Source organism: Streptomyces sp. NPDC008086 (assembly GCF_042957325.1).
Classification (GTDB): Bacteria; Actinomycetota; Actinomycetes; order Streptomycetales; family Streptomycetaceae; genus Streptomyces.
This window is the reverse complement of record NZ_JBIBIA010000002.1, coordinates 112199-929916: the sequence shown is the minus strand read 5'-3', so window position 1 is coordinate 929916 and position 817718 is coordinate 112199. Positions and strand designations below refer to the sequence as shown.

Annotated in this window: 712 protein-coding genes, 22 tRNA genes, 1 other RNA gene, 15 pseudogenes and 2 riboswitches (1 of these 752 cut by a window edge); of the genes and pseudogenes, 417 read left to right on the top strand and 333 right to left on the bottom strand. The window is 70.8% G+C overall.

The features are described 5' to 3' along the window. Positions 1 to 394: 394 nt before the first annotated feature. On the bottom strand, positions 395 to 943 hold the full coding sequence (locus ACFZBP_RS10210; RefSeq protein WP_383459550.1) for a MarR family winged helix-turn-helix transcriptional regulator: 549 nt from the start codon (positions 941 to 943) through the stop codon (positions 395 to 397). Positions 944 to 1051: 108 nt separating this feature from the next. On the opposite strand from ACFZBP_RS10210, the gene ACFZBP_RS10205 reads away from it, so the two are divergent. Continuing rightward, entirely contained in the window at positions 1052 to 2344 is a 1293-nt protein-coding gene (locus tag ACFZBP_RS10205; RefSeq protein ID WP_391411566.1) for an MFS transporter, read from the top strand. A 72-nt stretch (positions 2345 to 2416) separates the two neighbouring features. Here the strand turns inward: ACFZBP_RS10205 and ACFZBP_RS10200 are convergent, their stop codons facing one another. Together ACFZBP_RS10200 and ACFZBP_RS10195 are read right to left on the bottom strand one after the other, a co-directional pair. Then, on the bottom strand, positions 2417 to 4096 hold the full coding sequence (locus ACFZBP_RS10200) for a SpoIIE family protein phosphatase (RefSeq protein WP_391411564.1): 1680 nt from the start codon (positions 4094 to 4096) through the stop codon (positions 2417 to 2419). Between the two features lie 229 nt (positions 4097 to 4325). After that, positions 4326 to 5705: an FAD-dependent oxidoreductase gene (locus tag ACFZBP_RS10195; RefSeq protein WP_391411562.1), complete on the bottom strand. Its 1380-nt coding sequence runs from the start codon at positions 5703 to 5705 to the stop codon at positions 4326 to 4328. 386 nt (positions 5706 to 6091) lie between these two features. Here ACFZBP_RS10195 and ACFZBP_RS10190 point away from each other — a divergent pair, with 386 nt between their 5' ends. After that, complete coding sequence (locus ACFZBP_RS10190; RefSeq protein ID WP_391411561.1) at positions 6092 to 6868, top strand: TetR family transcriptional regulator; 777 nt, start codon at positions 6092 to 6094, stop codon at positions 6866 to 6868. A 326-nt stretch (positions 6869 to 7194) separates the two neighbouring features. Then, complete coding sequence (locus ACFZBP_RS10185) at positions 7195 to 9165, top strand: sigma-70 family RNA polymerase sigma factor (RefSeq protein ID WP_391411559.1); 1971 nt, start codon at positions 7195 to 7197, stop codon at positions 9163 to 9165. A gap of 32 nt (positions 9166 to 9197) precedes the next feature. Here ACFZBP_RS10185 and ACFZBP_RS10180 read toward each other — a convergent pair whose 3' ends face one another. Then, positions 9198 to 12608, bottom strand: a complete 3411-nt coding sequence (locus tag ACFZBP_RS10180; protein ID WP_391411557.1) for a BTAD domain-containing putative transcriptional regulator — start codon at positions 12606 to 12608, stop codon at positions 9198 to 9200. Between the two features lie 398 nt (positions 12609 to 13006). After that, a complete protein-coding gene (locus ACFZBP_RS10175) occupies positions 13007 to 15115 on the bottom strand; it encodes an asparagine synthase-related protein (protein ID WP_391411555.1) in 2109 nt (702 codons plus the stop codon). A 701-nt stretch (positions 15116 to 15816) separates the two neighbouring features. Between ACFZBP_RS10175 and ACFZBP_RS10170 the strand changes: the two genes are divergently transcribed. Further along, complete coding sequence (locus ACFZBP_RS10170; protein WP_383459572.1) at positions 15817 to 17241, top strand: MFS transporter; 1425 nt, start codon at positions 15817 to 15819, stop codon at positions 17239 to 17241. A 48-nt stretch (positions 17242 to 17289) separates the two neighbouring features. Here the strand turns inward: ACFZBP_RS10170 and ACFZBP_RS10165 are convergent, their stop codons facing one another. Further along, a complete protein-coding gene (locus ACFZBP_RS10165) occupies positions 17290 to 18675 on the bottom strand; it encodes a histidine-type phosphatase (protein ID WP_391411553.1) in 1386 nt (461 codons plus the stop codon). Positions 18676 to 18941: 266 nt separating this feature from the next. Here ACFZBP_RS10165 and lhgO point away from each other — a divergent pair, with 266 nt between their 5' ends. The 3 genes from lhgO to ACFZBP_RS10150 all read left to right on the top strand — a co-directional run bounded on the left by lhgO (position 18942) and on the right by ACFZBP_RS10150 (position 22743). Beyond that, positions 18942 to 20150, top strand: a complete 1209-nt coding sequence (gene lhgO / locus ACFZBP_RS10160) for an L-2-hydroxyglutarate oxidase (protein ID WP_391411551.1) — start codon at positions 18942 to 18944, stop codon at positions 20148 to 20150. 335 nt (positions 20151 to 20485) lie between these two features. Further along, the gene (trmB, locus tag ACFZBP_RS10155) at positions 20486 to 21316 is read left to right on the top strand and encodes a tRNA (guanosine(46)-N7)-methyltransferase TrmB (protein WP_391411549.1); all 831 of its coding nucleotides are present in this window, start codon (positions 20486 to 20488) and stop codon (positions 21314 to 21316) included. A gap of 98 nt (positions 21317 to 21414) precedes the next feature. Next, positions 21415 to 22743 carry a PrsW family intramembrane metalloprotease gene (locus ACFZBP_RS10150; protein WP_383459581.1) on the top strand — a complete coding sequence of 443 codons (1329 nt, stop codon included), beginning with the start codon at positions 21415 to 21417 and terminating at the stop codon, positions 22741 to 22743. Positions 22744 to 23094: 351 nt separating this feature from the next. Here ACFZBP_RS10150 and ACFZBP_RS10145 read toward each other — a convergent pair whose 3' ends face one another. The 5 genes from ACFZBP_RS10145 to ACFZBP_RS10125 all read right to left on the bottom strand — a co-directional run bounded on the left by ACFZBP_RS10145 (position 23095) and on the right by ACFZBP_RS10125 (position 28594). Continuing rightward, positions 23095 to 24042 carry an aldo/keto reductase gene (locus ACFZBP_RS10145; RefSeq protein ID WP_391411546.1) on the bottom strand — a complete coding sequence of 316 codons (948 nt, stop codon included), beginning with the start codon at positions 24040 to 24042 and terminating at the stop codon, positions 23095 to 23097. 530 nt (positions 24043 to 24572) lie between these two features. Further along, positions 24573 to 25598 carry a peptidoglycan DD-metalloendopeptidase family protein gene (locus ACFZBP_RS10140; protein ID WP_391411544.1) on the bottom strand — a complete coding sequence of 342 codons (1026 nt, stop codon included), beginning with the start codon at positions 25596 to 25598 and terminating at the stop codon, positions 24573 to 24575. A gap of 11 nt (positions 25599 to 25609) precedes the next feature. Continuing rightward, positions 25610 to 25767: riboswitch (cyclic di-AMP (ydaO/yuaA leader) on the bottom strand. 287 nt (positions 25768 to 26054) lie between these two features. Next, positions 26055 to 27140, bottom strand: a complete 1086-nt coding sequence (locus ACFZBP_RS10135; protein ID WP_391411542.1) for a SpoIIE family protein phosphatase — start codon at positions 27138 to 27140, stop codon at positions 26055 to 26057. A 146-nt stretch (positions 27141 to 27286) separates the two neighbouring features. Continuing rightward, a tRNA-Met gene (locus ACFZBP_RS10130) sits at positions 27287 to 27360 on the bottom strand. Positions 27361 to 27460: 100 nt separating this feature from the next. After that, positions 27461 to 28594: a dihydrofolate reductase family protein gene (locus ACFZBP_RS10125; RefSeq protein ID WP_391411540.1), complete on the bottom strand. Its 1134-nt coding sequence runs from the start codon at positions 28592 to 28594 to the stop codon at positions 27461 to 27463. 96 nt (positions 28595 to 28690) lie between these two features. On the opposite strand from ACFZBP_RS10125, the gene ACFZBP_RS10120 reads away from it, so the two are divergent. Together ACFZBP_RS10120 and ribA are read left to right on the top strand one after the other, a co-directional pair. Next, positions 28691 to 29206, top strand: coding sequence for a MarR family transcriptional regulator (locus ACFZBP_RS10120; protein WP_391411538.1), 516 nt, complete (start codon positions 28691 to 28693; stop codon positions 29204 to 29206). A gap of 146 nt (positions 29207 to 29352) precedes the next feature. After that, positions 29353 to 29997 carry a GTP cyclohydrolase II gene (gene ribA, locus ACFZBP_RS10115; protein ID WP_383459596.1) on the top strand — a complete coding sequence of 215 codons (645 nt, stop codon included), beginning with the start codon at positions 29353 to 29355 and terminating at the stop codon, positions 29995 to 29997. A 119-nt stretch (positions 29998 to 30116) separates the two neighbouring features. Here the strand turns inward: ribA and ACFZBP_RS10110 are convergent, their stop codons facing one another. The 4 genes from ACFZBP_RS10110 to ACFZBP_RS10095 all read right to left on the bottom strand — a co-directional run bounded on the left by ACFZBP_RS10110 (position 30117) and on the right by ACFZBP_RS10095 (position 35257). Beyond that, on the bottom strand, positions 30117 to 33404 hold the full coding sequence (locus tag ACFZBP_RS10110) for a S8 family serine peptidase (RefSeq protein ID WP_391411535.1): 3288 nt from the start codon (positions 33402 to 33404) through the stop codon (positions 30117 to 30119). 263 nt (positions 33405 to 33667) lie between these two features. Further along, positions 33668 to 34096 (bottom strand): arsenate reductase ArsC, encoded by a 429-nt coding sequence (locus ACFZBP_RS10105; RefSeq protein ID WP_391411533.1) that lies wholly within the window; start codon positions 34094 to 34096, stop codon positions 33668 to 33670. A 28-nt stretch (positions 34097 to 34124) separates the two neighbouring features. Then, the gene (locus tag ACFZBP_RS10100; protein WP_391411531.1) at positions 34125 to 34859 is read right to left on the bottom strand and encodes an aquaporin; all 735 of its coding nucleotides are present in this window, start codon (positions 34857 to 34859) and stop codon (positions 34125 to 34127) included. After that, a complete protein-coding gene (locus ACFZBP_RS10095) occupies positions 34856 to 35257 on the bottom strand; it encodes a metalloregulator ArsR/SmtB family transcription factor (protein ID WP_391411529.1) in 402 nt (133 codons plus the stop codon). The genes ACFZBP_RS10100 and ACFZBP_RS10095 overlap by 4 nt, the downstream gene beginning before the upstream one ends. A gap of 108 nt (positions 35258 to 35365) precedes the next feature. Here ACFZBP_RS10095 and arsM point away from each other — a divergent pair, with 108 nt between their 5' ends. The 3 genes from arsM to ACFZBP_RS10080 all read left to right on the top strand — a co-directional run bounded on the left by arsM (position 35366) and on the right by ACFZBP_RS10080 (position 37667). After that, positions 35366 to 36259, top strand: coding sequence for an arsenite methyltransferase (gene arsM, locus ACFZBP_RS10090; RefSeq protein ID WP_391411527.1), 894 nt, complete (start codon positions 35366 to 35368; stop codon positions 36257 to 36259). 314 nt (positions 36260 to 36573) lie between these two features. Next, on the top strand, positions 36574 to 37248 hold the full coding sequence (locus tag ACFZBP_RS10085) for a hypothetical protein (RefSeq protein ID WP_391411525.1): 675 nt from the start codon (positions 36574 to 36576) through the stop codon (positions 37246 to 37248). Then, positions 37203 to 37667 carry a hypothetical protein gene (locus ACFZBP_RS10080; RefSeq protein WP_391411523.1) on the top strand — a complete coding sequence of 155 codons (465 nt, stop codon included), beginning with the start codon at positions 37203 to 37205 and terminating at the stop codon, positions 37665 to 37667. The genes ACFZBP_RS10085 and ACFZBP_RS10080 overlap by 46 nt, the downstream gene beginning before the upstream one ends. 80 nt (positions 37668 to 37747) lie before the next feature. Here the strand turns inward: ACFZBP_RS10080 and ACFZBP_RS10075 are convergent, their stop codons facing one another. Then, the gene (locus tag ACFZBP_RS10075) at positions 37748 to 38506 is read right to left on the bottom strand and encodes a GntR family transcriptional regulator (protein WP_391411521.1); all 759 of its coding nucleotides are present in this window, start codon (positions 38504 to 38506) and stop codon (positions 37748 to 37750) included. 144 nt (positions 38507 to 38650) lie between these two features. Between ACFZBP_RS10075 and ACFZBP_RS10070 the strand changes: the two genes are divergently transcribed. From ACFZBP_RS10070 to ACFZBP_RS10060, 3 genes are all read left to right on the top strand, one after another. After that, complete coding sequence (locus ACFZBP_RS10070; protein WP_391411519.1) at positions 38651 to 38989, top strand: hypothetical protein; 339 nt, start codon at positions 38651 to 38653, stop codon at positions 38987 to 38989. 313 nt (positions 38990 to 39302) lie between these two features. Then, positions 39303 to 39746 carry a glycine-rich domain-containing protein gene (locus ACFZBP_RS10065; RefSeq protein ID WP_391411517.1) on the top strand — a complete coding sequence of 148 codons (444 nt, stop codon included), beginning with the start codon at positions 39303 to 39305 and terminating at the stop codon, positions 39744 to 39746. 78 nt (positions 39747 to 39824) lie between these two features. Further along, a complete protein-coding gene (locus tag ACFZBP_RS10060; RefSeq protein ID WP_391411515.1) occupies positions 39825 to 40493 on the top strand; it encodes a methyltransferase domain-containing protein in 669 nt (222 codons plus the stop codon). A gap of 51 nt (positions 40494 to 40544) precedes the next feature. Here the strand turns inward: ACFZBP_RS10060 and ACFZBP_RS10055 are convergent, their stop codons facing one another. The 7 genes from ACFZBP_RS10055 to ACFZBP_RS10025 form a co-directional block, all read right to left on the bottom strand. Beyond that, positions 40545 to 40745, bottom strand: coding sequence for a hypothetical protein (locus ACFZBP_RS10055; protein ID WP_391411513.1), 201 nt, complete (start codon positions 40743 to 40745; stop codon positions 40545 to 40547). A gap of 193 nt (positions 40746 to 40938) precedes the next feature. Further along, positions 40939 to 41011 (bottom strand) — tRNA-Lys (locus tag ACFZBP_RS10050). Between the two features lie 130 nt (positions 41012 to 41141). After that, the gene (locus tag ACFZBP_RS10045) at positions 41142 to 42722 is read right to left on the bottom strand and encodes an amino acid permease (RefSeq protein ID WP_391411511.1); all 1581 of its coding nucleotides are present in this window, start codon (positions 42720 to 42722) and stop codon (positions 41142 to 41144) included. Positions 42723 to 42783: 61 nt separating this feature from the next. After that, positions 42784 to 45906, bottom strand: coding sequence for an FG-GAP-like repeat-containing protein (locus tag ACFZBP_RS10040; protein WP_391411509.1), 3123 nt, complete (start codon positions 45904 to 45906; stop codon positions 42784 to 42786). 215 nt (positions 45907 to 46121) lie between these two features. Continuing rightward, positions 46122 to 48275: a DEAD/DEAH box helicase gene (locus ACFZBP_RS10035; protein ID WP_391411507.1), complete on the bottom strand. Its 2154-nt coding sequence runs from the start codon at positions 48273 to 48275 to the stop codon at positions 46122 to 46124. A gap of 252 nt (positions 48276 to 48527) precedes the next feature. Next, a complete protein-coding gene (locus tag ACFZBP_RS10030; RefSeq protein ID WP_391411505.1) occupies positions 48528 to 49061 on the bottom strand; it encodes a hypothetical protein in 534 nt (177 codons plus the stop codon). A gap of 109 nt (positions 49062 to 49170) precedes the next feature. Next, positions 49171 to 49521: a metallopeptidase family protein gene (locus ACFZBP_RS10025; protein ID WP_062724740.1), complete on the bottom strand. Its 351-nt coding sequence runs from the start codon at positions 49519 to 49521 to the stop codon at positions 49171 to 49173. 84 nt (positions 49522 to 49605) lie between these two features. Here ACFZBP_RS10025 and ACFZBP_RS10020 point away from each other — a divergent pair, with 84 nt between their 5' ends. The 7 genes from ACFZBP_RS10020 (at position 49606) to ACFZBP_RS09990 (ending at position 56144) form a co-directional block, all read left to right on the top strand. Next, on the top strand, positions 49606 to 51180 hold the full coding sequence (locus ACFZBP_RS10020; protein WP_391411502.1) for a metallophosphoesterase: 1575 nt from the start codon (positions 49606 to 49608) through the stop codon (positions 51178 to 51180). Positions 51181 to 51260: 80 nt separating this feature from the next. After that, positions 51261 to 51333, top strand: a tRNA-Glu gene (locus ACFZBP_RS10015). 41 nt (positions 51334 to 51374) lie between these two features. Further along, positions 51375 to 51449 (top strand) — tRNA-Asp (locus tag ACFZBP_RS10010). Between the two features lie 22 nt (positions 51450 to 51471). Beyond that, a tRNA-Phe gene (locus ACFZBP_RS10005) sits at positions 51472 to 51545 on the top strand. A 111-nt stretch (positions 51546 to 51656) separates the two neighbouring features. Next, the gene (hrpA, locus tag ACFZBP_RS10000) at positions 51657 to 55601 is read left to right on the top strand and encodes an ATP-dependent RNA helicase HrpA (RefSeq protein WP_391411500.1); all 3945 of its coding nucleotides are present in this window, start codon (positions 51657 to 51659) and stop codon (positions 55599 to 55601) included. Between the two features lie 93 nt (positions 55602 to 55694). Then, positions 55695 to 55769: transfer RNA gene (locus ACFZBP_RS09995), tRNA-Asp, on the top strand. 162 nt (positions 55770 to 55931) lie between these two features. Beyond that, positions 55932 to 56144 carry a DUF6274 family protein gene (locus ACFZBP_RS09990; protein WP_391411498.1) on the top strand — a complete coding sequence of 71 codons (213 nt, stop codon included), beginning with the start codon at positions 55932 to 55934 and terminating at the stop codon, positions 56142 to 56144. Between the two features lie 510 nt (positions 56145 to 56654). Here ACFZBP_RS09990 and bldC read toward each other — a convergent pair. Both bldC and ACFZBP_RS09980 read right to left on the bottom strand, forming a co-directional pair. Beyond that, positions 56655 to 56861: a developmental transcriptional regulator BldC gene (bldC, locus tag ACFZBP_RS09985; RefSeq protein ID WP_003949541.1), complete on the bottom strand. Its 207-nt coding sequence runs from the start codon at positions 56859 to 56861 to the stop codon at positions 56655 to 56657. Between the two features lie 576 nt (positions 56862 to 57437). Beyond that, a complete protein-coding gene (locus ACFZBP_RS09980) occupies positions 57438 to 58280 on the bottom strand; it encodes a hypothetical protein (protein WP_391411496.1) in 843 nt (280 codons plus the stop codon). A 220-nt stretch (positions 58281 to 58500) separates the two neighbouring features. Between ACFZBP_RS09980 and ACFZBP_RS09975 the strand changes: the two genes are divergently transcribed. Beyond that, positions 58501 to 59589 carry a Glu/Leu/Phe/Val dehydrogenase dimerization domain-containing protein gene (locus tag ACFZBP_RS09975; RefSeq protein ID WP_391411494.1) on the top strand — a complete coding sequence of 363 codons (1089 nt, stop codon included), beginning with the start codon at positions 58501 to 58503 and terminating at the stop codon, positions 59587 to 59589. A gap of 319 nt (positions 59590 to 59908) precedes the next feature. Next, on the top strand, positions 59909 to 60169 hold the full coding sequence (locus ACFZBP_RS09970; protein ID WP_383459639.1) for a DUF3073 domain-containing protein: 261 nt from the start codon (positions 59909 to 59911) through the stop codon (positions 60167 to 60169). A 140-nt stretch (positions 60170 to 60309) separates the two neighbouring features. Here the strand turns inward: ACFZBP_RS09970 and purM are convergent, their stop codons facing one another. From purM to purS, 9 genes are all read right to left on the bottom strand, one after another. Further along, positions 60310 to 61374, bottom strand: a complete 1065-nt coding sequence (gene purM, locus ACFZBP_RS09965) for a phosphoribosylformylglycinamidine cyclo-ligase (protein ID WP_383459642.1) — start codon at positions 61372 to 61374, stop codon at positions 60310 to 60312. Between the two features lie 48 nt (positions 61375 to 61422). After that, on the bottom strand, positions 61423 to 62952 hold the full coding sequence (purF, locus tag ACFZBP_RS09960; RefSeq protein ID WP_383459644.1) for an amidophosphoribosyltransferase: 1530 nt from the start codon (positions 62950 to 62952) through the stop codon (positions 61423 to 61425). A gap of 61 nt (positions 62953 to 63013) precedes the next feature. Beyond that, the gene (locus ACFZBP_RS09955; RefSeq protein ID WP_383459646.1) at positions 63014 to 63808 is read right to left on the bottom strand and encodes an META domain-containing protein; all 795 of its coding nucleotides are present in this window, start codon (positions 63806 to 63808) and stop codon (positions 63014 to 63016) included. 74 nt (positions 63809 to 63882) lie between these two features. Next, positions 63883 to 64680: a sterol carrier family protein gene (locus ACFZBP_RS09950; RefSeq protein ID WP_391411490.1), complete on the bottom strand. Its 798-nt coding sequence runs from the start codon at positions 64678 to 64680 to the stop codon at positions 63883 to 63885. Between the two features lie 71 nt (positions 64681 to 64751). Continuing rightward, positions 64752 to 65585 carry a M23 family metallopeptidase gene (locus ACFZBP_RS09945; RefSeq protein WP_383459652.1) on the bottom strand — a complete coding sequence of 278 codons (834 nt, stop codon included), beginning with the start codon at positions 65583 to 65585 and terminating at the stop codon, positions 64752 to 64754. A gap of 44 nt (positions 65586 to 65629) precedes the next feature. Then, positions 65630 to 66130, bottom strand: coding sequence for an ArsR/SmtB family transcription factor (locus ACFZBP_RS09940; RefSeq protein WP_383459655.1), 501 nt, complete (start codon positions 66128 to 66130; stop codon positions 65630 to 65632). A gap of 129 nt (positions 66131 to 66259) precedes the next feature. Beyond that, positions 66260 to 68536, bottom strand: a complete 2277-nt coding sequence (gene purL, locus ACFZBP_RS09935; protein WP_391411487.1) for a phosphoribosylformylglycinamidine synthase subunit PurL — start codon at positions 68534 to 68536, stop codon at positions 66260 to 66262. Next, entirely contained in the window at positions 68533 to 69213 is a 681-nt protein-coding gene (gene purQ / locus ACFZBP_RS09930) for a phosphoribosylformylglycinamidine synthase subunit PurQ (protein WP_383459661.1), read from the bottom strand. Before purQ ends, purL begins: the two co-directional genes overlap by 4 nt. After that, entirely contained in the window at positions 69210 to 69473 is a 264-nt protein-coding gene (purS, locus tag ACFZBP_RS09925; RefSeq protein ID WP_369234799.1) for a phosphoribosylformylglycinamidine synthase subunit PurS, read from the bottom strand. Before purS ends, purQ begins: the two co-directional genes overlap by 4 nt. Before the next feature lie 311 nt (positions 69474 to 69784). Between purS and ACFZBP_RS09920 the strand changes: the two genes are divergently transcribed. The 8 genes from ACFZBP_RS09920 (at position 69785) to ACFZBP_RS09885 (ending at position 74379) form a co-directional block, all read left to right on the top strand. Continuing rightward, complete coding sequence (locus tag ACFZBP_RS09920) at positions 69785 to 70102, top strand: Lsr2 family protein (protein ID WP_030947653.1); 318 nt, start codon at positions 69785 to 69787, stop codon at positions 70100 to 70102. 158 nt (positions 70103 to 70260) lie between these two features. Further along, positions 70261 to 70332 (top strand) — tRNA-Gly (locus ACFZBP_RS09915). Positions 70333 to 70429: 97 nt separating this feature from the next. Then, positions 70430 to 70502, top strand: a tRNA-Gly gene (locus tag ACFZBP_RS09910). A gap of 142 nt (positions 70503 to 70644) precedes the next feature. After that, positions 70645 to 71604 carry an ATP-binding cassette domain-containing protein gene (locus ACFZBP_RS09905; protein ID WP_391411484.1) on the top strand — a complete coding sequence of 320 codons (960 nt, stop codon included), beginning with the start codon at positions 70645 to 70647 and terminating at the stop codon, positions 71602 to 71604. Next, positions 71601 to 72377, top strand: a complete 777-nt coding sequence (locus ACFZBP_RS09900; RefSeq protein WP_391411482.1) for an ABC transporter permease — start codon at positions 71601 to 71603, stop codon at positions 72375 to 72377. Before ACFZBP_RS09905 ends, ACFZBP_RS09900 begins: the two co-directional genes overlap by 4 nt. Before the next feature lie 18 nt (positions 72378 to 72395). Continuing rightward, positions 72396 to 73658, top strand: a complete 1263-nt coding sequence (locus ACFZBP_RS09895) for a histidine kinase (protein WP_391411480.1) — start codon at positions 72396 to 72398, stop codon at positions 73656 to 73658. Further along, positions 73655 to 74281: a response regulator gene (locus ACFZBP_RS09890; protein ID WP_383459672.1), complete on the top strand. Its 627-nt coding sequence runs from the start codon at positions 73655 to 73657 to the stop codon at positions 74279 to 74281. Before ACFZBP_RS09895 ends, ACFZBP_RS09890 begins: the two co-directional genes overlap by 4 nt. 22 nt (positions 74282 to 74303) lie before the next feature. After that, a tRNA-Gly gene (locus ACFZBP_RS09885) sits at positions 74304 to 74379 on the top strand. 42 nt (positions 74380 to 74421) lie between these two features. Here the strand turns inward: ACFZBP_RS09885 and ACFZBP_RS09880 are convergent. From ACFZBP_RS09880 to ffs, 6 genes are all read right to left on the bottom strand, one after another. Beyond that, positions 74422 to 75321, bottom strand: a complete 900-nt coding sequence (locus tag ACFZBP_RS09880; RefSeq protein ID WP_391411477.1) for a phosphoribosylaminoimidazolesuccinocarboxamide synthase — start codon at positions 75319 to 75321, stop codon at positions 74422 to 74424. Between the two features lie 145 nt (positions 75322 to 75466). Then, complete coding sequence (locus tag ACFZBP_RS09875) at positions 75467 to 76960, bottom strand: N,N-dimethylformamidase beta subunit family domain-containing protein (RefSeq protein WP_383459678.1); 1494 nt, start codon at positions 76958 to 76960, stop codon at positions 75467 to 75469. Positions 76961 to 77205: 245 nt separating this feature from the next. Beyond that, complete coding sequence (locus tag ACFZBP_RS09870; RefSeq protein ID WP_391411633.1) at positions 77206 to 79545, bottom strand: hypothetical protein; 2340 nt, start codon at positions 79543 to 79545, stop codon at positions 77206 to 77208. 388 nt (positions 79546 to 79933) lie between these two features. Beyond that, positions 79934 to 81187 (bottom strand): phosphoribosylamine--glycine ligase, encoded by a 1254-nt coding sequence (purD, locus tag ACFZBP_RS09865; RefSeq protein ID WP_391411475.1) that lies wholly within the window; start codon positions 81185 to 81187, stop codon positions 79934 to 79936. Between the two features lie 147 nt (positions 81188 to 81334). After that, positions 81335 to 83668, bottom strand: a complete 2334-nt coding sequence (locus ACFZBP_RS09860) for a DNA polymerase III subunit gamma and tau (RefSeq protein WP_391411473.1) — start codon at positions 83666 to 83668, stop codon at positions 81335 to 81337. A gap of 45 nt (positions 83669 to 83713) precedes the next feature. Then, positions 83714 to 83812, bottom strand: an RNA gene (gene ffs / locus ACFZBP_RS09855) — signal recognition particle sRNA small type. 72 nt (positions 83813 to 83884) lie between these two features. Between ffs and ACFZBP_RS09850 the strand changes: the two genes are divergently transcribed. Then, positions 83885 to 83972: transfer RNA gene (locus tag ACFZBP_RS09850), tRNA-Ser, on the top strand. Positions 83973 to 84050: 78 nt separating this feature from the next. Here the strand turns inward: ACFZBP_RS09850 and ACFZBP_RS09845 are convergent. Beyond that, positions 84051 to 84256, bottom strand: a pseudogene (locus ACFZBP_RS09845) (site-specific integrase); the annotation flags it as partial. Between the two features lie 24 nt (positions 84257 to 84280). Then, positions 84281 to 84382, bottom strand: a pseudogene (locus ACFZBP_RS09840) (IS5/IS1182 family transposase); the annotation flags it as partial. Between the two features lie 220 nt (positions 84383 to 84602). Between ACFZBP_RS09840 and ACFZBP_RS09835 the strand changes: the two are divergent. After that, positions 84603 to 84824, top strand: coding sequence for a hypothetical protein (locus ACFZBP_RS09835; RefSeq protein ID WP_383459687.1), 222 nt, complete (start codon positions 84603 to 84605; stop codon positions 84822 to 84824). A 582-nt stretch (positions 84825 to 85406) separates the two neighbouring features. Here the strand turns inward: ACFZBP_RS09835 and ACFZBP_RS09830 are convergent. From ACFZBP_RS09830 to ACFZBP_RS09795, 8 genes are all read right to left on the bottom strand, one after another. Then, a complete protein-coding gene (locus ACFZBP_RS09830; RefSeq protein WP_391411470.1) occupies positions 85407 to 87887 on the bottom strand; it encodes a SpoIIE family protein phosphatase in 2481 nt (826 codons plus the stop codon). A gap of 48 nt (positions 87888 to 87935) precedes the next feature. After that, positions 87936 to 88748, bottom strand: coding sequence for a DNA-formamidopyrimidine glycosylase family protein (locus tag ACFZBP_RS09825; protein ID WP_391411468.1), 813 nt, complete (start codon positions 88746 to 88748; stop codon positions 87936 to 87938). A 105-nt stretch (positions 88749 to 88853) separates the two neighbouring features. Next, on the bottom strand, positions 88854 to 90167 hold the full coding sequence (locus ACFZBP_RS09820) for a TerD family protein (RefSeq protein ID WP_391411466.1): 1314 nt from the start codon (positions 90165 to 90167) through the stop codon (positions 88854 to 88856). 22 nt (positions 90168 to 90189) lie between these two features. After that, a complete protein-coding gene (locus ACFZBP_RS09815) occupies positions 90190 to 92217 on the bottom strand; it encodes a beta-galactosidase (RefSeq protein ID WP_391411464.1) in 2028 nt (675 codons plus the stop codon). Then, positions 92214 to 93533 carry a glycoside hydrolase family 36 protein gene (locus ACFZBP_RS09810; RefSeq protein WP_383459702.1) on the bottom strand — a complete coding sequence of 440 codons (1320 nt, stop codon included), beginning with the start codon at positions 93531 to 93533 and terminating at the stop codon, positions 92214 to 92216. The genes ACFZBP_RS09815 and ACFZBP_RS09810 overlap by 4 nt, the downstream gene beginning before the upstream one ends. A gap of 27 nt (positions 93534 to 93560) precedes the next feature. Beyond that, positions 93561 to 94448 (bottom strand): carbohydrate ABC transporter permease, encoded by an 888-nt coding sequence (locus ACFZBP_RS09805; RefSeq protein WP_383459705.1) that lies wholly within the window; start codon positions 94446 to 94448, stop codon positions 93561 to 93563. Continuing rightward, positions 94445 to 95434, bottom strand: coding sequence for an ABC transporter permease subunit (locus ACFZBP_RS09800; protein ID WP_391411461.1), 990 nt, complete (start codon positions 95432 to 95434; stop codon positions 94445 to 94447). The genes ACFZBP_RS09805 and ACFZBP_RS09800 overlap by 4 nt, the downstream gene beginning before the upstream one ends. Positions 95435 to 95465: 31 nt before the next feature. After that, the gene (locus tag ACFZBP_RS09795) at positions 95466 to 96779 is read right to left on the bottom strand and encodes an ABC transporter substrate-binding protein (RefSeq protein WP_383459712.1); all 1314 of its coding nucleotides are present in this window, start codon (positions 96777 to 96779) and stop codon (positions 95466 to 95468) included. 190 nt (positions 96780 to 96969) lie between these two features. On the opposite strand from ACFZBP_RS09795, the gene ACFZBP_RS09790 reads away from it, so the two are divergent. Then, positions 96970 to 97155, top strand: coding sequence for a hypothetical protein (locus tag ACFZBP_RS09790; RefSeq protein ID WP_391411459.1), 186 nt, complete (start codon positions 96970 to 96972; stop codon positions 97153 to 97155). Continuing rightward, entirely contained in the window at positions 97152 to 97385 is a 234-nt protein-coding gene (locus tag ACFZBP_RS09785; protein WP_391411457.1) for a hypothetical protein, read from the top strand. Before ACFZBP_RS09790 ends, ACFZBP_RS09785 begins: the two co-directional genes overlap by 4 nt. Here ACFZBP_RS09785 and ACFZBP_RS09780 read toward each other — a convergent pair. Next, entirely contained in the window at positions 97382 to 99235 is a 1854-nt protein-coding gene (locus ACFZBP_RS09780) for a copper resistance protein CopC (protein WP_391411455.1), read from the bottom strand. The genes ACFZBP_RS09785 and ACFZBP_RS09780 overlap by 4 nt on opposite strands. A gap of 511 nt (positions 99236 to 99746) precedes the next feature. Between ACFZBP_RS09780 and ACFZBP_RS09775 the strand changes: the two genes are divergently transcribed. Further along, positions 99747 to 99983, top strand: coding sequence for a hypothetical protein (locus ACFZBP_RS09775; protein WP_391411453.1), 237 nt, complete (start codon positions 99747 to 99749; stop codon positions 99981 to 99983). Positions 99984 to 100109: 126 nt separating this feature from the next. Continuing rightward, complete coding sequence (locus tag ACFZBP_RS09770; protein ID WP_391411451.1) at positions 100110 to 100694, top strand: hypothetical protein; 585 nt, start codon at positions 100110 to 100112, stop codon at positions 100692 to 100694. A gap of 52 nt (positions 100695 to 100746) precedes the next feature. On the opposite strand, the gene ACFZBP_RS09765 is transcribed toward ACFZBP_RS09770, so the two are convergent. Genes ACFZBP_RS09765 through ACFZBP_RS09750 form a run of 4 tightly spaced genes read right to left on the bottom strand, consistent with a single transcriptional unit; the run spans position 100747 to position 104812 of the window. After that, positions 100747 to 101541: a glucose 1-dehydrogenase gene (locus ACFZBP_RS09765; RefSeq protein WP_391411449.1), complete on the bottom strand. Its 795-nt coding sequence runs from the start codon at positions 101539 to 101541 to the stop codon at positions 100747 to 100749. Continuing rightward, positions 101538 to 102017, bottom strand: coding sequence for a cupin domain-containing protein (locus tag ACFZBP_RS09760; RefSeq protein ID WP_391411447.1), 480 nt, complete (start codon positions 102015 to 102017; stop codon positions 101538 to 101540). Before ACFZBP_RS09760 ends, ACFZBP_RS09765 begins: the two co-directional genes overlap by 4 nt. A 10-nt stretch (positions 102018 to 102027) precedes the next feature. Next, the gene (locus ACFZBP_RS09755) at positions 102028 to 102627 is read right to left on the bottom strand and encodes a GNAT family N-acetyltransferase (RefSeq protein ID WP_391411445.1); all 600 of its coding nucleotides are present in this window, start codon (positions 102625 to 102627) and stop codon (positions 102028 to 102030) included. Then, positions 102611 to 104812 carry a penicillin acylase family protein gene (locus ACFZBP_RS09750; RefSeq protein ID WP_391411443.1) on the bottom strand — a complete coding sequence of 734 codons (2202 nt, stop codon included), beginning with the start codon at positions 104810 to 104812 and terminating at the stop codon, positions 102611 to 102613. Before ACFZBP_RS09750 ends, ACFZBP_RS09755 begins: the two co-directional genes overlap by 17 nt. Before the next feature lie 77 nt (positions 104813 to 104889). Here ACFZBP_RS09750 and ACFZBP_RS09745 point away from each other — a divergent pair, with 77 nt between their 5' ends. The 5 genes from ACFZBP_RS09745 (at position 104890) to ACFZBP_RS09725 (ending at position 107752) form a co-directional block, all read left to right on the top strand. Continuing rightward, complete coding sequence (locus ACFZBP_RS09745) at positions 104890 to 105612, top strand: SIP domain-containing protein (RefSeq protein WP_391411631.1); 723 nt, start codon at positions 104890 to 104892, stop codon at positions 105610 to 105612. A 123-nt stretch (positions 105613 to 105735) separates the two neighbouring features. After that, a complete protein-coding gene (locus ACFZBP_RS09740; protein ID WP_383449558.1) occupies positions 105736 to 106329 on the top strand; it encodes an HhH-GPD-type base excision DNA repair protein in 594 nt (197 codons plus the stop codon). A 95-nt stretch (positions 106330 to 106424) separates the two neighbouring features. Then, a complete protein-coding gene (locus ACFZBP_RS09735; RefSeq protein ID WP_383449559.1) occupies positions 106425 to 107105 on the top strand; it encodes an HdeD family acid-resistance protein in 681 nt (226 codons plus the stop codon). 86 nt (positions 107106 to 107191) lie between these two features. Then, the gene (locus ACFZBP_RS09730) at positions 107192 to 107566 is read left to right on the top strand and encodes a hypothetical protein (protein ID WP_391411441.1); all 375 of its coding nucleotides are present in this window, start codon (positions 107192 to 107194) and stop codon (positions 107564 to 107566) included. Between the two features lie 60 nt (positions 107567 to 107626). Further along, complete coding sequence (locus ACFZBP_RS09725) at positions 107627 to 107752, top strand: hypothetical protein (RefSeq protein ID WP_391411439.1); 126 nt, start codon at positions 107627 to 107629, stop codon at positions 107750 to 107752. A gap of 33 nt (positions 107753 to 107785) precedes the next feature. Here the strand turns inward: ACFZBP_RS09725 and ACFZBP_RS09720 are convergent, their stop codons facing one another. Next, on the bottom strand, positions 107786 to 109405 hold the full coding sequence (locus tag ACFZBP_RS09720; RefSeq protein WP_391411437.1) for a helicase HerA-like domain-containing protein: 1620 nt from the start codon (positions 109403 to 109405) through the stop codon (positions 107786 to 107788). A 332-nt stretch (positions 109406 to 109737) separates the two neighbouring features. On the opposite strand from ACFZBP_RS09720, the gene ACFZBP_RS09715 reads away from it, so the two are divergent. Beyond that, positions 109738 to 110034, top strand: a complete 297-nt coding sequence (locus ACFZBP_RS09715) for a type II toxin-antitoxin system VapB family antitoxin (RefSeq protein WP_003999914.1) — start codon at positions 109738 to 109740, stop codon at positions 110032 to 110034. A 148-nt stretch (positions 110035 to 110182) separates the two neighbouring features. After that, complete coding sequence (locus tag ACFZBP_RS09710; protein ID WP_383449853.1) at positions 110183 to 110806, top strand: LytR C-terminal domain-containing protein; 624 nt, start codon at positions 110183 to 110185, stop codon at positions 110804 to 110806. Between the two features lie 34 nt (positions 110807 to 110840). Here ACFZBP_RS09710 and upp read toward each other — a convergent pair whose 3' ends face one another. Beyond that, a complete protein-coding gene (upp, locus tag ACFZBP_RS09705; protein WP_383449563.1) occupies positions 110841 to 111476 on the bottom strand; it encodes a uracil phosphoribosyltransferase in 636 nt (211 codons plus the stop codon). A 159-nt stretch (positions 111477 to 111635) separates the two neighbouring features. Between upp and ACFZBP_RS09700 the strand changes: the two genes are divergently transcribed. The 4 genes from ACFZBP_RS09700 (at position 111636) to ACFZBP_RS09685 (ending at position 113332) form a co-directional block, all read left to right on the top strand. Further along, positions 111636 to 111821: a hypothetical protein gene (locus tag ACFZBP_RS09700; protein WP_383449564.1), complete on the top strand. Its 186-nt coding sequence runs from the start codon at positions 111636 to 111638 to the stop codon at positions 111819 to 111821. 314 nt (positions 111822 to 112135) lie between these two features. Then, entirely contained in the window at positions 112136 to 112666 is a 531-nt protein-coding gene (locus tag ACFZBP_RS09695; protein WP_383449854.1) for a hypothetical protein, read from the top strand. A 65-nt stretch (positions 112667 to 112731) separates the two neighbouring features. After that, positions 112732 to 113163, top strand: a complete 432-nt coding sequence (gene tadA / locus ACFZBP_RS09690) for a tRNA adenosine(34) deaminase TadA (RefSeq protein WP_254389644.1) — start codon at positions 112732 to 112734, stop codon at positions 113161 to 113163. A gap of 84 nt (positions 113164 to 113247) precedes the next feature. After that, a tRNA-Ser gene (locus tag ACFZBP_RS09685) sits at positions 113248 to 113332 on the top strand. Between the two features lie 65 nt (positions 113333 to 113397). On the opposite strand, the gene ACFZBP_RS09680 is transcribed toward ACFZBP_RS09685, so the two are convergent. From ACFZBP_RS09680 to ACFZBP_RS09620, 13 genes are all read right to left on the bottom strand, one after another. After that, positions 113398 to 114684, bottom strand: a complete 1287-nt coding sequence (locus tag ACFZBP_RS09680; protein ID WP_391411434.1) for a tyrosine-type recombinase/integrase — start codon at positions 114682 to 114684, stop codon at positions 113398 to 113400. Positions 114685 to 114693: 9 nt separating this feature from the next. Continuing rightward, on the bottom strand, positions 114694 to 114939 hold the full coding sequence (locus tag ACFZBP_RS09675; RefSeq protein ID WP_391411433.1) for an excisionase family DNA-binding protein: 246 nt from the start codon (positions 114937 to 114939) through the stop codon (positions 114694 to 114696). A 205-nt stretch (positions 114940 to 115144) separates the two neighbouring features. Continuing rightward, the gene (locus ACFZBP_RS09670) at positions 115145 to 116293 is read right to left on the bottom strand and encodes a DUF3631 domain-containing protein (protein WP_391411431.1); all 1149 of its coding nucleotides are present in this window, start codon (positions 116291 to 116293) and stop codon (positions 115145 to 115147) included. Beyond that, positions 116290 to 116640: a hypothetical protein gene (locus tag ACFZBP_RS09665; protein ID WP_391411429.1), complete on the bottom strand. Its 351-nt coding sequence runs from the start codon at positions 116638 to 116640 to the stop codon at positions 116290 to 116292. The genes ACFZBP_RS09670 and ACFZBP_RS09665 overlap by 4 nt, the downstream gene beginning before the upstream one ends. Next, on the bottom strand, positions 116637 to 117527 hold the full coding sequence (locus tag ACFZBP_RS09660) for a bifunctional DNA primase/polymerase (protein WP_391411427.1): 891 nt from the start codon (positions 117525 to 117527) through the stop codon (positions 116637 to 116639). The genes ACFZBP_RS09665 and ACFZBP_RS09660 overlap by 4 nt, the downstream gene beginning before the upstream one ends. Continuing rightward, positions 117524 to 118264 carry a DNA methylase gene (locus ACFZBP_RS09655; RefSeq protein WP_391411425.1) on the bottom strand — a complete coding sequence of 247 codons (741 nt, stop codon included), beginning with the start codon at positions 118262 to 118264 and terminating at the stop codon, positions 117524 to 117526. The genes ACFZBP_RS09660 and ACFZBP_RS09655 overlap by 4 nt, the downstream gene beginning before the upstream one ends. An 89-nt stretch (positions 118265 to 118353) precedes the next feature. Further along, positions 118354 to 118818, bottom strand: a complete 465-nt coding sequence (locus ACFZBP_RS09650) for a hypothetical protein (protein WP_391411423.1) — start codon at positions 118816 to 118818, stop codon at positions 118354 to 118356. A 204-nt stretch (positions 118819 to 119022) separates the two neighbouring features. Then, positions 119023 to 121149 carry an FtsK/SpoIIIE domain-containing protein gene (locus tag ACFZBP_RS09645; RefSeq protein ID WP_391411421.1) on the bottom strand — a complete coding sequence of 709 codons (2127 nt, stop codon included), beginning with the start codon at positions 121147 to 121149 and terminating at the stop codon, positions 119023 to 119025. Positions 121150 to 121254: 105 nt separating this feature from the next. Beyond that, entirely contained in the window at positions 121255 to 121572 is a 318-nt protein-coding gene (locus ACFZBP_RS09640; protein WP_391411419.1) for a hypothetical protein, read from the bottom strand. A 2-nt stretch (positions 121573 to 121574) separates the two neighbouring features. Beyond that, positions 121575 to 121961, bottom strand: a complete 387-nt coding sequence (locus ACFZBP_RS09635) for an RRQRL motif-containing zinc-binding protein (RefSeq protein WP_391411417.1) — start codon at positions 121959 to 121961, stop codon at positions 121575 to 121577. Next, entirely contained in the window at positions 121961 to 123076 is a 1116-nt protein-coding gene (locus ACFZBP_RS09630; RefSeq protein WP_391411415.1) for a conjugal transfer protein, read from the bottom strand. Before ACFZBP_RS09630 ends, ACFZBP_RS09635 begins: the two co-directional genes overlap by 1 nt. Continuing rightward, a complete protein-coding gene (locus tag ACFZBP_RS09625; RefSeq protein WP_391411413.1) occupies positions 123073 to 123342 on the bottom strand; it encodes a DUF6284 family protein in 270 nt (89 codons plus the stop codon). The genes ACFZBP_RS09630 and ACFZBP_RS09625 overlap by 4 nt, the downstream gene beginning before the upstream one ends. A gap of 101 nt (positions 123343 to 123443) precedes the next feature. Then, on the bottom strand, positions 123444 to 123863 hold the full coding sequence (locus ACFZBP_RS09620) for an NUDIX domain-containing protein (RefSeq protein WP_391411411.1): 420 nt from the start codon (positions 123861 to 123863) through the stop codon (positions 123444 to 123446). Positions 123864 to 124282: 419 nt separating this feature from the next. Between ACFZBP_RS09620 and ACFZBP_RS09615 the strand changes: the two genes are divergently transcribed. From ACFZBP_RS09615 to ACFZBP_RS09585, 7 genes are all read left to right on the top strand, one after another. Beyond that, positions 124283 to 125041, top strand: coding sequence for a UTRA domain-containing protein (locus ACFZBP_RS09615; protein ID WP_391411409.1), 759 nt, complete (start codon positions 124283 to 124285; stop codon positions 125039 to 125041). Continuing rightward, a complete protein-coding gene (locus ACFZBP_RS09610) occupies positions 124962 to 125639 on the top strand; it encodes a GNAT family N-acetyltransferase (RefSeq protein WP_391411407.1) in 678 nt (225 codons plus the stop codon). Before ACFZBP_RS09615 ends, ACFZBP_RS09610 begins: the two co-directional genes overlap by 80 nt. 288 nt (positions 125640 to 125927) lie before the next feature. Continuing rightward, a complete protein-coding gene (locus ACFZBP_RS09605) occupies positions 125928 to 126107 on the top strand; it encodes a hypothetical protein (protein ID WP_383449565.1) in 180 nt (59 codons plus the stop codon). Between the two features lie 11 nt (positions 126108 to 126118). Continuing rightward, on the top strand, positions 126119 to 126412 hold the full coding sequence (locus ACFZBP_RS09600; RefSeq protein WP_383449566.1) for a Dabb family protein: 294 nt from the start codon (positions 126119 to 126121) through the stop codon (positions 126410 to 126412). 164 nt (positions 126413 to 126576) lie between these two features. Continuing rightward, positions 126577 to 127440 carry an RNA polymerase sigma factor SigF gene (locus ACFZBP_RS09595; RefSeq protein WP_383449567.1) on the top strand — a complete coding sequence of 288 codons (864 nt, stop codon included), beginning with the start codon at positions 126577 to 126579 and terminating at the stop codon, positions 127438 to 127440. A gap of 268 nt (positions 127441 to 127708) precedes the next feature. Beyond that, positions 127709 to 128593: an RNA polymerase sigma factor SigF gene (locus tag ACFZBP_RS09590; protein WP_383449568.1), complete on the top strand. Its 885-nt coding sequence runs from the start codon at positions 127709 to 127711 to the stop codon at positions 128591 to 128593. Positions 128594 to 128642: 49 nt separating this feature from the next. Then, the gene (locus tag ACFZBP_RS09585; RefSeq protein ID WP_391411404.1) at positions 128643 to 129431 is read left to right on the top strand and encodes a hypothetical protein; all 789 of its coding nucleotides are present in this window, start codon (positions 128643 to 128645) and stop codon (positions 129429 to 129431) included. 12 nt (positions 129432 to 129443) lie between these two features. On the opposite strand, the gene ACFZBP_RS09580 is transcribed toward ACFZBP_RS09585, so the two are convergent. Continuing rightward, a complete protein-coding gene (locus tag ACFZBP_RS09580; protein ID WP_383449570.1) occupies positions 129444 to 129644 on the bottom strand; it encodes a hypothetical protein in 201 nt (66 codons plus the stop codon). A 206-nt stretch (positions 129645 to 129850) separates the two neighbouring features. Here ACFZBP_RS09580 and ACFZBP_RS09575 point away from each other — a divergent pair, with 206 nt between their 5' ends. From ACFZBP_RS09575 to ACFZBP_RS09560, 4 genes are all read left to right on the top strand, one after another. Beyond that, positions 129851 to 130315 (top strand): MarR family transcriptional regulator, encoded by a 465-nt coding sequence (locus ACFZBP_RS09575; RefSeq protein WP_391411403.1) that lies wholly within the window; start codon positions 129851 to 129853, stop codon positions 130313 to 130315. A gap of 13 nt (positions 130316 to 130328) precedes the next feature. After that, positions 130329 to 132845, top strand: a complete 2517-nt coding sequence (locus ACFZBP_RS09570; protein WP_391411402.1) for an MFS transporter — start codon at positions 130329 to 130331, stop codon at positions 132843 to 132845. Between the two features lie 107 nt (positions 132846 to 132952). After that, complete coding sequence (locus ACFZBP_RS09565; RefSeq protein ID WP_391411400.1) at positions 132953 to 133786, top strand: YceI family protein; 834 nt, start codon at positions 132953 to 132955, stop codon at positions 133784 to 133786. Positions 133787 to 133790: 4 nt separating this feature from the next. After that, positions 133791 to 134261 carry a PPOX class F420-dependent oxidoreductase gene (locus ACFZBP_RS09560; protein ID WP_383449574.1) on the top strand — a complete coding sequence of 157 codons (471 nt, stop codon included), beginning with the start codon at positions 133791 to 133793 and terminating at the stop codon, positions 134259 to 134261. An 83-nt stretch (positions 134262 to 134344) separates the two neighbouring features. Here ACFZBP_RS09560 and ACFZBP_RS09555 read toward each other — a convergent pair whose 3' ends face one another. The 6 genes from ACFZBP_RS09555 to ACFZBP_RS09530 all read right to left on the bottom strand — a co-directional run bounded on the left by ACFZBP_RS09555 (position 134345) and on the right by ACFZBP_RS09530 (position 142882). Continuing rightward, complete coding sequence (locus ACFZBP_RS09555) at positions 134345 to 135121, bottom strand: TetR/AcrR family transcriptional regulator (protein ID WP_383449575.1); 777 nt, start codon at positions 135119 to 135121, stop codon at positions 134345 to 134347. Positions 135122 to 135241: 120 nt separating this feature from the next. Beyond that, positions 135242 to 136735, bottom strand: a complete 1494-nt coding sequence (locus ACFZBP_RS09550) for an MFS transporter (RefSeq protein ID WP_391411397.1) — start codon at positions 136733 to 136735, stop codon at positions 135242 to 135244. 96 nt (positions 136736 to 136831) lie between these two features. Next, positions 136832 to 139084 carry a glycosyltransferase family 39 protein gene (locus ACFZBP_RS09545; protein ID WP_391411395.1) on the bottom strand — a complete coding sequence of 751 codons (2253 nt, stop codon included), beginning with the start codon at positions 139082 to 139084 and terminating at the stop codon, positions 136832 to 136834. Beyond that, complete coding sequence (locus ACFZBP_RS09540; protein ID WP_391411393.1) at positions 139081 to 140544, bottom strand: glycosyltransferase; 1464 nt, start codon at positions 140542 to 140544, stop codon at positions 139081 to 139083. Before ACFZBP_RS09540 ends, ACFZBP_RS09545 begins: the two co-directional genes overlap by 4 nt. Before the next feature lie 14 nt (positions 140545 to 140558). Then, positions 140559 to 142145: an ATP-binding protein gene (locus tag ACFZBP_RS09535; RefSeq protein ID WP_391411391.1), complete on the bottom strand. Its 1587-nt coding sequence runs from the start codon at positions 142143 to 142145 to the stop codon at positions 140559 to 140561. Continuing rightward, on the bottom strand, positions 142142 to 142882 hold the full coding sequence (locus tag ACFZBP_RS09530; RefSeq protein ID WP_185092910.1) for a response regulator transcription factor: 741 nt from the start codon (positions 142880 to 142882) through the stop codon (positions 142142 to 142144). Before ACFZBP_RS09530 ends, ACFZBP_RS09535 begins: the two co-directional genes overlap by 4 nt. A 357-nt stretch (positions 142883 to 143239) precedes the next feature. On the opposite strand from ACFZBP_RS09530, the gene ACFZBP_RS09525 reads away from it, so the two are divergent. Both ACFZBP_RS09525 and fxsT read left to right on the top strand, forming a co-directional pair. After that, complete coding sequence (locus tag ACFZBP_RS09525; RefSeq protein WP_383449580.1) at positions 143240 to 143659, top strand: hypothetical protein; 420 nt, start codon at positions 143240 to 143242, stop codon at positions 143657 to 143659. A gap of 110 nt (positions 143660 to 143769) precedes the next feature. After that, positions 143770 to 146757 (top strand): FxSxx-COOH system tetratricopeptide repeat protein, encoded by a 2988-nt coding sequence (fxsT, locus tag ACFZBP_RS09520; RefSeq protein ID WP_391411627.1) that lies wholly within the window; start codon positions 143770 to 143772, stop codon positions 146755 to 146757. 79 nt (positions 146758 to 146836) lie between these two features. Here the strand turns inward: fxsT and ACFZBP_RS09515 are convergent, their stop codons facing one another. After that, positions 146837 to 147724: a DUF2797 domain-containing protein gene (locus ACFZBP_RS09515; RefSeq protein WP_383449581.1), complete on the bottom strand. Its 888-nt coding sequence runs from the start codon at positions 147722 to 147724 to the stop codon at positions 146837 to 146839. 115 nt (positions 147725 to 147839) lie between these two features. After that, the gene (locus ACFZBP_RS09510; RefSeq protein WP_391411388.1) at positions 147840 to 148214 is read right to left on the bottom strand and encodes an HGxxPAAW family protein; all 375 of its coding nucleotides are present in this window, start codon (positions 148212 to 148214) and stop codon (positions 147840 to 147842) included. A gap of 91 nt (positions 148215 to 148305) precedes the next feature. On the opposite strand from ACFZBP_RS09510, the gene ACFZBP_RS09505 reads away from it, so the two are divergent. After that, entirely contained in the window at positions 148306 to 148791 is a 486-nt protein-coding gene (locus tag ACFZBP_RS09505) for a MarR family transcriptional regulator (RefSeq protein WP_391411386.1), read from the top strand. A gap of 294 nt (positions 148792 to 149085) precedes the next feature. Continuing rightward, positions 149086 to 149550, top strand: a pseudogene (locus tag ACFZBP_RS09500) (hypothetical protein); the annotation flags it as partial. On the opposite strand, the gene ACFZBP_RS09495 reads toward ACFZBP_RS09500, so the two are convergent. After that, positions 149550 to 150206, bottom strand: a complete 657-nt coding sequence (locus ACFZBP_RS09495) for an isochorismatase family protein (RefSeq protein WP_391411384.1) — start codon at positions 150204 to 150206, stop codon at positions 149550 to 149552. The pseudogene ACFZBP_RS09500 and the gene ACFZBP_RS09495 overlap by 1 nt on opposite strands. Beyond that, the gene (gene rutA / locus ACFZBP_RS09490) at positions 150203 to 151270 is read right to left on the bottom strand and encodes a pyrimidine utilization protein A (protein WP_383449583.1); all 1068 of its coding nucleotides are present in this window, start codon (positions 151268 to 151270) and stop codon (positions 150203 to 150205) included. Before rutA ends, ACFZBP_RS09495 begins: the two co-directional genes overlap by 4 nt. Before the next feature lie 163 nt (positions 151271 to 151433). On the opposite strand from rutA, the gene ACFZBP_RS09485 reads away from it, so the two are divergent. The 5 genes from ACFZBP_RS09485 (at position 151434) to ACFZBP_RS09465 (ending at position 157263) form a co-directional block, all read left to right on the top strand. Then, positions 151434 to 154565 (top strand): SpoIIE family protein phosphatase, encoded by a 3132-nt coding sequence (locus ACFZBP_RS09485; RefSeq protein WP_391411381.1) that lies wholly within the window; start codon positions 151434 to 151436, stop codon positions 154563 to 154565. Positions 154566 to 154691: 126 nt separating this feature from the next. Then, a complete protein-coding gene (locus ACFZBP_RS09480) occupies positions 154692 to 155543 on the top strand; it encodes a PP2C family protein-serine/threonine phosphatase (RefSeq protein WP_383449585.1) in 852 nt (283 codons plus the stop codon). Next, complete coding sequence (locus tag ACFZBP_RS09475) at positions 155540 to 156589, top strand: MASE1 domain-containing protein (protein ID WP_391411379.1); 1050 nt, start codon at positions 155540 to 155542, stop codon at positions 156587 to 156589. The genes ACFZBP_RS09480 and ACFZBP_RS09475 overlap by 4 nt, the downstream gene beginning before the upstream one ends. An 8-nt stretch (positions 156590 to 156597) precedes the next feature. After that, positions 156598 to 156822 (top strand): hypothetical protein, encoded by a 225-nt coding sequence (locus ACFZBP_RS09470; RefSeq protein WP_383449587.1) that lies wholly within the window; start codon positions 156598 to 156600, stop codon positions 156820 to 156822. A 33-nt stretch (positions 156823 to 156855) separates the two neighbouring features. Next, positions 156856 to 157263, top strand: a complete 408-nt coding sequence (locus ACFZBP_RS09465) for a DUF6233 domain-containing protein (protein WP_391411376.1) — start codon at positions 156856 to 156858, stop codon at positions 157261 to 157263. Between the two features lie 65 nt (positions 157264 to 157328). Here the strand turns inward: ACFZBP_RS09465 and ACFZBP_RS09460 are convergent, their stop codons facing one another. Further along, complete coding sequence (locus ACFZBP_RS09460) at positions 157329 to 157880, bottom strand: YcxB family protein (RefSeq protein WP_391411374.1); 552 nt, start codon at positions 157878 to 157880, stop codon at positions 157329 to 157331. A 280-nt stretch (positions 157881 to 158160) separates the two neighbouring features. Between ACFZBP_RS09460 and ACFZBP_RS09455 the strand changes: the two genes are divergently transcribed. Beyond that, positions 158161 to 158553 (top strand): nuclear transport factor 2 family protein, encoded by a 393-nt coding sequence (locus ACFZBP_RS09455; RefSeq protein WP_383449590.1) that lies wholly within the window; start codon positions 158161 to 158163, stop codon positions 158551 to 158553. Between the two features lie 155 nt (positions 158554 to 158708). Next, positions 158709 to 159023: a hypothetical protein gene (locus tag ACFZBP_RS09450; protein ID WP_391411372.1), complete on the top strand. Its 315-nt coding sequence runs from the start codon at positions 158709 to 158711 to the stop codon at positions 159021 to 159023. Between the two features lie 112 nt (positions 159024 to 159135). Here the strand turns inward: ACFZBP_RS09450 and ACFZBP_RS09445 are convergent. Together ACFZBP_RS09445 and ACFZBP_RS09440 are read right to left on the bottom strand one after the other, a co-directional pair. After that, positions 159136 to 159208: transfer RNA gene (locus tag ACFZBP_RS09445), tRNA-Arg, on the bottom strand. A gap of 176 nt (positions 159209 to 159384) precedes the next feature. Further along, positions 159385 to 159475: transfer RNA gene (locus tag ACFZBP_RS09440), tRNA-Ser, on the bottom strand. A 202-nt stretch (positions 159476 to 159677) separates the two neighbouring features. Here ACFZBP_RS09440 and ACFZBP_RS09435 point away from each other — a divergent pair. Together ACFZBP_RS09435 and ACFZBP_RS09430 are read left to right on the top strand one after the other, a co-directional pair. Beyond that, a complete protein-coding gene (locus tag ACFZBP_RS09435) occupies positions 159678 to 160184 on the top strand; it encodes an SSI family serine proteinase inhibitor (RefSeq protein WP_383449592.1) in 507 nt (168 codons plus the stop codon). A 337-nt stretch (positions 160185 to 160521) separates the two neighbouring features. Continuing rightward, a complete protein-coding gene (locus ACFZBP_RS09430; RefSeq protein ID WP_391411369.1) occupies positions 160522 to 164829 on the top strand; it encodes a PAS domain-containing protein in 4308 nt (1435 codons plus the stop codon). A gap of 135 nt (positions 164830 to 164964) precedes the next feature. Here ACFZBP_RS09430 and ACFZBP_RS09425 read toward each other — a convergent pair whose 3' ends face one another. From ACFZBP_RS09425 to ACFZBP_RS09400, 6 genes are all read right to left on the bottom strand, one after another. Beyond that, positions 164965 to 166641: a long-chain fatty acid--CoA ligase gene (locus ACFZBP_RS09425; protein WP_383449594.1), complete on the bottom strand. Its 1677-nt coding sequence runs from the start codon at positions 166639 to 166641 to the stop codon at positions 164965 to 164967. Positions 166642 to 166782: 141 nt separating this feature from the next. Next, positions 166783 to 167343: a SigE family RNA polymerase sigma factor gene (locus ACFZBP_RS09420; RefSeq protein WP_383449595.1), complete on the bottom strand. Its 561-nt coding sequence runs from the start codon at positions 167341 to 167343 to the stop codon at positions 166783 to 166785. A gap of 146 nt (positions 167344 to 167489) precedes the next feature. Next, positions 167490 to 168656 carry a lipid-transfer protein gene (locus ACFZBP_RS09415; RefSeq protein WP_391411367.1) on the bottom strand — a complete coding sequence of 389 codons (1167 nt, stop codon included), beginning with the start codon at positions 168654 to 168656 and terminating at the stop codon, positions 167490 to 167492. Next, positions 168653 to 169051, bottom strand: a complete 399-nt coding sequence (locus ACFZBP_RS09410) for a MaoC/PaaZ C-terminal domain-containing protein (RefSeq protein ID WP_391411626.1) — start codon at positions 169049 to 169051, stop codon at positions 168653 to 168655. The genes ACFZBP_RS09415 and ACFZBP_RS09410 overlap by 4 nt, the downstream gene beginning before the upstream one ends. A 29-nt stretch (positions 169052 to 169080) precedes the next feature. Further along, entirely contained in the window at positions 169081 to 170184 is a 1104-nt protein-coding gene (locus ACFZBP_RS09405; protein WP_391411365.1) for an OB-fold domain-containing protein, read from the bottom strand. A 257-nt stretch (positions 170185 to 170441) separates the two neighbouring features. Continuing rightward, complete coding sequence (locus ACFZBP_RS09400; protein ID WP_383449598.1) at positions 170442 to 170765, bottom strand: hypothetical protein; 324 nt, start codon at positions 170763 to 170765, stop codon at positions 170442 to 170444. 386 nt (positions 170766 to 171151) lie between these two features. On the opposite strand from ACFZBP_RS09400, the gene ACFZBP_RS09395 reads away from it, so the two are divergent. The 4 genes from ACFZBP_RS09395 to ACFZBP_RS09380 all read left to right on the top strand — a co-directional run bounded on the left by ACFZBP_RS09395 (position 171152) and on the right by ACFZBP_RS09380 (position 173757). After that, a complete protein-coding gene (locus ACFZBP_RS09395) occupies positions 171152 to 172018 on the top strand; it encodes a bifunctional DNA primase/polymerase (RefSeq protein WP_391411362.1) in 867 nt (288 codons plus the stop codon). A gap of 144 nt (positions 172019 to 172162) precedes the next feature. Continuing rightward, complete coding sequence (locus tag ACFZBP_RS09390; protein WP_391411360.1) at positions 172163 to 172612, top strand: hypothetical protein; 450 nt, start codon at positions 172163 to 172165, stop codon at positions 172610 to 172612. A 121-nt stretch (positions 172613 to 172733) separates the two neighbouring features. Beyond that, positions 172734 to 173267 (top strand): DinB family protein, encoded by a 534-nt coding sequence (locus tag ACFZBP_RS09385; RefSeq protein ID WP_391411358.1) that lies wholly within the window; start codon positions 172734 to 172736, stop codon positions 173265 to 173267. A gap of 88 nt (positions 173268 to 173355) precedes the next feature. Continuing rightward, complete coding sequence (locus ACFZBP_RS09380; protein ID WP_391411356.1) at positions 173356 to 173757, top strand: amphi-Trp domain-containing protein; 402 nt, start codon at positions 173356 to 173358, stop codon at positions 173755 to 173757. A gap of 84 nt (positions 173758 to 173841) precedes the next feature. Here ACFZBP_RS09380 and ACFZBP_RS09375 read toward each other — a convergent pair. Continuing rightward, positions 173842 to 173915 (bottom strand) — tRNA-Ser (locus ACFZBP_RS09375). A 492-nt stretch (positions 173916 to 174407) separates the two neighbouring features. Between ACFZBP_RS09375 and ACFZBP_RS09370 the strand changes: the two genes are divergently transcribed. Further along, positions 174408 to 175871 (top strand): hypothetical protein, encoded by a 1464-nt coding sequence (locus ACFZBP_RS09370; protein WP_391411354.1) that lies wholly within the window; start codon positions 174408 to 174410, stop codon positions 175869 to 175871. Positions 175872 to 176258: 387 nt separating this feature from the next. On the opposite strand, the gene ACFZBP_RS09365 is transcribed toward ACFZBP_RS09370, so the two are convergent. Continuing rightward, positions 176259 to 176933, bottom strand: coding sequence for an ElyC/SanA/YdcF family protein (locus ACFZBP_RS09365; RefSeq protein WP_391411352.1), 675 nt, complete (start codon positions 176931 to 176933; stop codon positions 176259 to 176261). Further along, positions 176930 to 177724, bottom strand: coding sequence for a UTRA domain-containing protein (locus ACFZBP_RS09360; protein WP_391411350.1), 795 nt, complete (start codon positions 177722 to 177724; stop codon positions 176930 to 176932). The genes ACFZBP_RS09365 and ACFZBP_RS09360 overlap by 4 nt, the downstream gene beginning before the upstream one ends. A 553-nt stretch (positions 177725 to 178277) precedes the next feature. Between ACFZBP_RS09360 and ACFZBP_RS09355 the strand changes: the two genes are divergently transcribed. From ACFZBP_RS09355 to ACFZBP_RS09290, 14 genes are all read left to right on the top strand, one after another. Next, positions 178278 to 178535, top strand: a complete 258-nt coding sequence (locus ACFZBP_RS09355) for a DUF6284 family protein (protein WP_391411347.1) — start codon at positions 178278 to 178280, stop codon at positions 178533 to 178535. Then, entirely contained in the window at positions 178532 to 179065 is a 534-nt protein-coding gene (locus ACFZBP_RS09350; protein ID WP_391411346.1) for a hypothetical protein, read from the top strand. Before ACFZBP_RS09355 ends, ACFZBP_RS09350 begins: the two co-directional genes overlap by 4 nt. After that, positions 179062 to 180039, top strand: a complete 978-nt coding sequence (locus ACFZBP_RS09345) for a DUF2637 domain-containing protein (RefSeq protein ID WP_391411344.1) — start codon at positions 179062 to 179064, stop codon at positions 180037 to 180039. The genes ACFZBP_RS09350 and ACFZBP_RS09345 overlap by 4 nt, the downstream gene beginning before the upstream one ends. Continuing rightward, positions 180039 to 180410, top strand: coding sequence for an RRQRL motif-containing zinc-binding protein (locus ACFZBP_RS09340; protein ID WP_391411341.1), 372 nt, complete (start codon positions 180039 to 180041; stop codon positions 180408 to 180410). Before ACFZBP_RS09345 ends, ACFZBP_RS09340 begins: the two co-directional genes overlap by 1 nt. A gap of 46 nt (positions 180411 to 180456) precedes the next feature. Beyond that, positions 180457 to 180957 (top strand): hypothetical protein, encoded by a 501-nt coding sequence (locus tag ACFZBP_RS09335; protein WP_391411339.1) that lies wholly within the window; start codon positions 180457 to 180459, stop codon positions 180955 to 180957. 6 nt (positions 180958 to 180963) lie between these two features. Continuing rightward, the gene (locus tag ACFZBP_RS09330; protein WP_391411337.1) at positions 180964 to 181239 is read left to right on the top strand and encodes a hypothetical protein; all 276 of its coding nucleotides are present in this window, start codon (positions 180964 to 180966) and stop codon (positions 181237 to 181239) included. Beyond that, positions 181236 to 181814, top strand: coding sequence for a hypothetical protein (locus tag ACFZBP_RS09325; protein ID WP_391411335.1), 579 nt, complete (start codon positions 181236 to 181238; stop codon positions 181812 to 181814). Before ACFZBP_RS09330 ends, ACFZBP_RS09325 begins: the two co-directional genes overlap by 4 nt. After that, positions 181814 to 183952 (top strand): hypothetical protein, encoded by a 2139-nt coding sequence (locus ACFZBP_RS09320; protein WP_391411333.1) that lies wholly within the window; start codon positions 181814 to 181816, stop codon positions 183950 to 183952. The genes ACFZBP_RS09325 and ACFZBP_RS09320 overlap by 1 nt, the downstream gene beginning before the upstream one ends. 175 nt (positions 183953 to 184127) lie before the next feature. Continuing rightward, positions 184128 to 184589: a hypothetical protein gene (locus ACFZBP_RS09315; protein WP_391411331.1), complete on the top strand. Its 462-nt coding sequence runs from the start codon at positions 184128 to 184130 to the stop codon at positions 184587 to 184589. A gap of 91 nt (positions 184590 to 184680) precedes the next feature. Beyond that, the gene (locus ACFZBP_RS09310) at positions 184681 to 185409 is read left to right on the top strand and encodes a DNA methylase (protein WP_391411329.1); all 729 of its coding nucleotides are present in this window, start codon (positions 184681 to 184683) and stop codon (positions 185407 to 185409) included. Next, the gene (locus ACFZBP_RS09305; protein WP_391411327.1) at positions 185406 to 186233 is read left to right on the top strand and encodes a bifunctional DNA primase/polymerase; all 828 of its coding nucleotides are present in this window, start codon (positions 185406 to 185408) and stop codon (positions 186231 to 186233) included. The genes ACFZBP_RS09310 and ACFZBP_RS09305 overlap by 4 nt, the downstream gene beginning before the upstream one ends. A 2-nt stretch (positions 186234 to 186235) precedes the next feature. Next, the gene (locus ACFZBP_RS09300; RefSeq protein ID WP_391411624.1) at positions 186236 to 187711 is read left to right on the top strand and encodes an ATP-binding protein; all 1476 of its coding nucleotides are present in this window, start codon (positions 186236 to 186238) and stop codon (positions 187709 to 187711) included. Positions 187712 to 188161: 450 nt separating this feature from the next. Beyond that, on the top strand, positions 188162 to 188350 hold the full coding sequence (locus ACFZBP_RS09295; RefSeq protein WP_306690076.1) for an AlpA family transcriptional regulator: 189 nt from the start codon (positions 188162 to 188164) through the stop codon (positions 188348 to 188350). 60 nt (positions 188351 to 188410) lie between these two features. Then, entirely contained in the window at positions 188411 to 189826 is a 1416-nt protein-coding gene (locus ACFZBP_RS09290) for a tyrosine-type recombinase/integrase (protein ID WP_391411325.1), read from the top strand. Between the two features lie 137 nt (positions 189827 to 189963). On the opposite strand, the gene ACFZBP_RS09285 is transcribed toward ACFZBP_RS09290, so the two are convergent. Both ACFZBP_RS09285 and ACFZBP_RS09280 read right to left on the bottom strand, forming a co-directional pair. Next, positions 189964 to 190048: transfer RNA gene (locus ACFZBP_RS09285), tRNA-Ser, on the bottom strand. Between the two features lie 114 nt (positions 190049 to 190162). Further along, positions 190163 to 191800 (bottom strand): trypsin-like peptidase domain-containing protein, encoded by a 1638-nt coding sequence (locus ACFZBP_RS09280; RefSeq protein WP_391411323.1) that lies wholly within the window; start codon positions 191798 to 191800, stop codon positions 190163 to 190165. Positions 191801 to 192066: 266 nt separating this feature from the next. Between ACFZBP_RS09280 and ACFZBP_RS09275 the strand changes: the two genes are divergently transcribed. The 3 genes from ACFZBP_RS09275 to ACFZBP_RS09265 all read left to right on the top strand — a co-directional run bounded on the left by ACFZBP_RS09275 (position 192067) and on the right by ACFZBP_RS09265 (position 194858). Continuing rightward, positions 192067 to 192894 (top strand): glycerophosphodiester phosphodiesterase family protein, encoded by an 828-nt coding sequence (locus tag ACFZBP_RS09275; RefSeq protein WP_391411321.1) that lies wholly within the window; start codon positions 192067 to 192069, stop codon positions 192892 to 192894. A gap of 231 nt (positions 192895 to 193125) precedes the next feature. Further along, a complete protein-coding gene (locus ACFZBP_RS09270; protein ID WP_391411319.1) occupies positions 193126 to 193764 on the top strand; it encodes an ATP-binding protein in 639 nt (212 codons plus the stop codon). A 128-nt stretch (positions 193765 to 193892) separates the two neighbouring features. Then, positions 193893 to 194858 (top strand): DUF5926 family protein, encoded by a 966-nt coding sequence (locus tag ACFZBP_RS09265; protein WP_391411317.1) that lies wholly within the window; start codon positions 193893 to 193895, stop codon positions 194856 to 194858. A 243-nt stretch (positions 194859 to 195101) separates the two neighbouring features. Here the strand turns inward: ACFZBP_RS09265 and ACFZBP_RS09260 are convergent, their stop codons facing one another. Then, positions 195102 to 195770, bottom strand: a complete 669-nt coding sequence (locus ACFZBP_RS09260; protein WP_391411314.1) for a hypothetical protein — start codon at positions 195768 to 195770, stop codon at positions 195102 to 195104. Positions 195771 to 195826: 56 nt separating this feature from the next. After that, positions 195827 to 196486 carry a bifunctional DNA primase/polymerase gene (locus tag ACFZBP_RS09255; RefSeq protein WP_234766279.1) on the bottom strand — a complete coding sequence of 220 codons (660 nt, stop codon included), beginning with the start codon at positions 196484 to 196486 and terminating at the stop codon, positions 195827 to 195829. Positions 196487 to 196982: 496 nt separating this feature from the next. On the opposite strand from ACFZBP_RS09255, the gene ACFZBP_RS09250 reads away from it, so the two are divergent. Then, positions 196983 to 198494: a PP2C family protein-serine/threonine phosphatase gene (locus ACFZBP_RS09250; RefSeq protein ID WP_383449608.1), complete on the top strand. Its 1512-nt coding sequence runs from the start codon at positions 196983 to 196985 to the stop codon at positions 198492 to 198494. Between the two features lie 138 nt (positions 198495 to 198632). Beyond that, positions 198633 to 200126: an aminopeptidase P N-terminal domain-containing protein gene (locus ACFZBP_RS09245; protein ID WP_391411311.1), complete on the top strand. Its 1494-nt coding sequence runs from the start codon at positions 198633 to 198635 to the stop codon at positions 200124 to 200126. Between the two features lie 91 nt (positions 200127 to 200217). Here ACFZBP_RS09245 and ACFZBP_RS09240 read toward each other — a convergent pair whose 3' ends face one another. From ACFZBP_RS09240 to ACFZBP_RS09230, 3 genes are all read right to left on the bottom strand, one after another. Then, positions 200218 to 201054, bottom strand: a complete 837-nt coding sequence (locus ACFZBP_RS09240) for a triphosphoribosyl-dephospho-CoA synthase (RefSeq protein WP_383449610.1) — start codon at positions 201052 to 201054, stop codon at positions 200218 to 200220. A gap of 10 nt (positions 201055 to 201064) precedes the next feature. Continuing rightward, complete coding sequence (locus tag ACFZBP_RS09235) at positions 201065 to 202012, bottom strand: intradiol ring-cleavage dioxygenase (protein ID WP_391411308.1); 948 nt, start codon at positions 202010 to 202012, stop codon at positions 201065 to 201067. Between the two features lie 89 nt (positions 202013 to 202101). Beyond that, positions 202102 to 202551 (bottom strand): ATP-binding protein, encoded by a 450-nt coding sequence (locus ACFZBP_RS09230; RefSeq protein ID WP_391411306.1) that lies wholly within the window; start codon positions 202549 to 202551, stop codon positions 202102 to 202104. A 258-nt stretch (positions 202552 to 202809) separates the two neighbouring features. On the opposite strand from ACFZBP_RS09230, the gene ACFZBP_RS09225 reads away from it, so the two are divergent. The 9 genes from ACFZBP_RS09225 to ACFZBP_RS09185 all read left to right on the top strand — a co-directional run bounded on the left by ACFZBP_RS09225 (position 202810) and on the right by ACFZBP_RS09185 (position 213049). Further along, on the top strand, positions 202810 to 203697 hold the full coding sequence (locus ACFZBP_RS09225) for a hypothetical protein (protein WP_383449613.1): 888 nt from the start codon (positions 202810 to 202812) through the stop codon (positions 203695 to 203697). 232 nt (positions 203698 to 203929) lie between these two features. Continuing rightward, entirely contained in the window at positions 203930 to 204667 is a 738-nt protein-coding gene (locus ACFZBP_RS09220) for a YcnI family protein (RefSeq protein ID WP_383449614.1), read from the top strand. A gap of 78 nt (positions 204668 to 204745) precedes the next feature. After that, positions 204746 to 205399 carry an SCO family protein gene (locus ACFZBP_RS09215; RefSeq protein ID WP_391411303.1) on the top strand — a complete coding sequence of 218 codons (654 nt, stop codon included), beginning with the start codon at positions 204746 to 204748 and terminating at the stop codon, positions 205397 to 205399. Next, positions 205396 to 205860: a copper chaperone PCu(A)C gene (locus tag ACFZBP_RS09210; RefSeq protein WP_391411301.1), complete on the top strand. Its 465-nt coding sequence runs from the start codon at positions 205396 to 205398 to the stop codon at positions 205858 to 205860. The genes ACFZBP_RS09215 and ACFZBP_RS09210 overlap by 4 nt, the downstream gene beginning before the upstream one ends. A gap of 13 nt (positions 205861 to 205873) precedes the next feature. Further along, entirely contained in the window at positions 205874 to 207952 is a 2079-nt protein-coding gene (locus ACFZBP_RS09205; protein WP_391411299.1) for a copper resistance protein CopC, read from the top strand. Positions 207953 to 207960: 8 nt separating this feature from the next. Further along, the gene (gene efeB / locus ACFZBP_RS09200) at positions 207961 to 209304 is read left to right on the top strand and encodes an iron uptake transporter deferrochelatase/peroxidase subunit (RefSeq protein WP_391411297.1); all 1344 of its coding nucleotides are present in this window, start codon (positions 207961 to 207963) and stop codon (positions 209302 to 209304) included. A 117-nt stretch (positions 209305 to 209421) separates the two neighbouring features. Next, complete coding sequence (gene pheA / locus ACFZBP_RS09195; protein WP_383449619.1) at positions 209422 to 210354, top strand: prephenate dehydratase; 933 nt, start codon at positions 209422 to 209424, stop codon at positions 210352 to 210354. Between the two features lie 599 nt (positions 210355 to 210953). Then, entirely contained in the window at positions 210954 to 212231 is a 1278-nt protein-coding gene (serS, locus tag ACFZBP_RS09190; protein WP_383449620.1) for a serine--tRNA ligase, read from the top strand. Beyond that, complete coding sequence (locus ACFZBP_RS09185; RefSeq protein WP_383449621.1) at positions 212228 to 213049, top strand: HAD family hydrolase; 822 nt, start codon at positions 212228 to 212230, stop codon at positions 213047 to 213049. Before serS ends, ACFZBP_RS09185 begins: the two co-directional genes overlap by 4 nt. A gap of 129 nt (positions 213050 to 213178) precedes the next feature. Here ACFZBP_RS09185 and ACFZBP_RS09180 read toward each other — a convergent pair. The 6 genes from ACFZBP_RS09180 to ACFZBP_RS09155 form a co-directional block, all read right to left on the bottom strand. Beyond that, a tRNA-Ser gene (locus ACFZBP_RS09180) sits at positions 213179 to 213265 on the bottom strand. Positions 213266 to 213617: 352 nt separating this feature from the next. Further along, a complete protein-coding gene (locus ACFZBP_RS09175) occupies positions 213618 to 213860 on the bottom strand; it encodes a hypothetical protein (RefSeq protein WP_383449622.1) in 243 nt (80 codons plus the stop codon). A gap of 80 nt (positions 213861 to 213940) precedes the next feature. Further along, a complete protein-coding gene (locus ACFZBP_RS09170; RefSeq protein ID WP_383449623.1) occupies positions 213941 to 214660 on the bottom strand; it encodes an ABC transporter permease subunit in 720 nt (239 codons plus the stop codon). Between the two features lie 10 nt (positions 214661 to 214670). Further along, positions 214671 to 215582, bottom strand: a complete 912-nt coding sequence (locus tag ACFZBP_RS09165) for an ABC transporter ATP-binding protein (protein ID WP_383449624.1) — start codon at positions 215580 to 215582, stop codon at positions 214671 to 214673. Then, complete coding sequence (locus ACFZBP_RS09160) at positions 215579 to 216487, bottom strand: ABC transporter permease (protein WP_383449625.1); 909 nt, start codon at positions 216485 to 216487, stop codon at positions 215579 to 215581. Before ACFZBP_RS09160 ends, ACFZBP_RS09165 begins: the two co-directional genes overlap by 4 nt. Next, positions 216477 to 217466, bottom strand: a complete 990-nt coding sequence (locus tag ACFZBP_RS09155) for an ABC transporter ATP-binding protein (RefSeq protein ID WP_062721122.1) — start codon at positions 217464 to 217466, stop codon at positions 216477 to 216479. The genes ACFZBP_RS09160 and ACFZBP_RS09155 overlap by 11 nt, the downstream gene beginning before the upstream one ends. A gap of 278 nt (positions 217467 to 217744) precedes the next feature. On the opposite strand from ACFZBP_RS09155, the gene ACFZBP_RS09150 reads away from it, so the two are divergent. The 6 genes from ACFZBP_RS09150 to ACFZBP_RS09125 all read left to right on the top strand — a co-directional run bounded on the left by ACFZBP_RS09150 (position 217745) and on the right by ACFZBP_RS09125 (position 224037). Next, a complete protein-coding gene (locus ACFZBP_RS09150) occupies positions 217745 to 218596 on the top strand; it encodes a M24 family metallopeptidase (protein ID WP_391411292.1) in 852 nt (283 codons plus the stop codon). Positions 218597 to 218604: 8 nt separating this feature from the next. Next, positions 218605 to 220362, top strand: a complete 1758-nt coding sequence (locus tag ACFZBP_RS09145) for an SDR family oxidoreductase (RefSeq protein ID WP_391411290.1) — start codon at positions 218605 to 218607, stop codon at positions 220360 to 220362. A 44-nt stretch (positions 220363 to 220406) separates the two neighbouring features. Beyond that, complete coding sequence (locus ACFZBP_RS09140) at positions 220407 to 221354, top strand: MerR family transcriptional regulator (RefSeq protein ID WP_383449857.1); 948 nt, start codon at positions 220407 to 220409, stop codon at positions 221352 to 221354. Positions 221355 to 221476: 122 nt separating this feature from the next. Beyond that, positions 221477 to 222025: an RNA 2'-phosphotransferase gene (locus ACFZBP_RS09135; RefSeq protein WP_391411288.1), complete on the top strand. Its 549-nt coding sequence runs from the start codon at positions 221477 to 221479 to the stop codon at positions 222023 to 222025. A gap of 119 nt (positions 222026 to 222144) precedes the next feature. Next, positions 222145 to 223047, top strand: coding sequence for an LLM class flavin-dependent oxidoreductase (locus ACFZBP_RS09130; protein WP_391411286.1), 903 nt, complete (start codon positions 222145 to 222147; stop codon positions 223045 to 223047). Positions 223048 to 223176: 129 nt separating this feature from the next. After that, positions 223177 to 224037 (top strand): Cof-type HAD-IIB family hydrolase, encoded by an 861-nt coding sequence (locus tag ACFZBP_RS09125; protein WP_391411284.1) that lies wholly within the window; start codon positions 223177 to 223179, stop codon positions 224035 to 224037. Positions 224038 to 224054: 17 nt separating this feature from the next. On the opposite strand, the gene ACFZBP_RS09120 is transcribed toward ACFZBP_RS09125, so the two are convergent. From ACFZBP_RS09120 to ACFZBP_RS09105, 4 genes are all read right to left on the bottom strand, one after another. Next, entirely contained in the window at positions 224055 to 225137 is a 1083-nt protein-coding gene (locus tag ACFZBP_RS09120) for a peptidoglycan DD-metalloendopeptidase family protein (protein ID WP_391411282.1), read from the bottom strand. A 142-nt stretch (positions 225138 to 225279) separates the two neighbouring features. Next, positions 225280 to 228804, bottom strand: a complete 3525-nt coding sequence (cydD, locus tag ACFZBP_RS09115) for a thiol reductant ABC exporter subunit CydD (RefSeq protein WP_391411280.1) — start codon at positions 228802 to 228804, stop codon at positions 225280 to 225282. Positions 228805 to 228816: 12 nt separating this feature from the next. Continuing rightward, positions 228817 to 229821 carry a cytochrome d ubiquinol oxidase subunit II gene (cydB, locus tag ACFZBP_RS09110; RefSeq protein WP_391411278.1) on the bottom strand — a complete coding sequence of 335 codons (1005 nt, stop codon included), beginning with the start codon at positions 229819 to 229821 and terminating at the stop codon, positions 228817 to 228819. Positions 229822 to 229841: 20 nt separating this feature from the next. Beyond that, a complete protein-coding gene (locus ACFZBP_RS09105) occupies positions 229842 to 231350 on the bottom strand; it encodes a cytochrome ubiquinol oxidase subunit I (protein WP_383449634.1) in 1509 nt (502 codons plus the stop codon). Positions 231351 to 231491: 141 nt separating this feature from the next. On the opposite strand from ACFZBP_RS09105, the gene ACFZBP_RS09100 reads away from it, so the two are divergent. Further along, positions 231492 to 231884, top strand: coding sequence for a cyclophilin-like fold protein (locus tag ACFZBP_RS09100; protein ID WP_391411276.1), 393 nt, complete (start codon positions 231492 to 231494; stop codon positions 231882 to 231884). Between the two features lie 104 nt (positions 231885 to 231988). Here ACFZBP_RS09100 and hisC read toward each other — a convergent pair whose 3' ends face one another. Further along, complete coding sequence (hisC, locus tag ACFZBP_RS09095; protein ID WP_391411274.1) at positions 231989 to 233068, bottom strand: histidinol-phosphate transaminase; 1080 nt, start codon at positions 233066 to 233068, stop codon at positions 231989 to 231991. Positions 233069 to 233548: 480 nt separating this feature from the next. Between hisC and ACFZBP_RS09090 the strand changes: the two genes are divergently transcribed. The 3 genes from ACFZBP_RS09090 to ACFZBP_RS09080 all read left to right on the top strand — a co-directional run bounded on the left by ACFZBP_RS09090 (position 233549) and on the right by ACFZBP_RS09080 (position 237067). Further along, complete coding sequence (locus ACFZBP_RS09090) at positions 233549 to 234661, top strand: LacI family DNA-binding transcriptional regulator (protein WP_383449636.1); 1113 nt, start codon at positions 233549 to 233551, stop codon at positions 234659 to 234661. 266 nt (positions 234662 to 234927) lie between these two features. Then, positions 234928 to 236004, top strand: a complete 1077-nt coding sequence (locus ACFZBP_RS09085) for a metallophosphoesterase (protein WP_383449637.1) — start codon at positions 234928 to 234930, stop codon at positions 236002 to 236004. A 193-nt stretch (positions 236005 to 236197) separates the two neighbouring features. Next, on the top strand, positions 236198 to 237067 hold the full coding sequence (locus ACFZBP_RS09080) for a hypothetical protein (RefSeq protein WP_391411271.1): 870 nt from the start codon (positions 236198 to 236200) through the stop codon (positions 237065 to 237067). A 356-nt stretch (positions 237068 to 237423) separates the two neighbouring features. Here the strand turns inward: ACFZBP_RS09080 and thiC are convergent, their stop codons facing one another. After that, positions 237424 to 239208 (bottom strand): phosphomethylpyrimidine synthase ThiC, encoded by a 1785-nt coding sequence (gene thiC / locus ACFZBP_RS09075; RefSeq protein ID WP_391411269.1) that lies wholly within the window; start codon positions 239206 to 239208, stop codon positions 237424 to 237426. Next, positions 239201 to 239390: riboswitch (TPP riboswitch) on the bottom strand. It overlaps the preceding gene by 8 nt. Before the next feature lie 353 nt (positions 239391 to 239743). On the opposite strand from thiC, the gene ACFZBP_RS09070 reads away from it, so the two are divergent. After that, on the top strand, positions 239744 to 241303 hold the full coding sequence (locus ACFZBP_RS09070) for a YibE/F family protein (protein WP_391411267.1): 1560 nt from the start codon (positions 239744 to 239746) through the stop codon (positions 241301 to 241303). 144 nt (positions 241304 to 241447) lie between these two features. Here ACFZBP_RS09070 and ACFZBP_RS09065 read toward each other — a convergent pair whose 3' ends face one another. The 4 genes from ACFZBP_RS09065 to ACFZBP_RS09050 form a co-directional block, all read right to left on the bottom strand. Continuing rightward, complete coding sequence (locus ACFZBP_RS09065; protein WP_030048438.1) at positions 241448 to 241885, bottom strand: SsgA family sporulation/cell division regulator; 438 nt, start codon at positions 241883 to 241885, stop codon at positions 241448 to 241450. Between the two features lie 97 nt (positions 241886 to 241982). After that, a complete protein-coding gene (locus ACFZBP_RS09060; protein ID WP_391411265.1) occupies positions 241983 to 242843 on the bottom strand; it encodes an IclR family transcriptional regulator C-terminal domain-containing protein in 861 nt (286 codons plus the stop codon). A gap of 204 nt (positions 242844 to 243047) precedes the next feature. Continuing rightward, positions 243048 to 243260: a DUF5326 family protein gene (locus ACFZBP_RS09055; RefSeq protein WP_383449642.1), complete on the bottom strand. Its 213-nt coding sequence runs from the start codon at positions 243258 to 243260 to the stop codon at positions 243048 to 243050. Positions 243261 to 243451: 191 nt separating this feature from the next. Then, positions 243452 to 243769, bottom strand: a complete 318-nt coding sequence (locus ACFZBP_RS09050) for a cupin domain-containing protein (protein ID WP_062721140.1) — start codon at positions 243767 to 243769, stop codon at positions 243452 to 243454. Positions 243770 to 243828: 59 nt separating this feature from the next. Between ACFZBP_RS09050 and ACFZBP_RS09045 the strand changes: the two genes are divergently transcribed. The 5 genes from ACFZBP_RS09045 to ACFZBP_RS09025 all read left to right on the top strand — a co-directional run bounded on the left by ACFZBP_RS09045 (position 243829) and on the right by ACFZBP_RS09025 (position 247700). Further along, complete coding sequence (locus ACFZBP_RS09045; protein WP_383449643.1) at positions 243829 to 244206, top strand: phage holin family protein; 378 nt, start codon at positions 243829 to 243831, stop codon at positions 244204 to 244206. 6 nt (positions 244207 to 244212) lie between these two features. Continuing rightward, entirely contained in the window at positions 244213 to 244704 is a 492-nt protein-coding gene (locus tag ACFZBP_RS09040) for a low molecular weight protein-tyrosine-phosphatase (protein WP_383449644.1), read from the top strand. Further along, the gene (locus tag ACFZBP_RS09035; RefSeq protein ID WP_391411261.1) at positions 244701 to 245855 is read left to right on the top strand and encodes a cystathionine gamma-lyase; all 1155 of its coding nucleotides are present in this window, start codon (positions 244701 to 244703) and stop codon (positions 245853 to 245855) included. The genes ACFZBP_RS09040 and ACFZBP_RS09035 overlap by 4 nt, the downstream gene beginning before the upstream one ends. A gap of 250 nt (positions 245856 to 246105) precedes the next feature. Further along, positions 246106 to 247011, top strand: a complete 906-nt coding sequence (locus ACFZBP_RS09030) for a LysR substrate-binding domain-containing protein (RefSeq protein WP_391411259.1) — start codon at positions 246106 to 246108, stop codon at positions 247009 to 247011. A gap of 206 nt (positions 247012 to 247217) precedes the next feature. Continuing rightward, entirely contained in the window at positions 247218 to 247700 is a 483-nt protein-coding gene (locus ACFZBP_RS09025) for an NUDIX domain-containing protein (RefSeq protein WP_217207668.1), read from the top strand. A 45-nt stretch (positions 247701 to 247745) separates the two neighbouring features. Here ACFZBP_RS09025 and ACFZBP_RS09020 read toward each other — a convergent pair whose 3' ends face one another. Next, positions 247746 to 249332 carry a globin domain-containing protein gene (locus ACFZBP_RS09020; protein WP_391411257.1) on the bottom strand — a complete coding sequence of 529 codons (1587 nt, stop codon included), beginning with the start codon at positions 249330 to 249332 and terminating at the stop codon, positions 247746 to 247748. A 651-nt stretch (positions 249333 to 249983) separates the two neighbouring features. On the opposite strand from ACFZBP_RS09020, the gene ACFZBP_RS09015 reads away from it, so the two are divergent. After that, on the top strand, positions 249984 to 250850 hold the full coding sequence (locus ACFZBP_RS09015) for a GNAT family N-acetyltransferase (protein WP_391411255.1): 867 nt from the start codon (positions 249984 to 249986) through the stop codon (positions 250848 to 250850). Positions 250851 to 250963: 113 nt separating this feature from the next. On the opposite strand, the gene ACFZBP_RS09010 is transcribed toward ACFZBP_RS09015, so the two are convergent. Together ACFZBP_RS09010 and ACFZBP_RS09005 are read right to left on the bottom strand one after the other, a co-directional pair. Then, positions 250964 to 251386 (bottom strand): heme-binding protein, encoded by a 423-nt coding sequence (locus tag ACFZBP_RS09010; protein ID WP_391411253.1) that lies wholly within the window; start codon positions 251384 to 251386, stop codon positions 250964 to 250966. Between the two features lie 90 nt (positions 251387 to 251476). Continuing rightward, positions 251477 to 252688 carry an MFS transporter gene (locus ACFZBP_RS09005; RefSeq protein ID WP_391411251.1) on the bottom strand — a complete coding sequence of 404 codons (1212 nt, stop codon included), beginning with the start codon at positions 252686 to 252688 and terminating at the stop codon, positions 251477 to 251479. Between the two features lie 142 nt (positions 252689 to 252830). Here ACFZBP_RS09005 and ACFZBP_RS09000 point away from each other — a divergent pair, with 142 nt between their 5' ends. Next, positions 252831 to 253289: a MarR family transcriptional regulator gene (locus ACFZBP_RS09000; protein WP_391411249.1), complete on the top strand. Its 459-nt coding sequence runs from the start codon at positions 252831 to 252833 to the stop codon at positions 253287 to 253289. Between the two features lie 9 nt (positions 253290 to 253298). Beyond that, positions 253299 to 253751 (top strand): GNAT family N-acetyltransferase, encoded by a 453-nt coding sequence (locus ACFZBP_RS08995; protein WP_391411247.1) that lies wholly within the window; start codon positions 253299 to 253301, stop codon positions 253749 to 253751. A 45-nt stretch (positions 253752 to 253796) separates the two neighbouring features. Here ACFZBP_RS08995 and ACFZBP_RS08990 read toward each other — a convergent pair whose 3' ends face one another. Further along, a complete protein-coding gene (locus ACFZBP_RS08990; RefSeq protein WP_391411245.1) occupies positions 253797 to 255188 on the bottom strand; it encodes a serine hydrolase in 1392 nt (463 codons plus the stop codon). A 73-nt stretch (positions 255189 to 255261) separates the two neighbouring features. Beyond that, positions 255262 to 256740 (bottom strand): replicative DNA helicase, encoded by a 1479-nt coding sequence (gene dnaB / locus ACFZBP_RS08985; protein WP_391411243.1) that lies wholly within the window; start codon positions 256738 to 256740, stop codon positions 255262 to 255264. A 459-nt stretch (positions 256741 to 257199) separates the two neighbouring features. On the opposite strand from dnaB, the gene ACFZBP_RS08980 reads away from it, so the two are divergent. Next, positions 257200 to 258537: an MATE family efflux transporter gene (locus ACFZBP_RS08980; RefSeq protein WP_391411241.1), complete on the top strand. Its 1338-nt coding sequence runs from the start codon at positions 257200 to 257202 to the stop codon at positions 258535 to 258537. Positions 258538 to 258719: 182 nt separating this feature from the next. Here ACFZBP_RS08980 and rplI read toward each other — a convergent pair whose 3' ends face one another. The 4 genes from rplI to rpsF form a co-directional block, all read right to left on the bottom strand. After that, positions 258720 to 259166, bottom strand: a complete 447-nt coding sequence (rplI, locus tag ACFZBP_RS08975) for a 50S ribosomal protein L9 (RefSeq protein WP_234761503.1) — start codon at positions 259164 to 259166, stop codon at positions 258720 to 258722. Between the two features lie 18 nt (positions 259167 to 259184). Next, entirely contained in the window at positions 259185 to 259421 is a 237-nt protein-coding gene (gene rpsR / locus ACFZBP_RS08970) for a 30S ribosomal protein S18 (protein ID WP_003949403.1), read from the bottom strand. Between the two features lie 79 nt (positions 259422 to 259500). Next, the gene (locus ACFZBP_RS08965) at positions 259501 to 260094 is read right to left on the bottom strand and encodes a single-stranded DNA-binding protein (RefSeq protein WP_383449656.1); all 594 of its coding nucleotides are present in this window, start codon (positions 260092 to 260094) and stop codon (positions 259501 to 259503) included. Between the two features lie 80 nt (positions 260095 to 260174). Then, positions 260175 to 260465: a 30S ribosomal protein S6 gene (gene rpsF, locus ACFZBP_RS08960; protein WP_005482942.1), complete on the bottom strand. Its 291-nt coding sequence runs from the start codon at positions 260463 to 260465 to the stop codon at positions 260175 to 260177. 264 nt (positions 260466 to 260729) lie between these two features. Between rpsF and ACFZBP_RS08955 the strand changes: the two genes are divergently transcribed. The 3 genes from ACFZBP_RS08955 (at position 260730) to ACFZBP_RS08945 (ending at position 263507) form a co-directional block, all read left to right on the top strand. Next, on the top strand, positions 260730 to 261041 hold the full coding sequence (locus ACFZBP_RS08955; RefSeq protein ID WP_383449657.1) for a hypothetical protein: 312 nt from the start codon (positions 260730 to 260732) through the stop codon (positions 261039 to 261041). A gap of 217 nt (positions 261042 to 261258) precedes the next feature. Then, positions 261259 to 262377 carry a peptidoglycan bridge formation glycyltransferase FemX gene (gene femX / locus ACFZBP_RS08950; protein WP_062721159.1) on the top strand — a complete coding sequence of 373 codons (1119 nt, stop codon included), beginning with the start codon at positions 261259 to 261261 and terminating at the stop codon, positions 262375 to 262377. Positions 262378 to 262475: 98 nt separating this feature from the next. Further along, entirely contained in the window at positions 262476 to 263507 is a 1032-nt protein-coding gene (locus ACFZBP_RS08945; protein WP_383449658.1) for an alanine racemase, read from the top strand. Between the two features lie 104 nt (positions 263508 to 263611). Here the strand turns inward: ACFZBP_RS08945 and ACFZBP_RS08940 are convergent, their stop codons facing one another. Continuing rightward, on the bottom strand, positions 263612 to 265111 hold the full coding sequence (locus ACFZBP_RS08940) for a glycosyltransferase 87 family protein (RefSeq protein ID WP_391411237.1): 1500 nt from the start codon (positions 265109 to 265111) through the stop codon (positions 263612 to 263614). 199 nt (positions 265112 to 265310) lie between these two features. Next, positions 265311 to 267941: a transglycosylase domain-containing protein gene (locus ACFZBP_RS08935; RefSeq protein ID WP_391411235.1), complete on the bottom strand. Its 2631-nt coding sequence runs from the start codon at positions 267939 to 267941 to the stop codon at positions 265311 to 265313. Between the two features lie 352 nt (positions 267942 to 268293). Here ACFZBP_RS08935 and ACFZBP_RS08930 point away from each other — a divergent pair, with 352 nt between their 5' ends. The 4 genes from ACFZBP_RS08930 to ACFZBP_RS08915 all read left to right on the top strand — a co-directional run bounded on the left by ACFZBP_RS08930 (position 268294) and on the right by ACFZBP_RS08915 (position 272113). Then, positions 268294 to 268977, top strand: coding sequence for a helix-turn-helix transcriptional regulator (locus tag ACFZBP_RS08930; RefSeq protein WP_391411233.1), 684 nt, complete (start codon positions 268294 to 268296; stop codon positions 268975 to 268977). Positions 268978 to 269021: 44 nt separating this feature from the next. Continuing rightward, positions 269022 to 270104 carry an inositol-3-phosphate synthase gene (locus ACFZBP_RS08925; protein WP_383449662.1) on the top strand — a complete coding sequence of 361 codons (1083 nt, stop codon included), beginning with the start codon at positions 269022 to 269024 and terminating at the stop codon, positions 270102 to 270104. 99 nt (positions 270105 to 270203) lie between these two features. After that, the gene (locus ACFZBP_RS08920; protein ID WP_391411231.1) at positions 270204 to 271481 is read left to right on the top strand and encodes an MFS transporter; all 1278 of its coding nucleotides are present in this window, start codon (positions 270204 to 270206) and stop codon (positions 271479 to 271481) included. Between the two features lie 110 nt (positions 271482 to 271591). Then, positions 271592 to 272113 (top strand): hypothetical protein, encoded by a 522-nt coding sequence (locus ACFZBP_RS08915; protein ID WP_391411229.1) that lies wholly within the window; start codon positions 271592 to 271594, stop codon positions 272111 to 272113. Between the two features lie 102 nt (positions 272114 to 272215). Here the strand turns inward: ACFZBP_RS08915 and ACFZBP_RS08910 are convergent, their stop codons facing one another. Continuing rightward, entirely contained in the window at positions 272216 to 273658 is a 1443-nt protein-coding gene (locus ACFZBP_RS08910) for a CCA tRNA nucleotidyltransferase (RefSeq protein WP_391411227.1), read from the bottom strand. A 271-nt stretch (positions 273659 to 273929) separates the two neighbouring features. Here ACFZBP_RS08910 and ACFZBP_RS08905 point away from each other — a divergent pair, with 271 nt between their 5' ends. The 7 genes from ACFZBP_RS08905 to trxA all read left to right on the top strand — a co-directional run bounded on the left by ACFZBP_RS08905 (position 273930) and on the right by trxA (position 283697). Continuing rightward, on the top strand, positions 273930 to 276338 hold the full coding sequence (locus ACFZBP_RS08905) for a DUF6049 family protein (protein WP_391411225.1): 2409 nt from the start codon (positions 273930 to 273932) through the stop codon (positions 276336 to 276338). 45 nt (positions 276339 to 276383) lie between these two features. Continuing rightward, positions 276384 to 278624, top strand: coding sequence for a murein biosynthesis integral membrane protein MurJ (gene murJ / locus ACFZBP_RS08900; RefSeq protein WP_391411223.1), 2241 nt, complete (start codon positions 276384 to 276386; stop codon positions 278622 to 278624). A gap of 136 nt (positions 278625 to 278760) precedes the next feature. Beyond that, positions 278761 to 280479 (top strand): protein kinase family protein, encoded by a 1719-nt coding sequence (locus ACFZBP_RS08895; RefSeq protein ID WP_391411221.1) that lies wholly within the window; start codon positions 278761 to 278763, stop codon positions 280477 to 280479. Positions 280480 to 280509: 30 nt separating this feature from the next. Next, entirely contained in the window at positions 280510 to 281250 is a 741-nt protein-coding gene (sigM, locus tag ACFZBP_RS08890; protein WP_391411219.1) for an RNA polymerase sigma factor SigM, read from the top strand. After that, positions 281247 to 282173 (top strand): anti-sigma factor family protein, encoded by a 927-nt coding sequence (locus tag ACFZBP_RS08885; protein WP_391411217.1) that lies wholly within the window; start codon positions 281247 to 281249, stop codon positions 282171 to 282173. Before sigM ends, ACFZBP_RS08885 begins: the two co-directional genes overlap by 4 nt. A 169-nt stretch (positions 282174 to 282342) precedes the next feature. Then, on the top strand, positions 282343 to 283311 hold the full coding sequence (trxB, locus tag ACFZBP_RS08880; protein WP_383449672.1) for a thioredoxin-disulfide reductase: 969 nt from the start codon (positions 282343 to 282345) through the stop codon (positions 283309 to 283311). A gap of 53 nt (positions 283312 to 283364) precedes the next feature. After that, positions 283365 to 283697 carry a thioredoxin gene (gene trxA / locus ACFZBP_RS08875; RefSeq protein WP_234761486.1) on the top strand — a complete coding sequence of 111 codons (333 nt, stop codon included), beginning with the start codon at positions 283365 to 283367 and terminating at the stop codon, positions 283695 to 283697. Positions 283698 to 283765: 68 nt separating this feature from the next. On the opposite strand, the gene ACFZBP_RS08870 is transcribed toward trxA, so the two are convergent. The 9 genes from ACFZBP_RS08870 to rpmH form a co-directional block, all read right to left on the bottom strand. Then, entirely contained in the window at positions 283766 to 284383 is a 618-nt protein-coding gene (locus tag ACFZBP_RS08870; RefSeq protein WP_383449673.1) for a GNAT family N-acetyltransferase, read from the bottom strand. A 317-nt stretch (positions 284384 to 284700) separates the two neighbouring features. Beyond that, the gene (locus ACFZBP_RS08865) at positions 284701 to 285798 is read right to left on the bottom strand and encodes a ParB/RepB/Spo0J family partition protein (RefSeq protein ID WP_383449674.1); all 1098 of its coding nucleotides are present in this window, start codon (positions 285796 to 285798) and stop codon (positions 284701 to 284703) included. Then, complete coding sequence (locus tag ACFZBP_RS08860; protein WP_383449858.1) at positions 285795 to 286868, bottom strand: ParA family protein; 1074 nt, start codon at positions 286866 to 286868, stop codon at positions 285795 to 285797. Before ACFZBP_RS08860 ends, ACFZBP_RS08865 begins: the two co-directional genes overlap by 4 nt. A gap of 298 nt (positions 286869 to 287166) precedes the next feature. Continuing rightward, complete coding sequence (gene rsmG / locus ACFZBP_RS08855) at positions 287167 to 287883, bottom strand: 16S rRNA (guanine(527)-N(7))-methyltransferase RsmG (protein WP_383449675.1); 717 nt, start codon at positions 287881 to 287883, stop codon at positions 287167 to 287169. Positions 287884 to 288005: 122 nt separating this feature from the next. After that, positions 288006 to 288518, bottom strand: a complete 513-nt coding sequence (locus ACFZBP_RS08850) for a protein jag (protein WP_383449676.1) — start codon at positions 288516 to 288518, stop codon at positions 288006 to 288008. Positions 288519 to 288533: 15 nt separating this feature from the next. After that, positions 288534 to 289817, bottom strand: coding sequence for a membrane protein insertase YidC (gene yidC, locus ACFZBP_RS08845; protein ID WP_383449677.1), 1284 nt, complete (start codon positions 289815 to 289817; stop codon positions 288534 to 288536). 3 nt (positions 289818 to 289820) lie between these two features. Next, positions 289821 to 290174 (bottom strand): membrane protein insertion efficiency factor YidD, encoded by a 354-nt coding sequence (yidD, locus tag ACFZBP_RS08840; protein ID WP_062721180.1) that lies wholly within the window; start codon positions 290172 to 290174, stop codon positions 289821 to 289823. Next, a complete protein-coding gene (gene rnpA, locus ACFZBP_RS08835; protein WP_383449678.1) occupies positions 290171 to 290542 on the bottom strand; it encodes a ribonuclease P protein component in 372 nt (123 codons plus the stop codon). The genes yidD and rnpA overlap by 4 nt, the downstream gene beginning before the upstream one ends. A gap of 21 nt (positions 290543 to 290563) precedes the next feature. After that, a complete protein-coding gene (rpmH, locus tag ACFZBP_RS08830; protein ID WP_015659252.1) occupies positions 290564 to 290701 on the bottom strand; it encodes a 50S ribosomal protein L34 in 138 nt (45 codons plus the stop codon). A 382-nt stretch (positions 290702 to 291083) separates the two neighbouring features. On the opposite strand from rpmH, the gene dnaA reads away from it, so the two are divergent. The 10 genes from dnaA (at position 291084) to ACFZBP_RS08780 (ending at position 305090) form a co-directional block, all read left to right on the top strand. Further along, a complete protein-coding gene (gene dnaA, locus ACFZBP_RS08825; protein WP_383449679.1) occupies positions 291084 to 293003 on the top strand; it encodes a chromosomal replication initiator protein DnaA in 1920 nt (639 codons plus the stop codon). Between the two features lie 894 nt (positions 293004 to 293897). Then, complete coding sequence (dnaN, locus tag ACFZBP_RS08820) at positions 293898 to 295028, top strand: DNA polymerase III subunit beta (RefSeq protein WP_217212324.1); 1131 nt, start codon at positions 293898 to 293900, stop codon at positions 295026 to 295028. Positions 295029 to 295205: 177 nt separating this feature from the next. Continuing rightward, a complete protein-coding gene (gene gnd / locus ACFZBP_RS08815) occupies positions 295206 to 296081 on the top strand; it encodes a phosphogluconate dehydrogenase (NAD(+)-dependent, decarboxylating) (protein ID WP_391411211.1) in 876 nt (291 codons plus the stop codon). Between the two features lie 162 nt (positions 296082 to 296243). Next, positions 296244 to 297365 (top strand): DNA replication/repair protein RecF, encoded by a 1122-nt coding sequence (recF, locus tag ACFZBP_RS08810; protein ID WP_383449681.1) that lies wholly within the window; start codon positions 296244 to 296246, stop codon positions 297363 to 297365. Further along, complete coding sequence (locus ACFZBP_RS08805) at positions 297362 to 297910, top strand: DciA family protein (RefSeq protein ID WP_391411210.1); 549 nt, start codon at positions 297362 to 297364, stop codon at positions 297908 to 297910. Before recF ends, ACFZBP_RS08805 begins: the two co-directional genes overlap by 4 nt. A gap of 473 nt (positions 297911 to 298383) precedes the next feature. Beyond that, entirely contained in the window at positions 298384 to 300456 is a 2073-nt protein-coding gene (gyrB, locus tag ACFZBP_RS08800) for a DNA topoisomerase (ATP-hydrolyzing) subunit B (protein WP_383449683.1), read from the top strand. Between the two features lie 42 nt (positions 300457 to 300498). Continuing rightward, on the top strand, positions 300499 to 303096 hold the full coding sequence (gyrA, locus tag ACFZBP_RS08795; protein ID WP_383449684.1) for a DNA gyrase subunit A: 2598 nt from the start codon (positions 300499 to 300501) through the stop codon (positions 303094 to 303096). Between the two features lie 18 nt (positions 303097 to 303114). Beyond that, positions 303115 to 303924 (top strand): DUF3566 domain-containing protein, encoded by an 810-nt coding sequence (locus ACFZBP_RS08790; protein ID WP_391411209.1) that lies wholly within the window; start codon positions 303115 to 303117, stop codon positions 303922 to 303924. Between the two features lie 109 nt (positions 303925 to 304033). Beyond that, positions 304034 to 304107 (top strand) — tRNA-Ile (locus ACFZBP_RS08785). Between the two features lie 239 nt (positions 304108 to 304346). Then, entirely contained in the window at positions 304347 to 305090 is a 744-nt protein-coding gene (locus ACFZBP_RS08780) for an ATP-binding cassette domain-containing protein (RefSeq protein ID WP_391411208.1), read from the top strand. A 114-nt stretch (positions 305091 to 305204) separates the two neighbouring features. Here ACFZBP_RS08780 and ACFZBP_RS08775 read toward each other — a convergent pair whose 3' ends face one another. Next, positions 305205 to 305582, bottom strand: coding sequence for a DUF6344 domain-containing protein (locus ACFZBP_RS08775; RefSeq protein ID WP_383449687.1), 378 nt, complete (start codon positions 305580 to 305582; stop codon positions 305205 to 305207). 337 nt (positions 305583 to 305919) lie between these two features. Here ACFZBP_RS08775 and ACFZBP_RS08770 point away from each other — a divergent pair, with 337 nt between their 5' ends. Continuing rightward, on the top strand, positions 305920 to 306048 hold the full coding sequence (locus ACFZBP_RS08770; RefSeq protein WP_003999697.1) for a DLW-39 family protein: 129 nt from the start codon (positions 305920 to 305922) through the stop codon (positions 306046 to 306048). Positions 306049 to 306303: 255 nt separating this feature from the next. Then, on the top strand, positions 306304 to 307644 hold the full coding sequence (locus ACFZBP_RS08765; RefSeq protein WP_391411620.1) for a hypothetical protein: 1341 nt from the start codon (positions 306304 to 306306) through the stop codon (positions 307642 to 307644). 98 nt (positions 307645 to 307742) lie between these two features. Here the strand turns inward: ACFZBP_RS08765 and ACFZBP_RS08760 are convergent, their stop codons facing one another. Together ACFZBP_RS08760 and ACFZBP_RS08755 are read right to left on the bottom strand one after the other, a co-directional pair. Next, positions 307743 to 309368 (bottom strand): protein kinase, encoded by a 1626-nt coding sequence (locus tag ACFZBP_RS08760; protein ID WP_391411206.1) that lies wholly within the window; start codon positions 309366 to 309368, stop codon positions 307743 to 307745. A 150-nt stretch (positions 309369 to 309518) separates the two neighbouring features. Next, complete coding sequence (locus tag ACFZBP_RS08755; protein WP_383449690.1) at positions 309519 to 310067, bottom strand: DNA-binding protein; 549 nt, start codon at positions 310065 to 310067, stop codon at positions 309519 to 309521. Positions 310068 to 310249: 182 nt separating this feature from the next. Between ACFZBP_RS08755 and ACFZBP_RS08750 the strand changes: the two genes are divergently transcribed. Beyond that, positions 310250 to 310322: transfer RNA gene (locus tag ACFZBP_RS08750), tRNA-Ala, on the top strand. 458 nt (positions 310323 to 310780) lie between these two features. Here the strand turns inward: ACFZBP_RS08750 and ACFZBP_RS08745 are convergent. Further along, positions 310781 to 311494, bottom strand: a complete 714-nt coding sequence (locus tag ACFZBP_RS08745; RefSeq protein ID WP_383449691.1) for a DUF5324 family protein — start codon at positions 311492 to 311494, stop codon at positions 310781 to 310783. Positions 311495 to 311820: 326 nt separating this feature from the next. On the opposite strand from ACFZBP_RS08745, the gene ACFZBP_RS08740 reads away from it, so the two are divergent. Next, the gene (locus ACFZBP_RS08740; protein WP_383449859.1) at positions 311821 to 312354 is read left to right on the top strand and encodes a peptidylprolyl isomerase; all 534 of its coding nucleotides are present in this window, start codon (positions 311821 to 311823) and stop codon (positions 312352 to 312354) included. A gap of 120 nt (positions 312355 to 312474) precedes the next feature. Continuing rightward, on the top strand, positions 312475 to 313362 hold the full coding sequence (locus tag ACFZBP_RS08735) for a rhomboid family intramembrane serine protease (RefSeq protein ID WP_383449692.1): 888 nt from the start codon (positions 312475 to 312477) through the stop codon (positions 313360 to 313362). Between the two features lie 281 nt (positions 313363 to 313643). On the opposite strand, the gene crgA is transcribed toward ACFZBP_RS08735, so the two are convergent. After that, complete coding sequence (gene crgA, locus ACFZBP_RS08730) at positions 313644 to 313898, bottom strand: cell division protein CrgA (protein ID WP_062721281.1); 255 nt, start codon at positions 313896 to 313898, stop codon at positions 313644 to 313646. Positions 313899 to 314039: 141 nt separating this feature from the next. Between crgA and ACFZBP_RS08725 the strand changes: the two genes are divergently transcribed. The 6 genes from ACFZBP_RS08725 to ACFZBP_RS08700 are packed head-to-tail and all read left to right on the top strand — an operon-like array spanning position 314040 to position 318524. Next, complete coding sequence (locus ACFZBP_RS08725) at positions 314040 to 314816, top strand: DUF881 domain-containing protein (protein ID WP_383449693.1); 777 nt, start codon at positions 314040 to 314042, stop codon at positions 314814 to 314816. A 29-nt stretch (positions 314817 to 314845) separates the two neighbouring features. Beyond that, on the top strand, positions 314846 to 315577 hold the full coding sequence (locus tag ACFZBP_RS08720; protein WP_391411202.1) for a class E sortase: 732 nt from the start codon (positions 314846 to 314848) through the stop codon (positions 315575 to 315577). Between the two features lie 17 nt (positions 315578 to 315594). Beyond that, positions 315595 to 315792, top strand: coding sequence for a hypothetical protein (locus tag ACFZBP_RS08715; RefSeq protein ID WP_383449873.1), 198 nt, complete (start codon positions 315595 to 315597; stop codon positions 315790 to 315792). Beyond that, the gene (locus tag ACFZBP_RS08710) at positions 315789 to 316427 is read left to right on the top strand and encodes an aminodeoxychorismate/anthranilate synthase component II (protein ID WP_391411200.1); all 639 of its coding nucleotides are present in this window, start codon (positions 315789 to 315791) and stop codon (positions 316425 to 316427) included. Before ACFZBP_RS08715 ends, ACFZBP_RS08710 begins: the two co-directional genes overlap by 4 nt. Next, positions 316424 to 317728, top strand: a complete 1305-nt coding sequence (locus ACFZBP_RS08705) for a class E sortase (RefSeq protein ID WP_391411197.1) — start codon at positions 316424 to 316426, stop codon at positions 317726 to 317728. The genes ACFZBP_RS08710 and ACFZBP_RS08705 overlap by 4 nt, the downstream gene beginning before the upstream one ends. 13 nt (positions 317729 to 317741) lie before the next feature. Continuing rightward, positions 317742 to 318524, top strand: a complete 783-nt coding sequence (locus ACFZBP_RS08700) for a class E sortase (protein WP_391411195.1) — start codon at positions 317742 to 317744, stop codon at positions 318522 to 318524. 92 nt (positions 318525 to 318616) lie between these two features. Here ACFZBP_RS08700 and ACFZBP_RS08695 read toward each other — a convergent pair whose 3' ends face one another. From ACFZBP_RS08695 to ACFZBP_RS08660, 8 genes are all read right to left on the bottom strand, one after another. Then, a complete protein-coding gene (locus tag ACFZBP_RS08695; protein ID WP_391411193.1) occupies positions 318617 to 319147 on the bottom strand; it encodes a restriction endonuclease in 531 nt (176 codons plus the stop codon). Beyond that, positions 319132 to 319656, bottom strand: a complete 525-nt coding sequence (locus ACFZBP_RS08690; protein WP_391411191.1) for a hypothetical protein — start codon at positions 319654 to 319656, stop codon at positions 319132 to 319134. Before ACFZBP_RS08690 ends, ACFZBP_RS08695 begins: the two co-directional genes overlap by 16 nt. Before the next feature lie 201 nt (positions 319657 to 319857). Next, positions 319858 to 321870, bottom strand: coding sequence for a Stk1 family PASTA domain-containing Ser/Thr kinase (gene pknB / locus ACFZBP_RS08685; RefSeq protein ID WP_391411189.1), 2013 nt, complete (start codon positions 321868 to 321870; stop codon positions 319858 to 319860). Between the two features lie 169 nt (positions 321871 to 322039). Further along, entirely contained in the window at positions 322040 to 323515 is a 1476-nt protein-coding gene (locus ACFZBP_RS08680; protein ID WP_391411187.1) for a penicillin-binding transpeptidase domain-containing protein, read from the bottom strand. Then, entirely contained in the window at positions 323512 to 324954 is a 1443-nt protein-coding gene (locus tag ACFZBP_RS08675) for an FtsW/RodA/SpoVE family cell cycle protein (RefSeq protein WP_391411186.1), read from the bottom strand. The genes ACFZBP_RS08680 and ACFZBP_RS08675 overlap by 4 nt, the downstream gene beginning before the upstream one ends. 27 nt (positions 324955 to 324981) lie before the next feature. After that, entirely contained in the window at positions 324982 to 326559 is a 1578-nt protein-coding gene (locus tag ACFZBP_RS08670) for a Stp1/IreP family PP2C-type Ser/Thr phosphatase (protein WP_391411618.1), read from the bottom strand. 90 nt (positions 326560 to 326649) lie between these two features. Then, positions 326650 to 327162 (bottom strand): FHA domain-containing protein, encoded by a 513-nt coding sequence (locus tag ACFZBP_RS08665; RefSeq protein ID WP_062721291.1) that lies wholly within the window; start codon positions 327160 to 327162, stop codon positions 326650 to 326652. A 10-nt stretch (positions 327163 to 327172) separates the two neighbouring features. Next, the gene (locus ACFZBP_RS08660) at positions 327173 to 328054 is read right to left on the bottom strand and encodes an FhaA domain-containing protein (protein WP_391411183.1); all 882 of its coding nucleotides are present in this window, start codon (positions 328052 to 328054) and stop codon (positions 327173 to 327175) included. A 557-nt stretch (positions 328055 to 328611) separates the two neighbouring features. Between ACFZBP_RS08660 and ACFZBP_RS08655 the strand changes: the two genes are divergently transcribed. Further along, positions 328612 to 328695 (top strand) — tRNA-Leu (locus ACFZBP_RS08655). Positions 328696 to 329051: 356 nt separating this feature from the next. On the opposite strand, the gene ACFZBP_RS08650 is transcribed toward ACFZBP_RS08655, so the two are convergent. The 4 genes from ACFZBP_RS08650 to ACFZBP_RS08635 all read right to left on the bottom strand — a co-directional run bounded on the left by ACFZBP_RS08650 (position 329052) and on the right by ACFZBP_RS08635 (position 335841). Next, positions 329052 to 329747 (bottom strand): ribosome-inactivating family protein, encoded by a 696-nt coding sequence (locus ACFZBP_RS08650; protein WP_391411181.1) that lies wholly within the window; start codon positions 329745 to 329747, stop codon positions 329052 to 329054. A gap of 377 nt (positions 329748 to 330124) precedes the next feature. Next, entirely contained in the window at positions 330125 to 333847 is a 3723-nt protein-coding gene (locus ACFZBP_RS08645) for a helix-turn-helix domain-containing protein (RefSeq protein WP_391411179.1), read from the bottom strand. Between the two features lie 325 nt (positions 333848 to 334172). Further along, on the bottom strand, positions 334173 to 334535 hold the full coding sequence (locus ACFZBP_RS08640) for a DUF1304 family protein (RefSeq protein ID WP_391411177.1): 363 nt from the start codon (positions 334533 to 334535) through the stop codon (positions 334173 to 334175). 655 nt (positions 334536 to 335190) lie between these two features. Then, a complete protein-coding gene (locus ACFZBP_RS08635) occupies positions 335191 to 335841 on the bottom strand; it encodes an FMN-dependent NADH-azoreductase (RefSeq protein ID WP_383449708.1) in 651 nt (216 codons plus the stop codon). Positions 335842 to 335997: 156 nt separating this feature from the next. Between ACFZBP_RS08635 and ACFZBP_RS08630 the strand changes: the two genes are divergently transcribed. The 4 genes from ACFZBP_RS08630 (at position 335998) to ACFZBP_RS08615 (ending at position 339602) form a co-directional block, all read left to right on the top strand. Continuing rightward, positions 335998 to 336354 carry a winged helix-turn-helix transcriptional regulator gene (locus ACFZBP_RS08630; RefSeq protein ID WP_383449861.1) on the top strand — a complete coding sequence of 119 codons (357 nt, stop codon included), beginning with the start codon at positions 335998 to 336000 and terminating at the stop codon, positions 336352 to 336354. A gap of 204 nt (positions 336355 to 336558) precedes the next feature. Further along, positions 336559 to 338028 (top strand): DUF2252 family protein, encoded by a 1470-nt coding sequence (locus tag ACFZBP_RS08625; RefSeq protein ID WP_391411175.1) that lies wholly within the window; start codon positions 336559 to 336561, stop codon positions 338026 to 338028. 185 nt (positions 338029 to 338213) lie between these two features. Next, complete coding sequence (locus tag ACFZBP_RS08620; protein ID WP_391411172.1) at positions 338214 to 339137, top strand: hypothetical protein; 924 nt, start codon at positions 338214 to 338216, stop codon at positions 339135 to 339137. Between the two features lie 135 nt (positions 339138 to 339272). Next, positions 339273 to 339602, top strand: a complete 330-nt coding sequence (locus ACFZBP_RS08615) for a rhodanese-like domain-containing protein (RefSeq protein ID WP_062721297.1) — start codon at positions 339273 to 339275, stop codon at positions 339600 to 339602. A gap of 87 nt (positions 339603 to 339689) precedes the next feature. Here ACFZBP_RS08615 and ACFZBP_RS08610 read toward each other — a convergent pair whose 3' ends face one another. Further along, entirely contained in the window at positions 339690 to 340823 is a 1134-nt protein-coding gene (locus ACFZBP_RS08610; RefSeq protein WP_391411170.1) for an acyl-CoA dehydrogenase family protein, read from the bottom strand. Positions 340824 to 341083: 260 nt separating this feature from the next. On the opposite strand from ACFZBP_RS08610, the gene ACFZBP_RS08605 reads away from it, so the two are divergent. The 3 genes from ACFZBP_RS08605 to ACFZBP_RS08595 are packed head-to-tail and all read left to right on the top strand — an operon-like array spanning position 341084 to position 343868. Next, complete coding sequence (locus ACFZBP_RS08605; protein ID WP_391411168.1) at positions 341084 to 341905, top strand: DUF5819 family protein; 822 nt, start codon at positions 341084 to 341086, stop codon at positions 341903 to 341905. After that, positions 341902 to 343128, top strand: coding sequence for an HTTM domain-containing protein (locus ACFZBP_RS08600; RefSeq protein ID WP_391411166.1), 1227 nt, complete (start codon positions 341902 to 341904; stop codon positions 343126 to 343128). Before ACFZBP_RS08605 ends, ACFZBP_RS08600 begins: the two co-directional genes overlap by 4 nt. Further along, on the top strand, positions 343125 to 343868 hold the full coding sequence (locus ACFZBP_RS08595; RefSeq protein ID WP_391411164.1) for a TrmH family RNA methyltransferase: 744 nt from the start codon (positions 343125 to 343127) through the stop codon (positions 343866 to 343868). Before ACFZBP_RS08600 ends, ACFZBP_RS08595 begins: the two co-directional genes overlap by 4 nt. 69 nt (positions 343869 to 343937) lie before the next feature. Here the strand turns inward: ACFZBP_RS08595 and paaN are convergent, their stop codons facing one another. Then, positions 343938 to 345629, bottom strand: coding sequence for a phenylacetic acid degradation protein PaaN (paaN, locus tag ACFZBP_RS08590; protein ID WP_391411162.1), 1692 nt, complete (start codon positions 345627 to 345629; stop codon positions 343938 to 343940). A gap of 160 nt (positions 345630 to 345789) precedes the next feature. Between paaN and ACFZBP_RS08585 the strand changes: the two genes are divergently transcribed. Genes ACFZBP_RS08585 through ACFZBP_RS08575 form a run of 3 tightly spaced genes read left to right on the top strand, consistent with a single transcriptional unit; the run spans position 345790 to position 348120 of the window. Next, positions 345790 to 347307, top strand: a complete 1518-nt coding sequence (locus tag ACFZBP_RS08585) for a 3-hydroxyacyl-CoA dehydrogenase (RefSeq protein ID WP_383449716.1) — start codon at positions 345790 to 345792, stop codon at positions 347305 to 347307. Then, positions 347304 to 347894, top strand: coding sequence for a TetR/AcrR family transcriptional regulator (locus tag ACFZBP_RS08580; protein WP_383449717.1), 591 nt, complete (start codon positions 347304 to 347306; stop codon positions 347892 to 347894). Before ACFZBP_RS08585 ends, ACFZBP_RS08580 begins: the two co-directional genes overlap by 4 nt. A gap of 43 nt (positions 347895 to 347937) precedes the next feature. Further along, positions 347938 to 348120, top strand: a complete 183-nt coding sequence (locus tag ACFZBP_RS08575) for a hypothetical protein (protein ID WP_391411159.1) — start codon at positions 347938 to 347940, stop codon at positions 348118 to 348120. A gap of 15 nt (positions 348121 to 348135) precedes the next feature. Here ACFZBP_RS08575 and ACFZBP_RS08570 read toward each other — a convergent pair whose 3' ends face one another. Then, the gene (locus ACFZBP_RS08570; protein ID WP_383449862.1) at positions 348136 to 348621 is read right to left on the bottom strand and encodes an Lrp/AsnC family transcriptional regulator; all 486 of its coding nucleotides are present in this window, start codon (positions 348619 to 348621) and stop codon (positions 348136 to 348138) included. A gap of 190 nt (positions 348622 to 348811) precedes the next feature. Between ACFZBP_RS08570 and pdhA (ACFZBP_RS08565) the strand changes: the two genes are divergently transcribed. The 6 genes from pdhA (ACFZBP_RS08565) (at position 348812) to ACFZBP_RS08540 (ending at position 356062) form a co-directional block, all read left to right on the top strand. Further along, positions 348812 to 349948 (top strand): pyruvate dehydrogenase (acetyl-transferring) E1 component subunit alpha, encoded by a 1137-nt coding sequence (pdhA, locus tag ACFZBP_RS08565; protein ID WP_391411157.1) that lies wholly within the window; start codon positions 348812 to 348814, stop codon positions 349946 to 349948. Next, a complete protein-coding gene (locus tag ACFZBP_RS08560; protein WP_383449719.1) occupies positions 349945 to 350949 on the top strand; it encodes an alpha-ketoacid dehydrogenase subunit beta in 1005 nt (334 codons plus the stop codon). Before pdhA (ACFZBP_RS08565) ends, ACFZBP_RS08560 begins: the two co-directional genes overlap by 4 nt. After that, positions 350949 to 352490: a 2-oxo acid dehydrogenase subunit E2 gene (locus tag ACFZBP_RS08555; RefSeq protein WP_391411154.1), complete on the top strand. Its 1542-nt coding sequence runs from the start codon at positions 350949 to 350951 to the stop codon at positions 352488 to 352490. Before ACFZBP_RS08560 ends, ACFZBP_RS08555 begins: the two co-directional genes overlap by 1 nt. A gap of 67 nt (positions 352491 to 352557) precedes the next feature. Beyond that, positions 352558 to 353502 (top strand): NTP transferase domain-containing protein, encoded by a 945-nt coding sequence (locus ACFZBP_RS08550; protein ID WP_391411152.1) that lies wholly within the window; start codon positions 352558 to 352560, stop codon positions 353500 to 353502. Beyond that, positions 353499 to 354941 carry a molybdopterin-binding protein gene (locus ACFZBP_RS08545; RefSeq protein ID WP_391411150.1) on the top strand — a complete coding sequence of 481 codons (1443 nt, stop codon included), beginning with the start codon at positions 353499 to 353501 and terminating at the stop codon, positions 354939 to 354941. Before ACFZBP_RS08550 ends, ACFZBP_RS08545 begins: the two co-directional genes overlap by 4 nt. Continuing rightward, positions 354938 to 356062 (top strand): NAD-binding protein, encoded by a 1125-nt coding sequence (locus tag ACFZBP_RS08540; protein WP_391411148.1) that lies wholly within the window; start codon positions 354938 to 354940, stop codon positions 356060 to 356062. Before ACFZBP_RS08545 ends, ACFZBP_RS08540 begins: the two co-directional genes overlap by 4 nt. 57 nt (positions 356063 to 356119) lie before the next feature. Here the strand turns inward: ACFZBP_RS08540 and ACFZBP_RS08535 are convergent, their stop codons facing one another. Together ACFZBP_RS08535 and ACFZBP_RS08530 are read right to left on the bottom strand one after the other, a co-directional pair. Beyond that, positions 356120 to 356968 (bottom strand): ABC transporter permease, encoded by an 849-nt coding sequence (locus ACFZBP_RS08535; RefSeq protein WP_391411146.1) that lies wholly within the window; start codon positions 356966 to 356968, stop codon positions 356120 to 356122. Next, positions 356965 to 358023: an ATP-binding cassette domain-containing protein gene (locus ACFZBP_RS08530; RefSeq protein WP_383449725.1), complete on the bottom strand. Its 1059-nt coding sequence runs from the start codon at positions 358021 to 358023 to the stop codon at positions 356965 to 356967. Before ACFZBP_RS08530 ends, ACFZBP_RS08535 begins: the two co-directional genes overlap by 4 nt. Positions 358024 to 358499: 476 nt before the next feature. Here ACFZBP_RS08530 and ACFZBP_RS08525 point away from each other — a divergent pair, with 476 nt between their 5' ends. Next, complete coding sequence (locus tag ACFZBP_RS08525; protein ID WP_383449726.1) at positions 358500 to 359480, top strand: NAD(P)H-quinone oxidoreductase; 981 nt, start codon at positions 358500 to 358502, stop codon at positions 359478 to 359480. Between the two features lie 105 nt (positions 359481 to 359585). Here the strand turns inward: ACFZBP_RS08525 and ACFZBP_RS08520 are convergent, their stop codons facing one another. Further along, the gene (locus tag ACFZBP_RS08520; protein WP_391411143.1) at positions 359586 to 360623 is read right to left on the bottom strand and encodes a hypothetical protein; all 1038 of its coding nucleotides are present in this window, start codon (positions 360621 to 360623) and stop codon (positions 359586 to 359588) included. A 182-nt stretch (positions 360624 to 360805) separates the two neighbouring features. Between ACFZBP_RS08520 and ACFZBP_RS08515 the strand changes: the two genes are divergently transcribed. Further along, complete coding sequence (locus ACFZBP_RS08515) at positions 360806 to 361339, top strand: bacterial proteasome activator family protein (RefSeq protein WP_030050626.1); 534 nt, start codon at positions 360806 to 360808, stop codon at positions 361337 to 361339. 101 nt (positions 361340 to 361440) lie between these two features. Here the strand turns inward: ACFZBP_RS08515 and ACFZBP_RS08510 are convergent, their stop codons facing one another. After that, positions 361441 to 363093, bottom strand: a complete 1653-nt coding sequence (locus tag ACFZBP_RS08510; RefSeq protein ID WP_391411140.1) for a protein kinase — start codon at positions 363091 to 363093, stop codon at positions 361441 to 361443. A 351-nt stretch (positions 363094 to 363444) separates the two neighbouring features. Here ACFZBP_RS08510 and ACFZBP_RS08505 point away from each other — a divergent pair, with 351 nt between their 5' ends. From ACFZBP_RS08505 to ACFZBP_RS08490, 4 genes are all read left to right on the top strand, one after another. After that, positions 363445 to 365013 (top strand): protein kinase, encoded by a 1569-nt coding sequence (locus ACFZBP_RS08505; protein ID WP_383449729.1) that lies wholly within the window; start codon positions 363445 to 363447, stop codon positions 365011 to 365013. 423 nt (positions 365014 to 365436) lie between these two features. Next, the gene (pdhA, locus tag ACFZBP_RS08500) at positions 365437 to 366612 is read left to right on the top strand and encodes a pyruvate dehydrogenase (acetyl-transferring) E1 component subunit alpha (RefSeq protein WP_383449730.1); all 1176 of its coding nucleotides are present in this window, start codon (positions 365437 to 365439) and stop codon (positions 366610 to 366612) included. A 1-nt stretch (position 366613) separates the two neighbouring features. Continuing rightward, positions 366614 to 367594: an alpha-ketoacid dehydrogenase subunit beta gene (locus ACFZBP_RS08495; RefSeq protein WP_383449731.1), complete on the top strand. Its 981-nt coding sequence runs from the start codon at positions 366614 to 366616 to the stop codon at positions 367592 to 367594. A 10-nt stretch (positions 367595 to 367604) separates the two neighbouring features. Beyond that, on the top strand, positions 367605 to 369023 hold the full coding sequence (locus ACFZBP_RS08490) for a 2-oxo acid dehydrogenase subunit E2 (RefSeq protein ID WP_391411136.1): 1419 nt from the start codon (positions 367605 to 367607) through the stop codon (positions 369021 to 369023). Positions 369024 to 369110: 87 nt separating this feature from the next. Here the strand turns inward: ACFZBP_RS08490 and ACFZBP_RS08485 are convergent, their stop codons facing one another. Continuing rightward, positions 369111 to 369986 carry a D-alanyl-D-alanine carboxypeptidase family protein gene (locus ACFZBP_RS08485; protein ID WP_383449733.1) on the bottom strand — a complete coding sequence of 292 codons (876 nt, stop codon included), beginning with the start codon at positions 369984 to 369986 and terminating at the stop codon, positions 369111 to 369113. Between the two features lie 250 nt (positions 369987 to 370236). Between ACFZBP_RS08485 and ACFZBP_RS08480 the strand changes: the two genes are divergently transcribed. Both ACFZBP_RS08480 and ACFZBP_RS08475 read left to right on the top strand, forming a co-directional pair. Next, positions 370237 to 370899 carry a GntR family transcriptional regulator gene (locus tag ACFZBP_RS08480; protein WP_383449734.1) on the top strand — a complete coding sequence of 221 codons (663 nt, stop codon included), beginning with the start codon at positions 370237 to 370239 and terminating at the stop codon, positions 370897 to 370899. Beyond that, positions 370896 to 372191 (top strand): MFS transporter, encoded by a 1296-nt coding sequence (locus ACFZBP_RS08475; protein ID WP_391411133.1) that lies wholly within the window; start codon positions 370896 to 370898, stop codon positions 372189 to 372191. Before ACFZBP_RS08480 ends, ACFZBP_RS08475 begins: the two co-directional genes overlap by 4 nt. A gap of 41 nt (positions 372192 to 372232) precedes the next feature. Here the strand turns inward: ACFZBP_RS08475 and ACFZBP_RS08470 are convergent, their stop codons facing one another. Continuing rightward, positions 372233 to 372991, bottom strand: coding sequence for an SAM-dependent methyltransferase (locus ACFZBP_RS08470; RefSeq protein ID WP_383449736.1), 759 nt, complete (start codon positions 372989 to 372991; stop codon positions 372233 to 372235). Between the two features lie 237 nt (positions 372992 to 373228). Then, on the bottom strand, positions 373229 to 374053 hold the full coding sequence (locus tag ACFZBP_RS08465) for a maleylpyruvate isomerase family mycothiol-dependent enzyme (protein ID WP_391411130.1): 825 nt from the start codon (positions 374051 to 374053) through the stop codon (positions 373229 to 373231). 202 nt (positions 374054 to 374255) lie between these two features. On the opposite strand from ACFZBP_RS08465, the gene ACFZBP_RS08460 reads away from it, so the two are divergent. After that, a complete protein-coding gene (locus ACFZBP_RS08460) occupies positions 374256 to 375050 on the top strand; it encodes a nitrilase-related carbon-nitrogen hydrolase (RefSeq protein ID WP_391411128.1) in 795 nt (264 codons plus the stop codon). 15 nt (positions 375051 to 375065) lie between these two features. On the opposite strand, the gene ACFZBP_RS08455 is transcribed toward ACFZBP_RS08460, so the two are convergent. Further along, on the bottom strand, positions 375066 to 375566 hold the full coding sequence (locus ACFZBP_RS08455; RefSeq protein WP_391411126.1) for an LURP-one-related family protein: 501 nt from the start codon (positions 375564 to 375566) through the stop codon (positions 375066 to 375068). A 92-nt stretch (positions 375567 to 375658) separates the two neighbouring features. Here ACFZBP_RS08455 and ACFZBP_RS08450 point away from each other — a divergent pair, with 92 nt between their 5' ends. Beyond that, positions 375659 to 377503, top strand: coding sequence for a thioredoxin-like domain-containing protein (locus ACFZBP_RS08450; RefSeq protein ID WP_391411124.1), 1845 nt, complete (start codon positions 375659 to 375661; stop codon positions 377501 to 377503). Between the two features lie 145 nt (positions 377504 to 377648). Here ACFZBP_RS08450 and ACFZBP_RS08445 read toward each other — a convergent pair whose 3' ends face one another. The 4 genes and pseudogenes from ACFZBP_RS08445 to ACFZBP_RS08430 all read right to left on the bottom strand — a co-directional run bounded on the left by ACFZBP_RS08445 (position 377649) and on the right by ACFZBP_RS08430 (position 382197). Continuing rightward, on the bottom strand, positions 377649 to 377900 hold the full coding sequence (locus tag ACFZBP_RS08445; RefSeq protein ID WP_048581378.1) for a DUF6458 family protein: 252 nt from the start codon (positions 377898 to 377900) through the stop codon (positions 377649 to 377651). A gap of 60 nt (positions 377901 to 377960) precedes the next feature. After that, positions 377961 to 379283: a M18 family aminopeptidase gene (locus tag ACFZBP_RS08440; protein ID WP_383449742.1), complete on the bottom strand. Its 1323-nt coding sequence runs from the start codon at positions 379281 to 379283 to the stop codon at positions 377961 to 377963. Positions 379284 to 379383: 100 nt separating this feature from the next. Continuing rightward, positions 379384 to 381210, bottom strand: coding sequence for an acyl-CoA dehydrogenase C-terminal domain-containing protein (locus ACFZBP_RS08435; RefSeq protein WP_391411120.1), 1827 nt, complete (start codon positions 381208 to 381210; stop codon positions 379384 to 379386). Positions 381211 to 381344: 134 nt separating this feature from the next. Then, positions 381345 to 382197, bottom strand: a pseudogene (locus tag ACFZBP_RS08430) (intradiol ring-cleavage dioxygenase). Positions 382198 to 382317: 120 nt separating this feature from the next. On the opposite strand from ACFZBP_RS08430, the gene ACFZBP_RS08425 reads away from it, so the two are divergent. The 3 genes from ACFZBP_RS08425 to ACFZBP_RS08415 all read left to right on the top strand — a co-directional run bounded on the left by ACFZBP_RS08425 (position 382318) and on the right by ACFZBP_RS08415 (position 385232). Beyond that, entirely contained in the window at positions 382318 to 382788 is a 471-nt protein-coding gene (locus tag ACFZBP_RS08425) for an SseB family protein (RefSeq protein ID WP_383449745.1), read from the top strand. Between the two features lie 210 nt (positions 382789 to 382998). Further along, positions 382999 to 383979 (top strand): pirin family protein, encoded by a 981-nt coding sequence (locus ACFZBP_RS08420; protein ID WP_383449746.1) that lies wholly within the window; start codon positions 382999 to 383001, stop codon positions 383977 to 383979. A gap of 122 nt (positions 383980 to 384101) precedes the next feature. Further along, positions 384102 to 385232, top strand: a complete 1131-nt coding sequence (locus ACFZBP_RS08415) for an AI-2E family transporter (protein WP_383449747.1) — start codon at positions 384102 to 384104, stop codon at positions 385230 to 385232. On the opposite strand, the gene ACFZBP_RS08410 is transcribed toward ACFZBP_RS08415, so the two are convergent. Next, positions 385130 to 387334: a SpoIIE family protein phosphatase gene (locus ACFZBP_RS08410; protein WP_383449748.1), complete on the bottom strand. Its 2205-nt coding sequence runs from the start codon at positions 387332 to 387334 to the stop codon at positions 385130 to 385132. The genes ACFZBP_RS08415 and ACFZBP_RS08410 overlap by 103 nt on opposite strands. A gap of 190 nt (positions 387335 to 387524) precedes the next feature. Between ACFZBP_RS08410 and aspS the strand changes: the two genes are divergently transcribed. The 3 genes from aspS (at position 387525) to ACFZBP_RS08395 (ending at position 391949) form a co-directional block, all read left to right on the top strand. Next, positions 387525 to 389288 carry an aspartate--tRNA ligase gene (gene aspS, locus ACFZBP_RS08405; RefSeq protein ID WP_383449749.1) on the top strand — a complete coding sequence of 588 codons (1764 nt, stop codon included), beginning with the start codon at positions 387525 to 387527 and terminating at the stop codon, positions 389286 to 389288. Positions 389289 to 389425: 137 nt separating this feature from the next. Continuing rightward, on the top strand, positions 389426 to 390367 hold the full coding sequence (locus ACFZBP_RS08400) for an intradiol ring-cleavage dioxygenase (RefSeq protein WP_391411116.1): 942 nt from the start codon (positions 389426 to 389428) through the stop codon (positions 390365 to 390367). Between the two features lie 205 nt (positions 390368 to 390572). Next, a complete protein-coding gene (locus ACFZBP_RS08395) occupies positions 390573 to 391949 on the top strand; it encodes an MFS transporter (RefSeq protein WP_391411114.1) in 1377 nt (458 codons plus the stop codon). Here the strand turns inward: ACFZBP_RS08395 and ACFZBP_RS08390 are convergent. The 3 genes from ACFZBP_RS08390 to ACFZBP_RS08380 form a co-directional block, all read right to left on the bottom strand. Next, entirely contained in the window at positions 391921 to 392601 is a 681-nt protein-coding gene (locus ACFZBP_RS08390) for a nucleotidyl transferase AbiEii/AbiGii toxin family protein (protein WP_391411112.1), read from the bottom strand. The genes ACFZBP_RS08395 and ACFZBP_RS08390 overlap by 29 nt on opposite strands. Before the next feature lie 164 nt (positions 392602 to 392765). Continuing rightward, positions 392766 to 393131, bottom strand: coding sequence for a PH domain-containing protein (locus ACFZBP_RS08385; protein ID WP_383449753.1), 366 nt, complete (start codon positions 393129 to 393131; stop codon positions 392766 to 392768). Between the two features lie 93 nt (positions 393132 to 393224). Beyond that, positions 393225 to 393701 (bottom strand): hypothetical protein, encoded by a 477-nt coding sequence (locus ACFZBP_RS08380; protein ID WP_383449754.1) that lies wholly within the window; start codon positions 393699 to 393701, stop codon positions 393225 to 393227. A gap of 260 nt (positions 393702 to 393961) precedes the next feature. Between ACFZBP_RS08380 and ACFZBP_RS08375 the strand changes: the two genes are divergently transcribed. Beyond that, a complete protein-coding gene (locus tag ACFZBP_RS08375) occupies positions 393962 to 395302 on the top strand; it encodes a polysaccharide lyase family 1 protein (RefSeq protein WP_391411614.1) in 1341 nt (446 codons plus the stop codon). A 39-nt stretch (positions 395303 to 395341) separates the two neighbouring features. Here the strand turns inward: ACFZBP_RS08375 and metG are convergent, their stop codons facing one another. Further along, on the bottom strand, positions 395342 to 397057 hold the full coding sequence (metG, locus tag ACFZBP_RS08370; RefSeq protein ID WP_383449756.1) for a methionine--tRNA ligase: 1716 nt from the start codon (positions 397055 to 397057) through the stop codon (positions 395342 to 395344). A gap of 155 nt (positions 397058 to 397212) precedes the next feature. Beyond that, positions 397213 to 398595 carry a VWA domain-containing protein gene (locus ACFZBP_RS08365; RefSeq protein WP_391411108.1) on the bottom strand — a complete coding sequence of 461 codons (1383 nt, stop codon included), beginning with the start codon at positions 398593 to 398595 and terminating at the stop codon, positions 397213 to 397215. Between the two features lie 277 nt (positions 398596 to 398872). On the opposite strand from ACFZBP_RS08365, the gene ACFZBP_RS08360 reads away from it, so the two are divergent. Continuing rightward, positions 398873 to 400945 carry an alkaline phosphatase PhoX gene (locus ACFZBP_RS08360; protein ID WP_391411106.1) on the top strand — a complete coding sequence of 691 codons (2073 nt, stop codon included), beginning with the start codon at positions 398873 to 398875 and terminating at the stop codon, positions 400943 to 400945. A 28-nt stretch (positions 400946 to 400973) separates the two neighbouring features. Here ACFZBP_RS08360 and ACFZBP_RS08355 read toward each other — a convergent pair whose 3' ends face one another. After that, the gene (locus ACFZBP_RS08355) at positions 400974 to 401933 is read right to left on the bottom strand and encodes a LysR substrate-binding domain-containing protein (protein WP_383449759.1); all 960 of its coding nucleotides are present in this window, start codon (positions 401931 to 401933) and stop codon (positions 400974 to 400976) included. Between the two features lie 173 nt (positions 401934 to 402106). Here ACFZBP_RS08355 and snpA point away from each other — a divergent pair, with 173 nt between their 5' ends. Further along, on the top strand, positions 402107 to 402757 hold the full coding sequence (gene snpA / locus ACFZBP_RS08350; protein ID WP_383449760.1) for a snapalysin: 651 nt from the start codon (positions 402107 to 402109) through the stop codon (positions 402755 to 402757). 179 nt (positions 402758 to 402936) lie between these two features. On the opposite strand, the gene ACFZBP_RS08345 is transcribed toward snpA, so the two are convergent. Next, positions 402937 to 404892 (bottom strand): FUSC family protein, encoded by a 1956-nt coding sequence (locus ACFZBP_RS08345; RefSeq protein WP_391411103.1) that lies wholly within the window; start codon positions 404890 to 404892, stop codon positions 402937 to 402939. Positions 404893 to 405048: 156 nt separating this feature from the next. Between ACFZBP_RS08345 and ACFZBP_RS08340 the strand changes: the two genes are divergently transcribed. Both ACFZBP_RS08340 and ACFZBP_RS08335 read left to right on the top strand, forming a co-directional pair. Next, complete coding sequence (locus ACFZBP_RS08340; RefSeq protein WP_383449762.1) at positions 405049 to 405540, top strand: DUF2975 domain-containing protein; 492 nt, start codon at positions 405049 to 405051, stop codon at positions 405538 to 405540. After that, positions 405540 to 405788 carry a helix-turn-helix domain-containing protein gene (locus ACFZBP_RS08335; protein ID WP_391411100.1) on the top strand — a complete coding sequence of 83 codons (249 nt, stop codon included), beginning with the start codon at positions 405540 to 405542 and terminating at the stop codon, positions 405786 to 405788. The genes ACFZBP_RS08340 and ACFZBP_RS08335 overlap by 1 nt, the downstream gene beginning before the upstream one ends. Here ACFZBP_RS08335 and ACFZBP_RS08330 read toward each other — a convergent pair. Further along, positions 405785 to 406582, bottom strand: coding sequence for an alpha/beta fold hydrolase (locus tag ACFZBP_RS08330; RefSeq protein ID WP_391411098.1), 798 nt, complete (start codon positions 406580 to 406582; stop codon positions 405785 to 405787). The genes ACFZBP_RS08335 and ACFZBP_RS08330 overlap by 4 nt on opposite strands. A gap of 115 nt (positions 406583 to 406697) precedes the next feature. On the opposite strand from ACFZBP_RS08330, the gene ACFZBP_RS08325 reads away from it, so the two are divergent. Continuing rightward, complete coding sequence (locus tag ACFZBP_RS08325; protein ID WP_391411612.1) at positions 406698 to 408020, top strand: aminotransferase class I/II-fold pyridoxal phosphate-dependent enzyme; 1323 nt, start codon at positions 406698 to 406700, stop codon at positions 408018 to 408020. Positions 408021 to 408086: 66 nt separating this feature from the next. Here ACFZBP_RS08325 and ACFZBP_RS08320 read toward each other — a convergent pair whose 3' ends face one another. Beyond that, a complete protein-coding gene (locus ACFZBP_RS08320) occupies positions 408087 to 409013 on the bottom strand; it encodes a hypothetical protein (RefSeq protein WP_383449864.1) in 927 nt (308 codons plus the stop codon). Positions 409014 to 409240: 227 nt separating this feature from the next. Beyond that, positions 409241 to 409705, bottom strand: coding sequence for a hypothetical protein (locus ACFZBP_RS08315; protein WP_391411096.1), 465 nt, complete (start codon positions 409703 to 409705; stop codon positions 409241 to 409243). A 109-nt stretch (positions 409706 to 409814) separates the two neighbouring features. Between ACFZBP_RS08315 and ACFZBP_RS08310 the strand changes: the two genes are divergently transcribed. After that, entirely contained in the window at positions 409815 to 411011 is a 1197-nt protein-coding gene (locus ACFZBP_RS08310; RefSeq protein WP_391411094.1) for a SpoIIE family protein phosphatase, read from the top strand. A 69-nt stretch (positions 411012 to 411080) separates the two neighbouring features. Then, on the top strand, positions 411081 to 412982 hold the full coding sequence (locus tag ACFZBP_RS08305; protein WP_391411092.1) for a hypothetical protein: 1902 nt from the start codon (positions 411081 to 411083) through the stop codon (positions 412980 to 412982). 22 nt (positions 412983 to 413004) lie between these two features. Here ACFZBP_RS08305 and ACFZBP_RS08300 read toward each other — a convergent pair whose 3' ends face one another. Together ACFZBP_RS08300 and ACFZBP_RS08295 are read right to left on the bottom strand one after the other, a co-directional pair. Continuing rightward, the gene (locus tag ACFZBP_RS08300) at positions 413005 to 414981 is read right to left on the bottom strand and encodes an Ig-like domain repeat protein (RefSeq protein ID WP_391411090.1); all 1977 of its coding nucleotides are present in this window, start codon (positions 414979 to 414981) and stop codon (positions 413005 to 413007) included. Between the two features lie 181 nt (positions 414982 to 415162). Further along, the gene (locus tag ACFZBP_RS08295) at positions 415163 to 415987 is read right to left on the bottom strand and encodes an NPP1 family protein (protein ID WP_391411088.1); all 825 of its coding nucleotides are present in this window, start codon (positions 415985 to 415987) and stop codon (positions 415163 to 415165) included. Between the two features lie 331 nt (positions 415988 to 416318). Here ACFZBP_RS08295 and ACFZBP_RS08290 point away from each other — a divergent pair, with 331 nt between their 5' ends. Both ACFZBP_RS08290 and ACFZBP_RS08285 read left to right on the top strand, forming a co-directional pair. Beyond that, a complete protein-coding gene (locus tag ACFZBP_RS08290; RefSeq protein ID WP_391411086.1) occupies positions 416319 to 420092 on the top strand; it encodes a hypothetical protein in 3774 nt (1257 codons plus the stop codon). A 197-nt stretch (positions 420093 to 420289) separates the two neighbouring features. Next, entirely contained in the window at positions 420290 to 420892 is a 603-nt protein-coding gene (locus ACFZBP_RS08285; protein WP_383449770.1) for a tellurite resistance TerB family protein, read from the top strand. A gap of 80 nt (positions 420893 to 420972) precedes the next feature. On the opposite strand, the gene ACFZBP_RS08280 is transcribed toward ACFZBP_RS08285, so the two are convergent. After that, positions 420973 to 421143 (bottom strand): hypothetical protein, encoded by a 171-nt coding sequence (locus ACFZBP_RS08280; protein ID WP_383449771.1) that lies wholly within the window; start codon positions 421141 to 421143, stop codon positions 420973 to 420975. A gap of 99 nt (positions 421144 to 421242) precedes the next feature. Between ACFZBP_RS08280 and ACFZBP_RS08275 the strand changes: the two genes are divergently transcribed. From ACFZBP_RS08275 to ACFZBP_RS08255, 5 genes are all read left to right on the top strand, one after another. Further along, positions 421243 to 422769 carry a helix-turn-helix domain-containing protein gene (locus ACFZBP_RS08275; protein WP_383449772.1) on the top strand — a complete coding sequence of 509 codons (1527 nt, stop codon included), beginning with the start codon at positions 421243 to 421245 and terminating at the stop codon, positions 422767 to 422769. Between the two features lie 136 nt (positions 422770 to 422905). After that, on the top strand, positions 422906 to 423910 hold the full coding sequence (locus ACFZBP_RS08270; protein ID WP_391411082.1) for a permease: 1005 nt from the start codon (positions 422906 to 422908) through the stop codon (positions 423908 to 423910). Continuing rightward, complete coding sequence (locus tag ACFZBP_RS08265; protein ID WP_391411610.1) at positions 423907 to 424719, top strand: TIGR03943 family putative permease subunit; 813 nt, start codon at positions 423907 to 423909, stop codon at positions 424717 to 424719. The genes ACFZBP_RS08270 and ACFZBP_RS08265 overlap by 4 nt, the downstream gene beginning before the upstream one ends. 162 nt (positions 424720 to 424881) lie before the next feature. Next, positions 424882 to 425625 (top strand): GAF domain-containing protein, encoded by a 744-nt coding sequence (locus ACFZBP_RS08260; protein WP_391411080.1) that lies wholly within the window; start codon positions 424882 to 424884, stop codon positions 425623 to 425625. Between the two features lie 31 nt (positions 425626 to 425656). Further along, complete coding sequence (locus ACFZBP_RS08255; protein WP_383449775.1) at positions 425657 to 425932, top strand: ribosomal protein L7/L12; 276 nt, start codon at positions 425657 to 425659, stop codon at positions 425930 to 425932. 37 nt (positions 425933 to 425969) lie between these two features. Here the strand turns inward: ACFZBP_RS08255 and ACFZBP_RS08250 are convergent, their stop codons facing one another. From ACFZBP_RS08250 to ACFZBP_RS08225, 6 genes are all read right to left on the bottom strand, one after another. Next, on the bottom strand, positions 425970 to 426755 hold the full coding sequence (locus ACFZBP_RS08250) for a hypothetical protein (protein WP_391411077.1): 786 nt from the start codon (positions 426753 to 426755) through the stop codon (positions 425970 to 425972). Between the two features lie 198 nt (positions 426756 to 426953). Then, complete coding sequence (locus ACFZBP_RS08245) at positions 426954 to 427568, bottom strand: Uma2 family endonuclease (protein WP_391411075.1); 615 nt, start codon at positions 427566 to 427568, stop codon at positions 426954 to 426956. Positions 427569 to 427789: 221 nt separating this feature from the next. Beyond that, positions 427790 to 428866 (bottom strand): hypothetical protein, encoded by a 1077-nt coding sequence (locus ACFZBP_RS08240; protein ID WP_391411073.1) that lies wholly within the window; start codon positions 428864 to 428866, stop codon positions 427790 to 427792. Positions 428867 to 429115: 249 nt separating this feature from the next. Beyond that, positions 429116 to 429307, bottom strand: a complete 192-nt coding sequence (locus ACFZBP_RS08235; protein WP_391411071.1) for a DUF397 domain-containing protein — start codon at positions 429305 to 429307, stop codon at positions 429116 to 429118. Beyond that, entirely contained in the window at positions 429304 to 429582 is a 279-nt protein-coding gene (locus ACFZBP_RS08230) for a DUF397 domain-containing protein (RefSeq protein ID WP_383449780.1), read from the bottom strand. The genes ACFZBP_RS08235 and ACFZBP_RS08230 overlap by 4 nt, the downstream gene beginning before the upstream one ends. Next, a complete protein-coding gene (locus ACFZBP_RS08225) occupies positions 429542 to 430390 on the bottom strand; it encodes a helix-turn-helix domain-containing protein (RefSeq protein WP_383449781.1) in 849 nt (282 codons plus the stop codon). The genes ACFZBP_RS08230 and ACFZBP_RS08225 overlap by 41 nt, the downstream gene beginning before the upstream one ends. A 266-nt stretch (positions 430391 to 430656) precedes the next feature. On the opposite strand from ACFZBP_RS08225, the gene thrS reads away from it, so the two are divergent. Together thrS and ACFZBP_RS08215 are read left to right on the top strand one after the other, a co-directional pair. After that, positions 430657 to 431895 (top strand): threonine--tRNA ligase, encoded by a 1239-nt coding sequence (gene thrS / locus ACFZBP_RS08220; protein WP_391411067.1) that lies wholly within the window; start codon positions 430657 to 430659, stop codon positions 431893 to 431895. Between the two features lie 114 nt (positions 431896 to 432009). Further along, positions 432010 to 432984, top strand: a complete 975-nt coding sequence (locus ACFZBP_RS08215) for a nucleoside hydrolase (protein WP_391411065.1) — start codon at positions 432010 to 432012, stop codon at positions 432982 to 432984. A gap of 108 nt (positions 432985 to 433092) precedes the next feature. Here the strand turns inward: ACFZBP_RS08215 and ACFZBP_RS08210 are convergent, their stop codons facing one another. Next, on the bottom strand, positions 433093 to 434028 hold the full coding sequence (locus tag ACFZBP_RS08210) for an LAETG motif-containing sortase-dependent surface protein (protein WP_391411063.1): 936 nt from the start codon (positions 434026 to 434028) through the stop codon (positions 433093 to 433095). A gap of 269 nt (positions 434029 to 434297) precedes the next feature. On the opposite strand from ACFZBP_RS08210, the gene ACFZBP_RS08205 reads away from it, so the two are divergent. The 3 genes from ACFZBP_RS08205 to ACFZBP_RS08195 all read left to right on the top strand — a co-directional run bounded on the left by ACFZBP_RS08205 (position 434298) and on the right by ACFZBP_RS08195 (position 437706). Beyond that, positions 434298 to 435947, top strand: a complete 1650-nt coding sequence (locus ACFZBP_RS08205; RefSeq protein WP_391411061.1) for an alpha-amylase family glycosyl hydrolase — start codon at positions 434298 to 434300, stop codon at positions 435945 to 435947. A gap of 288 nt (positions 435948 to 436235) precedes the next feature. Then, positions 436236 to 437030: a carboxypeptidase regulatory-like domain-containing protein gene (locus ACFZBP_RS08200; protein WP_391411059.1), complete on the top strand. Its 795-nt coding sequence runs from the start codon at positions 436236 to 436238 to the stop codon at positions 437028 to 437030. A 73-nt stretch (positions 437031 to 437103) separates the two neighbouring features. Continuing rightward, positions 437104 to 437706, top strand: coding sequence for a DinB family protein (locus tag ACFZBP_RS08195; RefSeq protein ID WP_383449787.1), 603 nt, complete (start codon positions 437104 to 437106; stop codon positions 437704 to 437706). A 28-nt stretch (positions 437707 to 437734) separates the two neighbouring features. On the opposite strand, the gene ACFZBP_RS08190 is transcribed toward ACFZBP_RS08195, so the two are convergent. From ACFZBP_RS08190 to ACFZBP_RS08180, 3 genes and pseudogenes are all read right to left on the bottom strand, one after another. Further along, entirely contained in the window at positions 437735 to 438196 is a 462-nt protein-coding gene (locus ACFZBP_RS08190; protein WP_383449788.1) for an FxLYD domain-containing protein, read from the bottom strand. A 264-nt stretch (positions 438197 to 438460) separates the two neighbouring features. Further along, positions 438461 to 438829 carry a DUF6479 family protein gene (locus tag ACFZBP_RS08185; protein WP_391411056.1) on the bottom strand — a complete coding sequence of 123 codons (369 nt, stop codon included), beginning with the start codon at positions 438827 to 438829 and terminating at the stop codon, positions 438461 to 438463. 144 nt (positions 438830 to 438973) lie between these two features. After that, positions 438974 to 439066, bottom strand: a pseudogene (locus tag ACFZBP_RS08180) (VOC family protein); the annotation flags it as partial. Between the two features lie 21 nt (positions 439067 to 439087). Between ACFZBP_RS08180 and ACFZBP_RS08175 the strand changes: the two are divergent. Continuing rightward, a pseudogene (locus ACFZBP_RS08175) lies at positions 439088 to 439375 on the top strand (winged helix-turn-helix domain-containing protein); the annotation flags it as partial. Between the two features lies 1 nt (position 439376). On the opposite strand, the gene ACFZBP_RS08170 reads toward ACFZBP_RS08175, so the two are convergent. The 3 genes from ACFZBP_RS08170 to ACFZBP_RS08160 form a co-directional block, all read right to left on the bottom strand. After that, entirely contained in the window at positions 439377 to 440180 is an 804-nt protein-coding gene (locus ACFZBP_RS08170; protein WP_391411054.1) for a methyltransferase domain-containing protein, read from the bottom strand. 275 nt (positions 440181 to 440455) lie between these two features. Continuing rightward, positions 440456 to 441052, bottom strand: a complete 597-nt coding sequence (locus ACFZBP_RS08165; RefSeq protein WP_391411052.1) for a DUF305 domain-containing protein — start codon at positions 441050 to 441052, stop codon at positions 440456 to 440458. Positions 441053 to 441139: 87 nt separating this feature from the next. Beyond that, positions 441140 to 441580 (bottom strand): DUF6153 family protein, encoded by a 441-nt coding sequence (locus tag ACFZBP_RS08160; RefSeq protein ID WP_391411050.1) that lies wholly within the window; start codon positions 441578 to 441580, stop codon positions 441140 to 441142. A gap of 169 nt (positions 441581 to 441749) precedes the next feature. On the opposite strand from ACFZBP_RS08160, the gene ACFZBP_RS08155 reads away from it, so the two are divergent. The 5 genes from ACFZBP_RS08155 (at position 441750) to ACFZBP_RS08135 (ending at position 444481) form a co-directional block, all read left to right on the top strand. After that, positions 441750 to 442163, top strand: a complete 414-nt coding sequence (locus ACFZBP_RS08155) for a sortase-dependent protein (protein WP_391411048.1) — start codon at positions 441750 to 441752, stop codon at positions 442161 to 442163. 56 nt (positions 442164 to 442219) lie between these two features. After that, entirely contained in the window at positions 442220 to 442822 is a 603-nt protein-coding gene (locus ACFZBP_RS08150; protein WP_391411608.1) for a class F sortase, read from the top strand. Between the two features lie 45 nt (positions 442823 to 442867). Beyond that, positions 442868 to 443359: an RNA polymerase sigma factor gene (locus ACFZBP_RS08145; protein ID WP_383449794.1), complete on the top strand. Its 492-nt coding sequence runs from the start codon at positions 442868 to 442870 to the stop codon at positions 443357 to 443359. Continuing rightward, positions 443343 to 443852 (top strand): hypothetical protein, encoded by a 510-nt coding sequence (locus ACFZBP_RS08140; RefSeq protein ID WP_391411045.1) that lies wholly within the window; start codon positions 443343 to 443345, stop codon positions 443850 to 443852. The genes ACFZBP_RS08145 and ACFZBP_RS08140 overlap by 17 nt, the downstream gene beginning before the upstream one ends. A gap of 86 nt (positions 443853 to 443938) precedes the next feature. Next, positions 443939 to 444481, top strand: a complete 543-nt coding sequence (locus ACFZBP_RS08135) for a GNAT family N-acetyltransferase (RefSeq protein ID WP_383449796.1) — start codon at positions 443939 to 443941, stop codon at positions 444479 to 444481. A gap of 22 nt (positions 444482 to 444503) precedes the next feature. On the opposite strand, the gene ACFZBP_RS08130 is transcribed toward ACFZBP_RS08135, so the two are convergent. Beyond that, a complete protein-coding gene (locus tag ACFZBP_RS08130; RefSeq protein ID WP_391411042.1) occupies positions 444504 to 445469 on the bottom strand; it encodes an expansin EXLX1 family cellulose-binding protein in 966 nt (321 codons plus the stop codon). Positions 445470 to 445705: 236 nt separating this feature from the next. Here ACFZBP_RS08130 and ACFZBP_RS08125 point away from each other — a divergent pair, with 236 nt between their 5' ends. From ACFZBP_RS08125 to ACFZBP_RS08100, 6 genes are all read left to right on the top strand, one after another. Beyond that, positions 445706 to 447151 carry a hypothetical protein gene (locus ACFZBP_RS08125; protein WP_391411040.1) on the top strand — a complete coding sequence of 482 codons (1446 nt, stop codon included), beginning with the start codon at positions 445706 to 445708 and terminating at the stop codon, positions 447149 to 447151. A 56-nt stretch (positions 447152 to 447207) separates the two neighbouring features. Next, entirely contained in the window at positions 447208 to 448467 is a 1260-nt protein-coding gene (locus ACFZBP_RS08120) for an AAA family ATPase (protein WP_391411038.1), read from the top strand. Beyond that, positions 448464 to 449762, top strand: a complete 1299-nt coding sequence (locus ACFZBP_RS08115) for a VWA-like domain-containing protein (RefSeq protein ID WP_391411036.1) — start codon at positions 448464 to 448466, stop codon at positions 449760 to 449762. Before ACFZBP_RS08120 ends, ACFZBP_RS08115 begins: the two co-directional genes overlap by 4 nt. A 112-nt stretch (positions 449763 to 449874) precedes the next feature. Next, positions 449875 to 450414, top strand: a complete 540-nt coding sequence (locus tag ACFZBP_RS08110) for a signal peptide protein (RefSeq protein ID WP_391411034.1) — start codon at positions 449875 to 449877, stop codon at positions 450412 to 450414. Between the two features lie 196 nt (positions 450415 to 450610). After that, positions 450611 to 452869, top strand: a complete 2259-nt coding sequence (locus ACFZBP_RS08105) for an MMPL family transporter (protein ID WP_391411032.1) — start codon at positions 450611 to 450613, stop codon at positions 452867 to 452869. A 526-nt stretch (positions 452870 to 453395) separates the two neighbouring features. Further along, positions 453396 to 454703 carry a histidine kinase gene (locus ACFZBP_RS08100; protein WP_391411030.1) on the top strand — a complete coding sequence of 436 codons (1308 nt, stop codon included), beginning with the start codon at positions 453396 to 453398 and terminating at the stop codon, positions 454701 to 454703. 68 nt (positions 454704 to 454771) lie between these two features. Here the strand turns inward: ACFZBP_RS08100 and ACFZBP_RS08095 are convergent, their stop codons facing one another. Next, positions 454772 to 457384: an AAA family ATPase gene (locus tag ACFZBP_RS08095; RefSeq protein ID WP_391411028.1), complete on the bottom strand. Its 2613-nt coding sequence runs from the start codon at positions 457382 to 457384 to the stop codon at positions 454772 to 454774. Between the two features lie 123 nt (positions 457385 to 457507). Between ACFZBP_RS08095 and ACFZBP_RS08090 the strand changes: the two genes are divergently transcribed. From ACFZBP_RS08090 to ACFZBP_RS08075, 4 genes are all read left to right on the top strand, one after another. After that, entirely contained in the window at positions 457508 to 458851 is a 1344-nt protein-coding gene (locus ACFZBP_RS08090) for an FAD-dependent monooxygenase (RefSeq protein WP_391411026.1), read from the top strand. Between the two features lie 35 nt (positions 458852 to 458886). Beyond that, positions 458887 to 459864 carry a nitronate monooxygenase gene (locus tag ACFZBP_RS08085; RefSeq protein WP_391411024.1) on the top strand — a complete coding sequence of 326 codons (978 nt, stop codon included), beginning with the start codon at positions 458887 to 458889 and terminating at the stop codon, positions 459862 to 459864. Between the two features lie 373 nt (positions 459865 to 460237). Then, positions 460238 to 461497, top strand: coding sequence for an SLC13 family permease (locus ACFZBP_RS08080; RefSeq protein WP_391411606.1), 1260 nt, complete (start codon positions 460238 to 460240; stop codon positions 461495 to 461497). Between the two features lie 5 nt (positions 461498 to 461502). Further along, complete coding sequence (locus ACFZBP_RS08075) at positions 461503 to 461997, top strand: universal stress protein (RefSeq protein WP_383449807.1); 495 nt, start codon at positions 461503 to 461505, stop codon at positions 461995 to 461997. A gap of 235 nt (positions 461998 to 462232) precedes the next feature. Here ACFZBP_RS08075 and ACFZBP_RS08070 read toward each other — a convergent pair whose 3' ends face one another. Further along, the gene (locus ACFZBP_RS08070) at positions 462233 to 463234 is read right to left on the bottom strand and encodes a substrate-binding domain-containing protein (RefSeq protein ID WP_391411021.1); all 1002 of its coding nucleotides are present in this window, start codon (positions 463232 to 463234) and stop codon (positions 462233 to 462235) included. Between the two features lie 296 nt (positions 463235 to 463530). On the opposite strand from ACFZBP_RS08070, the gene ACFZBP_RS08065 reads away from it, so the two are divergent. Beyond that, on the top strand, positions 463531 to 465591 hold the full coding sequence (locus ACFZBP_RS08065) for a glycoside hydrolase (protein ID WP_391411019.1): 2061 nt from the start codon (positions 463531 to 463533) through the stop codon (positions 465589 to 465591). A 58-nt stretch (positions 465592 to 465649) separates the two neighbouring features. Here the strand turns inward: ACFZBP_RS08065 and ACFZBP_RS08060 are convergent, their stop codons facing one another. The 6 genes from ACFZBP_RS08060 to ACFZBP_RS08035 form a co-directional block, all read right to left on the bottom strand. Then, complete coding sequence (locus tag ACFZBP_RS08060) at positions 465650 to 466030, bottom strand: hypothetical protein (RefSeq protein ID WP_383449810.1); 381 nt, start codon at positions 466028 to 466030, stop codon at positions 465650 to 465652. Between the two features lie 56 nt (positions 466031 to 466086). Beyond that, entirely contained in the window at positions 466087 to 466374 is a 288-nt protein-coding gene (locus ACFZBP_RS08055) for an SCO5918 family protein (RefSeq protein WP_391411016.1), read from the bottom strand. 26 nt (positions 466375 to 466400) lie between these two features. Beyond that, complete coding sequence (locus tag ACFZBP_RS08050) at positions 466401 to 467867, bottom strand: DEAD/DEAH box helicase (RefSeq protein ID WP_391411014.1); 1467 nt, start codon at positions 467865 to 467867, stop codon at positions 466401 to 466403. A gap of 256 nt (positions 467868 to 468123) precedes the next feature. Then, positions 468124 to 468327, bottom strand: a complete 204-nt coding sequence (locus ACFZBP_RS08045; RefSeq protein WP_007383480.1) for a cold-shock protein — start codon at positions 468325 to 468327, stop codon at positions 468124 to 468126. A 239-nt stretch (positions 468328 to 468566) separates the two neighbouring features. Next, complete coding sequence (locus ACFZBP_RS08040) at positions 468567 to 468899, bottom strand: MerR family transcriptional regulator (protein WP_391411012.1); 333 nt, start codon at positions 468897 to 468899, stop codon at positions 468567 to 468569. A 158-nt stretch (positions 468900 to 469057) separates the two neighbouring features. Further along, complete coding sequence (locus ACFZBP_RS08035) at positions 469058 to 469414, bottom strand: PRC-barrel domain-containing protein (RefSeq protein WP_391411010.1); 357 nt, start codon at positions 469412 to 469414, stop codon at positions 469058 to 469060. Positions 469415 to 469610: 196 nt separating this feature from the next. Between ACFZBP_RS08035 and ACFZBP_RS08030 the strand changes: the two genes are divergently transcribed. Beyond that, entirely contained in the window at positions 469611 to 470309 is a 699-nt protein-coding gene (locus tag ACFZBP_RS08030) for a Crp/Fnr family transcriptional regulator (protein WP_383449815.1), read from the top strand. Between the two features lie 10 nt (positions 470310 to 470319). On the opposite strand, the gene ACFZBP_RS08025 is transcribed toward ACFZBP_RS08030, so the two are convergent. Beyond that, positions 470320 to 470838, bottom strand: a complete 519-nt coding sequence (locus tag ACFZBP_RS08025; protein ID WP_391411007.1) for a Pycsar system effector family protein — start codon at positions 470836 to 470838, stop codon at positions 470320 to 470322. A 327-nt stretch (positions 470839 to 471165) separates the two neighbouring features. Here ACFZBP_RS08025 and ACFZBP_RS08020 point away from each other — a divergent pair, with 327 nt between their 5' ends. From ACFZBP_RS08020 to ACFZBP_RS08005, 4 genes are read left to right on the top strand one after another with little or no spacing between them, the layout of a single operon-like run. Continuing rightward, positions 471166 to 471930, top strand: coding sequence for a hypothetical protein (locus tag ACFZBP_RS08020; protein ID WP_391411005.1), 765 nt, complete (start codon positions 471166 to 471168; stop codon positions 471928 to 471930). Positions 471931 to 471955: 25 nt separating this feature from the next. Then, positions 471956 to 474304: a hypothetical protein gene (locus tag ACFZBP_RS08015; protein WP_391411003.1), complete on the top strand. Its 2349-nt coding sequence runs from the start codon at positions 471956 to 471958 to the stop codon at positions 474302 to 474304. A 5-nt stretch (positions 474305 to 474309) separates the two neighbouring features. Further along, positions 474310 to 475833 carry a hypothetical protein gene (locus ACFZBP_RS08010; protein ID WP_383449819.1) on the top strand — a complete coding sequence of 508 codons (1524 nt, stop codon included), beginning with the start codon at positions 474310 to 474312 and terminating at the stop codon, positions 475831 to 475833. Continuing rightward, the gene (locus tag ACFZBP_RS08005; protein ID WP_391411000.1) at positions 475823 to 477169 is read left to right on the top strand and encodes a DUF4407 domain-containing protein; all 1347 of its coding nucleotides are present in this window, start codon (positions 475823 to 475825) and stop codon (positions 477167 to 477169) included. Before ACFZBP_RS08010 ends, ACFZBP_RS08005 begins: the two co-directional genes overlap by 11 nt. Before the next feature lie 31 nt (positions 477170 to 477200). Here ACFZBP_RS08005 and ACFZBP_RS08000 read toward each other — a convergent pair whose 3' ends face one another. Next, a complete protein-coding gene (locus ACFZBP_RS08000; protein ID WP_391410998.1) occupies positions 477201 to 478256 on the bottom strand; it encodes a substrate-binding domain-containing protein in 1056 nt (351 codons plus the stop codon). 148 nt (positions 478257 to 478404) lie between these two features. Between ACFZBP_RS08000 and ACFZBP_RS07995 the strand changes: the two genes are divergently transcribed. Then, positions 478405 to 478941, top strand: coding sequence for an alpha/beta hydrolase (locus ACFZBP_RS07995; RefSeq protein ID WP_391410996.1), 537 nt, complete (start codon positions 478405 to 478407; stop codon positions 478939 to 478941). A gap of 18 nt (positions 478942 to 478959) precedes the next feature. On the opposite strand, the gene ACFZBP_RS07990 is transcribed toward ACFZBP_RS07995, so the two are convergent. The 16 genes from ACFZBP_RS07990 to ACFZBP_RS07915 form a co-directional block, all read right to left on the bottom strand. Beyond that, positions 478960 to 479715 (bottom strand): metallophosphoesterase, encoded by a 756-nt coding sequence (locus ACFZBP_RS07990; RefSeq protein WP_391410994.1) that lies wholly within the window; start codon positions 479713 to 479715, stop codon positions 478960 to 478962. After that, positions 479712 to 480689: an EamA/RhaT family transporter gene (locus ACFZBP_RS07985; protein WP_391410992.1), complete on the bottom strand. Its 978-nt coding sequence runs from the start codon at positions 480687 to 480689 to the stop codon at positions 479712 to 479714. The genes ACFZBP_RS07990 and ACFZBP_RS07985 overlap by 4 nt, the downstream gene beginning before the upstream one ends. Next, positions 480679 to 481938 carry an ATP-grasp domain-containing protein gene (locus ACFZBP_RS07980; RefSeq protein ID WP_391410990.1) on the bottom strand — a complete coding sequence of 420 codons (1260 nt, stop codon included), beginning with the start codon at positions 481936 to 481938 and terminating at the stop codon, positions 480679 to 480681. The genes ACFZBP_RS07985 and ACFZBP_RS07980 overlap by 11 nt, the downstream gene beginning before the upstream one ends. Before the next feature lie 12 nt (positions 481939 to 481950). After that, complete coding sequence (locus ACFZBP_RS07975) at positions 481951 to 483642, bottom strand: CTP synthase (protein WP_383449828.1); 1692 nt, start codon at positions 483640 to 483642, stop codon at positions 481951 to 481953. 70 nt (positions 483643 to 483712) lie between these two features. Beyond that, the gene (locus ACFZBP_RS07970) at positions 483713 to 485086 is read right to left on the bottom strand and encodes a cation:proton antiporter (protein WP_383449829.1); all 1374 of its coding nucleotides are present in this window, start codon (positions 485084 to 485086) and stop codon (positions 483713 to 483715) included. Then, entirely contained in the window at positions 485073 to 485600 is a 528-nt protein-coding gene (locus tag ACFZBP_RS07965; protein ID WP_383449830.1) for a deoxycytidine triphosphate deaminase, read from the bottom strand. The genes ACFZBP_RS07970 and ACFZBP_RS07965 overlap by 14 nt, the downstream gene beginning before the upstream one ends. Further along, positions 485597 to 486157, bottom strand: a complete 561-nt coding sequence (locus tag ACFZBP_RS07960) for an AAA family ATPase (RefSeq protein WP_383449831.1) — start codon at positions 486155 to 486157, stop codon at positions 485597 to 485599. Before ACFZBP_RS07960 ends, ACFZBP_RS07965 begins: the two co-directional genes overlap by 4 nt. Further along, positions 486154 to 487233 carry a hypothetical protein gene (locus tag ACFZBP_RS07955; RefSeq protein WP_391410986.1) on the bottom strand — a complete coding sequence of 360 codons (1080 nt, stop codon included), beginning with the start codon at positions 487231 to 487233 and terminating at the stop codon, positions 486154 to 486156. The genes ACFZBP_RS07960 and ACFZBP_RS07955 overlap by 4 nt, the downstream gene beginning before the upstream one ends. After that, the gene (locus tag ACFZBP_RS07950) at positions 487230 to 487685 is read right to left on the bottom strand and encodes an SRPBCC family protein (RefSeq protein ID WP_391410984.1); all 456 of its coding nucleotides are present in this window, start codon (positions 487683 to 487685) and stop codon (positions 487230 to 487232) included. Before ACFZBP_RS07950 ends, ACFZBP_RS07955 begins: the two co-directional genes overlap by 4 nt. Positions 487686 to 487713: 28 nt before the next feature. After that, entirely contained in the window at positions 487714 to 488328 is a 615-nt protein-coding gene (locus ACFZBP_RS07945) for a DUF6031 family protein (protein WP_391410982.1), read from the bottom strand. Continuing rightward, a complete protein-coding gene (locus ACFZBP_RS07940; protein ID WP_391410980.1) occupies positions 488325 to 489434 on the bottom strand; it encodes a DUF6001 family protein in 1110 nt (369 codons plus the stop codon). The genes ACFZBP_RS07945 and ACFZBP_RS07940 overlap by 4 nt, the downstream gene beginning before the upstream one ends. 5 nt (positions 489435 to 489439) lie before the next feature. Beyond that, a complete protein-coding gene (locus ACFZBP_RS07935; protein ID WP_391410978.1) occupies positions 489440 to 491158 on the bottom strand; it encodes an alkaline phosphatase family protein in 1719 nt (572 codons plus the stop codon). Continuing rightward, on the bottom strand, positions 491155 to 491937 hold the full coding sequence (locus tag ACFZBP_RS07930; RefSeq protein WP_391410976.1) for an HAD hydrolase-like protein: 783 nt from the start codon (positions 491935 to 491937) through the stop codon (positions 491155 to 491157). Before ACFZBP_RS07930 ends, ACFZBP_RS07935 begins: the two co-directional genes overlap by 4 nt. Continuing rightward, complete coding sequence (locus ACFZBP_RS07925; RefSeq protein WP_391410974.1) at positions 491937 to 493172, bottom strand: hypothetical protein; 1236 nt, start codon at positions 493170 to 493172, stop codon at positions 491937 to 491939. The genes ACFZBP_RS07930 and ACFZBP_RS07925 overlap by 1 nt, the downstream gene beginning before the upstream one ends. 2 nt (positions 493173 to 493174) lie before the next feature. Continuing rightward, the gene (locus tag ACFZBP_RS07920; RefSeq protein WP_391410972.1) at positions 493175 to 495682 is read right to left on the bottom strand and encodes a PEP/pyruvate-binding domain-containing protein; all 2508 of its coding nucleotides are present in this window, start codon (positions 495680 to 495682) and stop codon (positions 493175 to 493177) included. Positions 495683 to 495916: 234 nt separating this feature from the next. Continuing rightward, complete coding sequence (locus ACFZBP_RS07915) at positions 495917 to 496054, bottom strand: hypothetical protein (protein ID WP_383449840.1); 138 nt, start codon at positions 496052 to 496054, stop codon at positions 495917 to 495919. 231 nt (positions 496055 to 496285) lie between these two features. Here ACFZBP_RS07915 and ACFZBP_RS07910 point away from each other — a divergent pair, with 231 nt between their 5' ends. Then, complete coding sequence (locus tag ACFZBP_RS07910) at positions 496286 to 497236, top strand: LuxR C-terminal-related transcriptional regulator (protein WP_383449841.1); 951 nt, start codon at positions 496286 to 496288, stop codon at positions 497234 to 497236. A 180-nt stretch (positions 497237 to 497416) separates the two neighbouring features. Further along, a complete protein-coding gene (locus ACFZBP_RS07905) occupies positions 497417 to 498541 on the top strand; it encodes a serine hydrolase domain-containing protein (protein WP_383449869.1) in 1125 nt (374 codons plus the stop codon). A gap of 54 nt (positions 498542 to 498595) precedes the next feature. On the opposite strand, the gene ACFZBP_RS07900 is transcribed toward ACFZBP_RS07905, so the two are convergent. Both ACFZBP_RS07900 and ACFZBP_RS07895 read right to left on the bottom strand, forming a co-directional pair. Further along, on the bottom strand, positions 498596 to 499390 hold the full coding sequence (locus ACFZBP_RS07900) for a polysaccharide deacetylase family protein (RefSeq protein WP_391410969.1): 795 nt from the start codon (positions 499388 to 499390) through the stop codon (positions 498596 to 498598). Between the two features lie 482 nt (positions 499391 to 499872). Further along, the gene (locus ACFZBP_RS07895; protein ID WP_391411603.1) at positions 499873 to 501012 is read right to left on the bottom strand and encodes an Ig-like domain-containing protein; all 1140 of its coding nucleotides are present in this window, start codon (positions 501010 to 501012) and stop codon (positions 499873 to 499875) included. A gap of 263 nt (positions 501013 to 501275) precedes the next feature. Here ACFZBP_RS07895 and ACFZBP_RS07890 point away from each other — a divergent pair, with 263 nt between their 5' ends. The 5 genes from ACFZBP_RS07890 to ACFZBP_RS07870 are packed head-to-tail and all read left to right on the top strand — an operon-like array spanning position 501276 to position 507006. Further along, on the top strand, positions 501276 to 502472 hold the full coding sequence (locus ACFZBP_RS07890) for a peptidoglycan bridge formation glycyltransferase FemA/FemB family protein (protein WP_391410967.1): 1197 nt from the start codon (positions 501276 to 501278) through the stop codon (positions 502470 to 502472). Continuing rightward, complete coding sequence (murJ, locus tag ACFZBP_RS07885; RefSeq protein ID WP_391410964.1) at positions 502469 to 504178, top strand: murein biosynthesis integral membrane protein MurJ; 1710 nt, start codon at positions 502469 to 502471, stop codon at positions 504176 to 504178. Before ACFZBP_RS07890 ends, murJ (ACFZBP_RS07885) begins: the two co-directional genes overlap by 4 nt. Positions 504179 to 504201: 23 nt before the next feature. After that, the gene (locus ACFZBP_RS07880) at positions 504202 to 504885 is read left to right on the top strand and encodes a response regulator (protein ID WP_391410962.1); all 684 of its coding nucleotides are present in this window, start codon (positions 504202 to 504204) and stop codon (positions 504883 to 504885) included. Then, entirely contained in the window at positions 504882 to 506363 is a 1482-nt protein-coding gene (locus ACFZBP_RS07875; RefSeq protein WP_391410960.1) for an ATP-binding protein, read from the top strand. Before ACFZBP_RS07880 ends, ACFZBP_RS07875 begins: the two co-directional genes overlap by 4 nt. A gap of 37 nt (positions 506364 to 506400) precedes the next feature. Further along, positions 506401 to 507006 (top strand): hypothetical protein, encoded by a 606-nt coding sequence (locus tag ACFZBP_RS07870; RefSeq protein WP_391410958.1) that lies wholly within the window; start codon positions 506401 to 506403, stop codon positions 507004 to 507006. Positions 507007 to 507041: 35 nt separating this feature from the next. On the opposite strand, the gene ACFZBP_RS07865 is transcribed toward ACFZBP_RS07870, so the two are convergent. Continuing rightward, positions 507042 to 509261: a protein kinase gene (locus ACFZBP_RS07865; protein ID WP_391410956.1), complete on the bottom strand. Its 2220-nt coding sequence runs from the start codon at positions 509259 to 509261 to the stop codon at positions 507042 to 507044. Positions 509262 to 509468: 207 nt separating this feature from the next. Between ACFZBP_RS07865 and ACFZBP_RS07860 the strand changes: the two genes are divergently transcribed. Then, positions 509469 to 510179, top strand: coding sequence for a hypothetical protein (locus ACFZBP_RS07860; RefSeq protein ID WP_383449849.1), 711 nt, complete (start codon positions 509469 to 509471; stop codon positions 510177 to 510179). Positions 510180 to 510782: 603 nt separating this feature from the next. On the opposite strand, the gene ACFZBP_RS07855 is transcribed toward ACFZBP_RS07860, so the two are convergent. Further along, positions 510783 to 512222, bottom strand: coding sequence for a helix-turn-helix domain-containing protein (locus tag ACFZBP_RS07855; RefSeq protein ID WP_391410953.1), 1440 nt, complete (start codon positions 512220 to 512222; stop codon positions 510783 to 510785). Between the two features lie 188 nt (positions 512223 to 512410). Between ACFZBP_RS07855 and ACFZBP_RS07850 the strand changes: the two genes are divergently transcribed. The 3 genes from ACFZBP_RS07850 (at position 512411) to ACFZBP_RS07840 (ending at position 514838) form a co-directional block, all read left to right on the top strand. Further along, positions 512411 to 513199: a DUF4232 domain-containing protein gene (locus ACFZBP_RS07850; RefSeq protein ID WP_391410951.1), complete on the top strand. Its 789-nt coding sequence runs from the start codon at positions 512411 to 512413 to the stop codon at positions 513197 to 513199. Between the two features lie 364 nt (positions 513200 to 513563). Next, positions 513564 to 514121, top strand: a complete 558-nt coding sequence (locus ACFZBP_RS07845; RefSeq protein ID WP_383456019.1) for a DUF3291 domain-containing protein — start codon at positions 513564 to 513566, stop codon at positions 514119 to 514121. A 384-nt stretch (positions 514122 to 514505) separates the two neighbouring features. Next, complete coding sequence (locus ACFZBP_RS07840) at positions 514506 to 514838, top strand: hypothetical protein (protein WP_391410949.1); 333 nt, start codon at positions 514506 to 514508, stop codon at positions 514836 to 514838. Positions 514839 to 514933: 95 nt separating this feature from the next. Here ACFZBP_RS07840 and ACFZBP_RS07835 read toward each other — a convergent pair whose 3' ends face one another. Continuing rightward, positions 514934 to 516241: a peptidoglycan DD-metalloendopeptidase family protein gene (locus tag ACFZBP_RS07835; protein WP_391410947.1), complete on the bottom strand. Its 1308-nt coding sequence runs from the start codon at positions 516239 to 516241 to the stop codon at positions 514934 to 514936. A 217-nt stretch (positions 516242 to 516458) separates the two neighbouring features. Here ACFZBP_RS07835 and ACFZBP_RS07830 point away from each other — a divergent pair. Beyond that, a pseudogene (locus ACFZBP_RS07830) lies at positions 516459 to 517294 on the top strand (DUF2182 domain-containing protein). A 70-nt stretch (positions 517295 to 517364) separates the two neighbouring features. On the opposite strand, the gene ACFZBP_RS07825 reads toward ACFZBP_RS07830, so the two are convergent. Then, positions 517365 to 518033, bottom strand: a complete 669-nt coding sequence (locus tag ACFZBP_RS07825) for a DUF1326 domain-containing protein (protein ID WP_391410945.1) — start codon at positions 518031 to 518033, stop codon at positions 517365 to 517367. 250 nt (positions 518034 to 518283) lie between these two features. Between ACFZBP_RS07825 and ACFZBP_RS07820 the strand changes: the two genes are divergently transcribed. The 3 genes and pseudogenes from ACFZBP_RS07820 to ACFZBP_RS07810 all read left to right on the top strand — a co-directional run bounded on the left by ACFZBP_RS07820 (position 518284) and on the right by ACFZBP_RS07810 (position 521154). Next, the gene (locus ACFZBP_RS07820; protein ID WP_391410943.1) at positions 518284 to 519723 is read left to right on the top strand and encodes an MFS transporter; all 1440 of its coding nucleotides are present in this window, start codon (positions 518284 to 518286) and stop codon (positions 519721 to 519723) included. Between the two features lie 66 nt (positions 519724 to 519789). Continuing rightward, positions 519790 to 520650 carry a helix-turn-helix transcriptional regulator gene (locus ACFZBP_RS07815; RefSeq protein WP_383456039.1) on the top strand — a complete coding sequence of 287 codons (861 nt, stop codon included), beginning with the start codon at positions 519790 to 519792 and terminating at the stop codon, positions 520648 to 520650. A gap of 97 nt (positions 520651 to 520747) precedes the next feature. After that, a pseudogene (locus ACFZBP_RS07810) lies at positions 520748 to 521154 on the top strand (PIN domain-containing protein). Between the two features lie 506 nt (positions 521155 to 521660). Here ACFZBP_RS07810 and ACFZBP_RS07805 read toward each other — a convergent pair. The 4 genes from ACFZBP_RS07805 to ACFZBP_RS07790 all read right to left on the bottom strand — a co-directional run bounded on the left by ACFZBP_RS07805 (position 521661) and on the right by ACFZBP_RS07790 (position 525296). Continuing rightward, the gene (locus tag ACFZBP_RS07805) at positions 521661 to 522014 is read right to left on the bottom strand and encodes a MerR family transcriptional regulator (protein WP_391410941.1); all 354 of its coding nucleotides are present in this window, start codon (positions 522012 to 522014) and stop codon (positions 521661 to 521663) included. Positions 522015 to 522668: 654 nt separating this feature from the next. Continuing rightward, the gene (locus tag ACFZBP_RS07800) at positions 522669 to 522980 is read right to left on the bottom strand and encodes an SCO5918 family protein (protein ID WP_383456046.1); all 312 of its coding nucleotides are present in this window, start codon (positions 522978 to 522980) and stop codon (positions 522669 to 522671) included. A gap of 374 nt (positions 522981 to 523354) precedes the next feature. Then, on the bottom strand, positions 523355 to 524848 hold the full coding sequence (locus ACFZBP_RS07795) for a DEAD/DEAH box helicase (RefSeq protein ID WP_391410938.1): 1494 nt from the start codon (positions 524846 to 524848) through the stop codon (positions 523355 to 523357). A 244-nt stretch (positions 524849 to 525092) separates the two neighbouring features. After that, complete coding sequence (locus ACFZBP_RS07790; protein WP_028799214.1) at positions 525093 to 525296, bottom strand: cold-shock protein; 204 nt, start codon at positions 525294 to 525296, stop codon at positions 525093 to 525095. Between the two features lie 80 nt (positions 525297 to 525376). Here ACFZBP_RS07790 and ACFZBP_RS07785 point away from each other — a divergent pair, with 80 nt between their 5' ends. Continuing rightward, positions 525377 to 525664 carry a hypothetical protein gene (locus ACFZBP_RS07785; protein ID WP_391410936.1) on the top strand — a complete coding sequence of 96 codons (288 nt, stop codon included), beginning with the start codon at positions 525377 to 525379 and terminating at the stop codon, positions 525662 to 525664. Positions 525665 to 525716: 52 nt separating this feature from the next. On the opposite strand, the gene ACFZBP_RS07780 is transcribed toward ACFZBP_RS07785, so the two are convergent. Continuing rightward, positions 525717 to 526184 carry a DUF5990 family protein gene (locus tag ACFZBP_RS07780; RefSeq protein ID WP_391410934.1) on the bottom strand — a complete coding sequence of 156 codons (468 nt, stop codon included), beginning with the start codon at positions 526182 to 526184 and terminating at the stop codon, positions 525717 to 525719. A gap of 428 nt (positions 526185 to 526612) precedes the next feature. Between ACFZBP_RS07780 and ACFZBP_RS07775 the strand changes: the two genes are divergently transcribed. Further along, positions 526613 to 527050 carry an NfeD family protein gene (locus ACFZBP_RS07775; RefSeq protein WP_383456052.1) on the top strand — a complete coding sequence of 146 codons (438 nt, stop codon included), beginning with the start codon at positions 526613 to 526615 and terminating at the stop codon, positions 527048 to 527050. 30 nt (positions 527051 to 527080) lie between these two features. Next, entirely contained in the window at positions 527081 to 528190 is a 1110-nt protein-coding gene (locus tag ACFZBP_RS07770) for an SPFH domain-containing protein (protein WP_383456055.1), read from the top strand. Between the two features lie 81 nt (positions 528191 to 528271). On the opposite strand, the gene ACFZBP_RS07765 is transcribed toward ACFZBP_RS07770, so the two are convergent. Continuing rightward, a complete protein-coding gene (locus ACFZBP_RS07765) occupies positions 528272 to 529330 on the bottom strand; it encodes a helix-turn-helix domain-containing protein (protein ID WP_391410931.1) in 1059 nt (352 codons plus the stop codon). A 249-nt stretch (positions 529331 to 529579) separates the two neighbouring features. On the opposite strand from ACFZBP_RS07765, the gene ACFZBP_RS07760 reads away from it, so the two are divergent. The 3 genes from ACFZBP_RS07760 (at position 529580) to ACFZBP_RS07750 (ending at position 537150) form a co-directional block, all read left to right on the top strand. Then, the gene (locus ACFZBP_RS07760; RefSeq protein WP_391410929.1) at positions 529580 to 530032 is read left to right on the top strand and encodes a hypothetical protein; all 453 of its coding nucleotides are present in this window, start codon (positions 529580 to 529582) and stop codon (positions 530030 to 530032) included. Positions 530033 to 530124: 92 nt separating this feature from the next. After that, positions 530125 to 532161, top strand: a complete 2037-nt coding sequence (locus ACFZBP_RS07755) for a flotillin family protein (protein WP_391410927.1) — start codon at positions 530125 to 530127, stop codon at positions 532159 to 532161. 84 nt (positions 532162 to 532245) lie between these two features. Then, entirely contained in the window at positions 532246 to 537150 is a 4905-nt protein-coding gene (locus tag ACFZBP_RS07750) for a DNA repair ATPase (protein WP_391410925.1), read from the top strand. Between the two features lie 104 nt (positions 537151 to 537254). On the opposite strand, the gene ACFZBP_RS07745 is transcribed toward ACFZBP_RS07750, so the two are convergent. From ACFZBP_RS07745 to nhaA (ACFZBP_RS07735), 3 genes are all read right to left on the bottom strand, one after another. Next, positions 537255 to 539225, bottom strand: coding sequence for an NAD-binding protein (locus ACFZBP_RS07745; protein WP_391410923.1), 1971 nt, complete (start codon positions 539223 to 539225; stop codon positions 537255 to 537257). 466 nt (positions 539226 to 539691) lie between these two features. After that, entirely contained in the window at positions 539692 to 539952 is a 261-nt protein-coding gene (locus ACFZBP_RS07740; RefSeq protein ID WP_383456073.1) for a hypothetical protein, read from the bottom strand. A gap of 18 nt (positions 539953 to 539970) precedes the next feature. After that, positions 539971 to 541269: a Na+/H+ antiporter NhaA gene (gene nhaA, locus ACFZBP_RS07735; RefSeq protein WP_391410921.1), complete on the bottom strand. Its 1299-nt coding sequence runs from the start codon at positions 541267 to 541269 to the stop codon at positions 539971 to 539973. Positions 541270 to 541941: 672 nt separating this feature from the next. Here nhaA (ACFZBP_RS07735) and ACFZBP_RS07730 point away from each other — a divergent pair. The 4 genes from ACFZBP_RS07730 (at position 541942) to ACFZBP_RS07715 (ending at position 545913) form a co-directional block, all read left to right on the top strand. Then, a complete protein-coding gene (locus ACFZBP_RS07730) occupies positions 541942 to 543219 on the top strand; it encodes a DUF418 domain-containing protein (protein ID WP_391410919.1) in 1278 nt (425 codons plus the stop codon). 216 nt (positions 543220 to 543435) lie between these two features. Continuing rightward, positions 543436 to 543780 (top strand): NlpC/P60 family protein, encoded by a 345-nt coding sequence (locus ACFZBP_RS07725; RefSeq protein ID WP_391410917.1) that lies wholly within the window; start codon positions 543436 to 543438, stop codon positions 543778 to 543780. Positions 543781 to 543880: 100 nt separating this feature from the next. Further along, complete coding sequence (locus tag ACFZBP_RS07720) at positions 543881 to 544069, top strand: hypothetical protein (protein WP_391410915.1); 189 nt, start codon at positions 543881 to 543883, stop codon at positions 544067 to 544069. Between the two features lie 44 nt (positions 544070 to 544113). Next, positions 544114 to 545913, top strand: a complete 1800-nt coding sequence (locus ACFZBP_RS07715; protein WP_391410913.1) for an ABC transporter transmembrane domain-containing protein — start codon at positions 544114 to 544116, stop codon at positions 545911 to 545913. Between the two features lie 279 nt (positions 545914 to 546192). Here ACFZBP_RS07715 and ACFZBP_RS07710 read toward each other — a convergent pair whose 3' ends face one another. Both ACFZBP_RS07710 and ACFZBP_RS07705 read right to left on the bottom strand, forming a co-directional pair. Further along, positions 546193 to 547335, bottom strand: coding sequence for a DUF418 domain-containing protein (locus tag ACFZBP_RS07710; protein ID WP_391410911.1), 1143 nt, complete (start codon positions 547333 to 547335; stop codon positions 546193 to 546195). 245 nt (positions 547336 to 547580) lie between these two features. Continuing rightward, positions 547581 to 548108 carry a hypothetical protein gene (locus ACFZBP_RS07705; RefSeq protein WP_383456096.1) on the bottom strand — a complete coding sequence of 176 codons (528 nt, stop codon included), beginning with the start codon at positions 548106 to 548108 and terminating at the stop codon, positions 547581 to 547583. A gap of 294 nt (positions 548109 to 548402) precedes the next feature. On the opposite strand from ACFZBP_RS07705, the gene ACFZBP_RS07700 reads away from it, so the two are divergent. Continuing rightward, complete coding sequence (locus ACFZBP_RS07700) at positions 548403 to 549083, top strand: response regulator (RefSeq protein ID WP_383456099.1); 681 nt, start codon at positions 548403 to 548405, stop codon at positions 549081 to 549083. Further along, on the top strand, positions 549080 to 550222 hold the full coding sequence (locus tag ACFZBP_RS07695) for a histidine kinase (protein WP_391410908.1): 1143 nt from the start codon (positions 549080 to 549082) through the stop codon (positions 550220 to 550222). The genes ACFZBP_RS07700 and ACFZBP_RS07695 overlap by 4 nt, the downstream gene beginning before the upstream one ends. A gap of 46 nt (positions 550223 to 550268) precedes the next feature. Here the strand turns inward: ACFZBP_RS07695 and ACFZBP_RS07690 are convergent, their stop codons facing one another. Together ACFZBP_RS07690 and ACFZBP_RS07685 are read right to left on the bottom strand one after the other, a co-directional pair. After that, complete coding sequence (locus ACFZBP_RS07690) at positions 550269 to 551033, bottom strand: hypothetical protein (protein ID WP_391410906.1); 765 nt, start codon at positions 551031 to 551033, stop codon at positions 550269 to 550271. 38 nt (positions 551034 to 551071) lie between these two features. Next, the gene (locus tag ACFZBP_RS07685) at positions 551072 to 552502 is read right to left on the bottom strand and encodes an AbfB domain-containing protein (RefSeq protein ID WP_391410904.1); all 1431 of its coding nucleotides are present in this window, start codon (positions 552500 to 552502) and stop codon (positions 551072 to 551074) included. Between the two features lie 650 nt (positions 552503 to 553152). On the opposite strand from ACFZBP_RS07685, the gene ACFZBP_RS07680 reads away from it, so the two are divergent. Further along, positions 553153 to 556515 carry a discoidin domain-containing protein gene (locus ACFZBP_RS07680; RefSeq protein ID WP_391410902.1) on the top strand — a complete coding sequence of 1121 codons (3363 nt, stop codon included), beginning with the start codon at positions 553153 to 553155 and terminating at the stop codon, positions 556513 to 556515. Positions 556516 to 556607: 92 nt separating this feature from the next. On the opposite strand, the gene ACFZBP_RS07675 is transcribed toward ACFZBP_RS07680, so the two are convergent. Next, on the bottom strand, positions 556608 to 556799 hold the full coding sequence (locus ACFZBP_RS07675; protein ID WP_391411601.1) for a DUF5994 family protein: 192 nt from the start codon (positions 556797 to 556799) through the stop codon (positions 556608 to 556610). A 960-nt stretch (positions 556800 to 557759) separates the two neighbouring features. On the opposite strand from ACFZBP_RS07675, the gene ACFZBP_RS07670 reads away from it, so the two are divergent. Beyond that, on the top strand, positions 557760 to 558239 hold the full coding sequence (locus tag ACFZBP_RS07670) for a DUF5994 family protein (RefSeq protein WP_391410899.1): 480 nt from the start codon (positions 557760 to 557762) through the stop codon (positions 558237 to 558239). Positions 558240 to 558644: 405 nt separating this feature from the next. On the opposite strand, the gene ACFZBP_RS07665 is transcribed toward ACFZBP_RS07670, so the two are convergent. After that, positions 558645 to 559043 carry a DUF5994 family protein gene (locus ACFZBP_RS07665; protein WP_391410897.1) on the bottom strand — a complete coding sequence of 133 codons (399 nt, stop codon included), beginning with the start codon at positions 559041 to 559043 and terminating at the stop codon, positions 558645 to 558647. An 830-nt stretch (positions 559044 to 559873) separates the two neighbouring features. Between ACFZBP_RS07665 and ACFZBP_RS07660 the strand changes: the two genes are divergently transcribed. Continuing rightward, positions 559874 to 560557, top strand: a complete 684-nt coding sequence (locus tag ACFZBP_RS07660) for a hypothetical protein (RefSeq protein ID WP_391410895.1) — start codon at positions 559874 to 559876, stop codon at positions 560555 to 560557. 14 nt (positions 560558 to 560571) lie between these two features. On the opposite strand, the gene ACFZBP_RS07655 is transcribed toward ACFZBP_RS07660, so the two are convergent. Further along, positions 560572 to 561006, bottom strand: coding sequence for a SpoIIE family protein phosphatase (locus tag ACFZBP_RS07655; RefSeq protein ID WP_391410893.1), 435 nt, complete (start codon positions 561004 to 561006; stop codon positions 560572 to 560574). Positions 561007 to 561233: 227 nt separating this feature from the next. Between ACFZBP_RS07655 and ACFZBP_RS07650 the strand changes: the two genes are divergently transcribed. The 4 genes and pseudogenes from ACFZBP_RS07650 to ACFZBP_RS07635 all read left to right on the top strand — a co-directional run. Continuing rightward, positions 561234 to 561842 (top strand): DUF5994 family protein, encoded by a 609-nt coding sequence (locus ACFZBP_RS07650; RefSeq protein WP_391410891.1) that lies wholly within the window; start codon positions 561234 to 561236, stop codon positions 561840 to 561842. Positions 561843 to 561847: 5 nt separating this feature from the next. Next, the gene (locus tag ACFZBP_RS07645; RefSeq protein ID WP_391410889.1) at positions 561848 to 562114 is read left to right on the top strand and encodes a hypothetical protein; all 267 of its coding nucleotides are present in this window, start codon (positions 561848 to 561850) and stop codon (positions 562112 to 562114) included. Between the two features lie 270 nt (positions 562115 to 562384). Further along, positions 562385 to 562762 (top strand): STAS domain-containing protein, encoded by a 378-nt coding sequence (locus ACFZBP_RS07640; RefSeq protein WP_391410887.1) that lies wholly within the window; start codon positions 562385 to 562387, stop codon positions 562760 to 562762. 291 nt (positions 562763 to 563053) lie between these two features. After that, positions 563054 to 563827: pseudogene (locus ACFZBP_RS07635) on the top strand (helix-turn-helix transcriptional regulator); the annotation flags it as partial. Positions 563828 to 563917: 90 nt separating this feature from the next. On the opposite strand, the gene ACFZBP_RS07630 reads toward ACFZBP_RS07635, so the two are convergent. Genes ACFZBP_RS07630 through ACFZBP_RS07620 form a run of 3 tightly spaced genes read right to left on the bottom strand, consistent with a single transcriptional unit; the run spans position 563918 to position 567436 of the window. Next, a complete protein-coding gene (locus ACFZBP_RS07630) occupies positions 563918 to 565453 on the bottom strand; it encodes an FAD-binding protein (protein ID WP_391410885.1) in 1536 nt (511 codons plus the stop codon). Beyond that, the gene (locus ACFZBP_RS07625) at positions 565446 to 566714 is read right to left on the bottom strand and encodes an MFS transporter (RefSeq protein ID WP_391410883.1); all 1269 of its coding nucleotides are present in this window, start codon (positions 566712 to 566714) and stop codon (positions 565446 to 565448) included. Before ACFZBP_RS07625 ends, ACFZBP_RS07630 begins: the two co-directional genes overlap by 8 nt. Further along, a complete protein-coding gene (locus ACFZBP_RS07620; protein ID WP_383456145.1) occupies positions 566711 to 567436 on the bottom strand; it encodes an SDR family oxidoreductase in 726 nt (241 codons plus the stop codon). The genes ACFZBP_RS07625 and ACFZBP_RS07620 overlap by 4 nt, the downstream gene beginning before the upstream one ends. Positions 567437 to 567486: 50 nt before the next feature. Between ACFZBP_RS07620 and ACFZBP_RS07615 the strand changes: the two genes are divergently transcribed. The 3 genes from ACFZBP_RS07615 to ACFZBP_RS07605 are packed head-to-tail and all read left to right on the top strand — an operon-like array spanning position 567487 to position 569901. Continuing rightward, positions 567487 to 568707, top strand: coding sequence for a phosphotriesterase (locus tag ACFZBP_RS07615; protein WP_391411599.1), 1221 nt, complete (start codon positions 567487 to 567489; stop codon positions 568705 to 568707). Further along, complete coding sequence (locus tag ACFZBP_RS07610) at positions 568697 to 569038, top strand: cupin domain-containing protein (protein ID WP_391410880.1); 342 nt, start codon at positions 568697 to 568699, stop codon at positions 569036 to 569038. Before ACFZBP_RS07615 ends, ACFZBP_RS07610 begins: the two co-directional genes overlap by 11 nt. Continuing rightward, on the top strand, positions 569035 to 569901 hold the full coding sequence (locus ACFZBP_RS07605) for an SDR family NAD(P)-dependent oxidoreductase (RefSeq protein ID WP_391410878.1): 867 nt from the start codon (positions 569035 to 569037) through the stop codon (positions 569899 to 569901). Before ACFZBP_RS07610 ends, ACFZBP_RS07605 begins: the two co-directional genes overlap by 4 nt. Positions 569902 to 569964: 63 nt before the next feature. Here the strand turns inward: ACFZBP_RS07605 and ACFZBP_RS07600 are convergent, their stop codons facing one another. Both ACFZBP_RS07600 and ACFZBP_RS07595 read right to left on the bottom strand, forming a co-directional pair. Next, positions 569965 to 570963 carry an aldo/keto reductase gene (locus tag ACFZBP_RS07600; RefSeq protein WP_391410876.1) on the bottom strand — a complete coding sequence of 333 codons (999 nt, stop codon included), beginning with the start codon at positions 570961 to 570963 and terminating at the stop codon, positions 569965 to 569967. A gap of 16 nt (positions 570964 to 570979) precedes the next feature. Continuing rightward, the gene (locus tag ACFZBP_RS07595; RefSeq protein WP_391410874.1) at positions 570980 to 572470 is read right to left on the bottom strand and encodes an FAD-dependent monooxygenase; all 1491 of its coding nucleotides are present in this window, start codon (positions 572468 to 572470) and stop codon (positions 570980 to 570982) included. Positions 572471 to 572902: 432 nt separating this feature from the next. On the opposite strand from ACFZBP_RS07595, the gene ACFZBP_RS07590 reads away from it, so the two are divergent. The 12 genes and pseudogenes from ACFZBP_RS07590 to ACFZBP_RS07535 all read left to right on the top strand — a co-directional run bounded on the left by ACFZBP_RS07590 (position 572903) and on the right by ACFZBP_RS07535 (position 583196). Beyond that, positions 572903 to 573871: an AfsA-related hotdog domain-containing protein gene (locus ACFZBP_RS07590; RefSeq protein WP_391410872.1), complete on the top strand. Its 969-nt coding sequence runs from the start codon at positions 572903 to 572905 to the stop codon at positions 573869 to 573871. After that, positions 573871 to 574587, top strand: coding sequence for an HAD-IA family hydrolase (locus ACFZBP_RS07585; protein WP_383456165.1), 717 nt, complete (start codon positions 573871 to 573873; stop codon positions 574585 to 574587). Before ACFZBP_RS07590 ends, ACFZBP_RS07585 begins: the two co-directional genes overlap by 1 nt. Beyond that, positions 574584 to 575582, top strand: a complete 999-nt coding sequence (locus ACFZBP_RS07580; RefSeq protein WP_391410869.1) for a beta-ketoacyl-ACP synthase 3 — start codon at positions 574584 to 574586, stop codon at positions 575580 to 575582. The genes ACFZBP_RS07585 and ACFZBP_RS07580 overlap by 4 nt, the downstream gene beginning before the upstream one ends. A 115-nt stretch (positions 575583 to 575697) precedes the next feature. Beyond that, entirely contained in the window at positions 575698 to 575949 is a 252-nt protein-coding gene (locus tag ACFZBP_RS07575) for an acyl carrier protein (RefSeq protein WP_383456170.1), read from the top strand. Then, complete coding sequence (locus ACFZBP_RS07570; protein WP_391410866.1) at positions 575949 to 577193, top strand: beta-ketoacyl-ACP synthase II; 1245 nt, start codon at positions 575949 to 575951, stop codon at positions 577191 to 577193. Before ACFZBP_RS07575 ends, ACFZBP_RS07570 begins: the two co-directional genes overlap by 1 nt. Then, positions 577193 to 577903, top strand: coding sequence for an SDR family oxidoreductase (locus ACFZBP_RS07565; RefSeq protein WP_383456515.1), 711 nt, complete (start codon positions 577193 to 577195; stop codon positions 577901 to 577903). The genes ACFZBP_RS07570 and ACFZBP_RS07565 overlap by 1 nt, the downstream gene beginning before the upstream one ends. Further along, positions 577900 to 578730 (top strand): enoyl-ACP reductase FabI, encoded by an 831-nt coding sequence (gene fabI, locus ACFZBP_RS07560; protein ID WP_383456175.1) that lies wholly within the window; start codon positions 577900 to 577902, stop codon positions 578728 to 578730. The genes ACFZBP_RS07565 and fabI overlap by 4 nt, the downstream gene beginning before the upstream one ends. Before the next feature lie 161 nt (positions 578731 to 578891). Next, positions 578892 to 579071 (top strand): annotated as a pseudogene (locus ACFZBP_RS07555) (VapC toxin family PIN domain ribonuclease); the annotation flags it as partial. Between the two features lie 305 nt (positions 579072 to 579376). After that, positions 579377 to 579760 carry a hypothetical protein gene (locus ACFZBP_RS07550; RefSeq protein WP_391410864.1) on the top strand — a complete coding sequence of 128 codons (384 nt, stop codon included), beginning with the start codon at positions 579377 to 579379 and terminating at the stop codon, positions 579758 to 579760. 108 nt (positions 579761 to 579868) lie between these two features. Continuing rightward, the gene (locus tag ACFZBP_RS07545; RefSeq protein WP_391410862.1) at positions 579869 to 580462 is read left to right on the top strand and encodes a hypothetical protein; all 594 of its coding nucleotides are present in this window, start codon (positions 579869 to 579871) and stop codon (positions 580460 to 580462) included. Between the two features lie 302 nt (positions 580463 to 580764). Then, entirely contained in the window at positions 580765 to 582375 is a 1611-nt protein-coding gene (locus ACFZBP_RS07540) for a peptide-N4-asparagine amidase (protein WP_391410860.1), read from the top strand. 524 nt (positions 582376 to 582899) lie between these two features. Then, positions 582900 to 583196: a hypothetical protein gene (locus ACFZBP_RS07535; protein ID WP_391410858.1), complete on the top strand. Its 297-nt coding sequence runs from the start codon at positions 582900 to 582902 to the stop codon at positions 583194 to 583196. Here the strand turns inward: ACFZBP_RS07535 and ACFZBP_RS07530 are convergent. Together ACFZBP_RS07530 and ACFZBP_RS07525 are read right to left on the bottom strand one after the other, a co-directional pair. Next, on the bottom strand, positions 583165 to 584442 hold the full coding sequence (locus ACFZBP_RS07530; RefSeq protein WP_391410856.1) for an allantoate amidohydrolase: 1278 nt from the start codon (positions 584440 to 584442) through the stop codon (positions 583165 to 583167). The two genes, ACFZBP_RS07535 and ACFZBP_RS07530, sit on opposite strands and share 32 nt — an antisense overlap. A 108-nt stretch (positions 584443 to 584550) precedes the next feature. Continuing rightward, complete coding sequence (locus ACFZBP_RS07525) at positions 584551 to 586209, bottom strand: thiamine pyrophosphate-dependent enzyme (protein ID WP_391410854.1); 1659 nt, start codon at positions 586207 to 586209, stop codon at positions 584551 to 584553. A gap of 305 nt (positions 586210 to 586514) precedes the next feature. Between ACFZBP_RS07525 and ACFZBP_RS07520 the strand changes: the two genes are divergently transcribed. The 5 genes from ACFZBP_RS07520 (at position 586515) to ACFZBP_RS07500 (ending at position 591604) form a co-directional block, all read left to right on the top strand. Further along, entirely contained in the window at positions 586515 to 587876 is a 1362-nt protein-coding gene (locus ACFZBP_RS07520) for an MFS transporter (RefSeq protein ID WP_383456192.1), read from the top strand. Then, on the top strand, positions 587873 to 588262 hold the full coding sequence (locus ACFZBP_RS07515) for a Rid family hydrolase (RefSeq protein WP_391410852.1): 390 nt from the start codon (positions 587873 to 587875) through the stop codon (positions 588260 to 588262). The genes ACFZBP_RS07520 and ACFZBP_RS07515 overlap by 4 nt, the downstream gene beginning before the upstream one ends. Further along, positions 588259 to 588909, top strand: coding sequence for an RraA family protein (locus tag ACFZBP_RS07510; protein WP_391410850.1), 651 nt, complete (start codon positions 588259 to 588261; stop codon positions 588907 to 588909). The genes ACFZBP_RS07515 and ACFZBP_RS07510 overlap by 4 nt, the downstream gene beginning before the upstream one ends. Positions 588910 to 588972: 63 nt before the next feature. Further along, the gene (locus ACFZBP_RS07505) at positions 588973 to 590355 is read left to right on the top strand and encodes an aldehyde dehydrogenase family protein (RefSeq protein ID WP_391410848.1); all 1383 of its coding nucleotides are present in this window, start codon (positions 588973 to 588975) and stop codon (positions 590353 to 590355) included. A gap of 55 nt (positions 590356 to 590410) precedes the next feature. Further along, positions 590411 to 591604 (top strand): helix-turn-helix domain-containing protein, encoded by a 1194-nt coding sequence (locus ACFZBP_RS07500; protein WP_391410846.1) that lies wholly within the window; start codon positions 590411 to 590413, stop codon positions 591602 to 591604. A gap of 64 nt (positions 591605 to 591668) precedes the next feature. Here the strand turns inward: ACFZBP_RS07500 and pcp are convergent, their stop codons facing one another. The 5 genes from pcp to ACFZBP_RS07475 all read right to left on the bottom strand — a co-directional run bounded on the left by pcp (position 591669) and on the right by ACFZBP_RS07475 (position 596151). After that, positions 591669 to 592313, bottom strand: a complete 645-nt coding sequence (gene pcp / locus ACFZBP_RS07495) for a pyroglutamyl-peptidase I (protein ID WP_391410844.1) — start codon at positions 592311 to 592313, stop codon at positions 591669 to 591671. 79 nt (positions 592314 to 592392) lie between these two features. After that, positions 592393 to 593361, bottom strand: a complete 969-nt coding sequence (locus ACFZBP_RS07490; protein WP_391410842.1) for a 5-oxoproline transporter, DUF979 family subunit — start codon at positions 593359 to 593361, stop codon at positions 592393 to 592395. Next, a complete protein-coding gene (locus ACFZBP_RS07485; RefSeq protein WP_391410840.1) occupies positions 593358 to 594083 on the bottom strand; it encodes a 5-oxoproline transporter, DUF969 family subunit in 726 nt (241 codons plus the stop codon). Before ACFZBP_RS07485 ends, ACFZBP_RS07490 begins: the two co-directional genes overlap by 4 nt. Before the next feature lie 237 nt (positions 594084 to 594320). Continuing rightward, entirely contained in the window at positions 594321 to 594980 is a 660-nt protein-coding gene (locus ACFZBP_RS07480) for an iron-containing alcohol dehydrogenase (RefSeq protein ID WP_391410838.1), read from the bottom strand. 517 nt (positions 594981 to 595497) lie between these two features. Continuing rightward, a complete protein-coding gene (locus ACFZBP_RS07475) occupies positions 595498 to 596151 on the bottom strand; it encodes a MerR family transcriptional regulator (protein WP_391410836.1) in 654 nt (217 codons plus the stop codon). 222 nt (positions 596152 to 596373) lie between these two features. On the opposite strand from ACFZBP_RS07475, the gene ACFZBP_RS07470 reads away from it, so the two are divergent. The 4 genes and pseudogenes from ACFZBP_RS07470 (at position 596374) to ACFZBP_RS07455 (ending at position 598963) form a co-directional block, all read left to right on the top strand. Further along, on the top strand, positions 596374 to 597291 hold the full coding sequence (locus tag ACFZBP_RS07470) for a hypothetical protein (protein ID WP_391410834.1): 918 nt from the start codon (positions 596374 to 596376) through the stop codon (positions 597289 to 597291). Continuing rightward, on the top strand, positions 597288 to 597752 hold the full coding sequence (locus ACFZBP_RS07465; RefSeq protein ID WP_391410832.1) for an abscisic acid-deficient protein Aba4 family protein: 465 nt from the start codon (positions 597288 to 597290) through the stop codon (positions 597750 to 597752). Before ACFZBP_RS07470 ends, ACFZBP_RS07465 begins: the two co-directional genes overlap by 4 nt. A 305-nt stretch (positions 597753 to 598057) precedes the next feature. Next, positions 598058 to 598342 (top strand): annotated as a pseudogene (locus ACFZBP_RS07460) (MarR family winged helix-turn-helix transcriptional regulator); the annotation flags it as partial. Between the two features lie 111 nt (positions 598343 to 598453). After that, positions 598454 to 598963 carry a hypothetical protein gene (locus tag ACFZBP_RS07455; RefSeq protein ID WP_391411635.1) on the top strand — a complete coding sequence of 170 codons (510 nt, stop codon included), beginning with the start codon at positions 598454 to 598456 and terminating at the stop codon, positions 598961 to 598963. 21 nt (positions 598964 to 598984) lie between these two features. Here the strand turns inward: ACFZBP_RS07455 and ACFZBP_RS07450 are convergent, their stop codons facing one another. The 8 genes from ACFZBP_RS07450 to ACFZBP_RS07415 all read right to left on the bottom strand — a co-directional run bounded on the left by ACFZBP_RS07450 (position 598985) and on the right by ACFZBP_RS07415 (position 608709). Next, positions 598985 to 600982, bottom strand: a complete 1998-nt coding sequence (locus tag ACFZBP_RS07450) for an amino acid permease (protein ID WP_391411597.1) — start codon at positions 600980 to 600982, stop codon at positions 598985 to 598987. Positions 600983 to 601146: 164 nt separating this feature from the next. Then, positions 601147 to 601677, bottom strand: coding sequence for a hypothetical protein (locus tag ACFZBP_RS07445; RefSeq protein WP_391410830.1), 531 nt, complete (start codon positions 601675 to 601677; stop codon positions 601147 to 601149). Between the two features lie 80 nt (positions 601678 to 601757). Further along, positions 601758 to 602117, bottom strand: a complete 360-nt coding sequence (locus ACFZBP_RS07440; protein WP_391410828.1) for a hypothetical protein — start codon at positions 602115 to 602117, stop codon at positions 601758 to 601760. 29 nt (positions 602118 to 602146) lie between these two features. Next, positions 602147 to 602926: a GNAT family N-acetyltransferase gene (locus tag ACFZBP_RS07435; RefSeq protein ID WP_391410826.1), complete on the bottom strand. Its 780-nt coding sequence runs from the start codon at positions 602924 to 602926 to the stop codon at positions 602147 to 602149. Positions 602927 to 603036: 110 nt separating this feature from the next. Beyond that, on the bottom strand, positions 603037 to 603114 hold the full coding sequence (locus ACFZBP_RS07430; RefSeq protein WP_391411595.1) for a 50S ribosomal protein bL37: 78 nt from the start codon (positions 603112 to 603114) through the stop codon (positions 603037 to 603039). A 31-nt stretch (positions 603115 to 603145) separates the two neighbouring features. Beyond that, entirely contained in the window at positions 603146 to 603964 is an 819-nt protein-coding gene (locus tag ACFZBP_RS07425; RefSeq protein ID WP_391410824.1) for an SDR family NAD(P)-dependent oxidoreductase, read from the bottom strand. A 334-nt stretch (positions 603965 to 604298) separates the two neighbouring features. Continuing rightward, entirely contained in the window at positions 604299 to 606455 is a 2157-nt protein-coding gene (gene kdpB, locus ACFZBP_RS07420; RefSeq protein ID WP_391410822.1) for a potassium-transporting ATPase subunit KdpB, read from the bottom strand. A gap of 679 nt (positions 606456 to 607134) precedes the next feature. Then, positions 607135 to 608709: a Na+/H+ antiporter gene (locus ACFZBP_RS07415; RefSeq protein WP_391410820.1), complete on the bottom strand. Its 1575-nt coding sequence runs from the start codon at positions 608707 to 608709 to the stop codon at positions 607135 to 607137. 234 nt (positions 608710 to 608943) lie between these two features. Between ACFZBP_RS07415 and ACFZBP_RS07410 the strand changes: the two genes are divergently transcribed. Next, a complete protein-coding gene (locus tag ACFZBP_RS07410) occupies positions 608944 to 611457 on the top strand; it encodes an ATP-binding protein (protein WP_391410818.1) in 2514 nt (837 codons plus the stop codon). 105 nt (positions 611458 to 611562) lie between these two features. Continuing rightward, entirely contained in the window at positions 611563 to 612354 is a 792-nt protein-coding gene (locus ACFZBP_RS07405; RefSeq protein WP_391410815.1) for a DUF4118 domain-containing protein, read from the top strand. A gap of 36 nt (positions 612355 to 612390) precedes the next feature. On the opposite strand, the gene ACFZBP_RS07400 is transcribed toward ACFZBP_RS07405, so the two are convergent. After that, positions 612391 to 612921: a hypothetical protein gene (locus ACFZBP_RS07400; protein WP_391410813.1), complete on the bottom strand. Its 531-nt coding sequence runs from the start codon at positions 612919 to 612921 to the stop codon at positions 612391 to 612393. Between the two features lie 226 nt (positions 612922 to 613147). On the opposite strand from ACFZBP_RS07400, the gene ACFZBP_RS07395 reads away from it, so the two are divergent. The 7 genes from ACFZBP_RS07395 (at position 613148) to ACFZBP_RS07365 (ending at position 623152) form a co-directional block, all read left to right on the top strand. Further along, complete coding sequence (locus ACFZBP_RS07395) at positions 613148 to 614989, top strand: amino acid permease (protein ID WP_391410811.1); 1842 nt, start codon at positions 613148 to 613150, stop codon at positions 614987 to 614989. Between the two features lie 229 nt (positions 614990 to 615218). Continuing rightward, complete coding sequence (kdpF, locus tag ACFZBP_RS07390) at positions 615219 to 615308, top strand: K(+)-transporting ATPase subunit F (protein WP_016434100.1); 90 nt, start codon at positions 615219 to 615221, stop codon at positions 615306 to 615308. Between the two features lie 8 nt (positions 615309 to 615316). Then, on the top strand, positions 615317 to 616981 hold the full coding sequence (kdpA, locus tag ACFZBP_RS07385; protein WP_391410809.1) for a potassium-transporting ATPase subunit KdpA: 1665 nt from the start codon (positions 615317 to 615319) through the stop codon (positions 616979 to 616981). Then, complete coding sequence (gene kdpB / locus ACFZBP_RS07380) at positions 616978 to 619113, top strand: potassium-transporting ATPase subunit KdpB (protein WP_391410807.1); 2136 nt, start codon at positions 616978 to 616980, stop codon at positions 619111 to 619113. Before kdpA ends, kdpB (ACFZBP_RS07380) begins: the two co-directional genes overlap by 4 nt. 5 nt (positions 619114 to 619118) lie before the next feature. Next, a complete protein-coding gene (locus ACFZBP_RS07375; RefSeq protein ID WP_391410804.1) occupies positions 619119 to 619787 on the top strand; it encodes a potassium-transporting ATPase subunit C in 669 nt (222 codons plus the stop codon). A 132-nt stretch (positions 619788 to 619919) separates the two neighbouring features. Further along, the gene (locus tag ACFZBP_RS07370) at positions 619920 to 620603 is read left to right on the top strand and encodes a response regulator (RefSeq protein WP_391410802.1); all 684 of its coding nucleotides are present in this window, start codon (positions 619920 to 619922) and stop codon (positions 620601 to 620603) included. A 2-nt stretch (positions 620604 to 620605) separates the two neighbouring features. Further along, a complete protein-coding gene (locus ACFZBP_RS07365; RefSeq protein ID WP_391410800.1) occupies positions 620606 to 623152 on the top strand; it encodes an ATP-binding protein in 2547 nt (848 codons plus the stop codon). A 68-nt stretch (positions 623153 to 623220) separates the two neighbouring features. Here the strand turns inward: ACFZBP_RS07365 and ACFZBP_RS07360 are convergent, their stop codons facing one another. Beyond that, entirely contained in the window at positions 623221 to 623523 is a 303-nt protein-coding gene (locus ACFZBP_RS07360) for a hypothetical protein (protein WP_391410798.1), read from the bottom strand. Between the two features lie 152 nt (positions 623524 to 623675). On the opposite strand from ACFZBP_RS07360, the gene ACFZBP_RS07355 reads away from it, so the two are divergent. The 6 genes from ACFZBP_RS07355 (at position 623676) to ACFZBP_RS07330 (ending at position 629630) form a co-directional block, all read left to right on the top strand. Next, positions 623676 to 623867, top strand: coding sequence for a hypothetical protein (locus ACFZBP_RS07355; RefSeq protein WP_391410796.1), 192 nt, complete (start codon positions 623676 to 623678; stop codon positions 623865 to 623867). Positions 623868 to 623963: 96 nt separating this feature from the next. Continuing rightward, complete coding sequence (locus ACFZBP_RS07350; RefSeq protein WP_391410794.1) at positions 623964 to 624620, top strand: helix-turn-helix transcriptional regulator; 657 nt, start codon at positions 623964 to 623966, stop codon at positions 624618 to 624620. A 249-nt stretch (positions 624621 to 624869) separates the two neighbouring features. Then, positions 624870 to 625607: an ATP-binding cassette domain-containing protein gene (locus tag ACFZBP_RS07345; RefSeq protein WP_391410792.1), complete on the top strand. Its 738-nt coding sequence runs from the start codon at positions 624870 to 624872 to the stop codon at positions 625605 to 625607. Continuing rightward, positions 625604 to 628471, top strand: coding sequence for an ABC transporter permease (locus ACFZBP_RS07340; protein WP_391410790.1), 2868 nt, complete (start codon positions 625604 to 625606; stop codon positions 628469 to 628471). The genes ACFZBP_RS07345 and ACFZBP_RS07340 overlap by 4 nt, the downstream gene beginning before the upstream one ends. 452 nt (positions 628472 to 628923) lie before the next feature. Continuing rightward, positions 628924 to 629190 (top strand): ribbon-helix-helix protein, CopG family, encoded by a 267-nt coding sequence (locus tag ACFZBP_RS07335; protein ID WP_391410788.1) that lies wholly within the window; start codon positions 628924 to 628926, stop codon positions 629188 to 629190. Continuing rightward, entirely contained in the window at positions 629187 to 629630 is a 444-nt protein-coding gene (locus ACFZBP_RS07330; RefSeq protein WP_381302824.1) for a PIN domain-containing protein, read from the top strand. The genes ACFZBP_RS07335 and ACFZBP_RS07330 overlap by 4 nt, the downstream gene beginning before the upstream one ends. Positions 629631 to 629927: 297 nt before the next feature. On the opposite strand, the gene ACFZBP_RS07325 is transcribed toward ACFZBP_RS07330, so the two are convergent. Beyond that, positions 629928 to 629998, bottom strand: a tRNA-Gly gene (locus ACFZBP_RS07325). 620 nt (positions 629999 to 630618) lie between these two features. On the opposite strand from ACFZBP_RS07325, the gene dcd reads away from it, so the two are divergent. Both dcd and ACFZBP_RS07315 read left to right on the top strand, forming a co-directional pair. After that, entirely contained in the window at positions 630619 to 631194 is a 576-nt protein-coding gene (dcd, locus tag ACFZBP_RS07320) for a dCTP deaminase (protein WP_030054451.1), read from the top strand. After that, positions 631191 to 631700 carry a phosphoribosyltransferase family protein gene (locus ACFZBP_RS07315; RefSeq protein WP_391410784.1) on the top strand — a complete coding sequence of 170 codons (510 nt, stop codon included), beginning with the start codon at positions 631191 to 631193 and terminating at the stop codon, positions 631698 to 631700. Before dcd ends, ACFZBP_RS07315 begins: the two co-directional genes overlap by 4 nt. Before the next feature lie 120 nt (positions 631701 to 631820). On the opposite strand, the gene ACFZBP_RS07310 is transcribed toward ACFZBP_RS07315, so the two are convergent. The 4 genes from ACFZBP_RS07310 to ACFZBP_RS07295 form a co-directional block, all read right to left on the bottom strand. Then, positions 631821 to 632864 carry a cellulase family glycosylhydrolase gene (locus tag ACFZBP_RS07310; protein WP_391410782.1) on the bottom strand — a complete coding sequence of 348 codons (1044 nt, stop codon included), beginning with the start codon at positions 632862 to 632864 and terminating at the stop codon, positions 631821 to 631823. A gap of 255 nt (positions 632865 to 633119) precedes the next feature. Further along, positions 633120 to 634136, bottom strand: coding sequence for a YIP1 family protein (locus ACFZBP_RS07305; protein ID WP_391410780.1), 1017 nt, complete (start codon positions 634134 to 634136; stop codon positions 633120 to 633122). A gap of 75 nt (positions 634137 to 634211) precedes the next feature. Next, complete coding sequence (locus ACFZBP_RS07300; protein ID WP_391410778.1) at positions 634212 to 635666, bottom strand: FG-GAP-like repeat-containing protein; 1455 nt, start codon at positions 635664 to 635666, stop codon at positions 634212 to 634214. A gap of 166 nt (positions 635667 to 635832) precedes the next feature. Beyond that, positions 635833 to 636498, bottom strand: coding sequence for a DUF5701 family protein (locus ACFZBP_RS07295; RefSeq protein WP_383456264.1), 666 nt, complete (start codon positions 636496 to 636498; stop codon positions 635833 to 635835). A 217-nt stretch (positions 636499 to 636715) separates the two neighbouring features. Between ACFZBP_RS07295 and ACFZBP_RS07290 the strand changes: the two genes are divergently transcribed. Next, a complete protein-coding gene (locus tag ACFZBP_RS07290; protein ID WP_391410776.1) occupies positions 636716 to 637327 on the top strand; it encodes a hypothetical protein in 612 nt (203 codons plus the stop codon). Positions 637328 to 637345: 18 nt separating this feature from the next. Here the strand turns inward: ACFZBP_RS07290 and ACFZBP_RS07285 are convergent, their stop codons facing one another. Further along, complete coding sequence (locus ACFZBP_RS07285; RefSeq protein WP_391410774.1) at positions 637346 to 638656, bottom strand: FG-GAP-like repeat-containing protein; 1311 nt, start codon at positions 638654 to 638656, stop codon at positions 637346 to 637348. A 186-nt stretch (positions 638657 to 638842) separates the two neighbouring features. Between ACFZBP_RS07285 and ACFZBP_RS07280 the strand changes: the two genes are divergently transcribed. Next, a complete protein-coding gene (locus ACFZBP_RS07280) occupies positions 638843 to 639340 on the top strand; it encodes a MarR family transcriptional regulator (RefSeq protein WP_391410772.1) in 498 nt (165 codons plus the stop codon). A gap of 40 nt (positions 639341 to 639380) precedes the next feature. On the opposite strand, the gene ACFZBP_RS07275 is transcribed toward ACFZBP_RS07280, so the two are convergent. After that, positions 639381 to 640031 (bottom strand): FMN-dependent NADH-azoreductase, encoded by a 651-nt coding sequence (locus ACFZBP_RS07275; RefSeq protein ID WP_383456282.1) that lies wholly within the window; start codon positions 640029 to 640031, stop codon positions 639381 to 639383. A gap of 120 nt (positions 640032 to 640151) precedes the next feature. On the opposite strand from ACFZBP_RS07275, the gene ACFZBP_RS07270 reads away from it, so the two are divergent. After that, a complete protein-coding gene (locus tag ACFZBP_RS07270; protein ID WP_391410769.1) occupies positions 640152 to 640817 on the top strand; it encodes a nitroreductase family protein in 666 nt (221 codons plus the stop codon). A 21-nt stretch (positions 640818 to 640838) separates the two neighbouring features. Here the strand turns inward: ACFZBP_RS07270 and ACFZBP_RS07265 are convergent, their stop codons facing one another. Next, complete coding sequence (locus tag ACFZBP_RS07265; protein ID WP_391410767.1) at positions 640839 to 641285, bottom strand: GNAT family N-acetyltransferase; 447 nt, start codon at positions 641283 to 641285, stop codon at positions 640839 to 640841. A 126-nt stretch (positions 641286 to 641411) separates the two neighbouring features. Between ACFZBP_RS07265 and ACFZBP_RS07260 the strand changes: the two genes are divergently transcribed. Together ACFZBP_RS07260 and ACFZBP_RS07255 are read left to right on the top strand one after the other, a co-directional pair. Continuing rightward, complete coding sequence (locus tag ACFZBP_RS07260; protein ID WP_391410765.1) at positions 641412 to 642146, top strand: MFS transporter; 735 nt, start codon at positions 641412 to 641414, stop codon at positions 642144 to 642146. Between the two features lie 325 nt (positions 642147 to 642471). Further along, a complete protein-coding gene (locus tag ACFZBP_RS07255) occupies positions 642472 to 643161 on the top strand; it encodes a DUF2637 domain-containing protein (RefSeq protein ID WP_383456291.1) in 690 nt (229 codons plus the stop codon). 15 nt (positions 643162 to 643176) lie between these two features. Here ACFZBP_RS07255 and ACFZBP_RS07250 read toward each other — a convergent pair whose 3' ends face one another. Then, positions 643177 to 643470 (bottom strand): zinc-ribbon domain-containing protein, encoded by a 294-nt coding sequence (locus ACFZBP_RS07250; RefSeq protein WP_383456294.1) that lies wholly within the window; start codon positions 643468 to 643470, stop codon positions 643177 to 643179. Positions 643471 to 643588: 118 nt separating this feature from the next. After that, positions 643589 to 645895 (bottom strand): heterodisulfide reductase-related iron-sulfur binding cluster, encoded by a 2307-nt coding sequence (locus tag ACFZBP_RS07245; RefSeq protein WP_391410762.1) that lies wholly within the window; start codon positions 645893 to 645895, stop codon positions 643589 to 643591. Between the two features lie 184 nt (positions 645896 to 646079). Between ACFZBP_RS07245 and ACFZBP_RS07240 the strand changes: the two genes are divergently transcribed. From ACFZBP_RS07240 to ACFZBP_RS07215, 6 genes are all read left to right on the top strand, one after another. Further along, the gene (locus tag ACFZBP_RS07240) at positions 646080 to 647144 is read left to right on the top strand and encodes an MraY family glycosyltransferase (RefSeq protein ID WP_391410760.1); all 1065 of its coding nucleotides are present in this window, start codon (positions 646080 to 646082) and stop codon (positions 647142 to 647144) included. Positions 647145 to 647238: 94 nt separating this feature from the next. Continuing rightward, a complete protein-coding gene (gene dnaK, locus ACFZBP_RS07235; protein ID WP_383456304.1) occupies positions 647239 to 649086 on the top strand; it encodes a molecular chaperone DnaK in 1848 nt (615 codons plus the stop codon). Beyond that, on the top strand, positions 649086 to 649742 hold the full coding sequence (gene grpE / locus ACFZBP_RS07230) for a nucleotide exchange factor GrpE (protein WP_383456308.1): 657 nt from the start codon (positions 649086 to 649088) through the stop codon (positions 649740 to 649742). The genes dnaK and grpE overlap by 1 nt, the downstream gene beginning before the upstream one ends. Positions 649743 to 649778: 36 nt before the next feature. Continuing rightward, positions 649779 to 650963, top strand: coding sequence for a molecular chaperone DnaJ (gene dnaJ / locus ACFZBP_RS07225; RefSeq protein ID WP_383456311.1), 1185 nt, complete (start codon positions 649779 to 649781; stop codon positions 650961 to 650963). Positions 650964 to 650968: 5 nt separating this feature from the next. Then, on the top strand, positions 650969 to 651424 hold the full coding sequence (locus ACFZBP_RS07220) for a heat shock protein transcriptional repressor HspR (RefSeq protein WP_383456313.1): 456 nt from the start codon (positions 650969 to 650971) through the stop codon (positions 651422 to 651424). Between the two features lie 349 nt (positions 651425 to 651773). After that, a complete protein-coding gene (locus ACFZBP_RS07215) occupies positions 651774 to 652031 on the top strand; it encodes a hypothetical protein (RefSeq protein WP_383456319.1) in 258 nt (85 codons plus the stop codon). A gap of 156 nt (positions 652032 to 652187) precedes the next feature. Here the strand turns inward: ACFZBP_RS07215 and ACFZBP_RS07210 are convergent, their stop codons facing one another. Beyond that, positions 652188 to 653198 (bottom strand): LuxR C-terminal-related transcriptional regulator, encoded by a 1011-nt coding sequence (locus ACFZBP_RS07210; RefSeq protein WP_391410755.1) that lies wholly within the window; start codon positions 653196 to 653198, stop codon positions 652188 to 652190. 280 nt (positions 653199 to 653478) lie between these two features. On the opposite strand from ACFZBP_RS07210, the gene ACFZBP_RS07205 reads away from it, so the two are divergent. After that, a complete protein-coding gene (locus tag ACFZBP_RS07205) occupies positions 653479 to 653736 on the top strand; it encodes a helix-turn-helix transcriptional regulator (protein WP_383456325.1) in 258 nt (85 codons plus the stop codon). A gap of 67 nt (positions 653737 to 653803) precedes the next feature. Here ACFZBP_RS07205 and ACFZBP_RS07200 read toward each other — a convergent pair whose 3' ends face one another. Then, a complete protein-coding gene (locus ACFZBP_RS07200; RefSeq protein WP_383456329.1) occupies positions 653804 to 654433 on the bottom strand; it encodes a hypothetical protein in 630 nt (209 codons plus the stop codon). A gap of 36 nt (positions 654434 to 654469) precedes the next feature. Continuing rightward, positions 654470 to 656236 carry an ABC transporter ATP-binding protein gene (locus ACFZBP_RS07195; protein ID WP_383456332.1) on the bottom strand — a complete coding sequence of 589 codons (1767 nt, stop codon included), beginning with the start codon at positions 656234 to 656236 and terminating at the stop codon, positions 654470 to 654472. 279 nt (positions 656237 to 656515) lie between these two features. Here ACFZBP_RS07195 and lxmA point away from each other — a divergent pair, with 279 nt between their 5' ends. The 9 genes from lxmA to lxmJ all read left to right on the top strand — a co-directional run bounded on the left by lxmA (position 656516) and on the right by lxmJ (position 665214). Then, the gene (lxmA, locus tag ACFZBP_RS07190) at positions 656516 to 656734 is read left to right on the top strand and encodes a lexapeptide family class V lantibiotic (protein ID WP_234767991.1); all 219 of its coding nucleotides are present in this window, start codon (positions 656516 to 656518) and stop codon (positions 656732 to 656734) included. A gap of 108 nt (positions 656735 to 656842) precedes the next feature. Beyond that, positions 656843 to 657451, top strand: a complete 609-nt coding sequence (lxmD, locus tag ACFZBP_RS07185; RefSeq protein WP_391410751.1) for a peptide terminal cysteine decarboxylase LxmD — start codon at positions 656843 to 656845, stop codon at positions 657449 to 657451. Continuing rightward, the gene (locus tag ACFZBP_RS07180) at positions 657448 to 658389 is read left to right on the top strand and encodes a hypothetical protein (RefSeq protein ID WP_391410749.1); all 942 of its coding nucleotides are present in this window, start codon (positions 657448 to 657450) and stop codon (positions 658387 to 658389) included. Before lxmD ends, ACFZBP_RS07180 begins: the two co-directional genes overlap by 4 nt. Next, positions 658386 to 659807, top strand: a complete 1422-nt coding sequence (lxmK, locus tag ACFZBP_RS07175; RefSeq protein WP_391410747.1) for a class V lanthionine synthetase subunit LxmK — start codon at positions 658386 to 658388, stop codon at positions 659805 to 659807. Before ACFZBP_RS07180 ends, lxmK begins: the two co-directional genes overlap by 4 nt. After that, a complete protein-coding gene (locus ACFZBP_RS07170) occupies positions 659804 to 660865 on the top strand; it encodes a T3SS effector HopA1 family protein (RefSeq protein ID WP_391410745.1) in 1062 nt (353 codons plus the stop codon). The genes lxmK and ACFZBP_RS07170 overlap by 4 nt, the downstream gene beginning before the upstream one ends. Further along, complete coding sequence (locus ACFZBP_RS07165; protein ID WP_391410743.1) at positions 660862 to 661671, top strand: methyltransferase domain-containing protein; 810 nt, start codon at positions 660862 to 660864, stop codon at positions 661669 to 661671. The genes ACFZBP_RS07170 and ACFZBP_RS07165 overlap by 4 nt, the downstream gene beginning before the upstream one ends. Beyond that, positions 661668 to 662960 carry an insulinase family protein gene (locus ACFZBP_RS07160; protein ID WP_391410741.1) on the top strand — a complete coding sequence of 431 codons (1293 nt, stop codon included), beginning with the start codon at positions 661668 to 661670 and terminating at the stop codon, positions 662958 to 662960. Before ACFZBP_RS07165 ends, ACFZBP_RS07160 begins: the two co-directional genes overlap by 4 nt. Continuing rightward, positions 662957 to 664246, top strand: a complete 1290-nt coding sequence (locus tag ACFZBP_RS07155; protein WP_391410739.1) for an insulinase family protein — start codon at positions 662957 to 662959, stop codon at positions 664244 to 664246. Before ACFZBP_RS07160 ends, ACFZBP_RS07155 begins: the two co-directional genes overlap by 4 nt. After that, positions 664243 to 665214: a F420-dependent peptide dehydroalanine reductase LxmJ gene (gene lxmJ / locus ACFZBP_RS07150; RefSeq protein WP_391410737.1), complete on the top strand. Its 972-nt coding sequence runs from the start codon at positions 664243 to 664245 to the stop codon at positions 665212 to 665214. Before ACFZBP_RS07155 ends, lxmJ begins: the two co-directional genes overlap by 4 nt. A 27-nt stretch (positions 665215 to 665241) precedes the next feature. On the opposite strand, the gene ACFZBP_RS07145 is transcribed toward lxmJ, so the two are convergent. Both ACFZBP_RS07145 and ACFZBP_RS07140 read right to left on the bottom strand, forming a co-directional pair. Beyond that, the gene (locus ACFZBP_RS07145) at positions 665242 to 667323 is read right to left on the bottom strand and encodes a PA14 domain-containing protein (RefSeq protein ID WP_391410735.1); all 2082 of its coding nucleotides are present in this window, start codon (positions 667321 to 667323) and stop codon (positions 665242 to 665244) included. Positions 667324 to 667419: 96 nt separating this feature from the next. Further along, the gene (locus tag ACFZBP_RS07140; protein WP_391410733.1) at positions 667420 to 669138 is read right to left on the bottom strand and encodes a PA14 domain-containing protein; all 1719 of its coding nucleotides are present in this window, start codon (positions 669136 to 669138) and stop codon (positions 667420 to 667422) included. A gap of 294 nt (positions 669139 to 669432) precedes the next feature. Between ACFZBP_RS07140 and ACFZBP_RS07135 the strand changes: the two genes are divergently transcribed. Next, positions 669433 to 670566: a substrate-binding domain-containing protein gene (locus ACFZBP_RS07135; protein ID WP_391410731.1), complete on the top strand. Its 1134-nt coding sequence runs from the start codon at positions 669433 to 669435 to the stop codon at positions 670564 to 670566. A gap of 62 nt (positions 670567 to 670628) precedes the next feature. On the opposite strand, the gene ACFZBP_RS07130 is transcribed toward ACFZBP_RS07135, so the two are convergent. From ACFZBP_RS07130 to ACFZBP_RS07120, 3 genes are read right to left on the bottom strand one after another with little or no spacing between them, the layout of a single operon-like run. Next, on the bottom strand, positions 670629 to 671471 hold the full coding sequence (locus ACFZBP_RS07130) for a transglutaminase N-terminal domain-containing protein (RefSeq protein WP_383456518.1): 843 nt from the start codon (positions 671469 to 671471) through the stop codon (positions 670629 to 670631). Between the two features lie 13 nt (positions 671472 to 671484). Continuing rightward, a complete protein-coding gene (locus tag ACFZBP_RS07125; RefSeq protein WP_391410729.1) occupies positions 671485 to 672417 on the bottom strand; it encodes an alpha-E domain-containing protein in 933 nt (310 codons plus the stop codon). Continuing rightward, positions 672414 to 673958 carry a circularly permuted type 2 ATP-grasp protein gene (locus ACFZBP_RS07120; RefSeq protein ID WP_383456376.1) on the bottom strand — a complete coding sequence of 515 codons (1545 nt, stop codon included), beginning with the start codon at positions 673956 to 673958 and terminating at the stop codon, positions 672414 to 672416. The genes ACFZBP_RS07125 and ACFZBP_RS07120 overlap by 4 nt, the downstream gene beginning before the upstream one ends. 623 nt (positions 673959 to 674581) lie before the next feature. On the opposite strand from ACFZBP_RS07120, the gene ACFZBP_RS07115 reads away from it, so the two are divergent. Next, positions 674582 to 675628 (top strand): LuxR C-terminal-related transcriptional regulator, encoded by a 1047-nt coding sequence (locus ACFZBP_RS07115; RefSeq protein ID WP_391410727.1) that lies wholly within the window; start codon positions 674582 to 674584, stop codon positions 675626 to 675628. On the opposite strand, the gene ACFZBP_RS07110 is transcribed toward ACFZBP_RS07115, so the two are convergent. Further along, on the bottom strand, positions 675591 to 676586 hold the full coding sequence (locus ACFZBP_RS07110) for a LuxR C-terminal-related transcriptional regulator (protein WP_391410725.1): 996 nt from the start codon (positions 676584 to 676586) through the stop codon (positions 675591 to 675593). The two genes, ACFZBP_RS07115 and ACFZBP_RS07110, sit on opposite strands and share 38 nt — an antisense overlap. Next, entirely contained in the window at positions 676583 to 677569 is a 987-nt protein-coding gene (locus tag ACFZBP_RS07105; RefSeq protein WP_391410723.1) for a helix-turn-helix transcriptional regulator, read from the bottom strand. Before ACFZBP_RS07105 ends, ACFZBP_RS07110 begins: the two co-directional genes overlap by 4 nt. A gap of 325 nt (positions 677570 to 677894) precedes the next feature. Here ACFZBP_RS07105 and ACFZBP_RS07100 point away from each other — a divergent pair, with 325 nt between their 5' ends. Beyond that, positions 677895 to 678230 (top strand): hypothetical protein, encoded by a 336-nt coding sequence (locus ACFZBP_RS07100; protein ID WP_383456390.1) that lies wholly within the window; start codon positions 677895 to 677897, stop codon positions 678228 to 678230. Positions 678231 to 678445: 215 nt separating this feature from the next. Here ACFZBP_RS07100 and ACFZBP_RS07095 read toward each other — a convergent pair whose 3' ends face one another. Beyond that, positions 678446 to 678859, bottom strand: a complete 414-nt coding sequence (locus ACFZBP_RS07095; RefSeq protein ID WP_391410720.1) for a TIGR03618 family F420-dependent PPOX class oxidoreductase — start codon at positions 678857 to 678859, stop codon at positions 678446 to 678448. Between the two features lie 165 nt (positions 678860 to 679024). Here ACFZBP_RS07095 and clpB point away from each other — a divergent pair, with 165 nt between their 5' ends. Next, positions 679025 to 681622 (top strand): ATP-dependent chaperone ClpB, encoded by a 2598-nt coding sequence (gene clpB / locus ACFZBP_RS07090; protein ID WP_383456400.1) that lies wholly within the window; start codon positions 679025 to 679027, stop codon positions 681620 to 681622. A 33-nt stretch (positions 681623 to 681655) separates the two neighbouring features. Here the strand turns inward: clpB and ACFZBP_RS07085 are convergent, their stop codons facing one another. Next, positions 681656 to 681790, bottom strand: a complete 135-nt coding sequence (locus ACFZBP_RS07085; protein WP_383456403.1) for a hypothetical protein — start codon at positions 681788 to 681790, stop codon at positions 681656 to 681658. Between the two features lie 148 nt (positions 681791 to 681938). Here ACFZBP_RS07085 and ACFZBP_RS07080 point away from each other — a divergent pair, with 148 nt between their 5' ends. Next, positions 681939 to 682466 carry a YbjN domain-containing protein gene (locus tag ACFZBP_RS07080; RefSeq protein ID WP_234764989.1) on the top strand — a complete coding sequence of 176 codons (528 nt, stop codon included), beginning with the start codon at positions 681939 to 681941 and terminating at the stop codon, positions 682464 to 682466. Positions 682467 to 682546: 80 nt separating this feature from the next. Here the strand turns inward: ACFZBP_RS07080 and ACFZBP_RS07075 are convergent, their stop codons facing one another. Continuing rightward, positions 682547 to 683737: a pyridoxal phosphate-dependent aminotransferase gene (locus tag ACFZBP_RS07075; protein WP_391410716.1), complete on the bottom strand. Its 1191-nt coding sequence runs from the start codon at positions 683735 to 683737 to the stop codon at positions 682547 to 682549. A 140-nt stretch (positions 683738 to 683877) separates the two neighbouring features. Between ACFZBP_RS07075 and ACFZBP_RS07070 the strand changes: the two genes are divergently transcribed. The 11 genes from ACFZBP_RS07070 (at position 683878) to kynU (ending at position 695125) form a co-directional block, all read left to right on the top strand. Next, positions 683878 to 684144: a hypothetical protein gene (locus ACFZBP_RS07070; protein ID WP_391410714.1), complete on the top strand. Its 267-nt coding sequence runs from the start codon at positions 683878 to 683880 to the stop codon at positions 684142 to 684144. 347 nt (positions 684145 to 684491) lie between these two features. Next, positions 684492 to 685040 (top strand): DUF2617 family protein, encoded by a 549-nt coding sequence (locus ACFZBP_RS07065; protein WP_391410712.1) that lies wholly within the window; start codon positions 684492 to 684494, stop codon positions 685038 to 685040. Between the two features lie 75 nt (positions 685041 to 685115). Next, positions 685116 to 686786: a polyamine aminopropyltransferase gene (locus ACFZBP_RS07060; RefSeq protein WP_391410710.1), complete on the top strand. Its 1671-nt coding sequence runs from the start codon at positions 685116 to 685118 to the stop codon at positions 686784 to 686786. 82 nt (positions 686787 to 686868) lie between these two features. After that, positions 686869 to 687720 (top strand): SRPBCC domain-containing protein, encoded by an 852-nt coding sequence (locus ACFZBP_RS07055; RefSeq protein WP_391410708.1) that lies wholly within the window; start codon positions 686869 to 686871, stop codon positions 687718 to 687720. Positions 687721 to 687997: 277 nt separating this feature from the next. Then, on the top strand, positions 687998 to 688795 hold the full coding sequence (locus tag ACFZBP_RS07050) for an aldose 1-epimerase (protein WP_391410706.1): 798 nt from the start codon (positions 687998 to 688000) through the stop codon (positions 688793 to 688795). A gap of 10 nt (positions 688796 to 688805) precedes the next feature. Further along, the gene (gene pyrE, locus ACFZBP_RS07045) at positions 688806 to 689354 is read left to right on the top strand and encodes an orotate phosphoribosyltransferase (protein WP_383456419.1); all 549 of its coding nucleotides are present in this window, start codon (positions 688806 to 688808) and stop codon (positions 689352 to 689354) included. A 139-nt stretch (positions 689355 to 689493) separates the two neighbouring features. After that, complete coding sequence (gene fbaA / locus ACFZBP_RS07040; protein WP_383456421.1) at positions 689494 to 690516, top strand: class II fructose-bisphosphate aldolase; 1023 nt, start codon at positions 689494 to 689496, stop codon at positions 690514 to 690516. A gap of 76 nt (positions 690517 to 690592) precedes the next feature. Continuing rightward, a complete protein-coding gene (locus tag ACFZBP_RS07035) occupies positions 690593 to 692083 on the top strand; it encodes a DHA2 family efflux MFS transporter permease subunit (RefSeq protein WP_391410703.1) in 1491 nt (496 codons plus the stop codon). A 360-nt stretch (positions 692084 to 692443) separates the two neighbouring features. Continuing rightward, the gene (locus ACFZBP_RS07030) at positions 692444 to 692857 is read left to right on the top strand and encodes a DUF3151 family protein (protein WP_391410701.1); all 414 of its coding nucleotides are present in this window, start codon (positions 692444 to 692446) and stop codon (positions 692855 to 692857) included. Positions 692858 to 693021: 164 nt separating this feature from the next. Further along, positions 693022 to 693849 carry a tryptophan 2,3-dioxygenase family protein gene (locus ACFZBP_RS07025; RefSeq protein ID WP_391410699.1) on the top strand — a complete coding sequence of 276 codons (828 nt, stop codon included), beginning with the start codon at positions 693022 to 693024 and terminating at the stop codon, positions 693847 to 693849. Next, positions 693842 to 695125 (top strand): kynureninase, encoded by a 1284-nt coding sequence (kynU, locus tag ACFZBP_RS07020; protein ID WP_391410697.1) that lies wholly within the window; start codon positions 693842 to 693844, stop codon positions 695123 to 695125. Before ACFZBP_RS07025 ends, kynU begins: the two co-directional genes overlap by 8 nt. Positions 695126 to 695165: 40 nt before the next feature. Here the strand turns inward: kynU and ACFZBP_RS07015 are convergent, their stop codons facing one another. Next, positions 695166 to 695768, bottom strand: a complete 603-nt coding sequence (locus ACFZBP_RS07015) for a TetR/AcrR family transcriptional regulator C-terminal ligand-binding domain-containing protein (RefSeq protein ID WP_391410695.1) — start codon at positions 695766 to 695768, stop codon at positions 695166 to 695168. Positions 695769 to 695977: 209 nt separating this feature from the next. Here ACFZBP_RS07015 and ACFZBP_RS07010 point away from each other — a divergent pair, with 209 nt between their 5' ends. From ACFZBP_RS07010 to ACFZBP_RS06970, 9 genes are all read left to right on the top strand, one after another. After that, complete coding sequence (locus ACFZBP_RS07010; RefSeq protein ID WP_391410692.1) at positions 695978 to 696877, top strand: prolyl oligopeptidase family serine peptidase; 900 nt, start codon at positions 695978 to 695980, stop codon at positions 696875 to 696877. 184 nt (positions 696878 to 697061) lie between these two features. Beyond that, positions 697062 to 698075, top strand: coding sequence for an alpha/beta hydrolase (locus ACFZBP_RS07005; protein ID WP_391410690.1), 1014 nt, complete (start codon positions 697062 to 697064; stop codon positions 698073 to 698075). Next, a complete protein-coding gene (locus tag ACFZBP_RS07000) occupies positions 698068 to 699321 on the top strand; it encodes an acyltransferase family protein (RefSeq protein WP_391410688.1) in 1254 nt (417 codons plus the stop codon). Before ACFZBP_RS07005 ends, ACFZBP_RS07000 begins: the two co-directional genes overlap by 8 nt. Next, complete coding sequence (locus tag ACFZBP_RS06995) at positions 699314 to 700660, top strand: histidine kinase (RefSeq protein WP_391410686.1); 1347 nt, start codon at positions 699314 to 699316, stop codon at positions 700658 to 700660. The genes ACFZBP_RS07000 and ACFZBP_RS06995 overlap by 8 nt, the downstream gene beginning before the upstream one ends. Positions 700661 to 700676: 16 nt before the next feature. Next, positions 700677 to 701351 carry a response regulator gene (locus ACFZBP_RS06990; protein WP_383456455.1) on the top strand — a complete coding sequence of 225 codons (675 nt, stop codon included), beginning with the start codon at positions 700677 to 700679 and terminating at the stop codon, positions 701349 to 701351. A gap of 167 nt (positions 701352 to 701518) precedes the next feature. Continuing rightward, complete coding sequence (locus ACFZBP_RS06985) at positions 701519 to 702853, top strand: histidine kinase (protein ID WP_391410683.1); 1335 nt, start codon at positions 701519 to 701521, stop codon at positions 702851 to 702853. Beyond that, entirely contained in the window at positions 702850 to 703515 is a 666-nt protein-coding gene (locus tag ACFZBP_RS06980; RefSeq protein WP_383456462.1) for a response regulator, read from the top strand. The genes ACFZBP_RS06985 and ACFZBP_RS06980 overlap by 4 nt, the downstream gene beginning before the upstream one ends. Positions 703516 to 703578: 63 nt before the next feature. Further along, entirely contained in the window at positions 703579 to 704799 is a 1221-nt protein-coding gene (locus ACFZBP_RS06975; protein ID WP_391410681.1) for a cytochrome P450, read from the top strand. 88 nt (positions 704800 to 704887) lie between these two features. Then, positions 704888 to 705481 carry a Uma2 family endonuclease gene (locus tag ACFZBP_RS06970; protein WP_391410679.1) on the top strand — a complete coding sequence of 198 codons (594 nt, stop codon included), beginning with the start codon at positions 704888 to 704890 and terminating at the stop codon, positions 705479 to 705481. A 9-nt stretch (positions 705482 to 705490) separates the two neighbouring features. Here the strand turns inward: ACFZBP_RS06970 and ACFZBP_RS06965 are convergent, their stop codons facing one another. Continuing rightward, a complete protein-coding gene (locus ACFZBP_RS06965) occupies positions 705491 to 707095 on the bottom strand; it encodes an ABC transporter permease (protein ID WP_391410677.1) in 1605 nt (534 codons plus the stop codon). Further along, positions 707092 to 708000, bottom strand: a complete 909-nt coding sequence (locus ACFZBP_RS06960) for an ATP-binding cassette domain-containing protein (protein WP_391410675.1) — start codon at positions 707998 to 708000, stop codon at positions 707092 to 707094. The genes ACFZBP_RS06965 and ACFZBP_RS06960 overlap by 4 nt, the downstream gene beginning before the upstream one ends. Positions 708001 to 708097: 97 nt before the next feature. On the opposite strand from ACFZBP_RS06960, the gene ACFZBP_RS06955 reads away from it, so the two are divergent. Both ACFZBP_RS06955 and ACFZBP_RS06950 read left to right on the top strand, forming a co-directional pair. Next, positions 708098 to 708595: a GbsR/MarR family transcriptional regulator gene (locus ACFZBP_RS06955; protein WP_383456477.1), complete on the top strand. Its 498-nt coding sequence runs from the start codon at positions 708098 to 708100 to the stop codon at positions 708593 to 708595. 87 nt (positions 708596 to 708682) lie between these two features. Then, positions 708683 to 709303, top strand: a complete 621-nt coding sequence (locus tag ACFZBP_RS06950; RefSeq protein ID WP_391410672.1) for a Uma2 family endonuclease — start codon at positions 708683 to 708685, stop codon at positions 709301 to 709303. A gap of 4 nt (positions 709304 to 709307) precedes the next feature. On the opposite strand, the gene ACFZBP_RS06945 is transcribed toward ACFZBP_RS06950, so the two are convergent. Further along, complete coding sequence (locus tag ACFZBP_RS06945) at positions 709308 to 710165, bottom strand: diacylglycerol kinase family protein (protein ID WP_383456483.1); 858 nt, start codon at positions 710163 to 710165, stop codon at positions 709308 to 709310. 196 nt (positions 710166 to 710361) lie between these two features. Here ACFZBP_RS06945 and ACFZBP_RS06940 point away from each other — a divergent pair, with 196 nt between their 5' ends. After that, a complete protein-coding gene (locus tag ACFZBP_RS06940; protein WP_391410669.1) occupies positions 710362 to 711645 on the top strand; it encodes an adenylosuccinate synthase in 1284 nt (427 codons plus the stop codon). 62 nt (positions 711646 to 711707) lie between these two features. Here the strand turns inward: ACFZBP_RS06940 and ACFZBP_RS06935 are convergent, their stop codons facing one another. Next, positions 711708 to 712298: a CDP-alcohol phosphatidyltransferase family protein gene (locus ACFZBP_RS06935; protein WP_391410667.1), complete on the bottom strand. Its 591-nt coding sequence runs from the start codon at positions 712296 to 712298 to the stop codon at positions 711708 to 711710. Between the two features lie 568 nt (positions 712299 to 712866). On the opposite strand from ACFZBP_RS06935, the gene ACFZBP_RS06930 reads away from it, so the two are divergent. Continuing rightward, positions 712867 to 713904 (top strand): substrate-binding domain-containing protein, encoded by a 1038-nt coding sequence (locus ACFZBP_RS06930; protein WP_391410665.1) that lies wholly within the window; start codon positions 712867 to 712869, stop codon positions 713902 to 713904. Between the two features lie 34 nt (positions 713905 to 713938). Here the strand turns inward: ACFZBP_RS06930 and ACFZBP_RS06925 are convergent, their stop codons facing one another. Beyond that, positions 713939 to 714196, bottom strand: coding sequence for a DUF397 domain-containing protein (locus tag ACFZBP_RS06925; protein ID WP_391410663.1), 258 nt, complete (start codon positions 714194 to 714196; stop codon positions 713939 to 713941). Then, positions 714193 to 715038 (bottom strand): Scr1 family TA system antitoxin-like transcriptional regulator, encoded by an 846-nt coding sequence (locus ACFZBP_RS06920; RefSeq protein ID WP_391410661.1) that lies wholly within the window; start codon positions 715036 to 715038, stop codon positions 714193 to 714195. Before ACFZBP_RS06920 ends, ACFZBP_RS06925 begins: the two co-directional genes overlap by 4 nt. 116 nt (positions 715039 to 715154) lie before the next feature. Between ACFZBP_RS06920 and ACFZBP_RS06915 the strand changes: the two genes are divergently transcribed. The 5 genes from ACFZBP_RS06915 to ACFZBP_RS06895 all read left to right on the top strand — a co-directional run bounded on the left by ACFZBP_RS06915 (position 715155) and on the right by ACFZBP_RS06895 (position 717599). Next, a complete protein-coding gene (locus ACFZBP_RS06915; protein WP_391410659.1) occupies positions 715155 to 715550 on the top strand; it encodes a hypothetical protein in 396 nt (131 codons plus the stop codon). Between the two features lie 274 nt (positions 715551 to 715824). Then, positions 715825 to 716403 (top strand): hypothetical protein, encoded by a 579-nt coding sequence (locus tag ACFZBP_RS06910; protein WP_391410657.1) that lies wholly within the window; start codon positions 715825 to 715827, stop codon positions 716401 to 716403. A gap of 116 nt (positions 716404 to 716519) precedes the next feature. Next, the gene (locus ACFZBP_RS06905) at positions 716520 to 716786 is read left to right on the top strand and encodes a hypothetical protein (protein WP_391410655.1); all 267 of its coding nucleotides are present in this window, start codon (positions 716520 to 716522) and stop codon (positions 716784 to 716786) included. Further along, positions 716783 to 717226, top strand: a complete 444-nt coding sequence (locus ACFZBP_RS06900; RefSeq protein WP_391410653.1) for a hypothetical protein — start codon at positions 716783 to 716785, stop codon at positions 717224 to 717226. The genes ACFZBP_RS06905 and ACFZBP_RS06900 overlap by 4 nt, the downstream gene beginning before the upstream one ends. An 82-nt stretch (positions 717227 to 717308) precedes the next feature. Beyond that, a complete protein-coding gene (locus ACFZBP_RS06895) occupies positions 717309 to 717599 on the top strand; it encodes a hypothetical protein (protein ID WP_383456512.1) in 291 nt (96 codons plus the stop codon). A 25-nt stretch (positions 717600 to 717624) separates the two neighbouring features. On the opposite strand, the gene ACFZBP_RS06890 is transcribed toward ACFZBP_RS06895, so the two are convergent. From ACFZBP_RS06890 to ACFZBP_RS06875, 4 genes are all read right to left on the bottom strand, one after another. Next, positions 717625 to 718275 (bottom strand): hypothetical protein, encoded by a 651-nt coding sequence (locus ACFZBP_RS06890; protein WP_391410651.1) that lies wholly within the window; start codon positions 718273 to 718275, stop codon positions 717625 to 717627. A gap of 365 nt (positions 718276 to 718640) precedes the next feature. Then, the gene (locus ACFZBP_RS06885) at positions 718641 to 719342 is read right to left on the bottom strand and encodes a GntR family transcriptional regulator (protein WP_383456520.1); all 702 of its coding nucleotides are present in this window, start codon (positions 719340 to 719342) and stop codon (positions 718641 to 718643) included. 468 nt (positions 719343 to 719810) lie between these two features. After that, positions 719811 to 721166: an aspartate aminotransferase family protein gene (locus tag ACFZBP_RS06880; protein ID WP_383449369.1), complete on the bottom strand. Its 1356-nt coding sequence runs from the start codon at positions 721164 to 721166 to the stop codon at positions 719811 to 719813. Positions 721167 to 721267: 101 nt separating this feature from the next. Then, a complete protein-coding gene (locus tag ACFZBP_RS06875) occupies positions 721268 to 721492 on the bottom strand; it encodes a hypothetical protein (RefSeq protein ID WP_391410648.1) in 225 nt (74 codons plus the stop codon). Positions 721493 to 721666: 174 nt separating this feature from the next. On the opposite strand from ACFZBP_RS06875, the gene ACFZBP_RS06870 reads away from it, so the two are divergent. From ACFZBP_RS06870 to ACFZBP_RS06860, 3 genes are all read left to right on the top strand, one after another. Continuing rightward, the gene (locus tag ACFZBP_RS06870) at positions 721667 to 722275 is read left to right on the top strand and encodes a type 1 glutamine amidotransferase family protein (protein ID WP_383449371.1); all 609 of its coding nucleotides are present in this window, start codon (positions 721667 to 721669) and stop codon (positions 722273 to 722275) included. Further along, on the top strand, positions 722272 to 722730 hold the full coding sequence (locus ACFZBP_RS06865) for a MarR family transcriptional regulator (RefSeq protein WP_391410645.1): 459 nt from the start codon (positions 722272 to 722274) through the stop codon (positions 722728 to 722730). Before ACFZBP_RS06870 ends, ACFZBP_RS06865 begins: the two co-directional genes overlap by 4 nt. 89 nt (positions 722731 to 722819) lie before the next feature. Beyond that, on the top strand, positions 722820 to 724784 hold the full coding sequence (locus ACFZBP_RS06860) for a protein kinase (protein ID WP_391410643.1): 1965 nt from the start codon (positions 722820 to 722822) through the stop codon (positions 724782 to 724784). A gap of 324 nt (positions 724785 to 725108) precedes the next feature. Here the strand turns inward: ACFZBP_RS06860 and ACFZBP_RS06855 are convergent, their stop codons facing one another. After that, positions 725109 to 725861, bottom strand: a complete 753-nt coding sequence (locus ACFZBP_RS06855; protein WP_391410641.1) for an SLATT domain-containing protein — start codon at positions 725859 to 725861, stop codon at positions 725109 to 725111. 319 nt (positions 725862 to 726180) lie between these two features. Here ACFZBP_RS06855 and ACFZBP_RS06850 point away from each other — a divergent pair, with 319 nt between their 5' ends. From ACFZBP_RS06850 to ACFZBP_RS06840, 3 genes are all read left to right on the top strand, one after another. Then, the gene (locus ACFZBP_RS06850; protein WP_391410639.1) at positions 726181 to 726543 is read left to right on the top strand and encodes a YbaB/EbfC family nucleoid-associated protein; all 363 of its coding nucleotides are present in this window, start codon (positions 726181 to 726183) and stop codon (positions 726541 to 726543) included. A gap of 91 nt (positions 726544 to 726634) precedes the next feature. Further along, complete coding sequence (recR, locus tag ACFZBP_RS06845) at positions 726635 to 727234, top strand: recombination mediator RecR (RefSeq protein ID WP_030053254.1); 600 nt, start codon at positions 726635 to 726637, stop codon at positions 727232 to 727234. Then, positions 727227 to 727895: a DUF5063 domain-containing protein gene (locus tag ACFZBP_RS06840; protein WP_383449375.1), complete on the top strand. Its 669-nt coding sequence runs from the start codon at positions 727227 to 727229 to the stop codon at positions 727893 to 727895. Before recR ends, ACFZBP_RS06840 begins: the two co-directional genes overlap by 8 nt. A 43-nt stretch (positions 727896 to 727938) precedes the next feature. Here the strand turns inward: ACFZBP_RS06840 and ACFZBP_RS06835 are convergent, their stop codons facing one another. After that, positions 727939 to 728778 (bottom strand): PhzF family phenazine biosynthesis isomerase, encoded by an 840-nt coding sequence (locus ACFZBP_RS06835; protein ID WP_391410636.1) that lies wholly within the window; start codon positions 728776 to 728778, stop codon positions 727939 to 727941. A gap of 184 nt (positions 728779 to 728962) precedes the next feature. Between ACFZBP_RS06835 and ACFZBP_RS06830 the strand changes: the two genes are divergently transcribed. The 4 genes from ACFZBP_RS06830 (at position 728963) to ACFZBP_RS06815 (ending at position 732472) form a co-directional block, all read left to right on the top strand. Next, entirely contained in the window at positions 728963 to 729379 is a 417-nt protein-coding gene (locus ACFZBP_RS06830) for an SsgA family sporulation/cell division regulator (protein WP_383449377.1), read from the top strand. A 58-nt stretch (positions 729380 to 729437) separates the two neighbouring features. Further along, entirely contained in the window at positions 729438 to 729860 is a 423-nt protein-coding gene (locus ACFZBP_RS06825) for a hypothetical protein (protein WP_391410633.1), read from the top strand. After that, positions 729857 to 731803, top strand: a complete 1947-nt coding sequence (locus ACFZBP_RS06820) for an NB-ARC domain-containing protein (RefSeq protein WP_391410631.1) — start codon at positions 729857 to 729859, stop codon at positions 731801 to 731803. The genes ACFZBP_RS06825 and ACFZBP_RS06820 overlap by 4 nt, the downstream gene beginning before the upstream one ends. Before the next feature lie 165 nt (positions 731804 to 731968). Then, entirely contained in the window at positions 731969 to 732472 is a 504-nt protein-coding gene (locus tag ACFZBP_RS06815) for an SgcJ/EcaC family oxidoreductase (protein WP_391410629.1), read from the top strand. Here the strand turns inward: ACFZBP_RS06815 and ACFZBP_RS06810 are convergent. The 4 genes from ACFZBP_RS06810 to ACFZBP_RS06795 all read right to left on the bottom strand — a co-directional run bounded on the left by ACFZBP_RS06810 (position 732438) and on the right by ACFZBP_RS06795 (position 736573). Continuing rightward, positions 732438 to 733823: an ATP-binding protein gene (locus tag ACFZBP_RS06810; protein ID WP_391410627.1), complete on the bottom strand. Its 1386-nt coding sequence runs from the start codon at positions 733821 to 733823 to the stop codon at positions 732438 to 732440. The two genes, ACFZBP_RS06815 and ACFZBP_RS06810, sit on opposite strands and share 35 nt — an antisense overlap. Next, positions 733820 to 734536, bottom strand: coding sequence for a response regulator (locus ACFZBP_RS06805; RefSeq protein WP_391410625.1), 717 nt, complete (start codon positions 734534 to 734536; stop codon positions 733820 to 733822). The genes ACFZBP_RS06810 and ACFZBP_RS06805 overlap by 4 nt, the downstream gene beginning before the upstream one ends. Positions 734537 to 734634: 98 nt before the next feature. Continuing rightward, the gene (locus ACFZBP_RS06800; protein ID WP_391410623.1) at positions 734635 to 735828 is read right to left on the bottom strand and encodes a cytochrome P450; all 1194 of its coding nucleotides are present in this window, start codon (positions 735826 to 735828) and stop codon (positions 734635 to 734637) included. Then, positions 735818 to 736573: a tRNA-dependent cyclodipeptide synthase gene (locus ACFZBP_RS06795; protein WP_391411592.1), complete on the bottom strand. Its 756-nt coding sequence runs from the start codon at positions 736571 to 736573 to the stop codon at positions 735818 to 735820. The genes ACFZBP_RS06800 and ACFZBP_RS06795 overlap by 11 nt, the downstream gene beginning before the upstream one ends. A gap of 321 nt (positions 736574 to 736894) precedes the next feature. Here ACFZBP_RS06795 and ACFZBP_RS06790 point away from each other — a divergent pair, with 321 nt between their 5' ends. The 4 genes from ACFZBP_RS06790 (at position 736895) to ACFZBP_RS06775 (ending at position 741441) form a co-directional block, all read left to right on the top strand. Continuing rightward, on the top strand, positions 736895 to 738172 hold the full coding sequence (locus ACFZBP_RS06790) for an aspartate kinase (protein WP_383449384.1): 1278 nt from the start codon (positions 736895 to 736897) through the stop codon (positions 738170 to 738172). Further along, the gene (locus tag ACFZBP_RS06785) at positions 738169 to 739221 is read left to right on the top strand and encodes an aspartate-semialdehyde dehydrogenase (protein WP_391410620.1); all 1053 of its coding nucleotides are present in this window, start codon (positions 738169 to 738171) and stop codon (positions 739219 to 739221) included. Before ACFZBP_RS06790 ends, ACFZBP_RS06785 begins: the two co-directional genes overlap by 4 nt. Before the next feature lie 421 nt (positions 739222 to 739642). Then, complete coding sequence (locus tag ACFZBP_RS06780) at positions 739643 to 740323, top strand: SigE family RNA polymerase sigma factor (RefSeq protein ID WP_383449386.1); 681 nt, start codon at positions 739643 to 739645, stop codon at positions 740321 to 740323. A gap of 65 nt (positions 740324 to 740388) precedes the next feature. Further along, complete coding sequence (locus tag ACFZBP_RS06775; protein WP_383449539.1) at positions 740389 to 741441, top strand: hypothetical protein; 1053 nt, start codon at positions 740389 to 740391, stop codon at positions 741439 to 741441. 54 nt (positions 741442 to 741495) lie between these two features. Here the strand turns inward: ACFZBP_RS06775 and ACFZBP_RS06770 are convergent, their stop codons facing one another. Further along, the gene (locus ACFZBP_RS06770) at positions 741496 to 742302 is read right to left on the bottom strand and encodes an SURF1 family cytochrome oxidase biogenesis protein (protein ID WP_391410617.1); all 807 of its coding nucleotides are present in this window, start codon (positions 742300 to 742302) and stop codon (positions 741496 to 741498) included. Between the two features lie 439 nt (positions 742303 to 742741). Between ACFZBP_RS06770 and ACFZBP_RS06765 the strand changes: the two genes are divergently transcribed. Both ACFZBP_RS06765 and ACFZBP_RS06760 read left to right on the top strand, forming a co-directional pair. Further along, on the top strand, positions 742742 to 744595 hold the full coding sequence (locus tag ACFZBP_RS06765) for a prolyl oligopeptidase family serine peptidase (protein ID WP_391410615.1): 1854 nt from the start codon (positions 742742 to 742744) through the stop codon (positions 744593 to 744595). A gap of 75 nt (positions 744596 to 744670) precedes the next feature. Beyond that, on the top strand, positions 744671 to 745396 hold the full coding sequence (locus ACFZBP_RS06760; RefSeq protein WP_391410613.1) for a hypothetical protein: 726 nt from the start codon (positions 744671 to 744673) through the stop codon (positions 745394 to 745396). A gap of 44 nt (positions 745397 to 745440) precedes the next feature. Here the strand turns inward: ACFZBP_RS06760 and ACFZBP_RS06755 are convergent. Further along, a pseudogene (locus ACFZBP_RS06755) lies at positions 745441 to 747392 on the bottom strand (potassium channel family protein). A 206-nt stretch (positions 747393 to 747598) separates the two neighbouring features. Here ACFZBP_RS06755 and ACFZBP_RS06750 point away from each other — a divergent pair. The 3 genes from ACFZBP_RS06750 to ACFZBP_RS06740 all read left to right on the top strand — a co-directional run bounded on the left by ACFZBP_RS06750 (position 747599) and on the right by ACFZBP_RS06740 (position 750686). Continuing rightward, positions 747599 to 748621 (top strand): permease, encoded by a 1023-nt coding sequence (locus ACFZBP_RS06750; RefSeq protein WP_391410611.1) that lies wholly within the window; start codon positions 747599 to 747601, stop codon positions 748619 to 748621. After that, positions 748618 to 749388 (top strand): TIGR03943 family putative permease subunit, encoded by a 771-nt coding sequence (locus tag ACFZBP_RS06745; RefSeq protein ID WP_391411589.1) that lies wholly within the window; start codon positions 748618 to 748620, stop codon positions 749386 to 749388. Before ACFZBP_RS06750 ends, ACFZBP_RS06745 begins: the two co-directional genes overlap by 4 nt. A 77-nt stretch (positions 749389 to 749465) precedes the next feature. Then, positions 749466 to 750686, top strand: a complete 1221-nt coding sequence (locus ACFZBP_RS06740) for an amidohydrolase family protein (RefSeq protein WP_062724032.1) — start codon at positions 749466 to 749468, stop codon at positions 750684 to 750686. A gap of 19 nt (positions 750687 to 750705) precedes the next feature. On the opposite strand, the gene ACFZBP_RS06735 is transcribed toward ACFZBP_RS06740, so the two are convergent. From ACFZBP_RS06735 to ACFZBP_RS06725, 3 genes and pseudogenes are all read right to left on the bottom strand, one after another. After that, positions 750706 to 751479, bottom strand: a complete 774-nt coding sequence (locus tag ACFZBP_RS06735; RefSeq protein ID WP_383449392.1) for a glycosyltransferase family 2 protein — start codon at positions 751477 to 751479, stop codon at positions 750706 to 750708. Next, positions 751476 to 752105: pseudogene (locus ACFZBP_RS06730) on the bottom strand (UTRA domain-containing protein); the annotation flags it as partial. The gene ACFZBP_RS06735 and the pseudogene ACFZBP_RS06730, both read right to left, overlap by 4 nt. Positions 752106 to 752375: 270 nt before the next feature. Further along, positions 752376 to 756461: an AAA family ATPase gene (locus tag ACFZBP_RS06725; protein WP_391410608.1), complete on the bottom strand. Its 4086-nt coding sequence runs from the start codon at positions 756459 to 756461 to the stop codon at positions 752376 to 752378. Positions 756462 to 757177: 716 nt separating this feature from the next. Between ACFZBP_RS06725 and ACFZBP_RS06720 the strand changes: the two genes are divergently transcribed. Next, positions 757178 to 758137 carry a hypothetical protein gene (locus tag ACFZBP_RS06720; RefSeq protein WP_391410606.1) on the top strand — a complete coding sequence of 320 codons (960 nt, stop codon included), beginning with the start codon at positions 757178 to 757180 and terminating at the stop codon, positions 758135 to 758137. A gap of 194 nt (positions 758138 to 758331) precedes the next feature. Next, complete coding sequence (locus ACFZBP_RS06715; protein WP_383449395.1) at positions 758332 to 758658, top strand: plasmid stabilization protein; 327 nt, start codon at positions 758332 to 758334, stop codon at positions 758656 to 758658. Between the two features lie 90 nt (positions 758659 to 758748). On the opposite strand, the gene ACFZBP_RS06710 is transcribed toward ACFZBP_RS06715, so the two are convergent. The 3 genes from ACFZBP_RS06710 to ACFZBP_RS06700 all read right to left on the bottom strand — a co-directional run bounded on the left by ACFZBP_RS06710 (position 758749) and on the right by ACFZBP_RS06700 (position 760708). After that, positions 758749 to 758822, bottom strand: a tRNA-Pro gene (locus ACFZBP_RS06710). A gap of 33 nt (positions 758823 to 758855) precedes the next feature. Further along, a complete protein-coding gene (locus ACFZBP_RS06705; RefSeq protein WP_391410604.1) occupies positions 758856 to 759665 on the bottom strand; it encodes a Pr6Pr family membrane protein in 810 nt (269 codons plus the stop codon). A 116-nt stretch (positions 759666 to 759781) separates the two neighbouring features. Further along, on the bottom strand, positions 759782 to 760708 hold the full coding sequence (locus ACFZBP_RS06700) for a metallophosphoesterase (protein WP_383449421.1): 927 nt from the start codon (positions 760706 to 760708) through the stop codon (positions 759782 to 759784). 115 nt (positions 760709 to 760823) lie between these two features. Here ACFZBP_RS06700 and ACFZBP_RS06695 point away from each other — a divergent pair, with 115 nt between their 5' ends. Then, complete coding sequence (locus ACFZBP_RS06695; protein ID WP_383449422.1) at positions 760824 to 761288, top strand: GatB/YqeY domain-containing protein; 465 nt, start codon at positions 760824 to 760826, stop codon at positions 761286 to 761288. 206 nt (positions 761289 to 761494) lie between these two features. On the opposite strand, the gene ACFZBP_RS06690 is transcribed toward ACFZBP_RS06695, so the two are convergent. After that, on the bottom strand, positions 761495 to 763786 hold the full coding sequence (locus tag ACFZBP_RS06690; RefSeq protein WP_391410601.1) for a transglycosylase domain-containing protein: 2292 nt from the start codon (positions 763784 to 763786) through the stop codon (positions 761495 to 761497). Between the two features lie 466 nt (positions 763787 to 764252). On the opposite strand from ACFZBP_RS06690, the gene wblA reads away from it, so the two are divergent. After that, the gene (wblA, locus tag ACFZBP_RS06685; protein ID WP_062697668.1) at positions 764253 to 764591 is read left to right on the top strand and encodes a transcriptional regulator WblA; all 339 of its coding nucleotides are present in this window, start codon (positions 764253 to 764255) and stop codon (positions 764589 to 764591) included. 77 nt (positions 764592 to 764668) lie between these two features. On the opposite strand, the gene ACFZBP_RS06680 is transcribed toward wblA, so the two are convergent. Both ACFZBP_RS06680 and ACFZBP_RS06675 read right to left on the bottom strand, forming a co-directional pair. Beyond that, positions 764669 to 766066, bottom strand: a complete 1398-nt coding sequence (locus ACFZBP_RS06680) for an ArsA-related P-loop ATPase (RefSeq protein ID WP_391410598.1) — start codon at positions 766064 to 766066, stop codon at positions 764669 to 764671. A gap of 52 nt (positions 766067 to 766118) precedes the next feature. Beyond that, the gene (locus ACFZBP_RS06675; RefSeq protein WP_383449425.1) at positions 766119 to 767096 is read right to left on the bottom strand and encodes an ArsA family ATPase; all 978 of its coding nucleotides are present in this window, start codon (positions 767094 to 767096) and stop codon (positions 766119 to 766121) included. Positions 767097 to 767202: 106 nt separating this feature from the next. Between ACFZBP_RS06675 and ACFZBP_RS06670 the strand changes: the two genes are divergently transcribed. Then, the gene (locus ACFZBP_RS06670; RefSeq protein ID WP_003975360.1) at positions 767203 to 767364 is read left to right on the top strand and encodes a DUF4177 domain-containing protein; all 162 of its coding nucleotides are present in this window, start codon (positions 767203 to 767205) and stop codon (positions 767362 to 767364) included. Further along, entirely contained in the window at positions 767361 to 767828 is a 468-nt protein-coding gene (locus ACFZBP_RS06665; protein WP_383449426.1) for a RidA family protein, read from the top strand. Before ACFZBP_RS06670 ends, ACFZBP_RS06665 begins: the two co-directional genes overlap by 4 nt. Positions 767829 to 767897: 69 nt before the next feature. Here the strand turns inward: ACFZBP_RS06665 and ACFZBP_RS06660 are convergent, their stop codons facing one another. The 3 genes from ACFZBP_RS06660 to ACFZBP_RS06650 all read right to left on the bottom strand — a co-directional run bounded on the left by ACFZBP_RS06660 (position 767898) and on the right by ACFZBP_RS06650 (position 770629). Next, on the bottom strand, positions 767898 to 768728 hold the full coding sequence (locus ACFZBP_RS06660) for an MBL fold metallo-hydrolase (protein WP_383449427.1): 831 nt from the start codon (positions 768726 to 768728) through the stop codon (positions 767898 to 767900). Further along, positions 768725 to 769609: an NUDIX hydrolase gene (locus ACFZBP_RS06655; protein ID WP_391410595.1), complete on the bottom strand. Its 885-nt coding sequence runs from the start codon at positions 769607 to 769609 to the stop codon at positions 768725 to 768727. Before ACFZBP_RS06655 ends, ACFZBP_RS06660 begins: the two co-directional genes overlap by 4 nt. Positions 769610 to 769954: 345 nt before the next feature. Further along, positions 769955 to 770629 carry a Crp/Fnr family transcriptional regulator gene (locus ACFZBP_RS06650; protein ID WP_030046018.1) on the bottom strand — a complete coding sequence of 225 codons (675 nt, stop codon included), beginning with the start codon at positions 770627 to 770629 and terminating at the stop codon, positions 769955 to 769957. Between the two features lie 366 nt (positions 770630 to 770995). On the opposite strand from ACFZBP_RS06650, the gene nth reads away from it, so the two are divergent. From nth to ACFZBP_RS06635, 3 genes are all read left to right on the top strand, one after another. Continuing rightward, entirely contained in the window at positions 770996 to 771889 is an 894-nt protein-coding gene (gene nth, locus ACFZBP_RS06645; protein WP_391410593.1) for an endonuclease III, read from the top strand. 70 nt (positions 771890 to 771959) lie between these two features. Then, on the top strand, positions 771960 to 772655 hold the full coding sequence (locus ACFZBP_RS06640; RefSeq protein ID WP_383449430.1) for an NUDIX hydrolase: 696 nt from the start codon (positions 771960 to 771962) through the stop codon (positions 772653 to 772655). A 13-nt stretch (positions 772656 to 772668) separates the two neighbouring features. Continuing rightward, on the top strand, positions 772669 to 773868 hold the full coding sequence (locus ACFZBP_RS06635) for a MarP family serine protease (RefSeq protein WP_383449542.1): 1200 nt from the start codon (positions 772669 to 772671) through the stop codon (positions 773866 to 773868). 13 nt (positions 773869 to 773881) lie between these two features. Here ACFZBP_RS06635 and ACFZBP_RS06630 read toward each other — a convergent pair whose 3' ends face one another. From ACFZBP_RS06630 to ACFZBP_RS06605, 6 genes are all read right to left on the bottom strand, one after another. Beyond that, complete coding sequence (locus ACFZBP_RS06630) at positions 773882 to 774064, bottom strand: hypothetical protein (RefSeq protein ID WP_078662374.1); 183 nt, start codon at positions 774062 to 774064, stop codon at positions 773882 to 773884. 127 nt (positions 774065 to 774191) lie between these two features. After that, entirely contained in the window at positions 774192 to 775142 is a 951-nt protein-coding gene (locus ACFZBP_RS06625) for an alpha/beta fold hydrolase (RefSeq protein ID WP_391410589.1), read from the bottom strand. Next, positions 775139 to 775642 carry a phage holin family protein gene (locus ACFZBP_RS06620; protein ID WP_383449431.1) on the bottom strand — a complete coding sequence of 168 codons (504 nt, stop codon included), beginning with the start codon at positions 775640 to 775642 and terminating at the stop codon, positions 775139 to 775141. The genes ACFZBP_RS06625 and ACFZBP_RS06620 overlap by 4 nt, the downstream gene beginning before the upstream one ends. Before the next feature lie 76 nt (positions 775643 to 775718). After that, positions 775719 to 777158 carry a Na+/H+ antiporter NhaA gene (gene nhaA / locus ACFZBP_RS06615; protein ID WP_391410586.1) on the bottom strand — a complete coding sequence of 480 codons (1440 nt, stop codon included), beginning with the start codon at positions 777156 to 777158 and terminating at the stop codon, positions 775719 to 775721. A gap of 228 nt (positions 777159 to 777386) precedes the next feature. Then, positions 777387 to 779345, bottom strand: coding sequence for an acetate--CoA ligase (acs, locus tag ACFZBP_RS06610; protein ID WP_391410584.1), 1959 nt, complete (start codon positions 779343 to 779345; stop codon positions 777387 to 777389). Positions 779346 to 779740: 395 nt separating this feature from the next. Beyond that, the gene (locus ACFZBP_RS06605) at positions 779741 to 782428 is read right to left on the bottom strand and encodes a SulP family inorganic anion transporter (protein WP_391410582.1); all 2688 of its coding nucleotides are present in this window, start codon (positions 782426 to 782428) and stop codon (positions 779741 to 779743) included. A gap of 426 nt (positions 782429 to 782854) precedes the next feature. On the opposite strand from ACFZBP_RS06605, the gene ACFZBP_RS06600 reads away from it, so the two are divergent. Continuing rightward, positions 782855 to 784126 carry a hypothetical protein gene (locus ACFZBP_RS06600; RefSeq protein ID WP_391411587.1) on the top strand — a complete coding sequence of 424 codons (1272 nt, stop codon included), beginning with the start codon at positions 782855 to 782857 and terminating at the stop codon, positions 784124 to 784126. Here ACFZBP_RS06600 and ACFZBP_RS06595 read toward each other — a convergent pair. Then, complete coding sequence (locus ACFZBP_RS06595; RefSeq protein WP_391410580.1) at positions 784116 to 785126, bottom strand: ATP-binding protein; 1011 nt, start codon at positions 785124 to 785126, stop codon at positions 784116 to 784118. The two genes, ACFZBP_RS06600 and ACFZBP_RS06595, sit on opposite strands and share 11 nt — an antisense overlap. 101 nt (positions 785127 to 785227) lie before the next feature. Here ACFZBP_RS06595 and ACFZBP_RS06590 point away from each other — a divergent pair, with 101 nt between their 5' ends. Next, positions 785228 to 786052 carry an oxidoreductase gene (locus ACFZBP_RS06590; RefSeq protein WP_383449436.1) on the top strand — a complete coding sequence of 275 codons (825 nt, stop codon included), beginning with the start codon at positions 785228 to 785230 and terminating at the stop codon, positions 786050 to 786052. Between the two features lie 474 nt (positions 786053 to 786526). Here the strand turns inward: ACFZBP_RS06590 and ACFZBP_RS06585 are convergent, their stop codons facing one another. Next, on the bottom strand, positions 786527 to 787360 hold the full coding sequence (locus ACFZBP_RS06585; protein WP_391410577.1) for an HAD-IB family hydrolase: 834 nt from the start codon (positions 787358 to 787360) through the stop codon (positions 786527 to 786529). A 559-nt stretch (positions 787361 to 787919) separates the two neighbouring features. On the opposite strand from ACFZBP_RS06585, the gene ssd reads away from it, so the two are divergent. From ssd to ACFZBP_RS06550, 7 genes are all read left to right on the top strand, one after another. Beyond that, entirely contained in the window at positions 787920 to 789047 is a 1128-nt protein-coding gene (gene ssd, locus ACFZBP_RS06580) for a septum site-determining protein Ssd (RefSeq protein ID WP_383449438.1), read from the top strand. A gap of 533 nt (positions 789048 to 789580) precedes the next feature. Further along, positions 789581 to 790780: a TadA family conjugal transfer-associated ATPase gene (locus tag ACFZBP_RS06575; RefSeq protein WP_391411585.1), complete on the top strand. Its 1200-nt coding sequence runs from the start codon at positions 789581 to 789583 to the stop codon at positions 790778 to 790780. Further along, positions 790773 to 791630: a type II secretion system F family protein gene (locus ACFZBP_RS06570; protein ID WP_391410575.1), complete on the top strand. Its 858-nt coding sequence runs from the start codon at positions 790773 to 790775 to the stop codon at positions 791628 to 791630. The genes ACFZBP_RS06575 and ACFZBP_RS06570 overlap by 8 nt, the downstream gene beginning before the upstream one ends. Before the next feature lie 90 nt (positions 791631 to 791720). Then, positions 791721 to 792515 (top strand): type II secretion system F family protein, encoded by a 795-nt coding sequence (locus ACFZBP_RS06565; protein ID WP_391410573.1) that lies wholly within the window; start codon positions 791721 to 791723, stop codon positions 792513 to 792515. 148 nt (positions 792516 to 792663) lie between these two features. Further along, the gene (locus ACFZBP_RS06560) at positions 792664 to 792873 is read left to right on the top strand and encodes a DUF4244 domain-containing protein (RefSeq protein WP_234768541.1); all 210 of its coding nucleotides are present in this window, start codon (positions 792664 to 792666) and stop codon (positions 792871 to 792873) included. Then, on the top strand, positions 792860 to 793261 hold the full coding sequence (locus tag ACFZBP_RS06555) for a TadE family type IV pilus minor pilin (RefSeq protein ID WP_383449442.1): 402 nt from the start codon (positions 792860 to 792862) through the stop codon (positions 793259 to 793261). Before ACFZBP_RS06560 ends, ACFZBP_RS06555 begins: the two co-directional genes overlap by 14 nt. Then, positions 793258 to 793731: an Rv3654c family TadE-like protein gene (locus ACFZBP_RS06550; protein ID WP_391410570.1), complete on the top strand. Its 474-nt coding sequence runs from the start codon at positions 793258 to 793260 to the stop codon at positions 793729 to 793731. The genes ACFZBP_RS06555 and ACFZBP_RS06550 overlap by 4 nt, the downstream gene beginning before the upstream one ends. A 155-nt stretch (positions 793732 to 793886) precedes the next feature. Here ACFZBP_RS06550 and ACFZBP_RS06545 read toward each other — a convergent pair whose 3' ends face one another. Next, positions 793887 to 796403: a DEAD/DEAH box helicase gene (locus ACFZBP_RS06545; RefSeq protein ID WP_391410568.1), complete on the bottom strand. Its 2517-nt coding sequence runs from the start codon at positions 796401 to 796403 to the stop codon at positions 793887 to 793889. An 83-nt stretch (positions 796404 to 796486) separates the two neighbouring features. Here ACFZBP_RS06545 and bldG point away from each other — a divergent pair, with 83 nt between their 5' ends. The 11 genes from bldG (at position 796487) to ACFZBP_RS06490 (ending at position 813419) form a co-directional block, all read left to right on the top strand. Continuing rightward, positions 796487 to 796828, top strand: coding sequence for an anti-sigma factor antagonist BldG (bldG, locus tag ACFZBP_RS06540; protein ID WP_003975386.1), 342 nt, complete (start codon positions 796487 to 796489; stop codon positions 796826 to 796828). A gap of 121 nt (positions 796829 to 796949) precedes the next feature. Then, positions 796950 to 797387 (top strand): ATP-binding protein, encoded by a 438-nt coding sequence (locus tag ACFZBP_RS06535; protein ID WP_383449445.1) that lies wholly within the window; start codon positions 796950 to 796952, stop codon positions 797385 to 797387. 327 nt (positions 797388 to 797714) lie between these two features. Then, positions 797715 to 800120: a sodium-translocating pyrophosphatase gene (locus ACFZBP_RS06530; protein WP_383449446.1), complete on the top strand. Its 2406-nt coding sequence runs from the start codon at positions 797715 to 797717 to the stop codon at positions 800118 to 800120. Between the two features lie 214 nt (positions 800121 to 800334). Further along, complete coding sequence (locus tag ACFZBP_RS06525; protein WP_383449447.1) at positions 800335 to 800919, top strand: small secreted protein; 585 nt, start codon at positions 800335 to 800337, stop codon at positions 800917 to 800919. A 36-nt stretch (positions 800920 to 800955) separates the two neighbouring features. Next, positions 800956 to 802482 (top strand): methyltransferase, encoded by a 1527-nt coding sequence (locus tag ACFZBP_RS06520; protein ID WP_383449448.1) that lies wholly within the window; start codon positions 800956 to 800958, stop codon positions 802480 to 802482. Between the two features lie 351 nt (positions 802483 to 802833). Then, positions 802834 to 803031, top strand: a complete 198-nt coding sequence (locus tag ACFZBP_RS06515; RefSeq protein WP_391410564.1) for a hypothetical protein — start codon at positions 802834 to 802836, stop codon at positions 803029 to 803031. A gap of 431 nt (positions 803032 to 803462) precedes the next feature. Beyond that, complete coding sequence (gene topA / locus ACFZBP_RS06510) at positions 803463 to 806294, top strand: type I DNA topoisomerase (RefSeq protein ID WP_383449450.1); 2832 nt, start codon at positions 803463 to 803465, stop codon at positions 806292 to 806294. Between the two features lie 175 nt (positions 806295 to 806469). Beyond that, positions 806470 to 809760, top strand: coding sequence for a dTMP kinase (gene tmk / locus ACFZBP_RS06505; RefSeq protein ID WP_391410561.1), 3291 nt, complete (start codon positions 806470 to 806472; stop codon positions 809758 to 809760). 322 nt (positions 809761 to 810082) lie between these two features. Next, positions 810083 to 811288, top strand: coding sequence for a DNA polymerase III subunit delta' (locus ACFZBP_RS06500; RefSeq protein WP_391410559.1), 1206 nt, complete (start codon positions 810083 to 810085; stop codon positions 811286 to 811288). 162 nt (positions 811289 to 811450) lie between these two features. Further along, complete coding sequence (locus tag ACFZBP_RS06495) at positions 811451 to 813115, top strand: alpha/beta fold hydrolase (protein WP_391410557.1); 1665 nt, start codon at positions 811451 to 811453, stop codon at positions 813113 to 813115. Positions 813116 to 813345: 230 nt separating this feature from the next. Then, a tRNA-Thr gene (locus ACFZBP_RS06490) sits at positions 813346 to 813419 on the top strand. Between the two features lie 330 nt (positions 813420 to 813749). Here the strand turns inward: ACFZBP_RS06490 and ACFZBP_RS06485 are convergent. Beyond that, positions 813750 to 814508 (bottom strand): annotated as a pseudogene (locus ACFZBP_RS06485) (nuclear transport factor 2 family protein); the annotation flags it as partial. A gap of 33 nt (positions 814509 to 814541) precedes the next feature. Further along, positions 814542 to 815477, bottom strand: a pseudogene (locus ACFZBP_RS06480) (NADP-dependent oxidoreductase); the annotation flags it as partial. A gap of 87 nt (positions 815478 to 815564) precedes the next feature. On the opposite strand from ACFZBP_RS06480, the gene ACFZBP_RS06475 reads away from it, so the two are divergent. Both ACFZBP_RS06475 and ACFZBP_RS06470 read left to right on the top strand, forming a co-directional pair. After that, entirely contained in the window at positions 815565 to 816575 is a 1011-nt protein-coding gene (locus tag ACFZBP_RS06475; protein WP_391410555.1) for a helix-turn-helix domain-containing protein, read from the top strand. Positions 816576 to 816585: 10 nt separating this feature from the next. Then, positions 816586 to 817002 (top strand): SDR family NAD(P)-dependent oxidoreductase, encoded by a 417-nt coding sequence (locus ACFZBP_RS06470; RefSeq protein WP_391410552.1) that lies wholly within the window; start codon positions 816586 to 816588, stop codon positions 817000 to 817002. 369 nt (positions 817003 to 817371) lie between these two features. On the opposite strand, the gene ACFZBP_RS06465 is transcribed toward ACFZBP_RS06470, so the two are convergent. Beyond that, a protein-coding gene (locus ACFZBP_RS06465; RefSeq protein WP_391410550.1) for a cupin domain-containing protein crosses the window boundary here: on the bottom strand, positions 817372 to 817718 show its 3' portion. Its footprint extends 628 nt past the window's final position; 347 of the gene's 975 nt are visible here — the last part of the coding sequence; its start codon lies off the right edge, out of view — the gene reads right to left on this strand; its stop codon occupies positions 817372 to 817374.

Here is an 817718-nt window from a genome sequence, read left to right as displayed (position 1 = left end):
CTTTTCCGATCCGATTTCCTCGGTGCTTTCCAGGTTCCCGCTTCCGCGTTTCCCTTTCCGGCGATTCCGACTCTATCAGATCCTTTCGGGCCTGATCCCCAGTCAGCGGGGCTTGTCTTCGCGGCCGTTGGGCCGTTCCGACGTCTCAAACCTTAGCGGATCCTCTCGGCGATTCCCAATCGGGCCGGCGAGCCCCAATTCGAATTGAATTCGGGCATACCGAAATCAACCCCGTGGGGAGATCGTGCTGGTGGTTTGGTTTGCCGCTTTCGCGGCGGGAGGTGCTGTCGCAGAACCGTTACGGCTCGGCGGCAACCCGAAGAACTCTACGGACCTGGGAGGGGGCTGTCAAGAACCCCTTGTCAAGATCTTTTCCGGCGGTGCTGCGGCCTGGTCAGTCCAGGTCGCTGAGGCGTCCGCCGGCGTCCGGCTGGGCGTCCTCCACCCTACGGAGCAGGCGGGTGAGGACCTCGCCGAGGGTGGTGCGCTCCTCGGCTGAGAGGTCCTGGAGCAGGTCCTCCTCGAAGACCGACGCGAGCCGCATCGCCTCCAGCCACTTCTCCCGGCCCTCGCCGGTGAGCTCGACGATGACGCGGACGCGGTTGGACTCGTCGCGCTCCCGGGTGACCAGGCCCTCGGCGACCATGCGGTCGATCCGGTGGGTCATGGCGGCCGGGGTGAGGCCGAGGCGCTTGGCGAGGTCGCTGGGGCCCATCCGGTACGGGGCGCCGGAGAGGACCAGGGCCTTGAGGACCTCCCACTCGGCGTTGCTGATGCCGAGGGCCGCGGTCTGGCGGCCGTAGGCGACGTTCATCCGGCGGTTCAGGCGGGACAGTGCCGAGACGACCTTCTCCACCTGGGGGTCGAGGCCCTGGAACTCGCGCTGGTAGGCGGCGATCTGTTCTTCGAGTGTCGGTTCGCCGATGTCGCGGGTGTCGCCCATGGGCCGAGTATGGCATGGCCCTGCTTGGCCTTGAAGTCCTTGGATGTGTACTCTTTAGCTTCGAACTTTAGCTTTGAAGTCTTCAGATCTGCATCGAGAGAGGTGAACGTGACCAGGGCGATGGGCGCAGCGATGCGCCGGATTCACGTGGGCAACGCACTCAGCGCGTTCGGGCTCGGCTTCACCGTCCCCTACCTGTACGTCTATGTGGCGCAGGTCCGGGGGCTGGGGGCCATGACGGCGGGGCTCGTCCTCGCCGTCTTCGCCGTCGCGGCGCTGGTCGTACTGCCGTTCGCCGGACGGGCCATCGTCCGGCGGGGCCCGCTGCCGGTGCTGCTCGCCGCCCTGGTCACTGCCGCGCTCGGGGCGCTGAGCCTGGGGCTCGCGGGGAGTGCGGCGACCGTACTGCTGTCGGCGGCGGCGCTCGGGGCGGGGCAGGCCGTGATGCAGCCGGCGCTGGCGACGATGATCGTGGACTGCTCCACTGCGGAGACCCGGTCTCGGGCGTTCGCGATGCAGTTCTTTCTGCAGAACCTGGGGCTGGGGGTCGGCGGGCTGATCGGTGGGCATCTCGTCGACGCGACCAGCGTTTCGTCCTTCACCCTGTTGTTCGCCATCGAGGCCGCGGTGTTCCTGCTGCTCGTGGTCGTGATGGTGACGGTGCGGATGCCGAGTGCGCCGCGGATCGGTGGGGCGCCGGGGGTCGGGGCCGGGAAGGGGAGCTGGAAGCAGTTGCTCCGGAACCGGGCGATGGTGCAGCTGTCCGTGCTGGGGTTCGTGCTGTTCTTCGCTTGCTACGGGCAGTTCGAGTCGGGGTTGAGCGCTTACGGCGTGGAGGCTGCCGGGGTTTCCACGTCCGCGCTGGGGACCGCGTTGGCTGCCAACACCGCGATGATCGTGGTGGCGCAGTTCGCCGTGTTGAAGTTCGTCGAGCGGCGGAGGCGGTCGCGGGTGATCGCGGCTGTGGGGTTGATCTGGGCCGTGGCGTGGGTTGCCGCGGGGTATGCGGGGCTGGGGCACGGGAGCCAGGAGATGGCTACGGCGGCCTTTGTCTCCACGTATGCGTTGTTCGGGCTGGGTGAGGCGATGTTGTCGCCGACGGTCGCGCCGCTGGTGGCGGATCTTGCGCCTGAGGGGATGGCTGGGCAGTACAACTCCGCGTTTGCCCTGGTGAAGCAGCTTGCGTTGGCTTTGGGGCCGGCTGTGGGTGGGCCCATGGGGGCGGCGTTGCATGGGCCGTATGTGGTGACGTTTCTGTTGTTCTCGTTGGGGATCAGCTGGCTTGCGGTGCGGTTGGGGCGTGAGCTGACTGCTGTGCAGGATCAGCCGTGGTTGGGGAAGAGTCGGGTGGTGGCGCAGGGGGCTGTGGCCGCTTCGGGGCCGTCTCGGGCGCACGCCTGAGTTTCTCGCCCCGCCGCCCCTACCCGCCCCGTCGACCCCGCCAGGGGGCTCTGCCCCCTGGACCCCCGCTCCTCAAACGCCGGAGGGGCTGAAGCCAGCCGTGGCCGTCTTGGGTAGGGCGAACTCGCACCACACCGCCTTGCCGCCGCCTGGGGTTCTTCGGGAGCCCCAGGCTGAGGAGATGGAGGCGACGATGGCGATGCCTCGGCCGGATTCGTCGGCCGGGTCTGCTCGGCGGCGGCGGGGGAGGTGGTCGTCGCCGTCCGTGACCTCGATGATCAGGCGGCGGTCGGTGCGGCGGAGGCGGAGGCGCATCGGTGGGGTGCCGTGTTGCAGGGAGTTGGCGACCAGTTCGCTGGCGGCCAGGACGCCCAGGTCGTGGAGGTCGGTCGGGAAGCGCCAGCTGGTGAGGACGCCGGAGGCGAAGGCTCGCGCGCGGGGGGCTGCCTCGATGCCGCCGAGGAGTTCCAGGGCGGCGTTGCGGAAGAGGTCGCTGTCGGGGCCGGTGCGGGCGGGGTGCTGGAGGACCAGGACCGCCACGTCGTCGTCGTGGTCGGCTGTGACGCCGGCCGAGCGGACCAGGCGGTCGCAGATGACCTGGGGGGTGCCGGTCGCGCCGGCCAGGGCGCGTTCCAGGGAGGCGATTCCCTCGTCCAGGTCCTCGTCGCGGCGTTCCACCAGGCCGTCGGTGTAGAGGACCGCCGTGGAGCCGGGGCTCAGGGCAATCGAGCCGGAGGCGTGCATCCAGCCGCCGGTGCCGAGGGGCGGGCCGGTGGGTTCGTCGGCGCGTTGGACGTCGCCGTTCTCGTCGCGGACGAGGATGGGGAGGTGGCCGGCGGAGGCATAGACCAGGCGGCCCTCGTTCGGGTCGTGGATGGCGTAGACGCAGGTGGCGATCTGGTTGGCGTCGATCTCCGTGGCCAGGCCGTCCAGGAGCTGGAGGACCTCGTGCGGGGGGAGGTCCAGGCGGGCGTAGGCCCTGACCGCTGTGCGGAGCTGGCCCATCACCGCGGCTGCCCGTACTCCTCTGCCCATGACGTCGCCGATCACGAGCGCTGTGCGGCCGCCGCCCAGGGTGATCACGTCGTACCAGTCGCCGCCGACCGCGGCTTCCGTGCCGCCGGGGTGGTAGGTGGCGGCGATGCGCAGGTCGTCCGGTTCTTCGAGCTCCTGGGGGAGGAGGGAGCGCTGGAGGGTGACGGCCGTCTCGCGTTGGCGGCGTTCGCTGGCGCGGAGGCGTTCGGCGGCCTCGGCGTGGTCGGTGACGTCCGTGGCGAAGACGAGGACGCCGCCGTCGCCCTCCGCGACGGGGGTGCAGGTGAACGTGTAGGAGCGGCCGTCGGGGGCCTTGCGGGACTTCAGGGTGCGGGGCTTGCCGCTGCGCAGGACCTGGTCGAGGAGGGGGAGCAGGCCCAGTTCGGCCAGTTCGGGCAGGGCCTCGCGGGCCGGTTCGCCCGGGGGGCGTACGCCGAAGGCGGTCACGTACGCGTCGTTGACGTAGGCCAGCCGGTGGTCGGTGCCGTGGACCAGGGCGACCAGGGCCGGGACCCGGTCCAGGACCTCGCGGACCGGGAGTTCGTCCACGGCGGGGATCGGCCTGGTCTCGTCGGCGAGGTGTTGCGCGCGGGCCGCGGGGACGGCGCCCGGGCTCTCTCCTCTGCGGTCCTGGGTGACCGCCGCAGCGGGTTCGGTCCGCGCTGCGGCGCGGCGCTGCGTTCCGGGGAGCCGGGCGCTCCAGCGCGTGAAGTTCACGAATCCTTGCCTCGTGTCGTCGTCTTCGGCCAGCTCCGGACCCGGCCTCGGGCCTGAGGGGTGGCACCAGCACCCCCGGGTTGCAGCACTGTGGGGAGAGCCTTGTGGGTCGTGGGGCGGGCGGGTGCCCGTCCAGGGTCGGGATCGGTTCGGGATCAGTCTGGCAGGGCGGCCGAGCAGGCCGACACCCGTCAGACGCCTGCCCCGTCGGCGGAGTTCCTGGGTCCGGTCAGGACGACCCCTTCGGGTCGTCTTCCGGCTTGAGGTGATGCTTTCCACCGGCCGCGAGTTCGAACTCCGCTCGGGGATGTTCGAGTGAACCGAGGGAGACGACCTCCCGCTTGAAGAGCCCCGAAAGGGTCCATTCGGCCAGGACACGGGCCTTGCGGTTGAAGGTCGGCACCCTGCTGAGGTGGTAGACGCGGTGCATGAACCAGGCAGCGTAGCCCTTGAGCTTGCGTCCGTAGACCTGTGCGACACCCTTGTGGAAGCCGAGGGAGGCGACCGACCCGGCGTACTTGTGGGCGTATGTCTCCAGGGGTTCGCCGCGCAGGGCGTGGACGATGTTGTCGCCGAGGACCTTCGCCTGGCGCAGGGCGTGCTGGGCGTTGGGGGCGCACTCCTTGCCGGGTTCGTCCGCGGTGACGTCGGGGACGGCTGCGGCGTCTCCCGCGGCCCACGCGTGCGTGGTGCCCTCGATCGTCAGCTCGGGGGTGCACCTCAGCCTGCCGCGCTCATTGAGTGGCAGGTCGGTCGCGGCGAGGATCGGGTGCGGCTTGACGCCGGCAGTCCAGACGACCGTCCGGGTCGGGAAGCGGGCGCCGTCGCTGAGGACGGCGACGCGGTCGGCGCAGGACTCCAGGCGGGTGTGCAGACGTACGTCGATGTTGCGGCGGCGCAGTTCGGTGACGGTGTAGCGGCCCATGTCCTCGCCGACCTCGGGCAGGATGCGGTCCGAGGCCTCGACGAGGATCCACTTCATGTCCTCGGGGCGGACGTTGTGGTAGTAGCGCGTGGCGTAGCGGGCCATGTCCTCGAGTTCGCCGAGTGCCTCCACACCCGCGTAGCCGCCGCCGACGAAGACGAAGGTGAGGGCCGCGTCGCGGATCGCGGGGTCGCGGGTGGAGGAGGCGATGTCCATCTGCTCGATGACGTGGTTGCGCAGGCCGATGGCCTCCTCGACGGTCTTGAAGCCGATGCCGTGGTCGGCGAGGCCGGGGACGGGGAGGGTGCGCGCGATGGAGCCGGGGGCGAGGACGAGCTCGTCGTAGGAGAGCTGTTCGCTGCCCGTGCCCTCCTCCTCGGAGGCGAGGGTGGTCAGGGTCGCCGTGCGCTTGGCGTGGTCGATGGCGGTGGCCTCGCCGATGATGACCCGGCACCGGGGCAGGACGCGGCGCAGCGGTACGACGACATGGCGCGGGGAGATCGAGCCGGCGGCCGCTTCGGGGAGGAATGGCTGATAGGTCATGTACGGGTCGGGAGTGACCACCGTGATCTCGGCTTCGCCCCGGCCCAGTTCCTGTTTCAGTCTCCGCTGGAGACGCAGGGCCGTGTACATCCCGACGTAGCCGCCGCCGACAACGAGAATGCGCGCACGTTCCTTCACCATCCCATGACGCACCCGGCGCTTGCGTTTGTCCACAGGCTCGACAATTTGTGTGACCGGAGGCCGTCGACGGCGCGGTTTGGCCGAATTGCCGGAGTGTGCGGAAACTCCGCAGGTCAATGGGTGTGCGCCGGGGGATCGCAGGTGGCGCAATCAGGGCGTAAACGCCTCGTACTCCGATCGAGGGGCGCTCCGTGCGGAACCTCCCCCTTCTGAATTGACTCCCTCTCAACTATGTTCGTGTGTCGACGGGGTGTAGGGGGATGCGCTCATCGGGTCCGTGAGTCACACAGGGCGGGCCTGTTTGTCCGGGCTTGTTCCGTGACGCTCCGGCTTTGCAATGACGGGGAGAGTCTCCGGGGGGAGACGTCATTACCGGGGGATCGCTTATGCATGTTCAGGATTCACGTTGGTCTTCCGCCTCCGCCCTCGCCACGGGCGGCGGGGCGGTGGGCGGCCCGATCGGCGCGGCCGCGGGCAACGGACGCGGGGACGCCTCGCGTACGACGCCGCTGCGCGTGGACGCACAGCGCAATCTGGAGCACGTGCTGCGCGCGGCGCGCGAGGTCTTCGGCGAGCTGGGGTACGGCGCGCCCATGGAGGACGTGGCGCGGCGCGCGCGGGTCGGCGTCGGCACGGTGTACCGGCGCTTCCCGAGCAAGGACGTCCTGGTCCGGCGGATAGCCGAGGAGGAGACGTCCCGGCTGACCGACCAGGCACGTGCCGCGCTCGGCCAGGAGGACGAGCCGTGGTCGGCGCTCTCGCGTTTCCTGCGCACCTCGGTGGCCTCGGGCGCGGGCCGGCTGCTGCCGCCGCAGGTGCTGCGGGTCGGCGTCGAGGACGGCGTCGTACCCGACGAGGCCCGGGTGCCGCAGCAGCGGGTGCAGCCGGGCACCGGTGAGCTGCGGCTGGTGCCCGAGTCCTCGGCGGGCACGGTCGACGCGGTGGACGACGCGGGCGCGGCGGCGCTGCTCGACGTCGTGGGCCAGCTCGTGGAGCGGGCGCGCGCGGCGGGTGAGCTGCGGGCCGACGTCTCGGTGTCGGACGTCCTGCTGGTGATCGCCACGGCGGCGCCCTCGCTGCCCGACGCGGCGCAGCAGGCGGCGGCCTCGGCGCGGTTGCTCGACATCCTGCTGGAGGGGTTGCGGTCGCGCCCCCAGGCGTGACCCGGCCCAGGCGTGACCCGGCCCGGGTGAGGCCGTGCCGTCGACAGGCGAGTGATGCGATGGGGTGACGGCGAGGCGGGGTGCTGGACCGGCCCTCGCCTCGAACACCGTCACCGAACGTGCCGGGCAGGCCGCGCCGCGGTGCTCAACTCCCGCCCGGCGAGCGCTGCTTGAGTCTTCCCCGTACGGGCGGGGGCCAGTACTACGCTGTGGGGAGTCCGCACGGACGAGTGGATGTTTGTGCGGGTGGGTCCTGACGAAAAGCCAATATGGCACCCTGACCCGGTGTCCGGGACTGGTAGAGCTGGCAGCAGGGGCTTTCCGCGATGAGCGTAGACGGGTGGGACGAGTCGCGCGGTGACGACGACTCGGCGACTCCGCAGGTGCCGAGTCAGGGCGGACGGGCGGACCTGCCACCTGGCGCCGACCCCCTGGAGGGCCGCATCCCGGGCCGTGCGGAAGGCCGTCCGGACGGGCGCGCGGAGGGCAGCGTCCCGGCACAGCGCGACCGGCGCGAGGACAGCACACTGCCGCTGCCGCGCGACATGCCGGCGCCCCGTGAGGCGCCGCCGTCGGACGCCGACCTGATCGCGCGGATGCGCTCCGGTGACGACACCGCCTACGAGGAGCTGTACCGGCGCCACGCGGAGGCGGTACGCCGGTACGCGCGCACCTGCTGCCGTGACGCGCACACCGCGGACGACCTGACGGCCGAGGTCTTCGCCCGCATGCTCCAGGCGGTGCGCGGCGGCTCCGGACCCGAGCACGCCGTACGCGCGTATCTGCTCACCTCGATCCGGCGGGCCGCGGCGGACTGGACGAGGTCGGCGCGGCGCGAGCAGCTCGTCGATGACTTCGCGGTGTTCGCCGCGCAGTCCGCGCGGGTCTCCGAGGTGTCCGACGACACCCTCGACCTGGGCGCCGACGTACGGGCCATGCACGAGGCCGAGCAGTCCATGGCGATGCAGGCCTTCCGGTCGCTGCCGGAGCGCTGGCAGGCCGTGCTCTGGCACACCGAGGTCGAGGACGAGTCGCCCAGCGAGGTCGCGACTCTCTTCGGGCTCGACGCCAACGGCACGCGCGTGCTCGCCAGCCGCGCCCGCGAGGGACTCAAGCAGGCCTACCTCCAGGCCCACGTCAGCGCCAGCCTCGCCAGTGACGAGGAGTGCGCCCGGCACGCCGACCGGCTCGGTGCCTACGCCCGCGGCAGCCTGCGCACGCGCGCCGAGCGGGGCCTGCGCAAGCACCTGGAGGAGTGCGCCAAGTGCCGACTGGCCGCCGGCCAGATCCAGGAGGTCGCCGGAGGCATCCCCGCCGTCGTGCCGGTCGCTGTCATCGGCTGGTTCGGTGCCGCCGGGTACGCCAAGGCGGCCGGGCTCATCGCCGGAGGTGCCGGGGTCGGTGCGGCCGGTGCCGCCGGGGCGGCCTCGGCCGCGGGCGGCGGTTCCTCGGGCGGGGCGAGCTCCGGGGGCGGTGCGGCGGCCTCCGAGGGGCTGGGCGCGCCGGTGAAGGCCGGTATCGCGGCCGGTGTGGTCGCCGTGGGCGTGGTGGCGGCGATCGTGCTCGCGCTGGCCGGCAACGAGAAGCCGGCCGACGAGACCGACGCCAAGCAGCCCCCCGTCCCCTCCCCCATCGTCAAGGAGACGCCGACGCCCACGCCGCCGGAGCCGTCGCAACCGGAGCCCTCGCCGAAGGAGCCCGCTCCACGGCCGCCGGCGATCGAACCGGCCGCCGAGCCCGCCCCCTCCCCGACCCCGACGCCCACGCGCACCCCCAGTCCGACACCCACGCCCTCCCCGAAGCCGACCCCCACACCGACCCCGACGCCCACCCCCACGCCTCCTCCCCCGGCCCCGCCCGCCCCGGTCGTCTACCAGTGGAGCCAACTGTCGTACGACCTCACTGGCGACGGCACCGCGCCCGAGATGCGACTCCACGGCAGCAGCTGGGTGTGGCAGCGGTACGGCGTGTCGATCCGCGACAAGCGGTACGCGCACGGCGTCACCGTGCACGGCAGGTCCTCCGTCACCATCGACCTCAACCGGGAGTGCTCCGCCTACGACGCGATGGTCGGCGTGGACGACTCGACCCTGGGGCTCGGCGAGTTCGCCTTCTCGGTCTACGCCGACGGCGTCCGGCTGTGGCGGTCCGGAGCGCTCAAGGGCGGGGACCCGGCCGTACCCGTCCATGTGAGCCTCGCCGGGCGCGAGACCGTGCGGCTGGTGGTCGAGCCGCACAGCACCTTCGACACGCTGCTGCTGGCGGACTGGGCGGAGTCGAGGTTCAGCTGCGACTAGGCCGGGCAGCGGGGCTCTTCGCCTTCGCCTGCTTACGGCGTCCGCTCGACCCGATCGTGAAGTTCGCGTATCGCCTCGGCGAGGTCGTCCAGCACGTCGTCCTGGGTGAGGGCGGCGCCGCGCGTGTGCTCGGCCGCGAACCGCTCGGCGCCCAGAGTGGCGCGGGCGGCGGTCTCGGCCCGCTCGGCGTGCTCCCGCTCCGGCATGGGGCGCGGGTAGCCGCGACGCCAGTGCTCCGAGGCGGCCAGCAGACGGACCGCGCGCGGGTGGTCGCCGAGACGGGTGAGCAGGTCCGCCGCGGTGTCCGCGAGGGCCGCCGTGATCACGTCGGCACACCGGCTGTCGACCGCCGCACGCAGGATGTCGGCCAGGAGCGGCAGTCCGCGCTGCGGGCCCGACTCGGCCGTCACGACCATGGCCTCGATCGCGTGCAGCATCACGACGAACTGCGGCGGTGGCGTACCGCGGGTCGTCTCCACGCCGGCCGCTGCGCACATCTCACGCGCGCGTGCCGTGTCCCCGTCGTCCAGCGCGATCTGGGCCCGCATCAGCAGGACGAACGCCCGTGAGTCCGCCACGCCGTACCGGTCGGCGGCCGCGCTCGCCTCGTCCAGCGTCGCCAGTGCGGCCTCGCGGTCGCCCGTGCGGTAGGCGATCTCCGCGAGCCGGGTGATCAGGAACGGTGTCTCCGCGTGCGCGCCCACCTCGTGTGCGAGACGCAGTGCCTCCTCGTACTCGCCCCTGGCCTCCTCGAAGCGGCTGCGCGACATGGCGGTCTCACCGGCCGCGCTGCACACCTGGGCCCGCATCCAGCGGTCCCCGGCGCGGCGGCTGAGGATCCTCAGCTCCGCGAGGGCGTCGTCGACGTCGTCCGTGCCGCCGGGTGAGTCGACGACCATGTGCGTACGGAACATGAGCAGGACGCCGACCTCCCATTCGCCGCCGTGGACACGGCAGTTGGCGACGGCGACATCCATCGCGGCCCGGACGTCCTGCGGGCTGCTGAGGAAGAAGTCGATCAGCGGCCAGACGAGCCCCGGCAGCCGCGCGGCCAGTGGACCTCCCGGTTCGAAGAAGCTCCGTACGGCCATCAGGTAGCGCTGCATCCGCTCGTCCAGCCATGTGTCGATCGGCTCGGTCTCGGACTTGAGGAAGAGGTGCAGGAGACGCAGTTGCATCCGCGGTACGTGCAGGGGGTGGTGGGCCTCCTTCTCCGGGGCGGCGAGGAAGGCGTCGATCGGGTCGAGGGAGGCGTCGGGGGCGGAGGCGTCGCGGGCTGGGGAAGCCTTTGGGGTGCGGTCGGTGGTGTCCGGGGCGGCGCCCAGGCGCAGGATCCGGTCGATCCAGGCTGTGCCCTCGTGGCGGTAGGTGCGCAGCCACCAGAACCAGCCCATGGCGAGGGCGAGGGCCGCCGCCTCCGGTTCGTCGGCTGCCGCGAGGGTGCGGTCGAGGGCCGCCCTGATGTTGTCCAGCTCCGCCTCCAGGCGGGAGATCCAGCGGAGCTGGCCCGCGGAACGCAGCTGTGGATCCGCCTCCTCGACGAGCGCGCGCACCCACGCCTGGTGCCGGCGCTCGGCGGCGAGCCGCAGTGCGGGGGACTCGGCGGCGCGCTCCACCACGTACTCGTGGATGGTCTCCAGCATGCGGTACCGCATGCCGTCGGAGCCGTCCCGGCCCCATGGGGTGGCCACGATCAGGGACTTGTCGACGAGGGCCCCGAGGGTGTCCGCGACCGGACCGGTGCACACGGCCTCCGCCGCCGTGAGGTCCCAGCCGCCCGCGAAGACGGACATCTCGCGCAGCGCCGTGCGCTCGGGCTCGTCCAGCAGGTCCCAGGACCAGTCGACGACGGCGCGCAGGGTCTGCTGGCGGGGCAGGACCGTACGGCTTCCGGAGGTGAGGAGGCGGAAGCGGTCGTCGAGGCGGTCGGCGATCTGCCGTGGGGTGAGCAGCCGGAGGCGGGCGGCCGCCAGCTCGATGGCGAGCGGGAGTCCGTCGAGGCGGCGGCAGATCTCCGCGACGGCCTCTTGGTCGCGCCCGTCACCCGGCGCGGTGTCGGTGCCGGTGCCGGTGCCGGGGCGGACGGCGGCGGCGCGCTCCGCGAAGAGGCGGTGCGCCTGGTCGGGGAGCAGGGGCTCGACCGGGCGGACCAACTCGCCGGGGACGCCCAGGGGTTCACGGCTGGTGGCGAGGATCGTGAGGCCCGGGCAGTGGGTGAGGAGGGTTTCGGCGAGGATGGCGGCGGCGCCGATGACATGTTCGCAGTTGTCAAGGATCAGGAGTTGGCTGCGCTGGGCGCAGTACTCGATCAACAGGGCGACGGGGTCGTCCTGCTGCGCCGTGAGCTCGTTGGTCATGAGCACGGTCTCGCGCAGACCGAGCGCGTTGACCACCGCGCCTGCTACCGCCTCCGGCCGGTCGAGCGGGGCGAGCTCGACGAGCCATGCCTGGGGGGCGCCGGCTGCGGCCTCCTCGGCGAGGCGGGTCTTTCCAGAGCCGCCCGGTCCGGTGAGGGTGACCAGTCTGGCCCTGTGCAATTCGGAACGGATGGCGGCGAGTTCGAGTTCCCTGCCCACGAAAGAGGTAAGGCGGGGGCGGAGGTTGCCGGTTTGTTCAAGGGGTGGCTGGGGGGTTGTGGGTGGGGGTGGTTGCGGGGGCGCCGGTGGGAGGGGTCGCGGGGGCGCCGGTGGGGGTGGTTGGGCGGTTGTCGTGGGTTCTGGTTCGGGTGGGGTCAGCAGTTCTGTGTGCAGGGCACGGAGTTCCGGGCCGGGGTCGGTACCGAGGTCTTCGGCCAGGGCTCGGCGGGTGGACTCGTACGTGGCGAGGGCGTCGGCCGGGCGGCCCGTGTCGCGCAGGGCGCGGATGAGGAGGGCGTGGAGCGGTTCGTCGTACGGGTGGGCGGCGGTCAGTTCCTTCAGTTCGGGTACGGCTTGCCGGGCACGGCCCAGGCGCAGGTTCGCCTCGATGCGGGCTCGGGTCGCCTCCAGGCGCAGGGCCTCCGGGCGGGTGGCGGCGGTGTCGCGGTCGGGGAGGTCGGCCAGGGCGGGGCCACGCCACAGGGTCAGGGCGGTGGTGAGGGTTTGGGCGGCGGTGGCGGGGGCGTTGGCCGCGAGGGCGGTGGTGCCTTCGTGTACGAGGCGTTCGAAGACGAAGAGGTCTACGTCGTTCTTCGTCGCCGTGAGGCGGTAGCCGCCGGGGGCTGAGGTGACGGTGTCCTTGCCGAGGGTGCGGCGGAGGCGGGCGATCAGGGCCTGTAGGGCGGCTGGGGCGTCCTTGGGTGGGGCGGTGGGCCAGACCTCGTTGATCAGGGTTTGGGGGGTGGTGAGGTGGTTCGGGCGTAGGGCCAGGGCGGTGAGGAGGGCGCGGAGGCGGGGGCCGCCGACGGGGATGACGGTGCCCTGGTCGTCCACGGCCTGGGTGATGCCCAGGATTCTGTACCGCACCCGGTCATTGTCGCGGGGGTGCGGGTGGGCGGCACGGGGTTTGTGCTTGGAGGCGTTTTCGCCCCCGCCGCCCCTACCCGTCCCATCCCCAGGGGCTGCGCCCCTTCGACCCCACTGGGGCTGCCGCCCCAGACCCCACCATCGGCCCTGAAGGGGCCTCGTCCTCAAACGCCGGACGGGCTGGAGTGCCTGGGCCTGCGTAGCCCCCGCGGGTGGGTGGGGGGCAGGGACGGCAAAGACTCGTCCTCCAACCGGACCGGATGAAAAACGGCTGGGCCTGCGTAGCCCCCGCAGGTGGGTGGAGGTTCGGGGACGGCAAAGACTCGTCCTCACGTGCCGGACGGGTCGGTGCAGTGCCGGGACCGAGGTCGGAAGTGGGTGTCTCCGGCCGTGCTGGTTCAGACGCCGGACGGGCTGGAGTGGCTGACGCCTGTGCCGAGGGCGCCGCGTTGGGGGTTGATGCCTGCTGGTACTGCACGTTGGCGGGCGGGGGTGCCGGTCCAGCAGGTGCCTCGGCGGGCTAGGAGGCGGTGTAGCCAGAGTTCGAGGGAGACGAGGTCGGCGAGGCCGTCGAGGGGGAGGGGTTCGCCTTCGGCGGCGGCGCGGAGGGCCTTGCGGACCACGCGGGCCTCGACGAGGCCTGCCTGGGCGAGGAGGGGGGTGCCGAAGAGGGCCATCAGGGGGTCGGCCGACAGCCGGATGCCGGTGCGGGCCGCCGCTGCCGCGGGGGCGTGGGACGGGGCGCCCCAGCCGGGTGGGAGGTCGGCCACCCCGGCGCCCTCCAGGACGGTGCGGAGGATGGCGGCACGGGCGCCGGGCTGGACGCGCAGGGCCTCGGGGAGGGCGCGGCACGCGCGTACCACTTGGTTGTCGAGGAACGGCGTGTGCAGGCGCTGGGAGCGGATCTCGGCGGCTTGCTCCAGGACGCGGATGTCCGCGGCGTGGCGGGCGAGGGCGGCACGCGCGCGGTAGTCGCCGGGGCGTTGGCCGGGACCCACTCCGTTGCGGTTCGTCGCGGCTTGCAGGCGAACCGATACTTCAGCCAGGGCCTCGCCGGTCAGCCAGCGGGCCGCGGGGCCCGGTCTGGCCCAGGTGAGCGCGGCGAGCGACGCCCCCACGGCACCTCCGGGTTCGTCGAAGCGGCGGTCCATCAGGCGGGCGGCCAGGGACTCCAGGCCCGTGCGGTACGGGGTGCGGGCCAGCTTCCGTGCCGCGCCGTACACGCGCGCGGGGACCAGCACCGAGCCGTCCGCCTTCGCCAGCGCCGCGACGGGGCGGACCAGGTGGCGGCGTTTGCGGTCCATCAGGAGGTCGGCCAGGCGGGCCGGGTGGGCGTCCAGGACCTGGCGGGCGCCGTAGCCCGTGAAGTGGTCGGCGCTGCCGGCGGCGAGACGCGCGCGGTGTCGGGCCGCCGTGACGAGGCTGGGGCCCGGCTCGTCCGTCAGGGGGCCCTCCAGGTCGGCGTACGGCAGGGTCTCCTCGCCGCCCGTCACGACCACGTGGTGCAGGCGCGGGTTGGCCGCCAGGTTCCCGGCCCGCTCCAGCTCGGACTCGCGGCCGCCCACCGCGAGGTCGTTGAAGGTGACCGCCAGAAGGCGCTCCCCCGCGCCCGTGCCGTGGCCCAGGACCGTGCCCGGCATCCCGGGGAGGCCGGCCGCGAGCAGCGCCAGGGTGCCTGACGCGGGACCGCCGGACAGGTCCGCGCCGATGCCCGGAACCGGCATCCCGCGCGCGGCACGCCGTTCGGCGGGGCCCATGCCCGGGACCGGCCCCGGGTCTATGTCGGTGCCGGGAACATGGCGGGGCGCGGACAGACGGGCGCGTACCGCCTCCACCAGGGCGTCCCGGACGGCGTCGACGGCGCTGTCCGGGTCGGCGGTGGGCGCCGCGACCGCCAGCGAGGCGACCGGCTCGTACCCGGCGATCTCGCGCGCCCCGGTGCGCAGGATCAGCGCATGCCCCGGCGGAATGCGCCGTACGCCGTCGTACGGGGTGGAGTCGTGCAGGGCGGCCGGTACGTCGGGGGCGGCCAGCAGGGCGGCGAGGTGGCCGAAGTCGAGGTTGGCCTCGATGAGGTCGGCGAGGGGGAGCGCGGCGGTGGCGTAGGCCGTACCGCCGGCCCAGGGGGTGTAGAACACCGGCCGTGCGCCTGCCAGATCGCCGCACACCGTGACCCGGCGGCCGACCTGGACGACGGCCGTGTAGGAGCCGGACCAGGCCGTCAGATGCCGAAGTGCGCCCCCGCGCGCGGCGAAGAGGCCGAGGCGCAGCTGTTCGTCACTCGCGCCGCAGGTGCCGAGGACCGCGATCCTGTTCTGCGCGTCGGCCTTGATCACGCGCACCTCGTCCGGGCGCCAGTCGCCGACGGCCCACAGAGGATCGGGGTCGCCCCACAGGAGTTGGGAGCCGACCGGGTGCACGGTCTCGCCGTCGCTTCCGGTGGCCCCCGCGGAGCCGATACCGGCGGCCACCGCGGTGGTGCTGCTCCATCCCACCAACCACCGCATCGCCGCCTCCACAGGCTGTGGACAACCAGTGCACCGTACGAACCGGTCACCATGCTGCCATGAAGGACGCGTGCCGGAGCGGCGGCGGAGCCGCTCGAGATCCCGGATTTGTCAGCGCGTGAAGACGGTCGCGCGATCCGAACGCCCGGACGAGGCAGGAGGATCGGCCAGCGGCTGCGACGCGAATGCGCCCCCGATGCGCTCCCCGAAAACGCCCTTCGCGCCCTCAACTCCCATGGTCGGAGCGGTAATTACCCGGGAGGGGCGGGGTCGTTTTTCAGCCAAATCGGCGACGCGAGGACAGGCTCACGCACACTCCGCGCAACCCCCGCGCGCTACTCGGTGTGCTCGCGGTGCGCGCAGTCCGGGGAACGGTGTACGCCCCCCGGACCGTTCCGCCGCCCGCGGGGATGTAGGCGGCGGAATCCCCCAGCCCACTGGATCCAGTACAGCGGGCCGACCCACGCATGAGCCATGGAACCGCTCCCCCGGTGGCTGGAGAAGAGCGCACGGACGGGCGCACGGCCACACAGCGGGAGCACGTCACAACTGTGCGTAGGGGGTGCGCACTTGAGTACGGACCACAATCCCGCCATCCGGAAGAATGCCCCTTAACGCTTGGGATGCGGCGAACTACGCTGGGTTTACGAATGCCGCGTGGTTATGCCAGCGCGGCAGCCGTCTGTGTCGAGGGGTGGCGCATGTCCAGGGAGCAACGCGGGCCGAACGAAAAGCTCGGCGCCGTTCTCGCCCTCGCGGGAATCAGCAACGCAGGACTCGCCCGACGCGTCAACGACCTTGGCGCTCAGCGGGGCCTGACTCTTCGCTACGACAAGACGTCGGTGGCGCGCTGGGTGTCGAAAGGCATGGTGCCGCAAGGTGCCGCGCCGCACCTCATCGCCGCCGCGATCGGCCAGAAGCTGGGCCGCCCGGTGCCGCTCCACGAGATCGGCCTGGCGGACGCGGACCCCGCACCCGAAGTGGGCCTCGCCTTCCCCCGGGACGTCGGACAGGCGGTGAAGTCGGCGACGGAGCTCTACCGTCTCGACCTCGCCGGACGGCGCGCCGGCTCCGGCGGCATCTGGCAGTCGTTGGCCGGTTCGTTCGCAGTGAGCGCATACGCAACGCCCGCCTCCCGGTGGCTGATAACCCCGGCCGACAGTTCGGTGGCCCGCGAGGTGAGCCCGTCCGAGGGGGCCGGCGCACCGCTCAAAGTCGGCCACAGCGATGTGCAGAAGCTGCGGGAGGCCGCCGAGGACGCCAGGCGCTGGGACTCCAAGTACGGAGGTGGCGACTGGCGTTCGTCCATGGTGCCGGAGTGCTTACGGGTGGAGGCGGCACCGCTGCTGCTCGGCTCGTACTCCGACGAGGTCGGACGGGCGCTGTTCGGCGCGAGTGCCGAACTCACGCGTCTGGCCGGGTGGATGGCCTTCGACACCGGTCAACAGGAGGCCGCCCAGCGGTACTACATCCAGGCGCTGCGGCTCGCCCGCGCGGCGGCCGACGTACCCCTCGGCGGGTACGTGCTGGCGTCGATGTCGCTCCAGTCGACCTACCGGGGCTTCGGCGACGAGGGCGTCGACCTCGCGCAGGCCGCGCTGGAACGCAACCGGGGGCTGGCCACGGCCCGCACCATGAGCTTCTTCCGTCTCGTCGAGGCACGCGCACACGCGCGCGCGGGTGACGCGCAGGCCGCCGGCGCGGCACTGAAGGCGGCGGAAGGCTGGCTGGAGCGGTCCAGGGAGGGCGACAACGACCCGTCCTGGCTCGGCTTCTACTCCTACGACCGCTTCGCCGCGGACGCCGCCGAGTGCTACCGCGACCTGAAGGCACCACGTCAGGTACGGCGGTTCACGGAACAGGCGCTGTCGAAGCCGACGGAGGAGTTCGTGCGCTCGCACGGGCTACGGCTGGTCGTCTCCGCGGTGGCCGAGCTGGAGTCGGGCAACCTCGACGCGGCCTGCGAGCAGGGCGTGCGGGCGGTGGAGGTCGCGGGGCGGATATCGTCCGCGCGCACCACGGAGTACGTGAAGGACCTGCTGCACCGCCTGGAGCCGTACGGCGACGAACCGCGCGTGGTCGAGCTTCGGGAACGTGCACGGCCGCTGCTGATGGCTCCGGCGTAGGCGGCACCTCCATGAGACCGGCGGCTCAGCAGGTTGGGCCGCCGGTCGTCACGGCGCGCCGTCCGTACGTCCGAAGCAGCGCTCCAGCTCGTCGAGGTCGTAGAAGGCGCTGTTCTTCGCGATCGGGTGGCAGCCGGCCTTGAAAGCGGTCTCCTTCTCGTTGTAGAGCATCCGCACCAGGTAGGTGTCGGCCTTGCCGCCCTTGCCGGCCTTGCGGAAGACGTCCCACTGGACGTTCGAGCCGAGCGGTGCCACGGACGCGCCCCGCCAGGGGTTGTCGGCGTAGGTGTACGGCTGCTCGGCCGTGGCGCCCTTCGTGCTGCCGGGCAGGCCCATCAGCGCGGCCAGCGGGATGATCTCCTCGGCGTGGGTGAAGCGCAGTTCGGCGCCCAGGTCGCTGGTGCCGGCCCGCTTGGCCTCGACCTGCTTGAAGAAGTCGTCGAGCACGACGTCCGCCATCTTGTACGTGATGTCGCTGCCGGCGAAGCCCGGGCCCTTCTCGTAGAAGTCCTCGACATCGCTCAGGTACCCGAACCAGGCCGCGTCCCGCTTGGAGAGGAACCGCTCCATGCCCCAGCCCTTGCCGCCGGGGCTCTCGTCGCTCATGGCGGGCGCGATGGCGTACAGGTTGTAGACGGCCGTGGCGGCGGCCACGCGGTCGGTGTCGGAGAGCTGGTCGACGAAGTCGCCCTTGAAGAGCTTCTTCAGTACGTCACGGGCGGCGCGGTGGGTGGCGGGCTGGTCGGTGATCGACTTCAGGGTGCTCGCGAGGCGCTCGTCGTTCGCGACGTAGTCCCGGTAGGCCGCGCCGCCGGCCGCCTTGTGGAAGTACAGCAGGTCCACGTCCGTGCGGGTCGGGCCGATCAGCGGCTTCAGGGCCGGGTCGGCCTCGGCGAGCCCTGCGGCGTACAGGTTCGCGCTGTCGACCGCGCGGCCCTGCCCCGAGCTGACGACGTCGATCTTCTCCTTCTCCCCGGCGATCTTCTTGAACAGCCCTGGCAGCCGCCGCTCCGTGCGCACGGCCGTGTCGTGGAGCTCGCGCTTGCCGCGCCCGCTGAGATCGCCGTAGCCGACGGCGCTCATGGCCTGCTGCAGCGCCTGTGCCCTCGGGCCGAACTCCCGGCCCTTCGCGGTGAGCCGACCGGCCGCCTCGGCCTTCTTCCACAGCGCCAGGACCAGGTCGGCGTCCTCGCCGTCGGTGGCGGCGCGGGAGCCGTGGCGGGAGACGTTCTCCGTGAAGACGGGGGTGAATCCGGCCGGGGGATGCCGGTAGGTGCGGGCGTCCTGGCCGGGGGCGTAGGTCGCCTTGGTGCCGTAGCTGTCACGGATGGCCGTGTTCGAGGCGGCGCCGGCGGGGGCGGCCGGGGCGGTGGCCAGGAGGGCGGCGAGGCCGAGGGCCAGGGGTGAAGCCAGGGCCGGGGTCAGGCGTCTCATGGAGGTGCCGTTTCGTTCAGTGCCGCTGTCGCACCGAGGCGGCAGTCCGAGGGGCTCTGCCGCATCGTCGAAGCGGTGGATGAACTCCTCGTGGCGGAATCACGGCGGCCGAATGGCCGGATTTCCCGCCCTTGCCCAAGGTTCTCCCTGGGAATCGTCACGCCGAGGCGTATGGGCCGGGCATCCCCGTCCCAGCGCGGTGGTCCCTTGGGTTTGAGTGCGTTGTCAGTGGCGCAAGGCATTATCGAAACCGGGAGGTGGGGCAGGTGCGGACGCTCGCTTACGACTGTGACGTGCTCGTCATCGGCGGTGGGATCGTCGGGCTGTCCACGGCGTATGCGATCACGCGTGCCGCGCCGGGGACACGGGTGACCGTCCTGGAGAAGGAGCCGGGTCCGGCCCGGCACCAGACGGGGCGCAACAGCGGGGTCATCCACAGCGGGATCTACTACCGGCCGGGGTCGCTGAAGGCGCGGTACGCGGTGCGGGGCGCCGCCGAGATGGTCAAGTTCTGCGCCGAGTACGGCATCGCGCACGCGGTCACCGGCAAGCTGATCGTCGCGACCGAGCGAGCCGAGCTGCCACGGCTGCACGCGCTGGTGCAGCGCGGCCGGGAGAACGGCATTCCGGTGCGGGAGCTGGGCGCCGCGCAGATCGCGGAGTACGAGCCGGAGGTGCGCGGGCTCGCCGCCATACACGTCGGGACGACGGGCGTGTGCGACTTCGTCGGGGTCGCTCGGCAGCTGGCCGAGGCGTCCGGGGCGGAGATCCGGTACGGCGCGCGGGTCGAGCGGGTGGACCGACGGGCGGAGCTCGGGGTCGCGGTGCGGACCACGCGCGGGGACGTCGTGCGGGGGCGGGTGCTGGTGAACTGTGCCGGGCTGTACTGCGACGAGGTGGCCCGGCTGACGGGGGACGAGCCGGAGGTGCGGATCGTGCCGTTCCGGGGGGAGTACTACTCGCTGGCGCGGCCCGAGCTGGTGCGGGGGCTGGTGTACCCGGTGCCGGATCCGGCGTTTCCGTTCCTCGGGGTGCATCTCACGCGCGGGATCGACGGGGGTGTGCACATCGGGCCCAACGCGGTGCCGGCGCTGGCCCGGGAGGGATACGGGTGGGGGGTCGTGCGGCCTCGGGAGATCGGGGGGACGGTGGCGTGGCCGGGGGTGTGGCGGATGGCTCGGCGGCACTGGCGGTACGGGGCGGGGGAATTGCGGCGGTCGGTGTCTCGGGGGGCGTTCACGGAGGCGGTGCGGAGGTTGTTGCCTGCGGTGACCTCGGATGATCTGGTGCCGGCCGCGGCGGGGGTGCGGGCGCAGGCCGTGTTGCGGGACGGGAGGCTGGTGGATGACTTCTTGATACGGGAGGGGGTGCGGGCTGTGCATGTGTTGAATGCGCCGAGCCCTGCGGCTACCGCTGCGCTGCCGATCGGGAGGGAGGTGGGGCGGCGGGTTCTGGGGGTGTTGGGGGCCGTGTGAGTGCGGCTCGGTTTTCTCGCCCCCGCCGCCCCTACCCGTCCCATCCCCAGGGGCTCCGCCCCTTCGACCCCACTGGGGCCGCCGCCCCAGACCCCGCTGTCGGCCCTGAAGGGCCTCGTCCTCAAACGCCGGACGGGCTGAAAATGCCCCTGCGGGTGGGTGGGGGCTCGGGACGGCACATACTCGTCCTCCAACGCCGGACGGGCTGGAGGGGTGCCCGGGTGGGTGGGGGCCAGGGAGGGCGAGGCCTCGGTTTCAAAGGCCGGGCGGGCTGGACGTGCCCCTGCGGGTGGCTGGCTGACAGGAGTCGGGCGGCCCGTAAAATCGGATTCACTGTGTCTGATTTTTTCAACGCCTCCGATGCCCCCCAGCCCGAGCACTCCGGGGAGGCCGGTCATCATCCCGGTGTTTCCGTTCGGCACACTCGGGCCAAGGGGGAGCCGCGGTTTCCCGATGGGCCCAAGGCTGATCCGGCCGGGTCGCACTTCGAGCGGCGGATTCGGAGTTTTCAGCCGCGGCGGAGTCGGGTGACCGCGGGGCAGGCGGACGCGTTGCAGCGGCTGTGGCCGAAGTGGGGGCTGGACATCGACGGGCAGCGGGTCGTCGACCTCCCCGAGCTGTTCGGGAACGACAACCCCGTGGTGCTGGAGATCGGCTTCGGGATGGGGGAAGCGACCGCTCAGATGGCCGCCGGGGACCCTGGAACCAACATCCTCGGCGTCGACGTGCATACCCCGGGCCAGGGCAATCTGCTCAATCTCGCCGACCAGAACGGGCTGTCCAACGTCCGGGTCGCCAACGGCGACGCCATCATCCTGCTCCGCGAGATGCTCGCGCCGGACTCGCTCGACGGGCTGCGCGTCTACTTCCCGGACCCCTGGCCCAAGAAGCGGCACCACAAGCGGCGGCTCATCCAGCCCGAGTTCCTCAGTCTCGCCGCGGCCCGGCTGAAGCCCGGCGCCGTGGTGCACTGCGCCACCGACTGGGAGCCGTACGCCGAACAGATGCTCGAAGTCCTGACCGCGCACCCCGACTTCGAGAACACGCAGGAGGACGGCGGTTTCGCGCCCCGTCCGCAGTTCCGGCCGCTGACCCGTTTCGAGGGGCAGGGACTGGACAAGGGTCATGTGGTGAACGACCTGCTCTTCCGCCGCGTACAGCGGTAGCAACAGCTACTGCGGTAGCAACAGCAAGCAATCCCCACCGGCGCCCGAGCCCCTCGCGCTGCTGCGGGCGGCGCCCCTGCCTCGTTAGGGTCGATGCCGTGGCCACCTGTCCCCCGTACCCGACGCACCCCACCGGACCCACCGGACCCACTGGCGGCGCACCGCGGCACGCGCACTGGTGGCACCGGCGGTGGGTGCGTTACGGCGCGCTCAGCACGCTGCTCGCGCTCTCCGGGCTGGTCATTCTCGCCCTGGTACGGGAGCAGACCGGCACCGAGGGGTTCCTGGTCGGGCTCGGGCTCGCCGTGCTGCCCGTGCCGCTGCTCGTCGCCTCGTTCCGGTGGCTGGACCGGGTCGAGCCGGGGCCCTGGCGCAATCTGCTGTTCTCCTTCGCCTGGGGTGCCTGCGCGGCGGCGCTGATAGCGATCGTCGCCAACAGTTTCGCGACGAGATGGATAGCGACCGCGACCGCCGATCCCTCGCATGCGGACACCCTGGGCGCGACCGTCATAGCGCCCGTCGTGGAGGAGATCGCGAAGGCCGCGGCCGTGCTGCTCGTGTTCCTGTTCCGGCGGCGGGACTTCACCGGGATCGTCGACGGTGTGGTGATAGCCGGGGTCACCGCCACCGGGTTCGCCTTCACCGAGAACATCCTCTACCTCGGTACCGCCTTCGGTACCGACCAGCTCTCCGGCGACAGCGGCATCGCCTCCGTGACCGCGGCGACCTTCTTCGTCCGCGTCATCATGTCGCCGTTCGCGCACCCGCTCTTCACCGTGCTGACCGGTATCGGATTCGGGATCGCCGCGCTGTCGGGCGAGCGGCAGCAGGTGCGGCGCGTTCTCCTTCCTCTCACCGGGCTGTTGCTGGCCATGGGCATGCACGCCCTGTGGAACGGCTCGTCGAGCTTCGGTGAGTTCGGGTTCTTCGCGGTGTACGCGGCCTTCATGGTGCCTGCGTTCGGGTTGCTGACGTGGCTGGTGATCTGGACTCGGCAGCGGGAGTTGCGGACCGTGCGGGAGGAGTTGCCCGCGTATGTCGTGGCCGGGTGGCTGGCGCCGGGGGAGCCGTTCGCGCTGGGGTCGATGCGGGCTCGGCGGGTGGCTCGGAAGTATGCGCGGCGGAGTGGGGGGCGGGGGGCTGCGCGGGCGGTGGCGGAGTACGAGGGGTATGCGACGTCGTTGGCGTTTCTGCGGCGGAGGGGGCGGCGGGGGCGGGGTGGGGGTGACTTCGTGGTGCGGGAGCGGGAGTTGTTGCAGGAGTTGTGGATGCGGCGGGGGGTTGCTCGGGGGGTGTTGGAGCGGGCTGCGTTGGAAGGGGTGGCTGTGCGGGTGTGGGGGGCGTACGGGTACGGGCAGGCGGGGGTGGGGTACTGGCAGGGGTATGGGGCGGTGCCGTATCCGGCGTACAACCCGTATCGGACGTGACCCTGGGGGTTGGCGCGGTTTTCTCGCCCCCGCCGCCCCTACCCGTCCCATCCCTTGAAGGGGCTCCGCCCCTTCGACCCCGCTGGGGGCTGCGCCCCCCAGACCCCGCCATCGGCCCTCCGGGCCTCGTCCTCAAGCGCCGGACGGGCTGAGAATGCGGCTCGCCCGCAAGCGCCGGACGGCCTGAGAATGCGGCTCGCCCCCGAACGCAGGACGGGCTGAACGCGGCTCGTCCTCAAACGCCGGACGGCCTGAGAATGCAGCTCGTCCCCCGAACGCCGGATGGGCTGGGGGTGCCTGGGCCGGCGTAGTCCCTGCGGGTGGGTGCTCCCTGTGGAACGCCCCTCCCCCTCAGGCCGACGCCTCCGTCAGCCTTCCCACCTCCTCCTCCGTCAGCCTCAGGCCGTCCACTCCGATCAGGGCCGGCAGCTGGTCCACCGTGCGGGCCGAGGCGATCGGGGCGGTGACCGTCGGCTGGGCTGCCAGCCAGGACAGGGCGATCGTGGCGACGGGGGCGTCGTGGGCGGCGGCGATTTCGTCGAGGGCGGCGAGGACCTTCTGGCCGCGCTCGGATGCGGCGTGCTTGGCGGCGCCCTCGGCGCGCGGGCTCTGTACGGTCGTGCCGGGGCGGTACTTGCCCGTGAGGAAGCCGGAGGCCAGGGCGAAGTACGGGACGGCGGCCAGGCCTTCGCGTTCGGCGAGGTTCTGGAGTTCGCCCTCGTAGGTGTCGCGGGACACCAGGTTGTAGTGGGGCTGGAGGGCGACGTACCGGGCGAGGCCCTCGCGGTCGGAGAAGGCCAGGGAGGCCTCCAGCCGCTGCGCTGAGATGTTGGACGCGGCGATGTGCCGTACCTTGCCGGCCTTCACCAGGTCGTCGAGCGCGCCGATGATCTCCTCGACCGGCACTTCCGGCTTGTCGAAGTGGGTGTAGTAGAGGTCGATGTGGTCGGTGCCGAGGCGGCGGAGCGAGGCGTCGGCGGCCGCCTTGATGTTGGCCGCGGTCAGGCCCTGGAAGTCGGGGTGCTGGCTGACCTTGGTGGCGATGACGACGTCGTCCCGGTTGCCGCGCGCCTTCAGCCAGTTGCCGATGATGGTCTCGGACTCGCCGCCCGCGTTGCCCTCGACCCAGGCCGAGTACGAGTCTGCCGTGTCGATGAAGTTGCCGCCCGCGGCCGTGTAGGCGTCCAGTACGGCGAAGGACTGGGTCTCGTCGGCCGTCCAACCGAAGACGTTGCCGCCGAGGGAGAGCGGGAAGACCTCCAGGTCGGAGGAGCCGAGCTTGCGTAGGGATGCAGTCATGCTCGGCATCAACGTCCTGACCGGAGACCTCTCTTCCGAAACAGTCGCAAACTTCCCGTAAACAAGCGGAGCCTGGCCCTCCGGGGACCGGCAACCCTGACGTCGGGGGGTTGTCGTCAGGACCGCCAGAGATCAGGACGGCCGCAGGTCAGGACGCCCGGCGAGCAGGACGGGTGCAGATCAGGACGGCCGGCAAGCAGGACGAGCGCAGGTCAGACTGGCGCAGATCAGGAACGTCGCACATCGGCCCCGGAAGGACAGGACCACGGACGAGGGAGCAGGAGCCACCAGGAACAGGAACCACCCGGAACAGGAACCGCCGGGTCCAGGAGGGCGTGCCTAGCCCCCGAACTCTCCCGGATGCCCCTCCCAGAGGCCTCGCCCCGATACCTGGCCCAACGCCTCGCGGATGCCCCCGAAGACATCCCCCCGCGAGGCCGCTCCCGCGCCCCTAAGACCCACAGACCCGCAGACCCACAAACCCGCAGACGCACAGGCCCCAGACTCCAGGACCTCAAGACCTCAAGACCTCAGGGAGTAAGCCCCTTACCCCGCAACCACGCCATCGGGTCGATCCCGCTCGCGCTGCCGTCAGGGTGGACCTCGAGGTGCAGGTGGGCGCCGGTCACGTTGCCCGTGGCGCCTACGCGGCCGATGACGTCGCCCGTGTTGACCTTCTGGCCGACGCTCACGCTGATCGAGGACTGGTGGGCGAACCAGATCTCGGTGCCGTCGTCGAGGGTGAGCTCGGTCTTGTAGCCGTACGAACCGTCCCAGCCGGCGAACGTGATCGTGCCGCTGTGCACGGCCTTGATCAGCGTGCCCGTGGGGGCGGCGAAGTCGAGGCCCGTGTGGTAGCCGGAGGACCAGTAGGCGCCGGCCTGACCGAAGGTCGAGGTGATGGTGTACGAGGAGGTCGGCAGCGTGTACTGCTTGGCCAGCTCGGCGAGACGCTCGGCCTCGGCCTTCTTGCGGGCCTCCTCCTCGGCCTTGGCCTTGGCGGCGGCGGCCTTGGCCTCGGCCTCCTTCTCCGCCTTGGCGGCCGCGGCGGAGGCCTCCTTCTCGGCGGCGGCGACGGCGGCCGCGGCGGCCTTGCTCTCGATCTGGTCCTGCTGCTGCTCGGCCTGCGCCATGATCCGGCTGCGCAGCGCCTCACCGGCGTCGGGGGCGTCCTGCGTGGTCTCGTCGGTCGCCGCGCCCATGGTGCTGAGGGCCGTACCGGCGTCCTCGGCGGGAGCCGCGTCGTCGTCGGAGATCAGGGGCAGGTCCGGGATGGTGATGGCCACCGGCGGCTTGCCGCTGTTGGCGCTGGCCATGCCGCCCGCGCCGACGGCGGCTATGACACCGACGCCGAGAACCGTGGAGCTGCGGGCGAGTCCCCCGCCGCGCTGCTTGGAGACGCGATGCCTGCCGCGTACCGGACGAATGGACTCCGCGGTGGGGTTCCACTCCTCGAACGGGCCCTCGTCGCTGCGGTTACGGTCGTAGCCGAAGGTGTCGGTACCGCGTTGGCCGGGCACGAACGGGGCTTGCGGGGCAGGCCGGTTGGACGCCACGTGGGCGTACTCCTTTCCTTCCTTCTCGCCTACCGGGTTAGCTGACGGGTTCGGAGCAGGAAGGTCTCCTACGCGCGTATACCGGCCGTGAGTTCCCGGCGGTATCCGTGCGATTCACCCCAAGGTGGTGGTTCCCCGGTTCCCTTGCGGGATTCGGCGCGTGCGCACGGAGCCGCCTCTTGTGACGGCTGGGACGACCGCGCTGCGTTATCGAACGTTAATAGACGCGGGGTACGGATTCCAAGCTGTTCCGCTTGATCATTAACGATTTTCGCCTGGACTTACGGGTCATGAGCGGCCTAATTCGGGCGAGTTGGCCAGCACTCAGGAGTCACACAGGTATTGACGGTATGTCAGTTGTTATGCGGAGGGGGGTCGCCCGATCACGGTTGGTGACAACGATCATGGAGTGGCTCCACAGGATCTCCATCAGGGGCCCGCAGAGGCGTGGCTGCCTCAGGGGCGGCGTACGGCGAGGAGGGCCATGTCGTCCGCCATCCCGCCCCCGGAGTGGCGGCGCACCTCCGCCGCGAGCGCGCCGAGCAGCGCGGCCGGCTCACGCCGGGCGTTGGTCCGCCCCGCCAGTCCCGTCTCGGGGTCGTAGAACCGGTCTCGCTCGTCCCGGGCCTCGGACAGGCCGTCGGTGTACACGAGCAGCGTCGCTCCGGTGGGGAAGCCGGCCTCCTGGGCCCGGTCCGGCCAGGCCGCGAGCTCCTGCATGCCGAGCGGCAGGGCGGGCTCGGAGGCGGGCAGTGCGCACACGGTGCCGTCGGCGTACAGGAGCAGGGGCGGGGGATGCCCTCGGTTGACCAGGCGTACGATCCCGTCGCCGTGCGGGAGTTCGGCGAGGACGACGGTGGTGAACCCCTCGGCGGACTCCACCTCCTCGCGCCGTGCGCGCTCCCGCGCGAGCGCCCGTTCCAGGCGCTGTGCCACCGCCTCCAGCGTGGTCTCCTGCTCGGCGGCCTCCCGGAACGCCCCGATGACGACGGCGACGACCCCGACCGCCCCCATCCCCTTGCCGCGCACGTCTCCGACGACGAGCCGCACGCCGTGCGGGCTGTCCTGCACCGCGTACAGGTCCCCGCCGATGAAGACGCCCTCCTGCGCCGCCTCGTAGCGTGCCGCGATCTGGAAGGCGCCGATCCGCTCGGCGGGTTCGGGCAGTACGGCGCGCTGGGCGGCCTCGGCGATGGCGCGGGCGGAGGCGAGGCGGGCGTCGCTGCGGCGGACGAGGAGGTTGATGAGGACGGCGAGGACGGAGACGGTGACCACGGTGACCAGCTCGGTGATCACCTCGACCCGGGGGAGGCCGCCCAGACTGGCGTGGAGCACGACCAGCGCGCCGACCGCCACGGCGCCGGTGAGCACCGTGCCGCGCTGCGAGTAGAGCGGGGCGGCGACCAGGGGCGCGGCGGTGAAGAAGGGGGCGCCGGTGAAATCCGTGGGCGTGACGTAGTCGTACCCGCATCCGGCGGCGATGAGCAGGGCGGGCAGCAGCCGGACGAACCGGCGTGCGTACGAGATCCGCCGTTCCTCCACGTCACCAGGGTTGCCGAAGCGGGGGCGGGCGGCGAGCGGTGGGGACCGACCGGAGCAGCGGGGCGGCCGGCGGGACAGCCGCCGGCGGAGACACCGGGGAAAACACTCGGGGCCGGAACTTTTCAGTTCCGGCCCTGAGTCTTCAGTAGCGGGGACAGGATTTGAACCTGCGACCTCTGGGTTATGAGCCCAGCGAGCTACCGAGCTGCTCCACCCCGCGGCGATGACTCAATAGTACGCCATCCGCGGGACGGAAAGCACACGCGTTTCCCGGGGCCGCCGCGAGCGGCGTTTTTCGGGGCGGGTTCAGGGCGCCGGTGTCATGGCAGGAGGTGGCTGTTCGGGGCCTTGGCCCGGGCCTCGTACTCGGGCAGGACGACCACGTCCACCCCTTCCCCGGCCAGCAGCCCGCTGCCGTCGGCGCCCGCCACGAACGTGTCCGGCTCCCGCCAGGCCGTCACCACCCGGCGCACCCCGGCGTCGAGGATCAAGCGGGCGCACGGCACCGGACGGGACGCGCGGCGCGTGCAGGGTTCCAGGCTCGTGTAGACCGTGGCGGACGTCACACGGGGGTCTCCGGGCGCGACCTTCGCCAGCGCCGCCTCCTCCGCGTGCACCACGGGGTCGCCGCCCTCGCGGGAGTGGCCCCGCGCCAGCTCGGTCCCGTCGGCCGCCACCACGACCGCCCCGACGCTGAAGGCCGTTCCCGACGGCGGGCACTCGGCCGCCAGCTCGCACGCCAGCGCCAGCCATCTCCGGTCGGCGGCGGAGGGCAGCACACCGGCGCCGGGCGCGGTGGGCTCGTAGCGCATCAGGACGACGTCCTCGATCCGCCGCGTCTCCAGCAGGCGCAGCCGTCCGCCCTGGTACTCCCCCGGGCCGAACAGCCGCGGCGCCTTGGGGTCCCCCACGAACAGCGGCGCCAGCACCAGCTGCACCTCGTCGGCCAGGCCCTGCTGGAGCAGCTGGGTGTGGACCGTGCCGCCGCCCTCCACCATCAGCCGCTCGACCCCGCGCGCCTCGCGCAGGTGGCGCAGCAGGCCCCGCCAGTCCAGGTCGGCGCCCAGCGCGACCACGTCCGCGGCGACCGGCTCGCGGCGCAGCCGCTCCGCGCCCTTCTCCGTCGTATAGACGATCTTCTCGCCGCCGGTGTGCCAGAAGTTCGCCGTCGGATCCAGCTCGCCGGAGGCGCTGACCGTGACCTTCAGCGGGTACTCCGGCTTGCCTGCGGCCTTCCGCGCGGCCCGCCGCTCGGCCGAGTTCACCAGCAGCCGGGGGTTGTCGGCCCGGATCGTGCCGGCGCCGATCAGGATGGCGTCGACGGACGCCCGTACCTCGTCGACGCGGTCGAAGTCGGCGGGGCTGGACAGGAGCAGGCGGTCGGGCCCGGTGTCGTCGAGGTAGCCGTCCAGGGAGACCGCGGCGGACAGCAGGACGTAGGGGTACGACGGCATCGACGCGCTCCCTTTCGGGGCCGGAGTGGGACGGGGATCGGATGGGGATGAGGACAAGGGCTTGGTTCAAGTTTGAAACAAACCTACACTGGTCGCATGACGACTCGCTGGCTCTCCCCCGAGGAGCAGCGCGCCTGGCGCGCGTACATCGCCTCCGTCGCCCTCGTGGAGGACGCGCTGGACCGGCAGCTCCAGCAGGAAGCCGGCATGCCCCATCTGTATTACTCCATCCTCGCCACCCTGTCCGAGGCTCCGGAGCGCAGGCTGCGCATGACCGACCTCGCGGAAGGGCTGAAGATCACCCGCAGCCGGCTGACGTACGCCGTGACGCGGCTGGAGAAGGACGGGCTGGTGGGGCGCGAGGACTGCCGCTGGGACAAGCGCGGCAGCATCGCGACGATCACCGAGGAAGGGATGCGCGTCCTGGAGCGCACGGCGCCTGGTCATGTGGAGACCGTACGGGCGCTGCTCTTCGACCGGCTGACCCCGGAGCAGGTCGGGCAGCTGGAGGAGATCTTCACGGCGGTCGCCGAGGGGTTCCAGGGGGAGGACGCGCACCCCACCGCGGAGGACGTGCCCTGGCGGCGGCGCTCGGGCAAGTCCTGTTCGTGAAACGGGAGTCATGAGGCACGGGTGCGGTCTGTGACCCGTACGACAAACTTGTTGCTTCAAATTTAAAGCATGAGGTAGGGTCCTGGACCGAGGAGCTGCTTCAAATCTGAAGCAGCAAGCCCACGTACGGAACCCGGAGAACCCGCATGCCCGACTTCACCGCCGCCGCCACCCAGCGCGCCCGCGTCCGGGTCCCGCTGCGCTTCCAGGACGGCTACCGCGTCGACGCCGAACTCGTCACCTTCCACGGCCTGACCGACGGCCTGGAGCATGTCGCCGTCGTCCTCGGCGACCCGGCCCCCGGCAGCACGCCGCTGGTCCGGCTGCACTCCGAATGCCTCACCGGTGATGTCTTCGGCTCGGCCCGCTGCGACTGCGGCCCCCAGCTGCGCGAGGCCGTCGAGCGCATCGCGGAGCGCGGCGGCGTACTGCTGTACCTGCGCCAGGAGGGCCGGGGCATCGGGCTCTACAACAAGCTGGACGCGTACGCCCTCCAGGACCAGGGCCTCGACACCTACGCCGCGAACGCCGCCCTCGGCCTGCCGGAGGACGCCCGCGACTACACGGCGGCCGCCCAGATGCTCGCCGCCCTCGGCATCGGCGAACTCGACCTGCTCTCCAACAACCCCGACAAGGCCGACCAGTTGCGGTCCCTCGGCATCGAGGTCCAGGACCGCGTCCCCACCGGCGTCTTCGCCACCCCGGACAACGTCCGCTACCTGCGCGCGAAGGTCCTCCAGACCCAGCACACGCTGCCGCTCGGCGAGCTGGCCGGACTCAACGTCGGCTGACAGCACGGCGGTTGACGGCACGGCGGTCGACGGCAGGACCGTCGACGGCAAGGCAAAGGGGCGGGCGTCCGGATCGGACACCCGCCCCTCAGGCGTACGTCATACGGCTACAGCCATGACTACGGCGTGACCTTCTCGATCGTCACCCCGCCCACACCCGCGATCGTCCCGCGCGTGTTCACCAGCCGCACCTCGCCGAAGAGCTGCCGGCCCTCGGGCACCGCCCGCGCGACCGTGACGTCGGCCGCCGCCTTCGCGGATTCGCCGGTGCCGAGCTTCACCGGCGCCGACTCGTCGACCTTGATCGAGCCGAGCGCGGAGGAGAAGAACGCGTCCCGGTAGTCGTACGCGGTCGAGCCGGACGGCACCTCGAAACCGACCACCTCGACGGTGTAGGTACCGGCGGCCGGGTTCGCGATGGAGACGGACTCGTCGGAGTCGCCGTCGGCGGACTGGCCGACGAGCTTGCCCTCGGCGTCGTACACGTTCAGGTCGAGGTCGGAGCCCAGGTCGGAGACACCGCCGATGGCGACGTCCAGCGACGTGGTGCCCTCGGGGACCTCGACCGTGCTGGTCTGCGTCGCGCCGTCGGCGATGGTCGGCCGCGTGGTCTTCGACGAGCCCAGCGCACCGCCCTTGAGGTTACCCTCGACGGCCGCCAGCTTGTTGGTGACCGTCCAGGAGGCGGCGACCGGCGTGCCGACCTTGGCCTCCGGCACGGTCACGGACTCGGGGGCGAAGGACGCGCCGTACACCGTGGCGTCCAGCTTGTACGGGTTGTCCAGCAGCGTCGACGTACGGCGCGCGTCGACCTCGATCTCCCAGACGCCGGGCAACGGGTCCTCGTAGGAGGCGATGTCCGTCGTGTTCGCGTCGCTGTCGGCGACCTGGGTGCCGTACGGGCTGATGGCGGCGAACCGCGTCACGCTGCCCTCCTTGAGGCCGCCGAGCGTGACCTGCAGCGACTTGGCGCCCTCGGGGACGGTGAGGAAGTACGACCTGAAGTTGTTGCGCTCCACCGAGCCCGACGCGGTGAAGGTGTGCTTCACGGGCGTGGAGACCACGACGGTGTTGAGGATCTGCTTGTCGACGCCCACGGTCCGCGGGTCGTCGGCGACCAGGATCGCGCTCTTGATGCCCGCGTGCTTCGGCGCGGCCTGGACCTTGACGGTGACCGCCTTGTTCAACGGCAGGTCGACCACCTTCGGGCCGAGGATCGAGAAGGTGCGGGCCTTGTTGTTCGCCAGGCGCAGGATGTGCGGGAGCGAGCCGGCCGGGCCGGACGTACGGGTGATGGTGACGTCGTACGACTTCTTCTGCCCGGCCTTCAGGCCGCCCTCGCGGTCGTAGACGCCGGTGCCGAAGCCCGGCGTCTTCAGTGCCTGGTCGAGCACGGTGTCGACGGGGGCCTTGACGGCGTAGTCGTGGGCGGTGGCGCCCGCCTTGACGGCCTTCCAGGCGTCGAGGATGTCGATGAGGCCGGCACCCTCTTCGTACGCCTGAAGTCCCTCGATGTGCTTGGCGGTAGAGGTGAGCGCGGTGCGCAGCTTCTGCGGCGTGAGGGCGATGCCCTTCTGCTTGGCGGCGCTCAGCAGCAGGGCGCTCGCGCCCGCGGCCTGTGGGGACGCCATCGAGGTGCCGTTGTACATGGCGTAGCCGGCCGGCAGCTTCCAGCCCGCCTCGGCGATCGGCGCGCCGGGCATCCAGGCCGGGATCGTGCTGACCGCGGAGCCGGGCGCGACGAGGGTCGGGGTGAAGCCGCCGTCCTCCCGCGGGCCACGCGAGGAGAAGTTGAACAGCTGGTAGTCGTTCTCGATGCCGCTGCCGTAGTTGGCGGCGTACGTCTCCTTGGAGACGCCCGCACCGACCGAGATCACCTTGTCGGCGAGGCCGGGGTCGCCGATGGTGTTGGCGCCGGGGCCGGAGTTGCCGCCGGATATGACGAGCTGGACGCCGTAGGTGTCGATGAGCCGCGTGTAGAGCTGGGCGCCTGCGCTGTTGCCGTCGTTCAGCGGGGGCAGGCCACCGATGGACATGTTGACGATGTCGACGCCCCGGTTGACGACCAGGTCGATCATGCCCTCGGTCATCGCGACGTTGGTGCAGCCCGGGCCGAAGATGCAGGCCCGCGCGGAGACGATCTTCGCGCCGGGGGCGGCGCCGTTCATGTTCTTGCCGCCGAACATGCCGTTGGCGGCGGTGATGCCGGCCACGTGGGTGCCGTGCGCGCCCGCGGTCAGGCCGATGTTGACGAAGTCGGCCTTCTTGCCGACCCAGTCGCCGCCCAGCGGGTCCATCGGGACGTCCTTGCGGATCTCCACGACGAAGTCCTGGCTCTCGGGGATCTCCGTGGCCGGGTTGTCGGTGCCGAAGTGGCCGACCTGGTGGCCGTCCTTGTACGGCTTCATCGGGGTGTCGTCGGTGAAGTCGCCGTCGTCGTCGACGTCGACGGTCACGGTGCCGGCGGCCGGGTCGTACAGCACGCCCCAGTCGTCGGTCGTGTCGCCGTCCCGGTTGACGTCGCCGTCGGCGTCGCCGTCCGTGACCTTGCCCTGGCTGGTGACGGCCTCACGGAAGGTGCTGATCAGATACGACCCGGCGGCGGCCTTCCAGCTCTTGCCGCCGTAGGTGAAGGCAGGCCCGGAGACGGAGGTGGTCATCGCCCGCCAGGTGCCGTCGCCGTCGACGATCGGGTCGGTGGCCGTGACCCAGTCGACGATCTTGCGCTCGCCGGTCGTGGTCTTCTGGAGCGCCGGGCTGGCGAGGTCGACACCGGTGTCGAGGACACCGATGGTCACTCCGCGCCCGTCGGCCTTCGGGTTCTTCCTCACGAAGTCGACGGCGCCCGTCTCGAAGGACGGGTTGTACGGGTTCTTGGCGGCGGTGTCCTTGCCGGGACCGGGGTAGGTGGCCACGGAGGCGGCCGGCCCCGCGCCGGCGTCGAGGCCCGGCTCCTCCAGGGATATCTCGTCCCGCAGGTCGATGGCCTGCACGGAGGAGAGCTTCGCGGCCGCCGCGATGGTCGAGTCGGCCTTGCCGGTGGGCACGGTGGCCCGTACGTACCCGAGCTTGTCGTACGTACGGCCGACCGAGCCGCCCTTGATCGCGTCCAGCTCCGCGGCGACCTTCTCGGTCTGTCCCGGGGCCGTGGCGATCATCATCGTGACGGTCTTGGCGCGCTGCGCCTTGGCCTCCGCGAGGAGGTCGGCGTCGCCCGAACCGAGCTTGTCGTGAGCGGACTTCACGCCGGGGTCGGCCGCGGCGGGGGAACCGTCCGCGGCGAGGGCGAGGGCGAGGGGGACGGGGCCGGCCGCGGCCAGCGCGGCGACGAGCCCGGCGGCCACGGCGATCCGCGCGACGCGTCGCGCGCCGCCCGGTATCGGGGCCGGGTGGGGGGTGGGGGGCATGCTGATCCCTGGTGCTGAAGGAATGAAGGTCGGCGGCCGGGTCGAGCACCTTCGACCGCCGCGGTCCGGAATGTGATCCCGGATGATCGCCCAGCTTTCCTCAAGGGACCGATTTCTGTTGATAGTTCAAGGCGACGAGATCGCGTGGTGACGCAAACTCGCCATGCGTCAGGGGGGATTTATCGGGGTGGTCTGTGACATTCCTGTGAGGCGGAAGGCACGGCTGCACGGTCCGGTCAACACGCCCCTCGGGGCAGCGCCCGTCACGGGCCGTCCGACGCGCCAATCCCCAACTCGGCCAGCAGATCCCGCACTCGCCGCTCGATCTCGTCCCGGATCGGCCGCACGGCAGCGACACCCTGGCCCGCCGGGTCGTCGAGCCGCCAGTCCAGGTACCGCTTGCCCGGGAAGACGGGGCAGGTGTCCCCGCAGCCCATCGTGATCACCACGTCGGAGGACTGTACGGCCTCGGTGGTGAGGATCTTCGGCGTCCGGGCGGAGATGTCGATGCCGACCTCCTTCATGGCCTCCACCACCGCCGGGTTGACCGCGTCGGCGGGCGCGGAGCCGGCCGAGCGCACCTCTACGGCGTCCCCGGCGAGGTGGGTGAGGAAGGCGGCGCCCATCTGGGAGCGGCCGGCGTTGTGGACGCAGACGAACAGCACGGAGGGGCGCGGGGCGGCAGGGCTCATGGCGGGTGTCCTTGCGGGCGGAGGAAGGTCAGGAGGAGGCGAGTTCGGGCTCGCCGTGCGGGACGACGACGTCGTCTGCCGTACGAGCAGGACGTCCGTACACCAGCGCCACGGCGCCCAACCCGAGCGCGGCGCCGACCAACTGGGCCGCGACGAACGGGACGAGCGACGCGGGAGCGATCCCCGCGAAGGTGTCGGTGAAGGCGCGACCGACGGTCACCGCCGGGTTGGCGAAGGAAGTGGAGGAGGTGAACCAGTAGGCGGCCCCGATGTAGGAGGCCACGGCGAGCGGGGCCACGGCAGCCCGGCCGATGCGGTCCAGGCCGAAGATGAGCAGGATCAGCCCGGCCGTGGCGACGACCTCACCGAGCAACAGATGGCCGGCTGACCGATCGTGGGTCGAGAACCTGACCAGGGGCCTTGCGAACATCGCGTCGGCCAGCACCGCGCCGCCGATCGCCCCGGCCACCTGCGCGGGAACGTACGCGGCCACCTCGCGCAGGGCCGGACCAGCACCGGCGCGGCGGCCCGTGAACCAGGCCGCCAGAGTGACGGCGGGGTTGAAGTGCGCTCCCGAGACCGGCCCGAGCAGCGTGACCAGTACGCCCAGGCCGAAGACGGTGGCTAGGGAATTGGCCAGCAGTTGCACGCCCACATCGTGCGACAACTCGGTCGCCTGGATGCCGGAGCCCACGACCACGGCCACCAGCAACGCCGTACCGACCGCCTCAGCGGCGACACGGCGGCCGAGGGAGGCGGTCATGCGCTCGCCCCTGCGGTCTGGGGCGTGGCCAGGAGGGCGGCGGTCTGCGGCGTGGCCAGGAAGGCGGCGAGCCGGTCCAGAGCGCCCGGCAGCACCCAGTAGTACACCCAGGTGCCACGGCGCTCGCAGTCGATCAGCCCGGCCTGGCGCAGCAGCTTGAGATGGTGGGAGATCGTCGGCTGGGACAGGTCGAAGGCCGGGGTCAAGTCGCAGACGCAGGTCTCACCGCCTTCCCCCCGTGAAGCGATCATCGACAGCAGGCGAAGCCGGACCGGGTCGCCCAGCGCCTTGAAGACCTTGGCCAGCTCCGCCGCCCGCTCCTCATCGAGCGGCGCCGCGGAGACTCCCGAGCAGCAGTCGGCGTCCTGACCGAGCACCTCGAGCTCTTGTTTCGACATGCCTCTATGTTGACGTTTTTCGATCCAAGGCGCAAGGTTGCATCAATGAACGTCAATACAAGCCGTTCCGGGGCACCGCCAAACCCCATCTCACCCAGGAGTGACGCCATGAGCGAGCAGTCCACCGACCTGCGCGAAACCGTCCGTCAGCGCTACGCCGCCGCAGCCGTGAAGGTCACCGAGGGCGGCTCCGCCTGTTGCGGACCCGAGCCGGTCGAGGTCGACGAGAACTTCGGCTCCACCCTCTACGCCGCCGACGAGCGTGACACCCTGCCCGCCGAGGCCGTCGCCGCCTCACTCGGCTGCGGCAACCCCACGGCCGTGGCCGAACTCCGGGAGGGCGAACGCGTCCTCGACCTCGGCTCCGGCGGCGGCATCGACGTCCTGCTCTCCGCCCGTCGCGTCGGACCGGCCGGCAAGGCGTACGGGCTGGACATGACCGACGAGATGCTCGCATTGGCCCTGGCCAACGCCGAGAAGGCCGGCGCCAGGAACGTCGAGTTCCTGAAGGGCACCATCGAGGCCATCCCGCTCCCGGCGAGCACCATCGACGTCGTCATCTCCAACTGTGTGATCAACCTGTCCGTCGACAAGCCCGCGGTCTTCGCGGAGACCTTCCGGGTCCTCCGGCCCGGCGGCCGTATCGGCGTCTCGGACGTCGTCGCCGACGACGCGCTCACCCCCGAACAGCGCGCCGAGCGCGGCGACTACGTCGGCTGCATCGCCGGCGCACTGTCCTTCTCCGAGTACCGGGCGGGCCTTGAAGCCGCCGGATTCAGGGACGTCGAGATCACCCCGACGCACTCCGTCGCCCACGGCATGCATTCCGCCATCGTCCGCGCCACGAAGCCCACCACGTCGGTCGCGGCCTCCAAGGCACGGCATTCGGACGACGCCTGCTGCGGCGTCAACGCCTGCTGTACCGCGTCCGAGACCTCGGCCGACCCCGCCATGACCGTCACCGAAGCCAAGGGCGCGTCGGGCTGCGGATGCCAGCGCTGATCACATCCGCTCACGCACGGGCCCGGAAACGAATCGGCGCCCGAGCCAGCCGAAGCCGACCCGAGCGCCGAGCTCTCGTGTCAGCGGTGTTCCAACGTCATCGTCCTGCGACGGCTACGCCCGCTCACCTTCCGGCTCGACCCGCAGGCCATCACGCCAGGTGTGGAAGCCAGCCAGGTGAGGCAGCGCCCACTCCCACTGGCGGGTAGCCCGTCCGTCACGGAACAGCCATCCCCCGCATAGACGCAACGGCGGCGGCCTGCTCTCCGCCGGCCTGGACCCGTACCGCCGCCAGTACCCGTAAGGAGACTCAGATGCCTCTGCCTGCCGGCGTGGAGACCGTGACCGTGTCCTCGGGTGAGCCACTGACACTGCCGGACGGGACACCGATGCAAGGCCGTCTCGTCTTCACCGGTCCGAGCATGGTCACCATCGGGGAGGACGATCTGATCCTCGGCGGCACCGCCGAGGTGACCCTGGTAGATGGCGAGTTCACCGTCAGCCTCGTCGCCACCGACGCCACCGGGATGAGCCCCACCGGATGGACATACAGAGTCCAGGCAGTCCTCACGAACGCACCCGGCTGGACCAGGTATATCAGCCTGCCCAAGGCCACGCCCACCGTGATCCTCTCCGACATTCTCGTGCCCGACCCCGTCGACGGCGCGTTCACCGTCCTCGCGGCACCGCGCGGAGGCAGCATCCTCGCCGCCGACGGCACGCCGGCGTCATCGCTGGGCATCGACGGCGACTGGGCCCTCGACACCGGCACCCGCCGCCTCTACGGGCCCAAGGCATCCGGGGCGTGGCCAGCGTTCAGCGCCATTTCCGCGCCGACCGACTTCGGGTGGACCCGCAACGGATTCGCCAGCCTCGACGGCACTGACCTGTACCTCACTCACGTTGCCGACGGGTCGGCGGCGGCTCATCCTGGTACGGCACCGTGGAGGCCACTGACGGCCTGGACGTCACGTTCGAGGCCGAGATGAGCGGCGGCACCGGCGCGGACGTCATCTGCTTTGCGCTCGCCGCCCCGGGCACCGCCTCTTCGTTCGTCGGCGGCGGAGGCGGCGACCTCGGCCTGACCGGCTGTGTGTCGGTGGCACTCGCCCTCGACACCGGGGCAGGATCCCGGGCCCGGATCGTCACAACCGACGCCGACAGCATGGACACCGTGGCCACCTATGGTGGCGCGCTGACGTTGTGGCCGGCCCCGGTGACGGTGCGGGTGCGCTACGAGGACGGCGCCATGTCGGCGTGGATCGACCGCGTGCAGATCTTCAACGCGGTCGCCGTCTCCGCGGCCTCGACCGCCCGGATCGGCTGGACGGGCGCGAATGGCGGCCTCACGGACGACCACATCATCCGTGGCGCCCAGTTCGTCGCCCGCGGCGGCATCCAGCTCTGACACAGGCAGCGGCCCTGCTCTCCTCCGGGAGGGCGGGGCCGCTTTCGTGCGTCCAGGGGTACCCACGATCTGGGTACCCCTCAGGCGTCGAGCTTGATGCGGAAGTCGACGATGGTGGTGTCGCCCCGGCGCACGATCGGATGCGCGACCTCGACGACCCGGCCGGTGTCGGCGATGTGCCGCCGCGTGTACCGCAGCACCGGCACGCCCGACCCGATCCGCAGCGTCGCCGCCTCCAACTCCGTCGGCATGCCCGCCTGGAACGACTCCGTGATCTCCGTGACGCGGATCCCCAGCGTCCCCAGCTGCGCCCGAGTGCCGCCCGGCCACGGCTCGTTGATGGGGTCGGCAACCGGCGTACCGCCCACATCCGACCACCGCACGTAACTCGTACTCATCTGGGTTGGCTGGTCGTTGTCGTAGAACACGAAGTGCCGCGCAAGGAGCCGCTCACCCACCTCGCATTCGAAGAGCCCGGCCATCTCGGCGTCCGCCTGGACGCGCTCGAACCGCTTGTCGAGCCGGTACTCGGACCAGGCGATCCCCTGATCCTTCGTGTACGGCGTGGACCGCACGCCGGGCGTCTGCCTGTACCGGTCGGCCGGCATCCGGTGTATCGCCGGCCGCTTCCGGACGATGGTGCCCGCACGAGCCCGAGACTCCAGGAGGCCCTCACCGACGAGCAGCCTGATCGCGTTCCGCACGGTGATCTCGGAGACCTCGTACTGAGCGCACAGTTCCGGCAGCGTCGGGATGCGGTCGCCAGGCTCGAACTCACCGCCTGGAGCGATGCGTCGTCGCAGGTCGGCGGCGATGCGCAGGTACTCAGGCTGTGCCACAGCGATGCTCCCGACTCCACTGATCGCGTCAATCTGTATACGCATACTCTCCCGTCCCTCTTGACCTACGCCAATCACGACGACAATCTGTATACACAAAGCAAGTATCCGTATTCAGATAGTGTCTGTCTCCGGGGGACAGCTATGCCCGAGTCGGGTCACACCTGGCAAAAACCCTTCAAGGGTGAGCCCATCGAGGCCGCCCACGTCCGCCGTTGGACCACCGGCCGCGTGATGCACCCCGACGCCCCCCTCATCGCCAATGAGCTGTACATCGCCGTACTCGGTTCGGGTGCACCGGTCGTCGACATGGAGATCTCGACCGCAGGCTCCCGCATCCGCATCACAGCGCGCGGAGCCGACCCGCTCCCGATCCTCTACAGCCACGGGCCCGGCTGGCAGATCGTCAACGGCCTCGCCTACCTGGCCGGACTCACCACCGACGAGTGCGGCCTATGGGCCCAGTTAGGGACAGGCCGATGACGTGGCAGCCCAATCCCCCGCCCGTCGACGAGCTCACCCGAGCCCAGTACGACGGATGGGCCTGCTGCTGGTGCAGCAAGAGCCTGCTGTACGTAACCGGCGCAGTGTCCGCCGGCATCGCTCGCGGCAGCAGCGGCGCCCACGTCCTCGACATCGAGGTCTACGCCTGCCCCGACTGCGCCGCAGCACCACCACAGACCCCCGTCCGCCCCGTACCCCGTGCGCAACTGGGGCGGACGGGTTCCAGTGCCCCCCACCGGAGGCACCCATCCACAACAGGAGGAATCACGTGACCATCGCGTTGGAACGTCCCGTGAGCACCACCGACCCGCTCACCTTGGTCGACCCCGAGGTGGCCCACCGACTCGTCCGACGGGTCACCACTGACCACCCGGAGATCGGCCAGACGGCCGCGTACCGCATCGTCGGCCAGGCCGCCGCGTTCATCGCCGCCGCCGGACAGCAGCCCGGGCAGTCCCTCTCCCCGAGCGAGCTCGTCGACTACGGCTGGCACGCGTTCATCCTGCACACCGTCGACTACGCCGACTTCTGCCAGCGCGTCGTCGGCCGCTTCGTTCACCACGTCCCCACCGACGAGGAGGACGAGCAGGCGCCGGGCGCCGCACTGGCCGCACGCGAGCGGACCATGGCGGCCATCCGGGCCGCTGGCTACACGGTCGACGCCGAACTGTGGCGCTCGACCGCCGACTGCAACCAGTGCCACGCCGGATGCCACGACAGCCCCAAGAGCGGCTGACAACGCGGCAGTACCTGTAAGACACTCCAGCCGTCCGGTGTCACAACCGGGCGGCTGGCCCTATGAGCGGAGCACCACGTGACAAGCACGACGATCGCCTGGGACACCTACTCACAGCAGCGGCCCGAGCGCCGCCCGGTGAACGGGCGCGGCGAAACGACCTGGTTCAACTGGACGCAGTATCCCGACCACGGCCCCGGCGCCGACATGCTCGGCGTTCGCGTCGGTGCCCGAGTCCTCGACCTCGGCTGTGGAAAGGGCGGCAACGCCGCACACCTGGCCGCCACCGGCATGGAGGCCGTCGGCATCGACATCTCACCCAAGCAGCTGCACTCAGCCCGCGAACGCTGGGCGCATACGCCCGGGTTGGAGCTGCACCAGGCCGACGCCGTCAGCTTCCTGCAGAACGACCCTGGCGCGTTCGACGCGGTCTACTCGGTGTATGGCGCGCTCTGGTTCACCGACCCGGCCCGGCTGCTGCCCGTCGTGCGTGAGCGGCTGCGGCCGGGCGGCCGACTGGTGTTCTCACAGAGGCCGGCCGTCGAGGGCTGCTACGGCTGCCAGGCCTCGTACATCCCGCGCGGCGACGACGAGGACCCGCTCGTCGTGAAGCGGTGGGACTATGAGCCGGAGGCGTGGGAGCACCTCCTGGCAGAGCACGGCTACATGGATGTGCATGCTTCCGTCCTGGCGGCGCCGCCAGGGAAACGGCGAGTGGGGACTCTCATCGTCACTGCCCGCGCCTGACCTCCGCCGCGGCCCCGGCCGGCGCTTCGTCCCGGCCGGGGCCGCTTCATGTCACCAGTCGCCGCCGTCACCGCCTCCGTCGCCGCCGTCACCGCTGTCGCCGTCCGTGCCAGCATCGGGCTGCGTCCAGTCAGGGGTGTCGTCATAACCCCCACCGCCATACACCGCGCGCTGGTGCTTATCCCTCGCCGCGGCCTCGTGCTCGTCCTTCACCGCATCCAGCCAGTCGCGTAGGAGAGGAAACCAGGCCATGACGTCTCCCTCAGCAGACAGCCTCACCACCATGGTCGGCACAGGTTGCCAGGGGCGCATCTGGGGGCGCTGCATGGCTTGCCGCGTGATCGCCTGCACTTCGGTTGAGCGTCGGCTGAGCTAGCGATCATGAGACCGCCCCAAATCGGACTCGCCCCCAGCTCGAAGTGCCTCTGAGCTGGGGGCGATTCGGTAGGCCCTGTGGGACTCGAACCCACAACCAATGGATTAAAAGTCCACTGCTCTGCCAATTGAGCTAAGGGCCCAGGCGATGTCGCCTCCCCGAGCATAGCCGCACGTGGCCGAGACTCCGATCGGGTATCGGGGTCACGGCCACGTCGCCGGGGGCGGAGGGCCGTGGAATGGGCCCGCCAGGGCCCCGTGGGCGCCGGAGTGCTACGGATCCGCCGGTTCGGGCGCCCCGGCGCGAGCCGCGTCGCGGGCGATCGTGCGCTCGTGGTCGGGGTTGAGGAACCAGTGCCGGGCCGAGGCCAGCCACCAGGTCGCGGCGAAGCCGAGGACGACGAGGACGGCGACGGGGGCGTAGTTGAAGGTCTCCCAGGTCACCGGGGACACCTGCGGCAGCATGAACAGCACCGTGATCACGCCGACCCACGTCACCGCCACCACCCCCACGGCCCCCGACCAGCGCCCGAGGTGCCACGGCCCCCGCTCGAACGCCTCGCCCTTGCGCAGCCGCAGCAGCGTCGGGACGACGTAGGCGATGTACAGGCCGATCACCGCGATCGAGGTCACGGCGGCGTACGCCGTGACGTTGATCAGGTACGGCAGCCCCAGGACCAGCGCCCCGCCCGCCGCCAGCCACACCGCCGCGACCGGTGTGCGGGTGCGGGGGCTCACCGTGTGCCAGACGTGCGAGTACGGCAGCGCGCCGTCGCGGGAAAAGGCGTAGATCATGCGGCTGTTGGCCGTCACGGACGCCATCCCGCAGAACAGCTGCGCGCCGATGACGACCAGCAGAAGCAGCTTGCCGGCCGTCGCACCCAGCGCGTCGAGCAGGATCTGCGCGGGCGGCGCACCCGTCGGGGAGGCCAGCGCGCCCTCGTAGGACTGGATGGCGAAGGTGAAGCCCAGCAGCAGGACGAACCCCGCGATCCACGACGTCCAGATCGACCGTACGATGCCCTTCGGGCCCGCCGTCGACGCGTCGTGCGTCTCCTCCGTCATGTGCGCCGAGGCGTCGTACCCGGTGAAGGTGTACTGGGCCATCAGCAGACCCAGCAGGACGACGTAGACCCCGCTCCCCCAGCCCGTGTTGTTCACGAACTCGCCGAACACGAACGAGGCCGGCCGGTGGTGGTCCGGTACGAAGGTCAGCGCGCCGACGATCACCGCCACGCCCAGCACGTGCCACCACACGCTCACGCTGTTCAGCAGGGCCACGATCCGCACGCCGAAGGTGTTCAGCAGGCCGTGCAGCACGAGGATGCCCGCGAAGAGCAGGATGGTGCGGCCCGGCGTCACCTCGAAGCCGAACTGGAGGTTCAGGTACGCGCCCAGGAAGGACGCGGCCCCGAAGTCGATGCCCGCGGTCACCGCCACCTGGCCCAGCACGTTGAACCAGCCCGTGAACCACGCCCAGGCGGCGGCCGTACGCGGCGGCGCCAGCCGGTGCGCCCAGAAGTACAGGCCGGCGGAGGTCGGGTAGGCCGAGCAGATCTCGGCCATGGACAGGCCGACGAAGAGGGTCATCAGGCCCACGGCGACCCAGCCCCAGGTGATCACCGCCGGGCCGCCGGTGTTCATGCCGAACAGATAGAGGGTCAGGCAGCCCGACAGGACCGAGATGATCGTGAAGGAGACCGCGTAGTTGGAGAACGCCGACATGCGGCGGGCGAGAACCTGCGTGTAGCCGAGCTGGGCCAGCCGTTCCTCGTCGGAGAGCGCCCCGTTCGGGAGCTTTCCGCCCGGGACACCTCCGTCCGACCGCCCACTCACTATGCCGTCATCTGTCATGTCCCCAGCGATTCCCCCGCCGGGGACGTGACATGCGTCACAGCTTGGCCAAAAAGTGCCGCTAGAAAACGCCCTTGTAGCCCTGCCAGCCGCTCGCGATCTTCGCCCGACCCCCGAACGCCCCCTTCCCGTCACCGCTGTTGCGCCACACGTTGCCGCTGCCGTCCCGGGAGACGAGGTCCGCCTTGCCGTCCCCCGTGATGTCCCCGGCGCCGACGATGACGTCGTAGCCCGTGCCCCAGCCCGAGAAGACCTTCACCCGGTCCTTCAACAGCCCGTTGCCCAGGCCGTTGTAGCGCCACAGCGTCCCTGCCTTGTCCCGGGCCAGCAGATCCCCGTGACCGTCGCCGTTCAGGTCCCCGGCACCCACGATCTTCGTGTAGCCGCCCCACGCCGAACGGATCTTCTTGCCCGCCGCGAGCGTCCCGTCGCTCTTCGCCGCGAACAGGTAGACGTCCCCGGTCGAGGCCTTCCGCGCCAGCAGATCGGCCCGCTTGTCACCGGTCAGGTCGCCCGGCGAGGTGAGCACGTTGTAGGCGTTCCAGCCGGTGCCGAGCTTCGTGTACGACGTCGAAGGCGTCAGCGCCTGCCCGCACTTGGCCTTGTAGCCGCGCAGCGAACCGTCGCTCATCCGCACCAGCACGTCGTTGCACCGGTCGCCGTTGAGGTCCCCGAACGGCACAGCCACCGTCTTCGTCGACCAGCCTCCCCCCGAGACCTTCCCGGAGAACGTGCCCTTGCCGGTGCCCTGCTGGAAGGTCAGGGCGCCCGAGGAGTTGAGGGTGAGCAGGTCGCCGACCCCGTCCGGCAGGCCCGCGGCGCCCACGTGGTCCCGGCGGACCGCATCGCCCCGCACCAGCCGGACGGTGCCGCGCACCTGGAGCGGGGCGCCGACGCCGTCGGCCGGGGTGACGGTCAGGGTCCAGTCGTAGGAGCCGTTCGGCACGAAGGCGTCCCCGGTCCTCGTGGGGTCGTCGCCGTGCCAGCCGACGGCCAGCTCACCGCGCGCCGCCGTTCCGTCCACACCGTCGGTGTAGACCTTGCCGGTCGCGCGGTTGCGGACGGTCAGGTCCCAGCCGGAGGAGGGCTTGGACAGCAGCACGGTGGTGAGGGTGTCCGGCACGGTGTCGCTCGTGCGGGCCGTGACGGTCGCCGTGTTCTGCGCGGGACCCAGCAGGCGGAGCGGCTGCTGCGCGACTCCGGACGGCACGAGGTGCACCCGCTCCTGGTCGTCCACGTAGGCCGCGTTCGCGCCGGCCTCGTCGACCGTCCAGCGCACGTCCCGCTGCGAGACCCCGGTGTCGGGCAGATCGCCGACGACCCGGCTCACGGCCGTCCCGTCGGCGACCGTGGTGAGCGTCAGCTTCCCGGCCTGCCGGTCGTGCGTGACGACGAACCCGTCCCCGAGCTTGGCCTCGCCCGTCGGCACGGCCACGGACCTCTTCGCCGTACGGTCGTAGACCCCGGCCTTGTCACCGCACGTCCAGTACAGGTACCGCCCGAGCGCCTGGAGTTCGGTCGGCGCGCAGCCCGAGGCGAGCGTCACCGTCTCGGTGGTCTTCTTCGACGTCAGGTTGTACGCGGTGACGGTGCCGGCGGCCGCGCCCGACGTCCACAGGGTGTCGCCGGACAGGGCGGCGGGGCCCCGGGTGACGTACGGCTCCGTGTGGTCACCGATCTTGTAGACGTACGTGTCGCCGGGCGTCCCGTACAGCACGTACCGCCCCGACACGTCGAGGATGCGCCCGTCGACGGGCACGCCCCGCTCCCACAGACCCCCCTCGGTCGGGCCGTGGACGCGCAGGACGTCGGTCTCCGAGCGGTGCTCCATCCAGGCGATCCGCCCATCGGCCGTACCGAAGACCTGCGAGCAGGCCACGTCGGTCACCGGGCAGGTGCCGATCAACCCGGCGGAGGTGGGCGTGAACGAGGAGCGCTCACCGAAGGTGGGGGCGCCCGTGGCGGCGACGGTCCGCAGGTAGTCGTTGCGCTGCGTGCTGCCGCCGACGTCGGTGACGACCAGGCGGCCCTGCTCCAGGGAGATGCCCTGGATATGGGCCGGCGGCTTGGGGAGGGCCTTGACCTGCGTGACGACCGGCTTGCCGGACGCGTCGGCCTGGATGCGCTGGATACCCCAGTCGTCGGCGGCGGTACGGCCGATGGAGAGGGCGGCGCCGTCCGACACGGCGGTGACCTCACTGCGCGACGAGGTGAGCAGGGTCACCTCGGGACCGCCCGCGATCGGCTTGGCCGTGATCTGGGCGCTGCCGGAGGGCTGGTGCACCAGCCAGTCACCTACGACGGCCAGGTCGTCGACGTAGTTGGCGCTGGGGCTCCCCGCGAGACCCACCTCCACCGGGGCGGCCGCCAGGTCGGCGCGGGGCATCACCAGCACCTTGGTGTTCAGCGCCCTGCTGTACACGGCGACATGGTCCGGCGAGAGCTTGACGTAGCCGTAGGCGAGGGAGGGCAGCGGCTGGGTCCAGTCCCGCACCCGTCCCGTGGCACGGTCGACGGCGACCAGGCGGGCGGTGCCGTCCAGCGTCGCGTTGAGGATCAGGCCCTCGGCGTCGGCGCCGCGCGGCTGCCCCAGCGTCATGCCGGCCGGCGCCCCGCCCACCTCCGTGTCGAGGACGGTCCCGTCCGCGCGTACGTCCAGCAGGTGGATGACCCGTGCGGTCGTGCCGTCGGCGTTCGTGACGTTGGCGGTGGTGACGACCGTGGTGCCGTAGATCGTCAGCACGGTGTGACCCGTGGGCAACTGGAAGGTGCGGGTGCTGCCGTCCGCCGCGTTCCAGAAGTCGATCCGGCCGTCCGAAGCACGGTAGGCGAGCACATCGGTGCCGGTGCCCGACATGCTCGCGTAGCCGGTCGGTATCGGCGCCTCGAAGGACCTGCCGTCGGCGTACCGCGTCCACAGCAGCCGGGAGCTGCCCTCCATCCGGTGGAAGACGCCCTCGGCGCCGGCCCCGTTCGCACCGGTCGTGGTGTCGGAGGAATAGAGCGTCGCCGTCAGATTGGTGGTCCGCGGAGTCGACGGTACGACCGTCTCCTGAGGCACCTCGGCCGCCGCCGACGCGACGGGCAGCAGCGGGCTCAGCCCACCCGCGAGCGCGGCGGACGCGGCCACGGCGACGGCCGCGCGTCTCGCTCTCGAACGACCTACGAAGACATGGCGGGCCAAGGCGATCCTCCCCTGAACACGGGAGAGGGAGCGGCGCATTGTTCTCAGATGCCCCCGGCCCCCCGGCCGTCGCATCCCCCTCATAAGTCGGCTGATCTTACAGCTCTTGCACAGCTGCCAGGAGAGCGTTTCCCGACCGGCCCCGCACACGGGAAAGCGCCTGGCCCCCACCCGAACGGATGGGGGCCAGGCGCTCAGTGCCTCACCGGCTGACGTCAGCCGTTGCGCTTCCAGCGCGGCTTGTCGTCGCGACGCCCGAAGGAGCCGGAGGTGCCGCCACGGTGGTCGTCACGACGGCCGTACGGACGCTCGTGCCCGCCGGAGCGGAAGCCGGGACGGTCGTCACGGCGGTCGCGGTTGAAGGGACGGTCGCTGCCACGGTGCCCGCCGCGCTCGTCCCGGCGCTCGAAGGAACGCCCGGCCGGACGGTCGTCCCGACGGAACCCGCCCCGGTCGTCACGGCGCTCGAAGGAGCGGCCGCCGCGGTCACGGTCGAAGGAACGGCCACCGCGGTCGTCACGGCGGTCGTCGCGACGGAAGCCGCCACGGTCGTTGTCCCGACGCTCGAACCCACGCTCACCACGGTCACGGTTGAACCCACCGCGGTCGTTGTCCCGACGCTCGAAGGAACGCCCACCACGGTCGTCACGGCGGTCATCACGACGGTCGTCGCGGCGGAAGCCGCCACGGTCGTTGTCCCGACGCTCGAACCCACGCTCACCACGGTCACGGTTGAACCCACCGCGGTCGTTGTCCCGACGCTCGAAGGAACGCCCACCACGGTCGTCACGGCGGTCATCACGACGGTCGTCGCGGCGGAAACCGCCACGGTCGTTGTCCCGACGCTCACGACGCTCGTACGCCGGAGCCTCGGCCCGGTCGACGTCCTGCGCCACCGGCTGCTCGGGCACGGCCACCGCGGCGGCCTCGACCGCCGCCGCGGCCTGCGCCTCGGCCACCGCGGCCTCCGGGTCCTCGCCGCGCTCACGCGCCGCGCGGGCCACCAGCCGGTCGGACTCCTCACGCAGCTCCACGGCACGCCGCTGCGCCCGCTCCAGCTGCTTGGTCAGCTGCGCGACCTCACGCTCGGCCTGCTGCGCGGCGTTGCCCGCGGACTCCGCCTGCACCTCGGTCATCGAACGGGCGCCGGTGATCTCGGCGACCTCCGGGTCGAAGGCGTTGCCGCCCTGGATGATGTGGCGCGAGGCGTCGACGCCCGCGTCCTCCATCAGCCGGAAGATCTGACGGCGCTGGTGCGGCAGGGACAGCGAGACGACCGTGCCGGTACGCCCCGCACGGGCCGTACGGCCCGCCCGGTGCAGGTAGTCCTTGTGGTCACCGGCCGGGTCCACGTTCAGCACCAGGTCGATGCCGTCGACGTGGATACCGCGCGCGGCGACGTCGGTCGCGACGAGCACGTTGACGTACCCGTCCTTGAAGTCGGCCAGCGTCCGCGTCCGCGCGCCCTGCGTCATGCCGCCGTGCAGCGCGTCCGCCTTCACCCCGGCGTCACGCAGCTGCTCGGCGACCCGGTCGGCGCCCAGCTGCGTCCGCACGAAGATGATCGTCCGGCCCTTGCGGGAGGCGATGGCGGCCGTGACCGGCGCCTTGTCCTTGGGCTTCACGATCAGGATGTGGTGCGACATGGTCGTCACCGCGCCCTGCGCCGCGTCCACCTCGTGGCTGACGGGCTCGTTCAGGTACCGGTCGACCAGCGTCTGGATCTCGTTCTCCATCGTCGCGGAGAACAGCATCCGCTGACCGCCCGCCGGGACCTGGTCCAGCAGCTCGGTCACCTCGGGCAGGAAGCCCAGGTCGGACATCTGGTCGGCCTCGTCGAGCACGGCGACCTCGACGTCCTCGAGGGAGCAGGCGCCGCGGTTGATGATGTCGCGCAGTCGGCCCGGGGTCGCCACCAGGACGTCGACACCCCGCTCCAGGGCGTAGATCTGGTTGCCCATCGACGTACCGCCGCAGACGACCTTCATCTTCAGGCCGAGCTGGTCGCCGTACGGCTGGAGCGCGTCCGCGACCTGCATCGCGAGCTCACGGGTCGGGGTCATGATGACCGCGCGGGGCTTGTGCTTCTCGGTACGGCCACCGGACAGCCGCGCCAGCGTCGGCAGACCGAACGACAGCGTCTTGCCGGAGCCGGTACGGCCACGGCCCAGGATGTCCTTGCCGGCCAGGGCGTCCGGGATGGTCGCGGCCTGGATCGGGAAGGGGACCGTCACGCCGTTCTGCGCGAGCTTGCGCACGACGCCCTCGGGGAGACCGAGGTCCGAGAAGGTCACCTCGGGGGTCTCCTCGACGGCCGCGTTCTCGTCGTTCTCGGGCACGACGACGTGGTCAGGACTGGAAATGGACATGCGTAAGCGAAACCTTCCGGAGTCTCGTCGGCACGCGCCCGTCAACTCCGTGATTCGCAATACGACCGCCTCAATGCGGTCAGCCACGGCAAGGGAGAGTACGCGCCACACGGCGCACTCTGCGGTGGCGCCGGGCAAATGGGATCAAACGATCTACCACCATACGCACCCCAGGCCCCCCAAGGCAAACCGAGCGTCAACCATGTAGGCAACGTCACGTCCACCAGCCCCCTCGCCCCCGCCGACCCCGCCTCAGGCGGGCGCCCCCGCGGCCGGCGCCGGCTCCCGCTGGGCCAGCTGCGGCCCCGTCTCCTCGTGCGCCGACGACGACGGCTCGGCCACCGTGGGCGTCGGCGAGGCCGTCGTCGGCTGCTCGGTCGGCGTCGGCTCCGGATCGGGCGTCCGCGTGGGCGTCGGCTCGGCCGTCCGGGTCGGCCCCGGCTTCACCGTCGCCCCAGGCTTCACCGGCCGACCCCCCGCGGGAGCGGAGGCGCTCACCGCCGCGGACGGCGAGGCGGACGGGGACGCCGACTCGGCACCCTTGCCCTTCCCCTTGCCCTTCTTGACCTTCTCCCGCTTGCCGTCGCCCGCCTGCGCCCCGTAACCGGCCCCACCACCCGACACCGCCGACCCGCCGTCCGGCTCCTCACCCCCGCGCTGCCCCGCCGAGTGCGACGGCTTCGCGTCCTTGCCACCCCCGTCGTCACCCACACTCATACAGCCGGCGGCAGCGGCGACGGCCATCACCGTGGCGGCCAGACGGACAGGTACGTACAAGGGGCGCACGGAAGCCACCTCCGGGGGCGGGCGAAGAAGTCAACCTGCCCAACTCCCGCCGCCCACAAGAGGACACGCACCCCGAACAAGCCGGACAGCACGCGTCACAGACGCACTCTCACCCGTACCCGAGCGCATGCAACCGGGCATCGTCGATCCCGAAGTGATGCGCGATCTCGTGCACCACCGTCACCTCGGTCTCCTCGACGACCTCCTCACGCGACTCGCACATCCGCAGCGTCGGCCCCCGGTAGATCGTGATCCGGTCCGGCAGCACCCCCGCGTACCACTCCCCGCGCTCCGTCAGCGGCGTCCCCTCGTACAACCCGAGCAGCTGGGGGTCGTCCGCCGGCGGCTCGTCCTCGACGAACACCGCGACGTTGTCCATCAGCCGCGTCAACTCCGGCGGAATCCGGTCCAGCGCCTCGGCGACCAGTTCCTCGAACTCCTCGCGCGTCATCTCCAGCACAGGCCCATTGTCAGGCACCACACCGCCATAAGGAGCCGCGAACGGCCCCGCATATCCACTTCCGCCCCTGGGCATACGGGACCAATGGCCCGCGTCCACGCCGCCGTCACGAAGGCCCTCGGTCACCTCCCCAGGGCCCCACGCGCCCTCGCCCGCCGCTACGCCACCCGCCGCCCGAGCCCCACACCGGAACTCGTCACCCAGCCCCACCCCTGGACACGCGCCGTGAGCCTGACGGCCGTCGTCCTCCTCGGCGCCTGGCTCGGCCTGCTCATCGTCGGCAACGTACGCGTCCCCGTCGGCCCCATGAACACGACGATGACCCTGCGCCCCTCCGTCACCGGCGGCACGAAGATCAACGTCTCCCCCCTCGGCGCCCTCCAACTGGACAGCCACATCGCCCCCGTCCGCCTCGACGTCAACGTCGACCAACTCGACCCCGTCCGCGCCCAGGCCCTCGTCGACCACCCCGAACGCCTCTCCGGCCTCCAGGACGAAGTCGCCCAGGACGTCACCGACGGCACCCGCGACCTCGCCGTACGCAGCTGCGTCGCCGTCGTCACCGGCGCCACCGCACTCGGCCTCGCGGTCTACCGCCGCCCCCGCCGCGCCCTCGCCGCCGGCGGCCTCGCCCTCACCCTCCTGGCGGCCTCCGGCGGAACGGCCTACGCCACCTGGAACCCCGAGTCGGTCCTCGAACCGAAGTTCTCAGGCCTCCTGTCCTCGGCCCCGTCCCTGGTCGGCAACGCACGCAGCATCGTCACCGAATTCGACGTCTACCAGAAGGAGTTGGCCCGCCTGGTCACCAACGTGACCAAGCTCTACGACGCCACCTCCACGCTCCCCGCCTACGCGCCCGACCCGTCGACGATCCGCGTCCTGCACGTCTCCGACATCCACCTCAACCCCGCGAGCTGGAAGATCATCGCCTCGCTCGTGGACCAGTACAAGGTCGACGTGATCGTCGACTCCGGCGACACCATGGACCACGGCACGGCCGCCGAGAACGGCTTCCTCGACCCCATCGAGGACCTCGGCGCCCCCTACGTCTGGGTCCGCGGCAACCACGACTCCCGCGTCACCCAGCGCTACCTCCAAGGCCTCAAGAACGTCCACGTCCTGGACGACGGCAAGGCCAAGTCGATCTCCGGCCTGCGCTTCGCCGGCATCGGCGACCCCCAGTTCACCCCCGACCGCTCCCAGATCGCCGGCGGCGACGCGGCCAACGAACTCGCCGGCGCCCGCCTCGCCACCTCCCTCCGTGACCAGAAGGCCGCCGGCCACCCGGTGGACGTGGCCATCGCCCACGAACCGGTGGCGGCCCGCCAGACCGACGGCGAGGTCCCCCTGGCCCTGGCCGGCCACATCCACCACCCGGAGACGGAACTCCTCCCCTACGGCACCCGGCTCCGCATCGAGGGCTCCACCGGCGGCAGCGGACTACGCGCGATCGAGGGCAAGCACCCCGACCCCATCCAGACCTCGATCCTCTACTTCGACCGCGACACCCGCCGCCTCCAGGCCTGGGACGAGATCGAACTCGGCGGCCTCGGCCTGACCACGGCGGAGGTCAGCCGCCACCTGGTCGAGGAGAACCAACCCGGCGCCACCGAGTCCCCCACCAATTCCCCGACCGGCTCCCCCACCCCCACCCCGTAAACCGTTTTGGCGATACCTCCCGCCATCCCATATGCTTCTCACGTCCCCGACGCGCTGCGAAGCGCCCAGGCGGGCCGATAGCCCTCATCGTCTAGCGGCCTAGGACGCCGCCCTTTCAAGGCGGTAGCACGGGTTCGAATCCCGTTGGGGGCACGCAAAACCGTGTGCGACACTGGTGGTCGCCCACACAGCTTGGTCCTGTGGAGCAGTTTGGAGTGCTCGCCACCCTGTCAAGGTGGAGGCCGCGGGTTCAAATCCCGTCAGGACCGCTGAGGCTTCTGAAAGCCTCATGGCTGGGTAGCTCAGTTGGTACGAGCGATCGCCTGAAAAGCGATAGGTCGCCGGTTCGACCCCGGCCCCAGCCACAGCAAAGGCCCCGATCTTCGGATCGGGGCCTTGTTGTATGTCGGCGGCCGCACGGCCGGAGGCAAAAGCGTTCGCCATCGATTTCGGTGGGATGAGATCCTGGATCGCGTATGTCTACGCACCCTGCCCCCGCCCTCGGCGCCCTCGCCCCCCGTCTGACCGAGTTGTCCCTGCGTGATGCGCAGCGGCTCGGGCGGCGGCTCGAAGGTGCGCGCAAGATCCGTAAGCCGGAGGCGCGGGCCGCCGTGCTGGCCGAGATCGAGGCGGAGATCGCCAAGGGTGAGGAGCGTATCGCCACGCGACGCGCCCTGGTGCCCGCGGTCACCTATCCCGAGCAGCTGCCGGTCAGCCAGAAGAAGAGCGACATCGCCGAGGCGATCCGCGACCACCAGGTCGTGATCGTCGCCGGTGAGACCGGGTCGGGCAAGACGACGCAGATCCCGAAGATCTGTCTCGAGCTCGGGCGTGGTGTGCGCGGCATGATCGGGCACACCCAGCCCCGCCGTATCGCGGCGCGCACGGTCGCGGAGCGGGTGGCGGAGGAGCTGGACACGCCGCTCGGGGAGTCCGTCGGCTGGAAGGTGCGGTTCACGGACCAGGTGAACCCGGACGCCACCTTCATCAAGCTGATGACGGACGGCATCCTGCTCGCCGAGATCCAGACCGACCGCGAGTTGCGCGCCTACGACACGATCATCATCGACGAGGCGCACGAGCGGTCCCTCAACATCGACTTCCTGCTCGGGTACCTGGCGCAGTTGCTGCCCAAGCGGCCGGATCTGAAGGTCGTCATCACCTCGGCGACCATCGATCCCGAGCGTTTCTCCCGGCATTTCGGTGACGCGCCGATCATCGAGGTCAGCGGGCGTACGTATCCGGTGGAGGTGCGGTATCGGCCGCTTCTCGAAGAGGACTCCGAGGACGCCGACCGCGATCAGATCACCGCGATCTGCGATGCCGTGGAGGAGCTCCAGGGCGAGGGGAAGGGCGACATCCTCGTCTTCCTCTCCGGGGAGCGGGAGATCCGGGACACGGCGGACGCCCTCACCAAGAAGCAGTACCGCTTCACCGAGGTGCTCCCGCTCTACGCCCGGCTCTCGCACGCCGAGCAGCATCGCGTCTTCCAGCCCCACACCGGCCGCAGGATCGTTCTGGCGACCAACGTCGCCGAGACGTCGCTGACGGTCCCGGGCATCAAGTACGTCATCGACCCCGGCTTCGCCCGCATCAGCCGCTACAGCCATCGCACCAAGGTCCAGCGGCTGCCCATCGAGCCGATCTCGCAGGCGAGCGCCAACCAGCGCAAGGGCCGCTGCGGACGGACCAGCGACGGTGTCTGCATCCGCCTCTACTCCGAGGACGACTTTCTCGCCCGTCCGGAGTTCACGGACGCGGAGATCCTCCGGACGAACCTCGCCTCCGTCATCCTCCAGATGACCGCGGCCGGTCTCGGCGACATCGAGAAGTTCCCGTTCATCGACCCGCCGGACCACCGCAACATCCGCGACGGCGTCCAGCTCCTCCAGGAGCTCGGCGCGATCGACCCGGCCGAGAAGGACGTACGCAAGCGGCTCACCGAGACCGGCCGCAAGCTCGCGCAGCTGCCCGTCGACCCGCGCCTGGCCCGTATGGTCCTGGAGGCGGACAAGAACGGCTGTGTCCGCGAGGTCATGGTCATAGCGGCCGCGCTGTCCATCCAGGACCCGCGTGAGCGCCCGGCCGACAAGCAGGCGCAGGCCGACCAGCAGCACGCCCGCTTCAAGGACGAGACGAGCGACTTCCTCGCGTATCTCAACCTGTGGCGTTACGTCCGCGAGCAGCAGCGCGAGCGGGGCTCGTCGTCGTTCCGCCGGATGTGCAAGCAGGAGTACCTGAACTTCCTGCGCATCCGTGAATGGCAGGACATCTACACCCAGCTCCGCACGGTCGCCAAGCAGATGGGCATCCATCTCAACGAGGAGGACGCTCCCGGCGACCGCATCCATCTCTCCCTCCTCGCCGGCCTCCTCTCGCACATCGGCATGAAGGACGTGAAGGACGGCGCGAAGAACGAGTACCTGGGCGCCCGTAGCGCCAAGTTCGCGATCTTCCCCGGCTCGGCCCTGTTCAAGAAGCCCCCGCGCTTCGTGATGTCCGCCGAGCTCGTCGAGACCTCCCGCCTCTGGGCCCGGGTGAACGCGAAGATCGAGCCCGAGTGGGTCGAGCCGCTCGCCGGGCACTTGCTGAAGCGGACGTACAGCGAACCGCACTGGGAGAAGGACCAGGCGGCGGTGATGGCGTACGAGAAGGTCACGCTGTACGGCGTCCCGATCATCGCCCAGCGCAAGGTGAACTACGGCCGTATCGACCCCGAGGTCAGCCGCGAGCTGTTCATCCGCAACGCCCTGGTCGAGGGCGACTGGCGCACGCACCACAAGTTCTTCGCCGACAACCGCAGACTCCTCAGCGAGGTCGAGGAGCTGGAGCACCGGGCGCGGCGCCGGGACATCGTGGTCGACGACGAGACGCTGTTCGACTTCTACGACCAGAAGGTCCCCGAGCACGTCGTCTCGGGGGCGCACTTCGACTCCTGGTGGAAGCGCAAGCGGCACGAGCAGCCGGAGTTCCTGGACTTCGAGCGCGAGATGCTGATCCGGGAGTCGGCGGAGGCGGTCACCAAGGCGGACTATCCGGACTCGTGGCGGCAGGGTGCGCTGAAGTTCCGGGTGACGTACCAGTTCGAGCCGGGCGCGGACGCCGACGGTGTGACCGTGCACGTCCCGCTCCAGGTCCTCAACCAGGTCACGGACGAGGGCTTCGACTGGCAGATCCCGGGTCTGCGCGAGGAGTTGGTGACGGAGCTGATCCGTTCCCTGCCGAAGCCGATCCGCCGCCACTACGTGCCGGCGCCGAACTTCGCCAAGCGCTTCCTGGACTCGGCGGTACCGCTCCAGGAGCCACTGACGGTGACCATGGCCCGCGAGCTGAAGCGCATGGTCGGGGTCCCCTTCACCGCCGACGACTTCGACTGGTCGAAGATCCCGGACCACCTGCGCATCACGTTCCGGATCGTGGACGAGCGGCGTCGCAAGCTGGCCGAGGACAAGGATCTGGAGGCGCTGCGGCTCCGTCTGAAGCCGAAGGCGCGCAAGGCCCTCTCCCAGGCCGCCGCGGCCACCGCGTCCCGCCAGGGCGGCGAGTCCCTGGAGCGGGCGGGCCTGACGGACTGGACCATCGGCGCCCTCACCCGCGTCTTCGAGACCCGCCGCGCCGGCCAGCCGGTCAAGGCCTACCCGGCGCTGGTGGACGACGGCGACACGGTCTCCGTACGCCTCTTCGACACGGAGGCGGAGCAGCAACAGGCGATGTGGAAGGGCACGCGTCGGCTGATCCTGCGCAACATCCCGGTCAACCCGGCGAAGTTCGCGTCCGAGAAGCTGACGAACGCCCAGAAGCTGGCCCTGTCCGCCAACCCGCACGGCTCGATCCAGGCTCTGTTCGACGACTGCGCGATGGCCGCCGCGGACAAGCTGATCGGTGACTTCGGCGGGCCGGCCTGGGACGAGGAGTCGTACCGGAAGCTGTACGACAAGGTGCGCGCCGAGATCGTCGACACGACGGTTCGTACGGTGGGCCAGGTGCAGCAGGTCCTCGCCGCCTGGCAGGCCGCCGAGCGCCGTCTGAAGGCCGTACGCAGCCCTGTCCTGCTCGCCAACCTCACGGATGTCCGCAAGCAGCTGGACGCCCTCGTGCGGCCCGGTTTCGTCACGACGGCGGGGCTGCGCCGGGTGCCCGACCTGATGCGCTACCTGATCGCGGTGGACCGCCGGCTCCAGCAGATGCCGACCAACGTCCAGCGGGACACGACCCGTATGGAGAAGGTCCACGAGATGCAGGACGAGTACGCCTGGCTCCTGGAGCAGATGCCGCAGGGCCGCCCGGTCCCGCAGCAGGTCCTCGACGTCCGCTGGATGCTGGAGGAGCTCCGCGTCAGCTACTTCGCCCACGCGCTCGGCACGGCGTACCCGATCTCCGACAAGCGGATCGTGAAGACGATCGACACGCTGGCACCGTGACGAGGCGTGCACACTGGGTGAGTTCGACCCGGAGCTCCCCCTCCTGTACAGTCTCTTCTCGCAGCGCAACGCACGAATAGCGCCGCGAAACCTGGTCCTGTGGAGCAGTTTGGAGTGCTCGCCACCCTGTCAAGGTGGAGGCCGCGGGTTCAAATCCCGTCAGGACCGCAGTGAAAGTAAGGCCCGCACCCGCTAGAGGGTGGCGGGCCTTCTTCATGTCCGGGTCCGCCTGCACGGGCTGCAGGCCACCACGCCACCTTGACGGCGTCACATTCGCTCGGTACCCAGAAACCAGGGCCCTTCCCGGTGTGGCCCCCTCGGAGGTGGCGTATGGCGGCATCGACTAGGCACGAGACGCGGGCGTTGCTCCGCGCGCACCTGGCAGCCGCCGCCTCCTACCGACATCTGACCCGTCACTGCCCGATCTGCCACCGCCTGCTGCGGCTGGCGATGGACTCCGCCCCGCGCAGCAGCGCTGCGGCCCCCCAGGCGCCCCCGGCGCGCGACGACGCCACCAAGGACGAAGCCGCGTCCACGGCGTGACCGTGGCCGCGACCGTGACCCGTACCGACGTCAACTCCCGGTCCCGCATGGGCTGCTGGATCATGCAGGCCCCTTAGCGCACAGAGCCCACAGGCAACAAGCACCGTACGATGTGACGGGTGTCACCGCATGAGTTTCCGGAAGCGCGGTACTTACACCCCGCCTACAACTGGTCAATTTAATATGTGCAATTGCACCAGCTTCTAGGCATCCTCCGGCACACGCTCAGTGACGCCCCGGGGCGGGTCCACAGGAGATTCGACCCCCCTCCCCAGACTCCGACAAGGCCGCCCACAGGTCGACCGGCCGGCACACATCCCGCGCACAAAAAGATCGCGCTGGACTCGGCGGAGTCCAGCGCGATCTACGACGCACCCTTGTTGCGTGCCTGAAGAGCTCTGACGGCTCGGGCGTGGGCTCTGTTGGGGCAGAACCCGCGTCGCTTGGAGCTAGGGTTCGGGCGCCGCGGCGAGTTGGGGGAACTGCCGTTTTGCCCGGTTATGGAGTTGTTCAGGCCTCGCTGCGCTGCTGCGGGATGCCCGCGAGCAGTGCGCGGACCTCGGCCTCGCGGTAGCGGCGGTGTCCGCCGAGCGTACGGATGGAAGTAAGCTTCCCGGCCTTCGCCCACCGCGTGACCGTCTTGGGGTCGACGCGGAACATGGTGGCGACCTCAGCCGGGGTCAGCAGCGGCTCGGCATCAGGGGTGCGAGCGGTCATGAGCGGCCTCCTCGGGAGAACCGAACCTTCTCGGTTCTTTCCTCTAAATTCTGCACCTTGACCCGCGTTGCCCGAAATGGCGGACGCGAGTCGAGTCGGTTATAGGACGAACGGCTTGTCCTCGGCACTACAACTACACCATCTGTCCAGCCGCGTCGGCCAAACCGATGGAATTGCCCCCCAGGTGTTCATCGGCGACGGAAGCCGATGGACCATGCCATAGCGGACAGTCACGCCACTGTGACGATCAGTCACAGTGGCGTGCAGGAGTCCCAAGACCCCCCAAAGCGTGCAATGTCGAGCTAGAGCCCTCCCCGGACTCCTTGTCCTATTTTGGCACGAGGAGGGGTTAGGGGCGCAAGAGCCGCGTACGTGCGGTCCGTCACGCTTACGCGCGTTGAAGCAGTCTTGACGCATACGCCCGTATCGGGTTCTACGTCCCTTGTTGACGAGACATCAGGAACCTCAGAGCGAGCACGAAACCCCAAAACGGGCGTCTCGTCAAACGCCAGTTCGTTACCTCACACAGTGCGTCAGATCACACGGCTCGCCGTGCCTTGGGTCACACCGGTCGGCTCAGTTCGCCGAACGCCGGTCCCGCACCGACCGCCACCGCTCCACCAGCCGCCCGTAGGTCTCCCCCGCGGCCTCCCCGTCGCCCCGCCTGAGCGCGTCGATGCCGTGGGTCACATCGGCGGCCGAGTGGTCGTCCTCCAGCTCGCCGGCGGGCAGGGTGTGCACCAGCCCGCCGTAGTCCAGCTCGACCAGGGACCGCGGGTGGAACTCCTCCAGCCAGCGCCCGACGTCCAGCAGGCCGTCGATGAGCGGCCCCTCGTCGATGGCGTCCTTCAGGGTCCGCAGGGCCCGCGCCACGCGCCGCCGCGCCTCCACCATGGGCGTGCGGTAGCGCAGCATCGGGGGGATCTCCCCCGAGCCCTTGTCGAACCGCCGCTCCTCGTCCGACACCAGCACGAACCAGTGCAGCGGCACCTGCCAGGTCGAGGTGCGGATCCACGGCCGGGCGTCCGGGTTGCGGGCCAGCCAGCGCTCGTAGTCCTGGGCCGCCTGACGCCGTACGACCTCCGGCAGCACCGCGTCCAGGACCGGCTTGGGCAGCTCGTCACCCAGCTCGCCGAGCGCCTGCCAGCCGCGCAGCCGGGTGCGCCACGGGCACACGCACAGCACCCCGTCGACCTCCAGCACGAAGGCGTCACCGCTCTCGTGGACCGGCACCGGGACGGGCGGGGTGGGCAGCAAATCGGCCAGGGAGCGGCGCAGTTCGTCCTGGTACGACGGGCGGTCGGGGCGGCGGGCGTAGCGGGCCCAGTGGTCGCGCTCCGGTTCCGGGAAGGCGGCCAGTGGCTCGTAGACGCGCAGATAGGTCGCGTACGGGACGATCACCGAGGACACCTTGGGCACGCCTGCTCTCTCCCCCGCCCTCTGCCAGGAAAACCCGCGGAACCCGCTCACAAACCTGCGGGAAAACTATGCAAATCGTCGCACGGCCGTACTCCGCGAGTAGGTGATCCTGAGCACTGCGGGATGGACGGGCGCCAACGGGTCTAATCTCATGCTCACAGCCCCCGCCACCCGTACGGGAGCTCGCTCCAATCGCCGCCAGTACTCAGGAGTCACCACAGTGACCGACGTAACACACGGCGTCCTGCACACCCTGTTCCACTCGGACCAGGGGGGTCATGAGCAAGTCGTGCTCTGTCAGGACCGCGCCAGCGGCCTCAAGGCCGTCATCGCCATCCACTCCACCGCCCTGGGCCCCGCCCTCGGCGGTACGCGCTTCTACCCGTACGCCACCGAGGACGAGGCCGTCGCCGACGCGCTGAACCTCGCGCGCGGGATGTCGTACAAGAACGCCATGGCCGGACTCGATCACGGCGGCGGCAAGGCCGTGATCATCGGGGACCCGGAGAAGATCAAGTCCGAGGAGCTGCTGCTGGCCTACGGCCGGTTCGTGGCCTCCCTGGGCGGCCGCTACGTCACCGCGTGCGACGTCGGTACGTACGTCGCCGACATGGACGTCGTGGCGCGCGAGTGCCGCTGGACGACCGGGCGCTCCCCGGAGAACGGCGGCGCGGGCGACTCCTCCGTGCTCACCGCGTACGGCGTCTACCAGGGCATGCGCGCCTCCGCCCAGCACCTGTGGGGCGACCCGTCGCTGCGCGACCGCGCCGTCGGTATCGCGGGCGTCGGCAAGGTCGGCCACCACCTGGTGGAGCACTTGCGGGCAGAAGGCGCCGAGGTGGTCATCACGGACGTGCGCGAGGAGGCCGTGGGCCGGATCCTCGCCGCGCACCCGGAGGGGGTGACGGCCGTCGCCGACACCGCGACGCTGATCCGTGTCGAGGGCCTGGACATCTACGCCCCCTGCGCGCTCGGCGGGGCCCTGAACGACGACACCGTGCCCGCGCTCACCGCGAAGATCGTCTGCGGTGCGGCCAACAACCAGCTCGCCCACCCCGGCGTCGAGAAGGACCTCGCGGACCGCGGCATCCTCTACGCGCCGGACTACGTGGTGAACGCCGGCGGTGTCATCCAGGTCGCCGACGAGCTGCACGGCTTCGACTTCGACCGGTGCAAGGCGAAGGCCGCGAAGATCTACGACACCACGCTGGCCATATTCGCACGTGCGAAGACGGACGGGATTCCGCCGGCCGCCGCGGCCGACCGGATCGCCGAGCAGCGTATGGCGGAGGCACGCGGGGCGCACTGATCCGGGCGCGCTGTCGACCGAAGATCACCCCAAACAGGGGTTTGGCAGGTACCCGCCGGTGGGCAGTTGGAGAGAACTCTCACTTCTACCGGCGGGTCGACCGCCGATAAGTGGTTAAAATCGCGGTTGACCAGCGAGGACGGGGCGCCTCGAAGGTCCTGTGCACACGCGCGTGCTGCGGGCGACGTACCGTATGGGCGCGGGCTCAGGTACCGTGGAAGCCCTACGGACCGGTCTCTCCGAGGAGAGCCCGTTCCAGATCATGAACGCGTGTCAAGACTCTGGGGCCGTCGAGCCCCGTCACCGAGGGGGTCGAGCCATGGGGCGCGGCCGGGCCAAGGCCAAGCAGACGAAGGTCGCCCGCCAGCTGAAGTACAACAGCGGCGGGACTGACCTGTCGCGTCTGGCCAACGAGCTGGGCGCTTCGACTTCGAGCCAGCCGCCGAACGGCGAGCCGTTCGAGGACGACGAAGAAGAAGACGACCCGTACGCCCAGTACGCGGATCTCTACAACGACGACGATGAGGACGACGAGGACGACGAGTCCGGTCCCACGTCGCAACATCGTCGCGGCGCGTAATGCCCGCGGCAGCCTAGCCGTGCTCCTCCCGGTCCGGTGCTGATGCGCCGGACCGGGTTTCGTGCTGCTGTCGCGGGCCTCCGCCCCGGCCCCGGCCCCTCAGACACCTGACGGGGCCGGTCCGGCCGGAGGGGTTGGTCTCAGGCGTAGTCGCCCACCAGCTCCGCGCCCGTCGTGTGATCACCACGGTCCGTGATCTCTCCGGCGACCCACGCCTCGACCCCGCGGTCGGCCAGGGTCGCGAGGGCCGCGTCCGTGGAGTCCTCCGGGACGATGGCGATCATGCCGACGCCCATGTTCAGGGTCTTCTCCAGCTCCAGGCGCTCGACCTGCCCCGTCCTGCCGACGAGGTCGAAGATCGGGGCCGGGGTCCAGGTGGCGCGGTCGACGATCGCGTGGAGGTCGTCCGGGATCACCCGGGCCAGGTTGGCGGCCAGTCCGCCACCCGTGACATGGCTGTAGGCGTGGACGTCGGTGGTGCGGGTGAGGGCCAGGCAGTCCAGCGAGTAGATCTTCGTCGGCTCCAGCAGCTCCTCGCCGAGGGTGCGGCCGAGTTCGTCGATCCGGGTGTCCAGGGCGAGGCCGCCCTGGTTCAGCAGGACGTGGCGGACCAGCGAGTACCCGTTGGAGTGAAGGCCGGACGCCGCCATGGCGATCACCGCGTCACCCTTACGGATGCGATCCGGGCCCAGCAGACGGTCGGCCTCCACGACGCCCGTACCGGCGCCGGCGACGTCGAAGTCGTCCTCGCCCAGCAGACCCGGGTGCTCGGCCGTCTCGCCGCCGACCAGGGCGCAGCCGGCGAGCACACAGCCCTCGGCGATGCCCTTGACGATGGCGGCGACGCGCTCGGGGTGGACCTTGCCGACGCAGATGTAGTCGGTCATGAACAGCGGCTCGGCGCCGCACACCACGATGTCGTCCATGACCATCGCGACCAGGTCGTGGCCGATCGTGTCGTACACGCCGAGCTGGCGGGCGATGTCGACCTTGGTGCCGACGCCGTCGGTGGCGGAGGCGAGCAGGGGACGCTCGTAGCGCTTGAGGGCGGAGGCGTCGAAGAGGCCGGCGAAACCGCCGAGGCCGCCGAGGACCTCGGGGCGCTGGGTCTTCTTCACCCACTCCTTCATCAGCTCGACCGCGCGGTCGCCCGCTTCGATGTCGACGCCCGCGGCTGCGTAGCTGGCACCAGTTGTCTCAGACATGGCAGTAGAGAACCTTCGTGTCGTACGGCAGGTGTGACGGGCCCGCTGCTACGGGCGGCGGATCGCGTCGGCGGCGGCCGTGGCGGCCGGGCCGGCGGCCAGCTCCGTCTCCAGGAGCTGCTTGCCGAGCAGCTCGGGGTCGGGGAGCTCCATCGGGTACTCGCCGTCGAAGCAGGCGCGGCAGAGGTTCGGCTTGGCGATGGTGGTCGCCTCGATCATGCCGTCGATGGAGATGTACGCCAGCGAGTCGGCGCCCAGCGAGGTACCGATCTCCTCGATCGACATGCCGTTGGCGATGAGCTCGGCGCGGGTGGCGAAGTCGATACCGAAGAAGCAGGGCCACTTCACGGGCGGCGAGGAGATCCGGATGTGGACCTCGGCGGCGCCCGCCTCGCGGAGCATGCGGACCAGGGCGCGCTGGGTGTTGCCGCGCACGATCGAGTCGTCGACGACGACCAGACGCTTGCCCTTGATGACTTCCTTGAGGGGATTCAGCTTGAGTCGGATGCCCAGCTGGCGAATGGTCTGTGACGGCTGGATGAAGGTCCGGCCGACGTACGCGTTCTTCACCAGACCGGCACCGAACGGGATGCCGCTGGCCTCGGCGTAGCCGATCGCCGCCGGGGTGCCGGATTCCGGGGTCGCTATGACCAGGTCGGCGTCGACCGGGGCTTCCTTGGCGAGCTTGCGGCCCATCTCCACGCGGGAGAGGTAGACGTTGCGGCCGGCGATGTCCGTGTCGGGGCGGGCCAGGTACACGTACTCGAAGACACAGCCCTTGGGCTTCGCTTCCGCGAATCGGGAGGTGCGCAGGCCGTTCTCGTCGATGGCGACGAACTCGCCCGGCTCGACCTCGCGGACGAAGCTGGCGCCGCAGATGTCGAGGGCGGCGGACTCGGAGGCCACGACCCAGCCACGCTCCAGGCGGCCGAGGACCAGCGGGCGGATGCCCTGCGGGTCACGGGCGGCGTAGAGGGTGTGCTCGTCCATGAAGACGAGGCTGAAGGCGCCCTTGACCTGCGGAAGGACCGTGTGGGCGGCCTCCTCGATGGTCAGCGGCTTGCCGTCCTCGTCGACCTGGGCCGCGAGGAGCGCGGTGAGCAGGTCGGTGTCGTTGGTGGCCGCGACGCGCGGGGTACGGCCGCCCTCCTGCTTGGGCAGGTCGGCGACCATCTCGGCGAGCTGGGCGGTGTTGACCAGGTTGCCGTTGTGGCCGAGCGCGATGGAGCCGTGCCCTGTGGCGCGGAACGTCGGCTGGGCGTTCTCCCACACGGAGGCGCCGGTGGTCGAGTAGCGGGCGTGTCCGACCGCGATGTGACCCTGGAGCGAACCGAGAGAGGTCTCGTCGAAGACCTGGGAGACGAGGCCCATGTCCTTGAAGACGAGGATCTGGGAGCCGTTGCTGACCGCGATTCCCGCGGATTCCTGGCCCCGATGCTGGAGGGCGTAGAGCCCGAAGTACGTGAGCTTTGCGACCTCTTCACCCGGAGCCCAGACACCGAAGACGCCGCAAGCGTCCTGGGGGCCTTTCTCGCCGGGAAGCAGATCGTGATTGAGTCGACCGTCACCACGTGGCACGGCTCCGAGTGTAGGCGAGATTGACCACTGGTCCGAATTGGGGATACGCGACCGTAAAGGATCACTCGGCGGCGGTCGCGTTCACTCGCTCGCCGTTTGTGCTGGTCAGGGTGAGGTTGCGGTGATCGATTCCGTACTTGACCGTGCCGTCGAAGAGGCCCAGGAGGGTGTTCTCCGTATTCATGAGTGAGGTGTCGCACATCATTCGCGTGGTGGACGCGGTGCCGAGCGTGATACTGCCGTCGCGGACCGTTGCCTCGGCCTTCACTTTGTTGCAGCCGAGGCTGCCGCTGACCTGTCCGGTCTTCTCGTCGAAGGTGAGGTACGCCTTGCCGTCGGCGTCCGGGCTGGTGATGTTCCACTTCGTGCCCTTGAGCGGGGCGGCCGCCTCCTTGGTGAGGGCGACGCGGTCGCCGTCGGCCGTGGTGAGGGTCAGCCTGTCGCCCTTGACCTCGGTGGTGAGGTCGCCGTCGGAGAGGGTGCGGGCGAGGGTCTGCTCGAAGCCCGCGGGGACGCCCTCGCAGGCCATCTCGGTGGCCCGCACCTTGTCGAAGGTGACGTGGCTGTCGGCGAAGGCTGCGTCGGCGCCGAAGTTGTTGCAGCCGAGGTTGCCGTTGACCTTGCCGTCGTCGGCGATCCGCAGGTAGGCGTCGGCCGGTGCGGCGCTCTTCTTTCCGTCGACGGTGACCTCGTCGACGGACCAGTAGGCGCCGGAGACGGAGGCCGAGGCCCCGGGGCCGACCGAGTCGCTGCCCGCGTCCTCGCTGCCGCAGGCGGCGGCGAGCGGGATGAGGGTCAGCGCGGCGAAGGCGGCCAGTCGCTGCTTGTCCTTGCCGAGGGTGCCGAGTGTGTTCATGCCGGTGGGACGGGAGGGGCGCGGGACTGGTTCCGCGGGTTCCGCTTGCCCGCGCCGAACGGGTGACGGCCAGGTCACCCCATGAGCGGCAACAGCCCGCCCAGGTCCGCCCGCTCCCCGCTCGCGCGCACCTCGGCGCCCTCCACCGCGTCCCGCCACGTCACCCGTCCGGTCGCCAGCCGGACCCAGGTCAGCGGGTCGGTCTCGACGACGTTGGGCGGCGTGCCCCGGGTGTGCCTCGGCCCCTCGACGCACTGCACCACGGCATACGGCGGGATCCGCACCTCGGTCGAACCGCCGGGTGCCTTCGTGGCGAGGGCGTCGGCGAGCAGGCGGGTGCAGGCGGCGAGGGCCTGGCGGTCGTACGGGATGTCGAGGCCGGGCACGGCGGCGTTGAGGTCGTCGGTGTGGACGACGAGCTCGACGGTACGGGTGACGAGGTAGTCGGCCAGGGTCATCGCGCCGGTGCGGGCGGCGAGGACACGGTCGCCGGACGCGTCCGCTAGCCGCCGTGTGAGGCGGTCCTCGGTGCGGGCGTAGAGGTCGTCCAGGTCAGGGTTGGCGGCGGCCAGGTCGCGGGTGCCGTCCGCGATGTCCCCGGCACGAGCGGCCGTGGCGAACGGCCAGTCCAGCAGGGCGAGCTCCGCCTTCGCCGGCTCCTCGCGGTCGAGGTTGCGACTGACGGTCTCCACGGCCATCGTCACGTGCGCGGCCAGCTCCCGCACGGTCCAGCCCTCCAGGCGGGTGGGCAGCGCGAGTTGCTCCGGGGTGAGGGTGCGGATGGCCTGCCGTACGTTTCCGAACTGCGCGAGGACCGCGGTGCGGATCTTGACGGGGTCGTAGGTGCGGGTGCGCTTCTTGGCCGGGGGCATGAGGGGAGCCTATGTGCCCGCCGTTATGAGGGTTCATGGTAAGTCGGCTGAGGGACGGGCGGAGGACGGGCCTATACGGGCTGCGATGTGGTCGTGGGTGCCTCGAACGCCTCGTGGTTGCGGGGTACGCCGATGCCGCGCCAGGTGAAGGGGATGCCTCGGGCGGTGTCCGGGTCCGGGGTGTCCATGAGCTGGAAGTGGAGGTGGGGCTCCGTGGAGTTGCCCGAGTTTCCGCAGCGGGCCAGCGGCTGTCCGGTGGTCACGCGGTCGCCCTCGCGGACGGTGAGCGAGCCGCGTCGCAGGTGGGCGTAGAGCGCGTAGGTGCCGTCGCCGAGGTCGAGGACGACGTGGTTGCCGACGATGCGCTTGGCGCCGAGCAGGTCGCGTACGGACGCCTCCACGAGCATCAGGTAGAGCAGGGCGAGCGGCGAGGTGCGGCTCAGGTGGTCGCGCTGGGTGTCGGTGGCCCGTACGACGGTGGCGTCGGCGACCGCGAGGAGCGGGGCGCCGAAGGCGGGGAAGGCGCTGTTGCGGCGGGCGAGCGGCCAGAGTCGGCTGAACGCGGGGCGGGCGCCCGGCTCGGGTTCGGCGACGACGTCGATGGCGAACGTCTGGCCGTACGCGTGCGTGCCGTGGCTCGGCGTGCGGTCGGCCGGGCTGTTGAGCGCGGTCCAGCGGCCGGTGACGGGCGGGGCGACCTCGACGGGTTCGCGGGCCGCGCGCGGGCTGTCCGGGGTGCCGCCCCAGCGGTTGACCACGACGACGAGGGCGTAGGCCAGGACGATCGGCAGGAAGTTCCACCACCACGGATAGCCGAGGTCGAGTGCGAAATGCGCGATGATCAGGCCCAGGAAGGCCAGTTGCAGGCCCCGGTAGGCGAGGGTGGCCAGTTTGCGTGCGGACATCGTTCCCCCTTGCTCAGGTCTTCTTCACTCGCGTCCTCTTCGCGTCACCGCTTGGCCGCCGACAGCGCCACCAGCAGCGGTACGACCCGCCCCGGCGGCACCTCGTAGCGGCCCCGGCCGGTCGTGTGCAGCCAGCCCGCGCCGGTCAGTTGCCGCAGGTGGTGGTAGATCTGGCCGGTCGTGCCGATCTCGTCCAGTTCGGCGAGTTCGGCCGCGGTGCGCCGGCCGCCGACGACCTCGCGCAGCAGCCGCAGCCGGACCGGATGGCCGAGCGCCGCGAACGACTCGGCGGACTCGGTCCAGTCGTCGTCCAGCAGGCCCTCGGTCAGTGCGCCGTGCTGCCACTCGTACCGCTCCCCGGTCGGCAGCCGTACGGCACCGGTGAACAGCACGCCTCCGTCGGCCGCTTTCAGCTCGGCCAGCTGGGCCTTGAACCCTTGCAGGGCCCAGAAGTCGCCCTCACCGAGGCGGGGGGCGGTGTGCTGCGCGTTCTCCAGCGCCGCCAGCCGACGCTCGAGGTCGGCAACGCGTTGTTCGAGGCTCACTCCTCAGAGATTACGGAACTACGTAATCCCATGCAAGCGTCAGGCGTCCGCCGCACGTGACCGGCGACCCCGTGACGAAGCCCCCGCCCGGCGAACCGGACGGGGGCTTCTCAGCCGTGGAACCGCTGGCTACTTCAGCAGCGCCGGGATCGTCTCCTCGTGCGCCACGCGCAGCTCCTCCAGGGAGAGCGCGAACTCGCCCTGGAGTTCCACCACTGCATTTCCATCAGACACGGTGCCGTCGACGACACCGATGCGGGTGACCGGCAGGCCCCGCGCACCGCACATGTCGTTGAAGCGGACCTCCTCGGAGCGCGGGACGGCCACGATCGCGCGGCCGGCCGACTCGGAGAAGAGGAGGGTGAAGGCGTCGAGCCCGTCCGGTACGACCAGTCGCGCGCCCTTGCCGCCGAGCAGCGCCGACTCGACGACCGCCTGGATCAGACCGCCGTCGGACAGGTCGTGCGCGGAGTCGATCATGCCGTCGCGGGAGGCGGAGATCAGGATCTCGGCGAGCAGGCGCTCGCGCTCCAGGTCCACCTGCGGGGGCAGCCCGCCGAGGTGGTCGTGGACGACCTGGGACCAGGCCGAGCCGCTGAACTCCTCACGCGTGTCACCGAGGAGGTACAGCAGCTGGCCCTCCTCCTGGAAGGCGACCGGCGTGCGCCGGGCCACGTCGTCGATGACGCCGAGGACCGCGACGACCGGCGTCGGGTGGATGGCCGCCTCGCCCGTCTGGTTGTAGAGCGAGACGTTGCCGCCGGTCACCGGGGTGCCGAGCTGCTGGCAGGCGTCGGCCAGACCGCGCACGGCCTCCGCGAACTGCCACATCACCGCCGGGTCCTCGGGCGAGCCGAAGTTCAGGCAGTCGGAGACGGCGAGCGGCTTGGCGCCGGTGGTGGCGACGTTGCGGTACGCCTCCGCCAGGGCCAGCTGGGCGCCGTGGTACGGGTCGAGCTTGGCGTACCGGCCATTGCCGTCCGTCGCGATGGCGACGCCGAGGCCGGTGGCCTCGTCGATGCGGATCATGCCGGAGTCCTCGGGCTGGGCGAGGACGGTGTTGCCCTGCACGAAGTGGTCGTATTGCGAGGTGATCCACTTCTTGGAGGCCTGGTTGGGCGAGCCGACCAGCTTCAGGACCTGGTCCTTCAGCTCGTCCGAGGTCGCGGGTCGGGGCAGCTTGTTCGCGTCGTCGGCCTGCAGCTCGTCCTGCCAGGACGGACGGGCGTACGGGCGCTCGTAGACCGGGCCCTCGTGTGCCACCGTGCGCGGGTCGACGTCGACGATCTTGCCGCCGTGCCAGTAGATCTCCAGCCGGTCGCCGTCGGTGACCTCACCGATGACGGTGGCGATGACGTCCCACTTCTCGCAGATCTCCAGGAAGCGGTCGACCTTCGCCGGCTCCACGACCGCGCACATGCGTTCCTGCGACTCGCTCATGAGGATTTCCTCGGGCGAGAGCGTGGAGTCACGCAGCGGTACGTCGTCCAGGGTGACGCGCATGCCGCCGGAGCCGTTGGACGCGAGCTCGGAGGTGGCGCAGGACAGGCCGGCCGCGCCGAGGTCCTGGATGCCGACGACCAGCTTCTCGGCGAACGCCTCAAGCGTGCACTCGATCAGCAGCTTCTCCTGGAAGGGGTCACCGACCTGGACGGCCGGACGCTTCGACGGCTTGGCGTCGTCGAAGGTCTCGGAGGCGAGGATCGACGCACCGCCGATGCCGTCACCGCCCGTGCGGGCCCCGTACAGGATGACCTTGTTGCCCGCGCCCGACGCCTTCGCCAGGTGGATGTCCTCGTGCCGCATCACACCGATGGCACCGGCGTTGACCAGCGGGTTGCCCTGATAGCAGGCGTCGAAGACGACCTCGCCGCCGATGTTGGGCAGGCCGAGGCAGTTGCCGTAGCCGCCGATGCCGGCCACGACGCCGGGGAGGACGCGCTTGGTGTCGGGGTGGTCCGCCGCACCGAACCGCAGCGGGTCCACGACCGCCACCGGCCGCGCGCCCATCGCGATGATGTCGCGCACGATGCCGCCGACGCCGGTCGCCGCGCCCTGGTAGGGCTCGACGTACGAGGGGTGGTTGTGCGACTCGACCTTGAAGGTCACGGCGTAACCCTGGCCCACGTCCACGACACCGGCGTTCTCACCGATGCCGACGAGCAGGGCGTCGCTCTGCGGGGCCTTCTCGCCGAACTGGCGGAGGTGGACCTTGGAGGACTTGTACGAGCAGTGCTCGGACCACATGACGGAGTACATGGCGAGCTCGGCACCGGTGGGCCGGCGGCCGAGGATCTCCACGACCCGCTCGTACTCGTCCTTCTTCAGACCGAGTTCGGCCCAGGGCAGCTCGACGTCGGGGGTCGCGGCCGCGTGCTCGACCGTGTCCAGAGGCGTCCGGCTCATGCGTTGACCAGCTTCTTGAGGATCGAGGTGAAGAAGGGGAGGCCGTCGGTGCGGCCGGTGCCGATGAGCGGCTCCACGGCGTGCTCCGGGTGCGGCATCAGGCCCACGACGTTGCCGGCCTCGTTGGTGATGCCGGCGATGTCGTTGAGCGAGCCGTTGGGGTTGAAGTCGAGGTAGCGGAACGCGACGCGCCCCTCGCCCTCCAGCTTGTCCAGCGTGTACTGGTCGGCCACGTAGCGGCCGTCCATGTTCTTCAGCGGGATGTGGATCTCCTGGCCGGCCGTGTAGTCGGTGGTCCAGGCGGTGTCCGCGTTCTCCACCCGCAGCTTCTGGTCGCGGCAGATGAAGTGCAGGTGGTCGTTGCCCAGCATCCCGCCGGGCAGGAGGTGGGCCTCGGTGAGGATCTGGAAGCCGTTGCAGATACCGAGGACCGGCAGGCCGGCCTTCGCCTGTTCGATGACGGTCTCCATCACCGGCGAGAAGCGCGCGATGGCTCCGGCGCGCAGATAGTCGCCGTAGGAGAAACCGCCGCACAGCACCACGGCGTCGACCTGCTTGAGGTCCTTGTCCTTGTGCCAGAGGGCGACCGGTTCGGCGCCCGCGAGGCGGATCGCGCGCTGGGTGTCCCGGTCGTCGAGACTCCCCGGGAAAGTGACGACGCCAATACGAGCGGTCACTTCGCGGCCTCCGCGACTTCTTCCACCTTGACGGTGAAGTCCTCGATCACGGTGTTGGCGAGGAAGGATTCCGCAAGATCGTGGATGCGGGCGAGCGCGGCGTCGTCGACCGGCCCGTCAACTTCCAGTTCGAAACGCTTTCCCTGACGTACGTCGGAGATGCCGTCGAAACCCAGCCGCGGCAGTGCGCGCTGCACCGCCTGGCCCTGGGGGTCGAGGATCTCCGGCTTGAGCATGACGTCGACTACGACGCGTGCCACTGGCACTCCCGGTGTGTGGTGCTGAGCAGGTTCCTTCAGACTACCCGTACAAAATTTCTACGCGAGTAGAGTTGTAGGAAGCTACGTGATGGCCATCACGATCCGGTATCGGACAGGGGTGTTCACGAAAAGTTACGGGAAAGATCCCCGATCAGCCGCGGATAGCTATTGCGCTCGGGACACGCGGACAGATTTAGTCGGGCTTCACATTGCATTGCCGGGCACTGTACAAATGAATTGGCAAATAGCCGAGACTCGGCACGTCGTCGCAGCTGAGCTGCATGAGGTGCCGGACGAAGGGACCGATATTCGTGGCGCAGAAGGTCGTGGTCACTCTCTTTGACGACATCGACGGCTCAGAAGCGGCGGAAACGATCGCCTTCGGACTCGACGGCAAGTCGTACGAGATCGACCTGAATGAAGCCAATGCCAAGAAACTGCGTAAGGCGCTCGCGCCCTACGTGGAAGCCGGCCGCAAGCGGTCGAAGTCAGGCAAGGCGTACAAGCAGACCGAGGTGGCCCCCGACCCGGCGGCGGTCCGGGCCTGGGCCCAGGCCAACAAGATGGAGGTGCCGGCCCGCGGCCGCATCCCCAAGAAGGTCTACGAGGCGTTCGCCTCGGCGCAGTGACATGAGTCGCGCGGCGTTGTCCTCAGGGCCCGTCAGCAGGCCTTGAGGACAGCCGACTTGGGCCGGTGCGACAACCGACTTGCGCTACCCCCCTGCTGATCAGCTAATGTCTGGAGCACGCCGCCGGGCGGGACAGAAAAGTCCAGCTCGCCGAGCATGCGGGTGTAGTTCAGTAGTAGAACATCCCCCTTCCAGGGGGAAGGCGCAGTGTGCAATTCCTGTCACCCGCTCCGCACCGTCGTACCGACCACCTGGGGGTCCCCCCTCTGGGAGAGGATCAGGTAGGCTGGTGCTCGCGCCGATCGGTGAGAGCCGGTCGGAGGCAATGCGGACGTAGCTCAGTTGGTAGAGCGCAACCTTGCCAAGGTTGAGGTCGCGAGTTCGAGCCTCGTCGTCCGCTCGGGAATGAGACCCCGGTCCTGATGGACCGGGGTCTTTTCGTGTATCCGCGACTCCGTACCCACGACGCCCCTGACATTTGTCATGCGGAGTGGTGACAGCGCGCACTGCTGTCGGCCCTGTTTCACCGGGACGCTGGAGCCATGAACGGAAACGAACACGAACACGTGATTGAGGTCACTGACCTGCGGCGTGTGTACGGGGGCGGGTTCGAAGCGGTGCGCGGAATCAGCTTCTCCGTGAACCGCGGGGAGATCTTCGCGCTGCTCGGCACCAACGGCGCGGGCAAGACGTCGACCGTCGAACTGCTGGAGGGGCTCGCCCGGCCCGCCGGGGGGCGGGTGCGGGTGCTCGGGCACGACCCCTACGCCGAGCGGGCCGCCGTACGGCCGCGGACCGGGGTGATGCTGCAGGAGGGTGGCTTCCCGTCCGAGCTGACCGTCGCCGAGACCGCGCGGATGTGGGCCGGGTGTGTGAGCGGGGCGCGGCCGCCGCTGGAGGTGCTGGAGCTCGTCGGGCTGGCCGGGAAGACCGGCGTACGGGTGAAGCAGCTGTCCGGCGGTGAGCGGCGGCGGCTGGACCTGGCGCTCGCGCTGCTCGGGGACCCCGAGGTGCTGTTCCTGGACGAGCCGACGACCGGGCTGGACGCCGAGGGGCGCCGGGACACGTGGGAGTTGGTGCGGCGGCTGCGGGACGCCGGCACGACCGTGCTGCTGACCACGCACTACCTGGAGGAGGCCGAGGGCCTCGCCGAGCGGCTGGCGATCCTGCACGAGGGGCGGATCGCGGCGGCAGGGACACCGGCCGAGGTGACCGCGGCCCAGCCGTCGAGGATCTCCTTCGAGCTGCCCCAGGGCTACTTCGTGGGCGATCTGCCGCCGCTCGACGGCATGGGCGTGTGCGGGCACGAGGTCGACGGGCGGCTCGTACGGCTGCGCACGCACGAGTTGCAGCGGACCGCGACCCGGCTGCTGGTGTGGGCCGAAGGGGCCGCCGTGGAGCTGGGGCGGCTGGATGTGCGGCCGGCGTCGCTGGAGGAGGCGTTCCTGGGGATCGCGCGGGAGGCGGCGGCCGGGACGAGGACGAAGGAGTACGCGGCATGAGCACGGCGACGACCGCCCCGGTGGGGCGCATGGCAGCGCTGGCACGGGCCGAGCTGACCTTGCTGGGGCGTAGCAGGGGCACGCTGTTCGCGGCGCTCTTCGTGCCGCTGATCCTGCCCTTCAGCGCGCGGGAGGCAGCGAAGCAGATGGACCTGGCCGAGGTGGGCCTGACCCTGGGCACGGTCCTCCTGCCCGCCTCCATCGGCTTCTCCCTGCTCTACGCGGTGTACGTGACGCTCGTCAGCGTCTTCACCGCCCGGCGCGAGGAACTCGTCCTCAAGCGGCTGCGCACCGGCGAGCTGCGGGACAGCGAGATCCTCGCCGGGGCCGCGTTCCCGGCCGTGGCCACGGGCCTCGCGCAGTGCGTGGCGCTGACGGCCGGCTGCGCCGTCCTGCTCGACGTGGGTGCGCCTCGGGCTCCCCATCTCGCCGTGCTGGGCCTGCTGCTGGGGTTCCCGCTGTGTGCCGCGCTCGCCGCGGTGACCGCCTCCTTCACCCGGAGCGTCGAGAGTGCGCAGGTCACGACGTTGCCCGTGGTGTTCCTCTCGATGATCTTCTCCGGGATGTTCGTGCCGCTGGAGATCCTGCCCGACCGGGTGGCGTCGCTGTGCGAACTGCTGCCGCTGACCCCGGTGATCACTCTCGTGCGGGGCGGCCTGACCGGGGAGCTGTCGGCGTACGAGACGCTGGGCGCCGTGGCCACCGCGCTGGCCTGGACGGTCCTGGGCGTGTTTGCTGTACGGCGGTGGTTCCGCTGGGAACCGCGGCGTTGAGGCAGGGGGAGCGGGCGCATGCGCGGGCCGGGTACATGGTGGCGGGGCAAGAGCACTCCGGCGAAGGTGGAGACGTACACCCGGGGGTCGTTCCACTTCTTCGCGGTGATGGAGGTCGCCGGGGCCGGGGTGCCGCTCGTCGGCCAGGTCGGGGGCGCGCCGGGGGCCTGGCTGCTGCTCCTGGTCTGCGCGCACGCGGCGATCTGCATGCTGACCGTGTCACGCGCCGTGGACTGGTTGCGCGGCCGGCGGGCCCAGCCGCTGCGGCTGATGTGCGCGCTCGGCGCGGCCACCGCCGTGGTCGCCGTCACTGCTCTCGCCCTCTCCGAGTACGGCTCGCGGAGCGACGGCGCCGATTCGGCGGCGGGCAGCGTCTTCGGGGTCACCATGATCTTCGGGGTCGGCATCATCACCCTCGGGGTGCGGCGGCGCAGGCACGTGTACGCCGTCGTCGCGGGCTTCGCGGCCGGCACGGCGGTCGTCGTGCTCGCGATCACCCGGTCGCCGCTCGGCGCGCTGGTCACCGCACTGATCGTGCTGGCCAGCAGCGGGTTCCTCGCCTTCACCGCGGTCTTCTCCGTCTGGCTGCTCAAGGCCGTCTACGAACTCGACGAGGCCCGCGAGACCAGGGCCCGGCTCGCCGTCGCCGAGGAGCGGCTGCGGTTCGGGCGGGATCTGCACGACGTGATGGGGCGGAATCTGGCGGTCATCGCGTTGAAGAGCGAGCTCGCCGTGCAGTTGGCGCGGCGCGGGCGGCCCGAGGCCGTGGAGCAGATGATCGAGGTGCAGCGGATCGCGCAGGAGTCGCAGCGCGAGGTGCGCGACGTCGTACGGGGATACCGGGAGGCCGACCTGGGGGTCGAACTCGCCGGTGCGCAGGGGGTGTTGACGGCGGCCGGGATCGAGTGCCGGGTGACCGGGGAGGCGGCCGGGCTGCCCGCCGAGGTGCAGTCGGCGCTGGCCTGGGTGGTACGGGAGGCGACCACCAACGTGCTGCGGCACGGGGATGCCGAGCGGTGCGCGGTGGGTGTACGGGTGAGGGAAGGGCGCGTGGTGTTGACGGTGGAGAACGACGGGGCTGCCGCGGCCTCCGACGAGGGCGAGGGCCCCGGCGGCGGCGCGGACCCCGGCAGGCGTGGCGGCTCCGGGCTCGCGGGGCTGCGGGAGCGGCTGGCCGCGGTGGACGGCACCCTGGAGGCCGGCCGGGCCCGGGAGGGAGTGTTCCGGCTGGTGGCGGAGGTGCCGCTGGCGGGAGCGGGCGTGCCGGAGGCCGCCGTATGAGCGACCGTACGACCGGGCCCGTGCGGCTGCTGCTCGCCGACGACGAGCATCTGATCCGGGGCGCGCTCGCCACCCTGCTGTCCCTGGAGGACGACCTCGTGATCGTCGCCGAGGCGGCCAGCGGGCCGGAGGCGCTGGCGATGGCGCGAGCCCACGAACCCGACGTCGCCGTACTGGATCTCCAGATGCCCGGCGCGGACGGTGTGAAGGTCGCCACATCCCTGCGGGCCGAACTGCCCGGCTGCCGGGTGATGATCGTGACCAGCCATGGGCGGCCCGGGCATCTGAAGCGGGCTCTTGAGGCGGGCGTGCGCGGGTTCGTCCCGAAGACCGTCAGCGCTCAGCGGCTCGCCGAGATCATCCGGACCGTGCACGCCGGAAACCGCTACGTCGACCCGGAGTTGGCCGCCGACGCCATCGCCGCCGGGGACTCCCCACTGACCGCTCGGGAGGCCGAGGTGCTGGAACTCGCCGCCGACGGGGCGCCCGTCGCGGAGATCGCGGAGCGGGCCGCGCTGTCGCAGGGGACCGTACGGAACTATCTGTCGTCCGCCGTCTCGAAGCTCGGCGCGGAGAACCGCCACGCGGCGGTGCGGCTCGCGCGGCAGCGAGGTTGGGTATAGTAGGTCTCGCGCTTCGGCGCATGCGAACGTAGCTCAGTTGGTAGAGCGCAACCTTGCCAAGGTTGAGGTCGCGAGTTCGAACCTCGTCGTTCGCTCCAGATCAAAGGCCCCGGTCATCGACCGGGGCCTTTGTCATGGGGTCAGCTCCAGCTCGTGCCCGTCAGACGCTCGTACGCCTCCACGTACTTCGCCCGGGTCGCGTCCACGACCTCCTGCGGCAGCGGCGGCGGGGGCTGCTCGCTCTTCCGGTCCCAGCCGGAGGCCGGCGAGGTCAGCCAGTCGCGCACGAACTGCTTGTCGTACGACGGCTGCGCGCGGCCCGGCTGCCACTGGTCGGCCGGCCAGAAGCGGGAGGAGTCGGGGGTGAGGACCTCGTCGGCGATGACCAGGGTCTCCCCGTCGAAGCCGAACTCGAACTTGGTGTCCGCGAGGATGATGCCGCGCTCGCGGGCGATGTCCCGGCCGCGGGCGTAGACGGCGAGGGTCGCCTGGCGCAGCCGGGCGGCGGTGTCGGGGCCGACCTGGCGGGCGACCTCCTCGTAGGAGACGTTCTCGTCGTGCTCGCCGACCGCGGCCTTGGTGGCCGGGGTGAAGATCGGGGCGGGCAGCTCGCTGCCGTCGACGAGGCCCTCGGGGAGGGCGAGGCCGCAGACGGTGCGGGAGTCGTTGTACTCGACCAGGCCGGAGCCGGTGAGGTAGCCGCGGGCCACGGCCTCCACCGGGACCATCTGGAGCGACTTGCAGACCAGGGTGCGGCCCGCCCAGTCGGCGGGGGCGCCGGCGGGCAGGTCGGTGCTCAGGACGTGGTTGGGGACCAGGTCGGCGAGCTGGTCGAACCACCACAGGGAGAGCTGGGTGAGGATGCGGCCCTTGTCGGGGATCTCGGTCGGCAGCACCCAGTCGTAGGCGGACATACGGTCACTGGCGACCATCACGAGGTCGCCCGCCTCGTTCTGGTACAGCTCGCGCACCTTGCCGGTGTGCAGGTGCACCAGGCCCGGAACCTGGATCGGCTCGGGCTTTTCTACGAATCCGGACACGGTTCCTCCCCGTGGTTGAACAAAAGGGGTGCCCGCAGGGCTCGAACAGGGCGGTGGTGGGAGACGGGCGGGCCAACAGCGTCGATTGTCCCGTACGGGGCGCTGACCTTGGACTGGGGGTGTGCTGGGGGTGTGCTGGGTGAGCTCAGTCACGTTTGCAGATGCGGTCCAGGAGGTTGGCCGTGGCGCGCTGGACGCGGGCGTCGACGTGGCCCGGGCGGTCCAGTGCCGGGGACCAGGCGAAGGTGCCGGACGCGAAGACCAGGGCGCCGGAGGGGGCGCGGTAGAGGGACGTCTCCTGGTGGCGCAGGGTGCCCTCCTTGTCCGGGTACGGGGAGTGCGCGAGCAGGATGCGTTCCTCGTGGTCGGGGAGCGGGGTGCGCGGGAAGTAGCGGTCGGCCTCGCCCGCGACCAGTCCCTCGATCTCGTCGCCCTCCTGGGCGCCGGTCGCCTCCCACAGCCAGTGGTCGGCGTTGCGGACGATCAGGGGGTGGGGCTCGGGGACCTGGCCCGCGTACTGGATGCCGATCACCTCCTGCTCGGGGCGGTCGATCTCGCGCCAGAGCACCGGGCGGCCCGGGCCCCGGCGCTTGCGGCAGGTCATCAGGCGGTCGGGGACACCGGACGGGGACGGGCCCAACTCGACCTGCCAGTACATGGAGTTGGCGGAGAGGAAGACCAGGGACGTGCCGTTCTCGCGGGCGAGCTCGACCGTACGGCGCATGTTCGACGACCAGTACTCGTCGTGGCCGGGGAAGACCAGGCCGCGGTAGCGGGTGGGGTCGACATGGCCGCCGTGCAGGTCGCGGGCGTCGGCGTAGGCGATGTCGTAGCCGTAGCGCTCGGCCCAGCGGATGAAGTCGTAGGCGTGGCCGACGTGCAGTGGGAGGCCGGCGCCCGCGTAGGGGCGGTCGAAGGAGACGGTGGTGGCGGCGTCGTTCTCGCCGAGGAGGCGGCCGTCGTCGTCCCAGGCGTGGTAGAGGCTGGCGCCGGTGCGGCCGTCCTCCGGGTAGAGGTTGTAGGCCTGCCAGGTGACGTCGGGGAGGAGCAGGAGCAGGTCGGCGGGGTGGTTGTCGCGGACCGTGAAGGGGATGTGGGAGCGGTAGCCGTCGGCGGTGGTGAGGACGGCCACGTACGCGCCGATGGTCCAGTACGAGGGGATCTGCAGGCGCCAGGACAGCCACCAGTGGTGGCAGGAGACCGTGCGGTCGGCGGTGAGCGGGGGTGGCTGGACGATGCCGGAGAGGCGGGGGCTGGTGGTGATCTTCGCGGCGCCGTCACCGCCGTAGTGGCCGATGCGGTAGACGTCGACGGCGAATTCCTGGGGCGGGTCGACGGTGATGTGGAAGTCGACGGCCTCGCCGGGGGCGACCGCGCCGGTGGAGGTGAAGCCCTTGATCTGGCGGTGGACGTCGTCGGCGGAGCGGGGGCCTCCGGCGGTGCGCGGGCCGGGGATCCTGGGGGTGCCGGCCGTCGGGGGGTGGGCCTGGCCGTCGACGTACCAGGGGACCACCTGGCCGGTGTCGTCGAAGTACGTCACGTTGCCGCGCAGCCAGGGGACGGGGCCCTGACCGAAGGGGTCCGTCACGGCGTGCGCGAGTGCCCCCGACTCCCAGCGGCGGATCTGCTCCGACCCCATGGCCCTACCCCTCCCTCGTTCCCCCGTGGCCGTGCGTCCGTGGTGGTGCGTCGTTTCTCGTGCGACATGGGTGTTTGTGTGCCTGTCGTATGTCGCAAGCCCTTGCCATGTGCGCTATCGATCCCAGCACATCACATTGCGCACGCATCCTGTCACTATTCGTTGCGAATTGGCCGAAAGTGGAACCAGGGGCTCCGGCCGCATCTGGCACGCGGGACGGGCTGTCACAGCCGGAAGGGCGGCCGTCAGACCAGGCGTACCGGCTTCTCCGGGCGTATCCCCGACTCCACCAGCCAGGCGCGCAGGGGCGCCGGGTCACCGTCCTCGATCAGGCTCAGGACTCTGGGGGTGAGGTCGGCGGCTCGTGCCCCGTTGATGAGAAGCGTGGGTCCGTCGAGCCAGTCCAGCCCCGGGGTGGCCCCGGCGGTGTCCATCGCGGCACAGCACACCATCGCCGTCACGTGATCGGTCAGCAGCTCGCGCGAGGTGCGGGGTGGCTGGAGCGGGAAGAGGGGGAGCGTGCCGATGTCCAGGAGGGTGGTGCCGGGGGCGAGGGACGCGTTCTGTTCCACAGGGGCCGCGGCTTCCTCGCGGGCCAGCTCGGCGGTGAGGCCGGCGGCGAGGGCGGAGCTTCGCTCGGTTTCCGGGTCGTCGTCGCCGGGGTGGTCCTCGGCCATGGAGGCGTAGGGGGGTTTGGGGGGCTTGGGGGACTCGGAGGGCTTGGGGGACTCGGAGGGTGTTGAGGTCGCCGGGGGCTGGACGGGTTCGGCGGGCTCTTGGGACTCGAGGGGGCTTGAGGGCTGGGCGTCGGCGGGGGGCGGGGCGCCGGTAGGGAGCGACGCGTCGGCTAGGGGCGCGGTAATCGCTTGCCCGGGGGTGGGGTGCCCGGCGGGGGCTTGGGGGAGGCTGGGGGGCGCCTCCGGGGGTTGGTCCGGGTGGGTTGGGGTGGTGTGCGGGGCGGGGCTCGGGTGGGCTTGTGTCTCGGAGGGCTCGTCGGGGCCCGTGTGGAGGGCGGAGCTCCCGTGGGCCTGCGGCTCGAAGGACCCGCCCGGGTCGGGGTGGGCGTCGGAGCTCCCGTGGGCCTGCGGCCCGGAGGACCCGGCCGGGGCGGAGTGGACCTCGGAGCGCCCGTGGGCCTGCGGCCCGGAGAGCCCGGCCGGGTCGGAGCGGGCCTCGGAACTCCCCTGGGCCTGCGGCCCGGAGGACCCGCCCGGGTCGGAGTGGGCCTCAGAGCTCCCGTAGGCCTGTGGCTCGGAGGGGTCGGCGGGGGACCAGGTGGGTGCGGTGGCCGGTGGGGTCGTCAGGTGGTCCAGGACGCGGGAGAGGGTGGGGCCGTCGGAGTGGGCGGGTGCGCCCTCGGTGGTGCGGCGGACGCCGAGGGTGTCGAGGACTCGGTGGAGGCGGGCCGCGTCGGTGCGCCATTTGCGGTCGACGACCTCTTCCGGGTACTCCTGCCAGCCCACCGGGGACCAGTCCGGGCCCGGGTCGGCCGGGCCGCCGTGGAAGAGACGGGCGGCGAGGAGCGAGGCGGCCTCGTCGATCGCGCCGGGCTCTTCGAGCAGGTCACAGGCGGGGCGCTCGCCCAGGCGGGAGGCGAAGCCCTCGGCCAGACGGTCCCGCCGGGACAGCTCGGTGAGCGCGGCGACGACGCCCGCGTCCAGCCGGGACGGCCAGCGACCCATGCGCCAGGCCGGCAGCGCGACCCGCGTCAGCAGCCGGTCCCAGCCCGCGTACGCCAGTCCGACCTGCTCCTGGGCGACGATCCGCAGTCCGTAATCCACAGCCTGTGCACGCTCGGCGGCCGCGGCGGCCACCCCCCGTTCCATCTCGGCCGCATGGTCCCGGCAACTGCGCAGCAGCAGTCGCGCGACCCAGCCGATGCCCGCGCACACCGCCCGCGCCCCCGGGCAGCGGCCGCGCGTCGAGGCGACGGCCACGGCGGCGTCCAGGCCCCGGACGAAGCGCCGGGCCTGGGCTATGTCCGGGTGCGCCGACGGTCCCGTACCGGCGACGACCGGGGCGAGGACGGCGCGCAGCTCACCCACGCGCATCCACCACAGGAACGGTGAGCCGATGACGAGGACAGGCGCGTCCGGCGTACGGCGATGGGTGCCGCCCCCGCTTCCGCCGTGCAGGCCGTTGAGTCCGTCCGCCATGCCGCCGTCGGCCGCGGACAGACCGTGGGACCGGTGCGTGCGGTCCTCCAGCCAGCTGTCGCAGTCCGGGGTGAGGGCTATCGCGGACGGGGCGGGGACGTCGAGACGGTCGGCGAGATCGCGCACCATCCGGTACAGATCCGGTGCCTGCTCCTCGGCGATCTGGACCGTGGGGCTGACGGCGGGCCGGGCACGGGCGACGACGAGGGCGATGACCGCGGCGGCCAGCAGGACGAGGACGGCGACCGGGATGACGACCCACCGCGCGGCATGCCAGCCCGGGCCGACGAGGTGGCCGGTGGAGGCGCCGGCGAGCAGCACCACGGCGAACGCCGCGGGCAGCAACGCCACGGCCAGCGCGCGGCTGCGGACCCGCAGCACGGCCATGGCCCGGGCGCGCGCTGCCTGCGCACCGACCTCGACACCCATACCGGTCACGCCGGACCTCACCCCCTCCGCGCTGCCCTGGCTGTCCGAACTGTCCTGGCTTTGCTCACTCCCCCACTGTGGCACCCACCACTGACATCGCAATGCCGGTGGGCCAAGTGCCGGAACGCTTGCGCCGCACCCTAGTTGGGGCTTCGGCCCACGTCAGCCGGATGGGGCATCGGTCACTCGATGGAATGGCTTTGGGGAAAGGTGGATGACGGACAGCGAGGATCAGGCCCTTGATACGGGCGGGTTTCGGGGACCCGGCCCCGGCACGAGTCAGGCTCCGGCAAAGGACAGGCTCCGGCATGGGACAGGCCCCGAATCCTGAGACGGATTCGGGGCCTTCGGGGTTCATCCGGGGCGGCACTCCCGGCACTCCGGCCGGTTACGCGCCTTCCGCCGCCTTCGCCGCGATGTCCGTACGGTGCTGGGAACCGTCGAGCTTGACGCGGGCGACGGCCCGGTAGGCGCGGTCGCGGGCCTGGGTGAGGTCCTTGCCGGTCGCCGTGACGGACAGGACACGGCCGCCGGCGCTGACGACCGCGTCGCCGTCCTGCTTGGTACCGGCGTGCAGGACGTACGCGTGCGGGGCGTCCTCGGCGGTCACCTCGTCGAGGCCGGTGATGGGGTCGCCGGTGCGCGGGGTGCCCGGGTAGTTGTGGGAGGCGACGACCACGGTGACCGCGGCGTCGTCGCTCCAGCGCAGCCGCTCCAGGTCGGCGAGGTCACCCTTGGCCGCGGCCAGCAGCACACCGGCCAGCGGGGTCTTCAGACGGGCCAGGACGACCTGGGTCTCGGGGTCGCCGAAACGGGCGTTGAACTCGATGACCCGCACGCCCCGCGAGGTGATCGCGAGACCGGCGTACAGCAGCCCCGAGAACGGCGTGCCGCGGCGGCGCATCTCGTCGACGGTCGGCTGGAGAACCGTCTCCAGCACTTCCTCGACCAGCTTCGGGTCGGCCCACGGGAGCGGGGAGTACGCGCCCATGCCGCCGGTGTTCGGGCCCTCGTCGCCGTCGAGCGCACGCTTGAAGTCCTGGGCGGGCTGGAGCGGGAGGACCGTCTCGCCGTCGGTGATGGCGAACAGCGAGACCTCGGGGCCGTCGAGGAACTCCTCGATGACGACCCGCTCGCAGGAGTTGGCGTGCGCCCTGGCCGCGTCGAGGTCGGCGGTGACGACGACGCCCTTGCCGGCGGCGAGGCCGTCGTCCTTGACGACGTACGGGGCGCCGAAGGCGTCGAGGGCCTCGTCGACCTCGGCGGGCGTCGTGCAGACGTAGGAGCGGGCCGTCGGGACGCCGGCCGCCGCCATCACGTCCTTGGCGAACGCCTTGGAGCCCTCGATCTGCGCGGCCTCCCCGGAGGGGCCGAAGACCGGGATGCCCGCCTCGCGCACGGCGTCGGCGACCCCGGCGACGAGCGGTGCCTCCGGGCCCACGACCACGAGGTCGGCGCCGAGCTCCGTGGCCAGCGCGGATACGGCCTTGCCGTCCAGGGCGTCGACCTGGTGCAGCTCGGCGACCTCGGCGATGCCGGCGTTGCCGGGGGCGCAGTGCAGCGCGGTGACGTCGGGGTCGAGGGACAGGGAGTGGCACAGGGCGTGTTCGCGGGCGCCGCTACCGATGACGAGGACCTTCACGGGGGTCAGCCTAACGGGGTTTTCGTACGGGGTGATGAGGGGCCGGGGGTTGATGACCTGTACGTTCCTCCAAGTCGCCGGCCTCCCGCCCTTCCCGTGCCTCCGTGCCTCCGTGCCTCCGTACGTCCGTACCTCCCGCTCCTCGCGCTATTCGTTCGTGAACTCCTCCACGACCGTCGCCCCCAGCTCCCGCACGATCAGCTCGTAGCCGGACAGCGCCGACTCGTTGAGGTCGGGGTCGTCGTCCTCCGGGATGTCGTCCTCGATGGACACCGGGGGCGGCGGCTCCGGGGCGGAGGAGGGCTGGGGCGCCGGAGCGGGATTGGCGGACTGCGCGGGGGCCGACGGGGGCGGGGTGGAGGTCGAGGTCGTCGGCGGGGGAGGGGCCGGGCGCTGGGCGGACGTACCGCCACCGCCGTAGCCGGTGTTGCCGCCACCGCCGTAACCGCCGCCGCCTCCGCCGAAGCCGGAGGAGCCTCCGCCGCCCGGGGGCGGGGGAGCCGAACCGCCGCCGGACGGGTCCACGATCGCCTCGATCTTCCACTGGACGCTGAACTGCTCGGCCAGCGCCTGCCGCAGCACGTCCTCGCTGCCGCTGCTCGCGAAGTTGTCCCGCGCGCCGGCGTTCACGAAGCCGAGCTGGAGGGTGGTGCCGTCGAAGCCGGCCACCTGGGCGTTCTGGCTGAGCAGGATCCAGGTGAAGCGGCGGCGGTTCTTGACCGCCTCCAGGATGTTCGGCCAGAGCATGCGGGGGTCGAGGCCACCGCTGGGGGGTGGTGCGTGGGTGGGGGCCGCGCCGGTGGGGGGAGCGGACGGGGGCGTCGCGGCCGGGGGCGGGGGCGCGGGGGCGTTGCTGGACGGGGTGGGGGGCTGGGTGCCGCCGCCCGCGGGGGTGGCGGTGGGCCAGCCGCCGGGGCGTCGGCCGCCGCCTGCGGAGGCTGCGGTGGGCCAGGAGCCCGGGGCGGGTGCGGGTGCGGGCGTGGGCGTGGGCGCAGGGGTCGGCGGAGCCTGAGGGGCCTGGGGCTGCGACTGCGACTGGGACTGGGACTGCTGAGGCTGAGGCGGCTCGGCGGGTGTGGGGGCCGGAGGTGCTGTGGGGGGCTGGCCCGCCGGAGCCGTACCGGCCGCCGCCCCGGGACCGGTGGCGGGCGGCGTCGGCCCCGGGCTCCCCGACGCCCGTACGGCAGCCCGCGCCGCGGCGGGACCGCCACCCGGCGGAACCGGCGCGGCGGGCGCTGCCGCGTGGGCGTCGGGGCCGGGCACGTATCCCATCGCGGGCATGCCACCGCCGCCCGCGGCCGGGGCCGCGCCCGCCGAGAAGTTGACGCCCCGCTCCAGTCGATCGAGCCGGGCCATCACGGAACGCTCGTCCCCGTACGCCGCCGGAAGCATCACGCGCGCGCAGATCAGCTCCAGCTGGAGCCGGGGCGAGTTGGCGCCCCGCATCTCGGTCAGTCCCTCGTTGACCAGGTCGGCGGCGCGGCTGAGCTCCGCCGGGCCGAAGGTGCCGGCCTGGGCCTGCATGCGCTCCAGGACGTCGGCCGGGGCGTCGATGAGCCCCTTCTCGGTGGCGTCCGGTACGGCGGCGAGGATGACGAGGTCGCGCAGCCGCTCCAGCAGGTCGGCGACGAACCGCCGCGGATCGTTGCCCCCCTCGATGACACGGTCCACGACCTCGAAGGCGGCGGCCCCGTCACCGGTCGCGAAGGCCTCCACGACGGAGTCGAGGAGCGAGCCGTCGGTGTACCCGAGCAGGGAGGTGGCCATGGCATAGGTCACACCCTCCTCGCGCGCCCCGGCGAGGAGCTGGTCCATGACGGACATGGAGTCACGCACGGAGCCCTGGCCGGCCCGCACGACGAGGGGGAGCACGCCGTCCTCGACCGGGATGTTCTCCTTGCCGCACACCTCGCCGAGGTAGTCGCGCAGGGTGCCGGGCGGCACGAGCCGGAACGGGTAGTGGTGGGTCCGCGACCGGATCGTGCCGATGACCTTCTCGGGCTCGGTGGTCGCGAAGATGAACTTCAGATGCTCGGGCGGCTCCTCGACGACCTTCAGCAGCGCGTTGAAGCCGGCCGACGTGACCATGTGGGCCTCGTCGATGATGTAGATCTTGTAGCGGCTGGACGCGGGCCCGAAGAAGGCCTTCTCCCGCAGCTCACGGGCGTCGTCCACACCACCGTGGGACGCGGCGTCGATCTCGATGACGTCGATGGAACCAGGGCCGTTGCGCGCCAGGTCACGGCAGGACTGGCACTCCCCGCACGGGGTCGGCGTGGGCCCCTGCTCGCAGTTCAGGCACCTGGCCAGGATCCGCGCGCTGGTGGTCTTGCCGCATCCGCGCGGCCCGCTGAACAGGTACGCGTGATTGACCCGGTTGTTCCGCAGCGCCTGCTGCAACGGGTCGGTGACATGCTCCTGCCCGATGACCTCGGCGAACGACTCCGGGCGATAGCGGCGGTACAGCGCGAGAGACGACACGCATACGAGGTTATAGGCGCCCACTGACAACCCACCCCGCCTGGGAACGCAAGCGCCCCCCACGCACCCGCCAGAGCCGACCTACCCTTGCTGCCTTCCGGCCCTGGGGGAGTTCAGTCAGATAGCGCCGCGTGAGGGGCTGCCCAAACAGTACCCGATGCCGGGGGGCGGGAACGAGTTCGCGAGCACTCCTCAACGTCTTGTATTGTTTGCGGCGGAGGATTCGCCTAGAGGCCTAGGGCGCACGCTTGGAAAGCGTGTTGGGGGCAACCCCTCACGAGTTCGAATCTCGTATCCTCCGCCAGTGCCTCACCGGGCACGATGTCGAAGGGCCCCACCGTTCGCGGTGGGGCCCTTCGACGTGTCCGTCTCAGTTTCCGTCTCAGTTCGTTTTCGGGAGCTCCCAAAGGGCGTCGCCAACTTGCTGGGCGACCTTGCGGAGCATGGTCCCGGTCACGTGCATGTACCGGGCGCGCATCCGGGCCGCTCCCCCGGGCTCCCAACCCATGATCGAGTCGATCACGACGTCCGGGACGCCGTGTTCGGGCTCAGCGGTCCGCCGATCGGCGAGGCGAAGACGTACCCCTTGCGAGTCGGCAGTGATCAGCAAACCCGGTCCTCCAGCGGCAGGCTCCACGGCCGACCTCGGTGGACCACATCTGCTCCATCGCGCCGCAGCGTGGTCAGCAGTTTGCCGAAGCAGCGCGGGCTCAGCCCCGTGAACGGGACTGATGCCGAGACAAGCCCACGGTTACGCTGAGGGTGGACGACGAGCCAGGTGCAGGGATCAGCCACCGTCAGTGAAGGAGCCTACGGCCGAGTTTCGCCTAACCAGGTCTCGAAACCGCAGGTCAGTGGCATGGCGCGGTTACTCTCGTCCGGATCTGTGCCGACGGCCACAGCGAGCGGGATACACGTAGGCTCATACTGAGTCATGACAAAGCCTGCTGCAATGAAGCGTCACTTGCCTACCAGCCCCTTCAAGGCCCCGGTCACACCGGCTCCCAAGCACTTCGCCACGGGCGACCAGGTCACACATGACGTGTACGGTCTCGGCCGGGTCATCGGCATCGAGGACGGAATCGCGGCGCTGGTGGATTTCGGCTCGGCGCAAATGCGGATCTTGAGCCCGTACGCCAAGATGACCAAGCTGTAGGACCACTGTGCCCGGTCACGGCACGCCAGGCCCCATCAGGGGCCTGTAACGGAAGAGAGACCTCTCATCGAGCCAACGTCGCTGTTCTCCGCACCGGAAGAGCAACCCCACTGCTCCACTGCAGCATCGCCGCCTCCGACGACAAACCCCTTCCAGGCCCCAGACTTCAGGGAAGACGAGATCCTGCTACTCGACGATGCGCAGGAGCCCGCCTCAGGCAAGCGTGCGGCGCGCCCCAAGGCGGCTTAGCTCCACGCATGACGGTGACTTCGGCAGCCGGCCACGGGCCGTCTCCGGTGCTGCGGAGGAACGCGGCTGTCGCAGTTTCCGTCTCGTTCAGCCCCGTTCACGGCCGTTCAGGCGAGACCCGGAGCCGCCCCCACGCTGGTGGCCAACCGTCCATGAACCACAGTTGGAAAGCGTGTTGGGGGCAACCCCTCACGAGTTCGCATCTCGTATCCTCCGCCAGTGCCTCACCGGGCACGTCGTCGAAGGGCCCCACCGTTCGCGGTGGGGCCCTTCGACGTTGTCCGCCCCGGTCGGCCGAGACCTGAGCGGGCGCCAGGGCGCGGGACCGCGGTCCTAGTCCGGAACCAGATGCTGTTCCGCCCAGATCGTCTTCCCCTTGACCGTCTGGCGGGTCCCCCAGCGCTGGGTCAGTTGGGCTACCAGGAGGAGGCCTCGGCCGCCCTCGTCGTAGGTGCGGGCGCGGCGGAGGTGGGGGGCGGTGGTGCCGCCGTCGGAGACCTCGCAGATGAGGGAGGTGTCGTGGGTGAGGTGGATGAGGCGGAGCTGGATGGGGGGTTCCGCGTGCCGGATGGCGTTGGTGACGAGTTCGCTGACGACGAGTTCGGTGACGAAGGCGGCGCCCTCCAGGCCCCAGACCTCCAGCTGGGCCAGGGCGTCCTTGCGGGTGTGGGCGACGGCGGAGGGGTCGTACGGGACGGCCCAGGTGGCGACCTGGCTCGCGTCGAGGGCGCGGGTGCGGGCGATGAGCAGGGCTACGTCGTCGGACGGGCGGGGTGGCAGGAGGTCGGTGAGGATTCTGTCGCACAGGGCGTTGAGGGTCGGTTCCGGGCCGGTGAGCAGGTGGCGCAGGCGGCGGATGCCCTCGTCGACGTCGCGGTCGGGGGATTCGATCAGGCCGTTGGTGTAGAGGGCGAGCAGGCTGCCCTCCGGCAGGTCGAGCTCGGCCGACTCGAAGGGCAGACCGCCCAGGCCCAGCGGAGGGCCGGCCGGGAGGTCGACCAGGTCGGCGGTGCCCTCGGGGCTCACCACGGCCGGCAGCGGGTGCCCGGCCCGGGCCAGGGTGCAGCGCTGGGAGATCGGGTCGTACACGGCGTACAGACAGGTCGCGCCGACCTCACCGCCGACGCCGGTCTCGGGGGACCGGTCGGCGGCCGGCCGGTCGTCGTCCCGGTCGGTGGAGAGGCGGGCGACGAGGTCGTCGAGGTGGGTGAGCAGTTCGTCCGGGGGCAGGTCCATGTCGGCGAGGGTGCGTACGGCGGTCCGTAGGCGCCCCATCGTCGCGGAGGCGTGGATGCCGTGGCCGACGATGTCGCCGACGACGAGCGCCACCCGCGCCCCGGACAGCGGGATCACGTCGAACCAGTCACCGCCGACACCGGCGTGCGCGCCCGCCGGGAGGTAGCGGGAGGCGACCTCCACCGCCGCCTGCTCGGGCAGCCGCTGCGGCAGCAGGCTGCGCTGGAGCATGACCGCCGTACCGCGTTCGCGGGTGTAGCGGCGGGCGTTGTCGATGGAGACGGCCGCCCTGGCCGCCAGTTCCTCGGCCAGCACCACGTCGTCCTGCTGGAACGCCTGCGGCCGGCGGTGGCGGACGAGGACGGCGACGCCCAGGGTGGTGCCGCGAGCCGACAGGGGCACCGCCATCGCCGAGTGCATGCCGAACTCACGGACCCGGGAGGCCCGGACCGGGTCGCGGGCGACCAGCGCGGTGATCGCCGGGTGCGTCATCTCGTACACCCGGGCCTGTCCGGAGCGGAGCGTCTCGACCTGCGGAGAGCCCTCCGGGTACTCGTCCACGGCGCCGAGGGCGACGACCGCCTCCGGCAGGCCCGGGTTCACGGACTGGTGGGCGACCCGGCGCAGCGCCAGCGGGCCGGCCGGGGGGCCGGTCCCCGGGAGCGGCTCGTGCGGGTCGTCCAGGGAGGTCAGCAGGTCGACGCTGACGAAGTCGGCCAGGTCCGGGACCGTCACGTCCGCCAGTTCCTGCGCCGTACGCATCACATCGAGGGTGGTGCCGATCCGCCGGCCGGCCTCGGCGATCAGCTGGAGGCGCTTACGGGCCCAGAACTGCTCGGTGATGTCGTGCGCGGTGAGGCAGACCCCCCGCACCTCGCCCGCGGCGTCGCGCAACGCCGAGAGGAAGACCGACCAGGCGTGCTCGCGGTTCTCACCGGCGGCGCGCAGGAAGTTCTCCTGGTACTCCGGCTCACCGGTCCGCAGTACCCGCGCCATGGCCGCTTCCGCCCGGTCACCTGCCAGGTTGTCCACGATCTCGTTGACGCGCAACCCGATCATGTCCCGCTCGGTGAGGGCGACCGAGCGTTCCATGTCCGCGTTGGCGCGGCGCAGGCGGAGCCGGGTGTCGTAGAGGGCCAGCGCACAGCACGGGGACTGGGCGAAGCTCCAGGTCACGAAGGTGTCGTCGAGCGGCTCGGGCTCCTGCCCGGTCAGGGCGGAGACCAGCAGCCACTCGCCCGCGCCGACACCGGTTCCGGTCTCGGGGGTCCGGTGGTGTGCCAGGACCCTGATCTCCAGGCGTCGGCCGTCGCGGTGCCGGACGGCGACGTCGCCGTGCCATCGGGGCAGCCGTGCGAAGGGGGGCAGGTCCTCGGCGGGGACGGGCTCGGCCAGCAGCTCGGCCGCCGGGCGCCCCACGATCCGGTCGGCCGGGTACCCCAGCAGCCGTTCCGCTCCCGCGTTCCACCCGGTCACCGTGGAGCGTTCGTCGACCGTGACGCGGGCCGTGAGGGCCTCGCCGACCACCTCGTCGAGCGGCCGCGTCGTCGTCCGGCCGGTGATGACGGGCTCGTCCATGATCGTTCATCTCGCTTCGGTATCGCGGGGCCCCGGCACCGCACAGGCTCACGCCTCCTCCTCCTTCCCATCCCCGTTCGCCTGCCCCTGACACCCCGGGCACCACACCGTCGTACGGCCCCCGACCCGCGACCGGCGCAGCGCTGTGCCGCAGCGCGGGCAGTGCGGGTCGGGGCTGTCGCGGTGACCGGTGAGCCAGCCGGGGCGTGGGGGGACCCGGCCCGCGGTGACCGCCGGGCGCAGGGTGCGGCGCATCTGGGTGTAGAGGCGGCGGCGTTCCGGCTCGGTGAGGGTGTTGGCCGGGGTGGCGGGGCGCAGCCTGGCGCGCCACAGGATCTCGTCGGCCAGCAGGTTGCCGAGGCCGGCCAGGACGGACTGGTCGATCAGGACCGCCTTGACGTGGCCGCGGTGCGCGGCGAGCGCGGTCTCGAACTCCGCGCGGTCCACGGTCAGGGCGTCGGGGCCCTGGTGCGCCAGCAGCCGTTCGACGTCCAAGTCGTCGTGGGCCAGCCAGAGACCCTGGAGTTTGCGCTGGTCGCGGTAGCGGAGCTGGCGGTCGCGGGCCAGGGTGAACAGGACCCGGTCGTGGGGTTCGGGCGGGTCGTCCGGGTGGGCGCGGAGCAGCAGGCCGGTCATGCCGAAGTGCAGGGCGAGGGTGGGGCCGCCGGTGCGGGCCAGCAGCCACTTGCCGTGCCGCCGCGTCCCGGTGATCCGGCGGCCCGCCAGCGCGTCCCGCAGGCCCCGCGCGCTCACCCCGTGCAGGACGCCCGGGTCGCGCACGTCGACGCGCCGGATGACCCTGCCCTGCGCACAGGACCGGAGCACCTCGCGGAAGCCCTCGACGTCCGGCAGCTCAGGCATGGGGGGCGCCGGCCTTCGGGGCATGAATGCCTCGCATCTTTACCGTTTGCCCCTTTTTGCCGCCTTTGCACCTCACCAGGTGCTCAGCCCTGCCGCGGCCCCGCGTCAGCGCCGCTTGAACTCCACCGGCCCCGCGTTCATCTCCACCGTGCCGTCCGCGTGGAGCACGGGGCGGCGCTCGGTCATCCGGCCGCTGTAGGCCTCGACGTGGTGGATCGTGGCCCCGTCGGACTCGGTGAAGTCGACCAGGGCGATGGCCACCCAGTAGCGGGTCTTGGTGTTCTCGAAGAGCGGCACGGTGACGGTCGAGCCACGGCCGTCGGTGACCACGACCTTCGCGCCGAAGCTGCGGAAGGAGCCGAAGCCGTTGCTGACCGCGGAGTAGGCGCACAGCAGGACATAGCCCTGCTCGGCGGGGCGGACGATACGGAGGGTCTCGCGGCCGGGGACCCGGGCGTCGCCGTCGAGGTGGATGAAGGGACGGTTCTTCAGCGAGCCGAGGCGCTTGTAGTAGACGACGTCCCCGCCTTTGCCCTTCTTCGCCGTGTCCGCGTCGGCCGCGGGGCGCGACTTCTTCTTCGGCGTGACGAGGGTGCCGGGCGGCTGGTCGCCGCGTAGCGCCTTGGACGCCGGCACGAACAGGGCGTAGAGGTCGAGGTCGGCGCCCCGCCTGCGGCGCTCGTCGCTGCCGCCGTCCCACTCCAGGGTCGCCGTGACCACCAGCTCGCGGTCCGCCTTGTCCAGGCTCATCGAGACCTGGCCGCCCTTGTCGAGGCTGATCCTGCCGAGCGGGGGCTTGCGCAGGTTCATGGGCGGCGCGGCCGGGGGCGGGGTCGGCCATGCCGGTGTCTCTGCCGCCGCCAGCCGCGCGGGCTCCTCCGGTGCCTCGGGCCCCTCCGGTTCCTCCGCCACCTCGATGCCGAAGTCCGTCGCGAGACCCGCCAGCCCGTCGGCGTAGCCCTGGCCGATGGCGCGCAGCTTCCAGGTCTCGCCCCTGCGGTAGAGCTCCATCAGGAGTACGGCGCGTTCGCCGTCGGTGAGGGCGGGCGGGCGGAAGTGGACGGGTTCCGCGCCGAGTCGGGAGGCGCGGACCGTGACGTCCTTCACCTCACGGAAGGTGCGGCTCGCGTCGTCGGGGTCGCAACTGCCGACCAGGACCACGCGGTCCACGTCCGCGGGGAGCGCGGCCGGGTTCATCTCGACGCGCTCGGGTCCGTCGGCGTCGGCCGCGAGGTGCCGTACGGCACCGGACTCTGCGGTCGGCTGGTTGTAGAAGACCAGGTCGTCGTCGGAGCGGACCTTGCCGTCCGCCGCCACCAGCAGGGCGCTGAGGTCGACGGTGCCGCCGACGGCGTGCAGTTCGGCGACGAGGGCCCCGGAGCCCACCACGATGTTCCCGCCCTTGCTCAGCTCCGGCATGCCCCCACCCCTCGAAAGCCCCCTACGAAATGTCCTCCCAGCCTGCCACCCGGCGCGGCTCCCGCACCACCGCCGTCTCCCCCGCCGCGACGCTGACCGCGCCCGGCACCGGCCTGCCCGTGAGCAGTTCGGTGGCGTCCGCCGCGACCGCGACATGGGCGGGCCGGTCGGTGTGGTTGATCAGGAAGAGGTAGTCGGCCTCCGGGCCGCGCCGCAGCACCGCCTCGACGCCCTCCGGCGTGCCGCGCACCGGCTCGACACCCGCCTCCGCGCGGATACGGTCCACCAGCGCGGCCAGCGTCTGCGGATCCGGCAGCGTGGCCAGGTACCAGGCCACACCGGTGCCGTGCGCGTTGCGGGTCACCGCCGGCACACCCCGGAGCGGGCCGGAGGTGTACGACGTGACCGGCTCGGCGCCGGTGAGGCGCACCCGCTCCGACCACAGGGTCCCGGTGCCGCCGTCGCTCAGGCCCACGGACTCGCCCGGCAGCAGCGGGAACAGTTCGTCGGTGCGCACGCCGAGCGCCTCCCGGAACGCGCCCGGGTAACCGCCCAGCCGGACATGGCAGTTCTCGTCGACCGCGCCGCTGTGGAAGCCGACGGCCAGGGTGCCGCCGCGCTCCGCGAACCCGGTGAGATTGGCCGCGCCCTCGTCGTCCACCAGGTAGAGGCTCGGGGCCAGGACCAGGCGGTACGCCGACAGGTCGGCGTCGGGACGGACGAAGTCCACCGCGACGCCCGCCCGCCACAGCGGCTCGTACCAGGCACGGACCAGGTCCTGGAAACGCAGCTCGCCGCTCGGCTGCGAGGGGAGTTCCATCGCCCAGCGTGAGCTCCAGTCCCAGACGATCGCCACCTCGGCCGTGCCGACGCTGCCGCGCACCTCGGCCAACGCCCGCAGGTCCGCGCCCAGTCGGACGACGTCCCGCCAGATCTGGCTGTCCGTGCCCGCGTGCGGCAGCATCGCCGAGTGCCACTGCTCGGCGCCCGCCCTGGCCGCGCGCCACTGGAAGTACGCGATGCCGTCCGCGCCCCGCGCCACATGGGCGAGCGCGTTGCGCCGCAGCTCCCCCGGGCCCTTCGCCCGGTTCACCGGCTGCCAGTTCACGGCACCCGTCGAGTGCTCCATCAGCAGCCAGGGGCCGCCCGCGAGGGAGCGGACCAGGTCGCCGCTGAGCGCGAGGTCGATCTGCGACTCGGGGTCGGCGGACTGGAGGTAGTGGTCGTTGGAGACGATGTCCAGCTTCGGGGCCCAGCGCCAGTAGTCGAGGGCGTCGAAGTTGTACATCGCCATGAAGTTGGTGGTGGCGGGGATGTCCGGGGCCGCCTTCAGCAGCACCGCGCGCTCCGCCTCGTACAGCGACAGCAGTTCGTCGCTGCAGAAGCGGCGCCAGTCCAGCTGGTGGGTGGGGTTCGGGACGGCGCCGGTGGGGCGGGGCGGGAGGATCTCGTCCCAGTCGTAGTACCACTGGCTCCAGAAACGGGTGCCCCAGGCGTCGTTGAGGGCGCCCAGGTCGTCCGCGTACCGCCTGCGCAGCCAGCGCCGGAACGCGGCCGCGCTCTCGTCGCAGTGGCACTCGGCGTTGTGGCAGCCGTACTCGTTGTGGACGTGCCACATCGCCACCGCCGGATGACCCGCGTACCGCCGGGCGATCTCCCCCGCCATCCGCAGCGCCGCCTCGCGGTACGCCGGGCTGCTCGGGCAGAACGTCTGACGGCTGCCGTACGACAGCCCCCGGCCGTCCTTGTCGACGGGCAGGGCCTCGGGGTGGGCCTTGAAGAACCACGCCGGGGGCGCCGCCGTCGGGGTCGCGAGGTCGGCCGCGATGCCGTGGGAGTGCAGCAGGTCGAGGACGCGGTCGAGGAGGGAGAAGTCGTACGCGCCCTCCTTGGGCTCCAGCAGCGCCCAGGAGAAGATGCCGACGCTGACCATGGTGACCCCGGCCTCGCCCATCAGGCGCATGTCCTCGGCCCAGACCTCCTCGGGCCACTGCTCGGGGTTGTAGTCGCCGCCGTAGGCGATGCCGGGGACGGAGAGTTCGCGCTTCACCGGGCGCCTCCGCCGAGGAGGCGGCGCGTGGTGGTCACGCCCCACTCGTCCAGGGACAGCAGCCGGTCGCTGGAGGCCATCAGACCGCCGGTCGCCTCGACGTGCGCGGCCCAGCGCTCCCGGGTCTCGACGGCCGGGCGGGCCATCAGACAGTCCGGGTCGTTGATCCAGAGCCGGCCGTGCTGCCACTGCCGGCCGACCCCGGTGAACTCGGCGGGGTCCTGGCCGGGCTGGCTGTAGTCGTCGGCCTCGGGGCGACGGTGCGGTGCCGTGTCGGGGCTGACCCGCATCGCGTCGAACAGACCGATCGACGCGAGCAGCGGCGCCCCGCAGCCCAGCAGGTAGGCGTCCGCGCCGATCGCCTCGCGGATCAGCCGGATGCCCTCGCGGTACGCCGTCAGCGCGTCCGCCTCCGTGTCGTGCCGTACGCCGTCCAGGGCGCCCGCGTAGAGGAAGTCGACCTTGAAGTAGTCGTAGCCCTCGGCGCGCAAGGTCCGGAAGACCTCCGTCAGATACGCCGCCGCCTCGGGGTGGGTGGTGTCCAGGACGCGCAGGTCGTGGCCCCAGTTGCGGCCGGCGTGCGTGAAGCCGCCGTCCGCGTCGCGGACCAGCCACTCGGGGTGCTCGGCGGCCAGGGCGCTCGCCGGGTCGACCAGGAAGGGCGCCGTCCAGATGCCGGCGCGGCGGCCCCGCGCCCGGATCGCGTCCGCGATGCCCGCGCGGGAGCGGAAGCGGCCGGACAGGGTGAGCCAGTCGCCGAGGGCCTTCTGGTAGCCGTCGTCGATCTGGACGACGTCGATGGGCAGGTCGAGGGTGTCCATCGCACGGAGGTTCTCGTGGATGTCGTCCTCGGTGACGGCGGTGAAGTACTCGTACCAGGAGCACCAGACCGTCGGCGCCGGACCGGGGGCGGGCAGCTGGAGGCTGTCGGCCCAGTCGCCCAGCACCGACTGGACGGTGGCGCCCGTCCACTCCTTCACCGGCCCGTCCGCGCTGACCTCCGCGACGGCGCCGTCCGTCACGGCCAGCCGGATCGACGGCACCTCGCGCGTCGGGTCGACCGCCGCCCACAGACGGACCGGCGAGCCGTCACCGGGGTCGAGCGCCAGCAGGCCCTCGCCCTGGAAGGTGCCCTCGGGGACGGTGACGCCCGGGCGATAGCAGACCGTCGCCCAGTTGTCGTTGGTCGGGCGGTACGGCTTGTCGCCGAGGGCGTAGGCGCCGCTGGGGCTCCAGGACTGCCAGCCCTCCTCGTGGACGCGGGCCTTGCGCGGGTCCACGGACACGGAGGCGACCGGGGTGAAGGGGTTGTGCACGAGGGGTCTCTTTCAAGCTGAGGGCGGTCAGCCCTTGTTGGCGCCCAGCGTCAGGCCGCTGACGAACTGCCGCTGGAGCACGAAGTACACGATCAGGGTGGGGATCGCGGTGAGCAGGGCGCCGGCGGCGACCAGGTTGGGGTCGGTGAAGTACGCGCCGGTGAGGTTGTTCAGTGCCGAGGTGATCGGCATGTTCTCGCCGGTGGAGATCAGCACCAGGGCCCAGAAGAAGTCGTTGTAGATCCAGATGGACAGGAGGGTCGCCAGGGCGGCCATCGCCGGGCGGCACAGCGGCAGCACGATCTGCCAGTACTGCCGCCACACCGAGGCCCCGTCGACGAGCGCGGCCTCGGTCAGCTCGTGCGGCAGGGAGCGCATGTAGTTGCTGAGCACGAAGGCGCAGAACCCGGACTGGAACGCGACGTGGATGAGGACGAGCCCGAGCGCGGAGTCGTAGAGCTTGCCGCTCATAGTGATGCCGGGCAGGTCGATCAGCAGGTACAGCCGGTACAGCGGGGTGATGATGACCTGCTGCGGGAGCAGGTTGCCGGCCGTGAAGACGAGCAGCAGCGCGAGGTTGAGGCGGAAGTCGAAGCGGCTGACGTAGAACGCGACCATGGACGACAGGAACAGCGTCAACAGCACCGCCGGCACGGCGATGATCATCGTGTTGACGAAGTAGTGGCTCATGTCCGACTGCGTGAAGGCGTTCGTGAAGTTGTCGAAGTTCAGCGTGTCCGGCCAGGACACGTATCCCTTCTCGCTGGTCTCGCTGTACGGCCGCAGCGCCGAGTAGATCGCCCAGGCCAGCGGCGCGATCCAGACCAGTGCCATGGAGGCGAGGAAGAGGTGCAGCAGGATCCGGCCGGGGCGGACCGGGGCGCGCTCCTTGAGCGCGACGGTGGCGGTGCTCATGCGCGCCGCTCCTTCCGGAAGGTGGCCACCAGATAGGGGATGATCACGACGAGGGAGATCAGCAGCAGGACGACCGCGATCGCGGAGCCGTATCCGATGCGGCTGGACTCGCCGATGATGTTGTTGGTGACCAGGATCGAGAGCAGCTCGGTGCCCTCGGCACCCTTGTTGAAGACGAAGACCAGGTCGAAGGCGCGCAGGGCCTCGATGATGGTGACGACCAGCACGACGGTGTTGGTCGGCCGCAGGGTGGGGAAGATGACGTTCTTGAACGTCTGCCACTCGTTCGCCCCGTCCAGCGCGGACGCTTCCCGCAGCGAGGGGTCGACGCCCTTCAGGCCGGCCAGGTACAGGATCATCATGTAGCCGGTGTGCCGCCAGGACGCGGCGACGAGGATCGCCCAGAGGTTGAGGTCCGGGTCGCCGATCCAGTCGATGTACTTGCCCGGCTCGTTGGCCCCGATGATGCTGTTGATCAGGCCGGTGTCCGGGTTGTAGATCAGCTGCCAGACGAAACCGATGACGGCCATGGACAGCACGACCGGCAGGAAGAACGCGGTCTGGTACACCCTGCTGAACCGGATCTTCTTGTCCAGCTGGACGGCCAGGAACAGCCCCAGCGGGGTCGGGATCACGATCAGCACGACGAACCAGATGACGTTGTGCTCGACAGCCGGCCAGAACTGCGGGTTCTGCTCGAAGAGTTCCTTGAAGTTCTGCAGGCCGACCCACTTGATCGAGTCGAAGCCGATGCCGTCCCAGGTGGTGAAGGCCAGCGCGATGGAGGCCAGCGCGGTCACCCAGACCAGGGCGATGTGCAGGAACGTCGGCACGCCCGCCATGAATCCGAGGGTGAACCGGTCACGGCGGGTCAGCAGACGCTTGTGCCCCTGGGGCACCTTCGTGGAGTTGTTCTCGGCGGGGGCAGCGCCCGGAGGCGGCACGGCGGCCGCCTCCGGGTGCTCCTTGGTGATGTCTGTAGTCATGTGAGTCAGCCAGATCTGCCGTATCAGTCGGTCAGCCGGACGCGAAGATCGTCTTCTTCTGCCGTTCGATCGACGACAGGATGCCGTCGATGCCCTTGGGGTCGCGGATGAACTTCTGCAGCGCGGGCTGCATCACCGTGGAGGTGAAGTCCGGACGGCTGTCACGGTCCATGAACTGGGTCAGGGACTTGGCGCCGGAGATCATGTCGTACGCCTTCTTCTGCAGGGCGGTGTACGACGACGTGTCGGCCTTGATGGAGGCGTGGACCACGCTCGGGTCGGACTTGAGGTAGATGTCCTCGGCGTCCGGGGTGCCCAGGTACTCCAGGAGCTTGACGGCCTGGGCCTTGTTCTTGGGGCTCTTGCTCATCATGAAGCCGTCGGTCGGCGCCTCGACGGTGTCCTGGCCGAACGCCGGGTCGATCTCCGGGAAGGCGAAGAAGTCGAGGTCGTCCAGGTCGGCCTTGTTGGTGAACTGCTGCGCCACGAAGGTGCCGAGCAGATACATGCCGGCCTTCTTCGAGGCGAGCGTCTGGGCCGCGTCCTGCCAGGTGCGGCCGACGGCGCCCTCCTGGTGGTAGGGGAGGATCTCCGACCACAGGTCGAAGGCCTTGCGCACCTTGGCGTCGGTCCAGGCGGCCTTGCCGGCCATCAGGTCGACGTGGAAGTCGTAGCCGTTCTGGCGGAAGTTGATCTGGTCGAAGGTGCCGAGCGCGGGCCAGGCGTCCTTGTCGCCGAAGGCGATCGGGACGAGGCCGTCCTTCTTCATCTGCTTGCACAGCGCGACGAAGTCGTCCCACTTGGTGGGGACTTCGTAGCCCTTCTCCTTGAAGACGCTCTTCCGGTAGAAGATCGCCCACGGGTACGTGTACAGCGGCACGAAGTAGTACTTGCCGTCCTCGCCCTTGGAGAGCTTCTGCATCGCCTCGGGGAAGTTGCCCTCGATGGTCTTCCACACGTCGTCGATCGGGGTGGCCAGACCCTTGGCCGCGAAGAACTGCATCCGGTAACCGGCGAACCAGGTGAACACGTCGTCCGGCGTGCCCTGGAGGTAGGAGTTGATCTGCTCCTGGAAGGTGTTGGAGTCCTTGGTGTTCACGTCGACCGTGATGCCGGTCTTCTTCTGGTAGGCCGCGTAGATGTCGGCGAACGCCTTCTTCGGCACCGGGTCGGACGCCTTGGAGCCGAGGGTCACGGTCTTCGGGTCACTCGCCGTACCGCTGCCGCCGCAGGCGCTCAGCAGCGGGATCCCGGCGCCGAGTACGGCGGCGCCGCCTATGCCGCGCAGCAGGGAGCGGCGGCTCGGCGATGGCAGTGAGAGACCGGAGGGAGAGAGGTGCGGCATCTACGGCTCCTGATGGCAAGGTTCGATCATGAGGGATTGGATGCGTCGAAGTCCGTCGTAACCGATCAGAAATCAACTTGAACGAACACTGGTGGCGCAATAACAGCCCTTTGTCAGGTCATGCGTCAAGAGATGTCGATCGCCGTTTTGGAAACGTGACCGACATCTCGAACCGGGCTTCAACACTGCGTTGATCGAACCCGAGCACGCGGCCAGGCCGGCCTGGCACAAGCGGGCGTTCGCGGATGTGAGCCCGGTGCTCGTCCTCGGGCTCCCGGTCGTGGGCTGGATCGCCGGCCTCGTCACGCTGATCGCGCACTCGGACCTCAGCGGCGCGACCCTCTGGCGGCCTGGTTCTTCGGGGCCAAGCCTTTGATCATCGGCCTGGTGCTGTACGGCATGGCCGCCAAGACGCCGTACGACCGCGCGATCCTGCGCCGCCGCGGGATCTCCGTGCCGGCGACCTTCCACCGCCATGCCGGCAAGAGGCGGATGTTCCGGTTCACGGACCTGGACGGCGTCCCGCGGGACCGCGAGATCGACACCGCCGCCCAGGCTCCCGCTGATCCAGGTGCTGTCCCAGGCGCCCCGGCCGAGTACAGCTAGCGCACCACCACCGGCCGGGTCTCGCTCACCTGGTCCACCTCCGAGACGCGCACGGTCACCTTCATCTCCCAGGTGCCGGCGATGGGGAGGTTGAGGAAGCTGTTGGCCCAGTAGCCGCCCTTGTCCGTGAGTTCGGCGTCGAGGGGGCCGATGTCCTTGCCCGGGTGGGTGAAGGAGATCCGCAGCTCGGGGACGATGGACACGCCGCCGTCGGGACCGTAGACGAGGGCCTCGATCGAGTTGTCGCCGACCCGCCCCGGGTCGAGGGTGACCTGCACCTTGCCATGGCCGCCGGGGGTGCCGACGTCGAAGGGGACGTAGGTGACGGAGGCCCCGATGACGGTGGGCGCCCCCGCCGCCGCGTCGGCCTCCGCCCGGCCGGGCAGCGTGCTGGTGAGGATCGTGGTGAGCAGCAGCACCACGGCACCGACGACGACTTCGGCGAGGACGGAACGGCGGAGGGCGCGGCGGTGGGGGTCCCGGGGTGGCGGTACGTCGTCCTGGGGTGCCTGTACGTCGTCCGTGGGAGGCCCTACGTCGTCCGTGGAAGGCCCTACGTCGGACTGTCCCGGCGGCTCGGGAAGCGCCGGTCCGCCGACCGCCTCCGGGACGCGCTCACCCTCCCGCTCCCGCGCCGGCACGACCGCCTCCGCGTCGACCGCCTCCACAGAGGACGCCTCCGCATCGACCGGTTCCGCATCGCCCGCCGTCGCCAGCCGCGCCGTCCAGCGTCGCGAGAGGGCCGCCGCTCCGAGGAGCAGGGCCACCGCGATCAGCTTGAGGGTCAGGAGGCGGCCGTACGTCGTGCCGGTGAGCGCGTCCCAGGAGCCGAGGCCGCGCCAGGACTGGTAGACACCGGTGACGACGAGGACGGTCACGGAGGCGAAGGCGAGCCGGGAGAAGCGGGTCACGGCGGCCGGGGTCAGCCGGGTGCGGTACAGCGTCACGAGCAGGGCCACGAGCCCGCCCAGCCACACCGCCGTGGCGAGCAGATGCAGCGCCGAGGACGTCATCGCGACCGGCACCTGGATGCCGGCGGAGGCGTGTTCACCGGCGGCCCAGGTCATGGCGAGCCCGGCGGCGAGGGCCGCGCCGCCCCAGCCGTACGGCCTGCGGCGCCTGGCCAGCCGTACGAGATACCCGGCGGCCACGGCCAGGAGCCCCAGCCTCGCCAGCAGGACGGCCCCCGGCCGACTGCTCAGCGTCCGGCTCAGGGAGTCGACGCTCAGTGACCCCAGGGGCCCCTCGCCGGTCTCGTAGGGGGCACGCAGCACCAGCAGGGCGAGGGTGGCGCCGAGGAGCGTCCACCAGCTCGCCCGCAGCAGCCCGCGGAGCACGGACGCGTCCGGCGGACGGCACAGCGCCACGAAGGCGGCCGTGCCGATGAGCAGGGTGGCGGCGAGGTAGGCCAGATAGCGGGCGATGTTGTAGAGGCCCTTGGTCGCCGGGTCCTCGGTGGGCCCGGGGTCCACGGTGGCCGTGGTGACGGTGGCCTTCCCGACGGAGAACGTGAACGCGCCGGACACGGGGTGGCTGTCGGCCGACACCACCCGCCAGGCCACGGTGTACGTCCCCTGCGCCAGCTTCCCGGGCAACGTCACCCGGGCGGTCCGGCTGCTGTCCGGGGTGTGCGCCGGCTCCCCCGTGCGCAGGCGCCGCCCGTCGGGGTCCAGGACGCGGAAGGAGTCCTCGAGCAGCCCGACGGACTCCGTGAAGGTCAGGGTGAGATGGCGGGGGGCCGACTTGAGGAGGGCCCCGTCCTCGGGGTCGGTGGCGCGGAGGGCCGCGTGGGCCGACGCGGGTCCCGTGCCGCCGAGGAGGAACAGGACCAGCAGGGGGCCCAGCAGCACCAGCCGTTGAAGCCGCCGCCGTCCGCTGGATCGGCGCCACGGTTGTCGTCGGTCATCGCACCCCACGTGTCACATCTCCGTCGTCGGACTCGAGGCCTCGGGGATAGGTACGGACGGGGAGGCCCAGGGGCTCAGCGCCGGGCGGCGGTTTTGCGCACGGACTACGCTCTACACTCCCCGGCGCCGTGCTGGGCCATCCGGCCGGGCCAACTGGGAGATGTGACATGTCCTGTCGAACTCTGGCTGCCCTGAGCCTTGTCGCGCTTGCCGTGGTTCCCGCGACCGCCTGCTCGGCGAGCGACTCCGGCGCGCAGGAGCCCACGAAGCCCTCCACGCCCGGCAGGCCCGCGCAGACGGGAACCGCCCCGTCCCACGCCTCGGCGGAGCCGCCCGTGGTGCGGCCTCCGGAGCTGGACGAAACCGAGACCGTGGCCGTGCGGCAGGGTGAGACGCACGGCAGTCGCAGCCTCGATTTCGGCAGGGGAAGAAGGGCGAGGCGCTCATCGTCGCCGTGCGATGCCAAGGCGACGGGACGGTCAACGTCACCGTGCGGCCCGCAGCCGTCTCCTTTCCGCTGGAATGCCTCGACAGCGAGGTGACCACCATCCACAACCAGATGGACGTCGCGGGAGCAGAGGACGAGGGCACCGTCTCCGTCGAAGCGCCGACGACCGTCCGCTGGTCCATGACCGTCGGCCGCGGCAAGGCGACGGCGGAGGAACCCCCTGAGCCGCCGACGGACACATAGATCCGGCAGGGGAAGAGGCGGCGGAGGTCTCCCATCCGATTGACTGGGTCCGCGTTGACCGAACGGCGCGCGCTACGACCGCCGATATGACCGGAGACACGACCCGTGATGCGTGGGGGCCACGAAGTGAAGAGCAACGATGTTCCGCTGATACCGGACGCGGCATGGCTGGAGGAGCGGCTGGGGAAGGGATCGCTCTGGCGGCCGGGCGCGGGGGACCTGCCGGCCGAGCTGACTCACGCCTCTTCGCGGGAGTTCCTGCTCACGGTCGGATTCCCCGCCGTCCACCTCGAAGTCGTGGGGATCGACACGAGTCACTTGCGGGACGAGGACGGAATGGAGCCGTTCGACGCCGACGAGATCTACGGCGAGCGCTACCCCGACGACGACTCCCCGCCCAAGAACTTCTGCTTCACCATCGCCACCTGCTCCGACCAGCACCTGATGCTCGGCGCGGATCTCGGTGGCATCACCCACTACGACCCCAACGGATGGGACCACGGCGCCGGTTGGAAGGGGGAGGCCGCCGACAGCCTCCCCGGTCTGGCCGTGCTCCTCGCCCTCATCGCCGAGTCGAGCGAGGCCCTGGACTCGGCCGACGACGCCGTACGCGTCGCCGCCGCCGCCGAGTTGCGGAGCCGCATGATCGACGTGGACCCGTTCGTGGACGACTCCGAGTTCTGGGACGAGATCTTCGAGTTGTTCGAGTGAGTTCGTACGGTTTCCGTCTCGAACCTCCCGATGCCCACCCTGTCGTGTCCTCTCACCACGTAGGCCTGGCCGACACCCCGCCGTCCACCACCAGATCGTGCCCGGAGACCCACGACGCGAGCCCCGACGCCAGGAAGACGCACGCGTCACCCACGTCCTCCGCGCGCCCGAGCCGCCCGACGGGCGCGGCCGCCCGCCACCTGCGGACGCCGTCCGGCCAGGCCTCCTCCAGCCCCTCCCGGTCGATCAGGCCGGGGGAGACCGTGTTCACGCGGATGCCGAAGGGGCCGTACTCCAGGGCGGCCGCGCGGGCGTGCGTCACCACCGCTGCCTTGGACGCGGAGTAGTGGGCGTGGAGGGGTGCGGGGTGGCTCGCCTCGATGGAGGCGATGTGGGTCACCGAGCCGCCGCCCTCCTGCTCCCGCATCACCTCGGCCGCGGCCTGCGTGCAGGCGAAGACGCTGGAGAGGTTGGTGTCGACGACCGCCCGCCACTGCGCCGACGACATCCCGGGCAGCGCGTGCGTCGGCTGCACCCCCGCGTTGTTGACCAGCGCCGTCAGGCGGCCCCCGCCCCACTCGGCGGCCTCGCCGACCAGCCGCCGACACGCGTCCTCATCCGTCAGGTCGGCCCGCAGGACGAGGGCCCGTCCGCCCGACTCCCGGACACCACGCGCCACTTCCCGCGCCGCATCCACCGCCGTACGGCAGTGGAGCACGACCGCCGCGCCCTCCTCGGCGAACCGCGTCGCGATCCCCCGCCCGATGCCACCGCCCGCGCCGGTGACCAGCGCGACCTGCCCTTGGAGAAGTCCTGGGGAGCCCGAGGGTCCGGGAAGTCCGCTCATGGGCGGCACAGTTTCGCGATCCGGGTGCCCGCCGAGGGATAGCGCGCCGTCAGCTCAGCCAGGTCGCCCTGCTCATAGCTCTCGTAGGTGAATCCGGGCGCCATCGTGCAGCCGAAGAAGGTCCAGGAGCCGCCTGCCGCGACCTGTGCCCCCATCCAGGTTCCGGCGGGGACCGTGAGCTGGATGTGCTGGCCGCGCGGCAGGTCGGGGCCGAGGACGGCGGTGCGGGAGGTGCCGTCCGGGGCGAGGAGCAGGATCTCCAGGGGGTCGCCGAGATAGAAGTGCCAGACCTCGTCGGACGGCAGACGGTGCAGGGCCGAGTAGTCGTCCGCGGTGAGCAGAACCACTATCGCGGTGCCCTGCGGGCGACCGTCGGAGCGCTGCGGCCCGGCCCAGGTCTGGCGGAACAGGCCGCCCTCACGCGGGATCGGCTCCAGGGAATAGTGCGCTACGAGTTCTTCCGGCGTCGGAGTCACGCCCGGAAGGCTACCCCCGGCTCAGGAACGCCAGTTGGGCCCGCTTCTCCGGGATGTACACGTCCGGCAGATCGACCTCGGGCAGCACCACCACCGGCCCGGCCGTGAAGCCCTGCCTGAGGAAGCGGGCTATGGCCTTGTCGTTGCGCACGTCCGGGTCCACGACCACCCGGCGCCGGCCCAGGGTCCGGAAGACGTACGACGCCACGACGCCCACCAGCGCCGAGGTCCACCCGGGCCGCCCGCCCTCGGGGCCGGCCGGGGCGAGCAGCAGGTGGATGCCGATGTCGCCGGGCAGGACGTCGTAGCACTCGCCGACACGGTCCGCCGTCGGCTCGTACGTCTGGAGGAGCGCGACCGGGACCGCGTCCCGCAGGACGAGATGGGCGTGGTGGGTGTCCAGTGTGTCCATGTGGGCGTAGATCCCGGCCACCTGGTCCCTGGTCAGGCCGTTCATGCCCCAGAAGGACGCCCGTTCCTGGCCGACCCAGCCGTGGACGACCTCGATGTCGGCGTCGGCGTGCGGGGCGAGGGGGCGGATACGGACCGTACCGAAGCCCTCGACCACTTCCTCGTGCGCCGACTCGGACAGCTCAGACACCTCGGACATCGGATTCCTTCTCCAGCTTCGTGAAATCGGTGACGACCGGAACCAGGTCCCCCGCCAGCCACAGCGGGAGTTGGTCACGGTGATGGGGCGAGCCCGGGACGCCGGAGGCGCCGAGCGGGACCACCCAGAGGCTCGCCTCGCGGTCGGCCAGGTCCCAGACGTAGCGGGCGGCGGGGCCCCGCGCGCTGAGGTCGGTGAGGCCGGGGACGGTCGAGGTGCACAGCACGCAGTCGTGGTCGCCGGAGAGGCCGGGTCCGTCGTACGAGGGGTCGGGCAGGGCCCGCCAGGGGGCGAGGCGGTGGGTGTCGCCCCAGGTGCCGTGCCCTGCCGCGGTGGATCGGGCCGCCACCTCCTCGACCGCCGCACGCAGGGTCCCGGCGCGGTCGATGCCGTACAACTCCTCGGTCCGCAGGAGGTGTTCCAGCGCGAAGCCGACCCGGGGGAGCAGGGCCAGCCAGGGCAGCAGGACCTCCGGGTAGGCGGGTGGAACGGACAGCGCGGCGAAGGCCGGGTGCGCGGCGAGTCCCCGTACGACCGCTGCGCGCACCGCCGCGTACACGGCCGCGGCCGCGCTGCTCGCGTCCATGCGGCGGTCCCAGGCCAGGAGGGTCCGCCGGACGCGGTCGGCCTCGGGGGTGAGGCCGTCCAGGGCGGCGAGCATGTCCAACAGGGGTGCCGCGGAGGCCAGTTGGGTGTCCATGTGGATCGCCGGCATGTCGGCGGCCGACCAGCGCTCCTTCTCCCCCAGCAGCGCCGTGATGCGGTCGGCCCGGTGCGGTGGGGCGAACTCGACGCCCAGGGGCGCGGCGAGCCCGCGCTGGTTGGCCATGGCGGCGACGCCGTCGGTGAGCCCGCCCCGGGGTGTCTCGTGCCGGCCCCGCCAGTCGTGGCCGGGCTCCCAGGCCGGCACGAGCCGGACCCGGTTGGCCTCCGCCCGCACCGGCACCGTCCCGGCGACGCGGTGCAGCAGGCCGCCCTCGGTGTCGGCGGCCTGGACGACGTTGACGGGCTCGGCCCAGAGGTCGACGGCACGGTCGACGTCGGCGACCCGGCGGGCGCGGAGGAGGGGGAGTAGGGCACTGAAGCCGAGGTCGGAGGTGACGCGGGGCGGGTAGCGGAGGGTGACGGCGAGGGGTGGGTCGTCGTCCAGGGGGACCGGGGGCTCTTCGGAGCCTTCGGTGCCGTCAGCCCCGTCGATCCGTTCGGCGCCGCCGAACCCTTCGGAGAGACCTTCGGAGAAACCTTCCTGCAGATCGGGAAGCCCCTCCGGCCCCCCGATCACCACCGGCCCCCGCTCCGTCTCGATCACCTCGACCTCGACCGGCTCCTCCCCCGCCACCTCCACGACCTCGGTGTGCCGAGCGGCGCGCCGCCAGACCCCGTCCGGACCCAGCGCCTCGACCCCCGCCCCCGTACGCCGCAACCGCTCCCGGTACAGGTCCTGGTAGTCGGCCATGGCGTTGGTGATGGCCCAGGCGACCGTGCCGGTGTGGCCGAAGTGGGCGATGCCGGGGATGCCGGGTACGGCGAGGCCGATGACGTCGAACTCGGGGCAGGAGAGGTGGATCTGCTGGTAGACGCCGGGTTCCTCGATGAAGCGGTGGGGGTCGCCGGCGATGATCGGGCGTCCGGTGACGGTCCGTTCGCCGCTCACCAGCCAGCCGTTGCTGCCGGAGGTGGCCGGCCCGTCGGTGGCGAACAGCGCGACCGCGTCGGCGCCGAGATGCCGGACGACCTGCTCACGCCAGAGCTTGGCCGGGAAGCCGGCGAACAGGATGTGGATGCCGAGCCAGACGCCGAGCGGGGTCCAGGGCTCCCAACGGCCCGGTGCGAGCCCGGTCCGCGTGAACTCCGGCGTACGTCCCGCCCCCTCGGCCAGGCCCTCGTTGACCCCGTCGGCGTACGCCCGCACCCACTCCGCCGTCTCCGGGTCCCGCCCCTCCAGTTCGGCGAAGCAGCGTCTCGCCGTGTCGTCGAGGCGGGCCCGTCTGACGAACCGGTCCCAGGGCAGGGCCTCGGCACCGAGGAAGGACGCGGAGGTGCCCTGGGAGCGGTGCCGCTCCACCTCCAGCTGCCAGGCCCGGTCGAGGGCGGTGACGCGGCCCTGTACGCGGGCGAGCCGTCTCGCGTCGTCGGCGCGGAGATGCGGAATGCCCCAGGCATCGCGGAAGATCTCGCCGGTCACCTGTGCCCCTCCCTTGCTTTAGGTTAGCCTTGCCTAAGTCATTGGTGCAGGAATGGTACGTGAAGGGTGAAGACGCCATGGGGCAGGGGCACGGCTGGGAGGGCGCGGTCCTGAAGCTGCTGCGCGCGAAGGACTTCGTGTTCACGGTGACGGGTGCCGAGGACGTCACGCCGCGGTACCGCCGGGTCCACCTCACGGACGGCGGCATGCTGGCCGCGACCGGCGTCCACCCCACCATGTGGGTGCGCCTGTGGTTCGACAACGCGGGCAAGCCCCATCAGCGCGCCTACACGCTGGTCGACCCGGACCCGGCGGCCGGCACCTTCAGCCTGGAGTTCGCGCTGCACGAGGGGTGCGCCAGCGACTGGGCGCGGACGGCGAAGCCCGGCGACACCATCGAGGCGACCATCCACGGCACGGGCTTCGAGCAGCCCGACCCCGCCCCCTCCCACGTCTTCGCCGTCGCCGACCCCGCCTCCCTCCCCGCCCTCAACTCCCTCCTCGCCGCGCTGGACCCGTCCCCGGCCACGGTCTGGTTCGAGGGCGGCGAACAGGACGGCCTGCCCTTCCGCACCACCCCCTCCCGCCACGACATACGGACCCTGCCGAGGCGCGACGCCGGCGCCCACCTGGTCGCCGAGGTGAAGGAGACCCTGCCCGAACTCATCGAGGGCACCTCCGACCCGTACGTCTGGATCGCCTGCGACACGGCGACGACCCGGGCCCTGACGTCGTACGTCCGCAAGGAGCTGGGCCTGCCGAAGCAGCGGGTGAACGCGCTGGGGTACTGGCGCGCCTGACGGGGCCGGGCCGCGGCGCCCGGCAGACCGCGGGCTCGCGCTGCGGTGGGCGTCCTGTCGCCGGCGAGTTCGCCGACGGCGTCCACGGCTGCGGGGCAGGGGCCGAGGGGGCATGATCGGGGCATGGACGTCACCCTTCACCTCGCCCAGGACCCCGAGGCCGACGCGCTCCTCGGCCGCAGCCCGCTCGCCGCGCTGGTCGGCATGCTGCTGGACCAGCAGGTGCCGATGGAGTGGGCGTTCAAGGGGCCGCGCACGATCGCGGACCGGCTCGGCGCGGACGACCTGGACGCGCACGACATCGCAGCGCAGGACCCCGACGCCTTCGCCTCTCTCCTCTCGGAGAAGCCGGCCGTGCACCGCTACCCCGGGTCCATGGCCAAGCGGATCCAGCAGCTGTGCCAGTACCTCGTCGAGCACTACGACGGCGACGCCGAGCTCGTCTGGAAGGGCGTCGACGACGGCCGCGAACTGCTGCGCCGGCTGCAGGACCTGCCCGGCTTCGGCAAGCAGAAGGCCCAGATCTTCCTCGCCCTGCTGGGCAAGCAGCTCGGCGTCCGCCCCCAGGGCTGGCAGGAGGCCGCCGGCGCCTACGGCGAGACGCGGTCCTTCCGCTCCGTCGCCGACATCACCGGCCCCGAGTCGCTGGCCAAGGTGCGGGCGCACAAGCAGGAGATGAAGGCGGCCGCGAAGGCGGCGAAGAGCGCGGGGAAGTAGGCACGGCGGTCCATCGCGGCCGCAGCCCCCCGTGCTGTCATTCGAGTGGCCCGTCCCCGATGGCGAGGTCGGCCGGGTCGTTCTCAGCATGGATCATGAGCGAGTCACCGACCGGCTCCCCGTGGGGTCGGGACTACGACGACCGGCACGTCCATGCCGGGCACGCGCCCGGGCCGGGCCCCGGCACGGCCGCCCATGAGCCCGAACCGCCGCTCGAAGGCCCCCTGCACGCCCTCTCCCGCGCAGCCTGGCAGGTCGTCCTCGGCACCGGCGTGTGCTCGCTGGTCCTGGGCGTCCTGGTCCTGGTCTGGCCGGACGCACCGCTCTTCGTCTCCGGGGTCCTCTTCGGCCTCTACCTCCTGATCAGCGGTGTCTTCCAGCTGGTCGCGGCCTTCGGCACCCACCGGACGACCTCGCTGCGGGTGCTGGCGTTCATCAGCGGCATCCTGTCGGTCGTCCTCGGCCTGTTCTGCTTCCGCCGCCCGATGCAGTCCGTCCTGCTGCTCGCCCTGTGGATCGGCATCGGCTGGCTCATCCGCGGCATCTCCCAGCTGCTGGCCGCCGCCTCCGACAAGTCCATGCCGGCGCGCGGCTGGCAGATGCTCCTGGGGATCGTCACCGTCCTCGGCGGAATCGTGCTGATCGACTCCCCGATCGAGTCGGTGACCGTGCTGATGGTGCTCGGCGGCTGCTGGCTGGTGGCGGTCGGCGTCGTGGAGATCGTTCTGGCGCTCCGGATCCGGGGGCGGGCCCGCCAGGTCCCGCGCGAGCTGTGATACGCGCCGCGAACCGGTACGCCGAGCGGGCGGTTCTCCCCTCGAACGGGATGAACCCCGTACGGCCACCGGGGAGATGACCTTCCGTGAGTACCGCGAGTACCGCACGACGCCTCTCGCGCAGCCGCGCCTGGCTGCGGGCCCTCGTGCTGCTGCTCGCCCTCCTGGTACCGGGCGCCCACGCCCAGGCCCACGCCGTCGCCGTGCCCACCGTGGCCGGCGCCATGGGTTCCTCCGGTGAACTCGCCGAGCCCGACGTCCTCGACACGGTGCTGCGGCCACCGGCCCGTCCCGACCGGCGCGACGCGCCCCGCGCGGGACGCCGCGGCCCCGGCCCGCTGCCGCGATCGGCACACGACGCACGGCCGTGCCCGCCCCGCACCGCGCCGCCACGGCCCTCGTACGACTCGCCCCTCCCGCCCCTCCCGCACCTCCTGCGCACCGTGGTCCTGCGCTGCTGACCGACCCCGTCACGAGGTCAGTCAGGACGAGCAGTACGACGCAAGGAGCAGGAGCCAGTCATGCCCACCGACCACTACGCGGTCCTGCGCGCCCTGCTGCGCGCGGAAGCCGTGCGCAACACACCGAAGCCGCAGTCGAAGAAGGAGAAACCGCAGCATCCCCCGAAGGACCGGGAGCGCGGCTGAAGGCGGGCGCGGCGGAGGCGGGTCTTCTCCGGGTCACCGCCTCCGCCGCGCCGTACCGAAGACCGACCGGGTGATCTCGCGCCCGATCTGCGTACCGATCGACCGAGCGAGGGACTTGAACATGCCGCTCCCGACGACCTGTTCCACGACGGACGGCTCCTCTCGCCGCTCCCTGTGCCGTACGCGGCCCCCGGCCGCCTCGCGCATCTCGTCCGGCCCCTTCGCCCCGCCCTCGCGCATCTCGTCCGGCCCCTTGGCCCCGCGCGACGCCTGCAGCCTCTCGTACGCCGACTCCCTGTCCACAGCCTGTGCATACCGCCCGTACAGCGCGGACGCCGTCACCGCACGCTCCAGCGCGCCCGCCTCGAGCGGCCCCATCAGCGACTCGGGGGCCCGCAGCCGGGTCGCCGCGACCGGTGTCGGGGCGCCCTTCTCGCTGAGCACCGTCACCACGGCCTCGCCGGTGCCGAGGCCGGTGAGGAGTTCCTCCAGGTCGTACGCCGAGTTGGGGAAGGTCTTCACCGTGGCCTTGAGGGCCTTCTGATCGTCCGGGGTGAAGGCGCGCAGCGCGTGCTGGACACGGTTGCCCAGCTGGCCGAGCACCTCGGCGGGGACGTCCTTCGGCGTCTGCGTCACGAAGAAGACGCCGACCCCTTTCGAGCGAATCAGCCGCACGGTCTGCGCGATCGAGTCGAGGAAGGCCTTCGACGCGTCGTCGAACAGCAGATGCGCCTCGTCGAAGAAGAAGACCAGTTTCGGCCTGTCGGCGTCCCCGACCTCGGGCAGATCGTGGAAGAGGTCGGCGAGCAGCCACATCAGGAACGTGGAGAACAGCTGCGGCTTGTCCTGTACGGCGGGCAGTTCGAGGACCGACAACACGCCTCGCCCGTCCGACGCCGTCCGCAGGAACTCGCTCGTGTCGAACTCAGGCTCCCCGAAGAAGTCGGCCATGCCCTGTGCCTCGAAAGCGGTGAGGGACCGCAGGATCACACCCGCCGTGGCGGTCGAGAGCCCACCGATGCCCCTCAGCTCCGCCTTGCCCTCGTCCGAGGTGAGGAAGGCGACGACCGCCCTCAGGTCCTTGAGGTCGACCAGCTCCAGGCCCTTCTGGTCCGCGTAGTGGAAGATCAGGCCGAGGGACTGCTCCTGGGTGTGGTTGAGCTGGAGGACCTTGGACAGCAGGACCGGGCCGAAGCTGGTGATCGTGGCCCGTACGGGGGTACCACGGCCGATGCCGCCGAGGGCGTAGAACTCCGTGGGGAAGCCGGTCGCCGTCCACTCCTGGTGGACCTCGGCCGCGCGGGAGCGCACCTTGTCGTTCACCTGCCCCGCTCGCGCGAGGCCGGAGAGGTCGCCCTTCACGTCCGCCAGGAACACCGGCACGCCCTGCGCCGACAGTTGCTCGGCGATCAGCTGGAGCGTCTTGGTCTTGCCGGTACCGGTGGCTCCCGCGACCAGGCCGTGCCGGTTCAGCATGGCCAACGGCACGCGGACCCTCGCGTCCGCCAGACACGCCCCGCCCCACAGCAGCGCCCCCAGCTCCAGGCCGGGCCCGCCGAAGGCGTACCCGGCGGCGATCTCCAACGCCTCCGGCGGCAGAGCTGCCCCACCACCCCGCTCCGCCCCTGCGACCACCCTTTCCCGATCCCTCATCCCAACCCACCACCTTTCCTCGCCCCTGCCACCCCTACCCGTCCTCCCGCCCTTGGGGGCTGCGCCACCAGACCCCGGCTGTCGGCCCTACGGGCCTCGTCCTCAATCGCATGACCGGCTGATATACCCAGCCCCTCCGGCGTCTGCGGACGGGGTAGGGGGCGGAGCCCCGGAAGGACGGGACGGGGAGGGGCGGCGGGGGGCGTAACCCTCCGTTCCGCCCACCACTTCCTCCAGCTTTGCCGATTCATCCCCGTTTGCCGCATCTTTTCCAGCGTCGCACTCCGTCGTCATGGCTGCGCCCGGAAGGTCTTGACCGGTAGGCTTTCCGTGTGATCTTCAAGCGCATCGGAAACGGCCGGCCGTACCCCGACCACGGCCGGGAAAGCACCCGGCAGTGGGCGGACGTCGCGCCGCGCCCGGTCCGCCTCGATCAGCTCGTGACGACCAAGGGTCAGCTCGATCTGGAAACACTGCTGGCCGAGGACTCGACCTTCTACGGCGACCTCTTCGCGCACGTCGTGAAGTGGCAGGGCGACCTCTACCTGGAGGACGGCCTCCACCGCGCGGTGCGAGCCGCCCTCCAGCAACGCCAGGTACTGCACGCCCGCGTCCTGGAACTGGACTGACCCCGAGCCCGGCCCGACCCGGCCGGGCATCTCGGCGTAGGCAGTTGCCCCTTTCGGGTTGGACCGCGCGACCTCGAATGATCATCTAGTAGGCATTGCCGCTCGCGCGCACTACGCTGCGCCCATGAGCATGCTGACTCCCCCGGGCATGGGCGGCCAGTACCGGATCAAGGGGGACAAGTACCCGCGGATGCGCCGTCCCCGGCGCCGCGGCAGGCTCGTCGTCGCCACCGTCGCCTCCGCCGCCGCGGTCGGCATGATCGGCTGGGGCACACTGCAGCTCATCGACGTCTTCACGGGCGGCGGTGGAGAGGCCTCTGCGGCCGGCCCGAAGGCCGACTGCCGGACCGGCGCGACCCCGTCCGCCACGCCGACCGCCCCGGCCGCACTGCCCGAGCCGGGCAAGGTCACCGTCAACGTCTTCAACGCCACGACCCGCAGCGGCCTGGCCAAGCAGACCGCGGACGAACTGAAGAAGCGCGGCTTCAAGATCGGCGATGTGGGCAACGCGACGAAGGAGTTCGACAAGAAGGTCAAGGGCACCGGCCTCCTGCTGGGCCCGGCCGCCTCCCTGAACACCTCGCTGCCCGTCCTGGCCACCCAGCTCGGCACCGCCGAACGCCGCACCGACCCCGCCCGCAAGGGCGAAGCCGTCGACCTGATCATCGGCAACGGCTTCAAGGAGCTGACGAAGAAGCCGGCGGCCGACAAGGCCCTGGCCGCCCTGGCCAAGCCCAAGCCGACGCCCGGCGCTTCAAGGAATGCCTGCTGAGCAACGCCCCGAGTAGGGCGCGGACAAGCCCGCCCTACTCGGCAGCCCCGTAAAGTCGATCCCCCGCGTCCCCCAGCCCGGGGACGATGTACCCGTGCTCGTTCAGATGGTCGTCCACCGCGGCCGTCACCACCGTCACCGGCGTCCCCGCCAGCTCCCGCTCCATCAGCTCGACACCCTCGGGCGCGGCGAGCAGCACCACGGCCGTCACGTCGTCCGCACCGCGCTTGATGAGCTCCTGGATCGCCGCGACCAGCGTCCCGCCCGTGGCCAGCATCGGGTCCAGGACGTACACCTGACGCCCGGAGAGGTCCTCCGGCATCCGCGAGGCGTACGTGGAGGCCTGGAGCGTCTCCTCGTTGCGGATCATGCCCAGGAAGCCCACCTCGGCGGTCGGCAGGAGCCGGACCATGCCGTCCAGCATGCCGAGGCCGGCCCGCAGGATCGGCACCACGAGCGGGCGCGGGTGGGAGAGCTTGACGCCGGTGGTGTCGGTGACCGGGGTCGTGATGTCGACCGCTTCGGTGCGCACGTCCCGCGTGGCCTCGTAGGCGAGCAGGGTGACCAGCTCGTCGGCCAGCCGACGGAAGGTCGCGGAGTCGGTGCGCCGGTCGCGCAGCGTGGTGAGCTTGTGGGCGACCAAGGGGTGGTCGACGACGTGGAGACGCATGTCCACAACAGTAACCGGGCCAGGTGGGCCCAGCGTCCTCACGCACGGCAAGACCTGGGCCAACACTTCACCCTCACGCTGGCATCAAACCGCCCATCAGAGGGAAAGTGGGAGGGACGAACCAGGGGTAGTCCGGGGTAGTCCGGGGGTGGTGAGCCCGTGCCTGATCGTGAGTCCCCGGCGGACACCGCGCCGGAGGAGGCGGACGCCGCGCGGCGTCGGCGCCGCGCCCAGTTCCTGCGGGAACTCGCCGAGGCCCGCGCCCTGCGGGACCGCGTCCAGCCGCGCCGCGCCAAGGCGGCCCGTCTGCGCCACGCCCTGCGCATGCGAACGTTCCGCTGGTAGGGCGAGGTCCCGGGAAGATCCGCGCCCTTCGGCCGCGTTGGAGCGATGGTCGTGCGTGGACAGCGGGAAAAGCCGCGTACGATCCGCACGTGGCGGCAACGAGTGTGCTGGTGAGTCCTCCACGGACGTGCTCGCGGACCCCCTCGGGCCAACGCGATCAAAACTGCCGGACACAGGGAGCCGAAGACGTCCCCTGAACGCCTTGTTTCTGCCACGATTCCGAGTGGGTGGGCTCGGAGCACAGCTCTCCCCGCCCCCAACCTCCGCCGGGGGGACCCCCAACCGGCACGCCTATGACCAGTGGGAGAGTCACGGTGTACTTCGCCGCACTGCTCGCGCGCACCGAAGACGGGTGGGAAGCGAGCGACACAGAGCTCGACGATGTGGAGACCCTGTCGGACCTGGCCGACCTGGCCCGTGAGGCCTCGCCGGAGGACGACACGGTGCTCGTGCTCATCGAGCAGGAGGACGCCTGGTTCGGGGTCGTCCGGATCGACGGCGAGGACGATCCTCGCATCTACGTCTCGGACGCCGCCGCCGCCGCCCGCAGCAGCTACGGGGAGATCCTGCTCACCGACGAGCTGCTCGGAAGGGAGCCCGACGACGACAGCACCGACCTGGACGCCCTGGACCTCGACGGCACGGAGGAGCCCGACGGCGACTCCGAGGACGACGAGGACGGCGGCTCCGCGGAAGCCGTTCCGCACAGCCCCGTCGGCGATACCGAGATCCTCGACGACCTCGGCGTCAGCGAGAAGGAGCTGAAGGCCCTGGACGCCGAGGACGCGCTCGGCGCGATCGCCGAGGCGCTGGGGGCCTCGGAGGTGCTGGAGACCGTCCGCTGACCTCGTCCGACCCGGGGCCGGCGCCCGAGGTGCCCGATCCCGTACGCGACCGCTGGCGGGCCGCGATGCGGCTCGCCCTGGACCAGGCCGAACTGGCCGTCCGGGGCGGGGACGTCCCCGTCGGCGCCGTCGTGCTGTCCGCCGACGGCACGACCGTGCTGGGCGTCGGCCACAACGAGCGTGAGGCGACCGGCGATCCGACCGCGCACGCCGAGGTGCTCGCGATCCGCAGGGCCGCGGCAGAGGTCGGCGAGTGGCGGCTGTCCGGCTGCACGCTCGTCGTCACGCTGGAGCCCTGCACCATGTGTGCCGGCGCGCTCGTCCAGTCCCGGGTGGACCGGGTCGTGTACGGCGCCCGGGACGAGAAGGCCGGCGCGGCGGGCTCCCTCTGGGACGTCGTACGCGACCGGCGGCTCAACCACCGGCCCGAGGTGATCGAGGGCGTCCTCGCCGCTGACTGCGCCCGGATTCTCACCGAGTTCTTCCGGGACCGGTGACCCGAGGGCCCAGCGGGGACGGGGATACGGCGCCGGCGAATACCGATTTCAGAGCACGCCCCGGCGTGCTGTAAGGTCTCCCTCGGTAGCGTGTCCGAGCGGCCGAAGGAGCTCGCCTCGAAAGCGAGTGTGGCGCAAGTCACCGAGGGTTCAAATCCCTCCGCTACCGCAGGTAGAAGGGGCGCCCGGTTCATCGAACCGGGCGCCCCTTCGGCTTCCGTCTCAGTTTCCGTCTCAGTTGACCCGTACGAGCGCCCCAGCGGCGCCGTCGTCATCGTCGTCCGGCCGGTCTCCGGTCGGCTTCCAGATGAGTCCGTCGACCTGTCGGGCCACGTCGCTGCGGACGCTGTCGACCATGTGTTGGTACCGCGCGGCCATGGCGGTGGTCGACCAGCCCATGAGGCCCATAACGGCGCGCTCGGAGACTCCGAGGATCAGTAGGACCGTGGCGGCGGTGTGGCGGGCATCGTGCAAGCGGCCGTCGCGGACCTTTGCGTCGTCAAGCAACTCCTTCCAGTCGTCGTAGTCCGTCCGGGGTGATGTGCCCCGCCCGGTCGGCGTCGCGAAGAGCCACCCTTCGTCCATCCAGTTGGCGTCGGCCTCCGCACGCTCCGCTTGTTGCTTGGCGTGATGGGTGCGCAGCAGATCTACGAGCTGTGAGGGCAGCCCCACGGCACGCCGTCCGGCGCGCGACTTCGTGTCGGCCGTCTCCGGGTTGGTCCGCTGACGCTGCGGGCAGTACCCGGCCTTCCTGCCGCAGGTTTCACCGCACCCGTGGGCGTAGCGCGGTCGGCGGCGACTCCGACGGACCATGAGTACGCCCCGGTCAAGGTCGACGTCCGCCCACTTGAGGCCGAGCGCCTCTCCCTGCCTGAGTCCGAGGGCCAGCGCGACGGCCCAGCGCGCAGAGTTCCGCCGGCCGTCCGCCGCACGCAGCAACCGCTGCACCTCCTCGACGGTGTAGGGCTCCACCTCCTCTTCACTGACGCGGGGGGCCTTCGCCAGTTGGACGGGGTTCCGAGCAAGGTGGCCACGCCGTACCGCCTCGTTCAGCGCGGTGCGGAACGTGCGGTGAATCTGGTGGATCGTCCCCGCCTTACGACCGTCGGCGACCATGCGTCCGTAGAAGTTCTCGATGTACTCCGGCTTGAGTTTGTCGAGCCGGTGAGCCCCGAGGGCGGGAATCAGATGCTTCCGCACGGCGACGCCATACCCGACCATCGTGTTCTCGTTGACGGCGAGGGGTGCGATGTTCTCGATCCAGTGGGTCAGCCAGGTCTTGACCGTCCAGGGGCGGCCTGCCTTCCGGATGCTCTTGGCATCGCGCTGCTGCTCCAACTCACGGACGGCGGCGGTCACCTCAGCGCGAGTCTTCCGCTCGACGTGGCGGCGGTCCGGCTTGCCGTCGTCACGGATGCCGACGGTCACACGACCGTGCCACTTACCGTCTGCTCCCTGGTAGATGGACGAACGGCCGTTCGGCTGACGGGTGCGCTTCTTCTCGCTCTTGTCTTCTGCCATGCGTGCTCCTCAGGCGGCCTGGACGGCGGTAAGGACGGTGGCGGGACGCTGCCTCTTGCGGCGGCGGGTGACGAACTCGGGAACGGCGTCTGCGGGCACCCGGCGGAGGTGGCCGACGGTTATGGACTCCAGCTCTCCGGAGCGAATGAGCCGGTAGCAGACGGTGCGACCGATCTGGAGACGGCGGGCAGCCTCCTCCACGGTCAGAAGCACGAGGGTGGGATCGATGGCGTCGGCGAGGTGAGCCGTATCCATGCGAATGACGCTCCTTCGTCTCACGGGTGGGGATTTGGGAGCAGGGCCTTCGTGGACCCCCTTCTGAGGGCCGCTACTTCCGCTACCGCCGCTACCTCGCAGGTCAGGGGCCTGTTGGAGGTAGCGGGAAGGGGTAGCGGTAGCGGATGGGTAGCGGCCAGGTAGCGGCAACCAAGGCGGGTTGCCGCTACCGCGTTATTGCTGGTCAGGCCACGTTTTCGGTGCCAGGTAGCGGAGGTAGCGGACTTTCCGGGGGTGGGGGGCAGTAGCGCGCCCACGCGTCCGCGAGATCGGCGGCGTAGTAGCCCTTGAGGCAGCTCCCGGCGGTCTTGATGTTGCGGGAGGCGATCGGCTCGTTGTCCGCCGTCATGTACTCCCCGAGCATCTTCGACAGCCGCCGGTTGTCGAACGGCTTGCCGTGCAGGTCAGCCCACGGCGCGTCGTCCAGGGCGTTGAGCCGGTCGAGGATCGCGACGGTGGGCAGGCGGTCGATGCCGACCATGACGTGGTCGCGCAGGTCGGTCAGCAGGCGGACACCGAGACTGCCTTTGTCGTTGGCCTTGGAGGCGGTCACGAGCGTCACGCATGCCGCCCGTGCCCGCTCGGGCCAGTCACCTCCGGCCGCGTCGGCGATGGCGAGCAGGGGTTCCCACACGTCCGCCGGCCGGTCGGAAACACCGTCGGGCATGTCGGGCCAGGCGCCCATGACGAACCCACGGGCGTGTTCGGCCCACTGGGCGAGCCGCTCACGCAGCGCGTGCCCCTCCGCCTCGTGGATGCGGGCACGGAAGGCTTCCACGCGTTCGTTGCGCGCCCGGCGCCGCATCCGGATCACCACCGAGCGGGTCATGATCGTGTCGGGCAAGTTGCCGAGTCCGGCGACCGCGACCCCGCAGTACGACGGGAAGGCCTGAACGGTCTGGTTCCCGCCGTCGCCGATGCACCGGTACGTGACCCCGGTGCGGCGGTGTCCGGCGTTGAGGAACCCGCGTAGTTCCTCGTTGTCGCCTGCCTTGGGGCCGAAGATCGTGTCGATTTCGTCGAACAGGATCGTGGGCCGCCCGTTGGGGTTGGACACGGACCGGAACAGGGCGGCGGCGGACGCGTTGACGGCCGTCATGGGCTGGGGAACGAGGGTTTCCACGACTTCCAGCGCCCGTGACTTGCCCGACCCCGGTTCCGGCGAGAGGAACGCCAGCCGGGGGGTGGAGTCGAAGCAGTCGAGCAGGTGGGCGTGGGCGTCCCACAGTGCCACGGCGACGTAGGCGGCTTCGTGGGGGAAGACGTTGAAGCGCCGGTGGAAGGCTTCCACCTCGTCGAGCAGCGCGGCGCCGTCGATGGGCGTGGGGGTCATGCGGCGGTCCTTCCTTCCTGGGAGTTGCGCAGGGGGCACACGTCGCGGTGGGCGGCGTGGTCGTCGATCAGAGCGAGCACCCGAGCACGGCCGACAGCCGAGCGGTCTCGTCCGCACGCGCACCATGAGGTGGCGGTGGGGACGGCGCCGCGCGGGGCGACGATGTGCAGCCACGCGATGGGGCGGCGCCCGTCGTCGCCGTGCGGGTCAGTCCCAAGAGCAGTTCGGACGCCTTCGGCGACGCCCTTCGGGTCGCCCACGGCCGGTACAGGCGAGGCGAGTTCGGCGACTTGCCCGCCGCTCGCGATCGGTTGGCCTTCCAAGGGGGAGGATCGGGGGGCGTTCATGCCGCCTCCCGGGGTCGGGCTTTGCGGATGGAGCTGTCCAGGGCGCTGCGGATGGTGGCGCGGCACTCGGCGGCGGTGAGTCCCCGCCCCTCGCCCGCCCCTTGGAAGGCCTCTTCCACCACGTGCCGGGGGATGTCGCCCCATGCGACGAAGCGGCCCACTTTGAAGGCGCAGCGGTTGAGCGTGGTGTTGCGCTGCTTGTCCGGCGCGGCGGACACGATGGCGCATTCGGCTTCCAGGGCGACCAGGGCCGCGCGGCTGCCGTCGACCGCAGGAAGCCTCAGCGGCCCCGTAGAGCGCACGGGGACGGGTTTCAGGATGGTTTGTAGCCATTCGGGGAGCGGGGCCGCCACAGAGCCGTTCACGGCTTCGTACGTTCCGGTGGGGGTGATGCTGCCCGCCGCGACGACGTAACCGCCCCATGCCCGGGTGTCGACCAACTCCCCGATGGTTCCTGCCGTGTTGGTCAGCCGAAGACCGTCGGGAGCCTTGAAGTACAGGTGCTCACCACCGCTTGCGGTCCGCACCCGGTAGGTGTCGGGGACGGGGTGGCCGGCGCGCTCGCAGAGCGCTTGAAAGGTTGCCGCGCCGTCAGGCGCGTCCGAACTGCCTTTGTCCTTGGGCATGTCGAGGTCGACGACGACCAGCCCGGACGGGCCGGTGGCGATGCCGACGTTGAACGGCTGACGCGTCCATGCGGCGCGGATGCGGTCGGAGTCGGTGGTGGCGCGCTGCTCCCACTTCAAGTGCCCGTTGACGCACTGGCCGGTGCGGGGGCAGGCGGTCTCTCCGTGCAGGGCGGGACGCTTGGTGCCGGGGCGCAGCGGGAAGACGTGCCAGCCGCGAGCGGTAGCGTCCAGGGCGGCGTGCAGCAGATGCTCGCTCATGCGGCCACCTCCCACGACGTGGCGAGGTGGGCGAGGTGGGCACGCCCGATCCACTCGGTGTAGGCGGGCGGGAGTGCCTCGCGGAGCCGAAGGTGGTCGGTGGACCAGTCGATGCCCTTGGCCCACTGGATCTCTTCGACGGTGGCCTTGCCACCGCCCTTGCCGTACGCGGCGACATACGGGCCGTCGTGGTACTCGCCGTGGCGCCAGCCGCGCACCCTGCCCCGATGCCGGGGGTGGGCCGGCTGCACGGCCGTCCAGCGGCCGAGTTCGAAGTAGCGGTGCATGAGCACGGCGAGGCCGAACTGTTCGCCGCACAGCCGGATGTCCTTGCGGACGTCGGAGCCGGCCACGTTCTCGATCGCGTACGGCCGGCCCGTCGACTCCAGCGCGGCCCGCACGGGGACGATGAGCCGGGGATAGGTGCGACCGATCGCGGCGTTGCGGGCGGCGTTGGTGCCCTTGGTGGGGGCGCCCTCGCCCTGGCACGGCGGCGAGACATGGATGAAGTCGTACTCGTGGCCGTGGGCACGGATGTACTCGACGACGTCGCCCTGGTGGAAGGTGTCGCCCCGGTAGTCGGGTTGGGCCTGGATGTCGACGCCGGTGATGTGGCAGTTCGGGCCGAACGCGCGCCGGTATCCCTCGGTGCCACCGCCGATGCAGCAGCAGCCGTCCAAGACCTTGAAGGGACGGAGAGTGTCCGGCACTCGCCGGATGTCGGTGGGTTGCGTCATGCTGGGAGATCTCCAGTTCCTGGGATGGATGCTGGGAGGTCAGGGCGGCCCGTGATCTTTGGCGAGATAGGGGGCCGCCCTTGGCGTAGCTACTGGTAGAAGCGGTTGCGCTTGATGACGGCCTTGCGGATGTTGACCGTGGTCCCGCCCTTGTGGCCGCTCGCGCTGAACACCTGCACCGCGATCCAGCCGCCGAAGATCACGGCGGCGAGCGTGATGAGCTGGGTGATCAGCGCCGTGAGTGCGGTGATGAAGGTGGTGAGCAGGAGCAGTCCGCCGCACACGGCGAGGAAGCCGACGCCTCCGAGGGCGACGTTGACGGCCGCGCGGGAGACGGGCGGCTTGGCCGCGACGGGTTCGGGCTTGGCGGGGTTGATGGCGTAGCCGGTGACGACGCGCCCATCGGGCAGGACGACGCTCGCCACGGCCGGGACGGTGCCCGGCTGGACGGGAACGAGCGGCGCCGCATGGATGGCGGCGGGGGTGATGGGGGTGGGCTGGTGGACTTCCACGGCCCCGTGGGCGGGGGCGTGGCGGACAGGCTCGGGGTACATGCGGAATCCCTTCCGGTACTCGGCTGGGGAGGCAGGGGCACCCCCTGCCGGGGTCGCTGTGAAGGGGGTTTTCGGGGGTTGACCTGGAGTGCCTCCCCGCCTCCCTGAAACGGAGTTTTCGCTGATCAACGCTGGGGAGGCGGTCCGGGGAGGGGGTTGGGGAGTTCTCCCCGCCTCCCCGGCGCGGCCGGGTCTGCCTCCCCGCTACTGGGCGGCGGAAGCGGAACCCTCGTCGTCGCGGTTGGCGAGGGCGCGCAGGACGTGATCGCGGTGAACGACCATGCGCCCGTGAGACTTCTTGGGCTCCTCGCCCTCCGCCTCCAGCACGCGCTTGAGGTCGCCGTTGGTCCAGCGGCCGTAGGCGTCCTCGCTGAGCATCGCGAGCCGCTTGAGGACATCGGTCGTGGGCAGCCGGGAGGCGTCGCCGATAGCGGCGGCGATATCGGCGAGCGGGTCACGCTCCTCGCCCCGCTCGATCACGGTCAGCGTGGTCACCCCGTCGCGAAGCGCCCGGGCACGGTCGGCGATGGCCTTGGCCGGGTCGTCGTCGATGAAGTGCGTGCGCACCGTGATGGACGACTGGCCCTTGGGCATGTCGATGCCGTCGGAGGCGACGACCAGCGTGCCCTTGTCCAGGCCCTGGCGCAGCATGTGCGGCGCGGCCCCGTCCTCGACAGCCTTGTCCCCCAGGGCCATCTTGGCCTGCGACTCGGAGCCGAGCACGAGCGAGGCCCGGGTGTGGGCGCCCTCGCGGACCAGCTTGGGAAGGTTCTGGTCGGTGGGGTCCTGGGTGCCCTGCCACAGCAGCACGTCAACCGCACGGCCCTGGTTGTGGATGGTCCGGGCGGCCATGAAGTACCGCGAGGTGGCCTTGGAACCGCCGTAGGGGCGCTTGGCGTCGTCGACGGCCGGGCACATGAACGCCTTCTGTGCCTCATCCACCAGGACGATCAGCGGCCGGAAGACGGCGCCGGGGTCGCTCTTACGGACCTCGATACGGCGGTTCATCTCGGCAACCGCGTCCTCGACCATCTCGGTCGCCTGGATGCAGTGGTCATCCGAGGGACCCTCGATCAGCACGTCCGCGATGCCGTAGAGCATGGACCAGTCGCCCACACCCTTGAGGTCGGCGACCCAGAACTGCACCGACCGGTCCAGCGCAAGCCACAAGACCAGGGACCGCAGGGCGGCAGTCTTGCCCTGGTTAGAACGGCCGGTGATGAGCAGATGGCGCTGATACACGCTCAGCTCCGCCGCATCCCCGCGCAGGTCACGCCCCCACGGAGCCTTACCCGTCTTGTAGTTCGCGGTCATCGTCTCGTCTATGACCAGCGGCGACGGGCCGATCGGCTCATCGAGCGCACCGGAGTCGGCGATCCACAGACGGACCGTGCGGGCAGCCTGCGGGATGGTGATGTACACCTCATGCTCGTGCCGGTTCAGGTTCTCCGCCAGCTTGCGGCGGCGCTGCTGAATCTCGACCGTCGACACCTCCAGGGGCAGGTTGACGTCGACCTCGACACCACACCCGGCAATCGCGATCGGGGACAGCATGGAGGCGCCGGCGTCGCCCATCTCCTTGATGGCTTTGCGCAGCGCGGGCAGGCCCAGATGGCGCAGGGCCTGCACGACGATGGACGGGGTGATCGGCTCGCCCTCGCCGGAGCGCACGTTCGCGGGAAGCGCCCACTGGGGTGCGGCCTGCTGCTTGCTGCCGACCGCCCACAGCGCGAGCAGGGCGAGGAACGGGCCGATCGTGAGCGCCGGACCCCACACCACCTGCACGATCCGGATCAGCAGGCCGATGAAGTCGATGGTGGCCGCGAGCGGGGTGATCACGTCCTTGACGTCACCGTTGTTGATGGCCATCACGACCCCGAGCGCGACCAAAGTGCCGACGCCCATGCCAGTCCCGACGGCGGCGCCCTTGGCGACCTCCACCGGGGAGTGAAGCAGGTCCATGCGGCGGCGGTGGCGGGCGTCGCGGAAGCGCTGAAGACGCTCTTCCCACTCTTCCGCCAGCTCGTTGTTTCCCGCGGCTTCGGCCGCCCGGATCATGCGCTCGTAGCGGGCACCGGTCCGGCCGTCCCACGTGCGACGGGCCACGATCCGGCCCCCGTTGAACGTGTACAGCCCGTGCCGTGCCACCGCGCGGACGGTGGTCTTGGTGCGCTCATGGGTGGCGACGGTCTTCACCGCACGCCCGGAGCGCACCCACAACGGCACCGGACGCGTAGGCGGCGCCTCGGGGACCACGGTCAGCGTGGTCACGGACGCCTCATCGGCCGGCGCTTCGGTGTTCTTGTGCAGGTGAACGACGTTCTCGGTCATGCTGGGATGTCTCCTGACTGCCCCTATGCGGGGCGGGAGTTCGCGGGAGGCGCCGGGGTGGCCGTGTCCGTGGAAAGAGGCGGCCACCCCGGGTGTTGTGGCTGGTCAGAACCAGCCGGAGGACTTCTTGGCGGCCTTGGCGCGGGCGGCCTCGGTGATGAGGCGCTGACGCTCGCCGATCAGGGCGGTCAGCTCCGCGTTCAGCCGGGTCTCGACGGCGGAGCCGACGAAGTCCATCCGGTTCTCCGCACCGGCCGTGCTGCGGCCCCGGTGGATGCTGCGGGCGCCGCCCGCCATCGCGCGGGTCATGTCGAGCCGTTCACGGGCGGTCAGCGGCCACCACTCGCCCCGCTTGACGGCGTTCAGCTTGTTCGTCGTGCGCCGGATTTCCTTGTCCAGGCGGCGGATGTCGGCGTTGCCCATGGTCAGGCACTCCTCACGGTGTGACGGGCGGAGGTGGAGCGGGTGGGATCGCAGGGTTCGCACGTGCCGATCGAGGTGCGGATGACGTAGCCGACGTCGTGGCCGCATGCGGGGCAGGTGCGGCGGGGGCGCATCATCGCTTCGTGCGCCCGCCAACGCGCCGGCGTCATGGGCCGCACGGGCTTGGCCAGGTCGATGCGGTAGAGGTAGGCGGCCGCGATGCCGCGCGGGTAGCGCCACATCAGTTGGGCGGCGATCTCCTGACCGCCCGGACGCAGGCCCAGCGCCCGTAACTGCTTGCGCGTGGCCAGACCCTGCGGGGCCAGATGCAAGGGGAAGGTGGGGATGCCGTACCGGGTGCCGTCCGGGTCCCAGAACCGGGCCTGCATCAGGCAGCCTCAGCCCGCTCAGCGAGCAGGGCATCGCGCAGCTTGCGGGCATTCGCGGGCGAGGTGCGGATCGCACGGCGGATGCCCTCGCCGGTCACCTTCGCGTCCGGCAGGCCGGACATCGCCCTGCGGGCCTCATCGAGCAACTCATCCCACGTGCGCTTCGGTCGGGGCGATCGAGCCGCGTCGGGGAGTCGACCGGTCGCCCCTCGCGGCCGGGTCGACTCCGCCGGAACGCTCCGCCGCACGGGCGCCACGGCCGCAGGCTCGATCGGGGCGGCGATGGCGGGCACCGGCTTGAGCGGCGGAATCGACTTGCCCAGGTCGACCGCGACCGGATCCGGCACGCTCAATCGGGTCAGTGTCACCACGGGTTCCGGGGTCGATTCCCGCAGCTCAGCCATAGACCGTTTCATTGCGGTCTCGGTAGATTCCTCCGCATTCGTGTCCAGGCCGGGATCGAGGGCGGGGGCGGGAGGCGTGCCGCCGAACATCGAGGCGAGCGCGGCATCCGCACCGGCCGTGACCCGATCGCGCTGAACGTCCAGCAGCCTCGATCCGAGCGCCACATCCCCGACACCGACCCTGCGGGCCAGACGCCACGACGTTCGATCGGACCGCTTCCTGACACGGTCGCTGGGGTGCTGGGTAGCGCGGGCGCGGTGGTAGGCGAGGGCCTGCACCAGGTCGGCGGTGCGCCGCTCGTGCTCCGCGTCGCGGCCGTCAGTGTGGACGACGATCCGCCGGGCGAGAAACGCCATGCCCTCCGCCGAGACGGACATGCCCATCGGCGTCAGGGCGTAGATGACGGTGCGGCCCGCATCGGGGGCGGCCATCGCGCCCATGACAGCGGCAGCAGCGGGCAACGCCCACAACCCCATCCGGACGATGCGCGGGGAGGACTGGCCCAGCATCGTCAGACCGAGCAGGACCAGGGCGAGCACGGCGGTGGCGCCCTCACCGGCCGCGAGAGCTCCCAGCGCGGTGCCCTTGCCGTAGGAGTGGCCGATGTTGCTGTAGGTGCCGATCCCGCCGAACACGCCCGTGGCCAGCATCGGCACGAACGCGGCAGCCAGCACACCGATCTGAACCTTCGTCAGCTTCACGGTGCTCATGCGGCACCCCCGGGCAGGGTCACGCCGATCGTGCGGTTGGCCAGGTCACGGCGCTCGGTGAGCACCCGGTTCCGGGCGCGGCGGATGCGGCGGGCGTCCAGCTCGTTCGGCGTGCGGTCGAGGGTGATGATCTGCGCGTCCAGCAGGTCGACTTCCGCCAGGATGACGGGCAGCTCCTGCTCGATCGCGTCCAGCTCCGCATCCGTCGGCTCGATGAAGTCGGCGAACGCGGTAACAGCGTCCTGAACAGTGACGATGTGTTCCATTGGGTCGTGGTTCCTCTCGAAGGGTGAACGGCCCGACAGCGCCCCCGGAGCTGCAACTCCGGGGGCGCGCCGTTTCAGGTGGATGGGGTGGGTCTTGCCCGTCAGATCTGGGCAACCGCGCCGATGATGTCGGCGTGGTCGAACGCCAGCGGCGGCAGAGCGCGCAGGGGCCACCACTGGGCGTTGGTCGCGTCATCACCGGCCTCGACGGGCAATCCGGGGATGACGGTCAGGTGGTAGGCGACGGTGACGTACCGGCCGCGCGGGTCGCGGTCGGGCTGGTCGAACGTGCCGATCTGGTCCAGCTCTTCCGGCGCCGCGTACACACCGGCCTCTTCGGCGAGCTCACGAGCAGCGGCGGCGCGGCTCGTCTCACCGGGGTCGACGTGACCACCAGGCAGCGCCCACTGACCCTTGAACGGCTCCCAGCCGCGCTCGATCAACAGGACGTACCCGTCGGTCGTGGTGACGACGACGTCAGCGGTGTAGCGAATGGTCTCGAAGCACTCGATGCTGCTCATGCGTGAACTCCTCAGATTCATGGGGAGGCCACCGGCGCTGGGCAGCGACCGGACGCCCATCGGGATCGCGATCTTTGCCCTTGTCTCACCGCACGTACGGGTCACTTGTCCGCCCTGTAGGGACGGCATTGGAGAAGGTGCTTGCTGCTCGTGCGGCAGGGCCTACGGCTTGTCGCTGTTGCCTGATGCGTCCTCTGTTCAGTTCTCAATCAAACGGCGCTGCCTTCGTACTCACCCCTGCGGGCTTTCCTCCGGGCGCCTTCATGTACGGCAGGACCGTACGTGACACCCCGTCCGGCTTGTCTGGAGGAGTGCCGCAGCAAGAGATTGCACGAGTCGAGCTTGGAGAGTCAAGCCCCCTGGTCTAACTTGTACGGAGGAGTCGGAGCAGAGGAGGCGCATTACCGGTGCGACGCGGCATGACGAAGGCTCAGGAAGTTGCCTATGACCTGCGCGAACAGATCGAGTCCGGCCAACTGGCGGGCGGTGACGCGCTTCCGAGCGAGTCGAAGATGATGAGCCAGTACGGCTACAGCCGGGAAACCATCCGCGCCGGCGTTCGCCTCTTGATTGATGAGGGACTGGTCGTCACCGGCCAGGGGCAAGGCAAGTACGTCCGTGAGGACTATCCGCCTGTCGTCTGGAACTGGACGACGCTGGAAAGTCGGAGCCGCCACGCCACAGCGGTCGAAGGTCAGACCGCCGGTGACCAGTGGGCAAGCGCGATCCAGGAGAACGGCAACGCCCCCCGCCAAGAGATCACCGTGTCGATCGTGGAACCCCCGCCCCACGTGCGCGAGTGCCTCGAACTCCCCGCCGATGGTTTGGCCGTAGCGCGCAAGCGCATCCGGTACATAGACAACCGGCCCTACGCTCTGGCTGACTCGTACTTCCCCCAGGAACTCGTGAGCGGCACACCGTTGATGGAGCCCCGTGACGTCTCCGCGCCCGGCGGCATCCTGGCCTCCGTGGGGCTGGTGCAAGCCAAGTACAGGGATGAGATCTCAGTCCGTATGCCAACTCGACAGGAAGCTGAACTACTTGCTCTCCCTGCGGCAACACCAATCGCAGAGCACACCCGAACAGGCTATGACGCGGATGGCCGCCCCCTCCGCTGTATGGTCACCATCCTCCCCGGAGACAGGCACAAGATCCTCTATGAAGTCGACACCGACTGAGTACCTCCGCCCCGCAGCGGCGGAGGACGTACCCGCCCTCTTGACGCTTCGCACGGAGGCCGAGGGGTGGCTACGTACCAAGGGCACGGACCAGTGGAGCGACCCCGAAACGGGTGAGCGCGCCATTGCGAAATGGCGCGCGAGCATAGATGAGGGGCGCGCATGGGTGGTGGTCGGCGAGCGTGACGAGGTGCTCGCGACTGTCAGCCGTGGCCCCGTCGACCGGGATTTCTGGCGGGACGATGACCGACCCGAGACGGCCCTCTACCTGTACAAGCTGATCGTCGCGCGAGAAGCGTCGGGACGACAGCTCGGCACGCGCGTCATCGACTGGATGTCCCGCCTTGCAGCGCTGGAGGGGCGGACCTGGGTGCGCATCGACACGTGGCGCAGCAACACGGAATTGCACGCCTACTACGAACGGCTTGGCTTCAAGCACGTGCGGACCGAGGCACCGTCCCACAGGCGTTCGGGGTGGCTTGCTCAGCGGCCGGCGGGTGAGCTTGCCATGCCGCACGACCTGTTGCCGGTCTCCTCCAATGAGGGGTTGGACGGAGCCACGGCCGGACGTGTCGAACTGCCGCTACAAACGAGCTGACGCGCTGGTCAGAGGGCACGGCTCCGTCTCAGTTTCCGTCTCATTCATAGCCGTCCAGAGCCGTTCACGGCGGTTCACGTCATCGGCGGGAGTACGGGAATGAACGAGCCTGAACGGCTCTGGATCGTGCTCTGACCAGCACGAACAGACCTCGAAAGCGAGTGTGGCGCAAGTCACCGAGGGTTCAAATCCCTCCGCTACCGCTCTCCCGAAGGGCCCCGTCGAAAGACGGGGCCCTTCGTGCGATCATGTGCGCTCGTTGGGGCAAATGTGACTGGGGAGGCCGCCGTGGCGGTGAATGCCAAGAAGATCGCCGTCTACGTCGTCGTGGTCTTCGTGTTCTACGTGATCATCACGGACCCGGAAGGGGCCGCCGACTACGTGCAGATAGGGTTCCAGGGCATATCGGACGCCGCCAAGGCCATCGGCGACTTCATGACGTGGATCGCCAGCGGAGGCGACAGCTAGGGAGTACGCACATGATCCGCCACCTGGTCCTCTTCAAGCTCAACGAGGGCGTCGAGCGCGACGACCCGCGGGTCGTGGAGGGCGTCGAGGCCTTCCGGTCGCTGGAGGGCAAGATCCCCGAGCTGCGGCACTGGGAGCTCGGCTGGAACGTCAGCGACCGCCCCATCGCCTACGACTTCGCGATCAACTCCGCCTTCGAGGACGCGGCGGCCCTGCGCGCGTACGTGGAACACCCCGAGCACCAAGCGGGCGTCACGCTGTGGCGGGAGTTCGCCACCTGGGTGATCGCCGACTACGAATTCTGAGGCGCCGCTCCCCGGTCCGCCCGGAACCCCCAGAGCCCTCCGCCGTAACGGCGGGGGGCTTTCGCGTGTCTTACGCACCGATCCATTCCCAACACGGGATTATGCGGTACTTGAACACAATGAACTGTCTTGTGATGCTATGACCGCTTTTGACGGATGAGTTGATGGATCACGAGGTGGAGTTGACCGTGCCGGCCAGTACTGCGCCTCAAGCCCCGACCCACTCACCCCAGGAGGACACTCCCGCGTCCCCGCCGCCCCGCAGCCGCGGCGCCGACACCCGGGCGCTGACCCAGGTCCTCTTCGGGGAGCTCAAGGAGTTGAAGCCGGGCACGCCGGAGCACAACCGCGTGCGCGGGGCGCTCATCGAGGCCAACCTCCCGCTCGTGCGCTACGCGGCCGCCCGGTTCCGCTCCCGCAACGAGCCCATGGAGGACGTGATCCAGGTCGGCACCATCGGGCTCATCAACGCCATCGACCGCTTCGACCCGGACCGGGGCGTGCAGTTCCCGACGTTCGCGATGCCGACCGTCGTCGGCGAGATCAAGCGGTACTTCCGCGACAACGTCCGCACGGTCCACGTACCACGCCGGCTGCACGAGCTGTGGGTCCAGGTCAACAGCGCGACCGAGGACCTGACCACTTCTTTCGGGCGCACCCCCACCACCGCCGAGATCGCCGAGCGGCTGCGCATCACCGAGGACGAGGTGCTGTCCTGCATCGAGGCCGGACGTTCGTACCACGCGACCTCGCTGGAGGCCGCGCAGGAGGGCGACGGGCTGCCCGGGCTGCTGGACCGGCTCGGCTACGAGGATCCGGCGCTGGACGGCGTGGAGCACCGCGACCTGGTCCGGCACCTGCTGGTGCAACTCCCCGAACGCGAGCAGAGAATCCTGCTTCTGCGCTACTACAGCAACCTCACCCAGTCGCAAATCAGTGCGGAACTCGGGGTATCCCAGATGCACGTTTCGAGGCTACTCGCGCGTAGCTTCCAGCGGCTGCGTTCGGCGAACCGGATCGACGCCTAACCGCAAACAGGAGCGACCGGTCACCGTCCCGAGCGAATCGCTCACCAGGGCGGATCCCGACAGTTCTGCACCGAAAGACCGTCAGACCCCCTTTATCCAGGGCCGATTCAAGTCTCACATGTCGACATGTCACTACAGCGTGTTGCCGACATGTGACATTCTTCGGGAAGCGCGTTTGCCGCGGCTTCGGCTCCGGTATTCAGGTGAAGGCTGGCGTTCCTCGATCGGAGCGTTCGCCACGACCGTCCCGCGACCCAAAGGGGGTGGCATGTCCGCAGACCAGGGCAGCTCGAAGGTGCTCACGCTCACAAAGAGCGAGTCCGCGCCCGACGCCGTTCTCGACGTCACGGCTCTGGAGGCCGTGCCGGCCCCGGCCCTTCCGACCTCGGATTCGATCGACACCCGCACCCTGTCCCGCTCCCTGTTCCTGCGGCTCGCCGCCCTGGACGAGAACAGCCCCGAGCGCGCGTACGTCCGGGACACCCTGATCGAGCTCAACCTCCCGCTCGTGCGCTACGCGGCGGCCCGCTTCCGCTCGCGCAACGAGCCGATGGAGGACATCGTCCAGGTCGGCACCATCGGCCTGATCAAGGCGATCGACCGCTTCGACTGCGAACGGGGCGTGGAGTTCCCGACGTTCGCGATGCCGACCGTCGTCGGCGAGATCAAGCGGTTCTTCCGCGACACCTCCTGGTCGGTGCGCGTCCCGCGCCGGCTCCAGGAGCTGCGCCTGGCGCTCACCAAGGCCAGTGACGAGCTCTCCCAGAAACTGGACCGCTCCCCGACGGTGACCGAACTCGCCGCCGTGCTGGGCGTGTCCGAGGAGGACGTCGTCGACGGCCTGGCGGTCGGCAACGCGTACACCGCCTCCTCGCTGGACTCCCCGGCCCCGGAGGACGACGGCGGCGAGGGCTCCCTGGCCGACCGGCTCGGCTACGAGGACACCGCGCTGGAGGGCGTCGAGTACCGCGAGTCCCTCAAGCCGCTGCTGGCCAAACTGCCGCCCCGCGAGCGGCGGATCATCATGCTGCGCTTCTTCGCCAACATGACCCAGTCGCAGATCGGCGAGGAGGTCGGCATCTCCCAGATGCACGTCTCCCGGCTGCTGACCCGGACCCTGGCGCAGCTGCGCGAGGGCCTCATCTCCGACTGACCCCTTCCGCTCCCTTCATATTTGACGGAGCGTCAGCCACCATGGCCCGATGCTTCGCCGGATATGGACGACCACGACACCCGGCCGTCGGCGCGCCCTGATCGGTGCGTCGACGGCCGTCGTCTGCGTGGGCGGGATGCTGGCCGCGTGCGGTGGCGGCGGGAGCGGTGACGGGTACGTCGCGACGGGGGCGGCGGGCGGTCCGCCGAGGGTGTCCGCCTCGGCGGGGGCGCCGACGGGCGAGGTGACGTTGGTGCCGCTGGACGGGACGGAGAGCGACGGTCCCTCCGGTGACGGCGGCCCGAGCGACTCCCCGGAGCGTCGGGGAGGTCAGGCATCGGCGTCCCCGGCTTCACCCGGAGGAGGTCATCCCCCGGCCCGGCCTCCGAGCGGCCCCGGTTCCGCGGCGACCGCGACCGGCTCCGCCGCACGGCCGGGAAGCCCACCCGAGCCCCCGGCCCCCTCGACACCGTCGGACACGCCGGACGCCCCGGACGCCCCGGACGCCCCGGCCCCCTCGACACCCGCCACGCCCGCGAAGCTGACCGTGAGCACCCCCGTACGGGAGCCCACCGACCAGCGCTGGTGCGAGAAGGTCACCCTCGGCTTCCGCAACTCCGGCGGCACAGCCGTGCGTTCGGGCACCGTCACCTTCGGCACGCACGTCATCGGCGCGCTCGGCATCGACTGGGCGACGGTCGAGTCCACGGAGAAGCTCCCGGCGCCGATCGGGGCCGGGAAACGCCAGGAGCGGACCTGGACGGTGTGCGTCGACGCCTGGCGTGTGCCGCTGGGCATGCACATCGAGACGCGGGACGTCACCGTCCGGTGGGAGTAGCAGCCGTACGGCCTACTTGAAGGCCAGCCACGCCACCGCGGCGACGACCGCCACGGCGACGACGACGCCGAGGATCAGGCCGATGCGGGGGCCGGAGGAGGCGGCGGCCTGCTGCTGACGACCGGCCTGGGGGCCCTCGTCGACGAACGCGCGGAACATCTGGGTGCTGCCGGCGGGGTCGTGGTTGCCCTGGGGGCCCTGGGTGTTAGCCATGGCCCGAGACCCTAGCGAATTAGCCCGTTCGGCCCAAGTGGGGGCTCCTGCCCTGCACAGGGGGTCACAGGACCCACCCCACCTGCACATTTACGGTCGCAATACTTGCCTTTGCCAAGTTTTTGCGGCTCACCCACCCCCTGTTGTTTGCCTGTAGCAACCAATCGCTTCTATGGTTGCCCTAAGCAACAAAAGACGGAGGTGTGATGGCCGAGCAGGCGCAGTACGAGGAGCTGGTCCGTCAGTTCAGCGCCTTCGGTGCCGTGAAGCGGGAGATGGGGCGGACGCTGCCGTCCGACTGCCCCGCCGGTTCCGCCGCCGTACTGACCTTGCTGAGCCGTCACGGGCACATGCGCATGAGCAAGCTCGCCGAGCTGCTGGCCGTGGACATGTCGGTCACCAGCCGCCATGTGGCGCACGTGGTCGAGCGGGGCTGGATCGAGCGGTCCCCCGACCCGGCGGACAAGCGCTCGCGCATCCTGCGCCTGACGCCCGCGGGCGTGGCACAGGTGGACCGGCTGTCCCGGTGCACCACCGAGATGCTCGCCCGGCGCCTGAGCGACTGGACCGACGACGAGGTGGCCCAGCTCACCCGGCTCATGGCGCGGCTGAGGTCGTGCTTCGACGAACAGACCCCCCGTACACCCGCGACACCCGCGATCACCCAGTAAGAGAAGGAAGCCCATGGCAACGACCACACCAGCCGGTGTGCGGGCCCACGCCAAGCATTCGTCGGGCGCCCACGCCGACGGCGCTCCGATGTCGCACCGGCAGATCATGGAAGCGCTGACCGGGCTGCTGCTCGGCATGTTCGTGGCGATCCTGTCGTCGACGATCGTCTCCAACGCCCTGCCCGACATCATCAAGGACCTCGGCGGCGGCCAGAGCGCCTACACCTGGGTGGTCACCGCGTCGCTGCTGGCGATGACCGCCTCCACCCCGCTGTGGGGCAAGCTCGCCGACCTGTTCTCCAAGAAGCTGCTCATACAGCTGGCCCTCGTGATCTTCGTGGCCGGCTCCGCGCTGGCCGGTCTGTCGCAGAACGCCGGGATGCTCATCGCGTTCCGCGCGGTGCAGGGCATCGGCATGGGCGGTCTGTCCTCGCTGGCCCAGATCATCCTGGCCGCGATGATCTCCCCGCGTGAGCGCGGCCGCTACAACGGCTACCTCGGCGCCACCTTCGCCACCGCGATGGTCGGCGGCCCGCTGATCGGCGGCGTCATCACCGACACCGACTGGCTCGGCTGGCGCTGGTGCTTCTACGTCGGCGTGCCCTTCGCCGTCGTCGCCCTGATCGTGCTCCAGCGCACCCTGCACCTGCCGGTCGTGCGCCGGAAGGTCAAGGTCGACTGGGCCGGCGCCTTCTTCATCACCGCCGCGGTCTGCCTGCTGCTGGTCTGGGTGACCTTCGCCGGTGACAAGTACGACTGGCTGTCCGGACAGACGTACGCGATGACCGGTGGCGCGCTCGCGCTGCTGCTGGTCTTCGTCCTCGTCGAGTCCAAGGCGAGCGAGCCGATCATCCCGCTGCGCCTGTTCCGCAACCGCACCATCACCCTGGCCTCGCTGGCCTCGCTGTTCGTCGGCATCGCGATGTTCGCGGGCACGATCTTCTTCAGCCAGTACTTCCAGCTGGCGCGCGACAAGTCGCCGACGATGTCCGGCGTCATGACCATCCCGATGATCGTCGGCCTGTTCATCTCCTCGACCGTCTCCGGCCAGGTCATCACCCGCACCGGCCGCTGGAAGGCCTGGCTGCTGGCGGGCGGCGTCCTGGTGACCGCGGGCCTCGGGCTGCTGGGCACGATCCGGTACGACACCGAGTACTGGCATGTCGCGATCTTCATGGCCCTGCTGGGCCTCGGCGTCGGCATGATGATGCAGAACCTGGTCCTCGCCACCCAGAACCAGGTGGCCCCGAGCGACCTGGGCGCCGCCAGCTCGGTCGTGAACTTCTTCCGCTCCCTCGGCGGTGCCATGGGCGTCTCGGCGCTCGGCGCGGTCCTCAGCCACCGCATCACGCACTACGCCGAGGAGGGCATGGCCAAGCTCGGCGTGCAGGGTTCCTCGGGCCACGGCGAGATCCCCGACCTCGACGCGCTGCCCGGCCCCGTCCGCACGGTCATCGAGAGCGCGTACGGCCACGGCGTCGCGGACGTCTTCCTGTACGCCGCGCCGATCGCCTTCCTCGCCCTCCTGTTCGCCCTGTTCATCAAGGAGGTCCCGTTGAAGACCAAGGGCGCCCTGGCCCAGGCCGCCGAGGGCAGCGAGCCCGCGACGCCGGAGCCCGCCCAGGCCGCGGCGCCGGCCGCCACGCAGGAGCGGGTCCCGAGCTGGGCCACCGCCGCCTCCGACACCGAGGCCGCGCCTGACGGCACGCAGAAGCTCGCCGCCGTCGCCACGGTCGCCCGGCCCGAGGAGACCACCGGTTCGTCCGGCGGGGTCCCCGTCCGCGGCTTCGTCCGGGGCGCGGAGAGCGTGCCCGTGCCGCAGGCAGCGGTCACGCTGATCTCGCTGGCCGGACGGCAGCTCGGCCGCTCGGTCGCGCAGGCCGACGGTTCGTACGCGGTCGACGCGCCGGGCGCCGGATCGTACGTCCTGATCGCCTCCGCCGACGGGTTCCAGCCGCAGGCCTCCACGATCGTCGTGAACGGCGACGAGCCGGTGGCGTACGACATCCTGCTCAGCGGCACCAGCGGTCTGAGCGGTGTGGTCCGGGCCGCGGGGAGCGCGCTGGCCGTCAAGGACGCGATGGTGATCGTCACCGACGTGCGGGGCGATCTGCTGGCCACGGCGGCCACCGGTGAGCAGGGCGAGTTCAGCTTCGCCGAGCTGGTGCCGGGTGCCGTGACGGTCGCGGTGAACGCCGCCGGATACCGGCCGCGCGCCCTGCCCGTCGAGGTCGGCGGCACCGGGGTCACCCGGATCGAGGTCGACCTGGAGGCAGGCGCCCAGGTCCAGGGCGTCGTCCGGGCCCCGCACGGCCCGCTGGCCGACGCGCGGGTCACCCTGGTCGACGCGGCGGGCAACGTGGTCGGCACGGCGACGACCGGGACGGACGGGGCGTACGCCTTCACCGACCTGGACGGCGGCGAGTACACGGTCATCGCGACGGGCTACCCGCCGGTGGCGACCGCGCTGACGGTGACCGGCCGCGGCACGGACGACCACGACATCACGCTCGCCCACCCGGGCGAGTAGCAGAACCCCGGCCCGTGGCGTGGGGCGCGCTCTGAGCGGAGGTGCGCCCCGCCGCGGGCCGGGTTCTTTATGGCCAATTTGTATGTTTTTGCAGGGAGTTGGACGGGATGGGACTGACGGGACTGACCGCGAGGATCCGTACCCGGGACGGGTGGGCCGTGTCGCACGCGGTCGTCACGGTGACCGACATGACCGGAACGCAGGTGCTGCGGGCGGAGGCGGACGCGGAGGGAGCCGTACGGGACGCGAACCCGCTGGCCCCGGGGGCGTACACCGTCATCGTCACCGCCGTCGGCTACGCGCCGGCCGCCGCGAGCGCCATCGTCACGGCGAGCGGGCGGGCCGAGGTCGGCACGGTGACGCTGGCCCGGCAGGGCGGCACGGAACTGCCGCCGCCCGGACCGTGGACCATCGACCCGGCGCACTCCAGCGTGGCCGCCGTCGCCCAGCACCTGGGGATCTCCAGCGTGCGGGGCCGGTTCACACACTTCGCCGGCGCCATCGAGATCGCGCCGGACGACGTCACCAAGTCCCGCGTGGAGGCCGTGATCCGGGCCGACTCGATCGACACGGGCAACGACATGCGCGACGGGCATCTGAAGTCGCCGGACTTCCTGGACGTGGAGCGGTACCCCGAGATCACGTACCGGTCGACGGGCGTCACGGCGGCCACGGGCAGCGACCGCTGGACGGTCCACGGCGAGCTCGGCATGCACGGTGTCGTACGGCCCGTCGACCTGGACCTGGCCTACCTCGGCACCGGCGCCGACCCGTGGGGCGGGACCCGGGCGGCGTTCCGGGCGACGACCGAGCTGCATCGGGACGACTTCGCCATGAACTACAACCAGGTCGTCCAGGCCGGCATCGCGGCCATCGGGACGACGTTGAAGGTCGAGCTGGACATCCAGGCCGTGCAGGGCGAGTCGCTGCCCCTAGGCTGAGTTCATGGCACCGAACATCGCTACGAACACCCGTGTCTCGCTCGAAGAGTTGCTGGACTTCGTACGGCCCCGTCATCGCGCCCTGCTGCTGACCCGGCGGGCCGACGGCAGCCCGCAGGCCTCGCCGTTGACCTGCGGGGTCGACGACTCGGGCCGGATCGTGGTCTCCACGTACCCCGAACGGGCCAAGACGCGCAACGCCAAGCGGGATCCCCGGGTGAGTGTCCTCGTCCTCAGCGACGACTGGGACGGGCCGTGGGTCCAGATCGACGGTTCCGCGGAGGTGATCGACTCGCCGGAGTCCGTGGAGCCGCTCGTGGAGTACTTCCGGAACATCTCGGGGGAGCATCCGGACTGGGACGAGTACCGCGCGGCGATGGTGAAGCAGGGGAAGTCGATCATTCGGGTCACGCCGGAGTCCTGGGGGCCGGTGGCTACCGGTGGGTTTCCTGCGCGGCTTGCTCCGCAAGGGTGAGCCGGTTCGCCTAGAAGCTCGGGGAGTGCGGATCGTATGCGGCTGCTGGTTCATTGTGGCTGGTCGCGCAGTTCCTCGCGCCCCTAGGGGCGTTGTTCGCGCCCCTTCCTCTGAACCATCGCCTCGATTCCTGCCACCAGTAGGTCCAAGGCGAACTCGAAGTCGCGTTGCCACATCTCCTCGACCGTGTCGCCGCCCCGGGCCGCCATGAGTTCCGCGGAGTCCTGGACGATGTCGGCGGTGTCCGGGGCCTGGGTCACCGTGCTCATGGCGTGCTGGAAGTAGTCGTCCGGGGTCATGCCGAAGGCGGCGCTGCGGGTGATGAAGTGGCCCTCCATCGTGCCGAAGCCGTAGACGAACTGGAAGACGGCGGAGATGGCGGCCACCAGGCCGTGCGCGGGCAGGCCGGTCTTGCGGATGACGCGCTGGACGAGGCGGGAGAACTCGAGGCTGTTCGGGCCGATGTTGACGTAGGTGCCGATCAGGGGCGACAGCCACGGGTGGCGGACCAGCAGGTCGCGGTAGCCGCGGGCCAACGCGCGCAGTTGGTCGTGCCAGTCCTCGTCCGTCTCCGGGTCGGGCAGCGTCAGTTCGCCGAACGCGGCGTCCAGGGCGAGTTCGAGGAGGTCGTCCTTGGTGTCGACGTACCAGTAGACGGACATCGCGGTCACGTTCAGCTCGGCCGCCAGCCTCCGCATGGAGAACTTGGCCAGCCCCTCCGCGTCCAGCAACCGGACGGTGGCCGCCGTGATGCGGTCCCGGTCGAGCCCGGAGGGCTGTCCGCCCCCACGCCCGCCTCGCCGCTCCTTGCCCTCCAGCCAGACACTGGCCCGCGCGGCCTCCCGACCTGCCCTAGCCATGGCGCACCTTCCTAGACATTCGAATCGCCGGTCGCGGGAGCGCCCCGTCAGGGGCGCGGGGAACTGCGCGACCAGCCACAACGGCCCGCAGTCGCCTGAACAACCGTATGCCCCGAGCTCTTAGGCGGTATCTGCCCTTTCGGCCCGCCGCAACAACGCCCCGGCGACCAACCCACCGAGCAATACCGCCAAGGCCCCCACCAACAAACTGGTCTCCAGCCCGGAGGAAAACGCCTCCACCACCCGCGCCCTCTCCCCAGCCGACCCCGCGGCTGCCAACGCCCCGGGCAGGGAGGCCGCCGCCACCGGAATCAGCGCCGCGAACCGAGAGTTGAGCAGCGCCCCGAGCACCGCCACCCCCAACCCCGTGCCGAACTCCGCCACCATGCCGTTGATCCCGCCGCCGACCCCCGCCTTCTCCGGCGGAATCGCACTCATGATCGCGTGCGACATCGCCGGACTCGCCACCGCGGCCCCGGTACCGATGAGCACCAGCCCCAGCAGCGTGCCGGTGTACTCGCCGGAGGGCATCAAGGCGATGGAGGCGAGGCCGCAGGCCATGACCGCCATGCCCAGTCCGATGGCGAGCGGAGTCCCCAGCCGGGTCGCCCACCTGGCCGCCACCCCGGTGAAGTTCAGCGCCACGATCATCAGGGCGAGCGGAGCCGTCCGCAGGCCGGCCTCCAGGGGCTCGTAGCCGAGCACGAACTGCATGTGCTGGGTGAGCAGGAAGAGTGATCCCCCCATCCCGAAGGTGATCAGCACACCTCCAGCGATCGCTCCCGTGAACTGCCGGTTCCGGAAGAAGTGCAGGTCGAGCATGGGGTACGGGATCCGGCTCTCCCAGTACCCGAAGGCGACCAGTACGACGACGGCCACGGCGGCCGTCAGCAGGACCCGGCCGGACAGCCAGCCGTGCTCGGGACCGGAGATGATCGCGTAGACCAGGGCGGCCATGCCGATCGTGGAGAGCAGCGCGCCCAGCAGGTCGGGGCGGTCGCCCTGCGGGTTCTTCGACTCCGGGACCAGCATCACGACGGCCACCAGGGCGAGCAGCGCGACCGGGATGTTGATCAGGAAGATCGCGCCCCACCAGAAGTGGTTCAGCATGAAGCCGCCGAGGAGGGGGCCGGCCGCGAAGCCCAGTGAGTTCACCGCGGCCCAGATGCCGATCGCCTTCGGCTGCTCCTCCGGCGTGAAGATCTGGATCGCCACGGCCAGCACGGTGGTCATCAGCAGCGCGCCGCCGACGCCCATCCCGGCGCGCGCGGCGATCAGCTGGCCGGTCGAGTCGGCGAGGCCGGCCACGAGCGAGCCCACGCCGAACAGTGCCAGGCCCGCGGCCAGCATCTTCTTACGGCCGTAGCGGTCGGCCGCGCTGCCCGCGGTGAGCAGCAGACCCGACTGCACGAGCGAGTAGGCGTTGATCATCCACTGGATGTCGGAGGTGCCCGCGTCCAGCTCACGGGTGAGCGAGGGGATGGCCACGTTCAGGACGGTGTTGTCGAGCACCACGGTGAGCACCGCGAGGCAGAGGACACCGAGGATCAGCCAGCGCTGGGGGTGGCCGTCCTCGGCCGGGGCCAGGGTCTTTTCCTGGGGGGACGTCGACATGCCATACACCGTAGAACATCTCCCATACACCGTACAACGGGGTTACGGGAAAGGGCGGCGGCCCGGTATGGCCGCCGCCCTCCTTCTCCGGCTACGTCAGCTGCTCGCCTTCTGCGTCAGGTCGTAGAACGTCGCCGAACCGACCGTCACCTGCTTGAAGTTGGCCTGGACCCATGCGCTGATCTGCGCGGACGTGCCGCTGCTGCTGCCGCCCATGCCGCCACCGGAGCCGCTGGAGATGAAGTAGTGGATCTTCCCGTCCGCCACGTACTTCTTGAACTCGGCCAGCGTCGGGGACGGGTCGGTGCCGTTGAAGCCGCCGATCGCCATCACCGGGTCGCCGGTGGAGAGCTGGTAGCTCGCGGCGTTCTGGGCGCCGATGGCGGCGGCCGCCCAGGTGTAGTCCGAGGCGTTCTTCTCCAGGAGCGCCTTGGCCTCGTCGCTGACGCTGGCGCCGTTGAGCAGACCGCCCATGCCGCCACCGTCACCCATGCCGCCACCAGGCATTCCGCCCTGCTGGTTCTGGGTGCCGCCGTTGCCGTTCTGCCGGCCCTGCTGCCCCTGCTGGCTGTTCTGGCCGGGCATGCCGCCGCCGGGGAAGCCGTTGCCGTTCTGCTGGTTCTGGCCGCCCTGCTGGTTGTTCTGCTGGCCCTGCTGGTTGTTCTGGCCCGGCATTCCGCCGCCGGGGAAGCCGCCGCCACCGGGGCCGCCACCACCCGGGCCACCGCGACCGCCCGACACCGCGGGGCCGGCCGTCACGATCGAGCCGGTGTGGCCCTCGTTCACCGTGGTGAGGGTGTACGCGGTCGGGCCGGCCAGCGCGGCGGCGAGGCCGAGGCCGACGACGCCCAGGGTGAGCCGGCGGCCGAGCCTGCCGACGAAGATCAGGCCCAGGGCCGCCGTCAGACCGCCGACCAGGACGGACCACTTCAGCCAGGGCAGGTAGTCGGAGGAGCGGTTGAGCAGGACGTAGCCCCAGACCGCGGTGGCCGTCATCGCGGCCGCGAGGGTCAGGGCCGCCCAGGCCTTCTCCCGCTTCTCCCAGAGCAGCGCCGCGCCCATGCCGATCAGCGGGGCGATGTAGGGGGCGAGGGCGACGGTGTAGTACTCGTGGAAGATGCCCTGCATATAGCTGAAGACCAGCATGGTCGTGATCAGCGCGCCGCCCCAGACGAGGAACGAACCACGGGTCACGGACGTACGGCGGGCCTTGCGAGTGGCCACCAGGGCCGCGATCAGCAGGATCAGCGCGGCCGGGATCAGCCAGGAGATCTGGCCGCCGATGCTGGAACTGAACAGGCGGTCCCAGCCGGTCTCGCCCCAGTTGCCGCCGCCGTTCCCGCCACCGCCGCCACCACCGACGCTGCCCGTCTCCTCGCCGTTGAGCCGGCCGAGGCCGTTGTAGCCGAAGGTCAGTTCAAGGAAGGAGTTGTTCTGCGAGCCGCCGATGTAGGGGCGGGAGGAGGCGGGCCACAGCTCGACGATCGCGACCCACCAGCCGCCGGAGACGACGATCGCGGCGAGGCCCGCGGCCAGCTGGCCGATGCGCTTCTTCACCGACACCGGCGCGCAGACCGCGTACACGAGCGCGAGCGGCGGCAGGATCAGGAAGGCCTGGAGGGTCTTGGCGAGGAACGCGAAGCCGATCGCGACCCCGGCCCACACCAGCCACCTGGTCCGGCCGTCCTCCAGACCCCGGATGACGAAGTAGCAGGCCACGGCCATCAGCAGGGCCAGCATCGCGTCCGGGTTGTTGAACCGGAACATCAGCGCCGCGACGGGGGTGAGCGCGAGCACCGCGCCCGCGATCAGACCGGCCGCGGGGCTGAACCGGCGTCGTACGGCCGCGTAGACCACGGCCACCGTGCCGACGCCCATGAGGACCTCGGGGAGCAGGATCGCGAACGAGCTGAGGCCGAAGAGGCGGACCGACAGGGCCATCGGCCACAGGGAGGCGGGGGGCTTGTCGACGGTGATGGCGTTGGCCGCGTCCAGCGAGCCGAAGAAGAACGCCTTCCAGGACTGGCTGCCGGCCTGGACGGCCGCCGAGTAGAAGGAGTTGGCGTAGCCGGAGGCGCTCAGGTTGTAGAGGTAGAGCGCGAGCGTGGCGAGGAGGAGGCCGAGGAAGGCCGGGCGGGCCCAGCGGGGGTCCTCGGGGCGGCCGCGCCACAGCCGTCGTACGAAGGGCTGCTTGGGTTCGCCGGCGTCGGGAACCGGGGTGCCGGGCGGGGGTGTCGGTGGCGGAGCCCAGGTGTCGGGGCTGCCTCCTCTGCCGCCGTCGTACCCGCTCTGCCGGGCCGGCTGAGTCGGCTGGGTCTGCTCGGTCTGCTGGTCGTAGTGGACGGTCATCGGGAGTCCCTCGAGTCGGTGTCGTGCGGGCGCACCGGCTGCAGCTGCACGGTGGCGTCCCGCCAGGTGCCGTCCGCGGCCGCACCGGCGCGGAACCGGGCAGTGTCGTACGGGTACTGGGGCGTGCGCTGCGGCAGCGGGCCGTAGGGCACCGGGGTCTGCCGGGTGGCGTAGGTGGGCGAGGAGGGGTTGTGCGCGGCGACCACCATCGAGTCGCCGCCTTCGCGGTCCGGGAAGACCCACGCGCGGAAGAGCAGGAAGCGCAGCACCGTCGCCGCGAGGTTGGCGGCGATGAGGACGGCGAGTTCGGTGGAGTGCGCGGGGTCGCTGCTGGCCGCGTTCAGGGCGGCGAGCGAACCGCTGGTCAGGGCGAGGCCGATGCCGAAGACGACCAGGCCCTGCGCCTGGTGCCGTACGGCGCCGCCGCGGCCGCGCACTCCGAAGGTGAGGCGGCGGTTGGCGGCCGTGTTGGCGACCGCGGAGACCAGCAGGGCGAGCGCGTTGGCGATCTGGGAACCGGTGAAGACGCGGAAGCCGCTGTAGAGCAGGAGGTAGAAGAGGGTGGAGAGGGCGCCGACGACGCAGAAGCCGACGAGCTGGCGGGCCAGTCCCTTGGGTACGTCCTTGATCTCGCGGTCGCGGGGGTCGTCGCCGAAGGGCCGGGCGAGCCGGTCCAGCGGCAGCGAACCGGTGGCCAGGGCCCTGCCGACCCGCCACACGCCCTTGAGGTCGTCGGTGGCCGTCTTCACGATGTGGACGGTGGAGTCCGGGTCGTCGACCCAGTCGACCGGCACCTCGTGGATCCGCAGCCCGGCGCGTTCGGCGAGCACGAGCATCTCGGTGTCGAAGAACCAGCCGGTGTCCTCGACCAGCGGCAGCAGCACCTGCGCGACATCGCGCCGTATGGCCTTGAACCCGCACTGGGCGTCCGAGAAGCGGGCCTGGAGCGAGCCGCGCAGGATGAGGTTGTAGGCCCGGCTGATGAACTCCCGCTTCGGGCCGCGCACCACCCGCGAGCTACGGGCCAGCCGGGAGCCGATCGCCAGGTCCGAGTGGCCGGAGATCAGCGGCGCGACCAGCGGGAGGAGGGCGTTGAGGTCGGTGGACAGGTCCACGTCCATGTAGGCGAGGATCGGGGCGTCCGAGGCGGACCAGACGGTCCGCAGCGCCCGGCCGCGGCCCTTCTGCTCCAGCCGGAACGCCCTGACCTCCGGGAGCTCCGCCTCCAGCCGCCGGGACACCTGGGGGGTGGTGTCCGTCGACGCGTTGTCGGCGATCGTGATGCGGAACGCGTACGGGAAGGTGCGCTTGAGGTGATCATGCAGTCTCAGCACACACGGCTGGAGGTCCTTCTCCTCGTTGTAGACGGGGATCACTACGTCCAGGACAGGCGTGCCGGCGTCGCCGGCCGGGAGGTGCTCCCGCGCCGGCAGGGTGCCGGGAGAAGAGTCGGTTCGCATGGAACCGACTTTCGTCAGGCGCCCTGTTCCGCCCATGTGGTGACGCTGTGTTGTGCCTGTGAGTGCTGTTGCCAGCTCATTTCGGGGCTCGGCTGCGCGGGCAGCGCCGGCAGATGCACCGTGAACACAGTCCGTCCGGGCACGCTGTCGACGGTCACGGCACCGCCGTGCGCGGTCGCCACGGCCTGCACGATGGCCAGGCCGAGGCCAGTCGAGCCGGAGGCACGCGAGCGCGAGGAGTCGCCGCGCGCGAACCGTTCGAAGACGTGCGGGAGCAGATCGGCCGGGATGCCCTGCCCGTTGTCCTCGACGTCCACGCACATCCACGGGCCGCGCCGCTGAACACGGGCGGTGACCGTGGTCCCGGGCGGGGTGTGGTTGCGCGCGTTGCCGAGCAGATTGACCAGCACCTGTTGCAGCCGGGCCGCGTCCGCGGACACGAGCGCGGGTTCGTCGGGCAGGTCGAGCCGCCAGTTGTGGTCCATGCCGGCGGCGCGGGCGTCGCTGATGGTGTCGACGACGAGCGGGATCAGGTCGGTCTGCTCGAACTGGAGGGGGCGGCCCGCGTCGAGCCGGGCGAGCAGGAGGAGATCCTCGACGAGAAGGGTCATGCGCCCGGCCTCGGACTCGATCCGCCCGAGGGCGTGTCTGGTGTCCGGGCCGACGTCTTCTCTGCCCCGGCGGGTCAGTTCGGCGTACCCCCGGATGGAGGCGAGGGGTGTCCTCAGCTCGTGACTGGCGTCGGCTACGAACTGCCGTACGCGCGTCTCGCTCTGCTGGCGGGAGTGGAGGGCGCCGTGGACGTGGTCCAGCATGCGGTTGAGCGCGGCGCCGACCTGCCCGACCTCGGTGTGCGGGTCGGTCTCGGACTCGGGCACCCGCTCGCTGAGGTTCACCTCGCCGGTGTGCAGGGGGAGTTCGGAGACTCGGGTGGCGGTGGCGGCGACTCGGCGGAGGGGGCGGGTGGCCATGCTGATGAGGACGGAGCCCGCGATGGCGGCGGCGACCAGGCCGGCGCCGGTGACGCTCACCTCCACGAGGATGAGCGTGCTGATGGTGGTGGTGACCGACTCGGTGGGCAGCGCGACGTAGTAACCGCCTCCATCGGGTCCGGGGACGTACTGCACCCGGTACTCGCCGAGGCCGGGAACCTCGACGGTGTGCATGCCCGTGGTGGGCACCTTCGCGAAGGCGGACTTCTGCTCGTCGGTGAGCGCGACGGCCGAGTTCGGCTGGAAGGGACCGTCGTCGCTGGAGGCCTCGGCGATGAAGGCCCGGGGGACCGTGCCGTTGGTGCCGGCCTCGGCGGCGATGGTCTTCGGCTGCGCCGGTCCTTCGACGAAGCCGATGAGTCTGTCCCGCCGGTCGGGGTCGTCCTCGGTGCCGGGCTTCATGGGTCCCGACAGACGCTTGCCGACGTCGTTGACCTGTTCGTTCAGCTGCTCGTACAAATGCGAACGCAGGGCCAGCGTCGTCACCGTACCGATCACCGCACACACCACGGCGATCAGCACCACCGACGCGACGACGAGCCGCGCCCGCAGTGTGCGCGGCTTACCCGCCCGTCTCTTCTGCGTACGCGGTCGTCGTCGCCCGCTCATGACGCCGCGGGCTTGATGAGATAACCGGCACCACGCCGCGTGTGGATCATCGGCTCGCGACCGGCGTCGATCTTCCGCCGCAGATAGGAGATGTAGAGCTCGACGACATTGGCCTGCCCGCCGAAGTCGTACGACCACACCCGGTCGAGTATCTGAGCCTTGCTCAGCACACGCCGCGGATTACGCATCAGGAACCGCAGCAGCTCGAACTCGGTGGCGGTGAGGTGGATGTTCTCCCCGGCCCGCGACACCTCGTGGCTGTCCTCGTCGAGGGTGAGGTCCCCCACGACCAGCACGGATTCGGACCGCCGGTCGGCCGCCCCGGACCGCCGGATGAGCCCGCGCAGCCGGGCCACGACCTCCTCCAGGCTGAACGGCTTGGTGACGTAGTCGTCCCCACCCGCGGTGAGCCCGGCGATACGGTCCTCCACCGCGTCCTTGGCCGTCAGGAACAGCACCGGCACGTCCGGCAGTTCGCGGCGCAGCCGGCCGAGGACGGCCAGCCCGTCCATGTCCGGCAGCATCATGTCCAGGACGACGGCGTCGGGCCGGAACTCCCGCGCGGTCTGCACCGCGCCGGTGCCGTCACCGGCACTCCGGATCTGCCAGCCTTCATAACGCAGGGCCATGGACAGGAGTTCGGTGATCGACAACTCGTCGTCCACCACAAGCACGCGGACGGGGCTCCCGTCCGGCCTCAGCAGTTCGGTGCGCCCCTGGGGCGAGGTCGTGGTCATGCTGGACACGATGTCGGGGGCCTCTGAGAGCACGCTTTCTGAAAGCTGTGATTTTCCTGAGAAACACACAGGGGGTTCTCATGGATGCCTGGGAAGTGACGTGACGGGCAGCAGTGAGGGCACCTGCTCGACGTTGCGGCCCCGGTCACCGTGAGGATCCAGGTGGCGCCGCACCTCGCCGGAGCCGCCCCGGCATGATCGGGGCCTTCAGCATCGTCTCGTTCGGCGAGCCCCCGGATCGCATCCGGTGCTGGACAGCCGGGACCGAGCCGGCCGCTTCGGGCGTTTCCCGTTGGCAAGGAGTGACGTTTCCCTACCCTTGCAGTACGAGCACAGCCGCAGGCCAAGGAGTTGGGGATGAGTCAGGAGATCGTTCAGCTTGTGGGGCAGGCCGGCCCGTACCTGACTGCCGCCCTGGGGGCCTATGGCGCGGGAGTGTTGACCCGGACCGAGAATGCCGCGGTCGACGCGACGGCGAACCTGGGACGCCGAATGCTGCAGTCGGTGTGGCGTCGCCGGGACGAGCAGGGACGTGCCGAACTAGAGGCGGCTGTGCAGGACGCGGCCGAGGCAACCGACGACGAGGACGCGGCCGCGGCGCTGCGGCAACAACTCAGGCGTGCGGTACGCGAGGACGCCGAGCTGTTGCGGGAACTGGTCGAGTTGCTGCCGACCACCAGTGGGCCGGTGACCGTGACCGCGTCGGGTGAGCGGTCCATCGCCGCCCAGACGATCGGTACTGCGATCACCGGTGACAACGCAACGCACAGGCCGTGAGCAGTGATCAGCTGTCCACGCCTGGTGGGCCACAGGCGTCGGGCCCCAGGTCGGTCGCTGCCGCCGGCAGCATCGCGGTAGCGATCACAGGAGATCACGCCCGGGTGGTGATGCTGCCGGCGGAGGCGGTGCGGTGGGCACGGGAGGTGAGCGCGCCGCCCGGGGCCGGGAATCTGCCGGGCTCGGCGTCCGGGGTGTTCGTGGGCCGGAACCGTGAACTGAAGCGGCTCCGAGGCCTGCTGACCCGGGAGGGTGAGGCCGCAGTGACTCAAGTCCCGTCCCGGACCCGGGCCATCCACGGGCTGGGCGGGATCGGGAAGAGTTCGCTCGCGCTGCGCTACGCCCATGAGTACCGGCGGGAGTACACGCTGGTGTGGTGGATCACCGCCGATTCCACCGAACAGATCGTCACGAGTCTGGCCACGCTGGCAGTGAGGCTGTGCCCACAATGGGCGGCGACCGTGGGCGTGGAGGAGCGTGCGGCGTGGGCGATCGTCTGGCTGCAGTGGCACCCGGGCTGGCTGCTCGTCTTCGACAACGTCGAGGACCCGACCGACCTGCGTCACTACCTCGGCACCCTGGCGGACGGCCATCACCTGGCCACCAGCCGGAAGGCGACCGGCTGGCACACCATAGCTCCGACCATGGCCCTGGGCGTGATGGATCCGGACGCGTCCGCAGACCTGCTGTGCACACTCGCCCTCGGACAGAGGCCACCCACGCCGGAGGAGCAACGGCAGGCCAACGACCTGGCTGCCGAACTCGGCTATCTGCCATTGGCGCTGGAGCAGGCGGGGGCCTACCTCTACCAGACCGGTACCGCTTTGGGGGTATACCGGCAATTGCTGGGACGGGGCCTCGACAGAGCGGCAGACGGCACCGACCCGGAACGCACGATCGCCCGCATCTGGCTCCATACTCTGACCGCGATCGAAGGCCGTGATCCGCTGGCCATCAGAGTTCTGCACACGATCGCATGGCTGGCCCCCGATGACATCCCCCGGAGTCTCCTCGCCACACTGGCCACCGATCCGATCGCACTGGGCGACGCGCTGGGCGTTCTCCACGCCTACAACATGATCGCCTTCACCGCCGATCGCCAGGGCATCACCGTGCACCGCCTGGTGCAGATGGTCCTACGCACCCGCGCCACCGCTGATCCCGTCGCCCTGGGTCGGCAGGAGGCCGAACAGGCTCTGATACAGGCCGTCCCCGACGGGAGCGATGCTGCATCGGAGGCGAACACACAGTGGGAACGCCTGCTCCCCCATGTCTTCGCCCTGGCCGAATCGACAACACCGAGCTGCCCCACCTCGACCGAGACCACCGGCATCTACCGCGCTGCCGCCCAGTACCTGGCCCGGCAGGGCCGCGACGCCCACTCCATTCCCCTGCGCACAGCTGTCCTTGCCCAGCTCGAGCAGGAGTGGGGTGAAACCCATCCCGACACCCTCGTCAACCGCAGCAACCTGGCCACGGCCTACATGGAGGCGGGCGATCTGGACCGTGCCATCCGGCTCTTCGAATCCACCCTCGCCCAGCAGGAGCAGGTCCTCGGGAACACTCACCCCGACACCCTGATCAGCCGTAACAACCTGGCCGGCGCTTACGAGGATGCAGGGGATCTTGAGCGTGCCATCCCGCTCTTCGAATCCACTCTCGCCCTGCGCGAGCAGGAGTTGGGCGACACCCACCGCTACACCCTGAATTCCCGCAACAACCTTGCCCTCGCCTACATGACGGCGGGGGATCTGGGCCGTGCCACCCCGCTGTTCGAGGCCACCCTCGCCCAGCGCGAGCAGGTGTTGGGTGAGACCCACCCCGCCACCCTGACCAGCCGTAACAACCTCGCCCTTGCCTACCAGGCGATGGGGGACCTGGGCCGTGCCGTTTCGTTGTTCGAGGCCACCCTCGCCCAACGCGAGCAGGTGCTCGGGGATACACACGCTCTTACGTTGGCGACCCGTGTCAACCTGGCAGGCGCGTACCGGGCGGCGGGAGATCTGAAGCGCGCCATCCCCCTGTACGAGGCCACCCTCCGCCAGTCCGAGGAAGTGCTGGGCGACACCCACCCCGACACCCTGATCAACCGCAACAACCTGGCGGCTGGCTACCGGGCGGCGGGGGACCTGGACCGTGCCATCTCGCTGTACGAGGCCACCCTCGCCCAACGCGAGCAGGTGCTCGGCGGAACTCACCCTCGTACGCTGACCACCCGTAGCAGCCTCGCAGGTGCCTACAAGGCGGCAGGGGACCTGGAGCGCTCCATCCCCCTGTACGAGGCCACTCTCCACCAGTCCGAGGAGGTACTCGGCGAGACTCACCCCTCCACCCTCACCATCCGCAACAACCTCGCCGACGCCTACAGGGCAGCGGGGGACCTGGAGCGCGCCGTCCTCCTGTACGAGGCCACCCTCCGCCAGTCCGAGGAAGTGCTGGGCGCCCTCCACCCCGACACCCTGATCACCTGCAACAACCTCGCCGACGCGCACAGGGCAGCGGGAAACCTGACGCGCGCCATCCCGCTGTACGAGACCACCCTCACCCAACGGGAACAGGTACTCGGCGACACTCACCCCGCCACCCTGACCAGCCGTAACAACCTCGCAGGCGCCTACCGAGCGAAGGGGGACCTGACCCGCGCCATCCCGCTGTACGAAGCCACCCTCACCCAACGGGAACAGGTACTCGGCGACACCCACCCCTCCACCCTGACCAGCCGCAACAACCTGGCCGTCGCCTACGAGGACGCAGGGGACCTAGAACGCGCCATCCCGCTGTACGAAGCCACCCTCACCCAACGCGAGCAAGTACTCGGCGACACCCACCCCTCGACGCTGACCAGCCGCAGCAACCTCGCTGGCGCCTACCGAGCGAAGGGGGACCTGACCCGCGCCATCCCGCTGTACGAGACCACCCTCACCCAACGCGAGCAGGTACTCGGCAAGACTCACCCCTCCACCCTGACCAGCCGCAACAACCTCGCAGGAGCCCGCAAAGCCGCCGAGACCGCACAGCAATCAGATGCAGCAACAGCAGCGCCGGCAACTGACCCGGGCCCTCAGCCCCTCTCGGACCTTCGCCAGTCACCGCAATGACCGTCACCGGCCGCTCTGGACGAAGCTACGGATCACAAGGGCGCAGTCTCCGCCCTGACCCATGCACGAGGCACAGCTCTCAGAACAACCCGTCCTGCACCCCCACCCGTCGCTCCCCGAACTCCCGTACCGGAACGGTCAGTTCCCCCGCGCCCCTTGCCGGGACCAGCTCCCACCCCATCATCAACCGCGTATCAACCACGACCAGCCTCCCTCCCCCACCCTCGGTCTCCACATGCAGATCCGGCCCCGCAGCCGCCACCAACAACCCGCTCAGCCCCCCGCCCGCGACAAGTTCGGTCACCGCCCCGTCGGCGGGCGCCAGATCCGTCAGCCCGAACGCCCCGGCGTGGTCGACCGGTTGACACGGCTCGCGGGTGAGGGACTCGGCCCAGCCCGGCAGCGCGACTGCGCGGGCGTGCAGGTCCTCGACCTCGGCCGCCCGCTCCGCCGCCGAGGTCGGCAACGCGGAGCGCACCGCCCGCTTGTCGGCGTAAGGAATGCGGTCCGGCACCCGGAGGGCAGCCCGCAGCAGCTCCTCCGTACGCCGCGCCGCCATCAGCGGACCGACGCCGAGCCAGCTGAAGCAGATGGCCCCCTGTTCCAGGAGCCGGGCCGAGCCGCGTTCGAGAGCGGTGATGCCGACCTTGGTCATGCCGGGGCCGAACCAGGCCAGATAGACGTGGTAGGGACGGGGGTCGTCCGCGATCGTGTCGGCGGCGACCGAGTGCGCCCGGTCCAGCCGCGCGCACTCCTCGCAGCGCGCCCCCGTACTGCGCCCCGGCACGGTCGCCCGCAGCGGACACGCGTGCCCCCGTGCTCCCACGCAGGTCCGCACTCCCCCCTCGGCGACCGCGAAGGCCACCCGTTTCCCCCAGGTCAGCGGGGAGCGCCGACCGCCGCCCCACGCCAGTTCAGGGCCGTCCGCCGACCACCGCAGCCCCGTGCATCTCCATGCCTGTGCCATCGCTCCCGAGCGTAGAGGCAGGCACTGACAACGCCCGCCCAGCGGCCGACAGCAGCGACGGCTTCAGCGACCGACCTCAGCGACGGTCTTCAGCAGCAGACCCCAACGACCGGCCTCACCGGCCGGCCTCCGCCACAGCCGCCTCCGGCTCCCCCACCACCGGGGCCACGACCGCCACCTCAGCCGTACGCCGCCCCTGTCCCCGTCCCGCCAGCCGGCACCCCCAGCACTCCGCATGCCCGGCCCGCGCGGTCACGTCGCGTGCCCCCATCCGCCACTGGCTCCGCGGCCGTACGCCCGGAGGCTTGCCCCAGCCGGTCAGGTGCAGGGCCCAGGTGACGAGGACGCTCGCCGCCGTGATGCCGAGGCCGCCCGCGATCAGCGGGGCCGACACCATGCACACCCCTGCCCCCAGTACGGCGGAACCGATGGTCGCGATCGCGGTTCCGGTCCATCCTGCGACCGTATGTCCCTCGTCATACTGGCTCATGTGCCTGCTCCCTCCCGTAGGCAGCGAAACTTCCTCACGATGTAAGAAGTTTAGAGACTAAATCTCTCACGAGCTAAGGCAATAAGAAAAGATGCAAGCCAAGCCGCCGCGTCCCACCGCCACCCCGGCCCAGGCGCTGGACGCGATGGACTCCCTCATCGCGGCCCATCTGCTCGGTCAGCAGGAGATGGCCCAGCGGCTGGGTCTGAACATCACCGACCTGCTCTGCCTCGGCTGCGTCCTGAAGGCCGGCGAGAACCTCCTCACGGCGGGCGACCTCGCGGAACACGCCCACGTCACGACCGGCGCGATGACCGGCATCCTCAACCGGCTGGAACGCGCCGGCTTCGTCACGCGCCGACCCGACCCGGACGACCGCCGCCGGGTCCGCGTGGCCGCCGTACCGGCCGCCGTCGCCCGGGTCGAGGACCTCTACGGCCCCTACTACGCCCGCCTGATCGACCTCTTCGCCGGCTACTCCACCGACGAGATCGCCGTACTCACGGACTGGTTCACGCGGACGACCGGCCTCGCACAGGGGTACATCGACGAACTCCGCGAGCAGGACAAGGCCTGACGCTCGCTACCCCACCTCGCATGGTGGGGTCTGCTCCACCATCGGTCCGGCAGAGCACTCCATCGTTTCCGCAGGCGGACAGCGGAATCGTTGGCCTCGGTTGATCCCGGCCGAAACCGGTCGACTCAGGGCTGAAGCCCCGTCGATACCGGCTGAAGCCCGACTGAGGCAGCGCTGAAGCCGCGCCGGGATGAGCTGAGTCCCTCAGAGGACAGGCCCGCCTGGAAGGAAACCGTCATGGAGTCGCAGCGCCCGTCGATACCGAGCCACCCAAGGGCACCGGGCCACTCGGTGATGCCGGGCCACTCGGTGGTACCGAGCCCGTCGACGCCCGGCCCCCTCTCCTCCTTCGTCCGCTTCGTCGTGTGCGGCGGCGGTGTCGGCCTCCTCTCCAGCGCCGCCGTTCCCCTCCTGGCCGCCGCGATGCCCTGGGCGCTCGCGAACGCCCTGGTCACCGTCGCCTCCACCCTCCTCTGCACCGAGCTGCACGCTCTGTTCACCTTCGGCACCGGACGCCGCCCGGGCCTGCGGCGGCATCTGCAGTCCTCCGGGTCGGCCGGCGCCGCCTACCTCGCCACGACCGCCGCGATGCTCGTACTGCACGCGGTCCAGCCGTCCCCCACACTGCTCCGGGAGCAGGCCGTCTACCTCACCGCCTCCGGGCTGGCCGGCATCGGACGGTTCCTGGTGCTGCGGCTGTTCGTGTTCACCGAACGGAAGAAGCAGGCGGCCCCGGCGAACGCCACCCCGGCCCCGGCTCAGTGCCGCGCTCCGAGGTACTCCTCGACACGGGTCATCGGCCACACCTCACCGATCTTGTGCCGGATGTCGAAGAGGTTCGCCGCATGCACGTCCGCGTCCCGGTCGCCGACCGCCTCCTCCGCCACGACGGGGACGAACCCGTGCTGCATGGCGTCCAGCGCGCTGGCACGTACGCAACCGCTCGTGGTCAGGCCCGCGATGAGGAGGGTGTCCACGCCGTTCGCGGTGAGGTACGCCGACAGTGAGGTGCCGAAGAAGGCGCTCGGGTACTGCTTGGTCACCGTCAACTCGTCCGGCGCCGGGGCGAGTCCGTCGATGAAGTCGCCGTACGGGCTGCCCTCGGCGAACACCCTCAGCGTCGGCACCTTGCGGAAGAAGACCCCGCCGTCGCGGCCGTCGGACCGGAACCGTACGCGGGTGACGACCACGGGAATCCCCGCTAGCCGGGCCGCCGACAGCAGCGCCCTCATCGCCTCCACGGCCGGCTCGACCCCGGCGTACAGCGGACAGTCGCGGTCCACGTACGCGCGGGCCGGGTCGACCAGGAGCAGGGCGGGGGAGGTGCCGGGGGCCAGGTGCCCGGCCAATCCGGCCTGCTCGTAGTCGTCCTCCGGGCCGTCCTCCGGCGGCTCCCGGTGCCGTAACCCGCTCACGCCTGACGGCACTTCATCAGCGGCTGGATGCGCGTGCCGAAGTTCTCGATGCCGTCCAGGAAGTCGTCGAAGACCAGCATGATCCCCTTGGTGCCGTTGACCTCGGCGACCTCGTCGAGCATCTTCGCGACGGTCTCGTACGACCCCACCAGCGTGCCCATGTTGAAGTTCACCGCGCCCTCGGGCAGCACGATGGTGCGGGCGGTCGAGGAGTCGTCGGCGTTGGTGTCCGAGGCCGATTCGCCCGCCATGTACGCGAGGGCGGCGCGGTCGGCGTTGTCGTGGTAGTCCTGCCACTTGGCCTGCGCGGCCTCGTCGGTCTCGTCCGCGATGACCATGAAGAGGGACATCGCGCCGACGTCCCGGCCGGTCTCGCGCGCCGCGTCCACCAGCGTGGCCGTGGTGTCGGCGAACGCCAGCGGCGTGTTGACGCCGCTGCCGAGGATGAAGTTGTAGTCGGCGTGCTCGGCCGCGAACCGCATGCCGGTGTTGCTCTGGCCCGCGGCAACGATGTCGATGTGCCCGTCCGTCGGGCGCGGCGACAGCACGCAGTCGTCCATCTCGTAGAACTCACCCTTGAAGTTGCTGACGCCCTCGCTCCACAGCTCCTTCATCACGGTGACGTACTCGACGGCCCGGTCGTAACGGTTGCCGAAGTGGTCGTCGCCGGGCCACAGCCCCATCTGGGAGTACTCGCCGGGCGCCCAGCCGGTGACGATGTTGATGCCGAAGCGGCCGGGGGCGATCGAGTCGACGGTCGTGGCCATACGGGCGACGATCGCCGGCGGGAGGACCAGGATCGGCGTGGAAGCGTACAGCTTGATCCGGTCCGTCACCGCCGCCAGGCCCGCCATCAGCGTGAAGGACTCCAGGCAGTGGTCCCAGAACTCGGTCTCGCCGCCGAACCCCTTGAGCTTGATCATCGACAGCGCGAAGTCGAGCCCGTGTTCCTCGGCCTTCTGCACGATGGCCTTGTTCAGCTCGAAGGTGGGCAGGTACTGGGGCGAACTCTTCGATATGAGCCAGCCGTTGTTGCCGATGGGGATGAATACGCCGATGTCCATGACACTCCTCAGCGGGTCGGGGGATCCCGGGTGATGCTAAGCGGAGTACATCAACTCGACGTTAGACATTGGCTGTTGACGTCGTGTCGACCGCCCGGGGACGGGGCGTGAGGATCTTGCGAACGATCGATTCGGCCGAGTTCGGAACGGTAGGGTCCACAACATGAACGCTCGGCTGACCCTGCTCGGCACCGTGACCCCCGGTGTCGCGGAAAGCGAGGTCTTCCGGCTGGCCCTGCAGCATGCGGTGGGCGAGCTCGGCGCGCTGGGCGGCATGATCCATCTGCGGGGCCCGATGTCCGCGCTGCGCCTGGTGTCGACGGCCGGACTGCCGCCCGCCCTGACCCGTAGCTGGGAGATCATCGACCAGGAGGGGCCGCTGGCTCCGGCCCGTGCGCTGCACGAGGGGGGCGGGGTCTGGGTCCCCATGGGGGCGGCGGCCGGGGTGACCGGGGCCACCGGTTCCGCAACCGCCTCCGCGTCCGGCTCGCCGACCGCTTCTGTGCCCGGCTCCCGGACCGGTTCTACGCCCCAGTCCTCCTTCGTCCCCCCGCCCCACCCCTCGACCGGCTCGCCGCCCGGCCCCCGGGAAGGCTCCAGGGCACCCAGCTCCTCCCCGACCAGTCCCCTGACCGCCCCCACCCCCGACGCCCAAACCCCCACCTGGCCCGGCACCGGCATCGCCGCCCTGCCGATGTACCGGGGCAGACGCAGCACCGGAGCGCTCAGCGTCCTGATGGGCGACCAGGGTGAACCGGGCCCCGAGCACTGGGAGTTCCTGCGTGCCGTCATCGCGTGGACCGAGGAACGCATGGTCCAGGCACCGCCCACGGCCGGCCCCTCCCGGCCGGCGCAGCCGGAGCAGAGCGGCGAGCGGCTGCGCCAGGCCCTGAAGGAGGTCAGCGTCGGCTCCTGGGACTGGAACATCCAGACCGGCGAACTCCTCTGGGACGAGGCCGCGCTGGAGCTGTACGGCACCCGGCCCGAGGAGTACACCGCCCTGGTCGAGAACTGGATGAGATGCGTCCACCCCGACGACCTGGCGCCGACGCTGGCCCTGGTGGACCGGGCGATCCTGGAGCACGGCGTGTTCGAGGCCGAGTACCGGGTGCGCAAGCTGGACGGCAGCTGGGGCTGGACGCAGGCCCGCGGCAGGGCGACGTACCACGACAACGGCGAGCCGCACCGGATGATCGGCGTCGGCTGGGACAGCAACGAGCCGCGGTCCGCCCGTGACGCGCTCGGCCGGGCACTGCGGCACATGAGCGACGGCTTCCTCGCGATGGACGACGACTGGCGGATCACCTTCGCCAACCTGGAGGCCGAACGCACCCTGGGCTTCTCCGAGGAGGAGCTGTTCGGCCGGCTGCTGTGGGACCTGCCGGCCGCCGAGCAGGTGCCCGGCCTGGAGATCCGCTGCCGGCAGGCCGCCGCCGCGGAGAAGTCGGTCAGCTTCGACGTACGGCTGCCGAGCGGCCGCCTGTGCCACCTCCGGTTCGTCCCGGGCCCCGACGGCCGGACCATCTACTTCACCGACGTCACCGAGAAGCGGCGGCTGGAGGAGGAGCGCCGGGCCGCCGAGCGCGCCGCCACCGAACGGGCCGCGCGGATAGCGGAGTTGACGGCAGCGCTGGCCAAGGCGACCACCTCGAAGGACGTGGTGGACGCGGTCGCCGGCCGGGTGCTGCCGCCGTTCGAGGCGACCGGCCTGGTGGTGCAGGCCGTGGAGGGCGACCGGCTGCACACCGTCGGATCCGTCGGCTACCCGCAGGACATCCTCGACCTCCTCGACGGCCGTGAGCGTACGGAACCCAGCCCGCTGTGGGACGCGGTCCGGGCCGGCACACCGCTGTTCATGTCCTCCCAGCGGGAGTTCGCCGCCCGCTACCCCGAGCTCGCCGACCTGCCGGCCCGCGCCGGCAAGCAGGCCTGGGCGCTGCTCCCGCTGACCGCCTCCGGGCACACCTTCGGCGTCTGCGCGGTCACCTTCGACCACCCGCGCCGCCTCACCGACGAGGAGCGCACCCTCCTCACCGCCACCAGCGCCCTGGTCGCCCAGGCCCTGGAGCGGGCCCGGCTCTTCGACGCCGAGCACACCCGGTCCCGCGAGCTCCAGCGCAGCCTGCTCCCCCGCGACCTGCCCGACCTGCCCGCCTGCACGGCCGCCGCCCGCTACCTCCCGGCCGGGCAGGGCATGGACGTCGGCGGCGACTGGTACGACATCATCCCGCTGTCCGGTGGCCAGGTCGCCCTGGTCGTCGGCGACGTCATGGGCCACGGCCTGCCGGAGGCGGCGACGATGGGCCGGCTGCGCACCGCCGTCCACACCCTCGCCGACCTCGAACTGCCGCCCGACGAGATCATGAGCCACCTCAACGACATCGTCGGCGGCATGGGCGAGGAGTCGTACGTGACCTGTCTGTACGCGCTCTACGACTCCACGACCCGCGTCTGCTCCATATCCAGGGCGGGCCACCCGCCGCCTGCCCTGCTGCACCCCGACGGCACGGTGGTGTTCCCGCCCCTGTCGGCCGACCCGCCGCTCGGCGCCGCCGAGCCTCCCTTCGAGACGACGGAGATCCCGGTCCCCGAGGGCAGCGTGCTGGTGCTGTACACCGACGGCCTGGTGGAGTCGTCCAAGCGCGAGATGGACGAGGGCATGGCGGCCCTCGCCGACGTGCTGCGCACCGCCCACGCGGACGGCACCGCGACGGAGCTCGAACACCTCTGCGAGCAGGTCACCTCCGCCCTTCTGCCGGCCGACCACCAGGCGGCCGACGACGCCGCCTTCCTGCTGGCCCGCCTGCACGCGCTGCCCGCCTCCCGCATGGCCTCCTGGCCCCTGCCCAAGGACCCCAGGGCGGCGGGGCAGGCCCGCAGCCTGATCCGCAAGCAGCTCGCGGCCTGGGGCCTGGAGGACCTCACCCCCACCACCGAGCTCCTGGCCAGCGAACTCGTCGGCAACGTCATCCGCCACGCCAAGGGCCCCCTGCGCCTGCGCCTCCTGCACGACGCCAACCTGATCTGCGAGGTCTTCGACGGCAGCCTGACCATGCCGCGGATACGCCGCGCCACGGAGACCGACGAGGGCGGCCGAGGGCTCCAGCTGGTCACCGCGCTGTCGCAGCGCTGGGGCACGCGGTACACGCCGACCGGCAAGTGCATCTGGACGGAACAGGCCGTACAGCCTACGGCGCCGGACCCGCTGGAGGGGATGTTCCTGGGCGTGGCGGGCCTGGGGGAGGACTTCGACGGCGATCTGGACGCGCTGGCGTGGGGGGACCAGGAGTTCTAGGCGCGCCGTCGCGGGACGGCGTACGCCCTCGGCGCGGCCGTTCCCAGGGAGACCTTGCCGTCACGGGAGTACCGTGAGAACGCCGCACATGGCGCGGCGCTCCGCACGGACCCGGAGTGTGATGCCATGGCCCACCGCCGCACCGATTCGGTCGGTGCCACCAGAGAGCTGCTGCAGAAGCTCGGGGACCTCACCGGCCGGATACTGGACCAGATCAAGTTCCAGCAGGCCCGCGTCGAACTCGCCGCCGCACTCCAGCGCCAAGTCCTCGCCGCGGAGCTCCCGGTGCTGCCGTGTCTGCGCGCGGCGGGGCGGTACACGCCCGCACGGGTCGGGCTGGACATCGGGGGCGACTGGTACGACGGCTTCGTGATGCCGGACGGTTCGGTGGGGTTCGCGATCGGGGACGTCCAGGGCCACGACGTCGAGGCCGCGGCGCTCATGGGGCAGGTACGCACCTGTCTGCGCGCCGTCGCGACCGCCACCACGGACCCGGCGGAGGTCCTCGGCAGGACGAACGACCTCCTCGTCTCGATGGCCACCGAACTCTTCGTGACCTGCTCGTTCCTGCGTTTCGACCCCGTCACCGGAGAGCTCTGCGACGCCCGCGCCGGACACGTCCCGGCCGTGTGGGCCACGGCCGACGGCCGCTGCGAGATCGTCCTGAACGACGGCGGTCTGCCGCTGGGCATCCACGCCGGTGAGCGTTACCCGTCGTCCCGTCGGCGGCTGACCGAGGCGGGCGCGTTCGTACTGCTCACCGACGGTGTCGTGGAGGGCCCCGAGTACCCGCTGGAGGACGGCATGAAGAAGGTGGCCCAACTGGTCGGCGACGCCTGCTGCGCCGACCCGGACGAACTGGCGGCCGAGGTGATCAAGGTCGCCGACCTCACCGGCCACAACGACGACGCCGCGGTCCTGGTCCTGCGTCACGGAAGGCTCGGGGAGCGATCGGGAAGCGGCGGCGAGCCCGGATGACCGCCGTGGCGCCCGAGGCGCGGCTCCGACGGTACGGCACCGAGGCCCTGAAGCTGGCCGCCGTCACCGCCGCGTACTACGGCAGCGCCAAGCTCGGCCTGGAGCAGCAGCTCGTACGCGGTCAGGTCACGCCGTTCTGGCCGCCCACCGGCATCGCCCTCGTCGCCCTGATGCTGTGGGGCCTTCGGATGTGGCCGGCCATCGCCCTCGGGGCGTTCGTGGTGAACGTGACGCTCGGGCCGTCGATCCTCCCCGTCCTCGCCATCGCCGCGAGCAACACCGTAGCCCCGATCTGCGCCTGCCTCCTCCTGCGGCGCGTCGGATTCCGCACGGCGCTCGACCGCCTCCAGGACGCCCTCGCGCTGGTCTTCCTCGGCGCCCTGCTCGGGATGCTGCTCAGCGCGACGATCGGCACCGGCGTCCTGGTGGCCTCCGACGCGCTGTCGGCCGACGACTTCTGGCCGACCTGGTCGGTGTGGTGGACCGGCGACGCCATGGGAATCCTGTTCATCACGCCGCTCCTGCTGGCCACCCGCACGGCCCGGCTGCCCCGCGGCTCGCCCGTGTGGCGCTGGGCGGAGCTCCTGCTGCTGCTCGGCGGCACCGCGGCGATCGCCATGGTGGCCACCCGCACCTCGCTCAACCTCCTCTTCCTCGTCGTCCCCTTCCTGATCTGGGCGGCCTTCCGCTTCCAGCTCCTCGGCGCCGCGCCCTGCGCCCTGATCGCCTCCCTCGTCGCGATCTACGCCGGCTCCGTCGGCTCGGGCCCCTTCGCCGGCCACAACCTCCTGGCCAAGATGGTCATCCTGCAGGCCTTCAACGGCACCGTGGCCCTCACCGCCCTCCTGCTCTCGGCGATCATCGCCGAACGCAACCAGACCCTCCGGGCCCTCCAGGAGGCCTGCGACGACCTCGCCGAAGCCCTGTCCCGACTCACCCCGGACCGGCAACCCGACGTGCGCCCGACCGCCCCGGCGCCCACGTGGGACACCCCGGGCACGGGGGCACGGCGTCGCGATGGCGCAAAAAATCGAACACATGATTGAATTCAGCCATGCGACCGCGACCGTTCCCCGACGACCTGGTCCAGGCCCAGCGGCAGTGGAGCCACACCTACCACCAGCTCGCCGAGCGCCCCGGCCGGACCGAACTGCGCCGGCGCCTCCACCAGCTGTCGACCGCGGTCCTCTTCCACCCCTACTGGCAGGAGCGCGGCAGAACACCGGCGGCATGGTGGGAGCTGCGGAGCCTGGGCCGTGGGGAAAGGAGCTGGAGGTGAGGACCTCCGTGGCGCGCGGCGACGGTACGGGCGATGGCCGCGCTACCGCCTGACGCCCGCCGCCTCCGGGCGATCCTGGCCTACCTCGAGGCCCGGATCGCCGAGAACGAGACCGTCGGCATCTATCTGCGCCTCCAGAGCGACGCCGTACGCACGGCACTCGCCGGCGCCGAGGAAACCCCCCGAACGCCACCCGCCCCCGAGCGACGCCGGCCGACGCTCCCGTCCTTCGCGCCCGGCCACCCCGGGACCTACGTCGTCCAACAGAAGCGCACCCCCGACGGCCCGGAACCCGCCGTGATCCACACGACCGACTGCACGATGATCGAGGGCACCCCCCACCCGATCAGACCCCACGAGGCCCGCGCCGCCCTCACCGACCCCAACATCGAACCGTGCGCGTTCTGCCGCCCCGACAGCGAGTTGGGGATCCTGGACTAAGGGTGCTTCGAAAATCCCGTGCGCCGTTGGTGCTGTGCGGGACTTTCGAAACACCCCCCAGCCGCCTAGAGCCGCTTCACGTTCCGGTCCAGGATCACCCGGAGCCGGTCGACGTCCGCGGGGTCCTGAGCGCCCCGCTTGGGCAGGAGCGCCACTCCGGCCGCCCGGTCACCGGCCAGCAGCACGAAGAGCCCGGGCGTCTCCAGATACTCCCGGACCACCGTCCACTCCATGCTGAAGGACGCGCGCTCGCCGGCGGTGGCCGCACCACGGTCGTCGGCCACCGTCCGGCACTGCCCGTACGGCTCCACCATGCTGAACATCCGGCGGGCCATGGTGCGCAGCCCCCGCAGAGTGCCCCAGCAGGTGACGGACACGGTCAGCACCAGCGAGACGATCCACACGGGCAGCGGAGCATCCCGCAGAACCGAGAAGACACTCACGGCGACCACCCCAGCCACCGGCGCCATGAGTACCTGGACCCGCCCCGCCGGTGACCGACGAGCTCGCGCCCGCAGCGCCTCTTCGAAGTCCGCCGCCGTCGGCCGGTAGACCAACTCCACGGCCGTTCCCCGATCCGCGTCCTGATGTGAGGTAGCCCCGCCCCTGGTGTCCATGAGCAGGATCGTAGCGAGGCAGAGGACAAGGCCCCGTGGAGCAACCTTCTGATCCGTAGCTCTCCACAGATCGGCCATCGAAGGTCATACAGGCCGCGGTGCGGGCCATGAGGGGCCCGCTTCGCGCCGGCGACGCGCCCCGGCCGGCAGGGACGAAGGCGTCGGAGGTTCTTATGGCCCTGGTTGAGCCCGAGTGGGTAGCCGTGGGCTGGCCGACCCGGTGTGTCCGCGGACGTCGTGCAGGCTTCCGGTTACGTTCGCGGAGGCTAAGGAGGCTGTGATGACCGATCACCCGAACATCGCCGTGTTCCAACGGGCCATGGCCGCCTTCACGGCAGGCGACATGGAGGCGCTGGCGGAGGTGTTCCACCCCGACGTGGTGTGGCACAACACGGGCCAAGGCCCGCTGGCGGGTGACTTCCATGGCCGCGAGGCCGCCTTCGCTCTGTTCCAACGGGAATTTCAGATGTCAGGTGGCACGTACCGCCCGCGACTGCACGATGTACTCGCCAACGACGAGCACACGGTCGCCCTCCTCCACGCCACGGCCTCGCGTGAAGGCAAGGAACTCGACATGGACTACGTGATCGTCTTCCACATCCGAGACGGCAGGATCACCGAGGGCTGGGACCTGTGGGCCAATCAGCGGGCGTATGACGAGTTTTGGTCGTAGCGGCGGCAAGCTGCGGACTGCTGCAAGGACGGTTGGCCAAGTTGCTCAGAGTTGGTCGCTCCGGTCCGGGGGTCGGAGCCGGGATCACGGTCGCGGAGCACTTCCGGGCGGCCTAGCCTGAGATCAAGGGTCCTCGAGTGGAAAGGAGCCTTGAGATGCATTTCGTCCTGCTTGCGACCCACGATCCGGAAGTCTGTCCGACGGCCAACGCGACGACACGCGACCTGCTGCTGAAGACCGCTCCTGACATGCCGAACCTCGCCCAGAAGGCAGGCGTCGACATCGTGGCCGGTCCCTTCGTCAACCGTGAGCACGTGGTTGTCGCGGTCGTCCAGTCCGACAAGATCGAGAATGTCGACCGCTTCCTGATGGAGGCCCGCCTCCCTCACTGGAACCGCGTGCGCGTGCTGCCGTCGCTGACCATGGAAGAAGGCCTCGCCGAGGTCGAAGCCCAGACGCCGATCTTCTGACCCACCCGCTCAGACCGGGGCTGCGCTTCGGACGCAAACTGAGACCGCACTTCACTGCTGTACGCCCCGAAACGCAAGAGGCCCCGGATCTCTCCGGGGCCTCTTACCTATGTGCACTCGGCAGGATTCGAACCTGCAACCTTCTGATCCGTAGTCAGATGCTCTATCCGTTAAGCTACGAGTGCTTGTTCAGTTTTCCGCCGCTCCCGGCCCTTCCGGCCCGCTCGCGGCGACAGGAAGAACATTACATGACTGCCGCCGCCATGTGAAATCCGTTTGCCGCACCCCTTGTGACCTGCGGAAACAGCCGTATAGAACCACGAAGCCCCGGTCCGCTGGACCGGGGCTTCGTGATCTGGCGCGGAGGCGGAGGGATTTGAACCCTCGATGGGCTTTAAGACCCAAACCGCATTAGCAGTGCGGCGCCATAGACCGGACTAGGCGACGCCTCCAGCACAGCCGCTCGCGCGAGCGCGAGTGGTGCGTGCAGATGATGACACAGTCGAGCGTGCTGTCACCAATCGACCTCCACGGTACTAGGCGGGGAGGCCGCAGGGCAAAGCTCTTCCCGGCGCGCTTCCCGGGCGTCGGGACGGAACGCGACCGGGCCGGGGGTGGGCGCAACGTCCAGGGGCGTGCGGCGTTAGTCAGGTCATGTTGCAGGTCAACCGTTCCGCCGCGGCCGGGCGCCTTCGCCGGGCTCTCCTCGTCACCGCCGGTTCCCTCGCCGCCGTCGGCTCCACCGCCCTCGCGCCCGCCGCGTACGCCCACGCCGCGCCGCTCTCCCTCGCTTCCCCGTCCCTCCAGGACGCCGGCCGCTCCGGCGATCACCTCACGGTCACCGTCCGTGACGCCGGCGGCGGTGCCGACGGGACGTACGAGCTGTCCTGTCATCCGGCCGGGGGCGATCACCCCGACGCCGACGGCGCCTGTGCCGCGCTCGACCGCGGTACCCGGTGGGGCAAGGACACCTTCGCCCCCGTACCGCAGGGCAGCCTCTGCACCATGCAGTACGGCGGGGCGGCCACCGCCCGGGTCACCGGCACGTGGGCCGGGCGGCCCGTGGACGCGCGGTTCGACCGCGGTGACGGGTGCGAGATCGCACGGTGGGACCGGCTGGTGCCGCTCCTTCCCGACCTGCGGCAGACGGGGCGGCCGTAGAGCGGACGAGCCGCCCGGCGAGCCACTCGTCGAGCCACCCCGTCAGGGAAGCAGGGGGTCCGGTACGTCGTCGCACAGACTTTCCATGGCGGAAGCACCGGCCCCGTAAAAGTCCCGCGAAGGTCTCGCGAAGTCGGAATGGCACCGGAAGTGCACAGGAAAGGACGTCGGCAGGGGCGGTCATACGTTCTGGGTCACTTCCTCGTGCGACCTGCCTCTCATCCGGCGTCGCGAGCGCAACCCCAGCCCTTAGACTCCCTCGCGTGACACGCCGCGGGCCGGTTGGCAAGATGGCCCGAGCGGTCGGCAAGGTGCGGTAACAGGGAGGAAGCGTCTCGTGAGCAGCAGGCCATCCCGAGGCGCTGCTCGCCTCGCAGCCATACTGGACGCGCTGCCCGACGCGTTGGTGCTGGTCAACGCCAATGGGACCGTCGTCAACGCCAACACCATCGCCCTGGAGGCCTTCGAGGCACCGGGGACGGCTCTGGTGGGGCGGGGGCTGCTCGATCTGCTGCCGCAGTTCGACTCGAAGCTGATCCCGGGCTCCATGCGGCGGCCCGACCACATGGACCCGCAGGGACGGACCAAGCCGACCCGGATGATGGCCCGGCGGACCGACGGCAGCGAGTTCCCGGTCGAGGTCACGTCCGCGAATCTGGAGAACAGCCAGCAGGCCTACGACAGCTACGGCTACAGCGGCGACGAACTGCTGATGCTCGTCGTCCGGGATCTGACCGGGACCGTCGACACCGAGGCCGAGCTGGCGCGTTCACAGCGGCAGACCGAGATGATCCTGCGCGCCGCCTCCGAGGGCGTGGTCGGCACCGACACCGACGGGCGGATCGTCCTCGTCAACCCGGCCGCCGCCCAGATACTGGGTTACCGGGCCAGCGACCTGGGCGGCCGCGAGCTGCACACGCTCGTCCTGCACTCCCGTCCCGACGGCTCCCCCTTCCCGTACGAGGAGTCCCCGCTCGCCGACACCCTGCGCTCCGGGCGCAAGCACCGGGTGCGCGGGCAGGTGCTGTTCGCCAAGAACGGCGACAAGGTGCCGGTCGACCTGACGACCGCGCCGGTGCGCGACGGCGACCAACTCGTCGGCGCCGTGATGACCTTCGCCGACCGGCGGCCCTTCGACGCCCTTGCCGAGGAGAAGACCGCCGCCGAGCAGCAGCACGCCGAGGAGCTGGAGCGGCTCGCCGAGGAGCACGCCTCCGAGCTGACCGCGCTGCGGCAGAAGCAGGTCGCCGAACTCGAGGAGCTCAAGGAGCGGCACGAGGAGGAACTCGCCGCGGGCGAGGAGCGGTACGCCGCGCTCGGGGAGCGGGAGAAGGACCGGTACGAGGCACTGGCGGGCCGGCACGAGCAGCTGCTGACGCTGCTCGCCCGCTCGCTGCGGGGCCCGCTCGACGAACTCCGCCGTGAGCTGGCCGCGCTCGCCGCGGACGACGCGGGCCAGCTGTGGCCCGAGGCCAACCAGGTGCTGCACCATCTGTCGGCCGGCTATTCGCGCATCACGACGCTCATCGACAACGTCCTCGGCTACCAGCGGCTCGACACGGGCGGCGACGCGATCGTCCGTACGAAGGTGATGCTCGACGCCGTCGTCGCCGCCGGTGTCGACGGGGCCGTCGAGCTCATCGGACCCGGGCGGGTGCAGTTCGCCGTGCACGCGCCGCCCATCGAGGCCGAGGTCGACCCGCAGCGCCTCGCCACCGCGCTCGCGCATCTCGTCGCGGACGTGGCGGGGGTCGACGCGACCGGGAACTCCCCGGTGTCGGCGGGCGGTTACCTGGACAACACCGTCGTGGTCGCGGCGGCGCAGCGCGGTGAGGTCGTACGGATCGAGGTGCGCGGGCCGTATGCCGGGGGAGACCCGGTGCACGAGCCGATCGTGCGCGGGATCGTGCGGGCCCACGGCGGTGTGCTCCAGACGCACGACGTGCCGGGGATGAGCGGCAGCGCGTACGTCCTCGAAGTGCCCATCGGGGGCGGTGCCGGTGCCGTGCCCGCGGCTCCCGGCGGCCCCGCCGCCCTGGAGGCCGGTGACGGGACCGGGGGCGTTGCCCAGGGTGCAGAGCAGGGCATGGAGCAGGGTGCCGGTGGCGGTCGGCGGCGGGCCCGGCGGTCCTCCGTGGACGCCTTCCTGGAGAGCGACACGCCCGGTGCCGACGCCGAGGGCGGGGCCGCCGACGCGGAGGGTGCGGCGCCCACCGGGCGTCGGCGCAGGCGCGCGGCGGCAGCACCCGAACTGCTTCAGGGCACCGGTGACGCGGGCGGCGAGGCCTCCGGCGGTACCGGGCGGCGGCGCGGTCGGCCGGCCGAGGACGGCCAGGACTCCGTGGACGGTCTGGACGGCGCGGACGGCCTGGACGGCGTCGGCGGTGTCGCCGAGGGGGCCGTCGTCACGGCCGCCGAGCATGCGGCGGGGACCGCGGCCGCCGGGAACAACCTGGGCGGGACCGTGCCGCCGCAGGGCGTGCCCGCGCCCGCCGGACGACGCGCCCGGCGCGACGGCGGGGAGCAGCACGCTCTGCCGCCCGCCCTGCCCGCGGCCGGTGACTCCGCGCGGACGCCTTCCGGGTCCGGTCCGGCAGGTACGGCCGGCCAGGGCGAGGCTCCTCAGCCGACGGGGCGGCGCCGACGTGCGCTGGCCGCGGCGGCCGAGCGCAGTGCCGCGGCCGCGCAGGCGCAGGAGGCTGGGCCCCGCCCGGTGTTCGCGCTGCCGCCTGCCGAGGCGGACCGCGCCGGTGCCGCGCCCGCGGAGGGGACGGGCGACGCCACCGCCGCGCCGAGCGCGCCGGTGGCTCCGGCCGCCCACGCGAACATGACTCCGGCTTCGCCGGTGGCTCCGGCTCCGGGTCAGGCACCGGTTCCGGCTCCTGCTCCGGTCCCGGTTCAGGTTCCCGGGCAGGGGGCTCCCGGGGACGTTCTGGCCGACGAGGGCCGGCACGATGCCGTGCCGCACGACCAGGCCGAGGACCACACCCCGCCTCAGCCGCACCCCACCACCGCACCGACCGGACGTCGCCGACGGGCCGTGGCGCAGCCCGCGGAGGCGGCTTCGGCCCAGCCGGCTCCCGCACAGGCAGCCCCGGTAGCCCCAGCGCAGGCCGGGCAGCCCCAGCCCGCCCCTGGTGTGCCCCTTCCCGCCGAGGCACCCGAGCAGGGCACTCCGGCGCAGGGTGTCCCGGCCCCGCAGCCGTGGCCCGCCGCTGACGACACCCCGGACGCCGGGACGGCCGTACCGGCGAACGTCGCCGCCACCGCCGTACCGCCGCATCCGAACGCCCCCCAGCCCGCACCGGGCACTCCGGCGCCGGGAACGCCGCTGCCGCCGGAGGCCGCCGCGGCTGCCGGGGCAGGTACCGGTGCCGGTCGGCAGGAGCGGGCGGCGGCCCAGCCGCTGCCGGCCGAGGCCGGCGTCTCCGGCGCCACTGCCGCCGCGCCGGTGGACCCGAACTCGACGCAGGGGCGCGCGATCAGTGTGCGGACCCTGGGGCAGGGTGTGCCGTTCACGCGGCAGGCGGCCCAGGTGCAGCAGCCCGCGCCGTCGTCGGCGACGCCTCCCCCGCATCAGACCAACGGCGGACGGCGCCGCAAGCTCGGTACGCCGCCCGACCCGGCCGCGCGGGCCGGTGCCGCGACCGAGCAGACGGCGCGCCCGCATCCGTCGGCCGACCAACCGCCGGTGCCCGCAGAGCCCCAGACCCAACCGCAGCCCTCCCTGGGCGGGCAGCCGCAGCCCCAGCCGTCGCCGGCCGGGCAGTCGCGGCTCGCGCCGATGACCGAGGGCGCCGGACGCTCGTACGCCATAGGCGCCCCGGACGAGAACGCGGCCGAAGGGCCCGAGCCGTTGGACGGGCCGGGCGGGGCCGTCGAGGTCGCCGACACTCCGCGGCCGCAGCCGATGGACGACGAACTGCCCCCGGAGCCGCTCGACAACCCGCGGCGGCTGCTGGTGTGGCCCGCGCCGGATGTGACGACCCAGCAGGCGCTGAGCGACCGCGGCTACCGGCCGGTCATCGTGCACTCGCGCGAGGAGGTCGACGCGCAGATCGCGGCGTTCCCGGCCGCGCTGTTCGTCGACCCGCTGACCGGGCCGATCACGCGGACCGCGCTGCAGTCGCTGCGGCAGGCCGCGGTCGCCGCCTCGGTGCCGGTGATGGTGACGGCGGGGCTCGGACAGGCCTCGCGGGAGGCGGCGTACGGCGCCGATCCCGCCGTACTCCTCAAGGCGCTGGCGCCTCGGGACAGTGAGCAGCATCCGCCGCGGGTGCTGCTGATCGAGGAGCACGCGGAGATCGCGCTGGCGCTGACGGCGACGTTGGAGCGGCGCGGGATGCAGGTGGCGCGGGCCGCGAGCGACGCGGACGCGGTGGCGCTGGCCGGTGACTTCCGGCCGAACCTGGTCGTGATGGACCTGATGCAGGTGCATCACCGCCGGGCCGGGATCGTCGACTGGCTGCGCGCGAACGGGCAGCTCAACCGCACCCCGCTCGTCGTCTACACCGCCGCCGTCGACCAGGCGGACCTGCCGCGGCTGGCCTCCGGCGAGACGGTGCTGTTCCTGGCGGAACGGTCGACGAGCGGTGAGGTGCAGGGGCGGATCGTGGATCTGCTGTCGAGGATCGGGACCAACTGAGGGACGGTACGGCGGCGCCCGTTCGAGGGGCGCGGGGCTGTGTCGATGTGCGGCTGCTGCCGCGTGGGCGCGACCGGCCACGGACAACCCGCGGCCGGCCTGCGACAGTTCCCCGTCCCCCGCGACGGTGCCCCGTCAGAGCTGGGTGACGTCCAGCCCACCCTCCGCGTACTGCCTGCGCAGCACCTTCTTGTCGAACTTGCCGACGCTCGTCTTCGGCACCGCCCCGATGACCGTCCAGCGCTCCGGGAGCTGCCACTTGGCGATCTTGCCCTCCTCGGCGAGGAAGGTGCGCAGGGCCTCGAAGTCGGTGGTGGAGCCCTCCTTCAACACGACCGTGGCCAGCGGGCGCTCGCCCCACTTGTCGTCCGGAACGGCGACGACGGCGGCCTCGGCGACGTCCGGGTGGGACATCAGCGCGTTCTCCAGCTCGACCGAGGAGATCCACTCGCCGCCGGACTTGATGACGTCCTTGGCGCGGTCGGTGAGGGTGAGGAAGCCGTCGGGGGAGATGATGCCGACGTCGCCGGTCTTCAGCCAGCCGTCCTCGCTGAACTTGTCGGCGGGGCGCAGGGGTTCGGCGTCGGAGCCGTTGTAGTAGGCGCCCGCGATCCAGGGGCCGCGGACCTCCAGTTCGCCGGCCGACTCGCCGTCCCACGGGATGCGCTCGCCGCCGGGGCCGGTGAGGCGCGCCTCGACGCTCGTCGGGAAACGGCCCTGGGTGAGCCGGTACGCGAACTCCTCCGCCGTACCGACCGCGTGGGCCGGCGGCCGGGCGACCGTGCCGAGCGGGGAGGTCTCCGTCATGCCCCAGGCGTGGCAGACCCGCATGCCCAGCTTGTCGAACGCCTCCATGAGCGAGGGCGGACAGGCCGAACCGCCAATGGTGACCTGGCCGAGGGTGGAGACGTCCCGCGGCTTCGCGGTGAGCTCGGCGAGCAGGCCCTGCCAGATGGTGGGGACGGCGGCCGCGTGCGTCGGCTTCTCGCCCTCGATCATCTCGGCGAGCGGCGCGGGCTGCAGGAAGCGGTCCGGCATCAGCATGTTGACGCCGGTCATGAAGGTGGCGTGCGGCAGGCCCCAGGCGTTGACGTGGAACTGCGGCACCACGATCAGCGAGGTGTCCTGATCGGTCAGGCCCATCGACTGGGTCATGTTGACCTGCATGGAGTGCAGGTAGACCGAGCGGTGGGAGTAGACGACGCCCTTCGGGTCCCCGGTCGTGCCGGAGGTGTAGCACATGGAGGCGGCCTGCCGCTCGTCCAGCTCCGGCCAGTCGTACGACGTCGGCTTCCCGGCGATCAGCTCCTCGTACTCGTGCACCTGCACGGCCGCGTCCGCCAGCCCGGAACGGTCACCCGGCCCCGACACCACCACGTGCTCCACCGTCTTGAGGTGGGGCAGGAGCGGGGCGAGCAGGGGGAGCAGTGAACCGTTGGCGATCACTACGCGGTCGGCGGCGTGGTTGACGATCCAGGCCAGCTGCTCGGCCGGGAGGCGCAGGTTGAGGGTGTGCAGGATCGCGCCCATGGAGGGGATCGCGAAGTAGGCCTCGACGTGCTCGGCGTTGTTCCACATCAGGGTCGCGACCCGCTCGTCGCCGGTCACGCCCAGGTCCTCGCGCAGGGCGTGCGCCAGCTGTGCCGCACGGGCCCCGACCTCGGCGAAGGAACGGCGGTGCGGCTCGGCCTCGCCGGTCCATGTGGTGACCTGTGATGTGCCGTGAATCGTCGACCCGTGGGTCAGGATCCTCGAGATCAGCAGCGGTACGTCCTGCATGGTGCTCAGCACGGCGTCCTCCCGGGGCGACATTGCCTACGCGGTAGTAAGGGTTGCGGAGATTCTGCGCGCATACCGCGCGGTATGTCACTAGGGTCGGGTGATCGATCATGTCACGTTGCGTTCACAGAGCTCTCCCGCTAAGGGTGCGGTGAAACCCGCCCAGCCTCTGGACTACCGGGCCAGCACCAGCTCGGGGTCCTCGCGCAGCTTCCCGAGCGCTCTCGACACCGCCGACTTCACCGTGCCGACGGAGACGCCGAGCACCTCGGCCGTCTGGACCTCGCTGAGATCCTCGTAGTACCGCAGGACGACCATCGCCCGCTGCCGCGCCGGCAGCCGCATGATCGCGCGCCACATCGCGTCGTGCAGCGCCTGCTGCTCGGCCGGGTCGTTGTCGTGACCGGGCATCGGCTCGGGCTCGGGGAGCTCGTCGCAGGCGAACTCGTCGACCTTGCGCTTGCGCCACTGCGACGTCCGCGTGTTCAGCAGGGCCCGGCGCACATAGCCGTCGAGCGCGCGATGGTCCTCGATGCGCTCCCACGCCACGTATGTCTTCGTGAGCGCGGTCTGCAGCAGGTCCTCGGCGTCGCTGGGGTTCGCGGTCAGCGATCGGGCGGTACGCAGCAGTACCGGCTGGCGGGCCCTCATGTACGACGTGAAGGAGGGATACATCGCGTTCGGAAGGGACCGCGTCGCGGCGTCGGAAGCGCTGGTGCAGACGGGTGTGGTCATGGCTCCACGCTATGAGCGGGCCCTGCTGCAGCGGATCGGCCGCAGGTGCCGAAGCCACGTCCGCCTCAGGTTGTAGGGGTGGGGCTGACTCCACCTCCTGAAGGTGGACGAGCGGGGGACACCTACTGCGGGATTACCCCTGGGGGTCATCGGTCGGCAGTAAGGACCAGCCCCGACGTCGGCACCCCGGTCCCCGCCGTCACCAGCACCCTTTCCGCCCCGGATATCTGGTTCACGGACGTCCCGCGCACCTGCCTCACTCCCTCCGCGATGCCGTTCATACCGTGCAGATACGCCTCCCCGAGCTGCCCCCCGTGCGTATTGAGCGGCAACCGCTCCTCGGCCACGAAGCCCCCTCCCTCTCCCTTCCCGCAGAACCCGAACTCCTCGAGCTGCATGACGACGTACGGGGTGAAGTGGTCGTACAGAATCCCCACGTCGATCTCCCCCGGCCCCAGCCCCGCGGTCCGCCACAGTTGCCGCGCCACCACGCCCATCTCGGGCAGTCCGGTGAGCTCGTCCCGGTAGAAGCTCGTCATCTGCTCCTGCCCCCGGCCGGCACCCTGGGCGGCCGCCGCTATGACGGCCGGCGGGTGGGGCAGGTCACGGGCCCGCTCGACGGAGGTGACGACGATCGCCTGGCCGCCGTCCGTCTCCTGGCAGCAGTCCAGCAGCCTGAGCGGCTCGACGATCCAGCGCGAGGCCGCGTGGTCGGCGAGGGTGATGGGTCTGCCGTGGAAGTAGGCGGCCGGGTTGGTCGCCGCGTATCTGCGGTCGGTCACCGCCACATGTCCGAACACCTCCGGCGTCAGCCCGTAGGTGTGCAGATACCGCTGGGCCGCCATGGCCACCCAGGAGGCCGGGGTGAGCAGCCCGAACGGCAGGGACCAGCCCAGCGCCGTGCCCTCCGCCGAGGGCTCCCGGTGCTGCACGCCCGAGCCGAATCTCCGGCCCGACCGCTCGTTGAAGGCCCGGTAGCAGACGACCACCTCCGCGACGCCCGTCGCCACGGCGAGCGCCGCCTGCTGGACCGTCGCACAGGCGGCGCCACCGCCGTAGTGCACCCGGGAGAAGAAGGACAGCTCCCCCATGCCGCAGGCCTGGGCCACGGTGATCTCAGGGCTCGTGTCCATCGTGAACGTCACCATCCCGTCCACGTCCTCCGGCGTGAGCCCGGCGTCGTCCAGGGCGGCCCGCACCGCCTCCACGGCCAGCCGCAGCTCACTGCGTCCGGAGTCCTTCGAGAAGTCGGTGGCCCCGATACCGGCGATCGCCGCCCGCCCGGCCAGGGCGTCTCTTGCCCGCACGCTCATGCCGGACCCTTCGACGGCGGCACCGTGACCGTCACCGTGCCGGTCACGTGCTTGCCGATCCCGTTCGCGCCGATCACCCGGACCGTCGCTGTGTCTCCGTGGACCTCCTCGACACGGCCCGTCAACACCATCGTGTCCCCCGGGTAGTTGGGTGCCCCGAGTCGTATGGCCACCCTGCGCAGTTCGGCCGTCGGTCCGAAGTAGTCGGTGATGTAGCGGCCGACCAGGCCGTTCGTCGTCAGGATGTTCATGAAGATGTCCGGGGAGCCCTTCTGGCGGGCCAACTCCGCGTCGTGGTGGACGTCCTGGTAGTCGCGTGAGGCGATGGCGCCGGCGACGATCAGTGTGCGGGTGATCGGGATCTCCAGCGGGGGCAGTTCGTCACCGGCCACCAGAAGCTGTCCGCTCACCCCTTCACGGCCCCTCATGTGCCGACCTCCCGCCTCTCGCGCATCTGCCGCGTCTCCTGGGCCTCCTGGGCCCACCAGACCGGAAGCACCAACTCCTCGTCGTACTCCTGGAATTCGAGCCGCACCGGCAAGCCGATCCGCACCTTGTCGTACGGCACCCCCAGCACGTTGCCGATCATCCGCACGCCCTCGGCCAGTTCGATCAGGCCGACCGCGTAGGGAGGGTCGAAGGCGGGGAAGGGCGGGTGGTGCATCACGACGTACGAATAGACCGTCCCCTCCCCGCTCGCCTCGACCGTGTCCCAGTCGAGTCCGCCGCAGGCGTTGCAACCGGGCAGCCAGGGGTGGCGGAGCGTGCCGCAGCCCGTGCAGCGCTGGATGAGGAGTCGGCGCCGCTGGACGCCTTCCCAGAAGGCGGCGTTGTCGCGGTTGACGACGGGGCGGGGACGTGACGGCTTCGGTGACTGGTCGCGCCGGGTCGGGATGCCTGCCGGGCGGTCCGCCCGACGTGACGGCGCGTACTTGAGGATGCGGAAGCGGTGGGTGCCCGCGAGGTCGGGGCCGACGCGGATGTCCATGCGGGTCGTGACGAAGTACCCGGTGCCGAGCTTGGTCGTCTTCTGCTCCGAGACCGACTCGATCACCGAGTCGTAGGTGATCTCGTCCCCGGGCCGCAGGGGGCGTAGATACTCCTGCTCGCAGTCCGTGGCGACCACGGAGGTGTAGCCGGCCTCGTCGAGCAGGCCGAGCAGCTCGTCGTACGCGTGCGTGCCTCTCGTCTGGCCGGAGAGGCCGCTCATGGTCCACGCCTGGAGCATGGTGGGCGGCGCGATGGCGTCCGGTCCCGAGTACGCCGGGTTGGTGTCACCCATCGCCTCGCACCAGTGGCGGATCATGGGTGCGTTGACGGGGTCCTTGCCGACGCGGGCCACGGCGGCGCGCTGCCCCTCATAGAGCTTCAGCCGCGCCTCGAACGCCTCGGCCGCCGCGCCCGTCTCCACGTCCGCCCTATGGCTCACCACCGGCTCGTAGCCCACCGTCGCCCCCTCGCCCTCATCGCCCCGCGGCGCATCGCACTGACACTTCTGGTACACCGCGAACGCCGATCCGGTTCCCATGAGTTTTTGCTGGCTCCACGAAGATTTCTGACTGTCCGTCAGATGTGGTGGGCTGTCAAGGCCGAGAAGAGCGGCGGAAAGCAGCGAAGAGGCTGCGGAGAGCAGCGGGAGGTCGCGGGAAGCAGCAGGAGGCGGCGGAAAAACGTCTGCGCGGCGGTACCGAAGTACCGCCGCGCAGACGCGTCACACCCCACAGAGCACACCCCACACAACTCCGAGGAGGCCGATGCTGAGCACCGGGCACCGGCCTCCTCAGCTCACCACCAGAGGGGGGTGAAGTTGACGGACGTGTTGTCGTTGCCCTGGTTGACCGCCGTGAACGCGGAGCCGTTGACCTGGGCGGTGTTGCTCTGGTTCGAGGCGCCGGAGCCGGTCGCCTGCTGCTGGGTGGTGGCCGAGGTGCCGTAGTTGTCGCCGACCCCGCTGCCGATGAGGCCCTGCGCGGCGTTCGTGACGGCCGCGCTGGATCCGTCGTCCGCGAAGGCGCCGTTGTCCGCCGTCGCGACGCCGGCGAAGAGAACGGCGGCCAGCGGGAGGGCGGAGACGGCGGCGATGACGCGGGCGGTACGGATGCTTGCCATGTTTGTTCCTCCAGAACAGGTGCGCCCAGGCTCCCCGCCGGACGCATTGGTGGTGCATGAAGTACTGCGCTTTCCAAGGCAGTTGGCCGACCGCCCCGGAGTTCTGCACGACGTCGCGAGATCAGAGTTGCCCACCGAATCCCCGGCGAACCATCCCGTAAGCCCCTATTCGCCCTGAAGCGTGATGACAAGTCGATAAACCCCTTTCGCCACTTCCAACGCTCACGTCAGGGCAGTGCGGGCAGTACGGTCCGTTCCACCCCAAGGCCCCCAATAGGGGAAAGGTTCCGGCAGCCCTTCGGTCATTCACCGAGGACCGGCGCGCCAGGGCCAGGTCACACCCGTCACCCCTTCCCTTTTTCGAACACTCGTACGAACATGGAGTCATGGCCACCACCGACCGGCAGGCCACGACGCTGGCCCTCGCACACGCCCTGTCAGCCGCCGAGCGCGGACTGGCCGTCATCCCCCTGTCCCGGACGAAGCTCCCGGCCCTGCGCTCCCCGCACCGCGACGATCCCGACCCCGCCCCCTGCCACGGCGAGTGCGGCCGCTTCGGACACGGGGTCTACGACGCCTCCACCGACCCCGCCCGCATCCGTGAGCTCTTCGCCGCCGCCCCCTGGGCCACGGGCTACGGCATCGCCTGCGGCCTCCCTCCGCACCACCTCATCGGCATCGACCTCGACACCAAGTCCGGTACGGACGCCTCCGCCGCCCTGCGCGAACTGGCCCTGCGCCACCTGTTCACGATTCCGCCCACGGTCGTCGTCCTGACCCCGAGCGGCGGCCGCCACCTCTGGCTGACCGGCCCGCCGGAGGCCGTCGTCCCCAACTCCGCGGGCCGCCTCGCACCCGGCATCGACATCCGGGGCGCCGGCGGCTACCTCGTCGGCCCCGGCTCCCGCACCGAACACGGCGTCTACAGCACCGCCCCCGGCACCTCCCACATCGGCCCCGCCCCTTGCCCGCGCGCCCTCCTGCGCCTTCTGCTCCCTCCGCCCCGCACGCACCAGTTCGCGCCCCTCTCGGCCGGCGGCCACGGCCAGGGGCTCGTCCAGTTCGTGCTCGCCGCGCACGAGGGCCAGCGCAACACCCGCCTGTTCTGGGCCGCCTGCCGCGCCTACGAGGACGGCATCGGCCCAGCCCTCGTCGACTCCCTCGTCGAGGCGGCGCTCGACACCGGCCTGACGGAACGCGAGGCCCGCGCGACGATCGCGTCGGCGGCGCGGATGACGGGGCACCGGCCCTGACGTACGCCGCCTCGGCGCCGATGCCGGCTCCGACCCGGACTCCGACGCCGATGCGGACCTCGACGCGGACGCCGACGCCAGACACTCGACGGGGGCTTGAAATCGCACGGGAGCACGATGCACCACCGCCCAAAGGCGCCGACCATGTCGCTCGCCCGCGTCGTCCTCGCCTCCGGCCGTTCGCTCGACCTCTCCGAGCTGCGGCTGTCCGCGACGTACGGCGGCATGCTCGGCATACTCGGGACGCCGGAAGGCTACCCGTGCAAGCCGGTCAACGACCGGAAGATCAAGGTCCTCGTCCGCGCCGCGGCCCGCGCCCACCCCGCCGTGCCGGTGCATCTCGTCCCGCCGCCGCGCGAGTATCCCGACCAGTACACGGGCGCGTACGGCCCGGTCGAGGTGCTGCCCGCCGTGGCCTGCGTCGGTGCCTTCCACTCCACGGCCCTCGATCGCGACCACGACCCGGTGCTACGCCGCTCCGCCCTCACCATCGTCTGGTTCCAGCCCACCGCGCGCGTGCCGGACGGATACGACGCGGAGGAGACGCTGCGGGGCGTGGACTGGGAGGGGTTGGCGCGGGACTACGAGTCCTAGGGGCGCCGGATCAGGGCGGCGCCATAAGGTGGCGGTAACCAGAACCGGCCGTACTGCCGAACCGGCCAGGGCGATGAAAACGGCTTGCCCCGGAAGGCAACCCCTGTGCCAGGCTCGGCCGATGAGCGCTTCCCGACGTGAGCTGCTGCGCTGGCAGTTCGACTTGACCTGGGCGTTGTTCGAGTACCACCTGGAACGGCTGCGGCCCGAGGACTTCCTGTGGGAACCCGGGCCGCTCTGCTGGACGGTGCGTCAGGCCGACGACGGCTCCTGGGTGCCGGACTGGGCGGACACCGAGCCCGACCCCGTCCCCGTGCCGACGATCGCCTGGGTGAGCTGGCACATCGGCTGGTGGTGGAGCGTGGCCGCCGACCATCTGCACGGCCGCCCGCCCCGGGAGCGCACCGCCGTCACCTGGCCCGGCGACGGCGAGTCGACCGTCGCCTGGCTCCGCGACCTGCGTACGGACTGGCTCGCGGCCCTGGACGCGCTCGACGACGACACGGCCCTGGACGCCGCGGCACCGTTCCCCTCGCCGAACGACCCGCAGTACACCGTCGCCCGCATGATCGGCTGGGTGAACGCCGAGCTGATGAAGAACGTCGCGGAGATCGGTCAGCTACGGCTGCTGCTGCGGACTCAGCAGGAGCACTGACCTGGTGACCTGGTGACCAAGATGTCCCATTCGCCTACTCGCTCCAGAATGTGAATGTCAGCTGTTCGCGTGCCGGATCGGAGAGGCCATGACGGACCTCAAGTTTGAGCAGAAGCGCTCGCTGTCACGCCTCGAGGCGGCTCACCAGCTCACGGCGCTCGCGGACGCGCTGCGGCAGGGCGGCGATGCCGAGCTGGAGCTCGAACCGTGGACACTGAGCCTCAGGGTCCCCTCCGACCTCCACAGCGAAATCGAGGTCGAGGTCGATGACGGGGAGATCGAGCTGGAGATCGAACTCAAGTGGTCGATCTCGCCGGACACCCGGTCCACGGCGTCCAAGGCGTCTGAGGCGGCGAAGGCCGAGGGCACGGATAAAGCCGGAGGCACGGAGAAGGCCGGAGGCAGGCGGAGGAGCGCGACTGCCGGTTCCGGGGGAACACGCGCCGGTGGAGGCAGAACCGCGAAACGCACTGCCGCGAAGAAGTCCTGAGCGGATCGCGGCCCCGCGCGCTGACGCCGAAGGCCCCCGACCGATTCCGCTGGTCAGGGGCCTTCCGCACTGCTCATAGCGCGGTGGGTGTGGGATTTGAACCCACGGTGACATCGCTGCCACGACGGTTTTCAAGACCGCCGTGCTGCCACGGCCTTTCCATGCCTTGACCTGCATCGATACGTCAACCGGTCGAGCGTCCAAGCGCGTTGGCCCACACATGGCCCACAGAACCCCCGCATTGAGCACGAGACCGCTTCGCCCCGAAGCAACTTGAGCGGGGGTGCCGCCTTGAGCCGGTGCGGCGTTCACCCGCGCTGACGGTCCGTAGACGTCCGCGGTTGTCCGCCGCTGTTCGCTGGCGTTGTCACGCAGTTAGACACTGACCCGGAGCACGGGATCAGCGAATCTGAGCTCAGTTCTCCGGGTGCAGGCATAACCCTTCCAGTGTGGCAGATCAACTCTGGGGGCCCAGGCCAGAGCAGGGTGGGGGCGGTCACCCATGGGTGCCGTCTGTCATCGTCGGCCAACCTCGCACGGCCCAGGGACGGCCCAGCCCGGCGCTTGTGCCGCTGCCCGCGCCGAGGGCTGAATCGGCAAGTTTTACGAAGTTTCGGCAGAGCCGAGCGATGGCTCCTACAGTGGGATGCATGACGCATGAAAACGAGGAAGAGTTGGACCCCAAGGAACAATTTCTGTTCACTGTGGCATATCTCGGGGAAGAATTCTGGCGGAGCATGGACGCGCTTCTGGAGGTGGCGACGGTTGCGTCACCGCAAATCAAGAAGTTGGATTCCGATTTCCTCCCTTCAGTCATGGATCCAGTTTTTGAGCGTCTGACCGAGGAAGAGTTTAAAAAGATTGGCGACGCCTTCAAAAGGTACGAAAAAGAGATCGAAGAGGGGCGAAGCCCATCCCCTTTGAATATCATGTGGGAGGCGGTGAAAGATGAGTCATGGGGTCCCGCCTGGATGCATCATCTCCACGAGGCACTGAGTCGCTCACCTCGTCTGCCCATGTTCCTTCAATCGACCATTGTTTCAGCGGTGAGCAATTTTGAGGTGCTACTCGCTGGCCTGGTGTCCAACTTCTATGAGATCGCACCTCAAGCCCTAGAGGCGTCCTCTAGGGACAAGGGTAAAGAATTCTCCTTGCGTGAGCTTAAGGAGATGAAGAGCCTAGAAGATGCGATTAAAATTGCAATTGATCGCCGTGTCGAGGAGTTCATGTTTGGCAGCTTCGGCGACTGGCGAAAATTTTTCGCCGACAAAATGAAGCTAGATTTTGAAGATTATGCGATTGATTGGAATTTTTTGCAGGAGGTTTTCCAGCGCCGTCATGTGATAGTCCATAACGGCGGGCATGCAAGTCGCCGCTACATGCAGAATGTCGATGCGGGGCTTAGGAAGGGAGTAAAGGAAGGGGATCACCTGCAAGTTGATGAAGATTACCTCAACAAGGCTACCAATGAACTCCTCTGCTTCGGGTACCTCCTCATGAGTGCTCTCGCGCTGAAATTTGCGACGGGGCATAGCTCGGGAGTGGTTAGCCGTGTACATGATTTCGCATATCAGAACCTCGCGAAAGGACGCTATGAGCTAGTCGAAAAGTGCACTTCCTATGGGGCTGAAATCTCTTCGAGCATGGAGGACGAGCTGCTCTTTCGGGTCAACTCCTGGATCGCCAGGCAAAGAATGGGGGATAAGGATGTCCTGCGTGAGGTGAACGATTGGGGCGTAGCTGCCCTGAGTCCCAGATATGTACTGGCCAAGCATTGCCTCCTCGGCGAGAAAACTGAGGCTATGCAGGTACTCAGGGGCTTGACTGCATCGGGCGATATAGATCTTGATAATCTTATCGAGTGGCCCCTCTTGGAGCCTCTTCGGGGAACCGACGAATACCAAGAGCTGGTTCGGAATGCAGAGGTGCCGGAAGATTGGCATTTTGCCGAGCAAGTACTTTTCGAGAATCCCAAAACCGCGATGCTGCACACTAGGCGTTGCGGCTTGGTGCGAGCCGACTTTAAGCGGCGATCCATCGGACAAATCGACTTGACCTCTGCTCTTCTCTGCAAGCGGTGCAAGCCGTCAACTGCGTTGGGTGACGTCGAGTGACTCGAAAGACTCAAGGGTGACAACTAGGTCGGTGGAGCGGCTTTGGGCTGGAGCTGCTTTGGCGCGAGTGATCATGGCCCATTACGCTGGCCCGCGGATCGGGCAGGTTTGTGAGCCTGCCCGTTAGTGCCCGATCTTGGGCCATGATCTTCGAGGCTCGCGCCAAAGTGGCTGCCTAAAGCCGTGGAGCCGACCGGCCTCAGCCACAGAGGGTTTTCCTTCCTTCGCCCGCATGCATGCAGCGCGCCGCCGGGCGCGGCCAGCCGGGGCGAAGACAGGAGGCAGGCCGCGCCGTCGAGGCGGCGCGCGCCCGCGCCGTGCGCGGGCCTTGATGAGGCAGGGAAAGTTCAGAACGCAGCTCAGGGCGGGCCGATGCCCACCTTGGCATCAGGTGCCGGGGCGGGGAGCAACGTCAGCCGGCATGAGTCGGCTGGTGAAGCCTTCGACGCACAGCCGCTCAAAGGCGGCTGCAACGGTGTCAGGTACGTCCTGCTCGATGGCCAGGCCCAACCTCGGGAAGACGAGCACTCGTTGCAGGGCGCCCACGATCATGTCGATCACCATGCGAGCGTCCCCGATGGAGTCGGCGTACTCCTCCAAGCCCATCGGCGTGGACGCGCACACCACTTCGACCTCGGGCCACTTCTTCCGCATCATGGCGTACGAGCGCCGCTCTTCGTACGGCTTGCTCACGAGCAGGACGGACGAGACCTTGACATCGGCCTCTGCCAGCACCGCTTTCGTGAACTCGATGTTCTCGCCCGTGTTCGTGGCACGCGGTTCCAGGAGTACTGCCGAATCGGGCACCCCTAGCTGCAACGCCCGCTCTCGGTAGTGGACAGCCTCACCGCGCGGCATACGCGCCCGGGTCGTGGGGCTGGTGGCCCCCGTGAAGACGATGACCGGCGCCATGCCCTGGTGGTACAGCTCGGCTGTCACGTCAGCCACACCGAGGTCGTGACTGCCCAGACCAACGGCCACCGAACACGGCCGTGGCTCGTGATGCATGAAGTGGTAGTCCCACAGGAGTCGAGCATCCGCCCATGCCTGTGCCGAGATCATTCCTGCCCCTTCCTGTCCTGTGCCGAGTCGGGAACCTTGAAGTCGTACTCCCACGCGAAGCGAGAAGCCGAGTGAATGCCCACCGCGAACTCAACCACCGTGCCATCTGCGGTGTACGTGGTCCGGTGCAGCTCGACTACGGGCTCACCGGCGGGGAGCTGTAGGAGCTGCACTTCGTCCGTTGTCGGGACGCGAGCGAAAAGGGCCTCTCTCATGTGGTCGATCTCGTATCCGGCGTCGTAGAGGACCCGGTATCCGCCGCCACGGCCGGCCGGGCCCGGCGTGGGGTCGACGATGCGTGTCCCCTCGACGTGCTCCGGCCTGTAGTAGCTGGTCAGCGTGTGAGTCGGCTGCACCCCTTCCTTCACGAGTCGGGCGCGTGCGTATACCTCGGAGCCGACTGGGATGCCCAGCCCCTCCGCTACGAGGCTGTCTGCCTCGACGCGGCTCACGGTCTGTGTCTGCTCGTTGCGCTTGTACTCACGTCCCGATGCGACGCGGTCAGCGATGAACGCGACTTCGTCACCGTCGCGCCACTTCGCCTTGTCGTACCGGGCGATGCCCAATCGCTTGAGCGGAGCACGCGGACGCACCACGGTGCCGTGTCCGCGCGTCGACGTCACGAGGCCTTCAGCCTCCAGGGCCTTGTAGGCCTTGTGGACGGTCTCCTTCGAGCCTTCCCCGTCCTCGACAAGCTTTCTGATCTGGGGCAACTGGGCGCCCGGCGGATACTCACCGCTCTTGATCTGCTCCGCGAACCTGTCCGCCAGTTCGCGCCACTTCGGTGCCACGCAGAACTCCTCTCGACGCGAACCAGTGAACCACAGTCCTAGGACTGTTGACAGTCCTAGGACTGCGTGCCATCGTCTTCTCAAGCCGCTCGCAGTCCTAGGACAGCGGGCCGGAAGGGTCCTTCTTTGGGCTGCTTCCAGGTAGTGCCGGTTCGGGATGGCTCGCCTTCATGTGGGGCCCTGAGCCGGTCGTTCGTTGAGAACTGAACAGAGGGCGCACCGCAGCCTGCACATGGGAAGAGCGGCCGTCAGAAGCATCAGGCAACAGCGACAAGCCGTAGGCCCTGCCGCACGAGCAGCAAGCACCTTCTCCCATGCCGTCCCTGCGGGGCGGACAAGTGATCCACACGTGCGGTGAGACAAGGGCAAAGATCGCGGAGCCCCGAAGGCAGCCTGACCGGTTCGAGTCCGGTCCGGGGCACTTTGGCCGCTGCTCAGTGGCCGTGCCGCGCGAGGTTCGCGCGGCTTCACCACCAACGGCGTGCACCCCCGGAGATTAGGCCCTCCGGGGGTGCTGTTCGGGCCGTTCCCACCTTCGAGAGGAACACGACCCATGAGGCACATCGGTGCTGTTCAGGCGGTTGTTACCGCCGACGAGTTCGACCGCGAGCCGACGGCCGCGGAGCTGAACGCCATCGCGGTCCAGACGCCGCTCATCGACGCGGAAGTCGAGTTGCTGGACGTCCGTATCGCCCTGTTGGACCGGACGCCGAACGAGCTGGACGAGCGGCGGCTGCGCAAGGCAGTGCACAAGGTGCTGGCCGAGCGCGTTGCGCTGGCCAACCGCGCGACCGCGGGGGAGGCGGCGTGATCCGCATCGTCACCGCGGCCCGTCTGGAACGGCTGGACGCCGATGCGGGCGCGGCCCGCGAGCACGCCCGGCAGACCAGCGGTGCTGCGAACGAGGCGTTCGGCCGGCACGTGCGGGAGCTGTACGCCGGCACTGACCGCGCGGAGCGGGCGGAGGCTGCCGCCGCCGAGGTGGGCAAGTTCCTGGCCCACGCGGTTGAGGAACTGTCCGTGGCGCAGCAGCAGCTGCTGCTGAAGGACATCGAGATCCAGCGGCTTCGCAAGGAGCTGGAGGGTGAGTCGATGGAGGGGCGGACGCTGACGGTGCTGCTGCACTACGGCGAGCCGCACACCGTCTATGCCTCCCGTGAGGACGCCTATGCCGACACCGCCACGCACGGAGTGCCCGCCGGCACCCCGTGGGTGCCCGCGCGTGAACGCCCGCCGTCTGCGTCCGAGTGGCGTTGTGAGGCGTTCATCTACGACGCCGCCTCCAACGGGTTCCGCCGCGCGTTCATGCCTGTTCCGAGGTCGATGGGGGAGGCGGCGTGAACAGTGTTCAGACGCGTTCAGCGGAGCGTGCCCTGTCGGGTGGCACGTGGCTGATCGTGTGCGGGGCGATGCTCTATTCAATCCTGACCGTAACGCCGTTGATGGCCGCGCATACGGCGGATGAGTGGGACTGGACGGCGCCGATTCTGCCGCTCGTGGTGGATGCCGCGGTGGTCATCGTGGTCAAGCTCGATGACGTGCTGGCCCGCCTGGGCGGGCACGGCGGACGGTGGCCCGTCACCCTGCGCTGGATGACCGGCCTGATGACCCTCGCGCTCAACACGGCCGACTCCGCGCTGAAGAAAGACCTGGTCGGGGTGGCTGTGCACTCGGTGGCGCCGCTGCTGCTGATCGTCACGGCGGAGACCAGCCTGGCCTACCGGCGGGCCATCGCTCACGCCGTGGCGGCTCTGGAAGTCAAGCAGAGGGCCGAGCGGGAGCGGCGGGAGGAGGCGGCCCGCGAGCGCGAGGAGCGGGCCCGTGCCGAGGCACGGGAGGAGCGCGAGCACACGGCGAGGCTGGCGCGTGAACAGCGTGAACACGAAGCCGCATTGGCCCGTGAGCAGGCTGAGCGGGAGGAGCGGGCCCGGCGCGAGGAGCGCGAGGCCCGGGAGCGGGCGGAGGCTGCCGAGCGGGAGAGTCGTGAACGCCGTGAACGCGAGCGTGAACGCCGTGAACAAGAGCGGCAGGCGCTTGAACAGCAGGCCCAGCAGCGGGCTGAGGAAGAGGAGCGCAAGCGCGCCGAACAGGCGAGGCGTGAACGCGCGGTGCTGCTGGACGGCCCGCCCGTGAACACCAAGCTGCCCGAGGACCACGCCCGGCGGATCATCGCCGCCGCGGTGGCCGAGGGCGTGTCGGTGCGGCGCGCGGCGGAGCTGTGCGGCTGGTCGGTCGGCTGGGTCTCCGCCCGCTACGCAGAGCACCGCGAGCCTGCCGCCGACGGTCGCGCTGAACTCGCCATCGCGGGCCAGTAATGGGCGGCATAAGCGTCCGGTTCTGGGACCCGGACGGCGCCAAGTACGGCATCCCCACCTACCCGCTTCACATGGCCCCGGAGGGTCTGGCCACGCGCCGACAGTTGCGGGCACGTGGGCTGCGTCCGGGCGGTCAGGAGATCGCCGCTCAAGTGCTGTGGCGCCACCCGCGCGGCATCGCGGCCGCGTACCTGTACCGGATCGACCTGGCCAAGCCCGTGCGGCCCATGACGCCGGCGCGGTGGCGGGCGCACGAAGCGATGATGCGCCCCCGCCGCACCTGCCCCGCATGCCTCCGCGACGTCGGCTATGTCATCCGCACCTCGATCGGCACGTGCGAGCCCTGCGCTCCCGACCGTGCCGCCGCCTGAACTCGCACAGCACCTCAACCACCCCTTCTCGTCAAGGAGTTTCGCTGTGTCCAGCCGTACACGTACCCGCGTCCAGAAGGTGCCCGCGGGTGCCGCCACTGTCCGTATCCCGCGCCAGCACGGGCGCCGCGGCGCTCAGCCGCTGGTGTTCGTGATGCCCGAACGTCCCTCGCTTGCCCGCGAGTTCGCCGCGTTCGGCGTGCGTCTGCTGTGGGACCACCGAGTCGGTCTCGCCCCGCTCACCCTTGGCCTTACGGCCCTGGTCTCTGCTGGCGTCCTGCACTGGTGGGCGTGGTGGTCCGGGTTGGTCCTCGCCCCGTTCGCCGCCGGGCCGCTGGTGTGGCTGCTCATCGCCCAGCGTCGCCGTCCGGCCGGCCGCTCGGTCACTTGGTGGCGTGCCGGTTTCACGGTGTTGGGCACCGCGGCGCTGTCCTGGCTGGCGCTGGCCGCCGGGTTCGGTCCGCTGGCCGGTCCGCTGTTCACGCTGTGGCTGGTCATCACGGTGGCCGCTCAGGTGGCGTGGCTGGTCATCCGCAGGAAGGGCTGAGCAGCCGTGTTCGGCGCGCGCCGCGCCGCCTGGCTGGACCGCTCGTGGGCTTTCGGCTCGCGGGCGGCCGGCTGGTTGGGCGCCTTCGTTCATGCCGTCTCGGGTCAGTCCCGGTGGCGCCCCATCGACCTGTACGCCGCGGCCGTCACGGCACGGTTCGCGGCTTCCCACCGGCTCATCGAGCAGGCCGCCGATGCGGTGGACGACGGCTGGTCCGTCGACCACATCGCGACTTCGCCCCTGCTCGGGTCCATCACCGTCTTCGAGGAGGACGACTCGTGAGCACTCCCCCCAACGGCGCCTCGGCCGGTCAGGCCCCCTTTGGTGCGACCGGCAACGGCGGCGCCCCCTCGGGCGGCCGGAGCAGGCACACCCACAAGGAACGCACCTACAACGTCAACTTCGGCTCCACCAACGGCAACGGCGGTGGGGCAGGCGGGTTTAACGGTGAGTCCGGTGGGGGCGGGGCGGCCGACCGGCACCAGGGCGACCGGCTGATCCACCTGGTGGAGCGGATCGAGCTGCGCTCCGACAAGGACATCCTTGCTCTGGGCAAGGCCATCAACCACCTGGGCCGCGAGCTGTACCTGATCCTGGGCATGCGTGCCGAGGAGGTCAACGGCGTGCTGTCGACGTACAAGGGCAAGTGGTACACCTTCGGCGCGCAGTCCCGGATCAAGGCCCGGCTGGTCTCCGCGCACCTGAAGGTGTCCGCGGAGGCCGCCAAGGCTCTGGGTGTGGGTGCGCTGAAGATGGCGCACGCCTTCGACCGGCACTTCGTGAAGCCGGAGCAGGAGGCCAAGCAGCGGCGCAACGGCAAGACGGCCCGCCCGACGTTCACGATCGGGGAGGACTGATGGCCCGCCGCGAGCGCGACAACACCCCCGCCATGCGCGGGTGGGACGGCCAGAACGGCTACACGCTGGCCACCCTGCCCGGCGGGCGGGGCGGCATCCTGTCCACCATTGGCAGCCACATCGCTGCCAAGGCGGCACCGTACCTGCCGCCGTGGATCGGCGCCGCCGTCCTCCCGCCCGCCGCCGGGTGGGGCGTCAACGAGATGTGGGGCGACAGCGCGCTGTCGGCGGGGCTCGCTTCCGCCGGCATGGGCGCGGGCGGTGTCCTGCTGTCCGCCGTGACCTGGGCGGTGGCGGGCGGGACGAACAAGTTCCGCCGCTACCGGCGCGTGCAGGCCACCGCGAGCGTGGCCGCCGGCATGGGCTGGCTCACCTGCTCGGTGTCCGCAGGTCCCTTCGGTCACCCGATGACAGACCTGTGGCTGCTCGGGGGCGGGCTGTTCGCCGCGTCGTGGAACGTGCGCCAGATCATGCGCAACGCCCAAGACGAGACCGAAGAGACCGAGTCGACCGGCCTGGGCAAGCTCGCCGAAGCCATCGGGCTGGAGAAGGTGCAGGTCAAGAACGCGCGTGGCAACGGCAAGGGCACGGTGAAGGCGGAAGTCGTCGTGCCTCCGGGCAAGACGATCGAGGACGTGCAGGCCGCCGCTCCCAAGCTCGCCGCGGCCCTGCACGTGCCGCCGTCCGCGGTCACCGTCGACCGCAACCCGGACAACGCCGCCCGCGGCAGCTTCTCCGCCCGCGTCGCCGACCTGCTCAAGGACGGCGTGCCCTTCCAGCCCCCGCAGGAACTCGGGCTGCTGCCGACAGAGCCGATCCCGGTGGGCCTGTACGCCGACGGCGAGGTGTGGTTCATCAACCCGTTCCTTGCCGAGATCCTCCAGCACCTGCTGGTCATGGGCGTCACCGGCTCCGGCAAGTCGGAGTTCGCCCGCACGGTTCTGGCGCACCTGATGACCCGCCGCAAGCTCAGCATCTGGCTGATCGACCTAGCCAAGGGTGAGCAGACCGTCGGGCACATGCAGGAGGGCCTGGACTGGTTCGTCGACCGCAAGCGCGGCGGCACCCGTGAGGCCAAGGCCATGCTGCGCTGTCTGCCCGGGGTGATCGCCGAGCGCGGCACCGCACTGGCGGAAGAGGGCCTGGACCAGTGGACCCCGGCGTCGAAGCTGAACGCGATGGTGGTGTGGATCGAAGAGGCCGCCGACGTCGCCGACTTCGACGTTCTCTCCAAGATCGCCCGCACGGCCCGGTCGGTAGGCGTCTGGCTGGTCATCAGCCTCCAGCGCGCCACCTGGAAAAACATGGACATCGACGTGCGCACCAACCTCCAGGCCGCCGCCTGCTTCGGAGTCGACGAAGCCTCCGACGCCGGATTCTGCCTCCCCGACCGCGTCACCGACTCCGGCGCCGTCCCGGACTGGGGAGCGGACCGGCCCGGCTACGGCTTCTCCACCGGCATGGGCATCCCCGCCAAGCGGTGGACGACCGAAGTGCGCGGCTCCCTGACCAAGACGGTCAAGGAGCAGATCCGGGAGATGGTGGTGGCCGCCGCCGCGGTCCGTGACCCGCTGGACGAGGAGTCCGCGCGGGCCGCCGGGCTGGCGTACGAGCAGCGCACTCACCGCGGCACCAACCGCACCACCCCCGGCACCATGCCTGCCCCGCTGCACGCCGCCCCCGAGCCTGCCTGGGACGAGGACGCGGACGGCACTACGGACGACATCGACGCCGTGGACCCTGCGGTAGAGGAGGCCGCCGCCATGGAACTGCAGGACGCCTACCACGAGGTCATGTCGCAGATCCCGGCGGATCCCGAGCCGGACGCCGACTACGCCCGACTCCGCCTGGACGACGACGTACCCGACGCCGACCCGGAGACCGACCTCACCTTCGAGCAGGCGGCCAAGCCGTCCACCGACGAGGCCCGATCGATCCTCTACAGCGAGATCGACGGATGGGCGACCCAGGGCCGCCTGACGTTCGAGCCGGGCGACCTGATCCCCGCTACGGTCGCGGCCGGCCGCTCCCGCCCGTGGCTCCAGGGCGAGCTGAAGAAGCTCACCAGTGAGGGCGTCCTCCAGCGCGACGGACAGGGCGAGTACACCATCGTCCGCCCGATCGCCGTCGCCGCCTAGCACTACCCACCGTGACGCCCTGACTGTCAGGGCCGCGCTCTGACTCTGACAGTCAGGGCGCGGCCCGGCCTATAGGGAAGTCAGCGATTTCCGGCCTGACAACGGGCCTGACACCCCCGTCTGACTGTCAGCCCCTGCCCTCTGACAGTCACGATCCGTGATCGGAGAACCGGTCGTGACCTACCCCCTTGAGCCCTACCAGGCCCCCACCCCGAACACCTCGATACAACCCCTCCAGCACCCCGTAAAGGGGCCGGTGGAGCTGTACGGCGAACGCGGGCCGGTCGTCTGGGTCCCGGACGCCTACGGCCGCATGGTGCCCATGCCCAAGCACCTCGCCCCGCCCCCGGTTCCCGCCACCGAACCGCGCGACCTGACCCCGCTGCCCCTGCTGGACCCGATCGCTCAGCGCTTCATCGGCGCCGGGATCGGCGGCGGCACCTTCGCGGCCGGCGTCGGCTACGGCGTGGGTGAAGTCATCAACGCCGCCGCCGGGTTCGGCTCCGGCGCCGCCATGTGGATCGCTCTCGCCGTCCTCGCCTGGCGCACCCCCGTCCGCGCCATCACCAAGGGCGGGAGCGGCAGCACGGTCAACATCCGCAAGGCCGTCATCAAGCGCAGCCACTTCCACGGCTAGCTACGCCAAGGCCGGCCCCCACCGTCTCGCCAAAGATCGCGGGGCCGCCCTTGTCAGCCAGTCACTCATCAAGGAACTGGAGACATCCAGCATGACCCAACCGACCAACATTCGGCGAGACGGCCAGCGGCCGTTGCTGCTGGACCTGTTCTCGTGCGCCGGCGGCGCCGCGATGGGCTACCTGCGCGCCGGTTTCCGCGTGCACGGCTGTGACATCGCCGACCGGCCCAACTACCCCTTCACCTACCACCGGGGCGACGCGCTGGAGTACCTCGCCCACCTGATCACCACGGGGGAGATCGAGCGGTACGTGTTCGTGCATGCCTCGCCGCCCTGCCAGGCCAAGTGCTCCCTGACCATCGGCACCAACCAGTCCAAGGGGTGGGGCGGCACACACGAAGACCTCGTGGCACCCACCCGTGCGCTGCTCGACGAGACGGGTCTGCCGTACGTCATCGAGCAGCCCAACGGGCGTGCCGAGATCCGCAAAGACCTCTGGCTGTGCGGCGAGATGTACGGGCTCGACGTGATCCGGCACCGCAACTTCGAGCTGGGTGGCTGGACCGCCCCCCAACCGGCTCACCCCCGTCACCGGGGGCGGGTGCGCGGCTACCGCCACGGCGAGTATCACGACGGCCCTTACGTCGCCCCCTACGGCAACGGGGGTGGCAAGCCGACCGTCCAGGAACTCCAGGCCGCGATGGGCATCACCTGGACGAACGTGCGCGAGGAACTGACCGAGGCCATCCCGCCCGCCTACGGCGAGTACATCGGCCGTGCCTTCCGCGTCTCCCGCGCCAGCCTGGGGGTGGCGGCATGAACGAGCAACTGCGCGCCGCCCTCGACCTGGCCGCTTCCCGGATTCCGGTCCTGCCGCTGCGGGCGGGCAAGGTACCGTTCGGCAACTGCCGACGCTGCGCCGACAACGCATGCGGCGGCCGGCCGAATATGAAGACCCCCGGCCCCTGCACCTGCCCTGCCCCCTGCCACGGCTGGGCCGCCGCCACCACAGACTCCGCCGTCATCATCTCGCCGGCATGGGCGACCGCGTGGCAGGGCGCCGCGGCGGTCGCCTACCACCCTGGTGGGGCGGGGCTGACGGTCGTCGACTGCGACAACGCCGACGCCATCGCGTGGGCCCGCGAGACGCTGCCCGCCACCCGGATCGTGCCCACCACCCGCGGTGAGCACTGGCTCTACGTCGGGACGATGCCGTCGGCCAACGGCGTGCGGCCCGGCGTGGACATCAAGTCCACCATGGCCTACGCCCGCTGGCTCGGATCTGGCACGGGCACCATGGCCGCGCTGCCCGACGTCGTGCGCGCGCTCACCGCAGCCAAGCCCGCGGCACCCGTACCCGTCAGGGTGCCCGCGCCGGTCGGAGGCGGGGAATGCCGCCACCGCAGCCCCGCCTACCTCGAACGCGGGATCGCCATGGCGGAGCAGCGCATCACCGAGACGTCCAGCGGCGTGCACACGGCCGTGTACCGGACGTTCCTGGCCGTGCTCTCGACGCACGGCCGGTGCGGCTGCCTCACCGAGGATCACATCGCCCGCCTGTTCACCGCCGCTCAGGCCAAGGGCGAGACCGCCCGGCACTGCATGGATGCGTGGACCAACGCACGTACCACGTTGGGGCTTTGAGCATGGACGACGACGACAAGAACCCGGCCCGGAAGGTCATCGCGGACTACGCGCAAGAGCGCTTCCGCTACTTCCGCACCGCGGACGGCACCGTCTACGCACAGCGCAAGGGCCACCCCGTGGCCCGCCCGATCCGCTCCCAGGGCACCACCGGAAGCCACCGCCAAGAACTCATGGTCGGCCTGTTCAAGGACGGACTCGGCACGTTCAACGGCACCGCGATGAAGGAGGCACTCGACTTGATCGAAGCACTCGCCCTCACGGAGCAGGTCCAGCCCGTCCACATCCGCGTCGCCCCCGGCTTGGACGGTGCCACCTGGCTGGACCTGGGCCGCAACGACGGCCAGTCGGTCCGCATCCATCCCACTGGCTGGGACATCGCCGTCCCCGACCCGAGCGAGGTGTGCTGGCGCCGCACCCAGCTCACCGGCGAACTGCCGCTGCCCGCCAAGGACACCAACGGCAAGGGCATCGACCTGCTCTTTCGGCTCTGCAACTTCGCAGGCGCCGAGACCGAGTGCCTGGCCATGGCCTGGCTGATCGGCTGCCTGGAACCCTCCGTGCCCGTCCCCGCCCCTTTCCTCACCGGCCCCCAGGGCGCGGGGAAGTCCACCGGCGGGCGGATGCTGATCCGGCTCATCGAGGGCATGACGGGTGACCTGCGCCGGGCCCCGAAGGACGAGGACAACCTGATCGCGGCCGTGGCCGCGGGATGGGTCACCGCGCTGGACAACCTCTCCCACATGACCCCGGACCTGTCCGACGCCATGTGCTGCATCGTCACCGGAGCCGAGAGCGTCAAGCGCGCCCTGTTCACCGACGGAGACGTCTTCCGCGCCCGCTACCGCCGCCCCCTGCTCCTGACCGGCATCGACGTCGGCGTCATCCGCCCCGACCTCGCCGAACGCCTCCTCCCGCTGCGCCTGGAACGCCCGAAGGTGCGGCGCACCGAAGCGGAACTGTGGGCGGAGTACGCCGAAGCCCTGCCCGTCATGCTCGGCTCCCTGCTGGATTTGACCGTCAAGGTCCGCGCCGCCACCGCGGAGACGCCGACCGACTTGCGGATGGCGGACTTCGCCCACCTGTGCGCTCAGCTCGACGAGGCGATGGGCCTGGGTGCGCTGGCGGCCTACCGGGCGGGGCTGGACGATCTGAACGACGACGTCATCGAGGGCGACCTGCTCGCGCAGACCGTGCTCCAGTACGCGGCCGGCATGGAACCCGGGGCACAGGAGCGGATGTCGTCCGCGGAGTGGCTGCACCTGCTCACCCGGCTCTACAGCGGCGAGGAGTGCCGCCCGCTGCCCAAGGGGTGGCCGACCACCGGCAAGGTCCTCTCCGACCGCCTCAAGCGCCTTCAGCCCACCCTCGCCGCCCGCGGCCTGGTCGTGGACTGGGGACGCACAAAAACGGCCCGCTACATCGAGCTGACCGAGCCCGCGCTGGCACCCGGGCCTCAGCAGGAAACGGCGTTCTGAGCGCGGGGTCACCGCACAACCGCAAGAAGAGCACCCGGGGCGACGCGGCCCTGGGTGCTCCTCTTTCTGTTCGGTGCGCAGCACCGCCCGAAGGACGCGCCGCGCAGCGGCTCCTTCTTCGCGTTCGAAGCCGCGCCCAACAACAGACACCACCCCCTCTCTTTTCCTAAGTAGGGGAACGCTGCGTCACCTGCGTCACCCACGCCGGAAAACGGCCCCTGACCAGCAGAGAAGGCGGTGACGCAGAGCCCAACCGTCTGCGTCATCGTGCGTCACCTGCGTCACCCCCCGGTGACGCAGGTGACGCGGCGGTGACGCAGACCCACCGTGCTCCGTCACCGATAACCGCAGGTCAGAAGCCTGAATGACGCAGGTGACGCGGTGACGCAGAAATCTCAACCTCGGACAGGTGCCAGCCCCGCCACGACTAGAGCCTCGAAGGAGTCGACTGTGGCACGCCCTCAGATGCTCAAGCTCCCCGAAGTCCTCGAAGAGATCGGCATGAGCCGCGCCGCCTTCTACCGCATGCGCGCCCGCGGCCAAGCCCCCCGTCTCCGCAAGCTCCCCAACGGCCAAGTCCGCGTCAGCCGCGCCGACCTTGATGCCTGGTGGGAGCGCTGCGAGCAGCACGCCGCATAGATCAAACCGCTTCACTGGGGCCCGCGCTGAGCGCGGGCCCCTCGTCACGTCTGGAGAGACATGCTCACGTATGACGTCGATATCTGGTCCATCCGCAAGCGCGCCGGCCGTCCCAAGCCGTGGGAGCTGCGTTGGAGGGTTGGCGAGCGTCCCCACTCCCGCAGCTTCAAGCTGAAGCCGCAGGCAGATGGGCGCCGGGCCGAGTTGATGGCGGCTCTGCGGGATCAGCAGCAGTTCGACGAGGAAACGGGCTTGCCCGCACGTGAGTTGATGGCTCTGACCTCTCCGTCCTGGTACGAACACGTCACGGAGTACGTACTCATGAAGTGGCCGCGCGCCGCCGCCAAGCACCGGGCGAGCATCGCGGAATCCCTCGCGGTCGTGACGCCCGCACTCGTCACGAACAAGCGGGGGGCACCCAACCCCTCAGTGCTGCGCGATGCGCTCTACCAGTGGGCCTTTCGCGCAGTTCGAGGGCCGGACGGCACTTGGGTCCCGCGCTACGCAGCCGAAGAACCACCAGCGGAGATCCGCACCGCGCTGGAATGGGTCGCCGCCCGCTCCATCAAGGTCAAGGCCTTGGAGGATCCCGCGCTCCTGCGTCCCGCCCTTGAAGCCCTCTCGCTCCGTCTGGACGGTGGGAAAGCCGCGGAGAACACCGCCCGACGTAAGCGCATGGTGCTGAGCAACGTCCTTCGCTACACAGTCGAGGAGAAGGGCCTACTCGCGTCCAACCCTCTCCCGCGAGTGGACTGGACTGCGCCCGAGAGTGACGACGAAATCGACTTCCGGTACGTGCCGGACCCACGGTTGGCGCGAGCCCTGCTCGGGGCAGTCCGCGACTCTGGCCCCCGCGGTCAGCACCTCCACGCGTTCTTCGGATGCCTCTACTACGCCGCCATGCGGCCTGGTGAAATCGTCGCGCTCACCGAATCCGACTGCGCCTTGCCGCCTAACTCGCCCGACACCGTTCAGGAGTGGGGTGAACTCCTGCTCGGGGAGAGCCGCCCGGAAGTCGGCGGCGGCTGGACGGATGAGGGCACGTCGTACGAAAAGCGAGGGCTCAAGCGACGTAAGCAGGGAGCGACACGGACCGTGCCCATTCCGCCCGTTCTCGTGCACCTCCTTCGTCAGCACATCGAGCGCTACGGCACGGCCGACGACGGCCGGCTGTTCCGGGCCTCGCGGGGAGGGCGCGTCCCGTCCACCGAGTACTGCGACATCTGGGAGAAAGCGCGAAAGGTGGTCCTCACGCCCCGTGAGGTGAAGTCGGACCTCGCCGCCGTGCCGTACTCCCTCCGGCACGCGGGAGTCTCCCTCTGGATCAAATCGGGGGTGGACCCCGCGGAAGTCGCCGCGCGCGCCGGCCACAGCATCGCCGTGCTCTACCGCTTCTACGCAAAGATCCTCAAGGGCGGTCAGCAGCACTCCAACGACCTCATCTCCCGCGCGCTCGACGAGGGGGAAGGGTCCTGACTCTGGCCCACAGATGGCCCATACGTACTGGTCAACGCTGGGATATGGGCGAGAAGGGGTGAGACAGGGTCAATGCGAAAGGGGTGCTCCGGAGACCGGGGCACCCCTTCTGACCAGCACCTAAGCTGACCTGCCTGCGGTGGGTGTGGGATTTGAACCCACGGTGACTCGCGCCACGACGGTTTTCAAGACCGTTCCCTTAGGCCGCTCGGGCAACCCACCTCGCCCCGGCCCACCAGGGGCGGAGCGCGTACAGACTACCGGCCTCGGCCGCTGTGCGGGGATGGTGATCCCCTCTTGTCGAGCCCGGGCTGTACGCGCGCGTGGGCGGTCGGGTCAGCTGTCGCCCGTGCGGGCGGCCAGGGTGACGTCGACGGTGTGGGTCTGGCCGCCCCGTTCGTAGGTGATCGTGACCTTGTCGCCGGGCTGGTGGGTCCAGATCTCGCCGATCAGGGTGGGGCCGGAGTCGATCACCGTGTCGTCGAGCTTGGTGATGACGTCGCCGGGCTTGAGGCCGGCCTTGTCGGCGGGGCCGCCCGCCTCGACCGCGTCCGAGCCGCTGGCGCCCTGCTCGGTGATCTTGGCGCCGTCGGCGGTGTCCTCCAGGGAGACGGAGGCGCCGATCTTGGCGTAGACCGGCTTACCGGTCTTGATCAGCTGCTGGGCCACGTACTTGGCCTGGTTGACCGGGATGGCGAAGCCGAGGCCGATCGAGCCGGACTGGCTGGTGCCGCCCAGGCCGTTCGCCGCGGACTGGATCGCGGAGTTAATGCCGATCACATTGCCCTGGGCGTCCAGCAGCGGGCCGCCGGAGTTGCCGGGGTTGATCGAGGCGTCGGTCTGGAGGGCACTCATGTAGGACGCGTTGCTGCCGGTGCCGTCGCTGGAGGCGACCGGGCGGTTCTTGGCGCTGATGATGCCCGTGGTGACCGTGTTGGAGAGGCCGAACGGGGCGCCGATCGCGATGGTCGAGTCGCCGACCGCCACCTTGTCGGAGTCGCCCAGGGTGAGCGGCTTCAGGTCCAACGGGGCCTTCTTGAGCTTGATGACCGCGACGTCGTAGCCCTGCGCGTGGCCGACGACCTCCGCGTCGTACTTCTTGCCGTTCGGGAAGGTCGCCGTCAGCTTGCCGCCGTCGACCGCGTCGGCGACCACGTGGTTGTTGGTGAGGATGTGGCCTTCGCGGTCGAAGACGAAGCCCGTGCCGGTCCCGCCCTCGCCCGCGCTGCTCTCCGCCTGGATGGTGACGGTGCTCGGCAGCGCCGTGGCGGCCACGCCCGCGACGGTGCCCGGGTCGCGCTTGAGCGAGCCGCCGCTGTCGGAGGCGGAGACGGTCGTCGAGGAGGTGTTGTCGTCGTTCTTGGCCAGCGTGTAGCCGAGGCCGCCGCCCAGGCCGCCCGCGACCAGCGCGGCGATGAGCACGGCGGCGAGCAGGCCACCGCGCCCGCGGCCGGACTTCGGCTCCGGCTGCTGGTACGTCGTGCCCCAGCCGGAGCCCGCACCGGCTCCGCCCGCACCCATACCGGCGGCGCCCATGCCCGCGGCGCCCATGCCGGCACCGGCACCCCCAGGGGCACCGGCGTCGGCGTACGGCGGCGTGCCGGGCGGCGGCGGGGGCGGCCAGGAGGCGTCGGGGGCCGAGCCCTGCGAAGCGGTCGGGACGGCCGGACCGGTCGGCTGAGCTCCGTTCGAGGCGGCCTGGGCGTGCGTCGGCTGGGATCCGTCGGCCACCGGCTCGGGGCCGCGCGGCTCACTGGCGTACGGCTCGGCGGCGGGCGGCTGGGCAGCGGGCGGCTGGGTGCCGTTCGGGTTCGCCGGGGCATCGCTCGGTACCGGCGGCAGCGGGGTGGTCGGGGCGGCACCGCCCTCGGGAGCGGGCGGCTCCTGGGGCGCCGGAGCAGCGGGAGCGTCCACCGGCACGGGGGGTGCGGACGGGGCCGGGGGTACCGCGGCGCCCTCGTTCTCGGTGCTCACAGCTTCTCTCCTCGATCCACGGCTGGTTTCTTCGGTCGCACTCGGTCACGCCCGTTCACGCTTGTCCACGGCCGGTGCGCTCAGCTGTGCATGCCTTTGTGTATGCGGTCAGCTTTTCCCACGGGCCGTCAGAGCACCATAAGCGGTTGCTGTGCGTCCACGGCCACTCCTTACATAGGTCAAGTGCGACCAAAAAGGCGCAATCTCAGTGTCCTCACGCCTTCTCCGCTCGCACGTCTACCCCCCTGCGGTGGCACCATGACGCGGTGACCCACGCACGGCAGCACCAGATCCAAGTCGTCGCCCATCGCGGAGCCTCCGAAGACGCTCCTGAGCACACCCTGGCCGCGTACAAGAAGGCGATCGAGGACGGTGCGGACGCGCTTGAGTGCGATGTACGCCTCACCGCGGACGGCCATCTCGTCTGCGTCCACGACCGCCGCGTCAACCGTACGTCGAACGGCCGTGGCGCGGTCTCCGCGCTGGAGCTGGCCGAGCTCGCCGCCCTGGACTTCGGCTCCCGCAAGAACCGCGACTCGTGGAAGAACCGGGCCGAGGAGCCCGACTGGGAGTTCCGGCCGGAGGACCCGGAGGACACCTCCGTACTCACCCTGGAGCGGCTGCTGGAGCTCGTCGCGGACGCCGGGCGGCGCGTGGAGATGGCGATCGAGACCAAGCACCCGACCCGGTGGGCGGGGCAGGTCGAGGAACGGCTGCTGGTCCTGCTGAAGCGGTTCGGGCTCGACGCGCCCGCCTCGGCCGCCGACTCCCCGGTACGCGTCATGAGCTTCTCCGCCCGCTCGCTGCATCGCGTGCGTGCCGCCTCGCCGACGCTGCCGACGGTCTATCTGATGCAGTTCGTCTCACCGCGGCTGCGGGACGGGCGGCTGCCCGCGGGCGTCCACATCGCGGGCCCCTCGATCCGGATCGTGCGCAGCCACCCGGCGTACATGGAGCGTCTGAAGCGGGCCGGCCACCAGGTGCACGTCTGGACCGTGAACGAGCCCGAGGACGTCGACCTCTGCGTCGAACTGGGCGTCGACGCCATCATCACCAACCGCCCGCGCGCGGTGCTGCACCAGCTCGGCCGCTGACACACGCACGCCCACGCACACGCCCGTACACGCACGCGTGGAGCACTCACAGGCGGGCCTCAGGCAAAGCGTGCACCTGGAAAGCCTCGAAACCTCACCAATCCCTGCGCAACCTATTGACCCATGTGCCCCTTCAGCCCCATCCTCCACTCTCGGCCACACCGACGGATTTCAGCCATCCCGATTACAGGGTGTGCTCCGGCGCGTTCGGTCCGTATTCGATCGTTGCGAATGCGTCACCGGACCTTGATTGGCCGGTTTCCGGTACAGGCCAATGGGGCATCCACACCGTGGCGTGGGGCAAAGGAGGTCTCGGGGGTGGCGTTGGTGGTGGCACAGGAGGTGCCCACGTCGTCGAGCATGGCCGTACCCCATGGCCCTGCGGGCGTGGGGGAAGCGAGACACCGTATGCGCTCACAGTTGCGCAGGGGTGGCGTTGCGGAATCGGTCATCGACGACGCCGTACTGATTCTTTCCGAACTCTTGAGCAACGCGTGCAAACACGGCCGACCACTGGGTGACGCACTGGCCGGGGACGGCGACGTCCGGGCCGCATGGCGCGTGGACGCGAGCGGCAGGCTCACCGTGGAGGTGACGGACGGCGGCGGACCCACTCGCCCTGCTCCGGCCACGCCCTCGGTCACCGCTCACGGCGGCCGCGGGCTGAACATCATCACCGCGCTCGCCGACGACTGGGGCGTCCGGGACGACGCCCGGGGCGAGGTCACCGTCTGGGTCGTGGTCCATGACGACGTTCACGATCCCGACGCGGGGCACCGTCGCGCCGACTTCGCTACGCGCGTCGCGGCACCGGCGGTGAGCGCGATATCCGGTCTCGACTTCGCGGACGCCTTCGACAACCTGGACTGAAGGGCCCCGGTCGCCCAAGCACCGCTTCCGGCACGAGCGGTGGGTTGTCCACAGGCTCCCGTCGACGATGGCGTGAACGGCTAGGCTCGCGCCCGTACGAGACGAGCCGTAACCGGGAGACACCCACGATGGCCAAGAAGCGACCCCAGACCAAGGCCAAGCGCCCGCAGCTCAGCGACGCAGAGATCCCGGTGGTCGGCGCGCGCGAACCCTGCCCGTGCGGCAGCGGCCGGCGTTACAAGGCCTGTCACGGCCGGGCCGCCGCGCACGCGGTGACCGAGCTGGTGCAGCGCCCGTTCGAGGGACTGCCCGGCGAGTGCGACTGGGTGGCCCTGCGCGAGCTGGTGCCCGCCGCCACCGTCGAACTGCCCCTGAAGGGCGGCCTCCCCGAGGGCGTCCCGTCCGTCACGCTGGCCACGGTGCTGCCGATGGCCTGGCCGGCCCTGCGCCGCGACGACGGCTCGGTGCTGCTGGGCCTGCAGAACGACACGGCGTCCGGCGACATCAGCCGCGACCTCGCCGACACGCTCCAGCAGGCGCTCACCGCGAAGCCCGGCACCCCGGTCCAGGGCCGGCGCGCCCCGGCCGACGGTCCGCGGCTGCAGGATCTGCTCGACCCGGAAGGCGCGTTCGAGCCAGTTGTGCACCCGGGCTTCGAGTTCTGGGTCCCGGACGCGGAGAACGCCACTCCGGAGGTGACCGCCTCGCTGGAGCGGGCCAACGCCGCGGCCATCCCGACCGTGAAGCTGACCGGCGTGGACGCCGCGTACTGGTGCGAGACGCCGGAGAAGAACCACCTGCGCTGGGTCATGCCGCACCCCGAGGAGCAGCTTCTGGACGCCCTCGCGCGGCTGCACGCGGCGGGGAGGTCGAGCCTCGGCGACGGCACCCGTCTCGTGGGCTCCTTCCGTGCTCACGGCCTCACCGTGCCGGTCTGGGACCTGCCGAGCGGTGTCGGCGCCGAGGATGTGGAGAAGCCGGCGGCCGAGTTCGCCGAGCGCCTCGCGACCGCCCTGGCCACGGACGCTCCGCTCACTCCTGACGAGCGTCGCGCGCGTGGCGGCCTGACCAACCGGCAGGTCACGCTCAGCTGACGCGCCCCGCGGAGACCGGGTTCGGCTGAACGGCCGTTCAGCCGAACCGACCCGCTCCGGGAGGGTGAATCCGATCACAACTCCCATGCGGAGCAAGGGAATCCGTGACTGGAAAGCCCGGATCGAATTTGCGAACCGCCGATCTCTTGTTACCGTTCGAGTAGCCCGGTTGCTGGTGCATCCCCCGTCGCCAGCAACCGGGTCTTTCCATGTGCACGTTCCTTTACGGAACGGCGGCACATGTCAACGGCCCGAGGACTCCTCGGAATTGCCCGGCTCGGAGTTGCTCGCGGAACGCAGCAACAGCGCCCCGCGCCCGGCCCGCTCCGCGAACTCCGTGACCGCCGTATAGGCGTCCGAACCTCCGCGCGTGCGCTCCCGAGGCGTCTCGCACGTCCCCGGCTCGTCCTCGGTGCCCACGACGCAGCGCATCTGCAGCGTGCGCCCACCGGGCCCCATGAGGCTCAGCACGGAGTCCAGCGCACCGCCCGTCGCATTGCGGAAGTACGTGCGCGCCCAGGTCTCCTCGCCCTGGGTGAGGACACAGGTCTGCGCCTCGATGCCCTCGGGCGAGGTGAGTTCCGGACCGCAGCGCACGGCGGTGGACAGGCCGAGGTCGAGCAGCAGCGCGGTGCCGGTCGGATCGGCGGAGGGCGCCTTGGCGTCGCCGCGTGGCGACGGACGTACGGCGCCGTCCTTCGGGGCGGGCGAGGAGGGCCGTACGGCCTCTCGGTCGGACGCCCCCACGACGGCCCGGCCCGCGTCGACGACCTGGCCGGCGGCCGCCCAGGCCAGTGGCAGGGCGACCGCGGCCGCCGCGACGGACGCGAGGGCGATCAGACGGACTCTTCGATGGTTCGGCCCGCGGCGATGCGACGACGGTGCCCTATTTCCCCTGGTATGACGCGGCATACTGCGGAATGTAACGACCGCACGGGCATGTGCCGTTCCGCGCGCGCCGGATGGCCCTACAACTCGGGCGCGCTCACACCCGTACGAGTGAGGGCCTCGACCACCGCGTCCACCACGGCCTCGACGTCGGGCACCCACGGGGAGGCCGAGCCGGGGAGGGGGGCGCGCTGCCAGGTGATGGGGCCCTGGCCGGTCTCGGACGGGGGCAGGGCGATGTAGCCGCCCTCGCCGTGGAAGCGGAGGGAGCCGGGGACGAAGTCCTTGGCGTACAGCAGTTCGCCCAGCTGTTCCATGGAGTACGGCTTCACCAGGATCGACCAGCGGGCCGGCGAGGCGACGACCGGGCCGAGACGCATGCCCATGCGGTCGAGCGCGGTGAGGGCGTGCGCGGCCGGCAGGGCGGGCAGGCTGACCGCGCAGGGCGCCGTGCCGCCGGTGGCGAGGATGATCGGCGCCGCGGGCCGGTTGGCCCACCACCAGCGCACCATGCGCTCGTCGGTCGTGGCCGCGAGGAGTCCGGGGTCGAAGGGGTGCGCGCCGGGCACCGTGCAGTCCGGGTCGGGGCAGCCGCAGCGGGAGTGTCCCTGCGGGTGCGTCGTCACGCCCGGGAGTACGGGCCAGCGCCATTCCGTCGCGAAGGTCAGGGCCGCGCTGATCAACTCAGACTTCCCGTCGCCGCGCAGAAGCCTGCGTCGCCTTCCGAGGATCTCGCGCATGAGCGCTCGTTCCTTTCCGTTGCACCGCTGGCAACACCGTGGTCACATCACACCATGTGTCGATCACTTCACTGTGCGTACCTGTAGGCGCATCACACCCCTGCCGCGAGCAAGGGGATCCCCTATGGGCCGAGCGTTGGCTGCTTCAGCGGCAGCCTCGTCCATACGTCGTCCATCAAAAGCACGTGCGTGGGGTGGCGAAGTATGGCGTTTGCCGTCGCGCGTATTTCTCTTCGCCTCCGCCACGGGAGGATGGGGCACGATCGTCGGTGGCTAAGACGCCCGGGTCCGTCACCAGGTTCCGGGCGGTTGTCAACCACCCCTGGCCTTCACCGAGTACGTACCCATCACGACCGCTGTGACGCTCTGTGGAGCGAAACCAGTCGACCGCAATACCCCGTTCCCTGAGGCAGTTTTAAGCCAACTTTGCCTTTACGCAAGAGGTCTACGACGAGTGCTCAGGTTACCCACGGACACCAGGAATCCCGGCAGGACAATGCTGGACATCCCCTTACGAGTGCGTGTACATGTGGAGACACTGCTAGCGGCGCAGAATGACATGGGGGTTTGCGATGCTTTTGAGCAATACGCACCGGTCGGAAAGCCGGACGCCATGAACGCCCCTCACCCTTCGAAAGTGGCCGGAATCGATTCCACGGTTCCCTCGCCCGCACACACTGTCGCGCCCGCGCCCGCGGCCCCGGGAACCCCACCGGTCCCTGCGCCGAACGCACCCGGCGCGGTGCTCCAGGACCGCCTCGCCGGCTGGGTCTCGGACCTCACGACCCTCCACGAACTCACCGAACGCCTGGCCCGCACGGACGCACTCGCCGACGCCCTCCAGGAACTGCTGCGCGCCGGATCCGCCCTCGTGGGCGCCCGGCGCGGTCTCGTCGTCCTGGAACCGGCGGACGGACTTGGCCCGGACACGACCATCGGCCTCGGCCTCGCCCGCGCCGACCTCGGGCACATCGAGACCGTGCCGCGCAGCGCGATGTCGTACGGCAGGATCCTCGACGGACTGCCCGGCGGCGACGGCGAGATCGCCCAGCCCGACCTCCTCTCCGAGGACGGACTCGACCCCCGCCACCGCGAGGTCGCCGCCCGCCTCGGCTACGCCGCCAGCTACGCCCTCCCCCTGTCCACCGACGCCGCCGGCCGCCTCGGCGCCGCCGTCTGGCTGTACGACGAGCCCGCCGAACCGGCCGAGCGCCAGCGCCACCTCGTCGGTCTGTACACCCGCTACGCCACCGAGCACCTGTCCCGGCTCCTCGAAATCGAGCGCACGCGCGCGTGTATGAAGACGATGGCCGAGGAACTGCTCCCCTCCCGCCTGCCGCGCATGGCCGGCGTCCAGCTCGCCGTGCGGCACCGCACCGGCCCGCGCGGGGGCGGCGACTGGTACGACGCGCTGCCGCTGCCGGACGCCGCGCTAGGCCTGGCGGTCGGCTCGGTCACCGGGTCCGGGCCCAGCGCGGTCGCCGCGATGGGACGGCTGCGAGCCAGTCTGCGGGCGTACGCCGTCATGGAGGGCGAGGACCCGGTCGCGGTCCTGTCCGACCTGGAGCTGCTGCTCAGACTCACCGAGCCCGCCCGTTCCGCCACCGCCCTGTTCGCCTACTGCGAGCCCGCCCTGCGCAAGATCACGCTCGCCGGGGCCGGCCACACCCCGCCGCTGCTGATCGGCGATCGGCGCACCGAGTTCGTGGAGACCTCCGTGTCCGCGCCGCTGGGCATGCTGGCCTGCTGGGAGGCGCCGAGCGTGGAGCTGACGACGGAACCCGGAGAGACGGTTCTGCTGTACACCGACGGGCTGCTGCACCGCACCGGCGACCCCACCGACCGCGCCTTCGCCCGGCTGCACGCGGCGGCGGCCGGGGTGCCGAGGGCGATCCGGCACGACCCGGACGCCGTCGTCGACCACGTCCTGCGGACCGTGCTGCCGGACGGCGTGGACCGGGCGGACAGCGAGGAGGACGTCGTACTGCTGGCGGCGCGCTTCGAGTAGCGGCTCGTGGCTCCGCGGTCACTCCCCATAACAGGCACGTGGGCTGCGCCATAGCAGCGGCGGGCGAGCGGTCCTTCGCCCTGGGCCCCCACCTTCGCGACCGTACGATGGACGGGGTCGAATGCCGTATCGAGGAGGATGACCGTGGCCGACGAGCTCACCCCGGCAGTGTCAGATTGTGCTGCTGACGCAGCGGGCCCGGAGACCGAGTCTGAGGAGCCGATCAAGCAGCGCAAGAACGGCCTGTACCCGGGCGTCTCCGAAGAGCTCGCCGAGAACATGAAGTCCGGCTGGGCCGACACCGAGCTGCGCGACCTTCAGCCGATCCCCCAGGCCGCCGAGACCGCGGCCCGCCGTGCCGCGCTGTCGGCCCGGTTCCCCGGTGAGCGCCTGGTGATCCCCGCGGGCAACCTGAAGACCCGGTCGAACGACACCGAGTACGCCTTCCGCGCGTCCGTCGAGTACGCGTACCTCACCGGCAACCAGACCGAGGACGGCGTGCTCGTCCTGGAGCCCAGGGGCGAGGGCCACGAGGCCACGATCTACCTCCTGCCGCGCTCCGACCGCGAGAACGGCGAGTTCTGGCTCTCCGGCCAGGGCGAGCTGTGGGTCGGCCGCCGGCACTCGCTCACCGAGGCGCAGACGCTGTACGGCATCCCCGCGTCCGACGTGCGCGAGTTGGCGGACAAGCTGCGCGAGGCCACCGGCCCCGTGCGGGTCGTCCGTGGCTACGACGCCGGCATCGAGGCCGCGCTGACCGACAAGGTCACCGCCGAGCGCGACGACGAGCTGCGGGTCTTCCTGTCCGAGGCGCGGCTGGTCAAGGACGACTTCGAGATCGGCGAGCTGCAGAAGGCCGTCGACTCGACCGTGCGCGGCTTCGAGGACGTGGTGAAGGTCCTCGACAAGGCCGAGGCGACGAGCGAGCGCTATGTCGAGGGCACGTTCTTCCTCCGCGCGCGTGTCGAGGGCAACGACGTCGGCTACGGCTCGATCTGCGCCGCCGGCCCGCACGCCTGCACGCTGCACTGGGTGCGCAACGACGGACCCGTGCGCTCCGGTGACCTGCTGCTGCTCGACGCGGGCGTCGAGACGCACACGTACTACACCGCCGACGTCACGCGGACGCTGCCGATCAACGGCCGCTACAGCGAGATCCAGAGGAAGATCTACGACGCCGTGTACGAGGCCCAGGAGGCCGGTATCGCGGCCGTCAAACCGGGCGCGAAGTACCGGGACTTCCATGACGCCTCGCAGCGGGTCCTCGCCGAGAAGCTGGTCGAGTGGGGGCTCGTCGAGGGGCCGGTGGAGCGGGTGCTGGAGCTCGGGCTCCAGCGGCGGTGGACGCTGCACGGTACCGGGCACATGCTCGGCATGGACGTGCACGACTGCGCTGCCGCGCGGACCGAGACGTACGTCGAGGGTGTGCTGGAGCCCGGGATGGTGCTGACCGTCGAGCCCGGGTTGTACTTCCAGGCCGATGACCTGACCGTGCCGGAGGAGTACCGGGGGATCGGGGTGCGGATCGAGGACGACATCCTGGTGACGGCAGAGGGGAATCGGAACCTCAGCGCTGCGCTGCCTCGGCGGTCGGACGAGGTCGAGGGCTGGATGGCCTCTTTGAAGGGCTGACGTTGGATTGATGGCCGGATACCAAAGGGGTGTCCGGCCATCGTTGCGGGCTGCGGGTCGTGGGGGTTGATCGCGCAGTTCCCCGCGCCCCTCAGGCGGGTGCAGTCGCCGGCGCTGTTGAATCCAGGGAGTCCAGGAACAGGGCTCCCGCCAGTAGGCCTGCGCTGCCTCTCGGGCTCCACGCGCGTGTGTGCAGGTCGGTGTCGAGTGATGCCAAGGCCGCCGCGCCTGTCTCTGTCGCCGTGCCACCCGCCTCCATCACGCCCCGGGCGCCGGCCTGGACATGGCGCAGCCCGATGGGGCCCGCCGTGTAGAGGAGTTCGGTGTCCTGGAGGGTGGACATCACGGTGAGCAGGGCGTCCAGGCGGGCCTGTTCCTCGGTGGCGCCGGACGCGCGGGCTGTGGTGAGGGTGGCCAACGCACGGCGTACGTGGGGGAATCCGGCCCGTGCCTCACCGCGTGCCCCGGCGGCGCCGTACTTCGCGGACACCGAGGAGCCCCGGGAGGGCCTGCGCGGGGCGCGCTTGTCGGTGTGGGCGGCGATGCGCTTGGCGGTCGCCGTGACGTCCCGCGTGCCCGCCCGGGGGTCGAGCGCGGCCGCGGCGACCAGCAGGCCCAGCGACCACAGTGCGCCCCGGTGGCCGCCGCCCGCGAGCCGCACCGAGTGTTCGGTGCACCTGCCGATCGCGCCCAGCTCCGCGCGGAGCCCGGGCGTCGGCTCGCCCGTGCGGCGGGCGGCGGCGGCCATCGCCGCGAGGCCGGGCGCGAGCGCCTTGGCCGACCAGCGCAGCATCCGGTGGTCCCGGCGGCTGACGCGGGCGCCGAGGTCGCGCGGGTCGGGCAGGCCCGGTTTGGGAGCCAGGGCCAGTTGCCCGGTGAGCGCGGTCACGGCGGCCTGCGCGAGCGCCTCGTCCTCGCGGCTGCTCATGGCCGTATCCCTACGAGGAGGCCGAAGCCGAGGCCGACGGGGCGTCGCTGGGCGGGGTGCCCGTCGGGGCGCCGCTCGGCGGGGTGCCACCCTCGCCGCCACCGCCTCCGCTGCCCGCGCCCGTGTTCTCGGCGTCGGGGTCGATGGCGACCGTGAGGAAGCCCTTGTAACCCCTGGACGGGTCGGCCTTCTTGACCGCCTTCAGGGTGAGCAGGCCGCTGGAGGCGCCGCCGCCGTCGTAGACCATGTCGTTGTCGAGGGTGGTGTAGCTGCCGGAGTGCTTCGAGTAGGGCTCCAGCGTGAAGATCTCCTCGGCGATGTCGTCGGCGAAGAACAGCTGGCCGGTGTAGTTGACCTTGCCGCCCTCGTAGGTGCCGTCCTCCTTCTGGCCGCCCGTGTGCACCTTGAGGTGGATGTGGCAGGTGCGCGGCGTGTACCAGCCCGGGAAGACCGTCTCGAACTTGACGACCCCGTTGGCGTTGGCGAGCTGGTAGCCGCGCAGATAGGTGTTGTCGTTCGCCGTGGAGCCGTCCTCGCTCTCGGCGGGCGCGGAGCCGCCGGGGTTGGCCGTGGTGTAGCCGGAGTAGTAGCCCCAGGCGTCGCAGTGCCAGATCTCGACCGCGGCACCCTTGACCGGGGTGCAGCCGTCGGTGGCGTCGACGACGGTGAGGCGCAGCGTCAGCGGGACGCCGCTCTTCCCCTCGGTGATGTCCTTCCGCACCAGGGCGCCGTCGAGGTAGTACGGGCCCTCGGTGACGCTGGACATCAGCGTCATGCAACCGGTGCTCTCCGAGGCCGTCGTGGTGGCGGTCGCCGCCGTGTCGGTCGTGGTCGTGCCGGTGTCGGCGAAGGCCGCCTGGTAGCCCGCGACGGCGAGCCCACCCGCCACGACCGTGCCACCGGTCACCGCGATGGCGCGGCGCCGGGTGATCGACTTGTCCCTGTGGTTTCCCGTCATGGCCAGGAAATTAGGAACGCCGGCCGTCAGGACCATGAGGTGGCGCTGTGCGGGGACTGTGAGTCCTGAGAAGGCTGAAGCCGTCGGCGCTACACCGCCATCAGCGACGGGTCCTTCTTCCACTTGAGGATCTTGTCGAAGCTCACCACGGCCCCGCTCCGGCCCGGATTGTTGCCGATCGAGACGTGGTCGGCGAGTTCCTGGATGAGACAGAGCCCCCGGCCGTGCTCGGCGTCGGAGTTCGCCGGGCGGGGCGGGCGGTGGGGTGCGGTGAAGCCGGGGCCCGAGTCGGTGACCTCGATGTGGCACTTCTCGCCGTCGAGGTACGCCGTGACGCGGTACGCCGGTGGGGAGCCGTCGGGTGTGGTGTCGCCGCCGTGCTCGACGGCGTTGGCGCAGGCCTCGCTGAGGGCGACGGAGAGGTCGTAGGACACGTCGGGGTCGACGCCCGCGGTCTCCATGGTGCCGATCAGCAAGCGCCGGGCGAGCGGCACGCTCGCGGCTTCCCGCCGCAGATGGAGTGACCACCAGATGCTCATGCTCCAGCCTCCCGGCCGCGGCTCGACATACCGTTACGTATTGCCGCGAGTGCCCGGCTGTAAGCACATCATTGACGTGATGCCGCCCATATGGTCGATGCGCCTACGAGGGAATCGGTGTATGTGGGGTCGGGCCACACCAGAAGGTGATCTTCCGGTCGTACAACCCCTATGCCCCGTACGTCCCCAAGCACTCGTTCGTCATCTTGCGGACCTGCCGTATGGCGGCCCCAGGGCCAGTGCGATGATGAGCCCGCCATGAGTGCCCCCCACCCGCGCACGACGCGCTCCGGACGTGATCTCCGGATACTGCGGGCCGCGGTGTTCGCCGCGGTCTGCGTCGTGCTGGCCGGGGTCGGGCATGTGCTGGGCTCCTGCGCCGCGATCCCGCTGTGGACGCTGGGCGCGGGGTTCCTGGGGGTCCTGCTGGTCACGGTGCCGTTCACGGGGCGTGAACGCTCGTTGGCCGGGATAGCCGGGCTGCTCGCGGTCGGCCAGACCGTCCTGCACACGCTGTTCGGGCTGGGGCAGCACGGGGCGATCGCCGGTGCCTCGTCCGTGTCCGCCGCGTCCACCGTCTCCTCCGCGTCCGTGTCCGTGCCCGCCTCCGATGCCGCCCTGGTCGAGCAGGCCGCGCGCCTGCTGTGCGGGACCGCAGCGGCGGCGATCAGCCCGGCCCAGGCCCAGCGGATCCTCACCGAGGCGCGGCTCGGCACGGGGACAGGTACGGGTGCGGGAGCGGGGGCGCATGTCGCGCACCGGTCGGCGGACGCCATGTCCGTCGCCGCCGACTCCTCCGCCTCCTCCGTCTCACTGCTGCCGTCCCTGCCGATGCTGCTCGCCCACCTGCTCGCGGCGGTTGTCGCGGGGTGGCTGCTGCGCCGTGGGGATCTGGCCCTGCTGCGGATCGCCGAGATGTCCACGCTGTCGGCGCATTCGGTCGCCGAGGGGGCGTTCGTACGATCCCTGCGCGGGGCGCTCGCGCTGGTGCGCGCCCTGCGTGCCGGGCTGCCGGGCGCGCCCGAGGCGGGCCCGCGCTTCCTGCGCACCGAGTCACTCGCGCGCCCCGCGCCCCGCACCGTCGCCCTCCAGCACACGGTGATCCGGCGCGGCCCTCCGGCGACCGCGCTCGCCCTCGCCGCCTGACACGACGCGACCGCCACTCCACTGACGTGGGTTGAGGCCGCCGTCGTGCGGCACGCGCGCGTACCGGTGTCTCGACCGAGGGACGGGATGTCCCGACCGAGGGACGGGTGTCTCGACCGAGGACGGCTCCTTGCCGACTCTTCCGTCGTCCCCGCCTGATCGGGCACCCGCACGCACGCGTACTCCTCTTCACCACCGGAATCCGAATCTCACTCACAGTGGAGTGCTCCGAATGAAGGCCTCTCGCCTCGCCGCCGCCGGCGCCGCCGCCGGCACCGCCGTGCTCGCCCTCTCCGCCCCCGCCTTCGCCCACGTCAGCGTGCAGCCGGAGGGCACCGCCGCCAAGGGTGGTTACGCGGTCGTCGACTTCAAGGTGCCGAACGAGCGCGACAACGCGTCGACCACCAAGCTCGAGGTCAGCTTCCCGACCGACCACCCGCTGGCCTCGGCGATGCCTGAGCCCATGGCCGGCTGGAAGATCGAGGTCACCAAGTCCAAGCTCGACAAGCCGATCGAGATGCACGGCGAGAAGATCTCCGAGGCGGTCTCCAAGATCACCTGGACCGCCGACGGCAAGGGCGTCGAGCCCGGCTACTTCGAGAAGTTCCCGGTCTCCATCGGCCAGCTCCCGGAGGACGCCGACGAACTGGTCTTCAAGGCCATCCAGACGTACTCCAACAAGGAGGTCGTCCGCTGGATCGAGGTGCCGCAGGAGGGCAAGGAGGAGCCCGAGAACCCGGCGCCGGTCCTCACGCTGTCCGCCGCCCAGGACGACCACCACGGCTCGTCGTCCTCCTCCGACAAGGCCGCCGACTCCGACGACGCCGAGGCCGCCTCCGCGAAGACCGCCGCCGAGCCCGCCGACACCAGCGACACCACCGCCCGCGTGCTGGGCGTGGTCGGCATCGTCGTCGGCGCGCTGGGCGTGGCGTACGGCGTGATCGCCGGCCGTCGGCGCACCGACGCCTGACGACCCCTTCGGTTCACGGCGCGCGCCGGGGCACGCCCCCGGTGCGCGCCGGAGCTCTCACAACTGGGACATTTTTCTATGCGCAAGAAGACCTTCGCCGCGGCCGCCCTGCTCGCCGCCGCCACCCTGACCCTCTCCGCCTGCGGCAATGGTGACGACAGCGCCCAGCCGGTCACCGTAGTCTCCGAGGAGGCCGGGTCGGACAAGGCCGCCATCGTCCTCGACAAGCCGTTCGAGAAGCCGGACCTGGTCCTCACCGACACGAACGGCAAGAAGTACGACCTCCGCAAGGAGACCGAGGGCAGGCCGACGCTGATCTACTTCGGCTACACCAACTGCCCCGACGTCTGCCCGCTGACGATGAACAACATCGCCGTCGCCAAGAAGCAGCTGCCCAAGGCCGAACAGGAAAAGCTGAGCGTGGTGTTCGTCACCACCGACCCGGAGCGCGACACCGCGGCCGCGCTCGGCAAGTGGCTCAAGGGCATCGACCCGCAGGTCGTCGGCCTGACCGGCGACTTCGACACCATCCAGGCCGGCGCCCGCACCCTCGGCATCTCCATCGAGCCGCCGCACAAGGACAAGAACGGCAAGATGGTCTCCACCCACGGCACCCAGGTCGTCGCGTTCTCGCCGAAGACCGACGCCGGGTACGTCCTGTACACCCAGGACGCGACCGTCGACGACTACACCAAGGATCTCCCCAAGCTCATCGAGGGGGCGAAGCCGTGAGGCGGTTCCCCCTGGTGACCGCGACCGCGACGCTGGCCGGAGCGCTCGTCCTGGCAGGCTGCGGCTCCGAGGACTCCCCGGCCGACTCCAAGGCGGAACTGTCCGTCAGCGGCGCCTACATGCCGCAGCCCGTCTCCGACTCCATGGCGGCCGGCTTCCTGACGGTCACCAACAAGGGCGGTACGAAGGACGAGTTGACCTCCGTCACCAGTGACGTCGGCGAGGTCACCGCCCACGAGACCGTCGGTTCGTCGATGCAGGAGGCCACGGACCTCGCCATCCCGGCCCACGGTCAGCTCGTCCTCAAGAGCGGCGGCAGCCATCTGATGTTCGAGAAGCTGAAGCGCAAGCCGAAGCAGGGCGAGAAGGTGACCGTGAAGCTCCACTTCGCCGAGTCCGGCACGGTCACGGTCGAGATGCCGGTGAAGCCCGCGACGTACAACCCGAAGACCGGACACTGAGGGAGAGATCGCCTTGACCCAGACCATCGCCCTCCGTGTCCGGCCCCGGGTGCTGCCGAGCTTCCGGACCCTGGTGCTGCTGCTCCTGGCCGCCACCGGCCTGCTTCTCGCCGGTGCCGGGCCGGTCTCCGCGCACGCCGCGCTGACCGGCAGCGACCCCCAGCAGGGGGCGGTGGTCGACAAGGCGCCCACACAGGTCTCGCTGACCTTCTCCGAGAAGGTCGCCCTGTCCGACGACTCCCTGCGCGTGCTCGACCCCAAGGGCAAGCGCATCGACCGCGGCGACCCGGCCAACCTCACCGGCACGACGTACGCCGTGAAGCTCCACAGCGGCCTGCCCGACGGCACGTACACCGTCACCTACCAGGTGGTGTCCGAGGACAGCCATCCCGTCGCCGGCGCCTACACCTTCTCCATCGGCGCGCCCTCCCAGACCACCGTCTCCGTCTCCGACCAGACCGCGGGCGGCGGGATCGTCGGCGTGCTCTACGGCTTCGGCCGCTATGTGTCGTACGCCGGCTTCATCGTCATGGTCGGCGGCGCCGCCTTCGTGCTCGCCTGCTGGCAGCGCGGGTCGGGGGTACGGGTCCTGCAGCGACTCGTCGTCTCCGGCTGGCTGGCGCTGACCGCCGCCACGCTCGGACTGCTGCTCCTGCGCGGCTCGTACACCGGCACCGGGAAGGTCGGGGACGTCTTCGACCTCGAGCTGCTCGGGCAGGTCCTGCAGACCAAGACGGGCGCCGCGCTGGTGTCCCGGCTGCTGCTGCTCGCCGCGGCGGCCCTCTTCATCGCCGTGCTCTTCGGGGCGTACGCCCGCCCGTCTCCCACCACCACCCTGAACGACGGCGCTACGCGCCGACTGCCTGATTCAAGCGAGGACGACGAGAAGCGGGACCTCACCTTCGGGCTCGCCATCGGCGGGACCGTGGTGGCGGCCGGGCTCGCGGCGAGCTGGGCGATGTCCGAGCACGCCTCGACCGGGCTACAGGCCGGGATCGCGATGCCGGTCGACGTCGTCCACCTGCTGGCCGTCGCCGGCTGGCTCGGCGGGCTCGCCGCCCTCCTTGTCGCCCTCTACTGGGCACCCGCGGACACGCCGGTCGACGGGGCCGCCGTAGGACGGTTCTCGCGCCTCGCCTTCGGCAGTGTGCTCGCGCTGATCGCCACCGGCGTCTACCAGTCCTGGCGCCAGCTCGGCTCGTGGTCGGCGTTCACCGGCACGCGGTACGGACAGTTGCTGCTGGTCAAGATCGGGCTCGTGGTGCTGCTGGTGGGGATCGCGTGGATCTCCCGGCGCTGGACGGGACGGCTGGCCGGGAACGAGGACGGGATGGTCGATGGCGAGGCCGTGAAGGGCAGGGCGGCCAACGGCACGGCGGTCGAGGGCAGGGCGGCCGCGGGTGCCAAGGAGCACGCGGCTGCTGCCCGGGGCGGTACCTCGGCCTCCGCCGCCTCCACGGCCGCTTCCGCCTCCGCCGGCGGCAAGAAGGGCGGCGTGTCCAAGGGCGTTGGCTCGCAGCGCGCCGCCCAGCTCGCCCGGCAGCAGGCCGCGATCGACACGGCACGACAGAAGCAGCAGCGGGACGCCGACCCGAACCGCTTCGGCCTACGCCGCTCCGTGCTCGCCGAGGCGGGCGTCGCCGTCGTCCTGCTCGCCGTCACCACGATGCTGACGTCGACCGAACCGGGGCGTACGGAGGAGGAGGCCAAGGCCGCCACCGCCGCCTCGTCCGCCGAGGCGTCCTCGACCGGGGCACTGACCCTGGACATGTCCTTCGACACCGGCGGCCAGGACGGCAAGGGCGTCGTACGGATCGACCTCGATCCCGCGCGCGTGGGCGGCAACGAGATGCACGTCTACGTACAGCGGCCCAACGGCCGTGCCTTCGACATCCCCGAGGTGAAGGTGGCCTTCACCCTGGAGTCCCAGGACATCGGGCCGCTGCCCGTCGTCCCCGACCACATCTCCACCGGACACTGGTCGGCGAGCGGCGTGCAGATCCCCATGGCGGGCGAGTGGAAGATCGCCGTGACCGTGCGGACCTCCGACATCGACCAGACCACCGTCTCCAAGAACGCGCAGATCGGCTGAACCACACCATGGCTGACCAGTCCATTCCGGAGGCCCGTACTCCCGCCACCGCCGAAACGGCACTTAATGGCGGCGTTTCCGAAGGCGCCTCCGCCGAGGAGGAGCTTTCGCGCGCAGAGGGCCTGTCGCGCAGAGAGGGCCTGTCGCGTCGGCGGCTGCTCGGGACCGCCGGGGCGACCGGGTTGGTGCTCGGTGCGGCAGGAGCTGCCGTGGGATACGCCGCCCGGCCGGCCGAGGCGACACCGCTCACCTCGCTGGGCGCCGATCAGGTGATGTTTCACGGGAAACATCAGCCCGGCATCCTCCAGGGCCTCCAGGCACGCGGCCACGTCCTCGCCTTCGACCTGGCGGCGGGCGCGGGCCGCAAGGAGGCGGCCGCGTTGCTGCGCCGCTGGTCGGAGACGGCTCGGCGGCTGATGGCGGGCGAGCCGGCCCAGCAGGACGACACGGATGTCGCACGGGACGCCGGGCCGTCGGCGCTGACGATCACCTTCGGCTTCGGGCACAGCTTCTTCGCACGGACGGGCCTGGAGAAGCAGCGTCCGGTCGCCCTGGACCCGCTGCCCGACTTCTCCTCCGACCAGCTCGACAAGGCACGCAGCAACGGCGACCTGTGGGTGCAGATCGGTGCGAACGACGCCCTGGTCGCCTTCCACGCCCTGCGCGCGATCCAGAAGGACGCGGGCAACGCCGCCCGGGTGCGGTGGCAGATGAACGGCTTCAACCGGTCGCCGGGCGCCACCGCGCACCCGATGACGGCGCGCAACCTGATGGGCCAGATGGACGGCACCCGCAATCCGAAGCCGACGGAGTCCGACTTCGACGAGCGGATCTTCGTGCCGGATTCCGGCGCCAAGGACCCCGCGTGGATGGCGGGCGGCTCCTACGCCGTCGTACGCCGCATCCGCATGCTCCTCGACGACTGGGAAGGGCTCTCGGTCAAGGAGCAGGAGGGCGTCATCGGCCGCCGCAAGTCCGACGGGGCGCCGCTGTCCGGGGGCACCGAGACCACCGAGATGGACCTGGAGAAGACGGACAGGGCCGGGAACCTGGTCGTCCCCATCAACGCCCACGCGCGCATCACCCGGCCCGACCAGAACGGCGGCGCGGCGATGCTGCGGCGCCCGTTCTCGTACCACGACGGCATCGACGCCGACGGCGTCCCGGACGCCGGGCTCCTCTTCATCTGCTGGCAGGCCGACCCGCTGCGCGGCTTCGTCACCGTCCAGCGCAAGCTCGACCGGGGCGACGCGCTCTCGAAGTACATCCGCCACGAGGCGAGCGGGCTGTTCGCGGTGCCGGGCGGGGCGGCGAAGGGGGAGTACGTGGGGCAGGCGTTGCTGGAGGGGTGACGGTGACGGGAGGGTCGTACGGCGGTGCACAGGCGTACGACGGTGAGGTCGCCCTCAGGAGTGGCCCTGGGTCGGGAGTCGTACGCCGCCCCGCGCATGGCCCATTAGGGTGAGGTCATGCCAGCGAGCTATGCCTATCTCGGCCCCGAAGGCACCTTCACCGAGGCCGCCCTGCGCACCCTCCCCGAGGCCGCGACCCGGGAACTGATCCCCTACGTGTCCGTGCAGTCCGCGCTGGACGCGGTGCGCGTCGGCGAGGCCGAGGCCGCGTTCGTGCCGATCGAGAACTCCGTCGAGGGCGGCATCACGACCACGCTCGACGAACTGGTCGCGGGCGCGCCGTTGATGATCTACCGCGAGGTGCTGCTGTCGATCACCTTCGCCCTGCTGGTCCGGCCGGGCACGAAACTGTCGGACATCAAGACGGTCTCCGCGCACCCGGCCGCCCAGCCGCAGGTGCGCAACTGGCTCAGGAACAACCTGCCCGACGCCCACTGGGAGTCGGCCGCCTCGAACGCGGACGCCGCCCGTCTGGTCCAGGAGGGCCAGTACGACGCCGCTTTCGCGGGCGAGTTCGCCGCCGCGCTGTACGGCCTGGAGGCCCTGGAGACGGGAATCCACGACGCGGAGAACGCCCAGACGCGGTTCGTGCTGGTGGGCAGGCCGGCCCGGCCCGCGGCGCCGACCGGCGCGGACAAGACGTCGGTCGTGCTGTGGCAGCGCGACGACCATCCCGGTGGGCTGCGCGACCTGCTGGGCGAGTTCGCCACGCGTGGCATCAACCTGATGCTGCTCCAGTCCCGGCCGACCGGCGCGGGCATCGGCAACTACTGCTTCTGCATCGACGCCGAGGGGCACATCTCCGACCGCCGGGTCGCCGAGGCGCTGATGGGGCTCAAGCGGATCTGCCTGGAGGTCCGCTTCCTGGGCTCGTACCCGCGTGCGGACATCAAGCCGGGGGACGCGGAGCGGCCGCGCCTCGGGACGTCGGACGAGGAGTTCGTGTCGGCGGCGGACTGGGTGGCCCGGTGCCAGGACGGCCGGTTCTGAGCGGGCCGTGACCGGCGGTTCGGGGCGGCTCCGACGAGCGTCCGGGATCGGGGTCCGGCATGTCGTTGCGGCCGGTACTACCAGCTGATTGTCGTTATCCACAGAAGTTATCCACAGGTACTCATCTCGACCTGGGGACAAGTCGACAAGCAAGGGTGGGTCTGTCGACAAATCGGTCCCTGGAGCCCCTCCGCGGCCACCGCCACGCAAGTCACCCTTCGTCCACTCTTTTCCTTTGAGCAATCCTTTGGGGCGACCGCTTTCCACTCGAACGTGGGGATGGGGAGGGTTTGTCCTGGGAATCCTCGACTCGCTCGGCACGTTACGGAGTGATCAATTCCGAAGTCCACAGTCCATCCACACACCCTGTGGATAACTCTTGCAAGGCTGGGGATCCCTGTGGACAACCGAAGCCCAAGTCCCGTTCCCCACAAGGGAATCGAGTCAACCGGCCGCCTCGCGCCTGCCCCGTTCCAGGGAGTGAGACGCCTTTTATTGACACGATCGGCAATTCCCCCACGACGGAACGTAAGCCATCTAAGCCGCGGCCCGGAATAGTGAGTCGATGGCTGTCACCCTGCCCCGGTAGCCTTGAGCGCGTGATTGACCTTCGCCTGCTTCGTGAGGACCCCGACCGAGTGCGCGCCTCGCAGCGCGCCCGTGGAGAGGACGTCGCGCTCGTCGACTCCCTCCTGTCTGCCGACGAGCGGCGCAGGTCGTCCGGCGTCCGCTTCGACGAGTTGCGTTCCGAGCAGAAGTCACTCGGCAAGCTCATCCCCAAGGCCTCCCCGGAGGAGCGCGCGGAGCTCCTGCAGAAGGCGGAGCAGCTCAAGGCCGACGTCAAGGCGGCCGAGGCCGCGCAGAACGACGCCGACGAGGAGACCAAGCGCCTCGCGCTGCAGCTCGGCAACCTCGTCCACCCCGACGTCCCGGTCGGCGGCGAGGAGGACTTCGTCGTCCTGGAGACGCACGGCACCATCCGCGACTTCGGCGCCGAGGGCTTCGAGCCCAAGGACCACCTGGAGCTCGGCGAGGCGCTGGGCGCCATCGACGTCGAGCGCGGCGCCAAGGTGTCCGGCTCGCGCTTCTACTACCTGACCGGCGTCGGCGCCCTGCTGGAACTGGCGCTGGTCAACGCGGCGATCGCCCAGGCCACCGAGGCCGGCTTCACGCCGATGCTCACCCCCGCTCTGGTCCGCCCGCGCGCCATGGAGGGCACCGGCTTCCTCGGCCAGGCCGCGGAGAACGTCTACCACCTGGAGAAGGACGACTACTACCTGGTCGGCACCTCCGAGGTCCCGCTCGCCGCGTACCACATGGACGAGATCGTCGACGCCGACAAGCTGCCGCTGCGCTACGCGGGCTTCTCGCCGTGCTTCCGCCGCGAGGCCGGCACCTACGGCAAGGACACCCGCGGCATCTTCCGCGTGCACCAGTTCGACAAGGTCGAGATGTTCTCCTACGTCGCGCCCGAGGACGCGGAGAACGAGCACAAGCGGCTCCTGGAGTGGGAGAAGCAGTGGCTGACCGGCCTGGAGCTGCCGTTCCAGGTCATCGACGTGGCCTCGGGCGACCTGGGCGCGTCGGCCTCCCGCAAGTACGACTGCGAGGCGTGGATCCCGACCCAGGGCAAGTACCGCGAGCTGACGTCGGCCTCCAACTGCGACGGCTTCCAGGCGCGCCGCCTGTCCGTGCGCATGCGCGACGGCAAGAAGGTGCAGCCGCTCGCGACGCTCAACGGCACGCTGTGCGCCGTACCGCGCACGATCGTGGCGATCCTGGAGAACCACCAGCAGGCCGACGGCTCCGTCCGGGTGCCCGAGGTGCTGCGCCCGTACCTGGGCGGCCGAGAGGTCCTGGAGCCGGTCGCCAAGTGAGCTCCGCCTCGCCCGTCGCCGGGTTCCCGTACAAGCTGATCGCGACCGACCTCGACGGAACGCTCCTGCGCTCCGACGAGTCGGTCTCCCGGCGCACCCGGGACGCCCTCGCCGCGGCCACCGAGGCGGGTGCGGCGCACATCGTCGTCACGGGCCGCGGTGCCCCATGGACCCGGCACATCCTCGACGACCTCGGCTACCAGGGGGTCGCCGTGTGCGCCCAGGGTGCGCAGGTCTACGACGCCGGCGAACATCGCCTGCTGACGTCGGTGACGCTGGACCGGCAACTGGCGGGCGTGGCCCTCGCCAAGATCGAGGCGGAGGTCGGACCGCTGTACCTGGCGGCGAGCCGCGACGGCCTGGACGGCGACGTCCTGGTCGGCCCCGGCTACGCGGTGACGGGCCACCTCCCGTCGATCCCCTTCACGGACGCGTCCGATCTCTGGAGCGCCCCGCTGAACAAGATCTACATACAGCACCCGAAGCTCTCGGACGACGAACTGGCCGAGGCCGCCCGCCAGGCCGCGGGCGGCTTCGTCACGGTCGCCATGGCCGGCGAGGGCATCGTGGAACTTCTCCCCCTGGGCCTCTCCAAGGCAACAGGCCTCTCCCTGGCCGCCCGCCGCCTCGGCCTCAAATCCACCGACACGATCGCCTTCGGCGACATGCCGAACGACATCCCGATGTTCGCCTGGTCAGGCCACAGCGTGGCGATGGCCAACGCCCACGCCGAACTGAAGGCCGTGTCGGACGAGGTGACGTCCTCCAATGAGGAGGATGGGATCGCGGTGGTGGTGGAGCGGTTGTTGGAGGGCTAGGCGCGGGTGGGCGCGGGCGGTAAGCCCAAACGCCGGGCTGCGCGGCCAACCTCTCAGCAGCAACGCCGAGCGCCAGCTCAACACACCCCGACCCCTGCACCACGGCCCAGTTCCAGTGGCAACGTCTCGCGGAGGATGCACGAATCGAACGTGCGCGGGCGTTCAGACCCGACCTTGGCTTAGCAAGCCAGTGCCTTACCACTCGGCCAATCCTCCGGGTGGGCGACCCACGCGAGAGCGACATCGCGTGCTCGAAGCGGCCGCCCCGGGCAGCTCCCCGTGCGGTACGGACTCTACGGAGGGGTAGCGATTACTCCGGAGTCCGCCGCCGGCTGCCCTGTCGGGAGCTCGACGTACTGCCGTGCATGGACATCGTCGCGCTCCTCTCCCAGAACGTGGCGCCGAACTCGTCGTCCGGCGGTGTGGACACAACCACTGTGCCTGTACGCCGTGTTGGGTGCCACTGAATTAAGGGGCCGGTGAAAGGCAGGCGTCACACGTCCCTTCGGGCGCCCCCTCCATACGTCGCTGACGTATGCCCCCTTCGTACGCCCCCTCCGAACACCCCTTACCGGCGGCGCCACTTGCGTCGGCGCCCCTTGCTGAAGAACCATCCGGCAGGGGGTTCGTCGGAGCGCCACGGCTGGGGCTCGGGTTCCGCACGGCGCCAGCGCGCGGCCAGCATGCGGGCGCGGGCGGACGGCTCGGCGGTCTCGGCCGCGCGTATGAAGTCCTCGTCCAGGACCAGGTCGCTCCAGGTGTCGTCCCCGGACTGTTCGCGATCCTCGTGCTGCGCCATGCCGCCTGCCATCGCCGTCCTCCAGTTCGTACAGTGCCTCCCCTGTGCCCAGTGTGCCCGGGCACAGGTGAAGCCCCCGTCAAGAGCGGGCCTTACTCCTCACCGGCCAGCGTCAGCGACCGCAGCTTCTGTCCCGCGTACCAGGTCGCGAGGACCGTGACGACCGCCAGCAGTACCGTCGCCGTGGGCAGGCCGACGTCCGACGTCACCAGGTCCCCGCCCGCGACCTTCTGCGCCACCGCCAGCGCCCACTGCTGGACGCTCAACGTGCGCGCACCGGACACCAGGGAGCCGAACAGGGCCTCCCAGACGAGCGCGTAGACGAGGCCGAAGACCACCGCGTGCCGGGACACCGTGCCGAGCAGCAGGAAGATCGCGGCGTAGGCGATGGAGGCGACGAGCGCCGCCACCGTGTAGGCGACGGCGATCTGCTGGCCGTTGCCGTTGAGGATGAAGCCCGCGATGAAGGTCGGCAGCGCCGAGAACACCATCGTCACGGCAATCGCGACGATCAACTTGGTGAAGATGATCGTCGGCCGCTTCACCGGCTTGGACAGCAGGTACACCACCGAGCCGTCGTCGATCTCCGGCCCGATCGCGCCGGTGCCGGCGATGACGCCGATGATCGGCACCATGGTGGCCAGCGCCAGCCCGCCGAGCAGGTCGGACGCGGTCTGGTCGTCGGCCCCGGCAAGGCCGCGCACGACGACGGAGATTCCGATGAGCAGCAGCGGCAACGCGCCGAGGATGAGGGCCCGGCGGCGGCCGAGCAGGGCTCGATAGGTGAGCCGGGCGACTGTGGGGTCGTACATCTTCGGCCTCCTACGCCGCGACCAGATACGAGAAGACGGACTCGAGGGACTCGTCCGACGGCGAGACCGTGAGCAGGCGGATGCCGTGGTCACGCGCCACCTTCGGCAGCAGCGTGGTGAACCGTCCGAAGTCGACGGCCTGGATGTGCAGCGCGCCCTCCGCCAGATCGACCTCGATGCCGGACGTCGACGGGTCGGCGATCAGCGCGGCCGCGAGGGTGCGGTCGTCGCTGGAGCGCACCAGGTAGCGGTGCGGGCGGTCGGTCATCAGCCGACGGATCTTGCGGAAGTCGCCGCTCGCGGCGTGCCGTCCTGCGACGACCACCTCGATGTGCCAGGCCAGTTGCTCGACCTCTTCGAGGATGTGGGAGGAGAACAGCACCGTGCGCCCCTCGTCGCCCATCCGTCGCAGCAGGTCCATGAGCTGCATGCGCTGGCGCGGGTCCATGCCGTTGAACGGCTCGTCGAGCAGGAGCAGTGAGGGGTTGTGCACGAGGGCGCTCGCCATCTTCACGCGCTGGCGCATGCCCTTGGAGTACGTCTGGATCTTGCGGTCCTGCGCGTACTCCATCTCGACCGTGGCCAGGGCCTTCTGGGCCGCCTTGGCGCCCAGGCCGTGCAACTCGGCGTTGGCGACGACGAATTCGCGTCCGGTGAGGAAGTCGTACATCGCCTCGCGCTCGGGGACGATGCCGATGTGCTTGTAGATGGACTCGTTGCGCCACACCTGCTGGCCGTCGAGGGTGACCGTGCCGGTGGAGGGGGCCAGGAAGCCGCCCATCATGTTGATGAGGGTGGACTTGCCGGCGCCGTTGGGGCCGAGGAGGCCGGTGACGCCGGGGCCGATCGTCATGGTGATGTCGTTGACGGCGACCACGTTGCCGAACCAGCGGGAGACATGGTCGATCTGGAGCGTGGTCACAGTCCCACCTTCTTGTAGCGGCGGATCAGAAGGCCGTAGCTGGCGGCGATCAGGCCCAGCGTGAGGAGCACATAGACCACGCCTTCCCCGTTGGTCGGGCCGACTCCGCCGGGGAAGGCGGAGGTGGCTCCCAGGAACGCGGACTGCACGCCGTCGATCAGCGTGACCGGCGAGAAGAGGCCGATCCAGGCGATGGCGCCCGTGCTGTTCTGCACCTCGGCGATGGCCTGGAGGGTGGACACGGCACCGTAGGAGATGGTCAGTACGGCGATCACGGCCGCGATGCCGAAGCCGCGGCGCGGGGTGACCGACGCGATGACCAGGCCGATGCCGGCGAAGAGCAGCGAGAGCAGTGCCACGGAGACGAGTCCCTGCGCGAATCCCTTGGTCTGGTCGGCGAAGTCGAGCTTGGCCAGCAGCGCGCCGACGTAGAGCACCAGCAGCGGGGCGGCGGTGAGGATGAACAGCGCCGAGGCCAGCGCCGCGAACTTCGCGCGGACGTAGTCGGCGGTCTCGATGGGCCGCGAGAAGTACAGCGGTACGGTCTTGAAGCGCAGGTCGCGGGAGACGGACTGGGGCGCCTGCGAGGCGATGTAGAGGCTGATCACGGCCTGCATGACGATCGCGTAGCGCGTGTAGTCGAGGGGCAGGTCGTTCGCCTTGGTGGCGACCGCGACGGCGACCATGATGGCCGCGGGCACGCACATCACCACGAACAGCAGCATCGGCAGCACCTTGGACTTCACCGACCGGCCGAGTCCGTAGGCGCCGCGCAGGGACTGCGAGTAGAGGGACCGCGTGGCGTAGGAGCGGCCGAGGCGAGGGCCGTCGTAGCTGCGGTAGCCGATGTTGTGGATGCGGGTCTGGTCACCCGGCTGTGCGGCTACGGGGTTCTCAACTGCCATGGCCGACCGCCTCCTTCCGCTGTGCTCCGGTGCTCTGCTCGCCGCCCTGCTCGCTGTCGGTGAAGACCTCGGAGATGTGGTGCCGGCGCTGTTCCATGCGGACCAGGCCGAGACCGAGGTCGGCGACGACGTCGCGCACCAGGTCGTACGTCTCGTCGCCCTGCGCGGTGAGCAGCAGGATGTGACCGGCGCCGGGGAGCCCGCCGCTGCCGTCGAGGACGTCCACCCCGCGCGCGTGGAGCGCGTCGCGCACCGCGCGGGTGCCGTCCGGGTGGTCGTCGCTGTCGGTGACCTCGATGGCGAGGGTCGTCGTGGTCTGGGTGAAGTCGGTGGTGGAGCTGGAGCGCAGCAGCTTTCCGCCGTCGACGACGACCACGTGGTCGCAGGTGCGCTCCAGCTCTCCCAGCAGGTGGGAGGTGACCAGGACCGAGATGCCGAAGTCCGTGTGGATGCGGCGGATCAGGCCGAGCATCTCGTCGCGGCCGACCGGGTCGAGGCCGTTGGTCGGCTCGTCCAGGAACACCAGCTGCGGGTCGTGCACCAGGGCCTGCGCCAGCTTCACGCGCTGTTTCATGCCGGTCGAGTAGCCGCCGATGGGGCGGTAGCGCTCCTCGTACAGACCGACGTGGCGCAGCGTGTCGGCGGTGCGCTCGCGCGCGGCGGTGGGCGGCAGGCCGGACATGCGCGCCATGTGCACGACGAACTCGGTGGCCGAGACGTCGGGCGGCAGGCAGTCGTGCTCCGGCATGTACCCGACGCGCTCGCGGATGGCGGCGCCGTGGGTGGCGACATCGAGTCCGAGCACTTCGGCTCGGCCCTCGGTGGCGGGGGACAGACCCAGCAGGATCTTGATCAGTGTGGACTTGCCGGCTCCATTGGCTCCGACGAGTCCGGTCACACCGGGCCCGACGTCCACGGAGAGCCGGTCAAGCGCGGTCACCCTGGGGAACCGCTTGCTCAGGCTTTCGGTCGCGATCACAGTCACGCTTCGAAGGTAGTGACGCGCACCACGCCGGTCGTCACCCCTCAGAGCTGTATTGGAGTCAGACTCCAGGACTACGGGGCCCTAGGGGTCACCCCTGAGTCCAACAACGCGTCCCTGACTTTCCACATCGGCCCGTGCTCCGCGGGCCCGTCAGCGGAGTTTTCCACAGCCCTCGGCAGCCCTATTGACGCAGTCTCTAACAACTGTCACATTCGCCAGTGTCAAGTTACGAGCACGTACCGCAGTCGGCGTGGACAAGGTGGGGCGGTGGCATGACTACGGCGGTGACAGGCGAACTCTCCGTGGACTCCGCGGAACTGGGCGGGTTCAGGCGGGTCCAGCAGCTGGCCTACGAGTGCGCGGAGGCGGTCGCGGCGCGGCTGGAGCCGGGCATCACCGAGCGCGAGGCGGCGCGGATGCAGCGCGAGTGGCTGCGCGAGCGCGGCGTACGCGATTGGTTCCATCTGCCCTTCGCCTGGTTCGGCGACCGCACGGCGTTCGTGAACTTCCGGATCCCGCTGCAGTTCTTCCCCACGAACCGCCGCCTCGAGCCCGGAATGCCGTTCATCCTGGACATGGCCCCGGTCTACGACGGCTTCACGGCCGACATCGGCTACTCCGGCTCCCTCGGCATCAACCCCATGCAGGACAAGCTGATGGCCGACCTGGAGGCACACCGGGAGCTGATCCTGCGCGAGGTGCGCGAGCGGCGGCCACTGCGCGAGATCTACGAGGACGTCGACCGGCTCATGGTCCGCCAGGGCCACGCCAACCGGCACCGCGCCTACCCGTTCGGCGTGATCGCCCACAAGGTCGATCGCGTCAAGGAACGCCGCTGGTCACCGCATGTCTTCGGGTTCGGCACCCAGTCCCTGAAGGGGCTGGCGAGCGACGCGCTGCACGGCCACCGTGACGGCTGGTCCCCGCTGTGGTCGCCGTACCGCTTCTCCGACCACCCGCCGCAGCCGGGCCTGTGGGCGGTCGAACCGCACCTCGGATTCCGGGGGACGGGCGCGAAGTTCGAGGAGATCCTCGTCGTCACCGACTCCAGGGATCCTGAGCAGAGCGCCTTCTGGCTGGACGACGATCTGCCGCACGTACGGCGCTGGGCGGAGGAGAAGTGACGGTACCGGTGACTCTCGAGGGCGCGCGTGAGCGCCGGGTGCGGACCGGCGGGGTCGAGCTGTGTGTCGCCGAGCTGGGCGATCCCGGGCAGCCGACGGTGGTCCTGGTGCACGGCTATCCGGACAGCAAGGAGGTCTGGTCCGAGGTCGCGCCGCGGCTGGCCGACCGCTTCCACGTCGTGCTGTACGACGTCCGGGGCCATGGCCGGTCGACCGCGCCGAAGCCGCTGCGCGGCGGGTTCACGCTGGAGAAGCTGACGGACGACTTCCTGGCCGTCGCCGACGCCGTCAGCCCGGACCGCCCCGTGCATCTGGTGGGGCACGACTGGGGCTCGGTGCAGGGTTGGGAGTTCGCCACGGTCAAGCGCACCGAGGGCCGGATCGCGTCCTTCACGTCGATGTCCGGGCCGTCCCTGGACCACTTCGGCCACTGGATCGACAGCCGCCTCAAACGGCCCACCCCGCGCCGTGTCGGCCAGCTCCTCGGACAGGGCGCCAAGTCCTGGTACGTGTACCTGCTGCACACGCCCGCACTGCCCGAGCTGGCCTGGCGCGGCCCCCTCGGCAAGACCTGGCCACGCATCCTGGAGCGCGTCGAGAAGGTCCCCGGCGGCGGCTACCCGACCCCGTCCCTGCCGACGGACGCCGCGCACGGGGCGTGGCTGTACCGGGACAACGTACGGGCCCGGCTGCGCCGCCCCCGCCCGGACGCGTACGCCCACGCGCCCGTGCAGCTCATCACACCCCTCGGGGACGCCTTCCTCTCGGAGCGGCTCTACGACGAACTGGAGCAGTGGGTTCCGCAGTTGACCCGGCGCACCCTGCCGGCCAAGCACTGGATCCCGCGCTCCCGCCCCGATCAACTGGCCTCCTGGATCACCGAGTTCGTGACCTCCGTGGAGGGCGGGCGGCCGGAGAGCGTGACGGCGACCGGGAAGTACGCAGACCGTTTCGGCGGGCAGCTCGTGCTGGTCACGGGCGCGGGCAGCGGTATCGGCCGGGCGACGGCGTACGCGTTCGCCGAGGCCGGCGCGCGCGTGGTGGCCGTCGACCGGGACGCCGAGGCCGCGATCCGCACCGCCGAGATGTCCCGTCTGATCGGCGCGCCCGAGGCCTGGGCGGAGACCGTCGACGTCTCCGACGAGCAGGCCATGGAGAAGCTCGCCGCGAAGGTCGCGACCGAGTACGGCGTGGTGGACGTCCTGGTGAACAACGCAGGGATCGGCCTGTCGGGCTCCTTCTTCGACACGACCCCCGAGGACTGGAAGAAGGTCCTCGACGTCAATCTGTGGGGCGTCATCCACGGGTGCCGGCTCTTCGGCAAGAAGATGGCCGAACGCGGTCAGGGCGGCCACATCGTCAACATCGCGTCGGCGGCGGCGTATCAGCCCTCCAAGGCGCTGCCCGCCTACAGCACCTCCAAGGCGGCCGTGTTGATGCTGAGCGAGTGCCTGCGTGCGGAGTTGGCGGGACAGGGCATCGGCGTGACCGCGATATGCCCGGGCCTGGTCAACACCAACATCACCTCGACCGCGCACTTCGCCGGGGTCGACGCCGAGGAGGAGAAGCGGCGCCAGAAGAAGTCCGCCCGGCTGTACGGGTTGCGCAACTACCCGCCGGAGAAGGTCGCCGACGCGATCCTGCGGGCTGTCGTACGCGGTGATGCCGTGGTCCCGGTGACGCCGGAGGCGCGGGGCGCGTATCTGATGTCGCGGTTCACACCGAGGGCGCTGCGCAGGATCGCACGGCTGGAGCCGCCCCTGTGAGCGAGGGCGGCCGCCCGGCCGAACAGCGCGGTGAGGGCGGCCACATGGCCGACGGGCCGCCCCCGCCCGCCTACCGGATCGAGGACCTCGCCCACCTCAGCGGCGCCACCGTCCGCACCATCCGCGCCTACCAGGACCGGGGTCTGCTCCCCCGCCCCGAGCGCCGGGGCCGCGCCAACCTCTACTCCGACGCCCATCTCGGCCGTCTGCGCCAGATCGCCGACCTCCTCGACCGCGGCTACACCCTTGCCTCCATCAAGGAGCTCCTGGAGGCCTGGGACGCCGGTCGGGGCCTCGGCGGGGTGCTCGGGCTCGTCGCCGAGGTCGACGGGCCCTGGACCGACGAGGAGGCGGTGCGGATCTCACGCGCCGAGCTGGACCGGCGCTTCGGCGGCACCCCCGACGACGCGGCGGTCGCCGAGGCGGTGGAGCTCGGCGTGCTGGAGCCGGCCCCCGACGACGAGGACACCTTCGTCGTCCCGAGCCCCCAAGAGCTCTCTGTGGCGGTCGAGTTGCACGCGGCCGGGGTACCGCTGTCCGCGATCTCCTCCCACCTGAGGGAGTTGAGGGGACAGGTCGAGCACATCGCCGCCCGTTTCCTGGAGTTCACCACCGAACACGTCTTCGCCCGCTACCTCGACGGCGCACATCGCCCGACGGACGCGGAAGCGGCCGAGGCGGCCTCTCTCGTACGACGACTGCGCCCCCTCGCCCAGCACACCGTGGACGCCGAACTGGCCCGCGCGATGCGCACGTTGGCGGTACGCCACCTACGGCAGCAATTGGGGAACCCAGAGGCGTCCGATCTTCGGAATCGGACGAGAACGGTGCTCGTTCCCGAGGAGACGATGCAGGCCGTGGAGACCCTGGTTGGCGCCCAGCAGGCCGCGGCGTTCGTCGCCCTGGCCGCTGAACGCGAGGTGCGCGCCCGCACCTTGGACCGGCTCGCCGCAAATCACAGCTCATCGGCTGATCTTGACGAAACCCCTTGAATGCACGGCTCGTTGTCCACAGAATCGCCAATTCCCCTGTGGATAACCTTACTTGGTTGTGGATCAAACATCCGGAGCGAAATCGTTCGCGTGATTCGTGCCTCTCCCGGCAGGCTGGTGGCATGGACGAAAGACGCACCGTGAAGGTGTCGAAGTACCTCTCGAAACACCTCCGCCATCAGCCCGAGCGCATCGGGCTCACTCTCGACGACGGCGGCTGGGTCGAGATCGACACACTGATCGCCGCCGCGACCGCGCACGGATTCCGGTTCACCCGGGAAGAGCTGGACCAGGTGGTGGCCGCCAACGACAAGCAGCGCTTCGCGATCGAGGGCTCCCGGATCCGCGCCAGCCAGGGCCACAGCATCGACGTCGACCTCGGACTGGCCCCCGCGACGCCGCCGCCGTACCTCTACCACGGCACCGTGGCCCGCAACCTGGACGCGATTCGCAGCGCCGGCCTCAGGCCCATGAACAGGCACGATGTACACCTCTCCGCCGACCGGGAGACCGCTACGCGGGTCGGCGCCCGGCGCGGCCGCCCCGTGGTGCTCTCCGTGGACGCCGGGGCCATGCACCGCGACGGCCATGTCTTCCACGTCAGCGCGAACGGGGTGTGGCTGACGAAGGCCGTGCCACCCGAGTATCTGCGCTTCCCCGAGTCGCACTGATCTTCCCTACCGCTCCCCATCGGCCCTACCGCTTCCCCATCGGCCTCGCTCCGTGGCGGGGCGGCCGCGCGTGGTGACTGTTTCACGTGAAACCCGTTCGGCCGCATAGGCTCGGCCATATGAGTCTGCGCCTGAGCACCGTGATCCTCCCGTACCGCCGCTGGTCCGAAGGGGGCCGCGAGGCATGGCAGCGCGCGGAGGAGCTCGGCTTCCATGCCGCGTACACCTACGACCATCTGTCCTGGCGGAGCTTCCGCGACGGTCCCTGGTTCGGCGCGGTGCCGACACTGACCGCTGCCGCTGCCGTCACCGACCGTCTGCGGCTGGGCACGCTGGTCACCTCGCCGAACTTCCGGCATCCGGTGCCCTACGCCAAGGAACTGATCTCGCTGGACGACATCTCCGACGGCCGTTTCACGCTCGGCGTGGGCGCGGGCGGCTCCGGCTTCGACGCCACCGTGCTCGGCCAGGACCCGTGGTCGCCTCGCGAGCGGGCCGACCGGTTCGCCGAGTTCGTGCAGCTCCTGGACCGACTGCTGACCTCGGACTCGGTGTCCTACGAGGGCGACTTCTACTCGGCGCACGAGGCGCGCAACATCCCGGGCTGTGTGCAGCGCCCCCGGCTGCCCTTCGCGGTGGCCGCGACCGGGCCGCGCGGGCTGCGGCTCGCGGCGCAGTACGGGCAGGCCTGGGTGACCACGGGCGACCCCAAGCTGTACGAGAACGGCACTCCTGAACAGTCGGTTCAGGCCATTCGCGGTCAGGTCGAGAGGCTGGCCGACGCGTGCGCCGCGATCGGCCGGGACCTGGCCGCCATCGACAAGGTCCTGCTCACCGGATTCACCCCGGATCGCGCCCGCCCGCTGAAGTCCCTCGACGCGTTCGTGGACTTCGCCGGGCGCCATCAGGAGCTGGGATTCACCGAGATCGTCGTGCACTGGCCGATCCCCGACTCGGACTTCGCGGCCGACGAGAAGGTCTTCGAGCAGATCGCCATGGAGGCGGCGGCGCAGCTGCGGTGAGGCGACGGGTATGACAGTGCTGGTCAGGGCGTTGGGAGCGGTGTCGTCAGGGGCGGTTTCTCCTCAGGCAGCCCCTCAGATGTGCGGACTCCCGCACGGTCGTGCAGGCATATGCGGGAGAATGAGCCGGTGACCTCAGCGACTCGACAGCCCCAGACCCCGGCGGCCGCCGTCCGCCCGCGGCTCATCGCCACCGACCTGGACGGCACCCTGCTGCGGGACGACAAGTCCGTCTCCCCCCGCACGATCGCCGCGCTGGCCGCCGCCGAGGAGGCGGGCATCGAGGTGTTCTTCGTCACCGGCCGCCCGGCGCGCTGGATGAACGTCGTCAGCGACCACGTCCACGGCCATGGTCTGGCTATCTGCGGCAACGGCGCCGCCGTGGTCGACCTGCACGGCGGCCCCGGCGCCCACCGGTTCGTGAAGGTCCGGGAGCTGGCCCGGGAGAACGCGCTGGAGGCCGTACGGCTGCTGCGGGACGCGGCTCCGGGCACGGTGTACGCGGTGGAGCAGACCTACGGCTTCTACCAGGAGCCGGACTACCCCAAGCTGCACATGGAGATACCGGACAATCTCGCGCCGGCCGAGGACCTCCTGGCGCCGGACGCCCCGGGGGCCGGCGAGCCGGTGCTCAAGATCCTCGCCTACCACCCGTCCCTCGACCCCGACGCCTTCCTCACCCTTGCCCGTCTCGCCATCGGCGACCGCGCCAACGTCACCCGCTCCAGCCCCAGCGCCCTGCTGGAGATCAGCGGCCCCGGCGTCTCCAAGGCCAGCACGCTCGCCCTGTGCTGCGCCGAGCGCGGGATCTCGCACGAGGAGGTCGTGGCCTTCGGGGACATGCCCAACGACGTCGAGATGCTGACCTGGGCGGGCCAGTCGTACGCGATGGGCAACGCGCACCCGGATGTGATCGCCGCCGCGTCGGGGCGGACGGTCGCCAACAACGACGACGGTGTGGCGGTCGTGATCGAACAACTGCTGGCGTAACGGCGCCAGGGCCCGGCCTAGCCGACCGGCGCTTCCCGCTCCGTCAGCCACGGCACGGGATCCACCGCCGAGCCCATCTCCGGTGTGACCCGCACCTCGAAGTGCAGGTGCGGGCCGGTGGAGTTGCCGGTCGTGCCCGACTGACCGATCCACTGCCCGGTGTCGACCCGCTCGCCCTGGTCCACGGCGACGGACGCGAGATGGGCGTACTGCGTGAAGTAGCCGTTCGCGTGCCGGACGACGATCTCCATACCGAAGGCGCCCCCGCACGTCACCTTGACCACCCGGCCGCTCCCGACGGCGCGCACGGGCGTACCGATCGGCACCGCGAAGTCCTGCCCGGTGTGCCGGTGCGCCCACCGCCGACCGCCGCTGCCGAACGCGGCGGACAGCTCGTACGTCTCCACCGGCGTGACCCACGCGCTCTCACGGTCCGTCTTCTTCTGGTCGAGCCGAACGGCACCGGGGCAGGAGCCGGCCGCCACGGAGGCGTCGGCCTGTCCCTGCAACTGCCACCGCGCCCTCTCCAGCTTGTCCTCGATGCCCTGCTTGATCCGGGCGAGCTCGGTGTTGCGCTTGTCCAGCGACTGCCACGCCGCCGCTGACCTGGCCTCGTCCCGGGAGAGCCGGTCCTCGGCGCGGCGGCTCTTCTCGATGGCATTGCCGACGGCCAGGTTCACCTGCGAGAACACGTGCTGGCCGCGCATCAGCTGGTCCGGGCTCGTCGCGAGGACGATCTGCGCGGTGAGCGGCAACCCGCCGCCGCTGCGGTACTGGGCACGCGCGAGCCGGCCCAGGTCCTCGCGCAGGACGCCGATCTCCCGCCGCTCCCGTTCCAGGAGCTTCTCGATCCGCAGCGCTTCCGCCCGCTGTGCCTCGGCCGCCTGGCGTCCCGCCTCGTACCGCTCCGTCGCCAGCGCCGCGTCCTCGTACAGCTGCACCACCTGCGCGCTGAGAACCGAGTCCCCGCCCGTTCCGGTGCCATGGCGGTTCGGGCCGCCCTTGCCGTCACCGACGGCGTCGACGGGCCGGGCGACGAGAGAGGCGATCGCGCACAGCAGCGCCGGAACGACCAGGAGGCGACGGCGATGTGAGCGCATGCCAGCGATCCTGGCCCGCGGATCGGGTCGGGGCCTTGTTCACGTCGTACGCCTGGGGGACGAGTTGCTGCGGATGGGTCAGTACCGCGGTTGACGCGACTCCGGTAGCAGCGCGGAAGCGCCGGAGCACCAAGCGCGGTCGCTACGCCGCCCCCACCAGCAGGTCGGCCTCCTCCTCCCGCGCCACCATCGTCCGCAACGGCCCCTCCACCGCGGCCAGCTCCGCGAACGCCCCTCGCTGCACCACCCGCCCCTGCTCCAGCACGACCACCTCGTCCACGGCGTCCAGCCCGGCCAGCCGGTGGGTGATGAGCAGCGTCGTACGGCCCTCGGTGGCGGCCAGCAGGTCGGCGGTGAGGGCGTCGGCGGTCGGCAGGTCGAGATGCTCGGCGGGCTCGTCGAGGACGAGTACGGGGAAGTCGGCGAGCAAGGCGCGGGCCAGCGCGAGCCGCTGCCGCTGCCCGCCCGACAGCCGTGCCCCGTGCTCGCCCACGAGCGTGTCCAGCCCGTCTGGCAGCCCGTCGGCCCAGTCGAGCAGCCGGGCGCGTTTCAACGCGTCGCGCAGTTCCGCGTCGGTGGCGTCCTTCTTGGCGAGGAGCAGGTTCTCGCGCACGGAGCTGTCGAAGAGGTGCGCGTCCTGCGCGCACAGCCCGACGAGCCTCCGTACGTCGTCGCCGTCCAACGCGTACGCGTCCACGCCGCCCAGCGTGTACGAGCCCACGCCGGCGTCGAGGAAGCGCAGCAGCACCTGCGCCAGCGTCGTCTTGCCGGACCCGGAGGATCCGACGACGGCGATCCGGCGGCCCTCCTCCAGGGTCAGGTCGAGGCCGGCGAGCGCGTCCCGGTCCTGGCCCGCATGGCGGGCGGTCAGGTCCCTGACGGCGACCGGGAAGGGCGACGCGGGCGCCTGCCGGGGCCGCTCGGGCTCCCGTACGGGCTCGGGCGCGTCCAGCACCTCGTACACGCGCTCAGCGCTCTTGCGCACCCGCTGCCGGTACTGCACGGCGAGCGGCAGGCCCAGGACGGCCTCGAAGGCGGCCAGCGGGGTGAGGACGACGACGGCCATCGCGACACCGCCGAGCCGTCCGTCGGCGACCGCCTGGGCGCCCACGAGAGCGGTGGCGGCGACGGTGAACCCGGAGATCAACGCGGTGAGTCCGTCGCCGAGCGCGGTCGCGGTGGCGGCCCGGGAGGCGATCCGGGTGAGCGTCCCGTCGGCCCGCCGCGCTTCGGCGGTACGGCTGGGCAGGGCGCCGGCGACGGTCAGCTCCGCGGTGCCGGTGAGCAGATCCGTCACGCGCGTCGCGAGCAGCCCTCGGGCAGGGGCCAGCCTGCGTTCGGCGCGTCGGGCGACGGCACCTGTGACGAGCGGGACTGCGGCGCCGGCGACGAACAGCCCGACCGCGAGTACGGCGCCGGCCTCGGGCAGCAGCCATGCGGTGAAGCCGACGGCCGCGGCGGACACGACGGTCGCGGAAGCAGCGGGCAACAGCCAGCGCAGCCAGTAGTCCTGGAGCGCGTCCACGTCGGTGACGAGCCTCGCCAGCAGATCGCCCCGCCGGGTGCGCCGCAACCCTGCCGGTGCCAATCGCTCCAGCCTGCGGTACACGGCGACCCTGGTGTCGGCCAGCATCCGCAGCACCGCGTCATGGGACACCAGGCGTTCGGCGTACCGGAACACGGCCCGTCCGATACCGAAGGCCCGCGTCGCCGTGACGGCCACCATCAGGTACAGCACGGGCGGCTGCTGGGAGGCCCGTGAGATGAGCCACCCGGAGGTGGCCATGAGCCCGACGGCGCTGCCGAGTGCGAGGCTTCCGAGCAACAGCGCGAGCGCGAGGCGACCGCGCCGGGGACCGGACATGGCACGGACGCGGGCGAGGGCACCTCGCCGGCCCGCCGCGGGGGACACGGCCTCGACGTCGAGCGGAGCGGTCAGGGCGCTGTCCTCAGTGGGGCCGTCGTGCCCTTCCGGCTCGATCGGTCGGCCGACGGACACGGACGCCTTGGGCGGCGTGCTCGCCTGCTCGGGCGCCTCCGCCTCCGTCAGCCGCACCACCCGGTCGGCGACGCCCAGCAGCGCCGGCCGATGCACCACGAGCAGCACCGTCCGCCCGACCGCCAGCCTCCGCACGGCCTCCACGACCTCGGCCTCGGTGGCCCCGTCGAGGGCGGCCGTCGGCTCGTCGAGGAGCAGGACGGGCCGGTCCGCGAGGAACGCCCGGGCCAGCGCGAGCCGCTGCCGCTGCCCTGCGGACAGCCCGGCCCCGTCCTCACCCAGCACGGTGTCGACACCCTGGGGCAGCGCGTCCACGAACGCGAGCGCCCCGGCGTCCACCAGCGCCCGGCGGACCGCGGCGTCGTCCGCGGCGGGACGCGCCAGCCGTACGTTCTCGGCGATCGTCCCGGCGTACAGATGCGGCCGCTGCGGAACCCAGGCGATACGCGAGCGCCACTCGTCGAGGTCCAGCTCGGCGAGATCGGCTCCCCCGACCAGGACGCGGCCCTCGGTCGGCCGGACGAACCCCAACAGCACGTTCAGCAGCGTCGACTTGCCCGCGCCGCTCGGCCCGACGAGCGCGACCGTCTCACCGGGTTCGACGGCGAAGGACGCACCCGACACGGCATCGACGGGCCGCCCGGGGTAACGGACCGCGACGCCTTCGAAGGACACCGCCCCCGTCGGCACCGTCGCGGTGCCCGACGCCGGCACCGGAGTCTCCAGCACCTCGAAGATCTCCTCGGCCGCCGACAGCCCCTCGGCGGCCGCGTGGTACTGCGCGCCCACCTGGCGCAGCGGCAGATACGCCTCGGGCGCCAGCACGAGGATGACAAGGCCGTCGTACAGATGCATGTCGCCGTGGACGAGCCGCATGCCGATCGTCACGGCGACCAGGGCCACCGAGAGCGTCGAGAGCAGCTCCAGCGCGAAGGAGGAGATGAAGGCGATCCGCAGGGTCCGCATGGTCGCCCTGCGGTATTCGCCGGTGATACGCCGGATCGACTCGGCCTGCGCCTTGGCCCGCCCGAACACCTTCAGGGTGGGCAGTCCGGCGACGACGTCCAGGAAGTGCCCGGACAGCCGGGACAGCAGCTGCCACTGGCGGTCCATCCGGGACTGTGTGGCCCAGCCGATCAGCATCATGAAGATCGGGATGAGCGGGAGGGTGCCGACGATGATCGCGGCCGAGACCCAGTCCTCGGTCACGATCCTCGCCAGCACCGCCACGGGCACGACGACCGCGAGCCCCAACTGCGGGAGATAGCGCGAGAAGTAGTCGTCGAGGGCGTCGACCCCACGTGTGGCCAGGGCGACCAGCGATCCCGTCCGCTGTCCGCCCAGCCAGCCGGGCCCCAGTGCGGCCGCCCGCTCCAGCAGCCGCCCCCGCAGCTCCGACTTCACCGCCGCGCTCGCACGGTGAGCCGCGAGCTCGGTGAGCCATGCCACCACCGCGCGGCCGACGGCGACAGCCACCAACAGCAGCAGGGGAGTGCGCAGTTCGGCTGCGGACATTCCGTCCTGGAACGCCCCGACCACCGCCTCGGCGATGAGCATCGCCTGAGCGATGACCAGTGCCGCACCGACGGCACCCAGGCCGACGACCGCGATCAGGAAGAGGCGGGTGGCACGGGCGTACCGGAGGAGACGCGGGTCGATTGGTTTCACGTGAAACACACCTCAGTGCACGGTTTCAGCAATGTGCTGCGTACCGATCCGCTTGCGGAAGACCCAGTAGGTCCAGCCCTGGTAGAGCATGACGATCGGCGTGGCGATCACCGCGCACCAGGTCATGATCTTCAGGGTGTACGGGCTCGACGAGGCGTTGGTGACCGTGAGGCTCCACTCGTCATTGAGCGAGGACGGCATGACGTTCGGGAAGAGCGTCAGGAAGAGCATCGCCACGGCGGCCACGATGGTGACGCCGGAGAAGGCGAACGACCACCCTTCACGCCCGGCCTGGTTCGCCACCAGGGCCGCCACCAGCGCTGCCACCGCCACGGCGAGCGCGACCAGGCTCTTGCCGTCGCCGTTCTCGATCTGCGTCCACAGCAAGAAGATCAGTGCGAGCACGGCCGCGACCAGGCCGACCCACAGAGCCAGTTTCCGCGCCCGCTCCCGGATCTCCCCGACGGTCTTGAGCGCGGTGAACACCGCACCGTGGAAGGTGAACAGCGTCAGCGTCACCAGACCACCGATGAGCGCGTACGGGTTGAGCAGGTCCAGCACAGAGCCGACGTACTCATGGCTCTGGTCGAGCTTCACGCCTCGCACGATGTTGCCGAAGGCCACGCCCCACAGGAACGCCGGGATCAGCGAGCACCAGAAGATGGCGTGCTCCCAGTTGCGCTGCCAGTTCTCCTCGGGCCGCTTCGCCCGGTACTCGAAGGCGACGCCCCGGACGATCAGGGAGACCAGGATGACCAGCAGCGGCAGGTAGAAGCCCGAGAAGAGCGTGGCGTACCACTCGGGGAAGGCCGCGAAGGTGGCGCCGCCCGCCGAGAGCAGCCACACCTCATTGCCGTCCCAGACCGGGCCGATGGTGTTGATGAGCACCCGCCGCTCGGGCCGGTTGCGGGCGAGCAGTTTGGTGAGGACACCGACTCCGAAGTCGAAGCCCTCCAGGAAGAAGTAGCCGATCCACAGGACGGCGATCAGGACGAACCAGACGTCGTGAAGTTCCATGACTGTGCAGCTCCCTCGGCCTAGTACGAGAAGGCCATCGGCTTGTCGGCGTCACGGGAGTCGCCGCCGATCTTCGTGGGCGGGTTCAGGTCGGCCTCGGTGAGCTCGGGCGGGCCGGCCTTGACGTACTTCACGAGCAGCTTGACCTCGACGACGGCGAGGATGGCGTAGAGCGCGGTGAAGACGATCATCGAGGTGAGGACCTCTCCCTGGGAGACACCGGGGGAGACCGCGTCGCGGGTGCGCAGGACCCCGTAGACGACCCATGGCTGACGGCCCATCTCGGTGAAGATCCAGCCCCAGGAGTTGGCGATCAGCGGGAAGCCCAGGGTCAGGACCGCGATGCGCCAGTACCACTTGGTGAGCTTCGGGCCGAGGGCCTTCTTCGGCAGCAGCACCAGATGCGGCACCTCGTCGTCGCCGACCCTCAGGTGCTGCGGCAGCAAGAACTTCTTGCGCGTCAGCCAGAGTCCGAGCAGACCGATGGCGAACGACGTCATTCCGAAGCCGATCATCCAGCGGAAGCCCCAGTAGGCGACGGGGATGTTGGGCCGGTAGTCGCCGGGGCCGTACTTCTCCTGCTCGGCCTTGTTGATGTCGTTGATGCCGGGGACGTACGAGCTGAAGTCGTCCTTGGCCAGGAAGGACAGCAGGCCGGGGATCTCGATGGCGACCTTGTTGTGGCCCTTGTCGACATCGCCGTAGGCGAAGACGGAGAAGGGCGCCGGCGCCTCGCCGTCCCACAGGGCCTCGGCGGCGGCCATCTTCATCGGCTGCTGCTCGTACATGATCTTGCCGAGGACGTCGCCGCTGATCGCGGTGAGCATGCCGCCGATGACGACGGTGACCAGGCCGAGCCTGAGCGACGTCTTCATCTCGCGAATGTGCTTCTTGCGCAGCAGATGGAAGGCGGAGATGCCGACCATGAACGCGCCACCGGTGAGGAAGGCGGCCGAGAGGGTGTGGAAGGCCTGGGCGAGCGCCGTGTTCTGGGTCAGGACGAGCCAGAAGTCGGTGAGCTCTGCCCGCCCCTTCGCCTCGTTGATCCGGTAGCCGACGGGGTGCTGCATCCAGGAGTTGGCCGCGAGGATGAAGTACGCCGACAGGATCGTGCCTATGGAGACCATCCACATACAGGCCAGGTGGATCTTCTTCGGCAGCTTGTCCCAGCCGAAGATCCACAGGCCGATGAAGGTCGACTCGAAGAAGAAGGCGATCAGGGCCTCGAAGGCCAGCGGTGCACCGAAGACGTCACCGACGAAACGGGAGTAGTCGGACCAGTTCATGCCGAACTGGAACTCCTGCACGATGCCGGTGACCACACCCATCGCGATGTTGATCAGGAAGAGCTTGCCCCAGAACTTCGTCGCCCTGAGGTACTTCTCCTTCTCGGTGCGCACCCAGGCGGTCTGCAGGCCGGCCGTGAGGGCGGCCAGCGAGATCGTCAGGGGGACGAACAGAAAGTGGTAGACGGTGGTGATACCGAACTGCCAGCGCGCCAGAGTCTCCGGCGCCAAAGCCAGGTCCACGTCGCCGCTCCTTACTACCGCTTGTGAAAGCGTTCACATTCACAAGCAATTATGCAGCACCCCTCTCCGTGCCCTCAAAGGGGGGTCCCTCCTGGGACCAAACCCTTGGCGCGACCTTCAACATATTGTTGAATCAGCAGCATGCAGACACCGACGCCGACACACATACGGATCTCCTGGCCCGCGGGACACCTCACCGCGACCCTCGACGACACCCCGACCGCGCAGGCCCTCGCCAAGGCCCTGCCCCTCGTCTCCACCGCCCGCACCTGGGGCGAGGAGGTCTACTTCGACACGGGCATCGCCGTTCCACGTGAAACCAGCGCCCGCCAGGTCGTCGAGCCGGGCACGGTCGCCTTCTGGACGGACGGCGACGCGCTCGCCCTCCCCTACGGACCCACACCGATCTCGCGAGGCGACGAGTGCCGCCTCGCGAGCCCGTGCAATGTCCTCGGCCACCTCGACGGCGACCCCCGACTGCTGGCGACCGTCCGCGCCGGCGATCCCGTGCGCGTGGAACTCGTGGACGCCTGACCTGCCGGCGGAGCCCTACAGCTCCTCCCGACAGTCCTAAAGCTCTTCCTGACAGGCCCTACAGCTCCTGCTGACCGAGCCTTACAGCTCCTTCTGACCGAGCCCTACAGCTCCTTGCGGAACCCTTCCGCCACCTTCAGGAAGATGTCGTTCGCCTCGGCCTCCCCGACCGTCACCCGCACACCCTCGCCCGGGAACGGTCGGATCACCACGCCCGCCTGCTCACAGGCCTGAGCGAAGGCGACCGTGCGCTCCCCCAGCCGCAGCCACACGAAGTTGGCCTGGGTCTCGGGCACCGTCCAGCCCTGAGCGCGCAGTCCGTCGACCACGCGGTTGCGCTCGCACACCAACGAGCCGACCCGGCCGATCAGTTCGTCCTCGGCACGCAGCGAGGCGATGGCCGCCTCCTGCGCGATCTGGCTCACCCCGAAGGGCACGGCCGTCTTGCGCAGCGCGGCCGCGACCGGCTCCTGGGCGATCGCGAAGCCGACACGGAGGCCGGCGAGGCCGTACGCCTTGGAAAACGTGCGCAGGACACAGACGTTGGGCCGCTCACGGTAGATCTCCACACCGTCGGGCACCTCGGAGTCACGGATGAACTCGCGATACGCCTCGTCCAGCACCACCAGCACATCGCCGGGCACCCGGTCGAGGAACCGCTCCAGCTCGGCCCGCCTGACGACCGTGCCCGTCGGGTTGTTGGGGTTGCAGACGAAAATCAGCCGGGTGCGATCGGTGATGGCGGCGGCCATCGCGTCCAGGTCGTGCACATCGCCCGGCGTCAGCGGCACCTGGACGGACGTGGCACCGCTGATCTGCGTGATGATCGGGTACGCCTCGAAGGACCGCCAGGCGTAGATGACCTCGTCGCCGGGGCCGGCGGTGGACTGGATCAGCTGCTGGGCGACGCCGACCGAGCCGGTGCCGGTCGCCAGGTGGGAGGCCGGGACGCCGAAGCGCTCGGACAACTCGTTCATCAGCCCCGTACACATCATGTCCGGGTAGCGGTTGAAGGACGAGGCGGCGGCCGTCACGGTCTCCATCACGCCGGGAAGCGGCGGATAGGGGTTCTCGTTGGAGGACAGCTTGTAGGCCACCGGGCCACCGGCCGCGGCGGGCTTGCCCGGCTTGTAGGTGGGGATACCCTCCAGCTCGGCGCGCAGCTTGGGGCTCGTCTCGCTCACCGCAGTCCTCCTCGCGACCACCGGCGGTCCATCACCACCGCCGGCTCCAATACTTCTCACCTTATGAGGATTCGGCGCCGATGCGTACAGGTGCGGGTGCCCATCTGCTGAGCTTCCTGCCGACCACCTGCCGGCCCACGTCATGTCCTGCCTAGGCCTTCTGACCCCAGCTGTCACATCTGCATCAGGGGCATCAGCGTACGAAGGCGTACGAATTAGGGGGCGCGTCACACATATATCTATGCGCCGGTGGCTCGCGCCGTGGCGCGCATCACCCGTGAAGGTGAGTTGAGACCTCTTCGAGACATCGGGCACTTGGCAGGCCCATGCGTGCCGACAAGTCACGTCTTGCCATTGGATCGTTCAACTCCCTTGCTTTCCAAGGGGTTTGATGCCTGATGACCTTGCAGAAACGTGTCTGTCAACGGCTGCATATGCGTCCGCACTACCCCACCGAATGAGCCCTACTATCGGCTCGCCATGACAGCAGCAGGGAAGCACCAGGTGAGCCGCGCGGAAACCTCACGTCGAGGCAGTCGGCCCGGTCGGGCGGGCATCAGAGACGTGGCGGCAGCCGCCGGGGTCTCCATCACGACCGTCTCCGACGCCCTCAACGGAAAGGGCCGGCTCCCCGACGCCACCCGACGCCATGTCCGCGAGGTCGCCGACCGGCTGGGCTACCGCCCGTCGGCCGCCGCCCGGACACTCCGTACCGGCAAGTCAGGACTCATCGGCCTGACCGTGACGACATACGGGGATGAACCTTTCACCTTCACCGAGTTCGCGTACTTCGCCGAGATGGCCCGCGCCGCCACCTCGGCCGCGCTCGCCCGCGGCTACGCCCTGGTGATCCTCCCCGCCACCTCACGCCACGACGTCTGGTCGAACGTCGCCCTCGACGGCACCGTGGTCATCGACCCGTCCGACCAGGACCCCGTCGTCAGCGAGCTGGTCAGACAGGGACTCCCGGTCGTCTCCGACGGCCGCCCGGCCGGCTCGCTCCCGGTCACCGCCTGGGTCGACAACGACCACGAGGCCGCCGTACTCGGCATCCTCGACCACCTGGCAGACGCCGGCGCCCGCCGGATCGGACTGCTGACGGGCACCACGACCGACACGTACACCCATCTGTCGACCACCGCGTATCTGCGCTGGTGCGAGCGCGTCGGCCAGGACCCCGTGTACGAGGCCTACCCGGCGCACGACCCGTGCGCGGGCGCCGTCGCCGCCGACCGGCTGCTCGCCCGCCCCGACCGGCCCGACGCGGTCTACGGCCTGTTCGACCCGAACGGCACCGACCTGCTCGCCGCCGCGCGCCGCTACGGCCTGCGCGTACCGGACGACCTTCTTCTGGTGTGCTGCAGCGAGTCCACGGTGTACGCCAACACCGAGCCGCCCATCACCACGCTCTCCCTCAAGCCGCGCCGCATCGGCACGGCCGTGGTCCAGCTCCTCATCGACGCCATCGAGGGGGTCGAGTCGGACCACCCGGTCGAGCAGGTGATACCGACCGAGCTGATCGTGCGTACCTCGTCCCAGCGACGCCCTCCGCGGACGACGGTCAGCCCGCCCCGGTCGCCCGAGGAACGGTAGAAACGGGCCCCGCGGGATGGCTGAACCCAGGTCGAGAGGCCGCGGGTGCGAGGGCGAGGAGTGACGGGAGCGAGGCCATCGAGCGGCCTAAGCCCGGCCCAATCGGGGCGAAAGCCGCGGTGAACAGGAGTCCTGCTCCGATTCACCACCCCTGGGTCATCACATGGCGCGATCGGCATTCCTATGATGGGCGCACGACACCCGCGGGCCGCTGCGACCAGGCAGTCCGATGCGGTGCAGCTGCGGCGCGATGGTGGAGGGGTCTGATGACTCAGGGGGCCGGTCAGGGACCCGAGGTGGAGCGGACGGCGACGTTGCGCGACTTCCGGGTGCCCGCTTACGTGCACGAGACCGGTCCGTACGCCCACAGCACACACCCGGGCGAGGTCGCCCCGCCCGCCGACGAGGCCTACCCGGAGGGGTACACGCCCACCGAGCGGGACCTGCCCGTGATCAATCGCGGCGACACGGTCCAGGTGCACGTCGACCCCGCCTCCCTGCCGGCCTCGCAGCCGGTGGACGGTCCCGGCCCGCTGTTCGTCGTCGGCGACGTGCACGGCTACCTCGACGAGCTGGTGGCCGCCCTCCAGGAGAAGGGCCTCATCGACGCGGCGGCGAACTGGTGCGCCGGCACCGCCCGTCTGTGGTTCCTCGGCGACTTCACCGACCGCGGCCCCGACGGCATCGGCGTCATCGACCTCGTGATGCGGCTGTCGGCGGAGGCCGCCGCGGCCGGCGGGTACTGCAAGGCGCTGATGGGCAACCACGAGCTGCTGCTGATCGGCGCCAAGCGCTTCGGCGACACGCCCGTCAACTCCGGCGCGGGCACCGCCACCTTCCAGGCGGCCTGGCTGCTCAACGGCGGCCAGAAGACCGACATGGACCGCCTCCAGGACCACCACCTGCAGTGGATGTCCCGGCTGGACGCCATGGAAGAGGTCGACGGCCATCTGCTCGTCCACTCGGACACCACCGCCTATCTCGACTACGGCGACTCGATCGAGGCCGTCAACGACACCGTCCGTGAAACGCTCACACGCAACGACGCCGACGAGGTCTGGGATCTCTTCCGCAAGTTCACCAAGCGCTTCTCCTTCCGCGACGAGGGCGGCGCCGACCATGTGCGCTCCCTGCTCGATACGTACGGCGGCACCCGCATCGTTCACGGCCACAGCCCCATTCCGTATTTGAAGGGCGAGGTCGGCTCCGAGGAGAGCGAGGACAGCGGCGGACCCCTGGTCGAGGGACCGCACGTCTACGCCGAACGCCTCGCCATCGCGATGGACGGCGGCGTGACCATGGCCGGAAAGCTGCTGGTCCAGCAACTTCCCCTGGATATCTGAGCGTTCACGGGGCAGACGCCCCCTCATGACGCAGTGACGGAAGACGGCGCAGGCCAGGGCCCAATTTTGGCAAACCCCCTGTCACCGTGTGCCGTCACCGCTCTACCATCGGCTTATCCGTAGCAGGCTCCCCTCCGTTTCTGCCCGACGGCTCGTTGGCATGCGAGCCCCAAGCCCTACGGAGCATCGGGGGATGCACATGAACAGCGTTCCGCAGCACCTGCACAGCGAGGACCGCCAGGAATACGAGCGGATCCTCGATGAGGCGCTGCGCTCCGCACCACACCGCCCGGAACTGGCCGCTGTCGGACAGCGGCTCAACCCCGAACAGCTGCGCACCATGGCGCTGAACGCCACCGCACTCATCACGGCGGCCGCGGCGACCGAGTACCAGCACTATGTGAAGGTCCGCGAGGAACTGCGCCAGCCGGCGCCGTCCACCCCGTCGTCCACCCGTGAGTCCGGCTCCTCCGAGTCGGGCACGGGCGCGATGGGGCTCGCCACCACCGTGGGAGAAGTCGCCGAGACGGCCGGGCCCGGCGTGGTCGCCGTGCTCGCCGTCCTGGCACCCGTCCTCGCCGGCACCGCCGCGGCGATCTTCCTGCTCGTCGGTTACATCCTGAAGATGTTCGACCCCGAGCCGGCTTTCGCCCAGACGATGCTCACCACCGGATGGGTGTTCGGCGCCATCGCGGCGGCCGCGATCCTGGTCGCCGCCGTCGGACTCCTGCTCACCGCCCTGCGCAACCGGCCGACGTTCGACGGCGGCCCGAACAGCGAACTGAGCGAGGAGGTCACCCGAGCCCAGGAAGCCTGGCGCGAGGCCCTGCTGGAGCGCGGCATCCTGCCCTTCCTCCGAGAGGCACTCGCCGACCCCGGCACGGCATCGGTCCTCCATCGCACGCCACCGTCGGCCCCGGCCGGCCGCATCCCGAACCTCGGCTACGGCCGCCCGGGTTTCAGCAGCCCGGACGACGGCGCCTCCCGTGGCTCCCGTCCGAGCTACACCAGCCCGGACTACACGAGCCCGGACTTCGGAGGGCCGGAACACCAGCCGGAGTGACATCGGCCGAAAGAGCCCTCGGCTTGCGCCCCCGTCCTGGGGAGCGCAAGCGCGAGAGCCGACACCCGGCGCAGCGGCGTCGGCCACTGCTACAGGCGCCGAAGGGCCGTGGCTCCACGCGTTCCACGAACGTCCGGCTGAAGGCGTGCACCAGGGACAGACGGAACAGAGCGGGTGCCAGGGGAGCCCACCGATGGACCCTGTCCTGCGGTGACCCCAGCGAGAACGTGCTCCAGCCCGGCCCGGATCGGGCGGAGTGGCGTCGTGCTCGTTCCGTTTACGGGAGGCCGACTCACCGCGTGCGGCGGGCAGGGGCGACGCGGTGCGCGTGCTCCCCCTGCCCGGCCGTCATGCGCTCAGTCCGCCATCGGCAGGTACACCCGGTTGCCCGCCGCCGCGAACTCCTTCGACTTCTGAGCCATGCCCTCCTCGATCTCCTGCTGGGATCCGCCGTGCTGGCGGCGGATGTCCTGGGAGATCTTCATCGAGCAGAACTTCGGCCCGCACATGGAGCAGAAGTGGGCCGTCTTGGCGGGCTCGGCCGGCAGGGTCTCGTCGTGGAACTCCCGTGCCGTGTCCGGGTCGAGCGCCAGGTTGAACTGGTCCTCCCAGCGGAACTCGAAGCGGGCGTCGGACAGCGCGTCGTCCCACTCCTGTGCACCGGGGTGCCCCTTGGCGAGGTCGGCCGCGTGGGCGGCGATCTTGTAGGTGATGACGCCGGTCTTGACGTCGTCACGGTTGGGCAGGCCCAGGTGCTCCTTGGGCGTGACGTAGCAGAGCATCGCCGTGCCCCACCAGGCGATCATCGCGGCACCGATGCCGGAGGTGATGTGGTCGTAGGCCGGGGCGACGTCGGTGGTCAGCGGGCCGAGCGTATAGAACGGAGCTTCATCGCAGATCTCCTGCTGAAGGTCGATGTTCTCCTTGATCTTGTGCATCGGGACGTGTCCCGGGCCCTCGATCATGGTCTGTACGTTGAAACACTTGGCGATCGTGTTGAGTTCCCCGAGCGTCCTCAACTCCGCGAACTGCGCCTCGTCGTTGGCGTCCGCGATCGAACCGGGCCGCAGTCCGTCGCCGAGCGAGTACGTGACGTCGTAGGCCGCGAGGATCTCGCAGAGTTCCTCGAAGTTCTCGTACAGGAAGCTCTCCTTGTGGTGCGCCAGGCACCACGCCGCCATGATCGAACCGCCGCGCGAGACGATGCCGGTCTTACGGTTGGCCGTGAGCGGGACGTACGGCAGGCGCACACCCGCGTGGACCGTCATGTAGTCCACACCCTGCTCGGCCTGTTCGATGACCGTGTCCTTGTAGATCTCCCAGGTCAGCTCCTCGGCGCGGCCGTCGACCTTCTCGAGCGCCTGGTAGAGCGGCACCGTGCCGATGGGGACGGGGGAGTTGCGCAGCACCCATTCGCGGGTCGTGTGGATGTTGCGGCCGGTCGACAGGTCCATGACCGTGTCGGCGCCCCAGCGGGTCGCCCAGGTCATCTTCTCGACCTCCTCCTCGATGGAGGAGGTGACCGCGGAGTTGCCGATGTTGGCGTTGACCTTCACCAGGAACCGCTTGCCGATGATCATCGGCTCGATCTCCGGGTGGTTGACGTTCGCGGGCAGCACCGCCCGACCCGCGGCGATCTCCTCGCGGACCACCTCGGGAGAGACGTTCTCCCTGATGGCCACGAACTCCATCTCGGGCGTGATCTCGCCCCGGCGCGCGTAGGCGAGCTGCGTGACCGCCTGGCCGTCACGGCCGCGACGTGGCTGACGCGGACGTCCGGGGAAGACCGCGTCGAGGTTGCGCAGACCGCCGCGCGGCGAGGTGTGCTTGATGCCGTCGTCCTCGGGACGAACGGGACGGCCCGCGTACTCCTCGGTGTCGCCGCGAGCGATGATCCAGTTCTCCCGCAGCGGGGGCAGCCCCCTGCGGACGTCGGTGTCGGCGATTGGATCGGTGTACGGGCCGGAGGTGTCGTACAGCGTGACCGACTGCCCGTTGGTGAGGTGCACCTGGCGGACCGGCACTCGCAGATCGGGGCGTGAGCCCTCGACATACGCCTTGTGCCAGCCGATGGACTTCCCGGCCTCCTCGGACTTGTCGTCCTGAACGGAGGCAGGCGTGCGCGCGTCCTTGATGGTCATGAGACCTACTCCCTACGCCGGCATTACCCGGTAACAGGTTCGGCGGTCGACGCAGCGGCTTCCGTCTGCCGACGTTTCGTGTGAAACATCACTCGCGATGGGTGATGTTTCATGTGAAACATCGCTGGGACGGAGGTCAGCGCCCTCTCAGCCCGGTGCTCCGAGCTCCCGCGTGTACAAAGGTGGCACCACGCTAGCGTCAATTCGGGCGCGGTGAACAGAGGGCCCCGGTCGTTCTTGCGATGATCGGTCGGTGACCACGACGCATGAACCTCCGTACCCACCGCCCGAGCCGCGGCGCGGCCCCGGTTCCGGAAACGGCCCCGTGCGAGGCAACGGCCGTACGGACGGCCGGGGTTCGGGCGTGCCCGGAGGCAGATACGACGGTGGGTACGACCGTGCTTCCGGAGGCGGCCACGATGATCACGCGGCTGGAGCCGAAGGGTGGCACGAACACGGCACCGGGCCCAGTGGGATGGGTGAGCGCGAAGGCGGAGCCGGTGACTGGCACGAGCGCGGGCCCGGGCGGGAGGGGATGCCCGCGCACGGGGGCGGCGTCAGTGGCGGGCAGGAGCGGGGCCCCGGCTTCACCAGCCCTTACGACCACGGTGCCCACGGCGGTGGCTCGGCGGGGCAGGGGCAAGGGCACGGTCCGGCTGACCGGTCCGGCCACGACGCCGACGGTGGTCACGGTCACGGCCCCGGATCCGGTGGGCGGCAGGGCGGTGGTGGCGGGGGCGACGGCCATGGTCACGGGCACTCGCACAGTCACGCCCATGGCCCGGCGGCACCCGTCTCCCGGCATCTGCGCAAGGTCATCGCGGCGATCCTGATCCCGTTCGCCGCAGCGGTGGTGGTCGGGCTCGCGGTGCTGTGGCCGGGCGGTGCCCCGCCGCACGAGCGCACCGGGGTCGGCTTCGACCGGCAGACCCAGCAGGCCACGGTCACCAAGGTGGTCGAGCTCAGCTGTAAGGACGTCAACGCCTCGGGAGTGCCCCCGACCGGCGACACCTCCACCGCCGAGGGTTCCTCCGCCGTGCAGCAGGAGAGCGGCACCTGCAAGAAGGCGACGATCCGCGTCGACACGGGCAAGGACAAGGGCCGTACGTTCACGGAGATCGTGCAGCCCGACCAGTCACGCCAGCTGCACGAGGGCCAGGAGGTCGTGGTCGCGTACGAGCCCTCCGCGCCGAAGGACCTCCAGTACTCGGTCACCGACGTGAACCGTAAGTTCCCGATGGCGCTGCTCGCCGGCATCTTCGCGCTCGCGGTCGTGGTGGTGGGCCGAATGCGCGGTGTCATGGCGCTGGTCGCCCTGGCCATCAGCTTCCTCGTGCTGACCTTCTTCATCCTGCCGGCGATCCTTCAGGGCTCGAACCCGCTGGTCGTGGCGGTGGTGGGGGCGAGCGCCATCATGCTGATCGCCCTCTACATGTGCCACGGCCTCTCAGCCCGCACCTCCGTGGCGGTGCTCGGCACGCTGCTCTCGCTGCTGCTGATCGGCCTCCTCGGCTCGGGGTTCATCGACTGGGCCGCGCTCACCGGCAACACCGACGACAACACCGGACTGATCCACGGGCTCTATCCGTCGATCGACATGAGCGGTCTGCTGCTCGCCGGCGTCATCATCGGTTCGCTCGGTGTCCTCGACGACGTGACGGTCACCCAGACGTCCGCGGTCTGGGAGCTGCACGAGGCCAACCCGACGATGGGCTGGCGCGGGCTGTACCGGGCGGGCATCCGGATCGGCCGCGACCACATCGCGTCCGTCGTCAACACCCTCGTCCTCGCCTACGCGGGTGCCGCGCTGCCGTTGCTGCTGCTCTTCTCGATCGCGCAGAGCGGTGTGGGGACGGTCGCCAACAGTGAGCTGGTGGCGGAGGAGATCGTGCGCACGCTGGTGGGCTCCATCGGCCTGGTCGCGTCGGTGCCGGTGACCACCGCCCTCGCGGCCCTGGTCGTCTCGGCCGACCGGCCGGAGAAGGGGGCGGCACCGGCAGGCGCCCAACCGGTCCAGGCGGGCGGGTCGCCCGCTTCGACCGGCGTACAGCCGGCCCCGGGGCGCGGTGGGCGGGGGCGTCGGCGTAAACGGTGACGGGCGAAGGCCCGCCGACCGGGGCGGCCGCTCCGCCCGTCCGGCGGAGCGTGCAGCACACCCAGTGGTACGGAAGCGCTCCCACACGCCCCTTGCGCGCCGCTGAAGCGTTACGCCACTCCCGCACCAGGCTGCCGTAACGCTTCAGCCCGCGCTCTGCTCTTCCGCCAGGATGCGGTCCAGGGCCTCGTCGAGGTGGGCGTCGAAGTCAGCGAGGGCGCCCTCCTGGCCGAGCGGCACCAGCTTGTCGGTGCGGTCGAGGAAGGCCACGAGCGGCGCCACCGAGGAACGGAAGAGCGCCTGGTCGGCGCCGACCTGAAGGCGGATCAACACATCGCCCAGGGTCTCGGACCCGGCCGGCGAGACCCGGACATCTCCCTCCCCGCACGGTCTGCCCACCCCGTCGACCAGCAGCTCCCGGCCGAACGCCCAGGTCACCGGGGCATCTCCGGGCAGGTGGAAGGTCAGCCGTACGGCATAGGGATCACAGGTCTCGTAGCGCAACTCCACCGGGATGCGGAAGGAGAGCTCCTCGGACACGAGAAAGCTCATCATGACCTCTGCCTCTACGGACTCGCGCATCGCCTACCCCGTCGGTTGCCGTCGACTGGCCGGGACCGAAGCCCGACACTGGTGGAATCTTGCTGAACGTACACGAGAGATCACAAGGAGTGAGTTTTCAGATACTGATAGAGATCGCGAGTGACCCCAGGAGCCGCCCCATCTCGTCCTGCAGCTGCCGCGCCGCCGACAGCAGTCGGTCGGCCTGGTGGGCGGGCAGAGAGATGGCCATCGTCGCGGCCGTGGTGCCGACCGTGATCGGAACGGCCGCGCACACCGTGCCCAGCGCGTACTCCTGACGCTCGGTCACCGGCTCCATCCGACGGGTCTGTTCGAGGCGTCGTAGCAGGGCGCGGCTGTCGCGCACGGTGTACGGGGTGAGGGCCTGCACGGGATGGCGGTCGAGGTGATCGCGACGGGCTTCGTCGTCCAGCTGGGAGAGCAGGCACTGGCCGATGGCGTGTGCATGGCCGGTCTCCCGGAAGTCGGCCCACTCCTCCACCGCGGGATTGCCCGGGGTGTCCGAGACACACATGACCTCGATCTCACCGTCGCGGTACTGGGCGTAGTAAACGGGGACACCGATGACATCACGCCATTGAGCGAGCGTGTCGGCAACCGTGCTGCGACGTTTCTGCTGGGCCGCGCTGCTGCTCAGCCGTACAGCTGCCTCGCCGAGGAAGAACAGCCCTTTGTCGCGGCGCAGATAGCCCTCGTGCACCAGCGTGCGAAGCAGGTGGTAAGCGGTGGGCAGCGCAAGGCCCGTCTCGCGGGCGAGTTGCTTCGCGGGGGCGCCGTACTCATGCCCGGCGACGCATTCCAGCAGGCGCATCGCACGCTGGACGGAGCCGATGAGCGTCGCGGACTGGGGCTGTTCGGCGGGGTTCGGGGAAGCCTGCCGCGGCACCTGGGGCACGGCGGAACGGGGTCGCCCGAGAGGTGGGCAGGGGTCTGAAGGTGCGGTGTCAACCGTGGCCATGGGTCACTCCCGGAGCGCGAGGGGGGAGCCCGTGCGGGGAAACACGGGTGGGGTGCACGCCGCTCGCGGGGGCGTCCCCGCGTCGATTTCCGGACTCTATTGGTCGGTCACCGCTCGCCGACGCCCTGCCCGGGAAACTTCCCTCGCCCGAGGGAACCGGTGATTCCTGTTACCGCCCACCGGTCCCCACGGCCCTCACGGACCTCACAAGTCGCTGCGCGACGAGGAGCTCGACGTGAACTTCCGTACGACGTAGATCAGTCCACCGACCAGTGCCACGAAGACCAGCAGCTTGAAGAGCAGTCCGATGACGAATCCGACGACGCTGGCTATCAGCCCGCCGAACACCACCAGGGCGATGACGGGCACCGCGATCCACTTAACCCACCACGGCAGTCCTGCGAAGATCTCACGCATCGCCCTCGTCCTTACCTCTCCGCCCGTCTCTGTGCCGGGTACCGATCCTTGGAATCCGCCGACTTCGACTCCATCGAGTCGAATCCGCTGATTCCCTGCCCTCGATGCTAGGTCCGGCAGGTGCCCCGGCGGGGGCCTCGCAGCCCTTGTCCTCCCCTGATCGATCCCCTAGGGAACCCCGAGGCCACGGGTCAGCTCTCGGGTGGAGAGAAGACCACGAGCACCCTCAGATCCTCGCTGATGTGGTGGAACTTGTGGGCGACTCCGGCCGGGACGTACACCACGCTGCCGCGCGCCACCTGCGTGGTCTCCATGCCGACCGTGATGTGGGCGCGGCCGCTCACAACGAAGTAGACCTCGTCCTGGTTGTGCGGCTTCTGTGGATCGTGCTCGCCGGCGTTGAGCGCGTACAGACCGACCGACATGTTGCGCTCCCGCAGAAACTGCAGGTAGGCGCCCTCGTTGGCGGCGCGCTCCGCCTCCAGTTCGTCCAGCCGGAAAGCCTTCATCGTTCTTGTCGCCCTCGTCCCCGTGCTCATGGCCGATTTCGTCTGCCACGATCAGACACATGAAGAATTTCGTAGTCAAGACGATCGCCAACGCGGGTGCCCTGGCGGTCGCCGTCTGGCTGATAGACAAGATCACCCTGACCGGTGACAGCACGGGCAAGAAGATAGGCACCCTGCTCGTCGTCGCGCTGATCTTCGGCCTGGTGAACTTCGTCGTCAAGCCGATCGTGAAGCTCCTGAGCCTCCCGCTGCTCATCCTGACGCTCGGCCTGTTCACCCTGGTCGTCAACGCACTGATGCTACTGCTGACCTCGTGGCTCGCCGACAGGTTCGATCTGAGCTTCCATGTCGAGGGTTTCTGGACGGCCGTGCTCGGTGGCCTGATCATCTCGATCGTCTCCTGGGCACTGCACGTCGTCCTGCCTGACGGGGACTGACATCCGATGACCTACCGCGTCTGCTTCGTCTGCACCGGCAACATCTGCCGCTCTCCCATGGCCGAGTCCGTCTTCCGCGCCCGCGTGGCGGAGGCCGGGCTCGACGGGCGGGTGGAGGTCGACAGCGCCGGCACCGGTGGCTGGCACGAGGGCGACCCGGCCGACCCGCGAACCGTCTCCGTCCTCGAGGAGAACGGTTACGCCAGCGGCCACACCGCCCGGCAGTTCCAGACGTCCTGGTTCGAGCGCGTCGACCTCGTGATCGCGCTCGACACCGGCCATCTCAAGGCCCTGCGCCGCCTCGCACCCACGCCGGAGGACGCGGCGAAGGTACGGCTGCTGCGTTCCTACGACCCCGCCGCGGGCGACGACCTCGATGTGCCCGACCCGTACTACGGGGGCCGGGACGGGTTCGAGGAGTGCCTTGAGATGGTGGAGGCGGCAAGTACGGGCCTCCTCACGGCGGTCCGCGAACAGGTGGAGGGACAGGCGGCATGAGCGGTACGGAGGACCAGGGACGAGCGCCGGGCAACGGAGACGGCACGCGCGCGGTGCGGGCCGGACTGCCCGAGCCGGTGGCGTACGAGCCGACCCTGCCGGGCCCGGTCTTCGCCGCCCACTTCCACCTGCCGGGCGAGCCGACGGGGCCGTACACCTACGGTCGGGACGAGAACCCGACCTGGACGCATCTGGAGCGCGCCATCGGCGAGCTGGAGGCGCCGGGGGAGGACGGCGTCGAGACGCTGGTCTTCGCCTCGGGCATGGCCGCCGCGGCGTCAGTGCTCTTCTCGCAGCTGCGGGCGGGCGACGCCGTCGTCCTGCCCAGCGACGGCTACCAGGCACTGCCCCTGGTGCGCGCGCAGTTGGAGGCGTACGGCATCGAGGTGCGCACGGCGCCGACCGGCGGGGACGCCCAGCTCGGCGTCCTGGACGGCGCGAAGCTGCTGTGGATCGAGACGCCGTCCAACCCCGGCCTCGACGTGTGCGACATCCGGCGACTCGTCGAGGCGGCACACGCGCGTGGCGCCCGCGTCGCCGTCGACAACACGCTCGCGACGCCGCTCGGGCAGCGGCCGCTGGAGCTCGGCGCCGACTTCTCGGTGGCCAGCGGCACCAAGCAGCTGACGGGACATGGCGACGTGCTGCTGGGATACGTCAGCGGTCGTGACGGCGAGGCCATGGCTGCCGTACGGCGCTGGCGGAAGATCGTCGGGGCGATCCCGGGGCCCATGGAGGCCTGGCTCGCGCACCGTTCCCTCGCCACGCTCCAGCTGCGGGTGGAGCGGCAGAACGCCACCGCCCTCGTGCTCGCCGAGGCGCTGCGGGACCGGCCGGAGGAGCTCGGGGTGCGGTATCCCGGGCTGCCGGGCGACCCCTCGCACAAGATCGCCGCCCAGCAGATGCGGCGCTACGGCTGCGTGGTCTCCTTCACGCTGCCCACGCGCGCGCGTGCCGAGCGTTTCCTGGAGGCGCTGCGGCTCGTCGACGACGCCACCAGCTTCGGCGGGGTGCGCTCTACGGCCGAGCGGCGCGGACGCTGGGGCGGCGACGCCGTACCGGAGGGCTTCATCCGTATGTCCGTCGGCGCCGAGGACCCCGAGGACCTCGTGGCGGATGTGCTGCGGGCGCTGGACGCATCGGATCAGTGACCGGCCCGGCCCCGCATCCGTCGCAGTCGGGCTGCGTCCCTCTACGTGCGACAACAGAGAACGGGCGGTCCGAACCTCCCCCCTCGTGGCTCGGACCGCCCTCGGTTCTGCGCGCGAAGAACCGCGCGAACAAGGCTAGTTGACTCTCTGTCAGTGTCCAATCACAGTAGCGACAGCGACCTATCGACTTATTTATAGTTGGGCCCTGCCCTGGGGGTGGGGAGAAGGGCGGGGAAGGGGAGGGTGTGGCATGGATCTGGCCTTGTTGCGCACTTTTGTGACCGTGCACCGGGCCGGCTCCTTCACCCGCGCCGCCGCGCTGCTCGGGCTGTCGCAGCCGGCCGTGACCTCGCAGATCCGCACCCTGGAACGGCAGCTGGGCCGCCCCCTGTTCCTGCGGCAGGCCCGCGGAGTGACGCCCACGACCATCGGCGACGAACTCGCGCACAAGGCGGCCCCACATCTCGACGCCCTTGTGGAGATCACCGAGACGGGCCTCGACGACGAGTCCTCCTTACGCACCCTGCATCTCGCCGGTCCACCTGAGTTCACCGCCGAGCGGGCGCTGCCCGCGCTCACCGAACTGACCGGCGAGGACGGCCAGGGCTTCGCACTGCGCGCGTCCTTCGGCAATGCCGAGGAGACCCTGGAGGGGCTCGCCGCCGGGCATCACGATCTGGCCATCACCACGGCCCGTCCGCGGGGCGCCCTGCTGACGGCGACTCCGCTCTGCGACGAGGAGCACGTCCTCGTGGCCGCCCCTCGCTGGGAGGAACGGATCGGCTCGGTCATGCTGAGCAGCAAGGGGGCGCATGCGCTGGAGGACGTCCCGGTGGTGGAGGTGCACGAGTCCCTGCCCTTCGTCTCCCGCTACTGGGCCTCGGTCTACGACTGCCGTCCCGCCGCCCCCGGCACAGTGATCGTCCCCGACCTGCGCGCGGTCCTCGCCTGTGCGGTCGCGGGCGCGGGGCTCGCGGTGCTGCCCCGCTATCTGTGCGCGGCCCCCCTGGAGCGCGGCGATGTCGTCCCCCTGCACGATCCGCCGGTGCCGCCGCTGCGGACCTACTTCCTGGTGGCCCGCACCGGGACGCTCGCGATGCCGCACATCTCACGGGCCCATGAGTGGCTGCTGCGAGCAGCTGCCGACTGGGCTTGAACGAGGCTTGCCGACGGGCCTGAACAGGACCTGCTGACCGGGGCCCGAACCGCGCTTGCCCACCGGGCGCAGCAGTCACTGCCACAAGGCCTGATCAGGGGCTTTCGACTGGGTCTCATCAGCTCTTTCACAGCTGTCACACCATGGACTCGATCAGTGACGGCTCGCGATGTTTCACGTGGAACCAGCCGGGCCACATTTCCTGCATGACCGTCCGACCCGTGGTCAAGCGCACCGCCCGCGCCGTTCTGCTGGACGGTGACGACCTGATCCTGATCAAGCGCACCAAGCCAGGCGTGGATCCCTACTGGCTCACGCCCGGAGGCGGGGTCGAGCCGACGGACACGACCGTCGTCGACGCTCTGCACCGCGAGGTGTACGAGGAACTCGGCGCCAAGATCACCGACGTGGTGCCCTGCTTCGTCGACACCGTCGAGCACATCGGCGATGACGGTGGAGCCACCGGCGTGAAGGTGCAGCACTTCTTCGTCTGCCACCTCGAGTCCATGGACCCGTCCTTGCGGCACGGTCCCGAAGTGGACGAACCCATCGGCGAGTACGAGATCGTGCGCGTGCCGTTCACCCGGGTCGGGATCGCGTCCGTCCATCTCGTACCGCTGTCGCTGCGGCACTACCTCGACGGGAACATCGAGGGCGTCCGCGCCATGCACGCCCCCGACTTGGGCTGATACGGGCCTGGTACGAGCCGCTGCTTCGTCCGCTACGGCGTCTCGTCAGTCCCCGATGACGGCGAGTTCCTCCACGGAGTCATGGCGTATGCGCTCGGATGGGACACCGACGCCTCGCAGTGCGTCCACGCCGCTGCGGATCATGCCGGGCGGGCCTGACACATAGGCGTCGTACTCGGTCCAGGGACCGTGCTCGCGTATGGCGTCGGGGAGCTGGAGCAGCCCGTGCCGATCCACCACCGGACGGACGGCCAGCCAGGGGTGGGACTGCTGGAGCCTGAGCATCGTGTCGATGTCGTAGAGGTCCTTGTTGCTGCGGGCGCCGTAGAAGACCTCGACCGTCCGCCGTTCCCCGTGTTCGGCGACGTCCTCGACCAGCGCCTTGATGGGCGCTATGCCAGTGCCTCCGCCCAGACAGAGCAGACCGCTGTCGCTGGTGTGGTCCACGGTCATCGAACCGGTCGGCGGGCCGAGCCGGATGATGTCGCCCGGCCGGGCGCGATGCACCAGCGCGTTGGAGACCCAGCCCGCGGGGACGGCCTTCACATGGAACGTCAGCAGACCGTCCGAGCGGGGCGCCGAGGCGAAGGAGTAGTGCCGCCAGATCCGGGGCCACCAGGGCGTCTCCAGGCTCGTGTACTGCCCGGCGAGGAAGGGGTAGGGCTGGTCGGGGCGGACGGTGATGACCGCGACGTCCGGGGTTCTCAGGTCGTGTGCGACGACCTCCGCGTACCACCAGGCGGGAGCGCGCAGTTCGTCTGACGCCGCCGCGTCGATCATGACCTGCGAGATCGTCGTGTACGTCCGGACCCAGGCCGCCTCCGCCTCCCCGTCCCAGACGCCGGTGGCGTACTTGCTGAGTGCGCCGATGAGGCACTCGCCGACGGCCGGGTAGTGCTCGACCCGGGTCCCGTACTTGCGGTGGCCGCGACCCAGGTTCTGGAGGTAGTCGACGAGAACCGGGGTGTTGTCGATGTGCTCGGCCGCGGTGAGCAGCGCTTTCAGCAGCCGGTCGCGCTGGGTGTCCATCGCGGGAGGGAACAGGGAACGCAGATCGGGGTGGCGTACGAAGAGCAGCGCGTAGAAGTAGGAGGTGACCTTGTCGGCCACGGGCCCGATCTCGGCCATCGTCCGGCGGATCAGGACGGCGTCGGGGGAGGCGGTGGGGGCCGGCGCCGGGCGCTGGGGCGGCACCCGCACGTGGGGGGTGGGCGGAGCGAGGGGAGCGAGGCCGGATACCTCCGACCGTGCGGCAGCGGGCGCTATATGGCTCGGGGCGGGTGCTGCGGGGGGCGATATCGCCGCCGGTGTCTCCCGCTCCGGGGGCTGGGGCCCAGTGAGCGGTGGGGCGGCGGGGGCGGAGCCGGAGTCCGGCGCGGTGAGTTCTGCCGGGGTGACCGATGTGGTGGGCTCTGTGCCGCCCTGGTGCGGCGATGTCGGGTCATCGGCTGCCGGCATCCTGCCCACCGGGCGCATCGCCGCCAGGCGGCCGCCCTCGGCTGGCTCCTGTTCGCTGCCCGGAGTGGTCGCCGGCTGCTTGTGCGGCGTGAACCAGCCGCCCCCGCCGCCGGAAGTGCCGTTGTCGGCCGACGTGGTGGTCGGAGCGTCCATGGTGTGCCTCGCCTCGAACATCTTTCGGTCGGTCTGCGCACTTCCTCGATCGGAAGGTGCCTGCTTCCCCCGCGACGGCTTGCATTCCCCGTTCGTCGCCACGCCCAATACGGCGACATTCAACCCGTATTCACACTCGGCACGGACAAGTAAGGCGCGAGTGTGACATTGGCCGCAGCACTCTCATCGCAGCGTCCCATCGTGTGTGGACGCTCGGCCGCATAACCGAGAATGCGGGTCTTCGATCTCTCCGTCCGGTTAGGCTGCATTGCCTTGCGCCCGGTCGCCGCTGAGCCTTGATCACAGCTCGGACACGAACCGGAGTCGACCATACCGGCAGCCGCCCCGATCACAAGTCCCCCCTTCCTCCCTCACGATGGGGCCGAGGGCGAACGTCAAGCATTTCCTTCAATTACCAGCGACTGCACATCAATTCATGGGCTTCCCACAGATCCATCCCCACGAAGAAGCGAGCTGCATACGCCACGAGCTCCGCGGTCTCCGTATGCAGGCCGAGTTGCGTGAGGGACGCCCCATGTTCGTCCGTGTTTCACGTGAAACACCCGACAGCCACCGGCGCGTCACGCAGCGGACCATGACATGGCCAAAAGCTCGTACGTCTCCCCGGAAACAGCTGGACGACCAGTGCCGTCGTCAGACAGCCTGACCTGCGTGCCGACTCCTTCCCTCGCCGCTCTGCCCATCCGCCGTCTGTCGCCTCGCGACCTCACCGCCTGCGCCGACTTGTCCGAGGATCGGGGCTGGCCCCGTGAGGAACACAAGTGGAGCTTCCTTCTGACAGCCGGAAAGGGCTACGGCATCGATGACCCCGCCGGCGGACTCGTCAGCGCCTGTGTCATCACGGAGTACGGACCACGGGAGCGTCCCGACCTGGCGGCCATCGGCATGGTCCTGGTCGCCGAGCGCCACGCCCGCCAGGGCATCGGACGCCGACTGATGCAGCACGTCATCTCCGCGATGGGTACGACACCGCTGACGCTGCACGCGACGCCGTTCGGGCGACCGCTCTATGAGGAACTCGGCTTCAAGGCAACCGGCCGGGCGGAGATGCTCCAGGGAACCTTCGTGCCCGGCACCTGGAAGCCCTCGGTCGCCACGCGTGCGGCCACCGCCGAGGACCTCAGCGCGATCCTCCGGCTCGACGAGGAGGTGTTCGGCGCCGATCGGACGCACATCATCACGCGGCTGCCCGCTTTCCTCGACCAGCTGCGGGTCGCCGAGGAGAACGGCCGGATCACCGGCTACGCGGGCGCCTGGCCCAACATGGCCACGCAGGTCGTGGGCCCACTGATCGCCCGCGACACGGAGACCGCGAAGGCGCTCATCGGCTCCCTCGCCGCCCACACCGACCGACCCCTGCGCACCGATGTCGACGTACGCCATGAGGAGCTGCTGACCTGGGCGAAGGAGCACGGCTTGGCCTCCGTCACCTTCAACTCGGTCATGACGTCCGGCCTCACGGAACTGCCCGGCGACTGGACCCGGCGATTCGCTCCGCTGACGGTCGCCGCGGGCTGAGATCTTCGGCTGCTGCCGACTGCGGCACACATGACGGAACGCCGGTCCCCCGTCGGGACCGGCGTTCCGTCATCGCCGCAGAGGCGCTGGCCGGGCACCACGGAGATGTGACGTCAAGCGAGTGCCTCGATCGCGGCGGTCGCGAACTCGTGGTCCTGGTGCGGTGCGCCGCCGCCCACGCCGATCGCCCCGATCAGCCGGCCGTCCCGATGGATCGGCACACCGCCCGCGATGAAGAGCAGCGGCTGGTCGAGCGCGGTGGGCAGGGTGTGGAAGAGGCCTCCGGGCTGTACGGCGTCGACGAGATCGGCGGTGGGGGCGTCGAGCTGGAGTGCCGTGTAGGCCTTGCGGGTGCTCGTCTCCCCGGAGATCAGCACGGCTCGGTCGTCCCGGCGGAAGGTGAGAAGCCGGCCTCCGGCGTCCAGAATCGTGACGCTGACCGTGACCCCGGCGGCTTCGGCTGCCCGGTGGGCGGCCTCGACGAGGAGATCGGCGTCCTGGGTGGTCAACGGGGCGACGGCGAGGGTGGTGCTCACAAGAGTTCTCCTTGCGGTGAGGTGGTGCTGACGGGGACTGTCGCGGGGCCGGATGTGCGGGGGCAGCCCTGACCCCGCACTCGGGTCGGCTCAGTGGTGGACGACGGCTCGCTGCTCGACGGGCGTGGTGCCCGTGACGACGGTGCCGGACGAGGCTCCCGCACGGCGCTCCAGCGCGGCCGAGAGGACGGCGAGCAGCAGCGCGGCCGCGGCGAGGGCGGCGCCCACCCAGTTGGGGGACGTGTAGCCGAAGCCGGCGGCGATGACGATGCCGCCGAGCCAGGCGGAGAGGGCGTTGCCCAGGTTGAAGGCGCCGATGTTCACGGCCGAGGCGAGGGTCGGAGCGCCGTGTGCCTGGTCAAGGACCCGCTTCTGCAGTGGGGGCACGGTGGCGAAGCCCAGGGCGCCGATCGACGCGATGGTCACGGCCGCGAGGACCTTGTTGTGGGCCGTGAGCGTGAAGAGCGCGAGCACGACGGCCAGGGCGCCCAGGGAGACGTAGAGCAGGGGCATCAGGGCGCGGTCCGCGTACTTGCCGCCGACGAGATTGCCGCCGACCATGCCGAGTCCGAACAGGACCAGCAGCCAGGTGACGGATCCGTCAGCGAAGCCTGCGACATGGGTCATCATCGGCGCGATGTAGGTGATGGCCGCGAAGACGCCGCCGAAACCGAGGACCGTCATCGCCATGGCGAGCAGGACCTGGGCGTTCTTGAACGCGGCCAGCTCGTGGCGCAGGCGTACGCCCTGCTGCTTGGGCATGTCCGGGACCAGCTTCGCGATTCCGGCGAGACCGACGAGCCCGAGGGCGGCGACGATGCCGAAGGTGACCCGCCAGCCCGCGGCCTGTCCGACGAACGTCCCCAGCGGCACACCGACGACGTTGGCGACGGTCAGGCCGGTGAACATCATCGCGATGGCTCCGGCCTTCTTGTCCGGGGCGACCAGGTCGGCCGCTACGACCGAGCCGATGCCGAAGAAGGCACCGTGGGCGAGCGAGGCGACGACGCGGCCGATCAGCATGACGGAGAAGGCGGGGGCGAGAGCGGACAGCACGTTTCCGACGATGAACAGTCCCATCAGCAGCATCAGCATCCGCTTGCGGGAGACCTTGGTGCCGAGCACGGTCATCAGGGGCGCGCCGAGGACCACGCCGAGCGCGTAGCCGGTCACCAGAAAGCCGGCGGTGGGGATGGAGACCCCGAAGTCGCCCGCGACCTCGGGCAGCAAGCCCATGATCACGAACTCGGTCGTTCCGATTCCGAAGGCCCCGATCGCGAGGGCCAGAAGCGCGAGAGGCATGAAGGGGTACACCTTCCCAGAAGATTGCAGGAGCGCTTTACGTTTGACGACAATACTTGCAGACGCTCTCTACTTGCAAGCGCAGGCTATTGCGCCCTTGTCCTACTCTGGCTTCAGCCACGCCGGGACGGAGGAATACACCATGACCGCGACCGACCCCGCACTCACCGCCCTCGCCCAGGGCTGGTGCGCGCTCTCCCTGCTGCACGGGAGGATCGAGGCGCACATCGAGCGCGCCCTCCAGGCCGGGCACGATCTGAGCGTGCGCGAGTACTCGCTGCTCGACGTGCTCAGCCGCCAGCACGACGGCGAGGGCGGCCACCTGCAGATGAAGCAGGTCGCCGACGCGGTCGTCCTCAGCCAGAGCGCCACCACCCGGCTCGTCACTCGCCTCGAGGACCGCGGCCTGCTCGCCCGCTACCTCTGCCCCACCGACCGACGCGGCATCTACACCGACGTCTCCGAAGCGGGCCTGCGCCTCCTGGCAGAAGCCCGCCCGACCAACGACAAAGCCCTGCGCGAAGCCCTCGACCAGGCCGCGCAGAACCCCGAACTCGCCCCACTGGTCCGCGTCGTGGAGACACTCCCGGCGCCCACATAGGGTGCGGTCATGGGAGATCTTGAGATACGAGCCGCTGTCGCTGACGACGTGCCCGCGATCGTCGACATGCTCGCGGATGATCCACTGGGCGCCCAGCGCGAGTCACCGGACGATCTGGCGCCTTACCTCGTCGCACTGGAGCGGCTCAGCAGCGACCCGAACCAGCATCTGGTCGTCGCCGTCCGCGAGGACCGTGTCGTCGGCACGCTCCAGCTCACGGTCATTCCCGGGCTGTCCCGCAAGGGCGCGACCCGCTCCATCATCGAAGGCGTACGCATCCACGCCGACGAGCGCGGCAGCGGCCTTGGTACACAGCTCATCGAGTGGGCCGTCGCTGAATCCCGGCGTCAGAAGTGCCAGTTGGTGCAGCTGACCTCTGACAGCTCCCGTGTCGACGCCCATCGCTTCTACGAACGCCTCGGCTTCACGGCCTCGCATGTGGGATTCAAACTCCAGCTATGACATAGCGATGCGCTGTTTCACGTGAAACAGCGCATCACCAGACCGTCAGAACGAGCCGCTCCCCCGCCATCCGTCCGGGTCCACTCCGCCCGGCACCGCAGCCCCCTCGTCGTACGGCTGACGTGTGAAGACGAACGACCCGAGGTCCAGATGGTCCACGGTTCCGTCCGGGCGTCGTACAGCCTTCAGGACCTCGCCGGCGTAGTAGCCCTCCAGGCCCGTCCAGGTGCCGTCTCCGCTGGGCCGGAACCGTGAGCGGCGGCCTCTGCCGGACAGCGGCTCCAGCGAGACCAGGCCGTCAGCGGTCAGCCGCAGGGCGAAGCCGTGGGTCCCCCAGTACCACTGTCCCGCCAACTCCAGTTCGGCCGTGTCGACTTCACGCATCGGTCGCCAGGGCTCGGGGATCCGTGGCTCGGCCTCCGCGACGATCCGGACGAGGTCTGCGGCGACGAGGGAGACCAGCGGTCCGGAAGTGCAGTTGGCCAGGACCACGGCGGCCACGTCGTCCTCCACGCTGATCATCAAGCTGGCCAGGAAGCCCGGCAACGAGCCACCGTGCCCCACAAGGAGCCGCCCGTCCCTGTGCTGGATCTGCATACCCAGCCCGTAGGCCGCTCCGTCCGCCACATCATCGGCCTCCGGTGGCGCTGCCGGCGTGCGCATCTCCCGTACGGACCGGGCGCTGAGCACACGGTCGTCACCCTGGGCCAGAAAGACGGCGAACCGAGCCAAGTCGGCAGTCGTCGACCACAGCTGTCCTGCCGGCGCCATCCGGCCCAGGTCCTCGCTGGGCTCGGGAAGCATCGCATCGGCCCAGGGATGCACGGCCCAGCCGCCCGCGTGCGGTGCCTGGGGGCGTGTACTCGTGCGGTTCAGGTCCAGGGGTTCGAGCACTTCTCGCCGGAGTACGTCATCCCAGGCCGCGCCCCTGAGCCTCTCGACCAGTGCGCCCAACAGCGTGTAACCGGGGTTCGAGTAGTGGAACCGGCGTCCCGACGGATGCAGGAAAGGCTGCTCGCCCAGTACGTCCGGCAACTCGGGCCGCAGCGATCCAGGGGTCCGCTCCCACCATGGCACCGGCGACTCGGCTGCCAATCCGGAGGTGTGCGCGAGCAGCTCGGCGATGGTCGCCTCCCCCGCGCCGGTGCCCGGCAGATGCTTCTCCAGCGGGTCACCGAGGTCGAGCAGTCCCTCATCTCGCAGCCGCAGAACGAGAACGGCCGTGAAGGTCTTGGTGATCGAGCCGATGCGGTACTGCACGCTCTCGTCCGGCCCATGCCCGTCCACCGAGGTACGCGAGCCGTGCCACACAGCCCTGCCGTCCCGTACGACCGCTGCGACCAGCGAGGGCGTACGGCCTTCGGCCTGGGCCACGGCGATACGGTGCAGAAGCGCCCGGCGTGTGCTGGGCAGCAGCTCTTCCTGAGATGTCGTCATGCCCCCAGTCCATCCCGGCCGGCAGCCGACAGTCGAGCGCATATCCCCGAAGGGGGTGGATCAGGGTCTGGGATCAGGTCTGCGCCATGTCGACGAAACGCGAGTAGTGCCCCTGGAAGGCGACGGTGATCGTCGCCGTAGGACCGTTACGGTGCTTGCCCACGATGATGTCCGCCTCGCCCGCGCGCGGCGACTCCTTCTCGTAGGCGTCCTCACGGTGCAGCAGGATCACCATGTCGGCGTCCTGCTCGATGGAGCCGGACTCACGCAGGTCGGACACCATCGGCTTCTTGTCCGTACGCTGCTCGGGACCACGGTTGAGCTGCGAGAGCGCGATCACCGGGACCTCCAGCTCCTTGGCCAGCAGCTTGAGGTTACGGGACATGTCCGAGACCTCCTGCTGACGGCTCTCGGAACGCTTCGACCCACCGGCCTGCATCAGCTGCAGATAGTCGATGATCACAAGCTTGATGTCATTGCGCTGCTTCAGCCGACGGCACTTCGCCCGGATCTCCATCATCGACAGGTTCGGGGAGTCGTCGATATAGAGCGGCGCCGCCGACACCTCGGGCATCCGACGCGCCAGACGGGTCCAGTCCTCGTCCGTCATGGTTCCGGAACGCATGTGGTGCAGGGCCACCCGCGCCTCGGCCGACAGCAGGCGCATCGCGATCTCGTTGCGCCCCATTTCCAGGGAGAAGATGACGCTCGCCAGGTTGTGCTTGATGGACGCCGCCCGCGCGAAGTCCAGGGCGAGCGTGGACTTACCCATGGCGGGACGGGCCGCGATAACGATCATCTGGCCCGGGTGCAGTCCATTGGTGAGCGAGTCGAGGTCCGTGAATCCGGTGGGCACACCGGTCATCTCGCCGGAGCGTGAGCCGATCGCCTCGATCTCGTCGAGGGCGCCCTCCATGATGTCGCCGAGCGGCAGATAGTCCTCGCTGGTGCGCTGCTCGGTGACCGCGTAGACCTCGGCCTGGGCACGGTTGACGATCTCGTCGACGTCGTCGTCGGCCGCGTATCCCATCTGCGTGATGCGGGTGCCGGCCTCGACCAGGCGGCGCAGGACGGCCCGTTCATGGACGATCTCCGCGTAGTACTCGGCGTTCGCCGCAGTCGGCACCGTCTGGACGAGTGTGTGGAGATACGCGGCTCCGCCGACCTTGTTGATCTCGCCGCGCTTGGTGAGCTCGGCCGCGATGGTGATGGGGTCGGCGGGCTCACCCTTGGCATAGACGTCGAGGATCGCCTGGAAGATCGTCTCGTGCGCCGGCTTGTAGAAGTCATGGCCCTTGATGACCTCGACGACATCGGCGATGGCGTCCTTGGACAGCAGCATGCCGCCGAGGACGGACTGCTCGGCGTCGAGATCCTGCGGCGGCACCCGTTCGAAGGCCGAGCCTCCGCCGTCCCACTGGCCGTTGTCCCGACCGCGATCATGCTGCTCGTCGCGTCCACGGCCACCGTCACCACGTCGGCGGGAGGCGGGCAGACGATCACTGGGACCGCTGTCGGCCCAGGGGTCGTCCAAGGGCTCGGAAATACTCACCGAGCCACCTCCTCCCGTCCGCCGAGCGGACCTCGCCGTGCCCCTCAGTTCTACGGCACGCCACTGACAAATGAGAGGCCCAACTCCGGTCCTGGCACATCGGTTTTGTGCCGGTTTCCCGGCCGACGGACGGAGTGGGCGCCGGACCACGGTAGGCCTGTCGGCACCGTCAGCCAATCTGGTTATCCACAGGCCATGTGGACGACGGCCCCGATGCTGTGGAGAACTCCACAAAACCTGTGCACGACACGGTGGACAGCCCTGTGAACAAGCCCCCAGAGATTCCCACACAGCACGCCTGACCTGCCGGTTTACCGTCCACCGGCTGTGCAGAAGAAAAACTTCCCCAGTCGGACCAAGATCTCTTCGAACGGTGCGCGCAAGCGCACACCACAAGTGAGCGAGTAAGGGTCAGTGATGCATTGCATCTCTTACCTGTGGACGATTAGATTGGTGGCCATGACACAGGCTCCCGCGACTCCCAAGGCCGCCCGGCGACAGCACGACCGAGAGATCGTCGCCCTGGCCGTTCCGGCCTTCGGCGCACTCGTCGCCGAGCCTCTGTTCGTCATGGCCGACAGCGCGATCGTCGGCCATCTCGGCACAGCACAACTCGCCGGACTCGGGGTCGCCTCAGCCCTCCTCATGACGGCCGTCAGCGTATTCGTCTTTCTCGCCTACGCCACCACGGCGGCCGTGGCCCGCCGCGTAGGCGCCGGCGACCTCCCGGCCGCCATCCGCCAAGGTATGGACGGTATCTGGCTGGCCCTCCTTCTCGGCGCCTTCGTCGTCGCGGTCGTCCTCCCCACGGCACCGTTCATCGTGGAACTCTTCGGCGCCTCGAACACGGCGGCCCCGTACGCAACCACCTATCTACGGATTTCCGCCCTCGGCATCCCGGCCATGCTGGTCGTACTTGCTGCCACCGGAGTCCTGCGCGGGCTCCAGGACACCAAGACTCCCCTCTATGTCGCCGGAGCAGGCTTCATCGCCAATGCCGTCCTCAACGTGGGCCTTGTCTATGGCGTCGGCCTCGGCATCGCCGGATCCGCCTGGGGCACCGTCCTAGCCCAGTGCGGCATGGCCGCGGTCTACCTCGTGGTCGTCGTCCGCGGCGCCCGCGAGCACGGTGCCTCCCTACGCCCCGACGCTGCAGGCATAAGAGCCTGTGCACAGGCCGGGGTACCCCTGCTGGTCCGCACCCTGTCGCTGCGAGCGATCCTGATGATTGCCACGGCCGTCGCGGCCCGCCTCGGAGACGCCGACATCGCCGCGCACCAGATCATCCTGTCGCTGTGGAGCCTGCTCGCCTTCGCGTTGGACGCCATCGCCATCGCCGGACAGGCCATCATCGGCCGGTATCTCGGTGCCGGTGACGCCGAGGGCGCCCGGGCCGCCTGCCGCCGCATGGTGCAGTGGGGGATCGCCGCCGGCGTCGTACTGGGACTGCTCGTGATGATCACGCGGCCACTCTTCCTGCCGTTGTTCACCAGCGACACGGTCGTCCAGGACACAGCCCTGCCTGCCCTGCTCATGGTGGCGCTCTCCCAACCGATCTGCGGCATCGTCTTCATCCTGGACGGCGTCCTCATGGGAGCAGGCGACGGGCCTTACCTCGCCTGGGCCATGGTGCTCACACTGGCCGTCTTCATTCCGGTCGCTCTACTCGTCCCCGTGACCGGCGGCGGCCTCACCGCAGTGTGGGCAGCCATGACGCTGATGATGACAGTGCGCATGCTGACGCTCTGGGTACGCACCCGCTCCGGCCGCTGGATCGTCACGGGCGCGACGCGCTGAATGTTTCACGTGAAACACGCTGTTTCACGTGAAACGGACTTGCCGCTAACCGCACCGCACCTCGAAGCCGTTCGCACGGCACGGCACCGCACCGCGCCAGGGAAACGCTGACCGCACAGAAGAGGGGCCGTACCCCAACGGGTACGGCCCCTCCTTTCAGCTGTTCAAGCCGAGCGCAGCGATCAGGCCGCGATGACCTCGATGTTGACCTTGGCGGCAACCTCGGGGTGCAGACGCACGGACGTCTCGTGAGCGCCCAGGGTCTTGATCGGCGCACCGAGCTCGATGCGGCGCTTGTCGACCTCGGGACCACCGGCGGCCTTGATCGCGGAAGCGATGTCGGCCGGGGTGACGGAACCGAAGAGACGACCGGCGTCGCCGGAGCGGACAGCCAGACGGACCTTGACCGCCTCGAGCTGGCCCTTGACCTGGTTGGCCTGCTCGATGGTCTGGATCTCGTGGATCTTGCGAGCGCGACGGATCTGCTCGACGTCCTTCTCGCCACCCTTGGTCCAGCGGATAGCGAACTTCCGCGGGATCAGGTAGTTGCGAGCGTAACCGTCCTTGACGTCGACGACGTCGCCCGCGGCACCGAGGCCGGAGACCTCGTGGGTGAGGATGATCTTCATGTTTCGGTCACCCTTCCCTTATCGCGCGGTGGAGGTGTAGGGCAGCAGCGCCATCTCACGGCTGTTCTTGACGGCCGTGGCGACGTCACGCTGGTGCTGCGTGCAGTTGCCGGTCACGCGGCGGGCACGGATCTTGCCGCGGTCGGAAATGAACTTCCGCAGCATGTTCGTGTCCTTGTAGTCCACGTACGTGACCTTGTCCTTGCAGAAAGCGCAGACCTTCTTCTTCGGCTTGCGCACAGGCGGCTTCGCCATGGTGTTTCTCCTGTGTGATCAAGAAGTGTGGGTACGACCCGCCCTTTGACCCGGACCGGCCCTGAGGCCGCCCGAAGGCCTAGAAGGGGGGCTCGTCCGAGTAGCCGCCGCCCTGGCCGCCGCCGGAGTTTCCACCCCAGCCGCCGCCACCGCCGCCGCCCTGCTGGCCACCGGCGGGAGCACCGGTTGCCCACGGGTCGTCGGCGGGAGCTCCGCCGCCCTGCTGACCGCCGCCGGGGCCACCGCCCCAGCCGCCGCCACCCTGGCCGCCACCGCCGCCGTAACCACCCTGGCCACCGCGGGCGCCACCGGAAGTCTTGGTGACCTTCGCCGTGGCGTTCCGCAGGCTGGCGCCGACTTCCTCGACGTCCAGCTCGTAGACCGTGCGCTTGACGCCCTCACGGTCCTCGTAGGACCGCTGCTTCAGCCGGCCCTGCACGATGACGCGCATGCCTCGCTGGAGCGACTCGGCGACGTTCTCCGCCGCCTGACGCCAGACCGAGCAGGTCAGGAACAGGCTCTCGCCGTCCTTCCACTCGTTCGTCTGGCGGTCGAAGGTGCGGGGGGTGGACGCGACACGGAACTTCGCGACCGCCGCACCGGACGGGGTGAAGCGCAGCTCGGGGTCGTCGACAAGATTGCCGACGACCGTGATGACGGTCTCGCCTGCCATGGGGGAACCTCTCGGCGGGTTTGCTGCTCTGGCTGCTTGGTTGCTGCTACTCGAATCCCGAGTTCAGCTGAGCGGAGGGCTCAGTGGGTCTCGGGGCGGAGGACCTTGGTCCGGAGGACCGACTCGTTCAGGTTCATCTGGCGGTCGAGCTCCTTGACGACCGCAGGCTCGGCCTGCAGGTCGATGACCGAGTAGATGCCCTCAGGCTTCTTCTTGATCTCGTACGAGAGACGACGACGGCCCCAGGTGTCGACCTTCTCGACCTTCCCGTTGCCCTCACGGACGACGGAGAGGAAGTTCTCGATCAGGGGGGCGACAGCGCGCTCCTCCAGATCGGGGTCGAGGATGACCATCACCTCGTAGTGACGCATGTGGAACCCACCTCCTTTGGACTCAGCGGCCACGGTCGTTCCGTGGCAGGAGGGTTGTGATGCGTACGCAACGGTATCGGCCGCCACTGACAATCGGGGGTGACCTGACGGTTGCCCCGAGCTGGCCCGGGCAGACACCGGTGCAGACGCTACACAGTACCCGCACACCGGCTTCCGGTTGAAATCCGGCCGCCGACGGCCACAATCTGTACACATCGGGTGTGTATGGCGCTACGATGCGCCGCCTTCCGCAGGAGGTGCCCTATGGCACAGGCATTGCGACCCAACACCGTCGGAGGCCTTTTCGCCACGGACGGAAAGCCCCACCCTCTCCAGGACACCCTGCTCGCGGTGACCCTGGTGCTGGGCATCACGGCCTTCGTCACGGCGATGTTCCACAACCTGCACCTGCTCAGCTCCTGGACCGGCCTGGTGGGGATCCTCACCGGCGCGTACGGGCAGTGGATCTCGGTGACGACCCGCGAGCGCTTCGGACTGATCATCGGTCTCGGCGCCTCGGCGGTCGGCTTCTTCCTCGGCATGGCGCACGGTGGCCTCTTCGGCGGGGTCTTCTGACGCCAGGGGCACTGTCCTCACCGCACCGGCCACGGAGGCCGACCTCCGAACACCGGTAGAACACCGCATAGCGCACCTTCGAACGCCTCGGCGGCCACCAGGCCGGGGCGAAGCTTCCGTACGCCCAGTCGGGGCGCTCGCAAGGCGCAGTAGGCTTCGGCGCGAGAGCCGGAGCCCCTGTACCCATGGGGACACACCAGCCCGAGGAGCGCCCCGAATGAGCCTGACCCTGAGGACGATCAGCCGCGAGCAGCATCTGGCATACATCCAGAGCCTGCCGTCGGCGAGCCACATGCAGGTCCCGGCCTGGGCTGACGTCAAGGCTGAGTGGCGCTCGGAGAGCCTCGGCTGGTTCGACAAGAGCGGCGAACTCGTCGGTGCCGGCCTCGTCCTCTACCGGCAGCTGCCCAAGATCAAGCGCTACCTCGCCTATCTGCCCGAAGGCCCGGTCATCAACTGGTTCGCGCCGAATCTGACGGAGTGGCTGGAACCGATGCTCGCGCACCTGAAGCAGCAGGGCGCCTTCTCCGTGAAGATGGGCCCGCCGGTGATCATCCGGCGCTGGGAGGCGGGCTCCATCAAGCAGGGCATCCAGAACCCGGACGTGAAGCGCCTGCGCGACATCGAGGCCGACTTCATCGAGCCGCGCGCCTTCGAGGTCGCCGACAAGCTGCGTCGTATGGGCTGGCAGCAGGGCGAGGACGGCGGAGCCGGCTTCGGCGACGTCCAGCCTCGCTACGTCTACCAGGTGCCGTTGGCCAACCGGTCGCTGGAAGAGGTCCACAAGAACTTCAACCAGCTGTGGCGACGCAACATCAAGAAGGCCGAGAAGGCCGGCGTCGAGGTCGTCCAGGGCGGCTACCAGGACCTTGAGGAGTGGCAGCGCCTGTACGAGATCACGGCTGTGCGCGACCACTTCCGGCCGCGTCCGCTGTCGTACTTCCAGCGCATGTGGACGGCCCTCAACACCGAGGACCCCAACCGCATGCGGCTGTACTTCGCCCGGCACAACGGTGTGAACCTGTCGGCGGCGACGATGCTGATCGTCGGCGGGCACGTCTGGTACTCCTACGGCGCCTCCGACAACATCGGCCGTGAGGTCCGGCCCTCGAACGCGATGCAGTGGCGGATGCTGCGCGACGCCTACGCGCTCGGCGCCACCGTCTACGACCTGCGCGGCATCTCCGACTCGCTGGACGAGACCGACCACCTCTTCGGCCTGATCCAGTTCAAGGTGGGCACGGGCGGGCAGGCCGCCGAGTATCTCGGTGAGTGGGACTTCCCGCTGAACAAGCTGCTCCACAAGGCGCTCGACATCTACATGTCGCGTCGCTGACCTCGCGGTCTCTGCTTCGATACCGTCAACAGCTGCACCGTCGATAGCTTCCATACCTCTGATACACCGCAGCCACGAGAAAGGTTCCAGGTCCGGCCATGGCGCTCACGCTCTACGTCGACACCGCGCGCTGGCGGGCGCACCACAAGCACGTGCAGGAGCAGTTCCCGGGACTCGTCCCGGTCTGCAAGGGCAACGGCTACGGGTTCGGGCACGAGCGGCTGGCGGAAGAGGCCACGCGCCTGGGTTCCGACGTCCTCGCCGTCGGAACGACGTACGAGGCCGCGCGCATCAAGGACTGGTTCGGTGGTGACCTGCTGGTGCTGACGCCGTACCGGCGCGGCGAGGAGCCGGTCCCGCTGCCCGACCGGGTCATCCGCTCGGTGTCGTCCGTGGACGGCGTGTACGGCCTCGTGGGCGCCCGTGTGGTCATCGAGGTGATGTCCTCGATGAAGCGGCACGGCGTGAGCGAGCACGATCTCCCGCAACTGCACGCCGCCATAGAGAATGTCCGGCTCGAGGGCTTCGCCATCCACCTGCCGCTGGACCGCACCGACGGCTCGGACGCCGTCGAGGAGGTCATCGGCTGGATGGACCGCCTGCGTGCGGCCCGGCTGCCGCTGCACACGATGTTCGTCAGCCACCTCAAGGCCGAGGAACTCGCCCGTCTGCAACAGCAGTTCCCGCAGACCCGCTTCCGGGCCCGCATCGGCACCCGGCTGTGGCTCGGCGACCACGAAGCCACCGAGTACCGCGGCGCGGTCCTGGACGTCACGCGCGTCTCCAAGGGCGACCGCTTCGGATACCGGCAGCAGAAGACGGCCTCCGACGGCTTCCTGGTGGTCGTGGCGGGCGGTACGTCGCACGGGGTGGGCCTGGAGGCCCCCAAGGCCCTGCACGGCGTCATGCCGCGCGCCAAGGGCGTTGCCCGGGCCGGCCTCGCCACGGTCAACCGGAACCTTTCTCCCTTCGTGTGGGGCGGCAAGCAGCGCTGGTTCGCCGAGCCGCCGCACATGCAGGTGTCCATCCTGTTCGTCCCCGCGGACGCCCCCGAGCCGAAGGTCGGCGACGAGCTGATCGCCCATCTGCGGCACACCACCACGCAGTTCGACCGGATCGTCGACCGCTGAGCGCCCCCTGAGCGACCGCCGCTCGACAACGCCGCGACAGCGAAAGGCCGTACACGGAACTCCTCCGGGTACGGCCTTTCGCCTGTGCCACCTCGACTGTTCGCTCAGAGCGAACCGTCGGTCGTCTTGCCCGGACCGCCCCACTCCACATACGGGCCGTCGAAATGGGCCGCGTGCCGTGGTGGATGGGCCGCAGGCCCGAACACGAACACGTCCTCCGCCCCGTCGAGCACCCCGCCCGACGGGTCATCCTCGCCGGCCCGGCGCACCGGATCGCGGTCCGGCATGAGGATGTCCCGTACGACGACGGCGCACAGGTACAGCGTCCCCAGTAGGTGGACACCGATGGCCCAGTGGTAACCGTCGGGCGGCAGTCCCTTGTGGGCGTCCCCGCTGGTCGTGTACGCGAGGTACAGCCAGATCCCGAGGAAGTAGGCCACCTCGCACGCCTGCCAGATGAGGAAGTCCCGCCACCTCGGCCGGGCCAGCGCGGCCAGCGGCACCAGCCACAGGACGTACTGCGGCGAGTAGACCTTGTTGGTGAGGATGAACGCCGCGACGATCAGGAAGGCCAGCTGGGCGAACCGCGGGCGTCGCGGCGCGGTGAGCGTGAGTGCGGCGATGCCGGCGCAGCACAGCAGCATCAGCAGCGTGGCGAGCGTGTTGACGCTCTCCGTGCTGAGCGGGTCGGTGGAGTTCTGGGCCATGATCAACCAGAAGGAGCCGAAGTCGACGCCCCGTTCCTGACTGAACCGGTAGAACTGCGACCACCCGTCCCAGGCGAGCAGCATCACCGGCAGGTTCACGACCAGCCAGGCGACGGCGGTGCCGCCGAGAGCCTTCCCGAAGTCCCGCCACTTGCCCACGCGCCAGCACAGGACAAGCAGCGGCCCTAGCAGGAAGACGGGGTAGAGCTTCGCGGCCGTGGCGAGCCCGAGCAGGATGCCGAAGGCGAGGGCACGGCCGCGTGACCACATCAGCATCGCTGCGGCCGTCAGGGCGACGGCCAGCAGATCCCAGTTAATGGTCGCGGTCAGCGCGAAGGCGGGCGCAAGAGCGACCAGCAGCCCGTCCCAGGGGCGCCGGGTGTGCGTGCGGCTCACGCAGACGGCGATGACGGCCGCGCACGCCATCAGCATTCCGGCGTTGACCATCCAGTACCACTGCTCCTGGTGCTGGATGGTGCCGCTCCCGGTCGTGAGCCAGGAGGCGACCTCCATGAACACGCCGGTCAGCACCGGGTACTCGAGGTATTCCATGTCGCCGGGCAGCTTGTCGAAGTACGGCACGAGCCCGTCGGCGAAGCCACGCCCCTGATAGAGGTGCGGGATGTCCGAGTAGCAGGCATGCGTGTACTGCGAGCTGGCGCCGAAAAACCAGGCGCCGTTGTAGCAGGGCGCCTTCTGGACCAGGCCGAGGGCGAACATGCCGATCGCCACGAGCGCGATGATCCGCACGGGAGTCCACCAGGACGTCCCGAGCAGGGCACGCCGTCCGATGGGGCCACCGATCAGCTCACTCCCGTTGGCGGCGACCTCGTCCTCCGCGGTCGGCCGCACCGGATCGGGCTGCACGCTCGTGGGCGTCGTCTCTGCACTGGGCATGGGGCACATCCTGCCGTACCAGTCTGAGAACAGGGCGAGGAAGATGGGCCTGCGGCGACTGAGTGTTTCACGTGAAACCGACGTTTCACGTGAAACAGGCCGCCATGCGATAGGCCGTAGAGGCGACAAAGGCCGGTGGCCGGCACCCAGCTCCATGGGTACCGGCCACCGGCCTTCTACCTCGCGTTCGTCTGTCGATCTAGCCTGACGACCCGCCGAAGATGCCTCCGTTGCCGTTGGCATTGCCCCCGGAGTTGTCCGTCTCCGTATCCGTGGGTGTCGGTGACGTCGTCGTACCTCCGTCTGAGCCGCCGTTCTGTCCGCCGTTGGCGTTGTTGCACTGCCAGTCGAACTCTCCGCAGGTCTCGGTCGGCGTCGGCGGCGGCGAAGTGAGCGACTCGGAGGGAGTGGGCGTGGGGCTCGGGCTCTCCTCCTCGGTCTCCGTGGGCGTGGGAATCGCGCTCGGCGTCGGGGTGTCGTTGATGATTTCACCGATGGGCTGGGCCTCGGGGAAGGGCTCAGGCGTGTCCCAGCTCTTCATGGCCTCGACCATGTAGTCCTTCCAGACCTGAGCCGGGATGTCACCACCGTGGATGGACGGCACGCCACCGGTGCCGTTCATGGACAGCAGCTTGCCCTTGGCGGGGTCCGTGCGGAACAGCGTCACGGCCGTGGACAGTTCCCTGGTGTAGCCGACGAACCACGCCGACTTGTTCTCGTCGGTCGTACCCGTCTTGCCGGCCACCGGGAACCCGATGTCCGCGACCTTCTTGCCGGTGCCGTTCTTGACGACGTTCTCCAGGACGTCCGTCACGTTGTTCGCGACGTTCGGCTCCATGGCGTCCTCCTCCTCCGGTTTCTCGAACCCGGGGAGCTGCTTGCCATCCTTGATCACCTTGGTGACGGAGAACGGTTCAAAGTGTTTGCCGTCGTTGGCGAAGGCGCCGTACGCGTCTGCCATACGGATGGCGCTGGGCGTCGACGTACCGAGCGAGAAGGACACGTTCCTGATGTTGGCCTTGTCGAAGAAGGCCGGCGAGATGCCCATGTCCTTGGCCATCTCCTGGGTCCTGGACAGGCCCACATCGATACCCAACTGCGCGAACGGGCTGTTGATCGACTGCTCCATGGCCTTCCTGAGCGTCACGTCACCCCAGGCCGTGGTGCCCTCGTTCTTCTGGCGGAACGGCTTTCCGTTGTCGCCCATGATCGGGTCGCCGTTCTGGTCCTTGATCTCGAGGAGGTCGTTGCCGTTGTACTTGGCCAACGGCGAGAGCGGCTTTCCGTTGGTCTGGTACGTCCCGTACTTCATCGAGGCGGCCAGCACGATGGGCTTCCAGGTCGATCCGACCGGCACGCCCAGGGTGTTGGCGTTGTTGGAGTAGTGCCCCTTGTTGTAGCCCGCGCCGCCGTACAGCGCGACGATCGCTCCGGACTTGGGATCGACCGACGCGCCGCCGAACTGGACGTACTTGTCCTTCTCGCGCTTCTTGGGGTCGAGGAAGCTCTTCTCCGTCTTCTCGACGGCCGCCGCCAGCTCGTTGACCTTCTGCTTGTCGAAGGTCGTGTAAATCCGGTAGCCGCCCTTCTCCAGGTCCTCGGGGGACAGGCCCGCCTTCTTGGCGACGTACTCCTTGGCGATGTCGATGAGATAACCGGACTGGCCGGACAGATTTGAGGTCTGCTTCTTCAAGGTGGGGAAGTCGCCGACCTTGGCACGGTCCGCCGGAGTCATTCGTTCGACCTCGACCATGCGGTCCAGGATCCACGACCAGCGTTCCTTGGCCCGCTTCGTGTTGGCCTTCTCCGTGGCGTTCGCTCCCACACCGCCGTCGGGGTTGTAGAAGTTCGGGCCCTTCAGTACGGCAGCGAGGAAGGCACACTGGGAGGGGGTGAGCTTCTCGGCGTCCACGCCGAAGTAGGCCTGGGCCGCAGCCTGGATGCCATAGGCGTTACGCCCGTAGTAGGCGGTGTTCAGGTAGCCCGCGAGGATGTCGTCCTTGGACATCTTCTGGCCCACCTTGATGGAGATGAACAGCTCCTTGAACTTACGCGAGAGCGTCTGTTCCTGGCTCAGGTAGGTGTTCTTCACGAACTGCTGGGTGATGGTCGAGCCACCCTGCGTCTCGCCGCCCCTCGCCATGTTGAGGAGGGCTCGCCCGATACCCGCGGGGTCGATGCCGTTGTCCTCGTAGAAGGACGCGTTCTCGGCGGAGACCACCGCGTCCTTCATGGCCTTCGGGATCTCCTCGTTATTCACGAGCTGACGGTTGGTCTGCCCACCGGTCGACGCCATCTGCTTGTTGTTGGACCAGTAGAAGACGTTGTTCTGGGCCAGGGCCGTGTCCTGCTGCTTCGGGATGCCCACCATGGCGTACCCGATGCCCGCAGCAGCGACCAGACCGCCCATGAAGGCGAGGAACGTACCCGTGACAAGCCGCCACGACGGCACCCAGCGCGCCGCTCCGTACTTGCCCGCGCGGGGATAGTCGATGAACCGCTTCATGGCGGGCGGTCCCGAACGCCCTCTGCCGCGCCCGGGGCCGCCCGGACCGCCGGGAGCGGCGCGGCGGCCGCCCCGGGCCGGTTCGGCCGCTCTGCGGCGGCTGCCTGCGCCTCTCTGGGCAGCGCGACGTGCCTCGGCGCGTCCGCCGTACGGACGTTCCTCGCCTTCCGAACCGCTGGGACCCGACCTGTACGAGTCGGAAGGAGATCCGGTGGCGCCTCGCGGTGCCGCTCGGCGGCCGGAGGACGAGCCGGCCTGGCCGCGTCGGGCCGCGGCACGTCCGCCTCCCTGCGGCTGCGGCGGTTTGCGACGGTGCTCGCTCATCGAACGACTACTCCTCGGGCAGGCGCACCCCTGCGCGCCTGACAACGGCGGCTGTTTTCCGGTCCCCCCGAAGTACGGATGCGGTCGGTTCCGCATTCACCCGTACTGCACCAAGGACAACGACGCCCTCAGGCATCACTCGGTTCCCGGTGCTGTGCATGGCGCACAGACTACGCACCGTCAAAGCCCACCTAGCCCCGAACTTCACCCCAAATCAGGCAACTCGCTCCACATGAATCGTTGATGTGATCCCGTTCACCGTTCCCCCACTTGTCGCGCCCGGAAGGCCGTTCTATCGTCTTGATGTATCGAGTCGATACATCAGCGCGAGATATGACGAGGAGGCGAGGGGATGAGCCGACGTTCCGGGATCCTCGAGTTCGCCGTACTCGGACTGCTCCGCGAATCCCCGATGCACGGCTATGAGCTGCGCAAACGACTCAATACGTCGCTGGGCGTGTTCCGTGCGTTCAGCTACGGCACCCTCTATCCCTGCCTCAAGACGCTGGTCGCCAACGGCTGGTTGATCGAGGAACCGGGGAGCACCACCGAGGACGCCCTCGCCGCACCCCTCGCGGGGCGTCGCGCCAAGATCGTCTACCGGTTGACGGCGGAAGGTAAGGAACACTTCGAGGAACTGCTCTCGCAGACCGGCCCCGACGCGTACGAGGACGAGCACTTCGCTGCCCGATTTGCCTTCTTCGGACGCACACCTCAGGACGTGCGCATGCGCGTGCTGGAGGGCCGTCGCAGCCGGCTGGAGGAGCGCCTGGAGAAGATGAGCGCCTCTCTCGCCCGTACGCGGGAGCGCCTCGACGACTACACGCTTGAGCTCCAGCGCCACGGGATGGAGTCCGTGGAGCGCGAAGTGCGCTGGCTGAACGAGCTCATCGAGAGCGAGCGGGCCGGGCGGGACCTGAAGGGTTCCGCTTCCGGGGGGCCCGCTCAGCAGGACACCACATCTGGAGAGCCGGGCGATCTGCCCCGTCCCGGGGGTACCCCCGGGACGGATTCGCCCGGCGACACCGCCACGTGAGCGCCCAGTCAGGGCCTCACTCGTACACACAGGGAGCAACCGGAATGGGTTCGGTTCGCGTAGCCGTCGTCGGCGTCGGCAACTGCGCCGCGTCGTTGGTTCAGGGAGTCGAGTACTACAAGGACGCCGACCCGGCGTCCAAGGTCCCCGGTCTGATGCATGTGCAGTTCGGCGACTACCACGTCCGTGACGTCGAGTTCGTCGCCGCCTTCGACGTCGACGCGAAGAAGGTCGGCCTCGACCTCGCGGACGCGATCGGCGCCAGCGAGAACAACACCATCAAGATCTGCGACGTGCCGCGCACCGGTGTGACCGTCCAGCGCGGCCACACCCTCGACGGCCTCGGCAAGTACTACCGCGAGACCATCGAGGAGTCCGCCGACGCCCCGGTCGACATCGTCCAGGTCCTCAAGGACAAGCAGGTCGACGTCCTCGTCTGCTACCTGCCCGTGGGCTCCGAGGACGCGGCGAAGTTCTACGCCCAGTGCGCGATCGACGCCAAGGTCGCCTTCGTCAACGCCCTGCCGGTCTTCATCGCCGGTACGAAGGAGTGGGCGGACAAGTTCACCGAGGCGGGCGTCCCGATCGTCGGCGACGACATCAAGTCCCAGGTCGGCGCGACCATCACGCACCGCGTCATGGCGAAGCTGTTCGAGGACCGGGGTGTCATCCTGGACCGCACGATGCAGCTGAACGTCGGCGGCAACATGGACTTCAAGAACATGCTCGAGCGTGACCGCCTCGAGTCCAAGAAGATCTCCAAGACGCAGGCCGTCACCTCGCAGATCCCCGACCGCGAGCTCGGCGAGAAGAACGTCCACATCGGCCCCTCCGACTACGTCGCCTGGCTCGACGACCGCAAGTGGGCCTACGTCCGCCTCGAGGGCCGCGCCTTCGGTGACGTCCCGCTGAACCTGGAGTACAAGCTCGAGGTCTGGGACTCCCCGAACTCCGCCGGCGTCATCATCGACGCCCTGCGCGCCGCGAAGATCGCCAAGGACCGCGGCATCGGCGGCCCGATCCTCTCCGCGTCCTCGTACTTCATGAAGTCCCCGCCGGTCCAGTACTTCGACGACCAGGCCCGCGAGAACGTCGAGAAGTTCATCAAGGGTGAGGTCGAGCGCTAAGGGCTCCTCAGCGCCGCACTAGAACGCTCCTGCCAGAGCTGCCGAGGGTCCCCGGGTTGTACCGCCCGGGGACCCTCCCCGTATGTGAGGCTGTGCCCCATGTCCGTCGTACGCGACCTGCGGGTCCTGCTGCGCTTCCGGAACTTCCGGCGCCTGCTCGTCGTACGTCTGCTCTCGCAGGGCGCCGACGGCGTCTACCAGACCGCGCTCGCCACATACGTCGTCTTCTCCCCGGAGAAACAGACCTCGGCCGCCTCGATCGCCTCCGCGATGGCGGTACTGCTCCTGCCGTACTCCCTGGTGGGCCCGTTCTCCGGCGTCCTCCTGGACCGCTGGCGCCGCCGTCAGGTCCTGCTGTACGGCAGCCTGCTCCGCACAGCACTGGCCTCGGCGACGGCCGCCCTGATCGTCACCGGGGTTCCGGACTGGCTCTTCTACGTGTCCGCCTTGTGCGTCACCGCCGTGAACCGCTTCGTCCTGTCGGGCCTGTCCGCCGCACTGCCGCGCGTGGTCGACGAGGAGCGACTCGTCATCGCCAACTCCCTGTCCCCGACCGCCGGGACGCTCGCGGCGACCGCGGGGGCCGGTCTGGCCTTCGTCGTACGACTGGTGGCGTGGGACTCCGACGCGGCCGTGGTGCTTCTGGGAGCCGCGCTGTACCTGTGCGCGGGACTGGCGTCCCTGCGCATGTCCCGGGAACTGCTGGGGCCTGACCGAGAGCTGGTGCAGCAGCGCCTCATGGCGGCCATTTCCGGCACAGCGCGCGACCTGGTGGCGGGGGTACGCCATCTCGCCACGCCGCCCCGGAGGGAGGCCGTCTGGGCACTGTTCACGATGACCCTGATGCGATTCTGCTACGGCGCCCTGCTGGTCATGCTGCTGATGCTGTGCCGGTACGCCTTCTCCTCGAACGCCGACGACGGACTTGCCTTGCTGGGGCTGGCGTTGGCCATCTCCGCCGCCGGCTTCTTCGCGGCGGCCGTGGCGACTCCCTGGGCTGCGGGGCGGCTGGGCGCGGGCCTCTGGATCGCCGTGTGCGCGGGGACCGCCGCGATCCTCGTGCCCGCGCTCGGCCTCCCGTTCACCACAACTCCCATGCTGATGGCGGCGTTCGTCCTGGGGCTGACGACGCAGGGAGCGAAGATCTCCACGGACACGATCGTGCAGGCCTCGGTCGAGGACGGCTTCCGTGGCCGGATCTTCTCCGTGTACGACGTGCTGTTCAACGTCTCCTTCGTCGGTGCGGCAGGCGTCGCCGCGCTGATGCTGCCGCCGGACGGGCGCTCGGTGCCGCTCGTGGTCACAGTCGCCGTTATCTACGCGGCAGTTGCTGCGGCTATGGCCCGCTTTGAACGCCAGCCTGTGTCACATCAATGACACAGAGCCACTCCCGGCCGTTCCGGTGTCAGTGGGGACCGGTAGCTTACGTGCGTCTTATTTCCGCGCTTAGTTCGCGCCACGCATCCATGTTCTAGGGGGACCCCCAAGTGACAACTCCGCCGCCTCAGGGCAATCCGTTCGCCCAGGGCCAGAACCCGTACGGCCAGCCGCAGGCCCAAGCACCGTACCCGCCCCAGGGCGGCTACCCGCAGCAGCCGGGCCAGCCCGGGTTCCCCCAGCAGGGTGCGGCGCCTTATGCGCCGGTTCCGCCGCAGCAGCCGCGTCGCAAGGTCACCTTCAAGACGATCAAGAACGTTGGCGCCGTCGTGATCGTCGCCATCATGATGATCGTCGGCTACGTAATGAGTCAGGACGACGCCAAGAACGCTGCGGAGGGCGACTGCCTGAAGACCCCGTCCTCGTCGGTCTCGGATGACAAGCTGGAGGTTGTGGACTGCTCCTCCTCCGAGGCTGAGGTGAAGGTTCTCAAGAAGGTCAAGGGGCACTACACGCAGCTCACTGCTGAGGCCCAGTGCGGCAAGGTCGACGGTGCCACCAGCTTCTACACCGAGACGATGAAGACGGGCACGAGCGACGACGAGTTCCTGCTGTGCCTCAAGGACGTCTGATCTGATCTCTTCACTACTGAGGGCCGGTGTTTCACGTGAAACACCGGCCCTCAGTGCATCGCGGGGTCATGTTTCACGTGAAACATGACCCACTCCGCAAGCTCAGCCCTGCTCGGCCCACCACTCCTTGAGCGCCGCCACGGCCTCGTCATGCACCATCGGCCCGTTCTCCAGCCGAAGCTCCAGCATGTGCTTGTAAGCCCGCCCGATCACCGGCCCAGGCCCCACGCCGAGGATCTCCATGATCTCGTTGCCATCGAGATCGGGGCGGATGGAGTCGAGTTCCTCCTGCTCCTGCAACTGAGCGATCCGCTCCTCCAGGCCGTCGTAGGCCCGGGACAGGGCGGCCGCCTTGCGCTTGTTGCGGGTGGTGCAGTCCGAGCGGGTCAGCTTGTGGAGGCGGTCGAGGAGAGGGCCGGCGTCACGGACATAGCGGCGAACCGCCGAGTCCGTCCACTCACCCGTGCCGTAGCCGTGGAAGCGCAGGTGGAGTTCGACCAGACGTGAGACGTCCTTCACCAGCTCGTTGGAGTACTTCAGCGCCGTCATGCGCTTCTTCGTCATCTTCGCGCCGACCACCTCGTGGTGGTGGAACGAGACCCGGCCGTCCTTCTCGAAGCGACGAGTGCGCGGCTTGCCGATGTCGTGGAGCAACGCTGACAGCCTGAGGGTCAGGTCGGGGCCGTTCTCCTCCAGCGCCATCGCCTGCTCCAGGACGATCAGCGTGTGCTCGTAGACGTCCTTGTGGCGGTGGTGCTCGTCGCTCTCCAGGCGCAGCGCCGGGAGCTCGGGCAGCACATGGTCGGCGAGCCCGGTGTCTACCAGCAGGGTCAGGCCCTTGCGCGGCTGCGGGGAGAGGATCAGCTTGTTCAGCTCGTCCCGCACCCGTTCCGCCGAGACGATCTCGATGCGCCCGGACATCTCTTTCATGGCGGTGACGACCTCAGGAGCCACCTCGAAGTCGAGCTGTGCCGCGAACCGCGCCGCCCGCATCATGCGTAGCGGATCGTCCGAGAAGGACTCCTCGGGAGTGCCCGGCGTACGCAGCACCCGCTCAGCGAGGTCCTCAAGGCCACCGTGCGGGTCGACGAACTCCTTCGCCGGGAGTGCCACGGCCATCGCGTTCACCGTGAAGTCCCGCCGGACGAGGTCCTCCTCGATCGAGTCGCCGTACGACACCTCGGGCTTGCGCGAGGTCCGGTCGTACGCCTCCGAGCGGTAAGTGGTCACCTCGATCTGGTAGCCGTCCTTCTGCGCCCCGACCGTGCCGAAAGCGATACCGACCTCCCACACGGCGTCCGCCCACGGGCGCACGATCTTCAGCACGTCCTCGGGACGGGCGTCGGTCGTGAAGTCCAGGTCGTTGCCGAGCCGGCCGAGCAGCGCGTCCCGGACCGATCCGCCGACCAGGGCGAGTGAGAACCCGGCCTCCTGGAATCGGCGGGCGAGGTCGTCGGCGACAGGGGCAACCCGCAGCAGCTCACTCACCGCTCGGTGCTGCGCCTGGCTCAGGGCGCTGGGCTTGTCTTCGTTGGCGTTCGGCACAACAGAAGAGGGTACGTGGCCGGGGCGACCGGGAGCGCCTCCATTAAACGTGCACATTCGGCGGTGCGGACAGCTCCGGAGATACGCACACAAGGCCAGCTCTTGCGACGTACGAAGCGGCTCCCCTTTATAGGGGCACATACGGGACAGGACCGACGGTCCGAACCGATCTTGTGGATGAGACCGCGGCACTTCCCCTCAGCGCGCATCGTTACCATGCGTGGACGCACATTCCGACGACCACTGACGACGACGAGGGACGGGCGAGCGCGTGGCCGAGGCGGCAGACTTCCAGGGGATGAGTCCCTCACCTGCCCGCCGGTGGATGCGGCGCACCGGAGCATTGCTCGCCGGGGCGCCTCTGCTGGCAGGCCTGCTCCAGCTGCCTGCCGCCACCCCCACACACGCCGCCGAGCAGGACTCCTTGCCGGCCGCTTCCGGCTCGGGCACGGTGGCTGTCGCTGTGGACTCGCTCACCCCCACCGTCCCCGGTGAGGGCGACACCCTCACGGTGTCCGGCACTGTGACCAACGAGGGCAAGCAGGCGGTCACCGACGCTCAGGTGGACCTTCGCCTGGGATCCCCCGTGAACACCCGCTCGGACATCGACACGGTCGCGGGGCGCACCGGCTACCAGGAGGGCCTCGACGGGTCCCCGGTGGGCGGAAAGTACATCGAGAAGTTCGCCAAGCTCACTCCGGGCGTCTCCCAGCGCTTCAGTGTCTCCGTACCGGTCGACAAGCTGGATCTTGGCGCGGACGGGGTCTACGAGTTCGCCGTCTCCCTGTCCGGCGAGACGGCCGCGCGGCCGTGGGACCAGGTGCTCGGCATCCAGCGGACGTTCCTGCCGTGGCAGCCCGACGCGGCCGATACGAAGACCCGGACGACCGTTCTGTGGCCGCTCATGTCCACCTCGCAGATGACGGCGCAGACGGGGTCGGACGAGTCGCAGACGCCGGTCTTCCGTGACGACGACCTCGCCAAAGAGATCTCCCCGGGCGGCCGGCTGCAACAGCTCGTGTCGCTCGGCAAGGAACTCGACGTCACCTGGGTGATCGACCCCGATCTGCTGGCCTCGGTGGACGCGATGACGGAGAGCTACCGCGTCCAGGGCGAGGGTGACACGACCAGGCCCGGCACCTATGGGACGGTCGCCACGCAGTGGCTGGCCGAGCTGCAGGACGCGGTGCAGGACAAGGAAGTGGTCGCCCTGCCCTTCGCCGACCCCGACCTGGCCTCTCTGGCGCACAACGGCACCAACGTCACCGGCTCCCTGAACCACCTTAAGGAGGCCACCGATGTCGCCGCTGACACGGTTGACTCGATCCTCCACGTGCAGCCGTCCACCGACTTCGCCTGGCCCGTGAACGGCGCCGTCGACCCCTCCATCGTCAAGGTCGCCACGTCCGCCGGCGCGGACAAGGTGATCGCCCGCAGCGACAGCCTCGTGGAGACCGGCGGTCTGACCTACACGCCCTCTGCGGCCCGCCCCATCGGCGGCGGCACGACAGCGGTCGTCGCGGACGCGCGGATGTCGACCGCGTTCCAGGGTGACCTGACCAGGGCGTCGAACTCGACGCTAGCCGTGCAGCGGTTCCTCGCCCTGAGCCTGGCCCTCAACCACCAGACGAACAAGCAGCGCAGCATCGTCGTCGCCCCGCAGCGGATGCCGACGACCAGCCAGGCCCAGACGATGGCCGAGGCGGTCGCGGCGCTCCAGGACGGCACGTGGACCCAGTCCCAGGACCTCACGTCCGCTGCGACGGCCAAGCCGGACTCCGGCGCCACCACGAAGGTGCCGGCGGCGTCGAAGTACCCCTCCTCGCTGCGCAAGCAGCAGCTGCCGCGATCGGCCTTCGAGCAGGTCGCCACCACGCAGGACAAGCTCGACAAGTTCAAGGTGATCCTCACCAACAAGTCCCGGGTGGTGACCCCCTTCGGGCGGGCCATGAACCGCGCGATGTCCACGTCGTGGCGCGGCCGCTCCGCACAGGCCGCGGACTACCGCAACGGCATCGAGGCCTACGTCGACTCGCTGGCCGGTCAGGTCACGCTGATCGACAAGTCGGAGACCAAGCTCTCCGGACGAAGCGCCACGATCCCCGTGACCGTGCAGAACAACCTGGTCCAGGGCGTCGACCACCTGGTGCTGCGGCTCACCTCGAAGAGCCCGAGGCGCCTCGAGATCGGCGGCGAGGCCTTCTACGAGCAGGACGTCGCGGTCTCCGGCGGACACAGCCAGACCGTGAAGTTCACCACGTCGGCTCAGGCCAACGGGCAGGCCACGGTCGTCGCCCAGCTGTTCACGGAGGACGGCCAGCCCTACGGCTCACCTGTCACCTTCGACGTGAAGGTCACCGAGTTCACGGCCACCGTGATGCTGGTCATCGGTGGCGGTTTCCTTCTGCTCGTCCTCGCCGGGTTCCGTATGTACACGCAGCGCAAGCGCGCCGCGGCCCGGGCGGCCGAGGAGGACGGCGCCCAGGAGACGAGCGAGACCGAAGGCGATCCGCAGAACCCTGAAGGGCCCGAGGACCGTCTCACGCCCGAGGAAATTCTCGAGGAAGAGTCGGACACCGGTATCCGGGCAGACGCGCCGGAGCAGCCGAGTGACCCTGCACCGGACACCGCAGCGGAAAGCAAGGACCCTTCCGGCACGGGTGAGAGAGTGGACCGTTGAGCGATGTCGTGGCCGGTGGGCCCGGGACGATGAGGTGGGGTAACCATGAACGCGCCGTACGACGGTGACCGCGGCCAGCCCGCGGGCCCCCCGGGGCACCCCGAGGGCCCGCCGCCCGAGCACGGCCAGGTACCGCCGCAGCACCCCGCGGACATGTACCTCCAGGACGCCTACACCCAGGACCCCTACCGGGCCCAGGACCTCTCCGCCCAGGACCCGGTCGCCGAGGCGCTGTACGACCGTGCCGCCCACCCGCCGCCCCCGCCGGGCACGTACCAGCCACCCCAGGCGCTGTACGCCCAGCCGCCCCAGTCGCCGTACGCCCCCGACCCGAACGTGTGGGCGCAGACCCCGGCGCCCGAGCCGGAGGGACCGACCCAGTACCTGCCGTACGGCGACGATCACCGTACGACCCAGTACGTGGGCGTCGACGACCTCGTCACGCACTCCACCGAGGAACGCCCCGAGCACGACGCCTTCGCGCACCTCTTCCGGGACCAGCAGCAGGGCGGTCACCCGCAGTACCAGCCGCCCGCCGTCCCCGGGCCGTCCCCGGCGCCGACCGCGGGGCCCTACCCGGGAGCTCCGACGCCTGCCGCGGCCGAGAGCGCCCCTCCGGCGCCCGCTCCTGCCGCGGCTCCTGCCGCGAAGAAGGGCGGGCGGGCCGGCGGTCTGCTGAAGTCGAGCGCCATGATGGCCGCGGGCACGATGGTGTCCCGGCTCACCGGCTTCGTCCGGTCCATGATGATCGTCTCGGCGCTGGGCCTGGGCCTGCTGGGCGACTCGTTCCAGGTCGCCTACCAGCTGCCGACGATGATCTACATCCTGACCGTCGGCGGCGGCCTCAACTCCGTCTTCGTACCCCAGCTGGTACGCGCCATGAAGGACGACGAGGACGGCGGCGAGGCCTACGCGAACCGTCTGCTGACCCTCGTGATGGTGGCGCTCGCCGCCCTCACCGCGCTCGCGATGGTCGGCGCGCCACTCCTGGTCAAGGCCCTGTCGACCCCCGTCGCCAACGACCCCGCCGCCAACGAGGTGGCCGTCACCTTCACCCGCTACTTCCTGCCCTCGATCTTCTTCATGGGCGTCCACGTGGTGATGGGCCAGATCCTCAACGCCCGCGGCAAGTTCGGCGCGATGATGTGGACCCCGGTCCTGAACAACATCGTCATCATCGTGACGCTGGGGATGTTCCTGTGGGTGTACGGCACCGCTGAGCGCTCCGGCATGGCCGTCACGAACATTCCGCCGGAGGGCCAGCGCCTCCTCGGGATCGGCGTACTGCTCGGCCTGGTCGTCCAGGCCCTGGCGATGATCCCTTACCTGCGTGAGACGGGTTTCCGGCTGCGGCTGCGCTTCGACTGGAAGGGCCACGGTCTCGGCAAGGCGGCGATGCTCGCGAAGTGGACGATCCTGTTCGTCCTCGCCAACCAGGCGGGTGCCCTCGTGGTCACCCAGCTGTCCACCGCCGCCGGGGTCAACTCCGACGTCGACGGAACCGGCTTCGCCGCCTACGCCAACGCCCAGCTGATCTGGGGTCTGCCGCAGGCCATCATCACCGTCTCGCTGATGGCCGCTCTGCTGCCGCGCCTGTCGCGCTCGGCGGCCGAGGGCGACAGCGGCGCCGTACGGGACGACATCTCCCAGGGGCTGCGGACGACGGCGGTCGCGATCGTCCCCATCGCCTTCGGATTCCTCGCCCTGGGCATCCCGATGTGCACGCTGATGTTCGGCACGTCGGGCGCTAGCGAGGCCACGAACATGGGCTTCATGCTGATGGCCTTCGGCCTCGGCCTGATCCCGTACTCCGTGCAGTACGTGGTCCTGCGCGCGTTCTACGCCTACGAGGACACCCGGACCCCCTTCTACAACACGGTCATCGTGGCGGCCGTCAACGCCGCCGCCTCCGCCGTCTGCTACTTCGTCATCCCGGCCCGCTGGGCCGTCGTCGGCATGGCCGCCTCGTACGGGCTGGCCTACGCGATCGGTGTCGGCGTGGCCTGGAGCCGGCTGCGCAAGAAGCTCGGCGGCGACCTCGATGGCGCCCGCGTGATGCGGACGTACGCCAGGCTCTGCATCGCTTCGGTGCCCGCGGCGCTGCTGAGCGGTGCGGCCTGCTACGGCATCGCCCGGACGCTGGGGCAGGGCGTTGTCGGCTCCTTCGCCGCTCTGCTGGCCGGTGGAGCCGTGCTGCTCGGGATCTTCTTCGTCGCCGCACGCCGGATGCGGATCGAGGAGCTGAACTCACTGGTCGGCATGGTGCGCGGACGCCTGGGTCGCTGAGGCGGGGGTACGCGCACAACCATCGTCCGCCATCGTGTGTCGTGCATAGCGGCGGACTGTGGGCACAATTGGTTCGGCGTCGGACGGCGCGCACGGAGTCTGACGGCGCGCAATGGATGGGGAGGCAGGAACGACGGTGGCGGAACGGAGCACGGCTGCCGTCGACGTGGCAGACAACAGCGGTGACGAGCCGCTGACCGCTCAGGCGGACCAGTCCACGGCCGACGGGGTGGCCAAGAATCGGGAGCGGGACACGGACATCGACGAGGCACAGGGGAGTGGCGGGACCGAGGGTCCCGGAAAGGCCTCACCGCCCGAACTGCACAGCGGTCACAAACTCGCCAGACGCTACCGCCTCGAGGAGTGCGTCACCCGTCTGGACGGTTTCAGCAGCTGGCGTGCGGTCGACGAGAAACTCCGTCGCGCCGTCGGCGTCCACATCCTGCCCGCGGACCACGCACGGGCCCGGTCCGTCCTGGCCTCCGCCCGCTCCTCAGCGCTTCTCGGCGACCCCCGCTTCGTCCAGGTCCTCGACGCCGTCGAGGAGAACGACCTCGTCTACGTCGTCCACGAGTGGCTCCCCGACGCCACCGAGATGAGCACCCTGCTCGCCGCGGGCCCGCTGGAGGTCTACGACGCCTACCAGATGGTCACCCAGGTGTCCGCGGCCATGGCCGCCGCCCACCGCGAGGGCCTGGCCCATCTCCGTCTCAACCCGAACGCCGTACTGCGCACCTCGAGCGGCCAGTGGCGCATCCGGGGTCTCGCGGTGAACGCCGCGCTGCGCGGCATCACCTCCGACACCCCGCAGCGCACCGACACGGAGGCCATCGGCGCCCTGCTGTACGCCGCGCTCACCCAGCGCTGGCCGTACGAGAGCGACGCGTACGGTCTGTCCGGGCTGCCGAAGGACGTCGGTCTCATCGCCCCCGACCAGGTGCGGGCCGGCGTCCACCGCGGGCTGTCGGAGCTCGCCATGCGTGCGCTGGTCAACGACGGCGCGACGGCTTCCCGCCATGAGTCGGCGTGCACGACGCCGGAGGAGCTGGTGAAGGCGATCGGCGAGATGCCCCGCATCCGCCCGCCGGAGCCCTCCTTCACGGCCCCGCCGGACTACCAGCGCACGACCTACCAGCAGGGCAACTACGGCCGCCAGACCCCGCGCCCTGGCGCCACCCAGCCGGTACCGACCCCACCACCTCCACTGCAGAGCCGCACGGGCAAGGCCCTGAAATGGGCCGTCTCGGCCCTCCTCATCGCCGCACTCGGCCTTGGCAGCTGGCAGCTGGCGGATGCGCTCATGGACCAGGGCGGCAAGTCCGAGGACAACAACCAGACGCAGACGACGGACGACAACGACAAGGGCAGCGACAAGGCCAAGCCGGTCAAGCCGATAGAGATCCAGAACGCACAGGAGTTCGTCGCCAAGGGCGGGGCACAGGCGCCGGAGGATGTAGGCAAGACGTACGACGGCAACAGCTCGACCTACTGGCGCAGCAAGAGCTTCCTCGACGGTCCGGACATGAACCCCGCCTACAAGCCTGGTGTCGGCATCGTCTACGACCTCGGCTCAGCTCAGACGCTGTCGGCCGCTTCAATAGGGCTGCTGTATCCCGGCGATCACACGACCGTCTCCCTGTACGCCTCGGACTCCCTGGCGCCCTCGTCGTTGGGCTCGATGGAAAAGATCGGCACCGTCACGACGAACGGCACCAGTGCGACGGTGAAGGTCACCAAGCCGGCGAAGACCCAGTACGTTCTCGTATGGCTCACCGCCATGCCCCATGCGGACGGGGATCAGTACAGCGACGCCGGATTCAAGCAGGCCATCACCGACCTGAAGTTCACCGGCTAGAACTCACGAGATCCAAGGGGAGGGGGTCCGATGGCAGATGGCGCCGCTCACCGCGACGTGAGCGACCAGGATCTCCTGGCCCTCCACGTGAAGGGCGACCCCGACGCCTTCGGCGAGCTCGTGCGGCGGCACCGTGACCGGCTCTGGGCGGTGGCGCTGCGGACGCTCGGCGACCGCGAGGAGGCCGCTGACGCCGTTCAGGACGCCCTCGTTTCCGCCTACCGGGCCGCCCACACGTTCAGGGGCCACTCGGCCGTCACGACGTGGCTGCACCGGATCACCGTGAACGCCTGTCTGGACCGCGCGCGCAAGGCGGCCTCCCGCAAGACCTCCCCCGTGGACGACACCGAACGCCTGGAGCAGTTGCTGGAGCCCCACGAGGAGGCATCGGCCCCGGCAGAGCGCAACGATCTGCACCGCCAGCTCCTGGAGGCCCTCGGCACCCTGCCGCCGGACCAGCGCGCGGCGCTCGTCCTGGTGGACATGCAGGGCTACCCGGTCGCGGAAGCGGCCCGCGTACTCGATGTGCCGACCGGCACGATCAAGAGCCGATGCGCACGCGGCAGAGCCAGACTCCTGCCCCTTCTCACACATCTGAGGCCGGAAGGCCCCAGCGGCGGCAAGGACGCGAGTGAAAGGCGGAACCGGACGCAGGGGACATCCGTCCCACCGGCAGCGGGTCCACAGGCCACCAAGCCACCGGCGACGGATCCGCGAGATACCGGGCCGAGTGATTCAGCTGCAGTGAAGGGCGGAGGTGGGCGAGCGTGACATCCACGACGGACACGGCCGGGCACCCGGACGTCGCCGAGATCTCCGACCTCACCGAGGGCCTTCTGTCCCCGTCCAGGACTGCCGACGTACGACGGCACCTGGAGCAGTGCGAGCTGTGCGCGGACGTCCACGCCTCGCTGGAGGAGATCCGGAACCTGCTCGGCACCGTGCCCGGCCCTCCGCGTATGCCCGCGGATGTCGCCGGCCGCATCGACGCCGCTCTCGCCGCAGAGGCACTCCTGAACGCCACGGCACCCGATGACGCCGAAGCGACAAGCCACGCCGACGAGATCCGCCCGGTCCCCGGTGCACACGAGAGTGCACATGTTTCACGTGAAACATCGAGCCCGGCAGACCGTCCGGCCGGCCACGCCCGCTCCGCGACCACCGGTCCCGGCCGCAAGAACCGCAAGAAGGCAGGGCGACGCAAGGTCGCCGTCCTCAGCGCCGCGTTCACGGCCGCAGCCTTGGGCCTCGGTTCGGTGTTGCTGACCTCGCTGATGGGCGGCGGAGGAGCCGGTCCCACGGCCGACGGGGGGCAGACCGCCACCGACACGTTCTCCGCAGCGAGGCTGGAGACACAGGTCGCCGATCTCCTCGCCAAGAACGAGAGCGCTACCGCGGGCCCCCACAAGCCGGACCGCAGTCTGGGCACGCAAGGCGGACCCGACACGCAGAGCCCTCAGATCCTGCGTGAGATCACGGTGCCCGAATGCGTCAGGAAGGGCATCGGCCGCGACGACGCGGCACTCGCCGCTGAGGAAGGCGTCTACAAGGGCAAGGACGCTCTGCTCGTCGTGTTGCCGCATGCGACCAACGACAGTCGGGTCACGGTCTATGTGATGGACGCGACCTGTGTGAAGAACCCGTCCTCCACCAAGGCCAAGGTCCTTCTCCAGGAGTCCTACGCGCGTTCCTGAGAACCCGGCGGTTCGCCTCCATCTGACTGGCGACCCCTACCGTGTGGCGTCACCGTGTGCCCGGACACAGTGGGAATGCGCGCCCCTTAGGATCCGTTGGGTGGGATGAGAGTTCTGAAAGGGGCTCTCCCCGGTCCGACGACGCAGTCCAGAGACGAGGAATCAAGCCGTGAGCGACGTCCGTAACGTGATCATCATCGGCTCCGGGCCCGCCGGCTACACGGCGGCGCTCTACACCGCGCGCGCGTCGCTGAAGCCGCTCGTGTTCGAGGGGGCCGTCACCGCCGGCGGTGCGCTCATGAACACGACCGAGGTCGAGAACTTCCCGGGCTTCCAGGACGGCATCATGGGCCCCGAGCTCATGGACAACATGCGCTCCCAGGCCGAGCGCTTCGGAGCCGAACTCGTCCCGGACGACATCGTCAACGTCGACCTGAGCGGTGAGATCAAGACCGTCACGGACACCGCGGGCACGGTCCACCGGGCCAAGGCCGTCATCGTCGCCACCGGCTCGCAGCACCGCAAGCTCGGCCTGCCGAACGAGGACGCCCTCTCCGGACGCGGCGTCTCCTGGTGCGCGACCTGCGACGGCTTCTTCTTCAAGGACCAGGACATCGCCGTGATCGGCGGCGGCGACACCGCGATGGAGGAGGCCACCTTCCTCTCGCGCTTCGCCAAGTCGGTGACCATCGTCCACCGGCGTGACACCCTGCGCGCCTCGAAGGCGATGCAGGACCGTGCCTTCGCCGACCCGAAGATCAAGTTCGTGTGGGACAGCGAGGTCGCCGAGGTCCAGGGCGACCAGAAGCTCGCCGGCCTGAAGCTGCGCAACATCAAGACCGGGGAACTCTCGGAGCTGGCGGTCACCGGCCTGTTCATCGCGATCGGCCACGACCCGCGCACCGAGCTGTTCAAGGGCCAACTGGAGCTGGACGAGGAGGGCTACCTCAAGGTCGCCGCCCCCTCCACCCGCACCAACCTGACCGGTGTCTTCGGCGCCGGCGACGTGGTCGACCACACCTACCGCCAGGCGATCACCGCGGCCGGTACCGGCTGCTCCGCCGCTCTCGACGCCGAGCGCTTCCTCGCCGCCCTCGCGGACGAGGAGCAGGCCGAGCCCGAGAAGACCGCTGTCTGACCCGCCGCCTTACTCCCATCCGCCCCACGCACCACACAGTTAAGGAGCCCGCCGTGGCCGGCACCCTGAAGAACGTGACCGACGACTCCTTCGAGCAGGACGTCCTCAAGAGCGACAAGCCCGTCCTGGTGGACTTCTGGGCCGCCTGGTGCGGACCCTGCCGCCAGATCGCGCCTTCGCTCGAGGCCATCGCCTCCGAGTACGGCGACAAGATCGAGATCGTCAAGCTGAACATCGACGAGAACCCGGGTACGGCCGCCAAGTACGGCGTCATGTCCATCCCGACGCTGAACGTCTACCAGAACGGCGAGGTCGCCAAGACCATCGTCGGCGCGAAGCCGAAGGCAGCGATCGTCCGCGACCTCGAGGACTTCATCGCCGAGTGACGTTTCACGTGAAACACGAATGGGCCAACCCGAGAGGGCTGGCCCATTCGCTTTTCCAGAGACGGCTTCTAGAGCGGCCTCAACGCCGGTTCCTTCTGCACGGCCCCCAGCAACCGGTCGATGGCCATCTCCACGTCTTCCTTCCACGACAGTGTCGTCCGTAGTTCCAGCCGCAGACGCGGGAAGGTCGGATGAGGACGCACTGTCTTGAACCCCACGGCCAGGAGATGGTCGGCAGGCAGGACACAAGCCGGTTCCCTCCAGCGCGCGTCCCCGAACGCCTCGATCGCCTTGAAGCCTCTCCGCAGCAGATCCTTGGCGACCGTCTGGACCATCACCCGCCCCAGTCCCTGCCCCTGATAGCCGGGCATGATGAACGCGGTCATCAACTGCACCGCGTCCGGCGACACGGGGCTCGTGGGAAACGCCGTCGCGCGGGGCACGTAAGCCGGCGGGGCGTAGAGCACAAACCCCACGGGCACGTCATCGACGTAGACGACCCGACCGCAGGATCCCCAGTCCAGCAGGACGGCGGAGATCCAGGCTTCCTTCTCCAGGGCGGCGGTGCCGGCCTTTACCGCGGCTTCACCGCTGACCGGGTCCAACTCCCAGAAGACACACGCACGGCAGCGCTTGGGAAGGTCCGGAAGGTTGTCCAGCGTGAGCGGTACGAGCCGACGCCCCATGAAGGCTGTTCCTCGCTTCCTTCGCCCGCGGCATCGCGAGCGGCTGTCAGGGCGCTTCGTTCCCTGAGCAGGCTGCCGACGAACCCGCCGACCGCGCCCAGCCCAAGACCCGCGCTCACCAGTCCGGTGCGGCTCACCGTTCGCATGGACCCCGCCTCCCCTAAGAGGTCTTGCCAGGTGGATGCGCCATACCCGAACGCATCGTATCCACGAAGCGATTCCCTCGATACCGCCAGAAAGCAAAGTGCGGGCCGTGTTCCGGTACACACCGGACACGGCCCGCCCAGGTAGCGGGGCGGAGCCCCGGCCGGCCGAGCTCAGAGCTCGGTGTCGTCCGCGTCACCGTCCAAGAGGCTCTTCTGAAGAGCCAGCTTCTCGCCCGGAGCGAGCGTACTGAGGATCCGCTCAAGGTCGTCCGGGGAAGCGAACTCCACGGTGATCTTGCCCTTCTTCTGACCCAGTTCGACCTTCACCCGCGTCTCGAAGCGGTCCGAGAGACGAGTCGCGAGGTCGGACAGCGCCGGGGAGGGCACGGATCCGGCCCGCGGCCCCTTGGAGCGCTGAGTCTTCTGCGGGCGGGACCCCATCAGGGTCACGATCTCTTCGACAGAGCGGACCGAGAGTCCCTCGGCGACCACCCGGTAGGCCAGCCGCTCCTGCTCCTCCGGATCCTCGACGGAGAGGAGCGCCCGCGCATGCCCGGCGGAGAGGACTCCGGCGGCCACCCGGTTCTGGACCTTGGGCGAGAGCTTCAGCAGACGCAGGGTGTTGGAGACCTGCGGGCGTGAACGGCCGATGCGGTCCGCCAACTGGTCGTGCGTGCAGTTGAAGTCCTTCAGGAGCTGATCGTAGGCAGCCGCCTCTTCGATCGGATTCAGCTGAGCCCGGTGCAGGTTCTCCAGGAGGGCGTCCAGAAGAAGCTTCTCGTCGTCCGTGGCCCGCACGATCGCCGGGATAGCCTCCAGGCCGGCCTCACGGCAGGCCCGCCAACGCCGCTCGCCCATGATGAGCTCGTAGCGCGCCGGGCCGATCTGCCGTACGACGATCGGCTGGAGAAGGCCGACCTCCTGGATGGAGGTGACCAGTTCCTGCAGCGCATCCTCGTCGAAGACCTCACGCGGCTGCCGCGGGTTCGGCGTGATCGCCTCAAGGGGGATCTCCGCGAAGTGAGCGCCCATGGGAGGTGCGGGCGTCTCCACGACACTGTGAGGTGCCGACTCCTCGGTTTCATGTGAAACAGGCGGCAGCGTGGCCACCTTGGCCGCGGCCACCCCGCGCTCACTGAGCACCGGAACGGCAGTCGGGGACGGGGAAACAGCCCCTCCCACCGCAGCAGGCGGCACCGTCTTCTCCGTCGGTGCTGCAGGGATCAGTGCGCCGAGACCACGGCCCAACCCCCTCCGTCGCTCGCTCACTGGATCCCCTCCGCCATGCTCGGATTGCTCTGGGCGCCGAAGTGGGCGTGCGTCGGGTCGTAACTGACGCCCACACCCTTCAGCGCGATTTCTCGTGCCGCCTCAAGATACGACAGGGCACCGCTCGATCCCGGATCGTAGGTCAGCACCGTCTGCCCGTAGCTCGGTGCCTCGGAGATACGGACCGAGCGGGGAATGCTCGTCCGTAGCACCTCGTCGCCGAAGTGAGTACGAACCTCGTCCGCAACCTGGGACGCGAGCCGCGTCCGACCGTCGTACATGGTGAGCAGGATCGTCGAGACGTGCAGAACGGGGTTGAGGTGCCCCCGGACCAGGTCGACGTTCCGCAGCAGCTGGCCCAGGCCCTCCAGCGCGTAGTACTCACACTGGATCGGGATCAGGACCTCCTGCCCGGCCACCAGCGCATTGACCGTCAGCAGACCGAGCGAGGGAGGGCAGTCGATGAGGACGTAGTCCAGCGGCTGCTCATAAGCCTGAATCGCCCGCTGGAGTCGACTCTCGCGCGCCACCAGAGACACCAGCTCGATCTCCGCACCGGCGAGATCGATCGTGGCAGGGGCGCAGAAGAGACCCTCGACATCAGGGACTGGCTGGACGACTTCCGCGAGCGGCTTGCTCTCGACCAACACGTCGTAGATGGAAGGAACTTCGGCGTGATGATCGATGCCCAGGGCAGTGGACGCGTTGCCCTGCGGGTCGAGGTCGATGACCAGCACGCGGCCACCATGAAGGGCCAGTGACGCGGCAAGGTTGACGGTCGTCGTCGTCTTGCCCACGCCCCCCTTCTGGTTGGCGACCACCATGACGCGGGTCTGCTCGGGCCGCGGCAGGCCTTCGCCGGCGCGGCCCAGAGCCTCCACCGCCAGTTGGGCAGCACGACCGATGGGAGTGTCGTCCATCGGGGGCGGTGTTTCACGTGAAACATCCTCCCCCATCGACTCGGTACGGGGACCGGGGACCGGATCGGTCATCGGTCCCGCGATGTTGGCGTCGGACCGCAAGGATTCACTCTCCTCGACTTCAGGCTCGCAATGAACAGAGCCTCCCATGCCTTCGGGGTCGTGAACCAGTGAGGCCTGGTGTTCTGTGGAGAAATCCACCTCTGTGGACAACTCCGTGCCCCTCAAGGGGGACGGAGTGTCGTCAGAAGCACCCTCTCCGAGAGAACCGAGGGGCTTTCGGTCCCGAGGTTCGGCCGCGGCGCGGCCACGACTGATGATGCCGTGCAGCAGTGAGCGACGTTTCACGTGAAACACGATGCACAGCCGCCGTCGCCGATCTGCCGCGACACTCCGGCATGGGTAGGTTTGCCAGCTTGTGTGGAGTACGTCTCGTCGTCAGGACGGATCAGCGTCGACGACGTGCCCGTCCTGTCCTCGCGGCCTTGGCCCGCTTCGCGGCGAACCGCACACCGCCCGGGCTCTCCCCGACCTCGACCCGCACGACCGTCGACAGGGGATCCACGACGCCGTCACCCACATGCAGGATCGACGTCTCCACCGCACCGAGCTTGCTCAGGGCGGTCGACGCGCTCTTCAGCTCCTCCTCGGCAGTGTCGCCCTTGAGGGCGAGCATCTCGCCGTACGGGCGCAGCAGCGGGATGCCCCAGGTGGCGAGCCGGTCCAGCGGGGCCACCGCACGTGCGGTCACCACATGCACCGGCGGCACCTTCCCCATGACCTCTTCGGCACGCCCACGGACGACCGTCACATGGTCCAGGCCCAGCAGCTCCACGACCTCCGTCAGGAAGTTCGTACGCCGCAGCAGGGGCTCCAGCAGCGTGATCTTCAGGTCCTCCCGGACCAGAGCCAGAGGGATGCCGGGCAGGCCCGCGCCCGAGCCGACATCGCACACCGTCACGTTCTCGGGCACGACCTCGGAGAGCACCGCGCAGTTCAGCAGATGCCGCTCCCACAGACGGGGCACCTCGCGTGGGCCGATCAGACCACGCTGCACACCCGCCTCGGCGAGCAGTTCGGCGTAGCGGACCGCATCAGTGAAGCGATCACCGAACACCTCACGTGCCTGCTCGGGCGCAGGGGGAAGCTCCGCTGCCTCCGTCACGGGGACCGTCCTTCCGTACCGCCGGCGCTCCGAGCGCCGACACCAGAACCACCAGAACTATCAGGCTGACAAAGTTCGGCCCCGCCTGCGGGCAGACGGGGCCGGAGGAACGAACGGGCCGATCAGGCCGGGAGAACGACGACGAACCTCTGCGGTTCCTCGCCCTCGGACTCGCTGCGCAGGCCCGCGGACTTGATCGCGTCGTGCACGACCTTGCGCTCGAACGGCGTCATCGGCTTCAGCTTCACGGGCTCGCCCGTGCTCTTGACCTCGGCGGCGGCCTTGGCGCCCAGCTCGGAGAGCTCGGCACGCTTCTTGGCCCGGTAGCCCGCGATGTCCAGCATCAGCCGGCTGCGGTCCCCGGTCTCCCGGTGTACGGCCAGGCGCGTGAGCTCCTGGAGTGCCTCCAGCACCTCGCCGTCACGCCCGACCAGCTTCTGCAGGTCTCGGCTGCTCGCGTCGCTGATGATCGAGACAGCGGCGCGGTCGGCCTCGACGTCCATGTCGATGTCGCCGTCGAGATCGGCGATGTCGAGCAGACCCTCGAGGTAGTCCGCCGCGATCTCGCCCTCCTGCTCCAGGCGGGTCAGGGTGTCTGCACCCTCGGCAGCGGCGGAGGTGGTGCCTTCCGTCACGGGATGGGCTCCTTCTTACTTCTTGGACGGGGACTTGGGGCGCTGCGGGCCGCCCTTGCGCTGCCCGGACTGGGCCTTGCTGCGGGTGCCGCCGGGCTTCTGTGCGCCCTTCTTGGCGGCATCGGGCTTCGCGGCGTCGGGCTTGGCGTCCTCGGGCTCGTCGGACTTCTGAAGCGAGGTGGTCGGCTCACCGGCCTGCTTCGCAGCGCCGGACTGACGCTGGGACTTGCTCTGCCGCTTCGGCTGCTGACGCTTGGGAACACCAGCCGTGGTCGGCGTACCGTCCTCGGTCAAGGTGGCGACAGAGCCCTCGCTCTTCACCACACTGCCGTCCGCCTGCGCCGCGAGACCCGCCTTGCTCAGGCCGTTGATGAACTTGCGCTCGTGATCGTTGCGGTCACGGCCCTTGGCGACGATCGCCTTGATGATGACGCGCTCGCTGCGCTTGCGGGCCTTGCCGTGCTGCGTGACGTGCTTGGTGAGACGCTCCAGGTACGCGGCCTGGGCCTTGGAACCTGGCGTCGGGTTGTTGCGGATGACGTACATCTGCTGACCCATGGTCCACACGTTGGTGGTCAGCCAGTAGACGAGGACACCGACCGGGAAGTTGATGCCGAAGACGGCGAACATGACCGGGAAGACGTACATCAGCATCTTCTGCTGCTGCATGAACGGCGTCTTCACCGTGGTGTCGACGTTCTTCGTCATCAGCTGACGCTGCGTGTAGAACTGCGAAGCCGACATCAGGACGATCATGACCGCGGTGACGATCCGGACCGTGGTCAGCGAGGCGTCGAGCGCCGCGACGTCGGAGGCGCTGTCGGTGAACTTCGCGGCCAGCGGGGCCCCGAAGATGTGCGCCTTCTGAGCGCTCTCCAGCAGGCTCTGGTTGATGACACCGATGGTGTCGTTGTTCGCGATGCTGTTGAGCACGTGGTACAGGGCGAAGAAGAACGGCGACTGCGCCAGGATGGGAAGGCACGAGGAGAGCGGGTTGGTACCCGTCTCCTTGTACAGCTTCATCATCTCTTCGGACTGACGCTGCTTGTCGTTCTTGTAGCGCTCCTGGATCTTCTTCATCTCGGGCTGGAGCGTCTGCATGGCCCGGGTCGCCTTGATCTGCTTCACGAAGAGCGGGATCAGGCAGATACGAATCAGAATCACCAGGGACACGATGGACAAGCCCCAGGCCCACCCGGTGTCAGCGCCGAAGATGGCGCCGTACACCTTGTGGAACTGGACGATGACCCATGAGACGGGTGTCGTGATGAAGCTGAAGAGGCTGGCAATCGTGTCCACTAATCATGCTCCTTGGGCATGGGGCGAGGTCTCTGCGGCCGGGCTCGAAGAAGCATTCTCTTCGGTGGCCGTTTCGGCGGCGGAGGGCCCGCCCTTGCGTGCGCGCCAAGCGCCCCGCAGCATCTCGTGCCACCGCGGGCGCTTGCGTGGCGGGACATGGTCCACACCACCCAGCGACCACGGATTGCACCGCAGGATGCGCCAGGCGGTGAGCGCCGTGCCCTTGATCGCACCGTGCCGGTCGATCGCCGTGTAGCCGTAGTGGGAACACGACGGGTAGTACTTGCACACCGGCCCGAGCAGCGGACTGATCGTCCACTGGTACAGCTTGATCAGAGCCAGCAGTGGGTACTTCATCGCGCGCCCCCTCCCAGGAGCCGCTGCAGAGCGGCATCCAGGTCTCGGGCCAGCTGTGCATGGTCGGCGTCACCCGCACCGGGCAGCGCTCGTACGACTACCAGGCTACCGGGGGGCAGCTGGTCGACTCGCTCGCGCATCAGATGGCGAAGCCGGCGCTTCACTTTGTTCCGTACGACCGCGCCGCCCACAGCCTTGCTTACGACGAAACCCGCACGCGTCGAGGGAGCGCTCTCCCCAGGCGCGTGCGGGTCCGTGGCACCGCTACGAAGGTGGACGACGAGCGTCGGGCGGCCTGCCCGACGACCTCGTCGTACTGCGGTCGCGAAGTCCTCGCGCCGCCTCAGCCGGTTCTCGGTGGGCAGCACGACGTCATGACCTGATCAGGATCAGGCGGACAGGCTGGCGCGACCCTTGGCACGACGGTTCGCGAGAATCGCGCGGCCGGCGCGGGTGCGCATCCGCAGGCGGAAGCCGTGGGTCTTCGCGCGACGACGGTTGTTCGGCTGGAAGGTGCGCTTGCTCACTCGGGGGCTCCAGAAAGAAATCGGTGTTTGGCGGGTGCCGTCCTGGCTGTCACCGTGCGCCCACGAGTAGCTCGCGTTACGCCCGAGTGCACCGCTTCCCGATCACCCGAGGCGATCTGTGCCCATCGGAGGCAGGCGGCAGCAGCCATCGACAACTCGACCTGGTTACGGTACGCGCGGCTACGCCATCCGGTCAAACCAGAGGTCACGGGGAGACACTATCCACAGCCTGGGGACAACAACTTGAACCGCACCCACCGCCCTGACTACCGTGGCTGAACTCCGATTCGTTCCCTTGTCCCCTTGAATCTGGCTCCACCCCTTTTGAATCCCGACCCGTCCCACCATCACACGTTCGTGGGACCCGTGAGAGAGCGTGCCTGTGGCTGACGTACCTGCCGATCTTGCCGCAGTGTGGCCACGAGTACTCGAGCAACTTCTCGGCGAGGGCCGCGGGCAGGGCGTCGAGGTCAAGGACGAACACTGGATCCGCCGCTGCCAGCCGCTCGCCCTGGTCGCCGACACCGCCCTCCTCGCCGTACCGAACGAATTTGCGAAGGGCGTACTGGAGGGCCGTCTGGCCCCCATCGTCAGCGAGACCCTGAGCCGCGAATGCGGCCGCCCGATCCGCATCGCGATCACCGTCGACGACTCCGCCGGCGAACCCCCCGCCCCACCGGCACCCCCCACCCCGCCCCAGCCGCGCTACGAGGAGCCCGAGCTCCCCGCGTACGACGGCTACGGCCGCCACCGCGCCGACGACCGCGGGAACGGCGCCCCCAACGACCCGCTGCCCACCGCCCGACCGGCCTACCCGGGCGAGTACCAGCGCCCCGAGCCCAGCCCCGGCAGCTGGCCCCGCCCGACCCAGGACGACTACGGCTGGCAGCAGCAGCGACTCGGCTTCCCGGAGCGGGATCCGTACGCATCGCCGTCCCAGGACCCCTACCCGCAGGACTCCTACGGCGCCCCCACCCAGGACTACCGGCCGCAGCGGATGGAACGGCCCTCCTACGACGGACACCGCTCCGACTACGAGCAGCACCGCCCCGACCACGACCAGCACCGCCCCGAGTACGAGCAGCAGCGGCCCGACTACGACCAGCCGCGCGCCGACTACGACCGCGACGCGCGCCGCGACCTGCCCGACCCGCCCCCCGGCTCCGGCCATGTGCACCGCGGCGGCCCCGTAGGCGCGAACCTGCCGACCACCGGCGCCCCCGGCCCCCTGGCCGCGCAGCCCGCACCGGCCCCCGGCCCCGGCGAGCCCACCGCACGACTGAACCCGAAGTACCTCTTCGACACCTTCGTCATCGGCGCCTCCAACCGCTTCGCCCACGCGGCCGCCGTCGCCGTAGCCGAGGCACCCGCAAAGGCGTACAACCCCCTCTTCATCTACGGGGAGTCGGGCCTCGGCAAGACCCACCTGCTGCACGCCATCGGGCACTACGCGCGCAGCCTCTACCCGGGCACACGCGTGCGCTACGTGAGCTCGGAGGAGTTCACCAACGAGTTCATCAACTCCATCCGCGACGGCAAGGGCGACAGCTTCCGCAAGCGCTACCGTGAGATGGACATCCTGCTCGTCGACGACATCCAGTTCCTCGCGGACAAGGAGTCGACGCAGGAGGAGTTCTTCCACACCTTCAACACGCTCCACAACGCCAACAAGCAGATCGTGCTCTCCAGCGACCGGCCGCCCAAGCAGCTGGTCACCCTGGAGGACCGGCTGCGGAACCGTTTCGAGTGGGGTCTGATCACCGACGTCCAGCCGCCCGAGCTGGAGACGCGCATCGCGATCCTCCGCAAGAAGGCGGTCCAGGAGCAGCTCAACGCCCCGCCGGAGGTCCTGGAGTTCATCGCCTCCCGCATCTCGCGCAACATCCGCGAGCTGGAGGGCGCGCTGATCCGGGTGACGGCGTTCGCGTCACTCAACCGGCAGCCGGTGGACCTGGGCCTGACCGAGATCGTCCTGAAGGACCTGATCCCCGGCGGCGAGGACTCGGCGCCCGAGATCACCTCCACGGCCATCATGGGCGCGACCGCCGACTACTTCGGCCTGACCGTCGAGGACCTGTGCGGCACCTCCCGCGGCCGCGCCCTCGTCACGGCCCGGCAGATCGCCATGTACCTCTGTCGCGAGCTCACGGACCTCTCCCTGCCCAAGATCGGCGCACTGTTCGGCGGCCGCGACCACACCACCGTCATGCACGCCGACCGCAAGATCCGCAATCTGATGGCCGAGCGGCGCTCCATCTACAACCAGGTCACCGAGCTGACCAACCGCATCAAGAACGGCTGACCGAGCCGGCCGACCAACGGCCGCAAGAGCCGTCGTACGACGCCGAGGGCGCCTCCGGAGGAGATTCCGGGGGCGCCCTTCGTCATGTCACGGCCGAACGTCCGGACACCGGCTGTTCGATTAACTGCCGGGTTACGGCCACTCTCCACAGATTCGGTGACTTTCTGACGTCCACAACCTGGGGACTGGGAAGTTGTCCAGACTGTGTCCACAGAGCGGCCTGTTGAAAGAACATCAGACCAGGTCAACTGCTTGTGGATTCGTGGACGAACGATCTCCACAGACTGTGGACAGCCAGAAGATCCACAGGCTGTGCATCAAGTTGTCCACTGGCAACCCACAGGCTGTGGTCAGTTGTCCCCAGCGATTGTCAGCTTCTCCACACCGCTGTCCACTGTTCGGCAACACGACGCGCCATCTCACCGCCCCGAGTGAAAGGCGTCACACGAAGGTGCCGGGTTGGGCTGTGGGAAAGGTGGGTAAAGCTGGGGACGACACTGGGGAGAACTCGCCCCAGCCTGTGCACGGGGTGTGCAGAACTTTCCGTTCTCCACAGAAACCCTGAGTTGTCCACCGCCGCCACCCACAGGCCCCGTGGACAAAATCTCCGCTCTGAGCTGGGCAAACGAGGTTATCCACGGTATCCACAGGCCCTACTACTACTCCCAACTAGAGAGAGCTGGGAATCCGTTTCGAAGAGGGTCCTGTGCACAACTCGCCGTCCGGCTCCCGGCTGCCCCTCGTCACGACTTGACCCCGAGAGGCACCTACTGTCAGTGCCGTGCGTCAGACTGGTCCCCGGTGTCCTCCCCCTCACAGGGGCCGACGACACAGAGACAGACGACGAGGGCCAGGCAGAGCGAGAAGCGCCGGCAACAGCAGGAGGCGGCAACAGTGAAGATCCGGGTGGAACGCGACGTACTCGCGGAGGCAGTGGCCTGGGCGGCACGCAGCCTCCCGGCCCGTCCGCCGGCGCCTGTCCTCGCCGGCCTCCTCCTCAAGGCCGAGGACGGCCAGCTGAGCCTGTCCAGCTTCGACTACGAGGTCTCGGCACGGGTGTCCGTGGAGACGGAGGTCGAGGAGGAGGGCACGGTCCTGGTCTCCGGCCGTCTGCTCGCGGACATCTGCCGCGCTCTGCCCAACCGGCCGGTGGAGATCTCCACAGACGGTGTACGGGCGACCGTGGTCTGCGGTTCCTCGCGGTTCACACTCCACACCCTGCCTGTGGAGGAGTACCCGGCGCTGCCGCAGATGCCGAGCGCCACGGGCACCGTCCCCGGCGAGGTCTTCGCCTCCGCGGCCGCCCAGGTCGCCATCGCGGCTGGCCGTGACGACACGCTGCCCGTGCTGACCGGTGTGCGCATCGAGATCGAGGGCGACACGGTGACGCTGGCGTCCACCGACCGCTACCGCTTCGCGGTCCGCGAGTTCCTGTGGAAGCCGGAGAACCCGGAGGCCTCCGCGGTCGCCCTGGTGCCCGCCAAGACGCTCCTGGACACCGCCAAGGCGCTCACCAGCGGTGACAGCGTGACGCTGGCGCTGTCCGGCTCAGGTGCGGGCGAGGGCCTGATCGGTTTCGAGGGCGCCGGGCGTCGCACGACGACCCGTCTGCTGGAGGGCGACCTCCCGAAGTACCGCACGCTGTTCCCTACGGAGTTCAACTCCGTCGCCGTGATCGAGACCGCCCCCTTCGTGGAGGCCGTCAAGCGTGTGGCCCTGGTCGCCGAGCGCAACACCCCGGTGCGGCTGAGCTTCGAGCAGGGTGTGCTGATCCTGGAGGCCGGTTCCAGCGACGACGCACAGGCTGTGGAGAGGGTCGACGCCCAGCTGGAGGGCGACGACATCTCGATCGCCTTCAACCCGACCTTCCTGCTGGACGGTCTGAGCGCCATCGACTCCCCGGTCGCCCAACTGTCCTTCACGACGTCCACGAAGCCGGCGCTGCTCAGCGGCAAGCCGGCGCTGGACGCGGAGGCGGACGAGGCCTACAAGTACCTGATCATGCCGGTGCGTCTGAGCGGCTGAGCAGCTGACGGTTGTCCACAGGCCGGTGGAGAAGTGAACTCCGGCCTGTGGGAGAACCCGCAGGTGAGGGCGTACGTATGAGCGCCTGTGCCCACGGATGTGCGCGTGCGTCCGGGTTTAGGCTCATGCGTGGGTACGAAGGTGCCCCACACGCCACAGCAACCTAAGGAACAACTGATGGAGCTCGGTCTCGTCGGCCTCGGCAAGATGGGCGGCAACATGCGCGAGCGGATACGCCGCGCGGGCCACACCGTCGTCGGATACGACCGCAACGCGGACCTCGCAGATGTCCACAGCCTGGAAGAGCTTGTGGGCAAGCTTCCCGGGCCGCGCGTGGTCTGGGTGATGGTCCCGGCCGGTGCCCCGACCCAGTCGACCATCGACGAGCTCGCCGAGCTGCTGGAGCCCGGTGATGTCGTCGTGGACGGTGGCAACTCGCGCTGGACGGACGACGAGCGGCACGCCGAGGAGCTGGCTGCCAAGGGCATCGGGTTCGTCGACTGCGGCGTCTCCGGGGGAGTCTGGGGCCTGGAGAACGGCTATGCGCTGATGTACGGCGGCGACACGGAGAACGTGGCCAAGGTGCAGCCGATCTTCGACGCCCTCAAGCCCGAGGGTGACTTCGGCGCGGTGCACGCCGGCAAGGTCGGCGCTGGGCACTTCGCGAAGATGGTCCACAACGGCATCGAGTACGCGATGATGCAGGCCTACGCCGAGGGCTGGGAGCTGCTGGAGAAGGTCGACTCCGTGACGGATGTCCGGGAGGTCTTCCGCTCCTGGCAGGAGGGCACGGTGATCCGGTCCTGGCTGCTGGACCTCGCGGTGAACGCCCTCGACGAGGACGAGCACCTGGACAGGCTCAAGGGTTTTGCACAGGACTCCGGTGAGGGACGCTGGACTGTGGAGGCCGCGATCGACCACGCGGTGCCGCTGCCGGCGATCACCGCGTCGCTGTTCGCGCGGTTCGCGTCCCGTCAGGACGACTCTCCGCAGATGAAGATGATCGCGGCGCTGCGGAACCAGTTCGGTGGTCACGCGGTCGAGGCGAAGTAGCCGTCGGGAGCGCCCGTCGGTGACGGCGGGCGGAACGACCGCCGGAAACGAGAAGAAGTAATCCACACCCTGGGGATGGCACCCTGGCACCCTCGGGAGTGGCCCGGTTGTCCACAACTGGGGAAGGTTGAACCACACGTTGGGGGAGGTCGGCGAACGACCATGCACGTCACGCATCTGTCGCTGGCCGACTTCCGCTCGTACGCCCGGGTCGAAGTTCCGCTCGACCCGGGCGTCACCGCTTTCGTGGGCCCCAACGGTCAGGGCAAGACCAATCTCGTCGAGGCCGTCGGCTATCTCGCCACCCTCGGCAGCCATCGTGTCGCCTCCGACGCCCCGCTGGTCCGCATGGGCGCCGACAGGGCGATCATCCGGGCGCAGGTGCGCCAGGGCGAGCGGCAGCAGCTGGTCGAGCTTGAGCTGAACCCCGGTAGGGCCAACCGGGCTCGTATCAACCGGTCCTCGCAGGTCAGGCCTCGTGACGTGCTCGGCATCGTGCGGACCGTCCTGTTCGCGCCGGAGGATCTCGCCCTGGTGAAGGGCGACCCCGGGGAGCGGCGCCGGTTCCTGGACGAGCTGATCACCGCCCGTTCCCCGCGCATGGCCGGCGTGCGCTCCGACTACGAACGGGTGCTGAAGCAGCGCAACACCTTGTTGAAGTCGGCGGCGCTGGCCCGTCGGCACGGCGGGCGTTCCATGGACCTGTCCACGCTTGACGTGTGGGACCAGCACTTGGCGCGCGCGGGCGCCGAGCTGCTCGCCCAGCGGCTCGATCTGATCGCCGCGCTCCAGCCACTGGCCGACAAGGCGTACGAGCAGCTGGCGCCCGGGGGCGGCCCGGTCTCCCTGGACTACAAGCCGTCGGCTCCCGGCGAGGCGCACACGCGCGAGGACCTCTTCGAGCAGCTGATGGCGGCGTTGGCGGAGGCCCGTAAGCAGGAGATCGAGCGTGGCGTCACCCTCGTAGGCCCTCATCGGGACGATCTGCTTCTCAAACTCGGTCAGCTGCCCGCCAAGGGCTACGCCTCGCACGGCGAGTCCTGGTCGTACGCGCTGGCGCTGCGGCTGGCCTCGTACGACCTGTTGCGGGCCGAGGGCAACGAGCCGGTGCTGGTCCTGGACGATGTCTTCGCCGAGCTGGACGCCCGGCGCCGTGAGCGGCTGGCCGAGTTGGTGGCGCCCGGTGAGCAGGTGCTGGTGACGGCCGCGGTCGACGACGACGTGCCACATGTGTTGGCCGGGGCGCGGTATGCGGTGGCCGAGGGGACGGTGGAGCGCGTATGAGCGAGAACCCGTCGGAGAAGGCGTCGGACGCCGCCAAGAAGGCCCCGGAGCCTTCCGGCGTCGACCTCGCGCGTGTGGCGCTCAGGGCGGCGAAGGAACAGGCACGCGCGCGTGGGGACGCGGCGCAGCAGAAGAAGCAGGCGCGGCGCGGGGGGCTGCGTTCCGGCGCGCGCGCCGACGGCCGCGACCCCTTGGCGCTCGGCGCTGCCATTAACCGCTTGATCACCGAGCGGGGCTGGGAGGCCCCGGCCGCGGTGGGCGGTGTGATGGGCCGCTGGCCGCAGATCGTCGGTGAGGACGTCGCCAAGCACTGTGTGCCGGAGAAGTACGACGAGGACGAGCGGGTCCTGGTCGTGCGCTGCGACTCGACGGCCTGGGCGACGAACCTGCGGCTGCTCGCCCCGACCCTGGTGGCCCGCCTCAACGAGGACCTCGGGCATGGCGCGGTGCGGCAGATCAAGGTGCAGGGGCCGGGCGGCCCCGCCCGTCGGTACGGCCCGCTGCGTGCGCCCGGCAGCACGGGGCCCGGCGACACCTACGGGTGACGGTGCCCGGCAGGGCGCGATCGGGCGGTCCGTGACGGGCTGGTCGGGCTTGTCGAGGGTCCGTCACAGCAGTCCCCGAGGCCTCGTCAGCCACAGGTGACCGACATCACATCAGCAGTTGCCGCCGGCCCCGGAGCGCGGCCGGCGACCTGCTCGTCGTACCACCGCACGCGGTTGCGAATCGCGACCTGACTCCGAAGTAGCCAAGGGTTGACGCCCGGAAGCGCTGAGTGGCTCTCTGAGCCTCTTGGAGCCCCCATCCGCATATCGGGAGTCGGCCGAGCCGGGTTCAGGGCGGCACATGCGGACTCAGGTACCGGCAAACCCCCATCACTGTCGGCGCAACCGGTAGACTGGAAGCCAATCCCGCCCCAAACGTGGGGACCGTCCGGGAAAAGCTGAGCAACGCTGATCAAGGCTTACCAACGCAACATGCCGCAGCCGCTCCGGCAACCCGCCGACGAGCCTGGCTCGTGCTGTGCCAGAAAGGGCGCTTCGTGGCCGATTCCGGCAACCCCAACGAGAACATCCCGTCCACCGACGCCGAGGCGGCCTCGTCGAACGGCGAGGTAACCGCCTCGTACGACGCCAGCGCCATCACCGTCCTCGAGGGCCTGGACGCGGTCCGCAAGCGACCCGGTATGTACATCGGCTCGACCGGCGAGCGCGGCCTGCACCACCTGGTGCAGGAGGTCGTCGACAACTCCGTCGACGAGGCGCTGGCGGGCCACGCGGACACCATCGACGTCACGATCCTCCCCGACGGCGGGGTCCGGGTCGTGGACAACGGCCGTGGCATCCCGGTCGGCATTGTGCCCTCCGAGGGCAAGCCGGCCGTCGAGGTCGTGCTCACCGTGCTGCACGCGGGCGGAAAGTTCGGCGGCGGCGGCTACGCGGTCTCCGGTGGTCTGCACGGTGTGGGTGTCTCGGTCGTGAACGCCCTGTCGACCAAGGTGGCCGTCGAGGTCAAGACCGACGGCTACCGCTGGACGCAGGACTACAAGCTCGGCGTTCCGACCGCCCCGCTGGCCAAGCACGAGGCCACGGACGAGCACGGCACCTCGGTCACCTTCTGGGCCGACCCGGACATCTTCGAGACCACCGACTACTCCTTCGAGACGCTTTCGCGCCGCTTCCAGGAGATGGCGTTCCTCAACAAGGGTTTGAGGATCAAACTCACCGACGAGCGGGAGTCGGCCAAGGCGACGTCCGGCGCGGACGAGGCGGGCGCGGACGAGAGCGCCGAGGTCAAGTCGGTCGACTACCACTACGAGGGCGGCATCGTCGACTTCGTGAAGTACCTCAACTCCCGCAAGGGGGACGTGGTGCACCCGACCGTCATCGACCTCGAGGCCGAGGACAAGGAGCGCAGCCTCTCCCTCGAAGTCGCGATGCAGTGGAACAGCAGCTACACCGAGGGCGTGTACTCCTTCGCGAACATCATCCACACGCATGAGGGCGGTACGCACGAAGAGGGCTTCCGGGCCGCGCTGACCTCGCTGATCAACAAGTACGCGCGTGACAAGAAGCTGCTGCGCGAGAAGGACGACAACCTCACGGGTGACGACATCCGCGAGGGTCTGACCGCGATCATCTCGGTGAAGCTGAGCGAGCCCCAGTTCGAGGGGCAGACGAAGACCAAGCTGGGCAACACCGAGGTGAAGACGTTCGTCCAGAAGGTCGTCTACGAGCACCTCAACGACTGGCTGGACCGCAACCCGAACGAGGCCGCGGACATCATCCGCAAGGGCATCCAGGCGGCCACCGCGCGCGTGGCGGCCCGCAAGGCCCGTGACCTGACGCGTCGTAAGGGCCTGCTGGAGACCGCGTCCCTGCCGGGCAAGCTCTCCGACTGCCAGTCGAACGACCCCACCAAGTGCGAGATCTTCATTGTCGAGGGTGACTCCGCCGGCGGCTCCGCCAAGTCCGGACGCAACCCCGAGTACCAGGCGATCCTCCCGATCCGAGGCAAGATCCTCAACGTCGAGAAGGCGCGGATCGACAAGATCCTGCAGAACCAGGAGATCCAGGCGCTGATCTCGGCCTTCGGCACGGGTGTGCACGAGGACTTCGACATCGAGAAGCTGCGCTATCACAAGATCATCCTGATGGCGGACGCCGACGTCGACGGCCAGCACATCAACACCCTGCTGCTGACCTTCCTGTTCCGCTTCATGCGGCCGCTGGTCGAGGCCGGGCACGTGTTCCTGTCCCGTCCCCCGCTGTACAAGATCAAGTGGGGTCGCGACGAGGTCGAGTACGCGTACTCCGACCGCGAGCGTGACGCGCTCCTGGAGATGGGCCGTCAGCGCGGCAAGCGCGTCAAGGAGGACTCGATCCAGCGCTTCAAGGGTCTCGGCGAGATGAACGCCGAGGAGCTGCGTGTGACGACCATGGACCAGGAGCACCGCGTCCTCGGCCAGGTCACCCTCGACGACGCCGCCCAGGCCGACGACCTGTTCTCGGTCCTGATGGGCGAGGACGTCGAGGCCCGCCGCCAGTTCATCCAGCGCAACGCCAAGGACGTCCGCTTCCTCGACATCTGAGTCGGTCTCAGCTGACCGCACCAGGAAGGACCTTCACCAGCAATGACCGACGAGAACACTCCCGTCACGCCTGACGAGGGCGGCGACATCGCCCAGCGTGTCGAGCCCGTCGGGCTCGAGACGGAGATGCAGCGCTCCTACCTCGACTACGCGATGTCCGTCATCGTCTCCCGCGCGCTGCCGGACGTCCGTGACGGCCTCAAGCCCGTCCACCGCCGCGTCCTGTACGCCATGTACGACGGCGGCTACCGCCCCGAGCGCGGCTTCTACAAGTGCGCCCGTGTCGTCGGTGACGTCATGGGCAACTACCACCCGCACGGCGACTCCTCGATCTACGACGCCCTGGTCCGCCTCGCCCAGCCGTGGTCGATGCGCATGCCGCTCGTGGACTCCAACGGCAACTTCGGCTCTCCGGGCAACGACCCGGCGGCGGCCATGCGGTACACCGAGTGCAAGATGGCGCCGCTGTCGATGGAGATGGTCCGTGACATCGACGAGGAGACCGTCGACTTCACGGACAACTACGACGGCCGCTCCCAGGAGCCGACCGTCCTGCCGTCCCGCTTCCCGAACCTGCTGATCAACGGCTCGGCCGGCATCGCGGTCGGCATGGCCACCAACATCCCGCCGCACAACCTGCGCGAGGTCGCGGCCGGAGCCCAGTGGTACCTGGAGAACCCGGAGGCCTCGCACGAGGAGCTCCTGGACGCCCTCATCGAGCGCATCAAGGGCCCGGACTTCCCGACCGGCGCCCTCGTGGTGGGCCGCAAGGGCATCGAGGAGGCGTACCGCACCGGCCGCGGCTCGATCACCATGCGCGCGGTCGTCGAGGTCGAGGAGATCCAGAACCGCCAGTGCCTGGTGGTCACGGAGCTGCCCTACCAGGTCAACCCGGACAACCTCGCGCAGAAGATCGCCGACCTGGTGAAGGACGGCAAGATCGGCGGCATCGCGGACGTCCGCGACGAGACCAGCTCCCGTACCGGTCAGCGCCTCGTCATCGTGCTCAAGAGGGACGCGGTCGCCAAGGTCGTACTCAACAACCTCTACAAGCACACGGACCTGCAGACGAACTTCGGTGCCAACATGCTGGCGCTCGTCGACGGCGTCCCGCGCACCCTCTCCCTGGACGCGTTCATCCGGCACTGGGTGACGCACCAGATCGAGGTCATCGTCCGCCGTACGAAGTTCAGGCTGCGCAAGGCCGAGGAGCGGGCGCACATCCTGCGCGGCCTGCTGAAGGCCCTGGACGCCATCGACGAGGTCATCGCGCTGATCCGGCGCAGCGACACCGTCGAGATCGCGCGCGGGGGCCTGATGGAGCTCCTGGAGATCGACGAGATCCAGGCCAACGCCATCCTCGAGATGCAGCTGCGCCGACTGGCCGCCCTGGAGCGTCAGAAGATCATCCAGGAGCACGACGAGCTCCAGGCGAAGATCACCGAGTACAACGAGATCCTCGCCTCGCCGGTCCGCCAGCGCGGCATCGTCAGTGCGGAACTCGCCGCGATCGTCGAGAAGTACGGCGACGACCGCAAGACGATGCTGGTGCCCTACGACGGCGACATGTCCATCGAGGACCTGATCGCCGAGGAGGACATCGTCGTCACGGTCTCGCGCAGCGGTTACGTCAAGCGCACCAAGACCGTCGACTACCGGGCGCAGAAGCGCGGTGGCAAGGGCGTACGCGGCACGAAGCTGAAGGAAGACGACATCGTCGACCACTTCTTCGTCTCGACCACGCACCACTGGCTGCTGTTCTTCACCAACAAGGGCCGCGTGTACCGGGCCAAGGCGTACGAGCTCCCGGATGCCGGCCGTGACGCGCGTGGCCAGCACGTGGCGAACCTGCTCGCCTTCCAGCCGGACGAGGCGATCGCCGAGATCCTCGCGATCCGCGACTACGAGGCGGTGCCGTACCTGGTGCTCGCCACGAAGGGCGGACTTGTGAAGAAGACGCCGCTGAAGGATTACGATTCGCCCCGCTCCGGCGGCGTGATCGCGATCAACTTGCGTGAGCGCGAGGACGGTTCCGACGACGAACTGATCGGCGCCGAACTCGTCTCCGCCGACGACGATCTGCTTCTGATCAGCAAGAAGGCACAGTCGATCCGGTTCACGGCCACGGACGAGTCGCTGCGTCCCATGGGCCGCGCCACCTCCGGCGTCAAGGGCATGAGCTTCCGCGAGGGGGACGAGCTGCTCTCGATGAATGTTGTTCGAACCGGTACGTTCGTGTTCACTGCCACCGACGGCGGGTACGCGAAGCGGACCCCCGTCGACGAGTACCGCGTCCAGGGTCGCGGTGGCCTCGGTATCAAGGCCGCCAAGATCGTCGAGGACCGTGGCTCCCTCGTCGGTGCGCTGGTGGTCGAGGAGACCGACGAGATCCTCGCCATCACGCTGGGCGGCGGTGTGATTCGTACGCGAGTCAACGAGGTCAGGGAGACGGGCCGTGACACCATGGGCGTCCAACTGATCAACCTGGGCAAGCGCGATGCCGTCGTGGGCATCGCACGTAACGCCGAGGCGGGACGCGAGGCGGAGGAGGTCGACGGCGATGTGGCCGTCGACGAGACCGCCGAGGATGCCGCCGCGACCATCGGCACGGACGAGGGTGAGGCACCCTCGGCCGAGTAGCACGAGGAGTGAGTCATCGTGAGCGGAGCCACGGGCGCCGGATCGTCCGGAACCCCGACCGGTTCTACGGCCGGTAAGGAGACGGACGGCGGAGGCCGTGGCTCCGCCGCGCGTGCGACGGACACGCACACCACTCAGCTGAAGGCGATCAAGTCGCCCTCGAAGGACTCGCCCTCGTCAGGCGGTGGATCCCAGGGGGGAACCGTGACGGACAGCCGAGGCCCGCAGTCCCAGCAGTACGCGGCCGGCGCGGGTTCGGCCGGTCCCGGCGCCCAGCCGCAGCCGGCGCCCACAGGGGCCCAGCAGGCCGCCGCGGCGCCGTCCGCGTCGCCGCTGCCCGGCGAACGGCAGGCACAGCAGCCCGCCGCCGGGCCCTACCACCCGCCGCAGGCCTACCAGACGCCCGCTCCGGCGAGCGGGGTGCGCAGGCCGCGCACGGGGGCCAGTACGACGCCCCGCACCCGCAAGGCGCGCCTGCGCGTGGCCAAGGCCGACCCGTGGTCGGTGATGAAGGTCAGCTTCCTGCTCTCCATCGCGCTGGGCATCTGCACGATCGTCGCGGCCGCGGTGCTGTGGATGGTCATGGACGCGATGGGCGTCTTCTCGACGGTCGGCGGCACGATCTCCGAGGCCACAGGCTCGAACGAGTCGAACGGCTTCGACCTGCAGTCGTTCCTGTCCCTGCCGCACGTCCTGATGTTCACGTCGATCATCGCGGTCATCGACGTCGTCCTCGCGACGGCGCTGGCGACCCTCGGCGCGTTCATCTACAACCTGTCCGCCGGCTTCGTGGGCGGCGTAGAGCTGACGCTGGCCGAGGACGAGTGACCTGCGGTTGAACCGCGGCTGACCGTCCCCCGACAACCGATTTTGGGACTGCCCCGGTCGTGCGCTAATCTTCAGGAGTCAGCGCGCGGGACACACCGCAGAGCGCGGCGGGGCTATAGCTCAGTTGGTTAGAGCGCATCCCTGATAAGGATGAGGCCACAGGTTCAAATCCTGTTAGCCCCACATGCGAAAAGACCCCCAACCGGTCATGGTTGGGGGTCTTTGGTATGTACGGCCGTCACGCCGTTCGACGGGTATCGAACTCCTGCTCGACCTAGACTTCCCGGATGGCCTTGGAACGGCGACACGTGATCGTGCCCGATGACCAGGACGCCGAGGTGGCCCTCTGGAGGCCCTCGGGCAGCGGCGGCGGTGAAGGATCGTCCGGCGCGGTTGTCAGTGCCGGATGAGAGCCTGGCGGCATGATCGTCGAACGGGCATACGCGCATGTCGCCGAGGCCGAGCTGGAGGAAGGCGGCCAGTGGCCGTGGTCGGTGCCGTGCGTACGGCAGCTGCTGGAGGACGGCCTGACGTTCACCGCGCCGGTCACGTTCCTGGTGGGGGAGAACGGCTCGGGCAAGTCGACGCTCGTAGAGGCGCTGGCAGAGGGGTTCGGCCTGGACTCCTGGGGCGGATCCGCGGGCTACAAGTACGCGAGCCGGCGTGAGCCGTCGGCACTGGGCGGCCGGATACGGTTCGAGGCGACGGCGGCCGGGCGTCGGATGCTGCGCGGGCCTCGGACGCGCCGCAGAGGCTTCTTTCTGCGGGCGGAGACGGCGCTGGACGCGCTGGGCCGGGAACAGGAGACGGGAAGGCTGTCCGGGGCCGCGGACGAGATGAGCCACGGCGAGGGCTTTCTGATGGCCTTCCGCGAGCGGTTTCAGGGGCCTGGGCTGTACGTCTTGGACGAACCCGAGGCCGCGCTGTCCTTCGCTTCCTGTCTTCAACTCGTCGGACATCTGCATGAACTGGGGCGCTCCGGTGCACAGATCGTCTGTGCCACGCACTCACCCGTGCTGACGGCGCTGCCAGGCGCCGAGATCATCGAGGTGGGCGACCACGGAATGCGTCCCGCCGGCTGGCGGGATCTGGAACTCGTCGACCACTGGAGGCGTTACCTCAACGATCCATGGGCCTATCTGCGGCACATCGTCGAAGCAGGGTGAAGCACGCCCTGGGGGCCGTTGTCACAAACGGTGCTGTTGTCACAAGCGGTACTGGGATCAACAGGCGTTGCACAGAGGGGCAAAGGGGGACGGCTCAGGGGGCGAGCCGTCGGTTCAACGCTGGTGCGGGACGAGCGGTTGAGCTGGGGAGCCGGCGTGGGCGCACTCGCGGGTGGCCGAGTCGGACATGGCCGCTTCCGTGTCCGTGAGCGGGCGGTGGCGGCAGCTGGGGGTCTTGCCGTGGGCCTCGGCCCGGATGCGCTGCTTCATCGTGGGAGGCAGGGCCCTGGCGTAGGACCATGCCCAGTGAGGCATCGCCGGCACCGTCAGCTCCGCGTTGCGGTCGCTGTCGTCGCTGCCGCTCTTGCGGGTCGTCTCGGTGTGCGGCACGGCCGCGGCGGCGGAGGTCGAGACGAATCCGAGCGCCGAGAACAGCGCGAGGAAGGCGGAGACAATGGCGGTCCACAGCTTCATGACCTTGTTCCTGGTCATGGCCCCTCACTTTCGGGTTGGGCGATTTGCGTACTTTCCTCATGATGTGTATGGGGGCCGAGAAGTCATGGACCGACGCCCATGACGCGTCGATCTTCAGATGAACAACACTCGAATGGGTGCAAGAAACTCGAAGAGCGCGGAAACACGGAGGAAGCGGAGCGAAGTAACCCTCTGTCGAGGTGTGATCACCCTCCGATCGGAGCGATCTGATCCGCTTCTACTGCGCTGTTCCGGAGGGCAGTTGAGCCCGGACGCAGGTCACCGATCGATATCGGTCGGTGTGTATAGTCGGGCGCCAGAGGTCCCCTACGTCAAGGAAAGACGAGGTCGCGCGGTGAAGAAGCTTCTCCTGGTCGCACTGGCCGCCATCGGCGGGCTCCTCGTGTACCGCCAGATCCAGGCGGATCGCGCCGAGCAGGATCTGTGGACGGAGGCGACTGACTCCGTGCCCACGGGTTCGTGAGTCACCACATCGGAATCTGAAGCAGACCCCGGCCGCCGAGCGGTCGGGGTTTTGTGTGCCCGGGCCTCCTCTCCTGTGCTCGGGCCACTCGTGCGGCGGCGGCGCGGAGCGGCACGGTTCGAGTTGCGGGACCGGCGCGGAGACCTTAGAGCCGGGCGTTTCGGACGGCCGTACGGATTGCGTGGGTGGCGGGCGGCACGGCTGGGCAGGATGGGCGACGGTCCATGGTCCGGCGGCGGCGAGGGGTGGCGCGTGATGAGGAGGCGGCGTACGGCGTGGTGGCGCCGGGCGAAGGCGTGGCGTCGTCCCGCGGCACGCGCGCGCGTGGCCGTCGTAGGGGCACTGCTGCTGTGCATGACGGCTGCCGTGCCGGGCGGAGCCGCGCTCGCGGCCGGAACGCCCAGCCCCTACGCCTACGCGCCGGACGCACAGTTCGTTCCGGGAGCGACGGGCTCCGCGGGCGCCGCGCCTCTCACAGCGGGCAGGACGTACCGCAGCTCCCTGCCGAGCGACGGGAAGATCTACTACAGCCTCGAACTCGACGCCGCCTCGGACGCGTACGTGTCCGCCACCGCCGTCCCCCCAGCCGGCAGCACCATCCGCCCCGGCGACGGCATCAGGGTCTCCGTGGAGGACTCCGACGGCAGCATCTGCTCCTCCGACAGCGAGACCTACGGCATCGTCGCCACCGCCCGTCCGCTCGCGGCGTGGGCCGGGCGTGAAATCTCCGTCAAGCCGACCCGCTGCGCGACCAGAGGCACCTATTACGTGGTCCTCGAGCGCATCAGCACGGTGACTTTCGTGCCGGACCCCTGGGACCTGGAGCTCTTCGCCGTCACGGAGCCCCCTCTAGAGCAGGCCGGCACCACAGAAGCGCCCAAGGGCTGGAACTCCGCCCCGCCGACACCCCTCACCGGCGACGCCGCCCGGCGCGAGGGCGGCTCCGGCTTCGCCTCGGCGGCATCCATCAGGAACGGCGTTTGGAGCTCCGACATCGAGCCCGGCCGAACGCTCTTCTACAAGGTGCCGCTCGACTGGGGGCGCCAGCTGAACGCCACCGCCGAACTGGGCAGCTCCAGCAGCGGCAAGGGCTCCGCGGGCGGCGCCCTGAACCTCTCGCTCTACAACCCCGTGCACGGCTTCGTCGACGAGGCGAGCGTCACCTACGACGGCCGCCAGAAGTCCGCAGAGCTCGATCCCCCGCCTCCGGTCGCGTACGAGAACCGGTACGCCCGGCTCGACCCGCTCAACGGGATGCGGTTCGCCGGTTCCTACTACCTCGTGGTGAACCTCGCGGCCGAGGTCGCCGAGAAGTACGGCGAGGGACCGTTCCGGCTGACGTTGCGCGTGCGAGTGGAAGGCGCGTCGCAGACCGGTCCCAGCTATGCGGGGGAGTCCCAGCCCGAGGGACTCTTCCAGCTCGCTCAGGGCGGGACCGGCGGCGATCAGGCGGCCGGGACGGCGGGCGGGACCGGGAGTGGAGCCGACTCCGCGATGACCGTGCTGGCGGTGAGCGGGTTCGGCACGGGGACTGTGGTGCTGGTGGTGCTCGGGGTGTGGACGGTGGTGGCTCGGCGCAGGGCTGCGGCCCTGTAGGACCGCGAGGGCGGCACAGGGCGCGGCGTGGGCCCCGTCGGCGCGGCTTACGGGCCGAGGTCGTCGTCCGCCCTCCTGCTGTCGCCCCCGAGGCGGGCTCAGATGCGGGCCAGGGCCCAGAACCCCACGGCGTAGCAGGCCAGCGCCAGCAGCAGGAGCGGTACCGCCACCTTCGCGGGCGGGCCGGGCCGGCGGCGTGCGAGGCGGCGGGCGGCACGGTGGCCGCCGCGGCGGTGCGGCTGCGGAATTGAGGGCGCCGAAGGTGGAACCTGCGGGCTCTGAGCGGTGTACGAAGCAGTAGAGGCATCGACGCGTTGGTGTTGCACCGGCGTCGGAGGCTGCGGCGGGTACTGCGGTGTGCGGGGTCGGGGGGAGGACAGGACGTGCGTGGTGTCGTAGGGCGAGGCGTGGGTGAAGTGGTGCTGTGCGCCTTGGTGTGCCTGGTCCGGCTGACTCTGGACCTGGCTCGGGGTCGGGGCCGGGGTCCAGGGCGGCTGGGGCGGGGGTGTCTGAGGCCGCGCGGAGGAGACGGTGTCCTGCGGGGGCGGCAGGTGGAAGCTGCCGGTGTCCGACATGCTGACGGACCCGTCCGTGTCGCCGGCCCGCGAGGGGACGGACGATTCCCGGGAAGCCGGGGCCGGCCCGGCCACGCCCTGGCGCGGATCGCTGGGCGCGATGCCCGAGCCGGTGCCTGCTGTCCCGGGGCCGGAGCCGGAGCCGGAGGCGCTGGCCACCGCCCCGGTACCCGTATGCAGGGAACCGGAGTTGGCCGTCCCCACCGAGTCCGTGCCCGCGCCGAACCGGCGTCGGCCAGCCGTGCTCTCGTCGACCCCCGGCGCCCGTTGGAGCGGCCCGTCCGGCCCGAACCCCTTGGGCAGCGGCCCGATCTGATCGAAGATCTCGATGATCTCGTCGTCCGGACCAGGTTCCGGCAGGAGCTCCGCGGCCGAGGCGAGCGCCTTGCGCGCCCCCGTGGCCGTGCGGAACCGTGCGTGGGGATCCGGCTGCAACAGCGACGCCACGACCTGCCAGAGCGGCTCGGGAATGCCCTTGGGCGCACCGGGCGTCCCGTGATCCGCGAAGTACTGCACGAGCGCCTTCACGTCAGGCTTGGCGCCCTCCAGCAGATACAGGGCGACAAGTCCCACGGCGAACAGGTCGGCGGGGAAGTCCGGTTCCGCACCCATGAGTTGCTCGGGCGCGAGATAGCCGGGAGTGCCCACCACGAGGTTGGTCTCCGTCAGCCGGGGCTCGCCAAGCCGCATGGCGATGCCGAAGTCCGACAGACGCAGCCGCGGACGCGCCGTGCCGGTGGCTTCGAGGAGCAGGTTGGCGGGCTTGATGTCACGGTGGACGACGCCTTCCGCGTGCACCGCGGCCAGCCCGGCGAGGAGCTGGTCGAGGAGCGTACAGACGAAAGAGGGGGCCAAGGGGCCGTAGTCCCCGATGAGATGGACCAGGGAACCGCCGGCCACCAGGTCCATGGTGAACAGGACCTTGTCGTCGTCGGCGGCCCAGCTGGCCGGCGCGAGCACATGGGGGTGATCGATCCGCAGGGCCTGTTCGCGGACGAACCGCAGCAGCGAGTGCGCGTCGCTCTGCTGGAGCACCTTGGCGGCCACATACCGGCGGCGCCGGTGGTCCCAGGCACGCCAGACGGCACCTACGCCGCCGCGTCCGATCGGGTCGACCAGTTCGTACCGGCCGGCGAAGACCTCACCCATGGCTGTGCGTCGCTCCTCCCCCTTCGGCTACCCCCCTTGCTTCCCCCGCGACGAGCGATACGACTCCCCCTCGCTGACGCATCCGCGTCCTTCCGGGACGTGGGCCGTCGGCCCGGTTGCCGAACCCCCTTCGGCGACCGGGCCTCGGGGTCAGCTCTGGTGGGACTGGTAGTGCGCGACCGCGTCGGACGTGCGGCCCGCGCCGTACACCCGGAGGAACTCTGCCAGTTCCGGGTGGGTGGGGGCGAGGGTGTCAGCGGCCTCGATGATGTCCCCCGCGGCCGCGACCGAGCGCAGCAGTGACTGGATCTCCCGAACCACCCGCTTGACCGTGGGCGCTCCCGAACTGTTCGTCGTCTGTGTGGTGTTGCTGAGCACCGAGCCCCCCTGCGACTTCTTGATCTCGTCCATCCGCTCGGTCGCCTCGGCCGCGCTCACGCTGCCGTCCGCGACCTGCCCCGCCAGGTCCTGCAGCAGCTGCACCCGCTGGACCACGGCGGGATTGCCGATCTTCGCCCGCTGACCGCTCATCAGCTGCGACAGCATCGGTGCGGACAGTCCCAGAACCCCCGCGAGACGAGCCTGGTTAAGACCAAGATCGTCGATGAGCTTACGGAAGAGCGTCCCCAGCGGCTCCCCATACCAGTTCCGCTGCAGATCCCGCGCTCTTGCGGTGGCTTCCTGCTGTGCGGCGTCCATTGCGTCTCCCCATCGCTTCCCCAAAACTGCGGTTCGCTGTAGCGAACCACGCCGAGCATCTTACGGAGAGTGGTCGTTCACCGGGACCCCCAATCTTTTTGCGAGATACGGGGGGCGACCCGGTACTCTGGTCTGCGGCGCCCGCCGGTACGCGGTTCTTCCGGTTGGACGCTCCTCTTTCCGGGGCCTTAGCTCAGTTGGTAGAGCGCTGTCTTTGCATGGCAGATGTCAGGGGTTCGACTCCCCTAGGCTCCACACCTCGGACCGGTCAGACGCTTCACCGCCTCTGGCCGGTCTTCGCATGCCCGGACGTGCACGGGCACGACCCCCGAGTGACGTGCGTCACGTGAGGGGAGGTGGCGTCATTGGCAGATATTTGCGCAAACAGCTGCGAGCAGCGGCAGCGCCGGTGGTTGCGCAGGTCATGGACGCGGTGCCGGAGTCTGCGCGCAGATACGGAAGGCCTTTGTGAGCTGGCGTTAACGTCCTCGGGTAATCAGAAGGGTGCAGCCCGTTAAGGAAATCTGCGCGAGACCTGCACACGGCAGCCGTTGCAAACGTCATCGTGGAGCGCGGGCGTAAACGCCGCCGCCGCGGGTGCCGGGTGCGATGCGGACGGTGTTCCACGTGAAACATCGCTGTGGGGCGGGAGACCCTCAAGTCTCCCGCCCCACAGCGCAGTTCGATCTCCGGGCCGTCACCGGCCCTTCACCTCAGCGGCCCTCGTCGCGCCGGGCCGCCTCCTCCTCGGCTTCCTTCGCCTGGACCTCGGGATCAAGGGCGGACTTTCCGCTGCCGTCCACCGACGACAGACGGTTCGCCTCAGGGACCTCGGTCGCGGCCGGAGGCTCGACCAACCAGTCAGGGTTGGCCTGCTTGTCCCACCACTTCCAGGCGGCGAAGGCGCCGCCCGCCAGAACACCCAGCACCGCCAGCACCTTCGCGGCACGGCCGGCCTTGGCACGCCGCTGATGCTTACGGACCAGCTTCTGGATCTCCTTCGGCGAGACCTGACCGCGCAACGCGGCCAACGCGGCCGCACCACGCGCAGTGGCCTCGTCCCTGACGGGCCCCGCCGCCGCCACGGCCTGCTCCAGCTTCGGCCGGGAGTACACGGCGGCCTGCCGGGCAGCCTGACGCGTACGGACGGCAGCCTCATGAGCGGCCTGGTCGACCTTCGGCGGCACATGTGCACGGGCCTGCTCCAGGCGCGGCGCGACATACGTGCCGTACTGCATAAGGGCCTGCGCGCGGGCCTGCTCGGTGGCCTGCGTCACCTTCGGCGCGAGCCGTACGCGTGCCTCGTGTGCGTAGTGCGTAGCCCTGTCCTTGGCGGTGTCGGCGTAGGGCGCCACCACTTCCGCGGCGTGCAGCACGCTGTCCTTCGCCGAGCCGGTCGCGGCGCGCACGCTGTCGATGCGGGTCACGGGTTCCTCCTCCTCGGTGGCGTACGGTAATTCGACTTTCCACCCTTTTACGGATCATGCCTGCCGGAACGCTCTGCGGCATGTGAGGGCGGGCATATGGGTGCCGATGTGCTAGATCAAGTGCAATAACGGACCAATGCGGGGCAACGGTGGCTTGTCGTCGACAATGCCACGGTTCTTCCCGTCGCGCCCCCGCCACGGACCGACTCGATGGGTTTTCTGCAAGGAATCAGCCCGGTTGCGTGCGGGTGAACGAACGCCGGGCGACGGACACCACCGTCCGTGCGAGGATCGGGGAGTCACAGGAAGACAACGGAAGGCAGATCGTGGCCGAGCAGCTCTACGCCACCCTGAAGACCAACCACGGCGACATCGAGGTCCGGCTCTTCCCCAACCACGCGCCGATCACGGTCAAGAACTTCGTCGAACTTGCCCAGGGCGAGCGTGAGTGGACGAACCCCACCACCGGCGAGAAGTCCACGGCCAAGCTCTACGACGGCACGGTCTTCCACCGCGTCATCAGCGGCTTCATGATCCAGGGCGGCGACCCCCTCGGCAACGGCACCGGCGGCCCCGGCTACCAGTTCCAGGACGAGTTCCACCCCGACCTCCGCTTCGACAAGCCCTACCTGCTCGCCATGGCCAACGCCGGCCCGGGCACCAACGGCTCCCAGTTCTTTATCACCGTCTCCCCGACCACCTGGCTGAACCGCAAGCACACCATCTTCGGCGAGGTCACCGACCCCGCCAGCCAGAAGACCGTCGACACCATCGCCGCCGTCCAGACCAACCCCCGCACCGACCGCCCCGTCAGCGACATCGTCATCGAGTCGGTCGTCATCGAGACCCGCGAGAACTGAGACAGCGACGCGAACAGCGCCCGACACCTCCCACAGGGAACCAAACGCCCCGCTCGTCCGTAAGGAAGAGCGGGGCGGTGTATGAGGACGTGCACCGCGTACGACGACCTAGGGGACCTCATGGACCAGCCGGCAGGCAGCCCGCAGGACGCCCAGAGCCTGCCCGTCTGCTACCGCCACCCGGACCGCGAGACCGGCATCCGCTGCACCCGCTGCGAACGCCCCATCTGCCCCGAATGCATGGTCAACGCCTCCGTCGGCTTCCAATGCCCCAACTGCGTCCGCACCGGCTCCGGCACCGGCCACGCCCCCACCGCCTCCCAGCCCCGCACCCTGGCAGGCGGCACCCTCACCGCCGACCCCCGCCTCCTCACCAAGATCCTCATCGGGATCAACCTGGCGATCTTCATCGCCGTCCAGACCAGCGACGCCCTCCTCACCGACCTGGTCCTCCTCGGCGCATGGCCACCGGCGCCGTACACACCCACCCAAGGCGTCGCAGGAGGCGAGTGGTACCGCCTGGTCACCTCGATGTTCACCCACGAGGCACCCTGGCACCTCGGCTTCAACATGCTCAGCCTCTGGTGGCTCGGCGGCCCCCTGGAAACCGCCCTCGGCCGCGCCCGCTACCTCACGGTCTACTTCGTCTCCGGCCTCGCAGGCAGCGCCCTCGCCTACCTCCTGGCCCCACCGAACACGGCCACGCTCGGCGCCTCCGGCGCAATCTTCGGCCTGTTCGGCGCCACCGCCGTCCTCATGCGGCGCCTCAACCACGACATGCGGCCGATCATCGCCCTGCTGGTGATCAACCTGATCTTCACCTTCACCCCGGGATTCAACATCTCCTGGCAGGCCCACATCGGCGGCCTCGTCGCCGGCGTCATCACGGGCTACGCGATGGTCCACGCCCCACGTGAGCACCGGGCGCTGATCCAGTACGGCGCAAGCGCGCTGGTCCTGGCCGTCGTAGTGCTCCTGACCCTGCTCAGGACTGCCCAGCTCACTTAACGCGCACAGTTGTCCACAGTGGGTGCCGGATCTTGTGCACACTGTGCGGGAACAGCTGTGCCCCCTGTCGCTGAACCGCGTTTCCGCAGGTCAGGCAGGGGGCGAACGGGTTTTCGATAGTGGGCGCCGGGCGGCTGATTCGTCACACCGGCGTCAACAGTCGATGAGTTATCCACAGATCGTCTTTTCTTTTTCAACACTGTGGACAACGGCTGTGGATAACTCAGCGGATAGCCCTGGGCAGAGCTGCGTTCACCGTGAAGTGACCGCCCGTTCGGCGGCTACTTCCACTGGGTGGAGACGCCGAATCCGGCGGCGATGAAGCCGAAGCCCACCACGATGTTCCAGTTGCCCAGAGCGTCGATGGGCAGCGAACCGTCGGTCACGTAGAAGACGACGATCCAGGCCAGGCCGATGAGGAACATGGCCAGCATCACGGGCGCGACCCATGCGCGGCTGTTCAGCTTGATGGCGGCCGCCTGCTTCGACGGCGGCGGCGTGTAGTCGGCCTTCTTGCGGATACGTGACTTCGGCACGAGGGTCTCTCCTGTCGATGCGCTGCGTGGCCGCGCAGGGAACTTTGGCTGGCTCGGGGCAGCGTACAAGGGGACTCTGATTGCTCCCCCGGGCGTCCGTTAGCGTAGTGCTTCCGCGGCGCCGAAGGAGATAAGGGTACGTTGAGCAATTCTGCCGACTCCCCCGGGACGGGATCCAGTCCTGTCCGTGGCCGATTCCGGCCGGTGCGGGTGCTGACCGCGGCCGTCTTCGCTCTCGCGGGGCTCATCTTCTTCACCAGTTTCAACACGGCCAAGGGCACCAATATCCGTACGGACGCCTCGCTGCTGAAGCTGTCGGACCTCATCCAGGAGCGCAGTCACAAGAACGGTCAGCTCAACGAGTCCAACGCGGTTCTGCGGGGTGACGTGGAGGCGCTGGCGGAGCGGGACGACGGTAGTACCAAGGCCGAGGACGCCAAGCTGGCGGCGTTGGAGGAGAACGCGGGGACGCAGAAGCTGACGGGTGAGGCGATCTCGGTCACGTTGAACGACGCGCCGCCGGACGCGACGGCCAAGCTTCCCGGTTATCCGGAGCCGCAGCCCGATTACCTGGTCATTCACCAGCAGGATCTCCAGGCTGTGGTCAACGCGCTGTGGCAGAGCGGTGCCAAGGGGATCAAGGTGATGGACCAGCGGTTGATCTCCACCAGTGCGGTGCGGTGCGTGGGCAACACGCTGATTCTGCAGGGTCGGGTCTACTCGCCGCCGTACAAGATCACCGCGGTGGGGGATCCGGAGAGGATGCAGAAGGCGCTGGCGGCGTCGCCGGCGATCCAGAACTACATGGTGTACGTCAATGTCTACGGTCTGGGCTGGAAAGTGACCGAGGACGGGACGGTGACTCTGCCGGGTTACTCGGGCACAGTGGATCTGCAGTACGCCAAGCCCGTGGAGTGAGCCCGCTCTAGCCCTCTCTGGAGCTGCCGGTGCGTGTCGTCGTCAGGACCTTCAGCGAGCTGTGTATCACCGTGGGCACTGTGATCGTCCTGTTCGTCGTCTATGTGCTGTTCTGGACCGGTGTGAAGGCCGATCACGTCATGGACGATCAGATCGATCGGTTACAGGAGCAGTGGGCGCAGGGTGCGGTGCGTCCGACGGCTTCGGCTGCCGGCGGTGAGGCCGGGGGCGGTGCGGGTGGCGAAGAGGGTGGGTCGGTGTCGGGGAGTCCGCCGAGTCCTGGCCCGTACAGCGCGGGCAAGCCTTTCGCGATCATGTACATCCCGCGTCTTGGTTTCACGTGGAACAAGCCGGTGCTCGAAGGCACCGCCGCGGGGACCTTGAAGAAGGGGCTCGGTCACTACGCGAGGACTGCGCAGCTCGGGCAGAAGGGGAACTTCTCGGTGGCGGGTCACCGGCGTACGTACGGTGATCCCTTCAAGGATTTTCCGAGGCTGCGGCCCGGTGACGCCGTGGTGCTGACCGACGGGACCACCTGGTTCACGTATCGGATCGACAAAGGCCCATACAAAACCCTGCCCACGGACATTGAGGTGATCGACGCTGTGCCCCGTAAGTCGGGGTACACGCGTGAAGGCCGCTATCTGACTCTGACCACGTGTGATCCGGAGTGGGGTCACAGTCACCGGCTGATCGTGTGGGCCCATCTGGACTCCACTCAGCCTGTGGAGGCCGGGAAACCGGAGGCGTTGCGCCGTTAGTCTGTTGGCTGTACGGCGTGAGTCTGGTGCCGTGGTGCGACGGAAGGGACGGCATGTACGGCTGGATCTGGCGGCATCTGCCGGGGAATGCGTGGGTGAGGGCGCTGATCTCGCTCGCTCTGGTCGTGGCCGTGGTCTACGTCCTGTTCAACTTCGTCTTCCCGTGGGCCGAGCCGCTGCTGCCCTTCAACGATGTGACGGTGGACAACCAGTGAGCGCGCGCATTCTGGTCGTGGACAACTACGACAGCTTCGTTTTCAACCTGGTCCAGTACCTGTACCAGCTGGGTGCCGAGTGCGAGGTGCTGCGCAACGACGAGGTGTCGACGGCGCATGCCCAGGACGGTTTCGACGGTGTGCTGCTGTCGCCGGGGCCGGGGACGCCGGAGGAGGCGGGTGTGTGCGTGGACATGGTCCGGCACTGTGCCTCGACGGGGGTGCCGGTGTTCGGTGTCTGTCTCGGTATGCAGTCGATGCAGGTGGCGTACGGCGGTGTGGTGGATCGTGCGCCGGAGTTGCTGCACGGCAAGACCTCGCTGGTGGAGCACGAGGGCAAGGGTGTCTTCGCGGGCCTGCCGACGCCGTTCACGGCGACCCGCTACCACTCGCTGGCGGCGGAGCCGGGGACGGTGCCGGCCGAGCTGGAGGTCACGGCTCGTACGCACGACGGGATCATCATGGGGCTGCGGCATCGTGAACTCCGGGTGGAGGGTGTGCAGTTCCATCCCGAGTCGGTGCTGACCGAGTATGGGCACCGGATGCTGGCCAACTGGCTGGTGGAGTGTGGCGATCAGGGTGCGGTGGCGAGGTCTGCGGGGCTCGCCCCGGTGGTGGGCAGGGCCACGGCGTGACCGCGCTGCGCCCCGAGCGCGAGTCCGGCGCCTCGTACGGGGAGTCCTTCACGGACTCCTACGGTGGCGCCGGCGACCAGGGCACCTCGTACGGGCAGCAGCCGTACGAGGGCTCCGGTGTGCTCGGGGAGTGGCAGGGCGGGGAGGACTACGTCACGCAGGGGGAGGCGCGGGCCCAGGGGGGTGGGGGGTACGGCGGTGACGGTTATGCCGCTGACGGTTATGCGGCTGATGGCTACGCCGCTGAGGGCTATGGGGGCGACGGGTACGGCGGCGGGGCCTATGAGGAGCCGTATGAGGCGTCGTCGTACGAGGAGCCGTATGGGGAGCCGTACATACCTCCGGTGGACGACGAGACCGTCGCGCTGCGGATAGCGGATCCGCCGTCCTTCGGCGAGTCCATATCGGCTTCTGCCGCCTCTTCCGTCACTTCGGCCACCGGAACCCCGTCGGGGGGCCGTGCGGCCCGTAGAAGGGCAGCCAAGCGGCGTCATGGGCGTCATGGGGGTTCCCGGCAGGCGTCGGAGGCCGAGGAGGCGGATTCGAGTTCGGGTTCGGACTCGGGTTCGGAGGGTTCCGGTGCGCCGCTCTCGCGGGTGGAGGCCCGTAGGCGGGCGAAGGCGCGTAAGCCGAGTCCGGGGGTGCTGGCCAGTCGGGCGATCGGTGAGGTGTTCATCACCACCGGTGTGCTGATGCTGCTGTTCGTGAGCTACCAGCTGTGGTGGACGAATGTCCGGGCGCATGCGCAGGCGGACAAGGAGGCGAGCAGCCTTCAGGACGACTGGGCGAGCGGCAAGCGCAGTCCGGGGACGTTCGAGCCGGGGCAGGGCTTCGCGATCCTGCACATCCCGAAGCTGGACGTCGTCGTGCCGATCGCCGAGGGCGTCAGCAACAAGAAGGTGCTCGACCGGGGCATGGTCGGTCACTACGGCGAGGGCAAGCTGAAGACGGCGATGCCGGACGCCAAGACGGGGAACTTCGGGTTGGCGGGGCATCGCAACACGCATGGTGAACCGTTCCGGTACATCAACCGTCTCTCGCAGGGCGACGCGATCGTCGTGGAGACGCAGGACAAGTACTTCGTGTACAAGATGGCGTCGATCCTGCCGGTGACGTCGCCGAGCAATGTGAGTGTGCTGGATCCGGTTCCGCCGGGGTCGGGGTTCACCAAGGCGGGCCGCTACATCACACTCACCACGTGTACGCCGGAGTTCACCAGCAAGTACCGGTTGATCGTCTGGGGCAAGATGGTCGAGGAACGGCCGCGCAGCAAGGGCAAGCCGGATGCGCTCGTCAACTAAGGGCAGATGAAAAGTGGCAGCCACCACCGACGGCACGGACACCAGCGACGGCACGGACGAGCACACGGCCGCCCCCGCGTCACGGCGTTCCCCGGCACGCCGCCGCGGCACGGGGCGGATCGCGATGGCGGTCAGTGTGTTCGGTGAACTCCTCATCACGGCGGGCCTGGTGCTGGGGCTGTTCGTCGTCTACTCGCTGTGGTGGACGAACGTCGTCGCTGATCGCGCGGCGGCGAAGCAGGCCGACAAGGTGCGTGACATCTGGGCGCACCAGGACGACGAGGGCTCCGGCCGTCCCGCCGAGTTCGACTCGAAGAACGGCATCGGCTTCCTGCATGTGCCCACGATGAGCGGGGACGACATCCTGGTGGAGAAGGGCACGTCGACGAAGATCCTCAACGACGGCGTCGCCGGCTACTACACCGACCCCATCAAGGCGACCCTGCCGACGTCGGGCAAGAAGGGCAACTTCTCGGTCGCCGCGCACCGGGACGGGCACGGTGCGGAGTTCCACAACATCCACAAGATCGAGAAGGGCGACCCGATCGTCTTCGAGACGAAGGACAAGTGGTACGTCTACAAGGTCTACGGCATCCTTCCCGAGACCTCGAAGTACAACGTCAAGGTCCTTTCCGCCATCCCGAAGGAGTCGGGCAAGACCAAGGCGGGCCACTACATCACGCTGACGACCTGCACGCCGGTGTACACGAGCCGGTACCGGTACATCGTGTGGGGGGAGTTGGAGCGGGTGGAGAAGGTGGATGCGGAGCGGACGTTGCCGGAGGAGTTGCGCTGACCGAGCTCCTTGCAGGAGGTCGGTCACCTAGCATGGTGGAGGCCCGAAGCCGCAACTTGTCTTTGCGGCTTCGGGCCCTTGGCATGTGATGCCTATCGCAGGGCCTGGAGGCGGGCTCCTGCGCTCCAGGCCTCCAGTGCGTCGCGGTTTACGGTGATGACTCCGCTCAGGTCAGCGATTGCCTGTGCCTCGCTGCTGAAGTTGCATGTGGCGACGAAGAGCGCGATATCCACTTGGCCGATCGCGCATGCCGCTCCGGCGAACTTCTGCATCTCTGCGCTGGGGACGGACACACGGCCGGTCCGGTTCTTGCACTGGACGGCCACGCTGCGGCCGTCCGCGGTGTGCCCGGTGATGTCGATACCCCGGTCGCTGCGGGCCTGTCGTACGACGACGCCCGTGCAGCCGTCCCGGCGCAGCAGATCGGCGACGTGGCGTTCGAAGGCCTGCCAGGTCATGGCCGCGATGGAGGCGCGTACCTGGTCTGTCGGTGACGCTCCTTCCAGGGTGCTGAGCCGCCGGTGGTGCCAGCACAGTTTGCGCTCGACGTTCTGGATGTCCTCGCGGAGCTCGATGAGTTCGCGACGGTGTTCGCCGGAGGTGGCGATCAGTGCGTTGAACATCGGCACGACGGTCTTGCCGAGGATGTGGGTGATGCGTTGGTCGATGTGGTCGTCGAGGAGGCGATGTCGGTGGGGGGCGGGTTTTCCACAGGCTGTGTGCGGGCCGCGTACTCCATGTCGAGGAGGTACACACGCACCTGACGTGCGACTTCGCTGTCGCGGAGGAGCATGGCGATGTTGAGGACGGCGCGGCGCGGGTAGAGCGTGAGGCTCGACCGAGGCTGTGGATAACCTCCCGGAAAGCGTGACAAGACGTCACGCTTGAATTGTGCGAGCTCAGAGCCCTGGAGCGTCACCATTCCATTGCACAACAGCTCATCGTGATGGCGTGCCTTGAGCTGGCGGACCGCCTCGGCGGTGACCCCGAAGTACGCCGCCACCATCGCCGTGGTCACATGCATCCCGTCCGGCAGCAGCGACAGCGCCTTCACCCTGTCGAGGACGTCTGTTCGTTCCAGCACGCTGTCGCGCAGGCTCTTGGACTCCAGCAGTGCCGATTGGTCGATCACGTTCTGCCCTTCCGTTCACGGTGTAGCCGTACGGGTGGGGCAGAGCTCTGACTCCCCAGCCCACCCGGTCAACGAGCCGTGAGGTGGGAAGGCACGAGCGAGAGGGGAATGGATTTGCGAGTCTCGCCCGGTCGTGGGGGGGACATGGCTGAGCCCCGGCACCCTGTTCAGGGCGCCGGGGCTCGGTTGTGTGCCGGGGGGTCAGTCCTCCGTGCGGGCGGACGTTCCCGTCACGCCGCCGAAGATCTGGCCGCCGCCGTTGTCGCCGCCGCCGTTGTTGCCGTTCTGGCCGAAGGCGACCAGGTTGACCGGGGTACCCCGGTCAACCTGTGTATTCGGCTGCGGGTCCTGGCTGATGACTACGGCGTTGTCGTCCTGCGAACCCGTGATGTTGCCCACGGCCAGACCTTGGTCCTCAAGGGTCTTCTTGGCGTCCTTGAGCGACAGCTGAGTCACGGTCGGCACCGCCACCTGCTGCTGCTCAGCAGCCTTGCCGATCTGGATCGTCACCGTCGAGTTCTTGTCCGCCTGGCTGCCCGCCTCCGGCGAGGTCGCGATGACCTTGCCGACCTGGTTGGGGTCCTGGGTGTCGACCTCGGTGCAGTTGCCGACCAGGTTGTTGGCCGTCATCTGGGCCTTCGCCTCGTCGCAGGTCTTGCCGAGGACCGCCGGGACGGTGGACTTCTCCTCTTCCTTGGCGACGGTGAGGGTGATCGTCGAGCCCTTCTCGACCTCCTCGCCCTTGACCGGGTCCTGGTCGAGGACGGTGCCGGGGTCGTCGGAGGAGGTCTCGCGCGTCTCGATCTTGACCTCGAGTTCGTAGTCGTCGCTCTTGAGCTTCGACTCGGCGTCTTCCTGGGACAGGCCGATCACGCTCGGCACCGTCACCTTCGGGGCGCCGGTGGAGATGACCAGGTTGATGACGGACTGCTTCTTCACCTTCTCGCCGGGCTGCTTGTCCTGAGTGCAGACCTTGCCCTTGACCTGGTCCTCACAGGGCTTCTGCGTGAACTCAAGCTTCAGTTCGGCGTTGGTGGCCGCTTGCCTGGCTTCGGGCTCGGTGTTGCTCACGAAGTCCGGGACGGAAGTGGTGTCGTTGGCCACCCCCTCCCCGTCGAAGATCCACTTACCGATCAGAACCGCGCCCACCAGGACCAGTACAGCCGCGACGACCAGCAGGATCGTCGAGGTGTTGGACTTCTTCTGGCGGCGTCGGTCGACGCGGTCGTCGTAGCCGTAGCCGCCGTCGTCCGGGTTCATGGGCGGCAGCATCGACGTGGCGCCGGCGTCCGTGGCGCGCAGGGCCGTGGTCGGCTGGTCGTCGGGGTAGCCGCCGTAGCCCACGGAGCCCATTGCCGCGGTCGCGGCCACCGGCTGGCCGTCGAGGCAGGCCTCGATGTCGGCGCGCATCTCGTCGGCCGACTGGTAGCGGTAGTTGGGGTCCTTGGTGAGGGCCTTCAGCACGATCGCGTCCATCTCGGGCGTGATCTCGGGGTCGAAGACCGAGGGGGCCTGGGCCTCCTCACGGACGTGCTGGTAGGCCACGGCCACCGGGGAGTCGCCGACGAAGGGGGGCCGTACCGTCAGGAGCTCGTAGAGCAGGCAGCCGGTCGAGTAGAGGTCCGACCTCGCGTCGACCTGCTCGCCCTTCGCCTGTTCCGGCGAGAGGTACTGGGCGGTGCCGATGACGGCGGCGGTCTGGGTCATCGTCATGCCGGAGTCGCCCATGGCGCGGGCGATGCCGAAGTCCATCACCTTGACCTGGCCGTTGCGCGTCAGCATGACGTTGGCCGGCTTGATGTCGCGGTGGACGATGCCGCTGCGGTGGGCGTACTCGAGGCCCTGGAGGATGCCGATGGTCATCTCCATGGCGCGCTCCGGCAGCAGCTTGCGGCCGGAGTGAAGAAGCTCACGCAGCGTGGAGCCGTCCACGTACTCCATGACGATGTACGGGATCGACACGTTGTCGATGTAGTCCTCGCCCGTGTCGTAGACCGCGACGATCGCGGGATGGTTGAGCGAGGCGGCCGACTGGGCCTCCCGGCGGAACCGGGCCTGGAAGGACGGGTCGCGCGCGAGGTCCGCGCGCAGCGTCTTCACCGCCACGGTGCGGCCGAGGCGGGTGTCATGCGCGAGGTAGACCTCCGCCATGCCACCACGACCGAGCACCTGGCCCAGTTCGTACCGGCCGCCGAGGCGACGCGGCTCTTCCATAGCTACCTACCAGCCCTCTCCGTCGGTCCCGCCGTCACCCTTGTGGGTGTGGCGGTGGTCCGTCCGGGCATACCGTACCCGGCTCGTCTTGTGTGACCTGGCCAAGCCCGTAACCCGATACAGGACCGGTATCGCAACGTGCACCGATGTGAAGGGGACGTGAGCGGGGTCACTTCTTGCTGTCGATGACCGCCTCCATGACGCTCTTGGCGATGGGGGCCGCGAGGCCGCCGCCGGAGATGTCGTCGCGGACCGCGTTGTCGTCCTCGATCACCACGGCCACGGCCACCGGCGAGCTGTTGTCGCTGAGCTTGGCGTAGGAGATGAACCACGCGTAGGGGTTCTCGCTGTTCTCCACGCCGTGCTGGGCGGTACCGGTCTTGCCGCCGACCTTGACGCCGTCGATCCGGGCGTTCTTGCCGGTGCCGTCCTCGACGACCGTCTCCATCATCGACTGGAGGATCTGGGCGTTCTCCGGCGTCAGCGGCTGGCTCAGCTCCTCGGGGTCGGTCTTCTCGAGGGCGTCGAGGTTGTGCGTCTGGAGCTCGTCGACCATGTACGGCTTCATCAGGGTGCCGTTGTTGGCGACCGCCGAGGCCACCATGGCCATCTGGAGCGGGGTGGCGGCGGTGTTGAACTGGCCGATGGAGGACAGCGCGGTCTGCGAGGGGTTCATGTTGTCGGAGAAGACCGACGCGCTGGTGCGGGTGGGCGTGAACTGCTCCTCGGTGAAGCCGAACTTCTTGGCTTCCTCCAGCATCTTGTCGTTGCCGAGGTCGGAGCCGATCTTGCCGAAGACGGTGTTGCAGGAGTACTGCAGGGCGACCCGCAGGGTGGCGTTCTCGCAGGGGATGTTGCCCTCGTTGGGCAGCTTGGTGGTGGTGCCCTCCATGACCCACGGGTCCGGCGACTTCGTCTTCTCGTCGGCGGTCGTGTACAGGCCGTTCTCCAGGGCCGCCGCGGCGGTGACGACCTTGAAGGTGGAGCCGGGCGGGTAGACCTCGCGCAGGGCCCGGTTGAGCATCGGGTCGTCGGGGTTGTTCTTCTTGTCGAGCTTCTTCCAGGCCGCGGCGTCGGATTCGCCGCCGCCGGCGATCGTGGAGGGGTCGTACGACGGGAAGGAGGCGAGCGCCAGGATCTTGCCGGTGGAGGGTTCGATGGCGGCGACGGCGCCCTTGCCGCCCTGCTTCTTCAGGCCGTTGTACGCGGCCTTCTGTGCGGCGGCGTTGAGGGTGGTGACGACGTTGCCGCCCTCCTTCTCCTTACCCGTGATCATGTCGAGGGTGTTGCGGAAGAAGAGCCGGTCGTCGGTGCCGCTGAGGATGCCGTCCTGGATGGACTCCAGCTGGTTGGCGCCGTAGGCCTGCGAGACGAAGCCGGTGACGGGTGCCCACATGGCGCCGTTCTTGTACGTGCGCTTGAACTTGAAGTCGCCCGACGTGGTCTCCGCGTAACCGGTGATCGGGTTGCCGCCGACGATTATGTTGCCGCGGGGGGTGGCGTAGCGGGCGATGAGGACGCGGCGGTTCTTGGGGTCGTCCTTCAGGCTGTCGGCCTTGACGTACTGGAGCCAGTTGTCCCGGATGAGGAGGGTGAGGACGAGAAGGCCGCAGAAGATCGCGATCCGGCGCAGGGGCTTGTTCATGACGGGCGGACCACCTGGGTCATCTCGGCGTCGGGGTTGGGGGCGGGGGCGGGCGCCGGGCGGCGGGCGGTGTCGCTGATGCGCATCAGGATGCCGATGAGGGCCCAGTTGGCGAGCACTGAGGAACCGCCGTAGGCCAGAAACGGCATGGTCATACCGGTCAGCGGGATGAGGCCCATGACACCGCCGGCGACGACGAAGACCTGGAGGGCGAAGGCGCCGGAGAGGCCGACGGCGAGCAGCTTGCCGAAGGGGTCGCGGGCGGCGAGGGCGGTGCGCACGCCGCGCTCCACGATCAACGCGTACAGCAGCAGCAGCGCCATGACGCCGGCCAGGCCGAGTTCCTCGCCGAAGGTGGCGAGGATGAAGTCGGAGTTGGCGGCGAACCGGATGAGTTCGGAGTGGCCCTGGCCCCAGCCGGTGCCGAGCGTGCCGCCGGAGCCGAAGGCCCACAGGGCCTGCATGGCCTGCTCGGAGTGGCCGACGACGCCCGCCTGGCTCAGCGTGTACTCGCGCATCGGGTCGAGCCAGGCGTCCACGCGCTGCTGGATGTGCGGTTCGAAGGACGCCACGCCGACGGCGCCGACCGCGGACATCAGCAGACCGAAGACGATCCAGCTGGTCCGCTCGGTGGCGACGTACAGCATGATGACGAACATTCCGAAGAACAGCAGCGACGTACCGAGGTCGGTCTCGAAGACCAGGATCAGGATTGACATCGCCCAGACGACGAGGATCGGGCCGAGGTCGCGGCCGCGGGGCAGGTACAGGCCCATGAAGCGGCGGCTGGCGAGGGCGAGGGCGTCGCGTTTGACCATCAGGTAGCCGGCGAAGAAGACCGCGAGGACGATCTTCGCGAACTCACCGGGCTGGACGGAGCCGAGGCCGGGGACCCGGATCCAGATCTTGGCGCCGAAGACGTCGGCGCCGAGTCCGGGCACCAGTGGCAGCAGAAGGAGCACCAGGGCGGCGAACATCGAGATGTACGTGTAGCGCTGCAGGACGCGGTGGTCCTTGAGGAAGATCAGCACGACGACGAACAGTGCGATGCCGAGTGCGGTGTACAGCAGCTGTCGGGGCGCGGCCGTGACGTAGGTGGGCAGCGACTGCAGCAGTTTCGACTGGTCCAGCCGCCAGATCGCCACCAGTCCGAGGCCGTTCAGCAGCGTGGCCAGCGGCAGCAGCAGCGGGTCCGCGTACGGCGCGAACTTGCGTACGGCGAGGTGGCCGACGCCGGCCAGCAGGCCGAGACCGATTCCGTAGCTCAGCAGCCCGGCGGGCACCTCGTCATGGATCGCCAGGCCCACGTTGGCGTAGGCGAAGACCGGGATGACGACCGCGAACACCAGCAGCGCGAGCTCGGTGTTGCGCCTGCTCGGCGCGCCGATCGCGCCGATCGTGGACGTGTGATGCGTCGGCGAGTTCGTAGTACTGCTCATCGTGTGACGGGGCCTCTCACGGCTTGCCTACTGCGTACCGCAGTTCGAGACGACCTTCTGCTCTTCCTCCGAGAGAGTGGGGCCGGGGCTTGGCGTCGCAGTCGGTGTCGGGGAGGTGGTGTTGGGCGGGGTCGTGGGCTTGGACGCCGAGGGGTTCGGTGTCGGTGTCGCCTTGGACGTGAGGGAGGTGCGGGTGGTTCCCGTGGTGCCTCCGGCCTCGCCCTCGCCGGTCCGGGCGTTCTTGTCGCTCTCGGCGGCGCGCTGCTCGGACCGCTTCTTGCACGCGGAGGCCTGCAGGGCGAGCTCGTCGATCTTCGTCTGGGCGTCCTTGAGGCCGCCTTCGGTGATCGTGTCCTTGACGAGCCGCTGCTGGTAGGGCGGCAGGTACTTGAGTTCGATCTCGGGGTGGTCCTTCTCCACCTTCGACAACGAGACCCAGGCCAGGTCCTGGCTGATCCCTCGGTACAGGGCGACGTGTTCGTTGTTGGCGCCCACGTAGTACTGGGTCTGTGTCCAGCGCCAGCCGCCGTAGAGACCGCCGCCGATCACGCCGAGCGCGAGGGCGATGTAGAGGGATCTCTTCAGCCAGCGGCCCTTGCGGGGTTTGACGAAGTCGTCGTCGGTGTAGTCGCCGAAGCTGCCCGTGGGGACGTAGCCGGTGGTGTCGCCGGAGCCGGGCGGGCCGAACTCGCCGCCTCCGCCGCCCTGTCCGGGCACGTGGCGGCCGAGTCCGGAGGCGCGGCCGGCGGGGGTCTGCATGATGCCGTTGTCGTGCAGGTGGTTCTGGTTCTCGGCGACTGCGCCGACCACGACGGGGGTGTCGGACAGCTGTCCGGCGAGGGTGTCGCCGGTGTCCAGGTCGAGGACGTCGGCGATGATCACGGTGATGTTGTCGGGGCCGCCGCCGCGCAGCGCGAGTTCGATCAGCTGCTGCACGGTCTCCTGGGGGCCCTGGTAGCTGGCGAGGGTGTCCTCCAGGGTCTGGTGGGACACGACGCCGGAGAGGCCGTCGGAGCAGATCAGGTAGCGGTCGCCGGCGCGGACCTCGCGGATGGAGAGGTCGGGTTCGACGTGGTCGCCGCTGCCCAACGCCCGCATCAGCAGGGAGCGTTGGGGGTGCGTGGTGGCTTCTTCCTCGGTGATGCGGCCCTCGTCGACGAGGCGCTGCACCCAGGTGTGGTCCTGGGTGATCTGGGTGAGGACGCCGTCGCGGAGCAGGTAGGCGCGGGAGTCGCCGACGTGGACGAGGCCGAGGCGCTGTCCGGTCCACAGCAGGGCGGTGAGCGTGGTGCCCATGCCTTCGAGCTGCGGGTCCTCCTCGACCATGGAGCGCAGCTGGTCGTTGGCGCGCTGTACGGCGGTGCCGAGCGAGGTGAGGATGTCGGAGCCGGGGACGTCGTCGTCGAGGGCGACGATCGTGGAGATGGCCTCGGAGGAGGCGACCTCGCCGGCCGCGGCGCCGCCCATGCCGTCGGCGATGGCGAGCAGGCGGGGTCCGGCGTATCCGGAGTCCTCGTTGCCCTCCCGGATCATGCCTTTGTGCGATCCGGCGGCGAAGCGCAGTGACAGACTCATGCGCACCTCGCCCGTCGGCTCCGGGTACATCCGCACGGTGCCCACCCTCCGGTCGGGAGCGCGCCGGGGCCCCTGGTGGGGGCCGCCGCTGCGTGCTCGCTCCGCTCGCTCATTGTCGTACTACTTCCGCAGCTCGATGACGGTCTTGCCGATGCGGATCGGCGCGCCCAGCGGAATCGGTGTGGGGGTCGTGAGCCGCGTTCGGTCGAGGTACGTGCCGTTGGTGGAGCCCAGGTCCTCGACGATCCACTGGCCGTCGCGGTCCGGGTAGATCCTGGCATGCCGGCTGGAGGCGTAGTCGTCGTCCAGCACGATCGTGCTGTCGTGCGCCCGGCCCAGGGTGATGGTCTGGCCCTGGAGCGCGACGGTGGTGCCGGTGAGGGTGCCCTCGGACACGACCAGCTTGGTGGGGGCGTTACGGCGCTGGCGGCCGCCGCCCTGCTGGCCGCGCTGCTGGGGCGGCGCCGCCTGCCTGGCGGCCTGCTGCGGTCGGGCGGCCTCGCGGCGCGCTCCGCGCTGCGTGACACGCGTACCGAACAGGTCGCTGCGGATGACCTGCACGGCCACGATCACGAACAGCCACAGGACGGCCAGGAAACCCAGCCGCATGACCGTGAGGGTCAGCTCTGACATTGCCCCCGCTTCACCCTTCGGCTTGCCTATAGATAACGGTGGTGCTGCCCACGACGATCCGCGAGCCGTCGCGGAGCGTAGCGCGGGTGGTGTGCTGCCCGTCCACCACGATGCCGTTGGTGGACCCGAGATCCTGGATCGTCGAGGGCGTTCCGGTCCGGATCTCGCAGTGCCGGCGGGAGACGCCGGGGTCGTCGATCCGCACGTCGGCGTCGGTGCTGCGGCCCAGCACGAGCGTGGCGCGGGAGATCTGATGGCGGGTGCCGTTGATCTCGATCCAGTAGCGGGTGCGGCCGTCGGCCGCGGGTGCGGCGGGGGGTCGCTGGGCGCCCGCGGGCTGCGGGTAGCCGTAACCGCCGGGGCGGCCGCCGGGGGGCGGCGCGGCCGGCATGGGCGGGGCGCCGGCGGGTGCGGCGGCCGGCGGATAGCCGTAGCCGCTCTGGCCCTGGGCGCCGCCGGGCCGCCCGGCCGGGGCGGCGGGTGCGGGGGCCTGGCGGCCGCCGCTCTGCTGGTCGGTGGAGCCGGCGAGGGTGCGGCTGCGCACGCGGTACAGGCCGGTGTCGAGGTCGTCGGCCTTCTCCAGGTTGACCTTGATCGGGCCCATGAAGGTGTAGCGCTGCTGCTTGGCGTAGTCGCGGACCATGCCGGCGAGCTCGTCGCCGAGCTGGCCGGAGTAGGGGCTCAGCCGCTCGTGGTCCGGGGCGCTGAGCTCCACGATGAAGTCGTTGGGGACGACCGTGCGGTCGCGGTTCCAGATGGTCGCGTTGTTGTCGCACTCGCGCTGGAGCGCTCCCGCGATCTCCACGGGCTGGACCTCGGACTTGAACACCTTGGCGAAGGTGCCGTTGACCAGACCTTCGAGACGCTGCTCGAACTTCTTCAGGACTCCCATGGGGCACCTCCTCCGTAGCCTGCTTCGTCCTGCATCCCGCCGGGCGGGTACTGCCTTACCTGGTACTGCTTACTGATCGTATCCACGCGCCGGTCAATCGGCTGGTTCCCCCTGTCGGCCCGGTCGACGGGTGTCGACGCCCTCGAAGTTCCCTGTGGAGCTCCCCTTCGAACTCCTCAGGGGCACAGTCTTGCCATGGATCGTAGAGGCGGCCGAAGACCAGTGTCCCGCACCTGACTGTGGACCCCGACCGGCTCCTGGGGAGATGCGTGGTACCGGTACGAGGTTGATACGTGAACAGGTACTCGTTGATACGGAGCGGAGGGCGTCGCGGGTCGGTCGCCGTCGGCGGAATGTTCGGGCGGGGGGTTCGGCGGGTTGTCCGGCCGGGGCTGTGTCGACTGTGCTGTGCCGACTGTGCTGGTGGGCGCCCGCACGGCGTTCGCACGGCGGCTGCCTGGGGATAAGGGATGTGAATCCACCCTGGACGGCGTGCTAATGTTCTGCGTGTCGGAAGGCGCCGGACCGCAAGGGAAGAGCCCGAGGACACACCCAATGCGCGGGTGGCGGAATAGGCAGACGCGCTGGATTCAGGTTCCAGTGCCCGCAAGGGCGTGGGGGTTCAACTCCCCCCTCGCGCACAGAGAAACCGATGAACGGGTCTCTGCAGGTGACGGAAGTCACCGCAGGGGCCCGTTTCTCGTTTCCGCGATCGCTGTGAGGCATCGCACAGCCTGGTCAGGTCACACCACAGGCCCCGACGCGTGAGCTATCTCACGGGTGGGGGCCTGTCTTCGTTGTGCTGCGGCGCCGGGGCCTGATTGATCTACGCGGCTGGTGCCAGGTGGCCGGTCGGGGTCCAGCTCCTCGCTTCTCTGCTCCGACGGCGGTGGTGAGTGCGTCGGCGCGGACGCACCCTACCCAGCGACGCCAGGTGATGCGTGGGGAGTAGTGGCGGAGCGCTGGTGCGGCCGATGAGGACAAGGCTGATGCCGGTCTAGTTACGCATCAGGCCGACCTGCTGTGCGGTGACGAAGACGTCGGACCCGGTGTCCATGCCGGTCGCGATGTGGTCGGCGACGGGGCGGAACCGGGAGGCCTCGGTGATGGCGATGATGTAGCGCAGCATGCCGCGTGCCTGGGCGGTGCGGTCGGTGCCGCGGATGCCGAGGTCCCTGAGGCTGTTCTCGAGGCTGGACTCGCTCAGCTTGACGGCGGTCAGCGACTGGTTCGCGACACGGGCGAGGGCGTCGTGGCCTTCCTTGCCGAGGAACCAGTTGTCGTCGGTGGCGTCCTCCTCGCCGGGGACGCCGGAGGCGAGGTTCAGGACGAAGTCGTGCGGGGTGTCGCTGGAGAAGAACCGCACGATGTGGAAGTCGCTGAGCCGTACGATCGCGTGCACCGTGGGGGTGTGGTTGCCACTGCCGATCACGATGTCGGCGAAACTCCGGGTCTCCTCGGCGAGGTTCCGCAGCTGGGCGAGCATCGTCAGATAGGCGCCCGAGCCGTGGTCGATGTTCCAGCGGACCTGTGGGAAGCCGAGGTGTTGCGCGTCGATGACGGTCTCGGCGTCGATCGTCGCATCGTCGGCCGCCGTCGAGCCGGATGGCTCGGTGTCCCTGGGCGCCAGCACGATCACCAGGAATCCGAGAAGGACGGACAAGGCGACCACGATGAGGACGCTGGTGGGCATGGTGTGCTCCGGTTGTTCGACGTGCGGCGATGTCACGAACGACGCTCACAGCCGGGAGGTTGTTTGGCAGGCCCCGTTTGCCGCCGCAGACAATTCCGTGGTCGCGTCGGGGGCGGACCGGTCGGCGGCTGGGCTGGGCGACCTGGTGGGATGGCTGGAGGAACAAACTTCCGGGGCTCTGAAGATCGACCCGTCGCTGCCGCGGAACGACTTTCCCCTGGGCCAGGGCGGCAGGCCGACCCGATCCACTGGTCGGGGAAGGGGCAAGCGGCGTCAGGCCGGTGATGACCTCGGACGGCACGACGACGGGCGAGTGGTACCGGGCGAACCGGGAGTGCTGTCCCGGCCGCTCTCCTGAGCCGCGGTACCCGGGACGTTCAGGGGCACACCCGCTGGTACGGCCGGTCCGGAACGTAGGTGCGCCACTGCGCCCGGGTCAGCTCCGCGTTCCCGGCACGGGAGCAGACGAGGGAGACCGCTCGGTCCGGATCCACGACGTATCGCTGGAGCGGGACGTGCTTGCCGCCCGCGTACAGCATGGTGCTGTCCGGGCTGAAGGCGAGCGTGTCGATGCTCTCACCGGGGGTGGGCAGAGAAGGACCGAGAGGTTGCTGGGTCGCGATGTCCCAGAGTTGGACGGTGCCCGCGTCGCCGCCCACGGCGAGCGTGCTGCCGTCCGGACTGAATGCGAGAGCCGTGATCGCCTCGGCTGAGTCGGAGGACGGATCTACGGGCGCCAGAAAGACGTTCCTCAGGATGCCCGCTCGGTGGCGGAGGGCGCCGTCCCAGACCGCCACCCGCCCCGTCCCGTCGCCGGCCGCCAGGCCGGAGCCGTCGGGAGCGAAGGCGATTTCTTCGATGCGGTCGTGCTGGACGAGGTCATGGGCGTGGGACCGGCCCGCTCGGACGACGCGGTTGTCGGTCACGAGGAGCTCGCCGTCCCGGCTGACGGCAAGATGATTCCCGGCCGGGCCGGGAAGGAGCGCCGTCCTCCGCCGCAGCATGGTGTCCCATGTCTCGTTGACGACGCCGTCGTCGGTCAGACGGGCGGTGAGGAGCGTACGGCCGCCCGGTCCCAGGGCGATCGCGTCCGCCTGCATCGCGGACGCCGTCGACAGGTCCACAGTGGTCTTCGCGTGTCCGGCGGCCACGTCCCACACCGTCAGACGCTGAGACACGGCGTCCCAGCCGGGGATGGAGACTCCGTACGCGAGCGTGCCTCCATCGGGGCTGAAGGACAGCAAGGGCTCGATGATGTTTGCGGGGACCGTCGGAATGCCGCTGCGGAAGACGGGACGTGACGGGGGTGGCAGGGTGCGCAGGAGACGGCCGTCGCGCGTGTTCCGCAGCTGGAAGACGTAGCGGTCACCGATGCGTTCGGCGGTGGCGAGGGTCCTGCCGTCGGGGCTGAGCCGGACCCCGGCGAGCGGACTCTTGCGCCAGGCGCGGGTGAGCGTCGTGGTGAGGTCGAGGGTGTGGACCGTGCCCCCTTCGAGGTACCGCAGCAGGGGCCGCGAGGAGTCCCAGGCGAGACCGGAGAGCGACTCGTTGCCCAAGGAGTGCCGGAAAACGGGGGCGCCGCCGTTGGGCAGACGCCACACTCTGATCTCCTGGCCGCCGCCGGTCGCCAGAAACGAGCCGTCCGCGCTCACGACGGCGCCATCGGCACCCGGGTGGGCGACGTCGGCGAGCTCTCGTCCCGACGTGGTGTCCCATACACGCACCCGGCCCGCGGTGAGAGCGAGGAGCCGGCCGCCGGTGAGGCCCAGGTAGGCGTCCACACCACAGACGCCGCGGGCCCTGGTCCAGGCACCGGCGCGGACCTTGCGCGTCGAGGTGTCCCAGACCTGCGGGGCCCGCCCGCGCGGGCACAGGGCCAGCAGCCGGTCGTCGGCCGCCGCGTGGGCGAGCTCCCCCCGGCCGGCCGACGGGGTCCGGAAGACCAGATGGCCGTCGGTGACGGAGTAGAGCCGAGCCCGGTCGTCGTCCGGGCTCCTCACCAGGTAGTTGTGGCCACTCGCCCCGAAGCTCACGGTGTCCGTGAACGGCAGGGGGTCCCCGATCCAGCGCCTCGTTCGGGTGTCCCAAAGCCGCTGGGTGTCCTGGGCGGTCTGGATGACGATCACCCGGCCGCCCGGCCCCGCGCCGAGCAGCGCCCCGTGCGGCACCGACCCCGAGGCGATACGGCGGTGGGTGCCCACATCCCACGTCCGCCAGGTGCGGCCGTCGACGCTGAGCAGAGTGCGCCCGGAGCTGTCGAGGTACCGGTTCGGTTCGTCACCGGGCGCCGGGTCGGTGAAGGTGCCCAGTTCGGGCTGGGCCAGGGCGCCCAGCAGGGCTCGGCGGGACTCCGGCAGCTCGGAGATGCGCCATGCGGCGACGCCGAGCAGCATCGCGGTGCGCGGGTCGGTGGTACGCAGCGCGTCGGCGACCGCGGCCACCCGACGGGCCGCCGCGTCGGTGGTCTGCCTCTCGCTGTCCTGACGCAGGCGTACGGCGGTCAGACCGACGACCAGGGCCACCGCCAGCACGGCGCAGAGCGAGGCCGTGAGCGTGCGGCTGCGGCGCCGGGCCCGGGTGGCAGCCCGCTCCTCGGTCGCCCGCTGCTCCGCCGCGGCGACCAGGAAGGCCGTCTCCTCGGACGTCAGGCCGTCGTAGCCGCGGTCGTCGCCCGCGAACAGCTCCTCGGCCCGCGCCAGGCGGGTGCCCCGGTAGAGCGTGCCCGGGTCGCGGCCGTGCTCCAGCCAGGTGCGGGCGGCCTCGGTCAGCTGCCGGTGGTGGCGCAGCCGCTCCCGGTCCGCGTCGATCCACTCGCGCAGTCTCGGCCAGCTGGTGATGAGCGCCTCGTGGGCGAGCTGCACTGCGTCGTCGTCGGTGGTCAGCAGCCGGGCCCGGGTCAGGCGGCCGGCGACGGCCCGCACCTCGGGGTCCTCCCACCCGGCCATTTCCTCCCAGCTGAGCGGGCGGCGTGTGTCGGCGTTGCCCTGGCCGGGCTCGACCATCCGTAGGAGCAGGTGCCGGGCGGCGTGCGCCTGCGCCGGTGAGAGTTCCCCGTACGCCTCCTCGGCGCTGGCCGCTATCGCGCCGCGCACCCCGCCGGCCGCTTCGTACGCGGCCAGGGTCAGCATCCGTCCCTTGCGCCGCCGCCAGGTCTCCAACAGGGCGTGCGACAGCATCGGCAGTCCGCCGGGCTCGTCGAGCACGTCCTCGACGATCCGTGCGGTCAGGGTCCGCTCCACGATGAGCCCGGCCGCCTGCGCGGGACCGACCACCGTCTCGCGCAGCTCGTCCGCGGTCATGGACCTGACCAGGAGCCCGCTCTTGTGCAGCGCCTCCGCCAGTCGCGGGTGCTCGGCGCACCGCGCGTAGAAGTCGGACCGTACGGCGATGAGCACGCGCAGTCGGCTGCCCGGGTCGCGCGCGGCGAGCAGAAGGTCGAGGAAGCGGTCCCGCTCGGCGCGCTCGCGGCAGAGGGTGAAGACCTCCTCGAACTGGTCCACCACCACCCAGCTCTCCGGATCGTCGGCCGTCGGCGTCAGCAGATGTCCGTAGGTGGTGGCCGGTCGGGCTCCCGGAGTGAGGATCCGAAGGACCGCCGTACGTCCCTGCTCCGCGATCTTCTCCCGCAGCAGGGGGATCAGGCCGGCCCGCAGCAGGGAGGACTTGCCGCTGCCGGACGCCCCGAACACCACGGCGAACGGGGACCCGCACCCCAGTTCGCTCAGCTCGTCGATCAGCCGGTCCCGGCCGAAGAACAGCTCACGGTCGTCCGGCTCGAAGCGCGCGAGGCCACGGTAGGGAGGGGCGGCGTCGGCATCCTCCTGCCTCTCCTCCCCGGCCAGCGCCTCGGCCTCCGCCCACCGTGCCTCCCACGGGCCGGGGTCCTCCCCGCATGCCTGGACGTACGCCTGGAGCACGGCCAACGACGGCAGCCGCTCGCCGCTCGCGGCTTTCGCCAGGGTCGTCACCGAGAAGCCGGCCTGCTTCGCCATGGCCCGGTACGACACGCCCCCCGCCGAACGGCGCAGCTCCCGAAGATCATGGGCGAGTCGCTGCACGGGACCGGCCGCCGGGTCGACCGGTCGTTCGGGACGCCCCATGGCGAAGCCTCTTTCGCATACGAGAAGAACATGCTGATCAGCAGCACAAGGTACTTTTCGTCCTCCTCGGGCGAGAACCCTTTCCAACTGTGATGTTCGCCGGAGACGTTGTTCGCACCACCGGTACTGAGTCTGTTTTCCCTGATGAGAGGGGGTTCGGTTGGCAACTCCCGGGTTCCCCGGCTCGGTCGCGTCCTGGCGCTCTCATTGCCGAGCGAACATCTGACAACCAGGACGCGAACGTCATCGGCGCGGTCCCTGAATCTTCGGTACAGCCGTTCAGTACGCGACGACGGTCCTGCTCTCGTCCAGCGTCCAGCGGGGCTCAGCCGGCGGCGATGACCGCGGCGAGGCTGACGGCCGCGGGCAGTGCCTGGGCGAAGAGGATGCGGCGGTTGGCGGTGGCGGCGCCGTACACGCCCGCGACGACGATGCAGGACAGGAAGAAGATCTGGACGCGGTAGCCGGTCGGGTCGTCGGCGATCAGTCCCCAGACCAGGCCTGCGGCGAGGAAGCCGTTGTAGAGGCCCTGGTTGGCGGCCAGGGGTGCGGTGGCGCGGGACATCTCGGCGTCGAAGCCGTGAAAGCGGCGGCCCGGGCCGCGCTGCCACAGGAACATCTCCAGGACCAGGATGTAGGCGTGCAGCAGCGCCATGAGGGCGACGAGGACGATAGAGAGCGTTTGCATGCGGTGATTGTGCCGGTGGGCCGTCCGAGTCGGTCGGGGCGGTCCGGCTTTCGGCTGAGCGGCCCGCTTCCCGTCCGGCGAACGGTGCTGACGGCTGCTCGCCGGCTCGGGTTCGTGGTGGGGGTGGGACGGCGTGGGTGACGGGCGGAGGCCGGCCCTCGGTGCAGCGGGTCTCGGGGGGACGCGCCTCGGGGGAGCGAGTGGGGCAGGGGTGCGCATCTGATGCGGGTCACCGTGCTCGCGATGCTCGGGCTGGTCCTGGCGCTGTGTCCGCCGTCGACGGGGCAGCAGCACGCGGCTGGGAAATCGCGCGGCTCCTCGGACGGGGTGGCGGTGCGGGGAGTCGCGGGACGTGGGGGCGGTGGCTCCGGGTGACGGCCGGTGCCTGCCCGTTGTTGTGGACGAGGCGCGGCACGCGCACGCGCAGAGGCCCGGACCGCTCGACCGGGGCCTCACGCGCGCGTGCCCTTCGGCGCGACTAAGCGGTCCTTTCACTGTGCCCGTCCGGGTCGCGTGGTCTGGCACCGCACCTCGCCGCGTCACCAACCTCTCCGGACAGCACACCTAGTTGCTCCGCTACGAGGACCTTCCGGCGCCTTGCGGTGCACGGCACCAGACCACGCGACCTGATCGGGCGCTCCTAGTGAAAGGACCCCTAAGCCGCGAGCCGCTGGGCCAGCTGCTTCGCCTTCGTGGCGGCCTCGTCGAGGGCACGCTCACGGGAGGCCTCGAAGAGCGGGACCAGCTCGGCCATCCCCGGGTCGGCCGGGGCCATCGTGAGCTCCGGGACGATGAAGTCGAGGTCGGCGCCGAGGAAGTCGGTCAGCACCGCCGACAGGTAGTTCTGCACGTACTCGTAGCCCGCGCGCGGGGTGCCCGGTCCGTAGGCGCCGCCGCGGCTGGCCACGACGGTGATCGGGGTGCCCTTGACCGACTGGGCGTCGCCCGCCGTACGACCGAACAGGACCACGTTGTCCAGCCAGGCCTTCAGCGTGGACGGGATCGTCAGGTTGTACATCGGGGCGCCGATCAGCACCGCGTCCGCACGCTCCAGCTCCTCGATCAGCTGCACGCGCTCCGCGAAGGCGGCGGCCTGCTCGGGGCTGTGCGTGGCCGGATCGGAGAAGCCGGCGGTGTGGGCGTGGGCGGTGATGTGCGGTACGGGGTTCGTGGCGAGGTCGCGGTGGATGACCGTGCCTTCGGGGTGCTGTTCGCGCCAGGCAGTGCGGAAGGCGTCGGCGACGGCACGGGAGGAGGAGGCGTCGGCCGGGAAGACGGAGGAGTCGATGTGCAGGAGCGTGGCCATGAGGGTCTCCAGAGGGGAACAGAGGAACAGGGAAACAGGGGAAACAGACGGATGGGAAGCGACTGTAAGTTTGTACTCGACTATGGATAACACAGTCACTTACTTTTTTTCATCCCCGTACGGGAAGGCAGTACCCTGAAGGGCATGGCGGGTGACATGGCGGGTGAGCAGAGTCACGACGTAGGGGCGTGCAAGCGGGTCGACGAGGGGATCACCCAGGTCTTCCAGCTGCTCGGCAAGCGTTGGACGGGCCCGATCGTGTCCGTCCTGACCGCGGGGCCCGCGTACTTCGTCGCCCTGCGCCGGGCGATCCCCGGCATCAGCGAACGCATGCTCTCCGACCGGCTCACCGAGCTCGCCGCCGCGGGACTGGTGGTGCGCGAGGTCTATGAGGGGCCGCCGCTGCGGGTCGTCTACCGGCTGACGGAGGCGGGCGCCGCGCTGGAGCCGGCGCTGACCGAGCTGGGCGGGTGGGCGAAGACGTACCTGGGGGGCGGGGCCGGGGGCTGCTGAGGCGGGTTCTCCGGGAGCCGGGTTTCCGGGTGCGGGAACCGGGTTTCCAGGTGGCTTTCCACAGGCGGCTCGTGCGGCGGACACGGAGTTGTCCACGCCGCGGAGTTGTCCACAGGGTCTGACGCGTTTCGGCCACCGGCTGTAACGTCGGCACGAGTTGATGTTCGTGGCGATGGTCGTGGGTGAGCGGGGGAGGCGGTCGAGATGACCGAGGTCGGTGCGGGTGCTGCGGCGGAGGCGGCCGCGGTGGCGTCGAAGTCGCGTGCGGAGGCGCCGTCGGCATCCGTGGCGCGTCGGCTGCCCCGGGTGCGCGGTTTCGCCGAGTGGCCCGGCGGTGGCTCGCCCAAGGAGGAGGGCAAGGCACTGCGCGGACGGGTGCCACGCGGTGAGCACGCCCTTCTCGATCTGGACGCCGCCCGCCCGGACGCCGTGGCCGCCGTCGAGGAGTCCAACCGCGGCCGGCTCTCCGAGCTCACGCCGATCAGGGTCGGCCGGATGGCGGCGACGCCCTTCGCGTTTCTGCGCGGCTCGGCGGGACTCATGGCGTACGACCTCGCCCGCACGCCCATGACCCGCATCCGCGCCCAGATCTGCGGCGACGCCCACGCGGCCAACTTCGGCCTGTACGGCGACCCGCGCGGCGGCCTGATCATCGATCTGAACGACTTCGACGAGACGCTGTACGGCCCCTGGGAGTGGGACCTCAAGCGGCTCGCCACCTCCCTGGTGCTTGCGGGCCGGGAGGCGGGCGCCGACGAGGACGCCTGCCGCAAGGCGGCGCATGACACGGTCGGCGCCTACCGGCGCACCATGCGCCTGCTGGCCAAGCTCCCGGTGCTGGACGCGTGGAACGCGATCGCGGACGAGGAGCTCGTCTCCCACACCGACGCCCATGATCTGCTCGGCACGCTGGAGCGGGTCGCGGAGAAGGCGCGGGCCAACACCAGCGGTCGCTTCGCGGCGAAGTCGACGGAGCCGACCGAGGACGGCGGCCGCCGGTTCGTCGACGCCCCGCCCGTGCTGCGCCGGGTCCCGGACGCGGAGGCGGCCGCGGTGGCGGCGTCGCTGGAGAGCTACGTCACCACGCTCTCCGAGGACCGCCACCCCCTCCTCTCCCGGCACTCGGTGCACGACGTGGCCTTCCGCGTGGTGGGCACCGGCAGCGTGGGCACCCGCTCCTACGTCGTCCTGCTCCTGGACCACCGAGGCGAGTCGCTGGTCCTCCAGGTGAAGGAGGCCCGCCCGTCGGCGCTGCTCCCGCACCTGGTGACGGCCGGTTTCGAGGCACCGCAGGCGGAGCACGAGGGGCGGCGCGTGGTCCTGGGGCAAAAGCGCATGCAGGTCGTCAGCGACGTCCTGCTGGGCTGGACCACGGTCGACGGACTCCCCTTCCAGGTCCGCCAGTTCCGCAACCGCAAGGGCAGCGTCGACCCGGCAGCCCTGGCCGCCGACCAGATAGACGACTACGCCCGCATGACCGGCGCCCTCCTGGCCCGCGCCCACTCCCACAGCGCCGACCCCCGCCTGGTCTCCGGCTACTGCGGCAAGAACGACGAACTGGACGAGGCGATCGCCACGTTCGCCGTCAGCTACGCCGACCGCACGGAGGCGGACCACAGCGCGCTGGTCACGGCGGTGCGGGCGGGGCGGATCGCGGCGGAGGCCGGAGTGTGACCTGCTGCGGACCGTGCGGCCGGGGTGCGTCATTCAGGCCGTCCAGCGTTTGAGGACGAGGCCGGTTTCCAGGCCGGCCCGTGGTCTGGCGCCGGCAGCCCCAGCAGGCCGGCGACCACACCGGTGCCGTCCATGCCGCGGTGCCGCGCCTCGGCTCAGCTGCCGCAGTCCCCTACGCTGGTCGGGTGACGACGCCCGAAGCTGAGCAGTCCCAGGCCGAGCCCGCAGGTGCGGGGCCGCATGGTGGTGCCGAGATGCCCGTCGGCGGAGCTGAGCAGGGTGGTGAGGCGCAGGTGACGGCCGAGGGCGGGACCGAGCGGCCCGAGGAGCGGCTGGAGCGTGCCGTGCGGGCCGCCGAGCAGGCGTTGATCGAGTACGAGATCGCCGTGGAGACCTTCCGCGTCGAGGTGGAGAACTTCTCCCGGCTGCACCACCAGAAGCTCGGCCCGATGTACGCCCGCCTCGATGAGCTCGACGCCCGGATCGCCGAGGCCACGGCCGCCCGCACCGGCGACCCCGAGGACATCCGCAAGGCGGACGAGGCCCGCGCCCGGGTGCTGCCCATGCCCGGCGTCGAGGAGCTGTTCCACGGCTGGATGGACAGCGAGGGGCTCTCCCCGGAGGCCGCCGCGATGCTCACGGAGCAGCCGGTACGGCCACCGCAGCGGGTGCGCCCCAGCGACGAGGCCCGCAAGCTCTACCGCGAGCTGGCCCGCAAGGCGCACCCCGATCTCGCCCAGGAGGCGGCCGAGCGTGCCCGGCGTGAGGAGTTCATCACGCGGGTCAACGCGGCGTACTCCCGAGGAGACGAGGCGCTGCTGCGGGAGCTGGCCGAGGAGTGGGCCGCGGGACCGGTGCCCGAGGACCAGGGCCCCACCCCCGCCGAGGAGCTCTACGCCCGCCTCGAATGGCTCGCCCAGCGCAAGGAACTGCTCACCCTGGTCGCGAAGGAGCTGGAGGAGGGCGCGATCGGCGCGATGCTCCGCCTCGCCCCGGACGACCCCGACCGCCTCCTCGACGAGATCGCCGACCAACTGCTGGCCCAGGTCGCGCAGCGGGAGGCAGAGCTGGCGGCACTACTCGGCCAAGAGCCCGGGAATCGCCCCTAAGGGCCGCGGGGAACTGCGCGACCGGTCACAACGAGACCCGCATCCTCCAGACGGCAGCCCCACCGTCCCCCCAGGAGCCCCGCCCAGCCGGCGCAGCGTTCAGGTAGCGTCGGAGCCATGAATTTCGGATCTGCCGTGCCGACGGTCGAGGTCACCGACCTCAAGGACGACGACTTCCTCCTGGACGTCCGCGAGGACGACGAGTGGCAGGCGGGCCATGCCGAAGGCGCCCTGCACATCCCGATCAGCGAGTTCGTCGCCCGCTACGGCGAGCTGACCGAGGCCGCCCCGCAGGACGGCCGCGTCCATGTCATCTGCCGCTCCGGCGGTCGTTCGGCGCAGGTGGCGATGTACCTCGTCCAGCAGGGCGTCGACGCCGTGAACGTCGACGGCGGCATGCAGGTGTGGGCGGCGGTCGGACGTCCCGTGGTGAACGACGAGGGGCAGTCCGGGTACGTGCTGTAGGGATCCGGGTACGTGCGGTAGGGGTCCGGGTACGTGCGGTAGGGCTTCCGCCACCCGCCCGGTGTCCGCGGGCGCGTTGTCCGCGGGTCAGCCGAGCGGATGTGCCGCCAGCAGCTCCCCCAGCGCCTCCTCGTGTGCCGCCGCCGGGCCGAGCGCCAGTTCCAGGTGCTTGGCCCAGGCGTGGTACCGGTGCAGCGGGTAGTCGACGTCGGCGCCGAAGCCGCCGTGCAGATGCTGGGCCGTCTGCACGACCCGCCGTACGCCCTCCGCGGCCCAGATCTTGGCCACGGCCACGTCCGCGGAGGCGGGCAGCGCACCCGGCGCTCCCGAGGCGATCCGCCAGGCGGCCTGCCACAGCGTGGCCTCCATCGCGCGCAGGTCGATGAACCGGTCGGCAGCCTGCACGGCGACCGCCTGGAACGTGGCGATCGGATGCCCGAACTGTTCCCGCTTGCCCGCGTACTCCGAGGTCATCGCCAGCACCCGCTCACCCAGCCCGAGCGCCAGCGCACACGTCCCCGTGGCCAGCAGCTCCCGCAGCCACTCCCAGGCGCCCTCGGCGTCGATGACGTTCCGCGCCGCGAGACCCACCGAGTCGAGGCGCAGCTCCCCCAGCCGTTCCCCGCTGGTCGAGAACTGCTCGCCGAGCGACACCCCGGGCGCGCCGCGCGGCACCAGCGCGAGGACGGTCCGGTCGGCGGCCGTACGGGCCGGGACGGCGACGAGATCGGTGTCGTACGCCCAGGCCACGGCGGTCTGCACGCCGTCCAGCACCCAGCGGGCACCGTCCTGCCGGGCGGTCACCGCGAGCTCGGCCGGGTCGTGGCCGGTGCGGCCGTGCGCGGCGACCGTCAGCACGACCTCGCCGCGCCCCGCCCGCGCCAGCAGCTCGGTCTTCAGTTCGGGGCTGCCGTACGCCTGGACGGCGGCCAGTGCGGCGCTGCTCTCCAGCAGTGGCACCCGGGCCAGCACCTTCGCCGACTCGCGCAGCACCAGGCACAGCGCGACGGCGTCGAGACCGGCCCCGCCGTACTCCTCGCCGAGCAGCAGGCTCAGCAGGTCGGCGTCCGCGAGCCGGCCCCACAGCGGGCGGTCGAAGTCGTCGGCGACGGCACCCGGCGTGAGCGCGGGGGAGGGCACCGCGTCCGGCGCGACCCCGGCGAACACCCCGCGCGCCGCCTCGGCCGCCGCCTGCTGCTCCTCGGTGAAGGTGAAGTCCACGGTCCCTGCCCTTCCACACGCACGGCGATCTGGAGGTATCGATCTGACGGTGACGATCTGACGTGTCTGTCTGACGGGGCGTCAAGATAGAACAGGTTCTAGAAGAAGGGAATGCTCCGCGTACGGGCTCGTAGGACCCCCGTATGGTGTGGGCAACGTGGGCCCGGAAGGGGCTGTGCCCGGCGGGTGGGCCTGAGTACCGTTCCCGTGCGAGAGCTGAGGGCAGACGGACCGGAACCGGAATCGGGGAACGAAGCGGAATGGCAGACGCGCACGACGCAGGCTCGGCCGCCCGGCACGGGCCGGACGAGGAGCCGCAGGACGCCCCGGCCGCCGTCGCGTCCCCGCCCGCTCCTCCCCCCGTCGCCGCCGCCCCCGCTCCGCCACCCCCGGAACCGCGCACCGGCGTGGCCGCCCTCTCCCTGCGCTACCAGATCGGCGCCGCGCTCGCCCTGGCGGTCGTGGCCATAGCCGTCTGTGTCCACATAGGCATGGTCTTCCTGCACGTCGCCCCGCCGAACACGGTCACCAAGCAGCACGGCAAGGCGATCGACGACTGGATATACCCGGAGTTCGAACAGAACTGGAAGCTGTTCGCGCCCAACCCGCTCCAGCAGAACATCGCCGTTCAGGTCCGCGCCCAGGTCGGTACGGCCGACGGCGGCACCCGCACCACCGGCTGGTACGACCTGTCCGCCCAGGACGGCCGGGCCATCGACGGCAATCTCCTGCCCAGCCACACCCAGCAGAACGAGCTGCGCCGGGCCTGGGACTTCTTCGTCGCCACGCACGACGCCCAGAACCGCCCCGTGGGCCTGCGCGGCGCCCTGTCCGAGACCTATCTGCGGCACATAGTGCAGCTGCGTCTCGACCGGGCGAACGCGGCCGGTGACGGCGGTGTCGTCCAGCGCGTGCAGGTCCGCTCCCGCACCACCAATGTGCGGCCGCCGAAGTGGAGCGACGAGCAGGTCTCGGACAAGCCGACCGACCGGATCCTGCCCTGGTGGTCCGTGCGGGCGGAGCAGGCCGGTGGCGCGGGCGGGGCGGAAGCCCTGCGCCGGACCGAGGAGGGCGGCCGGTGAACCGCTTCGCCCTCGCGATCTCCGCGGCCATCGCCCGGATCACCGAGTCCGCCCTCGGCCCCCACCAGACGGCCGTCATCCGCATCGGCTTCACCGCGACCTGGCTGCTGTTCCTGCTGCGCGAGTTCCCCCACCGCCAGGAGCTGTACGGCCCCGACGGCCCCTGGGACTTCGACCTCGCCCAGCAGCTGATCGGCACGAACGGCTCCTTCACCGCCCTGATCTGGTCGAGCGGCCAGTTCTGGTTCGAGAGCGTCTACGCGTTCGCCGTGCTGACCAGCGTGCTGCTGCTGCTCGGCTGGCGCACCCGCACGATGTCCGTGCTGTTCATGGTCGGTGTGCTCTCGCTGCAGAACCGCTCCATCTTCATGGGCGACGGCGGCGACAACGTCCTGCACCTGATGTGCGTCTACCTGGTGTTCACGCGCTGCGGCCAGGTCTGGTCGCTGGACGAGCGCCGGGCCCGGCTCGCGCGTGAGGCACGCGCGCGTGGCGAGCGGAACCGGCCCGACCGGATCGGCCCCCTCCTGTGGGGCGTGCTCGGGGTCGCGCTGGTCGCGGTCACCGCGACGGGCCGCCTCGACGGCGACCCGACCGTGCCGGTGATCCTGTGGGGCATCTGGCCGGCGCTGGCCGTGTGGTGGCTCGTGAGCCGCCGCGCCTCGACCGCGGAGCCCCGCGTCCTGCTCGACGTCGTCGGCAACATCGTGCACAACGGCGCACTGCTGGTGATCATGGCCGAGGCATGTCTGATCTACGCCACCGCCGGCTGGTACAAGATCCAGGGCTCCCGCTGGCAGGACGGCACCGCCGTCCACTACCCGCTCCACCTCGACTACTTCTCGCCCTGGCCCGCCCTCGCCGACCTGCTGTCGTCCAGTGGCCTGATGGTGATGCTCATCACCTACGGCACGGTCATCGTGCAGGTCGCCTTCCCGTTCACCCTGTTCAACCGGCGGGTCAAGAACGTCCTGCTCGCCGCGATGATCACCGAGCACGCCGTGATCGCGGTCGTCCTCGGACTGCCGTTCTTCTCCCTGGCGATGATCGCGGCGGACGCGGTCTTCCTGCCGACGACGTTCCTGCGCCGGCTCGGCGGCCTGGCGGCACGCGCGCGTGGCGGCCTGTCGCGGCTGCTGCGGCGCGGTGACGACCGTACGGAACTGCCCGGACCGCGCGCCCCGGAGAACCCCGAGCACGCGCACGTAGGCTTCACGGCATGACCGTGACCTCCTGGAACCGGCTCGCCGGCACCTCGGTGCTGCTCGACGGCTTCCACGCCCTCAAGCACGCCGTGCGCTTCGGAGCGGAGGTCCCGGTGGCGGTCGCCGTCGACCGGGCGGCCGCGCTCGCCCTCGCCGACGAACTGGCGCCGGACGTACGGGACGTCCTGGACGCACTGCTGACCGAGGTCCCGGAGTCGACGTACACGTCCCTGGTGCCGCGCCCGCACCCCACGGCCGTGGCCGCCCTGGCGGTACGTCCGTCCCGTGCCACCAACCTCGACAGGCTGGCGCACACCCCGCGCACCGCCCCCGTCGTGGTCCTCGACCACCCCCGCAACCTCGGCAACGCGGGCGCGGTGATCCGCCTGGCCGCCGGCTTCGGCGCGACCGGCGTGGTCACCACCGGCACGCTGGACCCCTGGCATCCCACGGTCGTGCGCGGCGGTGCGGGACTGCACTTCGCGACGGCCGTGGAACGGCTGACCGTGACGGAGCTGCCGCCCGGGCCCCTCTTCGCCCTGGACCCGGAGGGCGACGACATCCGGGGCACCAAGCTCCCGGACGACGCCGTCCTCGCCTTCGGCTCCGAGCGCAGCGGCCTGTCGGCCGAACTACGCGCGCGTGCCGACCACTTGCTGTCCCTGCCGATGCGCCCCCAGGTCTCCAGCTACAACTTGGCGACGAGCGTGGCGATGACGCTCTACCACTGGAGCACGGCCACCGGAGCGCACCTCTAGGGGCGCGGGGAACGGCGCGATCAGCCCCATACGGCCCGCAGCCGCGCAATTCCCGGAACCCCCGAGCTCTCAGGCCTCCCGACGAACCTCCACAACCCGGAACCGGTTCGCCACGAACGCCCCGTCACAGAGCGCCGAGTTCGCCGCAGGGTTACCCCCAGAACCGTGGAAGTCGGAGAACGCGGCCGTCTGGTTCACGTACACCCCGCCCGTGAGGTTCAGCGACAACTGCGCCGCCTCCTCCAGGCAGACCTCCTGGACCGCCGCCTCGACCTCGTCGTCGGTGGTGTACGCCCCGACGGTCATCGCCCCCTTCTCCCGCACGGTCCGCCGCAGCAGCTCCACCGCGTCCGACGCCGAGTCGACGGCCACGGCGAACGACACCGGCCCGAAGCACTCGCTCATGTACGCGGCCTCGTCGTCCGGCTTCGCGCCGTCCAGCTTCACGATCACCGGCGTACGCACCACGGCGTCCGGGAACTCCGGGTTGGCGATCTCCCGGGAGGCGAGGGCGACTTCCCCGAGGCCGGCCGCGGCCTCCAGGCGGGCCTTGACGTCCGGGTTGACGATCGCGCCGAGCAGCGCGTTCGCGCGGGCGTCGTCGCCGAGGAGGCCGTCGACCGAACGCGCGAGGTCGGCGACGACCTCGTCGTAGGTCTTGGGGCCCTCGTCGGTGCGGATGCCGTCGCGGGGGACGAGCAGGTTCTGCGGGGTGGTGCACATCTGGCCGCTGTACAGGGACAGCGAGAAGGCCAGGTTGGACAGCATCCCCTTGTAGTCGTCGGTCGAGTCGACGAGGACCGAGTTGACCCCGGCCTTCTCCGTGTAGACCTGTGCCTGGCGGGCGTTGGACTCCAGCCAGTCGCCGAAGGACGTGGAGCCGGTGTAGTCGATGATCCGGATCTCGGGGCGGGTGGCGAGGGTCTTGGCGATGCCCTCGCCGGGGCGCTCGGCGGCCAGCGCGACCAGGTTCGCGTCGAAGCCGGCCTCGGCGAGCACCTGCCGCGCGACCTGCACGGTCAGCGCGAGCGGCAGCACCGCGCGCGGGTGTGGCTTCACCAGGACCGCGTTGCCGGTCGCCAGGGACGCGAACAGGCCGGGGTAGCCGTTCCACGTCGGGAAGGTGTTGCAGCCGACGACCATCGCGATCCCGCGCGGGACCGGCGTGAACCGCTTGTTCAGCGCGAGCGGGTCGCGCTTGCCCTGCGGCTTGGTCCACTCCGCGGTGTCGGGCGTGCGGACCTGCTCGACGTACGCGTACGCCACCGCCTCCAGGCCTCGGTCCTGCGCGTGCGGGCCGCCCGCCTGGAACGCCATCATGAAGGCCTGGCCGGAGGTGTGCATGACGGCGTGCGCGAACTCGTGCGTCCGGTCGCTGATCCGCTTGAGGATCTCCACACAGACCATCGCGCGGATCTCCGCGCCCGCGTCCCGCCACGCGCGCATGCCGGACTTCATGGCCGGCAGCAGCTCGTCGATGTTCGCGTGCGGGTACTCGACGCCCAGCTCGATGCCGTACGGGGAGACCTCGCCGCCCACGAAGCCGTCCGTGCCGGGCTGGCCGAGGTCGAGGCGCGTACCGAGGAGGGCGTCGAAGGCGGCCTTGCCCGCCGCCATGTCCAGGCTGCCGTTCTCGCCGTAGGCCTTGGGGTGCTCGGGGTGCGGGGACCAGTAGGCGCGGGTGCGGATCGCCTCCAGCGCCTGGTCGAGGGTGGGCCGGTGCTTGGCGATCAGCTCGTGGGCGGTCAGTTCGGCGGCCATGCGGGACCAACTCCTCGTTTCCAGAGCTCTCCGTCGAGCTCATGACCTGGGCAGAAACATGGGCAGGAACAGCCAGTCAGAGTTAGAGTAACCGAACGATCGGTCGGTTCAAGGGGGTCCGCCGCATCTGTGGAAAACCCCGTGCGGGAGGATCGCGCACATGACAGCACTCGACCTCAGCAGCCCCGTGGCCGTTGTCGGCACCGGCACCATGGGCCAGGGCATCGCCCAGGTCGCGTTGGTCGCGGGCCATCCCGTACGGCTGTACGACGCCGCTCCCGGGCGCGCCCGTGCCGCCGCCGACGCGATCGGCGCCCGGCTCGACCGGCTCGTCGAGAAGGACCGCCTCACCGGCGCCGACCGCGACGCCGCCCGTGCCCGGCTGCTGCCCGCCGAGGCGCTCGCCGACCTCGCGGACTGCGCCCTGGTCGTCGAGGCCGTCCTGGAGCGACTGGACGTCAAACAGGAGCTGTTCCGGGAGCTGGAGGGCATCGTCGGCGAGGACTGTCTGCTCGCCACGAACACCTCGTCCCTGTCCGTCACGGCCATCGGCGGCGCCCTGCGCCTGCCCGGCCGCTTCGTGGGCCTGCACTTCTTCAACCCGGCCCCGCTGCTCCCCCTGGTCGAGGTCGTCTCCGGGTTCGCCACCGACGTCACGTACGCCACGCGCGCGTACGAGACGGCACGTGCCTGGGGCAAGACACCGGTCGCCTGCGCCGACACCCCCGGCTTCATCGTCAACCGCATCGCCCGGCCCTTCTACGCCGAGGCCTTCGCCGTCCACGAGGCGCAAGGAGCGGACCCGGCCACCATCGACGCCGTGCTGCGCGAGTGCGGCGGCTTCAGGATGGGCGCGTTCGAGCTGACCGATCTCATCGGGCAGGACGTCAACGAGTCCGTCACGCACTCCGTGTGGCAGGCCTTCTTCCAGGACGTGCGCTTCACGCCCTCGCTCGCCCAGCGCCGCCTGGTCGAGTCCGGCCGGCTCGGCCGCAAGAGCGGGCAGGGCTGGTACGACTACGCCGAGGACGCCGAGCCGGACGAGCCGCACACCGCCGAGCAGGCCTCCCCGCCCGCCTACGTCGTCGCCGAGGGCGACCTGGGCCCCGCCGCCGAGCTGCTGTCCCTGATCCGCGAGGCGGGCATCCCGGTGCGCGAGGAGGACGAGGACCACGGCACCCGCCTGGTGCTGCCCAGCGGCGGCCAGCTCGCGCTCGCCGACGGCCAGACGTCCGTGGAGTTCCGGGACGTCGTCTACTTCGACCTCGCCCTCGACTACCGCCGGGCCACCCGGATCGCCCTGTCCGCCTCCCAGGACACCTCGCCGAAGACCCTCGCCGAGGCCACCGGGCTCTTCCAGGCGCTCGGCAAGCAGGTCAGCGTCATCGGCGACGTCCCCGGCATGATCGTCGCCCGTACGGTCGCCCGGATCGTCGACCTCGCGCACGACGCCGTCGCCAAGGGCGTGGCCACCGAGGAGGACATCGACACCGCGATGCGCTTGGGCGTGAACTACCCGCTCGGCCCCTTCGAGTGGAGCCGCAGGCTCGGCCGCAACTGGGCGTACGCCCTCCTGGACGACCTGCACCTGCGCGACCCCTCGGGGCGCTACGCGCCGTCCCTCGCGCTGTACCGCCACGCGTACGCCTCCGACAAGCGGGAGGGCAACACCTCATGACCACCGCCAAGCGCGACACGTACACCCCGGAGACGCTGCTCTCGGTCGCCGTGCAGGTCTTCAACGAGCGCGGCTACGACGGCACGTCCATGGAGCACCTCTCCAAGGCGGCCGGCATCTCCAAGTCGTCGATCTACCACCACGTCACGGGCAAGGAGGAGCTGCTGCGCCGGGCCGTCAGCCGTGCGCTGGACGGGCTCTTCGGAATCCTCGACGAGGAGCACGCGCGCGTGGGCCACGCCGCCGACCGGCTGGAGCACGTCGTCCGGCGCATGGTCGAGGTGCTCATAACCGACCTGCCGTACGTCACGCTGCTGCTGCGCGTCCGGGGCAACACCGACACCGAAAGGTGGGCGCTGGAGCGCCGCCGCGACTTCGACCACCAGGTCGCCGAACTGCTGAAGGCGGCCGCCGCGGACGGCGAGGTGCGCGCCGACGTGGAGGTACGCCTCGCGACCCGGCTCGTCTTCGGAATGATCAACTCCATCGTGGAGTGGTACCGCCCGGACGGCCGCGGCATGAACGAGCGCGAGGTGGCGGACACGGTGGTCCGGCTGGTCTTCGGGGGCCTGCGCCAGGCCGACTGACCGGCGGTGCGGGGGGCCTGAGTACGCGCGGCGCGGGTTCTCGGTGAGCGCAGCTCGCTCCGGGCCGCAGGCGCCGGTTCGGCAGCGCCCCAGGGAGCGCGGGGAACTGCGCGACCAGCCACGACGGCGCCGCAGACGAATGACGGCGGCCTGTTCCGCCTTCGTGTGCGCGGTCCTGCCGCTGGTGGCCGTCGTGCTCATCTGCATCGCGATGGCCTCCGGCTGACCCCGGGGCGGACGCTCAGCCTTGCGGCTCCAGGTCCTCCTCCTCGAAGACCAGCAGCGTGCGGGTGCTGAGGACCTCCGGGATCGCCTGGAGGCGGGTGAGGACCAGTTCGCGCAGTGCCCGGTTGTCGGGGGTGTGCACCAGGAGCAGGACGTCGAAGTCGCCCCCCACCAGAGCGATGTGCGAGGCGCCGGGCAGCTGGCGGAGCTGCTCGCGGACCGTGCGCCAGGTGTTCTGGACGATCTTGAGGGTGATGTACGCCGACGTCCCGTGGCCCGCGCGCTCGTGGTTGACGCGGGCGCCGAAACCGCGGATGACGCCATCCTCGACGAGACGGTTGATGCGCGCGTAGGCGTTGGCGCGGGAGACATGGACGCGCTCGGCGACAGACCGTATCGACGCGCGGCCGTCCGCCTGGAGCATCTGGAGGATGTCCTGATCAATGGCGTCGAGCGGGCGCGCCGGTGGCAGGGCGGCGCTGCCGTCCGGGCTTTCGGCCATTTGTTCAGGCGCCATGTCCCCCCACCTTCCTCCCGTGGACGTACTGCGTTCATTGGAGGCTGTGGAGAACCGTTTGTCCACAGCCTGAGGGTGCCTGTAGCCAAAATGTGCCGACGACCGAACAATCGGTAGGTGAGGCGCGTCACTGAAGCCGCGCCTCCCGTAGCCGCTCCCACGAGGAGGTGCCGTCATGACGGTCATGGAGCAGCGAGGCGCGTACCGGCCATCGCCGCCGCCCGCCTGGCAGCCCCGCATGGACCCCGCGCCGCTGCTGCCCGACGCCGAGCCCTACCGCGTCCTCGGCACCGAGGCGGCCACGAAGGCCGACCCGGACCTGCTGCGCAGGCTGTACGCCGGGCTGGTGCGGGGCCGTCGGTACAACGCGCAGGCGACCGCGCTCACGAAGCAGGGCCGCCTCGCGGTGTACCCGTCCAGCACCGGGCAGGAGGCCTGCGAGGTCGCCGCCGCGCTGGCGCTGGAGGACCGCGACTGGCTGTTCCCCAGCTACCGCGACACCCTCGCCGCCGTGGCCCGCGGACTGGACCCCGTGCAGGCTTTGACTCTGCTGCGCGGCGACTGGCACACCGGCTACGACCCGTACGAGCACCGCGTGGCCCCCCTGTGCACGCCGCTCGCCACCCAGCTCCCGCACGCCGTCGGCCTCGCGCACGCCGCCCGCCTCAAGGGCGACGACGTGGTCGCGCTCGCCATGGTCGGCGACGGCGGCACCAGCGAGGGCGACTTCCACGAGGCGCTGAACTTCGCCGCCGTATGGCAGGCACCGGTCGTCTTCCTCGTCCAGAACAACGGCTTCGCGATCTCCGTCCCGCTCGCCAAGCAGACCGCGGCCCCGTCGCTGGCCCACAAGGCCGTCGGCTACGGCATGCCCGGCCGCCTGGTCGACGGCAACGACGCGGCCGCCGTGCACGAGGTGCTGAGCGACGCCGTACGGCACGCCCGCGCGGGCGGCGGCCCCACGCTGGTCGAGGCGGTCACCTACCGCATCGACGCCCACACCAACGCCGACGACGCCACCCGCTACCGCGGCGACTCCGAGGTCGAGACCTGGCGCGGGCACGACCCGATCGCCCTCCTGGAGCACGAGCTGACCGAGCGCCGCCTCCTCGACGAGGCCGGCATCCAGGCCGCCCGGGACGCCGCCGAGACCATGGCCGCCGACCTGCGCGAACGGATGAACCAGGACCCGGCGCTCGACCCGATGGACCTGTTCACCCACGTGTACGCCGAGCCCACCCCGCAACTGCGGGAACAGCAGGCCCAGTTGCGGGCCGAGCTCGAGGCCGAGTCGGAAGGGTCGCACCGATGACCACCGTCGCCGTCAAGCCGGCCACCATGGCGCAGGCCCTCACGCGCGCGATGCGCGACGCCATGGCGGCCGACCCGTCCGTGCACGTCATGGGCGAGGACGTCGGCACCCTCGGCGGCGTCTTCCGCGTCACCGACGGACTCGCCAAGGAGTTCGGCGAGGACCGCTGCACGGACACCCCGCTCGCCGAGGCGGGGATCCTGGGCACGGCGATCGGCATGGCCATGTACGGACTGCGCCCGGTCGTGGAGATGCAGTTCGACGCGTTCGCCTACCCGGCGTTCGAACAGCTCATCTCGCACGTCTCCCGCACCCGCAACCGCACGCGCGGCAGAATGCCGCTCCCGATCACCATCCGCGTCCCCTACGGCGGCGGCATCGGCGGCGTCGAGCACCACAGCGACTCCTCCGAGGCGTACTACATGGCGACTCCGGGGCTCCATGTCGTCACGCCCGCGACCGTCGCCGACGCCTACGGGCTGCTGCGCGCCGCCATCGCCTCCGACGACCCCGTGGTCTTCCTGGAACCCAAGCGGCTGTACTGGTCGAAGGACTCCTGGAACCCGGAGGACCCGCCGAGCGTTGAACCGATCGGCCGCGCGGTGGTGCGGCGCTCGGGGAGGAGCGCCACGCTCATCACGTACGGACCGTCCGTGCCCGTCTGCCTCGAAGCCGCCGAGGCGGCCCGGGAGGAGGGGTGGGACCTGGAAGTCGTCGACCTGCGCTCGCTGGTGCCGTTCGACGACGAGACGGTCGCCGCCTCCGTACGGCGGACCGGACGAGCGGTCGTCGTGCACGAGTCGGGCGGGTTCGGCGGACCGGGCGGGGAGATCGCGGCCCGGGTCACGGAGCGCTGCTTCCACCACCTGGAGGCGCCGGTGCTGCGCGTGGCCGGGTTCGACATCCCCTACCCGCCGCCGATGCTGGAGCGTCACCACCTGCCCGGTGTGGACCGGATCCTGGACGCCGTGGGGCGTCTGCAGTGGGAGGCGGAGAGCTGATGGCACAGGTGCTCGAGTTCAAGCTCCCCGATCTCGGGGAGGGGCTCACCGAGGCGGAGATCGTCCGGTGGCTGGTGGAGGTCGGTGACGTCGTCGCCGTCGACCAGCCGGTCGTCGAGGTCGAGACGGCCAAGGCGATGGTCGACATCCCCTGCCCCTACGCCGGCGTGGTCACGGCCCGGTTCGGCGAGGAGGGCACCGAGCTGCCCGTCGGGGCGCCGCTGATCACGGTCGCGGTGGGCCCGCCCGCCGCCGAGGAACAGACCGAGGGCTCCGGGAACGTCCTGGTGGGCTACGGCACCTCCGAGGCACCGGCCCGGCGCCGCAGGGTGCGACCGGGCACCCCGATGCCGCCGACGCCCCCGGCGGCCCAGCCGGCGAACGGCGCCGCCGCGCGCGAGGCCACGCCGCCCGCGGAGAGCGTGGCGCGACCCGTCGGCACGGCGGCGGGGCACAGCTCCCCGGGCCACACCTCCGAAGCCCACACCTCCGAAGCCCACGCCTCGGAAGGCCACGGCTCCGCCGGTCGCGGTCCCGCGGTGCATGGCCGCGCAGGTCACCGTCCGGACACCGCACCGGCCGACGAGGAGACCCGGGACGACGGCCCCGTGCCCGTGATCTCCCCGCTCGTGCGCCGCCTCGCCCGCGAGCACGGCCTGGATCTGCGGGAGTTGCACGGGTCAGGGCCGGACGGGCTCATCCTGCGGGCCGACGTCGAGTACGCACTGCGCGCCGCCGAGGCGCACGGCCGTACGGCACAGCCGGCCACCGAGACGCACCCGCGGGTGCCGTCGGCGCCCACCGCGCCCGTGCCGCCCGCGCAGCCCCCCGTCCGCTCCTCCGCCGCCCCGGCCGGCCTTCGTGTCCCCCTCAAGGGCATCCGCGGCGCCGTCGCCGACAAGCTCTCCCGCAGCCGGCGGGAGATCCCGGACGCCACCTGCTGGGTGGACGCCGACGCGACGGAACTCATGCGGGCGCGCACCGCGATGAACGCCGCCGGCGGGCCGAAGATCTCCCTGATCGCCCTGCTGGCCCGTATCTGCACCGCCGCCCTGGCCCGGTTCCCCGAGCTCAACTCCACGGTCGACATGGAGGCGAGAGAGGTCGTCCAACTGGACCAGGTGCACCTCGGGTTCGCCGCGCAGACCGACCGCGGACTCGTCGTCCCGGTCGTTCGGGACGCGCACGCGCGCGACGCCGAGTCGCTGACCGCGGAGTTCGCCCGGCTGACCGAGGCGGCCCGCACAGGCAGCCTCACCCCGGCGGAACTCACCGGCGGCACCTTCACGTTGAACAACTACGGAGTGTTCGGCGTCGACGGGTCCACACCGATCATCAACCACCCCGAGGCCGCGATGCTCGGCGTCGGCCGCATCATCCCCAAGCCGTGGGTGCACGAGGGCGAGCTCGCGGTCCGGCAGGTCGTCGAGCTCGCGCTCACCTTCGACCACCGGGTCTGCGACGGCGGCACGGCGGGCGGCTTCCTGCGCTATGTGGCGGACTGCGTCGAACACCCGGCGGTGCTGCTGCGCACGCTGTGACGGATCCGCCGGTGCCCGCGGCTTCCCCTGCGTTCCCTGTGATCGCGGGGGCACGCATACTCGGGGGGTGACCGCGTACGAACCGACGGGCGCGCAGGACGCCGCCGCTGCCGGACACGACCTCGCGTACGACGCCGTCGTGCTCGCCGGGGGCGGCGCGCGGCGGCTCGGCGGTGTGGACAAGCCCGGTGTGCGGGTGGGCGGGCGCCCGCTGCTCGACCGGGTGCTCGCCGCCTGCGCCGACGCGCGGAGCACCGTCGTCGTCGCCGAGCCCCGGCCGACCGCGCGAGCGGTGACCTGGGCCCGTGAGGAGCCGCCCGGCGGCGGACCGCTCGCCGCCCTGGACGCCGGGCTCCGGCACACGACCGCGGAGCAGGTCGTCGTCCTCTCGGCCGACCTGCCCTTCCTCGACGAGCGCACGGTACGGCGGCTGCTGGCCGCGCTGGGCACCAGCGGCGCCGACGGCGCGCTGCTCACCGACGCCGACGGCCGCGACCAGCCCCTCGTCGCCGCCTACCGCGCGTCCGTGCTGCGCCGCGAACTGGGCGCGCTCACCCGGGAGAACGACGGCCTCACCGGCCTCCCCCTGCGCCGGCTGACCGGCGCGCTCGGTCTCACCCGCGTCCCCGACCCCGTCGCGTCGTTCGACTGCGACACCTGGGACGACATCGCCACCGCCAGGGCACGCATCAGGGAGCATGGGCACGTGTTGGATGAATGGATTTCCGCAGTCAAGGACGAGCTGGGTCTCGACCTCGACGTCGACACCAAGCTGCTGCTGGACCTCGCCCGCGACGCCGCTCACGGCGTGGCCAGGCCCGCGGCCCCGCTGACCACCTTCCTCGTCGGGTACGCGGCGGCGCAGGCCAAGGGCGGCCAAGGCGGCCCCGAGGCTGTCGCCGAGGCCTCCCGCAAGGCCGCCGCGCTCGCCCTGCGCTGGGCGGAAGAGGCCGCCGCCCAGTCCGACGCCGCCCCCGACGCCTCCCCCGACACCCGCCCGGACGCCGGATGACCCCCCGCGGCACCCGGGCGGACGAGGACGCCGAGGACCTCGATGTCGAGGAGGTGCTCGCCCTCGTGAACGCAGACAACGGCCACCACACCCCTGGCGACCACGTGCCCGCACCCACCCCGCACGCGACGGGCCCCGACCAGCCGGACCGGCAGGCATCGGACCGGCACACGTCGGACCGGCACCAGCCGGACCGTGCCAAGCCGGACCAGCCCACGTCGGACCGCCACCACAAGGCCACCCCCTGGCCCGAGGCCCGAGAGATCGCCGCCCGCGCCGCCGTGGCCGCCAGGGCCGTCGGCCGCGCTCCCGTCTCCGTCCCCCTCGACGCCGCCCTCGGCCTCGCCCTGGCGGCCCCTCTCACCGCCCTCACCGACCTGCCCTCCTTCGACACCTCGGCCATGGACGGCTGGGCCATCGCGGGCCCCGGCCCCTGGGCCGTACGGGAAGAGGGCGTCCTGGCCGGGCACGCCGAGCCCGAGCCGCTCACCGATGGCGAGGCCGTCCGGATCGCGACCGGCGCCCGTATCCCGCCGGACACCACCGCCGTCCTGCGCAGCGAACACGGCCGCACCGACCCCAAGGGCCGGCTGCACGCCACCCGGGAGGTCCAGCAGGGCCAGGACATCCGCCCGCGCGGCCAGGAGTGCCGTAGCGGCGATCACCTGCTCGCCGTCGGCACCCTCGTGACGCCGGCCGTGCTCGGCCTGGCAGCCGCGGCCGGATACGACACCCTCACCGCCGTGCCCCGCCCCCGCGTCGAAGTCCTCGTCCTCGGCGACGAGTTGCTCACCAAGGGGCTCCCGCACGACGGACTGATCCGTGACGCCCTCGGCCCGATGCTGCCGCCCTGGCTGCGCGCACTCGGCGCCGAGGTCACCGCCGTACGCCGACTCGGCGACGACGCCAAGGCCCTGCACAAGGCCCTCACCACCTCGCGCGCCGACCTCGTCGTCACCACCGGCGGCACCGCGGCCGGTCCCGTCGACCATGTCCACCCCACCCTGCGGCGCATCGGCGCCGAACTCCTGGTGGACAGCGTCAAGGTGCGCCCCGGCCACCCCATGCTGCTGGCCCGCATCAAGGAGCACCAGTACCTCGTCGGCCTGCCCGGCAACCCCCTCTCCGCCGTCTCCGGCCTGCTCACGCTCGCCGAACCCCTGCTGCGGACGCTGGCCGCCCGCCCCGCCCCCGAGCCCTACACGCTGCCCCTGAGCGACGCGGCGCACGGGCATCCGTACGACACCCGGCTCATCCCCGTCGTCCTGCGCGGAGACCATGCCGCGCCGCTGCACTACCACGGGCCGGCCATGCTGCGGGGCATGGCGGCGGCCGATGCCGTGGCCGTCGTGCCGCCGGGCGGTATCCGTGCCGGTCAGGAGGCCGAACTGCTCGACCTGCCCTGGGCGCTCGCCGGTATCGAGGTGTGTTTCACGTGAAACTTCCGGGTCAGGACGCGATCGCCCGGCGTGCGGACGAGAGGGTCGCGACCTATCGGGTGAAGCTGCCGAAGAAGATCGTCGAGCACCCCTTCCGTCAGGTCGCCAAGCGAGTACTGCTGGCCCTGACGCTGCTCGTGCTGACGTCCTTGATCGTCTACGCCGACCATGAGGGCTACAACGACAACTCCGACGGTTCCGTCGATCTGCTCGACGCGTTCTACTACGCCACCGTCAGCCTCTCCACCACCGGATACGGCGACATCACCCCGGTCAGTGACGGCGCCCGGCTCACCAATATCTTCGTCATCACCCCCATGCGGGTGCTGTTCCTGATCATCCTGGTCGGCACCACGCTCGAGGTCCTCACCGAACGGACCCGGGAGGAATGGCGCCTGACCCGCTGGAGGTCCACCTTGCGCGACCACACGATCGTCGTCGGTTTCGGCACGAAGGGGCGATCGGCGATCCAGACCGTCTGCGCGACCGGGCTGAGGAAGGACCAGGTCATCGTGGTCGACCCCAGCTCCAAGGTGATCGAGGCGGCCGTCGCCGACGGATACGCCGGGGTCACGGGGGACGCGACGCGCAGCGAGGTGCTGATGCGGGCCGAGGTGCACAAGGCGCGGAAGATCATCATCGCCACGCAGCGGGACGACACCGCCGTCCTGGTGACCCTGACGGCCCGGCAGCTCAACCGTGGCGCGAAGATCGTGGCCGCGGTCCGCGAGGAGGAGAACGCCCCGCTGCTCAAGCAGTCCGGCGCCGACGCGGTCATCACCAGCGCCAGCGCGGCCGGCCGGCTGCTCGGCCTCTCGGTGCTCAGCCCCGCCGCCGGCATGGTCCTGGAAGACCTGATCCAGCAGGGCAGCGGGCTCGACATCGTCGAACGGCCGGTCATAAAGGCCGAGGTGGGCAAGAACCCGCGGCAGACGGACGACCTGGTGGTGAGCGTCGTACGCGGCCACCGGGTGCTCGGATACGATGATCCGGACGTCGGGACACTGGAGTTGACGGACCGGCTCATCACGATCGTGCGGGCGACGCCGGGCAGTCAGGTCGCACCTGACGAGCGGCGTCTGCCCCCGGGGGTGAAGCCGATGACGCCCCCCGGGGGATGAAGCCCCCGGGGGAACGAGGCGTCCGGGGAATGTGGCGCATTCCGGCGCCCGGCCCGGCTACTTGCGGTTGTACAGCCGCATCGTGATCGGCCCGAAGACGGCCACGAGCAGGCCCGCCCAGCCCAGCGACCAGGCGACCTCGTCCGCCGGCCAGTCGCCGCCCATCAGGCCGCGGACGGCCGACGACAGGTGGGTGATCGGGCTGTTGTTGACGAAGGCCTGGAGCCAGCCCGGCATGGTCTTCGGGTCGACGAACACGTTGGACAGGAACGTGAGCGGGAAGATCACCATCATGCTGACGCCCATGACGGACTTCTCGGAGCGCAGCATCAGACCGAACATCGTCCAGATCCACGAGAACGCGAACGAAAAGGCCACCAGCAGCGCGATCCCGGCGAGCACTCCGCCGACGCCGCCGTCCGGCCGGTAGCCCAGGATGATGCCGACGGTGAGCATCACCACGGACGCGATCGTGTAGCGCAGGGCGTCGCCCAGCAGATAGCCGACCATCGTCGACGGCCGCCAGATCGGCAGGGACCGGAAGCGGTCGAAGACGCCCTTCTCGATGTCGGTGTTCACCGAGACACCGGTGTACATCGTGATCATCACGACCGACATCACCAGGATGCCCGGCAGCAGGAACTGGATGTACTCCTTCGGGGACCCGGCCAGGGCGCCCCCGAACAGGTACGTGTACATCAGCACCATCATGATCGGGAATGCGGTGACGTCGAAGAGCTGCTCCGGCACATGCTTGATCTTCAGGATCGCCCGCCAGCCGAAGGTCATCGAGGCCGACCAGGCGCTGGGCCGCGGCGGCCGCTCCCCGGAGACCAGCAGCGCGGCGAGCGACTCGGCGCTGACGGGGGCGAGTTCCTTACTCTCGGTCTGCGTCGCGGTGCTCATGCCGCCACCTCGTCCTTGTCGTCCTTCGCGTCCTTGGCGTTCTTGCTGTTCTTGCCCTGCTCGTCGTTCTGGCCGTCGCGCGTGTCGTGGCCGGTGAGGGCGAGGAAGACCTCGTCCAGGCTGGGCTGGCCCAGCGAGAAGTTGTCGACGGTGATGCCGGTGCGGGCCAGCTCGGCGAGCGCGCGGCCCGCCTGTTCCGCGGCTCCCCGGCCGTTGTCCGCCCCGGAGCCGACGCGGGCGGTGAGAGCCACGGGATCGGGCTCCAGCTGCACGTCCGCGTCCAGGGTCAGCCGCAGCACCCGCTCGGCCTCCGGCCGCTGCGCCGCGTCGCGCAGCCGCAGATGCACGGAACCGGCGCCCACGGACGCCTTCAGCTCGCCCTTGGTCCCCTCGGCGATCACCTTGCCGCGGTCGATGACGGCGATCCGGGACGCCAGCTGGTCCGCCTCGTCCAGGTACTGCGTGGTCAGCAGCACGGTGGTGCCCTGGGCGACGACCGCGCGCACGATGTCCCAGACCTGGTTGCGGCTGCGCGGGTCGAGGCCGGTCGTCGGCTCGTCGAGGAACAGCAGGTCGGGGGTGTTCAGAATGGACGCGGCGATGTCGATACGGCGCCGCATGCCGCCGGAGTAGTTCTTGACCTGCTTCCCGGCCGCGTCCGACAGCCCGAAGGCCTCCAGCAGCTGCCCGGCCCGCTCCCGCGCGGCGTGCTTGCCGTGTCCGAGGAGCCGGCCCAGCAGGACGAGGTTCTCGGTGCCGGTCAGGTCCTCGTCGACGGAGGCGTACTGGCCGGTCAGGCTCACCCTGCCGCGCACCTCGTCGGCCTCGCGGACGACGTCGTGGCCGAAGACATGGGCTTCACCGCCGTCGGGTCGTAGGAGGGTGGCGAGCATCTTCACCGTGGTCGTCTTGCCGGCGCCGTTCGGGCCGAGGACGCCGTAGACCGTGCCGGCCGGAACCGCGAGGTCCACGCCGTCGACGGCCCGTGTCTCACCGAACGTCTTCACCAGGCCCGCGGTCTCGATCGCGAGACCGGACGTCGTCTGCGTGCTCATGCTTCGGGGTTCCTTCCGAGTGGCCTTCCGCGTTCTTGGGCTACGCATGGGGAGACCTTTACGGTCCCGCAAACTCATCGGTTCCGCCCAGGGATTTTCGACCGGACCCGCCCAAGGACCGAGGGGCTGGGGGACCGGGGGCTGAGGGGACGGGGGACGGGGGACCGAGGGGATGAGAGGGCCCGCGGGACCGGGGGCGAGGGATGAGGGGCCCGAGGGGCTGGAGACCGAGAGGCTGACGAGCCGGGGACGGGGCCGATGGACTGATCCGGGCCGGGCCCCGGGGATGAGGGAGGCGGGGCCAAAGGGCTGGGCGTCGGGGGCAGGGTGAGGGACTGGGCGTTCGGGGGTGAGGCAGCGCAGCAGACCGGGACCGGTGCGGCGGGCGGCGGCGGGCAGAGGGACTGGGCGTCGGAGTGAGGCAGGGCGAGGGACTGGGCGCCGGGTCGCGGGTCCCGGGGAGTAGCGTCCGTCCCATGCATGCGATCACGATTCCCGAACCTGGTGGGCCCGAGGCGCTGGTGTGGGACGAGGTCCCCGATCCCGTGCCCGGTGAGGGCGAGGTACTGGTCGAGGTGGTGGCCGGGGCCGTCAACCGCGCCGACATCCTGCAACGGCAGGGCTTCTACAACCCACCGCCCGGCGCCTCCCCCTACCCGGGCCTGGAGTGCTCCGGCCGGATCGCCGAGCTCGGCCCCGGCGTCTCCGGCTGGGCCGTCGGCGACGAGGTGTGCGCGCTGCTCTCGGGCGGCGGTTACGCCGAGAAGGTCGCCGTACCGGCCGGCCAACTGCTGCCCGTGCCCAAGGGCGTGAGCCTCACTCAGGCCGCCGCCCTGCCCGAGGTGGTGTGCACGGTCTGGTCGAACGTCTTCATGGTGGCCCATCTGCGCCCCGGCGAGACCCTCCTCGTGCACGGCGGTTCCAGCGGCATCGGCACGATGGCCATCCAGCTCGCCAAGGCCGTCGGCGCCAAGGTCGCCGTCACGGCGGGCAGCAAGGAGAAGCTCGACCGGTGCGCCGAGCTGGGCGCCGACATCCTCGTCAACTACCGGGAACAGGACTTCGTCGCCGAGGTCAAGAAGGCCACCGACGGTGCCGGCGCCGACGTCATCCTCGACAACATGGGCGCCAAGTACCTCGACCGCAACGTCCAGGCCCTCGCCGTCAGCGGCCGTCTCGCCATCATCGGCATGCAGGGCGGCGTCAAGGGCGAGCTCAACATCGGCGCGCTCCTGGCCAAGCGCGGCGCCATCAGCGCGACCTCGCTGCGCGCCCGTCCCCTCGGCGAGAAGGCCGCGATCGTAGCTGCCGTACGCGAGCACGTCTGGCCCCTGCTGGACGCCGGCCACGTACGCCCGGTCGTCGACCGCGAGATCCCGATGAACGACGCGGCCGAGGCACACCGTGTACTGGAGGAGAGCGGTCACGTCGGCAAGGTGCTCCTGGTGACGCCGTAGCACCGGTCCGGCCGCTCCGGCCCCTCGGCTGACCTGGCCGATCCGGCTGCCCCGGGCCGTCCCGACCGGCCGGGCGGCCCTGGGGCCCGTCCCACCGGACAGGCCCTACCCGCGCCGCAGCCGGAGACCGACGAAGGCGAGGCCCAGGCCGAGCCCGATGAGGACCAGGCCGGTGCCGAGCGGCAGGACCTGCAGCACGGGCTCGGCGGGGTCGGCGGCGTGCGCGACGGGCTGCCGGGCGGGCGGGTCGGCCGGGGCGAGAGGGCCCGTGGAGGACTCGTCGGCACCGTCCGAGCTCTCGGCCGGCGGCCTCCCCGCGTCACCGTCGCCTTCCTGGTCCCCCTCTCGGTCGCCTTCCCGTCCATAGGGGTCGTGCCGTGCCGCCGCCTCCTCTTCCTCCAGCGGCCCCTTCTCCCGCCCCGGCCGCTCCCGCCCCTCTCCAGCCCGGCTCCCGGCCCGGGAGGGCCCGTCGGACGGGGCGGGACGAAAGGCGCCGGGCCCATGAGCGCTGGAGGTGGGGGACGCCCCGGAACGCCGGTCCTGCCGGCCCTGGCCGTCCTTCCGGTCCCGCCTGTCCTCGCTGTCGCCCCTGTCCTTCGGGTCGCCCCTGTCCTTGGGGTCGTCCCTGTCCTTGGGGTCGTCCCTGTCCTTCGCGTCCTGCCGGGCCGCCTCGGAACCGCCGTGCTTCCCGGCATCACCGGACACCCCGGGCCGCCCGGATTTCCCGGGCCGCCCCGACTCCCCCGAACCGGTCGACGCGGCCGACGAGGCCGAAGGGGCCCCGGACGGGCCCGCGGCGCTGGCGGAGGGCCGGGACTCGGCCGTGGGGGCGGGGCGGCTCGCGCCGGCGCTGGAGGGGGCCTCGGAGCCGGCCGTAGGGAAGCCCTTGGGCGTGGAGGGAGCCGAGGGCGTCCGTGAAGCGGTCGGGGAGTCGGAGGAGGAGCCGGACGCGGTCGGCCCCCGCGGGCCCTCGAAGCAGTACGCCGTGCCGGCCACCCCGTATGGCCCCACGACCAGCCCCGTCACCAGCACACCCACCGTCCCGGCCGTCCGCAGCGCGCCCCTCGACGAGCCGCGCCGGTCACCGCGAGCGGTGCGCGGCCACCCCCGCCCCCCGCGTACCACCGCCAGCCATGAAGTCATGGAACAAGCGTCACAGCACGGGACGTACCCGGCATTCCGAACTGCGCCACCCGACCGAACCGGGCGCACGCCCGCACCCGCCGACACGGCGCCCCACGGAATCCGCGCCGGTGTAAACGGTGGATCACCCCACACAGGGGGCACCACGATGATGAGCTGTACGGGTGCGAGAGAATGGCGGCATGGAGATGCCGAGGAACGAAAGGTCGTCCGAGAACCCCCAGATCCTGGTCGTGGGCCAGGACGGGATGGCGCTCAGCGGCGGCAACGGAGACGAGGACTCCCGCGAGATCCCGGTGACGGAGCAGGTCGAGCAACCGGCGAAGGTCATGCGGATCGGCAGCATGATCAAGCAGCTGCTCGAGGAGGTGCGCGTCGCTCCCCTGGACGAGGCGAGCCGGGTCCGGCTGAAGGAGATCCACGCGAGCTCCGTGAAGGAGCTGGAGGACGGCCTGGCCCCGGAGCTCGTCGAGGAGCTGGAGCGGCTCTCCCTGCCGTTCACGGACGAGGCGACACCGAGCGACGCGGAACTGCGGATCGCGCAGGCCCAGTTGGTCGGCTGGCTGGAGGGCCTCTTCCACGGCATCCAGACCACGCTCTTCGCCCAGCAGATGGCCGCCCGTGCCCAGCTGGAGCAGATGCGCCGCGCTCTTCCGCCGGGCGTCGGCGGTCACGAGGAGGGTGGCGAACACCGCCAGGGCGGTCCGTACCTGTAGGACACCCGTAGGAACCGAAGACGTCCGACCTGTACGCGAAGGGCCCGGCAGCCGCTGCTGCCGGGCCCTTTCAGTCCGCCGCGGTCACTGTCGTACCGGGATCACTCCGGGTTGCCCGTGGAGACCTGGAACTCCAGCTCCGGAGGGTTGTCCGGGTCCATGTCGTAACGCGCCGAGGGCGACTGCCGCATGATGGTGCCCTCGCCGAAGGTGTTCTCGTCGACGTCGACCTTCTTGTACTTCCAGTTCGCGGCGTCGAGGCACTTGACGACGGACGGCCAGTACTTGAAGGAGAAGTCCGGCATCTGCACCTTGTCGGGGTCGAGGAGGGACTCCCGCGGCTCGGTGCACTCGGTCGTCTCGACCGTGTCGCCGCTGTCCCCCGCCCGGTAGCCGGGCTTCTTCGACGTCGTCGCCGTGGCGGTCGAGCCGCCCGTTCCGCCGGTGCCGCCGTCGTCCTCGGTGCCGCCGCCGGTCAGGGTCAGGGCCGCGATCAGGCCGCCCACCGCGACGACGGACACGACGATCGAGCCGATGATCACCGGCCGGTTGTTCTTACCGCCGCCCGAACCGGACTGCCGCTGGGGCGACATGGTGTACGGCGGCGGTGTCGCGTGGCCCGGCTGCGGGGAGTACGAGGCCGGGGGCGGCGTCTGGAATCCGTGCTGCTGCGGGTAGCCGTACGCGGGCGACGGCATCGACGGCGGCGGGGTGCCGTACGGATTCGGAGCCGGGGTCTGCGGGGTCTGCGGGTAAGGCGTCTGGACGGGGCCCGCGGGCGGTGGTGCCTGGCCGACCGGCGGGAACACCGAGGCGCCCACACCCTGGCTGTGCTGCGTCTGCGCGCCCGGCACGATGCTGGGCGGGGCGGCCTGGAAGGACGCGGCCACGCGCAGGCACTCGTCGCGCATGGACTCGGCGCTGGGGAAACGTTCGTTGGGGTTCTTCTTCAGGGCGCGGGCGACCAGCGCGTCCACTGCGGGCGGCAGCGCGCGGTTGACGGAGGACGGAGCCACCGGCTCCTCCTGCACATGCGCGTACGCGATGGCCAGCGGGGAGTCGGCGTCGAACGGCAGCCGCCCGGTGACGAGTTGGAACAGCATGATGCCGACCGAATAGAGGTCGGAGCGGGCGTCCACACCGCGGCCGAGGGCCTGTTCCGGCGAGAGGTACTGCGGGGTGCCGACGACCATGCCGGTCTGTGTCATGGACGTCACACCGGACTGCATGGCGCGCGCGATGCCGAAGTCCATGACCTTCACGACGCCGCGCTTGTTCATCATCACGTTGCCCGGCTTGATGTCCCGGTGGACCAGGCCCATCTCGTGGCTGATCTCCAGCGCCGCGAGCACATCCGCGGTGATCTTCAGCGCCTTGTCGGCGGGCATCGCGCCGAACTGCCGGACATCCGCGTCGAAGACCGAGCTGAGCGGGCGGCCCTCGATGTACTCCATGACGATGTACGGCGTCGTCATGCCGTCGACATCGTCCTCGCCGGTGTCGAAGACCGAGACGATATTGGTGTGCGTGAGCTTCGCCACGGCCTGGGCCTCGCGGCGGAAGCGCTCGCGGAACGCCTGTTCGCGGCCCAGTTCGGTGTGCAGGGTCTTGACCGCTACCTGCCGGTCGAGCACGGAGTCGTACGCGAGGTGCACCGAGGCCATGCCGCCCTCGCCGAGCAAGTCGCGCAGCTGATAGCGGCCGCCGGCCAGCGCCCGCCCCGCGTATCGGCCCTGTGCGCCGTCCTGGCTCATGTTCCGCGTCCCCCGTAGCCTCTCGGGCGCCTGCGACTGCCGTGGACCGGCAATCCCGAGTGATCCAATGTGCTATTCCCGGCCAAGTCTGCCCCACGGCACTGACAGGTCAAGCGCGGTGCCCGTTCCGTGACCGTACGCGAAGGGAGCGTCGCGGAAGCGTTACAAGGGTCGTACGGCCGGTGCACAGAATTTGCACGAGTGGACGGGGAACCGGTTTGATGGCCGGTCCGTCTCCTTCCGGTTGGGACGGCCGTCTCGGACCGACGGCTTGCGCGGAGGCTGTAGCGTGGCCGACGGAGACCGTAACAACACCGCGCGCACCGCGGGCAGAAACGACGGCGAGGACTGATGGCACAGCAGCAGCGCGCTCAGGGCCCGTCCGACCCCGAGGCGGCTGGCGGCGGTATGTCAGACGCGCCGGAAATGTGGGGTAATGGCGGACTTGTCGGGGACGGCCGTTATCGGCTGACCCGCAGACTCGGCCGGGGCGGCATGGCCGAGGTGTTCGCGGCCGAGGACGTGCGCCTCGGACGAACCGTGGCGGTCAAGCTGCTGCGCGCCGACCTCGCCGAGGACCCGGTGTCCAAGGCCCGCTTCACGCGCGAGGCCCAGTCGGTGGCCGGCCTCAACCACCACGCCATCGTCGCCGTGTACGACTCCGGCGAGGACGTCGTCGGCGCCCACAGCGTGCCGTACATCGTGATGGAGATCGTCGAGGGCCGCACCATCCGCGACCTCCTCCTCAACGCCGAGGCACCCGGCCCCGAGCAGGCGCTGATCATCGTCTCCGGCGTCCTGGAGGCCCTCGCCTACTCGCACCAGCACGGCATCGTGCACCGCGACATCAAGCCCGCCAACGTCATCATCACGCACAACGGCGCCGTGAAGGTGATGGACTTCGGCATCGCCCGCGCCCTGCACGGCGCTCAGTCGACGATGACGCAGACCGGCATGGTCATGGGCACGCCGCAGTACCTCTCGCCCGAGCAGGCGCTCGGCAAGGCCGTCGACCACCGTTCCGACCTGTACGCGACGGGCTGCCTCCTCTACGAACTCCTCGCGCTGCGCCCGCCGTTCACCGGCGAGACCCCGCTGTCGGTGGTCTACCAGCACGTCCAGGACATCCCGACCCCGCCGTCCGAGGTCTCCGACGCCGTGCCGCCGGAGCTGGACGGCCTGGTCATGCGCTCGCTCGCCAAGGAGCCGGACGACCGGTTCCAGACCGCCGAGGAGATGCGCGGCCTGGTCCAGTACGGCCTGCAGATGCTGTACGACCAGGGCGGCCACACCGGCACCTGGAACACCGGCCCGGTGACCATGCACGACGGCCGGCACACCCCGGCCTCGGGCTTCGCGAACACCACGGTCATGGGGCACCCCGGCGACTCTGGCTCCGGCACCACCCAGATCCCGCAGCCGATCCTGCCCAACCGGTACGGGGGCGGCGACGACGGCGGCTTCGAGGGGCACGGCAACAAGGGCGGCGGCCGCGGCAAGCTGTGGATCCTGGCCGTCTTCGCGGTGATCGCCATCGCGGCCGGTGTCGCGCTGGCGCTGCAGAACGGCGGCGGCGGTGGCGGCGGTGGCGGCGACACCACGCCGACGCCGACCACGTCCCAGACCACCGAGGACAAGGCGACCGACGAGGCCACGGACGAGGCGACCGAGGACCCGACCGACGAGGTCACCGACGACGGCAGCGGCACGGGAACCGACCCGACCTACCAGCCGACGCAGGACCCGACGTACGAGCCGACCGAGGACCCGACGTACGAGCCGACCGAGGACCCGACCACGGCCGAGCCCACCGAGGAGCCGACCGAGGACCCGACGCAGGAGCCGACCGAGGACCCGACCGTGGAGCCCACGGAGGAGCCGACGGCGCCCACCGGCGGCGCCATCGGAGGCGGCGCCTGAGCGGACCGGCGTGCCGCCCGTCGGCACCCCACGACTCACCCACGCGCGCGTGCGGCCCGGACACGGGCTCCACGCGCGCGTGCCGTTTTGATCTCCCTTTCGCCGATCTCCGCCCGGCGACTCTTCCCGTGACCTGGGTCACCGATATAACGTGCCGTTGTTCCGGCCCCCTGCAAGGCTGTGACCAGGAGTTGTTCCCGACTTTCGCGATTTTACTTGGAAATCCAAGCAAAATCGCAGGTCAGGAAGGGTTTCACAGAAATGTGGAGCACTGGGTAACGTGCCTTTTGCAGGGCGCTCGCCGGGGCACCTGTCACGCCTGTCCCCCAACGCGCCGCACCCACCCTGTGCGTCCGTAGGGCTTCAGGTGAGCCGCACTGGCACCCGGCGAACCCGGGATGCCGGACCGACGGAGGAGCACACGTGACCGTGGAGAGCACTGCCGCGCGAAAGCCGCGACGCAGCGCCGGTACCAAGAGCACGGCCGGCAAGACAACCGCAAGGAAAACGCCGAGCACGGACCCCGAGCTCGTGCAGTTGCTGACGCCCGAGGGCAAGCGCGTCAAGAACGCCGAGTACGACAAGTACGTCGCCGGCATCACCCCCGAAGAGCTCCGCGGCCTCTACCGCGACATGGTGCTCACCCGCCGCTTCGACGCCGAGGCCACCTCCCTGCAGCGCCAGGGCGAGCTGGGCCTGTGGGCCTCGCTGCTCGGCCAGGAGGCCGCGCAGATCGGCTCCGGCCGCGCCACCCGCGAGGACGACTACGTCTTCCCGACCTACCGCGAGCACGGCGTCGCCTGGTGCCGCGGGGTCGACCCGACCAACCTGCTCGGCATGTTCCGCGGCGTGAACAACGGCGGCTGGGACCCCAACAGCAACAACTTCCAGCTGTACACGATCGTCATCGGCTCCCAGACGCTGCACGCCACCGGCTACGCGATGGGCATCGCCAAGGACGGCGCCGACAGCGCGGTCATCGCCTACTTCGGCGACGGCGCCTCCAGCCAGGGCGACGTGGCCGAGTCCTTCACCTTCTCCGCGGTCTACAACGCCCCGGTCGTGTTCTTCTGCCAGAACAACCAGTGGGCGATCTCCGAGCCGACCGAGAAGCAGACCCGGGTGCCGCTCTACCAGCGCGCCCAGGGCTACGGCTTCCCCGGCGTCCGGGTCGACGGCAACGACGTCCTGGCCTGTCTCGCCGTGACGAAGTGGGCGCTGGAGCGTGCCCGCAGCGGCGAGGGACCGACGCTGGTCGAGGCGTACACGTACCGCATGGGCGCCCACACCACCTCCGACGACCCCACCCGCTACCGCGGCGACGAGGAGCGTCAGGCCTGGGAGGCGAAGGACCCGATCCTGCGCCTGCGCGCCTATCTCGAGGCCTCAAACCACGCGGACGAGGGATTTTTCGCGGAACTGGAGACCGAGAGCGAGGCGTTGGGCAAACGAGTGCGCGAGGCGGTCCGCGCCATGCCGGACCCGGACCACTTCGCCATCTTCGAGAACGTGTACGCGGACGGGCATGCGCTCGTCGACGAGGAGCGCGCCCAGTTCGCCGCCTACCAGGCGTCGTTCGCGGACGTGGAGGGGGTCTGACATGGCAGCGGACAAGATGGCTCTGGCCAAGGCGATCAACGAGTCGCTGCGCCGCGCGCTGGACACGGACCCCAAGGTCCTCGTCATGGGCGAGGACGTCGGCAAGCTCGGCGGCGTCTTCCGGGTGACGGACGGCCTCCAGAAGGACTTCGGCGAGAGCCGTGTCATCGACACCCCGCTCGCGGAGTCCGGCATCGTCGGCACGGCGATCGGTCTCGCCCTGCGCGGCTACCGCCCGGTCGTGGAGATCCAGTTCGACGGCTTCGTCTTCCCGGCCTACGACCAGATCGTCACGCAGCTGGCGAAGATGCACGCGCGCTCGCTGGGCAAGGTCAAGCTGCCGGTCGTCGTGCGGATCCCCTACGGCGGCGGCATCGGCGCGGTGGAGCACCACTCGGAGTCCCCCGAGTCGCTCTTCGCGCACGTGGCCGGCCTGAAGGTCGTCTCCCCGTCGAACGCGTCCGACGCGTACTGGATGATGCAGCAGGCCATCCAGAGCGACGACCCGGTGATCTTCTTCGAGCCCAAGCGCCGCTACTGGGACAAGGGCGAGGTCAACACCGAGGCCATCCCGGGACCCCTGCACAAGGCGAAGGTCGTCCGCGAGGGTTCCGACCTCACCCTGGCCGCCTACGGCCCGATGGTGAAGCTCTGCCAGGAGGTCGCCGACGCGGCCGCCGAGGAGGGCCGCAGCCTGGAGGTCCTGGACCTGCGCTCGGTCTCCCCGATCGACTTCGACTCCATCCAGGCCTCCGTCGAGAAGACCCGCCGGCTGATCGTGGTCCACGAGGCCCCGGTGTTCTTCGGCTCGGGCGCGGAGATCGCCGCCCGGATCACCGAGCGCTGCTTCTACCACCTGGAGGCCCCGGTGCTGCGGGTCGGCGGCTATCACGCCCCGTATCCGCCGGCGCGTCTGGAGGAGGAGTACCTGCCGGGCCTGGACCGGGTGCTCGACGCCGTCGACCGTGCCCTGGCGTACTGAGGAGAGGGTCGTGACGACGATGACGGAAGCGTCCGTGCGCGAGTTCAAGATGCCCGACGTGGGCGAAGGGCTCACCGAGGCCGAGATCCTCAAGTGGTACGTCCAGCCGGGCGACACGGTCACCGACGGCCAGGTGGTGTGCGAGGTCGAGACCGCCAAGGCGGCCGTCGAGCTGCCCATCCCGTACGACGGCGTGGTCCGCGAGCTGCACTTCCCCGAGGGCACCACGGTGGACGTCGGCACGGCGATCATCGCCGTGGACCTGGGCGGCGGGGCGGCCCCGGCCGCCGAGGCGCCGGACCGGGCCGAGGCTCCCGCCGAGACGGCGCCGGAGGAGGCCGAGCCGCAGGGCCGCCAGCCGGTGCTGGTCGGGTATGGCGTGGCCGCGTCCTCCACCAAGCGCCGGCCGCGCAAGGGAGCCGACGTCCCGCGTCAGGAGCCCGCGGCCCAGGCCCTGCAGTCCGAGCTGAACGGCCACGGCCCCGTGGCGGCCGTGACGCCGCCCCGGCCGCTGGCCAAGCCTCCGGTGCGCAAGCTGGCGAAGGACCTGGGCGTCGACCTGGCCGCGGTGACGCCGACCGGCCCCGACGGCATCATCACCCGCGAGGACGTCCACGCCGCGGCGGCCCCGCAGGCCCCGGCCGCCGAACCGGTCCCGCAGGTCACCCCGGCCGGCCCGGTCACCGCGCCCGCCGCTGCTCCAGCGCCGGTGCTCGCGTACGACACCGCCCGGGAGACCCGTATCCCGGTCAAGGGCGTCCGTAAGGCGACGGCGGCGGCGATGGTCGGCTCGGCGTTCACGGCACCGCATGTCACGGAGTTCGTGACGGTGGACGTGACGCGCACGATGAAGCTGGTCGAGGAGCTCAAGCAGGACAAGGAGTTCGCCGGTCTGCGCGTGAATCCGTTGCTGCTGATCTCCAAGGCCCTGCTGGTGGCGATCAAGCGGCATCCGGACGTCAACGCGTCCTGGGACGAGGCCAACCAGGAGATCGTGCGGAAGCACTACGTGAACCTGGGCATCGCGGCGGCGACCCCGCGCGGTCTGATCGTCCCGAACATCAAGGACGCCCACGCCAAGACGCTCCCGCAGCTCGCGGAGGCGCTCGGCGAGCTGGTGTCGACGGCGCGGGACGGCAAGACGACTCCGGCGGCGATGCAGGGCGGCACGGTGACCATCACCAACGTCGGCGTCTTCGGCGTCGACACCGGCACCCCGATCCTCAACCCCGGCGAGTCCGCGATCCTCGCGGTCGGCGCGATCAAGCTCCAGCCGTGGGTGCACAAGGGCAAGGTGAAGCCGCGTCAGGTCACGACGCTGGCGCTCAGCTTCGACCACCGGCTGGTGGACGGGGAGCTGGGCTCCAAGGTCCTGGCGGACGTGGCGGCGATCCTGGAGCAGCCGAAGCGGCTGATCACCTGGGCGTGAGCCCGTAGGAGCGGCGAGCGGAGCAGCGAAAGGGGCGGCCACTGTCGAGTGGCCGCCCCGTTTCGTCGACGTGAGCCTCAGCGGGCGTCAGATCTTGGCGTAGCCGTAGTTGATCAGCTTCTTCACGTCGGTCGTGCGGCTGGCCTCGTTCGGGGCGGTGAGGACGGTGCCCATCACCGACTCGCCGTTGAGCGTGGCCGCGAAGACGAGGCAGTACTTGGCCTCGGTGCCGGAGCCGGTCTTCACACCGAGCGTGCCGTTCCAGCCGAGCAGCGTGTTGGTGTTCTTCCACGCGGCCATCGTGCGGGTGGCGCCGGTCTTCGTGATCGTCTTCGCCGTGTACGACTTGGTCTTCACGACGGTCTTGAAGGTGGAGCTCTTCATCGCGCTGCGGGCGAGCTTGGTCAGGTCGCGCGGCGTCGAGTAGTTCGAGCCATTGCTTATGCCGTCGAACGAATCGAAGTGCGTGTTCGTCATGCCCAGGCTCTTGGCCATGGTGTTCATCTTGCCGATGAAGTTCTTGGTGCGGGCCGCGACCGTCGAGCCGGAACCGAACTTGTCGGCGAGGGTCATCGCGGCGTCACAGCCCGACTTGAGCATCATCCCGTACAGCAGCTGACGGACGGTGACCTTGTCGCCGACGATCAGGTTCGCCGACGAGGCGCCCTTGGAGACGATGTAGTTGCTGACCTCCTTGCGGATGGTGACCTTGGTGTCCAGGTTCAGGTTCGACTGCGAGAGCACGACCTTCGCGGTCATGATCTTGGTGGTGGAGGCGGTCAGCCGCTTGGTGTCGGCGGACTTGGCGAACAGCGTCTTGCCGTTCGCGCTGTTCATGAGGAACCCGCCCTTGGCGCTGATCGAGGGCGCGGTGACGGCCTGCGCGGGCACCGCGGTGATCGCCCCGGAGGCGATGACGGCGCCGGTCGTGAGCACGACGGCGGCGGCTCTACGGACACGCACGCCCTTGACTGCACTTATCAACTGAAATACCCCGATTACGTCTAATGCCCCGAAAGTGCGGCCGAATTGGAGGGGAAAGAAAGTGGGGCCGCACGTGTGTGACACGTAACTAGCACAGAAGGTTGTGCGACACGTGGGGTGGGTGGTGCTTCTTTGCCGGAAGATTTCGCAGATCGCACGGATTCCGCCGCGAAGTCCGCATGCTGGAATGACCACCAGCATGCGTACGTGTTGTATCTATGCTGTGGGCATGCCTTCCGCCCCGCCCTCGCCCCTCAAGCAGCCACCCGCCGCCGACCGCGTCTACACCCACGTCAAGCAGGGCGTCCTGGACCGTCGTTACGAGGGCGGCACCCTCCTCACCGAGGGCGAACTCGCCGAGGCCGTCGGCGTGTCGCGCACGCCGGTGCGCGAGGCGCTGCTGCGGCTGGAGGTCGAAGGGCTGATCAAGCTCTACCCGAAGAAGGGCGCCCTGGTCCTGCCCGTATCCGCGCAGGAGATCAAGGACGTCGTGGAGACCCGGATGCTCGTCGAGGAGCACGCCGCGCGCAAGGCCGTCCCCGCGCCCCCCGGGCTCATCGCGCGCCTGGAGGAGCTGCTCGCCCAGCAGAAGGCACAGGCCGCCGCCGGCGACCTCGCCGGAGCCGCCGTCACCGACCGTTGCTTCCACGCCGAGATCGTCCGCAGCGGCGGCAACGAGATCCTGTCCCGGCTCTACGACCAACTGCGCGACCGGCAACTGCGCATGGGCGTCGCGGTCCTGCACTCCCACCCCGACCGGATCGCCAAGACCCTGACCGAGCACGAGGAGATCCTTCAGGCCCTGCGCTCCGCCGACGCCGAGGCCGCCGTCGGGCTGGTCCACCGGCACATCGGCTGGTTCTCGCACCTCGCACGGGGTGAGGAGCGATGAGGTCCAGCGCACTGCCCGGCGACCCTCCCGGCGGCTGCCGCGCCGTCGCCGTCTGGGGCATAGGCGTCTCGGTCTACTTCGTCGCCGTCATCTTCCGAACGTCCCTCGGCGTCGCCGGCCTCGACGCCGCCGACCGCTTCGAGGTGAACGCCTCGGCCCTGTCGACGTTCTCGATCCTCCAGCTGCTCGTCTACGCCGGCATGCAGATACCCGTCGGCCTGCTCGTCGACCGGCTCGGCACCAAGAAGGTGCTCGGCCTGGGCGTGGTGCTGTTCACCGCGGGCCAACTCGGCTTCGCCTTCTCGCCGTCGTACGGCATGGCCCTCGCCTCGCGCGCCCTGCTGGGCTGCGGCGACGCGATGACGTTCATCAGCGTGCTGCGGCTGGGCAGCCGCTGGTTCCCGGCCCGCCGCGGCCCGCTCATCGCACAGCTCGCCGGCCTCGCGGGCATGGCGGGCAACCTCGTCTCCACCCTCGTCCTGGCCCGGCTGCTGCACGGAGTGGGCTGGACGGCCGCGTTCGCCGGCAGCGCCGGTGCCGGCGTCGTGGTGTTCGTCCTGCTCCTGCTGTTCCTGAAGGACCACCCCGAGGGCCACGAGCCCGAGCCGCTTCCGCACCAGGGCGCGGCATACGTACGCCGTCAGATCGCCGCGTCCTGGCGGGAGCCGGGCACCCGGCTGGGCCTGTGGGTGCACTTCACCACGCAGTTCCCGGCGATGGTGTTCCTGCTGCTGTGGGGCATGCCGTTCCTCGTGGAGGCGCAGGGGCTGTCCCGGGCGACCGCCGGTGAACTGCTCACCCTCGTCGTCCTGTCGAACATGGTCGTGGGTCTCGTCTACGGCCAGGTCGTCGCCCGGCACCACGAGGCGCGGCTGCCGCTGGCCCTCGGCACGGTCGGCGCGACCGCGCTGTTGTGGGCCACGACGCTGGCCTGGCCCGGCGAGACGGCGCCGATGTGGCTGCTCATCGTGCTGTGCACGGTGCTCGGGGCCTGCGGGCCTGCCTCGATGCTCGGCTTCGACTTCGCGCGGCCCGCGAACCCGCCGGAGCGGCAGGGCACCGCGTCCGGCATCACCAACATGGGCGGCTTCGTGGCCTCGATGACCACGCTGTTCGCGATCGGCGTGCTGCTGGACGCGACCGGGGACGACTACGCCGTCGCCTTCTCGGTGGTCTTCGTCCTCCAGGCACTGGGCGTCAGCCAGATCCTGCGGCTGCGCAGGCGGGCGGCGCGCAGGGAGCGGGAACGGCTGGTCGCCAGCAGGGTGGAGACGGTTCACGTTCCCGCCTGAACCGGCGGAGGGCCGGTGGGCCAGAGGGCGAGGACCGGGGTTCAGAGGGCGGGGACGAGGGTGAGGTACGCCAGCCCCAGCACGCCGCGGTAGCTCATCCACCGGGCGCGGTGGCGGTCGAGGTCCTCGCGGGTCTCGGCGGCCAGGGGGTGGCCGGGGTTCCGGGCCAGCCACACCTCGGCGTCCGCCTGGTACGCCGACTCGAACTCCTCCCACTCGTCGAGGCTCGCCGTCTCGGTCCACTCCGGGCGGAAGCCCGCGGCGACCGCGAGGTCGAGGAGGGTGGCGAGGTCGTGGTGGTCGGTCGCGGCTGCCCCGGGCCACATGCCCTTGAGTTCGGCGGGGGTCGGGGGGCGTTGCCAGAAGCCCTCGCCGAGCAGGACGCGGCCGTTGTCGGTGACCAGGCGGCGTAGTTCGCGCAGGGCCTCGGGGGTGTGGTCGGGCGTTCTGGCGGTGCTGAGTGCCTGGCTCGCGCCGACGCACAGGACCAGGTCGGCGGGGCCGCGGCGGGTTCCGACGGCGGACTCCTCGACGAACTCGACCCGGGAGGTCAGGCCTCTGGCCTCGGCGTTGTCGCGGCCGCGGGCGAGGTCGCGGGGGTTCACGTCGATGCCGGTGCCCTTCGCGGTGGGCGCCGCCGTGAGGACGCGCAGCAGCAACTCGCCCCAGCCGCAGCCTATGTCCAGGACGGTGGTCGGGGCGGGGCGGGTGAGGCGGTGGACCAGGCGGTCGGCGCGTGTCTCCGACAGGGGGCCGTGGAAGGTGAGTCGGGTCAGGCGGGGTGGGGTGGTGTCAGTCACGGCGGGACGTTAGCCGGGGGTGGGTGGCGGGCGACAACGGTTTTCGCCCCCGCCGCGCCCCTACCCGTCCCATCCCTGGGGGCTGCCGCCCCCAGCTCCCCGGCCGGCCCTGCGGACCTCGTCCTCGAGCGCCGGACGGGCTGGGGGTGTCTGGGCCAGCGTGGCCGCCTGTGGGTGGGTGGGGGTTCGGGACGGCAGTGGCCCGGCCTCTCGAGCGCCGGGCCGGGCTCAACGGGGCTACGGCGTCACCGTGAAGTTGCGCAGGATCGCCGCCGACAGGTCCGTGTCGCCCTCTGTCTTCACGCGGTCCGTCGCCGCTTCCGGGGTGACGCGGCCGCAGGCGAGGCGGACGTAGGTTTCCCAGTCGAGGGTGAGGGTGGCGGCGGGGCCCAGGGCGGGGGCCGTTTCGAGGGTGCCGCGGCCCTGGATGTCGATGCGGATGGTGCGGAGGAACTCGATCGGGCCGTGGACGTCGAAGACGATCGCCGAGCTGCGCGGGGCGTCGGCCTTGGTGGCGACGACGTCGGGCAGCTTGGAGAGCAGGACGTCACGGGCCACCTGGGCGCCGGGGGAGTCGAGGTTGCCGGGGCGGCCGAGGGCGGCCCGCAGATCCTGTTCGTGGACCCAGATGTCGAAGGCGTGCGCCCGCATGGACTCTTCGAGGGTGAGCTCGGCGCCGAGCGGGCCGCGGACCTTCGTGCCGGGGTCGCGGGACTCGTTGCGCAGCTGACGGTTGCGGCGGATGACCGTGTACTCCAGCTCGGACGTCATCTCCGGCGCCGTGTGGTGACGGCGGACGTCGACCTGCATCTCCATGTAGCGCTGGTGGTCGTTGGTGACGTGGAAGAGGTCGCGCGGGAGCGTGTGGATGGGCCGCGGGTCGCCGAGCATCTCGCAGTCCAGGCCGATGACATGCGACACGACGTCGCGGACCGACCAGCCGGGGCAGGGCGTACGCCGGTTCCACTCACCCTCCACAAGCGGCGTCACCAGCTCGGATATCGCTTCGATGGAGTGGGTCCAGGCGTCGGCGTAGGGCTGGAGGGTGGGATGCAGACTCACGGAACGGGACCCCTCGGCGGTTGGAACGTCGGTACGCGGGCGGTTTCTGGCGGCGGTGCCAGTGGGCGGCGGCTGCTGTCGGCGGGTGTCTTGGAACGCTAAGTTACGCTGCTGTGAGGCACCCCGGCAGTGCTTTCGTGTGACGATCGTAGGCCCGTGTGGAAGCCCATGTGGACCGCTCGAATGCCAGGACGGTGGTAGTGTGCGCGCCTCTCTGCTCCAGATCGACGTCAATGAGGATGAATCGGTCGAGTCGCGTCGAAGTCGCGTGGCGTCTCTCGTACGGGAACAGGCGGGCGCCGACCTCGTCGTCCTCCCCGAACTCTGGACCACCGGAGCCTTCGCCTACGAGGAGTTCGGCAGTGAGGCCGAGCCGCTCGAAGGGCCGACGTACGAGGCGATGGCGAAGGCCGCTGGTGACGCGGGCGTCTGGCTGCACGCGGGATCGATCCCCGAGCGTGACCCCGAGGGCCCCCTCTACAACACGTCCCTCGTCTTCTCCCCCTCCGGTGATCTGGCCGCCGCCTACCGCAAGATCCACCGGTTCGGCTTCGACAAGGGCGAGGCCGTGCTGATGGGCGCGGGCGAGGAACTGGTGACGGTGCGTCTGCCCGGGACCACGGTCGGCGTGGCCACCTGTTACGACCTCCGCTTCCCCGAGCTGTTCCGCGGTCTCGTCGACGCCGGCGCCGAGACCCTGGTCGTCCCGGCGGGCTGGCCGGAGCGCCGCCGGGCGCACTGGACGCTGCTGGCCCAGGCGCGGGCGGTGGAGAACCAGGCGTTCGTGCTCGCCTGTGGAACGGCCGGGACGCACGCGGGAGTTCCCCAGGCCGGTCACTCGATCGTGATCGACCCGTGGGGCGAGGTGCTGGCGCAGGCCGGCGCGGGGGAACAGGTGCTCACCGTGGAGTTCGACCCGGGGAAGGTCGCGGTGACACGGGATCAGTTCCCGGCGCTCAAGGACCGGGTGCTGGGGCTGGCGGCACCGCGCCGCTGAGGGCTCGACTCCTCTTCAGTCGTCGTCCCGCCGCTCCTTCTCCGCCAGGTGGATCACACACACCGCGACCGCGATCAGCAGCGCCGGGTCGGCGTCGTCCCGTACGACGTCCACGCCGTACGTATCGCGCACGTGCAGCCATCTGCGGGAGACGACGGCCAGCAGTTCCCCGTCGTACTCGACGGCGAACTCCCGGTCGAGGATCTTGCCGCTGACGTCGAGCTCCGTGCTGCCGTCCGCGAGGGACACCCGGTAGTGGTTGCGCAGCAGGGACAGCCGTTTGCGGCGGATCGTCGCGAGCGGCCCGCCGTCCCGTTCGATGACCATCGTGTCGCGCAGGGCGAGCATCTTCTGGTGGATGTCGACGAGGACGCGGCCCTCGGTGTCCTTCAGCTCGAAGGTGTCCCGCAGCCGCATCGCCTTGCCGTCGACGAGGTACACCTTGTTGCCCCGGTCGTCCTCGATCCAGTAGTCGTCACCGAAGCCGAGGAGCCGGTCGCGTACGAGGAATCTCATGACACGAGGCGTTCCCCGCCGCCCGCCGGGAAACGCCGTCTGTAGGCCGAGGGGCTGAGCCGGTTGTCGGTGCCCGGTGGCACCCTGGGGGCATGAACGACTCCGCACCCCGTCGCGTCCGTGTCCGCGCCCCCGAGCTGGTCGGCCGGGGCGGCTGGCTGAACACGGGCGGCCGTCCGTACGGCCTGGCCGACCTGCGGGGACGCATCGTGGTCCTGGACTTCTGGACGTTCTGCTGCATCAACTGCCTGCACGTCCTCGACGAGCTCAGAGCGCTGGAGGACAAGCACCGGGACACCGTCGTCGTCATCGGCGTGCACTCGCCGAAGTTCGTCCACGAGGCCGAGCACCGAGCGGTCGTCGACGCGGTGGAGCGGTACGGCGTCGAGCATCCCGTTCTCGACGACCCGGACCTCGCGACCTGGAAGCAGTACGCGGTGCGGGCCTGGCCGACGCTCGTCGTGATCGACCCGGAGGGGTACGTCGTCGCGCAGCACGCCGGCGAGGGGCATGTGCACGCCATCGAGCGGCTGGTGACCGAGCTGGCGGCCGAGCACGAGGCCAAGGGCACCCTGCGGCGCGGCGACGGGCCGTACGTGGCTGCGGAGCCGGAGCCGACGGTGCTGCGCTTCCCGGGCAAGGCACTGCGTCTGCCCTCCGGGAACTTCCTGGTCAGTGACACCACCCGGCATCAGCTGGTGGAGCTGGCGGCGGACGGGGAGACGGTCGTCCGGCGGATCGGCCAGGGCAGCCGGGGGTTCACCGACAGCACCTGGGTCCGCTCGCGGTTCAACGAGCCGCAGGGTCTCGCCCTGCTGCCGGACGGCTCGGTGGTCGTCGCCGACACGGTGAGCCACGCGGTCCGGCGCTTCGACCCGGAGAGCGGCCGCACCACCACCCTGGCGGGCACTGGGCGGCAGTGGATGCAGGGCGACCCCGTGTCGGGCCCCGCGCGCGAGGTCAACCTGTCCTCACCGTGGGACGTGGCGTGGTGGCACGGCAAGGTGTGGATCGCCATGGCCGGCATCCACCAGCTGTGGGCGTACGACCCGGCCGCCGGCACGGTCTCCGTCACCGCCGGCACCTCGAACGAGGGCCTCGTCGACGGCCCGGGTGCCGAGGCCTGGTTCGCCCAGCCGTCCGGTCTCGCGGTGTCGGCGGACGGGGAGCGGCTGTGGGTGGCCGACTCCGAGACGTCCGCCCTGCGCTGGGTGGACCGCGACGGCACCGTCCACACGGCCGTCGGCACCGGCCTCTTCGACTTCGGCCACCGAGACGGAGCCGCCGAACAGGCCCTGTTGCAGCACCCGTTGGGGGTGACGGCCCTGCCCGACGGCTCGGTCGCGATCAGCGACACCTACAACCACGCCCTGCGCCGCTACGACCCGGCGACCGGCGAGGTCACCACCCTGGCCACGGACCTGCGGGAGCCGTCGGACGCGGTGCTCGTCGGGGGCGACATCGTGGTGGTCGAGTCGGCCCGGCACCGGCTGACCCGGCTGCGTCTGCCGGAGGAGGCGGTGCGCGTCGAGGCGGTCGCCCACCGCACCCGGCGCGCCGCCACCGAAGTCGCCCCGGGCAAGCTCCGGTTGGACGTGGTCTTCGAGGCCCCGGCGGGGCAGAAGCTCGACACCCGGTACGGCCCCTCGACCCGCCTCCTGGTCTCCGCGACTCCGCCCGAGCTGCTGCTCGCAGGGGAGGGCGCGGACACGGACCTGTCCCGCACGCTGGAGCTCAACCCGGCTGTTCCCGAGGGCGTTCTGCATGTGTCGGCGATGGCCGCGTCCTGCGACGACGACCCGGCGACCGAGTACCCCGCCTGCCATGTCCACCAGCAGGACTGGGGCGTGCCGGTCCGGCTGACCGGGACCGGCACGGACCGACTGCCGCTGGTGCTCGCGGGGATGGACAGCGGGGCGGAGACGCAGACGCCGTGACGGTGACTCGGGCGCCGTGCCGCGGCACACCGCCGGAACCGTGATTCGGGCGCCGTGACCGCGGCACACCGCCGTGACCGTTGCGCATCGCCGTGATGACTCTGGCTCATGGCCGGGCCTGTGCCGCAGGCGCCGTACCCGTGGCTCAGACGCCGTAACCGTCGCTGTACCCGTCCCGCCGATGGTGGTGGGGCTCCTCGCCGACGACCGGTGTCGCGGGCGGTACCACCACGCGCCTGCGCCGGGCGATGCTGCTGAACGTCGTGACGCCGATCAGTCCGACGATCATCAAAATGATGCCGACCAGGTCGAGATTGACTCCCTCCATGTCCCAGTCGGTCGCGAACGTGAGGATGGCTCCCGCGGCGATGAGGATGATGCATCCGCCGAGGCCCATAAGTGTCGCCTCCCTGGTCCGGTGGTTCCGGTCGGAGGCGGGTACCCCGCCGGGCCCGGACTACCCCTCCAGGAACGCCACCAGGGAGTTCGCCAGCAGATGCGGGTCGTCGGCGCCGCACAACTCGCGGGCGCTGTGCATCGACAGGATCGCCACGCCGATGTCGACGGTCTTGATGCCGTGCCGGGCCGCGGTGATCGGGCCGATCGTGGTGCCGCAGGGCATGGAGTTGTTGGAGACGAAGGACTGGAAGGGGACGTCCGCCTTCTCGCAGGCCGCCGCCCAGACCGCCCGGCCCGAACCGTCGGTCGCGTAGCGGTTGTTGACGTTGACCTTCAGGATCGGGCCGCCGTTGACGCGCGGGTGGTGCGTCGGGTCGTGGCGCTCGGCGTAGTTGGGGTGGACCGCGTGGCCCGTGTCGGAGGACAGACAGACGGTGCCCGCGAAGGCGCGCGCCTTGTCCTCGTACGATCCGCCGCGCGCGAACACCGAACGCTCCAGGACGCCGCCCAGCAGCGGCCCGTCGGCACCGGTGTCGCTCTGCGAGCCGTTCTCCTCGTGGTCGAAGGCGGCCAGCACCGGGATGGAGGGGAGGGCCGCGCCCGAGGCCGCCGCCGCGGTCAGCGCCGCCACGCCCGCGTGGACCGACAGCAGGTTGTCCATGCGCGGGCCCGCGACGAGCTCCTTGTCGCGGCCCAGGTAGGCCGGCGGCTCCACCGAGTGCGTCATCAGGTCCCAGCCGATGACCTCGCCCGCCGGCAGCCCGGCCGTCTCCTCCAGGAAGGCGATCAGGTCGCCGTCGCGGATGTCGTCGCCCAGGCCCCAGATGGGCTGGAGGTGACGCTGCTTGTCGAGCTTGAGCCCCTCGGCGGACACGGAACGGTCCAGGTGGATGGCGAGTTGGGGGACGCGCAGCAGCGGGCGGTCCACGTTCACCAGCCGGGTCGTGCCGTCGCGCAGGGTCAGCCGGCCGGCCAGGCCCAGGTCGCGGTCGAGCCAGGAGTTGAGCAGGGGGCCGCCGTAGATCTCCACGGCCACCTGCCGCCAGCCGTGCGCCCCGGCGTCCGGCAGCGGCTTCACCCGCAGGTTGGGGGAGTCCGTGTGCGCGCCGATGATCCGGAACGGCGTGTGGGGCGCCGCGCCCTCGGGGACGTACCAGGCCACGATCGCGCCACCGCGCAGCACGTACTTGCCGCCGCTCCCCGCGGCGGAAGCCGCCGATGTCACCGCGTCCCAGGCGTCCGTCTCCGAGACCTGCCGGAAGCCGGCCTTCTCCAGCCGCTCGGCGGTGTTCGCCACGGCGTGGTACGGCGACGGGCTGGCCGCCAGGAAGGACATGAGGTCGTCGGTGTGGCCGCGGTCGAAGCGGGGGGGTTCGCTCATGGGGTTCACCTTAACGACGTACGAGGGCCCGCTCCCGGTGAAGGGGAGCGGGCCCTCGTAAGGGCGATGTGGATTGTCCGTGAGTGACTGGAACGGACGGTTAGAACGCGGCCTCGTCCAGCTCCATCAGGTCCAGGTCGATGCCCTCGGCGAGCTTGCGCGCACCGGTGACGCCCGGCAGGACGTTGGCCGCGAAGAACTTCGCCGCCGCGATCTTGCCCGTGTAGAACGCCTTGTCCTTGGCGGAGGCCGACGGAAGCTTCTCGGCGGCGACCGCGGCGCCCTTGAGCAGCAGGTAGCCGACGACGACGTCACCGGAGGCCATCAGCAGGCGGGTGGTGTTCAGGCCCACCTTGTAGATGTTCTTGACGTCCTGCTCGGTGGCCGCGAGGTCGGTCAGCATCAGGCCGACGATCGCCTCCAGCTCGACGGCCGCCTTCGCGAGGTGCTCGCGGGCGCCCGCCAGCTCCTCGCCGCCCTCGCCGAGCGCCAGGAACTTCTTGATGTCCTCGGCGAGCGAGTTCAGCGCGGCGCCCTGGTTGCGGACGATCTTCCGGAAGAAGAAGTCCTGGCCCTGGATCGCGGTCGTGCCCTCGTACAGGGTGTCGATCTTGGCGTCGCGGATGTACTGCTCGATCGGGTACTCCTGCAGGAAGCCGGAGCCGCCGAAGGTCTGCAGCGACTGGGCGAGCTGCTCGTAGCCCTTCTCGGAGCCGTAGCCCTTGACGATCGGCAGGAGCAGGTCGTTCAGCGCGTGCTCGGTCTTGGCGTCCTCGCCGGCCGCCTCCTTGACCGCGATGGCGTCCTGCACGGAGGCCGTGTACAGCACCAGCGCGCGCATGCCCTCCGCGTACGCCTTCTGCGTCATCAGCGAGCGGCGCACGTCGGGGTGGTGGGTGATGGTGACCTTGGGCGCGGTCTTGTCCATGAAGTTCGCCAGGTCCGGGCCCTGGACGCGCTCCTTGGCGTACTCCAGCGCGTTCAGGTAGCCCGTCGACAGCGTGGAGATCGCCTTCGTGCCGACCATCATGCGGGCGAACTCGATGATGCGGAACATCTGGCGGATGCCGTCGTGCTTGTCGCCGATCAGCCAGCCCTTGGCGGGGTGCTGGTCGCCGAAGGTCATCTCGCAGGTGTTGGAGGCCTTCAGGCCCATCTTGTGCTCGACGTTGGTGGCGTAGACGCCGTTGCGCTCGCCCAGCTCGCCGGTCTCGAAGTCGAAGAGGTACTTCGGGACGAGGAAGAGGGACAGGCCCTTGGTGCCGGGGCCTGCGCCCTCGGGGCGGGCGAGGACGTAGTGGAGGATGTTCTCCTCCATGTCGTGCTCACCGGAGGTGATGAAGCGCTTCACGCCCTCGATGTGCCAGGAGCCGTCCTCCTGCTGGACCGCCTTGGTGCGGCCGGCGCCGACGTCCGAACCGGCGTCCGGCTCGGTGAGCACCATGGTGGAGCCCCAGGTCCGCTCGACCGCGATCTGGGCGATCTTCTTCTGGACGTCGTTGCCCTCGTCGTAGAGGATCCCGGCGAACGCCGGGCCGGAGGAGTACATCCACACGGCCGGGTTCGAGCCGAGGATCAGCTCCGCGTACGACCAGATGAGCGACGGCGGGGCGGTGGTGCCGCCGATGGCCTCGGGCAGCCCGAGCCGCCAGTACTCGGAGTCCATGAAGGCCTTGTAGCTCTTCTTGAAGGACGCCGGGACCGGCGCGGTGTTCGTCTCGGGGTCGAAGACCGGCGGGTTGCGGTCGGCGTCCGCGAAGGACTCCGCCAGCTCGTTCTCGGCGAGGCGGGTCAGCTCGTCGAGGATGCTTTTCGCGGTCTCGGTGTCCATCTCCTCGAACGGGCCGGTGCCGTACAGCTTGTCGCGCCCGAGTACTTCGAAGAGGTTGAACTCGATGTCGCGGAGATTCGACTTGTAGTGCCCCATGGCGACGGCTCCGTTAGAGAGATCGGCGAGGCACTGGGAGTGCATCCTCGCGCTAGTTCACGTACCAACAAGTAGCTACGATGATGCTACCCGCCAGTAATAAGACGCAACCCCGATCCGCAATCTGTGACAGGTCACACCGGAACAGTCAGCGTCGCCGTGTAGCCGCGCCCCGCGCTCCCCTCCACGACAGCCAGCTGCTCGTCGTATCCGTCGCTGAAGATGCCGTCGGTCTCCAGGGAGAGGCCGCTCAGGTTGCGCACGCTGGCCTCGTAGCCGTCCGAGGCGTACACCGTGTCGCAGACGTCCTTGGGGAAGGCGAGCTGTGAGGTGTTCGTGATCGAGGTGGCGGCCGTGGCATCGGCCAGGCTGCCGTACACCTCGAAGTGGATGTGCGGCCAGCGGCCCGTGTAGCAGCCCGGGAAGATGCTCTTGAAGGTGACCTGGCCCTTGTCGTCGGTCTCCTGGACGCCGCGCAGGTAGTTCTCGTCCGTGACGCCCTCGGAGTACAGGGAGTAGTCGCCCGCACGGTCGCAGTGCCAGATGTAGACGGCGGCGCCCTTCTTCGGCGTCCCGCAGCCAGAGGCGGCGTCCACCACCGTGAGGGTGACGGTCAGGGGGACGCCCTCGGCGGTGCCGCCCGCCGAGTCGCCGAAGCTGCTGGTGATGTCGCTGCGGACGACGCCGCTCTCCTTGAGGACGTTCACCCCGTTCGAGCCGTCACCGGGGAAGGGGCCCGCGGTCTCGTCGGGGATGGTGGCGCACTCGGCGGACGCGGCGGGGCTGCCGGAGCCCTTGGCGGAGGGGGCGGCCGACGTCTCGTCCTGTGAGCTGCACCCCACGAGGGGGGACCAGTCCCGCCCCCGCCACCAGCCGGATCATGCGGCGGCGGGCGAGGACCGGCAGGTCGTGGGAGAGCCCGCGGTCGTGCTCGTGGACCTCTCCCGAGGCTTCGTCGGCGACTTCTTCGGCATGGTTTCGGCGCATGGAAAAACGCTAGGAGCGGCAACTGCGCGAACCCAGGGCCACACGCTGTCAAGTCGCTGTCGGTTTCCCGGAGCACCGGTACCGGCCCGCCCCGCGGCCGCTCTCGGTACGCTTGCGCCCATGTACGGCTACGACCAGAACGTCGGTGCACAGCAGCAGTACGCCCCGCCGCAGCAGCCCGGCGGTGTCGGCGGGTACGGCCAGCAGCCGCCGCTCTACCCCGAGCCGTCCCCGCCCTCGCTCGCGGACGCGGTGCGGGCGTTCACCACGGGGCAGATGTCCGCGGAGGACTTCCAGCAGGTCTTCGCCACGTCGAAGGTCTACTGCCCGCGCGGCGACAACCCCGGCTTTCTCGCCCTGCACAACACCCAGCAGCCGGTGATCCCGATGTTCACCTCGCTCAAGGAGCTGCGCCGGTACGCGGGCAAGGAGTCCAAGTACTTCGTCATCACCGGCGCCGAGGTCATCGACCTCCTGCCGACCGGCTACGGCTTCGTCCTCGACATGGAGGGCGAGCACCGCATGGTCTTCGACGCGAAGGCCGTGGAGCAGATGGTCGAGTTCGCGATGCGGCGGATGTACGGCGGCTAGGCCGGGCGCTGGGGCTTTCGCGCCCCCCGCCCCCGCTCCGGCTGGCACACTGAGCCGCCCCCGAAACCAGGTCCTTGTGACGGAGGCCGGCACCCCGCGCGGGTGCCGGCCTTCTGCTGTGCCCGGAGGGAATGTCCTGCGGGGCGTTCCCGTTGAGGGTGGCAGGAAGTTCAATGCTCAACTAAACTGGCCGCACAAGGAGGTACCGACATGCCTGCAGTGACCGTCGAGAACCCGCTGACGCTGCCCCGTGTCGCCGCGCCCGCGGAGGCAGTGGCTCGTCCCGTGCTCGCCGTCACGACCGCGCCGAGCGGTTTCGAGGGTGAGGGCTTCCCGGTGCGCCGCGCGTTCGCCGGGATCAACTACCGCCATCTGGACCCGTTCATCATGATGGACCAGATGGGCGAGGTGGACTACGCGCCGGGCGAGCCCAAGGGCACCCCCTGGCACCCGCACCGCGGCTTCGAGACCGTCACCTACATCATCGACGGGATCTTCGACCACCAGGACTCCAACGGCGGCGGTGGCACGATCACCAACGGCGACACCCAGTGGATGACGGCGGGCGCGGGCCTGCTGCACATCGAGGCTCCCCCGGAGCATCTGGTCGTCTCCGGCGGTCTCTTCCACGGTCTCCAGTTGTGGGTGAACCTGCCGGCCAAGGACAAGATGATGCCTCCGCGCTACCAGGACATCCGCGGTGGCAACGTCCAGCTGCTGACCACGCCCGACGGCGGCGCGCTGCTGCGCGTGATCGCCGGTGAGCTGGACGGGCACGCCGGTCCCGGCATCACGCATACGCCGATCACGATGATCCACGCCACGGTGGCGCCGGGCGCGGAGGTCACGCTGCCGTGGCGGGAGGACTTCAACGGGCTGGCGTACGTGCTGGCGGGCCAGGGCTCGGTCGGGGCCGAGCGCCGCCCGATCCACCTGGGTCAGACCGCGGTCTTCGGTGCCGGCGGTTCCCTGACCGTCCGCGCCGACGAGAAGCAGGACTCCCACACGCCGGACCTGGAGGTCGTCCTCCTGGGCGGGCAGCCGATCCGTGAGCCGATGGCCCACTACGGCCCGTTCGTCATGAACACCCGTGAGGAGCTCCAGCAGGCCTTCGACGACTTCCAGAAGGGCCGGCTGGGGACGATCCCGGCGGTCCACGGGATGACGGAACACGGCCCGTCCGAGGCCTGACCTCCTCCGCACCAGGCCCGGAGCCGCAGCCCTGTGCCGCGGCTCCGGGCCTTTCGCGCACCGTCACCCGCCCGGTCCGCCCGCGCACGACAGCCCCGCCCCGCCCGTGATCCGCTGGAACCGTGCAGGCCCCCACCCCGCTGCTCCCCGACCCCGTCCGGCGGCTCGCCGCCTGGTGCGTCGTCGCGCTGCTCGTCGCCGGGGTCGTCTACGTCGGGATCCGGCTGGCCGTGGAGTTCCGTACGGCGGTCGTGCCCGTGCTGCTCGCGCTGCTCGGGACGGCCCTGCTCAGGCCGCTGCACCGACGGCTCGTACAGGCCAAGGTCAACCGGTCCGTCGCCGCCGGGCTCACCTGTGTCGCCGTCGTGGCCGTCGTCGGCGGGGCCGTGTACATCGTGGTCGCCGCGGTCGTCGACACCGGCGACGAGATCGTCGCCGCGCTCAAGCAGGCGGCCGAGGACCTCGCCGCTCACTTCGGTGCGGCCGGCACCTCGCTGGACGACGTCGCCTCCAACGCCCGCGAGCTGCTCACCAAGTTCGGCGGCACGGCCGCCTCCGGGGTCCTCAGCGGGGTCAGCGTCGTGGGCGAGACCATCGCCATGGCCGTGCTCGCGCTGCTGCTGGTCTTCTTCTTCCTGCGGGACTCCGACCGGGCCGCCGGCACCCTGCGCTCCCTCGTCCCGGGCGAGGGCGGGGAGCTCGTGGAGGCCGTGGCGCGGCGGGCGTTCCGGGCCGTGGAGGGGTTCATGCGGGGGACCACCTTCGTCGCGCTCATCGACGCCGTCTGCATCACCGTCGGCCTGCTGGTCCTCGACGTGCCGGGCGCGGTCGGGCTCGGTGCGCTGGTCTTCGTCGGGGCGTACATCCCCTACCTCGGCGCCTTCCTGTCGGGCGCGGTCGCGATGCTGGTCGCGCTCGCCGACCGGGGGTTCGTGATCGCGCTGTGGGTGCTGGCCGTCGTGCTGGCCGTGCAGGTCCTGGAAGGGCATGTGCTGACGCCCATGATCCAGAGCCGGACCGTGCAGATGCACCCGGCCGTCGTCATGGTGGCGATCACCGCCGGGGCCTCCGTGGCCGGCATCCTCGGCATGCTGCTCGCCGTTCCGCTGACCGCCGCCGCGTTCGGCGTCGTCAACGAACTCCGGGAGCGTTACGCCGCCCCGGAGCGCCCCGAATCCCCCGAGCCACCGGCGTCATCCGAGCCTCCTGGGCCCTCCGCACCCCCGAGTCCTACGGCGCCGTCCGCCTCGTAGAGCTCGAACCAGATGCTCTTGCCCTCGCCCCGCGGGTCCACGCCCCACGCCTGAGCCAGCATCTCGATCAGGATCAGGCCCCGGCCGGAGGACGCCAGTTCACCGGGGCGGCGCTTGTGGGGCAGGTCGTCGCTGGTGTCCGTGACCTCGACGCGTATCCGGCGGTCGCCCGCGGCGCCGCGCACTTCGGCGAGGAGCAGGGCATCGGCGTCGGTGTGGACGAGGACGTTGGTCAGCGTCTCGGACAGCAGCAGGACCGCCGAGTCCACCTGGTCCTCGGAGGCCCAGTCGTGCAGCAGCTCGCGCAGTTGCTGCCGGGCCACCGCGACCCGCTCCGGCTCGTCCTGCGCGACCGTGAGCATGGTGCGCCGGATCGTGGGCCGCACGGTCACCGTGTCACCGCAGCCGCAGCCCTCCCCCTGCCGGCACAGCAGCAGCACCGCGATGTCGTCCTCGCGCCGGTCGGCGAGCGGGCCGGTGGTGTGGTGGGAGGAGGGGCCGTGGACGGCCTGGACGAGGGCGTCGGCGAGGGCCTCCAGGTCGCCGTCGTGGTCCTCCAGGATGGCGCGGATGCGCTTCCAGCCGGTCTCCAGGTCGTGGCCGCCGGTCTCGATCAGGCCGTCCGTGCAGATCAGCATGGTCTCGCCGGGTTCCAGGGTGATCCGGGTGGTCGGATAGTCGGCGTCCGGGTCGATGCCGAGCGGGAGGCCGCCGGCCGTCGGGCGGGCCAGCACCGTGCCGTCGCTCATCCGGATCGCCGGGTCCGGATGCCCGGCGCGGGCGATGTCCAGCAGACCGGTCGTGGGGTCGACCTCGACGTACAGGCAGGTCGCGAAGCGCAGCTCGGAAGGGTCCTCGTCGAGGGCGCCGAACGTCATGCCGTGCAGAAAGCGGGAGGCGCGGGAGAGGACGGCGTCGGGGCGGTGCCCCTCGGAGGCGTAGGCGCGCAGCGCGATCCGGAGCTGGCCCATCAGGCCCGCCGCCCGTACGTCATGACCCTGGACGTCCCCGATGACCAGGGCGAACCGGCCGTTGGGCAGCGGGATCATGTCGTACCAGTCGCCGCCGACCTGGAGGCCGCCCCCGGTCGGCACATAGCGCGCGGCGACGCTCATGCCCGGTATCTCGGGGCCGAGCTGCGGCAGCATCGAGCGCTGGAGGCCGTCCGTGAGTTCCCGCGCGGACTCGGCGGCCTCGGCGCGCGAGAGGGCCTGGGCGAGCATGCGGGCGACCGTCGTCAGCACGGACCGTTCGTCGGGCGTGAACGCCACCGGGTAGGTGAACGCCGCCATCCAGGCGCCCATCGTGCGACCGGCCACGGTCAGCGGCAGGAACGCCCAGGACTGCCGGTTGAAGTGCGCGGCGAGCGGCCAGGTGACCGGGTAGCGGTCCTTGTACTGCTCAGGCGTGGAGAGGTACACGGCACGACCGGTGCGGACCACCTCGGCGGCCGGGTAGTCGGTGTCCAGGGGCATGTGCGAGAAGGGGCCCTCGTCACCGGGCTGGTGGCCGTGGTGGCCGATGATCGTCAGGCGATCGCCCGTCGCCCCGAACACGGCGAGGCCGTCCGGGGAGAAGCCCGGCATCGACAGACCGGCCGCGACCCGCAGCACCTCCTCCGTCGACCGCGCCTCGGCCAGCGCCCGGCCCGCGTCCAGCAGGAACGCCTCCCGCGAACGCCGCCAGTCGCCGGTGACCGCCGTACGCCCCGCAGGGGTCCCCGGCGTCGGTTCGGTGACCTCCTGGAGGGAGCCGGTCACCTCGTACGACCGTTTCTCGCGGTCGAAGGAGGCGTGGAAGCGGGCGCGGCCGACCCGGATGACCCGGCCCAGCTCGTCCATGATCCGCACCCGCGCCTCGCCCAGCGTGCCCTCGGCGACGGCGAGCTGGATCACCCCGCTGATCTCGTTCCAGTCCACCGGGTGCAGTCGGGCGCGCACCTGGGCCTGGCTGAGGGTGGCCCGCTCAGCGGGCAGCCCCAGCAGCCGTGCCGCCTCCGCGTCGACCGTGACCAGTCCCGTGGCGGTGTTCCAGTGCCACAGTCCGGTCGCGAGGGCGGCCAGAACCTCCCCCACGGCGGGCAGGGGCTCACCAGTGCGCATTGCCCTACTTTAAGAACAGGTGATCGCAGACTGCCACCGAAGCTGTATGGGGCATCCGGTCCGGCGGGGGTCACGGGTGGGCCGTCGGCGCGGCGAAATGGTGGGGAGGCGATCTTGGGGTCCCCGGTAGGCTTGGGGGAAGTTTCACGTGAAACACGCCCCCCGATCCGCGAAGACTGGATGAACGACGATGCATCGGTACAGGTCCCACACCTGCGGCGAGCTCCGCTCCTCTGACGTCGGCACCGACGTCCGACTGAGTGGCTGGCTGCACAATCGGCGCGACCTGGGCGGCATCCTCTTCATCGATCTGCGCGACCACTACGGCATCACGCAGCTCGTCGCCCGTCCCGGCACGCCCGCGTACGAGGCCCTCGACAAGCTGACCAAGGAGTCCACGGTCCGCGTCGACGGCAAGGTCGTCTCCCGTGGCGCCGAGAACGTCAACCCCGAGCTGCCGACCGGTGAGGTCGAGGTCGAGGTCGGCGAGGTCGAGCTGCTCGGCGCGGCAGCCCCGCTGCCGTTCACGATCAACACCGAGGACGGGGTCAACGAGGAGCGCCGCCTTGAGTACCGCTTCCTGGACCTGCGCCGCGAGCGCATGCACAAGAACATCCTGCTGCGTACGTCGGTCATCTCGGCGATCCGCCACAAGATGACGGCGCTGGGCTTCAACGAGATGGCGACGCCGATCCTGTCCGCCACCTCCCCCGAGGGCGCGCGTGACTTCGTCGTCCCGTCCCGTCTGAACCCGGGCAAGTTCTACGCCCTGCCGCAGGCGCCGCAGCAGTTCAAGCAGCTGCTGATGATCTCCGGCTTCGACCGCTACTTCCAGATCGCGCCCTGCTTCCGCGACGAGGACGCGCGCGCGGACCGCTCGCCGGGCGAGTTCTACCAGCTCGACGTGGAGATGAGCTTCGTCGAGCAGGAGGACGTCTTCCAGCCGATCGAGCAGCTCATGACCGAGCTGTTCGAGGAGTTCGGCGGCGGCCGCCACGTCACCTCGCCCTTCCCGCGGATCCCGTTCCGCGAGGCGATGCTGAAGTACGGCTCCGACAAGCCGGACCTGCGCGCCCAGCTGGAGCTCGTCGACATCACCGACATCTTCGAGGGCTCGGAGTTCAAGGCCTTCGCCGGCAAGCACGTGCGTGCGCTGCCGGTGCCGGACGTCTCCGCGCAGCCCCGGAAGTTCTTCGACCAGCTCGGTGACTTCGCGGTCTCGCAGGGCGCCAAGGGCCTGGCCTGGGTGCGGGTGGCCGAGGACGGCTCGCTGTCCGGCCCGATCGCGAAGTTCCTCACCGAGGACAACGTCGCCGAGCTGACCAAGCGGCTCCAGCTTGCCGCCGGGCACGCCGTGTTCTTCGGCGCGGGCGAGTTCGACGAGGTCTCGAAGATCATGGGCGCGGTCCGTGTCGAGGCCGCCAAGCGGGCCGGGCACTTCGAGGAGGGCGTCTTCCGGTTCTGCTGGATCGTCGACTTCCCGATGTACGAGAAGGACGAGGACACCGGCGCCATCGACTTCTCGCACAACCCGTTCTCGATGCCGCAGGGCGGTCTGGAGGCCCTGGAGACCCAGGACCCGCTGGACATCCTGGGCTGGCAGTACGACATCGTCTGCAACGGCGTCGAGCTGTCCTCCGGCGCGATCCGGAACCACGAGCCGGAGATCATGCTGAAGGCCTTCGAGATCGCGGGCTACGACCGCGAGACCGTCGAGGAGAAGTTCGCCGGTATGCTCCGCGCCTTCCGCTTCGGCGCCCCGCCGCACGGCGGTATCGCCCCGGGCGTGGACCGTATCGTCATGCTCCTCGCCGACGAGCCGAACATCCGCGAGACCATCGCCTTCCCGCTCAACGGCAACGCCCAGGACCTGATGATGGGCGCGCCGACGGAGCTGGAGGAGGCGCGGCTGAAGGAGCTGCACCTGACGGTGCGCAAGCCGCAGCCGAAGTAGGCGACAGCAGGCTGTACTCGGAAATGGCTCGGAACCGGCGTCGGTTCCGAGCCACTTTCGTTCACGGCGTTCATGCAGGGCTCTTGCCCAGCTCTTACCCATGCTCCTGACAGGCGCGGTCCCTAACTTCCCTGCCCATGACGGGAAACCACACGGCCGAAGGGCCGAAACACAAGCGGGACCTCACGCGTCGCAAGGTCGTCGTCGCCGGTGCGGGAGCCGCCGCTGCGGTGGGCGTGGGCGGCACGCTCGCGGCGGGCGCGTTCGCCGGTGAGACGAAGGGCTCCGGCACCGCGGGCGCCCCCGCGTCGAGCACCGCGTCGAGCGGAGAGGTCTGCTACCAGCTGACCTCCGAGACCACCGAGGGCCCCTACTACATCGACGCGGACAAGCTCCGCCAGGACGTGACCGAGGACCAGCAGGGCATCCCGCTCACCCTGCGCCTCAAGGTGATCGACTCCGAGACCTGCAAGCCGGTCAGGAACGCCGCGGTCGACATCTGGCACTGCAACGCGCTGGGCGTGTACTCGGGCTACGAGGCGATGGGCAGCGGCGGGGGTGGCGCAGGCGGCGGAGGAGGTACCCCGCCGTCGGGTGAGCCGACGGGCGGGCCCCCGTCCGGCTCTCCCTCGGGCGAGCCCGGCGGCGGAGGCGGCGGCGTCCACGAGGAGCCGACGGACGACGAGCGGTATCTGCGCGGCACGTGGCGGACGGACCGCAACGGTCAGGTGGTCTTCCGGACGGTCTTCCCCGGCTGGTACCAGGGCCGCTGTGTGCACATCCACACCAAGGTGCATGTGAACGGCACCTGGACGGACGCCGGTTACGAGGGCGGCAACACCTGCCACACCGGTCAGCTGTTCTTCGACGAGGAGAGCGTGCTGGCGTCCGCCGAGGTAGAGCCGTACTCCACCAACACGACCACACGCACCACGCTGGACGAGGACACCATCTACCCGGACAACGGGACCGAGGGCGGCCTGCTGAAGCTGAAGTACAAGAAGAACGCCATCACCAAGGGGGTCGTCGCCACGATCACCATGGGCGTCGACCCGGAGGCGGACAACACCGGGACCTGATCCACGGACGTACGGGACAACGACGTACGGGATACGGACGTACGCGACGCGAGGCGGATGTGTGGGGACGCATCCGCCTCGCATTCACATGTATGGACATATGCTCAAGCCGTTGACCCGGAAGACAGGCCTCCGTAACGTTCCCTCGGCCCGTGTACGTGATTGTGATTCACGTATGTGCACGCCTGCTTCGAGGGAGACAACGATGTCGGAAGTCGTGGTACCCGACGCCGAACGCCGCGCGGTCGGCAAGTTCCTGCGCCGGATGCTGCCGATCCTCGTCCTGATGCTGCTCGTCAACCAGATGGACCGGACGAACGTCGGATTCGTCCAGGACGAGCTCAGAGCCGACGTCGGCGTGAGCGCCACGGCGTACGGCCTCGGCGCGGGGCTGTTCTTCATCGGGTACGCCCTGTTCGAGGTGCCCAGCAACATGCTGCTGGAGCGGTTCGGCGCCCGGGTGTGGCTGACCCGGATCATGATCACCTGGGGCGCGGTGATCGTGGCGATGTGCTTCATCCACAACGTGTGGATGTTCTACGCCCTGCGCTTCCTCCTCGGCGTCGCGGAGGCCGGGTTCTTCCCGGGTGTCCTCCTGTACTTCACCCAGTGGCTGCCCGACTCCAGCCGGGGCCGGGCCAGCGCGATCTTCCTGGGCGGCTCGGCGACGGCGTACATCGTGACCGGCCCGATCACGGGCGCCCTCCTCGAACTGCACGGCGTCGGCGGCTTCGCCGGCTGGCGTTGGATGTTCGCGCTGGAAGGGCTGCTGTCGATCGTCGTCGGCTTCGTCGCCGGCTTCTTCCTCGTCTCCCGCATCGAGGACGCCAAGTGGCTCACGCGCGAGGAGAAGGACGCCCTCGGTGCGGCGGTCGCCCGTGACGAGGAGGCGCGCAGCCGGGCCCCGAAGGTGTCGCGGCTCAGGCTCCTCCTCCACAAGCAGGTCGCCCTGCTGACCGCCGTCTTCTTCGCGATGGCCCTCACCGGGTACGCCATCACCTTCTGGCTGCCCAGCCTGGTCGAGGAGATCGGCGGACTGTCCTCCTTCGAGGTCGGCCTGCTCTCGGCGATCCCGTGGATCTGCGCCGTGATCGCGATGTACACGGTCAGCCACTTCACCGACGGCACCCCCGACCGCCGCCCCTACCTCGCCGTCGCCCTCGTCCTGTCGGCCATCGGCACCTTCCTCGCCACTCTCGGCTCCCCCTGGTTCGGACTCGCCGCCATCACGCTCGCGGCGGTCGGCGGCAAGTGCGCCGCCACGCTGTACTGGCCGATGGCCCAGTCCGGCCTCGACCTGAAGATCGCCGCGCCGGGCCTGGCGGTCGTCAACTCCATCGGAAACCTCGGCGGCTTCGTCTCCCCCACCCTCTTCGGCTACCTCAAGGACACCACGGGCAGCACGAACGGCGGCCTCTACACCCTCTCCGCCGCCTCTCTCCTGGCGGTGCTGGGCGTCGCGTTCATCCGCGCCGGCGGCACCACGAGGGCCCCCGCCGAGACACCGGCTACGGCCGACGAGAAGGTCGGCACCGGCACCGGGAACCCCGCCGTCACTCCTCCCCGTCCGCCGGCGGCCTGAGCGCCTCCTCCTCCAGCAGCCGTTCCGCGATGTCGTCCACCCAGGCCCGGACCCAGCGGCGGAGCGCCGGTACCGACTCCGGGGCGAGGCCGGCGGTGACGAACTCGCGGTCGTCGAGCAGTTCCGTGGCCTCCAGACGGGACTGGAGGTCCGCCAGGTCGAGGTCGTCCCAGGTGTGGCGGCGGCCCAGTTCCTCCAGGTCGGGATAGGTCCAGTGGGCCGCGGCCGCGTGGACGTCCGTGAGGTCGTGCGCGGCGCCGCGGTCGGCGAGGGCACGGACCTTCGTGCCGATGAGGTCCTCCAGGGACAGCGCCGGGCCGAGGTCGGTCGTCACCGAGGGCCGCCAGAAGGTCTCCTTCAGCAGGTCGACGGCATGTTCCGCGCCCGTGTCGGGGTCCGTGACGAGCAGCCGTGCGGAGAGCGGGTCGGCTTCCAGGGGGCGTACCCGCCAGCCGCGTTCCGTCAGGCCGTGGCGGACCGTCGCCGCGATCTGGTCCATCGGCTCGGGATGTTCCGTCGCCAGCTCCACCGACCTCACGTGCCGGGTGGTCAGGCCGTACGCCCGGACCGCGCAGTCGCCGGCCAGGACGAGCGGATAACGGGCGCCGACGGCGAGGACGTCGGAGGGGAGGTCGCGGGGCGGGGGCAGCATGGTGCGCCCGATTATCGCGGTCGTGCCCCGGCAGGCCCGGATCGACCGCCGTCGACACGCGGTCGGGTGCCCACGAGAGGCGGTGGGGGACGGCGGGGCAGGACGCGATCCGGGCCGGACGGGGCAACCCCCACCGGCCCGGTATCCGTGCCCGCTTCCCTACGTCACTTCGCCACGAACTGCGTCAGAATCGCCTGCACCTCGTAGATGTCCACACCCTTGGTGAACGTCTTCTCGATCGGCGTCGCCGAGCCCGAGAGCCAGATCTTCAGCTCGGCGTCCAGGTCGAAGGTGCCGGCGGTCTCCACCGCGAAGTGCGTGATGCTGCGGTAGGGGATGGAGTGGTACTCCACCTTCTTGCCGGTGATGCCCTGCTTGTCGACCAGGATCAGGCGGCGGTCGGTGAACAGGATGGTGTCGCGTATCAGCAGGTACGCCGCGTGCACCTGCTCACCGTGGCCCAGCAGCCGCGCGAAGTCCTGCTGCGCCTGCCCCTGGTCGATCGTGTGCGCGTTTCCGAAGAGCGCCATGGATGAACCCCCCACTTGACAGCCTGTGACGGCCTTGTGTGATCTTCGCAATGTACAGCGCCTCGGGGGCGGCCAGGCATAGGGGGTAAACGATCAGGTGTCGTACGAACCGTCCCAGGGCGCACCGAAACCCAGGTTGTCCGGATGGAGCTCGGCCCACGCCTCGCCCTCGTCCTCCCCGGTCACCAGGCCGAACAGCACGCCGTCGACGGTGAGCTGGAAGGCGCGGACCGCGATGTCCGTGTACGTACGGCGGGGCAGGCTGCGCAGCCGGGTCGCGAGGTGGGCCCGGGCGCGGGCCAGCACCGAGTCGGGGCCGTGCGGGGCGCGCTGCTGCTCGGCCCAGGTGCCGGCGCACCAGATCTCCGACTCGCGGTACCTGCCCTCGGAGTCGAAGGTGTGCAGGACCGAATAGAGACGTTTGTGCTCTTCCCAGCCGGTGTCGAGGTCGAACCCCTTGGGGAAGGCCCAGATGACCGACCCCATGAACTGCCCGTCCGCATAACAGCCGATCGCCTCGGTACGACCGTGCGGCTCGTAGGCGATCGGGATGACCTCAGGGACTGCCATGGCGGAAACCATACGGTCGCGAAGGGGGACATGGTGGCGGCGGGGGGCGATCGATGCCAACCCAATGGGCAACATCCCCGTGATGTCCGCGACTTGACCACCGTTCAGTCAAAAGATTCACGGCAACCTTTCCGATCTCCGCGACCACGAAGGGATCGGAAGCCCGTTCACCCGGGCCCGCTCGCCGGCGCGCGAGCCTCACCGAAGCATGTAAGGACTCATTCGTGGCATCCCCTTCGCACCGCTCCACGGCCGGCCCCATGCCCCGCCCGTCCCACCGCCGCTCCCTGCGCGGGCGCCGCACCGTCGTCGTCACCGCCGCCGTGGCCGTCGCCGGCGCGGGTGCCGGTGTCTTCGTGCTGAACGCGAACGCCGACGCGGTCGACCTGTACCACCAGTCCCTGTCCGCGAAGGACGGCTGGGCGGCCGCCGGCTCCGGTACGACGGGCGGCGCGAAGGCCGACTCCGCGCACACCTTCACCGTCAGCACCCGCGCCCAGCTCGTGAAGGCGCTCGGCTCGGTCACCGACACCACACCCCGGATCATCAAGGTCAAGGGCGCCATCGACGCCAACACCAGCGACGCCGGCAAGAAGCTGACCTGCGCCGACTACGCCTCCGGCACCGGCTACTCGCTCGCCGCCTACCTCAAGGCCTACGACCCGGCGACGTACGGCAAGAAGGCGCCCTCGGGCAGCCAGGAGAACGCCCGCAAGGCCGCCGCCGACAAGCAGAAGAAGAACATCGTCTTCCGCGTACCGTCCAACACCACCATCGTCGGCGTCCCCGGCACCAAGGCCGGTATCAAGGGCGGCAGCCTCCAGGTGCAGAACGTCAGGAACGTCATCGTCCGCAACCTCGCCTTCTCCGCCACCGAGGACTGCTTCCCGCAGTGGGACCCGACGGACGGCTCGGCCGGCGAGTGGAACTCGAACTACGACTCGGTCACCCTGCGCGGGGCGACGAACGTCTGGGCCGACCACAACACGTTCACGGACGCGCCGACCTTCGACACGTCCCTGAAGACCTACTTCGGCCGCAAGTACCAGATCCACGACGGCGCCCTCGACATCACCAACGGCTCCGACCTGGTGACCGTCGAGCGCAATCTCTTCGACTGCCACGACAAGACCATGCTGATCGGCAGCAGCGACAGCGACAGCACCGGCAAGCTGCGCGTCACCCTCCACCACAACGTGTGGAAGGGCATCGTGCAGCGCGCGCCGCTGGCCCGGATCGGCCAGGTCCACCTCTACAACAACCTGTACGACACGACGACGCTCAACGGCTATACGCCGAAGTACAGCATCGACTCCCGCGCCAAGGCCCAGGTCGTCGCCGAGCACAACGCCTGGAAGCTGCCCTCCGGCGCCAAAGCAGCCAAGCTGCTGAGCGGCGACGGAACCGGCTCGGTCGCGGGCAGTGGCAACCTCGTCAACGGCACCTCGACCGACCTCGCGGCCGCCTACAACGCCGCGAACTCGAAGAAGATCAGGACGACGGTGAACTGGAAGCCGACGCTCACGGCCGGACTCCGGACGTCGGCGAAGAACCTGGTGACGGAACTGGCGACGACGACCGGCGCCGGGGTCCTGAAGTAGAGACCCACGGCGTCGGCCTTCACCGGCTTCCGGGCTCCCTTACGCCGCCTCGCCGCCGAAGCGCTCCTTGTACGCCTCCAGGTCGTCGTCCGTCAGCTTGGCGAACAGGACCGGGGGGACCGTGAAGGGGGTGCCGGCGGGGACGGACGTGAGGGAGCGGGCCTCGTCGGCGCTCACCCAGGTCGCCGTGTCGTCGCTGAGGGCGAAGGCCTGGCGCATGGCGGCCGCCGACGTCGGGATGAACGGCTCCGAGACCACCGCGTAGAGGTGGATCAGGTTCATCGCCGTACGCAGGGTGAGCGCGGCGGCGTCCTTGTCGGTCTTGATCTCCAGCCAGGGGGCCTTCTCCTCCAGGTAGGAGTTGCCCGCGGACCACAGGGCGCGGAGCGCCGCCGCGGCCTTGCGGAACTGGAGGGCCTCCATCTGGGACTCGTACTCGGCCAGGAGCTCCGCGATCTGCTCGCCGAGCCTCGCCTCCGCCTCGCCGGCCTCGGCGCCCGCCGGGACCTCCTCGCCGAAGCGCTTCTTCGAGAACGACAGGACGCGGTTGACGAAGTTGCCGAGGGTGTCGGCCAGGTCCTTGTTCACCGTGGCCGTGAAGTGCTCCCAGGTGAAGGACGAGTCGTCCGACTCGGGGGCATTGGCGATCAGGAAGTAGCGCCAGTAGTCGGCGGGGAGGATCTCCAGGGCCTGGTCGGTGAAGACACCGCGCTTCTGGGAGGTGGAGAACTTTCCACCGTAGTACGTCAGCCAGTTGAAGGCCTTGACGAAGTCGACCTTCTTCCAGGGCTCGCGGATGCCGAGCTCGGTGGCCGGGAACATCACCGTGTGGAACGGGACGTTGTCCTTCGCCATGAACTGCGTGTAGCGGACGTCGGTGTCGACGTCGTACCACCACGACTTCCAGTCGCGGTTCTCCGGGTCCTGGTCCGACCACTCCTTCGTCGCGCCCAGGTACTCGATCGGGGCGTCGAACCAGACGTAGAAGACCTTGCCCTCGGCCGCCAGCTCCGGCCAGGTGTCCGCCGGGACGGGCACGCCCCAGTCCAGGTCACGGGTGATCGCACGGTCGTGCAGGCCCTCGGTCAGCCACTTGTGGGCGATGGAGGACGCCAGGTGCGGCCACACGCCGTCGTGGCGGGCGACCCACTCCTTGACCTCGTTCTGCAGCTTGGACTGCAGGAGGAAGAGGTGCTTGGTCTCGCGGACCTCCAGGTCGGTGGAGCCGGAGATCGCCGAACGCGGGTCGATCAGGTCCGTCGGGTCGAGTACGCGGGTGCAGTTCTCGCACTGGTCGCCGCGGGCCTTGTCGTAGCCGCAGTGGGGGCAGGTGCCCTCGACATAGCGGTCCGGGAGGAAGCGGCCGTCGGCCGGGCTGTAGACCTGGCGGATCGCCCGCTCCTCGATGAAGCCGTTCTCCTGGAGCTTGCGGGCGAAGTGCTGGGTGATCTCGACGTTCTGGGGGGAGGAGCTCCGGCCGAAGTAGTCGAACGCCAGCGCGAAGCCGTCGTAGACCGCCTTCTGGGCGTCGTGCGCCTGTGCGCAGAACTCGTCGACGGGGAGGCCCTGCTCCTTCGCCGCCAGCTCGGCCGGGGTGCCGTGCTCGTCCGTCGCGCAGATGTAGAGGACGTCGTGGCCGCGCTGGCGGAGGTACCGGGAGTACACGTCCGCCGGGAGCATGGACCCCACCATGTTGCCCAGGTGCTTGATTCCGTTGATGTACGGAAGGGCGCTGGTGATGAGGTGTCGAGCCATCGGGGGCTGCTCCCAGGTCGGTTTCTGTGTGCTTTGCGAACCTTGAAATCGTAGCCGACATGGGTGGGCCGCCCGCTTCCCGTTTTGAGGGGTGGGAAGGGGGCGGCCGGGGATCTTCGGTGGTGATCCGTATCCGTCGGTGGTGATCTACGGGGTTACGGGCGCCAGTCGATCAGTACGCCGTCGTAGAGCTCCGCGTCCGTGAGTTCCAGGGGGGTCGGGCCCGCGTGGAAGAAGGCCGTGTTGTCGGTCTTCAGCTTGCGGAGGTAGTCGAAGGCCTTGTTGTCGTGGTCGCCGAACGCGATGAAGGAGAAGAAGACGGCGGGGTGGGACTTCGCGGCGTTCGTGAGGGCCTGGGTGGCGGGGGTCTTCGCGTCAGGGGCGCCGTCGGTCTGGAAGACGACCAGGGCGGGGGTGCCGGGGGTGGCGTTCTTGTCGTAGTGGGCGAGGACGGCCTCCACGGCGGCGTGGTAGCTGGTGCGGCCCATGCGGCCGAGGTCCGCGTGGGCGGCGTCGACGGCGTTCTCGGGGGAGGTGGGGGTGAGGTCGGTGGTGCCGTCCACCTCCGTGGAGAAGAAGACGACGTGGAGGGAGTGGTTCGGGGCGTCGGGGTCCAGGTGCTCGGCGAGGGCGAGGGTCTGGTCGGCGAGGGCCTGGGCTGAGCCGTCCTTGTAGTACGGGCGCATGCTCGCGGAGCGGTCGAGGACGAGGTAGACCTTGGCGCGGGCGGTTGTCAGGCCGGCCTTTGCGAGGGCGAGGGCGGGGGCGTCCGGCTGGGGGTTCGCTGCGGGGGCCTCCGGCTGGGGCGTCGGCTCGGCCTCGGCTTCGCCTTCGGCCTGGGTGTTCCCACCCGCACCACCCGTGCTGGTCTCGTCGTCGGCTGCGGGTGGCCCCTGTGGGGCGTCCTCGCCGTCGGCGGCCGCGGGCTCCGGCTCCGCCGCGGCCTCCTCGGCCACCGGCTCCGCCTCGACCGGCTCCTCAGCGGCCGGCGTCTCCTCGGTAGCGGGCTCTTCAGCGGCCGGCGCCTCTTCAGCGGCCGGCGCCTCTTCAGCGGCCGGCGCCTCTTCAGTGACCGGCGTCTCCTCGGCGACCGGCTCTACGACCGCCGGCTCCTCGACGGCAGGCGTCTCCGAAATCGTTTCCTCGGCGACCGGCTCCTCAGCCGCCACAGGCGCCTCAGTCAGCGGCGCCTCAGTCACCGGCGCCTCAGTCACCGGCTCCTCGGCAACCCGCTCTTCCGTCGGCTCCGTCGGCTTCGGGACCGTGACGTTGTCGAAGGCGGCCGCGACCAGTTCGTGCTCGTCGTCCGAGTTGTCCTGGTCGGTCTGCGGCTCGGTGGGCTTGAGGGCCTCCGGTGTCTGGTGGTCCGCGTTGCGGGGTTCCGGGACCTGGGCCGTCGGGGTCGGCTGGGGTTCCGGGGTCGGGGACGGGACCGTCGGCCGGGGTTCCGGCGAAGGCGTCGTCGCACCCTCTGCTTCGGCGGTACGCCCCTTGCGTGACCGGCCGAACGCGTTCCGCAGGAGAGTGAGAATGCCCATGTGCGCAACCCTTCGCGTGAGTTGATGCCCGTAGATCCCTGGCCAGGACGGACACGTAAGGTTAGCGGCCCCGGATGGCGATCTTGGGGAGGGGCTGCCATCAGAGCACCTTGTTCGTCAAGGGCTGCATCGCGCCGAGTCCACGCGAGGGCTCAACTTCGGTACCGCTACCTCTGGTTCACCTTTAGTTCATGCGGTCGCCCCGCTCCCGCACAAACGTGCCCCTAGCGTCCCCCACGCCGCATTCAAGGGGAAGTAAAGGGGAGAACGAGACACCATGCGCATTCCGTTGCCGATCATCAGAACGAACAGCGACTCGCACCCGGGTGGCCGGTCCGCCCTGACCTGCCGGTTCCGGTGTGGTGACGCGTGTTTCCACGAGGTGCCCAACACCACCGCGAACCCGTACGTCGGTGACGTCATCGCCGAGGCCGTCAGCCGCCGCACCACGCTGCGCGCCGCCGCCGTCGTCACAGCGGCCGCCGCCGTGAGCGGCACCGTCACCGTGGCCGCGCCGAAGGCGGACGCCGCCGAGGCCGCCGGCGTGTCCGAAAGGACCGGGTCCTCCCGGGGTGCGCGAGGTCTGCGCTTCAACCCCGTCGCGCCGAACACCGCCGACACCGTGACCATCCCGGGCGGTTACGCGCAGAACATCGTCATCCGCTGGGGCGAGCCCATCCTGCGGGGCGCCCCCGCGTTCGACCCGGAGAACCAGACCGCCGAGGCCCAGGCCAAGCAGTTCGGGTACAACAACGACTTCCTCGCGCTGCTTCCGCTGCCGGGTGAGCGCGATCGGCAGGTTCTCGTCGCCAATCACGAGTACACCGATGAAGTGCTCATGTTCCGTGGGTACGACGCCGCCAACCCGACCAGGCAGCAGGTCGAGGTCGCCTGGGCGGCTCACGGGCTCTCCGCCGTGGTCGTCGAGGGGGACCGGCGGACCGGGAAGCTCACGCCCGTGCCCCGGCATCCGCTCAACCGGCGTGTGACCGCCACCTCCGAATTCAAGGTCACCGGCCCGGCCGCCGGGTCCGACCTGCTCAAGACCTCCGCCGACCCGACCGGCACCAAGGTCCTCGGCACGCTCAACAACTGCTCCGGCGGCGTCACCCCGTGGGGCACCACCCTCCACGGCGAGGAGAACTTCAACCAGTACTTCGCGGGCGCCACCCGCGCGACCGACAAGCGGTACGGGCTCGGGACCGGTGCGAGCGAGCGTCAGTGGGAGCGGTTCGACAAGCGGTTCGACGCCGCCCAGGAACCGAACGAGCCGCACCGCTTCGGGTACGTCGTCGAGCTCGACCCGTACGACCCCACCTCCAAGCCGCGCAAGCACACCGCGCTCGGGCGCTTCAAGCACGAGGGCGCCACGGTCCGGCTGACCGAGGACGGGCGTCCGGTCGTCTACTCCGGTGACGACGAGCGCTTCGACTACTTCTACAAGTTCATCGGCAGCAAGCGGATGAAGAAGGGCCACTCGCGCGCTGTGCGGGAGCACAACCTCTCGCTGCTCGACGAGGGGACTCTCTACGTCGCCAAGCTCACCGGGGACTCGCCCGCCATCGAGATCGACGGGACCGGGAAGCTTCCGGCCGACGGTGAGTTCGACGGCAGCGGCGAGTGGATCCCGCTGGCCACCGCGACCGCCGACGGCGCCGTCTCGCACGTCGAGGGCATGACCGCGGACGAGGTGTTCGTGTTCACGCGGCTCGCCGGGGACAAGGTCGGCGCCACCAAGATGGACCGGCCCGAGGACATCGAGCCCAACCCGCACACCGGCAAGGTGTACGTCGCGCTCACCAACAACACCAATCGCGGCGTCGGCTCCAACGCCAAGGCCGACGAGGCCAACCCGCGCAACGCCAACAAGCACGGCCAGGTCCTGGAGCTGACCGAGCGCTGGAACCGCGCCGACAGCAAGAAGTTCGCCTGGACGCTGTTCCTGGTCGCGGGCGATCCGGACGACCCGGCCACCTACTTCGCCGGGTTCCCGAAGGAGGACGTCTCCCCGATCTCCTGCCCGGACAACGTCGCCTTCGACTCGTACGGCAACCTGTGGATCTCCACCGACGGCAACCAGCTCGGCTCGCACGACGGCCTCTTCGGCGTCGCTACGCGCGGTGAACGCCGTGGTGAGCTGAAGCAGTTCCTGACGATGCCGAACGGTGCGGAGACCTGCGGGCCGGTGATCCAGGACCGCCGTGTGCTGGTCTCCGTGCAGCACCCGGGCGAGATCGACGGCGCGACGGCCGAGAAGCCGCTGAGCGCCTGGCCGGACGGGCAAGGGAAGATCAACCGCCCGGCTGTCGTCGCCGTCTGGCGCAAGGACGGCTGCGACATCGGCGTCTGAGCCCACAGAAACCGATCAGGGAAACCGATCACGGGAGTGCTGGGACCGGCGGCTGCCGCTCACCGTCGTGTTCCAGCCATTCCCGCTCCAGCCATTCCCGGTACGCCGGCGCCTGCCGTGCCACCTCCCAGTACGCCTCCTCCAGCGCGGGATAGACCCCGTCCAGGTCCGTCTCCGTACGGGCCGCGAGGAGCAGGCGTACGCCCAGGGGGTCGCCGTGCAGGCGGCGTACGGCCATGGTGGGGCTGTCGGCGTGGGTGGGCTGGCAGACGGCGACCACCTCGCCGGTGGCGACCAGGGCGTCGGCCGTGTAGTAGTCGCCGTGCAGGACGTGCGGGCTGACGCCGGCCGCGCGGAACATCCGCTGCACCGCGTCCCACTCCCCGTCGACCGTCGGGTCCACCATCCAGCGGTCGGCGGCCAGGTCGGGCAGGGTGACCTCCGCCTTCGCCGCGGCCGGATGGTCGGTCGGCAGCGACACGAACTGCGGCTCGCGCTCCATCAGCACCCGCAGGCGGAGCTCGGGCGGGATGCGGAGGGGGCAGCCCTCGACCTCGTGCACGAAGGCCACGTCCAGCTGGCCGTCGGCGACCATGCGGAGCAGGGCGTTCGGGGAGACGTTCATGTGCAGGGTCGGATCCTGGCCGTGGCCGCGCAGCCGGCGCAGCCAGCCCGCCAGGGCCTTGCTCGCCGTCGAGCCGACCCGCAGCTCCGCCCCGCCCACCGCGGCCGCCCTCGCCTCCGCGACCAGGGCACGCATATCGGCCACCAGCGGCCGGGCCCGGCTGAGGACCAGACGGCCCAGCGGGGTGGGGCGGCAGCCGGTCCTCGCGCGTACGAACAGCGCGCCGCCCAGCTCCTGCTCGATCCGCCGCAGTTGCGTGCTGAGCGATGGCTGGGCCACGCCGAGCTGGCGCGCGGCCCGGTGCAGACTGCCGGTGTCCGCTATGGCGCACAGCGCGCGGAGGTGTCTCACCTCGAGGTCCATGCCCTCGCACACTAAAGCGGAACAACAGGTTTCACCAGCCGCACAAATCCCCCCGGACCCCTGCCAATTGGGGTCCTGATAGGGCGGGGCTATCACTGATTGCCATCATCACAGCGGTCCCACAGGCGCCGACACTCGCCTTGACGACTCACCCCCCCACCTAGGAGTCATCGATGCGTATGTCCCTGTCCGCCCGTACGGCGGTGGCAGTCAGTCTCAGTGTCGCGGCCCTCGGGCTCGGTACGGCGGCTCCGGCCACGGCGGCCCCCGCCCACGCCGGCTATGTCGCCAAGTCCGCGGAGTCCGACGCCAGTCGGGCGTTCTTCGAGGCGGTCCTGAAGTCCGTCGCCGAGAAGCGCGCCGCGAACCCCGGCGCCGCGGCCGCCGTCACCGTCACCTACGACGCCTCCGCGGCACCCACGTTCAGCGCGCAGATAGCCCGCAGCACCCAGATATGGAACGGTGCTGTGTCCAACGTCAAGCTCCAGCAGGGCTCGAACGCCGACTTCACCTACCGCGAGGGCAACGACTCCCGCGGCTCCTACGCCTCGACCGACGGTCACGGCAACGGCTACATCTTCCTCGACTACCAGCAGAACCAGGAGTACGACTCGACTCGCGTCACCGCGCACGAGACGGGGCATGTGCTGGGGCTGCCGGACCACTACGAGGGGCCGTGCAGTGAGCTGATGTCGGGAGGCGGGCCTGGCCCGTCCTGCACGAACTCCGTCCCGGATGCCAACGAGAGGGCACGGGTGGATCGGCTGTGGGCCAACGGGTTCGCTGCCGCGATGGACAAGGCGCTTGAGAAGGTCGGCCGATAGGTCTGCCCGAGTTCCACCCCCCACATGGCGCGGTCGCCCTCCTGCACGGGGCGGCCGCGCCGGCTTTTGGGCGCCTGACAGCTCGGGTGGTCTCTCCTTGTGGGCGGCTGCGGGCTGTGTGTGTTGGGGGGCTGGTCGCGCAGTTCCCCGCGCCCCTGGGCGTTGCCGGCCAGGCACCCCTAATGAGGTGAGGCGATTGCGCGTGCTGCTGCTACCTCCTGGCGTAGGGGCTCCAGGACGCTGCCCGATGGGCCGGTGAGGTCGGTGCGGACCTCGTACAGGGTCTCCGCCTTCCTCACGCCCTCCGCCAGCTCGCGTAGCTGGAGGGCGACCTGGGTGACCTCGCCTGCGGACGGTGGGGGCGAGCCGTGTTTCACCCGTACCCGGGCCGCTGTCGTGGCGTCGACGATGCGTTCGACGGCGACGACGAGGGGCCACCAGGCCGCCGCCCGGCGGCCGGTGGGCGGGGGCTCGGTCAGGGCGCGTTGGAACTCGGTGCGGATGGCGGAGAGGTTGCGGTAGAGGCGGCGGCGCATGCGGGCGCGGGCCGCGGGGTCGACTGCGGCGGGGCCGAAGGCGCCCTCCACGTAGCGGGCCGTGTCCTCCACGGCGTCGGCGAGGCGGTCGCCGACGCGGGTGTGCCAGCTCTCCGGCCAGAGGAGGTAGCCGGCGATCAGGGCGATGGCGCAGCCAATGAGGGAGTCGACCAGACGGGGCAGCAGCAGGGCGGTGCCCTGGCGGTTGAGGACGTCGGACAGGAGCAGGATCACCGGGGTGATGGCTGCCGTCTGGTAGCCGTAGCCGCGCGGGGTGAGCGCGGGGACCAGGGGTGCGAGCAGCAGCAGTACGGGTACGTCCCACCAGCCGCGCGGCACCTCCGCGAGCACCGCCGCCGCGATGACCAGCCCGGCGACCGTGCCGAGGGCGCGCAGCAGGGCCCGGGAGAAGACCGAGCCGAAGTCGGGCTTGAGGACGAAGGTGATGGTGAGGGCGACCCAGTAAGAACGGGGGACCGGGATGATCGAGACGAGGACCTGGGCCAGGCCGATGCACAGGGCGAGGCGCAGGCCGTAGCGCCAGGAGGCGGCGGAGAGAGTGACGTTGCGCAGGGCGCGGGCGGCGCGGTCGCTCAGCGCGGCGGGGCGGCCCAGGCGGTCGTCGATGCCGCGCGGGTCGACGTCCGGGCTGGCGACGACCTCGGCGGCGTGGCGCAGGGCGTGGTCGACGGCGCGGGCCGTCTCGGTGGTCGGGGTGGGGAGCTTCAGGCCTGTCGGGCCGGTGTAGCCGGTCTCCACGGCGGAGGCCAGGTGCCGTACGGCCTCCGGGACCTCGGGTGGCAGGGGCCTGCCGCTGAGGCGGGCGGCGGGGGCGGCCTCCACGACCGGGGTGATGGCGTTCAACTGGGCCAGCAGCCGGGTGAGTTCGGCGCTGCGGCCGTGGTGGCGGGCGCGGTGGGCGAGGATGATGTCGTACGACTGGTTCAGGGACTGGGTGACGGCGTGCCGGGCGTCGTCGTAGGCCAGGGTGGCGCCGACGCCGCTCTCCCCTCCGGCCGCCAGCAGTTCGGCGACCTTGCGGTAGGTGTCCGCGACCGCCGCCCGTTCCGGCACCCCCGATCTGAGCGGCCAGGCGAGCAGCGCGAGGAGCAGGACGAGGAGCCCGCCGCCGGACATCAGCAGCGGCGCCAGCCACCAGGCGCCCGGCATCGGAAGGCCCGCGCCGACCACGCTGGTCAGCAGCAGCACCAGGCCCGCGGCGGAGGCGACCGCTCCGATCGTCGAGATCATCCCGGAGACCAGCGCCACGCCGGTGACGGCGGCGACGGCGACCCAGCCGTGGCCGTAGACCGCGGCACCGACGGTGATGCCGACGGCGCCGAAGAGCTGGGGGATCGCGATGGTGGGGATACGGACGCGGTAGGCGGCGGCGGTGTCGCTGATGACGCCGTTGAGCGCGCCCATCGAGGCGAGGGCGCCGTAGAAGGGCCGGTCGACGGCCAGCCCGATGGCCAGCGGCAGCGCGATGGCGAGGGCGGCGCGGATCACGGCGGGCCGGTTGACGGGGGCCGGCTGGGCCCGGAGGTTCCGCACCAGCCAGTCGGGAGGGGTGAGGCCGATGGGGAACTCGCGGGACATGCGCCCCATTTTCCTGGATGGGATGCCCGAATCCTCCCTCACGAGGGGTCGGTGTGGGATGAAGACTTGTCCGCCCTATCGAAATTCGATAGATTCCCATCGCAAGTCGATGCGTCGACGCGTCGATGCCTCGATGGAAGGTCGGAAGGTCAGGCCATGGGAAAGCTGACAGTGGGCGCGCTGCGTGCCGTGCTCGGGGTGGTGCTCGTCGGCACCGTGTTCGTACAGGCGGGGATGGTCTGGGTGTTGGTCAGCGGCAGTGACCCGGAGGACGGCTCGCTCCCGCTGACCGCGCTGCGCGTGATCACGATCCTGGGCATGGTGTCGGTCCAGGTCGCCCTGGTCTGCGTGTGGCGGCTGGTGACGATGGTGCGACGCGGAACCGTGTTCTCCCCCGCCGCCTTCCGGTACGTGGACGGAGTGATCGGCGCGATCGTCGCGGCCTCCCTGGTCTGGTTCGCGGTCACGGCCGTCAACGCGCCGGGCCAGCGGGAGGACCCGGGCGTCACCGTCATCATGGCCGGGATCGGCGTGGCCATCCTCGGGGTCGCCCTCATCGTGCTCGTGCTGCGGATGCTGCTCGCCCAGGCCGTCGCCCGCGACGTCGAAGCGGCGCGGATGCAGGCCGAGTTGGACGAGGTGATCTGATGCCGATCGCCGTCGACATCGACGTGATGCTGGCCAAACGGAAGATGTCCGTGGGCGAACTCGCCGATCGCGTGGGCATCACCCCCGCCAACCTGGCGGTTCTCAAGAACGGCCGCGCCAAGGCGGTGCGCTTCGCGACCCTCGCCGCACTGTGCGAGGTGCTCGACTGCCAGCCGGGCGATCTGCTGCGGTGGGAGGCCGAGGAGGCCGAGGAAGTCGCGGAAGTCGCGGAGAGCGGACTCGCCTAACGCTCGTCGTCCGCGCGGGCCAGAAGCTCCCCCAGCGCCTCGTTGAACTCCCCCGCCCGCTCCAGGTTCGGCATGTGTGCAGCGCCCTCGATCACGCGGAGGGTCGAGTTCGGGAGTGCGGTGTGCATCGCCTTCGCGTCGGACACGGGGGTGTAGGTGTCGTCGGCGCCCACGACGACCAGGGCGGGGACGGTGACGTGGGTCAGCAGGGTGCGGTAGTCGGGGCGTTCGGCGCGGCCGCGCAGGGCGGCCGCGGCGCCCTCGGGCGGGGTCGCCGTCATCATGTGGTGGACGTGGGCCTTGACGTCGGGGGTGGCGTAGGGCGCGACCATCTTCTCCAGGACCTCGTCGGCGTAGCCGCGCATGCCCTCGCGCAGCAGGCGGTCCGCCATGGCGCCCCGTGCCCGCTTGCCCTCGGGTGTCTCCGCCGCCGGGAAGGTGTCCGCGAGGACCAGGCCGCGGATGCGGTGCGGGAAGCGGGCGTAGCACTCCATGACGATCTGGCCGCCCATGGACAGGCCCGCCAGTACGCAGGTCTCCACCTTCAGGTCGTCCAGGAGGGCCTCGATGTCCCCGGCGAAGACCGAGAGCGGGGTGGTGCCCGGGACGACCGGGGAGGTGCCGTAGCCGCGCAGGTCGGGGGCGATGACCCGGCGGGTGGGGGAGAAGGCCTCGATCTGCGGGGCCCACATCGTGTGGTCGAAGGGGTGGCCGTGGATGAGGACGAGGGGGAGCGAGGAGGTGGCGGCGGCGACATCGGCGCCTTTGTCCTCGTATGCGAGGAAGGGTCTCATGTGGACGACCCTAGATCGCCTCAACTGCTCGGTGCAATAAGATCTTTGCCCTCGGTGCAATCCGGAGAATCCGCACGGTGATCGGTACTTGGGGGAGCAGCTCGTGAATCGGATCGTGGACGACTATCGGCGTCTCGCCGACCGCATCGCCGACGACATCGCCCACGGACGGCTCCAGCCGGGCGAACGGCTGCCTCCGCAACGGGTGTTCGCGCGGCGGCGCGGGATCGCCGGGTCCACGGCGGGGCGGGTGTACGCCGAACTCGTACGGCGGGGTCTGGTCGTCGGCGAGGTCGGGCGCGGGACGTTCGTGCGGGCGGCGCCGACGGGGTCGGGTGAGCGGGCGCTCGTCGAGGCCGCGACCGCGGCGCCGGTCAACCTGGAGCTCAACTACCCCTCCGCGCCGGGCCAGTCGGAGCTGCTCGCCCCCGCCCTCGCCCCGCTGCTGCGGCCGGACGTCCTGACGGAGGCCCTGCGCCCGGCCGCCGCCGACGGTACGCCCGAGGCCCGGGAGGCGGCCGCCGCCCTCCTCGCCACCCCCGGCTGGCGCCCCGCCCCCGGCCGGATCCTGTTCACCGGCAACGCCCGCCAGGCCGTCGCCGCCACCCTCGCCTCCCTGGTCCGCCCCGGCGGCCGGGTCGGCGTCGAGGCGCTGACGTACCCCGTGGTCAAGGAGATCGCCGCCCGGCTCGGGATCACCCTGGTGCCGCTGGCCACCGACCAGGAGGGCCCGCTCCCGGAGTCCGTCGCCGCCGCCCATCGCACGACTCCCCTGGCCGCGCTCTACCTCCAGCCCACCCTGCACAACCCCACCTCGGTGACGACGAGCCCCGCGCGAATGTTCCAACTCGCCCATGCTGCCCTCGACTTGAGCATCCCGATCGTCGAGGACCGCATCTGGTCCTTCCTCACGGACGACGCCCCCCTGGCCGTCCACGCCCCCGACCTCACCCACGTCGTCGACGGCCTCTCCAAACGCGTCGCCCCCGGCCTCACCGTCGGTTTCGTCGTCGTACCGGAGGAACGGGTCGACGCGGTGGCCGCCGCCGTCCGCTCCGGCGGGTGGAGCGCGGGGCGCTTCGCGGTGGCGGCGGCCACGCGGTGGATCGGGGAGGGGACGGTGGAGCGGCTGGTGGCGGGCAAGCGGGCGGATGCCGCGCGTCGGCAGCGGATCGTGGCGCAGGAGCTGCGGGGGTTCACCGTACGGTCCGACCCCCGCGCCTATTACGCCTGGTGGGAGCTGCCCGCCCCGTGGCGCGCCGACACCTTCACCGCCGCCGCGGCCGCGCAGGGCATCGCGGTGACACCGGGCCCCGCCTTCGCGGTCGACCCGAACCGCACGCCGGACGCGGTCAGACTGGGGCTCGGGTCGGTGAGCGAGGTGGATCTACGGGCGGCTTTGCGGGCGTTGGCCGGGGTCGTGCGGGGTGGGGGGTGAGCGCTGGGGGGGGTAGGTCGGGGTGGGGGTGAACGGTGGCGGGGGCTGGTCTCGCTGTTCGTCGCGTCAGGCTCGGGCCCGCGTCGGTTCCTGGGCCGGATCCGCGGTGTGGGCCGCGGCGGCTCGGCGGTGTTGGGTGAGGAGGTGGGCCAGGCGGCAGGTGAGGGCCACCGTGAGGCCGAGGGCGATCAGGAGCCAGGAGACCTCGCGCAGGGTCGCCGTCAGGGCGTCGTAGATCGCGGCCGCGGCCGGGCGGTGGGCCGGCTCGGGGAGGTCGGCGAGGGTGAGGCGTCGGCCGAGCGTCAGCGCGAGGAGCAGGAGCGCGCCGCCCAGGGCCGTGCCCAGCGCGGTGGCCGTGACCGCGCGGCGGCGGCACGCGGAGACGGCGATGCCGGTCGCGGCGAGGACCGCCGCCGAGACGGGGAGCCAGAAGGCGGCGACCTCGAGCACCTCGTACCCCTTCCTGAGGCGGTGCACCTCATGGGCCGGCAGCAGCGCCACCTCGGTGTGCTCGACCGGGATGTGACGGGCCAGCGGCACGTGGTCGTCGGTCAGTCGGCGTTTGATCTGCGCGGTGACCGGCGCGAGGTCGACCGTCACCGCGCGCTCGCGCCCGTCCTCAAGGGCGCTCAGCACGGCGTCGTGGACCACCCTGTTGCCCGCCTCCCACGCCGTACGGAACGCCTCGGTCCGGGTGAAGGAACGCACCGCGTCCTGCGCGAACGGCCGCACGGAACCGGGCTCGGGCGCGGTGGGCGACGCCGGGGACGCCTCCATCCGGTCGTCGATCTCCCGCATGATCCCGGCGCCGACCGTGTCCGCGACCGCGCCCTGCACGGCCGGATCGGCGGCGAGCGGCGCCATGGCGGTGACATAGCGACCGGTGTCCGCCAGCCCGTACGTCACCCATGCCGCCAGCGCCCCGAACGGCACGAGGAGGCACGCCAGCGCGATCAGCGCTGCCGACAGGGCGTTCCGCAGCCGGGTGAGCACCCTTCCAGGCAAGGGTCACGGGGGCTCGGGCGCCAGCGCCGTGCCTGCATACGGCCGCACGATTCCGCTCTCCGGTGGAGCGTTCACCCGAACGGGTGTCTCATGGATCAGGGATGCAGAAATGCAGAGATGCAGGGATGCAGAAGATGCAGGGATGCAGGGGAACGGGTCGGCCCCGGTGCCATCGGTAGTCAGCCATCGGTCACCGGGGTCGATCCGCGTGTCCGTCAGGCGAGCCGGTGGCCCTGCGCGTCCTCGTGCGTGTAGTAGCGGTAGAACAGCACGACGAAGCAGGACGCGCCGATCACGAGCCCCATCAGCGAGGACCTGAGGACCGAGGCGTCGGTCTGGCTGTACAGGAACCCGAACGTACCGCCCGTGAAGGCGGCCCACAGGATCGCGTGCACCTCGCGGATCGCGAGGGAGGCGATCGAGCGGACGGCCACGTACAACACCATGAACGCCGCCGCCGTGACGAAGCCGAAGAGCAGGTTCCAGCCGGTGATCTCGCCGCCGGCACGCCGGTTCGCCGCGGCCCAGTAGCCGTAGACGAGTCCGAGGACGACCGGTGCGACCACGCTCATCGCGCGGTGCGTCCGCGCGCTGAAGACATCGGGCAGACCCCTCGTGCCGGCCGTGGCCGTTCGCGCCGTCACGGTCCGGCCGCCGGGCGCGGGTGCCGCATGAGCCATGAGAGCACTCCTCTCTCCTCGCCCCGCCATCCAGGGCACACCCCGAGCGGGCGCCTGGCAAGTCGGCACCCGGATGCGGCCCGGTGACCGGCGTGCTTGTCTGAGGCCCATGAGGGCCGTCAGCGAGGGTGGAGCCGGCCCGCAGGGCGCCGCCCGCCGGCCGGAGCTGCTGCGCGTGCGCGGCCGCAGTGTCGCCTGGGTGCCGCCGCTGCTGCTGCTCGTCGCCATCGTGTCGGTCGATTTCAAGACCAGCAGCGACTTCCGGATCCTGTCCTGGATCGTGCTGGTGCCCGGTATCGCCGCCGCGATCTGCGGGGTGTGGGGGACGGCCGTGTTCGCGGTGCTGGCGCCCGCCACCTACCTCGCCGCGGACGCCGCCCTGCCGCACGAGTACCAGGCCGGCATCCCCGACCTCGTCCTCGCCGGCATCGGCGGGGTCCTCGCCACGCTGGCCTGCGTGGTCCGGGTGCGCGGGGAGCAGCGCATGCTGCACATCCAGGACGTCGCCGAGACGATCCGCCGCACCGTGCTGCGCCCGCTGCCGCCGGGCTGGGGCGGACTCGAACACGCGGAGGTGTATCTCGCCGCCGACAGCGAGGCCCGGGTCGGCGGCGACTTCTACGACATCCAGACCGGCCTGTACGGCACCCGCGTCATCCTCGGTGACGTCCAGGGCAAGGGGCTCGCCGCGGTGGAGGCGGCGGCCGCGCTGCTCGGCACGTTCCGGGAGGCCGGCTACCACGAGCCGGACCTGGCGACGGTCGCCCAGCGGCTTGAGGTGCGCATGCAACGGCAGATCCGGATGCGTACGGCTCTCGGCGGCCAGGACGACGACCGGTTCGCCACCGCCGTACTGATCGGCTTCCCCGACGACGAGCCGGACGCGGTGGACGCCCTCCTCCTCGGTCACGAGTGCCCGCTCGTCGTCGGACCGGACGGCGTACGGTCCCTGCCGCCCGGCCGGCACGGCCTGCCCCTCGGCCTCGGCGAACTCGACCCCGTCGACGGCCCGCCGCCCGTGCACCGGGTGTCCCTGCGGCCCGGCGAGACCCTGCTGCTGACCACGGACGGCGTGACCGAGGCCCGTGACGGCGAGGACGTCTTCTTCCCGCTGGCCACCGAGGTCGCCGCGGGCGTCGCCGCCGACCCGGGGATCGCGCAGCCGCGGCGGCTGGTCGACTTCGTGCGGGACGGCACGCTCAGGCACTGCGGGGGGCATCTGGCCGACGACACCACGGTGTTCGCGGTGCGTCGGAGGAGAACTGGTGTGGGGAATACGGACGGAATCGGGCGTAAAGAGTCCTGAGATCCCGCTTTGCAGCCGCAGCGGTTACCGTGCTGCCCTAAGTGATCGACGGGGGATGGGGAGGGACCGATGCCCGGAACCGTGCTGCTGCTGGCCGCCGCCCCGGCGGGCAAGGGCTGTCTGGTGGACGCCGCCTCCGTGCTCCCCGTCCTCGCCGCCGTGCCGCCCACGGTGCTGTCCGGCACGGACACGGCGAACGTCGTGGAACTCGCCGACCCGCTGGAACCGCAGGCCGTCCTCACCCGGCTGCGCGCGGCGGCGGCCTCCCCTGCCCCCCTCACGGTCTTCGTCACCGGCCAGCTCCACCTCGACCGGCGCCAGCACCTGCCCCACCTCGCGCTGGCCCGTACGACGCCCTCGACCGTCCGCTACACCGGCTTCCCCTGGCACTGGTTCCGCGAGGAACTGCGCCTGCGCGCACCGGGTTCCACGTCCCTCGTCCTCGACCTGCACGCCGACGCCGAGACCTGGGAGTGGCTGGGCGCCAACCCCCTGGACTCCGGGCGCAACAACGCGGTCTACGGCCGTATCGCCCCGCCACCGAGCCGCCGTACGGTCGCGGGCCCCGCGTACATGAAGGCCGTGGCGACCCTGCTCCGCAGCGGCCACCGTCCCTCCCTCGACCAGCTCCATCAGCAGGCCCTGACCCGCATCTCACGCGAGGGCGGCGTCGGCACCGACATAGTCCTCACGGCCTACGCCCCACCCCAGCTCCCGACTCCCCCACGAGGCTTCGACCCCAACCCGAACCAGGCCCTGGCCCCCATCCCCGGTTACGGCACCCCGACGCCCCCGGCCCAGCCCTCGTTCCCGAGCACCCCACCCCTGGCGCCACAGCCCACCGCCCCGTCCCCGGCCACCGCGCCGAGTCCGACGCCGCCCGCGGCCGCCGCCCCGGGCTCCCTACCGCTCCCCGCGGAGAGCCCCGCTCCGGGTACGACACCGCTTCCGGCCCCGGGCAGACCGTCGGCTTCGGCCCCGAGCACGGCTACGGTCCTGACGTCGAGCCCCACCCAGAGCGCTGAACCGAGTCCCCTGCCCCTCCCACCACAGCCCTCGGCTTCGGCGCCGGGGCCGGTTCCTGTGTCGAGCGGCGCGCAGAGCCCTCAGCCCAAGCCCGCGCCCGGCGGCGTCCAGAGCCACGAGCCGATCCCCGCGCCTGGTCCCGGGCAGAGCGCCGAGCCGACTCCGGTTCAGGCTTCCCAGCCGCTTCCCGCGGAGACCACGGCTCCGGTACCGGCGCCGCTTTCCGCGCAGGACACGCCATCGAGCCCGGCGCAGGTCGCTGCCCCAAGCCTGGTCCGGAGCGGTGAGCCGAGTCCGGCTACGGACGTCCTGCCGCCCTCGGCTCCGGATGCCCCGCCGCAGCACACGCCGTCGACCTCGACGCCGATCCCGGCGCATGGCGGCGGACGGAGCCCCGAGCCGGACCCCGACCTGGCCGCCACCCTGGTGATACCGCTTCCCGGGCGTGGTGCCGTGCCCGAGTTGCCGCCGCCGCCCGGGCACCCGCCCGCGCCGGCCCCCGCGGAGCGGGCCGCGTCGACCCCCGACCCCCACGCCACCATCGCCGCTGCCGTCGAGGCCGGGCGGCATGGTGAGGCGGAGGTGTTGGCGGCGCACTATGAGCAGAGTGCGTTGCGGGCGTATGGGCCGGCTTCGGAGGAGGCGTTGCACTGGATCGAGGTGCGGGCCGATCTGGCGATGATGGCGGGGGATCCGGTGCGCAGTTGCCGGGCGTGGCTGATGGTGGCGTCGGCGCGGCTGTCGGCGGGGCAGGCGGTGGACGCGCCCGCGGTGGAGGCGGCGGTCGACCGGGCGCACCATCAGTGGGGGCAGATCAAGGACGCCGTCCCGGCACGCGAGCTCGGCCCCGCGCTCGCGGAGCTGCGGGGCCGAGTGCCGGGACGGCGCCGGGGTGCGCTGGAGAACGTACGGCGGCAGCTTCAGCAGCTCCAGACGCAGGTCTGAGGCACCGCCCCTGAGCCGGACGTCACTTCGTGAAGACGAAGTACTTCCAGGCGCCGTACGTCGTCGTGTTCACGTTGTCGCCCGACGTCGTGTCGATGTACGACGAGCGGATCCTGAAGCGCGGGCCGACGGGCGGTGTGCCGTCGAGGGTGACGGAGTCCTTGCCGTAGGTGTCGAGCGCGAAGTACCCGGTGTGCGTGGTGTGCCAGGCGCCGTCGTAGAACCGCTGGACCTGGAGCTGGTACTTGCGGCCCCGGTACATCGTCATCGTCGTGTTGTGCACCGGGTCCTTGGACTGGCGGAAGTAGTAGTACTTCTGGTTCCAGGCCGTGGCCGTCTTGTACGCGCCGCTGAGCGAGGTCGACACCACCACCTTGGTGTAGACGGTGTTGGTCGTCGTCTTCGCCGCGTACCGGGTGTCGCCCGTGAACTTCGCGCTGACCTTGGTGTCCCGGGTGAGGCGAAGGGTCGCGGTCAGGTTGCCGCCCGAGTCGACCGTGCCCTTCTTCACCAGGGCGTTCGGCTTGTCGGAGCCGTAGGGGTCGGCCCAGATCTCCACCGTGCGGTTCTTGTACGTGGTGCCGAGGTGCGCGGTGAAGGTGACGGAGCTGTTGTAGCCGTAGACCTTGAGGTTGTTGTTCAGCGTCAGTGTCGACGCCGTCTTGGCGACCGTCACCGAGTCGGCGGCCGTGGCACCCGCGTGGTCCGCGTCGCCCGCGTACGTGGCGGTGTACGTCACCTTGCCGCCGGCCGGCGGCGTGTCCGTGAAGGTGTACGAGCCGTCCGCGGCGACGGTCGCGGTGCCGAGCGCCTTGCCGGCCGGGGACTCGTCGTCGGTGCGGGTGACCGAGACCTGGGTGCCGGCCGGGAAGGCGGCGGACGAGGCCAGCTTGCCGGTCAGCGTCAGCGCCTTCGCGCGCGGCGCCGTCGCGGGGGCGTCGACCGTGAGGGTGGTGGCGACCTTCGTCGGGTCGTCGTAGACGTGCAGGGCGTAGGCGTCGCTGCCGCCGCGGGACACCGCGAACAGCTTGCTGCTGTCCGGCGCCCAGGCCAGCCCGCGCGCGGTGAGCTGGTCGGTGCCGAAGGTGAAGTCCTTCAGCGGGATCGAGGTGCCCGGCTTGAAGAGATGGACGTCCGGCTCGTCGGTGGAACTGGTGCCCGCCGCCACGTCGCCGTTCGGGGCGATGTCCACCGCGTTCGGGTACGGGTTGGTGACGTACTTGCCGTCCTTGGACAGGTCCGTGAGCTTGTAGACGGCCTGGTAGTACGGGGCACCGCTGGCGGTGACGACGTCCTGGCCGTCGGGCGTGACGGCCAGGTCCGTGAGGTTGCCGCCGCCCGTGGCACCGGGGTCGAAGGCGTACGCCGTCTGGCTCGGCGTGCCCGAGGAGACGTCGTACACCGCGAGGACGACCGGGCTCTGGCCGGGGGCGCCCGCGACGAGGGTGCCGGGGGCGCCGGCGGAGGCGTCCACCATCGGGGCGGAGTACCAGGCGTTGGTGGGCGCCTGGCCGAGGGCGACGACCGGGTCGCTGCCGGTCAGGTCGAGCGAGCCGATGTTGCCCTGGGCGGCGCCGCCGTAGCCGAACCAGATCTTGCCGCCGGTCTCGGCGAGGTACTGCGGGTCGGCGGTGCCCGTGGAGTAGCGGTGGGCCTCGGTCGCGGTCGCGGTGTCGATGGCGACGATCGCGTCGGCGTCGCCCACGGCCGCGTACACGGTCCCCGAGTCGGGCGACAGCTCCAGGCCGAGGACGCCGGGCAGCGAGCCGACGGTGCCGACGACCGTGCCGGTGTAGTCGGTGACGACGACCTGTCCGGCGGTCGGGTCGCTGATGAAGACCCGCTGGTGGACCCCGTCGACGACCATGTCGCCGGTGGACTTCAGGGGCAGGGACGCGCTGGAGTCGGCGGCCGCCGACCCGGTGCCGGCCGCGACCAGGGCGACCGAGCTGAAGAGGACCGCGAGTGCCGTCGCGGCAGGGAGAGTGCGTCTGCGCACGGTGATTTCGAACCCCCCGGAACGAAGAGATGAGAAAGCGATCGCAGGCTAGATCATCGCCCTGACAGCAGGGTTAAGCCCGGTGTAAGAGGGCGGTGTGAACGGCCCGGTGAGGGCAGGGAGGAGCCCCCGGCGGGACAGGGGGGAGTGTCCGCGCCGGGGGCGGCTCGGGGGTGCGGGGTCAGTTGCTCCAGGCGTTGAACTGGATGCCGGACGGCTTGGCCTCGTTCAGGTCCTTGCGGAAGTGGTCGTCCTTGTCCTGGAGGGGGAAGTTGGCCTTGCCCCACGAGGAGCCCTCAAGGGCCTTCCAGGCGCTGTGGTAGCTGCTCCACAGGATGTCGTAGGGGGCCAGGGCCGGACGGTCCCAGCCGCCGTTCCCCCACGCCTCCGCCCGCTCGCCCGCCTTGGCGAAGCGGAAGGAGTGGGTCAGGCCGCCGTCCTTGTGGTAGACGACCTTGAAGCGCTTGCCCTCACGCTCCACGTCGTTGAACCGCTTGGTGGTGTAGTTGCCGTGCGCGGAGACGGACACATAGCTGGGCCACTGGTCGTTGCCGTGGTACCAGACCACCGCGGACTCCCACTCGTGGCGGTGCCCGCCGACGACGTTGCCGGGCGCGTTCTGGTCCTTCTCGAAGTACAGGGTGTAGATGACGCCGCACCAGCCGGAGCTCCTGTCGCACTTGGAGCGCGAGTAGGTGTTGGCCTTGCCGAGGTGGTTGGTGCGGCAGCCGCCGGTGATCGACCCGGTGTCCTGGAGACCGCCGTTGAGCCTCCCGTTCGACTCGACGGCGGCAGCGGGGAAGCAGCTGTCGGAGTCGTAGTCGAAGAGGGGCTGGAACATCTCCTGCGTCGGTGCCTTCTCCCACACCTTTTCGATATTGATCGCGTTCATGACGGCGGCGTTGGCGCTGCCGGTCAGGCCGGCGCTCAGCGCGACGGCGCCGGTGACGGCGAGCGCCGCCTTGCCGAGGCGGGACGCTCTCTGGGTCTTGACGGTCTGCGGCATCCGGGTCTCTCCTCCAGTGCTCGGTCTGCCGGGAATCCGGCGTGGCGAGATCGAGACTGGGGAGCGGGGAGTTGATCGACAGCCCGTTCCGATCAGGGCGATCAATTCCGCTGGTCGGCGGACGGCACTGTTCTCCCGGCGGCCATCACCCGCTCCTGACGCGTCGCACGGCGTTCACCTCGCGTCTTCACGGCCGTCCGACGGCAGCCGACCGAGGCGGGCGTCCTGGAACCGGAGCATTGATTTCCGCATCTCCTTTGTCAGGACAATCAAAATTTCATGATCAGTGGTGATTTGGTTCGCCGGGTGCCGCTGCTGGAGGTACGTGCGCATGGGTCGCCCCGAAAGACCCCTGGACCCCGCGTCCGGTCCCATAGCCCGGCTCGCCCATGGGCTCCGCGAGGTCCGCAAGGCCGCGGGCACCCCCTCGTACCGGCGGATGGCCGAGGCGGCCGGGTTCTCCGCGACAACGCTGTCGCAGGCCGCGGCCGGCGAACGGCTGCCGTCGCTCCCCGTCGTCAAGGGATACGTCCGGGCCTGCGGCGCCGACCCCGCGGAGTGGGAGCCCCGCTGGAAGGAGGCGGAGGCGGCGGTCGCCGAGGCGGTGCGCGCGGAGCCTGCGGACGCGCCGCCGCCGTACCGGGGCCTGGCCCGCTTCGAGCCGGACGACCGGGACCTCTTCTTCGGCCGGGAACGGATGGTGGAGGAACTGCACCGGCTGGTGTGCGACCACCGGTTCGCGGTGCTGTTCGGGGCGTCCGGCAGCGGCAAGTCCTCGCTGCTGCGGGCCGGGCTGATCCCCGCACTGCGCGAGGAGATCGCCGCCCACCGCGGCCCCGCGGTCCTGCGGGTGCTCACGCCCGGCCCGCACCCCGCGCAGACGTACGGACACCTGCTGACGCCCGCCGAGGACGAGCCGGAGAGCTGGGTCGTGGTCGACCAGTTCGAGGAGGCCTTCACCCTGTGCCGGGACGCCGGGGAGCGGGCCCGCTTCGTCGATCTGCTGCTCGCCGCCCGCGACCCCGCCACCCGGCTCCGCGTCCTGATCACCGTCCGGGCCGACTTCTACGCCCGCTGCTCCGAGCACCGGGGCCTCGCCGACGCGCTGTCCGGGGCGGGGATGCTGCTCGGGCCGATGACCGCCGACGAGCTGCGCGACGCGGTGACCAAGCCGGCGCAGGCGGCCGGGCTGCTGGTGGAGCGGGAGCTGACCGCACGGATCGTCGAGGAGGTCGTCGACCAGCCCGGCGGACTGCCGATGCTCTCGCACGCGCTGCTGGAGACCTGGCGGCGCCGCAAGGGCCGGGTGCTCACCCTCGCCACCTACCAGGCGGCCGGCGGGGTGCGCGGCGCCATCGCGGCGACGGCGGAGGAGGTGTACGAGCAGCTGACCGAGGACCAGGCGCGCACCGCCCGCCGCCTGCTGCTGCGGCTGGTCGAGCCGGGCCGGGGCACCCCCGACACCCGCCGCCCGCTGACCCGCGACGACCTGGCCGAGTGGCCCGACCCGGAGGTGCCGAAGGTCGTCGACCGGCTGGCCCGTGCCCGGCTGCTCACCGCCGACGAGGACGGCGTCCAGCTCGCCCACGAGGCCCTCATCACCTGCTGGCCCCGGCTGTCCGGCTGGCTGGAGCAGGACCGCGAACGGCTGCGCCACCACCGCCGGCTGACCGAGGCCGCCCGCGCCTGGCTGGAGCACGACCGCGACCCCGGCGGGCTGTACCGGGGCAGCAGGCTGGCCCGGGCCGAGGACCTGTTCGGCGACGACGACGGCACGCTCACCGTGTCCGAGCGGGCGTTCCTCGTCGCCGCCGTGGCGGCCCGGGAGGCCGAGCGGCAGACGGCCGTGCGGACCGCGCGCAGGTCCCGGGCACTGGTCACCGCCCTGTCCGCCGTGCTGGCGGTGGCGCTGGTGGTGAGCCTGGCCGCGTGGAGCCAGCACCGGGACAACGAGCGCCAGCGCACCGACACCACCGCCCGCCGCATCGCCTCCGTCGCCGACTCGCTGCGCACCACCGACCCGCGCGCCGCCATGCTGCTGGGCGTAGCCGCCTGGCGTGTCTCCCCGCTGCCCGAGTCCCGCCGGGCCCTGCTCGGCGCCCTCGCCCAGCCCGAGCGGGACACCTTCTCCGACCCCGCCCCCGGCGACAGCCCCCGCCGTCTGCTCACCCCCACCGGCCGTGCCCTGCTCAGCGTCGAAGGCCGTACGTGGCGGACGTACGACGTGGCCACGCACCGCCGCACCGGCTCGGGCCGGCTGCCGGTCACCGGTGACGATGTCGTCGCGACCTCGCCGGACGCGAAGGTGATCGCGCTGTCCGGTCGCGACGGCATCCGGCTGTGGGACACGGCGAAGGACGGCTGGTCCGGCGGCGGGCCGTGGCCGGCGTTCTCGGACATCTCCGTCGGCGACCGCGCCACCTTCGTGACCGGCACCGAGGACGAACGCGTCCGGGTGTTCTCCCGCACCGACGCGAAGCCCCTCTTCGAGAGCCCGCGGGCGGCCAGTCGCGCCGACATCTCCCCCGACGCCCGCACGGTCGCCCTCTGCCCCACGGGCGGCCGGGGCGCCACCCCCGAGGTGTGGGACGTCACCGGCCACCGGAAGCTGCCCGGTGCGTGGACGCACGACGAGGAGGTCTGCGCCGACAACGACTTCTCGCTGGTCATGGGCGCCGGACAGCGGCTGGCCGCCGTCTCCTCGGCCGGCATCCACGTCTGGGACACCGGCTCGGGGCAGCTGCTGGCCGACCTGACCGCCCCGGACGCCGGGTACACCGCCTTCAGCGGCGACGGCAGGTTCCTGGCGGTGGCCGACAGCACGGAGATCAAGGTGTGGCGGCTGTCGTCCCCCGACGCCCCGGTCTTCCGGCACTCCCTCAACAACCAGTACGTGTACGGCGGCCTCGCCTGGGATCCCGGGCGCCCCGTCCTGCGCTATCTGGAGGCAGGTACGGTCCACTCCCTCGACGTGTCGGCGGCGCTGACGCATGCCTGGCACGAGGACGGCCTGTTCGGCGTCCGGCTCGCCCCGGACGGCCGCACCCTCGCCACGGCCGAGCGAAGCGAGACGGGGGTCCCCCCGGCCGAAGGCCGGGGGAGCACCGGCACCAGCTACCGCTTCCGGTTGCGCGACACCCGGGACGACCAGCCGGCACGAACCCTGCCGTCGCCGCCGTTCCCCGTCGCCGACGCGGGCACGGCCCCGGTCGTCCCCGCCGACACCATGGCGCTGACGGCGTTCAGCCCGGACGGCGGACTGTTCGCGTACGGCGTCTCGGCGCCGGGCCGGGAAGCGAGCCCGCAACGGATCACGATCTGGGACGTACGCCGCAACAAGGTCCGGGAGACCCTGGACCTGGCCACCGCCGACTCGACGCCGGTGATCGAGCTCGCCCTGGGCTCCGGCGGCCGCACCCTCTACGCCGTGCGTACGCCCGCGGTGGGCGGCCTGGCCGACGAGGTCTGGGACACCGCGAGCCGCCGCCGCACCTCCGTGGTCACCGGTCTGACCAGCAGCCATCTCGCCGTACGCCCCGACGGCGGCCTGCTGGTCGGCGACAACCGCGTCGCCCCCCTCCCGAGGGGGACGGTGGCCGGAAAGGACCTGGTCCAGGGCGACCAGATAGGCGCCGTCGCCTTCAGCGGGGACGGCACCCGGCTGGCGGTGGGCGACGGGACCGGCCGGGTCGCGCTGTGGGACGGCGGGCTGAAGCGCAAGGCCGGCGTCCTGCGCAGCGTCTTCCCGGCCCGGCTCGGCGACACCCCGGAGGGCGTCAGCGCGCTCGCGCTGAGCCCCGACGGCCGCACGCTCGCCGTGGGCGGCAGCTCGGGAACGCTCCAGTTGTGGGACGTCGCCACCCAGCAGCCGCTCGGGGGGCCGCTGCCGACGGCCGGCGAGGAGATCGTCTCGGTGGCGTTCAGCCCGGACAGCGGCACGGTCTACGCGGCCGGGATCCATGTGCCGCTCCAGCGGTACGTCGTCGAGCCGGGCCGGGTGGCGGGGCGGGTCTGCGCCCGTGTGGGCGGCGGCGGCCAGCTGACGCGGGCCCAGTGGAGGACGTACGTGCCGGACGCGCCGTATCGGAGGGTGTGCGCGGACTGACGGCCCCGGATGTTTGATTTCCCCGATCAGGCGGGGTACTGATCAATTCCCCGGCCTGTCAGCCTCGATCGGGCCGTGGCGCGGGCACACCTCCTCCGCTCGCGTCACGGTCCTTCGCGTCTTTGTGGAACCTTTGCTCGCGGGCGGGCGTTGACCGAGTGAGCGTGCACGACCCGACGAATACCGAGGTGACGTCAATGGCACTGTTCGACCGGCTCAAGGACCAGGCCAAGCAACTCCAGCAGCAGGTCCAGGGCGGCGGCCACGGCGCGGCCGGTGGCCATGGCGGTCACGGCGGCCACGGCGGCGCGCCGGCCGGCGGCTCGCACGGAAGTGCGCACGGCAGCTCGCGGGGCGGTTCGAAGGCCCAGCTGGTGGGTCTGCTGAAGAGCCAGCTCGGCTCCCTGAAGAGCGAGCTGAAGAGCGGCGCGTACCGGGACGCCAGCATGGCGATGTGCGCCCTGGTCGCGGCGGCGGACGGCCATGTGGACGCGGCCGAGCGCCAGCAGATGGAGTCGATGATCCTCAGCAACGACGTGCTGCAGAACTTCCCGCCGGACCAGCTGCGTCAGCGTTTCAACCGGCATGTGGACCAGCTCACCCGCAACTTCCCGCAGGGGAAGACCGAGGCCATGCAGGAGATCGCCAAGGCCGCGAAGAAGCCCACCGAGGCCCGCGCGGTCGTCCAGACCGGCATCGTCATCGCCGGCGCCGACGGTCACTTCTCCCAGGCGGAGCAGGCGGTCCTCCGCGAGGCCTGCGCGGCCCTGGGCCTGAACCCGGTGGAGTTCCAGCTCTGACGCGTCCGAGGTTTCCGACGCGTCCGCAGGCCCCGGTGGGGACACATCGAGTGTCCCGCCGGGGCCGGCTTGTGCGACTTTCAGCCACGCTCCGGCCGCGAGATGACATGCTGAGCCGGTCGCTGGTCAGGATCGGGCACCGCCGCGCGCGCCGGCCCCGCGTTCGCCGCCAGGATCAACGTCGCCACGGCGACCACCGCCGCGGCGAACCCTCGGGTGTAGCGCTCGGTGGTGCTGGTGCGTTCCTGCACGGCGACCTCGCAACAGCGTTGTGTTAACCACGTTTAATACGCGGTTTAACCTAGGCGCTGTCGGACGCGAACGGCAAGAGGCGCAGGGGGAGTTGGGCGATGTCGGACCGTGACGACCCGGGGACCATCGGGCGAAGAGTGCAGCAGTTGCGGGCCGACCGGGGGCTGACGCAAAGGCAGTTGGCGGAGCCGGCGTACACCCCCGCCTACATCTCCACCCTGGAGGCGGGCCGCGTCCGTGCCTCCGACGAGGCGCTCCGGCACATCGCCGGCCGGCTCGGGGTCGCCTTCGAGGAACTCGCCACCGGACGCCCCGCACACCTCGTCACCGACCTGCGGCTACGGCTGACCGAGGCCCACCGCGCCCTCGCCACCGGCGACGCCGAGGCGGCGGCCGAGCAGTACACCGCGCTGCTCGCGGAGGCGGAGGGACACGGGTTCGCCGAGGAGCGGGCGGCGGCGCTGCTCGGGCTCGGCGAGTGCGCCATCGACATAGGCGAACTCGCCGCCGCCCAAGTCCACTTCGAACAGGCCGAACAGGTCCTCGCCGAGGCCGACGCCCCTCTCCCCGCCCGCGTCCCCGCTCTGCGAGGCAGAGCGGTCTCCCACTACCTCGCCGGTGAACTCCGTTACGCCGTCTACCTGTTGGAGTCCACCCTCGACGAACTCAACCGGGGCGGACTGCACGACCCCGACGCCCTGCTCCTGCTCTACGCCAGCGTCATCGGCCCCTACATGGACATGGGCGCCCAAGCCCGCGCCGCCCAGGCCGCCGAGTACGCCCTCGCGCTCGCCCCGCAGGCGGCCGACCCGGCCCTGGTCGCCCGGATGCACCGCTCCGTCGCCCGCACCCTCCTCGCCGAGGGCCGCGTCGCCGAGGCCGACGCCTCCCTCGCCAAGGCCGCCGAGCTCTACCGGCAGCTGCAGATCCGTACCGAACTCGCCAACTGCCACTGGATGCGCGGCTACGTCCACGCCCAGAACGGCGACCTCGCGAGCGCCGAGACGGAACTGCGCGAGGCCCGCGCCATGCTCACCGCCAAGCGCGCCGCCCTCTACACCAGCCAGGTCGCCGTCGAACTCGCCGACGTACTGCACCGACGCGGCAAGTCCGACGAGGCCGCCGCCCTCCTCCACGAGGTCCTCAGCGACCCGAGAGCCTGTCCGCAAACCCCCGCCTGCGCCGCGGCGTCCGGCACGCACGCTCGCCGCGTTGCCGAATCGCCCACGTGGCTCCGCCACGAGGGCGCTCCGGCGCCTTGCGATCGCACGCACCGGACGCCGCGACGCCCGCCCTGCGGGCGGACGACGGGGGTTTGCGGACAGGCTCTCGGCCCCGAGCGCGGCGCCCTCCACTCAGCCGCCGCCCACCGTCTCCTCGGCATCATCGCCGAGGACACCCGTGACACCGAGACCGCCGAGGAGCACTACGTCCGCGCCCTCAGCCTCCTGGAACGCGCGGGCGCGGCGGGCGACCTGGCCGACCTGTGCCGCCTGCTCGGCGACCTCCTGCGCCGCACCGGCCGGGTGGAGGCGGCCCTGGACGCGTACCGCACGGGCCTGGGCCACCGCACGGCTCCGGGCACGACGACCCTGGGCCCGGCTCCGGCACAGCCGCCGCTGTAGGGGGCGGGGTGGGGCTAGGGGGTGTTCGAAAGTCCCGCACAGCCCCTTCCCCGGGGAACCCAAGGCTGCGCACAGCTCCCACCGGTTAGCCTGCGCGGAGGCATTCGAACGGGTTCGGACAGGTGGGGACAGGCACGTGCAGAACCAGCGGACCGTGGTCGACGGGCTGCGCGTCGCCGTACGCGCGCTCGTGTACGCCGTCCTCGGCGGCACCGCGCTCCTCGCCATCGCCACGGTCGCCTCCGTCCTCGGGCCGATGCTCGCGCTCGACCTCTACACCCCGCCCGTCGCCGCCTGGTGGACCGTCTTCACGGCCATCGCCGTGCAGGGCGTGCCCTTCCTGCTGCTCGGCACCGTCGTCTCGGCGGCGATCGGGGCCTTCGTCCCGGAGAAGGTCTTCAGCCGGCTGCTGCCCCGCAACCAGGCGCTCGCCGTACCCGTCGCCGGAGCGGCCGGCGTCGTCCTGCCCGGCTGCGAGTGCGCCTCCGTGCCGGTCGCCGGGAGCCTGATGCGGCGCGGCGTCGCCCCCGCGGCCGCCCTCGCCTTCCTCCTCTCCGCCCCCGCCATCAACCCGGTCGTCCTGGTCGCCACCTCCGTCGCCTTCCCCGGCCAGCCGAAGATGGTCCTCGCCCGGCTCGTCGCCTCCCTGGCCACGGCCGTGGTGATGGGCTGGCTGTGGGCCCGCTTCGGCCGAGACGAGTGGCTGCGGCCACCCGAACGGCACACCGACCCGGCCACCACCGGCCTGCGCGCCTTCACCGCCGGCCTCCAGCACGACTTCCTGCACGCCGGCGGCTTCCTCGTGCTCGGCGCCGCGGCCGCGGCCACCTTCAACATCGCGGTCCCGCGCTCGGTCCTCGACCTCTTCACCGGCTCCCCCTGGATGTCGGTACTCCTCCTGGCCCTCCTCGCGGTCGTCCTGTGCGTGTGCAGCGAGGCGGACGCGTTCGTCGCCGCCTCCCTGAGCGGCTTCTCACCCACCGCCCGCCTCGCCTTCATGGTGGTCGGCCCGATGGTGGACCTGAAACTGATCGCCCTCCAGGCGGGGACCTTCGGGCGGTCCTTCGCCCTGCGCTTCTCGTCCGTGACCTGGGTCGTCGCCGTACTGAGCAGCGTGCTCGTGGGGTGGTGGCTGCTGTGAGGCGCTACGGCCCGGCGGTACTGCTGCTCCTGACGGGCGCGGCGATCCTGCGGATCTCCCTCTTCAGCGAGCTGTACCTGCGGTACGTGCAGGCGGGACTACGGCCATACCTGGTCGTGTCCGGTTTTCTGCTGGTGCTGCTGGCGGTGGCCGCGGCGGTCGGCGGGCGCCCGGAACGCGAACCGCACGCCGAGCAGGGCCGGCACGCAGAGCACGACGAACACACCGGCCGCGATCAGCAACGCGACCACAGCGAGCACGACGAGCACGGCGACGATTCCCACGCCCACGATCAGCACGGCGGCCACCATAGCCCCCGCGTCGCCTGGCTCCTCACCCTCCCCGCCCTCGCCCTCCTCCTCTTCCCACCCCCCGCCCTCGGCTCCTACAGCGCCGAACGCGAGGCGGCGCAGCGCGCGGCGCAGGGGATCGGGCACTTCCCCGCGCTGCCGGCCGGGAACCCGGTGGAGCTGACGCTGGCGGAGTTCGGTTCCCGCGCGATCTACGACAGCGGACGGTCGCTGTCCGGACGCACGGTCCGGCTGACCGGCTTCGTCACCCGCGACGCCGACGGCACCTGGTACGTCACCCGCCTCCTCGTCGCCTGCTGCGCCGGAGACGCCACCACCAGCAAGGTCGAGATCCGCAACGCGGACACCGACGCACCGCCCGCCGACACCTGGGTCACCGTCACCGGCACCTGGCACCCCAAGGGCAGGCTGGGCACGGACGGGGCCTGGCCGCCGGTGCTGAACGCCACGGGGGTACGGCGGGTCGCACAGCCGGCGAACCCGTACGAGAAGCGGTAGGAGAGGTCGTCGGACGGTGGCGGCCGGGGTTTCGCCGGACGCGCCTCGGGTAGTCGGGCGTCGTCCGGGTGGGCGGTGGAAAGGCCGTCCGACACGGGCCAGGGCGCTGATCTGGCCCTGAACCGGCCCCAGCAGGCCGCTCTCGTTGGTGAGGAGGCTGCCGTGCGGCCCAATGACGATCATCATGACGGGCGGGGACGAGAGCGAACCGGTGCCGCCGACGCCATCGCCGAAGGCGTACGCGGGGCCGGACCCGGCGAGATCCCGGCGCGGCTGTGCGATGTCGCCGTGGAGCTGCTGCCCGTGACCGGCGCGAGCGTGTCGCTGCACAGCGACGGCATGCCCGTACAACTGGGCGCGAGCAGTGCGCAGGCCGCGTATGTGACGGAGATCCAGGCGACCCTGGGCGACGGGCCCTGCCAGTCCGCGGCGGAGAGTGGAGCCCCGGTGCTGGCCCGCGATCTGACGGCCGGGCAGGACGTGCTGCGCTGGCCGGTCTTCGCTCAGCAGGCCACGGCCGTCGGGGTACGGGCGGTGTACTCGATGCCGCTCGGCAACGACACGGTGTGCGTGGGCACGCTCGACCTCTACCGCGACACCCCCGGCAACCTCACCGAGCGGGACCTGCGGACGGCGCGGGTGGTGGCCGGGATGATGACCGTGGCGCTGATGGCGCTGCCGCGGATGGAGGAGGCGGGCGACCCGGGGGACGCGCGGTGGCTGAGCGGCCTCGCCGGCGACCAGGATCAGGTCTACCAGGCCACCGGCATGATCATGGCCCAGCTCGGCGTCGGCACGGACGAGGCGCTGGCGCGGCTGCGGGCCCACGCGTTCGCGCAGGCGCGTATGGCGGTGGACGTGGCGCGGGACGTGGTGGAGCATCGGCTGCGGTTCGACGTGAGGTAACGGCGGGTAGCGGCACATAGGATCGCCGACCATGGACATAGCGGTTCTCTTTCTCGCGCTCGCCGCCTTCTGGGGGATCATGACGATCCAGAGCAGGATTTCCCAGGCGGATCAGCGAGTTGCCCGCGTCGAGCGCAAACTCGACCTGGTGCTGGACCACTTGGGGCTGGACGGTGCGGACCCGCGGATGGGCGAGGTCCTGTCGCTCGTGCGGACCGACAAGAAGATCCAGGCCATCAAGGTCTACCGGGAGATCACCGGGGCGGGCCTGAAGGAGGCCAAGGAAGCGGTGGACCGCCTGGGTTAGCACCGGACAGGCTTGAGCTCCAGGCCTTGGCGCTCGGTCAGATTTCCGCCCGGCCCCGCTTCCTGACCTCGGTGAGGCGGTGGGCGCCCAGTTCGACGGCCGCCCAGGTGGCGTCGGCCGGTACCTCGCCGAGGCCGCCGTTGGTCAGGACGATCGCGTCGTCGCCCACGCGGACGACGGCGACATGGAGGGTGAGGACGGGGGCGTCGTCGTACTCGGAGACGGCGCGCAGCACGAGCCGCAGGCCCTGCCGGGCGTCGCCGACCTCCGGCATCTCCGCGCCGGTGACCTCGACGGTCATCTCCCCGCCGCCCGCGGTCGCCGTGAACTCGGCGCACTCGCGCGGCATGCTGTCGAGCCAGGCCAGCGTGCCGTCCACGGCGTCGGGCCGGTGCGCCACGACCTGGTAGCGCAACTGGGCCTCGTCGTACAGGTCGTCCAGCCCGGTCGACGCGCGCGTCGTGGCGTCGGGGCCGAGGAGTTCCTCGGCGTACAGCGCGTCGAGCAGCTTTCCGCACTCCGCCTCGGCCGACTCGGTGCTCGCCTTCAGCATCGACTCCCGCCACGTCGCGAAGCCGTCGGTGGCGACCCAGGGCTCGCCCAGATCCGCCTCGCTGATCAGCGCGGCCTGGGCCTGGGCCTCGGTGAGGGTGGGGGCGGCCGCGGGGGTCGCCGGGGCGGTGGGGGAGGCGGCGGAGGCGTGACCGCGGCCGGCCGACGCCGGTCTGCCCAGGCCGGCGATCGTGTCGCACGCGGACACGGTCAGCAGGGCGGCCGCGGAAAGGGTCGCGGCGAGGGCGGCGCGGGCCGGGGGACGGGGCATCGCGGGGCCTCCTGGTCTGGGGTCGGCGTGCGCTCAAGATCGGGTACGTGTTCTTAAGGCACCACCCCACAGGGGCGACCACCAGCGCGCCGGGCCGTCCGGGTGACGGAGGCACCCGCCGAGGTTTGCTCGCCCCCGCCGCCCCTACCGTCCCATCCCCAGGGGGCTCCGCCCCTTCGACCCCGCGGGCCCGGGCGCTCAGCCGGCGTCCGGGGCCGGGCTCAGCATCATGTCCTTGCGGGTGTAGAGCGGCAGCTCGCTCGTGTCGAGTTTCCAGGTGCCCAGCTCGGTGCTGATGGCCAGCGGGGTTCCGTACGGCTGCTTGTGGAGCCGGTTGCCGTAGCCCGGCCTTCCGCCACACGTGTCGATGCCCCACTGGTAGGTCCAGGTGCCGTCGCGGGGATCGATGATCAGGTAGTGCGGGATGCCCATGGCCGGGTAGTCGTGGCTCTTGGCCTCGTAGTCGTTGTTCGGGTTGGACGGCGAGACGATCTCGATGGCCAGGAGGATCTCGTGCGGATCCAGCGGATCATCGGTCAGCATCGCCTCGCGGGCGGTGACGATGATGTCCGGGACGCGCAGCTTGCCGAGGGAGGCGTCGTCGATGTCGGTGGCCTCGAAGGCGAAGATCCCTTCTGGAAGCTGCGGATCGAGCTGGCGGGTGACGTCCTTGGCGGTGACCTGGTGACGCGGACGCGGGCTCATCATCATCACGAGCGTGCCGTCGCTGATCTCCGGATACGTGAAGCCGACCGGCGGAGTGAAGTGCTCGCGCAGCTCGCGCAAGTGCCGGTAGATGGCCTGATCGGTCATGCCGCCGTCCCCTCCGGAGCGATCACCGGACGCCCGGCCCGCGCCACGCGAACCCGGCGGTCTGCTGGTGAGGTCCATGCTATCCGCGCCGCTGATCCGGGAGGGGGGAGGCCGAGGCACCGCGGACTGCTGGATCGTCCCGGACGACGTGCGGTTCACCCGCCGCGACTGCCGGCGCCGAGCCCGCCTCGGCGGGCGAGAGCGGCACGGGAAGCGGCATTTCAGGACAGGACATGGGTCAGGTCCCTCCGATAGGTGCGTACTGCGCCCCGAAGCTGCTCCGTGAGGGCGCGCACGGTGTCCGGGGCCGCTGCGGGACGGGTGGGCGGTGATACGGGCGGCACGGCGCTCCCTTTGCCCCCTCGGGCCCCTTGGATCCCTTCGCCCCGGCACCCCCGGCACAGGCCCCCTGGCAGGGCCTCCGGGCGGCCCGGTACGCCGCAGTCGGTGCACTCCATGAGGCGGCGGGGTCCGGGCGACGCGGGCTCTGTGGGCGCTGCGGGCCGCTCTGGCGGCATCTTGTCGCGGAGGCGGCGCTGGACGAAGGCGCGGGGCGAGTGAACCTGGTCGGGGAGCCCCGCGACGAGGCTCCGCGTCAGGTGATCCTGGGTCGCGCCCCGGGCCACCCACTCCTCGGCGAGGGCATGCAGGGCCTCGCAGTCGGCGGCGGAGAGGGCGAGGCGCGGGTCATGGAGGCCGAGCCGGGCGAGGGCGGTGTAGGCGGGGGTGGGGTGGGGGCGCGCAGAAGGGTTGGGCGGCGGCTCGGTCTCGGCCTGCGGGGGTACGTCGCCGGGAGCGGACTGCGGCCGTACGTCAGCTACCTCGTCTGCTACCTCGGCCACGTCGACGGAGGCGCCCTCGGGCGCGGAGTCCGCCCGCCCGTCCGCCGGCACGTCACCCGCGAGGAACCGGGCCCACCACTCGCTGGAACGTGCGGTACGCGACCAGTAGGTGTGGAACACCCAGCGGATGGCGTTGTCGGCGCCGGCCTCACCGGGCTGGGCGCGGCGACGAACTCGCCGTAAGTGGCCGTGCCTGCTGAGCTCGTTGAGTGCGCTGCGAACGGCCTGCTGGCCGTACAGCGGCTGCGCCTTGGCGATGGTCTTGGCGTCCATGGCCGCGTTGTCGCTGAGCCGGTCGAGGAATCCGGCGAGGTACGCCTCACGGGGAGGGAGGCGGGCGAAGTCATCGGCCCGGGGCGGCAACTGGTCCGGCGCGGAACGTTTTCCGTAGCCGGGCTTGGCCATGGGATGCGCTGCGGGCGCGGGCAGGGGAGCGTTAAAGTCTTCGTAAGCCACGAGATCGGTCCGTTCGATCTTGGGGTGAGACCCCGGCGGGTGCGCTAACACCCGACCGGGGTTGTTTGTTGCCGCGAACGCTAGAGGGTCGTGACGTCATGTCGCAAGCCGATCACGAAAAGTCATGTCCGCTGGTATACGCGACAGTTGGCACCCGTCACGGCACGGGGAGGGCGGGAGGGTGGGTTCAATTCTTCCCGCCCATTCGTTGCAAAAGAGGCTCGAATGCCGGGGTTCGACGCCCGGGGCTCAGGCCGCGGTGCCGTTCGCGTACGTGATGAAGGCGGTCCATGTGTCAGGGGTGACACTGAACTTGGGGCTGCGAGCGCCGAGCTTCGAGTCGCGAACGTGGATGGTGTGGGGGCAGGCGGCGACTTCGAGGCATTCGCCGCCTTGGGAGTCGCTGTAGCTGGACTTGAACCATGCCAGCGGTTCGCTCATAGCTCCTCTGCCACCTTGAGGTGGTTGATGAACGCGGCGTAGGTCTGCGGGGTGAGGGTGAGCATGCCGACCTCGGGGTCCTTGGAGTCGCGGACGGCGACGCAGGGGGTGAGGTCGGCGACCTCGACGCATTCGCCGCCCGTGTTTCCGCTGTACGAGGACTTGCGCCAGGCGGCGGTGCCGAGGGGGGCGCACTCGACACAGTCCCCGCCCGTGTTTCCGCTGTAACTGGACTTACGCCACTGGACGTTGACCTGTGTCGGCGTGGTCCCCATAACGCTCCTCCAGTACCCGCTTGATCAGTTCCGCCGAATCCTCCACGGAGAGGGCGGCGCCCTGCAAGCCAGCGTAACGAAGGGCAGCTTCGCGGACAGTTTCCGGATTGGCCGTCGTGTGGCCCGAGATCAGGTCCTCCGTGTAGACGATGTCCGGGTCGCCGTCGAAGCGGAGGAGGTTGAACGACCCGGCCAGACTCACGTGTTCACCCACCCCGAAGGGCAGCACCTGGAGACGGATCCAGCGCTTGTCCTTGAGGCTCAACAGGTGGAGGAGCTGGTCCCGCATGACCTCCGGGCCGCCGATCGGGCGGTGCAGCACCGCCTCGTCGAGGATCACCAGCGTCAGGGGCGGCTGCTCGCGTTCGAGGATGCGCTGTCGTTCCATGCGGGCGGCGAGCAACTCGTCGAGCTTGTCCGGCTGACCCGTGGCCAGCACTGCGCGGGCGTACTCCTTCGTCTGTAGCAGCCCGTAGACCAGCTGGCACTGGTACGTCGAGATGTAAGTCGCCTTCGCCTCCATGTCGGCGTAAGGCTGGAACCACGTCGGCAGCTGGCTGCGCAGCACCAGCCCCACCATCCGCGAGAACATCCCGTCCGTCCCCAGCGCCGCGTCCAGCCGCTCGGCGAAATCCCGTGTCGGGACCTTCAGCGTCGTCTCGATCTGGCCGATCAGCGACCCCGAGCAGAACAGCACGGAGCCCAGCTGCTTCAGCGTCAGCCCGGCCTCCTCCCGTTTCCTGCGCAGCTCGAAGCCGAAGTAGTCCAACGGAGAAGCCGTGGGGTCGAGTTGCCGAATGTGAACCAAGGCGTGCCACCTCCGAGTCCGGTCTGTAGCTGAGCGTAATCACGTGACTTCACGCTGGTGACGTGAACGGGAAAAACACCGCGAGATCCACCCACCCCCCTGTTACCGTCCCCCCATGCAGCGCACCACCACCCCGTCTCTCACGACGACGCCGGACCCCGTCCCGGCGCCGCGCTGACACCTGAGCGAACAACGAAGCCCCGGGCGAGTTCCCGGGGCTTCGGCGTATGGGTGCTCGTCCCTTCATCTCATCCGGAGGAGCAGCCATGCTCCACGACCACCGCCGGCTCGGCCGTGAACTCGACCTCTTCGACACCGACCCCCTGATCGGCGCCGGCCTGCCGTACTGGCTGCCGGACGGGGCGGTCGTACGGCACACCCTGGAGGAGTACATCCGTGAGGCGGAACGCGAGGCCGGGTACCGGCATGTGTACTCACCGGTGCTCGGCAAGCGGGAGCTGTACGAGATCTCCGGGCACTGGGAGCACTACAGCGACGACATGTTCCCGCCGATGGAGCTCGGTGCGGAGCAGGTCGTGCTGCGTCCCAGCCTCTGCCCCCACCACGCCCTGATCTACCGTTCCAGAGCCCGCAGCTACCGGGAACTGCCGCTTCGTATCGCCGAGTTGGGCGGCATGTACCGTTCCGAGCTGTCCGGCGTCCTCGGTGGGCTCACCCGGGTGCGGGCCATCCAGCTCAACGACGCGCATGTGTTCTGCACCCTGGACCAGGCGGTGGACGAGGCCGGCGCCGCCCTGAAATTGATCAGCCGGGCTTACGCCGATCTGGGGATCAGGGCCGTACGCCACCGGCTCTCGCTCCCAGGGGAGGGCAGCGGGAAGTACGTCGCCGACCCCGGGTTGTGGCGACGCGCCACCGGCCTGCTGCGGCGGACCCTCGACGCCTCCGGCATCCCGTACGAGGCCGTCGAGGGCGAGGCCGCGTTCTACGGTCCGAAGATCGACGTCCAGATCGCCGACCCGGCGGGCCGCGAGGCGACCCTCTCCACCGTCCAGATCGACTTCCACCAGCCCGAACGCTTCGACCTGCGCTACATCGGCCCGGACGGGGCGAAGCACCGCCCGGTCATGGTCCACCGCAGCATCATCGGCAGCGTCGAACGAGCCGTCGCCCATCTGGTCGAGGAGCACGGCGGCGCGTTCCCGGCGTGGCTCGCGCCCGTCCAGCTGCTGATCCTGCCGGTGGCGGAGGCGCAGGACGCGGCGGCCGAGAATCTGCTGCGCCGGGCCCGCCGAATGGGTCTGCGCGCCGAAGTCGCCGGGCCCGGGCAGGGCACCCTGGGCGCCCGGATCCGCGCGGCGCGCCTCGTGCCGTACCAGGCGGTCATCGGGGAACGGGAGGCCGAGGGGGACGGCGGCCTCGTGGCCGTACGGCTGCGGGACGGGCGCAGGCCCGGTGTCGTGCCGGGCGCCGAGCTGGTGGACCGGATCGCCGCCCGCGTCGCGGCCCGCGGCCTCGCGCTGTGGGACGGAGACACCGCATGACGCCGCACGCACGCTGCCGCACGGCGACGCCATACGGCGACGCACTCCACCTGTAGGACACCGTAAGGTCGGTTTCCCGGAACCCGCCACCGCACCCGCGCGAGGAGACCTGCCGTGACGAACGCCGAGGGGCCGCCCATCCCGGTGATCATCGACTGCGACACCGGTGTCGACGACGCCCTGGCGCTGTTGTTCGCCGTACGCCATCCGGGGCTCGACCTGCGCGCCGTCACCTGCGTGGCGGGCAACACCGACGTGTTCGGCGTCGTACGCAACACCCTCACCGTCCTGGAGCAGGCCGGGGCCGGTGACATCCCGGTCGCGCGGGGCGCCGAGCGGCCGCTGATCGAGGCGGTGCGCACGGCACGGCACGTGCACGGGCAGGACGGCATGGGCGACCTCGGACTGCCCGCGCCGACCCGCCGTGCGGTGGACGTGGACGCGGTGACGCTGTTGCGCCGCGAGATCCTCGCGTCACCGCGTCCGGTCACGCTCATCCCCATGGCGCCGCTCACGAACATCGCGCTGCTCCTGCGCCTGTACCCGGAGGTGGCCCGGGGCATCGAGCGGATCGTGTTCATGGGCGGCGCGGTGGCGACCGGGAACGCCACGCCGGTCGCGGAGTTCAACGTGTGGCACGACCCGGAGGCGGCGGCGATCCTGCTCACCGCCGGGGTGCCGATCACGATGTACGGCCTGGACGTGTTCCAGCGGGTCCTCGTGCCGGCCGCGGACGTCCAGCGGCTGCGGCGCAGTTCGGAGCCGCGCCTGCGCCTGGCGGGTGAACTCCTCGCCCATCGCGACCCGGCCACCTCCGGGGACCCCACCCCCACCGGCGGCATCGGCGACGCGGGCGCGGTCTGCGCGGTCGTGGACCCGGCGGGGATCACCACCCGCCTCCTCCCCGTCGAGGTCTCCCTCGCCCCGGGGCCGACGCGGGGCCAGACCATCGTCGACCGGCGCCCCCGTCCCGGTGAGTCCGAGATCCACGAGGGCCGGCGCGAGCAGCAGCAGTTGGTGGACGTGGCCCTGGACGTGGACGTCGACCGGTTCGTGAAGCTGTACCTGGCGACGCTGGAAGGCGTCTGACCAGCCGTCACACCGCGAAGGGGCCCGGGGTGATCACCCCGGGCCCCTTCACACACCGTCGGTTTCACACACCGTCGGTTTCACACACCGTCGGTTTCACACCGTCGGTCAGGAACGCGCCGCGCGCTTCCGCCTCGACATCACGACGAACGCCGCGCCGCCCGCCACCAGCACCACCGCGCCGAGGGCGATCGGGCCGGTCGCGCTGCTGCCACCGGTCTCGGCGAGGTCGCCGCCGCCGCCGTTGGGCCGCGGGGCCGGGGGAGTCGTCGACTCGGAGGCCTCCGGGGTCGAGGGCTCGGTGGTCGGCGGCTCCGTAGCCGGCGGCGTCGTCTCCTCGGCCGGGGTCGACGGCTCGTCGGTCGCGGGCTCCGACGGCTCGGCGGGCGGCGTGGTCGGGGGCTCCTCGGTGGCCGGGGGCTCGCTCGTGCAGTCCTTCGTGCCGCCGTTCCAGGCCGCGATCAGCTTGTCCTTGATGACCGGGCGGTCCGGGCCCCTGGGCACGTCACCGTGCTCGAAACCGTCGTTCGCGTCGAGCTTGCCGTCGAACTTCACCGCGCCCCGGTACAGGTCGATCTGCGCGAAGCAGCCCGCGTCCGGGACGGCGATGTCGAGGGAGTCGGTCTGGCCGGGCTTGACCGTGACCGTGTCGAAGTCGACGAAGATCTGCTCGCCGGAGGTCGCGAAGGTCGCGCCGTGGGCGAGGTAGGAGGCGAGCGAGGCGGTGCAGGTCGTGGCGTCGGCGGCGGCGCGGACCTTGACGTGGACCTTGCCGTCGTCGGTGACCTTCAGGTTCTGGTCGTCGACCTTGACGGAGTCGTAGAAGTTCGAGCCGTCGAGCGAGAACTGGCAGCGATCGGTGGCCGTCTCCGTGCCGGCGCCGGTGCCCGGCTGGTAGGTGCCACCGGACTTCCAGCCGTCGCCGCCGGGCGTGCCGTGGGCCCAGGCGCCGGAGGCGGAGGCGACAGTGGCCGCGCAGAGGGCGAGCGACGCGGCGCCCGTCCCCAACAGGCGTCGCGCGATGACACGTCTCGCTATGGACATGCGTATCCCATCGTGGGGTGAGTGGTCGAAGAACGAATCGCTGGGCCCATGGGTCACATCAGTCGCATCGGCCGCATGCGCCACAGCGTGAGCACATCGTCGGGCGGTCGCAGAACGCTGTCAACCTGCGACAACGCAACGGAAGTTCAAGAGGCAATCACAATTGCATCACGCAAGGAATGATCTCCTCCGCTCGGTACGGGGTTCGCTTTTCCGGCCAAGTGGACAGAGTTCTCACTGTCGCCCGTACCGAGCCATGAGGAGCCCGTGTGTCCGACCTCTCCTCCACCCACCCCGACTGGTGGCGCCAGGCCGTCATCTACCAGGTCTACCCCCGCAGCTTCGCCGACGGCGACGGCGACGGGCTCGGGGACCTGAAGGGCGTCGCCCAGCGCCTCGACCACCTCGCCGCCCTCGGCGTGGACGCCCTGTGGCTCAGCCCCTTCTACCCCTCCGAACTGGCCGACGGCGGCTACGACGTCGCCGACTACCGCGCCGTCGACCCCCGCCTGGGCACGCTCGACGACTTCGACGCCCTGGTCGCCGAGGCCCACCGGCTCGGCCTGAAGGTGATCGTCGACCTGGTCCCCAACCACACCTCCCACCAGCACGTCTGGTTCCAGGAGGCGCTGCGCTCCGGCCCCGGCTCCGCCGCCCGCGACCGCTACGTCTTCCGCCCCGGCCGCGGCGCGCACGGCGAACTCCCGCCCACCGACTGGCAGTCCGTCTTCGGCGGCAGCGCCTGGCGCCGGGTCCCCGACGGCGAGTGGTACCTGCACCTCTTCACACCCCAGCAGCCCGACCTGAACTGGGAGAACGACGAGGTCCGCGCCGACTTCCGCACCACCCTGCGGTTCTGGTCCGACCGGGGCGTCGACGGCTTCCGCGTCGACGTGGCGCACGCGCTCGCCAAGGACCTCGACGAGCCGCTACGGGACCTCGGCGCGCCGGAACTCAGCCGCGAGGAGGCGCTCCCGGACCTCCCGCCCGGCACCCACCCCTTCTACGACCGCGACGAGGTCCACGAGATCTACCGCGACTGGCGCAAGATCCTCGACGCCTACCGCCCGCCCCGCATGGCCGTCGCCGAGGCCTGGGTGACCCCGGCCGCCCGCCGCGCCCTGTACGCCCGCCCCGACGAACTGGGTCAGGCCTTCAACTTCGAGTATCTGCAAGCGGGTTGGGACGCCGAAGAGCTGAGGCAGGTCATCGTCGACTCGCTCGCCACGGCCCGGACGGCGGGCGCCTCCGCCACCTGGGTGCTGTCCAACCACGACGTCGTACGGCACCCCTCCCGCCTGATGCTCCCGCCCGGCACCGACGACAACGCCTGGCTGCTGTCCGGCGGCCACGCACCGGCCGTGGACGAGGCGGCCGGCCTGCGCCGCGCCCGCGCCGCGACCCTCCTGATGCTGGCGCTGCCCGGTTCGTCGTACGTCTACCAGGGCGAGGAACTCGGTCTGCCCGAGGTCGCCGACCTGCCTTTCGAGGTCCTCCAGGACCCGGTCTGGGAACAGACGGGACGTGTCCGCAAGGGCCGCGACGGCTGCCGGGTGCCGCTGCCGTGGACGACGACGGGGCCGTCGTACGGGTTCGGCGCGGGCGGGTCCTGGCTGCCGCAGCCGGCGAGCTTCGCGGCGTACGCCGTGCAGGCCCAGGACGGTGTGGAGGGCTCGACCCTGGAGCTCTACCGCAGGGCCCTGCGACTGCGCCGCAAGCTGCTGGAGGGGGAGGAACTGGAGTGGGCGCCGCAGGCCCCGCCCGGCGTCCTGCACTTCGCCCGCTCGGAGGTCTGGCGGTGCGTGGCCAACCTGTCCGGTACGGCGGTGGAGTTGCCGCCGGGTGAGGTGCTGCTCGCGAGCGCGCCGCTGGAGGAGGGCGGCCTGCTGGGCCCGGACACGACGGCCTGGCTGACGTAGGTCCTGTCGTAAGCCCTCTCGCAGGGCCGTCCGGCGGTCACGGCTTCAGGGTCACCTGGGGTTCGCCGGCCGCCGGAGGGGGCGGGGGCACCCATCGGTACGCGCCCCGCCCCGCGGAGAACCTTTGGGCTTGGCATCGACTCCGTAAAACCGACGGCCCGACGCCCGGACGGGTGGTGGACACGGCGGCGCGGGCCCGTACGGCCGAGCGGAGCGCGCCGTTCGCGGAGGCGGCCGCGAGAATCGCGGACAGGGGGCCGCCGACGTGTGTGAGGAGCTCCGCCGACGATGAGCAGGTCCTGGAAGACGACGATCCTCGGTTTGCTCGCCGTCGCGGGCGTGGTGATCACGCCGGGGACGGCCTACGGCGATGACGACCTGTGGGCGGCTGCGACCATCGAACCCGGACGGGAGGGCATCGTCGAGGTCGGCGGCTACGCGGGGACACCCCTGGGCGCGGGCTCGGTCCTCACCCTGACGGCACCGTCGACGACGACCGTGACGGGAACGCCGTTGACCGGCCTCGGCTACCGGGGGTCGGTGACGCTGGGCGGGAGCACGGCGACGTACACCTACGTGGGGGCGCCCACCGCGGCCGACGGACCGGAGGAGTCGACGGACTCGGCACCGACGGCCTGGAAGGACCGCAAGTACCCCTTCGTCCTGTCGGTCCCCGCGGACGCCGAGCCGGGCACCCGGCTCCCCGACTGCGCCCTGGTCCTGCGTGACGCGCACGGCACCGTACGGCAGAAGGGCACCTGCACCGTGACGGTCGGCCTGCCCGCGCCGACCCTGTCCCGCCCCCACTCGGGCGTGCCGCTCGGCACGCGGCCCAAGATGATCGGCACGGCCTATCCCGGCGCCCAGGTCACGGTCCGCGACGCCCACGAGGAGGAGGTCTGTGCGACGACCACCGCCCCCAGCGGCGTCTGGTGGTGCGTCCCGAGCCAGCCACTGCCCCCGGGGACGGGCCGCCTCCAGGCGACGGCCACGCTCAACGGCGTGAGCGCGGCGAGCGAACAGATCGACATCCTGGTGACGGACACGGCGCCGGACCGCGGTGGCGGCCGTTTGCGGAGGTAGCGGACCACCGGGGGCGCCGCATTCCTGCTGTCCGGCCGCCCTGCTGTCAGTGGCCGGTGCAAGACTGCCCCGCATGATGGCAACGGATCCGAAAGCGGACCTCCTCCGTTATCTCCAGGACGCCCGGGACGCCCTCGTGTGGAAGCTCGACGGGCTCTGCGAGTACGACGTCCGCCGCCCCCTGACGCCCACCGGCACCAACCTGTTGGGGCTGGTCAAGCATGTCGCCGGAGTGGAGCTGGGGTACTTCGGCGACGCCTTCGGACGGCCCTTCTTCACGGCGGAACCGCCCCCGCCGTGGTGGTACACCGAGGACGCCGAACCCAACGCGGACATGTGGGCCACCGCGGAGGAGTCGCGCGAGGACATCGTCGGCCTGTACCGGCGGGCCTGGAAGCACGCCGACGGCACCATCGACGCGCTGCCGCTCGACGCCACCGGTCACGTCCCGTGGTGGCCGCAGGAGCGGCGCGAGGTGACGCTGCACCACCTCATGGTGCGCGTGATCGCCGACAGCCAGCGCCACGCGGGGCACGCCGACATCGTGCGCGAACTCATCGACGGAAGCGTGGGGTACGGCGAGGGCAAGCAGGACCTGCCGCAGGGCGACCAGGCCTGGTGGGAGAACCACAGACGCCGACTGGAGAGCGCGGCACGGGAGGCCGGCAAGGCCTGAAACGGCCGGTGGGCAGGGGGGCGGCTGGTCAGTAGCGCAGCGCCCTCGCCACCTCGGCCTTCACGTCCCCGCTCAGGTCGTGCGTGCTGCGCACCGTGCCGGTCGCCGTCCCGCCCGCCGCCACGTCCGACAAGGTCACCACGTTGGCGTCCAGCAGATCGCCGTTCCCGTCGCGGAAGTTGACCTGTACGGCGAACGACTTCTTCGAGCCGGTCGTGTTCTCCACCGTGACCTCGACGGTCGTACGGCCGTCCGAGTCGGTCGTCGGATCGCCCAGCCGTACCGAGCTCTTGGCGTCGACGCCGCCCTTGATGTCGTCCAACTGGCGTCCGGCCTCCGCGGTCGCCGAGGCGAAGGCGGACGCCGCCTCGCTGGCCACCGAGGAGGGCGTGTCGTCCTCGGAGCAGGAGGTCAGGGTGAGGGCGACGGTCACGGCGGCGGTCGTCGCGAGCGTCGCGGTGGTCGTCCACCGCGTCCGGTGACGGGGCATGGCGCCTCCAGGGGGTTCGTTCGGTCCGGCTCCCCCCGGTGAGATTCATGAAGAGACACGAAGAGACACGAAGAGTCACAGTCGCGGCGGCGCCAACGCCTCATCGCGCGGTACCGCCTCAGCAGCTCGCCGACCCGTGCCGGGTCCTTCCCCTGCTCGATCCGCCCCCTGCCCGGACCCGTATGCGCACCGCACGTCGCACGGCCCCGGGCAGGACGGCATCGGACAGCCGCTCCCGTCGCCCGATCTCCGGGTCGGCGCGGCTCACCCGTGGCCCAGGCCGCCCCCACCGAAGGAACCGCTCTTTCCGGGCAGCCACCGCTTGCGGTGCTGGTCCTCGCTGCGCCTGCTGCCCGCGTGGTGCAACTCGTGCGGCAGGAGCCGTTCCCTGCCCGACGCGTGCGGCACTTCGTCCGGCTCCCTGAGCTCACGCTCCTCGTGGACCGGGCCGGTTTCGGGCAGATGCGGCTGCTCGTCGGGCGTCGGCCGAGGCAGCTCTCGATCACGGACCCGCATGCCGAGCTGCACGGCCCAGACCAGTGCCCCGGCGATGAACAGACCACCCGCGAAGGCGGCGATCACGTTGAGTACCTCACTCGACGTGGCCGCAACAACAAACGTCGCTGTACTCATGCCCCAATTATCACCGAAAGGCCCGAATAAGCTCCCGCAGGAACGCCCGGAACCACCCGCACCGCTTGTTCTCACGGGTCTACGCGCGTTCGCCGGGCGCCCGGCCTCCGGCCCTCCGACCCCCGCCCCCGGAACCTCCGCCCCTCACTCGCCCCCGTCCTCATCGCCCAGCTCGGTGAAAAGCGTCAGCTGCAGGGCGCCCGGGGCTTGGAGGCGGGAGTTGAGGGAGTTCCACGGGGGGAGGCGTCCCTGCCCCGCTACGGCGACCTGGTCCTGGACGACGCCACCTGCCAGGCCCGGCGCGGCGCCCGCCCGCTCGACCTCACCCCGGCCGAGTACCGCCTGCTGCGCCAACTGCTGGTGCACGCCGGGTGCGTGCTGTCGAAGGAGCAGATCAGCGGGCATGTCTGGGGGGACTTCCGGGCGAACGAGGCGATCGAGAAGCTCGTCTCGCGGTTGCGCCGCAAGGTGGACGGCGACCCCGGGGAACCGGCCCTGATCCATACGCGCCGAGGCTTCGGGTACTGGCTCGGCGGCGCCGGCTGACCTACGGACGTACTCCCCGCACCGCCCAGGCCCGTGCCGTGAGCGGGACCGAGCCGTCCGGCGCGACGGGGACCCGCGCGCGCAGGCCCTCGCGCAGTCGGTCGCGGGCGGCCGGGGCGAGGGAGGCGACGTAGCCCGGGGCGGGGCCCTGGCCGGACAGGAACGGGTCCCACAGGTCGGCGAAGTCGGCGAAGACCGTGGGCACCTCGATCGGGGTCGTGGACACGTCGGCGAGTCCCGCGTCCGTCCACAGGCTGTGGAGCGGGCCGGGGCGGCAGTCCCGGAAGCGGCGGCCCTCGTCCAGCGCGGCGGCGGCCGGGTCGGCCTCGGCGGCAGCGGCCCAGAAGTGTCTGAGGAGGTCCATGCCGTCGCCGTAGTCCCAGACGTACGCGGCGATCATGCCGCCGGTGCGGACGGAGCGGGTCAACTCCCTTACCGCGAAGGCTGGTTCGGGCAGGAAGTTCAGCATCAGGCCGCTGACCGCCACGTCGAAGGCGGCGTCGCGGAACGGCAGCGCGAGGGCGTCCGCGACGAGGTGGCGCGGCGCACCGGCGATGCCGGAAGCTCGCGCGGCCGCGTTCACGAACCCCTCGGAGCGATCGCACCCCACCACCTCCCGGGGCCGGCACCCGGCCGCCACCGCCGCCGACAGGACCCCAGTGCCGCACCCCACGTCCAGCCAGCGCAGCCCGTCCCCGCGGTCCAGCCACACGAGGAACTCCCGCGCGACGCTTCGGCTCCACCGACCCATGTACCGCTCGTAGGCGGCCCCCGAGTCCCACACGTCGAACCGCTGCTCTGCCATGTCCGCAACGATCCTCCGTGCGGCCGGTGTCCGTCCAACGGGAGGGGCGGTCGTGACGGCTGCGGGCGCGTGGGGGCTGGTCGCGCAGTTCCCCGCGCCCCTGAAAGAAGGGCGTGCGGTGAGCGCCCCTCAAGGGGCGCGGGGAACGGCGCGAGCAACCACCACCGACCCGACTCACGCACTGGCGGTGAGCGGGAGTCCCGCGACACCGACCCGTGCCCGCCCGGCCCGTCCCGTGATCGGGATCGTGGGCCGGGCGGGCCTGAGGCATCGCGTCAGCTCCGGTTCTTGCCGAGCAGCTTGTTCATCTCCTCGATCTCGGCGCTCTGGGCGGTGACGACGTCGTCGGCCAGCTCGGTCGCGGGGCGGTAGCGGCCCTTCGACTTCTCGGCCTCGGCCATCTCCACCGCGCCTTCGTGGTGCTCGACCATGAGGGTGAGGAAGAGGGTGTCGAAGGTCGTGCCGGAGGCCTTGGACAGCTTGTCCATGTCCTCCTGGTCCATCATCCCGGCCATTGCGGAGTGACCGGAGTGGTCCATGCCGGGCGCGGCCGACGGCACGTCCTCGCCCCACGACTTCAGCCACCCGGTCATCTTCGTGATCTCCGGGTCCTGGGCCTTCTCGATGCGTGCGGCGAGGTCCTTGACCTGAGCCGAGGAGGCGCGGCCGGCGGCCAGTTCCGCCATCTGGAGGGCCTGCTGGTGGTGGGGGATCATGCCCTGCGCGAAGGAGACGTCCTGGGCGTTGTGCTCCTTCGGCGCGGCGGCCGGGGACTCGTCACCGCCGCATGCGGTGAGGACGAGGGCGGCGGTGACGGCCGTCGCGGCCAGGGCGGCGCGACGGGTCAGGGCACGGGAACTGGTACGGGTCATGGTGAGAACTCCTGCGAGTACGTGAGGTAGGGCATGGCTGAGTGCCGTACGCCCGCAGGTGACGGGGGCGGACGGCTCGGCCTTGTCCTAGGTCCGCAGGATCTGCAGTTCGGCCAGTGAGGGAGGCGCGCGCCCGCCCTCGGTCGCGGCCGTCACGGAACGGCGGTCGAGGTCGCCGGCGATCGCCGCGCCGGCCGGATCGAGGGCCAGGGCGGGCAGGACGGGGCCCGCGCCGACGGCGCTGGAGGCGCAGGTCGGGTCGGCGTGCTGGGCGTGGCCGCCGCCGCCCGGGGCGGAGCCGTGGCAGACGGATTCGTCGGTCATGGCCGACGCATGGCCGCCCATGACGGGCGCGGGCGCGTGATGCGGTGTGGTCCGAGAGGCGTGCGAGCCGGCCGCGACCGCGTTGCCGGGCGCGAGCGCGTGCATCCCGAACAGTCCGGCGAGCAGCCCGAGCAGCAGAAGCGCGCGCCACGGTCCCGCCATCGGGAGCCGCGGCGCACGGTCGTGCTGTGCACGGGCTGTCACGCCCTCATCGTACGGAGGCCGGGCCGGGCCGGTTCACCACCCCGGCCTCCGGACGACTTTGCCATCTCTTTACAACCCGCCCCGCCCCCGCGTCGTCTCTCCGCTCGACCCGTCACCCAGTCCGCCCGGTACGGCAGTGCCGCGCGGACCGACGAAAGAGAGCTCATCGATGCGCCGTAGCGTCCTCAGCGCCCTGGCCCTGACCTGCACAGCCCTGTTCGCGACCGCCGCGCCCGCGGTCGCCCACAGCAGCACCTCGCCGACCCCGGTCCCCAGCCCGACGGCCACGGTCCCCTCGGAGACGGCCGTCCCGACGCCGAGCGCGGAGCCGACCCGTCCGCCGACCGCCGTCCCGTCCAGCCCGTCGGAGACCTCGGTGCCCTCGGCCGAACCGACCCGGGCGCCCGGAGGCGGCCAGGTCTCCGTGGTGCCGTCCGGAGCGCCCGACACCGGTGAGGCGGCGGGCACTTCGGGCTCCGGCAACGAGCGCGCCGGGCTGTTCGGCGCGGGCGCGGCGGCGGTGCTGGTCGCCGGGGGCGCGACGGCCTTCGTCGTACGGCGTCGGCGGGCGACCGGGGCGTGACCCCGCCGGTGACGGGCCCGCGGCCCCTGTCCAGGCGGGCGTTCGCCACGGCGGCGATGGCGTCGCTGCTGGTGGGCTGCGCCGGCCAGGGAGCGGAGCAGCAGGGCGCGACCGCGAGTTCGCGGCGGCGCGGAGACACGGGCGACGGGGCCGGTGCGGACCGCACGCCCGCGCCGTCGGCGAACTCGGCGCGGGCGCTGGGCCGTTCGGCCCCCGTACGGTTGCGGATCCCGGCGATCGAGGTCGACACCCCGGTCATCCGGCTGGGGCTGGCGAAGGACGGCACGGTCGAGGTGCCGCCGATCACGGCCGACGACCGGGCGGGCTGGTACCTGCACTCGCCGACGCCGGGCCAGGTCGGCCCGTCGGTGATCCTCGGACATGTCACGGTCGGCGCGTACGGGGACGGGGTCTTCCGCGACCTGGGCCGGCTGCGCCGGGGTGACAGGATCGTGGCGGGCAGGAAGGACGGCAGCTCGGCGGAGTTCACGGTCAGTGCCGTACGGACCGTCGCCAAGGCCGACTTCCCGGCGGACGACGTCTACGGCGACGTGGACCGTCCGGAGCTGCGGCTGATCACGTGCGGAGGGCCGCGGGAGGGCGAGGAGTACCGGGACAACGTGATCGTGTTCGCGAAGCTGAGCGCCACGTCGTCGTGAGCACCCGGTGTCCGTCCACCTGACCATGGAGAGCGTTGGAGAGCGTTGAAACGGTCCCGAGACAACGCGGCGTCCGAGCTGTTCGCCGCCCTCTACCCGCGCCTGGCCGGCTGGTGCCGCCGTCTCGTCGACGACGACGAGACGGCCCACGAGATCGCCGCCGAGGCCTTCACCCGGCTCTGGGCCCGCTGGAGCCGGGTGGAGGAGCCCCGTGGGTTCCTCTACGTCACGGCGGCCAACCTGGTCCGGGACCACTGGCGCAAACTGGAGCGCGAACGGCGGGCGGTGCGCCGGGCCTCCACGGAGGCGGCTCTCAACCCCCACACCGAGCAGGCGGACCCGTCCGTACGCCTGCTGGTCCAGTCCCTGCCCGAACGCCTCCGTACCCCGATCCTCCTCCACTACTACGCTGACATGCCGATCCGGGAGGTGTCCGTGCTGACCGGACGTAAGGAAGGAACCGTCAAGGCCGACCTCCACGCGGCCCGCGAACTGCTCCGCGTCCACCTGAGGAGAAGCCTTGACCACACGCTTTGACGACGGAGCGGACGACCCGGAGCTCGCCCCCGACGACCCCCTCGCGGTGATCCTCGCCCCCTCCTCGGACTACCTCGCCCCACCCCCCGGCAGCTACGAGACGATCCGCCGCAGGGCGACCCGCCGACGCCTGGTCCGTACGGCGATCGGCGCGGGCGCGACCTGCGCCGTGGCCCTCCTGGTGGCCCTGCCGCTCAACCTGGGCACGTCCGACGGCCCCCCGGCCCCCGCACCCCCGCTCGCCCCGCCCCCGGTGACCGACCGCACCACACCCCCCTCCCCGTCGGCGGTCCCGAGCCCCTCGGCGTCCTCGCCCCGAACCGCCCCGCCGACCCCGACCGTTCCCCCACGGGCCTCGACCGCCGAACCCACGCAGACCTCCGGCATCACCGCTTCCCGGACTCCCGACAGCCCGGCGGTACCGACCGCCGCGCCGTCGGCGACCCCGACGAGGGAAGTCACGCCGAGCGAGACGGGCGCGGCCCGGCCGTAGCGTCGCACTGAGTCCGGCGGGCCCCGGCCATGTGTCTGCCGACTATTCGTTTGCCGCGGGTGGGCCCGGTCGGATAGGAAGCCCGCATGCTGAAGGGCGAGAAGGTCGGGCTGAGGGCCCGGCACGAGGACGACATACCGGTCCTGCGGGCCGAGCTCTACGACGACGTGGTCAACGCCTCGCGGGCCGAAGGCGGCCCGTGGCGGCCGATCACGCCCGGCTCCAAGGACCCGCGGCTCGTGGTGGACGACACCAAGGAGACGTCCGTCCCCTTCTCCGTGGTGGAGCTGGCCGGCGGCACCCTGGTCGGCACGGCGACGCTCTGGGGCATCGACCTGCACAACCGGTGCGCGCACATCGGGCTGGGCCTGCTGCCGTCCTCGCGCGGCAAGGGCTACGGCACCGACGTCGTCGCGGTGCTGTGCCACTACGGGTTCGTCGTGCGCGGCCTCCAGCGGCTCCAGATCGAGACGCTCGCGGACAACACCGCGATGGTGCGCTCCGCCGAGCGCAACGGCTTCGTCCGCGAGGGTGTCCTGCGCTCCTCGGCCTGGGTGATGGGCGAGTTCCTGGACGAGGTCCTGCTCGGACTGCTCGCCCAGGACTACCCGGTGGGGAAGCGGGCCTAGGCGCCCGGGCGCCGGCCGACCGTCAGCGCGCCGCGAACTGGACCCGCGTCGGCTGCACGACGTCCGGGCGTATCGAGATCCCCTCCACCGTGAGCGTCTCCCCGTAGATGTCCGTGATCCTGATCGCGCCCCCGCACCCGCTGCCCTGCTCGGAGAGGAAGTAGTTGTAGGCGGTGCGCGGCAGTCGGCGCCACGCGCCGCCCGCGTCACGGACCTCCAGCCGGGCCAGCGGGTTGCGGTGGTCCAGCGCCTGGATGCCGCACCAGTGGACGCTGGAGCCGGTCTTGTAGCGGATCCCGACCTTGGCGGACGTGTCGGAGCTCAGCAGGCTCCAGGTGACCGGTATCCGGCCGGCCGAAGGTGCCGCGAGCTTGGCGAACGCCTGGGCGCTGAGGTCGAGTTGCCCGGGGGCGCAGGGCAGCGGGCACTCGTTGGTGATCCGGACGGTGACCGAGGCGCCGTTCGCCGCGCGGACCAGGACGTGCGCCCCGCAGGCCTTGGCCGTCTCGTAGTCGGCGTGGTTCATCGCCGCCGTCATGACGTCGGCGGTGGGGCCGTACAGACAGGCGCCGTCGCCGTTGCCGATGTCGTAGAAGGTGGCGACCCCTTCGTAGTCGGTACCGGGGCGGATACGGCCCGCCAGAGGGGCCGAGCCCGAAGCGCGGTGCGGGGTGGTGCCCTTGGCCGCCGAGTCCGCCGGCGCGGAGGTGGGTGTGCGGGGCGGCGGGGTGGTCCTCTCGGCGTCGGCCGTCGGGGACGCCTTGGACGGTTTCGGCTTGGGGGTCGGGCTCGGGCTCGGTGTGGTCCGCGGTGCCGCCGAACGGCTGTCGGCGGTGGGCGTGGTCGTGGTGTGACCGGCCGTTGACGTGCCGTCGGGGCGCAGCGCCATGAGGAGGGACGCGGCGAGGGCGACGGCCGCCACGACCACCGCCGGGACGAGGGCGCCGCGCCACTTGCTGGGGGACCGGCGGTGGGAAGGGGATGCCACGGGGAAGTCCTTACGGGGAGGGAGTCGTCCGTGTGTCAGTGGTCGCCGGGGGCCGAAAGGTTGCCGGGCCGGCTGACAGGCTGCCGGGGACTCCGAAAGGCTGCCGGGTTCGGGGCGTCGCTGCCCCCGGAACGGAAAATCCCTCGCGTCCCGGCGCGCGCGGCGTTACGCTCGCCCGCGATGACGACTCATTCTGTTGCCAGATTGGGGGTCCCGTCCGCGCAAGGTGAGTGCTGATGGGCACTCAGATCGCGAACGGGGATTCCCGGCCCTTCCGGTTCTCCCGGTCCTCGGGGCCTTCCGGACCTTCCGGGCCTGCCGAGCTTTCCTTCTGGCCGCGCGTGCGCGAGTTCGCCGTGCCGGCCCCCATGATCGAGACCGCCACCGCCCGTCGGCTGGCGGGCGACTGGGCGGGAGCGTGCGCCGCCGCCGCTGTCGATGTCGATCTCAACCTGCGTGCCGTCGCGCGCGATCACGGCCGGGACCTCGCCGCCCGTGTCCGGGACGACCTACGGCACCTCGCCCCCGACCTGCTGCGCTGGCACCTGCCGAGGATCGCCCCCGACGGCCTGCTCCGGCCGGGGCTGACTCTGGCTCTCGCCCGGTACGGCGGCGGGGCGGGGGACGCCGGACGCGTGGTGCACCTCGTGGTGCGCACCGCGCCGGCGTGGGCGGACGCCGGGCAGCGGATCAGCCTCGCCCTGTGGGACGGGGGCGGCTCCCGGGGCGCGTCCCCGCAGCCACCCCCGCACGGCCCGCATCCGCATCCCCACCCTCGCCCCAGTCGCAGGTTCCGGCTCGATCTGCACCGGCACCTGTGGGACGCGCGCAGAGCCGGTGAGCTGCGGATCCGGGCCGGGGACGGGCTGGACACGGGGCTGGTCGGGGCCGTGCCCTCGGACGGGCGCCGCTGTGCCGTCGACCGGTGGGCCGACGAGGCGCGGCTGCTGCTGCGCGCCGAGGGGCGGCCGGTCGGGCCCGTGCTCGTGCGGTTGGGCGGCCGGCACCGGCTGGTTCTGGAGGGGCTCGCGGAGGAGGGCGTACCGCGGGTCGTGGCCGCCGCGAAGGGGCGTACGTCCGCGCTGCCGGTGCTGCCCGACGCCGCGACCTGGGTCCTGCCCGACCTGGAGTTGCTGCGGGCCGGTGCCGTCGAGCCCGGGCGCCTCCATCCGCTGGTCGCCTCCGCCCTCGTACCGGAAACGGACCCGCGCCCGGCACCCGCGCCGACCGAACCACCAGGACGGCCGCGTGCCGTGGACTGCCGGGGCGCCCGGCACCGGATCGGTCTGGTCGACGGCGTACTGGCTCCCCTGGACCACGACCCCGCCGAGATCCGGCGCGAGGAACTGCTCGCCGCCCTGACCGGCACACCCCTGCCCTGCCTCCAGGCCATCGACGAGGCGCACCGGCATCCGGAGTGCCTGCCCGACGTACGTGAGCGGCTCGACCACGGCGACATCGCCGGAGCGCTGGCCGTCGTCGAGGGGCTGCTGGGCCCCGCGGCGGTGCTGCGGGACGGTGCGCTGCGGGAGGAGCTGGCGGCGGCCGCACGGCGGCGCATCACGTACGGGCTGTTCAGGGCGGGGTTGATCGGGCCCGGGCCGGCACGGGTCCGCTACGACGAGCGCGGCCGGCCGCCCCGCCTTCAGCGCACGCACGCCCGGCACGCGACCCGGCCCTGACCTGCGTCCACGCGCCACCCCTTCTTTCCCTTCACGACCTCCCAAAGGTGACCCATATGCCCACGCGCGCCCAGTCCTCCTCTCCCTCGGCCCTCTCCTCTGTCTCCCAACTCGACGTAGCTGCCGATCTGTTGGCCCTCCTCCGCGACACCACCACCGAACCCCGGCCCGACGAACAGCTGGAGGCCCTCACCCTGGCCGTGGCCGCCGATCTGCCCGTGCTGCTGTGGGGTGAGCCGGGGATCGGCAAGACCGCGGCGCTCACCCAGCTCGCCGCGGCCCTGGAACTTCCGCTCACCACCGTGATCGCGAGCGTGCACGAGCCGTCCGACTTCTCCGGGCTGCCCGTCGTCGGGGACGACCCGGCGGAACAGGGCGTTCCCATGGCCCCGCCGGACTGGGCCGTACGGCTGGTGAAGGCCGGGCGGGGGCTGCTGTTCCTGGACGAGTTGTCGACCGCGCCGCCGGCGGTGCAGGCCGCGCTGCTGCGGCTCGTGCTGGAGCGGAGGATCGGCGCGTTGCGGCTGCCGCCGGGGGTGCGGATCGTGGCCGCCGCCAATCCGCGCTCCTCGGCGGCCGACGGGTGGGAGCTGAGCGCGCCGCTGGCCAACCGGTTCGTGCACCTTCAGTGGACGCACGACCACGAGGTCGTCGTACGGGGACTCGGCGGGACCTGGCCCCGGGCCACCCTGCCGCGGCTCGATCCGGAGAAGCTGGCGGGGGCGGTCGAGTTCGCTCGGCGCGCCGTCGGCGGACTGCTCTCGGGGCGGCCGGGGCTGGTGCACCGGCTGCCCAGCAGCGAGACCCGGCGGGGCGGACCGTGGCCCTCGCCGCGCAGTTGGGAGATGACGCAGTGTCTGGTCGCGTTCGCCACGGCGGCCGGGGCCTCCCGGGAGGTTCTCTCCCTGCTGGTGCGCGGCACGGTCGGGGACGGGCCGGGGCTGGAGCTGCTGGCGAGCGTGGACCGGATGGACCTGCCGGATCCGGAACTGCTGCTCGCCGATCCGTCGGCCGCCGAGCTGCCCGAGCGGGGGGACCTGCGGCAGGCCGCGCTGGACGGTGTGGTGGAGGCGGTGCGGGCCCGTCCGGACCGGGCCCGTTGGGACGCGGCGTGGGCGCTGCTCGTGCGGGCGGTGGAGACCGGGGCGCCGGACCTGGTCGTCGTCCCGGCGACCACGCTCGCCTCCCTGCGCCGGGAGGACTGGGACGTACCGGCGTCCATCGAGCAACTCGCCGGAGTGGTCTCCCTGTCCCGACGGGCGGACCACGCGGCGGCCCGGACGGCCACGGCGGCGGCGAAGGCGGGGCGGCGATGAACGGGGAGGAGGTGGGGCCGGTGCGGGAGACGTCCCGGGCTCCGGAGCCGAGGCCGGCCCGGGACACCTCCGCCCCCCTGGACCGCGACAAGCTCTTCGCCGCCCGGCTGCACGCCGCCCGCGTCCGCCCCTATCTCGCGACCGCCCTGTTCGCGCTGCACGTCGTCGAGTCGCGGCGGGTGCCGACGATGGCCGTCGACCGGCACTGGCGGTGCTATGTGTCGCCGGGGTTCGTGGCGCGGACGCCGGTGGAGGAGCTGGCCGGGGTGTGGGTGCACGAGGTGTCGCATCTGCTGCGGGACCACCACGGGCGCGGCGACCGGGTGGCGCGGGAGCGCGGGTTGAGCGGACCGGGGGAGCGGCTGCGGATGAACATCGCCGCGGACTGCGAGATCAACGACGACGTGTACGGGGACGGCCTGGCCCGGCCCGAGGGGGCCGTCGAGCCGGCGATGCTGCGGCTGCCCGAGGGCGAGCTCATGGAGGACTATCTGCGCCAGTTCCGGCTGGGGCCGCGGACCCAGGACCTGGCCTGGCTGGACTGCGGCAGCGGCGCCGACGGGCTGGAACGGGAGTGGGACCTGGGGGCGGACGGCGCGCACGGACTCAGCGCGCAGGAACGGGACGCGGTCCGCTTCCGGGTCGCACAGGGCATCACCGGGCGTCCGGGCAGCGCCTCGCAGGGCTGGCAGCGGTGGGCGGAGGAGGCGTTCCACCCGCCGCAGCCCTGGCGGGAGTTGCTGGGCGCCGCCGTGCGGTCGGCCGCCTCGGGGCCCGGTGCCGGCGAGGACTACACGTACGGCCGTCCGTCGCGCCGCGCCGCCTCCGTGCCCGGCGCCGTCCTGCCGAGCCTGCGCCGCCGCCCGCCCCGCGTCTGCGTCGTCATCGACACCTCCGGCTCGGTCAGCGACGCCGAACTGGGCAGCGCGCTCCTGGAGGTCGCCGCGATCTCCCGAGCCGTCGGCGGACGCCGGGACCTGGTCAGCGTGGTGCCGTGCGACGCGGCGGCCGCGGGCGTGCACCGGGTGTGCCGCGCCGAGGGGATTCCGCTGGTCGGAGGCGGGGGTACGGATCTGCGCGCGGGCTTCGCCAGGGCGCTGCGGGCACGGCCCCGCCCGGACGTCGTCGTGGTCCTGACGGACGGTCAGACGCCGTGGCCGAGCGAACGGCCGCCGTGCCGGACGGTGGTGGGGCTGTTCCCGCGACCGCACACGTACCGGCCCTACGACGAGGACGATCCCGAGTACGTGCCGGACCAACCGCCCGCGTGGGCGCGGGTGGTCGACATCGGGTAGGCCACCGGCAGCGGGCGGCAGAAAGGGCTTGCGTAACCTTGGTCGCGTCCCTGGCGGCAGCCATGGGCGGGGGGAACACCAGTCACCCGAGCGAATCCGAGGATCAGCGAACGTGTCGTTGAAGATCAGCCGTCCCGGGGTCGCGGCCCTGGCCCTCATGGCGGCGCTCATGGGCGCCGCCGCGGCAGGACCGGCCGCGGCGGCCACCACCCCGCAGACCAGCCCGCAGGCCACCTCGCAGACCAGCACCGCGACGTCGACGGCCCTGCCCGGCCAGACGCCCGCCATACCCACCGAGTTCGTCGACCTGTCCACCAGCGCCCTCGTCGCCGACGCCGCGAGCCACGAGGTCACCGTCACCTACCGCAACGACTCCTCGGCGGATCGGACGGTCGCCCCGCAGCTCCTCGTGGAGTCGCCGGACGGCGGACCGTTCCTGAAGCCGGCCGACGTCCGCGTCGAGCGGCGTACGGCCACCGGCTGCTGGGAGACCGTGGAACTCGGCACCCAGACCGGCACCCTGTACACCGACCTCGTCACCGCCCAGCGCACGCTGCACGCGGGCGACACCCTCACCGAGGTCTACCGGGTCACCGCCCTCAGCCCCGAGGTCGAGGGCACCGTGCACCCGAGGATCGCCCTCTACGGCTGACCTCCGGCCGCCAGGTGCGGCGGACGGGCGTCGTACGACCGGCGACCGCCGCACCTGGTCCCCTGGGTGGACCCCTGGCCCCGCCCGTACTGCGTTCTGAGTACCGGGGATTGTCGGCAGCCGCACGACGACACGGCACACCCGCTCCCGAGAGTCTGGGCAGACGTTCGAGTCCCAGATGTGGAGACCCCCTGCCGTGGCTACTTTCCTGTATCGAGTGGGCCGTCTGGCCTTCCGGCGACGCTGGTACGTCGCCCTGGTCTGGGCGGCCGTGCTGGCCGCCGTCGGACTCGGGGCGCTGAAGGCCCCGGGCGCGGCCGACGAGGAGTTCTCGATGCCGGGCATCGAGTCGCAGAAGGCGTTCGACCTGATGGAGGAGCGCTTCCCGGGCGCGAGCGCCGACGGCGCCACCGCGCGGGTCGTGTTCGTCGCGCCGGGCGGTGAGAAGGTGACCGCCACCGAGAACAGGAAGGCCGTCGAGGAGGCCGTGGCCGAACTGGGCCAGGGGTCGCAGGTCGCCACGGCCGCCGACCCGTTCCAGGCGCGGGCCGTCAGCGAGGACGGTACGACCGCGTACTCGACCGTCACCTACAAGGTCGGCGCCGGCGACCTCACCGACGCCAGCAAGACACATCTGACCGAGACCCTCGCGCAGGCCCGTGACTCCGGGCTGACCGTCGAGGCCGGTGGGACGGCCATGGACGGAGGTGGCGGCCCGGGCGGGGCGGCCGAGGTCATCGGCGTCGCCATCGCCGCCGTCGTCCTGCTCGTCACCTTCGGGTCCCTCGCCGCCGCCGGGCTGCCGCTGCTGACCGCGATCATCGGCGTCGGCGTCAGCATGGCCGCCATCCTGGCCCTGTCCTCCGCCCTCGGCCTGTCCACCACGACCGGCACGCTCGCCATGATGCTGGGCCTCGCCGTCGGCATCGACTACGCCCTGTTCGTCGTCTCCCGCTACCGGGAGGAGCGCGCCAAGGGCCGTACGCCGCAGGAGGCCACCGGGATGGCGGTCGGTACGGCCGGTTCCGCGGTCGTCTTCGCCGGGCTCACCGTCGTCATCGCGCTGGCCGGGCTCTCGGTCGTCGGCATTCCGATGCTCACCAAGATGGGGCTGGCCGCGGCCGGCGCGGTCGTCGTCGCCGTACTCATCGCGCTGACGCTCGTCCCGGCGTTCCTCGGCTTCTGGCCGAACGCCGTGCTGTCCAGGCGGGCCCGAAAGAGCGGCCGGGTGCAGGAGGAGGCCGCCGACAACGGCGGCACCCGCTGGGCGCGGTTCGTGCTGCGCCGCCCCCTGCCCGTGCTGCTGCTCGGCGTCGTCGGACTCGGGGCGCTCGCCGTGCCGATGACCGACCTTCAGCTGGGCATGCCCGGCGACGAGGCCAAGTCCACCTCCACCACCGAGCGACGGGCCTACGACGCGCTCGCCGACGCCTTCGGGCCGGGCTTCAACGGGCCGCTCACCGTCGTCGTGGACGCCAGGGGCGACGACGACGCCAAGGGTGCCGTCACCGCGATATCCGAGGAGATCGGCGGCACGAAGGGTGTCGTGTCCGTCTCCCCGGCCCGCTTCAACGAGGCCGGTGACACCGCCGTGTTCTCCGTCGTGCCGTCCACCGCGCCGACCGACGAGAAGACCAAGGGCCTGGTCACCACCATCCGGGGCGAGCGCGACGGCGTCGAGGCCGAGACCGGGGCGACCTTCGAGGTCACCGGCACGACCGCGATGAACATCGACATCTCCGACAAGGTGCAGGCCGCGCTGGTGCCGTATCTGATCGTCGTGGTCGGGCTGGCGATCGTCCTGCTGCTGGTGGTCTTCCGGTCGCTGCTCGTCCCGCTGAAGGCGGCCCTCGGCTTCCTGCTGTCGGTGCTCGCGTCCCTCGGCGCCGTGGTCGTGGTGTTCCAGCAGGGGCACGGCGCCGAACTGCTGGGCGTGGAGCAGACCGGGCCGATCATGAGCCTGATGCCGATCTTCCTGGTCGGCATCGTCTTCGGACTCGCCATGGACTACGAGGTCTTCCTCGTCTCCCGGATGCGCGAGTCGTACGTCCACGGCGAGTCGGCCCGCCAGGCGGTCACGTCCGGCTTCCGGCACAGCGCCCGGGTGGTCGTGGCCGCCGCCCTGATCATGATCGCAGTCTTCGCCGGGTTCATCGGCGAGAGCGACTCCATGATCAAGATGATCGGCTTCGGACTCGCCTCCGCCGTCCTGTTCGACGCCTTCGTCGTACGGATGGCGATCGTCCCGGCCGTACTCGCCCTGCTCGGCGACAAGGCCTGGTGGCTGCCGAAGTGGCTGGACCGGATCCTGCCCCGGGTGGACGTGGAGGGGGAGGCACTCAGCCGACGCTCCGAGCCGGCGGCCGGGGCGGATGTGGAGGCCGGGGCAGGGGCGGACGCGGGGCCCGGGGTGGACGCGGGCCGGGCGGCCGACCTGGACGTGGCGCGTACCTGAGCCGGACGGCCGGTCCTCACGGGCCGGTCGTCCCGCGTCCGGCGGGGACCGACCGCCCCGCCCCGGCGGGGACTGATCGCCCCGCCCCGGCGGGGACTGATCGCCCCGCCCCGGCGGGGACTGATCGCCCCGCCCCGGCGGGGACTGATCGCCCCGCCCCGGCGGGGACCGATCGGCCCCGCCCCCACGAGGACCGACCGCCCCGCACCGAAGGGGACTGATCGCCCCGCCCCGGCGGGGACCGACCGCCTCCCCCACACACAGGGACCGACCGCCTCCCCACACACAGGGCCGCCTGCCCCCACAGGGCCGCCCGCACCCGCAGGGCCGCCCGCACCCGCAGGGCCGCCCGCGCCCACAGGGCCGCCCGCGCCCACAGGGCCGCCCGCCCCGACGGGGACCGCCTGCCCCCCACCGGGACCGCCTGCCCCCAGGGATCGCCCGTGAGCAAGGACACGGGCGGTCTCGGCGGCCGTTCGTGCCGTGGGCGTTCACCATGGACCGAGTCCACCGACCGGAGAGCACCATGACCACCAGCCCGGAGCGGCGCTACGCGGACCGTATCGAGGAGTTCTCGGACCGCCATACCTTCGCCATCGACGTGGTGCTGGTCATGGCGCTGATGGGCTGCGCGACCCTCGGCAGCGTGCTCACCCTGCCCGGCGCCGAACCGCCGGACCAGGACCGGACCGCCACCGCCCTCCTGGGGCTGTCCTGCCTCTCCCTGCTGAAGCACCGCACCCACCCACGCGTCGCCGTCGTCATCTCCGGCGTCTGCGCATCGACCGTGGTCGGGCTCGGATACCTGCTGACCCCCCTGCTGCTGGCCCCCGTCATGGCGTCGCTCTACTGGCTGGCCACCCTCACCGACCGCAGGACCACCCGCGCCTACGGCATCACCACCCTGGTGGCGGTGATCGTCGCGGCGGCGTTCTCCGACTCCATGGACCACATCTCGCTGCTGCTCAGGACGCTCGGCCCGCTGTTCTGGCTGCTGCTGCCGCTGGCCGCCGGCAACATGACCCGGCTGCGCCGCGCCTATCTGGCGGCCGTACAGGCCCGTGCCGAGCACGCCGAGCGCACCCGGGAGGAGGAGGCCCGGCTGCGGGTCACCGAGGAGCGCATGCGGATCGCCCGCGAGCTGCACGACGTCGTCGCCCACCACATGGCGCTGGCCAACGCCCAGGCCGGCACGGCCGCGCACCTCGCGCTGACCAGCCCCGAGCAGACGAAGGCGATCCTCACCGATCTCACGGGCACCACGTCGTCCGCGTTGCGCGAGCTGAAGGCCACGCTGGGGCTGCTGCGCCAGAACGGCGATTCTGACTCCGCCCCGCTGGAGCCGTCACCGGGGCTGGCCCGGCTGCCCGAACTGGTCTCGGCGTGCGCCTCGGCCGGCCTCAAGGTCACGGTCACCACGGACGGCGAACCCCAGGTCCTGTCCCCGGGCGTCGACCTGACCGCGTACCGGATCGTCCAGGAGGCGCTCACCAACGTCACCAAGCACGCCGCCACCCAGGCCGCGCACGTCCGGTTCGAGTACACCGGGTCCCGGCTGACGATCACCGTCAGCAACGACGGTCCGGTCGCCGCCGGGGCCACCCGGACCTCCGCGCCCGCCGAGTCCGACTCCGCGCGCAGCCGGGGCTTCGGCGTCATGGGCATGCGCGAGCGCGCCCGCTCCATCGGCGGCGACCTGTGCGCGGGGCACCGCCCGGAGGGCGGCTTCGAGGTCACGACCGCGCTGCCGCTCCAGCCGTACGCGGCGGACGGGGGCGGCGGCTCCGAGCAGGCGTCCGACGAGGTTCTCCGTGGCCAAGCCCGTCGCCCGTGAGTCCCGGGGCACGAGGCGCTGTTGGAGGCCTCACTCGCTCCGGGACGGCTGGAGGGCCGGGGGCCTCATCACCGGACGGCTACGCCGTTGCGTCGGGCGTAACGCGCCGCTTCCGTCCGGTTCGCCACGCGCAGCTTGCGCAGTACGGCCGCGACGTGATGCTCGACGGTTCGTCTCGACAGGAACAGCGCCTGGGCGATCTCGGTGTTGCGCAGTCCGTCGGCGAGCAGGGTGAGCACCTCCTGCTCGCGGGGACTGAGTCCCTCGGGGCCGGAGGCGCGCGCGGGGCGTCGGGGGATGTCGCGCACTCCGAGCCGGCGCAGGCGACGGGCGGTGATGTCGCGCATCGGACGCGCGCCCAGACGGTCGAAGGCCGCGAGTGCCTCGCGCAGCATCCCCTCGTCGGGGGAGTCGGCGAGCGCCAGCGCCGCCTCGTAGGGGCAGCCGATCTCCTGCCAGCGTTCGGCCGACGCCTGCCGGTGGCCGGACAGTTGGAGCCGGTACGGCTCGGCGGCCCGCGCCGGTACCGTCGCGAGGCTGTCGGCGCGCGACAGCCAGTGGGCGAGTTCGCCGACCAGCCAGGGCTCGCCCTGTTCCTCGGCGGCGGCCAGAGCCGAGGGGACGATCGCGCGTACCTGGTCGGCGTCCCCGGCGTACGTGGCGGCCTCGGCCAGCGCCGGTGTCGAGCCGATGATCCAGCCGACGACCGGCTCGGCGGTGACCATGGTCGTCCGCACCCGGGTCAGCAGGGGGCCGGGGTCCGAGTCGCCCCGGCGGGCGCGCAGTCGGCCGAGCACCACCATGCCGATCATCTTGCGCCCGTCGTCCACGCCCGCCGTGCGCAGCACCTCCGAGGCCAGCGCCTCGGCCTCTTCCCACCGTCCCTGGTCGAGCAGGGCACGCGAGTGGAACGCGCGCAGCCACTGGCGCCAGACCTCCTGGCCGTGGTCGTCGGTGAAGGCCAGGGCCTCCCCGTACCAGCGCTCGGCCGCCCGGTACCAGCGGCGGGTCACGCAGACCAACTGGAGCCAGAAGTAACCGAGTCCGGCCTGATCGTAGGCGGCTGCCTCGCGTGCCAGCCGGATGCTCCGCCCGATCAGTTCCAGGCCCTCCGTGTCGCCGTCCTGGGCACGGCCGATACCGATCGACAGCAGTGCCAGGGCCTGTTCCAGGCCGCCGGCTCCGTCGCCGGCCGTCGCGCGGAGCCGTTCGCCCCAGGCGATCGCGTCGGCGTTGCGGAAGGCCATGGCCGACAGTTTCCCGCGGACGGCGCAGGCGAGTGCGAACTCCGGGCCGGGGGACGGACACGCCAGCAGGCCGAGGGCCTGGTCGCACGCCTGCTCCCCGAGGGGGATCTCGCGGGCCAGATGAGCCGCGGTGACCGCGAGCCCGACCAGCGCCCCGCCCTGCCGCCGTCCGTCACCGGCCCTGCGCCACGCGGCGACGGCCTCCTGCCAGGCACGCAGCGCGGCGTCGAGGTCGTCGGCGAGATGGCACTGCCGGCCGAGTTCCTCGAGGAGCCCCGCCCGCTCCGCCGGCGGCAGCCCCGGGGACGCGTCGAGTGCGCGGCGCAGGTGTGCGGCAGCCTGCTGGTGGGCGCCCAGCGCGGATGCCCGCTCTGCCGCGAGGGGCGCGTAGGCGAGCACCGCGGCCCGGTCGCCGGCCCGCTGCCCGTGATCGGCGAGCCGCGCCGGGTCCACTTCGCCTGGCGGACGGGCGGCGAGCACGGTGAGTGCCCGCCGGTGCAGGTCCGCCGCGCGTCCCGGGGGGATCGCCTCCTCGACGGCGATGCGGACCAGTTCGTGCCGGAACGTGACCGCGCTGTGCTCGGCGGTGAGCAGTCCGCGCTCCACGCATTCGTCGAGCTCTCGGGGCGGCCGCCCCGAGACCGCCTCGACCAGCCACGGGGCGGCCCGGGTCCCGAGGCAGGCGACGGCGTCGAGCGCGTCCCGCGCGCCCGGTCCCAGGCGCGCGGCACGTGCGAGCACTGCGTCCCGGACCGTGGCCGGGACGGTGGCCCCGCCGTCGCTGAGGACCTGCGTCACGAAGAACGCGTTGCCGCCCGTGCGGCGGTGCAGTTCGGCCGGTTCGATTCCCGTTCCCGCCGCGAGCCGGGCGACGGCCGCCTCGGACAGGGGCGGCACGGTCAGCCGGCGGACCGAGGGAAGCGCCGCCAGGTCACCGGCGAGCACGCGCAGCGGATGACGGGGCCCGACCTCGTCCTGCCGGTAGGCCACGACGATCATGGCCGGACTTGCCCCGAGACGGCGGCCCAGGAAGCGCAGCAGGTCCAGAGTGGCCTCGTCGGCCCAGTGCGCGTCGTCCAGTACGACGAGCGCCGGGGTGCCGCCCGCGGCCAGGGCGTCGAGCAGCAGGCGTCGTACCGCCGTCGGGTCGGGAGTGCCGATGAGCTCCTGGCGCAGGGGGGCGGGCAGGGTGTCGGCCATGTCGCGCAGCGGACCGAGCGGAAGCGGCGTGGCGAGCGGTTCGCAGCTGCCGGAGAACAGCCGGGCGTCGCGCAGTCGTCGCCCGAACTCGTGGATCAGCGCGGTCTTGCCCGCGCCCGCGTCGCCGCCGACGAGGACGAGCCGCCCGGTGCCGTCGGACGCCTCACCCCACCAGCGGGCCAGTGACTCCAGTTCCCCGTCCCGCTCCTGCAGCGTCCATTCGCCGACCGTCACACTCTCGATGGTAGGTAGGTGACCGCCGGGAGGATGGGTATTCACTACCGATGTCCGTGGTCGGCCGCCCCGCGCATGCTTCGTGATGACCGAAGGGTCGGATCCCAGGCGGCGGAGGCGGTCATGGACTCCATGGACTACGACGTGATCATCGTGGGCGCGAGCATCGCCGGCTGCACGGCGGCGACGGCGTACGGCCGGGCGGGACTGCGGGTGGCGTTGGTCGAACGGCATCGCAGCCCGCAGGCGCACAAGACGCTCTGCGGGCACTTCGTGCTCGGCGGCACCCATGACGTCCTGGAGCGCATGGGCTTCTGGCAGCCGATGCTCGCGCAGGGTGCGGCGGTGACGACGGGGCTCGGCGTGTGGACCGGGGCCGGCTGGGTCGTTCCCCGGCCGGACGGCGCGGTCCCACCGGCGATCAGTCTGCGCCGCAGCAAGCTCGACCCGCTGCTGCGCGGGATCGCCGGCGCGACCCCGGGCGTGGACCTCCTGCTGGGACGCCGGGTCGTCGGTCTCGTCGAGGATGCCGCCGGAGCCGTGGTGGGAGTCGTCACCTCGGACGGCGGGGCCGAGCGCGCCGAGTTGCGCGCCCGTCTGGTCGTCGGTGCGGACGGCCATCACTCCACGGTCGCCCGGCTCGCCCGGGTCGCCGAGGACCGCGCCCCGAACCACCGCTTCCTCTTCTGGACCTACTACGAGGGGGCGACGATGAACGGTCCCGGCGACGGCCAGGTCTGGCCCCTCGACCCGGACATCGCCGTCTGCATCCCCGTCGACGACGGGCTGACGCAGGTGGGCGTCTTTCCGGCCAAGGACCGGCTGCCCGAGTTCACGGCCGAGCGGGTCGCCGCCTTCGACCGGTTCGTGGCCCGCCTGCCCGACGGGCCCACGCTCGCCGGCGCACGACGGGTGTCGAACCTCATCGGCACCACCGACTATCCGTGCGTCCGCCGGGACCCCACGCCCCGGCCCGGTCTGGCCCTGATCGGTGACGCCGCGACCGCCTCGGACCCGGTCCCGGCAGTGGGGTGCGGCTGGGCCTTCCGCAGCGCCGCGTGGCTGGCGGACAGCACCGCCGGAACTCTGGCGAGCGGCGCGGACCTGCGGCGGGCGCTGCGCTCCTACCGCAGGGCACACCGCTTCATCGACCGGTACGACGCGCTGGGCCGCCAGGAGGCCCTCGCGCAACCGCCCAACCGGCTTCAGCGGGCGGTCCGCACCGCAGCCGTCACCGACCCGTACGTCGCCCGCCGACTCGCGATGTTCGCGATGCGGGCGGCGGACCCGTCGGTCCTGCTGAACCCCAAGGTGGCGGTCCGGGCCCTCGTCGGGTCGGGAACGCGGCGGACGCGGGAGGCCGCCTCGGTCCTTCCGCCGGGTGGTCGGCCCCGGGCCGCGGACGCCGGGGCGGCGGTCCGTCCCCGCCGCGCGCCGAAGGCCTCGGCGGGGCAGCATGATGCGTGAGGGCTCCGCTCGGCCCACGAACCGGGGAGGCAGCGATGCTGCGGACACGGCTGTGCGACGTACTCGGTATCGACGTACCCGTCATCGGCGCACCCTACGGGCCGTACGAACAGGTCGATCTCGCGGTGGCCGTGTGCGGGGCCGGGGGCCTGGGCAGCCTGGGCACGGCGGTTCGCCCGCTCGCCGACCTGCGACGGCAGTGGGCCCGCATGCGGGAGCTCACCGACCGCCCCTTCGCGATCAACCACACCCTCCGCCCCCTGAACGAGGAGGCGTTCCAGGCCACGCTCGACGAACGCCCGGCCGCGATCTCCTTCCACCTCGGAGTGCCCGAGGACCTGATCGGGCGTGCCCATGACGCGGGCATCCTGTGGATCCAGCAGGTCATGGACGCCCGGCAGGCCGAGCAGGCCGTGCGCGCCCGTGCGGACGTGATCGTCGCCCAGGGCGGCGAGGCGGGCGGCCAGGGTGGCGAGGTGTCCACCTTGGTGCTGGTTCCCCAGGTCGTGGACATCGCGGGAGGCACGCCGGTCGTCGCCGCGGGCGGGATCGCCGACGGCCGGGGGCTGGCGGCGGCGCTCGCGCTGGGCGCCCAGGGCGTGGCGATCGGGACGCGGCTGCTCGCGTCGGTGGAGATGGACATCGCCGAGGAGTGGAAGAACCGGATCGTCGCCGCCGAGGCACACGACACGATCAAGCTGGCCCACAGCGACCGGTTCATGCCGCCGTTCTCACGGCCTGACGCCTACGGCTTTCCCCGGTCGCTGCGTACGCCCTTCCTGGAGGAGGCCGAGGCTCATCCGGAGCGACTGCAGCCGGCCGAAGCCGGTCCCCGCATCGTGGAGGCCATGCTCGCCGGACGAGGGCACGAGATCCTGCCGTTCACCGGCCAGTCCGCGGCCCTCGTCCACGATGTCCTTCCGGCGGCCGAGATCGTACGGAGGATCGTCCAGGACGCGGAGACGATTCTTCGCCGCACCGCCGACGCGTGTACGCACGGTACTCCGCACTGACCCTGGTTCGCCTCGACGGCGAGGCGACGGACGCACCGCACACGCCTGAGCAGGTGTGCTCGGGTACCTGTGCGCACCGCAGCCGCTTCTGGGGGCTCGGGCTGGCCTGCCGGGTTCGGGCCCGGCACCCGGTCGTGGAGCTGGCCGGGCGGACCGTGCTGCCCGGCATCAACGACTCGCATCTGCACGGCGCCGCGTACGGGATGGAAGCCGCCGTTCGCCCTGGCCGTCGGCCACCCCGAGGTCGACCTCACCGTGTTCGACGGGCGCGTGGTGCACGAACGCTGACCCCGGCGGGGGATTCGGAAGCGCTTACCCGCGCGGAGTACCGTGCGGCGAGATCGCCGCCCATGACCGCCCGGAAGGACCGAACCTGAACACCCCGCTCGCGGAGACCCTGTCCGTGGCCATGCTCGCGCTCGTGCTGGTCTGCGCCGTCGTCCGTCCCTTCAACTGGCCGGAGGCCGTCGTCGCCGTACCGGCCGCGGCGCTCGTCGTGGCCACCGGGGCCATCTCCCCGTCCCACGCGCTCGACGAGGCCGAACAGCTCGGCCCCGTGATCGGCTTCCTCGCGGCCGTGCTGGTCCTCGCCCAACTCTGCGACGACGAAGGGCTGTTCCAGGCCTGCGGGGCGTGGATGGCGCGTACGGCGGCGGGCCGGCCGCGCCGGCTGCTGGCGCAGGTGTTCCTGGCCGCGTCGGCGATCACGGCCGTACTGAGCCTGGACGCCACGGTCGTCCTGCTCACGCCGGTGGTGTTCGCCACCGCCGCCCGGCTCGGCGCCCGCCCCAAACCGCACGTCTACGCCTGCACGCACCTGTCCAACACGGCCTCCCTGCTCCTGCCGGTGTCCAACCTGACGAACCTGCTGGCGTTCGCGGCCAGCGGGCTCAGCTTCACCCGGTTCGCCGCGCTGATGGCGCTGCCGTGGGTGGCCGCGATCGTCGTGGAGTACGTGGTCTTCCGGCGCTTCTTCGCCACCGACCTGGACGCCGGGGCCCAGGCTCCGGCCACCGGCGACGCCCCCGAACTGCCGCTGTTCGCCCTGGTGACCGTCGCGTGCACGCTGGCCGGTTTCGTAGCGACCTCGGCACTCGGCGTCGACCCGGCCTGGGCGGCGTTGGCGGGCGCGACGGTCCTCGGCGTGCGGGCCCTGCTGCGGCGCCGTACGACGCCGAAGGCGCTGCTGAGGTCGGTCTCGGTGCCGTTCCTGGCGTTCGTCCTGGCGCTCGGGATCGTCGTCCGCGCGGTCGTGGACAACGGCCTCGACACGGCCTTGGGCCACCTCATCCCGGACGGCACCGGGCTGCCCGCCCTGCTCGGCATCGCCGTGCTGGCCGCCGTCCTGGCCAACGCGATCAACAACCTGCCCGCCGTCCTGGTCCTGCTGCCGCCCGCCGCCGCGACCGGCCCCGGCGCCGTCCTCGCCGTGCTCCTCGGGGTGAACATCGGCCCCAACCTCACCTACGCCGGTTCGCTGGCCACCCTGCTGTGGCGACGTATCGTGCACGCCCATGACGCGGAGGTGCGGCTGGGCGAGTTCACCCGGCTCGGCCTGTACGCCGTACCGGCGAGTCTGGGCGCCTCGGTGCTGGCACTGTGGGCGTCACTGGCCCTGATCGGAGGAGGCTGAGCCCCGTGGTGGTGGTCGTCTGGATCGTCGAGGGCACCTGGCCCGCCTGCGTGGACGCCGCGCGCCGGCACGCCCCCGAGGACGCCGAGGTCGTCCTGCTGCACGTCACCGGCCCCGATGTCGCGGATGCCGCCCACGGCGCCTTCGCCGGGTTGCTCGGCCGCGGCCATCCGGAACGCGACCCCGGCACCCGCGTCGAACACCTCGCCGCCGCCTCCGCCGAGACCCTCCTCCAGGCCGCCGCCGACCGCCTCGCCCGCCCCTGCACCCGCGTCGAACGCACCGGCCGCGTCGAGCACGAGGTCATCGACGCGACGGCCGACGCCGACCTCCTCATCCTGTCCCGCGACGGCGACCGCACCCGCCTCGGCCCTCACACCCTCGCCCCACCCAGCCGCTTCGTCGTCGACCACGCCCCCTGCCCCCTCCTCCTGGTCTGGCCGGAACCGGCCCCACCCGTGACGACCCTGCCCCCTGCGCCGCCGAGGCCTCCGGCCTGACACCGGCCGATCTTTCAGCCCGTCCGGCGCCTGAGGACGAGTCTCTGCCGTCCCTGGCCCCCACGCACCCGCAGGGGGCTCCGCGGGCCCAGGCACCTCCAGCCCGTCCGGCGTTCGAGGACGAGGCCCGGAGGGCCGATCAGGGGGGTCTGGGGGCGGAGCCCCCAGGGATGGGACGGGTAGGGCGGCGGGGGCGAGTGATCCTGCCCCCGCGACGGCGACCGCGCGGAACCTCCTAGCCGCCCTCCCGGGCGCGCGGCGGCGCCCCCGTGCTCGCGCGGTGTACCAGGCGCGTCGGGACCAGTGTCGTGCCGTGGGCCGTGTCGCCGTGGCGGATCTTGGTGATGATGCTTTCGACGCAGAGGCGGCCGACCTCGGCGAAGTCCTGGTGGATGGTGGTGAGCGGGGGGAGGAAGGACGCGGACTCGGGGAGGTCGTCGAATCCGATGACGCTGACGTCGTCGGGGACCCGGCGGCCGCGTTCGTGCAGGGCGCGCAGGAGGCCCAGGGCCATCTGGTCGTTGGCCGCGAACACGGCCGTGCAGTCGCGGTGGTCGGCGAGGCGCAGCCCCGCCCGGTAACCCGACTCCGCCGACCAGTCGCCGCGGACCAGGGGCGGCGGGGTCACGCCCGCCTCGGTGAGGGCGGCGCGCCAGGCGTTGGCGCGGCGCTGGGCGGCGAAGGAGTCCTCGGGCCCGGCGAGATGCCAGACCGTGTCGTGGCCGAGGTCCAGCAGATGCCGTACGGCGTCGCGGGCGCCGCCCGCCTGGTCGGTGTCGACGACGGTGTAGCGGTCGCCGGCGTCCGAGTCGGCGACCACGACCTGGACGCCGGGCGGCAGGGAGACCGTCGCCGCGTCGAGGAGGTGGATCTCCATGATGACGATGACCGCGTCCACGGCGAGTTCCCCGAGCCGGGAGAAGGCGCCGTTCACCTCGTCCTGCGTGGGCACGGCGACCGGCAGCAGCGTGACGGCGTACCCGTGCCGGGCGGCGGAGGTCGCGATGGCCTCCAGGGTGCGGATGTTGCCGTGGGTGGAGAGCGAGAACGTGATCACGCCCAGGGTGCGGAACTCACCCCGCTTGAGGGCCCGCGCGGCGCTGTTGGGCCGGTAGCCCAGCTCCCGCATCGCGGCCATGACCTGCTGCCGGGTCTCCTCGGTCACCCCGGGGAAGCCGTTCGAGACGCGGGACACCGTCTGGGAGGAGACCCCGGCCAGCTGGGCGACGTCGGCCATGGAGGCACCCTGCCGCGGGCGGGCGGCACGCCCCCGGGCACGGCCTCCCGCGGCACGCGTGTCCATCGGCGTGCCTTCCCTGTCCGTCGTCCCCACGCTGCCCCCTGGGTGCGCAACTTTCGGTTCGGCCAACTCCTTGACCGCCGAGATTCGCACAGTGTAGACATCCCGCCAGCGGATGTTTACGTAAACATTACGAGCCGAAAACAGACGAGAACACATCGAACCGCACCGAACCGAACCGCATCGCACCCGCCCCGGTCCGCGCGGCGCACGGAAGAGCTGGAGTACTCGAGATGGCACACCGCACCCGTAAGAGAAGACTCCTGGGCATCGGCGTCACCGCCCTCGCGACCGGCACCGCGCTGGCCGCCACCGCGCTGCCGGCCGCGCCCGCGGACACGACCGCCGCCGCTTCGGTCACCGTCCGCCCCGACCCGTCGTACAAGCAGGAGAAGTTCGAGGGCTGGGGCACCAGCCTGGTCTGGTTCGCCAACGCCACCGGCGACTACCCGCCCGCGATCCGCGAGAAGCTCGCGAAGCTCCTCTTCGGCGACGACGGCCTCGCCCTGAACATCGCCCGCTACAACATCGGCGGCGGCAACGCCCCGGACGTCAAGGACTACCTGCGGGCCGGCGGCGCCGTCGAGGGCTGGTGGAAGGCCCCGGCGGGCACCACCCGCGAGGACGTCGACTGGTGGGACGCCGACGACCCCGCCGACTGGAACAACAAGGCCGACAAGACGCAGCGCTGGTGGGTCGACCGCATCAAGAAGGACATCACCCACTGGGAGACCTTCAGCAACTCCCCGCCGTGGTTCATGACCGAGAGCGGCTACGTCTCCGGCAACTTCGACGCCGGCAAGGACCAGCTCAAGACCGAGTCCGTGGACGACTTCGCCAAGTACCTGGTGGGCGCCACCGAGCGGCTGGAGAAGGCGCACGGCATCAAGGTCGACACCCTCGACCCGTTCAACGAGCCGAACACCAACTACTGGGGCACCAAGCTCGGCCCGGACGGCGAGCCCGTCGGCGGCCGCCAGGAAGGCGCCCACATCGGCCCCGAGCTCCAGCAGAAGGTGATCCGCGCGCTGGGCCCGACCCTGGAGAAGTCGAGGACCGGCGCGGAGATCTCCGCGATGGACGAGACCAACCCCGGCACCTTCGCCACCAACTGGAACTCCTACCCCCAGGAGGTCCGCGACCTCGTCGGCCAGATGAACGTCCACACCTACGGCACCAGCCAGCGCACCACTGTCCGCGACCTGGCCAAGGCCGCCGACAAGCCGCTGTGGATGAGCGAGGTCGAGGGCGACTGGGGCGACGGCCAGAGCTTCACGGACATGCGCCCCGGCCTCGGCCTCGCCCAGCGCATCGTCGACGACCTGCGCGAACTGGAGCCCCGCGCCTGGGTGTTCTGGCAGCCCGTCGAGGACTACGACAACATGAAGCCGGGCGGCGAGTCCGCGAAGGGCGGCAACTGGGGCGAGATCCAACTGTCGTTCAGCTGCACCAAGGAGGACACGCTCAAGTCCTGCCCGATCTATACCAACACCAAGTTCGACACGGCCCGCAACTTCACCCACTACATCAAGCCCGGTGACCGGCTGATCAAGACGAACGACACCTCCAGCACCGCGGCGGTCTCCCGCAAGGGCGACGCGGCGACCGTCGTCCACGTCAACAGCACCACCGAGGCCCGTGACGTCACGATCGACCTGTCGAAGTTCGGCCGCGTCTCCTCGCACGCCACCGTCACCCCGGTGGTGACCAGCGCCGACGGCAAGCTGGAGAAGCAGCGTCCCGTCCGGGTCACCGGCAAGCAGGCCACGATCGCCGTGCCCGCCCAGTCCGTGACGTCGTTCCTGGTCAAGGGCGTGTCCGGGGTCGCCAAGGACGCGGCCGAGCTGCGCCGGGGCCACACCTACCGGCTGACCGGCGTCCAGAGCGGCAAGGACCTCACCATCGCCGACAACGGCACCGGCCTCGTCATCAAGGCCGCCGACGCCACCGACCCCAGCGGTCAGCAGTGGCGCCTGGAGCAGATCAGCGGCAACGGCAGCGACAACCGCAAGCGGTACGCCTTCACCGAGACGACCGAGGACAAGCGCCTCGCCATCCGTGCCGGCGCCCTGGTGGCCGAGCCCGACGAGGGCCGCCGCGACAGCGCCGCCCAGTGGATCATGTCGACGACCGGCGACGGCACCTGGACCCTCGTCAACGCCGCCACCGGACAGCTCCCGGACGTCTCCGGGCAGTCCACGAACGACGGTGCCACCGTCGGCGTATGGCAGCCGAACTCCGGCGCCAACCAGCGCTGGACGGTGACCGACGTGACGGGTGACGACGCCGCGTAGACCCGGTAGGCGCGAAAGCCCCCGGCTCCTCCCCGCGCAGGGGAGGAGCCGCGGGCTTTCACTGATCCGAGTAGCCGATGTCGCCGATGGTCCAGGCGCTGACGTCCGCCAGCGCGACCCGGTACATGCCGCCCGTGTCGGGGATGCCGAAGCTGCCCTGGAGGATCCGGGCGACGTGGAAGTGGAGATGCGTGGGAGCGGCCCCGTCCTGCGGCCCGTGGCCGCCGCCGTCCCGGGGCGGGGTGAACGCCGCGGCGAACGGCCGCAGGTGCTCGGAGTCCCCCAGGACTTCGGCCACGCGTTCCTTCCACATGGCCTCGGGGGCCAGCCGTCCCGTGATGACGGCCCCCGGGATCACCACGGTCAGGGACATCTGGCTGCTGTGCCGCGACTCCACCATCGCGGCGATCGCGACGAGCAGGTCGTCAGGGTGCGTCATGTCTCAGGAGCCTAGCCCGACCGCGGCCGTCACGGGAGCGGACAGCGGCCGAGAGGTCACCAGCCCAGCGCACTTTCGTCGGCGCGCGTGCCGCCGGCCGGGGTGACCGGAGGGGTGTCGTGGCAGGTGAAACCGAGCCGGGTCAGGGCCCGGCGCATCTCGCCGGCGGTGAAGTCACGGCGGTTCTGCCGGGTGATCACTTCGCCGACCTGCATCACGGGGTACACGCTGCGGCCGATGGTGACGGCCACGCCCGCGAGGGGTTCGGGCGTGACGCCGCTCATCGACTGCTCGACCTCGCTCTTGATCAGGTCGAAGGGGAAACGGGCGATGACACAACGCATGGGTGCCTCCACTTCAGTTGCCTGGGCTACGGGGTGTTCCGCTGGGTGTTCCTGGGGGCGGAGCGGCGGCTTCGGGTGGTGGAGCGTCCGTTCCCGCCGCGACCGCCGGGGCGTCCGCGCCGGCCGCGGCCGGGGGCCGCCGTACGTTCGCTCTGCTCGGCGGGCGGCGGGGTGAGGGTGACGGGCACGCCGGAGGGGGTGCGGGCGCCGGTGATGCGGTGCAGTTCGGCCTCGCCGGGGCGGACCTGGGCGGAGCGCGGTGTGATGCCGGCGTCGGCCATCAGACGGTCCATGGCGCGCCGCTGGTGCGGCAGGACCAGGGTGACGACGGTGCCGGACTCGCCGGCGCGCGCGGTACGGCCGCCGCGGTGCAGATAGTCCTTGTGGTCGCCGGGCGGGTCGACGTTGACGACGAGGTCGAGGTCGTCGACGTGGATGCCGCGGGCGGCGACGTTGGTGGCCACCAGGACGGTGACCTCGCCGTCCTTGAACCGGGCGAGCGTCTTGTTGCGCTGCGGCTGGGACTTGCCGCCGTGCAGCGCGGAGGCCCGCACACCGACGGACAGCAGGTGCTTGGCCAGCCGGTCCGCGGCGTGCTTGGTGTCCAGGAACATGATCACCCGGCCGTCGCGGGCGGCGATCTCGGTCGCGGTGGTGTGCTTGTCGGCGTCCCGCACGTGCAGCAGATGGTGCTCCATGGTGCTGACGGCGCCCGCGGACGGGTCGACCGAGTGCACCACGGGGTCGTGGAGGTAGCGGCGTACCAGGAGGTCGATGTTGCGGTCCAGGGTGGCCGAGAACAGCAGCCGCTGGCCGCCGGGGGCGACCTGGTCGAGCAGGGCGGTCACCTGGGGCATGAAGCCCATGTCGGCCATCTGGTCGGCCTCGTCCAGGACGGTGACACCGACCTGGTCCAGCCTGCAGTCGCCGCGTTCGATGAGGTCCTTGAGCCGGCCGGGCGTCGCCACGACGACCTCGGCGCCGCCGCGCAGCGCGGTGGCCTGCCGGCCGATCGACATGCCGCCCACGACGGTGGCGAGCCGCAGCCGCAGGGCGCGGGCGTAGGGGGTGAGCGCGTCGGTGACCTGCTGGGCGAGTTCCCGGGTGGGGACGAGGACGAGCGCGAGGGGTTGCCGGGGCTGGGCCCGCAGGCCGTTCAGCCGGGCCAGTACGGGCAGGCCGAAGGCGAGCGTCTTGCCCGAGCCGGTGCGGCCCCGGCCCAGCACGTCCCGGCCGGCCAGCGCGTTCGGCAGCGTGGCGGCCTGGATCGGGAAGGGCACGGTCACGCCCTCGGCGGCGAGCGCGGCCAGCAGCCGGGCCGGCAGGTCCAGCTCGGCGAAGGTCGCGACCGCGGGCAGCGGCTCGGTGAGGGTGACCGGCAGGGTGAATTCCTGCGGACGGGTGGTGGTGGTGCGTGCTCGGGGGTTCTGCCGGCCCGTCTTGTGGGCACGGACGCGTCCTGAGCTGCCGCCGGTACGGCGGGTGCGGTTCATGGGGAACCTTCCTCGATCCGGCGTATCGAGGAATTCTGCCCAGCGGTGGGGGACCGCACGCGGATTCACAAGAATGAGCCGAGGGAAATACGAAATGCCGCTCGGCGGGGAAGCCGGGGCGGTCAGTGATCCGGAAAGTCGGAGGACCCGGAGAACTCGCAGGGCTTGGCGAAGCCGGGGAACTCCGGGAAAGCAATGAGCTGGGGCCCGCACCCCAAGAGCGCGGGCCCCAGCCTCATGTTCGCGTCAGTCGACGTCAGGCGGGAACGATGTTCTCGGCCTGCGGGCCCTTCTGGCCCTGCGTGACGTCGAAGGTAACCTTCTGGCCTTCCTGAAGCTCGCGGAAGCCGCTGGTGGCGATGTTCGAGTAGTGGGCGAACACGTCAGCGCCGCCGCCGTCCTGCTCGATGAAGCCGAAGCCCTTTTCCGCGTTGAACCACTTCACGGTGCCAGATGCCATATTGAATCTCCCTTGGGGGGCAGTACCGGAATCCGCACTTTACGGATCCGAGTCGCCGCGATGATCACCCCTCCGGAAAGATCCGGAAAGCTCTGCAAAGAAACAAGTCTCTGGCAACCAAAACTGCAACTGGTATCACGCTAACACAGTCGGGCCGGACGCCCCCGTGCATTTTTGGCGCCACCCGGTAATTCTCGTCCCGCCGTGGGCCATAATTCTGTACCGGCCGGACCAGGTATCTAGGCGTCCCGCTCGTCCAGCCTTCGGCGCATGTCCCGGTTCAGCCGGAGGGCGTCCTCCAGCTGGTCCTCCAGGGAGATGATCCGGCAGGCGGCCTCGACGGGGGTGCCCTGGTCGACGAGCTCACGGGCGCGGGCGGCGATCCGCAACTGGCGGCGGGAATAGCGGCGGTGGCCGCCCTCCGAGCGCAGCGGGGTGATCAGGCCGGTGCCGCCGACCGCGCGGAGGAAGGCCGGGGTGATGCCGAGAACGTCTGCGGCTCGTCCCATGGTGTAGGCGGGATAGTCGTCGTCGTCGAGATTCCCGGCGACGGGGACGTTCTCAGCGGGCATGGCACCTTCGTTTCGGGGGCTGCTACAACCCTAACGCCGCCGGGCCCGCAGATGTGGTACCGCCGTGACAGACTTCCGCCGGGCGTCGGCCACGACGAGTACGACGAAGAGCACCACGAAGAGCACACTCCGACAGTCGGCCGATCGCCGCCCGTCGGTCAGCGGCGCGCGAGCCGGCGTTCGCCGTGCACACCCGGCCGGTACTCGATGTCGTAGTAGCGGAAGACCGTCTCCTCCCGCTCGGCCGGCAGTACGTCGTCCGTCCCGATCGAAGGCGCCTTGCGGACCAGCCCCTTGGCATGGGGGACCTTGAGGTAGCCGGGGCCCAGAACGGCGTCGTCGAGCGGGACGAAGACCAGACGCTGACGGGTGGGCAGCCCCGTACGGACCGTGGCCATCGCGGGTTCGTCCGTGGCGGTGTCCACGTAGACGGCTTCGAGGATGCCGATCTTCCGTCCCCTGGGGTCGACCACGTCGTGCTCGCGCCACTCCCGGACATCGGCTGCGTGGATCATGCCCGCTCCACGGGGTGTACGGACTCCTGGCCCTGCCCTTCCCACGCTACTCCTGCGGCCGGTCCTCGGCCCGGCTCGCCGGTGTGCGTGCGCGGGCCCCGGGGACGGCTGGTGTCGATTGGGCGGATCGGCCGTGGGGAGGAGGGGGGAGAGGGCAGGATCTCGGGGTGTACGCCGACCGTCAGGGGGGCCGCTCATGCAGTACAGCTCCGTGGAATGGCCCGCGCGCAGCCTGTTGGGGGTGCTGTCGTCGCAGGCGCGGCAGGAGATGCTCGAACTGGGGGTGCGCAGGCGGTTCGAGGCCGGTGACGTGCTGCTGAGCGAGGGCGCGACCGACCGGCACGCGCTGTTGCTGCTCTCCGGCTTCGCCAAGGTGACGGCGCGCGTGGAGAACGGCGAGACCTCGCTGCTCGCCGTCCGTGTCGGCGGTGACACCGTCGGCGAGATGGCGGCCGTGGACGGCTCGGCGCCGCGCTCGGCGACCGTGACGGCCTGCGGCCCGATGACGGCACGGGTCCTGCAACCCGGCACGCTGCACGAGCTGCTGATGCGGCGGCCCGAGGTGTCCGTGGCGCTGACCAGGATTATCGCCGACCGGCTGCGCTGGGCCAACCGCCGTCGCCTGGACTTCCGCGGCTACCCGGCCAAGGTCCGCCTGGCCCGCCTCCTGGTGGAACTGGCCACCTCCTACGGCCATCCGGTGGACGGCGGCGTGGTCGTCGGCTGCCGGCTGACCCAGCCGGAGCTCGCCGCGCTCACCGGCGCCGCCGAGACGACGATCCACAAGGGCCTGCGGGAACTGCGCCTGAACGGGCTGCTGGAGACCGGGTACCGCACCACGACCATCCGCGACCTGGCCCGGCTCACGGAACTGGCGGACCTGCCGCAGGAGTGAGGCCGCCGCGTCAGCCCAGCAGTGGGCGGGCCACCGCCAGCAGGCCGGCGCTGGCGCCCATCGCCGCCGTGCACAGCACCGCCGCCGTCAGGCACCGGTACTTGCGCACGGCCACCCGCGCGAGGAACCGGATCGTGCACGACAGCTCCCGGCGCAGTCGCTGCTCCTCACCGCTGTGGCCCGTCGGCGGCACGAGGTCGGGGCCGGTCGCGAGGTGGGCGAAGCTGTAGCGGTTGACGCCGCCGGGACGCAGCACCCGGGGGCGCAGGGCGGCGGCCAGGGACCCGGCGCCGCCGAGCAGCCCGCAGACGAACAGGACCAACAGACTTCCGGCCACTACGCCCCGTACACCGCCGCTCTGCGCGGTGTGCAGGGCCTGTCCGCTCCAGGAACCGGCGGTGCCGACCATCGCGGCCTGCGCGGCGGCCAGGATCCCGGCTTTGGTGTCGGCGTGCTGGTGCGTGGCCTGCAGTGCCCCGAACATGTACTGCTCGGGACGGCTCTCCGGGTCGGCACCGATGGGCGGCATACGCGTTCCTCCTGCGGTGGGCGATGCGGTCGAGGACCCCAGTAGGCACCGCGGCCGGGCCGCGGAACCTCGCATTTATGCGGGATCTCGTATGACCGGTTATCGCCCTCGCCGTACTTGTACCAGCCCGTAACTTCTGTCACCCGCAGTATGTTTCCGCCCCCTTCCGCATCCCGTATTTCGACGGGGTCTCACCACTCATGAGGCGTGTACGACTGGCGTGCCGGCGTCCGCGTGTGGGGGGAGCGGACGCCGGCGTGTCCAGTGCGTGCCCCTGGACGCACGGCCACGGAGCGTGACTCCAGGAAATGAGCGGAGAGTTCGATCATGGGAACGTTCGGTCGCAGACTGCTGCTGGCGGTCGACGCCAAGGGATACGGCGGGGTCGATGTACTGACCCAGCGTCAGTTCCAGGAGGCGATACAGCGGCTGCTCGCCGAGGCCGCCGACGCGGCCGGCCTCCAGCGGGAGCGGTGGGAGACGCAGGAGGGCGGTGACTCGGTGCTCGCGGTCCTGCCGGACGGGGCCTCCGAGCCCGACCTCGTCGACCCCTTCATGCGCCGGCTGGACGCGGGGCTGCGGGCCTTCAACCACGGGCGGCTGCCCGAGGCGTGGCTGCGGCTGCGGGCCGCGGTGCACTTCGGTACGGCGTCGCCGGCGCCGACCGGGTTCGTGGGCCGGGCGCCCGTCGAGATCGGGCGGATCCTGGACAGCGCGACGCTGCGGTCGGCGCTGGCGGCGGTGCCGGACGCCTGTCTGGCCGTGGCCGTCTCCGCGACCGTGTTCAACGACGTGGTGCGGGAGGCGTACACGACCTTCCGGGCGGGGGAGTTCCGCGAGGTGCGGATCGCCGAGAAGGAGTACGCGGGGCGGGCCTGGATCTGGGTGCCGGGGGCGGACCTGCGGGCGCTGGATCTGGGTGACGAGGGGGGCGGGGGCGACGGGAGTGCCGGGGGTGCGCCGGGTGACGGGGGTGGTGAAGTTGTTGACGCGCGCCCCCGGAGTGCTCCAACTGCCCCGGTGAACACGGTGGTTACCGTCAACACCGGAACCATCAACGCACAGCGTGCCGTCTTCGGGATCCACAACTGAATCCGATGGAACCGAGTGACGGCTGATGATGGACGAGCAAGAGAGCGAGCGGGCCGGCCGGGACGGCCGCCCGCACGCGGAACCGGCCCCGGAACCGGCCGGGTCGGCTCCGAAGGCACCCGAGCCCGAACCCGCGGCGCACGCGGCGGGCAAGAAGGCCCCGGAGTCCGACGGGGCCGAGCAGTCGGAGAAGCCCGTGGAGTCCCAGGAGCCCATGGAGCCCATGGAGCCCATGGAGCCCGTGGAGCCCGTCGACTCCGGCGCGGGCCCCGCCCGCGACGGCGAGGACACGGGTGACGCCTTGGGGCGGAAGAAGGCCGAGGAGAAGGCCAAGGACAAGGCCGACGGGAAGGCCGAGAAGGCCGAAGAAGGGGCCGACGCCACGGCCGAGGAGAAGGCCCGGGCCGCCTCCGCGAGCCAGGTCCACCACAACAACGTCAACCAGTACTTCCTCGGCGCCCTCGACGCCCCGGAGATGCACTTCGGCATCGGCGTCGCCGACTCCGCCCACGCCCGCCGCCGTGCCGTCGGCCGGCTCGACGCGGGCGAGGCGGACGCCGTCCTCGCCTCGTACGTGGAACCCGACTGCTTCGAGGAGGCCGTGACCGCGCTGCAGCGCGACGGCGTGGTGGTCCTCGTCGGCCCGTCCGGCACCGGCAAGCGCGCCGCGGCCGTGGCACTCGTCGCCACCGTCGCCGGGGGCAGCGAGTACGTGGTGCTGTCACCGGGCCGCAGCCTGGAGGAACTCGCCAACGGGCGGGTGGAGTTCGCCAAGGGCGTCGGGTACGTGCTGCTGGACCGGATGCACGAAAACCCCTCCGCCACCGCCGACTTCGACTGGCGGCGCGTGCGGGACACCGTGCGCGAGCACGGGGCGCACCTGGTGGTGACCACCGTGCACGAGGTGCAGGGCCGGGCCGCCGAATCCGTACGCCATGTGTCCTGGCAGGCGCCCGATCCGGCGGCCGTGCTGCGGGTGCGGCTGACGCGCGCGCGGTGCGCGCCGGAGACCGTGGAGCGGGCCGTGGCGCTGATGCCCGACGGATGCCGGACCGCTGAGGTCGTCGCGGCGGCCGAGCGGCTCGCCGAGGGCGCCGAGCCCGACGTGGTCTGGAAGGAGTACGGCAGCAGCGCGGCGGCACCCGTGCGCGAGTGGTTCGCCGCGGAGCGCACGCCGCAGGAGTGGGCCGAGGTCACGACGCTCTCCTTCGTGACCGGCGCGGGCTTCCGCGACTTCGAGACCTACCAGCAGCGGCTGGAGCGGTGGGTGGCCCGCGCCTTCGCGAAGCCGACGGAGGAGGAGGCCGCCGAGGCCGCCCGGCGGGCCGCCGATCGTCGCCTGTCGCTGGCCCGCAACCCGCTCGTCGCCGTCGAGGAGCGCAAGAACGGCGCCCTGACCCGCACCGCGCTGGTCTTCGCGCACCAGCAGTACCGCCAGTGGGTGCTGCGGGAACTGTGGACCATGCGTTCGACGGTGTACTGGGACGGCGTACGGGACTGGCTGACCGGGCTGCTGCGCGACGGGCGGACCGGCCTGGAGACGCAGCTGTCCATCGCGCAGGGGCTGGCGCTGCTCGCCCCGTCCGCCTTCGACGAGGTCGTCCAGAACTATCTGCACCCCTGGGCGTCCGGTGCCGCGGGCCCCGCCGGGCAGTCCACCGCCACGCTGGTGCTGCACTGCATGTGCCTCGACGAGAGCCTCGCCGCCGTGGCGCTCGGCGTGGCCCGGGACTGGGCCCGCTCCTACGACCCGGTGATGCGCTCCACGGCGACCGCCGCGTTCAGCGGCCAGCTCGGCGTGCGCTTCCCCACGGACGCCGTGCAGACCCTGCTGCGGCTGACGGGGCGCGGCGGCGGGGCCTCGTTCGCGCTGGCCGGGCTGGTCGCGGTGCTCGCCGAGTGCGGGGAGGACACCGGCGCGGTGTTCCGGCCGCTCGCCTACCGGCTGCGCGCCCAGCGCGACCTGCTCGCCGGTCCCCCCAAGGAGGGCGTCCTCGACGCCGCCCTGACCGTCCTGCGTGCCCGCGACGCGCGCACGGGCCGCCCGGTCTGCGCCGACGTACTGGTGCACAGCCCCCGACAGACCCAGAAGATCGGCGAGTTGTGGGCCGGCGTCCTGGGCAACCTGCCCCGCTGGACGCGGGCCCTGGACGGGCTGCACGCCACCCTGAGGGCGCTGTCCGCCGTGTGCGAGGAGCCCGGGCCGGTCGCCGTCCGCCTCGGCGCGGCCGTCGGCGGGGCCCTGCGGCCGGACGAACGCGAGGCGCTGCCGGCCGGGCTGGAAGCGGCCGCCCGCCGCGCCGAGCGGTCCGGCCCGGCGCCCACCCATCTGATCCAACTCTTCCTTGACGCCGTACTGAGCACGGAGGAATGACAGGTATGGCCGAGAACTCCAAGAACTCCGGGACCTCCAGGAGCTCCCGGAACTACCCGCTCGTCGAGCAGCGGGAATACGCACGTGCGGGCAAGCGCGGTGGCTTTCTGAACCGGCGCCCGGCACGCGACGACGACGAACTGCCCAGGGTCGCCGCGCACCAGGTGCGCGTCTTCCGGATCGGCGGGGAGTACGTCGAGGACCACGGGCAGCTGCGCCCCGACGACCCCGCGGTGGTCGCGGCCAGCTCGGTCACGGTCGTCGACCGGCGGGTCGAGGTACCCGTCGAGGTGGAGACCCGCATCCCGTCCGTCGAGGCGGGCGACTTCACCGTACGGACCACCTTCTACTGCACCGTCACCGACCCGTGCGCGGTCGTACGCCACGGCATCACCGACGTGGAGGCGCTGCTCCTGAGCCATCTGCGGTCGGTGCCGGGGTTTGTCGAGGAGGGCAGCGACCGGGCGATCGTCGACTCGCTCGCCGTGCGCGACCGGATCGACGCCCGGCTGACCGCGTACCAGGAGATGCGCCCGGCCGAGCTGTTCGGGCTGCGCGCCCGGCACGGAGCGGTCGAGGTCCTCACCCCGACGGAGCTGGCCGACGCCCTCGCGAAGGAGGACGAGGACCGCCGCAAGCTGGAGTGGACGCGCGAGCGGGAGGAGCGGGAGCAGGAGGCGAACCTGCGCCGCGCCCTGCTGGAGACCGAGCTGGAGATCCGGCGCGAGGAACTGCGGAACATGAGCGCCGTGCGCAAGGAACGCAACCGGCAGGAGGAGGAGAGCCTGCGCAGCCGCTACGAGCGCGAGACGGGCGCCGAACAGCAGGAGTACGACCTCCGGCAGCGTGCCGAGCGCAACCACGCCACGCGCATCGAGCTCACCGAGGACGTCCGGCTGATCGGGACCAACCCGAGCGCCGCCGACTATCTGGCCATGCACAACGGCGACATCACCGCCGACGAGCTCGCCCAGCGCCTGGACAGCCGGCGCCGTGCCGACCACGAGGCCGAGCTGCAGCGGCTCTCCGTCGACCGGGAGGACGAGCGCTGGAAGGTCGAACGCGAGGACCGCCGCCATGAGTTGGACCGCGCCGAGGGGCGCGAGGACGCGGCGGAGCGGCGACGGGAGGACTTCCGCCGCTGGGACGTGGAGCACGAGGACGGGCTGCGCCGCCGCCAGGAGGAGCGTGCCGACGCCGAACGCCAACAGCGCGACGAGCGCGAGTGGGCCAAGGACGTGCTCCAGGTGAAGGCCGCGCTCAGCAAGGAGGCCATCGCCCGGGGCCTCTTCGACGGGGTGCCCAGTGGTCCGGGCGAGTTCATCAACGGCGTCAGCGATGTGACGTTCAAGCCACGGCCCGGACGTGAACTGCCCGAGGAGGACGCGCCGGGCGAGCTGGAGGGGGCCTCCGACAAGCCCGAGGCCGGTGACGGGCCCCGCCGGGGCGGCGAGACGGACATCGACATCGATTACGACGGCGACCTCGACCTCGGGGGCACCGACTCGGAGGCGAGCCTTGGCCACTGACACCCCGCTGCGCCCGTACGACAGCGCCCCGGTCGACGACGACCGCGGCTCCGTGCGCCCCCTGCCCCCGAGCACCGGCCCGGCCGCGCGACTGCGCCGGCTGATCGGCATCCGGGAGGACCTCCTGGCCTGGGTGCCGGAGGAGCGCACGCGCTACACCTGGTACGGGGCGATCGTCCTCAACACGGCCCTGGTCGGCGCCCTGTCCATGGCCCTGGCGCTCGGCAGCTTCCGCTCCGACCTGCCGCTCGCGGCCGTGCTGCTGGTCGCGGCGGTCTGGTTCTGGGTGGTCCTGGTGATGGACAGCTGGCTGGTCTCCAGCACCCACGGCACCGCCGTCAAGAAGTGGTCGCTCGGCCTGCGCCTGCTGCTGTCCGTGCTGCTGGGCCTGTTCATAGCCGAACCGATCCTGTTCCAGATCTTCGACAAGGAGATCCGCCAGGAGATCGCCGTCGGCAACGACCAGAAGGTGGCCGACTACCGCGGCATGCTCGTCGCCTGCAACCCGACGGACGGCGCCGCCACGACCGTCCGTCCGGAGTGCCGCCGCTACCAGCTCAAGGTCGCCGGCTCCCCGGCGGAACTGTCCCAGCAGACGGCGAGCAACGAGTCCCGGACCAAGGCGCTGGAGGCGCAGGTCGACTCGGTCAACAAGACGCTCAAGGACAAGATGGCGACCGAGCAGCGGCTGTGCGGCCGGGAGAACTGGATCTGGCGGGGCGGGGTCAGGGACGTCACCATCACCTGCGAACGGGCCCGCGAGGACTCCTCGTCCTACCGCAGGACCAGCAAGATCGACACGTACGAGAAGCAGCTCGCGGCGTTGCGGGCCGAGGGGCAGACCCTGGCGGAGAAGAAGAACAGGGCCGCCGACACCTACCAGCCGCAGCTCCAGCGGACCATCGACGCCAAGACCCGGGAACGCGCCGCCGACCTCGACACCGACGGCATCCTCACCCGGGCCCACGGCCTGAAGGAGGTCGCCGGGTCGGACGGCTTCGCGCTGTTCCTGACGATCGTGCTGCACCTGCTGCTCCTGGGCTTCGACGCGCTGCCCGTGCTGGCCAAGTTCATGAGCGGCAGCACGATGTACGACACCCTGCTCGGCGCCCGCTTCGAGGCCAGCCGCCGGCTGCACGCCGAGGAGCTCCAGGTGCGGCACGAGTGCGCGCGGATGGAACAGCAGGTGCAGCGCCATCACGTCGAGCTGGACACCGGGGACCGGATGCAGACCCTGGCCCACCGGTACCGCGTGGCGCAGGCGGAACGCTCCGCCCAGGAACGCGCGGAACTCGACGCCCGCACGGAACGCCTGCTGCGCACCCGCCGGGCCTGAACCGTGCCGCCGGGGCCGCGACGGGCCGCCGTCAGCCGGTGAGTCCGGCCCGCTCGCAGGCCGCCGCGAGCCCCGGCGCGCAGATCTGGTCGATGGTGTAGACGCCGTCCTTGACCACCGTGGACCTGATGTCGGCGGTGGTCACGGGGACGGGGTCGAGCTGGACGGCCGGGATGTCCTTGGTGGTGGCCGTGTCGACGGTGGTGTCGGTGAGGTCGGTGATGTCCTCGCCGCGCCCCAGGGCGACGGCGATCCGCGCGGCCGCGTCGGCCTCCGCCTTGAAGGGCTTGTACACGGTCATGTACTGCTCGCCCAGCACGACGCGCTGTACGGCGGCGAGGTCGGCGTCCTGGCCGGTGACCGGTGGCAGCGGGTCGATGCCGGCGCTCCTGAGGGCGGAGATCACGCCGGCGGCCAGCCCGTCGTTGGCGGCGTAGACGCCGTCGACGTTGTCGTTGCCCAGGGTGGCGAGGGCGTTGTCCATGTTGGTGTGAGCGGTCTCCTGGCTCCAGCCCGGGGTGTCGTACGACTTGGCGATCCGCACCCTGCCCTGGAGTACGGACAGCGCGCCCTTCTTGAACGCGATGTTCGTCGGGGAGGTCTGGGGACCGTTCATCATGACGACCTGCCCGCCGTCGGCCCCGTCCCCCAGGGCCCTGACCAGCGCCTCGCCCTGGAGCCTGCCGACGCGTTCGTTGTCGAAGGAGACATGGGCCGAGATCGGGCCCTCGACGAGACCGTCGTAGGCGATCACCGGGATACCGGCGTCATGGGCCCTCTCGACGGAGGAGCGCAGCGACCTGAAGTTCACGGAGCTGAGGAGCAGGACCTCGACATCCCTGTTGATCATGGCCTCCACCTGCTGCTTCTGGGTGGCGACGTCCCCCTCGGCGTTCGCGTACTCCACCGCGCACCGCGCGCACAGCTCCGTGACCCTCTTCTCGATCAGCGGCTTGTCGAACCTCTCCCACCGCGTCTGCACGTTCTGGCTGAGCAACAGCCCGACCCGGAACCCACCCTCCCCGGAGCCGCCCCCACCCGAGCCACAGCCGACCAGCGCCGACGCCGCCACCACGACCAGCGACAACGCGGCAACGGCAAGGCACCTACGACCCCGACCCACACGCACGGGGGCCTCCCTGGCTCGTCCGGGAACGTCCGAGAAACCCCCTGACCGGCGGGCCGGCCACTCACTGCCAGGATAGGCGGGGCGGCGTGCCGCGCGACGGTCCCGCGTGCGAGAGCTGCCGCGACCTCACTGGGCCGCTGGCCGACCACATGGACAGGCCCTCGCCGACCTGGACGCCGCCGACCCCGCGGCGGCACGGGTCCTGCGGAAGTACGGCGAGCCGATCGGGTACCCGTTCTTCAGCCCGCTCGGCTGGACGGTCCAGACCGGCTGCCAGAACTGGCCGGCCGAGGTGACCAACCCGCAGCGCAGGCTGCACGTCGACGGAACCCCGCCGATCCTGATGACCAACAGCCGTTTCGACCCGGCCACCCCCTATTCCTGGGGCGCCAACGCCGCCCGTCAGATCGGCCGCGAGGCCGTACTCCTCGCCTACGACGGAGTCGGCCACGGCGACTACTGGCTGAGCCCGTGCGCACGGGACGCCATCGACACCTACCTCACCACCCTGAAGACCCCCCGCAAGGGCACCCACTGCCCCGCCGTCTGGCCCACGGCCACCCCGTCCGCCGAACGGCAGCCATCGTCCGGCGACCTCGTCAACCCGCTGCCCGACCTGCTGGGCCGGCGGACGTACCGGTGAGCGGATGACGTCGAACGCTCACACCACCCGCACGTGACTCGTGAGCCGGCCGTCCTCGTAGACATGGAAGGTCAGCATGGGCGGCGCCTCGTGGGTCTTCCAGGAGGAGGCCGGGTGCTGTTCCCAGGGGAGCAGGGCCGTGGAGATGATGCCCGGGGCGCAGAGCAGGGGGCGGTCGGCGAAGGAGGTGGTGGTCGGGGTGTGGGCGTGCCCGCAGAGGACGGCGGCCACCTGGGGGTGGCGGTCGAGGATCTTCGCCAGGGCGTCCGGTTCGCGCAGGCCGATGCGGTCGATGTACGGCAGGCCGAGCGTCGTGGGCGGGTGGTGCAGGGCGACGAAGGCGGGTCGGTCGGGGGCGGCGGCGAGGGACTCGTCGAGCCAGTCGAGGGTCTCCGGCTCCAGCAGGCCCTCGGCGCGGCCGGGGATCGAGGAATCGCACATCAGGACGCGGACGCCGGCGATGTCACGGGCCTCGTTGACCGGTGCCGTCGCCGTACCGCCGCCGCCCCCGAGCAGCACCTGCCGGTACTCCGGGCGGGAGTCGTGGTTGCCCGGGCACAGCAGCACCTGGTGGCGCTCGTACAGCGGCGCGAGGACCTCGCGGGCCTGGTGGTACTCCGCGACCGTGCCCCGGTCCACGATGTCCCCGGTGATCAGTACGGCGTCCACCGCGCCCGGCAGCTCGGTCAGGCGGGCGACGGCCCGGCGGGTGCGCTCGGCGCTGTGCGCGGTGCCGTCCAGGTGCAGGTCGCTGAGGTGGGCCAGGACCGTCATGCCTTCACCTCCGCCTCGGCGGTGAGCTCCTGCTCGGGCCGCTCGGCGTCCCGCTTGCCCGCCCGCCAGCGGGCCCAGGTGCCCAGGCACATGGCCAGGGAGATCGCCAGCACGCCGTAGAAGGTGTCCTGGGACTGGTGCAGACGCGGGTCGAAGAACTGGACCACGTAGGTGATCAGCAGGTTCGTCCCGAACAGCATGGAGACCGTGATCGGTTCGGTCCGCACGATGCCCTGCTGGAGCAGGTACAGCGAGATGATCACCCCGACGAGGCTGATCACGAGGATGGCGCCGACGTTGCCCCGGGAGTACGCGCCGAAGCTGTCGCGCGCGACGAGGATGACGAACGTGGCGACGATCAGGGCCACGAACCGCGAGGCCATCATCTGCCGCACCGACATCCCCGCGTCGCCGAGCCGCTTCGTGTAGTACGTCACCCCCGACAGCGAGATGGTGGTCAGCACACACATCACGAGCCCGAAGACCAGCTTCCCGGTGGGCAGTTCCCCGATGGCCGACGCACCGTCGGAGGCTGTGACCAGCAGATACGCCATGGCGGCGAGCATCGCCCCGGCCGCGGCCACCTCCAGCGGCAGCGCCTTCGTGCCGGGCCGCAGCTTGAACCCCAGCGCGATGGTCACGGCCGGGCCCAGCCCGATGATCAGCGAGTTGGCCAGGGCCGGTTCGAACGCGGTGAACGCGTACAGCACCGCGATCCAGCAGACCGCGGTGGACACGTTGAGCATCACCACGTCCGGCAGACAGCGCCGCACCGCGGCCCGCAGCTCCCGTTTGTCGCGCAGGGTCAGGAAGTAGAACGCCTGGGCCACGACGAAGGAGTTGAAGGCGATGAACTCCGGCGAGAGGTCCTGGACCAGGGCGCCCTCGAAGACGGACTTGGTCGAGTTGATGACGCAGTAGCCGAGCACCAGCAGCGGTCCGGCGGCCACGGCGAGACGGCGGCTAGGCGACATCGTAGAAACCCTCGCCGTCCAGGTACCGGGCGGTCATGTAGTCGTGCGTCACGACGCCCTCGACCTCGTGCAGCAGATGCACCAGCATCGGGTACGTGAGGTCGTTGACGGTCCGTGAGATCTCCTCGCCCGGCCGCACCTTCAGCAGCACGTCGTGGAAGCTCTCCAGCGCGCGCAGCTCGGCCAGCTTCGGGTAGTCGACGAGCTTGCCCGCCTCCGGCGCGACCATGTTGACGCAGACCGCGTGCCGGGCGACCTCGTAGTCGGTGTGCCGACGGGCCTCGAAGGCCGCCGGGTCCGTGTACGCGAGCACCGTCCACTCCAGCTGGCTCTCGCCGATCGCCGCCTGGGTCAGCAGCGGCAGCATGGCGCCGCACACCCGGGCGCCGGTCTCGACGAGCCGGGGGCCCTGCGGGGTCAGCTTCAGCTCGGTGTGGGCGGGTCCGTTGCGCACCCCGAGGGCGTCCAGCACGGAGAACGCGTACTCCGTCAGCAGGTCCTGCTCGGGCCCCCGGCGGACCATCAGCGCCGACCCGCCGAGCAGGTCGCGCACGCCGTTCACGCCGAGGTGCTGGGTCTTCCAGAGGTCGCACACGTAGTGCTCGCCGTCCAGGCTCACCGTGTTGACGTAGTACTCGGCACCCACCAGGTACTCCTGCGCGACCACGGCGTCGTTGCGCAGGCCGACCGCGCTCTCGGCGCCGACGAGCGCGGTGAACGCCGCCCGGACCTCCTCGGCCGTGCCGCAGAAGGACACCCCGTCGTTCAGCGCGCTGCGGACCGGCTTGAGGACGACGGTCCGCTCGGCCTCGCCGTACCAGTCCAGCAGGGTGTCGAGGTCGGTGGCGAGGATCTGGTCGGCGGCCGGCACCCCGGCGGCCTTGACGGTCTCCACCATGCGGAACTTGTCCCGCCGGGCACTGCTCAGTTCGGTGCCGTTGGTCCGCAGCCCCAGCGCCTCGCTGAGCACGTCCGCCAGCTCCACGCCGATCTCCGCGCCGGCCAGCAGCGCGACCGGGGCGTACGGCGCCAGGGCGGCGAGCGTCTCGGCCGGGTCGCCGCCGTGCACGACGGTGGCGAGGAAGTCGTCGGGCCGGAAGGACGCGCCGAACGCGGCGGGCGGCCGCGCGAGGCTCTGGACGTGTACGCAGTCGTAGCCGCGGGCGTGGAAGAGCGGGGCGAGATGGCTCGCCGTGGAGAAGGCGTCGACTATCGCGACGACCGGGCGGTGGCCCTGCGAGGTACCCATGCGGGGGCTCCTTTATCGGTGTGTGGGGGTTACCGCGGAAGGGGTGGCGGTGATGCGGTCGACGGCGGCCCTGACCAGGCCGGCGAAGAGGGGGTGCGGTCGGGTCGGACGGGAGCGCAGCTCCGGGTGGGCCTGGGTGGCGACCAGATAGGGGTGGACCTCGCGCGGGTACTCGACGTACTCGACGAGCCGGTCGTCCGGGGAGGTGCCGGAGAACACCAGCCCGGCCTTCTCCTCCAGCTCCGCGCGGTAGGCGTTGTTCACCTCGTAGCGGTGCCGGTGCCGCTCCTCGACGTACTCCTGGCCGCCGTACACCTCGCGCACCAGCGAGCCCTCGGTCAGCCTCGCCGGGTAGGAGCCGAGCCGCATGGTGCCGCCCAGGTCTCCGTCACCGGCGACGATGTCGAGCTGCTCGGCCATGGTGGAGATCACCGGGTGCGCGGTGTCGGGGGCGAACTCGGTGGAGTCGGCGTCCGGGATGCCGGCCAGGTTGCGCGCCGCCTCGATCACGACGCACTGCAGGCCCAGGCAGATCCCGAGCAGCGGGACCCTGTTCTCGCGGGCGTACCTGATGGCGCCGATCTTGCCGGCGACGCCGCGGTCGCCGAAGCCGCCGGGGACGCAGACGCCGTCGACGTCGGCGAGTTGCTTCGCCGCGCCGGCCGGGGTCTCGCAGGTGTCCGAGGCGACCCATTTCACCGTCACCCGGGCCCTGTTGGCGAAGCCGCCGGCCCGCAGCGCCTCGGCGATGGAGAGGTAGGCGTCGGGCAGGTCGACGTACTTGCCGACCAGGGCGAGGGTGACCTCGTGCTCGGGGTGGTGGACGCGGTCGAGCAGGTCGTTCCAGCGCGTCCAGTCCACGTCACGGAAGGGCAGGCCCAGCCTGCGGACCACATAGGCGTCGAGGCCCTCGGCGTGCAGCACCCGGGGGATGTCGTAGATGGACCTGGCGTCGACCGCCGCGACCACGGCCGCCTCGTCGACGTCGCACATCAGGCTGATCTTGCGTTTGATCGCGCCCGGCACCTCGCGGTCGCAGCGCAGCACGATCGCGTCCGGCTGGAGCCCGATGTTGCGCAGCGCGGCCACGCTGTGCTGGGTCGGCTTGGTCTTCAGCTCGCCGGAGGGGCCGATGTACGGCAGCAGCGAGATGTGCACGACGAAGACGTTGTCGCGGCCGACCTCGTGACGAACCTGGCGGACCGTCTCCAGGAAGGGCAGCGACTCGATGTCGCCGACCGTGCCGCCGACCTCGGTGATCACGACGTCCACGTCGTCGGTCGCCATGCGGCGGACGCGGTGCTTGATCTCGGTGGTGATGTGCGGGATGACCTGCACGGTGTCGCCGAGGTACTCGCCGCGCCGCTCCTTGGCGATCACCGTCGAGTACACCTGGCCGGTCGTCACGTTCGCCGAGCCGTCCAGGTCGACGTCGAGGAACCGTTCGTAGTGGCCGATGTCCAGGTCGGTCTCGGTGCCGTCGGCGGTGACGAACACCTCGCCGTGCTGGAACGGGTTCATCGTGCCGGGGTCGACGTTCAGGTACGGGTCCAGCTTCTGCATCGTGACCCGCAGGCCCCGCGCCTTCAGCAGGGCTCCCAGGCTGGAGGCGGTCAGCCCCTTGCCGAGCGAGGAAGCGACGCCGCCGGTGACGAAGATGTGCTTGGTCGTCGTGGACGGCGAGGGGCGGGTCTGCGTGTCCAAGGGGGACTCCCGTAGGTCGCGGGTGGAAGGGGGAAAGGGGGCCGTCGGGGGCCGCGCCGGTCGCGCCGGGTCAGCCCGAGGCGGCGTCCACGGGCGTCTTGGTGCCGGTGCCGGTGCCGGCGTCGGCGCCCTCGGCGCGGGGTGCCGGGACCCCCTCCGCGGCGAACGCCCCGCGGGCCACCGCCCGTTCGAGCCACCAGCCGGCGATCTGCGAGGTGACGATCGCCGTGAGGATCAGGGTCGTGAACAGCGAGGCGTTGACGATCCCGGCGTCGAAGGACACCGTCGCCAGCACGATGCCCGGTCCGCCGCGCGCGTTCAGCGCGACCGCGAGGTCCAGGGACTCGGCCTTCGAACGGCTCGCCAGCCGGGCCCCGACGTAGGCGCTGGCCGCCTTCGCCAGACAGGCCACCAGGATGAAGCCGACCGTGAACCACAGGTCGAAGGAGTGCACCAGGTCGAGCTTGAGGCCGACCGTCGCGAAGTACACCGGGATGAAGAACCCGGCGGCGAACCCCCGCAGCTGCCCCATGGGTTCGCTGCGCGAGGTCTGCCCCGCCATGCCGGACAACAGGCCCACGACGAACGCGCCGAACATGGGCGCGACTCCCAGGTACACACAGCTCGCGGCCACGGCCAGCAGCACGGCCATGCGCACGGCGACCGCGCCCAGCGGGCTTCCCGCACCGGCCGACCCGCCGCGCGCCGGGCGCGGCAGGCGCCGCAGCGCCAGCGCCACCAGCGCCATCACGACGAAGAAGACCACGGAGGCCACCGAGTGGTAGGCCGCGGAGGCGTTGGCCGACGTGACGCCCAGGGTGTGCGCGAGGCCGAAGCCGTCGCTCCCGGCGCCCGCGACCATGCCCAGCGCCACGGACAGGATCACGTTCAGCACGACGTCCTCGACCACCGCGACCGACAGCACGACCTTGGCGAACCGGGTCCGGATGATGCCGACGTCGAGCATGATCCGGGAGATCACCGGGATGCTGGTCACGGCGATGGCGCAGGCCAGCACCAGGGTCAGCGCGGTCACGTCGTCGGCCGGCCCGACGAGGTCGCCGGTGTCGACGACCTTGACGGCCAGCAGGCCGATCGCGAAGGGCACGGCCATCCCGGCCACGGCGATCACCGCGACCGAACGCCCGTCCTTGCGGGAGAAGACCGTACGCATCTCCACCCCGGCCGTGAACATCAGCAGGAGCATCCCCAGCTGGTAGACCAGCGCGGGCCCGAAGGCCACCGGCCCCTTCGCGGGGAACAGCCAGTTCTCGACGCCGGGCAGCAGCTGCCCCAGCACGGTCGGCCCCAGCACCAGACCGCCGAGGATCTCCCCGATGACGGGCGGCTGCCGGAACCGGGCGAAGAGCCGGCCCATGGCGTACGCGGCGGCCAGCAGCAGGGCGAGGGCGAGCAGGACCCGGCAGAGTTCAGTCTGCGACACGGGCGTCCAGACTGAAGCGGGAGGCCACGGCGGAGGTGGAGCCCGTGTACTTGCCGTCGTAGCCGATCGAGTCGCCCTGCATCGACCAGAAGGCCAGCTTCCCGATCGTCATCCCGGGATAGACCCGGACCGGGTGGGCGACCTTCATCTCCAGCGTCCACGGGAAGACCGCGCCGCTGTGCCCGAGCGGGGCGGAGAACTGGATCCAGATGCCGAGGGTGGAGGCGGACCGGCAGGCGTAGAGGGTGGCCGCGTAGTGCGGGCTGCCCATGGCCTCCATGGTGCCGCCGAGGTAGAAGCGGCCCGGTTCCAGGACCATGCCCTCGGGGCCCATCTTGACGTGCTCGGCCGTCGGCGGCTCGTAGCAGTCGATCACGTCCTGCTCGTACCAGAGGATGTCGTCGGCGAGCCGGAAGCCGTAGCTGTTCGGCTCCAGCCGCTCCGGGTCGAAGTCGTCGATGTGGATCCGTCCCGCGCGTACCTCGGACAGGATCTCGGGTCCGCTCAGGATCACAGCCAGCTCCCCAGCAACTCGTGGACGGCGGCCCGGTACTCGTCCAGGCCCGCGCCGTTGTCGATGACGGCGTCCGGGGTGATCAGGTCGATCTCCCGGGTCGAGCGGTCGGCGCGGGACGGGTCGCCCCTGCCGGCCAGCCGCTCCCGGCGCAGCTCCTCGTCGCAGGTGATGCGCAGCACGCGGAAGCCGTGGCCGCGCAGCGCCGGGGCGTCCACGTGCGGGTCGCGCAGGTCGTCGTTGACGATGACGTCGGCGTCGGCCCGGGTGAGGCGGGCGGTGAAGTCGGCGGCGAGCGAGTCGGGGCGGATGCGGCGCATCGCGTCGGCAAGGGCCTCCATCAGGATCTGGTCCTGCGCCCCGTCCGCCAGCGGGCCGCCGGCCCTGCGATAGACCTCCGCCTGGAGGTCGTACAGCGGCTCGGCGAGCTTGATCCGGGTGTGGGAAAGGCCCTTGTCCCCGGCGAACTCCTCGATGAGCGAGGCGCAGGTGGACTTCCCGGCACCGGCCAGGCCCACCACGGATATCCGCAGGCCGCTGCGGGCGTCGCTGTTCATCGTGCGGTCTCCTTCTCGGTCTCGGTGGTGTTCCGCAGTACGGCGTCCGGGTCGACGTCGAGGGTGCCGCGCAGCCGCACCATGTCCACCGAGCCGAGGACGGCGCGCAGTTCGGCCAGGCCCCGGTAGAACGCCGTGTAGTCGGGGACCAGATAGGTCTGCCAGGTGAAGAAGGTGGTGTCGACCTGGCGGTCCACGATCTTGTTCAGATGCGCCCAGCGCTCGTTGTCGTCCGTCAGGTGACGCACGGTCAGCGGCTCGCCCGGCCTGACCTCGGGCAGCAGCAGCGCGGCCAGCCGCTTGGGTTCGGCGGTGAACTCGGCGCCCAGCCAGGACTCGAAGACGTCGGGGTCCATCAGGATCTTGTGGCCGGGCTCGTAGCTGTCGATCCGGTCGTCGACGCTGTCCCGGACCAGCCGCTCCAGCCGGGCGTCGGCCCGGATGGTGCCGACCCCGACGTACGGGTAGTCGCGCCACGGGTGGGCGAGGATGTGGCCGTCCTCGATGGTGCAGAACAGCTTGTCGCCGGTGAAGTACTGCCAGCCGGGCCGGCGCAGGGCCGACAGCAGGGTGGTGGTCTTGCCGGCGCCCTTGGGCCCGGCGATGATCACGGCCTCGCCGTCCCGGTGCAGACCGGAGGCGTGCAGCACCACCGTGCCGAGGTTCTCCTCGTGCCGGATGACGAGGTCGCGCACGAAGTCGAGGATCTGCACCGTGGAGCCCTCGGTGATCCGGACCAGGAAGGTGTTGTCCTTCGCGGTGTCGGCCGGGGCGTCGAGCAGGGTGGCGCGGTTGACGTAGGTGCGGCGGCCCCCGGTGTCGACGACGTGCGCGTCGAAGTTGAACTCGGCGGCGTTGCTGCGCCGGATCACCGACTGCGGCAGCGCCCACACCTCGGGGGCGACGTCCGTCTCCGGGTCGTAGGAGCGCACGTCCACGGAGAAGGTGACGTCGCCGGCCGGGGCGGGTGCCATCAGATGGCGGAAGAAGCGGCGGACCGGCTCGAACACGGCCGTCGCGTCCTCGGGGACGTCGAAGCGGACGGTGGTGTGCAGGAAGTTCAGGTACAGGTTCATGCCGAGGTCGCTCCCCGTTGTGCGGCGCAGGCGGTGAGGGCACGCAGCAGTTCGTCCGCGTGTGCCTGGAAGGACTGGGACCAGATGGGTTCGAGCAGCGGCGCGAGACCGTCGACGCCCAGCTCGTAGTCGAGGGCGAGGGTGACCCGGGTGCCCGGGCCGGACGTGGCCACGGACCACTCGCCGGACAGTTTCTCCAGGTCACCGGCGGTCTGCTCGAAGCGCAGCCGCAGCCCGGGCCCGGCGGCCTCGCGCTGTCTCCAGGTGACCTCGCTGCCGTTGAGCAGCACGGTCCACTCGTTGATGCGGAACGTCTTGTCCTGTTCGGACCGCGGCCGTACGGCCACCACGTGCCGGGCGCGGGAGGCGACGAGCGAACTGTCCTTGACGAACTCCCACACCGTTTCCGGGGCGTGTCCCTCGATCAGGGTCTCCGCCTGTATTTCAGGCATGTGCAACCTCGTTCTTCGTGTGGCGGTTTCAGGCGGCCTTCATGAACGGGGCCAGGAACCCGATGTCGAGCCCGGCCGTGCGGGCGAGTTCCGCCCAGACCCGCAGGGTGCGCAGCATGTCCCGCTGCCCCTCGGCGACCAGCCGGTCGGGCAGCTCCCCGGGGAACGCGTCCAGCAGCCGCTCCCACAGCACATGGATCTCGTCCACCGCGCAGCTGTCGCCGCCGAACTCCTCGTGCAGGCCGAACACCCCGGCCAGCTCCGGGCCGGTGGCGTCGACCACCTCGCGCATCCCGTACTCGAGGGCGAGCGCCAGGCAGTGCGCGTCGTCCACGGCGACGCGGCCCGCGAGCCGCTGGTCGATGTCGAGCAGCTGCTCCAGGAACCGCAGCTTGGCCGCCTGCTGCATCTGCGGCTGCTCGGTGCCCCCTTCGAGGTCCTCGACGTAGGCCCGCCCCTCGGCCAGCATCAGCCAGGCGGCCTGCACCCAGACCTGCACGGCCTGCGGGCCCGCCATGACGTGCCCGGCCCGTACCGAGGGAAAGGCCGTCAGCTCGTTCGCGCCGCGCGAGGTGCGCGCCGCCCGGCCGCGGTCGTCGGTCATCTCCGCGTCGCCCCTGTCTGTCGTGGTGTACGCCGTCATCGCCCGGCCTCCTCGTCCAGGTAGCCGATCCGCAGCCGGGCCGCGCCCGCGCGCAGCGCCCGCAGCAGGGCGGCGGCGTCCGGCGCGTCGAGCGCGGACAGCTCGTCCAGGCGGGCCGGGGCCCCGGTGAGCGGCAGGTCGGACTCGGTGCCGACGCCCGGCAGCACCACGCCGCTGTCCTTGCCCACGAGGACGGCGGCGCCGGGCAGGAAGGCCCTGACGCGGCTGGTGAGTTCGACGCCCACGGTGACGGCCCGGGCGGTCCCGGTGGCCTGCACGGCGTCCAGGACCAGCTCGGTGAGCGGTGCCGCCAGCGGCTCGGCGGCCGCGGCGGGGTCGAGGAAGGTGTGGACCTCCTTGCGGAGGCGTTCCAGCCCGGCGGCCACCGACTGCAGCCGCTCGTCGTGCCAGCCGCCCTCGGCCATCAGCCGGGTCCAGCGCAGCGCGTACCACTTGCGGGTGGTGTACACGTCGCCGTGGTGCGAGAGCAGGCCGTCCATCAGGTGCAGCAGCACGTTGTACGCGTAGCCCACGCGTCCGCGTGTCTCGCCCGCGGCCTCGGCCAGCGTGGCGTGCGTGACCTGTTCGACCGCGGTCTGCAGGGCGGCCCGGCACCAGACCCGGCTGAGGGCGGGAAGCCACGGCAGGTAGGGCGCGGAGCCGTCCATCGCGATGCCGTTGACGATGCGCTCGGTCTGCTTGCGGCGGGGCTCGCGCTGCTTGTCCCAGGCGCGGAAGCCCGCCACGGTCTGCTCGGCCGGGAGCGCGGCGAGCCGGTTCAACTCGGCCAGGTTCGAGGCAAGTTCGGCCTCGCTGAACGACACGACCTCCAGGTGGTGGCCGTCCTCGAAGATCTTGGTGGAGATCCGGGGGCCGTCGATCGCGGCCTCCTGGATGCGGATGAAGTCCAGGTCGCTGGTCGGGTTGGCCAGTCCGTGCACCGGAGAGCTGGTCAGCAGCAACAGGCCGGGGCCGACGCGTTCGCGCATCAGGTCGGACAGCCACCCGGGCTCCAGGCCGCGGCCCGAGAGGAAGGCCGTCACCTGGGCGTGGCGACGGGCGGTGAGCTCGTCGGGGCAGAGGAAGTGGGGAAAGGCGGACGGCATGACCATCATCCTTCGTCGGTCGGTTCGAAAGGGCCGGAGTCGTACAGGCGCTCGGCGTCCGTGCCCAGGCCCAGCTGACCGAGGACCAGCGCGGCCGGCAGGGTGTTGTCGAGGACACCCGGCGCCCGGCCGGGCCGGATGCCCGGTCCGATCGCGGCGTGGACCGCGTGGAGTCTGCTGTCACCGGTGTTGACCACGTGGGCGCCGGTCTTGGCGACCCGCCGCACGACCGGGCCCTCGCCCAGCAGCAGGGAGCTGGGCTGGTAGTCGTCGGCGAGGGCGACATAGGTCACCGCGGCGTCGGTCGCGGGGTCGGCCGGGATGTCGGCCGGGGTGTCGGTGAGCGGTTCGCCGTCGCCGTCGAGGAAGCCGGCCACCACGGGGCGGTCCGTCTCGGGGTCGGTGACCGAGGACAGGGCGGCCCGCGCCCGCGCCATCGCCTGCCGGGCCCGCACGGGATCGCCGGCCGTGCGCTCGCCGGGCCACAGGGAGCCGTTGTTCGCCGGGTGGTAGAAGACCTGGGAACCCGCCGGGTCCAGCTCCCCGTCGGCACCCCGCACCGCGAGGCCCGACCGCACCAACTGGTCGTTGAGATGCACCAGATGCGTGCTGCCGACCATGCCGTGGTCCGCGCCGAGCACCACGGTGTCCTCGGCGCCGGCCCGGTCCAGGACCCGGCCGAGGATCGCGTCCGACCAGCGGTAGCAGCGCCGCACGTACGACCACACGCGTGCGGCGAGGTCCGGGCGGTGGGCCGCGCTGCGCTCGTCGCACCAGCCGAGGAACTCATGGCCCACGTCGTCGGTCATCGGCAGGTAGACGACGACCAGGTCGGCGTCGTGGGTCTCCAGGACCGCGTCGGCCGCGGCGCCGAAGGACCGGGCGACGCACTCCACCGAGGACAGGAAGACCTCCTCGGCCGAGCCGTCCCCGCCCTCGGCCAGCCGGGGCCCGAACGCCGCCCGGCGGTACAGCGGCCCGACCCCCTCGCCGGCGAACGGCGGGCACTGCGCCAGCCGGTGCAGCATCTTGGTGTTGCGCCCGGCGGTACGCGTCCGCCAAAGGCCGGTGTGCACCAGCAGCAGCCGCCCGTCCGCCCGGACACAGCGCACCCAGGTGCCGTTGCGCCGGTCCAGTTCCAAGGGCTGCCACCCCTGGTCCGGGTCCAGCAGCAGCGGCAGTTCGCCGCCGATGAGCCGTACCCGCTCGGTCCCGTCCGGGGCCCGTTCGACCAGGGCGTCGACGCGGTGGCCGCCGATGTCCCAGGGCTGTTCGCCGGGGCCGGGGTCCAGGGTGCGCAGGGCGTGCCGGGTGAGCCGGTCGCTGTACGCCTCCACCGCGCCGTCGATGTGCGGCCCGACGTGGTCGTCCGTACCGAAGACCCAGGGGGCGTGCACCAGCGCGCTGGTCAGGTCGTTCTCGGACATCGCCTCCCACACGGTGGGCATGGCGGGGAAGCCCGGCGAGAAGCCGCTGACATGGCTGGCGACGCCGTCCCCGGCACCCGGCACGGTGAACCCGGTGACCCGGTGCTCGGCCGGCCAGGTACCGGTGAACAGGGTCGCGAGGGACGGCGGGGTCTGGCAGTTGGGCCGTGCCGGACGCGCGGCCGTGAACACGCCGCGCTCCCGCATCCGGCTGACGTTGGGAAGGGCGCCCTCGCGTTCCAGCCGGTCCACGACCCAGTGCGCCCCGGCGTCCCAGACCACCCAGTAGACGGTCATACGACGCCCCACTCCCGGATCAGCCCCGGCAGCGCGGCGACGGAGTCCAGTTCGTGCGAGGCCTGCCCGGTCAGTCCCTCGGCCCGCTGGTCCGCGTACTTGCCCGTGCGGACCTGCACGGTCCGCAGTCCCGCGGCACGGCCCCCGGCGATGTCGGTCGTCGCGTCGTCGCCGACCACCACGCACGCCGTGACGGGCACGTCCAGGGAGCGGGCCGCGAGTGCGAAGAAGTCGGTCGCCGGCTTGCCCAGCACCCTCGCCTCGGTTCCGGCGGCGTACGTGACGGCGGCGACGACCGCGCCCGTGTCCAGATGGTCCCCGTCGGCCCGCTTGAAGTAGCGGCCCGTCTGCAGGGCCAGCAGCACCGCACCGTCCCGCACCGCGCGGAAGGCGCCGTCGAGCGCGGCGTAGTCCAGGGTGTCCCGGCAGTCCCCGATCAGCACATGGCTGTACGGGGGTTCGTCCACCAGGGTCGGCAGCGCCGCGCGCAGCTCACGGGAGACCAGCGGGTAGGTGCGGGCCCCGGCGGCGGTCAGCAGCCGGCCCGCCGCCACCACCGGGGTGAACAGCTCCTCCGCCGCCACCGCCAGGCCGTACCCGGCCAGTTCGCCCCGGATCTGTTCCGCGGTCCTGGAGTCGGTGTTGGTCAGGAAGCGCAGCCCCACACCCAGTTCGCGCAGGGCCGCCACCGCCTCCACCGCGCCGTCGACCACCGCGCCCCGGGCGTACAGGGTGCCCTCCAGGTCGAGCAGGACCGCCCGCACGGCGCCGCCCGTCATCAGCCGACCTTCCGGGCCAGCTCGGGCCGGGCCGCGACGGCGTCCTTGAGGAAGGTGCGCTTGGAGTAGAAGCCCCGCTCGTCGCCCAGCCCGCGCTCGCGCAGGAACGCCTCCAGCCAGCCGACGATCTCCTCCATCTCGGCCAGCACCTCGGCCTCGTCGGGCTCGACGGCGACCCGGCTGCGCAGGTACTCCAGCTCGCACTGGTTGAGCGTCACCTCGCGGGCCTCGACCAGGCTGCAGTGGTCGAAGAAGACGCCGTAGACATGGCCGGTGCGCACCGACTCGAAGTTGATGTCGTAGCGGACCCGGCGGAACGACGGCAGCCGGACGGCCTCCACCTTCAACTCCTCGCGGACATACCGCTCGAAGCCGCCGTCGTCGGCCAGGTCGAGCCCGTAGGTGTGGCTCTCCCGGCGGTCGAAGGTGTCCTCGGCGTACCACTTCCGCTTCAGCAGGTGCTTGCCGTCGGTGGTGGGGATGAAGGAGGCGTAGCCGCGCTCGGCCTCGGTGGGGCCGGTGACCTCGAAGAGGTGGTTGAGGTAGTCCCAGGCCTGGTACTCGTCCCGGTACTCCATGACATAGCCCGGCAGTTCGCCGTCCAGCAGGCTCCGGTACAGCTCGACCGTCAGCGTCCAGGAGTCCACGGGCGGGGTGAGCGTGTACTTGTACTCCAGCTCCTTGCCGCTGAAGCACTTGCGGTAGTACCGCTGGTGGTTGTTGAGGAAGAGGAACTGCTCCGCGTGCAGCCGGACCGCCTCCGGCAGCCAGGCCAGCTCCTCGACGCCGGCCGTGTCCACGGCCTCGGGCGTGATCCGGATGAAGCAGGCGTCCTCGGCCAGGAAGCGGATCTGGCTGTGCACATGGGCCCGGTCGCCGTCCGCGGTGACGTAGAACAGCGGCACCAGCGGGCCGGCGTCCCGACCGGTCACCTCGGTGACGGCCTCACGCAGCTCCCGCCCGGGCAGCATGCCGGGGAAGAGCTCGTCGCCGGCCGCCTTCGCGGTGTGCCGACGGGTTCCGTCGACGGTGCGGACGGCCAGCTCCAGCGGGCCGAGCCGGTCCCAGCGCAGGACGGCCGTGTTGCTCGGGAAGGCCTGCTCCACCGGGGCGGCGAGCTCGACGAGGACGACCGGGTCGGATCCGGCGAGCGGGGCCGTGCCGTTGAGGAGGTGCAGGCCGCCCAGGGCCAGCCAGGCCCGCCGTCCGGCGGGGGTGGGGGTGGTCTCGCTCACGGTCACTCTCCCTTGCGGCCGGTCGTCGCGACCGTGCCATCGCTGATCACTGCCTCGGTGCCGCTGATCCCGGCGGCGGTCACCGCGGGGATGCGGGCCTCGCGCAGCAGGATCGCCAGGTGCCCCAGCGCCGATCCCTGGTCGAAGACGAATCCCGCGACGTGCTCCAGCAGCACGGAGAGCACCGCGTACGGCCGAGCCGCACTGATCACGGGCTTCTCGTCGTACGACTTGACCAGGTCGAGGATGCGGGCCAGGCCCTCGTGCTCGGTGACGTCCTGGGACTTGTCGATGCTCACGGCCGGGCCGATGGACAGGCGGCGCAGCAGCGCGTCGTCGTCCAGGCGCAGCAGCGGTCCCCGGGCGGTGCCGGGGGAGATGCAGACCTCTCCGTGCGCGACGGTGACGGTGTCGTCGCCGCCGAGCACCGAGTAGTCGACGAAGTACAGCGTGCCCCGGTCGAAGACCCACTCCAGGGTCACCGGCCCGTGCTTGGCGTGCATCGCCGCGGTGAAGCGGGCGAGTTCGTCGAGGTGCGGGCGCAGCACCGTGCCCCCGGCCGGGCAGGTCACGTTGGCGGCGTCGGCGTAGCCCGCCGTCACGTCCTTGACGACGATCGCCTCGCCGCCCGCGGTGCCGCGGTTCAGGGCCATCAGGCCCTCGTCGGTGTACTCGACGACGAGGCCGGTCTGGCCCGCCCGCCGGGAGATCACCCCGAGCTCACCGCGGATGAAGTCGCGCACCACCACCGTGTGCAGGTCGGTGCCGTCCGCGGACACGCCGGTGGTGACGGCGAGCTGACGGGGCACCTCCTCCTTGGGCACCACGATCTGGCGCAGGGTGTCGCCGAAGTCGAGGACGCACTCGTCGGTGCCGCCGGCCAGCGTGTCGCGCAGCGCCCGCGCGCCCTCGTCGCCGTGCAGGCCACGGCCGTTGAAGCGGATCACCCAGCCGGCGCCGGTGGACACCCCGTGCTCATGGGCCAGCCGGTGCGCGGGACCCCGCTTGGCGCTGTAGCCGCTGTAGACGGCGGCCACCGCGCCGAGGTTGAAGTCGGCGGGGAGCTCGTCGACGTACAGCCGGTGCGCCTCGGTGACCGGTTCGGCGCTGGCGTGGACGGCCTCGCGGGCCGCGGTGAGCGGGCGCACCTGGACGAGGTGGACGCCGTCGGCGTCGGCCGCCCACTCCACGTCCACGTCCTGTTCGCGGCTCGCGCGCAGCCGCCGGGCCAGGTCCACGACCTGGGCCAGGACCTGCTGTTCGGCCGCGTCCGGCGCCTCGGGTCCGGTGCCCGGCGCGGCCGACTCGGCACGCCGCGGTACGGCGACACCGGCGACCAGCTCGTCGGCGAGGCCCTCGACGTACTCGACGGACACCCGGTCGCCGTCGCCGTCCAGCCCGGTGAACGCGACACCCGCGAGAGTCGGGCGGACGAGCCGCTGGACGATCACGGCGAGCCGGGGCGCGGGCGAGAAGTCACCGGCGCGGATACGGGCGGCGACGGCCGGGGCCTCGTAGTAGGAGCGCCAGCACTGCTCGATGGCGTCGACGACGGCGTCCACGCCGCTGACCCCGAGGACGGACTGGTGGATCCCGGCGAGGCTGGAGGCCTCGGTGTCCTCGTCGAGACCCGAGGAGCGCACGGCCAGTTCGGTCCTGTCGTCCCCGGCGTCCGGGAACATCTCGTGCAGCCGGGCGGCCAGCAGCCCGCGCGCCTGCTCGGGGACGCGGATCTCGGCGCCGATCTTCTGGATCTTGGCGACGGAGTCCGTGAAGAACGCGCCGACGGTGGCCTTCAGATCGCCGAAGGCGTCGGCGAGCGCGGCGTTCTGCTCGGCACTGAGCGCGTCGGTGAACTCGCCCGCGGGCACGCAGAACGCGGCCGGTACGGGGAAGTCATGACTGGAGACGGCGAGTTGGGCGAACTTGGGGCCGACGTCGTTCGCGTCGAAGCTCGCGCCGAGCCCGGGGAACCGCTGGCGGGCGAACTGCTTGTCGAAGTCGACGTGGATGTCGCTGGAGCGGGGGCCGACGGAGCCCTGGTACTTGCCGTCGTACAGGACGATCTCGCCCTGCGGACGCCACCACATCATCTGGCCGATGTTGATGCCGGGATACACCCGCACCCGGTTCATCGTGTACAGCTGCAGCGTCCACTGCCCGGTGTACCCGATGTCGCCGAGGCTCGCGGAGAGGTTGATGAACATACCCAGCCGCGCGACCGAGGAGCGGGCCGCGAACGTGGGCGCGTAGTGCTCGCTGCCCAGCACCTCGATGGTGTGGGCCAGATAGAGCCGTCCGGGCTCCAGCACATATCCGTCGTCCGGGATCTCGACCTCTTCGAAGTCGTTGGTGCGCCGGGCGTCCAGCGGCATCTCCTGGTAGACCCGCAGGGTCTTGCCGAGACGGAAGTTGTAACTGTTGGGGTTGACCTGCTCGGGCGTGAACGGCTCGATGGTGATACGACCATTCGCCCGTTCGCGCGCGATCTCACTCCCGGTCAGAATCATGGGGTGACCTGTTCGCTCGTTCTCGTGAGAGAGGTGTGAAGAGCCTCGGAGAGCCGTCCCCGCGAAGGGGCCTGGAAGGCCGCGGCCACGGGAGGGGGCGGGCGGCGAGGGAGGCGGAGAGGCCTGGGTGACGACAGGACCCTGGGGCGCGGCCGCGTGACGGGGGCGGCGCCGAAGGAAGGGCTGTCGGAACTACCGGAACTACCGGAACTGCCGGAACTACCGGGGGCGGGGTCAGCCCCAGCCGGTGTCGAAGGTCGAGGCGCCGCCGGCCGCGCTTACGGGGCCCGTGCTCGCGGTCGCGCCGCCGAACACCCCCAGTGTCGCGGCCAGGATCCAGCCGGCGAGAACCGCCTTGCGCGCAATCTTCATGTCCCTGCCTTCATCTGCGTGTTGGGCTTTGTTCACCGACCCACCACAGAAGCTCCTTTGCGTCGATGGGGGCTGGATGAATCACCATGCCAGGACTTGCAGGTGCATGAGGGAGCAGAATGGATCAGCTAGCTGCATGGCAGGTTGATGCCAGGTCTGTATTTGGCGTTATAGGGGGACAAGATGATCGATACGGACGGAAGCGGAGTGAACAGTACCGCCCTGCGGAGTGTGTATTCCTATGCACTGCAACGCGCCGTGGGGGAGACCATTCCAGCCAACTCCTTCAGCCGGGCGACCGGCCTGCCCGCGGAGCGCGTCGGCGCCGCCGTCCGGGAGCTGCTGGACCTGGGGCTGCTGCGCAGCGGTCCCGCCGACGAACTGCACGCGGTGGCACCCGAGGAGGCGGTGGCCTGCGTCGTCAGCCCGGTCGAGCGTGAGATCCGCTCCCGCCGCGCCTTCGCCGAGGAGACCAGGGCATCGATCATGTCCTTCCTCCCCGTCTTCGAGACGAGCCAGTTCGCCCGGGAGCGGGAGAGCAGGTTCGAGGTGGTGCCGGACCTCGACGAGGTCCGCGCGGTCATCGCCGACCTGACCGCGCGGGCCCGCACCGAGATACTGACGGCCCAGCCGGGCGGCGCCCGTGAGGAGGACATCCTCAACGAAGCCGCGCCCCGGGACCGGGCAGCCCTCAGCCGGGGCGTGAAGATGCGCGTCCTGTACCAGCACACGGCCAGGTTCAGCCCGGGCACCGCCGCCTACGTCGACCACATGTCGGAGCTGGGCGCGCAGGTGCGGACGCTGGACGACCACTTCAGCCGGCTGCTGGTCTTCGACGGGGAGACGGCGGTGATCTCCCTGCCCGGCAACCGGCTGGGCGCGGCCGTGGTCCGCGAGCCGAACGTGGTCGCCTTCATCGTGGAGACCTACGAACGACTGTGGCTGGCGGCCGAGCCCTACGCGGTGGCCTTCGGCACCCGGGCCGAGGTCGCCGGGGACATCAAGCAGGCCATCGTCCGGCTGCTCGTCGAGGGCCTCACGGACGCCTCCATCGCCACCCGCCTGGGCATGTCGGTGCGCACCTGCCGACGTCACATCGCGGACATCATGGAGGAGTTGGGCGCGCAGAGCCGCTTCCAGGCCGGCTATCTGCTGACGGTGCGCGCCCAGCAGGACGACTGACGGCGTTCGCTCAGAGGGGAGCGGGCGTGCCGGTGCGGCCGCTCGGGCAGAAACGATGCACCGCACAACGGGACCGACACGGGACCGACACGGAACCGACCAGGGGAGAAACGGTTGACCGACCAGGGTGGGACTCACAGCGGCACGACCGGCGAGGGCGGGCCGACGGGCGAGCCGACGGTGCGTGGACACGTCCACGCCGGATACGAAGGGGTGCGTGAGGTCTTCGCCCGGCTGGCGCGGGAGCAGCCGCAGCCGACCGGGCAGCAACTGGCGGTGTACCGCCGGGGCGTGCGGGTGGTGGACCTCTGGGCCGGGCCCGTGACCGACGGGGACACGCTGACCGGCGTGTTCTCGGTGAGCAAGGGCGCGGCCCACCTCGTCGTCGCGCTGCTCGTCCAGGACGGCGTACTCGACCTGGACCGCCCGGTGGCCGCGTACTGGCCCGAGTTCGGCGCGGCCGGCAAGGACGAGGTCACGCTGCGCCAGCTGCTGGCCCACCAGGCCGGGGTGCCGTGCGTCGACGAGGTCTTCACGATCGAGGAACTGGCCGACGACCGCCTGCTCGCCGACCGGCTCGCCGCCCAGGCTCCCTACTGGAAGCCCGGCACCGCCTTCGGCTACCACGGGCTCGTCATCGCCGCCCTCACCGGCGAGGTCGTACGCCGCGCCACCGGGCGGACCCTCCAGGACTGGTGGGAGCAGCGGGTACGGCGGCCGCACGGCGTCGACTTCTATCTGGGCCTGCCCGAGGAACTGGAGCCCCGCTACCTGCCCGTGGAGCCCGCGGTCCCGGAGCCGGACCCGGACGAGAGCGTGCCGGAGCCGCCGAGGCTGGTCTCCCTCGCCTTCAGCACCAAGTACATGCCGGACCTGTCCGTCTTCCCGAACTTCCGGCGCACCCGGGCCCTCGGACAGGGCTCGGCGGGCGGGGTCGCCTCGGCCCGCGGCGCGGCCGGCGCCTACGCGGCCGTCATCGGCGGGCTGGACGACAGGCCGGCGCTGCTCACCGCGGACACCATGGCGGCGTTCAGCGAGATCCACTCCACGGGAGTCGACGCCGTGGGCGGCGTGGAGAGCCGGTTCGCGCTGGGCTTCCAGGTCTTCGACGACCGTTACCCGGCCCTCGGTCCGGACGCCTTCGGCCACGCCGGTGCGGCCGGCGCCGTCGCCTTCGCGAGCCCGCGCCTCGGCCTTGCGTACGGCTACGTCCGCAGCCGGTTCGCGCTCGGGGAGAGCGCGGACCGGGAGAACAGACTGCTGATCGACGAGGTGGTGAAGTCGGCGGCCGGCGACCAGGAGTAGCGAGGCACGCGTGCGGAGGCCGGGCCGGTGACGGACCGGCCTGGCCCTCGCGCGTCAGCGGACCGGGAAGCCGAACGCGTACCCCTGGTCCTTCAGCCACGGCAGGATCTCGCGCAGGGCGGCCACCGTCTGGGAGCGGTCGCCGCCCGCGTCGTGGAAGAGCAGGGTCGGGCCGTTGGAGATCTCGTTCTTGACGGTGGCGACCATGACGGCCGTGCCGGGGAGTTCGAAGTCCTTGGAGTCGATGTTCCAGCCGAGCGGACGCATCCCGCGCGACGCGGCGAGGTGGCGGCTGTACGGCGTGAAGGCGCCGCCCGGGGCCCGGTAGTACAGCGGGCGGACGCCCCCGGACGCCTCGGTGATCATGCGTTCGGCGTCCAGGATCTGCTGGGACTGGTAGGCCTCGGACTTGCGGTCCATGGTGACGTCGTGCGACACGGTGTGGTCGCAGAGCCGGTGCCCGGCCGCCACCACCGTCCTGACCAGGTCCGGGTGGGCGCGGGCCTGCGTGCCCACCATGCAGAACGTGGCCTTCACGCCGTTCTCCCGCAGCACCTGAAGCACCTGGGGCGTCCACACGGGGTCCGGTCCGTCGTCGATGGTGATGTTGACGCTCCGGGCGCCGCCGTCCGAGGCGTGCGCGATCTCCGCCGACACCGGCGTCGACCTCCGGCCCTGCGGCTGTGCGGGTGACGCGGCGGGCGGCGCCGACACGCCCGACTGGGCGGGCCGTCCGTCGGGGGAACCGACCTGTGCGTTCCAGAACGAGGTCATCGCGGCCACCGTGGTCACGCCGAGCGCCGCCGCGAGCACCTTGCCGTACCATCCCCGTCCGCCGCTTCGCACCATGTCCTCTGTCCCTCGCCGTCGCTGTGGCCCGTGCATCCGGCAAGAGGGGGGAAAGCGGCCGGGGGATCCGTCTGTTACCGACCACGCACAATTCGACCGGGCGGACGGCCGTGACCTGCGGGGTCATCGACATGTCAGCGGTATGTCAACAGCCGTGGCCAGCATCGGATCCGTCCGCTGTCGGGCACGTCCACCACCCCAGGGGGATCACGCAATGTCGAAGACCAGCAGGACGGTACGGGCCGTTCGCCGCGCGGCCGTGGCGACGGCGCTGACGGCGGGGACCGTCGTCGCGTTTCCCTCCGCCGCGCAGGCGGCCGAGGCCGACCACTACTACATCGAGTCGGCGGCACCGGCGCCACGCCGCCCGCACCCCACTGCACCTACTCCTAGGACGCCGCGAACGCCGCACTGCCGCCCGGGACCGAGGCCATCACGGTCTGCTACCCGGCGACCGCCTGGTGGGGGGCGGATCACCGCCCTCAGCGCAGCGCGCTCTTCTCCCGCCACTCGCTCCAGGAGAGGTTCCACGCGCCGAAGCCGTTGCCGGGGTCGACGGTGCCCTTGGTGTCCTTGCCGGTGATCTCGAACGGGTCGCCCGGCCGCACCTGCCCGTAGAACCAGGCGGCGTTCGCGTCGCTCATCCCTATGCAGCCGGAACTGTGGTTGGCGTTGCCGAACCAGCGGGCGTTCCACGGGGCGGCGTGGGCGTACATGCCCGACCAGGTCAGCCGCATCGAGTAGTCGACCATCTTGTCGTAGGCGTCGCCCAGGCCCACCGTCTCGGAGTTCATGTTGATCGTGCCCTCCTTGGCCATGAGCACGGCGGTCCCGCGCCAGGAGCGCTTGTCGCCGCCCGGTGTGCCACCCGAGACGGGTATGCGCCGGACGGTCTCGCCGTCGCGTTCGAGGGTGAGCCGGTGGCGGTCGAGGTCGACCTTCACGATCTGCCGGGCGCCCACGGTGAAGGTGGTCGAGTAGTCGCGGACGAACCAGCCGCCGGCCGTGCCCGAGTCGGTGCCGTTCAGGGTGGCCTTCAGCGTGACCTCGGTGCCGGGCTTCCAGTACTCCTTGGGCCGCCAGTCCACGCGGTCGCGGCCCGACCAGTCGCGGATCCAGCCCCAGGAGCCCTCGGTGTCGTTCGAGGTGGTGATCCTGAGCTGCTTCTCGACCTCGGCCTTGTTCCTGACGGGGTTGTCGAAGACCAGGGAGATCGGCTGGGCGACACCGACGGTGGCGCCGGCTCCCGGTCGCCAGTCGACCTTGTTGACCTTGTCCGCCTCGGCGGTGGTGAAGGCGGCCCTGGTGCTCTTGGCGGTTCCGCCCTCGGACCGGGTCGCCGCCGTCACCGCGTACGACGCGCCGGGCACGGCCTTGCGGTCCGAGATCCACGAGCGGCCGTCGGCGGCCACCTTGCCGGCGAGCCGGTGGCCGTCGGCGTCGGTGACGGTCACCGAGGTGAGCCGGCCGCCCGAGGCCGTGACCTTCACGGGCTCGCCCGCCGGGACCCGTTCTCCCGTGGGCGTGACGGTGACCGTGACAGGGCGGTCGTCGGCGCTCGGCTTCCCCTCGGTGTCCCGGGCGGTGGGCGAGGTGCCGTTCGATGACGAGCAGGCGGCCATCGGCGTCAGCAACGCGGCTACGACAGCGGCCTGGACGAGTGCACGGGTGCGGGACAACGGGACCTCCGTCAGAGGGCGAGAGTCGGCGATGTCGTGACTGTAGAGCCGCAAAACCCGAGGTCAGCCGCTATGGGGCTGTGTGACGGCGACTGGTGAGGAACGGTCATGGTCCCGTCACATTCGCCGGACGGCGCGGTCATGGACCGCTGTGAATCTCCTGAGTGTCCCCGCGACCGGGCCGGGGAGAAGGAGAGGAACGGACTGTGTCAGCGCTGCTCGTGCCGCCCAGCCGCGTGTGCCAAGCACGGAACCAGGGCTTCGCCCTGCGCCCCGTCACCGCGGAGACCTACCGCGCCTTCCTCGCGTCCCCCGACGGCGCCGCGCTCGGCGCCGGATTCCTCCAGTGCCCGTCCTGGGCCGACGTCAAGGAGGGCTGGCGCGCCCAACTCCTCGGCTGGGGACCCGATCCGGAGGCCGGCGCGCTGACGGGCGTCGCCCTGGTGCTGCTACGGCAGTTCCCCGGCACCCGCAAGTACTTCGCCTACCTCCCCGAAGGGCCCGTCGCCGACTGGACCGACCCCGACGTCGACGGCTGGCTCGACCCGCTGCTGGACCACCTGCGCCGCGCCGGCGCCTTCGCCGTGCGCATCGGCCCGTCGCCCGCCTACCGGCGCTGGGACGCCGCCCTGCTCAAGCCGCTCACCGGACCGGGCCGCCGCCTCGGCGACATCCTCGCCAGCGAGGTCGACCCGCTCGGCACCGCCGTGGCCGAACGGCTGCGGGCCCGCGGCTGGCGGCGCTGCGGCGACGACGGCACCGGAGCCGACGGGGACGCCCAGCCCCGGCACGTCTTCCACGTACCGCTCGCCGGACGCACCACGCAGGACCTGTGGACCGGGCTCAACCAGGAGTGGCGCCGCAACGTCCGCCGCGCCCAGAAGGAGGGCGTGGAGGTCGTCGTCGGCAGCGCGGCCGAACTCCCCGAGTTCTACCGGCTGCTGGGCGTCACCGAGCGACGCGACGGCTTCCGGCTCGGCCGCTCCCTCGCCTACTACGAGCGCCAGTACGCCGCCCTCAACGCCGAGGAACCCGGCCGGATGAAGCTCTACCTCGCCCGGCACCGGGGGGAGATCCTCGCCGCCCACACGATGATCACCGTGGGTCGCCGGGCCTGGTACCAGACCGGTGCCTCGGCCGACCACCGCCGCGAGGTCCGCCCCTCCAACGCCCTGCAGTGGCGGATGCTCCAGGACGCCCACGCGCTCGGCGCCGACGTCTACGACATGCGCGGGGTACCCTCCACACTCGATCCGGACGAACGTGCGTACGGACTGCTGCGGTGGAAGCTCGGCACCGGGGGACACGTCGTCGAGACGTTGGGGGAATGGGAGAGGCCTTTGGCCGGCAGCGCCAACCACACGCTTTACCGCGCCTTCCAGGCGTACCTGAACCGCCGATGACGCCGCACGGAACAGAGGCGAACGCGACGGCGGAGACCGAAGAGGCGACGGAGACGCGAGAGGCGACGGCGGAGACGCAAGGGGCGACCGAGGGGTCGCCGAAGGCCGTCTCCGCGGCGCGCGGCAGCGCCGTCATGGCCGTCGGGTCCATCGCGGGGAGGGCCACCGGCTTCGCCCGCTCCGCCGTGGTCGCGGCGGCGATCGGCACCATCGGACCGGTCCCCGACGGCTACGCGGTCGGCAACGCCCTGCCCACCATCGTCTACATGCTGCTCCTGGGCGGCGCGCTCAACGCCGTCTTCGTGCCCGAGCTGGTCAAGGCCGCCAAGGAGCACGCCGACGGCGGCGCCGCGTACACCGACCGGCTCGTCACCGTCTGCGTCGTCGCGCTGCTCGCGATCACCGCGACCGCGGTCTGGGCGGCCCCCGCGATCATCGACGTGTACACCGACTACACCGGCGAACAGGCGGCCATGACCACCGCGTTCGCCCGCTACTGCCTGCCGCAGATCTTCTTCCTCGGGCTGTTCACGCTGCTCGGGCAGGTGCTCAACGCCCGCGGCCGGTTCGGCGCGATGATGTGGGCGCCGGTCCTCAACAACCTCGTCGTCATGGCCGTGTTCGGCCTGTACCTGGCGCTGTCCCTGGGCGGCGGCGACACCCTCACCCCGACCGAGACCGCCGTCCTCGGCTGGGGCACGACCGCCGGGATCGCCGCCCAGGCCCTCGCCCTCGTCCCGGCCCTGCGCGCGGCCCGCTTCCGCTGGCGGCCCCGCTTCGACTGGCGCGGCAGCGGACTGACCCGCCCGCTGCGCGCGGCCGGCTGGCTGGTGCTGCTGGTCCTGGCCAACCAGGCCGCCTACTGGGTCACCACCCGCCTCGCCACCACCGCGGGCCTCGACGGCGGCCCCGGCTATGGCGCCTACAACAACGCCTACGTCCTGTGGGTCGTACCGCACGGCATCATCACGGTCTCCGTGGTGACCGCGCTGATGCCCCGGATGAGCGCGGCCGCCGCCGACGGCGACACCGCCGCCGTGCGCCGCGACGTCTCCCACGCGCTGCGCGTCTGCGCCTCGGCCGTCGTCCCCGCCGCCTGCGCGATGCTCGCGCTCGCGCAGCCCGTGATGGCCCTCGTCTTCGGACACGGCAGGACCAGCGCCGCCGACACGGCCGCCATGGCCGGGATCCTGACGGCCTTCGCGCCGGGACTGGTCGCCCTGTCCGGCCAGTACGTGCTGTCCCGCGCCTTCTACGCGCTCTCCGACACCCGTACGCCGTTCCTGCTGAACCTCGTCATCGTCACCCTCAACGCGGGACTGTCCGTGGCCGCCGCGCACCTGCTGCCGGCCCGCTGGGCCGTGACCGGCATGGCGGCGGCGTACTCACTGGCGCTGTGCGCGGGCTGGGCGCTGACCGGCCGGGTGCTGGCCCGCCGCCTCGCCGTCGCCCGCCCCCTGCGCTCGTCCGCCGCAGGCGCGCACGTACGGCTGCTGCTCGCCGCCGTTCCCGCCACCTCGCTGGGCCACTTCGCGGTCCTGGGAACCGCACCGGCCGGAGCGGTGGTCTCCACGGGTGCCGGCGCGACCGCCGTCGCTCTCACCTTCGCCCTGCTCGCCCGACCGCTGCGCCTGACCGAACTGCTCGCGCTGCTCGACGGCGTGCGCCGCAGGGTGACCCGTACCCCCGCCCGTACCCGCCCCTGACCACCACCGAGGGAGAACCGCCGATGTCCCGCGTGCTCCTCATCGAGGACGACCCTTCCGTACGCGAGGGGGTCGAACTCGGTCTGCGCCGCCGCGGCCACGAGGTTCGGGCGGCCGCGACCGGCGAGGCCGGCCTGGCCGCGATGGCCGAGTTCCGTCCCGACCTGCTCCTGCTGGACCTGATGCTGCCCGGGATGAACGGCGTCCAGGTCTGCCGCCGGGTCCGCGAGCGCAGCCAGCTGCCGATCATCATGCTCACCGCGCGCGGCGACGACTTCGACGTGGTCATCGGCCTGGAGGCCGGCGCCGACGACTACATCGTCAAGCCCGCCCGCACCGAGGTGATCGAGGCCCGCATCCGTGCCGTGCTGCGCCGCCTGGACGACGGCGGCCAGGGTCGGCCGGCCATCGAGGTCTACGGCGAACTCACCATCGACCGCGTCGGGCTGACCGTCGCCAAGGCCGGACGCCCGCTCGCCCTCGCGCCCTCGGAACTCAAGCTCCTGCTGCACCTGTCCGCCGCCCCCGAGCAGGTGTTCAGCCGGCAGCAGTTGCTGGAGCACGTCTGGGACCACAGCTACCACGCCGACGCCCGGCTGGTGGACGCCTGTGTCGCCCGGCTGCGCGGCAAGATCGAGGACCAGGTCGGCAGCCCCCGCTACGTCCAGACACTGCGGGGCTTCGGCTACCGCTTCGGTCCGCTGTGAGCACCGGCGCCGGGCGGTCGCGCCGGGCCAGGGCGTTCGGGCTGCGCACCCGTCTGCTGCTCGCCTTCCTGCTGGTCGCCGCCGTCAGCGCCGGCACGACGGCCGCGCTGACCTACCGCGAGGCCCGCAACGCCGTGCTCCAGACCGCGCAGGACACGGCGGTCACGTCGTTCCGCGACCAGGTCCAGCAGACCGGCTTCGCCCTGCCCGTGCGGGGCGGGGACGACCTGGAGTCACTCCTGCGGGACATCGCCCGCAAGGGCAAGCCGCATCCCTGGGTGGTGTTCGCCGAGTACGGCTCGGTCCGCGCCTCCTCGGGCGAGAACCCCGTCTCCACCGTCATCACCCCCGAACTGCGCCGCGCCGCACAGGCCGACCCGCACGGCAGCTTCGAGCGGGTCGTCAAGGACGGCGTCCCCTATCTGACCATCGCCATGCCCATGGTCTTCAAGACCGGCCCGTACAGCCTGCTGCCCAGCGGACTCGTCCTGTACGCCGTCATGCCGATGACCGACGAACAGGTCAACGTCGACGCCCTCCTGATGGCCGCCCGCGACGGCGCCCTGCCCGGCCTCGCCGTCGCCCTGATCCCCGGCCTGGTCGCCGCGCGCAGCGTGCTGCGCCCGGTGCGGGAACTGCGCCAGGCCGCCCAGAGCATGGGCAGCGGGCGGCTCGACACCCGGATCACGGTGCGCGGCAGCGACGAACTGGCCGACCTGGCCCACACCTTCAACGAGTCCGCCGCCCAACTCGAACACACCGTAAGGGAACTGCGCGACGCCGAGGCCCGCGCCCGCCGTTTCGCCTCCGACGTCTCCCACGAACTGCGCACCCCGCTCGCCGGCATGCTCGCCGTCACCGAGGTCCTCGACGAGGACGCGGACCACCTCGACGCCGACACCGCCCGCGCGGTCCGGCTGGTCAGCGCGGAGACCGGGAAGCTCGCCGTCCTCGTCGAGGACCTGATGGAGATCTCCCGCTTCGACGCCCGCGCGGCCGAGCTGAACGCCGACGAGGTCGACGTGGCCGAGGCCATCCGCAAGACCCTGGCGAACCGGCGCTGGACCGACGCCGAGCGGATCCGCACCGACCTCCCCGACGGCATCCGCGCCCGCCTCGACCCGCGCCGTTTCGACCTCGTGGTCGCCAACCTGGTGGGCAACGCCCTGCGGCACGGCGGTGCGCCCGTCACGGTGAGCCTGCGCACCGAGACCCGCTCCCCGTCCTGCGCCGTCCTGATCACCGAGGTCAGGGACCGCGGCCCCGGCATCCGCCCCGAGGCCCTCCCGCACATCTTCGACCGCTTCTACAAGGCCGATGCGGCCCGCACCCGTTCGGCCGGCAGCGGCCTGGGCCTGGCGATCACCCTGGAGAACGTGAAACTGCACGACGGGACGATCCACGCGGGGAACCTGCCGGGCGCCGGCGCCGTCTTCACCGTCGAAATCCCGCTCCACGCGGAGGAGTCCGGGGGGTGAGATCCATCAGAAGGGCCCTAGGCGTGGAGGCCGGCCGGTGAGACGTGTGGGGACGCGCGGACGTGCGGTGACCGTCGTCGCCCTGGCCGTCGCGGCGGCCGTGCCGCTGCTCGGCGGCTGCGGGATCCAGGAGACCGACGTCATCGAGGCGGGCGGCCCCGCCAGCTTCCAGGCCTTCTTCAACCGCGACGTCGACATGCTGCTCTTCTTCCGCTCCCCCGACGGCGGCCTGAGCACCGTGATCCGCACGACGCAGCCCCAGGGCGCCGAGTTCGGCTCCGGGGACCAGAACCCCGACGACCCGGCGGGACCGGTGCCGACGGAGAAGGTCGTCCTGGCGCTGCTCACCGGCCCACAGCGGGACGACCGGGCCGCCGGCCTGACCACCGCCCTTCCCACCCCCCGCCGTGGCGACACCGTCAAGGTCGAAGCCTCCGCGGACGGCCGGGTCACGACCCATCTGCCCCTGGCCATCAAGCCCCTGGACAGCACCGCTCTGCGCCAGCTGACCTGCACGATCGCCTACAGCCAGGACGTCGACGGCCAGGTCGTCGTGGAACTGCGGGGGCAGGACGGCATCTCGAGGTCCGGCACCTGCGAACTCGCCTCTGGCACTGCCGTGTTGCCCGAGACGGACGGCTAGCCGGGCCCGTCAGCCGGGTCCGTCAGCCGGGTCCTTCAGCTGGGCCCGTCCGGGCTCCGCGAGAACGCCGTGTCACCGGCCGTCGCCACGATCGCGTCCTTGACCAGCAGTACGCCCGGCGGGGTGTCCTGTGCCTTGTCCCCGGCGTCGTCCAGCGCGGAGGTGCGCCAGACCTCGACTCCGGTACGGCTGTCCAGCGCGAGCAGACGGCCGAAGCGGTTGGCGAAGTAGACCCGCTTGTACGTCGCCGACACCGCGGGCGCGGACAGGCTCTCCATGTCCGTCGTCTTCTGCCACAGCTGCTTGCCGCTGTCCGCCGACACGGCGGTCACCGACCCGTTCGTCCGGACGAAGTAGACGACGCCGTCCACCAGGGTGGCCGTACCGGTCAGCGCAGTGGCCAGCGGGATCCGCCTGACCTTTCCGGTTGCCGGGTCCACGAGCAGGAGGGCGTTGTACGGCCGTTCGTACCCGGCGTCGTAGACGTCCTTCGCGGTCTGCGGGGCAAGGAACAGGGGACGCCCGCCGACCGCGCCGAGTGCCGGCGCCTTCCGCGGCAGCGTGGCGGTCTCGGTCAGGCTGCCGGGGCCGAGCTTCAGCAGGTCGACCGGGGCCTGTCCGGGCTCGGTACCGGCCGAGCACAGGGCGTAGGGGACACCGCCCAGCACCGACGGGGAGCAGTGCGCGTCCAACGAAGGCGCCCGCCACAGCTCCTGGCCGGAAGCCCCGTAGGCGACGAACGAGGACGGGGACGAGGACGAGGAATCGGGAGACATGGTCAGCAGTCCGCCGTCGTACAGGATCGCGTCCTGGGACTTGCTGATGTCGCGCTGCCAGCGCCGCTCGCCGGTCTCGGCGTCGAGGGCCACCACGCGTCTGACCGAGTCGTCCGGATCCTCGTACACGTAGACCAGCCCGTCGCGGACGCCGATCGGCCGCACCCCCTGCGGGCGGGTGCCGAACCGCCACAGGATGCGACCGGAGGCCGAGTCGACCCCGGCGGCCGTGAAGCCCGTACCACCGCAGAACAGGGCGTTTCCGTCCGCCACGCATCCGGGGTCCTGGTAGTCGAGGGGGACACCCTTCACGTCGGACCGCAGCGCCGTGCTCCACGGCTGCCAGCCGGCGGGCAGGGAGGCGGCACGGGTGGTCGCGTCGGAGGCGGTGGGCCTGGCGGCGGTGGTCGCGTCCTGACCGGCGACGAAGAGCCCCACCCCCACACTCGCCACGACGGCCAGCGCGACACCGAGCCCGGTGAGCGGCATCCGGCCGCGGAGGCCGTTGCGGGAGCGGGGGCCGGCGGGGGTGGTGGCCGTGCTCTGCGGCTGGGGACGGGGGCGGGGCCGGGGAGGTCGGGGCTGCCGGGGTCTCGCGGCCTCCAGGGCGTCCCCGGTCTCCGTGGACCCCCCTGTCCCCGTGGCCGTCGGAGTCGGCGTGACGGTGTCGGAGTCCGGCAGCGCCTGGAACATACGGTGCAGGTCGGCCGGTTCCGGCCGTGCGGCCGGGTCCTTGTCGAGGCAGCGCTCGACGATACGCAGGAGTGCCTCGGGAACCCCGTCGAGGTCCGGGGACTCGTACATCACCTGATAGCCGGTCAGGTAGGGGCTGTCGGCGTCGAACGGCCCGGCGCCCACGGCCGCGAACACCATCAGCGACCCCAGCGAGAACACGTCCGAGGCCGCGGTGACGTCCCGCGGCGAGGCGAGCTGTTCCGGCGACATGAACGGCGGAGTCCCGATCACCCGCCCGGTCACGGTGAGGCTCTGGTTGTCGGCGGCCCGCGATATGCCGAAGTCGATGACGCGCGGCCCGTCCTCGGTCATCAGGACGTTGGCCGGTTTCAGGTCCCGGTGCACCAGGCCCACCCGGTGGATGTCACGCAGCGCCTCGGCGAGCCCCAGCCCCAGCGCGCGCAACTCCCGCCCGCCCAGCGGGCCGTCCTTCTTCACGACCTCGGCGAGGCTGCGGCCCGGCACGTAGAGCGTCGCCATCCACGGGCGTTCGGCGTCCGGGTCGGCGTCCACGACCGGCGCGGTGAAGGCTCCGCTCACCCTGCGCGCCGCCGCGATCTCCTGCCGGAAGCGCGTACGGAACTCCTCCTCCTGCGCGTACGACCCGTGCACGACCTTGACCGCGACCTGCCGCCCCGAGGCGGAGACGCCCAGGTGGACGACCCCCATACCGCCCGACCCGAGCCGGCCGAGAAGGGTGTACTCACCTATGGACTCCGGGTCCCCGGTACTCAGGGCCGCCATCGCCGATCACCCTTCCCAGAGCCTGCCTGCTGCCTGCCTCACGGAGATCAGCGTAGGGCCTGGGCCCACGGCGCCGGTCGCCCGGAGGTCCTGGACCTCGCTCCCGGGACCGGGCGGCGTGTCCCGAAGGTGTTCGGCGCGTTTCAGACAGTATGAATGCGCATCTGATCCTCGAAGACCTTGTTTCGGGCGGGGAGTGACTCTGTCGTGCTCAGAACCCTCGTCGAACAGTACGTCGAAGGCCGACGGCACAAGCGGAACCTGGCCAGCCGTCGTTGGGAGCAGGAAGCGCGGTGGCGGGAGGAGGACCGGGCCGTCGCCCTTGCCGCCCGTGCCGCGAACGAGGTCTCCGCGGCTCGGCATGGTGAGCTGATGCGGCGGCTGGCGGGCATCTCCTATGTCACGCTGCGCTGCCACGAGGACACATGGACCTTCATGGCGCGGGCGGCCTTCGGGGTCTGGCGGCCCTCCTGGACCCAGAGCACGTACGACGGCTGGAACCGGGTCGGCCCGGATGGCAAGGGCCTGTCCCTGTTCACCGCCAATCCGAATCTGCCTCAGGGCCGCATCGTCAAAGGCGCCGACGGGATGCAGGACGTGCTCGTCTCGGGTCACAACCTGGTGCTGATCCTGGACGCGCTCCGCACCGTCACCAGGAGCGACGATCCGCCTCGAGGCGCTCAGGGAAAGACGCTGTACGAGAAGATCTCGGCCGTGGCCGACATGACGGACCCGGCCGAGCCCGCGGGGAAGACCACCGGGTTCGTCGTGTACATCGACGACAGCCTGAGTCAGCGGCGCCGGAACCAGCCCTCGCAGCCCCTGCCCGTCCCGGCGGCACTGACGACGAGCCCGGCCCCCGCCACCGTCGTACCGCATCAGGACAACCCCATGTTTCCGGTGACCACCTGGCGGTGAGCCTCGACCCGGCGCAAAGGCCCCTACGGGCCGTCCAGTTCGGCCTCGAAGAGCCGCGCGGGATCACGTCCCCACCGAGGAGACCCTGGACCGGGTCCCAGGTCGAGGCGGACGTCCCGACCGCGACGGAGGCCCTGAGTGGGGGGCCTGGAGGCGTGGCTGACGGTTTTGAAGGCGACGGCTGAGGCCCACGCCGACAACCACCGGCGCCCCCACCGACCCTGAAAGGAGTGGAAACCCGGCCCGCCCTGACGGCCCCGCCCGACGACAGCACCGCAACGAGACACCCCGATCCCCTCGACGCCGGGCACACACGCTCCCAGAACCACACGGCCACCCGCCCGCCTGACCGCCGGAGCGCCCGCCCGCCTGACCGCCCAGCGCCTGACCACCCGGCCGACCGGCCGACCGCCCCACCGGTCGGCCACTCACCCGGTCGCCTGCCTGACCGCCCAACCGCCAGGCCACGGCCTGACGGCCCGGCCACTCGCACGGCCGTCCAACCGGCCGCCCGGCCATTCGCCCAACGGCTCGGCCGCCCGACCACACGGCTGGCCGCCCGGCCAACTGCGTGCCCGGCCCCCCGGATCGGCTAAGGCTTCGCTACTGATTCGGCGTTGCCTCGATCCACTCGCTGCCGCCCAGCGGGTAGTCGTAGGCCTTGCCGCCGGCCTTGGCGCTGGTGTGGAACGGGGCGCCGGCGTTGTCGATGTGGACGGTGCCGCTGCGGGTGCCGCTGGACCAGTCCAGGGTGAGGTCCCAGCGGACGTCGTACGCCGTGGTGTGGACGGTGACGTAGTAGACCTCGGGGTCCGATTCGCTGACCTTGTACGGGAAGTCGCGCTGGCCGTTCGCGACGGTGAGCGTGGGGCTGCCCTTGTCGAGGTCGGCGTCGAACGACCTGGACTGGACGCCACCGCCGCAGCCGGAGCCCATCGCGTACTCGTTCCAGTCGGGCGGCGCGCCCTTCGAGATCACGCGTAGGTGCAACGCCTCCAGGACGACCGTCTCCTTGCCGGTCCCCTGGACGGTGAGGGCGACCCGCTGCTCGTTCGAGGAGATCGCTCCGTACGCGTCGGCCCAGCGCTGCGCGTCCTGCTCACCGGCCGGCGGACCGACCTGCTCGGGTTCGCTGTCGACGAGGAAGTGCTGGCTGCAGGGGCTGTCGTAGATGTAGGGACGGACGCCGACCGTGAGCGGGACGGTGTCGCCGGCGTCGGTGGGCTGGGCGGAGTTCTGTCCGCGCCCGCGTCCGCGATCGGCCGAGGTGCCGGACCCGGCGCCCGCGGAGCCGGTGGGGGAGGCGGAGGCCGACGAGGACGGCTTCCTCGCTTTCCCGCTCGGGGACGGGGAGCCGGAGGCCTTCCCGGTACCGGCCGCCTCGACCGTCTCCCCTGCCCCGGCGACTCCCTGCCCCGCCGGCCGGCCGTCCCCACCGTCGCCGAACGGCACCTGCACGACGAGCACGACGGCTCCCAGTACGGCGGCGGCCGCGACGGAGGCGACCAGCGCGGTACGGCGACGAAGGGAGCGGCGCGGCCGAGGGCCGGCGCCCGGCAGCGAGGCGACGACCGGATCACGGTGGTCATCCACGGGATGTTCGGCCCTCGGGGTGGCAGGGGCCCCGGCTTGCGACGCATCGGCTTGCGACACATCGCCTTGTGACACGTCGCCTTGTGACACGTCGGCTTGTGACACGTCGGCCGCGACTGTCGCACTTCGATCCGAACCCGCCGCTGCCGCCGTTGTTTCTGCTTCCGTCGCCGCCTGATCCGTCCCGCGCCTGCGTGCCGCGTCCGCCAGGATCCAGCGCCGGTGCAGCTCCACCAGTTCCTGCGGCGTCGCCCGGCAGACCCTGGCGAGGCGCTCCACCGGTGCGTACGCCGTCGGCACGGCGGTGCCGTTGCAGTAGCGGTGCAGTGTCGACGTACTCATGTGCAGACGCTTGGCGAGCGCCCCGTAGCTGAGCCCCGAGCGGTCCTTGAGGTCCCGCAACAGCCCCGCGAACGCCTCCGTCTCCCCCGCCCCCATTGCCCCTGACACCCGATTCCCCTTGTCCCCGCATCCCATTCACGCGTTCCAGAGCCCTGACGTTCCCCCTGGTCAGAGCACGTTTCGGCGTTCCAACGTCCCTAACTCCCCGCAGTGAGTGGCAGTTGGGACGGATCACCTCACAAGCTTCGGTCATCCAACCACCACGGCAACCCGAACACCGAAGGGGCGCAGCAAACATGTCCAACATCCGTACTCCCCGTACCTCCCGCACCCGTCTCCTCGCCGCCGCCGCGACGGTCGCGATCGCCACACTCTCGCTGACCGCGTGCAACGACGGAACAGGCGTCCGGAGCACGGGAACCGGGACCGGGTCGGACGCCACCACGAGCTCCTCCTCGGTGACCCCGTCCACGAGTCCTGGCGCCAGCACCGACGCATCCTCGGGCACCTCGGGCACCTCGGGTTCCACCGGCTCCTCGGCCGGCTCGACAGGCTCGGCCGGCTCGACCGGTTCGGGCACCTCCGGTGGCGAGGCCGCCGCAGGCTCGGGCTCCGACGCGAAGGCCCCCGCGGCCAACGCACCCGCCGCCTCCCGCAAGGACGTCACCTGCGAGGGCTCGAACACCAAGACGGTCGCCGCCCCGTTGAACCGCCCCGTGAACCACATGCTGCTCACGGTGACCAACACCGGCAGCAAGACCTGCTTCCTCTACGGCTACCCGAGCGTCCAGTTCACCGGCGCCCAGTCCGTGCCCCCGGTCATCGAGGCCTCGCAGCCGCAGGCGGTCGTCACGCTCGAGCCGGGCCAGTCCGGTTACGCCTCCGTCAGCCTGTCCGCCACCGACGGCAGCGGCGCGAGCGGCTACACCGCGAACTCGCTCGCCGTCCACTTCCACGGTCGCTCCATGAGCGGGAGCGTCGGCGCCGCAGCCCACCCGTCGCTGCCCGCGAAGGGCGTCTACCTCGACGACTCGATCAAGGTCACCTACTGGCAGCAGGAGATGAACGACGCCATCAGCTGGTGACGGTTCAGCGCGAGTTCACAGAACACGACCTCACACAAGCGGCCGAGGACGCGGGGATCCGAGCCTGAGGTGCCGGCACCAGCACCAGCACCAGCGCCGAACGGAGCCCCACCGGGTATGTCCCGGTGGGGCTCTTCGCGTCGAGACTTAACACGATGCCCACGGCCATGCCATCGCGCAGGTCTCCCTGGTGAACGGAAAGTTCAACGGGAGCAGCACGCGCTCCATTCCTTCTCAGCAATTCCTTTGCGAGGAGGCCACTTGGACGGGAAAAAGGCAACTTAGACGTTGCCCGCGGAGGCAGCTACCTTCACCTGACCTTCGGTGGTCGCCAACGGCCGAAGAGGGCTCCTGGAGGAAACACATGCCCCACCTTGCGCTGTACACATTCGGCGTCCTGAAGTCACCCCTCGCCGATCCCGCGACTCTCACCCGCGAGTTCTACGACATCGGTGAGGCCGTCTACCGGAAGATCAGCCAGCACCCCGGGTACCTCGCGCACGCCGAACCGGCGGACGTCGACCGGGGAGTGCTCTTCGAGGCGGACTGGGGCGCATGGGGAGAGTTCGCCGTACCGACCTGGTACAGCAAGGGCCGAACGGCGGAAACCACCGCCCTGGCCACGACCCTCTCCCTCTGGACCGACCTGCGTCCCGCCTTCGACGCCGTCTACACCGGCCTGCACCGTGCGGCGCTGAACAGGCGTTACGACTGGTTCGAGCGGACAGGGCATCCGAATCACGTGTTCTGGTGGGTCTCCGACAGCGTGACACCCGCCTGGCAGGACGGGGTCGCCAGGCTGGAACACCTCCACGACCACGACTCCGCGCCGCACGCCTTCACCTTCCACCACCCCTTCGCCCCGGACGGAACTCCCACCAGGATCAAAGGCATCGGTCCGAAGAGCACCCCGGTTCGCTGACAGGGTCTCAAGCGCGCGGTCGGCGGGACATGCCTACGCTTCGGGTCATGGGGGCGATGAACTGGCGCGGCGTCCGAAAGCGGGTCGAGGCTCTGGCCCGTGGTGACAAGACGCGGGAGGTCTTCGGCGCCTGGGACATGTACGGGGGAGGGGGCACCACTTCCGGCTTGCTGGTCCGCTCTCAGAGGGCATGGACTCACGACCCTGTTCCGCAGGTCGGGTTCGTCGGCTGGTATCTCGACTGGGTCGAGGAGACCGAGGCTGTCGTACGGCGTGGCCGCTGGGGGCCCGGGCCCCTGACAGATGTCAGGTACCGGCGACCGCTCCCGTGCCGTTCAGTGAGGTGAGCAGACGCAAACCGCAACCTCTCTCGGGGGCACGAAAATGATCAACAGTAAGAAGATGTTCGCCGCAGGTCTGGCCACCACCGTCTCGGCGGTGGCCCTGTCCGTCGGCGCCCTGGCCGCCCCGGCGTCGGCCGCGGGCTCCGTCGACTGCCGTGGCGCGGTCCACGGCGTCGACCCGGACCGGGGCATCGCCAGCTGCACCAACAACAGCGACCGCACCATCCGATTCCGCGCCGAGGTCGTCTGCGGCCGGGCCCCCGACGTCTCCGGCGACTGGGTGACCCTGACCCCGGGCCAGTACGGCCAGTCCTCCGCCACCTGCGCCTGGTACAGCACGGGCGTCGGCAGCGTCGGCTGGACCATCCAGTAGTACCCGGTCGCACAGGGGAAGGGGCGGCGGCCGGACGCTCCCAGGGATACGGCCGCCGCCCCACGGGCTCGGTCCAGTGCACGACCGGAGTCCGGTCAGAACCGCAGTACCTCGCGGTCGAGCGGATACCGCGCGCGGTGATAGCCCTCGTACGGCGAGCGCGTGATCGGCAGGACCCCGGTCGGCTGCAGGCCCAGGTTGTCGTCCCAGATCCGGGGTTCGACCTGCCCGAGGACGCGGAAGTGCCGGAAGGTGAACGGCGGGCTGTCGGTCGGGAAGAACTCGGCCGTGGTCATCACCTGGAAGTGCAGGTGCGGCGTGGTCGAGTTGCCGCTGTTGCCGATCAGCCCGAGGACCTGGCCGGGGCCGACCCGGTCGCCCTCGCGGACTCGGAGCGAGCCGGGCTTCAGGTGGGCGTAGAGCAGGTAGCGGCCCGGCGCGACGCGCACGGTGACGTGGTTGCCGACGGTGTTCTGGATCGGCGGGACGGGGGGCGTGACGGGCGGCGGGTTGTCCGCGATCCCGTCCTGGACCTCCACCACCGTGCCGGCGGCCGAGGCCACGACCGGCTCGCGGTAGCTCAGATAGCTGGTGAGCCGAGTGGGGTCGCCTTCCCAGGTCTGTCCCCGCGCGCCGACCCGGTACCAGTCGATCGCGAAGCGCTGTGGCACGTAGAAGCGGCCGTTGATCGGGGCGAGTCCGCGCCGGTGGTGGGTGTTGCCGCAGCACGACTCGCTGGAGTACCAGGTGCCGGGGCGGACCGGCGGGTTCAGGTTCAACGGCGGGATATCGGAGGTCGGGGTGCGCTGCACCGTCTCCGTGAACGGGGTGGGGCCGGAGGGGGCCAGGACCGCACCCGAGAGACGGTGCTCGAGGACCCTGGGCACCGGCTGGCCCCGGCCGAGGACCAGGTCGAGGTAGATGACCCACTGCTGGGAGCCCTGGATGACGGTCGGCGTCGGCGCCGGGGGCGGCGGGGTGTACGCGTCCGCGCCCGGCAGGGGGTCGCCCACCGGATTGGCGGCCTCGGCCAGCGCCCGCCCGCTCAGCGAGCCGACGACCCGGTGCGTGCGGGCGTCCAGGACGTCGACACGGTCGAGCCGCAACGGCGTACTGCTGGGCAGTGAGCTCGTGGTGAGCAGCTCGTACGAGAGATGCGTCCTGCCGTCCGTCGCGACGAACGGCGTCGGCTCGGTCATCACCGCCGCCGTCAACGGCGTGAACTGTGCGCCGGGCGCCGGAATGGTCGCGCCGGTCCCGTGTCCGGGCGCCGGATTGGCCGTGTCGGTCGCCTGTCCGGGGCCCGCTGCGGCCAGCAGCATGCCGGCCGCGAGCACGGCAGCGGCGAGCCCGCGAAGTAGGGGACCGCGGCCGGTGCGGTTGCGAGGGTCGCGCTCTGCCATTGCGCTCTTTCGTCCGTCGGATCCGGGACCGATGAAGGACCGGCACGCCCCGCGCCGAGACGCAGGCCCATGTAATCCGCCGGCGCCCCGCTCCGGTCGGAGGGCGCCGGAGTCAGGCCCCGAACTGCACCCGTCCAGCCGCATCGCCCGGCCTCCGGCAGGTCGCGCCGCCCAGGGATGCGTGATGTCCTGGAACCGTCCGCAGGAGCACACGCCGATGCGTCAAGGCAGGATTTCCACCGTCGTCTCCGCCCGGTCGCCCGCGCCGACCGGAGCGGGTGGCGGACTGCTGCCCGCGCGGGATCTCGCGGCGGCCTGGTTCGTGGTCGTCCTGATCGCGGTACCCGCCTGGGCGCTGACGATAGGGCAGGCCCGGGACATGGGGGTCGAGCCCGGCACGATGGGGCTGGCGCTGCCCCTGTTCCTGCTGCTGTGGGTGACGATGATGGCGGCCATGATGCTGCCGTCGATGGCGCCGGTGGCCATCACGTGGGTGCGGGGGATCGGACGGCAGTCCTCCGGCTGGACGCGGGCCGTGCGCACCGTGGAGTTCGTGGGCGGGTATCTGCTGGTCTGGACGGCTTTCGGCCTGCTCGTCTACGCGGCCCTGGCGCTCACCGGCGGCCTGTTGGACGAGCACACGACGGCCGGACGGTGGATCGCGCGGTGGCGTTCCTGCTCGCGGGCCTGTATCAGCTCGGCCCCCTGAAGTACGTCTGTCTGCGGCACTGCCGCGATCCCATGGGCCACCTGGTGCGCTACGCCGGGTTCCGGCAACCGGCCCGCGACCTCCGGGTGGGTGTGCACCACGGCGCCTACTGTGTCGGCTGCTGCGCGGGACTGATGGTCGTCCTGATCCCGCTCGGCGTGATGAACGTGGCGGCGATGGCCGCGCTGGCCGTGGTGATCTTCGTGGAGAAGCTGTGGTCCCGTGGCCCGGCGCTGGGCCGGGTCGTGGGAGTCGTGTTCCTCGTGCTCGCCGTGCTCGCGCCGTTCCAGGACTGGCTGCTGCCGGGTTTGCAGGGTTCGATGCCGACCATGGACGACATGTGACTCACCCGCCGCCGGGCAAGGAGCCTGATCAGGAGTCAGGAGTCAGGAGTCAGGCGTCCGGAGTCCGTAGTCAGGAGTCAGGACCGCTCCACTGGAACGGGAAGTATTTGCTCGACTTCCCCGAGCGTTCCCAGGAGAAGCCGAACGCGTCGGCGCGGTCGGCCGTGGCCCGGCCCCACGTGGCGACCTGGCCGGGGCCGACCTCGGCACCCGGGGCGTTGTGGACCTGGACGCGTGCGCCGTCCGGCGTCGTCGGGCCGGTGAGCGCTTCGGCGGTGGCCGTGACCCGGCCGGGAACCTCGGCCCGCCAGGTGGCGAGGTCCTCGTCGATCTCGACGTGGACGGGGGCGATCTCCATGCCCCGCATCTCGGGGTGGAGCATGGCCCCGAACTGCGCCGGCCAGCCGCCCGCCTCACCTCCGAAGATGGTCCCGAGCGCACCGCGCTGCTGTTCGTCGGCGCGGTCGTCGAGGAAGATCGCGGCGTACGGTTCGGTGTGTGTCCCGGCCCAGACGTCGCCGACGAACGAGCCGAGCATCAGGACGTTGAGATCGACGAGCCGTATGTCGCCGAAGCTGCCTTCCCGGATGTGCCAGACCAGCACGCCCTCGCAGTCGCCGTAGGTCGGTGGCTGTGCGAACGTGCAGGGGCACGGTATGTCGCACTTGCACACGTCGAACCAGTCACCGGTCAGGTGCCAGCGCGTTCCGGTCCCGCCGGTGGTGACCTGCTCTGCCATCTCGCTTCCCTCCTGCCGAGCCTCAGAGGGCTCTCTCGGAGTGGCGAGACCGCGGTTCCCGAGCCCGCTCCCAGGATCGCGAGGCGGCCTCGGTTCCAGCTTGCACCTCGCGTCCTCGCCGGGGAAGCCCCGCCATTGACGAGTTCACGGCGCCGCCGACGCCGAAGGTGGCACCGCCGGTGACAGTCTCCGCGGGACTGCCCTCAGGAGGGGGCTGGCCGGCCTGATCACGGCATCGGAGCCTGACGTCATGACCACCGCCGACACCCGTACGAGCGCCTTGGCCGCGCACTCCACCCCCGTCCGGATGACCGGACGCCAGGTCGCCGCTCTGGTGGTGCTCCTGGCTTCGCAGTTCATGATGGCCGCCGACTTCTCCGTGCTGAACGTCGCGCTGCCCGAGGTCGGCACCGCCCTCGGGTTCTCCACCGGCGGCCTGCAGTGGATCTCCACCACGTTCGCCCTGTGCGCCGCGGGATGCACCCTGGTCCTCGGACGCGTCGGCGACCACGTGGGACGCCGGCGTGTCTTCACCGCCGGCATGGCCGTCCTCGCCGTCTCGTCCCTGGTCGGCGGCGTCGCGGAGTCGCCCGCGATGCTGCTGACCGCCCGTACCCTTCAGGGCCTGGCCACAGCGGCCGTCACACCCGCCGCGCTCGCGCTGCTCACCACGGCCTTCACCGCGCCGACCCTGCGCACCCGCGCGCTCGGCCTGAACAGCGTGATGATGAGCTCCGGCTTCAGTGTCGGCGCCATCCTCGGCGGCTTCCTCACGGACGTCTTCTCCTGGCGCTGGGCTTTCTTCATCAACATCCCCGTGGCCGTCGCCGCGCTCCTCATCGTGCCGTGGGTCGTCGACGAGAGCCGGGCCGCGACGCGCACCCGGGTCGACCTGCCCGGCGCCGTGCTCATCACCCTCGGCCTGTTCTCCGCGATCTACGGCGTCACCCGGGTCGGCGAGGACGGCTTCGACCCGGTCGCCGGCGCCTCCCTGATCACCGCCGCCGTGCTGCTCGGCGTCTTCTGGGTCGTGCAGAGCCGGACCGCCGACGCTCTGGTGCCGGTGCGGGTTCTGAAGAAGCCCGGCATCGCGTTCGGCAACCTGGCCGCCCTGTTCGTCTTCGGTGGCGAGACCGCGCTGATCTTCTTCACCGGCCTGTACGTCCAGGACGTGCTCGGACTGTCCTCCCTCGTCGCCGGCCTGGTACTGCTCGGTGTCGGCGTGGGGCAGATCATCGCCGGGGCGCTCGGGCCGCGCATCCTCCAGCGTGTCCAGCCGCGCACCCTGCTCGGCGTCTCCCTGTTCCTCCAGGGCGCGTTCATGCTGCCCGCGCTGTGGGCGACCTCGGACCCCCGCTGGCTGATCCCGCTGATCGCCACCCAGTTCGTGAACGCGTTCTTCTCCATGACGGCGGCGCTGTCCTTCATGGTCATCGCCACCTCCTCCGTCGAGGCCGACATGCAGGGCATGGCGACCGGCATGGCCACCCAGAGCCAGCAGGTCGGCATCGCCATCGGCATACCGCTGATCAGCGCGGTGTTCGCGGCCGTCATCGGGCACGGCACGGTGACCGCGGCCGAGGAACTGCGCGGCATCCACGCGGCGGTCGGCGTCGCGGGCGGCTGCCAGGTCGTGGTCGGCCTGCTGCTGTGGGCGGCGCTGCGCCGCAGGACGGCCCTGCCGGGCTGAGCCCCCGGCAGCGCCCCCCAAGCGGCCCGAAGGGTGGGTCCCGTACGGCACTTCATAATCGAAAGGGTGGAGCACATCGTGAACACGGACCTCGGCGGCTACCTGCGGCAGATGCGTGAGCGCGTCCGGCCCGAGCAGATGGGACTGCGGTCCAGCGGCTCCCGGCGGGTCCCGGGGCTGCGGCGCGAGGAGGTGGCCGCGCTCGCGGGGGTCAGCCAGACGTACTACACGCGGTTGGAGCAGGCGCAGACCGCGCATGCCTCGCCGCAGGTCCTGCTCTCCATCGCCCGTGCCCTGCGCCTGAGCCCCGACGAACGGGACTACCTGCTCAAGATCGGCACGCCGGTGCAGAACCCGCACGAGCCGGCGCCATGCGGCGACCAGGTGAGCCCGTACACGAAAATGCTGGTGGAATCGCTCGGGAACGTGGCGGCTGCCGTGCTGAACTACCGCTGTGACGTCCTCAGTTGGAACGCCCTCTACCACCGGCTGTTCGCGCCGCACCTCGACTTCGAAGCCCCGGCACGCGCCGAACAGCGGCCGAACATCATCAGGATGAACTTCCTCGACGACGACGTCCGGTCGCTGTACGCGGACTGGGCCACGGAGTCGGAGTCGAACGTGACGTACCTGCGGTTCATCTCCGCGGACCACCGCCACGATCCGCAGCTGGCCGAGCTGATCGGCGAACTCTCCATCCACAGCGAGGAGTTCGCCGAACTGTGGTACCGCCAGCGGGTGTCCAACTGCATCGAGGGCACCAAGCTCTTCGACCATCCGGTGGTGGGCGAGCTGGAGTTGATGTACCAGTCGGCGGATCTTCAGGACGGCAACATCTTGAAGTTCTACCACGCGGAGCCGGACTCCCCGCACGAAGCGGCACTTCAGCTGCTGACGGTGGACCTGGACTCGGCACGCCGCCACTGACCTGCGGAAACCCGGCTTTCTGCAAGGCCCTCCAGGCGGCGCTCCAGCGGGGGTCGCGGCCGAGGTGGCGCAGGAGGACCGCCACGTCCTCGTCGCCCTGTTCGGTGGCAGCGGTGCCCTGATCCTGGACAGCGAGGGCCTGGCGAAGGCCGTACAGCGTGATCGGGAAATCCACGAGTGGCTCACCGCAGCCCGTGACGCGGACCTGCCCGTGATCACCTCGGTGGCGGTGCTGGTCGAGGTGATCCACCCCAGGATCGACGACGTCGCACTGAAGTGGACCCTGTCCCGCGTGAGTGTCGAGCCGGTGACCCGTGCCATTGCGCGATCCGGTGCCGTTTTGCTGCGCGCAGCAGGGCTGCATGGCCACAAGTACGCCATCGACGCCATGTTGTGTGCGACCGCCCTGCAGCATCCTGGCGGGTGACGATCCTGACTTCCGACGTGGAAGAGGTCGGGCTCCTCACTGCCGAGCATCCACGCGTGAGCGCCGAGAAGGTCTGAGCCGAGGCATTGTGCAGAGACGTCGCTCGCTGTGCGCGAGCGCCTGGACGAGGTCCTCGTGACCCGCCCCACGTCGTCATCGTGAAACTAAGCAACGATCAGTGTTCTAGCGCGAATCCGGCACGCGACCAATGATCACAACGGACAACAAGTAGGCCCGGAATCGAGTCGAGCGTCCGTCGCACCTGAACACAGGGTGTTCCAGGAGATCTCTCATGCTCAGGCGCCGTCGGCGGAGGGCTCCGGGACCCGCCAGGCGATCGTCACTCGTTCAGGAGCGGGTGACGAGAATCGAACTCGCGCTCTCAGCTTGGGAGTTGACCGTGGTTGTCCGCTCTGAAGGGCACGCTATGGGCACGGCGGTCGAGCGGTGGACGGCCGCGGAGACGCCGCCGTCACCCGCCGCGGGACGTCAGCACGCGGCGTACGACCTGCTTCCCGTGCGGGCGCTACTGGTCGATCGGGCGTAGTACGTGTTCGAGCCGACCGGCACGCTCTTCATGTGATCAGCCGGCATCCAGAACGGAACTGTCGGGCGCTTCATGCCCGGCCCGGCGGCGGTACTCGGCGTTGATGCGCTGAGCTTCCTCGAGCTGGTCCTCAAGGATGACGATGCGGCAAGCGGCCTCGATCGGGGTGCCCCTGTCGACGAGCTCGCGGGCGCGCGCCGCGATACGGAGTTGGTAGCGGGAGTACCGGCGGTGTCCGCCCTCCGAGCGCAGCGGAGTGATCAGACGAGCCTCACCGAGGGCTCGGAGGAAGGCCGGGGTGGTGCCGAGCATCTCGGCGGCCCGCCCCATCGTGTATGCGGGGTAGTCATCGTCGTCCAGACGATCACTGAGCGGGATATCTGCTGTCATGTCACCTCGTTGTGCAACGCGTCGAGGGGCCCTGGTGCCGTACGGCACCAGGGCCCCGAAGGAAATTCAACACCATCTGTCGGCCCTAATGCTGTGCCGACCTTCTGTTTCCGCTACCAGCCCTGCAGAAGGGGGGTGCGGGGATCGCGGCTGCGTGACCGGGGACCACCTTCCAATCCGGGGTCTTGCGGTACCCGGGGCGAGTGCTTCTCGGACCGGGCGATCCTGATGGCGTCTGCTCCTCCGTCCTTTCGCTGAACCTGGGGAACTGGTACTTGCGGTACTGCTCGGTGGTGCTGTTGGCGGCCCCTCGACCTGCGAGCCGCCCAGTGCGGTCCTCAGCCCCGTCACCGTCCTGCGAACACCTTGGCTTCGGGACTCCAGGACCGCACTGACCTGCGAACTTCATGTACTGCAACCCGCCAGTTCGTGTCTGCCGGGCTTCGCTTGACCGGTTTCAACGAGAAAAAGGCTAACCGTGTCGGAGCTCAATGTCTACTCTGGCAAGAGCAGATTTAAGCTCTGTGGGGGAACAGATAGCCTGCGAGCTGCAGCAACGGATGGCGCAGGGACGGCGAGACAGCCGTGAGGGCCCTGCCGACACATGTCGGCAGGGCCCTCACCGGGATCCTGATGGCGGTTTGCCGCCCGTCCTCATCCGTCCAGGGATGCGGCGCCGAGCACTGCCGACGCGGACTGGAGGGGAGGGGGGACACGCACTGGCGTGGCGTCGGGCTGGGCGTGGCAGGTGAAGCCGAGGCGGGTCATGGCCCGGACGACTTCGCCGCTGGTGAAGTCGCGGCGGTCCTGTCGGGTGACGACCTGGCCTACTTGCTTGGCGGGGTAGCGGCGGCGGCCAATGGTCACGGACTCGCCTGTGATGAGCTCGGGCTTGACGCCTTTCATCGAGGTCAGCACTCCGCTCTTGGTCAGGTCGAACGGGTACCTGGCGATGACACAGCGCATGATGCCCTCACAGGGAAGGAGAACGGTCTGGGAGAAGGAGAACTGGCTGATCGGGGGAGGCGATCAGCGAGGACGTCCCGTAGCCGGATCCGGTCCGTGTACGTGGACCTGCCGCAGTGGGCGGCGAGTTCCGCCAGGGTGATCGAGTCCGTGCACTGGTCGTCTCCGTCGCACAGGAGGAGGTACTCGACACGGGCACTGGCCATGACGGACAGGGCGACCTCGACGGTCATGTCGTCACTGACCCGGGGTCCGGCCGCCTCCATGTCGTCGACCGCGCTCATGGGCGAGAGAACCGCCTGTTGTCGCTGCGTCCGAACCGGTGTCAAAGCTGCCTCCTCGGAGTCGGGTGAGCTTCTGATGGACGACAGGGCCTAGGCCGCCGGGTCGAAGGCGGGTCGCTGTGCCCTGCGCCGCTTCGGTTGTCCGGTGGGGTGCCCGTGGGCGGAGCGGTCGCGGCGGCGTCGGGACGAGGAAGGCGCGGAGGACACGGCACGGCGTGGACGTGCCACGGCCGGTGCGGTGATGACGACGGGGACACCGGAAGGGGCCTGGGCGCCTGTGATGCGGGTCAGCTCCGCCTCACCGGACCGTACGGCGATGATCTGCGGGGTGATGCCGGCCGAAGCCATCAGCCGGTTCATGCCGCGGCGCTGGCCGGGGGTCACGAGGGTGACGACGCTGCCGGACTCCCCGGCGCGGGCGGTACGGCCGCCGCGGTGCAGGTAGTCCTTGTGGTCGGTGGGCGGATCGACGTTGACGACCAGGTCGAGGTTGTCGACGTGGATGCCGCGGGCCGCGACGTTGGTCGCCACCAGTACCGTCACGTGTCCGGTCTTGAACTGGGCGAGTGTCCGCGTGCGCTGCGGTTGGGACTTGCCACCGTGCAGGGCCGCGGCGCGGACGCCGCTGTTCAGCAGGTGTGTGGTCAGGCGGTCAACGGCGTGCTTGGTGTCCAGGAACATGATCACGCGGCCATCTCGTGCAGCGATCTCGGTGGTCGTCCGGTGCTTGTCTGCTTCGTGCACGTGGAGGACGTGGTGTTCCATGGTGGTGACTGCCCCCGCGGAGGGGTCGACGGAGTGGACCACCGGGTCGACCAGGTAGCGGCGGACCAGCAGGTCGACGTTGCGGTCCAGGGTGGCGGAGAAGAGCATGCGCTGTCCTGCGGGGCGGACCTGGTCGAGCAGAGCGGTGACCTGGGGCATGAAGCCCATGTCGGCCATCTGGTCCGCCTCGTCGAGGACGGTGATGTCGACGGAGTCCAGCCGGCAGTCGCCCCGGACGATGAGGTCCTTGAGGCGCCCCGGGGTCGCGACGACGACCTCCGCGCCGACGCGCAGTGCACCGGCCTGTTTGCCGATCGGCATCCCGCCGACCACGGTGGCCAGCCGCAGTTTCACGGCACGGGCGTACGGAGTGAGCGCGTCGGTGACCTGCTGGGCGAGCTCTCGGGTGGGTACGAGGACGAGGGCCAGTGGCTGCCGTGGCTCGGCGCGCCGGCCCGCTGTACGGGCGAGTACCGCCAGGCCGAAGGCGAGGGTCTTGCCCGATCCGGTGCGGCCACGGCCGAGGACGTCACGACCGGCGAGGGAGTTCGGCAGGGTCGCCCCCTGGATGGGGAACGGTACGGTCACGCCCTCGTGACCGAGTGCGGCCAGCAGGGGCGTCGGCAGGGCGAGGTCGGCGAACGAGTCGACGGCGGGCAGCGCGGGCGTGACCGTCACCGGCAGCGCGAACTCGCCCTGGGATGTGGTCTGCCGGCGATCGTTGCCCCTGGCACGCCGGGGAGCCCCCGAGTGCTTGGCGGCGGAACCCCGGGAGCGGTCGTTGGTACGGGTCGTGCGGGCGGTGCGTGCGCGGTTCAAGCGGAACCTTTCCTCGATGTGAGCACGTAGGCAAGTAGCAAGGAATTTCCGCAGCAAAATGAACGGCGCAGAGAATCGCGAGAACGAGCCGAGGTCGATGGGCGCCGAGTCGTATCGACGGGGGAATGCGTCACCGTTCGGTGATGTGGTGGGGACTTCCCGTCACGCGCCCTGAAATGCAGCGAGCCGGGGCCCGCACCCCAAGGTGCGGGCCCCAGCTGCGAAGTATGCGTTGCTGCCGGTGTCAGGCGGGAACGATGTTCTCCGCCGTCGGGCCCTTCTGGCCCTGCGCGATGTCGAACGACACCTTCTGACCTTCCAGCAGCTCGCGGAAGCCCTGGGTGGCGATGTTCGAGTAGTGGGCGAAGACGTCGGCGCCGCCGCCGTCCTGCTCGATGAAGCCGAAGCCCTTTTCCGCGTTGAACCACTTCACGGTGCCAGTAGCCATGTCATTTCTCCTTCGGAGACGATGTCCGGAATTCGCCCTGTGCGGATTCCGCGTCGCCGTGCTGATTAGCCCGTCGGGAAATGAACCTTCTGGCAACCACACTTGCAACTGACATCGACATTAGCATGGCGCGCTCGGCTCTGCGTGGTCAGGAATTCAAGTCGGGTTGGCGGTCGAGGAATACTCGCCATGTGCCGAAGCTATTTCTCACTTCACGGATACAGATATTGATCCGCGCGGATGGAGCGTTCCTGCTGAACGTTTCCGGCCACAGGGCCATGACCTCCGTCGATGAGCTGTGCGCCGTTGCCATCGTCATCAACGCATGGGACGACGGCGAACGCGCCGAGACCTCACTGTCGCGATGAAGGTCACATCGGCCCGGACGAGACGACGCCGATGGCAGGCATGCGGCCTTTCCTAGTCGGCGCGTTCGGCGGTCCAGGTGATGTGCGGGGGCTCGACTCGTGCGCACAGGGGCCCGCCCTGCGCGTCGGTCAGGCCGAGGCGTCCGACCAGCAGCCCGTCGTGTGCGGCGGCGGCGAGTACGTCGGAGGGTATGACGTCGAGCAGGAGCTTGGCGCGGCGGAACATCGTGAAGGTGCCCGACTCGTCGACCGTGCCCCACGACAGGTAGATGAACCGCCGGCCCAGACGGTCCTGCACATAGGGCCCTTTGACCTCGGTGCCGGTCGGCGAAGAGCTCGTGGTGCACTCCAGGGTCCATGTCGCGGTCGGTGCGTCGCCGGGCTGTGGCGCGAGGAGTTCGGCCGGACGGTCGCGGCGTTGCACGGCGACGTGGATGTTGCCGTACGCCGGGACCCTGCCGTCGACGGACGCTGGGCGGGCGAGGCCGGGCAGGTCGACGGCGTCGATGCGGATGCGCATGGTGGCCATCATCCCGCCCTCGTCCGTGCAGAGGTCAGCCGACCTCGAACTGGCGTGGGCCACGGCAGTGGTGACCTCATCAGCGGTGACCTCATCACTCAGGACCGTGCCCTCTGCGGCGGTCTCCTCGCACCCCTGCTCACAAGCCCCAGGCCACTGACCTGGGGCTCCAGAAAGAGCGGGTGACGAGAACCGGACTCGCGCTCTCAGAGTGGCAAGCGTCGGAGCGTGGGCGGTCGTACGGCGTTGGCCCGCGCTCATGTGATCCAGGGGCGGTCCCGGGAGAGCGGGTTCGTGCCGCTGGTGACCGTTGTATGTCCGTCCGTCGGGTAGGCGTTCAACGGTCAGTAACCACCGCTGCCGTATCTGTTCCGCCCGGCGACCCGGGAGTAGCTTGGTGGACAAGGCCCCATGAGGAGGGCGATTCGATGCCGTGGTTCGTATGGCTGTTCGCCGCCGCGGCGCTGGGTGCTGCGGAGTTCTTCACTCTGACGTTGGTCTTCGGGTTGCTGGCGGGCGCCGCGCTGGTTGCGGCCGTCGTCGCCGGTTTGGGCGTCGGCGTACTAGGCCAGCTCCTGGCCCTGGGCGCGGCAGCGGCAGCGGGTTTCCTGATCGTCCGTCCTGTCGCGCTGCGCCACATGGCACAGCTACCCGTCACCTACGAGGGCACTGACGCGCTGATCGGCAAGCGGGCCGAGGTCATGCAGGAAGTCACCGCCACCCGCGGCCTGATCAAACTCTCCGGCGAGGAGTGGTCCGCCCGCGCCTTCGACGAAAGCCTGGTGATCCCGGTCGGAGCGCTGGTGGATGTCATGGAGATCGAAGGCGCCACGGCCATCGTCTACCCCCGCGAACTCCTTCCATGAAACGGCTGAACACATAGCAACGGAGGCACTGTGGATCCAGTTGTCATCCTCACTCTTGTGGCGGCCATCGTCGTCGTCTTCCTCGTGGCCGCCAGTGTGCGGATCGTCCCTCAGGCGCGCCGCTACAACGTCGAGCGGTTCGGCCGGTACCGCCGGACGCTGCAACCCGGCCTGAACCTGGTCGTGCCGGTGGCGGACCGCATCAACACCAAACTCGACGTGCGCGAGCAGGTCTATTCGTCCGACCCCAGGCCGGTGATCACCGAGGACAACCTCGTGGTGAACATCGACACCGTGCTCTACTACCAGATCACCGACCCGCGGTCGGCGGCCTACGAGGTCGCCGACTACTTGCAGGCGATCGATCAGCTCACGGTGACCACGCTCCGGAACGTCATCGGCAGCATGGACCTGGAGGAGACGCTCACCTCGCGTGAGGAGATCAACTCCCGGCTCCGCGCCGTCCTCGACGATGCCACCGGCAAGTGGGGCATCCGGGTCAACCGTGTCGAGATCAAGGCCATCGACCCACCGCACACGATCAAGGAAGCGATGGAGAAGCAGATGCGGGCCGAGCGGGACAAGCGCGCGGCCATCCTGCACGCCGAAGGGGAGCGGCAGGCCAAGATCCTCACCGCGGAGGGCACGAAGCAGAAGGACATCCTGGAGGCGCAGGGTACGCAGCAGGCCATGATCCTGCGGGCGGACGGGGAGGCGAAGGCGGTGGAGCTGGTCTTCCAGGCCGTCCATCGCAACAACGCCGACCCGAAGATTCTGGCCTACAAGTACCTCGAGACACTGCCGCACCTGGCGAGCAGCGACAACAACACGTTCTGGGTGATCCCAGGGGAGCTGACCGAGGCCGTTCGGACCGTCACCCGCGCGTTCGGTGATCAGTCGACGGCGGGTGTGCACACAACCGCGCGACCTGAGGAAGCGGGCGCAGCCGACGGCGACGACGCGTCGGAGGAAGGCCACACTCCAGAGCTCGATGCGGGCTGGACGGCTTCGCGCGACGCCGCGGCCGCTGCTGACGAGGCCGAGAAACAGGCCGCCGCCGCGGTGAGCGACGCCAAGGCGGAGGCCGAGGCCGCGAAGTCGCCGCAGATGCCGCGCCGGGGGCAGACATCCGACGGCTGAGCCTCACATCAGTTGACGTCAGGGGCCGTTGTGAGGCTTCCGTCCATCGCTGCCGAGTGCCGCGCGGGGCCGGATGGGGTATCAGAGGTCCTTTGCCGGCCAGTCCAGCAGCCGGGCACCGATCACCGCGGTCTGAAGCATGTAACGGTGCGCCGGATCGGCCGGGTTCGCGCCGGTGAGCTTGTGGATGCGTTCCAGTCGGTAGGTGAGGGCGCGCACGCTGAGTGAGAGACGGCGGGCGGCCTCGGCGGCCACGCAGCCCGAATCGAAGTAGGCGGTGAGAGTGCCGAGCAGGGGCCCGGCGCCACCGCGAGCCGTCGTCAGCGGACCGAGGCTGCTCACCACGAGATCGGCCATGGCCTGCCGGTCGCGGGTCAGGACGGGGTACACGAGCAGATCGGCAGCGTGGAGGACCGGGTCCTCCAGTTCCAGGCGCTCGGCCAGTTCCAGGGCGTTCAGCGCCTCTTCGTACGAGTGGACGACTCCGCCGGGGCCTGGCTGGGCTCGCCCGATGGCAACGCGGCCGCCTTCCGTGGCCGCGTGGGCCTGCTTGGCGAAGAACGCGAGAACGTCGTCCTGGTGGCCGGGGGCGATGCAGAGGAGCCGGCCGTCCTTGGTGGTGAGCAGGATGCTGCGGTCGCCGAAGCGGGAGATGAGGGCGCGTTCCACCTGGTGGGGGACCGGGTCGCCCTCGTCGTAGGCGCTGGGGCCCTCGGCGACGGCCACGGCGTGGGCGTGTGCGAGGCGCAGGCCGAAGCGTTCGGCGCGTTCGGCGAGGCGCCCCAGGTCGCTACGGCCGTAGAGAAGATCGTCGATGAACTCCCGGCGGGCGGCTTCCTCCTGACGTACGGCGTGGCGTTGGGCGCGTTCATAGCCCTCCGAGAAGGCGTCTATCACCTGGTGCAGGGCGGCCAGGGCCGAGTCTGCCGTGCCGGGAGCGGTCGGCCACGCCGCGCGGGCGGCGGTCAGATGGGCGCTGACGAGGGCGCGCAGTCCGTGGCCGGCGTCCGCGGCCCGCTCGCCGAGCTCCCGGCGGGAGGTGAGTTCCTCCCGGGTGAGGCGCCGCCCCGTGGCCGCGACCTCGGCCAGAATCTGGGCACAGCCCTCCAGATACTGCTCGGGAATCTCCCGTTCCGTCACGTCGCCCCCGGATTCTTAACGCGCCGGTGACGGTTTCCTAGCGGTTTACCGGCACGCAGACCTTAGTGAATGCTGCCGGGAACCGGCAATGCGCGGGCGGGGGAGTGCCGTGCATCATGACCTGCGGGGAGCACTGCGGGGGACTCCGGTGCCGGACACCGGCAGGTGTCCGGCACCGGAGCCCGGAGCCCGCGATGCGTCACCGCAACACGGCGGACGAGCACTGCGGCCGGAAAGGGGGACCAACTGATGCGGACGTTTCTGGCGGTCGCCACCGGTCTGCCCACGATCCTGCTGACCGCCGCTCTCGTCGTGGTGCTGTGCTTCTGGATCCTGGTTGCCGCGCGCCTCACCAGCACCCACGGCTTCGATGCGGACCTCGATCTTCGCGCGTGGGGCATGGGCGGCGTACCGGTGGCGATCGCCCTCTCCTCGCTGACCGTTCTGGCCTGGTCCCTGAGTGTCGGCGGAACCCTCGTCCTGGTCGAGTTCACCTCGCCGGGACCCGCCACCGGACTGCTGCGCATGGTCGTGCCGGTCCTTGCGCTGCTCGCCGCATGGCGGATGACTCGCCTGTTCGTACGGCGCCTACACCGTCTCTGCCCGGATGAACCCGGTCTGTCCGGCCGAGGCCGGGCAGAGGGCCGGGGCCGGGATCGGGACCGCAGCCGAGGTCGGGCTCACATGGACCGCGCGGCCTGACGCACGGTGCCACCGGGCAGCGGCCCCGCCCTCCTCCTTCACGCTTCAACTCCCTTACGCCTCACCTTCCTTATGCCCTAAGGACGTATGCCATGAATGCCATCACTCTGGGCGTCGGCGTGCTCATCGTCGTCGCCGCGCTCGCCGTCCTCGTCGTCTCCCAGCTGTTCCGGAAGGTGGAGCAGGGCAAGGCGCTGATCGTCTCCAAGCTGCGCAAGGTCGATGTGACCTTCACCGGGCAGGTCGTGCTGCCGGTGCTGCACAAGGCCGAGGTGATGGACATCTCGGTGAAGGCCATCGAGATCACGCGGACCGGCAAGGACGGGCTGATCTGCCAGGACAACATACGCGCCGACATCCGGATCACGTTCTTCGTCAAGGTCAACAAGACCATCGAGGACGTCATCAAGGTCGCTCAGGCGGTCGGCACCGCGCGGGCCAGTGACCGGGACACGCTGCAGGAGCTGTTCCACGCGAAGTTCTCCGAGGCGCTGAAGACCGTCGGCAAGCAACTGGACTTCACCGACCTGTACACCAAGCGCGACGAGCTGCGGTACCGGATCATCGAGGTCATCGGCGTCGACCTCAACGGCTACCACCTGGAGGACGCGGCGATCGACTACCTGGAGCAGACGCCGCTGACCCAGCTCGACCCGGCCAACGTCCTCGACGCCCAGGGCATCCGAAAGATCACGGAGCTGACGGCCCTGGAGCATGTGCGCACCAACGAGGCCCAGCGCACCGAGGAGAAGGAGATCACCCGGCAGAACGTCGACGCCCGCGAGGCCATCCTGGAGCTGGAGCGGCGGCAGACCGACGCGGAGATCAAGCAGCGGCGGGAGATCGCGACCGTACGGGCCCGTGAGGAGGCCGAGACGGCGCGGGTGGTGGAGGAGGAGCGGCTGCGGGCACAGGCCGCGTTCCTGGCCACGGAGGAGAAGCTCGGTGTGCAGCGGGAGAACCAGGCCCGCGAGGTCGCCGTCGCCGCGAAGAACCGTGAGCGGGTCATCGCCGTCGAGAACGAGCGCATCGAGAAGGACCGTCTCCTCGAAGTCATCGCCCGGGAGCGGGAGACGCAGCTGACGAAGATCGCCGCCGAGAAGGAGGTCGAGGCGGAGAAGCGGGACATCGCCGAGGTCATCCGCGAGCGGGTCGCGGTGGACCGTACGGTCGCCGAGCAGGAGGAGTCCATCAAGCGGCTGCGCGCCGTCGAGGAGGCGGAGCGCGAGCGGCAGGCCGTGATCATCGCCGCCGAGGCCGAGGCGCAGGAGAAGCTGGTCAAGGACATCAAGGCCGCCGAGGCCGCCGAACAGGCCGCGGTGCACCGCGCGTCCGAGGAACTGACCCTTGCTGAGGCCCGGTTGAAGACGGCCGACCTCGACGCCCGCGCCAAGCTCCGCCTCGCCGAGGGCGTCCAGGCCGAGGCCGCCGCCGAAGGACTGGCCGCCGTCCAGGTCCGCGACAAGGAGGCCGAGGTCATCGAGAAGGCCGGCCGTGCGGAGGCCGAGGCGACGCAGGCCCGGATGCGGGCCGAGGCCGAGGGCACCAAGGCGCGGGCCCTCGCCGAGGCCGAGGGCATCGGCGAGAAGCTGAAGGCCGAGGCGGCCGGTCTCACCGAGAAGGCGGTGGCGATGGCCGCCCTCGACGACGCGTCCCGGGGCCACGAGGAGTACCGGCTGCGCCTGGAGGCCGAGAAGGACATCCGGCTCGCGGGCCTGGACGTACAGCGTCAGGTCGCCGAGGCGCAGGCCACGGTGCTCGCCACCGGGCTGGAGAACGCCGACATCAACATCGTCGGCGGCGAGTCGGTCTTCCTCGACCGGCTGGTCGGATCGATCGCGCTCGGCAAGGGCATCGACGGCTTCGTCCAGCACTCCGAGACCGCGCAGGCACTGGCCGCGCCCTGGCTGGACGGCACCTCCCGCTTCACCGACGACCTGAGCCGCGTTCTCGGCTCGGTCTCCACGGCCGACGTGCAGAACCTGACCGTATCGGCGCTGCTGATGAAGCTGATGCGGACCGGCGGGGCCGACTCCGGGCAGCTCCAGCAGCTGCTCGACAAGGCCGGCGAGCTGGGTCTCGCGGACAAGCCGCTCACCGTCCTCAACGGCAAGGCCGTCCACGCCTGACCCGCCCGTCCCCCCGGTCCGGAGCCGCCGCGCAGGGGACGGTGGCTCCGGACCGAGTTCCTGCGACTTCCTGAGAGGGAATCCATGACCACCGGCCTGGACACCGGCACGTACGAGCCATTGGACACGGGTACGTACGAGGTGCTGCGCGACCGACTCACCACGCAGGCCGCCGAGCTCGCCCGCCGCACCGAGGCGCTCAACGCCCGCCGGGGCGAGGAGTTCGGCTCGATGCGGCTGGAACTCGCCCGCACGGAGCGGCTGCGTACCGACGACGCCGTGGTGCCCCGGGACATCGTCGCCGTGGGGGACGTGCTGCTCTTCGGCTACAACGCCGTCCCGAGCCGCGAGGCGGACACCGGCGTGGGCGAGGTCCTGACCCTGCACGACCGTACCTTCGGGCGGCTGCCCGACGACGCCGTGCCCGGCCTGCTCGACGACCCCGCCTTCGTACGGGAGTTCGCGGCTCTGCACCGCTACTACCGCCAGGCCCGTCTCCTGCGACTGCGCCTCGTCGAGGACAAGGTGCTCGCCGTCTTCCAGACCGGCGAGAAGACGGACGACATCCGCGTCCTGCGCTGGTCCCTGTCCGGCGACGGCCGGGCCAGGTTCCTGGACGCGCGCGGCGACCGCGACCACGTCCTGCCGCCCTCCCACGACGTCGACTGGACGCCGGCCACCCGCGACGACCACGTCCTCGGCCGCCATCCCCATGTCCGTGTCGACGGCGAGGTGTTCGTCTCCACGGTCGGCGGCACTCTCACCGTCAAGACCGAGGACGACACCGAGACCGCCGAGGGCATTCACAGCGAGCCGGTCGAGGAGCCGCTCCAGTCCCTCGCGGACGCGGACATCGCCCACGCGCGCGTGGGCGCCCTGATCCTGCTGCGCGTGCGTCCCTACAAGGAGGCCACCGACCGCCACCTGGTGTTCAACACCCTCACCAGGGCCGTCGTCCGCCTCGACGGCATCGGCAGGGCCTGCCGCCGCCTGCCTGATGACCAGGGCATCGTCTTCCCCGGTGGCTACTGCCTGGCCTCCGGGACCCACAAGACATACGAAATCGACACGGCGGAGCTGGAGTTCGAGCGGGAGATCCGCTCCCCGAACGGCGAGGACGTGCTCTACGCCTTCCACGCGAACGCCGAGGGACGCAGCCTGCTCCTGCCGTACAACACGATCCGCAAGGAGATGGCCGCCCCGCTGTCCTGCCACGGCTGGGCACTCCTCGACGACGGCGCGCTCGTGGTCCTGCGTGCCGAGAGCGACGAACCACGGCGGGTCCACCCCGCACAGCTGTGGAACTCCCCGTACGTCTCGGACACTCACGCTGCCGCCCAGCCCGTCGGCACGGGCCCACTGGCCCGCGTCGGCAACGCCGACCTGGTGCGGGGCATCTCCGACTGTCTGTCCATCACCGGGGCCGTCGCCGAGACGACCCCGACCAGCGAGGTGTACGAGGCGCTGGTGGCCGCCTGCGTCCGGGTGGCGGACACCCACCACTGGTTGGCCGACGCCGAACTCGGCGATCTCCAGAGCCCGTTGGCGCAGGTGCGCGCCACGGCGGAGCAGGTCCTGGCCGAGTTCGAGACCGTGCAGGCCCTCACCCGGCAGGCCACCGACGCGCTCGACGAAGCCGCCGTGCGGATCGCCGCCGTCGTACGACGGCTACGCGGTGAGACGCCGCGCGGAGCCGCCGCGTGGGTGACCGGGCTGACGGAGCTCCGCCAGGCGCGGGGGCACCTGCTGACCCTCAAGGAGACGCGGTACGCGGACCGCGACCGCATCGACGAGCTGGCCTCCGACTCCGAGGCCGACCTGGCCGCGTTCGGGCAGCGGGCCATCGCCCACCTGGCACGCGAGGACGCCTTCGCCGGCCACCACGCGGACGTCGAGCGGCTCATCGAGGACACCGAGGCCATCGCCACCGTCGCGGAGACCGGGCCCGTGATGGCCCGCCTCGACGAGCTGGCCGAAGGGATGAGCGTGGTGACCGAGGTGGTCGCCGGGCTCGACATCGGTGACGCCACGGTCCGTACGTCCGTACTGGAGCGCGTCGCCGAGGTCCTCGGCGGAGTCAACCGGGCTCGCGCCATTCTCGAAACCCGCCGTCGTTCCCTCCTCGACCAGGAGAGCCGGGCCGGGTTCGCCGCCGAGCTCGCGCTGCTGGGCCAGGCCGTCGCCGGGGCCCTGGCCGCGGCCGACAGCCCCGACGCGTGCGACGAACAGCTCTCCCGCCTCCTGGTCCAGGTGGAGAACCTCGAATCGCGGTTCGCCGAGCTCGACGACTTCCTGGACATCCTCGCGGACAAGCGCGACGAGGTGCACGAGGCGTTCTCCGCCCGCAAGCAGACCCTCGCCGACGCCCGCGCCCGGCACGCCGAACGCCTCGCCGACTCCGCGACCCGTGTCCTCGCCACCGTGGCCCGCCGGGCCGCGACCTTGACGGACGCGGACGCGGTCACCACGTACTTCACCTCCGACCCGATGCCCGCCAAGGTGCGCCGCATCGCCGACGAACTGCGCGACCTCGGCGACCGGGTGCGGGCCGAGGAGCTGGACGGCCGCCTCAAGGCAGCCCGGCAAGAGGCACTTCGCGCCCTGCGCGACCGCACCGACCTGTACTCCGCCGACGGCCGCGCCCTACGCCTGGGCCACCACCGCTTCGCCGTGAACACCCAGCCCCTCGATCTCACCCTCGTCCCCCACGGCGACGGCCTGGCCTTCGCGGTGACCGGCACCGACTACCGCTCCCCGGTCACCGACCCCGGCTTCACCGCCACCCGCCCGTACTGGGACCGCCCCCTGCCCTCGGAGTCGCCCGAGGTCTACCGCGCCGAGCATCTCGCCGCCCGCCTGCTGGACGAACACGGTCCCGGGGCCCTCGCGGAGGCCGACCTGCCCGCCTTCGTGCGGCAGGCAGCCGAGACGGCGTACGACGAGGGTTACGAACGCGGCGTCCACGACCACGACGCGACGGCGATCCTCACCGCGCTCCTGCGCCTGCACGACGCGGCGGGACTGCTCCGCCACGAGCCCGTCGCCCGGGCCGCCGCCCAGCTGTTCTGGGCGCACGGGACGACGCCCGAGGCGCGCGACAGCTGGACGCGGCGGGCGGTGTCGCTGGCCCGGGCCAGAGACACCTTCGGCCTCGCGCCCGCCATCGCCGACCTGCGGGCGGAACTGGCGCAGGCCATCGGAGGCGAGGGCGCGGGCAGCGCAGCCGCCTACCTGTTCGAGGAGCTGACCACCGGGCCCGACGGCTTCGTCATCAGCGCCGGCACCCGCACGATGCTCGACAAGTTCCGCCGCACCGTGGGCACGTCCGCCTACGACGACGACCTCACCGCGCTCGACGACCTGGCTGCCCGTAAGCAACTCGTCGAGGCATGGCTGTCCTCGTACGCCTCCTCCACCGGCCTGGACATCACGCCCGGCGACCTGGCCGAGGCGGTGGCCGCCGAGCTCTGCCCGGATCTGGTCCGGTACGAGTCCGACGCGGCACTGACCGAGACCGTCGAGGGGCTGCTCGGCACGCACCCGCGCGTCACCGCCCGCAAGCTCACGGTCCGCATCGACGAACTCCTGGCCCGTACACGGCACTTCCGCCTGCACGAAGTCCCCGCCCACCGCGCGTACCAGCGGCACCGGACCGCCCTCGTCACCGCCGAGCGCACGCGGATCCGCCTGGACGAGTACCGGCCGCGCGTGATGTCCGCGTTCGTGCGGAGCAAGCTCATCGACGAGGTCTACCTCCCCCTCGTCGGCGACAGCCTCGCCAAGCAGCTCGGCACCACGGGCGAGTCCAGGCGCACCGACACCGGCGGACTGCTCCTGCTGATCTCCCCGCCCGGCTACGGCAAGACGACCCTCATGGAGTACGTCGCGGACCGGCTCGGCATGATCCTGGTGAAGGTCAACGGCCCGGCGCTCGGCCACTCCGTCACCTCGCTCGACCCGGCCGAGGCGCCGAACGCCACCGCCCGGCAGGAGATCGAGAAGATCAACTTCGCGCTGGAGACGGGCAACAACACCTTCCTGTACCTGGACGACATCCAGCACACCTCCCCGGAGCTGCTGCAGAAGTTCATCCCGCTGTGCGACGCCACACGTCGTATCGAAGGTGTGCGGGACGGCGAGCCGCGCACCTACGATCTGCGCGGCAAGCGGTTCGCCGTCTGCATGGCAGGCAACCCCTACACCGAGTCCGGCAGCCGCTTCCGCGTGCCCGACATGCTCGCCAACCGAGCCGACGTCTTCAACCTCGGCGACGTCCTGACGGGCAAGGAGGACGCCTTCGCGCTCAGCTTCATCGAGAACGCCCTGACGTCGAACCCGGTGCTCGCCCCCCTGGCCGGCCGCGAGCGCACCGACCTGGACCTCCTCATCCGCCTGGCGGAAGGCGACGGGTCGTCCCGCGCCGACCGCCTCACCCACCCGTACGCCCCCACCGAGCTGGAGCGGATCCTGGCGGTCCTGCGCCACCTGCTCACCGCCCGGCGGACGGTTCTGGCGGTGAACGCGGCCTACATCGCATCGGCCGCTCAGTCGGACGCGGCCCGCACGGAACCGCCCTTCCAACTGCAGGGCTCCTACCGCAACATGAACAAGATCGCCCAGCGCGTCCAGCCCGTCATGAACGACGCCGAACTCGCGGCACTGATCGACGACCACTACACGGCCGAGGCGCAGACCCTGACCACCGGCGCCGAGGCGAACCTGCTCAAGCTGGCGGAACTTCGCGGCACACTGACGACGGAACAGGCGTCGAGGTGGGCGGAGGTGAAAGCGGCCTACGTCCGCTCTCAAGCCCTCGGTGGCCCTGAGGACGCGCCCCTGTCCCGGGCGGTCGCCGCGCTCGGCCTGCTCGCCGACCGGATCGCCGCGATCGAGACGGCGATCGACCGGGCTGCCGACCCACGCCACTTGTTGGCGAACTCCCAGGCCCGCCATGCGGCGGGGCGGCAACCGGGAGGGGAGGAGCACTGACATGCGTGCGAGGAGAAGCTCGCGCCGATCCGTGCGTACTGGGCCGACGCGGCTGCTCGTTGACGGCGGCGGGTGGCGCGGCGGCAGGCCGGGCTCCCGTCGGCTCAGTCCCCCCGTCCCGTCCTCTCCGGACCCGAACCATGCGCCCCGTCCCGAGGCCGGCGGCCGAGGAGCTCGGCCAGGCCCTGCCGGGTGGCGGCCAGGACCACCCGGTCACGAGGACGCAGGACGTAGCCGGGGTGAATGTCCCATACGAGTCCGGCGGGCCGATCGGAGTCCCCGTGCGTCGGGTTGGCGGCGAGGTCGGGGAGCCGGTCGTCCGGGGCGGCGGTGTCCAGGGCCAGGACACGCCAGGCACCGGCCCGGAACGACTCGGCGACGGTGCGCCCCTCCAGCTGGGGGTGTCCGGCGACGTTCAGGGCCGCGAACAGCAGCACGCGGCGTTCGACCGGGATGGCCCCCAGGATCTGGCGGCCCATCATGGCGCCGGCGAAGGCGGGCGCGGCGAGGGTGGAGACGCTGCGGCTGCGAGTGAGGGCGTGCGGGTGTGCCGCGCGCAACGTGCGGTACACCGCGGTGGCGAAGTCGTCGTCGTACAGGCGCAGGGCGACCCGCAGGTCCGGTTTGACCGAGCGTGCGTACAGGGCCGCTTCGAGGTTCGTGGTGTCGCTGCTGGTGAGGGCGAGCAGGGCGTGTGCACGGTGGATCTTGGCGGATTCCAGGACGCCTTCCTGGGTGACGTCGCCGAGGACGGTGGGGACACGGAGGCGGCGGGCGAGAGGCAGGCCGCGTGCCTCGGGGTCCTCCTCGACGCACACCACCGGGATGTCGAGTTCCCGCAGCCGGGCCAGGACACGGGTGCCGATCTTGCCGAGGCCGAGCAGGACGACGTGGCCGGACAGCCCTCGGGGCGGGCGTCGCAGTGCCGAGACCGTGCGGAAGGTGCCGAGTCCTTCCAGAACGGCCGCGAGGAGGACGGGGAGCAGCAGCAGTCCGGCCAGGCCCGACAGGAGTTGCAGGACCTGGCGGGCGGTGGGTTCGCCGATCGCCGGGTCCCCGATCGCGAACAGGTCCAGCAGGGTGAGGTAGGCGGCATGCAGCGGGTGGTCGTCGGGAGTGGTCAGCCAGCTCGCCACGGCCAGGCCCAGCACGCTGGTCACCAGCCCGGCCAGCGACCAGCGCAGCCGACGTGAGAACAGAGAGGCGAGCGGAAGCCCCCGCCCCGCCAGGCGGCCGGGCGCGGAAGCGGCGCCGGTGTGGGCGACGGTTTCGAGGACCACCGTGCCGCGACCCGTCGCGGCGGCGACCTCGTCCATGTCGGGCAGCAGCGCCGGTCCGTCCTGCCCGCTCGCGTCCGAACCCTCCGCTCCCGCGGGGTCGTTGGTGGTCGACGACAGCAGGGCGAGTGTGCACAGGCCGGGGTCGGCCACCTCCCCGCGACCGGGCGGGGTGCGTTCCACCGCGCGTAACAGCAGACCGTCGGCCTGGACCACCTTGCTGGTGCCGGCGACCGCGGTGGCCGCCAGCGCCGGCGCCGCCGTGTCCGCGTCCGACAGGACGGTGGTGGAGGTGTCCAGGGCGTCGGGGTCCAGGCCGGGTGCGGCGAGGGCGGCGGCCTGGTCGAGGAGTTCTTCCAGGTGCTGGCCGAGCTTGCGGTTGTAGAGCCTGATCACCAGGCGCAGCCGGGGGTTGAGCCGGCGGGCGGCGAGCGCCGCGTGGATGTTGGTCGCGTCGTCGTCGTGGACCAGCGCCAGCGCGGCGGCCTCCCGCACACCCGCCTCGACCAGGACAGCCTCCGTGAGCACGGGAGCTTCGAGCGTCCGGGGAGCGGCCCCGCTCCCGCCGGGCGCGTCAGCCGCACGATTCATGGCGGCCTGCATCCGGCCGAGCAGAGCTGAGGCGCGCGTCGGGTTCGTGGCGCCTGCGCCGTCCGTGGCCGGGACGACCAGCGTGACCCGCTCCCGGTACACCGTCGTGAGTTCGGCCGTCAGCCGCTCGGCGAGCGCGTCGTCACCGCACACGATCATGTGTCCCGGCCGTGGAACACCGGGCGTCGGCTGAGGGAACAGGGCCATGTCGTCGCAGACCTCCGGTCGAACGGACGCGAAGCGGGCGGGCGGGAGCAGGATCGCCGTGGCGGGACGCGGTCAGGCACCCACCTCCTGCGACTGCCCGGCCGCACGCGACGCCGGTGCCGCGTCACCGTCAGGTACCCCGGCGATGTCCTCGACGTGGAAGAGCCGGGCGATCGGCACGTCGGTCGAGCTGTGTGGAAGAGGAAGGACGTCGAGAGCACGGTCCGGGCCGCGAGCCCTGACAGCAGCACCGCGATGAGCAGCGCCACACCGAACACCACGACGAGCACCATGACCTGGACCCCCGAGCGACGAAGAGACTTCTGTCCACACCGCCGACCAGACTTCCCGGCACACCAGTGGCGAGCTTACCCATGCTTTACGCGTTCCTGACAGGTCCTTGACGCGCACTCCGGGACCGGGATTCTTGCCGGACTCCGGCAATTCGAGGGCAGCCTGCGGGGCGTCAGCGTTCCGCGCGTCTGCCCATGACCTGGGCGACCAGGAGACCGACGATCAGGGCCCACGCCACCACGCCGCTCCCGCCGTACGACCAGCCCAGTACGCCTACGACAACAGCTGTCAGCGCACCGCCGGACAATGCGACCCCGTCCGTGACGAAGGCCCACTCCCGTCGCGCGGTGCCGGGGTCGCGCAGCTGCATCACCGCGGTCTTGATGACCAGGACCGCGATGAGGGCCAACGCTGTGGCCAGTGAAGGTTCCACACCTCGCCCCTCTCGACGTCAGCGTTCGGTGGTGGCGTCGACTTGGTAGATGTCGGGGATGCCGTCGTTGTCGTCGTCGCGGTTCTCCTCCTCGTACAGGCGCCGGTAGACACCGTTGCGCCGCTTGACCAGCATGGCCGCGAGCGCGGCCGCGGTCAGCGAACCGATGAGGACCGCCGCCTTGACGGGTCCGGCGGCCGTTGGGTCGGGGAAGGCGAGTTCGCCGATCAGCAGGGCGACGGTGAAGCCGATCCCGGCCAGTGCCGAGAGCGCGAAGACGTCGGCCCAGGCCAGTTCCGGGTTGAGGCGGGCACGGGTGAAGCGTGCGGCCAGGTAGGTTCCGACGAATATCCCGACCGTCTTGCCGAGCACGAGTCCGAGTACCACGCCGAGCGGTTCGGGCTTGGTGAACACGTCGCTCAGTGACGCGACCGAGACGCTGACGCCGGCGGCGAAGAGCGCGAAGAGCGGGACCGCGACCCCGGCGGAGACAGGATGCAGGAGGTGGGAGGTGCGTTCGCCGGGCGAGCGGTCCTCGTCCGCGTCGCGGGTGGTGCGCAGGATGAGGCCCATGGCCACGCCGGCGACGGTGGCGTGGACGCCGCCGTTGTACGTCAGCGCCCAGATCGTGAGCCCGAGCGGGGCGTACCACCACCATCCGCGGACGCGGAAGCGCTGGAGCAGATAGAAGAGGACCAGGCCCGCGAATGCTCCGCCGAGAGCGGCGAAGTTGAGGTCGCTGGTGAAGAAGACGGCGATGACGAGGATGCCGCCGAGGTCGTCGACGACGGCGAGGGTGAGCAGGAAGGCGCGGAGCGCTGCGGGCAGGTGGGTGCTGAGTACGGCGAGCACGGCCAGCGCGAAGGCGATGTCGGTGGCCATGGGCACGGCCCAGCCGTCCAGGCTGCCGCCTCCCGCGGACGCGGTGATCGCGTAGAACGCGGCGGGCACGATCATGCCCGAGAGGGCGGCGATGACCGGCAGGGCGGCGGTGGCGGGGGTACGGAGCTCACCGACGACCAGTTCGCGCTTGAGCTCGATGCCGGCGACCAGGAAGAACAAGGTGAGCAGTCCGTCGGCGGTCCAGTGCCCGATGGAGAGGTCCAGGCCGAGTGCCGGTATGCCGAAGTGGAAGTCGCGTATGCGCTCGTAGGTGTCGGCCCACGGAGTGTTCGCCCACACCAGCGCCACCACGGCCGCCCCGAGCAGAACCAGCCCGCCGACGGTCTCCGTCCTCAGGGCCTGGGCGATGGCCGTGCGCTCGGGCAGCGGCAGGAGGCCGAGAAAGGGGGAACGTGCGCGGGGCGCGGCAGCCATGAAGGAGCCCTCCGGGGGTCGTCTTGCGGGCATACGAGCCCCTGACGCCGACCAGACTTCCCGGCACACCACGCGTCGGTCACCAGCCCTCGCGGGCGGCGTATTGACGCGTTCTTAACACCCTAACCGGCGTCTTTGTGTTCCGCCAGGTGCCGTTTCACCTGCGGAAACGCAGTGGAAGGCATGACGAGAGGGCCCGTGTTCACCAAGGCGCGAGGTGAGCACGGGCCCTCCCCCAGCCTTCGGCCGGGGGTACCCCCATCTCGCTTCGCTCGGGAGCCGGGCCGCGGGGGCGGTCAGACGGTGGTCTTCACCGACTCCTCGGACGGCCCGGTCATCGACGGGCGCACCCACACCCACCAGCGGCTGAGCCATACGGCGCGCGGCGCTTCGCACCGACCAGTGGGCATCGTCTGCCGGAGTGATCCGGAGTCGCGGTTGCGATGGCAGATCCGGCGGCAGCGCCCGGAACGGACGCCACGTCGAGAGCACGGGCGTGGTGAGCCAGCCGTCCCGCGGCATCCCGGCGACCAGGCCGGCGGCCACAGTCGTTCGTCTACGGCCGAGACCGGCCCCCGCCGATCGGAGGGGGCCGGTCTCGGCCGACCGGCGGGGCACCCCCCGAAGCCCGGCGGATGGTCGACCTCTCCCCGCCTCGGCAAGGTTGTCCCGGTGACCGAGATCGAAAGCGCCACGAAGACGCCGCGTCGGCCGTTACCCTCACCCGGGTCCACCACGGCGACGGAACGCCCCGCGCCGGTGGCGCGGCTGGTCGGGGTGGACCTCGCCCGTGCACTGGCCGTGTTCGGAATGTTCGCCGTGCATGTCGGCCCCGCACCCACGCCAGGCGGCGGCGTCGGCGACTGGTTCCTGGAGCTGGCGAGCGGCCGGGCGTCGGCACTGTTCGCCACCCTCGCCGGGTTCTCGCTGATGCTGATCGCGGGCCGCCTCGAGCCGAAGACCGGACTGGCCGGCCGGCAGGCGAAGGCCCGGATCGTGATCCGGGCCGTGATCCTGCTGGTGCTGGGCAGCGCGTTGGCGATGACCAACTTCGGCGGCGCCGGGATCCTCAACTTCTACGCGTTGTACTTCCTGTTGGCCTTGCCCCTGTTGCGGCTGCGGGCCAGAACGCTCGCGATCATCGCGGTGACGCTCGCGGTCGTCACGCCGCAGGTGGCGTATGCGACCCGGGGGCTGCTCACCGAGTCGATCGTGCACGGCATCGACTCGTACGACCCGCTCGCGCGCATCTCCGGCGTGGGCGTGCTCGATCTCCTGCTCACCGGCCTCTACCCGGCGATCACCTGGATGACGTTCGTGGTCACCGGCATGACGTTGGGCCGACTGGATCTGAGCTCCGGTGCGGTGCGGCGGCGGCTGGCCGTGGTGGGTCCCGCGCTGATCGCGTTCGGATACGGCGTCTCGTGGCTGGTGCTCCGGCTGACCGGCGGTGCTCAGAAGATCATGACCGGGATGGCTGGGATGCCCGCCATGAAGGACTCGGGCGCCCTGAACGACCCCGGCATGGCGGCGGGATCCTTCGACTCGCCGGTCGGTGGCGGGCTGTGGGGCCCCGACGCGTGGGGGCTCCTGGCAGCCGAGCCGCACAGCGGTTCCACGTTCGACCTCATCGGCAGCCTGGGGATCGCGATCACCGTGCTCGTGTGCCTGACGGTGGCCCTGGACCGACTGTCCTGGCTGTGTCGACTGGCGACTCCGATCATCGCCGTCGGCACCATGTCCTTGACCCTCTACGTGGGCCACATCCTGGTGATCCTCGCCCTGCCCGGCGAAGCGGCCACCCCGCCGCGGTCCGCCTCCGCCACGCTGCTGCTCTGCTTCATCGTCGGGGCCACCTTGTGCGCCGCGGTCTGGTCCCGCTTCTTCCGCCGCGGACCGCTGGAGTATCTGCTCAACGGCGCCACCAAACTGGCGAATCGCGTCCGCTGAGCCTGCCGTTCCGCCTCAACCCTTTAGTGGGGGGCGGCCGGCGACGGCTGTGGCTGCCGTCGGCGATCGTGCTGACGGTGGCCTGGGCGTTCGTACTCGACGGGCCGACATGGTTCGTCTCCCGGCTGCTGGCGTTCGCCGTGATAGGACCGCGCGCGCTCCGTCGACAGCTCCGGCTATGTCCGGCTGGTGTACGGATACCGCTCGGGGTTCCCGATGAACAGCAGGGACAGCGCGGCGGGCAGCGGCCTGCAGCGGACCCCCGACGCGATCGCCCGCGGGCGGCTTGGCATACCCGTGATCCCGCTCACCGACCGCCGCCCCGCCGTCATCCAACAGCTCCAGCCGGGCGACCTGGTCTTCTTCAGAACACGGGAGCTGCCCGGCGGACGGATCGGCCACATCGGCATCTACCTCGGCCTGGACACCGCCGACCACCCGCGCTTCATCTCCTGCCGGAAGAACGCGGGCGGTCCGACCATGGGTGACAAGGGCGGCACCGCACGGCTCGACGGTGACGGCCACTACGCCCAGGGGCTGCGCGGGGCCCGACGCCTGTGACCCGCCGCCCCGGCATGCGGGCGGCTCCAGCCACTTGGCGGGGGTGCAGCCGACGATCGCCGGATGGCCGACGGTAGGCCGGGGCTTCCAGGCTGGTGGCATGACACAGCGTGCGCATGAGAGGGAGCTCGCGGGTCGTGGTGACGCCGGGCGACGCAGGAGCGAGCTCCGGGAGTTCCTCGGCATGGCGTTGGTGGCGAGCGGCCTCTGCCTGGCCGTCGTACGCCCTGAACTCCGCGACGCCATGGTGCACACGCTCGCCACGAGGGCCGTCGAACTGGCCCGTTGAGCCGCTGACGCGGTGCGTGGCCGACCACGTGGGAAAGGAATCCTGTGAACACCGCATCCGCCCCAGAGGCGACGGGTGCCGAGTCCCTGCGCGCCCGCGAGACGCTCAAGGCGCTGTACGGGTACGTCCGTCCGCACCGGTGGGCCGTCGCGCTCGGTCTGCTGTGCGCGCTGGCCGGGGCCGCCGGCGGGCTGCTGCAGCCGCTGGCCACGAAGACGCTGGTCGACCGGCTCTCGTCCGGTGGCACGATCGGCACCGTCCTGCTGGCCATGACCGTTCTGGTCCTGCTGAGCATGGTGGCCGAGGCGTTCGGCGCCTATGTGCTGGAACGGACGGCGGAGTCGGTGGTGCTCGCCGCCCGCCGCAGCCTCATCGGACGGCTGCTGCGGTTGCGCCTCACGGAGGTGGACCGGATGCAGCCGGGCGATCTGATGTCCCGGGTGACCTCCGACACCACGCTGTTGCGGGCCGTCAGCACCCAGGCGGTGGTCTCCGCGGCGACGGGGGCGGTGACGCTGGTCGCGGCGGTCGTGGTGATGGCGTTCCTCGATGCCGTCCTGCTGGGCGTCACGCTCGGCGTGGTCGCGGTCGTCGGTGTGGCTGCCGCGCTGGTGCTGCCGAAGATCGGGCAGGCCGCCGAGCGTGCGCAGGCGGCTGTCGGGGAGATGTCCACGGGCCTGGAGCGGGTCTTCGGCGCGTTCCGTACGGTGAAGGCGTCCGGCGCCGAGGAGCGGGAGACCGCTCGCGTCGAGGCGGCGGCACGCAGGGCGTGGCGCCACGGCGTGCGCAGCGCGAAGTGGGAGGCCGTGCTGGGTTCGGCGGACGACCTCGCCGTCGAGTTGGCTTTCCTCGCGGTACTCGCCGTCGGCGGGGCACGGGTGGCGTCCGGGGAGATGCCCGTGTCCACGCTCATCGCGTTCCTGCTGTACCTCTTCTACCTGATGGAGCCGGTGTACAAGCTGGTCGAGGCAGCGTCCCACTACCAGGAGGGCGCGGCGGCGATCGCCCGGATCGCGCAGGTGGACGGCCTGGCGACAGAGAAGACAGAGAAGACAGAGAAGCAGGACCGGCACCGGTCGGTGCGGCCGCGTCCGGCGTCGGTCCGCTTCGAAGAGGTGTCCTTCCGGTACGGGCCCGGGCTGCCGGACATCCACCAAGGGGTGGACTTCCAGGTGCCGGGCGGCGGAATGACGGCGTTCGTCGGCCCCTCCGGCGCGGGAAAGTCGACGGTCTTCGCGCTCGTCGAGCGGTTCTACGAAGCGACCGGCGGCCGCGTCCTGGTCGACGGCAAGGACGTGACGAAGTGGCCGCTGTCCGAGCTGCGGTCCGTCATCGGGTACGTCGAGCAGGACGCGCCGGTGCTGGCCGGCACGCTGCGGGAGAACCTGGTCTTCGCCGCGCCCGGCGCGACCGACGACGACATGCGCGAGGTCCTCGCCCGGACCAGGCTCGACGCCCTCGTCGAGCGTCTCCCGCACGGCCTGGACACCCCGGTCGGGCACCGCGGCACGAAACTGTCCGGCGGCGAGCGCCAGCGCATCGCGATCGCTCGCGCGCTGCTGCGCAGGCCCCGGCTGCTGCTCCTGGACGAGGCGACCTCGCAGCTCGACGCCGTCAACGAGCTGGCACTGCGGGACGTCATCGCCGAAACCGCACGCGAGACCACCGTGCTGGTGGTGGCCCATCGCCTGTCGACCGTCACGGACGCCGACCGCATCGTCGTCATGGACGCGGGCAAGGTCCGAGCGGTCGGCACCCACGAGGAGCTGGTGACCGAGGACGAGCTCTACGCGCAGCTCGCGGCGACGCAGCTGCTGAGCCCAGCGGGACGCTCCGGCGGTTGAGACGGGCCTGACAAGGGCTCGCCGGGGCCGTCGACAGGGCCAGGCGTCGGACATCCGCCGGATGCCAGCGCACCACACGCCTCGTGAGGCTGAGGAGAGCGCCCACGCATGGCCCGCAGTCGTCCGGACCTAGTCCATGGACGGCCGGTCGGCGGCAGGCGGAGCCGAGATCAGTCGGTCAGGACCACAGCCGAGGCCCGCAAGGGCGATCCCCTTGCGGGCCGGGCAGGCCGTTCCATGCCGGGGTGGGACATGAAGCCGAGCCACCCCGACCGGACGTCACCGGATGTACTCGGCGGGCTTGGTGGCCGTGTTGAGCAGATACTCCAGGGGTCCGCGGCGGAAGAAGCGGGACCAGATCGCGGCGAACACGATCGCCCCGAGGACGTACAGGAGCAGCGGCACCCAGGACTGCTGGGTGCCGGTCCCGGCGGGCGTGGACAGCACGGACTGTGCGACGAAGTGGCCGACGTAGGCCGTCAGGGACATGGTGCCCACGGCGATGACCGGTTTCGCCAGACGGCGCAGCCGCGGCAGGCGGTCCATCAGCACCGTCGCGCCCACGATCACGAGGATCGCGACGCCCACGCTGCCGATGATGTCGAACGTGGTGCCGCTGTGCGGCCCGGCGGACAACAGATCCGAGAACGACAGCTGGGGCTCCATGGACCCGCTGCCCATGGACGCCGCCCCGGAGCCACTGGACGACGACCCGTCCTCCGCCGTGCTCCTCAACGCGTTCTTGCCCGCCAGCAGCAGGGACAAGCCGTAGGCCCCTACGACGAGGCCGGCGCCGAGCGCCGCCAGGCGCCGCTGGACGGCAGCGGCCGACAGGTCCATGCGAGCCAACGCCATACCGGCGATCACGAACGGCATCCACGTGAGCGCCGGGTAGAAACCGGTGAGCAGCAGGTCGAGCACTCCCACCTCGCTGAGGTGGCGGAGCGGGTCGTAGGCGTTGATGCTCCGCTGGGCGGACTCGCTCAGCCCCATGGTCAGGACGTACGCCAGCTGCGGTGTGACGAGCGCGAGTCCCGCCGCGATCATCGCCAGGGTCGCCGCGCGCAGTCGTACCAGGGGCAGTGCGAGGAGGAAGTAGACGCCGTAGAAGCCGAGGATGATCACGCCCCCGTACTCCATCGCCATCACGGTGCCCAGCGCCAGCAGGACCACGGCGCGGATCGCGATACGGGCCTTCGCCTGCCGGCCGGCCAGGCCGGTCTTCGGCTCGCGGCGGCCGGCGAGCAGCATCAGGGAGAACCCGGCGAGGGTGGCGAACAGGACCGATGAGTGACCGTCCGACATGTACCGGATCCAACTGGCGACGCCGCTCGTCGCGGACAGCGGAGGGCCGATGTGCACGACGTACATGCCGAACACCGCCAACGCGCGGGCAAGGTCCACCCCGACCAGGCGTCCCATGGAGGGACCGCCGGGGGCCCGCCCGGCGGGCTCGGGCGAGGTTCGGGGCCGGGGAGGAGAGTTCTCCTGCGGAGCCGGCGTCTCCTGGGGCGGCTGTATCTGTGTCATACGGGAAATCTCACGGTGCCGTCAGGGAGCCGACCATCCGGCGGGCTTCGGCAACACCCCCGCCGACCGGCCGGGACCGCCCCGCCGACCGGCGGACCAGCACCCCGGCCGTCAGCGGGCCTGTACGGCCCGCCGCCCTACTTGATGAGGGCGTTCGCCACGACGACCGCCAGCCCGAGCAACGCGTCCACCATGCCGATCTTCAAGGCGGAGCCCCATGTGCGACCGGCAGCGCGGGCCGCGAGCAGGCCCCAGGCGAACAGCAGCACCACGTTCACGGCGAAGGCCACGTACTCGATGCCCGCCGAGGGCCACCACCCCCATGCCGCGCCGAGCAGCAGGACCAGTGTCGGCGCCGTCGCCACCACCAGCGGCCACTCGGACAGCAACAGCCGCACCGTGGCGCGGACACCGTGATGGGTCCGGTCGCCGCGCAGGGCGATCAGGTGTGCGTAACCGTGCGCCAAGGCCGATGCGACGGCCGTGACCAGGAGCCACTGGGCGCTGCTGAACCGGTCGGCGGGCGCCGTCTCTCCCTGTTCCGTCAGGGCGGCCACCATGGAGCTGGCCAGTACCGCCCCGTACACGCCCCCGAACAGCACATGGGGCCGCGCCGCACAGCGGCGCAGAGCACGGACAGGTTGACGCACGTACAGGTGGGGCATGGCTGGGTGATCCTCGAACGGTTCGGAAATCGACTGCGGCCCGCAGACTGCGGCGGGCCCACGGACCGACCCCACCGGACGAGAGCCGCGGACACCATCCGCCGAGCCTCGCCCACCCGCCCGCCGATGGGCCGGAGCGCTCCCCCCGAGCGGCTGGAACCGGCCTGCCGGGTGGCGGGTATCCACGGCTGCCGCACCGTCGCGCGCCGTGCCGAACGTACTGTCGACAGCAGGCGATCACCGGACGGGTCGCCGAAAGCTGGGCAGAGCAGACGAGTGTGAGGCGGAACGCCGGTGATCCGGGTAGTGGTGGTGGATGACGAGGCCCTGGTGCGATCCGGGTTCGAGCTGATCCTGAACGCCTCCGACGGCATCCAGGTCGTGGCGACCGCGGAAGGGGCGCAGGCCGCCGACGCGATCCGGCGCGAGCACCCGGACGTCGTGCTCCTCGACATCCGCATGCCGGACGTGGACGGCCTGACCGTCCTGAAGGAGATCCAGACGCTGCCCGAGCCGCCGACGGTGGCCATGCTGACCACCTTCGACACCGACGAGTACATCCTGACCGCGCTGCGCTCGGGAGCCGCTGGCTTCCTGCTCAAGGACACCGAGCCCGAACAACTCGCCCAACTGGTACGCACCCTGGCCGCGGGCGGGGTAGTCATGTCCCCGAAAGCCTCGCGGGCTCTGCTGCGCGGCCATCCGGGGGCGGGCACGCCCCAGGACGCGGGCGTGGCGCGCGTGCATCTGCTCAGCGACCGCGAACGTGACGTCCTCGTCCTGATCGCGGAAGGACTGTCCAACGCCGACATCGGCACCCGCCTCCATCTGAGCGCGGGCACCGTCAAGGACCACGTCAGCTCGATCCTGACCAAGCTCCGGGTCGCCGGCCGCGTCCAGGCGGCGCTCCTCGCGGAGCGTGCCGGACTGCTCGGCGACGACGGCGCCGACACGGCACGGGACAAGGCGCGATGAGTGCGGGTGCGGGTCGGGCACTGTGGCGGCGGACGCCGCCCTGGGCCGTCGACGCGGGCCTCGTCGTGCTCGCCGCGCTCGACGCCTGGATCAACCTCGACGACGAGGCGACACCCCTCATGTGGGCCTGCGCCGCCCTCGGCAGCGCCGGACTGCTCCTGCGCAGGCGCTTCCCGCTCGCCGTCTTCCTGCTGACACTGCCCATGCTGCTGTTCATGGACGTGGGAGTCGCGCCGATCGCCGCGCTGTACACACTGGCCGCGCGCACCCGAAACCGCCCGCTGCTGGCCGGCTGCGCCCTGCTGAACGCGGCGGCGAGCACCCTCGCCTGGCCCCTGTCCGACACGTTTTCCGGCGACGCGTTTCCCGGTGACCGGACCTGGACGCTCATCCAGTTCGTCTACACGCTGGCCATGGCCTTCGCCCCGATCCTGTGCGGCCAGCTCGTGCAGGCCAGACACGACGTGGCCCGCCAGCTCGTCGAGGTCAAGGAGGCCCGCGAACACGAACGCGCCCTGTACGCCCAGACCGTCCTCGCCCGCGAACGCGCCCAACTGGCCCGCGAGATGCACGACGTCGTCTCCCACCAGGTCAGCCTCATCGCCGTACAGGCCGGGGTCCTGCAGGTCGCCGCCAAGGACCCCGACGCCCGCGACGCCGCCCGCGCCATCCGCACCCTGAGCGTGAACACCCTCGACGAACTCCGCCACATGGTCACCCTGCTGCGCGCCTCCGGCGGCAAGGAAACCGAACTCACCCCCCAGCCCACCCTCGCCGACCTCCAGCAGTTGATCGCCAACAGCGGCATTGAGACCACCCTGACCGGCGGGCTCCCGCCCGGCATCAGCACAACCGCCCAGCGCACCGTCTACCGCACGGTCCAGGAAGCCCTCACGAACGTACGCAAGCACGCCCCCGGCGCCCGCGCCGAGGTACGCCTGTGGCACGACACGCAGCACTTCGGCGTCACCGTCACCAACACCGCCCCCACCCGCCCGTCCGTCGCCCTGCCCAGCGCCCGGCACGGCCTGATCGGCCTGAGAGAACGCGCCGAACTGCTCGGCGGCGCCCTCATCGCGCAACCCACGGCACACGGCGGATTTGAGATCGAACTACGGGCCCTCACCCAGCCCGCCTGAGCCGTCGTTTCGCCTCGATCCAAGGGACGCGAAGGGCACGCCGCCCTCAAATCGGCCCAGACCAGTATTGCGGCGCGCCCGTACGGTCGCCGGCCTCCCGGACGGCTTCCGCCTCTACGACCTTCGTCACACCGGCCACGCCGGCCAGTACCTTGCGGCCGGCCTCGACGACCTGGTCCGCGCCGAGCGAGCGAAGCACCACAACGGCAAGGATCACGTCACGGGGTTGGTGAAGTCGCGCGGGGTGCCGGAGGCCGGGCTGATGGTCGCGCCCTGGGCGAGGGTGAACTGCGGGGCGAGCGTGGTGAGGTCGGTGCCCTCGGTCAGCGGAAGGGTGATTTTGCTGCCGACGTCGTCGACGATGGCGTCGATCTTCAGCCGGGGGGTGGTTGGCCGCGCCGATGCCGGACCCGACGGAACCGGGGGTGAGGGTGACCGACGTGTTACGGGCCTTCTCCACGCCGTCCTCGTAGAGGACGCCCGTGGTGCCGGTCTGGGTGTAGGTGACGTGCTTCCAGACCGAGCGCTGCAGCGCGGCGGCGGTCCGGGTGTTCTGCTCGGTGGACGAGTTCCCGGAGGCGATCGCGGTCCTGAACGAGTTGCCGGTGGTGAACAGGTACAGGTACCCGTTGAACGTCAGCCCCTGCCCGTTGCCCGACCAGCCCGCGGTGCCGTTGACGGTGCCGTTCCTGCCGTGGTCCGAGGAGTCCACCGCCACGGTGCCCGAGGTGGCGTCGAGTTCGTACCAGAGAGCCAGGTCGTCGGTGATCTCCGTCGCATGGGCGGGGGCCGCCGGGCCGGCAAGGCCCATGAGCAGTGCGGCGACGGCCGCGGCGGCCCCCGGTCGGGTCAGCTCGTCAGACGGAAGGTGGCGTCGCTGCGCCCCGTCGCGGTGGTGATCGTTTCGAGCTTCAACTGGAACGCGTAGTGGCGGATGTACCGGTCGGGGTGGTTGTACGACTGGAACGACGACCAGGCCGAGTCGGCGAGTCCGGCGACCTGCCGGAAGGTGGCGTCCTCGGCGAACTGGGTGGTGCCGTCGTTGTGCACGAGTTGGAAGTCGGATCCGTCGCTGCGCAGGTAGTAGCCGGGGAAGTTGACCGACTCGAAGGAGATGGTGCCGGAGCCGACGAGGCCGGGTCGCGGCCGGAACTTGGCGTCGTCGTCGGTCACGTTCTGGTCGATGCGCACGTCGAAGTTGCTGTGCCGCACGTAGCGGTCCTGGAAGTTGAAGGACTGCAGCCGCTTGGCCGGGACGTTGGCCCAGCGCGTCTGGATCCGGGCGTCCTCGGCGGCCGTCAGGTTCAGGATCGAGCCGTGGCGCTTCTTGGTGCCGCCCATGGAGTAGGTGCCCGACGTCGGGAGTTGGTAGGTGCCGACGGCGGACGGGTTGGTCGTCGCGACCGGCATGTATCCCTTTCCGGCCGCGTACTGGTCGAGGTAGAGGGTCCACTCGTTGCGGTCGCGGAACTGCATCCACATCGGCCCCTCGACCTGGGAGCCGGTCAGGCCGATGCCGGAGAGGTTGCCGATGTTCGTCCAGGTGCCGAGGATCGAGTTGCTGCCCTCGAGCGTGATCTGGCCGTCGCCGGAGGCGCGTACGTAGCGGTAGGTGCCGACGCCGGCGGGGACCTCGACGATCTGGGTGTCGATGATGCCCTGGGTGCCGGGGCGGTCGATGTAGATCTGCGGGGTCGTGATGGTGTGGAAGTCGGAGGTGCGGGCGTAGTAGATGCGGTGCTTCAGCACGCCGTTGAGGGTGGCGTTGGTCGCCCAGTACAGGACGTAGCTGTTGGTCGCCGAGTCCCAGATCGCCTCCGGGGCCCAGGCGTTGCGCCCGTCGGGGATGGCGCCCGCGACGTTGAGCAGCCACGGCTGCGACCAGGTGACCAGGTCGCTCGACTCCCACACCACGAAGTTGCGGCTGCCGTTGGAGGTCGAGTCCCCCCACGACTGGCCGCAGCCGATGCAGAGGTCGGTCGCGATGATCCAGTACTTGCTGCCGTCGGGTGATCGGACGAGGGCGGGGTCACGCACCCCGCGCGTACCCACCGTGGACCGCAGGGTCATCCCGCCGCCGTTGAGATCGGTCCAGTTCAGACCGTCCGCGCTGTACGAGAAGTACATCTGCTGGCCCGTCGATCCCTCCCCGATGAAGTGCGTCATCAGGTACCCCGGGTCGGCGGCGGCGGCCCGCTGGGGTGTGGTCACGACTTGGGCGGTGAAGAGCAGGCAGGCGGCGACGAATATCGCTGCCAGCCGGGAGAGAACCGCGGGCATATGCGTTCCTGTTCTTAGTGCGGTGCCGTGATCAGGTGCAGGGTGGGGGTGGAGGGTGAGGCCCGGCGTCCGTGCCGTTTGGGAGGTGCCGGATCCGTGGGGTGGAACGTTGCGTTTTGCGTGGTCAGCGGCCGAGGTGTCGCGGGTTTCGCGTGGGCGCGGCGGTGACCGGAACCCCGCGGTGGCGGGCCGGGTGACGAGACAGCGGAGAGGGCCGACAGAGCTGTCACAGGAGTGAGTCGGTGCCGGGCGCGCGGCACGGGCTGTCCCTTCTGACAGCCGCGGTTCGAAAAATCGAACAATGTTCGCAAGGTCGTGCAGAAGATAAGTGTCGGCCGAGAGTACGTCAATGGAACTGGCCGGTACGGCCCCCGAGCCCGCGCACCTGACCGCCCGCCGCGGTGGAACCCTCCGCGCCCCATCCCCTCGAACTGCGCGGACCTCCCGACACCACTCGGGCCGCTCGCGAAAGTTCCGGTTGCACGGCCGTTGACATGGCCCCTGCGCCGGGGCCAGGATCCCGTCTGCAAACACATGACTGAAACGATTCAATCCCTCTCCGGAAGCAACAACTCCGCCGCTTCTCACCCCGGGCTGCTGACGCGTTTGCCGTCCTCTCCGCTCTCCGCACGTCTCCTAGGAGCTCCGCGATGCACGATGTGACGCGCCGCAACATTCTGCGCTCGGCCATAGCCGTGGCCCTGGCCCCCACCCTGGGTTCCCTGGCGCTGCCCGGGCTCGCGCCTGAGGCCTCCGCGGCGGTCTCGTGGACCGCGAAGTGGATCTGGGCGCCCTCCAGTTCGGCGAACCAGTGGGTGGCCTTCCGTAGATCGTTCACCCTGGGCTCCGCGCCCTCGAAGGCCGTGACCCGGATCGCGGCCGACTCGAAGTACTGGCTGTGGGTCAACGGCACCCTCGTGGTCTTCGAAGGCGGCCTCAAGCGCGGTCCGAACCGGACGGACACCTACTACGACGAGATCGACCTCGCCCCCTACCTGACGAGCGGTACCAACACGGTGGCGCTGCTGGTGCAGTACTTCGGCAAGCAGGGCTTCTCACACAGCAGCAGCGGCAAGGGCGGTCTGCTGTTCCAGTCCGACATCGAGACCGGTTCCACCACCACCCGGCTGGTCAGTGACACCGGATGGAAGCACAAGGTCCACCCGGGTTACTCGAACAACACCACCGGCACGCAGGTCAACTTCCGGCTGCCGGAATCGAACGTCTACTACGACGCCCGCAATGCCGCCGCCATGGCCGACTGGCAGTCCTCCGGCTTCGACGACAGCGCCTGGAGCGCCCCCACCGACTTCGGCGCCGCCGGCGCCGCGCCCTGGAACGGCCTCGTCGAGCGGCCGATCCCGCAGTTCCGCTACTCCGGCCTGAAGTCCTACACCAACGCCTCCTCACTCCCGGCCACCGGCCAGGGTTCCACAGCGATCTCGGCCACCCTGCCGTCCAACATCCAGGTCACCCCGTACCTGAAGGTGGACGCCCCGGCCGGCGCGGTGATCGGTATCCAGACCGACCACTACGACGACGGCAAGGGCCTGGTGGGCATCGACCAGAAGACCATTTTCAACGTCCGCGCCACCTACGTCTGCGCCGGCGGGGTCCAGGAGTTCGAGGCCCTGAGCTGGATGAGCGGTACGGCGGTGCGGTACACCATCCCGGCGGGCGTGACGATCCTGGATCTCAAGTACCGGGAGAGCGGCTACGACACCGACTTCGACGGGTCGTTCACCAGCAGCGACGCCCTCTTCGACACCGTGTGGACCAAGGCCGCCCGCACCATGTACGTCAACATGCGGGACAACTACATGGACTGCCCGACCCGCGAACGCGCCCAGTGGTGGGGTGATGTGGTCAACCAGCTGAAGGAGGGTTTCTACACCTTCGACACCAAGTCCCACGCCCTCGGCAAGAAGGCCATCGCGCAGCTGGCGGCCTGGGGGAAGGACAGCGGGGCGCTCTACTCCCCGATGCCCTCGACCATCTGGACCGCCGAGCTGCCCAACCAGATGCTCGCCTCGGTGTGGTCGTTCTGGACGTTCCACCTCTACACCGGTGACACGAGCACCGTCACCGGCGCCTACCCGGCGGTGAAGAAGTACCTGGACCTGTGGGGCCTGGGCAGCGACGGTCTGGTGGCCCACCGCAGCGGGGACTGGGACTGGCAGGACTGGGGCAGCAACATCGACACCCGCGTCCTGAACAACTGCTGGTACTACCTGGCCCTGGACACCGCCGCCAAGCTCGCGGCCCTCAGCGGCAACGACGGCGACGTCGCCGGCTGGCAGGCCCAGCGCGCCAGCATCAAGGCCAACTTCGACTCCCTGCTGTGGAACGCCACGAAGAACGAGTACCGCTCGCCCGGCTACAACGGTGACACCGACGACCGGGGCAACGCCCTCGCCGTCGTCGCGGGCCTGGCCGCGCCCAGCCACTACCCGTCGATCACCAACGTGCTGCGCACCCACCTCAACGCCAGCCCCTACATGGAGTTCTACGTCCTGGAGGCGCTGTATCTGATGGGCGCGGCCACGGTCGCCGAGGAGCGGATGCGCAACCGCTTCGCCGCACAGGTCACCGACCCCGACTGCCACACCCTGTGGGAGGTGTGGGTCAAGTCGGAGGGCACCGACAACCACGCCTGGAACGGCGGCCCGCTGTACGCCCTGTCCGCCTACGCCGCGGGTGTGCGCCCCACCACGGCGGGCTGGGAGACGTACGAGGTGATCCCGCAGACCGGCACCCTCACGAAGATCAATACGGTGACGCCGACCGTCCATGGTGACATCCGCTTCGGCATCACCCGCGACGGAACCCAGGCGACCCTCACGCTCACCTCGCCGAGCGGGACGACCGCCCGAGTGGGCGTGCCCACCTACGGCGGCTCCCAGACCGTCATCAAGGCGAACGGCACCACCGTCTTCACCGGCGGCTCCTCCACCGGCAGCGTCAGCGGTCTGAGCTCTGACGGCAAGGACTCCTCGTACGTCTACTTCAAGGTCCAGCCGGGCACCTGGACGTTCACGGCCACCGGCACCGGCCGCCTCGACAACCTCGCCCTGGACCGGCCGGTCACCAGCAACAACAGCCTGGAGAACAGCAGCTGGGGCAAGAACCGGCTCACCGACGGCAAGCTCACCAGCGTGAGCGGCGCCCGGGGATACACCAGCAACGAGTTCACCTCCGCCGACGTCGGCGCGAACCCCGTCTGGGTGGAGATCGACCTCGGCGCCGACACCGACCTCGACGCCGTTCGCCTCTTCCCCCGCACCGACATCCAGGCGGCCGGGGGTGGGACCGCGGGCTTCCCCGTCGACTTCACGATCCAGACCCGCCCCGACGGATCCGGCACCTACACCACCGCCCGCACCGTCACCGGCCAGGCCAACCCGCAGGGGCTTGTCCAGACGTACGGCTTCAGGACCACCACCGCCCGCTATGTCCGCCTGCAGGCCACCAAGCTCGGCACCCCGGCGTCCGACGAGTCCGCCAAGTTCCGTCTGCAGCTCGCCGAACTCACCGTTCCGACCGCCGCGACGACCGTGAAGGCCAACTGCACGCTGGAGAACAGCGACTGGGGCAAGACCCGGATCCTGGAGGGCACGACCACCAGCGTGACCGGCGCCAAGGGCTTCACCACCATCGACTTCGCCTCTGCCGACGTCAGCGCCACACCCGTGTGGATCGAGGTCGACCTCGGCGCCGACCGGTCCATCGGCTCCGTCACCCTGCACCCGCGCACCGACACCGGCGGAGCCGGCGGCGGCACGGCAAACTTCCCCGTGGACTTCACGGTGCAGACCCGCGCCGACGGATCCAGCACGTACACCACCGCCCGTACCGTCACCGGCCAGGCCGACCCGGGCGGTGCCGCCCAGACCTACACCCTCACCTCGGCCACCGGCCGCTACCTGCGCCTGAGGGCGACCAAGCTCGGCAAGCCGGCCACTGACGAGAGCAACAAGTACCGCCTGCAGTTGGCCGAGATAGGCATCAAGTAGCACGCCAGGGCCACACACCCGCCCCGCACGCACTCGTGTGCAGGGCGGGCAGCCCTGGCGAACAGCAGCGAACAGCACCCTCCGGTGCGTCCTCACCGAGCTGACCCACGGGCGCGGGCTTCGCCATGGTCGCGACCAGCAGACAACGGTACGCGCCGGCGGCCGTGGTTCTCTCCTGGAGGGTCGAACGCCGCGATGAGAGTGGACAGTTCGGCCGACAGGTCGTCGGAACGGGTCCACCAGGCGCCGCTCACCGGGCCGGGCGGGAAGGTCGGCGGGCGCAGGGTGAGCCGGGCGGGCCGAAGGAGAGGGGTGAATTCGGTCGGACGAGGCGCGTTGACCGGTGGGCGCGTTCATGTCGCGGCCCTTGCCCCCGGGCCGCGTTGCGACGGACCGGCGTCGCGGTGCGCCGAGAACGACATCGACGGGGAGCCGGCGTACGGGCAACTTCCACCGCCGTAGTGCGCCGGCCATGACGTACACCTGCTGAACCGGGGCGAGGGTGCGGGGCTGTCGAGGGTCCGCGTGGGTGCCTGGTTCTGAAGCTGAGCTCGACAATCGGTGGGCGGAAGTCCTGGGCGTGGGCGTTTCGGCGGCAGGGCGCTCGGGGACACGGTGAGCGGAGGTCGCGTCGCGTGCCGGTTCGGCAGTGAGCCAGCGTTCAATTCGTCCGCCCGCTCTGCCGTCCGGCTGAGACAGCGGACGGCAGAGCTGTGCCTTCGATCGGACCGCCGCGGCGGCGAGTGCCTTGTCCAGAGCGTTGCGGATCACATCCCAGACCGCGGCTCTCCCGCCCGGGTCGTTGATGCCGGAGCGGAATGGCGAGGACGACAGTTCGACCACTACCCCAGGACACCGTTCTCGTGCACCCTGCGATGAGGAACCGGGCCGCCCGATGGGCGCTGTCGGGGTCCGTCGCGACGATGCCGAACTCGGCGAGCCCACCCACAGGTGGGTCTCCTGCTGCCGGTACGGGAGCCGGTGGACGTACCGAGGACCACCGCTCATCGGCGCCCGGGCCGCTGCGTTCCCGGTGTCCCGCCGCCGGAGAAGGGCCGCTCACGGTCCACGAGGCCGCGCTCGGCGCGATGCCCGGGCCAGGACCGCCGTGACGCCACCGCCGCCAGGAGGCCAGGGGGCTGACTCGCGCCGGTTTCACTCACCACGCGGAGTAACGTGGTGAAGGCACCTTCTGATCCCGTACTCGCCGGACACGCCGAACCTCGAAGACGGGCAGGTTCCTCATGGTCGACTCCGACACACCCCGTGGTTCACGGCATCTGCCCAATGCTGATCTTTCCGACCTCCGGCCGGGGAGCGCACTGCTCCGGCTGAAGACGACGCAGTCGCGCGCGGGCATCCTCGACGGGGCGTGGTGGCCGCGGTCCCGGGACATCGGTGCCGAGCTGCCCGCCCTCGTGACGGCCCTCACCGAACACCTCGGTCCCGTCACCCGAGTAGGGCTGGATGCCGTGGCCTGGGAAGGGCTCCCGACGCGGATCGTCGTCGACGACCGTGTGGTGCACATCGACTCCTTCGCCGTCGGTGACGACACTGTTCTGATCACTCGGGGGGCAGAGGACGTCTTCTCGTTGCTGGTGATTCCGCCGAACGCGACACCCGAGGCCGCGCACGCCGCCATGGCCCAGGCTGTCCGGCCCGACAACGTCACCGGGGCGGAACAGATCCTCATCGACACCGGGACCGGGAGCGCGGCGCCCTGAGGGACACCCTCATCGTCACCATCGAGCCGACCACGGGATCGCGGGCCGGAAGAGCCGGACGAGTGCCTCTCCCCTGCCGAGCCGGCAGATCCGGCGGCCGGGTTGCCGCGGTTCGCCGTGCGCCTCACCGTCATGCAGGCGAACGGCAGATTCATCCCGGAGCTGATCGCCGGGCATTGTCCGGACTGGTGGCGGCGAGATACAGGCGGGTGGGGCTGCCCGGCGCGGCGGAGTGCCACCGGTCCGCCGCGGGTGTCCGGGAGCGGTTGCAGGTGTCGGTGAGGGCGCCTTGTGCGGAGGCGCCGACGCCTGGCCTGTCGACGCCCGTCGCACGGGCCCCGCGGGAAGCATCCGTCGCCGGGCGTCCTGCGCGGTGGCGAGGGGAGACCGGCGAGCCCGCCGACGTCAGGCGGGGGAGCTCAGCGCACCGGTCATGAGCGGCTCGGCATCCTCCTCGGTGGTGTCGGGCGGCACGACCAGGAGGTCCCAGCGGCCCTGGCCGGGAGCGAGCAGGACCACGGTGTTCGGCGAATGTCGTGCGACGGCCTTGCGCAGTCGTACGACCTTGTTGCACACGAGCATCCGGCCCGGTGCCGCGGACCAGGCCGCTCCGTTCACAGTGATGCCCGCGATGTGACCCCAGGCGCGGGGCAGTCCGGCGAGCAACTGCGGAAGCTCCGCCAGGAGGTCGTCGGAACGGGGCCACCACACGCCGTCGAGGCGGCGCGGCAGGGTGCCGGCGGGTGCGAGGCGCAGACGGAGGTGAGGGCTGGTGGGCGAGGGCCGTGGCGCTGTGGTGGTCATGAGGGTTCCTTCAGGTGCTTGGGAGCGGTTGGTTCGGGTCGGGCGCGGCGGTCGAGTCCCGGATGGATGTCGCCTCCGTCCCCTGTGTACGTGCCGCTCCAGTGAGCCGGGCGACTCTGCCTCAACGCCTCGTGGCGGCCGGTCTCTTGTGCGTGGTCCGGGGGCGGCAACCGTGTGGGAGCCGGTGCACGAGGAACGCAGCCATGCCGAGGGCGGTGTCCGGCGCGTTCGCGTCCTGCCGGTCAGTCAACCGAATACAGCGGACCGCTGTGCCAAGGGGCGACGGCGCCGGTCGTGAAGAACCGCAGGACGGTCCCGCGCGGGTCGGGCTCCGGCTGAGAGCCGGTGGCGGGGAGACCCCGCGCGGCGCCGGGCTGCCCGCTCGGGCGAAGGCGGGAGGGGCGAGAAGGCCGCGAGGGAGGGGAGGAAAGGGGCGCCGAGGAGCGCTGTGGGCGAGCCGTGAAGGGTTCAGGGGCCGAGGCCATCATGCCGACCTGTCTCGGGAGAGCCCGCGGTGCAGCGGGTCTTCCGGCGAGTGTGTCTCGCCGAGGACGAGACCGGCGCGGGAGCCGGTGTGCGACATGCCCTCAGTACGTCCACCGTACTCCGTGGCTCCCTGCGATCCCGGCCGGCGGCAGCGGACGGCGCCGCCGCACCCGGCCCACCGCTCTGGGCACCGTCCGGCCACGGTCCACCGCGGGGCATCGCAGCCGGGAGTACGGTGGAGGACACCGAGAGTTCCTCGCGCACCGGCTCCGACACGGTTGCCGCCCTCGGCGAGCGACGACACCGGGCCCGGGTTCGTCCGTGCCCGGGGCAGGGCCAGCCCTATGACCGTGAACGTGCCGGTTCCGTCGACGAGCACCGAACTCCTCGGGGGGCACGTCGGCCCGGACCGGCGAGGTACCCGCAAGCAGCGTCGGCCGGGGCCGGAGCGAGGCTCGTCCCCACGCGCGGGTGAACGTGTCCGTGAGCTGACCCGAGGTCAGATCGAGGACCGCGTAGGAGAGTTGGGTGACCTGTACGCAACGACCTCGGGCGGTGGCCCCTGGGCGTGGAACCAGGCCCGCAGCGCCTTTCTGCGCCGGCTGGCGGCAGACGTGCGCCGACCGGGATTCGAGTTGGTGATCGCGGAGTCCACCGAGCTGACCGGATGCGCGTACGGCTTCCCCGTACGCGGCGACGGGCCCTGGTGGGAGGGCCTGGACGGATATCTGCCCGGGAGCCTGCTGCGCGCCGCCGCCTGCGGACACCTCTTCGTGATCTCCGTGATACTCGTTCCGCCCCAGGTGCGCAGAGAGAACCAGGACCGTCCCTGGAACCTTGCCCGGCGCCTCCAGAAGCGGCTGCTCACCGACCATGGCGCCGCGCTCGGCGTCATGCTGGTGAGCCGCTCCGACAGCAGGACCGCCGAGGCGTTGCGGTCCTGGGGGTGGCGGTACGTCGAAGGCGACGCACCCCGGACGTCAGCGTTCCCACCGGGGCCTTTCCGTGTGCTGATCCTCGGAGCCTGAACACCCGTCGTTCGTCACTGCGTCGGCAGACGCAGGGCGAGCAGAGCCACGTGGTCGGTGCTGCGGGGCGGCATACGGGCGAGCAGCCGGTCGCACAGCGTGTCCAGTGGCGCGTGGGCGAGCGTCAGGGCATGGCGGCGTAGCCGGTCCAGGCCGGTGCCGAAGTCGCTGCCGGGGATCTCGATCAGGCCGTCGGTGTAGAGCAGCAGGGTGGAGCCCGGGGGCAGGGGCTGTGTGGCGTTCGGCCGGCCCTCGCCGGTGCCCATGGGGGCGCCGAGGACCAGCCCTGTCCAGCTTCGAGGTACTGCGCCTGCCCTCCGGGTCAGGAGGAGCGGCGGCGGATGTCCCGCGCTCGTCCACCGCAGTGTCCGGCCCTGCGCAGGCGCAGTGGGATGGCATGTTTGCCCAGGTGCCCCGTCGCGGGGGGCTGCGCGACGAACGCCGATCATCCCTTGCCACCGCCTGGCGGCCGGTTCGGACTGGTGCCTTCGGGGCGAAGGTTCCGGGCGGGGCACAAGGGACCGTTTCTCCGCTGGCCGTACGAACCGTTGGGCCTGTCCGGGGAGTAGGCTGAAATCACCGAGGATATTTCGCGCACCGGCTTCCAGGCTCGTGTCGTTTTCGGCGATCGAATACGCCGGGCCGGTTGCGGTCGGCCCGGGGCAGGGTCCGCGTCATGACTGCGACCGTTTCCCTCCCGCCGACAGCCGAAGCCGATGACCGTTCGTTCTCCTCGTCCGCTCTGCGTCTGTCGCTGGCTCCCACAGGCCCCGCACCGGCGCTTCTGGACGGCGCATGGTGGCCCCGCTCCCGCGATCTCGGGGCCGAACTCCCCTCCCTGGCCGCCGTACTGGATTCGTCGTGGGGGCGGATCACCCGGGTCACGGTGAATCCCACCCACTGGCCGGTCGTTCCGCGCAAGGTGCCCGTCGCCGGGCACGTCGTGAAGGTGGGCTGGTTCCTGGCCGAGCAGGACCCGCACGAGCTGCTGTTGCTCTCGTACCGTACGGGCCGCTGGAACCTCCTGGTGGTCCCGCCACAGACGACTCCCGTCTCGGCCGCCTGGCTGATGGCCGCCGCGAGCGACCCACTGGGCACCTCGACCGCGAGCCGGTTGATGGAGGAGGCGGCGCGCCGGCGGACGGTGTACGAGGCCGACCGGTCCCTGGAAGCGGTCTGGGACTCCGAAGGAGGACATGCGGCCCGCGATCCGGCCGCACGTCCACGGATCCCGGCCGTGACCGCCGTGACCGCCGTGACGCCGCATCAGCCGACGGGGAGGTGAGGACCGTGGAGACGTTCGTGACCGTGATCGTGGTCCTGGCGATGATCGCCTTCGGGGTGCTGCTCATCCATCTGCTCAACGCGCAGCACAGTGACCGCATGGCCGCCTTCCATTACGGCCGTTCCGGGATGCCTGTCCCGGGCCCGGCCCTGTCGGCTCCGCGGAAGGCCCGCGGCCGGGCGAGAGGGAGCGGCACCGCAGGCCGCCGTGACCGTCACGACGACGGGTCCCACCGGGCCGGCCGGCCGAACCAACGGCGCCGCCCGAACTGACAGCACCGCCCGCAGCCCAAGCCCCCGGCCGCAGCACGATGCCCCCCGCTGGACGCGGACCTTCCCTCCGGCCCGTGGCGCATCCCGGACGATCGATCCGTCACCCGTCACCGTGCTCGCCAACCCAGGCTGCCGGACCGGCCGTTCACCCGTCACAGCGCACGCCCCACCCCGTATCGACGGCACGCCACGAGGGCCGAACCCGAATGGAACCAGGCCGAGCCACGTGGCACCGTCCGACGGCTACTTCGTACGTCGAACCGAGGAGCCATGCCCCTTTCACAACTGAACGCCCACCAGCACGACCAGGCCACCCGCGCGCTGGTCACCCTCGCCGGAGAGATCGACCTGGCCACCGCCCCGCTCGTGCGCACCGCACTCGCCGCATGTCTGCGCGACGGCATCCGCACCACCGACGTCGATCTCACGGCGGTCACCTTCTGCGACGCCGGCGGACTCAACGCCTTCCTCACGGCATCAGGGCCGGCCACCGATGCCGGAACGACCCTGCGACCGCACTACCCGCCGCCGACCCTGGCCCGCATGATCGGGATCACCGGCTCCGGCTTCCTGCTCCACGAGCTCCACGCCGTTCGACCTCTGTCAGCTCGGGCAAAGCACAAGCCACGACGTCCTGGTCCGCGCTGAACGGGTACCCGGGCACAGTTCACATGTCTCGCCCCTGTTCATGCGTTCGTAAAATCTCGTCTTACATTTCGAACATGGATCGCGCTCCGCGAGATTCGAAGATGTCCGGAGCGTTAAGGCGGAGGCGCACGGTAGCGGCAAGTCAAAAGTCTTCGAAAAAAGTCCGCAAAAGTGGCATATTTGCTGCCGTTGCGTTCGGTGTCCGTTGCGCCCATTCAATGACTGAAGGGTGTACTATCGGCGTGCCCATGGTAATCCGACGGGGTCAATGATGCTGAAGGGGAGCGCATTATGGCAATCACCGAACAGCAGAGAAAAGAGCTCGCCGCCTTCCTTCGCAACCGACGCGAACGGGTTGCGCCGGAAGCTGTCGGCATCAAGAATTCGTACGGGCGCCGCCGTACGCCGGGCCTGCGCAGAGAGGAGCTCGCGCAGCTCGCCGGGGTGAGCGTGACGTGGTACACGTGGCTCGAACAGGCCCGCAGGATCAGGGTGTCGAGCCAGGTCCTCAACGGTCTCGCGCGGGCCTTGCAGCTCGATGCGACGGAGACCGGGCATCTGTTCCGGCTGGCCGGTGAGTTACCGCCGGCGGGACGGGCGCCCTGCTCTCGGGAGCACATTCCGGAGCAGTATTTAACCTTCCTTGAATTCCAGGATCCGCTGCCTGCATTCATTGTGAATCACCGGTTCGATGTGCTGGCGTGGAATCAGGGATTCTGTGCACTGTTTCCCTATTTCGAATCCTTGGGACACAGTCGCCGCAACACCCTCATGATGATGTTCGATGAGCGGGCCCGGGAAATGTACCCGAACTGGGAGCAGGACGCCCTAGAGGCGGCAGCGCTTTTCCGTGCCCAGGCCGCCGATCAACTCGCCCATCCCGCATATGCGAAGATGATCGAAGACCTGCGCGTCGAGCACCCGGAATTCCAGGAACTGTGGGAGCGGCTCGACCTCGCTCCGTCCGTGCCGTCCGTACGCTGCTTCGACCACCCGACTCTGGGGCGGATCGAACTCGGTTATGTAAAGCTGCGGCTCGCGGGCGTGGACGCCACCCTCGTCGTCTACCAGCCCGTACTGGACAGCCGATTGATCGCCCGCTTCCGCGATCTGGTCGAGGAGCGGATCAGGGTGCGGCTCCGCTCGGTCGGAGGCTCAATCGGACGCTCGTACCGACAGAGCGTGCCGGAAGACATCCCGCGGATCCCAGACGGCCTTGGCCCGCTGGAGCCGGGGGTAATTCCCTTTGAAGTACAGCGTGTGCCAGGGAACGCCTGAGCTATTCCAGCGCGGATCGGCCAGATCCACGTCCGGATAGTTGATGTACGAGCCGTCGGTACGTGCGTCGGAGATGGGCACTCCGCCCGTCTCCACGTACAAATCCCGGTAGAGCTCACGGAGTCTGCGAATGTGCCGCTCGTCGTCGGCAGGATCGGTCCAGTACGTGCCGAGATAGCTCTTGAGGACCGAATCCCGTTGGGCGACGGCGGTCGCCGCGGGGTCCACCGTGTTGACCTTCCGGCCGTAGGAGAACAGCACCACCGTGGTATGACCGTCGTAGTCCGGGTCGGAGAGGCGCCGGAAGAGCAGTTCGGTCTGCGCGGCGGAATACGGCCGGCGCAGATAGGCGCCCTTGCTCTTGGAGCGTGTCAGCTCTCCCCTGTTCTCCACGTCCCGCTGGGTGGCCCTCAGCCAGGGCATGGCCGTGTAGGTGATCCGGCACGGGGTCCGTACCCCGCTGCCCACGGCGGCGATGTACTCCTCGAGCCGGTTCCGGGCGTCGGGAGTCGAGCCGTCCAGCTGCGCGCTGAGAGTGATCCGGCCGACCGCGTGCTGGTTGAGGTACAACGCGCTGTACAGACTCTCGTACGTCGGGTCCGTGCCGTCCTCCGTGCTGTGCCAGTCGCCGTGGTTGCGGACGAGCCTGGCGAAGTCCCGCTCGCTCAGCGACTCCCAGGGCCACTCCGCGGAAGCGAAGAGAACCGTCTTCGGGGGGCGGGGCAGCACATCCTGCGGGGCGTCCGAGGCTGCTTCCGGGGAGCGGAACCAATAGCGCGTCACCACTCCGAAGTTGCCGCCGCCCGCGCCGGTGTGCGCCCACCAGAGTTCGTGGTGCGGGTCGGAGGAGGCCCGGGAGGCGACCACGGTGCGCGCCTCACCCGTGCCGTCGGCGACGACGACCTCCACCGCCTCCAGGTGGTCGACGATCAGCCCGTGCCGTCGGCACAGCGCGCCGAAACCTCCGCCCTGGACGTAGCCGCCGAGCCCGACCGAGGGGCAGGTGCCGCCGGGCACGGCCACGCCCCAGTTGAGGTACAGGGAGCGGTAGACGGAGCCGAGCAGCGCGCCCGCGCCGATGCCGAAAGCCGCCCGGTCCTGGTCGTACGTGACGTCGTTGAGCTCGGACAGGTCCACGAGGGTGCGCACCGCCGGGTCGTCCACCAGGCCCTCCAGGCCGTGGCCGCCGCCGCGCACCGCGAGCCGCGACCCAACGCGCACGGCGGCGGTGACAGCCCGGCGTACCTCTTCGGCGGTACGCGGCACATGGACCCGGTCCGGCCGGCCGGTGAAGCGCGTGTTGCGTGACCGCGTGGTGAGGGAGGGGTAGCGGGGGTCGGCCGGGGTGATCGCCGGCACCCCCTGTGCCGGGCGGCCGGGCACGGCAAGGACGGGATCGGATATGTCAGTCATCGGTGGCGGCCGTCGCCTTTCGTGAGGTCGCTGCGCGGCGCACCGCCGCGTGGCCGAGGAGCAGGAGCAGGGCGCAGGTGCCCGCGGCGCAGCCGAGCAGGGCGGTGGCCGGCCAGCCGCCGTGCGCCCAGAGGGGGCCCGTCAGCGCGGAGCCCGCCGCACCGCCGAGGAAGTAGCAGGTCATGTAGACGGTCGTGACGCGGCTGCGCATCTCGTCGCCGACCTGGGCGAAGACCGTCGTCTGGTTGGAGATGTGTGCGGCCTGGACCGCGAAGTCGATCAGGAGAATCGCCGTGCCGAGCATGAGCAGTGAGGACGACAGGACCGACACCACGGCGAACGACACGGCGATGAGGGCGAACGCGGCGGCAGTGAAGACCCGTTGACGTCCCCGGTCGGCGAACCTGCCCGCCAGGTTGGCGCCGAGGGCGCCGCCCGCACCGAGCAGCCCCATCGCGCCGATCGCGGCGGAGCCGTAGTGGTAGGGCCCCTGGATCAGGCGGAGCGGCACGGCGGTCCACAGCACGGTGAAGGCGGCGAACCCCAGAGCGCCGTACAGGCAGCGCTCCACGATCACCGGCCGTGCCCGGACCAGGGAGAACAGCGAGCCGATGAGCTGGGCGTACCCGCGCGCGGTCAGGAGCGTCACGGGGGGCTGCGGGGGCAGGATGCGCCGCAGGACCACGACCACCCCGAGCATCAGGGCCGCCGCGCCCCAGAACACGGCCCGCCAGTCGACGAGGTCGGCCACCACTCCGGCGAAGGTCCGGCACAGCAGCGCGCCGAGGATGACGCCGGTCATCACGGTGCCCACCACCTGCCCGCGTCGTTCGGGCGGTGCCATGCCCGCGGCCTGCGGCACGATCACCATGGCGGCGACGCTCACCAGGCCGAGCAGGAAGAACAGGCCGACGAGGAGCGCGCCGTCGGCCCAGGGAATCACCGCGAGCACCGCGGCCGCCGTGGTCACCAGGACGGTGAGGAGCCGTCTGCGGTCGACGGCGTCGCCCAGCGGCACCAGCGCGAACAGGCCGAGGGCGTAACCGAACTGGGTGGCCGAGACGGACGAGGTGAGCGAGCCGGGCGTGCGGTGCAGCGAGGCCGCGAGCTCGGGCAGGATCGGCTGAAGGTAGTACAGGTTGGCCACGCACAGACCGCAGGCGGCCGCGAGCAGCAGCACGGTGATCCGGCCGACCCGCGGCCGCGGCGGCGCAGCGGGCCCCGCCAGGCCCGTCGCGCCGCCGTGCGCCGCATCGCTCACAGCGTGCCGCCGCCATCGACGTGCAGCACCGCGCCGGTCACGAAGGTGTTCTCCAGCAGGTGGAGCACCGTCGCCGCGACGTCGTCGGGCTGTCCGACGCGGCCCACCGGGGTGCTCTGCGCGGTCTGCTCGAAGAGCCCCGCACGGGCGTCTTCGGGCAGGAAGGACCAGAGCGGGGTGTCGATCAGACCACCCACGACGACGTTGACGCGCACCGGGGCGAGCTCGACGGCGAGGGAGCGGCCCATGCCGCCGATGCCCGCGTTGGCGGCGGCGGTCGCGCTCATGTCGGCGTACGACTTGAAGCCGGCCGCACCGGCGATCAGCACGATCGAGCCCTGGCCCGAGATCTTCTTGCCGGCGTGCCGAACACTCAGCAGCTGGCCGACGATCTTGGTGTCGAGGGCGGCGCGCACCGAGTCGAGGGACACGTCGTAGACGGATCCGACGGCCATGTCGCCGGGGCAGACGACGAGGTGGTCGAGGGAGTCGATGCCCGCGAAGAAGGCGGCGACGCTTCCCTCGTCGGTCACGTCCACGACACCGGTGGTGATGCCGTCGATCTCCTTGGCGGTCTGCTCCAGCTTGTCCGGTGAACGGGAGCCGACGACGACCTGTGCACCCGCGGCGGCGGCCTGCCGGGCCACCGCCTTGCCGATGCCGGACGAGCCGCCGATCACCACGACACGGGCGCCGGAGAGGGAAGAGGGGGAAGCGGACAAAGTTGTCTCCTGGTGACGAGCGAACGGGATGCGTGTCGGCCGGCCCGGAGATGACCGCCCGGCCGGAATCGACGCTGTCAGCTCGCGCCAGAGGCAGGGAGACGGAGTTTCATGCTAGTTGGAACACCACCTGGTTAGGCCTTCGCGGGAGGGCCACCATGGGCTGTTGTCGGGTGCATCGACCTGCCCGGCGCAATGGCGGTTGTTCCGATATTCCGAGGCGGTTCTCTGTGCGTACGGAAAGTCCCCTCCCACACGACCCGGTGCCGACGGTGCGCGGGCCGGTCGCCGCGGCGGACCTGGGTGTCACGCTCGCGCACGAGCATCTTTTCGTGCTGAGTTCCGAATTCCAGTCGAACTTCCCCCACTTGTGGGACCGTGAGGCCGGAGTGCGCGAGGCCGTGCGTCAATTGGAGCAGGCGTACGCGGCCGGGGTGCGGACCCTGGTGGACATGACGGTGCTCGGACAGGGGCGCGACATCGGCCTGGTGCGTGCCGTCGCCGAGCGCACCGCGGTGAACATCGTGGTCGCCACCGGTGTCTACAGCGTCGACGGCATACCGCTCTTCGCCCGCTTCCGGGGCCCCGGCGCCGCCATCGAGGCGGACGACCCGCTGATCGAGCTGCTCCTGCGGGATGTCACCACCGGCATCGCGGACAGCGGAGTCCGGGCCGGCCTGGTGAAGTTCGCCTGCGAGCGCACCCCGCCGGACGCGTCCGCGCACCGGATGGCCGCCGTCGTCGCCGAGGTGCACCGGCACACCGGCGTGCCGGTGGTGGTGCACTGTGACCCGTTCGAGGGCAACGGCGTCCACCTCGTGCGGCTCCTGGAGAAGGAGGGCGTGGCAGCGGGCTCCGTGGTCGTCGCGCACGCAGGGGACTCGGCCGACCTCAGGGGCCTGCGTGCCCTCGCGGACACCGGATGCGTCCTGGGCTACGACCGCTACGGCATGACACCCTTCGCCCCCGACGAGCAGCGCAACGCCACCCTGGCCGCGCTCGTCCGGGCAGGCCACACGGCCCAGTTGCTCGTCTCGCAGGACCACCCGGTGCACATCGACTATCTGACGGCCGAGCAGCGGGAACGTACGTATCCGGGCTGGAGCTACGTCCATCTCTTCGAGCGCGTACTGCCGCTTCTCCTGAAGGAGCCGGGTGTCGACGAGGCGACGGTGCACACCCTCCTCGTCGACAACCCGCGGCGCCTGCTCTCGGGGATCGCCGCGCCCCGCCCCTCCGGCGAGGGAACGGAGGCGCGGGATGCCGCCTGAGCCCTGGGAGGAGTTGGGGGCTGAGCTGCTCATCGACGAGGACCATGTCAAGTGCTGGGTGGAGACCGTACCCCCCGGCGAGCGGCGGCCCGCCCACACCCACCGCCACCCGTGGGTGACCGTCGTGCTCTCCGGGGCGCACGGTGAATCCCTGGACGAGAACGGCGAGTTGATCAAAGCCGTGTCGCTGGAGACGGGACAGGTGGTGCACAACCGCGGCGAGTCCCTGCCGATGCGGCACTACGTCCACAACCTCTCCGACCGGACTCTCGTCATGGTCGCCATCGAACTCCGCACGCCCGGCGCGCCGGAGGAAGGACCGAACTCATGAGCCGACACAAGGGCCCAGCAGAACGACCGTCGCCGAGCGCCCCCGCCCTGGTCACCGGGGCCACCTCCGGTCTCGGCCGGAGCCTCGCGCGGGCCCTCGCCGACCGGGGCTGGATCGTCCTGGTGCACGGCAGGGACGAGAACAAATGCACCGCCGTCGTCGATGAGTTGCGCGCGGCGGGCGGTACGGCCTATCCGTATGTCGCGGACCTCGCCTCGCTGGAGGAGGCCGCCGAGCTCGGCCGGCGGGTGGCCGCGGCGCACCCCTCGCTGGGGCTGCTCGTGAACAACGCGGGAGTGGGCGCGGGGCGTGACGCACGCCACCGCGAGCTGAGCCGGGACGGCTACGAACTGAGGTTCGCCGTCAACTACCTGGCGCCGGTGGTCCTCACCCGCGCGCTGCGCTCGCCGCTGCGTGCGGCGGGTACGGCACAGGTGCTCAACATCGGGTCGATCGGGCAGAGCCCCTTCGACCCGGACGACGTCCAGTTCACCCGGCGCTACGACGGCATGGAGGCGTACACCCGCAGCAAGTTCGCGCTGGCCGCCTTCACGTTCACGATCGCGGAGGAGTACGCCCGCGAGGGCATCAGGGTCAACTGCGTGCACCCCGCGAACTACATGGACACCACGATGGTCATCGAGGCCGGCGTGCGTCCCTGGTCCTCGGTGGCCGAGGGGACTGCCGCCGTGTTGCACGCCCTCGACGAGGGGGCCCGGGGCGTGAGCGGCCAGTACTACAACGAGAGCCGCCGGGCCAAGGCGCACCGTCTCGCCTACAGCGCCGGCACCCAGCAGCGGCTCACCTCCCTCACCGACCAGCTCATCGCTCCCGCGGAGCGGGCGAGCGGCACGTCCTGGTGACAGAAGGCGGACACACCGGGCGGGCCCGGGTGCGCTGATCGCACCCGGGCCCGTCCGGTGTTCTCAGTCCTCCTGGACCATGGCGAGCAGGTGCTCGGGGAAGCGCTCGCCCGCGAAGGCACCGGGCGGCGCGATCTCGTCGACCTCCCGCAGCACTTCGGGGGTAGGAGTGACGGCTCCCGCGGAGGCGTTCTCGTTCATGTGCGTACGCTTCTGAGCGCCCGGGATCGGTACGACCCCCTGCGCGACCAGCCACGCGAGCGCGAACTGTGCCGGTGAGCAGCCCAGTCGGGATGCCAGCTCGCCTATCCTGGCGACCAGCTGCTGGTTGACGTCGAGATTGTCCTCTGAGAACCGGGGCAGACCGCGCCGCATGTCGTCCGGGGCCAGCTCGGCCCCGGAGAGCTCGCCGGAGAGCAGCCCGCGGCTGAAGGGGCTGTAGGCGACGAAGCCGATGCCGAGTTCCCGCACCGTGGGCAGCACCGAGCGCTCCGGGTTGCGGCTGGCGAGGGAGTACTCGGTCTGCACCGCCGTGATGGGGTGCACGGCGTGCGCCGCGCGGATCGTCTTCGAACCGGCCTCGGAGAGCCCCAGGTGCCGTACCTTTCCGGCGGCGACCAGTTCCGCCATGGCGCCGACCGACTCCTCCACGGGCACCTGGGGGTCGACCCGGTGCAGGTAGTACAGGTCGATGTGATCGGTGCCCAGACGCTTGAGGCTGGCGTCGATGGCCTCGGCGATGTGCCGGGGACTCCCGTCGACCCGTACGCCGTCGGGGGTCCGGATCAGCCCGCACTTGGTGGCGAGCGTGACCCGGTCGCGGTGTCCGCCGGCCAGCGCACGGCCGACGATCTCCTCGCTCAGGCCGGCGCCGTACATGTCCGCGGTGTCGAGGAAGTCCATGCCCCGGTCCAGGGCTCCATGGATGGTGCGGATCGACTCGGCTTCGTCGCGGTCGCCGTAGAACTCGGCCATGCCCATGCAGCCGAGGCCGATCGCGGACACCTCCAGTCGACCGCCGAGCAGGACGCGGTCCAGGGTATGCGGTGTGGTGATGGTCATGCCTTCTCCTCGTGGGCTACGGGTGATGGGGCGAGGTGGTGGTCCCGGGAGCGCCCTGGCGGGCGGGCAGGAGCTGTTCGAGGCGGCGCAGGGCGGCGGTGTCGGCGAGGGCGGCGGCCGCGGCGACGACGCCGTCGGGACGTACGAGCACGGCTCCCGGCCGACGTGCGCCCAGGGCACGCGCGGTCCGCGCGTCCAGGTGCGTGCATACGGGCACGTCCCGCTCGGGGAAGGGGGTACGACCCGCGAGGACGAGCAGCGCGTGCCGCCCGTCGCGCAGCAGATCGTGGGTGCGGCCGCCGGACGGAAGGGGGATGTCCGGCAGCCGTGTTCCTGGGCCGAGCGGCCCGAGTGCGGGGCCCTCGGCGGGATAGCGCAGGTCCATCTGCGCGAAGCGGGACGGCAGGACGCGGTCGAGGACACCGCTGCGCTCAGCGGCCGACGCCGCGAGGTCGCGGGCCCGCTCGCGCCAGCCGCCCCAGGTCCACAGCCGGGTCTGCCGGTCGGTGTCGGTGACCACGGCGCGCGCGACATGCATGCGTTCTCGCTCCCACGCCCCGAGCGCGGTCTCCGGCAGCCGGCCACGCATCACGTCGGCGAGGCGCCAGGCCGCTTCGTGGGCGTCCTGGATGCTGGTGTTCAGGCCCTGTCCGCCGGCCGGGCTGTGCACATGCGCGGCGTCGCCCGCGAGCAGCACCCGCCCCTCGCGGAACCGGTCGGCCATCTTGCGGTGGACCTGGAAGTGGCCCGAGCCGGTGACGGAGGCCAGCTGCAGGGGAACCGGGCTGCGCTCGGCGGCGATCGCCCGCACGGTCTCCTCTACGTTCGCCTCGGTGGCGCCTTCGGGGGCGCTGCCGAAGACACGTATGAGGCCACCGGGGAGACCGACGACGACCAGTACGCCCGTGGGGCCCATGAAGTAGTGCGCCTCGGCAGGCGCGAGCGGGGTCTCCCACTCCCCGTCGACGAGGACGAACGACTGGGGGTAGGTCGACCCGGTGAAAGCGACGCCGAGCTGCTCGCGGACCGCGCTGTGCGCGCCGTCGCAGCCGAGCAGCCGGCCCGTGCGGTGGACGGTCCCCGACAGGTCGGCCTCCACTCCATCGGCGTCCTGCGCGAGGGCCGTCAGCCGATGGCCGTACTCGACCCGCCCACCCGCCTCGTGGAGCGCTTCGAGCAGCAGTCCCTCGGTCTCGTTCTGCGGGAGGGAGAGGGGAGTTCCGAAGCGACTGCCCTTCAGACCACGGAAGTTGATACGGGCGACGCGGCGGCCGCGGGTGTAGTAGTTGGCGGCGACGACCGGCAGGGCCGCGTCACGGACGCGTTCTTCCAGGCCGAGGCGGGCCATCACCTCCAGCGCGCGCGGCTGGAGGATAATCGCCTTCGCATGGGGGTTCCTTCGGGCCGCGCGATCGACGATTCTGGTCTCGATCCCGCGGCGGAGCAACTCGGTGGCCATCATCAGGCCGGTCGGCCCTGCGCCGACGACCAGTGCTTCGCTTTCCACGGTGAGCGTCACACCTCCTGCGTTCGGGAAACGGGCGTGCGGGGGTAGGAGCGTGCGGGTGAGGGGTGGGGGAGAAGCGGGCGCCACGTCGGCTCGTGCGGCCGGTGCGCGCCGGATGACCATCGTGCACGAAATCAGAGGGTGGGACGTGGTGTGCGTGATACCCCTGAGTCCTGCACCACCCTGAAGGATTCCGGTGGCGGCTCCGGTCGCCGGCAGCCGTTCGGCCCCGCCGCTGAAGCGTCGTCGACAAGGCGCGGGGGTCTGTCAACGGGTGTAAAGCGGGGCAGAGCGGGTGTTTGAACCCCGGGTAACTGGTACCGATTTCAAGGGTATGAGCCGCACAGGTGGCAGAAGGCCCTGGCTCACGGCTGTTCGGCGTTCGAAGAATGTGAGCCACGAGCCCGGCCACTGCCCAAGGAGCAGCACCCGATGCCCCTCCCCCAGAGCGCCCTCGCCCCGGACGCGGTCACCTCCGCTCCGACCCTCTCCTACCGACGTACGGTCGATCGCGGCGACGTCCACCGCTGGGCGGTCAGCGAGGTCTTCCTCACCGACTACGCCGACCTGTCCGCGGACACCTACCTCGCCGCGGCACAACTGCCGCCCGCGCACTACTACTTCGGCGACCACACGGGCCCGGCCGCCGACGGCCCCGACAGCATGCTCCTCCTGGAGTGCTGCCGGCAGTTCGCCACTTGCATCGCCCACCGCGGCCTCGGCGTCGCCAGGGACAGCGCCTTCCACGTCACCGAATGGTCGCTCGCCCTCACCGGCGACACCCCTCTCCCGCCGCACGACCGGCCCCGCGAGCTGAACATCAAGGCCGCTGTCACCCGCAGTCAGGTCCGCTCAGGGACGGTGCGGGCCGCGCGGTACGTCCTGGAGCTCTCGCTCGGTGACGCAGTTCTCGGTCGCTGCGACATCTCCGCCCGCTACTCGCCGGCAGAGGAGGCGGAGATCGTCCGCCGCTACCACCGCAGGTCGGCGCCGCCGCTGTCCGGTTCGCTGCCCGCCGTACCGCCCGGCACGCCCGTGCCGCCCGCCGACGTGGCCCGTCGCGATCCCGCCAACGTGGCGCTTGCCGACGCCCGCCATGTGGCTGGTGGCGTGTCCGCCGTGGTGGCGGTGCCGTCCGGGCACCGTACGCACTTCGACCACCCGCAGGACCACTACACGGCGATGATCCTCATGGAGGCCGCCCGGCAGGCCGCGCTCCTCGCGGCGGGCACCGGTGTGCGGATCACCGGCTACCAGTCGAGGTTCGCCCGGTTCGCCGAACTCGACGCCCCGGTCCGGGTCGCCGCCGTACGCCGCACCTGCGACGAGGTCGCCGTGCGCTTCCGGCAGGACGGCACCGTCGTCAGCGAGATAGCCGTCGGCGTCGCGGAGGAGCTCTGATGGCGCTCACGACCGGGCCTGTGCGCGCGGTCTGGACCGACTACGGCGGCGTGCTGACCCCGCCGGTGGCAGAGACGTTGGAGCCGTTCTGCGCCCGGCTCGGGGTGCCCTCGGCCACGTTGCTCGCCGCCATGCGGCAGGTGGCCCGCGACTGCGGGGCCGGTGACGACGTCATGGCACCGCTCGACACCCCGCTGCTCACCCAGGAGACCTGGGAACGCCGGATGGAGGAGGCCCTCGCGACGCACAGCGGCGTCCACGTCGACCTCAGCGACTACCCCGCGCGCTGGTTCGCCGACCGCGCGGTCAACCAGCCCTGGCTGGACACCTTGCACCGCCTGCGCCGACAAGGAGTGTTCGTCGGGCTGCTGTCCAACATGCCGCCCGCCTGGGACCGGCATTGGCGGCTGGCGGTGCCGCCCGAGGGACTCTTCGACGCGGTGGTGCTGTCGTACGAGTCCGGCTGCCGCAAGCCCGAGCGGGAGATCTTCCGCATGGCCGCGGAGCGGGCCGGGGTGCCCGGCGACCAGTGCGTGCTCGTCGACGATCTCGCGGTCAATTGCGCGGGCGCCGAGCAAGCCGGCTGGCACGCCGTGGATTTCACGGAAGCAGCGGGCGCCACGGCCAGGGTGGAGGCGCTGGTCACCGCGGGCACGGCAGGCGCCGACACGGAAGGCGCCGACCCGGCCGTCCTCGCCACGGGAGGCCGCGCGTGAGAGCCGCCGTGATCAGTGGCATCGGCGCGTGGCTGCCGCCCGACGTGGTCGGCAACGACGACCTCGCCGCCCGCATGGACACCTCGGACGAGTGGATACGCACCCGCACCGGCATCCGCACCCGGCACTTCGTCTCGGCCGGCATGCCCACCTCCCGCCTCGCCGCCGAGGCCGGAGCGCGGGCCCTGCAGTCGGCGGGCACGGCGGACGTCGACGCGGTGGTGCTCGCCACCACCACACCCGACCGCCCCTGTCCGGCCACCGCCCCCGAGGTGGCCCGCCGTCTCGGCCTCACCGGACGCCCGGCCTTCGACGTCTCCGCCGTCTGCACGGGATTCCTGTACGCGCTCACCACCGCCGCCGGAATGATCGCGTCCGGGGCCGCCGAACAGGTCCTCGTCATCGGCGCCGAGGCCTTCAGCACCCTCATCGACCCGCAGGACCGGTCCAGTGCCGTGGTGTTCGGCGACGGCGCGGGCGCCGTGGTGCTGCGCGCGGGTGAACCCGGCGAGCCTGGCGCCCTCGGCCGGATCGTCCTCGGCAGCGACGGCTCTCTCGCCGACCTGATCACGGTGCGGGCCGGCGGCTCCGAGCAGCCCCACCCTCATCCCGACACCGATCCGGCCGACCGCTACTTCTCCATGCGCGGCCGGGAGGTGTTCGGGCACGCGGTGACCCGGATGACCGAATCGGCGCGCGCCGCCCTCGCTCACACCGGATGGCAGCCGGACGACGTCGACCGGCTGGTCGGCCACCAGGCCAACCTGCGCATCCTGCACGCCGTCGCGGAGCAACTGGACGTCCCCGTGGAGCGGCTCGTGATCCATCTGGACCGGGTCGGCAACACGGCGGCGGCCTCCATCCCGCTCGCCCTGGCACACGCGCACGGCACGGGAGATCTCGCCCCCGGTGCCCGTGTCGTTCTGGCCGCCTTCGGAGGCGGCGCCACCTGGGGGGCCACGGCACTGACCTGGCCCGCGCTGAAGTCCGCGTAACCACCGGCACGTTCGTGCGGGGCGCTGTTCGAAGTCCGCGTTGCCACCAGCACGTTCACGTCACGCACCCGGGCGTATCCGCGCCCGGTTCCCACACCTGAAAGGCACCATCGCGATGAGCACCTTCACGCCCCCCACCTTCGAGATCCTCTCCCAGGTCCTGGAAGAGAAGTTCGGCGTCCTGCGCGAGGACATCAAGCCCGACACCGTTCTGGAGGACATCGAACTGGACTCGCTCGCGCTCATCGAGGTCGCGCTGACCCTGCAGAAGCAGCTCGGCGTGGTGATACCCACCGAGGACCTCAACAGCAGCGGCACCGTCTCGGACCTCTTCGAGCTGGTGAACACGGCGGCGGGGAACGCCTGATGGCCGAGGGCGCAGGACGGGACGAACGCGTCGCGATCACGGGCATCGGCCTCGTCACCCCGGCCGGCATCGGGGTGGCGGCGAACTGGGAGCGGCTGCTGTCGGGCCGCCCCACCGCGCAGCGCGACCCGGCGCTCGCCGGACTCCCGGTGGACATCTCCTGCCGGGTCCCCGGCTTCGACGCGGGCGCCCTGCTTGGCCGCTCCACGGCCTGGCGCCTGGACCGGGTCAGCCAACTCGCCCTGGTGGCCGCCAAGGAGGCGCTGTCCGACGCGGGCCTCGACCCGGACCGGTGGGACGGCGCCCGGGTCGGCGTGGTCATGGGCAACGCGCTGGGCGGCACCGCCTCCTACGAGGATGCCCACACCGCGTACCACCAGGAGGGCGCCGACCAGGTCTCACCGTTGGTGATGGTGAACTGGCCGGTCAACATGATCTCCGGATACCTCGCCATGCACTGCCGGGCGCTCGGCCCGAACCTCGTCGTCGCCACGGCCTGCGCCTCCGGGGTCACGGCGATCGGCACCGCACGGCAGATGCTGCAGTCCGGCATGTGCGACATCGTGCTCGCCGGCGCCTCCGAGGCACCGCTCAGCCCGACCCCGATGGCCGCCTACCACCGCATGGGCGCGCTCTCCCGGCGCACCGAGGACCCGGCAGGGGCGTCGCGCCCCTTCGACGCGGACCGTGGCGGCTTCGTGGCCGCGGAGGCGGCTTCCGTGCTGGTCCTGGAGCGTGAGCGAGACGCGACAGCGCGAGGCGGCACGGCCCGCGCGCTGGTCGCGGGCTACGGGGCCAGCGCCGATGGGCACCATGCCTCCGCGCCGGACCCGACGGGCGCGGGCGTGGAACGCGCCCTGCGCTCGGCGCTCACCGACGCGGACGTCGCCCCCGAGGCCGTCGACCACGTCAACGCGCATGGCACATCGACCAAGTTGAACGACCTGATGGAGGCCCGGCTCATCAACCGGGTCCTGGTCGGCCGACCGTCGGTGACCTCCACCAAGGGCGTCACGGGGCACGCGCTCGGTGCCGCGGGCGCCATCGAGGTGGCGTACACGGCCCTGACCCTCGAGCACGGTCTCGTACCGCCCACCGCCAACCTCGACAAGCTCGACCCCGAGATCGACATCGACGTCGTCAGCGGGGCGCCGCGCGAGCAGCGCGTCGAGACCGCGACCAGCCACTCCTTCGGGTTCGGCGGGCAGAACGCCGTCCTGGTCCTCCAGAAAGCAGGCACATGATGACCGAAGGCCGGTCCGTCTTCGTCACCGGGGCCAACCGCGGCATCGGTCTGGCCATCGCCCGCACCTTCGCCGCACAGGGCGACCGGGTCGCCGTCGGGCACCGGTCGGGCGAGCCTCCCGCGGGCTTCTTCGGCGTGCGCTGCGACGTCACCGATCCCGGGTCGCTGGACACCGCGTACGAGAAGATCGAGGCCGAGCACGGCCCCGTGCAGGTCCTGGTGGCTAACGCCGGGATCATGCGCGACAAGCTGGCCCTCCAGACCACCGACGAGGATTTCCTGGCACTCCTCGACACCAATCTGGTGGGTGCCTTCCGGTCGGCGCGGCGGGCCATCCCCGGCATGCTGGAAGGCCGGTGGGGCCGGCTCGTCTTCATCTCCTCCTTCTCCGGGATGCTCGGCTCGCCGGGGCAGGCCAACTACGCGGCCTCCAAGACGGGCCTCACCGGCCTGGCCCGCTCGCTCGCCCGGGAGCTGGGGCGGCGCGGCATCACGGCCAATGTGGTGGCTCCCGGCTTCATCGACACCGACATGGTGGCCGGCGTCAGCCCGAAGAGGCGTGCCGAGTACCTCTCCATGACGGCGCTCGGCCGCCCCGGCACTCCTGAGGAGGTGGCGAACGTGGTGCGCTTCCTCGCCGGTGCGGACGCGTCGTACATCACCGGCGCGTTCATCCCCGTCAGCGGCGGCCTCGGGATGGGCGTATGAGCACGTCGACACCGGACACCCGGGCCGAGGGCACCTCGACCGACCCCGGCCGGCCGACGGGCGGGCTGCTCGCCGGGAAGCGGCTGCTGATCACCGGGGTGCTCTCCGACACCTCGATCGCCTTCCACGTGGCGCGGATCGCACAGCAGGAAGGAGCCAGGGTGGTCCTGACCTCCTTCGGGCGGGCCCTGCCCATCACGGAGGCGATGGCGGAGCGCCTGCCGATGCCCGCGCCAGTGCTCCGCCTCGACGTCACTGAGCCCGGGGATCTCGACGCGCTGCAGGACGCGGTCGCCGGCCACCTGGGCGGTCTTGACGGCATCGTGCACTCGATCGCGTTCGCCCCCCGGTCCGCGCTCGGCGGCGCCTTCCTCGACACGTCGTGGCAGGACGCGGCGACGGCGCTCGAAGTGTCGGCGTACTCCCTCAAGGCCCTGGTGACGGCATGCCTTCCACAGATGGAGGAAGGCTCGTCCGTGGTGGGCCTCGACTTCGACGCGGCCCTGGCCTGGCCCGGCTACGACTGGATGGGCGTCTCCAAGGCCGCGCTCGAGTCCGTCACCCGCTATCTGGCGCTGTACCTCGGCGAACGACGCATCCGCGTCAACCTGGTCGCGGCGGGCATGGTCCGTACCCTGGCCGCGCGCTCGATCCCCGGAGTGGACCGCATGGAGCAGATCTGGCGTACCCGCCCGCCGCTCGCCTGGGACGTCCACGACCCGGAGCCGACAGCGAAGGCCTGCGCGGTGCTCCTGTCGGACTGGCTGCCGGCCACCACTGGCGAGATCCTGCATGTCGACGGGGGGCTGCATGCGGTCATGACATGAAGCTCCGCCCCATGGCGGCGGTACGACACACCTGAGTCGTACCGCCTCCGACACCTGCGCGAGCAGCGCCGCCCCCCGTCTTCCACCGCGGACAGACCACCAGCTCCCGCGCCGGATCCACCCACAGGAGCGGGACGCCGCCGTGGCCGCAGCCTCTACTGTCTGTCCGCGTCCGCTACCGCGCGCTGGACCTCGACCTCGCCGACGCGGTGAACGTGGCATTCGCCGCCGACTACGACACGGACGCAATCCCCACCCTCGACCGATGAGACTTCCGGGCCGTACGCCCGCCGGGCCGCCACAAGACGTTCCGGGTGCTCCCCGACGACCTCCCGCTCTGACGCAGGCTCCTCGGCGCTCAAGAACCCGCTCACGCAAGGGACTTGTGTTTCCTCTGCGCAGCTGTCAAGGGGAGCCCTGACACCTGACACCAGGTGACCGCCGCTTCGTAGGAGGTGGCTGTCTTCTCATATCGGGTCGCGATGCCGCGAGGGCGTCGTACTCGCCAAGGGGCTGCTCTCATAGGTCCACTCACGTGGTACTGCTCCGCTATCCCGATCCCGCTCCGCGCTCGCTTGGCCCATCGGGACGCTGTCCGACCCAGACCGTACCCTGGCCGCGTTCACACGATTCAGGAGGTATTCCCGTGGAGCCCACGACCGCCCGCTTCGTCGCGTCCGCCACGGCCCTACCGGCTGCCGCGCTCGCGGCGCTGTACGAGGCTTTCATGGAGCGGTGGCCTCGGGGCGGCCGCGAGGGCAGCCGGGTGGCGCGAGTGTCCGCCTCGGAGCACGCCTGGATCGACCACGCCGTCAGATCGGCGTTGCTCCCCCGTGCCGTCGAGCTGGAGCAGGTCCGCGCAAGCCTTCACTCGAACAGCAAGTCGGCTTGCGTCATTGCCGCACGGGCGGTGCACAAGCGCGTGAAACTGACCGAGGCTCAGTACCGCGCTCTCCTCGACCCGTTCACTTTGGCGGGTGTCCCCGTGCCCGACAGGGACAGCCTCCCGGGTCATGGCGGCACCTCGTGATGACCCCGAAGGGTTCCGCGACGGCGTGCCTCAAGGACGATCTGCTGACGCTCGCATGCCTCGAGCAGCTCAGCGGAGCGGAGGGCAGGCCGTGAGCGGCGGTCCGCGGTGACGCGCAGCTACCGGCTGCTGCGGGGCGGGCGGGTGGCGCTGGAGATCCGCGGTGAGCCGGGGTTCCCGGTCAGCACCTCCGCTCCGCCGCTCCCTGCGGGACACTCCCCGGTGACGCATCCGTTCGCGACCGCCAGCTTCCAGCTGGCTGAAGCCGAGGGGGAGCTCGGTGCGCTTTTGCGCGAGTCATCCGACCTCGACGCTTTCCTTGAGGCGGCCGCCCGCGCGGGCTACCTGATCGAACCGACCGAGTCGGCACATGCCCAGATGCGCCGGCCCTTGTCGACTGCGGCCGCCGACGGCGCGGCCGCAGTCACCGGCGGTACCGATCGGCTCGTCGCGGTGGGGCTCCGCCTGCTCGCGGAGTTCACGACCGATCCGGTCGTGAACATCGTGGAATTGCCGGACGGACTGGGTATCTGCCTCGTCCACGCCGTTCGCGGCGGCGGCAAGATCTACGTGGCACCCGACGAGTCGACGTTGTTCGTCGGCTCAGCGGTCGACTTCGAGGCCGGGCTCGGCGCGTTCCGCGACGGCGTGCGTAACCCCATCAGGGAGGTGGACCGCTCGGGTGGGGGTGCGGGCGAGTGATTCGGCGGCACGTGCGACCGACTCTGCCCGGCCATGGTCACCTTGAGGACGGCCCTGGTTACCCGGGAGGAAGCCGGCGTCCCAGGCGGTGCGCTGGTTGCCGTGGGCGGGGATGCCGCCGGCGGCGCCGGCTCTGCGAACTCCGTCGGGAGGGGACCCACGAGGTGACCCTCGGGAGCCGGGCTTCCCCGGTGACTGAGTCACGGGTGTGTGGCTGCTTGGTCGGTGAACGGACAGGAATTGGTCAACACCTTTCCATCTCCTCTTGGCCGGGGCTGGCACCCGCCTGTTCACTGCGCCGTATGCGACACAGGAAACCCATGAGATCCCTGATCCGTCCGAGACGGACGGCCACCGTGCTGACCGGCGCGCTCGCCGCACTCGGCCTGTCCCTGGGAACGGCCGCCGCGGACACGGTGCCGACGGAGTTCGGGACCGACTACCACGACCCGGTGACCGCCGCCCCGGCCATCTCGACGCCGCACACCAAGTCGTGTTCGGTCACGATCGCCCAGGCGCAGTTCAAGGACTTCACCCCCTACACCGGCACCTACACGCCGCCCACCGGCTGCGGCACCCCCGGCCGCTGGTCCAAGGTCGTCCTGCGGATGGACGGGAGCGTGAAGGGACGGCAATACGACCGGCTCGGTCATCTGGACATCGGAGGTGTGCAGGTCTTCCGTACATCGACGCCCGAGCCCTCGCAGGACGGGATCAACTGGTCCGTCGAGAAGGACGTGACCGAGTACGAGAAGACGCTGAGCAGCGCACAGTCGGTCGACATGCTCATAGGCAACGTTGTCAACGACACCTACACCGGCGTGCTCGACGTCAAGGTGACCCTCACCTTCTACGCTCCCGAGCCCGGCCGCACACCCTCCGCCCCCGACCGGGTCATCCCCCTCAGCGACGGCGACAGCGTGACGACCGGCGCCTCGCTGACCACTCCACGCAACTCCACGCGGATTCTCGCCGAGGTGTACGCCACCGGCTCGGGCGGCGGCTGTGAGGAGTTCTGGTACTCGGTGGTCACGCCGTCCGCGTCGTACTCCTGCCAGGGCGGGGACGACGGTCCGTACCGCGAGGTGCAGGTGAGCATCGACGGGAAGATCGCCGGAATCGCCTCGCCGTATCCGAACGTGTGGACCGGTGGCTGGTCGCCCTATCTGTGGTCGGTGATCCCCGCCCCGCACGCCTTCGACGTACGGCCGCTGGAGTTCGACCTGACTCCGTTCGCTGGCCTGCTCAACGACGGCAGAGCGCACAAGGTCGACGTGTCGGTGGTCGGGGTGCCGAGCGGCCAGACGGGGTGGAGCGCGCCGACGAACATCCTGGTGTGGCAGGACGCACACAAGTCGGTGGTGACGGGGGCCGTGACGTCGTACAAGAAGGCGGATCCTGCGGTGAGCAACACCTACACCGACGGTTCGCTGCGCCACCTGGCGACCGACGGCAAGGACCGGTTGAAGGTCACCGGCTACCTGGACACCTCCCACGGCCGGGTCACGACGACGGTCGAGCGAACGGTCACGAGCGCGATCGACCACCAGTGGACGCCGGACGAGAACACCGACGACCAGACCGGCACGTGGACCGACGACCAGACCGTGACCACCGACGGGCACGTCTCCCGCACCGACCGCACCTACACGCTCGACGGCCGCGCCACCATCGACAGCACCAACCGACTGCGCGTGATCATGTCCGTCGCCGACCGGGCGCACCTCGGCGCCACCCGCATCGACGACACCTACAAGGGAGACGCCACCTTCACGCTCGGCGTCGCCCGCGAGGACCGGCACGCGGTGGCCACGACCAGCGAGCGCTACCGGCTCCGGGCTCCCGGCGCGTGCTACGACCACACGCTCGCGACCGAGCAAGGGGTGCTGACGAAGGACGTACGCGGCTGCTGACCCCGGACTCAGCCCTTGGCTCGCAGCCGCTCCACCGCTGCCGCGACGCTCCGCACCACGGCATCGCGGCGGGCCTTGTCGACGAGATCGGACCGCCGCCCCCCTCCAAGGGGAACGGTCGACGAGCGGTGAGTGGGCCGATGGACTCATGCGGGAGACCATCGTGTTCGCCTGGTCACCGCCCGTTGCCGGACGTGCTGCAACTCCTCATCAACTCCTCGCCGTCGACGAGCAGTTCGGCCAGGCCAGTGCTTGCCGTTCCTCTGGCCAGTGGGAGACGCCGGCCATGGCGAGGGTGACGGGGTGCTTGCACGGGGCGCCCGGCCCACCGGGCGGCCGACCAACTCCGGCTCACCGCGGAAATCGCGGCCCCGCCCATCGGCCTGGACAACAGAGAACCCCCGGGTCGCTGACCTGGGGGTTCATCATGGAGCGGGTGACGAGAATCGAACTCGCGCTCTCAGCTTGGGAAGCGACGGCGCTTGCCGAGGCGAATAGCTTCTGAGCTGGGCGTATGTGGTCTCGTGCAGCGCCCGAGTGGGCGGGACCGCGCCACTGTTGACGGTGATTTGGCCCGCGAGCAGGACGTGCTCACCCCGCTCGCCGACGGACTGCGCAACACCGAGATCGCCGAGGGTGCTGTTCCTGTCGAGACGCACCGTCGAGCACCACGCCCGGCCGTGCTGGACAAGCTCGGCGTGCCCGACCGGCAAGCGGCCGGCCGGTACGCCGGCGCAAGGGCGTGGCCGCGCGGTGAGCAGGCCGAACGGACAGCCGCCGGAACCGAGTTCACCGTACGTCGTCCAGGGCACCAGACATGAGCCGGTGAACCACCTCGGTCAGCAGGTCGGTGCCGGCGCGGATGTCCCGGTCGTCCGTGAACTCGCCCTCGTTGTGGGAGATCCCCTCCACGCTGGGCACGAACAGCATGACCGAGGGCGCGACGTCCTTCATGTTCACCGAGTCGTGGCCCGCGATGGTCATCATGGTCCGGTGGCTCAGTCCCAGGTCGTCGGCGGCGCGGGCCGCGAGCTCGACGCCGGCTGCCGGGAACGACGCCACGCCCCACCCGTGCGTCCGTACCCGCTCGACGGTGACCGACGCGCGTTCCTCGATACCCGGGATGGACTCGGCCAGTTGCCTGGCGGCCGCGTCAAGGTGTGCCTCGTCGGGGGAGCGCAGGTCGACATGCAGGCGCACCTCACGCGCGACCACGACGGGCGAGTTGGGTTCGACGGTCATCTCGCTCACCGAGGTGTGCAGCGGGACGTCCGTGCTCCGTTCGGCCAGTTCGCGCACGGCCACCACGAGGAGCGAGGCGCCGAACAGCGCGTCGTGCCGGTCCGCCATGACCGTGGACCCGGTGTGGGACTGCTCGCCACGGACCACCACCTGGTACTTCCGCGCCGCCCAGGTGGCATCCACCAGCCCGATGGTGATCCCCTGGTCCTCCAGCTCACGGCCCTGCTCGATGTGGATCTCGGCATAGGCCGCGACGTCCGGCCCGGCGTAGTCGCCGACCGTTCCGAGCTCGTGAAGTGCGGTCCGGACCGTGGTGCCGTAGGGGTCGGTCGTCGCCAGTGCGGTCTCGGCGCTCAGCTTCCCCGTGAACACCGAACTGCCCATCATGCTCGGCTTGAAGCGGGAGCCCTCCTCGTTGAACCAGTTGACCACCGCCACGTTGTACTTCGGGCAGGCGTCCTGCGCGCCCCACCTTTGCACGGCCCGGTACGCCGCGTGCGCCGAGGCGAGGACGCCGTAGGCCCCGTCGTAGCGGCCGCCGAGCGGCTGGCTGTCCAGATGCGAGCCGGTGAGGACGTACGGGGCTCCGGGAACGACGGTGAACAGGCCGAACTGGTTGCCCACCCGGTCGTGGCGGACGTCGGCGCCATGGGCGGTGAGCCACCGGTGGAACCAGGCCCGCTGCTCCCCGTCGGCGACGGTGGCGGCCTGGCGGTCGACACCGCCGCCCGGGGTGGCACCGAACGCCGAGAGGGTCGCGAAATCCTCCAGCAGGGTGGTGTCGTGGGGGGCCAGGGCCGTGGAGGAGGTGTGGGGGTCGCGCATGGTCGGGTCCTCTCGGTCGGGGTGGGGTGGGCTCGGTCGTCGCGGACGCGGGGGCGCAGGTGCGGGCTCGGCCCTGGTCGGGGGTCGGTGGGAAGGCGGTTCAGTCGCTCAGCCGGCGGTGGACGGAGCGCGCACGGCGGGGTCCTGGAGCAGGTGGAGCACGGCGGGGAGCCCGCTGGCGCGGGCGCGGCGGAACGCCGCACGGAAGTCGCGGGTCGAGGCCACGGTCTCGCCGTACGCACCGTAGGAGCGGGCCCAGGCGGCGAAGTCCGGGTTGGTCAGCCGGGTGCCCGACGGGCGGCCCGGGTACGCGGCCTCCTGGTGCTCCCTGATCGTCGCGTAGCAGCCGTTGTCGACCACCAGGGCGACGAAGGCGGCCCCGTACCCCACCGCGGTGGCCAGTTCCTGGCCGTTCATGAGGAAGCATCCGTCTCCCGCGACGGACACCACCTCGCGTCCGGGGAAGACCAGCGAGGCGGCGACGGCGGCCGGGATGCCCATGCCCATGGCGCCGTTGCGGGGTGCGACGAGTGAGGCCGGGGCCCGGTGCGGCAGGTAACGGGCCGGCCACAGGGCGTGGTTGCCGGCGCCGTAGGTGACGACGGCGTCCTCGGTGAGCTCCTGCGCCAGCACGCCCATGACCGCGGTCAGGTCGACATGGGCGTCGTCCACGGCCGGCCCAGTGGCCGGGGTGCGGAAGCGGGCGTGCGCCATCCGGGCCGCCTTGAACCACACGGCATCGGCGTCCAGCACCGCGGGCGCGGCCACGAGATCGAGGACGAGGGACGGTGCGTGGGCCGGGATGAACTGGTCGATGCGGCCGCAGTGACCTCGGGCGTCGCCGGGGAGCACCAGGACGGTCTCCGTTTCCAGGCCGCGTGTGTACCCGTCGCTGAGTACGTCACCGCGTGGGGCACCCAGCAGGACCATGAGGTCCGCCTCGTCCAGCAGCCGGGCGGCGTGGTCTGCGCGGCCGTAGCCGAGCGAGCCGACGTAGGCGCCGCTGTCGTCGGGATCGTGGGGGACGGCGTCGTAGGCGCGGAAGTCGGCGAGGACGGGGATCGAGTGCTGCGCGGCCCAGCGGGTGAGCTCGCGGCCGGTGTGCGCGGTCCATCCCTCGCCCCCGACGACGACGAGCGGCCGCCGGGCCCGTTCGAGGCGGCCTGTCAGCTCCGCCAGCTCCGTGGCGGCGGGGCGCGGTCCAGGGAGCGCGAGCGGGCGAAGTGGCTGGGAGGGGCCCGCCGGCCGGGTGAGGACGTCCTCGGGCAGGCCGATCACCACCGGGCCCGGCCGGCCGCTGCGGGCCAGGTGGACGCTCTCGGAGACGACGCGGGCGGCCGCGGTGGGATCGTCCAGCGTGACGACCTTCTTCGCCGTGTCGGCGAACCACCCGGCGAGATCGAACTCCTGGAACGCCTCACGGCCACGATCGGGCACCGGGATCAGACCGACGAAGAGGATCATCGGCGTCGCGTCCTGGTAGGCGGTGTGGACGGCGATGAAGGCGTTGGCGGCGCCCGGACCCCGGGTCACCATCGCCACCCCGGGAAGCCCTGTCAGCCGGCCCTCGGCCAGCGCCATGAAGCCCGCACCGCCCTCGTGTCTGGTCACCACCGTGGAGATCGGCGAGTCGTGCAGACCGTCGAGGACGTCGAGGAACGACTCCCCCGGAACGCCGTACACGCGTCGTACCCCCTCGCGCTCGAGCTGCGCGACGATCAGGTGGCCCGCGGAGAGGGGGCGCTCGGAGGCTTCGGCATTCGCCATGGGGAGTTTCCTTCTGTCGCGGCCTCGGGTGCCTCTGCATCGTTTCTTCGGAAGCGTTCTGAAAACACGAGTCGTAGGCCACGTGATCGAGGGGCGACGGTGTGCAGATGAACAGCGAACAGTGCTGACGCTCCTGAAAACCGGCTCATCTGGCGTGTTCCACGTGCCGCAATGGTCATCTGCACACTCGTCGGCCCGGCGGACTGTGCTTCTGCTTCTTGTGGCCGGCGAGGTTGCCCATGCACCGTGGGCCGATCACACCCCCCAGATGCCCGACGCCCCCTCTTGCCCGGACCGGAGTCCCCATGACCAGTCCCGTCCCCCCGCCGACCGTCGGCAGCCGGCTCGACACCGCGAAGATGCGCAGGATCTCCACCGCCAGCGTGATAGGCACCACGGTCGAGTGGTACGACCTGTTTCTTTTCGGCACCGCTTCCGCGCTGGTTTTCGACGAGGTTTTCTTCCCCGATTTCGATGGTGCCCTCGGCACGATCCTGGCTTTCCTGACGTTCGCCTCCGCCTACGTGGCGCGCATGGTGGGTGCCGTGCTCTTCGGGCATTTCGGGGATCGTCTCGGCCGGAAGTCCATGCTGTTGGTCTCGCTGATCACCATGGGCGTGGCCACTTTCGCGATCGGCCTGGTTCCCGGTTACGCCGCCATCGGCGCGGCCGCGCCCCTGATCCTGCTCGGCCTCCGGGTGGTCCAGGGCCTCGCGCTCGGCGGTGAGTGGGGCGGGGCCGTCCTGATGACGGTCGAGCACGCACCCGCCCGCCGACGCGGCTTCTTCGGCTCCATGGTCCAGGTCGGTGTGCCGATCGGGACGCTGCTCGCCAACGGCGCGTTCCTGCTGGTGGCGGCGAACACCAGCACGGCCGCCCTGCTCTCCTGGGGATGGCGTATCCCGTTCCTGGCCTCGGCGGTCCTGGTCGGCGTCGGGATCTACATCCGGCTGCACATCGAGGAGACGCCTTCCTTCCAGGCGGTCCGCAAGGAGGGGGCGAAGGCCCGGATGCCCTTCGTCGCGCTGATGCGCCGGTACTGGCGACAGGTGCTTCTCGGCGGTGTGGCGACGCTGTCCACTGGGTCGACGTTCACCCTGATGGTCGCTTCCGGGGTGAGCTACGGGACGCGGGACCTCGGGCACTCGAAGGACCTGATGCTGTGGGCGGTCATGGCGTCCTGCGGCATCGCGTTCGCGGCGATCCCCTACTTCGGGCGGCTGTCCGACCGGGTGGGCCGCAAGCCCGTCATCTACGCGGGCATCGCGGCGGAGGCCGTACTCGCCTTCCCGTTCTTCTGGATGCTTGACACCCGGTCCGTTCCGCTGCTCTTCGTGGCGTACGCGCTGATGATGCTCGCGTTCTCCGCCAACTACGGCCCGATCGCGACCTTTCTCGCGGAGCTCTTCGGCGCCCGGGTCCGCTACTCGGGCCTCTCCGTCGCCTACATGCTGTCCGGTCTGCTGGGATCGGCGGCGACCCCGGCCGTCACCGCGTGGCTGCTGGCGGGCACCGGAAGCAGTTCCGCCATCGCCGGCTACGTCCTCGGTGCCGCGGTCCTGTCCCTGCTGGCCCTGTTCCTGCTGGCCGAGACCCGGTTCGGGGACATCGACGAGCCGGGCAAGGTGTCCGGGAAGGCCGCGCACCCGATCGGGGCCGACGCATGAGCGACATCACGCGCATCGACTCGGTACCGGGCGTGCCGCTCGCCGTCGGCCCCTACGTCCAGGCGACCTCCGCGGGTGGATTCGTCTTCACCACCGGTCAGATACCCGCCGCCCCGGGAGAGGCCCACGGCTCCTTCGAGGACGAGGTACGGGTGACCCTGCGCAACCTGGAAGCAGTCCTCGTCGCGGCGGGCTCCGACCTGGACCACGTCCTCAAGGTCAACACCTACCTCGGATCCCCGGACCAGCTCGCGCCCTACAACCAGGTGTACGAGCGGTTCTTCCGAGGGCGCAGGCCGGCGCGGACCACGGTGTGCGTGGGCCTGTGGGGCGTGTCCCTGGAGATCGACTGCGTCGCGGTAGTCAGGGCAGGAGCCGAACAGTGAACGCCGACGCTGGGGACCGGGCCGCGGAGTCATGCGAGGCCCTGCTGGAGCGCCTGCGCAGCATCGACCTCCCGACTCTCGGCCACCTGCTCGAAGAGGGTTTCGTCAGCCCGGCGATCCGGCGGCTCGGGCAGGCCGGGCGGATGGTCGGCACCGCCGCCACACTCGCCCTCGACGCCCCGGACGCCACGGCCGTCAACCGCGCGATCGTCGCCCTGCGCCCCGGAGAGGTCCTGGTCGTCGACATGGCAGGGGACCACGACCACGCCGCCATCGGCGCGGTCACGGCAGCCGCGGCGAGAGCGCGCGGGGCGGCGGGCGTCGTCGTCGACGGAGTGGTCACCGACGTGGACGCCCTCGCGGACGCCGACTCGGGCCTGCCCGTCCATGCCCGGGGCACCAGTTGCCTGACCACCAAGCGACGGGACGGCGGCGGAGGGCGCCGCCAGGTCCCCGTCGACATCGGCGGTGTCCTCGTCGCACCGGGGGACATCGTGCTCGGTGACGCCAACGGCGTCATCGCACTGCCGCGTGCCTCCCTGGCCGCCGTGGTGGACCGGGCGGACGCCTCGGACACCGCCGAGCCGGAGCTCCTGCGGCGGATCCGGGCGGGTGAGGACCTGTCCACCCTCCTCCACCTCGACTGACCGGCGACGGGGCCCCGGCCGCAAGCACTCCCGCCCGGCCGAGTACGCGAAGGAACAAGGCACATGACCGAGTACAGGATTGTCGATCCGGCCACGAACACCCTCGTGCGCCGCTATCCGACCGCGAGCGACACGACGGTCGAGCGAGCGATCGCCGCCGCCGCGGCCGAGTTCCCCCAATGGCGGCGACGCCCCATCAAGGAGCGGGCCGACACGGTCCTCGCCGTGTCCCGCGCTTTCGGACACCGCCGCGAGGACCTGGCAGCGATCATCAGCCGCGAGATGGGCAAGACGACCCGCGAGGCCCTGGCCGAGGTGGACCTGACGGCGGCGATCTTCGCGTACTACGCCGAACAGGGCCCTGCCTTCGCCGCGGACCAGCGCCTCGACATCCGCGGCGGTGACGACGTGGTCGTACGCTCCGAGCCGCTCGGAGCGCTGCTCGGCGTCATGCCCTGGAACTACCCGTACTACCAGGTCGCCCGGTTCGCGGCCCCCAACCTCGTCCTCGGGAACACCGTCATCCTCAAGCCCGCCCCGAGCTGCCCCGAGTCGGCGCGGGCGATCGAGGACATGATGAGGGAGGCCGGACTGCCGACGGGCGCGTACGTCAACCTGTTCGCCACCAACCGGCAGGTCGCCGGGATCGTCGCGGACCCTCGCGTCCAGGGCGTGTCGCTCACCGGCTCGGAGCGCGCCGGGCGTGCCGTGGGCGAGGTGGCGGGCCGCCACCTGAAGAAGTACGTCCTCGAACTCGGCGGATCCGACCCCTTCATCGTCCTTCCGGACGCCGACCTCGAACGAGCGGTCGACGCGGCCGTGGAAGGCCGGATGAGCAACGCGGGCCAGGCGTGCACGGCTTCGAAGCGGTTCATCGTCGTCGACCCGCTGTACGACCGCTTCCTCGCGGACTTCACCGAGGCAGTAGAGGCTCTGACCGTGGGCGATCCGACCGAGGAGGGGGTCCTCATCGGCCCTCTCGCCTCCGAGGAAGCCGCCCGCACCGTGATCGCCCAGGTGCGCGACGCGGCACAGCAGGGGGCGACGGTCGTGACCGGGGGCGTGCGTTCGGCCCGCAGGGGCGCCTTCGTCGAACCGACGATCCTCACCGGTGTCATCCCCGGCATGCGCGCCTACCACGAGGAGATCTTCGGCCCGGTCGCGGTGGTCCACCGGGTCGCCGACATCGCTGCGGCGATCCGCCTCGCCAACGACACGCCCTACGGCCTCGGCAGCGTCGTTTTCAGCGGCGACCTGGCCACCGCGAAGGCCGTCGCCGACGCACTCGACGTCGGCATGGTCTCCATCAACGGCCCCTCCGGCACCCAGGAGGACCTCCCCTTCGGAGGGGTCAAGCTCTCCGGCGTAGGCCGTGAGCTGGGCTCCTACGGGATGAGCGAGTTCGTCAACCGGAAGGTCGTACGCGTACGGGGGCAGGCACGCTGATCCAGCCGCGGGGCACCGGCCACCGGCGTTGAACCCCGGTGAGGACGAGACGACCATGGAGCACATGCACCCGCCGCACCCGACCGCACCCCCGCCCGATTCCTACGTCGTCGCCCTGGCGCGCCAGTGCCTGGAGGACGTCGACAGCCTGGTCGGCGAGTGGGCCGGGTACGTCGAGCCGGTCCGCGCCCCCTATTCGGACCTGGTGTCCGAGCAGGACTTCCGTGACAGCGCGAGGCAGGCGTTCGAACTCCTGCTGCGGACCGTGGCCCGGTTGCCGGTGCCGGACCACCTGGCCGGCGTCTCCGAGCGGGTCGGCGAGGAACGGGCCCGGCAGGGGGTTCCGCTCGACGCGCTGCTGGCGGCCGCCCGCGTGGACTTCCGGGTCGTCTGGGGTGCCCTGGTGCGCCGTGCGGGCGACGAGGGCAGAGCGGAACTCGTCACCTCCGCCTACCACGTGTGGGAGGCGGTGGAGGGCCATGTCACCGGCATCATGACCGCCTACCAGCGCACAATCCTGGAGATGGGGCGGCGCACGGAGGACGAGCGGCGACTGTGGTTCACCCGTCTGCTGGACAGCGGCGGTCGTCACCCGACCCTGGTGCGGGACGCGGCGCTGGCTCTGGGGTTCCAGGCGGCGGGGCGGTTCCTGTGCGCCGTCGCGCCCGGAGGCGGCGAGGCGCCGTTGCGCCGGGCCGCCCACACCCTGCGCACCCTCGGTGTACCGCTGCAACAGCAGGCGGTCGCCTCGGACCTGGTCCTGGTCGTCCAACTGGGCCCGCGGGTGACGGCGGAAGCGGTGCTGGCACGGCTGGACGGGACGCCGTGCGGTGTCTCCCCCGTGGTGACCGGACTGACCGAGGTGCCGCATGCCGTGTCGCTGGCGACCGCCACGGCGCGGGTCCTGCCCGACCATGCGGCGGGGCCGCGCCGGCTGGCGGACAGCTGGCTCGACGTCCTGGTCCACCGGGCCGGCGACCTCGGTGGCGATCTGGCGGCCGACGTGCTCGGCGGGCTGCGCAACGGAGTTCCGCCCGCGGAGGCCGAACGGCTGCTGGAGACCGTCCGGGTTCACCTGTCGGGCGGCGGATCCGTCGCGGACACCGCCGCCGCTCTGTACTGCCACCGCAACACCGTCCAGCAGCGCCTCACCCGCTTCGCCGAACTCACCGGCCGGGACCCAAGACGCCCCGAGGACGCGGCCCTGGTGATCCTGGCGCTCAGCGCCGGCCGTCTCGGACGGCTGTGAGATGGCGAGACGTCGGCCGGGGCGTTCACCAGGGCGGCCCGGTGAACGCCCCGAGGGCCTCGCGTCAGTGCGTGGCGCCTTCGGCGACCCGCAGGTCGACGGTCGTGCGCGCCGCGGCCACGACGAGCGCGCGCAGCCCTGCGGCCACCGTCGACACGGGCAAGGAGGGCTCGGCCCGGTCGAGGACCTGCTCCGGCGCCCACGGTACGTGTACGAAGCCGCCGCGGACGGCGGGGAAGCGGGTGGCTATGAGGTGGGCGAGTCCATAGGCGACGTGGTTGCACACGAACGTCCCCGCGGTGTTGGACACGGTCGCGGGGATCCCCGCCTCGCGCACGGCCGCGACGCAGGCCTTGAGCGGCAGGGACGAGAAGTACGCGGCGGGCCCGCCCTCGACGACGGGCTCGTCGATGGGCTGTGCCCCGGCGTTGTCGGGGATGCGGGCGTCGGCGACGTTGACGCAGACACGCTCCACGGTCAGTCCGGTACGCCCGCCCGCCTGGCCGACGCACACCACGAGTTCCGGTTCGGTCCGCTCGATTGCCTGGCGTAGCCGGGTGTTGACCTCCCGGAAGACACAGGGCAGCTCCACGGCGGTCGCGTCGACGCCCGATGGTGGCGCCTCCGCGAGCAACTTCACCGCCTGCCATGAGGGGTTGACCTGCTGCCCACCGAACGGCGCGAAGCCGGTGAGGAGTACACGAGTCACAGGGTGGGACCTTCCGGGACGCGCTTGGGGAGAGAAAGGCGAGGGAGGAAACCAGGCGGGCGCGATCGCGGCACCCTCGTCAGAACGCGAAGGCGGACATGATCACGATGTTGCAGCCGAGCAGTGTGCCGGCCGTCGGGATCTGCGCCTTGATCACCCCGTACTGGTCCTTGAGTTCGAGGAGTGTTGCGGGGACGACGTTGAAGTTGGCGGCCATCGGAGTGCAGAGCGTGCCGCAGAACCCGGCGAGCATGCCGATCGCGAGGACCGCGGCGGGGTTTCCGTTCATCTGCTCGACGAGCACGGGCCAGCCGACGGCCGCGGTCATCACCGGGAACGCGGCGAAGGCGTTCCCCATGACGATCGTGAACAGGGCCATGCCGAGGCAGTAGGCGACGACGGCGACGAGCCGCTGGCCCTCCGGGAGGATCGCGTTCGTGATCCGGCCGACCTGCTCGCCGACACCGGCCGCCGCGAAGAGTGAGCCGAGCACGGCGAGGAGCTGAGGCAGCAGCAGGGCGGCGCCCATGACCTCCATCAGGGAACGTCCGGAGTGCAGGGGAACCGAGAGCTTCTTCTCGCCGGTGACGAGCATGGCGACGACGAGGGCGGCGACACAGCCGAGAACGAGACCGATCAGCGTCTCGGACTTGGGCTCCAGCAGCGGTGTGCCACCGATGGTGACGCCCTTCAGCACGGACACGCAGACGATGGCGACAGCGGGGATGACGAGGGCGGGCAGAAAGAGCTTCTTGCCGAGGCGGGCGGCGGACGCGACGCGTTCCTCGGAGCCGGTGGTCCGCGGCACGCCGCCCGCCAGCAGGTTGAACCCGGCGAGGCCGATCATGGCGAGGACCGCGGCACCGAGCGGCTCGGCGGGCAGGCTCCCGGCGGCGACCCCGGTCCCGTACCAGAAGGACACCCCGAGCAGGCCCCAGAAGGCGGCTGACGTCAGGCGCTTGGGGTTGCTGCGGTCGACCGCCATCTGACCGGCGTTGACGACCGTGATGAGGCCGAGGAGCCAGAAGAACCACTCGATCTTGATCACTTGGCCTCCTCCTTGGCCCCGGCGGGAACCGGCTCGGGCGCCGATTCGATGGCCGCCAGGTCGCGTTCCAGTTGCTTGTCGAGGCGCATCAGCCGGTAGCCGTGGACGGCGAACGCAAGAACGGCGGTGGGGATCGCCCACAGGGCGAGGTCGACCGGCTCCAAGTGCACGCCGTAGGTGGTGTTCACGAAAGCGGTGATCAGCAGGATCGAGCCGATGGCGATGAAACAGTCCTCACCGAAGAACAGTCCGACGTTGTCGGCGCCCGCCGAGTGGGAGCGCACCTTCTCGCGGACTTTGTCGGGCAGCGAGCGGCCGGAACTGCGCTCGGCCGCGGCCTCGGCCATCGGCGCGATCAGTGGCCGGACGGCGGGGGCGTGGCCGCCGATGGCGGTGAGTCCGACCGCGGCGGTCAACTGGCGGATCAGCAGGTAGGCGGTGAGGAAGCGGCCCGGCGTGAGCCGCTTCAGCCTGCCGATGAGGCTGCGGGCCTGCTCGCGCAGCCCGTACCGCTCCAGCAGACCGATGACGGGGAGCACCGCCGCGAACATCGTCACGGAGCGGCTGTCGGCGAAGCTCTTGCCGAAGGTGGCGAGCACCTCCAGTGGATTCATCCTGGCGAGGAGCCCGGTGACCACACCGGCGACCCCTACCACGAGAACGGGGTTGCGGCGCGTGACGAATCCGAGGATCACCACGAGCACGCCGAGGAGAACGATCATGCGTCGGCCTTCTTCCGCGCGAGGGAGCCCGAGCGGGCCATGGGAACAGGCGGGGTGGCCCGGACAGTAGGGGATCGTTCAACGATCCGACAAGAGGATCGTGTGAGCTTCTGGTGCTCATGTGCTGCATGGGACCGGCGGAACGGAGGTCGTCGACGCCCGTACGACTGCTGGAAGCGGGCACTCCGGTGCGGCCGCCGGGCGCACCGAACGGCGGCGGACCTGCCGGATTCGCTACTAGAGCACCGCTTCGAGAATCCCGGAGATCTCCTCCTGCGTGGGACGGCGTGGTGCGTTGCGCGTCACGGCGTCCGCGAGGGCGCCGGATATCTCGCGGACGGCGTCGATCGCGGCGCGGGTCCAGTCGCCGTCGGCCGGCGCGGCGAGGCGCAGCGCGCGGGCGGTCTGCTCGTAGGCGTCCGGGGCGGCCGGGGCACTGAACTCCAGGACCTCCTCCAGGACGGCGGCGAGCGCGACACCGTGCGGGGTGCCGGTGTGGGCGGTCAGGGCGTGGCCGATGCCGTGGACCAGGCCGAGGCCGGAGATGGTCAGCGCCTGGCCCGCCAGGTGGGCGCCGAGCATCAGCTGCGCGCGGGCCTGAAGATCCGAGCCGTTGCGGTGGGCGGCCGGCAGCCAGCGCCCGACCATGGCCACCGCCTGGGTCGCATACGCCACCGACACCGGGTTCGCACCGCGCGAGGCCAGCGACTCGATACCGTGCACGAGGGCGTCGATGCCGGTGGCGGCCGTGATCCGGGCGGGCAGGCCCAGCGTCAGCTCGGGATCGAGGAGCGCGATCCGCGGCTTGACCGAGGGGTGGCCGATGCAGATCGGCAGCAGGAAGGTGCCGATGGCCGCGCCGACCCGGCGCTGCGTCAGGACAACGGCATCACACACGCCGAACTGATCCCTGCCGACGCCCACCCTGTCCGCGCCGCACCCACCCTGCCCTGTCGCCTTTCGGCCCGCGCCCACCTCATCCAGCAACTGCCCGACGGGACAACCTGCCGTGTACCCCTGCGAATCGGGGCGCGGCCCTCACTCGACCTACCCTGCCTCCACGGCCCAGCCCCATCAGCCGCTCTGTCCTTCCTCCACGGCCACCGGCCACTGCTGTCACTGGCCCTCCAGTAATTCCGCAGCACGGTGGGGCACCGATAGAGGGAACGCCCATATCGGGCAGGCCGCTTCCTTCCGGAGTTGCCATCCGGACTATCACGGACCCTGCCGCGCAGGAGCCGCCTCCGGTCCACGTCAGCGGTTTGACCGCGGGAGGCGTTTGTTCCGCCGTATCCGCGTCGGACGTCGTGCGGTCCGACGCCGCCCGGCCCTGTGAAGAGCGCGCTGTGCTCAAGCCGGCCGATTCGGGGGATCGCGGCGCCCTGCATGGCGCGATTCGCCAACTGTGGTCGGCTCAGCTCGTCTTCCGCTCCTGTGGTCCATCCGTGCCGTACAGCTTTGCGGAGGCGTTCACATGTGCCAACCTCCGCAGTGCGCTGAACAACGCCTCACCCAGTACGGTCCCGACCACCACGGCTTCGACCATGTCCTCGACCGCCACGCGCCGGTCCACGTACTGGAGGTCGGCGTGGGCGACCTGCTCGGCCGCGTCGGCGTAGTCGTCGAGCACCTCGACGAACGCCCCGTGGCCCAACCGGTTCATGGCGGCAAGGGCCTTGCACAGGTCGATGGCGGCAGGGTTTGACTCATGCGTCCGCCAGCCACGCCGGGAGATGAGGTCGGCGACGACGGCCCGTGCGGCTGCCGACGCGGCGTCGTCGTGCTCGGTGCCCTCGCTGCCGAGGTGGTCCGCGGCAGCGCCGAGCACTTTGTGCAGGGGACGCTCCGAATCGTCGAGGGCCGCCAGTACGTCCGCGATTTCGGCAACCTTCATGCCGCCCACATCGAGCAGGGCTCGGATCAGCTGCAACCGACGCTCGTGCGCCTCGCCGTAACTCGCCTGGTTCGGGCTGGTCAGCTCGCCCGGAGGCAGCAGGCCCTCACGGACGTAGTACTTGATCGTCGGCACCGATACCCCGGTCTTGCGACTCAACTCCCCAATGCGCACTGCCGGTTCACTCCTTGACCTTCGCCCTGAGGCCGGGCCGGCCCTTGCTGACCCGTCTCTCATCATAGATAGTGGGGCTATCGGATAGCGGATAGTGCTGCTATCCGTTCCTAGGGGGTAGTCATGTCTTCTTCACGTACGTCTTCCCGGCCTGTGCCGTTATGGTCGCCGTCGGCGCCATGGCGGTCATGGCATCGGCCGCTGGTACTGTTCGCGGCGACGATGGCACTGATGGCGGTCATGTCCGCCGTGGGACTCGCCGTCGACGACCGTGTCCTGGTGGGTGCGCCGATCTGGTTCAAGCCGTTCAAGTTCTCGGTCTCGTTCGTGGCGTACTGTCTTTCCCTGGCCTGGATGCTGTCGCTCCTCCCCAGTGGACGACGCGTCGGCTGGTGGGCGGGGACGGTCGTTGCGCTGGCGAGCCTCGTCGAGATGGTGATCATCATCGGGCAGGTGGTACGCGGGAAGCGCAGCCACTTCAACCACGAAACGCCCTTCGACGAGGCGCTGTTCAACGCGATGGCCGTCACGGTCGTCATCCTGTGGCTCGGCACCCTCGCCGTCGCCGTGCTGCTGCTCCGCGCCCGAATCGCCGACCGCGCGTCCGCCTGGGCGATGCGCTCCGGCATCGTCCTCGCGCTGGCCGGGGCCGGCGTCGGCTTCCTGATGACCCAACCCGCGCCAGGGCAGAGGCGTGGCGTCTCCAAGGTGGTCGGCGCGCACAGCGTGGGCGTGCCGGACGGCGGTCCGTCGATGCCGCTGACCGGCTGGTCGACGACCGGAGGCGATCTACGGATCCCGCACTTCGTCGGGATGCACGCGCTGCAACTCCTGCCACTGCTGGTCATGGTGCTGGTCGCCCTCGCGCCGCGCTTCGCCCGCCTCGCCGACGACCGGATACGGCTGCGCCTGGTGCTGCTCGCTTCGGCAACGTATGCCGCCGTCTTCGCGCTGGTTCTCTGGCAGGCGTTGCGGGGTCAGTCGCTGATCCACCCGGACGGCGCGACGCTGGGGGTGGCCGGAGTGAGCCTGGTGGTCGTCACTCTCGGGGCGTACGGATCCCTGAGGGCCTCGCCCCCCTCTCCACGCGAAGCGCATGACGCGGAAGACGCCCTCGCTTCGAAGGATCTCGTGGCATGACCGGATTCCTCTTCGAGCTCTCCTTCTGGCTCGCCGCACCCGTATGGCTGCTCATGATCTTCGCGCCGGGGTGGGGTCCGACTGTCCGTATCGCCGGGTCACCGTGGACCGTGGTGCCCGTACTGATGGTCTATCTCGCACTGGCGGTCCCGGTGTTCCCTGAGCTCTGGGTCGCGGTCCGCAGCCCGGATCTCGACACCTTCCGCGATCTGACGGCCCTCGCGGGCGGCGCGGGGGCCATCTGGGCGCAGGTCATCGCCTGGGATCTGCTGATCGGGCAGTGGATGTACCGGGAGGCCCGGCGACTGGGGATCTCCGCCCTGCTGATGGGGCCGCTGCTGGTTCTTACGATCCTGCTGTCACCGTTCGGACTGCTGCTGTTCCTGGGGCTGCGCGCGGCAAGGTCATGGCATGCGACCCGTGAAGACCTCGCGGCTACCGGGGCGGGCGGCGCCACGTAATCGGCGCTCGGGATCCGCGGGTGCCGACCGGAACAAGTAGCAGCGTTGTGGTGCGAATGTCCTGCGCGCGCCACCTGCCGGTCTGGACGGCAAACAACCCCCGGTTGGTGACCTGGGGTTGTTTGCCGGAGCGGGTGGTGACTGGCCTTGTCGGCCCATCTCGCAGATGCAGAGGCCGTGCCGGAACCGCCACCGTCGCTGCAGCGCTCGTCGTAGGTCTCGGAGGGGTAGCAGCGGTGTCGGGACAACTCGAACCTTCCTCCCTGCGGCCGGGGTTGGGGGACGGCGCAGCAGTCCCCCAACTCGGTGTGCCCGGGCTGTCCATGCGGGCGCCATCGCGCAGGAGCAGGTGTTGACCACTGGCGGCGCCACCCGTTTGGTGGACCGGGTGGAGGCGGCCGGACTGGTCGAGCGGGCCGACACCCCGGCGACCGGCGCGGTCGGCTGGTGCGCCTGACGCCTCTCGGCGAGCAGACGACCGTACGGGCGTCCCGGCTGAGAACATCCGGCGCCACTTCCTGGCACCCCTCCCGACCGAACACCGCGAGCGGTTCGCCGAGGGCCTGCGGGTCCTGAGCCACGGTCCCCGCCGACATGTCCGCCACCAAGCACTCCGCGCGGAACGAACTGCCCCGCCTGCCCTGACGGCTCCTCCCGGGCTGCGATCGGCCGGGGGCGCTGATGGACGGACACCGGCGGCGGTGCGGGTGGTGATGCGGCTGTACGACGACGACTTCGCCGCCACCGTCCAGCGCACCCTGCGCGCCTCCTATCCCGACGCGCTCACCCGCAGCCGCAGTGTCTCCGCGCTTGCCGCGCCGTCCTTCGCCGCCGCGATGATGGGCCGCCATGTGGTGGGCGTCATGCCTGTCGAACGCGGTTCGCTGCTGTTCACCGTCGTGGACGTCGCCGGGCACCCCGAGCTCGAAGGGCGCTCCGTCCACGAGGCGTTCCGGAAGAAAGAGTGGCGTGTGCTGGCGGTCGGATTCGCCGGTGAACAGCAGGAGCCCGACACGCCGGACACGCTCGCCGGGCTACGGCTCGACCGCCAGGGCGAGCGGCCGGAGTTCGACTGGCGTCCCGCGCACGGCCGCGTCCTGCGGGCCGGCGACCGCGTCGCGCTGGCCACGACCCGGCGCGGTCTGGACATCCTGATGACCGGCATGCAGCCGCACCCGACCCGCCGACGGCGGGACACGGGAGGCCGCTAGGCCCTGTCGCCGCATTCCCGCCTACCGCTGCCGGGACCCCGACTCGCCGTCGTGACGGGACACCGGGCTCGGGGGCTCGCCTCGCCGCACTGCGCCCGGCGCCCGTGCCGCCGGTCGGTCGGCCCGCACCGACGACGTGAGCTGCCACGGCACGCTCGTGACCATCACGCCAGGCGTGAACAGCAGGCGGCTCTTGAGCCACAGTGCGGACTGGTTGTGCAGGAGGTTCTCCCACCAGTGGCCGACGACGTACTCGGGGATGAAGACGGCGACGATGTCACGCGGGCTCTCCCGGTGGATGGACCGCACGTAGTCCACGACCGGCCGGGTCACTTCGCGGTACGGCGAGTCGATGATCTTCAGAGGGGTCTCGATGCCGTACTCCTCCCAGCGTTCGCGCAACGCCGCCGCCTCATCCCGGTCGACGGAGACCGTCAGGGCTTCCAGATGGCCGGGGCGGAAGGCGCGGGCGTAGGACAGGGCGCGCAGGGTCGGCTTGTGGATCGTGGAGACCAGGACGATGGCGAACACCCGGCTGGGCGCGACGAGTTCGCTGCGCGGGTCGGTCACGGCGAGCTCGGCGGCCGTGGCGTCGTAGTGGCGGCGGATGGCGCGCATCGTCACCCACAGCACCGCCGCGGCCAGCACCGCCAGCCACGCGCCCTGCGTGAACTTGGTGGCCAGCACGATCAGCAGGACCAGGCCCGTGACCACCCCGCCGGTGGCGTTGGTGACCCGGGCGAGCTTGTGCCGGCGGCGCAGGGCCGGGTCGGTCTCGGTGTGCAGTTCGCGGTTCCAGTGCCGGACCATGCCGGTCTGAGAGAGCGTGAACGAGGTGAAGACACCCAGGATGTACAGGTGGATCAGGTTGGTGACGTTGGCGTCGTAGCCCCAGAGCAACAGGCCGGCGACAATCGCGAGGGCGAGGATGCCGTTGGAGAAGGCGAGCCGGTCGCCGCGGTTGTGCAACTGTCGGGGCAGATAGCGGTGCTGGGCGAGGATCGAGCCGAGCAGCGGGAACCCGTTGAAGGCGGTGTTCGCGGCCAGGATCAGGATGAGCGCGGTGGCGGCCTGGATGTAGTAGAAGCCGATCGAGTGCTCGCCGCCGAAGACGGCGGCGGCGATCTGGGCGATGACGGTGCGCTGGGTGTAGCTCTCGCAGCTGCCGTCGATGCCGGTCAGCCGGCAGGCGTCCTCGGCGACACGGACCTTGGAGATCAGCGCGAGCGTGGTGACGCCGGCGAACATGGTGATGGAGATGGCGCCCATGACCGCCATGGTGGTCGCCGCGTTCTTCGGCTTCGGCTTGCGGAAGGCCGGGACGCCGTTGGAGATCGCCTCCACGCCGGTCAGCGCGGTGCAGCCCTGGGAGAAGGCCCGAAGTGCCAGCAGCACCAGGGCGAGCCCGGCCAGGTTTGTCTCACCGGGTTCGGCTTCGATGCCGTAGTGGGCGGATTCGGCGACGGGCGCGTCCCCGACCAGGTAGCGGAACAGCCCCGTCGCGATCATGATCATCACGCCGCCGACGAAGAGGTACGTCGGGGTGGCGAAGGCCCGGCCCGACTCGCGCACACCCCTCAGGTTCATGGCGGTCAGCAGGGCGACGAAGCCCAGCGCCATCAGCACGCGGTAGTCGGCGAGTTCGGGTACGGCCGAGATGATGTTGTCGACTCCCGATGCGACCGACACGGCCACCGTCATGACGTAGTCGACGAGCAGGGAGGCGGCCACCACGAGGCCGGCGGACGGACCGAGGTTGGTGGAGGCCACCTCGTACGAGCCGCCGCCGCTGGGGTAGGTGCGGACCACCTGCCGGTAGGAGAGCACGACGACGGCCAGCAGGATCACGACCGCCGTCGCGATCCACGGGGTGAAGTGCCAGTAGGCCAGTCCGCCGAGGGAGAGGACCAGCAGGATCTCCTGGGTCGCGTACGCCACCGAGGACAACGGGTCGGAGGCGAAGATCGGCAGGGCGAGCCGCTTGGGCAGCAGCGTCTCGTGCAGCTCTTCGCTGCGCATGGCCCGGCCGATCACCAGGCGTTTGAGGATCTCGGGCACGTTGGGCACGGGCGCGAGGTTAGGCACCGGAGGAGGTTCGCGGGGGAGGGCGTACGGCAGGCGGGCCGTCAAAGAGCCGTTAGGATTTCACGGAATGCGTACAGATGGCGTAAAAGGTACGGCCTTCAGTGGGTGGAGGGCTGCTCGTCCACGCCGTCCGTCAGCCCGGAGATCTTGAAGACCGTCCAGGCCGTTTCACGGTCGATGCGCTCCGACAGATCCCGCAGGGCGGCGGGGTGCTCGGACAGATGACCCCGCGCCGCCGCTACACGGATGTCCGTGTCGAGGTGGTGCCACAACGGCGGGTTGGCGACCAGGACCTGGGCGTCGAGTTCGACGCGGCTGCCGTACGCGTCCAGGAACACCAGGCGTCGGCCCGTGCGCCCCGGGGTGTACGCGGCGACGAGGCGGTCCGTCCGTACCCGGCGCGTGCGCAGGACGCCGCGTACGGTCAGCCAGCCCTCGCCCGCGGTGACCCGTGGCGGGAACAGCACGAGGAGCAGCAACAGGGCGAGGCAACTCCACAACGCCCCGCGCGCCGCAGTGAACGTCTCGGCTGCCTCGTCCACCAGCAACAGAAGGCCCAGGAACGAGCCCGCGCACACGACCGCGCCGCGCAGGTCGGCGAACCAGCGGTGGTCACCCAGGTGTTCCATACCGTCGACGGTAGGCGCGGGGCAGCGCCATGCCGCAGATCTTGACGCGTTGCTGACGAGTCGCCGACTCATCCCTGATGTCAGCGGCGAATGCCCAGTGTCATGTCGTACGCGGCTTCCTGGCCGCCTTGTATGAAGATGACCCGCGCTCGCAGCGTGTGCGCGTCCGGAGCCAGGGCCGGGTATGCCGTGAGCGATCCGTCGGTGTGGCTGCCGTCGGGGGCCGTGCCGTAGGCGCCGCCGCGGTCGTCGTAGGTGTTGCCCAGATCGTCCCGGGCTTCCAGGACCGGGACGAGGGGTGGCTCGCTGCCGGAATCGGGCAGCGGGGGCGTGATCGTGTAGTGCAGGGTGAAAGCGTCGTCCGCGCGTTTGAGCCGGGTGACGGTCATCTCGTGGCGGCCGTCGAGGATGTGGAGGACGAACAGCGGGGTTCTGGGCATGTCGGTTCTCTGCCTGCCTCGGATGGTTCCTATGCGCTGAGTCGGCGATCGCGGACGACGGGGCTCCCGACCGCGTAGTGGACGTATTCGTGGACCAGGCGGAAGCCCGCCGTCCAGGCGAGGAGGCGGCTGGCGCGGTTGTGGACCGAGCAGTTCCAGCTGGGGAGGTGACCTCGTGCCGCGATGTCCGCGCAGAGCGAGGTGACGCAGGCGAGGGCGAGGTGGTGGCGTCTGCGGTCGGCGACGGTGTAGACCGCCACGTCCTCGTAGCGGGTGCCGCGGAAGTAAGTACATGCCACCGCCAGGATCCGGCCGGTCCGGCTGACGGCCGCCCAAGCGTGTCCTCCGGCGGCGAGACCGCGCGGTCCGCCCCAGCTCGCCGAGAGCCAGGACGCGTCCGGCCCCAGCGCGTGCACTGCCTCGGTGTCCGTGGCCTCCAAGCGCCTTACGGTCACGCTCATCGGGAGCCTGGGAGGCAGCGGTTCGGCCTGGAGGGTCCAGATCATGCGCTCCCAAGGGGTGAGGCGTGTGAAGGCGGAGTACAGCGCCGGCAGAAAGCGGGACGGCGCGTCGATGCGGCTGTCGGCCAGGGGCGCCAGCGTCTCCGGTGCCAGCGCGTCGGGCACGCCGCGCAGGACGACGTGACCGGCGCAGGATGCGGCGACGGCGCGCGGCTCGACGGCGCGGTCGGCCCACCAGCGGCCGTTGCCCGTGGTCAGCACGTGCTCGCCGATGGCGGCGGGGCCCGGGTAATCCGTGGGGAACCACCGGCTGGAAGCGGGCAGGTCACGAGGGAGGATTTCGATCATTGGTGCCTCGGGGAGGTAGAGGGGTGTGGGCGGGGGGGGGGGGGGGGGGGGGGGGGGGGGCGGGGGCCCCCCCCCCCCCCCCCCCCCCCCCCCCCCCCCGCCGTGCCCGGTCAGCGCTGGCCGGCCTTGCTGCCGTGGTTGGCCTTCTTCTTGCGGCGGTCCTTCTTCTTGCGGGCGCGCTTCGACATGCGTATCAACTCCCTTGCTGTGAATCGACGTTCAAGCGGTGCGGCCGACCAACAGGTCAGCCAGCTTGTTGAGGCGCTTCACCGTGCGGTCCTCCTTGGCGGCCGGGGCCGGGTCGACGCGTTCGGCACGGTCGTAGTAGGCGCCGTTGACGATCTCGACCGCCGGGTCGCACAGCCGGACCACGTGGTCGGCGCCCTCGGCGGGCGAGGTGCCCTCGTGGGCGTAGAGCGGGAGCAGGGCGGTGTCGCAGACGCCGGGGTGTACGGAGACGGCGGTGACGCGCGGGTCGGCCGCGAACACCGTGAGGGCGAGCTGGGACTGGGCGTAGGCGGCGAGCCGGGAGTAGCGGCGGGCGCGGTTGGGGTCGGCCCACGAGATCGACCCCGTGCGGTGCAGCGCCGACGACACGTTGACCACACGGCCGCCCGGGTCGCTGGTCAGTGCCGGCTCCAGCAGACAGGTCAGCAGGTAGTGGGCGAGGAAGTTGACCTGGAAGGCGATCTCGTTGCCGTCGGCGGTGACAGTGTGCCGCTCGGGCGCCGCCATGCCCGCGTTGTTGACCAGCACGTCCAGGTGCGGGTGCTCGGCGACGACCTTGGCGGCGAGGGTCTCGACCTCGTCGAGGTGGGCGAAGTCCGCTCCGTACGCGCGCAGTTGCGGGGCATCGAGAGCCGCTGTCGCCGCGAGGCGGTCGGCGGCCGCGAGGGCCTCCTCGGTGGTGCGGCCGTGCAGCAGCACCGTGGCGCCTCGCTCGACGAGGTGCCGGGCAGTCTCGTAGCCGATGCCGGAGGTGGCGCCGGTGACCAGGACGGTGCGGCCGGAAAGGGAGGAAAGGGTGGACTCGGGCATGATCCCATCCAGGGTTGCGGGCATGCCCAGTGGCCCCGGCGGGGCGGTGGACATGCGGTGAGGAAGGAAAGGCGAAGGGCGCCGGATGGGGATCACGGCGCCCCTCGGGTCGCGGAGAGCGCGTCAGCGGGACGCGGGCTCTTCCGGACAGCGCGGCGCACGACTCGAAGGCCGAGCGGGACTCGGCGGCCGGTCGAAGAGGAGCCAGGCGCTGTTCACGTACTCCATGGAAGCCGTTCGGCACGGCACCGACAAGCCGGAATCCCGTTCTCTGACGGGCCCCTGACGTGCGCTTACGGGACCTTGACGGGCGAGCCAGGCCACCGGGCGCGATTCAGCCAAGGCCGGGCACCCCGGAGATCAGCAGGTCGATCAGCTTGATGCCGAGGAAGGGCAGCACCAGTCCGCCGAGGCCGTACAGGAGCAGGTTGCGGCGCAGCAGGTCGTGTGCGGAGGACGGGGTGTAGCGCACGCCGCGAAGGGCGAGCGGGGTCAACGCCACGATGATCAGGGCGTTGAAGATGATCGCCGAGGTGATCGCGGAGGTCGGGCTGTGCAGGCCCATGATGTTCAGCGCGTCCAGGCCCGGGTAGGCGCTCGTGAACATCGCCGGGATGATCGCGAAGTACTTGGCGACGTCGTTGGTGATCGAGAACGTCGTCAACGCGCCCCGGGTGATGAGGAGTTGCTTGCCGATCTCGACGATCTCGATCAGCTTGGTCGGGTTGGAGTCGAGGTCGACCATGTTGCCGGCCTCCTTGGCGGCCGACGTACCGGTGTTCATCGCCACGCCGACGTCCGCCTGCGCCAGGGCCGGGGCGTCGTTCGTGCCGTCGCCGGTCATCGCGACCAGCTTGCCGCCGGCCTGCTCCCGCTTGATCAGCGCGAGCTTGTCCTCGGGTGTCGCCTCGGCCAGGTAGTCGTCCAAGCCCGCCTCCTGGGCGATCGCCTTCGCCGTCAGCGGGTTGTCGCCGGTGACCATGACCGTGCGGATGCCCATGCGGCGCAGTTCGGCGAAGCGTTCGCGGATGCCGTCCTTGACCACGTCCTTCAGGTGGATCAGTCCGAGTACCCGGGGCCCGTCCCAGTCGTGCACCGCCACCAGCAGCGGGGTTCCGCCGGACGTGGCCACCGCGTCCGCGAAGTTCCGTGCCGCGGAGGGGACCTGGCCTCCGTACATCTGCACCCACTCGATCACCTGCTGGGCGGCGCCCTTGCGGATCGCGCACACCGCGCCGTTGTTCCAGCGCAGGTCGACGCCGCTCATCCGGGTCTGCGCGCTGAAGGAGACCCAGCGGGCGTTCGTCAACTCGCCCTCGGCGGGCTCCCGCAGCCCGAACTCCCTCTTCGCCAAGGCGACGACGGAGCGGCCCTCCGGCGTCTCGTCGGCCAGTGACGACAGCTGGGCGGCGTCGGCGAGCTGTCGTGCGTCGATGCCGGGCAAGGGGACGAAGGCGGCGGCCTCGCGGTTGCCGAGGGTGATGGTGCCGGTCTTGTCCAGCAGCAGCGTGTTGACGTCACCGGCGGCCTCGACCGCGCGGCCCGACATGGCGAGCACGTTGCGCTGCACCAGGCGGTCCATGCCGGCGATGCCGATCGCGGAGAGCAGGGCGCCGATCGTGGTCGGGATGAGGGTGACGAGCAGCGCCACCAGCACGGTCGTCGACTGGGCCGCGTTCGCGTACGCGGCCATGGGCTGCAGGGTGACCACGATCAGGACGAAGACGATCGTGAGGGCGGCCAGCAGGATGTTCAGGGCGATCTCGTTCGGGGTCTTCTGCCGGGCCGCGCCCTCGACCAGGGCGATCATCCGGTCCAGGAAGCTGTGCCCGGGCCGGGCGCTGACCCGGACGAGGACGCGGTCGGACAGGACGGTCGTACCGCCGGTGACACCGCTGCGGTCGCCGCCCGCCTCCCGGATGACGGGGGCCGACTCGCCGGTGACCGCGGACTCGTCCACCGCCGCGACGCCGTCGATGACATCGCCGTCGGCCGGGATCATCTCGCCCGCCTCGACCAGGACGACGTCGAGTGGCTTGAGGTCGGTGGCGGCGACGGCCTCGGTGCGGGCGGTGCGTGGATCGGTGCCGTAGCGCCAGTGCAGAAGCCGCAGCGCCACCGTGTCCGTGCGCGCCCTGCGCAGCGACTCGGCCTGGGCCTTGCCGCGGCCCTCGGCGACCGCCTCGGCGAGGTTGGCGAAGATCACCGTCAGCCACAGCCAGAGGCTGATCACCCAGGTGAAGACGGCCGGGTGCAGCAGCGCGGACAGCGTGGTGAGGACGGCGCCGACGGAGACGACGAAGAGCACCGGGTTCCTGACCAGGATCCGCGGGTGCAGCTTGCGCAGTGCCTCGGGGAAGGAGCGGACGAGCTGCGCGGGTTCGAACAGCCCGCTCGGGGCGCGACGGCGCCCCGTTCCTCCCTCCGTTCCGGGCCGGGCGGTGCGCTGGGGACGGGACGGTGGAGCCTGCTCTGGAGCGGCGGGCAACATGGAGACCTTCGTGTCTCGGTGGCGGGCAGGGACGGTGGCCGCCGGCCCGTGCGGTGCCGGGGCCCCGGCACCGCACGGCGGGCGCACGGACGCCGGCGATGGGACGACGACAGGCGTGGTGCGCGGGTGCGCGCCGTTCGGACGGACGGGCACCGGGCCGCCCCGAGCCGCTGCGGAGCGTGGACTCCGGCAGCCGTGAGGCTGTTGACGCCAGCGGCCTCGGCGACGGCCGACAGGGAATCTAGCTGCGGCAGCGGCCCGAACCAGGCTTTCCGGCAAGGAATTTGCGGGACTCATACGGGCCGGGCGCGGAGGTCGTCAAAGTCCCGTCAAACAGGTCAGGGAAACCATCAGGGGAGTGTCAACGCCGGCCGTTGGCGGCCCGATCCGGTCGCAGACTGATCGGCACGGGGGACGGGCGACCGTCCGTGGCGTCGTGCCGGAGGCACCGTGACTTCACGGTCGGCACAACGCGGGGCTTTCGACCAGGGCTCTGCGCACCGCCACGACCACCGGCGATCGCCTCGCAGGGCGGTGCCCCGGGCCACGGAGAAGAGGGGGATCGCGGACGGGCGATCCGGGCCCGGGGCACGCCCGAGCAAGCAGACTCGCCGGGACGGTCCTGACCGTGCTGGGACCGCGGCTGCGACCAAGGCGGCCGACTTCCGCCGAGCCCCGCTCAGGCGTCCGCGAGCCGTGCTTCCTCCAGGTCGAGGGTGCGCTGGAGGCGTCGGCGGGTGGTGTCGCTGATCGTGTGGTCGTCGTAGAGGCGTTGCAGTTCCTCGGCCTCCACGGCGATCAGGTCGCGGCGCAGTTGACGGTAGATCAGGTCGGTCGACTCGGCGGGAGCGCCCGTGCCGTTGGTTTCGGCGAGGCGGTCGCGGGTGTCGTCGAGGCGGGCGGTGAGACCGCGACGGAGGCGGTCGAGGACGACGTCGGGGACGGCCTCCAGCTCCGAGAGTTCCTCAAGACGCCGGATGCCCGCGGCGGCCAGGCTGCAGCGGGCGGAGGTCTCCTCGCGCTCGGTGTGGTCGGGCTCCAGGGCGATGCCGGAGCGGCGTACGACGGGGGCCAGGGTGAAGCCCTGCACGACGAGGGTTGCGACCACGACCGACGTGGTCAGTACGAGGACGAGCGGACGGTCGGCCAGCGGCTTGCCCGCCTCCGTGGCCACCGGGATGGACAGGGCCGCCGCCAGCGGCACCACACCCCGGGTGCCCGCCCAGGTCAGCACCACCGGCACCCGCCAGTTCATCCGCTGGATGCCGCCCCTGCGCTGGACCACCGCCGACAGCGGAGCCAGCCACAGCAGCCGTACGGCGATCAGGGTGCCGGCGACGGCGAGGGCGTACAGAGGCCAGGCCCGGTCGGCGTCGGACAGCGCCCGCACCTGCCCCGGCAATGCGAGGCCGATGAGCGAGAAGACCACGCTTTCCAGGAGGAACACCACGGTGCCGTAGACCGCGTGCAGTTGGAGCCGTATGCGGGCGTTGGTGAGCCGGTCGTCCCGGCCGCCGAGCACCACTCCGGCGACCACGACCGAGGTGACCCCTGACGTGTGGGCGGCCTCCGCGAGGACGTACGCGGCGTACGGGGTGACCAGGGCGATCACCGTCTCCAGGACCGGGTCCTCGGTGCGGCGGCGGATGAGGGCCACCACACCGGCCACGGCGGCGCCGATGACCGTCCCGCCGCCCGCCAGCACGACGAACTCGCCGCCCGCCGCGCCCCAGTCGGCCGCCGCTGTGGCCACTGCGACGCTCACCGCGACGCGGAAGAGGACCAGCGAGGTCGCGTCGTTGAACAGGCTCTCGGCCTGCACCAGGACCTGCACCTTGGGCGGCAGCGCGAGCCGTCTGCCGAGCGCGGTGACCGCCACCGGGTCGGTGCTGGCCAGGACCGCGCCCAGTACGAATGCCATCTGCCACGACAGTGGAGTCACCAGCGACGCCACCCAGCCGACCGCCGCCGCCGAGGCCAGCACCAGGCCGATGGAGAGGACGCCGACCGGCTTCCACACGGCCTTCAGCTCACGCCAGGACAAATCCTCCGCGCTGGCGTACAGCAGCGGTGGCAGGACGATCAACCCGATGACCTCGGGGCTGATCTCGATCTCCGGGGTGCCCGGCAGCAGCGCTACCGCGAGGCCCGCCACGACCAGCAAGGACGGTGCGGGAATGCGCCACCGGCGGGCGAAGGTCGCCACGACCGTGGCCAGGATGACCAGTGCCAGAACAATGCCTACGCCACGCATGCCGTCCCCCTGGGGCTTGACGGAGCCGCCGTGGCTCCCCGCCGACCAGACTTCCCGGCACACCGCTTTCACCCTATCCGCCCAAGGGATGTCAAGACAGTGTCAAGGTCCCCGGCACGGGCGCCAAGAAAGCGCTAACACGCGTCCCGCTCCGTCCTCGGAAGCGCTTCCGTAGGGAGAAGTAACCCACCTCCTTCAGGGAGTTGAACCAGTGAGCGGAGCGCGTCGACGGCGATGAGTGACGTACGGTCCGGACGACTGAAGGTCTACCTGGGGGCGGCCCCGGGAGTGGGCAAGACCTACCGGATGCTCGACGAGGGACGGCGGCGAGCCGCCCGTGGGGCGGACGTGGTGGTGGCGTTCGCCGAGTGCCACGGCCGACGGCACACGGAGGCGATGCTCGACGGCCTGGAAACGGTCCCCCGCGCCCGCTGCTCCTACCGCGGCAGGCGGTTCGAGGAGATGGACCTCGCCGCGGTGCTGGCCCGCCGCCCACAGGTGGCGATCGTCGACGAGTTCGCGCACAGCAACGTTCCCGGCGAGGGCCGCAATGCCAAGCGATGGCAGGACATCGAGGCACTGCTCGCCGCAGGCATCGACGTCATCACCGCGCTGAACATCCAGCACCTGGCCTCCCTCAACGACGTCGTCGAGAAGATCACACACGTGCCGCAGCACGAGACGGTGCCCGACGAGGTCGTACGGCGCGCCCATCAGGTCGAGCTGGTGGACATGCCCCCGGAGGGGCTGCGCCGCCGTATGGCGCACGGCAACATCTACGCGCCCGAGAAGGTCGACGCCGCCCTCGCCAACTACTTCCGGCCGGGCAATCTGACCGCGTTGCGTCAGCTCGCCCTGCTGTGGGTGGCCGACCGGGTCGACGAGGCCCTGCAGACCTACCGCGCCGAGCACTCCATCGGCGGCGTGTGGGAGACCCGGGAGCGGGTCGTCGTGGCGCTGACCGGCGGTCCGGAGGGCGACACGATCATCCGGCGGGCCGCCCGTATCGCCGCCCGGTCGGCCGGAGGCGATCTGCTGGCCGTGCACGTGGCCCGCAGCGACGGACTCGCGGCCGGGGTCTCGCACGCCTCGCTGGCCCGGCAGCGCAGGCTGGTGGAGGACCTGGGCGGCAGCTACCACTCGGTCGTCGGCGACGATGTCGCGACCGCGCTGGTGGAGTTCGCGCGGGCCGAGAACGCCACCCAGCTGGTGCTGGGCACCAGCCGCAGGGGCCGTCTGGAGCGGTTCCTGACCGGACCCGGCACGGGGGAGACCGTGACGGAGATGTCCGGTGACATCGACGTGCACCGGGTCACCCACGAGCGGGCCGGACGCGGCACTCTGCTGCCGTCCCGGCGGCGCACCCTGTCCAGGGCCCGGCGCATCGCGGGGCCGGTGGCGGGGCTCGTACTGCCGGTACTGCTGACCGCCGCCCTCGCGCAGCTGCGCGGGCCGCTGAACCTGACCAGTGAGGCGCTTCTGTTCCTGCTCACCGTGGTCGGCGTGGCCTGCATAGGCGGAGTCGTGTCGGCGCTGATCGCGTCGCTGACGGCGTCCCTGCTCCTGAACTACTGGTTCGTCCCGCCCATCGGCTCCTTCACGCTGGAGGACCCGAACGCGCTGCTCGCCCTGAGCGTGTTCGCCGTCGTGGCGGCCACCGTGGCCGCCGTCGTCGACCGCTCCCTGCGCCTGTCCCGCCGTTCCGCCCGCGCCACCGCCGAGGCCGAGACCATGTCGTCGCTGGCCGGCAGCATCGTGCGCGGCGGCACGACGATCCCGTCCCTGCTGGAGAGGACCCGGGAGACCTTCGGCATGGACTCGGCGGAACTCGTCGACGAACCGCCTGACGCCGGGGAGGTCACGGCCGTCCCCGCCGGCCCCGGCGCGTATCTGGTGTTGCGCGGACGCACCCCGTCTTCCTCCGAGCGGCGGGTGCTCGCCGCGTTCGCCGCGCACGTGGGGTCGGCCGTCGAGCGTGCCCGGCTCGCCGAGGCGGCGGCCGAGGTGGAGCCCGTGAAGGCCGCGGACCGGATGCGTACGGCGCTGCTGCGGGCCGTCGGCCACGACCTGCGTACACCGCTCGCCGCGGGCTGGGCGGCCGTGACGTCCCTGCGGAGCAGGGACGTGGATTTCTCGCCCGCGGACCAGGAGGAACTCCTCGCCACCGCCGACGAGTCGATGGCCAAGCTCAGTCGCCTGGTGGAGAACCTCCTCGACCTCAGCCGCCTGGAGGCCGGGGCCCTCACCCTGAACCTGCGGGCCACCGCCCTGGAGGAGGTCCTCCCGATGGCGCTGGCGGACGTGCCCGCGGCCGAGGCGAGCGACATGGAGGAGATCCCGGCGGTGCTCGCCGACCCGCCGCTGCTGGAGCGGGTCGTCGCCAACCTCGTCGGCAACGCCGCCCGGCACACACCGCCCGGCCAGAAGGTGCTGGTCACCGCCAGTGTCCTGGCGGGCCGGGTCGAACTGCGGGTTGTGGACCGCGGCCCCGGCCTCCCGCCGACGGGCCGGGACCGGATCTTCGAGCCGTTCCAACGGCTCGGCGACACCGACAACACCACCGGCCTCGGCCTCGGCCTAGCCCTCGCCCGGGGCCTGACCGAGGCGATGAACGGCACTCTCACCCCGGAGGACACTCCGGGCGGCGGCCTGACCATGGTCGTGTCGCTGCCCTTCGCGGAGCAGGCCGGCGTGGCACAGGGGACGCCGCGTCCGGCGGAGCAGGCGCACCCGGCAGGAGGCGCCTGATGAGGCCCGGGCGCGACGTACGACGAATGCCGCAGCGCCATCACCGGAAGCCGCAGCCGACGGAGAACCCGCACCGTGGGGTGCGCGGAGCTTAGGAGGTACCCGATGACCACCGGAATCGGAATCGGCACATGGCGGAGGCCGCACGGCAGGGACCGGATCCGCGTCACAGTGGGCTCCTGGCCGCTGCGTGACCGGCTCGCCCTGGCGGCCGGCCTGGTCACCCCCTTCCTGGCCGCGCTCGCACTCGTGCCGATTCGTACGCACCTGTCGCACACGAACGCGGCGTTGATCCTCGTCGTGGTGGTCGTCGCGGTCGCCGCGCTGGGCAGCCGTACGGCGGGCGTCGTGGCGGCGCTTTCGGCTGCGGCTTGGTACGACTTCTTCCTCACCCGGCCGTACCAGACCTTCACCATCAGTGCGTCGGAGGACATCGAGACGGCCGTGCTGCTGCTGGTCGTCGGCTTGCTCGTGTCCCAACTCGCCGCCCGTGCCCGCCGCTTGGAGATCATCACGGTCACCGACGCGGCCCACCTGACGCGGATCCACCGGACGGCCGGCCTCGCCCAGTCGCCCAACTCGGCGAACACCGTGGTCGACCATGTCCGGGGAGAACTCGTCGAACTGCTCGGGCTGCGCGCCTGCCGTTTCGAGTACGGGACGCTGATGGGGCGGCCACCGCGCCTGCTCAAGGACGGGAGCGTGAGTGCAGGGCGTGGGTGGGCGCAGGACGACATCGAGCTGCGGGCGTACGGCAACGGTCACTATCTCGGTCGTTTCCTGCTCAGTCCCGGCCCCGGGCCGGTACCACCGCTCCAGGCCCGGCTCGTGGCGGTGACTCTGGCCGACCAGACGGGAGCGGCGCTGGACACGGCGGGGCCGGTGGGGCGGGGCTGAGTCCGCCGCGCCGGTCAAACCGCGTGGCTGAGCCCGCTATTCCAGGCCGGAGGCTTTGAAGACCGCGTGGGCGGTCTCCCTGTCGATGCGCCGGGAGAGTCGGTGCAACGCGGTCGCCCCGCACAGCAGTGTGCCGCCGCCCGCCGACTTCTGGGCGCCCGCGTCCACAAGGAACCACAACTGCGGGTTTCTCAGGAGGACTTCGGGGTCGATCTCCACCCGGCCGCCGGCCGAGTCCCGCAGCACGAGTCGCTCCGACATGCCCTCCAGGTACCGGACGGACACCAGCTGATCGGTACAAACGCGGTGTTCGCGCAGCAGTCGGCGCGAAGCGAGCCAGCCGTCGCCGGCGGAGACTCGGGCGGGGTACAGCACGAGGAAGAGCAGTAGTGCCAGGGCGAGCCACAGAGTGCAGCGCCAGTACGTGAAGCGGCCCGTGCCCCAGTCGAGGAGGAGGAGCAGGGCGAGCAGCACCCCGCCGCAGCGGACCGAGTCCCGTACATCCCGCGCCCAGCGGAGGTCGTGCGCCGCGCCCTTGCGTTCACGCGCGTCGTTACGGGGTGCCATGCGGTGACCTTATGGATGCGGGGAGCAGGAGCACCTCACCTTTGACGCGACTCTGATGGCTCTGTCGCCTGGGTCACAACCCCGTCAAGACCTCATCAAAGTCGGCCTGTTCAGCGCGAAGAAAACGCAAGGAGCGGTCGGCCGCGGCCGGGACCGGACACACCCTGAGTGCACCGCGCCCGCGTCACCCCTCGCGCGCGGCCGAAGGAAGAAGGAGCACGCACCGATGTCCGTCCTGACCGTCCAGCCGGGCGCGACCCCCGCCGACGAAGAGCCCCCCGATACCGGCGAACGCCACCGGCTGACCGCTGTCACGGGCCTGGCCGCCCTGTCCCTGGACGCGATGGCGTCGGTGGCGTACGGGCCCGAGGCGATCGTTCTCGTCCTGGCCGCCGCCGGTGCGCGCGGCCTCGGGTTCACCCTGCCGGTGACGCTCGCCATCGCCGCCCTGCTGGCGGTGCTGGTCGCCTCGTACCGACAGGTGATCGCGGCCTTCCCCGACGGCGGCGGCTCGTACGCGGTCGCCAAGGCTCATCTGGGTGCGCGTACGAGCCTGGTGGCGGCCGCCTCGCTCGTCCTGGACTACGTCCTGAACGTGGCCGTCGCCGTCACGGCCGGCGTGGCAGCGCTGACCTCCGCCTTTCCGGGCCTGTACGGCGACCGGCTGGTCCTGTGCCTGGTGGTGCTGGCGTTGATCACGGCCGTGAACCTGCGGGGCATCGTGGAGTCGGCGAAGGTGTTCATCGTGCCGACCGTGGTGTTCGTCGGCTCGATTCTTGTGCTGATCGTCGTCGGTCTGTTCCGGTCCGAGCCCGTGAGTTCGGCCGCCGCGGCCGGTCACGCGTCGGTCCTGGCCGGCAACGCGACCACCGTGGGCGCCCTGCTCCTGCTGAAAGCATTCGCCTCCGGGTGCAGCGCCCTCACCGGCGTGGAGGCCATCGCGAACGCCGTCCCCTCCTTCCGCGTCCCGCGCGTCAAGCGGGCCCAACGGGCCGAGGTCGCTCTCGGCGCGGTCCTCGGCGTGATGCTGATCGGGCTGTCGGTGCTGATCTCCCGCTTCCACCTCCAGCCCGTCGAGGGCGTCACGGTGCTCGCCCAGCTCGCGGACGCCTCCTTCGGCCACAACTGGGCGTTCTACGTCGTCCAGTTCGCGACGATGATCCTGCTGGCCCTGTCGGCCAACACCTCCTTCGGCGGACTGCCGGTGCTGCTGAAACTGCTGGCCCGGGACAACTACCTGCCGCATGTGTTCGCGCTGAAGGCCGACCGCCAGGTTCACCGGCACGGCGTGCTCGCCCTGGCCGTGGTCTCGGCGGCGCTGCTGGTGTTCTCCGGCGGCGACACCAACACGCTCGTGCCGCTCTTCGCCATCGGCGTGTTCGTCGGGTTCACCATCGCCCAGGTCGGCATGGTCCGGCACTGGCGCCTCGACCGCCGGCCGGGATGGCAGGGAAGGGCCCTGCTCAACGGCTTCGGCGGGCTGCTGACCGGCATCTCGGCCGTCGTCGTCACCGCGACCAAGTTCGAGGAGGGCGCCTGGCTGGTCGTGGTGGCGCTGCCGCTGCTCGTGGCGGCGTTCGTCGCCGTGCACCGCGCGTACACCCGGATCGGCGAGCGCCTCGGCCTCGGCCGCGTCCCCGAGCACCCGCACCGCGACCGCTCGGTCGTGATCGTGCCCGTCTCCTCGATCTCACGGCTCACCTCCGAAGCCCTCACTGCGGCGGCCTCCCTGGGCGACGAGGTCCGTGCCGTCACCGTCTGCTACCCCGACGCCGAGGACCGGGCCGCCCTGCATGCCCTGGAACACTCCTGGGCGGAGTGGGACCCCGGCGTCCCCCTGGTCCGGCTGGCCTGCGAGCGCCGCAGCCTGGGCCGCCCCATCGCCGCGTACGTCCGTGAGGTCGCGGCGGCGGAACCGGCCACCCGGGTCACCGTCCTCATCCCGGAGACCGAGCCGGAGCGGCTGTGGCAGCGGCTGCTGCAGAACCAGCGGGGCGCGGTCGTCGCCCATGCCGTACGGCGGGAGACGGACGCGGTGATCTGCCGACTGCGCTTCCGGCTGCTGTGAGCGGGAGGCTCCGAGGCTCCGAGCCGTAAAAGTCCCGTCAATGCTCTGGCCGCCGCCGTAAGAGAGCCGTCAACGGACGACCGAATCCGGCCAGAGAGGCGCTTTCCTCTAGAGGTCCGTTGTTCCCGAACCTCATCTAGGAGCTCGCGATGGCCGACGTGGCCTTCGTCGTCACCACGATCGCTGTGTTCGCGTTGGTGGCCTTCGTCGCCAAGGGGGTGACCAAGCTGTGACCGCCGAGAACATCGTCGGCCTAGTCGTGGCCGTCGCCCTGCTGGGCTATCTCGTCCTCGCCCTGATCTTCCCGGAGAGGTTCTGAGACAAGACATGGGTCCCGTACTCGCCGGCGTGCTCCAGCTGCTGGCCCTGATAGGCGCGCTGGCGCTCGCCTACGTCCCCCTCGGCAACTACATGGCCAGGGTCTACTCCTCCGACAAGCACTGGCGGGTCGAGAAGTGGATCTACAAGGGCATCGGTGCCAACCCCGACACCGAGATGCGCTGGACCGCGTACCTGCGCGGCGTGCTCGCCTTCTCCGTCGTCGGCGTCCTGTTCCTCTACCTGCTGCAGCGGCTCCAGGGTGTGCTGCCCGGTTCGCTGGGCTTCGCGGCCATCGACCCGGACCAGGCGTTCAACACCGCCGTCTCCTTCGTCACCAACACCAACTGGCAGTCGTACTACGGCGAGCAGGCCATGGGCCACGTCGTGCAGACCGCCGGTCTGGCCGTGCAGAACTTCGTCTCCGCGGCCGTCGGCATCGCCGTCGCTGTCGCGTTGGTCCGCGGCTTCGCCCGCTCGCGCACGGGTGAGCTGGGGAACTTCTGGTCCGACCTGGTGCGTGGTGTCGTACGCATCCTGGTGCCGGGCGCCGCGATCGCCGCGGTCGTCCTGGTCGCCTGCGGCGCCATCCAGAACTTCTCCGGCATCCACGAGGTCGGCCAGTTCATGGGCGGCTCGCAGCAGTGGAACGGCGGCGCCGTCGCCTCGCAGGAGGCCATCAAGGAACTCGGCACCAACGGCGGCGGTTACTTCAACGCCAACAGCGCCCACCCCTTCGAGAACCCCACCCCGTTCACGAACCTCTTCGAGATCTTCCTGATCCTCGTCATCCCCTTCGCCCTGACCCGCACGTTCGGCGTGATGGTCGGGAGCGTGAAGCAGGGCTACGCGATCCTCGCCACGATGGCGACCATCTGGGTCGGCTTCGTCGCGCTGATGATGTGGACCGAGTTCGCCCACCACGGCCCGGCGTTCGACATCGCGGGCGGGGCGTACGAGGGCAAGGAGGTCCGCTTCGGCGTCGGCTCGTCGGCGATCTTCGCGACCTCGACGACGCTCACCTCGACCGGTGCGGTGGACTCCTTCCACTCCTCCTTCACCGGTCTCGGCGGTGGCATCACCATGCTCGGCATGATGCTGGGCGAGATCGCGCCGGGTGGTGTGGGTTCCGGTCTCTACGGCATGCTGATCATGGCGATCATCGCGGTGTTCATCGCCGGTCTGATGGTCGGCCGTACGCCCGAGTACCTGGGCAAGAAGATCAGCACCCGTGAGATCAAGCTGGCGGCCTGCTACATCCTGATCACGCCGGCGCTGGTGCTCGTCTTCACCGCGGCTGCCATGGCCCTGCCCACGCCGGGCAACTCGATGACCAACTCCGGGGCGCACGGATTCTCCGAGATCCTTTACGCCTATACGTCCGCCTCCAACAACAACGGCTCGGCCTTCGCCGGTCTGAACGCGGACACGCAGTGGTTCAACTCGACGCTCGGCCTGTGCATGCTGCTCGGCCGCTTCCTGCCGATGGTGTTCGTGCTGGCGCTGGCCGGCTCGCTCGCCGAGCAGAAGCCGGTCCCGGAGACCGCGGGCACCCTGCGCACCGACAAGCCCCTCTACACGGGTCTGCTGGTCGGCACGATCATCATCATCACCGGTCTGACCTACTTCCCGGCGCTCGCGCTGGGACCGCTGGCCGAGGGGCTGGCGTCATGACCACCCGTATTGAGAACCAAGAGGACTCGATGTCCACAGCCACTCCGACCCGTGCGCCGCACAGCGACGTACCCACCGGGCACAAGCCTGCCGAGGGCCGCGTGGGCGCGGGCCTCTTCGACCCGAAGCAACTGGTCAAGTCGCTGCCGGATGCCTTCCGCAAGCTCGACCCGCGGGTGATGATCAAGTCACCGGTGATGTTCGTGGTCCTCGTCGGCTCGGTCCTCACGACGATCTTCTCCTTCAAGGACCCGGGCGACTGGTTCGGCTGGGTGATCAGTGCCTGGCTGTGGCTGACGGTGATCTTCGCCAACCTGGCGGAGGCCGTCGCCGAGGGCCGCGGCAAGGCCCAGGCCGACACCCTGCGCAAGGCCAAGACCGACACCGTGGCACGCCGACTCCTCAAGGACGGTGGCGAGGAGCAGGTCGCGGGCACCGAGCTCAAGATCGGTGACCTGGTCGTCTGCGAGGCCGGCGACATCATCCCGGGCGACGGCGACGTCGTCGAGGGGGTCGCGTCCGTCGACGAGTCGGCGATCACCGGTGAGTCGGCCCCGGTCATCCGGGAGTCCGGCGGCGACCGCTCGGCCGTCACCGGCGGCACGAAGGTCCTCTCCGACCGCATCGTCATCAAGATCACGACGAAGCCCGGTGAGACCTTCATCGACCGGATGATCAACCTCGTCGAGGGCGCGGCCCGGCAGAAGACGCCGAACGAGATCGCGCTGAACATCCTGCTCGCCTCGCTGACGATCGTCTTCCTGCTGGCGGTGGCCACGCTGCCGCCGTTCGCGGACTACGCCGGCACCCACCTGACGATGGTCGTGCTCGTCGCCCTGCTCGTCTGCCTCATCCCCACGACGATCGGCGCCCTGCTCTCCGCGATCGGCATCGCGGGCATGGACCGCCTGGTCCAGCGCAACGTCCTGGCGATGTCCGGCCGTGCGGTCGAGGCCGCCGGTGACGTCTCCACGCTGCTGCTCGACAAGACCGGCACCATCACGCTCGGCAACCGCCAGGCATCGGAGTTCGTGCCGGTGAGCGGCACCACCGAGGCCGAGGTGGCCGACGCCGCCCAGCTCTCCTCACTGGCCGACGAGACGCCCGAGGGGCGTTCGATCGTCGTCCTGGCGAAGGAGAAGTACGGTCTGCGCGAACGCCACCAGGGCGAGCTGGTCGGCGCCGAGTGGATCTCCTTCACCGCCCAGACCCGGATGTCCGGCGTGGACGTCGACGGACGCAAGATCCGCAAGGGGGCGTCCGGTTCGGTCATCGCCTGGGTGCGGGAGCAGGGCGGCACGGTCGCGGACGACGCCGACACGGTCTCCAACCGGATCTCCGAGGCCGGCGGCACCCCGCTGCTCGTGGCCGTGGAGGACGACCGAGGCGCCCGCATCCTCGGCGTCATCCACCTCAAGGACGTCGTCAAGGACGGCATGCGCGAGCGGTTCGAGGAACTGCGCCGCATGGGCATCAAGACCGTCATGATCACCGGTGACAACCCGCTGACCGCCAAGGCGATCGCCGACGAGGCGGGCGTCGACGACTTCCTCGCGGAGGCGACTCCCGAGGACAAGATGGCGCTCATCAAGCGGGAGCAGGCGGGCGGCAAGCTCGTCGCGATGACCGGTGACGGCACGAACGACGCGCCCGCGCTCGCCCAGGCGGACGTCGGCGTGGCGATGAACACCGGTACGTCGGCCGCCAAGGAGGCCGGCAACATGGTCGACCTCGACTCCAACCCGACCAAGCTGATCGAGATCGTCGAGATCGGCAAGCAGCTGCTGATCACCCGCGGTGCGCTGACCACGTTCTCCATCGCCAACGACGTCGCGAAGTACTTCGCGATCATCCCGGCGCTGTTCGCGGCCGTCTACCCGGGCCTGGACAAGCTCAACATCATGGGCCTGTCCTCGCCGGACTCCGCGATCCTGTCCGCGGTCATCTTCAACGCGCTGATCATCATCGCTCTGGTGCCGCTGTCCCTGAAGGGCGTGCAGTACCGGCCGGTCAGCGCCGACAAGATGCTGCGGCGGAACCTCACCATCTACGGGCTGGGCGGTCTGATCGCCCCGTTCATCGGCATCAAGCTCATCGACCTGCTCATCTCTCTCATCCCCGGGATCGGCTGAAGGCCATGAACAACTCGGTAACCAACACCGCCCGGTTGCTCGGGGCGGGCCTGCGCGCCCTCCTCGTGCTCACCCTGGTGACGGGCGTCATCTACCCGCTGGTCGTCACCGGCATCGCGCAGGGGCTGTTCAACGACAAGGCGAACGGTTCTGAGATCAAGTCGGACGGCAAGGTCGTCGGCTCGTCCCTGATCGGGCAGTCCTACAACCTGCCGCTCAAGGAGGGCGAGGACACCCCCACGCCCGACCTGAAGTGGTTCCAGGGCCGTCCGCAGAATGGCCTCGGCAGCAACAGCGTCAACACCCAGTACAAGCTCATCCTGTCGGGCGCGACCAACCGGTCCGGCGACAACGAAGAGCTCATCCAGTGGGTGAAGGACGCCAAGGCTGCTGTCGTGAAGGACAACTCGACCGCCGACCACAAGGTCAAGCCGTCCGACGTCCCCGCCGACGCCGTCACCTCCTCCGGCTCCGGCCTCGACCCGAACATCTCCCCGGCCTACGCGGAGATCCAGGTCCACCGGGTCGCCGAGAAGAACGGCCTGTCCGCAGCCCAGGTCGAGAAGCTGGTCGAGGACCACACCGAGGGCCGCACCCTCGGCTTCATGGGCGAGCCCCGGGTGAACGTCCTGGAGCTGAACATCGCGCTCAAGGAACTCGTGGCCAAGAGCTGATGGCGTTACCCGATCCACAGGGGAGTTGGCGGTCCGGGAGAGATCCTTGTTCCGCCAACTCCCGTCGTCATGAAGCCGGTTGCACCGCTTCCGGCATCCAAGCCCGACGTACGACAGGAAAGGCATACACCCATGACTCGGGTGCTGGTGGTGGAGGACGATCCCCAGCTCGTACGGGCTCTCCTCATCAATCTCCAGGCACGCCAGTACGGGGTCGACGCGGCCCCCGACGGTGCCACCGCACTCCGGCTCGCCGCGGCGCGGCAGCCCGACGTGGTCGTGCTCGACCTCGGGCTGCCCGACATGGACGGTGTCGACGTCATCAAGGGCCTGCGGGCCTGGACACGTGTGCCGATCATGGTGCTCTCCGCCCGCCAGGCGTCCGAGGAGAAGGTCGCCGCGCTCGACGCCGGCGCCGACGACTACATCACCAAGCCCTTCAGCATGAACGAACTGCTCGCCCGGCTCCGGGCGGCCGTCCGCCGTACCGAGGAGGTACCGCTGGCCTCCGGGGCGACCTTCGTCGAGACGGACGAGTTCACCATCGACCTGCTGGCCAAGAAGGTGAACAGGGGCGGCCACGACGTACGCCTCACACCCACCGAATGGCATCTGCTGGAGATCCTGGTCACCAACCCCGGGCGGCTGATCACGCAGAAGCACCTGCTCCAGGAGGTCTGGGGCGTCTCCCAGAGCAACAAGACCAACTACCTGCGGGTCTACATGGCCCAGCTGCGGCGCAAACTGGAGACAGATCCCGCCCACCCCCGCTATCTCATCACCGAGCCCGGCATGGGCTACCGCTTCGAAGGGTGAACATGGCACGCGGCAAGCTCCGGATCTACCTCGGCGCGGCCCCCGGCGTCGGCAAGACCTACGCCATGCTGTCCGAGGCGCACCGCCGCGTGGAGCGGGGCACCGACTGCGTGGTCGCCTTCGTCGAGCACCACAAACGGCCGCGTACCGAGGTGATGCTGCACGGTCTGGAGGAGATCGAGCGCAGGGAACTGGAGTATCGGGGCACCGTCTTCACGGAGATGGACGTGGACGCGGTCCTCGCCCGCAGCCCGCAGGTGGCGCTGGTCGACGAACTCGCCCACACCAACGTCCCCGGCTCGCGCAACGAAAAGCGCTGGCAGGACGTGGAGGAACTGCTGGCCGCCGGGATCAACGTCATCTCCACGGTGAACATCCAGCACCTGGAGTCGCTCGGCGACGTCGTCGAGTCGATCACGGGCGTACGGCAGCGGGAGACGGTGCCCGACGAGGTCGTACGCCGGGCCGACCAGATCGAGCTGGTCGACATGTCCCCGGAGGCCCTGCGCCGCCGTATGGCGCACGGCAACATCTACAAGCCGGACAAGGTCGACGCGGCCCTGTCGAACTACTTCCGCCCCGGCAACCTCACCGCCCTGCGCGAGCTGGCGCTGCTGTGGGTCGCCGACCGGGTCGACGCCTACCTCACCGAGTACCGCAGCGAGCACAGGGTCTCCACCATCTGGGGCTCACGGGAGCGAATCGTGGTCGGCCTGACCGGCGGTCCGGAAGGCCGGACGCTCATCCGCCGGGCCGCGCGGCTAGCGGAGAAGGGCGCCGGGGGCGAGGTGCTCGCCGTCTACATCTCCCGCAGCGACGGCCTGACCTCGGCCTCCCCCAAGGAGCTGGCCGTCCAGCGCACCCTCGTCGAGGACCTCGGCGGCACCTTCCACCAGGTCGTCGGCGAGGACATACCGGACGCGCTGCTGGACTTCTCCCGCGGAGTCAACGCCACCCAGATCGTCCTCGGCGTCTCCCGCCGCAAGAGCTGGCAGTACGTCTTCGGACCGGGCGTCGGCGCCACGGTCGCCCGCGATTCGGGCCCCGACCTAGACGTCCACCTGATCACCCACGACGAGGCGGGCAAGGGGCGCGGACTCCCGGTCAACCGGGGCGCTCGCCTCGGCCGGTCCCGGCTGATCTGGGGCTGGCTGGTCGGCCTCGGCGGCCCGGTCCTGCTGACCTGGCTGCTGAGCAGCGTCTTCCCGGACGTCGGGCTCGCCAACGACATGCTGATCTTCCTGACGATGACGGTGGCGGCGGCCCTGCTGGGCGGGCTCCTCCCGGCTCTGGCCTCGGCGGCGGCCGGTTCCCTGCTCCTGAACTGGTACTTCACGACACCCGTCCACACCCTCACCATCGCCGACCCGAAGAACATCGTCGCCATCGCGATCTTCGTAGGAGTCGCGGTGTCCGTCGCCTCAGTCGTCGATCTCGCCGCCCGCCGCACGCATCAGGCGGCGAGGCTGCGCGCCGAGTCGGAGATCCTTTCCTTCCTGGCCGGCAACGTCCTGCGCGGCGAGACCAGCCTGGAGGAGTTGCTGGAACGGGTCCGCGAGACCTTCAGCATGGAGTCGGCGGCCCTGCTGGAACGCGAGAGCGATGTGGCGCCCTGGACCTGCGCCGGCAGCGTGGGCCCGCGGCCCTGCGCCACCCCCGACGAGGCCGACGTCGACGTACCGGTCGGCGACCACATGGCCCTGGCGCTGACCGGGCGGGTACCACCGGCCGAGGACCGCCGGGTCCTCGCGGCCTTCGCCGCGCAGGCCGCCGTGGTCCTGGACCGTCAGCGCCTCCAGCAGGAGGCCGGCCAGGCCAAGGAGCTGGCCGAGGGCAACCGCATCCGCACCGCCCTGCTCGCCGCCGTCAGCCACGACCTGCGCACCCCGCTCGCCGGCATCAAGGCCGCGGTCACCTCCCTGCGCTCCGACGACGTCGAATGGTCGGACGAGGACCAGGCGGAGCTGCTGGAGGCCATCGAGGAGGGCGCCGACCGCCTCGATCACCTCGTCGGCAACCTCCTCGACATGTCCCGCCTGCAGACCGGCACCGTGACCCCGATCATCCGCGAGACCGACGTGGACGAGGTGATTCCGATGGCACTCGGCGGCGTGCCAGAGGACAGCGTCGACCTCGACATCCCGGAGACGCTCCCGATGGTCGCCGTCGACCGGGGCCTCCTGGAACGGTCCGTCGCCAACATCGTCGAGAACGCGGTGAAGTACAGCCCCGCGGACACCCCGGTGTTGGTCTCTGCGAGCAACATCGCGAACCGCGTGGAAGTACGTGTGGTCGACCGCGGCCCCGGTGTCCCCGACGAGGCCAAGGACCGAATCTTCGAACCCTTCCAGCGCTACGGCGACTCCCCACGCGGCGCCGGAGTCGGCCTCGGCCTCGCGGTCGCCCGCGGCTTCGCCGAGGCCATTGGCGGCACGCTGCACGCCGAGGACACCCCGGGCGGTGGCCTCACGATGGTGCTGAGCCTGCCGAGAGCGGCGGGCCCCAGGCCGCCGTCGGAACCGGATGTGCCCGTGACGGCGACCTCGTAGTTCGCGCCCAGGTCGAGTTCCGGTGGACACGTCGTGACCTCCGCCGTCGGCGGTTCACCATGCTGGAGTCAGTTTCCTGCAGGCAGGGACGTGAGCCTGCGCTGCAGCCACTGTCCGAATGTCCGACGCGGGGGCCGCACCACCACGCTGCCGTGGGCCCTCAGGCCGACCAGTTCCACTCGCAGAGTGACCGGCGTATCGGGATTCGTCGGAGCCTGACGGTACTTGACCCAGCTGTGTACCAACTGCAGACCATCGGTATCGACCACGATGCCCGGCCGCGTGACCAGCGTAAGAGTCTTCCCCGCCATGCCCACGTCGATCCGCAGGGTGTCGTGCGTGATCACGGCTTCGGTGAAGTCGAGCGTCACCTCGCAGTACGTCACCGCTCTCCAGCTCCCGCGGCACCACCCAGCGCCCCGACCCCTCCGGCTCGCCGTTCTCCACGAGCCCGGTGGAGCCCGCTCGTACTAAAACGGCAACAGAGGAGGAGCCCGCCGAGGAGTCGGACGAGGGGGTCGAGGTGGTACCCGAGACGGACGCCCCGGCCGCCGAGAGCTCGCCTGCGGAGCTGCCGACGGCCGCTCACCGGACCGGCACCGAGGCCCCCCTCGACCTCTCCGACCGGCGGATTCCCGTGCTCACGCTGGGCGTGGGGCTGGCTCTGGTGTGCCTCGGCATCGGCTTCCTCGGGGTGCGGATGCGCCGCCGCTGAGCGGCTCGGGACGGCCCGGGTCCCCCTTGAGTCGGACCTCCGGCGTCCCCCTCAGGACGCTTGTCCACGCGGACTTACTCGGTATACATACTCAGTATGTCCATCCGTCACGGGCTTCTCGCCCTCCTCGAACGCGGACCGCGCTACGGCTCACAGCTCCGTACGGAGTTCGAGTCCCGCACCGGTTCCACCTGGTCGCTCAACGTGGGTCAGGTCTACACGACGCTCAGCCGGCTTGAACGCGACGGCATGGTCGTGCAGGACGGCGAGGACGAGGCCGGCCACTCGCTCTACGCGATCACCGACAGCGGTCGCGTCGAACTGCGCAGCTGGTTCGAGAACCCCGTCGACCGCACCAGCCCGGCCCGAGACGAGCTGGCCATCAAGCTGGCCATGGCCGTCGGGGCGCCCGGGGTCGACATCCGTGACGTCATCCAGTCCCAGCGCCGGCACACCGTGAAGGCCATGCAGGACTACACCCGGCTGAAGGCGCAGGCCCTCACCGCCGTGGAGAAGAACGGGGCTCAAGAGCGGGACGACATCGCCTGGCTCCTCGTCCTGGAGCAGCTGATCTTCCAGATCGAGGCCGAGGCGCGCTGGCTCGACCACTGCGAGTCCCGGCTGATCCGTCTCTCGTCGACCGCCCCGGCGGCGGGGCCGGAGCCGGCCTCGTCGGGGGCGATAGCGGGGGCGGCGGGGATGGGAGCGCGGGCGGGGGCCGAGGCAGAGGAGGCCGCACGCCACCGCCCGTGACGTCCGCCCTTCACGACCGGCCCTGAGCACCCGAACGACCGGACCCACAGGGCCGACCGAGTCCACCGGGTCCACTCGACCCACCGGATCCACCCGTACCACCGGATCCACCCGTACCACCGGATCCACCCGCACCACCTGAAGACTCCGAACCACCCGACCAGACCCATACCGCACGCACGGCGCTGCCAACGACCGTCCGTCGCACCGACGTCCGGCCGCTCGCCGGCGTACGCCCGAGGGGGAACCATGTCCACACAGCAGCAGCCCGCGCTGAGTCTGCGGAACCTGACCCGCGTCCACGGCTCCGGCGCCACCGAGGTGCACGCCCTGCGCGGCATCGACCTCGACGTCCACCCCGGTGAACTCGTCGCCGTCATGGGCCCGTCGGGCTCCGGCAAGTCCACCCTGCTCACCATCGCCGGCGGCCTCGACACCCCCACCTCCGGGCAGGTCTACGTCGAGGGCACCGACATCACCGCCCTCGGCATCAAGGGGCTCGCCGCCCTGCGCCGCCGCAGCATCGGCTACGTCTTCCAGGACTACAACCTCATCCCGGCCCTCACCGCCGCCGAGAACGTGGCCCTGCCCCGCGAACTGGACGGCATATCGGCCCGCAAGGCCCGCACCGAGGCCCTCGCCGCCCTCGCCGAGATGGACCTCGGCCATCTCGCCGACCGGTTCCCCGACGAGATGTCCGGCGGCCAGCAGCAGCGCGTGGCCATCGCCCGAGCCCTCGTCGGCGACCGCCGGCTCGTCCTCGCCGACGAGCCCACCGGCGCCCTCGACTCCGAGACCGGCGAGTCCGTGCTGGCCTTGCTGCGCTCCCGCTGCGACGCCGGAGCCTCCGGAGTCATGGTCACCCACGAGCCGCGATTCGCCGCCTGGGCCGACCGGGTCGTCTTCCTGCGGGACGGCGCCGTCGTCGACCAGACCGTACGCGGCGACGCCGACTCGCTCCTGACCGGCCGGGCGGCCCAGCGGTGATGACCTGGTTCCACTCCTGGCGGGCCGCGGTCCGCATCGCCCGCCGTGACGCCTGGCGCTCCAAGGGCCGCAGCTTCCTCGTCCTCGCCATGATCGCGCTGCCGATCCTGGGCGTGAGCGCCCTGGACCTGACCCTGCGCAGCGCCGAACTCACCCCCGCGCAGCGGATGGAGCGCACCCTGGGTGCCGCCGACGCTCGCTTCTCCGACGCCCGAACGGCCGGCGTGGCCATCCTGCAGGACCCCGAGGGCGAGCAGCACACCCCGGCCGGGGACTACGACTCGCCGGGCGAGTCCTGGCCCGACGGCCCGACCGATGTCACCAAGACCATCCCGGCCGGTTCGACGGTGCTGACCGACAGCAGGGGCAGCGCCAAGCTGACCACCAGGCACGGTCTGCTCCAGGCCGAGGTCCGTGAGCTGGCCGCCGTCGATCCCGTCGCCCGGGGCATCATGCGGCTGCAGGAGGGCCGCTTCCCCGAGAAGAACGACGAGATCGCCGCGACCACCCGGTTCCTGGAGAGCAGCGGGCTGTCCGTCGGCTCCACCCTCACCGCCCGCGGCTTCGACCGCACCTATGTGATCAGCGGCTCGTACGAGCTGCCCAGCGATCTCACGGCACAGCAGGTCAACGCCCTGCCGGGGGCCTTCCTCGCGCCGTACGCCAAGGCGGTCGAGAAGGCCGGACTGCCGAAGCCCGACGTCTCCACCACCTACCTGGTGAAGAAGTCCGGTGGTTTCACGTGGAACACGGTCCAGGCGATCAACGCCAAGGGTGTCCTGGTCACCTCGCGCGCCGTGGCCCTCGACCCGCCCGCCGACTCCGAGGTGCCGCTCTACCAGAAGGAAGACTGGGCCAACTACGAGAGCGGCGGGGGCGCCGACGCCGCCGCGCTCGCCGCCGTGGGCACGGTCGTCGGCCTGGCGATGCTGGAGATCTGCCTGCTCGCCGGTCCCGCCTTCGCCGTCGGTGCCCGTCGTTCCCGCCGCCAGCTGGGCCTGGTCGGCGCCAACGGCGGTGCCCGCAGCCACATCCGGGCCATCGTGCTGAGCGGCGGCCTCGTCATCGGCGTCGCGGCGGCCCTGGTGGGCATGGTCCTCGCCCTGATCCTGACCTTCGCCCTCCGGCCGCTCCTCGAGGACTACATGGGGCAGCGGTTCGGCGGCTTCACCGTCAGGCCGCTGGAACTGCTCGCCATCGCCGCGCTCGCCATCCTCACCGGCCTGCTCTCCGCGATCGTCCCGGCCGTCACCGCCTCCCGGCAGACCGTCCTGGCCTCCCTCACCGGCCGTCGCGGCGTGCGCCGCAGCAACCGCGTGCTGCCACTGATCGGCTTCGGCGCCGTCCTGCTCGGCGCGGCCATCGCCCTGTACGGCTCGGTCGTCTCCGACCAGTTCGTCCTGGTCGCGGGTGGCTCGGCCATCGCCGAGCTGGGTGTGGTCGCCATGACGCCCGCCCTGGTCGGCCTGTTCGGCCGGGCCAGCCGCTGGCTGCCGCTCTCGCCGCGCCTCGCCCTGCGGGACGCCGTCCGCAACCGGGGCCGTACGGCACCCGCTGTCGCCGCCGTCCTGGCCGCCGTCGCGGGCACCGTCGCCGTCTCGACGTACGCCGCGAGCCGCGACGCCCAGAGTCTGGCCGAGTACCGGGCCAGCCTGCCGCACGGGGCGGTCGCCGCGCTCGTCACCGAGGAGGGCGGCCGGGACGTCCCCGAGGTCCGCGACGCCGTGCAGCGGACGCTGCCCGTCGACGTCCGCGCCGACGTGTTCCGGATCGCCGTCGGCAAGCCCGGCTGCGCCCCGTTTGACGAGGGCGAGGGCTGTGGCCGCTTCGAGGTCGTCACCCCGCCGGCCAACGAGTGCCCGCTGTGGGTCAGCACCCCCGACGGCTCCGACCCGGCGGAGAAGTACACCAAGGAGCAGCGGCGCGCGCTCGCCAAGGACTGGCGCTGCCTCTCGCCCGACGGCAACGGCATCTACGTCGAGGGCGGTCTCCTCATCGCCGACGCCCCGCTCCTGAAGGTCCTCGGCATCGACGACCCGGGCGCGGCCAAGGCCCTCGCCGACGGAAAGCTCGTCAGCTTCCACAAGCCCCAGGTCGACAGGAACGGTGCCGTCGGCATCAAGCTGATCACCGACCCGAAGGCCGCCGACCGCGCCGCCGAGCAGAACAAGCCGGTCCCGGGCGAGCTGAAGTCCTTCCCCGCCTACCAGGTGCCCGGCTCGCCCGACTCCTACGGAGTGCAGAGCGTGCTCAGCCCCGCCGCCGCCAAGGCCGCCGGACTGACCACCGTCCCCCTCGGCGCCTTCTTCAGCACCGACCGGATCCCCAGCACCGAGGAGCGGCAGAAGCTCGACGCCGAGATCGCCAAGCTCGGCAGCAACGTCGAGCTGACCGTGGAGCAGGGCTGGGTCGACGAGAACGGGCTCGTCCTGCTCGCGCTGACCGTCTTCGCCGGCCTGGTCACCATCGGTGCGGCCGGCATCGCCACCGGTCTCGCCCAGGCCGACGCGGAGGCCGATCTCAAGACGCTCGCCGCGGTCGGAGCCCCGCCTCGGGTGCGCCGCATGCTCAGCGGCTTCCAGTGCGGTGTGGTCGCCGCGATGGGTGTGGTCCTCGGCTCGGCGGCCGGTGTCCTGCCCGCGGTCGGGCTGCGGCTCACCGAGGAGCGCGAGCAGATGCGCTTCTACCAGGAGGCTCTCGACAACGGCTGGGGCGGCGCCGGTGACGCCCCGCCGCACGTGCCGATCATCGTCCCCTGGGAGACGCTCGCCGCCCTCCTGGTGGCCGTGCCCCTCGGCGCCGCCCTGCTGGCCGCTCTGGTGACCCGCTCGCGCGGGGCGCTGGCCCGCCGCGCCGCGCACTGAGCCTCCGTTGCCGGAACGTGCCCCTGGACGAGGGGGGATCACCTCGTCCAGGGGCACACCGTGTGGGAAAGCATGCGTGCGAGAGAATGGCGGCATGGAGATGCCGAGGAATGACAGGTCGCAGGAGAGCCCCCAGGTCCTCATCCTGGGCCAGGACGGGACGGCGCCCGGCGGCACTGACTAGGGATCACCTTCCGTCCCGGCCGTACTCCTTGGTCGGTCTGCACGCTGTCGCGAACGAGGTAGGCCGACAGTGGATACCGCCGGGCCATGATCTCGCGGCGGGCCAGCCGGGGGACGGACGCGACCCGTACGAGATCGTGTCGTGCGCCGCGTACTGGTGCGCCGTCGATTGCCGCCGCGAGAGCTCGGAGCTCTAAGGGGCGAGCCCGGTCGACACCCTGGCAACCGCCGCTGATACATCAATCCGGTACATGGACTACGCTTGGTACATGTCCATGAAGCGCACGAACGTCTACGCGGACCCCGAGGACCTGGCGATCATCAAGGAGGCCGCCAAGCGCCGAGGTATAAGCGAGGCCGAGATCATCCGCCAGGGCATCCACCTTGCGGCCATGGCGAACCGGGTCTGGGAAGAGCCGCTGTTCTCACGCACCTTCGAGGGGCCGGGGCGCACGCTGTCCAAGTCGGAGGTACGGGACACGGTCGCCGAGGCCGTCCGGCGTGAGACCGACTCGGGTTCCGGATCCGCCGCGTGATCATTGTCATCGCCGATACGTCCGGCCTTCTGGCAGCCCTGGACTCGGCTCATCCGGAGCACCGGGCGGCGAACGAGGCGATCATGGCGGCGGGCCTGCTGGTCATGTCCCCGCTCCTGCTGGCCGAACTGGATCACGTGGCGACGCGTGAGCTGGGCAGGGAGGCCGCCCTCAGCGCGGTCGACGACCTGCGGCGCTGGATGAGTCGTGGTCGTGTCGTCGTGCCGGAGATCACGGAGGACCACCTGGGCGCCGCCCAGTCTGTCCGTGTCCGCTACCGCGCGCTGGACCTCGACCTCGCCGACGCGGTGAACGTGGCGCTTGCCGCCGACTACGACACGGACGCGATTCTCACCCTCGACCGACGAGACTTCCGGGCCGTACGTCCGTTGGGCCGTTACAAGGCGTTCCGGGTACTCCCCGACGACCTCCCGCTCTGACGCAGGACCCTCGACGGGCAAGTACCCGTTCCCGCAAGGGGCTTGTGTGCCGCCCACGACGAAGCACTTGCAGGACGGGCGTCCGCCGCCGCCTGGGAACAGCGGGCTGAGGGCTCGCCTCCGGCTCATCTGTGTGAAAGTAAAGGGCAGAGCCATGCTGCGACGTGATGGGGGCGCCCTCTCAAGGCGTGCGAGCCCTCTGCGTGCCCCATCTCGGGGTGCGGGAGTACTCGCAAACCGCAGCAACGACACCCCTATGAAACAAGCCCCGGGTCGTTGACCTGGGGCTTGAAGAAGAGCGGGTGACGAGAATCGAACTCGCGCTCTCAGCTTGGGAAGCTGATGTTCTACCATTAAACTACACCCGCGTAAGACGCCCGTTCCGAGATCATCCGGAGCCGGTGTCCGATTGCCTGGTCACTGTACCTCATCACCGGCCCCCGGCGCTGACGCCGTGGGGTCTGAGGGCGTTTCAGGGGGTGGATGTGACTGCGGGGTACCGGAGTTGGGGCGTACGGTGGAGGGGTCGGAGAGGGTCAGGGCGGGGTCGGAGTGCCGCCTGGAGGGCCGTCCCTTTGATCCCGTAATGTGGCCTCCCGTCGTCAGGCAGGCAGCAGCCCGACGCGGCTCTTGGGGAAGGGACTCTAGGACTTGATGGAGCGCACCGTCGTCCGTTGTGCCGATGGGCACGTGTTCAGCACCGCTTCGTTCCCGATGCAGCAGGCCGAGCGCCTCGGCCCCGGGCGGCTCCTCCGCTGCCCCCGCTGTGCCCGGCTCCGCAGTGTGGTGCCGGTGCCGGTGGCGTTGGGGAAGCGGTAGGGCGATAGCAGTACCGGCGGGACAGCGGGCCCGGCGGTAACGGCAGTGCCGGTGGTAACAGCCGTACGGGCAGTACCAGCAGCACCGGCAGTACCAGCAGCACTACGCAGCACAGGCGCGTGGGGGCCGGGATTGTGGTCGTTCCACGCGCCTTGCGTATCCTCGGGGCGTGCTTCTCTCAGACAAGGACATCCGGGCCGAGATCGATGCCGGGCGGGTACGGATCGATCCCTACGACGAATCCATGGTGCAGCCGTCGAGCATCGATGTGCGGCTGGACCGTTACTTCCGGGTGTTCGAGAACCACCGGTACCCGCACATCGACCCCTCCGTCGAGCAGGCGGACCTCACGCGGCTGGTGGAGCCGGAGGGCGACGAGCCGTTCATCCTGCATCCCGGGGAGTTCGTGCTCGCGTCGACGTACGAGGTCATCACTCTGCCCGACGATCTCGCTTCCCGGCTCGAAGGGAAGTCCTCGCTCGGGCGGCTCGGGCTCGTCACCCACTCCACCGCCGGGTTCATCGACCCGGGGTTCAGCGGGCATGTGACCCTTGAGCTGTCCAACCTCGCCACGCTCCCGATCAAGCTCTGGCCCGGCATGAAGATCGGCCAGCTGTGCATGTTCCGGCTGAGCTCGCCCGCCGAGTTCCCGTACGGCAGTGAGCGGTACGGGTCCCGGTACCAGGGGCAGCGCGGGCCCACCGCCTCGCGGTCGTTCAAGAACTTCCACCGGACCCAGGTATGAGCGGCGTACGGGAGAACCTGACCTACGAGCGGTTCGGCGTCGCCGTCCGTGAGCTCGCGCAGACCATCGCCGACGACGGGTACGAGCCGGACATCGTGCTCAGCATCGCCCGCGGTGGCGTGTTCGTCGCCGGTGGGCTCGCCTACGCGCTCGACTGCAAGAACCTGCATCTCGTGAACGTGGAGTTCTACACGGGCGTGGGGACCACCCTGGACATGCCCGTCATGCTCGCCCCCGTCCCCAACGCGATCGACTTCACCGACAAGAAGGTGCTGATCGCCGACGACGTCGCCGACACCGGCAAGACGCTGAAGCTCGTCCACGACTTCTGTGTGGAGCATGTCGCCGAGGTGCGGTCGGCCGTCGTCTATGAGAAGTCCCACTCGCTCGTGAAGTGCGAGTACGTGTGGAAGCGCACCGACGACTGGATCAACTTCCCGTGGAGTGTCCTGCCTCCGGTCCACAGGTCCGGGGACGCGGCCAAGCTCAACAAGGAAGCCGTCTGATCCCAGGCAGGTCGGCAGCCTTGCAAGTAGTAGGTGTCCCCGCCGTCCCCGCCGTCCCCGCCGTCCCAGCCTTCCAAGCCGGCCGGGACGACGGGAGAGGTGATGTGACCCCGGGCCCGGTTACTGCCGCCAGGCCCAGTGCAGGCGGTCCAGGCCGCTCTGGTTGTTCAGGCTCAGGCTCAGGTCGGTGCCCGTGCCCTGGAGGGTCGTGAGCGAGTAGGTGTCGCCGTTGCGCAGGCCCGGCCAGTAGACCGAGCCGAGGCCCAGTTCCCGGATGGTGTCCGTGGCCGCCTGGATGTAGGCGACCTCGTTGGAGCCGTTGACCGGGCCGTTGTAGTCCAGGCCGGTGGTCATGGAAGCGCCGAACTCGTCGAGGATCGTGCGTGAGGCGCAGTCGCCGATGCGCTCCTTGAAGTCCGCCTTCCACTGCTCGACGCTGGTCCAGTCGGTGTGCCAGAACCCGTAGTTGTGCAGGGCGAGCCGGGTGCCCTTGAGGCGCGGGTCGGCGCACACGGGCTTGACGTCCTCGCTGTACTTGTACCCGCCGATCAGCATCCGGTCGCGGGGCACGTTGCGGTGGCTGTTCACCCACTTCGCGGCGGTGTCGGTCCACTCCTGGGCGGTGTAGCCGAACGGCTCGTTCATCGGCTCGAAGTACACCTTGGAGTCGCGGGCGTAGGCGGAGGTGATCCGCGCCCACATCTTGTCCCAGGCGGCCTGGTCGTCGATCTTGCCGTCCTTGGCGTTGTCGGCCTCCCAGTAGCCCAGGATGACCTTGAACCCCTTGTCGGAGGCGGCGTCGATCGCTCCCTTGTACGACTTCCAGAAGGGGCCGTTGACGGAGGTCGGGTTGACCGGCAGCCGTACCGTGTTGGCGCCCAGCTTGGCGAAGCCGCCGATGATCGCCTTGGACTTGGCGTAGGTGGTGGCGTAACCGTCCGTGGTGGACAGGCCCGACGGTACGACCGCGTCATCGGCGTAGTTGTCGCGCGGGTCCGCCCAGTTGACGCCGCGGAAGGCGCTGACGGGCGGGACGGCCGGCTTGCCGTGGGCGGGTGCGGGGGACGCCGAGGCGGGGGAGGCGACGAGTGCGCTCCCGAATGCCGTGGCGCAGGCCAGCAACGTGGCGAGGCAGGCTGTCCGGCGGTGGTTCTTTCGTGGCACGACATCCCCTTCGGCGGGCTCGATGGTTCCCGCAAGCTAGAAGACGATCCGAACACAGGTCAACGTATCTACACACAAAGTTTCAACATCAGAAGCGCAAAGCGAACAGGCAGGGCGAGCAGGCAGGGCGAACAGGCAAAGCGAACAGGCAGGGCAAACGGGGAGGGCGGCCAGGCAGGGCCGACAGCGCCGGTGCGTGGCGCATGGAGAAGGCCCCCGGCGCGTACGCCGAGGGCCCTGCACCTGCCTGTTTCGCTAGAACGTGCCGAGCTTCACGATCGACAGCAGAGCGATCAGCTGGATCGCGCTCGCGCCCAGGGCCTTCGGCCACGGCAGGTCGTGGGACTTGGACACCATCAGGGTGAGCAGCGTGCCCGCCGCCACCCAGGTCGCCCAGCCGAGGGCCTGCACGAACGTCGCGTCGCCGCCCGCGAACATCGCGAAGACCAGACGGGGGGCGTCCGTGAGGGACATGATCAGCATGGAGAGGCCGACCGTGGGCTGCCAGGCGCCGTCGCCGCCGAGCTGGCGGGCCAGGGTGTGGGTGACGACGCCCAGGACGAAGGACGAGATGACCATCGCCACGGCCGTGGTCAGGACGATCGGGACCGCGTTCGACAGGGTCGCGTTGATCGCGTCGTTGCGCGCGCCGTCGAAGCCGAAGACCGCGAGCAGACCGTAGAGGAACGTCACGACGAGGGCGGGGCCCCACATCGAGTAGTCCCGCATCTGGAGGAACGTCTGGCCGGGGGAGAGGACGATGCCCCGCAGCAGGGCCTTCCAGTGCAGGCGGGGGCCGACCGGGGCGGCCGGGGCCGAGCCCGCGTGGTAGGTCTCACCCTGGGTGTAGGGATCCTCGCCCACCGAGAACGCCGTGGTGTGGCCCGGATTGTTCGCCGCGTACGGGTCAGGGGTGCCGCCGGGGCCGTTCGGGTAGCCGCCGTCACCGAAGTACTCCGGCTCGCCGTGACCGCCCTGGGCGCGGTAGCCGCCGTGGCCGCCCTGGCCGCCGCCGTTCGCCTGCGGCCAGCCGCCACCGCCGCCGCCCGAGCCGCCGTACGGCTGCTGCGGCGGCGGGGGATAGCCGTACGACGGCCCCTGAGGCGCCTGCTGCCCGTACGGAGGTTGTTGGGGGCGCGTTTGCGGGGTGCCGTTGTTCCGGCTGCCCCGTCCGATCCTGAATCCAGCCACGTCTTCGAACGTACCTGGTCCCCGAGTTCCGCGTGCCGGGCCCTGCGGTTCGGGCCCGGCTTTGCGGCCGAGCTGTGACATCCCCTAAGGGAAGCCACCGGCACGGCTCAGGGAACAGGTCAGGGTTCGGCGTGGGGTGGATCAGCCCGCCCTCGGTCAGCCCGCCATCTGGCTGCCGAACAGCGGAGTGCCCGACGTCGACACCTTGGCGGCGGTCAGACCGATGCCCCGGCCGGACGTGTTGATCTTCGAGCCGTCGGAGGCGAAGGCCACGACGTAGCCGTCGCTGCTGTTCTCCCAGGGCAGGCCGACCGTCAGGTCGGCCTTGCCGTCGCCGGTGGCGTCGGTGAGCAGCAGCTCGCCGCCGAAGCCGTCGCCGGCCTCGTTGCCGCCGGGCACGCCGGGCGTGTCCTGGGCCAGGGACTGGGCGGCGGCGCCCTGGAAGCCGGACGTCGAGCCGTAGAGGACGGAGACCATGCCGGCGTCGGCGACGCCGTTCAGGTCCTCGCCCGGCGAGCCGATGGCGAGGTCGTCGTAGCCGTCGCCGTTGATGTCCCCGAGGGAGAGCTCCCAGCCGAAGGCGTCGCCCGTCTCGCTGGTACCGGGGATGCCGGAGCTGTTCTGCTCCAGGGTTCCGGTGCCGCCGGTGGGCCCGGTCGACGTGCCCCAGACGACCTGGACGGCACCGCCCTTCGCGGCCCCCGCGCTGGCGGAGGCGGCGTCCCAGTGGTTGCCGATGACGATGTCGCCGTAGCCGTCGTCGTCGATGTCACCGATGTCGGAGATGAGCCCGGCGGGCAGCTTGCGGGCGCCGGAGGTGGTCACACCGCCGGTGGAGCCGGGCAGGTAGTAGTTGGCGTTGAAGGAGTAGTCGCCGCTGGTCTCGCCCTCGTAGCCGTCGACGAGCAGGTCGGTGCGGCCGTCGTTGTTCACGTCGCCCGGCGTGAGGTTGAAGATGTCGTTGCCCGGCACCTTCAGCACCGGCGTGGTGACCTTGTAACGGCCGCCGGTGGCACCGGACTTGGTGAAGCCGCCGCGGTAGATGTCCACGGTGTTCTGGTCCGAGCCGATGGCGAGGTCGGCACGGCCGTCGCCGTTGTAGTCGCCGGCGGCGAGCGGGGCGCCGAAGGAGTCGTGGCTGCTGGGGGCGGGGTCGGAGACCGTGGTGCCGCCCGACAGGCCGGTGGAGCCGCCCCACAGGATGACCGCGGTGCCGCCGCCCGCGTCCGAGCCGACGTCCTCGCCGGGCACGCCCACGGCCAGGTCGGCGTAGCCGTCGCCGTTGAAGTCGCCGGCCGTCGTGTGCGAACCGAAGCCGTCGCCCGCCTCGGCGCCGCCCGGGACGCCCGCGCTGTTCTGGGAGACAGTCTGGATCTTGGTGGCGCCCGCGCCGGTCGGGGAGCCGTACAGGACGGTCACCGAACCGGCCCCCGTGTGGCCGGCCACGGCGGCGCGCGGGGCGGAGACCGCCACGTCCTGGTACCCGTCGCCGTTGAAGTCGCCCTCCAGGCCGGAGGCGGCCGCCGCGGGACCGGCGGCGACGACGAGCAGACCGCCCGTGAGCGCGCCGGCGGCCGCGGTCGCCAAGACTGTACGGACGTTCTTGCGCATGCGGTTCTCCTGCGGGATGCGGATGCCTGCCGATAGGGGCGACCACTCCCGTCGGCCCGGTGTTCTCCCGGGCTTGACGGGGTGATCGCGGTGCAGGAGACCTCTGAGATGTGCGGATGGTTGTACGTCGGTGAGCGGATGGTCGTACGTCGCTCGGGCAACTCGCCTAGCGGGAGCGTCCCGTCGCGGACGCGAAGCCCAGCCACGTATGCCGGTTGCCCCACCAGCACCAGCCCACCTTCGGGGCGTCGCGCCGCTCGCGGCCGTCGCGTCCCGTGCCGTTGCTGATCCAGATCGCCGGAGTACGGGCGTCCGGCGTGCCGTTGGCCTTGCGCAGCCGGGAGCCGATCGTCATGAAGCAGCGGTTGCGCTCCAGGGCCTCAGGCTGCTGGAGCACCCAGTGGATGCCCTCGGTGAGCAGCAGGGGGGTGCGGTTCTCCGCGGCGAGGGCCGGGAGGGCCTCCTCGGGGCTCCAGTTGGCCATGCGGTCGCCGCGGTCGATGCCGGTGACGACGTAGAGGGGCGGGCCGGGCAGCTCGACGGCGTCCGGGGCGAAGTCGTCGACGTCGGGCATGTCGACGACGACGAAACCGGGCTTGCCGTCGCGACGGAGGAGGGGGGCGAGGGCGGACGCGGGGAGGCGGTCCGGGTGGACGGCGAGCAGGGCGTCGCCGTCGTCGGCGTGGGATCCCTCGGCGAAGGCGCGCAGTTCGGCGGCCGGTATCCCGGCGAGTTCGTGCACGCCGAGGGAGATCAGATGGTCGGCCTGGGCGGGGAGCGGCGGGAGCGGGGGCAGGGTGGTGACGGATGCGTTGGACGACGTGTCCGGCAAGGCACTCCTCGGATCGTGGGGCAGTCGGCCTGTGGGCAACGAGGGGCGGTGCCGCAATGTTCCCGGGCGCTGTCCGGGCCGCGCCCGTCGGCAGACGTGTGGATCCCGTGACCGTACCTGGGCTCTTTACCGTTTCCTGGCATGATCGGGACCCGTTCGGCGCGGGCAGCGTCGTGGACGACATCGCCTCCCACTCGGGCCGACCCGGGACGGACACATGACCACGCACCTCGACGGGCAGGGCTTCGACGGCCCGGTGGCCTGGGACACGCCCGGTACCCGAACCGCGGTGCGCCGCTGGACGGCGGGGAACCTGGCCAAGTTCATCCTCTGGATGGCCCTTTGGTGGGGCGCGCTGTACGCCACGGTCGTGCTGCCGGTGGCGGCCGTGGTGCCCATGGTGCTCGTCCTGCTCGTCCTCACGGTCCTGGAGGTCCGGGCCCTCGGCCGGCTCGCCAGGGGCATGCGGATGCGGCGCGTCCTCGCCGTCTACCCGTGGCGTCGGCAGCCGGGTGCGGTCCGGGTCGACAAGGGCAAGGCGGTCTTCGTGCTGCCCGACCCCGACCACCCGGAGAAGACGGTGTCGCTGAAGCTCGCCGCGGTGTTGTTCCGGCCCTGGACCCATGAGGCACTGAAGGGCTACGACGACGAACTCTGGTACGCGGGCGACCCGCGGTTCGTCTGCGTCGTGGCCAAGCCCGGCCTGCGCGGACTGGACTGCCTCTCCCAGCCCACCGCGTACGACCACCGCACCGACGCCCGCCGCAAGGGCCTCAGCCCCGAGGCCCGCCGCCGCGCCGGCGCGATCGGCGCCCGGGTGGCCGACTGACGGGGGACACCGGCCCGGCTACCGCACCAGGAACTCCGAACTGGAGAACCGCACCGACGGCTCCGCCGCCACCAGGCCCTCCTTCGTGCCCGGGTACACGGCCACCGTGTCCTTCGTCTCGCCGACGTACGTCCGCACCACCAGGTCCGCCCGCCCGTCCCCGTCGAAGTCGCCGACCGTGACGACGCGCGTGGTGCCCTGGGCGGGTGGCCGTACGGTGACCATGCCGGTCGTGGCCAGTCCGGCCGTACGGCCGTGGAGGATGCGCAACTGGCTGCCGCTGCTGACGAGTTCGCTCAGGCCGTCGCCGTCGAAGTCGGCGGCGTCGAGCACCGAACCGGGGGTGGCGAGGGTGCCGCGGGCGGCAGCGGCCGGGAGGTCGTAGCGCAGGGACGTTCCGCCCATGGTGCCGATCGCCGCGTCCAGGTCCGCCCTGCCCTTGCCGAAGGCGCCGAGGGCCACGTCGATGCCGGCGGGGAGGGTGGCGCCGGTGCGGGTGGGGCCGGTGGGGCCGCCGAGGACGATCGCGGACCTGCCGGTGCCCTGCGCCGTACGGACCACCAGGTCGTCGTATCCGTCGTGGTCGACGTCGGCCGCCGGGCCGGTGGGGGCGTTGCCGGGGGACCGGATGGGGGCGGGGGCGGTGCGGGGGCTGCCCTCGCGGGTGAACGGGCCCCGCAGGAAGCTGAGCGCGCCGCCCGAGGCGTGGACGACCAGGTCCTGGGCGTCGTCGCCGTCGAAGTCGCCGCACACCGGCTGGTCGGGCCAGTCGTTGCCGACGCGGGCGCGGGCCGGGATCGTCAGCTTGACCGCCTTGCCGGTGAGGCCGCTGGGGGAGCCGTAGAGGATCTGCAGCGGTACCGGGGGCTGCCCCTGGCCGTCGTAGGGCGGGTCGGTGGAGACGACCAGGTCGGTGAAGCCGTCGCCGTCCAGGTCGCAGGTCGCCTCCGCGTCGAAGACGGCCGGGAGTTGGCCCTTGGTCGGCGCGGCCTGCCGCCGCGGGCTGAGCAACTGCCGTGCGCCCGGGGTGAGTCCGCGCTCGCCGCCGTACACGATGCCGATGCCCGCGTCGTCGGCGTGCGCCTGTGCCTTGACCAGGTCGTTGAGGACGAGGTCGCGGTGGCCGTCGCCGTTGAAGTCGACGGGGGTCCTGCTGCCCTTGCCGTGCGGGACGGGGAGTTGGGCGGGGGCGTCGGCCACCTGGACGGGCGTGTCCCGGGCCGGCCCGGCGTCGTCGTGCTGCTTGGGGCCGCAGGCGGCGACCGCGAGGGCGAGGCCGAGGGCGCCGGACAGGGCCGCCGTACACTTCCCGCTTCTTCGCGCGCGCACCGCTCACCTCGTCAGCACCAGGGTCAACAACTGGGTCATGATGCACGTGTTCGAGTGGGGGCGATAGTCCCGTGCGAGCCATGTGTGAGTCAGCGGGGGCCAGTCCTGTGGGGGCCGTGCGGCGACTGTCCGGTTTAGTTGCGATTGATACCGTATCGAATGATCGGATGGCGGTACTGTGGCCCCATGACCGCCGACGACCCGCACGCAGCCGCAGCCACCACCCCGCGCGCGACCGACCGCCCGGGTGACCGCTCGCCCTTCGCTCTCGGTCTGCTGCTGCGCCGGGCGCATTGGCGCGCGCAGACCGTGATGACCGAGGCGCTGCGGCCGCTCGGCATCGAGCTGCGGCACTTCTCGGTGCTGATCGTGCTGGTCAACCGCGGGCCCACGGTGCAGCGGGACCTGGCCGCCGCGACGGGGACCGACAAGGCGGGGGTCATGCGGGTCGTGGACGACCTGGAGCGCAAGGGGCTCGCTGTCCGCAAGGCCGTGCCGGGCGACCGGCGGGTGCGGGCGGTGGAGATCACGCCGCAGGGCATGGAGCTCTTCGACACGGCGCATGTGGCGGCGGAGCCGCAGGCCGGCCGCCTGGTCTCCGGGCTGGGGCCCGGCGAGGCCGAGCAGTTGGCGGATCTGCTGACCCGGTTCGCCCATCCGGCGGGGGATGAGGACGCCGTGTGACCTCCGGGGGTGAGACGTCACACGGCGTCCGGTCCGGGGGTCAGGCCGCGAGGCGCTCCGCGAGTTCCTTGGCCTTGACGGCCGCCTCCTCGAAGGCGCGCTTGCGCGAGACCTCGTAGAGGGGGATCAGCTCCGACATGGCCGGATTGCGGGGGGCCAGGGTGAGCTCGGGGACGATGAAGTCGAGGTCGAGGCCGAGGGTGCGTTCGAGCACGGCCTCCAGGTAGTTCCGCACGTACTCGAAGCCCTCGCGCGGGGTGCCCGGCGCGTAGGAGCCGCCGCGGCTGGCGACGACCACGGTCGGCGTGCCCTTGGCGGAGGGGTTCTCGCCCGCGGTACGGCCGAGCAGCAGCACGTTGTCCACCCAGGCCTTGAGGGTCGAGGGGATCGAGAAGTTGTGCATGGGGGCGCCGATCAGGATGGCGTCCGCCTGCTCCAGTTCCTCGATGAGCGCCTCGCGCACGGCGAACGCGGCGGACTGCTCCGGGGTGCGCTCGGCCGGGGCGGCGTAGCCGGCGGCCCAGGCGGCGGCGGTGATGTGCGGGACGGGGTCGGCGGCGAGGTCGCGGTGGATCACCGTGCCGTCGGGGTGCTGCTCCTCCCAGGTCTTGCGGAAGGCGGCCGCGACCGAACGGGACGAGGACGCCTCGCCGGGGAGCACGGACGAGTCGATGTGCAGCAGCGTGGCCATGGGCTTTCTCCAGGAGGGTCGTACGACGTGAGGGCTTGTACTCGACCATAGTTAAGCACGAGACGGTATTGAATGATACCGTCGCGAATGCAACGACGATGGAACGGGAGGCAGACGACCTTGGACGTCTTCGAAGCGGTCACGAGCCGACGGGCCGTACGCGAGTTCACCGACCGGCCGGTCCCGAGGGAGGTGCTGGAGCGGGTCCTGTCCACCGCGGCCTGGGCGCCGTCGGCGTCGAACCTCCAGCCGTGGCACGCCTACGTACTGACCGGCGAGCCGCTGGCCGCGCTGAAGAAGTGCGCCGGTGAGCGCCTGGCCACGGGCGACCCCTGGGACGAGCCGCAGTACCAGCAGTACCCGCCCGACCTGAAGTCCCCCTACCGCGAACGCCGGTCCGCCTTCGGCGAGCAGCGCTACGGCGCTCTCGGCATCCCGCGCGAGGACGTCGAGGCACGCCAGCGGGCCGCGTCCGCGAACTGGGACTGCTTCGGTGCGCCGACCGCGCTGTTCTGCTACATCGACCGTGACCTGGGGCCGGCCCAGTGGTCCGACGTCGGCATGTACCTGCAGACGGTCATGCTGCTGCTGCGGGGCGAGGGCCTGCACAGTTGCACCCAGATGGCGTGGGCCAAGTACCACCGCTCCGTCGCCGAGATCCTCTCGCCCCCGGACGAGCTCATCCTGTTCTGCGGCATGTCGATCGGCTTCGAGGACGTGAACGCGAACGCCCCGCGCACGGGCCGCGCGCCGCTCGACGAGACGGTCACGTTCGTCGACGACTGACCTCCGCCGTCCCCGGGACGGCTACCTCGCGGCGGCGCCGCGCACCATGAACACGTCGACCGGGTCCTCCGACTCGACCGTGAACCCGTGCCGCTCGTACAGCCGCCGGGCGGCACTGCCCCGCAGCACGTTCAGACGGACGGGGACTCCGTCGCGGTCGCTCCGCTCCAGCAGCTCGCGCAGTACGGCCGAGCCGATGCCCCGGCCCTGCACCCGTGGGGCGAGATAGAAGTGCTCCAGCCACCGGATGTCCCCGTCCGGCCGCAGCGCCACACAGCCGGCGAACGCGCCGCCCACCTCGATCACCCAGGTGTGGGCCGCGTCGAATCCGTCCCGCAGCCGCTGCCGCACCCGCTGCTCGTCGTACCGCCCGAGCCGCTCCAGGTCCGCCCGCAACACCACGGCCCGCACCTCGGCCATCGCCTCGACGTCCGCCATCGCCGCCGCCCGAAGGCTCCAGTCCGCCATGATCGCCACGCTATCGGGTGGGGCGGCGCGGACGTCAGCGGCCGGTGGCCTTCCGCCGGGCGACCGGCCGTAGGGCTGCCCCGGGCACCCTCGATACCCGCTGTGACGGCCGCTACATTCCCCCGTGTGACCACGCCCCCGGACCCGTCCGCCCGGCCGGCGGCCCCCGCCTCCCAGATGTGGCCTCTCTACGCCGCCGGGTTCACCACCGCCTTCGGCGCGCACGGGATCGCCGCCAACCTCGGGGGGCACTCCGAGGACGCGGTGCTGGACCTGGCCCGGCGCCTGGCCGACCCGGCGTTCCTGCGGCCCACGACGGCCCTGGCGGCCGCGACCGCCGCGCTCTCCGTCGGCGTCGGCTTCCTGCCGGTCTCGGGTGCCGCCGCCGGACTCGGCACGGTCGCGACCGGCGCCGCGGTCTCGGTGCTGGCGGCCTGCGCGGCCGTCGTCCAGCCGAGGGCCGGGCGGGCCCTGGACGAGGGCCGCCTCACCGCCCGCACCGGCCTCACCGCCGGGCTGCTGACCACGGCCGCGGGGCTGGCCGCCGCGATGCTGCCCGGTCTGACGGGCGTCCTGGCCGCCGCCGCCCTGATCGGCGTCGGCACCGGCCTGATCACCCCGCTCGGCTTCGCCTCCCTGGCCGCCGCCACCCCCGCCGAACGGCTCGGCCAGACCATGGGCTCCGCCGAGCTCGGCCGTGAACTCGGCGACGCGGGCGGCCCGCTCCTGGTCGCCGCCGTCGCCTCCCTGGCCACGCTCACGTACGGCTACGCGGCCCTCGCCCTCCTCCTCGCCGTCGGCCCCGCCCTCGCCGCGCGCGCGGTTCGAACGGGCGACCGCAGGGTGCAGCGGGGCGGGTAATCGTAAGTCCCTCGATAGGACCGCGCGATACATATTCTGAATTTCGGCGGCGGGGCCCTGTCATTGGATATTCCAGATAATCACCGTTGACGCATATTCCCCCGAATGCCAGATGTCCTGCCCCGCGTGGCGCTCGTTAGGTGGGCGTGACTTGGCAGGAAAAACATGCAGCTGAGGATCCGCTCCGTTCGTGTCGGACAGCTGATCAGACCACTGCGCAAAGCATCACGCACTGCTCGGATCTGCTCGAGGACTTTCTGAAAACCATCAGTCGTATGGAGCGCGAATATCTTCGGGCGGCGCTGGAAGGGGAACAGTTCTAGCAATGAGGGCCGACTATGACGCGGTAGACGAACAGGCTCATTACACGCAGCAGCTCGACATGCAGAACCTCTGGCAGGCGCAGGACCCGGTGATGTCGCCGGAGAGCTGGGACCTGGACCAGGAGCTGGCACAGATGCTGGGGGCCACGCAGACCCCGGAACCCGTTCCGCCCCGGCAGGACAAGGACAGGCAGCCGCTGCCCCGCCCGGTCCACCGCAAGCGCCCGCAGCCCGGCGCGCACACGCTCACCCGAAACCCGAGGTTCCTCACCGTCTCGGTCTTGGTCACACTCATCACCCTGTGCGCGGTGACGATGCTCACCTGGTCCATTTCGTATTCCTACGATCAGCTGCGCTCCATCGCGCTGCTCGTGGTGTCGCCGAAGCTGGCCCATTGGTGGCCCCTGACGGTCTACGGGCCGTGGCTGCTCGCGGGCCTGTCCATTCTGCGGGCATCCGTCCAGCGCCGCACCGCCCGCCGTTCCTGGGCCGTCATGCTGATCTCGTCCGGTACCGCGGTGGCGCTGTGCATCGGTCAGTCGGCGGATTCCCTGCTGGCGATGGTCGTCGTCGGAATTCCGCCGATCACCGCCCTGGTCTGTTTCCGTGAACTCGTCGGCCAGTTCTCCTCGCGGCCCGGCCCCCGGCACGCCGCCGACGCGATCAACGGGCCCAAGCAGCCGAAGTCGTAGCTGCCTGGCGGCGGATCAGGACTGGTAAGGCTGCTGCGGCCGGCCGTACTGCTGCTGACCGCCCTGTCCGCCGGAGAGGGCCTGCGCCTGGAGCTGCTCCGCCTGCTCCCCGGTCACCTTCTGTTCCGCGCCGCAGAAGGTGCACTGGGTCGCGTACTTGGTCGAGACGGGGAACAGCGGCACGAAGAACAGCGTGAACTTGGTGACGCGCTTGCGCAGGGTGTGCGCGGAGGGATTGCCGCACTGGCCGCACACCAGCGTCAGTATCGCCAGCTGGTAGAGGTAGCCCTTGGTGCCGAAGATGATCACGTCGGAGGTCCTTTCCGATCAGTTCCTGTCTACAGCCTGCCCCAACACGGCGCCCCCTGTCCCGTACGGAACAGGGGGCGCCGTGGTGCTGTCGGGTCCGGTTGCCTCACCGGCCCGGCTACTTCACCGGCTCGGGCTCCGGCTCGCTCTCCGTCGCGGCCGTGTCCTCGGGGTCGACCGGGGTCTTGACGGACTCCAGCAGCAGCTGGGCGACGTCGACGACCTGGATGGACTCCTTGGCCTTGCCGCCCGCGGCGGAGCCGCTGTCAGATTCAGCCTTCTTGCCGTTCACGGAGTCCGTGAGCATGACGAGGCAGAACGGGCACGCCGTGGAGATGATGTCGGGGTTGAGGGACAGAGCTTCATCCACGCGCTCGTTGTTGATGCGCTTGCCGATCCGCTCCTCCATCCACATCCGCGCGCCACCGGCGCCGCAGCAGAAGCCGCGCTCCTTGTGGCGGTGCATCTCCTCGTTCCTGAGGCCCGGGACGCTGGCGATGATCTCGCGCGGCGGGGTGTAGATCTTGTTGTGCCGGCCCAGGTAGCAGGGGTCGTGGTAGGTGATGATGCCCTCGACCGGGGTCACCGGGACCAGCTTGCCCTCGTCGACGAGGTGCTGGAGCAGCTGGGTGTGGTGGATGACCTCGTAGTCGCCGCCGATCTGCGGGTACTCGTTGCCGATCGTGTTGAGGCAGTGCGGGCAGGTCGCGACGATCTTCTTGGCGGACTTCGGCTTCGCCGACTCCGGTGTGACCTTGCCGTCCTCGTCCATCTCCTCGCCGAACGCCATGTTCAGCGCCATGACGTTCTCCATGCCGAGCTCCTGGAACAGGGGCTCGTTGCCGAGGCGGCGGGCGGAGTCACCGGTGCACTTCTCGTCGCCGCCCATGATGGCGAACTTGACGCCCGCCATGTGCAGGAGCTCGGCGAAGGCCTTGGTGGTCTTCTTGGCCCGGTCCTCCAGGGCGCCGGCGCAGCCGACCCAGTACAGGTACTCGACCTCGGTGAGGTCCTCGATGTCCTTGCCGACGACCGGCACCTCGAAGTCGACTTCCTTCAGCCACTCCAGGCGCTGCTTCTTCGCCAGGCCCCAGGGGTTGCCCTTCTTCTCCAGGTTCTTGAGCATCGTGCCCGCCTCGGACGGGAACGCGCTCTCGATCATCACCTGGTAGCGGCGCATGTCGACGATGTGGTCGATGTGCTCGATGTCGACCGGGCACTGCTCGACGCAGGCGCCGCAGGTGGTGCAGGACCACAGGACGTCCGGGTCGATGACGCCGTTCTCCTCGGCCGTGCCGATCAGCGGGCGCTCGGCCTCCGCGAGGGCGGCCGCGGGGACGTCCTTGAGCTGCTCCTCGGACGCCTTCTCCTCGCCCTCCATGGTCTTGCCGCCACCGGCCAGCAGGTACGGCGCCTTGGCGTGCGCGTGGTCGCGCAGCGACATGATCAGCAGCTTCGGGGAGAGCGGCTTGCCCGTGTTCCAGGCGGGGCACTGCGACTGGCAGCGGCCGCACTCGGTGCACGTGGAGAAGTCCAGCAGGCCCTTCCAGGAGAACTGCTCGACCTGGGAGACACCGAAGACGTCGTCCTCACCGGGGTCGGTGAAGTCGATCGGCTTGCCGCCGGAGGTCATGGGGAGCAGGGCGCCGAGCGAGGTCTCACCGGTGGCGTTGCGCTTGAACCAGATGTTCGGGAAGCCCAGGAAGCGGTGCCAGGCCACGCCCATGTCGGTCTTCAGCGAGACCACGATCATCCAGATGAACGAGGCGGCGATCTTCAGGGCGGCGAAGAAGTAGGTGAGGTTCTGGAGCGTGGAGACGTCCATGCCCTCCAGCCAGTGCACCACCGGGTACGAGATGAAGAACGAGGCCTCGTAGCCGTCCACGTGGTGCTGTGCGCCCTCCAGGGCGTGCAGCATGAAGATGCAGACACCGACGATCAGGATGATCGTCTCGACGAAGTAGGCCTGGCCGGTGTTCGAGCCCGCGAAACGGGACTTGCGGCCCGCGCGGCCCGGCCGGGACAGCTGCCGGATGACGACGAGGGTGGCGATGCCGACCACGGTCATGGTGCCGATGAACTCGACGTAGATGTTGTACGGCGCCCAGTCGCCGATGACCGGGAGGATCCAGTCGGCCTTGAAGAGCTGGCCGAAGGCGTTGACGATCGTCAGCAGCAGTGTGTAGAAGCCGATCGCGACGAACCAGTGCGCGATGCCGACGATGCCCCAGCGGTTCATCCGGGTGTGCCCCAGGAACTCCTTCACCAGGGTCACGGTGCGCTGGTAGGGGTCATTGGTCCGGGACCCGGCGGGCACGTTCTGGCCGAGCCGCAGGAAGTTGAAGATCTGCAGGAGGGCGCGGCCGAACAGTGCCACGCCGACCACGATCAGGACCAGCGACACGATGATCGCGGCGAGTTGCATTTCGGGGCTCCTCGGGCCTGCGAGGCGACATTACTAAGCGGTAACTTATGCAGTCCTCTGAGACTACCCGCATCCTCCATCGCACTGTAGCCAGGTGCGAGGTGATCTGAGTCGCTGAGGGTTGCCTTAAGAACGAATCGTGTTATTCATCCCGAAATGGTATATACAGCACTAACCTATCCCCGTGCTTTACGGGATCGCCGCCGCCACGACCGCCCTCCTCCTCGCCGCCGCCCTCGCGGCGCTCCTCCGGCTGCCCGCCCTGCGCTTCGGCATCCTCGACCGCCGACGCCAGCGGCCGCTGCCCCTGCTCGGCGGGGTGGCCGTGGCGCTGGTGACATGCCTGGTGGCCGCCGCCGGTGAGTGGACCCGGTTCGCGCCGCTGGGCTCGGAGATCTGCCGTCTGCTGATCGCCGCGGGCGCCGTCGCCGTACTCGGGCTGGTCGCGGACGTGCGGCGGGTCAAGGCGCGGTTCCTGGTCGGCGGTACGGCCGTGGCGGCGGCCTGTGTGGTGCCGTACGGCGACACGGGCTTCCTGCTGGGGCTGCCGGCCGTCGGCTGGATCGTCCTCGTCACCGTCGGCTTCAAGGCGCTCGACCACGCGGACGCCCTGGTCGGCACCGTGGGGGTCGTCACCGCCTTCGGGGTCGGCGTCTGCGCGGCGGCCGAGGTGATGGACGAGCTCGCCGTGCTGCTGAGCGTGCTGGCCGCCGCGTTGACCGGCTTCCTGATGCAGAACTGGCACCCCGCGCGGATCGGGCTCGGGGCCAGCGGGTCGCTGTTCGTCGGGTTCGTGCTGGCGTCGTCGGCCGTGATGACCCGGGCCGGGCACGACCCCGTGTCGAGCATCGGCGTGCTCTACTCCCTCACCGCCCTCGCCACGGCCGACGTCCTCCTCGTGGCGCTGTCCCGCCGGCTGGCCGGACGGCCGCTGCTGCGGCGCGGGCCCGACCATGTCGCCCACCGGCTGCGCCGGATCGGGCTCACCCCGCAGGGCGTCACTGTCCTCCTGGGCCTCGGGGCCTTCGCCGCGGTGCTGGTCGGTGTCCTCGTGCACATGGGATGGATGGCCGAGGCCCGGGTGTTGTGGGTGGGGGGCGTCGCTCTCCTCGCCGTGTTCGCCCTGCTGCACATCAAGCCCTACGGCCCTCGCCGTCAACCCTCTTTTCCCGTGGGGAGTACGGTTCGTCCGCCCGCTCAGGCCACGTCGTCGCAGGTGGGAGCCCGGTTGCGTGTAAGGAACGGATAAGAGTTGAGCGGGGTCGACTCAGCTCTGTTGACCGAGTGGAAGCCGTCATGCACACTTGAGTCCGTTCCACTCAAGTCAGCTGGAGGAATTCACCATGGCACGTGCGGTCGGCATCGACCTGGGCACGACTAACTCCGTCGTCAGCGTTCTGGAGGGCGGCGAGCCCACCGTCATCACCAACGCCGAGGGCGCCAGGACCACGCCTTCCGTCGTCGCCTTCGCCAAGAACGGTGAGGTGCTCGTCGGCGAGGTCGCCAAGCGTCAGGCGGTGACCAACGTGGACCGGACCATCCGGTCCGTGAAGCGTCACATGGGCACCGACTGGAAGATGGAGCTCGACGGGAAGCCCTTCAACCCGCAGCAGATCTCCGCCTTCATCCTCCAGAAGCTGAAGCGGGACGCCGAGTCCTACCTGGGCGAGAAGGTGACCGACGCGGTCATCACCGTCCCGGCGTACTTCAACGACTCCGAGCGCCAGGCGACGAAGGAGGCCGGCGAGATCGCCGGTCTGAACGTCCTGCGCATCGTGAACGAGCCCACCGCGGCCGCGCTCGCGTACGGCCTCGACAAGGACGACCAGACGATCCTCGTCTTCGACCTCGGTGGCGGCACCTTCGACGTGTCCCTGCTGGAGATCGGCGACGGCGTCGTCGAGGTGAAGGCCACCAACGGTGACAACCACCTCGGTGGTGACGACTGGGACCAGCGCGTCGTCGACTACCTGGTGCAGCAGTTCAAGTCCGGTCACGGCGTGGACCTCGCCAAGGACAAGATGGCCCTCCAGCGCCTCCGCGAGGCCGCCGAGAAGGCCAAGATCGAGCTGTCCTCGTCCACCGAGACCTCGATCAACCTGCCCTACATCACGGCTTCCGCCGAGGGCCCGCTGCACCTGGACGAGAAGCTCACCCGGGCCCAGTTCCAGCAGCTGACCGCGGACCTGCTGGAGCGCTGCAAGACGCCGTTCTTCAACGTCATGAAGGACGCCGGCGTTTCCATCAACGAGATCGACCACGTCGTCCTCGTCGGTGGCTCCACCCGTATGCCCGCCGTCGCCGAGCTCGTGCGCGAGCTGACCGGCGGCAAGGACGCCAACAAGGGCGTGAACCCGGACGAGGTCGTCGCCATCGGCGCCTCGCTCCAGGCCGGTGTCCTCAAGGGTGAGGTCAAGGACGTCCTGCTCCTCGACGTGACCCCGCTGTCCCTCGGTATCGAGACCAAGGGCGGCATCATGACCAAGCTCATCGAGCGCAACACCACGATCCCGACCAAGCGGTCCGAGATCTTCACCACGGCCGAGGACAACCAGCCGTCCGTGCAGATCCAGGTCTACCAGGGCGAGCGCGAGATCGCGGCGTACAACAAGAAGCTCGGGATGTTCGAGCTGACCGGTCTGCCGCCGGCCCCGCGCGGCGTGCCGCAGATCGAGGTGTCCTTCGACATCGACGCCAACGGCATCATGCACGTGACCGCCAAGGACCTGGGCACGGGCAAGGAGCAGAAGATGACCGTCACCGGCGGCTCCTCGCTGCCGAAGGACGAGGTCGACCGGATGCGCCAGGAGGCCGAGCAGTACGCGGACGAGGACCACCGCCGCCGCGAGGCCGCCGAGACCCGCAACCAGGGCGAGCAGCTCGTCTACCAGACGGAGAAGTTCCTCAAGGACAACGAGGACAAGGTCCCCGGCGAGGTCAAGACCGAGGTCGAGGCCGCCGTCGAGGAGCTGAAGACCGCGCTCAAGGGCGAGGACACCGCCGAGATCCGCACCGCCACCGAGAAGGTCGCCGCCGTCTCCCAGAAGGTCGGCCAGGCCATGTACGCCGACGCTCAGGGCGCGCAGGCCGCGGGCGGTCCCGAGGGCGCCGCCCCGGGTGGCAAGGCCGCCGACGACGACGTCGTGGACGCCGAGATCGTGGACGACGAGCGCAAGGACGGTGTCGCGTAATGACGGAGGAGACCCCGGGCTTCGAGGAGAAGCCCGACGTCCCCTCCGGCGCGACCCCCGACGGCGCCGAGTCGAAGGCCGCGCCCTCCTCGAACGCGGAGGGGGCGGCCCCGGCCGGGGACGGAGCAGCAGACGCGGGTCTGGTGGCCCAGCTGGACCAGGTGCGCACCGCGCTCGGTGAGCGCACGGCGGACCTCCAGCGGCTCCAGGCCGAGTACCAGAACTACCGCCGCCGCGTCGAGCGTGACCGGATCGCGGTCAAGGAGATCGCCATCGCGAACCTCCTGACCGAGCTCCTGCCCGTGCTCGACGACATCGGCCGCGCACGGGAACACGGCGAACTCGTCGGCGGATTCAAGTCCGTCGGGGAGTCGGTGGAGACCGTCGCGGCCAAGATGGGCCTTCAGCAGTTCGGCAAGGAGGGCGAGCCCTTCGACCCGACGATCCACGAGGCCCTGATGCATTCGTACGCGCCGGACGTCACCGAGACGACCTGCGTCGCGATCCTCCAGCCGGGGTATCGCATCGGCGAGCGCACCATCCGCCCCGCGCGGGTGGCCGTCGCCGAGCCCCAGCCGGGCGCGCAGACCGTCAAGGCCGACGAGGCGACCGAGGCGGCCGACGACAAGGAGAGCGGTGGCCCGGACGAGGGCTGACGTTGAACTGACGACGAGAGAGGAGGGACGTCGAGGATGAGCACCAAGGACTTCATCGAGAAGGACTTCTACAAGGTCCTCGGCGTCCCCAAGGACGCCACCGAGGCCGAGATCAAGAAGGCGTACCGCAAGCTCGCCCGCGAGTACCACCCGGACGCCAACAAGGGCAACGCCAAGGCGGAGGAGCGCTTCAAGGAGATCTCCGAGGCGAACGACGTCCTCGGCGACCCCAAGAAGCGCAAGGAGTACGACGAGGCGCGCGCCCTCTTCGGCAACGGCGGCTTCCGCCCGGGGCCGGGCGGCGCGGGCGGTGGTTCCTTCAACTTCGACCTGGGCGACCTCTTCGGAGGCGGCGCCCAGGGCGGCCAAGGGGGAGCCGGCGGCTTCGGCGGCGGACTCGGTGACGTCTTCGGGGGCCTGTTCAACCGCGGCGGCACGGGGACGACCCGTACCCAGCCCCGGCGCGGCCAGGACATCGACACCGAGGTCAACCTCAGCTTCACCGAGGCGATCGAGGGTGCGACGGTCCCGCTGCGCATGTCCTCCCAGTCGCCCTGCAAGGCCTGCGCCGGCACCGGCGACAAGAACGGCACACCGCGGGTGTGCCCGACCTGCGTCGGCACCGGCCAGGTGGCGCGGGGCTCGGGCGGCGGCTTCTCGCTGACCGACCCCTGCCCCGACTGCAAGGGGCGCGGCCTGATCGCCGAGCACCCGTGCCCGGACTGCAAGGGCAGCGGCCGGGCGAAGTCGTCCCGGACCATGCAGGTCCGCATCCCGGCCGGAGTGTCGGACGGGCAGCGCATCCGGTTGCGCGGCAAGGGGGCGCCCGGGGAGCGCGGCGGTCCGGCCGGTGACCTGTACGTCACCGTGCACGTCGACGCGCACCCGGTGTTCGGCCGCAAGGAGGACAACCTCACGGTGACCGTCCCCGTGACCTTCACGGAGGCGGCCCTCGGCGGCGAGGTCAGGGTCCCCACCCTGGGCGGACCGCCGGTCACCCTGAAACTGCCGCCCGGCACGCCCAACGGCCGCACCATGCGGGCGCGGGGCAAGGGCGCGGTCCGCAAGGACGGCACCCGCGGCGACCTACTGGTCACCGTCGAGGTGAGTGTTCCCAAGGACCTGACGGGGAAGGCTCGTGACGCACTGGAGGCGTATCGCGAGGCGACCGCGGGCGAGGACCCGCGGGCGGAGCTGTTCCAGGCCGCGAAGGGAGCATGAGTCAGATGGACGGTCGTCGACGCAACCCGTATGAACTGACCGAGGAGACCCCGGTCTACGTCATCTCGGTGGCGGCCCAGCTGTCCGGCCTGCACCCGCAGACCCTGCGCCAGTACGACCGTCTGGGGCTGGTCTCTCCCGACCGCACCGCCGGACGGGGGCGGCGCTACTCGGCCCGTGACATCGAACTGCTGCGCACCGTCCAGCAGTTGTCGCAGGACGAGGGCATCAACCTGGCCGGCATCAAGCGGATCATCGAACTGGAGAACCAGGTAGCGGCGCTGCAGTCCCGGGTGGCCGAGTTGCAGTCGGCCGTCGAGGGGGCCGCGGCGGCGATGCAGCAGCGGGAGGCGGCGGTGCATGCGTCGTACCGGCGGGATCTGGTGCCGTATCAGGAAGTGCAGCAGACCAGTGCGTTGGTGGTGTGGCGGCCGCCGAAGCGGAAGCAGCAGTCCGACTGACGCGTGGTCGTTCGTGGGTGGGCCCGGAGGTTCTGATGAACCTCCGGGCCCTGCGCGTTGGGTGGTGACAGGAAGCGGTCCTTGTCCTGCAGGATCCTGACAGCGGTCGCTCTGGAGGGGGGCGGTGCGCGCTGGCAGAGTCGTGGGCATGGACAACAGGGGGAACACGGGGAACGCGGGGGCCACGGACATGACGGCGACGAAAGGCGTCCGCAGGAGAGGGCTTTCGGTGCTCGCGGTGGCGTTGCTGGTTGCGTTGCCGGTGAGTGCGGGGGTGACCGTCGTGGGGCGGGGTGGGCCGTCGGTTCTGGTGGCCGTGAACGGGTGGCAGTGAACGTGAGCGGAGTGGATGAGGGCTGTGGAGTTCCAGGACCGGGTGCTGGTCCGTAGAGCGGGTGGGGACGCGGCTGCCGTGACCGCGGTGATCAGGGTGATCGGGAAGTTGCCCGAGGGCTGGGGCCATGACTGGCGGCTCGATGAGGACGGGGGCCGGATCCATCTGCGGATCCGGCCCCCGTCGGGTTCGGCGGATGACGCGGTGAAGGTGTGGTGGGGGGAAGTGCTGGGGGATCCGGCGCTGGGGGCGTGGCGCGCGGAGGACGGCTGACGCGCGTTCCTCGCCCCCGCCGCCCCTACCCGTCCCCTCCCTGGGGGCTGCGCCCCCAGACCCCCGCTGTCGGCCCTGCGGGCCTCGTCCTCAAACGCCGGACGGGCTGAAAAGGCCTGGGCCGGCGTCGAGAAGCGGCCGACTCATGGCCCGTGGTCAGATCCAGCCTCGTTCGCGGGCCAGTAGGGCCGCGTGGGGGCGGTTGGTGGCGTTGAGGTGGCGGAGGAGGTCGGCTACGTGGCGGCGGTAGGTGCGTAGGGAGATGCCCAGTTGGCGGGCGCCGATCTCGTCCTTGGTGACTTGGCACATGGATTGGAGGACCTTCAGTTCCATGGGGGAGAGGGGGGCCGCGTCGGGGGGTGGCTCGGCGAGGAGGTGGGCGAGGTCGGTGGACTGGTTCCAGATCTTGTCGAAGAGGGAGAGGATGCTGGCGACCAGGCCCGACTCCTGGGCGACGAGGGCGCCGCGTGAGGTGTCCGCGGGGTCGGCCGGGACCAGGGCGGTGTGGCGGTCGTAGACGAGGATGCGTTCGGCGATGTCGGAGGCGGCTCGGATGCTGGCGCCCTGGGCGGAGAGTTCGCGCAGGTAGGCCGCGGTCGGCGGGTCGTCCAGGGCTTCCTTGAGGACGACGCTGCGGATGTGCACGCCCCGGCGCAGACAGCGCTTGTCCAGCGGGCGAGCGTGCTCGATGTTCTCCGGGGTGAGCGCTTTGTAGGGCTCGACGGAGAGGATCTCCTCGCGGGCGAAGAAGGCGAGGTCGTCGATGCGGTTGCGGATCTGGGCGAGGTTCGTCATGCGCTCCGCACCGCCGCCCGACGGCAGGTGGGCGCCCTGTTCCGCCCGGAGCTCCGCCACCAGGTGACGGGGCCTGGTCACCTGCTGCAACTCATGGTGCAGCTCGCTCAGTCTTCGGTCGGTGAGCAGGCCGACCGCGATCTCCGGGTCCGTCGCCGTCAGACTGCCGGCCGGCGCGTCCCCGTGCTCCGCGCGGCGCAGCAGCCCCAGTTCGGTGAGCCGGTCCAGGGCGGCGCGGACGTCGTCCTGCGGTGTGTGGAGGAGCAGATGGATGTCCTCCGTCGGTGTGTCCGGATTCCTCAGGAAATGCCGGTAGACGCGTTCCTCCATCGCGGAGATGCCCAACAGGCCCATGCCGCCCGCGCTGTTCATCCTTCCCCCGTGTTCCCCGTTGCGACCAGGGTCGGTGGCGGGCATCACCGCGTATGGCTGGTCAGGCCGCGACGATGCGGAATCCACCTTTTTGATTCGGACACAGGGTAACGCGTTGGTCAAGGACGCGTCGGTTCGAGGCGGCGCGCCGTCGGCAGGATCGTGTCGGCGCCGTGCAGCAAGCTGCTGCGGACGCGCCCTGTCCGGCGCGCCGGCGCTTGGCAGTCTGGAACGCGTCGGACACGGACCGACACAACCGAACACCGACTGGGGGAAACACATGACTGTTGTCGTACGGGAGGACGCGCTGGACTTCTCCGCGCTGACCGACCGCGAGCGGGAGGTCCTGCTCCTGCTCGCCACGGGGGAGCAGAACCGCTGGCTCGCCCGCCGGCTGGGCATCGCGGAGCGCACGGTACGGGCCCACACCACCAGCATCGTGCGCAAGCTCGACCTCAAGTCGCGGTTCGAGGCGGCGATCGTCTCCCATCTGTACGCCGATGACATCAGGGGGGACGCGGGCGGCCACCGCGTGTGACAACTGCCGTATGTGAAGGGCCCCTCCGGCGGAAGCCGGAGGGGCCCTCGGTCGTTCCCCGGCGTGGTCAGCCGGGCAGCATCTCGCTCGCCGCCTCCACCGCGAGCATCCACATGGGCTGGGCGCCCGTGCCGAAGGCGGCGGCGAGGGCGTAGCCGACGACCACGTCCAGGGCCTCCGGCTCGACGCCCTCGCGCCACTCGGCGAGCACGCGTCCGTCGCCGTCGGAGGAGAAGTCACCGATGTGCTCGTCGTCCCGCAGCAGACGGCTGCCCGGGATGGAGTCGGGGACCAGGCGCCAGGTGTGGTCCGCGTGGCGGACGTCGACGCGGTAGGAGCGGCGGGTCAGCCGGCCCTTGGCGGGATCGATGACGGCCTCCTCGCCGTCCACGGTCAGCGTGAGCCGGTCCGCGTCCCGGGTGCCGATCGGGATGTGGTCGTCGGCCTCCGTCTCCGGCGCGCGCAGCAGTTCGACCCGGGGGACCGACTCGCCCTCGACGGTGACCTCGCCCGCCTCCATGTCGAGCCGGACCGTTATCGTGCCGAACCGCTCTTCCTCCGCGACGGTCTCGACGACGGGCTTCGGCTCGTACTCGTCGTCCTCGTACTCGTCGTGGTCGTCGTACTCGTCGTACGCGTGGGGGTCGTTCGCGTCGGTGGCCGCGGAGGCGGGTGCGGGTGCCGGGTCCTTCGGCATGGGATCTTCCTTTGCTTCTCTGTTTCTGACGGGTGGTCAGTTCGTCGTCGTCAGCTGGGTGGCCGCGAGGTCCCGGTAGAGCTCGTCCCTGCCCAGGAGTTCCCCGTGCCGACCATGGTCGCGTACCCGGCCGCCGGCCAGCAGCACCATGTGGTCGGCGGAGGTCACCGTGGAGAGCCGGTGGGCGATCAGCAGGACCGTGCAGTGTTCGGCGGCACGCTCCACGGTGTGCCGCAGCGCGGTCTCGCTCAGCCCGTCGAGGTGGGCCGTCGCCTCGTCGAGCAGCAGCACCTGCGGGCGGCGCAGCAGGGCGCGGGCGATGGCCAGCCGCTGGCGTTCGCCGCCGGACAGGGCGAGGCCACGGGCGCCGACATGGGTGTCGAGGCCCTCCGGGAGCCGGGCCACGAGGGAGTCGAGCAGGGTGTCCCGCAGGACCCGGTCGACCTCCTCGCCGGTGGCGTCGGGAGCGGCGTACAGCAGGTTCTCGCGCAGGGTGCCGGCCAGCATGGGGGTGTCCTGCTCCACGTACGCGATCCGGCGGCGCACCTCGGCGCGGCTGAGGCCGGCGATGTCGGTGCCGTCGAGCAGGATGCGGCCGCCGTCCACGTCGTAGAAGCGCTGGAGCAGGGAGAAGACGGTCGTCTTGCCGCTGCCGGACGGGCCGACGAGCGCGGTGACGGCGCCGGCCGGGGCGGTGAGGCTGACGTCGTCGAGGGTGGTGGCGCGGCCCTGGTAGGCGAACGTGACGTTCTCCAGGGTGACGCGGGGCGCCGGGCCGGTCGGGCGGGCGGGGGTCTCGTCCACGTCCGTCTCGATCTCCATGCGCTCCACCTCCTCGATCCGGGCGAGCGCGCCGAGGCCCTGCTGGAGGGAGGCCGTGCCGCCGACCAGGGAGAGCACCGGGCCGCCGAGGTTGAACAGGTAGAGCAGGAACGCGATCAGCGCGGCCAGGTCCAGCGCCCCGGTCGCGACCAGGGCGCCGCCGAAGCCGATGACCGCGAGGAACGAGGCCTGCACCACCAGCGCCGAGAGCACCGCGATCGTGGCCTGGTAGCGGGCGCCTGCCAGACCCGCCCGGTAGGCGTCCTCGGCGGCGGCCACGGCCCGCGCGGTCTCCGTCGCCTCGCCGCCGTTGGCCTTGACCGTGCGGGCGGCACCGAGCGAGCGGTCCAGCGCGGCGCCGATCTCGCCGACCGACGTCTGCGCCCGCGTGGTCACCCGGCGGATCCGCGGCATCACCACGCCCATGGCGACACCGACCACCAGCAGGACGCCGGAGGTGATGCCGAGCAGCGGCAGACTGGTCATGCCCATCAGGACGATGGTGGCGAGCAGATGGATGCCCCCGTCGAGCAGCTGGATGAGCCCGCTGGTCGCCGCGTGCTGCACGAGCGTGCTGTCGGAGGTCACCCGGGTCGTCAGGCCGCCGGGCTCGGTCTGGTCCAGCTCGGCGGTACGCAACCGGATCAGACGGTGGATCAGGCCCTTGCGGACCTGGAGGACGACCTTCTCGGCCGTGCGCTCGCTCACCAGGGCCTGGCTCCAGGTGAGGGCGATCGACACGGCCAGCAGGCCGAGCATGAGGAGGATCTCGTCGCCGAGGCCGCCGCCGGTCATGAGCGCCGTGAGCGCCGACTCGACGACCATCGGCTGGGCCAGCCCCGCCGCGCTGCCCGCGAGGGTCAGCGCCAGGACCAGCACGAGGACGCGCCGGTGCGGGCGCGCGTGGGCGAGCAGGGCCCGCAGCGGCGGCCGGGGCGCGGGCCGCGGGGCCTGGTTGGTTGATGAGTCAGGTGAGTTCACCCTGGTCTTTTTACGCGTACGGGCGGGGGCGGCGGTATTGGCGGATGCGGCAATGCCGTTTTCGGCCATGCCGGGCAGGTCATGCCTGGAGAGGTATTGCCTCGGGCGGTATTGCCTGGAGAGGTATTGCCTACGGCGGTCATGCCGCAACTGCCAATAGCGGACGGTCTTTTCGGTAGGTCATATTTCTCCTGTCCGCAGCGAACAGCGGCGGACGGAAAGCGGCCGGAAACCCAACGGCCGTAATCCACTTCGGTTATTCACCAAAGGGAGAGACTCATGCAGTCCACGCAGAACGAGATGGACCTGTTCGAGGGCTACACCGCCTACACCTCCGCCGAGGAGCTGGGCCTGTACGACGGCAAGGACGCCGCGCCCGCGTTCAGCCCGACCATCCCGTGGGCGATCCGCGCGACCATCATCACGGCCCGCTCCTCGCAGCAGTGCGCCGCGGCCCTGGGCTCGCTGACCGCCAAGACCATCGAAAACAAGTGCTGATCGGGTTCCCCGAGCAGTGACCCGCGGGGAGGGGCCGGCGCCGGCCAGCCGGTCCGGTCCCTCCCCGGGCAACCACACCACTTTCCGAGCTTTCCCAGGAGGACGCTCATGGAGGTCCCGGACCCCACCGGTGTCGCGGATCCCGGATTCCGCCGAGTGCTCCTCGTGGGCACCGGAGCGCTCAGCGTGGCATTCCTGCCCTTCTGGACCAACTGGCTGAACAACACGTTTCCGGAGATGGAGAAAAGGGTCGTGCTGACCCGTTCCGCCCGCCGGTTCGTCTCGGCGGACGCGATATCCACACTCTGTGGGAACAGGGTGGTCACCGACGACTGGAACGACGCGGAACCCGGCACCGCCCCGCATGTGGAACTGGCGGCCTGGCCCGATCTCGTCCTCGTCCACCCGGCGACGATGCACTTCCTGAGCCGGTACGCCCTCGGGCTCACCGACACCCCGCTGCTGTGCGCCCTGCAGTCCACCGCCGCCCTGGTCGGCGTGGCCCCCTCGCTGCCGCCCCGCGCCCAGCTGAGCCCCGTCGTGCAGGCGCACCTCGACGCCCTGCGGGCCCGCCCCGGTGTCGTCGTCGCGCCGACCGTGCCCGCGGTCAGCGCGAGCACCGGCGAACGCGAGGACGGCGGCTCGGTCCCGCTCTCGGAGCTGATGGGGCTGTGCGTGGGCGCGTACGCGCGGACACAGCGGGGGGAGGAGGAGTGACGGCGGCCGTCGGACAGCCGGTCACCCCTGCGCCGGCGTCCGCCCAGCCGGTCGCGGAGTACGGCACCGGTCTCCAGGTCACCCGCGTCACGCGTACCGCCGACGGGCGCTACGAGTGGTGGCACGGGCCGGGCGCGGACCGTGCCGGACCACTGACCGCGCCGCTCGTGCCGTACGTGCCCCGGGGTGCCTGTCTCGCCACCGCGCGCCTCGTGGGCGACGGCCTCGCCCATCTCGCCGACGGGCCGTACTCGGCCGCCGCCTGGCTACGGGACGCGCGCCCGCAGGCGCGGCTGCTGGTCGCGCACGCGCTGGCCGCCGCCGGCGCCGCGCTGCGTGCGCTGCACACGACGGACGCGCCCACCACCGACGTCCCGCCCGTGCTCGCACGCCTGCGGTCCTTCGTCGAGGGCCGGGACCCGCAGGCGCCCGAGCCCGCCGCCGTACGCCGGCTGCGTGAGCACGTCGTACGCGCCTGGGGGACCGCCCGGCTGGAACGGCTCCGCGCCTGGAGCGCCGAACTGGCCGCCCCCGGCGAGACGGTCCTCGTGCACGGCTTCGCCTCCCTCGGCGCGCTGGTCCCGCCCCTGCACCGGGGTCCGGTGGCGCTGCTGACCGGCGAGGACCTGGGGGCCGGCCGGCCCGAGCTGGACCTGGGCTGGCTGCTGGGCGACCTGGCGGAACTGGCCTGGGCGGTACCGGTGTTCGGGGACGGCGGCCAGGGTCCCGATCTGCCCGGCGTGCTGCTCGACGCGTACGGGCCCGGCGCGGACCGGGAGCTGGCGGCCCGGGCGGCGGTGCTGCGGATCGCCCTGCACATGCGGGACTTCGCCGCGTACCGCGGCTGGAGCGACGAACTCATCGACTACACCGCCTTCATCGCTGACCTGATCGACGAGGAGGGCCGCCGCGCGGTCCCCGGGGGAGCCACACCATGACCACCACGACGACCGAACGGCCGCCCACGCGGCAGCGCTACCGGCCCACCGAGCTGGAGACCGTGCCCGCCGTGAACGCGCTGCTGGAGCGGCTAGGCCTCGGCCGCCTCGACGCGGCGGCGGTCACCGCGTTCGGCGGCCGCAACGACAACTGGGCCGGGCCGACCACGACCGGCGAGCAGGTCTTCGTCAAGACGGTCGCCCTGACGCCGGACGGCGACTGCCCCGAACTCCAACGCGCCCTTAGCTTCGAGGAGTTGGCCGAGCGGCGATTGCCGTCGGGGTCGCCGCTGCGGTCGCCCGCGCTGCTCGGCGCGGACCGCGCGGCCGGGGTGACCGTGCACCGACTGGTGCCGGGGGCCCGTTCCGGGGCCGAACTGGCGCTGGACGGCGACTTCGACGACGAGCTGTGCCGTGCGGCCGGGCGGGCCGTCGGCGCCCTGCACGGGCTCGGCCCCGCCGAGGACGTGGACACCAGCGAGGCACCGCTGCCGCCGCTGGCCTGGCTGAAGGCCCTGCCGTGGAGCGCCGTCCAGGAGCGCAGCATGGCGCAGATCGCCGCCTGGCAGCTGGTCCAGGACGACACCGAGGTCGTCGCGGCGCTGCACCGGCTGCGGGACCTGGAGAAGACGGTGCCGCACGCGCCGACCCACTGCGACCTGCGCTTCGACCAGTTCATCCGGGCGCGGGAGGGCGCCGGGGACCTCTACCTGTGCGACTGGGAGGAGTTCCGGCTCGCCGACCCCGCGCGGGACGTGGGCGCGTTCGCCGGGGAGTGGCTCTTCCACGCCACCTACTCCGTGTTCGCGCCGACGGGCGAGGGCACGCCCCAACAGGAGGGCGGCACCCCCGGGTTCGGGCTGTCGCACGAGGAGATCGTGGCGCGCGGCTCGGCCAGTCTGCGCCGCCATCTGCCCCGGATCAGCGCCTTCTGGCAGGGCTATCTGGAGTTCCGTACCCCCGACGCCGGGCTGCCCGGACGGGCCGCCGCGTACGCCGGGTGGCACATGTTCGACCGGCTGATCGCCACGGCCGAGTCCCACGCCACCCTCAACCCGGTCGCCCGCGCGGCCGCCGGCATCGGCCGCACGGTCCTCCTCGGCCCGGAAGCCGCGGCACACACCCTCGGCCTGACGCCCGCGAGCGACGCGCACACGCCGCGCGGGTCGGCCGGCCCTCGTAACCTGCCCGCGTCGCCCCAGCCGAGCGGCACGTCGGCCGCCCGCACCCACCCGTACCGCCCGGGGCGGCACACAGGCCCGAGGGAAGAGGCGGCGCCGGACGGCCCGCGCCCGCCTCATGGCTCCACCGACCCCCATGGCCCGCCCGCGCCACTCAGGAACCGCGACACACAGGACTCGCACGCGCCGCGCGACGTGCGCGTCGAGACCGCCCGGAACGGGAGCACCCCCCGATGACCCTCGCCGTCCCCCCGCCCCACCCCCTCCTGGACCCCCCGGTACCGGACGCGTCCCCCGACGTCCGGTACCGGGGCCTCGCGCCCCGGCTGGCCGCCGCGCTCGACGCCGTCGCCGTCGCGCGGGGCGCCCGCGAGGCCACCGTCGCCGGGCGCACGGTGAGCGCCGACAGCCCGCGTGACCTGCGTGGGCGGCTCACCAACGCGCTGTACGAGGAACTCCACGCGGGCCGGCACCAGGGCGGTGCCCTGCCCGACGGGCCGCCGCCCCGGCGCACCCTGCGCGACCCCGCCCTGGAGGAGCGGCTCGCCGCGGCCGTGCCGCACCGGACCACGCCCACCCGGGGCCGCCTCGTCGAGGTGCTGTCGCGGCCGGACGGCGACCAGCTCGTCGTACGCCTCGCGGAGGTCACCGTGCGCGTCCCGGCCGACCGGCTGCTCGCCCCGGCCACGCCGCCCGCGCCCGGCGCGTACGTCGAACTCGCGCTGGAGGCCGCGCGGCCCGCGCTGTCCCCCGGGTTCTTCTACGTCATGGGCTCCCGCCCGCTGCCCCGCCCCGCCGGTGCCGTACGCCGGCTCTTCCTGCACGCGCGGGACGCGGACGCGGCCGTCGTGCTGTGGGGCGCGGCGCTCGACGCGCTGGAGACGGCGGGCGCCCGCTACCACGCGAAGGTGCTCTCCGACCCGCAGGACTTCCCGCGCCGCGACGCCGTCGTCGTGTACCTGCACGGCGACCACCTCCCCGGCGAGCGCGCGGTCGCGGCGGCCGTGGCCCCGCACGCCGGCACCCTGACCGGCCCCGCCACCTCGGTGTTCACCGAGGAACTCGCGCCCGGGGTGGCCGCCGCCTGGGACCCCGAGGACCCGCGCCCCGGCCAGAACGGCATGAGCTTCGGCCAGCACCGCGCCTTCGCCCTCGCCTCCGGACTCATCGCGCACGCCCTGGCCGACGGCCCGCACGCGCCCGCCGAGTTCGTCGTACGGGCCTTCCACGAGGCCGGAATCGACCCGCTGCACCCCCAGAACAACCTCGACACCCGCCCGGGAGACGCACGATGACCACGACGACCACCGAGGCCCCGGCCGACACCCCGGCGGACGCCGTGTCCGGCGGGCTCGGCACCGCCCTGACCACCGCCTACAGCGACGCGCTCGCCGAGGTGTACGACGAGATCTACCCCTCCACCCCGGACCTGGAGGACATCGCCGACTTCCTCCTCACCCTCACCGCGCCCGGGGCGAGCGTGCTCGAACTCGGCGTCGGCACCGGCCGGGTGGCGCTGCCGCTCACCGACAAGGGCTTCCGGGTGCACGGCGTCGACTCCTCCGAGGGCATGCTCGCCCGGCTCGCCGAGAAGGACCCCGGGGGCCGGATCACCCCCGTGCACGCCGACTTCGCCGCCCTCGACCTGGGCCGCACGTTCGACGTCGTCCTCGCGCCCTTCAACTCCCTGTGCTGCGCGGTCACCCCGGACGAGCAGATCGCCCTCGTGCACGCCGTGGCCCGGCACACCGCGCCGGACGGACACGTCGTGATCGAGACGTTCGACCCCAGCGACTACCACGTACAGAAGAAGAACGAGATCAGCACGTACCCGATCGCGGGGCGCGGCGCCATGATCGAGTCGATCGGGGTGCTGCCCGCCTCGCAGAACATGATGGTGCACAACACCCTCTTCCTCGACGGCGAGCCGCCCAAGTCCGCGACCACGGTGATGCGTTACCTGTGGCCGAGCGAGCTGGACCTGCTCGCCGGGATCGCTCGCCTGGAGCTGTCCGCCCGCTACTCCGGCTGGCGCGAGCAGCCCTTCGACGGGGGCGACAGCCGCAAGATGTGCGTCTCCGTGTACCGGCCGCTGCCGTGAGCCTCCGGCTGGACGGCGGCCTGCGGCTGGTCACCGAGGAGACCCCCGGACGCGGGCTCGTGGCCGTGGCCCTGACCGTGGCCGCCGGCGGCGGCGACGATCCAGCCGGCCGGCACGGCATGGCCCACCTCGTGGAGCACCTGATGTTCCCGCGCAACCAGTCGTCCGGATCCGCGTCCGGGTCCGCGTCCGGCGGGGACGACGACTCCTTCGTCGCCCTCGTCCAGGAGGTGGGCGGCATGTGCAACGCCGAGACCCACCGCGACCACACCGTCTTCCACACCGTGGTGCCCGCCGACGCGCTGCCCGACATCCTCGCCCACGAGGCCCGCCGGCTGCTGCGCTTCGAGCCGTCGCCCGCGACCGTGCGCTCCGAGGTGGCCGTCATCGGCGAGGAGATCCGCGCCGCCGGGTCCGGCAGCCGCCTGTGGGACACCGTCCTCACCGCCCTCCACCCCGGCGCCCGGGACGCCTACGGCACCACGACGGACCTGCGCGACGCCACGGTCGGGGAGGCGGAGACGTTCTTCCGCCGCCACTACCGCCCCGAGCGGGCCGTGCTGTCCGTGGTCGGGGACGTGGACGCCGGGCTGGTGGGGGAGCTGGTGGAGCGGGAGTTCGGGGCGTGGGGCCGAGAGGCGTGCGACCGAGAGGCTCGGGATCCCGGGCCGGCCGATGCGTCCGATCAGGTCGTACGGCGGGAGCTCGGCGGGGACGAACCCCGGCCCGCCATCCCGTACGGAAGGAACGGCGTCGCCGTCGGACACGCCCTGGCCGATCCACGCCAGGGGCTCGGCCCGTACCTCGCCCAGGTCGTCCTCTGCGAGCTCCTGCGCCGCGAGCGGCTGCGGCGGCTGGTCGCCGAGCGCGGGGCCGTGGACGCGGCGAGCGTGATGTGCGGCTACCAGGGGCAGTGGCTCGCCTCGGCCGCCCCCGACCTCGCGCTCGTCCTGCTCGGCCGGGCACCCGGCATCGGCACCGAGGAAGCCGTCGGCCGGTGGCTGGACGCCCTCGCCGCGGTGGCGGCCGCACCGCCGAACGGGCCCGAACTGCGCCGCGCGGTGACCGTGTTGCGCGCCGCCTGTCACCGCCAGGCCGACTCGCTCACCGCCCGCGCGGTCACCCACGGCCGGGCCGCGCTGCTCTTCCCGGGGGACAGCGAGGGTGCGGGACCCGACGCCCTGCCCCGCCACCTGGCCGCCGTCACCGCCGCCGACGTGTCGTCCGCCGCCCGCGCCCTGCTCGCCGCACCCCGAACCGTCCACACCCTGGAGGGAGTCGCCCCATGACGGTCGCCTCGCCGCCCCGCCCGGCGCCACGGCGGCCCGCCGCCCGCGAGACCCTCCGCACGGTCCTGCCGAACGGCCTGGACACCGCCCTCGTGCACGTGCCGGGCGCCCCGCTCGCCGAGCTGCGGCTCGTCCTGCCGTACGCCCGCACCGAACCCGCACTGCGCCCCGCGCAGGACCTGCTCGCGGCCCGTCTCGGCACCGCCACGACCCTCCGCGACCGGCAGGCCGTGGCCGACCGGGCGGCCGACCTCGGGGCGGAGTTCAGCACCGTGGTGACCGCCGAGCAGCTGGTGCTGTCGGTGAGCGTGCCGGGGGAGGAGCTGCCGGGCGCGCTGGAGCTGCTGGCCGAGCTGCTGCTGCGCCCGGCGTACGGGCCGACCGCGCCCGTGGTGACCGGCCCCGCGGCACAGCCGCCCCCCGGCCCCCGCACCCGTCTGCGCCGGGCCCAGCTCCGCCATGCCTTCGGCGGCCCGCACCCCCTGGTCGACGACGCCCCCGGCACCGCAGCACGGGAGGAGGTCGACCTGCTCGACCTGCACCACCGGGTGATCGTCCCCCGGGGAGCCGTGCTCCTGGTGCTGGGCGGCGAGTCCCCGCAGCGCGTACTGACGCGGGTGCGCGAGGAGTTGGGCGCGTGGTCCGGCGGTCCGTCCGGACTGCACCTGCCGCCCTTCCCACGCCGTGAACCCACCCCGGGACGGCTCGCCCTGCACGACCCGTCCACCGACCAGGCACTGCTGCTCACCGCCGGCCCGGCCGTCCCCGCCCCCGACCCCGCGCACACCGCGCTGCACCTGGCCCAGATCGTCCTCGGCGGCCACGCCTCCTCGCGGCTCACCCGGCGGCTGCGCGAGCGGCACGGGCTTGCGTACGCCGTCGACGCCCGGATCCGGCAGAACCGCGCCGGCTGCTGGCTGGAGATCGACTGCGCCGGCGCCCCCGGCACCGGGCACCGGCTCGCCGAGGAGGTCACCGGCTGTCTCGCCGAGCTGGCCGAGGCCGGGCCCACGCCCCGGGAGGCGTACCGCGCCCGCCGGTACGCGGCCGGGTTCACCCGTTTCGCCCTCGCCACCCGGGCGGAGGAGGCCAGCGCCCTCGCGGGCTTCGCTGCGGGCGGCCTGGACCTGGACTGGCTGACCCGCTACCCGGACGCGCTGGCCGAGGTGACGGACGCCCACATCGCGCAGGCGGCCGCGCGGTTCCTGGCCCCGGCCCGCACGTTGGTGGCCACCCTCGACCACACCGCCGACCCCGCACCGGCGCCCGAAGGACTCACACCGTGACCGCACCCGCACCCGCACCCCCGGCCGTCCTCTACCCCCTCCAGCCCGACCACCCTGAACTGGTCGCACCCTTCGCCGAGTTGGTGGCACGCACCGGCGCCCGTCGCCTCTGGCTGTGCCAGTCCTTCCGGGCGGAACCGCACCAGGTGCTGGCCCACCTCGCGGGCATGGGCCACACCGTGCCGGTGGGCACGGCGGTCACCCTGATGCCGCTGCGGCACCCGTACGAGGCCGCGCTCCAGGCGCGTTCCCTGGCGCTGCTCACCGGGCAGCCGGTCGTCGCCGGATACGGCATCGGCACCCCGGAGTTCGCGAGCGGTCTCGCCCCCGAGCCGTACCGCAGCCCGCGCACGGCGGTCGGGGAGTACGTCACCTCCGTACGGGCCCTGCTGGCCGGCGAGAGCGTGGCGCACGACGGCCCGTACCACCGACTCCACGCCACCCTGCCGCCGGTCGGCCCGCACGCGCCGGTGGAGGTGGGCGCCGGGGTGCTCAGGCCCGGCATGGCCCGTACGGCCGGTGCGACCGCGGACGTGGCGATCACCTGGATGACCCCGCCGGACTACGTACGCCGCACCCTCGCACCCCGGTTGGCCGCCGGTGCCGCCGAGGCGGGCCGCGCCACGCGCCCCCGCATCGCCACGGCGGTCCACGTGGCCGTGAGCCGCCCCGGCCGCGACCCGCGCCGCCTGGCGGAGGCCGCCGCGGGCACCCATCTGCGCGCCCCGCACTACGCCGACATGCTGCGCCGCGCGGGCGTCGACCTCGACGCACCCGACCCCGCGGCCGAACTACTGCGCGCCGACGTCGTCGTCACCGGCACCCCGAGCGAGATCGCCGCGACCCTCGCGACCTACCACGCGGCCGGCGTCGACGAGATCCTCCTCAATCCCACGGCCGTCCTGCTCACCGAGGGCGTCCACGCGGCGGTGAGAGATCTGGAGGAGATCGTCGGGGCGATGCGGTAGCCAGGCCTGGGCCGGGCCTGCGACGCCTCAGAGGAGGTCCGGGCGGATCTTCCACGGATGCGCGGCGGCCGTCTCCGTGCCGTCCGCGAGGACCCCGACGACGCGGTAGTAGGAGACGGAACCCAGCGGCTGGGTGGTGTCGTTGTAGGTCTGGTAGTAGGCCGTGGTCGGGGAGACCGTGCCCAGCAGGTCGTAGGTCTGGGTCCCGGGGTTCCAGCGGCTCACCCGGTACTCGGTGACCTGGGCGCAGACGTCGCCGGAGCAGTGCCACTCGATCGGCTTCGCCGCCTCGGCGACCGTCCAGCCTCCGCCGCCGTACAGCGGGCCGCCCGCCTCGAAGTCCTTGCCGATCGGCTCGGCCGGGACGATGTTCAGCTCCGTGGCGGTGACGACGGGGATCGACGGGTCGGTCGCGGAGAGTTCGTTGCCCCACACGTCCTCGGCGATGACCGTGTAGACGTAGGTCTCGCCGTCCGGGATGTCGATGCAGAGCATGGCCAGCGGGTCCTCGGCGTTGTCCACGCAGTGCGCCAGCTCGCCGATCCACTTCACGGTGCCGTCGTCCTGCCGTACCCCGCGCAGCGCGCGGTAGGAGGCGATGTCGTCGTCGGCCGGGGTGTTCCAGCGCAGCTCCGTGCCGTCGGCGCGGGGCGTGGCCGTCAGGCCGGTGAGGGGGAGTGGGGCGGTGCGGTCGGAGGTGGTGACGGTGACCGGGTTGGAGGGCGCGGAACGGTTGTCCTGCCAGTCGTTGATGGCGACGGCGTAGGTGTAGGTGGTGCCGAATTCGAACTCCTCGTCGGCGCACCCGAAGGAGTACTCGCCGGCGGCGCTGTTGAGCGTCGTGTTCACGTCGCAGGGCACGGCCACCGCGTCCGCGCCCAGCGTGGTGCCGGGCGAGCGCAGCACCGTGAAGTAGGCGTCGTTGTTGATCTCGTCGGAGAGGCGGCCCTCCGGCATGGTCCAGTGCAGCCGCACCGCGTCGTAGGTGGCCGTCGCCCGCAGGTTCTGCGGTGCGTCCGGCGGCGTGCGGTCGATGCCGTCGGAGGTGACGGGCGTCGAGTACGCGCCCGCGTTCCCGGCCGTGTCCAGGGCCCGGACCAGGTAGGTGTGCTTCGTCTCGTCGTGACCCACGTGGTGGACGAAGGAGGTCCCGGTCTGCTGCTTGAGCAGGGTCAGGGAGCCGGTGGCCTGGTCCTTCTCGAAGAGCTCGTAGGAGACCGCCTCCGGCGCGGCGTCCCACTCGATCATCATGCCCCACAGGTCGCCGTGCGCGGTGAGCCCCGTGGGCGCGGCCGGGCCGGTGCGGTCGACGGTGGTGACGGGCTGGTCGGTGCTGCCGCCGGAGACGTTGCCGGCCTTGTCCTGGGCGCGGACCTCGTAGTAGTACGTCTCGCCGGTCGCCGGCGGGGTGTCCGTGTACGAGGTGGCGGCGGAGGTGGCCGTCGCGAGCGGCTTGCCCGGATACGCGGCGCCCTTGAGGCGGCGGTAGACCTGGTACCCGGCGAGGTCCATCTCCTTGTTCTTCGCCCAGGTGAGCTTCGCCCGGCCGGTGGCCTTGTCGTACGTCACCGAGGTGCCGGCCGGGGTGAGCGGCTTGACCTTGTCGACGGTCGCCGACGTGCGGGGCGTGTAGCCGAACTTGACCCGGGCGCTGCCGGTCCAGTTGACGTAGTCGACGCGCAGGGTGTGCTTGCCGGACGGGATGGTGACGTTGACCGTCTTGGACACGGTCGTGGAGGTGTTCTTCCACAGGTCGACCTTGCGGCTGCCGTCGACGTAGACGCGGACGCCGTCCAGCCCGGAGGCGGCCAGCGAGAACGGGCCGCCGGAGCCGAAGTCCCGGGTGACCGTCCAGCGGACGCCGAAGTTGTCCCTCGGCAGTCCGGAGACCGGGGCGCCGCTCCAGCTCTGGTCGATGGCGTTGTCGCAGTCGGTCTTCTTGGGAGTACCGGAGAAGGCGGTGTTCGCGAAGAACTGCCGCTTGAAGACCGGCGACGTGCAGGTCACGGCGGCGGACGCGGGCGTGGCGAGGGCCGTGAGCAGGCCGCCCGTGGTGGCGAGCACGACGGCGGTCGCGGTGGCCGCGGTCGTACGTCTGACTGGGTTCATGCGGTCCTTCAGTCCTGTTCGGCGACGGCGGTGATCAACCGTCGCCGAACAGGACCAGCAGCTACACCGTTTGGTTGTACGGCCGCGGCGGGTGGGTCAGGCCGCGGGTGCGGTGACCGCCCAGTCCGCCGCGGGGAGCGACTCCGTGCCGTCCGTCGCCACCGCGGTCACCCAGTAGTACGACGTGGTGCCGCGCTCGGCTCCGGTGTCGAAGTACTCGAACCCGCCGGCGCCGGTGTCGGCGATCTTCTCGTAGGCGGAGCTGTCCGGGTTCCAGCGGTAGAGGCGGTAGCCGCCCGCGGCCTCGGGCGCGTCCTCGCCGAGCCCGCTCCAGGTCAGCCGGTTGCCCTCGGCACCCTCGGCCGGAGTCGCCTCCAGCGTCAGCAAAGAGCCGTCCGGCGTCGCGACGGCCGGAGTCGTGTCCAGCTCCGTCGCGACCACGATCTGGGCCTCGCCGGTCCACCGGAAGGAGGAGTTCCCGGCGTCGTCGATGGCGTCGACGATGAAGCAGCTCTCCTCGCCGTCGGGGAGGACGGCGTAGTCGTACGAGGTGGTGTCCGCCGACACGTGGAAGCCGGGGTACAGGGAGCAGACCTTCTCCTCCTCGTCGCCGAGGAGCTCGCCCCGGCGGACCGCGTAGCTCGCCAGGTCGGCGGTCGGGTTGGCGTCCCAGCGCACCCGGAAGCCGTACTCGGTCGGCGTGACGGTCACCCCGGTGACGGCGGACGGCGGGGTGATGTCCCGGCGCTTGCCGCTGACGGCGACGGACCGGGCGGACTCGTTGCCGGCCGCGTCCAGGGCGGTCACCCGGTAGTAGTAGGTCGTGTCCTCCACGGCCGAGGTGTCCAAATGGGAGACCTGGGCGGTGCTGCCCACCCGCGTGTACGTGCCGCTCGTGCTCGACGCCCGGTACACCCGGTACGACGCCGCGCCCTCGACCGCGCTCCAGCCGACCCGCAGCCCCTCCTCCTCGGAGGCGGTGGTCGGTGCGGCGGGCACGGCGGGAGCGGTGCGGTCGGCGGTGGTGACGAGCTGGTCCGCCGTACCGGCCGACTCGTTGCCCGCCTTGTCGTAGGCGCGGACCTCGTAGTAGTACGCGGCCCCGGTCACCGGCAGCGTGGCGTCGGTGTGGGTGGTGGAGGCGGTCGTCACCAGCGGGGTGACGCCGTACGCGGCGCCCTTGAGGCGGCGGTAGACGCGGTACCCGGCGAGGTCCATCTCCTTGTTCTTCGCCCAGGTGAGCTTCGCCCGGCCGGTGGCCTTGTCGTACGCGACCGTGGTGCCGGTCGGGATGAGCGGCCTGACCTTGTCGACGGTCGCCGAGGTGCGGGGGGTGTAGGCGAACTTGACGTTCGCGGTCCCGGTCCAGTTGGCGAAGTCGACGCGCAGGGTGTGCTTGCCGGCGGGGACGGTGACGTTGACCGTCTTCTTGGCGGTCGTCGACACGTTCTTCCACAGGTCGACCTTGCGGCTGCCGTCGAGGTAGACGCGGATGCCGTCCTGGGCGGAGGCGGCGAAGGAGAACGGGCCGCCGGAGCCGAAGTCCCGGGTCACGGTCCAGCGGACGGAGAAGTTGTCCTTCGGCAGGCCCGAGGCCGGGGCGCCCGTGCCCCAGTTCTGGTCGATCGCGGTGTCGCAGTCCGTCCTCTTCGCGGTGCCCGAAAAGGTGGTGTTCGCGTAGAACTGCCGTTTGAAGACGGGCGCGGCACAGGTCACGGCGGCGGACGCGGAGGGGGCCGTCGTGAGCAGCGTGCCCGCGGTGGCGAGCACGACCGTCGTCGCGGCCGCGGCGGTCGTGCGTCTGGCTGGGTTCATTCGATCCTCTGGTCGAGTACGGGACAGCGCTGAGCGAGCTGTCGTGATCACGACTCGCGAGGTATGACGTTGGTTGTGCAGTTCTCAACCGGTTCCTTGATCGATTTTTGGTGGAGGGGTTGTAGCGGGCGTTTGGAGACGTTCCGTCATGTCTTTACATTGCAGCGGAGCGTGGTGTTGCGCACTCGTTAAGTAGTTCCGCTTGACGGTGGGGGTTGTCGGCGCGTTGTCTTTTCAGACATCTGGGCGCAATGGCGCGCCCGTGTCCCGAAGGCACCAGAAGTGAGCTCCTGTATGCGTCCCTTGCGCCCCCTGCGCCGTACCGCCACCGCGGTGGCCGCCGCGTCCACGATGACCCTCTCGCTGGCCGCGTGCGGGGCACTGGGCGTCACCGGGGGCAGCAGTGAGGCGAGCCCGACCAAGGGCGACGACATCACCGTGGGGCTGCTGCTGCCGGAGACGGCGAACACGCGCTACGACAAGTTCGACTTCCCCATCATCCGGAACAAGGTCCTGGAGCTCACCGACAAGCAGGGCCGGGTCGTCTACAAGAACGCCGACGCGGACGCCACGAAGCAGGCGAGCCAGCTCCAGCAGATGATCAACGACCAGGTCGACGTGATCCTGCTGGACGCCGTCGACGCGCACGCCATCGCCTCCGGCGTCAAGAAGGCCAAGGACGCCGGGATTCCGGTCATCGCCTACGACCGGCTGGCCGAGGGTCCGATCGACGCCTACGTCTCCTTCGACAACGAACTGGTCGGCGAGGTCCAGGGCCGCTCGCTGCTGGAGGCCATGGGCGGCTCGTCCGTCGACTCGTCCGACAAGATCGTGATGATGAACGGCTCGCCCACCGACCCGAACGCCAAGCAGTTCAAGGCCGGCGCGCTCTCCGAGCTCAAGGGCACGGTCGGCATAGCCAAGTCCTACGACACCAAGGACTGGAAGCCGGAGAATGCCGAGGCCAACATGGCCCAGGCCATCGAGGACGTCGGCGTCAACAACATCAAGGGCGTCTATTCCGCCAACGACGGCATGGCCGGCGGCATCATCAAGGCCCTGGAGGCCGCGGGCGTCACCGAGCTGCCGCCGATCACCGGTCAGGACGCCGAACTCGACGCGGTCCAGCGGATCGTGGCCGGCGAGCAGTACATGAGCGTGTACAAGTCGTACCCCCAGGAGGCCGAGAGCGCCGCGGAGATGGCCGTGGCCAAGGTCCAGGGACACGACATCCAGTTCGACTCCCTCACCCAGGACCAGGTCGACAGCCCGACCGACAAGGGCGTCCCGGCGCTGCTGGTCCCCGTGGTCGCGCTGACCCAGAAGAACATCAAGCAGACCGTCGTCGCCGACGGGATCTACAAGCTGTCGGAGATCTGCACGACCAAGTACAAGGTGGCGTGCTCGCAGATCGGCCTCAGCAAGTAGGGAGCAGGCAAGGGAGCAAGCAGGGCCCGCCGCTCTCGCGAGAGCGGCGGGCCCTGGACCGTTCAAGCCACCCGCGTGAACTCCACCGTCACCTCCGGCGGACCGCCCGGCACCCCCCGGTAGATCCCCTTGTGCGGTGTGACGTCGTCATAGTCCCGGCCGCGGCCGACCACGACATGGGACTCGTCGGCCCGCGTCCGGTTGGTGGGGTCGTAGCCGCACCAGTCGCCCGCCCAGTACTCGATCCAGGCATGGCTCTGCCCCGCGACGGGCAGGTGCAGCTCCGCCTCCCGCTCGGGGTGGAGGTAGCCGGAGACGTAGCGCGCGGGCAGTCCCACTCCCCGCAGCAGCGCGATCGTGAGGTGGGTGATGTCCTGGCAGACGCCCGCGCACTGCTCCCAGGCCTCGGCGGCGGACGTGTTCACGCTCGTGGTGCCGGGGAGGTACGCCACCCGGTCGGCGACCAGCGTCGACACCGCGAGGGCGGTCTCGTGCGGATCGAGACCCGCCGCCGCTTCCCGCGCCCTTTCGAGGAGCGGGTCGGGGACGTCCGTACGGGAGGTCGGGCCGGCGAACTCCAGCAGCCGGGAGGACGCCACCTCCTCGGCCAGGACCCGCCAGGTGGGCGCCTGCGGGAGCGGACCCGGCGGATGGGTCTCCACCAGGCTGGAGGCCGTGATGGTCAGGTCGGCGTGCGGGTCCATCAGGTCGAAACCGGTGACCTGGGTGCCCCAGTAGTCCCAGTACGCCCAGGTGGTGGCCGCCGGGCTGACGGTGACCCGGGCGTCCAGGGTGGTCTGGCCGGGCAGCGTCAGCGGGGTCATCCGGACCTCGTTGTGCGAGGATGCGGCAGGCTGAGCGTACGAGACGCGCGTGGTGTGCTTGATACGGAGACGGCGAGTCACCTGGGCGGTCATCTCACGCTCCTTCCTGGGCCCACTCGACGGGCCCCTGGTACGGGAAGAACCGGTCGGCCACCGCGTCCATCGAGGCCAGGCAGGCCTGCTGCAAGCCCTGCAGGAGCAGGGGCAGTTGGTCCTCCAGGGCGTGTGTGTCCAGGTATTCGAGGCGGGTGCGCATCCGGCCGATCGGGCGGCGCGCCGGGTCCTGGCGGGGGCGGCCCAGCGCCGTGAGACACTCCTCCGCGGTGGTCAGCGCGTGCAGCGCCGAACGCGGGAAGTCGCGGTCCAGCAGCAGGAACTCCGCCACCCTTGGCGTGTCACCGAAACCGCCGTACACGCGAGCGTACGCCTCGTCCGCGCCGGACGCGCTCAGCAGGGTCGTCCAGTCGGGTGCGTGCGCGGCGTCCAGCACCCGCACCGACAGCAACCGTACGGTCATGTCCACCCGTTCCAGACTGCGGCCGAGCACCACGAACCGCCAACTGTCGTCCCGGCTCATGGTGGAGTCGGCGAGCCCGAAGAACAGCGCCGCTCGCCTGCGCACCAGCTCCAGATACGCGTACGGGCCTGTCCGCCGGGCCGCGAGCCGCTGGTCGGCGAGGGCGTGCCAGGTGGAGTTGAGGCACTCCCACATCTCCGACGACACCGCCTCGCGGGCGCTGCGCGCGTTCAGCCGGGCAGCGCCGAGGGCGCCCTCGATCGAGCCCGTCGAGCGGGCGTCGAACGCCAGCTGGTCGAGGACCTGCTGCATATCGACGGCCGCGGCGCCGGCCTCCATGCCGAGGATCGCGTACAACGACCGGCAGGCCAGGTCCTCGTCGCGCCAGGGGTCCTCCAGCATGCGGTGGAGGTAGGCGTCGAGGATGCGGCCGGTGGCGTCGGCGCGCTCGACGTACCGTCCGGTCCAGGTCAGGGCCTCGGCGATACGGGAGAGGATCACGTCGTTCACTGCTGCTGCGCCCCTTCCTGTACGACGGTGGGGGTGCCGTCGGGTCCGAGCTGACGCGGCGCGACGGCGAGCGGATCGCCGGCGCTCAGCGGTTCGGGCGACTCGGTCGGCCCCTCGGCCAGCACCCAGGTGTCCTTGGAGCCGCCGCCCTGGCTGGAGTTGACGATCAGGTTGCCCTCCTGGAGGGCGACGCGGGTGAGGCCGCCGGGCAGCACCCAGACATCGTTGCCGTCGTTGACGGCGAAGGGCCGCAGATCGATGTGGCGCGGTGCCATGCGCTCGCCCGCGAGGGTGGGGGAGGTGGACAGGGCGACGGGCCGCTGGGCGATGAAGCCGCGCGGGTCGGCGATGACGGCTTTGCGAGTGCGTTCGATCGTCTCGCGGTCGGCCCTGGGTCCGATGACGATGCCCTGGCCGCCGGCGCCGTCGACGGGCTTGATGACGAGCTGCTCGATCTGGTCGAGGACGGCATCCAACTGCCCCGGCTCGTCAGGCCGGTAGGACTCGACGTTCGGGAGGATCGGCTCCTCGCCGAGGTAGTACCGGATGAGGTCCGGGACGTATGTGTAGAGGAGCTTGTCGTCGGCGATCCCGTTCCCCACGGCATTCGCGAGTGTGACGGTGCCCGCCATGGCGGCGCCCATGATGCCCGGGCAGCCGATCACCGAGTCCGGGCGGAAGTGGAGGGGATCGAGGAAGTCGTCGTCGAGCCGCCGGTATACGACATGAACCGGCACCTCTCCGCGCGTCGTCCGCATCCACACCCGGTTGTTGCGGCACACGAGGTCGTGCCCCTCGACGAGCTGCACACCCATCAGCCGGGCCAGCAGGGCGTGCTCGAAGTAGGCGGCGTTGCTGGGCCCGGGGGTGAGGACGACGACACGCGGATCGTCGGCCCCGTCGGGCGCGGCGGCGCGCAGGGCCGCGAGCAGCCGCTGGGCGTACCCGTCGACGGGCAGCACATGCTGCTCGGCGAAGAGGGAGGGGAAGATCCGGGTCATGGCACGCCGGTTCTCGATGACGTACGAGACGCCGCTGGGCACCCGCACATTGTCTTCAAGTACCCGGAAGTCCCCGGCCTCGTCCCGTACGAGGTCGATCCCGGCGACATGAATCCGCACCCCGCCCGGTGGCTCGACCCCATGGGCCGCTCTGTGGAAGTGGGGGGAGTTGAGCAGCAGCCGCCAGGGCACGACGCCGTCCTCGAAGGCACGGGCGGGCCCGTAGGCGTCGGCGAGGTACGCCTCAAGGGCGCGCACCCGCTGCCGCACCCCGCGTCGTATGAGATCCCATTCGAGTGCGTCGAGGATCCTGGGCACCAGGTCCAGCGGCCAGGGCCGCTCCTCGCCCGCGAAGGCGTACGTCACGCCCCTGTCGGTGAACGCCCGGGCCATCTGGTCGGCCCGGAAGCGCAGTTCACTCGGCTCGATCGGCTGAAGTGCAGCCAGCACTGGCTCATAGGCGGCCCTGACCTCACCCGGCCGTTCAAACATCTCGTCCCACGCGTCGGCCAACGCGTACGCGTCAAATATGTCCGCCATGGCCTGACGGTAAGTGGGGTGTGTAACGGCGTGATCACTGGAGGATTTCCGGGAGGTGGCACGCGGAAGGGGGGCCTCCGGGGGTACTTTCACGCGAGTCCCTGGCCGGCCAACTGGCGGAACCATGACGAGAGAGCTGCCCGGTTTTCAAGTGCAGCGCTGATCACGTTCTGCGCGGCCGCAACCTGACAGCTGACAGAGTCGCGCCGGCGCGGAACGGAACAGCGTTCTGGCGGTATGGGTCGACTGCGCGCCTGGGATCGTGTTCCCCCTCCCCCGTGCCTTTACTGCAAGGAACGTGCGGCTTGCTCGTGGAGCTTCTGCGTGCCACCACTTGATCCGCAATGCATGTCGTGCACACGGACAGGTAGCCTCATGATGATGAACATGCCTAAAGCGGAGGGGGGTTAAAAGGTGCATAAGCCTGCATATCTGACCTCTTTTGGCTCGCCGAGTTGTGCGTACCGTGCGGACCCGGACCCCGTGTCGTGTTGCGAGGGTGGGCCCCTCTGCGCATAGTTGCGCTGCGGAAGTCGGGCAGTTGGCCGTTGGTGCTGTGGGTGTGCCGTACAGGGGTAACGACGGATCGGGTGCAGCACAGGGACGGTAGCCGGGGGTGAGAGATGGCTGAGCGCGGAAGGGACGAGCATCCACATGGCGCCGACCGGCTGTGCGAGGCCGGGGATCGCGTGTATTCCCGGGCCGTACGGCGGGGCCGAGTGGCGCGTGACGATGCCGAGCCGGTGCCCTGTCTGCTGGAACTGGCACTGCTGCACCCCGACCCCGACGACATGGACTGGCTGGTCCCGACCTCCCCGCAGGAGGTCATGACGCGACTGCTGCGCGGCGTGTACGACGAGGTCAGCGCGAGCCAGCGGCGGATGGGGTCGGCGGTGGCCGCGTTCGAGTGGTACGCGGGGCTCGGCGCGCTGCGGACGGCCGCCGGCGCGGAGGGCGCGGCGATCCGGGTGCTGGACGGTTCCGCCCGCATCCAGGCGGCGCTGGACGAGGCGACCCAGGCGTGCGTCACGGAGGTGCTGACCGTGCAGCCCGGCGGCATCCGCCCGGAGCACGAGCTGACGGAGGGCCTGCACCGGGCCCTGGAACTGCGCGGACGCGGGGTGCGGATGCGCGACCTGTACACGCACGTGGCGCGCCACGGCCAGGGCCTGCTCAACTACCTGGAGCTGATGGGTGATTCGGTGGAGGCGCGCACGCTGGACGAGGTCATCGACCGGCTGATCGTCTTCGACCGCACGGTCGCCTTCGTCCCCGCGAACGCGGACCGCACGATGGCGCTGGAACTGCGCCACCCGGCACTCGTCCACTACCTGCTGACGGTGTTCGAACGCTTCTGGCGCCTCGCGATCCCGCTCACGGCTCCCCTCCCCGACACCGGTATCGAAGGCATCTCCCACCGCGAGCAGTCCATCGCCGCGCTGCTGGCGGAGGGCCACCAGGACGCGGTGATCGCGGAACGGCTCGGCATAAGCGTCCGCACCTGCCGGGCCCACATCGCCCGACTCTCGGAGACCCTGGGCGCGGCCAGCCGTACGCAACTGGGCGTCCGCATCGCCCAGGCAGGCCTGGACAGACCACCCCGCCCCGCCGACGTCCCCCAGCAGCCGTCACTCACCCTGCCTGATCAAGGATCCCGGACTGTCCGATGAGGTAGCCGAGCTGGGCGCGGCTGTCGCTGCCGAGGGTGGCGGCGAGTTTGGCGATGTGGGCGCGGGCGGTGCGGATGTTCAGACCGAGGCGGTCGGCGATGGCGGCGTCGGTGTGGCCTTCGACGAGGAGGCCGGCGATGGCTCGCTGACGAGGGGTGACGCCGTTCAGAGATGGTGGCTGGACTGCTTCGGGGTACATGGGTGTGGCCAGGCGCCACAGACGGTCGAAGACGGTGACGAAGAATGAGACCAGAGCAGGGTGGCGGATCTCCAGCGCGACTGCGGGGGCGTTGCTGACCGGGATGAAGGCGACGCACCTGTCGAGGACGATGAGGCGGTCGGTGACCTCGTTGAGGGTGCGGGCCTCGAGGTCGCCTTCGAGCTGTTCGTAGCGGGCGACGACGTACGGCACGTGACGTTGCGTGTGCTGGTAGAGGGTGCGGATGCGGCCGCCGCGGTCGAGCAAGGCCTGGTCCCGGTCCATAGCGATGGCGCGAGCTGCCTGGGCACGGGGGTCGCCGTCAGGAAGGTTGGGCTGGATGCAGAGCATTTCCCCTGACGTGGCCATGGCCTCATTGATGGTCGGGTTGATCTGCTCCTTGGTGAGTACTCTGATCGCCGGGCTGTTCACATCCAACGACCTTTGGCCGTCGAACCGCATGAGAGGGGCGAAGATCTCCGCCAGCTTCTCCTCTCGCTGTCGCTCGTTCGCAATCCTTTGCGCGGAAGCTTGCAGCAGCCGATGCTGGGCGAGAGCGGGCGATACAGGCTCCGACCAATCCAGGTCCTCGACCATGGGTTGCACCAACCCGAGGTCAGCAAGGCACGAGACGTCGTTGGCATCCTTCGTACGCACGCGCCCTTCACGCAGAGCCTGGGCGTAGAGGTTCTTACCTGCCTCGCACAGTTCCTCCAGTCCATGGGTGTGCCCCTCGGGCACGTGTGGCTGTCCCCTCATGTCGGCGTGTGATCCTTTTCCAAGATCCCCGACTGGGCTATGAGGTAGCCGAGTTGCGCGCGGCTGCCGCTGCCCAGGGCCAGAGCCAGCTTGGCTATGTGGGCTCGGCAGGTACGGACGTTCATGCCCAGGCGGCGCGCGATGGCTTCGTCGACATGACCTTCCACCAGGAGTTTGGCGATGGAGTGTTGGATGTCCGTGATGCCGTCGGGCGCGGTTTCGTAGGGCGCGCCGGCAGTCAAGGGGACGGCACGGCTCCACATGAACTCGAACACCTTGATCAAGTAAGTGACGAGCCCGGGGTGCCGCAGTTCCAGGGCCACCTGCCGGTCGTCCCGTATGGGGATGAAGGCGACGGTCTCGTCACAGATGATGAGGCGCTCGACGAGCTCGTCGATGGTGCGGTACTCCACCTTGCCGTCGGTGAACTGATCTACCCAGGCGAGCCTCTCGGGGCTGTACCTGGCTGTGTGCTGATAGAGGGTCCGGATGCGTACGCCCCGTTCGATCAGCGGCCTGTCGCGCTCCAGGGCTTCCACGAGCCTGCGCTCCGGATGGCGATGGGCCGGCTGGACCGTGAGCATCTCGTTCTGGCACTGCGCCGTCGCCAGGCCGAGTGCTTCGTTGATGCGGTCGAGCCCCTCCAGAACGGTGATCGAATGCGTGGACGCCGTCACCTGGGCGCTGAGGGCCATGAACGGCTCGAAAGCAGTGGCCAGCTCGATCGACAACTGCCTGCGTTCCGTGATCTCGCGTTCTATGGGATTGAGCCGCTGGGCCAGAGCGACCGATGGCGGAACCGGACGCAGCAGGTTCGCGTCATCGGGATCGGGCTGCAGGAGGGCGAACTCCATGAGACAGGGGGCGGGCTCCACGTCCGTGCGCGCGATATGTCCCGTGCGGAGGGCGTTCGCATAGAGACGGCGACCTTCCTCACACAGCTCCGTAGCAGCGTGGGGATGTATCGCTTTAGTCCGATTCATTCCCAAATCTCCACCCCCCAGGGTCCTGAACGTGCAGGAACATGATGCATCGATTGTGTGGCCATGACGTGCCTGAATGAGCCATCGTCTTATCTCGACGGGGGAAGAGGGGACCTTCAAGTGAGGACGAAGCCGACTATGCGTAAGAGAATGCTTCGCTCGGTGCTTGTCGCCGCCTTCTCCGCCGTTGTGGCCTTCGGATCGCTGAGTGGCCTCTCCGGTGCGAAGGGTGACGTTCGAGCGGATAGTGCTTGGTCGTTGACGGCCGAGGGTGCGACGACAAGCAACGGCGCCGTAGTCAACGATGACAGCGCATGGAGCTGACGTGACCACCCCACCCGACGACCGCTCCTTCCGAAGAGAAATGGCCACCGCCTACCGCTCCGGCTGGCACTTCATCGACCTGGTCACCGCGATCCCCCACCCCGGTGACTCGCTGATGGTGACCGTCTTCGGCGAGCCGGTCGTCGTCACGCGGGACGACGACGAGGACGTCCGGGCGTACCGGTGTCTGCGGCGGCCTCGGGGGGCGCCGCAGCCCGTTCGGTGTGCCATCCGGTACGGAATGATCTTCGTCAACCTCGATCAGCGCGACCACCGCCTGGTGGAACCGGAGGCCCCGGCCCCAAGGACAGTCTCAGCCACCCCCCGCAGTGCCTGACGCGATTCCCCCGTCGTAACAGATCGCTCAGGCGCTTCCCCCCGCAGCGGCGTCACCGTGACCTGAACACGGTGACGCCGCTGCAGTTTTGCGCGGACATTTCCCCGTATCCACCCTTTGCGGCCGTGGCCAAAACCGGTTGCCCGGTATTCGGCCGTCCGGGGGACGGTTGCCCCGGATCCGGCCGCGTCCCCTCGGCGTCAGCCCCCTTCATGTCACCCCCGTCCCATCGCCCGGGTCAGCGCGATCTCGATGACCACCCGCTCGGGGTTCGGCCTCGGGGTGCGTCCGTACCGCTCCGCGTACCGTCGCTCCGCGTCCGCGACCTGTTCCGGCTCGGTCCGGATGGTCGCGCGGCCCTCCAGGGTCGCCCAGCGGCGGCCTTCCATCTGGCAGACCGCGACCCGGGCCCCGTCGGGGCCGGCGGCCAGTACATGGCGTACCTTCGCGCTCGACTTGCTCGTGATCACCCGAGCCAGTCGGGCCTCCGGGTCGTATGTGACGCCGACGGGTACGACGTGCGGGGTGCCGTCCGGGCGCAGGGTCGTCAGGGTGCAGACGTGCTTCTCCTGCCAGAAGGTGAGGTACGGCGCGTCCGGCGCGCCCGGGTCCTGGGGGTGTGCGGCCATGCCCCGGAACCCTAGGGGGTGCTTGAGGGGCCTGCACAGCACCCCCTGGCCGCCGTACGCCTCCCACGACTACCCTGGAGCTGACTTGAGCGGAATAGACTCAACTTTGTGTACGCTGACTCAGTCAGTACTGGGAGACGCTGACGCCAGGAGGAGAACGCCAACGTGGACGCCGAGCTGACCAACAGGAGCCGGGACGCGATCAACGCGGCCAGCAACCGGGCCCTGACCGAGGGCCACGCGGACCTCACCCCCGCCCATCTGCTCCTCGCTCTGCTCCAGGGGCAGGACAACGAGAACGTCATCGATCTGCTGGCGGCCGTCGACGCCGACCAGGCCTCCGTCCGGGCCGGCGCGGAGAAGGCGCTGGCCGCGCTGCCCAGCGTGACCGGGTCCACCGTCGCGCCCCCGCAGCCCAACCGCGAGCTGCTCGCCGTGATCGCGGACGCCCAGGCGCGGGCCAAGGAGCTCGGGGACGAGTACCTCTCCACCGAGCACCTGCTCATCGGCATCGCGGCCAAGGGCGGACGCGCCGGTGAGGTGCTCGCCCAGCAGGGGGCCACCTCGAAGAAGCTGCTGGACGCCTTCCAGAAGGCACGCGGCGCGCGCCGGGTGACCACCGCCGACCCCGAGGGGCAGTACAAGGCGCTGGAGAAGTTCGGGACGGACTTCACCGCGGCCGCGCGGGAGGGCAAGCTCGATCCCGTCATCGGGCGGGACCAGGAGATCCGGCGGGTCGTGCAGGTGCTCTCCCGCCGCACCAAGAACAACCCGGTCCTCATCGGCGAGCCGGGCGTCGGCAAGACCGCCGTCGTCGAAGGGCTCGCCCAGCGCATCGTCAAGGGGGACGTGCCCGAGTCCCTCAAGGACAAGCGGCTCGTCGCGCTCGACCTGGGCGCCATGGTCGCCGGCGCCAAGTACCGCGGTGAGTTCGAGGAGCGGCTGAAGACCGTGCTCGCGGAGATCAAGGACTCCGACGGGCAGATCATCACCTTCATCGACGAGCTGCACACCGTCGTGGGCGCCGGCGCGGGCGGCGACTCCGCCATGGACGCCGGGAACATGCTCAAGCCGATGCTCGCGCGCGGCGAGCTGCGCATGGTCGGCGCCACCACCCTCGACGAGTACCGCGAGCGGATCGAGAAGGACCCCGCCCTGGAGCGGCGCTTCCAGCAGGTCCTGGTCGCCGAGCCGACCGTAGAGGACACCATCGCCATCCTCCGCGGGCTCAAGGGGCGCTACGAGGCCCACCACAAGGTGCAGATCGCCGACAGCGCGCTGGTCGCCGCGGCCACCCTCTCCGACCGGTACATCACCTCCCGCTTCCTCCCCGACAAGGCCATCGACCTCGTCGACGAGGCCGCCTCCCGGCTCCGCATGGAGATCGACTCCTCGCCCGTCGAGATCGACGAACTCCAGCGGTCGGTCGACCGGCTGAAGATGGAGGAGCTGGCCATCGGCAAGGAGACCGACCCGGCCTCCCGCGAGCGCCTGGAGAAGCTGCGCCGCGACCTCGCCGACAAGGAGGAGGAGCTGCGGGGCCTGACCGCCCGCTGGGAGAAGGAGAAGGAGTCCCTCAACCGCGTCGGTGAGCTGAAGGAACGGCTCGACGACGTGCGCGGCCAGGCCGAACGCGCCCAGCGCGACGGCGACTTCGACACCGCCAGCAAGCTGCTCTACGGCGAGATCCCCACCCTGGAGCGCGACCTGGAGGCCGCCTCGCAGGCCGAGGAGGAGGCCGCGAAGGACACCATGGTCAAGGAGGAGGTCGGCTCGGACGACATCGCCGACACCGTGGCCGCCTGGACCGGCATCCCCGCGGGCCGCCTGCTGGAGGGCGAGACGCAGAAGCTGCTGCGCATGGAGGACGAGCTGGGCAAGCGGCTCATCGGCCAGTCGGAGGCGGTGCAGGCCGTCTCCGACGCCGTACGCCGCACCCGCGCCGGCATCGCCGACCCCGACCGCCCCACCGGCTCCTTCCTCTTCCTCGGCCCGACCGGCGTCGGCAAGACCGAACTCGCCAAGGCCCTCGCCGACTTCCTCTTCGACGACGAGCGGGCGATGGTCCGCATCGACATGTCCGAGTACGGCGAGAAGCACAGCGTGGCCCGGCTGGTCGGCGCGCCCCCCGGCTACGTCGGCTACGAGGAGGGCGGCCAGCTCACGGAGGCGGTGCGGCGCAGGCCGTACAGCGTCGTCCTGCTCGACGAGGTGGAGAAGGCGCACCCCGAGGTCTTCGACATCCTGCTCCAGGTGCTGGACGACGGGCGGCTGACGGACGGTCAGGGCCGTACGGTCGACTTCCGCAACGCCATCCTGGTGCTGACGTCCAACCTGGGCAGCCAGTTCCTGGTCGACCCGGTCACCAGCGAGGCCGAGAAGAAGGAACAGGTGCTGGAGGTGGTCCGCACCTCCTTCAAGCCGGAGTTCCTCAACCGGCTCGACGACCTGGTCGTCTTCTCGGCCCTCAGCAAGGACGAGCTCGGCCGGATCGCGCGGCTCCAGATCGACCGGCTGGCCAAGCGTCTCGCCGAGCGGCGCCTCACCCTGGAGGTCACCGACGAGGCCCTGGCCTGGCTCGCCGACGAGGGCAACGACCCGGCCTACGGCGCCCGCCCCCTGCGCCGCCTCGTCCAGACCGCCATCGGCGACCGTCTGGCCAAGGAGATCCTGGCCGGCGAGGTCAAGGACGGCGACACGGTCCGGGTGGACGCGTTCGGCGACGGTCTGATCGTCGGGCCGGCGAGCGGGAAGACGCTGTGATCCGGGGTACCCGGCCGGGGCGGCGGGACGGTGTCAGTTCTGGAGCCGGTCGAGCGGCGTCCCGTCCGCCCACAGCATGATCACCACCACGACGAACCAGAGGGCGACCCCCAGACACACCAGCCACAGGCCCCACAGCAGCCACCGCAGTTCTCTCCTCATCCGCATGTCGCGATCGTGCCGCGCGCCGGTCATGGCACCGTCATCCGCAGGTGACCGGATCGTGTCAGCCCAGGGCTGACAGGGCCGACTGGGGTTGCCACCCCCCACCCCGCATGGGGGAGGATGACTGAATCCGTACGAAGGGAAAATCACGGTGACCATCGACCCGTCCTCGATTCCGAACTTCGGGGGCCAGCAGCCGCAGCCGCAACAGCCGGCCGGCCCCGTCGTCCCGGATCAGGACCTCGTGAAGCAGCTCCTGGACCAGATGGAGCTGAAGTACGTCGTCGACGACGAGGGTGACCTCGCGGCGCCGTGGGAGCAGTTCCGTACGTACTTCATGTTCCGCGGCGAGGGCGACCAGCAGGTCTTCTCGGTGCGGACGTTCTACGACCGGCCCCACAAGATCGACGAGAAGCCGCAGCTGCTCGAGTCGATCGACGACTGGAACCGCCGGACCCTGTGGCCCAAGGTCTACAGCCACACGCACGACGACGGCACCGTCCGCCTGATCGGCGAGGCACAGATGCTGATCGGCACCGGCGTGAGCCTGGAGCACTTCGTCTCGTCGACGGTCAGCTGGGTGCGGGCCGCCATCGAGTTCGACAAGTGGCTCGTCGAGCAGCTCGGCCTGGAGCAGGAGATCAACGAGGCGGACAAGCCCGAGGAAGACGACGAGTAGCGCGGCGCGCCAGCCGCGACAGCACAGGGCCGTTTCGTCCACAGCCTGTGGACGAAACGGCCCTGTTGCGGTCCGCTGGCTCAGCCCGCCAGGGACTTGAGCCGCTTCACCGCCTCCTGAAGGACCTCCGTCCGCTTGCAGAACGCGAACCGCACGAACGGCGCCCCCGCGTCCCGGTGGTCGTAGAAGACCGCGTTGGGGATGGCGACCACCCCGGCCCGCTCCGGCAGCGCGCGGCAGAAGGCGAAGCCGTCGCTCTCGCCGAGGGGGCGGATGTCGGTGGTGATGAAGTAGGTGCCCGCGGGCCGGAAGACCTCGAAGCCCGCCTCCGTCAGACCCGCCGCCAGCAGGTCACGCTTGGCCAGCATGTCCTCCCGGAACGCCGTGAAGTAGCTGTCGGGCAGGGCGAGCGCCTCGGCGACCGCGTACTGGAACGGCCCCGAGGAGACGTACGTCAGGAACTGCTTCGCCGACCGCACCGCCGTGACCAGGCCGGACGCCGCGGTCACCCAGCCGACCTTCCAGCCGGTGAACGAGAACGTCTTGCCCGCCGACCCGATCGTCACCGTCCGCTCCCGCATCCCCGGGAAGCCGGCCAGCGGCAGATGCTCGGCGTCGTCGAAGACCAGGTGCTCGTACACCTCGTCGGTCACGACCAGCAGATCCCGCTCGACGGCCAGCTCGGCGATCGCGGCCAGCTCCGCACGGGTGAGGACCGTGCCGGTCGGGTTGTGCGGGGTGTTGATCAGCAGCAGCCGGGTGCGGTCGGTGACGGCGTCGCGCAGCTCGTCGAGGTCGAGGCGGAAGCTCCCCTCGTGCGGGCGCAGCGTGACCGGCACGCGCGTGCCGCCCGCCATGGCGATGCAGGCCGCGTAGGAGTCGTAGTACGGCTCCAGGGCGATGACCTCGTCGCCCGGCTCCAGCAGCGCCAGCAGGGTCGCCGCGATGGCCTCGGTGGCGCCCGCGGTGACCAGGACCTCGGTGTCGACGTCGTACGACAGCCCGTAGCGCCGCTCCTGGTGCGCGGCGATCGCGGCACGCAGCTCGGGGACGCCGGGACCCGGCGGGTACTGGTTGCCACGCCCGTCCCGCAGGGCCCGCACGGCCGCCTCACGGACCTCCTCGGGCCCGTCGGTGTCGGGGAAGCCCTGCCCCAGGTTGATGGACCCGGTGCTCAGGGCCAGCGCGGACATCTCGGCGAAGATCGTCGTCCCGAACTCGGCGAGACGGCGGTTGAGCAGGGGGCGGGAGGTGGAGGTCATGCCGGTCATCCTGCGCCCAAGCTCTGGAGTTCCTCAACTCTGCTTTGGCCCGTGAGACGGCGGGGCATCTCCCTCCCACGCACCGAGCGGGAGGCGCCCACGGGGGGACGTCTCGGGCCGCATCGGGGGAACGGAAGGAGGCTGACGCCATGGCCACAGTCATCGTGGGGGCGCTGGTCGCACTGTTTTTCGTCGTGATCGTCGTGTCCGTCGCCCGCCGCAGCGCGGGCCCGGTCAGCCACTCGCGCCGCGGCCGGGCGCACTCGCACGACAGCGGCGGATCGTCCGGCGGCAGCTGGTGGGCCGGCGGTGGGGGCTCGTCCTGCGGGAGCAGCTCGTCCTGCGGTGGGGGCTCGTCCTGCGGAGGCGGGTCGTCCTGCGGGGGCGGAGGCGGATGCGGTGGCGGAGGCAGCTGACACGGGGCAGCTGAGCTCCCCGAGCAGGGGGAACCGCATCCGGAGGGAGCGGGGCCGGTACCTGGGACCGGCCCCGCTTTGTGCGCCCCGGCGCACGCCGGAGTTGAACAGTTGAGCTGATAAGCCCTCTGAGGGATGGAAAGCCCACGAACTTGGGTAAAAACGCTGTGGCGGCGCCACAGTTCATGATTCAGTGAAATTCTCCAACGCAGCCTTTCGGAGTCCCGCGGACACCCCTTCTGACCAGCCGGCCGGGCCGACCGGGCCGTCCCACCCGGTGTCGGCCGGGTGCGCCGCCGGAGACCGACACCTTCCTCCTCTTCTTTGCGTGCTTGCGGAGCCGACCCATGCTCACGACCCTGAACACCGCCTACAGCGACACGCGCGCGGCCGACCTCGCCTGGGCCCTGGGGCGGGAACCGCTGCCCGCGCTGGCCGCGCTCGACCTCGAACTGACCGGCGCGAAGCTTCAGTTGCGACTGCTCGGCGCGTCCCACCAGGTGCTTCTGGAGGAGGAGCGCGGCATCTGCTCGGAGACGGTGGCCTGTATGCCCGGCAGCAGCACACCCCTGCCGCTCGGGGTGGCCAAGCGGGTGGGTGACTGGGAGTACGAGTTCGCGGCCCGCGTGGAGATGCTGCTGCCGGGTCAGTTCGCAGCCCGCGCACAGGAGTTGCTGGCCCTCGTCGCCGACCACCCGCACGGCCTCGCCGGGGTCTTCCCCGGCAGCCCGCACGCCTTCACCGCGATGCTCGCCCACCATCACGAGGGACAGGTGCACTGGCGGACCTGGCACGCGTACCCGCAGGACGGCCAGTTGGTGGCCACCCGGACCAGGGTGGGGGTACGGACGGTCGTCGCCACACCACGCCGCCGGGCGGGATCTCTGCGCTCCTGAGGCAAACGTTCCCCGCGTCAACACCACACGTGTGGGTGACCCAGCGTGCCCCAGGCGTAACGTACCGTCGGCAACGTGATCGAACCGCACGCGCCCGCCCCGCCCGGTGCCCCGCCACCCTGGGCCGGCCCCGCGCGGCTCCCGGTCCGGCCGGGCACGGGACGGTTCCTGGTCCTCGCGGGCGTCTTCGTCTGCGCCGCCTGCGGACTCGTCTACGAACTCGAACTCGTCGCCCTCGCCGCGTACTTGATCGGTGACTCGGTCACCCAGGCCTCCGTCGTGCTGTCCGTCATGGTCTTCGCGATGGGCATCGGCTCCCTCGTCGCCAAACGGCTGCGCCCCTACGCGGCGGCCGGCTTCGGCGCCATCGAGGCCGTCCTCGCCCTGGTCGGCGGCTGCAGCGCGCTCGCCCTGTACGCCGTCTTCGCCTGGACCGGCGACTGGGGCGGCCTGTGGGCCAACGGCCCCCGCTGTCTCCTCGTCGCCTTCTCCCTCACCATCGGCCTGCTGATCGGCGCCGAGATCCCCCTGCTGATGGAGCTGATCCAGCGCATCCGGCGGCAGGACGCGGGCGGCGCGGTGGCCGACCTGTTCGCCGCGGACTACGTCGGCGCCCTCGTCGGCGGCCTCGCCTTCCCCTTCCTGCTCCTGCCCCTGCTGGGCCAGTTGACCTCGGCCCTGATTACCGGCGCCGTCAACGCGATCGCCGGCGGCGCGCTCGTCCTCGGCCTGTTCCGGCGCGACCTCACCCGCCGCGCCCGCTGGCTCCTGGTCATCGCCAACATCACCGTCCTCGGCGTCCTCGCCTCCGCCGCCGTCCTCGTCGACGACTTCGAACGAGCCGCCCGGCACGCCGTGTACGGCCGGGACGTACGCGTGGCGGTCCAGACCGACCTCCAGGAGGTCGTCATCACCGGCGGCACCCACGGCCGCCCCCTCGACCTCTTCCTCGACGGGCGGCTACGGGTCAGCGGCCGCGACGAACGCCGCTACCACGAGGCGCTGGTCCACCCCGCGATGAGCGGCGAGCACAGTCGCGTGCTGATCCTCGGCGGCGGCGACGGACTGGCGCTGCGCGAGGTCCTGCGCCACCCCGGGGTGCACCGCGTCGACGTCGTCGAGGTCGACCCGGAGGTGGTGCGCCTCGCCCGCCGGGACCCGCCCCTGGCCACCCTCAACGGCCATGCCTACGACGACGAACGCGTCCACGTCATGACCGGCGACGCCTTCCAGTGGCTGCGCGCGGCACCACGGGCGACGTACGACGTCGTCCTCTCCGACCTGCCCGACCCCGGCATCACGGCCAGCACCAAGCTGTACTCGCAGGAGCTCTACGGCCTCGCCCGCCGCGCCCTGACCCCGGCCGGCCGCCTCGCCGTGCACGCCGGGCCGGTCTCCTCCCGGCCCCGCGTCTTCTGGACCGTCGACGCCACGCTGCGCGCCGCGGGGCTGCGCACCGCCCGGTACAGCGTCAGAGGCACGGGCGGGAGTCAGGGAGGGCGCGGCTACGGCTTCACGGCGGGGCCCGACCGTTCGGCGGGGCCGACGCGGACGCCGGAGGACTGGGGATTCATCCTGGCCGGCCGGGGGGAGCGGCCGGTGCTGCGGCTCGAGGCGGGGGAGGGAGCGCCGCGGCTGGGGACGTTGACGCGGGAGGGGCTGGTGACGGGGGCGCGGGCGGCGGAGGGGACGCGGGTCGGGGGGCTGGCGGCTTCGACGCTGGTGCATCCGCGGTACTCGGGGTAGCCGGGCTGCTGGGGGGGCGGTCGGTGAGAATCCCCGGATGTTTCGGGTGCGCTTCTCGCCATGCTGGGTAGGCTCGGGCCTCATGGAGCATGAGGTGTTCGTTCCGGTTGCGGCCGAGCGGCTCAGGGAGGTGCTGGCCGATCCCGTACGGGTCGCCCGGGCCGTCCCCGGGCTCCAGCAGGACGCCGGTGCCGAGCCCGTCGCCGGGCGGCTGAAGGTGCGGGTCGGCGGTCACACCATCACCTATCGGGGTGCCGCTCGGGTGTCCGCGCGGGAGGACGGGTCGTACGTCGTCGAGGGCGACGCGACCGAGGCGCGCGGTACCGGGTCGGTGAAGCTCGCGCTCACGGTGTGGGTGCGGGAGGCCGAGGAGGGCGGCTCGGGGGCGACGGTGCGGTTCGAGGGGTCGGCGTCGGCGGACGGGCGGGTCGCGGAGTTCTCGGCCGACGCGGTGTCGGCGGCTGTGGGGCGGCTGCTGAACCGGTTCGGGGAGCAGTTGGGGGGCGTGGCGGGTCAGGAGCACGACGGTGACGTCGAGGACGGGAGTCCTGCCGACGGGACTGCCGACAGGGCTGCCGACGGGACTGCCGGGGAGGTTGTCGACGAGACCGCTGACGAGGGCTTGGCGCCGGGGGAGTTCGAGACGCGGGTCACCAGTGACTTCGAGACGACGCCGGATGCGGAGGATGCCGCGGTGCCGGCGGATGCCGGTGACGCGGAGCCTGCTGTCGCTGAGGCGGCTCATGCTCGGCGGACGATGATCGGGCGGAGCGCGGAGGAAGTGGACCATGCGCCGCCGCGGGGGCGGTATGCGCCGGTTCCCGCGCCGCAGACGGTTGTGCCGAGTTCGGCGTTGCGGTGGGCTGCGCCGGCGGCCGCGGTGGTGTTGGCCTCGGCGATCGTGGTGAGCCGGGTGATGCGCCGTCGCCGGTGACTTCTCCGCCCCCGCCGCCCCTACCCGTCCCATCCCTGGGGGCTGCGCTCCCAGACCCCCTGACCGGCCCTGCGGGCCTCGTCCGCAAACGCCGGACGGGCTGAAGGCCTTCAGGGGCGCGGGGCTGTGCCGATATGCGGCTCCGCCGCGTGGGCGCGACCAGCCCCCACCGGCCCGCACCCGAGGAACGACCCCGGGGGGGGCGAAGGGGCGGAGCCCCTGGGGATGGGACGGGTAGGGGCGGCGGGGGCGATGATCGGCCCAGTAGGGTCGTGCCGTGAGTAACGAACACATCACGCTGACCGCGGGTGACGCGGAGGTGGACGTGCTGCCGGGTAACGGTGGGCGGGTCGGGGGACTTCGGGTCGCGGGACGGGAGTTGCTGCGGCAGGGAGAGCGGTTCGGGTGCTTTCCGATGGTTCCCTGGTGCGGGCGGATTCGGGACGGGCGGTTCCTGGACGGCGCCGCGGTGCGGCAGATGCCGTTGAACGCGCCGCCGCACGCCATCCACGGCACCGTGCGCGACGGCGTCTGGAAGGTCGCCCGGGTCACCGGTGACGAGGCCGTCATCACGTACGACCTGGTCGAGCCGTGGCCCTACGCCGGCCGGGTCACGCAGGTCGTGCGGCTCACGGAGGACAATCTCAGCCTGACCATGGCCGTCGAGACGTACGAGACGTCCTTCCCGGCGCAGATCGGCTGGCACCCCTGGTTCAACCGGAACCTCGGCGGGGAAGGGGCGCAGGACGTCCGGGTCGACTTCACGCCCGGGTGGCAGGAGGAGCGGGGGGAGGACCACCTGCCCACGGGGGAGCGGATCGCGCCGCTCCCCGGGCCCTGGGACGACTGTTTCGGGATGCCGGACGGGGTCGACGTCACGCTCACCTGGCCGGGGCAGCTGGAGCTGAGGGTGAGCAGCCGGGAGGAGTGGGTGGTCGTGTACGACGAGCAGGAGGCCGCCGTGTGCGTCGAGCCGCAGACCGGGCCGCCCAACGGGCTCAACACCATGCCCCGCCTGGTCACGCCCCTGGAGCCGCTCGAGGCCACGACCGTCTGGAGCTGGCGGCGCCTCTAAGCTGGGCGGCATGACTGACGTACGTGGCGAGCTGCTGGAACAGATCAAGAACAAGGCCGTGGTGCATGGGAAGGTGACGCTGTCGTCGGGGCTGGAGGCCGACTACTACGTCGATCTCCGGCGCGTCACCCTTGACGGGGAGGCCGCTCCGCTCGTCGGGCAGGTGCTGCTCGATCTGACGGCGGAGCTGGAGTTCGACGCGGTGGGCGGGCTGACCATGGGCGCCGACCCCGTCGCCGCCGCGATGCTGCACGCCGCCGCCGCGCGGGGCAGGCGGCTGGACGCCTTCGTGGTGCGCAAGGCCGCGAAGGCGCACGGCATGCAGCGCCGGGTCGAGGGGCCGGACATCGCCGGGCGGCGCGTGCTCGTCGTCGAGGACACCTCCACCACCGGGGGTTCGCCGCTCACCGCCGTCGAGGCCGTGCGCGAGGCCGGTGCCGAGGTCGTGGCCGTGGCGACGATCGTCGACCGGGCCACCGGTGCCGCGGAGAAGATCCAGGAGGGCGCCGGAGTGCCGTACCTGTTCGCGTTCTCCAAGGACGAGCTGGGCCTGGACTGAGACGACACTCGGAGCATCCCGGTTCGTCTGGAAAGATGGCCCCGACGACGACGTCACAACCCCCCCAAGGTCTAGGTCAGGGCCGTAAGAAGAACGCCGTACGCAGTACGTCAACCCGCACACTCCAAGGAGCGGACAGATGCCCATCGCAACCCCCGAGGTCTACAACGAGATGCTCGACCGGGCGAAGGCAGGCAAGTTCGCCTACCCGGCCATCAACGTGACCTCCTCCCAGACCCTGCACGCGGCCCTGCGCGGCTTCGCGGAGGCGGAGAGCGACGGCATCATCCAGATCTCCACGGGTGGTGCGGAGTTCCTCGGCGGCCAGCACAGCAAGGACATGGTCACCGGCGCCGTCGCCCTCGCCGAGTTCGCGCACATCGTCGCCAAGAAGTACGACATCACCGTCGCCCTGCACACCGACCACTGCCCGAAGGACAAGCTCGACGGGTACGTACGCCCGCTGCTCGCCGTGTCCGAGGAGCGCGTCGCGCGCGGGGAGAACCCCCTCTTCCAGTCGCACATGTGGGACGGCTCGGCCGAGACCCTCGCCGACAACCTCTCCATCGCGCAGGAGCTGCTGGAGCGCGCCCGCGCCGCGCGGATCATCCTCGAGGTCGAGATCACCCCGACCGGCGGCGAGGAGGACGGCGTCTCGCACGAGATCAACGACTCGCTGTACACGACCGTCGACGACGCCATCCGCACCGTCGAGGCCCTCGGCCTGGGCGAGAAGGGCCGCTACCTGCTCGCCGCGTCCTTCGGCAACGTCCACGGCGTCTACAAGCCGGGCAACGTCGTCCTGCGCCCCGAGCTGCTGAAGGAGCTCAACGAGGGCGTCGCCGCCAAGTACGGCAAGGCGTCCCCGTTCGACTTCGTCTTCCACGGCGGCTCCGGCTCCACCGCCGAGGAGATCGCGACCGCGCTGGAGAATGGCGTCGTCAAGATGAACATCGACACCGACACCCAGTACGCCTTCACGCGTCCGGTGGCGGCCCACATGTTCCAGAACTACGACGGCGTCCTCAAGGTCGACGGCGAGGTCGGCAACAAGAAGACCTACGACCCGCGCACCTGGGGCAAGCTCGCCGAGGCGTCCATGGCCGCGCGTGTGACCGAGGCCTGCGGCAACCTGCGCTCCACGGGCACGAAGATCAAGTAACCGTACGCATTCACCGTACGTGTTCGGTGAGCCCGTCGCCTGTCTACGGCGGCGGGCTCGCTGTATACCTGGGGGCATGCCCGACGTCCGGCTGGCCTCACCGCAGGGCAAGTGGATCCTGCTCACCACCGTCCTCGGGTCCAGCATGGCGATGCTGGACTCGACCGTCGTCAACGTCGCCCTCCCGCGTATCGGCGAGGACCTGGACGCCGACCTCGCGGCGCTCCAGTGGACGGTCAACGCGTACATGCTCACGCTGGCCGGGCTGATCCTGCTCGGCGGCTCGCTGGGGGACCGGTACGGGCGGCGTCGGATCTTCGTGGTGGGCGTGGTGTGGTTCGCCGTGGCCTCACTGCTGTGCGGGATCGCCCCGAACGCCGGGGTCCTCATCGCGGCCAGGGCGCTCCAGGGCATCGGCGGGGCGCTGCTCACGCCGGGCTCGCTGGCGCTCATCCAGGCGTCCTTCCACCCCGACGACCGGGGGCGGGCCGTCGGCCTGTGGTCCGGTTTCGGGGGCATCGGCGCCGCGGTGGGCCCGTTCGTGGGCGGCTGGCTGGTGGACGGGCCGGGCTGGCGCTGGGTGTTCCTGCTCAATGTCCCGGTGGCGCTGGTGTGCGTACCCGTCGCCGTGCGGCATGTCCCGGAGTCGGGGGACGGCCGTGCCCACGGGGCCCGCTTCGACGTGCTCGGCGCGGCCCTCGGCGCGCTGTCGCTCGCCCTGGTGACGTACGCGCTGATCGAGGCCCGGTCGGGTTCGCTGGTCGTGGCCCTCGCCGCGGTGGGGGGTGTGGTGGCCGGGGTCGCGTTCGTGTACGTCGAGCACCGTCGTCCCGACCCGATGATGCCGCTGGACATCTTCAGGTCCCGGCAGTTCACGGCGGTCAACCTCGTCACCCTCTGCGTCTACGCGGCCTTCGGCGGCTTCTTCTTCCTCGCCGCCCTCCAGCTCCAGGTCGTCGTCGGCTACTCCGCGCTCGGCGCCGGTACGGCCCTGCTGCCGACGACCGCGCTGATGCTGCTGTTCTCGGCCCGTTCGGGTGCCCTAGCCGACCGGATCGGGCCCCGGATCCCGCTGACGGTGGGGCCGCTGCTGTGTGCGGCCGGGATGCTGCTGATGCTGCGGGTCGGTCCCGACGCCTCGTACCTCCTCGACGTCCTTCCCGCCCTGCTCGTTCTCGGGCTCGGCATGGTCACCCTGGTGGCTCCTCTGACAGCCACCGTGCTCGCCTCCGTCGACACCGCCCGTGCGGGGCTGGCCAGCGGGGTCAACAACGCGGCGGCCCGGGCGGCGGGGCTGGTCGCGGTGGCCGCGCTGCCGTTGCTCGCCGGGATGGGGGAGGAGGCGTATCGGTCGCCGGGCGCCTTCGACGACTCGTTCGGGCGGGCGATGGTGTGGTGTGCGGGGACCCTCGTGGTCGGTGCCGTGGTCGCCTTCGCGACGGTGCGTCCCCTCCCGCCGGACTGCCGCAAACCGGAATGCCTCCACCACGGCTCGATCACGGCTCCGCCGTTGGAGGGGGTGCGGGGGAGGGGGCGGTTGACCGTGGAGGAGGACGGCCCCGCCTAGCCGGTTCCCCTCGCCCCCGCCGCCCTACCCGTCCCATCCCTGGGGGCTGCGCCCCCAGACCCCCGCTGTCGGCCCTCCGGGCCTCGTCCTCGAACGCCGGACGGGCTGAAAGATCCAGGCCCGGCAAATCCAGCCCCTCCGGCGTTTGAGGAGCGGGTTCTGGGGCGGAGCCCCAGAAAGGGGCGCGGGGCTGTGTCGATATGCGGCTCCGCCGCGTGGGCGCGACCAGCCCCCCCCGGCCCGCACCCGAAGGACGACCGGCCGGGGTCGAAGGGGCGGAGCCCCTGGGGATGGGACGGGTAGGGGCGGCGGGGGCGAGGGACTGTGCGCGGTGCCGGGGCCATGGCCCACACTTGGGCCATGGCCATTCACGAAAACCTTCTCGGGGGCCCGCCCCCGACCCACCTCCCCGACGACCCGGAGCCGCGCGAGCTCCTCGCCGGCGGCACGGCCCCCGCGGACGTCGCCGCGAAGTACCCCACCTCCTCCCTGGCCTGGGCCCAGCTGGCCGACGAGGCGTTCGAGCGCGGCAGCGTCGTGGAGTCGTACGCATACGCCCGCACGGGCTACCACCGCGGCCTGGACGCCCTGCGCCGCAGCGGCTGGAAGGGCCACGGCCCGGTCCCCTGGGAGCACGAGCCGAACCGCGGCTTCCTGCGCGCCCTGCACGCCCTCGCCCGCGCCGCCGGCTCCATCGGCGAGCAGCAGGAGTACGAGCGCTGCACGCAGTTCCTGAAGGACTCCTCGCCGACGGCGGCCCAGACCCTGGGCTAGGCCCCGCCCGGCGCGACAGACAGCCCCCACGTGAGGCCCGCCGTGTGACCCAGGCGGGCCTTGCGATGCGGGGGGAGATACCTGAGGATGCCGGGTGGGGACCGGGGCCCCTTTGTCGATAACGGCAGGGCGGACCGCTACCCGGAGTTACACAGGAGACAGCGATGTCCCAGCCTCAGGAGTTCGAGGCTCCCAATCTCGACTTCGCGGGTACGACGCCGTACGAGGACTACGTCAAGGCGGACGTGCTCACCCACCTCCAGCACACCCTCTCCGACGACCCCGGAGAGATGGTCTTCCTGGTCACGACCCAGGTGATGGAGCTGTGGTTCACGGTCATCGTCCACGAGTGGGAGACCGCGGCGCGGGCGCTGCGCGAGGACCGGCCGGCCGTGGCGATCGACGCCCTGAAGCGTTCCGTACGGGAACTGGACGCCCTGAACGCCTCCTGGAAGCCCCTCGGCCAGCTCACGCCGGCCCAGTTCAACGCGTACCGCAGCGCCCTCGGCGAGGGCTCCGGCTTCCAGTCCGCGATGTACCGCCGGATGGAGTTCCTGCTCGCCGAGAAGTCCGCGTCCATGCTGGTCCCGCACCGCGGCGCCCCGCGCGTCCACGCGGAACTGGAGAAGGCCCTGCACGAGCCGAGCCTCTACGACGAGGTGCTGCGCTTCCTCGCCCGGCGCGGCTGCCCGGTCCCGCGGAGCGTGCTGACGCGCGACGTCTCCCAGCGGTACGAGCCGTCGGACGCGGTGGAGGCCGTGTGGACCGACATCTACTCCGGTGACCAGAACTCCGAACTCACCCGCCTCGGCGAGGCGTTGACCGACGTCGCCGAACTGGTCTGGCGCTGGCGCAACGACCACCTGGTCGCCACCCGGCGCGCGATGGGCGCCAAGTCCGGCACGGGCGGCTCGGCCGGGGTGGCCTGGCTGGAGAAGCGGGCGCGGAAGAACGTCTTCCCGGAGCTGTGGACGGCGAGGTCCCATGTCTGAGTTCGGAGAAGGGGTCGGGGCACAGGTCGCGGAAGGGGTCAAGGCAGGCTCCGGGCCGGTGTTCGCGGAACTCGCCGTCAAGGCGGAGAAGCTGGACGCGTCGGACGAACTCGCCGCCAAGCGCGCGGAGTTCGTGCTCGACGAGTTCGTCTACCTCGACGGCAACTCGCTGGGCGCCCTCCCGGCGAACGTGCCGGGCCGGGTCGAGGACGTTGTCCTGCGGCAGTGGGGCCGGCTGCGGATCCGGTCCTGGGACGAGAGCGGCTGGTGGACCGCGCCCGAGCGGATCGGCGACCGGATCGCCCCGCTGGTCGGCGCGGCGCCGGGCCAGATCGTGGTCGGCGACTCGACAAGTGTCAACGTCTTCAAGGCACTTGTGGCGGCCGTCCGGATGGCCGAATCCGTGGAGGCCTCCGGTCCCGGCCGGGACGAGATCCTCGTCGACGCGACCACCTTCCCCACGGACGGGTACATCGCCGAGTCGGCGGCGCGCCTGACCGGCCGTACGCTGCGCCCCGTGACGCCCGCCGAGGTGCCGGCCGCGCTGAGCGACCGTACGGCCGCCGTCCTGCTGAACCACGTCGACTACCGCACCGGCAGGCTGCACGACCTGCCCTCCCTCACGGCCGCGGTGCACGCGGCGGGGGCGTACGCCGTCTGGGACCTCTGCCACAGCGCGGGCGCGCTGCCGGTCGGCCTGGACGAGCACGGGGTCGACCTGGCGGTCGGCTGCACGTACAAGTACCTGAACGGCGGGCCGGGTTCACCGGCGTACCTGTACGTACGCCGGGACCTCCAGGACCGCTTCGACTCGCCGCTGCCCGGCTGGAACTCGCACGCCGACCCGTTCGGCATGCGCGGCGACTTCACCCCGGCCGACGGCGCGCCGCGCGGTCGCGTCGGCACGCCGGACATCCTCTCCATGCTGGCCCTGGAGGCCGCGCTGGAGGTCTGGGACGGGGTGTCGATCGAGGCGGTACGGGCCAAGTCGCTCGCGCTGACGGACTTCTTCCTGGAGTGCGTCGCGGCCTATGTCCCCGAGGGGCGCGTGGAGTCGGTGACTCCGGTGGCCCACGGGGAGCGCGGCAGCCAGGTGGCGCTCAGGTGCGAGGGCGCCGGGGACGTGATGAAGGCGCTGGTCGAGCGTGGTGTGGTGGGCGACTTCCGCCGCCCGGACGTGCTGCGCTTCGGGTTCACGCCGCTGTACGTCGGGTTCGCGGACGTGGAGCGGGCGGCTCGGGTGCTGGCGCGGGTGGTGGCCGCACGGGTGCCGTAGCCCTCGTGCGGCCGTCGGTGGCGGAGGCCGGGGCGGTGCGTCAAACGACGTACGCCCCTGCCACCGCAGCCGCGTGCGCGGCCCGCGCGGCGCGCTCCGCGGCGGGGGTGTCGGGGACCACGCCGGTCGTCAGCAACTGGTAGTAGAGGGGCGCCGACACCGCCCGTACGACCTCCTCGGCGTCCGTCCCGACCGGCAACTCGCCCCGCGCGACGCCCTGTTCGACGCACGGCGCCCACTCGGCCACCCGCACCTCGTAGAACCGGCGGAGCGCCTGCGCCGTACGTTCGTCGCAGGTCGCGGCGGCGATGACGGCGCGGAACAGGGCGCCCTGGCGGGGATCGGCCAACGTCCGCTGCACCAGAGCGGCGTTGGCCCGCAGGTCCCCCAGGACGGACCCGGTCTCCTCGCGCGGCAGCGACTGTTCGGCCATGTCGGCGAGCAGGTCGGCCACCAGCCCGGTCACCGAGCCCCAGCGGCGGTACACGGTCGTCTTGCCGACCTCGGCGCGGCGGGCCACGTCGGCGAGATCGAGGCCGTCGAAACCCTGTTCCACCAGGATGTCCCCGGCCGTCCGCAGCACGGCCGCACGGACACGCGCGGTGCGCCCTCCGGGACGTACGGTGCCGGGTTCGGCGGACATATCGGCCTCCTTGGTGCGGGGACGGGCTGCGGCGCGGCCGCGAGGACAGCGTAACGAAACGACAGAACCGTTTACCCCTCACCCAGCGTGACATCCGCGTGTCCACGCACGTCACCCGCCTGATACCGTCCCCGCCAACGGCCGAATTCCCACCTGGTCCGCCACCCCCGCTTCCGTCCAAAACCGTTTCGTCGCTGAGAGGTTGGAGCATGCCGGACGACGTCGCAGCAGCCCGGGCCGCCGCCGAAGAGGAGTCCGTCTTCTCGCACCCGCCCGTCGACCCCGACGCCATCGCCACCTACGGTGACCATCCCGACCAGGTGATCGACTTCTACGCGCCACGCGGTGAGTCCACTCCCGGCGACCAGGTCCCGCTGGTCGTCGTCCTGCACGGCGGGGCTTGGCGGACGCCGTACGACCGGCGGCATGTCACGCCGTTCGCGGACTTCCTCGCGCGGCGGGGGTTCGCGGTGGCCAACGTGGAGTACCGGCGGGGGGCGGAGGCCGGGGACGGCTCGGGTGATGCGGGTGCCGTCGGCGGGCCGGTCGCCGGGCGGTGGCCGGACACCTTCGACGACATCGCCGCCGCGCTGGACGCGCTGCCCGCGCTCGTACGGGAGACGCTCCCACAGGCCGACCCGCGCCGCACCGTCCTCACCGGCCACTCCGCCGGCGGCCACCTGGCCCTCTGGGCCGCGGCCCGCCATGTCCTGCCCGCCGACTCCTCCTGGCGCACCGACCGACCCGCGCCCCTGCGCGGCGTGGTCGCCCTGGCCCCGATCGCCGACTTCACGGTCGCCGTCAAGCTGGACGTCTGCGGGGGCGCCGCGCGGCAACTCCTCGGCGGGGCAGTGGAGTTCGCCGAGCGGCAGCCCTACGCCGATCCCGCGCTCCTGCTCCCGACCGGCATCGCGACCACCCTCGTCCAGGGCCGCGCTGACGACGTCGTCCCGCAGGCGGTCGCAGAGTCCTACGCGGACGCGGCGGCGAAGGCGGGGGAGATGGTCGGGCTGACGCTGCTGGAAGAGGTCGGCCACTTCCCGCTGATCGATCCGGCGGCGGACGCGTGCGCGGTGGTGGTGGAGGAGATCGCGCAGTTGGCGTGGTGAGACGGTGAGTGTCTCCCGGAAGGTCCCGGAAGCCTCCCGGAAGGGGTAGGCCCCTTCATACCCGTAATACCTGAGAGCTACGTCGCAGGTGAGCTCCCTGGCGTGACGCGGACGACCGAGGCCGATCCGTAACTTCCCCTCCAGACAAGCCCGATGGCCGGGCGGACGGGAAGGGAAGTCGACCATGGGGCGCACTGCGGAAGCCGCCGAGGCGAACGCGTCGGACAAGGGCCGCCGGCCCCACAGACTGCGACGGGCCCTCCTCGCCGCGCTGATCACCGGTGCCGTGGTCGTCCCGCTGTCCGGGGCCTCGCGCCCGGAGATACCCGCTCCGGTCCCGGCCGCCCTGGCCACCCCGGTGACAGCGGCGACGCTGGACGAGGCGTACGCCGCGAATCGGGCCAACGCCGCCGAGGCGTCCCGTATGGCCGCGGCGCACGGTGACCGTGAACGCGCCGCCGCGGACCGTGCGATGGCCGACCCGGCCCGGCACTTCCTCTCCTTCGACGGCCGTGGCGCAGGCATGGCGACGGAGGTCTTCGGTGACCTGGCGCGGGCCGACCGTGTCGCCGTGCTGGTGCCCGGATCCGACACCTCCATCGACACATACGACCGTTTCCGCGACGCCGCCCGCGCCCTGCACGAGCGGCTCACCCGGCAGGCCCCGCGGGGCACGCGCACCGCGGTGGTGGCCTGGCTCGGCTACGAGACACCGGCCACGGTCAGCACCACGGTCACGACGCCGGGCCGGGCTGAGGAAGCGGCCCCGAGGCTACGGGAGTTCGTACGGCAGCTGCGTGCGGTGACGGCCGGCAAGCAGGCGCGCGTCTCCCTGCTGTGCCACTCCTACGGCTCGGTGGTCTGCGGGCGCGCCGCCCCCCACCTCGCCGTGGACGACATCGCCCTGGTCGGCAGCCCCGGCACCGGCGCCGACACCGCCGCTGCCCTGCGCACCCCGGCCCGCGTCTGGGCGGCCCGCGGCAGCGACGACTGGGTGGCGGAGGTCCCGCACATCAGGCTCGACCTGCTCGGCACGACGGTCGGTTTCGGCACCGACCCGGTCTCCCCGTCCTTCGGCGCCCGGGTCTTCGCGGCGGGCACGGGCGGTCACAGCGACTACTTCCGGCCGGGTTCGACCTCCCTGGCGAACCTGACCCGCATCGTCCTCGGCCAGACTCCGGAGGCACCCCATGTCTGAGTCCACGGCGTCCACAGCGTCCCCGCCGTCCCTGTCATCCCCGTCGTCCCTGTTGACGGGCGTCCGGCGGGGCGCCGCCCGCGTCGACGCCGCCACCCCCGCCCGACGGGACCGGGCCGTCGACGCCCTGCGGGCCTTCGCCATTCTCGGCGTGGTCCTCGGCCACTGGCTGGTCACGGCGCTGGTGGCGGACGGTGACGGCACCGGCCTGCACACCGCGAGCCCGCTGCGGCACCTGCCCTGGCTGGCCCCGATCTCCTGGGTCTTCCAGACGCTCGCCGTGTTCTTCCTGGTCGGCGGCCATGTCGCGACCCGCGGCTACACCTCGGCCCGGGCGCGCGGGACAACGTACGGGCGGTGGCTGAGGTGCCGGCTGTCCCGCCTGTTCAAACCCGTGGCGGCCGTCCTCACCCTGTGGACAGCGGTGTCGGCTCTGCTGTTCCTGTCGGGCACGGACGTCGACACGATCCACACCCTGGCCGGACTGGCTCTGTCCCCCCTGTGGTTCCTGCTGGTCTTCGCGGCGCTGACGGCGGCGACGCCGCTCCTGCTCCGGCTCAACCCTCTGTGGCCCCTGGCCGTCGTCCTCCATGTGGACCTCCTCCGCTTCGGACTGGGCGCCCCGGCCTGGCTCGGCTGGGTGAACGTGGCGGCCGGCTGGCTGGTGCCGTACACCCTGGGCGCGGCCTGGACCCGCGGTGAGCTGGAGCGCCGTCGTGCGGGCTGGATACTGCTGACGGGCGGCGCGGCGACGACGGCCGCGCTGGTCGTCTGGGCGGGCTATCCGGCGTCGATGCTCGGCGTCCCCGGCGCGGGCATCTCCAACCTCAACCCGCCGACGCTGGCCGCCGTGGCCTTCGGGCTGGCCCAGTGCGGCCTCGCCCTGCTGCTGCGCGAACCCCTGCGCCGCGCGATGAGCCGTCCGCTGGCCTGGGCGGCGGTGGCCCTGCTCGACCTGTCCGCGATGACGGTCTTCCTCTGGCACCAGACGGCCCTGATGGCCACCACGGCCACCCTCCTGCCGACGGGCCACCTCCCCGGCCTGCACACCGCCCCCGACGACCTGGGCTGGGTGGCGGCCCGCCTGGCCTGGCTGCCCCTGTTCACCCTGGCCCTGGCCCTGTGCTGGACGGCGTTCCGCGGCTATGAACAGGGCCCCCGCCGCTGCACCGGCCGCCGGTCCAGGATCGTCCGGTCCCGCCCGGCCGCTCGCGGCAGTGACATGAAGGAACACCACCATGCCTAGGGTTGGACACGTGACGGAGACGGGGACCCAGCGCTCGTTCGCGAGCCGAGTGCGGCGCTGGCTGCGCGTACTGCGCGACGACCTGTGGACCCTCGAGGCCGACCCGCTGCCCCGCTCCGGCCGGTTGCGCCTGCTGCCGCACGCCGTCCTGTGCCTGGCCGCGCTCGGCATCACCATCGGCGACACGGCACAGCTCCAGGACAACGGGCGGCTGGCCTTCGGGCTGGCCTTCCCGATCGCGATCGCCCAGGGCGGCGCGGTGGTGCTCGCCCTGCGGCGGCCGATCCCGGCCTGGTGGCTGTCGCTGGCGGCCACCCTGCTCGGCGCCCTCATGGTGCGCCAGCGGCTGCTGGCGGGGGACGCGCATGATTTCACCTGGCCGTGGACGGCGGCCGGGCTCATCGCGCACCTCGTCGTACTGCTGCTGCTCGCCCTGCGCGTGCCCGCGCGGGTGGCGGCCGAGGCGCTCGCCGTGTCCCTGCTGGTCACCTACGTGCTGCACAACATCGTGGGCGCGCCGGAGCAGCAGGGCACTGCGGTGCTCGCCATCCTGCTGTTCGCGGTCGCCGCGGCGCTCGGCATGGCGCTGCGCGGTCGCAGGGAGGCCAAGGCCGAACTCGGCCGGCAGGCCACGATCACCGCCGAGGAGCGGGCCCGGCGCACCCTGCTGGAGGAGCGCGCCAACATCGCCCGCGAACTGCACGACGTGGTCGCCCACCACATGTCGGTGATCTCCATCCAGGCCCAGGTCGCCCCGCATCTGGTGGAGAACCCCTCCGAGGAGCTGAAGGAGAACCTCGCGGGCATCCGGCAGAACGCCCTGGACGCGCTCACCGAACTGCGCCATGTGCTGGGCGTCCTGCGCTCAGAGAACCGCGAGGACCCCTACGGCCTCGGCGAGCCCGGCACCGGAGCCGCCCCCGACGCCCCCCAGCCCATGCTCGACCGGCTCGACGCCCTCATCGAGAACACCCGTGCCGCCGGACTGGACGTCGTCACCGACGTCAGCGGCGAGGCTGCCCCCTACCCCACGGGAGTGGAGCTGTCCGCCTACCGGATCGTCCAGGAGGCGCTCAGCAACGCGCTGCGGCACGCCCCCGGATCGGAGGTGCGGGTCGAGATCTCCCACGACTTCCACGGGCTGAGTCTGGGCGTCGTCAACTCCCGTCCGCAACGGGCCGTGCCGCCGTCCCCCGGGGCGGGACACGGTCTGCTGGGCATGCGCGAGCGAGCGACGATGCTGGGTGGCCGGCTCACCGCGGCCCCCACCGAGCAGGGCGGTTTCGCGGTGTCGGCCTTCCTCCCGCGGGGCGACGCCCCGCCGACCGTCCACCCCTGACAGGAGAACCGACCCCATGACGAGCAGCCCCATCCGCGTACTCATCGCCGACGACCAGCAGATGGTCCGGCAGGGATTCACCGTGCTGCTCAACACCAAGCCCGACATCGACGTGGTCGGCCAGGCGGTCGACGGCCTGGACGCGGTCGAGAAGGTCGCCGAGCTCACCCCCGACGTCGTCCTGATGGACATCCGGATGCCCGAGCTCGGCGGCATCGAGGCCACCCGCCGCATCACCACGGCGACACCGCAGATCAGGGTGCTGGTGCTGACCACCTTCGACCTCGACGAGTACGTGTACGAGGCGCTGCGCGCGGGCGCCTCGGGGTTTCTGCTGAAGGACGCCTCCGCCGACCAGCTGGCCGAGGCGGTCCGGGTCGTGGCGGCCGGTGACGCCCTCCTCGCGCCGGGCATCACCCGCCGTCTGATCACCGAGTTCTCCCGCCTGGACAAGCGGCCCCGGGCCCCGCTGAAGCAGCGGGTCGGTGAGCTGACCGAACGCGAGACGGAGGTGCTCGCGCTGATCGCGCAGGGCCTGTCGAACGCGGAGATCGCCGAGCGCCTGGTCGTGGCCGAGCAGACCGTGAAGACCCATGTGGGCCGGATCCTGGTGAAGCTGGGGCTGCGGGACCGGACGCAGGCGGCGGTGTTCGCGTTCGAGTCGGGTCTGGTGCGGCCCTCGGGACGCTGAGCGCGGGCCCCGCCGTCCCGTCCTCGCCGCCGCGTCCCGGCCGTCCCGTTCCGAACGCCACATCCGGGTGCCACCAGCGGCGATACCCGTAGTACCTGAGATGGACCTGCGGTGACCCCTCTCACTGGGGACGACCGCGACACCGCCTTGCGCCTACCTTTCTGTACGTGACCGAGACGACTCACCTGCAGACACCGCCGCCGGGGGACGGGCCCAAGCCGCGCAGCCCGGAGTTCCGGCTGGCCGCGGACGCCCTGCAAGGGCTGCGGCAGGACCTGTTCCACGACGCCTTCGCCTACCGTCCGCTGCGGCGGATGCGGGTGGACGGCCCGCTGACCCGCCGGCTGCCCAGCCGTCTGCGCGAGTACGCGGCCTGGACACCGCACGCCGTGATCACCGCGGTGGCCATGCTCACCATGTTCATCGGCAGTGTCGACACCAACGGGCCGGCCCTGCTGGTGGGACCGCTCTGCGCGATCCCGATCCTGCTGACCATGGCACGGCCCGTCGGAGCGTTCTGGCTGTCCATGGCCGCCACCCCGGTCGTCGCCGTGATCGGCGGCGCGGGCGAGTGGCCGTGGATGCCGGGCAGCCTCGCCTGCCATCTGACCGTGCTGACGGTCGTCGCCATCCGCACCAGGCCCCGCACGGCGGCATGGATGTGGGGGGTGACGGGGGCGTACGGCCTCATGGCGGACGCCGGTCTCGGCGGCGGCTACTACGGCACGAACACCGGCCCCATGATGGTCATCTCCACGATGGTCCTCCTCGTCGTCGCCCTGTGGCACATACGCCGCGACGCCCGGCAGGAGGTCACCGCCCAGCTGACCGTGACCGCGCAGGAGCGCTCCAAGCGGACCCTGCTGGAGGAGCGCACGACGATCGCGCGGGAGCTGCACGACGTCGTCGCCCACCACATGTCGGTCGTCGCCATCCAGGCGGAGGCCGCCCCCTACCGGGTGGAGAACCCACCGCCGGAGCTGGAGCGGGCCTTCGTCACCATCCGGGAGAACGCGGTGGCGGCGCTCACCGAACTGCGCCGCATCCTGGGCGTCGTCCGAGCCGAGGACTACGAGGCGCCGGACGCCCCGCAGCCCACCCTGGCCGACCTGGACGCGCTCCTGGCGAACGTGCGGGACGCGGGACTGACCGTCGAGAAGACGACGACCGGCGCCGTCCGCGAGCTGCCGCCGGGCGTGGAGCTGTCGGCGTACCGGATCGTGCAGGAGGCACTCAGCAACAGCCTGCGGCACGCGCCCGGCGCGAGCGCCCGGGTGGAGATCGGGTACGTGCTCGGCGGCCTCGGACTGCGCATAGTCAACGGCCCGCCGCCCGCGCCGTCCCTGGTGAAGCCCTCACCGGGTGCGGGGCACGGCATCACCGGGATGCGCGAACGCGTCACCATGCTGGCCGGTGAGATGACGGCGGGCCGGACGAAGGACGGCGGCTACGAGGTGGCCGTGTTCCTGCCGGTCGCCACGACGACAGAGGACGGCTCATGAGCATCCGCGTGCTGATCGCGGACGACCAGATGATGGTGCGCGAAGGCTTCTCGGTCCTGCTGAACGCGATGCCGGACATCGAGGTCGTCGGCGAGGCGGTCAACGGCCGGGAGGCGGTGGACCGGGTCCGTGAGCTCTCCCCCGACATCGTGCTGATGGACATCCGCATGCCGGAGCTGAACGGCATCGAGGCGACCCGCGAGATCGTCGCCGCCGACAGCACGTCCAAGGTGCTGGTGCTGACCACCTTCGACCTCGACGAGTACGTGTACCAGGCGCTGCGCGCGGGCGCCTCCGGCTTCCTGCTGAAGGACGCCTCGGCCCGCCAGCTCGCCGACGGGGTCAGGGTGGTGGCGGCCGGCGAGGCCCTCCTCGCGCCCTCCGTCACCCGGCGGCTGATCACGGAGTTCTCCAAGCTGTCCGACTCCCCGCGCCTGATGTCCTCCGCGCACGCGGCGTACGGCGACCTGACCGAGCGGGAGACCGAGGTGCTCGTGCTGATCGCACAGGGCCTGTCGAACTCGGAGATAGCCGAGCGGCTGGTGGTCGCCGAGTCGACGATCAAGACCCACGTCAGCCGGATCCTGGTCAAGTTGGGCCTGCGGGACCGTACGCAGGCGGCGGTGTTCGCGTACGAGGCACGGCTGGTCACACCGGGCTGAACGGCACGCCCCTGCCGCCCGAACCCCTGGTCAGACAGGGGGAGCCCGGGCTAACGTCCGGACATGGCAGCTCCTTCCGCCCTCGTCTTCGACCCGTGGGACCCGGCGTTCCTGGCCGACCCGTACCCCGCCTACGCCGAACTGCGTGCCCGGGGCCGGGTGCACTACTACGAGCCAACGAACCAGTGGCTGGTCCCGCACCACGCGGACGTGTCGGCGCTGCTGCGCGACCGCCGCCTGGGCCGGACGTACCAGCACCGGTTCACCCATGAGGACTTCGGGCGGACGGCGCCGCCGGCGGAGCACGAGCCGTTCCATGTCCTCAACGACCACGGGATGCTCGATCTGGAGCCGCCGGACCACACCAGGATCCGACGGCTGGTGTCGAAGGCGTTCACGCCGCGCACGGTGGAGCGGCTGAGGCCGTATGTGCGGCAGTTGGCGGGCGAGCTGGTGGCCGGGCTGGTCGAGGCGGGCGGCGGCGACCTGCTGACGGACGTGGCCGAGCCGCTGCCGGTCGCGGTGATCGCCGAGATGCTGGGCATCCCCGAGTCGGACCGGGCGCCGCTGCGGCCCTGGTCGGCGGACATCTGCGGAATGTACGAGCTGAACCCGTCGCAGGAGACGGCCACGAAGGCGGTCCGGGCCTCGGTCGAGTTCTCGGAGTACCTCCGCGAGCTGATCGCGGCCCGTCGCAAGGAGCCGGGGGACGACCTGATCTCGGGCCTGATCCAGGCGCACGACGAGGGCGACCGCCTCACCGAGCAGGAGATGATCTCCACGGCCGTCCTCCTCCTCAACGCCGGACACGAGGCCACGGTGAACGCCACGGTCAACGGCTGGTGGGCCCTGTTCCGCAACCCCGGCCAGCTCGCGGCCCTGCGCGCGGACCACTCCCTGATCCCGTCGGCGATCGAGGAGCTGATGCGCTACGACACCCCGCTGCAGCTCTTCGAACGCTGGGTCCTGGACGAGATCGAGATCGACGGCACGGTGATCCCGCGGGGCGCGGAGATCGCGATGCTGTTCGGCTCCGCGAACCACGACCCCGAGGTCTTCGCGGACCCCGCCCGCCTCGACCTCACCCGCGAGGAGAACCCGCACATCTCCTTCAGCGCCGGCATCCACTACTGCATCGGGGCGCCGCTGGCCCGGATCGAGCTGGCGGCGTCGATGACGGCGCTGCTGGAACAGGCGCCGACGCTGCGACTTGCCGCGGAGCCGGCGCGGAAGCCGCACTTTGTGATTCGGGGGTTGGAGGGGTTGCGTGTCGAGGTGGGGTGATCACTCAGTCGGATGATCGCCGAGCGAATCCTGATCGATGGTCGTCGGCGGCTCGTCAAGCTGGTGCCTGCCTGCGAAGGGAGGCACCATGACGGTTATGGCAGAGCGTGCGTCGTCTCAGTTGTCGGTGGACATGTTCGAGCGGATCGCCGAGTTCGCCGAGAGGGAGGACGAGACCGTCAGGTTCGAGTTCGTCGACGGACGGATCGGGCTCAAGAAAGTGACAAACGGCAACCACAACACGATCACCATGTGGCTAATCCGTCAGTGCATGCGTGCTCGGCCCGACTTGGACCTCAACCCTTTGCAAGGGATCAAGGTGGAGGCCTACCGCAAGGGTCGGGCCCGGCCTGATGGGGTGCTCGCCCCTGTTGATCATTTCGTGGGCCAGGGGGAGTGGGCGGACCCCCGGGGCGTGCTGATGGCGGTCGAAATCACGTCCTACGACTCGGACACCCATAAGCGCGACCGGATCGAGAAGCCTCGGGCGTACGCCGAGGCAGGTATCCCGGTCTATCTGCTGATCGACCGGGACAACTTGTCCATCCTCGTGCACAGCGATCCGGACGTGGAGGATGGGTACCGGGACATCCACGTGGTCAGGCTTGGCGGCAAGGTCACCCTCCCAGATCCCGTCGGCATCGAACTCGACACTGAGGAACTCAAGCAGTACGTCGACTGAGCCGCTACCTCAAGTCGTCATGTCCCGCCGCCGCAACCCCGCCAGCCCTGAGGCGGTGAGCGCGGCCGCCAGCGCCAGCAGCACCAGCACCGCCCCCCACTCCATCCCCCCGCCCGGCAGCTTCGGCAGATGTCCGAACGGCGACAGGTCCAGCACCGCCTGTGGAACGTCCAGCGCGGGCCCCACCCAGCCGATCAGCAGCACCGCCCCGGCCACTCCCCACGCCGCCGTCGCCGCCCGCGGCAGCACCCCGTACAGCAGGACCGTCAGCCCGCCGACGACCCACACCGCCGGGAGCTGCACCAGGCAGGCACCCAGGATCGGGCCGACCTGCTTGCCGTAGCCGGCCGCGAAGCCCAGACCGGCGAGCAGCATGATCAGTGCGGACCCGGCGAAGGCGATCACCAGGTGGCCCGCGGCCCAGCGCAGTCGGCCGACGGCGTTGGCCAGCAAAGGCTCCGCCCGCCCCGAGGTCTCCTCGCCGTGCAGCCGCAGCACCGACGCCACCACATACAGCGCGGCGATGAGCCCCAGCATCCCCACCATCGACGCCAGGAACGCGTCCGTGATGCCGGCCTGTCCGCCCATCCGCTCGAAGATCTCCCGAGCGTTGTCGTTGTCCCCGACCAGATCGGCCACCCCGTCGGTCAGCCCGCCGTAGACGACCCCGGCGAGGAAGAAGCCGATCGACCAGCCGAGCACGCTCCCGCGCTGCAGCCGCCAGGCCAGCCCCGCGGCAGTGGCGAGGCGGCCGTCGGCGGGACCGGGGCGTGCGGGCAGGAAGCTCATGCCGACGTCCCGGCGCCCGGCGAGCTCGTACGCCACCGCACCCTGCGTCAGAGCGGCCCCCGCGAACAGCAGCAGCACCCACCACCGCTCGCCCGCGAACGGCCGCAGGTTCTCCAGCCAGCCCAACGGCGACACCCACGTCAGCGCCGACGAACCGTCGTCCGACGTCGAGTCGCCCGCCGCGCGCAGTACGAACGCGGCGCCCACCAGCCCCGCCGTCAGCCCTCGCGCCAGCCGCGCGCTCTCCGTGAACTGGGCGACGATCGCGGCCAGCGTGGCGAAGACCATGCCGACCCCGGCGAGCCCGAGTCCGAGGGCCAGTGCCCCGGCGGCGCCCTGGCCGGCGAGCCCGGCCGTGACCAGCAGCGCCAGTACGGCGTTCGCGACGGCCGCCGTCAGCAGGGCCGCCGTCAGGGAGGCCCTGCGGCCCACCATCCCGGACGCCACCAGCTCCTGACGGCCGCTCTCCTCCTCGTCCCGGGTGTGCCGTACGACGAGGAGCATGCTCAGTACGGCCGCGAGGGCGCCCGCGTACACGCCGACCCGCCAGGCCGTCAGCGCGCCGATGGAGTCGTCGAAGACCGGGCCGATCAGGGCGCGGAAGGAGGCGTTGGTGGCGGTGTCCTGGACGAGGCCGGCGCGGTCGGCGGGGCTGTCGTAGAGGTTCTCCAGGGTGTTCGGCATGGAGAGGATCATGAGGGCGTTCACGCCCACCCAGACCGGGATCATCAGCCGGTCGCGGCGCAGTGCGAAGCGCAACAGCGTTCCGGTGCCCGCCAGTTGGCGCGAGCCCGTCGGCCGTACGTCGAAGGCGGTGGCGGTCATCGTGCGGCCACCTCTTCCGGCAGGTCGTCCTGGTAGTGCCGCAGGAACAGTTCCTCCAGCGTCGGCGGCGTCGAGGTCAGCGACCGGACGCCGGACTCGCTGAGCGAGCGCAGTACGGCGTCGAGTTTGTCGGTGTCGACCTGGAGGCGGACGCGCCGGCCCTGGACGGCGAGGTCGTGGACGCCCGGCAGACGTGACAGTCCGTTGGGCGGGCCGACGAGTTCGGCCGTGACGCTCGTCCGCGTCAGATGGCGCAGGTCGGCGAGCGAACCGCTTTCGACGGTACGGCCCTTGCGGATGATGCTGACCCGGTCGCAGAGTTCCTCGACCTCGCTGAGGATGTGCGAGGAGAGCAGGACCGTGCGGCCGCGCTCGCGCTCCTCCTCGACGCAGCGCTGGAAGACCTCCTCCATCAACGGGTCCAGGCCGGAGGTCGGTTCGTCGAGGATCAGCAGGTCGACGTCGGAGGCGAACGCGGCGACGAGGGCGACCTTCTGCCGGTTGCCCTTGGAGTAGGTGCGGCCCTTCTTCGTGGGGTCCAGTTCGAAGCGTTCGACCAGGTCCGCCCGCCGCTGCTGGTCGAGGCCGCCGCGCAGCCGGCCGTAGAGGTCGATGACCTCGCCGCCGGAGAGGTTGCGCCACAGGGTCACGTCACCGGGTACGTAGGCGATGCGCCGGTGCACCTCCACCGCGTCGGCCCAGGGGTCGCGGCCGAGCACCTGCGCGCCGCCCGAGTCGGCGCGCAGCAGGCCGAGCAGGACGCGGATGGTGGTGGACTTGCCGGCGCCGTTGGGGCCGAGGAAACCGTGGACCTCGCCCGTCTCGACCTCCAGGTCGAGGCCGTCGAGCGCGTGCGTCCTGCCGAACGACTTGTGCAGTCCGGAGACGGTGATTGCCTTCGTCATGCTTCAGAACGTACGCTTCTTTCAGAAATTTGTGAAGCTAAGGAAGCGTATGAAACCCCGATAGGATGGGCGCATGGATGGGCACACGGACACGCGCATGACGGAATCAGCCGGAGCCGGCCGGGACGCCGAGTCCGTGTCGAAGTTCGTGGAGTCCTTCGCGGCACAGCTCGTCGAGGCCGGCATGCAGCGCATGGCCGCCCGCGTCTTCTCCGCCCTCCTCGCCTCCGACAAGGGCGTGCTGACCTCCGCCGAACTGAGCGAACAGCTCCAGATCAGCCCCGCGGCCGTCTCTGGCGCGGTGCGCTACCTCGCCCAGACGCACATGGTGTCCCGCGAGCGGGAGCCCGGCTCACGCCGGGAGCGCTACCGGGTCCACGGCGACCAGTGGTACGAGGCCCTCACGAACCGCGAAGCCGTCCTGAAGCGATGGGAGGCGGCCCTGCGCGAGGGAGTCAACAGCCTCGGCGCGGACACCCCGGCAGGCCGCCGCCTGGCCGAGACGCTCGCCTTCTTCGAGTTCGTCGAGGTCGAGGTCGCGTCGATGATGGAGCGCTGGCGGGTGCACCGGGAGAAGACGTTCGGGCAGGGCTGATCTCCGATTCCGGTGATCGACTGCGCCGGTGTAGTGGAATGACTACGCTGAGTTGCGGCTGGTCCGTATCCAGGTGGAGGGCGCATCATGACACTCATGGCAGAGCGACCGGTGATAAGCGGCAGCGACTTCGAGGAGCTTCTGGACCTCCTTGACGAGCTGCACGTGCCCGACGGCTACAAGGCCGAGATCATCAGGGGAAGAATCGTCGTGTCGCCGTGGTCGAAGGGCTATTACGCGGATGTGATGGACCTGGTCTGCGATCAGCTGCGCCCCCATCTCCCCGAGGAGCACCGCATCACTTGGGGTCCCCTGTTGTACTCGTTCCCCGGCCTTGAAAGCGCTTGTGGCCCCGACATCCACGCTGCTCACCGACGTGCCCGCCGCACCACCAGCCACCGCCTCGATGGGCAAGCCCTCTCGTTCGTCGCTGAGCTCACTTCCCCTTCGACCCGAAACGACGACCTGACTGACAAGGTCGACGTCTACGGCAAGGCAGGCATCCCCATCTACCTCCTTCTCGACATGCAGGAAGGCCAGGCCACCGTCTACTGGTCGCCGTCGCCGCAGGGATACCAGGGACACCTCACCAAGCCGTTCGGCGAGAAGCTCTACTTCCCGGAGCCCTTCGATTGCCCGCTCGACACCGAAGGCTTCCAGGCCCCGGAGGAGGACGAAGAAGAACCCGGAGAGCAGGAAGGGGCCTGACCGCTCACCCCGCCGGCACCGTAAGCCCCCAAGCCCCCTCCCGCACCACCCACGTCCGCGTCCGCACCGGCCCCGACACCTCCGTGTCCGCCCGGTACCGGAAATGCGCCCCCGACACGGTCACCGTCCGGCCCGCGGCCAGCAAGGGCGACGCCTCCGCCCCCACCGAGAGCGGACGCACCTCCACCTCGGCCACCCCGTCGGCGCCCGGTGCCACCGACACCGCCTCCACCGGCTGGTCGAGGTCCACCAGGGTCGTGCCGTCGACCTCGACACGGAGCCGGGACGGGCCGGACGGGGGCGGGGAGTCGCCCCGGGCCGGCACCAGGGTCCGTACGAGGGACTGGCAGGTCCGCAGCCAGGGTCGTCCCGCACCCGCCCCCACCGCGGTGGCCCCTGCCGACGCGGCGGGGTCCCGTATCGGCGGGATCCGCAGCCCGCCGAGGACCACGCCGTCGCTGTCGTCCACGAGCAGGTCCAGGCGCCGCTCAGCGCCGTCCAGGACGGCCCGGGCCGCCGCCACCGCCCCCGTCGGCACCCCGAGGGATTCGGCCAGCGACAGCGCGGCGCCGACCGGCACCACCGACAGCACGCATCCGGCCAGCTCCCGCTGCCGGTGCAGCAACGTCACGGCACGGGTCAGCGCCCGGTCGTCGCCCACGACCACGGGCCGCCGCGCACCCCTGCGGGTCAGTGCGCGGGCGAACTCGTCGGGATCGTCCGGCAGGCACACCTTCGTGGCCGCACCCGCGCTGAGCACGTCTTTCGCGATCCTGACGGACTCCCCGTCCGTCCGCCGGGCAACCGGATCGATCACCACCAGCAGCTGATCGGACATCGCGAAAGTCGCCACCTCGGCCATGCCTCGCTTCCTCGGGTAGCATCTTTGTGCAAGAGCCCCTTGCGCTATTGCGCCAGGGGCTTCGTCTATTCCGGGGCCATCCGGTCCGACGGTTCACGGCCAACGACGGTCGCGACCTGTCGTGGTGTACACGGCCAAGACCCTCCGTGTACACCCCTGACCTTGGACATGCCCCGCCCGGAAGGGGTGTACGCGCGTGCCCGCACTTGTGCTGCTCGGTGCTCAGTGGGGTGACGAAGGCAAGGGAAAGGCGACGGACCTGCTAGGCGGATCCGTCGACTATGTGGTGCGCTACCAGGGCGGCAACAACGCCGGCCACACGGTAGTCGTGGGTGATCAGAAGTACGCCCTCCACCTGCTCCCTTCCGGAATCCTGTCCCCGGGGTGTACCCCGGTCATCGGCAACGGTGTCGTCGTCGACCCGTCGGTCCTGCTCTCCGAGCTGAGCGGTCTGAACGAGCGCGGCGTCGACACGTCCAAGCTCCTCATCAGCGGAAACGCGCACATCATCACGCCGTACAACGTGACGGTGGACAAGGTGACGGAACGCTTCCTCGGCAAGCGGAAGATCGGCACCACCGGTCGCGGCATCGGCCCGACCTACGCCGACAAGATCAACCGCGTCGGGATCCGTGTGCAGGACCTGTACGACGAGTCGATCCTCACCCAGAAGGTCGAGGCGGCCCTCGACGTCAAGAACCAGCTGCTCACCAAGCTGTACAACCGGCGTGCCATCGCCGTCGACCAGGTGGTCGAGGAGCTGCTGGGCTACGCCGAGAAGATCAAGCCGTTCGTCGCCGACACGGTCCTGATCCTCAACCAGGCCCTCGAGGACGACAAGGTGGTCCTCTTCGAGGGCGGCCAGGGCACCCTCCTCGACATCGACCACGGGACGTACCCGTTCGTCACCTCCTCGAACCCGACCGCGGGCGGTGCCTGCACGGGCGCCGGCGTCGGCCCGACGAAGATCAGCCGGGTCATCGGCATCCTCAAGGCCTACACGACCCGCGTCGGCTCCGGTCCCTTCCCGACCGAGCTCTTCGACGAGGACGGCGAGGCGCTGCGCCGCATCGGCGGCGAGCGGGGCGTCACCACCGGCCGTGACCGGCGCTGCGGCTGGTTCGACGCGGTCATCGCCCGCTACGCGACCCGCGTGAACGGCCTGACCGACTTCTTCCTCACCAAGCTGGACGTCCTGACCGGCTGGGAGCAGATCCCGGTCTGCGTGGCGTACGAGATCGACGGCAAGCGCGTCGAGGAGCTCCCGTACTCCCAGACCGACTTCCACCACGCGAAGCCGGTCTACGAGATGCTGCCGGGCTGGAGCGAGGACATCAGCAAGGCCAAGTCCTTCTCCGACCTCCCGAAGAACGCCCAGGCGTACGTCAAGGCGCTGGAGGAGATGTCCGGCGCGCCGATCTCCGCGATCGGCGTCGGGCCGGGCCGGGACGAGACGATCGAGATCAACTCGTTCCTGTAGACCCGTGGTCATGGAAACTGCGCCGCGTCCGACCTCCGGACGCGGCGCAGTTCTGTGTGTACCTACCGGACGGCGGCCAAGCTCAGTCTGCGCACCTGAGTCGTGTAAAGAGCCGCAGACCACCAGTACAACCCGGCTCCCCAAATCGCCAGCGCCCATCCGAAAACGCTCGCAAACTGAGCCAACGCGTCCCCTTCGTCGGCCAACAGGAGCAGGGGGAATGCGTACATGAGGTTGAAGGTGGCCGCCTTGCCGATGAAATTGACCTTGAGCGGTCCGTATCCGATCCGCCGCAGGGTGGCGATATTGAGGGCCATGAATACGTCACGCGCGAGAAGCAGGGCCAGGAACCACCAAGGGACGATGTCCCGCAAGACCAGCGCGAGCAGCGTGGAAATCGTATAGAGCCGGTCGGCTGCCGGATCCAGAACCTGGCCGAGGCGGGTGATCTGGTTCCATCGGCGAGCCAGTTTCCCGTCAAGGTAATCAGTGACACCACTGACCACCAGCAGGGCGATTGCCCATCCGTCGCGACTCGGATTTCCGAAGTAGGGCTGGAGAACGAGCCACAAGAACACCGGAACTCCGGCAACCCGCAGGGCACTCAAAGCGTTTGGGATCGTCAATACCTTGTCAAGGTGATCCTTTTCCACTTCCCTGCCTCCAGCTGGGGCGCCCAAAGCCCAGAATTCTGATTCCAAGTATAGATGGAACCTGATGTTACCAGAGTTCTCACGCCATTCCGGCGGTCATGGGTCGCCCTATAGCATTTGAGGCATATCGGGACATTGGTGACCCGTCGCGGCCGCAGCCGCTCATGGCTTTCTTTTGTAGGGGGTCACGCGATTTCCGGCAATGGCGGAAACAACCAGAAGTGATCCACGGCTGCTCGGCTTCTGCTGCCGAACTCTCAGCCGGCGCCACCAGGGCTGCGGGTCGTCCGGCTCCACGGGTGCGTCCGGCAGCGCCGAGAAGACGCCGGCCTTCGCGTGCCAGCCGCGGAACACGCCGCGGAACAGGGGGTGGGGTTCGTGCGGTGAGGGGCCCCTCGATGAAGCCACTGTGCTCTCCTTCGCTGTCCCGTTACCGTTAACGTGACCGGTAACGAGATTCTTGCCCAGGGGAGCGGATTCCGTCAACGCCCGCCGTCGGACGGCGATGGCACGGCAGGCCGGTGAACCTGGTTGACTTGGACACCGGGCGGCACAGGGACAGAAGTGAGTGGGCAGCGTGGCCGGACAGCGGGAAACGGAAGATCAGCGGGCGCGAGGTGTGGGAACCGTCAAGCGCGTCACGCTCCGTGACGTTGCCCAGGCGGCAGGCGTGTCCCACCAGACCGTCTCCCGGGCGATCAACGGCAAGGGGGAGATCGACCCGGCGACTCAGCAGCGCGTGCTCGATGTCGCGAGGCAGCTGCGGTACCGGCCCAGCCGGTTCGGTCGGGGGCTCGCCCGCCCGGACGTCGTTTCCGTCGGCCTCATCGTCCCCGACGTGGTCAACCCGTTCTTCCCGGAGTTCGTGGCCGGAGTGATCGCGGCCGCGGACGAACGCGACTGGCAGGTGCTCGTGGCCAGCACCGAGAACGACCGGTCCCGGGAACTGGCCCTGGTCCGCTCACTCGGCCAACAGGTCGATGCTCTCGTCGGCTACATCAGCCATCCCGACGAACAGCTCGAGCCGTACGTGGGCACCATGCCGCTGGTCATAGTCGATCGCGGGCTGGACTCGTCGAACCACGCCTTGGTCCACATCGACACCGCGGCCGGAATTCGGGCCGGGCTGCAGCACCTCGTCGACCGTGGCCATCGCCGGATCGGCATGATCGACTGCGAGTGCCTGAGCGCCCCGTTGGTCCGGCGCCGCACCTTCCTCGAAGTCGCCGCCGAACACGCGCTGCCCGTCGACGAGGACTGGATCGTCATGGGTGAGCAGTCACCGGCCGGGGGCGCCGCCGCCTTCGAGGCGTTGCACGCCGCGCGCCCGGACCTCACCGCCGTGGTCGCCTTCAACGATCTGGTGGCGATCGGCGCGCTCCGGGCCGCCCGCCGGCTCGGCGTCCGAGTGCCGGACGACTGCGCACTGGTCGGCTACGACGGGCTGAGCGTCGTCGACCTGGTCGACCCGCCCCTGACCACCCTCCACCTCGACAAGCGACGGCTGGGCGAACTGGCCATCCACCAGGTCGGCCAACTCCTCGCGGGCGAACTGCCGCCCCCCATCGTCCTGACGCCCAGCTTGAGCGTCCGCAGCACGACGTGACCCAGTCGGCGGAGGTGGGTGTTCGGTGGGTGTTCTAGCCGACCGGTAGCGCGATGAACGCGGCCCAGGCCTTGCCGGAGACGGTGAGGTTGGGGCCGTCGGGGTTTTTGGAGTCGCGGATGTGGATGGCGGTGGCCGTGGCGTGGGGGCAGGGGGCGACTTCGAGGCACTGGCCGCCGCCGCCGTCGCTGTACGAGGACTTGCGCCAGGTGTAGGCGACTTCGATGCAGGCGCCGCCACCGCTGTCGCTATAGCTGGACTTGAACCACCGCAGGGGCTCGGTGCGGGTCATCGTTTCTCTCCTGCCAACTGCTCGATGAGGCTCAGTGAGTCGTCGGGACTCAGGGCCTGTGCACGGATCCTTGCATAGCGGTGCGCTAGTTGGGACACCTCCGCAGGTTCGCTGATCAGGATGCCTTGGTCCTCGACCTCCAGGTACACAACGTGCTGGTGGTCCTCGGTCTCCACGAGGTGCATGCCTCCCCGGTCACCGGCGTACGTCCCGCGCAGCCCACGCTCCAGAGGCAGCACCTGTACGCATACATTGTCTCTCCGGGCGTCCTCGGCGAGCGAGCGCAATTGTCCGCGCAGGATCTCCCAACTGCCGAACGGTCGCCGTAGCACGGTCTCTTCGAGGATCAACTCGATCATCGGGGCCGGGTCCCGGTCGAAGATCGCCCTGCGGGCCAGTCGTGCCTCAACCAGTTCCTCGCGCTTCTGCTCCGAGACCGGGGGATAACCACCTCCGATCAGCGCCCGAGCGTAATCCTCGGTCTGGAACAGGCCGTCGACCACGAGCGTCTCGTACGAGCACAGCGTGACCGCCCCGGCCTCCAGCTCCGAGAACCCCCGGAACCGAACCGGGTACTTCTCCAACAGCATCCACCTGCGCGCCTTTTCGAAGACCCCTAACCCACCCCCGATCTCCTCCTCCAACTTCACCAGCATCTGATCACTCGCGGGTTGCGCACACGTCTCCATGGCGCTCACCGCCGCCGCCGTGTACCCGAGCCGGTCGCCCAACTGGGGCTGTGTCAGCCCCTGTTGCTCACGCAACGCCTTTGCCAGGGCGGCGACCAGATGTGCCGTACCGCCCGCCTCCGACTTGTTCTCCGCCCGCGCCATTGCGGTCACCTCCGAACTCAACCGAACTCAACCGGTCACAACTCACGGGCGCCGCCACTCAACCGTGTTCAACCGGCGACTCAGAGTCATGGATCAAGCTAGCCGCACACCCCCAAACTGGCCCTGTGAATACGCAAACCGACCTGACCTGGGTCCCGGCGACCGGCGTTCAACTTCGCAAGGCGGGCGTCCAGTTCGACGCGATCAGAGTCGACGGCGAGGAGGGCCGGGATGTCGCCGACTGGCTCGCGCGGATGACCGGCGGTGATCCGGGGCCGATCGTGGAGTCGGCGACGGGCCGGCGCGGGGTCTACTTCCTCGTGCCCGTCGGCAGTACGTCCCACCGCGCCTGGCCCGACCACGTCACCCGCTTCACCGCCGGTCCGAGCCGCATCTCGTACATCCCGGTGCCCGCGCTCGACGGCCTGACCTGGCCCTTGAGTTGGCGCTACCGCCCGACGACCCCCGACCGCCTGGTGCACACGCGCCTGCTGTGCACCGTCCTTCACTCGCAGGGGTGAAGAACGCGAACTTCCGCCTGGGAAAAGGTGGTTTCGGCTTGCAATCCGCGCTTTGCGTGGCCATAGAGTCACGGCAGCAAAACGAAATGCCCCCGCGGTGCGCCAACACCCGGGGGCTCGACACCAGGAGCGAACCCTCCGGATGCGTACTCATCGTACGACGCCTGCGCGCGTCTTTTCAGGCTTCTCTGCCGCCCTTCTCCGCGACCGGAGCATCTCCTGGCCCGCGGTGGACGTACTGACGTACCTATGGACCCTCCCGAACGGTGCCCGCGTGAGCATCCGAACCGGGCGGGGTCGGACCGCCGCCGCCCTGCGTGAGCTGGAGGAACTGCGGTATGTGCGGCGGGTGGTGCGGGAGGGTGCCCGGGCCGGTCAACGCACCGTCGCCTACGAGGTGTTCGACTCGCCGTGCGAGGCCTTAACCCCCACGGGTGAATTCGAAGAAGTCGAGGAAATCGAGGAAACCGGGGATCGGCACGCGCCGAGCCGGATGACCGTGCGTGCCGCGCACCTGCTCATCTCGCTCCGGGACATCGATCCCCGGCTCACGCTCGACGGCCCCGAGGCGATGCGGCTCGCGCCGCTCGTGGAGGAGTGGTGGGCGCGGGGGGCCGGTGTCGCGCGGGTGCGGGCGGCGCTGGCGTACGAGTGGCCGGGGCCGGTGTACTCGGCGGCGGCGCATGTCGAGGCGTGTCTGAGGCGCGGGTGTCCGCCTGCGCCGATCGCCCCTCCCGTCACGGTGGTCGAGGTCGAGCTCCGCGGGGCCGGTGCCTGGTCCTGGCGGTCGGCCGTGCGGCGCGGCGGTGAACTGGTCCGGGGGTTGCTGACGGGGCGAGCGGTGCCCGCGTAGGTGAACCAGGGACTCCCGGCCGTACAGCCGTAGGCCGGGTCAACACAACTGGAAGGAATGCGATGACCCTGACACTCGAACGCCCTGAGGTGGTATACCGCCGGTATACTCTCCTCATGGCTGACACCACGATCAAGGTCGACCCCGCTGTCCGAGACCGCCTTCAGGAGCTGGCTCGGGAGCGCGGGATGAGCATGCGGGACTTTGTGGCGGAGCTGGCCGGGGCCACGCCCACCAAGGAAGAGCTGCGGAAGCAGTACGAGGAGACCAGGGCGTACGTGGAGGAGCACTTCCTGGGGCGCCCGTACACCGAGGAGGACGAGAAGGCCGGCGAGACGCTGTGGGCCGACCTTGAGGCCGGGCGTATCGGGGAGGTCCAGTGACGAACGAGGAGCGGTACCCGCTGCCGCGGGCCGTCGTCTTCGACGACACGGCCGCCCTCGCACTCGGTGCCGGGAACAGCATGGCATCGCGGCTCGTCGTCGAGGCCGAGAAGGACCCCGCCCTGCGTGTGTACATCCCGGCCCTCAGCCTCGCGGCGGCAGAACGCGAACGGGCCGGTGTCGCCGAGCACCTCGGCGCGCTGCCGTCGATCAACATCGAGGGGCTGGACTTCCCGGCCGCCGCCGCTGTGGGCAAGTGTCTACGGACGGCGGACTCGGCGGACGAGGGCAAGGGCGAGCCGGACTGGAGCGGAGCCCACGTTCTGCACCTCGCCCTGCCCACCGTCGAGTGGCCGCGCGGTCGCCCGGTCCTGACCAGGACGCCGACCCGCTATCGGGGTACGGGCATCCGGACCATCCGCATCGTCGAGCAGAGCTGACTCCTGCCTCGGCGGGAGCAGGTCGACGGGCAAAGCGCGCATAGCACGCATACCGTGGAAAACCCCCAGGAAGGTGAGTGCTATGCGTGTGCTGCTCCAGGCCCGGCTCGACACGGAGAAGACCAACGACGTCATCCGCGGCGGCAAGATGCCGCAGGTGATGCAGGAGCTCATGGAGGCGTTCAAGCCGGAGGCCTCCTACTTCACCGCGACCAACGGGGTCCGCACGATGTTCCTGGTCTTCGACATGCAGGACTCCGCCCTCATGCCGCCGCTCACCGAACCGCTCTTCGAGACGTTCGGCGCTCAGGTGGACTACACGCCGGTGATGAACCTCGACGACGTGCAGAAGGGGCTGTCCCAGCTGAAGTAGGTCAGTGGGGCAGTGAGGCAGTGGCTCAGCTGAAGACGATCATCGAACCCTGTGCCAGGCTCCGTGTCGCCGCCGCGTGCAACCCCAGCCACACATGTCGTTCACGGGCGAACGGGCTGGCGTCGTAGGGGGCCGGTACCGCCGGTTCCTCCAAGGCCGTCGGGGCGAGCGGGGCCTGGGGGGCGGCCGGGGGGTTGGCCGGGTCGATGCCGATGACCGGGGCCACGAACTCCAACTCGCGCAGCAGCGCCTGGGAGGAGCCCAACGGGCCACCGCCCGCGAGGAGTTCGTCGTTGGAGAGCGGGCCCGGGAAGTCCACGGGGACGTAGGCGCCCGCGTGGTCGTAGTGCCAGACCAGGTGGGACTGCTTGGCCGTGGTCTCGAACATCTCCAGGAGCTGTTCGTAGTCGCCGCCCAGTTCGTCGACCGGGGTCACCGGGAGGCCGCAGACCTGGAGCAGGTACGCGCGGCGCAGGAAGTGCAGCGCGTCGTAGTCGAAGCCGGCGACCGGTGCGACGTCCCCGGACAGGCCCGGCATGTACTGGTACACCGGCACCGGCGGCAGCCCCGCCTCGGCCAGCACCTTGTTGTATTGCGCGAGTTCCTCGGCGAAAGGGTTGTCGGGGGTGTGGCACAACACGTCGACAAGCGGTACCAGCCACAGGTCACAGGCCAAAAGAGGGCTCCTCGCACAGTCGCGTAGTACGTCGGTCAGGGAAGGGTAATCGGTGGGGCCCGGGGGCGGACCCCCCTAGGCCCCGTCTCGTGCGGACCCTCGGACAAGTCCCCGCTCGTGCAGGTCCCATACCCACGCTCCGTCCACTCACCTCCCCGGGCGGCCCACCAGCTTCTCCACGGTCTCCCGCAGGGCGTCCGGCGCGGCCCAGGAGTTCGCGCGGCCGCTGCTGCCGGGTGCCGATCGTGGCCCCCGGGGCCGAACGGGGGTCGGTCGCCGTGGTGTTGTCCTCGGGTGGACAGGTCCGGGGGGCTCGGTGCGGGCCTGCGGGCGTTCGGGGGCCGTCGGCAGCTCCCGTTCGCGGATCATTCGGCTGCCAGTCGCTCGATCAGGGCCAGGGAGCCCGCGTCGTGGTCGGCGATGATCGAGCGGGCCTTGGGCAGGTCCCGGCGCATCAGGGCGTCGACCAGGTCGGTGTGCCCGCACCACAGGTGGCCGCGGAGGTCGTCGATGTGGCGCAGGTGCTGGACGGCGCAGACCCAGGACTGCACGCGCAGCCGGTGCAGGAAGTCGGAGAGGTAGGGGTTGCCGAAGAGGGCGCCCAATTCGCGCCAGAAACGCAGGTCGTAGCCGATCAGGACGGTGAGGTCGCCGGCGGTGGCGGCGCGCTGGGCCTCCTCGGCGCGGCGGCGTACCCCGACCACGGCGGCGTGGACCTGGGGGTCGTCGGGGTCGCGGTGGCGGGCGGTGTCGGTGGCCAGGACCTGGAACATGCCGTTGGTGACCAGGCCGCGGGCCTCGACGATGCCGCGGAAGTCCTCGACGGAGTACTCGTGGACGCGGAAGCCGCGGTGCTGGTCGGCTTCCAGGAGGCCCTGTGCGGAGAGGTCGACGAGGGCCTCGCGGACGGGGGTGGCGGAGACGCCGTACTGTTCGGCGATCTCCTTGACGGTGAACTCGCGTCCTGCCTGTAGGCGGCCGGCCAGCACCTCGTCGCGGAGGGCGTCCGCGATCTGCTGCCGCAGGGTGCTCCGGGTTACGGAGCCGTTGCCGCCTTGGCCGGGCATGGTCGGGGCGTCTCCCGTCGTCGCGATGTGGTGGGCGTACACCTGTATGTCTACGAGCACGCCACCTTACGCGTTCGGATTCCACCCAACCTTTCCCTCGCCCCCGCCGCCCCTACCCGTCCCATCCCTGGGGGCTGCGCCCCCAGACCCCCGCTGTCGGCCCTCCGGGCCTCGTCCTCAAACGCCGGACGGGCTGGAGGTGCCTGGGCGGGCGGAGTCCCCTCGGGTGGGTGGGGGCTCAGGACAGGCAAGACCTCGTCCTCGAACGCCGGACGGCCTGGGAGACCTAGGGGCGCGGGGAACTGCGCGACCAGCCCCCACCGGGCCGCGGCCGTGCAGCCGTTCGGTGGCCTTGTCTTCCAGTGCCGGGCGGGCTGGGCCACCTAGGGGCGCGGGGAACTGCGCGACCAGCCCCCGCCGGGCCGCGGGGAACTGCGCGACCAGCCCCCACCGGGCCGCGCGTGAGGGTTAGGTCGTGTGCTCGTCAGCCACCGTCAGTGCGGCGTCCAGTACGGCCAGCCCCTCCTTCAGCTCGCCCTCGCTCACGTTGCACGGCGGCACGACATGGGTCCGGTTCATGTTGATGAACGGCCAGACGCCTCCGGCCTTCACGGCGGAGCCGAATGCCGCCATGGCAGCGTTGGCCTCACCCGCGGCGTTGTAGGGCACCAGCGGTTCGCGGGTCTCCCGGTTCCTGACCAGCTCCACGGCCCAGAACATCCCGACGCCCCGCACCTCGCCCACACAGGGATGCCGCTCGGCCAGCTCCCGCAACCCGGGCCCCACCACCTCCGCTCCCAGCCGGGCGGCGTTCTCGACGACGCCCTCCTCGGCCATGACGTTGATCGTCGCGACGGCGGCAGCGCAGGCCAGCGGGTGCCCGGAGTACGTCAGACCACCGGGGTACGGCCGCCTGGCGAAGGTCTCGGCGATGGCCCCGGAGATGGCGACGCCGCCCAGCGGCACATACCCGGAGTTCACACCCTTCGCGAAGGTCAGAAGGTCGGGCGTGACGTCGTACAGGTCCGCCGCGAACCACTCCCCGGTCCGCCCGAACCCCGCCATGACCTCGTCCAGGACGAACACGATCCCGTACTTGTCGCAGAGTTCGCGGACCCCAGCCAGGTAACCGGGCGGGGGCAGCATGATCCCCGCCGTTCCCGGAACCGTCTCCAGGATGATCGCGGCGATCGTCGACGGCCCCTCGAAGACGATCGTCGTCTCCAGATGCTCCAGCGCCCGCGCGCACTCCTGCTCCTCGGTCTCGGCGTGGAAACGGGAGCGGTAGAGGAACGGCGCCCAGAAGCGCACGACCCCGGCCGAGGCGCTGTCGGAGGCCCAGCGTCGCGGGTCACCGGTGATGTTCACGGCCTGCTGGGTGCCGCCGTGGTACGAGCGGTACGCCGACAGCACCTTCGGACGGCCCGTGTGCAGCCGGGCCATCCGCACCGCGTGCTCCACGGCGTCCGCGCCGCCGTTGGTGAAGAAGATCTTGTCCAGGTCGCCCGGCGTCCGCTCGGCGATCAGCCGGGCCGCCTCGGACCGGGCCTCGATGGCGAAGGCGGGCGCGAAGGTGGTCAGGTGTGCGGCCTGCTCCTGTATCGCGGCGACGACCTTCGGGTGCTGGTAGCCGATGTTGGTGTAGACGAGCCCGCTGGTGAAGTCGAGGTAGCGCTTGCCGTCGTAGTCCCAGAAGTACGACCCCTCCGCACCGGCGACGGCGAGCGGGTCGATGAGTTCCTGCGCGGACCAGGAGTGGAACACATGCGCACGGTCCGCGGCCTTCACGGCGGCGCCGGTCTCTGGATCAGGCTGAGGGGTCATGCAGCCGAGCGTAGGAACCGGCGCCGCGACGCGATATCGGCGTCATGTCTGCGGTCGGTGGCTTTCCGCGACAGGTTGTCGACCCGTGCGCGGTGCCACCGCTAGACCAGCCTCTCCACCAGCATGCCCAGAGCCGAGCGCGGGACGGTTCGGTCCGTCTCGCTGTCCGTCTGGCCCCAGGCCGTACCGCCCGTGGAGTTCGAGCCCTTGGTGTCGTTGACGCCCTGGAAGACGCCGAGGTCGAGGGGCCCGTCGTCCGCGGCGGCGGGGAGGGCGGCGGCGAGGAGGGCCGCGCCGGCGAGCGCGGCGGCAGCGATGATCTTCATGCCCGACACAACGACGGTGACGGCGAGAGGATGTCCTGTTATGCGCCTTTGGTGTTAATTGGCTGGTGTGTCGAGCGTGGGGGTGGGGAGGAGATTGACAGTTTGCTGTCTTGATGACAGCATGTTGTCAATCGCCCCGGCGTGGGACGTCAGGCCCAGTCCTCAGGAGGAGCCATGAACCCCCGCAAGCCCGTCCATCTCGCCGTCTACGACACCCTCGCCGACTGGGAACCCGGCCACGCCACCGCCCAGCTGGCCCGCGCCGGATTCGAGATCCGTACCGTCGGCCCGACCCGCGAACCCGTCACCACCATCGGGGGCCTGCGCATCCAGCCCGACCTGGCCCTGGCCGACGTACGGCCGTCCGACGCGTCCCTGCTGATCCTCCCCGGCGCCGACCTCTGGGACGCTGGTGACGAACTCGCCCCCTACGCCCGCACCGCCCGCGCCTTCCTGGATGCCGGGGTGCCGGTGGCCGCGATCTGCGGGGCGACGGCCGGGGTGGCGCGCGAAGGCTTGCTCGACGACCGGGACCACACCAGCGCGGTCTCCTTCTACCTGGCCGCGACCGGATACGCCGGCGGCGATCGGTACGTCGAGGCCGACGCCGTCACCGACGGCGGGCTCGTCACCGCCGGCCCCACCGAACCCGTCGCCTTCGCCCGGGAGATCCTGCGGCTGCTGAAGGTGTACGACGACGAGGCCGTCGACGCCTGGTACCGCCTGTACCACGACTCCGACGCCGAGGCGTACGCCGTACTCGAGAAGGCCGGTGTCCTGTGAGCCGGGAGCGACAGGATCTGCTCAGCCGCAGCGCGCTCGGGGTCTTCCGGCTCAACGGCCAGTTCCTCGCGGTCGCCGAGGAGTTGGCCAGGCCCGCCGGGCTGACGGCGGCCTGGTGGCAGGTGCTCGGCGCGGTGCTCGGCGAGCCTCTTCCCGTCGCCGGGATCGCCCGCGCCATGGGCATCACCCGGCAGAGCGTGCAGCGCATCGCCGACCTGCTGGTGGACAAGGGACTCGCCGAGTACCGGCCCAACCCCGCCCACCGCCGCGCCAAGCTCCTCGCGCCCACGGAACAGGGACGCGCGGCGATCTCGCGGATCAACCCCGGCCACGCGGCCCTCGCCGACCGGCTGGCCGAGGCCGTCGGGGAGGCGGAACTCGCCGATGCCGTACGGATTCTGGAACGGTTGTCGAAGGCCCTCGACCAGATCGCCGCTCCTGTTACGGAACCGTAGACGCCCACCCGCTCACCTCCCCATATGCCGCACTATCGTGGGGCCGTTGCGTAAGCGGGGGCGTGCGTCGGCGGGGTTGGGGGCGTGGCATGGAGCAGCTGGGACCGGGTGATCCACAGCAGATCGGGGCGTATCGGCTGCTGGCGCGGCTGGGCGCGGGCGGCATGGGGGACGTCTATCTCGCCCGGTCGGACCGGGGCCGTACCGTCGCGGTGAAACTCGTACGGCGGGAGTTGGCCGCGCAGGAGGAGTTCCGCGCCCGGTTCCGGCAGGAGGTGCAGGCCGCGCGGCAGGTCGGCGGGTTCTGGACGGCACCGGTGCTCGACGCGGACACCGAGGCCGACGTGCCCTGGGTCGCCACCGGCTATGTCGCCGGGCCCAGCCTCCAGCAGGTCGTCGGGCGGGACCACGGGGCGTTGCCCGAGCGGTCGGTCCGGATCCTGGCGGCGGGCCTCGCGCACGCGCTCAAGGACATCCACGCCGCGGGGATCGTGCACCGGGACCTCAAGCCGTCCAACGTGCTGGTCACCATCGACGGCCCGCGCGTCATCGACTTCGGGATCGCCCGCGCCCTGGAGACCGTGGACGAGACCGGGCTCACCCGCACCGGCGCGCTCGTCGGGTCACCGGGGTTCATGGCGCCCGAGCAGGTCCGCGGGGACCGGATCACGCCCGCGTGCGACGTGTTCTGCCTGGGCTCGGTGCTCGCCTACGCCGCGACCGGCACGCTGCCCTTCGGCTCCGTCGACAGCGGCGCGCACGCCGTGATGTTCCGGATCGCCCAGGAGGAGCCCGATCTGGAGGGCGTGCCCGAGGGGGTCGCCGACCTGGTGCGGGACTGTCTGCGCAAGGACCCCGGCGCCCGGCCGACGCTGGACCGCATCCTGGAGCGCACGGGCGCCGAGGACACCGTCTCCGGCGGCCGGTCCCGGGACCCGTGGCTGCCGAGCGCGCTGGTGGCACAGCTGGGCCGGCACGCCGTGCGGTTGCTGGACACGGAGGATCCGGAAGGCCCGAAGGGTCCCGAGGATCCGACAGGTCCGACAGGTTCGAAAGGTCCGGCAGGTCCGGAGGCTCCGGCAGGTCCGGCAGTGGTCGGGGGAGCGCAGGTCCCGGCGCGTGACGGCGCGCCCGGGGTACGGCCGGGCTCCGCCGGCGTTGGCCTTGGCGCTGGCGCTGGCGCTGGCGCTGGCGTCGGCGTGCCGGGTGCCGCCGAGCCGACCCCCGCGGCCTCCCCCGAACACGCCCCGGCCGCCCCACCGCCCTCGCCCGACCACCTCCCGACCATCTCGGCGCCCAGCCGCCCCGGCCCGACCCCGCCGCCGCCCCCGGCCCACCCGGCCTACGGCTCCCCGCAGCAGCACCCGCGTCCCCATCCCCAGCAGCCGGGGTACGGCTATCCGCAGGCCGGCCCGACTCCGCCGTACCACCCGACCCCGCCCTACGGCCCACCCCTGCCGTACCTCCCCGCGCCGCCGCCCGAAGAGCCGCGACGCAGCGGCCGTTCCACGGTGGCGCTGGTCCTCGTCGCGCTGGTCGTCGCGCTCGGGGCCGGCGGTTCGGTGTACGCCCTCATGAACGGCGGCGGGGACGACGACGCGCATGGCGCTCCGACGCCCGGCCCCACCACCACGACCCACTCCACGACCGACCCGGCCACCTCCGCGCCCCCGGACCCGACCGACTCGGCACCCCCGGACGGCGCGGTCCCGACCCGCTACCTGGGCACCTGGACCGCCTCCATCGACAACGCCACCGGCGAGAACTCCCGCCGACTGACCATCCGGCAGGGCGAGGTGGGCGACACGGTGCTCACCCTCGTAGCCGACGGCCCGGCCGGAACCGGCACCTACCACTGCGAGTTCACCGCCGCGCTCACCGAAGCCCCCGCCACGGACGGCCCGTTGCAGATCGGCCCCTCCACCGTGACCACAGCCGACCCCGCCACCTCCTGCTCCCCCGGCGAGCCCACCGAGATCACCCTCCTCCCGGACGGCCGACTGGAGCGGGTGAACACCAGCAGCGGGGAGAAGCTGACGTACACGAGACAGTGACCCCAGGCGCCCCCAGCCCGCCCGGCGCCGCAAGACAAAACCACCCACCGCAGCCGCCGCGAAGGCTGACGACGGCTGCGCGACCAGGGCCCGGCGGGGGCTGGTCGCGCAGTTCCCCGCGCCCCTAGGTGCCCCAGCCCGTCCGGCGTTCGAGGACGAGGTCTTGCCGTCCCGAACCCCCACCCACCCGCAGGGTGCTACGCCGGCCCAGGCATCCTCAGCCCGTCCGGCGTTTGAGGACGAGGCCCGAGGGCCGATCAGGGGGGTCTGGGGGCGCAGCACCCAGGGATGGGACGGGTAGGGGCGGCGGGGGCGAGAAACCCCTCAGCGAGGCTCCGGCGGCCGCTGTCGCGGCATGTTCGGCCGCGCCCCACCCCCCGGCGCCACCCCGAACCGCCCCGACCCCACCCCCACGTCCTGCCGCCCCGCACCACCCACGGCCGACTGGATCCCCAGGGGCGCGGACCCCGTCCGGAACTCCACCATCCAGTCCGCCGTCTCCGCCCGCACCAACTCCGCCACGTCCTCCGAGAACCGCCGCAACACCCCGAGACACCGCTCAGCCGCCTCACTCGCCGTCCCCTCGGCCGGCCCCAACACCTCCCGCACACTCTCCGTCGCCCAGTCGAACTGCAGCATCTGCAGCCGCCGCTGCACCGCCTGCGCCGTGGCGACATCCCTCATCCACCCGGACGTCACCCCGAAGCACCGGTCGACCGCCACACACGCCACCGCCACCAGCAACGCCAAATACCCCCACGGCGCCGCCCCGCGCGCGACCCCCGTCAGATCCAGCAGCGGCAACGCGGCCCCCACCACGGCCCCCACCGCCACCCCACCCCGCAGCGCCCACGCCCCCCGCCGCTTCCACACCCGCTCCGCGAGATACCACGCCGCGGTGTCCAGCGCCCCCCGCTCCACCCACCGGTACAGCTCGTGCAGCCGCACCGCGGGCTCCCCCCAGTCCCCGAGCGGAAACGACCGCCCCCGCAGATCGCCCGGCCCCAGCCCGGCCGTCCCTTCACCGCCCCGCCTGTCCTGCGGCGACCTGTCGGGCTGCATCTCCGGTTGACCCACCCGGCACTCCCTACTGATCACGGTGCGTGACCTCGCGTGCGACCCGGGTACGACCCCCGCGGCGCACGGAACGTCCCGCCACACCTGAGGCTGACGCGCCGGACCCTTCCTACCGCCCAATGGGTGGCGAAGAAATGCCTTTCGCCTCTTTTCCGCCCAGAAGAGGGTCTTGAGCAGGTCTTGGTCAGATATAGGACTCCAGTTCCTCTCACTCGAAAGAGTGCTGGGGCGACGGCCACGCCGACCACGTAGGCTCGTGCTGAACGGCAAAGCCGAGCGGAAACCCCGTGCAGAACCCGTCATACGCAAGGAGCTGATCGTGATCCCCGGTGGTGGCCAGCCCAACATGCAGCAGCTGCTCCAGCAGGCCCAGAAGATGCAGCAGGACCTGGCGAGGGCGCAGGAGGAACTGGCTCAGACGGAGGTCGAGGGCCAGGCGGGCGGCGGCCTGGTGAAGGCCACCGTGACGGGCTCCGGCGAACTCCGCGCACTGAAGATCGACCCGAAGGCGGTGGACCCGGAGGCCGCAACCGCTGAAGAGACGGTCGAGACCCTCGCCGACCTGGTCATCGCGGCCGTACAGGCGGCCAACGAGAACGCGCAGACGCTCCAGCAGCAGAAGCTGGGCCCGCTGGCCCAGGGCCTGGGCGGCGGCAGCGGCATCCCCGGTCTGCCGTTCTGACGTTCCGGGCGTTCCCCGCTTGTCTTTCTAAGAGGGGCCGCCGCCAACTACCGTACGTACCGTAAGGAACCCCAGGAAGGACGGCAGTCCGTTGTACGAAGGCGTGGTCCAGGACCTCATCGACGAGCTGGGTCGGCTGCCCGGCGTCGGTCCCAAGAGCGCGCAGCGGATCGCCTTCCACATCCTGCAGGCGGAACCGACGGACGTACGGCGTCTCGCCCAGGCCCTGATGGAGGTCAAGGCGAAGGTCCGCTTCTGCGCGACGTGCGGCAATGTGGCGCAGGAGGAACTGTGCAACATCTGCCGGGACACGCGCCGCGACCCGGCCGTCATCTGTGTGGTCGAGGAGCCGAAGGACGTCGTGGCGATCGAGCGGACCCGTGAGTTCCGCGGCCGTTACCACGTCCTCGGCGGCGCGATCAGCCCGATCGAGGGTGTCGGACCGGACGACCTGCGGATACGAGAACTTCTCGCGCGGTTGGCCGACGGGACGGTCACGGAGCTGATCCTGGCCACCGACCCGAACCTGGAGGGCGAGGCCACGGCCACGTACCTCGCACGCATGATCAAGCCCATGGGCCTGAAGGTCACCCGCCTGGCCAGCGGCCTCCCGGTGGGTGGCGACCTGGAATACGCGGACGAGGTCACCCTCGGCCGCGCCTTCGAGGGGAGACGACTCCTAGATGTCTGACGCCACGCTGCACGCGGCCGAGCCGGACCCGGACGACTTCGCGGTCCAGATCTCGGACCAGATCGAGAGCTTCCTGGTCGCCGTCACGGAGGTCGCGAAGGGCGACGAGCCGGGCTCGACCGTGCCCTTCCTCCTCCTGGAGGTCTCCCAACTCCTCCTGGCCGGAGGAAGGTTGGGCGCGCACGAGGACATCGTCCCCGACGAGCGCTACGAGCCCGATCTGGGCCCGGAGCTCGACGTCGACGAACTCCGTGAGAACCTCGCCCGCCTGCTGGACCCGGTGGACGTCTACTCGGAGGTCTTCGACCCCTACGAGCCCCGCAAGGCCCCGGTCCCGGCCCGGATCTCCGACGACCTGGCCGATGTCATGGCCGACCTCCGCCACGGCATGGCCCACTACCGCGCCGGCCGCACCACGGAGGCCCTGTGGTGGTGGCAGTTCTCGTACTTCTCCAACTGGGGCACGACGGCCTCCGCGACCCTGCGCGCCCTGCACTCGGTCCTGGCCCACATCCGCCTGAACCAGCCCCTGGAGGAGCTGGACGGCCTGGACACGGACCAGGGCATGATGGGCGACGAGACGCTGGAGTTCGAGGCGGGCAAGGTCATGGCGGAGGAGATCGGCGGCCCGCTGGGTATGCGGCCCGCCCAGCGGCGGTAGCGCGGGCCCGTCGGCCCGTCGGTCCCTCCGCTCGTCGGACCTGTCAGATACGTACGGCCGTGCCGGTCACTCCGATGCCCGTGTCCGGCTCCGCCGGTACCGTCACCGTGATCGTGCTCGGCCTGCCCATGTCCGCGCCCTGATGGATCGTCAGGGTGGCGGGCGGGGTGAGGAGTCGCAGCTCCCGCAGATAGCCGCCGAACGCGGCCGCCGCCGCTCCCGTGGCCGGGTCCTCGACCACGCCGCCGGGCGGGAACGGGTTGCGGGCGTGGAACACCGTGGCGGACTCCCGCCAGACCAGGTCGACGGTGGTCCAGTCCTCGCGGGCCATGAGGGCGCCGAGCGCGGCCATGTCGTAGTCCAGGTCGGCCAGTCGCTCCCGCGTCGAGGCGGCGAGGACCGGGTGCCGGGCCCCGGCGAAGGCGACCCGCGGCGGCAGCGCCGGGTCCAGGTCGTCCGCGGACCAGCCCAGGATCGCCAGCAGTTCGGCCAGGTCGGCCTCGCCGAGCGGCGTCGTGCTCGGCGCGACGCTCACCAGGGTGGCCACCACGGCGCCCTGCGCGGTCCGGTCGGTGGTGACGGTGACCGGGCCGGCCTGGGTGCGCAGCAGCAGCCGGCCCGTGCCGTGCCGTTCCGCGTAGGCGACGGCCGTGGCGATCGTCGCGTGGCCGCAGAACGGCACCTCGGCGAGCGGGCTGAAGTACCGGATGCCCAGGGTGCCGTCCTCGCCGGCCGGGACGACGAACGCCGACTCCGAGTAGCCGAGGTCGGCGGCCGTCGCGAGCATCGTGGCGTCGTCGACCCCGGTCGCGTCGAGCACCACGCCTGCCGGGTTGCCTCCGGCGGGGTCACTGCTGAAGGCCACATAGCGCAGGATCTCCATCCCGGGACCGTAGCCGTGCGGGTCGCTCGGGGGGTGCGGGAGGGGCGGAAGGTGACGCGGGTTACAGAAGAGGGCTTCTGAAGTGGCGTAATGCGCGGGCGTTCTGGCCGGTCTCACAGGCACATCCGCACCACGGCCGCCCCTAGGGCCGGTGCCCCCGCCCTCTCGAAATCGGAGCCCGCCCATGCACGTCACCCTGGAGCAGCCGACCGGCATCCGGCTGGTCACCGCCGCGGACAAGGACATCGCGATACCGGCCACCCTCCGGTACACCTCGGCCGACCCGCTGGCCGTGCACATCGACTTCCCGCCCCATGTCACGCTCGACGGCGAGGGCACGACCTGGACGTTCGCCCGGGTGCTGCTGGGCGAGGGGCTGCGGGGGCCCGCCGGGCTGGGGACGGTGCGGGTGCGGCCGTGCGGGGCGGCGCACACGTACGTGGAGTACCACTCGCCGGTCGGGCCGGCCGTGCTGCGGTTCGCCACCTCGGACCTGGTCCGCTTCCTGGCCCGCACCTACACCGTGATCGCGCCCGGCGAGGAGACCGTGGGGGCCGAACTGGACCACGGGCTGGCGGCGTTGTTCGGTGGACGGGTGTGATGTGGGGTTTCCGGGGAGCCCCTCACCCGGTACGGCTGAACTGCTTCATGATGGGCTCATGGCGACTCGGTCGAAGGCGTTGGTGTGGACGGGAGTCGGGCTCTGCGTCGCAGGGGCCGTGGGACTGATCGTCGGCGGGGTGCTGAACGTCGACGCCGCGGACCCCTGGGCGAGCGTGGCCGGGGGAGCGGCGGGGCTGATCGGGCTGGCGGTGACGCTGTACGCCCTCCTCGGAGCGGCGACCCCTGCCACCCCTCCCGCGCCTCCCGCGTCCTCCGTGACGGCGAGCGGTGCGCGGTCGGTCGCCGCGGGCGGGAGTATCGGGGCCGTGGCGACGGGCGACGGCGCCACGGCCGGGCCGGCGCCGACGATGCCCGCCCCGCCGTCCCGGCCGGCGAGCGGTCCCGTCACCGCCGCCGGGGAGCGGTCCGTCGCGGCCGGGGGTGACATCGGTTCGGTGTCGACGGGGGACGACGCGTGAGCGGGGGCACGGAGGCCTCCGGTGAGCGTGCGATCGCCACGGCCGGCGCGATCCGGCAGGCGCTCACCGGGGACGGCGTCGTCGCGCACTACGTGGAGACGTCCCTGACGCTGCCGCCGCAGGCGCTGGAGCTGCCGCCAAAGGCTCCGCCGAACCTGGTCAACCTGCCCGAGCGGGCCGGCCTGTTCATCGGCCGGGAGCGGGAACTCGCCCGGCTGGACGCCGCGTTCGAGGAAGCGGGCGGTGTCGTCGTGCAGGCCGTGCACGGCCTCGGCGGCATCGGGAAGTCGACGCTGGCGGCGAAGTGGGCCACGGGGCGGACGGGGGCGTACAACCCCGTGTGGTGGATCACCGCCGAGACGCCGGACGACGTCCGGGCCGGGCTGGCCGACCTGGCCGTGGCACTCCAGCCCGCCCTACGGGACGCGCTGTCGCCGCAGGCGCGCTGCGAACGGGCCGTGCGGTGGCTCGCGGAGCACGAGGGCTGGCTGCTGGTGCTGGACAACGTCACCGACCCGGCGGACGTACGGCAGCTGCTGGGGCGGACGACCGGCGGCCGCTTCCTGATCACCACGCGGCGGGCCTCGGGGTGGCACGGAATCGCCGAGCCGCTCTCGCTCGACGTGCTGGAACTGTCCCAGGCGGTCGAGCTGTTCGAGCGGATCCACGGCGGCCCGGCCGAGGGCGTCGAGGAACTCTGCGCCGAGCTGGGATGTCTGCCGCTGGCCGTGGAACAGGCGGCGGCGTACTGCGCCGAGGCGCGGATCACGCCGGCCGCCTACGCGGAGTTGCTCGCGCGCAGTCCCGAGCGGGTCTTCGCGAGCGGCGCCGAGGGCGCGGACGGCGCGCAGACCGTCGCCCGGGTGTGGCGGGTGACCATGGACCGGCTGGCGGACACGCCGGTCGCGGAGCGCATCCTGCGCGTCATCGCGTGGTGGGCGCCGGACGGGATCCCCCGGACGTACCTCGACCCGCTGGCCGACGCGGCGGACGTCACGGAGGCACTGCGGCGGCTCGCCGCGCACAGCATGGTCAGCCTGCGCGAGGACGGGACCGTCTCGGTGCACCGGCTGGTGCAGGCGGTGGCGCGGGCGGGGGAAGGGGCCGAGGAGGCCTACGACGAGGCCGCCCGGCTGCTGGTGGTGCAGGGACTGCCCTGTGAGGACGACGTCGTCTGGATCGGGCATGTGGCGAACCTGGTCGGGTACTTCGACATGGGCAGAGTGCCGCCGGAGATCTGGGCTCTGGTGCCCATGTACTTCGGCGATCACGCGCCGTCGCACGACGAGGCCGTCGGGATGTACGAACGGGCGCTGGAACGCGCCGAAGGAGCGCTCAGACCGCAGAGCCGTATCACGCCGGCCGTCCGTCGTCGGCTCGCGGAGCGCTGCTGGGCGGCGGGTGACCACGACCGTGCGGCACGGCTGCTGTCCAAGAACCTGACCGCGAGCATGGTCGTGTTCGGACGCAAGGCGCCGGAGACGATCGAGACGGGTACGGCTCTGGCCCGGTTGAAGCTGCAACGAGGGGATCTGGGCGGCGGACTTTCCCAGGCCAGGGTCAGTGCCCAGCACGCCGAGCGCACCCTCGGGGAGGGCTCGGCGGAGGCCCTGCGGGCCCACGCGGTCATCGCCGAGGGATGGCGGCTGAAGGCGCTGGCGAAGCCCAGGCGTTCCGCCAGGACGGCGGTCACCGAGATCGAGCGGCTGCTGGAGAAGGCCGTACGGGCCCAGGGCGACGCCGGCGAGGCGGCCCTGCACCTCATGTGGACGCTCGGCGAGGTCCGCGAGACGGCGGGCGACCTCGCCGGGGCGATCCGGGTGACCGAGGAGTATCTGCACAGGCGTCCCGTTCCGGACGACGTCGTGGACGCCCAGGGGCTGTCGGCGCGGGAGCGGCTCGACGGGCTGCGCAGGAAGGCGGGGACGCCGGACGGGGCGTAGTCGACCGGTCGCCCGGCGTGAATTGGGGACGTGCTGGCCCCGCCCTGGATCCGCCTTGTACGGGCCCTAACCGGTGCCACGCGAATCTGGAGTCACCTCCACCGCAGAGAACACGGAAAGCGGAGGGGGACGACCCAACCGATCGCACAGCACCGGGAGTTCGCGATGACCCGTCGTTCCATAAGCAAGCGCGTGGCCGTCGTCACCGCAGCCGCTCTCGTCGCCGTCGGCACCTTCGCCGCGGGCGGCGCCGTCGCCGGGCCGGAGAAGTCGGCGAAGAAGCCCACCAAGAAGCAGGCGGCCGCCCTGTTCGACGAGTGGAACGCGGCGCTGCAGACCCGGGACCCGGAGACGGTCGCCGACCTCTACTGGGACGACGCGGTCCTGCTGCCCACCCTCTCCAACCAGGTCCGGGCCGACCGCGAGAGCCGCGTCGACTACTTCGAGCACTTCCTGGCGAACAAGCCGGTCGGCAAGAAGATCGATACGCACATCAACGTCCTCGACTCGGACTCCGTGCTGGACGCGGGTACCTACCAGTTCGCGCTCACCGACCACGACACCGGCGAGAAGAGCGTCGCCAAGGCCCGCTACACCTACGAGTGGGAGAAGCGGGACGGCGAGTGGAAGATCGTCAACCACCACTCCTCGTTGATGCCCGAAGGCTGATCCGCACGGACAGCCCGCCCCCGGGAGCGTCCCCCAGGGCCACCGTCCCGCCGTCGTCGGTCACGAGCTGCTTGACGACGGCGAGGCCGAGGCCGGAGCCGCCCTTCCCGGTCAGGCCCTGGCCGCGCCAGAAGCGGTCGAAGGCGCGGGACTTCTCCGCGTCCGACATACCGGGTCCCTGGTCGTTCACCGACAGGGTCACCTCCTCGCCCCTCGGCTCCACCCGGACGGTGATCGTGCCGCCGTCCGGTGACACCTCCAGGGCGTTCGAGAACACGTTGTCCAGCACCTGCTCCAGTTGACCGGGGCTGGTCAGCACAAGCAGCCGGCCGTCGGCACTCCCCCTGAGCGTGATGGTGACTCCACGCTCGTCGGCGGCCGGCCTCCACACGTCCAGCCTCTCCCGCACGATGTCCAGCAGCGGCAGCGGCTCCGCGACCGTCACCTTCGCCTCGGCCCGCGCCAGCACCAGCAGGCCGTTGACCAGGCGGCTCATCCGGACCACCTCGGCCGTCGCCTGCGCCACGTCCTCCTTGACGAACTCGTCGTCCACGCCGTCGGCGATGTTGTCCAGCGACAGCCGCAACGCGGTGAGAGGGGTACGGAGTTGATGCGAGGCGTCGGCCACGAAGATGCGCTGCGCGGCGATCAGCGTGTCCAGGCGCTCGCCCGCCTGGTTGAGCGTACGGGCGAGGGTCTGTGTCTCCCGCGGGCCCGTCACGGGGGAGCGGGCCGTCAGGTCGCCGTCGCTGAACCGGCTCGCGGTGTCGTTGAGCTGGCGCAGCGGGCGGGTGAGCCGACGGGCCACGCCCGCGCCGACGACGGCGGCGACCGCGAGGACGACCACCGCGAGGCCGGCGCGGAAACCCCAGATCGTCCACAGCCGCTTGGTCAGTTCGTTGGTCTGGTACACGATGCGTACGGCGCCGGTGACCGGGCCCTGGTTACGGCCGTCGTGGTCCCTCATGCTCTCCCGGGCGGCCACCGTGATCGTCAGCTCCGGGCCCCAGATGAAGGACGAGCCCCAGTCGGTCGTGGGCTCGCCCGTCCTCAGTGTCCTGGCCAGGTCCGCGTCCTGCTGCGGGCTGCGCAGATTCGTTTCGCAGCCCTCGGTCACCTCGACCTCGCCGGGTGTCTCGCCCTCGAACGCGTCTGCCATCTCCTGCAGGGCCGCACACGACGGAGGGTTCCCGTTGCCGAGCAGCAGGGCCATGGTCTCGGCCTCGCGCCGGACGGAAGCGGCCGTGTCGGTCCGCAACTGGTCGGTGAGCGAGAAGGCCACAGGCACGGTGAACACGGCGATGGCGCCGGCGACCAGCGCGACGTAACTGCGGGTGAGCTGGCGGATCATGACGGGCCGCCACCGCTGTCGCCCGTGCCGGCCCGGTCACCCTTGACGATCTCCAGCCGGAACCCGACCCCGCGCACAGCCTCGATGGTGATCGCCCCGGCCAGCTTCCGCCGCAGCGCCGCCACGTGGACGTCCAGCGTCTTCGTCGGGCCGAACCAGTTGGCGTCCCAGACCGCCTCCATGATCTGCTCGCGCGACATCAGCGCCCCGGGCTCCTCGGTGAGGAAGGCCAGCAGGTCGTACTCCTTGGGCGCGAGGGCCACCTCCTCGCCGTTCAGCCGGACGCGGGCCGCCTTGCGGTCGATGGTGAGGCGGTCGCCGTAGCGGTCGGGGCCGGCCTCGGCGGCGGGGGCCGTACGGGGTTGCATGCGGCGCATGACCGCTCGTATCCGCGCGATGACCTCGCGGACCCCGAACGGCTTGGAGACGTAGTCGTCGGCGCCGAGCTCCAGCCCGACCACCCGGTCCGTCTCGTCGCTGCGCGCGCTGATCACGATGATCGGCACGTCACCGCGCTCCCGCAGCGTCTTGCAGACGTCGAGACCGTCGGTGTCGGGCAGGCCGAGATCGAGCAGTACGACGTCGTAGGGCTCGGCGTGGCTGAGCGCCGCGGCGCCCGTGGTGACCCAGGCCACCTCGAAGCCGTAGCGCAGCAGTCCGCGCCGGAGCGACTCGGCGACCGGTTCGTCGTCTTCCACCAGAAGTACGCGCACAGGCGAACCATAGTGGTTGAACTTTAAGGCGACCGGACGCCGAGCCTGTGAACAGGCGATATGCGGCTAAATCGACCGCCGCTTGCCTGCTGACCCGGCTACCACATGACCGGAAGCCGCTCCGGGATCCGCTTCATGAAGCCGGTCCGCCACACCAGCTGCTCGATCGGCACCGCGAGCCGCAGCCCGGGCAGCCGCTCCAACAGGGTCTCCAGGGCGATCTCGGCGTGCTTGCGGCCGAGGGCGGTGGCGGGGCAGTAGTGACGGCCGCCGCCGAAGGAGAGGTGGGCGGTGGCGTTCTCACGGGCGAGGTCGACGGTGTGGGGGTCCGGGAAGGCCTCCGGGTCGAAGTTGGCGCCCTCGACGAGGACCAGGACCAGGTCGCCCGCCTTCACCTCCACCTCTCCGAGGAGCACGTCCTGCGTCGCCAGCCTCGGCAGGCCGTCCCCGATGGAGAGGTTGATCCGCAGGAGCTCGTCCACGGCGGCCGGGATCTTTCCGGGGTCCGCGGTCAGCTCGGCCTGGAGGTCCGGGTGCTGGATGAGGGAGACCAGCGCCATGGTCAGGAAGCCCGAGGTGGAGATGACGCCCGCCCCGAACATCGTCACCCCGACCGTCGCGAGCATCTCGTCGGTGAGATGGCCGTACTCGGGGTCCGCGCGCAGGGCGGCCAACTCGGCCATGAGGCCCGTCGTCGCCGGGTCGTCGAGCCGCTCGGCCATGTATGCGATGTCCCGGTCCCAGTTGAGCCGGGCGCCCGCGACGGGACAGGCCGAGTTCATGAACGCGATGTCCAGGCTCCGCATCAGGCCGGGCGCGTCCTGCTGCGGGATGCCGAGGATCCGGCAGTGCATGCCCGCCGAGTACGGGTCGGCGAAGCCGCCGCGCAGGTCCGCCGGGGCGCCCTCGCGGAGCAGCCCGTCGACGAGTTCGGCGGCGTAGGAGCGCATCCACTCCGCGAGGCCCGGGCTCTTCGGGTTCAGCGCCTTCAGGACGGCCTTGCGCAGTCCGGCGCCGGTGATGTTCCCCATGTTGTTGACGACCTCGGGCGGGATCGTCAGCGCGTACTGGCGGGGCACACCCGGGGCCGAGGTGTCCTTCAGGCTGAAGCGCGGGTCCTCCAGGACCTGCTTGCACAGGTCGTACGACGACACGAGCCAGGCCTCGTCGCCGGCGATGGTACGGACCCGGCGCACCGGGGTGCGGGTGCGCAACTCCTCGACCTCACCCGGGAGTTGGTCGCCGCGCCAGGAGAACGGGAAGTCGATGGGCGTGAGCGTGTCAGTGGACATCGGTGTCCGGTCCCTCCGTGTCGGTTCCCGCGGCCGGCGTCACGATGGCGTGGCCCTGGTTGCGGGAGGCGCGCAGACCGGCGCCGCGGGAGTAGAGCAACTCGGCCATCGGCAGGAGCTGGTGGTAGCAGTTGAGGGAGGACGGGACGCCGAGGATGGCGGGGGTGTCCAGGAAGAGGGGGGCCTCGGCGCAGACGTAGGCGAGGCACACCTCGCGCTGGGCGGCGCTCGCGCGTTGGGACTTGCCGGCGAGGAAGGAGTCGACGAGCTTCTCGCAGGTCGTGCGGAACTCGTCGTCGGTGGCGAGGCGGGCCTGGAGACGGTCGTGGATCTCGCGGTAGGCCGGGTTGCCGCGGAAGTCGGACATGGCGTGGGCGCGCAGGCGGGTGCCGGCCGGGTCGACGGCCTGGACGGCGCCCAGCACCTTGGCCCGGACGCCGCGCAGGTTCTTCACCGCCTTGCGGCGCGCGTCGTCGGGCGGATAGCCGGACGCCGCGTACATCTCGGCCACGTACAGGTCCGTGTAGACGAAGTCGACCCGCTCGAAGAGGGCGAGGCCCCAGCGTGCGAGGTCGTGGACGCGGGGGGCGGAGAAGTAGCTGTTGCCCGGTGAGACGCCGATGACGGCGTGGTCGCCGGCGACCCGGATGACCTCGCAGTGGGGCGTGAAGGGCTGGATCGTGAAAAGGCCGGCCGGGGAATCCGTACCGGCTCGCGTGACGTGCTGGATCTCTGAAGCGGTCACAGTCGTCAAAGGAGGAGAATCCTTCGCGTCGCGAGTCCCGATGGAGCCTTGTGCTCCTGGTGTGGCGACGACGACGCGAAGTTAGCGGTCGACTACGGAGAGCGTCAATGGCCGATTTCGCGCGGCGGGGCACGCGGGCCGCGCCGGGGCGGGTTCGGCCTGCGTCGACCCGAGTGACCTGCACCACTAAACCGATTGCCCCACCCCCGACCGGGCAGACACCACCCCGAGCGCCCGAATCTCACCATCTGGGAACCCCAAGGTCGTTTTCGGACGCTCGGTAAACTGAGCCGACACACACGGACTGAGCGAGGAGCGCACGTGGGCCTTGTCGTGCAGAAGTACGGAGGCTCCTCCGTAGCCGATGCCGAGGGCATCAAGCGCGTCGCCAAGCGGATCGTGGAAGCCAAGAAGAACGGCCACCAGGTGGTCGCCGTGGTTTCCGCGATGGGCGACACGACGGACGAGCTGATCGATCTCGCCGAGCAGGTTTCCCCGATGCCTGCCGGGCGCGAGCTCGACATGCTGCTGACCGCGGGAGAGCGGATCTCCATGGCCCTGCTGGCCATGGCGATCAAAAACCTGGGCCACTCGGCCCAGTCGTTCACCGGCAGCCAGGCAGGTGTCATCACCGACTCGGTCCACAACAAAGCCCGGATCATCGATGTCACCCCGGGCCGGATCCGCACCTCCGTCGACGAGGGCAACATCGCCATCGTCGCCGGGTTCCAGGGCGTGAGCCAGGACTCGAAGGACATCACCACCCTGGGGCGCGGCGGGTCGGACACCACCGCCGTAGCGCTGGCCGCCGCCCTCGACGCCGAGGTGTGCGAGATCTACACCGACGTCGACGGCGTGTTCACCGCCGACCCGCGCGTGGTCAAGAAGGCGAAGAAGATCGACTGGATCGCCTTCGAGGACATGCTGGAGCTGGCGGCGTCCGGCTCGAAGGTGCTGCTCCACCGCTGTGTGGAGTACGCCCGTCGTTACAACATCCCGATCCACGTCCGGTCCAGCTTCAGCGGACTGCAGGGCACCTGGGTCAGCAGCGAGCCGATCGAGCAAGGGGACAAGCAGGTGGAGCAGGCCATCATCTCCGGTGTCGCGCACGACACCTCCGAGGCCAAGGTCACGGTCGTCGGTGTGCCGGACAAGCCGGGCGAGGCCGCCGCGATCTTCCGCGCGATCTCCGACGCCGAGATCAACATCGACATGATCGTGCAGAACGTGTCCGCCGCGTCCACCGGTCTGACGGACATCTCCTTCACGCTGCCGAAGTCCGAGGGCCGCAAGGCCATCGACGCCCTGGAGAAGAACAAGGGCGGCATCGGCTTCGACTCGCTGCGCTACGACGACCAGATCGGCAAGATCTCCCTGGTCGGCGCCGGTATGAAGACCAACCCGGGCGTCACGGCCGACTTCTTCAAGGCCCTGTCCGACGCGGGCGTGAACATCGAGCTGATCTCGACCTCCGAGATCCGCATCTCCGTCGTCACCCGCGCCGACGACGTCAACGAGGCCGTCCGCGCCGTGCACTCCGCCTTCGGCCTCGACTCCGACAGCGACGAGGCCGTGGTCTACGGAGGCACCGGGCGATGACTCACCGCCCGACGCTCGCGGTCGTGGGTGCGACCGGAGCCGTCGGCTCGGTCATGCTCCAGATCCTGTCCCAGCGCGCGGACATCTGGGGTGAGATCCGTCTGATCGCCTCCCCGCGCTCGGCCGGCCGCAAGCTGGCCGTGCGCGGGGAGGAGGTCGAGGTGGTGGCGCTCACCGAGGAGGCCTTCGCCGGGGTCGACGTCGCGATGTTCGACGTGCCCGACGAGGTGGCCGCCCGCTGGGCGCCGATCGCCGCAGCCAAGGGCGCGGTGGTGGTGGACAACTCGGGCGCCTTCCGTATGGACCGGGAGGTGCCCCTCGTCGTCCCCGAGGTCAATCCGCACGCGGTCCGGATGCGGCCGCGCGGGATCGTCGCCAACCCCAACTGCACGACACTGTCGATGATCGTGGCGCTGGGCGCGCTGCACGCCGAGTTCGGGCTGCGCTCCCTGGTGGTCTCCTCGTACCAGGCGGTGAGCGGGGCCGGGCGGGCCGGCGTGGAGACGCTGCGCCGGCAGATGTCCCTGGTCGCCGGTACGGAACTGGGCACCTACCCCGGTGACGTACGGCGTGCCGTGGGCGACGACACCGGGCCGTTCCCGGAGCCCGTCGCGCTGAACGTGGTGCCGTGGGCCGGGTCGCTGCGCGAGGACGGCTGGTCGTCGGAGGAGATGAAGGTGCGGGACGAGTCCCGCAAGATCCTCGGGCTGCCCCAGCTGCCGGTCGCGGTGACCTGTGTCCGGGTGCCGGTGCTGACCGGGCACTCGCTGACCGTGCACGCCCGCTTCGAGGGCGAGGTCACGGTCGCCAAGGCGCGCGAGATCCTGGCCACCGCGCCGGGGGTCGTGTTGTACGACGACCCGGACGCCGGCGAGTTCCCGACGCCCGCCGACGTGGTGGGCACGGACCCGACCTGGGTCGGCCGGGTGCGGCGCGCGCTGGACGATCCGACGGCGCTCGAACTCTTCGTCTGCGGCGACAACCTGCGCAAGGGCGCCGCCCTCAACACCGCGCAGATCGCGGAGCTGGTGGCGGCGGAGTTGCGGTGAGGGCCCGGGGGTGCCGGAAATCCCCTGGGCACGGACGGATTCGTTTGTAGGATCTGTGTGAAAAGTGTGAGCCGATCGATGGTCCGGACCACTTGAACCGGACACCGTCGGCAGTTGAAGATTTTCCTCCCCGCTCTGCAACCGCTTGCAGGGCGGGGAGCGTCTTTGCGGTCGCCTTCAGGGGACGTGAGGACGCGTTTTTCTGGCGTGGGGACGCCGAATGGGCAGAGCGTGGGGACGCTCTGGCCATCTGGGACATAAGGGAAGAGCGGGTAGGCATGTGGGCGTTTGACGCACGGTCAGCTGTGCTGCCTGGCGAGAGAGTCACAGTCGCGGTGGCCGGAGGGCCGACTGTCGCGACTGACGCAAAAGTGACGTCCGGCACGTACAACCCTCTCGGGGGGACGCGTGTCCAACAGGCGTGGCAGAGGTACTCGACTTCACTGCGGCAGCCCGCGGCACGGCCCTACGGCCGCCCCGCCGGCCCGTCCGACCCCGCATGCCCGGTGCGCCCGGCGGCATGCCGGTGATCGCGCCCATGCCCGCAGCGCGGCCCGCCCGCATACCCAGTCAGCGTGACGGTGCCGAGGCCGACAACGCCGCGGCGGCCGGCACGACCGTCGACCACCTCACCGAGACCTACCGGGCCCACTACCGCTCGCTGCTGGGTCTCGCGGCGCTCCTCCTCGACGACACCGCCTCCTGCGAGGACGTCGTCCAGGAGGCGTTCATCCGCGTCCACTCCGCGCGCAAGCGCGTCCGGGACCCGGAGAAGACGCTGGCGTACCTCCGCCAGACCGTCGTCAATCTCTCCCGCTCCGCCCTGCGCCGCCGCATACTCGGCCTGAAGCTGCTGTCCAAGCCGATGCCCGACATGGCGAGCGCGGAGGAGGGGGCGTACGACCAGCTGGAGCGGGACTCCCTCATCAAGGCGATGAAGGGTCTCCAGCGCCGTCAGCGCGAGGTCCTGGTCCTCCGGTACTTCGCGGACATGACCGAGGCCCAGGTCGCCGAGACGCTCGGCATCTCACTGGGCTCGGTGAAGGCGTACGGCTCGCGTGGCATCGCCGCGCTGCGGGTCGCCATGGAGGCGCCGGCATGAGCGGGGACCATGACGAGCGGCCGGACAAGCAACAGCCGAAGCAATCGCACGCTGGGAACGGAACTGTGAACCACGGCCCCGACGACCAGGGCCCCGAGGGGTTCGACTCGGACGAGCTGGCACTGCGCCGCATACTGCACCACGCGGTCGAGGAGATCGAGCCGCGCGAGGGCACGCTGGACCATCTGCGGCGGGCGGTCCCCGCACGGCGGGCGCGCAAACGGCAGGCGCTCGTCGGCGCGGCGGCCGCGGTGCTGTTCGTCGGCACCGCCGTCCCCGCCCTGGTGCACGTCTCCAACTCCACCGGCTCCAACGTCAACTCGTCGAACGCCGGCCATGGCGAGCAGGCGCAGGGCGGCTCCGGGCAGGGCAAGGAGACGGAGGGCGGCGAGAGCACCTCCGGCGGCACCTCGGGCAAGGCCGAGGACAAGGGCAAGGGGAACGAGAAGGACGAGGGCAAGGGCACCGGTACCGGCACCGGTCCGGGTGCCGGCTCCGGAAGTCCCACCGACCCCTTGGCGACCCCGGCCGGCGTCGCCGTCTGCACCGCCGAGCAGCTCGGCACCTCCGGTGGCACCACCGACCTCCCGGACTCCTCCGGTACGGTCTACGGCACGTTCACCTTCAGCAACGTCTCCACCGCCGACTGCACGGTGAGCGGCCCCGGTTCGGTGGCCCTGACCGCGGGCGGAGCGGCGGACGGCTCGAAGATCTCCCAGGCCCGGCATGCCGCCGGGGACGCGGCGGTCAGCCTGCCCGACCCGTCCCAGGAACTCACCGCCCTCGTCCTCAAGCCCGGCGCCTCCTACCAGGTCAAGTTCGCCTGGGTCCCGTCGGAGACCTGCCCCACCACGGGCACGAACAACGGCGGCGGCACGGGCGGCCCCGACCCGTCACCCACCCCGACCCCGACCGAGAACACCACCGGCACCACGGAGGGCACCTCCACGGGCGGCGACACCGGTACCTCCACCCAGCTGATGACGGAGGACACCACCGCCGACGGCAGCGTCACCATCTCCCTCACCCCGGAGGCGGGAGCGCCCACGACCTCGGTGGTCGTGTCCAACGCGTGCGCGGGCGTCGTGTACTGGACGGGCGTGCTCCAGACGGTGTGAGGGCGCGCCCGGCGGCGCCCGGCGCCGCGCCGAGGCCCCTGCCCTGACCCGCGCTCAGGCGTTGGCCTTCTCCTGCGCCGCCGGATCCTCGCTGGGCTCCCCGTCCGGCAGCAGCCCCAGCTCCGCGTCCCGCAGGGACTCCACCTCGCGGCGGAGCAGACGGAACCACATGAAGACCACGAAGCCGGCGAAGACGAACCACTCGCCGGTGTAGCCGAGGTTCTGGAACGCCTTCAGGTCGAGGCCGGTGTCGCTGGCGGCGGCCGCCGGGACCGGCTTCATGCCCGAGTCGGCCTTGTCGAGGGTGATCCAGGCGTCGTACACGTCGTACGGCACCAGGTTCACCAGCGTCGCCGCGCTGATCGCCCCCGTCTGGCCGGAGGGCAGTCCGCCGCGGGCCGGCACGCCGTTCTCACCGGGCACCTCGGATGCCTGGAGCGCGCCGGTGACGGTGACCTCGCCGGTCGGTGCGGCGGGCGCCTCGGCGCGGTCGGCGTCGCCCGGCAGCCAGCCCCGCACCACCGGCAGGGCCTTGCCCGCGTCGGTGTGCAGCAGCGTCAGGACGTAGTAGCCCTGCCGGTCGTCCAGCTCCCGGCCCGGCACGAGCAACTGCTTGCCGTACCGTCCGCTCGCGGTGACCTGCCTGCCGGAGGTCGCCTTGTCCACCGGCAGCAGCTCGGCGAGCGGCCGGGCCGCCTCGTGCTCGGCCTTCTCGGCCAGCTCACCGGCGGTGCGATGATCCTGCACCCGCGCCTCGAACCGGCTCAGCTGCCACGACCCCATGAACACGCAGAACGGGATGGCGAGCAGCACGAAGACGTTGATCCCCCACCAACGGGGCGTCAGCAGAAACCGGTACACGCCCTCAACGGTACGGGGCTCCTGCGGAGGGCTGGGCTGCGGGGTCGTGGAGACGGAGCCTGGCCGCCGGCAGCTGCGCCGGCCCAGGCACCTCCAGCCCGTCCGGCGTTTGAGGACGAGGCGTCCCCGTCCCGAGCCCTTACTCACGTGCTGGGTGCTACGCCGGCCCAGGCGCTTCCAGCCCGTCCGGCGTTCGAGGACGAGCCTCCGCCGTCCCGAGCCCCCACCCACCCGCAGGGGCTGCGCCGGCCCAGGCACCTCCAGCCCGTCCGGCGTTTGAGGACGAGGCCCGGAGGGCCGATGGCGGGGGTCTGGGGGCGGAGCCCCGAGGGATGGGACGGGTAGGGGCGGCGGGGGCGGAGAACGCATGGCCGCGGAGTTATCCACAGGCTGGGGGCCTCGCCAGCGGATTGTCGGCGGGGCCAGGCACTATGGGGCCATGACTGAGAGCCACGGGCCCGATTCGGGGGATCACCACATGCAGGACAAGGCCATCGCGGACAAGGACATGCCGGACTGGGAGAAGCGCTTCCGGGCGCCCCGGGTGTCACTGCCCGACTGGGCGGAGGACGCCCCGGACCGCTCCTTGTTCGTGTCGAACGCCACAGGGACGTACGAGCTGTACGCCTGGGACCGCGCGACGGGCGAGCAGCGCCAGGTGACCGACCGGCAGAACGGCACGACGGACGGCGTGCTCTCCCCGGACGGCGCGTGGATCTGGTGGTTCGACGACAAGGACGGCGACGAGTTCGGCGTGTGGCGCCGCCAGCCCTTCACCGGCGGCGAGGACGAGCTCGCGGCGCCCGGCCTCGACCCCTCCTACCCGGCCGGCCTCGCCCTGGGCCGGGACGGCCGTACGGCGATCGTGGGCCGCTCGACGGACGAGGACGGCACGACGATCCATGTGGCCCGCGTCGGCGAGCCCCCGGCGGAGATCTACCGGCACCGCGAGTCCGCAGGGGTCGGCGACCTCTCGCACGACGGCACGCTGATCGCCGTCGAGCACACCGAGCACGGCGACGCGATGCACTCGGCGCTGCGCGTCCTGCGCCTCGACGGCAGCGCGGTCGCCGAGCTCGACGACACCAAGGGCGGCACCGAGGAACTGGGCCTGGAGGTCCTCGGCTTCGCCCCGGTGACGGGTGACGCGCGGCTGCTCATCGGGCATCAGCGGCGCGGCCGCTGGGAGCCGCTGGTGTGGGACGTGGCGACGGGGGAGGAGACGGACCTCGCGCTGGAGCTGCCGGGTGACGTCAGCGCGGAGTGGTATCCGGACGGGACAGGGCTGCTGATCGCCCACAGCTTCGAGGCCCGCAGCGAGCTGTTCCGCTACGACCTGGCGCGGCGCGAGCTGGTGCGCGTCCCGACCCCGCCCGGGTCCGTGTCGGGGGCTACGGCCCGCCCGGACGGCAGCGTGGAGTACCTGTGGTCGTCGGCGGCGGAGCCGTCGGCGGTGCGCTCGACGACGGGGCGGGTGGTGCTGGATCCGCCCGGCCTGAAGTCCCCCGGCTCGGTCGCGGTGGAGGACGTGTGGGTGGAGGGCCCGGGCGGCCGCATCCACGCGCTGGTGCAGCGGCCGGCCGGCGCCGAGGGCCCGCTGCCGACCGTGTTCGACATCCACGGCGGCCCGACCTGGCACGACAGCGACTCCTTCGCGGCCGGCCCGGCGGCCTGGGTGGACCACGGGTACGCGGTGGTGCGGGTCAACTACCGCGGCTCGACGGGCTACGGGCGCGCGTGGACGGACGCGCTCAAGCACCGGGTCGGCCTGATCGAGCTGGAGGACATCGCGGCGGTCCGGGAATGGGCGGTGACGTCCGGCCTGGCCGACCCGTCCCGGCTGATCCTGACCGGCGGTTCCTGGGGCGGCTATCTCACCCTGCTCGGCCTCGGCACCCAGCCGGACGCGTGGACGCTGGGCATCGCGGCGGTCCCGGTCGCCGACTACGTCACCGCGTACCACGACGAGATGGAGGCGCTGAAGGCCATGGACCGCACCCTCCTCGGCGGCACCCCCGAGGAGGTCCCGGAGCGCTTCGAGGCGTCGTCCCCGCTGACCTACGTCGACCAGGTGAAGGCCCCGGTCTACATCTCGGCGGGCGTGAACGACCCGCGCTGCCCGATCCGCCAGGTCGACAACTACGTGAAGCGCCTGGAGGCGCGCGGCGCGGTCCACGAGGTGTACCGGTACGACGCGGGGCACGGTTCGCTGGTGGTGGACGAGCGGATCAAGCAGGTGAGACTGGAACTGGACTTCGCGGAGCGGCACTTGGCGGGTGGGGTCCCGAGGTAGGACGGATACGGTCGTGCGGCGGCGCGCAGTTGTTGCCTCGTCGCACGAACGCCCGGCGCGGGGGAGGTCCGGAGGATGAGGCGTGCGGTGGTCCCGGCCGTGGTGGCGGCCGTGGTGCTGATGAGCGGCTGCGGCGAGGACGTGCCCGGCTGCGGCTGGGAGAACAGGCCGAAGAGCTTCCCGGTCGAGGGCGAGAAGCGGCAGGTGCGGATCCGGCCCAGCGAGCGTCATCCCGGGCTGGCCGGACGGGAGGTGACGGCCGCGCTGCCCCCGCGTCCCGACCGGGACGCCGGCCCCACCGCGCAGGCGCTGTACGACCTCCGGCAGAAGACGCTCGACATGGTGGGCGAACTGGGCGAGGTCGGGCCCGGCCGGTGCGAGGGCGGCGAGCTCGCCCTCGAGGTGGGGGCCACCACGCGCTGCACCGTCACCTACGAGGACGTCGAGGTGCCCTGGCAGGTGAAGATCACCAACGCCGTCCCGCAGGGCCTGGGCGCGCCTTACGGGATCGACTACCAGTACACCGCCCAGCCGTTGAGAACCGTGGTGCTCGCCCAGGAGGTCTACGACTGGTTCGCCTGGGAGGCCGGGAAGAACGGGCCGGACAGCCTCTCGGCCCCGAAGGAGCCGCGCTGCGACAGGCTCCCGGAGATGTTCACCGCCGAGCCCGGCCGGGACACCGGCTACTACTGCCAGAGCCTCAGTTACTCGTGCACCGACGGTGACTACGACTTCGAGTGGAGCGACGTCGCGATCCGTGTCGACGAGGAGGGGTCGGTGAGGATCGGCGGCGGTTCGTAGCAGGGCGGCCCACGCCGGTTCACAGCAGGGCGGATCACGGCACGCTACGCGCCCTCGCGCTCCCGTGACCGTCTGCCCAGGAGTTCCGCCAACCCCCGGCGGGTCGCCGCCAGGACCACGCGGTCCTCCTTCTGCAGGACGTATGAGTCGGGCAGGTCCCACACCCAGCCCGACGCGCCGCCCGCCCGGCCGTCCTCGTAGGCCTCCTCGACGGCGGGTTCCTCACGGCGCTCGGCGCGGGAGCCCCGGTCCAGGGCCAGGACACGCCAGGCGCCCGGCCGGAAGGCCTGGCCGACGGTCCTGTCCTCCAGCTGCGGCTGGCCGGCCACCTCGACCGCCGCGAACAGCAGCACGCGGCGTTCGACGGGGATCGCGCCGAGGATCTGGCGGCCCATCATCGCCCCGGCGAAGGCGGGCGCGGCGAGGTGCGTCACGCTGCGGCTGCGGGTCAGGGCGTGCGGGTGCGCGGCGCGCAGGGTGCGGTAGACGGCGGTGGCGAAGTCGTCGTCGTACAGACGCAGGACCACCCGTAGGTCGGGGCGGACGGAGCGGGCGTACAGGGCGGCCTCGAGGTTCGTGGTGTCCGCGCTGGTCACCGCCAGCAGCGCGTGCGCCCGGTGGATCTTGGCCGCCTCCAGGACGCCTTCCTGGGTGACGTCGCCGAGCACCACCGGCACCCGCAGGCGCCGCGCGGTCGCCATCCCGCGGGCCTCGGGGTCGGACTCGACGCACACCACGGGGATGTGCAGTTCCCGCAGCCGGGTCAGCACCCGGGTGCCGATCTTGCCGAGGCCGAGCAGGACGACATGGCCGCCGAGGCCGCGCGGCGGTTTGCGCAGGGCGGAGGCGGTGCGGAAGGTGCCGAGGGCCTCCAGTACGGCGGCCAGCAGCACGGGGAGCAGCAGCAGTCCGGTCAGTCCGGACAGGAGCTGGAGGATCTGGCGGGCCAGGGGCTGGTGGAGTGCGGGTTCGTTGATGGCGAAGAGGTCGAGGAGGGTCATGTAGGTGGCGTACAGCGGGTGTTCGCCGGTCACCACCGTCAGCGCGACGGCGAGTGCCGCGACACAGCCCACGAGTCCGGCCAGCGACCAGCGCAGCCGCCGGGAGAACAGCGAGGCGAAGGACGGTACGGCGCCGCGTCCCGACGGCAGGGACGGCCCCGCGTAGGACACCTGCTCCAGGACGACGGTGCCACGGCCGCTCGCCTCCTGGACGGCCTCCGCGTCCGGCAGCAGCAGCGGCCCGTGCTCGCCGCTGCCCTCCGAACCGTCGGCGCCGGCCGGGTCGTTGCTGGTCGTGGACAGCAGCGCGAGCGTGGTCAGCCCGGCCCCGGGCGACTGCCCGGGGCGCAGGGGCGGGCGTTCGACCGCGCGCAGCAGCAGGCCGTCCGTCTGGACCACCTTGGTGGTGCCGACGACGGCCGTCGCGGCCAGTGCGGGAGCGGCGGTGTCGGCGTCCGACAGCACGGTCGTGGAGGCGTCCAGACCGGCCTCCCCCGCGCCGGTCGCCAACGCGGCCGCCTGGTCGAGGAGTTCCTCGATGTGCTGGCCCAGCCGGCGGTTGTACAGGCGCAGGACGAGCCGCAGGCGGGGTTGAGGCGGCGGGCGGTGAGGGCGGCGCGGATGTTGGTCTCGTCGTCGTCGTAGACGAGGGCGAGCGCGGCGGCCCGTGCGACACCGGCGTCGGCGAGGGCGGCTTCGGTGGCCTCGCCGGCCTCCACCACCCGGACGTTCCCGGCGGGTTCGCCTCCGCCGGTGCCGGTGCCGGTGCCGGTGCCTGTGCCCGTGCTGGTCCCGCCGGTCCCGCCGTTCGCGCGACTGACGGCCGCGGTCACCGCACCGAGCAGCGCCGCCGACGCGGCCCGGGCCCGGCCCACCACGGGTGGCCGTACCGTGCGCTCGGCGGGCGGCACGACGAGCGTGACCTGTTCGCCGTACACCCCGCGCAACTCGGCGGCCAGCCGGTGCGCCAGCCCGTCGTCGCCGCACACGACCATGTGCGCGGCCGTGTCACTGCCCGGCCGCTGACTCGGAACGCTCCCCACGAGGGGAAAGACTGCCTCATAGTGACGGGTGGTTCCACCGGCGGCCCGCCGTGCCCGAACCTCCCCCGAACCTCCTCGACTGAACACTCCCGCCCGGCCGCCCGTACCGGAGGGGAGGGAAACCAGCGCCCTACCGCACCACCGGAGGTACCTCGCCCGTGGCGATCACCAAAGCGGCCCCGCAGAAGACCGAGGGGGCCGGGCCGGAGACCGAGCGAGCCGGGCAGGAGGGCCGGCACCTCGACTCCCCGCTCCTCCTCACCATGCTCATGGTCGTCCTGGTGCTGCTCCAGAGCCCGATCCGCCGGGCGCTGTCCGCACCGGTCATGCAGAGCTGGACGACGGTGTTCGTCGCGGTGATGGTGCAGGCGCTGCCCTTCCTGGTGCTGGGCGTGCTGCTCTCGGCGGCCATCGCGGTGTTCGTGCCGCCGTCCTTCTTCGCTCGCGCCCTGCCCGGCCGCCCCGCGCTCGCCGTCCCGGTCGCCTCGGCGGCGGGCGCGGTGCTGCCCGGCTGTGAGTGTGCGTCGGTGCCGGTGGCCGGGGCGCTGGTCCGGCGCGGGGTGACGCCCGCCGCGGCGCTGGCGTTCCTGCTGTCCGCCCCCGCGATCAACCCGATCGTGCTGACGGCGACGGCCGTCGCCTTCCCCGGAAACCCGGAGATGGTCCTCGCCCGACTGGTCGCGAGTCTCCTGGTGGCCTGCGCGATGGGCTGGCTGTGGCTGCGCCTCGGCCGCTCCGACTGGCTGAAGCCGCCCTCCCACCCGTCCCACGACGGGCAGGGCAAGGGCGAGGCGTTCTGGAACTCCGTCCGGCACGACGTGATGCACGCCGGCGGCTTCCTGGTGGTCGGCGCGATGGCGGCGGCGACCCTCAAGGCGGTCACCCCCGAGAGCTGGCTGCGTGCCGCGGCGGACAACCCGGTGCTGTCGGTCCTCGCCCTCGCGGTCCTCGCGGTGGTGCTGTCGATCTGCTCGGAGGCGGACGCGTTCGTGGCGGCGTCGCTGTCCCAGTTCTCGCTCACGGCCCGGCTCACCTTCCTCGTCGTCGGCCCGATGATCGACCTCAAACTCTTCGCGATGCAGGCGGGCACCTTCGGCCGTTCCTTCGCCCTGCGCTTCGCCCCGGCCACCTTCACGCTCGCCGTGGCGGTGTCGGTCCTGACCGGATGGGTGATCCTGTGAACCGCCAGGCGCAGTCGGCAGTCCTGTTCCTGCTCGGCGCGTCCCTGCTGCACGCGGGCAGCACGGACCTCTATCTGCGCTACGTCAAACAGGGTCTGCGCCCGTTGGTGCTGGCGGCGGGCGCGGTACTGGTCGCGGCGGCGGTGGCGACGCTCTGGTACGAGCGGAAGCAGGCGCGACGGCACAAGCGGGGCGGGGAGGAGCCGGGCCACGCCCACTCCGAATCCCGGGCCCACTCAGACCTCCCGGCCCACACCCACCCCGAACCCCGAGTCGCCCGGCTCCTCGTCCTCCCCCTCCTCGCCCTGATCCTCGTCGCCCCGCCCGCCCTCGGCTCCTACAGCGCCACCCGCACCGGTACGGCCCTCCAGGAGCCCCTCGCCTACCCCGACCTCCCGGCCGCCGACCCCCTGCCGCTCAGCGTCGTCGACTACGCGGGCCGTGCCGTCTACGACCACGGCCGCACCCTGCGGGGCCGCCACGTCCGGCTCACCGGCTTCCTGGCCCTGGACCGCGACGGCACTCCCTACCTCGTCCGCATGGCCCTCAACTGCTGCGCCGCCGACGCCCAGCCGGTCAAGGTCGCCCTCACCGGCCAGGTCCCACCGGTCCTCCAACCGGACACCTGGCTCCGGGTCACCGGCACCTACACCCCGCGCCGCGCCGAGGACCCGGTCAACGGCGGCCCGATCCCGTTCATCGAGGTCACGGAGGCCGAGCCGGTGCCGGAGCCGACGGATCCGTACGACGAGAGCTGGAACAGCTGACGAGGACACTCTCTTGCCGCCCCCGGGGACGCCCCCTACCCTGAATCTGATGGACCGTCAGATTCGGGAGGCGTGGCGTGGCCAGTACCGAGAGCGGCACCAAGGACCTGCCCAGGGTCATCAGCGTGGACGATCACGTGATCGAGCCCGCGCACCTCTTCGAGACCTGGCTCCCGGCCAAGTACCGGGACCGGGGTCCGAAGCCCCTCACCGCCGGGATCGGGGAACTCGCCTACGTCGGCGGGAAGTACCGGTTCACCACGGACCCGGACGGTCAGATCACCGACTGGTGGGAGTACGAGGGGGACCTCTTCCCGTACAAGCGCATCATCGCGGCCGTCGGGTTCTCCCGGGACGAGATGACGCTCGACGGGATCACGCGTGAGCAGATGCGGCGCGGCTGCTGGGATCCGAAGGCGCGGCTGGCGGACATGGACGTCAACCATGTCGAGGCCTCGCTCTGCTTCCCGACCTTCCCGCGCTTTTGCGGGCAGACCTTCGCCGAGGCCAAGGACAAGGAGGTCGGGCTGGCCTGTGTGCGGGCCTACAACGACTGGATGGTCGAGGAGTGGTGCGGCGACAGCGGCGGCCGGCTGATCCCGCTGTGTCTGATCCCCCTGTGGGACATCGACCTCGCGGTGGCGGAGATCCACCGCAACGCGGCGCGCGGGGTGCGGGCGGTGACGTTCAGCGAGATCCCCACCTATCTCGGGCTGCCGTCGATCCACTCCGGCTACTGGGACCCGTTCTTCGCGGCCTGCGAGGAGACCGGCACGGTCGTCAACATGCACATCGGCAGCAGCTCGCAGATGCCGGCCGCCTCACCCGACGCCCCACCCGCCGTCCAGGCGTCCCTGTCCTTCAACAACGCCATGGCGTCGATGATGGACTTCCTGTTCTCCGGGGTGCTCGTGAAGTTCCCCCGGCTGAAACTCGCCTACAGCGAAGGCCAGATGGGCTGGATCCCGTACGCCCTGGAGCGCGCGGACGACGTCTGGGAGGAGCACCGGGCCTGGGGCGGCGTGAAGGACCTGATCCCGGAACCGCCGTCGACGTACTACTACCGGCAGATCTTCTGCTGCTTCTTCCGCGACAAGCACGGGATCGAGGCGATCGAGACGGTCGGCGTGGACAACGCGACCTTCGAGACGGACTATCCGCACGTCGACTCGACCTGGCCGGAGACCAAGCGGGTGGCCGAGGAGCACGTCGGCGGGCTCTCCGACGAGGTGGCCTACAAGCTGCTGCGCGGGAACGCGATCCGGATGCTCGACCTGCCCTTCGACCAGGGGCGTTGAGGAGGGCCTGGAGGAGCCCTCAGCGGGTGGCGGGCGGGCAGCGCCACCCGAAGGAGGTCAGCGCCCGGGCCCTCGCCTCCACCACGGCCATCCGGGCGCGTCGCTCCGCCGGGTCGACGTGGGCCGGCTGCCCGGTCATCTGGCCGTCCCACTTGCGGTAGAGCAGGCCCGCCTCCGCCGAGAACCAGCCCCGGCTCACGGAGTTCAGCGCGAGCAGCAGACCGGTGTCCTCGGAGGCGGGCAGGGCCATCCAGCCGCCGAGGGCGAGCAGCAGGTCGCGGCGGACGCACAGGGTCGCCGGATGGACCGGTGCGCGGAAGTCGTTCGCCGTCCAGAAGTCCAGGACGGCGCCCGGTTCGACCGGCCCGTCGTCGGGGTCGCCGGGGAAACCCACCGTCGAGCCGTCCGGCAGGAGGTCCAGGACCCGGGAGGTGGTCCAGCCGACGGCGGGGTCGGCCTCCAGGACCGCGAGGTCGCGGGCGAGCGCGCCCGGGGTCAGCTGGTCGTCGGCGTCCAGGATCTTCACGTACTCGCCCTCGGTGTGCGCGAGCGCGATGGTGCGCGCCACGCCCGGGCCCCCGGGACGGCCCTGACGGAAGGTCACCCGCGTGTCGTCGGGGACGTAGGGGCGCACCGCGTCCGTCTGCCCGTCCTCCTGGATCACCCACTGCCACTCCCAGCCCGCCGGCAGCCGCTGTTCGCGCAGCGACTTGTGGGCGTCGGGCAGGAACACCGCCGACGGGCCGTGGACAGCGGTCACTACGGTGATGCGCCGGGTCACGAACGCGCTCACCACCTTTCCAGGGACGTGGTGAACAGCAGCTCGGCGCGGTCGCCGGGCAGCGTGACCTCGGAGAGGTCCACGACGCGGTCCGTGATGTCGTACGACGTCTTGCGCAGCAGGATCACCGACGTCCCCGGCGGCAGCTCCAGCTCCCGCCTCTCGCGCGGCGTCGGCGGGCGCGCGGTGACCCGTTCCTCGACCCGGCCCACCTCGATGCCGACCGTGTACAGCTGGTTCTGGGTGCCGCCCGGCCAGGGCTCGTTGGCGTCGTCCAGCAGCTCGGGGTTGGCGGCGATCATCTCCCGCACCAGATAGGACGTCACCAGGCTGAACGGGGCGCTCTCGGCTGCGCACCGCGTCCGGTAGGTGCGCTCCAGCAGCACGATGCCCTCCGGTACGCCGAAGACGGCCGCGAGTCGCGGGGGCGCGGGGACCTCGCGGTAGCGGGCGTGGAAGACGAGGTCCCCGACCCGCAGGCCCGAGTCGTGTTCCGTGGCCCCGGTCGCGGCCCGCGTGGTGAGGGGGCGGCGGGCCCGGTCCTTCTCCCACTGGTGCCGGTGGTTGTCGCGGAGCAGCGCACTGCGGGGGCTGCGCAGTTCGTCCGTGATCACTTCGTACGCCTTCGGCACTGGCGGTCACCGGCTTGTTGTCCGGGGTCGGACAGGATCAGCGTACGACTCCCCACGGCCGCCCACGACTCCTGGCCGGGGGCATGAGAAGGCCCGATCGCTGGCGACGGGGGATGCACCAGCGATCGGGCTGCACCCACAGTAACAAGGCTGCCTGCCTCACGGGAGCCGCCTGATCCGCTGTGAGGAGGGGTTGTGATCGGGATCACGGAAACCGCTGTCCGCCGAGCCCCTGTCGTATCACAGCGTCCCGGCCTGGTCACGCGCCGTGCGGGGCTATTCGGCGCACGGCGGCTCGTACGACAGCCGGGGCAGGTACTCGTGCCACTTCTCCCGGGTCAGCACGCCCTCTGTCGTCCCGCAGACACGGCGGACCGCCTGATCGACGTCCAGGTTCCACAGCCGGACGGTGTCCGTGCCGCTGGAGACGCCGAGCATGTGGCTCGTGGGACTGAACGACAAGAAGTTGCCCGTCTTGGCGTTGGGGCTCATCGCCTGCCCGATGGGCGAGGCACCGGACGGGTCGGCGACGTTCCACAGCCGGACCGTGTTGTCGTTGCCGCCACTGGCCAGATAGCGCCCGCCCTTGCTGAACGTCAGGGAGACGACCGCCTCGGTGTGCCCGCTGAGCGGGTCGCCGTGCGGGGCCGCCGCGCTCGGGTCGGTGACGTCCCACAGCCGTACGGTGTCGTCGTCGCTGCTGCTGGCCAGCGTGTGGCCGTCCGGGCTGTAGGCGAGCGCGTTGACCGGCCCGGTGTGACCGGTGAGCGGGGTGCCGAGCAGGGTGGGACGGCGGGGGTCGGTCACCTTCCACAGCCGGATCGTGGCGTCCGCGCTGCCACTGGCGAGGGTGCGGCCGTCCGGGCTGAAGGCGAGCGAGTTGATGTAGCCGCCGTGCCCGGTGACGGGCGGGCCGAGCGGCACGACATGGGCGGGGTCGCTGACGTCCCACAGCCGGATGGTGCGCTCGTCGTAGGCGGTGGCCAGGGTGCGCCCGTCCGGGCTGTACGCCAGCGCGTCGGGGCCCATGAAACGGGTGCGCAACGTGATCGGGGAGTCGTAGGGAGCCGGGTGGGCGGGGTCGGCGACGTTCCACAGCCGCACGCTCTGCTCGCCCGTGGTCACCGCGAGCGTCTTGCCGTCGGGCGAGAACACCTGGGAGCGCTGACCGGTGTCCCCGGGCAGGAACGGCTTGCTCAGCGCCACCGGCCGGGCCGGATGCCGTACGTCCCACAGCCGGATCCGTCCGTCGCGCGCGGCCGTCGCGAGCACCTTGCCGTCCGGGCGGAACGCCCCGTTGCCGCCGATCATGTCCGACGTCGGGATCGACCACAGCCGCACCTTGCTGTCGCCGCTGCCGGTGGCCAGAGTGTGGCCGTCGGGGCTGAACCCGAGTGCGTACATCTCCCCGCTGGCGCCCGCGAGGGGCTCGCCGACCTGCGAGGGGTACGCGCGGTCGCTGACGTTCCACAGGCTCGCGGTGCTGTCGGCACTGGCGGCGGCGAGCATCGTGCCGGCCGGGTTGAAGGCCACCGACCAGATCGGTCCGGTGTGCCCGGTCAGCGGGGCGCCGAGTTGGCTGCCGTGGCGCGGGTCGGTCACGTCCCAGAGCCGGATCGTGTCGTCCGCGCTGCCGCTGGCGAGGGTGCGGCCGTCCGGGCTGAACGCGACGGAGTGCACCAGGGCGGTGTGTCCGGTCAGCGTGGAAAGCGCCTGCGGCCGGCCCGGTTCGGACACGTCCCAGAGCCGGATCGTCTTGTCGTCGCCCCCGGCCGCCAGCGTGTCACCGTCCGGGCTGAACGCCACGGACCGCACGGCGGCCTCCGCGCCGGTCAGCGTGGCGAGCGCCTTCGGCCGCCGCGGATCGGCCACGTCCCACAGGCGTACGGTGCGGTCTTCGCTGACGGAGGCGAGCGTACGGCCGTCCGGGCTGAAGGCGACCAGGTAGATCGTGCCGTCGTGCCCGGTCAGGGGTGAGGCGAGGGGCCGCGGCCGGCTCGGGTCCCGCACGTCCCACAGCCGTACCGTGCCGTCGTCCGAGGCGCTGGCCAGGGTACGGCCGTCCGGGCTGAAGACGGCGCTGCTCACCCAGCTCCTGTGCCCGGCCAGCGGCTTGCCCAGCGGCTGGGGGCGTTCCGGGTCGGACACGTCCCACAGCCGTACGGTCCGGTCGTAGCTGGCGGTGGCCAGGAGCTTGCCGTTCGGACTGAACGTGGTCAGGTACACGGCTCCGGTGTGGCCGAGCAGGGGTGTGGCCAGCGGCGCGTTCACGATCGAGATCAGCCGGCTGGTGGCGTCCTCGTCGTCCGGGCGCAGCCGGTGGGCGACCAGGTCGAGCTGGGCGGACAACGACGGGTCGGTGTACTGGAACCGGTCGGCCTCGGCGAGGACCTGCGCGAACATGGCGTCGTCCCGCTGCTGCCAGGCGACCACCGCCGCACCCACGGCCAGCATCGCCAACGCGACGAGCGCCGCGACCGCGCTGCGCATGATCCACACCGTGCGCCGGCGCAACCGGACCGAGGCGGCGAGGAACTCCACCGCGCTCCGGGTCAGGAAGATGTCCCCGGCCGAGCGCGCCCAGCCGTGGGCCTGCTCCAGCCGGGACCCCCGGTACAGCAGCGACGAGTCGCGGTTCGAGCCCTCCCAGGCCCGGCCGTCCTCCTCCAGCCGCTGGCGCAGCAGGTTGCCCTGCCGGTCCTCGTCGATCCAGTCCCGCAGCCGGGGCCAGGCGTGCAGCAGCGCCTCGTGGGTGATCTCCACGGTCTCCGCGTCCAGCGTCACCAGCCGGGCCCGCACCAGCGCCTCGAGGGACTCCTCAGTCTTGCCGGGGTCCGTCGACTCCGCCGCCAGCTGCCGACGCGTCCCGCGCCGCCGGGTCGCCTGGGTGTCCTCGCCGAGCCGGACCAGCCGGAGCAGCAGCAGCCGCGCCGCGGTCCGGGCCGCCGGGTCGAGGCCGGACCAGGCGCGCTCGGCGGTGGCGGCGACGGCACCCTGGATCCCGCCGGCCGCGCGATACCCGGCCAGCGTCAGCCGCCCGGCCTTGCGCCGCTGCCAGGTGGCGAGCAGCGCGTGCGACAGCAGCGGCAGCACCCCCGCGTCATGCGTCCCGCGCGGCCCGTCGGCGCTCACCTCCCGCACGATCAGCTCCGCCAGTCCCGGCTCCAGCTCCAGCCCGACCGCCTTCGCCGGCCCGGTCACCGCCTCCCGCAGTTCCGGCGTGGTCAGCGGGCCGAGGACCATGTGCCGGTGCTGCAAGGCGTCTGCCAGCTCGGCGTGGGCCAGGCACTGCTCGTAGAAGTCGGCACGGATGCCGAGGACGACGAGGACGGGCGGGAGGTCGCCGGGCTCAGCGGGGGTGCAGGCGGCGTGGAGGAGCTGGATGAAGGTACGGCGGTCGGCTTCGTCGGGGCAGAGGGTGAAGGTCTCCTCGAACTGGTCGACGATCAGGACCGGCGGGGTGGCCGGAGCGGTGGCGGGGGAGGCCTCGCGCCGGGCCCAGGCGAGGACGGCCGTGCGGGTGGCGTGCGCGAGGTCGGGGGCGTCGGCGCGGGTCTCGTACGTCCCGTGGAGGCCGCCCGGCCCCTCGGGACCGCTCGCGGCGTCCGGCTCGCCCGACTCCCCGGCGCCCCCTGAGCCCTCCGACGCTCTCGGCCCGGAGGTGGAGACGACCTCCGCGAGTTCCGGTACGCGGCGGGTCAGTTCGCCCAGCGGATCGGCGCCCGGCACCAGCTGCACCACCGGGCCGGCCGGGCCGCCGTTCTCCCGGCCCAGCGCGCCGTTCCGCAGGGCGGGTACCAGACCGGCGTTCAGCAGGGAGGACTTCCCGGCGCCCGAGGCGCCGACGAGCATCACGAGGCCGCCGGACTTCTCCACGGCACGGAGCTGGGCGACCAGGGTGTCGGTGCTGCGCTCCCGGCCGAAGAACCAGCGGGCGTCCTCCTGCCGGTACGAGGCCAGCCCCCGATACGGACACACCCCGCCCGCCACGGCAGAGGCCTCGACCGGGGTCTGCTCCTCGTCTTCCCCGGACGTCGCCCGCTCCCACAGGCGCTGCCACTGGCCCAGGTCGTACAGTCCGGCGGAGACGGGCGCCGGCCGGGCGCGGCGGGCCTGCGGGATCAGGACCTGCAGGACGGCCGACAGCGCGGCGAACTGCGCGGGCACGTTCCTGGCCCGCCGCCAGTCACTGATCCGCTGCGCGGACACCCGTACGGGTCGCCCCCGCTCGTCCATCCGCTGAAGTCGGACGACCGCCTCGGCCACGCTCTTGAGGGGAGGGTTGCCGGCCTCCTTGTACAGCAGCGCAAGCCGTTCCGCGAAGGCTGTGCGCGCCGCCGAGTCGGAACTCAAGGCCTCCACTCCTTACTCCGCCGCACCTGGACATCCGGACCGGAAAACTCACTTTATACGGCTGACCTGCGGTAAGAGTGGCCTCCGGAGACCGGATGCTCCTCCTGCCAGCCCTTCACTGGCAGGATCACGACGGCAGTGCGCACCTCCCGCGCGTCACCCAGGCAGGCCACCAGCCCAGAGCCCGGAGAGACCACTCATGGCGCCGCATGTTCTCGGACACCTTCCGCGGGTTCACCTTCCGCAACCGTCACCCGCACCCGGCGCCGCCCGAGTCCCGCTCGATCCGCGCTGACCCGTCCGCACGGGACAGCACGGATCGACACCTCGCCGCCGTCCGGCACCGGTCCCCACGAGGGGAGGGACCGGTGCCGGACGACGCGGTAAGCCCGCCAGAGGTTGTCTCCCGCGCCGCCTAGCCGCCCGGCAGCGATGCCGCGAGCTGTTTCCACGCCGTGTGCGCGTCGGTTCCGACGATTCCGAAGTGTGTGATCGGCGCGACGCAGCGCCCGTGCGCGCCGTCCAGCTCGATCGCCGAGGTGACGTGCTGAGCGAGGCCACCTTTTACGCACCTTTTCCTCCTCCGTCAAGTCCCGAGCCTTCGGAACATGACCCAGCTCCGGAATTCCGGCTTCATTGAAGTGCGGGCCTCACCGGAAACACCGCAAAGAGACCGAGGCCCCGGGGCGCGAGAAAAGCGCCTTTCACTTCACGAGGAGAAAACCATGAACCGCATTACCCGCAAGCGTGACGGCGTCGTTGGCAAGCGAGCCCTGGGCCTGGCAACCCTGACCGCATCCGCCGTAGTGATCGGCGGCGCCGTGATCCTCCCGGCCAGCGCGGCATCGGCGACCACGATGCCCGACACGGGCGTGACAAAGACCCTGGAGCAGAAGGGTAAGGGCAAGGACAAGCACAAGGGGAAGGGCAAGAAGGACAAGAAGAAGGACAAGAAGAAGTACTGCTGGGACAAGAAGTACTACAAGGAGCACTTCAAGGAGGACAAGGACGGGAAGTACTCGTGCTGGTGGAAGGAAATCAAGTTCTACTGGGACGACCACCACGACTGCTTCTACGCGATGAAGGACGGCCACCCCCGTTACTTCGTCGAGAGTCACAACAAGGGCAACTTCTTCGTCCAGAACAACATCAACATCATCAACATCAATATCAACATCAACAACAACAACCAGTTCAAGGACGAGAAGAAGGTCGAGGAGATGGAGAAGGAGGACAAGAAGGACGAGGACAAGAAGGACGAGGACAAGAACAAGGACGAGGAGAACAAGGAGGACGAGAACAAGGAGGACGAGAACAAGGAGGACGAGAACAAGGAGGACGAGAACAAGGAGGAGGAGCCGGCGGAGGAGGCCCCGGCTGAGGAGGAGCCGGCTGACGAGGCCCCGGCGGAGGACGAGCCGGCTGACGAGGCCCCGGCGGAGGACGCCCCCGCTGAGGACGAGCCCGCCGACGAAGCCCCCGTGGAGGAGGAGCCCGCGGAGGACGCCCCGGCTGACGAGGCCCCGGCGGAGGACGCCCCGGTCGAGGAGGCCCCGGCGGAGGACGCCCCGGTCGACGAGGCCCCGGTCGAGGAGGCCCCGGCTGACGACGCCCCGGCCGACGACGCCCCGGTGGACGAGGCCCCGGTCGAGGACGCCCCGGCCGTGGACGCCCCGGTCGCCTGAGGCGCGGTGCGATCCATCCTCTCCCAGGCGGTGGGGTGAAGGTCCTCCAGGACCTTCACCCCACCGCTGTTTCAGCCCGTCGGCACGCCGGTCGCGCGCTTCGGAAGGGCCCTCGGGGGAACTCGTCGACCGAACGACGTACGAGTGATCAGGCACGACACCGTATGAGCGCCGTGCGCGGAAGGAGAGGCACCATGCCGGCTGGATCGAGCTCCAAGCGGGAGCGCCAGTACGAACATGTCAAGAAGAGCGCCCAGGACCGCGGGGAGTCCACGAAGCGGGCCAAGGAGATCGCCGCACGCACGGTCAACAAGGAACGCGCCAGGTCGGGCGAGTCGAAGTCCGCGAGCAAGACCTCGATCCGTGACCCGAAGTCGGCGTCCCAGCGCGGTGGCCAGCGCTCGCACAGCGGCTCGCAGGGACCGACCAAGGACCAGCTGTACCAGGAGGCCAAGAAGCGTGACATCCAGGGCAGGTCCTCGATGAGCAAGAAGCAGTTGGAGAACGCGCTCGGCCGCTGATGGGCTGCGGGCAACAGAAGGGCCGGTCCAGAAACCACTCAGGGGCCTGATCCATTCACTGGATCAGGCCCCTGACCTGGTACTTCACTGTCGGGGTGGCGGGATTTGAACCCACGACCTCTTCGTCCCGAACGAAGCGCGCTGCCAAGCTGCGCTACACCCCGATGTCACTGCTTGTCGCGGCGACGTCGTTTACTTTAGCCCACCGGTGGCTGGAGACGAAATCCGGTTTTGGCGCGGTGGCGCAGGCGGTGGCGGAGTGGGTTGGGGCGGGCGTGGTCGAGGGCCACGAGGAGGATGGCCAGGGCGTAGCTGGTGAGGCCGATGAGGAGGGCGTTCGCCAGGATGCTGCGGTAGCCGTGGTGGGCCACGTCGAGGAAGGGGTAGAGGTAGCGGCCCGGCGTGCCGGGGAGGAGCAGTTCGCCGCGGACCAGGGTGAACGTCAGGTAGGTGAGCGGGTAGATCATCCAGGTCGCCGCCGGACGGAGGTGCAGTCGGCCCGGGGCCGTCAGGAGCAGCCAGTCCAGCAGGGCCGCGATGGGCGTCGCCGTGTGCAGGACCTGGGTCGTGATCGCGTGCCAGCCCGTGGGGCCGGCGGCCTCGCCGGTGAGGACGCCGGACAGCATGTAGGGGCTCGCCTCGTTGGCCAGGAGCACGTGGTAGGTGAGGCCCGTGACGATCACGTAGAGCAGCGTGGCGCCCGTCAGCGCGGACGGGAGGGGCCGGCGGGCGGTCCCGGCGCGGCGGGCCGAGAGGGCGAGGACGACGGCCAGCAGGATGTTGCTCTGGATCGCGAAGTGGCTCAAGGTGCGCAGAGGGCTGCCGAGGGCCAGTTCGACCGACACCGCTCCCGCCGCGATCAGGGCGACCAGCAGACGGTACGTGGCGGCCAGGGGGCGGCGTACGGGGGGTACCACCGCCGAGGCGGGGACGTGGGAGGGCAGCAGCACGGGGATGCCCGGTATCGCGGGGAGGTCCGGGATGTCCCTGGGTATCGGGGCGGTCATGCCCTCACGCTAAGCAGGGTGGGCGAAACGGGCGATATGGGTGGTCTGTCTGGGTTAAGGGGGAGGGGGACAGGGTTACGTCCCGTCCCGGGACCGCGTCGGCTCCCCCCGCTCTCCTACTCCCGCCCCACCAACGTCAGCAACGTAGCCTCCGGCGGGCACGCGAACCGGAACGGCGTATAGCGGTTCGTGCCGCAGCCTGCCGAGACGTGCAAGTAGGAGGTACGGCCCTCCGCCGTGTGCGTGGACAGGCCCTTCACCCGGTCCGTGTCCAGGTCGCAGTTGGTGACCAGGGCGCCGTAGAAGGGGATGCAGAGCTGGCCGCCGTGGGTGTGGCCGGCCAGGACCAGGGGGTAGTCGTCGGCCGTGTACGCGTCCAGGACGCGCAGGTACGGCGCGTGCACCACGCCCATCGCGAAGTCCGCGGCGCCGGACGGGCCGCCCGCCACCTGCTGGTAGCGGTCCCTCTTGATGTGCGGGTCGTCCAGGCCGGTGAGCTCCACGGAGACGCCCTCGACCTTGAGCGTCCCCCGCGTGTTCGTCAGATTCAGCCAGCCCGCCGCGTCGAAACCGTCCCGCAGCTCCTCCCACGGGTTGTGGATCGCGCCGACCGCCGGCGGGTTGCCGTTCAGGCCGTGGCGGCCCTGGGTCTTCTCCAGCAGGTAGCGGGCGGGGTTGCGCAGCTTGGGGCCGTAGTAGTCATTGGAACCGAAGACGTACGCGCCCGGGAACTCCATCAACGGACCCAGCGCGTCCAGCACCTCCGGCACACCCTCCGGGTCGGACAGGTTGTCGCCGGTGTTGATCACGAAGTCGGGGCGCAGACCGGCCAGCGAGCGCAGCCAGCGCTGCTTCTTGCGCTGGCCGCCGACCATGTGGATGTCGGAGACCTGGAGCACACGCAGCGGACGCATCCCCGCGGGCAGCACGGGGATCGTTACCCGTCGCAGACGGAAGGAACGGGCCTCGAAACCCGCCGAGTACAGCAGACCGGCGGCGCCAACCGCCGTGATTCCCAGGGGTACTCCGTATCGCGCACGCATACGACCATCGTGTCAGACCGGGGGAGGGCCACGTACCGGGCAGCGTCGGCGCACTCCCCGCACCCCCCTTGAAATCAACGGGCGTTCCGCTCCCCACACCTGCGACAATCACCCCATGACCACGCTCAAGTCGAAGCTTCAGGAAGACCTCAACGCCGCGATCAAGGAGCGCGACGAGCTCCGCTCCTCGACGCTCCGGCTGACGCTCGCCGCGATCACCAAGGAGGAGGTCGCGGGCAAGGAGAAGCGCGAGCTCTCCGACGACGAGGTGCAGAAGGTGATCACCCGCGAGGCGAAGAAGCGCCGTGAGGCGGCCGAGGCGTTCGCGCAGGGTGGGCGTGCCGAGCAGGCCGAGCGGGAGAAGGCGGAGGGCGAGGTCCTCGCCACGTACCTGCCGAAGCAGCTCAGCGACGACGAGCTGAACGACATCGTCGCCCAGGCCGTCGAGGAGGCCAGGGCGGCCGGCGCCGAGGGCCCGCGGGCCATGGGTGCCGTCATGAAGATCGTGAACCCGAAGGTCGCCGGGCTCGCCGAGGGTGGCCGGGTCGCCGCGGCCGTCAAGAAGCTGCTCGCGGGCTGACGCTCAGGTAGCGGGCTTGGCGGGCCATCCGCCAACGGCCCATCCGCCCGGCGGGCCATCGGCCAGCGGCCCATCCGCCGAGCGGTCCCGCGGAAACGGCAGCGGCCCCTGCCCCCTTCGTTCGTACGAGGGGGACAGGGGCCGTTTTCCATGTCACCCCGGCCGTCGGGCCGGGCGGACCGGGCGGACCGGGCCGCTTCGCCGGCTCAGCCGCGGCCCCCGTTGCCGTTCCCGTTCGACTGACCCTGCCACCAGCCCTCGGGGATCGAGAAGGTCGGCGTCGGGAAGCTGCCGCCGTCGGCGCCGCCGTTGTTCCCGCCGGTGTCCCCGCCGCCGATCAGACCGCCGATGAGGCCGCCGTCGTCGCCGTTGTTCCCGTCGTCGTTGCCGTTGTCGTCGCCGTCGTCGTCACCCCGGCCCTTGTCCTCGTCGTCCGGGATGTGCACGCGCTTGAAGTTCTCCACGGGCTTGCCGTCGAGGGCGCCGATCATGGCGTCGCGCCAGATCGGGCCGGGGACGCGGCCGCCGTAGACCAGGTCGTTGTACACGCCGCCGATGTAGATGTTGCGCATCTTGACCTTCTGGGTGGCGCTGCCGACCCAGACGGCGCCCGAGAGGTTCGGCGTGTAGCCGACGAACCAGGCGTTGCGGCGCTCGTCCGTCGTACCGGTCTTGCCGGCGCTGTCGCGGTCGGTGAGACCGGCCTCCTTGCCGGTACCGGAGTCGACCACGCCCTGGAGCAGGTTGTTGATGGTGTCCGCGGTCTGCTCGGACATGGCGCGCGAGCAGGTCGACTTCGGGACCTCCAGGGACTTCTGCTGGCCGCCGACCTTCTGCGAGATCGACTCGATGGCGATCGGCGTGCAGTACATGCCCCGGGAGGCGAAGGCGGCGTACGCGCTCGCCATGGTCAGCGGGGAGAGGCCCACCGAGCCGAGGGTGATGGCGGGGGTTTCCGGGAGCTTGTCCCCGTTGCCCTGCCGGACCTGCAGCTTGTCGGTGATGTTGACCACCGGGCACAGGCCGATGTCGGCGACCATCTGCACGAAGTAGGTGTTGACCGACAGCTCCATCGCCTTCTTCAGACGGTAGGGGCCGCGCTCCGACTCGCTCTCGTTCTCCACCGGCTCGCCCTTCAGGTTCGTCCACGGCGAGCTGTCACACCTCTGGACGGGGCTCGGGTACTCCATCTGGTACGGCGACGAGTACTCCTGCGTCGGCGGCCGGCCCTCCTCCAGCGCGGCCGCCGCGACGAACGGCTTGAACGTCGAACCGGTCGGGAAGCCGAAGTTCGAGCCGCCGTACGCCTTGTCGACGGAGTAGTTGAGCTCGGTCTCGTTCTTGCCGAAGCCGTACGGCTTCGACTGGCCCATGCCGAGGATCTTGCCGGTGCCGGGCTCGACCAGGGTGGTCGCGGCGGCGACCTTGTCGTCCTGGTAGACGTGCTCCTTGAGCGAGGCCTGGACCGATTCCTGGGACTGCGGGTCGAGGGTCGTCGTGATGGTCAGGCCGCCCTGGTTCCAGATCTTGGCGCGGGCCTCGCGGTTCTTGCCGAAGACCGGGTCGCCGAGGAAGACCTGCTCGACGTACTTGCAGAAGAAACTGGCGCCCTTGACCGCGGTGATGCAGCCGTTCTTGGGCTTGCTGACCTTCAGGCCCAGCGGCGCGTCCTTGGCCTTGTCCGCCTCCGCCTGGGAGACGTCGCCGAGGTCGGCCATGCGCTGCAGGACGATGTTGCGCCGCTTGGTGGCCTCGGCCTCGTCGTTGACCGGGTCGTAGCGGCTGGGCGACTGGACGATGCCGGCGAGCAGCGCGGCTTCCTGCAGCTTGAGGGCCTTGGCGGACTTGGAGAAGTAGCGCTGGGCGGCGGCCTCGACGCCGTACGCCTGCTGTCCGAAGAACGTGATGTTCAGGTAGTTCTCGAGGATCTTCTTCTTGCCGAGCTCCTCCTCGACCTGGATCGCGTACTTCAGCTCCTTGATCTTGCGGCCGAGGGTCTGCTGGGTGGCCTGCTGGACCTTCGTCGCGTCGTCGCCGGCCTCCTCGACGAAGACGTTCTTCACGTACTGCTGCGTCAGCGTCGAAGCGCCCTCACTGACCCCGCCGCTCTGCGCGTTGCGGTTGAGGGCACGGAGGATGCCCTTCAGGTCGACCGCGCCGTGCTGGTAGAAGCGGGCGTCCTCGATCGCGACGATCGCCTTCTGCATGTACGGCGAGATGTCCTTGAGGTCGACCACCGTACGGTCGCGTGAGTAGACCGTGGCGAGCGTGCCGCCCTTGGCGTCGAGGATCGTGGTGCGCTGGCTCAGCGGTGGCGTCTTGAGGTTGGCCGGCAGTTCGTCGAAACTCTCGACCGAACCCTTGGCCGCGAGTCCCAGCGCGCCTACGGCGGGCAGTGCGATACCGGCCAGCACGGCTCCCGCGAGCACACTGACACCGAGGAACTTGGCGGCCTGTTGCGTTGGCGACAGACCACCGCCCGAGCGCTTCTTTGGCATGGGGGCAGCCTAAACCGTAGAGATGAGCGAACCGAGGGCCGACCGTGCGCGGGCAGAGCTCCCTCATGGATGCAGCCCATTCGCCGGACAGGCGTGCAGGCCTTGGCCTAAGCTGCTCTCAACTGTCACAGCAGTGCGGCCACGTATCAATACGTCCGGCGACCCCGAATCGTTGCGGAGGTTCCCCACTTTTTTGGTGGGCGCGTGTCCGAATCCGCCTTGTGTGTCATCCGGCGTCCGTTGTGACTCAACAGAACTGTCCCGGTTTGCCGGGAAGGTCATGTATGTCGCCAGCTCACTCCCCCGGGTGATCTGCCGCTTACGCATAGTCCGTTCGGGCCATTCAAGATTGGGCCCGAAGGGGGTGTTGCGCTGTGCCCACCTTCCGTAACGTCCTCAACTGGCGGCGGTGAATATGCCGCTGCCGCCGTGGGGGAGCCTCGATTCGGGAGAGGACGGCGCCGGTATGGGCTGGGTAGTCGACTGGAGTGCGCAGGCGGCCTGCCGCACTACCGATCCGGATGAACTGTTCGTTCAGGGAGCAGCGCAGAACAGGGCCAAGGCGGTGTGCACCGGCTGCCCGGTGCGCACGGAGTGCCTGGCGGACGCGCTGGACAACCGCGTCGAGTTCGGCGTGTGGGGAGGAATGACGGAGCGCGAGCGCCGCGCACTGCTGCGCAGGCGGCCCACCGTGACCTCCTGGCGCCGGCTGCTGGAGACGGCGCGCACGGAGTACGAGCGGGGGGCGGGCATCCTGCCGCTCGACGACGACGAGGTGTACGAGAACTACGCGGCGGTGAGCTGAGGGGTCAGGACTCCCGGGCCTCCCTGGGCGGGGCCCGCGGGACTCCCTCGGACTCCTTCCGGCCTCAGACGTCGACCTCAGACGTCGATCGCGGTGTCGGGCAGCTCCGGCCGATGGGCCGCGAGCCGGTCGCCGATGTCCCGCAGTCCCGTGAGGTCATGCACATCGCCGGGCAGCGCGGCCACTTCTGCGACGGCCACCTCGGGGTGCAGCGCGGTGAAGCGGTCACGCGTGCGCTGCTCGCGGGAGAGCAGCCGCATCCGCTCGGCGTGCAGCCTCAGCAGGCCTGCGGTGAGTTGGTCGACGGACCGCTCCACATGTGGGGTGACGGACTTCGGCCCGTCGGTGGCCGCGGTGCGCTCGGGGTCCGTGGCGGCGGGGGAGCCTGCGTCGGGAGCCGGTGCCTCGGAAGCGGCCGATTCTGAACTGTCGTACGTGTCGGGGGAGTTACGAAGTCCAGCTTTCCCGCCCTCCTGATCCACAATGCGGGGCTCTTCAAGATTTTCCGCGGCGGCGAGCGCCCGCTCGGCGGACAGCCGGTCGGCGCCGCTGCCGTGGACACGGTTGAGCACCAGACCGGCCAGCGGCATGTCCTCGGCGGCCAGCCGCTCCACGAAGTACGCTGCCTCCCGCAGCGCGTCCCGCTCCGGTGCCGCCACCACCAGGAACGCCGTGCCGGGCGCCTGAAGCAGCTTGTACGTGGCGTCCGCGCGCGTGCGGAAGCCGCCGAACATCGAGTCCATGGCGGCCACGAAGGTCTGTACGTCCTTCAGCAGCTGCCCGCCGAGCAGCTTGCCGAGCGCGCCCGTCATCATCGACATGCCGACGTTCAGGAACTTCATCCCCGCGCGCCCACCCACCTTCGCCGGGGCCAGCAGGACGCGGATCAGCTTGCCGTCCAGGAACGAGCCGAGCCGCTTGGGCGCGTCCAGGAAGTCCAGCGCCGAGCGGGACGGGGGCGTGTCGACGACGATCAGGTCCCACTCGTCCTTGGCCCGCAGCTGGCCCAGCTTCTCCATCGCCATGTACTCCTGCGTGCCCGCGAAGCCCGCCGAGAGCGACTGGTAGAAGGGGTTGCCCAGGATCGCGGCCGCCCGCTCGCCGTCCGCGTGCGCCTCGACGATCTCGTCGAAGGTGCGCTTCATGTCGAGCATCATCGCGTGCAGCTCGCCGTCACCCTCGACGCCCTTCACCCGGCGCGGGGTGTTGTCCAGCGAGTCGATGCCCATGGACTGGGCGAGGCGACGGGCCGGGTCGATGGTCAGCACGACGACCTTGCGCCCGCGCTCGGCCGCCCGCAGCCCCAGCGCCGCCGCGGTCGTGGTCTTGCCGACGCCGCCCGAGCCGCAGCACACCACGATGCGGGTCTCCGGGTCGTCGAGCAGCGGGTCGAGGTCGAGGACGCGCGAGGGGGAGAGGTGCGGGGCGTGGTGGCGGGTCGCGTCCTGCGCCTTGGCCGCTTCCGGACGACTCATGACATCCCCTGCTTCCGACGTACCGCGTACGGCTCCCGACTTGTGAACGGACTCATGTGAGGCCCTGTTCCCGCAGCTCGCCCGCGAGTTCGTACAGGCCCGCCAGGTCCATGCCCTCGGCGAGCAGCGGCAGTTCGTGCACCGGCAGCCCCAACTCCGTCAGGACCGCCCGCTGCTCGTGCTCCAGCGTGTACCGCTCGGCGTACTCGTCGGCCTGGGTCAGTAGCGGGTCCACCAGCCGCTCCGCGTTCCCGCCGCGCCGCGCTCCGCCGAGCCCCGCCGAGGACAGCGACTTGGCGACGGCGGCGCGCGGCACACTGCGTACGAGTTCCAGATCGGCCGCGTCCAACACCTCCGGCCGGACCATGTTCACGATGATCCGGCCCACCGGCAGCCGCGCCGACCGCAGCTCGGCGATCCCGTCCGCGGTCTCCTGGACGGGCATCTCCTCCAGCAGCGTCACCAGGTGCACGGCCGTCTCGGACGACTTCAGCACCCGCATCACGGCCTGCGCCTGATTGTGTATCGGCCCGATCCTGGCGAGGCCGGCGACCTCGTCGTTGACGTTCAGGAAGCGGGTGATGCGGCCGGTGGGCGGCGCGTCCATGACGACGTAGTCGTAGACGAACCGGCCGGCCTTGTCCTTCCTGCGCACGGCCTCACAGGCTTTTCCGGTGAGGAGTACGTCACGCAGGCCCGGGGCGATGGTGGTGGCGAAGTCGATGGCGCCGAGCTTCTTCAGGGCCCGGCCCGCACCGCCCATCTTGTAGAACATCTGGAGGTAGTCCAGAAGGGCCAGTTCGGGGTCGATGGCGAGGGCGTACACCTCCCCGCCCCCTGGAGCGACGGCGATCTTCCGCTCCTCGTAAGGCAGCGCCTCTGTCTCGAAGAGCTGCGCGATGCCCTGCCTGCCCTCGACCTCGACGAGAAGCGTCCGCTTCCCCTCCGTGGCGAGGGCGAGCGCGAGCGCGGCGGCGACCGTGGTCTTTCCGGTCCCGCCCTTGCCGCTGACGACCTGGAGCCTGCTCACGTCTTCGAGCCTAACCAGTCGCGGCACGAGTCACGCGGCAGCCTGTGGATAACTTGGACGTGGTCGGCCGCATGGCCCCCCGCGGGCAACGGATAAAGTCGGCCACATGACCAAGTGGGAATACGCAACCGTGCCGCTGCTCGTCCACGCCACGAAGCAGATTCTGGACACCTGGGGCGAGGACGGCTGGGAGCTCGTCCAGGTCGTGCCCGGGCCGAACAACCCCGAGCAGCTCGTGGCCTACCTGAAGCGGGAGAAGCAGGCGTGAGCGCCGTCGAGGCGAAGCTCGCCGAGCTGGGCCTGACGCTTCCGGAGGTCGTCCCTCCGCTGGCCGCGTACCAGCCGGCCGTGCGGTCGGGCGTGTACGTGTACACCGCCGGGCAGCTGCCGATGGTGGAGGGCAAGCTTCCGGTCATCGGCAAGGTGGGCGCCGAGGTCACCGCCGAGGAGGCCAAGGACCTTGCCCGGATCTGCGCCCTCAACGCCCTCGCCGCCGTGAAGTCGGTGGCGGGCGACCTTGACCGCATCGCGCGCGTGGTGAAGGTCGTGGGCTTCGTGGCGTCGGCCTCCGACTTCACGGGGCAGCCGGGTGTCCTCAACGGCGCCAGCGAGCTCCTCGCGGAGGTCCTCGGCGACAAGGGCGTGCACGCGCGCAGCGCGGTGGGCGTCGCCGTGCTGCCGTTGGACGCGCCGGTGGAGGTCGAGGTCCAGGTGGAGCTGACGGGGGCGTAGGCCCTCGGCAGTGCGGTCGTCTGGTGCCGGTCGTCTGGTGCCGACGGCCGCAGTCGTGTCTGACCGGCGCTAGATGAGCCCGTGTTCCTCCAGGTAGTCCAGCTGCGCCCGGACCGACAGCTCCGCCGCCGGCCACAGGGAGCGGTCCACGTCCGCGTACACGTGGGCGACCACATCGGCCGGTGAGCCGTAACCGTCCTCCACGGCCGTCTCGACCTGGGCAAGGCGGTGGGCGCGGTGGGCGAGGTAGAACTCGACGGCGCCCTGGGCGTCCTCCAGGACGGGGCCGTGGCCCGGCAGGACGGTGTGGACGCCGTCGTCGACCGTGAGGGACCTGAGCCGCCGCAGCGAGTCCAGGTAGTCGCCGAGGCGGCCGTCGGGATGCGCCACGACCGTCGTGCCGCGGCCCAGGATCGTGTCACCGGTGACCACGGCGCGGTCCGCCGGGACGTGGAAGCAGAGCGAGTCGGCGGTGTGGCCGGGCGTCGGTACGACGCGTAGTTCCAGTCCGCCGACGCCGATCACGTCCCCGGCGGCCAGTCCCTCGTCGCCGAGGCGCAGCGCCGGGTCGAGGGCACGCACGCGTGTGCCGGTCAGTTCGGCGAAGCGTACGGCGCCCTCGGCATGGTCCGGGTGGCCGTGGGTGAGCAGGGTGAGGGCGATGCGCTTGCCGGCCTGCTCGGCCGTCGCGACGACGTTGCGCAGGTGACCCTCGTCCAGCGGGCCGGGGTCGACGACCACCGCCAGGTCCGAGTCCGGCTCGGACAGGAGCCAGGTGTTGGTGCCGTCCAGGGTCATCGCGGAGGGGTTGGGGGCGAGGACGTTGACGGCGCGGGGGGTGGCCGGGCCGGAGAGGACCGCGCCTCGCGGCTGGCCGGGGAGGGCTGCTGCGTCCGTCATGCCGGGGCTCCGTCGGTCGGGATGTGCTTGGTGAACTCGTCGTGGCCGGGCCAGGAGAGCACGATCTCGCCGTCCTCCAGGCGGGCCTGGGCCAGGACGGGGGTGAGGTCGCGGGCGGGGGCGGCCGCGAGGGCCTGGGCTGCGCTGTCGTACGGGGTCAGCTGACGGAGCGTCGCGATGGTGGGCGGCATCATCAGCAGCTCGCCCTTGTCGTACGAGGCGGCGGCGTCCGCGGGGCGGATCCACACCGTGCGGTCGGCCTCCGTGGAGGCGTTGCGGGTGCGCTGGCCCTTCGGGAGGGTGGCGACGAAGAACCACGTGTCGTAGCGGCGGGGTTCGAACTCCGGGGTGATCCAGCGGGTCCAGGCGCCCAGGAGGTCCGAGCGCAGCGCCAGGCCGCGGCGGTCCAGGAACTCGGCGAACGACAGGTCGCGGGTGACGAGGGCGGCGCGGTCCGCCTCCCAGTCCTCGCCGGTGGTGTCGCCCACGACGGAGTCGGGGGTGGGGCCGGCCAGCAGGACCCCTGCCTCCTCGTACGTCTCGCGCACGGCCGCGCAGACGATCGCCTGGGCTGTGGCCTCGTCGACGCCCAGCCGTTCCGACCACCACGCGCGCGTGGGGCCCGCCCAGCGGATCGGGTGCTCGTCGCGCGGGTCCACGCCGCCGCCGGGGTAGGCGTAGGCGCCGGCCGCGAAGGCCATGCTCGCTCGGCGGCGCAGCATGTGGACCGCGGGGCCGGGGGCGGTGGTGGTGCCGGGGTCGGCGTCCTTGAGCAGCATGACTGTGGCCGCTCGTTTCGGGGCTACGGGGGTGAGGCTTCCGTCCGCCAGTGCGCGGATGCGGTCCGGCCATTCCGGTGGGTACCACTGCCCGTTTGCCATGGGCGGAGGCTATCTCGTGGTGCGTGGATGTTCGAGGGGTGGTCTGGGTGTGCGGGTGGTGGGGGCGGGGTGCCTGCGGCGGCCCGTTGCGGTTCGGTGGGGGTTCAGGTAGCGCCTTGGGTGCGGAGAGGGGTCGGGGACGTGCCGGGGGGTGTCCGTCCTCGGTCGGGCGGATCGGTTGTCTTGAGAAGTGCTGTGCGTTGATGCCCGCCGCTGCGGGCGGACACCCCCCGGCAGGTCCCTTGCCGCCGTACGCGGCTGGCGCGCCGTGGGGGTGGCCCGCTCGACAGACAGAAGCGGGGCCCCGCCTCTTGGTGAGGTGGGGCCCCCGGGGGGTGATTGTGGCTAGCGTGAGCGCTTGGCCAGGCGTTCTACGTCGAGGAGGATCACCGCGCGGGCCTCCAGGCGGAGCCAGCCGCGCTGGGCGAAGTCCGCCAGGGCCTTGTTGACCGTCTCGCGGGAGGCGCCGACCAGCTGGGCCAGCTCTTCCTGGGTGAGGTCGTGGACCACGTGGATGCCCTCTTCGGACTGCACGCCGAAGCGGCGGGAGAGGTCCAGGAGTGCGCGGGCCACGCGGCCGGGGACGTCCGAGAAGACGAGGTCGGACATCGCGTCGTTGGTGCGGCGCAGCCGGCGGGCCACGGCGCGCAGGAGGGCGGTGGCCACCTCGGGGCGGGCGTTCAGCCAGGGCTGGAGGTCGCCGTGGCCGAGGCCGAGCAGCTTGACCTCGGTCAGCGCGGTGGCGGTCGCCGTGCGCGGGCCCGGGTCGAACAGGGACAGCTCGCCGATGAGCTCTCCGGGGCCGACGACGGCGAGCATGTTCTCGCGGCCGTCGGGAGACGTGCGGTGGAGCTTGACCTTGCCCTCGGTGACCACGTAGAGCCGGTCGCCGGGGTCGCCCTCGTGGAACAGAGAGTCGCCACGGGCGAGGGTCACCTCACTCATGGAGGCGCGCAGTTCCGCGGACTGCTCGTCGTCGAGAGCCGCGAAGAGCGGATTGCGCCGCAGAGGGTCGTCCACGAGTTCTCTCCTTGTCGACCTGCTCAGGGGATCTTTCCCCTGCGTACCAGGGGACCGTGCTCCCCATTTTGCCGGACGGTCCAAACAGTGTGATCTGTCACAAGGATGCCGCACACATGTCCCGAGGTAAGCGGCAGGGGTCCAATTGGGGGCCGATCTTCAGGGTCCGGGGCGGATGTCAGTGTCGGGCTTTAGGCTGGCCGAGTGTCCAAATCGCCGGTGAGAGCACAGGCCAAGGGGGCTGGGCGGGTGGTTGTACGTCGGGATTCCGCTGTGGGCGAACAGGACCCTGGTGGTGGCAGGAAAGGGACGAAAGCGGCGAAGAGTGAGGTCGGTGCGGTGGCTGCTGGTGGCGGGAAATCGGCGGTGAAGAAGGCGAGTGCGAAGAAGGCGATCAAGAAGAAGCCCGTCATCGCGCCGGAGAAGGCCGCCGTCGCGGTGAAGGGCGCGTCTGCCGTCAAGACCGTCGCCGCCAAGCCTCCTGCGGGTGAGTCCCGCACCGCCCTCGTCAGACGTGCCCGGCGGATCAATCGCGAGCTCGCCGAGGTCTATCCGTACGCCCACCCCGAACTGGACTTCGACAACTCGTTCCAGCTGCTGGTCGCCACGGTGCTGTCCGCGCAGACCACCGATCTGCGGGTCAACCAGACGACCCCGGCGCTCTTCGCCAAGTACCCGACCCCCGAGGACCTGGCCGTCGCCGATCCGGAGGAGGTCGAGGAGATCCTCCGTCCGTGCGGTTTCTTCCGGGCCAAGACCAAGTCGGTCATGGGGCTGTCGAAGGCGCTGGTCGAGAACCACGGCGGCGAGGTTCCGGGGCGGCTGGAGGACCTGGTCAAGCTGCCCGGCGTCGGGCGCAAGACGGCCTTCGTCGTGCTCGGCAACGCCTTCGGCCGGCCCGGGATCACCGTGGACACGCACTTCCAGCGGCTCGTGCGGCGCTGGCAGTGGACCGCGCAGACGGACCCCGACAAGATCGAGGCCGAGATCGGCGCCCTGTTCCCGAAGGGCGACTGGACGGACCTCTCGCACCATGTGATCTGGCACGGCCGCCGTATCTGCCACGCCCGCAAGCCCGCCTGCGGCGCCTGCCCCATCGCGCCGCTCTGCCCGGCGTACGGCGAGGGCGAGACGGACCCGGAGAAGGCGAAGAAGCTCCTCAAGTACGAGAAGGGCGGCTTCCCCGGGCAGCGGCTGAATCCGCCGAAGTCCTACCTGGACGCGGGTGGCAAGGCGGCCCCGCCGCTGGGGGCCGGATGATCGCAGCGGCCGGGGCGGAACGATCCAGAGGGCGTCGGGCGTTGGGCTGGGCAGGACGACGGGGGTGGCGATGACGCGGGCGAGTGGGACGCAGGACGGGCCGGTGATGCTGAGCAAGGACGGGCTCCCGGACTGGCTGAACCCGGTGGTGCGGGTGGTCGAGACGGTCGAGCCGGTGCAGCTGAGCCGGTTCCTGCCGCCGGCGGACGGCGCGGGGCGGCAGTCCGCCGTACTGGTCCTTTTCGGTGAGGGTGCCTACGGTCCCGAGCTGCTGCTGATGGAGCGGGCCAGTTCGCTGCGTTCCCATGCCGGTCAGCCGTCGTTCCCGGGGGGTGCCCTCGACCCCGAGGACGGCGATCCGCAGGGCGACGGGCCGTTGCGGGCCGCGCTGCGGGAGGCCGAGGAGGAGACCGGGCTCGATCCGAGCGGCGTCCAGCTCTTCGGCGTCCTGCCGAAGCTGTACATCCCGGTCAGCGGCTTCGTCGTGTCGCCCGTGCTGGGCTGGTGGCGCGAGCCGAGCCCGGTCGACGTCGTCGATCCGAACGAGACGGCGCGCGTGTTCACCGTCCCCGTGGCGGATCTCACGAACCCGGACAACCGCGCCACGACGGTCCACCCCAGCGGCCATCGAGGCCCGGCATTTCTGGTCGAATCGGCGCTCGTGTGGGGCTTTACCGCCGGGATCATCGACCGTCTGCTCCATTTCTCGGGCTGGGAGCGGCCCTGGGACCGGGGGAAGCAGGTCCCGCTCGACTGGCGGTCATGACAGGGTGTCTGCCGTGAATGTGCTGGACATCCTGCTGCTGGTCGCCGCCGTGTGGTTCGCGATCGTGGGCTACCGCCAGGGCTTCGTCGTCGGCATCCTGTCGGTGATCGGCTTTCTGGGCGGCGGCCTCGTGGCCGTGTACCTCCTCCCGGTCATCTGGGACGCGTTGACCGACAACGCCGAGGTGAGCACGACCGCCGCCGTGGTCGCTGTCGTGGTGGTCATCGTCTGTGCGTCGGTCGGTCAGGCGCTGACCACCCATCTCGGCAACAAGCTGCGCCGGTACATCACCTGGTCCCCGGCCCGCGCCCTGGACGCCACCGGCGGCGCCCTCGTCAACGTCGTCGCGATGCTCCTCGTCGCCTGGCTGATCGGCTCCGCCCTCGCGGGGACGACGCTGCCGACGCTCGGCAAGGAGGTCCGTAACTCCAAGGTGCTGCTCGGCGTCTCGCGGGCGCTGCCCGACCAGGCCGACACCTGGTTCGCGGACTTCTCCTCCGTGCTCGCGCAGAACGGTTTCCCGCAGGTCTTCAGCCCGTTCGCGAGCGAGCCGATCAACGAGGTCCAGCCGCCCGACCCGGCCCTGGCCAACAGCCCGGTGGCCACCCGCGCCCAGCGATCCATCGTCAAGGTCATGGGTACGGCGCCGAGTTGCGGCAAGGTCCTGGAGGGCACCGGCTTCGTCTTCGCCGACCGTCGCGTCATGACCAACGCGCATGTCGTCGGCGGCGTCGACGAACCCACCGTCCAGATCGGCGGCGAGGGCAGGAAGTACGACGCGACCGTCGTCCTCTACGACTGGGAGCGCGACATCGCCGTGCTCGACGTCCCGGACATGCGCGCGCCCGCCCTGCAGTTCACGGCCACCGACGCCGAGAGCGGCGACGGCGCGATCATCGCGGGCTTCCCGGAGAACGGGGCGTACGACGTACGGGCCGCGCGGGTGCGTGGGCGGCTGCCGGCCAACGGGCCGGACATCTACCACCGCGGCACCGTGCGCCGCGACGTGTACTCGCTGTACGCGACCGTCCGCCAGGGCAACTCCGGCGGCCCGCTGCTCACGCCCGAGGGCAAGGTGTACGGCGTGGTCTTCGCCAAGTCCCTCGACGACGCCAACACCGGCTACGCGCTCACCGCGGACGAGATCCAGGAGGACATCGTCAAGGGGCGTACCGCCAACCAGCAGGTGGACAGCGACAGCTGCGCGCTCTGACGGTCGGTCGAGCTCAGCCGCGCGGGTGGCGTAGCCGTACCGAGACCCAGCGGGCCCGGCGGCGCAGGATGCGCGGAATGCCCACCCGGAGGTCCGAGCCCGGCATCTGCGGGGCGCTGCCTCGCTGGTGGGAGCTCAGGCCTCCGGCCGAGCGTCGATTGCGTGCTGCGTCACTGTAGTCGTGCGTCCAGCCCATACCCCGACGTCTGCCCCCGCCCCAAGGTCGATAACCGCCCCCACGGCCCCCAATTGGCCTATGCGCCGGGCAATTGGCTGTTCGTAGGACACGTGTTCAGATCCGGATACCGGGCGCATCGGCGCGGTCACCGATCGGGTTCGGGGTCTTTCAGCCAGTTGATCAGTTCGGTGGAGAAAGCGACCGGGTCTTCCTCGTGCGGGAAGTGCCCGAGCCCGTCGAACAGGCGCCAGCGGTACGGCGCTTCGACGTACTCGCCCGAACCGGCCGCGCTGCGGGTGCGCATCACGGGGTCGAGTGACCCGTGCAGATGGAGGGTCGGCACGCGCACCGGCCGCTTCATGCGGCGGTTGAACTGGATGCCGTCGGGACGGGCCAGCGAGCGGACCATCCAGCGGTACGGCTCGATGGAGCAGTGCGCCGTCGACGGGATGCAGATCGCACGGCGGTACGTCTCCACCGCCTCGTCGTCGGGCAGGCGGGGGCCGGACCAGTCCCGGATCAGCCGGGCGACGAGCGCGCCGCCGTCGGCGGTCAGCTGCCGTTCGGGGATCCAGGGGCGCTGGAACCCCCAGATGTAGGAACTCGCACTCGTCTGCTTGACGTCCGAGAGCATCGCCGAACGCCAGCGCCGGGGGTGCGGCATGGACGCGACCGCGAGGCGCCGTACCAGCTTGGGGCGCATCACGGCCGCCGTCCACGCCAGGTATCCGCCCAGGTCGTGGCCGACCAGGGCCGCGTCGGGCTCGCCGAGTGAGCGGATCACTCCGGTGATGTCGAGCGCGAGGTTGGCGGGGTCGTAACCGCGGGGCGTCCGGTCGCTGCCGCCGACGCCCCTGAGGTCCATCGCCACGGCCCGGAACCCGGCGTCGGAGAGGGCGACGAGCTGGTGCCGCCAGGTCCACCAGAACTGGGGGAAGCCGTGCAGGAGCAGCACCAGGGGGCCGTCGCCCATCTCCGCGATGTGGAAGCGCGCACCGTTGGCGGCCACGTCCCGGTGGGTCACCTCTTTCCCGCCGGGGACGTCCAGTCGTACGGCCGAGGCAGGTTGCGCCGAGGGGGTGGCGGGATCCGTCATGAGGACGAGCGTGCCACAGCCTCGATGGCCGCGGGCGCCCGGTCCTCCAGCTCCGGAGCCGTCGCCGGGGCCGGACGCGGGTGCGGCTTGGCGTTCTGCAGGACGCCGGCCGTCTCCTTCATCGAGGCGGCGACCTTCTGCGGGCCCTTGCTCTTCTTGGCCTTCTTCGCGAACGCGACCCCGATCAGCGCGAGGACGACGGCGACGAGGACGTTCGCCGCGAAGGACAGCACGAAGCAGATCGCGAGGTTCCAGTCGCTCCAGGTCCTGATCCCGTACGCGAGGGCGAAGTTCAGCATCGGCAGGGAGAACAGCAGCACCGCGCCGGCCGCCGTGAACGCACCGCCGCTCGTCGCGCCGCGCTTGACGTCCTGCTTGAGCTGAGCCTTCGCCAGTGCGATCTCGTCGTGCACCAGCGCCGACATCTCGGTCGTCGCCGACGCGAACAGCTGGCCGATGCTGCGTTCGGCGCCGACCGGGCTGCCGTCGGGTGCGCTCATCGCGGTCTCCCTCGTAGATACGGTTCCGTCTTCTGCCTGACTGCGTACGGTTCCGTCTTTGTACCGTCCCGTCAGATCATGCCCGACGATGCTCCTCCTCGCCTGCCCCGCCCGCCACTTCGGCAAGCCTGTGGCGTGCGGCGGCCTTCTCCTCGGCGATACGGCGGTGCTCGGCGGCCTTGCGCTCGTGGATGGCGGCCATCCGCAGGTGGTACTCCGGCTCGTCCTCCTCGTAGATGTCCGGAATGCCGTCCGCGTCCTCGTCGCGCTCCTCGGCCTCCCACAGCCGGCGGTACTTGGCGTTCCGTATCTTCAGCAGCACCGTCGCCAGCAACGCCGCGGTGAGCGAGCCCACGAGGACGGCCGCCTTGACCTCGTCGGTCAGCGCCGCGTCGCCCGCGAAGGCGAGCTCGCCGATGAGCAGCGAGACGGTGAAGCCGATGCCGGCGAGGGTCGCGACGGCGAACACGTCCGCCCACTCCAGGTCGTCGCTGAGCGATGCCCTGGTGAAACGTGCCGTCAGCCAGGTGCCGCCGAAGATGCCGACCGTCTTTCCGACGACCAGGCCGAGGACCACGCCGAGCGTCTCCGGCTGGGTGAAGACATCGCCGATCGCGCCGCCGGAGACGACCACACCGGCGCTGAACAGCGCGAACAGCGGCACGGCCAGCCCCGCCGACAGGGGGCGTACGAGATGCTCGATGTGCTCGCCGGGCGAGCGCTCCTCGTCCTCGCGCCGGGTGCAGCGCAGCATCAGGCCCATCGCGACACCCGCGATGGTGGCGTGGACGCCGCTGTTGTACATCAGCGCCCAGATGACCAGGGCGAGCGGGACGTACACGTACCACCCGTGTACGCCCTTCCTCAGCAGCAGCCAGAAGACCGCGAGGCCGGCGACGGCGCCGCCCAGCGCGGCGAAGTCGATCTGTGAGGTGAAGAAGATCGCGATGATCAGGATCGCGAAGAGGTCGTCGACGACGGCGAGGGTGAGCAGGAAGGCACGCAGGGCGCTCGGCAGGGAGGTGCCGATGACGGCGAGCACGGCGAGCGCGAAGGCGATGTCCGTGGCGGTCGGGACCGCCCAGCCGGCCGAGGAGCCGTGGCCGGTGGCATTGGTCAGGGTGTAGACGAGCGCGGGTACGGCCATGCCGCACAGGGCGGCCACGACCGGCAGTGCGGCCGCCTTGGGGTCCTTGAGGTCGCCGGCGACCAGCTCGCGCTTGAGTTCGATCCCGGCGACGAAGAAGAAGATCGCGAGGAGTCCGTCGGCGGCCCAGTGCTCGACGGAGAGGCTCAGGCCGAGGGCCTCGGGGCCGAGGTGGTAGTGGCTGACGCTCTCGTAGCTGTCGTGCAGTGCGGGGACGTTCGCCCAGACCAGCGCGGTGATCGCGGCGACGAGCAGCAGCACACCGCCGACGGTCTCGGTGCGCAGCGCCCCCGCGACGAAGTTCCGCTCGGGGAGGGACAGCCGTCCGAAGGCCTTGCGGACGGGGGTGGTGCTGCGGGGCGCGGTCACGGGGGAGACCTCCGGTCGGTGGGCAGGACGGAGCACATGCCGACCAGACTTCCCGGCGCACCTGAGATCGAGATTGCTTTGGTTAGCTTACCTAAGGGTGCGCCGTGGTGCACCCGTCGAGCCTCTTGAGGTCCACGGTACGTACGCGAAGGGCACCCGGCGCGCTTGTCGCCGGGTGCCCTCGGTGGCCGTACTCAGTCGTCAGCCGTCGTCGGCTTCGAGCCCTGCTCAGTCCTCGCTGGGCGCGGCGGGGAGCTTGGCCTGGATGAGGTCCATGACGGTCGAGTCGGTCAGCGTCGTCACGTCGCCGAGCTGGCGGTTCTCGGCGACGTCGCGCAGGAGACGGCGCATGATCTTGCCGGAGCGGGTCTTCGGCAGCTCGGCAACCGGCAGGATCCGCTTCGGCTTGGCGATCGGGCCGAGGGTGGCGCCGACGTGGCCTCGCAGGTCGGCGATGAGGTTCTCGTCCTCGGCGTTCGCCGTGCCGCGCAGGATGACGAACGCGACGATGGCCTGCCCGGTCGTCTCGTCGGCGGCACCGACGACCGCCGCCTCGGCGACGGACGGGTGGGAGACCAGGGCGGACTCGACCTCAGTGGTGGAGATGTTGTGGCCCGAGACGAGCATGACGTCGTCGACGCGGCCCAGCAGCCAGATGTCGCCGTCGTCGTCCTTCTTCGCCCCGTCACCGGCGAAGTACTTGCCCTCGAACCGCGACCAGTACGTGTCGATGAACCGCTGGTCGTCGCCCCAGATGGTGCGCAGCATCGACGGCCACGGCTCGGTCAGGACCAGGTAGCCGCCACCGCCGTTCGGGACCTCGTTCGCCTCGTCGTCGACGACGGTCGCGGAGATGCCGGGCAGCGGGGTCTGCGCGGAACCGGGCTTGGTCGCGGTGACACCCGGCAGCGGCGTGATCATCATCGCGCCGGTCTCGGTCTGCCACCACGTGTCCACGACCGGCGTGACGTCGGCGCCGATGTGCTTGCGGTACCAGATCCACGCCTCGGGGTTGATCGGCTCGCCCACCGAGCCCAGCACCCTCAGGCTGCTGAGGTCGAACTTCGCGGGGATGTCGTCGCCCCACTTCATGAACGTACGGATGGCGGTCGGCGCCGTGTACAGGATCGTCACCCCGTACTTCTGCACGATCTCCCAGAACCGGCCCTGGTGCGGCGTGTCCGGCGTGCCCTCGTACATCACCTGCGTCGCGCCGTTCGCCAGCGGCCCGTACACGATGTACGAGTGGCCGGTGACCCAGCCGACGTCGGCCGTGCACCAGTAGACGTCGGTCTCCGGCTTGAGGTCGAAGACGGCGTTGTGGGTGTAGGCGGTCTGGGTGAGGTAGCCGCCGGAGGTGTGCAGGATGCCCTTCGGCTTACCCGTCGTCCCGGACGTGTAGAGGATGAACAGCGGCTGCTCGGCGTTGAAGGCCTCGGGGGTGTGCTCGGCCGACTGCCGGTCGACGATCTCGTGCCACCACACGTCGCGGCTGTCGTCCCAGTCGACGTCCTGGCCGGTGCGCCGTACGACGAGCACGTGCTCGACGTTGTCCACCTTGCCGATCGCCTCGTCCACGGCCGGCTTGAGCGCGGACGGCTTGCCGCGCCGGTAACCGCCGTCGGAGGTGATGACGACCTTGGCGTCCGCGTCCTGGATCCGGGTGGCGAGGGCGTCCGCCGAGAAGCCGCCGAAGACGACGGAGTGGGCGGCGCCGATACGGGCGCAGGCCAGCATCGCGACCGCCGTCTCGGGGATCATCGGCATGTAGACGGCGACCCGGTCGCCCTTCTGAACGCCCAGCTCCAGCAGGGCGTTGGCGGCCTTGGAGACCTCGTCCTTGAGCTCGGCGTAGGTGATCGCGCGGCTGTCGCCGGGCTCGCCCTCGAAGTGGATGGCGACGCGGTCGCCGTGCCCGGCCTCCACATGCCGGTCCACGCAGTTGTACGCGACGTTGAGCTCGCCGTCCTTGAACCACTTGGCGAACGGCGGGTTCGACCAGTCCAGTGTCTCCGTCGGCTCCTTGGCCCAGGTCAGCCGACGGGCCTGCTCGGCCCAGAAGCCGAGCCTGTCAGCCTTGGCCTGTTCATACGCCTCCGCGGTGACGTTGGCGTTCGCGGCCAGGTCGGCGGGCGGCGCGAACCTGCGCTCCTCGCGCAACAGGTTGGCCAGGCTTTCGTTGCTCACGACATCTCCCTTTCCCAGGGTGTCCGTTGTGTCCCAGGCCACAGCTCATCAGACCCGGGGGTCCGATGACAAGGGTCGACGGAAAATTGGTTTAGACCTGTCGGCAGGGGTTGGCCCGGGGGTGGCCCGGAGGTGCTTTCGGCGCCGCGGTCATCCGTTCCCACGGACGCCGGATGGACGCGGTTCAGCTCTGTAACCCCTTTCACATTCCATCCCCTGCCAGGCGCGACGCCGCCCGCGCGGCGACAGCGGCCCGGACGGGAACACCGCCCCAAGACGCCGCCACCCAAAAGGCGGGCTGCCAAGGCACGGGCTCCCTGGACACGGGTTCTGAAGACCTGCCCCACGAGAAACGCGGCCCCGCACCGAACGGGGCCGCGCTCACTCTCCCGGCGTCATGCCGACAGATCCGCCACCCCCACATGATCGAACACGTCGTCGTCCCCGCCCTCCTCGGCGAGGAGATACGACTGCGCCTCGCCCACGTGGAAGTACATCCCGTGCAACTCCAGCGCCCCCTCCCGCAGGGCCCGGGCCACCGACTCATGGGCACGCAGATGCTCCAGCTGCTGGACCACGTTGGTCAGACAGAGCTGCTCGACCGCGTCGGCCGGTGCGCGCCCGGCGAGTCTGGCCCACGGCCGGCTCTCGTCGGACAGCCGCTCCAGGCTCGGCTGCGCGTGCCGCAACCACCTTTTGAGCGGGGTCTGCGTGCCGTCCGGCTCGGAGCCGAGCAGTGCCTGCATCGCCCCGCACCCGGAGTGCCCGCACACCGTGATGGACCGCACCTCCAGGACGTCGACCGCGTACTCGATCGCGGCCGCCACCGAGTCGTCCCCGCTCTCCTGGCCGGGCAGCGGCACGAGGTTGCCCACGTTACGCACCACGAACAGGTCACCGGGACCACTGGAGGTGATCATCGAGGTGACCACCCGGGAGTCCGCGCAGGTGAGGAACAACTGGGAGGGCTGCTGTCCCTCGCGCGCCAGCCGCGCCAGCTCACCCCGCACCAGGGGGGCGGTGTTGCGCTGGAACGCGCTGATGCCCCGGGCGAGTTGGTGGCCGCTCGGCCGGCTTCCGTCGGTGAGGCTGGTGCCGCTGCCGCTGCCGCTGCCGCTGCCGCTGCCGCTGCCGCTGCCGCTGCCGCTGCCGCTGCCGCTGCCGCTGCCGCTGCCGCCGGACCCGTCGGCAGAGCCCTCGCCGGGCCGGCCGGGCCCGGTGGGTCCTTCGGTGTCGCCGATCCCGCCGGAGCCTTCGGACGTGTCGAGCTCGCTGGTGTTGTCGGAGGTGCCGGTGGCTGCGGCAGTGTGGGCAGCGCCGCTCAGAGCCCTGGCTTTGCCGGCCGTGGCGGTGCCGTCGGACCCGGTCGCGGACGTGGCCCCGGGGCGACCGTCGCCGGATGCGACGGACTCCGGGATCTCGCACTGGTGATTGCGCCAGGGTGTCCAGGGGTGGCAACGGCAGTCGGCCGCGTCGGCCTTGGCCGTCTCCGCGTCGAGGTGGAGGCCGGCCGGGCCTGTCGGCTCGCCGATCCTGACCCCGGCCCGGCGACCGATCAACTCGACGGTGCCGCCGTGCGCGGTCTGCGTGTTCTGCCAGTCCTGCAGTGACTCGTACGCCGCGTGGTCCATGAACGAACCGTCCAACTCCACGACGGCGTGGGCGCCCTGGGGTACGAGATGCAGGGCCCGGCTGAGCCGTGGCACCGCGAGGAACGTCAACTGCCCTCGTACGCGTACGTGATGGACTCCTTCCTTCTCGTCATGGGTGATCCGGGTGCGGGTGAGGCGGTGCAGGGCGACGGCGACGGCCATGGCGATCCCCAGCGTCACGCCTTCCAGGACGCCGAAGAACACCACGCCGAGGGTCGTGATGGCGTACACCAGCACTTCTCGGTGGCGGGTCACCGTGCGGATGTGGTGCAGGGACACCATCTGGATGCCGACGGCCATCACCAGGGCGGCGAGCGAGGCGAGCGGGATGAGCTCCAGGATCGGGACCATCAGCAGCGCGGCGACTACTACCAGAACGCCGTGCAGCATCGTGGAGTTCCGGCTGACGGCACCGGCTTGCACATTCGCCGAACTGCGCACGGCGACCCCGGCCACGGGCAGCCCGCCGAGCATGCCGGAGACGACGTTGGCGGCGCCCTGGCCGAGCAGCTCGCGGTCCAGGTCGGACCGTCCGACGCGGGCGGACAGCTCGGGTCGGGTGGCGACCAGCTTGTCCACGGCGACCGCGCCGAGCAGCGACTGCACGCTGCACACCAGCGTGATCGTCAGGACGGCGGCGACGAGGCCGAGCACCGGGCCCTCGGGCAACGTGGCCAGCGCGTGGCTGCTCCACGAGGGCAGGTCGACCTTGGGCAGGCTGAGCCCGGCGAGGGACGCGGTGGTGCTGGCTCCGGCGACGGCGACGAGCGGGGCCGGCACCTTGCGCAGGAGCACGCCGGGGCGGCCGGGCAGCCGGGGCCAGACCAGCAGCAGGGCCAGGGTCAGCAGGCTGACCGACAGGGCGGCCGGGTGCACGCCGGCCAGCTGGGTGGGCAGCTCGCGCATGTTGTCCAGGACCGAGCTGTGCGGGGTGCCGCCGAGGACGATGTGCAGTTGGGCCACGGCGATGGTGACGCCGATTCCGGCGAGCATGCCGTGCACGATGGCGGGGCTGACGGCGAGCGCGCCGCGCGCCACGCGTACGAAGCCGAGGCCTAGTTGGGCGATTCCCGCCAGGACGGTGATGGCGCAGGTCGTACGCCATCCGTAGCGGTGGATGAGCTCGGCGGTGACGACCGTGAGGCCGGCGGCGGGGCCGCTGACCTGGAGCGGGGTGCCGCCGAGGTAGCCGACGACGAGTCCTCCGACGGCGGCCGCGACGAGGCCGGCCTGGAGGGGTGCGCCGGTGGCGAGGGCGATGCCCAGGGACAGTGGGAGGGCGATCAGGAAGACCGCGATCGACGCCGACAGATCGGCGCCCTCGATGCGGGGTCGGCGTCGGCGGGGTCGGGCGGGGGGTGGGCTGTGGGGTTCGTGGATGCGCTTCTCTCGACTCGGTTCGTCGGCTCGGGTGGGAACGAAGGCTGACATGGTTTCCCGTCTCCTCCGGGGCAGCGCGGTCGCGGATCTGGTGGTCCCCCGCTCTCGGGCGAGGGGTCGGGTCGCGGCCGTGTGGTCACGGCATGCAGCGGCGGGATGCATCAACAGTCGGTAAACAGACCGTAATGCAGAGTAAAGTGAAGGAATAGTTTTTCCGAGCAAATGGACTAATAAATCCCCCTGAAGGGTGAAGTGGTTGATTAGTCGGCTTGTCGTACTAATTCCTTCTCAGTCCCATGCGACCTTGGCGGCGCTGTCGGCTCCCGAGAGAAGGAAGAAGGTGGACGGAACATGGCCGCCACCCGCAGGAACGCCGCCCCCCGCATGACCGACGCGACACACGGGACCGCCGTGAGGCAAAGGGCCGCCGTGAGGCACAGGTCCGCCGAGACGCGGCGGACCGCCCCCGCGCACAGGATTGCCCCGGCACACCGGATCGCCGCGGGAACCGCGGTCGTCGTGGTCTGTGCCGCTTCGCTCGCCGGCTGCTCGACCGGCGACGATGCCCGGCAGGGGGTGCCCGGGCCGGAGAAGGCGAAGCCGGCGGCACCGGCGCCGCAGAGCGTGGTGCGGTTGATCGGCGACGGATCCACCGCCTACACCGGGGCGCAGCCGCGTCTGCCCAGACCCGAGCGCCTGAAGCCAGGTCAGAAGCCACCGCAGTTCGTGGTGTTCTCGTGGGACGGCGCAGGGGAGGACAGCCAGAAGCTGTTCTCCCATTTTCGTGCGGTCGCCAAGGCGAACAACGCGACGATGACGTACTTCCTCAGCGGCGTGTACATGCTGCCGAACCACAAACGCGATCTGTACCGGCCGCCCCAGCACTCCCCGGGCCGCTCCGACATCGGCTTCAACGACGAGGAGGGCATCGCCGCCACCGTGCGGCAACTGCGCCTCGCGTGGCTCGAGGGCAACGAGATCGGAACGCACTTCAACGGCCATTTCTGCGGCAGCGGCGGCGGAGTCGGCGAATGGTCGGTGGAGGAGTGGAAGGACGAGATCAACCAGGCCAAGAGGTTCGTGAAGACCTGGAAGAGCACCACCGGCATGACGCGGGCGGCCCCGCTGCCGTTCGACTACGACAAGGAACTCATCGGCGCCCGCACCCCCTGCCTCGAGGGCCGGAAGAACTTCATGAAGGCCGCGCGCGAGCTGGGCTTCCGCTATGACTCCAGCGGCGTCAACAACCAGCTGTGGCCCGCGAAGAAGGGGGGCCTGTGGGATCTGTCGATGCAGCTCGTGCCCTTCCCCGGGCACTCCTACGAGCAGCTGACCATGGACTACAACTTCATGGTCAACCAGTCGGGTACCGCGACCCAGGGGGATCCCGACAAGCACGACTTCTGGGGCGACCAGATGCGGGACGGTCTGCTCGCGGGCTTCCGGCGGGCCTACGACGGCAACCGTGCGCCCCTGATCATCGGCAACCACTTCGAGTCCTGGAACGGCGGCACCTACATGCGCGCCGTCGAGGAGGTCGTCGAAGCGGTCTGCAACAAGCCCGACGTGCGCTGCGTGTCCTTCCGCCAGCTCGCCGACTGGTTGGACGCGCAGGACCCGGCGACCTTGAAGAAGCTGCGCACTCTGGACGTCGGCGAGGCCCCGAAGGAGGGATGGGCGTCCTTCCTGTCGGCGAGCCCGGCCCCGGCTCCGAAGGGGGTGCCCGGGGCGCCGGCCGTCAAGCAGTAGGAGTCAGACGGGAGTTGTCGTCCGGGCAGGCGATGGCCCTCTCACCCAGTACGAACCCGGGGTCGATCTGCGCGGCCAGATCGGCCCCGGTGCGCTCGTTTCCCCAGGCCCCGGCGTTCTTCAGGTGGAAGTGCACCATCTGGCGGGTGTAGCGCTCCCAGTCCCGCAGTTCGTACGTCGCGTCCGCGGCCGTGCGCAGCCGGCGCAGGGCGAGCTGGTTGGCGTCCTCCAGGAGCTCGAACCGCGGCGGGCGGCCCTTCTCCATGGCGCGCACCCAGTCCGAGTGCCCGATGGTCACCAGCAGGTCGTCCCCGACCTCGTCGCGCAGGAAGTCGAGGTCGTCCTGGCCCTGCACCTTGTTGCCGACGACCTTCAGGATGACGCCGAAGTCGCGGGCGTACTCCTTGTACTGGCGATAGACGGAGACCCCCTTCCGGGTCGGCTCGGCGACGAGGAACGTGATGTCGAAGCGGGTGAACATGCCGGAGGCGAAGGAGTCCGAACCCGCCGTCATGTCGACCACGACGTACTCGTCGGGGCCGTCCACCAGGTGGTTAAGGAACAGCTCCACCGCTCCCGTCTTGGAGTGGTAGCAGGCGACCCCCAGGTCGGAGTCGGTGAAGGGGCCGGTGACCATCAAACGGACGGCGCCGCCGTCGAGTTCCACCGGCCGGGCGCAGGCGTCGTACACCGGATTGCTCTCGCACACCCGCAGCAGCCGTGACCCCTCGCCGGGCGGCGTCGTCTTGATCATCGTCCGGGCGGAGTCGATCCGCGGATTGGAGCCGCGCAGGTAGTCCTTGATGAGCGACAGCCGCTCGCCCATCGCGGGCAGCGCGGCGGCCTCCGTGTCGTCGAGGCCCAGTGCGGCACCCAGGTGCTGGTTGATGTCGGCGTCGACGGCGACGACCGGCGCGCCGGTGGCCGCGAGGTGGCGGATGAACAGGGAGGACAGGGTGGTCTTGCCGCTGCCGCCCTTTCCGACGAAAGCAATTTTCATGTTCACGAAGCGTAGTCGCGCGGTAGCTGTATGTGGCAGCTGTGCGTGAAGAAGGCCACTCGATCGTGGGGTACGCGCCCAAGGTGCGTACTGTCGTACTCATGAGTACGACAGGCGCGGCCGCCGATCCGCTCGCGGCCCTCGGTTCACTGCCCGGAGTCCCCGAGTCCGTGGAGTCCGTGCGCAAGGCCGTGGACCGGGTGTACGGGCACCGGATCATGCGGCGCCGCAGCAACGAGATCACCGCCGAGGCGGCTCTGCGTGGCGCGCGCGGCTCGGCCGCGCTGTCCGGAGCGGACTGGGCGCTCGAAGAGGTGCGTCGGCGTACCGACTTCAGCGGTGACGACGAGGCGCGCGTCATGGGCGCGTCCCTGCGGCTGACAGCCGAGGCGGGCCAACTGCTGTCCATCTGGCGGCAGTCGCCCCTGCGGGTGCTGGCTCGGCTGCACCTGGTGGCGGCGGCCGGCAAGGACGACCAGGTCGGACGGCCGCGCCAGGAGGGTGAGCCGGTCGCCGAGCCGCTGGTCGAGCTGCCGCTGCCGAGCGCGGCGGAGGTGCACGGTCGGCTGGAGGGGCTGTCCGAGCTGATCATCGCCGGCGGTTCGGCGCCGGCGCTGGTGACGGCCGCCGTCGTGCACGGCGAGCTCCTCGCGCTGCGCCCCTTCACCTCGCACAACGGCCTGATCGCGCGCACGGCCGAGCGTGTCGTCCTGGTCGGCAGCGGCCTGGACCCGAAGTCCGTCTGTGCGGCCGAGGTCGGGCATGCCGAACTGGGGCGCGCGGCCTATCTGGCGGCGCTGGAGGGTTATGTCTCCGGGACCCCCGAAGGCATGGCCGCCTGGATCGCCCACTGCGGCAAGGCGGTCGAGCTCGGGGCACGCGAGTCGACGGCCGTCTGCGAGGCGCTGCAGCGCGGCGCGGCATGACGCACGCGCGCGTGGGGCGTCGTCGAGCGGTTCGAAAGCCATAGGGCGCGAAAAAGCCCCCTTATGGGGGCTCTGCGAGTGGAGTGGCTCCTACAAGTTGCGGCGGTACGAGGACTCGTACCGCCGCTGGCATGTTCACCGGGGTACCAAGCGTCCTCGATATGTTGCCCATCAGGTCGGGAACTTTGCCCGTCACCTGGTGCGGCTGGCCCGTAATCGACGGGTCGACGTCGCGTGGGTGCCTGGTGTTCATGCTCGGTCCGTGGGGCCAAATGCGTATTAAAGGTGATCCTCTCGGATGTCCTTGGTCTCGCGGGCCGTTGAGTCCTTTGTACTCCAGGACCCAACCAAGCGGAAGGCCTGGCTGCAGTTCTTTACTTTTGGTCGCATATCGGAGACAAACGGTCATCTGTATGCCGGTCCCCGTCCCGGCGAATCCGATCGGCGCGGCCCGTCGAATCCCATGGGCGTGGTTCAGGCGAGCGCCGATCGGCGCCGGCTGGCGTACCAGACGAGGCCCGCGGTGGCCGCGGCCGCTCCTATGGCGGCCGCCGCGACCAGGGCGGGCCGCGGCGGTACGGAGAAGGACGGAAGCCGCTGCTTGAGCCGGACCGGGCGATGGAAGTCGAGAATCGGCCACCCGCGCGCGAGTGCCTCGCGGCGCAGCGCGCGATCGGGGTTCACGGCGTGCGGGTTGCCGACCGACTGAAGCATCGGCAGGTCGGTGCCCGAGTCGCTGTAGGCGTAGCAGCGGGAGAGGTCGTAACCCTCGGACGCCGCCAGCTCCTTGATCGCTTCGGCCTTCGTCGGCCCGTACGCGTAGTACTCCACCTCGCCGGTGAAGCAGCCGTCCTCGCCCACGACCATACGGGTCGCCACCACGCGGTCGGCGCCGAGCAGCTCGCCGATCGGCTCGACCACCTCGGCGCCCGACGTGGACACGATGACCACGTCGCGGCCGGCCGTGTGGTGCTCCTCGATGAGGGAGGCGGCCTCGTCGTAGATGATCGGGTCGATCAGGTCGTGCAGCGTCTCGGCGACGATCTCCTTGACCTGCTGGACGTTCCAGCCGCGGACGAGCGCGGAGAGGTACTCGCGCGTGCGCTCCATCTGGTCATGGTCCATACCGCCCAGTCGGAAGACGAACTGGGCATATGCGGTCCGCAAGGCGGCCCGGCGGTTGATCAGACCGCCTTGGTAGAAGGACTTGCTGAACGTGAGCGTGCTCGACTTCGCAATGACCGTCTTGTCCAGGTCAAAGAAGGCGGCTGTGCGGGGCAAGGAGTGGTTTTCCACGACCCTGAGCATAGGCGCAGCCCATTCGGCGTAAGGTGGGCGCGTGGGTTTGCCTGAGAGGGCTCTCGGGTACACCATGGAAGTCACGGATCGTTCGCGACCGTGCTAACCCGGTCCGACTCCTCCCCCCCCGAGTCGGCCGTGGAGACGACCCCCGCTCTCCCCCCCGGCGGGGGTCGTCGCATGTCCGGGTGGGTTTTCCTCTTCCAAGCGCGGCCCCGTGGTCGCGAGCAGACGGCTGCGGCCGTCTCTTCCGCGCGCCCATGATCCGTGACGGTGCGTAGTCGTCGCGCTGCTCTGCGGAAGTCGCACAGGGGTCGGTGCGGGGCTCACCGGTATGGGTGACGGCGATATTCACAACCGCCGAGTTGTCCACAGTTATCGACCAAGATCCACACGATTTCCGGGATCGCTGCACCGTGATTCCAACGCGCACCGCCGAGGGCCGACTTCATGGCCGGTTCTGGTTAGTCGGGCGTGTTTGGCCGGTTCGTATCGGCCGTTCATATGGAGGCCGGTTGCCGGTTCTTCACATGTTTGGGAATCGCGGGGCCACAGGGCCGCGCGAGTGATGCAGCGAAGGGGGACGAAAACCGTGACCGCAGTCGTCACACACGATCCGCCGCCCGCCGCCTCCGGGCGGCCGGGCAAGCCGTTGATCGTCACGGAAGACGCTGACCTGCTCGACGACCTGCTGCGCCTGTGCGCGGCGGCCGGCGCCACACCCGAGGTCCACCACGGGGTGCCCGGACCCAGGGGTAGCTGGGAGGCCGCGCCGCTCGTCCTCGTCGGCGACGATGCCGCACGCCGTGTGCGCGGGGTCGCCCGCAGACGCGGAGTGGTGCTCGTCGGCCGCGACCAGGACGACTCCGGGGTCTGGCGCCGGGCCGTCGAGATCGGCGCCGACCACGTGCTGATGCTGCCCGACGGCGAGCAATGGCTGGTCGACCGCATCGCCGACGTCGCCGAGGGCGTCGGCCGGCCCGCCCTCACCGTCGGCGTCATCGGCGGCCGAGGCGGGGCCGGAGCCTCCACGCTCGCGTGTGCCCTCGCCGTGACCGCAGCGCGGGAGGGGCTGCGCACCCTGCTCGTGGACGGCGATCCGCTGGGCGGCGGACTCGACGTACTCCTCGGCGGCGAGGCGGCCGACGGGCTGCGCTGGCCCGCGTTCGCCGGCTCGCGTGGGCGGCTCGGCAGCGGCGCCCTGGAGGAGTCACTGCCGCGACTGCACTCCCTGCGGGTCCTGAGCTGGGATCGCGGGGATTGCGTCGCCGTCCCCCCACAGGCGATGCGCGCGGTGCTCGCCGCGGCCCGGCGCCGGGGCGGCACCGTCGTGGTCGACCTGCCCCGCCGAATCGACGACGGGGTGGCGGAGGCCCTCGCCCAGCTCGACGTCGGCATCCTCGTCGTCCCCGCCGAACTGCGCGCCGTCGCGGCGGCCCGACAGGTCGCCTCCGCGGTGCAGTTGGTCCTGCGGGACCTACGGGTGGCGGTACGTGGACCGTACGCACCCGGCCTCGACGACCGCGAGGTGGCCCGGCTGCTGGAGCTGCCGCTGGTGGGCGAGGTGCCCCTGGAGGCAGGCCTGTTACGGCCGCACGAGAGCAAGGAACCGCCGGGGGCGGCGGGACGGGGGCCCCTGGCGCGGTTCTGCCGGGAGTTCTGGGAGGGCGCCTTGCTCGAGGCGAGGGCGGCATGAGCGACGGGGCGAACGGGGGCGTGAGCGACGGGGCGAACGGGGGCGTGAGTACGGCTCCGGGGCTCGACTGGGTGAGCGGTGGCACGGGTGGTTCGGTGCGGGCGGCTCCTGAGCGGTGGCGGTCGGGCGGTGCGGGGGACGGCAGGTCGGCGGTTGGCTCGGATGGGAGAGCGGGCGGTGGGACGGATGGCAGGTTGCGCGGGAGAGGGCGTAGGGCTGCGCCGCGATGGGCGGTGGAGAAGTCGGGGAGTGATGCTGTCGGGCGGCGGGTGTCGGAGGGTTCGGTGAGCGCCGGCGCGGGGCGGCGGGTGTCGGACGGTTCGGGGAGTGGCGCTGTCGAGCGGCGGGCCCTGGGCGGTTCGGTGAGCGCTGGTGTGGGGCCGCGGGTGTCGGAGGGAGATACGGGCGCCCTGGTGGTGCGGCGGGTGCCGAAGAGCGCGGTGAGTACGGCCACCGCACGGCGGGATTCGGCCGATCGGGTCGGCTCCTCGGCCGGGGCGTGGGCGTCGAGCGGGACGGTGGCCGGGGCGGCGATGCCGTCGGGGCTGCTGGACGGGGTGCGTCAGTGGCTGGCGGACAGCGGTGGTGAGCCGACACCCGCGCGTGTGGCGCAGGCGCTGCGGGAGCAGGGCCGGGTGCTGGGGGACGCCGAAGTCCTCGGGGCAGCCGAGCAGTTGCGGTCCGAGCTGGTCGGGAGCGGCCCGTTGGAGCCGCTGCTCGCCGACCCATCGGTGACGGACGTGTTGGTGTCGGCGCCGGACCGGGTCTGGGTGGACCGGGGCGGTGGCCTGGAGCTGACCTCCGTGTCCTTCCCGGACGCGGCGGCCGTACGGCGCCTCGCGCAACGCCTCGCCGCGGTGGCCGGGCGGCGCCTGGACGACGCACGGCCCTGGGTGGACGCCCGGCTGCCCGACGGGACCCGGCTGCACGCGGTGCTGCCACCCGTCGCCGTCGGCTGCGCCTGCCTGTCGCTGCGGGTCGTACGGCCGCGGGCGTTCACGCTCGACGAGCTGGTCGCCGCGGGCACGGTGCCGCCGGGCGGGGACCGGGTGCTGCGGGCGCTGGTCGACGCGCGGTTGTCGTTCCTCATCAGCGGCGGGACGGGCAGCGGCAAGACGACGCTGCTGAGCGCGTTGCTCGGGCTGGTCGGAGCGGGCGAGCGGATCGTGCTCGCGGAGGACTCGGCGGAGCTCAGGCCGGAACACCCGCACGTCGTACGGCTGGAGAGCAGACCCGCCAACCAGGAGGGCGCCGGGCTCGTCACCCTCGAGGACCTGGTGCGGCAGGCGCTGCGGATGCGCCCGGACCGGTTGGTCGTGGGCGAGGTGCGCGGAGCCGAAGTGGTCCATCTGCTGGCCGCGTTGAACACGGGCCACGAAGGCGGCTGCGGCACCGTCCACGCCAACGCGGCGGCCGACGTCCCGGCTCGGCTGGAGGCGCTCGGCACGGCGGCCGGGCTGGATAGGGCCGCGCTGCACAGCCAGTTGGCGGCCGCCCTGTCGGTCGTGGTGCATCTCGTGCGCGACCGGACCGGGCGGCGGCGGATCGCCGAGGTGCATGTGCTGGAGCGGGGCCCGTCGGGGTGGGTGCGGACGGTGCCGGCGCTGCGGTGGGGCGACGAGGGGTTCGTTCGCGGGCGCGGGTGGGAGCGGCTGCGGGGGCTGCTTCGGGGCGAGGGAGACGAAGGCGATGAGGGCCGGGGCGTGAAAGGGGCGGGTGATCCGCATGGGTGAGATGTCGGTGGGCGCGGCCGTGATGTGCCTAGGGGCGGCCGTCTGGCTGCTGGGTGGGCCGAACTCCGGGGCCAGACGGGCGCAGTTGCTGCTCGCGGGAGGCGGGGCGGTGGGCGCCGGACCGCCCGACTGGCGGCTGGCCGGGGAACTGCGGCGACTGCGGCGACGGCTGCGGGCCGAGTGGTGGGCGCCGGTGATCGGTGTGGTGCTGGCCGTGCTGGGGTCGTCGGTGCTGCCGGTCGTCGCGGGGGCGGTCGGGGTGCCGTTGCTGCGGCGGGTGCTGCTGGCCCGGGAGGCGCGGCGGGCACGCGAACGTCGCGGGGGCGCGGTGATCGTGCTGTGCGGGGCGCTGGCCGGGGAGGTGCGGGCCGGACGACAGCCGGGTGAGGCGTTGCAGTGGGCGGCGCGGGACTCGGGCGGGCTCGGTGCGGCGCAGGCCGCGGTGCTGGCGGCGGCTCGGTTCGGCGGAGACGTGCCGGGGGCGCTCGCCGCGGCGGGCCGGCAGCCGGGCGCCGAGGGGCTGCTGGGACTGGCGGCGTGCTGGCGGGTGGCCGTGGACCAGGGCGCGGGGCTCGCGGCCGGCCTCGACCGGTTGGAAGGGGCGTTGCGGTCCGAGCGGGACCAGCGCGCCGACCTGAGAGCCCAGTTGGCCGGGGCGCGGTCGACGGTGGTGATGCTCGCCGGTCTGCCGGTCCTCGGACTGCTGCTCGGCGCCGCCATGGGGGCTGAGCCACTGCATGTGCTGCTGCACACCGGGGCCGGGTTCGGATGCCTGATCGTCGGTGGGGCCTTGGAAGGGCTGGGGATGTGGTGGGCCATGCGGATCGTGCGGGGAGCGGAGGCGGCATGAGGGATTCGGGCCGCATGGACCGTTTGGGTTGTTTGGGTTGTTTGAGCTGAGCCGCTTGGGTCGTTCGGGGCGTGAGAGGGAGGTGACGGGATGAGCGCGGACGTTTTCCACAGGCTGGGGATGGCGCTGGGAGCGGTGCTGGCCGTCGGGTGGCTGTTGCACTGGTCGATCGTGGCCCGGCGGGAGCGCGGAGCACGGCGACGGCTCGCCGAGTTGATGACGGCAGGGGATGTGGAGTCGACCCGCCGACGCCGAAGGTACGACGTCCGGCACGGCGTGCGGCGAGTGCTCCCCATGGCGGCTGTCGTGGGCGCCGGTTGGGCGCTGGTCGGCGGGGTGGCCGGGATGGCGGTGGGTTCGGTCGCCGCGGGTGGGCTGTGGTTGTGGCGGCGTAGACAGGAGGCCGGCGGCCCGGTGGAGGAGCTCGATGCCGGTGAGGTCGCGCGGCAACTTCCGCTCGCGGCGGATCTGTTGGCGGCCTGCATCGCCGCGGGAGCCGCTCCGGTGATCGCGGCCCAGGCCGTCGGTGAGGCTCTGGGCGGTCCCGTTGGAGAGGGGCTGGCGCGAGGCGCCGCGGAGGTGCGGCTCGGTGGTGAGCCGGGTGAGGCATGGCAGCGGCTGGCGTCGTTGCCACGGGCCGGGGCGCTGGCGCGGTTGCTGGAGCGGGCCGATGTGTCGGGGCTCCCCGCTGCCGGGCCTGCCGCGCGGCTCGCCGCGGAGGCTCGCGCCGACTGGACGCGCACCGCGACGGAACGGGCCAGACGGGCGGCGGTCATGGTCTCCGCCCCGGTGGGGCTGTGCTTCCTGCCCGCGTTCATCGCGGTCGGCGTGGCGCCAGTGGTGATCGGGCTGGCGGGCGGAGTGCTGGGAGGGGGTGGTCGGTGACAGGTGACAGGTGACAGGTGACAGGTGAGGGGTGACGCGGGACGGAGTGGCGGCCTGACGGACCTGACGGAGACCTGACGGACTGAGGGGCGGCAAGCGTCGCCGGTCAGCAGCTGGAGTAACAGAACCGAACTTTACGGGGGTTGAGATGTACAAGGCAGTACGGGCGCGGATGCGTGCCCTGGTGTGCAGGGCGCGGGCGGCACGGAGCGACGCGGGGATGGTGACGTCGGAGTACGCGATGGGGATCGTCGCGGCGGTGGCGTTCGCCGTGGTGCTCTACAAGGTCGTGACGAGCGGGCAGGTCAGCGCGGAGCTTCAGGACATCGTGAAGCGGGCGCTCAATGCGGAAATGTGAGCGGGCGCGGGGGCGGGGCGCCGCCCGGTGGTCAGGCCGTCCGTCGGACCGGGGGTTCGTGACGGCGGAGTCGGCCGTCGTGCTGCCCGTGCTGGTGATGTTCGCGATGGCGCTGGTGTGGGGGCTGCTCGTGGTGGCCGCACAGATCCAGTGCGTGGACGCGGCCCGGACCGGGGCCCGAGCGGCGGCCCGGCAGGATCCGGCCGAGGCGGTGATCAGGGTGACCCGCGAGGCGGCACCGCGTGGTGCGACGGTCACGGTGGACCGGAAGGCGGACGAGGTGCGCGTGGTCGTCGTGGCCGAGCCTCCGGTGCTGAGCGGCCTTCCCTTCGAGGTACGCGAGGAGGCCGTGGCGGCGGCGGAGGAGACGGTGGGGGAGCGGACATGAGAGGAGGTTCCTCAACGGGGCGTTCCGCCGGCCGAGACGCCGCCCGAGGTCCTGGTGCCGGCCTGCGTTCCGACCGGGGTTCCGCCACGGTCTGGAGCGTCGGTGCCATCGCCGTGCTCTGTGTCGTCTTCGGCGTCGTACTCGCCTTGGGCCACGCCGTCACGACCCGGCACCGGGCGGCCGGCGGAGCGGATCTGGCGGCGCTCGCGGCGGCCGACCACTGGGCGGAGGGCGCCGCGGCGGCCTGCGACCGTGCGGAACGGGTGGCCGGGGCCCAGGGGGTGCGGCTCGTGCGATGCGCGTTGGTCGGGGAGGTGTCGGACGTGACGGCGGCGTCGGGCCGGGGGCCGTTCGCAGCGGAGGTCAGGGCGCGGGCGGGGCCACCGGGACCTGCGGTGCCAGCGGGACCCCCACCGGGGCCAGCGGGGCCCCCACCAAGGCCAGCAGGGCCAGCAGTGCCAGCGGGGTAAGCGGGGCCGATCACGCCGACCGGGCCTCCTGCCTCCGGCCCTACGGGGCAGGACGCCCCGACGACGGGGAGTCCGCCGTTCGGCCCAGCGGTGCCGAACCGTTTGCCGCCGATCCCTTGACCGGTTGCGCGGCCCCCGTCGCCGGCTCCCGCCGCTCAGGTTCCTGGACGAGCTCGGGCTCCCCTTCCTCGTTCAGGCCGGCCGCCGTCTCCCCCCGCCTCCTCCTGCGGCGCCCCGCGCAACAGCACCGTCAGCAACCGCACCGCCCCCCGCTTGTGCAGCGGATCGTTGCCGTTGCCGCACTTGGGGGACTGGATGCAGGACGGGCAGCCGGCGTCGCACTCGCAGGAGGCGATGGCCTCGCGGGTGGCCGTGAGCCAGGTGCGGGCCGTGTGGAAGGCGCGCTCGGCGAAGCCCGCGCCGCCGGGGTGGCCGTCGTAGACGAACACCGTCGGGAGCAGCGTGTCGGGGTGCAGCGGGATCGACACGCCGCCGATGTCCCAGCGGTCGCAGGTCGCGAAGAGGGGCAGCAGGCCGATCGAGGCGTGCTCGGCGGCGTGCAGGGCGCCGCCGAGGATCTCCGGGTTGATCCGGGCCTCGTCCAACTGGTCCTCGGTGACCGTCCACCACACCGCGCGGGTGCGCAGCGTACGAGGAGGGAGGTCGAGTTTCGTCTCGCCCAGGACTTCGCCGGTGATCAGCCGGCGCCGCAGGAAGGAGACCACCTGGTTGGTGACCTCGACGGAGCCGTAGCACAGGCGGCCGTCGCCCCACGGGATCTCGATGTCCGTCTCCAGGACGGAGATGGCCGTCGTGTCCCGGGCCACCGTCGAGTACGGCGGGGCGGCCTCCTCGACCAGGGCGACCGAGTCCTCCAGGTCGAGGGAGCGCACGAGGTAGGTGCGGCCCTGGTGCAGATGGACCGCGCCCTCGTGCACCGAGCCGTGCGCCGCGCCCGCGTCGACCGTGCCGAGCAGCCGGCCCGTCCCGGCCTCGACGACCTGGACGGGACGGCCGCCCTCGCCGCGGATGTCGGTCAGGTCGGCGGCCCGCTCCCGGCGCGTCCAGTGCCAGGCCTTCGTACGCCGGCGCAGCAGCTTCGCGGCCTCCAGTTGCGGCAGCAGCCCCGCGGCCTCGGGGCCGAACAGCGCCAGGTCCTCGTCGGTCAGCGGGATCTCCGCGGCCGCCGCGCACAGGTGCGGGGCGAGGACGTACGGGTTGTCGGGGTCGAGGACCGTCGACTCCACCGGACGGTCGAACAGGGCCTCGGGATGGTGGACGAGGTAGGTGTCCAGCGGGTCGTCGCGGGCGACCAGGACGGCCAGCGCGCCCTGCCCCGAGCGGCCGGCCCGGCCCGCCTGCTGCCACAGGGACGCGCGGGTGCCCGGATAGCCGGCGATCAGTACGGCGTCCAGGCCGGAGACGTCGATGCCGAGTTCCAGGGCGGTGGTGGCGGCGAGACCGAGGAGTTCGCCGGAGTGGAGGGCCTGTTCCAGGGCGCGGCGTTCCTCGGGGAGGTAGCCGCCTCGGTAGGCCGCGACACGCCGGGCGAGGGAGCGGTCGACCTCGGCGAGGCGTTCCTGGGCGATGACCGAGATCAGCTCGGCGCCGCGCCGGGAGCGGACGAAGGCGACCGAGCGGATGCCCTGCACGGCCAGGTCGGTCAGCAGGTCGGCCGTCTCGGCGGTGGCCGTACGCCGGACGGGTGCGCCCTTCTCGCCCTGGAGCTCGGTGAGCGGGGGCTCCCAGAGGGCGAAGACCAGTTCGCCGCGCGGGGAGGCGTCGTCGGCGACCTCGACCACCGGGAGGCCGGTGAGACGGCGGGCGGCCACCGAGGGCTCGGCCGAGGTCGCGGAGGCCAGCAGGAAGACGGGAGAGGCGCCGTAGCGGGCGCAGAGGCGGCGCAGACGGCGCAGTACCTGGGCGACGTGGGAGCCGAAGACGCCGCGGTAGGTGTGGCACTCGTCGATGACGACGTACTTCAGCGATTTCAGGAAGGAGGACCAGCGGGGGTGGGACGGGAGTATGCCCCGGTGCAGCATGTCGGGGTTGGTGAGGACGTAGTTGGCGTACTGGCGGATCCACTCGCGTTCCTCGAACGGAGTATCGCCGTCGTACACGGCCGGCCGCACGGAATTGCCCAGGGGATGTGAAAGTTCCTTCACCGAGCGGCACTGGTCCGCCGCAAGGGCCTTGGTCGGGGCCAGGTAGAGGGCGGTGGCGCCGCGACCGTTCGGCGCCTCGGAGCCTTCCAGAAGCGTCGAGAGGACCGGCACGAGGTAGGCCAGCGACTTGCCGGACGCCGTGCCCGTGGCGACGACCACCGAGTCGCCGTCCAGGGCGTGCTCGGCGGCGCGTGCCTGGTGGGCCCAGGGATGTTCGATTCCCGCGGTCTGCACCGCGGCGATGACCTCCGCACGGATCCGGTCGGGCCAGACTGCATGGCGACCCGCCCTCGGGGGCACATGCTCCGTATGAGTGATGCGCGCAGCTCGGCTCGGACCCGAGGCGAGTCGGCCCAGCACCGTGCCCGGGTCCACCCGGGAAACGGGGCCCGTCGGGGATCGATCGGATCGGTGATTCTTGGCCATCGGCACCGAGTGTGTCACTGGCGTGACGGACAATGGGACCAAGGCGTCGTGCACGCCTGCCGGTAAGTGATTGAATGCCATCGCGGCTGGCGAACCGTCCAAGGGGCTGTAAGCCGAGGTGTCCCGAGGGGCGACCGCTCGATTAGCAAGGTGCTGGAGGATCCGTGGACCTGTCCCTGTCGACCCGTACCGTCGGCGATCGTACGGTCGTCGAGGTCGGTGGCGAAATCGACGTATATACCGCGCCCAAGCTGCGCGAGCAGCTGGTCGAGCTGGTGAACGACGGGAGTTTCCACCTCGTCGTCGACATGGAGGGCGTCGACTTCCTCGACTCCACCGGGCTCGGCGTGCTGGTCGGCGGCCTGAAGCGTGTGCGTGCCCATGAGGGCTCCCTGCGCCTGGTCTGCAACCAGGAGCGCATTCTCAAGATCTTCCGTATCACCGGCCTCACCAAGGTGTTCCCGATCCACACCTCGGTCGAGGAAGCGGTGGCGGCGACCGACTGACCACCGGACCCGGGCCCGCCGCAGGGCGGGTCCGGGGCGGCAGAAGTTGAAGGAGAAGGGGGACCGGGCTTTCGGCAGCCCGGTCCTCCGGACAGCACGCCCGTAGTTCGGAGGGGGATGCATGGCCACCGTTGAACTCCGCTTCAGCGCGCTGCCCGAGCACGTCAGGACCGCCCGTCTGGTGGCGGCAGCGGTGGCGCGCAGGGCCGGAGTGGACGAGGCCGTCCTGGACGAGGTCAGGCTCGCCGTCGGCGAGGCCTGCACCCGTGCCGTCGGACTGCATCAGAGCGTCGGCATCACGGCGCCGGTGAAGGTGTCGCTGATCGAGGAGGAGAAACAGTTCTCCATCGAGGTCGGCGACGAGGCGCCGCGCTCCGTTCCCGGTGAGCGGGCGAACGGTGCCGCGGGCGACGACGCCGAAGTGGAGGCCGAGGAGGACGAGATGGGCCTCGCGGTCATCAGCGGCCTCGTCGACGACGTGGAGGTCTCCGCAGGGGAGCACGGCGGGTTGATCCGTATGACCTGGCCGACCACACCGCCGGCCGCGGTGCTCGCCTGACGAACCGCCGAACCCGAACCCGAACCAGGCTCGACGCGAAGGGGCCCTGCTCAGCAGGGCCCCTTCGCGTTTTTGTCGTCGCCCCTGTCGTCGCCCTCGCCGAATTCGTGAAGGAATTCACGATCAATCCGCCGATAATTTGATCAAGTAAATGTGGGCGTCAATGGTTTTGAGGCATTAGCACTTTCGGGTTCAGTGGCGTGATGTCGATCATTTGCTGAACGGCATGTGAAGGCTAATTCCGTTTGCCGCGCTCTGTTTTGATCAGGTTCCGGTACCTAGAATCCGTCCACATCTTGAGCTCAGCCCAAGCGTCAAGGAGGACGAATGGCGGGGCTTTCTACCCCTCATCAGCTCGACCACCCCACAACCCTCGCGGCCGCGGTGCTCACCGACGACAACCGGATCATCATCACGGTCATCGGCGTTGTCGCACTGGCAGCGCTCGTGGTCGCCGGTGTCCTGGTGCGCCAGGTACTCGCGGCCGGCGAGGGCACCGACAGCATGAAGAAGATCGCGTCCGCGGTCCAGGAAGGCGCCAACGCCTATCTGGCCCGGCAGTTGCGCACGCTCGGCGTATTCGCCGTCGTCGTGTTCTTCCTGCTCATGCTGCTGCCCGCGGACGACTGGAATCAGCGCATCGGCCGATCGGTGTTCTTCTTGATCGGCGCCGGGTTCTCGGCGGCCACCGGCTATATCGGCATGTGGCTCGCCGTACGCAGCAATGTGCGCGTAGCCGCGGCCGCACGGGAAGCGACCCCGGCGGAAGGTGAACCGGAAAAGGATCTCACCGCCGTCTCACACAAAGCCATGAAGATCGCTTTCCGCACGGGCGGCGTCGTCGGCATGTTCACGGTGGGGCTCGGTCTGCTGGGCGCCTCCTGTGTGGTGCTGGTGTACGCGGCCGACGCGCCGAAGGTGCTCGAAGGATTCGGACTAGGTGCCGCGCTGATCGCGATGTTCATGCGTGTCGGCGGCGGCATCTTCACCAAGGCCGCCGACGTCGGCGCCGACCTGGTCGGAAAGGTCGAGCAGGGCATTCCGGAGGACGATCCGCGCAATGCCGCGACCATCGCCGACAACGTGGGCGACAACGTCGGCGACTGCGCGGGCATGGCGGCCGACCTCTTCGAGTCGTACGCCGTGACCCTGGTCGCCGCGCTGATCCTCGGCTCGGCGGCGTTCGGTGACTCCGGGCTCGCCTTCCCGCTGATCGTGCCCGCGATCGGCGTGATCACCGCGATGATCGGCATCTTCGCGGTGGCCCCGCGCCGCACCGACCGCAGCGGCATGACCGCGATCAACCGCGGGTTCTTCATCTCCGCGGTGATCTCCATCGTGCTGGTCGCCATCGCCGTGTTCGCCTACCTGCCGTCGTCGTACGCCGACCTGGAGGGCGTCACCGACGCCACCATCGCGGCCAAGGACGGCGACCCGCGGATCCTCGCGCTCGTCGCCGTGGCGATCGGCATCGTGCTGGCCGCCGTGATCCAGCAGCTGACCGGCTACTTCACCGAGACCAACCGCCGTCCGGTCATGGACATCGGCAAGACCTCGCTCACCGGTCCCGCCACCGTCGTCCTGGCGGGCATCTCCGTCGGTCTCGAATCGGCCGTCTACACCGCCCTGCTGATCGGGCTCGGCGTGTACGGGGCGTTCCTGCTCGGCGGTACGTCGATCATGCTGGCGCTGTTCGCGGTGGCGCTGGCCGGCACCGGTCTGCTCACCACGGTCGGTGTGATCGTCGCCATGGACACCTTCGGGCCGGTCTCCGACAACGCGCAGGGCATCGCCGAGATGTCCGGCGACGTCGAGGGCGCGGGCGCCCAGGTGCTCACCAACCTGGACGCGGTCGGCAACACCACCAAGGCCATCACCAAGGGCATCGCCATCGCCACCGCCGTCCTCGCGGCGGCGGCACTCTTCGGGTCGTACCGCGACGCCATCACCACCGGCGCACGGGACGTGGGCGAGAAACTCAGCGGCGAAGGCGCGCCGATGAACCTGATGATGGACATCTCGCAGCCCAACAACCTCGTCGGTCTCATCGCGGGCGCCGCGGTCGTCTTCCTCTTCTCCGGACTCGCCATCAACGCCGTGTCGCGGTCGGCCGGTTCCGTGGTCTACGAGGTACGGCGGCAGTTCCGTGAGCGGCCCGGGATCATGGACTACACGGAGAAGCCGGAGTACGGCAAGGTCGTCGACATCTGCACCCGGGACGCCCTGCGCGAGCTCGCCACGCCCGGTCTGCTCGCCGTGATGGCGCCCATCTGCATCGGGTTCACGCTCGGCGTCGGCGCCCTCGGCGCGTTCCTCGCGGGCGCGATCGGCGCCGGCACGCTGATGGCGGTGTTCCTGGCCAACTCCGGCGGGGCCTGGGACAACGCCAAGAAGCTCGTCGAGGACGGCCACCACGGCGGCAAGGGCAGCGAGGCCCACGCCGCCACGGTGATCGGCGACACGGTCGGCGACCCCTTCAAGGACACCGCCGGTCCCGCGATCAACCCGCTGCTGAAGGTCATGAACCTGGTGGCGCTGCTCATCGCGCCCGCGGTCATCCAGTTCAGCTACGGCGAGGACAAGAACGTCGGCGTTCGGGTCACGATCGCCGTACTGTCGCTCCTCGTGATCGTCGGCGCGGTCTACGTCTCCAAGCGGCGAGGCATCGCCATGGGTGACGAAGGCAACGCCGACAGGGTGGCCAAACCAGCCGATCCCGCGGTGGTTTCGTAGGCGGTCTCAGGACGGCCCAGCTCAAGAGGCGGGCGGGCGGCGCGCGTTGACGTGCCGCCCGCCCGCCTCGTACGTGTTCACGCCCCAGCCGTGACCCTTCTCTCACATGGTGTAAAGAGTTCTATAACGTCACTATTGCTGCATTTGGTGCATCGCTGTCTTCCGTACGGCGTGTAAGGTCCGTTGGCCGAGAGCCACGGAAGGGACCGAACCGGTGAACAAGAAGCTCACGGCCGCACTGTCCGGCGGTGCGGTGCTGGTGCTGGCGCTGACGGGATGCACGAGCGACGAGGGCAACCCGGAGCTGGACGCCTGGGCCAAGAAGATCTGTGACACGGCGCCGACGCAGAACGCGAAGATCGCCGCGGCCGACGCCGCGATCACCAAGGCCGCCAAGGACAGCCCGCCCGCGGAGCTCCAGAAGGTCGACGCCAAGGCGTTCGAGGACCTCGCCGAAGGCTTCAAGGCGCGCGCGACCCTCCTCGACAGCGCCGGAGCGCCCCCCGGGGTCGAGGACGGCGCGCAGAAGCAGCAGGACGCCATCAAGAAGCTCACCGCGCTCTCCGCGAGCTACGCCGACCTGAAGAAGCAGATGGACGGGCTCAACACCAAGGACCAGGCGAAGTTCGCCTCCGGGCTGAGCGACGTCGGCAAGGACATGAAGGACGTCGTGAGCCAGCGCAAGAGCGCGCTGGACGCGCTGAAGAAGCTGGAGTCGAGCGGCGACACCAAGCAGGCGCTGCTCAAGCAGGAGGGCTGCAAGCAGGCGGCCGCCTCCACGTCGGCCACCGACAGCTGACCCGCCTTCGGGGCGGGCGCGGGTCACAATGAGGGCGTGAGTGACTCCAGCCTGTCTGCCCTGCCCGCCTCCGACCGCCCCGATGTCGCCGCCCGGCTGCGGGAGGCCCTGCTAGCGGCCTCCTTCACCGCGGACGGGTTGCTCGAACTCCTCGGTGCGCCCGCGTACGCGGCGCTCGCCCGGAGCGAGACCGTGCCCGCGCTCCGGGCGACCCGGGGAGACGCCCCGCTCCAGGCGCTCGTACGCCTCTTCCTGCTGCAGCAACCCGTGCCGCACGCGCGCGTGGCGGACGTTCTGCCCGTCGACGCCTGCCTGGAGAGCGGGTGGCTGGTCCGGGCCGGCCGGGACTCCGACGACATCGCCGCGACCGTGGACGTCCGGCCGTACGGCGGGCCCGACGGCGAGGACTGGTTCATCGTGTCCGACCTCGGCTGCGCGGTCGGCGGAGCGGGCGGCATCGGCAGCAAGGACGAAGGGGTCGTCCTCGGCGTCGGCGGCGCCTCCACGACCCTCGCCGGCATCACCGTCCGTACGCCCGTCGCCGCCGCCCTCGACCTCGGCACCGGTTCCGGCATCCAGGCGCTGCACGCCGCGCAGCACGCCACGCGCGTGACGGCGACCGACCTCAACCCGCGTGCCCTGCACATCACCGCGCTCACCCTCGCGCTGTCCGGCGCCCCCGCCGCGGACCTGCGGGAGGGGTCGCTGTTCGAGCCGCTCAGGAACGGCGAGACGTACGACCTGATCGTCTCGAACCCGCCTTTCGTCATCTCGCCGGGCGCCCGGCTGACGTACCGCGACGGCGGGATGGGCGGGGACGATCTGTGCCGCTCGATCGTTCAAGGGGCTGGGGAGCGGCTGAACGAGGGCGGGTTCGCGCAGTTCCTCGCCAACTGGCAGCACGTGGAAGGGGAGGACTGGCAGGACAGGCTGCGGTCATGGGTGCCGCGCGGGTGCGACGCGTGGATCGTGCAGCGCGAGGTCCAGGACGTCACGCAGTACGCCGAGTTGTGGCTCCGGGACGCCGGTGACCACCGCGGCGACGTGGCCGAGTACCAGGCGCGGTACGACGCGTGGCTCGACGAGTTCGAGGCGCGCAAGGTCAAGGCCGTGGGCTTCGGGTGGATCACCCTGCGCAAGGCGTCGGCCGCCGTGCCCTCGATCACGGTGGAGGAGTGGCCGCACCCGGTCGAGCAGCCGCTCGGCGACACCGTCCTGGCGCACTTCGGCCGGCTCGACTATCTGCGTGCCCGCGACGACGCGGCGCTGCTGGAGGACCACTTCAGGCTCGTCGGCGAGGTCGTCCAGGAGCAGGTCGGGCTGCCGGGCGCCGAGGACCCCGAGCATGTGGTGCTGCGTCAGCATCGCGGCATGCGCCGGGCCACCCAGGTGGACACGGTCGGCGCGGGCTTCGCGGGCGTCTGCGACGGCACGCTGAGCGCGGGTCGCATCCTGGACGCGATCGCCCAGCTGATGGGCGAGGATCCGGTGGTGCTGCGCGACCGTACGCCCGCGCAGATTCGGCTGCTGGTGGAGCAGGGGTTCCTCGAACCGGCACGGTGACTTTGCCGGGGTTCCGCCGCTGAGGATCATGCTTCCGTCGGAAAGAAATGTGTCGCGTGACCGGGCTCGAGTACGTCGCCGAGCTGAAGGGCGACAAATTCAGACGATCTCCGGCGCTGGATGTGGCGTGGTTCGGCTACGGAGGTCCGTGAGGCCGTCGAGCCATGTGGGACTGCTGTGACCGCCTGGACCTCGGACCCGGGATTCCACAGCCGAGTCGGTCCGGCGCCGGCCCCGCGTCGGCCTCGAGTCGGTCCCGCGTTCACCCGGGGTTCGCCTGTGCGCCGCCCGCGCGTGACAGCCTCCCCGGGCTGGGCGCTCGCGGACGGGAGAAAAGGGGCAAGCGGAACCATGGAAAGTGGACCGGCGATCTTCGCCGGGGTCGTGTTCGCCCTGTTCGGAGGCGGGCTGCTGACGTGGACCGCGGTGCGGCTCCGGCAGCGTCTGCCCGTCGCCCAGGGTGTGAGTCCCGTCGCATCGGCGACCGTCGCGGGCCTTGTCTCGGTGATCGCGCTGATCCTCGGAACGTGGTGCTTCAACCGACTCTGAGAACCGCCCGCGAGCTGCGCGGCCGATATTTGGCAGGGCCTCTTCCGGAAAGGCTCGAAAAGGCCGGTGGGCACTCCGGGCGGCAGGAATGGCGGAAGTCGGGTTACCGTTCGAGTGGCCGTTGCGGGCTTTTCCCGTTTGACAACGGGGCGGGATGTACCGTCACACTCCGCAGCGTCACCACCACCCGACCCCGGGCCCAAGCGACCCCGGGGAGGTGCAGGCACGACCTCGCGCCGCCCGGCACGCACTCTCGCCGCACCGGCCGAAGGCCCTGGTAGCTCAGCTACGAGAGCCTTCATCCGGCACCGAGAGCACGCGTCGGCTGTGCACCCAGCCGCCGCAGCGGCCGGCGCGGGACCGCACCTGCACCTCCCCGGAGCCGTTTGACCCTGGGAAGGCCCAAGCGTCGACCGGAGAGAAGAGCGAAGTTGTCCCCGACCAGCGAGACCGCACAGGGCGGCCGCCGACTCGTCATCGTCGAGTCGCCTGCCAAGGCGAAGACGATCAAGGGCTACCTGGGCCCCGGCTACGTAGTCGAAGCGAGCGTCGGGCACATCCGCGACCTTCCCAACGGCGCCGCGGAGGTGCCCGAGAAGTACACCGGCGAGGTCCGCCGCCTCGGCGTCGACGTCGAGCACGACTTCGAGCCGATCTATGTCGTCAACGCCGACAAAAGGGCCCAGGTCAAGAAGCTCAAGGACCTGCTGAAGGATTCCGACGAGCTCTACCTCGCCACCGATGAGGACCGCGAGGGCGAGGCCATCGCGTGGCACCTCCAGGAAGTGCTCAAGCCCAAGGTCCCGGTCAAGCGGATGGTCTTCCACGAGATCACCAAGGCCGCGATCCAGGCCGCCGTGGCCAACCCGCGACAGCTCAACCAGAAGCTCGTCGACGCCCAGGAGACCCGCCGCATCCTCGACCGCCTCTACGGCTACGAGGTCTCGCCGGTCCTGTGGAAGAAGGTCATGCCGCGCCTGTCGGCCGGCCGTGTCCAGTCCGTCGCCACACGACTCGTCGTGGAGCGGGAACGCGAGCGCATCGCGTTTCGTTCTGCTGAGTACTGGGACCTGACGGGCACCTTCGCGACCGGCCGCGCGGGGGACTCGTCGGACCCGTCGTCGCTGGTCGCCCGCCTGCAGACCGTCGACGGCAGGCGAGTCGCGCAGGGCCGCGACTTCGACTCCCTGGGACAACTCAAGAGCGCGAACACCCTCCACCTCGACGAGGCCAACGCCCGCGCCCTCGCCGCCGCCCTGGAGCAGACGCGGTTCGCTGTCCGTTCCGTCGAGTCCAAGCCCTACCGCCGCTCGCCGTACGCCCCGTTCCGGACGACGACGCTGCAGCAGGAGGCCAGCCGCAAGCTCGGCTTCGGCGCGAAGGCCACCATGCAGGTCGCGCAGAAGCTGTACGAGAACGGCTACATCACGTACATGCGTACGGACTCCACGACGCTGAGCGACACCGCCGTCGCGGCCGCCCGCGCCCAGGTCACGCAGCTGTACGGCGCCGACTACCTGCCGTCCGCCCCGCGCACCTACGCCGGCAAGGTCAAGAACGCGCAGGAGGCGCACGAGGCGATCCGCCCCTCCGGCGACCGCTTCCGCACCCCCGCCGAGACCGGACTGACCGGCGACCAGTTCAAGCTGTACGAGCTGATCTGGAAGCGGACCGTCGCCTCCCAGATGAAGGACGCGACCGGTAACTCGGTCACCGTCAAGATCGGTGGCACCGCGGCCGACGGCCGGGACGTCGAGTTCAGCGCGTCCGGCAAGACGATCACCTTCCACGGCTTCCTGAAGGCCTACGTCGAGGGCGCCGACGACCCGAACGCCGAGCTGGACGACCGCGAGCGCCGGCTGCCCCAGGTCGCCGAGGGCGACAGCCTGACGGCCGAGGAGATCACGGTCGACGGGCACGCCACCAAGCCCCCGGCCCGCTACACCGAGGCCAGCCTCGTCAAGGAGCTCGAAGAGCGCGAGATCGGCCGCCCTTCGACGTACGCGTCGATCATCGGCACGATCCTCGACCGCGGCTATGTGTTCAAGAAGGGCACGGCACTCGTGCCGTCCTTCCTCTCCTTCGCCGTGGTCAACCTCCTGGAGAAGCACTTCGGGCGGCTCGTCGACTACGACTTCACCGCCAAGATGGAGGACGACCTCGACCGCATCGCCCGCGGCGAGGCCCAGTCCGTGCCGTGGCTGAAGCGGTTCTACTTCGGCGAGGGCACAGGCGAGGGCGGCGCGGCCGACGCCGGCAACGGCGACGGGGACCACCTCGGTGGCCTCAAGGAGCTGGTGACCGACCTGGGCGCGATCGACGCGCGCGAGGTGTCGTCGTTCCCGGTGGGCAACGACATCGTGCTGCGGGTCGGCCGCTACGGCCCGTACATCGAGCGCGGCGAGAAGGACACCGAGCAGCACCAGCGCGCCGACATCCCCGAGGACCTCGCGCCGGACGAGCTGTCCGTGGAGATGGCCGAGGAACTGCTGGCCAAGCCGAGCGGTGACTTCGAGCTGGGCACCGACCCGCAGACCGGCCACGCGATCGTCGCCAAGGACGGCCGCTACGGCCCGTACGTCACCGAGGTGCTCCCCGAGGGCACCCCGAAGACCGGCAAGAACGCGGTCAAGCCGCGCACGGCCTCGCTGTTCAAGTCGATGTCGCTCGACACAGTGACCCTCGAGGACGCCCTCAAGCTGATGTCGCTGCCCCGCGTCGTCGGCAAGGACGCGGAGGGCGTGGAGATCACCGCGCAGAACGGCCGCTACGGCCCGTATCTGAAGAAGGGCACGGACTCGCGGTCGCTGCAGACCGAGGAGCAGCTCTTCACGATCACGCTGGAGGAGGCCCAGGCGATCTACGCCCAGCCCAAGCAGCGTGGCCGCGCGGCCGCCAAGCCGCCGCTGAAGGAGCTGGGCACCGACCCGGTGAGCGAGAAGCCGGTCGTCGTCAAGGACGGTCGCTTCGGGCCGTACGTGACCGACGGGGAGACCAACGCGACCCTGCGCTCCGGTGACAGCGTCGAGACGATCACCCCGGAGCGCGGCTTCGAGCTGCTCGCCGAGAAGCGGGCCAAGGGCCCCGCCAAGAAGACGGCGAAGAAGGCCCCCGCGAAGAAGACGACCGCCAAGAAGGCCGCCCCGGCCAAGAAGACGGCCGCCAAGAAGACCGCGGCGAAGACGACGGCCGCGAAGAAGACGACGGCGAAGAAGACCACCGCGAAGAAGACGGCGGCTTCGAAGTCGGCGAGCGAGGACTGAGTCGGCCTCTTCCTGCGCCGAGTCGTCCAACCGGGCTCTTTCGGGGTCCGGTTGGGGGCGCGGTTCTTCACTTTCGGTTCGCAAAACGAACGCCTCGGCATCAGTTTGGTGTCGAGGCGTGCGTACGTTCGGGCGTGCGCGCCGGGCTGTCAGTGCGTCCCGATAGGCTGAAAGCATGACGCGAGCCGAGCAGCCAACGGCCCACCACCCCGCCCCCGACGACGCCCTGGTCGCGGACTCCCGCGAGCGTGCCGTCCGCGCCCTGCTGCGCCGACCGCAGCTCAAGCGGCTGTGGAGCGCGCAGTTGGTGGGCGGTGTCGGCGACATCCTCGCCCTCCTGGTGCTGGTCCTGCTGGCCCTTCAGGCGGCGATCGCCGAAGGGTCGTTCGGCGGTGGATACCGGGGCGTGGCGTTCGCAGTGGCGACCGTCTTCGGCGTGCGCATCCTCGCGACACTGCTCTTCGGCGCCGTACTCCTCGGCCCGCTGACATCGCTCACCTCCCAGGACGGCCCGCTCGACCGGCGCTGGACCATGGTCGGCGCGGACGGTCTGCGAGCCGCCCTGCTGATCGTCGCGCCCCTGTGGATCGACTGGACGCCGGACAACGCGCTGGCCGTCCTGCTGGTCACCGGCTTCGTCTCCGGCGTGGCCGAGCGCTTCTGGACGGTGTGCCGGGAGAGCGCGGCGCCTGCGCTGCTGCCGCCCCCGCCGCCCGAGGGCGCGACCGTGCGACCGCTGCCGGACCACATGGACGCCCTGCGCCGCCTGTCCCTGCGTACGGGCTTCGTGGCGATCCCCCTGGCCGCCGCCGCGCTCGTCGCCGCCGCGCTGCTCAACAACCTGCTCGGTACCGGACTCGACTGGTTCGACCAGCACCAGGCGGCCCTCGCCTCCTATGTCGCGGCCGGCCTGTTCGCCGCCTCCCTGTCCGTGCTGACCTTCCTGGAGCTGCCCGACACCCGTACCCCGCGCGCGCGGTCGCCGCTGGAGGGGCTGCGCCGGCCGAAGACCGGCTCGGGCGTCGACAAGGGACGTACCGGTGCGATCCCGCTGCTGGTGACGGCGTGCGCGGCCGTCGCCGGGGCCGTGTCCGCCGGTGTCGCGGTGGCCGTGCTGCACGCCAAGGACCTGGGCGGCGGCCCGGTGCTGTACGGCCTGCTGGTGCTCGCGCTGACCGGCGGTGTGGTCGTCGGCATCCGTACGGCGCCGTCCGTACTGCCCTCCCTGTCGCGGCGCCGGCTGCTGGCCCTGGCGATCGCCTTCACCGGCATCGCCCTGCTGGCCGCGGGACTCGTCCCGGACGTCACCACCGTGCTGCTGATCATCGCCCTGGCCGGGATCGGCGCGGGAATGGCCGCCAACACCGGGCACACCCTGCTCGACCAGGAGGCCGAGGAATTCCGGCGCCCGCGCACCACGGAGCACCTGCACGCGGTCGTACGCGTGTGTGTGGCGCTCGGCGCCGTGATCGCGCCGCTGGTGGCCGCGCTGATCGGGCCGCACCGCCTGGAGAGCGGCAAGTTCGTCTTCGCGCACGGCGGCGCGGCGTTCACGCTGATGCTGGCCGGGGCGCTGCTGCTCCCGGTTGCCGCACTGGTGCTGGCCAAGGTCGACGACCGTTCCGGTGTGCCGCTGCGCCAGGACCTGCGGGACGCGGTGCTCGGCGGGGACGACCCGGATCAGGTGCCCGCGACGTCCGGCTTCTTCATCGCCCTGGAGGGCGGCGACGGCGCCGGGAAGTCCACCCAGGCCGAGGCGCTCGCCGAGTGGATCCGCAGCAAGGGCCACGAGGTCGTCGTCACGCGCGAGCCGGGCGCGACGCCGGTCGGCAAGCGGCTGCGGTCGATCCTGCTGGACGTGTCGAGCGCGGGCCTGTCGCACCGAGCGGAGGCACTGCTGTACGCGGCGGACCGCGCGGAGCACGTCGACACGGTGGTCCGGCCCGCTCTGGAGCGCGGCGCCGTCGTCATCTCGGACCGCTACGTCGACTCCTCGGTCGCCTACCAGGGGGCGGGCCGCGACCTGTCCCCGACGGAGATCGCCCGGATCAACCGCTGGGCGACGAACGGACTGGCACCCCACCTGACCGTGCTGCTGGACGTCTCGCCGGAGATCGCCCGCGAGCGGTTCACCGAGGCGCCGGACCGGCTCGAGTCGGAGCCGGCGGAGTTCCACGCGCGCGTGCGCTCCGGTTTCCTGGCGCTGGCCGCGGCCGACCCCGGGCGCTACCTGGTGGTGGACGCGGGGCAGGAGCCCGAGGCGGTGACCACGGTCGTCCGGCACCGGCTCGACCAGATGCTGCCGCTGTCCGAGGCCGAGATCCAGGCCCAGGAAGAGGCTCGGCGCCAGGCCGAGGAGGAGGCCCGCCGCAAGGCCGAGGAAGAGGCCGCCCGCAAGGCCGAGGAGGAGCGCCTGGAGCGTGAGCGCCAGGAGCAGCTCGCCCGGCTGCGCGCCGAGGAGGAGGAGCGCAAGCGGCGCGAGCTGGAGGAGGCGCAGCGGCGCGAGGCCGAACGGCAGGCGGAGGAGGCCCGGCTGCGGGCCGAGGAAGCACACCGGCGGGCCGAGGAGGAGCGGCAGCGGCTCCTCGCGGAGGAGAAGGCGCGCGCCGAGGAGGAAGCGCGCCGCAAGGCCGAAGACGACCGCCGCCGCAAGCAGGCCGAGGAGGAGGCCCGACTGCGTGCCGAGGCGGAGGCGCTCCGCCTGGAGAAGCAGCGCAAGGCCGAGGAGGCTCTGCTGCGCGCCGAGGAGGCACGACGGCTCGCGGAGCAGGCGGCCGCGCAGGCCCAGGCCGGCCCGAGGCCGTCGGCGCCCGGCGCCACGACCACTCCCGGGGACGCGATGACCGTTCCCACGCCGGTGGTGACGCCGGGGAGCGTGCCGGGCGGGGCGGGCGCGGGGGCGTCGGACGAGACGACCGTGCTGCGGCCCGTACGCGACGAGGAGCCGCGGGAGACGGGCGGTGCGCCCTCTTCCGGGGACAGCGCCTCCGGAGGCGACCGTGCTCGTGGTGGCCGTGCTGCCGGGGTGTCGGAATCCGAGGTGACGACGAAGCTGCCGCAGCCGCCGGTGCCCGGGGCCGCGGACGACACGGCGGTGTTGCCGCCGGTGGTGCCGGGGGCCGCCGACGAGACCGCCGTGCTGCCGCCGGTCACTCCGGGGGCCGCCGACGAGACGGCGGTGCTGCCCGCCGTGTCGGGCGAGGACCGGACGGATCGGGGCCGGACGGATGGTGACCGGGCGGATCAGGTTCCGCCTGGGTACTTCCGCGAGGACGCCCGCGCCGAGGACCGTACGCGCGAGATGCCCCAGGTCGACGAGACGGGGACGCCGCGGCGCAGGGCTCGGTCCGACTGGGCCGAGGAGACCCCGCTGGACGATCTGCCCACGCTGGCCGACGAACTGCTGGGCCCGCACGAGGACGAGTACGACGAGGACGGGGGCCGGGGTCGGGGCCGCAGGCGTTGAGGCCCGGCTCGGCAGGGCCGCTCGTCGGCTCTGCCTGCTCCTGCCGCCGTGCCGCACGCTTCGGCGTCGGTGCTGCCGCTTGCTCCGGCTTCCGTGCCGCTTGCTCCGGCCTTCGTGTCACCTGCTCCGGCTTCCGTGCCGCTTGCTCCGGCCTTCGTGTCACCTGCTCCGGCCTCCGTGCCACCTGCTCCGGAACGCGTACCGCCGGTCCTGCCACCCGTGCCCGTTGCGACGCCCGTCGCCCGGTCCGGCACTCGTTGTCAGTGCTGCCCCGCACAATGGATCCCGCACCGCGAAATGTGAACGAAGGGCGGCGGGACCCATGAGCGTGTGGGACGACCTGGTGGGGCAGGCCAGGGTGAGCGAGCAGTTGGATGCCGCCGCGCGGGACGCCGATGCCCTCGTCACCGCCGCTGCCGCCGACGCGCCGCCCCCCGAGGCGTCCAAGATGACCCACGCCTGGCTGTTCACCGGCCCGCCCGGCGCGGGCCGGAACCAGACGGCGCGGGCCTTCGCCGCCGCGCTCCAGTGCGTCAGCCCCGACCGGGCGCTGGGCGGCGCCCCCGGATGCGGGTTCTGCGACGGGTGCCATACGGCGCTCGTCGGCACGCACGCCGACGTCACCACCGTGGCCGCCGTCGGCAGCCAGATCCTCGCCGACGACATGCGGGACACGGTCCGCAAGTCGTTCACCTCGCCGGCGAACGGCCGCTGGCAGATCATCCTCGTCGAGGACGCCGAACGGCTGAACGAGAAGTCGGCCAACGCCGTCCTGAAGGCGGTCGAGGAGCCCGCTCCCCGCACGGTCTGGCTGCTCTGCGCCCCCTCCATCGAGGACGTCCTGCCGACCATCCGCTCCCGCTGCCGCCACCTGAACCTGAGCACGCCCTCCGTCGACGCCGTCGCCGACATGCTCGTACGGCGCGAGGGCATCGAGCCCGAGGTCGCCGCCGCCGCGGCCCGCGCCACCCAGGGCCACGTCGACCGGGCCCGCCGCCTGGCCACCGACCCGGCCGCCCGCGAGCGCCGGGCCGCCGTCCTCAAGCTGCCCCTCCGGCTCGGCGACATCGGCGGCTGCCTCAGGGCCGCGCAGGAGCTCGTGGACGCCGCGGCCGAGGACGCCAAGCAGCTCGCCGAGGAGATCGACGTCAAGGAGACCGAGGAGCTGAAGGCGGCGCTGGGCGCGGCCCAGGGCGGCCGGATGCCGCGCGGCACGGCGGGCGTGATGAAGGATCTGGAGGACAAGCAGAAACGGCGCCGTACGCGGACGCAGCGCGACAGCCTCGACCTCGCGCTGACCGACCTCACCGCCTTCTACCGCGACGTCCTCGCCCTCCAACTGGGCTCCCGAGTGGCTCTCGCCAACACCGACGCCGAGGACGCCCTGGAGCGTCTGGCCCGCGACAGCGTCCCGGAGTCCACCCTGCGCCGGATCGAGGCCGTCGCCGCCTGCCGTGACGCCCTCGACCGCAATGTGGCGCCGCTGCTGGCGGTGGAGGCGATGACCATGGCGCTGAGAGCGGGCTGAGCGGGCGGGCTGAGAGGGCAGGCTGAGCCGGGCTGAGCCGGACGGGATCCGGGGCGCGGGAGTCGTCCACAGATGATCAACAGGAGGTTGACCATGTAACACGTACGAGCCGTGGCGTGCACGCACAGCATCCAGACGGCTGCGCAGAGTTACGCTCGCCTGATGTACACCAGGCGCAGCTCTCCAGTAGGCCCAGCCCCGAGTCCCAGTGGGCAGGGCCCTCGCAACCGTCGTGGACAGGGCCCACGCAACCATCGATCGAACGTCCGGCGAACCGGCACGATCGGCGCCCTCCTCACCGCCGCCGCGCTGCTCGTCTCCGCCTGCACCTCCGGCGGTGTGACGACGGCCGGCGCGACGAAGTCGGGGGCCCCGGCGGCCGGGGCGGCACTGGCCGCGCTGCCACGGGCGACGCCGACCGCGCTCGCGCCGTACTACGCGCAGAAGCTGACCTGGCGCAGCTGCGGGGTGCCCGGCTTCCAGTGCGCCACCATGAAGGCACCGCTCGACTACACGAAGCCGGACGCCGGGGACGCCCGCCTCGCCGTGGCCCGCAAGAAGGCGACGGGTCCGGGCAAGCGGCTCGGTTCGCTGCTCGTGAACCCGGGCGGCCCCGGCGGCTCGGCGATCGGCTACCTCCAGCAGTACGCGGGGATCGGCTACCCGGCCGAGGTGCGCGCCCAGTACGACATGGTCGCGGTCGACCCGCGCGGCGTGGCGCGCAGCCAGCCCGTCGAATGCCTCGACGGCCGGGCGATGGACGCGTACACGCAGACGGACTTCACGCCCGACGACGCCAAGGAGACGGGGCGGCTCGTCGACGCGTACAAGAAGTTCGCGGAGGGCTGCGGCGCGGACGCGGCGGGCCTGCTCCGGCACGTCTCCACCACCGAGGCGGCCCGGGACATGGACATCCTGCGCGCGGTGCTCGGGGACGAGAAGCTGACGTACGTGGGCGCCTCGTACGGCACCCTGCTCGGGGCGACGTACGCCGGACTCTTCCCGGGCCGGGTGGGCCGGCTGGTCCTGGACGGCGGGATGGACCCGTCCCTGCCCGCCCGCCGGTTGAACCTCGACCAGACGGCGGGCTTCGAGACGGCGTTCCAGGCGTTCGCCCGGGACTGCGTGCACCACCGGGACTGCCCGCTGGGCACGAAGGTGAGCGACGTCGGCGGGAAGCTCGCGGCCTTCTTCCGGAAGCTGGACGCACGCCCCATCCCGACCGGTGACGCGGACGGCCGCGAGCTCGGCGAATCCCTCGCCACCACCGGCGTGATCGCGGCGATGTACGACGAGGGCGCCTGGCAGCATCTGCGTGACGCGCTGTCCGCGGCGATGCGGGAGAACGACGGGGCGGGCCTCCTCGCCCTCTCCGACAGCTACTACGAGCGCGACGGCGAGGGCCGCTACGCGAACCTGATGTTCGCCAACGCGGCGGTGAACTGCCTGGACCTGCCGCCGGCCTTCGCCACACCCGACGAGGTCCGCAAGTCCCTCCCCGCCTTCGAGAAGGCCTCCCCCGTCTTCGGCGAGGGCCTCGCCTGGGCCACCCTGAACTGCGCGTACTGGCCCGTGGCGCCCACCGGCGAGCCGCACCGCATCGAGGCGGCGGGCGCGGCCCCGATCGTCGTGGTCGGCACCACCCGCGACCCGGCGACCCCCTACCGCTGGGCCCAGGCCCTCTCGCGCCAGCTCACCTCCGCCCGCCTCCTCACCTACGACGGCGACGGCCACACGGCGTACGGGCGCGGGAGCACGTGTATCGACCGGACGATCAACACGTATCTCCTGCGGGGGACGCCGCCGACTCGGGACAAGCGGTGCTGAGGGTTGTGACGGACTGCGGGTCCTGACGGCCGCCGCTGCCAGCGGGCCCTGAATGCGGCCGCCGACAGCCGCTCTGAACTGCCCCGGAGCACCTCGCTCCGGGGCGCCGGGGCGGGGCCCGGGAGGGCTGGGAGTGCGCCCGGGAGGGCCCGGGAGGGGTTGGTACGGAGCGCCTCCGAAACTGTGTAGACTTACCGACGTTGCTGATCGCACCATAGTGCGGACAGCGCGCCGCCTTAGCTCAGATGGCCAGAGCAACGCACTCGTAATGCGTAGGTCTCGGGTTCGAATCCCGAAGGCGGCTCCGAGAAACCCTGGGACTCACTCGCCGTGACCTGGGGTTTTTCCTTGCCAAGAGTGAGGCGAGCCGGTCGGCAAGAGGTCAGCGAGAATTAAATCCTGGTCGCACGCTCAATGGGGGCCCGGAGGCGGCGGCCAGCTGGACGAGTGAAAGAGAGTGCGGGGCCCGATACGGGCGAGAGCGCAAGCAGGAGACGCGGCGGCGGATCATCGAGTCGGCTGGGCGTCGGTTCAAGAGCGACGGGATCGACGGTTCGGAGATCGCCGCGCTGATGGCCTGATGCCGGTCGCTCTTGTGGGGGCTGGACACGATTCGCCCCGCCCCCGGCGGCTGTCAGAACATCGTGTTGTCGTTGGCGGCGGTCTCGGGCACGGCCTGTTCGGAGCTCCAGTGCTCGACGATCCTGGCATCGCGGACCCGGAAGAGGTCGATGACCGACCGGCCACGCTCGCCCGGCGTGTCGACGTAGTGGCTGTGCACGGCGACCAGGTCGCCTTCGGCGATGACGCGTTTCGGTGTGACACTCGACTGCGGGAACTTGTCGAAGTAGCTGCCCAGGTCGGCCTTGAGGCCGGCCGCGCCGTCGGAGATGGTCGGGCTGTGTTCGTGGTAGTCGGCGCCGACGTAGGCGTCGATGGCGGTCAGGTCCTTGCGGACCAGCAGCTGGTCGACGAACGCGGTGACCAGTTCCTTGTGGTAGGCGGTGAACCAGCGCTGCCCGACCGCGTCGGTCTGCGGCTCGCTGAGCGTGGCGAACATGTCGTTGCCGTTGGCAGTGCTGGCCGGCACTTCCTGAATGACGTCCCAGTGCTCGGCGATCTTGCCGTCCTGGAAGCGGAACAGGTCGAACACGGCCAGACCCTCGGTGCCCGGCACCATGACGTAGCGGGAGTGCAGCAGCACCAGATCGCCGTCGGTGATGATCCGGCGGGGCTCGAAGGCGGCCTGCGGGAACTGCTGTCGCATGGCGCCGCTGAAGTTCTTGAGGGCGTCGGCTCCGTCGGGCGCCAGGGGGTTGTGCTGGATGTAGGAATCGGGCCGCACGACCCGATCGACGATGGCCGTGTCGCCGAGGACGAACACGTCATGCAGCAGTTGCTTGGCAAGTTGTGCCTTGCTGTCTCGGACAGTCAGCACGATCTTGCCGGTGGTGCGGCCGGTCTCGCCGAGCGTGTGCGCCTTCGCGGCCTCGGCGAGCGGGAAGGTGGCGTCGATGTGGGCGCGCAGTGCGCCGGTCTCGACGAGGGCGGCGATGGCCTGCATGCCGGCGTGGTCGGCCTCGACCAGCAGCGACTCGTAGCGGATCCCCCGCTCGGCGATCGCCGCCAGTTCGCCGGCGTCGACGGGTACCGGAAGGATCGAGACGAGGGTGCCGCCCGGGCGCAGCACGGCCACGGATCGGGCGCGGGCGGCGGGGTCACGGGAGATCGGGTCGAGGACCACGTCGATGTCGCTGAGCACCTCGGTGAAGTCGACGCTGTGGTAATCGATGACCTCGTCGGCACCGAGGGATCGCAGGAAGTCGTGTTTGGCGGCGCTGGCGGTGCCGATCACGTACGCGCCGCGGGCCTTGGCGATCTGCACGGCGAGGTGACCGACGCCGCCGGCCGCCGCGTGGATCAGGACTCGCTGCCCGGTCCGGACGCCGGCGGTGTCGACCAGTGCCTGGTAGGCGGTCAGCGCGGCCAGCGGCAGCGCACCCGCCTGGACGTGGTCGATGCCGGCGGGCTTGTGCGTGAAGACGCGGGCCGGCCCGGTCACGTACTCGGCGTGCGAGCCGACTCCGCCCGGGTAGGGCAGCATGCCGAAGACCTCGTCGCCGGGCTTGAACAGGGTGACGCCCACGCCGACGGCCTCGACGACGCCGGAGACGTCCCAGCCGAGCACCAGCGGCAGCCGGGCGATGGTCGCGGACTGGGCACGGTTCCCCCAGTCGGTCGGGTTGACCCCGGCCGCGTGGACGGCTACCAGGATCTCGCTCACCCCTGGCGCCGGTTTGGGCAGCAGGGTCTCCTGCAGTACGTCGGGGGCGCCGTAGGTGTCCTGGCTGATGGCTCGCATGGTCTCGGTGTCCGTCATGGGCCCAGCCTGGCCGCCGTCACGGGCCCCTACAATGGCACGATCGCCAATTTTCGACGGGATCCTGCCATGATCAAGGTGCACCGCGTCGTTGTCCTCGCCTCGCACGGGGTGTACCCGTTCGACCTGGGCATTCCCCACCGCGTCTTCGGCGCCGCGGACGGCCGCTACGAGGTCGTGACCTGCAGCATCGACGGTCACCCGGTGCGCACCAACGCGGACTTCTCCATCAGCGTCGATCATGGCCCGGAGGCGTTGCGCACCGCCGACACCGTCATCATCGCGCCGTTCCACACCGGCAACCCCCGCCGTCAGACGTCGGTCGACCTGGCGCAAGTCCTCGCGTACGTGGCCCCCGGCACCCGGATCGTGTCGACCTGCACCGGCGCCTTCGTGCTGGCCGCGGCGGGGCTGCTCGACGGGCACCGGGCCACCACGCACTGGCACGCCACAGGCCTCTTCCGGGAGTGGTACCCGCAGGTGGAACTCGACCCGAACGTCCTGTTCGTCGACGAAGGCGACGTGCTGACCTCGGCCGGTGCCGCTGCCGGCATCGATGTCTGCCTGCACCTTGTCCGCAAGGACCACGGCAGCGAGATCGCCAACCGTGTGGCCCGCACCTGCGTCGTCCCCCCGTGGCGCGACGGAGGCCAGGCGCAGTACATCGAACACCCGGTCCCCGACGCAACGGCGAACGACACGTCCGCCGCCCGGCAGTGGGCGCTGCAGAACCTGCACAAGCCGCTGACGCTGAGCGACCTTGCAGAGCAGTCGAACATGAGCCAGCGCACCTTCGCCCGCCGCTTCAAAGAAGAAGTCGGCTTGAGCCCCGGACGCTGGCTCATCCAGCAACGCGTCGACCGGGCCCGGCAGTTGCTGGAATCCACCGACCTGCCGGTCGACGAGGTCGCCGGCCAGGTCGGCTTCGCCGGCGGCACCTCGCTGCGCGAACACCTGCACGCCGCTATCGGCGTCACACCACTGGCCTACCGGCGGACCTTCCGAGGCGCACCGTCAACGAGCCGTGCCGCCGCGGCGGATGCTCGGCGGGACGGGCAAGCATGTCGCCCTGGACCGTAACTCGATCGTCGTGAACAACGCCGGTGTCGCCAACAGCAACCTCCCCCTCTCCGCGTCGCTCGATATCGCGCGCAGCGAGCTTGAGGTGAACTACTTCGGGCTCATCTCCATGACGCAAGCGTTCGCCCCGGTCGTGGCGGCCCACGGCGGCGGTGCCTTCGTCAACATGCTCTCGGTCGCCTCGTGGGCGGCGTACCCCGTAGCCGCAACGTACGGCGCGTCGAAGGCAGCCGCGTGGAGCTACACCAACGCCGCCAGGCAGCAGCTCAAGACGCAGGGGACCGAAGTCGTCGCCGTCCACGTCGGGCCGGTCGACACCGACATGCAGGCCGGCTTCGACGTCCCCAAGACCCCGCGACCGACGTGGCCCGCAGCGCCCTGGACCTGCTGGAGGCAGGTCGGCCCGAGGCCATCGTCGACGAGATGAGCCGCAACGTGAAGTCCACGCTGCACGACGACCGGGCCCTGCTGTACCCGGCCATCGAGGCGCAGCTCGCCGCGCAACTGGGCGACTGACTCACGGGAATTCCGGTGCCAAGGTCGAGTCCGCGGTACTCAGCTTGAGAGCAGACGCGTGTCGGTATCGCGCCAGGCGAGATGCCGGCCCGGCCCGGGCCCGGGCATGCAGCGGCGGTCTTGCCGGACTTCGCGGCTGCTGATCACGAACACGCGGCGACTGGCTCGGCCGATGGCGACGTTGAGGAGGTTCGGGCGTCCGGTGGCCCGTCCGAAACGGCGCCTGGGAGGAGCTTCGGCGCATGGTGTCGGGAGCCACAAAGCGGGTCCGCCGATGCTGTCAGGGCTTCGTGCGCGCGGTATCTGTCCGGTACTCGCTCGGGCTGACGCCGTGCTCCCTCTTGAACGCGGCGCTGAGGGAGAAGGCGTTGGAGAAGCCGACGCGGTCCGCTACCTCGGTGAGTGTCGCCCCGGGGGCGCGCAACAGGTCGGCGGCCAGGGCCAGGCGCCTTTCCCGTAGGTAGGTCATGGGCGGCTGTCCGACCAGGGCGGTGAAGCGCCGGGCCAGGTTCGCTCGTGACGCGCCTGCCTCGGCTGCCAGGGCAGGCAGTGTCCAGGGGTGTGCGGGGTTGGTTTGCAGCAGGCGCAGGGCGGGGCCGACCGCGGGGTCGCTGTGGGCCCGGTACC

Bases quoted from the DNA above. Each gene is read 5' to 3' on its own strand.
- purM (WP_383459642.1), bottom strand. From the start codon at position 61,374: ATGTCTGAGACAACTGGTGCCAGCTACGCAGCCGCGGGCGTCGACATC.
- ACFZBP_RS08015 (WP_391411003.1), top strand. From the start codon at position 471,956: ATGATGGACGAGCAAGAGAGCGAGCGGGCCGGCCGGGACGGCCGCCCG.
- ACFZBP_RS09050 (WP_062721140.1), bottom strand. From the start codon at position 243,769: ATGAAGGCTTTCCGGCTGGACGAACTGGAGGCGGAGCGCGCCGCCAAC.
- ACFZBP_RS09650 (WP_391411423.1), bottom strand. From the start codon at position 118,818: ATGTACCCCGAGCCTGTCCGCCACGCCCCCGCCCACGGGGCCGTGGAA.
- ACFZBP_RS08510 (WP_391411140.1), bottom strand. From the start codon at position 363,093: ATGAGCCAGGACGGCGCACAGGGCCGATACGCGGGGCGGGCGCTGGCC.
- tadA (WP_254389644.1), top strand. From the start codon at position 112,732: ATGCGGCTCGCCCTGGACCAGGCCGAACTGGCCGTCCGGGGCGGGGAC.
- kdpA (WP_391410809.1), top strand. From the start codon at position 615,317: ATGGGTCCCGTACTCGCCGGCGTGCTCCAGCTGCTGGCCCTGATAGGC.
- ACFZBP_RS06550 (WP_391410570.1), top strand. From the start codon at position 793,258: ATGAGAGGAGGTTCCTCAACGGGGCGTTCCGCCGGCCGAGACGCCGCC.
- ACFZBP_RS07400 (WP_391410813.1), bottom strand. From the start codon at position 612,921: ATGGCACCCCGTAACGACGCGCGTGAACGCAAGGGCGCGGCGCACGAC.
- ACFZBP_RS06905 (WP_391410655.1), top strand. From the start codon at position 716,520: ATGGCTGACACCACGATCAAGGTCGACCCCGCTGTCCGAGACCGCCTT.
- ACFZBP_RS09070 (WP_391411267.1), top strand. From the start codon at position 239,744: ATGCCCGCGCACGGGGGCGGCGTCAGTGGCGGGCAGGAGCGGGGCCCC.
- ACFZBP_RS08605 (WP_391411168.1), top strand. From the start codon at position 341,084: ATGGCAGACGCGCACGACGCAGGCTCGGCCGCCCGGCACGGGCCGGAC.
- ACFZBP_RS07025 (WP_391410699.1), top strand. From the start codon at position 693,022: ATGTCCCAGCCTCAGGAGTTCGAGGCTCCCAATCTCGACTTCGCGGGT.
- ACFZBP_RS06885 (WP_383456520.1), bottom strand. From the start codon at position 719,342: ATGCCCGGCCAAGGCGGCAACGGCTCCGTAACCCGGAGCACCCTGCGG.
- ACFZBP_RS09485 (WP_391411381.1), top strand. From the start codon at position 151,434: ATGAACGCTCGGCTGACCCTGCTCGGCACCGTGACCCCCGGTGTCGCG.
- ACFZBP_RS07755 (WP_391410927.1), top strand. From the start codon at position 530,125: ATGAATGCCATCACTCTGGGCGTCGGCGTGCTCATCGTCGTCGCCGCG.
- ACFZBP_RS08520 (WP_391411143.1), bottom strand. From the start codon at position 360,623: ATGACTTCATGGCTGGCGGTGGTACGCGGGGGGCGGGGGTGGCCGCGC.
- ACFZBP_RS07005 (WP_391410690.1), top strand. From the start codon at position 697,062: ATGGGGCGCACTGCGGAAGCCGCCGAGGCGAACGCGTCGGACAAGGGC.
- ACFZBP_RS09080 (WP_391411271.1), top strand. From the start codon at position 236,198: ATGCACATGAACAGCGTTCCGCAGCACCTGCACAGCGAGGACCGCCAG.
- ACFZBP_RS08385 (WP_383449753.1), bottom strand. From the start codon at position 393,131: ATGGCGCTCTTCGGAAACGCGCACACGATCGACCAGGGGCAGGCGCAG.
- ACFZBP_RS07865 (WP_391410956.1), bottom strand. From the start codon at position 509,261: ATGGCGGCCCTGAGTACCGGGGACCCGGAGTCCATAGGTGAGTACACC.
- ACFZBP_RS06965 (WP_391410677.1), bottom strand. From the start codon at position 707,095: ATGACCGCCACCGCCTTCGACGTACGGCCGACGGGCTCGCGCCAACTG.
- ACFZBP_RS09830 (WP_391411470.1), bottom strand. From the start codon at position 87,887: ATGGACGAGCCCGTCATCACCGGCCGGACGACGACGCGGCCGCTCGAC.
- ACFZBP_RS08625 (WP_391411175.1), top strand. From the start codon at position 336,559: ATGACCGAGGTCGGTGCGGGTGCTGCGGCGGAGGCGGCCGCGGTGGCG.
- ACFZBP_RS06545 (WP_391410568.1), bottom strand. From the start codon at position 796,403: ATGGCATTCAATCACTTACCGGCAGGCGTGCACGACGCCTTGGTCCCA.
- ACFZBP_RS06680 (WP_391410598.1), bottom strand. From the start codon at position 766,066: ATGAGTCGTCCGGAAGCGGCCAAGGCGCAGGACGCGACCCGCCACCAC.
- kynU (WP_391410697.1), top strand. From the start codon at position 693,842: ATGTCTGAGTTCGGAGAAGGGGTCGGGGCACAGGTCGCGGAAGGGGTC.
- ACFZBP_RS08860 (WP_383449858.1), bottom strand. From the start codon at position 286,868: ATGGGAGGCTCTGTTCATTGCGAGCCTGAAGTCGAGGAGAGTGAATCC.
- ACFZBP_RS09175 (WP_383449622.1), bottom strand. From the start codon at position 213,860: ATGGCAGGCGGCATGGCGCAGCACGAGGATCGCGAACAGTCCGGGGAC.
- kdpB (WP_391410807.1), top strand. From the start codon at position 616,978: ATGACCACCCGTATTGAGAACCAAGAGGACTCGATGTCCACAGCCACT.
- ACFZBP_RS10100 (WP_391411531.1), bottom strand. From the start codon at position 34,859: ATGACCGCCTCCCTCGGCCGCCGTGTCGCCGCTGAGGCGGTCGGTACG.
- ACFZBP_RS09585 (WP_391411404.1), top strand. From the start codon at position 128,643: ATGCTTCGCCGGATATGGACGACCACGACACCCGGCCGTCGGCGCGCC.
- ACFZBP_RS06825 (WP_391410633.1), top strand. From the start codon at position 729,438: ATGGCGACTCGGTCGAAGGCGTTGGTGTGGACGGGAGTCGGGCTCTGC.
- ACFZBP_RS07610 (WP_391410880.1), top strand. From the start codon at position 568,697: ATGCCGCCTGAGCCCTGGGAGGAGTTGGGGGCTGAGCTGCTCATCGAC.
- fxsT (WP_391411627.1), top strand. From the start codon at position 143,770: ATGCTGCCGGCGGAGGCGGTGCGGTGGGCACGGGAGGTGAGCGCGCCG.
- ACFZBP_RS08555 (WP_391411154.1), top strand. From the start codon at position 350,949: ATGGCACAGGTGCTCGAGTTCAAGCTCCCCGATCTCGGGGAGGGGCTC.
- ACFZBP_RS10085 (WP_391411525.1), top strand. From the start codon at position 36,574: ATGCCTCTGCCTGCCGGCGTGGAGACCGTGACCGTGTCCTCGGGTGAG.
- ACFZBP_RS06995 (WP_391410686.1), top strand. From the start codon at position 699,314: ATGCCTAGGGTTGGACACGTGACGGAGACGGGGACCCAGCGCTCGTTC.
- ACFZBP_RS07505 (WP_391410848.1), top strand. From the start codon at position 588,973: ATGACCGAGTACAGGATTGTCGATCCGGCCACGAACACCCTCGTGCGC.
- ACFZBP_RS08645 (WP_391411179.1), bottom strand. From the start codon at position 333,847: ATGGGGCGTCCCGAACGACCGGTCGACCCGGCGGCCGGTCCCGTGCAG.
- ACFZBP_RS06870 (WP_383449371.1), top strand. From the start codon at position 721,667: ATGAACCCCCGCAAGCCCGTCCATCTCGCCGTCTACGACACCCTCGCC.
- ACFZBP_RS07215 (WP_383456319.1), top strand. From the start codon at position 651,774: ATGAGGGCTGTGGAGTTCCAGGACCGGGTGCTGGTCCGTAGAGCGGGT.
- ACFZBP_RS08255 (WP_383449775.1), top strand. From the start codon at position 425,657: ATGGACATAGCGGTTCTCTTTCTCGCGCTCGCCGCCTTCTGGGGGATC.
- ACFZBP_RS07575 (WP_383456170.1), top strand. From the start codon at position 575,698: ATGAGCACCTTCACGCCCCCCACCTTCGAGATCCTCTCCCAGGTCCTG.
- ACFZBP_RS08125 (WP_391411040.1), top strand. From the start codon at position 445,706: ATGGGCACTCAGATCGCGAACGGGGATTCCCGGCCCTTCCGGTTCTCC.
- ACFZBP_RS09590 (WP_383449568.1), top strand. From the start codon at position 127,709: ATGTCCGCAGACCAGGGCAGCTCGAAGGTGCTCACGCTCACAAAGAGC.
- ACFZBP_RS09620 (WP_391411411.1), bottom strand. From the start codon at position 123,863: ATGAGCAGCATCGAGTGCTTCGAGACCATTCGCTACACCGCTGACGTC.
- ACFZBP_RS09025 (WP_217207668.1), top strand. From the start codon at position 247,218: ATGACCGTCCGACCCGTGGTCAAGCGCACCGCCCGCGCCGTTCTGCTG.
- ACFZBP_RS09225 (WP_383449613.1), top strand. From the start codon at position 202,810: ATGAGTGCCCCCCACCCGCGCACGACGCGCTCCGGACGTGATCTCCGG.
- ACFZBP_RS08085 (WP_391411024.1), top strand. From the start codon at position 458,887: ATGCTGCGGACACGGCTGTGCGACGTACTCGGTATCGACGTACCCGTC.
- ACFZBP_RS09635 (WP_391411417.1), bottom strand. From the start codon at position 121,961: ATGCAGGCCCGGTTCTGGGACCCGGACGGCACCCGGTACGGCATCCCC.
- ACFZBP_RS08530 (WP_383449725.1), bottom strand. From the start codon at position 358,023: ATGAGCACGCAGACGACGTCCGGTCTCGCGATCGAGACCGCGGGCCTG.
- ACFZBP_RS06670 (WP_003975360.1), top strand. From the start codon at position 767,203: ATGACCAAGTGGGAATACGCAACCGTGCCGCTGCTCGTCCACGCCACG.
- ACFZBP_RS08940 (WP_391411237.1), bottom strand. From the start codon at position 265,111: ATGCCCAGTGCAGAGACGACGCCCACGAGCGTGCAGCCCGATCCGGTG.
- ACFZBP_RS09085 (WP_383449637.1), top strand. From the start codon at position 234,928: ATGACTCAGGGGGCCGGTCAGGGACCCGAGGTGGAGCGGACGGCGACG.
- ACFZBP_RS07170 (WP_391410745.1), top strand. From the start codon at position 659,804: ATGACCCTCGCCGTCCCCCCGCCCCACCCCCTCCTGGACCCCCCGGTA.
- ACFZBP_RS08035 (WP_391411010.1), bottom strand. From the start codon at position 469,414: ATGATCCACGCAGCCGATGTCCGGGAGTGGCGCGAGCACGACGTGGTC.
- ACFZBP_RS08980 (WP_391411241.1), top strand. From the start codon at position 257,200: ATGACACAGGCTCCCGCGACTCCCAAGGCCGCCCGGCGACAGCACGAC.
- upp (WP_383449563.1), bottom strand. From the start codon at position 111,476: ATGCGTCTCCACGTCGTCGACCACCCCTTGGTCGCCCACAAGCTCACC.
- ACFZBP_RS09575 (WP_391411403.1), top strand. From the start codon at position 129,851: ATGGCCGAGCAGGCGCAGTACGAGGAGCTGGTCCGTCAGTTCAGCGCC.
- ACFZBP_RS06655 (WP_391410595.1), bottom strand. From the start codon at position 769,609: ATGGCAAACGGGCAGTGGTACCCACCGGAATGGCCGGACCGCATCCGC.
- ACFZBP_RS09475 (WP_391411379.1), top strand. From the start codon at position 155,540: ATGACCGCCGTGGCGCCCGAGGCGCGGCTCCGACGGTACGGCACCGAG.
- ACFZBP_RS10055 (WP_391411513.1), bottom strand. From the start codon at position 40,745: ATGGCCTGGTTTCCTCTCCTACGCGACTGGCTGGATGCGGTGAAGGAC.
- ACFZBP_RS07540 (WP_391410860.1), top strand. From the start codon at position 580,765: ATGCGACACAGGAAACCCATGAGATCCCTGATCCGTCCGAGACGGACG.
- ACFZBP_RS10070 (WP_391411519.1), top strand. From the start codon at position 38,651: ATGCCCGAGTCGGGTCACACCTGGCAAAAACCCTTCAAGGGTGAGCCC.
- ACFZBP_RS09725 (WP_391411439.1), top strand. From the start codon at position 107,627: ATGCCCACCGACCACTACGCGGTCCTGCGCGCCCTGCTGCGCGCGGAA.
- ACFZBP_RS06565 (WP_391410573.1), top strand. From the start codon at position 791,721: ATGAGCGCGGACGTTTTCCACAGGCTGGGGATGGCGCTGGGAGCGGTG.
- ACFZBP_RS06700 (WP_383449421.1), bottom strand. From the start codon at position 760,708: ATGCGTGCGCGATACGGAGTACCCCTGGGAATCACGGCGGTTGGCGCC.
- ACFZBP_RS08965 (WP_383449656.1), bottom strand. From the start codon at position 260,094: ATGGCAGGCGAGACCGTCATCACGGTCGTCGGCAATCTTGTCGACGAC.
- ACFZBP_RS07485 (WP_391410840.1), bottom strand. From the start codon at position 594,083: ATGATCGTTCTCCTCGGCGTGCTCGTGGTGATCCTCGGATTCGTCACG.
- ACFZBP_RS09795 (WP_383459712.1), bottom strand. From the start codon at position 96,779: ATGCCGCACCTCTCTCCCTCCGGTCTCTCACTGCCATCGCCGAGCCGC.
- ACFZBP_RS08335 (WP_391411100.1), top strand. From the start codon at position 405,540: ATGCCGATCGCCGTCGACATCGACGTGATGCTGGCCAAACGGAAGATG.
- ACFZBP_RS07450 (WP_391411597.1), bottom strand. From the start codon at position 600,982: ATGCGCAGCGAAGAGCTGCACGAGACGCTGCTGCCCAAGCGGCTCGCC.
- ACFZBP_RS09470 (WP_383449587.1), top strand. From the start codon at position 156,598: ATGCGACCGCGACCGTTCCCCGACGACCTGGTCCAGGCCCAGCGGCAG.
- ACFZBP_RS07200 (WP_383456329.1), bottom strand. From the start codon at position 654,433: ATGCCGAAGGACCCGGCACCCGCACCCGCCTCCGCGGCCACCGACGCG.
- ACFZBP_RS07690 (WP_391410906.1), bottom strand. From the start codon at position 551,033: ATGGGCCTTGCCGGCCCGGCGGCCCCCGCCCATGCGACGGAGATCACC.
- ACFZBP_RS07825 (WP_391410945.1), bottom strand. From the start codon at position 518,033: ATGGCAGAGCAGGTCACCACCGGCGGGACCGGAACGCGCTGGCACCTG.
- ACFZBP_RS07395 (WP_391410811.1), top strand. From the start codon at position 613,148: ATGTCCGTCCTGACCGTCCAGCCGGGCGCGACCCCCGCCGACGAAGAG.
- ACFZBP_RS08585 (WP_383449716.1), top strand. From the start codon at position 345,790: ATGACAGCACTCGACCTCAGCAGCCCCGTGGCCGTTGTCGGCACCGGC.
- ACFZBP_RS07990 (WP_391410994.1), bottom strand. From the start codon at position 479,715: ATGACGGTCCTGGCCCACCTCAGCGACCTGCACCTGGACGGCACCGCG.
- ACFZBP_RS06500 (WP_391410559.1), top strand. From the start codon at position 810,083: ATGAGCGTGTGGGACGACCTGGTGGGGCAGGCCAGGGTGAGCGAGCAG.
- ACFZBP_RS08760 (WP_391411206.1), bottom strand. From the start codon at position 309,368: ATGGGTGAGGTCTTCGCCGGCCGGTACGAACTGGTCGACCCGATCGGA.
- ACFZBP_RS07410 (WP_391410818.1), top strand. From the start codon at position 608,944: ATGAGTGACGTACGGTCCGGACGACTGAAGGTCTACCTGGGGGCGGCC.
- ACFZBP_RS07845 (WP_383456019.1), top strand. From the start codon at position 513,564: ATGCCCCACCTTGCGCTGTACACATTCGGCGTCCTGAAGTCACCCCTC.
- ACFZBP_RS09545 (WP_391411395.1), bottom strand. From the start codon at position 139,084: ATGACCGTCCACTACGACCAGCAGACCGAGCAGACCCAGCCGACTCAG.
- ACFZBP_RS08310 (WP_391411094.1), top strand. From the start codon at position 409,815: ATGAGGGCCGTCAGCGAGGGTGGAGCCGGCCCGCAGGGCGCCGCCCGC.
- ACFZBP_RS07775 (WP_383456052.1), top strand. From the start codon at position 526,613: ATGCCGTGGTTCGTATGGCTGTTCGCCGCCGCGGCGCTGGGTGCTGCG.
- rpsR (WP_003949403.1), bottom strand. From the start codon at position 259,421: ATGGCGAAGCCGCCTGTGCGCAAGCCGAAGAAGAAGGTCTGCGCTTTC.
- ACFZBP_RS09055 (WP_383449642.1), bottom strand. From the start codon at position 243,260: ATGCGTGAGATCTTCGCAGGACTGCCGTGGTGGGTTAAGTGGATCGCG.
- ribA (WP_383459596.1), top strand. From the start codon at position 29,353: ATGCCCGACTTCACCGCCGCCGCCACCCAGCGCGCCCGCGTCCGGGTC.
- ACFZBP_RS10185 (WP_391411559.1), top strand. From the start codon at position 7,195: ATGAGCGTAGACGGGTGGGACGAGTCGCGCGGTGACGACGACTCGGCG.
- ACFZBP_RS09820 (WP_391411466.1), bottom strand. From the start codon at position 90,167: ATGCCGGAGCTGAGCAAGGGCGGGAACATCGTGGTGGGCTCCGGGGCC.
- ACFZBP_RS08955 (WP_383449657.1), top strand. From the start codon at position 260,730: ATGGCACAGGCATTGCGACCCAACACCGTCGGAGGCCTTTTCGCCACG.
- ACFZBP_RS09615 (WP_391411409.1), top strand. From the start codon at position 124,283: ATGACGAAGGCTCAGGAAGTTGCCTATGACCTGCGCGAACAGATCGAG.
- ACFZBP_RS09065 (WP_030048438.1), bottom strand. From the start codon at position 241,885: ATGCGCGAGTCCGTAGAGGCAGAGGTCATGATGAGCTTTCTCGTGTCC.
- ACFZBP_RS08305 (WP_391411092.1), top strand. From the start codon at position 411,081: ATGCCCGGAACCGTGCTGCTGCTGGCCGCCGCCCCGGCGGGCAAGGGC.
- ACFZBP_RS09030 (WP_391411259.1), top strand. From the start codon at position 246,106: ATGGATCTGGCCTTGTTGCGCACTTTTGTGACCGTGCACCGGGCCGGC.
- ACFZBP_RS07720 (WP_391410915.1), top strand. From the start codon at position 543,881: ATGACACAGCGTGCGCATGAGAGGGAGCTCGCGGGTCGTGGTGACGCC.
- ACFZBP_RS08135 (WP_383449796.1), top strand. From the start codon at position 443,939: ATGCTGAAGGGCGAGAAGGTCGGGCTGAGGGCCCGGCACGAGGACGAC.
- ACFZBP_RS08315 (WP_391411096.1), bottom strand. From the start codon at position 409,705: ATGGCTCATGCGGCACCCGCGCCCGGCGGCCGGACCGTGACGGCGCGA.
- ACFZBP_RS09130 (WP_391411286.1), top strand. From the start codon at position 222,145: ATGAGTCTGCGCCTGAGCACCGTGATCCTCCCGTACCGCCGCTGGTCC.
- ACFZBP_RS07035 (WP_391410703.1), top strand. From the start codon at position 690,593: ATGCCCGACGTCCGGCTGGCCTCACCGCAGGGCAAGTGGATCCTGCTC.
- ACFZBP_RS06595 (WP_391410580.1), bottom strand. From the start codon at position 785,126: ATGAAAATTGCTTTCGTCGGAAAGGGCGGCAGCGGCAAGACCACCCTG.
- ACFZBP_RS08675 (WP_391411186.1), bottom strand. From the start codon at position 324,954: ATGAGCAGTACTACGAACTCGCCGACGCATCACACGTCCACGATCGGC.
- ACFZBP_RS08195 (WP_383449787.1), top strand. From the start codon at position 437,104: ATGATGGCAACGGATCCGAAAGCGGACCTCCTCCGTTATCTCCAGGAC.
- purL (WP_391411487.1), bottom strand. From the start codon at position 68,536: ATGAGCCGGACGCCTCTGGACACGGTCGAGCACGCGGCCGCGACCCCC.
- ACFZBP_RS06495 (WP_391410557.1), top strand. From the start codon at position 811,451: ATGTACACCAGGCGCAGCTCTCCAGTAGGCCCAGCCCCGAGTCCCAGT.
- ACFZBP_RS10105 (WP_391411533.1), bottom strand. From the start codon at position 34,096: ATGAGCCCTGCCGCCCCGCGCCCCTCCGTGCTGTTCGTCTGCGTCCAC.
- ACFZBP_RS06555 (WP_383449442.1), top strand. From the start codon at position 792,860: ATGCGGAAATGTGAGCGGGCGCGGGGGCGGGGCGCCGCCCGGTGGTCA.
- ACFZBP_RS07145 (WP_391410735.1), bottom strand. From the start codon at position 667,323: ATGAACCCAGTCAGACGTACGACCGCGGCCACCGCGACCGCCGTCGTG.
- yidD (WP_062721180.1), bottom strand. From the start codon at position 290,174: ATGAAGTACCCACTGCTGGCTCTGATCAAGCTGTACCAGTGGACGATC.
- ACFZBP_RS08525 (WP_383449726.1), top strand. From the start codon at position 358,500: ATGCATGCGATCACGATTCCCGAACCTGGTGGGCCCGAGGCGCTGGTG.
- ACFZBP_RS08640 (WP_391411177.1), bottom strand. From the start codon at position 334,535: ATGCAAACGCTCTCTATCGTCCTCGTCGCCCTCATGGCGCTGCTGCAC.
- ACFZBP_RS09515 (WP_383449581.1), bottom strand. From the start codon at position 147,724: ATGGCACAGGCATGGAGATGCACGGGGCTGCGGTGGTCGGCGGACGGC.
- ACFZBP_RS09570 (WP_391411402.1), top strand. From the start codon at position 130,329: ATGGCAACGACCACACCAGCCGGTGTGCGGGCCCACGCCAAGCATTCG.
- pyrE (WP_383456419.1), top strand. From the start codon at position 688,806: ATGACTGACGTACGTGGCGAGCTGCTGGAACAGATCAAGAACAAGGCC.
- rpsF (WP_005482942.1), bottom strand. From the start codon at position 260,465: ATGCGTCACTACGAGGTGATGGTCATCCTCGACCCCGATCTGGAGGAG.
- ACFZBP_RS07650 (WP_391410891.1), top strand. From the start codon at position 561,234: ATGACTGCGACCGTTTCCCTCCCGCCGACAGCCGAAGCCGATGACCGT.
- ACFZBP_RS07955 (WP_391410986.1), bottom strand. From the start codon at position 487,233: ATGAACCTGTACCTGAACTTCCTGCACACCACCGTCCGCTTCGACGTC.
- recF (WP_383449681.1), top strand. From the start codon at position 296,244: ATGCACGTCACGCATCTGTCGCTGGCCGACTTCCGCTCGTACGCCCGG.
- murJ (WP_391410964.1), top strand. From the start codon at position 502,469: ATGACGCCGCACGGAACAGAGGCGAACGCGACGGCGGAGACCGAAGAG.
- ACFZBP_RS09230 (WP_391411306.1), bottom strand. From the start codon at position 202,551: ATGAGCATCTGGTGGTCACTCCATCTGCGGCGGGAAGCCGCGAGCGTG.
- ACFZBP_RS10170 (WP_383459572.1), top strand. From the start codon at position 15,817: ATGTCCAGGGAGCAACGCGGGCCGAACGAAAAGCTCGGCGCCGTTCTC.
- ACFZBP_RS08680 (WP_391411187.1), bottom strand. From the start codon at position 323,515: ATGAACAAGCCCCTGCGCCGGATCGCGATCTTCTGCGGCCTTCTCGTC.
- murJ (WP_391411223.1), top strand. From the start codon at position 276,384: ATGAACGCGCCGTACGACGGTGACCGCGGCCAGCCCGCGGGCCCCCCG.
- gnd (WP_391411211.1), top strand. From the start codon at position 295,206: ATGGAGCTCGGTCTCGTCGGCCTCGGCAAGATGGGCGGCAACATGCGC.
- ACFZBP_RS07945 (WP_391410982.1), bottom strand. From the start codon at position 488,328: ATGACGGCGTACACCACGACAGACAGGGGCGACGCGGAGATGACCGAC.
- ACFZBP_RS06815 (WP_391410629.1), top strand. From the start codon at position 731,969: ATGACCCGTCGTTCCATAAGCAAGCGCGTGGCCGTCGTCACCGCAGCC.
- ACFZBP_RS09900 (WP_391411482.1), top strand. From the start codon at position 71,601: ATGAGCACGGCGACGACCGCCCCGGTGGGGCGCATGGCAGCGCTGGCA.
- ACFZBP_RS09455 (WP_383449590.1), top strand. From the start codon at position 158,161: ATGACCGATCACCCGAACATCGCCGTGTTCCAACGGGCCATGGCCGCC.
- ACFZBP_RS07370 (WP_391410802.1), top strand. From the start codon at position 619,920: ATGACTCGGGTGCTGGTGGTGGAGGACGATCCCCAGCTCGTACGGGCT.
- ACFZBP_RS09460 (WP_391411374.1), bottom strand. From the start codon at position 157,880: ATGGACACCAGGGGCGGGGCTACCTCACATCAGGACGCGGATCGGGGA.
- hrpA (WP_391411500.1), top strand. From the start codon at position 51,657: ATGTCTACGCACCCTGCCCCCGCCCTCGGCGCCCTCGCCCCCCGTCTG.
- ACFZBP_RS07960 (WP_383449831.1), bottom strand. From the start codon at position 486,157: ATGAACAGCGACGCCCGCAGCGGCCTGCGGATATCCGTGGTGGGCCTG.
- ACFZBP_RS07350 (WP_391410794.1), top strand. From the start codon at position 623,964: ATGTCCATCCGTCACGGGCTTCTCGCCCTCCTCGAACGCGGACCGCGC.
- ACFZBP_RS09310 (WP_391411329.1), top strand. From the start codon at position 184,681: ATGACCCAACCGACCAACATTCGGCGAGACGGCCAGCGGCCGTTGCTG.
- ACFZBP_RS07525 (WP_391410854.1), bottom strand. From the start codon at position 586,209: ATGGCGAATGCCGAAGCCTCCGAGCGCCCCCTCTCCGCGGGCCACCTG.
- grpE (WP_383456308.1), top strand. From the start codon at position 649,086: ATGACGGAGGAGACCCCGGGCTTCGAGGAGAAGCCCGACGTCCCCTCC.
- ACFZBP_RS09990 (WP_391411498.1), top strand. From the start codon at position 55,932: ATGGCGGCATCGACTAGGCACGAGACGCGGGCGTTGCTCCGCGCGCAC.
- ACFZBP_RS07665 (WP_391410897.1), bottom strand. From the start codon at position 559,043: ATGACCACCACAGCGCCACGGCCCTCGCCCACCAGCCCTCACCTCCGT.
- ACFZBP_RS08190 (WP_383449788.1), bottom strand. From the start codon at position 438,196: ATGCCCCGTCACCGGACGCGGTGGACGACCACCGCGACGCTCGCGACG.
- lxmA (WP_234767991.1), top strand. From the start codon at position 656,516: ATGCAGTCCACGCAGAACGAGATGGACCTGTTCGAGGGCTACACCGCC.
- ACFZBP_RS08290 (WP_391411086.1), top strand. From the start codon at position 416,319: ATGGGTCGCCCCGAAAGACCCCTGGACCCCGCGTCCGGTCCCATAGCC.
- ACFZBP_RS07055 (WP_391410708.1), top strand. From the start codon at position 686,869: ATGGAGCATGAGGTGTTCGTTCCGGTTGCGGCCGAGCGGCTCAGGGAG.
- ACFZBP_RS07205 (WP_383456325.1), top strand. From the start codon at position 653,479: ATGACTGTTGTCGTACGGGAGGACGCGCTGGACTTCTCCGCGCTGACC.
- ACFZBP_RS08070 (WP_391411021.1), bottom strand. From the start codon at position 463,234: ATGGCCGACGTCGCCCAGCTGGCCGGGGTCTCCTCCCAGACGGTGTCC.
- ACFZBP_RS08990 (WP_391411245.1), bottom strand. From the start codon at position 255,188: ATGACGACATCTCAGGAAGAGCTGCTGCCCAGCACACGCCGGGCGCTT.
- ACFZBP_RS07880 (WP_391410962.1), top strand. From the start codon at position 504,202: ATGTCCCGCGTGCTCCTCATCGAGGACGACCCTTCCGTACGCGAGGGG.
- ACFZBP_RS09150 (WP_391411292.1), top strand. From the start codon at position 217,745: ATGACTACGGCGGTGACAGGCGAACTCTCCGTGGACTCCGCGGAACTG.
- ACFZBP_RS09395 (WP_391411362.1), top strand. From the start codon at position 171,152: ATGGCCACCACCGACCGGCAGGCCACGACGCTGGCCCTCGCACACGCC.
- ACFZBP_RS08230 (WP_383449780.1), bottom strand. From the start codon at position 429,582: ATGGGGACCACGCCGACACAGGTCAACGTCCAGTGGCGTAAGTCCAGT.
- paaN (WP_391411162.1), bottom strand. From the start codon at position 345,629: ATGGCCGCCGAACTGACCGCCCACGAGCTGATCGCCAAGCACCGGCCC.
- ACFZBP_RS09480 (WP_383449585.1), top strand. From the start codon at position 154,692: ATGGCCCACCGCCGCACCGATTCGGTCGGTGCCACCAGAGAGCTGCTG.
- ACFZBP_RS08765 (WP_391411620.1), top strand. From the start codon at position 306,304: ATGAGGAGGCGGCGTACGGCGTGGTGGCGCCGGGCGAAGGCGTGGCGT.
- ACFZBP_RS09640 (WP_391411419.1), bottom strand. From the start codon at position 121,572: ATGGGCAACGCCGACATCCGCCGCCTGGACAAGGAAATCCGGCGCACG.
- ACFZBP_RS08925 (WP_383449662.1), top strand. From the start codon at position 269,022: ATGGGTTCGGTTCGCGTAGCCGTCGTCGGCGTCGGCAACTGCGCCGCG.
- ACFZBP_RS07300 (WP_391410778.1), bottom strand. From the start codon at position 635,666: ATGCGCAAGAACGTCCGTACAGTCTTGGCGACCGCGGCCGCCGGCGCG.
- arsM (WP_391411527.1), top strand. From the start codon at position 35,366: ATGAGCGAGCAGTCCACCGACCTGCGCGAAACCGTCCGTCAGCGCTAC.
- ACFZBP_RS08995 (WP_391411247.1), top strand. From the start codon at position 253,299: ATGGGAGATCTTGAGATACGAGCCGCTGTCGCTGACGACGTGCCCGCG.
- ACFZBP_RS09665 (WP_391411429.1), bottom strand. From the start codon at position 116,640: ATGAACGCCCCCCGATCCTCCCCCTTGGAAGGCCAACCGATCGCGAGC.
- ACFZBP_RS06575 (WP_391411585.1), top strand. From the start codon at position 789,581: ATGCCGTCGGGGCTGCTGGACGGGGTGCGTCAGTGGCTGGCGGACAGC.
- ACFZBP_RS08375 (WP_391411614.1), top strand. From the start codon at position 393,962: ATGCCCCGCCCGTCCCACCGCCGCTCCCTGCGCGGGCGCCGCACCGTC.
- ACFZBP_RS07440 (WP_391410828.1), bottom strand. From the start codon at position 602,117: ATGCCCAGAACCCCGCTGTTCGTCCTCCACATCCTCGACGGCCGCCAC.
- ACFZBP_RS09020 (WP_391411257.1), bottom strand. From the start codon at position 249,332: ATGTTCGAGGCGAGGCACACCATGGACGCTCCGACCACCACGTCGGCC.
- ACFZBP_RS08010 (WP_383449819.1), top strand. From the start codon at position 474,310: ATGGCCGAGAACTCCAAGAACTCCGGGACCTCCAGGAGCTCCCGGAAC.
- ACFZBP_RS08630 (WP_383449861.1), top strand. From the start codon at position 335,998: ATGGCGGGTGAGCAGAGTCACGACGTAGGGGCGTGCAAGCGGGTCGAC.
- ACFZBP_RS07115 (WP_391410727.1), top strand. From the start codon at position 674,582: ATGGCTGAGCGCGGAAGGGACGAGCATCCACATGGCGCCGACCGGCTG.
- ACFZBP_RS08150 (WP_391411608.1), top strand. From the start codon at position 442,220: ATGGCGTCGCTGCTGGTGGGCTGCGCCGGCCAGGGAGCGGAGCAGCAG.
- ACFZBP_RS07780 (WP_391410934.1), bottom strand. From the start codon at position 526,184: ATGCGCATCCGCATCGACGCCGTCGACCTGCCCGGCCTCGCCCGCCCA.
- ACFZBP_RS09720 (WP_391411437.1), bottom strand. From the start codon at position 109,405: ATGAGGGATCGGGAAAGGGTGGTCGCAGGGGCGGAGCGGGGTGGTGGG.
- ACFZBP_RS08340 (WP_383449762.1), top strand. From the start codon at position 405,049: ATGGGAAAGCTGACAGTGGGCGCGCTGCGTGCCGTGCTCGGGGTGGTG.
- ACFZBP_RS10020 (WP_391411502.1), top strand. From the start codon at position 49,606: ATGGCCCGCGTCCACGCCGCCGTCACGAAGGCCCTCGGTCACCTCCCC.
- ACFZBP_RS06530 (WP_383449446.1), top strand. From the start codon at position 797,715: ATGGCGGGGCTTTCTACCCCTCATCAGCTCGACCACCCCACAACCCTC.
- ACFZBP_RS10035 (WP_391411507.1), bottom strand. From the start codon at position 48,275: ATGTCCATTTCCAGTCCTGACCACGTCGTCGTGCCCGAGAACGACGAG.
- ACFZBP_RS07105 (WP_391410723.1), bottom strand. From the start codon at position 677,569: ATGAATCGGACTAAAGCGATACATCCCCACGCTGCTACGGAGCTGTGT.
- ACFZBP_RS09250 (WP_383449608.1), top strand. From the start codon at position 196,983: ATGCTGGACATCCCCTTACGAGTGCGTGTACATGTGGAGACACTGCTA.
- ACFZBP_RS09875 (WP_383459678.1), bottom strand. From the start codon at position 76,960: ATGGGGTCGGAGCAGATCCGCCGCTGGGAGTCGGGGGCACTCGCGCAC.
- ACFZBP_RS07915 (WP_383449840.1), bottom strand. From the start codon at position 496,054: ATGAAGATTGCGCGCAAGGCGGTTCTCGCCGGCTGGATCCTGGCCGCG.
- ACFZBP_RS06945 (WP_383456483.1), bottom strand. From the start codon at position 710,165: ATGGCCGAGGTGGCGACTTTCGCGATGTCCGATCAGCTGCTGGTGGTG.
- ACFZBP_RS10125 (WP_391411540.1), bottom strand. From the start codon at position 28,594: ATGCCGTCGTACCCCTACGTCCTGCTGTCCGCCGCGGTCTCCCTGGAC.
- ACFZBP_RS07305 (WP_391410780.1), bottom strand. From the start codon at position 634,136: ATGTCACAGCTCGGCCGCAAAGCCGGGCCCGAACCGCAGGGCCCGGCA.
- ACFZBP_RS08050 (WP_391411014.1), bottom strand. From the start codon at position 467,867: ATGAACCGCACCCGCCGTACCGGCGGCAGCTCAGGACGCGTCCGTGCC.
- ACFZBP_RS08545 (WP_391411150.1), top strand. From the start codon at position 353,499: ATGACCCCCCGCGGCACCCGGGCGGACGAGGACGCCGAGGACCTCGAT.
- ACFZBP_RS09735 (WP_383449559.1), top strand. From the start codon at position 106,425: ATGAGCGAGTCACCGACCGGCTCCCCGTGGGGTCGGGACTACGACGAC.
- ACFZBP_RS07070 (WP_391410714.1), top strand. From the start codon at position 683,878: ATGGCCACAGTCATCGTGGGGGCGCTGGTCGCACTGTTTTTCGTCGTG.
- ACFZBP_RS07705 (WP_383456096.1), bottom strand. From the start codon at position 548,108: ATGCCCCACCTGTACGTGCGTCAACCTGTCCGTGCTCTGCGCCGCTGT.
- ACFZBP_RS06720 (WP_391410606.1), top strand. From the start codon at position 757,178: ATGAACCGCATTACCCGCAAGCGTGACGGCGTCGTTGGCAAGCGAGCC.
- metG (WP_383449756.1), bottom strand. From the start codon at position 397,057: ATGGCTCGACACCTCATCACCAGCGCCCTTCCGTACATCAACGGAATC.
- femX (WP_062721159.1), top strand. From the start codon at position 261,259: ATGAGCCTGACCCTGAGGACGATCAGCCGCGAGCAGCATCTGGCATAC.
- ACFZBP_RS07135 (WP_391410731.1), top strand. From the start codon at position 669,433: ATGCGTCCCTTGCGCCCCCTGCGCCGTACCGCCACCGCGGTGGCCGCC.
- ACFZBP_RS09170 (WP_383449623.1), bottom strand. From the start codon at position 214,660: ATGTACGACCCCACAGTCGCCCGGCTCACCTATCGAGCCCTGCTCGGC.
- ACFZBP_RS07290 (WP_391410776.1), top strand. From the start codon at position 636,716: ATGACCACGCACCTCGACGGGCAGGGCTTCGACGGCCCGGTGGCCTGG.
- ACFZBP_RS10190 (WP_391411561.1), top strand. From the start codon at position 6,092: ATGCATGTTCAGGATTCACGTTGGTCTTCCGCCTCCGCCCTCGCCACG.
- ACFZBP_RS09060 (WP_391411265.1), bottom strand. From the start codon at position 242,843: ATGGCCACGGTTGACACCGCACCTTCAGACCCCTGCCCACCTCTCGGG.
- ACFZBP_RS09765 (WP_391411449.1), bottom strand. From the start codon at position 101,541: ATGAGCGGACTTCCCGGACCCTCGGGCTCCCCAGGACTTCTCCAAGGG.
- ACFZBP_RS09425 (WP_383449594.1), bottom strand. From the start codon at position 166,641: ATGTCGCCCCGGGAGGACGCCGTGCTGAGCACCATGCAGGACGTACCG.
- ACFZBP_RS07275 (WP_383456282.1), bottom strand. From the start codon at position 640,031: ATGGCCACGCTGCTGCACATCGACTCGTCCGTGCTCCCCGGCGAGGCG.
- ACFZBP_RS08660 (WP_391411183.1), bottom strand. From the start codon at position 328,054: ATGGGAGTCCTGAAGAAGTTCGAGCAGCGTCTCGAAGGTCTGGTCAAC.
- ACFZBP_RS08695 (WP_391411193.1), bottom strand. From the start codon at position 319,147: ATGTTCAACGCACTGATCGCCACCTCCGGCGAACACCGTCGCGAACTC.
- ACFZBP_RS07790 (WP_028799214.1), bottom strand. From the start codon at position 525,296: ATGGCTACTGGCACCGTGAAGTGGTTCAACGCGGAAAAGGGCTTCGGC.
- ACFZBP_RS07800 (WP_383456046.1), bottom strand. From the start codon at position 522,980: ATGCGCTGTGTCATCGCCAGGTACCCGTTCGACCTGACCAAGAGCGGA.
- dnaK (WP_383456304.1), top strand. From the start codon at position 647,239: ATGGCACGTGCGGTCGGCATCGACCTGGGCACGACTAACTCCGTCGTC.
- gyrA (WP_383449684.1), top strand. From the start codon at position 300,499: ATGACCGACGAGAACACTCCCGTCACGCCTGACGAGGGCGGCGACATC.
- ACFZBP_RS06515 (WP_391410564.1), top strand. From the start codon at position 802,834: ATGGAAAGTGGACCGGCGATCTTCGCCGGGGTCGTGTTCGCCCTGTTC.
- ACFZBP_RS06695 (WP_383449422.1), top strand. From the start codon at position 760,824: ATGACCACGCTCAAGTCGAAGCTTCAGGAAGACCTCAACGCCGCGATC.
- ACFZBP_RS07405 (WP_391410815.1), top strand. From the start codon at position 611,563: ATGACCACCGGAATCGGAATCGGCACATGGCGGAGGCCGCACGGCAGG.
- ACFZBP_RS08505 (WP_383449729.1), top strand. From the start codon at position 363,445: ATGGCACAGCAGCAGCGCGCTCAGGGCCCGTCCGACCCCGAGGCGGCT.
- ACFZBP_RS09525 (WP_383449580.1), top strand. From the start codon at position 143,240: ATGAGTCAGGAGATCGTTCAGCTTGTGGGGCAGGCCGGCCCGTACCTG.
- ACFZBP_RS07515 (WP_391410852.1), top strand. From the start codon at position 587,873: ATGAGCGACATCACGCGCATCGACTCGGTACCGGGCGTGCCGCTCGCC.
- ACFZBP_RS07010 (WP_391410692.1), top strand. From the start codon at position 695,978: ATGCCGGACGACGTCGCAGCAGCCCGGGCCGCCGCCGAAGAGGAGTCC.
- ACFZBP_RS07615 (WP_391411599.1), top strand. From the start codon at position 567,487: ATGACCGCCCGGCCGGAATCGACGCTGTCAGCTCGCGCCAGAGGCAGG.
- ACFZBP_RS07600 (WP_391410876.1), bottom strand. From the start codon at position 570,963: ATGACCATCACCACACCGCATACCCTGGACCGCGTCCTGCTCGGCGGT.
- ACFZBP_RS07015 (WP_391410695.1), bottom strand. From the start codon at position 695,768: ATGTCCGCCGAACCCGGCACCGTACGTCCCGGAGGGCGCACCGCGCGT.
- ACFZBP_RS09135 (WP_391411288.1), top strand. From the start codon at position 221,477: ATGGACGAAAGACGCACCGTGAAGGTGTCGAAGTACCTCTCGAAACAC.
- ACFZBP_RS07570 (WP_391410866.1), top strand. From the start codon at position 575,949: ATGGCCGAGGGCGCAGGACGGGACGAACGCGTCGCGATCACGGGCATC.
- ACFZBP_RS07315 (WP_391410784.1), top strand. From the start codon at position 631,191: ATGAGCGGCGTACGGGAGAACCTGACCTACGAGCGGTTCGGCGTCGCC.
- fabI (WP_383456175.1), top strand. From the start codon at position 577,900: ATGAGCACGTCGACACCGGACACCCGGGCCGAGGGCACCTCGACCGAC.
- ACFZBP_RS08445 (WP_048581378.1), bottom strand. From the start codon at position 377,900: ATGGGCCTCGGCGGATGCATCATCCTCATCGCCGCGGGAGCCATCCTC.
- pknB (WP_391411189.1), bottom strand. From the start codon at position 321,870: ATGGAAGAGCCGCGTCGCCTCGGCGGCCGGTACGAACTGGGCCAGGTG.
- ACFZBP_RS07245 (WP_391410762.1), bottom strand. From the start codon at position 645,895: ATGCAACTCGCCGCGATCATCGTGTCGCTGGTCCTGATCGTGGTCGGC.
- ACFZBP_RS07935 (WP_391410978.1), bottom strand. From the start codon at position 491,158: ATGACCGTCTACTGGGTGGTCTGGGACGCCGGGGCGCACTGGGTCGTG.
- ACFZBP_RS06830 (WP_383449377.1), top strand. From the start codon at position 728,963: ATGCACGTCACCCTGGAGCAGCCGACCGGCATCCGGCTGGTCACCGCC.
- ACFZBP_RS07265 (WP_391410767.1), bottom strand. From the start codon at position 641,285: ATGGCGGACTGGAGCCTTCGGGCGGCGGCGATGGCGGACGTCGAGGCG.
- ACFZBP_RS09385 (WP_391411358.1), top strand. From the start codon at position 172,734: ATGAGCGCTTCCCGACGTGAGCTGCTGCGCTGGCAGTTCGACTTGACC.
- ACFZBP_RS06605 (WP_391410582.1), bottom strand. From the start codon at position 782,428: ATGTCAGCCTTCGTTCCCACCCGAGCCGACGAACCGAGTCGAGAGAAG.
- ACFZBP_RS09680 (WP_391411434.1), bottom strand. From the start codon at position 114,684: ATGGCAGAAGACAAGAGCGAGAAGAAGCGCACCCGTCAGCCGAACGGC.
- ACFZBP_RS07445 (WP_391410830.1), bottom strand. From the start codon at position 601,677: ATGGAACACCTGGGTGACCACCGCTGGTTCGCCGACCTGCGCGGCGCG.
- ACFZBP_RS08395 (WP_391411114.1), top strand. From the start codon at position 390,573: ATGTCGGAAGTCGTGGTACCCGACGCCGAACGCCGCGCGGTCGGCAAG.
- ACFZBP_RS09215 (WP_391411303.1), top strand. From the start codon at position 204,746: ATGCGCAAGAAGACCTTCGCCGCGGCCGCCCTGCTCGCCGCCGCCACC.
- ACFZBP_RS09610 (WP_391411407.1), top strand. From the start codon at position 124,962: ATGGCCGCCCCCTCCGCTGTATGGTCACCATCCTCCCCGGAGACAGGC.
- ACFZBP_RS06765 (WP_391410615.1), top strand. From the start codon at position 742,742: ATGACTGAGAGCCACGGGCCCGATTCGGGGGATCACCACATGCAGGAC.
- ACFZBP_RS09355 (WP_391411347.1), top strand. From the start codon at position 178,278: ATGAGGCACATCGGTGCTGTTCAGGCGGTTGTTACCGCCGACGAGTTC.
- ACFZBP_RS09320 (WP_391411333.1), top strand. From the start codon at position 181,814: ATGGCCCGCCGCGAGCGCGACAACACCCCCGCCATGCGCGGGTGGGAC.
- ACFZBP_RS09835 (WP_383459687.1), top strand. From the start codon at position 84,603: ATGACAAAGCCTGCTGCAATGAAGCGTCACTTGCCTACCAGCCCCTTC.
- ACFZBP_RS07750 (WP_391410925.1), top strand. From the start codon at position 532,246: ATGACCACCGGCCTGGACACCGGCACGTACGAGCCATTGGACACGGGT.
- ACFZBP_RS06835 (WP_391410636.1), bottom strand. From the start codon at position 728,778: ATGGAGATCCTGCGCTATGTGGCCTTCAGCAGTGACCCCGCCGGAGGC.
- ACFZBP_RS08295 (WP_391411088.1), bottom strand. From the start codon at position 415,987: ATGCCGCAGACCGTCAAGACCCAGAGAGCGTCCCGCCTCGGCAAGGCG.
- ACFZBP_RS09305 (WP_391411327.1), top strand. From the start codon at position 185,406: ATGAACGAGCAACTGCGCGCCGCCCTCGACCTGGCCGCTTCCCGGATT.
- ACFZBP_RS08425 (WP_383449745.1), top strand. From the start codon at position 382,318: ATGTACGGCTACGACCAGAACGTCGGTGCACAGCAGCAGTACGCCCCG.
- ACFZBP_RS08560 (WP_383449719.1), top strand. From the start codon at position 349,945: ATGACCACCGTCGCCGTCAAGCCGGCCACCATGGCGCAGGCCCTCACG.
- ACFZBP_RS06585 (WP_391410577.1), bottom strand. From the start codon at position 787,360: ATGCTCAGGGTCGTGGAAAACCACTCCTTGCCCCGCACAGCCGCCTTC.
- ACFZBP_RS08805 (WP_391411210.1), top strand. From the start codon at position 297,362: ATGAGCGAGAACCCGTCGGAGAAGGCGTCGGACGCCGCCAAGAAGGCC.
- ACFZBP_RS08360 (WP_391411106.1), top strand. From the start codon at position 398,873: ATGCGCATTCCGTTGCCGATCATCAGAACGAACAGCGACTCGCACCCG.
- ACFZBP_RS09450 (WP_391411372.1), top strand. From the start codon at position 158,709: ATGCATTTCGTCCTGCTTGCGACCCACGATCCGGAAGTCTGTCCGACG.
- ACFZBP_RS08390 (WP_391411112.1), bottom strand. From the start codon at position 392,601: ATGCTGCCCCCGCCCCGCGACCTCCCCTCCGACGTCCTCGCCGTCGGC.
- ACFZBP_RS06975 (WP_391410681.1), top strand. From the start codon at position 703,579: ATGGCAGCTCCTTCCGCCCTCGTCTTCGACCCGTGGGACCCGGCGTTC.
- ACFZBP_RS09245 (WP_391411311.1), top strand. From the start codon at position 198,633: ATGACCGTGGCCGACGAGCTCACCCCGGCAGTGTCAGATTGTGCTGCT.
- sigM (WP_391411219.1), top strand. From the start codon at position 280,510: ATGGCAGATGGCGCCGCTCACCGCGACGTGAGCGACCAGGATCTCCTG.
- ACFZBP_RS08365 (WP_391411108.1), bottom strand. From the start codon at position 398,595: ATGGGCATTCTCACTCTCCTGCGGAACGCGTTCGGCCGGTCACGCAAG.
- ACFZBP_RS06760 (WP_391410613.1), top strand. From the start codon at position 744,671: ATGAGGCGTGCGGTGGTCCCGGCCGTGGTGGCGGCCGTGGTGCTGATG.
- ACFZBP_RS06570 (WP_391410575.1), top strand. From the start codon at position 790,773: ATGGGTGAGATGTCGGTGGGCGCGGCCGTGATGTGCCTAGGGGCGGCC.
- ACFZBP_RS09035 (WP_391411261.1), top strand. From the start codon at position 244,701: ATGAGCGGTACGGAGGACCAGGGACGAGCGCCGGGCAACGGAGACGGC.
- ACFZBP_RS07165 (WP_391410743.1), top strand. From the start codon at position 660,862: ATGACCACGACGACCACCGAGGCCCCGGCCGACACCCCGGCGGACGCC.
- ACFZBP_RS07280 (WP_391410772.1), top strand. From the start codon at position 638,843: ATGACCGCCGACGACCCGCACGCAGCCGCAGCCACCACCCCGCGCGCG.
- pdhA (WP_391411157.1), top strand. From the start codon at position 348,812: ATGACGGTCATGGAGCAGCGAGGCGCGTACCGGCCATCGCCGCCGCCC.
- ACFZBP_RS08345 (WP_391411103.1), bottom strand. From the start codon at position 404,892: ATGTCCCGCGAGTTCCCCATCGGCCTCACCCCTCCCGACTGGCTGGTG.
- ACFZBP_RS09540 (WP_391411393.1), bottom strand. From the start codon at position 140,544: ATGCGAACCGACTCTTCTCCCGGCACCCTGCCGGCGCGGGAGCACCTC.
- ssd (WP_383449438.1), top strand. From the start codon at position 787,920: ATGCAGCGAAGGGGGACGAAAACCGTGACCGCAGTCGTCACACACGAT.
- ACFZBP_RS07805 (WP_391410941.1), bottom strand. From the start codon at position 522,014: ATGACAGCAGATATCCCGCTCAGTGATCGTCTGGACGACGATGACTAC.
- fbaA (WP_383456421.1), top strand. From the start codon at position 689,494: ATGCCCATCGCAACCCCCGAGGTCTACAACGAGATGCTCGACCGGGCG.
- wblA (WP_062697668.1), top strand. From the start codon at position 764,253: ATGGGCTGGGTAGTCGACTGGAGTGCGCAGGCGGCCTGCCGCACTACC.
- ACFZBP_RS06960 (WP_391410675.1), bottom strand. From the start codon at position 708,000: ATGACGAAGGCAATCACCGTCTCCGGACTGCACAAGTCGTTCGGCAGG.
- ACFZBP_RS07565 (WP_383456515.1), top strand. From the start codon at position 577,193: ATGACCGAAGGCCGGTCCGTCTTCGTCACCGGGGCCAACCGCGGCATC.
- ACFZBP_RS06860 (WP_391410643.1), top strand. From the start codon at position 722,820: ATGGAGCAGCTGGGACCGGGTGATCCACAGCAGATCGGGGCGTATCGG.
- ACFZBP_RS09240 (WP_383449610.1), bottom strand. From the start codon at position 201,054: ATGAGCAGCCGCGAGGACGAGGCGCTCGCGCAGGCCGCCGTGACCGCG.
- ACFZBP_RS09945 (WP_383459652.1), bottom strand. From the start codon at position 65,585: ATGTCCGCACGCAAACTGGCCACCCTCGCCTACCGGGGCCTGCAACTG.
- ACFZBP_RS07670 (WP_391410899.1), top strand. From the start codon at position 557,760: ATGGTCGACTCCGACACACCCCGTGGTTCACGGCATCTGCCCAATGCT.
- ACFZBP_RS07590 (WP_391410872.1), top strand. From the start codon at position 572,903: ATGCCCCTCCCCCAGAGCGCCCTCGCCCCGGACGCGGTCACCTCCGCT.
- ACFZBP_RS09390 (WP_391411360.1), top strand. From the start codon at position 172,163: ATGTCGCTCGCCCGCGTCGTCCTCGCCTCCGGCCGTTCGCTCGACCTC.
- ACFZBP_RS06800 (WP_391410623.1), bottom strand. From the start codon at position 735,828: ATGTCCACTGACACGCTCACGCCCATCGACTTCCCGTTCTCCTGGCGC.
- ACFZBP_RS06955 (WP_383456477.1), top strand. From the start codon at position 708,098: ATGACGGAATCAGCCGGAGCCGGCCGGGACGCCGAGTCCGTGTCGAAG.
- ACFZBP_RS09670 (WP_391411431.1), bottom strand. From the start codon at position 116,293: ATGACCCCCACGCCCATCGACGGCGCCGCGCTGCTCGACGAGGTGGAA.
- ACFZBP_RS08210 (WP_391411063.1), bottom strand. From the start codon at position 434,028: ATGTCCATAGCGAGACGTGTCATCGCGCGACGCCTGTTGGGGACGGGC.
- ACFZBP_RS09895 (WP_391411480.1), top strand. From the start codon at position 72,396: ATGCGCGGGCCGGGTACATGGTGGCGGGGCAAGAGCACTCCGGCGAAG.
- ACFZBP_RS08670 (WP_391411618.1), bottom strand. From the start codon at position 326,559: ATGTACCCGGAGCCGACGGGCGAGGTGCGCATGAGTCTGTCACTGCGC.
- ACFZBP_RS10165 (WP_391411553.1), bottom strand. From the start codon at position 18,675: ATGAGACGCCTGACCCCGGCCCTGGCTTCACCCCTGGCCCTCGGCCTC.
- ACFZBP_RS08090 (WP_391411026.1), top strand. From the start codon at position 457,508: ATGGACTCCATGGACTACGACGTGATCATCGTGGGCGCGAGCATCGCC.
- ACFZBP_RS06810 (WP_391410627.1), bottom strand. From the start codon at position 733,823: ATGATCCGCCAGCTCACCCGCAGTTACGTCGCGCTGGTCGCCGGCGCC.
- aspS (WP_383449749.1), top strand. From the start codon at position 387,525: ATGCATCGGTACAGGTCCCACACCTGCGGCGAGCTCCGCTCCTCTGAC.
- ACFZBP_RS09365 (WP_391411352.1), bottom strand. From the start codon at position 176,933: ATGATCTCGGCACAGGCATGGGCGGATGCTCGACTCCTGTGGGACTAC.
- ACFZBP_RS09955 (WP_383459646.1), bottom strand. From the start codon at position 63,808: ATGAACACACTCGGCACCCTCGGCAAGGACAAGCAGCGACTGGCCGCC.
- ACFZBP_RS07110 (WP_391410725.1), bottom strand. From the start codon at position 676,586: ATGAGGGGACAGCCACACGTGCCCGAGGGGCACACCCATGGACTGGAG.
- ACFZBP_RS07950 (WP_391410984.1), bottom strand. From the start codon at position 487,685: ATGCCTGAAATACAGGCGGAGACCCTGATCGAGGGACACGCCCCGGAA.
- ACFZBP_RS08045 (WP_007383480.1), bottom strand. From the start codon at position 468,327: ATGGCATCTGGCACCGTGAAGTGGTTCAACGCGGAAAAGGGCTTCGGC.
- ACFZBP_RS09970 (WP_383459639.1), top strand. From the start codon at position 59,909: ATGGGGCGCGGCCGGGCCAAGGCCAAGCAGACGAAGGTCGCCCGCCAG.
- ACFZBP_RS09800 (WP_391411461.1), bottom strand. From the start codon at position 95,434: ATGACTACAGACATCACCAAGGAGCACCCGGAGGCGGCCGCCGTGCCG.
- ACFZBP_RS09265 (WP_391411317.1), top strand. From the start codon at position 193,893: ATGGCCAAGAAGCGACCCCAGACCAAGGCCAAGCGCCCGCAGCTCAGC.
- ACFZBP_RS07900 (WP_391410969.1), bottom strand. From the start codon at position 499,390: ATGGTGCGAAGCGGCGGACGGGGATGGTACGGCAAGGTGCTCGCGGCG.
- ACFZBP_RS08420 (WP_383449746.1), top strand. From the start codon at position 382,999: ATGCCTGCAGTGACCGTCGAGAACCCGCTGACGCTGCCCCGTGTCGCC.
- ACFZBP_RS09220 (WP_383449614.1), top strand. From the start codon at position 203,930: ATGAAGGCCTCTCGCCTCGCCGCCGCCGGCGCCGCCGCCGGCACCGCC.
- ACFZBP_RS08780 (WP_391411208.1), top strand. From the start codon at position 304,347: ATGATCGTCGAACGGGCATACGCGCATGTCGCCGAGGCCGAGCTGGAG.
- ACFZBP_RS07835 (WP_391410947.1), bottom strand. From the start codon at position 516,241: ATGGCAGAGCGCGACCCTCGCAACCGCACCGGCCGCGGTCCCCTACTT.
- ACFZBP_RS09340 (WP_391411341.1), top strand. From the start codon at position 180,039: ATGGGCGGCATAAGCGTCCGGTTCTGGGACCCGGACGGCGCCAAGTAC.
- ACFZBP_RS07980 (WP_391410990.1), bottom strand. From the start codon at position 481,938: ATGGGTACCTCGCAGGGCCACCGCCCGGTCGTCGCGATAGTCGACGCC.
- ACFZBP_RS09870 (WP_391411633.1), bottom strand. From the start codon at position 79,545: ATGGGTGTCGAGGTCGGTGCGCAGGCAGCGCGCGCCCGGGCCATGGCC.
- ACFZBP_RS08055 (WP_391411016.1), bottom strand. From the start codon at position 466,374: ATGCGTTGTGTCATCGCCCGTTTCCCCTTCGACCTGATCAAGAGCGAG.
- ACFZBP_RS07375 (WP_391410804.1), top strand. From the start codon at position 619,119: ATGAACAACTCGGTAACCAACACCGCCCGGTTGCTCGGGGCGGGCCTG.
- ACFZBP_RS08635 (WP_383449708.1), bottom strand. From the start codon at position 335,841: ATGGCCACGCTCCTGCACATCGACTCCTCCGTCTTCCCGGCCGACGCC.
- ACFZBP_RS09415 (WP_391411367.1), bottom strand. From the start codon at position 168,656: ATGAGCGTGCGGGCAAGAGACGCCCTGGCCGGGCGGGCGGCGATCGCC.
- ACFZBP_RS08030 (WP_383449815.1), top strand. From the start codon at position 469,611: ATGCAGTACAGCTCCGTGGAATGGCCCGCGCGCAGCCTGTTGGGGGTG.
- ACFZBP_RS06785 (WP_391410620.1), top strand. From the start codon at position 738,169: ATGACTCACCGCCCGACGCTCGCGGTCGTGGGTGCGACCGGAGCCGTC.
- ACFZBP_RS09380 (WP_391411356.1), top strand. From the start codon at position 173,356: ATGACGGACCTCAAGTTTGAGCAGAAGCGCTCGCTGTCACGCCTCGAG.
- ACFZBP_RS09160 (WP_383449625.1), bottom strand. From the start codon at position 216,487: ATGGCAGTTGAGAACCCCGTAGCCGCACAGCCGGGTGACCAGACCCGC.
- ACFZBP_RS09745 (WP_391411631.1), top strand. From the start codon at position 104,890: ATGGGGCAGGGGCACGGCTGGGAGGGCGCGGTCCTGAAGCTGCTGCGC.
- ACFZBP_RS09710 (WP_383449853.1), top strand. From the start codon at position 110,183: ATGGGCGGCCAGTACCGGATCAAGGGGGACAAGTACCCGCGGATGCGC.
- ACFZBP_RS09045 (WP_383449643.1), top strand. From the start codon at position 243,829: ATGAAGAATTTCGTAGTCAAGACGATCGCCAACGCGGGTGCCCTGGCG.
- ACFZBP_RS09825 (WP_391411468.1), bottom strand. From the start codon at position 88,748: ATGCCTGAGCTGCCGGACGTCGAGGGCTTCCGCGAGGTGCTCCGGTCC.
- ACFZBP_RS09090 (WP_383449636.1), top strand. From the start codon at position 233,549: ATGACAGCAGCAGGGAAGCACCAGGTGAGCCGCGCGGAAACCTCACGT.
- ACFZBP_RS07930 (WP_391410976.1), bottom strand. From the start codon at position 491,937: ATGACGGGCGGCGCCGTGCGGGCGGTCCTGCTCGACCTGGAGGGCACC.
- ACFZBP_RS07685 (WP_391410904.1), bottom strand. From the start codon at position 552,502: ATGCCCGCGGTTCTCTCCCGGCTGGCAGCGATATTCGTCGCCGCCTGC.
- ACFZBP_RS09530 (WP_185092910.1), bottom strand. From the start codon at position 142,882: ATGACCACGACCTCGCCCCAGGGGCGCACCGAACTGCTGAGGCCGGAC.
- ACFZBP_RS09600 (WP_383449566.1), top strand. From the start codon at position 126,119: ATGATCCGCCACCTGGTCCTCTTCAAGCTCAACGAGGGCGTCGAGCGC.
- ACFZBP_RS08480 (WP_383449734.1), top strand. From the start codon at position 370,237: ATGCCTTCCGCCCCGCCCTCGCCCCTCAAGCAGCCACCCGCCGCCGAC.
- ACFZBP_RS06875 (WP_391410648.1), bottom strand. From the start codon at position 721,492: ATGAAGATCATCGCTGCCGCCGCGCTCGCCGGCGCGGCCCTCCTCGCC.
- ACFZBP_RS09465 (WP_391411376.1), top strand. From the start codon at position 156,856: ATGGCCGCGCTACCGCCTGACGCCCGCCGCCTCCGGGCGATCCTGGCC.
- cydB (WP_391411278.1), bottom strand. From the start codon at position 229,821: ATGGAACTTCACGACGTCTGGTTCGTCCTGATCGCCGTCCTGTGGATC.
- ACFZBP_RS09655 (WP_391411425.1), bottom strand. From the start codon at position 118,264: ATGACGCAACCCACCGACATCCGGCGAGTGCCGGACACTCTCCGTCCC.
- ACFZBP_RS08025 (WP_391411007.1), bottom strand. From the start codon at position 470,838: ATGCCGCCCATCGGTGCCGACCCGGAGAGCCGTCCCGAGCAGTACATG.
- ACFZBP_RS06990 (WP_383456455.1), top strand. From the start codon at position 700,677: ATGACGAGCAGCCCCATCCGCGTACTCATCGCCGACGACCAGCAGATG.
- ACFZBP_RS08440 (WP_383449742.1), bottom strand. From the start codon at position 379,283: ATGAGCGAACCCCCCCGCTTCGACCGCGGCCACACCGACGACCTCATG.
- ACFZBP_RS08495 (WP_383449731.1), top strand. From the start codon at position 366,614: ATGGCAGCGGACAAGATGGCTCTGGCCAAGGCGATCAACGAGTCGCTG.
- ACFZBP_RS07985 (WP_391410992.1), bottom strand. From the start codon at position 480,689: ATGTCGCCTAGCCGCCGTCTCGCCGTGGCCGCCGGACCGCTGCTGGTG.
- ACFZBP_RS07335 (WP_391410788.1), top strand. From the start codon at position 628,924: ATGTCCATGAAGCGCACGAACGTCTACGCGGACCCCGAGGACCTGGCG.
- ACFZBP_RS07365 (WP_391410800.1), top strand. From the start codon at position 620,606: ATGGCACGCGGCAAGCTCCGGATCTACCTCGGCGCGGCCCCCGGCGTC.
- ACFZBP_RS07585 (WP_383456165.1), top strand. From the start codon at position 573,871: ATGGCGCTCACGACCGGGCCTGTGCGCGCGGTCTGGACCGACTACGGC.
- ACFZBP_RS08535 (WP_391411146.1), bottom strand. From the start codon at position 356,968: ATGAGCACCGCGACGCAGACCGAGAGTAAGGAACTCGCCCCCGTCAGC.
- ACFZBP_RS09645 (WP_391411421.1), bottom strand. From the start codon at position 121,149: ATGACCGAGAACGTCGTTCACCTGCACAAGAACACCGAAGCGCCGGCC.
- ACFZBP_RS08450 (WP_391411124.1), top strand. From the start codon at position 375,659: ATGAACGACTCCGCACCCCGTCGCGTCCGTGTCCGCGCCCCCGAGCTG.
- ACFZBP_RS09000 (WP_391411249.1), top strand. From the start codon at position 252,831: ATGACCGCGACCGACCCCGCACTCACCGCCCTCGCCCAGGGCTGGTGC.
- ACFZBP_RS08735 (WP_383449692.1), top strand. From the start codon at position 312,475: ATGGACCAGCCGGCAGGCAGCCCGCAGGACGCCCAGAGCCTGCCCGTC.
- ACFZBP_RS09255 (WP_234766279.1), bottom strand. From the start codon at position 196,486: ATGCGCGAGATCCTCGGAAGGCGACGCAGGCTTCTGCGCGGCGACGGG.
- ACFZBP_RS07680 (WP_391410902.1), top strand. From the start codon at position 553,153: ATGCACGATGTGACGCGCCGCAACATTCTGCGCTCGGCCATAGCCGTG.
- ACFZBP_RS08945 (WP_383449658.1), top strand. From the start codon at position 262,476: ATGGCGCTCACGCTCTACGTCGACACCGCGCGCTGGCGGGCGCACCAC.
- ACFZBP_RS08120 (WP_391411038.1), top strand. From the start codon at position 447,208: ATGCCCACGCGCGCCCAGTCCTCCTCTCCCTCGGCCCTCTCCTCTGTC.
- ACFZBP_RS06970 (WP_391410679.1), top strand. From the start codon at position 704,888: ATGACGGTTATGGCAGAGCGTGCGTCGTCTCAGTTGTCGGTGGACATG.
- ACFZBP_RS08285 (WP_383449770.1), top strand. From the start codon at position 420,290: ATGGCACTGTTCGACCGGCTCAAGGACCAGGCCAAGCAACTCCAGCAG.
- ACFZBP_RS10210 (WP_383459550.1), bottom strand. From the start codon at position 943: ATGGGCGACACCCGCGACATCGGCGAACCGACACTCGAAGAACAGATC.
- ACFZBP_RS08165 (WP_391411052.1), bottom strand. From the start codon at position 441,052: ATGACCCGTACCAGTTCCCGTGCCCTGACCCGTCGCGCCGCCCTGGCC.
- ACFZBP_RS09260 (WP_391411314.1), bottom strand. From the start codon at position 195,770: ATGCCGCGTCATACCAGGGGAAATAGGGCACCGTCGTCGCATCGCCGC.
- ACFZBP_RS06620 (WP_383449431.1), bottom strand. From the start codon at position 775,642: ATGAGCGCACCCGACGGCAGCCCGGTCGGCGCCGAACGCAGCATCGGC.
- ACFZBP_RS07640 (WP_391410887.1), top strand. From the start codon at position 562,385: ATGCCCCTTTCACAACTGAACGCCCACCAGCACGACCAGGCCACCCGC.
- ACFZBP_RS08100 (WP_391411030.1), top strand. From the start codon at position 453,396: ATGACCACCAGCCCGGAGCGGCGCTACGCGGACCGTATCGAGGAGTTC.
- ACFZBP_RS10195 (WP_391411562.1), bottom strand. From the start codon at position 5,705: ATGGTGAAGGAACGTGCGCGCATTCTCGTTGTCGGCGGCGGCTACGTC.
- ACFZBP_RS09235 (WP_391411308.1), bottom strand. From the start codon at position 202,012: ATGACGGGAAACCACAGGGACAAGTCGATCACCCGGCGCCGCGCCATC.
- ACFZBP_RS09270 (WP_391411319.1), top strand. From the start codon at position 193,126: ATGCGTCACCGGACCTTGATTGGCCGGTTTCCGGTACAGGCCAATGGG.
- ACFZBP_RS10095 (WP_391411529.1), bottom strand. From the start codon at position 35,257: ATGTCGAAACAAGAGCTCGAGGTGCTCGGTCAGGACGCCGACTGCTGC.
- ACFZBP_RS08060 (WP_383449810.1), bottom strand. From the start codon at position 466,030: ATGACGCACCCTGACGACCTGCTCGTCGCGATCGCCGCGATGGTGGAG.
- ACFZBP_RS07840 (WP_391410949.1), top strand. From the start codon at position 514,506: ATGATCAACAGTAAGAAGATGTTCGCCGCAGGTCTGGCCACCACCGTC.
- ACFZBP_RS09755 (WP_391411445.1), bottom strand. From the start codon at position 102,627: ATGTCCGAGGTGTCTGAGCTGTCCGAGTCGGCGCACGAGGAAGTGGTC.
- ACFZBP_RS09040 (WP_383449644.1), top strand. From the start codon at position 244,213: ATGACCTACCGCGTCTGCTTCGTCTGCACCGGCAACATCTGCCGCTCT.
- ACFZBP_RS07520 (WP_383456192.1), top strand. From the start codon at position 586,515: ATGACCAGTCCCGTCCCCCCGCCGACCGTCGGCAGCCGGCTCGACACC.
- ACFZBP_RS07345 (WP_391410792.1), top strand. From the start codon at position 624,870: ATGTCCACACAGCAGCAGCCCGCGCTGAGTCTGCGGAACCTGACCCGC.
- ACFZBP_RS08410 (WP_383449748.1), bottom strand. From the start codon at position 387,334: ATGCGCACTGGTGAGCCCCTGCCCGCCGTGGGGGAGGTTCTGGCCGCC.
- ACFZBP_RS09510 (WP_391411388.1), bottom strand. From the start codon at position 148,214: ATGAGCCAGTATGACGAGGGACATACGGTCGCAGGATGGACCGGAACC.
- ACFZBP_RS08115 (WP_391411036.1), top strand. From the start codon at position 448,464: ATGAACGGGGAGGAGGTGGGGCCGGTGCGGGAGACGTCCCGGGCTCCG.
- ACFZBP_RS08515 (WP_030050626.1), top strand. From the start codon at position 360,806: ATGGAGATGCCGAGGAACGAAAGGTCGTCCGAGAACCCCCAGATCCTG.
- ACFZBP_RS06950 (WP_391410672.1), top strand. From the start codon at position 708,683: ATGACACTCATGGCAGAGCGACCGGTGATAAGCGGCAGCGACTTCGAG.
- ACFZBP_RS06625 (WP_391410589.1), bottom strand. From the start codon at position 775,142: ATGACGGATCCCGCCACCCCCTCGGCGCAACCTGCCTCGGCCGTACGA.
- ACFZBP_RS10110 (WP_391411535.1), bottom strand. From the start codon at position 33,404: ATGCCCCCCACCCCCCACCCGGCCCCGATACCGGGCGGCGCGCGACGC.
- ACFZBP_RS07220 (WP_383456313.1), top strand. From the start codon at position 650,969: ATGGACGGTCGTCGACGCAACCCGTATGAACTGACCGAGGAGACCCCG.
- ACFZBP_RS08235 (WP_391411071.1), bottom strand. From the start codon at position 429,307: ATGAGCGAACCGCTGGCATGGTTCAAGTCCAGCTACAGCGACTCCCAA.
- ACFZBP_RS08570 (WP_383449862.1), bottom strand. From the start codon at position 348,621: ATGGCCGAAAGCCCGGACGGCAGCGCCGCCCTGCCACCGGCGCGCCCG.
- ACFZBP_RS09290 (WP_391411325.1), top strand. From the start codon at position 188,411: ATGCTCACGTATGACGTCGATATCTGGTCCATCCGCAAGCGCGCCGGC.
- ACFZBP_RS07920 (WP_391410972.1), bottom strand. From the start codon at position 495,682: ATGATTCTGACCGGGAGTGAGATCGCGCGCGAACGGGCGAATGGTCGT.
- ACFZBP_RS08065 (WP_391411019.1), top strand. From the start codon at position 463,531: ATGGCACACCGCACCCGTAAGAGAAGACTCCTGGGCATCGGCGTCACC.
- pheA (WP_383449619.1), top strand. From the start codon at position 209,422: ATGCCAGCGAGCTATGCCTATCTCGGCCCCGAAGGCACCTTCACCGAG.
- ACFZBP_RS06690 (WP_391410601.1), bottom strand. From the start codon at position 763,786: ATGCCAAAGAAGCGCTCGGGCGGTGGTCTGTCGCCAACGCAACAGGCC.
- ACFZBP_RS07630 (WP_391410885.1), bottom strand. From the start codon at position 565,453: ATGACTGACATATCCGATCCCGTCCTTGCCGTGCCCGGCCGCCCGGCA.
- ACFZBP_RS07940 (WP_391410980.1), bottom strand. From the start codon at position 489,434: ATGCCGTCCGCCTTTCCCCACTTCCTCTGCCCCGACGAGCTCACCGCC.
- ACFZBP_RS08595 (WP_391411164.1), top strand. From the start codon at position 343,125: ATGACCGTGACCTCCTGGAACCGGCTCGCCGGCACCTCGGTGCTGCTC.
- ACFZBP_RS07785 (WP_391410936.1), top strand. From the start codon at position 525,377: ATGAACCTTCTGGCAACCACACTTGCAACTGACATCGACATTAGCATG.
- ACFZBP_RS09675 (WP_391411433.1), bottom strand. From the start codon at position 114,939: ATGGATACGGCTCACCTCGCCGACGCCATCGATCCCACCCTCGTGCTT.
- ACFZBP_RS07895 (WP_391411603.1), bottom strand. From the start codon at position 501,012: ATGGCCGCCTGCTCGTCATCGAACGGCACCTCGCCCACCGCCCGGGAC.
- ACFZBP_RS06660 (WP_383449427.1), bottom strand. From the start codon at position 768,728: ATGACGGACGCAGCAGCCCTCCCCGGCCAGCCGCGAGGCGCGGTCCTC.
- ACFZBP_RS07660 (WP_391410895.1), top strand. From the start codon at position 559,874: ATGACCGTGAACGTGCCGGTTCCGTCGACGAGCACCGAACTCCTCGGG.
- ACFZBP_RS08935 (WP_391411235.1), bottom strand. From the start codon at position 267,941: ATGAGCGAGCACCGTCGCAAACCGCCGCAGCCGCAGGGAGGCGGACGT.
- ACFZBP_RS09400 (WP_383449598.1), bottom strand. From the start codon at position 170,765: ATGGCAAGCATCCGTACCGCCCGCGTCATCGCCGCCGTCTCCGCCCTC.
- ACFZBP_RS07425 (WP_391410824.1), bottom strand. From the start codon at position 603,964: ATGCCCGAGTCCACCCTTTCCTCCCTTTCCGGCCGCACCGTCCTGGTC.
- ACFZBP_RS10120 (WP_391411538.1), top strand. From the start codon at position 28,691: ATGACGACTCGCTGGCTCTCCCCCGAGGAGCAGCGCGCCTGGCGCGCG.
- ACFZBP_RS09890 (WP_383459672.1), top strand. From the start codon at position 73,655: ATGAGCGACCGTACGACCGGGCCCGTGCGGCTGCTGCTCGCCGACGAC.
- rutA (WP_383449583.1), bottom strand. From the start codon at position 151,270: ATGGACATCGGCGTATTCATCCCCATCGGCAACAACGGCTGGCTCATA.
- ACFZBP_RS08200 (WP_391411059.1), top strand. From the start codon at position 436,236: ATGAGCAGGTCCTGGAAGACGACGATCCTCGGTTTGCTCGCCGTCGCG.
- ACFZBP_RS07065 (WP_391410712.1), top strand. From the start codon at position 684,492: ATGCTCACGACCCTGAACACCGCCTACAGCGACACGCGCGCGGCCGAC.
- ACFZBP_RS06560 (WP_234768541.1), top strand. From the start codon at position 792,664: ATGTACAAGGCAGTACGGGCGCGGATGCGTGCCCTGGTGTGCAGGGCG.
- ACFZBP_RS07085 (WP_383456403.1), bottom strand. From the start codon at position 681,790: ATGCGGATGAGGAGAGAACTGCGGTGGCTGCTGTGGGGCCTGTGGCTG.
- ACFZBP_RS08755 (WP_383449690.1), bottom strand. From the start codon at position 310,067: ATGGACGCCGCACAGCAGGAAGCCACCGCAAGAGCGCGGGATCTGCAG.
- kdpB (WP_391410822.1), bottom strand. From the start codon at position 606,455: ATGTTGCCCGCCGCTCCAGAGCAGGCTCCACCGTCCCGTCCCCAGCGC.
- ACFZBP_RS09005 (WP_391411251.1), bottom strand. From the start codon at position 252,688: ATGCCTCTCGCGCTTCTGGCCCTCGCGATCGGGGCCTTCGGAATCGGA.
- ACFZBP_RS08775 (WP_383449687.1), bottom strand. From the start codon at position 305,582: ATGACCAGGAACAAGGTCATGAAGCTGTGGACCGCCATTGTCTCCGCC.
- ACFZBP_RS08250 (WP_391411077.1), bottom strand. From the start codon at position 426,755: ATGCCCCGTCCCCCGGCCCGCGCCGCCCTCGCCGCGACCCTTTCCGCG.
- ACFZBP_RS08275 (WP_383449772.1), top strand. From the start codon at position 421,243: ATGTCGGACCGTGACGACCCGGGGACCATCGGGCGAAGAGTGCAGCAG.
- ACFZBP_RS09435 (WP_383449592.1), top strand. From the start codon at position 159,678: ATGTTGCAGGTCAACCGTTCCGCCGCGGCCGGGCGCCTTCGCCGGGCT.
- ACFZBP_RS09565 (WP_391411400.1), top strand. From the start codon at position 132,953: ATGGGACTGACGGGACTGACCGCGAGGATCCGTACCCGGGACGGGTGG.
- ACFZBP_RS08020 (WP_391411005.1), top strand. From the start codon at position 471,166: ATGGGAACGTTCGGTCGCAGACTGCTGCTGGCGGTCGACGCCAAGGGA.
- ACFZBP_RS10145 (WP_391411546.1), bottom strand. From the start codon at position 24,042: ATGACTGCATCCCTACGCAAGCTCGGCTCCTCCGACCTGGAGGTCTTC.
- ACFZBP_RS07760 (WP_391410929.1), top strand. From the start codon at position 529,580: ATGCGGACGTTTCTGGCGGTCGCCACCGGTCTGCCCACGATCCTGCTG.
- ACFZBP_RS07850 (WP_391410951.1), top strand. From the start codon at position 512,411: ATGTCCAACATCCGTACTCCCCGTACCTCCCGCACCCGTCTCCTCGCC.
- thiC (WP_391411269.1), bottom strand. From the start codon at position 239,208: ATGACCATCAAGGACGCGCGCACGCCTGCCTCCGTTCAGGACGACAAG.
- ACFZBP_RS09595 (WP_383449567.1), top strand. From the start codon at position 126,577: ATGGATCACGAGGTGGAGTTGACCGTGCCGGCCAGTACTGCGCCTCAA.
- ACFZBP_RS08185 (WP_391411056.1), bottom strand. From the start codon at position 438,829: ATGAGTACAGCGACGTTTGTTGTTGCGGCCACGTCGAGTGAGGTACTC.
- snpA (WP_383449760.1), top strand. From the start codon at position 402,107: ATGCGTATGTCCCTGTCCGCCCGTACGGCGGTGGCAGTCAGTCTCAGT.
- ACFZBP_RS07820 (WP_391410943.1), top strand. From the start codon at position 518,284: ATGACCACCGCCGACACCCGTACGAGCGCCTTGGCCGCGCACTCCACC.
- ACFZBP_RS09505 (WP_391411386.1), top strand. From the start codon at position 148,306: ATGCAAGCCAAGCCGCCGCGTCCCACCGCCACCCCGGCCCAGGCGCTG.
- dnaJ (WP_383456311.1), top strand. From the start codon at position 649,779: ATGAGCACCAAGGACTTCATCGAGAAGGACTTCTACAAGGTCCTCGGC.
- ACFZBP_RS07530 (WP_391410856.1), bottom strand. From the start codon at position 584,442: ATGCGCGACCCCCACACCTCCTCCACGGCCCTGGCCCCCCACGACACC.
- ACFZBP_RS09120 (WP_391411282.1), bottom strand. From the start codon at position 225,137: ATGCGCTCACATCGCCGTCGCCTCCTGGTCGTTCCGGCGCTGCTGTGC.
- ACFZBP_RS09560 (WP_383449574.1), top strand. From the start codon at position 133,791: ATGGCACCGAACATCGCTACGAACACCCGTGTCTCGCTCGAAGAGTTG.
- ACFZBP_RS06475 (WP_391410555.1), top strand. From the start codon at position 815,565: ATGATCAAGGTGCACCGCGTCGTTGTCCTCGCCTCGCACGGGGTGTAC.
- ACFZBP_RS06535 (WP_383449445.1), top strand. From the start codon at position 796,950: ATGGCCACCGTTGAACTCCGCTTCAGCGCGCTGCCCGAGCACGTCAGG.
- ACFZBP_RS07155 (WP_391410739.1), top strand. From the start codon at position 662,957: ATGACGGTCGCCTCGCCGCCCCGCCCGGCGCCACGGCGGCCCGCCGCC.
- ACFZBP_RS09805 (WP_383459705.1), bottom strand. From the start codon at position 94,448: ATGAGCACCGCCACCGTCGCGCTCAAGGAGCGCGCCCCGGTCCGCCCC.
- ACFZBP_RS09535 (WP_391411391.1), bottom strand. From the start codon at position 142,145: ATGAGCGGGCGACGACGACCGCGTACGCAGAAGAGACGGGCGGGTAAG.
- ACFZBP_RS06895 (WP_383456512.1), top strand. From the start codon at position 717,309: ATGCGTGTGCTGCTCCAGGCCCGGCTCGACACGGAGAAGACCAACGAC.
- ACFZBP_RS07140 (WP_391410733.1), bottom strand. From the start codon at position 669,138: ATGAACCCAGCCAGACGCACGACCGCCGCGGCCGCGACGACGGTCGTG.
- ACFZBP_RS08455 (WP_391411126.1), bottom strand. From the start codon at position 375,566: ATGAGATTCCTCGTACGCGACCGGCTCCTCGGCTTCGGTGACGACTAC.
- ACFZBP_RS07605 (WP_391410878.1), top strand. From the start codon at position 569,035: ATGAGCCGACACAAGGGCCCAGCAGAACGACCGTCGCCGAGCGCCCCC.
- ACFZBP_RS07470 (WP_391410834.1), top strand. From the start codon at position 596,374: ATGGCACTGATGGCGGTCATGTCCGCCGTGGGACTCGCCGTCGACGAC.
- ACFZBP_RS07745 (WP_391410923.1), bottom strand. From the start codon at position 539,225: ATGGCCCTGTTCCCTCAGCCGACGCCCGGTGTTCCACGGCCGGGACAC.
- thrS (WP_391411067.1), top strand. From the start codon at position 430,657: ATGCTCCACGACCACCGCCGGCTCGGCCGTGAACTCGACCTCTTCGAC.
- ACFZBP_RS08580 (WP_383449717.1), top strand. From the start codon at position 347,304: ATGACCACCGCCAAGCGCGACACGTACACCCCGGAGACGCTGCTCTCG.
- ACFZBP_RS08380 (WP_383449754.1), bottom strand. From the start codon at position 393,701: ATGGCAGTCCCTGAGGTCATCCCGATCGCCTACGAGCCGCACGGTCGT.
- ACFZBP_RS07075 (WP_391410716.1), bottom strand. From the start codon at position 683,737: ATGACCGGCATGACCTCCACCTCCCGCCCCCTGCTCAACCGCCGTCTC.
- nhaA (WP_391410921.1), bottom strand. From the start codon at position 541,269: ATGGCTGCCGCGCCCCGCGCACGTTCCCCCTTTCTCGGCCTCCTGCCG.
- ACFZBP_RS07210 (WP_391410755.1), bottom strand. From the start codon at position 653,198: ATGAACAGCGCGGGCGGCATGGGCCTGTTGGGCATCTCCGCGATGGAG.
- ACFZBP_RS07430 (WP_391411595.1), bottom strand. From the start codon at position 603,114: ATGTCGAAGCGCGCCCGCAAGAAGAAGGACCGCCGCAAGAAGAAGGCC.
- ACFZBP_RS08155 (WP_391411048.1), top strand. From the start codon at position 441,750: ATGCGCCGTAGCGTCCTCAGCGCCCTGGCCCTGACCTGCACAGCCCTG.
- ACFZBP_RS09580 (WP_383449570.1), bottom strand. From the start codon at position 129,644: ATGGCTAACACCCAGGGCCCCCAGGGCAACCACGACCCCGCCGGCAGC.
- ACFZBP_RS09300 (WP_391411624.1), top strand. From the start codon at position 186,236: ATGGACGACGACGACAAGAACCCGGCCCGGAAGGTCATCGCGGACTAC.
- ACFZBP_RS08330 (WP_391411098.1), bottom strand. From the start codon at position 406,582: ATGAGACCCTTCCTCGCATACGAGGACAAAGGCGCCGATGTCGCCGCC.
- ACFZBP_RS08435 (WP_391411120.1), bottom strand. From the start codon at position 381,210: ATGGGGCACTACAAGTCGAATCTCCGCGACATCGAGTTCAACCTCTTC.
- ACFZBP_RS09950 (WP_391411490.1), bottom strand. From the start codon at position 64,680: ATGCCCCCGGCCAAGAAGCGCACCCGCACCTACGACCCCGTCAAGATC.
- ACFZBP_RS07695 (WP_391410908.1), top strand. From the start codon at position 549,080: ATGAGTGCGGGTGCGGGTCGGGCACTGTGGCGGCGGACGCCGCCCTGG.
- ACFZBP_RS08920 (WP_391411231.1), top strand. From the start codon at position 270,204: ATGTCCGTCGTACGCGACCTGCGGGTCCTGCTGCGCTTCCGGAACTTC.
- tmk (WP_391410561.1), top strand. From the start codon at position 806,470: ATGACGCGAGCCGAGCAGCCAACGGCCCACCACCCCGCCCCCGACGAC.
- ACFZBP_RS06980 (WP_383456462.1), top strand. From the start codon at position 702,850: ATGAGCATCCGCGTGCTGATCGCGGACGACCAGATGATGGTGCGCGAA.
- rplI (WP_234761503.1), bottom strand. From the start codon at position 259,166: ATGAAGATCATCCTCACCCACGAGGTCTCCGGCCTCGGTGCCGCGGGC.
- ACFZBP_RS10045 (WP_391411511.1), bottom strand. From the start codon at position 42,722: ATGACAGATGACGGCATAGTGAGTGGGCGGTCGGACGGAGGTGTCCCG.
- ACFZBP_RS09555 (WP_383449575.1), bottom strand. From the start codon at position 135,121: ATGGCTAGGGCAGGTCGGGAGGCCGCGCGGGCCAGTGTCTGGCTGGAG.
- ACFZBP_RS09625 (WP_391411413.1), bottom strand. From the start codon at position 123,342: ATGGAACACATCGTCACTGTTCAGGACGCTGTTACCGCGTTCGCCGAC.
- ACFZBP_RS08870 (WP_383449673.1), bottom strand. From the start codon at position 284,383: ATGGGGCGTCGGCTCGTACCGCTCACGCTGGACAACCTTCCGGACCTT.
- ACFZBP_RS07710 (WP_391410911.1), bottom strand. From the start codon at position 547,335: ATGGGACGCCTGGTCGGGGTGGACCTTGCCCGCGCGTTGGCGGTGTTC.
- ACFZBP_RS07655 (WP_391410893.1), bottom strand. From the start codon at position 561,006: ATGATCGGCGTTCGTCGCGCAGCCCCCCGCGACGGGGCACCTGGGCAA.
- ACFZBP_RS09420 (WP_383449595.1), bottom strand. From the start codon at position 167,343: ATGACCACACCCGTCTGCACCAGCGCTTCCGACGCCGCGACGCGGTCC.
- ACFZBP_RS09630 (WP_391411415.1), bottom strand. From the start codon at position 123,076: ATGAGCACCGTGAAGCTGACGAAGGTTCAGATCGGTGTGCTGGCTGCC.
- ACFZBP_RS07120 (WP_383456376.1), bottom strand. From the start codon at position 673,958: ATGGCGGACATATTTGACGCGTACGCGTTGGCCGACGCGTGGGACGAG.
- lxmD (WP_391410751.1), top strand. From the start codon at position 656,843: ATGGAGGTCCCGGACCCCACCGGTGTCGCGGATCCCGGATTCCGCCGA.
- ACFZBP_RS07030 (WP_391410701.1), top strand. From the start codon at position 692,444: ATGGCCATTCACGAAAACCTTCTCGGGGGCCCGCCCCCGACCCACCTC.
- ACFZBP_RS08355 (WP_383449759.1), bottom strand. From the start codon at position 401,933: ATGGACCTCGAGGTGAGACACCTCCGCGCGCTGTGCGCCATAGCGGAC.
- ACFZBP_RS09740 (WP_383449558.1), top strand. From the start codon at position 105,736: ATGGACGTCACCCTTCACCTCGCCCAGGACCCCGAGGCCGACGCGCTC.
- ACFZBP_RS06590 (WP_383449436.1), top strand. From the start codon at position 785,228: ATGAGTACGACAGGCGCGGCCGCCGATCCGCTCGCGGCCCTCGGTTCA.
- ACFZBP_RS06705 (WP_391410604.1), bottom strand. From the start codon at position 759,665: ATGACCGCCCCGATACCCAGGGACATCCCGGACCTCCCCGCGATACCG.
- ACFZBP_RS07255 (WP_383456291.1), top strand. From the start codon at position 642,472: ATGAGGGCCGACTATGACGCGGTAGACGAACAGGCTCATTACACGCAG.
- ACFZBP_RS07000 (WP_391410688.1), top strand. From the start codon at position 698,068: ATGTCTGAGTCCACGGCGTCCACAGCGTCCCCGCCGTCCCTGTCATCC.
- bldC (WP_003949541.1), bottom strand. From the start codon at position 56,861: ATGACCGCTCGCACCCCTGATGCCGAGCCGCTGCTGACCCCGGCTGAG.
- ACFZBP_RS08665 (WP_062721291.1), bottom strand. From the start codon at position 327,162: ATGTCAGAGCTGACCCTCACGGTCATGCGGCTGGGTTTCCTGGCCGTC.
- ACFZBP_RS07095 (WP_391410720.1), bottom strand. From the start codon at position 678,859: ATGGCCGCACACCCCCAGGACCCGGGCGCGCCGGACGCGCCGTACCTC.
- ACFZBP_RS07465 (WP_391410832.1), top strand. From the start codon at position 597,288: ATGACCGGATTCCTCTTCGAGCTCTCCTTCTGGCTCGCCGCACCCGTA.
- ACFZBP_RS09660 (WP_391411427.1), bottom strand. From the start codon at position 117,527: ATGAGCGAGCATCTGCTGCACGCCGCCCTGGACGCTACCGCTCGCGGC.
- ACFZBP_RS07435 (WP_391410826.1), bottom strand. From the start codon at position 602,926: ATGATCGAAATCCTCCCTCGTGACCTGCCCGCTTCCAGCCGGTGGTTC.
- lxmK (WP_391410747.1), top strand. From the start codon at position 658,386: ATGACCACCACGACGACCGAACGGCCGCCCACGCGGCAGCGCTACCGG.
- ACFZBP_RS08650 (WP_391411181.1), bottom strand. From the start codon at position 329,747: ATGCCCACCAGCGTCCTCATCGTGGTCGCCTTGTCCGTCCTTCTCGGA.
- ACFZBP_RS08245 (WP_391411075.1), bottom strand. From the start codon at position 427,568: ATGACCGATCAGGCCATCTACCGGCACTTGCGCGAGCTGCGCGAGCAC.
- ACFZBP_RS06630 (WP_078662374.1), bottom strand. From the start codon at position 774,064: ATGGGCTGGACGCACGACTACAGTGACGCAGCACGCAATCGACGCTCG.
- ACFZBP_RS06925 (WP_391410663.1), bottom strand. From the start codon at position 714,196: ATGACCCGCACCGAGCCCCTGCGGTGGTTCAAGTCCAGCTATAGCGAC.
- ACFZBP_RS07500 (WP_391410846.1), top strand. From the start codon at position 590,411: ATGGAGCACATGCACCCGCCGCACCCGACCGCACCCCCGCCCGATTCC.
- ACFZBP_RS08930 (WP_391411233.1), top strand. From the start codon at position 268,294: ATGAGCCGACGTTCCGGGATCCTCGAGTTCGCCGTACTCGGACTGCTC.
- ACFZBP_RS09370 (WP_391411354.1), top strand. From the start codon at position 174,408: ATGACGCATGAAAACGAGGAAGAGTTGGACCCCAAGGAACAATTTCTG.
- ACFZBP_RS06880 (WP_383449369.1), bottom strand. From the start codon at position 721,166: ATGACCCCTCAGCCTGATCCAGAGACCGGCGCCGCCGTGAAGGCCGCG.
- ACFZBP_RS06640 (WP_383449430.1), top strand. From the start codon at position 771,960: ATGACGCGGGCGAGTGGGACGCAGGACGGGCCGGTGATGCTGAGCAAG.
- ACFZBP_RS08475 (WP_391411133.1), top strand. From the start codon at position 370,896: ATGAGGTCCAGCGCACTGCCCGGCGACCCTCCCGGCGGCTGCCGCGCC.
- ACFZBP_RS09905 (WP_391411484.1), top strand. From the start codon at position 70,645: ATGAACGGAAACGAACACGAACACGTGATTGAGGTCACTGACCTGCGG.
- ACFZBP_RS06840 (WP_383449375.1), top strand. From the start codon at position 727,227: ATGTCTGACGCCACGCTGCACGCGGCCGAGCCGGACCCGGACGACTTC.
- ACFZBP_RS06715 (WP_383449395.1), top strand. From the start codon at position 758,332: ATGCCGGCTGGATCGAGCTCCAAGCGGGAGCGCCAGTACGAACATGTC.
- ACFZBP_RS09100 (WP_391411276.1), top strand. From the start codon at position 231,492: ATGCAGACACCGACGCCGACACACATACGGATCTCCTGGCCCGCGGGA.
- ACFZBP_RS07415 (WP_391410820.1), bottom strand. From the start codon at position 608,709: ATGCGTGGCGTAGGCATTGTTCTGGCACTGGTCATCCTGGCCACGGTC.
- ACFZBP_RS08170 (WP_391411054.1), bottom strand. From the start codon at position 440,180: ATGGCAGAGCAGCGGTTCGACGTGTGGGACTCGGGGGCCGCCTACGAG.
- ACFZBP_RS09550 (WP_391411397.1), bottom strand. From the start codon at position 136,735: ATGTCGACGTCCCCCCAGGAAAAGACCCTGGCCCCGGCCGAGGACGGC.
- efeB (WP_391411297.1), top strand. From the start codon at position 207,961: ATGGCTGACCAGTCCATTCCGGAGGCCCGTACTCCCGCCACCGCCGAA.
- ACFZBP_RS09405 (WP_391411365.1), bottom strand. From the start codon at position 170,184: ATGGGAACCGGATCGGCGTTCGCGGTGTACCAGAAGTGTCAGTGCGAT.
- ACFZBP_RS08040 (WP_391411012.1), bottom strand. From the start codon at position 468,899: ATGCCCGCTGAGAACGTCCCCGTCGCCGGGAATCTCGACGACGACGAC.
- ACFZBP_RS09140 (WP_383449857.1), top strand. From the start codon at position 220,407: ATGGCCGACGGGCCGCCCCCGCCCGCCTACCGGATCGAGGACCTCGCC.
- ACFZBP_RS10175 (WP_391411555.1), bottom strand. From the start codon at position 15,115: ATGCGGTGGTTGGTGGGATGGAGCAGCACCACCGCGGTGGCCGCCGGT.
- ACFZBP_RS08400 (WP_391411116.1), top strand. From the start codon at position 389,426: ATGACGGGAAACCACACGGCCGAAGGGCCGAAACACAAGCGGGACCTC.
- ACFZBP_RS07725 (WP_391410917.1), top strand. From the start codon at position 543,436: ATGAACAGCAGGGACAGCGCGGCGGGCAGCGGCCTGCAGCGGACCCCC.